Source organism: Halobacillus yeomjeoni, assembly GCF_020171525.1.
Classification (GTDB): Bacteria; Bacillota; Bacilli; order Bacillales; family Halobacillaceae; genus Halobacillus; species Halobacillus yeomjeoni.
The window spans coordinates 634,386-1,552,743 of sequence record NZ_JAIVAI010000001.1 but is presented as its reverse complement, the minus strand read 5'-3'; the positions used below and the strand labels follow the sequence as shown (position 1 = coordinate 1,552,743).

The following is a 918,358-nucleotide window of genomic DNA, read 5'->3' as shown; positions in this document are numbered from 1 at the left end:
AGATCCCTCAGAGACGATGAGGTTGATAGGTCCGAGGTGGAAGCGTGGTGACACGTGGAGCTGACGGATACTAATAGATCGACGACTTATCTATCTGATTTAATCGTTCGTGAAAAGCGCATTTGATTCAATCGTTGAAATGTTTCCCTTATCCAGTTTTGAGGGTTTACTAAAAAAATAGTAAATTACCCCTTGATTTTTTTCAGGATAGACAATATAATATATCTTGTCCCTGAAAGAGACATACAGAGATCTGGTGGTGAAGGCGAAGAGGTCACACCTGTTCCCATGCCGAACACAGAAGTTAAGCTCTTCAGCGCCGATGGTAGTCGGGTCGATCCCCGTGAGAGTAGGACGCTGCCAGATTTCGATATTATTCCAACGTAGCTCAGTGGTAGAGCAATCGGCTGTTAACCGATCGGTCGTAGGTTCGAATCCTACCGTTGGAGCCATTATTTGGAGAGCTGTCCGAGTTGGCCGAAGGAGCACGATTGGAATTCGTGTAAACCGTTACCACGGTTTCGAGGGTTCGAATCCCTCGCTCTCCGCCATAATATCTTTATCAAAACGATTGGCCCGTTGGTCAAGTGGTTAAGACACCGCCCTTTCACGGCGGTAACACGGGTTCGAATCCCGTACGGGTCACCACTTACATGGAGGATTAGCTCAGCTGGGAGAGCACTTGCCTTACAAGCAAGGGGTCGCAGGTTCGAACCCTGCATCCTCCACCATTATCGCAACGCAAAACATATCGTGAATATGAACTTCACATTATCGCGGGGTAGAGCAGTCTGGTAGCTCGTCGGGCTCATAACCCGGAGGTCGCAGGTTCAAATCCTGCCCCCGCAACCAAATTGGTCCGGTAGTTCAGTTGGTTAGAATGCCTGCCTGTCACGCAGGAGGTCGCGGGTTCGAGTCCCGTCCGGACCGCCACTTAAATACATATTTTGGCTCGGTAGCTCAGTTGGTAGAGCAACGGATTGAAGCTCCGTGTGTCGGCGGTTCGACTCCGTCCCGAGCCACCATTTTAGCCGGCCTAGCTCAACTGGCAGAGCAACTGATTTGTAATCAGTAGGTTGGGGGTTCAAGTCCTCTGGCCGGCACCACTCTTTACAGCGTGGAGGGATAGCGAAGTTGGCCAAACGCGGCGGACTGTAAATCCGCTCCCATCGGGTTCGTAGGTTCGAGTCCTACTCCCTCCACCATTTAATTTTATAATTCAAATAGGGGTATAGTTTAATGGTAAAACTACGGTCTCCAAAACCGTCAATGTGGGTTCGATTCCTACTACCCCTGCTTTTTGATTGTGGCGGTTGTGGCGAAGTGGTTAACGCACCGGATTGTGGTTCCGGCATTCGTGGGTTCGATTCCCATCAGCCGCCCCATTTATAACAAACGATCTTTTGGGCCATAGCCAAGCGGTAAGGCAACGGTTTTTGGTACCGTCATGCGCTGGTTCGAATCCAGCTGGCCCAGCCACTTTAATGCGGGAGTAGTTCAGTGGTAGAACACCACCTTGCCAAGGTGGGGGTCGCGGGTTCGAATCCCGTCTCCCGCTCCATTTAAAATAAGGCACATATTCAACAACACTTGAATATGATACAATCGTAATTGATCCTATGGCGGCATAGCCAAGCGGTAAGGCAGAGGACTGCAACTCCTTTATCACCGGTTCGATTCCGGTTGCCGCCTCCAGAAATCATATGCCGGTGTGGCGGAATTGGCAGACGCGCACGACTCAAAATCGTGTTCCTCACGGAGTGCCGGTTCGACCCCGGCCACCGGTACTAATAGGTCGCATAAAGAAGGTATCTACCAGCGTAGATACCTTCTTTTTTTGCGTTCAATGAACGTATCAATGGTCGTGTGACCACAGGGGTGAACGTTAAACCCCGCTCTCCTATTCACTTAGGAAAGCGGGGTTTTTATATGCGAAATAAAGTGAAGAGACAATCGTTTGCCTTTATACGAGATTGTCGTTGAGAGGTTGCTGGAAGGCTTAAAACAAGGCAGAATTTTTTATTTATACTTCTTTTCATACTGAGCATTTTTTCAGCAATATAATGAGTAAGGAGGTTGTTCAAGTGGATTACTCGTCCTTTTACAATTGAACTAGTTATAAACGTATTTGTGGCTGAGATATCACTTGTGCTGTATAACCAATATGGAGTTATACGGAAAGTTTATTGCTCCTTGTTATCTATAAAGGTGTCGAATTCAATACTGGGGTTAATCGGGTGAGAAGTTTAAGGGGGAATAAATTCGGCTTAGATAAACAGATTGAACGTAATATGCACATACTTGATGGAAAAAGATAGAGGGGTTAGTAAATAAATGAGTGATATAGTCATGAACATCTTACTTTGGATAGGAACCGCACTGGGTTGGGTTACTCTTAAAGTTTTTGGGGGGTTACTGATAGGTGTCTCTGGTTTTATGGGGGCCATAATAATCTACAGGTACCTTAATTACCATAGAGTATTCAGAAGTGATGTCAAAGATCAAATTACTGCCTTCTTGAAGAGGTGCAATGGTGAGAGGGGTAAAGATTCAGGGTATGATATAAGAACAAACGAACATCCGGAGGGCACAGATTTTGATTGGGAGATATACCCTACAACTAAAGCAATTACTCAATGGGTGAGAATGAGCAAGGAACTCTATGAAAATAATAGGTGGGGCTTTAAGTACGACGAGCAATTTATCAACAATTTATTAGAAGAGATGTTGTTTGAAGGGTGCGTTGGCTTTTTATGTGATGGGAAGACTCATGAGATTGAAGGTTGGAAGTATAATAGTGGATCATTACGTAATGAGAAGGTCACATTCTTAAGTTTAAACCGTATGAAGATAGTTGATGAAGGGAATTCTATTAATTTTATTAAGGGGAAAAGGCGGTTTATATTAAAGAAAAACCGTATTCAGCATCTAGGATGTAATCCTAAAGAGAAATTAATTTTTATACGTGATTTAGATAGATGGGTAAACATTAATTGTACATTTCAATGGGAAGCTAAGTTATTCAATCGCAAAATTGAACAATGTCTACAGGGGACCACTTGCCGGATTGCCCCGGCCAACGGTACTAATTGATACGTCTTCCTACGTTAAGTAGAAAGACGTTTTTTTGTTTCCTCATATTTAACTATGAATTTCTAATACCTGCTAGAATAGGTAGTATGTTTTGATAAAGAAAGGGGGGCTTATTCTGAGGAAAAGGAAAGTTTGGCTGATATCTACAATTATTGCTTCAATCTTTTTGACATCATGTGATTCAATAGAGGGAGCTGCAACTGAAGGTAATGAACAAACGGTGGTTGAGAAAGATAATAAGATAGATACTGAAATACAAAGTTCAAATGGATCTGGAGATGGGTCTGAGCGAAATCTAGAACCAAAGAAGAATGATATATGGGATGGGTATGAAGGATATGCGAAGACACTGACTGAGTTTGAATTACCTGAGCGTGGTCTCCTGGAAGGGGACGAAGCAAAAGAGGTGTTCGAGCAAGCCGGTCATGGTTTATTTGCCGTCTATGAAAACGGTTATGTCATTAAGAAAGAAAGCAAAAGTGTATTTGTTTTGTCCTACATAGATGGTAAACGTCCTTATCCATATGGTACGCAGTCTTTAGCTCTATTCAAGACATTTATTAGCACTATTACAGGGGAACTTGGTCTCTTCGGTGAGAATATGGGGTCTAGAAATAAAGACCTTGGGGAATTAACAAATGAAGAACGTGACATGATTTCGAAAGGGAGCATGAGTTGGAGAAAGCTTCACGGGAATTCTGAACGTGTCGTTAAAAGCCTGCGTCAGTTTGAAACTTACTTTGCAGAACAGGGATATGACGACCTTGCCACATGGACAACCGACACGGTCGACCTGTATGAAGAAATATTGACATTAGACCACACTGAATGGAAGAAAGCTTACACTAACTACCTGGAAGGCGCGGAAAGAATTGAGCGTATGGATATGGTGATCGAATTGATGTCTAAGAAGTCATAGAATTTTATCAGCCAGTATCAGCTTCCTATATAAATCTGAATACATAATTTCTTTATCTATCTCTACTATCGTCTGCAGATGGAATTCAAAGAAAAAGACTTCAATCATCAATTGAAGTCTTTTCTTCTATTAATCTTCATCTGTTACATCCATATCGGAGTCCGCTTCATTGATACGATTTCCATCGTTTCGATCGAGAAAGTCCGGCAGTCCGTCTTTATCTGTGTCTTCCAGGTATCTTTTAGGGTTCGGGTCATTTAGTATTCCCAACAAAACCAGGATACCTGCAACAGCTGTAACGATTTCTGTGTAGTTGGCTGGGAGAATGATACCGAATGAGGTAGCTAGTAGAGGGGCAAGTCCTAACAAGATGGCCATCAGGACCTTTGGATTTTTGAGCCTTGATAAATAGGTTTTTAAATTCTTCATATTTTTATCCCTCCTTTGTTATATATTATGAATTTTGTTTAAACTTGGTGCTAGATAATGGGGAGAGACGGATTGGAGAAGATATCCAAAAACATGTGTGAAATCTAAGCTTGAGGAAAGAAAGGAAGAATACTATATCGTTTCTATCGGTCTGTTTTTGCTGCACAGTATTTTATTGATTTTTATCTATCATCTCTGGGGGAAGGAAGAAGAGCATCTTTTCTTGAAAATGATAGGATTTACGATTTTAGGTGCTTTTACATTGAACTTCGGCACGAATCCCCCCATTCCAATAGGCTTCATCGTTTATTTGCTGTTTTTTTCTATAACTAAGAATAAAGCGGCTAAAAAAGGTGCCGTCTACCTGGGGTTGTTCTTGTTCATTCTTGGATCTGGAATTCCGTTTGCACAAAAATTCATATTCGAATATCCACGTCATCTGGAAGTTGTTCAGGAGTATGATGATTTCGACTTTGCCGATCACTGGCATCGAATGCAGGATAGGTTCGATCTCAGAAAAGCAGAGTTACATCGTTTACGTCTTATTTATGATAAGGAGGGCGAAGTGAGTGAATTCGTTTATTACTTCAAAGTAAGAGAGACAAATGATAGAAGAGTCGATTACCGGGTAGAGCTCTCTCTGGAGGATCATCATTTCACGGTGAACAGAAGGATCCATCATACACAGCAAACTTATAACTTTATCCATCACCTGAATAGGAATGAACATACGGAAATCGGCCGCTTTTTCAACCAATTGGAAGAAGTGGGTTTGAAAGAGATACAGCCTGATAACGAATACCATTTCTATAAGATTGATGTAGGAGGTGAATATTATCGGTTCGCAGGTAACGTAAGGAGAGCGTATTACATTCGAAACAAGGATGTTCACCCTCTGGAGGAAGAAGATTTGACGGTTTATGGAGTCGGTATGTCAGTTACGGGGTTCGATCGTACAGAAGGGGACTACTTAAAGTCGAGAGCTTTATACTTTATGGATGCTGCTTTGAATGTGGATGAAGAAGAGGGGTAACGTGATTATTTCTATAACGGGGGTTTGAGAGTATGGTTCTATACGTACTTGCCGCTGCATTCCTGGGCTTTAGCTGGTATTTATATATTCTGAACGTCAAAAAGAGCGGATCTGGATTTCTGCTTGGGGTAATCATGCTTGGAATGCCGTTTTTCTATCATTTTTTTGGTCTCGGTTATGCGGGTGTCATCGAAAGCGATGAGAAAGCGTATACGTCTTTTTTATTGGCTATTCTCCTGCTGTTGAACTCTATACTCATCATTATTTTGACTGCCAGTAAGGCCTTATTGAGGAAATGGAACCATCAAGAATGATCATAGCAGAAAAGCGCAGGTTCAGATGATGAACCTGCGCTTTTCTTAAGTTCCTTCAGCTCCAACAGAGGTAAATTTGAAGCTTTCTACATCAAAGAGTCCTTTATCTGTAAGTTTCAAAGAAGGAATGACAGGGAGCGTCAGGAATGAGAGAGTTAAAAATGGGTTGAAGTCAGCTTCAAAACCCAGTTTTTTAAGGGCTCTTTTCATGTGTTTCAGCTGTTGGTCGACCTCTTTATAGCTTTTCTCAGACATCAAACCGGCTATCGGGAGCGGAAGGGATGCGATCACTTCCTCCTGTTTTACAACGACGAGCCCGCCTCTCATTTCCTTCAAAGCGTTGATGGCTCTCAATAAGTCACCGTCATTTGTCCCGGTTGCCACGATATTATGAGAATCATGGGCGATTGTCGTTGCGATGGCCCCGTCTTTTAAACCGAACCCTTTTACAATTCCAACACCTATATTTCCGGTCAAGTGATGACGTTCTACGACCACCATCTTCTGGAGATCTTGTTCAATGGAGGGGACGAAAAGATTTTCTTTTGTGCCCACTTGTGTGATGATTTTATTGGTTTTAAGCTGATTAGGGTTAATTTCAATGACGTTTGCATGCTTCGATTCATCCATAACGATTTCCAAGTCTCGTTGTTGTATAGGTTTGAAATGAACGGTATCCATAATGGAAGAATCCTTAAGGTTCTTTTTCTCAGAAGCTGCTATGTATTGTCCATCAGCAGCCACTTGCTTCCCTGCCTTGTACACGTTTTTGATATGGACAGCTTCCAAGTCATCGACAATCAGAAAGTCTGCATCATATCCAGGGGCAAGGGCTCCTTTATTCTTAAGACCATAGCACTCCGCAGCATTCAAAGAAGCCATTTGGTAAGCGGTGAATGCCGGAAGCCCTTTTTTTATACTTAAGCGGACATGATGATCGATACTGCCTTCTTCAATCAAATCATCGATGTGTTTATCATCTGTGCAGAATAAACAGCGGCGAGCATTCGCCGGGGTCACGATGTCGATGAGCTGAAGTAATTCTTTGGCTACAGATCCCTGTCTGATGAGCAAATACATGCCCCGTCTCAAACGCTCCATAGCATCCGGGATCGTCGTACATTCATGGTCGGTATCGATTCCAGCCGTTCTGTAAACATTTATGGCATCGGTATTCAACCCAGCGAGATGTCCATCCATTTTTCCGCCCATATCAGCTGTCATTTCGATTTTATCCAGCATCTCATCCTTTTGTGATAAAAGGGAAGGATAATCCATGACTTCTGCAAGTCCAAGAACTCTTTCATGTTCCATAAATGGTTTCAGATCCTCAGCTTTCAAAACAGCTCCTGCATTTTCAAAAGAGGTGGCAGGCACACAGGAAGGGAGCATGAAAAATACGTCTAAGTCAATATCGGTGGAATTTTTTAACATATAATCGATGCCTGCTTTTCCAGAAACATTGGCGATTTCATGAGGGTCTGTGATGATGGATGTCACTCCATGAGGAAGGACGACTTTTTCAAATTCTGAAGGAGTGACCATAGAAGACTCGATATGTACATGGCCATCGATAAAGGAAGGACAGACGTAATTTCCTTGTGCATCAATGATTTCTGTTCCTTCAAAATCACCGATACCGACGATTTTTCCATCCGCGATAGCTATGTCTGCATCGATCCAATCCTGGTTGAAGACATCCATGACTCGTCCATTTTTTACGACGAGATCGGCGGGTCTTTGTTTACTGGCGATTTGCAGGTGTTTTTTCATCGATTTATGGTTGGTTTTCATCTACAACACTCCTTCATAGGTGAAACTTAAAAGCTGAGTCATCGAAGTACCCTTGATTTTATCATTGTAAAAAAGTATAAATGGATTCTCTTTTCCGCCAATCTGGTTTAGTATGGATGAGAGACTTCATTTTAGTATATACGATAAAAGGAAGGTTTGTATGTCAATCATGGAAGAGAATATAACGAGAATCGAATGGAATGGCAAAGAGCTGATTTTGATCGGTACCGCACACGTTTCGAAACAAAGTGCTGAACAGGTGAAGCAGGTAATCGAGCATGAGCAGCCCGATTCTGTTTGTGTCGAGCTCGATCAACAGCGTTATCAATCCATCAAAGATGGCGATCGATGGAAGAACATGGACATCTTCCAGGTCATCAAAGAAAAGAAAGCATCGTTGTTGTTGATCAATTTAGCCATTTCTTCGTTTCAAAAGCGTATGGCAAAGCAATTCGGTATCGAAGCCGGTCAGGAAATGATCCAAGGCATCGAATCCGCTGAAGAATGTGGAGCAGAATTGGTTTTGGCTGATAGGGACATCCAGACTACGTTCTCTCGTATTTGGAGCAATATCGGATTCATAGGTAAATCGAAACTACTACTTTCTATTATTTATAGCATATTCAGCAAGGAAAGCATAACCGAGGAAGAATTAGAAAAGATGAAATCACAAGATATGCTGGATGGCATGTTGAAAGATTTGACGGATCACTTCCCGAGTTTGAAGAAACCGCTCATTGATGAACGGGATCAATACTTATCTCAGAAAATTAAAGAAGCCCCTGGTGAAAAAGTCGTGGCAGTGCTGGGAGCGGCTCATGTGCCAGGAATCAAAGAACAAATAAGGGAAGAGCATGATCTGGACAAATTGACTGAAAGGCCGCCGAAATCAAAAGTACCTAAAATCATAGGCTGGTCGATTCCTTTCATTATATTGTCCATCATCGCTTATACGTTTTATGCCAATCCGGCAGCAGGTGCCCAGCAAACAATCAGCTGGGTGCTCTGGAACGGGTCATTCTCTGCTATCGGTGCGGCTGCTGCACTAGCCCACCCACTTGCAGTCGTCACTGCTTTTATAGCAGCGCCGATTACATCATTGAATCCGCTGATTGCAGCGGGTTGGTTTGCAGGTTTTGTTCAAGCTTATTTCAAACGCCCGAATGTATCGGATTTTGAGACTTTGTCTGACGACGTGACGAGTGTAAAAGGGTTCTGGAACAATAAAGTGACCAGAATTTTACTGGTGGTCGTCCTGGCCAATGTAGGTAGTTCCTTGGGTACACTCATCGGAGGAGCCGACGTCATCCGACTTTTCATAGAAAATATATAATAAGAGGAGCCTTTGAGCTTCTCTTTTTTTTCTGCAATAATTTACAATATTTTCATTGAATGTTACGATTATGTTACAAATATATGAATCTTAATTCTCTAAGGGAGGATGGAGATGAGTAGTTTTATTAAAGGAACGTCCGTAGTTGGTATTCTTGTGGTAGGAATCGGTTTGTGGCAGATCAATGAATATAGCCGGCAAGGATCAAAAGAACAAGTACTTGCTCAGTCTCCATCTCCTCCTGGAGAACATAAAAGTCGAGGAGAAGATCACTCTTATGATTTCGTGACCATTGAAACAGATAGTTACGCTGTTCCTCTAGAACGACCTGATTATGATGGTCAACAACTGGTGAATGAAGATGTTGTCGAAGCAATTGAGCATCGTGTAGAGGAAAACGAGCGCATCCTATTTTTGATCAAAAAAATCGGAGAAGATTGGATTGAAGACCGCTATGCATCTGGACGATATACATACGAGTGGGACAAGTTAAAAGAAAGCAATGAAATCAAGCACAAAATGATTGAAGAACTGCTTTCGATTTCTACAAGCCCTGAATTGAACACCTATGCGAAACAGGCGGATCGTAACTTTTCCAGGGCTTTGAGGAAGAAAGATTTGAACTACTATTTTGAAGCGACGAAACATTTTATGTATCTGAGTGAAGAGTTGAGCATCAAAGGTGGCGAATAGGACGAATATCCTTTTCCTTTCCTGCGAGTTTTCATTTATCTTGTCGATGACATCATACTTTGTGCGCCTTGAAATTTTTCTTGATGGTAATATATGTTTGATTATTCCAAATAATGTTTTCTGGGATGGATTTCGGGGGACAAGAAGGGTGAAAACATATCAAGGAGGTATTCATGATGTCTGTAATGATTCAGGAAAGGTTGAGCTCTTCTAGTCTTGAAAAATTGCGTACGGCTGCAGAATTGGAGTTTACGAGGGAAGTTTTTGAGTCGGATAACTATTGCTCTTTAGAAGTTTTGACTCCAGATGTTCACCAGCTTTATATTGTGAATCGTAATGACTGTACGTTGACAATCCTGGGAATCACAAAAGACATGGCTGTAACGAAAGAAACAATCTTCACTCAAAACATCGTTTCGTTGAAGGAAAGTTTTGTTGATTATAGCATGAAAGAAAACACTCCTCCTGTAAAACTCGAGTTGGAACTATGGGGCGGACGTCAGCTCATCATTGAGCCAGGTTTATCGACGTCTCAAGATAAGAGCTATAAGCAGCCGGAAGTTCTTAATCAAGTGACTGAAGACTTCGAGCGCCTGATCGCCGCGTTGAAAAATACGATCATTTTAAAATAATTGCTACAAAGAAAAGAGCTGCTTCCGCGGCTCTTTTCTTTGTATGTATAGAAAATCTATCAATCACCTATACTGAGGTAGTTGGATTATCAAACTATTAAGTCATGTAAACGTTATATTAAAAATTCGACAAAAAAACGTAAATTTCGTATTGCATGGTCTAAAGTCGGTTGTTATAATAACAAATGTGCTTCCGAGGGAAGCGGCAGACTTGATACATATGCGGGTGTAGTTTAATGGTAAAACCTCAGCCTTCCAAGCTGATGACGAGGGTTCGATTCCCTTCACCCGCTCTTAACACTTTCTCATATGGAAAGTGAGCTATTATTTTATACTATGTGCCCCAACGCAGTGTTTCGTTAAGAATAACGAAGCATTGCGTTTTTTAATGAAGAAAAAAGGATAAACCATTGATAGAGAATTTTTCATAGGAGGATTCCAAGATATGAAAAAGTTACAGCAACAATTGAAGCAGATTGATGGGAAAAGTTATAAAGGCTATAAACAGATACAAGGGAATTATAAGTTTCCGACATATGAACTATTCATTGATTATGTGCAGGGCGATCCTTTCGCTGCTCCTTCTAAAATAAGAATCCGCATTCCGAATAAAAAAAGGAACATCAAAAAGGAATGGAAGAAAAACAAGCGGAGGAAAACTTATGCAGAAGATCGTTTGGCCAGAGCTGTAGCGAAAGCGATATTTAAAAATCAGACTGCAGTCAAAGGATCAGGAAAGAGTGGTATGGTAGCGGTCGATCAGCCAGGGCAGGAAATATTGGAACGGACCGCAGTTACATTGAATGAAGAAGATGTTACGGTATGCCTGACGGTCGGACTCCCTGCCAACGGTCGCAGGATCAATGGAAAGCAGGCGGAAACGTTGTTTTTCACTGTTCTTCCTGAGGTGATGAAGCAGTCTATTTTCTCTGTCCAGGACAAAGACATCGATGAGGTTTGCGAACTTGCCGATCAGCATGATGCGATTGCTGAAGAAATGAAAAAGAACGGCTGGATTTCATTCATCGCTGATGGATCGATTCTGCCAAGGGAAAGTGGAATCAGCGATCGTCCCATGAAAAAAGCGGTTCCTTTTGAAAGTCCGGAGGAGAATCGCGTTTCATTTTCCATTCCTCACCGGAACGAACCAATCACGGGAATGGCGCTGAAGAAAGGCATTGTTTTGATCGTCGGAGGAGGCTATCATGGTAAAAGTACCCTCTTGAATGCCATGGAGCGTGGGGTGTATCCTCATATTAAAGGAGACGGTCGTGAGTATGTGATGACGAATCCAGACGCTGTCAAAGTAAGAGCAGAGGATGGACGTCAGGTCACGACAGTCGATATATCACCGTTCATCAAAAATCTGCCGCATGGTACGGACACTACACAATTTTCAACGGAGAACGCCAGTGGAAGTACCTCTCAGGCGGCTAATGTGATGGAAGCTCTTGAGGCTGGGGCTCATACACTCTTGATTGATGAAGATACGAGTGCGACCAACTTTATGATTCGTGATGAACGGATGCAGGAACTCGTCGTGAAAGAGAAAGAGCCGATCACCCCGTTCATTGATAAGATCAAGCAGATGCGTGATGATTTGGACGTATCTACGATTCTCGTCATGGGAGGGTCCGGCGATTACTTTAATGTGGCTGATGAAGTCATCATGATGGATCAATATGTTCCACATAATGTGACAGGTCGAGCTAAGGAGATTGCCGATCAATATCCGAGCCAGCGACATTCCTCTATTGAAGAGAAGTTTGGATCTGTGCCGGCACGCGCTTTTCTTCCGGCCACTCTACAAACGAGAAAAGGAAAGAAAGAAAAGGTACAGGCGAAAGGTCGTACAACTATCCTGATGGGAAAAACCGACATTGATTTAGATGGAATCGAACAGCTCGTCGATCCTTCCCAAACGAGATTGATTGCTGATTTGATCATGCATATGGATAAGCGTGGCGTACTGAAAAAAGAAAATACACTCCAAGAACTGCTAGATCAAATCGAAGAGCAAATCGATCGTGAAGGATTGGAAGCATTTGCTCCATTCAAGGGGCAGCACCCTGGGGATCTTGCCCGTCCAAGACGTTTTGAGATAGCGGCAACGTTGAACAGGATTCGAACAGCTAAAGTAAAAAATTTAAAATAGAAAGGAGGATGTCAGGGTGGATTTTCATAAATTTAAAGAAGAGGTCATTGCCTACAGCAAGGAAATCGGCATCGATAAGATCGGCTTTGCCTCAGCGGATGTGTTCGGTGAGCTCAAAGCACGTCTGAAGCGCCAGGAAGAACTGGGTTACAAATCCGGTTTCGAGAAAGGGAGCGTTGAAGAACGTACCGAACCTGGCCGGTTGCTTCCGGGAGCTCAGTCGATCATATCCATCGCCCTGGCTCACCCCTCTAAAATGCACGATGCCCCCCGAAGTAAGAAGGGAGAACGGCGGGGAATCTTTGCCCGCGCTTCCTGGGGGATGGATTACCATGATGTACTGCGTGACCGATTGAATAAACTCGCTGCATATTTGAAAGAACATTTTCCGGAAGTCGAACTGAAATCGATGGTGGACACGGGGGAGCTTGCAGACCGAGCCGTAGCCGAACGTGCCGGCATCGGGTTCAGTGGAAAGAATTGCGCCGTTATCACTCCGGAGTTCGGTTCATATGTATATCTAGGGGAGTTAGTTACAAATATTCCATTTGCTCCTGATGAGCCTGTGGAGGACAGCTGCGGGGACTGTAATATTTGTGTGGATGCATGCCCGACAGGGGCGCTCGTCCAAGGTGGTCAACTGAATGCTCAACGCTGCATCGCGTTTTTGACCCAAACGAAAGATTTTCTACCCGATGAATTCCGGACGAAAATCGGAAACCGTCTGTATGGGTGTGATACGTGTCAGACCGTATGTCCGAAGAACAGAAAGAAGGACTTTCATAATCATGAAGAATTCGAGCCGGATCCGGAAGTCGTCAAACCTAAACTGATTCCGCTGCTTTCGATTTCTAATCGGGAGTTCAAAAATAAATTCGGCCCCATCGCCGGTTCCTGGCGTGGGAAAAAGCCGATTCAACGGAATGCCATTCTGGCACTCGCTCATTACCGGGATGAAACATCGATTGATGAATTAATCCGCCTCATGAACGAAGACCCAAGACCTGTCATCCGCGGTACATCCGCCTGGGGGCTTGGGAAAATCGGAACTGCTGAGTGTTACGAGGCAATCAAAGCAGCGATGGAGAAAGAAGAAGATGAAGATGTTCTTTTCGAAATGGAAAAAGGTCTGCAATTTGAAAAACAGGGAAGTATTTAACTTTTCATATCCTGAAGAGTTTTGTATAATAGGAAAAACTGTAAAAGAGAGGGTTGTTTATGAATCATCGGTCTTTTTTATATTATGATACGTTTGACACACCTTTAGGAGCTATGACAGTTCTTGCAAATGATGAAGGTGTCTGCCGGATTGATTTTGGCCATTATGAAGACCGACTTGCTTCATATCAATCGTGGAAGAAAAAGCACTTTTTAAAAGGTGAACTTGTTTACGATCCAGAGCACAAGTACGTAGTGCAGACGAAACATGAACTGAGTGAATATTTTGCCGGGAATCGTAAAGAGTTTACTGTACCTTTGAATTGTTATGGAACTGACTTTCAGCGGAAAGTGTGGAGGACCCTCCTTCATGATGTTCCGTTTGGAGAGACGAGATCATATAAAGATATCGCCGCAGCGATGTTATCACCGAAAGCGATTCGTGCTGTAGGTGGAGCTGTGAATCAAAATCCTTTCGCAATTGTGGTTCCTTGCCACCGTGTCATCGGCAGCAACGGAAAGCTTGTCGGATATGCCGGCGGGGTAGAGAAGAAACAGAACCTGCTCAATTTTGAAAAAGAATACCACAGTGTCCCTCATCAAACGTAGCCGTTCTTCCACACATGGAAGGCGGCTTTTTTGTATGGATTGATTTTCTCCTTCATAAGATGTGAATAGAGGGGGGAGGGTGTATGTCTCATACACATCAATTGCAGCTGTATTGGGAGAAGGTTGCAAATCATCTTTTAGACCAGGATCAAGAGCCATGGCTTCAAAGGAAAGTGAGAGGAATGGAAGAACGGGGAGATCGAATCATGCGTGTCACATTTCGCATCCATCCTTATCACAGAATGGCTTATGAACGTCACACTTCCTATAGATACTTGTTATCCCTCTCTATTCTGATTCAAAATGGTAGACATTATTATTTGGAAGAGGGAGTGCATGAGGGGGCTGCCACCTTTCTGAAGGATAAAATGCTCGGACACAGGGTTACGACAGAAACCATTTGTCCCGCTGAAGAAACGGGATTTTCGGAGTATGTTTACAGAGAAGATGAAAGAATTCCTTCATTTTCATATGATCGAAGGGAAGCTGTCCGCTATGCGGAGCGGTGGTGGGACGGTGCCAACCCTGCTTACCCTCATTTTGAGAATGATTGTACCAATTTCGTTTCTCAATGCTTAAGAGCCGGCGGCCTCCCGACATGGGGAGTCCCTCATCAGACTCGGGGCTGGTGGTATCAAAATGGGAAGTGGAGTTACAGTTGGTCAGTCGCTCATGCGTTCAAGTGGTATTTAAGTGGATCGACGAAAGGGCAGGTTGCCAGAGAAGTATTTTCTGCAGATCAACTGTCTCCGGGAGATATCATCTGTTATGACTTCCAAGGGAATGATCGCTTCGATCACAATACGATGGTAGTTAAATTGAATAAGGACGGCATGCCGCTCGTCAATGCTCATACGACGAACAGCAGGCACCGGTACTGGGATTATAAAGACTCGACCGCTTATACACCGGATATTGAATATAAGTTTTATACAATCGGTGGTTGAAGGGTATGGTATAATGACACAGTTGATAAAGCTAACATAGAGGTGACAGATTATGCCGAATCATATTGTACTCTTTCAACCTGAAATACCTGCAAACACGGGAAACATTGCACGTACTTGTTTAGCCACGAACAGCGAGCTTCATTTGATTCGCCCATTGGGATTTTCTACGGATGACAAGATGGTTCGTCGTGCGGGCCTCGATTACTGGCATAAAGTAAATATCCATTACTATGATTCCATTGGTGAACTTTATGAATCTTTCCCGGGAGGAGAGTATTACTATATCGAAAACTTCGGTACGAAATCCTATGCAGATTTCGACTTTTCCAACCCGGATGAAGATCTATTTTTCGTGTTCGGTCGAGAAAGTAACGGGATTCCGCTTGAGTTATTGGAAGGGTTGGAAGACCGCTGTCTTCGAATTCCGATGACCGATGAGGTTCGTTCCCTGAACCTTTCCAACACCGTATCGATCATACTGTTCGACGCTTTGAAGCAGCAAGGATATCCAGGTTTGATCAAATAAAAAACCGCATCCCGATCGGGGTGCGGTTTTAGTATGGTTATTTTTTCGGTGTACCTGCTTTTTCATCATATCCTGCACTGAAAATTGCTGTCAGGTAGGCAACACAGACAAGGATGATTAGTGTCAACTTCATGTATGGGTCCTCCTTTTATCGAGACAAGCTTTTGCTAATCGTTATTATACCTTATTTCATCTTCGATGTGAATTGTTTATAGCACTAAATTTAATGTCTGTCCCACGGCGTGTGCCTATACACGTATTCAGGGATAAACATAAGGTGAAGAGTAGGTGAATAACCAAACAATGAAAAATGGAGGAGTTACATTGGAACATCATCCATATCAGTTCAATCATGCATATGAAGATCATTATAGAAATGACGATGAGCGGTTCTTCTTTTGGGGTCCTTTTGCCGGTGGACTGCTGGGAGGTTTCATCGGAGGTGCGCTGTCACCTGGATTTTATGGCGGATACGGTGGCTATGGTTATGGTGGGTACCCTCCGTATTATCGACCTCCTTACTATTACGGGGGATACTACGGACGTCCGCCTTATGGAGGGTATTGGTAAAAGAAAAGAGATTCCTTTAAGGGAGTCTCTTTTTACCTTACTGCAGCTGAAATCATTTAAACGTGGGAATGTCCATCCAACGGCTGCCGATTACAGGGATCCCGCTTCCGTTCATCACCTACGGACGCAGTGCTTTACTAGGCAGCCTTTTGTCTATCGGAGTCGTGCTTTCCATATCCTATCATTATCAAACCTATATGTTCGATTGAAAAAAAGCGGCTGTACAGCCGCTTTTTTTGTAGTCATTATGTGATTGAAACAGGGGCTTAAAAGTTCGTCTTATCCAAGGTTTCCCCTTGAGATTCATATCCCTGCATATATTTGATGCGTCGCTGAGCGGAAGTGCTGTTCACTTGCTCATCCGCGTGGTAGGAGGAACGGACCATCGGACCTGATTCACAGTGTTTGAATCCTTTTTCAATAGCGATTTGTTTCAATTCCTCAAATTCATCCGGGTGATAGTAACGTTCCACATTCAAGTGTTTTTTCGTCGGCTGTAAGTACTGACCGATCGTCATGATATCGACATTGTGCGCAAGCAGGTCATCCATCGCCTGGATAATCTCTTCTTTTGTCTCACCAAGACCGACCATGATACTTGATTTCGTCGGTGTGTTCGGGCGGATTTCTTTTACGCGGCGCAGAAGTTCCAGTGACCGATCGTACATTGCGCGGGCACGTACTTTTTTAGTCAAACGTCGGACCGTTTCAATGTTGTGGTTGAAAATGTCCGGCTCACCACTCATCAATGTGTGAAGGCTCTCGTAATCTCCTTTCATATCAGAAGGAAGGATTTCGACTGTACAGCCCGGCACACGTCGGCGGACGGCTTTTACGGTTTCTGCGAAGACGGCGGCACCGCCATCATTCAAATCATCGCGGGCTACCGCTGTAATGACGACGTGTTTCAGTCCCATGATTTCTACGGACTCGGCCACACGCTCTGGTTCGCCCCAGTCAAGCTCATTCGGAAGACCAGTTTTGACGGCACAGAAGCGGCAGCCTCGCGTACACGTATCTCCAAGTATCATGAATGTCGCTGTTTTTCTTTCGCTCCAGCATTCGTGGATATTCGGACAGCGTGCTTCTTCACAAACCGTATTGAGCTTTTTGTCACGCATCAATTTCTTCAGGCCGGTGTAGGATTTGTTCGTGTTGATTTTGATTTTCAACCAATCTGGCTTTCTTATGTACTCCTGTTTTTTAGCCATTTCACTTCCACTCTCCTTATTATCTTGAGTAATTCCACTCATCTGTCGAATATTTTTCGTTTGCGATCTTTTCAACTTCCTGCCATTGTTCATCAGACAGTTCAAATGGTTCAAGGTGAATGTCCAGGCCGTTTTCAAAGCCTTTCTTGAAGGCTTTTTTCGTGTCATCAAATGTAACAGGTTCATCTTTGATTTGATTGATGGCTACGGCTTTATTCCCAAAAGCTTTGCGTGCCCGTTCTTTGATCCGTTCATTTTTATAAATGAACATATCAAACAGCTTTACATCATCCACATCAATAGGGATGGACCCGTGCTGGAGAATGATGCCTTTTTTACGAGTCTGTGCGCTTCCCGCCGCTTTTTTTCCTTCAACGATCAACTCATACCAGGAAGGTTCTTCAAAGCAGACGGCGGAGCCCGTCACATCAAGACTGCCTTCAGGGACTGCGAATTCAGCTTGTACCCCAAGCTCCCTGAAGCCTTCAAGCAACCCTTTGGAGATGACCAAATAAGCTTCTTTCACCGAGGCGGGCATAGCTTCGTGTTCCTCGGAAACGATTACACTATATGTCAGTTCTTTGTCATGTAGAACAGCTCGTCCACCCGTTTGGCGGCGGACCAATTCGTATCCGTGACGTTCGACTCCATCTAAATCAATTTTTCCTTTTACTTTTTGAAAGTACCCGACAGATAATCCTGCAGGTTCCCATCCGTAAAAGCGAAGCACAGGAGGGATGTCACCTTGTCGGTGCCATTTCATCAGCGCCTCATCCAATGCCATGTTGATGGCAGGTGTACGATGACCGGAATCGACAAAGTACCATTTTTCCATTATGCAATCCTTCTTTCTGTTCTAGAGTACTTTATCTGAGTAAAATGTTCACAACAATTCTACCAACGGTGCAGGAACGTGTCAAAATTTGCAAGCCATGCAATAATTTTACGTAGATGATATTGCATAGGACAAAGTGCTCCGTGGTAATCCCTGTAGAATTTTTAGTTGAGTATGGTATCTTTGAAGAAGGAAGACTTATGAATGAAAAATGACGATCCTGTTCACCATATACTAGTTGAGGGAGGGTTCATCGGTCATGAATCAGACATTGATGTCGAGCATCCTGTTTTTGGTGAGTGCCGCGATTTGGGCCGTGCTTGCGTTCTTTTACGAAGATTTTCGCTGGTTGAATGTGTTTTTGTTCATCGTATTTTTAGTGATGGGACTGGCAAAAAGAAAAAGGTATCAAGAAGGAAGAGAAAAAGGCGAAGACTGATCGGAAATGATCAGTCTTTTTTTATTTCCAATTTGGAACGTGGGAAATACGATTGTCCACGATTTACATATTGATAGAGACGCTGCAATAAGAATTCATTCATAGAAACGTGCATATACATCTACCTAAGCCTCTAAAGAGAGTTGTCCAGCTTTTCTGGGCAATCACACATGTTTTTATTGAACCAAGCATAAGATGTATTAAATTTCGTCTGTTATGACGGGGGAGGTCTCTAACAAGTGGACATTTTAAAAAAGATACAAGACCACCGGGAAAAAGAAGAGGAATTAAAGTGGGAAGGCACATTCGCAGAATACTTAGAGCTTTTGAAAGAGCGTCCTTTTTTGGCTCAATCGGCACATTCCCGCGTTTATAATATGATTAAAAATGCGGGTGTAGATGAAGGTCATGACCATAAGCGATATAAGTTCTTCGATCAGGATATATATGGCTTGGATGAAGCGATGGAAAAACTCGTAGAAGAATATTTCCACCCAGCGGCACGAAGGCTCGACGTGAGGAAGCGTATATTATTACTGATGGGACCGGTCAGTGGAGGGAAATCGACTCTGGTAAACTTGTTGAAGCGAGGGCTTGAAGCTTATTCTCATACTGATGATGGGGCTGTATTCGCCATTAAGGGATGTCCGATGCACGAAGACCCGCTTCACTTGATTCCACATCATTTGCGAGAGGACTTCCAGGAAGAGTATGGCATTCGTATCGAAGGCAGTTTATCCCCTTTGAATACGATGAGAGTGGAAACGGAGTATGGCGGCCGTATTGAAGATGTACTGGTCGAAAGAATCTTCTTCTCAGAGGATAAGCGTACAGGAATCGGAACATTCAGTCCTTCTGATCCAAAGTCACAGGATATTGCCGATTTGACGGGATCGATCGACTTCTCCACGATTGCCCAGTATGGATCTGAATCGGATCCTCGTGCTTATCGTTTTGATGGAGAGTTGAATAAAGCGAACCGTGGGATGATGGAATTCCAGGAAATGCTGAAATGTGATGAGAAGTTTTTGTGGCACCTGCTCAGTCTGACGCAGGAAGGAAACTTCAAAGCGGGCCGATTCGCCTTGATTTCAGCAGATGAATTGATCATAGCCCATACAAACGAAGCGGAATATCGCTCCTTCATCGCCAATAAGAAGAATGAAGCTCTTCATTCCCGTATGATCGTCATGCCAGTACCATATAACTTGAAAGTCAGCCAGGAAGAGCGAATCTATGAAAAAATGATCCGCGATAGTGATATCAGTGATGTCCATATTGCTCCTCATACACTGAGGGTTGCTGCGATGTTTACAATTCTCACTCGCCTGAAAGATTCGAAAAAAGCCCAAGTCGATGTTTTGAAGAAGATGAGATTGTATGATGGAGAGATCTTAGAAGGCTTCAGTGATGTCGATGTAGAGGAATTGAAGAAGGAGCATTCGGATGAAGGGATGAGCGGCATTGACCCTCGTTATGTAATCAACCGAATCTCTTCTACGATCATTAAAAAAGAACTGACATCCATTAACGCTCTGGATGTTCTACGATCCTTGAAGGATGGGCTGGGAAGCCACGCCTCCATCTCGGCTGAAGACAAAGAAAGATATTTGGACTTCATATCTCTTGCGAGAAAAGAATATGATGAAATCGCGAAGAAGGAAGTTCAGAAGGCCTTTGTGTATTCCTATGAAGAATCAGCCGTCACGTTGATGGACAATTATTTGGATAACGTCGAAGCATATTGTAATAAAGCGAAGCTCCGTGACCCTCTTACGGGTGAAGAACTGAATCCGGATGAGCGTTTGATGAGATCCATCGAAGAGCAGATCGGGGTATCGGAAAACGCCAAGAAAGCGTTCCGTGAAGAAATCCTGATCAGAATCTCTGCCTATGCCCGAAAAGGCAAGAAGTTTGATTACCAGTCCCACGAACGTCTGCGTGAAGCGATTCAGAAGAAACTGTTCGCAGATTTGAAGGATGTCGTGAAAATCACCACTTCCACCAAGACACCGGATGAGCAGCAGCTGAAGAAAATCAATGAAGTTGTAGCCACTCTCGTTGATGAACATGGCTATAATTCCAGTTCAGCCAATGAACTGCTCAAATATGTAGGAAGTTTGTTGAATCGATAATAAGGGAAAGGTGAACCACCCTCCGTATAGGAGGGTGGTTTCTTGTGATATAATGACAAAAAATGAAAGGGAGGTGGGACGATGACTAAAAGGTATTATTCAATTATTGATGTCGGATCCAACACGGTGCGTCTTGTCATTTATATGAGTGACAATGGTGGGCGGCTGCGTGAAATTGAAAACGTAAAAGTGGTAGCCCGGTTAAGAAATTACCTGATGGACGACGGGCGGTTATCCGACGAAGGTTTGGATGTACTGTTGAATACACTGAAGAGCTTCAAAGAAGTAGCGGATGTGTATACATTAGAAGAAAAAGTATGTGTAGCAACAGCAACGATCAGGCAGGCGGAAAACCAGGAACAGATCATTCATTCCGTATCTGAACAAACTGGTTTCGATATGCGCATCCTGTCTGAAAGTGAAGAAGCTTATTATGGGTACTTGGCTGTCGTCAACTCCACTCCAATTACCGAAGGTGTGACAGTGGATATCGGGGGCGGAAGTACGGAAATCACCTATTTCAAAGATCGAAAAATAATCGAGTCCCACAGTTTTCCGTTCGGAGCATTGACCCTGAAACGGGACTTTATTGAAAAAGACCTTCCCTCAGACAAGGAAATGTCAGAGTTGAGACATTACCTTACTTCACAATTCAAATCTCTTCCATGGCTCACCAATAAGGATGTCCCTTTGATCGGAATCGGTGGAGGAGCCCGTAACCTTGTGCAGATCGATCAAAACTTGAAGGAGTATCCTTTAGCTGGACTGCACCAATATAAAATGAAGGACAGCGACCTCGCTTTCATCAAAAATTACTTATTTACTCTATCTATGAAAAAACTGCAGAAAGTCGAAGGACTATCCAAAGATCGCGCCGATATCATCTTACCAGCTACAGAAGTTTTCCACACTTTGTACGACGTCATAAGAGCGGATGGTTTCATTCTCAGCCGGAAAGGATTGAGAGATGGAATTTTTTATGAACAATTGACGAAGGATATGGGAACGTCCGTATTTCCGAGCGTTCTTGAGGAAAGTATCCAAGAGTTGATTACCGATTATGATTTGAATATCAAACAAATTCATCACATCCAGCATCTTGCTCATCAGCTGTTCCATCGTTTACAGGAAAAGGGGATCGGTGGTCTCCGGAAAGAAGATTGGATGGAAGTGAAAAGAGCCAGTTACGTTTTCAATCTGGGTGAATATATCGACAGCGAAGCCAGTTATCAGCACACATTTTATTTACTGGCTAACCGGACGATTGACGGCCTGATGCATAAAGAGCGACTGAGGCTTGCATTGATGGCCTCTTTCAAAAATAAGACCGTTTACAAACAGTTCATGAATCCTTATAAAGATTGGTTTTTGAAAGAAGAACGAAAGAAACTGCGGCTTCTGGGGGCGCTTCTGAAGTTCTGCTACAGTCTTGACAGTACGAGAAGAAGAACCATAACCGATTTAGATGTCGATGTACAAAAAGAAGATATACAAGTCACTTGCTATTGTGATCACGAGTGGATGCCGGAGGAGTACCAGGCGGAAAAGCAAAAAAAGCATCTTGAAAAAGCTATAAAAAAAGGAGTCGAGCTTTCTTTTGTGAAGAATGGTCAATGGGGATAGGAATTCCGATGTGCAGTTCCCCTGTGACCGGCGGGAAAGTAACAAAATTGTGAAGGGGGAGTGCTTCCATGTCTTCAGAAAAAAATGAACGGGACTTGGGCAATCCGCTCTACTATAACAACCGTGAAATCAGCTGGCTCGGTTTCAATGAGCGGGTTTTGGATGAGTCAGTGGACAAGAGTAATCCGCTGTTGGAGAGGATGAAGTTTTTAGCCATTTGTTCATCCAACTTAGATGAATTCTTCATGGTACGTGTAGCGGGGTTGAAAGATCAAGTGAAAGCGGGGTTCAATAAGCCTGAAAACAAAGCAGGGATGACTCCGAAAGAGCAGCTCTACATGATTTCTTCCATCAATCATAAGCTGATCACCAAGCAGTATGAAATCTATCAGTCCATGCAGCAGGAGTTGAAGGATGAGAAAATTTCCATATTATCAATGGAAGATTTGACAGAAGAGCAGATCATATATCTTGAACAGTATTTTGATGAGCATATCTTCCCTGTGTTGACGCCGATGGCCATCGATGCCTATCGTCCATTCCCGATGTTATTGAATAAATCCATCAATCTGGCGGTCGTCATCAAGGATGCTTTAGACCTTACTGATCAAGTGAAAAAAACAGCAATCGTGCAAGTTCCCGGGGTGCTGGATCGATTCATCCCTCTCAATCAGGATAACACCTATGAATACGTGCTATTGGAAGATGTGATCAGTCATTTCATCCAAAAGCTTTTCAAAGGATATTCGGTCCATTCCATCACAGAGTTCCGTATTACAAGAAATGCAGACATGACCATCCATGAGGAAGGAGCACGCGACCTTCTTAAGGAAATAGAGAAAGAGTTGAAGAAAAGAAAATGGGGGGCTGCCGTCCGCCTTGAAGTCCGGGAGGAAAAGTACGATCAAAAAGTCGTCCATTTCCTGCTGAGGGTCCTGGAGATTCATAAAGACGACTTATATTTAATCGGTGGTCCACTCGACCTTACTTTTTTATTTGGTTTCCATAAAAAACTTGCCGGTTTTAAAGATTATCTCATATACGAAAAGCTGATCCCGCAGCCGCCGAGAGATTTGGAAGGGAACGAGGATATTTTCGAGACAGCTAAGGAGAAAGACATCTTTCTGCACCATCCATACGAATCTTTTGAACCCGTGGTGGATTTAGTCGCTGATGCAGCAGAAGATCCTTATGTTCTTGCCATCAAACAGACGCTGTATCGTGTCAGTGGAGGGTCGCCCATAATCGAAGCTTTGAAAAAGGCGGCTGAAAATGGAAAGCAGGTTACAGTATTAGTAGAATTGAAAGCTCGTTTTGATGAAGAGAAAAATGTCCAATGGGCTAAAGAACTGGAGAAAGCAGGCTGTCATGTCATCTATGGGATGACTTATTTGAAGACTCATAGCAAAATAACACTGATTGTGAGAAAAGAACATGGGGAAATTGAGCGTTTCGTTCATCTCGGAACAGGGAATTATAATGACCAGACAGCTACGCTGTACACTGATATGGGAATAATCACCTCCAAGAGAGAGATTGGTATTGATGCCACTGATTTTTTCAACTACTTAAGTGGATTCACTGAAAAACCTCATTTTCATCATTTAACTATGGCCCCATTTGAAATACGGGATAAATTCATCCAGTACATCGAACGGGAAATTCATAACCAAAAGCAGTATGGAAATGGCCACATCATTGCAAAAATGAATTCCTTGACGGATAAGAGTTTGATCATGAAGTTCTATGAAGCTTCTCAAGCCGGGGTGAAAATCGACCTGATCGTACGTGGAATCTGCTGCCTCCGTCCTGGAATACCAGGAGTCAGTGACCATATACGAGTCATCAGCATCGTAGGCAGGTTTTTAGAACACAGCAGGATTTACTACTTCCATGATAATGGGAAGGACTCTCTCTTCTTATCATCTGCCGACATGATGACGAGAAATATGGTTAAACGTGTCGAACTTCTTTTTCCTGTTTTTGATTCCGACCATAAAAACAGGCTGAAAGAAATACTTTCCATCATGCTTAAGGACAACGTGAAAGCCCGTGAGCAGCAGGGAGATGGTACTTATCGTTATGTACAACCCACAGAGGGTGACCGGAAAATCAACAGTCAGCTGCTGATTTTTGACAAGGCTTACAGGGTTCTTGAGGACGAAGAATAGATTTTTGTCGCTTTAAAGGAAAAAAGTTATATTGACGTACCAACTGGTGCGTCTTTATTGTTATAATAATGGCAATACTGGAAATATGAAAAAATAAGCGAAAATTGTTGAATACGTAAGCGTTTCAATTCTATAATAGTAGATGGACTTGGAAACGTTTTCGAAGAAATAATAGCCAATTACTGCTTGGGGGTATAACACGTGTCTAATCAAGGCTCCAATGAAAGATTTTGGGAAAACTTCCATGGCCCCAACATGGGGTATATCGAAGAACAATATGAACAATTTGAAAACGATCCTAGTGCTGTCGATCCTTCATTGAAAGAAATGTTTGAAGAGCACGGCGCACCAGATTGGATGAAAGCAGCTGCACCGGAAAAATCAAACGGTGTCGCTTCAACGTCTGAAAAAGATATTACAAAAGTGACCTCAGCATTGAAACTTGTTGAGGCTATTCGTCGTCATGGTCATTTGAGGGCAAGTATTTATGCTGTCGGAAATGATGAGAGGCCGAGCACGAACCTGCTTGACTTGGAAACCTATTCTCTGACAGAAAAAGATCTGGAAAACATTCCTGCCTCCTGGGTGTGGCCTGAAGCACCTAAGAACTTAACAAACGCGCTTCAGGTTGTTGAAACACTGAAGGAAAGATATGCAGGAAACATAGCTTTCGAATTCGATCATGTCCATAATGAAGATGAAAGAAAATGGCTGCAAAACAAGGTTGATATGGGGTCATTCCATGTCTCTTTGAGTAATGATGAGAAGAAGCAGCTATTGCAAAGGTTAGCTGAAGTGGAAGGTTTCGAAAACTTCCTTGCGAAAACTTTTGTCGCTCAAAAACGCTTTTCTATCGAGGGGCTTGATGTGATGGTGCCGATGCTCGATCATATTGTAAGATCTGCTTCCCAAGATAAGATTAAACATATCATGATGGGGATGGCCCACCGCGGACGCCTCAACGTTCTGGCGCACGTATTAGGTAAGCCGTATGACCGGATTTTCTCTGAATTCCACCATTCACCTGATAAGGAACTTGTTCCTTCAGAAGGTTCCACCGGTATCAACTACGGGTGGACAGGAGATGTGAAATATCACTTCGGAGCTCAGAAAGAAATCGAGAATGGAGAACAAACGGCTACCCGCGTGACCTTGAGTCATAACCCATCTCACCTGGAATACGTAAATCCGGTAGTCGAAGGGTTTACTCGTGCGGCTCAAGATGACCGTACTAGTGCAGGGTATGCCGAAATGGATGAAGATAAAGCATTCGGTTTACTCATACACGGGGATGCAGCGTTCATCGGTGAAGGTGTTGTAGCTGAGACATTGAATATGAGTGATCTTCCTGGTTATCGTACAGGAGGTACCGTTCATATCATCGCCAACAACCTCGTCGGTTTCACCACCAACCGTAAACATGGTCGATCCACCCGCTACGCGAGTGATTTGTCCAAAGGGTTTGAAATTCCTGTCATTCACGTTAACGCAGATGATCCGATTTCCTGTATGTCTGCGATGGCTCTTGCTTATGAATATCGCCAGGAATTCCATAAAGATATTTTGATCGACTTGATCGGTTACCGCCGTTATGGTCATAACGAAATGGATGAACCTCGGGCTACACAGCCGAAACTTTATGCGGAAATCGATAATCATCCTACAGTAGCAGCTCTATTCGAAGAGCAACTCCGGGGTGAGTCCGTTGTCGAAGAGGGAGCACTGGATAAGATAAAAGAAGAAAATGAGAAAAAGCTTCGTGAAATCTATAACAATATGAGTGAACATGAAGCGAATTCTCCTGATGTAAAAGATCGCCCAAGCGGAGTCGAACGTCCATTGGATTCAATTGAAACAGCCATCGACATCGACAGGCTGCGCAGCTTGAATGAAGGCATGCTTAAGCGCCCTGAAGGCTTCAATGGATTCAAGAAGCTTGAAAAAATCCTTCAACGTCGAAGCAATATGCTGGATGATGGTCAGAAAGTCGATTGGGCCACAGCAGAAGCCTTAGCCTTCGCTTCTATTTTAGAAGACGGGAAGCCGATTCGTATAACAGGCCAGGATACGGAACGCGGGACATTCGCTCACCGTCACCTTGTTCTTCACGATGTAAAAACAGGAGAGACATATTGCCCGCTTCACGGGTTAGAGCAGGCGAACGCTTCTTTCGATATCCATAACAGTCCGCTTTCTGAAGCGGGAGTCATCGGATTTGAATATGGTTACAGCGTTCAGGCTCCCGAAGGGCTTGTCATTTGGGAAGCACAGTTCGGAGACTTCGCCAACGCTGGTCAGGTCATTTTCGACCAATTCGTATCTGCCGGCCGTGCCAAGTGGGGAGAGAAGTCCAATATGGTCTTTTTACTACCGCACGGTTACGAGGGACAAGGACCAGAGCACTCCAGTGCACGCTTAGAGCGATTCCTACAGTTGGCTGCAGAAAATAACTGGACGGTAGCAAACGTCACTTCTTCGGCTCAATATTTCCACTTATTGAGAAGACAGGCGGCGATCAGTAATGAAGAAGAGGCACGACCACTTGTATTGATGACACCGAAAAGCCTGCTGAGAAACCAAAGAGTCGCGGTTGAGGGAAGTCGATTCAGTGAAGGGAAATTCGAATCCTTAATGAAGCAGCCCGGCTTATCTAAGGATAAAGATAAAGAAAAAGTGAAGTCGTTGTTATTAGGAAGCGGGAAAATCATGGTCGATATCGAAGATACTGTAGAGAAATCGGAGGAGTCCTTCGAAACGATCGATGCAGTGAGGGTCGAACAAATTTATCCGTTCCCTGAAGAGAAGCTTGCAAAAATGTTAGAGGAGTACCCGAACCTGGAAGAATTGGTATGGGTACAGGAAGAACCTCAAAACATGGGCAGCTGGTACTTTGTTGAAGGTATTCTTCACAAATTGCTGAAAGACGGCCAAATTCACAGATATGTAGGTAGACCGCACCGTGCTTCTCCTTCCGTTGGAGAACCTAACATCCATAAAACAGAGCAGAATCGCATCATACACGAAGCGCTACAGATGTCTAAAGGAGGAAATTCACATGAAGGAAATTAAGGTGCCTGAATTAGCTGAATCCATCACAGAGGGTACTATAGCAGAATGGCTGGTAAAAAAAGGGGATCAAGTGAAAAAGGGCGATCCCATTTTAGAATTAGAAACTGATAAAGTAAACGTCGAAGTGAATGCTGATGCAAGCGGCGTAATTTCCGAATTGATGAAAGAAGAAGGAGATGACGTCGAAGTCGGAGATGTCATCGCTACTGTAGATGAGAATGGCGAGGCTGGAGGCTCAGAAGACGATTCTTCTCAGGAAGAGGAAGAAGAAAAGTCAGAGCCGAAACAAGATGAGCCGAAAAAGCAGCAAGAAACAGAGGAGAAAGAAGAAGATAAAGATTCTTCCAAGCAACAGTCTTCTTCTGATGACAAACAAAAAGATGTCGTTGCCACTCCTGCCGCACGTAAGCGCGCACGTGAATTAGGCATTGATTTGAGTGAGATTTCTGCTCGCGACCCACTTGGCCGCATCCGTCCTGAAGATGTAGAAGCAGCATCAAAAGGTGGTTCTCAAAAAGAGGAGAAGAAAGAAGCTCCTAAGAAAGAGAAGAAGAAAGAACAGAACAATGAAAAAACAGAATTCGATAAGCCGGTGGAGCGCATCAAAATGTCCCGCCGTCGTCAGACAATCGCTAAGCGTCTTGTAGATGCACAGCAAAACTCCGCGATGTTGACGACATTCAACGAAGTGGATATGACAAATGTCATGAAGCTTCGCAGCGAAAGAAAAGAGTCTTTCCAGAAGAAGCATGATATCAAGCTTGGATTCATGTCCTTCTTTACGAAAGCAGCTGTCGGTGCATTGAAAGAGTTCCCATTGATCAATGCAGAAATTCAAGGCAACGAAATTGTGAAGAAGAAGTTCTATGATATCGGGATGGCTGTTTCAACAGATGATGGATTGGTTGTTCCGGTCGTACGTGATGCGGACCGTCTGGATTTTGCCGGTATTGAAAAAGGGATTGCAGATTTAGCGACAAAAGCTCGTAACAAAGAGCTTCAGCTTGAAGATCTGCAAGGCGGATCCTTCACTATCACGAACGGAGGAATCTTCGGATCCATGCTTTCAACTCCGATCCTGAATTCCCCGCAAGTAGGTATTCTTGGATTACACAATATTGAAAAACGCGCGAAAGTCATGCCGGATGATACGATTCAAGCTCGTCCGATGATGTACATTGCCCTCTCTTATGACCACCGTATCGTGGATGGGAAAGAGGCTGTTCAATTCCTGCGTAGAATCAAAGAAATGATTGAAGATCCTTATGATCTTTTATTAGAAGGATAATGATCAGTAAGCCTGCCGGATGTACTCTGGCAGGCTTTTTTCATTAAGGTTCTTTAAAAATGGCTCGGTTAAAGTCTGTTGTTGATATTTTAAACATTTATTAAATAGTTCCCGTCTGTGATTAGACGTCCGGTCCGTTATTTACTCAGAGTATGGGATGTCAGGGAAAACAGTCCGCTTTCCGCGGGGAACGCTTTAGTCTCCTTGAACTTCGTTCTCCGGGGTCTCACCTGGTTCCTTTGTCCCGCAGGAGTCTACCTGTTTTCCCTGACATCCCGTTCGTAGTTGGTGTAACGGACTTCGATTATGGTCTTTGCCACCCTTCTACTTTGAAGAGGCGGCCTTTTAGAATGGCGAGACTCCTGTGGGATGAAGGTACATCGTGAGACCCCGGAAGGCGCACCCTGAGGAGGCTCACGGTACCCCACGGAAAGGGAGTCATTCTAAAAAGCCGCCTCCTACAAATTCCAGGACAGAAAGAGCTGTTATAAGCTCAAATGTGAAATAACAACACCAAGCAATAACTGAGCTTTAAAAATAGAATTATTGACCAGCGTAATTACAGAGCAAATAAACTTTCAGATTAAGTTCAATAGGGGGATACCTCCAGGTGATTGGAGTAGGCAGATCACCAAATAAAGTCACCTATCAATGCGATTGTATTCCGTAAACTCATGAAAAGTGATGGGTCGTTTCATCATTTATTGAAATAAAGCACACATATTCTAATATCTTTCATCCATTTACATGGACCTGCATACGATAGAGTAATACTCGATTAGGAGGGAGAAAATATATGGATGAAGAGATGAGTTTTGTTATCGCCGAAGACGACTGGTCCCTCCATCGGAAAGGCTATGACGATCAACGGCGACATCAAGAGAAAGTCAAAGATGCGATGAATAAACAGTTGCCAGATTTGATTACTGAAGAGAATATTGTGATGTCGAATGGAAAGCGAGTCGTCAAAATCCCGATACGTTCGCTGGATGAATATAAAATACGTTATAACTATGAAAAGAACAAACACGCAGGGCAGGGAGACGGAGATAGTCAGGTCGGAGATGTCGTTGCACAAGCACCTAAACAAAAAGGAAAGCCTGGAGATGGAGACGGAGCCGGCGACCAAGCTGGTGAAGACTACTATGAAGCTGAAGTTTCTCTGGCTGAACTGGAGGAAGCTTTATTCAAAGAGTTGACCTTGCCGAACTTGGATGAAAAAGAGAAAGATAATATCATTCATACGGACATTGAATTCAGTGATATCAGAAAGACTGGATTGACTGGAAATATCGATAAGAAACGAACGATGTTAGAAGCCTATAAGCGAAATGCATTAAGTGGAGAATCTTCGTTCGCACCAATTTACCCGGAAGATATCCGTTTCAAAACATGGAATGAGAAAACCAAACCCCACTCAAAAGCTGTCGTCATCGCTATGATGGATACTAGTGGATCGATGGGGCAGTGGGAAAAGTATATGGCCCGCAGTTTCTTCTTCTGGATGAACCGCTTCTTACGTAAAAACTATGAAACGGTCGAAGTAGAATTTGTCGCCCACCATACGCAGGCGAAGGTGGTAAGCGAAGACGACTTCTTCTCCAAAGGGGAGAGTGGAGGAACGATCTGTTCTTCTGCATATAGAAAAGCACTTGAACTGATTCATACTAAATATTCACCAGAAAGATACAACATTTATCCTTTCCACTTCTCTGATGGGGATAACCTGACTTCAGATAACAAACGGTGTCTGGCATTGATAGAAGAATTGATAGAAGTTTCACAAATGTTCGGCTATGGGGAAGTGAACCAATATAACCGCTCCTCAAGCTTGATGCAAGCCTACAAATCTATTGACCATCCTAAATTCCGTCACTATATTTTAAGACGAAAAGCAGATGTCTTCCACGCCATGAAAGAATTTTTCAGTGAAGAAGGTTCAAAGGAAGTTCTGAGTTAGAGGAAAGGGTCAAGTGCCTAGGCATATCTTGGCTCTTTTTTTTTGTGCTTCTATAAGTTGAATTAATACATGCCTTCCTTTCAGCTTGCTATAATAAAAGGAGCAGGTTTACAAAGGGGCTAGAAAAATGATCCAAGAACTTTTAGAATCCAATCAATTCATTATGCTTGTTGCTTTGTTACTGATTGTAAGTATCGTAGTAACGAAATTCTCCACACGCCTTGGTGTTCCTTCTCTCGTTTTGTTTATCGGGGTAGGGATGCTTGTCGGAAGTGACGGGCTGGGGTTCATTTATTTTGATAACCCTGAAATTGCCCAGTTGATCGGTGTATTTGCACTGATTGTCATCCTCTTCGAGGGTGGTATGCAGACGAAATGGAGGGATATCCGTTCGGTCATTGCACCTTCCATTTCAATGGCTACAGTGGGGGTGGTATTGACAACCGGAATTGTCGCCATCGCTTCGAAATACATACTGCAACTCTCATGGGTGGAAGCGATGCTCGTAGGTGCCATTGTCGGTTCGACGGATGCTGCCGCTACGTTTGCCGTACTCAAAGGGAAAAATATCAGAGGGAAGCTTGAAGCGACGTTGGAAGCGGAATCAGGAACCAACGATCCGATGGCTGTTTTTCTGACGATCACTTTCATCCAATTGCTGACCACCTCAGAAGCCAATTTTCTTCTTATGACAGGAAAATTCTTTTGGCAGATGGGGGCAGGATTCCTGATCGGAGCCTTGATCGGGTATCTCGGGAGCTTCGCATTGAATCGAATCAACCTTGATTCGAGTGGGCTGTACCCATTATTTGCGTTAGGTTTCGCTTTTTTAGCGTATAGTACAAGTTCATTATTACAAGCGAGTGGCTTACTATCTGTTTATGTAGCTGCTGTTTTAATCGGGAATGCGGAATTGGCGTACCGGTATTCAATTTTAAGGTTCCATGAAGGGTTCGGGTGGATGGCGCAGATATTGATGTTCATCATCTTGGGGCTGTTCGTCTTTCCGACAGAGGTCTTTACATTACCTGTCATGATCAAAGGGCTGTTGATCGCTCTGGTTCTTATATTGATCGCCCGTCCGATAGCGACCTACTTAAGTCTTCTCGGTTTTTCATTCACGAATAAAGAAAAGCTTTTCCTGTCATGGGCTGGATTAAGAGGGGCTGTACCGATCGTTTTGGCTCTGTTTCCTATGATGGCAGGACTGGAAAACAGTCAGGTCATTTTTAACGTCGTGTTCTTTATTGTATTGACATCCGCACTTGTGCAGGGCTCATCGATCAACTGGGTGGCTGAGAGGTTTAATCTTGTCTCTGATAAATTGACGAATCCGATCCACTCTCTGGAACTCATTTCGATAGGGAAAGCGAATGTTGAAATGATGGAGTTCGATGTCATGGAGAGCAACCAAATTGTCGGGCAGACCTTGGAAAACATTGAACTGCCGGATCGAGCGTTGATCAATGCGATCATTCGTGACGGAGACGTTATCACCCCATATGGTCAGACTGAAATCAAAACGGGGGATACACTTTACATTTTAGTTTCAAGAAAAAGTAAAAAGGAAGTCAAGCGGCTTCTAGAAGCTGTTGTAGATCACGAAACTGAATACGAAAAAAGCCGAGCTTAAACCAGCTCGGCTTTTTTCGTAGCAGCTATGATATTTTGGGTGGTTCAGTATGATATGAAGATTACATTTATTATTATAGGGAATAGGAATATATTTGTAAACCTTTATGGTGCAAAACATGATATATTTACTAGAACCATCTATGAAATCTATACGTTTTTCTATAGAACGGGAACAGTATGGTATCCTAATACAATGAAGAGGTTAAGGAGGGTTTAGTGTTGAATAGAAAAATTGGATTTATCGGTTGTGGGAACATGGGCCAGGCCATGATTCAGGGAATGATCGATGCGGGAGTTGTAAAAGCAGAGGACATTTCTGCTACCGCATTGTCTGATGAAACGATCGATTTTGTCAGTGATGAATATGGCATTGAGGTTTCCACCGACAATAAAGGGGTAGCGAGAGAAAGTGACCTATTATTCTTAGCGGTCAAGCCGTATATATATAGAGGGGTCATTCAGGAGATCAAATCAGAGGTTTCCGATGATACGGTTGTGATTACAATAGCGGCCGGCATTACGCTGGATGCGATCAAAGAATCGTTCGGTAAAAGTGTCAAAGTCATCCGCTCTATGCCGAATACTCCATCCCTTGTCGGGGCTGGTATGAGTGCATTGTGTCCGAATGATTTTGTGACGGAAGAAGAATTATCAGACGTATTGGAACTGTTCAAAAGCTTCGGTGAAGCAGAAGTCATTGAAGAAAGATTGATGGATGCGGTACCTGCCGTTAGTGGGTCTTCACCAGCATTCGTATATATGTTTATAGAAGCGATGGCGGATACGGCTGTACAGCAGGGCTTTCCTAGAGACAAAGCCTACAAAATGGTTTCACAAACCGTTATGGGAGCTGCCAAAATGGTGTTGGAAACAGGAAGACACCCTGCTGAACTTAAAGATGCCGTATGTACGCCTGGAGGCACGACGATTGAAGGTGTCACAACCCTGGAGCAGTCCGGGATGCGCAGTTCCGTCATCCAGGCGATGAATGCGTGTACAAACTTATCGAAAAAATTATCCAAAGGTGAATAATGATTAACACTAAGAGCCGGACATGAACTCCATGTCTGGTTTTACTGGTCTACAAGTCTTCATTTACAAGTGGACTTTTTTTCAATTGGCTCTGTTATTGTTTGGTGTTGTTATTTCACATGTGAGCTCATATCAGCTCTTTCTGTCCTGGAATTTGTATGAGGCGGCCTTTTAGAATGACTCCCTTTCCGTGGGGTACCGTGAGCCTCCTCAGGCTGCGCCTTCCGGGGTCTCACGATGTACCTATATCCCACAGGAGTCTCGCCATTCTAAAAGGCCGCCTCTTCAAAGTAGAAGAGTTAGAAAGATCACAACCGAAATCCGTTACACCAACAACGAACAGGATGGCAGGGAAAAAAGGTAGACTCCTGCGGGAAAAAGGAACAAGGTGAGACCCCGGAGAACGAAGTTCGAGGAGACTCAAGCGTTCCCCGCGGAAAGCGGACTGTTTTCCCTGCCATCCCATGCTCTGAGTAAATAACGGACCGAACACCTAATCCCAGACAGGGACTATTATATCAACAATAGGCTTTAACAGAGCCTTTCAAATTAAGGAGGTTGAATGGTTTGGAACCTTCAAAAAGGATTTCACAGCGTGCATTGACGCTTTGGAGGATTTACGGGGTGATTTACACAAGTGTTACGCTGCTACTCACCATCGGGGGGATCATTCTTGTGATCCTCTTTGACTGGCCTTGGTGGTTGATCGCTATAGCTGCAGCTATTTTGGTTTTGGAAACGGTATTTCTCATCTGGCTGATTCCGAGTATCCGTTGGAAACGATGGCGCTATGAAGTGACTGAGCAGGATATTGAACTGCAGCATGGACTTTTCATCATCACACGCACGCTCGTTCCAATGGTTCGTGTACAGCATGTGGATACAGAACAGGGACCTTTGCTCCGGAAATTCAAACTTTCCACGATCAGCATTTCTACAGCTGCCACCGTACATGAAATTCCAGCACTCGATGAAGAGGAAGCAGAACATTTGAGGCAGTCGATCTCATCCTTTGCAAGGGTGGCAGAAGAAGATGTATAAACCGAGGAAGTTACATCCCATTTCTGCAATCATCAATTTTATGAAAAGCTTAAAAGATGCGATTTTTCCTTTGATCATCGTTTTCTTATTCAACGGGAATATGTTCAGGGGAGATGTGGAATGGATCCCGTTGTTGATCTGGGCCGGTGCGCTCCTCTTGATTTTATCTTTCGGAGTGATCCGGTGGCTTAGATTCAGGTATTGGTTGGAAGACGGGGAACTGCGAATAGAGTATGGATTGATTTTTCGAAAAAAGCGTTATATTCCAATAGACCGCATCCAGAGTTTGAATTTTTCAGAAGGAATTTTTCACCGCCCATTCCAATTGGTGAAAGTGACTGTCGAGACCGCTGGTTCTACGGGTAATCAACAAGCGGAAGCTGAACTTACAGCAATTTCCCGCATGGAAGCCGATCAGCTGGAAGGGCTGATATTTGATGTTAAAAACCATGGGAAAGGAACAGAAGCAGGGGAGGATGAAGCCCCTCAGCAGCCAGAGAGAACGAAAGTGTTTGAAATGAGGAACAAGGATTTAGTACTCATGGCGGTTACATCAGGTGGCGCCGGTGTCGTTTTATCAGGAGTCGGGTTTTTCTTTTCGCAGATTCTGGATATCCTTCCTGTCGGAGTCATATATGAAGAAGTATTGAATTGGATCAAAATCGGCGTGCTGGTGGTTGCTGCTGCAATCTTTGTGATCGTCCTGGTCGCTTATGGAATATCCATACTACTTACGATGCTCCGGTATGCACGCTTTACCGTGTTATTGGATGGAGAAGATCTGGTCATCACGAGAGGATGGCTTGAAAAGAAACAGATGACGATCCCGCTGAACCGGATTCAAGGTATTCGGATTGATGAAAATTGGATCAGGCAGCCGCTTGGGTATGCATCGGTAACGTTGATCAGTGCAGGTGGGTCCATCCAGAAGGAAGCAGAGCAGCAGCTGCGTCTTCTCCCAATGATAAAAAAAACGGAAATCCCACACGTCCTGAAAAATGTATTGAAAGATTACAAAATCGATGTGGAATACAATAGACTACCTGCCAGGGCAAAAATAAGGTATATGATCCGTTCTTCATGGTTTGCCTGGGCCGCCTGCATTCCCGTGTCGTATTTCTTCTATCCTTATGGACTTCTTTCCATTTTTGCAGCTTTAGGCTTTACCGGGATAGGCTGGCTTTCGTACCGTGATGCAGGCTGGAATTTATCTGGCCAACAACTCTCGTTGAAGAGCCGGTCCTTCATCAAGCAAACGTTCATCATGAAAAAATACAGGATTCAATCCACATATTTAAACCAAAGCGTGTTGCAGCGAAGAGCGCATCTTAAAAGCCTGCTTGTGGCATTGAAGTCAGGGGCAGGAACTGTTGTTGCTCCCTGTCTTTATATGGATCAGAAAGATGCCGAACATATTCTGAATTGGTACCGTCCTTATTCATGATTAATGGAAAAGAGGTCTGACATCTCCCGTCAGCCTCTTTTTTTTGAGTGTAAAACACTAAAATACGAACATTTAATTAAAAAGTATTGATTTTTGTTCGTGAAACACCTATCATGAGTATCGGTGTTATTAACGTATGAAAGACAGGTGAGAAACTTGAACCATCTATTTCAATTAGAAAAAAACAATACTACATTAAAAACTGAAATACTTGCCGGGATTACGACATTTTTGACTATGGTATACATAGTCGTAGTCAATCCGGCGATACTCTCAAATGCCGGGGTTCCTTTCGATCAAGTGTTCATGGCTACAATCATCGCAGCCGTTGTGGGTACATTGATTATGGCTTTTGCCGCTAATTATCCGATTGCGATCGCTCCGGGGATGGGGATGAATGCTTATTTTGTGACTGAAGTGGTACAGCAGGATGTCAGTTATTCTGTCATTTTGGGAACTGTTTTCCTCGCTGGGATCTTATTCGTAATTTTGAGTTTAACGAGTTTAAGGGAAACGTTGATTACTGCCATTCCTGCTTCTTTGAAGTATGGGATTACGTCAGGGATCGGACTTTTCATTGCTTTTCTCGGACTCCGTATGTCAGGAATCATCGTTTCAAGTGAGGCGACTTTGGTTACACTGGGAGACCTTTCAACTCCCGGGACACTGCTTACAGTTGCAGGCCTGCTCATAACGTTGAGCTTGATTGCTAGAAAAGTGACGGGTGGATTATTTATCGGAATGTTGATTACGGCAGTGATTGGATTCTTTACAGGACAATTGGAAATAACAAAAGTCGTTTCCGCGCCTCCTGCCCCTGTGTTCTGGGACATGGATTTGGGTGGAGTGTTTGCGAATGGACTTTACACGGTCGTTTTCGCTTTTTTACTTGTCACGATTTTTGATACGACAGGGACGATGATCGGAGTGGCTGAACAGGCGGGATTCATTCGAAAGGATGGAAGCCTTCCACGTGCCCGGGCAGCCCTGATGGCTGATGCGTCAGCCACAACTGTAGGTGCCATGTTCGGGACCAGCCCATCATCGGCATATATCGAGTCATCTTCAGGGGTTGCGGCAGGAGGACGTACAGGATTGACAACAATTGTTGTTGCCGTTTTGTTCATCATCTCTATGTTCTTTGCGCCGATTGTCGGAGCGGTATCCGGTCTACCGGCCATCACAGCGCCCGTTTTGATCATTGTCGGATGCTTTATGATGGAAGGGCTTGCTAAAGTGAACTGGGGAGCTTTCGATGATGCTTTTCCGGCTTTCATCATCATCTTGACGATGCCGCTTACGTCCAGCATAGCTACTGGAATTTCTTTAGGGTTCATTACGTATCCTATTTTGAAGCTGGTTATGGGCAGAGGAAAACAGGTTCACTGGATTCTTTATTTATTCGCAATCATCTTCATCCTGCAAATGATATTCTTCCCTGCACATTAATATAAAAGATAACCACAGCCACCGGCTGTGGTTTTTTCATTTTTATGGAAGGTATAAAGAATAGATTCTCTTATCCGGTGGAAGTCTAATTTTTAGGTGATGCTAATGGGATTTTTCAAACGGTTATTTTTCGGAGATCATAAACGATTACATGATCGTCAATTAAGTGATAATGCTGAGGAAGTGAAATATCCAAGTTCGACGAAATTAGAAGATAACGTCAATTACTTACTTGAAGAGTTTCACAACTCCAGTGATTTGAAGGTAAGAATTATGAAAAAAGGCAACAGTGCGTTGATATATTTTGAGTCTCTTGTTGACAAGGGAAAGCTTTATGATTCCATTTTTACACCCTTGGAGGAAGGTAAAATTGAAGGGGTAAACGATATACCGATTGCAAAAGTCACCTACAACCTGGAGGAGGCCATTGATAGTTTGCTCCGAGGACATGCTGTTCATATGGAAGACGGCAGCCGCCTCATTTCACAATTTGCTGTTACTGCTTCATTCAACCGGGCAGTAGATGAGCCCATCAATGAAAGGATTGTCAGGGGAGCTCATAGCGGATTTGTAGAGAATCTGCTGATCAACATCAACTTAATAAGAAAAAGGATCGAGCATCGGGATTTGACCGTCAAATACTATAAGTTTGGAAAGTACACCGATACGAATGTGGCCCTCATTTATGTAGAGGGGATTGCAGATCCTGAATTGTTAGCGGAAGTGGATAGGCGCCTCATATCTATCAGCTCAGATATGGTTCACAGTCCTGGGTATGTAGGGGAATTTATTGAAGATAATACATTTTCTCCTTTTCCTCAAATGTTGAATACAGAGCGGCCGGATAGGGTTGTCGGTAATTTGATGGAAGGAAGGGTTGCCATCATGTCAGAGGGAAGCCCGACGACATTGATTGCACCTTCTACATTCTTTATGTTTTACCAGGCACCGGATGACTACAACATGAGGTGGTGGGCTGGAACGTTTATAAGATTGATTCGTTTGACCAGTTTCATCATCGCAGTCGGCCTACCGGCTTTTTATATTGCGATTGTCAGTTTCCATTTTGAAGTAATTCCTGATGATCTCGTACTCCAGGTGAAGAGTTCAATCAACAATATTGCTTATCCTCCCATTTTGGAAGCTCTCGTCATGGTTGTCATCATCGAGCTGATAAGAGAAGCGGGGATCAGGCTGCCTCAGCCGATCGGACAAACCATCGGTATTGTGGGTGGTCTCGTCATCGGTGATGCAGTGGTCCGAGCGGGACTTGTTTCAAACTTGATGATTATCGTTGTTGCACTGACTGCAATAGCATCATTCGTGGTACCTTCCAATGAATTCAGTACTATCCTCAGATTATTGACTTTTCCGTTGATAGTATTGGCAGGAACGTTAGGGTTCATCGGGATCATTTTCGGATTTTTGATGATCCTCGTTCATTTGACCAAATTGGAGTCTTTCGGGACTCCATACTTGTCACCTGTCGCTCCATTGACGATTAAGGATTTGAAAGACACCTTCATACGAGTTCCTATTTATATGATGAAAGAACGACCGAAAGATTCTCGGGCAATCAAGAAAGAAGCCCAAGGAGAATCAAGGGAGTGGAAGCATAATGAGCAGTCAACCCAATTCACAAAACCAAAAACAGACGACCTCCCAGGCGCCTCCAGCTCAGGGTCAGACGGGGAAGTCAACTGAAAAGAAAATTTCCAGGCGAGAGTTCTTTTTTTTGATTGTCCAAACACAGGTGGGGGTAGGGGTCCTTGCTCTCCCTTACGACCTTCATGTCATCGCCCGGCAGGATGGGTGGATATCCCTGTTGATTTCAGGTGTGATTCTGCAGATTGTTTTAATCGCTTTATGGCTGGTCGCAAAAATGTTTCCTCAAAAAGACTTCTACCAACTGAATACAGAGTTGTTCACAAAATGGGGGGGGAAAATCGTATCCTTCCTATACGTATTGTACTTTATTGCTGTTGGAATGCTGATTTTACTTCTGTTTGGAAGGATGATCAGTATGTGGGTTCTCCCGAATACACCTTTTTGGGTATTAACTCTTTTATTAATTTCAGTAGGGGTCTATTTAGCTAACTCAGGATTAGTAGTGATCGCACGTTTCTACACGATGGTCTCAGGGTTATTGTTGATTTTGTTCTTATTAATGCTCTATTCCATGAAGGAGATGAATGTGATGTATCTTCTTCCGGTGTGGGAAGCAGGTACAGGAAAGATAATGAAAGGTGTACAGGAAGCAACTTTGTCATTCTTCGGGTTTTTTATCATTTTGATTCTTTATTCGAGGGTTGAAGGAAAAGCAAATGAAAAATTGAGAACGATTCTTTACGCCCATTGGTTTACATTATTTTTTTATCTTTTTGCTGTCATCGTCAGTTATACCTTTTTCAGTACAGAAGAAATGAAGGTCGTACCTGAGCCTTTATTGTATATGTTGAAATCCTTTGAGTTCCCACTTGTCGCTAGGATTGACTTGTTTTTCATTTCAATCTGGATGGTTTCAGTCGCCACATCTTATACAACCTATTTATATATTTCCGGTTTAGGGTTGAAGAGCATATTCAATACAAAGAAAGCAGCAATGTTCAACTGGATCGTAGGAGGGGCTTCTTTCATCATCGCCATCTTTATTGGGTTTGACATGGACATCCTGGAAAAAATGAAGTCGCTGACGGTCAATGCAGGTTATGGTTTTTCAATCTTTTTTCCATTTATTCTACTCGCCTTCAGTTTTATAATAAGAAAGTTTAAAAAGACCGGAGGGGCTGCTGAATGATATTGAAGAAGGCATTACTATGCATCATGATTGCAACACTGTTGACGGGATGCTGGGATGAACGGAACTTTAAGAATACAAAGTTGATTTTATCAATGGGGTTCGATAAAGGCGAAGACGAGGACCTGATAGAAACCGTATCGATTGCCTCTGTAGAGAAAGCGGCGATGGGACCGATTGAAGAGAATATACAAGTCATTTCAACCGGTGCAATGAACGTCACAGATGGCAGGAATAAAATCGATTACACCATCCCTGAATCCTTCGATCCTTCTAAAGTGAAGGTGGTTTTGATTGGTAAAGAATTAGCAAAGGGTGACATTTACCAGGTTCTCGATAAATTTTACAGGGAACCGAAAAGTAATTTGAATGCCACTCTAGCCCTTGCAGATAGCTCTGCTAAGGATGTGCTGAGTTTCAAAACAGAGGAATTTAAAAGAGTCAGTAAATTTATTGGAGGAATTATAGAGGGGGCAATAGCATCGACTCATGCCTCTGGAGAGAATCTACAACTGATTTGTGAAGAATTATTCGAGCCAGGGGTGGATTTTACTTTACCGATCATCAAAGCAGATTATGAAAATGGAGTAATCAAGTTTGATGGATTAGCTCTATTTCATGACGATCATTATACCGAGAAGAATATTCAGCCAGAAGATACGACTCTCTTAATGCTGCTTTTGGATAAAAAAGGGAAGATAGCTAGAATAACGAGGAAGATTTCAGAAGAGGAAGAAGGGAATGGTAATGTCTCTGTCAATGTTATGAAACATAACCGAAACATTAAGTTAAATGAGAAAGGTGGGGAGTTAACGGCTGATCTCGATCTATCTTTAAAAGTTCGTATCATGGAATACCCCAAAAATCACTTGAGCGAGAAAAAAACGATCGAAATGTTGAATAAAGAATTGAGTGAATTGTTGACCAAAGATGCTGAAAGGCTGGTTGAACAGTTGAAAGAAGCCAATAGCGATGTGTTTGCACTGGGGCGTAGAGCCCATGCCTACCACCCTGAATTTTACAAAAAGGTTGACTGGGATGAGTATTACCCGACAATGGAAATCACACCAAAAGTGAAAGTGAAAATTCAGCAGTACGGAGTGGTCAATTAACTATAGAGAATAGGTTGAAGTTTGTTGTGATCGTCCAGTTTTGTTGACGACACTTTCTTATAGAAAAGTAGGAATCCTAGAAAATGAACCAACGTAAAGGAATTTCTACCTGTTCTTTTTTAAATGAGACACATATTCCTGACTCTTTAAGCCAAACTACATCTGACTACAAAACAAAGGAGCGAGTACAGTGAAATTATGGATGTGGTTTGGTGTCATGATGCTTTCGGCGGTGTTGTTCATTCAAGCACCTCAATCGACTCATGCTGCAACAGATACTTACACAGTTAGAAGCGGGGACACGTTATGGAAGATATCTCAGCGGTATCAAATCGGTCTCTCAGAAATCATAAACGCGAACCCTCAAATACAAAACCCTGATTTGATCTATCCTGGTGATCGTGTCACGATTCCTTTGAAGACGAATATCAAATCAATTGAACAGCAAGTCATCAATCTTACAAACCAGGAGCGTGCTAAGAACGGTCTGTCTGCTTTGAAAGCCAATTGGCAGCTTTCCAGGGTAGCCCGCTACAAGTCGGTGGATATGAGAGATAAAAACTACTTCTCACACACGTCCCCGACCTATGGTTCACCGTTCCAAATGATGCAGGATTTCAATGTCAATTACCGCAGAGCCGCAGAAAACATCGCTGCAGGCCAGCGGACACCACAGGAAGTGGTGAATGGCTGGATGAACAGTCCAGGTCACCGCAAAAACATTTTAGATCCGAACTTGAAACAAATCGGTGTCGGTTATGCCAAAGGCGGAAGTTATGGACATTATTGGACTCAGATGTTCATCACTCAATAAATGAGAAAAACTGCTGGTGTTGCTCGCCGGCAGTTTTTTATTAAAGATATCATTCACCTGTTTACATGGGTGTCTATACAGTTTTATCATTGTTTAATGACTAGAGGATGCTTGATATTAAAGGGTTTCTTGCATGCGAAGTGATCAATGAAATTTTGATTTTATTATTGTATGAATATTCAAGCTTTACATTATTCCTTGCATGACGTCTGACAACCTGATAAAATCCAATATGGTAATGCATGATGTAAGCATTTTCATTTTTGTGTTTTAATAGTTTATTTTATATTTAGGGGAGGATTTATCCGTGGATATTCTTTTAGGTATTCTTGCTGTAGGCGTTATTCTTGGAATTGCGTTCCTTATGTCCAATGACCGAAAAAACATAAACTTCAAAGGCATTGGAATCATGATCGGAGCTCAATTGCTAATTACATTCTTCATGTTCAATACTGAGATTGGACAAACTATCATATCAGGAATTTCTTGGGGATTCAACAAATTAATTGAATTCGGTACCCAAGGTGTAAACTTCGTTCTTGGTGGAGTAGAAGTCGGAGAAAATGGTGTGTTCTTCTTCAACGTGTTGTTGATCATCATCTTCTTTGCAACGATTTTGTCTGTATTGACTTACCTTAAAGTACTTCCTTTCATCATCAAGTACTTAGGCTGGGGTCTTTCAAAAATTACAGGGCTTCCTAAAGTTGAATCGTTCAACGCAGTAAACAGTATTTTCTTCGGACAGTCTGAAGCGCTTCTTGCGATCAAGTCACAGTTCCATAATTTGAACGATAACCGTCTTTATATCGTCAGTGCTTCAGCTATGGGATCTGTATCTGCTTCAATCGTCGGTGCATACTTGAATATGCTTCCTGACCAATATATTCTAGTGGCTCTGCCATTGAACATGTTCAGTGCTTTGATTGTTGCTTCAATCATTTCACCAGTTAAAGTTTCAAAAGAAGAAGACCATGTGGATATTCAAGATGTATCCAATGCTAAAAGTTTCTTCGAAGCCATGGGTAATGGTGCCCTTGATGGTGGTAAAATCGCATTGATCGTTGCTTCCATGCTGATTGCCTTCATTGCTTCCCTAGAGCTTGTGAACGCAATCTTCGGAGCGGTATTCAATGGATTCACCCTTCAAGAGCTTCTAGGATATATTATTGCTCCAATCGGTTTGCTGATGGGTATTCCGACAGCTGAAGTACTTGATGCAGGTGCAATCATGGGTACGAAGATCGTTACAAACGAATTCGTCGCTATGCTGGAATTCCAAAGCATGCTGGACGGAGTTTCTGACAAAACAGCAGGAATCGTAACTGTATTCTTGACTAGTTTTGCTAACTTCTCCTCTATCGGAATCATTGCTGGTACGGTCCAGGGAATCGATTCTGAAAAAGGTGGACGAGTTTCCGGTTTCGGTCTTAAGCTTCTAGTTGGTGCGACATTAGGTTCTATGCTTTCTGCAACAATTGCAGGATTGTTCCTATAAGTTATCGAAAAAGTCTGAGTAGAGTTTCCCTCTATTCAGGCTTTTTTTTGTTTAGATTCATTTTCTTTCAAGTTGAACAAAGGAGGTCAGGATTCGTACGTTTATGAAATTTGTTTAAAGGCAATACAATCAATAGATTGTGAAGGAAGGGGAAATATTAAATGGTCAAAAGTTACAAACTTTACATCGGTGGAAACTGGGTTGATACAGATGAACAGATGGATGTTTTGAACAAATATACACAGGAAACTTACGCAAAAGTTGCCAAAGCGTCAGAATCAGAAGTAGACCAGGCAATCGATGCTGCACATAAAGCATATAAATCGAATGCAATGACCCCTTATGATCGATATGAAATTTTATTACGTGTCAGCGAACTGTTGAAACAAAATAAAGAAGACCTTGCTGAAAATATTACGATGGAAGCCGGAAAACCTTTGAAACAAGCCAGGACGGAAATCGATCGCGCTTCTCAAACTTTCGAGCTTGCCGCAGAAGAAGCGAAGCGTATCCATGGAGAAGGGGTGCCGGTAGAAGCAGCCCCCGGTTCAGAAAATCGTATGGCTTTTACAATCAAGGTGCCGGTCGGAGTGGTAGGCGCAATCAGCCCGTTCAACTTTCCAATCAACTTAGTGGCTCATAAGATTGCCCCGGCGATCGCATCAGGGAATGCCGTCGTTCTGAAGCCGGCGAGCAAGACTCCGATCTCAGCATTGAAACTGGCTGAACTTTTTGAGGAGGCTGGTTTACCGAAAGGCTACTTGAATGTTGTTGTAGGCTCTGGTTCGACCGTAGGGAATCAAATGATGGAAGATTCCCGTATCAATCTTTATACTTTCACTGGAAGCGCAGCTGTTGGGTTGAAGTTGAAGCAGAATACAGGATTGAACAAGCTGATTCTTGAGCTTGGTAACAATTCTCCTGTGATTATCGATAAAGAAGCAGACCTTGATATGGCAGCTGAGAACGTGGCTGCTAAAAGCTATGCTTTCGCAGGGCAGGTATGTATATCTGTTCAAAGACTTTATGTTCATGAGGATGTACGGGAGGAGTTCCAGGAAAAATTCATCAAGGCTATCAAAGAACTTAAAGTAGGTGACCCTAACGATCCCGATACGGATGTAGGTCCTATGATAAGTGAAGAAGAGGCTGAACGTGCTGCAGAGTGGATTGAAGAAGCGAAGAATGCAGGTGCAACCGTCCTCCATGGTGGTGACCGTGAAGGGGCCATGTTCCAACCTACAATTCTGACTGATGTCCATAATGACATGAAAGTCGTTTGTGAAGAGATATTTGCACCAGTCGTTAATATTATTCCATTCACTGATATTAAAGATTGTATTGAAGAAGTGAACGAATCTCAATATGGCTTGCAAGGTGGAATCTTCACTCAGAATATCGACACGGCTTTTTATGCGGCTAAGAATGTGGAAGTCGGAGGTCTTATGATCAACGATTCCTCTCAGTATCGTGTAGATTTAATGCCGTATGGCGGTGTGAAATCCAGTGGCTGGGGCAAAGAAGGACCGAAGTATACAATTGAAGATATGACCGAAGAACGGCTGATTGTCATGAATCTAAAATAATGAAAAAGAAAGCTGCCTTGTAGAATAAGGCAGCTTTCTTTGTTTAGCTCTGTTCATGGTTTGTGTTGTTATTTCAATTTGTATCAGCTCTATCCATTTACTGCTTCATACTCTCGACTAACCTAACCGTTTCTTCTGTAAAGACAGCATACGGACCAGCAATGTCAGTGCCCCGGCAGTAAGGCCGATGATTAAACTCATCCAATACCCATAAGGACCTAACGAAGTGAAATTGGCTAATATATACCCGCTTGGAAGCCCGATGACCCAATAAGAAATGAATGCCATCAGTAAGGTGATGTTCACATCTTTGTAACCGCGGAGAACACCTTGGATGGGTGCCCCGAAAGCGTCTGAAAGCTGGAAGAAAATCGCAAAGAAAATGAAGTTCTTCGTCAATTCAATCACTTTCGGGTTTGAACTGTATAAACGGGCAACGGAGTCATCGAAAATATATAAGATCAAACCGGCAATCACTGCCATTCCTACGGCTGATAAAATTCCCATATAACTATAAGTTCTCGCATCTGCATAACGTCTGGCTCCAGCTTCGAACCCTACAACAATTGTTAGTGTGAAAGCGATGCTCAATGGTACCATATACAGAAAAGACGCGAAATTCAAGGCGGCTTGGTGAGCAGCGATGGTGTATGTATCATAAGCGGTCATGAAGAACGTTACAGCTGCAAAAATGCTCGTTTCAAAGAAAATGGCAAATCCAATAGGCACTCCGATTTTCAACTGTTTGATCCATTCATTCCATGAAGGAATAATCCAGTCTTTAAGAATACGGTACCTTTTCAGGGGTGGGTAAAGGTGGATGGTCAAAACCACAAAAATGAATGATACCCAGTATGTGAGGGCAGAGGCGAGCCCGGCACCGATACCTCCGAGTTCAGGAGCCCCCCATTTTCCGAAAATGAATACATAGTTGAAAAGAATGTTAATTGGGAGCGTCACCAGGATAATAAACATCGATATCTTTGTAAGACCTAATGCGTCAATGAAAGAACGGAGTACATTGAAGAGGAACAATGGGACGATCCCGATACTTAACATCACCAAGTAATATTTGGCTACGTGTCTGACTGCAGGTTCAAGCTCAAGCAGACTCAATACCGGATCAAGTAACAAAAGCCCCGTGAGCAGAATGATTAGAGATAACACAATGGCTAAATAACTTCCTTGTTTGACCGCAAAAGGGATCCCCTTCTCATTTTTTGCGCCTTTCAATTGGGCGACGATAGGTGAAATGGCCATGAGGATGCCGTTGAGGCCGGTGAAGATCGGGACCCATACACTCGTTCCGATGGCTACACCGGCCAAGTCTTCAGGACCTGCTTTTCCAGACATCACGGTGTCAAAGAAATTCATCGCATACATACCGAGTTGTGTGATTAATATAGGGAACAGGATATATGTAAAAAGCTTGATTTTTTCACGGAGAGAACGGGTTTCATGCATAGAGACCTTCCTTTTCTGTTACAATTCCATTAGAGTAATACGAGGATTATAGCATACTCATACATTTCATTTTAGATAAAGATAGAAAGAAAGGACGTTGAAATCATGAACGGCAAAAGGATTTTGTTTACAGGTGGAGGTACGGCCGGTCACGTCATCGTGAACCTGGCGTTAATCCCTGAATTCCAGAAGCAAGGGTACAAAGTTGATTACATCGGCTCTTATAACGGTATAGAACGACAATTGATTGAATCTTTGGATGGGGTGACTTACCACGGAATTTCTACAGGAAAATTGCGTCGGTACGTATCCAAAGAAAATATCAAAGATCCTTTTAAGGTGTTAAAAGGGGGACTTCAGGCGCTGCGCATCATCAGTAAAGTGAAGCCGCAGGTCATTTTCTCTAAAGGTGGATTCGTTTCCGTGCCTGTCGTAGCGGCCGCGAAAATGAAAAACGTTCCGACGATCATCCATGAATCGGATTATACACCGGGTCTTGCGAATAAATTATCCTTCCCTTTTGCAAAAAAAGTGCTGGCTACATTTCCAGAAACAATGACTCACCTGCCGAAAGAAAAAGCGGAATACATTGGTGCTGTCGTTCGGGAGGAATTGTTTGAAGGGAGTAAAGAGAAAGGTCTTTCTTATAGTGGCTTTAATGCCAGCAAACCGGTCGTTTTGGTCATGGGAGGAAGTACCGGTTCGAAAAAAATCAATGATGCCATCCGAAATAACCTGGATGAACTATTGAAAGAAGTTCAAATCGTTCATCTTTGCGGAAAAAACAACAAAGATGATTCTATCCAAAGACAGGGTTATGCCCAATTCGAATATGTGAATGAAGAATTGAAAGATTTATTCGCAGCGACCGATTACATTGTATCAAGAGCGGGATCGAACTCCATCTTTGAATTTCTTGCACTTCGTAAACCTATGCTTCTCATTCCTCTTTCCAGAAATGCAAGTCGAGGAGACCAGATTCTCAACGCAGACTCTTTTGTCAACCAAGGGTATGCCTATAAGCTGGAAGAAGAAGAGCTGACCGATGAAACTTTCCAAAAAGAATTGCAGAAGCTGATGAAAAATGGAAATCAGATCAAAGAAAATATGAAAAAATATCAAAGTGAAAAAACAAAGGATCGAGTGGTTTCAATTATACAAAATCACGAAAAAAATAAGTGAATTAAAGTCCTCTTCTATAGAGGGCTTTATTTATTTTCATTGTTGACCCTTCCCTTCTATCTTTTTACTGGCAATAAAATTAAATTAACGATTCTATCAAAAACATTTGTAAAATATATCCTTATCCCTTTTAAATGACTCCAATTTAGGGAATATGGAAGACGAAAGTATATTTTACAACTAAAAACGGTCCTTCTTGAGCGGAGATTGTTCTGAGGGAGCGATTATAAAGAGGTGAGATGGGTTGTTGAAAGCATCTTATGAAATTGACATCTTTCATCCTAAACAATTGAGGGAGATAAGAAGAGAGATATATCCACATTTGGTCAAGGAGTTCGGAAAAGATCAGTTGTTGGTGGATGCTTCAATATCCGAAGCCATCATCAATGCTTGGGAGCATGGGCACAAGAGGGATTTAGAAACACCTATCCATTTGAAAATCCATTTCTTGAATGGGAAACTGATTGCGCGTGTAAGAGATCAGGGTAACGGATTCGATTGGCGGGATTTTCAATTATCCAGTGATATGAAGCATTGGTTTCCAGATGTCACAGATCTGGATGATCATGGACGAGGAATCATTTTAATGTTTCGGGTCATGGATGTTTTGCGGTATAATGATAAAGGAAATGAGTGTTTGCTGATGAAAAAATATCTTCGTCAGGAGTAGATGTAGTGAGAACAAACATGTGTCGTTACTGTTATAAAGAAATACAAGATCGAGATGAATTAGTGACCGCTTCCAGTTGGTTTCGTTTACGGCCCTTTCACTATCGGTGCTTTGAGCTCTTGGAACAGGATACCAAAACGATTGCTGGAAATTGGACGCCTGTCAACGGTATGACCGGACGCGTGACCTTCATTTTAATGGTCATTCTCGCCGTTGTCATGTTTACCACCCCTCTTTTGGGTGGAGTCGGGGATTTGCTTGGACTCTTAGCTCTTTATCCTATCTTTTTAAGAGTACTTTCATTTGCTATTTTCGAAAGCCGTTTACCGAAGTATGTAGAAAATAAACGACGATTGAAATGAGAATTGCTGCAGGTAATAATTGCCTGCAGCAATTTTTTTTTTGTGAAGTTTGATGTTAGAAAGCGCTGACATTTTTTGTTGCTTTTCTATAGGGGCGTATGGTATGTTTATTTTTCGCTTAACGCCCCTGTTGTTTTGATTTAAGTTCTGGCAGAAAGGAGGATACACGTATGCCACATCCAGACGAAAAGTATGAAAAGGACCGTTTATCCTTTACCAAAGCATATATGGATCAATTAATCGCATCCCAGCAATCCGGGCAGGAGGCATTGAAAAAAAGACAGGAAGATGCGCTTGCCAAACTCGATTTTAAAGACAGCAGCCTGCGCTATCAAGAGATGCTCTCCCATGCTAACTTCATGAAAATGTCCAAGGACCAATTAGAAACCCTCATTAAACTACGTAATAAGCCGTATTTTGCCCGCATTGATTTTCATCGCAGAGAGAAACCGGAACGTGAAATGTTTTATATCGGAAAGACGTCTTTGTTCGACCGGGAAACTCAATACCCAATTATCCTGGATTGGCGTTCACCGCTCGCGAACGTTTATTATGAAGGACGATTGGGAGAAGTCAGTTACGAAGCTCATGGAGAAACCTATGAAGGAGACGTTTCTCTGAAACGCCAATATCAAATTGAAGAAGGAGAGTTAATTGATTTTAGAGATATTGATATTACGACCAAAGATGATCTTTTGCAGGAGTCACTATCTCAAAATGCTGAGAATCGACTTACAGAAATCGTAGCAACCATTCAAGAAGAACAAAATCAAGTGATTCGAGCTGATTTAAGAAAACCCATCATTGTACAAGGAGCGGCAGGCAGTGGAAAAACGACGATTGCCCTTCACCGTATTTCATATTTTCTATATACCTTGCGTGAAATTTTCAAGCCGGAAGAGTTGCTGATCCTGGCACCAAACCGATTATTCATTCAATACATTTCAGAGGTTTTGCCGGAACTTGGGGTTCAAAGATCGAAGCAGACCACTTTTGCTGGTTTTGTAAAAGAAGTGACTGGCATTGATTGGCCGGTGGTAAGTCAACATGACGTATTGATGAAAGTCATGGAGGGTGAGAACTCAGATGCACCAATTGAATTATGGACAGCAGGTTATAAAGGCTCGAGGGAGTTCAAAGATTTGTTGAATCGATATATTCAAGAGGTGAAAAAGTCTTACAGAATCCATGAAGATTTCCGCCTGGCTGGTTTTAAGATTAAAAGTGCCAAAGCGGTCAACCGACTGTTTCATAAGGAGTATGATTACTTTCCTTATGAAGTGCGAGTGCAGAAGATTAAAGCAGTTCTTCAAAGTGAGCTGCTCAGAAAGAAGAAGCAGATTCTGGCCAAAGTTGCAGAAAAGTATGATCAAGAGTTGGATAAAGCGTTGTACGGATTGAAAGATCCTGCAAAGCGTAAGATCCGTGTCAGCTTTTTGATTACAAAGAAAGAGGAAAAGTTGAAGGAAATCAAAAAGGAATCACGCTCAGCCGTCTCCCGATATATGAAGCAATTTCCTAAAGTAAAGCTTATGGAAATATACAAGCAGCTTTACACGGAAGATGTCTTCAATTCCTTGATTGATGGAAAGTGTGAAGAGTTAGAACAATTAAGACAGAAAACAGAACAACATTTGAAAAACAAAAAGTTATTTTCTGAAGATCTGGCAGCGCTTCTCTATATCCAAACATTTCTTACCGGCATTGAGAAAGAATATCAAGCGAAAAAAATCGTCATCGATGAAGCACAGGACTATACCTTCCTTGAGATTTACAGTTTAAGGAGAGCTTTTCAAACAGATTTGTTTACGATCGTAGGTGATCTTGCGCAGGGAATTTATCGATATCGAGGTCTTCAAAACTGGCAGGTCTTATCTGATGGGGTCTTCCGAAAAGTAAATTATCATACATTGCAAAAGACATACCGGACGACGGTGGAGATCATGAGTCTTGCCAACGAATTACTGTCATCCATGTCTGAGGATCTGCCTAAAGCAGAACCAGTAGTGCGTCACGGAAATCTTCCCACTTTCATTCCTAAAGATAGATGGAAGAAGACATTCCTGAAGCAGTTGGAAGAGCTGAAGGCAGATGGGATGAAGAGCTTTGCCATTGTGACGAAGACGAAAAAAGAAGCTGCTCTTGTAGAAGAGGAGCTCCAGGGAATACCTACAGAATTCGTTCAGTTGGATGAACAAGAAGAAATGAATGACTATTTAATTCTGCCGGCCTATCTTGCCAAGGGGCTTGAGTTCGATGTCGTTTATTTATTCTGCCATTCCTATCCTTACGTTCAGCAGGAGATTGACATCAAGCTGCTTTACGTAGCCATGACTCGCCCTCTGCATCAGTTGTTTATGGTGGGGAATCAGGCAGAGGATTTTCTGCTTGATCGAATAAATTCTGATCTCTATACAACACTCGAATCGTAAATATAGTTTATGGCATGATATTTTTATTCAGTAATCCCATGACGCAGGAGTTTCACGTCTACATTAATATCAACTTTCATATTAGGAATCTGGTCCCGCCAGCTTTCGTTGGTGAGTCGATCCTTTCTCGTTATCGTGTTGTATTTCAAACCAAAACCAACGGGGTCGACTTGCTTCTCTTTGAATTCTTGAATCAAGGCTGACACTCTTTTTTCGATTTGTTTTTCAATTTGTTTTTCCAACGCATCAATCGTTTTCTTTTCACTTAAGTCAACGCTCTTCGATACTTCCAACAATCGAGTTCTCATCGTTAAATTGACCTTAAAAGAACTGGGGTCATTCTTTTTCGGTTTAATTTTCACTTTGCTATCCACTTTATGGATAGAAACATGGAGGGAACCTTCTGTTTCATTGTCCGCGGCTTCTTTTTTATAATACTTTTCCATAGAACTTTCTGGTAGTTCTATTTGTAATTGGCCGATCTTCAAGTTTTTTTGTAATAGGAGTAAATAAAAAATGTCTTCATCGGTCAACGTCCCTACGTATCGATCATCTTGAAATAAACCCAGCCCTTTTATGAAAACTCTTTGTTCCTCTAATGATAATAAGGGAAGAGTGGGGTCGACTCCTATATCATGATAGTCTCTTAAAAAGGTAACGACTGTGGCATCCGGAGACATTTCATTCGTTATACTTTTTTCAATCAGTCGTTCGATGTATTTTCCGATATTTGGAGCATCTTCTGAAATTTCCGCCCGCAGTAATTGGCTTGTGGGGACATCGCTTACAGAAAGATACGCTAAAGGTAACATTTTTGCATCACGGGTGACCGTGTCTAAATACCTCAGTAATCCTTTTGAAGCTAATTGATCTTGATACACTTTCAATCTGATTTGTCCTGAAACTAGCTTGTGGCTTGTCTTTTGGTTTGCTTCATTACGTATTCCTTTTGATGTATGAGCCTCACTTGTGACGGTTTGGGAGGTTTGGGAAGTAGTAGGATCAAATTGAAACATGACAAGAGTCCCCTTCATTTTGTCACCTTCAAGTTCATCAAACCCCATAGCAGTAATGATCCCTAATTTTTCTATGGGGGATTTAGGAATGCATCCTGCACAAAGGAGAAGCAGAATGATTGTCATAGAAATCCATTTCATGCCCTTTTCCCCTTCCTCCAAAGTTTTTTGATTTGAAGAATGAAATAAATGAATAGAGGATACACAAACACCAGCCAGAAACCTATTTTTGCTGTCCAATCAGTCAATAGATTTATGTATGACCGGTATTCGATGATTAGCGAAGCAAGGAACAGCAGCCCGCTGATCATGAATAAACTTTTCTTCTTTGAGACATAAAACATTCTATTTAAAGAATGGAGAATCATCCATCCGATAATGACCAGGTTAGGAATGATGACCATCATCCATAAGGCCACAGCGATGAAATCAAATCGCTCAATAATGGAGAAGCTGACAATCTTAAATAACGCTAAGGTCGCCCACACCGTTTCCTTCAATTGGTCAGGACTGAAATATCCAATTGAAACGACCATGACCAGCATCGTTAAGAAAATAGTCAGGAAAATGGCACTTTGAATGGGCAGGTGAACAGCCTTCTTGTTTTTTATATAAGGGTAGACGAAAAGAATGACCTCAAATCCAAGTAGGGAATAGGTGGTTTTGTAAGCTCCTTTCAATACCTCAAATGGGGTGGACTGCCCTATTGGTAAGAAGTGGTCCCAATTCATGAGGCTTATCGGTTTATATAGCGTGAAGACAAGCCAAATCGTTAGAAGGAAGAAAATGAAACAGGCTCCAACCACCGTTCTTATTCCTCCTAATAAGCAGTAAATCATTAAAAAAAGAAGGAAAAAACTCATCAACCATATCGGTATCTCAGGGAAGATAAATACTTGGACAACTTCTACATAATTTTTTATGACGGATAAAAGAAGGAAAAACAAATAGACGACGTACAGGCAGCCAATCACTTTCCCTATGAACATCCCGAATAAATCACATTGGATCCCCAGCACATCTGCACTTTCATATTCTCTTAAAACTAAAACCATAATCCAAGCAGTAAAGTGAATATAAATTCCTGCTAAAATAAGAGACATCCACGCATCAGTCCCTGATTCAGAGAAAATAATGCGTGGAACGCCCATTAATCCTGCACCGATTTGAACAGTATGGACCAAAAAGAATAAATAAAACGCATGGACGGCTACATCTTGTTTTACGTAATAATTAATTTTCATGATGGGTTCACATCTTTTTTCTGTTTAGCTTTATTCTCATCGAAGCGGTCAGGGTCTTTTGGCATTGTACTTGTTGGTCGCTTCGGGTTCTTATTAAAAGGAAGCCTTATAATGGAGTCGCTGAAATCTTTTATTGACAAAGGATAGACCGGGGCTAAATACGGACGCCCGAGAGATGACAGCTTCAACAAATGAAGAACCAAAAAGCAGAGAGCGAATGCAATTCCAATCAACCCCCATGCACCTGCTAAAATGATCATAGGGAAACGAATGACTCTTATCGCTGTCCCCATCAAATAACTTGGTGCTGTGAAGGACGCGAGTGCACTTAATGCGATGATGATAATTAAAATATTACTCGTGAACCCTGCTTTTACAGCGGCCTGACCAAGTACGATTCCTCCTACAATACCCATCGTCTGACCGACCTTAGTAGGTAACCTGGCCCCAGCTTCTCTTAAAAGCTCAATGAGAGTCTCGAGCAGCAATGCCTCTAACACAGGAGGAAAGGGAACGGTTGCTCTTGACTGTCCTAAGGATACGAGCAAAGACCCCGGGATCACTTCATAGTGGTAAGTCAGAGCAGCAACATACATCGGAGTGAGAATGATCGACAGCATCATCGCTAAAATTCTCAATAAACGCATGAAAGTTCCCATGTTCCAACGCATATAAAGGTCTTCTGTCGATTCGAAAAAACTGAATAACGAAACAGGACCGATCAACACCGTCGGACTTTTATCAACCATCACACCGACGCGGCCTTTCATTAAAGAGTGACAAAAGCGGTCAGGAAGTTCCGTTGCAATCAATTGAGGGAATACAGTACTAGATGAGTCTTCAATCAATTGACTAAGAACAGAAGTATCCTCAATTTCATCAACGACTAGATCCTCGATTCGTTGAGTGATGGTTTCGACATTTTCCTCATTCGTCAAAGACTTCAAGTACACGATTCTGACTTCCGTAGGAATCCTTTCTCCTACGATCAATTTCTTCATTACAAGATCATCGGTATCCAGACGCCAGCGCACGACATTCAAATTCGTAATCAATGATTCAGTAAATGAAACTTGTGGTCCGAATACCAAGGATTCTGTTTCAGCTCTTTCTAAACTGCGCTGTTCCTGGTCTGCAAGTAGATACGTTATGACTTCTTTTTCGCCTTCAATATAAACAGCCACTGATCCATGGATGATCTGCCCTGCGATTTCTTCCAGGTTCGTTTCAGCTTTTGAGGAGGCAAGAGGAATTCTATTTTGTAAATCATTTACACTCCAAGGTTTGCGGGAAGATGTCAACGGTTCTAAAATTTCGCGGTCCAGCCGTTCTTTTTTTATCTGATAGGAAATGAAATGAATGACAATCGACTGTCCTTTGATATCAAAGACTTTATGGATCAAATCAGGACTTTGATTGAATTTTTGATTAAGAGCATCGATATAGACTTTCGTTGTCATCGGTAACTTGAACTCCACAGCTTTTCCTCCTCACCATCTTGTTTGGAATTAGTATGTGAAAAAAAGGAGACAATATGAAAAATTGATGTCTGATAGATGGAGGTGAAGAAATGAACTTACAGTTGATTGAAGTCTATATTCCTGAGCATCATTTTGAGTCAATAGATGAAAAATTAAAGGAATATGATCATCAATCCTATTGGGTTTCAAGTGAGTCCGAAGACCGGAAACTTGTAAGGATTCTTGTAGAAACATCGAGCGTGGAAGAGATTCTGAATTACTTGGAAGAGGTTTCTAATGTAGTCGAAGGATTTGAAACGATGCTTATCCCAGTTCAAACTTACCTTTCTAAAGAAACCATCAATCAAAAGACAAAAGAAGCTAAGGAAAAAGAAGAAAAGGAAGATGAAAATGAAAAAGCACGACTTCTAAGAGCCAGTCGGCATGAACTGTTGAGTTCAGTGGAAAAAAACAGCCATATTACTTTGAATTATTCATTATTGATTATTTTATCAGCGGTGGTTGCAACCGTCGGGTTCTTGAAAGACAGTGAAGCTGTTGTCATAGGAGCCATGGTTATTGCTCCTATGATCGGTCCTGTAATTGCGATTGCATTCTCCTCCGTGCTCGGTGACTATAAATTATTGGGAAAGTCGGCTTTAACCTCTTTTTATGGATTTGCTATCGTTTTGATAATTTCTATCTTATTCGGTTTTTTTTCTGATATGGGTATGGAAACGGATCAATATATCGATAGGACAAAGGTTACGATTATCGACATTTTTTTAGGGGTAGCTTCAGGTGCAGCCGGTGCTCTGGCGTTCTTAAACCGGTTATCCGGAAACCTCGTAGGGGTCATGGTTGCTGTTGCGTTGCTTCCCCCATCTGTAGCTTTGGGGATGTCGCTTGGAAATGCCTCCTACAGCATGGCTTTCGGTGCATTTCTGTTAGTTACCGTCAACGTCATGTCGATTCTGCTTGCGGCAGTCACTATTTTTTCCATCAGCGGGATCCGTCCTGTGAGATGGGAAGAGGTGAAACGAGCAAATGTATCACGGCCTTTATCGATCGTATTCATCGTTGCCATCATAGTCGTTCTTGCGTTGGTTATCATTGCTGGACGTGATTTTTAGAAATTTTTAGTAAAACTATTGATAAAATTTTCGGAAAATTATATAATTAATAATCATTGAGAAGGAGGTCGCGGCCATGAAAAAGCACCTACAGAATGACACGCTAATTTCATATGGTTCGTGACTGGCGTAATGAAAGGTTAAGTGTCATATAATTTCAAAACGTTCGTTTGGTCACGTCATGAGCGCGTGTCCTTTTTTGTGTGTAAAACATACGTCTTGGACGTATGTTTTTTTGTTGAATTTTAATTAGAAGAAAATGGAGTGATGTAGGCGGAAAGGGGAGTTTGCATGTTTAGTGTGTTATACAAATTACGATGGTTCTTCAAGATTTATTGGAAACGGTATACGTTTGCAATTATAGCTTTGATTATTGGGAGCGCAATTGAATTGATTCCACCCAAACTATTAGGTGCAGCCATCGATGCCATCCAGTTCAATACATTGACTTCAGAGAGGTTAATGGAAATCATACTCCTTTACGGAGGGTTAATCGCAGCCAGTTACTCTATTTCTTATTTGTGGGATTATACTTTGTTCAGTGGTGCGTTAATTATGGAACGAACGATGAGGTCGAAGTTAATGAACCATTTCTTGAAGATGACTCCTACCTTTTTCGGGAAGAACAGAACCGGGGATCTGATGGCAAGGGCGACAAACGATTTGAAAGCTTTAACAATGACAGCAGGATTCGGAATACTTACGTTAGTGGATTCGACGATGTTCATGTTCCTGATCATTGCTGTAATGGGTTTTACAATCAGCTGGAAACTTACGTTTGCAGCGCTTCTCCCACTGCCGATCATGGCTTTTGCGATGAATAAATATGGAAAAGTCATTCATGAGAGGTTTACCGCTGCTCAAACAGCTTTCGGAGAAATGAACAATGACGTCCTGGAGTCGGTAAAAGGAATTCGTGTTTCGCGGGCATTTGTTCAAGAAAACAATGATTTCCGCCGTTTTCAGGAGATGACAGATCGCGTGTATGGAAAAAATGTCAAGGTCGCAAAAGTCGATGCTCTATTTGAACCTACCATCAAAGTGTTAGTGGGATTATCCTATACGATCGGATTAGGGTACGGAGCCGCTTTGGTGTTTCAAAATGTGATTTCATTAGGTGAAATGGTATCTTTCAATGTTTACTTAGGTATGTTGATCTGGCCGATGTTTGCGGTCGGTGAACTGATCAATGTCTTGCAACGGGGGAATGCATCACTTGATCGCGTAAATGACACCTTGAGTTATCAGCCTGATGTATTTACACCTTCGATCCCTAAAAAATTGGAGCGACCAGGGAAGATTGACTTCAGAAATGTATCTTTCCGTTATCCGGATGCCGAAACGGAAGGGTTGAAAGAAATCGATGTCACAATTAAACCTGGTGAAACTATAGGAATCGTAGGGAAAACAGGAGCTGGAAAGACGACATTCTTTAAACAGCTTTTACGGGAGTATCCAGGATTGAAAGGGTCCTTGGTTATCGATGATACTCCTTTGGAAGATATGGACCTTGAAACAACACGGAATTGGATCGGGTACGTCCCTCAAAATCAAGTGTTATTTTCTAAAACGATTCGTGAAAATATTCAATTCGGTAAGGAAGCTGCTACGGATGAAGAAATCTATAAAGTGTTAGAGTTTGCGCATTTTTTAGAAGATATCAAAGCTCTTCCAAATGGTCTGGATACTAAAGTCGGAGAGAGTGGTGTGACATTATCAGGCGGTCAGAAGCAGCGTGTTTCTATAGCGAGAGCCTTTATCAAAGATCCAGAAATATTGATTCTTGATGATGCAATGTCTGCTGTCGATGGCAGGACAGAATCAAACATCATCGATCATTTGAGAAAAGAAAGAAAGGGGAAGACGACACTGATCGCCGCTCATCGTCTTTCAGCTGTCACACATGCAGATTACATCCTCGTTTTGGATGAGGGAAGAATCGTAGAAGAAGGTACACATGATCAATTGATTGGACATAAAGGGTGGTATTGTGAGCAGTACGAACGACAGCAGTTGGAGAGTGGGGGTGATCATTCATGACTGTAAAAACAACAGAGCGACGATTATTCGATTATGCATGGAATTACCGAAAAAACATATCCATCGGGGTATTGTGCCTGATATTAGCTGTCTCCCTTGAGTTGACGGGTCCTTTTATTGCCAAGCGAGTCATTGATGAACACATCGTCGGGATCGAAGACCAATGGTATCAAGTATCGGAGGACAGGGAAGGGTCCGTAACATTTAACGGGGAGGTGTATATGAGGGAAGATCGGCTGCCGGATCTTGAAGAACTCAATGATGTAATGACGATTATCCAAGTAGACCGGTCTTATTATTTTGTAGAAGGAAATGTTCCATTAAAAGGCAGTAGGACGGTGGAAGGGAATCAGATCATCATAGAAGCTCCTGACCGGACTTATGAACGATTTGCAGAAAAGCTTTCCCTCCAACAACTTTACGGGTTTTTCAAACCAGAGATTCCTTCTATATATGCCCTGCTCGCTGTTTATATAGGATTATTGCTGATCGCGTCTGTTTTTCAATTTACTCATACGTACATTCTTCAAAAGTCTTCCAACCGAATCATCAAAAAGATGAGGGACGATTTATTCAACCACATACAGCGTCTGCCTGATCGTTTCTTCGTGAATCAGCCAGCAGGGAAGATCGTTGCACGAGTAACCAATGACACTGAATCGATTAAGGAATTGTATGAGCGTGTGCTGGCCACTTTTGTAACCAGTGTCTTTTACATGGCTGGAATTTTCGCAGCACTCTTTTTGCTGGATGCTAAACTGGCCTTGATGTGCCTGGTGCTCCTGCCTATTTTGTATGGGTGGACGAAATTATATAAACACTTCGGTGGAAAATATAACAAAGTGGTCCGCTCAACTGTGAGTGATATGAATGGAAATATCAATGAAGCTATACAAGGGATGTCCATCATCCAGGCTTTCGGGCAGGAAAAGCAGACATCTGATGAATTCGAAGAATTGAATAAAAGGCATTTCACCTACCAAAGAAAGTTGGTTCGCTTAAGCGCATTGACCTCTTATAACCTCGTAAATACACTGAGGAACCTGACGTTAGTCGGGTTGATTTGGTATTTTGGGTCGTCATCATTAGGAGCGGAAGGAATCGTGACGGTCGGTGTTCTTTATGCATTTGTCGACTACTTGAATCGATTGTTCCAGCCTGTGACAGACCTCGTCAATCAACTGCCACAACTGGAAGTTGCTAGAGTCGCAGCAACGAGAGTCTTTGATCTCTTAGATGAGGAAGAGGAAGAATTGGACTTGGATTCCATTCCAAGATTTGAAGGAAATATTAAATTTGAAGAGGTCCGCTTTGCTTACGACGGAAAGAATGATGTTTTAAAGGATATTTCTTTTCAAGTGAATAAGGGAGAGACAGCCGCTTTTGTAGGGCACACAGGATCAGGGAAAAGTTCCATTATGAATTTGTTGTTCCGGTTTTATGACCCACAAAGAGGCAGTGTTTATATTGATGGGGGTGATACACGGAAGTGGTCACGGCAGCAAGTGAGAAGTCATATGGGAATTGTTCTTCAAGATCCCTTTTTGTACAAAGGAACGATCCTGTCGAATGTAACGATGAATGATGCTCGTATTTCCCGGGAAATGGCAATAAACGCGTTGAAAGCTGTCGGTGCTGATCGATTTATAGAAAAGCTCGGGCATGGATATGATACCCCGCTGAATGAAAGAGGAGAATCCCTTTCGATGGGTGAAAGACAATTGATTTCATTTGCCCGTGCCCTGGCTTTTGATCCAGCGATCTTGATATTGGATGAGGCTACCGCTAATATCGATACGGAAACAGAACAGATGATTCAAAATGCGTTGGAGGTGCTAAAACAAGGCAGAACGACCCTTGTCATTGCCCATAGACTCTCCACAATACAGCAGGCAGACCAAATTTTCGTCCTTAATCATGGTACAATAGTGGAACGAGGAACACATCAGCGCTTGATAGCATTGCAGGGACATTATTATAAAATGTACCAGATGCAGCAAAGGGGAGCGAAAGCCAACGCCATGTAGCTTCTCACTATCGTTTTATGGAGGATCCGCCCATGTTCGATCATGAAAATGACAAAAAAGATATTATCGATGAGGACCTTTATGAAGAAATTGATGACGAGGAGCTTCTTGAAATCATAGAAGATGAGAAAAGAAAAGCTTGGGAAAAAGACAGGATGGACAAAGAAAAACGTTCAACCAAACGTCCATTTCCGAAATGGATTTTTTGGTTGATTGCCATCATGATGGTCACCAATGTCATTGCAGTTCTTCCTAACACCTTTTCCATCCCTGTGGTTGATTTTTTGAAGACCTCTGCTGAACTTTCTACAGATGACGAAATTAAGAGGTATAAGGATGCCGTCGTCGTAGTGGAAGCAGGACAGAGCAGGGGGACCGGTTTTTCTATTTCTGAGGATGGAACAATCTTGACCAACCACCATGTCATAGAAGGAAAGAAAAGGATTGCAGTCGCATTTCCGGATCAAGGCCTATTTGAGGCTGAGGTTGTTCACCAGTTTCCTGAGGTGGACTTAGCTGTCCTTAAAGCGAGTGGTGATTCTTTCCCATATTTAAAGCTGGCAAATAAGACTCATTTTGAAGAGAATGAACACATATCTTTCATTGGTAACCCGTTGCGATTTACCGGTATTGCCAATCAGGGAGAAATCATCGGTTACAAACAACTCAATAGTTGGAATCAACCGGTTCTTATGTTAAAGGCGCCCATATACAGAGGAAACTCTGGAAGTCCTGTGATTAATGAGGAAGGAAGAGTCATAGGAGTAGTGTTTGCGACCTTGAGAGACGAGGTCGAAGGTAAGGTTGGATTAGCTGTTCCTATTGATTACTATTATGAAAAGGTCAGAAACTGAAAGAGTGCCTCGAAGATCAACTCTCCCGAGGCACTCTTTTCGTTTCTTCTATGCGGTTTCCTACCACTGGGATAGGGTGGAATTCAAGCAATTCCGCGAAATAGAGGGAATTGTAGGTCATTCGGGTCACATCGCTTACAACGTGCTCCCAATTCTTATCACCTGATACGCTGCAAACAGCGCTTGCATGTGGGGGGAGGGTGAATCCAAGCATGGACAGGCGGTAATGCATGGACTGAGCTGCTGCACGTGAACCTTCATCTTCACCATCAGCTACAATGATTCCGCCTACTTTATTGTAAAAGATCCCCTGACCTTTTCGGTTTTTCATTTGATGATAGCCTTGAAGCCTTTCCAGAATCAAAGAAGCGAGACTGCTTTTATCTCCCATGGCTATCGGGGTGGCTAAAATGATGACATCCGCTCCGACAATCTTTTCAAAGATGAAAGGCCAGTCGTCATCACTATCCAAGCGGGATGTAATTCCGAATTTTATATCGAAATCTCTTAAGTGAATTCTCTCCACATCTATCTTTTCTTTTTGAAAAATCTTCGCAGATTGATCCAAAAGTTTTTCTGTATCTGTAATTTTTGTTCCTTTTTCTAAACTGCAATTCAAAAGGACAGCCTTCATTTTTGAACCTCCGTTTTGTTCAGGCATCTACACAAGAAATTTAACCTATTCTACTGATGGATAAACCTATACTTGAGTTGGGTTTTAGAATCAAGACCTAAGACCTATTGTAACGTTTTCAGAATTAGATGACCTTACACTACTGGTGTTTAATGAGTAATAAGCCTTATTTTTTGAAATCTATATTTAACAAAATGTAAACCTAGTGTGGTAGACCTATTTTGTTCAATTCAGTAAAATGGTCATGCTCGATACAATACCTGACACCTTTCACTCATGAAAGTGAAAATTCGACTTTAGAGACTTTGGTTGATACAGATTTGTAATACAAATGAAACAAAAAATAAAAATACGCCCAAAAATCGCTTTTTGATTGCGAAATCATGTAAAGGCTGGAGGTGATAAGGTTGATCAGACGCTTAGTAAACAACAAGCAGGACACCTCCCTGGATGATCAAGTGGCATCAGCCAAAGACGGGGATGACGAAACTCGAAACGCAATACTCAAACAGTATCAACCTTTTATCGCCAAAAGTGTTTCTGAAGTTTGTAAACGGTATATCGATCCATTAAAAGATGATGAATTCAGTATAGGGCTCTTAGCTTTTAACGAAGCCATCCAAGCCTATTCCTGTGAAAAAGGAAGTTCATTTCTTTCGTTTGCGCGCCTGGTGATCAAGCGCAAAGTCATTGACCATATAAGGAATGAACAGAAGCATCCTGTTGTCACTTCGCTTGATGAAGAAGTATATGAAGAAGAACAAATGGAAAACCCTTCTGAAGTGGCAGCGGCTAAAGACCGATACCAGTTGGATACAGAATCCTGGTACCGGAAACAAGAAATAGCTGAATTTCATGCTGAATTGAAAAAGTACAAGCTTACCTTTGATGATTTGATTGAAGCGTCCCCGAAGCATAGAGATGCAAGGGAGTCAGCTGTAGAAGTCGCTCGTCTAGTCTTTCAAGATCCACATCTGCGTGAAAAGGTCTTAGAGAAAGGACGCTTACCGATCAAGGACCTGGTTGACAAGGTTGAGGTCAGTAAGAAGACGCTTGAAAGAAATCGCAAATTCATCATCGCACTAGTGCTCATCTTTAATGGCGATTATGTTTACTTAAACGATTACCTGAAAGGGGTGGGTGTGTGAGAAAAGGTATTGTTATGGAGCAGAAAAAACGTTACATGATTATCATGACCAATGATGGTCAGTTCCATCGAGCAAAACGAATAGAAGGAGCTGAAATGGGAATGGAGGTTCAATTCGAATCCATTTCCGAGCCAAAGATGAGGGTGGTATGGACAAAAATGGTCCACAACAGTCCTTATAAAATAGCGGCTGTCGCACTAGCCTTCCTTTTAGCAATCCTTCCAATCTGGTCATGGTATGGAAATAATCAAACCTATGCTTATGTAAATATAGATATCAACCCCAGTGTTGAACTTGAAATCAATGAAAAGATGCAAGTATTAGGTATCGATCCTAAAAATGATGAAGCCAGTGAAATAGTCTCCATGATGACAAAATGGAAGAAAAAAGATGCCTCTGAGGTTGCTTTTGAATTGATACGTTTAAGTCAGGAACAAGGATATGTGAATTCCGAAAAACAAGTATTGATAGGAATCAGCTACAAAGATACCATACAATCCGATCAAGTTTCCCAGCAAATGGAGGCTTACTTAGTCGACCAATCCGCTGACTGGTCAGTCACTACATTCCTTGTCCCTGATCAGATTCGTCAAAAAGCGAATGAAAAGAACCAATCCGTCAATCAGTTCATGGCAGACCGTATAAAAGAAAAAAATGAAACAGAAGCGGAAAGTGAACCGGTTCCTGTAACGATTAAAGAGAAAGACAAAGAAATCATTCAATCGTTTTATAAAGAAGAAGATCCTTCCACTCAGGTGAAAGGAATTCAAATCAACCGGTCTTTACTTGAAAAACAACGGGTTATGACATACAAAGATAAAATCCAAAAATCAGCAGAGCAGAAGCATAGCAGCAAGAAAAAGAGTAATCACACTCAAGAACATAAGCCGTCCAAACAAGAAATTCACTCAAATGAAAAAAATAGTTCGGTTATTGTGGAAGAGGTGCCGACGCCTGCTGAAAATAAACCAGCAACACAGCAGAAACTTGATAAGCAGATAAAAAAAGGAATCACCGATCATAAAAACATAGAGAATAGTAATTAAGATTACACTCCTTACACATAGGAGTGTTTTTTTGTTGTCAAATCGGTGAATATAAAGGTAGGGTATAGAAAAAGGAGGTATTTTCACTTATGACAAAGTCCTTCCATGGGGTGAAAAACGGTGAACTGGCTGCATGCCCGAAATCACCGAATTGTGTCTCGACACAAGAGACGGATGAGGAAAAGCGCCTGGAGCCACTCCCATTCAACGGAGATTTAGAAGAGACCAAAACATATGTAAGACAAATACTTAATCAAATGGATCGAACAACGATAGAGGTGGAAGATGGAAATTACTTTCACGTGATTTCCAAAACTAAGTTGATCGGATTCAAGGATGATGTCGAATTTTATTTCGATCAAGATGCTCAACTTGTTCATTTTCGATCTGCTTCCAGGGTCGGTTATTCAGATCTTGGAGCCAATCGTAAAAGAATGGAGACATTTTCCGAATTATATCTATCACATAAAAAAGGGGAAATGTCTTCATGAATTTTGAGTATCAGTTGGCGGTCATCGGTGGAGGGTCTGGTGGTTTGACGGTAGCCGCTGGAGCTGCCAGTTTTGGAGCTGACGTGGCCTTGATCGAAAGAAAGCCCGAACTCGGCGGTGACTGCCTCCATTACGGTTGCATGCCTTCAAAAGCGTTGATTCAGGCTGCAAAGGAAGTCCACCAGGCTGACCAAGTATCCCAGCTTCCGGAAAATGAAAGGGACCGTTTATTTGAGAACGCCATGAACAGGGTGTCAGAAGCTGTCCAGGATGTACAAAACCATGATTCAAAAGAGCGTTTCATAGAGTTGGGAATCGACATTTATGAGGCTGAAGCAAGCTTCGTTGATGCTCATACTCTTCAAGTTGGTCAGGAGACGATCACAGCAAAACGGTTCGTCATAGCAACTGGCTCTTCCCCTATGATTCCTCCAATCAATGGCGTCGATCAAGTCGACTATTTAACTAATGAAACGATATTCGATATGAGAAAACGGCCGGAATCAATGGTCGTCATTGGAGGAGGCATCATCGGACTCGAGTTGTCTCAAGCGATGGCGCGTCTCGGTGTCGAAGTCACAGTAGTCGAGGGAAGTGACCATGTATTATCCAAGGAAGATGAGGAAGTCTCTCAAATGCTTGAAAAAATCGTTTCAAATGAATTGAATCTTTTAACAGGTTCGAGAGTAGAGCAGGTGGAAGCATCTGGTCGAGGGGTAGCTGTGACCTATTCCAAAGATGGTGAAGTCAATACGATCGAGGCTGAAAAGATTTTGATTGCAACGGGCCGAAAATCCAACATAGGTTCATTAGGATTGGATCGAATCGGTGTGAAAACAAGTAACGGGAAGATTGATGTTGACGCGTCTCTGAGGACAAACCTCCGCCATATTTATGCTGTCGGTGACTGTAACGGGTCGATGCCTTTTACCCATGTTGCAGGAATGGAAGGAAAAGTGACCATTTCGAATGCAGTGTTCGGTCTTTCCAGAAAAGTCTCATATGAGAAAGTCCCCTGGGTGGTCTATACAGCGCCTGAGATCTACCATTTAGGGTTGACGGAAAAAGAAGCGAAACAAAGATATGGGGACCAACTGCTTACTTTCAAAACAAAATTAGCTGATAATGACCGCTTCATGGCTGAACGTAATACCGAGGGAATTGTGAAAATCATGACAACCAATCGGGGAAGGATCGTTGGTGCTCATGCAATTGGGGAAGGTGCAGGAGAATGGATGCAGGAAGTAGGCACAATACAGGCCTTGAATAAAAAGTTTCAAAGCCTCTCCAACATCGTGCACCCTTACCCTGCAAGAAACAATATCGTTTCTCAAACCTCAGATTTATACTGGCGTGAGAAATTGTTTGATAGTTCCCTTAATAAAGCCATTCGTTGGTATGTGAGTAAATTCAGGTGAAGGGTCGAGCGGTGGGAGGAATCTCACAGCTCGATCTTTTTTATTTTCTATCTGCTTTTTTACATGGCTCTGACAGGTAGACTCCTGCAGGAAAAAGGAACTAGGTGAGGAGGCTAAAGCGTCCCCCGCGGAAAGCGGACTGTTTTCCCTGCCATCCCATGCTCTGAGTGAATAACAGACCGGCCCCCTAATTCCAGACGAGGACTATTTAGTAATTGTTTAAAATATCAACAACAGACTTTAACAGAGCCTTTTACATAAGGGAACAAGTATCAATCATAAGGCAGAGGGTTGTTGAGAAGATAGGGAATAACTAGACAGAAGTATGATTCGTTGAGTACGATAGAACCAGGATATGACAACTTGTGAAGGAGTGGGAATGGGATATGTCTAAGATTGATTTGACGCAATTTGAAAAGAAAATGATCGTTCGAAATATGCAGGATCAAGATATTGAACAGATATTCGAGCTCCAAAAATTATGTTTTCCAGGCATGGACCCTTGGAAAAGAGAACATTTAGAAAGCCATTTGAAACTGTTCCCGGAAGGGCAGTTCGTTGTTGAGTATGATGGTGAAATTATCGGAAGCTGCTCAAGCTTGATTGTGAATTTTGACGAATATGATGATAAACATACATGGGACGATATTACAGATGAAGGCTATATCACAAACCATGACCCTGATGGATATAACCTCTATGGGATTGAAATTATGGTGCATCCTGAATTCAGAAGAATGAAAATCGGCCGCCGCCTTTATGAAGCACGTAAAGAATTGGCGGCTGCCTTGAATTTGAAAAGTATCATCATCGGCGGGCGGATCCCTAATTATCATCAATACGAGAATGAAATGACTCCCCGACAATATGTGGAGGAAGTAAGGAATCAAAACATATACGATCCTGTATTGACCTTCCAAATCATGAATGGGTTCACAGTCATGAGAATCAACCCGAATTACTTGCCGGATGATGAGAAATCATCAAAATATGCCACACTAATGGAATGGAACAACATTGATTATCGAGCACGAACTAAACGTCATTTCAAAACGAGTAACCCAGTCCGGATCATGGTCATCCAGTACATGATGAAAAATATCGACTCATTCGAAGAATTTGCGAAACAATGTGAGTATTACGTCGATGTCGCTTCTGATTATGGTAGTGATTTTGCCGTATTCCCTGAAATATTCACTACACAGTTGATGTCTTTCTTAGATGAAAAAGTGCCTTCAAAAGCTGTACGGCGTCTTTCTGAGTTTACCGAGGATTACATTGAAATGTTCACCCATCTGGCTGTCAGGTACAATGTGAACATCATCGGCGGATCGCATTTTGTAGAAGAAGATGAGAAAATATACAACATTTCATACTTGTTCCGGAGAGATGGGACCATTGAGAAGCAGTATAAAATTCACGTCACACCCAACGAGCGGACATGGTGGGGGATTCAGCCAGGGGACGCCGTGAGAGTATTTGATACCGATTGCGGTAAGATCGCTATCCAAATATGTTATGACATTCAATTCCCGGAGCTTGCGAGGTTTGCTGTGGATCAAGGGGCGAATATCATCTTCGTTCCATTCTGTACAGATGATCGACAAGGGTACTTGCGGGTACGGTATTGTGCACAGGCACGAGCGGTTGAGAACCAAGTGTATACAGTAATATCCGGAACAGTCGGTAACCTCACCCAGGTGGAAAACATGGACATCCAATATGCTCAATCCGGTATTTTCACTCCTTCTGATTTTGAGTTTGCCAGAGATGGTATAATCGGTGAATGTAACCCGAATGTCGAGACCGTTGTTGTCGGTGATGTGGATTTGGAAATACTGCGCCGTCAAAGAAAGTCGGGTACGGTCCGTCAGCTCAGAGATCGGCGCAGGGATTTATTTGAATTGAAATATAAACTTGGAACAGAAATCAAACCTGAACGAACGTAAGAGGAGGAAGAAACATGCTTAAGGAACAGGTAGCTATCATTACAGGTGCTTCAAGAGGAATTGGAAAAGAAGTGGCTTTTCAATTGGCAGAAAATGATGTGAAACTTTCTTTGTTAGGAAGTTCGGATGAAGTCCATAAAACGAAACAAGAATTAGAGGAAAAAGGATATTCCAACGTTTTATCCTTCACAGCGGATGTCTGCAAAGAAGATGATGTGAATCATGTGGTGGAAGCAACCAAAAATGCGTATGGAAAAGTGGATATCCTCATAAATAATGCCGGTATCGGAGGATTCAAGGCTGTCGAAGAGGTCACGGTTGAAGAATGGAAAAAAACGTTTGAAGTAAACGTTCAAGGCGTGTTCCTCGCAAGTAAAGCAGTCCTTCCATTAATGAAGAAGCAGAATTTCGGTACGATTGTGACGGTAGCTTCAGACGTATCCCGCTATACCATCCCTGAAGGTGGATCCTTATATACAGCAACGAAATATGCCGTTCAAGGCTTTATGGGGTCTCTCGCCCAGGAAGTGCGTGGAAACGGAATCCGTGTAGGGACAGTGAATCCAGGTATGGTGGACACATACTTCGCTAATGGCACCCAGGGAGATCCGGAAAAAGCGGAATGGCTGAAGGTTCAAGATGTAGCAGAAGCGATTGTCTATATGGTACAGGCTCCAAAGCATATGGTCATCGATGAGTTACAGCTTCACCCATTAATCCAGCAGTATCCAAGAATGTAATTAAAAAAAGCGAACCGTTTTGGTTCGCTTTTTTATTTGCTTATCATGATCGTGATGGTATTTTATCTGAATATATACAGGTTTGAATGTGGCGTGGTTGATTGTGCATGGTCCAGGTAATTCAGTAAATTTTCATGGGATTCAAGCATTTCAATTTCATTGCTGGGGTAATAGCAGGAATGGAGAAACGTTTCAATTTTTTTTGATAAAAAATGATCTCTTGTCCTTACCATCAATACAAGTAAGTCGTCCCACTGCCCCCAGATCATGAAATGCAATGCTTTTTCATAATCCTGATTGTTCATCAGTTACACTTCCTTTTGAAAGGAGTGTTTTTAGTATCACCGAAGAGGGTAATCAACAATCAGGAAGTTCGTCACAGTTAGGGAAATTACGACTCGTTTTGTTGTTTTTTTCCGCACAATTTGAAAAATTTGTTATGATGGTATGGAAATGTTTTGATATAGAGAAGAAAAAGAAAGGGGGATAGCCATGAGTGAAAAGCATTGGGTGTATACCAATTTAGGTGCCGTGATCACTTTTGGCTTGTTCTTGACTTTGAGTTTCGTCACTCTCGAGTCAGGTTCATCTCATGATATCTTGATTTTAATCACTGAAATCATCGGCGGCCTTGTATTAGTCGCATCGATCGTTTCCATCATGTATATCGAGACTGATCAAAAATATGTTCCTGTTTCCATTATCTCATTTTTATCTGCCTGGTTAGTGTTTGCCTTAGGGTTTGAGCTCGGAATTCGATCTTCAACTCCTTACAAATGGATATGGTTTTTGTCCTTATACATAATTTTTATTACCGGGTTTATTTTCATGAGAAAAAGCTATACGAAAATCACAGGTGCTTTCAAAGTGCTTCCTGTTTTTTTGATGTTCATCAATGGAACATTTTTGGCATTCATTCTCTTCATCCACTTATGGTGGTCCCTGCCGTTTGCAGGGAATTAAAGGTCTTTCCACAGGGAAGGCCTTTTTATTTTGCCTATTTTGACGAATATTACTACCCCATCTCCACAGAATATTTGAATTCCTTAGAAGCATACTAGTAATAAGCTGCTAAGGAGGAATGAACAATGAAATGGAAAGCGTTCGCCATCGGTCTTTTAGCTGCTTCTTCTTTGGTTGCGTGTCAGGCAGAGCAGGAAATAGGAACCGGTGAAGGCAATTATGAAGGTGTTCAAAATACCCGCTTTCAGCGCATGGCGGATCGGATGTACGAAGGTACCGATCGTGCCAACAAATATGATAATGACCGTGGGATGGTTCACAATACGAATTACCAAGTGGCAAGAACTGCTGCGCAGAACATTACAAAAAACGTCCCTGGTGTTGATAAAGCGTATGTCTTGAAAACAAGGGATAACGCATATGTAGCAGCTGTGTTGGACAGGAACCGAGGGGCTGCAGACCTTACGGATAAGATCGAAAGAGATATTACCAAAGCAGTGAAAGATACAGATCAGGACATCAATAATGTGTATGTGTCATCAAATCCGGATTTTATCGATTTGACGAATACGTATATCAACGATGAACGAAGCGGAGAACCGATGCAGGGATTTTTCCAAGACTTCGGTCAAATGGTTGATCGGATGTTCCCAGAAGCAAGATAACCATAAACCAGAAGCCTTAGCGGGCCTCTGGTTTTTCTGCTTTCAGAATGATGAAATTCGGGGTGGTCCGGACTTTTTCATAACTTTGAGGTGAAAGGTGTTTGAATTCCTCCGTTGGGAGCGGTTCTATGATGCGGGAGAGATTGAATTGATCCATAGTCAAATTGATGATCTGGTTCAAAGGACGGCGGTAAAACTCCATCGGCACTCTCTCACCGTTTACCGTCCACTGGTCTTTGAGCAATTGAACGTCATAGTAATTTTCTACGTCAAAACGATCATAATCCATGAATGGATGGTGAGTGGAAAATAACAAAGTTCCTCCCGGTTTTAAGAGACGGGCAAATTCTTTAAAAACAGCTTCCCAATCTTTGATGTAGTGAAGGGTGAGGGAACTGACGATTACATCTAAACTTTCAGAAGCTAATGGAAATTGTGTAGAAATGTCATGAACGAATGTTGTGACGTTCAAAGTTTCCGTTCTCCTGCGGGTAGCTTCCACCATTGAATGACTGAAATCGACAGCTGTTACTACTGCGCCTTCTTCAGCCATGTATTGTGCATACCATCCAGCGGCGCATCCGGCATCCAGCACCTGTTTATCTTTTAGTGGAGGCATAGCTTCCACCATTGCCGGTCGTTCTAAGTAAGCGTTGTATGGTTTAGTGTCTACATCCCTGACATAGTGGGAAGTCAACTTTTGATAAGATTTCTTCACATTTTGATTCAAAAAATCACCACCTGAGGTTCAGTATACAGAAAAAGGGAGGATTATGGAGGGATTTGCGTTACAATAAAAAGAAACTTATCAGGGGTGCTTTGTAATGATTGTTCCAATAGAAGTGGAAAATGCTGAAGGTTATGTTGCATTAACAAAAAAACTGGAATCGGAATCAGATTTTTTATTATATGAGGAAGGAGAGCGGCCTGTCGATGGTGAGAAAATGAAATCCATGATAAGAGCCTTTCACCACCAGCCCAATTCGACGATTTTGGTCGCCATACACAATGGGGAACTTGTAGGCCATGTAATGGGTATGGGGGGAAGTGCTAAACGGAATAAGCATGTCGCTCATGTGGTTACAGGAGTTCTCAAGGAATATCACGGGCGTGGTATAGCTACTGAGCTTTTTACACATTTAGAAAATTGGGCAAGGGAGCATGAGATACACCGGTTGGAACTGACGGTCATGGTCCATAATTTCGTTGCTCTTCGTTTATATGAAAAAGTGGGCTTTCAAATAGAAGGTAAGAAAAAAGAGGTTCTCAAGGTCGATGGCCAGTGGGTTGATGAATACATAATGGCCAAACTTCTCTATTAAGGTTCTATATCTATTTTCATGAACCTTCTTCCTTCCTCATATAGTAATGTAAGCGACTATCAAGGAGGGGGACCTTTTGAAACCACAGGACCACAAAAAGCTCGAATACGCAATCCGGGAAATTACAGAAATTGCGAAGGGGTTCGGGCTGGATTTTTATCCGATGCGTTACGAAGTCTGTCCAGACGATATCATTTATACATTTGGTGCCTATGGAATGCCGACGCGCTTTTCCCACTGGAGTTTTGGAAAACAATATTACAAAATGAAGCTTCAATACGATTTAGGATTGAGCAAAATTTATGAATTAGTCATCAATTCAAATCCATGTTATGCATTCTTATTGAATTCCAACAGCTTGATCCAAAATAAATTGATTGTCGCTCATGTTCTGGCTCACTGTGATTTTTTCAAAAATAATGCCCGTTTTCAAAATACAAAGAGAGATATGGTAGAGAGTATGGCGGCCACAGCAGAGCGCATTGCTGCCTATGAAAAAATACATGGAAAAGAAGAAGTGGAGTCGTTTCTTGATGCTGTTTTAGCCATTCAGGAACACATCGATCCTTCTTTAGTAAGACCTAAGCTTGCCTGGGCAATCGGGGATGATGAAGAAAGTGTAGAACCTCTCCGGCACACCCCTTACGACGATTTGTGGAATATTGACGAATCTTCGGTAGAACAACAGCCTTTCAAAAAGAAAAAGAAATTTCCGCCTCGACCTGAGAAGGACTTGCTCTTGTTCATTGAACAATATAGTCGTGAATTGGATGACTGGCAGAGGGATATATTGACGATGATGAGAGAGGAAATGCTCTACTTCTGGCCGCAGCTTGAAACGAAAATCATGAACGAAGGATGGGCTTCCTATTGGCATGCCAGAATTTTAAGAGAGATGGAACTTACCAGTGATGAAGCCATCGAATTCGCAAAATTGAATGCGAGCGTCGTTCAGCCTTCGAAAACACAATTGAATCCTTATTACTTAGGGTTGAAAATTTTTGAAGATATTGAAGAGCGTTATGATCACCCGACAGATGAAATGAAGTCCCATGGAATTGAGCCGGGTTCCGGCCGTGAGAAAATCTTTGAGGTTCGGGAAATCGAGTCGGATCAAAGCTTTATACGCAACTATTTAACGAAAGAACTCGTCCGACGTGAGGATTTATATTTATTTCAAAAACAGGGACAAAAATATAAAATCACCGACAAAGATCACGAGGCTGTCCGTGATCAGCTGGTCACGATGAGAGTCAATGGTGGATTCCCCTACATCACAGTCCAGGATGGGGATTATGTGAAAAGCGGGGAGCTTTATTTGAAGCATCATTTTGAAGATGTTGAACTGGATATCGGTTACTTGGAAAAGGTCCTCCCGTATGTCTATCAATTGTGGGGCCGACCTGTCCATATGGAAACTCAAGTGGAAAACCGCGGTGTCGTATTCAGCTTCGGAGGGAAAAAAGTCCAGAAGAAATACTTATAGCTGCCCATTAAAACTGATTTGATCCGTCACATTAAGACGATCGAATCAGTTTTTTTCTTAGGTCGGTACGGAGACTTAAACCGTTTGACTTTGATCATGTTCCGTATTGTTTCATAGACCATTGAATAAGTGTGGTTTCATTCGTCCCCCTTACATTCGCTAAAAGTAGTCAATTTTATCAGAGGGATATCTGGTATACTTATTTTCAAGATAGCTTCGAATATATGGGGGAATAGAGCGTGAAGGGAATCCGCTTAGCTATTGTCGGTTTTGCTGTCGTCATTGCTTTCGCGTCTTATTTACATTTAGAAAACCGGACGTTCAATCAATTGAAAGATGATCAAATCTATCCTATGATTGATGAACCTAAGAACCATCCTGTCCCACTCACGGCTTCTGCAATGAAGATAAAAGACCCTGACATTCAATTGACCAGGTTTTATACCTCACAAAATCACGACAGTCTTTATTTTGGTATTTGGTACCGTGGAGATGAGCCGGTCAAAGAAATCGATAAGAATTGGAAACGCGAAAAAGGTGCGGTTCAATTTTTAGTTAAGGTCGTAGATTCAAATGGAACAACGTATAATGGAACAACTGTAGGAAATGAAGAAGGAGCTTTTTCAACTTTCCAATATGTGCAGTTGAATGACTACACTCATCATGAGGATGGGAAGGATTTAGAAGTATATTTCTATCCGATCATTCAAAAAGAAAAGCTGTCGGAACCCTATGAACATCCGGTGGCACAGGCTACTGTGAAATTGGAGTCAAAATAAATTGATCAAAGAAAGGGGTGAAGAGCAGATGATATATCTTTCAATGTTCTTCATTCCGTCTGAGAGCATAGACACGCCGTCTATGCTCTTTTTTTAACTGAAGGAGGCCGAATGATGAGATATAAAAGGGTATTATTGAAAATCAGTGGAGGCGCATTAAAAGGAGAAGGCAGTGAGAATTTTGACCATGATTGCTTGAATCATATTTCTAAAGAAATTCTATCTCTCGTCAACCAAGGAGTGGAGGTAGCGATCGTTATCGGCGGCGGGAATATTTTCAGGGGGAGAACAGCTGAAGAATGGGGAATCGATCGAGTCGAAGCGGATAACATCGGAACAATCGGAACGGTCATTAACAGTCTGATGTTACGTGGTGTTTTAAAAAGTAAAACGAAGCAGGAAGTCAGGGTAATGACTTCCATTCCCATTACATCATTGGCTGAGCCCTATATCCGCCTGAAAGCGATGCATCATTTACAAAAAGGGTATATTGTCGTTTTAGCTGGTGGAAATGGTCAGCCTTTTGTGACAACTGATTATCCGGCTGTCCAACGGGCCGTCGAGCTCGATTGTGACGCCATCCTTGTTGCAAAGCAGGGCGTAGATGGCGTATACACCGCAGATCCCAATACTCATCCTGATGTAAAGTTATACAGCACACTGAATTATGATGATATTTTACTTCAAAATATAAAAGTCATGGATCAGTCTGCCTTATTATTAGCCAGGGATCATCGATGCCCGGTGCATATTTTCAATTTCAACCATCCCCATGTTATGTTGAACTTATGCAAAGGGATCAATGTAGGGACGCTCGTCTCCAACCGGCCCACCAATTTTCAATAAGGTTTTTAGGTATATAGTCGGATATTCGACGTAAATTCCCTTTATTCGTCCAACTTCATTGATTTTTTTGATAAACTAACCGTTAATTAAATAAAGAACATCAAGGGGGATGAAGATGACAATATATGATCACGTGTTAACAGAAAGTGAGTTTGTACGTCAGAATGATCTTCGCTATCCATTTGAGGAACGTGGTTTACAATTCGGTGATGGAATTTATGAAGTGATTCGTGTTTACGGAGGATCTTATTACTTGATTAAAGAGCATGTAGAGCGTTTTTACCGTTCTGCAGAAGCTGTTAAAATCGATGTCCCTTACACTAAAAAAGAGCTTTATGAACAACTCGATGAACTGCTCGAATTGAACAAGGTAAAAGGTGATGCTAAAGTCTACCTGCAAATGACGAGAGGTTCCGCCCCCCGTGATCATGCATTCCCTTCTGAAACGAAAGCGAACTTGTATGCCTATGTCAAAGACTTACCGAGGTCGAAAGATGCCATGCTGGATGGTGTGACAGCAATCACTCATCCTGATGTCCGGTGGGATTGGTGTTATATAAAAAGCTTGAATCTTCTCCCTAATGTCATGGCGAAGCAGGCAGCTAAAGAGGAAGGTTGTTATGAAGCTGTCCTTCATAAAGACGGTGAGGTGACAGAATGCAGTTCTTCAAACGTATACCTTGTGCGGGGCGGTAAGGTTTATACTCATCCTGCTAAAAAGAATATCCTTCATGGATGTGTAAGAATGAGGATTGAAGAATTCTGTAAGGATGAAAACATTGATTTTATTGAAGAGGCTTTCCGTATAGAAGACTTCCAAGATGCTGACGAAGTGTTTTTAACCAGCAGTACCTCCGAAGTCATGCCCGTTTTGAAAGTTGATCAGCAAGTCATCGGTAACGGCCGCCCTGGTCAACTCACACGAACGCTGCAAAAATGTTATGAGAGAGATGCAGGAATTACGAAAAAAGAATCGATCTTTGCTGAAGATTTGTCAGCTTGATACTCTCATTTGTCCCGAAGCATACCAGCACAGGCTGGTATGCTTTTTGTTTTGTGACTGGGTCGATCATCTTTGGATGTGCTATAATGCCAAGGAATAAACTAATGCATGGAGGGTGCTTGATGTCTAAAGTGAATATTGAATTGACTGAAGATCAATATAAAAAGCTCGTTGAAAGTATTTTTTTAGGTACGTGGATGGTGAATTCCACTCGCATGGAACTGGATGAAGAGTTCGAAGATATGCGCGAACAAGTCTTATCTCACTACAAAGAAGCAGGTATGGAAAAAGAAATCGTCCATCAGGAGGAAGTAGGAGTGCATGATCTCGACGTCGATTATGAAGCTCAGCTATTGGATACGTATGTTGAAGAGTACGATGAATTCAGCTTCTGGGATAAACTGGTGGAAAAGTTAGCTGAAAAGCGTATGGCAGATCAATATGGAACCATTGAATCTCCTTTGACAGAAGAAATGATGCAAAAGCGTATGGAAATTGAAGAAGAGATCGGAAAGAAATTAGAAGAAACAGGAGTCACTCGTTTAGAGTTCAAAGAATAAAGCAGCACATGATGAGAGTATAAAACAAGCAAGAACTTGAAGTTCTTGCTTGCTTTACTGTATAGATTTAGACCGTTGATGCGGCCTTGACCATATATTCGCTACAGGTCTGAAAAGTTGGAAAGACCATTGGATCAAAGGTCCTAACAAGAGGGCTACAATCAGAGTCCCGAACCCGACTGGAGCTCCCAACAGGAAGCCGATCAGCGCCATCCCGGATTCTGTGAATATTCTTACTGAACTTTTGGATTGATTCGTTTTTTCATTCATAATCATCATGAAGTGGTCCAGTGGAATGCGGGGGAATGGAGTTCGCAGGTAAAGGGCTACACCTAAGGCAGTAGCAAGTAAACCGAGTGAGAAAATTCCCCACTGTGCCCACCATACTTGATAATCTACATTTTCGAGAACACCATATAAAAATATATCGACCGTCCGTCCACGAATGATGATAGGGATCAGTGATTCGAATTGCGGACGCTTTCTTTCCAGCCATGCATTGATTAGAAGCAGGATGACGAACGCAATGATCATGACGGTTCCTACTGTGATTGGAAAATGCATGGATAAGCCGACCGCGACACTATCTCCAGGACCGACTCCTAAACCGGATTGAATAATCAGCGCCAGACCAAGACTGGAAACGACGAGACCGGCGATATAAATGATAAATAAGTAAAGGTACTTCATGTCAGACTCCTTTAATACGGCCAAAATTGTGCTTTATTCATCATATACGCTGGTCTATGAGATGTAAAGGGAAGCCGCATCCGTCCTAAGGAGGCTCTCGCGAGAAGGTTGGGTTTTCAAAGCTTAAAATCATGTAAAGAGTGGAATAGTCTAGGAAAAGGAGGTTTTACATTATGCAATATGCGATAGTTACGGGGGCTTCAAGAGGATTGGGGGAATCCATTGCCCGGCAGTTGATTGAAAAAAACGTGAACATCATCGGTGTTTCACGCAATGAAAATGAAACCTTGAAAACACATGCTGAACAAAGAAACGTTGAATATACTCATATTCCATGTGATTTGAGTAATCCAGATGATTTGGAGAGTGGTCTTGATCAGATGAAAGAGATGGCTTTCCATGATGACACCCATTATGTATATTTGATCAACAATGCGGGTGTGATAGAACCAATTGATACAGTTGGGAACTTAGAGACATCTGCTGTCCAACAACATATACAAGTAAATTTGACGGCACCGATTCTTATGGTCAATCGGTTGATACAAGAAGCGAATGATAGGGATATTCGTATGTCTGTGATCAATATCACATCCGGCGCTGCTGAGAGGGCTGTACATGGATGGAGCACATACTGCAGTACAAAAGCAGCCATCAATCGATTTACGGAAACACTGGCACTTGAACAAAAAGGAAAAGGACACATTATATTAGCCTTCAGTCCAGGTGTGATGGATACAGATATGCAAGGGGAAATCCGCTCATCAAGTGAAGAACAATTTGCTGAAGTGGAGAAGTTCAAAGAGTTGAAACGTTCAGGAGCATTGAGGTCACCTGATCAAGTCGCAGCTGTCTTGTTGGATTTGATCAATCAACCCAAGGACATTGAAAATGGAAAAGTGTACAAATTATATGATTTAGTAGATTGATAAAAAAAGCAGCTTAGGTTGATGAGATTTACCACGGACCTAAGCTGCTTTTCTTATTCTTAAGGTTCTGTTAGAGGCTGTTGTTGACAAACGATTTCTTACAATTCTACTCGTATGGGAGTGCAGGTTCAGTCCGTTCTTAATCCAAAGTGTGGGAGGGAAGGGAAAACAGTCCGCTTTAGCATCCTCAAACTTCGTTTTCCGGGGTCTCACCTAATCACATGTGAATCTTACAGTAACTGAACTTTTTTTAAAACTAATGCTCAATAATTTTAATTTTACATTCATTGTCTCTGCCTGCTTGTATCGATACCTTTCCTCCAATCGGGAAAGTGAATTGAGGAGTGGTATGCCCGAAGCTTGCTTGTGCAATGATCGGTAGACCTTTCAACTCCTGCTTGGATTCAATGATTTCACGCAATAATTCTATAGAAAGACCTGATTTTTCTTGAAACCGTCCAAGGACGATTCCTTTCACTTTATCAAAACCCGGTTGATGGAGAAGGGATTGGAGATCACGGTCAAAGGTTTGGGGAATTGTCATTTCATCATCTTCAAGGAAGAGGATGGTATCCTCCAGAGGAGGCATGTATTCCGTGCCCTGAAGTAAATTCAATGTACATAAATTTCCTCCGATTGAAGTCCCTTCGGATTTACCTTCCTGTAATACTACATAGCCTTCGTTTGTATGGAAAGTGCGGTTTTGCTGATCCATATACCAAGGGTCATCGCTCCAATGGTCAGCCGGATGGATATCCAAATTCTTTTGATCAGTGAATATGTGAACGAAGTGATCCCAAGTATAATCAATTCCTTTTTCCATACCGAATGTAGAATAATGAGGACCACTGTACGTGACTAACCCCGTCTTCTTATAAATAGCATTTGATAATACGGTAATATCGGAGAAGCCACACAATATTTTAGGATTATCCTTGATCATATCGAAATCCAAATATTTCAGGAGTTGATTGCTGTTGAACCCGCCAATTGTCGTCAAAATCATTTTCACATCAGGGTCACGGAATGCTTCATGAAGGTCATGGACTCTTTTTTCTATCGGAATGGATAGTCGGTTGTCATCAGCTTCAGCGTATTGACTGAAGGTCACCGAGACTCCAAGCTTTTCAATCCGCCGTTTAGCAAGCGCTCTTTGATCAGGTGCAATCATAGTTAAGCTTTCCGCAGGAGAAATGACCCTTACTTCGTCACCTTGCTTCAGCTTGTCGGGGTACATAAAAATCCATCCTCCTTATATGCAGTCAATTTACTTTTTCAAAATGAACCCTTGAAAGTGTGTCGGACCTCCGTCTTCATGTTTGATAGGAATTTTGTGAAATGCATCTATTTTAAAGTGTTCACTCAAAATCCGCTCGATTTCTTCATCTTGATAAAATGAAAAGAATCGTTTCGGGGAATGAAAATCCTTCTCCCACACCCCTTCGTGATCGATTCCTCCATAGACACCGAAATAAAACAACCCTTCCGGTTCAAGCACGCGTTTGATGTCGTTCAAAACGGCGGTGATGTTGTCTTTCGGGACATGCAGCAGTGTATTCAATGCCCACACTCCACTGAAGGTATTCTCTTCAAAAGAAAGTTCATCAAAACTCATGACTTCTGCTTTCAGCCCTTTTTCTTTGCATTTCTGTACCATTTCCGGGGATAAGTCGATGGCAAGGACATCCAACCCTGAATCTTGGAAGAACTTACTGTCTTTGCCTGGTCCTGCACCGAGTTCCAGCACGTTCGTCTTTCCATTATGTAACAACCGATTTAAAAAGTCCTGTCGCTCGAATACCTTCCATGTTTGGATGCTGGACTCATTTCTATTATCTGCTTGATTATTATAAGCGTCCGCCAATTGTTTTTTGATGATTTCGTAATTAGCCATAGATTACTGATACCTCCTATAGGTCAAGATCAACATACCGTCATCGAATTTATTGACATCGGTCAAATCGAGTTGTTGTTCCATCTCGTTTTTCTCAAAAAGAGGAATACCCTTACCGATTAACGTCGGTTGAATGGCAATTTGAAACTCATCTATTAAACCGAGGCTGATGAAAAGGTGGATCAACTGAGCACCACCCACTAGCCAGATGGTTTTGTCCTGGTCATTTTTCAAGACTTCAATTAAAGGAGATATCTGTTCAGGCTGTATGTAAGTTGCATATTCATCATAACCTTCTTTCATCCGACTGACGACGTATACATCTTTGTCCTTGTACGGAAACTCTTCCGCTAATTCAAAAATATGTTCATAAGTTTTCCGCCCCATAATGACGGTGTTGACATTCTCGAAAAATGTATCGAATCCGTAATCCTGTTCATCTCTAAGCCAATCAATATCTCCATTTTCTCGTGATATGTATCCATCCAGGCTTTGTGCAATATACAATACTACTTCTCCCAAATTCATCCCCACCCTCAGACATAGTTTGTTTCAGAGTATAAGTATATCATTTCTAGTATGGAGAGTTTCCGGAAAAATAAAAAGCGCCCACAGAAGGACGCTTTTTACTCTTTGTTGTTTTTAAGAAACATATAAAGGGAAGCACCAAATATAGTGATATATCCGAGTATGCTTAACCAGTCCGGTACTTGATCGAACAAAATGATGCTGATCAATGCAGAATAGACGACGGTCGAATAAAAGAAGATGGATATTTCTCTGGCTGGTGCAAATTTATATGCAATCGTCAAACCGAATTGACCCAATGTGGCGAAGCCGCCGGCAGAAAGCAGATAAATCCACTGCTTAGCGGTCATTGGTTCATAAAAAGCGATTGTGAAAGGAAGCAATGTGACAGTAGTGAAGAATGAAAAGTAAAACACCACCGTATAAAACTTTTCTTTATCACCGAGCACTCTTAGGAGGGTGTAGGCACCAGCTGCAAAAACTGCTGAAAAGATTCCTGCCAGGTAAGGTATGAACTCAAGAGAAAAGGCAGGCTTGATGATGAATAAGGTACCTATGAATGCAATGATGATAGAAACGATTTGATAAGGTCTTGCTTTTTCTTTCAGGAAAATCGCCGAAAAGATAATCAATAAAAATGGGCTCAATTTATTCAGCATGTCCGCATCGGATAAGACCAAGTTGTCGATGGCATAGAAAAATAAAACCATGCCGATGGTCCCGAGAGCCGAACGGGAAAGAAGCAGCACTTGGTTTTCTTTTTTTCCGAATAAGCGTTCTTTATTATATATGACAAATCCGAATGCGATGACAGCAGAGACGACATTACGAAACAGGGTCTTCTGCACGGTTGGAACGTCTCCCGACAGCTTGACGAGAGCAGCCATCATCGAAAATCCGAAAGCGGAAATCAATAATAAAAGAATTCCTTTATTCCGATCGCTCATAAGCCAGCCTCCATTAATTCTTAGGTTGTTCAAAAATCACCCTTATCATCCTAATACAAATACACGGTAATTGAAAGACGAAAAGCTGCATATTCGAGTTAATTCTACAAAATATTACACAATGTGACATTTAGCAGGGCTTTAGTTATACTTAGATTAAGTGAAAATCGATTTGAAAGGATGAGGGCGGTGGTCATATCTCAACGAGTATTCTGGAACACGAGAGTCATACAGAATAATCGCCAGCTTTTTAATGAGGAACAAGCTACTATAGACTTACATCCAGAAAAAATTGTGACACCGACTGAGACTTTTCAGAGGAAGCAAGTTTTTGATGCTTCTTATAGGAAATCTGGAGGTACATATGGTTTCTTATATTTACATACCATAAAAGGGGTACGTACTTTCATGGTAAAGGAGTCTCCTGAGCCTTGGATTACAGCATTTCATCACAGCAGAAAATAAACTAGTACTAAGTGCAAACTGGCGATTGAGAGGTATATAATGGAGATTCTTGAAGAGAACAGTAGAATATATATGAGAGAATTGGTTTTAGAGGATTGGGAGGATCTGCATGTCTATGCTTCCAACAAAGAAGCGTGTAAATATCAACCATGGGGTCCGAACACCGAAGCTGATTCTCGTTTTTTTGTCACTCAGGCCATACGGGATCGCAACATAAAGTTCCGGAGCCGTTTCGTATTTGTCATCGTGGATAAACAAATGGAACAGATTGTAGGAAATATCGAATTGAACATCAAAGATTGGGACGGGGTGGGGGAACTAGGGTTCATTATCCACCACGAACATTGGGGGAAAGGATATGGGACAGAAGCCCTCCAATTGATGCTTGATTATTGTTTCTTTCAACAAAACCTACATCGTGTCAGTGCACACTGTTTACCTGAAAATGTTGCATCCTGCAGAGTTTTGGAAAAAGTGGGGATGGTGAAAGAGGGAGTGTTGCGGCAGGAGATTTTGTTGAACGGAACGTGGAGGGACTCTGTCGTTTATAGTGTTTTGAAAGATGAATGGGTAGAGTGAAAAAAGAGTGATTCTCAATAATATGAGAATCACTCTTTTTAATTTAATGATTGGATACCGTAGCATTTGCTGCGAGACGTTTCATGAGTTGTGAGCTGTCTTTATTTAATCCAACCACTTTGACATCTATATCATTCTCTTTGAATTTCAAAACAAGTTTATCTATAGCAGCAACTGCGGAATCATCCCATATGTGAGCATTCGAGAAGTTGATTTCAACTTGTTTCGCTTCAATGTTGAAGTCGAAATGCTTCAGCAGATTATCAGTTGAAGCGAAGAATACTTGTCCACTGACATTGTAAACCATCTTCATCGTTTCTTTTTCAAATGTTTCATCTACATAAACTTTGGATATCTTTGCAACGAAGAAGATTGCACTCAAAATCACGCCTGCTAGAACACCTTTGGATAAATCGTGCGTTTTGACTACCGTCCCGACAGTAACAACCATGACGACGGAATCTGTAATCGGCGCTTTGTTGAACTTCGTCAATGAGCTCCAATCAAAAGTTCCAATCGATACCATAACCATGACTCCCACTAGAACTCCCATCGGAATTTGAACGAGAAGGTCGTTGAACACAATGATCAGGAGCATCATGAAAATTCCTGCGATCAATGTAGAAAGACGGCCTCGTCCTCCGGATGAAACGTTGATGACGGATTGTCCGATCATAGCACAGCCTGCCATACCTCCGAAGAAGCCGGAGACGACGTTTGCTACACCTTGTCCACGCGCTTCTTTGTTTTTGTCACTGACAGTATCGGTCATGTCATCTACAATTTGAGCGGTCAATAAGGACTCAAGCAAACCAACGAAAGCTAGAGCTAGTGAAATCGGGAAGATGATTTCAAGTGTTTGGAAGGTCAATGGAATATCCGGTAATAAGAAGATTGGTAATGTGCTTGAAAGCTCTCCCATATCTCCTACAGTTTTCATATCCGTTCCTGTCGTAATCACTACAATCGTCATAATAATAATGGCGACAAGTGGAGAAGGAACAGCTTTCGTAAATCTTGGGAGTATATAGATAATGGCTAATGAACCTGCGACCATTGCATACATCATCCATCCTGCACCCACAAAGTGAGGAAGTTGTGATGTGAAAATCAAAATAGCTAGCGCGTTCACGAATCCTACCATGACAGAACGTGGAATGAATTTCATGAACTGGCCGATTTTCAACGCGCCTAAGACGAACTGAATAATTCCGGTTAAAATCGTAGCAGCCAGTAAATACTCCAAACCATGATCTTTGACGAGTGTTACCATCAATAAGGCCATGGCACCGGTTGCTGCTGAGATCATCCCAGGACGGCCACCCATAAATGCAATAACGACGGCGATACAGAAGGAAGCGTACAAACCTACCATGGGGTCGACTCCAGCGATGATAGAGAAAGCGATCGCTTCAGGGATGAGTGCCATTGCGACGACCATGCCTGAAAGCGTATCGTTTTTTACGTTCCCGAACCATTGTTGTTTAATTGTTTGTGTGTTCAATTGCGCACCTCTTTCTTTACTTTTTGAAACTGCGCTGTCCAAAACAGCGCTAAAATCCGGCAAGAACGAAGCAAATTATATCACTCAATTCGAATTAGGCATAACGTCATGTAAGCGGATAAATTATCTATATACTTCGATATGCTTGTTTTATCTTCTTTGTAGACATCAAAATCACAAATTCGTCAAAAATACAGACGAATGGTAATTTTTACGTTTAGTTTACATAGGAAACGTGGAACATGGTAAAATGGTCAGAGATAAGAAAGACAGGGGGATCTTATGTATAAAAACATTTTGTTAGCTGCAGATGGCTCTGAACATTCGGTTCGCACAGCAGAACGGGCTGCGGAGCTCGCTTTGCTTCAAGGCGATGGTGAAGTGACGATCATTTATGTAATCGACCGGGAACAAGCGAAGTCCGATGTCTTATCAGAGGGAGATCAAGGAATGGTCGATCAGCTTCGTCATAAGCGCCTTTCACCCATAGAGGAATTACTCGAGGAAAGAAATGTACCTTATCATGTGGAGATTCAACATGGAGAGCCGGGACCTTCCATCGTCCAACATGCTAATGAAAATGAATTCGACATTGTCATCATCGGAAGTCGTGGGTTGAATACTTTACAAGAGATGGTCCTTGGAAGTGTCAGTCATAAAGTGGCCAAACGAGCAAATTGTCCTGTCATGATTGTTAAATAAAATCGGATAGAAACAGAAGTTTTATAAGGAGGGGTTTGGTGAACGGAGAGGGATGTATCAAGTGTGGAAGTACGGATGCCGAACAAAAGGATGTCTCAATGACTGGCTCTGGACTTTCGAAGATGTTTGATGTACAGAATAACAATTTTACTGTTGTCTCTTGTGGTAATTGCGGTTACTCCGAGTTTTACCGGCAGGATGTCTCCAGGTCAGGAGACATTCTCGATCTCTTCTTCGGAGGATAACTTCTTTACATAAAGGATCGTTAGGGGATTACGCCCCAACGATCCTTTTTTTACTGCATAAAATAATAGATCAAATCCTCTTTTTAACAGGGCCTGTTAGAAAGGTTCTCATAGAAAGAGTTCCATATGCTCTTCATCTAAATATCGTCCAGGAAGCTTGATGGCTTTTCTTTCTAAACCGTACGGTCGGAAACCTGCTTGCTCGTATAAGGCTCTAGCCGGTTGGTTTTCTGTAACAACACTGAGGTGGAGCACTTCTAAGTTGATCCCTCTGGCAAAGTTGATCAATGACTGCAGAAGCGTTGCAGCTCCACTTTTTCTTCTGCATTCCGGGGTCACATACATGGCTACGATGGTGGCTTTGTGGGCAAACTTTGGGTGAGTTTCTTTTACTAACGTGACCACGCCGCATAATTTTTCATCTTCAAACAAACCGAATGTGCGGGAAGTGTGTGAGTCTAAACGCTCCGCAGTGGTCTTGATAGGATCGGGTTTTTGTTTTTCCTGTTCGTATGTAGTGATAAAACTGTCCGGATTGTTCAATAAGGCTTCCAACCGCAATTCATAGTAGCTTTCAGCATCTTTACCTGTCAGTTCTCTCGTCTGCATCTCCATCTCTCCTTTACGTTGTTCTAAGACTAGCGAAAAACTATGGTAAAGTAAAGAAAGAAGAAATAAGAATAAAGAAGGTGTAAGTATGACTGAAAAAGAGAAAATGTTATCTGGAGAGCTTTATAATCCAACCGATGAAGAATTGGTTCATGAGCGCTCCCGAGCAAGACAGATCATGTTTTCCCTTAATCAAACCAAGGACGCTGAAGAACACTATAGAAATCAACTTTTGGGAGATCTGCTCGGTACAATCGAGGGCGATTGTAAAATTGAGCCGCCTTTTTATTGTGATTACGGCACGAATATACATTTAGGAGAAGAGTTCTATGCGAATTTCAACTGTGTATTTTTAGATGTATGTCCCATACACTTTGGGAAAAGGGTGCTCATAGGACCGAGTGTTCAGATTTATACCGCTACTCATCCTGTTGAACGTGAAATCAGAAACAATGGACTTGAATACGGCAAACCCGTTAAGATTGGTGATGATGTCTGGATTGGAGGAAGTGCAGTCATCAATCCAGGGGTTACAATCGGAGATCAGGCAATCATTGGTGCAGGTGCTGTGGTAACAAAGGATGTTCCACCCAAAGTGGTTGTAGCAGGTAACCCTGCGCGGGTCATCAGAGAGCTTGATTAAAGATACAGGGTAGTCGTTCGGCTGTTTTTTCGATATCATACAAAGGGACGATATATAGGAGAACATAGATAGTAGGAAAGGAATGAACAATATGATCAAACGTAAAAGTAAGCGTGAAATAGAGTTAATGCATGAAGCCGGTAAGCTGTTGGCTGGTGTTCATAAAGAGCTCCGCTCATTCATTAAACCAGGTGTGACCACTATGGAAATTGAAAATTTCGTGGAGAAATATTTGGCTGAACGCGGCGCGACAGGGGAGCAGAAAGGCTACCAGGGATATGAATTTACTACCTGCGCCTCTATTAATGATGAAATCTGCCACGGATTCCCTCGTAAAGAAAAGCTGGAACAAGGGGATATCGTAACGATTGATATGGTAGTCAACTTGAATGGCGCATTAGCAGATTCTGCCTGGACACATGCTGTGGGAGAAATCAGCGAAGAAGCTCAAAAGCTGATGGATGTAACCAAGACTTCCTTATATAAGGGTATCGAGCAGGCTAAAGTAGGGAATCGTATCGGAGACATCGGTCATGCCATCCAGTCTTATGCCGAAGCAGAAGGGTATTCAGTCGTCAAAGACTTCACTGGTCATGGCATTGGAGAGTCGATTCACGAGGATCCATATATCCCACATTTCGGTGAAGCCGGCAAAGGTGCACGTCTGAAGGAAGGTATGGTCATTACCATTGAGCCAATGCTTAACATCGGTTCTTGGGAAAGCCGGATGGATGAAAACAACTGGACTGCACGAACAGTTGATGGAACACTATCGGCTCAATACGAGCACACCGTTGCGATTACAAAAGACGGTCCGGTCATTTTGACTGAGCAGGAAGAATAGAAGGGAAGCCAGGGTTTCACCCCTGGCTTTTTTTTGGTTGGCTTTAAGTGATGGAAAGTAGAGATGAATATACAAAAAACGCCGGTTTCATAAAATGAAACCGGCGTTTTCTTTATAGCTGATCTATTGTTCTTACTTTTGAACGTTAGCAGCTTGTGGTCCGCGTTGTCCTTCTTCGATTTCGAAAGTTACAACTTGACCTTCTTCTAGGGATTTGAATCCTTCTTCTTGGATAGCAGAGAAGTGTACGAATACGTCGTCTTGACCTTCTACCTCGATAAATCCGAATCCTTTTTCTGCGTTAAACCATTTTACTGTACCTTCAACCATGTACAAAAACCTCCTGCGTGGATCGTAATCCACATTGTATTACTATTCTTGCTCTTTAATTCAATCAAGACGACATGCTTTCAAACACTTAATCTTATCTGAATTGCTTCGAACAACAATAATTAACTAAAGTATAACAGATGGATAAAACAAATGAAAGCCCCGTACCAAAAAAGTTTTACTTACTCTTGAGGTTGAGTCAGGTAGGCATGGTTCAACAGCGAGTATAAAGAGTTTTCAATATATCGGTCCACTTCTGTATTCGGTATAGCTGCTAGTTCACTGAGGTTCTTTCCTTGGGTTAGTAAATATTTGATCAAAATCCAGCCGGTATAATTCGCTTCTTTTTCGTAACCAGAAGCACCAGTGCCTTTTGTAAAAGAGTACAAGGCTTGGTAATCTGTCCGATTCAGGTGAGGGATGATATTCATCATGATCCGGTTCGGCTCTTTGGTACATTTTTCATGGTTCCAAAAAAGTTCTATGCCGGATCCTTTTTTATCCTCCATAATGGCTCTTGCAGTGTGCAAACCTATTCCTTCCTGGAAAATCAATTGACCTAGAGTACGGGTTTGACTGGGTGCCAGTCCGGATTTGCAACAATGGACGACCCTCGTAAGTTCTTGGATCAACTTATAGTCGCTCCACTCTACTTCCACAGGGAAACAAAGTGTATACTGTTCATTTTCTTTCATTATGAAGGGATCCGTCTCGAACGTCCCTACAAAATATAAAACTGTTAAATCAATGGGCTCATGATAATTCAGTGTCTCTTTGATGGACGTTAACAATTCGTAGAGTTTGATTGGCTCGGATTCAAAGTATTTGATCTTTTCATATACAAGAGAATATTTATCCCAAGCGTAGTCCAGCATTTCCTTGGCTAATTGATCACGTTCATAACCCGGGGGAACATACGTAAACCCGTAATGCTGCTTCCAAAGCTCAAATCGGCGCTCCGAACCGGCATTTTCCCGGGAAGCTTTATCATAAAAAGTCAGGAACCTATCCAGCATCTGTCTGCATCTTAAATTATCCATGATGATTCTCCTCGCATAGAGTTATTGAGTCAAAAATTCCAATCGCTTATCCCAAACTTGACGAGCATCTTTACCGATCCAAATCAAGTGACTGTCAGCATCGACTTCGAAAATTTCGCAGTCCGGAACCAAAGACTTCAACAGCAATGCATGGGTGTATTGCACTTTTTTATCTTTTTGCGAGTACATACCCAGGACAGGCGTTTCAAGATGACCAATATCAAAATCCGTTTGTTCCCCTTTTGGGAGAATTCCCTTTCCGCTGCGGGAGGTATCAAGTAAGTCATATATGAAACGTCGGTCATTCGGTGATAACTTTTCAAGGTAATCTTCGGCATCCTCAGTTGTCCACTTATTCAACAAATGCTTCATGGCGACGTCAGGGAACAGTTTGAGCAGCTGCCTTAAACTGCTCAAGAGTATCCGCTCAGTGGGAGTGGATAACAATTTATTGCCTTCTTCATCCATCCTGCTTGTTGTCTCTGCAGCTTCCATGATCAGTTTCGATACACGTTCTGGATAAAATGCAGCTAAGGCAAGCCCCGTGGGGCCGGCGGTAGAGATAGCGATCACGTTCACTCTTTCAATATTCAAATGATCCAACACTTCAATAATCGTATCTGCAAACTCTACAGGAGTCTTTCCAGTGGATCGTTCTGTATAATCATATCCTGGTCTTGAAACCGTAAGGAGAGAGAAGCCTTCATAAATCAGACTGCTGTGAGAAAACTCAGTCTCGCGAGTTGAATGCCCTCCCTTGATCAAAAGGACTGCCGGTCCAACACCTCTATAAGAAAATTCCACGATCCCTTTAGAAGTATCTAGTAATGTGGTCGTCACTAAGCTCATCCCTTTCTCCGTTTTACCTACTTTAAATATAAGCTATAATGAAAGAAAATGAAACATCAGACAATTCAGAAAAAGGAGGTGGGGATATGAGAATCGTGTCGATTTGTCCAAGTAATACTGAAGTTGTCGCTTATCTGGGTAAAACCCACTTGTTGGTTGGTGTCGACAACTATTCTGACTTCCCGGAGGAAGTGAAACAGCTGCCTAAAGTAGGCCCTGACTTATCGATAGATATCGATCATGTTGCTAGTCTGAACCCCGATTTGGTGCTGGCTTCTTTATCGGTTCCGGGTATGGATAAGAACATTGATGGACTGAAGAAGAAAGGCTTGCCCTATATTATATTAAACCCGAACAGTCTCTATGAAATATCTGAGGATATTAAGAGAGTGGGTGAAGCGATTGGTGAAGGAGCACTAGGGGTGGAAAAGGCGGAAGGGTTCTTGAAGCAGATTGAAGATTACCATAATAGAGTACAATCCACTTCTCATAAACCTTCATTGTATTGGGAGTGGTGGCCAAAGCCGATCTTCACGCCTGGAGGTACGAATTGGTTGACTGAAATCAGTGAGCTGGCAGGGGGATGGAACATTTTTCGTGATCGTGAAGAAGCTAGTGTGCAAACGGACTGGGAAGAAGTGAGAAAACGGAACCCAGACCATATCTGTATGGTCTGGGTGGGTGTAAAAGAAGAGAAAATGAATCCTGAATTGATTCGTAAACGTCCTGGTTGGGAGGATGTAGATGCGGTCAAATCTGACCGCATCCATGTTTTGGAAGAATCTTTGTTCTGCAGACCCAGCCCGAGACTGCTGGAAGGCCTCGATAAGATTTCGAGCATCCTGCATTCATGATAGATGAGAGAAGCAGACATCGAAAAATAGAATGAGATAAAAGAAAGCCAAACAAAAAAAGATGCCCTCCTTGGGGCATCTTTTTTATCCGTTTGCTTGTTTCAGTGGCTGGACATGATCTTCTGTACTGGGTGTCATCGTTTTTCCAGTCCACCCGAACAAAATGGTCAACAATGGAGAAAGCAGGCAGAAAAACGCAAATGGTAAATATTCAAGTACAGGGACACCGAGTACACCTGACAAGAACACTCCACACACACTCCACGGAACCAACGGGTTGATTACCGTGCCAGCGTCCTCAAGCGTCCGGGATAAGTTTTTGCGGGCCAGCTTCGCTTTTTGATAAGCGCTTTTGTATGCTTCGCCCGTTAGTAAAATAGAAAGGTACTGCTCGCCTATTGCGATATTGATGCCTATGGCCGTGAGAGCTGTCGTCACAGTGGCTGACCGTACGGAATTGAGGCTTTGTTGAACTTTTTTCAATATGGCTGGAATCACACCGGTTGCGAAAAATAAACCGCCAAGTGTGAGAGCTAACAGGACCAGTGAAACAGTGAACAACATGCTGTTCATTCCTCCGCGGGAAAGAAGCTGATTTACAGCTTCACTGTTCGTTTCAGCAGTATAGCCATTGAACCAAGTCCCCCAAAGCGCTGACCAATCCATCACCCCTCTGAAGCCTGCAATTAAGGTTGCAGTGAGACTGCTGATGGCAAGGGATAGAAAAGCCGGACGTTTATTGATCGTAAGAAGAACAAGAACAATAATAGGAAGCCAGGAAGTCCAGTGGATCAAGCCGGTTTCAACCAAATTATTCTGGAAGGAAGCCAGTTTTTCTGACCCACTCTGTTGGTCCGGTGATAAAAAAGCAAAAAGGATGAACGTAATGACGAAAGCTGGAATCGTCGTCCACGCCATATTTTTAATATGATCGAATAAATCTACCCCAACCACCGTTGAAGCAAGGTTAGTCGTATCAGAAAGTGGGGACATTTTATCGCCGAAGAATGCACCGGATACGACGGCTCCTGCAATCATAGCTAAGGAAACATCCATCGTCTGACCGACGCCCATCAGCGCTACCCCTACAGTGGCAGCTGTTGTGAAGGAACTGCCTAAGGCTATTCCGACTAAGGCTGTGACTGCGAAGGTGATAGCTAAGAACCAAGGGCCGCCTGCCAAGGAAAAGGCAACGTTCATCAATGCCGGGATCGTTCCGCTGGCCATCCAGCTTGAGATTAAGATACCGATCAGGAAAAACAATAAGACTGCTCCGATTCCGGTTTGAGCCCCCTGGACCATTCCGCGTTGTAAATGTTCGAATGACATTTTTTTAATGGCTCCATAGCTGAGCATGATAAATATCCCAAGCAGAATAGGAACGTGCGGAACACTCTGCATTTCAATGATGAAAAAACTTATGAGTGAGACGGTCAATAGGAGGATTAAACTCGCTTCCAGGACCGTTGGCAGTTTTTTTGGTTGTAGGTGTAACATGAAGATTCCCCCTTAATAAATAAAAACAGCTTCATCCCTGAAAAAGGGACGAAGCTGTTGCTCCGCGGTACCACCCTGGTTGGTATTGAAAATACCCACTCATTTATCCGTTGCATCATTGTTCTATGGAATGCTGTAATTCAAAAGCAGGCTGCCCGGGTTTTCACCATCCACCCGGTCTCTACGGCTGCGCACCCGCTTTTTACTTCGGCATTCATGATGCTCTTATTCTTTTTTGCTTAAACGCTTTTAAGTAATGAAGTGTATGTCGTTATAATATGAGATTTTTTTGATACTGTCAACCATTTTTTGTTCCCACGTCTTTTCAAAAACTTCTACATGTGAGTATAATGGTGGAAATTTAATGGGAGGGGGAGCGGTTTGGAAACTCATGCGTATAAAAGAATGGAAGAAATAAATCGACTACATATGGTTAAGAAAGGTATTTTTGCAGGGTTGCCGATCATGGTGGGTTATTTACCAATTGCTCTCACTTATGGAGTCCTGGCCAATAATTCAGGGTTATCCATTTTGGAATTGACGATGATGAGTGTTTTTGTTTTTGCAGGGGCTGCTCAATTTTTAGCTGTCGGTATGGTTGCTGCAGGAACAGGGTTTATTGAAATCATTACCGCTACGTTCGTTTTGAACTTTCGTCACTTCGTAATGAGTCTATCTTTTGTTAACCGATTGAAGAACATCGCTTTAAGGGCAAAAATCCCCTTAACACTTGGGTTGACGGATGAGACATTCACGATGTCTGCACTTTATCGTAAAGAAGCAAAGGAAGACTATGCATCTTGGTTTTATGCTTCTTTAATATTGACTGCTTATGCTTCATGGGTCGGAGGCTCTCTGGTCGGAGGTTTATTGGGCGATGTCATGCCTGAGCGTCTTAGTGAAAGTATGGGTATAGCGCTTTATGCGATGTTTATCGGTTTATTGCTTCCTTCTATAAAAAAAGAACACAAAATTGCCATCATCGCTCTAATTGCTATTGGGATCAACACGTTCCTGCAGTCCTTAGGTATGAGCCAAGGCTGGGCAATCGTACTTGGAACCTTACTTGGAGGTATGAGCGGGATATGGATTATGAATGAAGAGGGGGAAGACGCATGATTTGGATGATTATTGGAATGGCAGTCGTTACAGCCATTCCCCGGTTCCTGCCGGCTGTCATTATTGATTTCATCAAGTTTCCGAAGTGGGTGGATCGCTGGCTGAATGCCATTCCTTATGCTGCCTTAGGTGCGCTGATTTTTCCGGGTATCATGAGTGTCAAACCTGACGCCCCACAGATTGGAGTCATAGCAGGTATGGCAGCCATATTACTTGCATGGCTGAATCTGCACATCATCCTGGTTGTTGGAGGGGCGATCATCTCCGTGTTCGTTCTGACTTTGTAATCAACAAACACCCAACATTTGCATACCTTATAAAGATACTTCCGGGAAAGGATTTGATCGTCATGTACAGACAACAAGGCTTCCCGTTCGGACAGTTTTTCGGAGGAGGCTATGGCCAGGGTCCAGGCGGCTATTTTGGTGGCGGAGGCTATGGCCAGGGTCCAGGCGGTTTTTTTGGTGGCGGAGGCTATGGCCAGGGTCCAGGCGGTTTTTTTGGTGGCGGAGGTTATGGTCAGGGTCCAGGCGGTTATTTTGGCGGCGGAGGCTATGGTAAAGGCCCGGGCGGTTACGGTCAATGGCCGTGGTCCCCTGGTGGCTATGGTCAAGGGCCAGGTGGTCAACTGCCACCTCCACCAGGTAAGGGAAAAGGGAAAGGTAAAGGCAAAGGAAAAGGTTGGGGAGGTCCCGATGTTTATGCGGTCGATCCAGGATCTTTATACGGATGCTTGTACCGTTATACATGGGTGCGGTTAGAGAACGGGCGCAGCTTCTGGTTCTTCCCTGTCTTTATCGGTAGAACATCTGTAGCAGGTTATCGTTGGAGACGACGCCAACAGCGCTGGGTTTACACCGGGTTTGATACGGATAAAATCGACAGCTTTCAGTGTTAATAAAAAAAAATGGTACCTCGAGCGGGGTGCCTTTTTTTCTGTTAAAATGTAAGTAAGCTGGTACAAGGGGGAAGATGAGAATGCCTAAAGTCAGATCTGCTAAATTCGAAGACGCCGAAACGATTGCCAATATCCATTTAAGCAGTTGGAAGTCTACATATAAAGATTTAATTGACGAAAAAGATTTAAGTAACATCACTCTGGAAAATCGTATCGCTCTTTGGGAAACGGTTTTGAAAAAGCCTGTAAATGGTCAAATCGCTTATGTCATAGAAAATGACGAAGAAGAGGTCGTCGGTTTCGTTTCTGGAGGAAAAGAACGGACAAAGAATTACAGTTATGATGGTGAGATCTATGCGATTTATTTATTAGATGACTATCAAGGCCGTGGGTATGGAGCCAAAATGATCCAAACTTTTGCGCAGGGGATGAAAGAAGCTGGATATGAATCGTTACTTGTCTGGGTTCTGACTCAGAATCCTTCCAATACTTTCTATACGAAATTAGGAGCTGTACCAGTTGAAGCTGAAAAAGTGACAATCGGTCAAGGGACTTATGAAGAAACGGCTTATGGCTGGAAAGATATTGATACTTTATTGAATAATTTCTAAATAAAACCCGATCACCTGGGCATCATGACTCCAGTGATCGGGTTTTTTATATAGCATGGCTGGTTTAACTCCAGCGGCAAAGCATGTAATTGTATGGTGAAAGTTTCTTTTTAAGCTATTTGGAAAAAGGTTCAACATGGATATGGGCATACTTTATTCCCCGCTCCTGCTCAAGCATTACTTCTACTTCATCGGTAATCTCATGACCTTGTTGTATGGTAATGCGGGGGTTAACGTGAATGGTTGCCTCAAGGAGTGTTTGGTTCCCCTGAAGCCGGGCTTTCACATCAATGACGGCCAACACATCAGGATGGCTGGCAATCGTTTCTTTGATGGCCTCAATATCTTTTTCGTCGTACCCATCCGTCAAACTGTGAGTGGAGTCTTTAAAAATCTCCCAAGCTGTTTTACAGATGATGACACCTACTAGGAGACCAGCCAGAGGATCCAACCAGAAAGCTCCATATTGAGCACCAAAAATACCGATAGCGGCACCGATACTGACAAGGGCATCCGAGCGGTTATCCTGTGCGGCAGCATAGAGCCCTGCGCTGTCGACTTTTTTGGATAAATTCAAATTATAGCGGTATACAAAATACATGACGACTGCAGCTGCAAGCGCAGTCCAGGCAGTAATTAATGAAGGCTGTTCTGTATGCCCGTTGATGATGTCTTGAATAGTTCCGATAATGACTTCAAACCCAACGGTCATCATAATGAAGGCAGCAATCAAGGAAGCGATCGTCTCAGCGCGAAAATGTCCATAATGGTGATCTGCATCTGGTGGTTTACGGGATATTTTCAAGCCGACCAGTACTGCAATCGAGGCTATAACATCAGTTGTGTTATTCAAACCATCGGCCCTGAGTGCTTCCGAGTTTCCCCAATAGGCTATGGATAGCTTGACGGAAGCTAAAACGATATAGGCGATGATGCTTACCCAGGCGCCTTTCTCTCCCAATTTCAATTTTTCATACTCGCTCATATGAAGAACCCCCGAATCATCTTATTCAACTTGATAAAGCTTACCAAAGCGGGTCCATTTAAGTCTAGAGAAAAATTACTTTCCATATACACATTGATTGGTCGAGGCAAGATTGTTTGCACCCATGCAAACAAAAGCTGTAAGACTATTACTTAATATCTCGAATACAATATTCTTAAGTTTGAAATTGTTCATCCAGGGAATACAAGGAAAGTGAATTGCAATTTAGTTTTATGCAACACTATAAAAAAGGAGAGATTTTTTGATGTCTAATGTAAAGTTGGCAATCGTCTATTACAGTTCCACTGGAACGAATTACAAAATGGCTCAATGGGCTGAAGATGCAGCCCGCGAAGCAGGCGCTGAAGTGAAACTTGCCCGTGTCCCTGAAACAGCACCAATGGAAGCGATGGAGCAGAACCCGGCTTGGAAGGAACATTATCTGGCTACAAAAGATACTGTACCGGAAGCTAAAGTCGATGACTTGGACTGGGCCGATGCCATTATATTCAGTGCCCCTACAAGATTTGGTAACGTGCCGGCACAACTGAAACAATACTTAGACCAGTCAGGTGGGTTATGGTTCCAAGGGAAGCTGATCAACAAAGTTGTGAGTGCTATGACTTCCGCCCAAAACCCTCATGGAGGTCAGGAAGCGACATTATTGAATTTATACACGACGATGTTCCACTGGGGAGCGATCATCGCTGCTCCGGGTTATACGAATGATGCGATTTTTGGTGCTGGAGGAAATCCTTATGGAACGAGTGTAAGTGTAGACGGTGAAGCGAACATCAAAGATGATGAAGAAGCTGCAAAAGCTGCTGTCTATCATCAAGTGAACCGTACGTTGGAGGTAGCTTCAAAATTCACAGGTGAATAACATATCAAAAACCACGCATGTTTCTAAGAAATGTGCGTGGTTTTTCTTTTGTCTCTTAAATAGTATTCAATATCAAAACAAATAGAATATCTTTCAATAGAGTAGAATACATATGAAATATAAGCTGAATGCTTGGTATCAGTGGATTTGAGGTTTAAAAAATAGAAATATGGGAAATATATTACTAAATATTCAGAAAACTTGTTGCTTTAATAGTTTAAATCCGTCATAATGAAAAAAAGCATGAAGGGGGTAATCTCATGAGAAAGCAAAAGATGGTATATGTCATTCGTCGCGACCCCGATTATAAAGGTAAAAAGATTACCGCGAAAAGAGAGTTGTCTTATGGAATCCGCTTAGCCTCGCGTTTGTTTTTGGATGAAATGAGCTTCCAATTCAATAAGAAGCGTTTTGATGAAAAGATCAACTCAGCGATTGATAATAACGATCGTGAAGAGTTTGAACGCTTAAGTAAAGAATTCCAGCTTTATGTAGGATCCAAATAATAAATGACAGCCACTGCCAAGCAGTGGCTTTTTTTGCGTCTACTATCCGAAGACAGTGAAAACCTCTCATATACATCTTCTTCCTTTTAATGTTATATTGTACGTATACTAACATCGGGAGAAAGGTACGATTATGAGAAAAAGACTTTATATCAGCACTGCCATCCTCAGCCTGAGTTTAGCAGGATGTTCGATTGTCCAGCCTGTAGATGAAGAAGAGAAGACGGCCGGACTCTCACCACAAAGTGAAAAAAATATAGAATCGAAAAATCAGCCCGTTTTCAAGTCTTCCACGGAGAATACTAAAGAAGAAGTCAACGACGCTGAAGGAAACCAACCGGAAAACCCTTTGAACGATCCAAAGGAAGAAGAGAACTCTGAGAATCAATTGACGGTTGTCGATAACCCTGAAAGCATTCAAGTAGTCGTTAATAAACAACGAAAACTCCCTGAAGGGTATATGCCTCCGAATCTAGTCATTCCTGATGTCCCTTTTTACTTCAGTGAAGATCTACCGAAGAAGAAAATGCGCTCTGAAGCTGCCCAGGCTCTTGAAAAAATGTTTGCTGCCGCTGAAAAAGATGGAGTGGAACTCGTCGCTGCGTCAGGTTATCGATCGTATGATCGACAGAAAACGATTTATCAAGGTTATGTGAATCAATATGGAGAGGAAAAAGCGAATACATTCTCTGCAAAACCTGGAACGAGTGAGCATCAGACTGGTTTGGCAATGGATATAACATCAGCTCAACTAGCATTCAAACTCGACCAGTCTTTCCGACAGACTGATGAAGGAACGTGGCTTGCTGAGCATGCCCATGAATTCGGATTCATAATCCGTTACCCCAAAGGTAAAGATGAAATTACAGGATATACGTATGAACCATGGCATTTGAGATATGTCGGAGAAGAAATATCGACGGACATACACAAACAAGAATTGACTTTGGAAGAATTCTTCGGTTTGTATCCAGATAATGAATAAATAAAACCCTTCAATCCAGCGATTGAAGGGTTTTATTTATACTTTGCTCTTTTAATGTTGATTTATCCTGAGACCTTAGGTTAGTAAGCGGAGTCTGATATAACTCGGGCATGTAATGTGCCTATTTTGGTGTGGAGTTTCTCTTTAATAGCATATACCCACACGTTGGTGAATAAATCGTTTTTGAATCAGTTCTTGATAAGCAAATTCTGCCGTATCTTCTGTGGTCACTTTCTTTCCACCCTCAGGCAGGTAGTTGATTTCATAACGAACCTCACCTTCTGAATCACCTTCAGGCAGGTAGGTTGGACAGATGATTGTCCACTCAAGTCTACTCTTGTTGAGGGCTTGATATACTTTTAAATGTTCTTCTGCCGCAAACGTCAATTTACGCTTGGATTCATTGGATTGGAAACGGAACTTCCCTTCTTCAAAACGACTGTTCAAGATTCCAGCGGTTCCGATCGTGACGATTCTCTTTATTCCATGTTCATTCATTAGATCGATAACCATAGGGATATAAGTAGAAAGAGTGTCTGTTTTATCTGTGCCCAAACCACTGAAGACACATTCGCACCCTTTCAAGGTATTTTCTATATCTTCGCGGTTTTTGACATCTCCTGTCACTAGTTCTGCTCCAGGAATGATATCTTTCGCTTTGTCTTCATCCCTTACGAGAGCTTTGACTTCATGACCATCTGACATAGCTTTATTGACCACTCTAGCCCCCACGCGCCCGGTAGCTCCAAATACTGCAATTTTCATAACTTCACCTCTGAGAGAATAATTTTTGGCTCTGTAAATGCTTGTGTTGTAAATTCAGCTTTCAAAAGTACTTTCATGCGCTGAATTCGTGTGAGGCAGCCTTTTAGAATGACTCGCTTTCAGTGGGGTACCGTGAGTCTCCTCAGGCTTCCGCCTTCCGGGGTCTCACGATGTACATTCATCCCACAGGAGTCTCCTCATTTCCAAGGCCACCTCATCAAAATAGGTGAACGGAAAAATCATATACCTTTATAAAGCGAAACTATGAATGGGAGAGAAGGGAAAACAGGGAGACTCCTGCGGGAAAAAGGAACAAGGTGAGACCCCGGAGAACGGAGTTCGAGGAGGCTCAGCGTTCCCCGCGGAAAGCGGACTGTTTTCCCTTCTCTCCCACCCTCTGACAAAAAACTCACCGTTAAAAAATATCAACAATACACTTCAACAGATCCTTAGGTTTAAAAAAACAAATATCAATAACATGTACATGCTATACTTATTTAAAATAACATGAATTGGGGGTTTTTTATGAAAAAGAAACCCGTTCTAAGCTGGATGTTTTATGATTTCGGCAATTCTGCTTTTGCGACTACGATGATGGCTGCTGTCCTGCCTGTGTTTTATTACGATGTCGCAGCCAAAGGAGTGAAGGAGTCGCTTGCGATCAGTTACTGGGGTTATTCCCAATCTATTGCCGTCTTAATCGTAGCGATATTGGCACCGTTTCTTGGAGCGATCAGTGATTTTTCAGCAGCAAAGAAGAAGTTCTTGATGTTTTTTGCTTTTATGGGAATGACAGCGAGTATACTGATGGCTTTTGTAGGTGAAGGGGATTACTTATTTGCTTCTGTCCTTTTAATTCTTGGTACGATCGGTTTCTCAGGTGGCAATATTTTTTATGACGCTTTTTTACCGGAAGTGGCAGATGAAGAAGAAATTGATAAAGTTTCTGCGGGAGGATATGCCTTCGGTTATATCGGCGGGGGAGTATTACTCGCGATCAACTTGATGATGATAATGAAACCGGAATGGTTCGGGCTCCCAAATGGTTTGATAGGGACAAAACTATCGTTTGTTTCGGTGGGGGTATGGTGGCTGATTTTCTCCATTCCGTTGATGAAAAATATCAAAGAGGAAAAGAAAGTGAACCAGAAGCGGGACAGTTCCTATATGAAAATTGGATTCAAGAGGGTAAGTTCAACCATTAAGGAACTCCCTAACTTTAAGCAGTTGCTTCTGTTTTTATTTGCTTTCTGGTTATTCAATGACGGCATTTCCACCATTATAAAAATGGCAACGATATATGGAAGAGATCTTGGAATCGGAACAACGGATTTGATTACTGCCTTATTGATTACACAGTTTGTAGGCATTCCTTTTGCCTTTTTCTTTGGATGGCTGGCTGGTAAGATCACGGCTAAACGGGCTCTTATGTTGGCTTTATTCATTTATTTAATCATCGTCATATTAGGATACTTCATGACTTCAGCACTTCATTTTTACATCTTGGCTGTATGTGTAGGGTTTGTCCAAGGAGGAGCGCAGTCCTTGAGTCGTTCTATTTTTGGACGCATGGTTCCAGAAGATCGTCATGCCGAGTTTTTCGGTTTTTACGGCATCTCTTCGAAATTTGCAGCGATGTTCGGTCCTTTTGTTGCTGCATTGGTCGTTCAAATGACAGGCTCAGGGAGATATGGCATCCTCTCCTTGATCGTTTTCTTCCTGGCAGGAATGATTTTACTGAAGTTCGTCGACATTGAAAAAGGAGTCGAAGACGCAAAGAATTTCACTGATCCTGAACAAAAAACAATCATACGTACATAAGAGAAGAGGGCATATAACGCCCTCTTTTTTTATACGATCGGCTCGCTCCATTTGTTCTGCCACCCTTCTGCTAAAGGCATTCCAGTATCATAAGATATATCCGAAACCACAGACTCGATATCCATGAATGTCTTTTGGTCTAGGTCCTTCCAATATCCAAGAATCAAGTGGAAGAGTTGTTCACCTTCTTGGAGTGCAGTTTCATATAGATCGAGGAAGGATTCGAATCGTTCTTCATTTGTGGCTGAATGTTTCCATGCATTCCTCTGAATGTTCAAATAATCAGCAGTCCCTTTTACAGGCTGATGTGAAAAAGAAGAGACCATTTCCCCGAACCACTTGTTTTTCCATCCATATGGATCATAAAGAATACGTTGAGCCATCTCCATATCTTTGTAGGATTGCTCTATGAAGCCAGGAGGGTAGGAGGTCATCATTTCTGGGAAATGTTGATCCAGAACCGTCATCATAAATCCAGAGATTAACTTTCTATTTCCACCCAGTTTGATTTGTTTGTGGACAGGGGACTTCCACGTTTGCTTTTTCATGTATCGAGCAAGCATCAGGGTATCAATCAATACTTCAAGTTTCTGATGTTTGTTCTCTTCATAGCCTGAGTGAAAGTGGATATAAGGATGGGTGTGACGATCAAGGATGTGGTGACTGACGAAACCGAGGATGAAGGCCTGCAGTTTATTTTTTTCAGATGCTCCCCGCTCAATCATATCCAGCAGCACTAATCCGCATTTTTCTGTATGTAATCTCATTCCTACATCTTCTACATTTTTTCCAGCTTTAAAAGGCCAGAAATCGTGATAAAAGAAGGGATCAGGTCCCTGGGCACCCATATGCAGACAAGGGCCTGCCGTTTTTATCAAGTCATATCGATTCAGACGTGTACAAAGCTCGTCAACAAATAAAATATGTGTCCAAATGTTCGGCAATTCCAACACCTCCGGTTTATTTTCATTATATACCAGCCGTGGATTTTTTCTGTGAATTTCTTACTGATTGTTATGTTCTGTTAAAAACAAGGATTCTCCGATAGAACAGAATCTTGCCCTTCAGCGTTCCCAGATGGAAGGAAAAACCAAAAAAGAAGAGAACCTTTTCCTTGAAAGGCCCTCTCCTTTACCACCTTTATTTACCCTTTGAAAGATCAAGCAAAAACGTTGACTTACTGATGCGCCACTCCTTTCATTTATGTAGTCTAGGTTTTTGCCTCCTTCCTTGTTATTGATATTAATATACTACATTATCTGAAAAGTGTAAATAGTTTGACAATAAAAAATGTCAAAATTGAAAGAAAGCTGTTGATGATTGTTCCCATGATTCTTGATACAATGAACATGCATGTATTGATCTAATCAAGGGAGGATTTTTTTAATGGATTACCGCATTGAAAAAGATACGATAGGTGAAATAAAGGTACCGAGCGAAAAGTACTGGGGAGCCCAAACACAAAGAAGTAAACAAAACTTCCCGATCGGTGATGAAAAAATGCCGAAAGAGGTCATTGAAGGGTTTGCAATCCTGAAAAAAAGTGCTGCCCTGGCGAATCATGAACTAGGTTTATTGGAGAAGGAAAAAGCTGAAGCTATTGAGTATGCCGCTGATCAGATCCTTTCTGGTGAATTGGAAGAGCACTTTCCATTAGTCGTATGGCAGACGGGAAGCGGAACGCAATCCAATATGAACGTCAACGAAGTGATTGCCTATGTAGGAAACATGTGGCTAAAAGATAAGGGTAGTGATGTGCGTCTGCACCCAAATGACGATGTGAACAAATCTCAAAGTTCCAATGATACTTACCCGACAGCGATGCATGTGGCATCCGTTCAAAAAGTTGAGGATGTCGTATTACCGGCATTGACTCAGTTGAAAGATACATTAAAAGAAAAAATGGAAGCGTTTAACGAAATCGTAAAAATCGGTCGTACACACTTACAAGATGCTACGCCGCTTACGCTTGGGCAGGAAATCAGCGGCTGGCACCGGATGCTTGAAAAAACCGAAAACATGCTCAAAGAGAGTGTGCATTACGTAAAAGAACTTGCAATTGGAGGGACGGCTGTAGGTACCGGTTTGAATGCCCATGTCGACTTTTCCGAACAAGTCGTTAGTAAAATAAACGAATATACAGGGAAGAATTTCATATCCGCTCCGAATAAGTTCCACGCACTGACGTCTCATGATGAACTTGTTCACACTCATGGAGCATTGAAGGCTCTCGCTGCTGACTTGATGAAGATTGCCAATGATGTGCGCTGGCTGGCCAGCGGTCCACGCTGCGGCATCGGTGAAATCACGATCCCTGCCAATGAGCCTGGAAGTTCAATCATGCCTGGGAAAGTAAACCCGACACAAAGCGAAGCGGTTACGATGGTTGCTGCACAAGTCATGGGAAATGATGCTTCCATCGGCTTTGCTGCAAGTCAGGGGAATTTTGAGTTGAATGTTTTCAAGCCGGTCATCGCTTATAACTTCCTGCAATCTGCTCAAATTCTGGCTGACAGCATGATTTCATTCGATGAGCGTTGTGTAAGTGGTATGGAACCGAACCACGAACAAATTGAAAAATATTTACGTGATTCTCTCATGCTTGTTACAGCATTGAATCCGCACATCGGATATGAAAATGCAGCTAAAATTGCAAAAACCGCGTTTGACAGGGATCAGACGTTGAAAGAGACAGCTGTAGAGCTTGGAATTTTGACAGAAGAACAGTTTGAAGAATATGTCGATCCTGAAGCAATGACCAAACCGAATGCAAAATAATTGAACGTTTTTGTCAGCCGTAGAGTCTGGAAAAAAACCTCCAATAATTACCATTAAATTTTTAGTCATAAAAATAAGTGGACCGACTCATACTACGATTACACAGGAGGTGAGACAACATGGCTAACAACAACAGTTCAAACGAGTTAGTTGTACCTGGTGTTCAACAAGCTCTAGACCAAATGAAATACGAAATCGCACAAGAGTTCGGCGTACAGCTTGGTCCAGATTCTACAGCACGTGCTAACGGTTCTGTAGGTGGAGAAATCACTAAGCGTCTTGTACAAATGGCTGAACAACAGTTCGGTGGACAACAGTACGGACAAAAATAAAATACGTGTGACGAAGGAGGAAGGGTGCGCCCTTTCTCCTTATTTTATTGAAAGAAGTGTAATCGATGCATGAATGTGGAGTATGTAACGGATGGGGAGAGAGTGAAAGGGTTTGTCCGAGGTGTGAAGGAACGATGAGAGACCAGGGAAGAGTCACCGATTATTTAGATGATTACAGTCCTTACTTGGATCAAAAATGGACAGATCTTGTCGATGGTGACTTGGATTCCTCTCTTACTAATGAATGTGTCCATTTATTCGTCTGTGAAGATTGTGGATTGAATGACATATCATCATGAAAGAAGCGCAGCTATTATAGCTGCGCTTCATCTTCTTTTATTCCATTTAGCGGATACGTTCTTCCGTATCGATATCAAAGAAGTGTACCTTGTTCATATCAATCGCCAGATCAATTTCTTCACCGCCCTGGATATCTGTGCGTGAATCTACACGTGCGATGAATTCCTGGTCATTCAACTTGGTGTATAAATACGACTCAGATCCCATCAACTCAGCCACTTCGATATGTGCTGTGATTTTCTTATCCTGGTTGGCATCGATGAAGACCGGCTCATCATGCATGTCTTCAGGACGCACACCGAGAATGACTTCTTTTCCGATGTAATTTTGTTCACGAAGAGGTTTCATCTTGCCTTCAGGTACGGCAATTTTGATGTCACCGATTTCAATATGCCCTTCGCCAAGCGTACCGTTCAGGAAGTTCATCGCTGGAGAACCGATAAATCCGCCTACGAAAACATTTTCTGGTTTATCATATACATCTTTTGGTGCACCTACTTGCTGGATAACCCCGTCCTTCATAACGACTAGACGTGTCGCCATTGTCATCGCTTCTGTTTGGTCGTGGGTTACGTAAATGGTTGTCGTTTGAAGGCGCTGGTGTAGTTTTTGAATCTCTGCACGCATTTGCACCCGCAGCTTCGCATCAAGGTTGGAAAGTGGCTCGTCCATCAAGAACACTTTTGCGTCACGTACAATCGCACGGCCTAGTGCTACACGCTGTCTCTGACCACCGGAAAGAGCTTTCGGCTTACGATCAAGCAAAGCTTCCAAGCCAAGGATGTTCGCAGCATTTTTCACACGACGGTCAATTTCAGATTTATCCATTTTACGAAGCTTCAATCCGAATGCCATGTTGTCGTAAACATTCATGTGAGGATAAAGTGCATAGTTCTGGAAAACCATTGCGATGTCACGATCTTTAGGTGCAACCTCATTCATGCGTTGGTCATCAATCATGAAGTCTCCGCTTGTAATTTCTTCAAGTCCGGCAATCATACGAAGGGTCGTAGATTTACCACACCCGGAAGGTCCGACAAATACGATAAACTCCTTATCGTCGATGTCCAAGTTGAAGTCATCAACTGCTTTTACTTTCTTATCATATACTTTATCAATATTTTTCAATTTAATTTCAGCCATTTGAATATCCCCCTGTGTAAGTGAAATCGTTTTCAACTCTGGATTCAGTGTACCGAAATGAGAGGGGGCAGTAAATGGACAAAGTGCACAAATATCGTTTGTGCACTTTGTCATAAGCTGTCTTATTCAACTATCCAATCTAAGTAAAGCTAAGTAAGTAATGATTGCTTGATCGAATCTCTTGATATCAATCCCCGTCCGTTCGATAAACTTGTCGACTCTGTACTGTAAGCTGTTTCTATGCATATAGAGCTGTTTGGAGGCAAGAGTAGCGTTCGATCCGGATTCCAAAAACACTTTGATGGTGTGCAGAAGATCCTGGTCGCCATCCATCCCCTTGAAGAAAATTCTATGGATATTATTCCAATCATCTTGTGGAAGAGCGTCAAGGTAAAGGTATGGCAGAAGATCATTGTAAGTTATAACCGATGCGAATCTATACTTTTCTGCCACATGATGACATTTCTTTGACCAATCATAAATGGCGGGAGCTTCTTGGATAACAGTTGAAAACTCACTGAGATAGAAGCGTATTTTGGTGTAAAAGTCACTCATCAATACATCGATGATTTCTTCGAAAGAAAGAGTTTCCTGTTCAGAAGTCATAATTTCTTCTATGATCAACCCTGATGTGTCTGTCACCCATACCAAGGGCATTCTCCGGGGAAACAACGATTGAAACGCATCTTGAAACGAGTCCCGGTCAGCAGGAAGCTCTGCGATCGAAAAGAACACGAAACGGTATTTCATTGGTGGGTCTAAGGACAGCTTCGTCTTTTTTCTTTCCAAAAACTCCATCCATGACTTTTCCCTTGCTGTTTCTGTGGCGTTCTCTACGATTAGTGGTTGGAGGAATACATTTAAGATATCTGTATCCCTCTTTTTAATGTCATCTTTTAGGATGGCGATTTTCTCTCCGGAAGGTGTTTGGTACCATAAATAACCAGCAGGGTTATTCATTTCTTCCGGTTTTGCTACGATCATGGATGGGTAAATGGTCTGTAATTGGCTAATGATAGACATGTATAACTTCCTTTTCAATGCAATTTTTACTATTATGATAGTACATAGTCATCTTCAGGCAAAATCTTTCGCTGTAGTTATGACGAAAGGAGCATCAATAATGGATGAAGTGAAAAACAGCAGTTTGTACGGCCAGGAAACTAAAAACCGTTTGAAACGTATAGAAGGACAAGTCCGTGGGGTTCTGAAAATGATGGAAGAAGAAAAAGATTGTAAAGATGTCATTACTCAACTATCAGCAGCACGCACGGCGATGGATCGAGCGATCGGCTATATTGTAGCTAGAAATTTGGAGAGCTGTATCAAAGAAGCTCAAGAAGAAGGCGGATCGGCTGAAGAATTAATTAATGAAGCCGTTCAAATGATCGTTAAAAGTCGTTGATTATATAAGTAAGAATGCTGTCTCTTTTCGAGACAGCATTCTTTTTATCTATCCCGCTCAGGTTGTTCAGGGATTTCGTGTACTTCCCCGATCTGTTCGCGGCCATAAACGGAGCGTACCGTTCCTCCGCCCATACCTTCATTGATCATGCGATCGACATCAAGTTCATATTTATCTTTACCTTCCGGGACTTGCTTTTTGTCATCTCTTTTCATTTTAGCCACCTCCTTTCCTTTATGTTGTCCTGATCTTTAAATTCAATGTCGACATAAAGGAAGGGAAGTGGCAGGCATAAATGAATTCCATTATACTTGTTACAGGCTGACTAGAAAGAGGTATATGTATGAATGTTTTTATCTTATTACTCCTGATGATCTCAATCGGTGCTTTGATTGGCGGTTTGACGAATTCACTGGCGATCAAAATGCTTTTTCGTCCATACCGGGCTCTTTATATAGGACGTTTCCGACTACCTTTTACACCGGGTTTAATTCCTAAACGTCAGAATGAATTAGCAAAGCAGCTGGGGCGCATGGTTGTGAATCATCTTTTGACACCTGAAGGGCTTCGTCGTAAATTGGAACGCCCGCAGTTTCACACCCAAATGACAGCTTGGGCACAAAAGGAGATAGAAGAGTGGCTCGACCACCCGAAAACCATCGAAAGTCTCCTTTCAACAATGAATCCTAAGCTTTCAAGTGAGCAAATAGAGAAATATGTCTCTGAATGGGTGGAGAAACGTTTTCACTCTATGTTGAGTGAACATCGTCATTCGACATTGGAATCTCTTTTGTCGGAAGAATGGAGAGACAAAGTGGAAGAAGGCTCAGATCGGCTGGCCGATTACATTCACGATAGTGTGATGAGATATTTTCAAAGTGCTGAAGGAAAACGCAAAGTGACTGCACTTATTGAAAATTATTTGGACAATCAAGGTTTTTTAGGAAATATGATTTCCTCCTTTTTAGGCCCCGATGGATTAACGGAGAGAATCTATCCTGCCATGATCCGTTACATTTCAGATGATGAAATGAAATACTGGCTCAGGGGAATGTTGAAATCGGAACTTGAGCAGTTATTAAAACAGCCGGTGGGCTTCTATGAAGAAAAGTTGAAGAGCATCACTGTCGGGGAAGCGTTGGGACGGACGGTCGCTAAATCCCTGCCTATAGAAGCTTGGTTATCCAAGTCCGTAAAAGACTGGACGGGTCCTTACAGGAATCACATCATCCAGCAATGGGTCCCACGGTTGGTAAATGAATCCATCGTACTTCTATCATCTAAAATTGAAAGTATGATGGACTCCATGCATTTAGCTGAAATAGTTCAAGAGGAAGTTGAAGCGTTCCATGTCGGACGAGTGGAAGAGATGGTGCTTGGTATTTCACGCCGTGAGTTCAAGATGATCACTTATCTTGGAGCTCTTCTTGGAGGAATCATCGGTCTTCTACAGGGAATAATTGTGCTATTTTTCGGATAAATCCTCTTTCCTATACATGATTCCGTTAGTTTGTTATAGTGGGGATGGAGTCAAAGAACGATATTACTAGGAGGTACTAAATTTTATGGCAAACCTATATGATAACGCATATGACTTAGAAAAAGCGATTCGTAACAGTGAAGAATTCCAAGGCTTGAAAGAAGCTTATGAAGCTGTCATGAACGATGAAATCGCAAAGAAAATGTTTGATGATTTCCGTCAAACTCAAATCACACTTCAGCAGAAACAAATGCAAGGTGAAGAAATTTCTGAAGAAGAAGTAGAGCAAGCTCGTAAAGTTGTAGAAACTGTACAGCAGCACGACCAAATCTCTAAGCTGATGGAAGAAGAGCAGCGCTTGAACACTGTAATCAACGACATCAGCCGCATCATCACAAAGCCACTTGAAGAGCTTTACGGTAACCCGGAAGAGCCTCAACAATAATTGAATGATTCATCGAAACCACCCTGTTAAGGGTGGTTTTTTGTTTTTTTAAGCCGTTTTTTGCAGGAAAAGCGTCTCTTTTTGCAGAAAAAGTACAAAAAGAGAATTTCTGTAAAAGGAGCATAAACGATGAAACACTTCAAGATAGAAGAGCACCCGAGCTTTGTCCATTTGAAAATCGCCAGAGGGGAAAAGTACAACGCACTGGATGCTGCTTTGTTGAGAGAGTTTTCAGAAGCGGTCCAAAAAGTACAAGAAATGGATGCGTCCATCTTGCTTCTTTCGGGAGATGGAGATGGCTTCTGTGCAGGAGGAGATCTCCGCATGATGCAGGAAGTGAAAGATCCGAAAGTTTATGATCAGGTCATGGATGATATCGAACATATTGTCACTACTTTGTACACCATGCCTAAGATTGTCATTTCGGCGCTGCATGGTCCGGTCGTAGGGCTGGGTCTGAGTATTGCACTTGCCGCTGACTATGTAATTGCTGAGAAAGACGCTGTTTTATCCATGAATTTCATCGGCATCGGTTTAGCTCCTGATGGAGGAGGACACTTCTGGCTCCAGGAGCGGCTGGGGACTCATCAAGCCAAGCACTTTGCCTGGGAAGGACAAAAAATGGATGCGGAAACAGCGCATGGTTATAAATTGATCGATATCATTGTAGAGAATCCTGTTCAAAAATCTGCAGAAGCTATGGCTGAAAAGTGGAGTCAAAAACCTCTTCAGTCTATGATCGCTACTAAGAAGATATATCATCAGTATCACTTGGATAAGTTGCTGCAATACCTTTCAAAAGAGCGGCAAACCCAGTGGAAATTGACTCAGTCTGAAGATCACCGCGAAGGTGTTGAAGCATTTCTGGAAAAAAGAAAACCGAACTTCAAAGGCAAATGAAAAAAGTCGCGCTGACAGGCGCGACTTTTTTTAGGTCATTTTCTTTACCTATGAAAAAGAACAAGATGCCCTTCCGGGGCTGCACATCGGTGTGTATGATGACTGAAACCTTTTTCTTCAAGCTTCTCTTGACCGATTTCTTTCGCTTGATCGTCATTCTCTGCTTCAAAGGTTTCATCTAATACATTTGTTCCGTCTTTCTCGAATACAGTTAAGTAGTATTTTTTCATTGATGCCCCTCCCTGAATAGGTGTTCATTTATTTAATTTTGGGATGGAAGATTGAAATTCCTGCCTATATTTAAAATTTATCAAAAAAATGAAACATTTTTTCACGGTCTGCGTATTTAGAGAAGAGAGGAGAGATCTTATGACATTACGTCTAAGGAACGTAACGAAAAAGTTCAATTCATTTACGGCAGTTGATCAATTATCATTGGAAATTCCCGAGAAGCAGATTTTCGGGTTTTTAGGAGCGAATGGAGCAGGAAAAACGACGACCTTTCGTATGATTTTAGGTTTGATCGATCAGACAGAAGGAGAAATTTCATGGAACGGGGGCGAAGTGGGGTATGGTCAAAGTCATTTGATCGGTTATTTACCTGAGGAAAGAGGATTGTATCCAAAGCTGAAAGTCCAGGAGCAGCTTATTTATTTAGCGAAACTCCGTGGGATGTCCAAGTCGGATGCGTTGAAAGAGATGAATGATTGGCTGGAAAAGTTCAAAGTCCCAGAATATAAAAATAAAAAAGTAGAGGAGTTATCAAAAGGAAATCAGCAAAAAATACAATTTATTTCTGCTGTCATCCACAAACCGAAGCTGCTTATTTTAGACGAGCCTTTTTCTGGACTGGACCCTGTCAATGTAGAGATGCTTAAAGAAGCAGTGGTTGAACTTAAGGAAAGGGGAACATCCATAGTCTTCTCTTCCCACCGGATGGAACATGTTGAAGAGTTGTGTGAAAACGTCTGTATTCTTCATCATGGCAGTCCGGTCGTGGGTGGACATCTAAGTGATATCAAACGTTCTTTTGGAAAGAAAAATATAAAGGTCCGCGCTGACTTTGAAACGAACTTTTTGGAAGACCTCCCTGGGGTGAATAAATATAAATCAATGCCTGGCGGGTGTGAACTGCAGGTCATGAATGAAGAAGTGTCCCAAACCGTTTTTAGTGCGCTGGGAGATAAAGGGTTTATCCGTACATTCGACCTCGAGGAACCGACCTTGAATGATATTTTCATCGAGAAAGTGGGGGCTTCCTATGAGTAAATTTTTTGTCATGATGGGGCATACATATAAAAATCGAGTGAAGTCAAAATCATTCCTCATCACTACCCTGATTACAATAGCTCTCATTTTCACTTTATCCAATTTGCAGTCGATCATTGATGCATTCACCGGTGAGGATGATGGAAAAACGGTTGCTGTACTTACTGATCAAGAGCAATGGTTTTCAGCTTTGAAACAGAACTTAGCGACCGAGGATGAGCTGTCATTACAGATGTTTTCCGGCGGTTTGGAAGAGGCAAAGGAAGAGGTTAAGAAGGGTGGTTTTCATTCGGTCGTCCAACTGGAAGAAGGAGAAGAAGGCCTTCCTGAAGGAACGTATTATGCTGAACAGATTGCCAGCACAGAAGAAAGCAGACCTATACAACAAGCTCTTCAGCAAGTGAAGGCGGTCACGGTTACGGAACGTTCAAATATCGACGCATCCGTTATACAGCAGATTTCCTCTCCTGTTTCTTTTCAACTCGTAGCTTTGGAAGAGAACGCGAAATCAGCTGAGGAACTGGATCAAACGCGTGGACTTGTCTATATCATGCTGTTTTTAATGTACTTTTCCGTTATGATGTATGGAAATATGATTTCGACAGAAGTAGCGACTGAAAAATCGAGTCGAGTCATGGAAATTTTAATATCGAGTGTATCTCCAGTTTCACAAATGTTTGCGAAAATCATAGGGATTGCTCTTTTGGGATTGACTCAATTTTCGATTTTTCTTATAGCTGGTTATTTTGGAATCCAGCAGAGCAGAGATTCTAGTGATGGTTCGTTATTGGAGTCATTCGGTTTGCTTGATATACAGGGGAGCACGGTCGTGTATGCTGTCGTCTTCTTTTTACTGGGGTACTTACTGTATGCAACTCTTGCAGCAACGCTCGGTTCGCTGGTCAGCAGACTGGAAGATGCACAGCAAATCGTTGCCCCGATGATGATGATGGTGGTGGCTGCTTTTCTTATAGCTATGTTTGGATTGAATTCTCCTGATGCTAAGTTTATTACTATCAGTTCTTACTTCCCTTTCTTCACGCCATTGATCATGTTTTTACGTGTAGGTATGCTGGATGTCCCTTTGTGGGAGATTGTTCTATCCCTGTTCATGCTATCAGCATCGGTGATCGGATTGGGGTTGCTCGGGGCCAGAATTTATCGTGGAGGCGTACTGATGTATGGAAAGTCCTCCTCGTTGAAAGATATGAAAACCGCTCTGCAGCTATCTAAAAAAGAAGGATGATATGCTTATCTTACAATTATATTTCTCTCCATCTTTTATAGATGGGGGTTTTTTTGTGTGTAAAAGCGAACGTGCATTCGTTATGGAGCTTTGATAAAATGAAGAAAAAGGAAAGAATGGAGCATGTAATCATGGGAGACACCTTGCGTTTCATCCATAGCGCAGATTTACACTTGGACAGCTTATTCAAAAGTAAAAGCCATTTACCGGAACGCCTGCTAAAGCAGATGAGGTCAAGTACCTTTGAAGCTTTCGACCGGTTAATCGATCAGGCTTTGTATTACGATGTGGACTTCGTATTGATTGTCGGGGATCTCTTTAATGAATCCATAAGAAGTTTAAAAGCTCAGGTTCACTTGAGGGATGGTTTTAAAAAGTTATGTAAAAAAGGGATTCCTGTCTATGTGAGTCACGGAAATCATGATTATGTCAAAGGGAACAGGTATCCGATTGATTACCCGGAGAATGTACATGTATTCCAGACCGAAGAGGTTGAGCGGTTTTCATATTGGAAAGGTGGCATACATAAAGCCAATTTATATGGGTTCAGCTTTGAAAATCGGGCAGTGCGTGAGCGAAAAGTACAAGAGTATCGAAAAGAAGAAGATCCAATGTTTCATATCGCTCTTCTTCATGGAAGTTTGGAGACGAACACGGACCATGATGTTTATGCTCCTTTTAAGATGGAGGAATTATATGAGCGGAACATGGATTACTGGGCACTCGGACATATTCACCAACGTCAAACATTGTCCCATCTTCCACCGGTTGTATATCCAGGGAACATTCAGGGCCGTTCGAGAAAAGAGTCGGGGGAAAAAGGGTGTTACCTGGTCGAACATAATGGTGAGGAATGGAACCTCACTTTTCTCCCACTTCAAAGTTTTGTTTATGAAGAAGTCACGGTTTCCTGCGAAGGAGTATCCTCCCCCAAAGATTTGGAATCCATTTTTGAGAATGCAAAGCAGCAAATCAGTCATACGAATTCTTCTGTGGTACTGAGTGTTGAACTCGTTTCATCTTCTGGGATTTTGAACAAATGGGATAGTGAAGGCATTCTTGAAGAATGGGTCGAGATCGTCAATGAAGGTGAAAATTTTGAAGAAGAATGGATTTGGATAGACCGAGTAATGATTTCAGAGCAGCCTGTCTGGGATGAAGAGGAATTGATCCGAAGCCAGCACTTTGCCGGAGAATTAGTCAAAGGAGCCGATGAAGTCACCGAAGAAGAAATAGAAGAATGGATTTCCCCTTTATTTCAACATAGAAAAGCATCTAAATACTTATCTGTCCTTACGAAAGAAGAGATGAAAGAAGTAAAAGAAGATGCGAAACGGGTCGCGATTGAACAGCTATTGATGAGAGAGGATAATCATTCATGAAGATTATTGAGATGAATATCTATGGTTTTGGGAAGTGGAAAGATCATACCATCCACGTTGAAGAAGAAAATATTAATGTCATTACTGGTGAAAATGAAGCTGGAAAGTCTACACTCCGTCAGTTCATCCTCTATATTCTATTTGGATTACCATCAAAAAAGCGGGACCTTTACTTGCCTAAATCCGGTGGGAGTTTAGGGGGGCGTTTGATTGTATCGACTTCTGAGTACGGACGTTTGACTATTGAGAGGATTGATAATCGGAATAACGGAAAAGCGGTTTGTCAGTCGGAGAACGGTGAAGTCATGGATGAGGGTTGGCTTAGTCATTTACTGAAAGGAACAAGCCGGGAAGTGTATCAGTCTATTTTCAGCTTCAGTGCCGAAGATTTGATGGAAATACAGCAGCTCTCTGGTCACCATTTAGGAGAAGCATTGATGAGCATAGGGATGACAGGCTCTGATCGGATCTATGAAACGGAAAATTGGCTGGAGAAACAAATCAATGACCGATTCAAACCTAAAGGAAAAAATCCTAAAATCAATCAGCGATTAAATGAAGTTGAAAAAACGAACAGAGATAAGAATACTGCAGAGAAGAATGAATACAACTATCAGACCCTTTTGGATTCCAAAGAAGGCTGCATAGCAGAAATCACTCAAATGGAAGATAAGTTGAAAGAAAGTCAAAGACTCTGGTTCAGCTATGAGCAATTGTTGAAATCAATATCAGTGATTTCTGAGTACCACCAAGCGAAAGCAAAGCTTGGAGAGGTAGAATCCACTTCTGATTTTCCTCCTGAAGGAAGGGAAAGGTATCAGAATTTGAAAGATCGACTTTTGCCCCTTGAGAGTGAGAAACATCAGTTGACTATGAATAAAAGAGAGATTGAACAAGAGTTATCCAGGTTTGAGAGTCATAAAACTGATGAAGAGCTTTTGAATCAAGCGCAATCTTTATTGGATCGAAAGGATTCCTTTGATAAAGCAAAGCATACCCTTGAACAGTTGAAAGCCCGTGCTCAAGACATCTATCACCAACTGGATCAAGATATTAAAAAGATGAGTATACCGATTGATGAAGAAGAGTTACAAGAATACCCCTTTCCTTTTTACATAGAAGAGACATGGAGAGAGTTGAGGGAGGAGAAAAAAGAAACAGAGCAAGAGGAACAACGATTGATAGAGCAAGAGTCTGAAGCTGATAATGAGATCATGAAATTGGAAGAACGGTTGGACACTGCTCAAAAAGAAATGATTAGTGACTCAGAGCTGCGGACCTACACAAACCAAATCGACCATGCATATGAAATGGCAGCTTCCGGGCGTCCGCAAAATGCTCTGGAACTCAAGCAACAAAGAAATCAATGGCTGGTGTTCACAGTAGTATTGATAGGAGCTGGATGGGGGATGGCCTGGTTTTCATCGAATCCGAGTCTTGGCTATTTAGCGACTCTTATTGGAGTGGGAGCCGCATATTGGGCATTTCAAAAACATCGAAAAATCAAAGGGTTGCCTGATGTGCAAAAACAAAATGTAACCCAAGTTCCTGCAGAAAAGAGTTTAGAGGATGCCAGAAGAATGGTGCAGAAATATGAAAATGAAAAGTCACATCTTAATCATATGAAAGATCAAAGGAAGTATTGGCGGCAGGAGGAGATACGCCTCGAAGAAAAGAGAAGGAATTTATCTCAACGACGTCGCAGGTTGGAAGCAAGGCTAGAGGAGCAGGTAAGCCATTATCCTTTTCTCGCTTCTCTGCCTGTCAGACATTGGACAGAGTTATATCATTTATTGATCCAAGCACAGCAGAGAAATGAAGAATACTTACATTTGAATGCAGAAATCAAGGATTATGAATTCAAAATGCATAAGATGGAGGATGAATTAACTCAGTTCTGTCAGCACTTCGGCAGGGGGAAAACTGAGGAATCAGCCGATGAATGTTGGAAACAACTCATAGAATGGTGGACAGAACAGAATAATAAAGCTGAACAAATGGAGCGTCTTTCTCTGCAATTGAAAAATCATGAAGAAAAGTTGAATGATGTCCTGCTGCAAATCCATCCGTATGAAGAGAAGCGAAAACAACTATTTGCTATGGCAGGGGTGGATTCTGAGGAGGAATTTTACCGGAAACTTCAAAGTTATGAAGAATATCAGCAAACGCTCGAGATGTCGAAACAATTGCAGCAGCAGGTGAAGAGCCTTTTATCCAGAGATGAACAAGAATTCTTTTCGGTCTGGGAGAAGGTCCCGGACGAATCAGCTGTACGGATGGAGTCAGCCTCTTTACAGGGGGAGATCGACCAGACAGAGAAAAGACTTCGTGAATACCAGCAAAGATTATCAGACATAAAGACGGTAATCGATCAATTGGAAAAATCAGAACAGCATTCGGAGCTGATTCATCGATATGAAATGGAAAAGTCCATGCTGAAGGAAGAAGCGAAGGAATGGGCCAAATATCAAGTGGCCAGAGAGATTCTTAAAAAGACGAAGGAACAATACAAACGTCTTTACTTACCGGCAGTCATAGAGAAAGCAGAATACAACTTTAAAAAGTTGACCCTCGATCGATATCAACGAATTCACTTTAGTGGTGAAAACGCGGGGGTGTCGGTCGAGGATGAAAGAGGACGGATTTTTTATACCGAGGAGCTTTCCAGAGGGACAAAGGATCAATTGTATGTATCCTTCCGATTCGCTTTAGGTGAAACGATGGCTGATCAAATGAATCTCCCTTTTATCATCGATGATGCCTTTGTACATTTTGATCGTTATCGTCTGAAAGAAATGTATGAGCTTATTGGAGAGTTATCCCGTCATCACCAAATCATTCTTTTCAGTTTCAGAAACGAGCTGGTCGATGAATTCTCTGATGCACATTCCATTCTTTTGTCTCGTTGAATTCACCTAAATAATAGGCTCTGTTAGAGTCTGTGTTGATATTTTAAACAATTACTGAATATTCCCTGTCTGGGATTAGGTGTGCAGTCCTTTATTTACTCTGAGCATGGGATATCAGGGAAAAACAGTCCGCTTTCCGCGGGGGACGCTTTAGTCTCCTCGAACTTCGTTCTCCGGGGTCTCACCTTATTCCCTTTCCTGCAGGAGTCTACCTGTTTCCCCTAACATTCCGTTCGTAGTTGGTGTAACGGTCCCCCACGGAAAGGGAGTCATTCTAAAAGGCCGCCTCATACAAATTTCAGGACAGAAAGTGTGAATATGAGCTCACATGTGAAATAACAACACCAAGCAATAAAAGAGCCAAATAATAAATACACATCTCTCGGTAGATGCAGGTTTGCAGGGAACAGAGTTTAAGAGAGGATTCGCAAAACAGACATTTTAATGGTAAAATGTTTTAAGATTATTTGATGATAAAGCAATTGGAGGGTTTCCATTGCCTGAAGAGAAGAAAAATGATTGGGAACATTACGAAGAAACGATTGAACAATTTATTCAAGTGATAGCAAAAAATATGAGCTTATATGGGGTCACGCCATCCATCGGCAGATTATACGGGGTGCTTTATTTTTCCGAGGATCCTATGACTTTGGATGACATGCGGGATGCTCTTGAAATGAGTAAAACCAGTATGTCTACCGGTGTGCGTGCGTTATCAGACATGAAGATGGTTGAGCCTTCTTTTAAAAAAGGAGTGCGCAAGGATTTGTACAAGTCTGAAGAAGATTGGTATAAATCCTTTACTTCTTTGTTTGGAAGTCGCTGGAGGCATCATACGGAGACGAATATTGAAGAGGCAGATGAAACCATCCATGAATTGGAGAATTTAAAAGAAGAGACGGATGATGATTCCTTAAAAGAAAAAATCAATAAGGATATTGAGCGTTTGGAATATGCTCAAAATTATTATCGTTGGTTACTGAACTTCATCCATGTGGTCGAGTCTGGAGAAATATTCAACTATGTGCCAAAAATCGATCAGAAAAAACCGCCAAAATAGATGTTTGGCCGAAAAGCTGTTCCTCCCTTCTTATGCGTAGTATCATAGACGTATAGAGGGTGCGGGACAGCTTTTTTAGGTTCCCGTCTAAAAAAATGGTAATTTAAAGAACCCGTCGTTTTTTTACCTTGTAATTCAGGGAATAAATTAATGGGGATACGTTTCTATTATTGGTTCTGTTAAAGTCTGTTGTTGATATTTTAAGGGATTACTGAATAGCCCCCGCCCGGGGATAGGTGTCCGTCCGTTATTTACTCAGAGCATGGGACGGCAGGGAAGACAGTCCGCTTTCCGTGCTCACGGTACCCCGCGGAAAGGAAGTCATTCTAAAAGGCTGCCTCACACAAATTCACGGACAGAAAGAGCTGATATGAGCTCACATGTGTAATAACAACACCAAGCAATAACAGAGCCTGACAAAAAGGAATGAACAGTAAATATAATTGAGAGACGATAAAAAAAGCAAATCTACTATTTTTAATGTCAGAGGTGAGTCTATTGAAAAAAGGCATAGCCAACTACCAGATTGGAGATACATTCGATCACTACTTACTGATAAAGACTGTTTCCAAAAGCGTCGCAAGCAATGGAAAGCCGTTTTTATCTTTCCTATTGAGTGATCAGACAGGCGAAATTGATGCAAAGCTATGGGAAGCGAGTAATGAGGATGAAAAAGTTTTTCAGCAGGGAGAACTTGTCAAAGTTTCAGGAGAGGTCGGTCAATTCAGGAATAAGCCACAATTGAAAATCCACAGTATTCGACCTTCTCAGCCAACTGATGGCGTATTTCCTTCTGACTTCATTGAAAAAGCTCCAGTTGAAAAAGAAGAGCTTATGGAAAAAATCACAGAAGCTATTTTTGAAATGAAAAATCCAAAGATACAACGGATTACACGCCAGCTGGTGAAACAACATCAAGAAGCGCTCTTAAGCTATCCGGCAGCAGTTAGGAATCATCATGAATATGTCTCAGGACTTGCTCATCATATCGTTTCCATGCTGCGCCTGGCGAAGCAGATCATTGAATTATACCCTGAGTTGAATAAGGATCTCCTTTATGCAGGTGTCATTCTTCATGATCTTGGAAAGCTGCGTGAATTGTCGAATGCAACTTCGCCATCTTACACGATGGAAGGAAAGCTGATTGGACATATTCCGCTGATGATGGAAGAAATCCGTATGACTGCTGAACAATTACAGATTGAAGGGGAAGAGGTCACAGCCCTACAGCATATGGTCCTCAGCCATCATGGAAAACTGGAGTGGGGCAGTCCGCGGCCTCCTTTGATTCGTGAAGCAGAAGTCCTTCATCACATCGACATGCTTGATGCGAGAATGAACATGTTGAATCGGGCATTGGATAAGATTGGACCGGGAGAGTTTACGGAAAAGATTTTCCCGATGGAACAAAGAGCTTTTTACAAACCTACATTTGAAGAATAACAGTCATAGGAGATAGAGAAATGAAATGGAGAGAGTGGGATCGGAATTTAAAGATCCGATTATACGGGGAAGGGGCAATCAACATCCTGTTTTGGATGTTTTTCCCCTTTATGACCATCTATTTTGAACGGTCATTCGGTAAAGATTATGCCGGTCTATTGCTGGTGTTATCCCAGGCCTTTTCGGTCGTCGCCAGTTTGATCGGCGGGTATTGCGCAGACCGTTTCGGAAGAAAGAAAATGATGGTTTTTGCTGCCATCGGTGAGAGTGTCACTTTTGTTTTATTCGCAGCGGCGAACTCTCCCTGGATGGATTCACCGGCATTGACGTTCGTATCATTCAGTTTATTAGGGGTATTCGGTGCGTTTTACTGGCCGGCATCCCATGCAATGATTGCAGATGTAGTTTCTGAGAAACATAGAGCTGATGTGTTCGCAGTGTTTTATACTTCAATCAATATCGCTGTCGTGATAGGCCCGGTTATTGGGAGTGTCGTCTTTTATACATATCGTTTCGAGATGCTTATCGCAGGAGCGGTCATTACGGCAATTTTGGCTGGAGTCCTTGCTTATTTCCTTGAAGAGACCATTACGGTCAAGGAACGTGTGAAAGAGAAAGGGAAAGGCGCAATTACTGCGATTTGGGAGGAGTTGAGTGCCTATCGTGTCATCGCCAAGGACCGTACATTCCTGCTTTTCATCGTTGCAGGAATCTTTGTAGCTCAAACCTTCATGCAGCTGGATCTGCTGATTGCTGTTTATACAAGTGAAGTCATTGATAAACAAAAACTGTTTGAGATTGGCAATTGGTCGCTCACATTGACAGGAGAGCAGGCTTTCGGTCTCGTACTGGCAGAAAACGGTTTACTGGTCGCCTTATTCACGGTTATTGTTACGAAGTGGATGAACCAGTTCAAAGAGAAGAGAGTTTTCATCCTTTCATGCGTTTTTTATGCGGTAGGAATCACGCTTTATGGATTGACTCAAAGTATTTGGATTTTCCTCTTAGCTATGGCCATATTTACATTCGCTGAGTTGATGGTAGTAGGAATACAAGAGAGTTTCGTTTCAAAACTGGCTCCGGAGGATATGAGAGGGCAGTATTTTTCAGCAGCCTCCCTTAGATTTACAATCGGACGATTGCTTGCTCCTGTCAGTTTGATCGTTTCTAATTACCTGAATTACACGATGACCTTTCTTCTGCTCGGTTTTTTCGCTATGTGCGGAGCGTTGATTTATGTTTGGATGTTCACTAGATTGGATAAGCGGGAAGGGGGGGCTTGATAAGGCTTGTTCATATATGAAGAGGTTCCTACATAAGATAGAAACAAATGGAACAGGGAGGAACTCTCTATGTTATTTGGCATCCCGATCTGGGTGTTTTTCTGTATTCTTTTCATTTTCTTGAGTGGTTATATGGCGTTACGCGCGATGAAAGCAGAACATCATCTGGAACAGCAATTCATTGAACGAGAAGGTCAAGTCTATATCAACCGGATAGCGGAAGAGAAGGAACGTAGAGAAAAGAAAGAATTGGCAGGAACAAAATGAAAGCCAGGTGATCGAATCACCTGGCTTTCTCTATTTCAATCGATTATTTCTCTTCTGATTTTTCAGCTTCTGGCTGCTTGAAGAGATCTTTATATTCTTCGATCTTCACATCAACCTCGGCTTCTTTCATGATTTGATCCAGTTTTTGCTGAAGCTGCTGCTGATCGACCTTCTGGCTGATCAACGTTCGCTTGATTTCAGATTTTGCTTCTTCGTATGGTTTTACATCTTCGACATCACGCTTGTCCGTTACTTTGATCAAGTGGTAGCCGAATTGTGTTTTTACTGGCTCACTTACTGTACCTACTTCAGTGTTATAAGCGGCCTTTTCAAATTCTGGAGCCATTTTTCCTGGTCCGAAGTAACCAAGCTGTCCGCCTTTTTGAGAAGAACCATCTTGAGAGTACTCTTTAGCCATCTCTTCAAAGGAAGCACCATCTTCAAGTTTTTGCTTAACTTCTTTTGCAGTCTCTTCATCTTTGACAAGAATATGAGAAGCTTCTACTTCTGTTTTCATTCGCTCATAGTAATCTTTCATCGCTTCTTCACTGATATCAATATCTTCGGAAGCTGCTTTTTCCTGCAGCAAGCTGAAGCGGATTGTTTCTTTGAACTGCTCTTCGCTTGAGAATCCGCTTTGCTTAAGTACGGATTCGAATTGATCGCCATATTGTTCTTTCAGTGTATCCAGTTCTTTTTGTACGGCTTCATCAGATACATCATACTTAGCAGAAAGGACTTCTTTCATGACTAGTTGTTGTAGTACTTTTTCGCCGCTCTCTTTTTTAAGTTCTTGGTAGAACTCTTCTTTGGTTACTTCTCCACCATTAGTTTCAACGACCGTTTCTGATTCGTCTGCATTGGATGAACAAGCAGATAGTGTAAATACGCTTGCTGCAAGAGCAGCCGTAATTGCTAGTTTCTTCATAAAAGTTACACTCCTAAACAATAGTATGATTTTCCTGACGTAGAGGTCTTCTTTCAGCCCATGAGTTAATATAACATAATTTGCCTCATGTATTCCACAGAGAAGACGGAAAATATGGAAGAGGACCTATGAGCCTCATCGTGGATATGGTTGAGGAGCGGAAACACGTCATGGATGGGATAACTAAAACAGGCTTGGTTGAGGGTATTCAACCAAGCCTGCTGCTTTATAGTGTATTCAGCACTTCCACATATGAAGATATGAGTAAGATCGTAATTAGGACATTGATTGTCCGGAAAACGCGTGTCTGCTTTTCATTCGACATCTTGGTTTTCAAGCATAAGGAATGAGTGAGTGAATTGAACACGAATAAGATCACTAATGCATACAAGATAAATCCGATTGCCATGATGAAGAAACCTCCTTTATTCCCTATGAAACTACTTTATCAAAATTTTAGGTAGATGAACAGAAGAACGAAACAAAGGAAGAAGAAAAAAACAGCGTTCCTGATCTGGAGCGCTGTTTATGAAGGTGAAATCTATGCTTCTCTTTGTTGTATGAGTATATCGTAGCCTTCTTTTGCATTTTCAATAACACATTTCCTTGGAGCTTTTGCAAAATGATTCAAGTATAGAAAGTCTGAAAAAGACAGTCCGATATTCACTGCAGCAAACAAAATCAAGTATGCGAAGTAATGTGGGAAGACAAGGCTCATGACCAACGCCGGCATAGTAATGAATACGGTCGGAGCAAGCGCCATGATGATGGATGTCTTTTTAGATAATTTAGATTTGCATTGATAAGTGAAAGTCGGTACGAACCGTTTTTTGAACTTGAAGTTTACTTTGAATTTTTTGTAAAACAGCGCTAATGGCAATATATGCATTAAACGGTGCATGGAAGGAAGACAGAATAGAATGACAAGCAATGGTAAGAAACCATGATCATTCATATCGTGCGTTCCATGCAGCATGGCAAATGGTAGATATAACAGTAGAAAGGACAAAAGTCCAGTCAAAAACGACATCAAGTAAACGCGATTGAGACCGAATTCTTTATTGATGTTCACTGATTTCCAGCAATTCATCATGAGAGAATCCCCCTTTACTGCAGAAAGTACTGTGATTTTATAGGAAATATCGCTATGATAGTAATATTCATTATTAATGGTTTTCTATAGAAGTAACGCGCACATGTGAAATCATAGTACCTTTCACAAGAAAAAGCAATAGGTTTTACAGAAAAAATAAACTTGACTTCTAAACCGTCATTTCGGGAATTGACGTGACATGAAACGTGGCTGTTATAATAGATTGTGGAGGGAATATTGTGAAAAAAGAAAATCCTTGTGCAGCCTTCATTTTTCAACTGCAGCTTCTATTGAATATAGAGGAAATGAAGAAGTACCCATTCAAAAAACTAGTCATTGAAAGTGGAATTACTGAGGAAGAATATCATCATACGATGCAGCTCCTTGAAAATTTGGATTCCACTTATCAAAAAGAGATTGAAGACGGACTTCTCCATCATGAAACGTTGTTGATTCATTTTGCCGGCATGCTTCCATATAAGCTGCCCGTTCAACAAACTATTTCTGCTTTGGAGAGGGAAGGGTATTACCCTGATTTGATGAAAAAATTGAAGGAGTTAAGCGAAGAGTAAAACCCCTATTTCAAAAGAACCATTTGAAATAGGGGTTTTACAATGTTTATGATGATTTGGATTGTTTCTTATACGTTTCTATATCGGTAGGTTGCTGGATAGCGTTTTCGTTTTCTATATTATTTAAGGAACGTTCAAGAATCTCTATATACTCATCACCATAAATCTCCTTGATCAGAGCAGACAAATCCAAGAATTCTGGAAGTTTTCCATACATTTCTGTCATGGGTAGTGCGCCTTGAAGGACTGAACTTTCCTCTGGTTCATATTCATGGAGGGTAGCTTCTAATAACTCCACGCCTTCATTTGTCAATTCAACATAGGTGTTCCGCTTATCATTTTCTCTTTTGGAAAATTGAAGAAGTCCTCGTTCTTCCAACTTTTTCGAGAAATTGAAAGCTGTGGAAACATGCATGACCCCGAATTTCGAAATTTCGGAGACGCTTGCTCCCTTCAAGTGGTAAGCGATCCATAAGATATGGTGTTCATTGATGTTCAATTGGAAAGGCTTGATCCACTCCTGCCAATCTTTCTCGATGGCCTTCCAAAGAGCTTTTGATAATTGAGCCATCTTGTGGCTGTAAAATATAGCCTCCTGTTTAGAGACTTTATCCTTCATTCATCTCACCTTCTTTAGGTAGTCTTAAGTTCAAGAAATAGGTTAGTTGCGATTTATGAGGAATAGACAGGTGTATGGTCAATTTGTCCACTTACTATAATGATAATAATATTCGCTGAAAATTCAAGAGATAATGTTCTGAAATAGTATATTAAAAAAGTCCAGATTCTTCTGAAGAACTGGACTTTCTTTTATTACTTATTTTTTTCAGGGTTCATTTCATTGAATGCTCCTGAGATTAGATCATGAAAACCGATCATATCCTCGATACGATGATACAAACTATCAGCAACTTCCATTTGTTTTTCCTTTGAGATTTCCTGACAGCGGTCTTTGAGCTGGACTTCAATCGATCTTAATGATTGTTCTTGTTCGTTAGTAGCCGAATGCCATTTCTTAATATAGGATGACATGAAGTTTTTATATAAGTTTTCATTCGCCTGATACAGGTCTTTACGGACTCCTTTCTTCCAAACACGTTCAACGAGTCCTTGATCAACCAGGCTTCGTACTCCTGTACTCATGGATGTTTTACTCTTTCCAAGAGCATCACTCATCTCATCTAAAGTCATAGGGTCCCGATTGATGTAGAGGGTAACGAAAAGGCGGGCATCTGATGGAGATAGACCGAACATTTCAAGTGTTTTAGAAAATTCGTGTATGACTTTCGTGTGAATATCTTCAATAGTGTGGTGATCTTTTAGAACCATAAGATCCTCCTCTTCAACAAGTCTAAGGCTAGATTACTATATTTTGGATTTTATTAAAAATAGACGATAAAGGAGTATATCGAAGGAAACAGACGTAAGGAAAAGCATTTTCATAACTCAACTTCGTACAGTTTAAACTGTACGTATTTTTTGTTCTTGAATTAAAGAATTTATCGTTTGAACTTTTTATTACAAATAGGTTACAGTAATAAAGGTGCTTGAACGAGTTCGGATAAAACAAGAACGTTACGCAGCATAATAAGAAAAAATAAGAGGTGAGACTTTTGCCGATCATCCAAGTAGAAAACTTATCCAAGATCTTTGGGAAACAGGCTAAAAAAGCGACCAAATATCTGGATGAAGGTTTATCAAAAGAAGAAATACTAGAAAAAACAGGGAATACGGTCGGGGTAAACCGTGCATCCTTTGATGTTGAAGAAGGAGAAATTTTCGTCATTATGGGATTGTCCGGAAGTGGTAAATCTACGCTTGTCCGTTTGGTCAACCGATTGATTGAACCGACTGAGGGCAGCGTTTATATCGATGGACAGGATTTAGCGAAGATGGACAGCCAGAATCTTCGTAAAGTTCGCCGTGAAAAATTGAGCATGGTATTCCAAAAATTCGCCTTGTTTCCACACCGTACGATTTTGGAAAATGCCGAATTCGGTCTTGAGGTGCAAGGTGTAAATAAAGAAGAACGTAAAAAGCGAGCGAAAGAATCATTGGAGATGGTAGGGCTCGGAGGATACATCAACCAATTTCCTCGTCAATTGTCAGGCGGAATGCAGCAAAGGGTAGGACTTGCCCGTGCACTGGCCAATGACCCTGAGGTCCTGTTAATGGACGAAGCGTTCTCAGCACTCGATCCTCTGATTCGTAAAGAAATGCAGGACGAGCTGTTAGAGCTTCAAGAGACGATGAAAAAGACAATTCTATTCATCACCCACGATTTGGATGAAGCTTTGAGAATCGGGGACCGTATCGCATTGATGAAAGACGGTAAAATCGTCCAAATCGGAACGCCGGAAGAAATTTTGGTGAATCCAGCGAACGATTATGTAGAGAAGTTCGTTGAAGATGTCGATCGTTCCAAAGTATTGACAGCTGAACATATCATGAAGCGACCTGAAACGGTAGATATTGAAAAGCATGGTCCTAGGACAGCTCTTGAGCGTATGCGTAAGGAAGGACTATCTACGATTTATGTGACAGATGCTAAAAGGAACCTGCATGGATATGTCACTGCTGAAGATGTGTCTGAAGCAGCTAAAAAAGATGTGAAAGAGTTGAAAGGAATATTACGCACGGATATTCCAAAAGCATCTAAAGATACATCTATGAACGAAATCTTTGAATTGATTCATGATGCTCCTGTGCCGGTTGCTGTTATTGAAGACGGCAAACTGAAAGGGATTATTGTCAAAGGAGCAGTCATTGCTGCACTAGCTGGAAGTGAGGTGAACTTAAATGGGTCTGATTCCTAAGATTCCTATGGCGGAATGGATATCCGCCGCCACAGACTGGGTTACGGATACATTTGAATTTTTATTTGATTTTATAAAAAATGATTTCGGCGATTTCATTGAAATGTTCGCTGAGGAATGGCTGATGAGCATTCCGATTTGGTTATTCATTCTCATAGTCGGAGTTCTTGCTTTCTTCGTCTCAGGAAAAAAGTTTGGTTTGACTGCTTTTTCCGTGATTGGTCTTTGGTTCATTGCCAACCAGGAGCTCTGGGCAGAATTGATGAACACGTTCACTCTTGTCATCTTTGCCAGTTTGATCTCCGTCATTATCGGAGTACCGTTTGGTATCTGGATGGCGAAAAGCAAATTAGCTGAAACAATTCTGACGCCTATTTTGGACTTCATGCAGACGATGCCGGCTTTCGTCTATCTGATTCCGGCAGTTGCATTCTTCAGTATCGGTATGGTTCCGGGGGTTGCAGCGTCCGTAATCTTCGCTACACCACCGACCGTTCGTTTTACAAACTTAGGGATCCGTCAAGTGTCTCATGAATTGATTGAGGCCTCCGATTCATTTGGAACGACCGGGGTTCAGAAGTTATTCAAAGTTCAATTGCCAATGGCGAAGAAAACGATCATGGCTGGAATCAACCAAACCGTCATGCTTGCTCTTTCAATGGTTGTCATCGCTTCAATGATCGGTGCTAAAGGCCTTGGACAAACAGTTATTACAGGTTTACAGCGAGCAGACGTAGGTACAGGCTTTGTTGCCGGCCTTGGTATTGTAATCCTGGCCATCATCATCGATCGATTCACCCAGAACTTGAATACACAACGTGGCGATTAATTTTAATGGGATGAAAGGAAAGGGAGGTCACCCTCTTTTTCCTTTGATATAAATAATAAGGGGAGAGATTTACATGTTTAACTTTGATTGGAAGCGTCTAGGCGTAGCAGCCGGATTATCTTTGACTTTAATTGCTGCAGGATGCGGTTCTTCAGAGGAGGAAGCCGATTCAGGAGCAAAGGAAGAAAAAAGCGCCAGTGAAGAAATGAATTACGAAATCACTGGGATCGAGGCTGGAGCAGGAGTCGTTAAATCAGCACAAAAAGCTGTTGAAGAATACGATAGCTTGGCTGGCTGGGAAGTATCTACTTCTTCTTCAGGTGCAATGGCTACCGCATTAGGTGAAGCTGTTGAAAATGAAGAACCGATCGTTGTAACAGGCTGGACTCCACACTGGAAATTTGCAAAATATGACCTTAAATACCTTGAAGATCCAAACGGTGTCTTTGGTGGAGAAGAGCAGATCAAGACAATGGTAAGAAAAGGTCTTGAAGAAGATAAGCCGAATGCTTATCAAATTCTTGATCAATTCCAATGGACAGCAGATGATATGCAGTCAGTCATGCTTGATATCAACGAAGGTATGAGTGAAGAGGAAGCAGCTAAGAAGTGGATCGAAAATAACCAGGATAAAGTAGATGAATGGACGAAAGGTACGGATAAAGTAGAAGGTACTGAAGTTGAATTGGTCTTCGTCAACTGGGATTCTGAAATTGCTTCAACAAACGTGGTAGCGCAAGTATTGATGCAGCAAGGATTTGACGTGACGATTACACCACTTGACAACGGACCGATGTGGCAGTCTGTCGCTGAAGGTGAAGTTGCAGGAATGGTTGCGGCATGGCTTCCAGGGACGCACGGAGACCTTTATGAGCAGCATAAAGAAAACTTGGTAGACCTTGGTGCGAACTTAGAAGGTGCTAAAATCGGACTGGTCGTACCGAAGTATATGGAAGCAGACTCTATCGAAGATTTGAAACCAGCTGAATAACACGAGAAAGCCCCGGTGGATGATGTCCTCCGGGGCTTTTTAGGTTCAATTATTGGTGGTTGATGACTTCATGGCTCGGTTGAGTGTCATCATCATTATTCTCTTGATCAGCTTTTGCTTTTTCTTCAAGCTCTTTTAAGCTTTCTTCAATTTGTTCCAAGTATTTTTGGATGTTTTTCTGGTGAGGTTCGACAGTTTTCTTCCAGCTTTCGATGGAAGTTTTCACATCTTCGGATAACTCTTTGATCAACTCTGCTCCTTCTTTTGAAGTTTGAGCAATTTGATCTTTCAACTGCATTCCTTCTTCGCGAAGGCTTAGGACTGTGTTTTTGAGGCTTTCACTTTTCATTTTTGCGTTTTCACGGAAGTCACGACCAGAGGATGGTGCACTAAGTAATGTGTATGCTGCTCCTACGACTCCACCAACGATGAAACCTAAGGCTAAAGATTTTGAATTTGGCATATAAAAAAACTCCTTTCATGTCCATCTCATACTATTATTTTCTCATAAAGTAAAAGATTGAAACCTCATTGATAAAAAAATGTTGTCATGATCTTGGAGTATATTCTTAATGGAAGGGTATAAACAGAGACACTACGATCGTGTAGTGTCTCTCATAAGCCATTCATATCTGCAAGCCTGACAAAGAGGGGTCAGGCCGAATATCGTTGAATCGTGCTCGTTTGTACTATTCTGGATCTCTTGATGATCTTAGATGCAACCGGGTAGATGATGAGCATAAGAGCTACGTTCAATCCTGCAGTAGGTAAAACCACTGTAGCGAACAGGACACCGAAGCTTGCATTCATCAGACCGATAACAAAAAGAACGATGCTCAAGAAAACCGTCCCACTCACCAGTGTTCCGATTCCAGTGATGACAGAAACTGCAAATTTACCATTCATTGTATTACGAATCAAAAGAAATAATCCGAAAGCGAACAATGCTGTAATGGGTTTATCAATCAAGTTGGCGATCTGTCCACCAGGAACCGTCGTGGTCAAAGCGGAAATGAAGCCTGTGGCAAGGGATAAGATGAGCACATAAGGAAGTTTAGGGAATAAAACAATCCCTAAAAACATCATGGCTAACATCATATCAGGACGCATTCCCAGGAAAAATGGAGGGAGTATCGCGTGCAGCACAGCCCCGATTCCTACAAACAAAGATAACATGACTAAAATACGAGTATTCATTTAAACAACTCTCCTCAACTAAACTAATCTAAACTATATTTACACCTCATGTGTGTCCTCGTGACCACATGCAGATGCATAGTTGTATTATATCAATACCACTTTGAAAAAACAAAATCTGATGCTTTTATGGAGCGATGTTCTGATTCACTTCTGAAGCGATTTGTTGAAGCTGCTCTGTCGTGTAATCGTCAGAGTGGACCTCCCATTTAGCTCCGAAGCCATCCTGTTTTCCGTATCTCGGAATCAAATGGATATGTAAGTGGAAGACCGACTGTCCTGCAGGTTCTTCATTATTGTTAAGAACGTTCATTCCGATTGGTTCATACGTTTTCTTCAGCGCGTTTGAAATTTTCGGTACTCGAGCGAATACTTTTTCAGCTACCGCTTCATCCGTTTCATAGATGTTTTTCGTATGATGCTTAGGAATGACGAGGGTATGCCCCTTAGTCACCTGACTGATATCCAGAAATGCGAGAACATCCTCATCTTCGTATACTTTTGCTGATGGAATCTCCCCCTCGATGATTTTACAAAAGATGCAATCCTGTGCATGACTCATGATCCTCACTCCTTTTGATTTTGTTATATTGTACCATAAAATCTCTTTTCCGCCCGAGGGGAAGCATTCGTTTGATTTATACAAGTAAAAGGTCAAATGTGATAAAATTTGTGAAGAATGGATGATTATGAAAAGAGGGATGAAGTTGCAACCTTTGTTAAAAGTCGACCAACTCCATGGGGGATATACACATAAAAACGTGCTGCACGGAATTTCCTTTGATGTAAAACCGAAAGAAATCGTAGGGTTGATCGGTTTGAATGGTGCAGGTAAAAGTACGACGATCAAACACATCATCGGAATGATGCAGGCGAAAAAAGGTGAGGTATCCATCAATGGCACCTCATTTGAAAAAGATCCTGAAAAATATCGTCAGCAGATCGGTTACATACCAGAGATGCCGATCCTTTATGATGAGTTAACTTTATATGAACATCTGCACTTGACTGCAATGGCATACAATATTCCGGAAGATGTATTTAAAAAGAGGCTGGATCCTTTATTAAAAGAGTTTCGTCTGGAGAAAAAATTGAAATGGTTTCCGATTCACTTTTCTAAGGGGATGCGTCAGAAAGTGATGATCATGTGCGCTTTCCTTATAGAGCCTGACCTTTATATCGTAGATGAGCCTTTTGTGGGTCTCGATCCCCTCGGCATTCAGTCCTTTTTACAAATGATGGAGGATATGAAAGAGAAGGGGGCAGGCATCCTGATGTCTACCCATATCCTCGCCACGGCTGAAAAATACTGCGATCGATTCATCATTTTACATGACGGAGAAATCAGAGCGAAAGGGACGCTTGATGAATTGAGAACCGCCTTCCATCAACCGGATGCGGCTTTAGATGATATCTATGTCCAATTGACGAAGGAAGAAAATCATGATTAACGCAAAAGAGTTTTGGAATCGGCGTTTTTCTGATCATGTAAAAGAAACCAGTCGGTATTTGAAATACATCTTTAATGGTCATATCGCTGTTGCGATGTTGTTTTTCATTTCAGCGCTCGCCTATTATTATCAACAATGGCTTTTGGATCTGCCACCATCGTTTCCGACTGCAGTCATTACCGGGGTTATATTTGGTCTCGTGGCCAGTTACAGCCCTGTCCGTACTCTGCTGAAGGAAGCGGACTTGATATTCCTGCTTCCGGCGGAATTTCAACTAAGTGACTACTTCAAACGATGTCTTTACTATAGTTTCTTGATTCAGCTGTACGTCGTTTTCCTGTTAGCCGCTGCTCTTGGACCGCTTTATTTTGCATCATATCCTGAGCTCGGAAGCCAGCATTATTTGATAATGATTGTTCTTGTCCTGTTCACCAAAGTATTGAATATGGTGTCCAACTGGTGGATGTTAAAAGAGAGGAATCCCCGTATACGAAGGACGGATCAAACAGCAAAAATTCTCTTGAACATAGCCGTTTTTTACTTCATTGCCAAAAGTGAATGGGTGTTTGCCGGGGTTATTGCGCTGTTATTGGCTGCTGTTTTCCTGTATACGTATATGATTTCCCGTCAAAAAGCAGGCCTTGCATGGGACTTGCTCGTAGAAAAAGACCACCAACGCATGCGTACGTTCTACCGGATTGCGAACATGTTCACCGATGTTCCTCATTTGAAGAATACGGTCAAGAAAAGACATCTCTTGGTCAATGCGGTAGTAAGCAGAATCCCCTACGCTCAAGAGCAGTCATTCAGCTACTTGTATCGAATTACATTCATACGGAGCAGTGATTACTTAGGTATGTACACGCGATTGGTGTTGATAGGCGGTGCTGCAATTTGGTTTGTACCGAACATGTGGGTGAAAGTCGCTTTCGCTCTACTGTTTTTATATTTGAGTGCGTTCCAAATGATGACGTTGTGGAATCACCACCGCACCATTGCCTGGCTCGATATCTATCCCCTTCGGCATGAATGGAAGCAGCAGGCTTTATTGAAGTGGCTCAAACAAATCACTCTGTTCCAGACTTTTCTTTTCGGGTTATTGTTCATTTTCCAATGGAACTTGCTTGGATTGGTGATTGTATGGGCAGGGGGCAGTTTATTCAGTATCGCCTTTATTCAAGGGTACGTGAAACAGAAGCTTGTTTGATTGATACTCAGGAGAGTGCTTGACTGCACTCTCTTTTTTTATGCCCCAATTTTGGGTAACGATATAGAGTGAAACTGATTAATGGGGGAATACGTATACAGAGAGCGGAGTCTTGTAATACGTGGTAGATTTGTTAGAATACCATCCCAATAAAATAAACAGTGAGACAACCTTTTGCAAGGTAACTGGAGGTGGAACGATGAATTACGAAGAAAGAGCATTGAAAGAAGCTTTGAGGTGGAGCCGGTCTATCGAAAAAAGATCATCTATTTTACAACGCTCCACGAAGAAATGGCAGACATCCGTAAATGATAAAATCCCTGAATCTGTTCATAAGGTCGTTACTTCAAGTGTGCAGAAGATGATTGAACTGGCCATGACATCATCGGAATACATCCGACCTGTAGAGGTATCTTCAGAATGGTCTTTTGAAGAGAGGGAGCTGTTGATTAAAAAAAGGTTGAAAGAATACCAAAGGGCAGCATCCATTGAGGGAGCAGCTACAGGACTTGGAGGGCTTTGGTTCGGAGTGGCAGACTTTCCGCTTCTGCTTTCCATCAAGATGAAGTTTCTGTTCGATGCAGCACAAATATATGGATTCAATGTCCATAAATACGAAGAACGTGTCTACCTTCTCTATGTGTTTATGCTCGCCTTTTCAAGTGATCATACAAGGAAGCAGGTGAAAGAGTTGGTGTTGAATTGGAGTGAAGTGGAGAAGAAGCAAAAGCAGATAGACTGGAAGACTCTTCAAATCGAGTACAGAGATTCGATAGACTTTGTGAAAATGCTCCAGCTCGTACCAGGTTTCGGGGCGGTCGTCGGTTATTTTGCTAATAGAAATCTCATGCATCAACTTGGAGAGACGACTCTTAATGCGAGCCGCCTCCGTCTGCTTCAACCTTCCTGATGGTGTTCTTGGTAACTGCGGTAAGCCTGCCATAACGTCTTTGCTGCATGAGGAAGAGCTTTTTCATCAAAATCGAACTTCGGATGGTGATGAGGGTAATAGTGGTCAGGAAGTTGAGCTCCAGTAAAATAAAAAGCTCCTGGTTTTTCAAGTAAGTAGTAAGAAAAGTCCTCTCCAGCCATCACAGGGTCGACCTCCTCCGTTTCTAAAGAAGGATCAGCTTCATGAGAACGATTGAGGATCATCTCAGCTTCTTCTTTGTGATTGAAAACGGGAGGGTACCCCTTTTCATAATTGAAGTCGTATTCTGCACCGTGGCTTAAGCAAGTTCCTTTTATGATTTTTTCCATTTCGCTCATGATGATTTGCTGGACGTCAGCATCGAATGTCCGTACGGTTCCTGTCAGTTTGGCAGAGTCCGCGATGATATTGAAGGCGTGCCCGGATTCAAACGTCCCGATAGACAACACGGCTGTTTTCAAAGGGTCGATCCTTCGACTGACGATTTGCTGCAAAGATTCCACGAGCTGGGAGGCAATCACAATGGCATCTTTTGTCTGGTGGGGCTGGGCTCCGTGTCCGCCTTTTCCTTGAATGGTAATTTCGAAGCGATCGGCACCTGCCATGAAAGCTCCTTTAGAAGTGTGGATGACGCCTGTCGGGGTATTGACCCAGAGATGGGTGCCGAATACAGCATCAACGTCATCAAGTTCCCCTGATTCCAGGATGGGCTTGGCTCCACCTGGTGCATATTCTTCGGCGTGTTGATGAAGGAAAACGACAGTACCCGGAATTTCTTTTTGGTAAGGGACCAATGCTTTCGCCAAACCTAACAAAGCAGCGGTGTGACCGTCGTGCCCGCAGGCATGCATAGCTCCCTCGTTTTTGGATTTGTATTCCACATCATTTTGTTCGTGGATAGGCAGAGCGTCAAAGTCCGCTCTGAGGGCGACAGTTTTGCCTGGGCGGCCGCCTTCAAGCCTGGCGATTACTCCGTTGCCGCCGATTTCGCTTTTATAAGGAATACCGAGCCGTTCATATGTATCGCAAACGAATTGCGCCGTTTTTTCTTCATGAAAAGAAATCTCTGGGTATTGGTGCAGGTACCTTCTTGTTTCTACCATATGTTCATACTGTTCATCGATTGCCTGGAAAGTTTTCTCCCACATGATTTTAAAAGTGCCTCCTCATATTCGTTGTTTCATAGAGTGTAATACAACCGCTTCCAAGAGACAAATGATAGAAATCCGCTGACAAGGATCAGCGGATTTCTTGAATCTGACTATTCTCTTTATAGTCTGGAGTCTTGAAGGAGGCGGCTGATTTCCTCCATATGACCTGTTTCATCGGCGATCATATCGTCCAGTTTCACAGATAATTCAGTAAGTCCGAGTTCTTCAGCCTGCGCTTTTCTTTCTTCGTACCTTTTGATCGTCTGGCGTTCGGCTTCTCTAGCTTCCTCAAGCATCGGCTTGACTTCAGTCAATTGCTTCACTTCTGCTGGTGTAGTCGTAGGTGTACCGCCGAGAGTGCTGATTTTTTCGGCTAAGTATAAGGCGTGTCCCTGCTCGTCCGCGACTTCACTTTCAAAAAAAGGCTTCAATACGGAACGGTATAAACCTGTTACGACTGCAGCGTTATACGTATACATGATGGTTGCTGCATATTCGTGGGCGAGATCCTCATTCAAACCTTCAATCAGAGCTTTCATTTTTTCGTCCATGATTCAATCATCCTTTCTTGAATAATACGGTATTATGAATATTCCCGTGCTTTTTCTGCTTAAACGTAGGTGGTTGATTTTATCCGTATCTCGACAATATTTCCTTGGAAATGATAGATTCCGATGGTTTGTTTTATATCACCTAAGGCGTTAAAAGAAGGGGGATCAGATAAAAATGACGGTTTTGTAAACAATTCTAGGAAACTGTTTTGTTTTCAAAACGATACCTTGTATAATACACATGGAGAGTAAGAAAGGATAATTTTTGATGAAATCATATGTTGAAACTTACGGCTTTATCATGTGGGCAGCAGCACTAGTCGCCACAGCCGGAAGCTTGTTCTTTTCAGAGGTTCTCGGTTATGAACCTTGTGAATTTTGTTGGTACCAACGGATACTCATGTACCCTCTTGTAATCGTGTACGGGGTGTCATTATGGAAGAAGAATCTCGATATTGCCCTGCCAGGATTGTTTTTAAGCGGGGGAGGAATCCTTGTATCCCTCTATCATTATGGGATGCAGAAGGTGCCGGCGTTGTCTGATGGAGGGGCCTGCGGTGTCGTCCCCTGCAGTGGCCAGTACATCAATTATTTTGGGTTTATCACAATTCCTTTCCTTGCAGGCGCTGCATTCATCATTATTTTCACCATTCACATGATCCTGGTCAGGAAGAAAAGGAGTTTGGAATCATGAAGAAAAGTATGATCATATTCGGAACAGGACTTGCTGTCTTGATAGCCGTATTGGCATTTGTAGTAAACTATCAAAACTCACAAAAAACAGAAGGCAATCCTTATGGAAAGGATGACCTTAAACAAGCTACGATCGATCAATTGGATGACGAAAACTATCAAAACCAGATTACGCCGGAAAAATTAGAAGATAAGCTTGAGTCCGGTGAGGATATTACCGTTTATTTCTACAGTCCTACCTGTGTACATTGTCAAAAAGCAACGCCGGTAGTCGCTCCTTTGTCAGAGGAAATGAACGTGGATCTGAAGAAATTGAACTTATTGGAGTTCGAACCTCAATGGCAGGAATACAACATTGAAGCTACCCCGACCATTATACATTTTGAAGACGGTAAAGAAGCCGCCCGTTTGATGGGGAACCAGCCGGAAGCTACGTTTAAAGAGTTCTTCCAGAAAGAAGTGTTGGAGGATACAGAATAAGCGGAGAAACAAAAAAGTGAGCGGCTGAGATCCGCTCACTTTTCGTTTATTCGTTTACATCAATCATTTGATACTTGGTGATATAAGCATCGCCGTCAATGAAAGAAGGTTTTTTCTTATGTTGGGGTCCGGACTTTTTATGCGCATCTTCGAAAGACTGAGAGTTCTTCCAATCTTCGAAGTCTTGAGCGTTTCTCCACTGGGTAAGGACGACGTAAGTATTGCCCTGCATAGGACGTAAAATGCGAATCGCTTGAAAACCTTCTCTATTTTCTACACTGCCAGCACGGTTTTTGAAACGATCTTCAAAAACAGGTCGTCCTTCATCTGCAACCGGGATATTATTCATGACCACATAGCCTTGAGGTTTGACTTCCCCGACTGAATCGACGACTTCATAATTGCGTCCTTCCTCAAAAATGGACAGGTTTTCTCCTTCGTAGTAGGCGACAGTTTTGTCCTGGTCCTGCATGAAACGGAGGTGGGCGTCTGGATGTTGTTGGTCTAATTTTTTTAAGTAATTCAATGTACCACTTGTCATCGAAACCTTCATTATAGAATTCCCCTTTCACTTGTTGATTTCAGTGTAGCAAGAGGTGATGAGCGGTCGCAAGTTTGAAGGATAGTCTAGAAAGGATGCACGAACGTGAATCGATTAAAACAACGATTGCCCAACTGGGCGTACTATTTCAAATGGCCTTTATACACCGCCGTATTATTCGCTGGTTTGTTTCTGATCGGTCTGGTCATCATTGTTTTCGGAGGTCGGTTTGTCGTAGATGAACAAGCGTTGGTCTTAGACGAAATGTCGACCGTTGAAACAAGGGATGGCCAATTGATCGAACGAATCTACACCAAAAACAGGGAAAACATATCAATCGATCACATCCCACAACATGTCCTAGACGCGTTCATTGCCATTGAGGATAACCGGTTTTATGAACATAACGGGGTGGATGTGAAATCCATCATGCGGGCTTTATACCGTGACATCATTGCAATGGAAAAAGTAGAGGGTGGAAGCACAATTACGCAGCAGCTATCTAAAAATTTGTTTCTATCAAATGATAAAACATGGATGAGAAAGACGAAAGAAGTCATGGCTGCATTTTACTTGGAACGTAACTATTCGAAGAATGAAATACTGGAGTTATATTTGAATCGAATCTACTTTGGTGCAGGTACGTATGGAATCGAAGCAGCTTCCCATCATTATTTCGGTACATCGGTCTCGGATTTGACGGTGCCACAAGGAGCGTTGCTTGCCGGTCTTCCCAAAGCGCCTAACTCATATTCGCCCATCGATCATCCTAAGGCTGCCAAACAGCGGAGGAATTTGGTCCTTGCCAGGATGGAAGATCTCGGTATGATTCCTTCAGAAAAGTTGAAACGTATGCAAGGAGCGACGTTGGCTGTAAGTGCGAAGGAAAATGAGGATGACACCTGGTCCAACAGCTATGTAGATCTGGTCATCAATGAAGCGGCGGACAAGTATCATATTTCCCGGGATGAGTTGAAGCGGGGAGGATATCGGATCATTGTTGAGATGGACCCTGTCGTACAGCGTACAGCATCTGAGCAAATGAAAAATGGAGCATTTGTGCCAGGATCCAATGGAGAGGTCCAAGGAGCATTGACGTTGATGGATCATTCAACAGGAGCATTGGTCGCTGCAGTCGGAGGTAGAGATTTCAAGCACGGAGATTTAAACCGGGTCACTACGAAACACCAGCCTGCTTCTGTCATAAAGCCTTTAGCCGTTTATGGTCCAGCCTTGATGACAGGACGGTACGAGCCCTTCACTTTGATATCCGACGAAAAGCAGAAATTCGAAGGTGGATTCGAACCCTCCAACCATGACAATCGTTATGAGGAGAGTGTGTCTATTTATGAAGCGATTATTGAGTCTAAAAACGTGTCTGCCGTATGGCTGCTCAATCAAATCGGAATTCCATACGCCAAAGGATATTTGGAAAAAATGGACTTGAAAACGAAGGATAATGGTCTCGCCATCGCTTTGGGAGGATTATCACAAGGCTATTCCCCACTTCAACTCACAGAGGCCTATAGCAGCTTTGCTAATAACGGAAACAAAGTCGAAGCGTACACCATCGACAAAATCCTGAATCGCGAAGGGGAAGTGATTCATGAACATTCCAAGAACAAAACAAACGTATTCAGTCCACAGGTCGCTTGGTATATGACTGAAATGCTGCAAACAGCAGTGAAAAGCGGCACTGCCAGTTCAGGGGTCTACGACAAAGCACTAGCGGGTAAAACAGGAACGCATGGTCACCCCTCTAACAAGGGAAATGCGCATGTGTGGTTCGCAGGGTATACCCCGGAATATGCAGGAGCTCTATGGATGGGGTATGACCAGGCAGACAAAGGATCCTGGTTGAATGGAAGCAGCGCTTACCCGACGGCGTTGATGAAAAAGATTTTAAACAAAATCGATCAACAAAAAAGTCTCACTTCTTCTTTCCAAAAGCCGGATGGAGTCGAAGCTTTGCCTCAACCGATTCAGTTACCTGTAATCAACGACCTTGAAGGGCAGTTGAATCTAGCAGGCCTGGCACTTCTCAAGGGGACACTTACATGGACCCCGGCGGAGGATGAGCGAGTTGTTTACCGTATTTACAGGGAAGAAGAGGGAGATGATGTAAAGGTAGGAGAAGTGACAGGAGAAGGACGTTACCAAGTCAGTGCCTTCAGTATATTCGATCAAACCACCTACTATATCATTCCTGTCGATCCACTGACAGGTAAGGAAGGGGAACCTTCCAATACGGTTAAATTGAGTTGGGACCTGTGATAATATGAACAATCTCATGACAATTCGGGTGTTTTTCTATACAGAGCCGGAATTTATCGGTATCATGGTAAACGGATATAAGACGTACGTGTAAAAGGAGTAGAAACAATGAATAAAATTAAAAATGATACGATTCTAAGAGCTTTTCGCGGTGAAGAAACTGAACATACACCAGTCTGGTATATGCGCCAGGCAGGAAGATCCCAGCCTGAGTACAGAAAGCTGAAAGAGAAGTATTCTCTATTTGAAATCACTCATGAACCTGAACTAGGTGCTTATGTGACACGCCTTCCTGTTGAGCAGTACGGAGTCGATGCTGCCATCTTGTACAAAGACATCATGTCTCCTCTACCGGCTATCGGAGTTGACGTAGAAATCAAAAAAGGTGTCGGACCTGTCATCCATAACCCATTCAGAAGCAAAGCGGACATCGATAAGCTTGGAACAATCGATCCTGAATCGGACGTCCCATACGTCATGGATACGATCCGTCTCTTGACCAAAGAACAATTGGACGTACCTTTGATCGGCTTCAGTGGTGCCCCATTCACTCTGGCAAGCTATATGATCGAGGGAGGACCTTCCAAAAACTACAATAAGACGAAGTCACTTATGTATAGTGAACCGATGACGTGGTTCTCGTTGATGGAAAAATTGGCGGATATGGTCATTACGTACGCGCGTGCTCAAGTGAAAGCAGGTGCGAGTGCCATTCAAATCTTTGATTCATGGGTAGGTGCTTTGAACGTAGAAGATTACCGCACTTACATCAAGCCAGTCATGGAGCGTATCTTCAAAGAGCTTAAAACCGAAAACGTCCCATTGATTCTGTTTGGAGTCGGCGCCCGTCATTTAGCTATGGAATGGAATGATCTTCCTGCTGATGTAATCGGTCTTGACTGGAGAATGTCTATTACAGAAGCAAGAAAAGCTGGTATTACGAAGCCACTGCAAGGAAATCTCGATCCTTCCATCCTTTTAGCCGATTGGGACGTGATTGAAGAGCGCACAAAGCGTATTATAGATGAGGGGCGTCAACATCCGGCGCACATCTTTAATTTAGGGCATGGGGTCACACCGGACATTCAACCAGAAACATTGAAGCGTCTGACCGACCTGATCCACACGTATTCAAAAAAATAATTTCGAGGTGAATCAACATGGCAAAAAAGCGTATGGGCCTTTTAGTGATGGCTTATGGCACACCTTATAAAGAGGAAGATTTAGAAAGGTATTATACCCACATCCGCAGAGGTCGTAAGCCTTCGGATGAAATGCTGCAGGACTTGAGAGATCGTTATGATGCAATTGGAGGAATTTCTCCGCTTGCGAGAATTACAGAAGATCAAGGGACGGCTCTCCAGGATGAGTTGAATAATATTCAGGATGAGGTTGAATTCAAACTTTATCTTGGATTGAAACACATCGAGCCTTTCGTCGAGGATGCGGTAGAGCAGATGGCCGAGGATGGAATAAAAGAAGCTGTTTCCATCGTGTTAGCCCCTCACTATTCCACCTACAGCGTGAAATCCTACAATGGACGAGCTAAAGAGGAAGCAGATAAACACGGAATTGAAATTCAGTCTGTTGAAAGCTGGTACGACGCACCAGGTTTCATCGATTACTGGAAAGAAAAAATCAACGAAGAGTATGCAAAGATGAGTGAAGAAGAAAAAGAAAAGGCATGCTTGATCGTCTCTGCCCACAGTCTTCCATTGAAGATTTTACAAGGAGGCGACCCTTATCCGGATCAGCTGAAGAAGACGGCTGAATTGATTTCAGATGCGACCGGAATCACTCAATATGAAGTTGGCTGGCAAAGTGAAGGGAATACACCGGATCCATGGATCGGACCGGATGTCCAAGACTTGACCCGTGATTTATACCATGAAAAAGGTTATGAGACTTTCGTTTATGCTCCGGTCGGTTTCGTTTCCGATCATTTAGAGGTCCTCTACGACAACGATTATGAGTGTAAAGTGGTCTGTGATGAAGTGGGCGCAGGTTACTATCGTCCCGAGATGCCGAATACGCATCCTAAATTCATCCACACTTTGGCGAATGTCGTCATGCAAAAAGTAAAAGAGTAGGGATTTTATGTCTGAGAATAAAAAAGTGGTCGTCATCGGCGGTGGAATCACAGGATTGACAGCGGCTTATTACCTGCAGAAAGAGTGCCGCAGTCAATCACTGCCGGTGGACGTCCAGTTAATAGAAGCCGGCCCTTCGTTGGGCGGGAAAATCAAAACAGAAAAAAGAGAGGGCTTCACGATTGAACGTGGGCCCGATTCTTTTCTTGAGCGGAAAAAGAGTGCAACCCGATTGGCTGAAGAAGTAGGATTAAAGGATTCACTTGTCCCTAATGGTACGGGGCAGTCTTATATTCTCGTCAAAGGCAGACTTCATAAGATTCCACAAGGGTCATTCATGGGAATTCCCACGAAAATCCGACCTTTCCTCTTTTCGGGATTGTTTACGCCAGCCGGAAAGATAAGAGCAGCAATGGATTTGTTCATTCCTAAGAAAACGGTCGAAGAAGATCAAGCTTTGGGCTTATTCTTCAAAAGAAGACTTGGAAATCAAGTGGTTGAAAACTTGATTGAACCACTTCTATCAGGGATTTATGCCGGTGATATGGATGAACTCAGTCTGCAGGCGACGTTTCCGATGTTCTATGATTTAGAGCAGCGTTATGGAAGCCTTATTAAAGGTTTAAGGAAAGAATATCCTCGAAGAATCCCGAAAAAAGGGGAGAAGAAACCAAGCATGTTCCGTACGTTGGAAGGGGGCTTGGGATCTCTGGTCGATTCTATTGAAAATCAGTTAGAATCAGGTTCAGTTCTCAAAAACACTAAGGTGGATCATATTGAAAAGAAAGAATCCGGGTACCATTTGTTACTGGATGATGGCAGTGTAAGGGAAGCCGATTCGATCGTAATTGCTGCCCCGCACTTTTCAGCTCAACGGATGCTTTCTCAATATGATTTCATGGCTCCATTCAAAGAAACGAATGCCACTTCTGTTGCCAATGTGGCGATGGCATTTGACGAGTCTGCTATTAAAAAGGATATTGATGGAACAGGGTTCGTCGTATCAAGAAACAGTGAATACAGAATTACAGCATGTACCTGGACCCATAAAAAGTGGCCTCATTCTACACCGGATGGAAAAGTATTATTGAGGTGTTATGTAGGTAAACCGAATGATCAGGAAGTTGTAGATTTGTCCGATGAAGAAATAGTCGAACTGGCATTAAAAGATCTCAATAAAATTATGAACATTTCTGACCGGCCTGATTTTTCTGTAGTTACCCGTTGGTATGACGCGATGCCTCAATATAAGGTAGGTCATAAAGATCGCTTGAAAAAAGTTTATGATCAGATGGCTTCGGAGTTACCAGGAGTGTATTTGGCAGGCGGTTCCTATGAAGGGATCGGACTGCCGGATTGTATCGACCAAGGAGAAGCCGCTGCAAAACAAGTCTTGTCTTACTTGAAAGACTTATAGAAAAACTGTCACATTCGTGTGGCAGTTTTTTCTATTTATTTCATGTAAGGGCTTGCAAGAACACTTTGGGATTAGTATGATTTTAAATGGAAACGTTTTCAATTACATAGAAAATTTGTAGGAGGAATCATATTGGCTACGATTGAAGATGTAGCAAAATTGGCTGGATTATCACGGACGACCGTCTCCCGTGTCATCAACGACCAGCCTTACGTGACAGATGAAAAAAGACAAAGAATCATGCAGGCTATGAATGATTTAGGATATGTTCCTAATTCTTCTGCTCGTCGGCTGCGCAGTCAACGTACCGATACGATTGCCGTAATCCTGCCTCGTATAACGAATCCTTTCTTCGGTCTTTTGATTGAGTCGATGGAAGAGAAGGCTTCAGAATGGGGGTACCAGATCATCGTATGTCAAACCCATGATTCAAAGAAAAAAGAACTGGATTACTTGCAATTATTGCGAACCAAACAAGTAGACGGGGTCATTATGACATCGAAAGTCAATGATTGGGAAACTATTGAACCTTACCTTGAATCAGGACCTATCGTTTTGTGTAACGAGTACATGGAGTCTGCTTCTGTTCCCATGGTACACATGAATCACCGGAAGGCCGCGTATGAAGCTACGCTGCATCTGATTGAGGAAGATTGTTCAAATATTGCGTATGTATGCGGTGGTGCAGAAAGTCATTTGACTCGTGAAAGGTGGAGAGGGTTTAACGATGCTCTTTCGCTGACAGCTTCTTCAACTAATGAACAGGTAATCATCGATTGGGGCATCAACGTAAAAGATGGGCAGGAAATCTTTCATTATTTGAAAGAAAATCACCCGGAAGTCGATGGGGTATTTACAGGATCGGACGAAGTTGCAGCAGGCATCATTTATGAGGCGGGGCAGTCAGAATGGCGTATTCCTGAAGATTTGGCTGTCGTAGGATTTGATAATCAAATGATATCGATGTTGATGGTTCCTCCTGTCACGACCATTGAGCAGCCTGTGAAGGAAATGGCAGCTAAAACGATAGAGATCATGGTCCAGGAACTCCATCATCCCGGGGTGAGATCATTTCAAACCTATATTTTCGATCATCATTTACTCCTGCGTGACTCCACGAAAAGAAAACAGGTGTCGGTACAATAAGAATCCATTGGATATGGGTTCTTTTTTTTTGTAATTAGGAAATGATTAATACTGATATTCTATGAGGGGGAGATGGCTACTAGCAAAGAAAGCCTTTTCGATTGCTTCTACTTATTGATAGGCTCTGTTATTAGCTTGGTGTTGTTATTTCACATGTGAGTCCCATGCTCTCGGTAAATAACGGACCGAACCCCTGATCCTAGACAATACTATATTTAGAAATCGTTTAAAATATCAACAACAGACTTTAACAGAGCTTATTGATAAACGATCTGTATGGAGGTGGTTTAAGGGAAGATATTCATATATGGGACTTGGATATCCCTGATTGCAAAAAAAAAAAGCAGCTACCTCAGCTGCTCCATCAACCATGTTCCATAATTATGTTTTTGTGGAATACTAAAATTATCGAGCCGGGTGATCGCATTCATCGCAAAGGTTACCATAACAGTCGGCTTTTTCCTGAATAACATTGCCACAGTTGGAGCAGAGTTTTTTCGGTAGGTTACGGAAGAATTCAAGAACATTCATCATTGAGCATCGCCTCCAAATTTTTTAAATATTTCGAATGTAAAATCATTGTATTATAACAATATGCAAAAATCAACTATGTGTTATAAAACAATATGTAAATAGTAAAAAAGATACAAGGAGTGAAATGTATGAAGGTGACCATTATTGGGTGCTGGGGAGCTTATCCGGCCCCGGGGAATGCAACGTCCGGGTATTTGTTTGAATGTGATGGCTTTACTTTATTGGTCGATTGTGGGAGTGGTGTACTTTCCAGATTGCAACAGTTTGTGAAGGTGGAAGAGGTTGATGCTGTGCTGCTTTCGCATTATCACCACGACCATATCGCAGATATAGGTCCGTTGCAGTATGCTTGTCTTGTCACCAATACGTTGAATGAAACAAAAAATATCCTTCCGATATATGGACATGATGAAGAACCGGAAAAGTTCCGGTCTTTGACTCACCAATATACGGAAGGGGTTGCTTACGATCCATCCCGCACTCTGCAAACCGGACCATTTACAATCGATTTCCAGAAAACTTCACACCCTGTTCCTTGCTATGGAATGAAGATCACTGATGGGACAAGCACAGTCGTGTATACCGCTGATACAAGCTATACAGATGATTGGATTGCTTTTTCCCACCAAGCTGATCTCCTTATTACGGATACGAATTTTTATAAAGGGATGGACGGAAAAGGTCCTGGGCACATGACGAGCACGGAAGCTGCCCGTATTGCCGCCAAAGGTGAAGTGAATACCCTTTGGTTGAGTCACCTTCCTCATTTCGGTCAGCTTACAAAATTGAAGCAGGAGGCAGAAGACGTATTCAGCGGCACCATTCAGATAGCTCAAGAAGGATTAAGTTGGAAGGGGCCAAAAGAGTAGAACAATTGTCTAATCTTAAGACAACAGGTAGAATGATGTACTAGAGGAAAGTCAGAAAGGGTGAGGAACATGTTGTTTATCGATCATGAGGGAATCAATGATCCGAGAATCAATTTGGCGATAGAAGAGTATGCGCTGAAAAATCTGGATATCAATGAAACCTATCTTCTGTTCTATATTAATGAACCATCGATTATCATCGGTAAAAACCAAAACACGGTGGAAGAAATCAACACGGATTATGTGGAAGAGAATAATATTCACGTCGTGCGCCGTTTATCCGGAGGAGGAGCGGTCTACCACGACTTAGGTAACTTGAACTTCAGCTTTATTACAAAAGATGATGGAAACAGCTTCCATGATTTTGCTAAATTCACGAAACCTGTGACGGAGGCCTTAAAACAACTGGGAGTCAAAGCAGAGCTTTCGGGAAGAAATGATATCGTTGCCGAAGATGGGCGGAAAATATCTGGGAATGCACAGTTTTCCACGAAAGGCCGTATGTTCAGTCATGGGACATTGATGCTGGATTCAGAAATCGAGAATGTAGTTTCTGCGCTGAATGTGAAAACAGAAAAAATCAAGTCCAAGGGAATCAAATCCATCCGAAGCCGGGTTGCGAATGTATCAGAGTTTCTCGATGAGAAAATTTCGATGGAAGACTTTAAAAATATGATCCTCCGATATATTTTTGATGTGGATGATGTCAAAGATGTTCCCCAATACAAGTTGACTGAAGAAGATTGGGAAAATATTTACGAGCTTGCAGAAGAACGGTATAAAAACTGGGACTGGAATTATGGGAAATCACCAAAATTCAACAGTCAGCACACGAAGCGGGTGGAAGGTGCAGGGACGTACGATATCCGCCTGGATGTAGCAAAAGGCTATATTAAAAACGCTAAAATTTACGGAGACTTCTTCGGTGTCGGTGATATCAATGATGTTGAAGAAAAGTTGATTGGAACGAAGTATGAACGTCAGGCGATATCCGAGGCTTTAGGAGATATAGACATATCTTACTACTTAGGTAAAATTACAAAAGAACAATTCCTGGAAATGGTTTACTGAAACCTCTAAAAGATCGATCCGATTTTGGATCGGTCTTTTTCTATGTCTCTTTTTGTAAAATTCTTGAATAGTCATTTCTTGCCAAGGTGTAAATTATACCTTATAATTAGACTGAAAATTCTTGATTTTAAAATGAATGACCATTCATTAAAGGGGGAGCACGTCTTGAATTTAAGTGAACAGTTGTCCCGAACCGCTCAGGAACACCCGTTGAAAGAAGCGTACATATTTCAGGAAAAATCCGTTACCTATAAGGAGTTTGATGTTTTAGTCAGCCGGTTTGCAGCTGAATTGAAAGAGCTCGGGTATGCTAAAGGTGATCATGTAGCTTTAGTCAGCGGAAATAGTCCGTTATTCATGGTCGGACTTTATGGAGCGCTGCGATGCGGTCTAACAGTGATACCAGTCAATCCGACATACACTGTAGATGAGATGAGTTATATTTTAAAAGATGCTGATGTCAAGGCGGTCATTACAATGGATGTCCTGATGGAGAAGTTTGAATATATGGATCATCTCCTCCAGGTCGAGCACTATATTTTTGCGGACACAGGAAGTGGAGTCGATGTCACAGGGTCCGTTTTATCCGAAAAAATGAAACCGTTTCCAAGTATGCTTCAAGATCGAAACCTTTCTTTTGAGTCCCCGGAATTGTCAGGAGACGATGTTGCTGTCATTCTTTATACTTCAGGAACAACCGGACGGCCTAAAGGGGCTATGCTCACACATACAAACTTGTATTCAAATGCCATCGATGTTTCGGATTATTTGAGCATCTCTTCTGATGACCGAGTGATTGCTACACTGCCGATGTTCCATGTATTCTGCCTGACTGTGGCTCTTAATGCTCCTTTGATGAGTGGAGGAACAGTGCTCGTGGTTCCAAAATTCTCACCACAGGAAGTATTTGAAGTGGCTGAGAAGCACAAAGCAACTATGTTTGCCGGTGTGCCGACGATGTATAATTACTTGTTAAAGACAGGAAAAGACTATGTCGATACATTCAAACATATGCGGATTTGTGTTTCTGGAGGTTCGGCGATGCCGGTTGCCTTGTTGAATTCTTTTGAGGAATTATTCAATGTACGCATCTCCGAAGGATACGGATTATCAGAAGCTTCTCCAGTGACTGCATTCAACCCGTTGGATCGTCCCCGTAAGGCAGGATCGATAGGTTGTGATATACGTGATGTTAAAAATAAGGTAGTTGATGAATTAGGTGATGAAGTTCCTACAGGTGAGGTAGGCGAATTGATTGTCAAAGGGAAAAACGTGATGAAAGGCTATTATAAGATGCCTAATGAAACAGCTGTTGCTATTAGAGACGGATGGCTTTATACAGGTGATATGGCTCGTCAGGATGAAGAGGGATACTTTTACATCGTGGACCGGAAAAAAGATATGATCCTTGTGGGAGGCTACAACGTTTATCCGCGTGAAGTCGAAGAGGTGATGTACAGTCATCCGGATATTCATGAAGTGGCAGTAGTCGGAGCACCTCATCCTGAGCTTGGGGAAACGGTCATCTCTTTTGTTGTTACGACTAACCCTCTGCTTAATGAGTCAGAAGTCATCGACTATTGTGCAGAACACTTAGCAAGGTATAAAATTCCTGCACGGGTAGAGTTTATGGAAGAGCTCCCCAAAAATACTACCGGAAAAATTTTACGAAGAAATTTGCGGGAATATGTTTCACAGTCTTAGAAATTAAATGGAACACTATTCACCTTTGGCTTGATAAAAGCTGGAGGTGTTTTTTCTTGTGGAGGTACGCAATGTTTTGTGCGGAAAGTCGCAGTTCAAATGGCAGGTCAGCCACCACTTTTATATTGATTTTAAAAAAAATGCCTTTATTTGAGACACTTAAAAGGTTCTTGATAATCAGAAGCTTCTTCTAAAACCGTGAGATGGGGAATAGAGAGGATGGGTGTTGTAAGATACTAACAATTGCGCAAGCGCTTGCGGTCTTCCGCAATGACTTTTCGGTGAATTCATTATGTGAATATACTAAAATAGTAAATAGATAAGCGGTGATGCTTATTGATCTCATACTATTTATGGTTTGGTTATCATAAATAGGTCAGTAATTTTCATTACTGATGAGTGTTATTGTATGAAAAAGCTTTTCATTGGAAGAGTCTTTTTCAAACGATTAATTCCCTCACTCAAAAGTTAACCAGTCGTCTCTTTTTGGCCAATGCTCCGATGAGCATTGGCTCTTTTTTTATTTTCGTTTCCTCGTTAAGATCCTTTCACTCTTCATTTAGGCTTCCGATAAGTGATCATGTTTTCTTCACGTGTCAGGTAATAGTCTCTTTCCGGGCGTTCATGTAACAAATCCAGCTTTTCAAGCTTATAATAATTTATCCGGCGGTATGGATCGGTTTCTATGACAGGCAGCTCCTCAGCCTGCTTGATGTATTCATCGACTGCTCTTTGAACGGTGTCGATCTCCCGGGCTAATTCATGATCCTTTTCTTCGAATAACTCATAGGTTTCCCGAGACATATAAAACTTTTTCTCAGGTTTTGCGTGGAGAAATGGGGAGAGAAGGTCATAGTCCAGCGTCAAATCTTCGTTGATCAGTACACTCAAAGGGACGTCGTGCTGCTTTTGATCCGCAAAAGCGTGGATGGCTTTACGGACATCATGGATGGAGAGGTCTTTGACTTCCAATGGTTCGTTCGATTGTTTTTTGCTGCGTTTCCACATGCTTCATTCCTCCTTAATAGAATGGGGGTGTTTCTATTGAAAGAAAATCCTGTCATTGAACCCGAACTTGATTTCTTTACACTTCTTAATCCTGATTTTGGTCGTAAGGAAAGAAAAGATGGTGATGAGTGTATTGGAAATGAGAAGGGTCAATCTTAACTGTAGTATATCAGAGTGGAATATTTTGCACATTTATTAAGAATGTTTAGACTTTTCAGAGATGTTTTGGTAAATTTAAAAAGATGGCGGCTAGTTCCTTTGAACTGCCGCAAATTGAATTGAAGGGATGTTGAATGGATGGAAGAAGTTTGTAAAACAGAATACGAAATCAACCCGCAGACGATGGCGCTCATTGCTAAATACGATGAACGTGGACAAGTGGTTACACAAGCCTTTGAAAAGAATGGTTCTTTCGAGGTTGCAAAGTGGCCAAGCCAGATTGTTGATGATTCCTGCCGGTATTTTGCCAGTAGTCTAGAAGGGCGCCTCTTAGGCACAAAGCAGGTGACGAGCTACACTCACAAACCTCCGATTGTTATTTCGGAAGCTATGGGTATTTATTTCTTTCCGATCATTTCCCCCAAACGTAAAGAATGCTCCTGGATCGCTCACAAATACATCCGCTCATTTAAAGGTGAACCCGACCACACGACGTCTTTAAAGTTTTCCAATGGCACTTCAATCAATATTCCTGTATCTGTGGGAATGTTTGCAAATCAAGTACAAAGAACTGCACATTTCCGGGTCATCCTCGAGGATCGTCTGAACTCATCGCCAGTTTCTCATGATGCCCGCCATGAGCTGATTGCTGAGACTTTTTCATAAGCTCAAAAAGAATATTTTCGACTTTTTTCCGAATGGCCGGATTAAAGTAATTTCTTTTTTCTTCGTACCCATGGGCCAAAAACAAAAAAGAAGTGAAAGAGTCGTTTCTGCCTGATTCAACGACTTGTAAGTTTTGCTGGTCCATTTGATGTCGCAGCTGCTTCCTTTCTTCCCTCGCTTCAAGCTCCATTTTCCCCAACAGTTCCATATAAGGCTCTTTAATTTTGAATTTTCCCTGTTCGAAGTGTTTTCGATCTTGTTTAATGACGGCGATAGCCATGGATAAAAATAAATAGCGGGAAGCCAGGTCAAGTTCTTTCTGTTTTAAATACCTCATGCTATTCTCCTCCAAATACGAACATCTGTTCTTATTTTGTATTATACCACGGATCTCTCCTGTTTATGCAAGTGAATTTTCGAAAGGGATGAAATTGGAAATGAAGATGATATTCCTTTGTTCCAGTCTAAAGGTATGCAGGAAGTCGTCTTTCGTATAAAATAAAGGGAAAAGGCTGCACGTATCACTCGTGTAAACAAGGAGAAGCGCCGACTTATGTACTTATTTTCTGTAACAATCGATCGTTGGAGGAGAATGGCTGAAAATGATCAATTGTTTGACTATATCATTCACCAACTAGAACAGCTTGAAAGTTTTGGACCACTTCCGGGTATACTTCTACCCCTGTTGGAAGCATTTCTACCTATCCTTCCATTAGTGGTTTTTGTACTCGCCAACTCAGTGGTCTATGGTTTACTGAAAGGATTTTTTTATTCTTGGCTTGGAGCGGTGATCGGGGCCATCAGCGTCTTCATGATTATTCGTAAATTAGGGGATAAACGCTTTTTCAAGTTCATCACTAAACAAAGACAAGTGAAGCGCGTCATGACATGGGTCGAGGAGCATGGATTCGGACCTTTGTTTTTACTGATGTGCTTCCCGTTTTCTCCTTCGGCGATCATCAACATTGTGGCTGGTCTTTCAAAAGTGAATCGTCAGCAATTCATACTGGCTGTTTTATTAGGAAAGTCTGTCATGATTTTCACTATTGCTTACGTCGGCAGCAGTATCGCATCGTTCGCACAAAATCCCGTTAAAACGATCGTCGTGGGTGTGTGTATTCTGCTGTTTTGGGTGATCGGAAAATACATAGAGAAGCGAATCCAGCGAAAGGCGGAGCAGAAGGCTTATACCGGTGATTAAGTTTAATCCAGAAGGGGTAAAATATGGGTAGAATGACACCTGGAGGATTAAACCATGAAGAAAAAATATAAAAGAGCAATCCGCACCATTGTTCTGGCCCTGCTTCTTGCTTTTGTATTCCGATCTTATTTATTCGCAAGCTATATCGTAGAAGGAGAGTCTATGGAACCCACCCTGTATGATGGGAATCTGCTTATGGTAAATAAGATCATCTATGACTGGCAGAACATCAGCAGACATGATGTCATCGTCTTTCATGCCAATAAAGAAGAAGATTACGTGAAAAGGGTAATCGGAGTACCCGGCGACCGGATAGAAGTGAAGGAAGACCAATTGTTCATCAACGGGGAGTTCGTCCCTGAATATTATCTGGATGCTTTGCGGCCCAACGACGGCCTCCCATTTACGAATGACTTTAGTTTAGAAGCTGTAACAGGGAAAAAGAGAGTTCCGGAGGGACATTTGTTCGTTATGGGGGATAATCGCAGGGATAGCCTGGACAGCCGGTATTTCGGTTTTGTGAAAATGGATACAGTGGTTGGTAAAGTAGATGTGCGTTACTGGCCGTTTTCGCAGATGAACCTGCAATTCTAAGAAGGAATCAACAAAGAATAAGCCGATCCATTGATAAACATACTTACCGTCCTGGTTGGGCGGTTTTTTTAGTTGTGTATGCACTTGGCTGATTGGTGAGAAGTAAAAACATAGGAAAGCCGACGACTTTAACAAAAGGCTCTGTTAAAGTCTGTTGTTGATATTTTAAACGAATACTAAATAGTCCCCCTCTGGAATCAGGGGCACGGAAAGGGAGTCATTCTAAAAGGCTGCCTCATACAAATTTCCAGACAGAAAGAGCGGATACAAGGTTCCAGATGAAATAACAACACCAAGCAATAACAGAGCCTAACAATAAATGATAAAATGGAGACAATGAAGATACACAGGAAGGAGCGGAAGTTATGGGGATGCGATTGATGGCAGGGCGCTCAGGGGCAGGAAAGAGCACCCGCTGCTTAGAAGAACTTGAGACGAAGTTGAAAGCAGATCCAAGAGGGCCCGCACTGTTATATATTGTGCCGGATCAAATGACTTTTCAACAAGAATATGCGCTTTTGAAACGTCAAGGGTTGGAAGGATCGATTCGTGCACAAGTGTTCAGTTTTTCACGTCTGGCATGGAGAGTGCTCCAGGAAACCGGTGGAGGAACGAAGAAATTCATCACTTCTACAGGGGTCCAGATGATGTTGAGAAAGATTGTAGAAGAACGGACATCGGATTGGAGTGTTTTTCAGAAAGCAGTCGAAAAACAAGGGTTCATTGAACAATTGGAAGGGATGATTACAGAGTTCAAGCGTTACCGGATCATGCCGGAAGATCTTCACCAGCAAATGGCTGCCATTGACCAGTATACGCACACGACGAGTCAGGAACAGGGGCTGAGGGATAAGCTTGAAGATTTGTCTTACATTTATGACCGCTTGGTGGATGCGCTCAGGGAGCAATACATAGATAGTGAGGATCAGCTGCAATTGTTGGCGGACAAAATCCCGGAGGCTTCATTTTTAGAAGGTGCTGAAATATATATCGACGGCTTCCACAGCTTTACACCGCAGGAGTATACCGTCATTGAAGCATTGCTGAAAAAAGTGAAGACCGTCCATGTGACATTGACGACAGAGCCTCCGGAAGATGAAACGAACCCGGAGCTTGATTTGTTCCATGAAACGAAAGAAACGTTTCTGTATTTGAAACAGGTGGCTGCCGAAGCAGGGACATCTGTTGAAAGTGTCGAAATTCTTGACCATGAAAATGGACGACTGAAGGAGCGGCCTGCTTTCAAGCATTTGGAACAGTATTTTGACGAACGACCAGCACCGCCATTCGAAGGAGATGCGCCGATTCAAATATCAGAAGCAGTACACCCGAGAGCCGAGGTCGAGGGAGCCGCTCAGGAAATATTGAGATTGGTCCGCGAAGAAGGTTACCGCTTTAAAGACATGGCCATTTTAATGCGTGAGCCGGAGGTTTATCACAGTTTGATAGATACTTTATTCGATGACTATGATATCCCTGTCTTTATTGATGAGAAGCGGACGATGCTGAACCATCCGATGATTGAATTGATCAGGTCGGCGTTGGATGTGATTGAAGGGAACTTCCGTTATGATGCCGTCTTCCGATTACTGAAAACAGGGTTTATTCCTACGACCGACTCTGAATTTCCTTTGACTGAAGACGCGATTGATGAACTGGAAAACTATGTCCTTGAGTATGGGGTCCGTTCAAGAAGTCAATGGTTTTCTGATGAGGACTGGATTTATCAACGATTCAGAGGTTTTGAGCAGGCTTCACAGACGGATGAGGAAAAACAAAAGCAGATACGGATCAATGCATACCGAAGCCAGGTAAGGGCGGCTATGGAGACGTTCGACAGTGAATTACGGGCTGCCGATACAATTGAAGAGCGTTCTCGATCCATCTATCTGTGGCTTGAGCAGCTTCGTGTTCCTCAACAGTTAGAAAAATGGAGAGACCGTTATGACGAGGATGGCGAAATTGAACGAGGGCGTGAGCAGCAGCAGGTTTGGGATGCCGTTTTACAGCTGCTTGATGAGATGGTCGAAATGGCAGGAGAAGAAAAGATGTCTCTCCAAGTCTTTCGCAGCATGATAGAAAGTGGTCTCGAGTCCCTGACTTTTGCCCATGTGCCGCCTAGTATGGACCATGTCATTGTCGGTAGTGTCGACCGTTCCAGAATGACAGGAATCAAAGTTTCATTCCTGTTAGGAGTGACAGATGGGATGTGGCCTATGAAGCCGCCAAGTGACGGGATGATTTCTGAGCAGGAGCGTTCGTTGCTTGCAGAGCATGGGCTCCGGCTGGCCGACGGCAGCAGTCGTCAATTATTGGACGACCGTTTTTATGTCTACTTGGCGTTGACGATGGCAAAAGACCGGCTTTGGATCAGTTATCCGCTCAGCAATGAAGAAGGAAAGTCCAAAATTCCCGCTCAAATCATTCAAAGAGTTGAAGAACTATTCCCGGCGTGTCAGGAGCACCTGCTTTTACAAGATCCTGATGACCTTCATGAAGCTTCAAGGTTCATTACCAACCCTGCTAAAACGAGATCAGCATTGACTTCTCAGCTTGCCAGGTACTTGAAAGGGTATAAGATGGAACCGGTATGGTGGAATGTGTTGAATTGGTATATCACTCATGAAGAACCGTCCGGCCTGACGAACCGCGTCTTACAAAGTCTGTTTTATCAAAATAAACCGACGTCCCTTTCTAAAGAAACAACAGGTCAGTTGTTCAATAAACAGTTGAAATCCAGTGTATCGCGGTTGGAAACATATCACCGTTGTTCCTACCAGTATTTCGCGAGACACAGTTTGAATCTTGAAGAGCGGAAGACATACAAACTGGATGCGCCGGATATCGGTCAATTATTCCACGAAGCTTTGAAACAAATTACCGAATGGGTCCAATCAGAAGGACGCGACTTTTCTCAATTGAATCGCAATGAAACCGATCGCTATGCAGAAAAAGCCACCCATCAGCTGGCACCGGTTTTACAAAATCAGATTTTGCGCAGTTCGAATCGTTATCAATATATCCAGAAGAAGCTTCAACAAGTCATTGCCCGCGCCGCCTTCGTTCTCAGCGAGCAGGCAAGAAAAAGTCAGTTCTCCCCAATAGGGTTGGAATTAGGTTTTGGAATGGAAAAGGATTCGAAGCTTCCTCCTCTCTCATTGGATCTGCCGAACGGCTATGAACTGATGCTTAGAGGAAGAATCGATCGAGTAGACAGAGCTTTGACGGAAAATGACTTGTTTTTGCGGATTATCGATTATAAGTCGAGTGCAAAAGGTCTCAGTTTACTGGAGGTCTATTATGGGCTGTCCTTACAGATGCTTGCCTATTTGGATGTTGTTCTATCCAATGCAGAGCAATGGTTAGGGGCACCGGCTGCTCCGGCGGGGGTACTTTACTTCCATGTCCACAACCCGATGATTTCCGGTAAGCAGATGCTGGATGATGAAAAAATTGAAGAGGAGATCTTCAAGAAATTCAAAATGCAGGGTCTGTTATTGGAAAATGAACGAATCGTCCAAATGATGGATACAGGATTGGATAAAGGACATAGTCAGATCATCCCGGCAGGGTTAAAGGCGAAGGGTGGTTTTTATAAGGGGTCTCATACGGCTGATGCAGGTCGTTTCCAAGAATTGAGCCGCTATATACGTGATTTGATGAGTCAAGCCGGGACAGCCATTACGGAAGGGGAAGTGAAACTTGACCCTTATCAACAAAAGCAGCAGGTCGCCTGTAATCTATGCCCGTATCGTTCTGTCTGTCAATTCGATCCGAGCTTAGAAGAGAATGAATATCGCAAGCTGCAGGAAATGAAAGACGAAGAAATATTAGACAAAATTACAAAAAGAGAGGAGGACTCTCCATGGTAAGTTGGACGGAAGAACAACAACGGGCGATCTACTCCCACGGTTCAAACATTTTAGTAGCAGCAGCGGCAGGGTCAGGGAAGACGGCTGTGTTGGTGGAACGAATCATTCAAAAGCTGCTTCATAAGGAGTCTCCTGTCGATATCGATTCCTTGCTTGTCGTCACTTTTACCAATGCCGCTGCACAGGAAATGAGGAACCGTGTCGGTCAAGCACTTACGGAAGCACTCGATGAAAACCCGGGTTCACACCACTTGAAAAAACAGCTGTCCTTACTGCAGAACGCTTCGATTTCGACTCTGCATTCATTTTGTATGGAAGTTGTGAGGAGATATGCCTATATGCTGGATTTGGATCCGGGATTCCGGATAGCGGATACGATTGAATCCGATTTGATTCAGCAGGAAGTATTGGAGGATTTGTTCGAGGACTGGTATGGAAAAGAAGGCGGAGAGCAGGAACGCTTCTTTGATGTCGTCGACCGTTTTTCCAGCGACCGCAGTGATCTGGACGTGGAGAAGCTCGTCCTCGATCTTTACACATTCGCAACACAAAACCCATGGCCGGAAGCTTGGCTGGACGAAATGGTATCCATGTATGATGTCGAGGAAGTGCAGGGAGAAAAGGACCTGCCATGGCTGAATTTATTGAAACAGGAAGTCCATAGCCAGCTGAAAGCGATGGAAGTAGAAGTCCGGAAGTTTTTAGACCTGACTCGGGAGCCGGATGGTCCTTACACGTACGGGGAGGCGGCTGATGCTGATTTAGAGATGATCCAGCAAGCCAAAGGTGCCTTGGAACATTCTTGGGAAGAGCTTCAACAGTTTATCAGTGGAAGTAAATTTGCCACCCTTTCCAGAAAGAAAATGGACTGTGATGACGAGAAGAAGGAAAGAGCGAAAAAGATAAGGGACAGCTATAAAAAGCGATGGACGGAAGTGCGTGACGAATGGTTCTCACGTTCCCTGACCAGTTATCTGGAAGATATGCAGGAACTCCACCCCGTCATGGAACAGCTGGCTGTCATCGTCAAAGACTTCAAACAACGCTATGAACAACTGAAAAAAGAAAAAGCGATCGTTGATTTTTCAGACTTGGAGCATTACTGCCTTCAAATTCTACTGGATGAAACATCGACTCCGGAGCATCCGGTCCCGTCTAAGGTAGCGGAAGGTTTCCATACTCAATTCTCCGAGGTATTGATAGATGAATACCAGGATACGAACCTGGTCCAGGAAACGCTGCTCCGCTTACTGACAGATAGTGAGGAAGCAGGTCACTTGTTCATGGTAGGGGATGTCAAACAAAGCATTTACCGCTTCCGCCATGCCGAGCCTTCTTTATTCCTGAATAAATATAAAGCGTATGGGAAAGAGGAAAATGAAGGAGAACGGATCGATCTTGCCCGGAATTTCAGAAGCCGGAAACAAGTGTTGGATGCGACGAACTATATCTTCAGACAAGTTTTGGATGAAGAAGTCGGTGAAATGGAATATGAAAAAGAAGCGGAGTTGATTTATAGTAATAAAATTTATGACGAATTGACTTCCGATGAAGCCGAGGGCGAACTTTTCCTGATCGACCGTGAGTCCACAGAGGAAGAAACGCCTGAGCAGGAGGAATACAAAGACCTTGAAAAAGCGCAGCTGGAAGCCCGTGCGTATGGGAAAATGATACGAGAATGGCTGGGTCATGGAGATCAGCCTCCGATGCAGGTCGTTGATAAGGAGACGGGAACAAAACGCAGCCTCCAATTCAGGGACATCGTCATTTTGATGCGGTCGATGACTTGGGCACCGATGATTGTAGAAGAGTTGAAGCATCAAGGAATACCTGTCTATGCTGAGCTCTCTACAGGGTACTTTGAAGCGATTGAAATCAAAGTGATGCTCAGCTTCCTGAAAGTCATTGATAACCCGATGCAGGACATCCCATTAGCATCCGTATTAAAATCGCCGATTGTAGGGTTGAATGAAGATGAGCTTGCAAAGCTTCGTTTATCTAAGAAGCGGGTCAGTTATTATGAAGCGCTGAAATCTTATGCTCACAATGATGAATTAGGTCGGAAAGTCCAGGATTTCTTAGGGCAGCTGCAAAGCTTCCGTGAACGAGCGAGACAAGGTGCGTTGTCAGAATTGATCTGGGATATTTACAGAGAGACGGGGTATTACGATTTTGTCGGCGGAATGCCGGGTGGAAGACAGAGGCAGGCGAATTTGAGAGCATTGTATGATCGTGCCCGTTCTTATGAGGCGACATCGTTCAGAGGTTTGTTCCGTTTCCTTAGGTTCATAGAAAGAATTGAGGAGCGTGGGGATGACCTCGGAGCTGCAAGAGCCCTTGGGGAACAGGAAGACGTCGTCCGCATCATGACCATCCATAAAAGTAAAGGGCTGGAGTTTCCTGTCGTTATCCTTGGAGCGATGGACAAACAATTTAACATGATGGATTTGAGAAACCGCTATTTGCTTCATAAAGACTATGGGTTTGGTTCCCGGTATATCAATCCAGAAAAACGTCTTATGTTTCCGACTCTTGCTTACCATGCATTGAAGCAGGCGAAACGACGAGAATTGCTGGCAGAAGAAATGAGAGTCCTATATGTGGCCTTGACCCGGGCAAAAGAAAAACTGGTCATGGTCGGAAACGTCAATTCATTTGAAAAGAAACAGGAGAAATGGCAATCCTTTGCTGATTCCCCTGACTGGGTCCTTCCTCCTCATGAACGCCTGGAAGCGAAATCGTATTTAGACTGGGTGGGTCCTGCGTTAGTCAGGCACCATCATACAGACAACCTTCGTGGAGAAATCGAAGTGAAGACAGCCGAAGAAATTCACAACGATGAATCAGAATGGAAAGTCCATATCGCACATGGTAGAGAATTCGCTCTTTTGGAGGAGCGGGAAAAACACCGTGATGAAGAGTTGAAAAAAGCGGTTGCGGAGTGGGTAGCGGTAGAAGAGGATGCGCATGATAAAGATCTTGTCGAAAAGCGGTTGAATTACGTTTATCCACACCGTAAAGCAGCTCACAGCCGGGCAAAACAAACCGTCACGGAGATTAAGCGCCAGCGCGAGGTCAAGGATGAGTATTCCAGCGACCAGTTATTGACGCCTTACCGGGCGCCGATCGTCAAGCGTCCTCGGTTCATGCAGCAGGATAAGAAAATGACCGCGGCTGAAAAAGGGAGTGCCATGCATACGGTTATGCAGCATATCCCTATGAACAAAGAAATGGATCCGGAAGAAGTGGAAGAGTTTGTCGAGCATCTCGTGTTGAAAGAAGTCATGCGTCGTGAAGAAGCGGATGTCATTGATTTTGATGCAATAGCGGCCTTTTTCCAAACGTCAGTCGGTCAGCTTGTACTGCGGGCAGAGCGTATTGAACGGGAAGTTCCCTTCAGTATGACGCTTCCAGCTCATGAAGTGTACAAAGAATGGACAGCACCCACGGAAGAGCGTGTGTTCATTCAAGGTGTTATTGATGCAATGATTCCTTATGAAGATGGATGGATGATATTGGATTACAAGTCGGATACATTCCCCGAGCAATACCATTCTGTAGAGGAGCTCATGCGTGAACGATATGGAACACAAATCAATCTCTACAGTTATGCGTTAGAAAAAATATGGAAAGAGCCGGTCCACAGAAAATGTCTTTACTTCTTTGAAGGTTCCTATATCGTGGAGGTGGATGAAGATGGGGGAAACGTGTGAGTTGTGTTCAAGATCCCCGGTAGTAACGACAGAACATCATCTCGTTCCAAGGCAGTTCGGCGGAGTCAATGGTCCGACCATCATGTTATGTGATGCGTGCCACCGCCAAATCCATGCTCTTTTTACTAATGAAGAATTAGCTGCTTTTTATCATTCGGTTGAGAGGCTCAGGGACCACCCGGATATGAAGAAATACTTGAAATGGGTCCAAAAACAAGATCCTGAAAAGAAAATTACGATAAGAAAATCCAATCGTAAAAAGAACAGATAAACGAACCCCGTGCACTCGCTTCTTGGAGTGCACGGGGCTTTTTAACACTATAGTGACAGTTAGGGATGACTCACTTCAGTGGAGTTTATGATGTACATTCAACAGGCGGGATTTTAAGCGTTGGCAGTAATGTTCTGATCGTTCACATCCGGGTCGAATGGGTTAGTCGAACTGAAGCCGTTATTGGTCACGATCCAGTTTCCGGTGTTGAAACCTCCTGAACCGGCGTTGGTCTTTGAGGTGCTTTTAGGAGAAAGGTAGAACGAGTCTCCGAAGTTGACGACACCACCGCCCACGCTGTTGATGTTGATGGGCCCGACAATGGCCGGCATAAACATCGCCTCCTTTTCTGCATATCCGTTCTTTAGGTCTATATAGTAACAACCTATGCGAAAAACAGATTAAGGTTCATTGTTAATAATCCGGATGTGTTTGGTACGGGAGGAAGCATCGAAATGGTCAATGCCGCCGATTTGAAGCACAGCAGCTGTAGAAAGACCTTTTACGGAGACGTGATCGACTATAATCGGGGAGTTATGATAATAGAAGCTGCTAATTTCAATGGGATGTAGTGGAGGGGAAGGGGGGATTGAAAATATCGGATAGTCTTCGTAGTTGAATGTGTCGGTCGTGTATTCCTCCCCCTCTTTCTGGACGGCTAAAACAGTGGAGGTTGGAGATGCACGATAGACATCCCCAACCTCCATGACAGACCCGATCGTCACTGATTTGACTTCAATGTGATTGACATACACCATCCGCTTAATCATTCTTATCCACTTCCACTTCTCCATTGGATTCCAAGGGAGTGAAAGGGCCGATGATCAAAGATTCTGCAGGTGTGTCAAAATACGATTGGAGCCTGATCGTTTTGTTGTCTCCAATCAAAAAGACAGAGGAAGAAGAAACACCCGTCACCTGGATGTTACCTACATGAAGGCCGTAGTTATGAACGATGAAATTCATTCAAAATCATCTCCTTGAAACGTATCAAGATATTGGGCGATCGATGATCGGATCTCAGTTTGGATTTGATGAACCACTGCCATTGCGTCCATTTTTGTATCTTGATTTTTATAGTATTCCACTCTTTGAGAAAGTTGCTTTTGAACATCAGCGACAATTTGCTGCTGGTGCTGTTCACTTACATTCAAATCGTGGTCGCGGATATACTGGGCCATCCAATGAGGGATATCTTCTGTCATGAATGTATGCAGGGTGTGAAGGATCGGGTCCTCAGTATTTGTCTTCTGTGTGTAGAGGTCACCGACATCTGAAAGATCTGAGCCATTTGGAGTGAGTCCGATCTGCAGCGTTCCTTCCAACGTTTCTATTTTCAGTTGATCGAAATGGTATTCAATTTTTTCAATGACCGTTTTTGGTTGAACATTCGCTTGCAGATGTTCGATTTTATTTTGTAATTCCTCGATCAGCCGCTGCTGCTGTTCCACCTGCCGGAACATCTGCTGCATCCATTCATTCCAAGGATTGTATGAGTTCAAATGTGCTCACCCCCTCTGGTTACTTTATGCGGGGAAGAGGCTGTCTATGTTATGGAAAGTGGGACGAGTGGTGCGGCTTCCCCGATGATTTTGACTGAGCCATCCTGCGGTTTTGCAAGCTTTGCAGGCTTAGTGAATCCGCCTGTATTGTATAAGTCCGCTTTGGACTGTATGACACCGGAGCTTCCGATTTGGACGATAGAAGAATTAGAGATGGAGCCGATTCTGAGCACGTGTATACTGATGGACTGGTGGACGGTCAAGTTCATTCCTCCAACCTCCTAGGCATCATTGATAATACTTTGATCGATGTTTTCCTCATCATTGACAAAAGTATTGGAACGATTGATGTCGACATGAATTCTGTTCCCTGTATTAAAAGATCCGCCGCCTGCAAAGGTTTTCGCCCATGCTTGTGGGGACATATGATAGACATCTCCGACATTGAATATGCTTGAAGAAGAGATTGAAAGAATTTTAATCGCTCCCACTTTTGCTGGCATAAAAAAACTCCTTTCCACTATTTTATGAAACTAAATTGTTTAAATTACGTAATCGAAGTAAAATAAAGAGGATAGGGGGAATACATATATGAACACATCAGCTGCACCCATTCGTGAATCAGAAAGGTTAAGTTGGATTGACGCGGCCCGCGGCCTCGCGATACTCGGGATATTCATGGTCAATGTCCCTGCATTCAACGCTCCCTATTTCTTGTATGGCGGAGAAAGTGAATATTGGACTTCTTCTGTGAGCCATACGGTTCAATCCATCATCGATATTTTTTTCCAGGCAAGCTTCTATACGCTGTTTTCTTTTATGTTCGGTTTCGGTATGCAGATGATGAAGGATCGATTGGAAGAGAAGCAGGTCGCTTATCGCCCAGTGATTTTCCGGAGGCTGCTCATCCTGATTGGATTCGGTTTAGTCCATGCCTTTCTGATTTGGCACGGGGATATCCTATTATCCTATGGAACTCTCGGTCTATTGTTATTCGTCTTTTTCAATGCCTCCCCAAGAACACTGCTGCTATGGTCTTATGCAATGCTTGCATTGTTAGTGTTACCTCTGACACTGCTTCTTTTTACAATCAGGGGGCAGTTCGAGGGTATGGTTGACCATGCAGCTATCCAGCAGGCAGTAGGAAATTATAGTGAGGGTCATCTGTTGGCTATATGGCAGCAGAATCTGACCGACTGGCTTTATGCCCACCAGGTCGGGAACCTTCCGTTTCTGGCTCTAAGTCTTCTGCCGATGTTTTTACTGGGCATGTATGTTTGTAAAAAGCACTGGCTTCATGACCCGGATACCCACCGCCGTTCCATCATCAAAGTATGGGTCGTTACAGGTGTCCTCTTTCTTTCTTTTAAAGCGGGACCATATATGTTCGGGAACCCGGAATGGTTGGGGTTAGCTCAAGATAATATCGGGGGAACGGCGTCTGCCATCTTTTATGTCTTATCTATTACTTTATTATTCCGCACAAAAATAGGTTCGAAGATTGCTTACCCGCTCACCTGGATCGGTAGAATGTCGCTGTCCAATTATATTTTCCAATCCATCATCAGCTTTTTCGTTTTTTATTCTGTAGGTCTTGGATTGTACGGGAAGGTCACGCCTCTTTGGAGTGTAATTTTCGTTATTGTCGTCTTTTCCATCCAAATTTTAGCCAGCAAACTCTGGCTGCACCATTTCAAGTATGGTCCATTGGAGTGGTTATGGAGATCATTGACATATAACAAGAAACAGCCATTCAGGCGGAAGACAAAGGACGTTTTTTGAAAAAGGGGGCAGACCAATGAACAGGGCTCAAGTCGTCAAGGAAAGTCAAAAGTGGGTCGAAGAACAAATCATTTCCGAACATCAGCGGGAGCAGTTGATCGAGAGGTATCCAAAAAGGCAGAACAAACCTCTGCTCTTTACTTTTGCAGCAATCTTCATCGGTTTAGGTTTCCTCACATTCATCGCTTCCAATTGGTCCTTTATGCCGGACCTTGTGAAAATGGCTATCATCCTCGTATCTATGCTCGGTTTTTATGCAGCAGGAGAACAGGTGTACAGAAAACAATCACAACGGCTTGGGCTTAGTTTCATTCTTATCGCATTGCTCATTTTCGGTTCCGGGATATTTTTGACCGGCCAAATGTATCACTTCACCTCTTACAGTGCTTTCCCGTTCCTTATCTGGTCGCTTGCGGGGTACGGGATTTACCTCGTTTTCCGCGATCATATTCTTTTCATCACTACTGTCATCCTTTTAACGATCGGCCAGATTTACAGTGGAGTCGTGTTCCAAGAGTATCACTTCTGGCTCGGGCTGCTGTTCATTTTAGGAATCGGATGGGTAGTATATTCCAAAAAAGATCTTTGGCTCACTTTGGTTTTCGGTATCAGTTATTCGATCCAGTCTTTAGTATTCGTTTTGAACGAAAACCTCCAGTATTACTGGTTGATCGTTTTATTCCTCATTCTGTATTTACTGGATGACCTGCTTGCAGACCGAGGTCAAATAAGGGTCTTAAAAACGATGGCTGTTGTTTCAGTATTAATCGTCAATGGTTTCCAGGTCATCTTACTGGGCGTCGACGAACTTTTTTTGGAAGCTGAATCCACCTTCGCATTCTTTATCATTTGGGCAGTATTATTCGTTTTGACAGTCATTCGGTCGGCCTTGAGTTCGACCAATCATTACTGGATCGATTTGATCTTATTCGTACCCGTTTTCAAATTCGGTTTCGGTGACGCTCTGTCCTTGTTGATTTTGTTTGCCTATTCTTTACTTTGGCTGGTATCAGGGTATCAAACAGAGACTGTACGCTGGGTCAATAAAGGGACGGCAGCGTTCATATTGACGACATTTTTAGCTTATTTCCAGCTGGCCTGGGATTTTATGAACAGGTCGTTGTTCTTCTTTATCGGTGGAATTTTGTTATTCATGATGAGCTTTTTCTTAGAACGCAAACGCAGACAGATCCATAAAGGGGGAGGAGAGTCATGAAACGTAAATGGTTTTATGTCATCGTGGGTCTTCAAATCCTTTTCCTTGTTGGAATGTCAGTATCCTATTATGCAATGGACGTTTTCGGCGAATCGATCACTTTAAAAACGGCACCGGTCGATCCGAGAGATCCTTTTTATGGAGATTATGTCACTTTAGGTTTTGAAGTGGAACGTTTTCCGAAAGAAAAATGGTCAGGGTCTGAAGATGTAAAATGGAGAGAGCGGGTTTTTCTTTTATTAGAGGAAGGTGAAAAAGGGATCCACCAGCTCGTCAAAGCTTCTGAATCGTCATTTCAAAGTGGGGAAAATCAAATCGTTCTTCCAGCGAAGTTCGAATGGTATGATGAGCACACGGAAACCTACGTCGTAAATCTAAGTGTCGATCGATATTACATTGAAGAAAATACGGGGGAAGAGTACGAAGGCGAGGGAGATCGTTTGGTAGAGATCATAGTAGCCCCCTGGGGTCAGTTGAAAATCAAATCTCTCAAAACTATTGATTGATAAGAATGAAAGAAGCCGCTCCATTTGTATGGGAGCGGCTTCTTTATTATAGACTCAGCTTAAAACTTCTTTGATTTGTTGGATGGCCCAATCCAAATCTTCTTTACTAATAACTAGTGGAGGAGCGAAACGGATTACATTTTCGTGTGTTTCTTTACATAACAACCCTTTATCTTTCAGTTGTTCACAATACTTACGAGCTGGTTCCGTCATTTCAACTCCGATAAACAACCCTTTGCCTCGGACTTCCTTGATTTTCGGGTTATCGATGCTGCGTAGTTCTTCCATCATGTAGGTTCCAAGTTCAAGGGAACGTTCTGCAAGTTTCTCTTCTTCAATCACTTCAAGTGAAGCGACGGATACTGCACATGCAAGCGGGTTACCGCCAAAGGTGGACCCGTGGGAACCTGGATTGAACACTCCTAACACTTCTTTGTTTGCAACGACACAAGATATCGGGAATACACCTCCGCCCAATGCTTTACCGAGAATCAGCATATCAGGGCTTACATCTTCCCAGTCACAAGCGAACATTTTACCACTTCGGCCTAGTCCCGCTTGAATTTCATCGGCTACAAACAATACGTTTTCTTTTTGACATACTTCATAGGCTTCTTTCAAAAATCCTTCAGGAGGCATGACGATTCCTGCTTCTCCTTGGATAGGCTCAAGTAAGAAAGCGGCGGTATTCTCTGTAATGGCTTCTTTTAGTGCTTCTACATCACCGTAAGGGACCAATTTAATGCCTGGAAGCATCGGTCCGAATCCGCGCTTGTATTCTTCTTCAGAGGATAAAGATACCGCAGACATTGTACGTCCGTGGAAGTTCCCCGTGCAAGCGATGATTTCCGCTTGGTCTTCTTTCACTTTCTTTACATCATACGCCCAGCGGCGTGCAGCTTTTATCGCAGTTTCTACTGCTTCGGCACCTGTGTTCATCGGGAGCGCCATTTCTTTATTCGTGATTTTACAAATTTTTTCATACCAAGGACCTAATTGGTCATTGTGGAATGCACGAGAAGTCAATGTGACACGGCTCGCTTGATCTTGCAATGCTTGAATAATTTTCGGGTGGCGATGGCCTTGGTTGACGGCGGAGTATGCACTTAACATATCCATGTAGCGATTCCCTTCAGGATCCTCAACCCAGACTCCTTCTCCTTTTGCTATCACAATTGGAAGCGGGTGGTAGTTCTTTGCCCCGTATTCTTGCGTTTGATCGATGATACCTTGGCTCATTACTGACATACTATCCCTCCAAATTCATAAAATCTTCCTCCATTATAACAAATTTTGTTGCTATTTTCTTAAAACTTAGAAAACAGGGAAAAACGTCTTAGAATAGGCAGTGATCCGTAACTCGTGGTATCATATCAACAGAATCATTTATAAGGAGGGGAATAAGAAGTATGGCACATCTACATATTACCTCATGGGTAATCGCATTGGTCCTGGTTGGTTTGGCAACCACTTTCACCCGTGGAGGAAGAGAAAAAGCGGCAAAAATCTCACACATGATTTTACGTTTATTTTATTTATTGATTCTATATTCTGGCGGCTCGTTGTTTGCGAGCTATGAAAGTTATGGTGCTCTGATCATCATAAAAGTGCTTGTCGGCTTATGGGCAATAACAGCCATGGAAATGGTTACTATCAAGTATAAAAAGAAAAAGCCAGCTGCCCTTTGGTGGGGTCAATTGGTTGTCGCTGCTATAGCGGCTATCATCCTTGGCTTCGGTTTCTTGGGAGCTGGAGTACTTCCAGCATAATAAAAACGCTGCATGTAAATACATGCAGCGTTTTCGCATATAGGGGTAAAAGGTTTACGTGAAATTACTTATTCATGCTTCCGAATTTGGGGGGAACGGAAGCGAATCTGTTATCACTTATAATGATAATCATTATCAATGAGCGTGTCAATCGTCTTTTTAAAATTTCATATTCCTGCTTGCACCATCATATAGTAAGCTATGATGGTTTTTTTATGTCCTGTAAACGTATTTTTAAGAAGAGGGATGTGAGGCTTGAGTGTGTGGAATTGTTGGATGGATCGACTATAATCATAAATTCATTGATAAAACAATGATATTGGATCGGATGGCCGAAACGTTAAGACACCGTGGACCTGATGATTATCAGAAGTGGATTGAGGGTCCAGCAGCTCTTGGACATCAACGGTTGATTGTTGTAGACCCTCGAGGGGGCAGGCAGCCGATGATCAGGGAAGCCCACAATGAGAAGTATATCCTCTGTTACAACGGAGAATTGTATAACACGGAAGAAATCAGAAACCGATTGATAGAAAAGGGATGGAGTTTTCAATCTCATTCTGATACTGAAGTCGTTTTAATCAGTTACATGCAGTGGGGAGAACGTTGTGTCGACCATATGAATGGAATATTCGCTTTTGCGATTTGGGAAAAAAGAAGAGAGCGGTTGTTTTTAGCGAGAGACCGTTTAGGAGTCAAACCACTTTTTTACAGTGATCACTCGAGTGGTTTCATGTTCGGGTCAGAAATCAAGGCAATCCTGGCTCATCCTGATGTAGAAGAAAGGGTGGATAAAGAAGGGCTGCAGGAAGTATTATCTCTTGGGCCATCCAGAACTCCTGGTCATGGCATATTTAAACATGTGCAAGAAATCCGGCCAGGTCATTTTGCTGTGTGGGAAAAGGGGAATTTGACTGTTCGACGTTATTGGAATGTAGTCAGCCAACCTCATACTCACTCGTTCCAGGAGACCGTGGAGAGGGTTAGAGAGCTCTTCATCGATGCTTCTGAAAGACAGTTGGTCTCAGACGTGAAACTCGGCACTTTCTTGTCAGGAGGCGTTGATTCCAGTGCGATTACAGCAATAGCCGCCGAACACTATAAGAATGAAAAAATGGGGACTCTTCAAACGTTCTCCATCGATTACAAAGATCAGGATAAATTTTTTAAGAAGAATGACTTCCAACCTGACCGTGATGAAGCATACATTCAATTGGTAAGTAAACAGAACGGGACCGATCATACAGTGATGGAAGCGCGGACAGAAGACCTTGTAAATCGTCTTAAACGCGCTGTGGAACTCAGAGACCTGCCAGGCATGGCGGATGTAGATTCTTCACTGCTCTGGTTTTGTGAAAAAATAAAAAAACATGTGACGGTCGCTCTGTCAGGGGAATGCGCAGATGAGATTTTTGGCGGCTACCCATGGTATTACCGTAAAGAAGATCAACAACGAAAAGGGTTTCCGTGGATTCGCTCACTTCATGCGCGTGAGTCGCTCATCCTGGATGACTTGAACGACGATTTGGATATTGAATCCTACATGTTGAGGAGGTATCAAGAGACCATAGATGAAGCTCCCGTCTTACCTGAAGAAGGGAGGGCGTCTCAAAAACATAAACAAATGTTCTATTTGAATATGAATTGGTTTATGCAGACGTTGTTGGAACGAAAAGACCGGATGAGCATGGGGGCCAGTTTGGAGGTCCGTGTACCCTTCAGTGATCATCGATTGGTCGAATATGCCTGGAACATCCCTTGGAATATGAAACATCATAATGATCGAGAGAAAGGGCTCCTTCGTGAAGCTTTAAGGGGCATCCTTCCTGATAAAGTGTTGTTCCGTAAGAAAAACCCTTACCCGAAAACCTTTCATCCTGATTACACGAAAGCGGTGTGTACATGGATGAATGAAATCGCAGCAGACCCGAATGCACCGTTGTTTGATTTGTTCGATAGGAATAGAATCATTACGTTGAATCAATCAGAAGGGAAGTCTATTCAAACGCCGTGGTTCGGACAGCTGATGACCGGTCCGCAGTTGATTGCCCACTTATGTCAAATTAATTATTGGTTAAGTAAATATAAGGTTCGTTTATGAATGGAAGCCATCCTTGCTGAAGGATGGCTTTTTTGTTCATACGCAGGCACTATATGAAGATATTTAGCTTTTTGAATCTCTGTCAGGAGGATTGAAAGTAGAATGTTCACTGATTTGATACAATTTATAGGGTGTATGTACACCTGGCAAATTATCCGATTGACTTGTCTATGTGTAAAACGCTAATCTTAAATTACATTTCTAAATAATAAGGAGATTTTTAAATGAAACGATTATTCATGACTTTGATTCTCTTCCTCGTCTTGCCAACGGCAATGACAGTGCATGCAGAAAATGACACTCCACAGGAGGGGCAGGACCAAAGCATCTATTACATAATGGTGGACAGGTTCATGAATGGGACTACTGAAAATGATTATGAAACAAATTTGGAAAATCCGAAAGCTTATCATGGCGGAGACATTGATGGAGTGATTAAACAATTAGATCATATCAAGGAGCTCGGTTTTACGACTATTGAACTTTCCCCGATCATGAAAAATGAGGCGGGCGGATTTCACGGATTCTGGACTGAAGATTACCGGTCTGTTGAAGAACATTTCGGAACGATGGAAGAAGCCAGGAGCTTAGTGGAAGAAGCCCACGCCCGGGATATGAAAGTCATTTTTGACATGGTGATCGGCTATACGTCGGAAAATCACAGTTGGACTGAAGATGGCGATAAAGACGAATGGTATCAATCCAATGCGAATCAAGATGAACGGATACGCTGGACCAGGGGCTTACCTGCATTGGATCTGGAGAATTCCGAGGTGCAGCAGTATTTTGCAGAAACAGTAAATTTCTGGGTCGAGGAAACTGGAGTGGATGGTTTCCGTTTCCACCATGGATCTAAAAACCCAGAGGACTTCCTGAATCAATTGGATCAACAAGAAGATACTCAAGGTTTATTTTTGATATCTGAAGGGCCTGAAAGCATAGTGGATGCAACTGTGGATCAATTATTTTTCAACGAAGTCCGCAGTACATTTAAAACAGCAGGAGGTTCATTGGAAGAACTTCATAAAAATTCAAATGATAAAAACTTAACTATTTCTGAGAAAAGTACGATAAAAGAGTTAAATAACTTCAAAGATGTAAGGTTTACACACCTAGCTGTAAAAGAAGGACAAAACCCGATTACGAGACTGAAGCTGGCCTTGACTTATCTATATACATCTCCGGGAATACCGGTCGTGTATTACGGCACAGAAGTGCCGCTTGATGATGGGGGAAATTTGGAAGAAAATCCGATGATGAATTTCAAAGCAAACGATGAACAACTGAAGCAGAGAATTGAAAAGTTAAATTCTATGAGAAAAGAATTTCCTGCGATGACCAAAGGTAATTTCGAAGAAGTTTACAATCAGGATGGCATGGCGGTCTTCAAGCGTACGCATGAAGATCAAACGATGCTTGTTGCCATCAACAATGCTGAAGAAACTAAAACGGCTTCACTGAAAGGCTTGGAACAGAACCAGCAGTTGAGAGGTTTGCTGCATGATGGTCTGGTCCGTCAGCACGAAGATGGAAGTTATCGTATAGGAATGGAAAGAGAAACGGCAGACGTTTTCGTTGTAGAAGAAGACCAAGGCTATAACTGGTTGTTTATCGGCTTTGTCGGAGGGGTTCTCGGCCTGTTCATCATTGCAGTCACCATCCTTAGTTTGAAGAGCAGAAAAGCAGCTTCCGAAGAAGGATGATCGTCATTGAAAGACGAGGCAAATTTTTAAACTAAGAAGGTGGAAGTCGTGCGCGATTACAGAGATCAGTCGTTCATACAAATTCAAAAAACGTTGTTTGCAATCCATCAGTATATGGTGAGTGAACAAAAAGAATTCTTTTCAGCATCAACAAAAACTACTTATCTGAAGGCTGTACTCAGTCAGTTGAAAGAATTGAGTGAGGTCTATGATGAAGAGAGTATCAATCGTATTTCTACATTTATTTCCGCTCAATTTGAAAAAGGTGCTCATGCCTATCACGTTCAGCATGGGCGGGAATGGCTGGTCGCTCAAGGAGTCCACACCATTGTTAAACAACTGATTGTTAAAGAACTGGAGAGTGTGGATGCGGAAAGTGGTATCCATGTACCGATGGGTGCAAATGATTTAGCCATTGAAGCCGAAAGCTTTAAATCATTGATGGAGAAAGAAAAAGAGACTTTGGGGTTCGTGGAGGAGCCCCTCTCTTCCCCTTCCACACCAGAAGAAAGTGAAGCTTCAGCATCCAATGAGTCTATGAATCTTCAAATGGATGATGAAAGCAGTGAAGGTGAACTCAGTGAACAACCGCTCACGCAGCGTAGTGTGAAAGCTTCACTTGAAGAAGCTCTGGGTTTAGAAGAAGACGAGTTTTATGAAGAAGAAACTGCTTCTGTGAGTGAGAACGATCGTTTAGAAGACGATCGCTATTTAGAAGAGTTAGAGGCTCTGGATCAGGAGGAAGAAGAACTAGTTTCTGATTCGATAGCTGTAAGGGGGGAGAGTGCAGCCTTCCCAATAGATTTCAGCCCAGATGTAGAGGAAGAAGAAATGGAGGAGGAGTTCAACGACGAACCGGTTCAGAATTCAGAGCAAGGAGTGCAGGGTGATAATGATAAGATCCGCGTCCTCATCGTCGATAGTGACCCGATCACTCCAGCTCTGATCGAAAATTACTTGTCTGGAAACGAGTGGGTGATTAAAGCCTGCTCTCAAGGGAAGAAAGCTCTGGATGCCGCTCTGGAATTCAATCCTCACTACATCTTATCGGAAATCAAGATGGAGGATATGGATGGCCTGCAGTTATGTTATGAGATCAGAAAGCAAGAACGATTGAATCGTACAAAATTCTATTTTTTGACCACTCAGACTTTGCATCACTACATGGTTCGTGCGTTTGAAATGGGAGCGGATGAATATATTACAAAGCCGTTTTCTATGGACGTACTAAAAGCTAGGTTGAAAAGGGATTTAGTTAAATTATGATGGAGTAGATGCGAATGGTAATCACTGTATATTTTATTTTATTTTTTGCGATCTTTTTTTCCTTAGTTATCATAGGTTTGTTCTTTTATTTACTTACTAAAAAAATCATGTTGCGTAACAGAGCTAAAAAGATGCAGGATTTCCATGCGAAGGTCTACCCATTAGTAATCCGTTACATTACTACAGGTTACGACCGTCCGGTTTTTCTGATCTCTTCAAGTGCTAAGTGGCAGCGGCAGGTGATCAAAGAGATCGCCATACAAATTGCGGGTGTAATCAATAGCGAGAAAGAAATCGAACGACTGAACATTGTCATTGAAGATTTCGGTGTCGTTAAAGAAGTGGAAACGATGCTGAAGGATAAAAGGTGGTGGATCGTTTCGGCAGGAGTAAACGAAGCGACCGAGTTACACTTGAAACAGTTCGTTCCTATTATAAAACAGCACCTCTATACAGAAGAATATGATTTGAGAAGGTCAGTGGTCCGTGCTTTGTGTGAAATGGGGGAAAGCATTGAAGTGTTGAACTACATGGTCATTCATGAAAACGAACTCCCTCATAAAGTGATCGTCCACATCGGGGATATGCTGGTAAGTACAGGCTCCGATGATCCTACTTTGATTGATTATATTGTTCAGCATTTTCATCAAGTATCTCCTGAGCTGCAAGGCGTATTTCTTGAAATCATAGGGAAACGAAAAGCGATGAATCAACTGCCTTTACTGACTACTCTATTAAGGCGGGAAGAAAAAGAAATACGATTGAAAGCAATGAGAGCCATCGGAGATATAGGGATGATTTTAGAACCCGAGGCCATTTTCGATTTTTTATTCTCATCCTCTTGGGAAGAACGAGTACTTGCCATATATGTCATCCAAAGCTGTAAATTGGAACAAGCCATTCCGGAACTTGTTAATCATTCAATCCAGGACAAGAACTGGTGGGTGCGTGTCCGTGCTGCGGAAACTTTATATGCTTTTGGCGAAAAAGGTCGAAAAGAGTTGAAAGATGTCGCGGATACTCATGAAGATATCTTTGCTAAAGACATTGCGAATAAAGTATTACAAGAAAAGCATTTGAGAGGATCTTAAATGGACATTTTATTCTTTGATATCTACTACCTATTTAATTTAATCATTCTTTATTACGTGTTGTTTGTCGATTTCTATTACGTATCCCTGTTTTTGCTTTCTTTAAAACAAGTAAAACATTACATGAGAAGGACATCTCACAAGGTTTATAAAGATCTTAACCGGTCGCACCTGACCCCGCCTGTGTCACTGTTGATTCCAGCATATAATGAAGAAAAAACGATTGTCAGTAATTTATTGTCCGCCCTGTTAGTTGAATATCCCGAATATGAAGTCATCGTCATCAATGACGGCAGCACTGATGCTACTTTAGAGGAATTGATAGAATCGTACTCATTGCATGAGGTGAATGTACCGATCCGATATCAAATCCCTACAGAGGAGATTCGTGGAGTTTACCGCTCTCTTCAATATCCTCAATTGATCGTGCTGGATAAAGAGAATGGAGGGAAAGCCGATGCACTCAATGCAGGTGTGAACGCTTCGAACTTCCCTTATATCTGCAGCGTCGATGCTGATTCATTATTGGATCGGGATGCTTTATTAAAAACTACTCAACCCTTCATTGAAGGCGAGGATGATATTGTAGCTTGCGGGGGCATTATCCGTGTCGCCAATGGAACGACAGTAGAGGATGGACGTGTGGTCTCAGTAGGTCTTCCTAAAAATCCATTGGCCATCCACCAAGTCATTGAGTACTTACGATCATTTTTGATGGGGAGGCTCGGCTTCTCTGGCATCAATTCATTGTTGATCATATCCGGGGCATTTGGAATCTTTCGGAAGAGGGAAATCATTGAAATCGGTGGTTATGATACAACCACTGTCGGTGAGGATATGGAGATTATCATAAGGCTGCAAAAATATCTTTATGATAAAAAGAGTAAAGCGAAAGTTATTTTCCTCCCGAACCCGATATGCTGGACAGAAGCACCATCTTCACTGAAAGTGTTGGGAAGACAAAGAATCCGCTGGCATCAAGGGTTATTCCAAGCTTTATGGAAACATAAAAAAACGATGTTCAACCCTAAATATAAGCACATGGGATTAATCGCCATGCCTTACTTTTTCCTGGTCGAATTGATTGGTCCGACGGTTGAATTAGTCGGCACAATCCTTATGTTAGTCGGTTTATACTTTGATATCGTCAACGTTCCGTTTGCCATTTTATTCATTTTGGCTACTTTCGTTTTTGGAATGTTCTTATCGATGAGTGCGGTTCTATTAGAAGAAATGACTTTCCGTAAATATACGAGAGTCCGTGATTTCTTCAAGTTAATGTTATTCAGTATGATTGAGAGCTTTTGGTACCGTCAGCTCAATGCGATCTGGAGAACGATGGCATTTTTCAGAATCCGTCCGAACAGAAAAGCACGAAAAGGTGCTTGGGGAGGAATGGAAAGAAAAGGCCTATCTCAAGAAAATACGTAAGGAGAACGTTCATGATTAAACGAATTTTAGGTGTTATTTTCATTCTGTTATTTTTCATCCTCCTATTCTACCCGTTTCTTTCCTGGCAGTTTGATAGTAAGAAAGCATTATCGGTAGCTGTGATGGATAAAACCGTTCCACAAAATGATTATCGAGAACACAAAGGATTGTATTGGGTGCTGGACCATAAGAAGGTTCGTGACCCGTCTGGTGAATCTTATCAACTGGAATCGGATTATTATGGGTATGACCCTGAAGAATACCAAGGGGATGAAAGCTTTGAAATACCGGATCCAGTGGATTTGATCTATGTAGCTGATACGTATGGCGTGTACGACAAAGATTTGCAGGGCAACCCTTTAGGTGAGCGTTCTGAACTGTTATACGGCGGTCTTACGATTTATGAATGGAATCAAATCATGATGAACAAAACAGATGAGAACACATTAATTGTTGAATTCAACTCTCTGGCTTCACCAACGAACCCAAGTGTCCGAAAGCTTGTGGAAAAAAATCTCGGGATCACATGGACAGGGTGGATCGGGAGATATTTCAAAGAGTTAGATGATGGGGAAGTGCCGGTTTGGCTGAGGGAGAATTGGGAGCGACAGCATGATCAAGAATGGAAGTTCAAAGGGAAGGGACTTGCATTTGTGAATGATCATGATTATGTCATTGTACTTCCATCAGAAGATGTCCACGACAAGGTTCAATTCAAGTGGGAAAAAGAAGCCCGCTCCCTTTATCCGGACGCCGTCGATGGAGAGTACGGATACTGGTTTGACATCATCCAACCTACAGAAGAGGTGGATGTGGAAGCGCGATATGAATTAGCGATCAGTCCTAAAGCTGAAGAGTTGTTGGAAGATAACGGCATCCCTGCTTCATTTCCTGCAATTCTCCATAACAAGGAAAGAAAAACGTATTACTTTGCCGGAGATTATGCAGATGTAGGCGAAGACTATTATGCCCGCTGGTCGATGCCAAGCTGGTACAAGCATGTGAATTCATTTTTCAACGCCGATGATGCTTTCTTTTGGAAGGTATATGCTCCTTTAATGGAATCGATCATCGACGCACAATCATCCGTGGGGGAAAGCGATGTCTAAGTATATTAAAATCCTATTATTGCTCCTATTCTTAGGTGCTTTCGGCTTTAGTGGTGGAGGATACTTCCTGCTCTTCTTCATCGTTCCTTTTGAAGAGTGGTTAGTAGAAATCGGCCGGAAACAAAGCGAAATTGACAGCACACTGAAATATTTCGTATTCGGATGGGGACTGTTCGGTCTTCTTGTCACCTATGTCTTTTATCGCTGGGTCGTAAGAAAAGACAGAAGGGCCCTATCCTATTCAATCACAGCATTCTTCCTGGTCAATGCTGGAATCGTTTTTTACTTGTTCAGCAATACCAATTCTGCTTTGGTCGCTTTGAGTCAAGGGGAAGTCCAAGAGGCTACCGAACAAATCACGTTCGGACCATATCCTCAAAAAGATGACTTATTGAAACTTAAGGAAGAGGGGTATGATGGAGTCATTACTCTCTTGAATCCGACGATTGTTTTCGAAAATCAATTATTGAAAGAGGAAAAGGTAAACGGTGAAGAGGTCGGACTCTCCATCCATTCCTACCCGATGCTTCCATGGGTGGGGGATAATAAAGAATCGTTGGATGGTATTCTGAATTTGGTGAAGGAAAACGATGGGAAAAAGTATTACGTTCACTGTTATTTAGGAAAGCATCGTGTGGACTATGTGAAGAAATTGCTCGTCAGCGCGACAGGAATAAAGGCAGAAAAGCATGCTGAATTGTTAGATGATGATTTTGAGCGGGGAATGGTCTTCACTTATGATGACAGTCGAATTGTCTTAGGCCCTTATCCGACAGATCCGGAATGGTTCAGTCTGCTGAGGCATGAAATTAAGGAAATCGTAACATTACTTGATTCAGATTCCAGCTTATATGAAAAAGAGAAGAAGGTCGCTGAAGAGAATGGAATACAATTCACACCTATTGATGAATTGGAATTTTCAAAGGATGATATAGAACAGTTAGCTGAATATTTACAGAATACTGATCACAAAATCTTCCTCCATGGATTTGATATTGGGGATAGGATGCTGAAGTTGAATGTGATATTAAACAAAGGCTTATCGCCTATCCAAGAAAATCAGTTACCTGCTTCTGTTACCAATGTAGCTTATTGGCTGGCTGTAGGAAATGCGAATCTGGAACCTGCTGCACTCAATAAAGCCGGCATTAGTAATACGGTCAGTTATGGAACGGCTCCTTCTGCCGATATTGTAATGAATGATGATTCGATAGGGGAAGTTTACCGTGTGGCACAGTCGATTCATAGTTTGAAAGAGACGACATATGTGAAGGAAGAAGGTCAACTCAATCAAACATCCTTATTGATAAATATGTTGAATGGCTTTGAATACGGCATAGACGAGTCATTGGATGGAACAAAAGTGGAGAGTGGAGAAATCAACGTCATATCCGGGAATAGGAAAAGGTTCTTAGGACCTGTTCTGAATGAAGTCGAATGGGAAAACCATCTGCTTTCCAACGGAGTAGAACATGTTGTGATGGTGTATGCGGCAAGCGTGCATACCGAAGAGATGAAAAAGCAGACAGAACAACTTGCTGGTCGTTTTAACTTAACTTTTTCTAAGATTGATATGGTCAAAGGTTACGAAGATGAGTTAGTCAAAGAATTAGCAGCGAATGATCGAACGACCTATGTCATTACTGCGGAGGAATTGAAAGATTTAGTAAAGGAAGTATTCAAATAAAAATCCTATCGAATTGATTAAAAGCTCAGAGTCCATAAAGTCTCTGAGCTTTTTTCTTCTATATTTTAAGGCTCTGTTAAAGCTGTAATGGGGTTAGGTGTCCGGTCCGTTATTTACTCAGAGTATGGGATCGCAGGGAAAACAGTACGTTTTCCGCGGGGGACGCTTTAGTCTCCTTGAACTTCGTTCTCCGGGGTCTCACCTTGTTCCTTTTTCACGAAGGAGTCTACCTGTTTTCCCTGCCACCCCGTTCGTAGTTGGTGTAACGGACTTCGATTATGGCCTTTCGAACCTTCTACATTGAGGAGGAGTCATTACCAAGGCCGCCTCATACAAAACCCAGGACGAAAAAGAGCTGATATGAGCTCACATGTGAAATAACAACACCAAGCAATAACAGGACCTTATAAAAAGTAATCCCCTACGACCCTCTGATGAAAAAAGGAGTGAAACTGCATTTCCAGAACAGACGATTTTTAAAGTGGTTAGTAGAACTGAAAGGAATAATGAATTATTTTATTGTCTTTTGTTGTCTGTTCAAATAAATGACAGCTTCTGTATCGATGAAATTCGATTCAGGGATGGGTTTGTTGTTTTTCTTGTACACATAAAGCTTGTTCATCGTATCTGCCAGTTCATCCCTCGTCTGCTCCTCAATATTAAATTTCACCCCATATTGAAAGATTTCAGGTTTCACTTCACCTTTCCAAACGATCTTCCCATCAAGACTGTAATCTTTACCAAAAAGTTTGAAGTAAAAGCGCAGCATAATTTCCGGATTGACCGGCAGTTGCAGCTTAGTAATAAACCTTAAGCCGCCTATGCTGATATTTTCTATCAATACTTTTGATTTTCCTATAACGACGCTCTCGTTATAAAATTCTACGATTGAAAATGAGCCGAGTAATGGGTATGGAAATTCCATCCTGTAAAATTGACGGCGGTTTTTCTCAAAAGATAATTTGATCTGACTTTTCGGCCGTAGGATTCCTCTTTTCAAATAGAATTCATATTCTTGAGCCGGGAGGGGTTTGCTGAAGTAATACCCTTGAATCTGGTCACATTCTTTCTGCTTTAAAAATGAGTATTGATGGATCTCTTCTACTCCTTCAGCTACTACTTCGATACCTAATCCATGAGCTAAATGAATCATAGAAGAAATTATTTGGTTATCTTTATGGGAGTCTGCTCCACAGTTTTTAATGAAGCTTTTATCAATTTTGATAATATCAATATCAAACTCCTTTAATTGTGTAAAAGAGGTATAGCCTGTACCGAAGTCATCGATGGCTATTGATATTTCCATCTCTTTCAATTTACTGAAAATCTCGATTAAATATGGTTCCTTCGTCAATAATGTATCTTCGGTAATTTCCAACTCCAGCCATTCGCCTTTAATATTGTAAGCGTTCATGGTTTGAGTCAGTACTTCAATAAAGTCTTCTTTCATCAGGCTTCTAGGGGATATATTCACAGAAACCGGACGTACAGGGAGGCCATCATTTCTCCAGGAATCGAGCTGCTGACAAGCTTTTTTAATTACATATTCTGATAGCTCTATGATAAATCCACTTTCAACTGCCATGGGAATGAAGAGACCAGGAGAGATGAGTCCCCATTCTGGGTGATTCCAACGAAGTAATGCCTCTGCACCCTCCAGCTTTCCATTGTAACTATCTATACGCGGCTGGTAGTAAAGCTCAAACTGTTCCTCGCAAAGAGCTGTTCTCATGTCTTTCTCTAACTTATATTTTTTGAACGTAGATATATTTTTAGTGGAGGAATAGATTTTGAAATTGTTTTTACCATTTTTTTTGACCATATTCAGCGCGATATTGGCTCGTTGCAGCATTTCAGAAGATGTCTTTCCGTCAGTGGGGTAAAAGCTTATTCCGATACTGACTGTCAAATAAATATCATAGCCTTGGATGTTGAATGGGATTTCAAGAGTCTTAATGATTTCGTTTGCCAGTTGGTTCGATTTTATTGGTGTTGTATCCAATAGGATAATGTATTCATCAGAACCAAACTGAAAAACCAGACCGTCTTCTTTAACTAAACGGTGCAGCTTTTTTCCAACTTCTACGAGAACTTCATCACCAATTTCCAGTCCGAGAGTTTCATTGATGTACTTGAAACGATCAATGTCCACTGACATTAACGTAAAGTTTTCTTTATTTACCCAAATTCCAAAGATCCGTTCGAACTCTCGTCTGTTAGGAAGTCCGGTCAAATCATCATGTTTAGACAAGTAATCAATTTCATGTTCAAGATCCTTTTGGGAAGTAATATCATATAAAGCCCCGAGACACTGGATGATGACTCCTTCTTCATTTTTAATAGGAATAGTCTCTTCATGAAGCCATTTCACCTGATTTTTTTCCAGTTTGATCCTGTATGTGAGTTCGATTTTTTCACCTTTCATTAAATTAGAACGCGCATTTTCTACCTTTGCTATATCTTCAGGATGGATATACTCATTGCTGATATCAGGTTTATCATAAAATTTCTGCAGGGGAAGATCGTAAATAGATTCGAGTCCTTTGGATGCGAATGCCAGTTCATTGCGTTCCATATCGAAACACCACAGCCCTATGCTTAAGTTGTTGTAGATGTTTTTCAGATATTGTTCTTTTACATCAAGTTCTCTTTGGATTTCCACTTCTTTCGTAATATCCTGGATTATCCCTGTCAATAGGTAGGGGCGGTTCTCTTTGTATTGAATGTTGGCGACAGATTTAAACATTTTTTCTCCGTCATTTGAATTGATTTTGTATTTCAATGTAATCAATTCATTTATTTTTTTGTCCGAGGTGAATTGTCCCACCATGGAATTGAAATCTTCAGGGGCCATTAAAGACTGAACATGGGAAGAGATATCCTTAATGTCCTTAATATCCTTAATATGGAGATACTCGTAAGTGATTGGGGAACCGATAAAGGATTCTTCTTCATAGTTGTACTCAAATGTCCCAAGGTTGGCTGAAGTTTCCGCAAGTTTCAATGCCAGGTTTCTGATTTGCAAGTCCGTTTCCACTTTTTCCACCTGACTGATGTTTTTGAACATGATAAATACACCCATCACGATTTCATCCTTGATGTGCGGAATAAAACAAGTTTGGAGAACCACTAGGGACCCATCTTTATACTTTCCGTTTAAAAATCGAATGTGTGTATTGCCATCGCATGCATCTTCTAAATATTTCTTAAACTCAATGGATGACTTTTTTTCAAAGCACTTGTGTAAAGGTCGATTTTTCGAGGAGGAGAACCCGAGTTGTTTGGAAAGGGGGTGATTGTATACCATTTCTTTGCTCGTTTTGTCCATGTAATAAACGGTATCTGAAACAGATTCAAAAAGATTAGTTATTTCCTTGCTTTTATCAGGTAATTGGGGGAGTCTTTTTACAGGTATGTTTTTTTTGAATTTAAAAAATGGTTTGGAAGACCGTAAAACCATTGTTTCGCCTCCTACAAAAATAATATAATCTTGCTTCTTTACCCCTTTTACAAAATATTAAACACTTTTCGACAAGGAAAAACAATATTTTTTTGAAATAATAAAGTAAGGTTTTTTTGCTTATATAAAAAGAAGTGAAAAGAGGCCGTGGAAATGGAGAAACTCCCATTTCCACGGCCTCTTTTCAACGTGCTTGCTTACTTTCATTGTTTGTTCAAATGTAGGAAAGACAGACATGAAAAATGAGTTTAATTACTTTCTTTTTGCCTTGATCTTCTTTTTTTCATAAGCCATAGAATGATTCCAAGTCCAAGCAGGATGACTAAGACTGGAGAATATCCGATTACAAATATCGTCATGAATGAGAAGAATTGAAGGATTCCGTTCAAGGAATCATTGAAGGCTTTTTTTGTTTTCTCCCATGTATTCAATTGTTTTTGATCCACTTTTGGAACAACCACTTTCGTTTCTGTAATGGATAGAGTAATGGTTGAAAAGTCACTTTGGTTTTTTAAGTAGTTCATCTGTCCTTTTAAGGATTCTATATCTGATTGGACACGTTCCAGGTCTTGAGAGATTTTGATCAAGTCTTCCGTTGCGCTGGCCTGGTCTAAAAATGTCAGCAGTCTGGATTCTACCTTTTCTTTCGCCGCAAGTCTTGATTCAAGGTCGACATATTCTTTTGTGACATCTCGTCCAGAGACATTTTTTGATAAAAGATTATCGCTTATTTCACCAAATGCAGTCATCAATGATTGGAAACGTTTTTGTGGTACCCGGAGACGGATAAATCCCTGACGGTTTCCTTGTTCAGTTTTATGGATGTTGGTTTCGACCATATATGCATCGTATTCATTCATTTTTTTATCCAAGTCCTGAGTAAACTTCTCATAATCGTCCGTTTCCAATTGGATATCTGCTTGATAGATCATCATTTTATTATCTGTATTTTCCGATCCATCTTGCTTTTCTTCTGTAGCACTATCTTGTTTTGGTGCTTCTGATATTCCATGGGACTTGGACTCTGATTCTTCAGTGCTTTCACCTTCAGAGTCGGCTGTTTCATAGCTGGATTCTTCTCCACCTTTTCCGCTGCACGCAGATAACAACAGGACAAATATGAGAAAAATAAAGCCGGTTGTTTTACGCATAAAAAGACCCCCTTTTTACGTTAGACGTAAAGAAGGGAGTTTAGTTACAAGTATGTTGGTGATATTTTATTTGTGAGTGTCATTTAAGAAGAATAGGGCGATTGTTCCCGGGCCTGCGTGGGCTCCGATAACAGAACCGATCATATCGATGTGGATGTCTTTGGTTCCAAACTCCGTACGGATCATGTCTGCTAGTTGTTTTGCAGCTTCTTCATCGTCTCCATGACTGATGGCAACCCGCTGATTCTCCAAATCGTTTCCACGCTCTCCCATCAACTCAACCATACGTTTTAGAACTTTTTTCGATCCTCGGATTTTTTCCAGAGGAATCAGTCTGCCTTCTTCCATATGAAGGAGAGGCTTGATTTTAAGAAGTCCACCTACAAAAGCAGCTGTACGACTTACACGGCCCCCGCGCTGTAAGTATTCAAGGTCATCTACCGTAAATAGATGTTCCATATGAGCGGCGTGGTATTGACCGATTTCCAAGATGTCTTCAAAAGTACGGTCTTCATTCGCTAATTCAGCTACTCTCATGATGATTAAACCGTATCCTAAAGATGCGGCTTTCGTATCGATGACTTGGAATTGGGCATCAGGGTGTTCTTCCTTCAATTCTTGTTCAATCATCTTAGCTGTTTGGTATGTACCTGATAATTCAGAGGAAAAAGCAAAGTATATGAATGGCTGCTCCTTTTGGATATAGTGCATGAATCGATCTCTGAAAGCTTGAGGGGAAACTTGACTCGTTTTCGGTTCTTTCCCATTACGCATTTTTTCATAGATTTCCTGGGGTGAAATTCCTTCCCCGTCTTCGTATTCTTCTTGATCGATGGTCACTCTTAGTGGCAATACATCGACAGAATAAGATTCTAATGTCTCTTTAGGTAAGTCACATGCGGAATCACACAAAATTTGTACCGTCATAATCGTCATCCTCTGCTTTTTATTTATTCTATCTTTAGTTTAGGCACAATAGAGGAAGTAGTCAAAATATATTTGAACCTTATTGCGACTTCGACATAAGGTGACAGGAATTGGTATTTATTTACTTGCTTTTACAACTTTCTGGTGATAAAAAGGAATAGAAGCTTTGTTAGGAGGGTTTTTCTTGTTCACTGTTGAAATAAAACGTATATTCATCGTATTAGTGGGCGCAGTACTTAATGCTGTTTCTTTGAATTTATTCTTGATTGAAGCAAACGTTTACGCAAGTGGTTTCACTGGTATTGCGCAATTGATGACCAGCGTATTGACCGATTTTTTAGGCATCCAGGGGCTTAGTACCGGTTTGATTTTATTCATACTTAATATCCCTGTCGCTATTCTAGGTTGGTATAAAGTAGGGAGGGGCTTTACCGTCTATAGTGCAGTGTCAGTAGCCTTTACGACACTTTTTTTGGAAATCATCCCTATAGAGCAATTATCAAATGATATCATTCTAAACGCAGTTTTTGGTGGTGTCCTTGGTGGTATGGGAGTAGGTATAACCTTGAAGTGGGGTGCTTCCACCGGAGGTCTCGATATTATCGCCATGATTTTATCGCGCATGAAGGATCGGCCGATTGGAACGTACTTTCTATTCATTAATGGAGCCATCATCGTTATAGCTGGATTCCTGTACGAACCTGAAAATGCGCTTTATACTCTTTTGACTTTATATGTAACGACACGCGTAATTGATGCAATCCATACTCGCCATGAGAAACTGACAGCTATGATCATTACGAACAAAGCTGCCGATTTGGAAAAATCGATCCACGCTCAAATGGTAAGAGGAATCACAACGCTGCCTGCAAGGGGAGCTTTTACACAACAGGATAAACATATGCTTGTCATGGTTATCACAAGGTATGAGTTGTATGATTTACAACACATCATTTCTGAAGTGGATCCTCAAGCCTTTACAAACATCGTTCAAACAACGGGGATTTTCGGCTTTTTCAGAAAAGATGATAAATAGTTGTAACTTTTCTTCCTTGTATACGACAAATATCACAAATAGCAAATACAGAGGAGTGGCGTGATGAAAAAAAGAACAGCCATCATGATGGGGGTTTTAGCCTTCGGGTTAATCGCATGTGGAGCGGAGGCTGAAAAGGAATCGGCCGAGGCACAAAATAAAAAGGAGGAAACTGTGGAAACTTCTTCTAATAATCCAGAACCTGAAATCGATGTGGAAAAGTTGATTGAACAATTGTCCATGGATGTAGGGATCGAAGCGTCAGAAGACGCAGTGAGCTTTGACTTTTCATTGAAAAACACAGGAGATTCCCCGGTGATCTTAGGATTCACTTCCAGCCAAAAATATGAAATCAAGGTGAACAACTCAGAAGGGGATAGTGTGTACACATTTTCTGCTGATAAAATGTTCACTCAAGAACTTACAACGGAAGAATTGGGTTCAGGAGAATCCCTTACAGCTACAGAGACGTGGACCAATGTCAAAGAACAAGGAGAGTATGAAGCGACGATCACTTTCCTAGTGGATACGATCAATGATCAATCTCTTGAAGCTGTACCTTATCAAGTAACTCAGTCCTTCACGGTCAATGATGAGAACTCTGCTCAGGCTGAAAATGAAAAAGGAAAAACATATGGCAAGGGACAGGCTTTTCGTGAGGTTACTGTATCAGGAGAGAATGGTTCCTATGTAATTCAAGGAGAAGCGCGTGTGTTTGAAGGCTCTTTCCTATATAGCGTCGAAGATGGTCATAACGTCATCATCGAACCGACACCTGTGCAGGTATCGGATGGAGCTCCTGCCTGGTCATCGTTTGAGTTGAACATTGATGTCCCTGAAGATAAACGCCCGGACTTCGGTTTAGTTACACTGACTTTATTTGAAGAGAGCTCAAAAGACGGAAAGCCGACAAACGTAAATAATATACCTCTTGAAAGTTTTCCTTCTGAATAAGGATAAATAAAACCGCCACGATATGAATCGTGGCGGCTTTTTTAGTGTGATTAATATCCGTATTCAGTCAGTACACCTTCGACTTTTGGTGTCAATACATCCCAATCAGCGTCAGGCAGTTTATTGACAGTGATGAAATTTTGGAAACCGAAGACGTTATCGACACCGTCGAGTTCCATTAAGTCATTCATGATTTTATGTTCACTTGTTTGTCCAGGCATGACAGATACACTGCCGTCTCCTTGGAAGATCATAGAATCTGTCGTGAATTTTCTTGCGTTCGGGTTTGGTGTTTCTTGTACTTGTACAGCCATATTCATTAACCTCCTTCTATCAACTGTTTTTATTTTACCAAAAAAAAGCCTTAGTCAAAACTCCTAAACATTATAATGATGGAATTGGTATTTCCTGTGTTACAATGTAATCAATTTAAGGGGGGGTGCCCTATGGAAACGCGGTTGATCGATGTTTTACAACCAATAAAAAATAATGACTATGTTTTGCCTGAAAATCAAAGTCTTCAAGAGCTGACGACGATGATGTTACAAAAAATCGGGTCCGTGCATCCGTTTTTACGTGATGATCTCATTCATTCCATATTCACCAACTTCATTGAGCGAGGTCACTATAGCCATGAACAGTTAAAGAATATTCTTCAATCAATTTTGAACAAAAATTATTTGTTTTACAGAATCAGTTCTTCCAAAAAAGAAGAAGATGCTGTATTCAAACGTAGTTTTTCTGTTTTACTGATTCCGCCCATCATTGAAAAGCATAAAAAAACCCCATTTTTAAAAGAAGCTGAAGTTCTTCGTGTGTGGGATAATTTAAAGAAATATATGCAACAGGAAATGGATCACAGAGGTTATGTGCAAGATAAGGGGTGGGCACACGCGATCGCCCATGCTGCAGATGCCATTCATCATGTTGCGGAATGTGGTGAAATCACCGAAACTGAAGTGAAAGAAATGCTGCCGATCATTAAAAGTCAATTTTTAATCGACCAGCCATACTTATATGACGAAGAGGAGCGGATGGTCACAGCGATCATGATGATGTTCAAAAAAATCCAACCAATAGATCGTGTCGAATGGCTGGAGACCCTGCTCTATTACCGAGAGAGCTGGCAGGATCCAAGAGAAGATATTATTATCAATAATGCGAAGCACCTATTACGGGCATTATATTTCCGTATGCTGGACGGAGAGTACAGGGATCTTAGGCAGGTTTTAGAAAACTTACTTAGGGAACTTAGGAAACAAGAAGCTTATTAATGAAGACGGAGGTCACATATGGTTAGATGGGGGCTTTGGATCGGGACGACTTCAGGAATCGTACTTGGAATGTACATGTGGTTTGTTGAACTCGTGACAGGAAAGAAAGTGTACACACTTTTAATGAATGTGGATTTCATTCCTGTGATTGGTGGTATTGAATGGCCGGTTATCATCGAATGGTTCTTTCATATGATCATTTCCTGGGTGATAGGGGTAATTTATGTGCTGGCATTTACAAGAGGTTTTTTGAAGGAAACGAGCAGAAATCTTTGGCTCTTATCAATAGGTCTGACCGCCTTTGCTGCAACTACTTACGTCCCTTTGACCCTGCTGGCCATTAAGGAGACCCCTGCAGTTACAGATGTTGAGGCGGTCATTTATTGGCTCGTCGGGCATGCTTTGTATGCCATTACATTAAGAAAGACCTACTATCGACCTTGATTTAGTGTTGTTGCATTTGTATTTATTATAAGGCTCTGTTATTGCTTGGTGTTGTTATTTCATCTGGAAGCTTGTATCCGCTCTTTCTGTCTTGGAATTTGTATGAGGCGGCCTTTTAGAATGACTCCCTTTCCGTGGGGTACCGTGATCCTCCTCAGGCTACGCCTTCCGGGGTCTCACGATGTACCTTTATCCCACAGGAGTGTCGCCATTCTAAAAGGCCGCCTCTTCAAAGTAGGAGGGTAGGAATGGCCGTTACCGAAGTCCGCTACACCAATTACGAACGGGATGGCAGGGAAAACAGGTAGACTCCTGCGGGAAAAAGGAACAAGGTGAGACCCCGGAGAACGAAGTTCGAGGAGACTCAAGCGTTCCCCGCGGAAAGCGGACTGTTTTCCCTGCCATCCCATGCTCTGAGTGAATAACAGACCGGACCCCTAATTCTAGACGGGGACTATTTAGTAATCGTTTAAAATATCAACAACAGACTTTAACAGAGCCTATTATAAAAAAGTCGCGCCTGATTGCTTACTGGCAATCAGGCGCATTTCATTTCAGAAAATAATCAGGGTCGTTATTATTGTAACTAAATAAAGTAAGATTTGCGTCCAGCAAACGACCGAATTATTTTCCTGTTTAATACAAAAAGAAAGCCAGACCCTCCTGGGTCTGACTCTCAAATCGTTATCGCAAATTCTGTTGGTGATTTTCAAGCTGCTGTTCAAATTGCTGTAGCTGTTGTTTCTCTTCTTGAGAACATTCGCTATATGCGGATTGAATCGCCTGCTTGGCCGCCTGCATGTCTTGTTGACTTGCTTTTTGGTTACCACCACGGTTTTGGGTGAAGCGGTTCATTGCATTTTTAGCATTTTCAAATAGATTGTTCGCCATTTTAAAACCCTCCTACCGTATGTTGATCAGCTTCCATCTCTTTTCGATTCGCATCTGAGAGCCGTTTTGGCTCCATTCTGCTTTCATCGAATGGACGGACTTCTGTATATCTGTTGTCTTTGCGATCTTTCTTCTGCTGTTCCATGACAAGCCCCTCCTGTCATAAAAAAAGCCTGAACGCTTTCACGTTCAAGCTTAGTATGGGGATTTCCTTACGTTCTAAACAAGGAAAAAGTTGTCTCACATGGCTTTTTTATTTAGATTCAAATAATCGGTCAAAAATGCATCGATCCCGTCTTCTTCATTTGTTCCGGTGACATGTTTTGCTACAGCTTTTAATTCATCAATGGCATTTCCCATAGCGACACCTACTCCAGCATAGTCGAGCATTTCTAAATCATTGTCTTCATCACCGAATGCGATGACGCGACTTTTGGGAATGTGGAAATAACGGGCGATTTTATCAAGACCGACAGCTTTATTCATCCCGGCTCGGACAATTTCTATGACGTGCCAAGGCGCGCCCCACTTGCGGTGTTCGATTAGAGAAGCTTCTTCGTCCAAGCGTTCGCGGAGTTTTTTGATTTTATCTTCTTCGGGGTGAATAAGGAGGGAAGTCGGGTCATCTTTCAAATTAGATTGTAATCTTCCCACAGTGATTGGTGAATCATCTTTTCCTTGGAAAATTTTCATGATTTCATCATCATATTGATCCAAATATACTTGATCTTTTACTTCGGCGAGAATGTTCTTCACTCCAAGTTCATGGCACACATGAATGATTTTGTGGGCAGTCCGAATTCCAATCGGTGAGTGAATGGCATCCCAACGATGATCTTTAGGGTGGTGGATCAAAGCTCCATTGAAGTTGACCATAGGTGTGTCCAACCCTAATTCTTCATAAAAATCGATACTGGCTCTGTGAGGACGTCCTGTTGCGATGACAACGATATGTCCCTGCTGCATGGCTTGTAAGACGGTTTTCTTCGTACGTTCACTGATGACTTTGTCGTCTGTCAACAGTGTGCCGTCTAAGTCTAATGCGATTAAATGTTGTTCATTCATTTCTTTCACCTCATTTGTATGTATAGTTTAGTGGGAAGAAAACCCATTGTAAAGAATTTCCCACTGCGTTACCTAACACTTTCCAATTAAAAAAGGCAGTGTTACGATTATATTGTATCAATATAGAATTAGTAGCAATTAAATGAAAAGTAAAGTTTTTATCAGAAAGGAAACAGAACCATGATCGGCATATATCGTCAAACACTCAAAGACATACCTGTATTAACTGTTGTAGAGTCTGCAAAACAAAATGATGCTTTACCTGTGTTCATTTATTTCCATGGCTTTACTTCTGCAAAAGAACATAATTTACCACAAGCATACTTATTGGCTCAAAAAGGATACCGCGTCATACTGCCTGACAGTGCGTTTCACGGAGAACGAGATGAAGAGTTATCAAAGGATGAACTGAACTTCAAGTTTTGGGATATCGTGTATCAGAATTTAAAAGAGCTGCAAGATATGAAGGACGAATTGGATCGATCTGGTTTAATCCAAGACCGAAGGGTCGGGGTCGGTGGCACTTCAATGGGAGGCGTAACCTCCACAGCAGCCATGACAATGTACCCGTGGATACAAGCTTGTACGTGCATGATGGGGTCTCCGAAGCCGGTAGCATTTGCTAATAAGCTCATTCAGGACGTCGAAAAGACAGGCATCCAGCTGCCGATTCCTCAAGAACAATTGGATGAATTATTCGAGTCGTTGAAGGGGATCGATTTGTCTCTTCAACAAGAAAAGCTCGCAGGCCGCCCTATATTCTTTTGGCATGGGGATGCAGATCCGGTCGTTCCTTTTGAGCACGCCTATGATTTTTACAATGATGCTCTTAAATCATATAAAAATCCTGAAAATATCCGGTTCTTCAGAGAGGTAGGGCGAGACCACAAAGTCAGCCGTTTCGCTGTCCTTGAAATGGTGAACTGGTTAGAATTAGTCTTATAAGGAACCTGGTATTTTATTCTGAAGAGAATTTTGGTTATAATAGGGTTTGAAGATAAGTGAAGGGGGAACAAATGTGAGTACTGCACTTGAAGAAAATGCAATGGGTGCCCTTGAGAATGTCATTGACCCTGAATTGGGAATCGACATTGTCAACTTGGGCCTGGTATATGGCGTCGACATAGATGAAGAGGGAAACACGACTGTAACGATGACATTGACGGCAATGGGATGCCCTTTAGCTGGTCACATCGAGCAGGATGTCAAGCGCTGCCTGGCAGATCTGCCGGAATTGAATGAAGTGAAGGTTAATATCGTATGGAATCCACCTTGGACGAAAGATCGCATGAGTCGTTATGCGAAAATCGCACTGGGAATTCCAGATTGATTTAAACGAAAACCCCTGCCGCTCGAATCGGTAGGGGTTTTTACATAAGGCTCTGTTATATTCTGTTGTTGATATTTTAAACGATTACTAAATAGTCCACTTCTATGATTAGGTGTCCGGTCCGTTATTTACTCAGAGCATGGGATGGCAGGGAAAACAGTCCGCTTTCCGCGGGGAACGCTGAGCCTCCTCGAACTTCGTTCTCCGGGGTCTCACCTTGTTCCTTTTTCCCGCAGGAGTCTACCTGTTTTCCCTGCCATCCCGTCTGTAGTTGGTGTACCGGACTTCGATTATGGCCTTTTCGACCCTTCTACTTGAAGAGGCTGCCTTTTAGAATGGCGAGACTCCTGTGGGATAAAGGTACATCGTGAGACCCCGGAAGGCGCAGCCTGAGGAGGCTCACGGTACCCCACGGAAAGCGAGTCATTCTAAAAGGCCGCCTCATACAAATCCCAGGACAGAAAGAGCTGATATGAGCTCACTTGTGAGATAACAACACCAGCCTTTAACAGAGCCTTACATAATCGAATAAAGGGGAGAGGTCAATGGTAAAGGAAGCACCGGTATTCCAAATTGTAGGCTTCAAAAACAGTGGAAAAACGTCACTGTTGCAAGAGTTGATTGCCTACGGAACGGGCAAAGGGGAGCAAATAGCTGCCATCAAACATCATGGCCACGATGAACCGCTGAAAGTGATGCATCATGACACAGACAGCTATCGTCTGCATGAATCAGGAGCGTTTATGACAGGAGTGGACAGCGCGCGCAGATTTCAACTGGAACTTGATCACAGGGATTCATTGTCTTTAGAACGCCTGGTAGAACTATATCGTTTCTTTAACCCTGACTTGATTGTGATCGAAGGGTTCAAAAATGAACCCTATCCTAAAGCTGTTGTAATCAAGCGTTCAGAAGACCTGGATTTACTGGAACTATCCAATATCAAATTTGTCATCACTTGGGATTTGAAATTGACGGAAGGCCTTGATTTCCCTGTTTATCATTTGGATGATTGGAGAAGACAAGTGCCTGAAGTATATCAAGTTGTTACAGGGGGAGTGTAATGAGCCGCAACTATTGGATTACTGAAAGCGAGCTCGATGTTCAAGAAGTGGTAACAATAGTGACGAGAAGAAGCGCCGGTGCCATCAATACGTTCATCGGTACAGTAAGAGAGTGGACGGGAGATAAGAAAACATTATATTTAGAGTATGAGGCTTATCGTCCAATGGCTGAAAAGAAGCTGGCTGAAATCGGACAGGAAATAGAAAGACGATGGCCTGATGCAGAGACTGCTATCGTTCATAGGATCGGTCATTTAGAAATCTCAGACATAGCGGTTATCATAGCGGTTTCCACCCCTCACCGAGCTGATTCTTTTGAAGCCAGTCGTTACGCAATTGAACGTATAAAGGAAATCGTCCCTATATGGAAGAAAGAACATTGGGAGAATGGAGAACAATGGATCGGTAATCAGAAGGAGACTGTTGAAGGTGCTCCGACAGAGGAGGAATTCAAATGAATGAGTTGTTCTTCTTTGCAGAATTAAGAGAAAAAATGGGAAAAGAGCTTTTAAAAAGAGACGTTTCAGGAATGAATGTCCAAGAAGTGAAGCAAGTACTAATCGATGAATATGAGCTGATTAAAATTAACGAAGCCATGGTTGCGATCAATGAAGAATTCGCCTCCTCAACAACCGTGGTTCGTGAGGGAGACAAAGTAGCCTTCATACCACCTGTAAGTGGAGGGTGAATACGGTAGTACTTATGGTGTGTATGTATCGGTTCCAACATTAATGTGCACAAAAAAACTCCGAGTAAAGGCTCGGAGTTTTTCTATTGAGTGTCTGCTGATATAACGGACCATCATGTTAATACGATCAATAAAACAATACCACCCACAATGAAGCAGTAATAGGCAAAATACTTCAGGTTCCCTTGAGCCATAATATTCATAAACCACTTCAATGCTGCATAGGAAGCTGCCACTGAAGCCAATAGTGCTATGATATAGCCCATCCAAACATCAGGGGATTTCGCACTACCAATCAATTCGTCGATAGAAAGCAGCATCGTTCCCAGGCTGACTGGAATATACAATAAGAAAGAAAATCGTAAGGCTGTTTCCTGCTTCATACCTAAAAACATCGCAGCCACGATCGTAGCTCCAGATCGACTGATCCCCGGTATAAGAGCGATAGCTTGAGCGAACCCGACGATTATGGCATCTTTCCAGTTCAATTGCCCGTCACTTTTTCTCCCGCGCAAGTTTCTGATCAGCCATAAAGCGACACCGGTAATGATCAACGTAATTCCGACAGTTTGTGTAGTAGATAAATCCTCAATGGCATCCCCTAGTAAAATTCCTATAACACCGGCTGGAATCGTACCGATAATCAAATAAAGAATAAAATCAAAGTCGTTTTTTTGGCGGTCATCCTTCGTAAGTATGTAGCCGATTCCGTTTTTGATAAGGCGTATCAAGTCATTACGGTAAATGATCAATACGGCAATCAGAGAACCGAAGTTGACGAGCACTTCAAATCCGAGTCCGTCGAATTCAAAACCGATCAAGTCCTGCACTAAAACTAAGTGGCCGCTTGATGAAATAGGGATAGGTTCAGTGAACCCTTGAAATAACCCTAAAAATAAATACTTGATCAAAATCCAAATCTCTTCCATATCCATTTCCCCCTATGTGTACATGCAAAATAGGTCGTGTTGACACTATATCTTTAATCGATTTTGATGTGCAATCAGTCAAGATGATCATTTGTGTCAAATATAATATGTATCCGTTTTTCATCAAGAAAAAACGTTGCCATCACTTGACAGCAACGTTTCTAAAATAATGTTTATGCTTCTTCTTCTTTAATGATTCCTTCACCCAGAACTGCTGCGACCACAGTGAATAGAATGGTCATGATGATGACTTGTGAAAGATGGAAACTACCACCAGCCATATTACTAATGACATAGGCTGTCATTGAGCTTAATAAGAAAGCCCAAATCAATGTCCAAATGATCCGCATCGTTACTCACCTCATTTTTACACAATCTATGTCTATATTATCAGACTTAAAAGGAAAAAGAAATATGGAATCGCTTCATCATCTTTGAATTTATTGAATAAAATGAAGAGATGATGAAGGGGGAGGACAAATGCTGGTTACTGTAAAGCCTTGCTTTCATTGGATCGGTTATCATATATGCTCTGCACTGCTTCAAGAAGGTGTTCATGTCGTAGGGATTGACAGGATGGAAAACTGCTTAAGTGATGAATTGTATATGTATATAGGTAGAAACAGCAACTTTCAGCATTTCTACCATATAGAGGACAAAGAAAATCATATTCATCATAATGATGGGGAGAAAACGGTAAAGTATGATGGTAAGAATTTGATCATTGAAACTGATCAGGGAGGATGGAGAGAATCGATAGATCTGCCCCAGCTATATGGGGAGTGGATGGATATTCCCCAGACTGAAGTGGAAACTGAGAGGGAATTCCAGCAATGGATTCAGCATTCCGAAGCTGTTTACATCGGTGATTTTTTGGAGTCTTTCATTCCGTATTTATTGGAGCGTGGGAACAATCGGGGTTTTTCATTCGCCCCTGTCTTCGATAATGAAAAAGAAGAAAAAAATATACATGCGACTTGGAAAAACATTCATTGTTCAAAAGCTATGGATTAGAAATGCACATTCACATTTACTTTAGGTCAGGTTACAAGGTAAAATAAGATAGGTAACAAGTAGCGTTGTATTGGGAGTGCTTTTTCGTGAAAATCATCAATCTTTTCTTACTAATGATTATACTCATCATCATATCCGGATGTAACTATATATCTAAAACAGGTGAACAGAAACAGGTGGGAATGCTTGTAGAAACTACGATTCACGATCAAGCGTGGGGCCAGCAGGGCTACATGGGATTACAAAGCATCCAGGATGAATACGGCGTAGATATTTATTTCAAAGAAGGTATCAAAAGCTATGCAGATACGGTTCAAGCTGTAAATCAACTTGCAGAACGAGGCGTACAAGTCATTTTTGGTCATAGCAATATATATGGAAAACATTTTCAAAGTATACACAAACAATATCCGGAGATTCATTTCATTTATTTTAATGGTCAATTCTCTGCTGAAAATGTAACAAGTTTGAACTTCAGTGCCACCGCCATGGGCTTTTTCGGAGGCATGGTAGCTGGTGAAATGACAGAAACCAATGAGATTGGAATTATAGCTGCATATGAATGGCAGCCTGAAGTCGAAGGATTCTATGAAGGAGTCATGTATCAAAACCCTGAATCGGAAGTTCATATCTCATATACAAATGATTGGGAAGGTACAGAAAAAGCATTGATGTTATATGAACAGATGGAGGAAAAGGGTGTGGATGTCTATTTCCCTGCCGGAGACATTTTCAATATTCCGGTCATCCATGAGGTCCAAAAAGATCAGCATTATGCAATCGGCTATGTATCGGACCAATCAGGCGTCGCTGAAAATACAGTATTGACCAGTACTGTACAAAAAGTACCTGTGGTTTATACGTTGGCAATGGAGCGTTATGTCCAGGACGACCTGCCTGGGAAGGCATTACACTTCGATTTTCAGCAGGGGGCCATTGAATTGGGCGAATTCAGCCCTGAAGTTCCTGATCCATTCCGGAAGGAAATAGAGCGGGCGGTAGAAAAATATATTGAGACCGGCAAGCTCCCGAACGAATAAAGGCTCTGAAGCATTCACCAGCTTCAGAGTCTTTTTCATTTTTTGAACTTATCCATGAAGGGTTTTACCATTGGTTCGACTGCTTTCCATGTCTTAGACATTTCTGAGAAGAGATCAGACCAATCCATGGGCTGGGGTGATTGTTCTTCCTGCTGTTCTTCCGTATCTTCTTGTCGAGGAAATGACCAAAAATCATCAAATGGAGAAGACTTTTTTCGGGACATTTCTACACCTCCTCTATGGTATTGTATGTATAAGACCCTCGCTATTGTGGGCTGAGAGAAGAGTTTTGTGTAAAAGTACTCCACTTGCAGAAATGGGATAGATGAATTAAAATTAGTACCAAGTCATAAGAATTGATATAAGAAAAACCTAAGGGGATGAATATATGAACGCAGGAATATTAGGTGTAGGTCACTACGCCCCGGAAAAAGTCCTTACCAATCAAGACTTGGAAAAAATGGTCGATACAAGTGATGAATGGATTCGTACCCGTACAGGGATTGAAGAGCGCAGAATAGCGTCTGATGATATGGATACGAGTGACATGGCCTATGAGGCAGCGAAAAATGCATTGGAAGATGCCGACATGCAGGCTGAAGATCTGGACATGATTTTAGTTGCTACTGTAACACCAGATACACCATTCCCTTCTGTAGCTACGATGCTGCAGCACCGTTTAGGAGCCAATAAAGTGGCTGCAATGGATGTAAGTGCAGCATGTGCGGGATTCATGTACGGTGTCATTACTGCACAACAATTCATTTCAAATAATGCTTACAAGAATATTCTTGTAGTTGGTGTTGAAAAACTTTCTAAAATTACGAACTGGAAAGACCGTAATACATGTGTATTGTTTGGTGATGGCGCTGGTGCTGCTGTCATCGGACCAGTCAGTGAGGATAAAGGGATTCTTTCTTCTGAACTAGGCTCAGACGGCAGCGGGGGAGAGTATCTCTATCAAGATGATACTTTGTTCATGAATGGTCGCGAAGTTTTCAAATTTGCAGTAAGGCAGATGCCTGAGTCTTCCGTGAATGTCGTTAAAAAAATCGGCTTAAGCGAACAGGATGTGGATTACCTTGTCCCACACCAAGCGAATATCCGAATCATGGAAGCTGCAAGGCAGCGCTTAGGCATTTCAGAGGATAAAATGTCTACTCAAATCAAACGCTACGGAAACACTTCATCCGCATCTATACCAATTGCTTTGTCAGAAGACGTAAAGGCAGGTAAAATAAAAGATAACGATTTAGTTGTTCTTGTCGGATTCGGTGGCGGACTCACATGGGGAGCCGTTGCCCTTCGATGGGGTAAGTAACCAAGGAGGAATAGAATTATGGATAAACGTCGTGTTGTCATTACCGGCATGGGAGCCGTGACTCCAGTCGGAAATTCAGTAGAAGAAATGTGGAAAAACATCCGTTCCGGCCAATCCGGCATCGGAGAAATTACAAAAGTGAATAAAGATGATTATCCTGTCAGTGTTGCAGCTGAAGTAAAAGACTTCGATCCATCCAATTATATCGATCGCAAGGATGCTCGTCGTATGGACCCATTCGTACAGTACGCTATGGTCGCTTCACACATGGCTGTTGAAGATGCAGGTCTTGAAATCAACGAAAGTAATGCCGAAAGAACCGGTGTATGGATCGGATCCGGAATTGGTGGAATGGGAACGTATGAGTCACAATTCGAGACGTTCCAGCAAAAAGGCTATCGTCGAGTAAGCCCATTCTTCATTCCGATGATGATTCCAGACATGGCCGCTGGGCAGGTTTCTATTTCACTTGGAGCAAAAGCAATCAACTCCTGTACAGTGACGGCATGTTCATCCGGTGCAAATTCCATCGGTGATGCATTCAAAGTCATCCAAAGAGGGGATGCTGATGTCATGATCGCCGGCGGAACAGAAGCACCAATGACTAAAATGTCCTTTGCAGGATTCGCTTCTGCCCGTGCCATGTCCCTTAACGAAGATCCAAAAACTGCAAGCCGTCCGTTTGATAAAAACAGAGATGGTTTCGTAATGGGTGAGGGAGCTGGAATCCTGATCCTGGAATCATTGGAATCTGCTAAAAAGCGCGGAGCTAAAATTTATGGTGAACTTGCTGGCTATGGTTCTACAGGTGATGCCTATCACATCACATCTCCTGCACCTGAAGGAGACGGTGCTGCAAGAGCTATGAAACAAGCCATTGAAGATGCAGGGATGCAACCATCTGAAATCGATTATATGAACGCGCACGGAACTTCCACAGAATTGAATGACAAATATGAAACACATGCTGTGAAAACTGTGTTCCAAGAACATGCCAATAAACTGGCCATTTCATCTACCAAGTCTATGACTGGACACCTATTAGGAGCTGCTGGTGCAATGGAAGCGGTCATCTCACTGAAAGCGATCAATGATGGCATCCTGCCTCCAACGATCAACTATGAAACTCCAGACCCAGAGTGTGATCTAGACTATGTACCAAATAAGGCACGTGAACAAGAAGTGAATGCCGTTCTTAGTAACTCCTTAGGTTTTGGTGGTCACAATGCCACGCTTGTTTTCAAGAAATATAAGGGTGAATAAAGTAAAACCCGGTGCTCAGCACCGGGTTTTTTTATTGATATTGGAAGAATTGTTGAAGAGTCTCTTTTGTTTTATCTTCATCGTGAGCAAGAACAAGTCCGACGGGATAAGGCTTTCGTTCATTCCTTACATTATCGTTGGTCGGAATTTTAATTGTTTCCATATCCTCTGAAGGATTCAACAAAAAATCTTTTCCGATAGAGATGACTTTCTGTTTCGTTACATTTGTATCAATATATGGCTGGATTGTTCCGATCATTCTCGGGGCCTTCATCAACCCGTTGATGGATGTCATCTCTTCTTTCAAAAGATGAATTACCTTTTGTTGTCGATCGACTCGACCAAAATCACCTTGATTATCGCTTCTGAAGCGGACATATCCAAGTAATTCTTCACCTTTTAAGAGATGGGTGCCTTCTTTTAAGTCAATTTCAACACTGCCTCCGGCAGATTTATAGTACATATCTTTTTCAATAGTAATCTCAAGCCCCTCAGGTACCAATGTATCGACAGCCCTTGTGAATGCCTGGAAGTCGATGATTGAATAATACTCCATATCAAGCCCGAAATTATGTGAAATGGTCTGCCGTAGTAACTCCGGCCCTCCAAAAGCAAAAGCTGCATTAATTTTGTTATACCCATGCCCGGGGATCTCCACATATGTATCTCTCATGATAGAGGCCATTTTTACAGATTTCTTTTTTTCATCATATTGGGCAATCATGATCGTATCTGTCCTTGGGGTTTCCTCGTTTCGTTGGTCCACGCCTAAGAGAAGAGCATATAGAATGTCATCTCCATTGTCTACTCCTTCGAAAGATTCAGCGTATTTACTTTCTGCCAAATATTCATCATTTTGATTCCCGGTGGACGTACTGTATTGTTTTCCAATCGCTTCTCTTTTACCAACGATATATTCATAACCTTGGTACCCAAGAAAAGACAATAGCAGCAAAGATAAGACAGCTAAGAATGCTTTCATTCTCTGCAGCTGCTTCCGGCTGTTTCTTTGAGATCGTGAACTACCCAAACTGATCATCCTTTCAACTATCCTGTCTCTTAATTTACCTGTAAAAGCTTGGTAAGTAAAGAGGGAGAAAAGGGGATTCCGACGCATGAGAGAGAATCACTTTTCATAAGATAACAGTAGGAGGACAGGCCGGAGGGGATGCAGGATGTGGTGCTGGATGTTGTTATTGACTGGTTTTGGCCTTGCAGTTGCAGGCGGCACAGTGACCATCACATATTTGAACTTAGTACCTGCAGGTTTAAGCTGGTGGGAATTCGCTATTTTAATCCGCTCAAGAGTAGAGTGTTACTTTTTTCCATTTGGAATATTGATGATCTTGACCGCCATTTCTCTGATGAAAGATTAGTTTAGTAAAAATTGGTTCTATAGAATAAAAAAGCCAGTATTGGTCATAATGTAACCTAAAGAGATCACTGAAATGAAAGTGAGGGGCCGACATGTTATACATGCATGATCTATGGGTGAACTGGTTTGAAGGTGAAGAGAATGGGTACAACGTATGTCGATTTCATGAGTGGAGAAAAGAAGATGGGATTGAGCTGATTGATCAAATTCCGCTTTTACTGGTGACAGAAGATATGTTCAACTTTATCGAAAATGATTTGCAGGATCTGCCGCCATCTTTTCTGCAGGAAATTCATCGCAAAACGTATATGAAGAAAAATCAAGAACGACACACCGTAGAATATGCAGCAGTAGTAACAGACGGACAAGATGTCATCGTGTTTGACACACTCGGTTATACACTACCGGTCAAAAAGAGCAGATTGATCCCCAGGCAGGAAAGGCTTGTATTTGAAATGGTTCAAGGGAAAAAGCCGAAATCATACTTAATAGAAGAAAGTACAAAAAAAGAACATCATATTCTATCTTTGGAACCAGCTCATATGTCAGGTTTGACTAGAAGAGAGCGTCAATTGAAGCAGCTGTTGATGATGGCTTTGGATCAATTGAAGCATTCTGATCATCCGGAAGAAGTCAGATATTGGCTTACCGAATGGGACCCGGGACAATATCCTTACATCAAACAGTTGTCTATTGATGAAGCTTGGGAACGTTTATATGAAGGAACACGAAATGGATGGACACCATTCCATGAGGACTTATGCGGGAAGATGGTAAAGGGGCAGGCCTTTTTCGAGACGATTTGGCAGGGGGAAAACCTTGATAAATCTCATCATCTAAACAGCCAGAATTGAGGATTATTATCCCAATTCTGGCTGTTTGTTTTGTTTCTTTATTATTTTTTCTTCTTTACTCTTCCTAAACCCATCGCTTTTTTCGCTTTTCTAATCATCTTATTCGCTTCAAAAGAGGCTTGATCTGCCCCGCGGTCCAAGATGTCATCAAGCTCTTCTGAGTGAATCAATTCTTCATAGCGCTCTTGAATAGGTTTCAATGTTTCAATGACCGCATTCGCAACGCCTTCTTTGAACTCTCCATAACCTTTATCGGCATATTTTTGTTCTAAATCTTCAATCGATTCTCCTGAACAGATGGAATGGATGGTGAGAAGGTTAGAAACCCCCGGCTTGTTCTCCTTATCGTATTTCACGATTCCATCTGAGTCCGTGACCGCACTTTTCACCTTTTTCAAGATCTTCTTTTCATCATCGAGCATAGAAATATACGCTTTTTGATTCTCGTCTGATTTACTCATTTTTTTCGTAGGTTCTTGGAGTGACATGATCCTCGCACCTACTTTTGGAATACTCACTTCCGGAACTGTGAATATATCATTGTATTTGTTATTGAACCTTTGAGCTAAATTCCTTGTCAGCTCTAAATGCTGTTTCTGGTCTTCTCCAACAGGGACTACATCCGTCTTGTACAGTAAGATATCCGCAGCCATAAGTGGAGGATAGGTGAGGAGGCCGGATGTTACGCCTTCTTTTCCACCCTGTGATTTATCTTTGAACTGTGTCATTCTCTCTAATTCACCGATGTAACTGACACACTGCAGCATCCACCCCAGCTGAGTATGGGCAGGGACTTCGGATTGAATGAATAATGTCGATTGTTCAGGGTTGATCCCTGATGCTAAGTACAGGGCCGCTAACGATTTAATGTTTTCGCGAAGCTTCAATCGCTCCTGGGGAACAGTAATCGCATGTTCATCTACGATACAGAAGTAGCATTTGTGCTCTTCCTGCATTTCTACAAAATTTTTCATGGCTCCTAAGTAATTTCCTAATGTCAAAGTGCCGCTTGGTTGAATTCCTGAAAAAATCGTCTTCATGTCTATCACCTCATCTATTATTTTGCATTAAAAAAATCATTCATCGCTTCCTGTTGGAAGGGACGAATGATTCCGCGGTGCCACCCTAGTTACTTTACAAATAAGTAAAGTCATCTTGTATATCGTTAACGCCGATCTACGTCAAAAGAAGCTCCGAAGCCCCAATTCCTCCGATTGCCCTCAGCTGTTCGCAGCGACCACAGCCTCTCTGAAAAGGTAACAATAAAGAGTACTTTATCTTCATCTAAGCTTTTACGTATTGAATTAGTAAAGAAATTATATAGGACCGACTGACAAATTGCAAGAAGTTAGAGGTTGTAATAAACGACCAGCAGGGTAAGTACTCCTATTGTAAGAAGTCCACCGTGAAATAAGAAGAACTTGAGCCAGCTTTTTTCTACAGTTTCTGATGGCATCGGTTTCTCTTTCCAATCATCCATATAGTCCTTTTGCTTGGAGACCCGGTTCGTAAACCTTCTGAAACTATAAGTGATGGCATCAAAGAAACCGCCACGAATCACCCATAGTAGAATACCGACAAATAAATAAAAATAAGCGATATAAAAGAGTTGGTTGATGTAGTGGAATAGATCGTATACCGGAGCAAGTACTGCGAACAGCAGAGTTACTATTCCAACATTAAAGGTCAGCATCATCCACTTATTTCTCATTAAGTTCATAGCATTACACATCCCTTAATAAACTCTATGACAGTATATCACGTTTTCTTTATTGAGTGAATGGTGAATCATTAATAAACAGAAAATTCTGCATTAAATAAAAATTGCATGTCGTATGCAAGTGCTTTAACGTATGAATGTGTTGAATCAAATGTAGGGTGCTGGAGTCCTCTTTTTTTTATACATTTGACCTTATATTTAATAATTTTAAAACGAAAATTTTGTAAAATAAACTAGGTAAAAAGTCCCTTTTTATGTTACAGAAACGTAATAATGGCAGGATTCTCTAAAATTTGCATAAAAAAAGGTATCGCCAAATAGTTAGAAAACTTGTATAATTCGATATGTGGCCGCTAAGCCACGACAAATTTCAGAAAATTTTTAGGGGAGGTCATTTTCAAACATGAAAAAGACAAATTGGCTACTGCTAGTACTAGCACTAGTACTAAGCATGTTCCTAGCTGCATGTTCCGGCGGCGGAGACGAAGGCACTAGCTCCGAAGGCGAAGGAAGCAGCGATGGGGGAGAAAAGAAAGAAGAAAAAGCAGATTCACAAGATAGTGAACAAGTACTTAACATTATGGATTCAGCAGAAATCCCGACAATGGATTCATCTCTTGCGACGGATGCTGTTGCATTCCAATTCCTTGGTTCCACAATGGACGGGCTTTATCGTCTAGGTGAGAACGGAGAAGTTGAACCAGGTATTGCTAAAGAACATACTGTAAGTGAAGATGGCCTTACATGGACATTCACTCTACGTGAAGACGCTAAGTGGACAAACGGTGAAACTGTTACAGCTAACGACTTCGTTTATGCTTGGCAGCGCGCTGTAAATCCTGAAACTGGATCTGAGTACGGTCCATACATGATGGGTGGAGTTATCAAAAACGCTCAGTCTATCGCTGATGGTGATACACCAGTCGAAGAGCTAGGTGTTAAAGCTGTTGACGAGTATACATTTGAAGTAGTTCTTGAGAAACCAGTTCCTTACTTCAAGTCCCTTACTACTTTCGGTACATTCCTACCGTTGAACCAAAAGTTTGTTGAAGAGCAAGGCGACAAGTATGCTCTTGAAGCAGACACTCTAGTTTACAACGGACCATTCAAGATGACTGAATGGAAACACGGTGAAGGCTGGACACTGGAAAAGAACGAAGATTACTGGGATGCTGAAGCAGTTAAGCTTGAGCAAATCAATGTTAAAGTTGTAAAAGACGTTGCTACAGGTGTGAACTTGTATGAAACTGGTGAAGTCGATCGTGCAGGTTTATCTGCAGAATTCGTTGACCAGTACCGTTCTTCTGATGATTTCCGTATCTTAGAAGAGCCTGTATTGTTCTACTTGAAGTTCAACCAAGAAGCTAACGAGATTCTTGCTAACGTAAAAGCTCGTAAAGCAATGCAAATGGTTATCGACCGTCAAAGCATGGTTGACGTTATCTTGAACAACGGTTCTATTCCATCTGGTGGAGATGTTCCTAAGAACTTCGTTTCCCACCCAGAAACTGGAGAAGACTTCCGTGATATCAATGGTATGCTAGTTGAGAAAAACGTTGAAGAAGCTAAGAAGCTTTGGAACGAAGCGAAGCAAGAAGTCGGACAAGACACAGTTGAGCTTGGCTACCTAGGTGGCGACAGTGAAACTGCTAAAAACCTTGATGCTTACTTGAAAGATCAGCTTGAGCAACTTGAAGGCTTGACTGTAAAAGTACAAGCTGTACCATTTAAAGAGCGTATCGACCGCGATAAGAAGATGGATTATGAAATCCAATTCGCTGGTTGGGGTCCTGACTACATCGATCCAAACACGTTCTTGAACATGTGGGTAACTGGTGGCGGAAATAACCACACTGGCTATTCCAGCGAAGAATATGACGCTTTGATCGAGAAAGCGAATACTGAATTTGCTAAAGATCCAGTGAAACGTTTCGAAACATTCCTAGAAGCAGAAAAAATGCTTATCGAACAAGATGCTGTTCTTGCACCTCTTTACCAGCGTGCAAAAGCACAACTTTGGAAGCCTTATGTTAAAGGCGTAATCGTGAACCCTATGGGTCCTGATTTCACTTACAAGCACGCTTATATCGAAGGCAAATAATAGTCGTTAGTCATTCTAACCACATATAAGCTAGCTAATAGGGGAGAGAGTATATGTCCGAGTTGGCGTATACTCTCTTTTTCCCTGTAAACAAATTTTTCAAAGTATAGACAAATTTCTGTCAATTCCATTATGATAGAGATGCAGGTTTCAAAATTATAGGAGGTGTTGTTATGACACGTTATATACTTCAACGTTTAGGCTACATGATTATAACGATGTTCTTGATTGCTACCTTTACGTTCTTCTTGATGAAGTTCTTACCAGGAACTCCCCTAAGTGCTGCAGATAAATTGTCAGAAGAACAGCAGGCGGTAGTGTTAGAAAAGTATGGATTGAATGATCCAGTTCCAGTTCAATACTTCAACTATATGGTCAATCTAACTCAAGGTGACTTGGGTATTTCATTCCAATTCGACAACAGAGAAGTTACAACCATCATTTTGGAAAGAATCGGTCCTTCCATGACATTAGGTTTTCAAGCAATGGTAATAGGGACAATTTTGGGAATGTTATTAGGCTTAATTTCAGCCATATATCATAACGGCTTCCTGGATTACGGTTCTACATTCATCGCAGTAGTCGGTAAATCTATTCCGTCCTTCGTATTCGCAGGTATTTTACAATACTTCGTCGGGGTAAAGTTAGGCTGGTTCCCAGTTGCCCTGTGGGAAGGCTGGGAGTATACGGTATTACCAACGGTTGCGTTGGCCATCTTCCCAATTGCAATTGCAGCCCGCTTTATGAGAACAGAAATGTTGGAAGTTTTAGGGTCTGACTATATTACGACGGCACGTGCAAAAGGTGTCAACAAATTCGGAGTCGTTTTCAAACACGGATTGCGTAATGCGTTGATTCCATTGATCACTGTACTCGGTCCATTAGCAATCGGCTTGATGACAGGTACGCTGGTTATTGAAAATATCTTTGCCGTTCCAGGGATAGGTGAACAGTTCGTAAAAGCGATTAACACCAATGATTTTCCAATCATCATGGGAACTACGTTACTAATCGCATTCCTTTTCATCTTCATCATCCTGGTCATTGACCTTCTATACGGAGTCATTGATCCAAGAATTCGACTAGCTGAAGGAGAGTAGTAACAAATGGAAAATCACAAACCGTCAAAAGATTTGTTCGTTCCAGTAGAGCGGACAGACAATGATAGCGAAAAAATAAATCGCCCGAGTCTTTCTTTCTGGCAGGACTCTTTCATCCGTCTGCGTAAAAACGTAGGTGCGATGATAGGCTTGTTCGTATTGATTGCATTAGGGGTTATGGCAATTTTCGGACCTTATATGAATTCATACGGTGAATTTGAACAGGATTTATCCAGAGCCAAAATGCCACCAAAAGTTGAGGGCTTAGGCTGGCTTGGAATGGATGGAACACTTTCTTCTGTCCAAACCGCTGATACATTGGAAAAAGCTGAACAAAAAGCTTACATGCGTTTTAATAATCAAGAAGAGTTCATTACTCTGCAAACATTGAATGATGGTTCTAATGGTCAACCGGCAGAAGTGGAAGCTGAATACGACGTGTATGCAGCTAAAGGTATGGAAGACCAATCGTTCTGGTTTGGTACAGACGGACTGGGGCGTGACCTGTGGACACGTACTTGGATGGGGACTCGTATTTCCCTATACATCGCTTTATTGGCTGCAACTATTGATATGATCATCGGTGTAGCCTATGGTGGAATCTCCGCTTATTACGGTGGAAGAGTCGATAACTACATGCAGCGTATCATTGAAATTTTAGTAGGTATCCCGAACTTGGTCATAGTAATCTTGATGATTTTGATACTAGAGCCCGGAATATTATCAATTACGATAGCGTTGACGATAACCGGCTGGATATCGATGGCGAGGATTGTCAGGGGACAAGTGTTGAAGCTGAAGAACCAAGAATTCGTGCTGGCATCTCGGACATTGGGTTCAAAAGACAATCGCATTTTACGGAAACACTTAGTGCCTAACGTGTTAGGGTTAATTATCATCAATACGATGTTCACTATCCCTGCTGCGATATTCTTTGAAGCATTCTTGAGTTTCATCGGATTAGGTTTGCCGACACCAATCGCGTCATTAGGTACGCTGATTGATGATGGATTCAAGTCATTGCAGATCTATCCACACATTTTATTATTCCCGGCAATTGTAATTTCTCTAATCATGATTGCTTTTAACGTCTTAGCAGATGGTCTTCGTGATGCATTCGATCCGAAGATGCGTGAATAGGAGGTAGGTGTACAAAATGGACAAACTTCTAGATGTTAAAAACTTACACGTTTCATTTGACACCTACGGCGGTGAAGTCAAAGCTGTACGTGGGGTCAATTTCGATTTGAAAAAAGGGGAAACTCTTGCAATTGTAGGAGAGTCAGGTTCCGGTAAATCGGTAACTACGAAAGCTCTCATGCAGTTGATACCGAAGCCGCCTGGTCGAATCAAAGAAGGAGAAATCCTTTTTGAGGGAAGAGACCTGGCAAAAATGAATGAAAAACAAATGCAGAAAATCCGAGGAAAAGAGATTTCAATGATCTTCCAGGATCCTATGACTTCTCTTAACCCTACCATGAAAGTCGGAAACCAAATCATGGAGGGTCTTATTAAGCACCAAAAGATGAATAAATCACAGGCTCGCAAGCGCGTAGTAGAACTGCTTGATCTTGTAGGTATCCCTGATCCAGAAAACCGGATGAAACAATATCCGCACCAATTTTCAGGCGGGATGAGACAACGTGTCGTCGTAGCGATTGCCCTGGCTTGTAATCCAAAGCTGTTGATTGCCGACGAGCCAACGACTGCACTGGATGTAACCATTCAAGCGCAGATTTTGGAGCTTATGAAAGATATCCAGAAAAAGACGGATTCCGCAACAATCTTCATCACGCACGATTTAGGTGTGGTTGCAAATGTTGCAGACCGTGTAGCTGTTATGTATGCAGGTAAAATTGTTGAAATCGGAACAGTCGATGATATTTTTTATAACCCGAAACATCCTTACACATGGGGACTTTTAGGTTCTATGCCGTCTCTTGATAGTGCTGATGAAGAGTTATATGCTATTCCAGGCTCACCACCAGATCTATTGGATCCTCCTAAAGGAGATGCTTTTGCAGCGCGTAACGAATATGCACTTCAAATCGATCTGGAGCAAGAGCCTCCAATGTTCAAGGTTTCAGACACACATTATGCGGCAACTTGGTTGCTTCATGAGCATGCACCTGACATTGAACCGCCTGCATCCATCAAAAAACGTATGGAGGGTATGGCGAATACATCCAGCGAGTCGAAAGGTGAGCGTGTATGAGTCAAGAAAAGCTTTTAGAAATCAAAAATCTTAAACAACATTTTAAAACTGGCCGCCATAGTGTTGTCAAAGCGGTTGACGGTCTGAATTTCGATATCTACAAAGGGGAAACATTCGGTCTCGTTGGAGAATCCGGCTGTGGAAAATCTACGACAGGTCGTACGATCATTCGTTTGTATGATGCGACAGACGGCGAAGTCCTCTTTAATGGAGAAAATGTACACGGCAAAAAGAACCGTGATCAAATGAAAAAATTCAACCGTGAAATGCAAATGATATTCCAAGATCCTTATGCTTCTCTTAACCCTCGTATGAAGGTTGAAGATATCATTGCAGAAGGAATGGATATCCACGGTCTAGCCGGCTCAGATAAAGAGCGTAAGGCCAAAGTACATGAATTGTTAGAAACAGTCGGTTTGAACAAAGAACATGCGAACCGTTACCCACACGAATTTAGTGGAGGGCAGCGTCAGCGTATCGGAATTGCACGTGCTCTTGCTGTTGATCCAAGTTTCGTCATTGCCGACGAACCGATCTCAGCTTTGGACGTATCTATCCAAGCGCAGGTAGTAAACTTACTGAAGAAATTACAGGAAGAGAAAGGATTGACCTATCTCTTCATCGCCCACGATCTTTCAATGGTTAAATATATCAGTGATCGAATCGGCGTTATGTACTTTGGTAAAATGGTGGAATTGGCGGATGCGGATGATTTATACAATCACCCGATTCATCCATATACGCAGTCGTTATTATCTGCAATTCCACTTCCGGACCCTGATTATGAACGTTCGCGTGAGCGTTTCACATATGACCCTAGTCAACATGATACTAGTGAAGAGCCTGAGTTCAGAGAAGTACGACCAGGTCACTGGGTTCTTTGCACGACAAAGGAATTCGAACATTATAAAAGAGAGCATGGCGTGAAAAATTAAGCTCACAATAAAGAGGAAGACCTTGCTTATGAAAAGCAAGGTCTTTTCTTTATGGTACGTGCGGAGAATATCATTTTCATGAAGTTGATGTGTTAAATGTGCGTTTTCAATGCAATCTAATAAATGATTCGTAGAAAAGTGGATATACGGACACACTCTTATGGTATTAAGCCCCGAAACAAATATTCATGGGCAATTGGTAACAATATGCAATGATAAAGGAAAAATTTGTTGATAAACCTATGATAAAAAATCACCGTCTTATATAATAGAGATTAGAAAAAATGAATGGGAGTAGGATGTAGATGGGGAAAAGACAACTATGGATAGCGGTATTCGCAAGTTTCCTTTTGATTGCTGCAGCATTTCCTGATAATGATGTAAGAGCAGAAGGAGAAAAAAGCACAAAGCAAATTCAAATGCTTTCAAAAAAACAAAGCGGTATAAAAAAACTGGAAGTGCCAAATCCTGCGGCTCGTTTTGTTTACGACACAGGCTTGAATTTTGAATACCCGGACGCGGTCAGAGGAATTTATGTTACAGGTCCATCTGCCGGCGGTAAGAAAATGGCTGAACTGACAAAACTTGTGGAAGACACAGATTTGAATGCTATGGTCATTGACGTGAAAGAGGATCATGGGAACCTTACATTCAAACCTGAAGAAGGATCTAAATATGAGGACATTTCCGAGTCGTACATAAAAGACCCAAGGGAAATGCTTGAAACATTAGAGGAAAAAGGAATATATCCTATAGCAAGGGTGGTCGTATTCAAGGACTCCCTATTAGCTGAAAAAAGACCGGACCTGTCGTACACAGAAAACGGCAAAGTTTGGGTCAATGGACGCGGAGAAGCTTTTGTGAATCCTTTCATGAAGGAAGTGTGGGACTATAACCTTGAAATCGCTAAAATGGCTGCAGAACTTGGATTCCAGGAAATTCAGTTCGACTATGTGCGATTCCCTGAAGGCTTCGGCAATAGAGACGAAATTCTGCAATATGGTCAAGGAGATTACGCAGACCTTGAACTCGAAAATGTACAAAAACGAGTGAAGGCAGTGACTGATTTCGTTGCCTATGCCAGAAAAGGGTTAGAGAAGTACGATGTGGATGTATCCGTTGATATCTTCGGTTATTCTGCCACGATTCCGGAAGCTCCGAATATCGGTCAAAACTTCTCTAAAATATCGAGCAATGTGGATGTCATATCATCAATGATTTATCCAAGCCACTGGGGGCCATACTTCGGTATATCGAAGCCCGATGCTGAACCTTACCGTTTAGTGAGTGAATATGCAAAAGTGGAAAATGAGGTACTTGGCAAACTGGAGAACAAACCGACATCAAGACCTTGGCTGCAAGATTTTGAAGCTCCTTGGTTGTATTCCGGTCCGACTAAACAATATGGTAAGGCGGAAGTGGAAACACAGATCAAAGCGCTGCAAGAGAATGGAATCCATGAATACTTACTTTGGAATGCTGGAAACAATTATACGCCGAATGTCGACTATACACCTATGAATTAAGAAACGAACGTGGCGGTTTAGACCGCCACGTTTTGTTTATTTTACAAGAAGTAAGGGAAGATATAACTATAGAAAAATTTCTGACGATTTAACAAAATAACCAATATTAGGTATAATAGAAAGTACTAAAGAAGAGGGAGTAGATCAATGTCAATGAATTGGTATGAGAAGTTGAATGAATACTTTCCTGTAGAGGAAATGAAATCAAAAGAGCATATGGAAGCGCTTCTTAAAGAGAAGAGTCATCTTTACTATAAAGATGAAGGAGAAAACCATGTTCTTATGTATGCAGAATTTCCTACATTCATTTTTATCGACTACGTTTATGTGTCCTCTGCGGCCAGAGGTCAGGGGCTTGGTCATAAATTGATCGAGAAGATGAAGGCGAAGGGCAAACCGATTATTTTGGAAGTCGAGCCGGTAGACTATGAAGAAACGGATACAGAAAAACGCCTTCGCTTTTATCAACGCGAAGGATTTAAGCATGCACAATCAATTGGATATACCAGACGATCGTTAGCAACCAATGAGATTAACCAGATGGAGATTTTATACTGGTCCCCGGAAGACGCTTCAGAAGAACAGATTTATGAACAGATGAAGGAAATGTATAAAGAAATCCATACTTATAAAGATGAAGAGTTTTATGGTGCATCATACCAGCCGGTTGAAGAAGTTTTATCACTTGAAGAAGACCGCGACACAGAAAACATCATAGATGCATTAGACAAGCAAAAAAATTAACCGTTTCATACCCACCTGTAAAATGGTGGGTATTTTCAATGAAAAGTATAAACTGAAAATCAAAAAAATATTGTTTTTAGGTTTAGTCATGAACTTCACGTGGTATTGTATTAGGTATCGAGCACAGCCTTTCAATTTCAAGGTTATGACATACCAAATATAGATATTGCTTGACAAGTGTGTTATAGTGAAATCAAGACTAGATTATAGTCATTTTAAAGTAATAAGAGATAAAAAATCATTACTATAAAAATATTGAGGAGTGAAGTTTCTTTATGGTCACACTTTATACCTCACCAAGTTGTACATCATGCCGCAAAGCTAAAGCATGGCTGGAGGAGCACAACATAGCATACACAGAACGGAATATTTTTTCTGAAGCTTTGACTTTAGATGAAATCAAAGAAATTCTTCGAATGACTGAAGATGGAACGGAAGAAATCATTTCTACACGTTCAAAAGTATTCCAAAAGCTTAAAGTGGATTTCGATCAGCTTCCGATGCAGGAGCTATTCGATCTGATTCAAGAAAATCCAGGTCTCTTGCGTCGTCCGATCATCATTGATGACAAACGTCTGCAGGTGGGGTACAACGAAGATGAAATTCGTCGTTTCTTGCCACGAAGTGTTCGTACGTACCAATTGAAAGAAGCGCAACGCCTAGTTAACTAATGAGAAAGGCTGTGGAATCACATAGGTGAACCACAGCTTTTTTTATGTTTTCAATTTTCTCTTATTGAGGATATAGCCTAAGAGCACGACGAACATAACGGAGAATAAAGGCAGCCAATGGTTGATTTTTGGAAACTCATAAAGGAAATGCAGTACATAGCTGTCTTCAGTAATCATTTCAGCTGCTGTGTAAGCAAGCAGTCCAGCTCCGAAATAAATAAGCAGTGGGAATCGATCCATTAACATGAGGATAAAACGGCTTCCCCAGACAATAATAGGAACAGACACTAATAAACCGATGATCACCAAAACAATGTTATTATGCGATGCTCCCGCAATTGCAAGGACATTATCGAACCCCATTACGATATCAGCGAAGACTATGGTTTTCACTGCAGCGATGAGGCTGTCACCCGGGGTAATATGCTGATCTTCGCCTGTGTCTAACAGCAGTTTCAATGCAATGAAAAACAAAAGTATGCCACCAATGAGTTGAAGAAAAGGAATTTGCAGCATATACAAAGCTACGGTGGTTAATAAAATTCTTGCTACGATCGCTAAACCTGTCCCGAATAATATCGCTTTATTCCTTTGTTCTTCAGGAAGATTGCGACTAGCTAATGCAATGACAACGGCGTTGTCACCACCTAAAATGATATCAATGCTGATGATGATAAGGATCGGCTCAAGCATGTCCCATGTCATATAATATTTCACCTTCTTTCTAGTGACAAACCTTTTTTTTTAAGCTAAAATGGGAACTCAACAAAGGTTTATGTACCTGTTTTTCTGGGGCATTCCTGCTTTAACAGGGTCAAATGCTGAATTAAAGCAATTTGTTTTCCATTTGGCTTAGACTATCATACAATAGAAGTACATCAACCCTTAATACTACGCATCAGGATGGTTGAAGCTTTGGCCTAACGGGTAAGGTTCATATAAGCAGCTAAAAGGGTGAGTGTTCCCTTCCCCCTTAAAACATATTAAGAAGGGAGAGAGATGTATGGAAATCGAACGCATTAATGAAAACACAGTTAAATTTTATGTTTCTTATCAGGATGTAGAACAACGTGGTTTCGACCGCGAAGAGATTTGGTATAACCGTGAACGAAGCGAACAACTATTTTGGGAAATGATGGATGAAGTGAATGATCAAGAAAACTTTCATGCCGATGGACCACTTTGGATCCAAGTCCAGGCTATGGACAAAGGTTTGGAAGTGATCGTTACAAAAGCACAAGTTTCTCAAGACGGTCAAAAGCTTGAACTTCCTGAAGATGGTAAATCACTTGATGTACCTGTAGATGAAAAGCTGGAATCTTTGCTGGATGATAAATTCAACCAGGCTCATTCCAATTCTACGGATGAAGATGACGACTCTGAAAGCGATGATACGTCTGATGAACCGCTGGCATTCACACTGAAATTCAAGGAATTTGAAGATGTGATCCAGTTAAGCCACTACTTGTCTTACGATGAAGGTATGCTACAGCGTTTATTCCATTTTGAAGATAACTACTATTTATATATTCAATTCACTGATGAAAATATGAGTGATGATGAACAAGAAAATATTCTCAGTCAACTAATGGAGTACGGACACGAGTCCCCTGTGACCATTCATCGCTTGGAGGAGTATGGTAAGGCCATATTTGATGAGCGAGCGCTGATGGCAGTCAAAGAATATTTTCCAGTTGATTAATCAATGTCACAAGCACACATCTGTGTGCTTATTTTTTGTTTTAGAAGGAAAAAAGTGGTTTTTGTCGAATGTTGTTTAGGGGAGGTGGTGCCGTGTTATGTGCACTGAATCATCAAGGGAAGCTTATTTCTTTATATTCCTACACATTGGAAGCCCTTGAAAAGAAAAGAGATGAGCCTTATTTTTGTCCAATTTGTAATGAGCGACTTCAAGTCCGTGTAGGGAAAAAAGTCATTCCACACTTCGCCCACTATCCTAAAAGTAATTGTTCTCAGAGTCGAGGTGAAACATGGGAACATGAAAAAGGTAAGCTGCTTCTCTTTCAATGGTTGAAAAGGCAGGGATATAGTGTTCGAATGGAACACTACTTGAAAGAAATCCAGCAGAGACCTGATATTTATTTGGAGATTAACCAAAAACGAATGGCGATTGAGTATCAATGCTCCACTATACCAATACGTCAGGTTGAATCCCGCACTGAGTCATACAAGGCTTCTGGAATCCATCCACTTTGGGTCCTCGGAATGAAACACTTCAATCCTAAAACCTCTACATCAATGCCTATGAATTCTTTCCTCCGCACATTTTTATATTACTTCCAGGACCACTACCTTCTCTATTTTTTCGACACAAATACAAATCGCATGAAAATAGCCTCTAATCTTCATTCCTTAACTCCATCCTATACTACCACTTACCTTCATGACCGTTCCCTGAAGAACCTTCGGCTTCCTGACCTTTTCTCTTTTAAGAAAATTCCCTTTGTGAATTCTAATTGGCGGTATTGGGAAAAGCTAATGTATACACATAGAACTCAGTACCGTGCTCACGTAAATGCAGAAGAACGAGAGTTTCGTCAATTCCTGTATTTAAAAGGCCTCCATTTTTCATTGATTCCATCGATTTGCTTTATCCCTCTACCCGGACAAATAACAAGCGAACAGCCTCTTTACAATTGGCAGACGAAGCTTTTGGTAAATCATTTTCTAGATGCTGATGTTGGTGAGACGGTGCGTTTGAATGCAGTTTACAATCGTCCGACAATCAATGGTTTTAAGCCGGATCTTGTCTCTGATTACTTGAAAATCCTGAGTGAACTTAGGTATGTCCGCAGAAATAGTCATAATGAATGGGTGAAGCTGAAACATGTCGGTTTTTATAATAATTCAGAAGAAGCTATCAAAAATGATAAAATGTTATTAAATATTTTAAAAAAATGAGTGGTTTTTACTTCCAATGCAGGGATTTAATATTAAGTCGAGAATTTTCATAGAGGAAGATTTTTTAAGGAGGATGTTTTATGGCACCTAACAAAGAGCTACCTAAAAGAGAAGAAGTACCAGTAGAAAAAACGTGGGATTTGGAAGCGGTTTTTGCTACTGACGAAGAATGGTATCAAGAGTTCAAGGAAACAGAAAAGCTGTTGCCTGAATTGGAAAAATATCAGGGGACGCTTGGACAATCAGCGGAGCAACTATATGAATTATTAGATTTCCAGGATAAAATCTCGAATAAAATAGGGCTGTTATATACATACGCCCACATGCGGAACGATCAGGACACGACAAACTCTTATTATCAGGAAATGAATGCTAAAGCAGAAAACCTATATACGAAAATTGCTTCTGCGATGAGTTTTATCGTCCCGGAAATATTAAAACTACCTGAGGAAAAGATTCACGAATTCATTGAGTCATACGAGCCTTTGAAGTTGTATAAGCACACTTTGGACCAGATCGATCGTCAAAGAGCCCATGTCCTTAGTGAAAAAGAAGAGAAGCTGCTGGCTGGTTTTTCAGAGATCGGGGCAAATCCTTCACAGACGTTCGGGGCCTTGAATAATGCGGACCTCACATTCCCAACCATCAAAAATGAAGATGGAGAGGAAGTGGATTTGACGCACGGACGTTACGTCGGATTTTTGAAGTCTGATGACAGGGAAGTTCGAAAGTCAGCATTCAATGCGATGTATGATACGTTTGGTTCTTTTAAAAATACTTTCGCTTCTACTCTGAGTGGACACGTAAAGAAAAACAATTTCAACGCATCAGTAAGAAATTATGACCGTGCCCGTCAGGCGAAGTTGGACAGCAACAATATCCCTGAAACGGTATATGATAACTTGGTTGAAGCTGTCAATGAGCGACTTCCACTGCTTCATCGTTATATAGAGCTGAGGAAGGAAGTTCTTGGGTTAGACGAAGTTCATATGTATGATATATACACTCCTCTTGTCAAAGATGCAGAAATGGAAATTTCTTATGACGAAGCGAAAGAACTGGTTTTGGAGTCATTGTCTCCATTGGGTGAAGATTATGTAGATACAGTAAAAGAAGGTTTTGAAAACCGCTGGATCGATGTAGAAGAGAACAAAGGGAAGCGGAGTGGTGCCTATTCTTCCGGCCATTATGGGACTAACCCATACATTCTGATGAACTGGCAGGATAACGTAAATAATTTGTTCACGTTAGCTCATGAACTAGGGCATTCCATGCACAGCTATTATACACACCAAAACCAGCCTTACCGCTATGGGAACTACTCCATCTTCGTGGCTGAAGTAGCTTCTACTTGTAACGAAGCATTATTGAATGATTACATGTTGAAAAAGACTGAAAGTGACAAAGAAAAGCTTTACTTGTTGAACAACTTCCTGGAAGGTTTTAGAGGCACAGTTTTCCGTCAGACGATGTTTGCTGAATTTGAGCATGAAATCCATATTCAGGCTCAGAACGGAGAAGCTTTGACAGCGGATAAGCTTACGGAAATCTATTATGATTTGAACAAGAAATATTTTGGAGAGAACATTGTGATTGATGAAAAGATTGGCTTGGAGTGGGCCAGAATTCCGCACTTCTACATGGGATACTATGTATACCAATATTCTACCGGGTATGCAGCTGCTACTGCACTGGCGGACCAGATCCTGACAGAAGGTGATGCAGCGGTCGATCGGTATAAAAACTTCTTGAAAGCAGGGAGCAGTGACTACCCGATCGAGGTGCTGAAGCGCGCGGGTGTCGATATGACCTCAAAAGATCCAATTAACGCAGCCCTTGATGTATTCGAAGAAAAGCTGAAAGAAATGGAAGATCTGCTGAAATAAAGAAAAAGCCGACGTGATCATTCACGTCGGCTTTTAAAATCCTCGGAATGTTTTCCGATGAGAAAAAATAGCGATTGTCATATAAATGACCGCAAACAGCAGGGGTGAGGTGATATACAAGGGGTATAACCTCATCAAAGCGAAAAGATGAAACAAACCGATAATTAAAATCAGAAGGGCACAAACCAGGAGCATCAATCGCTTCATCGGACATTCCTCCTCTATTTTCATGTTTATGAGAGGAAGAAAGAAAAATTCCTGTGAGTCCAACTAATCAAAATCGCTCAATAACCGCTTCCCCTTGAGCATATATCCCTTAACTAGTTCTGGCTGATTATTAAAGTCATTAAAAAACCTCCCTATGATAAGGGAGGAGGAGTTGTCAGTCTAAATATTCCCAAAAGGCACCGTGTTTAACTGGGATTTCTCTTGCTTTTTGACGCAGTACGAGTTTTTTCATTTCGCTTTTCGCTTTTTGTTCGCTCCAGTCATATACAACTGCAACCTCTTTATTGGCTACGAAGCGATAATGTTTCAAAAAGTCTTCCAGCTCAGGCTTAATTGCAGGCTTGGGATCTTTTTCCAACATCTCTTTCAAGACTTTCACATACACCTCATAAGAATAAAGGCCTGTGATCTTCAAGCCTGCATCCTCTTCTGATTCATTGAATAGTACAATGGTAGGTGTTGTGTCTACTTCCATTTCATGAGTCAGCTTCAAGTCGCAGCGTAAAGCTTTACGTGCGGCTTCAGAATGTAAGTCCCGTTTGAATTCTTCGACATCCAAGCGGCTTTTTTGGGCGCATTCAATGAGGACTTCTTCATCTGAAATGTTCTGTTTTTCTAAGAAGACATATTCTTGTACTTTACGCAGGAAGCGCATGCCTGCTTTTTTCCCTTGCAACTCGGCTGCTTTTACGGCAAGTGACGTAGCAAGCGGAGAAGAAATAGGGTTTTCAAGCCAAACGTCCCCATCGCAGCACATGCCGGTTCTTGAACCTGTTTTATCCCAGGCTTCTTTCAAATTTTCCGGTTTTTTCACTTTATTCTGGTGTAAAGAAGCTAAATTTCCACTGATGATCGGACGAAGAGTGAAAAAGCGTCCATATTCGATTGTGAGCTTTTTTAAGAAAGGTTCAAGCGACCAGCATTCAGGACAAAGTGGATCTATGAAAACATAGATTTCAATGGGGCGCTTCAATAAATTGAAAAACCCGCTGGCTGTACCTTCTGTTTCTTTATTGCTGCTCAGGCTGTTCCAACTCACATCGATTCTCCTTTCTCATCGTCTGGTGTATTCATCATATGGTTCGCTGTCATGGTAAGTCTTTCGAACATATAGGATCGGTACGGCTCTTCAATACCTGTCTCACTTAAAGCTCCTGACATACAAGATAACCATGCGTCCCGGCGTGTAGGAGTAATTTTGAATGGCAGGTGTCGAGCTCGTAACATCGGGTGGCCGTGTTCTTCAATATACAATGCAGGACCACCGAAGAATTGAGTCAAAAATTGTTTTTGTTTCCGGATCGTTTCACTCAAGTCGTCTGGAAATATGGGAATCAAATCCGGGTGTTTGCTTACCCTTTTATAAAAAGCTTCTACAAGTTCATCTATTTTTTCTTTTCCGATTGCATCGAAAATCGTGTTCGGTGGTTGTTGCATAAAATCCCTTCCTATCTGTTCATTCATTTTAGCAATGGGATGGGAGGACGGCAACTAATCTGATTGCAGCTTGGCATCGTAAAAACGTTTGATTTTATTATCTGTCTTCCTCTGTGGAATCTTGCATTCCTTCAATATTTTTTGAAAGACTTCTGTACCTTTTGATTGAGAAGGAGCCTCTACTTCCAGCTCGTAGTCTTCCCGATCATAGTAAAGGCTGTGATCGAGAACTACTGTCGTTCCCTCATATTCGAGTTCTTTTCTGCGTGTTGTCAATGAACCGAGGAATTCGAGATCACCCAGGTCAACTCCCAATTCCTGCAACTGTCTGCTCACGTGAGGTTTGTCCATCGGTTTATTTTGTATCCAAAGATTAGCCTCTTCGTCAGTTAAAGTATCATGAGTTTCCAAAAGGCCATCTTCATGAGGTTGTTTTAATGTCAATGTCCATCGGGTATTCTTTTTTCTGATTCGGAGAGCTGATCCTTGCTCCCTCAATTTCAAGTCTGCTGTTTCAAAATAATAATTGGTCTGCTCAAACAACTCAACTGAGTTGAAAGGAAGAAAACGGTGAATCTGATCATACTCTTCCATCATTAACAAATTTTTGTATTCAATTTCAATTTCTTGAGACATGGAAAATCCTCCTTAATAATCGCACCTTGGTGCATCTGAAATTGAGTGAAGGGTAGTTAGGACGCTGATCTCATTTCAGAAACCTGCTGTTTTTATGATACAATGAATGGTAGTGAAAACGCACATATTTACTATATAAGATTGGATACATAAAGGTGGGCGCAGAATGAATTGGGATATTTTTATAGCACCATATGCGCAGGTTGTTGAAGAACTGAAAGTCAAATTGAAGGGGATGCGTCAACAGTTCGAATATGAAATGGAGCAATCCCCGATTGAATTTGTCACAGGAAGGGTAAAACCTAAGTCAAGTATTATTGAAAAGGCTCGCCGAAAAGCGATCAACCCCGAAAATATTGAAAATGAACTGCAGGATATTGCCGGGGTCCGCGTTGTCACACAATTCGTCGATGATATTTACGCAGTCGTCGATATGCTGAAGAACCGTCACGATTTTACGATCGTCGAAGAGAAAGATTATATTACCGAAAAAAAAGACAGTGGATATAGGTCCTACCATGTCATTATCAACTACCCGGTGGAAACGATCCACGGTGAAAAAATCGTTCTGGCAGAAATTCAAATCCGTACACTTGCGATGAATTTCTGGGCGACAAATGAACATTCGTTAAATTATAAATATGCGGGTAAAATACCTAGTGAAATCAAAGCAAGACTGAAGAGTGCAGCCGAGGCCGCATTCCAGCTGGATGAAGAAATGTCTAAAATCAAAAACGAAATACAGGAAGCACAAAAAGTGTTCATGCGCAAAGAGGATCAAAAGAAAGAGCCGAAAGGTACTTAAAGGAGTTGAAAAGCCTTATGAAATTTTCAATATTATCTAAAGGAGATCAAAAATCCAACGAAATCCGCTCCAAAATAAAGAGTTATTTATCGGAGTTCGACTTGGTCTATGATGAAGATGAGCCGGATCTCGCCATCTCTGTTGGAGGGGATGGAACACTCTTGGAGGCTTTTCACACTTATGTCCACCGGCTTGACCAGACAGCATTCATTGGAGTCCATACGGGCCATCTCGGCTTTTACGCTGATTGGATGCCTGACGAATTGGAAAAGCTGATCATTGAAATTGCAAGAACTCCATACCAAGTAGTGGAATATCCGTTGCTTGAAGTGACGATCCGACCAAAAAACGGTGGCGAAGAAGATCGGTATTTAGCTTTGAATGAATGCACGATTAAAACTTCGGAAGGTTCAGTCGTGCTGGATATCGAAATTAAGGGCGATCATTTTGAAACATTCCGTGGAGACGGATTGTGTGTCTCCACTCCTTCTGGAAGCACAGCCTATAACAAAGCTCTCGGTGGAGCTATCCTTCATCCATCGCTTGAGGCTTTTCAAATCGCTGAAATGGCGTCAATCAATAATCGTGTTTTCCGAACTATCGGCTCACCGCTCATTCTGCCGAGTCATCACACATGCTTATTGAAGCCCTTGAATGATCGTAGTTTCCTCTTCACTATCGACCATATTACACGCACGTACAAAGATGTAAAGTCCATTCAATGTCGTGTTGCACGCGAAAAAGTCCGTTTTGCGAGGTTCCGTCCGTTTCCATTTTGGAAACGAGTCCATGATTCCTTCGTTTCAGACGATTACTCAGATTGAAGCTCATGAAGAAAGTTTGGCACGTATCAAAAGAACGTGAAGGGCGTTCAATCAAGAATTTCTTATTGAAGGAAGCCCAATTCTCAAGACAAATCTTTAAACGAGTGAAAAATGATGGGCAGGTGACGGTCAACGGTGAAGACGTGGAATTGTGGAAACCGTTGAAATCCGGCGACGAAGTGACGGTCTTTTTTCCTCTTGAAGAAAGAGGCTCTTACATTCAACCCGAACCTGGACCATTAACCATCGTTTATGAAGATGAAGATTTATTAGTCATAGAAAAGCCGTCTGATATTGCCGTCATTCCTTCAATTGATAAATCACAGCCTTGTATAGCCAACAGGGTTCTCCATCATTACGATAAACAGGGGATCTCATCCACTGTTCATATCATTACGAGGCTCGACCGTAACACTTCCGGGTTAATGGTGATCGCGAAACATGCTTATGGGCATATGTTGTTAACTAGAAAAGAAAAACTGATCGATCGTCACTATAAAGCTCTAGTGCAAGGGCTCCTTGAAACTGATTGTGGAACGGTAGAGGAACCTATCGCACGGGTGGAGGGGTCGATTATCAGACGTACCGTTTCTGAAATCGGCAAGCCTTCAAAGACTTTGTATGAAGTAGAAGAGCGGTATGCAGATTGCACATTGGTTCGTTTGCAGTTGATGACAGGAAGAACCCATCAAATCCGGGTACATATGGCTCACATCGGCCATCCACTCATAGGGGATACCTTGTACGGGGGAATTGAGGCAGCAGAGTTGTCAGGGCAGGCATTGCATTGTTCTTACTTAAAACTGATACACCCTTGGACGAAGAAAGAAATGACTTTCACTTCTGATCCGCCTGCCATATGGGAGAAATACAAATAAAAACAGACCGCCTCGTTTGGGGCGGTCTGTTTTCTTTAGGATATATGCATAATTCGTGCTGATTTTATTTCTACTCAATAACGGAACTTTTCCTCCACAAAAGGCATGGATGAAGAAACGCTGACAATCTCTTCCTCGGGTAGACGAAACGCTGACAATTTACCTCCGAAGACGCAGCCAGTATCGATGTTGACGGTTTTATTGACAAACCGGGGTTCACGTACTGGTGTATGCCCGTAAACAATCCACCGATTCCCCTCATAGTTTTGCGCCCAATCGCGCCTTACAGGGCGGCCGTCAGGTAATGTTTCTCCAGTTATATCGCCATACAAAACAAAGGTGCGTACTTTCTTAGAAACACTACCTATGTCCTTCTCTTTAATTCCTGCATGGGCAACCACAGCATTTACTTCTTCAAGGATATGATAAAGGGGAGAGTCGTCGATCAACTTCATGAAATGATGCCGTACCTCTTTTTGTTCTTTTGATGAAAGCGCCCGATATTCGGCAGTCGTTGTTTCAAGGCCGTGTTTTTCTTTAACAGGGTTTCCAAGAAAAAAACGGTAAAGTTTATCACAATGATTCCCCGGGACATAAAGAGCGTTCTTTTTTTCTATAACCATCTGATAAACAAGACGGATACATCCGATGGAATCAGGACCGCGGTCTGTAATGTCTCCTACAAAGACAGGCATACGCCCTTCAGGGGGTTCGGGAACTCCGTCGTTCCAATCATACCCCAATTTGTTGAAAAGGTTTTTCAGTTCGTCCAGACAGCCGTGGACATCTCCGATAATATCAACGTTCATATCCATTCTCCTTTATGAAAGGTTCATCTATCTTTATGAAAGGCTCTGTTAAAGTCTGTTGTTGATATCTTATACGATTACTAATTAGTCCCCGTCTGGGATTGGGTGTCCGGTCCGTTATATGCTCAAAGCATGGGATGTCAGGGAAAACAGTCCGCTTTCCGCGGGGGGACGCTTGAGCCTCCTCGAACTTCGTTCTCCGGGGTCTGACGATGTACCTTTATCCCACAGGAGGGTCGCCATTCTAAAAGGCCACCTCACACAAATCCCAGGACAGAAAGAGATGATATGAGCTGACATGTGAAATAACAACACCAAGCAATAACAGAGCCTTATGAGTAAGAATGCTCCGAATCAAAAACTACTAAGAAAAGGTGGGGAAGACTGTTTCAAGCTTCCCCACCTTTTTGACTCTTTATTCAAACATGTACGTTCTTGTACGGGATTTGATATTCAGCACAATGCCGATCGCCAATAGGTAGGCGAGAGTCGAACTTCCTCCATAACTTAAGAAAGGAAGAGGAAGACCTGTGATAGGCAGGAGCTGTATGGACATCCCGATATTCTGAAAGACTTGAAAGACAATCATCGCTACGACTCCGACAATCAAGTAACTGCCGAAGGCATCGTTACTTTCCAAGGCAATTTGTATCATCCGGTAAACTAAGAGGAAAAATAACGTGACGACGATGCTTGAACCGACAAAACCGAATTGTTCAGAGATGGCTGTAAAGATCATATCGGTATGCCTTTCAGGCACCATGACCTCAAAATTTCCAGGGCCTTTTCCGGTCAATTGTCCCGAGCCGATCGCTGTAATGGACTTGATCAACTGCAGCCCTGCACTTTGTTCATATTTTTCCGGCTGAAGCCATCCATAAAAGCGGGAATCTACGTGAGCGAATACGGATTCTTCTAAGAACGTAGTGACTTTGGTGAAATTGAAGATGAACATTAAAGCTACGACACCCACAACGAGCAGAATCGATGATAAAATGGAGAGAAGTATTCTCCATTGGATGCCCGATATGAGAATCATGAATCCAGTAATTGAAGCAAGGACTAAAAATGTTCCCAAGTCCGGCTGCACAGCAATCAAAGCCATTGGTATGATAGCAAGGATGACAATCTTAAGTAGAAGCAGCAAATCTGATTTTATCGTTTTTATGGTATTTTTTTCATTGTGCCTGACAATCACATGGGCAAGAGTGATGACTAGGAAGACTTTCATGAATTCAGATGGTTGGATCGTACCAATACCCGGAAACTTGAACCAGCTCCACGCTCCTCCTGAATAATGGACGATGCCGGGAGGAAATTTGAAAAAAATCATAAGGAGCATGGTGACTCCGAATCCGTATATTGCCCAAACGATTTGGTGAAGCCTGTCATAATCAAGGATCATCATAAAACCGGCACCTACAGCACCGATTACATACCAAACAATTTGTTTCATATAAGAGCCTTGTTCAACAGCACCTAAATAAGGATTGATTGTATATAGGGTGTAACAGCTGATAATACCAAATGCGACGACAACGAATATAATTGTAAAATCTATAGGTGAGGTTTGTTTGTAATCATTCATGTTGGGTCCCTTTCTATCGAGCAAACTGATAAACTCCGGTATAATTGTAAGTGTACATGATTCTCTGCATAATTTTAAGTCATGCATTAATGATTTATAAAAAACATCAACATTCGTTGACAAACCCTATATAGAGAATTAAGATTAAACGGTCAAAGACGATATGGACGGCAAGGAGGGTTGCTTATGGAACACTTGGATGACCAGAAGCGACAAGAGGTATGGAGCACTATTGAGGACGCATTGTTAAATGATCATATCGATCAATTTCGTGCTGAATTTTTAGAACTTCACCCTTATGATCAAGCTAGAATTTTTGAAGATTTAGAAGTTGATGTCCGTTTGCAGATCTACACCTATCTCTCTCCTGAAGAAGTGGCTGATGTCATGGAGCATATCGACTATGAAGATATAGAGCCCTTCTTTACTGAAATGGATCCTCGATTTGCAGCCCAGGTCTTTGCAGAAATGTCGACCGATGATGCCGTCGATATTTTGAACGAATTGGATAAAAATAAAGTAGCCAGCTTTTTGACGATCATGGATGACCAGTCTGCAGAAGAAATCAAGGATTTGCTGCACTACGAAGAAAAAACGGCTGGTTCGATCATGACGACAGAATTCGTTGTCGTGACTACCGGTATGACCATCAAAGATGCTATGCTTCATCTAAGAAAAGAAGCCCCTGATGCAGAGACGATTTATTATACGTATGTCATAGATGAAGATAAACGGCTTGTAGGAGTCATCTCTTTACGAGATCTCATTATATCTGAAGACGAATGGCTGATTTCAGATGTAATGAATGAGCGTGTCGTATCGGTCAGCGTAGGGGAAGACCAGGAGGAAGTAGCCCGGATGGTACGAGATTACGACTTCCTCGCATTACCGGTTGTCGATTTTCAAGACCATTTGCTTGGAATTATTACAGTTGATGATATCATGGATGTCATGCAGGAAGAGGCCAGTGATGATTACTCTAAACTTGCTGCCATCTCGGATGTTGATAGTCCGGATGAAAATGCTTTTGCATCTGCAAAAAAACGATTACCATGGCTGATTATCTTATTGTTTTTAGGGAGCTTGACGGCCAGTCTGATTGGCCGGTTTGAAGATACATTAGATAAAGTAGCTATTTTAGCGGTGTTCATTCCTCTCATTGCCGGAATGGCTGGGAATACAGGAACACAGGCGCTCGCCGTGGCTGTACGCGGCATCGCCACTGGAGAAATTGAAAAACAAGGAAAGTGGAAGATGATGTTCAGGGAAGCAGGCACCGGTGTCATTACTGGTGTTTCGTGCGGTATTTTGATTACATTGATCGTGTATTTCTGGCAGGGGAATTTGTTCTTAGGCCTGCTTGTAGGCTTGTCTATTTTAATGACGTTGATTGTCGCGACATTGGCTGGTTCACTTGTCCCATTGATCATGCACCGATTCAATATCGATCCTGCTGTTGCTTCGGGACCGTTCATCACCACGATCAACGACATCATTTCCATTCTGATTTATTTCGGAATGGCAACCGCTTTTATGAACTTACTGATTTGACGGAAGGAGGGCGAGAGTATGGAACACGGTGCATCCGTTACATCACTAGTTATCGTCATTCTCGCAGCATTTATTACTCCAATAATTTTACATCGATTCAAGTTGAACATGATTCCAGTCGTTGTGGCTGAAATCATTGTTGGACTAATCATCGGCCAAAGTGGATTCGACTTGGTCCATCAAGGAAGCTGGCTCGAGACATTATCTACGCTCGGGTTCATTTTCCTGATGTTCTTAAGTGGGTTGGAAATTGATTTTTCCATCTTTGCGAGCCGTAAAAAGAAAGCGAAGCCGGAAAACAAAGGGACAGGGGCACCGAACCCTGTATGGGTGGCGTTGATTGTCTTCAGCGGAATTTTCGTCATATCCCTTGGTCTATCTTACTTATTTGTTTTAGCCGGATTTATCGAAAATGCATTCTTGATGACGCTGATCATTTCTACTGTCTCCCTCGGCGTCGTCGTTCCTACTTTGAAAGACGCCCAAATGATGAAGACGACAATAGGGCAGACGATTTTATTGATTGCTGTCATCGCAGACTTGGTGACGATGATCCTGCTTGCCGTTTTCGTATCTTTATACGGCGAAACCGAAGGGAATACGTGGCTTCTGCTGCTTCTATTCGGAGTCGGGGTGTTGTTGTATTTCATCGGGAAGCAATTCAGACACCAATCATTTGTCGAAACGATGGCCAAAGGGACAATCCAAATCGATACACGAGCAGTTTTCACATTGATTATTGTCCTTGTAGCTCTATCAGAAACGGTCGGCGCAGAAAATATTCTTGGAGCCTTTTTAGCTGGTACACTCGTTTCCCTGTTATCTCCTAACCAGGAAATGGTGAAGCGGCTGGACAGTTTCGGCTACGGCTTTTTGATTCCGATTTTCTTCGTCATGGTCGGTGTTGAAATTAATATATGGGAATTGTTCACGGATACGAGAGTCGTAATCCTGATCCCACTTCTTTTATTTGCTTTACTGATTTCAAAAATCGTTCCTGCTCTGATTTTGCGAAAATGGTATGACATGCGTACTGTCCTGAGTACAGGATTCATTTTGACATCTACGCTTTCCCTCGTCATCGCTGCGGCAACGATCGCTGAAAGAGAAGGCATGATTGATGCCCAAATGGAAGGAGCATTGATTCTCGTAGCCGTGCTCACCTGTTTGATTGCACCAATCGTCTTCAAGAAGATTTATGGACGATTCGAAGATGATGACCATAAAGTCGTCGTATCCTTCATTGGATCGAACAGGATGACGCTTCCAGTTGTGAGAGAATTGGATATTCACGCATATGAGACTCATCTGTATCACACGAAAGTTGATAAAATTGATGATAAAATCAGTCGATCCTGTTTTGATATCAAAGAACTCGACGGGTATGATGTTGAAACGATGAAAGAAATCGGGGTATTTGATGTAGACTTGGTCGTAGCCTCTACAGGGGACGAAGAGAAAAATGCCGAAGTTGCCAAGTTTGCCAAAGAACAGGGTGTCGAGCGGATCATCGCCCGTGTCGAATCTCCGGACTTGGCTGAAGAGCTCAAAGAGTTGAATATCAGTGTATTCTCTGTTTACCTCTCATCGAAAGCACTGCTGAAAGCGATGATCGAGGCTCCGAACGTCGTTGATATTTTGACAAAACAGGACAGCGCATTGTATCAAATCAATATGAACAACTCTGTCTATAATGGAATCCATTTACGGGAGTTCCCTTTTACAGGTGATGTCATCATGGTCCGTATCTTCAGAGGAAAAGATTCAATCGTGCCTCACGGAGATACAGAACTTCTGATGGGTGACCGCCTTATCGTAACTGGATCCAGTGAATATGTTGAAGAGTTGAAGATGGAGCTTGAATATTGTGAGTGGTGTTAAAAGACGAAGGATCCCCCAAGTTTGGGGGATCCTTTTTTAGGCTAATTGTATTTCTGAGGAGGATATAATAAAATAAGAGCAGGTACTAGGAACAAATCATAATTAGGAGGGCATGGAATGAATTTTTCATTAGAAGGACGCACATATGTCATCATGGGTGTAGCCAATAAGCGGAGTATTGCCTGGGGAATCGCTCGCTCCATGCATGCGGCTGGCGCACGATTGATTTTCACCTATGCATCCGAGCGTTTTGAAAAATCGGTAAGAGACTTGGCGGATACGTTAGAAGGCGGTCATGAGTCTTTATTTTATGAATGTGACGTCACCGAGGACGAAGCAATTATCCAAACGTTTGAAAAGATTCAAGAGGATGTAGGCGTCATACATGGGTTGGCCCACTGTATCGCTTATGCTAACCGTGATGAGTTAAAAGATGAATTTTTGAATACAAGTCGCGAAGGATTCTTGACAGCACATAATATCAGCTCCTACTCTTTGACGGCTGTCGCTCGTGCAGCCAAGCCTTTGATGACGGAGGGCGGAAGCATCGTAACTTTGACTTACCTTGGTGGAGAGCAGGTTGTTCAAAACTACAATGTCATGGGAGTCGCCAAAGCGAGTCTGGATGCAAGCATGAAATACTTAGCCAATGACCTTGGGAAACACAATATCCGTGTCAACGCGATTTCAGCCGGGCCGATCCGTACGCTGTCTGCCAAAGGTGTCGGTGACTTCAACCAGATCCTTTCGGTTATTGAAGAGAGAGCTCCATTACGCCGCCCGGTGACTCAAGAAGAAGTCGGGGATACCGCTTATTATTTAATGAGTGACCTTTCGCGTGGAGTGACAGGTGAAGTCATCCACGTCGACTCAGGTTTCAATATCGTTTCTTATTAATCTCAATAAACCGATCTCTGAAAGATTCAGAGATCGGTTTTTATTTTGGAAGGGCTTGTGTACTCCACCCCTGTTTGAAAGCTTATACCCAACCTTTTGAAAAGACGATTTTGAAAGTTTGATAGGAAGAAAAACAGAATATATATAGGGATAAATCGGAAACCTTGATAGGTTGTTGAGATTTATGTACATGGTTGGAGACTTGGGCATATACATAGAATGATGAACCATTAATAAAGGAGAGATCTGTTATGGCTGATAAAAAACGGATAGCTAGAGAACCGATGCTGTATATCGCTCAACCTAAATTCAAACAGGCAGAAGTTCATATGCAGACGAGTTTCCGTACCCAACGTCCTTCATCTCAGGTTTCCGCATCAGGAGACTCTTCCCTGCATGAAAAAGAACTCCGGATAAGAAACCAAGAGGCCCATTCTACTGAAAACGTAGCAGTTGAAGACAAGGAAATAATTAATGAGGATACTTCCAATACTGATGAAACCAAACCCCAGAACAAATCATCACGAGATCGCAGAAGAAGGTTCCATGAATTGACTTTGGAGGGAAAGGTGAATTATTTCTTTGAGTTATCTCCACATGTACCTAAGATGAAGTGTGAAGTAACCACAAAGGATGAGAGTCAGTTGAGAGGTTATGTAACGAAATATGAAGAAGGAATCGTCCATATGAAGGTATTTCAAAGACCATTTGAACGTGAGGTTCCTTTTGAAACCATTAAAGACATACGCCTCATCGGATTTTAAACATATAAAAAACCGCGCTACTGAGGCGCGGTTTTTTAGGTTTACAATGTTGCCGCCGCAGGTAAGCAAGTCACATGGCAGAAGCAATCCAGGTCGACTGTGATGCATATTCCTGATGCCCTCAGGTTTCTGCAGTTTTGTTGAGCAGGAGATTTAGGGTCAAACCGGTGGTGGTGACACTCGCTGCTCGAAGATGATTCTTCCTCTTCTTCAAGAACATGTGGTCGATTGCTGAATAGCAATTCAAGAATTGCACAGCCATCATCATCCACAGATTTTACTCGGAAGTAGAAGCTGCCTTTTACATTACAATGGTCGCCTCTTTTTGTGCCGTAGCCTTTAAATGGACTTCCATCTTTGTTGTAAAGGATTACTGGGACCGTATCAAACCCTGATCCTCCACCTGTATCTCCGAGAAGGTCGGCAATAGACTGTTCACAACTCGTCAAACAGTCATGGAGTACATCATTCTGAGCATCGACGATATCTTTAAGAATATCGATCACACAGGAGCCCGTATCGAATTTTTTACCACAACTCATTTATATTTTCCCCTTTCCATACGAATTGACGTATTGTCTTTAATAGAATATGTAAGTGACCTATGTCGGTGTGGGCATATGTCTGTTTTCTAATAATCGATAAGTATTTCAACCCGTGTAGGCGGATGACTATACCTGTGCGGAAGTTTGACCATAGATTAACAATGAACTTTAAGAAGGAGATGAATCTTATGTCTGAGAGAAAAAGAGTCATCCGGGTGAATGACCTCTTCATTGAAGCAGATAACGTGTTCATAGAGCCTAGACGCAGGGGGCGAGATGACAGAGATAGTCGTGTAGATCCATTCTTCGGTGGTCTACGTCACCGGAGGGACGATGATGTTGCAGGAGCAGAAGAAAGCAGCTCCAGTAGCTCCAGCAGTTCAAGAGGTCGCCATGGTGACGAATCGTCAGACCGTCGCAGAGGATTTTCTTGGTTTTAAGAAATCATGATTCAGTCAGGCCACTACAAGAAAAAGTAGTGGCTTTTTCTCTAGGGGGAGATCAAGTTGCCTACGATTACCTGGTTAGAATTATTGATTCTTGGCTTAGCCAGTTTTCGTTTTACACGATTAATTGTGAAAGACCTTATTATGGAATGGTTAAGAAAGCCATTTATTAAAACAAAAGTAGAACTCAATGATAAAGGGGAACAAGAGCAGTGGCTCGAACCGACAGGGTGGATTGGGGAAGGTCTCAGTTGTCATTGGTGTGTTGGAGTGTGGTCTGCAGGCATTATGATTTTTCTGTACATTTTTGTCCCTTTTGGGAGTTTACTCGTTCTTCTTTTAGCAGTTGCCGGATTGCAATCCTTGCTCTTTGGTGGAAGCGACCGTTATTTATGAGGCGGAACGACAAAGGCTTACACCAAATCCTGAAGGAGATTTTTGAAGAAACGTCGAAAATGAATGGAATTATACAAAAGCCTGAAAATAAATTCACCGCTTGGGAAAAGGATTTTCAAAAATGGGATCACAGTTTTACTAAGCGAATGGCAGGAATGGAGAAGTTTTTGAATAAGCAAATGACTAAGGTGGAGCGTTTCTTTGAGTGAGGTGTAGAAAGCTTGTGAAGTATATATATCGAAGAAAGCGGGTATAAGTCAATAAAGGAGGAGTGGACGATGGGCTATATTCTGCCGTTTAACCACTATCAATATGATGATTATAAGAACAGGACTATTCAGACAGAGCGCTCTCCTTTTATACTTGATGAAATTCACAAAGTGGAATTGAAAACCAAGCTGGAAGAACGTAAAGCATACCAAAACAAAACTGGAGAGTCAGATGAACCATCAAAACTGAACCTTGGAAAGAAACAAATGCAGAGTCATTCCAGTATGGCAGAAAAAATATACTCCCAAATTACAGGAAAAGGGAAGCATTTCAGCGAAACCATATAAAACGAGGGAGTGTTGGGATGTCTTTCCAAAATATCAAAGAAGATTGTTTTTACTATCATAGTTCAGTGAACATCGGGTATGTAAAAGAGGGGACAACCGGCCTGTTGATTGATGCAGGACTCGATCGCTCTTCCATTAAAAAGGTGCTCAGGGAGCTCGAAATTCGGGAGCTTCCATTGACGCACCTTTTTATTACGCATGCCCATGCCGACCATTATGGGGGAGCGCGGCACATCCAGGAAACCTACTCTGTACATACAATGGCTCCTCCATTTGAAGAAGCCATTTTACGTAACCCGTTGCTTGAACCTCTTTATTTATTTGGAGGAAACGATCCAGTGGAAGAGCTGGATAATAAATTTCTACTTGGAGAAGCCGTACATATCGATGAAGTTGTTGAAGAAGGAAAGGTTTCAATAGGATCTATGGAAGCGGAAGTATTTGTCCTACCAGGCCATAGTTATCAACAAGCTGCCTTATTGATCAATGGAATTTTGTACGCTGGAGATAGTTATTTCAGTAATGAAACGTTAACAAAACATAAAATCCCATACATTACGGATGCCACAAAAACAGTGAATAGTTTAAAAAGGCTGTTGAGTATCGATCATGAGGGTGCGGTACCCGGTCATGGGATTTTTGAGTCTGATCCTACTGAAACCATAAACCAGAACATCACTTATCATACAAGTTTAATGGATTGGCTTGAGGTTTACTTATCCAATTATTCGGAGGGGGTTTCTCATGAACAAGTGGTCTCCGATATGTGTCAAGCATACAATGTCCAAGCTTCTGGACTCGGCCATTGGCTGCTTTATCGTACGGCAGTGACTGCCTATTTGTTGGGATTAAAAAAAGACCAACATGTTTACGACAAGATTGCCGATTTTCGTTGGACTTTTTTTCCATCACCTAAAAATTGAGAATATAAAGCTCGGTGTCTCCATGTTTATATTCTGCGAATAAGACTTCTTTAGGATCTTTTACATTTTGGAGTTGGAGTTGTTGATTCAGCCAATTTTCGCTCAGCCCTGCCTCTTCAAGGTTGTCCCACAAAACTTCTCCATCTGTAATTAGAGTAGTCGGGAGAGGTACAGGTGCCGGGGGCAGGTTCAGGTCTAGTTGCGTAACGGATTGATACGGTGTTTTTTTCAAAACGGATATCGTTCCATCGGTTTCAAGGATAGCATATTCAACTTCCCGCATGGAAAATACATCTTTCGATCGAAGCAAGTGCTGCAATTGATTTATATCAAGGTTGTTTTTCTTCAACTGATTCCTGTCAATTTTACCTTTATGAATGACGAGAGATGGATGACCTTCCAAAAGGTTCCGCGTCCCCTTGAATTTTTCCGTAATGATTTCTGTTACATAAATAAGGACACTCCATACGAAGACAGCAAAGCCGATTTGAAGTATTCCTACTTCATCATCGTATAAGGCGTTTCCGACCAGTTCTCCTAGAACTAGAGCAGCAATAAAGTCGAAGGCCGTAATTTGGGTGATTTGAGTTTTTCCTAAAACTTTGGTCATGACAAATAGAGCTGCGAATCCGAATAGGGATTCTATAGTAATATCAACAAAATTCATGGTTCTCACCCTCAGTCAGACGTCTATATCTAATTCTAGACAACTGAGCGGAAATTTAAACAAAAGGCTCTGTTAAAGTTTAGTTGAGAGACCTGGGGTGGATGAGGCTTATAAAAAAGAATCATTTTCCGTGACCTGACAATAGATTTTCACAGAGGCTAATAAAAAAGCCGCCTTCTTTTGTCAAGAAGACAGCTGGTGAATCATAGTGATTTGGTCATCGTTACATGCGGGATGCCTGCGTCCAAGAATTCTTCAGAAACTGTGACATATCCCAAGGACTCATAAAACTTTTCCGCTTGGATCTGGGCATTCAATTTCGTTTTATTGAACCCTTCGTTCCGGACGATGGACTCCATGAAGAGAATCATTTCTTTTCCGTATGAACGTCCCCGACAGTTTTTTTTGACACATATGCGTTCCAGCTTTCCGTATCCTTCCACAAATCTGAGACGTCCGGCGGCAACAGGTTTATCATTTTCATAGCCGACCAGGTGAATGGAGTGATCATCATATGCGTCTATTTCTATCTCTTCCGGCACATTCTGTTCATCAATAAAGACGACCCTTCGTACATGGAAGGCGTCGTCTTTTTCTTTTTGTGAAGTGACTCTGTGAAGCTCGATCATGTTTACTTTCCACCTAGACGGAAAGTTTCATAAACGCTCCAAGCTCCATTTTCAAGTTGGTAGAGAAGCTGGAATCTGTCCACTTTGTCCTGGATGTCGAATTTGAGCATGCGTAAGCTTCCGTATACATCAGAAAACTCTTCGTCTGACAGCTTTTGTGCAATCGTGATGTGTGGAACAAAGGCAAAGTCTTTTTCACCAGGCATTTTTTCAGAGTGCAGTTTTTCGTTCAAATCGAAGATTTCCTCTGACGGATCGATTTTCAAATAAATCGTGTTGGTCACCGGTGAAAATGAGCTGACTTTATACATTCCATAAGAAAAAGGCTGGGTATTTTCAGCAATTGAATGCAGTTCCGGGATGATTTTGCTTTCAATCTCCTCTTCATCAGCTTCGAAGGCTTCTTTCAAAGTTATGTGTGGCGGTATCAATGCATAGTGCGGGTCATAACGCTTTCGATATGAATTGGCCACGTCCTGTACTTTTTTTGATGGAAACACTGCTATACCGTATCTCATTGGACAAACCCCTCCTGTTTCTTTTTCTAAATGTCTTTACTTTCCAAACATCGTTAAAAGAGCACGCTTGAAATCTTTCTGCCATGAACCCCATGTATGATCCCCATCCAGTTCATGAAAAGTATAGGCAAGCGGCTGGCGATTCAAATAATCCCGTAACTCGCGATTGGGCTGAAGGAAATTCTTCCTTTCGCCTTTCGTCGCTTCGACATCATACTCCTGATTACCAATTGTATGGTAAATCGTCAAAGAGGATAAATCTTTTGCGGACTCTACGACTTCCATGACATGTTGGTCTACATAAGGACTCTGCATGATGACATTGCCGAAAATGTTCGGGAATTTGACAGCTGTCATCAAAGCCAGACTTCCTGCTAAAGAATCCCCGACAAGTGTACGGCCTCTTCCCATACAATATCCTGGAAGCTCCTCATCCAGGAACGGAACGACTTCACGGATCAGGAAGTTCACATAATCCGCTTGTTTCTTTCCATCTGGATGGTACTTATCGAGTCGATCATACTTATCATTATAATGAATGCCGATAAAAATCGTATTTTCAATTTCCTGGTCGGCGTGAAGCTCATCACTTAATGTAGCTGCACGTCCCATTTGGAAATAATCATTTCCATCTTGCATAATACAGAAATGGTACTTATACAATGGAGAGAAATTCTTCGGCGTATACACTCTTAATTTCATGGTTTCATCTAAGTATCGACTGTCTATGTTATATTCCTTCATGGATCCATCTCTACCCATCATCGACCACCTCCTAACACGCAAGGAAGTTCATTAACAAAATTCCCGCTGTTCTAATTCCATAAACATAACATATATAGTTTACCATAGAATTGTGCAAAAAGTGGAACAGATATTCGTTGGAAGAATAATGAACGAGAAAAAAAGAGAATTTTACATGGTTTTTAGAAATTACTTAAAATCTGTTGACACTTTTTTTGATCCGTTGTATATTATTACTTGTCAGCAAGAAATTGCGACAACATCTTACATATGATTCCGTAGCTCAGCTGGGAGAGCGCCACCTTGACAGGGTGGAGGTCGTTGGTTCGAGCCCAATCGGAATCATCCATACAAAGTGCCGAAATGGCGCGGTTTCCTATCCAGAAGGAGGCCGCGTCATTTCTTTTTTTTTTGAACTTTTTTAGTCCTTTTGTCGCTGAAGATATGTAAATTGGAAGTCAGAAAGGACAGCTTCGTATTTTAATCAGATTATAATATCCCAATGTAATTTGGGCCTGTCATTATAAACGTAAAAATAAATGAAACGGGTAGGCCTTCTTCAGCCTTGCCGTTTCATTTTTGGATAAATTTGAAATTGGTTTTATAGAGAGTTTATGGATTGATATCTATATTCTTTATCGAGACTGGTGTTTTTCTGCATATAAAACCTGTGAGGATTCCGCTTTCCAAACCTGATCTTTAGTCGTCAACGAAGTATGGAAAGGACTATGAGAAGTAAAGCCAATATTACTTCAATGATTCCTACGTCAGGTTCCGGTCTGCTGCTTTTTAAATAGGGCTTCTTCATTTAGGCTTAGTTAATTAAGGAGTGTCTGCCTCAAGGATATCTTCCATTTTGAATTGAAGCAGCATCTGTGTTTTCAGTGCTGTTTTCAGTGTCTTATTTACCGAGTTATTGATCTCTAATAATTCTTCAATGTTGGTTACAGGTGGAAGATCAGATTCTGGCAATGTACCGATGACGGCCTGGATCTTTTCTGCTTCCGCGTTGATGACGTGAGCTAAACCGAGTTCTTCGAATGCAATAGAGGCCAAGAGTAAATTGACTACATCGTCTCTGTTGATGTCAATATTAGGTGTTACGTTTGGAATATTAGGGAACGACATTAAAACCACTCCTTGAATTTTTTTGATACAAGAACATCATATTCAAGAAGTTGAGAGGGGTACTTTGTACTACCTTGTATTACTTTAAATCTTGAATGATTTTTTCTAATTTCGATAAATCTTTTCCTTTAAAATTTTCGGCCACTACCTCAGGGGTATCCTCTTCATCTTTCAGGTATATACAAAGGAGTTCCCTTCCCTGTTCATACGTTGGAGCGATTAGTAATGCATTCATAATCGAGATGATGCTGTCTTCTCGTTTTTTCAGCTCTTTCTGGCAGAGGCTGATATAGTACCAGGCTTGAAATGAACCGACACCTTTCAAGACCAAGTAATCCATGTTCTCTTCTCCGAGCTCAAGGCAATGGTGAAAACATTTCATTGCTTCTTCATAATCCTTCAAGTAATACAAAATCACACCTTTATAAAAATGCAGATCGACAAAATCAGGATAGAGATTAATGACTTTATCAATTCCTTGGGAGGCTTCTTGAAGTCTCCCCATTGTTATCAAAGTGGAGTATTTCAATTTATAAACCATGGATGGTGGAAGGAAGTCTTCCAGAAGAAAAGATAAAATGGATAAATTGACCCTCTGTAAGGCCTGGGGGTACTGTTTATGGTTGTAGTGTTCTAACGCGATGTAATAGTGGGCAAAGTGAACGTTTTCTCCGTCCTTGATTTGTTGCTCCAACATAAGCATATTTCTTTTCGATTTTTCTTTATTTTTGACAAATTCATCAAGGTATCCATAATGATGAACTTTGACCGGTAATTCACCGATGCGTTCCTTTAGAATTTGATCGAGTACGAGGCGTTCATGCATTTTATTTATGAATTTAATCCCGTTATTTCTGAAAAGTCTGGTATGAGCGATATTTGTAGAGTGATTTTTATCCGCGTAATTGCCATAATAGTTGATCAGGTGGATGTTGATTGCGTCATAATCCTCGAAGGGTTTTTCCTCAAGCAGTTGATGTTGATCGTCTCTATCCAGTTCTTCATCAGCATCGAGCCATAATATCCAGTCTCCAGATGCTTGTTGAACAGCATGGTTCCTTGCATCTGCAAAACTTCCGTTCCATTCAAATTTAAAAGTTTTGGCTTGAAAGGAACGACAGATTTCTATGGTTTTATCGGTGGAACCCGTATCTACAATAATGATTTCATCAACAACGTTCTTTACACTTTTCAAACATTGGGCAATACAATTTTCTTCGTTCTTTACAATCATACACAAAGACAGTTTAGATGTTCTCATCGTTTTCCTCTCCTTCTTAGTATTTAATTCAACATTAGAAGGAATTCAGTTTGGAGCAGAATTCCAACAAACCTTTAAGAGGAAGTTGAACTCGAAAAGACCTCAGGTGCTTCTGAGGTCTTTCATGTTCAGCTCTTCTCCTTAAAGTAATCTTCACCTCTTCCACTAAACGACATGACTGAAGGTGATGTCTGAAGTTCATAAATATTCCAGGGTACTGCTGATTATTTTATGAGAACAATAGTCATTTAATGCCGAATGGTCAGCTCGGTGAGATTATCCATGAATGGGTGGGATCACTACACATATAAGGATAGTCAAACGACTGATCCAGAGTAATAAATGATTAAAGGTATAAATAAGATAATAATTATGCAGGAGCAGAAAATTATCAAGAAATAAATATTGGATTTGGAGGAGAGTTACACAAAACTTCAATTTTATATTGTGGTTGGGTTGGACGTGGAAATCTAGCTGATAATTATATGTGTCAGGTATTTCAGGCGTTAAGTAATGAGATCGTTGGGGGTGGTCTTAGAGGTGACTGTGTGGAATACTGAAACGATTCGGCATAGGAACATCATCTGCATCATGGAATACAAGAAATATCCCGTCTGAAGATTGGATTCCTTGGTTCTTTGCGTTTGATTTTCCTGGTTGCTTTTATTTGATGTATCTTCCTCCATGGATTCTGATACTTTTTGTCATACCATATGATATCTATGTATCGACCATTCTATATTACGTATTGCTTGTCTAGAATAGAACCTTTGAATAAGGTGTTCATTTTCATGCTTCTATAGATTTATGAAAGGGTATTCTTCTAAAGAAATCTCTATGTTATATCAAAACATTTAGGTTTATTAAAAGCCTTTCAAAGATGGCGGGTGAACTTAGGTGGAATTTATGCCGTCATAGGGGGGAAATCTAGTGCCTGAGAAAAAGTTCAAAGTTTTATTAGATATTTTGGAAGAAATTGAGAAACTGCAGCCTGAATCTATCTTAGATATTGGAACAAGCTTTGGGGATTACGGAAGACTATTGAAAGAAATTATATGTAATAACCAGAATCAACTTTCCAGGGTGGAAGGAGTGGAGATCAACAATAAAGCGATCGATCCATTGCATCAACATGCTTATCATTCAGTATATGAGGGTGAATTACACCACTGTATGGAAGGGAAGGGGAGTTATGATGTCGTTTTGATGCTGAACGTGCTGGAACATGTAAAAAAAGAAGAAGGGATAGGGGTGGTCGAATATCTATTAACCCGAACGAAGAAAGCACTGATTTTATCTACTCCTTTGTATCCGGAAACCAAAAAAGTGGATTTTACGAATGAGCCAAATTTGAGCCGCTGGTATCAATTGGATTTTTGTGAGTTCGATTTTGATTATAAATTAGTCCGGACAGGAAGAAATGGCCATCAGATTTTTGTATTATACCCTTCCGAAAAAAAGGAAGGGAAAGGGGAGGTGAAACATGTATTACCGGACAAAATCGCAGACCGTGAACGTTTAACGATTGGATATTTTCTCCCGCATAAAAACTTGACCGGTGGAATGAAAATGCTTTTGCAGCAAATGATTCACCTGAGGAGAAGAGGACATAAGATCATCGCATTTTATAGAAGTGACAAAGACAAAAGCGCTCTGCCTTCCTGGATGAAGGTTGAGGTGGATGAGAATATCGTAATTCCGGAAAATCAATCTTATCTGCCACAACTATCAAAGTGTGACGTAGGAGTGGTGGGGTGGTTTTCTAATATGGAGGAGTTTTCTAATGCAGGCATCCCGATGGTTTATTGGGAGCAGGGACATGAATTCTTATTCGGTGAAAACCTTAACAAGACTATACGTGGATATTTGAACCATTTTTATAAGCAACCTGTATCATTAGCCAGTGTATCCCCTGTTATAGCTGAAATTCTCCGGGCAAGGTTCGGGAGGGAATCTGACGTAATTACAAATGGTGTCGATACGGAGTTTTACTATCCTGCTTCTCCCCCTGATACAAACACTATTTTGTTAGTAGGGAACCCGAATCTTTTGTTCAAAGGATTCGATGTTGCGATCCAGACGCTTGTACGGGTCTGGCGTTCAGGACATAGGTTCAAAGTGAGGTGGGCGTGTCAATCGATGCCATCCCTTGGTAATGTACCTTTCCCTTTCCCTATTGATTATGTGGTCATGCCTGAACAGGAAGAATTGGCAAAGTGTTATAGGGAAGCAGACATCTTTTTGTTCACGTCCTGGTATGAAGGGTTTGGAATGCCGCCTCTTGAAGCAATGGCTTCTGGAGTTCCTGTCGTAACGACAGCGTGTGGAGGAGTGGAGGTATATGCGGAAAATGAAAAAAATGCTCTACTTGCAGATCCCGGCGATGTAGAGAAACTAAAAGATCATATCATTTTCCTCTTGAAAGATAAAAAAGCGAGAAATTATTATTCCAAAAAAGGAAGAGAAACAGCCTTGGCGTTTTCGTTCACTGAAGCTAGCAAGAATCTAGAAGATTACCTGTTTAAACTTGTTGCAGGAGAGGAACCAAGTTAGCTCTAAATAATATAGCATCATTAATGAAAGAAGAAGGAGGTATCGAGATTAGCGATTCTCCTTCTTCTTTATTTAAGGGGCAAGAATGAATTCTTGGACTTCACCTGGGACCATGTTTGGAATGAACCCGATGAACCCATAAATGTTATCCACGACCGATACGTTTTGCAGCGGGGTTTCTCCATTATTCGTCACGATGAATTTAAATTGAGGAGTGACCCCCGGCGGAAGTAATGGTCCTGGTGAGACATCAGCATTTGAGAATGATTGGCCATTATTGACAGAAACTAATTTTTCAATCTTTATAGAAGGGATGGCACCAGCTTCAACTCCAAAGTAATAGGCTGGGTCTGTATCATCAACCTCCACACCGCTGTTTTCACCAGTACCTGTGGCAGTAGCGACATTGGATTGCTGTCCAAGCATCCATGAACCTACAATTGTGACTTCATGAGATTCGCCGGATAGTAAAGTGAGGCCACTTGCGATAGTGCCGAACACGTTGTCAGTAATTTCAACATCTACCAACGTTTCGTCGCCCGTATTCGTCACGATGAATTTGAATTGAGGATCCTGTGGGAAAATGACGTTAGGACCTGGAGGATTATCAGCATCGAAAAAGGTCATACCACCATCAGGGGAAACCAGTTTCTCCACATCGATCGAGATGGACTCTGCGACTCCGATGTAATTCGCCGGGTCATTGTCCGACACCGGGGTCCCACTAATCGCACCTTCACCGGTTACCGTACCTATATTTTGATTGTTCCCTAAAACTCCAGGGACCACCAGGAATTGTTGGAACGATTCACCTGGGTCCAGTGTCTGGTTCAAAATGATGTTACTGTATATATTATCCGTCACATCAATGTCCACCAACTGTTCATTACCAATATTCGTAACGACATATTTAAAGTGAACATTAGGGTAGGTGGATGTATCCAATATAGGTCCTGGAGGGGTATCTGCATCAAAGAAAGTGGTACCTCCATCAACGGATACAAACTTTTCTATATCAATTGCAGGTTCATTCTCTTCTATGGTGGCTGGGTTAGGCGACACGTACACACCACTCGTTCCAGAAGTCATACTGAATTTTGTAGTGAGGGTATACCAACCTCCCACGAATATGGCATTGCTGAAAGAAGAGGTTTCACCAAAGTAAATCGGATCCATTTCGGTTCCCGGCAGAAGAGAAGTGGGAGCTCCTGTAGTCAGCCAGTACCCCGTAAAAAATCCTCCTCCGCTAAAATCGCTTCCACCGTTGATGAGCGCTCCTTGCCCGTCATCGAATCTTGGTCCTTGAGGGTAAGGGGGGGCAGGCGTACTTCCTCCACCGGAAGCATTGATATCACCGGCGACATGAATGAAGTTCGTCGCAGTCAGTCCGCCGTGAGGAACGATGGCCCCGCCACTTTGGGGTTTTACCTGGCCCTGATATCCGTTGCTTGGGTCTGCATCTGTGTCCCACCTTAATATGAAAACATCCCCGGGATCCCCGGTAATATTGATTTTAGTGGAGTAATTGAATCCTGACGTCACATTGATAACGAACGTTTCATTCATTCCATTGGTCGTATCCAAACCATTGAGGGAAGTGGATGAGACGCTTTCAAAACCCGGTGTAGCGGGGAGGGCGTTGATTTGTTGTATGGAACTGATCAAATCGGCCTCCAACGCGGATATGAGCGCTGCTTGATTCGTCACACCATTCGCCTGACCTGGGTTATCATCAATGATGTCCTGCCAAGCACCTTGAGTATTAGCATTCGTGAAAATTGTACCAGCATAAGGAACGGTTCCCGAGGTTCTCAAGTCGGCTTGTAAGCCGTCAACGGCTACATCTCCCACATATCCTTTCGAAGCCCCCTGCCAGTTCGCATCAATACGTCCATCAGCGAAGAAAAACAGATAATCGGTTAAATTACCTAAATTGATACCACCTATTACAGGCATATGAAATCAATCCTTTAGTATTTTTAAATTTTTCCTAAGCCACATTTATGTGGTAAAAGGCACTATCAGAATCTGATACGGTCTGGCCTTCAAAAGTTCCAGTGGCAGTTGCAGTGTTTTCAAAGACTTGAATTTTTTGATTGATGATATCGATGACATCTTCCAACTTGAATTGAAGAAGCATTTGGGTTTTTAGAATGGTTTTCAGTGTTTTATTGGCGCTTTCGTTAGCTTCCAGAACTTCAGAAAAGGAACGGGCAGCAGGCACACTTGACCCCGGCAACAAACCCAATGCACCTTGGATCTTCTCGGCTTCAGCGTTGATCATGTGAGCTAACCCGAGTTCCTCAAAAGCGATCGAAGCCAATAATAAATTCACGGCATCGTCTCTCGAAAGGTTGAATGAGGGTGTTACATTCGGAATGTTAGGAAAACTCAAAGATTTATACCTCATTTCTACTTTTATTACTAGTTTATGATTTCAACGTGTACTTTGTGTGAGATGAGTCCCCATAAATCTACTGCTTTTAAGAGAGAAATAATTTAGACAGGTTTAGTACAACTCCCCGTATACGGGAGAGTTGTACTAAACCTGTCTCATACACATATATATGAGGATAAGCACAATTAAAAGGAGGAAGGATCATCATGTCATTTCCGAACATTCCCGATGTTAACCCGAAAATAGAGCTATGCCGGGATGATGTCATCAATCTACTGCTCTCTTCCATAGCTTTCGAAGAATTGAGTTTAGCTCATATACTGAATGCAGAAGGAGAAAAACTGCAAAAAGGTATACAGAAATCCTGTGATGTGAATGAGCTCTTAAAAGTGAATAAAAGTGTAGAAAGGATGCTGCGTACAGTGATCAAGAAAGAGATGTTATTACAATTCAAGCTGGAAGATGTGTTGGACATACCTGAAGATGATTGTTGTCCTCCAGACCCTTGTGAATAAATATTATTTTACTTATATTGATTGAATGAAGAAAAACAACATATTGTACTCCTTTTTCTAATCAGATATATGAAATTAGAACAAGGAGAGGGAGGAAGGAAGAGGGGTGAAAAATCACTCCCTTCTTTTTTTTGTAAAAAAGCTAGGTAGGGGCTTGTAGAGGGGGGAGAAAATAAGAATGGTATTGCTAGAATCTGTCTTTGGGTGAAGAAGTCTCTTTGTTATTGGAGGATACATAATTGAAATAAAGATATAATGAGACTATTGGAGATGAGAACCTTAATAAAATAATGACCAGGATATTGGCCGGACCTGCTTGTATATAGTTTTTTAACCTCTTATAAATCTAAGGTATCACAAACTTATTTTATATATAAAATAAACAGAGTCTGGACATTAGTCATTTATCTCTAGAGATGAATGATCAGCCAGACTCTTTTCTGCCTTTGACCCTCTTGGATAACCAAGGGGAAGCGGGGAGACTCTTGTTTATATAAGTATGATGCAACTGTCTATTTACTATATACTCGTAATTGCAAGCTTCTGAAGAAGGTGTGGTAATCTTTATACCACCATAGTGAAGATCGAAATGTTCAAATTCTGAAAAAACAGGTTGCAGTGAATCATACTCTTCTGAATTTCCTAAATTAAGTAACCCATCTAAATCATATAAACTTTTTTTTCTTAGAGATAGTTTCCGGATTTCTTGTAAACTATCGAGGGCTTCGATGAAGTATTTCGTTGTTTTTCTATTCATATGTCTCTGAACCTCACTCATATGGGTTTCTGATTGGAGTGCGTTCAAGACCTGGTGAATGGAAGAACTGCAATGATTAGCTGCAATAAGCAAGTCGGATAGAACAGCGGATAAATTACGTTGTGCCCCCATGATTTACACCCTATTCTTTATTGGCATGATATCCCTCGGTTTCTAAGGACTTCTGTTTTAATTGAATTACGACTTCGACTTTCTTTAATATCAACCATTCTTTTAAAAGGATTTGATCGGCAATCCGTTTCAGGGACTGGCTGAGCATGTACAGATCTGAATCGCCTGATAGGCATGAGGAATGGAGTGATTCTTCCACATAACTTTGAATATGACAAGCATGGGATTCTAATATTTCAGCTAAAGCTTTTTCTTCTGTCATAATGGCTTCCAGCATGTGATCAATAGTCTTTGTCACATCTGCTTTATCTATTTGGATGTCATCAAAGCCCCTCGGTATCATGAAATCACTCCTTGTCCGTCTTTTGTGATCGTCTCTATGAAAGATATGCAAGAGCTCTGTTAAATATTAATCAAAGGAGAGTGAATCTATGACGTACATACAGTATACTTTGGTGGCGGCACTACTTGAGGTGGATGATTTCTAACACAATAATGAGAAGCGGTTATACATCATATGCTATTGAACTTTGTTTGAAAATAATAAAACCTTTTTGCAGTTCAACTGTCAAAAAGGTATAAAAGGGGTATTATTAAAGTTGAGGTTTAATTAAATCGATACTAGATACTTGGCAGAGGGAAACGATAGCTTTTTGACCCATATTTCCGCTTGTATACCGAACGACGCCGTCAAAAACTTCAGTAGGGTTTTTTCCACTACTAAACATCATAGCATTTTGCCCTTGAGTATTCATATTGAAAGATCTCGTAGGATCAGAAGCTATCTCTTCCATGACTTCTGTCAATGCTTCTTCACAGCATTCACAATTTTCTTGTCCAGGGATTGAGGATAAGTCAACATCGTCAACCGGGTCTCCAGTTAAAGCCACGATATCACAGATGTTAACAATACTTTGGTTTTCATTTTGTCCGACAGCAATTTGGAGTGTGAAGCCGCTTCTGATTTGGATAGGAACGGCATCACCTATAAAATTAGCTGGGCCAGGAAGGTCTATGCGGATTGCTTCACCTGGAGATTGATCTATAATGGCTTGGAGTATATCAACTAACGTACGCGTACAACATGGACAAAACCCCTGTTGCTGAGGTTCCTCGTCTGGACAACAAAAACCACAACAACCACATCCGTTACAACTCATTTTTTATCCCCCCCTTATTTTTCATTTCTATATTATAAGAAACTTCTATGTATGAAGTGCCGGCATATAACTACCAATCATGAATATTTATTGGTTTATATAAAAGAAAGGCACGTGAAAACGTGCCTTTCTTTTAATTTATTATCTTACGTTGTAATGAGCAGTAATACAGAATTTTCCTGTGCAAAATTCGTTCGGTTCAACTAAATCATCATCACAAAAAATTACTACTTTAGTGAATGGTTTAGTAATAGTTTGCGCACGTGTATTTCCAGTAGAGCTCTGTGGTGCATCAGGAACTTTGAAAGTAGAAACAACAACATCGGTATCACCAGAGTCATCAATTATTTGTACAGTTACGGTATCTCCACACCCGCGATCAAAATAGACACTAACTGTCCCAATTACAGGTTGGGCCGGACCGATTGGTGCTCCCATTGCATCTGTAGGATTGGAAGTCCATACTACCTCTCCCACTTCATTACCACATGCAATCGTAAAATTACCACATATCTCATCTGTCAGAAAATCTCCCGCGCCGCCTCTATCTGGACAACAACAACAATTTCCCATATTTTTTTCCTCCTTGTAGTTAGGTTAATAATAGTAAATGCAGAAGGAGAAGCATTGACTAAACCAATGACTAGTTATGGTTAAAATTAATAGAAAATGGATAATTGATGAACCAGCCTTGTATCAATACTAAGGTTTTTAGCATCTAATAATACATGTACTATGTATAAGGATGTGAGCGTTATGAGTAGTTGTAGTGCGAATGGTTCCAGTGATATTTGTGGAAACTTCCGTCTTCCTTGTAATTCTGGATTGATTGATATCTTCAATATTGTAGGAAATAAGAAGAAAGCGACGGGCTCCATCACGATCTTTTTTGATACGGGGTGCTCAGACCACTTGCAAATAGTAATAGAAGACAGTAAAAGTTGTCAGCTGGTCTTTACTGTCAACGAAGGAAGCACTCGTACACTCGTAGTGGATGACTTCGTCAAAATCCAGCTTTCCTGTCCGCACTGTTCCAATTTGAAGCCATGTGTCGGGAAATACTGTTTGGATTATAAGTTGAAGGCGATCAAGAAAGAATACTACTACTAAAATGAAACCTGAAGAAATTCCCATATATTGGAGAGTTAAGATAGAAACTGATACAAACAAATTGGTATTAGTTTCTATCTTTTTTTGGGGACTGGTTTAAAACTGCTTCAAGTGTCCTGAAGCGATTTTTTATATTACAGGTTAACATTCGCAACATAAGGGTATGGTTAGTAATAAGTAGAGTGGACAAACTGATCTGATAATGGAGGTGATTCTATGACTATAGAACCTACTTATCTTTCCAGAGGAGTAGAGAATCGAAGGAGTCATCTGATCAATAAACTGAAAGACATGGGTTATACTCAGGATCGGGTCGGAAAAAGGACAAGCGACATGACACTCACAGAGCTTGAGCAGATTTTCATTAATGTAGAGTATCAGTATAAAGAAGAAATTCATCCTTAATTTAGGAATGTATAATGCACTCATAAAGTACATGTTGAATCCAAGAGGATTATTCCTCTTGGATATTTTATTTTATCAATAGGTTATACGAGCCGTTCAGCCTTTGTCCGTCTTTTTTTGAAACTCAGTCCAGCACTTAATGAAAGACATTCATTTAAGTTTCTCTAACGATCAGACATATTTTGAATGTATTTATGATCATAGCAAATGATGTAAAAAAATAAACCAGAGGGGGAAGGACCTCCTCTGGTTTTTTGTGTGAATCACTCAGAACGGGTAGCGGCGATTCACACGGTCTGTTTTTTAGTAGTAGAAAGAAGCGCCTACAATAATCAAAAGGATGAACAAAACGACAATCAATACGAACGAGTTACCGCGGTATCCGCCGTATCCACCATAACAGCCCATGTCTTCACCACCTTCTTTTTCCTATACATTCAAATTATGTGAAGACAAGTTCTTGCGGGAGGGCGTTTGACCAGTCGAAAAAATAAATTTAGGTTTTGTCCTATTTTTCATCCGTGATGAAAACTCATTTTATTTTTAATATGAAAAGAGATCCTGGTTTCTCTCCAACGTTGTGACGAAGGAGTTTTTTTCTAAAAAAAGTAGGAAAAAAAGATAAAAAAGAAAAAAAGAAAGAGGTTAAAACTCTCAAAACTCTTGACAGTCATGGATGTAAGCGCTTCATTTGGATTCTCAATAATCGGAGTGTTCAGAAAATTTGTTTAAAACCTGTTGACCTTCTCTGAAAATCGGTTTAAAGTAGTCCTCAATCAACTAAACGCAAACGGAAATAGATCGCCGGCGGTGGTTGGTTTCATGTGGAAGGACCTTGTGACCCTGAAAATGTAAGATTGCACACTTACTTTCCAGGGTCCCCTAATTCCCAATGTTCTTTAACCATTTTAAACATTAAACCATAAAAGAAAGGAGTGCTGAGAATGAGCAGCCAATGGATTTATTTAGGCGGCGAATACGTGAACAAAAATGAGGCCGTTGTTTCAGTTTATGATCATGGTTTCCTTTATGGAGATGGGGTGTTCGAAGGCATTCGTGTCTATGAAGGCAACATCTTCAAACTGGATGAGCACTTGAATCGCTTATACGATTCAGCAAAATCGATCATGCTTCAAATCCCTTATGAAAAGGAGGAGCTGGAACAAATCATCGCGGAAACGGTCCGCAAGAATCAACTCGAAACCGCGTATATTCGAGTCGTCGTATCTAGGGGTGCTGGTAATTTAGGTTTGGATCCAGCCAGCTGTTCAAACCCTAGAGTGGTTGTCATTGCTGAAGCACTCGCTTTGTTTCCAAAAGAATTATATGAGCGCGGCGTTAGACTTGCATCGGTTTCAAGCCGCAGAAACCGACCGGATGTGCTTCCACCGCAGGTGAAATCATTGAATTACTTGAATAACATTTTAGTGAAGATGGAGGCCAATCAGGCGGGGGTTGATGAAGCCCTCATGTTGAATGATCAGGGGTATGTGACTGAAGGGTCAGCAGATAACATCTTCATTGTGAAAAATGGCACAGTCTTCACACCGCCAACCTACCTTGGTGCGCTTGAAGGAATTACAAGAAATGCCATCATCGATCTGGCGAAAGAAAAAGGATATGAAGTGAAGGAACAACCTTTTACCCGACATGATGTGTATGTGGCAGATGAAGTATTCCTGACAGGTACAGCAGCTGAAGTCATTGCCGTTGTCGAAGTCGACCAAAGAAAAGTCGGAGATGGTTCTCCAGGTGTTGTCACCAATCATTTGTTAAGCGAGTTCAGAAAGATCACCACCACAGATGGATACAAAGTGTATGCTGAAAACAAAGCTAATGTGAGTTGAACAAGTAAAAAAATTGAATCCATTCAAAACGATGAAAGGAATAAAGGAATAAGTTCTTGTATTCCCAGAGAGCCGGGGTTGCTGGAAGCCCGGAAATACATCTTATTCTGACATCATCCTTGAGTGTCCTTGCTGAACCTTTACGAAGTAGGCAGGACCGGGTGTTTCGCCGCACCTGTTATCAAAAGGAATTCAATTGAATTCCATGAGGTGGAGCTGCAGGCTCCATGAATGAGGGTGGTACCGTGAAGATCTAGACCTTTTCACCCCTCTCTTTTCTTATACCGAAGTGTGTGAGGAAGTAGAGGGAGGAAGAGGTCTTTTTTTATTCAACAATGGACTTACAAGTTCAATACCATTACGTGCAGGAGGGATTAAAAAATGAAGGCACAGGCAAGTTTGAAAGAACAAGCGGCCACAAAAACGGGAGCGGATCTGTTGGTGGAAGCATTAATTAACCAAGGTGTAGACACGTTATTCGGTTACCCGGGTGGAGCTGTTCTTCCAATTTACGATGCCATCTATCGAGCGAAGGGAAGTTTTGACCACGTCCTTCCACGACATGAGCAAGGCGCTATTCACGCAGCCGAAGGGTATGCAAGAGTTTCTGGAAAAGCGGGAGTTGTTATCGGAACCTCAGGACCTGGAGCCACGAACTTAGTTACTGGAATTGCTGACGCTATGATGGATTCGATTCCAATTGTCGTATTTACGGGGCAGGTAGCTAAAGGAGTCATTGGCACAGACGCTTTCCAAGAATCGGACGTCATGGGAATCACGACGCCGATTACCAAACATAACTATCAAGTCCAGGAAATCGAGGAACTTCCGAGAATCGTGAAAGAAGCGTTTCATATTGCCACAACCGGGCGTCCTGGACCTGTCGTAGTCGATATACCAAAAGATATTTCATCATCTGTCTATCAAAAGGATATCGATGATTCGTTCGATCTGCCTGGCTATCAGCCGACGTTAAAGCCGAACCCTCTGCAGATCGGTAAGCTTCATGAGGCTTTGAAAGAAGCTGAAAAGCCTGTGGTTCTGGCAGGGTCTGGTGTCATTCATGCAGGCGCATCGGAAGACTTGAAGACATTCGTTCATCAATACAAACTACCTGTTACTACAACTCTTCTTGGTTTGGGTGCCTACCCGGGAGACGATCCACTTTCCTTAGGGATGGCAGGGATGCATGGAACATATTCCGCAAACATGGCGTTGTATGAATGTGATTTATTAATCAATATCGGGTCCCGATTCGATGATCGGCTGACGGGAAATCTCAAACATTTTGCGCCATCTGCGAAAGTGGCTCACATTGATGTAGACCCTGCAGAAATCGGGAAAAACGTCCCGACAGCTATTCCTATTGTTTCCGATGCAAAGGCCGCTCTTCAAAAACTGAATGAACAAAATGTGGAAGCGGGGGACTATCACGAGTGGATGGAGCGTCTTCAAAACAACAAGAAAGAATATCCGCTCTGGCATGAGCAGCCGGAAAAAGACATCGTACCTCAGTGGCTGATGCAGAAAGTCTATGAATATACAAAAGGGGAAGCGATCGTCACGACCGATGTAGGGCAGCATCAAATGTGGGCGGCCCAATACTACCATTTCAACCGCCCGAACCGATGGGTAACCTCAGGAGGCCTCGGCACGATGGGCTATGGATTTCCTGCCGCCATCGGAGCCCAGCTTGCTGATATGAATTCTACTTGTGTAGCAATAGTCGGGGATGGAGGCTTCCAAATGACCCTCCAGGAACTTTCTGTACTTCAGGAACGGAGACTGCCCGTTAAAATACTGATCGTCAACAATCAGGCACTTGGAATGGTTCGCCAGTGGCAGGAGAAATTCTACAGCGAACGCTATTCAGAATCCATCATTGATACACAGCCCGATTTTGTGAAATTGGCAGAAAGTTATCAGGTTCCAGGATATTTCATAGATTCTCAGGAAACTTTGGAGCGCGTACTACCAGAAGTTCTGGCTGATGACCAGCCGGCTGTCATCGACTGCCGTGTACTTCAGAAAGAAAATGTATATCCAATGATCGCCCCAGGAAAAGGGCTTCACGAAATGATCGGGGTGAAACCATGAAACGAATTGTAACAGCGATTGTCCATAACCGAAGTGGTGTATTGAACCGGGTGACAGGACTCTTAGCAAAGAGGCAGTTCAACATTGAAAGCATATCTGTCGGCAGAACTGAAACTGAAGGGGTTTCCAAAATGACCTTCGTCGTTGAAGTGGAAGACGACAGGAAGCTTGAGCAGCTCACCAAACAGTTGAATAAACAAATCGATGTCCTGAAGGTATCCGATATTACCGATAAAGCAATTGTGGCAAGGGAACTCGCGATGGTGAAGGTGATCAGCAACCCGCAAATACGAAATGAAATTCAAGGGATCATCGAACCGTTCCGGGCATCGATCATCGATGTAAGCAAAGACAGCATCACCGTACAAGTTACAGGTAAATCTGACAAGGTCGATGCGCTCATCGAACTTCTCAGGCCTTATGGAATCAAGGAACTGGCACGGACCGGCTTGACGGCCTTCACTCGTGGTCATCAGCCGCAGGTGGCAGAAATGAAATCATATTCTCTACTTAAATAACGTTAGAAAGGATGTTTAATAATGGCGAAAGTTTACTATCACAATGATATTCAAGATGAGGTATTGAAAAGTAAAAAAGTAGCAGTCGTAGGGTACGGTTCTCAAGGCCATGCACACGCGCAGAACTTGAAAGAAAGTGGGTTTGACGTCGTAGTCGGTCTTAGAAAAGGGAAGTCCTGGGACCAGGCTGTAGAGGACGGACAGGAAGTAAAGGTCGTACCAGAAGCTGTAGCTGAAGCGGATGTCGTCATGGTTCTTCTTCCTGATGAACATCAACCGAAAGTGTATGAAGAGCAAATCAAACCGAACTTGAAATCAGGAGCAGCTCTGGCATTCGCTCATGGATTCAATGTTCACTTCAATCAGGTCGTTCCTCCATCTGATGTTGATGTATTTCTAGTCGCTCCAAAAGGGCCGGGTCACCTCGTTCGACGTACATTCACAGAAGGTGCAGGCGTTCCAGCGCTGATCGGGGTTGAACAGAACGTGACCGGTGAAGCGAAAAACCTTGCTCTTGCATATGCGAAAGGCATCGGCGGCGGACGTGCAGGTGTCCTTGAAACTTCCTTCCAGGAAGAGACAGAAACGGACCTATTCGGTGAACAAGCTGTTCTTTGCGGAGGACTTACGAGTCTGGTCAAAGCAGGATTTGAAACGCTGACAGAAGCTGGCTACCAACCTGAAGTCGCTTACTTCGAGTGTCTGCATGAATTGAAACTGATCGTCGATCTCATGTATGAAGGCGGTCTTGAAGGAATGCGCTATTCCATTTCCGACACTGCTCAATGGGGGGATTTCGTCTCAGGACCACGGGTTGTCGATGAAGCGACGAAAGAACGCATGAAGGATGTATTGGAAGACATTCAATCCGGTAAATTCGCTAAAGGATGGATTCTCGAAAACCAGGCGAACCGACCTGAATTCAATGCGACGAATAGACGTGAGAACGATCATTTAATTGAAAAGGTGGGTAGAGAGCTCCGTGAATTGATGCCATTCGTCAAGAAATCCCAATCCAAACAAAAGGATGTGGTTACACATGGCTCACGTTAATGTCTTCGATACGACACTGAGAGACGGAGAACAGTCCGCAGGGGTCAACCTGAACCGTTTGGAAAAAATCGAAATCGCAAAACAATTGGAACGTCTTGGTGTGGACATTATGGAAGCAGGTTTCCCTGCTTCCTCCCAAGGGGATTTCGAGGCCGTAAAAGAAATCGCAGATACTATCAGGGGTTGTTCTGTAACAGGTCTTGCAAGAGCACACAAACGGGATATCGATATTGCCTGGGAAGCTTTGAAAGGAGGAGCAGAACCCCGCCTTCACATTTTCCTGGCCACTTCACCCATTCACATGACTCATAAGCTCAAGAAGACACCGGATGAAGTTGTACAGACCGCGGTGGAAGCTGTCGCTTATGCAAAAGAAAAGTTCCCATATGTTCAATGGTCAGCAGAAGATGCATGCAGGTCAGACTATGACTTCTTGGTCCATATCATCGAAAAAGTGATTGATGCAGGAGCATCTGTCATCAACCTTCCTGATACGGTCGGTTATACGACGCCGGATGAATATGGACGAATGTTCGAATATATCAAAGCTAACGTGCCGAACATTGATCGTGTCGTATTGTCCGCTCATTGTCATGATGATCTTGGAATGGCGGTCAGCAATTCCTTGTCAGCCATCGAACATGGAGCACGGCAAATCGAAGGTACGATCAACGGCATCGGTGAGAGGGCAGGAAATGCGGCTCTGGAAGAAATCGCAGTCGCCCTGCAAATTCGTCAGGACCGCTTCGATTTCCAAACGAACATGGTGTTGAAGGAAATCAAACGTACGAGCGACCTGGTAAGCCGCTTGACCGGAATGATGGTCCCAGGAAATAAAGCTGTTGTCGGACGTAACGCTTTTGCCCATGAATCAGGCATTCATCAGGATGGGGTCTTGAAGGAAGCCTCTACTTACGAAATTATCACCCCAGCGATGGTCGGAATCGATTCCAATCGTATGGTGTTAGGGAAGCACTCGGGCCGTCACGCATTCAAGCAGAAAGCGGTCGAGTTAGGTTTTGAATTGAATGAATCCAAATTGAAGGAAGCGTTTGAATCATTCAAGAACTTGACTGGTAAGAAAAAAGAGGTCACGGATGACGATTTGTTCGCAATCCTTACCGATACACAAACAGAATACGATGATCAGCCGAAATATGAGATGAAAGCATTCCAAGTACAATATGGCAGTATCAACCGTCCGACAGCGACTGTCCTTTTGACTCGCCCGGATGGGGAAGAGGTTGAGAAAGCCAATACTGGCGAAGGAAGTGTAGAAGCCATTTACAATACGCTTGATGATTTGATTGATGCGGATGTTCATCTGAAAGATTACCAATTGAGTTCAGTAGGAAAAGGCCGCGATGCGCTGGCTGAAGTCCACGTTCAATTGACGGTTGATGGAGTACCTGCTTCCGGACGGGGGTCTGCCCAGGATGTGTTGGAAGCTTCTGCTCACGCATTTTTGAATGCAGTCAACCGGACGCTGTACCGCAAGCATCAACCAGTGCAGGAAGCTCAAGTATAAAAAAGGGGGAGATCCAATGAAAAAGCATATCGTTCTTTTGCCGGGGGATGGAATTGGACCTGAAGTGACACAAGCTGCCAAGAAAATGTTAGAGGCTGTAGCAGAACGTTATCAGCATACGTTTACTTTTGAAAGCCAGGAAATCGGAGGAAGTGCCATCGATTCTCAAGGCACTCCTCTTCCAGAAGATACTATTGAAGCTTGTAAAAAGGCGGATGCGATTTTCCTCGGAGCCGTAGGCGGCCCGAAATGGGATCATCTCCCGGGTCATATGAGGCCTGAAAAAGGATTGCTTGGAATTCGGAAGCAGATGGAATTGTTTGCAAACCTGCGTCCGGTCAAAGCATTCCAACAGCTTCTGCACGCTTCTCCATTAAAGCCGGAAGTCGTGGCAGGGAGCGATCTTCTTATCGTCCGCGAATTGACAGGTGGTCTCTACTTCGGGGAACCGAGCGAAAGGAAGAACAATGGCACACAAGTGGTGGACACCCTTGCTTATCAAAAACATGAAATCGAAAGAATCGTAGAAAAAGCGTTTGAAAGTGCAAGAGTCAGACGAAAGCATCTAACTTCTGTCGATAAAGCCAATGTCCTTGAATCAAGCCGTATGTGGCGTGAAATCGTTGAAGAGAAAAAACATGATTATCCTGAAGTTACTGTGGAACACATGCTCGTCGATGCAGCGGCCATGAAGCTGGTTACGAATCCGACAGCTTTTGATGTCATTGTAACGGAGAACATGTTCGGTGATATTTTGAGTGACGAAGCATCTGTCCTTACAGGTTCGCTCGGGATGCTGCCATCTGCCAGTATCCGCACGGACGGCGTAGGACTCTATGAACCGGTCCATGGTTCTGCACCTGATATTGCAGGGCAGGACAAAGCGAATCCTCTTGCCGCCATCCTTTCAGTAGCCATGATGCTGAAACATTCCTTCCAAATGGAAGAGGAAGCAGAACAAGTGGAAAAAGCTGTGGCCGATGTTTTGGCTGAAAGGTTCCATACATCAGATCTATCTATAAGTAATGGAGTAAAGGTGAGCGGAAGCGTCCTTGCGAAAAAAGTAGTCGAACAGTTGAGTACAAGTGACACGACTGAAAACATCATGCGTTGCTATGTGTAAGGTATGAAAGAAGGGGGAGGAGCCATTGAGTCAGCCACAAACGATTGTAGATAAAATTTGGAATAAACATGTGATTCATAAAGAAGAGGAAAAGCCTGATTTGTTATATATAGATCTTCATCTGGTGCATGAAGTGACTTCTCCTCAGGCGTTCGAAGGTTTGCGGATGAAACAGCGTAACGTCCGCAGACCAGACCGGACGTTTGCGACGATGGACCACAACGTCCCGACAAAGGATCGCCACGTCATCAAAGACTTGGTTTCCAAAAAGCAGATGGAAACATTGAAAAGAAACTGTGAAGAATTCGGAGTCCGTTTAGCGGATATCGATCATCCGGATCAGGGTATTGTCCACGTCATCGGTCCTGATCTTGGCCTTACCCAGCCAGGGAAAACCATTGTTTGTGGAGACAGCCATACGTCCACGCACGGAGCGTTCGGTGCTCTTGCTTTCGGTATTGGAACGAGTGAAGTCGAACATGTCCTTGCTACACAATCTCTTTGGCAGGCACGTCCTAAAACACTTCAAGTTCACATTGACGGGAAACTGGGTGCCGGCGTGACAGCGAAGGACTTGATTCTTGCCGTCATCGGCCGGTATGGGGTCAGGTTCGGCACCGGTCACGTTATTGAATATACCGGGGAAGCGGTTCGTAACCTCTCAATGGAAGAAAGAATGACAGTTTGTAATATGTCGATCGAAGCTGGAGCTCGTGCGGGGCTGATCAGTCCTGACGAAACGACGGTCGAATATTTGAGAGGAAAACGCTATGTACCGGAAGGAGAGGACTTTGAGACGCTCGCTCAAGAGTGGTTGGATCTTGCCTCAGATGAAGGAGCAGTTTACGATCAGACGCTTCACATGCATGCGGATGAAATTGAACCCCAAGTAACTTGGGGAACTAATCCATCGCAATGTGTACCTGTAGGTGCGAAAGTTCCTGATCCTGAAGCTATGGGTGCAGATGAGGATGTTGATGGTGTCGAACGTGCCATTGAATATATGGGACTTCAGGCTAATCAATCAATTGAGTCCATCGAGATTGAACATGTCTTCATCGGCTCTTGTACGAATTCACGACTAAGTGATTTGCGAAAAGCGGCTGAAATCGTTCAAGGAGGACGGGTTCATGAGAATGTGACAGCCATTGTCGTCCCTGGATCGAAGTCGGTTAAGGAAGCAGCTGAAGCGGAAGGGTTGGACACCATCTTTCTGACCGCGGGTTTTGAATGGAGAGACGCCGGCTGCAGCATGTGCCTTGCGATGAATGATGATATCGTTCCACCGGGTGAAAGGTGCGCGTCCACTTCGAACAGAAATTTTGAAGGTCGTCAGGGAAACGGTGCCAGAACCCATTTGGTGAGTCCTGAAATGGCGGCCGCCGCAGCTTTAGAAGGAAAGTTCGTAGATGTCAGGAAATATGCTAGTGCTGTAGGAGGTGGATGAGATGGAACCATTGAAATATCACAAGGGTCTTGTCTATCCACTGAACCGTACGAATGTGGATACAGACCAGATCATTCCGAAGCAATTCCTGAAACGAATCGAGCGTAAAGGATTCGGACAATTTCTTTTTTATCATTGGCGCTTTCATGATGATGGAAGCATAAGAGAGGACTTCTCTCTGAATGACCCTAAATACCAGTCGGCTTCCATTTTGGTCGGCGGTGAAAATTTCGGCTGTGGATCTTCCCGGGAGCATGCTCCGTGGGCAATTGAAGATTATGGATTCCGTGTAGTCATCGCCCCTAGTTTTGCTGATATCTTTTACAATAACTGTTTTAAAAATGGCATTCTACCGATCGAACTCCCGAATGAAGTGGTCAACAGAATGATGGAAAAATCGAGCAGTCTTCCTTATCACCTCGAGGTCGATTTGGAAAAACAAATCGTGTCTGATGGTGAGTCGGAAGTTTCTTTCGATATCCAGTCCTATCATAAAGAAATGCTGTTGAACGGATGGGATGAGATTGCAGTGACATTGACTTATGAAGAAGAAATCGATCAATTTGAAAAAAACTATGAAAAAGGAGTGAAGACGTTGGGGATTTCTTAACGCTAGCTAAAGTGATGGACGCACATAATCAGTTGGAAGAGGTGGTGCACCGTACATCTCTGGAAACATCGACGACTTTCAACCAGTTGAGTGGCCAGGAAGTCTTTATGAAAATGGAGAACGAGCAGAAGACAGGTGCATTCAAAGTAAGGGGAGCCTCCTATAAAGTAGCAAGTTTAACGGAGGAAGAAGGGCAGCGTGGTGTCATTGCCGCTTCCGCCGGAAATCATGCCCAGGGTGTCGCCCTAGCTGCAACGAAAAAAGGGATCCAGGCGAAAATTTTCATGCCGGAGGCTACTCCTAAAGCGAAAGTTGAAGCGACAGAAGGCTATGGTGCGAGAGTCGTACTGACAGGAGAATCATTCCAGGAAGCTTACCAGTCCGCTCTTAGAGAGCAGAGACTGACAGGCGCAACCTTCCTTCACCCGTTTGACGATTACACCGTTATGGCAGGTCAGGCGACGGTCGCAGTGGAAATGCTGGAACAGCAGCCAGACCTTGATACCTTGTTTGTTCCGATTGGAGGTGGCGGGCTGATCAGCGGTGTTGCTTTTGCTGCTAAGCAATTGAAGCCCGGCATCAAAATCATCGGTGTACAGTCTGCGAAAGCCGCATCGACGTACAATGCATTGTATAAAAAAGGTCCTGAGAAATTGAAGTCTGTTTCGACGATTGCCGATGGGATTGCCGTCAAAGAAAAAGGGAATTTAACGTTCCCTTACATTCAGAAATATGTGGATCAGGTCATCACTGTCGATGAATTCGAAATTGCTACAGCCATGCTGCTTTTATTGGAACGGGAGAAGACACTTGTGGAAGGAGCCGGTGCTACCGCCCTTGCCGGGCTGTTAAGTGTAAGTCCCAATATGAATAAACAAAAATGCGGAGTCGTGTTGAGCGGAGGGAATATGGATATATCCCGCTTGGCTGCCATCCGCAAGCTGGCTCATCCGAAAAACGTAGGAATTGCTTGAATATGAAGAAGGTTGCTGCCTTGTGCAGCAGCCTTTTTTTGCTGTAATAAACCTTGAATTTCGAACACTAAAAAAAGAATATCATTAAAATCATGAAAGCTGTAAAAATATATAGTCACTCTTTACATAGGATGAGGTATGATGAATAAAAAGCTCCTGTTTCAACGGACTAAGTGATTGAGGAGGAGATCTATGAGAGGCATTATATGTGAGAAGTATGGTGCGCCGGAAGTTCTTGAATTAGTAGAAATGGATAAGCCTGAGATCAAAGAGGATGAACTATTGATTAAAGTTCAGGCCATTACCGTTTCATCAGGTGATTCAAGGATAAGGAGAGGGACGAAACAGTCTTTACCTCTCTGGCCTGTATCTAAAATGGTAATCGGATTGAGAAAGCCTAGAAAAAAGATATTAGGGATGGATTTTTCAGGTGTTATCGAGGCGGTTGGAAAAGAAGTGACGAAATTCAAGGCAGGCGATGAGGTGTATGGATTTTGCGGTAAAGGTACGTACAGGGAATACATCACTGTCAAAGAATCTAGATCAGTGGCACATAGGCCGAAGAGTATAAACTTTGAAGAAGCAGCTGCCGTTCCATTTGGAGCGATGTCGGCTCTTGATTTCTTGAGAAAAGGTGCAATTAGTGAAGGAAAGAAGATTCTTGTCTATGGTGCATCAGGAAGTGTAGGGACTTATGCAATCCAATTGGCCAAGTACTACGGAGCTGAAGTGACCGGCGTCTGCAGCAATGTGAATGTGGAGTTGGTAAAATCACTCGGTGCAGATGAGGTCATCGATTATAAGGAAGAAGATTTTACGAATAACGGAAAAACCTATGACATTATCTTTGATACTTTAGGAAAAACATCTTTCAAACAGTGCAGGTGTTCGTTGAAGGAACATGGGAAGTATGTGGTAGCGGTCTTCGATTTCCCTGAGGTTTTACAGATGATTTGGACTTCTAAAGTCGGAGACAAGAAAGTCATTGGTGGAATAGCCGGCGAAAAGAAGGTAGATTTAGAGTTTTTGAGAGGCTTGATTGAAGAGGGAAAAATAAAAGTGGTCATCGATCGTAAATATCCATTAGACCAAATCAGGGAAGCTCATCTTTACGTTGATCAGGGACACAAAAAGGGGAATGTTGTAATTACAATGGATTGAACATTCAATAAGAGAGTGGATGTTTGCAGGGGTTTCAGCCTCACAAAAATTACAAGATGAACTGAATTAATATGAAAAAGCCGGTCCTATATCGAATAGGACCGGCTTTTTGTCTTATTTATCGTCTTGTCTAGGATTGAGACTGACTTTTATGACGATCGACTTTGATTTTTATATTCTTAGGATTCAGTCCATTCCCTAATGAACCATAGAGCGAACCTTTCTTAGGGTCGACAAGTTCCGTCTGTTCACTAGAGTAAACACGCGGAGTCTGCCACAAGGCTTTTAAGGCACGCCCCATCGGCATTTCATGGTACCGCTCAGGCCACATTTCCTTAATTTTTTCTTTTACTAAAGGATAGTGTTTAGGGCTCATGCCAGGGAACAGGTGGTGTTCGGTATGGTATGAGAAATTGAAATGGATGACATCGACCCACTTCGGAACCGTAACCGTCAGACTGTTAGCCAGAGGATCATTGACAGGAACCAATGGGTTCAAACGGTGGTTGGTAGAAATGTATCCCATAACAATCATGTTGGCAATAATCAGTGGAATCAAGAACATGAATACCCACTTTCCAAAACCGACAATGAAAAGAAGACCAATCCAGCTTGCCCACGGCATAATGGTTTGCATCCAAACTTCGGGTTGTTTTTTCTTTTTGAAGTCTGTTACGAACAAAAAGAACATGTGCAGTGAATGTGCAGTGAATTGGAATGACAACGATGCAAAGCCAAAGAATGCACGAACAAAAAACGGAAGCTTGTAAATCCATTGGAAAATTTTCATCTTCTTGATTTTTTCAATGGTCGGCCATGAATCTGGATCTTTCTCATCATGCTGTGTGTGGATGTGGTGGTTCAAGTTGTGCCACTTTCTCCATAATTTCGGTCCAGTACTCAATGGCCAGAAAGCAATGGCACCTAAAATATCACGGAGTAAGGGCTGTTTGATGACCGTTCCGTGAAGGATTTCATGTCCTAAGAATCCCATGCCGGCGAAACTAGCTCCTAATACAATAGAAATCGGTATATAAAGCAGTGGATTCCAATCTGAGAATCCAATCGTCAAAAATCCGGCGATGACGATTAGAAGGTAAGCGAGCCCTCCCCATAGTCTCGCTGGGACAGGTTTGAAAACACCTTCTGGCATATATTTTGCGACACGTTTAGCATACCAGCCAAATGAATGTAAATCTTCCATATCTTTCTCCTTTCACGAAACCGGTCGATGGTGAATCAAACGGTTCCTATAACATCTATCTTGTCTTATCGTAGAGTGTTTATATACATGTGTCAATGCAAATTAATACCAGGTATTAAGAATAACTAATGATTTTTCGAAACGAGGGGGCCAGGAAGACGACTGTCATGCTTGATTTCAGGACTTATGGAAAGTTTTCACAACTTGAATATTATGAAAATGTGAACTTTTTTAAACAATCATACAACCCTCAAAATTCGCTTATTTCTATGCTATGATAAATGGAAACAGCTACCGAGGAGGAGAGGTCATGGAAATACCTTTCATTAAATGTCACGGATCAGGGAACGACTTCATTTTGATCGATGAAATCAAAAACCCTCTTTCATTAAGTGAGAAACAAAGAAAAGACATTTCTAGGCTTTTGTGCGACAGAGAACACGGTATCGGTTCGGATGGAGTTTTATTCGTCCTGCCTAGTGAAAAAGCTGAAGCCCAAATGCGTATGTTCAATTCAGATGGGACGGAAGCGGAGATGTGTGGCAACGGCTTAAGATGTGTTGCTAGACATATGATTGATGCCCTGGGTGAAAAAGAGATTGCCATTGAAACAAAAGAGGCCGTATTAGATGTCAGCCAAGTCAAAGAAATCTTCCCGGGGGTGGACACGTTTGCGGTGGCAATTGAACCTGTTTCGTTTGCTCCCTCAAGTCTTCCTATGAATGTGAAGGATAAAGAAGCCATCGATGTATCTATACCGGAGCTTTCTACGAACCGGACCTTTACTGCTTTAAGCGTTCCAAACCCACATGTGGTTTCCATCGTCGATCATATCGACCAAAGAGAGTTGAAGATTGCAGGGCAGAAAGCGAATGCAATCCCTGAATTATTTCCACGCGGAGTGAACGTAAGTTTCGTAAAAGTCATGGATTCCAATAAAATATTTGTTCAAACCTATGAGCGCGGTGTGGGGCTGACTAATGCCTGCGGTACGGCTATGTCCGCTTCTTCACTGGTATCCACGATTTTAGGCCCGAATGAAGTGGGTGTCCCTATCGTGGTCATGAATAAAGGTGGACTTGTCAACTGTGTAGTGGAGAAGAAAGATGAAGGCTTCCGTATCCAACTTCGAGGGAATGGAACGAATGTCTACGAATCAAAGGTGACTGTTAATAGTGAATGTACCGAATTTGAACTACACGAAAAACATTTCTTCACCGATGAAAATGAGAAGTATGAAAAACTGAAAGAATACGCATCTTCACAGGTAAGGAGTGAATCAATTTGATTACAACCTTTACTATTAAAACAGAACGACACGATCAAATGATTGATGTGACCTCGCAAGTACAGCAATGGATTACTGAGCTGGGGGTACAAGAAGGAGCGGTCGTCGTCTCTTCCATGCATACGACGGCGGGTTTTACAGTGAACGAAAACGCAGATCCTGATGTGAAAACAGATATGCTGCGCAGGTTTTCAGAGGTTTACCCTTGGGATCATTCAGAGGATCGTCATGCTGAAGGGAACACAGCCGCTCATATGAAAACAAGTACAGTCGGTCATTCCCAGACGTTAATGATCGAAGATGGACGTCTCGTTCTCGGCACGTGGCAGGGGTTATACTTTTGTGAGTTCGATGGTCCTAGAAACCGTAAGTTCAAAGCGATGATTTTACAATAGAAGAAAAAGACCTGAGTCTATCTGTGGCTCAGGTCTTTTTTAAAATTTGGTTATTACAAGTAGAAACATAGTGGAGTTCCAGCTGAGTAAGCCCTGTTATCCAATTGGAAATAGTAAAATGAACAGAAAGGTATAACTGTTTTCAATGCAATCTTTATAATGAAGAAAGAGAAACCGGTTTACTTAAAAAAAGAGTCCAATGTGTTGAAAATTAAAAAAAGTAGTTGAAAACGGATTCAAAAATGCTATAATCTACTTAAGAACTCAAACTTAGTTCTATATTTTTTAAACTTTTACGAAACCGGTTTCGTGAATCAATTCTTTTGATATTGGGTTATGTTTGGGGCAATTTATTAGAGGGGGAAACTTTGAAAATGAAAAAAAGTTTGCTTTTAGTCTTAATGTTAAGTTTAAGTGCATTCCTTTTTGCTTGTAACAGCGAAAGTGGTGGAGACGACAAGGAAAAGGAATCAGCTTCTGGTGAAAATACTGTAAAATTAGATTTCTGGGTATTTGGAGCAACGAACTATGAGTCGTTAGCGAAAGAATATGAAGAGAATAATCCAAATGTTGAAATCAACGTTAAACGTTCAGAGCTGGGAGATCACCACAACAGCTTGTTCACTTCCATTTCAGCTGGAACAGGTGCTCCTGATTTGGCGATGATCGAGGTCGACCAATTGGATCGTTACCGTGAAGCGCAGGAACGTTTTGTTAACTTGTATGACCTTGGCGCGGAAGAAGTCCAGGATCAATACTTAGACTGGAAGTGGAACATGGCTGAAGGTAAGGATGGGGAGTTCCTATTCGGTCTTCCTACTGACATCGGTCCTAAAGCGATGTACTTCCATACAGATGTTTTTGAAAATGCAGGTCTTCCAACAGACCCTGATAAAGTAAGTGAAATGATTTCCAATCCTGATGAGTTTGCAGATGCTGCTCAACAAGTATTGGATGAAACAGGTAAGCCTATGGTAGACAGCATGGAAATCGCATTCAGAGCAAATATGGATGCTTTAAAAGAGAGCTACTTCAACCGTGAAGGCGAACTTCTTATCGGTAATGAAGGTAACGAAGTTAAAGATGCTTATGATTATGCAGTCAAGCTACATGAAAAAGGATATGTCGGAAAATTTGATATGTGGACTCCAGAGTGGGCGAATGCTTTGAACAAAGGTGAGTTCGCTGTAGAAATGGCTCCAGCTTGGTTGAAAGGTTATATGACGGAAAACGCTCCTGATGGTTCTGGTAAATGGCGTGTGACGACGCTGCCTAGTGAGTTTGCTGGTAACTGGGGTGGATCTTACGTTGCGATTCCTGCTGAAACTGAATACGAAGAAGAAGCTTACAAGTTCTCTAAATGGCTTCTATCTCCTGAAAATCAGCTGAAGTCCTTCACTGAAAGCGGTCTATTCCCTTCTGCACCTTCTGTGTATGAAATGGAAGAGTTCGTGAACAACTCTGATGAGTATTTCGGTGGTCAGAACACTGCTAAATACTTTGCAGAAGCTGCAAAAGAAATCCCTGAAGTATACAAAGGACCTAAATATGTAACTGTAAACAATGAAATTTTGACAGCACTGAAAAACGTTCAAGAGGGAGCAGATCCTGAAAAAGAATGGAAAGACGCTGTTAAACGTATTGAAGGCTTAGTGAATCGTTAATTCTATCATTGTAAAAGGGCCGGATAGAGGAAACTCGTCTGGCCCTCATTATGTAAGGAGGTTGAAAAGTTGGAGAATGTACACAAGAGGCAGCAAGCTAAAACAGCTCCAAAAGCCAGTAAACTGTCTGATAAAACGAAAGACATGATTTCTGGTTATTTATACGTTGCGCCTTTCTTTATCATATTTGGTCTCATCGGCCTATATCCGGCGGTTTTCAGCATCGTTCTGGCTTTTCAGGAGTGGAACGGGCTCGGGGAAATGGACTTTGTGGGACTCAGAAACTTTGGAGTCGTACTGCAAGATCCGCTTTTTTGGAAGTCACTTTATAATACCGTCATTATCGGTTTAATGGGGACAGCCCCACAATTGATTGTCGGAATCATACTGGCATACTTTTTAAACCTGGCTGTCATTCGTTTTACGAATTTCTTCAGAGTTACCATCTTTATGCCATACATCACTTCTATGGTAGCCGTAGCTCTTGTTTTCGGAGTGTTTTTCAGTAGTAACGAAACCGCTCTTGCAAACTACGTCATCGGTTTATTCGGACTGGATCCGGTAAGCTGGAAGACATCTGAATGGGGAGCGAAAATTGCAATCTCATTGATGGTCTTTTGGAGATGGGTAGGCTATAACACGATCATCTACTTGGCTGGACTTCAAAGTATTCCTAAAGACTTGTATGAAGCTGCAACGATCGACGGTGCAAACAAAGTACAGCAATTCATGCATATTACTGTACCATTATTGAAGCCTTTCATCATTCTGACTGTGTTCATGTCCACTGTCGGTGCACTTCAATTGTTTGCAGAACCAACAGTATTCTTAGGCTCATCCGCATTCAGCCGAGATGAAGCGATGACTGTGGTTATGTACTTATACCGTGATGCATTCAACCTAGGATCATTCGGAACAGCATCTGCAACGGCTGTATTGTTATTGATCATTATCATTGGGGCAGCTGCCATCAACACTTGGTTGACATCAGGCGTTGGCCGTAAGAAGAAAAGAGGGGTGTAAGAGATGAATCAAAAATTTAAGAAACGATCTAAATCTGGGACGTTACCGATCTATATAGTTTTGACGGTGGCTTCTATTCTATCCCTTTTTCCTTTTTACTGGATGTTCGTCATGGCGACCCGTCCAAGCGCGGCTTACAACTCCATTCCTCCGACGCTTCTGCCGGGAACTAAGTTAGTTGAAAACTTCCAAAAGGTATTGGATACGATTCCTTTTTTCCAGGCAATGTGGAACACGATTCTCTTATGTTCTGTAGTTACAGCTCTAGTCTTGCTCATCAGTTCACTCGCAGGATATGCATTTGCGAAATTCCAGTTCCCTGGAAAAAACTTTTTGTTCATTTGTATATTGTTGACGATGGTCATCCCACCTCAACTAGGATTGATTCCGCAATATTATTTAGTCTCCCAATTGGGTTGGCTGGATACATTACTGGGAGCGGGGGTTCTGTTCCTATTGAACCCTTTAGGAATCTTCCTTATGAGGCAGTATATCAGTGAATCCGTTCCTGATGAACTTATGGAAGCAGCAAAATTAGATGGATGTTCGAATTTCAGAATCTTTTACAGCATTGTACTTCCGATTATCAAGCCTGCTTTTGCTACACTCGGCATTATTGTATTTACACTCGTATGGGGAGAATTCCTATGGCAGTTCACCGTCTTACGTGATCCTTCTTCCTACACATTGCAAGTAGCGCTTGCTTCATTGAATAATGCTTTCCGTGTAGACTTCGGTATGTTGTTATCCGGTGTATTCTGGGCGACCGTACCTTTGATTGTCATCTTCTTGATTTTCAACAGATGGTTCATTTCCAGTATTACTGAGGGATCAATCAAGTAACGGAGAGTTTCATCCTCCAATTGTTTTGTTAGAATAAGATTGGTGAAGAAAGCGGTTCAAATTAAGGAGATGGATTGTAAGATGGACTTAACAATTAAAGATATCGCTAAGATGGCCGGGGTTTCTCCGGCTACCGTATCCAAGATAATGAACAATTACGGAGGAATCAGTGAGGCTACCCGTGAAAAAGTTTATAAGATCATTGAAGATACAAAATATCAGCCGAAGTTTTCTGCAAAATCACTGGCAACTAAAAAATCGAATTTAATCGGTTTGATTTATGCAGGAAAAATAAACGTTGACTTTAAACACCCTTTTTTCAACGAAGTGGTGAATACGTTTAAAAAATCGGTCGGTGCTTTAGGATATGATCTTCTTCTTTTTTCAAATGAGAAGTTTTATAAAGGTCAGAGCAAATACTTGGAGAGGTGCAAGCATTTCAATATCGATGGGTGTTTGATCGTTGCCGGAGATGAAATTGAAGAAGCTGTCCGTGAAATTGCCGAAAGTGATATCCCGTGTATGGGGATTGATTTGAAGTTAGACGGACCACGATCGAGTTTTATCATGACAGATAATGAAAAGATCGGTCTTAAAGTGGTAGAGAATCTCTACTTAAATAAGGTAAGAAAAGTGGCATATATCGGTGGTAAGCAAAATTCACTCATTTCAAGCATCCGTAATGAAGGCTTCTTGAAGGCTATGGAGCAGTTTGGACTACCATTGAATGAGAAGTGGATCCATTATGGGGATTTCTTTGAGGAAAGCGGTTATCAAGCTATGAAAGAAATTCTAAAAGAAAAAGAGTGGCCAGAAGCTGTATTCGCAGCTTCCGATATGATGGCTCTTGGTGCCATGAAAGCTATGAAAGAAGAGGGGGTTTCTATCCCTGGGGACATCCAGCTGATTGGCTGTGATGACATAGAATCCTGCAGGTATAGTGACCCACCATTGACCACTGTGAAACAAGATAAACAGAAGCTTGGAAAACTCGCAGCCTATATGCTTGATGACTTGATCCAGGGAAATGATGACCTTCATCCTGTGAAGGTGGATCCTGAACTAGTCATCAGAAAGTCCAGCATTGAGAAGTGAGAGTTCTCAAGCTATCAAGAACTGGGGGTTACCGAAATGACAACAATAGAATTTCCTAAAGATTTGAAGTGGGGAGCAGCAACTGCATCCTACCAAATTGAAGGGGCAGCCAATGAAGACGGAAGATCACCTTCAATATGGGATACGTTTTCTCATGCTCCTGGAAACGTAAAAAATGGAGATCATGGAGATGAAGCTTGTAACAGCTATCATCTATATAAAGAAGATGTGCAGCATCTGAAAAAATTAGGTGTAGATCTATATCGTTTTTCTATTGCATGGCCTCGCGTCATTCCTGAAGGAACAGGGGAATTGAATCCGAAAGGCGTAGCATATTATCATAACTTGATTGATGAATTGATTGAAAATGGAATTGAACCGATGATTACGCTATATCATTGGGATCTGCCTCAGGTTCTACAGGATAAAGGCGGATGGGAAAGCAGAGAAACGACAGATGCTTTCCAACAGTATGCAGAAGCGATGTTCAAGGAATTCGGTGAAAAGGTTAATAAATGGATCACGATCAACGAACCATGGTGTGCTTCTTTCTTATCCAACTATCTAGGTATTCACGCCCCGGGTAAAACAGATTTGCAGGCGGGTGTTGATGTCGCTCATAACCTTTTACTTGCACATGGTAAAGCTGTGAAATCTTTCAGGGAGCTTGTACCTGAAGGAGAAATCGGTTATGCACCAAACGCGACTTGGCTGGAGCCTTTCAGTCCTGCTGAAGAAGATGTCAATGCAGCTCGTAGAGGGATGATGTGGCAGAAGGAATGGTTCATGGATCCTGTATTCAAAGGTTCTTATCCAGAAGAGTTAACTTCAATCTTTGAAAACGACAACGCTTCCCCGAAAGTGGAAGATGGAGACTTTGAACTGATTTCTCAACCGATTGACTTCATGGGTATCAATTATTACACAGGCAGCCTGGCAAGGCACAAAGAAGGCGAAGGACTATTTGAAGTGGAAGAGGTTCCGCTTGATTATCGTAAGACGGATATCGGCTGGCCGATTTATGCAGATGGCTTCTATAAACTGCTTACTGATCTAAATGATACTTACGGCGATGTGCCGATCTACATCACTGAAAATGGTGCTTGTTATAACCACGAAGTCGAAGATGGACGTGTCAGGGACCAAGAGCGTATCGATTATTTGAAACAGCATTTGACTTCCATTCATCGTACGATCAAAGCAGGGGTCCCGATCAAAGGCTATATCGTATGGTCGCTCTTGGATAACTTCGAGTGGGCGGAAGGATATGAGAAAAGGTTTGGAATCATTCACGTCAATTACCGTACCTTTGAAAGAACACCGAAGGATAGTTATTACTGGTATCGACAAACGATTCAGAACGGTTGGTTCGAACTATAAAGGAACTTATTTTTTTGTCGGACAACGAAACCGATTTCTATCTGAAAGAATTAGATAAACAAAATATAGAAGTGGAAAAAGGTTGGCTCAAATAGCCAACCTTTTTTTAACAGATCGAATCTTTAGGTGAAGGATTTTTCAATCCGAATAAAGGGCGGATAAAAAGGGCTGTGTAAGTTCCTGCCAAAGCCATGATCATCCAAACCCAACCGTGAAGGCTGAAGGAAGCGATGCCACCGAAATATGCTCCGATATTACAGCCAAAAGCAAGTCGGGCACCATATCCCATCAAGACACCGCCGACAATCGATGCAGCTGCGATTCCTGGTTTTATTTTTCCAGGTTTAAAGTTCCCCTGAAATGCTGCAGCAATGAAGGCTCCTAATATGATTCCGAAATTCATGACGCTCGTTGAATCAGCGAGGACGGTTTGCTGCAACGCCTCTGTATTGCCTTGCCAATAAGTCCAATTGGATACATCGATACCCAATAACTGTAAGAACTTGGAACCCCAAAGCGCGAAAGCTGAGGTGATTCCCCATGGATTTCCTCGAATTGATAGGGTAAGAGCATTAAGTCCTCCGAGGATGATGGCTGCCAAAAGCAATGGCCAAGCTCCACGCCATAACTTCTTGAAACCTGTGGTTGTAGCTAATGGTTTCATTTTCGGTGGATTTTTCTTTCTTGCAATTTTAAGAGTAATTCCATAAATACCTGCGAAAATAAGCATTTGTACGATCCATCCACCAAAATAACCAAAGCCCGTAGATTCTGCCAGAGAGATAGCAGGTAAAGACGGAAGACCTCTCCAAAAAGCTATATGATAGGCTCCGAGTACGGACCCACCTATGAAACCCAGCAGAGTTAATATCATTGAAGATTTGCCTCCGCCCACGGTATAAAGCGTGCCGGATGCGCATCCAGAACCCATCTGCATACCTATTCCGAACAAGAATGAACCTGCGACTACACTAAGTCCTACTGGAAAGACGTACCCTTGAGGGCCTGATCCGGTAAAACTGAATCCAGTCGACAAAATAATTCCAAAAAGCGTGGTGGCTACAGCTAACATGAGCAAATGAGATTGCAGCCCTTGGATGTTACCTACAGAAAGTAAACGTCGAAAAGCTGAAGTAAAACCAAATCGGGCATGTAAAAGAGTCAAACCGAAAGCGATCCCAATGATAAACAGTACGCCTTGGGTGATAGAGGTGACAGAAACAATCAATGAAAAAAGCAAAATAGAGAAGAAAATCCCTATCACCACTAAAGGTAGCTGTACGGGATTCAATTGATCGACGACCGTGGATTTATTGTTCCATTTAATTGAATGTTGATGGATGGAAGTCTGCATTATATTCCTCCTAAATCATATAAGTTTACTTGGTTTTAAAAGAATATATCCAAGTGTAAAATATAACTCGTCTATTTGTAAACAAGTATGCATAGAATGGTTGTACAAAGAAATAACATGCGTTTACGAACCCTTAACACGTGGCTTTCAGACAAGTGGTAACATGGAACCGTGGACAGGCTGAAAATCATTAATTTTATGGAGGGATGTCTTATACCTGTCATCTGCCGCAATGTCACCCGTTGGTTTTTCCTTGTTTGTCTGAAATCAAGTCGAAGAACTTCGTGGCGTACATCTGGCGCACCTCCTCCGACCATTTTATAAATTTGAACAAGCTACGGTGAATTTGCGTAGCTTTTTTATTTTTTTATGTATTTTATTCAATTGAAAGATTAAACTAAGACAGCAAAGGGTATTGAATAATATTTAAGATACATAAAAAGGAGTGATTCCATATGGTTAAACAAAAAGAGTGGCATGTAATCTTCTTATTAGACAGCAAGCGCGTGGTCACCCACGATTTGGAATTGAGTGAAGAGATGGATGAAAGAGAAGCAATGGAATTCATTGTCAAACAGCTTGATCGTGGTACTTGGTGGTATCTGGAAGACGGAGTTGCCCTTCACACCAGTGGTGTTGAATGCTTCTATCTTGATCGTTGTGCCAAGAAGACTCGATTCTCCAGAGACTAAACGAAAGACCAGCCTCTGCTCATGCAGATGGCTGGTCTTTTATTTAACTTATTATTTCAACTTGAATTTGACGTCGGCCAAAGTCTAATGCTTGTCCTTGCTGGGGAATGAATACGTCAATTCTATTCCCTTGAATGTCGCCTCCGATATCTCCTGCAACAGCTACCCCATATCCAGGAACTCTTACTTTTGATCCTAAAGGAATAACATCAGGATCTACAGCGATAACTTTTCTATCAGGATTGCTGCGCAAGTCAATTCCTGTATACGTGATGCCGCTGCACCCATCACAAAAAGCGGTATAAGCCGTCGCCTCTACATTTACAGTTCGTTTCACTTCAGATTGTGAAGGCTTTTTATTTTTATCTTTCTCAAAACGGGTATGATCCGTTGATTTATCATCGATCTCTATTTTTTTTGTTACCATCTCTTGGGCGTTTTTTATAGACTCTTGTGTTTTTTCTTCAGCAAAAATCGTATGGGACTGGGTTTGAAAATTCACCATTAGGCCTGTATACAAAGTCACCGCAAATAGTAAAAATGATAATTTCTTCATGACTTTTGTCCCCTTTCAAAATCTCATGAGATGAGTATAACAGGTTAGGGGAACGGCAAACAAATACAAAACCGCGTCAATTCTGTTACATTTTGATTGCAGTCAAAGTCCCTAAAAGTTACGAGCCGCTCGTTCTCCTGGCGGCTCGTGATCACTTCATTATTTTGAATTTCCTTTTCTCTTTTTTCCACAACAAGTAGGGCGAGATGGTCTTTGTCTAGGTTGATTGGATTGTTTATTGGATTCATTTTTAGCCATAGCCATATTCCTCCTCCATTTTATAACGTATCTTATGTACGATGGCTGAAAACAGGTAGTGCGCCTATCATGATTTTAGAAAAAAAGGCGTTTTGTCTGAAAAGAAACACATTCTGAATTTCTGTTCGAAATAAAACTTTCTCATGCTATAATGAGGACTGATGTGGACTACCATACGTCCAACAGTCCATAGGAAAAGGAGGACGGGGTTATGAATGTATGCCCCCACTGTAAAAAAGAAGTGTCAGAGGGCTCCCGTTATTGCTCCCAATGTGGTCAACCAATCAAAGGAACTGAAGAGCATCACATACATAAGGAGAAAAGTGGGAAGAAAAGTAAACGATGGTGGCCGGTGATTGTCCCTGTCATCACTTTGATCATTATGACAATAACGTTATTTGTGGTTTACACGCATCAGAAAAACGTCAATGAAGAAGTAATAAATATGAAGAAAAAAGCAGAGGAATCTGCTTTGTCTGGCAACTACGAAAAAGCAGAAAAAATTCTTGTTCAGGCTGTGGACCGCCGCCCTGAATTTCAAGTTTTGCAATCAGAATTGAATGCTGTCCAAACAGCACTTTTTTTATCTGAAGAATTGGATGATGTAGAGAAGCAGATCAAAGAGAATCAGCTGAAAACAGCGGAGAGTGAATTGAAGAAAATTCAGAACCAGATTCAGGAAAAAAAGAGTCGGTTGTTGGTGACGCTGACTCCTGAGGCGAATCATTTGGAGTCAAGGATCACAGTCATGAAAGTCAATGATGAGATCAGCCGGTTGTCTACCGTGGATGAACTTGCGGGTAAATTGAATACACTCTCCGGCTTGAACCTTGAAGAAGCTTCCAAAGTGAGAAAGAAAATTAATGAAAAAATCATCACTTTATCTACTAAAAAAGCGGAAGATGCACTTGCTGAAAAACAGTACAGCGAAGCGATCGCAATCGTGGATCAAGCGCTGCAATATGTATCTAATGATGAAAAACTGATGCAGTTGAAAGAGCGTATCAAGCAAGAGCAGACAGCATTCGAACAAGAACAAAGGAAACGACTGGAAAAAGCGATGGAACAAGCCGCTGAAGATGAGCTCAAAAACAAAACGGACGCTTTGGAAGTCGTAGAAGCAAAACTTACGAAAGATGAATATGGAGATATAAAAGTGACTGGGAAAGTTAAAAGTGTCGCTACTCAAATCATCAGTACCATAACTGCCAAGTATGACATCTTGAATGAAAAAGGTAAGGTCGTAAAATCGGAAGAGGCGAAAGTCTATCCGATTTACCTGAACCCCGGGGATGTCGGAACGTTTGAGAAAGTATATTATGAGCTTGATGATGGAGAGTATTCAGTGAAGATCACTGAAATGGAATGGTTAGTAGAATAGGAGGATGACGAGTGAGGCGTGAATGGATCATCAGCCTTTCCATATCTTTATTGCTCTTAGCGGGAGGCGGTTGGGCTGTCTTTTATGTGACAGATTATATTTCAAGTCAACTGAAAGCAGATACCGTATTGAATCAAGCCCCTGAAAAAACAGAAGATAATGGAGAAAAAGTACCGAAAAAAACGAAAGATATTATCTATGAATCTCAAAAACTTGTCGTACAAATCGAGCTGGAAGACGGTTCTATCGGATCAGGATTTTTGTATAATAACCAGGGTGATATCATTACGAACGCCCATGTGGTCGCCAACCATGAGAAAGTCAGTGTAATGACTGCAGATTCAAAGAAAATGGAAGGTGAAGTCATTGGGGTGAGCAGGGATACCGATGTTGCGGTAGTAAGAGTCTCTGGTTTGAAAGATAAGGAGCCGCTGCCTGTTCGGGAAGAGGAAACCGCTGAACTGCTGGATGAAGTTTTAGCCCTGGGAAGCCCGCTTGGACTTCAGAACACGGTGACTCGAGGAGAAATCAGCGGATTGAATCGTAACTTGAGCATAGAACCTTTTGAGTATGAGGATGTCTACCAAATTTCTGCGCCGATTTCACCCGGAAACAGTGGAGGCCCCTTGCTTGATGGGAAGACAGGTGAGGTCATCGGAATCAACTCTGCAAAAATCGGGAAAGAATCTATCGGTTTCAGTATACCGATCGCAGATGTCTTACCGATGGTACGAAAATGGAGTGAAACCCCGATGAAATCACTGCCTGAGTTTCCGGAATTAAAGGAACAGGAATTGCAATCTCCTGTAGCTGGGACAAAAGCTGAGCAGGCCACATATTTAGTCCAGTATTTTTACAACAGCATCAATCAGGGAGACTTTGTCACCGCATACTCCCTGCTTTCGAGTGAATGGCAGGAACAGACCTCTTTTGAGGAATTCCGTTCCGGCTATTACAATACGCTCGCTGTCTCAGTCGATAATATCGTAGCCGATCCAAATGAAGATGGGGTCGAAGTTACTGTTTTCCTCACAGCAGAAGAAACGAAAGACGGAGAAGTGGTCGTTAAAAAATATAAAGTAACTTATCCTGTGCAATATGAAAACAAGTCTTTGAAAATCATGAATGGTCAGGGGAAAGAGTTAACATCCCAGGTGGATGAGTAGAGGGAATGGGTCTAAGAAGAAAACTTCTTAGACCTTTTTTATGTCCATAAATGTAAAAAAATAGTACGAACACTAGCATACGCACACGCAAATCTCTCAGACAAGCATTTAATAGTAATGAAGGTTCTTTGGTACCTTTTGGGTAAAGGTTTCAATGAATTAATAAATATAGAAAAGGAGACGAATAGATGGCTAAGAAGTTAATTGCGTTGGACGATGGACATGGTATGGCCACTGCGGGAAAGAGAACGCCTTATATTCCGGAATTAGGTCGTGCAATCAAGGAAAACGAGTTCAACCGTGCTGTCGTGAAATTCCTGAAGAAAGAATTAGAGCGTTGCGGATTTGATACACTTCTTGTGGCTCCTACTGATAAAGATGTTCCGTTGAAGGAAAGAACTGATTTGGCGAACCGGAAGAAGGCCGATGCATATATCGCTGTTCACTATAATGCTTTCGACGGTTCATTCCAAGGTGCAGACCCTTCCGGAATAGAAGTTTATGTGTATCCTGGATACAAAAATAAACCGGCTGGTAAATTAGCAGCAGCAATCGCGAAACATTTGAAGCAGGGAACGCAGCAGAATTTCCGCGGAATCAAGGAAGCGAACTTCCACGTTCTCCGCGAAACAGATATGATTGCTGTATTGACTGAAAACGGGTATATGGATAACAAACGAGAAGCTTTGTTGATGATCGACCCACTCTTCCAAAAAGAAGTAGCAATCGAGCACGCCAAAGGTATATGTGAATATTTCAATGTCAAATATGTTCCAGAGGAAAAAGAAATTCCAAGCACGGGATTTTTAGATGTTCCACTGAATTCTTATTATGCGAAAGACATTATGAGAGCAAAAGCACTCGGTGTGTTAAATGGGTACCCCGATCGAACATTCCGTCCAGAACAACCGATGAAACGTGGAGATTTAGCTATTGCTTTGATGAACCTGTACGATAAGTTGAATAAGAAGTAAAAAGAGAGCCATTCATGAATGAATGGCTTTTTGTATGAATATTCTTCATGTGTTGGTATAAAAAAAGACCGCCTTTCATGAAATAGAAGAGGGGTGGTTTCTTTGTATTATCCAATGATGAACAATAATCATAGAAACAATGAGGGGCGTCTGATGACGGTGAACGGCAGTGGGAAAGTTTTGGTACAGCCTGACACGGCTGTGGTCCAGATCGGAGTGGTTACAAAAGACGAAGAACTAACGAAAGCTCAGCAGGATAATGCCGATCAAATCCAACAGATAACTGATGCTCTCAACCAAGCTGGAATCGCTGATGAACAAATACAAACGCAGGATTATTACATTTATCCAGAATATGATTACGTTGATGGAAAACAAGAATTCAGAGGCTATCAAGTGACTCATATGCTTTCTGTGACGATTGATGATATCGAACAAACCGGAACCATCATCGATTTAGCCGTAGCGAATGGAGCGAACAGAGTTTCCAATATTCAGTTCACCTTGAAAAATGCGCAAATGTATTACCAGGAAGCTTTAAGCATCGCATTGGGTAATGCTTTGGCTAATGCTCAGACCATTGCCAATACACTACAGTTGAACTTGGACCAAACCCCGGTAAAAATCGTTGAAAGCAGCATCGTTCAGCCTTCCCCAGTCCAACCATATATGAAAGCGGAAACTGCAAGTTACAGCGCAACACCTATTGAACCTGGAGAACAGGAAGTGGTAGCAAAAGTGGAAGCTCAATTTCAATATTTTTCATAAAAGAAGACCGCAGAATATTCTGCGGTTTTTTCATTCGCATGGAAGTGGAAGTAGTGAGGGGAGTTTCACCACTTCCACCTTTTTTTGTACTCTTTCAAAATCAAAGAGTCGGTCAACAAGTTTCCCTGTTTTCCAACTGCTTTATGATATTTTTAATTTCTGGTTTGGAACGTTGAATCATGCGCCAATTAAGGTGAAACTGTTCTTCACCTACGCCTCCAAGCCGATGAAGGTCTTCTTCAACTGCGATGGAAGCGGAATGGAGTTCGTTGAATTTGACTCCCGCTTTTTCCTTTAACCATTGATTCATCAAACGTTTCATATGATCGATTGCTGCCTCTTTTTCCATTTCTTCAGGGTAGGTGAAGTGAAAGCTTCCCTTATGAAAAGCGAAATCTGGTTGATCTTTGTCTGTTGTGCTGATATGTAATTTGTATGAGCGCCCCAAATAAGGGATTCTTTGCTCCTCTTTCATTTCTAATTCGTCGATGACGTAAAGGTCATCATGCAGGGAGCACCACCTTTCATGAATCCATTCCTTTTTCTTATGTAAAAATTTCTCGATTTTTGGTAAAGCTCTAGAAGGTGAAGCGGTCACTTGGATTCCGTTCAGTTCATCTATGTATATTTTTACGAAATGGATATCAGGCATTTTATGGACGTCATAGTGAATGGTTTTGGTTTGATCGGTTACCATTGGCATGTAAAATTCCCCTTTCTTTATGCGTTTATTTTTATCATAACTCAAACAGCCGTCTGAATGTATTGCTAATCCCTGATTGTATGGGTTTTCTCATTAAAGAAGAAGACTTTCCTAAGGAAAGTCTTCAAAATCAGAGCGTTAGTTTTGTTTTTCGTTTTTGAAAATCGACTTCTTTATAATAAGTGTTTTTTACAAGCACATTCGGTCCGAGACACTCGACTGCCGGACAATGGCAATTCAAACTTTTTGCTGTATCGGTAGACAGCCATTGCTGGTAGGCATCGACGAGTTTCGTGTTCTGGATATTCCCAAGGCCGGGCTCGTCCCCAAAATCCGTCACGATGATATCGCCGCTGAAGATATTGACATTCAAGCGGGAGCGGCCATCAGGGTCATTTCGGACGGTTACATTTTTCTCGCTATAAAGTCGTTTCAGCATCTGCAGATCTTCTTCCGAACTACTGCATGGATAATATGGTAAAGTGCCGAATAACATCCACGTGGAAGAATCCCGGCAGTCAAGCAGACGATTGATTCCTTCCCGCATTTCTTCAAGGCTCAACGTCTCTAAACTGCTGGCAAAGTCGACGGGATACATCGGATGAATTTCGTGTCTGGCACACTTCATTTCACGAACATGTTCATGTATGTCTTCAAGGTACGGGAACGTTCTTTTATTCAACATGGTTTCTGCTGAAACCATGACCCCTTCTTCTGAGAGTCGTTGTGAGTTTTCTACCATCCTGTCAAAGAATTTCTTTCGATTCTCTTCTGAAGGTTTTCTCTCCATACGTGCGAATCCTGTATGAATGAATTCTTCGATGGTTCCCCAGTTATGAGAAATATGTAATACATCAAGGTAAGGAATAATCGGAATGTATCGTTCATATGGAAGGGTAAGGTTTGAATTGATTTGAGTACGGACGCCTCGCTCGTGGGCATATTTCAATAACGGGACCACATACTGATCCACTGATTTTTTAGACATCATCGGCTCCCCGCCTGTGATGCTCAACGTTCGCAGGTGTGGTATTTCATCCAAGCGTTTCAAAATCAATTCCATCGGCAGTGCATCGGGATCCTTCGATTGTAAAGTATAGCCCACTGCACAATGCTCACACCGCATATTACATAGAGTGGTTGTCGTGAATTCTATATTGGATAACGTCATTTCCCCGTGTTCTTTCACGTCCATATAAGCTTCCCATGGGTCGTTTTTCGGGGACATGTCTTGAAGCTTCATGCTTGAACTCATTATGAAACTTCCTTTCTATTGAAAATTTTCGTCTGAAGACAGACGCATTCTATTTTAACACTATTCTCTTCACAAGTGCAGGATTCCTTTTGACAGGAGGGAAAAGTCCTGCAAATATAGAAGGGTTAATTAGAATGAAAAAAGGAGGAAAGGTTGATGAAAACGGTCGTGATAACCGGAGCATCGAGCGGATTCGGATACTTGACGGCTCTGAAATGTGCTGAAAAAGGTTTTCGTGTCATTGCAACAATGAGAAATATGGAAAAAGCATCTGTATTTCAATCGGATCGTATTACGAGAGAGGTGAGAGAGAGAATAGAAGTATGGCAATTGGATGTGACAAAGTCATTTTCCATTCAGGAGTTTAATGCCAGAATCCAACAGTTGGAGCGGCTGGATGTTCTCGTTAATAACGCTGGTTTTGCTCTTGGGGGTTTCGTTGAGCAAGTCCCGATCGATGATTATCGTCGTCAGTTTGAAACGAATTTCTTTGGGCTGGTTCAAGTAACCCAAGCTGTTTTACCGGTGATGAGGAGACAGAAGTCAGGGAAAATCATTAATGTGAGTAGTGTCAGTGGCTTGATTGGGTTTCCAGGGTTATCAGCCTATGTTTCTTCTAAACATGCATTAGAAGGCTTTTCAGAAAGCTTACGTTTTGAAGTGAAGCCTTTCGGAATCGGTGTCGCTTTAGTAGAGCCGGGCTCCTATCAAACGAATATATGGTCTACAGGGATGGAAGTACCAGATCAGATTCATGATCCAGATTCTCCTTATTCTGAATATACAAAAGGATTGTGGAAAGCATTGAATCGAGAATCCCATGGGGATCCTTCACATGTTGCCTCCCTTATGACTAAATTAGCTTCCAAAGACAGGGTGAATAAGCTTCGATACCCTATAGGAGCCGGTGTCCGTGTAAATCTCCTTTTGAAGAGGGTTCTGCCTTGGTCCTGGCTTGAGAAAAGTGTACTCAAAAAGCTGCTTGAATCCTATTAATCGTGTAAAAGGCTCCCGATCAGGGTAGTACCCTGTTAGAGGAGGAATGCTTCATGGAAGATCAAATCAATATTCTCTCAGGCGCTGAACCGATTTTTTATGAGGGGAATGAAATAGGGATTCTAGTCATTCACGGATTTACAGGGACAACTCAGAGTATTCGTCCACTGGCAATGGCTTATGCTAAAGCTGGGTATACCGTCAGTGCCCCTCGGTTGAAAGGACATGGGACTACTGTTGAGGATATGGAATCCACTCAATATCAAGACTGGATGGCTTCAGTAGATACAGCCTATCACGCTTTAAAGAAAAGATGTGATGCTGTTTTTGTCGTAGGGCTTTCAATGGGTGGTACGCTGGCTTTACATGCAGCCGTACAATTTCCTGATGTACTCGGGGTGGTCCCTATCAATGCTGCGATAGATATCCCAACCATGGATACCATGGCTCAGAGTGGAGACCGTTTCTTAGATGCAGTCGCATCCGACATTAAAAAAGAAGGCATCAAAGAACTGGCCTATGAACGAACACCCGCCCGGTCCATTCGAGAGCTGCAGGAATTGATGAATATAGTAAAAATGAAGCTTTCCAGTGTCCATGTTCCGATACTCGTTTTCGTTTCTGATGAGGATCATGTCGTGCCGCCTCATAATTCAGAAGTGATTTTTGAAACGGTATTTTCTGAACACAAGGAAATTGTCCACTTAGAACAAAGTTATCACGTAGCCACTCTTGATCATGATCAGGATATGATCGTGGAACGGACTCTGGAATTTTTCCAAATGTATACGAATACTAAAACTGGATAAGACCGTCTTTTTGACTATTGCCCGGGCAATGTAATTTTCTTTTGTAATTGTTCGAAAAATAACTTATACTAGAGACAAATCAAGAAAAGCAAACGGAATAAAGCCTTCAAGGGGAGCCTTCCGGCTGAGAGTGAACAATGTGTTCAGACCCTTCGAACCTGTCAGTTAACACTGGTGTAGGAATGGTGGCTTTTTTGATGGTGCAATGCGTGTTTAGCGAGGCTCCTCCATCAGGAAGCTTCCCTGCAGGCATTGCTTTTTTTGTGTCTTTAAATAAGGGGGATTTAGGAATGAGAAATAAACGTGTGCTTTTTCTAGTGGAAATTGCAATTTTTTCTGCACTTGCAATTCTGCTGGACATCATTCCATTTTTGTCATTCAAGCTTTGGGCACAAGGAGGATCGGTTTCTTTTGCCATGGTACCGGTCTTCATCATCGCATTCAGGTGGGGAGTTAAAGGAGGCGTAGCGACTGGTCTGTTATTCGGAATCTATCAAATTCTTACGGGAGCCTATATCATGACTCCACTGCAGACCTTCCTTGATTATGGAGTAGCATTTGCTGTCATAGGTTTTGCAGGAGTTGTAGCCAAGCCTATTTGGGAGGCCATTAGAGAGAATAAGCAAAAATCATTGATTTTCTGGGTCGTAATCGGCTGCTTCATAGGAAGCGCCCTTCGCTTTGCAGGTCATTTCATTGCAGGGATTGTCTTTTATGGTAAGTTTGCTCCTGAAGGTCAGCCGGTTTGGCTTTACTCGCTCGTTTATAACGGAGGGTATATGTTACCCGCGTTTATATTAAGTGCATTGATCGTTAGTCTGCTGTTTGTCCAACGTCCTAAACTTGTCTTACGTTAAATGAATCCGGCTCTAAGGAGCCGGATTTTTCTTGTTTAAAAAGGCGTGAAACGGTGAATAGTATAATGCCTAAATAAAAAGCCCTGTTATTGTCTGGTGTTGTTATTTCACATATGCACTCGTATCAGCTCTTTCGTCCCATACTCTGGGTAAAGAACGGATTAAAACTACACACACGGACGGATGGACCATATAGAAAATCAATAAAAATATCAACAAAAGACTTTAACAGAGCCAAGTAGAAACGGTGGTGTTGGACAATGGGAAAACTGAAGCGTCTACATAAAAGTAAGATATTCTGGGTGATTGCCACCTTCATTTGCGTTATTGCACTCTTGATTGCCTACCATACATCCTGGAAACCTTTACCTGAAGGGATCTCTTATGAAGGAGATATCCATCAAATGGATGATATCGAATTTTTTTATGATTTGTCGTACGAAAATAAAGATGGGGAAAGGGTTCATGAACGACAAATTTTTCAGGAATTGTACCGGACTATAAATGATGCGGAAGAGTTTATCGTTGCGGATATGTTCCTTTTCAATGGATACACGAATGGCGAAAATGAATTTCCTCCTATATCCGAAAACTTAGTGGAGGCAATCGTCAAACAAAAAGAAAAGCACGAGGATTTGAAGGTCATTTTCATTACAGATAAAATCAATACGATTTACGGATCTTATGAGTCAGAGACCATACGAAGATTGGAAGAGGCGGATGTGGAAGTGGTCCTCACAAATTTGAATGAACTGAGGGATTCGAACCCTGTATACTCCAGCCTTTGGCGTTTATTCTTTTCATGGATGGGGACAAGTGAAAAGGGGTGGATCGATAATCCTCTTGCAAAACAAGCCCCGGATGTGTCCCTTACTTCCTACTTGAAGCTGCTTAATATAAAAGCGAACCACAGAAAGGTATTGGTCACTGAAGACGCAGCCGTAGTGTCGACTGCTAACCCGCACGACGCGAGTGGTTATCATGAAAACGTCGCTTTTAAAATGAAAGGACCAATCATTAAGGATATTTTAGAAGCAGAAAAAGCCGTTGTTGATTATTCATTATCCAATGTTGATTTTCCCGATTTCGAAAATCGTTCGTGGGAAAAACAAGAAGGAGATTTAAGAACGCAATTTGTGACCGAAGGGAAAATATATCAATCGATACTCGAAGAATTGAAGAGGACAGGGGACGGAGACACCATCTGGCTTGGCATGTATTATTTAGCGGATCGAAAAGTGATTGACCATTTGGATCGGGCTGCTGAGCGGGGGGCAGTTGTAAATATCGTGATGGATCCAAATAAAAAAGCGTTTGGTCATGAAAAGCCTGGTCTGCCGAATCTGCCGGTGGCAGCAGAAATGCAGCGCTTGGGAAATGACAACATTCACTTGCGTTGGTATGACGTCAACATTGAACAATTCCATACCAAAATGCTTTATTTGGACAAGCAGGAAGAAAATGTGATCATTGCCGGGTCGGCGAACTACACCCGTCGGAACTTGGCTGATTTGAATTTAGAGGCCGACGTTGTCATAAAAGGTGACCCTTCTGAAGAAGTATTCCAAGAGGTCTCCACGTATTTTAATAGAATATGGAAGAATGAAGATGGCCACTACACCGCGGATTATGAGAAGTATAAAGGCAACATGACGCTGGTTCGTTATATCACCTATTACTTGCAGAAATGGACATGGTTTACGACTTATTAAAGGTCATGCATGGAAAAGGAAGGGACCCCATAGGGTTTCTTCCTTTTTTGCATTGTTTACCTTAAATACGGTTGAGTATAGTCTTGGCAACTCTAACCATTAATGAATAATCAAGGTTAACAATTATTTTTATAAAAGGCTCTGTTAAAGTTTAGTGTTGATATCTCCATCAAAAAAAGAATTCATTACGAAATGTTTGTATGCGTGTAGGCTCAGGGATTAGGTTCGCTTTCCATGGGGCGGTCGCTGAGTCTCCTCAAGGAATAGCGCCTTCCGGGGTCTAACCTGTCCCACACGTCCCATAGGAGTCTCACCGTTTCCCCCTCTAGGTGTGCGGCACCTTCCCCAATGACCCTCCACTTCATAGGAGGTTGGAATTCATTTCCGACCAAACAGTTTTATAAAACAGAGAATATCAACACCAGCCTTTAACAGAGCCTTTATAAAAATAAGCTATTGACCATTACGCAACGTCAGGGGCTAAGATAAGAAGTAATAAAGGAGGGCAGGTATGGAATATACAGTCAGCCAGTTGGCTCAATTATCAGGGGTAAGTGGACGCACTCTCCGCTACTATGATCAAATCGGACTCCTCAAACCGGCAAGAATCAATGCATCAGGATATCGGATTTACGGAAGGAAAGAGGTGGATCTGCTTCAGCAAATCTTATTTTATCGTGAATTGGACGTCAGCTTGGAGGGAATCAGAGAGATTATCAGTCAGCCGTCATTCGTTCAAATGACCGCTTTGAAAAACCATTACAAACAACTGCAAAAAAAGCGTGCAAACCTCGACGCAGTCATCGCGACACTTGAGAAGACGATCGCTGATAAGGAAGGAAGAGTTATTATGGAGGATAAAGAAAAATTCGAAGGTTTCAAAAAGCACATGGTGGAGGAAAACGAGAGAAATTACGGTGAAGAGGTGCGGAGAAAATATGGGGATGACTTAGTCGATGCAAGCTATCAAAAAATGAAAGGGATGTCTAAAGAAGACTATCAATCAATGAATGAACTAAGTGAAGAAATCTTCTCCTTACTTGAAAAAGCATATGCGACAGGGGATCCAGCATCTGATGAGGCAGATGAATTAGCCGGAAAACATAAAAAATGGTTGATGTACAATTGGTCCAGCTATTCAAAAGAAGCTCATGCAGGACTCGCAGAAATGTATGTGTCAGATGAACGTTTCCGGTCCTTTTATGAAAGCCGTGTCAAAGGCGGAGCCGAATTTTTAAGAGACTCCATTTTGGTGTATTTAGGATATAAGTAAGAAGGAAATAACCGTCCAGGAATTGATTCCTGGACGGTTATTTTTTGCTCGCGCAAGTTTTACAAAAGCGTGGCCGCTTTATCTGCGTCTGTAACAATCAGAAGGACTTTTCCTTCATCCATATCTTCTTCGTACTCTTCCGCTTCTTGTTCAGAAAGGCCCATTTCTTGAAGTTTGGTCCTCAATTCATCCCCTTGTTTACTGAAGATGTTGCCCAATACTTTTTTCAAGTCTTGTTCAGATAAGCCGATTGTATTTGCATTGACATTACTGGAGATGCGTTCGGTCCGATCGTCATCATGAGCCAGAATATAGATGTTTTCATTATCGATACCTTTTTGTTTGAGCGACTTCACGTCTTCCATCAATTTCTCATCATTAGAATATTCTCGAACTAATGGTTTCACTATATCCACTCCTTTTTAATGTGATTTCATTAGTCTTGTTTCCGTTTTTAGAAAAGGGAAAACATGTCAATAGGCTCATTTTCAATGCTGTCTATTATACAAGGGTGTTTGGAGGATTTACCTGAAGTTTGGCGAAATATATTAATAGACAGAATCTTGTGTAAAAATTTCCGGAGTGTATGAAGGAGCTATTGGAGGCATGCCGGTTGGAGAGAGCCTAAGAAGCGGGGGATTTTATGAAAAGAGGTACACGTCCCTGGAAGATGGTCCGTGTAGAAGATAAGCACTTCTATGAAGAAGAGGACGAGGTAGCGGAAGAATATCCGCTCACGATTGTGATCAACGGTGAGGAGTTCGCTACGATGGTTTGTACGCCTATGGATTTGAAGGAGCTTGTTGTCGGTTTTATAGCTTCTGAAGGTGTGATTCGCAAAGTACATGACTTGAAAGGCCTCACCATCGATGAAGACCGGGGTTTTGCATACGTAGAAACGAAGAAGGACTTGAAACTGAAAGAGGTCAACACTAAACGTTGGATCGGTTCTTGTTGTGGAAAAAGCAGGTCGTTTTATTTTCAGAATGATGCTTCTACAGCACGCACGGTTATGGACATTTATAAGATCTCTCCAGATGAGTGCATGAAGGTGATGGCTGAGTTCCAAAACCAGTCTCAAATGTTCAAGCAGACTGGAGGTGTACATCAGGCTGCCTTGGCTGATGAGGGGGAAATCTTTGTTCAATTCGCTGATATCGGTCGTCATAATGCTCTTGATAAGTTATTTGGCTATCTTTTATTAAATAATGTAGAAAACAAGAAAAGAATAGTCATTTTCAGCGGTAGAATTTCTTCGGAGGTTTTATTGAAAGTATCTAAAATGAGAGTGGGATGTCTCCTGTCAAAATCAGCACCTACGAATCTCGCATTAGAGCTTGCCCGCGATTTGAACATTACGGCTGTGGGTTTTGTCCGGGGGAATAGAATGAATATTTATACTCATCCTGAACGAATTGACCTGACAGAAAAAGGAGGAGCTGACCGTGAGCGAAAGGGATCATAACGTTGTATGGATCAATAATCGGGAATACTTGGCGGATCCGGAGCAGAACTTGCTGGATTTGATCAATTCTACTGGAGAACATGTACCTCAGATATGTTATAACGAATCACTCGGACCGATTCAGACTTGTGATACTTGCATTGTGCAGGTAGATGGTGAGTTGAAGCGGGCATGCGGGACCAGAGTGAAACCTGGGATGAAGGTTGTAACAGGCTTGGAGAGAGTACATAAAGCTCAGAAAGAAGCGTTGGATCGAATATTAGAGAATCATGAACTGTATTGTACTGTGTGTGATTATAACAATGGTTCCTGTGAGATTCATAACACGATGGCGGCGTTCGGGTTGGAGCATCAGTCCAGACCTTTTCAGCCGACGTCTTACGAGGTGGATCGATCTGGTTCATTTTATCGGTATGACCCGGATCAATGCATCTTGTGCGGCCGCTGTGTAGAAGTCTGTCAGGATGTACAAGTGAATGAAACGTTGACGATTGATTGGGACCGGCAGCAGCCTAGAGTCATTTGGGACAATGATGTCCCTATGGATCAATCTTCGTGTGTGAACTGCGGCCAGTGTTCTACGGTTTGTCCGTGTAATGCAATGATGGAAAAAGGGATGGAAAAAGAAGCAGGCTTTTTGACCAATCAGGAACCTGGCATATTGAAGTCCATGATTGAACTCACTAAAAAAGTTGAAACCGGGTATGGCCCTTTATTTGCGGTTTCTGATACGGAAGCAGCGATGCGTGAAGAGGTGATTGATAAAAAGAAAACCGTATGTACGTATTGTGGAGTAGGATGTTCCTTTGATGTATGGACAAAAGGGCGTAAGATTTTGAAAGTCGAGCCTCATCCGCATTCCCCTGCCAATGGAATCTCTACTTGTGTCAAAGGAAAGTTCGGGTGGGATTATGTCAATAGCGAAGAACGGTTGACCAAACCGTTGATCAGACGTGAAGACCATTTTGAAGAAGTGGATTGGGATGAAGCCATCTCATATGTCGCTCAAAGGTTTAGCGAAATCAAAAAGGAAAAAGGTTCAGATCACCTTGCCTTCATTTCGTCATCAAAAGCGACGAACGAAGAATCGTATTTGATGCAGAAGCTTTCAAGACAAGTGATTGGGACGAACAACGTTGATAATTGTTCTCGTTATTGCCAGGCTCCAGCGACAATGGGGTTATTCCGAACAGTAGGCTATGGTGGAGATTCCGGGTCGATTTCAGACATCGCAGAGGCGAAGCTTGTTCTTACGGTCGGGTCGAACACGGCTGAGTCCCATCCTGTTTTAGCCTCGAAAATAAAGCGTTCACAAAAACTCTTCGGTCATAAACTATATGTATTTGATTTGCGGAAACACGAAATGGCGAAGCGGGCGGATCGTTTCTTCCAGCCGAAGCCGGGGACTGACCTTGTCTGGCTTTCAGCGATCACAAAATATATTTTAGATCAGGGGTGGCACGATCAGACGTTTTTACAAGAGTGGGTAAATGGATTGGAAGATTACCGAAGCAGTTTAGAGCCATTCACTTTAGAGTACGCCTCTGACATGACCGGGATATCAGCAGAAGAGTTGAAGGAACTGGCTGAAGAAGTGGCGCATGCAGAAAGCGTTGCGATTTGCTGGGCTATGGGAGTGACGCAGCACGTGCGGGGGAGTGATACGAGTACCGCGATTTCCAATTTATTATTGATTACAGGAAATTACGGTAAACCTGGCACAGGCGCTTATCCTCTCCGAGGGCATAACAACGTCCAGGGCTGCAGTGACTTCGGCAGTATGCCAAACTTTTTCCCTGGATATGAAAAAGTGACCGAAAATGATGTGCGGAAGCGCTATGAAGCAGCTTGGAAGGTTGTTCTACCAGAGGAAATCGGTATGGATAACCATGAAATGATCGAGGCGATTCATAAGGGTGAACTTTCTTCCATGTATGTCATGGGAGAAGACACCGGTGTAGTGGATGCGAATATCAACTATGTGACGGCTGCTTTTGAAAAATTGGACTTTTTCGTCGTGCAGGATTTATTTCTTACGAAAACAGCTGAATATGCGGATGTTGTGCTGCCTGCATCGCCTAGTCTCGAAAAAGAAGGGACATTCACTAATACCGAAAGAAGAATACAGCGCCTGTATCAATCCTTCCCTCCACTAGAAGGGACGAATCCCGACTGGAAAATCATCCAGCTCATAGCCAAAGAAATGGGGCATGATTGGGGTTATACCCATCCTTCAGAAATCATGGAAGAAGCTGCCTCACTCGCTCCATTATTTGCAGGTGTGAGCTACGAACGCTTGGAAGGATATCAATCCCTGCAGTGGCCGGTGGCTGCTGACGGTACCGATCAACCGTTGCTATTCACCGAAGGGTTCCCATTTGAGGATGGAAAGGCACGCTTATATCCTGTAGATTTCGAGCTTACACATGACACTGATGAAGAATATGATTTGCATGTGAATAACGGCCGTTTGTTGGAACACTTCCATGAAGGGAACATGACTTATAAGTCTGAAGGAATAACGAGGAAAACGCCTCGTGCTTTCATTGAAATTTCAGAAGATCTCGCCGAAGAACGTGGTTTGGAAGAAGGGGCGAAAGTGAAGTTGATTTCTCGTACAGGGGAAGCGGTCGGGCATGTTACAGTCACAGACCGTGTGAAAGGTAAGGAGATTTTCATACCGCTGAATGATAACGATGAGCTATCGATCAATTTGCTGACAGACAATAGAGTCGATAAAGACAGCAATACACCTGCCTATAAAGAAATCGCTGTGAAAATGAAGGTATTGAAGAAGAAAGGCAAGTCTCCGATACCAGCCAATAATCACCGAAGAGGGAATCCCGTTCCTCAAATCAGTGTCAATGTAGAGAAAAAATGGGGAAGGGCAGATTATGAATTCCCGGGAAGCAAGGTGGATCGATAATGGCGAAACCAATATCCAACATCAAAAAATATGAAAAGACACATGAGGAAGAAATTGACCAGAATGTTGCAGAAGTTAAAGCGGCAGTTTCTGACAATAAGGATGCGATCCTGAAAGGAATACAATTATTAAAAGCCTTAGAAGAAGGTGGGACGCTCGACACAGCCTATGCATTTACCAAAAAGAAAAAAGAGGCGTTAGGTTATGTGGTGGAGGAGATAAGCAAAGAGCAATATACTCCTCTGCTTAAAAACCTTCCTGAATTGATTTTCCTCCTCGGTGAAATCGATGTTAAAGCGTTGAGGGAATTTAGTTCGAAATTGAATCAAGGACTTGAGCAGATGGATACAGGTGCTTCTGAAGAAAAAACAGGTTTCCTTGATCTGGCCAAAGCACTCAAAGATCCGGAAATCAATCGTAGTATTACGATGCTGCTTCAATTTTTGAGAGGGATGGGACGATAACAGTAAAGAGAGCCTCCAGGCTCTCTTTAAATATCTACAAAGAACCAAATGATCATGATCACTTGGATAACAATCTTTGCGAAAGTTCCACTTAAAAAGCCAAACAATGATCCAATCGCAGCTTTCATGGCATCATTGCCCGATCTTTTTTGTATAAGCTCCGTGATGATTACGAGAACAAAAGGAACGATTAAAATCCCTAAGGGCGGAATAATGAACGATCCGGCAATCACTCCTACTGCAGCCATTCTTTCTCCCCATTTACTGCCTCCATATTTTTTAACGAAATAACTGTTGGCAATGATATCAGAAACAATGAGCAAAATGGTCAAACCGATCATTGCAATCCAAAAAAACAGAGACAGGGCTTCGTTATCAATGAAGAAAAAATATGATAAGAATCCGATCCACAAAACTAATGGCGCAGGGATGATTGGAAAAATGACGCTTGCAAAACTGGCGATGAAACAAATGATGATGACAATCCAAATCGCGATTTCCATACTTATACCTCCTTCTACCAAATACTTTTAAATACGTTTCCTGTAAAAAAAGTTTCATTTTATTTAAATGGCTCTGCTATTGCTTAGTGTTGTTATTTCACATGTGAGCTCATATCAGCTCTTTCTGTCCTGGAATTTGTATGAGGCGGCCTTTTAGAATGACTCCCTTTCCGTGGGGTACCGTGAGCCTCCTCAGGCTGCGCCTTCCGGGGTCTCACGATGTACCTTCATCCCACAGGAGTGTCGCCATTCTAAAAGGCCGCCTCTTCAAAGTAGGAGGGTAGGAATAGGCGGGAAAAAGGAACAAGGTGAGACCCCGGAGAACAAAGTTCGATGAGGCTCAAGCGTCCCCCGCGGAAAGCGAACTGTTTTCCCTGCCATCCCATGCTCTGAGTAAATAACGGGCCGGACACCTATACCCAGACGAGGACTATTTAGTAATCGTTTAGATATCAACAACAGACTTTAACAGAGCCATTTGAAAAAGCCGGACAAAGTAAGTCCGGCTTTTTCATTTTATCATTTATAACCAAGTTCCTGCCTGTCAGGTGGAGCCATAAATTCCGGTCCTACAGGATCCTGCACATGTTTCACAAGAATTTCATCGATGTCTTTCATCGTGTCCTCATCAATGGAGAAATCCTGAATGCCTTGAATTGGGTCCAGTTGTCCTGGTTTGCGTCCTCCCATTAATGCTACTCCTGAACCTGGCTGGTCCAGCACCCAGCGTAATGCAAGGTGTAAGACCGTTTTTCCGTAGCGGCTTTGGGCTAATTGATCGAGTTCATGAACTGCGTTCAAGTATTTTTTGAACCTCGGTTGTTGGAATTTGGGATCGTTGTTGCGTAAATCATCTCCTTCAAACTCGCGGTCCATAGACATTTTACCAGACAACAATCCACGGCATAGAGATCCATAAGATATTGTCGTCATACCATGGTCTTCAACGTAAGGAAGTGTCTTTCCTTCAATTTCTCTTTCAAATAAGTTGTAAGGAGGTTGAAGAGTATGCAATGGTGCCGCTTCACGGAATATGTCCATTTGTTCTGGTGAAAAGTTGCTTACGCCGATCGCTTTGATTTTTCCTTGCTTTTGTAGATAATGAAGCGCTTCTGCCGTTTCATGGATGGGTGTCATCGGATCCGGCCAATGCACTTGGTAAATATCAATATAATCGGTTTGCAAACGACGGAGAGAATCATCAACCTCCTTATGAATTCGCTCTTTGCTGGCATTTCGGAAGACTTGATCATCTTGCCAGTCCAAACCTACTTTCGTGGCAAGCACTAAATTTTCACGATTACCATATTGCTGAATGGCTTTACCGACGATTTCCTCTGAACGTCCGAAACCATAGACAGGAGCAGTATCAATTAAATTAATGCCTTGGTCAATGGCATGGTGAATGGTTTGAATGGACTTCTTCTCATCCGTTCCACCCCACATCCAACCGCCGATCGCCCAGGTACCCAGTCCGATCCGACTTGTTTCGATATTCGTATTGCTAATACGGGTCTTTTCCATTTTCATTCCTCCATTTCCCTCTTTTCTCGTTGTAAGTACCCTTATCGCCCCGTTCCTAATCTAGTTGATGGTCGAAATCATTCTATAGTCATTAGAGACGTTGTTCAATGAAGTGGGTTTTGTTAAGATTGATCGGTTATTAGAGAGGAGAATGAGACATTGAAACAATTGGTTCGGTTTGGAGTGGTCCAAGCAAAATCCTGTTTATTTCCTTTAATTATTTTTTCAACTTTAGCTCTAACGACTATGGTTGAAGTCGAGGGCCTGAATCGTTATGATCTTATCTTTTTCATTTGTCTAGCCGCCCAGTTTCTTTTAATTCTATCTGGTTATGAAACGTTTGATGAATTGAAAGTCATTTCGGTTTTTCATTTGATAGGACTTGCCCTGGAACTTTACAAAGTTCATATGGGATCGTGGAGTTATCCTGAAGAAGGATGGACGAAGGTTTACGGTGTCCCATTATACAGTGGCTTCATGTATGCCAGCGTAGCAAGCTATATGTGTCAGGCTTGGAGAAGGCTGCAACTACAGTTGATTCACTGGCCCTCCACATGGATGGTCATCCTGCTCAGCTGTGCGATCTATTTCAACTTTTTCACTCATCACTTCATTTATGACTTTCGTTGGGAACTTAAGCTGCTAACTATCATCCTTTTCGTGAAGACGTTTATCTTCTTTACAGTAAATGGGAGAGTATATAAAATGCCGTTATCTCTGTCGTTCGTTTTGATTGGGTTCTTCATCTGGATTGCAGAGAATATAGCAACCTTTTTTGGAGCATGGCGATATCCCAATCAACAAAATCATTGGGAGTTGGTCCACATAGGTAAAATCAGTTCCTGGCTATTATTGGTCATTGTCAGCTTTTTGATAGTGGCTGTATTGAAGCATGTGAAAAGAGACAGGGAGGAGGAGGATTTCTATAGTGAGAAAAGGCTTGGATAGTATAGAAAGGAAAAATGTGGCACAATAAAGATATTCAATAATCGAGGGGGGCCACCATGCACGAATTTCATGATGCTTTCATTCAAATTCTTCTGTTATTAGCCATTTCTGTAACAGTCATCGGTATTGCAAAACTCCTGAAAGAGCCTTATTCCATCGCTTTGGTCATCGTTGGACTCATACTTGGTTTGACAGAACTTCCGATCATTGAAGATGCGGAGTTTTACATAACTCAATCTAAAGTGTTCCAGGCTACAGTCATCTCACTGTTTTTACCTATTCTGTTAGGCGATGCTACTTTGAAACTGCCTTTTCATCACTTGTATGAGCAGAAGAAACCTGTGCTGGGACTGGCGTTTGTCGGGACATTTCTATCTTTTCTATGCATCGGTGGAGGTGCGTACTACCTATTAGACCTGCCTCTGGTCGTAGCCTTTACATTTGCAGCGCTCATGAGTGCAACGGATCCAATCAGCGTGCTTTCGATCTTCAAGTCTCTCGGGGTACCTGAAAAGTTATCAACCGTTATGGAAGGGGAGTCACTTTTCAATGACGGCATAGCGGTGGTCCTCTTCAAAATCTCAAGTATCTATTTACTGACATACATTGAGATGGGATGGCAGGGGCTGGGCAGTGGTGTTTTGTTGTTCCTGAAATTTGCCATCGGGGGAGCTTTGATTGGAGTGATTTTAGGCTTCATCTTCTCTCAAATCATCAGAATTTTTGATGATTACCCACTGGAAATCGCGTTTAGTGCACTCTTGTTTTTTGGAAGTTACTTTATAGCGGAACATTTCCATACCTCGGGTGTAATTGCGGTCGTCGTAGCAGGATTCATGTTTGGAGACTACGGTGCGAAAATCGGAATGTCTAAAGAAACGCGAACGAATATCAACACGTTTTGGGATGTCATCACCTTGATTGCCAATTCATTGATATTCTTGATGGTCGGTTTGGAAATAAGGAATATATCATTTGCCGGCAGTTGGGGATATATTGTCCTGGCCATTGTCATAGTATTGGTTGGGCGGACGATCGCGCTATACGTAAGTACAGGGTGGGTGAAAGAGTTGACAGCAAGAGAAAGAATCTTATTGAACTGGGGAGGACTGCGCGGCAGTTTATCCATCGCACTGGCCCTCAGTTTACCGATGGAATTCGATGGGCGGGAACAAGTCCTGCTATTCACGTTCTCAGTCGTTCTTTTTTCACTCATCGTCCAAGGGTTAACCATTAAACCACTGATTCAAAAGCTTGGAATCATGAAGACATAAAAAAAGAGGCTCCCTTTAAAGGGGGCCTCATTTATTATCCGGCGTTCGATAATCGTTTTAGAGCTTGCTGTACTGTAGCCATCGTCTTTAAAGAGGTTATGTCTGAACGAGCTTCTATAGCTTTATGCGCCAACTCTGGTCTTAATCCGGTATAAATCAAAGATATGCCCAAAAGTTCTACGATTGCATTGATGTTGAAAAGAAACTCTGCTACCACATGGTCGATATTATAGATACCGGACACATCAACGATCAAGTAGCGAAGGGGATATTGCTGGGTTTTTGCAGGGATAAGCTCGAGGAGTTGTTCTGCTCTCGTTTCATCGATAACTCCTACCAGGGGAAGGACTGCGATCTCATCTGCTACTGGGACGAGTGGGGTGGAAACTTCACCAATCACCTTCTTCAATCTTCTTTCCGTTTCTTTTCTAGGGGTAATATCGCGGATGATCGATTGAATCGCTTTTGTTTTACCGAATAGAACAGGGTGGCAGTACAGTTCGACTTCACAAATGGTTCCATCAAAGCGGAATACCTTGGTCTCAATCAGCTCTCCGACTTTGTTTTCAAACGTACCTTTACGAATTCTCTCGACAATGAAATCTTTATACTCATCTGGAAACACATCGACGATATTAGCTCCGATGATCGCTTCTTTCGAAGATCTTAAAAACTCAGAACCGGCCTCATTGATATACAATACTTGTTGATTGGAATGAATGATGGTCGTTTCAAAGGAATATTCAACGATTTTACGATACATCTCCTCTTGTTCCGGAATCGATAATGTACTCTCTTTCGGTAATTTACCCACTTGTTCACTCCCCCTAAAAATACAGTTACTCTTAAAATTCTGCTTACTGCCTTAAGATTCCTCCTTGTTTTTGTAAAAGAAGACCTTATTCCAATCAATTGAAGAAGTAGTCTTTATACATAAGAAAGGTACCTATGAGAGTTGAGAATGCGTACAAAAGTGCTGTATAAAAACTGGCGCCAGGACTGAATTTCTTCTCAGCACTTTCCTGTTTCACCCCGGTTTGGGATTGGACACTAAGGTCCAGGCTCCTACTGGAAAACACTCCTGATGAATTGAAGAATTTTATAAGAAAAGCAGCTCCTAAACCGATAACAAATGCAAAATCCAAGAAGTAGGTTGCAGTTGCCAGGCTTACAAAAACATTCACTATAATCAGTATAAAAATAGTAATCAATCCCGTCATCAACTTTTTCATGACTGCACTCCTTTTTCATATTGTGGTTTATATACTCAATATGGAAAAAAAGGTTTCATAATTATTCAAGATGTTCAAATATCCGCTTTACATCAGGAAAAACAGCAAGCTGTCTACGCCGGCTGCATGAGACTGTTTTAACCAATAAAAAAACTCCTGAAGTTTGATTCAGGAGTCACAGGTATTTCGTCAGTTGATCGACAGCAAGAGATAGATCTTCGTGAATGACGTAATCAAAAAGCCGGTCTTTGTCTGTCGGTTCATTGTTCAGTATGGCAGTGGTCACGTCTTCTTCCAGGGCTGTGTAAGGAAGGAGGTTGAAGGGGGTTACGAGTAGGGATGTCCCCATGACCAACATCAAGTCAGCTTCCCGGATAGCTTTTTCAGCATCTTCGTGAGCGGTTATCAAATCCCCGAAGAGTAAAACGTCCGGCTTCAATACGACTCTGCACTGATCACATCTTGGTACGTCCATCCCCATCACGTAATTCAAGGAAAATGATCCGTGGCATCGCGGACAGCTGGATGTATTCAGGGTGCCGTGATACTCAATGATGCGGCTGCTTTTTGCAGCTTCATGAAGGCCATCCACATTTTGAGTGATGACAGTAACAGATCGGCTGCCTGCCTCTAAATCTTTAATGAAGCGGTGGACGAGGTTCGGTTTATAATCTTTTAACAGCTTCAGTCGAAAAATCGCTTTGTACTTTTTCCAAAAATCTTCAGGTTCTTGCTCGAAATAGCTTGTAGACATGAAATATTCCCTGGATTCGTCTTCAGTCCAGAGACCCTCACTCGATCGGAAATCAGGGATGCCGCTTGCTGTAGAGACACCAGCTCCGGTCAAGACGACAATCGATTCCGCGCTCCGGATGTGTAACGCCAACGTTTTGATATTGTCCATTTCGTCTACCTCTTGTTGAAGCCTTTCTTCTGGACAAATTCAGTTACGTCCATTCTCATTGGTGTCTGGAAACGTCTCAACATTTGATCTGTCCAAGAGTCCTGGCGGTTATTATTGGAGCGTGAACGATAGTATGCGGCTATCGTTTCATTAAAAGTGTCCAGTTTTTCTTCATAGTGAGAGTATTCATTTTCAAAGTAAACAGCATCTTTTGGTAGACGTGGTTTTTGCTCAGGCTTTTGAGCAGGCTCACCAACGACCATACCGAATAAGGGGATGACATGTTTCGGGAGAGATAATAATTCATCGACCCGGGCTATTTGATTTCGGATGCTGCCAATATAACAAATGCCAAGACCCATAGATTCTGCTGCAATGGCTGCATTTTGAGCAGCTAATGCAGCATCGATTGCAGATACGAGGAAGTGCTCGCTGTTCTCCAGATTGGCAAGCATTTCTTCATATTGTTTTTTATCGGCTTTTATGGTTGTACGGTACAAATCTGCACAAAAAATGAAAAGATGACCATTCTCTTTAACGTAGTTTTGACCGGTGATGTCAGCGAGTTCAGCTTTCTTGTCTTCATCTGTTACACCGATGATGCTGTAGGCCATCATATAACTGGAAGTCGAGGCTTGTTGAGCTGCTGCTACGAGCGTATCAATCTGCTCCTGATTCAAACGTGTATCTTTGAAGGATCGAATGGAACGGTGGTTAAGCAGAGTTTCTATTGTGGCATTCATTTTTTTCCTCCTAAGGCGCATCGTATTGCCAAGTAGTTGTAACATTCCTAGATGATTTTTTTATTATATCTTCGGTTTTAATTTGGATTTGATTTCCATCAATGAATTTGACGGATTTTATTTCATATTGATATTGATTAGGTAAAGGAATGAGAGGTTCATCTTCGACCAACTCCAATGAAGCAGGTTCTAATGTATATAAGTCCATGATTGCCAAATGATGTTTTTTTACACCGTCATTGTTCGATCTTTCAAATAAAAAGGAAATATAACGCTTATCGGTCGACCAGTCGACTGATTTCAAGGCACTGAGATCGTTAAGCAGAAAAGAGGTTTCTAAATGAAAATCCAATACAATATGTGAACATGTAGTGTTCTTGCATGCAAATTCAATCAGGTACTGATCCTCTAATAAGGGAGAGTAGTTCAAAGCATTCAACTGCTTCTCAGGATTCTCGAAACCGCTGACATATCGGTATAGAATCGGATAGTTCTTTTGGGTTATGGTGTAAGTTTTCTCATTTATATGAAGATTAAGTTCAGACATAAGGTCGGATTCTGTTAGATTTTCTTTTTCATGTATTGGTTCAGTAGAAGGTTCTTGTTTCGTCGTGGTCGCCTCTGCGATTGGCTGGTGGTTTTGACATCCAGTAAGAACCAGAATCATGATTATACAAATAAAAAATGGTAGTCTACTCATAAGAATCTCCTTATTGGAAAAAAGTCGCTTCATGTAAATGATATCACAATTTTCGTTTTATTCACCCAGATTTCACGATGTTTTACCTATCTTTACAAGCTTAATATGAGGAACGACAGGAGGAATTTGTCGAGAAAGAGAGAATTATATAATGTATCCGGAATTTAGAGGAGGGGGTTGTTGTGGGGGATCTTTATGATTACGACTATCATAAGACGAAGAAGCTGCTCCAGGAACGATTCCGTCATAAAGGATTGGTTTATGAAGTATACAGATCAGCTGTAGAATTCATACATCACAACCTTGAAGAGAAATATGATGATCCTCTCGATCATTTGACCACTCATGTACAACTTCGGGAATTATTTAAGGGGGATGAACAAAAACTTGCTGCTACGCTTAACGACTTGGTTCAATACTGGAAGATTGAGAGAAGTGAGGAAAGGATTCAGGTGGGTTTCGAAGTATTGGAGACGATCGGAGACCTATGTGAATATATCGAAAAAAGGGTGAAATGCTGATAAGACATTAGTCATGTCTCACAGCTTTCACCCTTTTTGCATTAACGATACCCATATAAAATTGCGTCAGACCCAGCGCGAGGAGGATCGGTCCAATCGTGAAGGCGAACAGTGGACTTAAAATGGTTTGAAGCATACCGGAAAGCACCAACATACTGTACCTCTTACTTCTAAAGCTATGGTAAGACCAAAAAATAGAAATAACTACGATCAGCCACAATAAAGGAGTTATCCAGGGATACATCTCTAACACATTCATATCGACACCTCCTTATTGATTATTGTCTGAATTTTAATTTTTACCATCCTATCACTTTCGAATTTCTTTCACAACCGTGAAAAACGTCTAGTTTTGCGAATGATTAATTTTTTTCAGACAAAGCCGAGTTTTCCCGCATTACTATAAGGTTAAACATCTGATTAAATGGAGATTCCTGTATGTATAAAGATAGATGGTTAAAGGTGACAGTTCTCTTAATGTGAAGTATCTTTATTTTAGACTCTGCTTTGTGTTGGATTGATTTTTACAAAATGGGACTCACCATATGGAAAGTGATTCGTTGCCTTAAACCCCCATCTGAATATACACGAATCTTTGACGAAGCCTTATTTAAGAGCTGAAAAAACCAGGGAGGACGCGGAGTAGGAATTAATATCTTAATCCTTAGAACCGAGACTCCTACATAGAATTTGGAATTCGGATAAATACGTTCTGGGAGGAATTGCTGTGAACGGGAGTATTGAAGTAAAGAATTTATCAAAAACATTTAAGAAAGGGAACGTCAAAGCTGTCAGGGATGTTTCATTCTCTGTGAAAGAAGGGGAATTTTTTGCTTTTCTCGGTCCAAACGGTGCAGGGAAATCGACGACCGTACAAATCCTTACCACCTTGATCAATGCTACAGGTGGAGAAGCGGCAGTAGCGGGACATGATGTCATCAGAGAACCGGAAAAAGTAAGGAGATACATAGGAGTTGCGCTGCAGGAAACAGGAGTGGACCCTGATTTAACCGGTCGTGAATTGATAGAACTACAAGCGAATATCTTTGGTTTTTCTAAAGATCGAGCGAAAGAAAGAGCAGTTGAACTATTGGAGATCGTACAACTGACTGAATCAGCCGAGCGTAGAATCGGGAATTATTCTGGAGGAATGAGACGGAGGCTTGACTTAGCTCTCACTCTCGTCAACGAACCGAAGATTCTTTTCCTGGATGAACCGACGACTGGATTGGATCCATCGAACCGGATGGCGATCTGGAAGGAACTGCAGCGATTGAACGAAGAGAAAGGGACGACTATTTTTCTTACGACTCAATACTTGGAAGAAGCGGATTCTCTTGCACATCGGATCAGCATCATCAATCATGGTGAAATCGTAGCGACGGGTACACCGAAAGAATTGAAGGCACAAATCGGAAGCGATCTCGTTACTTTGACGTTTATATCCGATATAGATAGTGGAACAGCCGAAGATATTCTGAAGCGGCAGATGGGAGCGTCGGAAGTCATTCGCCAAAGCGAAAAATTGACGGTCTATGTGAAAGATGGCGCTAAGCAGCTGCTTGAGATTGTAAGGATTTTAGATGGGGAGGGGATTGAAATTGAAACCGTCAATCTATCCTCTCCGACATTGGATGATATTTTCTTGAAAATAACGAATGACCAGGAGGTGGAGACGCATGGGGAATAGTATTTGGAAAGATACGTGGCTGATCACAGCGCGGAGTATTAAAACAACCTTGAGAAATCCATTCTCGTTCATTCCTAACTTGATGATATCTGCTTTCTTTTTATTGGTGTATGAGGGAGGGCTGAGTGGTATATCTCAGCTTCCCACATTTGAAGGTGCGAATTATCTCGCATTCATTCTGCCTGTATCCATTGTTTCTGCAGCCATAGGCGGGGCTGGAGGAGCAGGTCAGGGAATTGTAAAAGACATTGAGAACGGATTCTTCTCCAGGTTATTATTGACTCCTGCATCAAGGCTTGCTATCGTGCTGGGTCCGATCATCGCCGGCATGCTCCAACTGTTCATTCAAACATTATTGATTATCGGAATCGGTTATTTGCTTGGGTTGGAAGTTGCGACAGGCTTCGGTGGAATCTTATTCGTATTAATGATTGCCATCGGATGGGGGCTGGCATTTGCAGGTTATTCCGCTGGTGTAGCCTTACGTACGAAAAATGCACAGGCTGCACAGGCGGGAACTTTCATCTTTTTTCCGCTGATTTTTTTGAGTACCACTTTTGTACCCTACGAACTGATTGACGCTCAATGGTTAAAGATTGCAGCCACCATCAATCCTACCACCTATATATTTGAAAGTATGAGGACGGTTTTGATTGATGGGTGGATTTTCTGGGATCTGATGCAGGGGGTCATCGCCATTGTCATTGCCTGTACGATTACCATCACCTTTGCTGCCTTGTCAGCTAAAAAAGCAGTAGCGAGGGGGTAACGCCCTTTGACAGATTTGCCGCTTTATATGCTGTTCTATCCATTGCGTTTGGATTGATTCGCCAAATCCAGGGATTTCATAAAATAAGCCGAAGGAAGAAGAATTCCTAAAAATGATTCAATGATAGCAAAGAAACGAGCCGATCTTACAGGGATCATATCACCATAACCCACCGAAACTAATGTCTCTCCGCTGAAATAAAGCAGGTTAAGAAAGGTGGGATCGATCGGTTTTCTTTTTGAAAGACTTTCGACCAAAATGACGTCATTCAATGATAAGAGATAGTAGATGATCGCAAATCCGAATAAAACTGCACTCATAACAATTACCAGTTTCAACAGCAGGGCAGAACTGAAGTAGCTCTTTTCATAGGTTTTATTTTTGAAAAAGTAAACGAGATTGATGGCAACGAATACGATTGTTGCTCCTATTAAAAAGTTTGTCATTAGATCACCTCTACCTACCTATTATCTTTGTCGACAATTTTCAAACTTAAATTACAAAAATTGAGACCAAAAAACGCTCCTTTTAAGTGAAAAGGAGCGTTTTTATTATTAGGCTCTGTTATTGCTTGGTGTTGTTATTTCATATGTGAGCTCATATCAGCTCTTTCTGGAATTTGTATGAGGCTGCCTTTGGAATGACTCCCTTTCCGTGGGGTACCGTGAGCCTCCTCAGGCTGCGCCTTCCGGGGTCTCACGATGTACCTTTATCCCACAGGAGTCTCGCCATTCTAAAAGGCAGCCTCTTCAAAGTAGGAGGATCGGAAAAGCCATAACCGAAGTCCCTTACACCAACTACGAAAGGGATGGCAGGGAAAACAGGTAGACTCCTGCGGGAAAAAGGAACCAGGTGAGACCCCGGAGAACGAAGTTCGAGGAGGCACAGCGTTCCCCGCGGAAAGCGGACTGTTTTCCCTGCCATCCCATGCTCTGAGTAAATAACGGACCAGACACCTAATCCCAGACAGGGACTATTATATCAACAACAGGCTTTAACAGAGCCTATTATTAACTGATCTGTTGTGAGGAATAGGTTTCTTTTTTTGGAGATGTTTTTGAGAATACCACTTGATTTCTTCCAGCTTTTTTCGCTTCATAAAGTGCACCGTCTGCCATTTGATATAGTGTCATGACGTTCTTTTGACTATTTTTGTACGTTGCCACCCCGATGGAGATGGTACAATGAATCTTTTCCTGTTCTTTCGTGTGAAAAAGATGAGCTTCGACTTCTCTGCGAAGCTTTTCAGCCATTTTAGAGACTGAGTCATGGGTCAGGTTTGCAACCACTACGGTAAACTCTTCTCCTCCGTTCCTTGAAATGATGGCATTTGGATGGCAGTTTTTGAGGAGAAGCTTACTAAGTTGGATTAACAATTCATCTCCGGTTTGATGGCCATATGTATCATTCACTTTCTTAAAATGATCGATATCAATCATCAAGAGAGAGAAGAAAGGTTTTCGGCCGAGTCCATTTTTTTCTACACATTCTACTTCATGTTGAAAACCTCGAACATTGTTCAAACCTGTCAGCGGATCTTTGAATGCCTGTGTTTGAAAAACAGCGAAAGCTTTTTCTTTCTTTTTTATAGATTCAAAAATCGAAACAGCCACGAAGCCTCCGATGAAGGTGACCATCCAATAATAAGTATTGAGTTCCAGGTGAATCGACTGAGATGAGATGATTTTATTCGTACTAAGTGTAAAGATGATATTTGTCGTCAACAACATGGCAGTGGTTTTTTTGTAAACATTCCACTTTCTAGTGGAAATACTCAAGTAAACCATTGAAAAAGCGATGACACCTAAGAAATTCATCATAGAAGGCGTATCCATACCATAAGAAAATCGTGCTGCTATACTGAAGGTGCCCGTAATGAGAGTAGATACCCATCCACCATAGATAGTGCTGATCATGAGAGGGATGTGTCTTAAATCAAACATTCCATCTTCACCTACATAAATGGAAAAGTGTATGAGGATGACGGATAGAATACCGCTCACCGCCCCTAAATAAACTTTACGGTAGATAGGTGGTTTATTTTTCAACATGGAACTATGGAAGGTTTGAATAATGATAAACATGAAAGATACCATGATGGTTAAGTTGAAGAACATTTCTTGAACCATTTTAAGCTCACACCCTTCTTGATATATCGCCTGCCTTAATATTTTCTTATTTTTGTTATCGGCCAATTTGTAAACGTTTTAACAAAACTTCGTTGTATTTTGTAAATTTTTGATAATATGTGTGTTTTTTTTAGGTGGATTGGTTATATGTCCATCGGGGGATTTGCATTATCTATCATCGTTTAACAATAAGAATTTGTATCAAACTCTCTAGTAAACCAAAAGGTCCGCTGAAGTTATACAGCGGACCTTCATCATTTAAGCATCGGGATCCCATGCTGGTAGCATTTTGTTTAGTGGTTTATCTTTTCGATATCCAAGGACATATTCAGCTTGCATGATTGTATGAATTTCCCGGGTCCCTTCATAGATGACAGGAGCTTTGGAATTCCTCAAATACCTTTCAACCGGATATTCATTCGAGTAACCGTAAGCCCCATGTATTTGCACCGCATCATCAGCGGCTTGATTGGCAAAATCACAGGCCTGCCATTTAGCTAATGACGTTTCTCTTGTGTTTCTCACGCCGCTGTTTTTAAGTTCTCCAGCACGATAAACAAGGAGGCGGCTCATTTGCAGTCCTGCTTCCATTTTTGCAATCATCTGCTGTACTAATTGGTGTTTCCCGATTTCTTTTCCGAACGTCTTTCTCTCGTGACAATAATTCACACTTGCTTCCAAACAAGCCATGATTTGTCCACATGCACCAGCGGCAACCGTGAAACGTCCGCTATCTAAAGCAGACATGGCGATTTTGAACCCATCTCCTTCCTTCCCAAGGAGATTCTCTGCAGGAACCTTCAATTGATCGAAGAAAAGTTCTCCCGTATTACCTGCGCGTATCCCTAATTTTCCTTTGGTCGCTTTTGAGGAAAAGCCATCCATTGTCCTTTCAACGATGAAGGCAGAGATGCCGTGGTGTTTCATTTTTTTATCCGTATACGCAAATACCAGGAAATGATCGGCGATATCACATAATGAAATCCATGTTTTTTGACCGTTTAAAATATAAAAGTCTCCATCTCGTCTGGCTGTTGTCTGCAATGCAGCGACATCTGAACCAGCTCCGGGCTCCGTCAAACCGAAAGCGCCGATTTTTTCACCTCTGGCCTGGGGACCCAAGTATTTTCTTTTTTGCTCTTCGGTTCCCCACTGAAGGAGGGTCATGCTGTTTAATCCTGTATGGACGGAAACCGCTGTCCGAAAAGCGGTATCTCCTCTCTCCAACTCTTCACAGACGATGGCCAGGGCGTTGTAATCCATCCCGCTGCCACCGTACTTGGTAGGTATACATACTCCCATCAAACCGAGATTCGCCAGTTGATTCATGACGGAGGGGTTCCATTTGCCTTTTGCATCCCATTCTCCGATGTGAGGCATAATTTCACGGTCGACAAAGTCCCTGACCGTCTTTCTGAGCATCCGTTGTTCATCTGACCATTCGAAATTCATAGTAACACTCCTTAAATGATGTTCTTCTTTTTCATCTGATTGATGGACTCGCGGCTATATCCTAATGCACCTAATATTTCCACTGTATGCTCCCCCGGTTCAGGAGGGTGGTGGGTCACTTCTACCGGAGTCCGCGAGAGTTTCAATGGACTTCCTATCATCGATATTTGTCCAGCTTTCGGATGATGGCTGGAGATGAACATGTTTCTCTCCTTAAGCTGCGGGTCTGAAGGAAGGTCTGAGACAGACTGGATCGGGCCGAATGGAATGGAGGATTGGTGACACTTTTCCTGCCAGTAATGGGTCGAGCGTTTAGCGAAAGCCTGTTGTAATAGGTTTGAGAGTTCGAAACGATTGGAGACACGTGAACGATTATCTTGAAATCTCGAATCCACAGCCAACTCTGGTAAACCGACGATTTCACATAAAGCTTTGAACTGTTGGTCATTTCCTACGGCAATCACCATTTCTCCATCATTGGATGCGAACGTTTGATAGGGGACTATATTTGCATGATGGTTGCCTAATCTAATTGGGGGTTGTCCAGACATCAAATAATTGCTGCCTATATTTACGAGTGAGCTGATGGCTGCATCGTACAATGATAAGTCTATTTTCTGGCCTGATCCGGAGTGATTTCTTTCCAACAGAGCAGCTTGAATTCCTATGCATGCATACAACCCGGTCAAAATATCTGTGATGGCTACTCCCATTTTTTGAGGGCCGGATGTTTCATTTCCAGTAATGCTCATCAGCCCACTCATCGCCTGGATGATGAAGTCATAGCCTGGTAAATGTTTATAAGGACCTGTCTCCCCGAAGCCTGTTATCGAACAATAAACGAGTTTTGGGTTCCATTCTTTTACAGAATCGTAATCAAGACCGAACCGTTCCATTGTTCCTGTTTTGAAATTGTGAAGAAGGACGTCACTTTTTTGAATCAGCTGCCTTATGATTTCTTTTCCTTGTCCAGTCTTCAAGTTGACTGTAATGTTCTGTTTGTTGCGGTTGGCGCATATATAGTAGGCGCTGACTCCTCCTTGGAAAGGAGGACCCCATTCTCGTGTTTCATCACTGCCTCCAGGAGCTTCTACTTTTATGACTTCTGCACCTAAATCTCCTAAAATCATCGAACAATATGGACCTGCAAGTACCCGAGATAGGTCAAGGACCCGGATACCTTCTAATGGAGCTCTCATCATTTCACCTCTTTCATAGGAAAAAGCCAGAAGAACCCATACGACGTATGAATCCTACTGGCTTGGGAACAACAAATGAATTGGGTGTAAAAGTATTTGTGGGTTGCTTTACTCCATCTTATTCTCTGATTTCTTCTATTATGAATTTAAAAAATATGAAGTTTGTTTATTTTTTCGATAATTAATTTCTATCTTCGTAAGACCAGTGTAAATGTGAGAGATTTCTACTTACCCTTCGTAGAGTCTCGCCATTCTCAAGGACACATCTTCAAAGAAGGTGGATATAAAGGTCATATACCATGATATAGCAGTGTCCGTTACACCAACTACGAATGGGAGGGAAGGGAAAACCGGTAAACTCCTGCTGGAAAAAGGAACAATGCGAGACCCGGAGAACGATAAAATCTAGGAGGCTCAGCGTCCCCTAGGAAAACGAACTTTTTTCTCATCCCTCCCATAGTCTGATTAAAGGAAGGATAAGTAATCGTTGAAAATATCAAAAAAGACTTTAAAAGAGTCTTTCTAAAAAATAGAAAAGAAAAATCTCCTAACATGAAATGTAGATGCATTTAATAGGATAGAGCAATGGGACAAACCAAGGTGGTGGGTTTCAATTATTTTAATGTCAATTTCGTTTGGAGGTCATGAGTATGGAATTTGGATCTTCACAAGTGAATAGCTTGCCTCCTTATCTGTTCTCAATCTTTCAACAAAAAAAGAGAAAGCTGCAAGAAAAAGGGGTGGATGTCATAGATCTTGGGATAGGCGCCCCCGATCTGCCGACACCAGCATTCATTATCGACCGTTTAATCAGAGAAGTGCAGAAACCTCAGAATCATCGCTATTCTCCTTATGGAGGATGTCGTGAATTCAAAGAAGCTGTGGCTTCTTTTTATCAAAAACATTATGGTGTCTCGCTGGACCCAGATACGGAAGTCATGGCTTTAGTGGGGTCAAAGGAAGGCATTGCGCATATGATTCATGCGGTGATCGACCCTGATGATGGAGTTCTCATCCCGGACCCCGGGTATCCGGTCTATCGGTCTGCCGTACATTTAGCGAAAGGAAAAGTGATCTCTCTCCCATTGAATGAAGAAAGGGCGTTCCAACCTGATTTTGATTCTATAAATGAAGAGGATTTACAGTGTGCCAAGGTATTATTGGTCAATTACCCCAGTAATCCGACCGGAGCGACGGTCTCTTTTGAAACTTTCAAAGAAGTTGTTGATTTTGCTGCACAACACCAGTTGTGCATCATGCAGGATTCCGCCTATGATCTGGTCACTTTTGAAGACTATAAGGCTCCAAGCCTGTTGCAGGTTCCTGGTGCGAAACAACGGTCGGTTGAGTTCGGATCTCTTTCGAAAAGCTTTAACATGACCGGATGGAGAATCGGATATGTAGTAGGAAATGAAGCATTGATCCGTGCTTTGGCTGTTGTGAAGAGCAACACGGATACGAGCCAATTTTTAGCTGTACAAAAAGCTGCAGCGGAAGCGCTGATGAGTGATTTTCGTTCCGTTCATGAAAATAATCAAATTTACAAAGAGCGGATGGAATGGATGCACACGGCTTTAAAGGAAATCGGAATGGCTGCAGAAAAGCCGAGAGGAACTTTTTTTATTTGGGCTAAAGTGCCAGAAGGGTTTTCATCGCAGACATTTGCAGAAAAAATGCTTGATGAAGCAGGCGTCATCCTTACCCCGGGTACGGCATTCGGTCCGAACGGGGAAGGTTTTGTAAGGATTTCTCTTTCAGTACCAATTGAACGATTAGTGGAAGCGGTCGAACGAATGAAACGAATCCAGACGGGGGGAGACCGGGGATGATGGATAGAAAAGCTCACATTTTATCCGGAGCTCAAGCGATTGTTGAATGCTTGAAGAGGGAGTCGGTCACAAAAGTATTTTGCGTGCCGGGAGAGAGTTACCTTCCTGTGATGGACGCGATTCTTGATGAGCCCTCTATGGATTTGGTTTCAGCGAGGCATGAGGGTGGAGCTTCATTCATGGCTGAGGGTTTTGCCAAAGCAAGCGGGAATCCAGGGGTCGTGATGGCCACCCGCGGTGTCGGGGCTTCAAATTTGTCGATCGGCGTCCATACGGCTGCCCAGGATTCAACCCCTATGGTGGTTTTTCTAGGACAAGTCCATAGTCAGTTCAGAGGGAGAGAAGGGTTTCAAGAAGTCGATCTCGATCAATATTTTAAACCGATCGCAAAATGGACAGTTGAGATTCTAGAACCGGCAAGGATTCCAGAGCTTGTTCAACGGGCATTCCGGGTGGCGCGTACCGGAAGACCCGGTCCGGTGGTAGTTTCCCTCCCTGAAGACGTGCTTGTAAAAAAAGCGCAGATGGAATTCGGTGAACCAGTCATTCGTCCATCACCACGTCCTTCATCAAAAGAAGTCGATCTTTTAGAACAAATTTTACTCAAGGCTGAAAGACCTTTGATACTGGCAGGTGGTGGTGTGAAACTTGCTGGTGCAGAAGATGCGCTGGTAGGGTTCGCTGAAAAGTATGATCTCCCTGTCATGGCTGCATTTAGAAGGCATGATGTATTTCCTAATCATCACCACCTTTATATCGGACATCTTGGGCTTGGGGCACATAAAAATATCATTGAAAGTGTAAAAGAATCTGATGTGATATTAGCCGTAGGAACACGATTATCGGAAGTGACGACCCAGGATTATTCGCTTCTTTCCAAAGAGCAGACGCTCGTTCACATAGATATCGACTTTGACACAATCGGAAAAGTATATTCGCCTGATTTAGGTATTGTGGCAGATGCAGAGCAGGCGCTCGAATCATTTATGCATCTAGGCGTGACGCCTGTGTGGAGTGCATGGGCTGAAGGCCGGAGGCGCAAGTATGAAATGACGCTTCACGATGATGAAAATAAGTCGAGTGATCTTTACCGCATCATTTCCATTCTGGAGCAAAGGCTTCCAACGGGCACTATCCTTACCAATGATGCCGGGAACTTTGCAGGATGGCTTCATAAGTTTTATCGGTTCAAAGAAAAAAACACCTATATCGGTCCTACCTCTGGAGCGATGGGGTATGGGATGCCGGCAGCACTGGGAGCGAAACTCGCCCATCCTGATAAAACCGTCGTTTCACTATCGGGAGATGGCGGCTTCATGATGACGATGCAGGAGATGGAAACCGCCGTACGTTACCACATTCCCGTCATCAGCATTATATTCAATAATCGAATGTACGGCACGATACGGATGCACCAGGAAATCCATTATCCATATAAGACAATCGGAACCGACCTTGGTGATGTTCCTTTTTCGACATTTGCTGAAGATCTAGGTGCTGCGGGTTTTTATGTGCGTGGATTCGAAGAGTTCGAACGCGCTCTGTTGGAAGCGTTGAATTATGATAAGCCGGTGGTAATCGAAGTGGAAACGGATCCTGAACAAATATCTGTATCGTCTACGATTCAACAGTTGAGAAAACGGCATAAGCAGTAACTTTTGAGGGGGATTTTATAAATGGCTAAAAAATGGATGAAGGAAGAAAAGTTACTTAATTATATCGGCGGACTTTGGCAAGCTCCATCTTCAGGGAAATACACGGCGGTAACCAACCCGGCGACGTCTGAAAAACTGGTTCAAGTCCCGTTATCAGCTGAGCAGGATGTGGAGGGGGCCGTAGAAGCTGCGAAAAAAGCCCAGCGAGAATGGGCTCTCGTTCCTGCGCCGCAGCGAGCTGAAGTCCTTTATAGAGTTGGGCTGATGATGAAAGAACGAAAAGAGAAACTGGCTCAATTATTGACCATGGAAAATGGAAAAGTCATTGAAGAGGCGCGTGGGGAAGTGCAGGAAGGAATTGATATGGCGTTTTATATGGCGGGCGAAGGGCGGAGGTTATTCGGCCAGACCACCCCATCTGAATTAAAAGACAAATTCGCTATGAGTGTCCGAGCTCCGGTCGGCGTTGTAGGAATCATCACCCCATGGAATTTTCCGATTGCCATCGCGACGTGGAAGTCGTTTCCTGCGATTGTTGCTGGAAATGCCGTCATTTGGAAGCCTGCTACCGAAACACCGATCATGGCCTATGAATTAGCCAGGATTTTTGAAGAATCAGGTTTACCGAAAGGCGTTCTCAATGTCGTTTTCGGTTCTGGATCAAAGGTCGGACAAGCGATGGTAGAACAAGAAGCGATCCGGGTCATCTCGTTTACGGGTTCCAATGAAGTCGGCCGTAAAATTGCTGCTGAATGTGGGAGTCGGTTGAAGAAGGTGTCTCTTGAGATGGGTGGGAAAAATGCGGTCATCGTCATGGATGATGCCGACCTTTCTTTAGCTGTAGAAGGTATTTTATGGAGTGCGTTTGGAACAAGCGGTCAACGTTGTACCGCCTGCAGCCGTGTCATGGTCCATGAGAGCCTGAAAGAAAAACTCGAAGAACGGTTGATGATTGAGATTTCCAAACTCACCATCGGAAACGGGTTGGATGAATCGATCAAAGTCGGTCCGATCATCAATCAAGCGGGTCTTGAGAAAATTAAAAACTACATTAAAGTCGGAAAAGAAGAAGGGGCGAAACTGCTGACCGGAGGCTATATCATGGAAAGTGGAGCACACGGGCGTGGCAACTATTTCGCTCCTACTTTATTTACGGATGTAGACCCGGGCATGCGCATTGCGCAGGAGGAAATTTTCGGACCGGTCGTCTCATTGATTCCTATCAACAGCTTAGAGGAAGCGATTGAAATCAACAATAGTGTCGAGTATGGACTGTCCAGTTCAATTTTCACTCAAAATGTAAATCATGTTTTCCAGGCTCAACGAGATTTAGATACAGGCATCGTTTATGTGAACGCAGGTACGACAGGTGCTGAAATTCATCTGCCTTTCGGTGGAACGAAGGGGACGGGGAACGGTCACCGTGATTCAGGTGTTGCAGCGCTGGATGTATTCACAGAATGGAAGGCTGTCTATGTAGATTTCAGTGGAAAACTTCAACGTGCACAAATTGACGTGGAATAAAGGGTATTGGATACAACGAATTAAAAAGGGGTGCGGACGATGAAAGTAGCTGTATTAGGATCGGGATTGATGGGGAAAGAAGCAGCACGGGACTTGGTCCAAAGCGCTGGTGTTGAAAAAGTGGGTTTGGCGGATATCGATTTCAATCGAGCAAAATTCGTATGTGAGAAGATCGATTCGGAAAAAATCCACCCCTATAAAGTAGATGCCGGGAATGTCGAAGAACTCGCAGCCTTCATCAAAAATTATGATGTCGTGATCAATGCTTTGTTTTATTCATTCAATGAAATCGTTGCGCGTACAGCTGTAGAGGTAGGAGTCAGTTCAGTGGACCTGGGTGGACACATCGGGGAGGTGACTGACCATGTGCTTGAGCTTCATGAAGATGCGAAAGCTGCCGGTGTAACCATCATTCCGGATTTAGGTGTCGCACCGGGGATGATCAATATTCTTTCCGGCCATGGAGTCGGTCAATTGGATGAGTTGGAGTCCATTCGCTTGTATGTAGGAGGGATACCTGTCCATCCAGATCCTCCGATAGAATATAATCATGTTTTTTCAATGGAAGGATTGCTGGATCATTACACCGATGCTTCTACAATCATTCGAAATGGTAAGAAACAAATCGTTGATTCTTTGACAGAACTTGAAGAGCTTCACTTCGATCGTTTCGGTCCATTGGAAGCTTTCCATACATCAGGCGGTACATCGACGTTAATAAAATCGTACCCGTCTATTGAAACGCTCGAATACAAAACCATCCGTTATCCAGGACACGCAGCCAAAATGAAACTGCTCGTCGACTTGAAGCTGACAGGCAACGAGCATGTTGTGGAAGTCAACGGGGTGGCTGTGAAACCGAGAGACGTGTTGTTAAAAACGATAGATCCGATTCTGGACTTGAAAGACAAAGATGACGTCGTCCTTCTTCGTGTTCAAGTAGGAGGAAGGAAAAACAACGATAAAGCCACCTATCAATATGAAATGGTCACCTATAAAGATCGGGAAAATCAGGTGACTGCCATGGCAAGGGCGACAGCGAACACGATTTCCGTAGTTGCACAAATGATCGGTAGAAAAGACATTATTAAAAAGGGTGTTTATCCACCTGAACAGATCGTACCGGGTGCTTTATATATGAAAGAAATGGCCAAAAGAAATGTAAACATTTCTGAAAGACTGACTCTTGAATAAATAATGTGCTGAAAAGGCCCCTCCTTTGCGGGCCTTTTTTTAATGTGGGCATCATTCGGGGCGAATGTAGTTTTCTAATCCTTAAACAATGTGCATAAACGCATGGGTATATTTGGTTATGTCAATCACATTACAAATATGTTACAGTAGTCAAAGTTTGACCAAAAGTTTAGGAGGAAGTTTTTTGAAGAAAGTTATTACTATTTTTACTTTGACAGCCATTCTTTTTGCTCTTTCCGCTTGTGGGAAAACAGCAAAAGAAACGTATTTAGAAGCCCATTCAAATTTAATGGAAGCTGATTCTTATCAAACGACATCCACGATCAACCTGAACGTGGAAACAGCTGAAATAGAAGGCATGCCGGAAGCACAGATGGTCGTGGGATTGCTGAATAACGCTGAGATTACAGCTGAGACTACAGTAGATGAAAAAAAGCAAATCACAGAAACTGTCATTCATCTTAAAACGATGCAGGGGCCGATGTCCTTCGAACTTGATATCCCCGTTCATATGAACATGGAAAATCAAAACATGTATATTAAAACAGAAACCATAAAACAGGCGATGACCATGTTCCCAATCGTACCGATGAGTCAGGAGATGGAGTTTGAGAGAGAGTACGTCATCCTTGATTCAGAAGAATTTAATATGGAAGAAGAAACTCAACAGCAAAAGCAAATTGAAGAAATGATGAAATCCATTTCTGAAGAAAACTTTAACGAAGAAGATGGACAAATCACCATGAAGATGGAAGGCGGGCAGGTGAAGGATTTCGTCCGCACTTTCCTAAGTTCAGCACTTAGTGAAAATGGTCAATTGCCGAAAGGGATGACAGAAGGAGATATTGAAGAAGGGTTGAAAGCGATCCAATTCAAAGAGCTTTCTGTAAAATCAGAACTCGATGGCAGTCAACTTAAGAAAGAAGAAGTTTCTGTAGGTTTCTCTGTGAAAGAATCAGGTCAAGAAGGTGCATTCCAACTTGATGTGAAAAATGAGTACGAGAATATCGGAGAAGATGTATCTTTCCAAATGAACCCTACAGAAGAAAATACCATGACTCAAAAGCAGTTGGAGGAGAAGTTCAATCAGATGATGATGGATTCCATGATGGCTCCTCCTGAAAATATGCAGTAAATTGTAAGTGAAGCAGTCGTATCCGTTCCGGATATGGCTGCTTTTTTTTATTTGGCTCTGTTATTACTTGGTGTTGTTATTTCACATATGAGCTCATATCAGCTCTTTCCATCCTGGGTTTTGTATGAGGCGGACTTGGGAATGACTCTCTTTCCGCAGGGACGCTTTAGCCTCCTCGAACTTCGTTATCCGGGGTCTCACCTTGTTCCTTTTTCCCGTAGGAGTCTACCTGTTTTCCCTGCCATCCCATGCTCTGACTAAATAATGGACCGGACTTCTAATCCTAGACGGGGACTATTTAGTAATCATTAAAAATATCAACAACAGACTTTAACAGAGCCTTTTATTTAAATCCCCGGTCTTCTTATCAATAATTCTTTTCTGAAAGGGTACAATGGATGTAAGCGATAGAATTAAAAGGAGGGATTCAGGTGAAAGTGAGTATTGAGTTTACATATAAAGCGCCTAAAGGACCGAAAGCTTTGTTCAAGTCAGATGAAATGCCTGCTGCACAAGCCATCATGATTGCCGAAGATCTGGAAGCTTCCGGAAGAGGGAAGGAAATCATATTTTATGATCGTCATGAGCAGAGCTTTAGGTTGAAGGATTTAAAAAAATATTTGAAAGGCATTGAAACTGAGCCTCATAATGTGACCCTTTATTTTGACGGGGGTTATGATAAAGCAACCCAGAAGGCAGGTTTAGGCTGTGCCATTTATTACGACCAAAACGGAAAATCTTACAGACTGCGGAGAAATACGGCAGTCGATGAGTTGAAAAGTAATAATGAGGCGGAATATGCAGCTCTCCATTTAGCTGTTCAGGAATTGGATTTGTTAGGAGTCCACCATTTACCGGTAAAAATCATCGGGGACTCTAACGTAGTCATCAACCAACTGAAAGATGAGTGGCCGGTTATGAAAGAGGAGTTATCTGACTGGGCGGACCGGATAGAAGCAAAGCTGCAAGAACTGGGATTAGAACCTGAATTTGTATTGGTTTCAAGAAAACATAACCAGGAGACGGACAGGCTGGCGACTCAGGCTTTGAATGGTGTCGATATTACGAGCACCATTGAATTGAATGCATAATATTTACAAAAAAGCCCCATTCGCAGGAATTTATTGCTATACTGAATATACAATCAACGGGATAGGAGTGATGTTTTATGGCAAACGTCAACGTAAAGTTTAAAAATATGCAAAAACAGAAGAAACTACAAAATGGGGGGCCCATCACTTCTTAGTGTCCTCCACAATTCAGGAGGAATTTGATTGAACAAGAACGGTAGATTAGATTTTCACACGTATTTCCAAGCACAAGTAGAAAAAGATGAATCGGTAGGTAGAGTGACGACCTTCACTCATGGAATCTACACGATTTCCACAGAAAGCAACACTTTGACCGGAGAATTATCTGGAAAATTCCATTATCACTGCCACCAAGTCAGCGATTATCCAGCGGTGGGGGACTGGGTCGTCTTTCAACCTTATGAGAATGATACAAAAGCGTTGATTCATCGTGTTTTAAATCGACAGACGCTTTTGTCCAGAAAAAAAGCTGGAACCAGCAACGACGAACAAGTGATTGCTGCTAACATCGACAAGGTATTCATTGTAACTGCATTGACGAAGGAATTCAACGAACGAAGACTTGAGCGCTATGTACAGCAAGTCTATGAAAGTGGCGCCATGCCGGTAATTGTGTGTACCAAGCGTGACTTATGTGAAAATGTAGAGGATAAACTTGCCTCCGTCCAGCGTGCAGCACCCGGAGTCCCGTTCCATGCGATAGACAACATGTCTGGTGGAGGAGTGGAAGAGCTGTCAAAAGAGCTGATCAGCGGAGAAACGATTTCATTGATCGGTTCTTCCGGGGTAGGCAAATCCACCTTAATTAATCGATTGATGAACAAGTCCGTACAGTCTACCCAAGAGGTGCGTTCAAGTGATGATCGAGGAAGACATACGACCACCCATCGTGAGCTTTTCCAACTTCCTAACGGTACGTATATCATAGACACGCCGGGGATGAGGGAATTGCAGCTTTGGGGAGATGAGATGATGGTCGACACGACTTTTTCTGACATCGATGAACTGGCGACGAATTGTAAATTCAGAAATTGTAAGCACGAAAAAGAACCCGGATGTGCTGTCCGTAAAGCGATTGAAAGCGGTGAGTTAGAAGAGGGACGCTTGAAAAGTTACAACAAACTCAAACGGGAACTCTTCCGACTGGATCTGAAAGATCGTTATGGAACACATAAAACCAACCGAATGCTTCATGGTTCCAACAAAAATGAGTTTCTGCACAAACTCGACTAAGTGGAATTGTAGCAACCTCAAAAAGACCAGGATTCCGTAAAGGATCCTGGTCTTTTTGAGGTTTTTATTTATTCATATACTTGTCAACTTCCCATGTGCTTACGCGTAGGGAATACTCTGTCCATTCTGCTTCTTTATCCTCGATATAAGCATTAGAAGTGTGATCGCCAAGAGCTTCTAATAAAAGCTCGTCTTTCTTCAGTGCTTCTACAGCTTCTTTGAGGTTTGTAGGAAGGGTCGGCACGCTGTCGTCCTTCACTTCGTAAAGGTTACGGCTTTCCGCTTTACCTGCATCCATTTCTTTTTCAATTCCTTCAAGACCAGCTTGAATAAGAACAGCAAGCGTCAAGTAAGGGTTGGCTGTCGGGTCCGGGTTACGAACTTCAAAGCGTGTACCATTTCCGCGTGTCGTCGGTACACGGACCATGCAGCTACGGTTGGAGTGGGACCAAGCTACACTTACAGGAGCTTCGTATCCAGGCACCAAACGTTTATAAGAGTTTACGTTAGGGTTTGTAATCGCTGCAATACCATTCGCGTGCTTCAAAATACCTGCGATGAATTGCTTCATTGTCTTGGAAACGCCATCATCAGCATCTTCGTCGTAGAATGCACTTGATCCATCCTGGAATAAAGAAAGGTGGCAGTGCATGCCGGAGCCGTTTTCGCCGGAGAATGGTTTTGGCATGAATGTCGCATGATAGTCGTGATTTGTAGCGATATCTTTGACCACGTTTTTGAATGTTTGGATGTTGTCCGCAGTTTTCAGCATGTTGTCAAAACGGAAATTGATTTCGTGCTGTCCCATCGCCACTTCGTGGTGGGAAGCTTCCATCTCGAATCCGTATTTTTTCAGGGTACGTACGATGTCGCGGCGGACTTTATCTCCTTTATCTTTAGGAGAAGCATCGAAATATCCTCCACGGTCATTCATCTTACGGATCGGGTACCCTTCTTCATTCAATTTGAATAAGAAGAATTCCGGTTCTGGTCCAACATTGACAGTATAGCCCATATCTTCTGCTTTTTTCATTGCACGCTTAAGGATGTAGCGGGGATCCCCTTCAAACGGTGTACCGTCCGGTTTATAAATATCACAGATGAATCGAACACTCTGGTCTTCGTCCACCAGAGATGGAAGCACTAAAAACGTGTCCAAGTCTGGAACAAGATACATGTCACTTTCTTGAATTTCAGAGAATCCTGAGATGGAAGAACTATCGAACATGGCTTCATTATTCAAGACCATATCCAATTCTTCTACAGGAAGCTCTACATTTTTCGTTTCCCCATTCATGTCTGTAAATTCAAGAATGATGAATTCTACCTTGTGATCCTCTACTTTTTGCTTGATCGATTCTTTTGTGTAAGTCATTTTGTACCCTCTCTTTTTTTGAATTTTGTGTTATCCAATGATGTGGATATGTAAGTTGTTTGCTATGTAAGGAATTCTAACATAACATGTAGCTTAATCTCAAATCCTTTTTTTATATTCCCTTTTACTGATGTGCTAAACGTAGTTGTAATACGAAATATAAAAATAATTAAAATGGCGCAGCTCGCATATATGAATAAGGGAGGGATGAGATGAAATCATCCATGAAGTTCCATATCGTAAAAAGTTCGTTTATCTTCGTTTATTTGTTTGGGTATTTCATAGTAGACGAAAAACTGAAGACATTTGCCGAACATTATTTTCAAATATACCCTTATCTCATTTTTAATCATCTGGCCTTCATACCCGTGGGTTTGATCCTTGGCTTTAATCGATTCTATGAAGCTTGGAATGGTTCTGGAAAGTGGAAAGTTAATGGACCATCAATTGTTTTTATAGCTTTACCTTCTCTCTATTTATTATTAGTCCCTTATGTACTATCACTTCCCCTTTTGCTGCCCTTTGGAATTCTCACAAGTCCTTCTATCGGAGTGGCTGCACAAATCATTTTCGGTTATACGATGATCACAAGTGTATATAAGGAGAGTGAAGGAAGAAAATCATAATAGGGGGAGATGGACTCGTCTTTGATTATGCATTATAATCGGGTCTGTGAAGATTTTATTAGAATACGTACATAGGAAGGGGTAGTGAGATGAGTAAAGTTCTCATTTTCGGTCATAAGAATCCAGATACCGATACAATTTGTTCAGCTCTCGTTTATTCTGACTTGAAAAATTCACTAGGTAAGGATACAGAGCCTGTCCGTTTGGGAGAAGTGAATGCTGAAACGCAATTTGCATTGGATCACTTCAACGTTGAGGCTCCTCGTCAGGTCGAGCGTGTATCAGATGAAGTGGAACAAGTGATTTTAGTGGATCACAACGAACGCCAGCAAAGTGTAGAGGATATTGAAGATGTGCAGGTGATCGAGGTGATCGATCACCACCGTATCGCTAATTTCGAAACAAAAGGTCCTTTATACTACCGTGCTGAGCCTGTTGGATGTACAGCTACGATTTTGAATAAGATGTATAAAGAAAATGGAAAAGAAGTTTCTAAACCGATGGCTGGTTTGATGCTTTCTGCTATCATTTCCGATTCCTTATTGTTCAAGTCTCCTACTTGCACGGATGAAGATCGCAAAGCAGCTGAGGAGCTGGCTGAAATTGCTGGTGTAGATGCTGAAGAATATGGCCTTGAAATGTTGAAAGCAGGAGCGGACATCAGCGATAAATCAGCAGAGCAGTTGATTTCTCTAGATGCGAAGGAATTTGACATGGGAAGCCGTAAAGTGGAAATCGCTCAAGTCAATACGGTGGATACGGACGATGTCCTATCACGTAAATCAGAGTTGGAGAAAGCGATGGATCACACCGTGTCTGAAAAAGGCCTGGATCTATTCCTGCTTGTAGTCACAGACATCCTGACGAACAACTCAACGGTTGTAGCAGTAGGGGAGCAGGCAGAAGCAGTTTCTCACGCTTTTGACGTAGATATGGATGGTAACCAAGCTGTTCTTGAGGGCGTAGTTTCACGTAAGAAACAAATTGTCCCTCCGTTGAATCAACATTTTGCTTAAATATAAAAATAAAAGCGATCTCCTATTTTGAGGAGATCGCTTTTTGTTTGCGCTGATTCCACTCTTCTCTCAAGATGCCGAGGCGGATGGAATCATAATACTCACCTTCATAAATCCGGCACTTTCTCATCCGGCCCTCTAATTTCATTCCAAGCTTTTCTCCGACTTTCATCATACGTTCATTCTTTGACCAGGTCGTCAGTCCGACTCGTGCAATAGGGAGGGAGTTGAAAAGATGGTCAATCCATAAAGTCAATGCCTCCGTTCCATACCCGCCATTCCAATAAGCTGGATTATATATACCAATACCGACTTCAAGCCATAACGAAGGTTTATGCTCCCAGTAGTATGTGATCGTTCCGATGATTTCACCTTCTACTTCAAGGAGCAGCCGTGAATCTGGTTCACCTTCCTTTAATCGTTCTTTCCTGGCATTTTCGTGACTGCGGTAACTTTCAACGGTATGCGGCTCCAAAGGGTAGTAAGGAGCATCCCATTTTTTCCACTCCGGTGGTCCTTCTTTCTCTCCATAGATCAACCTCCATAAAGGCTTGATATCTTTCTCTTCAATAGAACGAAGCGTCAGGTTTTCTCCTTTTATAAGGGTGGAGTTTTCTGTTCTCGCCATGATTATTCTCCTTCATCACGCTGTTGGTTTTATGTTATCATACCGAGGTGTCAGATTGAGAGTTTCTTTCTGAGTGTTATTGGGTATAACGATAAAAGATGTCTGGAAGATGAAGGGTGGTTTCATGCTGCATGTGACAGCGTACTCTGAAGATCAAGGCTTAGAAGAAAAGCTTGATTTAGAGCAATTGTCAAAAGGAAGTTACGACTGGTATTGGGTGGATTTTGAATCTCCAACGGAAGAAGAAGTGAAGCTGCTGGAAACACATTTTCATTTTCACCCTCTGGCTGTAGAGGATTGTCTGCATGAGTTACAGAGACCGAAAGTCGACTATTATGATGATCATACATTTTTTGTAACACATGCAATCAACCCGAAAACCTTGAAAAGGGAAGAAATCGACCTTTTCGTTAGTGAATGTGCGATTGTGACCTTTCATAAAAAACCGGCTCCTGCGTTGGAGGCGGCGAAAAGTACATTGAAAAAAACGAAAGACATGAGCGCAGTCGATGAGTTCTTCATTTTTTATCAGGTGTTGGACAATATCGTCGACAACTATTTCCCGATTGTATATAGAATAGAAGACCATATCAATGAAATCGAAGACAACACGAAGGATCTGTCTATGGAAAAGTTATTGGAAGAATTGTTTGATCGGAGAGGTGAACTGCTTACTCTGCGCCAAACCGTTCATCCGATGAGGGATCTTCTATATCGGGTGATGAACACGCATCATCTGGACGGGGTAAGAGAACGTAAAGAGTATTTTGCTGATATCCACGATCACTTGATCAAAGTGGCAGATATGATTGCATCAAACCGCGAGATGACACAGGATATCCGGGATAGTTACTTATCCTTGAACTCCCATCAAACGAACCGTACGATGCAGATTTTGACTGTCATATCCGTTATTTTCATGCCTTTGACTTTCATTGTAGGAATTTATGGGATGAATTTCCAATACATTCCTGAACTACAATACAGGTACGGCTACTTTGTGGTTTGGATTGTGATGATCGCCATTGCTTATGCCATGTACAGATGGTTCAAAAATAAAGGATGGTTCGAATGATGAAAGGGGAATTTTTTGGTTCGTCTTTTTGTTTCCACTGGGGGATAAAGCCTTTATGGTTTTATCCTCTTTCTTATTCTTTTGGGCAGACTATTTGCAATCTGAGAATGATAACAGCCGTGATTGTATAGGATAGAGTATCAACTTCGAAAGAGAGGCATCGGCACATGTGGAACGAGTTTGAGGTCTCTATAGAGGTGGAAATAAGGCGGCCGAAATAACAAAGAAGTGACCCTGCACAACACAGGGTCACTTCTTTGTTATTTCATAATATCATGGTCTACGTATCTTGAACCGTTAAGCTCACTGACGACATTCACGGCGACTTTTGCACCATCTCCGGCGGTTATGATGGTATGGACACTGACACCAGCAGCAGTTCCTGCAGCCCACACTTTCGGAAGCTTTGTATGTCCGTGCTCATTGACTTTAATGATTTTTGCGACTCGAGGCTCGATTCCTTCTGTGACTTCCAGTCCGAAGTTTTCAGCAAGTTTCACTGACATCCCTGTGGCAAAGATGATGTGCTCAGCCTCATAGCTGTCAGTATTTGTTTTTATTCTATACATTGCGCCGTTTTCTTCAATTTCAATGACTTCATCCTGGACAAGGTCAGTACCGAACTTTTTCGCTTGCTCCTGGCCTTTTCTTAAGAGTTCGGGTCCTTCAATGGCGTCTACGCCATAATGGTTTTCTACCCAGGCTTTTGCGGTAATGCTTTTTCCACTATCGAACATAAGTGTCTTCTTTCCAGCTTTGGCGGTGAATAAAGCTGCACTGGCACCTGCCGGCCCGGATCCTATGATGGCTACTTCATACATTTCATACCCACTCCTTTTAATTGAATATTCTAACAATTATTATATCGGAATTTTTAAATTCAGGGAAGAAACAAAAAGCTCCCATTCTTTAGTGAGAACGGGAGGCTTTTGTATTCATTAAAAGTTCAGCAGGTCAAACGATGATCGAGGAGCTTTCTTGAATCATGGATTCGTCATATTTTCTCCTGCATGTAATGGTATGAATATTATCTTTACATAATTTTTGGACATCATTATAAGTACAATCTACATTCTCACCATCAATAATCATTAAAATGGGCTCATCTAAATCAACAAAAAGAAAGAAAGATAAGAGCTTTGTGAGATGTCCTCCGTCAGCGATCAAGGAGTTCTGATAGAGGTAAACATCACAATTGTTTTGAGCCATCATTTTGTACATTTTCATGATTTGGTTAGTCTTTAAAGGCTGATGCAAATGGATTTCATATGAATTCAACTCTGTCACCATCATCACCTCCGATGTGTTTTCTTAGAATAACATTACCCGGGTGGTGAGGTGACTAAACCAATTGGCAAATTACGGATTCAATGTTCGTAAATCATCTTTCTCGTCATCCCGCCGTCCACCGTGATATTTTCACCGTTTACGAAGTCGTTTTCTTTGTCAGTTAAATAAAAACAAGCCTTTACAACGTCCTCGACTTTTCCCACTCTGTTAGAGAAGTGCTGGTTGTGATCGATGTCTCTGAGACTCTCGTAATTCTTGGTTTGAATCCATCCCGGACTTATCGAGTTGACTTTGATCTTATAGTCTGAAAGGGAGGAAGCCATAGCGTGGGTCAATGAAATGATGCCCCCTTTACTTGCTGCATACCCCTCGGAGTCTTGTTCTGACATAAATGCTCTGGTTGAAGCAATATTAACGATCCTTCCTGCGATTCCAGCTTCTTTCCACCGGGCTGCAGCATGTTTAGAGAAAAGGAATACCGACCTTAAATTGGTATTGATGATTTCATCCCAGTCTTCAATTTCCATTTCAAACATCGATTTGAACTCACTGATTCCTGCGTTATTAATTAAAACAGTAATATCTCCCACTTTGTCCTGGATTTGAATGAATAAGTTTTCCACTTCTTCAGGACGACTTACGTCGCATGAGAAGAAGTAGCCCCTGCCTCCACTTTCTCTAATCTGGCCAATCAACTGCCGACCGTATTCCTCATCTTTGTCACAAGTGACGACTTTCGCACCTTGTTTAGCGTAAGCCATCGCCAGTCCACGCCCGATTCCGTGACTTGCTCCAGTAATTAATACGATATCTTCATTTGTATTCATTGCAGTCCCTCCTAAACTATTGTTACCTTATAGTTTAACAGGGTAAACCTACACGGCACTATTTGTTTGAAGAGCCTTGTGAAGCCTTACAGAACATGATACTATCTTCTAAACTAATTCGGAGGTGATCGTATGCAGAGAGTCACACTAGTAGACGTATTCAAGCATCGGATTACACAAAAATACTTGCAACGCTCGGGTATTCATCACGCGGTCACCGTAGCAGGGCATGCTTTTGATTTGGCTCTAAAAGCAGAAGTGGACCCTGACCTGGCCACAAAAGCTGCACTATTGCATGATATGGGTCATTACGAGTGGTACCGGGATGGAAAGTGGGATTATGAAGAATACCGTAAACATGATATTCATGCGATTAAAGGAGCGGAAAGAGCACATAAGCTGCTGATCCGGCTTGGCGAGGATCGCTTGGTTGCGAAAGAGGTTTCCCTGGCTGTTCTACTCCATACAGATAGTTATCTTCCTTTTGAGTTAGAAGGGAAGAGAACAAAGCTGCAAGAGGTGGTCAGGAAGGCGGATGAAATTGATGAACAGCCTTTAGGGATGCACCATTATAAAAAAATGGATAAAAGCGTTGCGATTCAATTATTGAATGAGTTGGATCAGAAAGTGGAAGTGATTCTGGATGATCAGGTTTGATAGACCGGTATTCGGCTGCCTTATTAAAATCAGAGAGAACGGTGACAAAGATCAATGTATTTATCTTCACAACTTTTTGTATACTTTCACCAATTGAGCTTTTGTACAGCTTCTAGTAAATAATGAGTACCTTTAATATTTCGATTAGACGGTGGATGTACAATTAGAGAAACTTTATTAACTTTCTTTGGATAAGAAGGATCGTAATTCTCTACGTTTATAAAATGAGGCACGATGTGCACGACCTTGTAATGATCGTAAACATAACGGTAGAGTTCACGGTCAGCTGCGATGGCATAATCCATCACACTGGAAAATCTATTTAAAATCGCGTTTATAGTCGATTTCATTTCTCTAATATTTTTTTACTTGAACGTATGGGTTGTTCATTTTCCTTGCAACAGACAGTTTGCGAACTTCTGAGCGTCGATGTTGAATAACGATCTTTTTTCCTTTCTTTTTCATCACTCTAACTGCTTTTGAAGGCATGATATCAATCCTTGAAAAATGAAAATGAAAAATGTCATAAGGTTGAATAAAATGATTGTAAGAATCATCTCTTTTCTTTGATGATTCTTCTTTTGTCAGATCATCCCAGTGCATATTGATATCTGCTCTAAATCCGAATTTATAGGAAAGAAGACTGCAGGAAGTTGCATCAGTCCCGAATTTTCTCAAACCTTCGCACATGATTGGCATCTGGGTAGTAGAGTAAGGCAGACGAAGTACTTTAATGGATGAACCTTCCTCGCCGGAAATTGATTAGTAAGCTAGGAACAAATAGAATTCCTAAACAACCTCTCAATTACTAGACTCTAAATGAAACCTGGTATAAGAGTTTTAAACAGTCCCCCTTCTTTCAGCCTTCAGTACCTGCAAACACCTCAAAATTCAGGGCTCAACAAATAATCTACTTAATGTAGATTTTTGTTTACCAAATTGGTATATGTACTTAATCCAAGCATTTCTATTGGGAGGAATTTTAAGGTTTAAATGTCGTGATTCAGTGCGAGGATTGCGGCAAAGGATCTGATTAAAATTTCAAAAGACGGCATAGGGGAAGGGGAAAGTTACATATGAGTTAATTAAGAATATTACCTTTTTTCAAAAAACACCTTTACTTTACATATATGCTTCTATATAATTTCCACTATAAGAAAAATTTTGAAGAAAGCGAGGTCGATGAAAATGATGAACAAAACATATTGGATCCAACAATCAAATGACAAGAATCGGCCTGCGCTGAAGCGATGACATTTAATTTTACAATCATGAGCATATAAGCTGCAGGTGGTGCATAATGTATTCCTGTGGCTTTTTTTATGGTTCAGCGAAGCCACAGGAGGCCCCTGTGGCTTTTTATTATGATATTGAAGGGTATTTTTACTCTTTTAATATAAAAAAACACTTTAAAGGTGGTGAGGAAATGACCCTGAACTTTTTGATTTTCACAGTACGAGTGAAGAAACACAGACGTCCAAAACACGCGACAGAAATCGGTTATCATCCTTCCGTAAAAGAGAAGCACCTGGACCGCAAGACGAAATCTATTCATTTCATGTAAGAAAGGAGTGGCAGCAATGACTGGAAAAAGAAGAGTAGTATTTATGGATTGGTTGAATGTCGAGAAGGATACCGATTAGCGAATGAACGAACGGAGGTAAATCTTATGACGATTAATTTTTTAATTTTTGTCGTTTCCATACGAGTAAGAAATAGTCACGAGCATGATGATTCAGTGAATCGTTCACGTATCATCCGTGAAAAAATCAATCATAATAAATCAAAATTTATAGATTGCTAAAATAAATCCCCGCCTTTTGGCGGGGGTTTTGTTTTTTTAATGGCTTTGTCAAGGCCTATTGTTGTTAACAGAGCCTTTGAATTAAGGGAGGCACATACTAAAAGCTTCCTGTCATTTAAAGGTCGTGGGAAGTATTTTGTGAAAACCTTTGAAATATCCTGTTGAATTCGGTAATGTCAAGAAAAGGTCAAAAAATTCAGAAAGGCTTTGAAGTATATGAACTTACATCGAACACCTATCCCGGTAAATGAAGCTGTAGAAAAAATCATGGAACATTCGCGTACTGGAGAAACAGAAAACATCGGTATAAATGAAGCTGATGGAAGGGTGATTGCTGAAGATTTAGTGGCTACCCATCCAATACCCCCTTTTCATAAATCCCCTTACGACGGATTTGCTTTACGATCGAAAGATACTACCCATTTATCAAAAGACAATCCCGGCCGGTTTGTGGTTACGGAGACAGTTGGAGCTGGTTCAAGAGCAAGTCGGTTTATGAAAGAAGGAGAAACGGTCCGGATCATGACGGGAGCTGAAATTCCACCTGGTGCAGATTGCGTGGCTATGTTTGAGATTTGTCAAACAGAAGAAAAAGGGGATCAATCCTGGATGACATTGAAACGTCCAATGGATCCAAATCAAAATATAATTTTACAAGGATCAGAAACAACCATTAATGAAAAATTAGTTTCAAAGGGTTCAAGGGTAAATCCAGGCGTGAAAGCACTGCTTGCAACCTTTGGTTATGCAAAAGTCAAAGTATATAAGAAACCGGTTGTCGGTGTTTTTGCTACAGGGACTGAACTGCTTGAAGTGGAAGATGAGTTGATTCCAGGAAAGATACGTAACTCAAATGCGTATATGATCGTTTCGCAAATTGAGCGAGCTGGAGCGGAGGCGCGGTACTTAGGTAAGTTGGTGGATGATTTACCTACATGTTTTCAAGCGGTCGCTGCCGCGATTCAAGACGTAGACTTCTTGATTACGACTGGCGGGGTTTCGGTAGGTGATTTCGACCTGATGCCGGAAATTTATGAGAAGTTAGGGGCGGAGGTCTTATTCAATAAGGTTGCTATGCGGCCCGGAAGTGTGACGACAGCAGCTTCTGTTCAGGGGAAATTGTTGTTCGGTTTATCCGGAAATCCTTCTGCCTGCTACGTAGGGTTTGAACTTTTCACATTTCCCATTCTTCAGCGTTATTTGGGAAGAACTCACCCGTACCATCGGACCGTACAAGCGACGCTTGGTAGGGATTTTAAGAAGGCGAACCCATTCACTCGCTTTGTAAGAGGGTTCATCGAGTATGAAGAAGGGAAAGTAGTGGTATATCCCGCTGGGTTGGATAAATCGGCTGTCGTCAGTTCCCTGGCTTATACAGATGCTCTGATCATGCTCCCGGGCGGTACAAGAGGATTCAAACAGGGGGACAGGGTTGAGGCTGTTTTACTTGAAGATCTCAAAGGCAGACAAAAACTTTAAACGATCTGGAAGGAGCAGAGGCAATGACCACATACATATTAGACCAAAAGGATCGCCCGATGAGGGACTTGAGAATATCTGTCATCGATCGGTGCAACTTCCGATGTTCGTATTGCATGCCGGCAGAAGTGTTCGGAGACGACTATGCATTCATGCCGGAAGACCAATTGTTGAGTTTTGATGAAATTGTAAGACTTGTTGAGATCTTCGCTCGTTTCGGAGTGGAAAAAATACGATTGACCGGTGGAGAACCATTAATGAGAAAGAACCTGCATGATTTGATCGCACGTATTAAAGAGGTGGATGGGATAACGGATATTGCTCTAACCACGAATGCGGTGTTTTTAGTGAGGCAGGCTGCAAACCTTAAAGCTGCGGGCCTGGATCGTGTCAACATCAGCCTGGATGCGATTGAGGATGAGGTTTTTCAACAAACCAATGGTCGTGGAATTAAAACGAAGCCGGTATTGAAAGGCATTGAAGCCGCCCGCGATGCAGGCTTGGAAATCAAAGTGAATATGGTCGTGAAGAGAGGCATGAATGAAAGTCAAATCGTTCCTATGGCTCGTTATTTCAAAGAAACAGGGGATACCCTTCGGTTCATCGAATTCATGGATGTCGGTAATCATAATGGATGGAACATGGATGAGGTGGTATCAAAAAAAGAAATCATAGAACTCATTGACGCGGAGATGTCTTTGGTGCCGCTTGCGCCTAATTACTTCGGAGAAGTGGCTGATCGATTCCGTTATAAGGATTCTAACGCTGAAATAGGGGTCATCTCCTCTGTAACGGAAGCCTTCTGCAGCAGCTGTACCAGGGTTCGCTTATCCGCGGATGGGAAGCTTTTTACCTGCCTGTTTGCAACCCATGGGTACGATCTCAAAGAAATGTTAAGCGAAAATCAATCAGATCAGGATATAACCGCATACTTATATGAAATTTGGACAGGACGCAAAGACCAATATTCTGTTGATCGAGCTAAGTATAACAAGAAGCGTGGGGATAAAATAGAAATGTCTTACATTGGAGGCTAGCCGGGGGGGATCCATCAAGTTCAAATCCCCAGGAGAACCCTTTCGGAAGTCTCTTTGCTCAATCGTGTTACGTCATCTATAATAATAATGATCCTATATAGTTCGTGGAGGTGATGTTTGTATGAAAACTTTTAAACTTATATCTTTAGACATTGTAGAAGAGAAAAATGATGATATCACACAGAGACGTATAAAATTACAAGATGGTCTGATCATCAATCGTGAAGATGATCGAGGCCGGTGGGTGATCGAAGCCTACGTCGATGAGAGTTATGAGGAATTTTTTGAGGTTATGTGCCGGAATAACGAAGAAATCATGGTGCAGGTCAAGATTACGAAACCGTCCAATACCCCTGCGACATTCCTCGTCAAACCTGTGGAAACGAACAAAATCGGCAATCATATCAATATCATTTTCATTGGGACGATCATTGACCGTCAAAGAGAATATATTGAGAAAACCTTAAAGCAACTTTTAGATAAAGGGTATCAAGGGGATGAGCTCTTAGAAGAATTCAAGCGTCTGGGAGAAGAGAGTTCTTCTAATTAATAAACGAATCACACTTCCAACTTCAGGATATATGAGTTAAACTTTGGAAGGAAAATGACGATGATAGTAATATACGCAGTAATTGTCATCTTCATCCAAGAAATATTTAGCGACATCAAAGGAGATTTACTATGTGGGTGAGAAGAAAAAGCCTGCGTTGGCTCAATCAATTATCGCCATTTCAATTGATAGCGGTCTATTACCTTTTAGCAGTAACCATTTCCTCCATATTGATTGGACTTCCGGTGGCACATCAACCCGGCGTTGAGCTGGATTTCATTGATGTCTTGTTCACGGCGGTCAGTGCTGTCAGCGTTACAGGGCTTACGACTGTACCTACAGCTGAAACATTCAGTACAACAGGCGTCTTTATTTTAGCGATGGTTCTCCAGTTCGGGGGAATCGGGGTTATGACGTTGGGGACAATGGTTTGGCTTGTACTTGGTAAAAAGATCGGAATGAAAGAACGAAGGTTAATCATGACCGATCAGAACCAAACCTCTTTCCAAGGTATGGTACGGATGGTCAAGGAAATTGTACTTGTCGTCTTGTTGATTGAAATGATCGGATTTTTGACACTGGGTACGTATTACCTTCAATATTTTGAGCCGGGCGAAGCATATTTACAAGGCTTTTTTGGCGCAATTAGTGCAATGACGAATGGTGGTTTTGATATTACCGGGCAATCCCTGGTTCCTTTCAAAGATGATTATTTCGTGCAATTTATCAATATCATATTGATCATATCAGGAGCAATCGGGTTTCCAGTACTTATTGAGCTTAAGGAATACTTGTTCCATAACAATCGATTGAAGACCATTCAATTTTCTTTATTTGCAAAGCTGACAACCATTACTTTCTTCGTATTAGTTGTGTACGGCATGGTGGTCATCGTTTTACTGGAATTCAACCATTTCTTTGCGAATAAAGCGTGGCATGAAATCTTTTTTTATGCCTTGTTTCAATCCGTAACTACGAGAAGCGGCGGGTTATCCACGATGGATATCAACCAATTCACCGAACAAACCCAATTGTTCATGTCTTCATTGATGTTCATCGGTGCATCTCCGAGTAGTGTAGGGGGAGGAATCCGGACAACGACATTCGCTTTGGTACTTATTTTCGTCCTCACCTTCGCACGCGGAGGGAACCATATCCGTATTTTCCGTAGAGAAGTTCATAACGAAGATTTGAACAAAGCTGTTGTTGTAACTTTGATGGCACTCTTCTTATGCTTTGTTTCTGTTATGCTGCTGTCGATTACTGAGCCTTACTCAATGAATGAAATCATTTTTGAAGTGACTTCTGCTTTCGGAACAGTAGGTTTATCTTTAGGCATCACACCTGGCCTTACTTCATTCGGAAAGGTTTTGTTGATGCTGTTGATGTTCCTCGGAAGAATAGGAATTCTGACATTCTTGTTCTCTTTCCATAAACAGAAGCCAAAAGGAAAGTATCACTATCCAAAAGAGAGAATCATCATCGGTTAGAGTGACTGGTGTAGAGGGGGCATTACAATGCCATACAAAGAGAGAGACCTGGCTATCCCCATGAATGAGTGGCTTTTTGAAAATATCGAAGATCCACTCTTATTCGTGGATGCTTATGGAAATGTAGTCCGCCATAATCAAGGTGTTCTACAATTCATAAAAAATATCCAAAAAGGTCCGATTCATACTTGGTTTGATTTCAATCGCTTCAAAGAACAAGAGGAAGCCAGTGTATTGCTGCGAATCAAGGACGGATCGGACCGTCTTTTTCATGTCAGAAGTAAAAAAATGAAAATTGACGGAGATCAAAAGTATTACGCCGTCTTTTTAAGGCTGGTTTCCCTCACGGATCAAGTTCAAGAGTTGAAAGACCAAATGAACCAGCTCACACATGAAAGGTCGGAAGGGATGATTCTTCACAAGCAGGGAGAGTTTGTGGACTGTGATTTAACGTTTGAACGAATGTTCGGATACTCAAAAGAGGAATTACACGCCATGGAGATTTCTTCTTTTATTGATGAAGCTAGCCAGGCAGACTTAGAGGAAATGTTGAATTCCTTACCTGACAGGCCCTTTCTATTGAAAGCGGTTAAAAAAGATAGCACGCGATTTTATATTGAAGTACTGGCTCATCCATTTGTCCATGGGGATGAGGTGCTTAGGATTGCAATCATCCGTGACGTCACCCAGCGAATTGAGACTGAACAAAAAATGGAGTTTATGGCCTATTATGATGAGTTGACGAACCTGCCGAATCATCACTATTTCAAGTCGATCTTAAGTCATACACTTGAACAAGAGCAAAATTTAGCTGTTCACTTCATCAATTTGGACTACTTTAAACAAGTCAATGATACGCTGGGGTATCAATTCGGAGATCGTTTGCTCCAATCCTGTGCAGAGCGGTTGAAAAAGCTGCTGGATACGAATGTTTTCATCGCACATATGGGTGGAGATGAATTCTTGATTCTTCAAAGAGGCGTTTCCTCAAAAAAAGAGGCTGAAGAGATGGCTGCATCTCTAGTCGAAGCTTTCCGTGTTCCTATAACGATAGAAGAACATGAAATTTATACTTCAATCAGTATTGGTATAAGCATGTATCCACAGAATGGAAAAACAGCAGAGGAATTGATCAAGCAAGCGGATAGTGCGATGTATCATGTGAAAGGAAATAATCGCGATCATTACAAGTGCTATGAGCCTTCCATATCCAAGCGGCTCGAGACGCAGTTATCCGTGGAAACGGCTCTTAGGAAAGCCGTGAAGGAGAAACAGCTGGAAATTCATTATCAGCCACAAAAATGTATTGTCAGTGAAGAAGTGGTCGGGCTCGAGGCGCTGGTCAGGTGGAACCATCCAGAACAAGGGATGATTTCACCCGGTTTATTTATCCCTGTAGCTGAAAAAACTGGATTGATTTGTGAAATCGGTGAGTGGGTGATGAGGGAAGCCTGCATGCAGAATAAAAAGTGGCAGGAACTCGGCTTTAAACCTGTGGTAGTCGGAGTAAACTTATCTGCGACACAATTTCACCAAAAGGATTTAGTTTCAAAGGTGAAAAAGATTTTGGATGAATCGGGATTAGAGCCTAAGTATTTAGAGCTCGAAATTACAGAGAGTATGGCAGTCTCGAATGAGGAATACATTATTCGAACGTTGAAGGAGCTTCGTGAGGAGGGAGTGTTAGTATCGATTGATGATTTTGGTACAGGCTACTCATCCTTAAAATATTTAAGTCGGTTCCCGGTCAGTAAGTTGAAAATCGATCGGATTTTCATCGACGAAAACCGAAAGCAGAATAAAGCCATAGTAAAATCGATCATCCACATGTCGCACTCCCTTGATATGAGAGTCATTGCTGAAGGTGTGGAAACCAACGAACAGCTTGACTTTCTACGTCAAGAAAGGTGCGATGAAATTCAAGGTTTCCTATACAGCAAACCTTTACCACCTGTGGAACTGGAAGAAATATTTCAACAAAACACATATCACTAAAAAGGAACTTCTCTTATGGGAAGTTCCTTTTTTAAAATATATATTTTTGAAAAAAACAATAATTGAAAGCGTTGTCAAACGTGCGATTACAATACTGAGAAAGATGCACTCTGTCATTCTTACCCAAGCCATTTAACAGTAGAAAGCTGCACCTACGATAATCAATAAAATGAACAAAACGACTATCAAAGCAAAAGTGTTCGGATAACCCCCATATCCTTTGCAGCATCTTCCGCCGTAATAAGGGTAGTTGTGCATAAGCTCACCTCCTGATCAGTACATCTACAACGTATGCAGGAGGTGAGGGTGGAGTATAGGTGAACACCTATACGAATCAATCCATGAAAGTTGTCGGGGCTAACTTGATGATTTTACTTTTCTGGTTGAACCCATTCTTTTCTTTCTCATTATGTTGATGTTCACATCGGTCGATTTCTTCACACCAATGATTGAGCTGTTCGTTGATCAGCTGTGCATTGTCAGGAGATGAAGCCGAATGAGAAGGGAAGAAAGGTCCTGAGATTCTTTGATTGGAATACATGATCAGACCTCCTTGTGTATAGTTTGGACGATTCATCATTTTTTATGAGGGTGAGTTGAACAAGCTGTACACCCACCTGGTTATAAAAAGATAAAAAAGGGTAAAGGATGAGAACAATGATTTTATTGAAAAAATTGTAAAGAACATATACAAAGAGTATTACTACTCGTTTTTTACATACCATTTATGTATAATATTTGTACAATGAATGGATACATGGGGGAAGGTGAATGAGTTGAGAAAGATTGCTGTCGTTGGAGCAGGTCCAGGGGGACTGGCTTCTGCAATGATTCTTGCTTCGGCAGGATATGATGTACACGTGTTTGAAAAACAGAGTTATGTAGGGGGCCGTAATGGTCACTTTTCACTAGGGGAATACACGTTTGATATCGGACCGACATTTTTAAGTATGCCTCATATCGTTGAAGAAATATTTCAAATGGCAGGTCGGGATGTCCATGACTATATGGATCTTGTCGAATTATCACCGATGTATGAATTGCAATTCGATGGCAAGAGGGTTCCGATGTACCACAATCGTGAAAAAATGCTTCAAGTGATTGAAGAGCATTTTCCCGGCAACGAAAAAGGGTATGACAGGTTCATGAGCGATACCAGAAAGAAAATGAACGCACTGCTTCCATTGCTTCAAACCCGGCACCATCGCTTGAAGGATTATGTGAGCCTTAGAGCCTTGAAGGCACTTCCACAATTATCGCTCGGTAAATCTGTCTATGATGTTTTATCCGACTATTTCACAGATGAGCGCCTGAAAATAGCGTTCACTTTCCAGGCGAAATATTTAGGAATGTCGCCGTGGGAATGTCCAGGTGCCTTTTCCATTCTTTCATACATGGAACATGAGTACGGCGTCTTTCATCCAATTGGAGGAGTCAATCAGCTCTCTAAGTCGATGGCTGCGGTGACAGAAGAGTTTGGAGGGAAAATTCATCTAGGCAATGGAGTCAGCAAATTTAAACTGGATGGAAAGAAGATGACCGGTCTTGTTCTGGATTCAGGCGAAGAATTCCATGCAGATGAAGTGATCATCAATGCTGATTTTGCTCAGGCAATGAGTCATATGCTGGATGATGGCGTGTTGAAGAAGTACTCCAAGCCGAAGTTGGATAAGAAGAAATATTCCTGCTCAACATTCATGATATACGTAGGACTGGATAAGCTGTATGATATGCCGCACCATACCATCCTTTTTGCTGAGGATTATCAAAAGAATGTCAACGAAATGACGAAGGACTTGGTGTTATCTGATGAGCCATCGATTTATATTCATAATGCCAGTGTGACGGATCCGACTCTTGCTCCTGAGGGACATTCAGCGGTTTACATTCTCGCTCCTGTCCCGAACAACTACTCAGAAATTGACTGGGATGATAAGCAGGAAACCTTCAAACAGTTGATATATGACGAACTTGAAAAGAAAACCGGCTTTGAAGAAATCCGTAATCACATTGTGACGGAGAAAATATTAACTCCATTGCAATGGCAGACGGAGCATTTTGTCCATAAAGGGGCGACATTCAGTTTAGGTCACCAACTGTCGCAGATGATGTATTTCAGACCCCATAATCGCTTTCAGGAACTGGAGCACTGCTGGCTGGTCGGTGGAGGCACCCACCCAGGAAGCGGACTTCCAACGATTTTGGAATCTGCCAGGATCACCACCGGCTGGATCAAGGAGAAGGAGGCGCAGCCCTCATGATAAAAAAAGAAACGGCCATCGTAGGCGGAGGGATTGGCGGGTTAGTGACCGCCTTACTCCTATCAAAGGAAAAAGAACGGCATATCTCGATTTACGAAAAGAATGATCAGTTTGGAGGACGGCTGACCTATGAACGGCATGGGGATTATAAAGTGGATCAAGGCCCGACGATCGTGCTTCTCCCTGAAATGCTTCTAAGCATCCTTGAAGAGGGAGGGATAAGCCGTGAAAGTATTCCACTGGTTAAATGTGATCCCCTTTACGATGTTCACTTTAAAAATGGAAAAACATTTACGAAATATACGGACACAGACCGCCAAATCGAGGAATTAAATGCTGTATTCCCAGGGAATGAACGAGGGTACCACCGTTTTATTTCTGATATGAGAATACGGTTTTTACAAGGAAAGGCACAGTTCCTTGAGAAATCCTTTGTAAATAAGCGAACATTTTTTTCGGGTAAAAACCTTCACACATTAATGAAGTTGAAAGCCTATCAAAACGTGAAGAAGATGATGAGCAATTATTTCAACGATCCTCAACTCATTGAAGCTTATACACTGCAGACCCTTTATATCGGGGGCCACCCTCAGCAATCTCCTGCAATGTATTCGTTGGTATCCTACAGTGAGCATGAGCATGGAATATGGTATTTGAAAGGCGGGTATGCTCATTTGGTGGAGATCATCTTGCAGACTTTGGAGAGAAGGGGCGTATCCCTCCATACAAATGCAGAGGTCGATCATATATCACTGCACTCCAATAGAGTGGATGCCATTCGAGTGAACCAAAAGTATCAAAAAGTTGATGAACTCATTTTGAATGGGGATTTTCCAATCATGGACGATCTTTTACCAAAAGAAAAAAGATTGAGACGGGCGTACACTCCTTCATCAGGTTGTTTGCTCCTGTACATGGGGTTGGAAAAAAATTATCCGAACAGGTCCATGCACCAGTTTTTCATGTCAGAGAATTTTGATAAGCATATGAAGCAGGTGTTCGATGATAAACAATTACCGGATGACCCATCCTTCTATACCTTCCATCCCTCATTAATCGATGATTCTCTAGCTCCAAAAGGAAAGGGCGTCCTTTATACGTTGATTCCCGTTCCGGCGGGGGAGGATGTAGATTGGAGTCAGAAGCAGCATCTGATTGATTATGTCATCGATCAGATGGAAGAACGCGGTTTTCCTCATTTAAGGAAAAATATCAACTGGATGACAATAAGGACACCAGAACAGGCTCAAAAAGAAGGATTATATGCAGGTGGGAGCTTTGGAATAGCTCCGACTCTCTTTCAATCCGGTGTGTTCCGACCTCAAATGCAGCCCTATTCGATTGATGACTTATATGCGGTAGGGGCATCTGTTCACCCGGGTGGTGGCGTGCCGATTGTTATGCAGGGGGCAAAAATATTGGCGAATCACTTGCAATACCGCTCAACGGAAAGGCATAATTACAAGCGAGGTGTTTAATGATGACGGACTTGAACCAAGCGTATAAACAATGCCGCAAAATCATTGAAAAGCACTCGAAGACGTTTTCGAAAGCGTTTGCGATGCTGCCCACTCAGCAGAAGAAAGCAGTTTGGGCGATTTATGCATTTTGCCGAAGAGCGGATGATATTGTGGATGAAGGAGAAGACCCGAAAAAGGAATTAGAAGCCTTTGCAAAAGAGTTCGATCTCTTTATGGAGGGGAAATTGGAAAGTGACCATCCTTCCTGGGTCGCTCTTGAAGATGTTTTCAAAAACTTTCCGATGGACCCGGCTCCTTTTTACGATATGATTGCAGGTCAGCGAATGGATCTGTACCCAAAGCCGATCGTTACGAAGGATGACTTGTTGCTCTATTGTTATCATGTGGCGAGCACAGTCGGTTTGATGCTGCTTCCAGTCATTGCTCCTGGAAAAGAAAAGAAGCTTAGGAATGGAGCGATTGAACTTGGATACGCTATGCAGATCACCAATATATTGCGGGATATCGGCGAGGATATGGAACGTGGGCGAGTATACTTACCTTCTGAACTGATGGAACAGTATGGTTATACGGAAGATGATTTAAACAAGAGCCGCGTCAATCATGCTTTCAGAGATTTGTGGGAAGATTTGGCGGGAGATGCTGAAGCGTACTATTCCAATGCGCTCGAAACGATTCCTGAATATCCGGTCTATTCAAGAGCTCCTGTCGGTGGAGCGGCTAAAATGTACCGTGCAATCATACATTCTGTGAGAGATAATCGCTATCAAGTTTTTGGAAGACGTAATTTTGTAACTGATCAAAAAAAGAAGCAGATTATTGCTGAGATGCAATAAATTCTGCTTCTTTTTATTTTAGCTCTGTTATTGCTTGGTGCTGTTATTTCACAATTGAGCTCGTCTCAGCTCTTTCCGTCCTGGAATTTGTTTGAGGCGGCCTTTTAGAATGACTCGCTTTCCGTGAGCCTCCTCACCCACCTTATTCAATATGGACCAGTTTTCCAAGGATTTGGTTCGCTACATTTTGGCCGCTGAGCACGACCATTGGCGAGCCGCCTCCAGGATGAGTGCTTCCTCCACAAAAGTATAAGTTCTCGATATCCTGTGACTTGTTGAAAGGACGCATAAACGCCTGATGTCTACGATTTGAGGAAGGACCATAAAGCGACCCACGATAAGCTCCAAATTTAGTTTCGATATCTTCCGGGCTGACCACTCGTTCAACTTTGATATGATTCTGGATTGGAAGGCCGGCTTCATTAAGACGTTTGTAGATGTGCTGTTTGTATGCTTCAAGATCTTTTTTGTTGGAAATTCCACCAGCAGGTGCATTGATTAAAAGGAAGCAGTTGTCACCATAAGGAGAAACAGAAGGGTCGGTCTTGGACGAAGTACAAATGTAAATGGTTGGATCGTCCGCATATTCGCCTCTTTTTAATTGTTCAAATTCTCTCTCGTAATTTCGTGAAAAAAGAACATGGTGATGCTTGAGCTGGTCCAATCGTGTGTCCAACCCTGCCATAATTACAAAAGCAGAAATGGACGGGTCAAAAGAATTTATTTTTTTGTCGGATAACTTTTTCCTTCTATCGTTTTCGATCAGGTCAGGTACGGCTTGAAGCAAGTCTCCATTGACGATCACATAGTCGGCTTCCTCTACTTCACCGCTCTCTAATAACACACCTTTTGCCCGCTGTCCCTCTGTCAAGATTTTTACAACTCGTTGATTATTATAGAGTTCGGCACCTGATGTTTCTGCTGCTTCCACAAAACGTTCAGCAATTTTCGTATTTCCCCCTTGGACGTAGTACACTCCTTCACCAAGCTCCAGGTGAGCGATCATCGCAAATGTCGCAGGTGTGCAATAAGGACTGGACCCTACATAGGTAGAGTAACGGTTTAACGCCTGGATGACTCCAGGGTGATCAAAATACTTTCTGAAAAAATGATCCATCGATTCAAGAGGTCTAACTTTAGACATGCTTGAAGCAAGGGAAAGTGAGAAGTAATCTTTCCATCCAGAGAAGGTCCGATGTAAAAAATGTTTTCTTGAGAGCTGATAAAGACGCCGGATTTCTTCAAGGAACCGATTGTAATTTTCAAATCCTTTTGGATCGACTGCTTTCAGCTGTTCTTTCATATACGCGGCATCTGTTGAAAAATCAAAATATGTCCCATCCGAGAATTGGTTTCTTGTATGATGGGTGAGCTTTACCATAGGCAGTGATTTGTGTGGGTTCATTCCACTTTGACTGAGGACGTCATAAAACACTTCGGGCATCGTAATCGTATTGGGACCAAAATCGAAATGATAGCCTTTTTCGTCCACAGCCATCATTTTACCGCCAAAGTGCTCATTTTTTTCGAATACTTTCACTTCTGCACCATGTTTCGCTAAAGATACAGCGGCTGATAAACCTCCCAAACCTCCGCCTACAATCACAATCTTCATTCGTAAGACCTTCCTTTCCACTGATACCGCTCACCTTTGATATGTACGGACATCGAGGATATCATCATCATGATTAATAGTAAGACAGACACCGGAATCATGAGTGAGAGCCACAATGGATGTCCTGTTCTTGCATCCACCCACATCTTGAAGGTGACAGTCAATAAATAGGGAAGTACTAAAAGCCAATTTGCTTCAATCAATCCAGCTACTAATAAACCGACTGGGAGCAGGAAGACCACTGCATAAAAGATGGATAGAAAGATGACTAATACCATCGAACGGCCAAGCCCTGTGTAGGTATTCTTTTTAAACCCCTCCCAGGTCTCTTCAGGACGGTCATACATGTAAGAGAGAACAGAGGAAGTGATGTTAACCAGTATCATTTTATAGCCGTTCTCTTTGAATAACCTCGCTAAATGGACGTCTTCGACAAGGGAGTTTTTAACAGACTCGTGTCCTCCGATGTCTTCATAAGCGTTCTTCTCCACTATGATGAAAATTCCACAAGCGGCTGTAAACATAGGCTTTTTCGTGAAATTAGCCACCATCAAAGGCAGGTGGAGCTGGACGACCATGTGCTGCAAGGGCACCAGCATATGGCTGAGGAAATGGTTGTTCGGATAATGGGGAAATCCACTGAGCATGGCTGCATCGTGCTGTACCATCGTCGCTAAAGACCTTTCAATGACACTCGGGGCGACACGGGCATCCGCATCTAAAAATAAATAAAAGTCTCCCTCTGCAAGCTTGGAGAGTTGATGACAGGCATGGACCTTTCCGTTCCAACCTTCAGGAAGGTCCTTTCCCTTATACACCGAAAACCTTTCATCCCCTTGAATCCGATCAAGAAGCATAGAATATGTATCATCTTCTGAATGATCATCGAGTAGAAGAATTTCCAAGTTCGGATAGGTGATTTTTTTTAAAGAAGCAATCAACCCCTCCACTTGGGATTCCTCATTGCGCAGCGGAACAAGGAGGGAGACTTTATGATTACCTTTCCACTTTTTAGATGGTTGTAAAGGAATCAGGAAAATACTATTTATGATCGTCCAGAGGTTGAGAACCAATGTGATTATGAGTGCAAAGTAGAAAATCGTCATAAGTGCCACCCTTTCTTGCTTGATCTGTTGAGAGATTATGTAAAGGAGGAGGGGGCGGTGGGCTCTCCGAATAAAAGAGCCCTTCTTTAAGGTTAAAAGCCTCCACCAGGGATTCTCTACGTCAAATGTCTTTGAAATGAGCATGGTTTTCTTGAATTATTAATTCTTTCAGTCGATCCAGTTGAAGGGTTGCTTTTTCTTCGATATAACGGGTCATCTCTTTGCGGTTTTTATCGATATATTCATCCTTCTTAAGGGGGTCCCCCACCTGCATATATACATTCGGCTTTTTTGTATGCTCAAACGAATAATACAAGCTTATGGGAACGACTTTGGTATCAGGACAATTCTGGATGATATAAGAGACTCCTGAGAAAAATTGAAGCGGACGCTTCTCAAGGGGCGTCTCTTTCCCTTGTGGAAATACCCATACAGATTTGTTTTCTTTAAGAAGAGTGATGCTGTAATGCAAGGATTCCATCAAATGTTTTCGGTGATCGGTATTTATAGAGTAGGCACCGATTTTTTTGAAAAACGGGTATCGGTTCACGCCATCTTCATGCATCATGCCATATCCATCTGATTGAATATAAGTATCATTCAAATAGAAAATCATCAACGGGTCCCACCAAGTGGAGTGGTTGATGATATATAAAGTTTTCTCCGGGACGGGGTTTGAATTTGGAGGTAAGAGACGGATATTCTCAAAGTTCCTGTGGATCAACCAGCGGTTGAACCTCGTAAACCCCCATTGAATGAATGGACTCTTATCGGCTTTCTGCATAGTGTTTTTTCCTCCAGAAATAAAGGGTATACCAGATTGTAGTCAAGAATAAAACAAGGATGACAGCTCCGATCAGTCCTCCGGACAATGCCAGAATAGAGAACATGATGATGATCAATCCGAATACGAGGGCCATGCGGTTCATCCAAATTTGGGTCCGTTCCGATTTCTTCGGGGACCATAGGATGAATAATAAATGAAAAAGGGCAGCGAGAACGAACCATCCTACGAAATTGGAAAAGGGGATACCGTAATAAACCCCTGTGTCCTGCCATATCCAATAAGCTTTCACTTTATATGAGACGGGGTCCAGAATCAAATCCATAGTCACTGCTAAAAGTGAGCCTGAGAAAGTAAAAGTGAAAGCGCGATATTTTTTCATTCCTTGTGTGATGCCTCGTGCAATTTCATGAGAGCACCCGATGATCAACAGCCAGGCGAATCCTATGGTGATCGGCGTATCAAAGATTTTCAAGCCGAAGTTTTCATTGTAGTCGTAAGAGCCGAATAAAAAGTCATAGGCCACCCCGAGATGTTCGACATATATGCTGACTACCATGATAAGCAGGCTGTATCCCAGACCGAATTTGAGTCCGTAAATCTGATAAAAGTAAATGGCGGCTATCAGTCCAGCTGTAATAAGAAATACACTGTTCGCCCATTCCAGCCATGGCGGAAGCAGATCAAATGATAGCAGGATAACACCGCATATGTACCAAAAAATAAAAAAACGATAGATAATTGTAGTCATGGGAATTCCCCCTTATGACCATTGTAGCGGAAGTTGAAAGCAATGTAGAGATAGAATGCTTTTTCCTACATGATACCTCAAGATGGAGCTCTTTAAACCAGTTCAAAAGGGGTATGAATGGTTTTGGTGTAGCGGATGAAGGGGAAATGTAGTAAAATGCACATTGAGTATACGCTTATTTAAAATATTTGCCGCATAACCATGAATTTTTTGCTAAAATATAAGTGTTGAGGGGGTGAAAGTATGGCTGAAATCGTCATGTTTGTAGTCAGCTTGATTGTCATGCTTGGTTTGATCGGGTTGTGTATCTTCGATCACGGGTAAACAATACTTACTATGAAATCATCAATCATTATCGATTCATAATAGAGAAGGTTCGAGAAGAATGCTGGATCAAAGCATTTTCCTCGAGCCTTCTTTTTTTGGCTCTGTTATTGTTTGGTGTTGTTTTTTCACATGTGAGCTCATATCAGCTCTTTCTGTCCTGGGATTTGTGTGAGGCGGCCTTTTTTTTGACCCTTTCTTCATTTGTATCTCGATTATAGAGGTGAAAGGAGGTGAGAAACATGGCGACTCAATCTGAAAAAGTGAACTCTCAACTGCAGATGATTTTAGACGATGGTGTGGACGAACAAGGCAATCCGCTTTTTCGTACCAAATCTTTCAACAATGTGAAAACGACTGCAACGGACGATCAGCTGCACAATGTAGCAGTTGCGCTTGAAGGCTTGCAGCAGCGAATCATGCAGAAAGTGGAACGAAATGACAGCTTTGAAATTACCAATATCTAATGAAGAAGGGAAGGTACTTTTATGAAAAAACTGGAACTTAAATTCCTCAATCAAGAAGGGCGCGTCGTGACTCTTGCCTTGGATGAACCGGTTGAACCTGCCGATGCAGCCAAGATAAGCGCAGCTATGGATACGGTTTTAGCAGCCAACTGTTTTTCATCCAGTGGTGGAGATTTAGTGGCTAAAAAAGAAGCGCGGATCGTTGAACGCAACGTTTATGATATCACTATTTAATGAGTGAAATGAGCCGCTGTCCGATGGATGGCGGCTTTTTCTACTTTGAAGTGAGGTGAATACGATGGAGCACTGGGTGCCGGTTTTGACAGAGGTCGGTTTTCCAATTGCGGTGACTTTCTACTTGCTTCACCGCATTGAGACGAAGCTGAATCTGTTGATCGAAACGCTGCATCAACTTCCAGATAAATTGACGATATTAAAATGAGTTTCTATGAAGGGGATTCGTTGAAATCGGACTTGGTGCAGAACCTATTGCAGCTGGGAAGGTCCCTATCATATAAAAAGCCGCTTCCCCGAGAGAGGAAGCGGCTTTAATCATTCATTTAGTCAGACCTAATTCATTCAGTGGATAGATAATCAGCTCTGTGCGGCCGATGATTTCCTTTTCTTCTACAAAGCCGAGACCGTTCCGGCTGTCTTTACTGATCGAGCGGTTGTCGCCCATCACGAAGTATTTATTCTCTGGAACCTCCACCGGACCGAAATCGCGGGTCGCTTCAATGGCAGCTTGATTCAAATAATTTTGTGTCTGCTTATTCCCATTAATATACAAAGCGTGATTTCGGATTTCAATTTTATCGCCAGGCTGGCCGATGATACGTTTAACATAACTTTTGACAGGTCGTTCAATAATGACGATATCCCCACGTTCCGGTTCATCTATATAATAAATGATTTTATTGAACATGACTCGTTCACCGTTTTCAAGTGTCGGGTCCATACTTGCACCTTCGACGATGGACGTCGCAAAGAAAAAGGTACGTAGAATAAATGCTAAGGCTATGGCTACGACGATTGCTTTGATCCACTCGAGCCATTCATTTTTAGCTTGTTCAGACACTTTGGATCTTCCTTTCTTTATGGACATATCTCAAATTCATGTCCATATCGTATTCATTTTACCACATAGGATCGTGTTGAGAAGAGACAAAACGGGAAATGTAATCAATCTTTAACATTTGCAAACTGTTGTCGAATCATTAGAACTTTTATCTATCTTATTTACAATTAGATGGAAAATTGAGATAATTCTTTTCGTGCCAGGTACATAGGCGAACAAACATTCTGAAAATGAGAGACGGCTTAACAAGAGGAAGAGGTCAAGGAGGGACACAACATTGCAAATGACCAAAATAGATCCTCTTATGATTGAGGTGGAACGACTTCGAAAGCGGATGTCAGAAATTGCAGTTGAAAAAGGTTTTTCCAGTGAAGAGTCGGTCAGGATCAGTCAACGTTTAGATCAATTATTAAATCAAATACAGAGAGATTATCGTTAATTGCTCATGGATAATTCCATGAGTTATTTTTTTGGAATCGATTTCGATCGTAGTCATCATGGAGAGGGGGCGTTCCCTGCGGCTAGCGACTATTTTCCCTTCCCACCAACACACTTAATAAAATACGGACCGAAAAAAGCAATGACAAACGGTTGGAGATGTAAGCAATCGTTGTATATCAACAAAAGACTTTTAACTAAGAAACCATGGTATAATTTACAAATGCAGTCATACGATTGAAAGATAGAACTGCGTCAATGGAGGAGAATGAATGCATCACATAAAAGAATCAATTCAAACATTTATGATTGAGAATCTGAGCTTTTTGGCACCGGAAGCGGTAGTCGTTTTGATTTCTGCACTGCCTATTCTTGAATTGAGACTGGGATTGCCCTCGGGAGCGATTTTAGGGATACCCTTCCTTTCTTCATACATATTCAGTTTGATTGGTAATTTACTACCGATTGCTCCGATTTTATTGTTATTCAGGCCCGTCAGTTCCTGGTTGCTGAGGTTCAAGGTATACGACAGTTTTTATCAATGGTTGTATAATCGCACCATCAATAAAAGCAATCAGGTTGAAAAATATGGGGCTGTGGGTCTCATTTTATTCACAGCGCTGCCTCTGCCGACTACTGGTGCTTATTCTGCATGTTTAGCAGCGGTTTTGTTTTTCATCCCTTTTAAATTGGCCTTTTTATCGATTAGTGCGGGCGTGATTATTGCTTCGGTTCTCGTAAGCCTGGTAGCTTATCCTTTGTTTTAGGCTCTGTTATTGCTTGGTGTTGTTATTTCGGGGAGTTTGTATCCGCTCTTTCTGTCCTGGAATTTGTATGAGGCGGCCTTTTAGAATGACTCCCTTTCCGTGGGGTACCGTGAGCCTCCTCAGGCTTCGCCTTCCGGGGTCTCACGATGTACCTTTAACCCACAGGAGTCTCGCCATTCTAAAAGGCCGCCTCTTCAAAGTAGAAGGAGCGGAAAGGCCATTACCGAAGTCCAGTACTCCAACTACGAACGGGATGGCAGGGAAAACAGGTAGACTCCTGCGGGAATAAGGAACAAGGTGAGACCCGGAGAACGAAGTTCGAGGAGGCTCAGCGTTCCCCGGGGAAAGCGGACTGTTTTCCCTGCCATCCCATGCTCTCAGTAAATAACAGACCGGCCCCCTAATTCCAGACGAGGACTATTTAGTCATCGTTTAAAATATCAACAACGGACTTTAACAGAGCCTTGTTTTAAGGATTATTTGGACTTTTAACAGTTCATTACTGTCTTGCACTTCAATTAAAAAAGCTCTCATAAACAAACACAGCGTTTGTTTATGAGAGCTTTTTTCTGTGGAACCGAATGTTATTCGGACGAATAATTTAAGATTTATCCATGATATACATACTTCGAATTGAAATTACAAATTCATCATTATTTCGGGGCGTGATCTAAATGAGGTCAATTCGAACTCTCACCTTGATCCTCGGGCATGATGAACATGGCGATCACGTACGCAATCACTCCGCCCAACCCGAAAGAAACAATCGTCAATATGACGAAAATAAGTCGGATCAGTGTCGGGTCGACATTTAAATATTCCGATAACCCTCCTAAAACACCATCCCACTTTTTATCTGTGGACGACTTTGTCAGTTTTTTCATCTGTCTGCCTCCTAAAGGATCAAAGTTTCCTTACTTGTTTATACCCTCTTTGGTTAAGAATTCTTCCAAGCGGTCCAAACCTATCTTAAGAGTTTCCTCACTATAAGCGTAAGAGAGACGCATATGTCCTTTTCCGAATTGAGAAAAGGCATCTCCAGGAACTAGGGCGACTCCAGCTTTTTCTACGAGTTGGACCGCCCGATCGAACGTCGATTTTCCGGCGAGAGGGAATTTGAGGAAGATGTAAAAGGCTCCTTCTGGAAGAACAGGGTCCAGTCCCATATTTTTTAGTCTTTGGAAGACATAGTCTCGTCGTGAAAGGTAAGATAATTTCATATGTTGCGGGTCTGCTGCACCGTTTTTCAATGCTTCCAATGCAGCATATTGACTGATGGAGCTTGGGCAGGAGACGTTATACTGATGAACTTTCAAGATCTCTTTGGCCAACCATTCAGGTGCTAATAAATATCCGATTCGCCAGCCTGTCATTGAATGGGACTTGGAAACACCGTTGATGACGATCACTTGATCACGCAGTTCCTTGAATTGAGCGATGGAAGTGTGTGGCTGATCATATACCAATTCACTGTAGATTTCATCGGCGATCAAAAACACGTCATGTTTCTTCAACACGTCTGCAATTTCTTTAAGCTCTGCTTCATTGAGTGAAACACCGGTAGGATTAGATGGGTAAGGGAGAATGACCGCTTTGGTCTTCGGAGTAATCGCCTTCTCAAGCTTAGCACCTGTCAGTTTGAATTGATCTGCACGGGTATCGACGTGGACGGGTGTCCCACCTGCAAGCTTGATCAATGGTTCGTACCCTGGATATACAGGACCTGGAAGAACGACTTCATCACCCGGGCTTAAGATTGTTCGTAATGTAACGTCAATGGCTTGGGATGCCCCTACGGTGACGATAATTTCATTCTTTTTATCATAAGTAAGATGATAGTTTGTTCTGACGTGGTCCTCAATTGCTTCGCGTAAATCAAGGATGCCAGCGTTAGGGGTGTAACTCGTATAGTTGTAATGAATGGCTTGTATTGCTGCTTGTTTGATATGTTCAGGCGTATGGAAATCCGGCTGGCCGATGGTCAAAGACACGACGTCTTTGTAATTACTGACCATATTGAAAAATTGCCGTATGCCTGAAATTTGAAGCTGTGTGACTTGAGAGTTGATCAAATGTTTCATAAAGTGAAGCTCCTTTGACTATTGACTTTCAACAAAAATTCGGAATTTTACTTCATTTGATGATAGCATAGGGGGAAAAGATTCGTATAGTCCAAACATTACTTTCAATTTTTTCCTATTTGATTTGTTATACTAACCTTACATGTTTTAGAAAGGTGGGATGATGGTGCAGGATGTCGGTCTGGTGCTTGAAGGCGGTGGAATGCGGGGGACATATACAGCAGGTGTGCTGGAATTGTTCATGGATGAAGGGTTGGAAATCCCCTATGTTGTCGGCTCATCAGCTGGAGCTTGTAATGGGAGCTCTTATGTGGCCAAGCAGAAGAAAAGGAATTATGAAGTCTTGATCGAATATGGCGATCATCCAGAATACATATCGTATAAACGTATGTTCAAAAATGGTCAGTTATTCGGCATGGATTTTATTTTCGATACCTTGCCCAACCGTCTCGTCCCCTTTGATTATGAGACGTTCAGTGAAGAAAAGACCAAATTTGTCGTGTGTACAACAGATATGATGACCGGTCTGCCTGTATGCTATGATCGATTTCCCGATAAACAAAGCTTGCTGAAAGTAGTAAGAGCTTCGAGCTCATTACCTCTGATCGCTCCGAGTATCCATTATGAAGGCAGACAGTTGATGGATGGAGGAATCGCAGACCCCATTCCTTTCCAAGCTTCGATTGCTGATGGAAATCGTAAGCACATTGTCATTTTGACACAAACGGAAGGCTACATGAAAAGGAAGATGAAGCTTGGGTGGTATTTCGCCCGCAAATATCGAAAGTATCCTCATTTTGTAAAAGCTTTGCTGAATCGGCACCTTCGTTATAACCTTCAGTTGAAAAAAATAAAAGAAATGGAGGAGCGTGGAGAGGCATTCATCATCAGACCCAAGACTCCTCTTCAAGTCGGTAGGGTTGAACGTAATCGCGACCGGCTGCATCAGCTTTATATGCAGGGATATGATGAGTCCAAGCTGCTTATAGAAGATCTGGATCGTTTTTTACAATCCTGACAGGGGGAATTTATCATAGAAAAATCGAGGGAAATTACAGAGAAAATCGTGGAAGCCCTTCACTCGAACAGGAATGAAATCAACCGGGAACCTATGGAAGCTTATATGAAGAATCATTTTTCATTTCTGGGCATCAAATCACCAGAACGAAAAAAAATACTTAGTCCGATTTTGAAGGAATGCCGTCAAATATCTGAAGTTGAACGCTTGGAAATCGCTTCTTCTCTTTATGACCGCCATGAACGGGAGTATCATTACGCTGCTTTGGCATTATTGGAAAAGGGTACGAAGAAAGCCTCTGTTTCGAGTATAGGTTTTTATAAAGAACTAGTGATGACTGCATCGTGGTGGGATTCTGTCGATATGATCGCTTCCAATTTATGTGGCGACTATTTCAAAAAATATCCGCAATACTTAGCTCCGATCACTGAAAAATGGAGGGTTTCCAGTCATTTGTGGGTGCGAAGGACCAGCTTGCTGATTCAATTGAAATATAAAAAAGACACAAATGAAGAGCTTTTATTCGATACGATTGATGTTTTAAAACATGAGCGTGAATTTTTCATTGAGAAAGCGATCGGATGGGCGTTGAGAGAATACAGCAAAACGAACCCTGAAGCTGTATTGAACTACATCGAAAAGACAGGACTCCGTCCTTTGAGTCAGAGGGAAGGATTGAAATGGTTGAAAAACCAGGCCAAAATCACCACTTGATCAGGTTTATCAAATTCTCTTTCTGTTCATAATGGTTGTAAAATAACAGAAGGAGAGGGTAAGGTATGTCTGATTGGTTCGACTTTACAATTTTAGATCAGACTCTCCACTTGATGAATGGAGATCTGCTTGATGTGTTCAACCTTCATCCGAACCATGTGCAATTCTCACTCGTTTTCCTTTTAGTTACAGCGTTGATGTGGGTGATGCTTCCACTTGTAGAATGGGCGATGATCCAAAATTGGTCTAGATTGTTCAGTTATATAATGACAGCTTTAGTTGCTCTCGCCTTTTTACAAGCGGTCGATCGCTATGCGATGGTTCAGAGTCAATCGCTGCTGCCGGATTACTATTGGCCGGTATGTCTGCTCGCAATCAGCAGTTACGGAGTCTTGTACGTAAGTTTGAAGGGGCTCAAGCATTTATGGGTTCAGATTTCAAAGAGGTCGAAAAAAAAGGCAGCGTAAAAACCACCCTCTACAAGGAGGGTGGTTTTGTATGTCCGGGGTCATCGTTTACTGATATTCAAACGTTCGAATAGTTCATCGTGCCAAGCATAAGCATTTTTTGAAAGTTCTTCTGGACCGTTCATGTGTGGAGCTGATTCCAAAATCACTTTCTTTTCATGTTCAGATAGATGCTCATAAGAGGCGCGCATTTCTGTTGTGTACTCCATGTATTTTTTTAAGTGGTATAAAAAATCTTCCATTGGACTCGGCGCCATTTTATCATCCTCCTCTAGATGTACATTTCCTGATTTGGTAAGAATTGAAACATCTAAAGGAGTATTGGTCGAATTTATTTTCTTCTTCTTTGGTTCCAGGGAGATACGCTTCTTTCTCCAAGAAACGATGGTTGAAGAGTAGGTTGGAAGGAGCGGGAGTTCTTTGCTTTCGGCTGTTCCCAATTCAAGTAATTATACAAGTTCCGTTTTGCTTTAGATAAAGACAACTTCGGTTTTGGGTTCCTGTAGGAGTGATCCACCTTGCCTAGATGATTAAGTTGATCGAAGTCTTGTTTATTTGCAGGGATATGGAAGTAGTATCCGCCAACTTCAATAAGCAGAGTAGAGTGCTGCTGACTGAGTTTCGGGTGGTCAGAGAAGTGTAGACCAATCTTTTTGGCTCTTTTTTCTTTGATCAGTTTCTCAATGGTGTGTTTCTTAATGTCATATAAGTGTTTTGGCTCAGGTGCAGTTTTTGCATGACGATTCACAATGAACAAAGACTCTGCTAATTCTCTGCTGGATAGTTTCGGGTCGTTCATTTAAATCTCCTTTCCTTCAAATTTTTTATTGTACGTCTATTGTATACATATTTCAAGAAAATTCCATATAGGTCGAAGTGCCACATTTTTCATGGTACTCGAAATGTGTTTTCCCTAATTCGTAAAAACATAGGTCTATTCTTAGTTCCATTGTAGCACTTTATTCGCCCGGTTTCCTCTCATTTACTCTTGTATACTGGAACTTTTGGGAATGGCTTGTAATTGAAAAACCGATATTTCAGGCAGACATAAAAAACGGTAGGGCATTCTGGTCATGCCAATCCCCCTGCTGATGTACAAATCCAGCCCAGGCCTCACACTATGGTGGCCCTCAATGTATTTTTGTGCATAGGGAGGAGTGACAACTGGTCCATGGAATGGAAGCTGTATCTGCCCACCATGACTGTGGCCGGATAACTGTACGTCTACAGAAGTATTTCGGACTTGGTCAGCCACATCTGGTTCATGGACTAAGAGCATTGTATAGGCTTGGTCATCTACTCCTTCCAGGGTTTTTGATAAATCTGGTTTTCCAAGCATGATGTCGTCCAGACCAGCGAGAATGAAAGAATCGTTTTTATTATTAATAGAGGTATGTTGGTTTTTTAAAAGCTGGAACCCGCCGTCTTCCATGACAGATTGAATCTTCTCCGTACCGTAACCCCCATGATCATGGTTCCCATATATCCAAAACTTTCCTGAAGGAGCTTTCAGTTGGCTGAGTAAAAAGGGAAGCTCATTTGTAAAAGTGTATTGGTGAGGAGCATCGACAAGATCTCCGGTAAACAAAATAAGGTCAGGCGATTCATTGTTGATCGTATTTATTAATTTATTCAATTGTTTAAGGTCATAATGGAATCCTATATGTGTATCTGAGAATTGTATGATTTTAAATTGGTCGAAAGATAAGGGGATACGCTCACTTTCAAGCTTGTACCGTTGGACGGTAAGCAGGTCAGGTTCTATGAATCTCGCATAATAATAACCGGCTCCAGTCAGGCCAAGGATTCCGACGATGCTTTTTAAGGTTCTTTTGATGAAGGTGCGGCGGCTGATTTTCATAGATTCGCCCTTTCTGAATTTCATTAGGTTAATCTAACACGCATTCTATGAAATTCTTTCTCCGTTATTCCACTATTTCATTTTTTTAAAACCAGTGTTTTTCCACCTCTAATTTCTAACAGCAATTAAATTGAAAATTTCCCTCAAATCGCCAAATATTTTATAATTTTTAAAAAATGAACAGGAATTCATTTTTTTGTGTGGAATGTAAACAAGTAGATGAGGAGGATGTATATAATGAAAAACAAAGTTGTGATTGTTACTGGTGGATCAAGTGGGATGGGCCTTTATATGGCGAAGCGCTTTTTAGCAGAAGGAGCTAATGTGGCGATTACCGGGCGTAGTAAAGAACGTCTGGATGCTGCAGCAGAGCAAATTGCTGATGGAGCAGAGAGCCGCCTGCTCACGATAGAAATGGATGTGCGTGAGGTGGAGGATGCAAAACGAATGGTGGATGAAACCGTCTCAGCTTTCGGAAGGATCGATCATCTCGTAAATAATGCCGCAGGAAATTTCATCGCACCAGCAGAAAAACTTTCACCTAATGGATGGAATTCCGTAATCAATATCGTCTTGAACGGCACTTTTTACTGTAGTCAGGAAGTCGGGAAATATTGGATCGAGAATAAAATCCAAGGGTCTATTTTGAACATGGTGGCTACATACGCATGGAATGCAGGAGCAGGAGTCATCCATTCCGCTTCGGCTAAAGCGGGAGTCCTTGCAATGACCAGGACCTTAGCTGTGGAATGGGGCAAAAAATACGGAATCAGAGCCAATGCGATCGCCCCGGGACCAATTGAACGGACGGGCGGAGCGGAAAAGCTCTTTGAGTCAGAAGCAGCTGCCCAGCGTACGTTGAATTCTGTACCATTAGGCAGATTGGGAACACCAGAGGAAATCGCAGGTTTGGCTAATTTCATTCTATCTGAAGAGGCTTCCTATATGAACGGGGAAGTGGTCACTCTTGATGGAGGTCAGTGGTTGAATCAGTTCCCATTCTAAAATCAAATTTCATGAAAGGTTGAGGAGGGAGACGGATATGGATCGTTGGTTTCGCTTTATGCCTCTGAATATGTTCGTTTTAACTCTAACCTTGATTCTCACAACATCAGTATTGGTTTCGTGTGAGGAAAGTGAAGCAGGTATTGAACAAACAAGTAACGAAAATGATGGCAAAATCCTTGATCAAGATCAGGATGGATGGGATTTATCTCGATTTTTTCAACATAAGGTCGTATATGAAAATGGAGAGGAAGTATCGTACACTATAATCGGCAACAAACACACCCTCGGCTTTACGGGTCCTTTTCCGATTATCGCTGCAGATAGCGATAAGTATATGTGGTTTTATTTTGGAAGTGAAAATATTTACGATAAACCCGTCGAAATCAAGGCTGAAAAGAAAGGTTCTGAAGAAACGATCCAGATTACTTCTGGAAAATTTTATAGAGAAGCCGAAGTAGCCCCTCTAGAGGTAAATATGCCATCGAATTTAAGATTCCCATCTTCAGGGACATGGAGAGTCATTGTGTATATAGATGGAGAAATCTATGAAAAGATTGTTGTAGAAGTGAAAAGTCAAAATGGATGAATGAACCAAAAAAACCGCTCAGCTTAACTGCTGAGCGGTTTTGTATTATGTCTTTGAACCTTGGTATAGGACCAGGGAAATCTTCTCCTTATAGAACATAGAAGAAGATCATAAAGAAGTGTAGAATTGACCCGCCTAATACGAACAAATGCCAGACCATGTGGTGATAGGTGAAACTTCTCCAAACATAAAAGATCGACCCGATTGAATACATGACCCCTCCAACGACGAGATAGGTGATGCCTCCTGCAGGGACTTGGGCCGTCAAAGGTCCCCATGCAAGAATCATGAGCCATCCCATCAGAATATAGAATAGAGTCGATAAGATGACGAACCTTTTCACGAAAAAGACTTTGAAAAGAATTCCTAATACCGCCATACCCCATACGATTCCGAACAAAGTCCATCCTAATGTACCTCTCAATGGGACAAGCAATATAGGGGTATACGTTCCCGCGATGAACAAATAAATGGCCGAATGGTCGAAAATCTCAAACAGATCTTTCGCTTTACCAGGTGGAAAGCTGTGAACGAGAGTCGAAGATACATACAACAAAAACATCGTCGCACCATAAATCGTTACAGATACGACATGCCAGGCATTTCCTTCAAGACTGGCGAACACGATCAGCAGTACGAGCATCGCTATGCTTAAAATCGCCCCGATGCCATGAGTGATGGCATTCGCAATTTCTTCCCGTTTTGAGAAAGTATGTGTGGTCAAATTTTTCATCTCCAAACCTTTGGAATATTCTTCATTATACTCTCTATAGAATTTTTTATAAAGCAGAACCGATTTACAGGTTTATCCATATGTTCGATCTGGGTAAAGAATAAGGCTTGAGAAGCTTGATTTGAAAGAATTGTCGGAATTTGAAGTTCGAGATTATATGCGATGTATGTTAAACTATCTATGGTTCACAGAGCGAAACTAACTGCTCCTTCACATGTAAGATATAAAGGAGTGAATACGATTAATGGTAAGTTTGGAAAAAGAAAAGCTGGAAATTCCCAAAGTATCTGAATTGATGATTGAATCAGAAAAAGTGGCTCACGTACAAATCGGGAATCCTTTAGAACATGCACTGCTCGTATTAGTGCGGTCAGGGTATTCGGCCGTACCGGTGCTGGATCCCACGTATAAATTTCAAGGTGTAATCAGTAAGCACAGCATTTTAGAGGAAACGTTAGGTTTAGAAGACTTTGAATTGAACCGTCTATCGGATATTACTGTCAGTGAAATAATGGATACTGATGTGCCATGTGTACATCTGCAGGACAACATGATGGATGCGTTGTATAAACTGATCGATTATCCATTTGTATGCGTTACGAACGATGAAGGTGAATTTGACGGGATCGTTACACGTCGTACGATATTGAAGCAGTTCAGCAAACATTATCATGAAATTTTTAAACATTTAGAATAAAAAAGACCGACAGATTCAAGCTATGATAAAATAGATGACATCGACCTGATGTCGTCTATTTTTTTATTTTCAAAGGTGGATCTTATGGAACACTCACGTAGATATAAAAGAGGCTATGATGCTGGCCATGTTTCTATCAGCTATTGAAGCGACGATCGTTTCGACAGCTATGCCAAGCATCGTCGCTGATTTAGGTGGATTCCGTTTATATAGCTGGGTGTTTTCGGCTTACTTGCTGACGAATGCAGCGACTGTACTTCTATTCGGCCGGCTCTCCGACATGTTTGGCCGCAAGCCGATTTTTCTGCTCGGCATCAGCTTGTTTTTAATGGGAGCTACGCTATCCGCTTTAGCTGAATCGATGGAGTTTTTGGTATTTGCGAGGTTAATCCAAGGGCTTGGCGCCGGAGCTTTGATGCCGATTGCGACAACGATCGTCGGGGATATGTATACGAAGGAAGAACGAGCGAAGATACAAGGATACTTAGCAAGTGTCTGGGGCATTTCAGCAGTTACAGGGCCATTGCTCGGGGGTTTTTTCGTTGATGTTTTGAGCTGGCCTTATGTATTTTGGATGAACATTCCGCTTGGACTTTTAGCTATGACAGGGATTTTAATATTCTTCAAGGAACAAGTAACCAAAAAAGAACGGGTCATCGATATTTCAGGCCCGTTCTGGGTCGTCTTTACGATCAGCTCGTTGATGATCATTCTGGTCGAAGGTGGTGTGAGAATCGACTGGATCTCCTGGCCGATGCTCGGACTGATACTCATGTCTGTCAGTGGATTTTTGTTTTTCCTTTATCATGAAAAAAAATCCCGGGAGCCGATGATTCCTTTTCATATATGGTCGATCCGCTCGATTTTATATGCCAACCTTACTTCCTTGGTCGCAGGGATGATTTTAATCGGGGTTTCAAGCTATTTACCCGCTTTTGTTCAAGGGGTGATGGAAAGGTCAGCGACGGTCGCCGGCTTTACGTTGACGACGATGTCCATCGGCTGGCCGATCGCATCTACTGTTGCCGGTAGATTGGTATTGAAAATAGGCTTCCGCACAACTTCCATTCTCGGAGGGGTGTCATTGATCGTAGGAGGTACCATCTTTTCGTTATTGAGTCCGGAGAAAGGTCCTTTATTCGCAGCCATGGGCTCCTTATTCATAGGGGTTGGCATGGGATTATCGACGACTTCATTCATCGTTTCCATTCAGAACAGTGTCAGTTGGGAAACGAGAGGAATCGCTACCGCATCCAATATGTTCATGCGCACGATAGGGAGTGCGATTGGTGCAGCGCTTCTTGGCGGGGTATTGAACAGTCGGATACAATCCGCTCTCGAAAAATCAGGGATGGATGATATGTTCAACGTCGATTCGACCAATAGACTTCTGACAGAAGAGGGAAGGAAGCAATTGGGGGGAGAGGCGTTAGTCGTTTTGCAGGAGGCTTTAAGTGCAGGTTTGCATCGAGTTTATATCGGCTTGCTCTGCCTGGCTGTCGTAAGTTTTTTCTTAATTTTAAGAATTCCCAAAAAAGAGGATTGATTCTGTTCTGGTTGCTTTGATAAAGTAAAGGATGAAAGATTGATACATAGAAGGAGGAATAGAACATGAAACAAATGAATGCACATGAAATCATTTCGTTCATTTCGAATAGTAAAAAGTCTACACCTGTAAAAGTTCACGTAAAGGGTACGAACCTTTCTGATATTGATTTTGGTGAAGAAGTACAGGATTTCATCAGTGGAAATGCCGGTGTATTGTTCGGAGAATGGAAAGCAGTTCAACCGCTGCTTGAGCAGCATCAAGATCTGATCGAAGATTATGTAGTAGAAAATGATCGCAGGAATTCTGCTATTCCACTTCTCGATTTGAAAAAAGTCAACGCTCGTATCGAGCCGGGTGCGGTCATCCGAGATCAGGTTGAAATCGGAGATGGAGCTGTCATCATGCTTGGTGCGATGATCAATATCGGATCCGTCGTCGGCGAAGGAACGATGATTGATATGAACGTCGTACTCGGTGGCCGTGCTACAGTAGGTAAAAACTGCCACATCGGGGCAGGGGCAGTACTTGCCGGTGTCATCGAGCCTCCATCTGCTAAGCCGGTAGTGGTTGAGGATGGTGTCGTCATCGGGGCGAATGCCGTTGTGCTGGAAGGTGTAACTGTAGGCGAGGGAGCCGTCGTTGCAGCAGGTGCAATTGTTACAGAAGACGTTCCACCGAATACATTGGTGGCAGGCACTCCTGCAAAAGTCATTAAACATATCGATGATCAGACCAAATCAAAAACAGAAATCATGCAGGAATTACGGAAATTGGATAATTGATCGATGAAAGCCTTGCTGGATCAGCAAGGCTTTTCTTCTAAGGAGGAAAAGAATGAGCGGAGAAAAATGGATAAACATACGCAGGGATCTCCACCAGATTCCTGAACTAGGATTCAAAGAAGTGAAAACACAAAAATACTTACTTGAATATATCAGTAATTTGCCGCAGGAAAATTTGACAGTAGAAACATGGAAGACGGGAATTTTCGTACGTGTCAGAGGAAAAGGTGGGAAGGAAACCATCGGGTATCGGGCGGACATCGATGGTCTGCCGCTGACGGAAGAAACCGGGTACTCCTTCGCATCCAAGCATCACGGTCACATGCACGCATGTGGTCACGATTTTCATATGACCATCGCTTTAGGAGCTCTTTCTAAGCTATCTGTGTCTCCGGCTGAAAATGATGTTGTATTTCTATTTCAACCCGCTGAAGAAGGACCGGGCGGAGCGGAACCGATGTTACAATCAAAAGTGATGGAACGGTTCCGGCCGGACAAAATCTTTGCTTTACACATAGCCCCAGAGCTGCCGGTGGGAACGGTAGCAACGAAACCAGGGCTTTTGTTTGCCAACACGAGTGAACTATTCATAGATTTTACCGGCAAGGGCGGCCATGCCGCTTTCCCTCATCAGACTCACGATATGGTGGTAGCAGCCAGTTATTTCATAACTCAAATCCAACAAATCGTTTCGCGCCGCGTCGACCCATTAGACAGCGCAGTGATCTCTATAGGAAAAATCACAGGTGGAACGGTACAAAACATCATTGCTCAGGACGCAAGAGCGGAGGGAACCATACGAACTCTATCTCCGGAATCCATGCAGCGTGTAAAGTCGGAAATTGAAAAAATCGCAAAAGGAACGGAGATTTCTCAGGAGTGTGAAGTGAAGATCGATTATGGTTCGAATTATTATCAAGTATATAATCATGCTGAACTTGTGCAGAACTTTAGAAAACTCGTTTCCGAAACCGACCTCCAATTCCAGGAGGCTTCCATGGCAATGACAGGAGAAGACTTTGGTTATATGCTGAAAGACATACCAGGGTTCATGTTCTGGCTTGGAGTCGATTCGGAAGCCGGTCTTCATCAATCCACCTTAAAACCAGACGAAAGAGCGATAGAAAAAGGCATTTCCATTGTTGAGAAGACACTCCGGCACTTGTAATCCCATGCATACCTCTAAGACAAAAGTACACAATAATGATGTACTTTTCTCCAAGTAGGAGGTGGATGGGATGAAGAGAATAGCGATTGAACAGAACTTGAGCGATATACGTTCCGCTCTTCAAGAAAAAGGGTATGAACTAGTAGAGATGCAAAAACAGGAGGACGCGGCAGGGTGTGATTGTTGTGTCATCTCCGGCCAGGATCAAAATGTAATGGGTATGATGGATACTGCCACAGAAGGATCCGTCATCAATGCCCATGGTCGGACGGCAGAGGAAGTATGCCAGGAAATTGATGCACGCTTCTCCTGTTAATTGAAGTGGAGGCCCAGGCCTCCGATACATAGAGTAGGGGGAGAGGTTTGATTATGGAGATTACCATTAAGCTTTTGGCTGTAGCCATTCTGATCGTTTTGACTGCGTTCTTTGTCGCTAGTGAATTCGCTATTGTAAAAGTCCGTAAGACGAGGATGGAAGCGCGGGCGGCTGAAGGTGACAAAAAAGCGAAGAAGGCATTGAAACTGATTAATAATCTTGACTATTACCTTTCTGCTTGTCAGCTTGGTATTACCATTACTGCGTTAGGGCTCGGTTGGCTGGGAGAGCCGACATTGGATGTGCTTCTGCATCCTTTGATTGATCAGTTTAATTTACCTAGTGGACTGACACATACCATATCTTTCGCGATTGCATTTTTCATTATCACATTTCTACATGTCGTCTTAGGGGAACTGGCTCCAAAGACACTCGCTATCCAAAAGTCAGAAGTCATTACTTTACTGTTGGCACGGCCCTTGATTTGGTACAGCAAAATGATGTATCCTCTCATCTTTTTACTGAATGGATCGGCCAACGTCCTGGTCCGCTTGTTCGGCTTACAGACAGCTAAAGAGTCTGATGAAGTCCACTCCGAAGATGAGCTGCGTCATATCCTTACGCAAAGCTACCAAAAAGGGGAAATCAATCGTTCCGAGTATACGTATGTCGATCGTATATTCGAATTCGATAATCGAACCGCTAAAGAAATCATGATTCCAAGGACTGAGATGGAAGTGCTTGATATCAATGATTCAATCAAGACGATCATCCGTGAAATGCGCACGAACCGTTATACGAGGTATCCCGTAGTTGATGATGATAAGGATCATGTGCTTGGAATCATCCATATGAAGGAGTTCTTTTATGAAGATGTTGAAAAACAGGGAAGTCTTGAGCCCTTCATCCGTCCTGCACTGAAAGTATTTGAGAATGTACCGATCCACGACCTATTAGTGAAAATGAAAAAAGCCCGTACTCACATGGCCGTTCTTATGGATGAGTATGGAGGGACGGCTGGAATCGTAACTGTTGAAGATATTCTTGAGGAAATAGTGGGAGAAATCCGTGATGAGTTCGATCATGAAGAAGAGAGAGAAATCAAGCGCTTGAAAAACGGTCACTTCTTATTAGAAGGAAAAACCTCGATTCAAGACATCAATGAATTTTTTGATGTGAATCTGGACCATAATGACATTGATACGATATCAGGATGGATTTATACGAGAGATTACGATGCGAGAGAAGGAACCGTAATTACATCTGATCAACTTCAATTTAAAGTTGTCGATATGGAAGATGGACAAATCAAAAAAGTCGAAGTGTGGGAAGCGACATAAGCAGCACTTTTATATAGGTGATTGGTGGAGTAACACTTTCTTTCCCATAGGCTCTGTTATTGTTTAGTGTTGTTATTTCACAAGTGAGCTCATATCAGCTCTTTCTGTCCTGGAATTTGTTTGAGGCGGCCTTTTAGAATGACTCCCTTTCCGTGGGGTACCGTGAGCCTCCCATAAAAAAAGCCCGGCGCTATGCCGGGCTTTTTGCTTTAGTGGAATTACTCATTGTCGCCTTCGTTTTTGTAAATATTGACCTGGTGTGGGAATGGAATTTCGATACCAGCTTCATCAAGCGCTTCTTTCATAGCTTTACGCATATCACGCTCGACAGCCCACTGCTGCATGTTTTCCGTTTTTCCTAGAACACGGATGACTACATCAGATGAGCCAAGGCTTTGGACGCCTAACACACTTGGGCCTTCTTTAAAGCGCTCGTCTTGTTCAAAACGCTCTGCAACTTTTTGAAGGACTTCCATTGCCTTGTCGATATTCTCATCATAACCGATTCCGATATCAACAAGTGCACGCATATTCCCACGGGAGTGGTTGGCAACTCCTGAGATGTTACGGTTTGGTACGAAGTTCAAAGTACCATCAAAGCTGCGAATTTTTGTTGTGCGGATTCCTACTTCTTCAACGATTCCATCGTAACCGGCAGCTGTTACGTAATCATCGACTTCAACTTGGCGTTCCAACAGAATGAAGAACCCTGTAACGATGTCGGAGACAAGACCTTGAGCTCCGAAACCGATTGCCAAACCTACGATTCCTGCTCCGGCAAGCAATGGACCGATGTTAATTCCGATCGTGCTTAGAAGCATAATAACAAGGATGAAAAATACAACATATGAGAAAATGTTTACGCTGAGCTTTTGTAGAGTCAACGAACGACTTTCAGATAAATTTCTTTGTTTGCTCAGTCTGTGGATGGCAGCTTCAATCGCTTTACGCCCAATCGGTTTAATGATTGCAAACGCGATTAAGAGAATTAGGATTTTAACTCCACCTGTAATCAGCCACTCAACAAGGACTGACGGGTTGAATTCAAAACCCTCTTCGAATAAGTTCATGGTTAGTGCTCCTTTCAATATTACGTTGCCTGTAGTTTATGTCCCTCACTAAGGATATCGGAAACCGACATCCGTTTTCAAATTATAAGGTAGGAAAAGTAGGAAAATGTCGAAATAAATAGAGGTTCCGTTTTTTTACTCATCGTTTAGTATGAGTCTATATATGTCCACCTATGCCAAAAAAACTGCTATTACACCCGTTGAATCGGACTGAAAAAAAGAAAGTTGGTTATACTGATAATTGTGAGAAAAACTTGTCAGATTTAACTACTGGAGGGATACAAATGGCAGAACGTATGGTAGGTAAGCAGGCACCACGCTTTGAAATGGATGCTGTGCTGTCAAACAAAGAATTCGGAAAAGTTTCTTTAGAAGAGAACATGAAAAATGATAAGTGGACAGTCCTTTTCTTCTATCCAATGGACTTCACATTTGTTTGCCCGACTGAAATCACTTCTTTATCCGATCGTTACGATGAATTTGAAGATCTTGATGCAGAAATTATCGGCGTGTCTACAGACACGATTCATACTCATTTAGCTTGGATCAATACTTCCCGTGAAGATAACGGTCTCGGTGACTTGCATTATTCACTGGCTGCAGATACGAACCACCGAGTTTCCAAAGACTATGGTGTACTGATTGAAGATGAAGGGGTTGCCCTGCGTGGCCTATTCATCATCAGTCCAGAAGGGGAGCTCCGCTACCAAGTTGTGAACCATAACGACATCGGTCGTGATGTAGATGAGACATTGCGAGTACTGCAGGCTCTTCAAACGGGCGGACTTTGCCCGGCCAACTGGAAACCTGGTCAGGAGACGCTGTAAGCTTCCATTTGAACAAAAACCATGATTGTTCAGAGGCTGACATGAATGGTTAGACTGTACGGTATATCTAACTAAATAGAAGGAGGCTGCACACATGCGTCTAAGAGAACCGATGCCGGAAATTCCAGAACCGACGGAGTGGATGAACACCGGCCCGATTACAAGAGAAGATTTGATCGGTGGGAAACCTACGTTGATTCATTTTTGGTCTGTAAGCTGTGGACTTTGTAAAGAGGCCATGCCTAACGTCAATGAATTCCGTGATGAGTACAAAGATGACTTGAATGTGATTGCTGTTCATATGCCACGTTCAGAGAAAGACCTGGATTTACAAAAAATCAAGGAAGTGGCAGAAGAGCACGAGATCACTCAACCGATTTATGTAGATAACCAGCATGCGCTGACCGATGCGTTTGAAAATCAATATGTCCCCGCCTACTATGTGTTTGATGAAGAAGGCAGTCTGCGTCACTTCCAGGCAGGCGGTGGCGGAATGAAGATGCTTCGTAAACGAGTAAATCGTGTGCTTGGCGTCAATCAATAGTAGGTCTGAAAAAACAATTCCTTTTAGAAGGAATTGTTTTTTTTGTTTTAGGGATGTCTATGGAGTTCGGTGTTGAATTTTTTATTATACAAAATGTCCAGATGGAGGTGTATTTATAATCCACTTGCTCCCGGAAAGCGATTCTTTTTTTACAAGTAGTCATGAAATGAATGAATCAACACTACATTTCAAAAGACCCAAAAAAACAAGAAATCATTAAAATTTCAATTACTATAAATTTTGGAAAAATTAAGTCGAATAGGTGGAATTTTATTTCGTAACCCGATATATTAGTAAATACGGCAAAAAGATTAAAAAGGAGGGAAGCTCTTGGATACGTTTAAAAAGTTGAAGCAATTTTACTGGCCTTATAAGAAATTTTTTATATGGTCGCTGTTTTCGCTTCTTTTTGTAACCGCCATTACAGTGGTCTATCCAATTGTATTACAGGTGACGATCGATGAAGTCGTCAGGAAAGAACGATATAATCTCATTCCCTATATCGGGGCTGCATTCATTATTCTCATGATCATCAAAGGGATCGCTACATATTTCCAACAGTACTTAGGTGACTACTTCGGCATTCGATCGGTGTACAACATGCGGGATGAACTATATAAGAAGCTGCAGCGTTTATCGTTCAAGTATTATGATAATGCGAAAACCGGCGATTTAATGTCACGTCTGACAGCTGATGTCGAGGGATTCCGCTTTTTCCTCTCCTTCGGTTTCTCAGAATTGATTCGGATCACTCTGTTGATCTTCATCAGTTTAAGTGTCATGTTCTATTATTCCATCTCATTGGCACTGGTGACTATGGCAGCCATGCCATTCCTCGCGCTGGTCGTCTACCAATTCGACCGTCGTGTGCACCCGGCTTTCCGAAGAATCCGTAAGTCATTCGGAAAATTGAATACACGTGTGCAGGAAAATATCAGCGGTATGAATACAGTCAAATCACTGTCCAGGGAAGATTTTGAAATCGGACGCTTCTCCAATAGAAGCAATGATTATCGTACCAACTTTATCAATACTGCAAATATATGGGCGAAATATTTCCCGTTGATGGAGTTCATAGGCAATGTCAGTGTAGTGGCTTTGCTGGCTTATGGCGGATCATTAGTGATTAATGGAACGATGCAATTAGGAGAACTAGTCGCTTTCTTCAGTCTGGTCTGGTACATTGTCGGACCTTTGATGAATATCGGTTTCGTCATCAACCTGTTCAGTCAGGCAAAAGCTTCAGGCGAACGATTGCTTGAGATTTTAGAAGCCCATGAGGACATTCAAGAAACAGAAGGCGCCATTGTTCAGGACCGCTTAAAGGGTCATGTTACCTTTAATGATGTTACGTTAACTTACACAGAAGATGACGATTCAGCTTTAAAACATATTTCTTTTGATGCACCCCCTGGAAAAACAATCGGGTTGATCGGTGCAACAGGATCGGGAAAAACAAGCATTACTCAATTGATTACGAGATTTTATGAACCGGAAGAAGGTGAAGTGCTCGTTGATGGCAAACCTGTCGATAAGTATCAATTGAAAACACTCCGCAAAAATATCGGATTTGTATTACAAGAATCCTTTTTATTTTCAACATCTATCAGAGAAAACATCGCTTACGGAAATCCAGATGCGGATCTTGAAGATGTGATTGACGCTGCCAAACGGGCACAGGCGCATGACTTCATCATGGACTTAGAAGATGGCTATGACACGTTACTAGGTGAGAGAGGAATGGGGCTGTCCGGTGGGCAGAAGCAGCGGATCGCCATTGCTCGTGCCATTTTGATCGACCCGGCGATTCTCGTGTTGGATGATGCGACTTCAGCCGTAGACATGGAAACGGAATTCCAAATTCAAAAAGCATTGCAGGAAGTGATGAGAGGGCGCACTACGTTCATCATTGCCCATAGGATTTCTTCGCTGAAGCATGCGGATGAAATTTTAGTGCTTGAAGATGGCGTCGTTAAAGAACGAGGAAACCACGAGCATCTCCTTACCAATGGAGGACCGTATCAACGGATCTATGACATCCAGTACCAGGATAAAGAAAAAATTTTGAAAGCCACACACAGCTAATAAAGGGGGGAGATCATTGGCTCGTAAACCGAAACACGAACCGTCTACGAACAAACACTTGAATCGATTCAAATATTCACAGGATCAAGCAGTAGAAAAATCGTTTAACTGGTCCCAGATGTGGCGGTTGTTGACCTACATCAAGCCTTACACCAAGTCACTTCTGCCCATTTCAATTATCGCCATGCTGGTTTCGACGATCATCCGGCTGGTAGTTCCTGTCCTGATTGGTAAAGTGGCGATTGATTCAGCGATTGCCAATAAAGATACGCCAATGCTTGTGAAGCTCGTCGTAGTGATCGGTGTTTTATATTTGATCAGCTATATCGGTAATTCGCTGCGTATCAAATATGTCAACACTTTAGGGCAGAATGTCATTTACGATCTGCGTCAGCACTTATTTTCACATGTACAGCGTTTGTCTCACAGGTTTTTCGACTCAAGATCTGCGGGTTCCATCTTAGTTCGGATCATGAATGACATCAATTCGTTACAGGAACTCTTTACAAACGGAATCATCAATCTATTGATGGATATCGTCATGCTGACAGGGATCATTGCAATTCTTTTCGTCCTTAGTCCGAAACTTGCTCTTGCAATTCTGGTCATCATGCCGATCATGTTCTATATTTCTACAAAATTAAGAAAGAATATAAGACGTTCCTGGCAGGATGTAAGGATTCAGCAGTCCCGCTTGAATTCTCACTTGAATGAGAGTATTCAAGGTGTACGCATCACCCAGTCGTTTTCACAGGAAAAAGAAAATACCGAATACTTCGATGGTGTGAATACCGATAACTTCGAATCCTGGAAAACAGCAACAAGAAAAAGTGCGATGTTCCGTCCATTCGTAGAAATGAGCAATGCGGTCGGAACCGTCATTTTAATATCTTACGGTGCTTTCCTTATTTTGCAGGGAGAGATCCAAATCGGTACGTTCGTTTCTTTCGCTTTCTTCCTTGGAATGTTCTGGGAGCCGATTTCAAGGCTTGGGATGATGTATAATCAGTTGTTGATGGCTATGGCGGCTTCTGAACGTATTTTTGAATTCCTCGATGAGAAACCGAATGTCGAAGAAAAAGAAGACGCGAAGAATTTCAAGGATATGAAAGGTCATATCGAATTCGATCACGTTCAATTTGCTTACGATGAAAAACGGATCGCCCTGCATGATATCAACTTGGAAATGAAACAAGGTCAGACTGTAGCTTTAGTCGGTCACACCGGTTCAGGTAAGTCTACCATTGCCAACTTGATCAGCCGATTCTATGACCCTACCAAAGGAGCTGTCAAAATTGATGGAGTCGATTTGCGAGACGCCACTATTGACAGCGTTAGGCAGCAGATCAGTGTCGTTCTCCAAGATACGTTCATTTTTTCCGGAACGATCTTAGAAAACATCCGCTTCGGGCGTCCAGGAGCGAGTGATGAAGAAGTGATTGAAGCGGCTAAAGTGGTAGGTGCCGATGACTTCATTCAGCGGTTGAAGAACGGGTATGAAACGGAGGTAGAAGAAAGAGGAAATATTCTATCTGCTGGTGAGAGACAGCTGCTTTCGTTCGCCAGGGCCCTTCTTGCAGACCCTCGTATTCTCATACTTGATGAAGCGACAGCAAGTATCGATACGGAAACAGAAGTGAAGATCCAAACGGCGCTGCGAAAATTGTTGAAAGGCCGGACAGCGATTATCATCGCTCACCGCCTTTCTACGATTCGAGAAGCAGACAATATATTTGTTTTAGAAAATGGGCGTATCCTCGAAAATGGTTCTCATGAAGAATTGATGGACCAAAAAGGCGAGTATTTTGAATTAGTGAAAGCACAATTTCAAATGCTGGATGCGATGTAAATGTACAAAAAGTGACACCTGGATGCAGGTGTCACTTTTTTGTTGCATTTTCCGTGTTAAAAGAGTGTCATAAAAGGGAATGGGCTTGTAGTGAGACAGGCAGAATCGTAGACATCATCAGAGGTTTGGGTTACTATAAGTTTAAATTTGATAGTTTGTGAAGTTTGTCACAAAATCGTCAACAACCGACGATTCGTGAAACGTTTTCAACGTTTATACTGAATGTAGATAGTTTTTATTGACAAGATTGAAAGTTTTGAGGGGGATATACTATGTTCGAATATGATAGCGTCGTAATGAGTCGAATGCTCACTTCATTGACATTGGCGTTTCATATCATTTTTGCCACGATAGGGGTCGGTGTCCCTGTCATGATCTCCATTGCGGAGTTTATCGGGATCAAGAAGAAAGATCCTCACTATACGTTATTAGCACGCCGTTGGACCCGTGGTTTCACAATCACGGTAGCCGTAGGGGTCGTAACAGGTACGGCCATCGGTCTGCAGCTTTCATTGTTGTGGCCGAGCTTCATGCAAATCGCAGGAAATGTGATCAGTCTTCCGTTATTCCTGGAGACATTCGCATTTTTCTTTGAAGCGATTTTCCTTGGCGTTTATTTATACACGTGGGATCGGTTTAAAAATCCGATTTTCCACTGGCTGCTATCCCTGCCGGTCATCATTGGATCGACGATGTCAGCTTTTTTCATCACAACCGTCAACGCATTCATGAATACGCCGCAAGGGTTTGACTTGGAAGGTCGTGTCATAACATCCATCGAGCCTTTGGCAGCGATGTTCAACCCGGCGACACCAACAAAAGTGTTCCACGTCATTTCATCATCTTATATGACATCAGCGGCTATTCTGGCAACGATCACAGCGTTTATCATACTGATGAAAAAAGGTTCGAAGTATCATAAAAAAGCCCTTAAATTGACGGTCGTCGCCACGTTCATATTTTCCATCATGACTGCTCTTGCTGGTGACCTGTCAGCGAAATTCCTTGCTGAACATCAGCCGGAAAAACTGGCAGCAGGGGAGTGGCACTTTGAAACAGAAGAAGGTGCCGATTTGATTCTGTTCGGCACCATCAACGAAAACAATGAAGTTCAGAATGCCATCAGGATACCGAAGGCATTGAGCTTCCTGGCTCATGGAGACTTCAATGCTGAAGTGACTGGTCTTGAAGAGACTCCTGAAGAGGAACGTCCGCCATTATGGATTCACTACATGTTCGACTTGATGGTCGGGATCGGATTCTTCACATTGGGAATCACATTCCTTTATTTAGTTTTCTGGAAAGTAAAAAAGTGGAACGAATACAACCCTCTGTTGTTATGGGGGATTGCATCGATCGGACCGCTTTCCATGTTAGCCATCGAATTCGGCTGGATCTTTGCTGAGGTTGGACGTCAGCCGTGGATCTTGAGAGGCTACATGAAAGTCTCTGAGGGTGCCACCACGTCACCGCACGTGGACTGGATGTTCGTCCTGTTCATCGCTCTGTACACGGTCCTTGCCATCGGTTGTATAACGGTCTTGAGAAAAATGTTCAAAAACAACCCGGCAGAGCTTGAGCTCGAAAGCCGTTATCCTCAAGTAGCAGCGACGAAGGAGGATGACTGATCATGAATTATGAGTTAATTGGAATTACAGTTTTATGGATTTTCCTATATGGATACTTGATTGTTGCCTCGATTGACTTCGGGGCAGGCTTTTTCGCCTATTATGCGAAACTGACCAAAAAAGATCATATCATCAACCAGTTGATTTCAAGGTATCTATCACCTGTGTGGGAAGTGACGAACGTCTTTTTCGTCTTCTTCTTCGTAGGACTCGTCGGATTCTTTCCGGACATGGCTTATTACTTTGGACAGTCCTTGCTTGTGCCTGGAAGTATCGCCATCGTACTGTTAGCGATTCGGGGATCGTTTTATGCTTTTGAAAACTACGGATCTAAAGACAATCATTTGTATATGTTCTTATACGGGGCGACCGGACTCCTTATCCCAGCGTCCCTTTCAACCGCGTTGACCATTTCTGAAGGTGGGTTCATTGAAGAGACCGCCAACGGCGTCCAGCTTTTATACGGAAAACTATTAACGAGTCCGTATTCATGGAGTGTGGTCTTTCTAGCCGTCGTATCTGTATTATATATCAGTTCCATGTTTTTAACTTACTATGCGAACCGTGCAGGGGACAAACCTGCCCTCGAGCTTGTGAGAAAATATGCGCTGTTCTGGAGTTCACCGACGATCATCGCCAGCTTGACGACATTCATCGCGTTGAGTCAGCAGAATCTTGAACACTATCAGCGTGCGATCGAACTTTGGTGGGTATTCGGAATATCCGTCGGCTTTTTCCTCATTGCCGTATTCTTGATCTATATCGGAAAATATTATGGCTGGGCTTTTATCGCAGTCATGTTCCAATTCTTGTTCGCTTTCTTCGGTTATGGGGCTTCACACCTGCCGTATCTGCTTCGTCCATTTGTGACGTTGAGCAGTGGAGTGACAAACGAAACCATGGCGATCTCGTTGATCATCGCATTTATCGCAGGACTGTTCCTGCTTATTCCGTCTCTCATTCTTTTAATGAGAATGTTCTTATTCGACGCCGATTATGTAAAAGGTAAAAAGTAGAGCAGGCTAGGCAGTGCACCCCGGATGTTAGAGTCAAAATATAACTTCCGGGGTGTTTAGTTGTATATAGAGAAGATGAGGTGGTCTATTCTACTCCATGAAAAAAGGTTGGTTAGGAATTAATCCACGATGCATTTTCGTTTATGCTTTAAAAGCCATTCTATGGTAGAATAACGGTAGATTTTGTTAGAGAAGATGGGGGACATGTCATGAAAAAAGAATTCGCAGTCATAGGCCTTGGGCGCTTCGGCGGCAGTATCTGCCGTGAATTGAGCCGTGAAGGCATGGAAGTCCTGGCTCTTGACCTTGATGAAGATAAAGTGAATGAATATCGGGATATCGCTGGACATGCCGTCATTGCCGACTCGACAGATGAAAATGTTTTGAAAGAGTTAGGCTTTACAAACATTGACCACGTTATCGTTGCAATCGGTGATAACATTCAGGCGAGCATGCTGACTACTTTGATGTTAAAAGAAATGGGCATCAAAACCATTACGGTCAAAGCCCAAAATGACTACCATGAGAAGATATTGAATAAGATCGGAGCGGATCACGTCGTACACCCTGAACGAGATATGGGGAAACGAATCGCTCACAATATCATATCGAACAACATTCTCGATTACATTGAGCTATCTGATGACCATAGTGTTGTAGAGGTGAAAGCCGGAAGCAAGATGAGCGGCCGTACGCTGGTCGACCTCGACATACGTGCAGAGTATGGGTGTAATGTCGTAGCCATCAAGCGAGGAAAAGAAGTCATCGTTTCACCGATGGCGACAGAAGAGATTCGCGAGAGCGACATTCTGATTGTAATTGGTGCTGATAATGATATTAGTCGTTTTGAGAAAAATTTAGTAGTGGAAGATTAAAGAGTGGGCGTCCGCCCACTCTTTTTTTTGGATATCAGCGAAAAAGCTTTTACAGACCAAACCCCTCAGGCAGTGGAGCTTCGCATTTGATTCGTTCGCCCGTAATGGGGTGGGGGAATTCTACTTTGAATGCGTGCAGAGCCACGCGATTTCCTTTCTTACTTCCCCCATATAAAACATCACCATATAAGGGATGTCCGATGTGACTCATATGGACGCGGATTTGGTGTGTCCGGCCTGTCTCGAGTTGAAGCTCCACCATGGTTAAATCTCTTGCCGGGTCATAATGAATCACTTCGTAGTTCGTGACAGCTTTTTGTCCGCGTGGAGAGACTCTGCGCCGTGTTCCATGGTGCCTGTCTTTCCCGATCGGCTCATCAATTTTCCCTTTTTTCTTTTTCATTTTTCCATGAACGAGTGCGGTGTAGGTTCTCTTGATCCGCCGCTGTTCCAACAGACGGTCCAAAGTTGCGACAGCAAGAGGATTCTTTGCAAAGATGACAGCGCCTGTAGTGTCTTTATCCAATCGGTGGATGTGACGGACCTTCGCTTCCAGTCCCTGGCTTTGAAAATGGAAAGCTACGCCGTTAGCAAGTGTATCCTTTTGACCAGGGTCGTTGGGGTGGACGTTCATACCCGTCGGTTTGTCCACGACCAGCACGTGATCGTCTTCGAATAACACGTTCAAGTCCATAAAGGACGGCGGAGTCCCCAGCTCTTCAGGAATGAAAAGTTGAATCTGAAGAACATCTGCTTTTCTCAGTTCATAAGACCAGGAGGACTCCTCATTATTGATTTTGACTCCTTTATTCATTCGTAGGTGATGAAGTAATTTTTTCGGAATAAGCAAATCTGTTTTTAATGTATGTTCGATCGTTTGTCCGGCCCAATTGGAGGGGACCGTCAACTCCATCCATTCTCCTTTTTTATTCAAATGCATCCATAACACCTGCTTTCTTGATCCTTGAATCCTGCGTCGTTCCATTGCAGGGTTTATTTTACATGCACATCGGATATAAAGAAAGTTATAGACGATTTTACTTATGGTTTTTGGAAAGGGTGAGAGTATGTTTAACAAACGAACAGGAGAAGTATTGGCTCAGCAATTGATTGATCAGGGGGTAGGTCAAATTTACGGCATGCCCGGGGATTCAATCAATGAGTTCATTGATGATATAAGAAAAAGGAAAGATGAGTTGGAATTCATCCAAGTGCGCCACGAAGAAACCGGAGCACTTGCGGCAGCGGCTCACGCCAAATTGACGGGGCAGATCGGAGTCTGCTTGTCCATCGCAGGTCCGGGAGCGATTCATTTGATGAACGGTCTGTATGACGCGAAAGCAGATAAGGCTCCGGTACTTGCCCTTGTAGGTCAAGTGCATAGTGAAGAAGTCGGCACAGGAGCTTTTCAGGAAATTAATTTGGAGCGGATGTTTGATGATGTAGCGGTCTTCAACCAGCGTGCTGAGACAGAAGCTCAGCTCCCTGATTTGATGGACCAGGCCATTCGCGAGGCATATACTCATCGTGGGGTTTCAGTGTTGATCGTACCTGACGACCTTTTTGCTGAAAAACAAAAAGGAGATGTAAGGCGGACAAGCAGCGGTTATTATGTACCAGAGATGACCCCGAAAGGTGATCGACTCAAAGAAGCAAGACAGTTGATCGAACAGGCGGAGAAACCGTTGATCCTTGCCGGGAAAGGTGCAAAGCACGCCAAGGAAGAACTGCTGCAATTCGCTGAAACGATCAAGGCACCGATTATACTCAGCCTGCTGGCTAAAGGAATCATTCCTGATCATCATCCTTACTGTTTAGGTCAGCATGGCCAGATCGGAACCAAACCCGCTTATCATGCCATGAAAGAAACAGACCTGCTCATCATGGTCGGAACTCAGTTCCCTTACCGTGATTTTTTACCAGACGAAGTTAATGCCATTCAAATTGATAATAAACCGGAAAACTTAGGGAAACATTATCCGATTACCACAGGTCTTGCGGGAGATGCAAAAGAAACGCTGGAATTACTTAATGAAGCAGTGATTCCCGTTGATTCAAGGTCTTATTTGACAAATTATCAGGAAAAAATGAAGGACTGGCATATCGCTATTCAGGAAGAAAAACGCCTGGAAAGTAATCCTCTTCATGCTCCTCAAGTGATGTACGCATTGGAAAAGCATATGAAACCTGGGGCAGTCGTGTCAGCTGATGTAGGAAACGTTACGGTATGGACATCCCGGTTCCTATCTTTAGTGGATCAATCCTATTTGATTTCCGGCTGGCTCGCAACGATGGGGAGTGGACTTCCAGGCGCCTTGGCTGCGCAGAAAGCATATCCGGATAAACAAGTGATCGGTGTTGCAGGTGACGGGGGATTTTCCATGGTCATGCATGATTTCGTCACAGCCGTCAAATATGATCTTCCGATAAAAATGGTCGTGTTGAACAACAGTAAAATCGGTATGATCAAATATGAACAAGAACAAATGGGACATCTCAATTATGCAACGGATTTGGGAGAGGTCGATTTCGCTAAATTCGCAGAGGCATGTGGAGGAGAAGGTTATCGCATTGAAAGTTTCGAAGAATTAGGGCCGAAGATGGAGCAGGCTTTCGTATCCAATAAACCGGTACTGATCGACGTAGTGATTGAAGACCAGGCACCATTGCCGGGTCATATCGACTATCAATCTGCCGTCAATTATTCGAAGTATATCGTTAAGAACTTCTTTGAAACCGGTGGTCTGGACTTGCCGGATATGAAAAAAGCATTGAAACGATTGACATGAAGCCATAAAAAAACCCCGCTCAGAGGAGCGGGGTTTTTTGGTTTGATTATACCTCCATGATGATCGGCAGGATCATCGGACGACGTTTCGTCTTCTCGAATAAGAATGGAGCAATCGTGTCAGTGATTTCGTTCTTGATCTCTGACCATTGAGTCGTTCGGCGTTCCATCACTTTTTCTACGTGGGAACTGACTAATTTTTGTGCTTCTTTGATCAAGTCTTCAGATTCTCTCATGTAAACGAATCCGCGGGAAATGATATCTGGACCAGAAGCGATCTTGAATTCCTTCATGTTGATGCTCACTACTACAATGACAAGCCCTTCTTCAGACAGGATACGGCGGTCGCGCAATACGATATTACCGATATCACCGATTCCGCTTCCATCTACATAGACAGATCCTGAAGGGATTTTCCCTGCCACCATCGCTTCATCTTTACCTAATGCAAGAACATCTCCGTTATCCATGACGAAGCAATCCTCAGGGGCCAGGCCACAATCGTGACTCAAGTTGGCATGCTCTTTCAGCATACGATATTCCCCGTGAATCGGCATGAAGAATCTAGGCTGCATCAAGCGAAGCATCAGTTTCATTTCTTCTTGACTTCCGTGACCTGAAGTATGGATATCGTTCAATGGGCCGTGAATGACATCGGCTCCGGCACGGTACAATTTATTGATGGTACGGCTGACGCTGATCGTGTTTCCAGGGATTGGGGAAGAAGAGAACACGACAGTATCGCCGGGCTGGATTTGAATTTGACGGTGAGTTCCGTTAGCAATTCTGGAAAGAGCAGCCATTGGCTCACCTTGTGATCCTGTACAAAGAATCGTGACTTCATTCGCAGGAAGACGGTTGATCTGCTGTGCATCGATAAACGTATCTTTCGGTGCACGGATATAGCCAAGTTCTTGACCGATACTGATGGAAGCTTCCATGCTTCGGCCGAAGACGGCGACTTTTCTTCCGTATTTCACTGCTGCTTCCACCACTTGTTGTAAACGGTGGATGTTTGATGCAAATGTCGCAAAGATCAATCGACCATCGACACGCGAGAAAATGTCATGAATGCTTTGTCCAACCACGCGCTCTGACTTGGTAAAGCCAGGGACTTCACTGTTTGTACTATCTGATAACAGGGCGAGAACACCTTCTTTTCCGATCTCAGCCATTTTGGCAAGGTCGGCGGGTTCTCCAACAGGTGTGAAATCAAACTTGAAGTCTCCGGTATGAACGATGTTACCTGGTGGTGTCTTTACAACGACACCAAAGGAATCAGGTATACTGTGAGTCGTTCTGAAGAAGGAGACAGACGTTTTACGGAACTTGATTACATCGTCTTCTTGGATCGTATGCAATTTCGTATTCCGTAACAAACCGTGCTCGTCCAGTTTATTCCGGAGCAGGCCTGCAGCCAGCTTCCCGGCATAAACCGGGATGTTGATTTCACGTAACAGGTAAGGGATACCACCGATATGGTCTTCGTGACCGTGGGTGATGAACAACCCTTTGATTTTATCTTGGTTTTGAACCAGGTAGGTATAGTCCGGGATGACGTAGTCAATTCCTAATAACTCGTCTTCTGGGAACTTGATACCCGCATCAATGAGGATGATTTCGTCCTGGAATTGCACGCCGTATGTGTTTTTTCCAATTTCGCCAAGTCCGCCAAGGGCGAAAACGGCTGTTTGGTCGTTTTTAACGAATTTCATCGGTTATACATTCTCCACTTTGAAATCTTCGGATTGCTGCTCATATGCCAAGTGATCCTCATCAAGCACCTGGATATATTCGATATTAAATCCTTTATTAGCCAATTTTTCACGTACTTTTCTCTCTGTTTCCGCTTCCACGTACATGGCTTGGGTACGTTCACGGACAGGAACTTCTTTCGCTAGTTCCTGATATAAAACTTTAAAAACCATTACTCTATCGCTCCTAACTAGATATAATTTCCACATTCTTGTCCTGTTACTAATGATAGCACGTTTGTTGCTGCTATGGTAATGATAATGGTGGTTGAACAAGTCAAAGATTCATGATCTACGCGTATTTCTTTCGTTCCATAAATTTTTTCCAACGTTTTCTAAGCTTTCTTCGAAGACGCTTCATCATATGGACCCATCTCCTTTCATCGATGAAGAAAAGCGCCAAAAACGTTAAACCGCCCAATCCCTGTTACCTCTAGTATAATACGGTTTCTTTAATAATGAAACATTTTACATCGCAGAATTTATATTTATCGTGTGTTTTTCTTCTCAAACCTATGCTCTCGTGCTACAGTATAGCCAAATACCGCTATAAATTATGATTCTGTTTTGGAATCAATCCAAAAAGAAAGTGAGAGGAAAGAAGATGACTAAGAAAATCGCATTCTTTGATATAGATGGAACGTTGTTAAACCACCAAAAGAAACTGCCTGAACAAACGAAGCAGGCAATCCAGGATTTAAAAGAAGCCGGAGTCTATTGTGCCATTGCTACAGGAAGAGCCCCGTTCATGTATAAAGAACTCCGGGAAGAGCTTGGAATCGATTCCTTCGTAAGTTTCAACGGCCAGTATGTCGTTTTTGAAGGGGAGGAGATATATACCAACCCTTTATCTTCCCCGCAACTTGAAGAGCTTCATAAAAATGCAAAGGAAAATAACCACCCGATGGTATTCATGAACCACGAGAAGATGATGGCTTCTGAATCGGACCACCCGTTTATAAAGGATAGCTTAGGTTCACTTTATATAGACCATCCTCCGGTAGATGAGTCTTTCTATAAAGAAAGAGAAATATATCAATCCCTGATCTTTTGTGAAGGTGGAGAAATTGATGATTACAGACATCGCCACACGGACTTTGACTATATTCGCTGGCATCAATACTCCTGCGATGTCCTTCCCCGTGGCGGGTCAAAAGCGGAAGGGATCAAAAAACTGATTGAAGCAGCAGGTCTTCATATTGATGATTCTTACGCTTTTGGAGATGGATTGAATGATGTCGAGATGATCAGAGAAGCGGGCACTGGTGTCGCAATGGGGAACGCGGTTCCTCAAACCAAAGATGTGAGTGACCATGTGACAGAAGATGTGAATCAGGATGGTCTTGTTAAGGCGATCTATGACGTTGGTCTGTTAAAAAACTGAACTTTTAAGCTTAATGGGTATTATTAGCGATTTGAAAATCGACCAAAAAAAGAAGCCAGCGGTCTGCCGGCTTCTTTTTTTATCGGTCTGCCGGTGTTGCGTTTTCCGGCTCTTTGAATGGTTCTTCTTCATCGATATGGTCGTAGAACATGACACCATGTAAATGATCGATTTCGTGCTGGAATACGATCGCAGCAAAATCGCGGAGACGCAGCTTGACCTCATTTCCTTCAAGGTCCGTTCCCTTTACGGTAATTCGACGGTAACGCGGAACATATCCTGGGACTTCACGATCCACGGATAGACAGCCTTCACCGGTGGATAGATACGTGCGCTCCACAGAATGGCTGACAATTCTCGGGTTGAATAGGCCGTAGCTGTATAGTTTATCCTTCATATCTACGAAGTGAACAGCAAGCATTCTCTTATTCACGTTGATTTGGGGCGCGGCCAGACCCACACCAGGTCGCAATCCATACTTTTCTGCGATTTGTTCATCCTGGCTGTTTTTTAAATATTGAAGCATTTCCTCCAATGTATTTTTATCTTCTTCAGAAGGAGGGAGAGCGACTTCGTCAGTTTCTTTTCTTAAGGCGGGGTGCCCTTCGCGTACGATATCATCCATTGTAATCATTGAAAAACATCCTTTCTGTGTTGAACATTATCACAGCATGTATTTAGAGGAAAGGGGCTTATACATTCGCTTCAAAGGATTTCAACTCTTGGAAACATTTGAGAAATCCCCACTTCCAATTTAATTTCATTTATTATACTATTGTACATATGACCAGATTACAATATGGATTTGTAGCAACGACAAGGGGGAAATCTTAGTGCATCAACGTATGCTTATGGGTGTGCTGACTGCAGTAGTCCTTTTTCTGACTGCATGTACAGGCTCGTCAGCTCAAGAAGAAATTTATGACCATTTAGAGAAAGCTGTTACGCTGGAAGAGACTTTTCGTGAGCAACAGAAGCCTTTAGTACAGTTGGAAAATAAGGAACAAGAACTTTATAACCAAATTATTGACTTAAGTATGAATGAATTCGACAAAATCAAGGAACTCTCTAAAGAAGCCGCTGGAATTGTTGAGCAAAGGCAGGAAAAGCTGAAGCTTGAAAAAGAGAGTATCGAATCAGCTAAAGAAGAATTCGATCAAATCAAGCCGTTGATTGATGACATAAAAGAAGAAAATCAAGAGGCGAAAGAAAAAGCGGAACAATTATATGAAACGATGCAGAAAAGGTACGATGCATACCAAAAACTTTATGCTTCTTATGAAGAAGCGTTAAAGCTTGACTCTGAGTTGTATCAAATGCTTCAAAAAGAAGATCTGACAGAAGAAGAACTTCAGAAGCAAATCGAAGCAATTAATGAAAGCTATAATCAGGTGCTTGAAGCGAATGAAGAGTTCAACCAATATACCGAAGAGTATAATCAGTTGAAAAAAGAATTCTACCAGGCATTAGATATTGAAGTCACCTACGAGGAACCAGCTGAAAAACAGGAAACAGAATCAAAAGATGAAAAGTCAGAAGATCAATCAAATAAAGATGATGAAAAATCTTCTGATTCCAATGAATAAAAGAATTTAAAAAACCGCCCTGTGGCGGTTTTTTTATTTGCATCCAAAAGAAAAAAAACTTATGATTGATACAGGTCTTAAATTTTATTGGTACAGTAGTTGTTTCCTGAATGACAAATACCACCTGTTTTTTACAATTCTTTATGTGGTTCGCTTATAGGTAAACATTATATTAGTTCAACTAATTGACGAATGATGGCGAATTGAGCTAAACTACATATTGAATCTGTATTGTACCATTAAAACTTGTTTAATGATTGTAACAGTTTCACCAAGGATACACACATGATTATTCAAGTCGTGTACAGGGTAAAACGTAAAGAGCAAAAAGGTACAGTTTTTTTTCATATTTGGGAAAGCTACTCACAGCATCCAATTTTAAAATAGGAAAGGAAGAGGTGACTCATTTTGAAACGAACTCTTGAGAACATTGAAAATCAGTTCGAAACGTTTCAAATCATGAACGAAGAAGGCGAAATCGTCAATGAAGACGCAATGCCTGATTTGTCAGATGAAGATTTAAAAGAAATTATGCGACGCATGGTCTTTACGCGTATTTTGGACCAACGTTCAATCGCGCTGAACCGCCAAGGACGTCTAGGATTCTATGCTCCTACAGCGGGACAGGAAGCTTCTCAGCTGGGAAGCCAATTTGCACTTGAGAAAGCAGACTTTATCCTTCCGGGATACCGTGATGTACCTCAGTTGATCTGGCACGGTCTTCCACTTTACCAGGCATTCTTATTCTCCCGTGGACACTTCAAAGGGAACCAAATGCCAGAAGGCGTGAATGCAGTAAGTCCTCAAATCATCATTGGTGCACAGATCACTCAAACTGCCGGTGTTGGTCTTGGTTATAAGAAACGCGGCGAGAATGCAGTAGCAATCACTTACACTGGTGATGGCGGTGCTTCTCAAGGTGACTTCTACGAAGGTATCAACTTTGCAGGTGCATTCGGTGCGCAGGCGATTTTTGTTGTGCAGAACAACCGTTTCGCAATCTCCGTACCAGTTGAAAAGCAGTCTGCAGCTCAAACAATCGCTCAAAAAGCGGTTGCTGCTGGTATCGAAGGCATCCAGGTAGATGGAATGGACGTACTAGCTGTTTATGCAGCGACGAAAGAAGCACGTGAGCGTGCAGTCAGCGGTGAAGGTCCTACATTGATCGAGACTCTGACATACCGTTACGGTCCACACACAATGGCTGGTGACGACCCGACACGTTACCGTACAGAAGAAGAAGACAACGAATGGGAGAAGAAAGACCCAATCGTTCGTTTCCGTAAATTCCTAGAAGCTAAAGGGCTTTGGTCTGAAGAGGAAGAGAACGAATTGATCGAAAAAGCGAAAGAAGACATCAAAGCTGCGATCAAAGAAGCAGACAATGTACCGAAGCAGTCAGTCACTGACCTTATCGGTATCATGCATGATGAACTTCCATCTAACCTCCAAGAGCAGTTGGAAGAATACAAAGAAAAGGAGTCGAAGTAAATCATGGCACAAATGACAATGATTCAAGCCATCACAGACGCGATGCGCACAGAACTAAAAAATGACGAAAACGTGCTGATTTTCGGTGAAGACGTTGGTCAAAACGGCGGTGTATTCCGTGCTACCGAAGGTCTTCAAAAAGAATTCGGCGAAGATCGCGTTTTCGATACACCACTAGCTGAATCCGGAATCGGTGGTATGTCTATCGGTCTTGCCCTAACAGGCTTCCGTCCTGTACCTGAGATCCAGTTCTTCGGTTTCGTTTACGAAACTATGGACGCAATCAGCGGTCAAATGGCTCGTTACCGTTACCGTTCTGGTGGCACTCGTCAAATGCCGATTACTATTCGTTCTCCTTTTGGCGGCGGGGTGCATACACCTGAACTTCACGCGGACAGCTTGGAAGGCCTAATGGCTCAACAGCCTGGTCTGCGCGTAGTTATTCCATCCAACCCTTACGATGCGAAAGGTCTTTTGATCTCTTCCATCCGTAATAACGATCCTGTCATCTTCCTTGAGCACATGAAACTTTACCGTTCATTCCGTGAAGAAGTGCCGGAAGAAGAATATACAGTAGATCTAGATAAAGCAGCAGTTAAGCGTGAAGGTACGGATGTTACGTTGATCGCTTACGGTGCTATGGTTCACTCTGCATTGAAAGCTGCAGAAGAGCTTGAAGAAAATGGTGTAAGTGCAGAGGTTATCGACCTTCGTACAGTAAGCCCTGTAGATTACGAAACAATCATTGAATCCGTTAAGAAAACAAATCGTGCGGTTATGATTCAGGAAGCTCAGAAGCAAGCTGGAATCGCTGCAAACGTTGTTTCTGAAATTCAAGAGCGCGCTATCCTGCACCTGGAAGCTCCAGTACTACGCGTAGCAGCTCCTGACACAGTATACGCATTCACTCAAGCTGAATCTGTATGGCTGCCAAACCATAACACGATCGTTGAAAAAGTTAACGAAGTAATGAACTTTTAATCATCTCTAAATATAGGAGGTTATACCCGTGGCGTTTGAATTTAAACTGCCTGATATCGGTGAAGGTATCCACGAAGGTGAAATCGCAAAATGGTTCGTCAAAAAAGGCGATGAAGTAAAAGAAGATGACGTGCTTTGTGAAGTACAAAACGACAAAGCTGTTGTAGAGATTCCTTCCCAAGTAGACGGAACGGTTCAAGAAATCCATGTCGACGAAGGTGAAGTTACAACTGTAGGTACAGTCATCATCACGATTGATGACGGTTCTGAAGACACTGGCGGATCTGAAGCTGAAGAAGCGAAGGAAGAGCCTAAGGAAGAACCTAAAGAAGAGAAAAAAGAAGAAAAGTCTGAACAGCCTGCTGCTAAAGCAGATGACAGTGACGTAGATGAAGATGCACGCGTTATCGCTATGCCTTCTGTACGTAAGTTCGCTCGTGATAACGATGTGGACATCCGTAAAGTTCAAGGCTCAGGTAAAAATGGCCGTGTTCTTAAAGAAGACGTTGAAAGCTTCATGAATGGTGGTCAACCAGAAGCGGCTGCAGATTCTTCTGTTGATGAAGCGAAAGAAGAAGCGACTGAAACGAAGCAGCAAGCAGCTCCAGCAGCTGGAGAAGCGTATCCAGAAACTCGTGAGAAGATGAGCGGAATCCGTAAAGCGATCTCTAAAGCTATGGTTAACTCCAAGCATACGGCTCCTCACGTAACATTGATGGATGAAGTTGACGTATCTGAACTTGTTGCACACCGTAAGAAGTTCAAAGCGGTTGCTGCTGAACAAGATATCAAGCTGACTTACCTTCCATACGTTGTAAAAGCTCTTGTCTCTACTCTGAAGAAATATCCGGTATTGAATACATCTGTTGATGACAATACGGATGAAATTATTCAGAAACACTACTATAATATTGGTATCGCTGCAGATACAGATAAAGGTCTATTGGTTCCAGTCGTTAAAGATGCTGACCGTAAGTCCGTATTCTCTATCTCAAGCGAAATCAATGAACTAGCTGTGAAAGCTCGTGACGGTAAACTTGCAACAGAAGAAATGCAAGGTGGTTCTACTACAATTACAAACATCGGCTCTGCTGGTGGTCAGTGGTTCACTCCGGTAATCAACCATCCGGAAGTTGCGATCCTGGGTATCGGCCGTATCGCAGAGAAGCCTGTCGTACGTGACGGCGAAGTAGTAGTAGCTCCAGTACTTGCTATTTCCTTGAGCTTCGACCACCGTATCATCGACGGTGCAACTGCTCAGCATGCAATGAATAACATCAAGCGTTTACTGAACGATCCACAACTAATTATGATGGAGGCGTAAAGTATGGTAGTAGGAGATTTCCCAATTGAACTTGATACGTTAGTCGTAGGTGCGGGTCCTGGCGGTTATGTTGCCGCCATCCGTGCTGCCCAAATGGGCAAGAAGGTAACCATCGTTGATAAAGGCAACCTCGGTGGAGTCTGCTTGAACGTTGGATGTGTACCTTCTAAAGCGTTGATCCAAGCTGGTCACCGCTATGAACATGCTAAAGGTGCAGACGACATGGGCATCAAGTCTGAAAATACGACCGTTGACTTTTCCAAAGTACAAGAGTGGAAGAGCGGTGTTGTCAATAAACTTACCGGCGGTGTAGAAGGTCTTCTTAAAGGAAACAAAGTCGACATCGTTAAAGGTGAAGTTTATTTCGTAGACAAAAACACAGTCCGTATCATGGATGAGAAAAACTCTCAAACATATACGTTCAACGATTGCATCATTGCTACAGGTTCTCGTCCGATTGAACTTCCAAACTTCAAATACTCCAAGCGTGTCATCGACTCTACAGGTGCGCTTGCTCTTGAAGAAGTTCCGAAGAAACTCGTTGTCATCGGCGGCGGTTATATCGGTACTGAGCTTGGTAGCGCTTATGCAAACTTTGATACGGAAGTAACGATTCTTGAAGGTACAAAAGAAATTCTTGGTGGCTTCGAGAAGCAAATGTCTTCTATCGTCAAGAAGCGTCTGAAGAAAAATGGCGTGGATGTCGTTACAAACGCTATGGCTCAAGGCGTTGAAGAAACAGAAGACGGCGTTACTGTTAAATACGAAGTCAAAGGCGAAGAGAAATCTGTAGAAGCGGACTACGTTCTTGTAACCGTTGGCCGCCGCCCTAACACAGATGAAATCGGCCTTGAAGACCTTGGTCTGAACATGACTGACAAAGGTTTGATTGAAATCGACAAGCAGTGCCGTACAAGCATTAGTAACATCTATGCAATCGGTGATATCGTCGAAGGACCACCACTTGCTCACAAAGCTTCTTATGAAGGTAAAATCGCAGCAGAAGCGATTGCTGGTGAAAAATCTGAGATTGACTATCTAGGAATTCCTGCGGTAGTATTCTCTGATCCAGAACTAGCTTCTGTCGGTTACACTGAAGATGAAGCGAAGGAAGCGGGATACGATGTGAAAGCATCTAAATTCCCATTCGGAGCAAACGGACGTGCTCTATCTCTTAACGATACTGATGGTTTCTTGAAACTTATCACTCGTAAAGAGGATGGATTAGTGATCGGTGCTCAAATCGCTGGACCAAATGCTAGTGACATGATTGCTGAGCTTGGCTTGGCTATCGAAGCTGGTATGACAGCTGAAGACTTGGCATTGACGATCCACGCTCACCCGACTCTAGGTGAGATCACGATGGAAGCTGCTGAAGTAGCTCTAGGCATGCCGATTCACATTAAATAATGATAAAAGTAAGAGCAACAGGTTTGTCCTGTTGCTCTTTTTTTTATAGGCTCTATTAAAGTCTGTTGTTGAAATTATGTAGGTCGGTAATAAAGAGGATGAAACACAGAAGACGAGCTTAGCAGACTAAGCTCGTCTCTTTATTTGGAAGCCATTGTGATGGAGCGGTCAATCGTTGAGAAGATATCACGGCTCGGTTGCTCTCCTGTTATCTGCGATATCATTTTACCTTCTTTTTTAATAATCAAAGCAGGAAGCTGTTCTTCTTTCAAATGTATGTTGTCCAAACTGACTTTGGTTTGCTGGAAGTCCATTTGAAGTTGGTCTTTAGTAGCTGTTTTCCAATCTAATAAAGCGGATATATAATTCTGAGCTTTCTTGGATGGTTCTGACTTTGTGTACAAATAAACTTCATAGGAATCTTTTTTTGCGCTCAAAATTTCAATGTTTTTTTCAGAAGGTAAACAACCGACGACCAATAAGATAGTAATGGATAAAAATATGCCGTATTTCATCATTCCAACCACTCCCTCGTCCTAAGTCCGATTTCATTTTATCAAGGACGAGACGGTAGGAAAGGAATGTTATCGAATTGTCATCCAAATGAAAGGTATCTGTCGTGTGGGTTACACCTTTGTTAATTTCCGCTGTTTTATAGGGGATATAAGAGCATGGAGGCTCAGACTGATGGATATCTAAAGTAAATCTCCTGTAATCATCATCTTCTCACAAATGAAGCATTGATGAATATTGTAAAACAAGGAAAAGGACCTTGTTAGAGGAGAGGGGAAGACGAGTGGGGCTGATCATCAAAGAAACCAATCGATATGGAAGAGGCGTATTCACGACCAGAAAAATAAAAAAAGGGGATTTGATTGAGCAGTCTCCAGTTATAGTGGTACCTTCCCGGGAGAGAAGATTCATCACTAAAACGGTTCTCTCCAATTACTTTTTTAATTGGGGTAGAAGTTTCAATGATGTGGCTGTTGCCTTAGGGTACGGCTCGTTATTCAATCATTCTTACTCTCCTAATGCTTATTTTAAAAACAACTTGAGGGCTTCTACGGTGGATTTCTATGCCTATAAGGATATTCAGGCCGGTGAAGAAATCACTGTCAATTATAATGGGGATCCGCGTGATTCCACACCAGTTTGGTTTGATGTTAAGTAATGATAATAAACAAAAGACTGCCTTACTTCAGAGAGTAGGCAGTCTTTGATCGTTAAAAAACTTTTGTCGTCCAATCTTCACAATTCCAAACGTCGGTGACGATATCTTTATAAAAGTCTGGTTCGTGTGAAATGAGTAAGACACTTCCTTTATATTCATTCAATGCGCGCTTCAGTTCCGCTTTAGCGTCGCGGTCCAGGTGGTTGGTCGGCTCATCGAGAACGAGAAGGTTCGTCTCTTTGTTGATTAATTTACATAAGCGTACCTTCGCTTTTTCTCCACCGCTCAATACCTGCACTTTGCTTTCAATGTGTTTCTTCGTCAATCCACACTTAGCTAGTGAGGCGCGGACTTCACGCTGGCTGAAATGACGGAATTCCTCCCAAATTTCATCAATGCAGGTGTTGGAACTTTCTTCTTTCAATTCCTGCTCGAAATATCCGATATGAAGGTGCTCTCCTAATTCAACAGAACCGGATACCGGTTGGATTTCTCCAAGAATACTTTTCAGTAAAGTCGTCTTTCCGATGCCGTTAGCACCGGATAGGGCGATTTTCTGACCGCGTTCCATTGATAAATCCAATGGGCGGGAGAGGGGTTCATCATAACCGATCACCAAGTCCTTCGTTTCAAATAGATACTTCCCAGGAGTACGTGCCTGCTGGAAGTCAAACTCAGGTTTCGGTTTTTCTGCATCCAATTCGATGACATCCATCTTATCGAGCTTTTTTTGACGGGACATCGCCATTTTACTTGTTGCCGCGTTCGCTTTGTTCCGGGCAACGAAGTCTTTGAGGTTGGCAATTTCTTTCTGCTGCTTTTTATAAGCTGCTTCCATCTGCTTTTTCTTCATATCATAAACACGTAAGAATTCATCATAATCCCCAGGGTAGCGGGTCAGCTTCTGGTTTTCCATATGATAAATCAGATTGACGACACTGTTCAAGAACGGTATATCATGGGAAACAAGAATGAAGGCATGATCATACTCCAATAGGTAGTTTTTCAGCCATTCGATATGTTCCACATCCAAGTAGTTGGTCGGTTCGTCAAGCAGGAGAATATCCGGCTTTTCTAATAATAATTTGGCAAGCAGCACTTTTGTTCTTTGACCACCACTTAAATCATGGACATCCTTGTTCAAACCCAATTCATCAAGGCCAAGCCCATTTGCGACTTCTTCAACTTTGGCATCAATCGTATAAAAATCATTATTTGTCAGTGTATCTTGAATGCGGCCTGTTTCTTCAAGTAAATGCTCCAGTTCGTCCGGTTCCACTTCACCCATTTTTGCGAAAAGTCCATTCATTTCACTTTCCATATCAAATAAATATTGATAGGCCGTACGGAGGACATCTCGAATCGACATACCTTGTGAAAGGCTTGTATGCTGATCCAAATATCCGACACGGGCATGTTTGGACCACGTGATACTGCCGGCATCCGGCTCAAGCGTACCTGTAATGATATTCATGAAAGTGGATTTCCCTTCGCCGTTCGCGCCGATCAATCCTATATGTTCCCCTTGTAATAAACGAAAAGAAACATCATCAAAAATCGCCCGGTCTCCGAAACCGTGGCTCAAGTGATTGACTGTCAATAAACTCATATATTAAACACCTTTTCTTTATTGAAATTCATCCTTACCCATTATAAAGGTCATAGCTGAAAAGAGATAGGGGGGATTTGATATACCTCGTTGATTTTCTATTTTGGAGGGAAGTAAATGAATACTTTTTCTTCCAAAAGGGTAAGGAAATACCAAGATATGTTCTTGCCTTTACTTACTTACGGTAAATGTATCGGGGACGTAGGAAATGGCTCTTTCTTTCCGAGGAAAGCATTGTAACCTCACAAATGCCTTGTAACTATGTATTTTGAATGAACAGAAAAAAAGCCGTCATTCGTGATGAATGACGGCCTGGTACTTCTTTTATTTTTTCTTACTTAAATCGACTTTTTTCGCCTCATCTTTAAACGTCTTGTATAGACTGAAGCAGATCAGGATCATGATGAATGTGAACGGGAAGGCAGCAATGATGGCTGCTGTCTGAAGTGCACCAAGACCACCTTGCCATAGCAGCACTGCTGCAGCACCTGCTTGAATGATTCCCCAAGTGAATTTGACTTGGTTTCTTGGGTTCAAGCTTCCGTTTGTCGTCTGCATTCCGAGTACGAACGTAGCGGAGTCAGCAGAAGTAACGAAGAATGTGCTGATCAACAGCAACCCGATGATAGACATCAGTGTACCAAGTGGTACGTGACCAAGCATAGAGAACAAGGCTACTTCTGTACCCAGCTCACTTACATCAGAATAGATGTCAACTCCGTCGAAGTATTCCAGGGAAATTGCTGTACCACCGAATACAGAGAACCATAGCGCTCCAAAAATGGTTGGTACGAGAAGGACACCTAGAATGAATTCACGGATTGTACGTCCTCTGGAAACACGGGCAATGAATGTACCAACGAATGGTGCCCAGGAGATCCACCATGCCCAGTAGAAGACGGTCCATCCTTTAACGAATGAGTTATCTTCAGCGAATGGTGTCATCCGGAAACTCATATAAGGCAGGTCACGCAGGTAAGACCCGAATGTTGTCGTGAAATAGTCCATGATGAAATTCGTAGGTCCTGCGAAAAGCAGGAATACCATAAGGGAAATGGCCAATACGATATTCGTGTTACTTAAATATTTAATCCCTTTGTTCAGGCCGGTCATAGCAGAAATCATGAATAGGACCGTTACGACAGCAATGATCGTTAGCTGCAGACCAAACGTATCTTCAAGCCCATCAATCGTATAAGCTAAACCACTTGAGATCTGAAGTGCTCCTAATCCGAGGGATGTAGCAACACCGAAGATCGTTGCGAATACTGCGATAAAATCAACCAGTGTGCCAATTGGTCCTTTGACACGTTTTTCACCTAACACTGGTGTAAGCGCAGCACTGATGACACCTGGAGCATCTTTTCTGAACTTGAAGTAAGCCAGTGCCAACGCAAGTACAGCATAAATGGCCCATGGGTGGAATCCCCAGTGGAAGAAGCTGTATTTCATTGCAGATTGAGCTGCGCCTTCACTTGTCGGTTCCTGTCCGACTAGTGGTGGAGAGTGGAAGTGTGAAAGGGGCTCAGCTGCTCCCCAGAATACAAGTCCGATACCCATACCGGCACTGAACAGCATTGCGAACCAAGTGATATATGGATATTCTGGTTCATCGTCAGGTTTACCTAACTTCAGTTTTCCGTATTTAGAGAATATCAAAAAGATAGCAAATACTAAGAATCCAGTGGCTGATAGTAAGTAGAACCACCCGAATTTATCTGTCAAGAATCCTTGGACAATGGTAGTGATGTTCGATAAGTTCCATGTTGGCAGCGTTTCTTTAGGGATGACTCCCCATAAAATGAACAAGAAAGCTGCAACTACAGAAATGTAAAACACTTTTGTTACTTGTTTCATTACCTCATACCTCCTCAAAAAATTAATTCCCATACCTCGCTCCACTTGATCATGCTTTCAAATAACATTTTTGGACCATGTCGTTCTGTTTGTATGACATGCTTTGTAGTTCTTCCAAAACGTCATGAAAACACAGCAATTCATAAATCAAAATCGTCTGTGGTGGCAAGTGATGCCGATAACCAGTCTGTTGCTGTACATGTTCTTCTTTCCATTTCCAGAATACATCGTCCAGCTGTTGCACCCGTTGAAATTGTTCTTCTTTGATCGAATGAGTCGGGTCCTGGAGAACTTGCACATAATCGTCAGTTAAAGCGAGCAATAGTTGTTTTTCTTTATCTGAGAAATCCGATGACTTCGTTTGGACATACTGAAGGTTTCCAAGATGATAGGCAATCTGTTGGAAAGCCCCTAGCTTTTTCTGTGCAAACTGGAAAGCCATCCTTTCTTCGTTGGTGTGGCGGTGATACTTCCACTCTTCTCGCTGGTACTGGGAAAGTTGATACGTTCTTTCCAATTGGGCAGTCAACTGCCGATAGGACTTTTGAATTCCCCGATTTTTCTCTTTATCGTCTGCTATATCGTCTGAAATTATACGTTTAAGTAACCGGCCGGCATGATTATACAAGGCATTGATGTTTTTGTAAATCATCGGGGAATAATTGGGTGGCAACAGGAAAAAATTCACAATAGTAGAGACGATGATACCAATAGATGTAGTACCCAACCTGATGAAAAACGAAACAATATGATGCTCTTGAAATTCTGGGATCATAGCCGTAGCTGTGATTGTGGCAACTATAATTCCATCATCCAGCTTCAGCTTATGACAAATGCCGATTGTCAACATGGCGACTAAAGCAAATGTCAATGCGCCCTTGCCGAAAATCCCGTAAAAGGATGTGGCAAGCAATGCGCCGATGGCTGATGCCGGAAAGCGTATCAACGCTTTTTTTATAGAATCTGCTGCTGTATGTTCAATGGTGACGATTGCCGTAATGACAGCAAAAATGATCGGCAAATTAAAAAAACCGCAGATTAATGCAGTTAAGAACACAGCTATCCCTGTTTTCAGCGTACGTCCGCCCAGGATTTTAAACTTCGCGAGTGAGTGTATCATCTGCATCACCTTTGCATAAAAGGAATGTCGTACAACCACGATTAGGTATTATATAATAAATTACCCCAAAACGATAGCGTAAACCCTTGAATTTCTTATATAATCATAGATGGAAATACATAACAGTGGAGGGTCATCTATGAAAAAAGCGATTGTCTTCCTTTGTCTGGCTTTGTTTTTAGCTGCATGCAGCGGAGCTACCGGAGAGGGAAAAGATGAACAGAAGAATAATCAAACGCAGGAAGAACAAAATTCGGATGAAATGAAAAATGCTTCAGATGAAGAGCAGGGAAAAGAAGAATCAACGGATCATCAAGAAACCATAAACCAAAATGAAGATGATACCGAAGAAGAAACGAACGAAAGCACGCAGCCCGAGGTTCAAGAGCCACAGTATGAATTGACGGGAAACTGGTCACTCAAACCTATCAGTGACGCAAACCCGGAAGTCGTCTTGTTGACGATTGATGATGCTCCAGACAATCACGGGGTGGAAATGGCCGAGACCTTGCAAGAATTGAATGCCCCGGCGATTTTTTTCGTGAACGGTCACTTCATTGATACACCAGAAGGGGAAGAGGAACTAAAACAAATATACGATATGGGATTCGCTATCGGAAACCATACTGAAACGCATGCTTCACTGCCGGACTTGACTAAAGAAGGGCAGCGGGAAGAAATCGTCGGGTTGAGTGATAAGATTGAAAAAATCATAGGTGAACGCCCGAAGTTTTTCCGAGCGCCATTCGGTCAAAACACGGATTTTTCAAAAGAACTGGTGCAAAAAGAGAACATGCTGCTGATGAATTGGACATACGGGTATGATTGGAACAAAGAGTACATGAAAGCAGATTCCTTGGCAGATATCATGGTGAATACAGAGCTGTTGTCCAATGGGGCGAACCTATTGATGCATGATCGGGAATGGACGGCGGAAGCACTACCGGATATCGTAAAAGGGTTAAAAGATAAAGGGTATGATTTATTGGATCCTGCGTTGATTCAAACACCATAATAAACAAGAGCGGATGGCTGCAGAACAGCCTCCGCTTTTTTATTGTCTCCGAGAGAAGAATATATGGTTTCTGTTTTTTCTATTTCATGACCCCAACTTCTATATCCCCGTTTTATCAAATAAATGCGTTCTTTTTGTTCTATAAAATTGCCGCCTACATATAAATGATAAGAGGTGAACTCATTAGTATGTCATATTGTTTAAAATGTTATACTTTTGGGGTTGATTTTTTGATTGTGTCATAATAAAATAAAACTACGTTGAAAGCGATTACAAATAATAAGGAGTGGATTTATTGTGGGTACAATCGTATGTCAAGGCTGTCAAAAAGTAATCGAGCATTATGAGAACGAGAAGGTTTCTACTCTTTATAGCACATGCCCTACATGTAATACGACAAAGAAAAAGTAAATCTGATCCATAGAAGAAAGCCCCGCTGCAAATAGCAGCGGGGCTTTCGTGTGTTCATTTACAGATCTACAAGCGTAGAGAATGACCCACTTCATATAAAGGGTTGTCCAAATGCAAAACAACAAGGTCACATCTACCAATCAATTCAAGTGATATTATTTGAAAGCCCGTTGCTCTGTAATGACATGGATCGTTTCTAAGGTATCATCTTCAGGGCCTTGGACAGGGAGACCTGCTTCAATGTTTTCATGAATATAAGAAATGTTTTCTTCAGTAATGATCTCCCCAGGAATGAAAATAGGAATTCCTGGTGGGTAAACCATGACGAATTCTGCGCTGATTCTTCCTACAGCTTTTCTTAACGGCACGATTTCAGTTGAAGCATAAAAGGCATCGCGAGGTGTAAGAGAAAGCACAGGGATCTCTGGAACTTTGACGGCCACTTCTTTGTGTTCGTAAGTAGAGGAACAGGTTTGAGACAACTCCATCAAAGCTTCGGTCAATAATTGAATATCTTCTTCCCGGTCTCCAGGGGCGATGATGCACAAGATGTTATATAAATCGGATAATTCCACTTCTATGGCACGATGCTCACGCAGCCACACTTCGACGTCGTAGCCTGTCATTCCAAGATTTTTGACCGAAATGATAACTTTTGTTGGATCGTAATCATACGTCGCTTCGCTTTCCAGGATTTCGATGCCTGGGCAGTACAAAGAAGGGATTTTGTTGATTTCATTTCTCGCCATTTCGGCTAAATGCAATGCTTTTTCAACCATCTGACGCCCGTTGATCGCGAGATGCCTGCGAGCGGTATCAAGGGAAGCGAGTAATATATAAGAGGTCGAAGTCGTCGTCAACATCGACATGACGGTTTGAACTCGCTCGTGTGAGACCAATCCTTCCCTTAAATTCAATACAGAACTTTGAGTCAGTGATCCTCCTAATTTATGAACACTTGTCGCAGCCAAATCGGCTCCTGCCTGCATGGCTGAAAGAGGAAGACGCTCATGAAAGTGGATATGGACGCCATGAGCTTCATCAACCAGAACCGGGATGTCGAAGGAATGAGCAATGTCGACGATTTTTTTCAAGTCGGCTGTGATTCCGAAATAGGTAGGGTTGATGACGAGAACACCTTTTGCATACGGGTGGGCCTCGCACGCACGTTGTACAGCTTCTGGTGTGATCCCGTGAGAGATGCCGAATCGGTCGTCCAGCTCAGGGTGGATGAATACCGGCTTGGCACCTGATAGAATGATTGCAGTCGTTATCGATTTGTGTACATTACGGGGAACAATGATTTTATCCCCGGGCTGGCAGACACTCATGATCATCGTCATGATCGCTCCGGAAGTTCCTTGGACGGAAAAGAAGGTGTAGTCAGCACCGAAAGCTTCAGCAGCTAATTCCTGGGCTTCGCGGATCATCCCTTGAGGATGATGAAGGTCATCCAGCGGCTGAATGTTGATGAGGTCGATAGATAGAGCATTTTCACCGATGAACTGTCGAAACTCTTCATCCATCCCTTTTCCTGCTTTATGACCGGGTATATGAAATTGCGTCGGCTTTTTTCCGACGTGTTTTTTTAATCCTGTAAATAACGGGGTTTCATTTTGATTCATTTCATTCATGCACCTCTTTACTAATTGAAAGCAACTGAATTATAGCAGAGTCCAAGATGGCTTGCTAGTTATTTTTTCATCCTTTCACAGGCGTGGTAAAATATCAACCAAGGAGGGGTGGGAATGGAGTGGAAGACGAGAGTCACAGAACTGTTGAATATTGATTATCCAATTGTCCAAGGCGGACTTGCCCATTTAGCCTATGCAGAGCTTGCCGCCGCAGTTTCAGAAGCTGGTGGGTTAGGCCAGATTACAGCAATGAGTATGGAAGGTCCGGATCAATTAAGGGATGAAATCGACCGACTGCGGACGATGACTTCAAAACCTTTCGGGGTCAACTTCGCCATAGGTCAACATGGGCGGTCTTATGAACATATGGTCCAGGTCGCAGTTGAAAAAAATGTCCCGGCTATATCTGTTACCGGAGGCAATCCGAAAGGTGTTTTGGATCTTGTCAAAGGAACAGGGATTAAAACGCTTGTCCTTGTAGCAGCAAGAAGGCAGGCAGAAAAAGCAGAAGAGTTGGGGGCCGATGCCGTGATGGTTGTCGGACATGAAGGAGGCGGACACCTGGGGCGTGATGATATCGGAACGTTCGTCCTTACACCTCAAGTTGTAGATTCTGTAAACATACCTGTTCTTGCATCAGGTGGAATCGGTGATGGAAGAGGGTTGATGGCTGCGCTGGCCCTTGGAGCGGAAGGTATTGAAATGGGGACGAGGTTCATAGCGACAAAAGAATGCGTTCATGCCCATGAGGCTTATAAAAAAGCTTTGATCGAAGCGGACGAAACCTCGACAACCATCATCAAACGGAGCCTGAAAGCACCGGCGAGAGCTTTGAAGAACAAATGGACCGATCAAATTCTTGAATTGGAACAGAATGATGCCGGCTATGAAGGGTTGAAACATTTGATCAGCGGAGAAGCTAATAAAAAGTTCATTTATGACGGAGAACAGGACTGTGGGTTTGGATGGGCGGGGCAGGTCGCCTCAAGAATCCATGATGTCCCAAGTGTAAAAGAACTCTTTGAACGTATGATCACTGAAGCGGAAGAATTCCGGAGAAAGTGGTCTTAAGCATACATAAGGAGGGATTAGATGAGTTACCATTATCCAATTGACGAAACGTATTGGTCAAAAGAAGAAATTATAGATGTAGTGAATTTTTATTCTATGGTAGAAAAAGCGTATGAAGAAAGTGTGAATCGTGACGATCTGCTAATGGCTTACACCCGGTTCAAACAAATCGTTCCGTCCAAAAGTGAGGAAAAAAAGTTGTGCGGGGAATTTGAGAAGGAATCCGGTTATTCTTGTTACCGGACTGTGAAAAAAGCGAAAGAATTGAGCACGGGTGATAAAATCAAAATGAACTGAACACAAAAAGAGCCGCATACAACTGTATGCGGCTTTCTCTATTTATACTTTCAATTGTTTCGTGTATTGATATAAAGGCTCCAATGTCTGGAATGTGTCTTTGCAAAGTTCCAGGAACTTCTCTGGGTTCTTCAGGCGGTCATCTCCTCTTTCCAGGTGAAGGCCGCATAGGATCTCTGCTTTCTTGACGGACTGCAGACGATCGGTCATCGATAAGAATTTTTCTTCATCCACCTCACCGTGAGGAATCGCCTCTGGTTTCGTATGATCGATCGACCAAACGAAATGATCAGGGATATGAGAAAGCACTTCTTCTTTGTTCGCTTGAAGGGTTTTTGCAAAGTCCTCCTTGATCGGGCTTTCATAAATCACTGCAAACCATACGAACACATGAGTCTCCCATAAGCCGATTTGAAAATGAGGAAGTTTCTTATAGCCTCGTTTATTGGAAGCAAGGGCTGCCCACGTATCATTCGGGGGATTCGTTTTTCTTCGGGCATGTCGTGCAACATGGACGAACATCTCGTCACCCGTCATTGCCGTGACATCAGGGGCAAGCTCCGTAGCGATCGCTTCAAGCTTAGGAGAAATTTGCTCTCTTAAAGCTTCCATGCGGTTTTCCAGACCTGGAATAGAGAAAACATCAAAGTCTTTTTGTGTAAATCCATTGAAAGTCGTCATTCTATCAACTCCTAAAAAATCTGTTACTCATTTTACCATAAACACATCACAATAGGTAAATGGTCTGTTTTTATGGTTTCAACGTTGTAAAAATGGGTTATTTATAAGTAATCTAATTGAAACTTCTGTCAAGTTGCTCACATATATATAAAGTAAGGATTTGAAAGGGAGGGGTTAGCAATGAAACATGTGATGGAAGCGTTGCGAAAAAGAGAAGCTGAAGAGAAGCTCCCGGTAATCCGTATGGAAATTGATTACGAGCTGGTTACATTGCACGATGCGATGCTGGCCGGGGATCAGGAGCAGATAAAGAGAAGTAAGAAAAAGCTCTCTGAACTTCGTAAGCAATTGATTGAATGGTCTTTATAATTACGAGCAACAATAGGGTTGCTCGTATTTTTTTGAATACAGAAAACATGCAAGAGGATCTCCATTTTGATACGATAGAAACTGAACTTGTTTAAAGGGGCGCGAGAGAATGGATAAAACGTTTAGGAATGAAGTTTTTGGACAAGCGTGTTCGTGGATCAAAGAAGCGGGAGATACCATCCGCGCTAAGATAGACGCACCTAGATCCATTGAAACGAAGTCCAACCCGAATGATTTAGTGACCGAGATGGATCAGGAGACTGAACAATTCTTTGCTGAAAAGATCAAAAAAGCATATCCGGAGCATTTCCTGCTTGGAGAAGAAGGGTTCGGAGATGAAATAGAAGAATTGCAAGGAACTGTTTGGGTCGTCGATCCGATTGATGGCACGATGAATTTCGTCCATCAGAAAAGGAACTTTGCCATTTCTATCGGTATCTACCATGATGGTGTAGGTGAAATCGGCTTGATTTACGATGTTATGGATGACGCCCTTTATACAGCAAAACGTGGTGAAGGAGCTTACAAGAATGACCATAAGCTTCCTCAATTGAGTAAAGAGCGTCCATTGGAACAATCGATATTGGCATTGAACACATCCTGGATGGTACCTGAAAATCCTCATGTCGACCACGAAGGAATGCAAAGACTGGTGAAGAAACTGCGCAGTACGCGTTCCTATGGATCCGCAGCTCTTGAATTTGCCTATGTGGCTGAAGGAATCTTAGATGGGTATCTTACGATGACTTTGATGCCGTGGGATTATGCAGCAGGCGCGATTCTTGTTGAAGAAGTAGGAGGAACGGTCAGCCGTGCAGACAAAGGTGATTTGGATCTGCTCAACCAAACGACCGTGCTGGCGAGCCGCGCCAACATTTATGATGAAATATCTGATGAATACGTTCAGTTAAAAAAATAGTAAAAGCGACCGTTGAGTGAACGGTCGCTTTTTTCATGCCTGCGTTTGTCGTTTCAATTTCAAACCATAACCCATCAAGGCAAAGCCGAGAAGGAAAAAGAATCCAGCAAGCCAAAAAAACTCCTGCCCTATAGCGAACCCTACCAGTATGAAGGATAAGATAACTAGAAAGGCCAATACGCTCATCGTCCATGTTGCATTTTTCATCCAAGCTCACCTCTATTCCATTTCATTATATAAGATTCCTTACCATAATGAAAATGTGTTTGAGGGTGGTTTATTTTAATGACATCTAGTATCATGAAAAAGAGAATAGGGGAGACACGAGGAGGAACATCATGCAAGATATGTCTACATTGCCCGTGCCTACAGATTTGTGGCCGGTTGCCGATTTCTTTTTTAAAGGTCTCGGTAATGAAGTGAACTTGAATGACGAGAGCGAAGTAGGAATGCTTTTCCGCTCGTTCATGTTACTATATTTGACCGTCGTCATTTTGACGATCATCACATTCAAATTAGGTTTTGCCAAGAAACTGCCACTCGGAAAAAACATCGTCGTTTATTCCGTGTTGATCATAGGAACATTCATTTTGACTTTGATACTCGGCTTGAATCTACCTTTACCTGAGAGTTTACTCGTAGCAGCGGTTATCCTTGGTGTATACCGTCTGCGGCTGCACAGGGAAAGAGGCGCAAAAGAAAATAATGGATGATAATAGACTGGATCTCTCGGGAGGTCCAGTTTTTTTGTTATGGCTCTGTTATAGCCTGTTGTTGATATTTTAAACGATTGCTAAATAGTCCCCGTCTCGGATTGGGTGTCCGGTCCGTTATATACTCAGAGCATGGGATGGCAGGGAAAACAGTCCGTAGTTGGTGTACCAATCTTCGGTAATGGCCTTTCCGACCCTCCTACTTTGAAGAGGTGGCCTTTTAGAATGGCGAGACTCCTGTGGGATGAAGGTGCATCGTGAGACCCCGGAAGGCGCAGCCTGAGGAGGCTCACGGTACCCCACGGAAAGGGAGTCATTCTAAAAGGCCGCCTCATACAAAACCCAGGACGGAAAGAGCTAAATAACTCATTAAAAAACGCCCTGCTGAAATGGGCAGGGCGTCATCATTATGATTAACTCAAATGCTGTTCTTTTTTGCGCTCTCGTTGAAAACGGAAATTTCCGGTAGCGAGGCGTTTTTTTGTGTTTTCCTCAATTCGATCATGACAGGATTGACACATATACGTGTGAATCCGGCGGTTACGTAATCGTTTCGCCTGAAGGCAGTAACTGTCTATTTTTTCGATTTCATCGCAAATGACGCATTGTACACGCATTGTTTTCACCTCTAACCATTCGGTTACTTTCTTTTATCATAACATAGATTGGAAACTTCCGTAATAAGTCAATTTTTTACGTTTGAGATGATTGATGGAAGGGAAGGGTAAATACAGAAGTTTAGAAAGGGTGATGATATGAGAAAGCGTTGGATTTTCACAACCATTGGTGCCATTGCAGGCGGTGCTGCCGCGTACTTACTGAAAGATGAGGATAAGCGGAACAAGGTAACGGATAAGGCGAAGTCCATCCAAAGCCGTTTTTCCAAGAAAGACGACCTGCCGATTGAAGAAGCAGGGAAGCCTGAAGAAGAATCACACCTAGAGAATTCTGAAATGGTTTCCGAAGGTTCTCAATTCGGAGTCCAGTATTATAATGAGCTTACAGAGAAAGAGCGTGAAATTCTAGAAAAAAGTAACAGCTAAATCCTTATAGGATTTAGCTGTTTTTCTGTCACTCTTGTTTGGATTGTTCTTTTTCAACCTTCTCAATTTCCTTTTTATCTTTATCAGGAATTGATTGTTTGTTGTTTTCCGTTTGAGGACGTTCGTTAATCGGTCCTTCCGGCATGTACCGCGCAACGATTTGACTGAGTTCGTCTGTAATCCCTTCGACAGGATGCCCTTGGGAGATCTTTCTGCCCAGCCCGCGGAGACGTTCTACGGCATCAGCATCAGCGATAACGACTGCTTGTTTTCCATACGGGTCGTTCTTGATGGCCTCAGCCACTGAATATTTGATGACACCTACACGGGAACGATCCAAGTCTTTGTCGACATCGATACCTACTGCCACGTAATTCCCGAGGACAAGCGCAGTAGCATCGTGCACATCAGGCACTTGTACGGCAAGCTTTGCAAGATGACGAGCCGCTTGCTGGCTGGTCATTTTCTGACGTTTTACCGGGTCGGAATCTGTTACGTATTTAAGTTCTGAGTTTCCTTGCTTTTCACGGAGTAAAGACTCCTCATCGGTCTGTTGACAGGCGGCCAACATGAGGACTGCCATGATCCATATTAATTTTTTCATTTTCACACCACTTTTTTTTATTTATAGGGTGTGAAGTTCTGCAGATAATATACAAAAAAAGGACAGCGCAAGACGCCGTCCTTTCAATCACTTCAATACGATTTTTTTTATTCCTTTGACGGGTGTTTCGCGGTTGGACCCGTCTTTCAAATATAAATGAACCGGTCCCTCTTCTTTAAGAGGCTTTCCTTCTTCTGCAAACAGAAGCAGGGATTCAGCTAGGTCATCGGCTTGGATGATGTGTTCACCCTCATCAGTGACAAGAGAGGCTTCTGTTACATCTGAGCCTGGTTCACTAGTATGTAAGAACGGTTTTAAAGGCATAAGGAAAGTGCCTTTCATGATTCTTTGTTTTTCGTATCGATTGATGCTTTTATTTACAGGAGGATTGATTTTTTGTTGATATACTTCACGGTCGAAGCGAAGGGATTTCCTTTTAAGTTCATCCTCTTCTTCTTCATCCACTTTCGCTTCCTCCGGGTTGAATACTTCTGTGAATGTAAGTTTACGGTCATCAAAGATCCAAACGGTGGGATCCAGGGTAATCGGGTACTTAACGTTGCCGGCAATTTGAACAATCATGTCAAAAGCCACCTTTCCATATAAGATCATCCATACAAATGATAGCAAAAAATGAATTCGATTTCATTAAAGGAGGTCGCAATAATGAAAAAAGATATTACTGCATCCATTTTAGAGGATTGGCTGGAGAATGTAAGACCTTATGCATACGATGGTCAAGTAGCCAACTATATTCCCGCGTTAGCGAGGCAGAATCCTGAGGAACTGGGTGTAGCTATCCATTATATAGACGGAAACCGGGTACATGCTGGAGAAGTCGATGCGACGTTCACCCTGCAGAGTATATCAAAAGTCATATCACTGGCTTTGGCATTAATGGATAACGGTGAAGAGTATGTATTCGACCGCGTAGGTATGGAACCCACAGGAGATCCTTTCCATTCGATTTATCGCTTGGAGCAAATTCCGTCCAAACCCTTGAATCCGATGATCAATGCAGGGGCTCTGGCTGTCACGAACATGATTCATGGGGATACGCCGGATGAAAAAGTCGGACGTTTATTATCGTTTGTCCATGAATTGACGGACGACCATTCCATTGGATATGACAAAGAAGTCGCCTTTTCAGAATTTGAGACAGCATTTTTGAACCGTTCACTTCTCTACTACATGAAGCAGCACCAAATCGTTACGGGGAGTGTGGAGGAGACGCTTGATGCATATACGAAACAGTGTGCAATTGAGCTGAACGTCTGTCAACTGGCCAGAATCGGCGCCTTGTTTGCCAACGAAGGAAAAGATCTGGATTCCGGCCGCCGTATCATCCCTAAACACCTGGCGAGAATCTGCAAGACGTTCATGGTCACATGCGGCATGTATGATGCTTCAGGTTCTTTCGCGATCAAAGTGGGAATTCCTGCCAAAAGTGGTGTATCCGGCTCAGTCATGGCTTCATTGAACGGCTTTGGAGGCATCGCCGTCTACGGTCCGAGTCTGGACGAGAAAGGGAACAGTGTCGTAGGTTTAAAGTTACTTGAATTGTTATCAAATCGATATGATCTTTCTATTTTTTAGCAGATCCATCATTCCTCTGTTGCAATTTGAAGCTCTAAACGATAATATTAGTAGAAGATAGACTGTAAACGGAGGGGATTTTGATGTTGTCTGATGTGGCTGTGGATCATCGAGAAAAAGCCTACGCCCTTCTAAAAGCTGACGCTGATAAAATTCTGAAATTAATAAAAGTGCAGATGGACAACTTGACGATGCCTCAGTGTCCTCTTTATGAAGAAGTTTTAGATACTCAAATGTTCGGACTTTCACGCGAAATCCATTTCGCTGTCCGTTTGGATCTGATTACAGAAGAAGAGGGTAAGCAGATTCTAGATAATTTAGAGAAACAACTGAACGTCTTACATGAGGCTGCACAAAAATCATGAAAACGAGCTCAAATTGCGACGACATCTGTTGTAATTTGAGTTTTTTTATATCTGTTCACAAAAGAAAAGAACTTCATAGTCTGAAAGTTCCTTGTCTTCCATGAAGATGCTACATACCATTGAGAGGGAGAGATTCCTTCTGCCATTTAATCTTACATGAAATATCTGTAATTGTCAGATAAGAAGGAATTTTGTGAATGGATATCGAACAATTATACAAAGTAGGGATGAATAAAAATGATTCGACAATTGAAAACGTATGACTTTAGCTTGTTATTTGCCCCTATTGCCTTAGTGGCATTCGGTACCGTGATGATTTACAGTGCCAGCATGGTGTATGGCCCTGTAAGGTTCGGTGTCAGCAGTGACCACTTTTTGATGAAACAACTCCAGTGGTTTGTCGTGGGGCTGTTTTTCATGTTAGGGACGTCCTTGATTCCGTATAGGCACTGGCAGCGGCTTTCTAAACTGAGCGTCTTGATGATGTTGATCATGCTCGCTGGGTTGTTCTTTTTTGGAACAGAAAGGAACAATGCGGTATCCTGGTATGATTTAAAAGTGATGATGTTTCAGCCGGCGGAATTCGTAAAAATCGGCCTGATCACTTATCTCGCTTCTGTCTATGCAAAAAAACAGAGTTATATCAGTGACTTTTCTAAAGCAGTCGTCCCCCCGCTCGTATTGACTACGCTTATATTGGTTATGATTGTTCTTCAACCTGATATAGGGTCTGCAGCGGTAATCGGATTGATTGCAAGTGTGGTCATCATAACTTCAGGTATCAAATGGAAGCATATAGCCATCCTAATTACGGTCGCAGCACTTTTGATTGCCATCGGTGCACCTCAGATGGTCACTGATGAACGGTTGGAGCGGTTCTCAGGAGCGTATCAGCCGTTTGATTCCCCTGACGACCAGGGATATCACCTGATTCAATCGTATGTCGCAATTGGTACGGGTGGTGTTTTGGGAGAGGGCATCGGACAAGGGGTGCAGAAGCTTGGGTATCTGCCGGAACCGCACACAGATTTCATTATGGCGGTCATTGCTGAGGAGCTAGGGTTCATAGGTGTATCTATAACGATCGGTCTGCTTGGTCTCATCGTATTGAGAGGTCTATACATATCTTCCAGATGCCGTGATGCCTTCGGAGCACTCATGGCCATAGGCATTTCATCGATGATCGCCATTCAGGCAGCGATCAACTTAGGAGCAATGAGCGGGTTACTACCGATTACAGGTGTAACACTGCCTTTTGTAAGTTACGGAGGTTCATCCCTTCTATTTTTGATGATAGCCGTTGGAATATTGAATAATATAGCCCGGACGGTAAAACAGAAAGAACAGGAAGATGGTGAAGAAATACCCATCGAAGAAATGGAGTCATCTAAAAATCAAAGAATAAATCGAGGAGTGAGATCGTGGCAGAACTAAAGAAAATCAACAAAGTTTTAGTTGCAAACCGAGGAGAAATCGCAATACGTGTGTTCCGTGCTTGTACGGAATTGAATATACGTACCGTTGCTGTATATTCTCAAGAAGATACAGGATCTTACCATCGTTATAAAGCAGATGAAGCATACTTAGTCGGAAAAGGAAAAAAGCCGATTGACGCTTATTTGGATATTGAAGGCATAATTGAGATTGCTAAGAGTGTAGATGTAGACGCCATCCACCCTGGCTACGGATTCTTATCGGAAAACATCGAGTTTGCCCGCCGTTGTGAAGAAGAAGGCATTACTTTCATAGGGCCGACGAGTGAACATTTGAATATGTTCGGTGATAAGGTCAAAGCGAGAGGCCAAGCAATCGATGCTGATATTCCTGTCATTCCTGGTAGTGATGGACCGGTCAGTGGTCTTGATGAAATTCGGAAATTCGGTGAACAACACGGCTATCCATTGATGATCAAAGCCGCTATGGGCGGTGGCGGTCGCGGTATGCGTGTCGTGCGCAGTGCGGATACATTGGAGGAGTCTTACGATCGTGCCCGCTCAGAAGCGCGTGCAGCATTTGGCAGCGATGATGTTTATGTAGAAAAGCTGATAGAAGAACCGAAACACATTGAAGTGCAGATCATCGGAGATCATGAAGGGAACATCGTCCACCTTTATGAGCGGGACTGTTCGGTCCAGCGAAGACACCAAAAGGTCGTAGAGGTAGCCCCGAGTGTTTCTTTAAGGGAACAGCTGCGTGAAGACATTTGTGATGCAGCGGTCAAACTGATGAAAAATGTCGATTACCTGAATGCAGGGACCGTTGAATTTCTAGTCACAGGGGACGAGTTTTTCTTCATTGAAGTCAATCCGCGTGTCCAGGTTGAGCATACGATTACAGAAATGATCACAGGTGTCGACATCGTTCAAACGCAGATCATGATTGCCGAAGGCCATTCTTTACATGCACCACCGATCAATATTCCTCATCAAGAAGACATCCGCACACACGGGTATGCGATTCAGTCCCGTGTCACGACGGAAGATCCGTTGAACAATTTCATGCCGGATACCGGTAAAATCATGGCTTATCGTACAGGTGGAGGATTCGGCGTACGTCTGGATGCAGGGAATGGATTCCAGGGAGCGGTCATTTCCCCTTATTATGATTCCTTGCTCGTGAAATTGTCGACGTGGGCTCTGAGCTTTGACCAGGCCGCTCATAAAATGGTTCGTAACTTGAAAGAATTCCGTATCCGTGGAATCAAAACGAACATTCCGTTCCTTGAAAATGTCATTCAACATAAGCAATTCCTCAATGGCGAATACAATACGACATTCATCGATCGTTCTCCGGAACTATTCGTTTTCCCGAAAAGAAAAGACCGCGGGACGAAAATGCTTTCCTACATTGCCGACCGGACGATCAACGGATTTGAAGGGTATGGCAGCCGTAAGAAACCGGCTTATTCCAAACCTCGTATGCCGGATGTAAAATATTCCGAACCGATGCCTGAAGGTACAAAACATATACTGGATGCAAGAGGTCCGGAAGGCTTAGCACAATGGCTGAAAGAGAGGGAAGAGGTACTGCTGACGGATACGACATTCCGTGATGCCCACCAGTCCCTGCTTGCGACCAGAGTGAGAACGAAGGACCTTGAAAATATCGCTGAACCGACGGCACGGCTGCTCCCTGAGTTGTTCTCGATGGAAATGTGGGGTGGAGCTACCTTCGATGTTTCCTACCGTTTCCTGAACGAAGATCCTTGGCAGCGTTTATTGAAGCTGAGAGAAAAAGCGCCGAACGTATTGTTCCAGATGCTGTTGAGAGCTTCAAATGCAGTCGGGTATAAAAACTATCCAGACAACTTGATCAAAGAGTTTGTTGAGAAAAGTGCCAACGCAGGAATTGATGTATTCCGGATTTTCGACAGCTTAAACTGGGTGGAAGGGATGAAGCTTGCGATCAACGAAGTACGTGAGAACGGAAAAGTTGCAGAGGCGACGATGTGTTATACAGGAGACATCCTCGATCCAACTCGTCCAAAGTATGATTTGAATTATTACACAAAACTGGCTAAAGAGCTCCAAGATGCAGGTGCTCATATATTGGGAATCAAGGACATGGCTGGTCTGTTGAAGCCTGAGTCTGCTTTTCAGTTGATATCTAATCTCAAAGAGTCCATCGATATTCCGATCCACCTGCATACCCATGATACGAGTGGGAATGGCATCTTCACGTATGCAAGAGCGATAGAAGCTGGTGTGGATGTTGTTGATGTGGCCACAGGTTCTATGGCTGGTTTGACATCTCAACCGAGTGCGAACAGCCTCTATTATGCTCTGGAAGGAAACAAACGTAAGCCGAACATCAATATCAAGGCCTATGAAGAGCTGGGCCACTATTGGGAAGATACCCGCAAGTACTATCAAGATTTCGAAAGTGGCATGATTGCTCCACATACAGAGGTTTATGAACACGAAATGCCGGGAGGGCAGTACAGTAACCTCCAGCAGCAGGCCAAAGCCGTAGGACTTGGAGACCGCTGGGATGAAGTGAAAAGGATGTACCGCCGTGTCAATGATATGTTCGGAGACATCGTAAAGGTTACACCGTCTTCCAAAATCGTCGGTGATATGGCGTTGTTCATGGTACAAAATGACTTGAACGAAGATGATGTGTATGAAAATGGAGAATCGCTGGACTTCCCGGACAGTGTCGTGGAATTTTTCCAAGGTTATCTGGGTCAGCCATATGGCGGATTCCCGTCAGAACTTCAACGCATCATTTTGAAGGGGCGCGAACCTATAAGCGTCCGTCCAGGAGAGTTATTGGAGCCGGTTGATTTCAATAATTTGAAAGAAACGTTATTCCATTCCTTGGACCGTCAAGTCACCAGCTTCGATATGATCAGTTACGCGCTTTATCCGAAAGTGTTCATGGATCACCAGAAATTCCGTGAGCAGTTTGGAGATATGTCCGCTCTGGATACACCGACTTTCTTCTACGGAATGAGGTTGGGGGAAGAAATCGAAGTAGACATCGAGCAAGGAAAAACGTTGATCGTCAAATTAGTGTCTGTCGGTGAAGCTCAAGTAGACGGAACAAGGACGCTGTACTTCGAACTGAATGGTCAACCTCGTGAGGTCGTTGTCCGAGATGAAAACGTCAAAGCCACTGTTCAGCAGCGCCCTAAAGCGGACAAAGGCAACACGAAGCACATTGGTGCGAGTATGCCGGGTACCGTTATTAAAGTGATCGCTGACAAAGGCGAGAAAGTGAAAAAAGGAGATCACCTCATGATTACGGAAGCCATGAAGATGGAAACGACGGTGCAGGCACCGTTCGATGGTGTAATCAAAGATATCTATGTCGAAAACAATGAAGCCATCCATGTCGGAGACCTTTTGATCGAATTCGAATAAAATAAAAAGCCCTGCAGTCATAGAGACTGTCAGGGCTTTTTTGTTAGTTTTTCATTTTTACTGCTTCTAGAGGATAATAAAAGAAAGTAAGATAACAAGCCTACATACAAAGAGATGACGAGTGCATGTAATAGAGCAAGGCCTAAATGGACATAGCTAACAATTAATAAGGCACCCAGAATCACTTGAAGAATGAGTAAACCAGAACCGATTCCCCAGCCGTTGGTCATGACGGAACTGTGTCTGTATTCTTTCCATGCTTTTTTAAAAATCAGGAGTGTCCATATAACTACAATGCTTGCAGCAAATCGATGCCCCATTTGAATCCATTGCCCGAGTCCATAAGAGGCAAAGTCCAATGGGGAAGCATTGGAACAGAAAGGCCAGTTCAGACAGGCCATACTGGAGTACGTATGTCTGACTAGGGCTCCGGAGTATACGACGCCTAATGTATATAACGTCAACATGTATATTTGTATCCTGAAGTCTTTTTTTATCCATAGAGACTGAGCGTCGAACTTTCGATCGATTTCAAAAATGATGATCGTCAATAACAAGACAGCTGAAAAAGAAACAAGTGAAATTCCGAAATGCATGGCAAGTACAAAATCTGACTGCCCCCATTTAACAGCTGCAGCTCCAATCAATCCCTGCATCAATAGAAAGAAGAATGCAAGAAAGGATAGAAACTTAACTTCTCGCACATGTCCGACCATTTTCCAGGCAAGTATGGATAGTAACAACACCATTAATCCGACACCGCCGGAAATGACGCGGTGGCTCAGTTCTATGATAAGAGCCGTATCAATTTCTGATGGAATCAACTGTCCATGGCATAGTGGCCAGCTTTTTCCACATCCCATGCCTGATTCTGTCTTCGTGACGAGAGCTCCGCCTAACAGCACCAATAACATGCCGAGACAAGCAGCAACTGCCGTCGTTTTCAACCACTTCATAACTGTCCACCTCAATTTCGTACCAATAATAACTAGAAGTAAAATAGCCGAAGGATATCATACCACGTTGAAAAAAAGAAATCATTTTACATTGAAAAAAACTTGCAATAAAGGACAGGGTTTGCTAGAAATATAAAGGTGCTCATTTCTTGAGATTGTTGTCGACTTTCTCTGGAAATATTGATATCAAGCCTTTAATTAGGGTTATACCAGTGTGTGAAAAATGTGAAACAGCTTTCACAAAGTTGTCACATTTCCACAAAAATCTCCTAATTAAATAGATAGAACAAGGATTCCATGATACAATAATTTTGATGTTTCTTGTCAATTGTCTGGAAGAAAGACAAGAACAGGCCCGACCTTACGTCGAACTGTATGATTTTCACAATGAGCGTGAGGAAGGTAGAAGGAGGAAGATATTACGATGGACAATCCAAGAACAGTCGAATCTGCTTCTACAGAAATGATTGGCCGGTCGACTGTCCGTGAGTCTTCATTGTTAGCTGATATTAAAAGTTTGATCAAAGTAGGTATCATTAATTCGAATTTAATTACGACCTTTGCAGGATTCTGGTTAGCACTCTATTACACAGGATCTTCATTCATAGATCATTGGGTTACATTTTTGCTGACAATGTTCGGAACCGCTTTCGTCATAGCCGGTGGCTGCATCATTAACAACTGGTATGATCGAGATATCGATCCGATTATGTCACGGACTGTCAACCGTCCGACTGTAACAGGGACGATGTCATTATCCTTGATCAAAGCACTCGGTATAGGGGCTTCGGTTATAGGTTTTGTCATATTGATGTTTACGACCGTTCAGGCTGCCTTGTTTGGAGCTTTTGGATGGTTCGTCTATGTTGTCCTTTATACGATGTGGTCGAAGAGAAGGTATACGATCAACACCGTTATCGGTAGTTTTTCAGGGGCTGTACCACCGTTGATCGGCTGGGCAGCGATCGATCCAGGGCTTCAGTTAGAAGCTGTTATTTTATTTTTGATCATGTTCATCTGGCAGACGCCGCACTTCCTGGCTTTAGCTATGAAGAAAAAAGATGAATATGAGGCTGCGGGAATTCCTATGCTCCCTGTAGTCCACGGGTTTGAGATGACTAAGCGTCAAATGGTCATTTATGTGGCATGTTTGCTGCCTTTACCTATTTATCTTGCATCTCTCGGCAGTATATTTCTAATTACTGCTTTTGTTTTGTCTTTCGGCTGGCTTGTCCTTGGGATTGCCGGTTTCTTCATGAAAGATGACTACAAATGGGCGACTTGGATGTTCCTCTATTCGTTGAACTACCTGACAATCATATTCTTTATGATGGTCATCGTCACATTGCCATTCCCTTTTTAAAGTACTGGCTCATAAATTTTGAGCCGGTTCCAAAATAAATATCATGAAATCAAAAAGAGAAAGAGAGGTATCATTCATGAGAGGTTGGATGGGAAAATTCCGTTCTCTGTTGCTGTTCAGTGCTCTTACGTTGTTTTTGGCCGGATGTGGTCAGGAAAACCTGAGTGCCCTGAAGCCTGAAGGTTATGGAGCGGAATTATTATTAGATCTTATGTTGATCAGTATTGCGATAATGGTATTCGTATTTGTTATCGTAATGGCAATTTATTTCTTCGTGCTGGTCCGTTACCGTGAAAAGAAAGGCCAGGAAGATTTCGTACCAAAACAGACAGAAGGTAATCACACCTTGGAGGTCATTTGGACAGTCATTCCAATTATTCTTCTTCTTGTATTGGCTGTACCTACTGTTCAAGCTACATTCGACCTTGCTGACCAATCTTCCCAGGATGAAGAAGGTGTACTTACGGTTGAAGTTACTGGTAACCAGTACTGGTGGCACTTCAATTACGAAGGTCAGGAAATTGCGACAAGTCAGGAATTATACATTCCGGTTGGCGAGCGCGTGTACTTAGATATGAAAGCAAGTGACGTCATCCACTCCTTCTGGGTACCTGCCATCGCAGGTAAGATGGACACGAACCCAGGAGAAAACATCAACACGATGTATTTGGAAGCCTATGAAGAGGGCGTATATTGGGGACACTGTGCTGAACTTTGCGGACCTTCCCACTCTTTGATGGACTTCCGTGTTGTTGCAGTAAGTCCTGACAAGTTTGAACAATGGAAAGAAGATATGCAGAATGTAGATCCTGAAGCTGAGCCTGAAACGGCTTCTGCAAAAGAAGGACAAGAGTTGTTTAACAACAATTGCATGAGCTGTCACGCAATTGGAGGAGCATCTGCGGGTGTAGGACCGAACTTGACAAACTTCGGTAACCGCAACAAGATCGCAGGTATTCTTGAACCATCTAAAGAAAATCTTGTTGACTGGATCGTTCATCCAGATGAAATCAAGCCAGGTAACAAAATGCCTGCAAACATTGTCAATAAAGAAGAAGCAAGTAAAATCGCTGATTATTTGATGGGCTTGAAACATACAGACGTGGGTACTGAACTGGATTCTGTAAACAAGCCTAAAAACGATCAATAAGTTGCAATGAGATTGATAAGGGAGGTTAAAGCGTGAGTACTGCAGTAGCGCAAAAACGTGGGCTCGGCGCTGCGATTTGGGATTACTTGACAACAGTAGACCACAAAAAGATTGCGCATCTTTATTTGTATGCTGGTGGTTTGTTTTTCCTAATTGGCGGGCTTGAAGCCATGATAATTCGTATTCAGCTGATGAAACCGGACAACAACTTCATCTCAGCTGGTCTTTACAATGAAATGATTACGATGCACGGAACTACAATGATTTTCCTGGCGGCCATGCCGCTCATATTCGCATTAATGAACGCCGTAGTTCCATTACAGATAGGAGCCAGGGACGTTGCATTCCCATTCTTGAACTCTCTAGGGTTCTGGTTGTTCCTATTCGGCGGATTGATGTTGAACGTATCCTGGTTCACCGGTGGAGCTCCGGATGCAGGATGGACAAACTATGCACCGTTATCTACAACATCACCTGGACACGGAGTCGACTATTATGTCATGGGTCTCCAAATTTCCGGTGCTGGTACGTTGATCGGTGGTATCAACTTCCTGGTAACGATCGTTAACATGCGTGCACCTGGAATGACTTATATGCGTATGCCACTATTCACGTGGTCTGTATTCGTAACATCTACTTTGATTTTATTCGCATTCCCTGCTTTGACAGTAGGACTATTCCTGATGATGTTCGACCGTATGTTCGGTTCTGCATTCTTTGATGTAGGTCTTGGCGGTAACGCTATCATCTGGGAGCACTTATTCTGGATTTTCGGACACCCTGAAGTTTATATCCTGATCCTTCCATTATTCGGAGCGTTCAGTGATATCTTCTCTACTTTCTCTAAGAAACGTCTATTCGGATATTCTGCGATGGTGTTCGCAACCGTTCTTATCGGTTTCTTAGGATTCATGGTATGGGCTCACCACATGTTCACAGTAGGTATGGGTCCAATTGCTAACTCTATTTTCGCCGTCGCGACAATGGCTATCGCCGTTCCGACTGGTATCAAGATTTTCAACTGGCTCTTCACGATGTGGGGCGGTCAGATCAAGATGACAGCTGCTATGCTATGGTCTGTAGCTTTCATTCCATCCTTTACAATCGGTGGTATGACAGGTGTTATGCTTGCAGCAGCAGCAGCCGACTATCAGTACCATGATACGTACTTCGTTGTCGGTCACTTCCACTACGTTATCGTCGGTGGTGTAGTATTCGGTATCTTCGCAGCCCTTCACTACTGGTGGCCGAAGATGTTCGGTATCAAGTTGAATGAAAAACTAGGGAAGCTTGCTTTCTGGCCATTCTTCGTCGGTTTCCACTTGACGTTCTTCATCCAGCACTTCCTTGGACTGATGGGTATGCCTCGTCGTTACTGGGTATTCCTTGAAGGTCAAGGCCTGGAAACTGGAAACATGATCAGTACGGTCGGTGCATTCTTCATGGCGATCGGTACACTGATTTTCGTTTACAACGTCATTTATTCAGCGAAGAAAGAGAAAAAAGCAGACGGCGACGCATGGGGAACTGGTCGTACGCTCGAATGGGCGATTCCATCTCCACCGCCACACTATAACTTTGTACAAACACCACTTGTCCGTGGTTTAGACCCTCTATGGGTAGAGAAAATGGATGGCAAGGAAGGTATGACTCCAGCAGAACCGCTTGGAGACATCCACATGCCGAACGCATCATTCCTACCATTCATGATGTCATTAGGCACGTTCATCGCAGGTTTCGGATTCATCTATCAAGTCGATAACAAAGCTTGGTTGATTGCAGTATTTGCAGGTATGGGTATCCTTCTGGGCTCCATGCTGGTCCGTTCTGTGAAAGACGACTTAGGTCATCACATTCATAAAGAAGAGATTGAAGAAGATATTAAGAAAGGGGTGGCGAAATAATGAGTCATGAAGATGTGTTGAATCCGACAAAATTACCACATGATCCTGAAAAAGCCACCCTTGAAGGAAAAAATAAGTTTTTAGCTTTCTGGTTTTTCCTTGGTGGCGAAACCGTATTGTTCGCTTCTCTATTCGGAACTTATCTAGCACTGAATGGTTCCACCCAGGGTGAGAATACACCAGAGCACTTGTTCGGACTCGAGCTCGTCTTCATTATGACGATGCTCCTTCTGACAAGTTCATTGACCAGTGTCTATGCCATGTACCACATGAAAAATCATGACTTTGGTAAAATGCAGAAATGGTTGGGCATTACAGTAGCGCTTGGTTTCGCTTTCCTTGGTTTTGAGATTTATGAGTTCTATCACTATATCCATGAGTATGGATTCACCTTCAGGTCATCAGCCTTTGGCTCAGCCTTCTACACGTTAGTAGGATTCCACGGAGGACACGTATTGTTCGGTCTTTCCTGGATCGTAACGCTGATGATTCGTAACCAGAAGCGTGGCTTGAATCTTTATAATGCTCCGAAGTTCTATATTGCCAGCCTTTACTGGCACTTCATCGACGTTGTATGGGTATTCATCTTCACAGTTGTATACCTAATGGGAAAGGTGGGTTAATCAATGGCGTACAACTCCAAACCAGCTCATCACGAAGAATATCAACGTAAGCAGCATAGAGAAGAGATGAAACACCAAGTGCTTACATTTGCGCTTATGATACTTTTCACGTTCATCGCCTTCGGAATGGTAATAATGGAAGTGGATACCTATTTCATTATCCCGACCCTGATCATTCTGGCGATTGTGCAAGTTGCTTTCCAACTGTATTACTTCATGCACATGAAAAACAAAGGGCATGACATGCCTGCCTTGATGATGTATGGGGGAGCAGCTGTAGCGCTTCTGACCATCATCACTTTTACAACGCTTATCTGGTGGTAAGAAAGAATATTGAAAAAGACCGGTGCTGCCGGTCTTTTTCTTTTGTGTGACAAACATATGGCTAAATTATGAACAATTGTAATTTAGACGAATACACACTCGTTTTTTTGGCAAGAATTCGTTAAAATAGAGTCGTGTACCATAAACAAACCGAGGTGAGACACCAATGTGGTTAGAACTTCAAATATTCGGGTTCCGTGCGTTATGGAGTCCCGTTTATCTATTATTCGTTGTCATGCTAGCAGCGCTTTATTATTATTTAACCGGTCCACGTAGAAAAGCCGGAGAATCATACCCGACGATACTTCAGCAGTTGTCGTTCTATTCAGGCCTTGTGCTGCTGTATATCATCAAAGGATCGCCTGTCGATCTTTTAGGTCATATCATGTTTACAGCTCATATGACGCAGATGGCTTTATATTATCTGCTATTTCCGATTTTGATTATCAAAGGAATTCCAGAGTGGATGTGGAGAAACCTATACGACACGAAAGTCGTCAAATCAGCTCTACGCTTCTTCACTAAACCTTTATTGTCACTATTATTATTCAATGGACTCTTTTCTCTTTATCACATGCCTGCCATTTTTGATTTCGCAAAATCGAGTGAATGGGCTCATGCAATCATTACAACAATTATTTTAATTACGGCATTCGGTATGTGGTTGTCTGTATTCCCACCGTTGAAAGAGATGGATCGTCTCAGTCCGATTCTGAAAATCGGTTTCATTTTTGCAAATGGAGTCTTGATCACTCCTGCCTGCGGGTTGATCATTTTCGCAGGATCTCCTTTATACGATACGTACTCGCAGTCAGGCGCGTGGATTCAGGCGTTGAGCTTGTGTGTTCCTGAAAGTGTCCTTAGTGATTTAGCAAACAATTTAAGTGGCCCGAATTATTTCATGCCTATACCGATGATCGAAGACCAGCAGCTGGGTGGAATCATTATGAAAATTACCCAGGAAATCATATTCGGATCTGTAATCGCCTATATTTTCTTCAGCTGGTTCAACCGTGAGAGAGAAACGATTGATCCTTTGCCAGACCAGGTTCCAAGTGAAACGTAATGGAGAGGGAGGTCTATCTATCACTGATCGGCTTCCCCTTTTTCATGTATAAGATTCAAGAATGAAGAGGTGGATGTATGTCTTTACCATTATTACCAACACTGAGCACCACGTTCATCGTGCTTAGTGCAGTATTAGTAGCCATCGGCTGGGTGCTTATTGTAAAAAATAAACGTAAAGCCCACAAAGGTGTCATGATTGCTGCGGCTGTAAGTGCCCTGACATTTTTCATCATTTACTTAAGTCGTACTGTGTTTGTAGGGAATACCAGCTTCGGCGGGCCTGATGACATCAAAATCTATTATACGATCTTTTTGATATTCCATATCATCCTAGCAACCGTCGGTGCTGTATTCGGAATCGTTACACTGACTTATGCGTTCAAACGTAAGATCGTCAAACATAGAAAAATCGGACCTGTGACGAGTATCATCTGGTTCTGCACAGCCATCACAGGAGTCATGGTTTATTTGTTACTTTACATCATCTATGATGGTGGAACGACGACAAGTATGATCAAAGCGATCCTAGGAACTTAACAGATCAAGCAACGACTAAAGAGTCGTTGCTTTTTTTATACTTTCGAAAGGAAGGTATAAAACATTTGGCTCTGTTAACGTCTGTTTGATATCTTAATTAATTTTTTCTAGTCCACCCGTCGGGGATTGTGGTTTAGGTCCTTTCTTTGCCCTTCCCTTTCGTAGTCGGTGTAACGGCCTTCTCTTTATATGAGTATTTGATTTTAACGTCCACTTATTTTGAAGAGGTGGCATTGGGAATAGGAAGACTCCTGTGGGGTTCATGTTACCCCACGGAAAACGAGCATTCCAAAAACCGCCTCATACAAATTCCAGGACGGAGAGAGTTGAGACAAGCTAACGAATGAAATAGCAACACCAAGCAATAACAGTGTCTATTCGAGCTCTTTCGACTTCTTTAAAGAAGGTGGAAATGAAGAAAAGATGTAAGGAATGGAGAGACTTTATCGAATATTGTTTAATTTTGGCTCTTAAAAGGTATATAGTTTTGTAAGTCGAAATTATATACATAAAGAAAGGGATGCATATTCATGAATTTACGAACACCCCGATTACATCTGATCCCTATAAACCTTGAATTAGCACAAACCCTGATGAAGAATTCTCTCGCTTTTTATTACATGTACCAAATACCATGGAATAAAAACTGGCCTCATCCAGGATTGAAAGCGCTGCTTCCTATTTATTCCGAGAAACTTGAGCGGGATGAGACAGAGGTAGGATTCGGACCTTGGGTGATAATGGACATCAATGGGGATCATGTCATAGGAGATATTGGATTTAAGGGGAAGCCGGATGATAATGGTATTGTTGAAATCGGCTACCATATCGTTGCATCAGAGCGGAACATGGGCTTTGCTTCAGAAGCTGTCGATCATTTATGTCAATGGGCTTTCAAGGATCCTGAAGTGAAAGGCGTAGAAGCGCAGTGTGATAAGAATAATATCGCTTCACAAAAAGTGTTGATTAACAATGGCTTTTATCACACGAAGCGGGACAGAAACGTATTGGTTTTTAAAAAAGTTAAGAACGTCAAGTACACTGAAAGTAAAAAGAAAAAAGAATTATAAAAAGGCTGGAGCGATGCGCTCCAGCCTTTTCTATTGATCAGAGTTTTAAATTCCATTTGATGATTCCGGCTTCTTTAGCTGAATTGAAGGCGATGACAACAAGTGGACCGAGTATGAATCCAAGCAGCCCGATCAACTGCAGTCCAAGGTACATCGCTATCAGGGTAGCCAGAGGGGAGAGGCCGATATGTCTGCCCATCACTTTCGGTTCAACGGTACGGCGGATCGCTAATAATACGATAGCCAGCACCGCAAGTTTTGTACCTGTTGAAATATCTCCGATAAGCAGCATATAAATCGACCATGGTGCTAATATCACGATAGATCCAATGATTGGGATGAAGTCGATCAGCCATATGATCAGTGACATGATCAAAGCAACTTCAGGTGCAATCCATAACAATCCAGCGAGCGTTACGATGAAAATAAAAATACTCACTAAGAATTGTGCTTTCAGAAAGCCGAAAACGACATAAGCCAGGCGTGCATTCATGAACTTAACTTTCTCGGATGTCGCTTCTGTAAATTGGTCATGCATTTTCTCTTTCAGACGAGGAAGCTCCAGCATGAATAAGAATAATGCAATCAAATAAACAAGTAAGCTCACCAAGTATTCAGGAATCATCGTTGCAGCAGCCGCTATGTTTCCGAGTTGGAGTTTCTCGGAAATGGTTTCAGTGGTGCGATCGACTGCATTAGTCAATTCCTGGGACAGTTTATCAACAAATTCCTTAGGCATGTTTTGAGTAAAACTGTCCATGTTGCTTTGCCAGTTCAAGAGCACATTATTGATTTGGTTGATATATTCCGGTGCATTATCCGCCAGTTGGACAATTTGAGCGACAGCTCTTGTGACTGCAAACGTTCCCAGTATTCCCAAAGCGATTACGAATAAGAGAAAGACGAGTGTCACAGCCATTTTCCGGTTGATTCTAAAGCGGAACTGAATCCATCTGACCGTCGGATTCAGGAATAGTGCTGTAACAAAGGCCAAAATTAAGGGAATAGAAACAGGGAGAATGAAGTAACTGGCTACCAAAAGTACGAGTAAGAGAGTAATGATTATCCATTGTTTTTTCGTTAAGAGTCGAAACAATTTATGTAAGAGTCTCCTTTCCCTTAAATGATGCAGTAGAAGGGGACTTTTAAAAAAAAGCCGCTCACCATTATAGAATGATGTGCGACTCCTTTGTAAGATCCCTGTGAACCATGATCAAGTCGTCTGAGTTATTTGTGGTTGTCCGGGTTATTAGACAATTCCTTTACTTTCTCAAGTACTTCCTGGTTCTGGTTCTCTTCCGCCCATTTCTTCAGCTTCTCAAGAACGATATGTTCCGGAACCTGGCTGTGGTATTTTTCAGCTGGTCCCTGTACTTTTTGAATCAATGTTTTCGCTTTTTCAATAATCGCTTCAGAAAATCCTTCTTGTTCCCCATATTCTATACCATGAGGATAATAGTGGCGGCCAAGTAAAGGTGTCATCAGACGGATGACAGCATTCCCTTTGTCGACATCTCCTTCAATGGCATATCCTTGAATGCGGATATAATACGTAATGTTCTTTTCAGGTGCGTTCAATTTATAATCATAAGTTACGCGTTCGTAATCCCATGATCCACCCAAAATGAATCCGTTTCTCTCCATCAGTTCAGTCAATGGACCGAAATCAACCATTAGACCATCTATACCAGTACCTTCTAATTTCATCTCTTCCACCTCACAAATAAGTATGTATCTTCACTAATTTTAGTATGAAACCATGCAACTTGCAATTGGTCTGATTTTCAGAGCCGATTTCCTTCTTAATATCGACTTCAGCTCTTTTATTATACTATAAACGGACATCGGTTGCATGTAATAAATTTTACAAAACGGGCACACTAATCACGATGTTGAATTATTCAAAGGAGGATCTATCATGAAAAGCGTAAAAGACATTATGACTAGTGATGTATCCGTTTGTCGTACGGATGACTGTCTTTCAGATGCAGCTTCATTGATGAAGCAGAAAAATATTGGTGCTGTGCCCGTCTGTGACACGCAGGGCAACTTGATGGGGATGGTGACCGACCGTGACTTGGTCATCCGTGGTTATGCAGATAAAAGGCCGGATAGTGCTCCGCTGCAACAGGTCATGAGTGATCATTTATTCCACTGTACACCTGAATGTTCTTTGGAGGAAGCGAGCAGGATCATGGCTGAACACCAAGTTCGTCGTCTGCCTGTCGTAGAGAATGGACAATTGATGGGGATCATTTCATTAGGTGACTTGTCTATCGAGGAGATGTCTGATGAAGCAGCGGGAGAAGCTCTTCAGGATATTTCTGAACGTCCAGAACTCCACTAATTCATATCATCAAAGGCCTGCAAGGTGCAGGTCTTTTTATTTTTCGTATGTTTACATCATTCATTTGAACAGCTGATGTCCTTTTACTCTTATAATATAATCATAGCAACGTTTACTGGCGATTATACTTTAACTAATAGACGGATAAGGAGGGGCTGGGTATGAATAAAGCAGGGGTGTTCATTCTTCTCATCGGAGCATCTTTTCTATTCTTCCTGCTATTCAATAATGAAGGCCAAGTGGATACGGGTGCAGGCAAAGCAGAAGACATGCCGGCAGCAGAACAAGAGACGATGGCAGTCCCTGATGAAGATTCTAAGCAGAATTTTTCTCCTTCATACATGGGAGCTACGGAGTCAGAAATCTTAGCCATATTGGGAGATCCTGACCGGGTGGATCCAAGTGAATTCGGGTATGAATGGTGGATTTATGAAAAAGATCCATTTTTACAACTAGGCTTTGAAGAAGGACAAGTAGTGACCGGCATTTATTTTGATGGGAAGACGGATGAAGGGACTTTTGAAATTGGGCAGGACTATCAACAAATAAAAGAAGAGTTCACGTTTGATGAAAAGTATTCACTTGATAGCGAGGGAGCCTACACCCTGGAACTGACGGAGAGGGATATCCAAGAACGACCACTTGTCAGGGTGGGGGAAGAGTGGACCGCTCAATTGTACTTCGATAATGTGACCGATCAGCTGTTTGCTGTGAGGGTCATCAGAAATGATATATTATTGAAGCTTCAGCCCTACCGTGTAGTTTATCGGGGCGAATTGCCAATTCCGGAAAATCTGAATCGTCAAGATTGGAAAGCCATTGAGAGTGGAGTGGAACGACAGATCAAGGCGATGACGAATTACATCCGTTCCAGTCATGGACTAAGGGCCGTTTCCGGTCATAAACGGGCGTCTGCTGTCGCTTTCAAACATAGCAGAGACATGAATGTGAACAACTATTTTTCCCACTACTCATTGAATGGTGACAGTTTAAAAGATCGTCTTGAAGAAATTAATTATATAAAAGCAGGAGAGAATATTGCAGCTCAGTATGTTGATGCGACAGCAGCCGTCCATGGATGGCTGAACAGCCCCGGTCACAGGAAAGCGATGCTTGAGCCTGCCTATACACACCTTGGGGTGGGGGTGTATCAAAGGTATTACACACAAAATTTCTTGACGTTACCATGAACGTCCCCAAAAGGCCCGCATAGGCTATACTGTAGTTTTAACAGTGAGGTGTGGTGCTTATGAGTAAACAATCCTTACATCCAAGTGTCCAGCAATTCAAGAAATTCGTAAATGATCATCCGAAGGTAAAAGAGAAATTGAGGAAGGATCATAAGTTGATTCAGAGTTTTTATGAAAAGTGGGTCATATTGGGGGAGGATGATCCTTTCTGGAGCTCTCTGCCTTCTGTGAAAAAAGAAGAGCCCGGGAACAAGATGGATTGGATCAAACAGCTGGGGACATTGATGGAAGAAATCGACTGGCAGGAGGTCAGCCGACATATCGAGGATTTGAATGGGGCAATTGGACAATTTCAACAATTGATTTCCAATGTGAAAAAGGAGTCAAAAGCCAAGCGTGAAGAAATGCAGTACCCTTATTATTAATTTTTGGGGCAGTAGGTAGGAATCATTCATTTCAATCTGCTGTCCCATTTGATAAGATGGTTATGGAGGTGGACATGTTACATGCTAGCTACAATGGAAATTGTCGATCTACTTGACCGTTCAGAAGAGATTGGCCAAATGGTCATGAATTCAGATACAATGCATAATTACCAGCAAGCCAAGCGCGAGCTGGAACAAGATAAAGAGGCCCAGAGGCTCATCAAGCAGTTCGCTGATATGAAGGAGCATTATGAAGATGTCCAGCGTTTCGGGAGATATCATCCGGACTATAATTCAATCATGAAAAAAGTCCGTACCGTTAAACGGGAAATGGACATGCATGAAAAAGTCGCTTTGTTCAAAAAAGCGGAGCGCGAACTTCAAAAGCTTCTTGATGAAATCAGTGAAATGGTAGCCTTCAGTGTCAGTGAACAGATCAAAGTGCCGAAAAACGGCATGGCTTTGACAGATACAGGCTGCAGTGGCGGCTGCGGAAGTGGAGGAAGCTGCGGTTGTGCCTCTTAATGGGTGAACCGGATGCAGTCATCACATAGGTTTCCACAACAGAACATTTTTCGTTGAGGAACCAAAAATCGAACACGGTACACATAGGACGCCTGATTTTTGCGAACGAAACTCATCGCAAGAGTCAGGCGTTTTCCTCTCATTGCCTTCGCCGCACATACTTTTAGTATATCCTCGACCTCTGTACGCGTAACTTCCGGCTTTGGTTCAATATATACAAACGGAAGACCGGTGAAAGTCTTAAAGACGACAGAAGCCAGGTCGGAATGACGGGTCAGTTGAGTTTCAAAAATTTCAAAGGCGCGTTCATGATCAGTCATCAATGGATTCTACTCCTTCCTGTCAGGAATGATTGCTGAAACTTGATACATTTGGTAAACTGACGTTAAATACTTGATAAAGTAGGGAGTCGCCATGATAAAAACGAAACGTCAAGGCATCATCGTATATTTTCAACATATGAAAAATGTCAGGCAGATCAAGAAACATGGGCATCTTATCCATGCTTCCAAAAAGCATAAATATGCGTTATTGTATGTCAACCAGGAGGATCTAGAATATAAGATGGAAAAATTGGATCGTCTACCATACGTTTCCCGTGTGATTCCTTCTTATAAACCTGAGGTCCGGACAGACTTCGAGAACGCGAAACCTGACAAAGCGAAACAGTATGATTATAAAATGGGAATTTAACAAAGAAGGGCATCCGTCAAGAAACGGATGCCCTTTTTATTGGACTAAAGAGAACCTTGAGTGAGTTTAGACGGTAAAAACTAAACGGCTCTACGTACACAAGGTTAAGTGTTTTTGTAGTAAGGCATTCATTACACGGGAGGGCGCGAGATGAAAGGAACAGCTTCGGTTTTAATGTTTTTTTATGCAGTTGTCGGAATGCTCTGGGTGGCGAATTCTTCCTATTTATTTTCCTGATGGGGTTTAACAAGCTGGCTGATTTCAATTACGCTCGGGTTGATTGTTTTTAAACAGATGAAAAAACAGGGAGACTCCTGCGGGAAAAAAGAACAAGGTGAGACCCCGGAGAACAGAGTTCGAGGAGGCTCAGCGTTCCCCGCGGAAAGCGGACTGTTTTCCCTTCCCTCACAGCCGCTGATTAAAGAACGGCCGAAACTACAGACGTATAAGAAATCAAATCGTTAAAAATATCGATAACGGACTTCAGAAAAATTTTAAAAAAACGAACTTCCGGGTAAATGGAAGTTCGTTCGATGAAGGGTCTAAGATAAAGGTGGAAGGAACTTGTTCATCCGTAAAATACCGATCAAATGTTGGTAAAACAAATCGGTTTCCGGGAAGACGTTCGATGGTTTGATGGTGAACTCTGCCACTTCTTTACCTGCTTTATGTGTCATTTCCTGAAAAAGATCGAAACGTTGATTCGATTTTTCATGAGGATTTGGAATCCCCTCACGGCAAATGTAAATCGGCTGAAACTTTTGATTTGCTGTCGGCTTCATGATCAGGGCGAGCGATGCTTGCGGTTCGCCGTTTTTCTCACAATAAAAGGCTACTGCATGCTCAATTCGTTCAGGCATCCGTGAACCGATTTCAATCAATTCATAGATGTCTGCATATCCTTCTCCGAGCTCGATGAATTTTTGTATCATGATGTAACTCTTCCTTTCCAATTCGCATCTAATCCTAAGATTAGCACGAAAAGAAAGGGTTGTGAACTCTCTCTATCTTCTATCAGTTCTGCTACAATAGTAGTAGATTAATGAGAAGGGAGGAGAAATTATGAAAAAGGTTTGGATAACATTCGTGACGCTGATATCTATTTCATTTTTGCTCCTCCTCTATCAATGGACGTTTGTACAAAATCATGATTCGAATGAAAAGAAGGATACCGCAGAAGTAACGGTCACGATCAAAGAAGAGGGAGTGGGAGTCCTTTCCTTATACAAATCGATTGAACCAGGGACTTATAAGCTTATATTTCCGGAAGGGTCATCACAGTTGAATTGCACCCTGGAATCCGGCGCAGACTGCCGGATCATGGATGGAAACAATACGCCAACCGTTCATTTAGAAAACGAAGAGACACTTACGATTTCCTATCAAAGAGAACCGTTACAACGCGACCGTCTCATGGATTGGATGATGGACCTGGAGAAGAACGATCAGACTGTGGATTTTTCCTACACCATAGCGATTCAGGACTACATCCATTTGGACAGGACCTGGGCAGGTCTGTCTGAAAAGACTTCAGACATTCGACAAGAGTATGTACGATTCCATCAATTCTCTGCAGTCAATCAGGCTTCATTTCCACTTTTATTGGTAGAGAAAAACCGTGATTTCTGGATGGGAACTAAAGGAGTGGTCACGTTCCCTGAAGAAAAGCCGCTGTCTGATGCTTTTAAAAAGAATTACAATCAACTGGCTGTGGATTATCCTCCGAAAATAGTAGAAGTGGATAAAAAAGAAGCTGTATCGAATAAATATTATTTGGCCTTTAAAGACCGAAGTGTTCCGAATATGGACCGGGTGATGTTCGAGCAGTTCATAAGTCTGTATACGGACAAGAATGAAAAATGGCTCGTTGATGCGTTATCCACTATCATATTCACCTCTGACGACCAAGGGGAAGTAAGTGGACCTATGGAGCGATTACCATTCCAATTCAATGATGAGCAGCGTGAAGAGTTGAAGCAGGAGTTATTGAAAGTCAAGGACACAGATTCCATAGTGACTGCTGCCGATCAAGCACTCTCTGAAATTGAAGGGATGGATGTGGAGTTTTTCAAGCAGGTTCAGGAGAACGAAGGAAAAACACCTCTCTACTTCACCTATCCAAAAACACTCTTGGTAGATGGGGAAGAAGTAGATTGGAAAGCTGTCAATTGGAAGAAGAACGTCTACTATCCTTTCAAAGCACTGACAAATTCTTTAGAATACCCGGTGACGGAATTCAACAAAGGAAACTCCTACCGGGTCAGACTTCCGAATAACGAGTACCGTTTTTACAAAGACCAGTCGATCTTCATAAAAAATGAGCAGGAGTTCGGAGTCGCCTCTGACTTACTGGTGAAGATTGATAATCAAATTTTCATGAAAGAGCAGTATGTGAAAGATCTTTTAGGTGTAGACATAGTAGAAAAACAGAATATGATTCTTATGCAAAAAAAATAGGGCCGTCCGAATGGACAGCCCTTCTTTTTTACACTCTATCCGAGGGTGTAAAAAAGTAAAGGGAGAGGAGAAACCGGAGGAAGTACTTATGGGGATGTAAGCCTTCTCCGTTTTCAGAAGCAGTTTGTTCCGCTTCATCAGCTAGTATGGACAACGGATTGTTAAAATATTCATGTATCAATATATTTTGCTTACATTCAGTGAAGTTTCCTGAAAGGTTCTTTTTATGGTAGGATTATGTAGAATGATGACTAAAGAGGTGTTTGAATCATGCGCGTGGTTTCTGGTGAATTCAAAGGAAGACAATTGAAATCAGTACCGACTCATCAAACTCGTCCTACGACTGATAAAGTGAAGGAAGCTGTCTTTCATGTCATCGGTCCTTATTTTGAAGGTGGACGGGCCTTTGATTTATTTGCAGGAAGCGGTGGCTTAGGGATCGAAGCCTTGAGTCGCGGAGCGGATTCCTGTGTTTTTGTCGATCAACAACCGAAAGCGATCCGTACCATACACGAAAACGTCCGTTTATTGAACATCAAAGATCGAGTAGAGGTTTTCAGAACGGACGCATATCGAGCAATCAAAGCGGCTGGTAAAAGAGGTTTGACTTTTGACTATATTTTCTTGGATCCTCCTTATAAAAAGTTTTCTTATCAAGAACTTATGGAAGCTTTGTTAGAACACCAATTAGTAGCTGAGGGTGGCGTCGTCGTCTGTGAACATGACGCATCTGAAGAAATTCCTGAATCGGTGGGGAGATTGAACCTCATAAAAACAGATCATTATGGAACAAATATAGGTGTATCGATTTTTCAGTAAGGAGGAAAGCATATGACACGTCTGGCTATTTGTCCGGGGAGCTTCGACCCGATTACATATGGACACTTGGATATCATCCAAAGAGGAGCTAAAGTTTTTGATCATTTGATCGTCGCGGTCTTTAATAACCAAAGCAAATCACCGTTGTTTGACGTAGAGGAACGTCTTGCATTGATCAAAGAGGTCACGAAGGATATGGATAACGTATCCGTGGATTCCTGTGAAGGATTGTTGATGGAATATGCTGAAGAGAAGAATGCCCAGGCCATCATCAGAGGGTTGAGAGCAGTCAGTGACTTTGAATATGAAATGCAGATCACATCGATGAACCGGAAGTTGAACGAAGAAATTGAAACGTTCTTCATGATGACCAATAATCAATATTCGTTCTTGAGTTCGAGTATCGTCAAGGAAGTGGCGAGACATAAAGCGGACACTTCAGATCTTGTACCACCTGCTGTTGAGAAGGCTTTAGAGGAAAAGTTCAATAGTTAAAACACATAAAAACAACCACTGCGCAATCTGCCGCAGTGGTTGTTTTTATTTGACCATGCCATCTTTCATCACCCTGATGAGAACCATTGTTGAAATCATCACTAGAGTGAAGGGAGGCCCAAACGTCTCAAATGCTTCCATAATCGGCTCTGTGAACGTTTCCCTCGGATTCCAAATGGGTAGACTTTGATTAAACCATTCCGTGTTTTGATACAACCAATAACCGAGTATGACGAGGAAGGCTGATAAGAAAGCCTGCCCGATTCTTGCCAGTGCATAAGGTTTGAAACGGATATCTGTATCCGCAAGCAGACTGGCTATTTGTGCCTGGATGGAAAATCCGTGAAATCCCAAGATGAAACTCACTAGAATCAATTGGGAAAGAAGCGGTTCATGGGTCGCAGTGATTGCACCGATTCCCGTTGTCAATTCAAGCATTCCAGCCATCAAAGGCGCATGGAAGGTCTCAGGCAGAGGCGTCCAGGATAATAAATGTGAAATGAGATGGATCAGTCCGGTCTGCTTCAACAGCTCAGTCAAAACGGAAAATAACATAATGAAACCGCCGACCATAAGCAGTGTATCCACAGACCTGGTCACGGCATCTCCCATCAGACGTCCCAGGGAACGGCCATCTTGTAAACGGGAATGATGCATGCGATGGATAGCTTCTCTCCACGAAGGCGAAGTCTTATCTCTCACCCAGGCGTATCGATCTTCTCTCCGCTTATAATATCTCATCCCTATTCCTACAAGGAAATTTCCTCCGTAGTGGGCGAAAGCGATCAATGCACCCAAGGAAGGGTCGTGAAAAAAACCGACTGCCACAGCCCCGAAAATGAACAAGGGACTTGAAGCGTTTGTGAAGGATACGAGGCGTTCGGCCTCCACTTGGGAGATCTGGCCTTTCCGTCTCAAATCGGCCGTCCACTTCGCCCCTGATGGGTAACCGCTTGCCATACCCATGACCCAGACGAAGCCTCCAGAGCCTGGAACATTGAAGAGAGGGCGCATCCATCGTTCACTAAGGGCCCCCAGGCCATGAACGACTCCGAAACCAATCAGCAGTTCAGCTGTTACGAAAAAAGGGAGAAGGGATGGGAAGACGATTTCCCACCATAAACTCAATCCTCTGATGCTTGCAGCGAGCACTTCTTTAGGAAAAAGGATCAATGATATCGCCAGGGAGAGGCTCACTGAAGTCAGCCACAATGTTTTCAGCATTGAAATGGTCGAAACCCCCTTATGACTAGCGGTTTTCTGTACTTCTAGAATCATCCATAGTAGAATGGGTATAGATTTGTCAGAAAAAAAGACTTGTCTACTCTATACAAATTGTACGCTCATATGTGAATCGTTTATTCCATAAAATATAGTGAAGGGCGAAGGAGGAATGTCAAGTGAAGCGTCCAAAGGTCGGTTTGGCTTTAGGTTCCGGAGGAGCACGCGGATTTTCACATTTAGGCGTGTTGAAAGTGCTGAAGGACAATGACATTCCCGTAGATATGGTAGCAGGAAGCAGCATGGGAGCTCTTGTCGGCTCTTTTTTTGCTGCAGGCCAGCAAGTCGAAGATATGTATAAACTGGCGTTTACGTTCAAACGGAAATATTACCTTGACTTCACTGTTCCGAAAATGGGTTTTATTCAAGGACGAAGGCTCAAGGAATATATCCGTTTATTTACATTTGGGAAAAACATCGAAGACTTCAAAATACCGATGGCCGTCATCGCGACGGATCTCTACGCCGGAGAAAAGAAGATATTCACTGATGGACCAGCAAGTGATGCCGTCCGGGCAAGTATCGGTATTCCTGGTATATTCGTACCTGAAAGGATCGATGACCGCCTTTATATCGACGGCGGCGTCATGGACCGGGTACCGGTGTCTGTCGTCAAATCAATGGGAGCGGATATTGTCATTGCTGTCGATTGTGCTCATTTTGACTCCGACCCGAATATCAATTCGATTTATGATGTCATCATTCAAAGTATCGATATCATGCAGGATGAACTGGTCACGGCTATGGGTGTGTCATCGGATGCCGATGTCATGATCCGTCCCGATGTCTCCAGTTACAGTTCCAGAGCATTCACCCAAATTGAAAAAATCGTCGAGGCAGGAGAGCAGGCAGCTCAAGCTCAGCTGGATGAAATAAAACGAACACTTGCTGGATGGAAGGAGTCATAAAGATGAAGGCAAACAAGCGCATTCTGATTACAGCCATTATTACCATATTAATTGCAGCTTTTCTGGGAGCATACAGGCTTCCTTTTTATATTTATAAACCGGGTACCGCAGATGCATTAGATCCCATTGTCGAGGTTGTAGACGGGTATAAGAGTGAAGGGGATATGCATTTAGTGACTGTCAGAGGAGGGCAGGCGACTCCCCTTCAATGGGTATGGGCGAAGCTGAGACCTTATCACCAGGTGTATTCCATAGATCAAATCTATCCTGAAGGAATTTCAGAGGAAGAGTACCACCATGCCCAGCTTAAAATGATGGAGTCCTCGCAGGAAGCGGCTAAAGTAGTGGCATACAAAGCCGCAGACCGTGACATCACTATCAATTATGAAGGTGTATACGTCATGAGTGTAATAGAAGGAATGCCTGCAGAAGGGAAACTGAAATCGGGCGATGAAATTACGGCTGTGGATGGGAAGGAAATCCAGGAATCCAAAGACTTGATCGATTATGTGAGTGATATGGGTGAAGGTTCAAAAGTAACCTTGACGGTGAACCGTGATGGCGAAACGCTGAAAAAAGATATCGAACTCGCTCCTTTCCCGGATACCCCCGACAAGGTCGGAGTCGGTATATCTCTCGTAACCGACCGGTCTATCAAAGTAAATCCTGAAGTGAAGGTGAAAAGTGGTGAAATCGGCGGCCCAAGTGCCGGATTGATGTTCTCGCTCGAAATTTATGACCAATTGACAGAAGGCGATTTGACAGGAGGAAAGCTGATCGCAGGTACAGGTGAAGTCAATTATGATGGCGATGTAGGGCGCATCGGAGGCATCGATAAGAAGGTCGTCGCTGCAGCTGACAAAGGAATCGACGTCTTTTTTGCACCGAACGAAGAAGGCAGGGAAGACTCCAACTATCAAATGGCTAAAGAAACGGCAGAAGATATCGGAACAGATATGAAGATCGTTCCGGTCGACACGTTCCAGGAAGCATTGGAATACTTGCAGAAGTAACAGTTTGAAAGAGTAAACCATTTTGGGTTTACTCTTTTTTAATTTTCAGTCAAAAAATAACGGTTGTATGATAGGATGATAAGTATAATTTTAACAGAAAGATCGCCCTCGGTCTTAAGCCTAGGAGCGGATGATCACCAACACCATAAGTCTAAACAGCCCCAAATGAAAATCATAAGGGAGGTTTTATTTTGAAAAGATGGTTGATTTCACTACTTTTTATAGTGTTCTTAATGGGTTGTACAGGTAATGATTCCAGTGTGGTCGTTACAGAAAGCGTTCTGCCTGATGAATTTCACGAGGTAGCGTATGAACAGGAAAGGAATACGCGGCAGTATCTCGTCATGAAGGCGTCCGATTCTTCTACGCTCGATCAACTATGGAATTATTACAATTTCCAAGGGAAACCGAAGGAGATGGAATTCAAGGATAAAGGAGTGATTTTCATAGGTACATATGAGTCTTCATGTAAATCTGTGGTAAGTAGTATAAAGAAAAAAGAAACCGAAATTCATGTTGATCTCGATCAGGAAATGAGTTCGGGTGGATGCGCGGATATCGCTGAACCAAGGTCTTTTGTCATCGAGTGGGATAAAGATGAGGTGAAAGAGCTAAGCTTTGTGGTATTCAAGGAGGGGCATGACGACATTCGCGTTCCCGTTAAATCTTTAGTTGAGATGGAGGAGTAAGGAAGGATGGGGTGACCTTTTTTAGTAAGCTCACCATGCGCGGATTTCAGTTTTTTTAATATCCAGCTGCTTCTACAAGATGATTAATGTTTTCCTTTTTCTATACATAGGATGAATGGGAAGCATCCCTTACCGGCTGAAGGGGGAGGTCATATGATATCTGTAGTGGCTTGTACGATGAGAGCTGATTTTATTGAGCACCTGATTAATAATTATTCGAAACAGTCGTTACAGGATAAGGAACTGATCATCATTTTGAATCATTCCAGCTTAGATAAGAGTAAAGTAAGAGAGCAGTTGGATGAAAAGAATGTTTCCGCCCGGCTTTTCGAGTTTCCAGAAAAGGTGACGTTAGGAGAATGCCTGAATTTCGGGGCCGCTCAAGCGAAATATGAATACGTGGCTAAATTCGATGATGATGATTTTTACGGAGAAGGGTACCTTGAAGAAGCGGCTGAGGTTTTGTCAGAAAAAAAGTGTAAAGTGGTAGGGAAGAGCACTTTTTACATCTACTTCAAACAAGATGGGATGCTGCGGCTCTTTCACCCGAATTGTGAAAACAAATGGATCATCAGGAAGAATAATCGATCTTATAGTGCCAATGACTTCATCAGTGGAGCGAGTCTGGTGTTTGCAAAGGACATTATGGAGAAGGTCAAGTTCCCTGCAGTGAAGTACGCAACCGATGTGGGTTTTCAAAAAGAGTGCTTTAAAAAAGGGATTCCTATGTACTCCACAACAAAGCTCCATTATGCTTACATCCGGTATCCCGGAGCAGCCCACCACACTTCAAGAGCCAGAGACCATGATTTAAGGGGAGGCACAACAGAAGTGAAAGAGATTCCCGATGGTTTAGATTTTTTATGATATCTCTTAAGACTTTTACAAAGAAAAGGAGCCAATCCATAAAAAGATTCGGCTCCTTTTCTTGCTCAAGAATTATTCTTTCTTTCGTACTCATCTTCATACTCATTTCTTAGCTGGAAATGGTGAACCAATCGGATTGTAGGGCGGATCAGCATTTGTACACTTCCCAATACAAATAAAGTGACCCCCCACATTTTCAGAGTTTCAAAATAAAAACATATACTACCTATCAAAAACCAAAGACCTAATAAAACATCATTGATCGTGTAAAGAGTATCATAACCTTTTTTTACAAACAGCCCTTGCTTTCCCATTTTAATCTCTACATATTGTTCTTTGCTTTGGGTTTGGGCATTAGCCGATTTTTGTTGCTGTTCACTCATGAAAGCGCCCTCCTTGAGACTTGGTCATTTACAATAGAGTTACCCTCTTGAGCCCAGTTTAAAAAGTCAAACCTGAATCGGTGGTCCGAATTCCCTTTTCATACGCTCCACTTTCATTTTTGGATCTGTGACTGCGTAATAAGCCGCAGCCGCTCTTTCTTCCAAATCAAGCATAGGATGGTCCAGCTGCTGAGGCTGTGTGATCAAAGGAATATCCATAGCTTTTTTTTGATGGCGCAAATATCGTTTGCCATGGTCGGTCATCCCGAGAATGCGGGCGTATGGCGGTGCGGGCTGTCTCAACATCCGACCTGCATCCTCTTTGCTCGTCCCTATCAGGATATGGACGAGAGTCCTCTGCAGGCGGGTCCATGTGTAGCGTTTCGTTTTTAATTCGGACATGAATTCCTGGAAGCTGGTCGCTTCTTTTATCGTCCTTTTCAATCGGTGCTCCAAGCCTTCATCAACTCCATGAATTTGACGAAGATCTTCCTCAATCATCGTTAAAACTTTAAATTGCAGGAAAGGGAAGTAAAGCTCCCAGTCATGCCATATTCCTATTTTCTCTCTGTATGTGTTCAACATCTCCTGTGTGATGCTTGGTATGGCTTCTTTTACATCAGTCTTAATTTCATTATCAGTCATCAGCTGTTTTCGAATACTTGTCGCACTGGCTACTTTACCTGTAATCGTTTCATCATGATAATGGTTGTTTTGACGCTTGATAGTCATCGGTTCAACATCATTTGTATACGCGCGGATTTGTTTGACATAGCTGTAACCGAGAATATTGTTCGGCTGAGTCAAATCGATGCTGTCAGAGGGCAGTTTTATAGCTTCATAGCCTAAACGGGAAGCTTCAGGGAAAGAAAGACCTTCATTCAGGTGCTTGCGTAAAACTTCATCGTAAATACCAGAATGCTCCTGTAAATGTTCATAAGCTGAGTTGAACCCTTCGATCGATCCGCTCTCACTTCCAAAACAGATGGCATCTACACCCACTTCTGCCAAAGTCTGCACCGAACCTTGACTGAAAAAATCGCTGTGTTCGACAGCGAAGATGTAGGGGAGTTCCAATACGAGATCTGCCCCTGAATGCAAAGCAGCTTCCGCCCGGTGCCATTTATCGATGATGGCGGGCTCTCCGCGCTGAAGGAACGGTCCGCTCATGATCGCTATCATGCATTCAGCTCCGGATTGTTTTTTTGATTGTTCGATATGGTAGGCGTGCCCATTATGGAATGGGTTATATTCGACGATCACTCCGCATGCTTTCATGGATATCTCTCCTTGGTTTCGTTTTCAAGCCCATCTATTGATTGAATGTACCGTTTATTTTATCATGGAGGAGAGAAAAATTCGCATGAGACAGGAAAAATGTGTTATCTTAATAAAAATCGATGCCTGTTTGTTTTCAGGGTGTAAAGAAAAAATATTGACAAATAAGCAAAATCCTTTTACAATAACTTTTGTTGCCATGAGGTGAGAACTATGAAATTTCCTCTACAGAAACTGAAGCAGACAGGCGATGAGCCGTTTGTTTTTGAAGATGATGTAGATATTCGCGAATTAGAGGATTTGAACAATGACATTCGCAGGATTTCCCCTGTTCATGTCAAAGGTCAAGCCATAACACGAGGGAACGATATAACCATAACTTTTACTATTGAAGGTGAAATGGTATTGCCTTGTGCACGGACGTTAGTCGATGTGACTTATCCTTTCCAAATAGATGCACTGGAAGTTTTCAACCTTTCTCCGTATCATACCGAAGAAGGAGAAGATGAAGTTCATCCTGTGCATGGAGAAGTGCTTGACTTAACGCCTTATATCAAGGAAAATGTACAATTGGAGATTCCAACTCGCGTGTTTTCTGATGATGATGAGGCTCATGAAGAAGCCCTCCAAGAAGGAAAGGGCTGGCAGGTGGTTACAGAGGAACCAGAGGAAAAGAAAGTGGATCCTCGAATGGCTAAACTGCAATCATTATTAAACGAAGAAAATGACGAATAAGAAAATCTTCAAGGTTTTCGAATCGTAAATAAAGTAAGGAGGTGTACAACATGGCAGTACCTAAGCGTAGAACGTCTAAAAAGGTTAAAAACCAACGTCGTACTCACAAAAAGCTTCATGTCCCTGGCATGATCGAATGCTCAAACTGTGGGGAGTACACAAAACCACACCATGTTTGCAAATCTTGTGGACAGTATGATGGAAAACAAGTGATTAACGACTAATCACTTTCTAAGGAAGAGTCTGACTGATGTCAGGCTCTTTTTTTATTGGCTTTGTTAAAGTCTGTTGTTGATATTTTAAATGATTACTAAATAGTCCTCGTCTGAGATTTGGTGTCCGGTCCTTTATTGACTCAGAGCATGGGATGGCAGGGAAAACAGTCCGCTTTCCGCGGGGGACGCTTGAGTCTCCTCGAACTTCGTTCTCCGGGGTCTCACCTTGTTCCTTTTTCCCGCAGGAGTCTACCTGTTTTCCCTGCCATCCCGTTCGTAGTTGGAGTACCGAACTTCGTTAATGGCCTTTCCGCCCTTTCTACTTTGAAGAGGCGGCCTTTTAGAATGGCGAGACTCCTGTAGGATAAAGGTACATCGTGAGACCCCGGAAGGCGCAGCCTGAGGAGGCTCACGGTACCCCACGGAAAGGGAGTCATTCTAAAAGGCCGCCTCATACAAATTCCAGGACGGAAAGACACAAAGACACCAAGACACCAAGCAATAACAAAGCCGTTTCTTTTATGAAATTAACACTTCCAATAGCTTTCATAAACTTAGTAAACCCGTGTTCCTATGAATGGAAGTGTCAAAAGAGATACGTGCAAAAGGGTCATAAAGAAACATTGACTTTGAGAAAAAGTGAAAAATACGATTCTATCAACCCTCTTTTTTGCATAACTATAAGCAAACGATAGAGGAGGGATGGTATGGACGCCCCGAGACAAGATGCCTGGAAGGACGAGGAAGATCTTCTTCTGGCCAATACAGTTCTGAAATATATACAGGAGGGGAAAACTCAGCTGGAAGCATTTCAGGACGTTGCCGCGCAATTACGGAGGACGCCGGCAGCATGTGGGTTCAGGTGGAATGCCACAGTAAGAAAAGAGTATGAGGATGAAATCCAGCAAGCGAAACAAAATCGGAAAGGAAAGCGAGCAGTCTTCACTGCGACTCCTTCTCCTGATGGTGATTCTCCGATGTCGATCGATGCTGCGATCTCCTTCTTAAAAGAAATGAAAGTGAAACAAACTGAAGATACAGGGAAACAAAGGTTGGAATATGAACTGAAACAATTGAATGAAGACAATAAAAAGCTGCGGAATCAGCTGAAACAGTGGGAAGCAGCATGGAATGAAGTGGATAAACTCGTCCACTGGGTAAAGGAACGGCATAAAAGCCCGATTTAAGACGTCTTTTTGTTGTGTATGAAGAACATGGTGAATGTGAGAATGATGAAATCCTTTAAAGAGTTGCGTAATTTGAACAGTGGATGGAATGATTTACTGTCATAATTGCGCAATTTCATTTTTAGGGATTCAGAAGACACGATCGATATAGCAACGCATTATGTTTTATCCCCTCCTCCACAAAAATAAAAAGCCGCTACAGGGAAGCTGTAGCGGCTTTTCTTTATTTTTCATTATTCCGAAGCCGTGACATCTCTTTCTTCTACACCGCTCGGCATCCAAATCAACGGGTTTTCTCCTAAATCACGCTCGACATCATAATGAGCTTTTTGGAACCCCATCTTCTCCCAAAAGCCGTGAGATTTAATACGTGGGTTCGTCTTGATAGGGAGGTTGAATTCTTTAGCGAACTCTACGAGTGCTTTTCCATATCCTTGGCCCTGGTAGTCAGGAAGGACTTCTAATTTCCAAAGCTCCAGGTAATCCTGAGGGGGTTCGAAATAGTGGTCATACTTAGCACTTACGCGATAGAGGCTCATACGGGCGACTAAAGCGCTTCCATAATAAATACCGTAAAATGGTGATTCGCTGTCATTTTCTACAATATTGCTTTCAAGGTCTTCGAACATCGCCAGTTCCTGGTTGCCGTATTCCTTGAAGCGTTTAAACTCCTCAAGAGTTTTATAGTTCACTAATAGTGGTTCCACTTTTGTCTTGGTCATCATGACACAATCCCCTTTCATAGATCTGTATCTTCTTATATTATAATATAAAAATATTCAGAATGAAATGAACATTTGAGTTTTCGACATATTTTGACTGCCAACCCTATCGTCTGTCTGCTACAATAGGAAAATAGAAACCGAACGAAATGAGGGTCAAAAATGAATATTGGAGTGATCGGCGCTGGTTCGATCGGTCTGTTGGTGTCTTATTACCTGGGTCGTGAGCATCAAGTGCACGTTTATGTGAATAGAGAAGAGCAGAAGGACGGGCTCTCACGTAATGGAATTACGTGTTTACCAAAAGAAGATCAGACCCCGGTCCAAGCTCATTTGAAGAATGAAGGTTACCGCAACCACGATGTACTCATCGTCACCGTCAAGCAATCTCATTTAGATGAGGTATTAGCAACGAACTTGCTGGACGGGACGCCGGTTCTATTTTTACAAAATGGGATGGGGCATGTCGAAAAAGTCCAAACAGCCTGTGATGTTCCATGGGTCGGAGTGGTGGAACACGGTGCACTGAAAATCGGAGATACCGAAGTACATCATACGGGGAAGGGTAAAATAGCTATTGCCTCTATTGCACCGGATGGAAAGATTGCCGAAACCGCTGCTTCATTGAATACCAATGATTTCCCCATCGAATTTCACGAAGATTATTACGATATGTTGTCTTCGAAATTGGTGGTCAATACCGTCATCAATCCACTGACCGCATTGTTCGGGTTGAAAAACGGATGTATTCTTACCAACCCTTACATAAATGAACTCGCAGAGAAGCTTTGTGAAGAGGCCTGTTCTGTCCTGGAGCGCTCGTTTTCATATGAATGGAATCGACTACAGAAAATTGCAGACAATACGAAAGCAAACCAGTCGTCCATGTTGAAAGATATCATTGAAGGGAGACGGACAGAGATCGATGCCATCTCAGGTTATATCATAGAGAAGGGCGGTCATCCGGTTCCTTATCACCGGTTCATCGTCAAAGCCATTCATGCTTTAGAAGCGGAAAACAGGAGGGATTTATAATGAGTCAATTCATGATTTCGATGGTCGCTCTCATTCTGACGCTCCCTATTCCTTTCCTCGTCGTATTTTATTTTTTCGCTAGAAAGTGGTCGAGATATAAAACGAAAGCCGTCCATCGTACAGCTCATGTCTGTGCCCCGGTGTTCATCCTGGCTGTTCATGTGCTGGCGTACGTCATTTTTGAACAAAGTTTTTTAGCTTACATACTGATTTTCCTTTGCATAATTCTGGGGGTTTCCCTCATCGTGCAATATAAGCTCCATGAGGAAATACAACTGAGGCGTGCCTTCAAAGGTTTCTTCCGTGCGAGCTTTCTGATATTCACGCTATTTTATATGGGACTGACGTTGTACGGGTTGGCGGCTCGTTTGTTATCCTGACAAACAGATTAGATGAACTCTCTACATCTTTTATGTACAATACAATAGGATACATAGTAGGAATCACATTCAAGCGTATAAAGGAGTAGTTCATATATGCGTATCAACCCGATCCAGCTACAGTCGAAACAAGCACTTTTCAATGATTATAAAAATGATTTTTCAAATATAGCAGATAAATTCGAATACGATCCGAAAGATACTTCCATATGGGAGAGGCGGATGGAACATCTCCGCACAAGGTCCTATCAAAGAGATGCGCTGACAGACGTTCTGATTGACATGAACAAGCGCTGGAATGCACCGGAGTCGACGATCTCCACGATTGAGAAATTGAGAGACGAAGAGAGTTCAGTCGTCATTGCAGGACAGCAGGCCGGGCTTTTGACAGGTCCACTCTACACGGTAAACAAAATCATATCCGTCCTTCAACTGGCAAAACAAAGGCAGAAAGAATCCGGTCGACCGGTGCTTCCTGTCTTTTGGATTGCCGGAGAAGATCATGACTTCGATGAAATCAATCATCTTATGATGAAGAGTGAAGGGAAAATGAAAAAGATTTCCATCGGTCAGACACCGGAATCAAAAGCATCTGTCTCGGAAGTTGAAATCAATAAATCCAGTGCTGAGCAATGGGTGAAGGATATATTCGGAGCAGCTAAGGAAGCGGAATATACGAGTGAGTTCTATGAGCAGGTCCAAATGCTCCTTGAAGAATCCGAGACGTACAGCGACTTCTTCGCCAAACTTGTTTATCGGCTTTTCCCGGATGAAGGGCTCATCATCGTCGATGCTCATGACCCTCAAATTCGTAAATTGGAGTCACCTTACTTCTCTGCCATGATTGAAAACAATGAATCGATTGCAGGCGGTGTTTTTGCAGCTCTGCAGGTCAATCGTAAACAAGGGTATGAAATGAATCTCGACAGTGATTTGGATGACGCCCATATCTTTTATCATGATAATGGAGACCGCATCCTTTTAATGAAACAGGAAAACGGAAGTTACAGAGGGAAGAATAATGAGCTGACATTGAGTGAGCAGGAATTGAAGGAAACCGCGGAACTATCACCTGAGCGTCTCAGCAATAACGTGGTGACCAGACCATTGATGCAGGAATTTTTGTTTCCTGTCCTTGCCTTCATCGGTGGACCGGGAGAAATCAATTATTGGTCAGCGCTGAAACCGGCGTTCCGAGCCGTGGACTTAGAAATGCCGCCTGTATTTCCGCGCCTTTCATTCACCTTCATCGATCGTAAATCGGAACAGCACCTCGAACGACTGCAGATTGATGCTTCAGAAGCCATCCGACATGGAGTGGGTGAAGAAAAAATGAATTGGCTCGCTTCCCGGAGTGCTCCGCCGATTCACCGATTGAGTGAGCAGGTGAAGGAAGAAATCGATCGAATTCACCGCCCGTTACGGGAGAAGTCCTCTGAATTCGGTCCTGATCTGGAGCAAATGGCGGAGAAAAATCTGGATTACATCTTCAAACAAATCGATTTCCTTGAAAAACGGATGAACCAGTCCCTGGAGCAGCAGTATGAACACGAAGTTGCTCATTTCAATGATTTGGATCTGCTTTTACACCCATTTGGTGGATTGCAGGAGCGGGTGTGGGGCATCGTCCCATGGGTCACCCTATACGGTACAGACCTGTTCTGTCGCATCAATGAACACACGATCCCTTTCCATGAGGACCATTTTATCGTTTACGTATGAACCGGTCCTCCACTTCCCACCACATGCCGAATCTGTCAAAATAACCTTAAAATTCCTGCCTTTCGCGGCAGGAATTTTTTTCTGTAAAGAGAATTGAAAAAAGTATGTGGAGAAAAGTGGGGCGATGTGGTAAGCTGAACACAGAAGGTGGGGGAACTGTATGTTCATGGGAGAATTTCAACATAACATTGATACCAAAGGGCGGATGATCGTTCCCTCCAAGTTCCGTCAAGATCTTGGTGAGAGCTTTGTCCTAACCAGAGGTTTAGATCAGTGTTTGTTTGCTTATCCTATGGACGAATGGAAGCTGCTTGAAGAAAAGCTGAAAAAGCTTCCCCTGACAAAAAAAGATGCCCGAGCCTTCACTAGATTTTTCTTTTCAGGCGCAGTCGAGTGTGAGTTGGACAAGCAGGGGAGAGTCAATATCCCGCCACCGCTCAGGAAGTATGCCTCGCTGGAAAAAGAATGCGTTGTCATTGGAGTTTCCAACCGTATCGAGTTTTGGAGTAACGATCAGTGGGAAAGCTATTTCGAGGAGTCTGAAGAGTCGTTTTCGGAAATTGCAGAGAACATGTTGGATTTTGATATTTGATAGAGATAGAAACGAGTGAGACGATGTTTGAACATTATAGCGTATTAAAAAAAGAAACCACCGAGCAATTACATATTAAGCCTAAGGGGGCATACGTGGATTGCACTCTCGGTGGAGGCGGTCATTCGGAGGTCATCGCGTCCCAGCTGGATGCTGAAGGTCATCTTTATGCTTTCGACCAGGACGAAATGGCATTGGAAGCTGCCAAAGAACGGCTGAAGCCTTATGCGGACCGGATTACATTCGTGCAGGCGAATTTCCGGCAGTTAGAAGAGAAGCTGAACGAGCTTGGTGTGGAACATATTGACGGGATTGTTTATGATCTCGGAGTTTCCAGTCCACAGCTTGATATCGGTGACCGTGGTTTCAGTTATCAAAACGATGCGCCTCTGGATATGAGGATGGATCGTACAGCGGCGTTGACTGCGAAAGAAGTTGTCAATGAATGGCCTTATGAGGATCTTGTCCGGATTTTCTTCAAATACGGAGAAGAGAAATTTTCTAAGCAGATCGCAAGGAAGATTGAAAAAGCCCGCATGGACCATTCAATCGAAACGACGGGTGAGTTGGTCGAGTTGATCAAAGAAGGCATACCGGCACCGGCGAGACGAAAAGGTGGACACCCGGCCAAACGTGTTTTCCAGGCGATCCGGATTGCGGTCAATGATGAATTGGGAGCATTTCAGGATAGCTTGCATCAAGCGGCAAGAGTCGTTTCTGTTGGTGGAAGAATTGCCGTCATCACTTTCCATTCGCTGGAAGATCGATTGTGTAAGCAGGCGTTCAAAAAGTGGAGTTCCAATCCTCCAATGCCGAAAAATATTCCGATGATTCCTGAAGATAAACAGCCACCATTTGAACTTGTCACACGAAAACCTATTATAGCTGAAGAAGATGAACTTGAGGAAAACCGTCGCTCCCGCTCAGCGAAGTTGAGAGTCGTAGAGAAAGTAAAGCCTTGGAGTAAAGAATTCGAATATGAGGAAGGGTGGAAGAAAACATGAGTATGGAGCATGCAAGGCAGCACCAGCCTTTACGTCAACCGGATAGACAAAGACAGGTTAAAGTAAAGGTCCGTAAGACGGGATGGATCAGTACAGGTGAAAAAGTGTTGTATTCAGTCGCCACCGCTGGTCTTCTTGCTGCATCGATTTTTCTGGTCCAATTTTCGGCAGATACTGATGCATTGAACCGGGACATCCGCAGTCTTGAAACAGACCTTGCTCAACAGGAGTCTCAAAACGAGAATTTAGCTTATCAGGTCAAAGAACTGAGCAATCCTGACCGGATTCTGCGAATTGCGAAGGAAAATGGATTGAACATCCAAAACGCGAAGGTCAAGCAAGCCGCATCGGTCAGTAACTAAAAATAAATTGGTGATGCCCTTATGAAAAGTGCAAACACGCATAGAGGAGCCGCCATCCTCATCCTTGTTTTCTCCGTCGTATTCCTGATCATCGCAGGAAGGTTCTTATATATTGAAACGACTGCGAAGGTCGAAGGAGTCGACTTGAAAGAATGGGCGGAGGATGTGCGGACGAGTTCATATGAAATTGATGCCAAAAGAGGGAAGATCTATGATAAAAATGGGATGGTTCTCGCGTACGATCGTCCGACGTACCGGATGTATGCCATTGTCGATCCGAACTATTCGAAAAATTTGAAGGAGCCTAAACATGTGACGGATCCAGAAGAAACGTCAGCTGTTTTGGCTCCTTTGTTAGATATGAATGCGAGCGAAATGGCTGATCGTATGGAAGAAGGCCAGGAAAACGGCCGTTTCCAAGTGGAGTTCGGTCCCGCCGGCCGGGAGATTTCACAAGAGAAGATGGAGGAAATCAAAAAGCTCGACTTGAACGGCATTCAATTCCAGGAGGAAGCCAAGCGTTATTATCCGAATGGGATGTTCGCATCTCACGTCATCGGTTTTGCCCGTGCCCAGGATGGAAAAATCTCGGGCGTCACGGGAATCGAAAAGCAGATGGAAGAATACTTACAAGAAGAAAAAGGGAAAATCAAGTACGAACGGGATAAATACGGCACTAAACTACTCGACCCGAACGAAGTCATGACCGATCCTGATGATGGGGAAGATGTATACTTGACCATCGATCAGAAGATCCAGACGTTTTTGGAAGATGCCATGTCGCAGGTGGATGAGCAGTATGAGCCGAAAAAAATCATGGCTGCCGTCATCGATCCGGACACAGGCGAAGTTTTGGCGATGAGTAATCGTCCGAGTTACAACCCGAACGATATCGGAAATGTCCAAAACTGGTATAATGATTTGATTTCGTATCCATTCGAGCCGGGTTCGACTATTAAGATGTTCACATGGGCAGCCGCCATCGATGCCGGCGTTTACAACGGGACGGATATGTATAAGTCCGGTACGTACAAAGTTACGGAACGGTCACAAACAATCGGGGATCACAACTATCGTAAAGGATGGGGGTCCATCACTTATAACGAAGGTTTTCAGCGTTCCTCGAACGTTGCCGCATCCAAGCTCGTTTGGGAAAAACTCGGTCCTGAAAAGTTCAGAAAATACCTTTCTGATTTTCACCTCGACCAAAAATCAGGCATCGACCTTCCGGGTGAGCTGACAGGCCGCATGGTCTATAAACGACCGATCGAACAGATCACTACATCATTCGGACAGGGGTCTACGTTCACTCCGATTCAGTTGTTGACAGCAGCGACATCGATCGCCAATGACGGTAAAATGGTAAAACCTTATATGCTCTCCAAAATCACGTCAAGTGAAGGTGGGGAAGTATTGAAAGAAAGTGAACCTGAAGTGATTGGTGAACCGATATCAAAGTCGACAGCAGAAAAGATGAGAGACTTACTGGGTACAGTCGTCACTTCCGAAAACGGGACAGGGCAGTCGTTCAAGTTGAACGATTATTCTCTCGGAGGGAAAACGGCTACGGCACAAATCAGTAAACCTGGTGGCGGTTACCTGACAGGACGAAACAATTACGTCTTTTCCTTCATGGGAATGGCTCCCATTGAAGATCCTGAATTATTGATTTACGTAGGCGTGCAGCAGCCCGACCTTGAAGTGACGGAAGTCGGCTCTGAGCCTGTTTCCTATATTGTCCGCACCGTCATGGAAAACAGCCTCCACTATTTGAATATCCAGCCGGATAAGAACAAGGAAAACAAAGTGGTGCAGCAAGTGCTTCCGGATGTGACAGGTCAAAATCCGAAGCAGGCAGCGTCTCTTCTCAGAGAATCTTTTGAACGCGTTGAAGTTATGGGGGCCGGTAAAGAAGTGACAGCCACGCTCCCTGAAGCGGGTTCGAAAGTGTTGAAGAATCAAAGAGTCATGGTCATTACCGATCAGCCGAAAATGCCTGATCTGACAGGATACTCCTTAAGGGATGTCCATCGTCTTGCAGAACATTTCGGTCTCAAAATCGAAACGATGGGCAATGGCTATGTAACGAAACAAAGCATCAAAAAAGGATCCAAGATCAAAGAAGGTGGGTATCTCGTGGTGGAACTATCTCCGCCCGAGACACCATAGCCTTGACTTTCAGCAGTGTTCTAATCGTTTCCCGATTGCATATAGTGATACAAGCTGACACTCTATCGACTTTAAAGGAGTTATGGAGATGAGACGAGTATCACAAGTAGTCGTAAGGAAACGATTGATCACTGTTTTTTTTGTTGGAATGATCATATTCACCATCATCATCGGCAGGCTCGGGTATGTGCAGTTCGTACTGAGTGATTTTCTCATTTCCAAAGCAGAGGAATCGTGGAGCAGGGATATCACCTTCGAACCGGAGCGGGGGAGGATTCTTGATACGAACGGGGAAGTGCTGGTGGGAAACCAGTCGGCCCCGACGGTCATGGTCGTACCCAGGCAGGTGAAAGATCCAGAAATGACAGCGAAGAATCTATCGCAGATTTTACAAATGAGTGTGGAAAAGGCCTATACCCACGTCACGAAGCAGATCTCCATTGAAAAAATCCATCCGGAGGGAAGGAAGATTTCTGAAGCCCAGGCTGAAGCCATTCAATCCCTTGGGATGCCGGGCGTGTATATAGCGGAAGATTCTGAACGCTATTACCCTCATGGTTCGTTCCTTTCACATGTGCTCGGCTTCAGCGGCATCGATAATCAGGGGCTGCTCGGCCTTGAGGCTTACTACGATGGTCAATTGAAAGGCGAAAAAGGAGCCCTTTCCTTCTTCTCAGATGCCAAGGGTAAAAGGATGCCGGACATGGCGGATATTTATAAGCCACCGGTGGACGGAAAAGACTTGCAGCTCACGATTGAATATGAAGTCCAGTCGATCATCGAACGGGAACTGAATATCGCACAAGCGAAATATAACCCTGATGGAGCTGTCGCTCTTGCTGTCGATCCTGATACCGGACGAGTAGTCGGAATGGCTTCGCGCCCGAATTATCACCCTGCCCACTACCAAAAAGTCGATCCGAAAGTGTATAATCGGAATCTGCCGGTTTGGAGTACATATGAACCGGGTTCCACATTCAAGATCATCACATTGGCGGCGGCACTTGAAGAAAAGCTGGTCGATCTTGAGGAAGAACATTTCCACGATTCAGGATCGGTCAAAGTGGACGGGGCGACGCTCCATTGTTGGAAACGAGGAGGTCACGGCGATCAGACCTTTATGGAGGTCGTGCAGAACTCCTGTAACCCGGGCTTCGTCCAACTGGGACAGCGTCTTGGGACGGAGCGGCTGTTTAATTACATCGACAAATTCGGTTTTGGTGAAAAAACGGGTATCGACCTTGAGGGTGAAGGAAAAGGGATTCTGTTCAATCCTAAAAACGTCGGACCTGTCGAGCAGGCAACGACCGCCTTCGGGCAAGGGGTATCCGTAACCCCCATCCAGCAAGTGATGGCCGTGGCTGCTGCAGTCAACGGCGGTTATTATTACGAACCGTATATTCAAGAGGCATGGCTCGATCCTATTGACGGCAAAGTGATTGAAAAGAATGAGCCACTGCTGAAACGCCGGGTCATTTCCGCGGCCACGTCCAAGCAGATTCGTGAATCACTCGAACACGTCGTCGCTAAAGGGACCGGACGCGGAGCTTATGTAGAAGGGTACCGTGTCGGTGGAAAAACGGGTACAGCGCAGAAGGTTGGACCCGATGGCCGGTACATGGAAAACAACCACATCGTATCATTCATCGGCTTCGCACCTGCCGATGACCCGGAGCTGGTCGTATACCTTGCTATTGATAACCCGAAAAACACCGTTCAGTTCGGTGGGGTGGTAGCTGCACCGATTGTAGGGAATATCATGGGTGATAGTTTACGAGCATTGGATGTTGAGCCTAGAAAAAATGGCCTCGAAAAAGAATACACGTGGCCTGAGGAACCTTTGGTGGCTGTTCCGGATATGACAGGGTTTGAAGAAGAAGACTTCATCGAAATGCTTTCCTATCTGAAAATCGAAGTAAGCGGAACAGGAAATAAAGTCATCACACAGGCACCCGAAGCAGGCGTTAAAGTACCACCAGGATCCAAAGTGAGAGTTTATATGGGAGATTAACATCATAGATTACAAAAGCGGGGGGACCAGTGGAGGTCTTAATAAAACTACTTCCACTACCCTCTCCATCTTTTTTAGCAGGCTTTATTCATGTTTAGTGGTGACTCATGGAGTTCTAGGCATTGGTAGATTATGGGGGAGCATCAAGCTTTCACTGGTCTTATATATGCGCAGGAGTCTCCAGGTTTATAGGACTCTTAGGTTTGGTAGTTTTTCACATGGGCAAAACATCTATGAAAATTTGTTTGATTTACAGTTTAGAACTATTCAAATATGGTAAGGGTCGTCGGGGAAGGGTGAGACTCCCGCGGGAGAAGGAAGCTTGCCGGTTCCCCCGCAGGAAAGCGAATCCTTCCCCGACGACCCTGCACAAGGCCCCATGCAGAATTTGAACCTAACCATTATTGAGTTTCTGTAGAAGAATCAACAACAGATTTTTAAAAAAGCATTTTAAGAAAGTTGTTTTCACGATAGGCACAAGTCAGAGAGCATTTGATATAATGAATCCTATATGCGATAAGGGTGACGGAATGATGAAAATGAAAAAGTTGTTAGAGACTCTGCCCTATTATCAAGCGAGTTCTTCGATTGCCAAACTTTCTGTCACAGGGATCTCGATGGACTCAAGGGCAACCCAGCTGGGTGACCTATTCGTTTGTATCCGTGGAATTGAAGCGGATGGTCATCGGTTCGTTCCCCAAGCCGTTCAAATGGGAGCGAAAGCGGTGGTTGCGGAGGAACCTGTGAAGTGCGATGTTCCTGTGATCCTCGTCAACGATACGACGAGAGCTCTGGCGATGCTGTCTTCCACTTTTTACGGGTTTCCGACAGAAGACCTTCATCTCATCGGCGTGACCGGCACGAATGGAAAAACGACCATCACCTACCTGCTCGATGAAATTTTTCAAAACCACCGGCAGACGACAGGGGTCATCGGTACGATTCAGGTGAAAATCGGCGAAGAAACGTTCCCAGTCAAAAATACGACCCCGGATGCCTTGTCGCTGCAGCGATACTTTTATAAAATGAGGAAAGCGAAAGTGGACACTGCCGTCATGGAAGTGTCCTCACATGCGTTGGACCAGGGCCGGGTGTACGGGTGTGATTTTGATATCGCCATCTTCACGAACCTGACTCAGGATCATCTCGATTACCATTCGAATTTTGATGATTACCTTCGTGCAAAGTCCCTATTGTTCGCTCAATTAGGAAATGGGTATAATAGAGGGCGCGACAAATTTGCGATTATCAACATCGATTCTCCTTCTGCCCCGCGTTTCATTCGCTCGACGTCTCAGAGACTGTTGACGTATGGAGTGGAAAAGCGAGCGGATATTATGGCGGAGGATTACCGTCTTACAGAAAAGGGTACGGTATTTACGTTGTGCACCCCCGTCGGGGAAGTTGATATTGAAAGTCCTTTGATGGGTCTGTTCAACATCTATAATATGCTGGCGGCCGCGGGTGCTGCCATCACCTCGGGAGTTCCGCTGGAAACGATCCGTTCATCTTTCGAACAATCGACAGGTGTCCGTGGACGGTTTGAGTCAGTGAGGGAAGGACAGCCCTTTGGAGTAGTGGTCGATTATGCCCACACCCCGGATTCGCTGGAAAATGTATTGAAGACGATCCGTGAGTTTTGTGAAGGGAAGGTCCGTGTCGTTGTCGGATGCGGAGGAGACCGGGACCGCAGCAAACGTCCATTGATGGCACAGGTGGCGATGAATGAGGCGGATGAAGTCATTTTTACGACAGATAACCCGCGGACAGAAGAGCCACGGCAGATTTTCAAAGATATGACGAACCATTTAAAAGGTTCTTACGAAGTGATAGAAGATCGGAAGAAAGCGATTGGTGAAGCCATTCATCAAGCCCGGCCTGGAGATATCGTGTTGATTGCCGGAAAAGGACATGAAACGTACCAGGAAATTGACGGAATCCGCCATCACTTTGATGATTGTGAAGTGGCAAGGGAAATATTAACAAGTATGAAGGAGCGTCCATCATGATTTTTGAAGTGCGAGAATTAACGAATCTATTCCCTGACTACAGAGGGGCAGGAGACGGGAGCATCCCGGTCCAGGCGATCATGACCGATACGAGGAAAGATGTCCCTGAGAGCATGTTCATCCCGATTATCGGCGAATCATTTGATGCCCATAAGTTCATCAACGTAGCCATTGAGCAGGGAGCGGTGGCTGCTCTATGGCAGAAGGACCACGAGGTGCCCGATTCTGTACCTGCCGATTTTCCTTTATTCTTCGTAGAGGATACGACAAAAGGATTGCAGGATCTGGCTTCTTTTTACTTGAAAAAGGTCGACCCACTGGTTGTCGGAGTCACAGGATCGAATGGAAAAACGACGACGAAAGACATGACAGCATCAGTTCTTGCAACAGCGTACAGAACCCACAAGACTAAAGGGAATTATAACAACCATATCGGTCTGCCTCTGACGATTCTCGATATGAAACCTGATACAGAAGCGGTCGTTCTGGAAATGGGGATGGACCGTGCTGGGGAAATCTCTGTCTTATCCCGTTTGGCCCGCCCGGACTATGCCCTTATTACAAATATCGGAGAGTCTCACATTGAAAACTTCGGATCCCGTGAAGGTATTGCGGCTGCGAAGATGGAAATTGCAGAAGGACTGAAGACGGACGGTCATTTAATCATCGATGGGGACGAACCGTTATTGGAAGATGCCAAAAAAGAGTTTCAGTCGATCTCCTGTGGTTTCGATGGAAAACCTGATTATCTGATATCCATCGAAAAACTGACAGAAGAATTGAGTCGTTTTTCTGTCAAAGGGGAATCTTATGAGCTACCGATGGCTGGTAAACACAACGTGAAAAACGCGGCGTATGTCATAGCCTTGGCTCATAAGCTGGGCTTGTCTGAAAAGCAGATACAGCAGGGTTTCCGCCAGCTTGAAATGTCAGGCATGCGTTTTGAGAAGCATGAAGGGGTAAACGGAGCGTTGGTCATCAACGATGCCTATAATGCGTCACCGACTTCGATGAGAGCTGTCATCCGTGTCATCAGTGACCTGTCTTCCAAACAGGAAAAAATATTGATTCTCGGGGATATGTTTGAACTCGGAGAGCAGTCTGAATCGCTGCATGCCAGCGTAGCAGAAGCGATCGATGAAAAAATCGATGCCGTCTATACCATCGGAAAGGACTCAGAAAAGATTTCAGAAGCGGTGGCTTCAAAATCACCCCAAACGAAAACACACCATTTCAATGAAAAGAAAGCATTAGGTCATCATGTACGTTCGTTATTGACATCAGATACTGTAGTTTTGATCAAAGCATCTCGGGGGATGAAACTCGAAGAACTACTCGAGGATCTTGTGAAATAAACGAAAGGCGATGACGGAGAAACAAAAGGAGGAACAAATATGAACGAATACATATTACTAATCACTATGGCACTATCTTTCGTCATTACGGTCGTGATATCACCGGTCATCATCCCTTTTTTAAGACGATTGAAATTTGGACAGGCCATCCGTGACGAAGGGCCCGAGTCCCACCAGAAAAAATCCGGAACCCCGACGATGGGCGGTGTGATGATCATCATAGCGGTGGTCGCTGCAACGCTCATCGCTTCACTTTGGTTCAATGCCGATGCCCTGGACAGTCAGCTGTTCCTTGTCCTTTTCGTACTGCTCGGCTATGGACTTCTCGGCTTTTTGGATGACTATATAAAAGTGGCGAAAAAACGGAATCTCGGTTTGACATCCAAGCAGAAGATGCTGGGCCAAATCGTGATTGCCATCGTCGTTTACTGGATTTTAAGACAGAACGACTTCCCGACAGACATTGCCATCCCTGGAACCTCATTCGAAATCGAACTGGGCTGGGGTTATGCTCTGCTTATCTTATTCATGCTGGTCGGTGGGTCCAACGCAGTCAATTTGACCGATGGACTGGACGGGCTGCTTGCAGGTACGGCTGCAATCGCTTTTGGTGCGTTCGGAATACTTGCTTGGAGCGGTACACCGAATGTGGAAGTGACGATTTTCGCGCTTTCAGTCGTAGGTGCACTGCTTGGATTCCTCGTATTCAACGCCCACCCGGCAAGAGTATTCATGGGCGATACAGGTTCTTTGGCTCTAGGTGGAGCGATTGCGATCATTGCCATTTTGACAAAGCTTGAACTCCTTCTTGTCATCATTGGCGGCGTGTTCGTTCTCGAAACTTTATCCGTCATCATTCAAGTGATTTCCTTTAAAACGACCGGAAAACGTGTTTTCAAAATGAGCCCGCTTCATCACCATTATGAGTTGAAGGGCTGGAGCGAGTGGCGTGTCGTCACGACGTTTTGGACTGTCGGCTTGATCTTTGCCGTCATCGGCATTTATATTGAGGTGATGTTCGGATGAAAAACTTACAATCATTCCCTTATACCCACGTCCTTGTTCTGGGGCTTGCCAAAAGCGGGACCGCCGCCGCCCACCTACTGCTCGACAGTGGGGTGACGGTGCGTGTCAATGACATGAAAGCGGATGAAGCGAGCGAGCCTGTTCAAGAGCTCAAAAGCAAAGGAGCCGATATCGTGGTCGGCTCCCATCCCCTTTCGGTTTTGGATGACATTGATTTAGTAGTGAAAAACCCGGGAATTCCTTATGAAAACCCGATTGTAGATGAAGCTGTCAAACGTGAGATTCCGGTCGTCACGGAAGTGGAGCTCGGAGGAATGCTGCACGATGGACCGCTGATCGGAATTACCGGCTCTAATGGAAAAACGACGACTACGACTTTGATTCATGAAATGATCAAAGCCGATCATAAGCCCGTTTCAGTGGCTGGGAATATAGGTGAGGTTTCCTGTGAAGTGGCGAGGACGACGACCGAGGAAGAAACGATGGTTGCAGAATTGTCTTCATTCCAGCTGCTCGGGACAGAAAACTTCCGCCCTGATATTGCTGTTCTTCTGAATTTGTATGAAGCTCACCTCGATTATCACCATACGCTGCAGAACTATCATAATGCCAAGGCGAAGATTTTTGAGAATCAAACCGAAGAAGATACGTTCGTCTATAATGCAGACGATCAGAAGATCTGCAGCTATCTGCCATCTGTCAAAGCCAAACAGGTCGCTTTTTCTATTCAAGAAAAAGTAGATGGTGCCTGGGCCGATGATAAACGGATTTACTTCTATGATGAACCGATCATGAAAATCGTCGACATCCTGCTGGTCGGTGAGCAGAATCTGCAGAACATTTTAGCAGCTGTAGCGGCTGTCAAAGGAATCGGTGTCTCAAACGAAGCCATCCGCGACGTATTGACGAGCTTCAAAGGTGTTGCCCACCGTCTTGAGTTCGTCACCGAAAAGAATGGAAGGTTCTTCTATAACGATTCTAAAGCGACGAATATTTTAGCGACATCCTATGCGCTGAGGTCATTCAAACAGCCGATCATCCTGCTTGCAGGCGGGCTTGATCGAGGGACAAGCTTCGATAGCCTGACACCGTATATGTCATCCGTCAAAGGGATGGTCGTGTTCGGTGAAACGGCGGATATGCTTGCGGATGCAGGGAAGCAGGCCGGAGTGGAAGAAATCGTCAAGGTAGGGAACATGGACGATGCCGTCCAGGAAGCTTATCAAATGTCTGTGGAGGACGATGTGATTCTTTTATCGCCTGCCTGCGCAAGCTGGGATCAATATCGTACATTTGAAGAAAGAGGTCACATGTTTACAGAAGCTGTGCATAAGCTGAATTAAGGGCTTAATGCGGACAGCTTAATGCCCTGGTTTCCATTGAGATGGGAGGTAGGGCTTTTTTTATGGGGGACAACCTTAAGAAGCCGGATTTATGGTTGACGGCAGCAATACTTGGAATTCTCATCATCGGAGTCGTGATGGTCTATAGTTCTTCTAGTATTTGGTCTCAATACAAGTTTGATGACCCATGGTTCTATGCCAAACGGCAGATGTTGTTTGCGACGGCAGGGCTGATTGCGATGGTGATCTTGTCAAGAATTCCTTATTACTTTTGGTTTCAGCACGCGAAGTGGATCTTGATTCTCTGCCTGATCTTTCTGGTCGCCGTTCTCATACCAGGCGTAGGGATGGTACGTGGGGGAGCAAGAAGCTGGATCGGCGTAGGGATGTTCAGTATTCAACCCTCAGAATTCATGAAGCTTGGGCTGATCTTATTCCTTGCCCGCTTCTTATCGGAACGGCAGAAGTTGATGAACTCTTTCCAGCAGGGTTTCCTGCCGGGACTCGCATTGATTCTCGTGCCGTTCGGTTTGATCATGCTGCAGCCGGACCTTGGTACCGGGGTGGTCATGGTCGGGACATGCCTCATCATGATGTTCACGGCAGGGGCAAGGATCAGCCACTTCATGTGGATTGCGGCTGCAGGAATGGCGGGTATGGTCGGTTTGATTGCATCAGCTCCTTATCGGATTAAGAGGATTACAGCTTTTTTACATCCTTGGGAAGACCCCCTCGGAGCTGGTTTCCAAATCATCCAGTCCCTTTATGCGATCGGTCCGGGTGGGCTGCTTGGGCTCGGGCTTGGGAACAGCATGCAGAAATTCTTCTATCTTCCTGAGCCTCAAACGGATTTCATCTTTGCTGTACTGGCTGAGGAGCTGGGGTTTTTAGGTGGGTTTTTCATACTCGGTTTATTTTTCATCTTACTTTGGAGGGGAATCCGAGCCAGTTTATATGCCCCCGATCTATTCGGCATGCTGCTTGCGTTAGGAGTAGTCGGAATGGTTTCCATCCAGGTCATGATCAACGTCAGTGTAGTGACGGGCTTGATTCCAGTGACAGGGATTACCCTGCCGCTCGTCAGCTATGGCGGTTCATCTTTAACATTGACGCTCGCTTCCCTGGGGCTCTTATTAAGTGTAAGTCGATATTCTCAACGGTAAAAAAGTACAGATCATGGATCTGTACTTTTTTGTTGTTTTTAGTCGAATACTAGGTTTATATTAGATTATATAAGGGAAAAGAGTTATTTGCGGTACATATGGAAAACAACGTGAGGAAAGGGTGGGAAATTCCTGAAAAAGGATTGGAAACAAGTTGAACTCTAACCATCGATTTACCTGAATTTGTGATATAATGGGATTTAAACGGTTAGGTGTCAAAAGGGTTGATTTTATCACCAGAAACTCTGTCCGACTACCAGCTGAAAAGAACATCAACTGGGTGAGAATTCAGTTAGGAGAATGCCCATTATGGAAGAAAGAAAAATTGTTTCCATAGAAGATCGCATACCGAAATTAAAGCAATCCAGACGTAAAAAAGCCAATCGTCGATTGATTTTATATTTGACGATTTTATTTTTGTTGATTGCAACAGTCGTCTACTTGCAGTCCCCTCTGAGCAATGTACGAACGGTTTCAGTAGAAGGGGACCGATATGTAAGTGAAGATGAGATCAAAGAACTTTCCGGAGTGACCGATCAAACGAACATTTGGAAAGTGGACCGAAAACAAGTCGAAGAAAAAATTGAAACGCACAAAGAAATCGCTCAAGCAGAAGTATCGAGAAATTTACCTAGTACCGTGCAAATTAAGGTTGAAGAATCAGAAAGAATCGGGTATATCCAGCAGAATGGGGAGTTCCGGGCCATTTTAGAAGATGGGACCGAATTGGACGAGACATCAGCTCATCCGGGCGCAGACGCCCCGATTTTAGTAGGATTCGATAAAAAGACGTATTTGGAAGAAATGTCTAAAGAATTGAAAGCCCTGCCGCCGAGTGTTTCCAGTCTCATTTCAGAGATCCATTGGAGGCCTCAGGAAGACAATCCTTATCAAATCCGCTTGTATATGAATGACGGGTTTCAAGTCCAGGCATCGATTCGGAACTTTTCCAGCAAAATGCCTGCTTACCCGTCCATCGTAGCTCAATTGGATGAAGGAGCAGAAGGTCTCATTCATATTGATGTAGGTGCTTACTTCGAGGAATTCAAAGATCCAGAAGAGGAGAATGAAGATGAGACTCAAGGGTAAACCTATGATTCTATCACTCGTTCTGCTCGTATCCGGCTTTTTGATTTCTTTCAGTTACCAGCAAACGAATGAACGGCCGAAAATCGTCCAGTTGAATGATTCACAATGGAAGCAGGAGTATTATTATAAAAAACAGCTCTTGGAAATTGAAGAAAAGAATAAACAGTTAAGGGAAGAGCTTAAGAAGAAGCGGGAAGCTGTCCAAGACTATGAATCGAATTTAGCAGCCAATGAACAAGCGGTATCCGATTTCGTCTCCCGAAAGAAGAATCTCCAAATGCTCGCAGGTGAACTTCCTGTCCAGGGAGAAGGGGTCGAAGTGGTATTGAGAGATGCCGAATACATACCAGACGATGATCAAGTCAATCAATACATTGTCCACGAGCGGCATATGCATATGGTCATCAATGAGTTGTTGAGTGCAGGTGCGAAAGCGGTCGCGGTCAATGGGCAGAGGATTTTCAAAGACAGCTATATTGCTTGTACAGGACCCGTCATCACAGTAGATGGCATCCAGCATCCCGCCCCGTTTGTCGTAACGGCGATCGGGGATACCGACGTGCTTCATGCGAGCATGGAACTGACAAGAGGAGTTGTCGATCAACTGGTCAGTGAAAATGTAGACGTTGAACTGTCCAAGGAAGATAAGATTGAAATGAAGGCCAGGCTATCCGCTGGAAGGTGATTTAGATGAAGAAACAATCAAAGTGGATGGTTGGACTCGTCTGTTTGTTTGCGGGTTTTATGGTGGCTGTACAATTCCAAACGACAGCTGGAGAGCCGGAAATCAGAGATACACGTGACGAGTGGGAAGTGAGAGAAGCTCTCGTTAAACAGCAGGATGTGCAGCAAGAGCTTCTACAAAAAATATCTGAAGCGGACCAAACCATCGAAAATTATGAGGAGAAATCTTCTGCAGAACAAGTAGCTGCATTAAAAAAATCCATAGAAAAGTTAGAGAAGAAAGTGGGTTTGACTGAGGTCGAAGGGGAAGGAGTAAGCATTGAAATCTCAGCGATATTCATTGAAAATATCGAAGGGGTCCAAGCGTACCCTGCTGTCACTCCTCAGCTTTTGAGCCGGTTATTGAATGAATTGAATACGTTCGGAGCGGATGAAATCTCCATCGGGAACGAACGGATCACCAGCTTGTCCCCGGTGCGGGATGTCAACGGTTCGACATATGTAAATAACCGTCCATTTCCTCCGTTACCGGTCCAGATCAAAGTATTGACCGATCAGCCTGAGAAACTGCGGGATTATATCCATGCCAGTCAATCAAAGGAAATCTTCAATATCGAGAACCTGGATTTGCAGGCGGAAGTGAAAGAAGAGCTGACTCTGCCCAAATACGATGACCCGCTCCATTTGAAAATCTTCAAAGAAATTGGTGAATGAAATGTGGTTACCGCTTTTATTTTTGATCATTGGTCTCGCCTTAGGCTTTCTGTCAGATATTCAGATTCCTGATGCTTATTCCAACTATTTGTCTATTGCCGTTTTAGCTGCTTTTGACACATTGTTCGGAGGAATCCGGGCTCAGTTGGAGAAAAACTTCGATGACATTGTTTTTATCACAGGGTTCTTTTTCAACGTTTCCCTGGCTGCGGTACTTGCATTCATCGGAGTTCAATTAGGCGTTGATCTCTACTTAGCGGCTGTGTTCGCCTTTGGAATAAGGTTGTTCCAAAATTTAGCAATCATCCGCCGGTTGATCATTGACCAAAAATTACTAATAAAAATCAGAAAAAAATAAGTATAATTAAGAGGATATTTACGAAACTCTGTGGAAAACAACTAATATACGAGTTTTCCTTACTTTATCAATGAATACGTTCGGTGAATTATATCAATTCATTTACGTTTATATTTCAACGATTGTATTTTTAACGTGAGTTCGATATGCTTTGTACTACTTATGGCTTGTAACAGGAGGTGCGTCACTGGTGAAACAAAACGAAATATTAGTGAGTTTAGATATAGGCACAAGTCGAATCAAAGTGATCATTGGAGAAATCATGAACGATACGCTCAATATCATCGGAGTAGGTACTGCCAAATCCAATGGTATGAAAAAAGGGGCGATCGTTGATATAGATCAAACTGTCCAGTCCATACGATCTGCAGTTGAGCAGGCGGAACGGATGGTTGATATGAAAATTGACCGCGTTGTCGTCGGTGTCAATGGCAACCATATTCAACTGCAGCCATGCCACGGCGTGGTAGCGGTGTCGAGTGAAAGCAGGGAAATCGGAGATGAAGACATTACGAGAGTCATTGACGGCGCTCAAGTCGTATCCATCCCTCCAGAAAGGGAAATCATCGATGTCATCCCAAGACAGTTCATCGTGGATGGCCAGGATGAAATTACGGATCCACGCGGAATGATCGGTGTGCGTCTGGAGATGGAAGGAATGATCATCACCTGCGCGAAGACGGTTCTACATAATACATTGAAATGTGTGGAGAGAGCAGGCCTTGAAGTGCTTGATGTTTGCTTACAACCTCTCGCTTCAGGGACCGTCTCTCTATCCGAAGACGAAACGAACCTCGGAGTCGCTCTCGTAGACGTTGGAGGAGGCTCCACGACCGTCTCTGTTTTTGAAGATGGAAACTTGAAAGGGACAAGCTTGATTCCTCTGGGTGGAGACAATCTTACGAAAGACCTCTCTATCGGATTACGTACATCCACAGAAGAAGCAGAGCAGGTGAAAATAGAACATGGACATGGATTTTTTGATGATGCCAACGAAGAGGAAACATTTTCTGTCACAATTATAGGAAGTAATCGGGAACAGGCATTCAATCAATTGCAAATCTCTGATATGATTGAAGCTAGACTGGAAGAGATTTTCGTCTTGGTTGCACAGGAAATTCAACGCATGGGTGTCCGGGAACTGCCGGGAGGTTTCGTTCTTACAGGTGGAACGATGAATATGCCTGGCGTCCTTGAATTGGCACAGGATGTTTTCCATTCGAACGTTCGCTTAGCCATCCCTGATTATATCGGTGTTAGAGAACCACAGTTCACAAGTGGGGTAGGCATCTTGCAATTCGCCTATCGTAATGCGAAAATACAAGGAAAAGAGATATTCCCATCGGTATCCGCTGATTTCGAACAAAAAGCACCTAAAAAACAAAAACGCGTATCCAAGCAACCGAAAGAAGACAAACCGAAGCAAGAGAAGAAGAAAGATTCAAGCCTCTCAAATCTATTAAAATATTTCTTTGATTGAACTCGGGTTTGAAATCGGTAAACAGGACAGATCATACAATAAAACTTGTAATCTCGCGTATTAGGAGGAACGGAAGATGTTAGATTTTGATACAAGCATGGACCAATTGGCAACCATTAAAGTAATCGGAGTTGGCGGTGGCGGCAGTAATGCTGTCAACCGCATGATTGAACACGGAGTACAGGGTGTCGAATTTATTGCAGTGAACACAGACGCCCAGGCATTGAACCTTTCCAAAGCGGAAGTAAAAATGCAAATCGGAGGCAAACTGACACGTGGTCTTGGAGCAGGTGCGAATCCGGAAGTAGGTCGCAAAGCTGCTGAAGAAAGTAAAGAGCAGTTGGAAGAAGCTCTACAAGGCGCGGACATGGTCTTCGTAACCGCTGGTATGGGCGGCGGAACTGGTACAGGTGCTGCTCCTGTCATTGCACAAGTGGCGAAAGAGCTTGGCGCATTGACAGTCGGTGTCGTTACCCGTCCATTCACATTCGAAGGACGTAAGCGTTCCACTCAAGCGACTGGTGGTATCGAAGGGCTGAAAGGCGCTGTCGATACACTGATCGTGATCCCTAACGACCGTCTATTAGAAATCGTAGACAAAAACACGCCGATGCTTGAAGCGTTCCGCGAAGCGGATAACGTGCTTCGTCAAGGTGTACAAGGTATTTCCGACTTGATCGCTGTTCCAGGACTGATCAACGTCGACTTCGCCGACGTGAAGACAATCATGGTCGACAAAGGATCGGCATTGATGGGTATCGGAATCGCGACAGGAGAAAGCCGTGCAGCTGAAGCTGCGAAGAAAGCTATTTCCTCACCGCTTCTTGAAACGTCCATCGACGGCGCCCATGGCGTGTTGATGAACATCAGTGGCGGCGCGAACTTGAGCTTGTATGAAGTTCAAGAAGCTGCAGACATCGTTACTTCTGCGGCTGACCAGGAAGTGAACGTCATCTTCGGTTCCGTCATCAACGAGAACTTGAAAGATGAAATCGTTGTAACCGTCATCGCGACAGGTTTTGACGAGTCACAACTGGCACAGGGTCAAAAACAGAAGCGCCCGAATATGAACCAGGTGAAACAGAACCAGCCGGAACAACGTGGTATGCGCGAAGAGCAGGCACCTCGTCGTGAATCTCCTCAACCTCAGCAGAAAATGCCGAATCAAGAGGAAGACACGCTGGATATTCCGACGTTCTTAAGAAATCGTAACCGCCGTCGTTAATCGGTGAATGATAGTGGGAAAGCCCCGCTGCTTGATGCAGCGGGGCTTTTTTGTGTTGTGTGGTGATCAGCGGGATATTTGGTTTATCAGTGAAATCCCCTGTTTATCAACGGAAATTTCCATTTATCAGCGGAAAACGGATTTTATCGACCAAACCAACCCTCCCACCCAAATTCTACAAAAGTTGCCGGAAACCCATTCAGATTGTGACAGACTTTTCATGGAGACAGGCTTATACTCATGTATAACAAGAAAAGGAAGGAGAGGGGAATATTTATCTCGATGCTGTTTGGCTGCTGAATCTGTTGATGGATGCGATGATTCTTTATCTGACGCAGGGGGTCACACGAGCGAAGTCCACAAAAATAAAAATGGCAGCGGCTGCTTTCATCGCATCAACGATCGTTCCGATTTCCATTTATATGCCGGGCTTTTGGTTGACCAGCAGCATCGGAAAGGTGATTTTTTCATTGTTCATCATCTGGGTCGCCTTTTCGTATTCCTCACTTCGGGCTTTTTTTCTTCAATGGGTCAGCTTTTATTTCATCACCTTCGCCATCGGAGGAAGCATGCTGGGTGTCCACTATTTTCTTGCCACAGAAATCACCGTTCAAGGAGGATCGATCGTCACATTCACAGGTGGATACGGAGATCCAGTGAGTTGGTTGTTCGTCGTGATAGGGTTTCCTTGCTCTTATTTGTTTACTAAATGGCGGTTGGAACAAGTACAGGTCCATCATATGAAGCTTGAGAATATTTATGATGTCACATTGGAATGGCGTGGACAGACAGCCCAGTGTAAAGGACTTGTGGATAGCGGAAATCAGCTGGTCGATCCAGTCAGTCGTAAGATGGTGTTTTTGGCGGATGAAAATGTATTGGGACATTTTTTAAATAAGAACGAACTGGAGAAGCTTCAAGTCGAACAAGTGGTGACATCTTTGGATGAGTTGCCGGAACACGTGCAGAAAGCCGTCCGACTCGTACCCTACCAGGCAGCGGGCATGGCGGGACAGTTGTTGGTCACGCTGCTTGTCGACCGCATCACAATCGACACACCAGAAGGAAAGCTTGAAATGAAACAGCCATTAGTGGGGGTCCAGCATCATGATCTTACACACGATCAGCTCTATCAAATGCTCATCCACCCTCACATTATGGTAAAAGGAAAATCAGCGTAACCATGAGGGGGAGATGGAGTATATGTTCAAGTGGTTCTTCAAGCTGAGGCTGAATTTTTACAGATTGATGATCAAACTCGGGATCAAACAGGATGAAATTTATTACATCGGAGGTAGTGAAGCTCTGCCGCCGCCTCTCTCGAGAGAGGAAGAAAAAGAGCTCCTGGAACGTCTTCCGAAAGGGGACAAGGCCGCCCGTGCCATGCTCATTGAACGCAACCTGCGTCTCGTTGTCTATATCGCCAGGAAATTTGAGAATACCGGGTTGAATATCGAGGATTTGATCAGTATCGGAACGATCGGATTGATCAAAGCCGTCAACACTTTCGATCCTGAGAAAAAGATCAAACTCGCGACTTACGCATCCCGCTGTATTGAAAATGAAATTTTGATGCACTTGAGAAAAAGCAACAAGCTTAAAACTGAAGTCTCTTTTGATGAACCGTTGAATGTCGATTGGGACGGGAATGAGCTGCTGCTGTCGGATATTCTTGGTACGGAAGAAGATTTGATCACCAAAGGCATCGAGAAGAAAATCGACAAAAAATTATTGAAAACAGCTCTCGAACAGTTGAACGACAGGGAAAAACAAATCATGGAACTGCGTTTCGGACTGATCGGTAAGAAAGAGAAAACTCAGAAGGATGTCGCGGATATGATGGGGATTTCGCAGTCCTACATCAGTCGTTTGGAGAAGAAAATCATCCGCAGACTGCAGCGTGAGTTCGATAAGATGGTCTAATTTTATAAATTTATAACGATGCATAATTTTTCCTCCCAGGGAGATACTGAAAACGATTATAGCTTCTTGGGAGGGTCTTACATTGACACGACATAAAGTAGAGATATGCGGTGTAGATACATCAAAACTTCCTGTGCTGAAAAATACAGAGATGAGGGCCCTGTTCGAACGATTGCAGAGCGGTGAAACGGAAGCGCGCGAGGTGCTGGTCAACGGCAACCTGCGATTAGTCCTGTCCGTCATCCAGCGCTTCAACAATCGTGGAGAGTATGGAGATGATCTATTCCAGGTAGGGTGTATCGGTTTGATGAAATCAATCGATAATTTCGATCTAAGCCACAATGTTAAATTTTCTACTTACGCAGTACCGATGATCATAGGTGAGATTCGCAGGTATTTGAGAGATAATAACCCGATTCGTGTTTCCAGGTCCTTGAGAGATACTGCTTACAAAGCTCTGCAGATGAGAGAAAAAATCATTGCAGAGACCAGTAAAGATCCCGCGCCACATGAAATCGCCGAACGCATGGGAGTCCCCCATGAAGATGTCGTTTTCGCAATGGATGCCATACAGGATCCCGTTTCCTTGTTTGAACCGATCTACAACGATGGAGGCGATCCGATTTTTGTCGTCGACCAGTTGAAGGATGACCGGGAAAAAGATTCGATCTGGCTGGATGAGCTGTCACTCAGAGAAGGTATGAAAAAGTTGAACGACCGTGAAAAGATGATTTTGACGAAGCGGTTCTTCCAGGGTAAAACGCAGATGGAGGTCGCTGAGGAGATCGGTATTTCACAAGCGCAAGTGTCCCGTCTTGAAAAAGCGGCGATCAAAGAGATGAATTCTTCGATGTTTCAATAAAATGGTGCGCTTCTGCATAACGCAGGGGCGCTTTTTTTGTGGTTTGATGTAAATCGGCAGTGGGGTGGTGAAATTCTGCAATGTGGTGTTGAAAACCCGCAATGTAGGGTTGGAATCCTGCAATAAAGCGGTGAACACCCGCAATGTAGAGTTGAAACTCCGCAATCCAGTGGAAAATACGCAATAATGGGCTGAACATACGCAATACCAGCCGGAAAACACGCAATGATGGACTGAATATACGCAATCCAGCCAGCTAAATACGCAATGCCGCTCTCAACACACGAACCCCCACCAGCAACACACCCAACCCCACACAAAACCACCTCCAACGCACCGTCCCCCTCATCCAATTCCATACAATTCTTAGGCGGCTGCTGCATATAGTGTAAAAAGGAGTGAAAACGAAGATGAAAATTACTGAACTACAGATGAAAGACGTCATAGCTATGGAAACGGGCGAACGCCTCGGATATATTTCCGATTTGGATATCGACACACAAAGAGGCAGGCTGCAAGGGCTGGTACTCCAATTGAAAGGGAAAGCGATGGGACTTTTCGGCAAGGAAGAAGAGCTGATCATCCCATGGGATCAAATCGTCAATATCGGTACAGATGTGATACTCGTAAAGAAATCCGGCTATAATAAAATTTCTAATCAACAAAAGACAAAAACAGAAGAATAAAGCAAGAAAAAAGATGAAGATTGTGTTAAAATGAAGGGAAATTGGGGTGATAAAATGGTAGAACCCTTCAAACACGAGTCTTTACGACAAATACGTTGTTTCCAGGATCATAAATCGCTCGTGGCCGGTGTCACGACTCGACAAGGGGGCCACAGCAGTAAGCCCTTCGATTCTTTGAATATGGGTTTGCATGTCCCGGATCAAGGGGAACATGTAATCAACAACCGTCAGGAACTTGCCGATGAACTGAGGATTCCTCTGGAAGACTGGGTGATAGGTGAACAAGTCCACGGGACCGAAGTCCACGTCGTCACTCGCGCTGATAAAGGAAAAGGTGTGCGCTCCCATGATACGGCTGTTGCAGACGTAGATGGTCTGATTACGAATGAAAAAGATGTCCTTCTGGGCGCGTTTTATGCAGACTGTGTTCCTTTATTGTTTGTCGACCCTCATGCGGGATGGGTAGGTATTGCCCATGCTGGCTGGAAAGGGACCGTCGGCGACATGGCGGGGGAAATGATCCGTCAACTCGTCCATCAAGGGTGTAAGCGGACAGATATTGAAATGGTGATTGGACCTTGTATCAGTCAGAATCATTACAAAGTCGATCAAAAGGTCATCGATCAAATTCCTGAATCACAGCGTTCCCTTACAGTCACTGATTTAGGTGCAGGTCAATTTTTATTGGACCTGAAAAAGTTGAATGAACGATTCGCTGTACAAGCTGGATTGGCTGAATCACAAATTAAACAAACAAGATTTTGTACATACGAGAAAGAAGAATTATTTTTCTCCCATCGACGGGACCAAGGAAAAACCGGGCGGATGCTTGGGTTCATTGGTTGGAAAAGTTGATGATCGGGAAGGAGAAGTTGCATGACAGTTCGAGAACAATTGGCCAAAATTAATGAGACGATAGAAGCGGCCTGCGACAATTGCGGCCGTTCTCCAGAAGAAATCACGGTTATTGCGGTCACCAAGTATGTTTCCATCGAACGGGCTCAGGAAGCGTTGGAAGCAGGTATCAAAGACTTGGGAGAAAACCGGAAAGAAGGTCTCCTGGAAAAATATGAAGCAATCGGCGCAGATGCTCGCTGGCACTTCATCGGATCTCTGCAGTCGAGAAAAGTGAAAGACGTGATTGGACAAGTCTCGATGATCCATTCCCTGGATCGGAAGTCATTGGCGAAAGAAATCAACAAACGGGCGGATGAACCGGTGGATTGTTTCGTGCAAGTCAATGTCAGTCAGGAAGACTCCAAGCATGGATTGAAAAATGAAGACGTCGAAGATTTTGTGGACATGCTTCAGAATTATGAAAACGTACGTGTCGTAGGTCTTATGACCATGGCCCCGTACACAGATGACGAAGAAAAACTTCGAGGCATATTCAGACAGCTCCGGGCTACAAGAGACCGTATAAGGGATAAGAACCTTCCGCACGCTCCATGTGAATATCTATCCATGGGGATGAGCAATGATTATGCGATTGCGATCGAAGAAGGGGCGACCCACGTAAGAATCGGTTCCAGCCTTGTCGGAGACCAAAACTAAATTGAGGTGATCAAGGTGAGCATGAAAAATAAATTCCGTTCTTTTTTCACACTGGATGATGAATATGAGTACATCGAGGAAGATATGGATGATGCCGTAGAAGAAGATGAATATGAGCCGAAGCAGCGAAGCAAACGTAAACAGGATTCCCATAACGTGGTGAGTCTGAAAAGTGCTAAATCATCTTCGAAAATGGTCCTGAGTGAACCGAGCAGCTACAATGAAGCTCAGGAAATCGCCGATCAGCTTGTAAACCGGCGGGCGGTTGTCATCAATCTTCAGCGTGTCGATCATCATCAAGCAAAAAGGATTGTAGATTTTTTAAGTGGAACCGTATATGCTATAGGTGGAGATATTCAAAAATTAGGGACTCAAACCTTCTTATGCACGCCGGATAACGTTGAGATTTCCGGATCGATTTCTGAAATGATGGCACAAGAAGAGGAAGAACAACCCTACAGAAGGTGGTAACTCATGCTTTTTTTGTTTGAAATTCTTTTGACAGCTATGCAGATTTATAGCTGGATCCTGATCATTTATATTTTGATGTCCTGGTTCCCGGGAGCAAGGGAATCCAGATTCGGTGAAGTGATGGCCAAATTGGCTGAACCGTTCCTGGAGCCTTTCCGTAAATTCATCCCGCCACTAGGCATGATTGACATTTCACCGATCGTAGCGATTCTTGTTTTACGTTTCGCTGCCAACGGCCTTAGAGAATTAGCGCAAATGCTTTTATAAAGGAAGAAAAGGGAACAGGTCAGAGAGCATGCGGATCTCACAATCTCATGCTTTCTTCTGTTCCTTTTATGATATTTGGAGGTTACTTAAGTGGAAATCTATCAGCACTTCAGAAAAGAAGAGAGGCCTTTCATCGACCAGGTGTTATCATGGCGTGAGGACGTCGAGATGAAGTATCAGCGGAAGCTCACTGATTTTCTTAATCCGAGGGAACAGATGATATTGAAAGCTGTACTTGGAAACGACGCGGATCTCATCCATGGGCTGTACGGTGGAACTGACCAGGTGGAACGGATGAGGGCGATTATCGCACCGGAGTATGAGGTGATCGAGGAGGAAGACTATCAATTGACACTTCTCGAAGCTTCATATCCTGATAAGTTCGTAACGCTTGAACACCGTGACGTGCTGGGAGCTTTCATGTCCCTTGGTATTCGTAGAGAGAAGCTGGGGGATTTGATCGTCCGTGATGGAACGATTCAAATCGTATGTGCCTCTGAAATCAGCGATTATATCCGGATGAATTTGACCGGGGTCAAGAAAGCAACGGTTGAATTCAAAGAAAAGCCGCTTGAGAGAATGCTCGAAAACGACGAAACATGGACAATCAGAGACACGACCGTATCGTCTCTTCGTCTTGATGTGCTGGTGAAGGAAATTTACGGCATGTCGAGGAAAAAAGCGGGGATGCACATTGATGCCGGACACGTGAAAGTCAATTTCCGGGTCGTAGAGGATCCTTCCTTCACATTGGAGTCAGGAGATATGATATCCTTGCGGGGCAAGGGGAGAAGTCGTCTTGATGAAATTCACGGACAGACGAAAAAAGAAAAATTCAAAGTGTCGACAGCGAAATTAAATTAATTCAAGAATATAGCAGGATTACGTAGGGATGTGTCGAAATCTATACGTAATGGAACATGATGAGGAGGTGGCTGGTGTGCCTTTAACACCGTTGGATATTCATAACAAAGAGTTCACACGAGGCTTTAGAGGGTACGATGAAGATGAGGTGAACGAATTTCTTGATCAAGTCATCAAAGATTATGAAATCGTCATCCGCCAGAAAAAAGAGTTGGAGCGTGAAGTCGATCAGTTGAATGAACGATTGAGTCATTTCAACAACATCGAAACGACGTTGAACAAATCGATTCTAGTCGCACAGGAAACAGCTGAAGACGTGAAGAGCAATGCGAATAAAGAGTCGAAGCTGATCATCAAAGAGGCGGAGAAGAATGCCGACCGCATCATCAATGAAGCGTTGGAGAAATCCCGTCGGATCGCGATCGAAGTCGAAGATATGAAGAAGCAGGCGAAAGTGTTCAAAATGAGGCTGCGTATGCTTGTAGAGGCTCAGATCGATATGATCGAAAACGACGATTGGGATCATTTGTTTGATACAGAACTGCCGAACGAAGAAGATGTTAAAGAAGAGATGGAGAAAGAACTGACTTCTCAAAATTCATAAGGTCACGTGAGTACATATCGTGCACTTATTGCATACATTTCAAAAGGTGTCGTTCCGTAAAAATAGGACGACACCTTTGTCGTTTGTACTTTTTCTTCCCTTTTTTATGGTACAATAGCGAAGGAATATGTTTCATGGAGGCCGCTTATGTTTTGGTATTATTTATTAGCAATCGGAGTCATTATCCTAGACCAGCTTACGAAGTGGCTGGTCGTCATGAATATGAACTTAGGGGAGAGCATCCCTGTCGTGGAAGATTTCCTTTATTTGACCTCGCACCGTAACCAGGGTGCCGCATGGGGGATTCTTCAGGGACAGATGATGTTCTTCTATATCATTACGGTCATCGTCATCGGTGTCGTCGTTTACTATATCCAGCAGTACGGAAAAGAAAGTCGATTGTCAGGTGTAGCCTTATCCCTGATTCTTGCGGGAGCGATCGGGAATTTCATCGATCGTCTGTTCCGTAAAGAAGTCGTAGATTTCGTGGATACGTACATCTTCAGCTACAATTTTCCGATATTCAATGTGGCCGATTCAGCTCTTGTCATCGGAGTCATCCTGGTGATGATCGCGACATTTTTAGATGAGCGTAAGAAGAAAGGAAGTTTGGAAGCGTGAGTGAACAATATCATGTGCAAGAAACCGATCAGTCAAAACGAATCGATAAACTTTTGACAGAGGTCGTCGAAGATGCATCAAGGTCCCAAATCCAAAGCTGGTTAAAAGCAGACCTTGTTTTGGTGAACGGAGAAGCCGTCAAAAGCAATTATAAAGTGCAGGAGGAAGACGTCATTACGTGGAGCGTTCCGGAACCGGAACCGCTTGAAATCACTCCTGAAAACATCGATCTGGACATCGTGTACGAAGATGCGGATGTCATCGTCGTGAACAAGCCTTCCGGAATGGTCATCCATCCTTCCGCCGGACACGCGTCGGGAACGCTTGTCAATGCGCTTCTATACCATTGTGATGATTTATCTGGCATCAATGGAGTGGAGCGTCCGGGAATCGTGCACCGTATCGATAAAGATACGAGCGGCCTTCTGATGGTTGCGAAGAACGACCTGGCCCATAAGTCGCTCGCCCAGCAGCTGTCTGAAAAGTCGGTGGAACGTAAATACGAAGCGATCGCCCATGGGATGATTGCCCACGAATACGGGACGATCGATGCACCGATCGGGCGCGATCCGAAAGACCGTCAGCGTATGGCTGTAGTCGAAGGGGGGAGAGATGCGGTCACTCATTTCCGTGTCCTTCGATCTTTCCAGGACTTCACCCTTGTGGAATGCAAATTGGAAACGGGCCGTACCCACCAGATCCGTGTCCATATGCGCTACATCAACCACCCGCTTGTCGGCGATCCGAAATACGGTCCGCGTAAGACATGGGGGCTGGATGGACAGGCGCTGCACGCGAAATCGCTTGGCTTTGAACACCCCCGTACCGGCGAATGGATGAGTTTCGAAGTGGAACCTCCTGAAGAGTTCGCGTCTTTCCTGGACTTTTTGGAAAAACGGGAAGGGTAAAGGAAAAGTTTCTGTCGGATGGTTGACAAAACCACCCGCCTTTGCGATACTTGTCAATAGAATTTAATTGTCCTTTAAAAGCAGTCCCGTGAGGCTGGAAAGGTTACGGTATGTACACGCAGGTGACGTGTACACAAAAGCCCCTTTTCTGCCCTTATGCGGAAAAGGGGCTTTTTGTATGACCAGGGCATGACAAAATGGAGGGAAGAAAAGATGAATCCAAAAGCGACCGTACTTGATGAGGCTGCGATTCGTCGAGCGTTGACTCGAATCTCTCACGAAATCATCGAAAAAAACAAAGGCATTGACGATGTCGTGCTCGTCGGGATCAAAACGAGAGGCGTCCCGATCGCGCAGCGACTAAAGAATAAAATTCAGGAAATCGAAGGCAAGGATCTCCCGGATGGGGAGCTCGACATCACGCTCTATCGTGATGACTTGACTCCACAGCATGAGAAAGCCGAACCTGAACTGAAAGCTACGAACATTTCTACTGATATCGATGGGAAAAAAGTCATCCTCGTCGATGACGTACTCTATACCGGTCGAACGGTGCGTGCCGCAATGGACGCTCTGATCGACCATGGACGTCCGGACCAAATCCAGCTTGCTGTCCTCGTTGACCGCGGTCACCGGGAATTACCGATCCGAGCGGATTTCGTCGGGAAAAACGTCCCTACTTCACAAAACGAAGTCGTCACCGTCCATCTCGATGAGATTGATGAATACGACGAAGTGAAAATTTACGAAAAATAACTGCAACCTTTAATTTAGTCCTGTGAGACTGGAAAGGTTCGTAATGGATGAAGCGTGTCTATGGGCACGTCTACCTCTTTGCGTACCTTCCGCAAAGAGGTTTTTTTATGGAAAACAAGCTAATTGGAGGAGGAAAACAAGATGAAACAACATAACGCTGCTTTAGAAGTCAACGAAGTTCCTAAAATGCACAAATGGCTGACACTGAGCCTGCAACACTTATTCGCCATGTTCGGAGCGACAATTCTCGTACCGTTCCTGACTGGTCTTGAACCAGCAGTCGCACTCGTATCAAGCGGGTTCGGAACACTCGCTTACATTCTGATCACACGAGGTAAAGTTCCTGCTTATCTTGGTTCCAGCTTCGCATTCATTTATCCAATCGTAGAAGTATCAAAATCAAGCGGGATCCCCGGTGCCATGATGGGAAGTTTCATGGCCGGTCTGGTGTACGGATTGGTGGCTCTGTTGATCACGATGTTCGGAACCAAATGGCTGATGAATATCCTGCCGCCGATCGTCGTCGGACCAGTCATCATCGTCATCGGTCTCGGGCTTGCATCCACAGCCATCGATATGGCGATGTATGAACCGGGCTCCGACCAAGTGTACAGCGGTACACACTTCATGGTCGCGTTAGTCACGCTTGCAATCACGGTCATCGCATCCGTGTTCTTCCGAGGGTTTTTCTCCCTCGTCCCGATTCTGTTCGGAATCGTAGGCGGATACTTGTTCGCCATGACCCAGGGGATCGTAGACACAAGTGGAATTCAGGAAGAATGGACGAACATCACATCGGCTGAATCTTTCGGAGGCGTACTGAATGCGATCTTCCACATGCCGAACTTCACCGTTCCATTCGTTGATTTTTCTCCACTTGAAGTCATCAGCTGGGAGATCGCCTTCCTGATGGTTCCATTTGCACTCGTAACCATCACGGAGCACACAGGTGACCAAATGGTGCTATCCAAGGTCGTCGGGAAAAACTTCTTGAGAGAGCCAGGCTTGAACCGTTCCATCCTCGGAGACGGAGTCGCGACAGTGATCGCTTCCTTCCTCGGTGGACCACCGAATACGACTTACGGCGAAAACATCGGTGTCCTGGCCATTACGAGAGTATTCAGTGTGTTCGTCATCGGAGGGGCAGCCGTCATTGCCATCATCTTCGGATTCGTCGGCATGATCACAGCTGTCATCAGCTCTATACCGACGGCAGTCATGGGAGGCGTATCGATCCTTCTATTCGGAATCATCGCTTCAAGCGGGCTGCGCATGTTGATTGACAACCAAATCGACTTTGGTGAAAAACGGAACTTGATCATCTCCTCTGTCATCCTGGTCATCGGAGTCGGCGGGGCTTATATCCAAGTCAACGCAGACATCCAAATCGCCGGAATGGCGCTTGCAGCAATCATCGGAGTCTTATTGAACCTGATCCTTCCTGGTAAAGAAAAAGGGAAGGGCAACGGGAACATGTTCGAAGCTCCTGAACAATTGGATGAAAATGAAAATAGAAAAGATGGCGTCGCTTAGCCGAAACCTAGTTTCTGACACGTTTTAACCGAGTCCCGTGAGGCTCAGAAAGGTGTAGAAGGGTTTGGCTCGTTTAGCATGCGAGTCGAGCACCCCCACACCTTGGGGGTGCTTTTTTTATAGAAAAAATCTTAAGTGCTAATCTTTTTGAGTGTGCGTTTGAAGTCCGTTTTATTAACTAGAGGCTGGGAGGGAAGGGCAAACAGTCCGCTTTCCGCGGGGGACGCTTGAGCCTCTTCGAACTCCGTTCTCCGGGGTCTCACCTTGTTCCTTTTTCCCGCAGGAGTCTACCTGTTTGCCTTACCTTCCCAATCGTAGTTGGTGTAAAGGACTTTGCTTAATTTCAAAATCAAACCTTTCCGTCCCACCTTTTATTGAAGAGGCGGCCTTGGGAATGATGAGACTCCTATGGGATAAAGGTACATCGTGAGACCCCGGAAGGCGCAAGCCTGAGGAGGCTCACGGTACCCCACGGAAAGCGAGTTATTCCCAAGGACGCCTCACACGAATTCTGCGACGGGAAGAGCTGAAACACGCTCGCATAAGAAGAAAATACAAATTTTTACATTACTTACAAAGGAACTTTCCCCCTTGCATCTCGAAGGGAGTAGGAAAGACTCCTGAAAAAAGAGGAGGATGAATCTATGAAACACTTACTCTCCATGAAACAACTGACCAATGACCAGATTCTCCATATTTTCAATGTGGCACGGGCGATGGAGCATGGACAGCGTTCCGCCATGCATACCGATAAGTTTGCAGCCAATCTATTCCTTGAACCAAGCACACGAACGAAAAGCAGTTTCCATATCGCAGAAAGGAAACTCGGTCTGGATGTGCTGCATCTCGGTGAGAACGACTCAAGTATGACCAAAGGGGAAAGCTTGTCCGATACGTTGAAAACCTTAGAAGCGATCGGCGTTGATGTAGCCGTCGTCCGACAATCCGAAGTCGGCGTTCTGAATGATTGCACCGAAGATCTCAATCTATCCCTCATCAACGCAGGAGATGGGTGCGGCGAACATCCGACTCAATCACTGCTTGATTTATATACGATTCAGGAACACTTCCATACGTTCGAAAATGTTCACGTCGCCATCGCGGGAGATTTGAAGCACAGCCGGGTCGCGAGGTCGAACGCTCATGCGTTGACCCAGCTCGGAGCGCGCGTTTCTTTCATAACCAAGCCTGAATGGCAGGACGATTCCATCACGAATCACTACATAACTATGGACGAAGCCGTTGAGCAATGCGACGTGCTCATGCTGCTCAGGATTCAACATGAACGGCACAATGATCGATCCTCTCAAACAACTTATCTGGAAGAATACGGACTGACGAAACAGAGAGAGGCGAAAATGAAAGATCACGCCATCATCATGCACCCAGCACCTGTGAACCGGGGAGTAGAAATGGATGGAAGTCTGGTAGAGTCACCAAAGTCAAGAATCTTCAGGCAAATGACGAATGGAGTGACGATCCGAATGGCAGTTCTGCAAACACTTTTGAAAGGGGAGCTTTAAATGAAGCGCAAAATCATCAACGCGAAGCGGTTACTAAATGGAAAACTGGAGTCCTGTGAGGTTTTGATCGAAGACAGCACCATCCAGGCAGTCGAAAAGAGGATCTCATCACAAGCCGATGAGACGATCGACGCACAAGGCCATCTGATCTCAGCAGGGTTCGTCGATGTGCACGTCCATTTGAGGGAGCCCGGCGGAGAAGCGAAGGAAACCATTGAGACTGGAACAATGGCTGCTGCGAAAGGCGGGTTCACGACGGTCTGTGCCATGCCGAATACACGTCCGGTCCCGGATTCTGAAGAACATTTGAACAGTCTGCTGGAAAAAATAGAAACGACGGCCAACGTCCGTGTGCTGCCTTATGCATCGATCACGACACGCCAGCTCGGCGAAGAGCTTGTCGATATGGAAACGCTCAGCAGCCATGGGGCTTTCGCTTTCACGGATGACGGCGTCGGTGTCCAGAGCGCCGGAACGATGTACGAAGCGATGCAGGAAGCAGCTCGGCTCGGAAAAGCGATCGTCGCCCATTGTGAAGACAATTCGCTCGTATATGGCGGCGTGTCTCACGAAGGGGAGGTCAGCAGGCGATTGAACCTGCCGGGGATCATGAATGCAGCGGAATCCGTGCAGATCGCCCGGGATGTGCTTCTTGCAGAAGCGGCCGGCTGTCATTACCATGTCTGTCACGTCTCTACGAAGGAGTCCGTCCGGGTCATCCGGGATGCGAAACGCGCGGGCATCAACGTGACAGCGGAAGTGACGCCTCACCACCTGTTATTGAATGAAAGATCTGTACAGGAAGATGATGCATTGTTCAAGATGAATCCGCCGCTTCGCTCGAAAGAAGACCAGCAGGCGCTGATCGATGGTCTCTTGGACGGAACGATCGACTGTATTGCGACCGATCACGCTCCACACACAGAAGAAGAAAAGCAGCAAGGGTTCCTTGGATCACCGTTCGGAATCACAGGATTAGAAACAGCCTTTCCACTGCTTTACACTTATTTTGTTGAAAAAGGAACGGCCACCCTGCAGCAGCTGATTGCATGGCTGACGGTGCATCCGTCACGGATTTTCCAACTGCCTTTCGGTCACTTGGAAGCAGGGGCTCCTGCTGATATGACACTGATTGATCTCGAAACGAAAAAGCCGATTGACCGCCGGAAACTGATCTCGAAAGGGAAGAACAGTCCTTTTGATGGCTGGGCAGTGAAAGGATGGCCGGTCATGACGATGGTCGAAGGCGAAATCATTTGGGAGGAGGCTAAATATGAAACAGCTCGTGCTTGAAGATGGAACGGTTTTTGTAGGTCAGGGATTCGGAAGTGAAGAGGAAAAAATCGGTGAGATCGTATTTAACACCGGAATGACAGGATACCAGGAGGTGATCTCCGACCCTTCGTACTGCGGTCAGATCATCACGTTCACGTACCCGTTGATCGGAAATTACGGCATCAACAGGGATGATTTTGAAACTGTAGACCCTGCCGTTTTCGGAGTAGTCGTGAAAGAGCATTGTGAAAATCCATCGAACTTCAGGAATGAAGAGACGCTGGACGAATTTTTGAAAGCGAAACGGATTCCCGGCATCAGCGGGATAGATACGCGGAAGCTGACGAAAATCATACGTACACACGGAACGATGAAAGCGATGATCGCATCGATGGACCGTACCCCGGAAGAAGTGGTGGACCTGCTTCAAAATACGCCGCTCATGACCGACCAGGTCGAGCGTGTATCGACCGTCAAGCCTTATGTGGTACCGGGAAGAGGAGACCGCATCGTGTTGATGGACTTCGGCATGAAACACGGCATATTGCGGGAGTTCACGAAACGCAACTGCCATGTCACTGTCGTCCCTTATGATACGACAGCGGAGGAAATCATGCGCTTGAAACCCGACGGCGTCATGCTCTCCAATGGCCCGGGAGATCCAAAAGATGTACCGGAAGCGATTGAAACAATCCGGCATTTGAAAGGCAGGGTTCCGATCTTCGGTATCTGCCTCGGCCATCAGTTGATCGCTCTTGCCTGCGGCGCCGATACCGCCAAGATGAAATTCGGACACCGGGGTGTGAATCAGCCGGTCAAAGACCTGGAGAGTGGACGCACGTATATTACTTCCCAAAACCATGGCTATGCCGTAGAGCAGCGGACGCTTGCAAGGACGGAGTTGAACCTTACCCAGATTTCCTTGAACGATGATTCGGTCGAAGGGTTGGAACACAGTGTCCACCCGATGTTCTCGGTACAGTACCACCCGGAGAGTTCACCTGGACCTGAAGATACATCCCATTTGTTCGATGAATTTTTACGACGCATCAAGGAGCATGAAACGACGATGAAGGAGGAATTCGCATGCCAAAACGTACAGATATAAATAAAATTTTAGTGATCGGATCCGGACCGATTGTTATCGGGCAGGCCGCAGAGTTCGATTATTCAGGAACTCAAGCCTGTCAGTCATTGAAAGAAGAAGGGTATGAAGTGATCCTCGCCAACTCCAACCCTGCGACGATCATGACCGACCACACGTTTGCGGATGAAGTGTACATGGAACCATTGACGGTGGAATTCCTCCAAAAAATCATCCGTAAAGAAAAACCGGATGCCATCCTTCCAACGTTAGGCGGTCAGACCGGCTTGAACATGGCGGTCGGTTTGAGCGAATCGGGCATCTTGGAAGAGTTCGCAGTCGAACTGCTCGGCTCTCCGCTGGAAGCGATCCAGCGAGCGGAAGACCGTGAGAAATTCCGTTCCCTCATGCACGAACTCGGACAGCCGGTTCCGGAAAGTGAAATCATCAGCTCGGTCGATGCAGCGGTCGACTTTGCCGAGACGATCGGCTATCCGGTCATCGTTCGTCCTGCTTATACGATGGGCGGCGCCGGCGGAGGCATGTGTGACAATGAAGCGGAATTAAGAGAAACTGCCCGCAGCGGACTGTCGATGTCCCCGGTCAACCAATGCCTGATTGAGAAAAACATCGCCGGATTCAAAGAAGTCGAATACGAGGTGATGCGCGATAAAAGCAACCATGCCATCGTCGTCTGTAATATGGAAAACTTCGATCCTGTCGGCATTCACACAGGGGATTCGATCGTCGTCGCTCCATCGCAGACACTAAGCGATCGTGAGTACCAGATGCTCAGGAACGCATCGCTTGAAATCATCCGCGCCCTCGACATCGAAGGTGGGTGTAACGTCCAGCTCGCACTCGACCCGGACAGCTTCCAATATTATGTGATCGAAGTGAACCCGAGAGTGAGCCGTTCGTCTGCACTGGCATCCAAAGCGACCGGCTACCCGATTGCCAAAATGGCTGCCAAAATCGCCATCGGCATGACGCTGGATGAAATAAGAAACCCGATTACCGGAACGACGTATGCCTGTTTCGAACCGGCACTCGATTATGTCGTCACAAAAATTCCACGCTGGCCTTTTGACAAATTCGCCAAGGGAAACCGCCATCTGGGTACACAGATGAAAGCGACCGGTGAAGTGATGTCGATTGGACGGACCATGGAAGAATCATTGCTGAAAGGGGTACGTTCCCTGGAAGGGGAGACGGAGGAACTGTACCTTTCCTCGATCACCCATTTGCGGACGGATGAATTGTTCCAGCGGATGAAGTCCGCCGATGATGAGAGGATTTTCATTCTGGCTGAAGCTCTGCGCCGCGCGCATACGATCGATGAAATTCATGAGGTCACCGGCATCGATTACTTTTTCCTGAACAAAATGAAAAGAATCATCGATTTGGAACGGTCGCTCCTTCATGAAGGTCTCCATCCAGAACTAATAAGAACTGCGAAAGAGGCTGGATTCTCAGACTTGCAGATTGCAAGGGTGATAGGAAGCGACCTGGATACCGTACTGAATTACAGGAGGGAACACAGCATTCAACCGGTTTATAAAATGGTCGACACGTGTGCCGGCGAGTTCGTCTCAGAAACACCGTACTTCTACAGTAGTTATGAGGAAGAGAATGAATCACTGCCGTCCTCCAGCAAAAAAGTGCTCGTCATCGGTTCCGGGCCAATCCGGATCGGGCAGGGCGTCGAGTTCGATTACGCCACCGTCCACTCGGTGCTTGCCTTGAAAGAGATGGGGTATGAAGCGATCATCATGAACAACAACCCGGAAACGGTCTCCACGGACTTCAGCGTATCGGATAAACTGTATTTCGAACCGTTGACGCTTGAGGATGTCTTGAACGTGATCGATTTGGAACAGCCGGAAGGCGTCATCGTCCAATTCGGCGGACAGACGGCCATCAACCTAGTGGATGGTTTGAATCGTCACGGCGTGAATATTTTAGGAACGACGATGGAAGCCATCAACGAGACGGAAGACCGCGACCTCTTCGAGCAATTGATGAATAAACTCGACATCCCTAAGCCTGGTGGTGAAAGTGTCACGAGTGAACAGGAAGCCCTGCAGGCAGCGGAACACATCGGCTACCCGCTCGTAGTAAGACCATCTTACGTCCTCGGTGGACGCGCTATGGCGATCGTCTATTCCAAAGAGGAGCTCATCGCCTACTTAGAGAACAATGTCACTGTGCATAACGGACACCCGATCCTGATCGATAAATATATGACCGGGATGGAAATCGAAGTCGATGCAATCACGGATGGTAAAGATGTGTTCATTCCGGGAATCATGGAACATATCGAACGCGCCGGCGTCCACTCAGGAGACTCGATGGCGGTCTACCCGACCCAGCGTTTGAAACCGGAAGTCGAACTGCAGTGCATCGATGCGACGAAGAAAATAGCAACGGAACTGAACATGAAAGGCCTGATCAATATCCAGTTCGTCATCCATAAAGACACGGCTTATGTGCTGGAAGTGAATCCACGTGCGAGCCGGACGGTTCCGTTCTTGAGTAAAATCACCGGCGTCCAAATGGCACAGCTCGCAACAAGAGCCATTCTAGGGGAAAAACTTGCCGTTCTCGGGTATCCATCAGGGGTGGCTGAAAAGCCGGAAGGGGTGTATGTCAAAGTTCCAGTCTTCTCATTTGAAAAACTGAGAAGCGTCGATACGACACTCGGACCGGAAATGAAATCGACGGGTGAAGTTATCGGCTATGATCAGACGTTGGAAAAAGCCCTCTATAAAGGCATGACCTCAGCAGGTCTCAAAATTCCGACCCAGGGAGCGGTGCTATTGACTGTCGCAGATAAAGACAAAACGGAAATGCTGACCATCGCCAACACATTCTTTGAACTCGGATTCCAGCTTTTCGCGACGGAAGGGACAGCCCGGGTCATCGAGGAAGCCGGCATCCCGGTCGAAGCCGTCGGCAAAGTCGGATCGGATCAAAGAGATGTCCTCGACTTGATTCAAAACGACCATGTCCAGTTCGTCATCAATACGCTCAACAAAGGGATGCAGGCAAGATCGGACGGATTCAGAATCCGCCGGACTGCGGTCGAACACGGCATCGCGTGCTTGACGAGTCTCGATACAGCGAAGACCATCGTCGATGTCATCAATGCGATGTCCTTCACCGCTCGTTCCATCCCGCAGAAGGGAGCGGTCCAATTCCAATGAGGCGCGAATGGATGAAGGTGATTGAACATAAGAGCATTGCCAGAGATACGTACCAGCTCATCCTGAAAGGAGACCTGATCGAGGAGGTGGACGAACCGGGGAAGTTCGTCCATATCCAGATCAATCCGGAATTCTTCCTTCGGCGACCGGTGTCCATCGCTGACGTCGATTTCCATGAGCAGACGTTGACGTTGTTGTATAAAGTGATGGGAAAAGGGACGGATGCTTTGACGGAAAAACGTGTCGGAGATCAGCTGGATGTGCTAGGTCCAGGAGGCCGGGGCTTCCCGGTCGCCTCGCTTGAAAGCAAGCACGCGTTGATTATCGGAGGTGGCATCGGGGTTCCGCCTCTTTATTACCTGGCAAAAAATCTGGTGGAGCGCGGCATCAAGGTGACCAGTGTGCTCGGGTTCCGCTCGGAAGCTGATGTTTTTTATGAAGATGAGTTCCGTGAATTAGGAGAAGTGACCGTGGTGACGAATGACGGCTCCTATGGAGAAAAAGGCTTGGTGACAGATGTCCTCCCGAACCTTGAGCCAACCATCGATACGTACTTTTCCTGCGGACCGGGAGTCATGTTGAAAGCAGTCACGGAACATCTCCCTCATCTACCCGGTTACATCTCTATGGAAGAGCGGATGGGATGCGGCATCGGAGCCTGTTTTGCATGCGTCGTGCCCACCCCTGATATGGATGAAAAAGGATACCGGAGAATTTGCTGTGACGGTCCTGTATTCAAAGCAGAGGAGGTGGTGCTGTAATGGATATTCGAATCGACCTGCCTGGACTACATTTGAAAAATCCGATCATGCCCGCCTCTGGTTGTTTCGGATTCGGGAAAGAATTCGCTCAGTTCTATGATCTATCAGATTTGGGAGCTGTCATCATCAAAGCAGCCACGGGAGAAAAACGGTTCGGAAACCCGACGCCGCGAGTTGCTGAAACGTCCAGCGGGATGTTGAACGCCATAGGTTTGCAGAACCCGGGTGTCGACAGCATCATCGAAATAGAAATTCCTTTTATGAAAGGGTATGACGTTCCGATTATTGCAAACGTAGCGGGAAGCACGGTGGAAGAATATGTGCAAGTGGCAGAAAAAATCTCCGACCACGTCGACGCCATTGAATTGAACATCTCCTGTCCCAATGTGAAAGAAGGCGGTGTCCAGTTCGGGACGGATTCATCTCTTGCCGAAGAAGTGACCCGGCTCGTGAAAGAAGTCAGCAGCGTGCAGGTGTATGTGAAACTCTCGCCTAATGTCACGGATATCGTAGCGATGGCAAAAGCAGTGGAAGCAGGAGGAGCGGACGGACTCTCCATGGTCAATACGTTGACAGGCATGCGCATCGATCCGGCGACCCGTAAGCCGATCATTGCCAACGGGACAGGCGGCTTATCCGGACCCGCGATCAAGCCGGTTGCCATCCGGATGATCCATCAAGTGTATCAAGCTGTCGACCTCCCGATCATCGGTATGGGCGGCATCGAAACGACGGATGATATCATCGAATATTTACTTGCAGGAGCCAGTGCCGTCGCGGTCGGAAGTGCGAATTTCAAAAACCCGTTGATTTGTAAAGAGTTGATCGATGAACTTCCGGATGCTCTTGAGAAGTATGGATTTTCATCCTTAGAAGAAGCGATCGGAGGTGCCCACGATGAAAAAACTCCATCCAGTCTATTTCGCACTTGATTTTCCGAATGGAAAAGAAGCACTAACGTTTTTACAGGAGAATGAGTTGGAAGGGATTCCTGTGAAAGTCGGCATGGAGCTTTTTTACAAAGAAGGAGCCTCCATCATCCGGCAGTTGAAAGAAAACAAGCACCCGATCTTCCTCGATTTGAAACTGCACGATATACCGGTAACCGTCCAGCGTGCGATGGCGAACCTGGCCCGGCTGGATGTCGATGTTGTCAACGTCCACGCTCAAGGAGGAGGGAAAATGATCGAGGCTGCGCGTCTCGGACTTGAACAGGGAAGTGATGAGGAGCGGCCGTTGCTTCTTGCGGTCACGATTCTGACCTCGACCGATGAAACGATGGTTGGAGAAGAACTGATGCTGAAGAAGTCGCTCGATGAAATGGTCACCCATTACAGCCGCCTGGCATCTGAAAATGGTGCCGATGGAGTCGTCTGCTCGGTCCGGGAATCTGCGGGCATCAAACAAGCCCTGGATGGGCCTTTCATGACCTTGACCCCGGGAATACGTCTACCCGGCAATGATTCCCACGACCAAAAGCGGATTGCAACCCCCGTAGACGCCAAACGAGCCGAGAGCGATTCGATTGTCGTCGGCCGGGAGATAAGGGATTCTGCAAACCCTCGGCACACGTACGAACTAATGAAGGAGGAATTCACTCATGGCTCATCCACTTATTCATGATCTGCTTCAAATCGGAGCGGTGAAAGTAGAAACCGAAGACCTTTTCACATGGACGTCCGGACTGCGGTCTCCAATCTATTGTGACAACCGTCTGACGATGTCTTATCCGGACATTCGCAGCAATATCGCTTATGCTTTTACTGATAAAATCAAAAGGCTCTCTTCCGATGTCGACCTGATTGCGGGCTGTGCAACGGCTGGGATCCCTCATGCCGCATGGGTGGCAGACATTCTCGACAAACCGATGGTGTATGTACGCTCCTCAGCGAAGAAACATGGCAAAGGCAATCAAATCGAAGGCCATTTCCATCAAGGGCAGAAAGCCGTCGTCATCGAAGATTTAGTTTCGACGGGGAAATCATCAATCCAGGCTGCAGAAGCGTTAAGAGAATCAGGGGTGGAAGTCGTCCAAGTCCTCTCCATCTTCACTTATAATTTAAAAGAATCCGTAGAAGCGTTCCGAAAGCATGACCTCCCTTACCAGGCGCTCGCAAGCTATGATCAGCTGTTGGAGGTGATGGTTGAAGAGGGGCAGTTGAGCGAAGAACAAGAGAAGTCGCTGTCCCAGTGGAAAGAGGACCCGACGGTTTTTACAATGAATTAACAAGGTGAAGTTGCTATTCATAGACAATCCTAGTAGGATGGAATCATCAGAAAGTTTTGGTGATTTGGATGAAGTCAAAGAAACATTCGTTTTTTATCATTATGAACGCATCCCTGGGATTATTGACCTGCTTTGTATATTTGTATACATGGCTCTCTTTCGCATTCCAGGAACCCATGCTGTCGATTGAACCGGTCTTGAGCCTCCTGGTATCGATTTCCGCATTTATCCTCTATAACTTTTATATGTTGAAAAATGAAAAGAAAAAATACTGGGCTCAGGCGATATTTTCATACATCGGTTCCATCGCCATTTTCGTGTATTTTCTTACTTAGATCACAGGACAATAGTAAAAGATGTTTACATTAAGGAAAGTTCAATTTTGGATTGGGCTTTCTTTTTTTTGTGCTTTTGGGTAGGGGGGAATTCTGGGTATTCAAGAATAGGGCAGGTTAGTTGAAGACTTGAATTCGAGATATAAGACCCGAACATTGCTTTTTTAACAATATTTTGAAATAATTTGAATTATGTGAAGTTTTACCAGTGGAACGGAGGATTAACAAAATAAATAATAAAATTTTAGGAGGATACTTATGTTTGAGAGAATTGATACAATGTGTTTAACAGTGAGTAACGTTGAAAAGGCTAGTAATTGGTATCAAAATGTATTGGGTCTTACAGTTTCATTTAGTGGGGAGGGCTACCGGGTTTTAAGTGTTGGTAATAGTAGTGTCCCGTTGACAATCGAAGAGGGCAATACTGATAGTGACAGTAATAATAGTTATCCTATATTCTTTACCAAGGATATAAAAGAAGCACATGAAAATTTAAATAGTCAGGGAGTACAAATTGATCAACTACATAACGATGGAGTAAATAACTTCTTTGACTTTTACGACTTGGATGGTAACAAAATGCAGGTGTGTTTTTTTGAATAATTATATAGTTACCGCGAATTCGACTCCTAAAGAAACGGGGGCTTTAGTTGAATAAGAAAATTGAAAAGTCAGTCATCTAATGCTGGCTTTTTTGCTTGAAAAAGGAGGATGTAATTTATGTTTTGTAAGGTTATCCCTTTAATGTAGGAGCTTACCAGAACAAGTGCTCTTGATGGTGTGCTTTAACAATGGTCATCGTTCTCATAATTAAGGACTTATGATATGTTAAGTTTATCAATATTGATATCTTATTAATAAAAGAGAGAATTAAGGGATGAGATTCGAGAGTATAAAAAATTAATTTAAAATTAATTTAAAATTGGGAGGGCTTTCGATGTTTGCATCAACTCCACAAGAAGCATTGAAGTTGTTAGAAGAAGCAACAAACACTCATAATTTCAAAAATGTGTCTGAGTTAATAAGTGAAGAAGCTGTATATTACTTTTCTGATGAAATTGTCTATGGACATGAAAATCTTAAAAGTTACTTTGAAAAAACGTGGGAGCATATCCGTGATGAAGAATATCAAATATATGATGTAAATTGGATAAGTACAAGTGATACAGTTGCCGTATGCATTTACAAATTTCACTGGGCAGGAAAAATAGACGGTATACTAAAGGAAGGTCAAGGAAGAGGGACAAATGTATTTAAAAAGGATGGTCAGGGATGGAAAGTAGTTCATGAGCATTTGAGTACTCTACATTAGGATACAGAAATTAAACCTATTATCTTCACTTCAAGTTTTCAACTATTGAATGTATTATTGGCAAATCTACCGGAAGATATCTCGGATTCAAGTCTTCCGCAATAGGGGGCAATTCAGAAATAGAAGAATTGTCCCCTTCATACGTTTAAGGCAGGATTCTTGAATAATCGGAAGATAATAAACAGTTTGAAACTAAATTGTAGGGGATTTCGTATGTTTATAAGGAAAGGAGGATAGCTTGTGAAAAAAGCAATTATTTCTAATTTGACAAGTGTTATATTTTTAATTTTCCTGTTTACTTTTGCTATTTCCTTTTATTATCCAGACTCTTTTTTTATAGCAACATCAAATAATGTAGTTTTGCTTCTAATACTTTTTGCGTTATTTATCTTAAATGTTGTCCTAAAGAAAGATACTGAATTTAAAGGTATCTCATATATAGTATCGTTAGCTGTTTTTTTAGGTATTTCCACAATACTAAATGTCCTAGAACCCAATGTAAATTCTCCAGTATCCTTTGATAGTATTGTCTATTGGGTATTGCTTGGAGCACTTGTCATCAAAACAATTCTACAACTTAAATTAATTAAGAAAAACAGGGGTGTAGTTTAAAAATTTCTAATTAATAATAGGTCTCTTGAAATACAGTCTTCGTGTATTGGGGGCAATTCTGAAATAGAGGAATTGTCCCCTTCATACGTTTAGGGCAGGTTTATTTGAAGACTCAGTTTTGAGATATTGCTGTAAAATGTTGTGTTAAAATTCACATTAATACATGTATGGAGGGGGGGCTAGTATTGGTTAATTGGGAAAGGAAATTAATACATACGGATCGCGGTGTATTTGAGATATTTATAAAGGGGGAGGGGGATCCAATTTGTGTAACCCACCATTATTCTGAATTTAATCAAACAGGAGATTACTTTGCAAAGTCCTTTACAAGCACGAACAAGGTATTCTTAGTTAATTTAAGAGAAGCAGGGCATTCAGATGAAGCGAAGGAACCGTACCAATTAAGCATGTTGGAATCCATATTCGATTTAGAAGCTATCAGAGAAGAATTAGGCTTTAGTAAATGGGGATTTGCTGGACATTCGACTGGAGGGATGCTGGGAGTAATTTACGGTATATACTTTTCAGAACGTCTAGATTTTAATGTAATTGTAGGAGCAGCAGCAAGAGAATATATGACATTTTCGAAAGAGTGTATTTACAATTCAGAACATCCTGATTTTCATATAATGCAAAAACTAATTGAAGCTTTAAAACGTTCGGATCTACCACCAGAAAACAGAACTGAATTAAAGGTTAAAAGAACTAAACTATCTTTATATATGCCTGAAAAATATGAGCAGCTATTTTCTCTTAACATTCATAAAGGAATATCAACTATTCGAATGAATTTCTTCAACCGTGAATTACAGGTCTATGATGTAACTAGAAAGTTAGAGTTTATATCAACACCTACTTTAATTATATGTGGTAGGCATGATGTTCAGTGCCCACTGAGTTACTCAATTGAAATGAATGAAGGTATTCCTAATTCGAAATTAGTTATCTTTGAGAAAAGTAACCATTACCCATTTTTAGAGGAAGCAAAGGGTTTTAATGAAGTGGTTGACTTATTCTTAAAGGAAAATCAATCCTTTATTAATTAAAGGGCGATACTCTAAATGCCTCGAGTTTGAGTGTTCATGTATCGGGAGGGGATTGCTCAATATAAATGTTTGCTTTTTCACTTAGAGACAGTAAAATTAAATAGGTTTTTTTGAGCTTAAAAAGGGAGATGTGAAGTTGAGGTATCTTTCAGTTTTATTATTTATGTTTCTCTTAATATTAGCTGGTTGCAGTAATAATGAATATAATAGTTCTGACATAGAAAAAACCTTCGCTACAAAAGAAGAAGCTCTGCACCAGTTTCTTGAAAAAAATCCTAGAAGCTACGTGGAACAAATTAATACTACTGATAATGATGAAATATTTATAGTTCGTTCAGGCAACCACCAGTACAGTGCATATGGAATGAAGCGAGTAAACCAAGGCTACATAGTTGTTAAACTTACGGGTACGTTGGCTCTTCATAATACAATCGCAGGTTCTAGTGAATTCACAACAACTGAAGGGAATGATTACACGTTCCTAGTAGTAAAGAAAGGTAAGATAGACGAGCTTGATTATTCAAGCAGAAAGTATTCGTTTTCACCGTTATATATGGGTGATGCAGAGATAGCTTTAAACAAAGGACATATCAAAAATAATGATGGTGCTACACTTCCTGAGAGTGTTATTCAATCAACAGAGGTGATTGCAGAGCCAAATACTTCTTCTTAAAGTGTTATTGAACAGGAGGATACGAAATAAGTTTTAATCCCATATGTCTTTAAATCGTTTTTTCCAAAATCGGGGGCGATATTGCACAGCTCCTACCTCTTATTGTGCTAACGTGGATAAGGATTTTTTATTTTATGGTGAAGTATTCTAGTGGAAAAAATGAGGGAATTATTTTGAGAGTAAACCTAAAAAAATCAACAGTAATTTCAACTATAATCATGTTTTTATTTTTAATCGGGTGTGAACCATTAGCGAAGGATACGATGGATTTTTATAAAAGGACAGAGAGTGTTGACCTCTCTGGTGAAAATATCAATTCTATCTCATTAAATTCAACCGAGAACGATGTAATAAACACTTTTGGAAAACCAACTGAAATCGAAGAAATAGAAGATCCAAAGTCAAAATATTTAAGTTACGATGGTGTGGAGTTTGGTTTTGTAGAGGACAAGGTTATTCGATTATTCATTCGAAGAACACACGAAAACTCCAAAATATTTGAAACTGCAAAAGAAATTAAAACCGGGGATAAAAAAGAACAAGTAATTAAAGAATACGGTGAGAACTATTATGAAAGGGTTGAAAGTGGCTTAGATACCCTTGGATATTTTGATAAGGAAAATATGATAAATATAGAGTTTGGGTTTAATGAAAGTAAAGTTATAGCTGTTATTATTAAGAAAATTGGTTGGAAGGAAGATAATTGAGCTTACAGGGGCATTAGTGAAAGATCTGTTCAATTTCTCTCGATTACAAGTCTTTAAGAAACGGGGGATGAACCTTTTATAAAAATCTTATTATATTCCTCATTGTATATTTTTCTATTTTCTGTCCTTCTTCTAGTGGACCTAATCCAGTCAGGTAATGTTACTTTGCAAGAGTATTCCTTACAAACTCTGTTTTGGGAACGGGGTTAATCATACTGGAACGCACCTTTAACAAAAAAACAAAGTGAAAAGGTTCGAGTCGATAAGTTACTCAGAATTTCTTTCTTTATTTAAATCGGTTGGAGAGGGTAGCGCGGTGAATAATAGCTTAACAAGACATCTCTATTTCAAATCCTCAACTAAAAGGGAATCTAAAGGAGGGGAAATTGTGTTTTTAATCACTTGGAAGTTAAGCCGATCCTTTGCATTAGCTCTAGTGGTTGTAGGATTGGTCACTTTTATCACTGAGGGAGAGTTTCCGTATAGTGGCATTTTTATTATAGTGGGTGTTATTGCGGTAATTGTATCTCATTACTTCCTTAAGCGAAATAAGAAAGGTTTCGATTAAATTGTGGCATTTGAATGCGGAATTATGATGGATTGAAACACCCGTTAGGTAAACAAGTGTGAGAAATTAAGGTGTCTCTAAATCGAGTCTTCCGGTAACTGGGGCATTTGCAAAATAAGCCCCTAGCTTATTTACATTCTGAGGATTTAGTCAGGAGTACAGGATTACCATATAGTTAAGAGGGGGGAAGTTCAATGATAATAAGAAAACCTAATGATAATGAGCTTGAAAAAGTTATATCTCTATCTCCCAAAGCAATGTTCGAGGGAACATTAGGTGAAGTAAGACCTACTACTGAAAAAGTCACTCAACTTGTGGAGTCCCTTTTAGAAAGAGGAAGTTATTATTTAATTGCGACAGATGGTCATGAATTGATGGGCTGGATACTTTTAGGCAGTAGAAAAAACCAATTTACAGATAAAACAAACGGATTTATTTATGAGTTATTTGTTTTAGAAGCATTCAGAGGAAAGGGAATTTCTAAGAAGCTAATGAGAGCTGGCATTGGTCATCTTAAGGATGAAGGGTACTTTGAAGTCCGACTAAGCGTATTTTCTGGAAATAAAGCTATTGAATTATACGAGGGAATGGGTTTTAACAAAAAAACTGTAACAATGAGTTTAGAAATTTAAGTACTCTACTGTTAGAACATCTTGAAATAGAGTCTTATAGAAACGGGGGATTTTCAAGAGTAGGGTTCGTACTCTTTTCATAATAAGGACCATTTAATTTATGGGATAACGTGAAATACGTTTACCAAAAGGAGGAATTTTGGTGAGTAATATAATGTTACGAAATGTAATTGAAGATGATCTTCCTGTTTTCTTCAAACACCAACAGGATCGGGAAGCAAATCATATGGCGGCGTTTACAAGTAAGGATCCGGAGGATTGGCACAGCTTCTTAAACCATTGGAATAAAATCTTGGCGGATAAAGACATCATTAAGCAAACGATCACTGTTAAAAATGATGTTGCTGGAAATATTCTATGTTTCGAGCAGTTCGGCGTACCAGGGGTTAGCTATTGGATAGGAAAAGAATACTGGGGCAGAGGAATAGCCACTAATGCTTTAAGGGAATTTGTAAAACACGTTACCATTCGTCCACTTTATGCCCGTGCTGCCAAGGACAATGTTAGGTCGCTAAAGGTTCTGGATAAATGTGGTTTTACAATCTCTGGTGAAGACAGTGGGTATTCTAACGCACGTGGTGGATATGTAGAGGAGTTTGTTCTTTTGCTTGAGTAAAGATTATTAGCATTACACGCAATTCCAGTATAGCGGGAGTTAGTAGCATCCCCTCATTTACCTTTTTACTTAGCACCCCCTCTTAAAAAACGTTACTGATTGGAGGTTGTTGAGTGAAGATTATTTATGTAGAAAGAATGAGAGAGCTTTATGCTTATTTAGAATTAAATCAAATCCAAGTGAATGATATTGGACAGTACAATGATGTTCTAATCGTTAATGATACGCTGGTTTTCAGGTTCCCTAAATACATAAAAGGTATAAAAAAATTAGAAAAAGAAGTTATGGTCAACCTTTTGTTGAAAGGTGTCTAAGTCAATATCCAGAAGGCACGAACGTTCTCGAAAACTTTTATAAAAGTACATATGTTTTGCAAGAAACTCTTCATGGAATCGAAAATAATGATTTAGAGGCAATTGAAAATGGAATTAAGGAAAATATGATAACTCCATTAACAGTATAATTTCACTAATTATCTCAGTTTCGAGTCTTTAACTAACGGGGGCTTTACTTTAACAAGCTTTTCTGACAAATGTAAGTGTTTTAATGGAATGATGAATTTTATATTTTGTTAGGATTTTCTATAATCGAAGTGTTAATTGACAAAAAGGTATGCATAATGGGTGTTCAGTGTGTGTAATCCCTATCGTGTTTAGGATTTTTCAGTTGGGGTGAGGTTAACCTTATTGGATTACATCAAATTGGTGTAATGAAATTCTTTCTTTTTTTATTGCATTTAGAGCTTGGTTATCGAGATTTAAAATACATACATTAAAGTCAGAAATACTTAGAATTGGTTGGCTATCGTCCCATAATTCGAAATGCCATAAAGACGAACCTTCATTTGTAAAGGAAGGGGTAATATACTTATAAAATGTATTTAATGATTCATTACATAATTCACCTGAAATTTTTACGGAATTATCCATTCCATACCAAGATGATATACTTATGTTTTCTAGGTTTAAAAAATCATTTTTTCCAGTTAACAAGGGGTTTTCATCGTCAGGATCCCCTTCAGGAAAAACGATGCTGAACCTTGTGGAGTTTTTGACTGCATACTCAAAAATGTTCTTCCAATTTGCTAAGTCATTAATATTAGGGCAAACCATTTTCATGCCTTTTCCCCCATTAATACTCTTTTACTGTTGGATCTGTAGGAACAGGAACTTAAGGTGGATCTTCATTTGTAGGGATTGTATCATTTTCAATAGAGGTTTCGGATTAGTAAATTGATAGAAGACTTTTATTCTAGAGCAAGTTTATTTTTGTCCTTTATGATAAAATCGTGCATAGTTGGTTTGTAAAATAAATACAAACTTATAGTTAGAAACAGACTTACCGTTAGGAATGTTTTTACTACCCCATAGATTTAGAGTAATAGCAGTATTTTTTAGATTTGCTTTGAACATAACAAACGAATTATAAAAAAGTTAAAACAGGAGGTTCAACCTTAATGTAAATACACCCTTTTTTTCATCGAATATGTAAAGGAAACGATAAAAAAGGGGTAGTATAAAATGAAGTCTTCATCCTTTCGGTTTTTATGGATCGGGCAAGCATCGGCCAATCTTGGTGATGTGTTTTATATCGTCGGCCTAATCTCTATAATGTACACAGATTCACAGTCAGCATTTTACTTAGCTTTGCTACCATTCATTAATACATTTGGTCGGTTTATCAGTGGGTATTTATCACCATTATTGTTTAATAAATACCCACTAAAAACACTTTTATCTGGGTCACAAAGTAGTAAAACCGTTCTCTTGTTTGTTTTAGCGTCTTTGATCACTCTACAATCTAAAGGTTCCATAATGATAATCCTTATGTTTATTTTCTTAATAGCCTTCCTGGATGGTTTGGCAGCACCTGCGAGCCGTGCGATGCTTCCCAGATTAGTTCATAAAGATGAAATTGTAAAAGCGAATAGTTTCTTCTCAGTTATATCACAAATCATTCAGCTTGGTGGATGGGCATTAGGAGGTATACTGGTAGCCTTGATCGGGGGTCAGGCCGTCATATGGCTGACGTTTATTTTATTTGTCATATCCTCTTGTTTGATGATGCTGATTCAAGATTCAACAGAGTTTCATCTTCCGCAGGAAAAGAATTCTATCGGGACAGTTTTAAAAGAAGGTTGGAAAATCATTTGGCACACACCTGTACTTAGAAAAATACATGTGGTGATCTTTATTGAATCCATAGCGAATGTGGTATGGATTGCCGCCATCATTTATGTTTTTGTTTCTGAAGTTCTTCAGAAAAGTGAAGCATGGTGGGGCTATATCAACACAACTTTCTTTATAGGCCTTCTCATTGGTGGATTGTTTTGTACGAAGTATTCCTCGTTCATTGAGAAAAACTTGAGAAAGATACTGATGATCACTTCTTTCAGTGTAAGTGCTGCTACTTTACTTTTTGGTTATAATAGTATCGCCTGGATCGCTTTAGTTTTATCTGTGTTATTTGGCATAGTTGAGCAAATAAAGTCCATAACCATGGAAACTATTATTCAAAATAAAGCTTCTTCCGGTAACTTGCCAAAAATTTATGGAGCTCAAGGAGCATTAACTTCTTTAACGTTTGGCGTCGCTTCTTTATTACTAGGAGGAATGGCGGACGTTATTGGTGTACAATATGTTTTTTTATTTGCGGGAACTTTATTAGCGGCGGCTGCTGTTTACATTTTGGCTTCTAAACAAATATTCCCAACAAATTATTACAATGATTGTAAAACTGAGCAAAAAGAAAAGACTGCACCGTAAAATTGTGCAGTCTTTTTGTTTATCAATGTTAGAACATCTGAGAAATGTGCTTCGTTATGATAAATGCTCTTCAAATCAAGTCTCACAGAAGCATTGGCGATAGCTCCACTCTTGTTATAACTTGTGGTACTATCGATGCCGGTTAGTAAAAGTAGATCAGGTTTCTGCAATAAAATTATACAATAACATCACAGGAGGGATAAAATGCTTAAAGGAATATATGATTTGGTAAGTGAAGCACAGTTGAAAAAGTATGCAGAACTTGCTGTACGAGCTGGCGTCAATCTGCAAAAAAATCAATTATTGATTATTCATAGTGATATACAAAATGCTGCGTTTGCACGTCTAGTCCAATCGGTAGCCTACGAAGCAGGGGCTTCAAATGTATTTATAGATTGGAAAGATGAACAGTCTACCAAAGAATTTTACTTACATGCAGCAGATAAAGTCATCGATCATTTTCCTGATTGGCAGGCTGCACGTTTTGAGGAGTGGGACGATCAAGGTGCTGCTTACATACATATTATTTCTGAAAACATAGATGTCTTTAAGGAGGTTTCCCCAGAAAGAATAAATCGTTTCGAAAAAGCCTCTCGTACCAAATTGAAGGATTATCATGCAAAAATTAGATCCCACGAGGTGCGTTGGTGTCTTCTAACTGTCCCGAGCGTTGAATGGGCAACGAAAGTATTTCACGGCCTAAGTAAAGAAGAGGCTTTACAATCACTATGGGAATTAATTTTAAAAGGGACTCGGGCAGATGGGAAAAACCCTATTAAAGATTGGGAGAATCACAATAAATCCTTTGAGTCTCGAAAGAAAATCTTAAACGAGAGCCAATTTGATGCTCTGCGTTTTACAAATAGCTGTGGAACTGATTTATTAGTTGGTCTCCCTAAAAATCATCTCTATATTGGTGGGGGAGTTATAGACAAAGAGGGAATACCATTCTTTCCGAACATTCCTACGGAAGAAATATTTACTGCTCCTCATAAAAATAAGGTCAATGGTACATTGATAGGTACGAAACCTCTTATCTATGGAGGAAGTGTCATCGATGAATTTTATCTGATCTTTAAAGATGGACGGATAACCGACTATTATGCAGCAAAGGGACAGGAAGTATTACGAAATCTCATCGAAACAGACGAAGGATCACATTTTCTAGGTGAAATTGCCTTGGTATCTCATAAATCTCCTCTTGCTCAGACAGATACTCTTTTTTACAATACATTGTTTGATGAAAATACATCCTGTCAAATTGGAATTGGAAATGCATCTCCTTCCAATATTCAAAATGGCAATGACCATTCTGAGGAAGAGATGAAGGCAGCGGGGCTGAACACTTCACTTTTGTCAGTCAATGTAACCTTTGGTACAGAAGATATGAAAGTAGAGGGTATTAAAGAAGATGGAACTGAAGTCCTGCTAATGAAGGATGGAGATTTCCAATTCTAAATCAATTACAATTTAAAGTTGGATTATTTAGTGCTAGTTAAATTGAAAACAAAGTGCACAGCATTATTTTAGCGAATGAAGATTAGGGGTTAGCCGCTAGCGATTCCATATACCTATGATCTCACGTTTTTGAACAATGTGCAGTTTAAGAATAAAAACTATTACCTTTACCAAAAAACAACCCTCTATAGAGGGTTGTTTTTATATCATGCTGGATGATTTAAGCATCTACTAATGTCAAAACCGTAGAAGACGAGGTTTTTCCTGGGTTTTATTGGGAAATCAATAGGTGGTCGCTGTATTTACATTGGAGGTGGCACACTATACGTTCTAAAGTATTTGAAAATGTAAATGGATTAAAGTAATACCCGGTTGGGGGCTTTTGGACAGAGGTTGCTGAAGAGCTGACGCCTTCGAAGATTACGAAGGGGTATAATGGAATACCTGGTACTCCAAAAATAGATACAGGTGACGGAAATCATTCGTATCGTAGTTTCAGAAGCAGAGCTTGACTTTTAATTTTTTTACTCATTTAACCATAGTCACTGGACATGACGCTACATGCAGGACATTAAAACTAACACTTCCGAGAATCTTACTCTTTAAAGCACCTAACCCCCGGGAGCCCATTACAATACTATATACATTCGATTCTTTTGCTTCTTTAGCAATTTCATAGTCTGGTGAACCAATTCTGATTTTTGTGTGGACAGTTACATCTTGATTCTCTATGACTTTTAGTGCATCATCAATTACTTCTTTCGCATTTTCTTGCTGGTATCTACGCACTTGTTCTTTGCTTATAAAGCGATTGATATTAAGCGTGTTGTAATTATATTGAACATTTAAAAGAAGAATCTCAGCATCCATTGCTTTTGCTAATTCCATTGCATGATTTAAAGCTCTTAGCGAAAAATCTGAACCATCAATCGGCACTAAAATTTTTTGTGACATTAATTTTCGCCCCTTTAGAGAAGTATTATTAATAATACAGCTTAAAAAAACAGAGAAAACGTTTATTCTCATAAAAACGTCTTACACCAATACTGCGTTTTATTTAACATTTCACTATCTCATTGCTCTAAGGGTTCTATAAGTTTATTTTATCAAAATTATTCTGTCACATATATATATAAATTTTGGATTATAATCATGAATGACACCCATAATAAAGCTTTTTTGTGTACTTTCAGGTTAATTGAAGACTTGTATTAGAGTTTAAAAGGTTTTGGATCTAAAACACCTCTGGCTCTTTTTGCGAGAGGGAACAGAAAACCTCTACCCTGTGACCGCCATCAATGGTAGGGGGTATGTCTGCAAATGTGTAGGTTGCTTTTTATTCGAAAGGATGGTAAAGTAAATTTTCACTCGACAAAGTGTAATGATTACGATTTACGAATTGAGGGGTGGTCAGGGTGAGTGAATATCTTATTGAACATATCACAAGATGCATTGTCCAGTCTTTACCTGAACAACAGCGTGCGTTGTATAAGTATGTCGTTGACAGAGAGGACCTTCTGGCGGATAAGGTCACAACTCCGGGTGAATTTATGTCGCTTCTGGAAACGGATCAAACTTACCAGAAGGCGGCTGACCATTTCGGAATGACATGGTTGGAACTATTGCAATCCTTGAAAAAAATAGAAGAGCACATTGCGGATGGCTTAGAACGCATGGTGAATGAGGTCAGCTGGACCGACTGTACCCATCTGATCAATAAAGAGGGACAGCAATTGTTTTACGTGGATTTTCCACGCATAAATCATCCGACAAGTTAGGAGTCAATAAGGGCTCAAAAATTTTTTGAATAAATTAAATCGTAATCAATACGAATTAGATAAGGGGAATTCAAAATGGCTAAGAAGTCAAAAGTAGTAAAAGAGAAAAAAAGGCAGGAAATGGTGGCAAAGTATGCTGATCTTAGAAGGGAACTGAAGGCGAAAGGGGACTATGAAGCTTTGAGAAAGCTCCCTCGAGATTCCTCACCCACCCGTCTGACGGGAAGATGTGAAGTGACAGGACGACCGCGGGGGTATATGAGAAAGTTCAAGATGTCCCGTATCGCTCTTCGTGAGTATGCTCATAAAGGGCAGGTTCCCGGCGTGAAGAAAGCCAGCTGGTAGGAGAGGAGGTCAATCCGTGTATGCTTGGGTGGTGATTGGAGGTGGCGTGCAAGGTTGCTGTACAGCCACCCGTCTGCTCGAGAAAAAGGTAAGTAGAGAAGAACTGCTCATCATCGACCCTCACCCACAACCGATGCATATCTGGCGGACATTGACGGACAAAACTGGAATGTCATACCTGAGGTCTCCGTCTGTACATCACTTGGCAGAGGACCCATACAGTTTAAAGAAGTATTCCCGCTCGCAAGATTATACAACGCCTTTTAAAGGGAAGTACTCGCGGCCACGTCTGGATATGTTCAATCAGCATACCTTTGATGAAATGAAAAAGGCAGGAGTTCATGGCTGTTGGAAGCAGGGATGGGTGAATGGATTAACCAAAACAGACAAAGGCTGGAGAGTTGAAGTTTCAGGGGAAACCATTGAGGCGGAGCGTGTTGTCCTGGCTATGGGTGTGAATCATGTTCCTCACGATCCGTTATGGTCAAAAGAGCTGTCAGGCCATCCTTCCGTCTCGCATCTGTTCGATTTCAACCGACCCCTTCCGGCACAAGGTGAGGTCATCATCGTCGGGGGAGGGATGACAGCGGCTCATACCGCTAACACCCTGGCTGCTTCAGAAATGATCGAGCAGGTGACAGTAGTGAAACGTCACCCCTTCAGAGTTCACGATTTTGACAGTGATCCCGGGTGGCTTGGCCCTAAATTCCTGAACGGTTATCGGAAAGTGAACTGCTACATAGAGCGGCGTCGCATCATACAAGAAGCAAGGCATAAAGGCTCTATCACAAGAGAACTGCGAGTTAAACTCCTAAGGCAAGTCAAGGCGGGGAAGTTAAAGATCTGCACAGGAGACATCCTGCGTGGTAGGACTGATGATGACCGAATCCAGCTCAGTATTAGAAACCATACAACCGTAACAGGCGACTCCCTCGTCTTGGCAACAGGTGCTCAATCCGGACTGCCCGGGAAAGAATGGCTCAAGCCGGCAATCGATACACTCGATCTTCCATGTGCGCCGTGTGGTTTTCCAATCGTCCAACCAAACTTGGAGTGGTCACAAGGGCTTTTCGTTGCAGGAGCTCTTGCGGAATTGGAGATTGGGCCCGTATCCCGGAATATAGCAGGTGCTAGAAAAGCAGCAGAACGAATCACAGCATCTGCCTGACTCATGATGCTCCTCTATGAAGGGGGGTGAATGTGGTGCAGACAAAGCACTTTCAGGTAGAATAAAAGGCAAAACCGCTCTGGATGTAGAGCGGTTTTGCTTTTTTGTTAAATGAGCTTCTTAATAAACTTTAATAGTATATAACTCGTTTTCGAGTCTTTAAATAAAGGGGGCTTATCCTTAATAATGGGATAAGCCTTTTTTATATATATTGATGTTCTTGCAAGAAAAAATTGAAATATTTGGAATAAAAAGGGTTGAAGTAAATTAACTGAAAGAAAGGAAGGTATGAAATGGATACCCATTAACAAATCAGCGTAAAAGATTCTGTTCAAACTAAAGTAGATATAGAGCTGCACTGAGCCTTGTTTTATTTATTATTTTCCATTTGATCCTCCCCGTATATTTCATCTAAGTGCTCTATATGTGACACTCCCCATTGATGCATGGACTCCAATAGTGGAGTTAAGCTTTTTCCGTATTCAGTTATAGAATATTCAACCTTTGGTGGGACTTGGGCATAGACTTTACGATTGATAATATCATGATATTCTAATTCTCTTAATTGAGTGGTAAGCATTTTTTTTGTTATATCAGGTACCAAACGATGTAATTCACCAAAACGTAACGTTTCTTTTTGAAAGATATGAAAAAGAATGACAGGTTTCCATTTTCCAACGAGTATATCTAATGCTGTTTCTACTTTACATTCATGAGCCATTTAGTGGTCTCCCCCTAGGTATCTTTTTTTATACTATGTCACATTTTAGTGCCTACTTCTCAAAGATAAACTTTGGTTATATTATAACTATATGGTTAAAGCAAAACAACAACACTAGGGGGAAACAAAGAATGACGAACGGAAGTTTCAACATAGGTATTATTTTAGGAAGTACACGGGTGGGGCGAGTTAGTCCTCAAATTGGAAAATGGGTAAAAGAAATTGCGGAAAAACGTGGAGATGCTAATTACGAAGTTGTAGATATTGCTGATTATAATCTTCCCTTTTTAGGAACAACTGATGGATCTGAACCTGGAATCGCTGCATGGAATGAGAAAATTGACAGCTTGGACGGATTCGTTTTCATTGTTCAAGAATACAACCACAGTATTACAGGTGCTCTGAAAAACGCCCTTGATTTAGCTCGAGAACCTTGGAATAACAAAGCAGCAGGTATTGTAAGTTATGGTTCAACAGGAGGCGCACGTGCAGCTGAACACCTTCGAGGGATATTAGGTGAATTACTTATTGCTGATGTTCGAGTACACCCTACATTGTCCTTATTTACTGATTTTGAAAATTACACTACATTTAAACCCGCTGAATTACACTTTAATAACGTAAACGCAATGCTTGACCAAGTTATATCTTGGAGTGGGGCATTAAAAACCCTGAGATAAAAAATAAAGGAGAAGTGTATGTAGTCATGAATATATCATTATGGATTGTACAGATAATTCTATCATTTTTATTTTTAATAGTGGGAAGCCAAAAAATCATTTCGGCAAATAAAGAGATTGATAAAACCGGGGATGGCTCCCAAAAACATTTGTTTGTTTTTATTGGAATTGTTGAAATCTTAGGAGCAGTTGGGTTAATCTTACCTTGGTTACTTAACATTGTTCCTATCTTAACACCGCTTGCTGGAATCGGTATTTCGATTATCATGATATTAGCAGCTTTTCATCATGCCAAAAGTAAAGAAATGCAGTCTGTGGTAACGAATATCATCATATTAGCACTAGCATTGTTTTTAGTAATTGGACGATTAATTTAATCTCTCTCCCTCTCATATCTTTAGAAATGAGAGGGTTTTTATGTTTGCAAAAACATTATGTATCTTCTGCTACGCCCCACCATTGTATGCCACTTTATAAGTTTAGGTGGTTATAATTCTTGCTTTTCAATTTCGGTAATACATCCAGTTTTGAAACTAAATTTTTAAAGTGCCGCAGGAGTGTTGATTAACCACAAATGGTAGACAGAGTGTTATAAAAGTGCTAAGAAATGATAAAAAAGCCACGCGCCTTATGATGTATACCTCGGTTCAAGAAGAACTTGATGGTTATTGAGTTTATAGAATAATGGTTGATAAAAAATTATGGGTATAGGCCGAGCAGCAACTAATTTAATGGTTTTCGAAATGGAGAAATTACCGAATGCAAAAAAATGTTGTAGGTTATTATCCTATGAATACAGGTGCCCATCAGCTTTATTCTAGCTTAGGGTTCTTGGATAATAGAGGTAGGTTTGGTAATGAAATGGATGTTATTAAATATATAAACAATTAATTAATCAAAAGGACCTAATAATGGTCCTTTTTTTGTAATGGAATACTTTGGATCTTACGCAAAAACTGCCATTGAAAGACAGATTCCACTAAAGAGAAATTATCTTGAATTCAATTCTTAAACTAAAGGGGGCAATTATTCAATAAGAATAATCGTCCTCTTTTTTTTGAGAATAGAAGATAGGGAGAGTTTATTGGAATGTATTGAAAATTATGTAAAATAACGATATGATGTCATAATAAATTTGGTGGAGGATTACAATGGAACTTGAAAGAGAGGCGGTTACCATTGTGGGAGATTATCAGAGGGAATGAGTATTTCTATATTATTACTTACTCTCTAATTGTATTGATCATCAACCTTGATTACTTAAGGGACTTCAAAAAAATAAAAAAAGGACTAAGTGATATCTCGTCTGATGAAGAGTTGGAAGTTGACCCGAAATCAATGTCCTTGCTTATTATTGTATTGATATTTAACTTCTTTCGAAGGTGGTTCATTTATTTACTTGCTGTGTTAATTACAGAGAACATACTCGTTATTGTTATTTCATTCATTTTATTTGTAGTAAGTTTATACGACAGCATCTTTAATTATAGTCTTACAAAAGTGAAAAAATCGAATATTGCCTTGTACCTGGCAGTTATTGATGCGATATACATATCCATTTTTGTAATTTATCTATTAATCATCTAAACAAATATCAGAGTCTGTTAGCAGGTATAAAAAATTGGAGGAATAAATGAATATTACAGTTGAGAAATTAAGATTTGAAGATGCGAGAGCAGTGATCGACTTTGAAAAAGAAAATAGAGCCTATTTTGAAAGAATGGTACCAAGTCGGGGTGATGATTACTATTACTTTGATAATTTCATCTTGCGCCACGAACAATTATTAAATGAACAGAGTAAAGGGTTATCTTACTTTTACTTGATAAGGGAAACGAATGGCGAGGTTTTAGGGAGGGTTAACTTAATAGACATAGACAGATCCCAAAAATCAGGTCACATAGGTTATAGAGTAGGTGAAAAGCATACGGGTCAGGGGGTAGCCTGCAAAGCTCTTCATATATTAATTGATAATTTAAGTAAAGATGGTTTCACCAAAATTTTTGCCAAGACAACAAATAATAACCTTGCTTCACAAAAAGTCCTGGAGAAAAATGACTTTCAAAAGTTAGGGCAAAGTGATGATGATTTTATAATGAATGGTGAAAAGTTGTCGTTTGTACATTATTTATGGACTAAGTGAGGAGAGTATAGAAGAAAGTATCTCAAGACAGAGTCTTCAAGTAAGGGGCGTTACTAAATTTAGGAGAAAATCTATGAACTTATATAAGAGGTGATTTTATGGTTTCCTTCCAACATGTCCATGAAAAAGATGCGCCAAAACTTCATAATATAATGCAATTTTATATTTATGAATTTAGTAAATACATACCGGAGATTAAATTAGAAGACAATGGATCGTACAAGCCTTTTGATTTAGAGAAGTATTGGACTAATAATAACTTCCATGCTTATTTCATTGAAAATAAAGGTGAATTGATTGGATTTGCCCTTGTGGAAAGTGCAGCTTTTCCAAGTCCCAACACAATCCAGGAGTACTTTATTTTAGCAAAATATCAGGGTTGTGGTTTCGGAAAAGAAGGTGCGAAACAACTTTTTTCAATGTTCCCTGGAGCATGGGAGATCACCCAGATAGAAAAGAATAAACCTGCGCAAGCTTTTTGGAGAAGGTTGATTAACGAAGTAAGTGGTGGACACTTTAGTGAAGAGTATACGGATGGGGTGTATATTCAAAAATTTAATACTTAAAATGAAAGGAACATGCAGGAGTTTTAACTAGACTTCCTGGATTGGTTTCATAGTGGCTGATAGTTCAGCGATGTAAGTTGGGAGAGTTCTTATGCCAAAATCTATTTTAGGAAAGTTTTGTTTGGTGATGTTAGGTATATTTTTCGTTCAGTTTGTTTCTTTTCTTAGAATGGCGTCTATTAACTTTTTAGGGGCTATAGTTCAATGGTTTAGTTTCACTCCCTTTACAAGCATAGCTGGCATTATATTGTCGGTGATGAGCTTGAAAAAAGAAAAGGAAAAGAGGATAGTCATAATAACTACACTTACCGTCAGCATAGTTTATTTTTTAACATTGCTGCTATTCTTTTTCGGCTTTTCCTTCGGTGGATAAATCTTAGTTATTGGGGAATAAATTGTCAAATTACATAGTGCTATCTTGAACTGAAGGAGAGACAATATTTACTTATATGACGAGTGTTGATAGTTAGTTGGACTTCTGAAATGTCTTCATAATAAGTAATTTAAAAAGTCGTCAGGGGGGATAAAAATGATTCATGAACTGGATAAAGCTGCATTTCATAAATGCGAACCGTTGATCAATGATGAGGGGCACTTGGAAGTCAAAGCTGTAATTGAAGGGAATAATCCAGGCCGGGTTTTTGTAGATTGCATCGATTCTCCGAGAACAGGACTGATTTGGCTGGGGAATCATGATGGTTTTTTCTTTATTGGAGATGAAGAAAATGAGGTGTTCAATAACCAGATAAATGAGTTCCTTAACGGAGTTATATTTCCTGAAGCAAAGAAACTTGGCTTAAGTAACTTTATAGCGATTGGTAATCATTCTAAGTGGGAGGGGACTATAGAAAAGGTTTTTGTTAACCGTGAAATGCAGGTGTCAAATCAAAAGGTTTATACATTGAGTACCAATTATAAAAATAACAATGTCCCTTTCATTCAAGAAGATTATAAGGTGTTGAAGATAGATAAAGAATTTTATATTAATGAGAGCGATGTTATTGATAACATTGGGTTTCTGCACTCGAAAATATCCGAGTTCTGGTCTTCTCCAGAGGATTTCTTTGTAATGGGGCTGGGGTACTGTATTGTCCACCAAAATAAGATTGTAAGTTTATGTTTTTCAAGTTTTGTCGCTGAAAATGTCCACGCTTTGGATATAGAGACAATAGAGGATCACCGGGGGAATAAATTAGGTCAGAAGGCAGCCCATTGTGTTGTGAATGAGATGGTGAGGGAGGGCATAATTCCATACTGGGATTGTGATGAAGCGAATAAACCTTCTAATGCCGTTGCTCAAAATATGGGCTTGCAGAATCATTTGAATTATTTAGTGTACATATTTCCGATGGATTGATGTATTTGGTCTGAAAATAAATTAAGTATTAAGGAAGTCGATCTAATGCATACTGAAAAATCGTGGAGAGAAGATTTAGTAAAGGTAGCAGATGCAAAACGGTGGTTGGTTTCAAATATTCCAGATGCCAAAAAAGTAGAAGGTCCCGTGGAGGTATTCAGGTCCAATGACTGGGGGATGACAGCTTCTTTTGAAGTTGATCTAGCTGGTGAATACAAGGAAGTAGTTTTAAAGATTGGATTCTTACCTCTATTCAAAACATCCCCATCCATATACCGGACTTTGAATAAGTTAAATTCTGAGCATGTCGTATCTCTTATAACGGGTGAGGTTAAACAATCTCAAACGTGGCTTCTATTTGAAAAGTTTGAAGGGATACAATTGAGAGAATTCAATCGCGTTGAATACATACACGAAATGGCAGTCACAATGGCTCGTTTACAAATGGATTTCATGAATTTGAGTGAACCAGAAATGAAAGGTATTCCTGTGTATGATTTTCAGGGGTTGAAAGACACTCTAGAAAATTATATTTCCCGAGCAATTGTAGAATATGTTCCAGCATGGAAGTCTGAGGCTCAAAAATTAAATGAGGAATTTGATTTATCTTACGAAAACTTGGAAGCCATTTCGAACCCGGAGAATTTAAAGAACATGATAGAAGTTACTCATGAGATCTGCGATGAGCTGTCCCGGATGAATGCCCCTCTGTCGATCTATCATATCGATTTTCATACAAATAATGCATCAGTCACAGAGCAGCAGGACATTTTACTTTATGATTTTGAGGAGGCAGTGATTTCTCATCCTTTCTTTGTTTTGGATAAGTTGTTAGACGAAGTTTCAGAGTGTGTGGAGGAAACCGATCATGAAACCTTACATATTCCATGGACACAAGCCCAAAGAGAACTCAGGGATGCATATCTTAAAGAGTTCACTTGTATTGATGAATCGTTGAAATTAAAAAAGTTCGATTTGGCGATGATGATTTCGCCATTGTTATACGGCTATCTAAGTACGTTCTTCCTTGAACAAGTAGGGTGGGAGAAGTCCACGCCGGGGTATATGGCAGAGAGTTTTGTTACTGCGTTTTCTCGTATGGAACAATACAAAAGTAGGTAGCACCGTGTCGTTTATTTTTCGGGCAAATGATATTACAGTGGATGAGTTTTTTTACAATTACCGCTAAAAAAAGAAACGAATTCCCTTCCGGAAACGTCATGATATTGAGAGATCATTTGGCTGTTACTATGTTGAGGACATATTTAAAGTGCCATATTGTCGGGCTTGCTAAAAATATATCTTATATTTTCATGGTTGTATGTGCGGGTGTTTATCTTATCATACAGAGGAGAAGACATACCTCACCAATTACAGGAGGTGATAGCTGAACAGAAGATTTGTAGTAAGACTATAAAAGAAAGCCATTAAATTTAATTACACTACAAAATATAAAAAAGATCGCAAAACAATGGAGGTTTAATTTTATGGAACGAAAATCAATAATTCTTGCTTTTGGTGTTGTAGGTATTCTTTCAGTTTCGATTGGTTTTTCAAACGTGCTTGCAAAAGGAGAAACTAATGATCAATTGGGAGATACAAACAGAGTTGTAACCGCAGAGGAACAAAATAAGGTAGAAAACAAAACTGTTGAAGATAAAAGCGTTACTACAGTTATAACAGCAGAAGAACAAAATAGAGTAGAAAATTCATCAGCTCCATCTGGATTTGTTAAACAGGAAGATGGAACAGGCTTTTATTTTATGAAATAGAATTCATTGAAGAAGTCATATGGTTTGTAAACTAAGGTAAGTGGAGAGGAGGCACGTCAATGATTGAAAAATTTCCTGTAATTGAAACTGAGCGATTAAAATTGAGGGAAGTTACAAAGGAGGACGCCAGTGATCTATTACGTTATCTGACTGATGAAGAAATCGTCAAACATATGGGGCTGCCTCCTTTCCAATCAGTGGATGATGCTTACGATGAGATAAACTGGTATTCTTCTATCTATCAAGAAGGTACGGGCATCCGCTGGGGCATTACACTTAAAGAAAACGACCAGGTGATAGGGAGCTGTGGCTTCCTGAATAGGCAGCCCAAGCATTTCAGAGCGGAAGTCGGTTTTGAGTTAAGTAGAACGCATTGGGGACAAGGAATTGCATCTGAAGCATTAGAGGCAGTCGTTCAATACGGGTTTTCACAACTCCAGTTGGAAAGAATTGAAGCGCTGATTGTTCCTGAAAATCTTCCTTCGCAGAGAATGGTAGAGAAACTGGGTTTTCAAAAAGAAGGATTACTGAGGCACTATGAATATACAAATGGTAAATTTGATGATTTATTCATGTATTCAATTTTGAAGGATGACTTATAAGTTTTATGAGAGCATATAAGTCTCTTTGTGGGGCATTTTAGAATTGGAGGAGAAAATGGAAAACCATAAGTTTGATGAGTTTTTAGAGATTGCAAGCAAGTTAAATGACAATGATATTATTCCATTGTTAATGGGGTCAGTTGGTTTAGAAGTCGTGACAAGGAAGAAATGGAATGCACAGGATCTGGATATTCATGTTCCGGGTGATGAAATGGGCTGGGAGGTACCGGCTGAATTAAATATACATAACTGGAATGAGATCGTAAATATCATGGCTTCAATGGAATATGAGTTGATCGATTTACATGAACATAATTTTTCAAAAGAAGGGTTATCCGTCGAGTTTGGTATCATAGATACTTTGCCAAGTTTCGCAGGGGTTCAGTTGAATGATTTAGAGCTGCATATGTGGAAAGGGATAAAGTATTATCTGCTGAATGAGTACCAATATTTGAGTGTTTACGAAGCTTCCTCCAAGGATAGTTATCGCGCAGAAAACAACAATAATAAGGATTTTGAGAAGATCGAATTCCTGAAAAAGTTAACTGATCCTACGAATACATAAGAGAGTCTCTTTACCACAATTGAATAATACTTCTTGAGGAGGTTGAAAGTGCAATTTGAAACCGAGAGAATAAACCTTCGTAAGTACAACGATGACGATTTTGATTTCTTATATTCTTTATTATCAAATGGAGAGATGGTTAGACATATAGGAGAGGGGAAGACGAAAGATAGAAAAGAGGCTCAAAACTTTCTGGAGTGGATTTATCGTACCTATCAAGCTGGAGCTGATCGGGGGTTAATGGTGTTAGAAAGGAAAGACGACCATACCCCGATCGGACATGCTGGACTGGTACCACAGTTCATTGACGGAGTTGAAGAACTTGAAATAGGATATTGGGTTTCACGGAGCCATTGGGGAAAAGGTTATGCTACGGAAGCAGCAAAAGCGTTAAAAGTCCATGGACTTGATCATTTGGGGGAAGACCGACTGATTTCTTTAATCCAGCCGAATAACATTGCCTCGAAAAGGGTGGCAGGTAAAATAGGGATGGATTTTGAGAAGGAGGTTGTATCAGGTGGCCGAAGAGTAGAAGTTTACTCTATTTGTAAGCCGTTGGAGGTGGAAATTTGGAACTCATATCAATAAATGAAACGACCCAATCTAATGTGGCTGAGTTCTTTATTGAACATTGGGGAAGTACAAAAATGGTCATTTCTTCAGGTGTCTATGATTGTAGTAAGTTAAGTGGATTTGTGAAAATAAATCATAATGGAGAAATCACTGGCTTAATTACATACATCATTTCCGGTGATGAATGCGAAATTATCTCCTTGGATAGTAAAGAAGAAAATAAAGGGATAGGGTCTTCTCTTGTAAAAGCAGTGGAGGAGATGGCGTGTAAGGAAAAATGTAAATACATCAGCTTAATCACCACGAATGATAATTTATCAGCACTGAAGTTTTATCAAAAACGTGGATATTTCTTAGCCAGTCTACATAGAAATGCAGTTGAAAAAGCGCGTGAGATGAAACCTGAAATTCCTTTTGTAGGGAACGATGGTATTCCAATCAGAGACGAAATTGAACTTGCAAAAAGGTTAAGCTAGAAGGTTATTCTGTAGATTTCTTCTGTTTTTCAACTTGTTCAATGGTATCTCCCTCATGAATCTTATACATTCTGCTTTTAGGTTGATATATTTCCTGAGCAGGCCATAATCCGTGATGACCCGAAAAGATGAAGCTTACGAGGCAAGCAACGAAAAAGAACTCTGCACCTTTGCCGTCAAACAACTCCATGGCCAAAAGGAAAGCGGCGATTGGTGTATTCGTGCCCGCACTGAATGCAGCGATCATTCCGAGGGCAGCGAGAAATGAGAGCGGCAAATTCATGAAGTCATGCAGAGCATTGCCGAGTGTCGCCCCCATAAAAAATAAAGGGATGGCTTCTCCACCAACAAAGCCGGTCCCGAGTGTGATGGCTGTGAATATCAGTTTTGCAAGAAAAGCGAAGCGAGGTACTTCTTCTTCGAAGGATTGTTCAAGCATCTCTAAACCTCGACCGTTATAGTCTTGTGAACCTGCGATCAGTGTCAACACGACTATGATCAACCCTCCGACGAAAGCTCTTTTCATATGATTTTTCTTGAAAACTTTTTCAGATATCGTTTGGATTTTGTGCCTTAACTGACAGTACGAAACACTTAATAAGCTGAACAAAACAGCTGCTGCAATGACTTTAGCAAATGTAACCATAGACGCTTCCGGTAGAGCTTGGATGATGAAGGATTCATGTTGGAATCCAAAGAAAGATGTTGTTACATAATGCCCGGTAAAACTAGCGACGAGGCAGGGGACCAGCGCCTCAAATTTCATTTTTCCTAAAGCAGCCATTTCCATACCGAAAACCGCACCTGTGATAGGCGCGCCGAAGGCCGAACCGAACCCTGCGCTGATCCCACTCATCACAAATATTTTTGTATCCGTTTTATTTTTTTTGAAAAACTTGTTCACGGCTTGAGCTACGCTGCCACCCATCTGGATCGCTGCCCCTTCTCTTCCCGTTGACCCGCCGAAAATGACCGTGATAAAGGTTCCTAAATAGACGATGGGCCCCATTCTCGACAGGACTTTTTTCTTTCCCTGCGCTCCTTCGATGATCAAGTTATTCAATTCTGCTGCGTCATGCAGCGTGTGATTCATAATAACCTTTCCAAAATTCATATAGATGTAACCGATAACGATTCCGCCTAAAGGAAGCAGGAAGATGAGCCATCCAGTACCTTCTCTGACTTCGCCTAAGAAATCGTTCGTTGTTAAAAGGAAAGTAGTGAATGCCCCCACAACCACACCAATCAGGCTGCCAAACAACACCCATTGAGCGATAAGCGAGAAAAAGTGTATGTACTTTTGTTTTTTATCCATTTCCGATTCCTCACTTCACTCTTTCCATGTTTTTCGAATTCATGTTTTACCTTCGAATCCTAAGTTGTGTGCCATTTATTATAAGTTGTTATGTAAGGTCCTCATATTATGACTTCCTTATCTAGCTTGGTTAGGAAATAATTTTCTATACAGAGGAGAGGATTTGGTTTTACATAGAAGAGGATTTATCATTAAAAACTAAACACTTTTTTGTGAAAATTGATTGTGTCCATACGTAAGGTTTGAAATAATTGGTATTTGTATTGAATAGCAATTCATCAAAGTGAGAGGAGGAGACAAATGAGAATGAATACTTATCTGTTGATTTTAGCAGCAAGCATTTTGACAGGATCCTGGATGGTTACAAGTGCATTAAACAATACAGAAGCACAAACAGCTGTAAAAGAAGTTACAGTGAATCCAGCGAAGGACCAGCAATTGATGAGCCCTGGAGAGCTGCAACAATATTTAGGAATACGCGATGATCAATTGGCCAAGATTTTACCGAAGAAAGATGGGGATGTAGTTAAAAGTAAGCTTCCTTATGTAAAAATCGGTTATGAATACTACTTTCCAGTTAAAGCCATTGATAAGTGGCTGACAGAAACGGAAGCGGAAGTCTTCAAGTAATTGATTTTCCTTTGCAAACATAAATGTCCTTATATAAACGTCTATTAAGGGCAACTGAAAAAGAACCCTCATACTTCAATAAGGGTTCTTACTCAAAAAGAATTATTGTTTATAGTCTTCATAACCTTTATAGTCACATCTTTGACAACACGAGATACAACTAGTAATAAACATTTGGATGTTTATGTTGCAGAAACTATCTCGATTATCTGCGCATTTTACTCCTATTTCCTCTACACAATCAAAAGTGAAGGTAAAACGCCTTCTTGGTGGTATTTCTATTTGATGTAATTGATTATTTGTACTAACTAATAAGGTATACGGGCAATTAGGTGTGCTATCCCCGCCTGAAACAACTAAAGTTATGGTAGGCAGGCATTTCGTAAACGCTTTATATACTTGAAGTGTTTGTCCTAAACACTTTTGACTTGATTGAGAAAAATTAATTGGCATGGAGGGTTGATGGATTCCGCAAGTGGGTCTATATAGAGTCAAATCTATCACCTCCTTTTTAACAGTATATGAATTAATAGAGATGGTGCTTGTATGAAATATATAAAATAAAATGGACTTTTATTGGAACTGAGGAACATGTTGATACAGTAGATGTATTCAAGATTCAAAGAAAGTATAGAAAAGAGGTTTCATGTGAAGTACGCATCCTATGCTGGCTTTTTTAGGTGATATTCGTTTTTTTATCTAAGCAGAAAGTGAAACGAATCACCGTAAGTATACGTACTATCAGTCAAAGAAAGGGGAATGATAATGAATTTGATAATCGCTATATTGATGATCGCAGCCCCTGCACTTTTTCTGATCAGCTGGGGCAGGTCGGGGTATGACTGGGGAACCTTTGAGGAAGATCGGAAAAAGGGTGATGATGAAGAGTAAATAGTTGTGAAGCAGGAGGTCGGGTATGGTTATTTTCCTTTACGTGGTAATCAGCATGGGCATTGCTATTTTCTCGGAATTATGCCTGACGGATTTGGAAATACATTCTTGTTGGGAGCAGTCGTAGGCGTGTTAATTGGTATTTTCCATCAGCTTACTAAGATTCATGCACATTTGAAGAATGGTCATAAAAATGAGAAGCATTACAGCAAATCTAGTAAAATACCAGTAAGAAGATAAGAAGTTTATTTTAGGGTGAAGTATACTTCATGAAACCAATCGTTGGAGAAAAGTGTGTCTTAACTTCATAAAAAGGAATGAGATGATGAAAAAATCATTTATTAACCAAGTTCATTATATTAGAATCCCTGTTAAAGACTTAGGCGCTTCTGCCCAATGGTATACAGAGGTGTTAGGTCTTGAATTGGTAACCATGACCGAGGATCCGTATGCAATCATCAAGGTGGGGGAAGGGTCTTTTTTACTGATTTTAGTTCCTACGGAAGATGACACATTTGCCCATTTTACAAAGGATGGCGAGCCAGCTTTCAGTATTGGTTTTACCAGTCCTGATTTAGTCGATTTCCATCAACATCTTAGAGAAAATGGAGTTGAAGTGGACGATATTAAACAGGATGAAGGTCACTCCTATTTCCACTTTTTCGACCCCAGCGGTAATAAGCTTCAAGTACATTGGTGAAAAACATTTGAAAAAATAACCATTAAAATAGAAGATTATACATATGAAACACGGAGGATGTTATGTCTGATTTAAAGCTGACGATCGAGCTCGGAAAGCCTGCATATGCTCAAAATAAAACTGTTAGAAATTCAATCCCTCGTTCTCTATGGAAAGCTTTGAGAAATCATGTGCTGGAGAAAAGTGATTACAAATGCCAGATATGCGGGTTTACCGGTGGAGAAAAGCTCCAGGCTCATGAAGTGTGGGAGTATGACGAGGAAAAGTTTCTGTTGATTCTTAAGGATGTACAGGCGTTGTGTAAACCATGCCACGACTTGAAGCACATCCGGCATGTCGAACACAGAATCAAAGATCGCCAAAAAAGAAATTTTGTCATGAAGAATCTGATGAAGCATTTCATGAGGGTAAATGGATGTACGGAGAATGAATTCAGAATGCATTATCGAAATCAGTCAGCGAAGAATAAAGCCAGCCAAGTCAACAGATCTCTGGACGACCTGATCGAACAAAGGGAGGACCTGGAAAGAGAAGCATTCCTTTTGGAACAGGATTGGCGGTTCGTAATTGCTGAGAATCTCCCATACGAACAAGAAATCAAATCGCATCTTAGTAAGAAAGGTTTGCTTTATGAAAGATAAATTATCAGGGGGAAAAGGGGAGACTTACTAATGACATTACCTAAACACTCACTATCGGCAGGAGCTGTCGTTCTGAATGATCAGGGTGAGATCCTGCTTATTAAAGGCCCACGAAGAGGGTGGGAATTTCCTGGTGGGATTGTAGAGTTAGGAGAGACCATCCACGACGGGATCATAAGAGAAGTGAAAGAGGAAACAGGAATTGACATTGAGGTCGTAAAGTTCTGTGGAATCTATCAAAACACTGAAGCTGGTGTATGTGCCACTTGCTGGCTGGCAAAAGCGGTAGGTGGGGATATGCAGACAAGCAGCGAAAGTTTAGAGGTTGGATTTTTCCCTTTAGAAGAAGCATTAAAGAAGGTCACCTGGTCCAATTTCAGAGAAAGAATCATTAAGATTCTAAATGAAAAAGAACATCCATTTTATGTTGCTTTTTAAAACTTAAAGTTAATCAATACGAATCCAGGAGTTGAACGTTTTGAGTCATGTAAGCATTTGCGAATTTTCCGAAGCATATGAAAAACAGGTGTCAGAACTGATCCTGCACATCCAGCAAGAAGAGTATAATATCGAAATTACTAAAGATGATCAGCCCGATTTGATGAATATTCCTGCGTTTTATCAAGTCAGGAAAGGAAACTTTTGGGTAGCTGAAATTGGGGGCAGGGTAGTTGGAACGATAAGCTTATTGGATATTGGAAATAACGAAGTTGCTTTAAGGAAAATGTTTGTAGCCGAAGAATATCGGGGTTCGTCATTCAAAATTGCTCTCCGGTTATTAAACAGAGCGATCAGCTGGGCAGCTGATCACTCGATAAAGACGATTTTCCTTGGGACGACTCCACAATTTCTTGCAGCACACAGGTTCTATCAAAAGAATGGGTTTATCAAAATAGATCAAAAGGAGTTACCCAGTACTTTTCCGATTGTAAAAGTGGATAAGTTCTTTTATAAATTTCAAGTAGAGAACGCTGCTGAGTAAGTCGCTTTTTCATCTGTTGATTAAAAAACCATCGGCCACATCACTTTCGGGTTCAACTCGTAGACATTGTCTTGTCTGAACATGAATTGATGCATAATCCATTCCCTGCGGATGGTTGCAAAGTCTTCATGATATTTTTTTATATACTCGTTGATTTCTTTCTCTGTATAGTTCTTTCCGGTACTTAAATTCCGTACCAAGTAGGCCAATATGACAATCTTTTTCTTTCTTTTACTCGGGATGTTTGTCAATCTTCCATCACCATCGAAAAAGTTTTTGATTATTGATAGTTTTTCTTTCTCTGTAATCTCCATCATCGTCTCCTCTCCAAGATTCAAGATTCCTTTAGCACTGAACTCAAGCATCTTTTTATGTAGATGAAAATAGATGGTATTTCCTTCTCGCCGTTGGTATACCAAGCCGATATCCCTCAGTTTGCTTATGTGGTGGGTGATCGTCGGTGGCTTCAAGCCAAGTTTATGAGAGATTGCCTGACCATGAAGGGGACCTTCTTTCAAGAGTATGATGATCTTGATGCGTGTAGGGTCACCCACTGCTTTATGAAAGTTCACCAGTTTGTCCAGTTGCATGTTTATCCCTCCTTATAATTTGATGTTCATCTAATTAGATATTAGTCGAATTAGATGGTGGTGTCAATTAAAAATGTTAGATGCGCTTGTTTATCAGCAAATGGCATTCCCGCCAAACAAAAGGAGCATTTATTATGAAACGATATTTTATCAATGATGGACAGTTGGATGTGCATATAACAGAGTGGGGAAGGGAGCAAGCCCCCGTGATGTTCTGCCTGCATGGCTTAGGAAGCACGAGCCTGAGCTTTATCGAAATAGCTGAAGAGTTGAAAAATGAATTTAGAATCATAAGCGTCGATGCTCCAGGGCATGGGAAAACGGGTACATATGAAAGCCAGGAGATGTATGATACCCCTGCCTTATCGAGTTGGTTGAACACAATCCTCGATAAATTGGGGATTGAAGAGTTTTATTTTTTGGCGCACTCCTGGGGAGGTTTTGTAGCTTTATATTATCTGCTTCATAACTCGGAAAAGGTAAAGGGAACGATCTTAATAGATGGGGGCTATCAGACAAAGCGGAGAATGGATAAGACTGTGGATGAAGAGGCTGCCCATTATGAAAAAGACTTTGAAGGTTGTGTAGAGACTTGGGATGAATTTTTAGACACCGCCGTGTATGGAAATTCAAGAAGGACACATTTATTAGATGTCGCTGCAAAAGACTTGTCTCTTGAGAAAAACGGAAAATACTACTGGCATGCAAGAGGAGCAACGGCCGCGAAAATAATCAGAGGAATGCACAAGTATGAAACGGAAGATATTTATGAACAACTTCCAAGTGATATGGACCTCTTATTGCTGAGACCTCAATCGGATATTGCTTACAGGAATTTGACTGCAGGCATTTTTCAAGAAAAAACGGGAGCAGTGGTAAAGCGTATTCCACATACTTCACACATGTTGCATTGGGACAATCCAGCAGTTGTGATTGAAGAAATCAGAGAAAGGTGGAAGTGATTTTTCTACGACACTCGTTAAGGAAGTGATGGTTTCATCTGAATATATGTCAGGAGGGATCTTATCGTATTTGCAGTTATTTTTTTCATTTTACTCATCGTAGGTATAGTTTCTGAAAAATTTAAAAGGCTGGAAGAAAAAATTGAAGACTTGGAAGAGCAATTGAAGAGGGTGAGGTCAAAATGATCAAAAGTTGGTGGTTTTTCAATGATAACTGTTCTTAAAAAAATTTTGGCAGCAATCGTTCTCATCATTTCTACGATAGGGTTCATGACAGATAACCATAATTTATTGGAATATATGCTGCTTTTCTCAAGCTTTTTGATGTTGACTATTGGAGTAGAAGGGTTTCAAAAAGGAATAAAAGCGTATGGCTATATGGGACTGGTGATATTCGCGTTTCTTTTATGTGTATCTTTGCAGGGGCTCTTTTTTCATTGATCCAAGTTCTTTTGTTATATACAGATAATTAAGAATGATTTTCAGAGACGTACATATCCTAAACCAAAACCTATTTTCATTAAGGAGATGTACAATGTGGCCTTCACCTACAGCAAAACAGAGCTGATTCAGGACCTGCAGGCGGTACTTGCTAAACACAATGTCCAATCGATCGAAGTGAAGGAGTCCGGAATTTTATTTCAAGTCGAAGCGGATGGTTCGTTGAAGGTCGGTGCTCGAGCTACTATCAAAGCCTTTCCGACTGAGCCGGGAAAGAAATCGGGACAAAGGTTCAAAGTCCTCAAAGGTGGAAAATGAATAAAGAAACCCCGTGTCCCTACCAGTAGACACGGGGTTTTTGGTTGTTTACTTAGCTTTCTTCCAATATGCCGCTTCTTTGCTGGAGCGAAGAGGTGGGAAGGTTTCGCCACTTTCAAGCTTCACTTGCTTTTCATCTTCTGTTGGGTTAGCGTTCTTACGATTATCAGCTAAACCATCAAATTCGTACGTGCCGCTTTCAGGTACATTTTCGCCAGTCTTGTAACGTTCCATCTTGAAAAATCCTCTCCTTTTAATAGTATTTCTTGCTACATAGGTTATATAGACATTTTCTTCCAATGCTAAACCATTACATTTGAACCATTTTATTCCAGATAGCAGCCGGAGTATTTAATAGAATTAATGTGCGCATGAAAAAACCCCCGTCGAGGACGGGGGTTTGCGTTTTATCAGCGAAAACCACGATTTATCAGCGAACGCGCAGCCGCTTCACGAACGAGTCGTCCGGCGTCACGAACAATGTCTGCTGATGATCATAAATCACATATCCGGGTTTTGCGCCGGATGGTTTTTTTACATGACGGATTTGCGTGTAGTCTACGGGTACCGTTGATGATTTGCTGGACTTACTGAAATTGGCGGCCAGCTGGGCGGCTTCGAACAACGTATCCTCGGACGGGTCATCATCCCGGATGACGACGTGGGAACCAGGAATATCCTTCGCGTGCAGCCATATATCAGATTTCTGGGCCATACGGTTGGTCAGGTATTCGTTCTGCTTATTGTTCCGGCCGACATAAATCAGGGTGCCGTCGGTGGATTCAAACTTCTCCGGTGCAGGTTTTGAAGGTTTGTTCTTCTTTTTCCCTTTGGAAGGGGCTTTCTTCTTCATATAACCTTCTTCCCGTAATTCTTCACGGATTTCTTCGATATCTTCCTCACGTGCACTTTCCACCTGTTGAATCAAGCGCTCAAAGTACAGGATTTCATCCTCCGCTTTTTTGATTTCTTCCTGAACCACCTGCTTCGACTTTTTCAGCTTCTGGTATTGCTGGAAGTAGCTTTGCGCATTTTCGCTCGGTGTTTTGTTCGGGTTCAGCTCGATCGTGATTTCCGATTGATTCGGATCGTAATAGTCGATCACTTTCGCTTCAGAGTCGCCTTGTTTGACCGTGTGCATGTGGGCGGTCAAAAGCTCACCGAGGCGCTGGTACTCTTCGGCGGATTCTGATTTTTTCAATGTATGGTGGTGTTTCTTGATTTTTCTAACGTTCTTATCGCGTTCATTTTTCAAGAACCGGTACAAATCACCGGCTTGCTGTTTGACGCGGTCCCGTTCTGCTTTTCCGGAATAATACGCATCGAGCATTTCACTCACGGTCGAGTAATGGTCTACGTTTCCGTCGAAAGCATTCAGCGGCATGACATAAAATTGATCGCGTTCACCGGTATGGACTTGTGGGTCATACTCGTGGTCGATCAGTCGTTTTCGTACATCGGCATAGGCCTGCTGGTATTCTTTCGGTCCGCCGAGCCTCGCCTGATGGGCGATTTCCTTCGTAACCATCGGTGAGAATCCCATGACGATGCCGAGGATCTGCTTATCCATTTTTCCGGAGTTGAAATCGAGTTTCTTTACCAAGGCTTCCGGTTCCAATTCCAGCGGATTGATTTTCCCCTGCTCCGGTGGGAGTTTGTACGGCTGTCCCGGCATGATCGTCCTATGACGGTTTTGTGATGGGGGTAGATGTTTGATGCTGTCCAAAATGTGGCCTTGTTCTTCATCGACCAAAAGGATATTCGAGTGTTTGCCCATCACTTCGATGATCAACGTCTTCAACGTTTCATCACCGATCTCGTTTCGGGTACGCACCTGGAACTTGACGATTCGTTCCATACTCACTTGTTCGATGTTCTCGATAAAACCGCCGACCAGGTGCTTACGCAGAAGCATGCACAGCATCGGAGGTTCTTTCGGGTTGTGATATTGGTCGTCCGTCAAATGAAAACGGGCATAGCTCGGGTGAGCAGATAATAACAGCGTATGGTTTTTCCGCTGGGCTCTTACTGTGAATACTAGTTCTGTATCGGTAGGTTGATAGATTTTCATGATTCGTCCGGACTGGATCGTCTCATTCAATTCATGAGTGATCGCCCGGGTTACAATTCCGTCAAAAGACATCGTCTTCACCTCTCTAATGTTGACAGTATAGCATTTTTCTCATTAATCTCTAAATATATGTACAAGGAAATCAATGATTCGCAATTTTTCAAGAGTTTTTGGTAAAATCTAAAAAGCATAAACTTCTCAAAGACATGGATGTGATGTTCAATGGTAAATAGTATGACGGGATATGGCAAGGGAAGTGCAGCCGTCGATGATACAGAGCTGCATGTAGAACTGAGGTCCGTCAATCACCGTTTTCTGGATATTTCCTCGAAAATGCCACGCTCTTTATTATTCCTCGAGGATCAGGTGAAAAGCAAGCTCCGGGAATCCTTGTCGAGAGGAAGAGTCGACGTATATGTGACCATCGAAGGTCATGGATTGTTTGATAAAAAGGTGGATGTCGACTGGACAGTCGCCGATCAATATTTTGAGCGTTTGAAAGAGATGAAGGCCCGTTACAATTTGACTGGAGACCTCTCAATTGATATGGTTTCTAGGTTAGAGAACGTTTTTTCCATACAGGAAATAGAAGAGGATACGAATGAACTTCAACAGGCTTTCCAGTCCGCTTTTGCTGCGTCATTGGACCAGCTGGTTCAAATGCGTGCCCAGGAAGGGAAACGTCTCCTGGAGGACCTTCAAAATCGGATAAAAACGATTGAAACCATTCTGGCAAAATTGGAAGAGCGGCGTCCAGAAGTCGTACAGGAGTATAAGGACCGGATCCGTGCAAGGATCGAGGAGTATACGCAGGGGGTCATCCAGCCGGATGATGCGAGAATCCTTCAGGAAGTCGGGGTCCTCGCTGAAAAAGGGGATGTGACAGAAGAGATCACCCGCCTCCATTCCCATACGTCCCAGTTCTCCAAAACGCTTTCCAAACAAGAGCCTGTCGGCCGGCGTCTGGATTTCATCGTTCAGGAAATGCACCGTGAAGTGAATACCATCGGGTCGAAATCCAACGATTCGGAAGTGACGAAATGGGTTGTCGATTTGAAGAGCGAAATCGAAAAAATCAAAGAACAAGTACAAAATGTCGAATAACAATTGTGTTTGACCCCTGTTTTTTCATATAATAGAGGTAGCGAATATAGTGGTTTGGAAGTAGAAGGAGGAGACAGCCTTGAGTTTGAAGTTAATCAATATCGGATTCGGAAACGTAGTATCCGCCAATCGCATCATTTCCATCGTTTCACCTGAGTCTGCGCCGATCAAACGTATCATTACGGTCGCTCGTGACAATAATAAATTGGTAGATGCTACATACGGACGTCGTACACGTGCGGTTATCGTGACGGATAGTGACCATGTGGTCCTTTCTGCAGTACAGCCGGAAACTGTCGGTCAGCGTGTGATCAACAACGACGATATATCAGAAGAAAACTAGGAGGACCATTGTTGTGATAGAGGAGAAAGGTATTTTATTCATTCTTTCCGGACCCTCAGGTGTCGGAAAAGGTACGGTGCGTAAAGCACTTTTTGAACAATCAACGAATTTGCGTTACTCGATTTCGATGACGACCCGTGAACCGCGGGAAGGAGAAGTCGATGGGGTGGACTATTTTTTCAAGTCTCGTGATGAGTTCGAGAAATTGATCTCTGAAGGTCAACTGATTGAGCATGCCGAGTATGTCGGGAACTATTATGGAACCCCTAGACAATATGTAGAACAAACCTTGGAAGAAGGAAAGGACGTGTTCCTTGAAATTGAAGTTCAGGGAGCCTTGAAAGTCCGTGAAAACTTCCCTCAAGGTGTCTTTATCTTCTTGATTCCACCGTCCCTTGAAGAGTTGAAGGACCGCATTGTCACACGTGGTACAGAAACGGAAGACAAAGTGAAGAACCGCCTGCATGCGGCGAAGGAAGAAATTGAAATGATGGATGCGTACGATTACGTCGTCGTCAATGACGAAATTGACAATGCTGTCAAGAAAGTACAGTCCATCGTGGCAAGCGAACACTGTAAACGGGAACGTGTAGCCAACCAATACAAAAAAGCATTGGAGGAAAAATCGCTATGATGTTAGAACCGTCCATCGATTCACTACAAAAACAAATCAAATCCAAGTATACATTGGTGACTCTCTCTGCACGTCGTGCACGTGAACTGAAGCAGGGAAGCGCTCCGATGGTAGACAACCCGACATCTCATCAACAAGTCGGAATCGCTTTGGAAGAAATCCGTGATGGGAAGCTGAAGTATATTCAAGCAGACGAGATCCAGCACCGCACAGAAACAACATAAAGCTTTTTTAGCTTATATCGGTAGCAAAAGCCGCGCTATTACAACCTAATAAGCGCGGCTTTTGCTATCGCTTGGCGTATATATCCAACTTTTTCACTCGAAAGAGAGGTTTTTAGGGATGGTAAAAGGGAAAAAAATCGTCCTTGGTGTATCAGGAGGTATTGCAGCTTATAAAGCGGCTGCACTGACAAGCAAACTGGTACAGGCGGGGGCAAGCGTGAAAGTCATCATGACTGAGAGTGCCAAGCGTTTCGTTGCGCCTACGACGTTTCAGGCGCTGTCGAGACAGCCGGTCTACACAGACACTTTCGACGAACAAGATCCCTCCCAAATCCAGCACATCGATGTAGCGGATTGGGCGGATTTATTTTTATTGGCTCCGGCAACAGCCAACATCATAGGGAAATTGGCCGGCGGCCTCGCCGATGACATGCTTTCAACGACACTCCTCGCAACGGAAGCCCCTGTTTATATTGCCCCGGCAATGAACGTACATATGTACAGCCACCCAGCGGTGATGAACAATATGAAACAACTCGACGCATGGGGATTCAAATTCATCGAGCCCGGTGAAGGGTATTTGGCTTGCGGGTATGTCGGCAAAGGACGCCTGGAAGAGCCGGAGACGATTGTCAGAGTGTTGGAACAAGAAGAGCAGAAAGAACAGCTTTTAAAAGGGAAAAAGGTGTTGATCACAGCTGGACCGACGCGGGAAAAAATCGATCCGGTCCGCTTCTTTACCAATCCGTCTACAGGCAAAATGGGTTTTGCTTTGGCGAGACAGGCGGCGAAGCTTGGTGCTGATGTAACACTGATCTCCGGTCCTGTGAATTTAGATACACCAAGCGGAGTGGAGAGAGTCGATGTGACTTCGGCGGAAGATATGTACCAGGCAGTGATGGAACGGTACCATGACAGTGATCTGGTCATCAAGTCCGCTGCGGTGGCCGATTACAGACCGCGCACGACGTATGAACACAAAATGAAAAAAGCTCCGGGGGATTATGCCGTTGAGATGGAACGGACGAAAGATATCTTGCTGGAGCTTGGAGAACGGAAAGAGCACCAATACTTGATTGGTTTTGCAGCGGAAACTCAGGAAATCGAATCATACGGGCGGAAGAAACTCGAGAAGAAAAACCTCGACGCGATCGTCATCAATAACGTCTCTGATGAGGGGGCTGGATTCGGTCATGATACGAACGTATCGATCTGGCTGACGAAGCAAGGGGATAAACAGACGTTCCCGTTGATGTCCAAAGATGAACTAGCAGCGAACATCCTCCAAAAAGCTGTTGAAGAGATGAAAGGTGAATCGTTGTGAACATAGCGAATGTCATCGTTGATGTACCCTCACAGAACACGAACCGCCCGTTCGACTATAAGATTCCTGAGAAATTCGAAGGGATCGTCCAGCCCGGCGTCCGTGTCATCGTCCCGTTCGGACCGAGAAAAATCATGGGGTACGTCGTTTCGCTTTCGGCAGAAAGTTCCTTCGATAAAGTGAAGAACATCACTGATGTCCTGGATGTGACGCCGACTCTCACACCAGAGCTCCTGCACCTGGGTAAATGGCTCTCCCAGCAGACGCTCAGCTATTATATTTCATGTCTGCAGGTCATGCTCCCCCAAGTCATGAAAGCGAAATATAGAAAAGAGTTATGGAAGTTGACGGAAGCGCCATTGGATTCCGAACTGGATGCATTGTTCGATGGCCGGGCTGTCATGGATTACGAAGAATTTGAGAAGTCAGGCGTCAGTTATCAAGTCCTTCGCAAGCATATCCACGAAGGAGAAGTGGATGTCCATTATGAAGTGAAGAGCCGCGAGACGAAAAAGGTCACCCCTATGGTCGAACCTCAGGTGGATGAGATGAAACTGGAAGAAACACTGATCGATCTATCCAATCAAGCCAAAAAACAACGCGCTATCGTAGAGTTTTTTATAGAAAATAAAGAGCCGATTCCGAAAAAACAGCTGCTTGAAACATTATCCACGACTGCAGCCTCCCTCAAACCTCTCGTGAAAGACGGGGTGATCCGCGAATATAAACAGGAAGTGTTCCGGGACCCTTATGAAAATCATGAGTTCGAGCGGACGACGCCGTTTCAGCTGACCGAGGAGCAGGCAGCGGCCATTCAGCCGATTTTGAAAACAATCGATCAGCGTCAGCATGATGTTTTTTTACTTCACGGAGTGACGGGGAGTGGAAAGACAGAAGTATACTTGCAATCGATCCAAAAGGTCATCGATGAAGGAAATGAAGCGATCATGCTCGTCCCTGAAATTGCCCTGACTCCGCAAATGGTGGAGAGATTCAAAGGACGGTTCGGGTCGAAAGTGGCCGTACTGCACAGTGCGCTTTCTGCCGGAGAAAAGTACGATGAATGGAGAAAAATCCAGCGGAAGGAAGTCCAGGTCGTCGTAGGAGCACGGTCCGCGATTTTCGCCCCGTTTACAAAAATCGGATTGATCATCATAGATGAAGAGCATGAGACGAGCTACAAGCAGGAGGACCGGACGCGTTATCACGCCCGTGACGTTGCGGTTGAACGCGGTAAGACGCACGGGTGTCCGGTCGTCCTCGGAAGTGCGACCCCGGCGTTGGAAAGTTATGCACGCGCTGTGAAAGGGAACTATCAGCTGCTGACGCTTTCGAAACGGATGAATGAGGCTGTCATGCCGGAAGTCGAACTCGTCGATATGAGAGAAGAACTGCATGAAGGGAACCGCTCGATGTTCTCCCGGACGTTGAAAGAAAAAATCGAAGACCGTCTCGCTAAGAAAGAACAGGTCGTATTGTTTTTGAACCGAAGAGGCTACTCAACGTTCGTCATGTGCAGGGACTGCGGGCATGTCAGCGAATGTCCGCATTGTGACATCGCGCTCACATACCATAAAAATCAGCATCGTCTGAAATGCCATTACTGCTCGCATGAAGAGCCGATGCCGACCGAATGTCCGGAATGTGAAAGTAAAACGATCCGATATTTCGGGACAGGGACTCAAAAAGTCGAAGAGACCTTACAACAGCTGATCCCGGAAGCGCGAGTCATCCGGATGGACGTCGATACGACGAGGCGTAAAGGAGCACATGAACGATTGTTGACCCAGTTCGGAGAACATAAAGCTGATATACTCCTCGGGACGCAGATGATTGCGAAAGGACTAGATTTCGGAAACGTGACGCTTGTCGGTGTCATGGCGGCCGATGCCTTGTTGAACCTGCCGGATTTCCGTGCTTCAGAGAAGACGTTTCAACTTATGACTCAGGTGAGCGGCCGTGCGGGTCGGCATGAAAAGCCCGGTGAAGTCATCGTTCAGACTTATACGCCGGAGCATTACAGCATCGATCTTGCCAGCCAATACGATTATGAACAATTTTTCAACGAGGAAATGAAATTAAGAAAAGCGTTCAACTATCCTCCGTACTATTTCCTGACGTTATTCACCGTTTCGCATCCGAATCAGCTGAAGGTTCAGGAAGTGACGCAGAAAATCGTCCAGTTCATGAGACAGAAGCTTTCGGACCAAGCGCATGTCCTCGGACCGACACCATCTGCGCTGACTCGTATCAACAATAGATATCGCTACCAATGCATGGTAAAATACAAGAAGGAACCAGAGCAGCGGAAGTTAGTCGAACGCATTTTACACTACTACGAAGATGAAATGAAGCAAGAGAACGGACTACAGATTACGGTGGATTTCCAGCCGTATCAGTTGATGTAAGAAAGGATGAACCGTTTTATGACACGCATAGCATTCATGGGGACGCCGGATTTTGCGGTCCCTGTTTTAAACCGCCTCGTCGAGGATCAATACGACGTGGTGCTCGTCATCACTCAGCCCGACCGACCGAAAGGAAGAAAAAAGGTGATGACACCGCCGCCGGTCAAAGTGGCAGCAGAACAACACGGAATCCCTGTATTCCAGCCTGAAAAAATCAAAGATGAATATGAAGAAGTACTGAAATATAAGCCGGACTTGATCGTCACAGCGGCCTTCGGTCAAATTTTACCTGAAGGTTTACTGGAAGCCCCTGAGTATGGCTGCATCAACGTGCACGCTTCTTTACTGCCGGAGTTCCGTGGCGGGGCCCCGATTCACTACGCCATCATAGAAGGCAAGAAGGAGACGGGGGTCACAATCATGTATATGGTCAAGCAGCTGGATGCCGGCGATATGCTTTCGAAAGTGACGGTACCGATCGATGATGAAGATCACGTCGGGACGCTTCATGATAAGCTCTCTGTGGCAGGTGCTGATCTTCTTGCTACGACTCTCCCTGACTTGTTGGAAGGAAAGATCGAAGCGGAAGAACAGGACCACTCCCAAGCGACATTCGCCGGGAATATCAAACGTGAACAAGAATTGATCGATTGGAATAAGGATCAGCAGACGGTTTATAATCACGTCCGCGGCATGCATCCTTGGCCGGTCGCTTATACATTCTGGAACGGAAAACCGATGAAGATCTGGTGGTCCGAAAAAGTGAATGGTACGTTCGACAAAGAGCCTGGAACGGTCGTTGCGATCGAAGACAATGGCTTTTTGGTCCAGACCGGTGATGGGAAAGCGTTGAAAGTTACGGAGTTACAACCTTCCGGCAAAAAACGGATGGATGGACAGGCGTTCATCAACGGCGCCGGTCAATCCTTAACCGTAGGTGATCGTCTGGGGGAAAAGCATGACTAAGTATGTTTTGAGAGAAACGGCCCTAAATTTGTTGACCCGGATCGGTGAGCAGGGAGGGTACAGTCACGTCCTCCTTGACCGTGAAATCAACAAGCTGAACCTTTCCGCTCAAGATGGAGGACTTTTGACTGAGATTGTTTATGGAACCCTCCAGCGCCGTGATTTGATCGACTTTTATCTCGAGCCATTTACCGCCAAGCAAAAGAAAATCAAACCTTGGGTACGGTGGCTGCTGTACATGTCCGTCTATCAAATGGTTTTCTTGGAGAGGGTACCGGACCATGCGATCATTCACGAAGCCGTCGAGATTTCCAAGAAAAAAGGTCACAAAGGGATTTCTTCTTTCACCAACGGAGTGTTGAGGAACATCCAGCGTAAAGGAATCAGAGATCTTGATGAGATCAAAGATCCCATCCAGCGGTTGGCAGTTGAAACGAGTCACCCGAAATGGCTTGTGGAACGCTGGGTGAGCCAGTACGGAAAAGACGTGACGGAAGACATGTGCCGGGCCAATATGCATCATTTGCCGATGAGTGTCCGTGTCCAGCCTTTACGTTTGACGAGAGACGAAGCGATGGAACAGCTGCGTGAAGATGGTTACAAAGTGGAAGAGAGCATCTTTTCAAAACAAGGATTCATCGTATCACAAGGCAACATTTTGAATCATCCTTTGTTCCAAGAAGGAAAGCTGACCGTTCAGGACCAGAGTTCGATGCTGGTTGCAGAAATGATGGATCTTGAAAAAGGCATGACCGTTCTGGATGCATGCAGTGCCCCGGGCGGGAAAACGACACACATCGCTGAAAAGCTTGAAGATGAAGGTACTGTCATAGCCTATGACCTGCATGAGAAAAAGGCGAAGCTCGTTAATGAAAAAGCGGAACAGCTTCAACTGACAACGATCAAAGCGAGTCAAGCCGATTCAAGGAAACTGGATGAACGACATGAGTCGGATACTTTTGATCGGATCCTTCTCGATGCTCCTTGTTCAGGACTCGGAGTATTGCGTGGAAAACCTGATATCAAATATCATAAGAAGAAAGAAGACATTTTCTCTCTGCGGAAGATTCAAGATGATCTGCTTGAGAAAGTGTCACCTTTGTTAAAAGAAGGCGGAAAGCTCGTATATAGTACATGTACCGTCGACAGGCACGAAAACGAGGAAGCGGTGCAGCACTTCTTAAAAGCGCATCCGGAGTTTCAACTGGACCCGACCTTCACCGATGATCTACCTGAAGAGTTGAAGTCATCGACGGGACTGAGTGAATACGGATTACAGCTTTTCCCTCAAGATTGGGATACGGATGGTTTTTTCCTGACCCGATTCGTGAGGAAGAGTGAATAATGAGTAGTCAAATGATGAAAGTAGGTGAGTCCATGAATGGCTATTTTCTTACCGATCAAGGAAAAGTAAGAAATCATAATGAGGATGCAGGCGGGATCTTTTATAATCAGTCCGGTCAAGTCCTCGCTGTCGTCGCTGACGGAATGGGTGGACACCGAGCGGGAGATGTCGCCAGTGAAATGGCGACTTCCCACTTACATAAGAAATGGCAGGAAGTTGACGCTTTGAACAGTCCGGAGCACTCAGAGGAATGGCTTAGAGGGGCCATCGAAGTGGTCAACGATGAAATCAAGGAATATGCCGAGCAGCATGAAGAGTGTCATGGTATGGGAACCACCGTTGTCGCAGCCGTCTGTACTGATAACTTCGTTACAATCGGCCATATCGGTGACAGCCGGATTTATATGGCGAACGAATACGGGTTTAAACGCTTGACGGAAGATCATTCCCTTGTGAATGAACTTGTGAAATCGGGGCAGATCAGCTATGAAGAAGCGGAACATCACCCGAGAAAAAATGTGTTATTGAAGGCGCTCGGAACAGAGGCGAAAGTTTCTGCAGATATATCAACATTGGAATTCGAGCCTGACAATCGATTGTTGTTATGTTCTGATGGACTGACCAATAAAGTTCATGAAGAAGAGCTGTCTGAACTGACAAATTTTGAAGGCGATTGGAAAGAATATGGCCGGCAGTTGATCGACCTGGCTAATGAACGTGGTGGAGAAGACAACATCACCCTCGCAGTCGTACATTATGACGAACGCGACGTGAAAGAGGGTGCGGATGAATGCTGATCAACCGTCTCCTTAGTGAACGTTACAAAGTCAAGGAGATGATAGGCGGCGGAGGGATGGCCAATGTCTATTTGGCACACGATATCATATTGGACCGGAACGTCGCGATCAAAGTTTTGCGTCTAGAGCATGGAAACGATGAAGAGTTCATTGCCCGGTTCCATAGAGAAGCCCAGTCGGCGACCAGCTTATCACATCCGAATATCGTCAATATTTATGATGTCGGTGAAGAAGAAGAGATTTATTACATGGTCATGGAGTTTGTCGATGGTATGACATTGAAGCAGTACATCCAGAAGAACAGCCCGATCGAGATTTCTGAAGCCGTCGATATCATGAAACAGATCACGACGGCGATTGGTCATGCCCATGATAACGATATTGTGCACCGTGACATTAAACCGCAGAACATTTTGATCGACCATTATGGACATGTAAAGGTGACGGACTTCGGAATCGCAATGGCATTGAGTGCCACTGCACTGACGCAGACGAATTCTGTGCTTGGTTCTGTCCATTACCTTTCTCCTGAACAGGCCCGCGGGGGAATGGCCACTAAGAAGTCCGACGTTTATTCTTTAGGGATCGTCTTTTTCGAATTACTTACAGGACGTCTTCCATTTTCCGGGGAGTCTCCAGTGTCGATTGCTTTGAAGCATCTACAGCATGAGACGCCATCTTTGAAAAGGTGGATTGAAGATTTTCCTCAAAGTGTCGAAAATATCGTGTTGAAAGCCACATCCAAAGATCCGTTTCACCGTTACTCTTCAGTCTTTGAAATGGAAGATGATTTAGAGTCTGCGCTCGATCCGGAGAGATATGACGAACCTTTGTTCAAAGTACCGGAAGAAGATGGTGACGATGAAAAAACGAAAGCGATACCTGTGATTACCAATGATTCATATCAAGAGGACACAGGAGAAAACACCATTATCCATCACCAGACGAATTCCAACACGATCGTAAGTGGTGCCGGGAAACCGAATGGTGAAACAGGCTCTATGAAGAAAGCTGGACAGAAAAAGAAGAAAAAGAAATGGCCTTGGGTCGTTTCGTTGCTTGCCCTTTTAGTCATTGCAGCGGGTGTGGCTATCTTTACGATACCTGGGATCGTTCAACCTGCAGATGTTGAAATGATCGATGTCACCGGTAAAGAATACGAAGAAGCGTACAGTGAACTGAGTGACCTCAACCTTGATGTGGATCGTAGAACGATGTTCTCCGATGATGTGGAAGAAGGGTACGTCATAAAGACCGACCCTGAGCCCGGGATGATGATAAAAGAGGAATCCACTGTCATCGTTTATTCCAGCCGGGGCAGAGAGAAAGTCGAGCTGGGAGATTATACAGGACAGGATATCGAGAGGGTCACGAGTGAACTGGAAAGTAAGGGATATAAAAGTGTCGTCCCTGTTTATGTGAATAGTGATGAGCCCGATGGTCAAGTCATCGAGCATATGTCTCCTCAGCCGGACGAAAAAGTTATCCCTGATGAGACGAACGTGATCCTGCGCGTCAGTAAAGGACCACCGATGGTAAACTTACGCCCGTTGACGGGGATGACGGAAGAAGAAGCGAAACAATATTTGGAAGATAACAACTTGAAGGCGAACGTAACTGAGAATTATTCCAATCAAGTGCCACAGGGTAATGTGATTTCCCAAAGCCCTGAAGCTTTTTCATCTGTAGAAGAAGGCTCGACAGTATCCATCACCATTTCTCTCGGCACGAAAGAACAGCCTCCGCGTACGGAAACCGTCAAGGTGACTGTTCCTTATAAGCAGCCTGAGTCTACGGATGAAGGTGAGAGCGGGGAAGGCGAGGAGCAGCCGAAAGAACAAAAGGTGCTCATTTACGTTGGAGATATGAACAATAAGATCACGGATGTGTATAAAGAACAAATGATCACGGAAGATACTACGTTTGAAATCCCTCTTACGATCAAACCGGGAACGGAAGCATCGTATAAAGTTCAGAGAGGGGACGAAGTCGTTGAAGAAGGTAGTGTTCCGTATTAAGAAGGTGAAAACATGGCAGTAGGAAAGATAATCAAAGCGCTGAGCGGCTTTTATTATGTATTGCACGAAGGGACCGTTTATCAGTGCAGGGGCCGGGGGAATTTCAGAAAGAAGAAAGTCAGTCCACTGGTCGGAGACATCGTCGAATTCAAAGCAGACAAGCAGGATGAAGGTTATATTTTATCCATCGAAAAAAGGAAAAATGAATTTGTCCGGCCTCCGATTGCCAATGTCGATCAAGCTCTGATCGTAACATCAGCCACTCATCCGGACTTCAATGCTCTGCTATTGGATCGTTTCCTTGTTCTTGTGGAAGCGAAGCGGATCGAACCATTCATCGTCATTTCCAAGATGGATCAATTGGATGAAGAGCAGACGAAAGAGATGGAAGAATACAAAGAGATGTATGAACAAATCGGTTATTCTGTCATCTTATCCGCTGTTCAGGATGCCGAATCGATGGATTTGATCCAGGACCATCTTGCAGGACGGACCACAGTCATTGCAGGTCAGTCAGGCGTAGGAAAATCTTCGCTGTTGAATTCGATCGACCCGCGCCTTTCCATTGATACGGATGAAATTTCACAGAGCCTTGGCCGTGGGAAACATACGACCCGTCACGTGGAACTTTATGAAATTTCTAATGGCCTTGTCGCAGACACACCTGGATTCAGCTCTCTGGAATTCGGTGATCTTCAGCTTGACCAGCTTCCGGAATGCTTTCCAGAATTCGTAGCTGTCCAGGATGGCTGCAAATTCCGAGGATGTCTTCACAACAAAGAGCCGAAATGTGCAGTCAAAGCAGGCGTTGAAGAGGGAACAATCTCAAAACAACGCTACGAACATTATTTGCAGTTTTTAGATGAAATCCAAAACAGAAAGCCGAGGTATTGAATATGACGAAAATAGCACCTTCCATCCTTGCCTCTGACTTCTCCAAACTTGGCGAGGAGATTCAGGATGTAGAAAAGGCTGGAGCAGATTATATCCATGTCGACGTGATGGACGGCCATTTTGTACCGAACATCACCATAGGCCCTTTGATCGTCGATGCCATCCGACCGATGACTTCGCTCCCGTTGGATGTCCATTTGATGATTGAAAACCCTGATCAATATATCGAAGCTTTTGCGAAGGCGGGATCGGATATCATCACCGTCCATCAGGAAGCTTGTCCGCATCTTCACAGGACTCTGCAATTGATCAAGAGTCACGGAGTGAAAGCAGGTGTAGTGATCAATCCTGCGACGCCTGCGGAAATGATCAAACCAATTTTGGACGAAGTCGATCTTGTGTTGCTGATGACCGTCAACCCAGGGTTCGGAGGCCAATCCTTCATCTCTTCTGTGGTTCCTAAAATCCGTCAGGTGGCACAATGGAGAGAGGAAATGGGGCTTTCCTTTGAAATCGAAGTGGACGGCGGCGTCAAAGCCGAAACCGCAGCCCGCTGCGTAGACGCTGGTGCAGATGTCCTCGTGGCCGGCAGTGCGATCTTCAAACAAGAGGACCGCAAAGAAGCGATGGATCTGATCCGTCGCTCCTTGTAAAAGAAGGTTCGGATTCCTATGGCTAGCTGTTTCAGAAGAAAAATGGTTTGAGCTTTCTCGTTTAAGTGTCATTTTTCTAAATATCAGCCTTAGACGATTCTGCGTTTCGTAGGTCCGTTCAATAAGCTCTAGATAGTTGGAGTGGGGAAACGGCGAGACTCCCGCGGGAGAAGGAGCCAGGTGAGATCCCGCAGGGTGCAGCCCGAGGAAGCTTGCCGGTTCCCCCGCAGGAAAGCGAGTCGTTCCCCGCCCCAACTCACCTTTTTATGTGATCGGACCCGACATCTTAAATTCAGTCCTTATACCTCAGGAAACTTGAAGATTTGGTAAGGGCTTTTCATTGAGAAGTGATGAAATCAACACGTAACGTGAAACGAGCTTAAAATAAAGATGTAACCCAGAGGAGTGTTCCTTCATTCCTTTGGGTTTTTGCATACATAAAGGAGGGATAGGGCATATGGGCAAGACGGTTGCTGTCGTGGGCGGCGCCCCTTTTCGATATATACCTGATTTGAAAAGCTTTGATAATGAAAATGTCCTGTGGATCGGAGCGGATCAGGGAGCAGAAGTATTATTGAATCAAGGCATCCGCCCTGACTTTGCAGTGGGAGATTTTGATTCCGTAACGGAAGAGACGTGGAAAGAGATCCAAAGACAAGCGCGCGACTATGAAGTCCATCCTGATGAAAAAGATGAAACCGATCTGGAACTTGCGATCAACAAGGCACTAGAATGGGAACCTGAGCATATTCTATTATTCGGGGTGACCGGAGGAAGGATCGATCATGCCCTGGCGAACATTCAACTGCTTTATCCTCTCAGACAAAAAGGAATAGCAAGTACCATCATCGATGTACAAAACCAATTGGAATTAGTAGAAGCGGGCAAGCATACAATTGAAGCGAACGATGAATACCCGTACGTTTCCTTCCTTCCCATGACGCTGGAAGTGACAGGGCTCACGCTCGAAGGCTTTTATTACCCGTTGAAAGAAGCGCATGTTCCGTATGGCTCTACGCTTTGCATCTCGAATCGATTGATACAAGAAGCAGGTACTTTTTCCTTCCGTTCAGGCATACTCTTAGTAATAAGAAGTAAAGACTTGGCCACCAGGGGATAACACAAGGGCGTTTCGCATCAGCTTTATATATGAGGAGGGGGCTCTTTGAAATTTTATACGATCAAACTCCCGAGGTTTTTCGGGGGGCTAGTCCGCGCAGTCATAAGTACTTTTAAAAAAGATTAACAAAAAAAGCACCCGCTCGGGGTGCTTTTTTTGTGCTTATGTGAGCCTCAGATGATCTGAGGCAAAAAGACGATTATACGCGTTGAACTTTACCAGATTTCAATTCACGTGCAGTGACATAAGCTTTTTGTGGCTTGCCATCGACAAGGATGCGTACTTTTTGTACATTAGCTTTGAATTTACGTTTATTAGCGTTCATTGCGTGTGAACGGTGGTTTCCGGAACGTGTACCTTTACCAGAAATAACACTTCTGCGTGCCATATGAAAATCCCTCCTGTTACATACATAAATAAATCATCAGATACTTAGTAACTGTATCATATCAGGTCACCCTTTGCAATATATCAATGACAAGAATATCAAGAATTTTCTCTTGACAGACACGTGTCAATATTAGAAAGTAGAGTAGGAGAATTCCGTCATAATTTACATGAATCAAGTGCAATCGCGCCTGTTTTCATATGTTATAATGAAGGGTAAGTAGATGAGTGGGTAAAGGAGGACAAACGATGTCTGTTGATTTAACGAACCAATATGGTCAAATTACGATTAGCAATGAAGTCATTTCCACGATTGCAGGTGGAGCTGCTGTGGAATGCTATGGAATTGTAGGAATGGCATCAAAAAACCAAATCCGTGATGGATTGACGGAAATGCTCCGTAAAGAAAACTTTTCCAAAGGGGTCGTCGTCCGTCAAGATGAAGACCGCCTACACATCGATATGTATATCGTAGTGAGCTATGGAACGAAAATTTCCGAAGTAGCGCATAACGTGCAGTCACAAGTAAAATATACATTAAACAAGACAGTAGGCTTGTCGGTAGATTCCGTGAATGTTTTCATTCAAGGAGTCCGCGTGACAAGTGACTAGGTAAGTGGTGCAGTCAAAGGAGGAAGTTAGCGTGACGTTACAAAATCTAGACGGCAGAACATTAGCCGAAATGATCTTACAAGGAGCCCATCATTTGAACAAAAACTCTCAAATGATTGATGCTCTTAATGTATTTCCGGTGCCTGATGGCGATACCGGAACAAATATGAACTTATCGATGACATCGGGAGCAGAAGAAGTGAAAACGGTCAATGAAGACCATGCCGGTGTCGTAGCCAAAGCATTAGCGAAAGGTCTTCTGATGGGAGCTCGAGGAAATTCTGGAGTCATCCTTTCCCAGCTGTTCAGAGGGTTTTCAAGAGCTGTTGAGGAAAAAGAGACATTGACGACACAGGATCTTGCTGATGCATTTCAGGGTGGGGTGGCGACAGCGTACAAAGCGGTCATGAAACCTGTAGAAGGAACGATTCTGACAGTTGCAAGAGAATCGGCAGAAGCATCTGAGAAACTGGCAAAGGATGAAACAGATATCATTTCCTTCATGGAAGGTGTCGTACAGGCGGCTAAAGAATCCCTTAAGCGTACGCCTGAGCTTTTACCTGTCTTGAAAGAGGTAGGCGTCGTCGATAGTGGTGGTCAGGGCTTATTGACCATTTACGAAGGCTTCCTTGCCAATCTTAAAGGGGAAGAGCTGCCTGATATCGAAGAGACCGTATCCATGAATGACATGGTCAATGCTGAACACCATAAACTGGCTCAAGATTTCATGAATACCGAAGACATCGAATTCGGCTATTGTACAGAATTCATGGTCAAATTCGAAGAAGAGAAACTGAAAGAAAATCCATACGATGAAGAAAAGTTCAGAGAGCAGTTGAGTGAACTCGGTGATTCTCTTCTCGTCGTTTCGGATGAGGACTTGATCAAAGTCCACGTTCACGCTGAATATCCTGGTGAAGCTATGACGTTGGGACAGCAGTTCGGAAGTTTGGTCAATATGAAAATCGAAAACATGCGTGAGCAGCATACTTCCATCGTCGGTGACAAAAAGGAAGTCAAAAGCAAGCCGCAGGAAAAAGCGGAATATGGCATCGTCACGGTAAGCATGGGAGATGGCATCAAGAAATTATTTGAAAGCTTAGGTGCAAATGTCGTCATCCAAGGTGGACAGACGATGAACCCGAGTACTCAGGATATTTCAGAAGCCATCAAAGAAGCTCATGCAAAGCGGATACTGATTCTCCCTAACAATAAAAACATCATCATGGCAGCAGAACAGGCGGCTGAAATCGCTGAAGAAGAAGTTGCTGTCGTTCCTACGAAGACGATTCCTCAAGGAATGAGTGCTCTATTAGGATTCAACCCGGAATCTGATTTGGAGACAAACAAGGAAGAAATGATCTCTCTGATGTCTGAAGTGAAAACCGGCCAAATCACTTATGCAGTCCGTGATACGAAGATTGAAGGCCTTTCTATTGATAAAGGCAACTTCATGGGTATCGCTGATGGAAAGATCACCGCAACGGACAAAGACCCGATGGAGACCGTCAAAGCACTTCTCGATCATATGATTGATGAAGATGAAGACGAAATCTTGACGGTAATCACAGGTGAAGATGTAGATGAAGATGCTATATCTGAATTGGAAGCTTACATTGAAGATAAATATGAGGATCTGGAACTTGAAATCCACGCAGGTGGACAACCGATTTATTCATATATCTTCTCAGTTGAATAATTCAGACTTAAAAACGCAGCTGATCAGCTGCGTTTTTTGTTGTGTTTTTTTGTGAAGTGAAGTTTGTTACAAATGAAAGGAAGGGTTTATAGCTTATGAGTGGATGGTTAAGGGTATTCCTTACTATATCTTTAATTGTTTATTTAGGGATTTTATTTAAGATGATTGTTCTCAAATATGTACATATTTATGATGTTATGAGTTTGATCAACGAGAGGAATAGCGGCTTTCAAAGGAATAACTTCGTTCCATTCCGGACCATATTGGATTATTTATTCCACAATGAGGTTGGAGCATATATCAAGTTCAGAAACCTGTTTGGAAATATTCTCGGTTTCATTCCATTCGGTTTCCTCGTACCGTTGGTTTCCAGGAGACAGCATTCCCTATACACAGTAGGAATTTATTCGTTTTTGGTAAGTCTATCTTTTGAGAGTTTACAACTTTTCTTACGTGTAGGGAGTTTTGATGTAGATGATTTGATCTTGAATACGCTTGGTGGACTGTGTGGGTACATGATGGTTCGGCTTCTTTCCGTAATCATGGCTTCACAGAATAGGCAATTCAAGTGGTTGCTCAGCTCTCTTTTCATGATTCTTTTCAGCAGTATGACTTTTTTATCAAGCTTTTTTTGGTGAAAAGATCGGTAAGGAGCAGGAAGTATTAAAACTTGGATATAGAAGCTTAAACATAGAAAAACGTCCAGAACTGACTCTGGACGTTTTTCTATGTTTACTTCCAATCCTTGTCGAATTTCAAGTCGTACAATTTCCATTGACCCTCTGTTTTATGGAGTAGATACTCGCCGTTTTCTGTTCTTTTATACGTTTCCTTTTTATTGGTAGGATAAATAATCGTCAGGTCGTAGAAAGCGTTGGTAAGCTTCACTTCTGCAAATCGGTTAGAACGCTTGATCACTTCGAAATGCGGTTCAGATGTTACTTTGTACTCGAGGTTCAATGAGTAGTCTTCAATCCATTGAATATAGACTTCAGTGGCTTCTTGATGCAGCTTTTTATAATAGCCTAATGTTCTTCTATCCATCTGTTTAAATTTAGAAATGTCTTCAGCATCAACCGCTGCTCTCGAATCGTGGTTATAATCTGCAACGAATTTAGTAAGCACCTCTTTGTCTGGAAGCTGGGAAATTTCTTTGTCCAGAGATCTCTTGATCATTACGATCGCTTCAGCACGAGAAGCGTCCCGGTTGGGTTTGAACATCGTTTCTGAAACTCCGTTTATGATCCCCACTTTACTGGCTTGTTGAATGGTTTGGTAAGCCCAGAAGTCTGAAGAAACATCCTTGAAGTTCTTTACGGTACCCTCATTCATATTAATCTCGTCTTTGAAGGCTCTCATGACCACAGAAGCGATTTCAGCTCTCGTGATGGGCCGCTCTGGTTCAAATTTATTGTTGCCTACTCCATTGACGAGTTCATTGGAAGCCGCAATATACACTTGCTCTTCATACCATTTTCCAGCAACATCCTCAAAGTCAGGACCGCTCGGTTGCTTTTTCAGTTCTAGGACTCGATTTAGAATTGTAACGAATTCTGCACGGCTAATGGATTGATCAGGACGGATTTCGTGATCGCCATTGGGAGTTTCATAACCTTCTAACAGGGATGAGTTTACGAACTGCCTTATTTCGGACTCTGCCCAATGGTCACTAATATCTGTAGGGTCATATACCTCCGCATAAACGCCCTTCAACGGTGAGAGAAGGATCACAAAAAAGGAAAAAATAAGTATTTTTGTAAAGTTCATGGGGTGTCCACCTTTCTGTAGATGTCTGGGACTACCTTACCATATTAAAAAGGTAAGTAAAGTGGTAAAAAAAACAAGCTCAACTGAGCTTGTTAAGATGTGTTCAAATTGATTTCTTGTTTTGCAAAGAATTTTGCTGAAATTTGTTCATGGGATAGAGGTGGACTATACAAGTATCCCTGGTATACTGTCGATTTCTTTTCTTTTAGGTAGCTTAACTGTTCAACCGTCTCAACACCTTCAGCGACCACTTTCAAGTCCAGCAGTGAAGCCATATTGATGATCGTTTCTACGATGGCTTTATCTTTGTCGCTGAAAGGGACTGATTGGATAAAGGACTTATCGATTTTCATGATATCGAGTGGCAATTCTTTCAAGTATTGAAGAGATGAATAACCCGTCCCGAAATCATCAAGAGATAACTTGAATCCCATTTCTTTCAACTCTTTCATGATTGGAAGACAGAGAGAAGTATCCTGTACGACGCTTTCGGTGATTTCCAACACGATTTTGTCAGGAGATAATCCTGTTTTTTTCAATATGCTCCAGAGAGTAGTAGGGAAGCCTCGTTGTAAAAATTGGACCGCAGAAATGTTGAGAGAGAGTTGTTCTACTTCATACCCTTTAGATAACCAATGAGCATATTGACGGCATGCCGTCTCAATGGTCCATTCCCCGATCGGACCGATGAGTTTCGTTTCTTCAGCCAATGGGATGAATTCAACAGGTGAAATCATGCCGAGTTTCGGATGTTTCCACCGCAGGAGAGCTTCAAATCCTACGATACGATTGTCTTTAGTCAGGACCTGCGGCTGGTAGAAAATATCCATTTCATTGCGTTCGATGGCGGTTCTCAGTCCGGATTCCAAGAGGACTTTCCTGGAAATGACCTGGTTGATTTCATCCGTATAGAAACAGACTTGGGTACCTCCTTGTTCTTTTGCTGTATACATGGCCGTATCTGCATGCTGAATCAATTCGCTGGTATCTTTTGCATCTTCCGGGAACATGCTGATTCCTATTGAACAAGAGATATAAATCTCTGAATCTGAAATTTGGAAAGGTGCTGTAACTTTTTGAATGATATTTTCAGCCTTTTGATTAGCCTCGGAAGGAGTAGAGGAAGGCAGGACAATTAAAAATTCATCCCCGGCGAGCCTTGCAATCATATCTCCATCATCCAGACACGATTCAGACCTTTTCGCCATATCCGTCAAAAGCTGGTCTCCCGCCTGGTGACCATACACATCATTGATGTGTTTGAAGCGGTCGAGGTCCATGAACATGACTGCGATCCCATCATTATTATCAACGGAATGTTTAATGAGCGAAGTGATATGGTCCTGTACCATCCGCCTGTTCGGGAGGTTGGTGAGTGTATCCTTGAAAACGAGGTGCTCGATTCTCTTTTTGTCTTTGAGACGTTCCGTAATATCACGGATGATGGCTGTGAAGTATATTTCGCTGTCGTTATTTACAGAAGAAAGAGAGAGTTCTACAGGGATAGTGTCTCCGTTTTTATGGATGCCTTCCAATTCCATAGTCGGCGTTTTCCATGTTCCATCCAATTGATCAGCTGTTTCCATATCCGTCAGGTGGTTTTCAAGTATAGGAGATGAAAATATTAAAGATAGAGGTTGTTTGAGAATCTCTGCTTCCCGAAATCCAAAAGTGGCTTCAGCAGCCTTATTCCAGGATAGGATCCTCCCGTTTCTGTCCGCTGTAATGACTGCATCGTTAGCTGTTTCAACAATCGAACGGTAAATTTTGTTCTCCAATGCAGACGTAGATTGTGTGGTCTTCATTTTTTTCTCAAAGTTAGCGACAGCGACCATAAGGCTGATGAATGTGAAAATTCCAAGGCCGATCATTACGAATAAAGCGTTCTGACTCATTTCAAGCTTTCCATTCAAAGGTAATAAATTACCGGTGGATAAAAAGTTCATAGCGCTCATTCTGGAAAAGTTCACTCCGGCAATCACACCACCAAGGAGGAGAGCGCTCAACCAGACTTGTTGTTTTTTACTTTCACCATGCGCGTAGCGACGGAAGAATTGAACGGATAGGAAAGTCGCCGTCATGAAAAGAAATAAGGAGCCGCCGGCAAAGAAAGGAGCATGCAGAAACAGTGGATTCATCTCCATCGATTGTTCGCAGATGAAGCTCACCGAATAGATACTCATTGTCAAAAATAACGAAGATAGCAAAGGTTTCCGAATCAGTCCTTTGATGGAACTCATCAAATAAAACCCGAGGAAAGATAAGGTGGATGATAAAAATATGCTGAACAAAAGGGCAGTCAAACTCTCTGAAATAATCATTCTCATGCCATAAGCAAGCATAGTCAAGAAATGGACCACCCAGATAGCACCGCCAAAGGCCACACTTCTTGCGACCAGCCACAATACTTTATGTTTGGTGTCCATATGAATGGATCTTTTTACAAAAAATAATGAAATAGAAGATGATAAAACGGCGATCACTAAGGAGAGGGTTAGTAAAATTAAATTATGTCCGAGTGTTAAATCCATAGGAAATATAGCTCCTTCCAGTAGCTCTTAAACTTTTAAGAAATCATAAAAAACATACACCAACCTCTCTGCACTTATGTCGAATAAAGGATGTCTATCTCAAATATATACATAAGTCCTAGGAAATTAGAAGTGATAAAGTACCTATACCCACCACAATAATGAACAAAACTACACAAAGGTGTTAATTACATACATGGTTAATATGTAAAAAAAAGGGAATGTTAATCTATAACACTACTACATTCTAAAAGAGAGGGGTCAGGATGGAAAGGAAACGTACATTCAAAGACCGTGTGAAAAAAGTTGGCCCGGGTGCGATAGTTGCTGCCGCGATTATAGGGCCGGGGACAGTCGCGACCGCAAGTCACGTAGGTGCGAAATTCGGTTACGCACTGATTTGGGCTTTGATTTTTTCTATCGTCGCTACGATGTTCCTTCAAGAAATGGTCACAAGGTTAGGGGTGATCTCGAGGAAAGACTTAAGTACCATTTTGCGTGAGGAGTTTTCCAACCCCGTCTTGAAATGGGGAACCATCGTGTTGATCATTTCTGCCATCGTAATTGGGAGTGCGGCCTATGAAGCGGGGAATATCGTGGGCGGAGCACTCGGGATGGTTGCCATAACTGGTCTCCCGTCCAATGTCATGGCGATAACGATCGGACTGATTTCAGGGATACTACTGTGGATTGGAAAATACAAAATCATCGAACGGGTTTTCATCGGATTGATTTTTTTGATGACTATCAGTTTCGTTTTGTCTGCTATTGTCATCCAACCGGACATCATGGCGATTTTGAAGAAAGGGTTGGTTCCTACTGTCTCGGATGGCAACGTTTTATTTATCATATCGTTGATCGGTACGACGCTCGTCCCTTATACGTTGTTCCTGCAGTCTTCTACGGTGCAGGAACGATTCAAAGGGGAAAAAGATTTGAAAGACAGCCGTTTTGATGTCATTTTGACGATGACCATTTGTGGGATCATTTCAATTTCCATCGTAATTACTGCAGCAGCAGCTTTTCCGATAGGCACAGGAATTGAAAATCCTTCAGAGATGGCCGATCAGTTGAAACCACTGCTCGGTTCGTGGGCGAAATATGTATTTGCTATTGGAATCTTTTCGGCTGGCATTTCCTCTTCCATGACAGCCCCTTTAGCAGCCGCTTATGCAACAGCAGGTGCATTGGGCTGGAAAAAGGATTTACGTTCAGCAAAATTCCGTATGGTTTGGATGGGTATCCTTCTCATCGGTGTCATCTTTGCAACGCTCGGTTACGACCCTATCCAGTTGATCGTGTTTTCTCAATATGCGAACGGTTTGATTCTGCCGATCATTGTCTTATTCCTTCTTTTTGCGATGAACAACCGAAATCATTTACGTAAACATGTGAATCCATTTTGGATGAATCTCATTACGAGCATCATTTTTCTGATGACTATTACCCTTGCTTTTCTGTCCTTTGATATTTTATAAGAATCTCTTAGATTCCATTGAAGTAAAAAGCTGAACCGGACTTCCAATCCAGGAAGTCCGGTTCAGCTTTTATCGTATCTTATTGGCGTGGTGCGAACAGCATAACCGATACTCCGATCAAGCATATCCCTGCACCAACCCAGTCGTATAGATCGGGGGTTTTTTTATCTATCCCCCATCCCCATAAAATAGATAAGATGATAAACACCCCACCATAGGCAGCATAAACTCTACCGAATGAAGGAAAGGACTGGAAGGCGGCAATCACACCGTATAAGGCCAGGGCTGATCCTCCGCCGATTCCCCAATACAGAGGCCTTCCTTCTCTCAGCCATAACCAGATCAAATAACCGCCACCTATTTCAGCGATTCCTGCGAGTATAAATAAAATCATTGCTTGAATAATTTTAATCACTTCCTAGAATATAGGTTTTATTCAATAAGGACCTGTTTCATAGTTTTGTCCCTTTTTGGTAATCAGCGATCGCTTTGTATTCCTCTGAAAATTTCTCCGATATTCTCTGATAGAGCGGGAACAATTGCTGGTATTGTATTGCGTTCTCCTGAATCGGTGTATGGGCATATGTACTTCCGACGTAATCAGAGATGACTCCAAAATGATCGATGGAACCTATTGCTTTCATCCCGAGAACGACAGCACCTAAACACGAACTTTCATGACTCTCAGGCACAGTGACCTCCTGATTGAAAATGTCTGCCATGATCTGCCGCCACAATTCTGACTTTGCAAATCCTCCGGTCGCCTTGATTTGTCTCGGGGTGCCAATCATCTCTTCCAGGGCTTTGGAGACACTGTACAGGTTGAAGATGACTCCTTCTAATACTGAGCGGATCAAATGGGCCTTCTGATGATGAAGTCCTAATCCGAAAAAACTCCCCCGGGCATTCGAGTTCCAGAGTGGCGCCCTCTCCCCGGTCAGGTACGGATGGAACAGCAGTCCTTCAGATCCAGGAGGGACGGTTTCAGCCAACTGGGTGAGGTGGTCATAACTGTATTCTTCCTGAAGTTCATCACCTCCAGAGAATTGCTCGCGTATCCAGCGCAGGGCGATCGCCCCATTATTGACAGCTCCGCCGACCACCCACATGTTTTCCGTGAGTGCATAACAAAACGTCCGTTCTTCCGGATCGGTCACAGGGCGGTCGGTTACGGTGCGGATGGCTCCGCTGGTCCCTATGGTGATGGCAGCAATTCCAGGGTCTACGGCATCAACCCCTAAATTCGATAAAACCCCATCACTTGCTCCGATGACAAAGGTCGTGTCCTTATCCAGACCAAGTTTTCTTTCGTAAGTGTCATTCAAACCCGACATCATTGAGGTCGTCGGAACTGGGGAGGAGAGTTTTTCTGTATCGATACCTGCAAGCTGCAACGCTCCTTCATCCCAATCCAATTTTTCCAGATTGAATAAACCGCTAGCTGAAGCGATGGAGTGATCGATCACGTGAGTATGGAAAAATTGGTGGAACACATATTCCTTGATTGATATGAATTTGGCGGCATCTTGAAAAATTTCAGGATGCTCATTTCTCAACCAAACCAATTTGCACAGAGGGGACATTGGATGGATGGGAGTGCCGGTGCGGCGATAAATCTCGTGTCCGTTGTGTTCTTCTGCTATTTTTTCTGACCATGAAACACTTCTTTGATCCGCCCATGTGATGCATGAAGTGAGGGGCATCCCTTGAGCATCGACCGCGATCAAACTATGCATAGCCGAACTGAACGACACGAAAGAGATATCTTTTGGCAAAAGTGAATGCTCATCAACGACCGAACGAATCGTATGCACAACGGCAGCTAAAATTTCATCGGGATCTTGTTCCGCTGTGGAAGGGGTGGGCGTATGTAAAGGGTATTCTATTAAATGCTTCGTAACCGGTATGCCTTCGCTGTTGAACAAAACAGCCTTAGTGCTTGTCGTACCGATATCGACTCCAATCATAAATCGTTTTGACATGTCATGTTCCCCCCAGGAATCGGTGGTGTATGTATGGTGCAAACTTTTCTTCATCTTATCTTATAAGAGGTCTCAATACAAAAACTATCAAATTAGATGACACCTGAACTTCACTTGGTTCGATTATAAGGTAAAAGACTTATGAGGAGTCGGTGAACATGAAGCCTTCCGAAATGAAAAAACATCAAACCTTTGAAACAGTCGAACAACTGGATTTGCATGTCCGTTCCTTTTTACGGAATTACAAGTGGGAACTCTCTGCAGGGAATATCGAAATCCTCAAGTTCATCTGGTGCCACTCGGTGAAGTATCCGGGGGTTTCCTTCGCTAAAGTCAGCACAATCATGAATGCGACGGGGAGAAGTAGAAGTACCATCATACGAACGATTAACCGCTTGGAAAACCTTGAGCTGATCAAACGTATTTCCACCCGTAAACCGAATGGAAAACAAGGAGTCAATGTCCTCGTCATCCAGCCACAAAAGCGACTTTCCATTCCTTCTGATGACACCCCAGTTGACACCGCTGATGAAACTCCACCAACGCTGGAAGACCCCACCTGTACCAGTGTTTCCAGGTCGTTATTGCATCAGGAAACAATGAAAAAGCAAAGAAGAAAAATGCAAATTCATAGTATGAATGTACAACAAGCGTCTTCGGTGGATTCTTCTTTTTTACCAAGTTACATACCCGATAATTTTCATACCGTAGCTCATCCGTTCATGAAGTTGGAAGAAATCGTCAAAGCCTGGAAATGCGTGACACAAGCCTACAAAAAAGTCAACTTGTATTCGGAGCTTGAAAGCTATATGGATGTTGTACTCGATACATTCAAACAAACGGTCTTTGCGTATAAATCAGGATACATAAAAAAGACATTCCACGGGTATTTTTATGGAGGGTTAATCGAGGTTTTCACCCGTCAAGTAAGAAGGGAAGTCATGGCTGATTCCAGCAATCTTTATTACGATTGGCTGAATGAGCCTAAAGAGTTGCATGAATGATGGACTGGTTGAGTGAGATCTCTCTGATTGGATTTAAAAAACTCCCTGGAGCTGTGAGCCCCAAGGAGCAGGTCGGGTCATCCTAGAGCGACATCCAGAGTCATCATGACGGCAAAACCGAGCATCAAACTGATGGAAGCCAGGTTGACATTGCCTTTCTCATGCGAACCGGGGATGATTTCCTTCGCTACAACAAAAATCATCGCTCCAGCAGCGAAGCTTAATGCATAAGGTAGAATGGGCTGGATGAAAATCACAGCAACGGCTCCGATCACCGCAGCCATCGGTTCGACCATGCCGGAAAACTGGCCGAATATGAAACTCTTTTTCTTGGACATCCCGTCACGATGAAGCGGCATGGATACGGCGGTACCTTCAGGGAAGTTCTGAATACCGATACCAATAGCCAAAGCGACGGCACCAGCCAAAGTGGATTCTGTCACGTTTGAAGCCAGCGCACCAAAGGCGACACCTACCGCCAAACCTTCAGGGATGTTGTGCAAGGTCATGGAAAAGATCAATAGAGCGGTCCGGTTTTTGGCACGGTTATCTTTGATATCATGCAGGTATCGATCGGTATCGATGACCGGAAGCAATTTGTCGATCATTAACAAAAGGGCACCGCCGAGTAGGAAACCGACCACAGCCGGAATCCAGGAAGGGAGCGGCCCTTTTTCTGCCATTTCAATGCCGGGTGCAAGCAGTGACCAGAAGCTGGCTGCAATCATCACGCCGCCTGCAAATGCAAGCATACTATCAAGGAACTTCTGGTTCGTTCCTTTGACAAAGAAGACGAGGGAGGCACCAAGAGCTGTCATTCCCCATGTAAATAGTGTTCCGAGAAGAGCTTGTACGACAGGGCTGAGTTCTTTGAATGCTTCTATCATTGTATTTCACCTCTTACATGTATGGGTTATCCCATTTATTCACATTTGCGCCCATTCTAAAGAAGAGGCTCTCTATGAGTCAAACTTTTTGACTATGCCGTGTTAATTTAAGGCAAAAAAAGAAAAGGTGAGTTCAAGCTGATCACTTGTGCTCACCTTTTCTTTTTGACACTCCAAAGTCTCTAACCATTGACATACTGGTCCACAATCCGCTTATTTCTATCTTTGAACATTGAATTGTGCGAAGAAACCATTGCATTAGATTCAGCTTCTGGCTCTATGTATGTTTTCGCCTTGTTGACAGCATTCGCAGCATCCTGAAAAGCACCCGCAATCAAGTTCAGTTTTCCATCGTGCGAGAGTATATCACCAGCAGCATAGATGCCTTCAACACTCGATTCGCTCATCGAATTTCCACTAACGAAAAAACCATCCTTCCTCTCTACCTGTATAGAGCTGTTATCTAAAAGTGAGGCGTCTTGTTCAAACCCGTGATTAACCAATACAAGATCGACATCCAATTGATGGGTTTGTTGTTTGGCATGATCATAAAGCTCGACTTCTTCAATTTCTCTATGATCTGAACTGGCGATCAGGTTACGGATTTCAGTGTTCATCATGCATTGGATATTGCTTTGATTCAATTGTGTGATTTGTGCTTCATGCCCTTTGAGTTGGTCCTTTCGATAAGTCAGATAAACCTGCTCGGCGATCGGGGCTAGTTCATTTGCCCAATCCACGGCAGAATTGCCTCCACCAGAGATGAGAACTCTTTTATTTTTGAATGCTTTCAATGATTGGATGGTGTAATGAAGGTTCGTCAATTCGAAACGGTCAGCCCCTTGGACCTTCAGCTTTTGGGGGCGTAAAATTCCACTACCCACAGCGATGATGACTGTTCTTGAGTAATGGATATTCCCGTTTTCGGCTTCTAAGCGATAATTGCCATTATCTGCATTTGATATGGATGTGATTTTTTCATTCAGGACTACTTCAGGATGAAAAGACATGCCCTGCTCCACAATTTGATCGATCAGTCTTTCAGCTGGAACAGGCGGAACTCCACCCACATCCCACACAATTTTCTCAGGGTAAACATTCAGTTTGCCGCCGAGTTTCGGTTGAAATTCAATGATTTTTGTTTTCATTTCCCGCAATCCGCTATAAAAAGCAGAATATAGACCCGCAGGCCCTCCACCGATGATCGTGACATCATATAACTCATTTTCCATCGTAATCAAAACTCCTTTAATCGTTTCGTTCATTGAAACTTTTCCTATGTAAAGAAACGGAGTGTCGTATTAATCATTCGTTTTTTATTACCAATAAATCTCACTAATTAACTAGATTCATTGTACATGCAATTGATAATCATTTTCAACTGTTGTTTCGGGAGCGGAGGAGGAGACAGCATGACCAGGCAATTCAAAGAACAAACTCAATGGGGGTTATATGGAACAAGTCTTCTGTGAAGAAATCGAAAAATGAAATTATAAGTTCGGCAACCTTTAGACCAACAAGGTAAATCTGATATTTCAAAAAAAAGGGAATATTACTACTTATTGAGACTGACTTCAAATACATTCCAAAAGCTTATATACTTGAGAACGACCATAAATAGATAATAAAACGACAAAATTCACAATATTCATTTGTCGTTTTTTGGCAACTAGAGAGGAGAAGGTTCTTATGGTGAACAAACGAAAGGGAATCCTTCAGAAAGTATTGGATATCATTGAACGAGGAGGAAATAGACTTCCTCACCCGATCACACTATTTGCTGTGCTGGCCTTAGTAGTGGTTGTACTATCTGCTGTTGTTTCCAGTTTAGGTTTAAAAGTGGAACACCCTGGGGAAGAAGGGAAAATTGTTGAAGTAAACAATTTACTCAGCTCAGATGGTATCGTGTATATTTTTTCCAGTATGACAGAAAACTTTATCGGGTTTGCTCCTTTAGGAGTGGTTCTTGTTACAATGATCGGAATCGGATTAGCTGAAAGAACTGGTCTGATCAGCGCTTGTCTGCGAGGATTTGTTTTATCAGTACCAAGACAATTGATCACATACGGTCTCGTCTTCGCGGGAGTTATGTCCAGTGTCGCTTCTGATGCTGGGTATGTAGTACTTCCTCCATTAGGTGCAGTGATTTTTGCAGCACTCGGACGTCACCCATTAGCTGGACTTGCTGCAGCTTTTGCAGGAGTTTCTGCTGGTTTCAGCGCTAATTTGTTTTTGTCTGCTACGGATCCATTATTGGGAGAGTTGACAATAAATGCTGCTGCCATCATTGATCCCGCCTATGCAGACGGTATGAATATAGCGATGAATTACTATTTCATCTTTGTTTCTGTATTTCTATTGACGATTGTAGGGGGATTAGTCACTGAGAAAATCGTAGAACCGCGTCTTGGAGAATACAAAGGTCAATACCGTGAAGATCTAAAAGGATTGAACGATGTGGAGAAGAAGGGACTGAAATGGGCTGGAGTTTCTATTGCGATAGCCACTGTTCTTACAGCTCTATTAGTGCTTCCACCTGGAGCTCCTTTAAGAGGAGAAGATGGAGGGATTATACAATCTCCATTCATGAGTTCTCTTGTGCCAATCATTACAATCCTATTCTTTATTCCAGGATTGTTTTATGGTATCGCTACGAAAGAAATCAAAAATGATAAAGATGTCGCTAATCAACTTTCTGACACGATGGCATCTATGGGAATGTTCATTGTACTTGCATTTACTGCTGGACAATTTGTCGCTTACTTTTCTGAAACGAATATGGGACTTGTCATCGGAGTATATGGCGCAGAATTGCTGGAATCCGCTAATCTATCCGGCATACCATTGATCATAGGTTTTATTTTGGTTGCTGCGGTCATCAACTTATTTATCGGAAGTGCCTCTGCCAAATGGGCAATGATGGCTCCTATATTCGTTCCAATTATGATGCAGCTGGGCTATTCCCCTGAATTAACACAAATGGCCTATCGTGTAGCAGACTCTACAACGAATATCATTACGCCATTGATGACTTACTTTGCGATCATTATTGCTTTCGCTCAAAAATACGATAAAAAGATGGGAATAGGGACTTTGATTTCTGTCATGTTCCCATACTCTATCTTTTTCCTGATTTCCTGGACGATAATGTTAATCATCTGGATGTTGACTGGTGCTGATCTAGGGCCAGGATCTCCTATACACTATTGATATATAAATAAGGTGTATCTCTTAGCGTACTTCTTTTAAAAGCAGACACTTACTTTACTATTACGTGCTCGTCCTCAGAGGCGATTATCCAATAAGGATAGTCGTCTCTTCTTTTTATCTATCATGACGGTATAAAGCAGTTCATAAAACAAAAATGCAAACTTGGAATGTCCTACAAGATGCTAAGTGGAAAGACTACTTTACATGTTTGGTTTTAAACAGTATTTACAGCCTATACCCAGTGGTTTTTAAAGCTTAGTAATTCGGACAGGGCGGGATTGTGGGAAACTCAGTTTCAAAGTTATAAAGGGAATTTTACTCTTTTGTAGAATATGATATGAAAAGGAGGGCATTAGTATCTTATACTTTCCAGAGCTGATGGGATTGGTAAAAATAAGGTTTTAATAGGAGGAAGTCTAACAAATTTAAATGAATTCCAGTTAGGTTGGACATTCAGTTCTTTTCAAAAGTGGGCTTTTTTATAATAAGAGGAGTTGTAGAAAATGAATTTCATACCTTATTTACAATTGAACGGCAATGCAAGAGAAGCAATTGGATTTTACGAAAAGGTATTTCATGCAGAAAATTTAGGAGTTATCACATTTGGTGAAATGCCTACTACCTCAGACTCTCCTTTTCCAGAAAATGCAAAAGACCTTGTTGCACACGGTGCAATAAGTGTTGGAGGGTCAGTAATTATGTTTTCAGATACATTTCCAGGTCAACCAGCCCAAGAAGGGAACCTGGTGACCATATGTGTCACGTTTGACGATGTAGAGAAAGCTCGCCAAATTTTTGAAAACTTACAGGATGGAGGACAAGTCGAAATGCCGCTTTCAGAAATGGGTTTTAGTCCTGCTTACGGGGTAATAAAAGATAAGTTCGGTGTAACCTTTCAAATATATACAGAAGGGCAACAAGGTTAGTACATAAAATAATACAGCCTGGTATTAGGGATAATTGGGCTAACTGAAGTTAAATTAAAATTCAATTTAAGATTTTTCACTCTAAATCTTAAACTATTGGGGACTTATCTGTAGTAAGGTAAGTCTCTTTCTAATGAAGAAAGATAGAGCTCCTAATAATGTTTATTGTTAGTTCAAATCAGACGGTAAAATACACCACAAGGGACTCTTCACATTCGAAAACGTCCTAGAACTACCACCGAATACAGAAAGAGTGGATACAGCGTTTTACCGGCGTGACAACCAAGTATTTAAACAATAATTTCACTTGGTTTAAAGTACTAGAGAGCATCCGTCATCAGAGTAATAAATTTACGATTAATTAAATAATGGTAAAATTCTAAGTGCCAAAACCTATGATGCCCTAAGTTATTTACTTTCACGATGTAACCACTGAATTTTGCTCCCTGTAGTGGGTATGTGTTTAAAGAGAAGCTATTTAAGGAGGGCTTAGATGAAAAAAGAATACGAAACTCCTGAAGTAAAAAGAGAAAAACTAAGGCAAAAAGAATTAAGTAACTCTTCAGGTAGTGTCCACGGAAGCAACCTCTCAGATTTAGTTGGTGGTTTAGGCTGGAAGGGTACTGGTGTGTTTATTCTCTTAATAATAGCCGGTTCTATAATTTATTCATTGTTTTTTCGATAAGGGTTTCTATTGTAAACCAGTAAGGTATTTCTATAATGCGAGTCTTTCTTAATCGGGGCGTTTAGTTTAATTAGCGCAACAAAAAAGAACTTCCATAAAAATGGAAGTTCTTTTTTGTTAGTAATATCAACACTAAACTTTAACCAAGCATTAAATTTAAAAAGTCAAGAAATACTACATGAAATTATGATCAAGATATTGGAGAGAGAAAATGAGAGTTAACCCATTCAGTTAACAAAAAACACAATTGACTTTCTTTCAGAAGAGAAGAAAGAGAAGTGTCATCATTTTTAATCGATTTGTTGAATAACGATTAAAATTTGAAAGGGATTTTTGGGATGGACAACCTTCTTGAAATAAGTTAGATAAATACCGCGTCTTTTCGCAGTTATTTCTAACAGTGAAGTTTCGTTTAACATGGTTTTAGATAAATTCCCTGAATATATATTGGTCAGTAAAAAATGATAAAAACTAATTAACATTTCGTTATTAAGTTTTTCATAGGAAGAAGAAGCCTTCAAATTTAGCCTCCTGGCCAAAGGGGACCACGTTAAAAAATCCAGATGACACTCAACCAAGTCCTCGACACTACCTAACCATAACACTGGATATACTATATTGATATAAGAATAGAAAATTATTATTTTGAGGGATACGGATTTTTTCTTCTAAATGATTAATCGTTGTTTCAGCCATTTCGATTATTGACCTCATAAGCAGCTCGAATTGCTGATTCAATCTCGCCTTCTACCCAACCATGAAAAGGGGATGTGTGTTTCCCTGAAAAATAAATTCTACCTTCAGGAGAATAAAGAGAATCTGAAAAATCAGATGCTTGGTTTGGTGCGAACAGAGTAAAACATCCCGCACCGCAGTGAAATAGTTTTGTCTCCAACTACAGGAAGTACCATTAGAACCCAGTATAAAAGAAAAGCGTATGAAACCATGATTCAAGAATCTGGTTTCATACGCTTTTTTACTTTTAGTTAGAAATGTGGAACAGTACTTTTATACTTGTACCAAACTTTCTTAGATATTATTGAACAGCAGCCTGCACGTCGATAACTCCGTTTCCATAATAGAAGGAATCACCTAGAGGAACAGCTGTGTCAATTAATGTTTGACGGATCTGATCATTCGTCAATGTTGGATTATCTGCTAATACTAGAGCAGCTGCCCCTGCGACATGCGGGGTTGCCATGGAAGTACCATTGAAGCGATCATAAGCATTACCTGGTACAGAACTTAAAATATCTACACCTGGAGCCATCACTTCAAGTTCAGACCCTACACTGGAGAAGGATGCTCTATTATTAGCACCGTCTACAGCACCAACAGCCATGGCTGCTGCATATTTGGCAGGATAACCGATTGTGTTTTTCTTACCTTTGGATCCTTCATTACCAGCAGCAGCTACGACTAATAAGCCTTGATTATCAGCATTGTTTACCGCTTGTTCCAGAGTGGCCGAACCACGGCTTCCTCCAAGACTCATGTTGATGATGTCCATGTTATTGCTGATGGCCCACTCAATTCCTTGAGCAATTCCACTGTAAGAACCGCTGCCATCACTATTTAATACTTTAACAGCATAGAGCTCAGTAGCTGGTGCTACACCCAGCACACCTAGTGTATTATCTACACCTGCAACTGTTCCAGCTACGTGGGTGCCATGACCATTTCCATCAACTAAGGCGTTAGGTTCACCACTGACAAAACTCTCTCCGCCAGCTACGTTTAAGTCTTCATGTGCTCCATCGATACCAGTGTCCAGGATTGCTACCTTTACGCCATTCCCAGTCGTTCCTTGAGCTTGGACATCATCTGCATTAATATGGGAGATTCCATAGGGCGTCGTTTGACTGGTTGCCTGAGCAGTATGATCTTGCTCTACATACGCGACATTAGGGTTGTTGGCTAATGCTTTTACTGCTTGTTCCGGAAGCTTGGCATGTACGACATTCATATATTTATATTCATGAAGTACTTTTCCTCCCAAACCTTTAACGACATTTTGGTTCACTTTTGACTTAAATCCAATTAAGTATTCTCCTACCTCTGCCTTTTGCTCAGCTGCTTTTTGAACTGAAGCTTGGGCTATGTTATTGAATGAAAAGACTAAAGCGAACACCAACATAATCCCGGCTACTTTCCAGATGTGTTTCCGCATCAAATTCCTCCTTTTAATTTTGCATTCAGAATTGTTGTTAAATTCTGAATAGCGTTAATATTAAGTTAACACATCTGGAAGGGCTCATGTTTGGGAAAGGTGCATGTAAAAACATCCCCTTAAAGGGGGGATAAAGTATCAACTTGGGCAATTCAGTTAGTGAGGTTGATAATGATTCGCTTGTTGTACTATAGAATTCATTTTTAATAAGTCACCTTCAATAGTTTTACAGAAGAGGGTGGAGGAGATATTGAATAGTGAACAAAACCGAATAAAGACTTGAAACCCGCCTGTCCTTAGTTGAGGACAGGCGGGTTTCCCTTATGCTTTCGTCTTATAAGACGTAATATGATCCTGCAGCGAGTCGTCACTACCGAACAGGAAGTGTTTTTCCATATCCGGAGAATACGTAGAGTTTACAGTTTTACGTCCGACAGTTTCTGCTACCTCGCGAAGCATAGCCGGTGAAGCTCCACAGCAGAGTCCGAGATAGTTCACACCGATACTGTGGGCTTCTTTCGCCCACTCAGCAAGTTCATACCGGTTCGTATAGAGTGGGTCCAGAGAGGTCGGAAACGTTGTTTCCGTAGGAAGTGTACACGCACAGCCTCCGTCCGGCAGGTTGAAGAAGGTAGGATGTTCTACAGTCGTGCGGTAAGGAATAGGAAGTGCACCTACATAACCGTCCACCGCACTGCGGATTTTTTCTACATATGGCTGCATTGTCGCTGGTCCTCGGAAGCAGTTCATACCTACTACAAGAGCACCTTTTTCTTTTAATAAGCGGCAGGCTTCTTCTACTTCGTAGCCGTCCCGCAGGATATTTTCGCCCATCAGACCGAAGGTGATCACGGCAGGAAGATCTTGTTTTTGAATTTCTTCAAGAGCAATCAATGCTTCTTCATAATAATAAAAGGTTTCGCCGTTCACAAAATCTACGCCTTCTTCTTTACACCAGCCGATCATCTCTGCAAACATGCTTCTTGTTTTCGAAACAGCCTCCGGATCATCCGGGTTGAACAAGTTCGTGTTGGAAATGTTCCCGGCTACGAGTGCTTCTTCCTCGGGGTGCTCCTCGGCAACCTCTTTGGCTAGACGAATGGCTTGACGGTTAAGCGGCTCCAGTAGGTCCTCTTTGCCGATGATTCTCATTTTTTCACGGTGGCCGTTATAGGTAAAGGCTAAGACGACATCTGATCCTGCGAGCATATAATCACGATACGTCTGTTTTAGTGCCTGAGGGTTATCGAGCGCTACTTCAGGTACAAAGGACCCGGCCTGTAAATATCCGCGTCGCTCCAACTCAAATAAGTATCCTTCACCACAAATAACGGGCCCATCCTGCAATCTTTGTTCTAATGAACGTTTCATTCCATTCCACAACCTTTCCATTTTGTAAGAGTGATTTATTATAAGAAAGCGAACGCCCTTTCTACAAGAGCACGCTGACTTTCTCTCTCCAATCGTTCCAATCCATTTCGTGTCAGGATCATCATTTCCTACGAAAAAAAAAAGGACCTCCTTGTATAAGGGGGTCCTTTATGTATAAAAAGTCTCCTTATCTTCAAGGTATCACTACTACCTTCTGGATTTAGCACCGTGCCAATGGCTGGTTGCTGAGGTATCAAAGGGCCAGTCCCTCCACCTCTCTGGATAAGTTTTTTATTATTTAGTTTGGAAAAACAGTAGAACACTTTCCAATTCATTATTTCAGCTTGCGTTATACGATACAGGAAAAAGAATCAAGAATCAATAGAATTTTCAGAAAAATAACTTAAATCTTATTAAGATGAGAGTGGATGATGCAATTAAGATAAACTACTATATAGAGGTATCAATTTCCACTAAATTACAAAAATATGATAATCTTTGGGGGGGAGTCAGGAAGAATAGCCATTCTTTTTGATTTGGAGGGAACTTTCACAGAACAGATGAATTTATTTTAGGTGGAGGTACGTTTTTTATGAAAAGAACCGTAATCGGAGGACTCCTGATGGTAAGTGGATTATTAACCACACTGACCATTATTTTAGCAGGATCTATATATGCTGCTCAAATCACAGCATGGTCTGGTAAATCAAAGTTATGGTATGCAATTTTTGGAGAGCGACAATACGGGGATGAGGTTATAGATTCATTATTCTTAGGTTTCCCGTTTGTAGTAGGAGTAATAATTACTGTCTTTGGACTGATTATCTTGCTTATTGAATTTTTTAAGACTTTCAATAAGCAAGGTTAGCATCATATTAGTTATATATGTTCCTCTTTAAAATTCATTTTGTATAGACTTATAGTTCAATAGGGGAGTAGTAAAGACAGGTTCTCATGTAAATCTAGAAATATCAAAGGAACGAGAAATACCCACGTAGGCGAAAAACTTTTCTAGGAGGATGTTGGGAGTGTTTCATTGATAAAGTTCAAAAATCATAATGCCAGTAATTTGTATGGTGTCTGACCCCCACTTCACTAAAGTATTAGTATAGTGAGAATCAGGCACCGTATCGAATTTCTATGAAAATTACGGCTTTGAAACAACTGGCTTAGGAGAAAAATATCCTGGAGTTGAACGTTTTCTATGTACTCTCAAATTGGATAAACAAGATACCCTATAAATAAGAGCCATTGTACTTAATAATTTGCTTAGTGAAGTCTTTATTAAGTGGGTTACATCAATGATCAGAATAAGATGTAGTGTTTAAAGAGCTTTTACATGAAAGTGGTGAAAAGAGTGAATTTCAAAGCTGAAAAAGGTGATTTTCATGATATTAAGATACTTGTTAGCTCAATAAATTCAATTCCGAGAAAACAATCAACCTTGTTAATTGGAATAGATGGTTGTGGCGGTTCAGGAAAAAGTACATTTGCAAATAAATTAAAAGAAAAATGTCCAAACGTAACTGTTGTACATATGGATGATTTTTATTTACCTTCCTCACAACATTTGAAAACAGATCGTAAGCAAAATCCTATAGGTGCAGAATTCGATTGGGAACGTATTTTAAACCAAGTTCTTGAACCAATCAGTCAAGACAAAGAGGGTTATTATCAAAGGTATGATTGGGAAGCTGATGATTTATCAGAATGGCACACTGTTCCTGTTGGAGGAATTGTATTAATTGAAGGTGTGTATTCCCTGCGGAATGAATTAGCAAATAGATATGACTTGAAAATATGGGTGGAATGTCCCAGGGAGACAAGGCTTTTTCGAGGCATTGAGAGGGATGGGGAAGAGGCCCGTGAAATGTGGGAAAACAATTGGATGGTATCAGAAGACATGTATGTTGAAGAACAAAAACCAAATGAAAAAGCCGACTTTATTGTTAATGGAACAGAATGTATAATCTAAAGATTATAAGGTGGGTATCAAGGAATATTAACCAACCTCCTGTAATCGGTGACATTCATCCGGGGGTTGTTGGACTTTTTACTGAAATACATAATTAAATGAACAGCACTTATATACGTATAGTGAAGCAAAAAAAAAATAAAGACAGCATGCATTACTAAGGTGTGGTGATGAAAATCTTCAATGGCTTTGTGGCATTTACATTGCCTTTAATGTTAATAGTGATTGCAATTATTACTTCTCTATATTTCACTGACAAAAGCGACTTCAGGGAGCAACTTAAAGAAGTGAAAAGGCTAAAATGGAAGATAGTCTTTACAATCATTCTAAGTGTTCTTTTTCCTTTAGCTATTATGTTATTAATTTATATAGCAATGACTATTGCAGAAACTTATTACTGATATATAAACAAGAGCGATAGCTGCACAATGGCTATCGCTTATTGTATGCAGAAAGATGGAATGGAAGACAAAGGGACTGAATTCATAAAACTAGATATAGAGTGGATTTTTAGGCGATTGACTATTAATTTTTTCATATAAATGAATATCTCACGAAACGATAACCTCTTCTGACTCGTAAAGAATGGTGAAGAGGTGTTTGAATTGTACTTTCCATCCAAAAAAGATGCTTGGTTTATAGCAATGTTCTGGGGCTTTATTCTATTTATCGTTTTTATTTATGTTTTTGGTACCGACCCTGTTGGTCTGCAATTCATAGCCTATAAAAGTATATGGGGTTATATCCTGAGTGGATCTATCATAGCCCTACTGTTATGGATATGGTTTAAAACAGGTTACCTGCTCGAAAGTGGGGTATTAAAAATACAATCAGGTCCATTTAAGAGGAAAATAAATATAGATGATATTTATAGAGTTAATAAATTGAAGAGTCTATTCACAGCACCTGCCTTATCAGTGGATCGAATAGTTATTCTTTATGGCAATAACCATGAAATAATCATATCTCCTAAAAATGAAAAAGAATTTCTTGAATTGTTACTAAAAGTAAACCCCAATATAGAATTAATGAACAGATGATCAAAGAGCACAAAGGTCGTTTCGAGGAGGGAGTGAAATTGAAGTTTTGTCCCAATTGCCAATCGGAAATTTCAAGGTGGTATTTATTTGAAAGTACACTTATAAAAAAGAAATACCCAATTCAGTGTCCTCAATGTACTCAGCATCTTTACTTCACTGCGAAATCTTTGAAAATAGCATTTTCACTCATCCCGATACTACCCATTGTGTTGATAGTTTTTATTGTGTTTCATGTACCTGAGAAAATATCTGGATTAACTATACTTGTGCTGCTTTTTATACTGTTAACGGCATACCCATCTATATTGCAGGTGACAGATAAAGAGGAAAAGCTGTTTTAATGTTTTAGTGGGTGAAACCAAGAAAAACGTTACCACGATCCTCTGGTGTTTTAGCAACAGGAATTGTAATGTTTATTGCTTGGGTATAGGTTATGACAAAGTTCCATAATGAACCGACCTGGAGGTTTTATAATGATTACACAAGCAAAGTCACAGGACACGGCAGAAGTTGCGCAGTTGGCTTTACAACTTTGGCCGGGTAACTCATTAGAGGATTTTATTCATGAAATATCGGACCTTATAAAACAGCCGGATGCAGCAGTGTTTTTAGCTTTTCATGGGAGTGAGTCAATTGGATTTGCCCAATGTCAGCTCCGATATGATTATGTTGAAGGTACAGGTTCAAGTCCTGTCGGGTATTTAGAAGGGCTTTATGTAAAAAATGACTTTCGTAATCAAGGGGTGGCTGAGGATTTAGTCAATGCATGTGAGAATTGGGCAAAGAGGAAAGGCTGCCGGGAATTCGCAAGTGACTGCGAACTAGACAACGAGGTCAGCATAGCTGTACATCATAAATTGGGGTTCAAAGAAGTGAATCGTGTTGTTTGTTTTAAAAAAGATTTATAGAGAATGAACGATCCTGATTCGGATTGAATCTGGAAGACTATAAAAGAAGAAGCACTGACTTCAGGGTCCTATTCGAAATATGGATGTGCTGATTAGAAGCAGATTTCTTTCTTTTCCTCCTTTCATTTGTGATAATGTCACACACCGCTTTAGAAGGAGGCAGAAGAATGACAAACCAAACAACAACGAAACCTTTATTCGAAACTTTTACTAGTGATAAATTGAATCTACCGAACCGCACGGTAATGGCTCCGATGACACGTGGCTTCTCGCCCGGGAACGTTCCTAATGAGGAAGTGGCGGCCTATTATCGTAGACGTGCTGAGAATGAAGTAGGGTTGATCATTACCGAAGGAACAGGGATCGATCATCCAGCTTCAGTATCAGGTGCGAATATTCCGGTTTTCCATGGAGAGAAGGCGTTGGAAGGCTGGGCTGATGTCGTGAAAGAAGTGCATGAGGCCGGCGGTAAAATCGCTCCTCAATTGTGGCACGTGGGTATGACCCGCAGCCAGGGAGATCTCCCAAATGAAGAAGCTGGTCCTGTAGGTCCATCAGGTCTGAACTTGGATGGGGAGAAAGTGAATGAACCATTGTCTACAGAAGAAGTAGAGGCGTTGGTGGAATCCTATGCGAAAGCAGCAGCCGACGCGAAACGCATCGGCTTCGACGCTATCGAAATCCATGGCGCACATGGTTATTTGATCGACCAATTCTTCTGGGGAAATACAAACCAACGAACCGACCGTTATGGTGGAGATTTTATAGAGCGTACTCAGTTTGCGGTCGAAATCGTGGAAGCATGCCGTCGTGAAGTAGGGGAAGATTTCCCAATCATTTTCCGTTTCTCCCAATGGAAAATGAACGATTTCCAAGCCAAGTTGGTCCATACTCCTGATGAGTTGGAACGCTTCTTACAACCGCTTGTTGAAGCTGGTGTCGATATTTTCCACTGCTCCACTCGTAGATACTGGGAACCAGAGTTTGAAGGTTCCAGTTTGAATCTTGCAGGCTGGACGAAAAAACTTTCAGGTAAGCCGGTCATTTCTGTCGGTTCTGTCGGCCTTGACGGTGTCTTTACCGACTTTTCAGGTGCTGGTACAACAAGCCTTGACGGATTAGTTGACAAGCTTGATCAAAATGAGTTCGACCTTGTAGCCATCGGTCGCTCCTTATTGATGGATCCTGAATGGGTCAGGAAAGTCCATGAAGGTAGAGCGGATGATCTGTTAGCCTTCGATAAAGAAGCCCTGCAAAAATTGTATTGATGATAAAGCTGGAATACAAAGACGTCCTCGAATGAGGGCGTTTTTTAAAAAGGCTGAAATAGCACAATCCTACTTATTTAGATAGGATAGAAGTATATGAAAATCTTATGAAATTGAGCGTAAAAGTGTTTATTTTTAAGCCTTTTTAGGGTTATACTTATTATTTAGTATTGATTATGGGGCACAACTCCCCTTTAAGTAGAGAGGAACGAACTTCATGCTAGATTATAAGTTTTATGAAAGCAATGTGAGTACGAACGATACTATAGTCCTGCTGCACGGTCTGGGAGGTAACTACGGGATCTTCAGTAAACAGATCCCCGCATATAAAAAGCAGTTCCATGTACTGGCAGTCAATCTTCCCGGTCATGGAAAGTCACCTGCTACTGATAGTTACGATAAACCTTTTACTAAAGATTTAGTCGCAAATGAACTCTTATCACTTTTCGATGAATTGAAAATTAAGAAAGTGCATCTAGTGGGGATTTCCCTAGGGTCTGTCGCGGTACACCATATGTTACAGCGTGCACCAGAACGAGTGAGAAGCGCAGTGCTGGGAGGGGCAATCACACGATTTACACCGTTTGCTTCCTTCTTACTCACGGCTGGAAGTGCTGTGAAATCCTTTGTTCCTTACATGTGGCTGTATAAATTATTCGCATACATTATGATGCCAAAATCAAATCACGCAAGCTCAAGAAAGATTTTCATAAGAGAAGCTGTGAAAATGAGACGGAAAGATTTTCTTGCATGGTACGCTATGGCTCATGATGTTAAATCTACGTACGAGAATGTTCAGAAAAAGAGTGATACTATCCCGAAGCTCTATATCTCAGGGGAAGAAGATCATCTCTTTGTTGAGCCGCTCTTAGAAGATACAAAAAGCGATAAGAAAGCACGGCATGTTCTAATCAAGCAGTGTGGTCATGTATGTAATGTCGATAAGCCAAGGGAATTCAATGCTGAATCGCTGGATTTCTTCAATGAGAATCGATTGCCGAAAGCTGAAATTTCTTCTGCATTGTAAGAATCGTTTTAATAGAGTGAACGGGTAGGTACGGTTCAGTTGATTTCACGGAAGAAAAACTCGCAGGGCGCACATAGTATTACGACAAAACACATCCAATTCGGGGATGTGTTTTTATTTTATATATTGGTGGATGAGGAAGTTGTTCAGTGAAAGGACGGGATTGTGGAAGACTCAGCTTCGAGATAACAGCCATTATGAAACTAAAATCGTTTTATCTCGTACATAAGTTATATCGGATATATAAATACCTTTGAAAGGGGCGGTATCATTAGATTTTTTTTACTCTTTATTCTAGCGTCATTAATATTTTATGGCTGTTCTAGTGAGGAAAGAGACGAGACTCAAATTATACGAGGTGAATCCTCATCTTGGGATGCGAATCTGGAAGTAGTTTTTTCTAATACAGAAGACCAAGATACATACCATATTGGAGGAAACCTAAAATTCAAAAAAGACTATACTCCAAAAGAGCTCGAATATAATATATTCTATCCATCTGGAGAAATTCAGGGTACTTCAGAAGGGAAAAGTATTTCGATACCTAATAGTGGTGGTACTCGTCTTAGTTCAATAGGTGATATTGAGGAATTCGCTAATGCCATTACATTAAATGTAAGGTGGGAAAATACTGATGGAGAGATATTGAAGGAAAACATACAATTAGATTAAATCATAAGTAAGGTGATGATTGGGTTTATTAGAATATCTTGGAGTCAAGTCTTACACAATAGGGGGCTTTCTTTTAAGAAGCGAACACCATTTCTTTTAAAATTGTGTGAGACTTATCAATATAGGAGGGGTATGATATGGACAAAAAATTGTTGGTTACATTACTATCTTTATTGTTACTACTTGCTTCTTGTAGCACACAGACATTTGATTATTCCGGGGAAAGCGAAAATTGGTCAGCAAATTTAAAAGTTGAGCAAACCAGTAATGATTATGAAACGCAGGACTTTGTATTGGAGTATAAGGGAAGTGATATTAGTTCAGTTGGAGAGATTACTTACTATGTAGATACTGTTGGAGGATTTGGTGAAAGTGGTGCCACATTAGAAGACAACGGAACTCTCCAAGCTAGTGATGAAGCTAATCCAACTAATGCCAAAGTTTCCGAACACACTGAGGTAGAAGTAACAGTAGAGTGGAATGATAATAATGAAACATTTAAACTAACCAAAAAATAAATGCTTGTAGACTAATGGATGTGTTAGTGGCGATATATCTCAAATTCAAGTCTTCAAGAAACGGGGGCGATTATTCAATAAGAATAGTCGCCTTTTTTGTACTTAAGTTGAATTTAATATAATGGAAGCGAGGGGACAGTTCTAGCGCCCCCTATAAAGTCATAAAAACCATCTTTATTCAGTCGCAATAAGCGATTCTTAAATCATTGGGGACGGTTCTCATGATTCTATATTTAAATAGAATCATGAGAACCGTCCCTATAATTCTGATAATTTTTTTAATTATTCTTAAATTGTTTCAGAATATTGTTGCACATAAATTGATCCATCTGTATAATCAAAAACTACAGTTATTAATCCTACTATTTTGATAGGAATTATATACATAAGGGTGAGGTTCTTGTTTTTAGAAGTCAATAACGTATCAAAATCGTTTGCAGATAAAGACCGCGGGACTTTCGAAGTTTTTTCGAATATCGATTTAGCCATTAAAGAAAATCAGTTCGTATCCTTGTTGGGGCCATCCGGATGCGGAAAGTCGACACTATTATCAATGGTTGCCGGTCTTGAGAGTGTGACAGAGGGAACCATTCAATTAGACGGACAGAACATTATAAAAGCCGGTCCAGACCGAGGTATGGTTTTCCAACAGCCGTCACTATTTCCATGGCTTAATGTGAAAGAGAATGTGATGTTCCCCTTAAAACAAATCATTTCTAGGCAAGAGGCAAGTGAGAGAGCCGATCACTTTTTGAAGATGGTTCATTTGAGCCGTTTCAAGAATCATTACACGCATGAGCTATCAGGGGGGATGCAACAAAGGGTTGCGATTGCGAGGGCGCTCGCGATGGACCCGAAAGTTTTGCTCATGGATGAACCGTTCGGTGCCCTTGATGAACAAACAAGGCACATTCTTCACAAAGAATTAATGAAAATTTTTCAAGAAACTCAAAAGACCATCTTGTTTGTCACACATAGTATTCAAGAGGCCATTAAACTTTCTGATCGGGTGGTGGTGATGGGCACAAGACCAGGTCGCATCATGGCAGATTTCCAGGTCGACTTAACGCGTCCAAGAATGCGTGACGATGAGCAGGTCATTGCTTTAGAAAGAAAGGTGATGGACCTATTAGAGAGTGAAATTGATAAAGTATTGAAGGATGAACTTAGTCATGAAAATATTCATTAAGCGTTTAGTATTCTTATTCGTTGTGATAGGAATTTGGCAACTTGTGTACGTATCAGGAGTCTTTCCGGATATTGCCTTTCCCTCTTTAATTCTTGTATTTGAATCGTTATTTAACGGGTTTACCAGTGGGGATTTAATAAGTGCTTTGCTGGCAAGCTTCAGACATCTTCTCCTCGGTTTATCATTAGCTATTCTAATCGGTACAGCTCTGGGTGTACTGCTTGGGAAATCCCAGCAAGCAGATGAAACAGCAGGCATGTACTTAGTCGCCTTACAGAGTATTCCGAGTATCGTATGGGTGCCGCTTTCCATTTTGGTGTTTGGGTTTACAGAATTTGCGGTCATCTTTGTTGTCGTTCTCGGTGGAACCTTTGTCATGGCGCTCAACGTGAGGTCGGCAATTCATAGTGTACCTCCACAACTGGTTAGAGCTGCTAGAACTATGGGGACTAGTGGCTTTTCCCTTTTTTATCGCGTAGAAATCCCATCTAGTGTCCCGTATTTTATGTCGGGAATCCGTTTGGCATGGGCCTTTAGTTGGCGTGCCTTAATGGCTGGTGAGTTGTTGAGTAATGGTCCAGGACTTGGCTACTCATTGCGTTTTGCGCAAGACTATGCTCGGATGGATCAAGTAATTGGGATCATTATTATTATTGGAGTGATTGGTGCCGTCATGGACCAACTGGTGTTCTCAAAATTAGAGAAAAATGTAATGAAACGCTGGGGCCTACATAAATCGTAGCTCTATCATCATTTCTATTTTACTTTATTCTCGAGGAGGGTTCGTTACTCTATATGGACTAGGTGTTGGTGATGAAAAAACTCGCTTTCCTGCGATGGGTCGCCTGAGTCCTTCTCCCCCGGGAGTCACGTCGTTTCAAAATCACCACTAACTAAATGGTCAGGAAAGCCCCCATTACAGGGGGGGAAGAAGTGGTACGTAGTGTAGTGAAAGTCGTTGTAATATACGTGTAAGGGACTTGGAAGTGAATGAACAAGTACAAAAGATAAATATAGTCTTAATTTATAAAAGAAGAGAGGGAATTTGTATGAATAAAGTATGGGTATTATTCGTATTTCTTGTGTCAGTAGGGTTTTTAGCAGCTTGTGGTAGCGACACTGATGCAACTGGGGAAGGGGAAGCTCAGGAAATTACAATCGGGTACTTCCCGAATATTAATCACGTTGCAGGAATGGTAGCAGAAGAAAAAGACTTATATTCAGAAACATTGCCTGATGGAACGACTGTCAACTATCAATACTTCCCGGATGGATCATCCTTCATGACGGCCATTGAAACAGGAGATATTCAAGGTGGTCTTGTCGGACCAGGACCTGCAATGAACCACTTTACGAGTGGTGCGAAAATTAATGTCGTTGCTGCCGGATCTACGGGAGGAACGGTCATTATGGCTCGTAATGGGGCTGATATTGAATCTCCTGAAGATATGGTAGGAAAAACGTTCATTTCTCCGCGTGTTGGTTGTACACACGATGTGCAATTCGAAACATTGATGAAGGAGGAATACGGAATCACATCAAGCCGTATCGACGGTGAAATGAAGCATGTCACAGGAAAGCCAGCAACTTATGCAAGTATGTTTGAGGCAGGAAAAGTAGATGTAGCGACTGTACCTGAACCGTGGGCATCCTCTATTGAAGCGGAAGGAAATGGAACGGTCTTGATTGATACACCAGATGTAGCATATGGTAAAACCCTACCTGCAGCAGTGTTTGTTACATCTCAAGAATTGGTGAACAACAATCCTGAAATGGTAGAGAGTATCGTTGAAGCACATAAGAATGCAACGACTTTCATTCAAGAAAATCCAGAAGAATCCAAATCCATCGCTATCAAAAAAATCAAAGACATTACAGATCAAGAACTATCACAAGAAGTCATCGACAATGCGTGGGAGAGAATTAATTTCACATATGATGTGGAAGAGAAGCACTTGCAGAATTTCGCTAACTCTTCCTACGATTTAGGATTTTTGGAAGAAAAGCCAGACTTGACAGGATTGGTTGATTTATCCTTTGTTGAATAAATAAAAAAATAGGGTGGGAGAACCGTGCCTATTATTCTATGATATTCAACAATCGGGCGCTTTAGTTGAATAAGCGAAATATTAAAAAGAGGGACTTCCATAAAAATGGGAGGTCCTCTTTTTTGTAGAAATAGCAACACTAAACTTTACCAGAGCCTTTTTTAAAACAAATTCCTGGAGATTACCATGTAAACAACTTCAAAAAAATACCTGAGGGAATGCCCCCCAGGCTCAGAGATTCTCCATCAATTTCTTGGCGATACGTTCATAGTCATCCCGGTCTACACCAGGCGCAAACTCTTCAGGGAGATCATCCAGGTCAGGGATAGGGGCTCCTTCCGGTGTTCCTCGTTTCACGATCAGCTTCTTCCCGTTCTCCGGGTTGATTCCCTTCCAAATCCGGTCGATGTCTTCATAATCCCCGTCACTACTCCATGTGTAGAGGATATTATCGAGTCCTTGTTCCATGAACGGACGGGCGTAATCGAACTTCGAGTTATCCAAGTCAGGGACAGGGATCATCTTTTGTACTTCGACGCCTGTCGCCATTTCGAGTGCTTTTGCATAAGCGAGGGCGTGGGTGCCTCCTCTGACAAGCAGGTAGCCGATCATTTCACGGGCGGTAGGGTGGTCGGTCATTTCATACACCCTCATTTTATGGGTCCTTGCCCCGACTTCAAGGAAAAAGTTATGCAATAAGTCGAGGACGAGGTTGCCGCTGTTGAACACGTTGTCTCCCGTCCAGGCGCGGCCCATCGAATCCCCGGGCAGGGCGGTCTGAGCCGTGGCGATGTATTGGTACGTATTTCGGCTCAGGAGTCCATTCTGCAAAGGGGTAATGTCCGGGTCTCCAGTGAATGTGGTTCCCTTTGTCAGCAGGTTGATCGTATTATTGACAAGCTCGACATGACCGAACTCTTCCGCTGTAATACTAGCGACTAAGTCATAAAAGGGTTTGAATTTCTTTTTGTTCCGAAAGCCGAACGATTGGAACATATAATTGTTCAGAGTGGAAAGCTCGCCGAATTTTCCACCTAAAAGCTCCTGGACGACAGCAGCAGCCTGCGGATCGCCGTGATCCGGGATTGTCAGGGCAATCTGCATCCGGTTCAGTCGTTTGAACATACCATCACGGCTCCTTTCATTCTTGAGCAGGGGAGACCCAGACGATCTCCTGTATTCTTATGAAAAATGGAGTCCCGCTCACCTCAAGGACGATGTGATCGGGCATGACCGTTTTTAAAGCTCCTCTCAAGGATCCTTGAGTCGTCTGCACAACGATGTTCGTACCTACAATCGTCGACAACGTCTGATAAACATAAGGATCGAAGAACGCATACATAGGGACATTTCCTGAATTCATCGATTCATCTCCTCACCTGTGTGTCTTGTAAATGTATATGTCCAACGAAGAAAAATAAAAGTTGTCCCTTTATGAAGGTGTATAATAGAGGAAGGGAGGGGAGCAGATGAGTACAATTTTCAATACCGACATAACCATCCAGGATGATTTGGAAAAGGTATGGAATTATTTTATCGATCTAGAAAACCATGGACATAAGTGGATGAATGGAATTCCCTCGTTGGAAAAAGTCACCGAGGATGAGGTGCAGGAAGGAACCGTTTACGCCTTCCAATCGAGAGGGAAACAACATAAGAGCACAATCAGTGAATACGTTCCGAAAACGAAAGTGACGCTGACTTCCGTTCAAGGAAAATTCAGAGCTGATTACACATACACGTTCGTAAAGCATGGCGACCACACAAAAGTGCAGCTGGAAGCAGACTGTGAAGCGGAAGGGATGATGAAAATCTTATCTCCTCTGATTAAAAAAGCCATTAAAAAATCAGATCTAAACCAGTTGGAACGGTTGAAAGCTTCCTATAAAAACGATCAATAAGAAAAGGCCCTATACAAGCGTATAGGGCCTTTTATCATCATTTCGATTCTTTTCCTATTTCAGGAAGTTCTGTTTGAGCGATTTTCTCATCCAGAGACTCATAATCGTGCAGTCGGATTTTTTCATATAGTTCTTTCCGTGTCTGCATGTCTTCAAGCATATCTTTCTGAGTATCCTTCTCAAAAATCTCCGTAAATACCCGCTCGTAAGCTTTGGCGGCTACCCGGAGGGAAGTGACCGGATAAATGACCAGCCCGAACCCGAAAGATTGGAATTCTTCTGCTGTGAAATATGGAGTCTTCCCAAATTCCGTCATATTGGCAAGCAGCGGCACAGAAATGCGCTGGGAGGCTTGATGGAAGTCTTCTTCTGACGTCAAAGCTTCAGGGAAAATCGCATCGGCTCCAGCTTCCACATAAAGGTTCGCGCGGTCAATGGCACGATCCATACCTTCCACTGACTTCGCATCCGTACGGGCGACGACGACCAGCGTCGGGGCCACCTCTTTGATTGCTTTGATTTTAGCGGCCATTTCTTCCGGGCTGATCAACTTCTTGCCGTTGAGGTGACCACACTTCTTAGGCAGGTGCTGATCCTCGATTTGAACGGCAGCCACCCCAGCTTCAACCATTTCTCTGGCGGTCCTGGCTACGTTCAATACCCCGCCATATCCCGTATCGATATCGACAAGGACAGGGAGATCCGTTGCCCGGATCAATTCCTGTGCTTTTTCAGCCATTTCATTGGAATAGATCATTCCAAGGTCCGGCAAGGCTTTGCTGGCCGTGTAAGCGGCACCCGATAAATACAGGGCCTGAAAACCTACATCTTTGGCAATTTTAGCAGACATTCCGTCATGAGCACCGGGCATTCTCAAAATTTCCGGGTTTTCGATCAGGCGCTTGAAGGTTTCAGCACGCTCGACCTGTGTTGATTTCGGTTCTACAATCCAAGTCATCCTAAATCCTCCTAAGCAGCATTAAATTTTGAATAAGTTCATGAATTCATTTACTGGAGTAGCAGCGAGGTCATTGTGGTTATCACAAAGCTCATAAATGTCACTCACCTGACGAGCAGGGAAGCGTGTCTTCAAATTCTCATGGAATTTTGTCAAAAGCAAAGGAATTCCTTCGTCACGGCGGCGGCGGTGTCCGATCGGATATTCGACGTCCACTTTGTCCGTTTTCGTTCCGTCAGTGAAGAATACTTGGACAGCGTTCGCAATGGAGCGTTTGTCCGGATCCAGGTAATCTTTGCTGTACTGTTCATTTTCAATCGTCACCATCACGTCACGCAGCTTATCGATTTCCGGATTACGCGCGGTTTCGTCTTCGTAATGATCCGCATCGAGAGCTCCGTAAATCAGGCCGATGGCTGTGATGTACTGCAGGCAGTGGTCACGGTCAGCCGGGTTATGAAGGGGGCCTTTTTTATCGATGATCCGGATCGCGGACTCGTGCGTCGTGATTTCAACTTTTTCAATTTCATCCAGACGTCCAGCTACTTGATCATGAAGTTGGATCGCCGCTTCAGCAGCTGTCTGGGCATGGAACTCGGCAGGGTAAGAAATCTTGAACAGGATGTTTTCCATCACATAGGAATCGAACGGACGGGCAATCGTCAATTCTTTTCCGCCGAACAATACGTCCTGGAAGCCCCAGCCGTCAGCAGAAAGGGCTGTCTTATAACCCATTTCGCCTTTCATCGTCATAAGGGCAAGACGTACGCCGCGACTTGTTGCATCTCCGGCAGCCCATGATTTTCTTGAGCCAGTGTTCGGAGCATGACGGTACGTACGAAGGCTGGAGTTGTCGACCCATGCCTGGGATACAGCATTCGCGACATCTTCTTTTGTTCCACCAAGCATAGCTGTGACGACTGCCGTGGTCGCTACTTTAACGAACAGAACGTGGTCGAGACCATTGCGGTTCAAGCTGTTTTCGAGTGCCAATACACCTTGGATTTCATGAGCTTTGACGGTATATTCCAATACTTCATCCATCGTCATCGGTGCTTTGCCTTCGGATACCTGCTTCCGGCTCAAGTAATCAGCCACAGCTAAGATGCCGCCCAGGTTATCGGAAGGGTGTCCCCACTCGGCAGCGAGCCACGTATCGTTGTAATCCAGCCAGCGAATGATACATCCGATATTGAACGCAGCATGGACTGGGTCAAGTTCGAACTGTGTTCCAGGCACAACGACACCATTCGGTACGACTGTACCAGGGACAATCGGTCCAAGGTGCTTCGTACATTCAGGATATCGCAACGCAAGGAGGCCGCAGCCCAGTGTATCCATCAGCACATAACGTGCGGTTTCCATCGCCTCGTCGCTTTTTATCGTTCCATTCACAGCATAATCTGCAATTTGTTCCAGTACTTGATCGGTTGATTGAGCGGTATTGATTTTCACTTCTGCCATTTCATTTCCACCTCTTCTTTAGTTTATGTACCCGGATCCTCGAGCCGGTGGTTCGACCGGCTCATTGGAAGGGCGTAGTATATATTTTTTTATTTTTTAAGGGTGCAGCCCGCGAGGTCCTGTGTAGTTGACGCGAGGTCTGAACAGTTTGTTGTTCGCATGCTGTTCGAAAATGTGTGCACAAAGACCGAGTGTACGGGATGCATAGAAAATAGGGGTGTACAGCTCAATTGGAATATCCAATAGATAGTAAACCGGAGCCGCATAGTAATCCAAGTTCGGATAAAGGCCTTTTTCTTCACGCATCAGAGTTTCACCGGCTTCGCACATCTCATACAAATCCATGCGTCCTTTTTCCTCAGCCAGCTCACGCAGTGCTTCTTTCATAAGTGCTGCGCGTGGGTCCATTTTCTTCATATAGACACGGTGACCGAAGCCCATCACTTTTTCTTTCTTTTTCAATTTGTCATAAAGGAGGTAACGGAATCCTTCGACCGTTTCACCCTCTAGAAGCATGTACATGACAGCTTCATTGGCTCCGCCGTGCAAATTCCCTTTCAAGGAAGCGACAGCTCCTGTCAAAGCCCCGTAAATGTCGGAATTGGTAGAAGCGATCACGCGTGCTGCAAACGTGGAGTTCGGCATTTCATGTTCGCTGTAGACCATCAAAGACTGGTCGAAGAAGGCCGCTTCTTGTTCGTTCGGTTTCTTACCGGTGATCATATACAAGAAGTTGGCACTGTATGGGAGGCTCTCATCCGGTTTCACAGGATCTTTGCCTTGAAGGATATGGTAGCTGTTCGCCACGATGTTAGGAATCTTCGCTAAAAGACGGATCGCTTTTTTACGGTTCTCAGCTGCATTACGATCATTCAAGTCTTGATCATACCCTGCCAAAGCGGAAATCCCCGTACGCAGTGCATCCATCGGGTGGGTGTGTTTCGGAAGCAGTTCAAATAATTTGAAAAAGCCGGAAGGGAGACTGTATTCCTGTTTCAGTTCTTTCTCCAAAGCATCACGATCTCCATCCTCAGGTAACGATCCATCCAACAACAGGTGGACTAAATCCAAATACTGCTTGTTTTCCGCCAGTTCAATCAATTCGTATCCGCGAATGACGATTTCCTCAGCATCAACATCCAAATATGAAATGTCCGTTTCAGCTGCAATAACTCCGTCTAAACCAGGTTTGTAAACCGTTTGTTCTGCCATTATAGACCCTCCTGAATAGTTCATTGTAAAGAAACCGCTTACAAATAAACAGAAAAAAATTTACACCCTTTACCGGACTTTAACGAAAGGCCCGGCGACTTCCTGAAGTACTCTTCGGTAAGCGAGGTTGAGGTTTTGTAGGAAAACCTCTTTTGATTTCTTGTCTATTTCCAAGCCGTCCACTTCTTCTTTTAAACGTATCAAAGTTTCTTGCATGGAGTGGGATTCGGATGAAACGAAGTTATTCATGATGGTAGATTTGAATTGATCTATGAAGTATTCAACTGACCCCATCCTCAACGCCTCCTCAAGCATGTTCATATAGAAAAAACGCCACAAAAAAACAACTCATCTGAAGTTGTCACGTAGCGAAATCATTGTGTTGCAACATGCCGGTTCAACAAAAGTCACACTTCTCGCAGGTCACACCCCCAGGTAAGGTTCCAAAAACGGGGAACTGTCGATTGTCTTTTTTATGGTTAGACAATTCTCTACACCCGTTCCTAGAAATATACAGTTGTCTCTATAAATATATCAATTATTTAGAAAATTAACAATAGTGCTCGATTACTACTTGAAATTCAAATAGATTCACCTGTTTGTCGTCCTAGTCCAATTATGAGAAGCTATGTAAGACTGGTTCGGGAGTTGCTGAGACTTCCTTTTAGAACCCCCCTTTGTAACAGTGTTTTACATAGAGAGGGGAGAGTTTAAGATTTTCAAGGAGCGATTCTATGTTAAATCCCTATGAGCAACGCATGAAATACAGAGATAACACAGAAAGTGGAACGACATCAGGAGTATGCGATGGTTATCTGCAGACGAACATGATTACACTTCCGTCCGAATATGCCTTCGAATTTCTATTATTCTGCCAGCGTAACCCTAAAGCCTGTCCACTTGTTGAAGTACTTGAAGCCGGGCAGGTAACGCCGCGTGTAGCAGATGCAGATATTCGCAGGGATCTGCCTAAATACAGTGTTTATAAGGGTGGGAAGCTGGTGGACGAGCCGCTGGATCTCATGCAATACTGGCAGGATGATTTTGTGACATTTTTGTTAGGTTGCAGTTTCACTTTTGAGAGAGCTTTAAATGAAGCGGGCATCGGTTTGCTGCATCAGCAGATGAATAAGGTCGTACCTATGTATCAAACGTCGATTCCATGTGAAAGTGCCGGACGGTTCCAGGGAAACATGGTGGTCAGTATGAGGGCACTTAAAAAGCATGAGATTGCAGAGGCGGAAAAAATCACTGCTGAATATCCATTAGCGCACGGGGCCCCCGTCCATATCGGTAATCCAGTAGAAATCGGGATAGAGGATTTACATAACCCTGATTATGGTGAATATACACCTTTTGATGAAGATGAACGTGTGCCTGTGTTTTGGCCATGCGGTGTGACCCCGCAGTACGTTGGATTGAATGTGAAACCTCGTATCATGATCACCCATGCACCTGGTCATATGCTGATTACGGATCGACCGGAGTAATGGCAGAGAGGAATGAAATTATGAGGTTCAAAGAATTCGGCATGATCTTGTTTGTCGAGAATTATAAGAAATGTATAGACTTTTATTCCAATAGACTTCAGCTGCCTATAAGAAACGAGAAAGAAACACTCGTTTGTTTTGATTTGCCCCACAGGTATTTGATGGTGGAGCAGGGAGGGGTTTGTTCAGCTCATGAAAAAACCCGAAAACAAAACCCGACGGTAATCCGCCTGGATGTCGATGACTTGGAAGCAGCAGTGAATGAGCTCGAGTTGAGAGGGGTTACTTTTGTAGAAAAGTCGCTCGAATTCCAATGGGGGACGATTGCTGTTCTTCTTGACCCCGACGGGAACCGTATCGAGATAGGAGAAATCAATCCTTCGAGCGGATCTTTTAAATGACAACGTGATTTCATTCAATAGATGAGGAGAAAGATAGATGAAATACTTACAAATATTTTCTAATTTATTTTTAGGGATGAGTATTCTCTTCGGAAGCTGGCTGATTGCCGATTCTATGAAAGAAAAAGAGGGTGCTCCGAACATAAGACCTGTAAACGTCCAAATGGAAAAAGACCCAGGATACAGGTATGACTTTATAGCTGAGAATAATCAAATGTTTATCTTCGATCGCATGACCGGGGAATATTGGCAGAAATTCTTAGTTCAAGGTGAAGGACCTTCTAGTTGGGAGTTACAGGAATCCCCTTCGACTGAAATAACGAAACGGAAATATTGATGATTCATGCTCTAAGCGCTGGTTTTGACCAGCGCTTTTCTTTTTCAAAACGGGTATTCAAAAAATCTATTGAAACCATTTTCTGTTAATTCCGTATGGATAGTGTAATATGGGTAACTATCACGTCGTGTGAAAACCAGCTGGAGCATTTGGTTGGTCGGACATAGAGATGAACTCACGTTATTAAGTCATTTTACGCTGGAGGGATGAGATGAGAACGCGGACGAAAATGGCACTGGCGATTTCATTAATTGTATGGATCGGTTTTCCGGTTTTATTTTTCTTTATTTCCCTGAACACAAACGAATGGAATTATTTAATATTATCAATCCCAGGGTCTTTCACAGCTGGATTCACAGGTTTGATGTTGACCATACATCACCATGAAAAAGACCATCAATTGTAGAAAAGTTGAGTGATGAAACCATATATTCCCTAATATGAAAATGAATGTATGATACGATGGTACTGCATTTCGATTAGGAGGGAGAATATGGATCGATATTTGAACAAGTGTCTGTTTTTATGGATCACTTTGATTTTAACTAGTCCCGGGTTCGTGATGGCGGGTTTTGGACCAGAGACGTGGACAGAATACCGCTTCAACGATAAAAATAATCCCGTACATAACGAAGCGGGCGTATCACCGCTGAAAGAAAAGATTTTTCAAACCAATGATGAAATACGAGCAACCCCGGTAGTGGCAGGAAATCGGTTATTTGTAGGAAATCATAATTCAGGGGATTTATTTGCCTTCGATTTACGCTCAGGAGAACAACTATGGACAAACCAAGCCCCTAATTGGGTCCATTCAGAAATGATTTATGCGGATGGAAAAGTATTTGTCGGGTTCGGGAACCGATTTTATAAAAATAATGGAGTGAGAGGAACCGGTGATAGTGGCGTGATGGCGCTCGATGCTGAGACGGGCCGGGAGGTTTGGACTTTCCCGACAGATGGAGAAGTCATGCCGACGCCGGTGTATATCGAAGGTCAAGTTTATGCGGTTACCGGTGATGACCATTTGTATAAAATTGATGCTCATACAGGTGAAGGTGGAAAGACTGTCGATTTAGGTTCTGAAGTAAGCATGTCTTCACCGAATTATTCAGATGGGAACATATTTGTCGGAGGAGGAGGGCCCAAGCCCTATACATTTTATTCCGTAGATTTGAATAATGAAGAAATAGAGTGGAAGAAGCCGATGGAAAATGTCATTGCTGGATTGGATGATGTGCCACCCGTCTTGAGCGACGACCTGGTCGTAACTACAGCGCTTGAACAGGAAAAGCCTTTATCATTCAAAGAGGTTTTCGATCGTTATGGAGCTATTCAAGTTTATAAGGAAATGGTTAAGTCCATAGTCGGGGAAGCTATCGGTAAACCACGCAAAACCTACCCGGAACATAAAATTTATGCAATGGAACAAGAAACAGGCAAGATCGTATGGCAGGACAGCCTTGGAGTAGGAGATATGGTGAAAAACAACAAGTCCGGAGCTCCGATGATTTATGATGGCAAGGTCTTTGTGGGAAGTCCGATAACGAAGACGTTTTACGCCTACGATTTGAAGACCGGAAAGAGGGTTTGGGACTATGAAAATACTATTATGAAAGCCCCGCCTGTAGCATCCGAAGGTGTCGTATACTTTTCTAATGCAAAAGGTTACGTTCACGCATTGGATGCTGAGAACGGAGAGGAAATCGGGATAAAACAACTTGGAGGTACGCTTGCTCCTTCAGGCCCGGTCATTGTCAATGAAACGTTATTCGTCGGGAGCCAAAATCACAATGTGTACGCAATACCGACCGAGAACATTCAAGAAGCTTCGGACCCTTACGAGGAGGAGTTGAATCAAGGGAAGGGGTACTGGAATTATCTGTTCCAGGTTTTCCTTTTACCGGCAGGGATTGTTGCAGGATTCATTTTCCTAGGTTTATTCCTTTTTGTGAAAAAGCGGAAAACTGCCCATTGATTCATTCGTAACGTAAGAATCAAGTACATTTATATATAAATTCACTTAAGTACTAAACTGGTTGAAAATAACCAAAAAAGCGAACGGAAAGTTTATTTCGTTCGCTTTTTAATTTCCATTACATATCTCACAAATCGTTGTAGTAACTAGGTTGCTTGGTTCAATTCTTCTGTCACTCAATTCAATATGGGCTTGATTTCTAACGAGGGCATCACAAGTTCGCACCAATACTTGAAAAGTGATGACAAGCGTTTCTCCAGGAGGAATTTCCGGTAATGAAACGCCATAGTGTGGATTGACCCCTGGGTAGGGAACACCCCCGATAATCAGGCTGTCTTCGACGAATGTCGTACCTTTCGGGATGTAGTCGGTGAAAATCAATTCCCCGGAAGGTTCGGTCCCATTATTCGTGATCTCAACTGTATAGGTCAGGATATCGCCTTTTTCTGCAAACTTAAGGTCGGTGGATTTTACTACCTCAAATGGAGGCGGCACAGGTGGCACATCGACAGAGTCAATTTGTATGCCTAGCGCATTCGGCATATAGGCATCACCTGTTGTGGTGTATCTGAAAACCGCTGATCCCTGGTTGTTAGGTAAAAGACCGGAACCACTTACATTAGTGATATCCCAGCCTTGGCGCCCGGCTACAATATTCGTTCCGGAGAAAGCATCATGATTCCGCGTTCCGAAAGTTCCTGTGGTGTCTATATTTCCTGTGTCATCATTGATTTGAGAAGCAAAGAAGTTCGAGCTCGGGTTGTTTGGGCCGGACAGGTTTGTGAGAGACATATCATCTGGACCGAATAAAGCCTGATCACGAGTTATATCCGCATCCCCCTCCTGACTGGAGACCATCAAACGGGCATCGATGGGTCCCATCGGAGGGGTGAGGAATCCGGATATCATGACATCAATCACTTGAGGTCCGCCACTGGATACGATTCCTTCTGCGCCGACAAATAAGTTCATGGATCGCTTTGGTAAAGCAGGGTTCTCGTAAATGACCGCCAGCGTCCATCCTGCATGGTTCAGGGAAGAAGGCTGTTCAAGCAGACCGGGAACGGCTCCCGTCGTATAGCTCCCTCCACCTGCAGCTTGGACAATCGCGGTAACATTGCTCGACCGCATATAAAATACATTCGAACCGAAAGGAAATTCGTTACTGGTATTTGAATCCGGAACGACATTATGAGTAATGCTTGATGGATCTGTAAAGGAAACAGGGAGGTTCAGGTCAGGACTACCAGGGGTGTAATACCCTCCCCATATCAATTCTGCATAAAGAACTGTGCTTCCGGCTGGTAGAACCAGGTCATTGCTGGAACTGTTTAATAAGTAATCTTGCGTCGTACCTGGTGGATAGGTAGGCACTTGCATCGACGTATCGGTGGTTGTGAAAGCCCCGATACTACCGAGCGTTCCGGCATTTAATGAATCCCTTTCTTTACTTAAACCCAAAGTGTTACCTGTAAAAGTCATAGCCCCTCGTTCTATGATTGAAAATCGGTTAATAAAATCCATGCACAGATAATCCTTTCCTGAAAATAATTTATTTTAAAAAAAATTAATTGGATGGGAGAGTGTATGTAATTTTAGAATTTTTTTAACTTTTGACCCTTTACCTCCCTATTCATTAAGATATGTCGAAAATAGGGTTCTGTATAGACGAATGTCTTCCTATAAATAACAGCATAAATTAAGTTTTAAAAACGAATGGTTGAACCAATAAAAAAAGCATGATGGGAAATCCCATCATGCTTATCCAGCAAGTGTTTAAACTTGTTGCTTTTTCTTCTTGCGTGCTTTTTCTTTCTCGATCTGTTTACTTCTCAACTGACCACATGCAGCGTCGATATCCGTACCGTGTTCTGTACGGACACCACATTTGATGCCGCGATCCATCAATGTTTGATAGAACGTCAGAATTGCTTCCTTTTCACTCCGTTCATACGGATGGTCTGCGACCGGATTATAAGGAATCAGATTGACATACGATAAGTGACGCTTATCTTTCAGAAGATCAGCAAGCTGCTCAGCTTCTTCCTTATGGTCGTTGACGTCTTTCAACAGGATATATTCAAATGTGATTCTTCGATTCGTTTTTTCCAAGTAGTAATCAATGGCCGGCATCAATTCTTCAAGTGGGTAGGCACGGTTGATTTTCATGATTCTTGAACGAAGCTCGTTGTTCGGTGCGTGAATAGATAAGGCCAAGTTGATTTGAATTCCTTCATCAGCGAATTCATACATCTTCGGTGCAATACCACTTGTTGAAACAGTGATATGACGGGCACCGATAGAAAGACCTTTTTGGTCATTCACGACATTCAAGAAGTCAATCAAGTTGTCATAGTTATCAAATGGTTCACCGATTCCCATGACGACGATGTGGCTGACACGTTCATCTTTTTCCTGCTTATCGAGATGCTGCTGCACCTGCATGATCTGTTCAACGATCTCACCACTTGTCAAATCACGGCTTTTACGGAGAATTCCACTTGCACAGAATGAACAACCGATATTACAGCCGACCTGAGTCGTGACACAAACGGAAAGGCCGTAGTTGAAACGCATGAGAACGGTCTCAATGACATTTCCGTCTGCAAGTTTAAAGAGGAACTTGATGGTTCCGTCTTTAGACTCCTGTTTAATTTCTTCTGATAACGTTTCAATCGTAAAGTGCTCTTGAAGCACATCTATACAGGATTGATTCAAGTTTTTCATTTGAGAAAAATCTGTGACTCTTTTTTGATAAAGCCAGTCCCATACCTGCTTTGAACGGAACTTTTTCTCGCCATGCTCAACCAGCCAATCTGTCAGTTGATCAAACGTTAATCCGTATATGGATGGTTTCATAAATACGCTCCTCTTAAAAAAATCGCTATTCCTATGATAATGGATTAGCGATAAGGATACAAGCGTTATAGTGTTGTCATAATTATCTGCCTATTACAGAAGAGTGAGAACGCGTTTTGATCAATTTGATGGTTCTATTTGTTTCCTTTGATGTACATACCATATAGGGTTCTTTTTCGTAAGGGAAATATTGCACTGCTAAGGGGCGGATGCTCATCGTTTCAAAAAGCTGTTCATTGGACTCCAGCTCGTCAAGACCAATGTTCTTCACTTTGGAACCGCTGTTGAACATTATTCCACAAAACCCTTCATCAACTAAAAATTGAAGTAAATCCACCTGCATTCTCCTTATATTATCTCTCGTTTATACCATAACACAAAACCATTTATTATTTTAATATAATATGGTGTCAAACATGAACTTGGTTGGAATGACCCTGGTTAAATATTATCTGATGCGACCTTTGGCCTGAATTAGGAGAGGGAAGCGCAGATTTTCCTCTTACAATTCAAATGGTTGACTGCATACCCGTGTAGGTATAGAATAGTCGGTGAGTCATTTGATAAGGGGTGAGATCATGAATATCCTTATTGTTGGAATTTTGCTTTTTATAACTATAATAGTAATGAATCGATATATACCCGTCCAGGGTGTTGAGCGCATGACCTTGGATGAAGTAACGGAGAACGAAGTCCTTTTAGATGCGCGGGATTATCAGACGTCCCATCGTGACCAGATCGATCAGGCACACTGTATTCCTTTCTCTTATCTGAACCGTCACCATACCGACCTGCCGGATAAAAAGGTCGTGTTAGTCGTGGAAGATCGAGTGGAGAAGAATCTATGTACTCGATTATTAAGAAAAAAAGGATATGAAGTTGACGGTTATGTGATGCCGGAAGAAGAGGCACAACTTTCCATAGCCTGTGTTTGTCATAAATAAGGAGGAATAATTAATGGAAGACTTGATTCAATGGGTCATTATCATCGGGGTGGCTTTCTTCGTAGCGAGCCGCTTTATGCCAGCCAAAGGTGTACAATCGATTTCTACCGAAGATGCAGAAAATCGATTAAAGGATAAAAACGTACAATTCGTAGATGTTCGTACCCCGGGGGAATACAAGACCGCATCCAAAAAACCTTTTAAAAACATTCCTTTATCCGAACTTCCCCGACGTTCGAAGGAGCTGGATAAGGATCAAGAAGTGATGTTGCTGTGCCAGAGTGGTATGAGAAGTATGAAGGCTGCAAAGGTATTGAAAAAACAAGGGTTCAGTAAGGTGACTAATGTTCGAGGCGGAATTGGATCCTGGGGTTAATATAATAATGAAAAAACGCTGATCTATACTTAGATCAGCGTTTTTTAGGTTGTTTTTATTTAAGAACAATGACTGAAGGGGGGAGATACCCACTTTTGTTATAAGTGAATCACATTTCTTCCTTAATACCTTTCCGAACCAAAATCCAGTTCGCAGGATAGCTCGTTATGAATCCTAAAATCATGGCAATCTGCATCATGAACCAATAGGTAGCCTCATTAGGTTTTGGAGGTTCCGAAAACAAGAAATAGTGTACGATGGCCATCCACCCGAACATACCGACTTCAAACGCAATCAATGATAGAGAGTCTGCTTTAATCGCAGCTTTGAAGACTCCTGCCACTCCCAGGTCTTTGTCCATCGGGTAGATAGCAAAAAACTGGAAGATGATTCCGAATAAATAGGCCAAAGTGAATTCTACTACATAGTGTGCAAATAAAGTGGATCCGGCGATGGCAAGTCCTGTCATGGCTACAATCGGAACTCCGACTGCGTCACCAAGTGTACAACCTGCTGAACAGTGGCTTGTAGAGACGAACACTTTGGAGGGCATACCTCTGTTATCCTCTATGTCTAAATCTTTTGCTTTCACTCGTCCCCATTTAAAATAAGCCCACACAGCAAATGGGCCGAAAAACCAGCCATTGATCGGCCAGACGAAATTCATGATTTTCATCATCTGCGGGTGTCTAATAATATCCACCATAATGATGATGGACGATATGAGTCCAATTGTTAATGCGATCCAAGATATTACGGTTAACATGAAATCACCTCTTAATTAATTCTTTTTACCTATACCCCTGTCATTCTTAATGTTAAACAATGAACTTAATTTCTTTGTATTGTACATGAATTGACTTCATATACCTATAAGGGGTATATTGGGAAAAAGGAGATGAAAATAATGGATGAACATATACTTCCTGAAAATAGTGGAAAAAAACCAGTAAAGCCTAGAACAGATGAAGAAAAACAAGCCGTTCTAAATCGATTGAAAAGAATAGAAGGTCAAGTGAGAGGAATCCAGAAAATGGTCGAGGAAGATCGTTATTGTGTGGACGTTCTCATTCAAATATCAGCCATCAATAAAGCATTGACGAAGGTCGGTCATAACTTGATGGAACGCCATACCCACCACTGCGTTTCTGACGCCATCAAAAAGGGAAATGGCGACGAAGCGATTGATGAATTGATGAAGGTCGTGCAGCAATTCTCCAAATAAGGAGGGGTCGTTGATGAGCGGACAGAAAGAAATGAACATTGGTGTCACGGGGATGACATGTTCGGCGTGTTCAGCCCGTATCGAGAAAGTGTTGAACAAGATGGATGGTGTGGAAGCCAATGTCAATTTGACGATGGAAAAGGCCACCATCAAATACAATGAGGAACAAGTCGAGCCTGATCAAATAACTGAGAAGATTGAAAAGCTTGGGTATGGTGTACAGACAGAAAAGCTGGAACTGGATATACACGGAATGACGTGTTCGGCGTGTTCGACCCGTATCCAAAAAGTGTTGAGCAAAATGAAAGGGGTTCAGGAAGCCTCGATCAACCTCACCACTGAAACAGGAACGCTCCAGTATGAGCCTGGTATCGTTTCAGTAGAAGAAATTATTGAAAAAATCAAGAAGCTTGGATATGATGCAGAAATCAAAAAGGATCGGGAAGAGCAGAAAAATCAAAAAGAAGAAGAGATTAAGAGAAAGAAAACAAAACTTTGGATTTCTATCCTATTATCTCTTCCTCTTCTATATACCATGATCGGACATATGCCGTGGGATATAGGACTTCCTGTTCCTTCGATTTTCATGAACCCATGGTTTCAATTCGCTTTGGCCACTCCCGTCCAGTTTTACATCGGTGCTCCATTTTATTCAGGTGCCTTCCGTGCTCTGAGTAATAAGAGTGCCAATATGGATGTATTAGTGGCACTCGGAACATCGGCTGCTTATTTTTACAGCTTGGTAGAAGCGGTTCGCTGGCAGATCAACCTCGGTCATACGCCTGAACTATATTTCGAGACCAGTGCGGTATTGATCACCTTGATCCTGGTAGGAAAGCTTTTCGAAACGCTGGCCAAAGGCCGGACGACAAAAGCATTGACGAAGTTATTGAACCTTCAAGCCAAAGAAGCTACCATTCTTAAAAATGGGAAAGAAGAACAAATTCCCGTCGACGAGGTTCAAGTCGGAGATGTACTTATCGTCAAACCCGGAGAAAAGATTCCGGTAGACGGCAAAATTATCAAAGGGCGGACATCGATTGATGAATCGATGATCACCGGTGAATCAATCCCGGTAGAGAAACATTTCCATGACCCTGTAATCGGATCGACCATCAATAAAAATGGAACGATCCACATGGAAGCTGAAAGAGTCGGAAAAGATACGGCCCTTGCAGGAATCGTCAAAATTGTTGAAGAAGCGCAAGGATCCAAAGCTCCGATTCAAAGGACGGCGGATGTAATTTCAGGAATATTCGTACCGATTGTTGTAGGTATCGCTCTCTTAACATTTATCGTGTGGTTCTTTTTCGTAGCCCCCGGCGAGCTTCCTCAAGCATTGGAAGCAGCCATTGCAGTTCTCGTCATCGCCTGTCCTTGTGCGCTTGGCCTGGCTACGCCTACTTCAATCATGGTAGGGACAGGAAAAGGTGCTGAGCAGGGAATTCTCTTTAAAGGCGGAGAATATTTGGAAGGTACTCAGCAAATCGATACGATTTTACTGGATAAAACAGGTACGGTGACGAAAGGTAAACCGAGCGTTACTGACTTCAAGGCGTTCCATACAGACGATGAGAGCTTATTGATGTATGTAGCATCTTCTGAACGATCGTCTGAACACCCGTTGGCTGAAGCCATCGTTCAGTATGGAGAAAGAAATGAAGTATTGATGAAGGTAACGTCCCATTTTGAGGCGATTCCAGGGTATGGAATCAAAGCGATTGTTGATGAAAAATCTGTCCTCGTCGGAACAAGAAAGTTGATGGAGCAGGAAGGAATCGCCTATCAAGAATATGAAGAGGTCATCAGTGACTTGGAATACGAAGGAAAGACAGCGATGTTCATTGCTGTAGATTCTCAGCTTGAAGGGTATATCGCAGTCGCTGATACAGTGAAAGAAACATCCAAACAAGTGATTCGTGAATGGAAAGAGTATGGAATAGAAGTTTATATGGTTACAGGAGATAATAAACGGACGGCCGAAGCCATTGCATCCCAAGTCGGTATTGAAGGAGTCTTCGCTGAAGTTCTGCCGGAAGAAAAAGCGGAAAAGGTGAAAGAGCTTCAGAAAAGTGGCAGAAAAGTCGCCATGGTAGGGGACGGAATCAATGATGCACCATCACTGGCTACAGCAGATATCGGTGTAGCAATCGGTACCGGTTCGGATGTTGCCATTGAAACGGCAGATATCACGCTTATCGGCGGTGACCTTGAGAACTTGACCAAAGCGATACAGCTCAGCCGCAAAACGATGAAAAACATCAAACAGAATTTATTCTGGGCACTTGCTTACAACTCAGCAGGTATCCCTGTAGCCGCTGTCGGATTGTTAGCTCCATGGGTCGCCGGTGCTGCCATGGCGTTCAGTTCCGTAAGTGTAGTCAGTAATTCCCTTCGATTGAAGAGAGTGAAATTGTAAAAAGATAAGCAGGGAGTGTTTGAAATGGAAAAGACATTTAAAGTAGAAGGAATGAGCTGCGGACATTGTGTGAACGCAGTAGAGACGGCTTTGAAAAATTTAGAGGGTGTAGAAGACGTTAGTGTTCACCTTGCTGAGAATGAAGTCATAGTTTCCTATTCAGAAAATGTGTCAGAAAAAGAAATGGTTGAGGCTATTGAAGAACAAGGCTATGACGTCGTGTAAACAACAATGATGGCAATACCCTAAGATCGTTTTCTTAGGGTATATTTTTTATGGGAGGGACGCCCTTCCTATCTACACTAAGTTAATCAAAGAGGAGTGAAAGGTATGAAAAACACTGTGTGGGTGCTCCTGATAATTACAATGATTCTATTCATCACGGGATGCACCGGTTCTGAAGAATCCGGTGAAACGGATACGAAGGAAAACGAAAAAGTTGAGAATGCTCATTTATCTGCATTTGATGGTAAAGTGAAACATGTTCATGGGATAGGGTTTTTGGAAAAAGATATTCTTGCTTTTGCTGCCCATGAAGGGATTAAAATTTATAAAAATGAAGGCTGGTTGGAATCAGATTTCCACAAAAATGATTATATGGGATTTGCAGCTGTGAAGGATGGGTTTTACACGTCCGGTCATCCAGGAAAAGCGAGCGATCTCCCGAATCCCATAGGAATTCAACAAGGGAACATAAACGAAAAAGAGTTGACGTCCTATGGATTTGAAGGAGAAAGCGATTTTCATGCGATGGGCGTCGGTTATAATAATGAAGCTATTTATGTGCTGAACCAGGTGCCTAATTCTGAAATGGATCAAGGTCTATACCGAAGTTTCAACAAAGGAGAAACATGGGAAAAGTTAAAAGCCGAAAACTTAGGAAAAAACATTTTTCAAATTGCTGTCCATCCCGATGATAAAAAAACTTTAGCCATCTCTACTGAAACAGGAGTGTTCTTCAGCAAAGACGCTGGTGGGACGTTTGAATTGATCTCTGAACCTGGACAAGCTGGCGGCCTTCATTTTTCAAATGACCGATTACTCTATGGTCATTACGATGGGATGCCTTCATTAAAGGAGTATGATTGGCGAAGTGAAAAAACCGGAGATATCCAGTTGCCTGAGTTGAAAGAAGATGCGGTAATGTACGTCGCTCAAAATCCAGAGGTGATCGAGAACTTAGTGATCTTCACTGTACAGGGAGATAGTTTCATTACAAATGACTCCGGAGAAACCTGGGACAAAATCATTGATAAAGGAAGGGTCAAATAGAGCACTTGATTTTTCTCTAATAAAAATATTGAATCTAGTAGCGTTTCCGTACTCCTCGCCCAGGACACCTATGTTAAGTGAATTTTGTTATTTATGTTTATTCATACCATTCACAGGAAATTGTAAATATGTAGCAAAAATTCAAAGGAGGAATTTTTTCATGTCACATGAAAACTATCAAAAAGTAATTGATGCTTTACATGAATGTATGGAAGCGTGTAACCATTGTTATGATGCATGTCTTCAAGAAGATGATATCAATCCGATGGCTCAATGTATTCGTCTTGATAGGGAATGTGCCGATATTTGTTCTTACTTAGAGCAAGCATTAGTGAGGGGAACTCCTTTCGCAGCCCAACTCGCGAACGTCTGTGCAGAAATTTGTGAGGCGTGCGGAAATGAATGTAAGAAACATAATCACGATCACTGCCAAAAATGTGCGGAAGCTTGCTTCAAGTGTGCGGATGCATGCAAAAGCATTGCATAAATGTAAGAATAGAAAAGAAACCACAGCTCGGTAGCTGCGGTTTCTTTTTTTGTGCTTCATATACCCTCAGGCCATTGGCCCGCCAGACCAAAACATTTATTAGTGCTTATGATGGTGGGACTGGACAGGTGTTTCATTAATTGTTGATTGGCTGAAATAGTTGCCGGTGAGCATATATCCAATAATAAGGATGCTTATGAAAAGTGGTTTAATGAACCATTTCCTATTCACATTTGATTTGTCTGACTGCTTGTTTAAAAAAATGCCAAACAACATCAAAGAACATAAAGCGAAAACCATGAATAGTTGAACTAATAAATACGAGTCTTCAAGTGGAAGCATAGCCCCAAGCATAACTCCCATCATCCCACCCATAAAGCCTGACATAGCTCCTTCGAAGGCAGGGATGAAGCCAAGGGTGATTCCATTCAACCCACCAAGGAAAAGCCCTGAACTGATGCCTATCAATGTAGCTAACAATAGATAATCAGTATAAAATACGGCTAGACTTATCCCTAAAAGCATGGTCGTACTTGTCCCGGAAACCATGGCAATAACCTTCCTCTCATGCTCTTTAAGATGTTTGAGAAATTTCTTTCCTAAAATCATAGAAGCTACTGAAATGGAAGTCGCTGTAAAGATAGAATAGATCAAAAAATAGCCCATAGTACTGCCTCCTTATATATCTAAATTTATGGCAGGCAGTACTGAAAAAGAATAGGATGGGTGCTGAGCATCTTCGGAGTGCTTGATTGGATTGAATAGCTGAGTAAATTCATTTCGAAACTATAATAAATTGATGGGTTTATTCTCCTTGTGATACGGTTAGTTTAGACCTATTACCAGGGAGGGGAACATGATGAATTATAAACATTTATTAATCATATTCATAGGAATTATATCCTCGTTCGCGCTTGTAGGCTGCAGTAGTTCCGAACAAGTATCAGAAAAAGATACGGAAGAACAAGTGGCGGACGAAACGACTGAAAATGAATCCGGTTCAGAAAATGAAACCGAAAAAGGTGAATCTGAAGATAAAAGTAAGGACTCTTCAAAACAATCGGATGAAGAAAAACATATGTACGATGAAAATAACAACGTGATTGAAGTGTCAGCTTATGAGATGGGTTTCGATCCGAGCGAAATCACTTTGAAAAAAGGTGTCGAATATGAGTTGGTTTTGATCAATGATGGGGATATGTTCCATGATCTGACTACTACTGAATTAAAAGCGGAAATCACCTATAAAGGGGAAATGCCGGATCACCCTGAATCAATGTCCATGCTGGATGAACTGTTCGGTGTAACTAAAGTTCATGCCGCAGGGGATCACGATGGGCACCATAAAAACAGTTTCCACATGAATGCGAAATCGGGTCAAACGGTGAAACTTAAATTCATCCCTTCTGAAACAGGTGAATATGAGTTTGTATGCACAGTTCCCGGCCACGAAGAAGCGGGCATGACAGGGACATTTACAGTAGTGGAATAAAAGAAAAAAGTCTGTTCCTTGTAAGCAAGGAACAGACTTTTTATTTATTCGATATAATCAGGATAATCCGTAATGATTCCGTCTACACCTGCATCAAGAAGCGCATTTGCAGAATCGCGATCTCTTACGGTCCAAGGGTGGATCTCCATATCATGATCATGAATGCGGTCGACGAGGTCCTCATCGACCATTTTTTTGCTTGGGTTCACATACTCGGCATAGCTTGAAAACTCATTCATCTCTTCGCTTGAAATTCCTGCTTCATCATAACCGATTAAAACGCCAACAGGTACTGAAGGAAGAATGGAATGGAACGTCTGAACGGAATCATGGTTGAAAGACTGAACAATGATTTTTTCATTGTTCGGTTTATGTAATTTACGTTCCTTCAGTTCTTCAGCAATTTTCTTTTCAATACCCGGATACAGAGAAGGGGATTTGATTTCAATCAAGATACCTGATTTTCCGCGATACTCATCCAGTACTTCGCTCAAAGTCGGAATTTTTTCCCCTGTAAACTCCTCTCCGAACCAGCTTCCTGCATCAAGAGACCTCAACTCTTCCAATGTCAGATCTTTTACTTTTCCACTGCCGTTCGTCGTTCGGTCGACGGTGGTGTCGTGGATGACCACAATTTCTCCATCTTTACTCATCTGCACGTCGATTTCGAATAAATCTGCTTTCATATCTACAGATTTCTCAAAAGCTGCCATCGTATTCTCTGGTGCATACCCAGATGCGCCGCGGTGGGCAATCGTCAATACTTTGTTTTCATTTTTTTCTGCCTGCACGGTTTCCACAGGCTGAAAGAACAGGCCTGCCATCATCGCTGCAGTCAGCACAGCTGATACGATTTTTTTCATTACAATCACTCCTTCATATGTATGTCATGTTCAGGTTAACAGCGCTCTATAAAGGGAAGATTAACAGGTTGTAAGGGAAGTTTAGATTTCTATGACAAAAACTGAGAATATCAGACTAAATGTTGTTACATTCTTACTGAAGGGGAATAAGAAATCATTGTAGAAGTAGAAGACTATGGAAGTGCTGGGGAAGGAGTATAAAACTATGGAAAACGAACATGTCCTCGTAATCGGGGGGACCGGAATGTTGTCCGGTGTATGCCGCTGGCTGGCCGAAGAAGGAGCGACTGTATCGGTCATCGGAAGAAGTAGAGAGAAGCATAAGCAGTTGACGGATCTCTTGGAAAAATCTGAATCTATCAATCCGCTGATTGTTGACTATCAGGACTATTTGAAAGTGGAAGAAGAAGTGAAGCGGGCCCTTGACCGTATCGGTCCTGTTTCCAAAGTGGTCAGTTGGACGCCTTATAACCAAGTGCTCGAATTCATATTGAAATTAGTGAGTGAAGATCAGGGTTCGTACGACCTCTATCAAGTTTTGGGGAGTCGTAGATATTTTGAAAAAAACACATTAGTCTTGCCATCAAATTGTAACCACCACTCGATCTACTTAGGGTTTATCATTGAAGAAGAAAAATCGAGGTGGCTGACACATGAGGAAATATCAAATGGTGTCATTGAAGGTATCAAGACACGTGCACAAGAATACATCGTAGGGACCTTAGAACCCTATGAAAAAAGGCCGCAGTAACAAGGGAGATTGCCATGAACTTAAAAGAACTTGCAGAAGAAACGGCAGCTATCTATACTCAAAATCCTAATATTGATGCAGTTCTACTGGCTGGATCTGTAGGTAGAGGATGGGACGATGATTTTTCAGATATCGAATTACATATCTTCTGGTCCGTTTCTCCAAGTGATGAGGAGCGGAAGGCACCGATCTATCAATTGAAAGGAGAGTTATTGTCCTATTACCCCTATGAAGATGAAGAGTGGTCGGAGTCTTATAGGATTGAACCGGGTATTAAGCTTGAAATCAGCAACTTCCTGACGACGACGATCGATAAAGTCGTGCATAGTGTAGTGGAAGATTTCAATATCGATTATGATTATCAGTGTATTGTTTCCTCTATCGTGGATGGGGAAGGCCTCTATGGTCATGAAATCATTGATGAATTCAAAAAGAAATCAAGCATCTATCCGAACGAACTCGCTTACCAAATGGTACAAACCCATATGGACTTAGGAAACCGTTGGAACAATCGGTATGCACTGCTTCACAGGAAAGACTGGTTGATGCTCTATGATGTAATCAATCAAGTACAAAAGAATTTATTCGGAGTTTTATTCGGGTTGAATCATCTTTATGTCCAACACCCTTCCTTCAAGTGGATGAACGAGACGATTCAAAAGATGAACATAAAACCTCTTCATTTCGAAAAGAGGTTGGAAGGTCTATACCAGGGGAATCCAGAACGTGCCATAGTTGAGTTGGAAACTCTTTATGAAGATGTAGCCGCACTCACTGCCGTTCAATTTCCGAAAAAAGAAGATTTAGAATCAAAAGACGCCTTGTCATAGGCGTCTCTTTTTTGTATTACGCCATAAGTAGTATTGCAATCTACTACTTTCCGCGCCATTAAATACACATTTCACAGGATAGGATTGTGGAAGTGGTGGTGGGATAATGGAAAAGTATAGTTATCAGAAATTTCAGTATAAAAGGAGTGGGTGATGGTGAAAACGAAGAATAACCCCTTATTGATTCTAGTGTTAGCTGTTTTATTATTCAGCTTTATCTATCCTGCAGGCCTGATCGGTGCTGCATCAGGAACAGAGAGGGCAGAAGTAGACCAGCATTTGAAAACGAAAATGGAAACGACAGATGGTCTGATCAATGTCATCGTTACTTTCCATGGAGATCAAGCACCGACGAAACAACAGGTAGATGTGTTGAAAACTCTAGGTATTGATACAGGAGTGACGATGCAGTCGCTGCCGATTGCAGGAGTGCTTGCGGATGCTGATCAAATCAAAGAGCTGAGCAGCCATCCGGAAGTTCGTTCTCTTTATCTCAATCGGGAAGTCGAGTTTTACAATGGAGATGCGACTCATCTTACAGGAGTGGACAAAGTCCGGACGGATGACTGGATGAGAAAAGCCAACGGAGGTCTCCCTGTGACAGGTAATGGAATCGGGGTTGTGGTAAACGACAGTGGTGTCGACGGTACACACCCTGACCTGGAGTTAGGGGAAAACCTGGTTCAGAACGTCTTAGGAACGACGAATATGCCGATGTCGACTGGTCTGGCTCCTGTCGTCTACCAGGAAGATGTTGCGAATACCGATACCAATTCCGGTCACGGAACCCATGTGGCTGGAACCGTTGGTGGTACAGGAGAGGCTTCATCCGGTTTATATGAAGGAGTGGCGCCGGGTGCGGATTTGATCGGATACGGGTCCGGCGGTGGTGTGTTGATTCTTGATTTAGTCGGGGGATTCGATTATGCCATCACCCAGCAAAGCCGTTACAATATCCGCGTCATTACCAACTCCTGGGGATCGAATGATGACTTTTTCAAGGACGATCCGGTGAACGTGGCAACTAAAAAATGCTTCGACCGGGGAATCACGGTTTTATTCGCAGCAGGGAATGCGGGCCCGGACGAAGATACGCATAACCCATATGCGAAAGCGCCATGGGTCATTTCAGTTGCTGCAGGTAAAAAGGACGGAACGCTAGCGGACTTTTCTTCACGAGGAACAAGAGGAGTCAGTGAAACATTTGAAGTAGACGGTGAGACATGGACGTGGACGGACGAGCCGACCGTTACAGCTCCTGGTGTGGATATTATTTCTGCGCGGACATTATCGCCGGTCGGAGTTTTGAATACGAATAAGGATAAAGATCATATTGAAGCAGAACATCTTCCTTATTACACGATGCTGAATGGAACTTCGATGGCAACCCCGCACGTGGCTGGTGTGGTCGCTTTAATGCTCGAGGCGAACCCGCTTTTATCTCCAAATGAGGTGAAAGAAATCATAGGGAAGACAGCTACGAATATGCCGGGCAGAGAAGGTTATGAAGTAGGCAGTGGTTATGTGAACGCCTATAATGCAGTCGATCTGGCAATGAATGAAGAAAAAGATTATGGTACGACGATCAATAAAGATCGATCTTTCCATGCTTCTACATCCATGGATGTGATCAGAGAAAATTATGAAATCGACTACAGCCCGACATCTGAAAATGAAATTTCTTTCTCTGTGCAGGAAGATCAAGCTCAGCTTGTAGCTAAAATGTACGCCGATGGAGATACGTACACAGAAGAGGGAGGAAATCCGCTCGTATTTTCCATTACAGCCCCTAATGGCGAAGTCTATGAATCTGGATTCAATCCAACGTACAGTATCGATCTGGTCAATACGATCACAGTCGATCAGCCGGAGGCAGGAGAATGGAAGCTTGAGGTGAGTGCCTACCCAGGTGCCGCTTTACCTGAAAAAGTCGTCGGTACGTTGACACAAAAAACGGCACAAACGATCTCGGGGCTTGGGGATATTGACGGCCATCCTGCAGCAGAAGCCATCCGTGTTGGAATTGAAGAGCGATTATTTGATGCCCATCAGGGTGGTGAATTCAACCCTGACCACATGCTTACCCGAGAAGAAATGGCTTCCTACTTGGTCATGGGTTCCGGGATACGTCAGGTGGAAAAGAGAAATGACGATGCTTTTGTGAATTCCGTGTTATCGAACGGAGCAGCGTTGAAAGGGGACTACTCCTTTGACGGCGTCATGAAACTTCGTGAAGACGGCTCTTTCGGTGGTTCTGATAAAGTCTCGCGTGCAGACCTTGCGTATTCCCTTGTTCAAAGCTTAGGACTGCAGCAACAGGCTCAGGATTTTTCAGGGGAATTAACTGTCGCCTATAAAGGGGAGAGACTACAAGTTAAGGATGGGGATGAAGTTCCTGCCCACTTGAAAGGCTATGTACAATTAGCGGTGGATCTTAATATTATGAATGTCTATTTCAGTTCTACTCAAGGCCCTTATGACGAAGAACCGACGATCCATGCGTCATTCAAGCCATCCAATGAAGTAACACGTGGAGATTTCGCGGTCGCAATGACTCGCTTTTACAACAATTATTAAGTATTGGATTAGTGCAGGTCTCTCCAGCTTAGAGGCCTGCTTATTTATAGTTGAACTTCAAGCGGTGGGAGATTTTCAAGAAAAGTAGTGTTTATGAACCTTGGTATGATAATCTTTTAGTGTAGAAAAAAATGATGTGAGGTGTTCAAAAATGGAAAAGAGTATTCTGAAACAGTACGACATAACACGATCATTTTTATTGATGGGTGCAGAAAAAATCACGGAAGAGAATGCGGATATCATTCCGAATGGGTATCCGAATTCACTGCGCTGGCAGCTTGGCCACGTCTATGTATCTCTAGAGTTTTTCGCTTTCCGTTTAGCCAGAGAAGATGTGCATATCCCGGAAGGATACAATGAAATGTTCGCCCGCGGGACAAGCCCTGAAGATTGGACGACTGAACCTCCGAAAGTGGAAGAGTTGAAGAAGCTTCTCTCTGAGCAGAAAGATCGTCTATCAAATACATTCGAAGGTCGGCTTGATGAAGAGCTTTCTGAACCATTCCAGGCGGGTCCATTCCAATTGGATACCATCGGAGAAGTGATTCTGTTCGCTCTTCATCACGAGAGTGAACATATTGGAGTAATTAAAGGATTAAAGTGTGGAATCAAAGGACAATAAGTGAATTAAAAGAGGCTGACTATGATGTCAGTCTCTTTTTTATTTTTTGAGTTGGTTTGGCAGATGAAGAAACATGAAGAATCCCTTGTCACAAAAGAGAATATACAAGCTTTACTACATGAAAAAAAGTGATAAAGAGTAACGACTAGCTAATTTTGTCTATTAATCTCCTTGACAGCGTTTTCAGAGTGTTGTAAATTGTAAACTATAAGTTAACAATGTGATGGAGAATTGGAGACTCACACTGCAAAGAGTACATTACAAGATGTAAAGTACTCTCGTTAAGTGTGTGTCTTTTTTCTGTCATAAAAAATTAAATAGGAGTGAAATCAATGTCTATTTTTGCTTCAGAATTAATTGGAACAATGATTCTTATAATCTTTGGTGGAGGCGTCGTAGGCGGCGTTGTATTAAAAGATTCAAAGGCTGAAGGAGCTGGATGGGTAGTCATTACCATCGCCTGGGGCTTGGCTGTTACTATGGCTGTTTATGCTGTAGGTAACTTCTCTGGAGCACACATTAACCCGGCTGTTACTTTAGGACTGGCTGCAGCGGGTGAGTTTCCATGGGCTAAGGTTCCTTTATACGTGACAGCTCAAATGATCGGTGCCTTCATTGGAGGAGTGGTTGTGTTCTTCAACTACCTGCCGCATTGGAAGAAGACCGAAGACCAAGGAGCCAAACTTGCCGTGTTCTCGACTGATCCCGCTATTAGAAGTCCTTTTTCCAACTTGGTGAGTGAGATGGTCGGTACATTCGTGTTACTGATGGGCTTGATGTTCATTGGAGCGAATGAGTTTACAGAAGGCTTGAATCCATTGATTGTGGGAGCGTTGATCGTTGCCATCGGGATGTCTTTAGGTGGAGCGACAGGGTATGCAATCAACCCTGCCCGTGATTTGGGACCTCGTATTGCACACGCGCTTCTTCCGATTCCAGGTAAAGGTGGATCGGATTGGGGTTATTCCTGGATTCCAGTCGTAGGCCCCATTCTAGGTGGTGTGTATGGCGCATTATTCTATCAAGCTATTTTTCTTGGAAAATTCTCGATTTCTTTTTGGGGATTGAGTGCAGTTATGGCAGTCATCCTCGTTGGAGCTGCTAAATCTGAACTGCAAAAAGGAACCACGACCGCAGATAAAGCAGAACGAAAAGTTAGTTAAAATAATATAATGGAGGCGATGAACAATGAAGGAAAAGTATATTTTATCATTAGACCAAGGAACAACAAGTTCCAGAGCGATTTTATTCAATAAAGCGGGTGAAATCGTAGAAACTGCTCAGAAAGAATTTCAACAATTTTTCCCTGAGCCAGGCTGGGTCGAGCATGATGCAAATGAAATCTGGACTTCTGTACTTGCTTGTATCGCTGATGTATTAAGGATTGCAGACGTAGAGGCCGATCAAATTGAAGGAATCGGCATTACCAACCAGAGAGAAACGGCAGTAGTATGGGATAAGAATACAGGAAAACCAATTTATAAAGCGGTCGTCTGGCAGTCCCGTCAGACGGAAGACATCTGCAAAGAATTGCGAGCGGAAGGACACAATGATTTATTCAGAGAAAAAACAGGCCTTTTACTAGACCCGTATTTCTCCGGAACAAAAGTGAAGTGGATTCTTGATAACGTCGATGGAGCAAGAGAAAAAGCGGAAAACGGGGACCTTCTTTTTGGAACAATCGACACGTGGCTTGTCTATAAACTCTCAGGTGGAAAAGCCCATGTTACAGATTATTCAAACGCATCCCGTACACTGATGTTCAATATTTACGACTTAGAGTGGGACCAGGAATTATTGGATATTCTATCCGTTCCGAAAAGTATGCTTCCTGAAGTTAAACAATCATCTGAAGTGTACGCACATACGACAGATTACCACTTTTTCGGGCAGGAAGTGCCGATTGCCGGTATCGCCGGTGACCAGCAAGCTGCACTATTCGGTCAGGCGTGCTTCGAAAAAGGGATGGCTAAAAATACCTATGGTACAGGATGCTTCATGTTGATGAATACAGGGGAAGAAGGAGTCTCTTCCGACCATGGACTTCTGACAACACTCGCCTGGGGCGTTGATGGAAAAGTCGAATATGCTTTGGAAGGAAGTATTTTCGTTGCTGGCTCTGCAATTCAGTGGCTTAGAGATGGATTGAAAATTATTGAAAATGCTGCTGAAACAGAAGAACTTGCCACTTCAGTAGAGTCTACGGATGGTGTCTATCTGGTTCCTGCTTTCGTAGGGTTAGGTACGCCTTATTGGGACAGCGATGCACGCGGGGCAATGTTCGGACTGACACGTGGTACTTCTAAAGAGCACATGGTACGTGCCACTTTAGAGTCACTCGCTTATCAGACAAAAGATGTGCTGGATGCAATGATTGCAGATTCAGGAATCGACTTGAAAACACTTCGCGTTGATGGTGGAGCCGTAAAAAATAACTTCCTGATGCAGTTCCAGAGCGACATTTTGAATGTTCCTGTCGAGCGTCCGGTACTGCAGGAGACAACCGCATTAGGAGCTGCCTACCTGGCAGGACTTGCCGTCGGCTATTGGAAGGATAAAAATGAAATCGCAGAACAGTGGAAAATCGATCGTACTTTCAAGGAAGAGATGAAAGAAGAAGATCGTGATCGTCTTTACAAAGGATGGAAAAAAGCTGTAGCTGCAACAAGAGAATACAAATGATGATGAGGGGAGCCGATCGCTCCCCTTTTTTGTTTAAATTCCAGGTTCAGTTGTATAATGTAAAGTTTTTTTCTTTATACAAGTTTTAAAAAATAAAATATTCTTGTTCTTATAAAATTATGGAAAACTATTAAAAAAAGGTCTTTAGACCTACAAACAGAAAATTGTAAATATGTTAAGATTTTTGTATTTTTAGTACATTTAGCCTATTCCTTTTTTCTCGTGTTCGCAATAATATGTATTCAAGAGATCAGACGGACAAGTGTAAAGACATCTGAATCTCGAAAAGGCAGAGCAAGTGAAAGCTTGTGACGCAAAGCTACAGGGGCTAAGGTGAGTCATCTCACTAAGCCAGCCAGTTACCGAAAGATTCAGGGTCTTTGGAAGATCAACGAATGAATAAGTTGTAAACTCCCCTCTCAACCTATTCATTTGTTTTTTCCTACCAACCCCACCTTTCGGTAAAGGTGGGGTTATTTTAGTTTTAGGGAGGTGAGAGGTTGAAACTTGTAAACCTGGATAATGAAGAAGTAATCGTCGAAAGCTTGAGAGGAGCTTACCACTTTTTCACCCGTCTCCGTGGTTTGATGTTCACCGATAAGCTCGACTCCGGCTCTGGTTTACACATCAGACCCTGCCGATCCATCCATACGTATTTCATGAATTACCCGATCGATGTTTTGTATTTGAATAAAGACAATGTCATCGTGGCTGTAGAAGAAAAGCTTGAACCAGGCAGAACGGGTAAAAGGTATGCCGATGCTTACTCAGTGGTAGAGCTTCCAGCCGGAACCCTGATGAAGACTGGAACGGACATCGGTCATCGATTGATTTTTCAACCCAGTCATTCAAACGTTGGAGTACCTGAGGGTTCGATATTGGAAAAAACGAAAATATAAGGAGGAAAAAATATGGTAGATAAGTTAAAAGGTTTAGTAGTGGAAGAGCAGGGACAGGGTATGACAGAGTACGGGTTAGTTTTGGGAATCATCGCTGTTGCTGTCGTTGGTGTTTTGGCAACACTTCGAGAAGAAATTTTGAGCATGTTTGAGAGTGTAAAGACTTCAGTAACGAATCGCGAAAAGTAGAAAAATATAATAACTGAATTTCGTAATCATTCATTTTTAACTTTTTCAAATTAGAGCTTTCCTAAGGCATCTTTTAAATATGGGAGGCAAAGTCTTTTTCAATAAGACGATAATAGTCCACAAAGCCTTACGTAGACATACGTAGGGCTTTTTTAAAACAAATTGGTGAGGGATCCATTTTGACTACACTAGACATTTTATTGATTCTCGTATTACTTATTTGTGCAGGCACAGACTTGAAGTCTAGGAAAATATATAATTTCGTCACCTTTCCAACTCTAGGGGTCACTTTCCTGCTGCACGTAATAACGAATGGCTTTCCCGGTCTATTAGGTTCTCTAAGTGGCTTTTTTATTGGGTTAGGCCTGTTAATCATTCCTTATTTGATGGGAGGAATGGGAGCCGGAGATGTCAAACTTTTGTCAGTTATAGGGGCGATCAAAGGTGTGTCCTTTGTATTGATCACTGCTTTTTACATGGCGTTACTCGGTGGAATATTAGCTATACTTATTTTGCTTTTCAGAAAAGGTGCGGTGGTCAGGCTGAAAAGCATTTTTTACTCTTTCATCAGTTTGATACACGGAGTGAAGGTTCCGCTTAGTATTGATCGTAGTGATTTAACAGCTACTTATCCTTACGGAGTCGCCATTGTAGGTGGAGCATTTGTGACATTGTTCACGAAAGGAGCTGCCTTCCCATGGTAAAAGATGAGTCTGGGCAATCGCTTGTTGAAATGGCCCTTGTTTTACCTGTCCTCCTTTTACTTCTTGTCGGAATTGTGGATGTCGGACGTTTGATTTATTTCTATTCCCATATGCACTTAGCTGCACAGGAAACCGTTCGGCTGGGGGGACTTGGGGAAGGCGATGCTGAAATGAGGCAGTTTGCCAGAAATTATGTTTCATTTCAGGATTCTTCTTCTTTAGCTGTTGATATTTCTCCAGAGGAAGCAGGTAGGGAATCCGGAGAATATGTAAGCGTCCAGTTGTCCTACCCATTCAAACCCGTGACCCCTTTTGCTGATCAAATATTCACAAGTCCGTTACAGATTCAAACGGATTCTACGATAAGGGTAGAATGAGGTGAAGAAAGTGAAAGGTAGAAAGTTTCTACATGAAGAAAAAGGAAATGCTCTTGTTCTGGCAACTCTTTCTTTGATGGTATTACTGACTATCGCAGGGGCTGCTATAGATGGCGGGATGTTATTCATGACTAAGAGTCATTTGCAAAAATCGGTGAATGCAGCAGTTCTATCTGGAGCCCAGGAATTAACTTATGATCAAGAGAAAATAAGTCAAGTCGTAGACGAAGTCTTGTTACTCCATGATTCCAACATACAAAAAGAGATTTTATCAGTTATTCCTGAAAAAGAATTGAGGGTAGGTGTCAATAAACCAGTGAAGTTGGCTTTTTCATCTTTATTAGGAATTGAAACTGTAAATGTCTATGCTGAAGCGGCTGCGGAATTAGGGACGTTAGGGAAAGCTGTCGGAATTGTTCCTTTAGGAATAGATGAGAACGTAAATCTGGTATATGGGAAAAAATATAGCTTGAAAGTGGATTCGAAAGGTGTGGAGTATGGTAATTTTGGCATTTTAGCCTTGGGTGGCCCTGGAGCTGACAGATATGAAGAAAACTTCAGATATGGCTATCAAGAAGAAGTGAAGATAGGGGATATCTTCGAAACACAAACGGGTAACATTGCTGGAAAAACAAAGAAAGTCGTTCAAGAAAGGGTCAACGGTTGTGCTGAAAACATGAATAAAGTAACGGCAAAAAATTGCTCCAGAGTCGTGCTTATCCCTGTATATAGTGAACATAACCGTCGGTCCAATCAATTGAAAGAGGTTATGGTTAAAGGCTTTGCCTATTTTTACATAACCGACCCTTTCAATTCTAAGGATACATCGGTTTCTGGTAAGTTTATTAAGCTGGCAGGACCTGGATCTGCTGATGAAAGTGCAGTAGATAAAGGTGCGTACAACATAAGACTGACGAAGTAGGTGGAATGATGAGATCCAAGATCATTTTGTTCTTAGCCTTGATCATGGGCATAGTCACTACGTTTCTATTCTTTAATTATATGAAACAGTTTGATACAGCAAAAGCTATCAACGAAAACACTACTGAAGTTGTCGTAGCGAGTTCAACGATTCTGGAAAATGAACGTATCTCTTCCGACAAGCTGAAGGTGGTTCAACTACCTACAAAGGGACTTCATTCTCAAGTTGTGAAGTCTTTGGAGGAAGTGGATGGGAAATATGCGACAGCTGCGATTGAAACAGATGAACCTTTATTGCTTCATCGTATCAAGGATTCAAAAGAAGAGCAGTTATTTGTATCAAGAAAAGTCAAAGAAGGCTATCGAGGGGTATCCATAGGCGTTGATCTGGTCAGGTCTGTTTCGAACTTGATTGAACCTGAAGATGTCGTCGATGTCATAGCTTCAGAAAAGGAACTTGTTGAAAGTAAAGAAAAAGTTAATTCCAAGCAAATCTTATCTGACGTCACAGTCCTTGCGATCGGAAGGCGGATGAGTGAGGTGAAGAGTGATCAGGAAGAGTATGTAGAATATACATCCGTCACATTGGAACTCAAACCTGCTGATGCGGTCAAATTGGTCGAAGCATCTGAGAAAGGAAATATACATCTGACTGTCCACTCGAGAATCAACAAAGGTGAAAATGAGGACAAGGGGTCTGACAGCAAAGAGTAAGGGGGATTAAGATGACAGGCGAAACGATGCACCACCAACCTTCAAAAAGAAAAAGAGGTGAAATGATAGCCGTATGTAGTGCGAAGGGTGGGGTTGGAAGGACTACATTAACGGTGAATCTAGCCATCTCTCTCTTTAAGAAAAATATCAAAGTGGGCATCCTGGATGGAGATTTTCAATTTGGAGATATCGGTCTCGCCCTGGATCTTCAATCGACCTTCAGTATGAAAGATGTCATGGAAGAGATTGAAAACATCGATGAGTTTTCTCTTGGGAATTATTTATGTTCCCATGAATCAGGTGTGAAAGTATTACCTGCTCCCGAACGTCCGGAATACGCCGATTTGGTTACCAAAGAACGTGTCAATCGAGTCATTGATCTTCTCCTTCAGCAATTGGACTATCTTGTAGTCGATACGGGAGTGGGGTTACAGGAACACACGATTGATTTGATAGAAAAAGCAGACCAGATCCTGATTGTCACCAATTTAGAAATGGCCACCTTGAAAAACACGAAGTTACTGATCGAAACACTGGAGGTATTAGGTTTGAGTCATAAAGTACAGCTGGTCATCAACCGGGCTGATATGGAAAGTGTGATCGGAGCAAATGATGTGAAAGATATATTGAATATTGAGGACCCTTTCTATATTCCGAATAATTTTCAGGTCGCCTCGCAGTCTTTGAATATAGGGATCCCTTTTGTAATCAACCAAGGTAAGACGGATATAGCCAAATCCTTTTTCCGGATGGCTGAACAATTGACCTCAAGAAGAGAAATCTCATTCATAAAAGAAAAGAATCCTAATGTGCTCTCCAAATTACTCGGGTTCAAGTTAGGGAAGGGAGGGTCTTATGAATGAGTCTTTTAAAACGAATCAAAGAAGCGTCACCTGAAGAGAGAGTGGAAGAGGTTTTGGAGGGTCAATCGTTGATCGAACATCCAGAACCACCGAAGAAGGATTTGATTGCAGCTTTCCGTGAAGGACGACCTAAAGAAACTGTAAAACCAGAGGAACGGAAAGTGGATAAACACCAGGAACTGAAGTCCATCCTTCATAAAAAAATATTGAAAGAAATGAAGGAAAATCAAGACGTTGAAGAAATCATTCCGAAAATTGATGGAATGGCTATGGAGATCATCAAGGAAGACGAAGCCTTCCGCGGTCGTATAGACAGAAAGAGGATCGTAGACGAGTTGATCAACGACTTGACTGGCTTCGGACCTATCAACCCGTTACTTCTCGATGAAAATGTATCTGAGGTGATGGTCAATGGACCGGATCACGTCTATTGTGAGCAGAACGGGAAGCTGAAATTGACTCGTATCACGTTTCGGGATGATGAACACGTAATGAGTATCATTGAAAAGATTGTGTCTCCCTTAGGGAGGCGTATCGACGAAAGCAGCCCTATGGTAGATGCCCGCTTACCGGACGGGTCGCGCGTAAATGCCATTATCCCGCCATTAGCTCTGAATGGCCCCACTCTTACAATAAGGAAATTTTCTAAAGATCCTTTTACAGTTGAAAACCTGGTGGAGTTCGGTACGCTGAGTGAAGAGATGGCCGTGTTTATTGAAGCGTGTGTAAAAGCCCGATTGAATATTTTCGTCAGTGGGGGGACAGGCTCTGGAAAAACGACGACACTCAATGTTTTATCGAATTTCATCCCGGATGACGAGCGGATCGTCACGATTGAGGATGCAGCCGAATTACAATTGGGGCAGGACCATGTCGTATCTTTAGAGTCCCGTCCGCCGAATATTGAAGGAAAAGGTTCCATCACCATCCGGGACTTGGTACGTAACTCCTTGAGGATGAGGCCTGACAGGATCGTCATCGGTGAGGTGCGTGGTGCCGAAGCATTGGATATGCTGCAGGCGATGAATACCGGACACGACGGATCTCTCGCCACCGGGCACTCCAACAGTCCGCGCGATATGCTTTCCCGGTTGGAAACAATGGTCCTCTTAGCGGGAGTGGATCTGCCTGTGAAAGCGATCCGAGAACAAATTTCCGGAGCGATCGACCTCATTATCCAACAGTCCCGTTTGAAAGACGGTTCGAGAAAAATTGTCAGCATCACGGAAGTCCAGGGGCTTGAAGGGGATGTCATCGTTCTACAGGACATTTTCACCTTCCAGCAAACCGGGATTTCCGAAGAAGGAAAGATTTTCGGTAAACTCATTCCGACCGGGGTCCGGCCAAAATTTTATGACAAGCTTGAGACTTCAGGAATACACATTCCGGCAAGTGTCTTTGTCGAGGAGGAATGGTAAATGAAGTGGTTTCTGCTCGCAATGATTCTATTTTCCACCTTTTTATTTTTTTCGGCTCTTTTTCAAATGATCTTTTTTTCAGATAAACGGATGAAAAAAAGATTGGAGAGGTACTTGGATCAAGACGAAAAGAAAGGGTTTGATCGGAAGAAGTTCACGTTGGCCCTGCAGATCCAGTTGGCTCAAAAAAACATTAAAGACAGAATGCTGACCAAAGAAAAAAACTCAAAGCTTGAAAAGTCTCTAAGTCGTGCCGGTATGGCTTTGAAGCCTGAAGAATACGTCCTCCTGCAATGGCTTTCGATCTGTATGGGTGGAGGATTGTTTTATCTGGTTACCGGTCAGTTATTGTTCGTTTTCGTCGGAGCGATCTTAGGGCTTCTATTTCCGAAATGGTATCTTTTGAATAAACAGAAGGTTCGTTATCAAAAATTCAATGAAGGCCTTCCGGATATGCTTTCTACCATTGTCGGGGCTTTGAGAGCAGGATTCAGTTTTCCGCAGGCTTTGAAAACGGTCGTAGATGAATCGCATAATCCCATCAAAGATGAAATGGAGACGGTACTGAGGGAAATGAAATACGGAAGCAGTATGGAAGAGTCCTTACACCGCCTATATGATCGAATGCCCAGTGAAGATTTGGACCTTATGATCCAGGCAATTTTAATACAGAGGCAGGTCGGCGGGAATTTAGCGACTGTGCTCGAGAAAATCATGGATACGATTCGCGAACGGACGAAAATCCAAAGGCAGATAAAAACATTAACGGCTCAAGGTAGATTATCCGGCATTGTCATCGGATTACTTCCGATTATACTCGCTCTGGTTCTTTTTGCTATAGAGCCTGAGTATATCGGAACGTTGTTCACGCATCCTGTCGGGATTGCGCTGCTTATCGCAGGTGCTATCTCCGGCAGTATCGGTTTCTTCTTGATTCGAAAGCTCACAACGATTGAGGTGTAAGCAGTGATTTATATGACATTTTTTTTCTTCATCACTTTACTTGTTTATGGTTTAGTCGTTTATCAGGCTGAAAAGCGTTCCCGAATAAACAAGCGTTTATCAACTGTGTTTATGGGTGAGGGTGAAATGGCCTCCACCTTGGAGTCAGCTCTTAACGAATCAAAGGGAGCTCATCCTCTCGGTGGAATTTTTTCAGCCTTGTTCAAGCAGCTGAAAAGAGTTTTTCAAAGAAAGTTATCAACGGAAAAAGCGGAAAAATTAGATGTTAAATTATTGAAAGCAGGCAATCCATTTGGGATGACGGCGGTGGACTTTAGAATCATCCAGGTGGGCTTATTTTTACTCATTCCGGTCGCTACCACTGTCTATGGTGTATTACTTGGCTTGCAGTCTTTATTATTAGCACTATTAATAGTAGCTGGAGTTGCTCTTGCACATTATCTACCTCACTATTATTTGAAAAAGAAAGCACAAATCCGGAGTAAGAACGCCTTGAAAGAACTGCCTGACTTTTTAGATTTATTGACAGTCAGTTTAGAAGCAGGGTTGGGATTTGATGGGGCCATCAGCAAAGTGGTTATGAAAAAACACGGTGTATTATCGTATGAATTCAGAAGGTGTCTGGAAGAAATCAGGCTTGGGAAAACAAGACGGGAAGCGCTGTCTGGTATTCGAGAGAGGATTTTATCCGATGAAATCAAGTCTTTTATCAGCAGTATCATCCAGGCGGAGAAGCTAGGGGTAGGGATTGTGCAAGTGTTGCGTGTCCAGTCTGCAGAAGTAAGGGATCAGCGAAAACAAAGAGCGGAAGAAGCGGCTATGAAAGCTCCGATCAAAATGCTTTTTCCTCTTGTTCTCTTCATCTTTCCGAGTTTATTCATCGTTTTATTAGGCCCGGCTCTTATTCAATTCATATCTACTTTTTCTGGCCGATAGATTCCTGTGGAATAAGTAAAATCAACATTTATTACTAACTTGATTTTTAACTGAAAGACTCTGTTAAGTTTAGTGTTGATTTATTCGTTTTGAGACTCTCTAGGTGCGCGGCCCCTTCCCCGACGACTCTGCACTGAATTCAATTCTTTTTTAAAACAGAAAATATCAACACCAGCCTTTAACAGAGCCAATTTAAAAAGCTGGATCCTTAAATCAGGATCCAGCTTTTTTTGCAGTCATTTATTTGAATACGCCGAACGCTTTTCCGACCGGCAGAGTGACCTTTCCGAAATGCGTGTTCAAGACGCTTGCAGCTGAACCATAGAAACTGAAGATCGCAATCAAGAATTCAGAGATCGCCGCAAATTGGTGCATCGCTTCTTCTGCAATTCCCAATGTAGAGAATGTCAGTCCAATAAATAGGAAATCGATAAGTACAAAAATGATGAACAATACTTTGTGGGTTTCCATAGCGCCGATGGTCATGAAAATACTGAATATCAAGTATCCGATGAAGGCGATGCCCAGCTGTTTTGGATCAGCAGCGGCAGCAGCAGCTTCTCCGAAGACCCCGTACTGGATCAACCAAGAAGTTCCTACGCCTAACCAGAATAATCCGAAAGCTCCGAATGCAGTCGTTCCGAACGTATTGTTATGTTTTGCATCTAATACACTAGCGATTAATTGAGCAAATCCTCCGAGAAAAATCGCCCATGGGAGAACGAAGGATACGCCATCAGTCCATCCGAGCTTTGCTGATGATGCTACAAGTGTGACCATTGCCAATCCGAACAACCCGAAAGCGGAAGGGTCAGCAGATGTCATTTGAATTTTTTGAGTCGTTTGCGTTTGATTCATGATGATACCTCCTAAAAAACATACTTGTCTAACTTACCTCATGGAAAGGTGGTCATGCAATAGAAAATTGTATGTAAGCGAAACTTTCACAATTTCATATGGAAGACTGAAAAGCATAGGTGTATGAAGGGATAGTGATGTGGACATATTAATTAAAAATGGATATTTCGTTAGATTATAGTAGATTGTTGAGCGAAAAACCCAAGCTCTTTTTCTTACTGTTAATATCCTGATTAATATAGAGAGTCATTTGTATCTCAGAAAAAGAAGGGGATTTCTATGATTGAAAGGTATATCATTTATCATCAAGAAAAGAGTGGTGTGGTCAGGCATGTGACCATTTATTCCTCCCACCGTCAAAAAGCGAAACAGATGTTCCTGAAGAAACACCCGAACTCCAAAATTATCAACATCCATCTTGTGTAAAAACAGTTTAAGGCCCCATCCGATGATGGGGCCTTAATTGTTTGACTGAGTTATTGGTGTTTGAACACATTTTTTTTCAAATATGATTGGAAGGTAGAAAACAGTCCTTGTGCAGGTTCAAAACTTGCGAAGGGAAAGGACTCAGATAATTCATAAGCGACTGTCGTACCAGTTACTTCGTGAGAAACGAGTAATAGAGGTTTGCCGGTAGGGCTTTGATCTCCAGCAATGAATTTCAACCCTTCAGGTCCGCTGTCCCCTTTTACTGACCCATCTTCAGCGGAAAAGTCCCGGGTCGTGAAGTAAGTGACGAACTTCGGCTGTTCAGGCTCGTCTACATTGTAAACCATGATTCCGCACTGACGCTCCAAGCCGATAAACGCGTATGTTTTACCATTGATGACGCCCGTGGTCGCTGTTTCTGGTTCAGGGCCTTTATCATCACTTCTGTCTTTCTTTTCGTTGGTATCATTACTCGCATTGAAGTGTTCAGGAAGCATTTCTGAAGTTACGTTTTCAAATTCATTTCCGCTGTCATAGATTCGGCTGAAATCATCTGTTTCATACACGGAGAAAGATCGGCTCCCATAGCTGTATAAGGCCTGGTAGCTTCCGTCTTTCGACTGTCCCATTGTTGATGTAACTTTCAACCTTCCCAACTGGTCATCGTTCCATAATCCATCTTCCACCATCTGGTCCAGCTCTTTTTGTGAGTATCCTTCGTAGTAACTGGCATCTAAATGAATATCCCGATCAGGGTCAGCGATCAAATCTTTGATGCGCACCTCTTCTGAGAATCCGTCATAGTCTCGCGCGTCTCCTTCATTGGGAGTCAATACATAATTTTCACCCTCCATCGAGAATAACGCGATCCCATCCGGCTGGTGCATCCCTAAAACCGGAGCAGGTTGGATGTTGATAGAGCTTGATGTATTGGAAGCGTCAATCCCATTACCTTCCAGGGAATGATCTTTGAATCCTAAGCCATGGATGTGGGTCACCTCTTTATCTACCAAATCCAGTTCCGCTACTGCATTATTTTCTTGTAGTGAAACGTAAGCCTTTTTCCCATCGGGTGTCACTTGTATGTATTCAGGTTCGAAGTCTTCCGCATGGGAAGCACCTGGACTGTAGATACGGACATCTTCATCGATTTGTTCCTCGGTCAACGACGTGAAATCAATGGTATCGACCATTCTGTTTTTCAATCCCTTACTGACATCCATGAGAGTTATGCTGCCTTCGGGGTCGGTAGAGTAAGTGTCATCAGGTTCCCCTTCATTCGCGACCAAAAGCTGGTTTCCATCAGGTGTGAATGTGACCATGTCAGGCAGTGCGCCCGCTTTTTCATAATCGATGAAGTCTCCATCTGTAGTGAAGAACGCAATGACCCCATTATCGGTTTTTTGTTTGTTAGGAATGGCCACGGCTACATAGGGCTCGGTCGGGTGGACTGATACACTGGTCAAATCTCCTGGTTGGAATGTACCTAAATCTATGTTCGAAAGCATGATTTTTTTATGTAACTTCAAGCCCTTGCCTTCGCCTTTTCCGATAGTTAATATATCCAGGGACTGATCAGCACCGTTTACAACGAAAACTCGTTGAGTATTGGAATCGTAATCCAGAATTTCAGCACCGCCTTCATCCAGACCAGCGCCGCTGTCATAACGACCGTGGACAGAGATGGTGAGATTATCTCCATTTGAGTACTCAGGGTATTTGTTGACATCCTCCGCTGCCAAAGATGTGGTTGGCGCAGCGATCATAGCCAAAAGTGCCGGGACTAAAACTTTCTTTTTGTTCATTATGTATACCTCCTTCATCATTTCCAATTCTATGATGAAGGAAGTCTGTTAGGATGCTTTTGTTTTTTTGTTAAATCTTAGTAAAAAATCAAGAAGAGGTAAGTTTGAACATAGTGATTTCCGGCATATTAAGAACCCGGAGAGGTAGTACACTTAATCCTAAACCTCGATTCACATAAAGTTGATTTCCTCTCTCTCCATACTCATCATCAATCCATCCATCCACATGGGACTCATCCTTTGCCAGTAAATCTTTATAAGACCATTGGGGAGTGAATGGTACACTGATTTGGCCGCCGTGTGTATGACCCGCCACCGCAAGAGGCGCACTTCCTGCAGGCAGTTTGGCGAATACTTCAGGGTTGTGCATAAGCACAATTCTCGGCGCATGTTGAGGTGGGATATCTATTGCTTTTGAAACATTCGTTTTTTCCGGCCAGAATGCGCCGACACCCGTCAAGTATAACTTGTCTTCGGCGCTGCTTTCGGTATCGTTGCCTTTTTCTAAAGGCGTGGTTTCGTTATGCAGAATTTCTACTCCGATTGATTGCAGTTGAGAAGCTACCTGTTGAGCTTTCTTTTCATTCGGGTCACTCGTTTTTTTACTCATGGCATAGTCATGGTTGCCAAGCACAGCATATACAGGAATATTTGCTTCTGTGAGAGGGCGCAATCCATCGATTACCGTCTCCATTTCTTCACTGTTTCCTTTAGTTGGATGATAAATATAATCTCCTGTGATCAGTACGGATGCCGGGTCTTTTTCTATGATCTTTTCGACGACTCTAGGGAGGATTGATTCGTTGTCCATCCACATCCCTACTTGAAAATCACCGATGACCGCTATTTTTTCCCCTTCCCACTGGGGTGGAAGGTTTTGAATTTCAGCTTCCTCTTCTTGCACATTGATCAAATAAGGTTCGATCAGACCCCAGATCAACACTATGGATAGAAGCAGTGCTGTGAAAATACCGATTTTCTTTATTATCTTCTTCATTAAATAACTCTCCTTTTAAGTTTAACTGTTCAAGGAGTGTACCCGGTAAGTACATAGTTTTAACGTAATATCAATGAAAGAAATTAAACTGCATTCTGGATAAGTGAGTATTTATGGAATTGAGCGGATCAGTCTGCAGACACGTGCGTTTATAACTTTGTTTGTAAAGGAATGAAGGTAAGAGAATGATGAAAAAGGAGGCTTGGAATGAAACGATATGATTTGATTGTCATAGGTTCGGGGTCCGCTGGGTCTGTAGCCGCTGCGAAGTGTGAAAAGGCAGGGTGGAGCGTCGCCATGATCGATCATCGTCCGTTTGGCGGCACTTGTGCCTTGAGAGGGTGTGACCCGAAGAAAGTATTGGTAGGGGCAGCCGAACTGATTGACTGGAACAATCGTATGGAAGGGAAAGGAATCAATTCAAAATCCTCTATCCAATGGAAAGATCTCATGCAATTCAAGCGTACATTCACAGAAGGTATACCGGAGGAAAAAGAGTCATCCTTAAACGAGCAGGGGATTGATACTTATCACGGAAAAGCTTTCTTTACTGGTGAAAACAGCATAAATGTCGAAGGTGAGGACCTTGTGGGTAGTAAAATTTTAATTGCTACGGGAGCGAAGCCAGCTCCATTGCCTATCGAAGGCAGTGAACATTTGACTTATAGTGATGATTTCTTAGAATTAGAAGAATTACCAAATCGGATTGTTTTTGTTGGTGGCGGATATATTTCCTTTGAATTTGCTCATATTGCTGCAAGAGCAGGGTCTGAAGTTCACATTATTCAGAGAGGTTCACAACCTTTGAAAAACTTCGACCCGGATCTGGTCGAGATGCTGGTGGAAAAATCTAAAGAGATCGGGATCCACATCCACCTCAATCACGAATTGAAGTCATTGGACAATGAAAATAGCGTATTCCACTTGCACGCTGAGCATAAAGGTGAAATGGTTTCTTTTGAAACAGATCTTGTCGTGCATGGAGCAGGAAGAGTCCCGGCTTTGGATATGGATTTAGAAAAAGCCGGTATTGAAGCAAATGAAAAGGGGATTGTAGTCAATGATTATTTACAGAGTATCAGCAATCCTCACATTTATGCGGCAGGCGATGCAGCAGCAACAGAGGGGCCGCCACTCACTCCAGTTGCAAGTACTGAATCTCATATCGTCGCCTCCAACATGTTGAAAGGGAATAAAAAGCGGTTGGAGTTCCAGGAAACACCTTCAGTCGTGTTCACCGTCCCTAAACTGGCATCAGTAGGTATGAATGAAAATGAAATAGACCAATCCGGCCGGAAGGTTAGTGTGGATTTTACAGAAACGAGGGATTGGTTTACGTATAGAAGGACCAATGAACAAACGGCAGCTTATAAAATTTTGATCGATGAGGAATTGGATCAAATTGTCGGCGCGCACTTGATCAGTAATGAAGCAGATGAGCTCATCAATCATTTTGCAACTGCCATACGCTTCAATATTCCTATAAAAGAATTGAAGAAAACGTTGTTCGCATATCCGACGGCTGCGTCGGATATAGGGCACATGTTGTAAGAAAGTATTTGATTAAAATAAAAACCAAGTTCTAATAAGAACTTGGTTTTTAGTAGATTTAATTCGTTTGATCAGCAAGTTTTACAAGCGCATGAGCGATGTGTTCACGCTCTTCTTTGTTAGATACATTCCAAATTTCATTAAGAACTTTTTCTTCGCGGTTTCTCGGCTCTTCGTGCTTTGCTAAATAATCAGCTACACGCTTCGCTCCTTTTGTAAGGCCTTCTTCACCTAAACCGAGTTTTTCACCTTTATGGACCTGGTCACCTAAATAGTCCTTGAATGTCTGGAAGCTTTGCATAATTTCCTCTTTTTTATCTTCCTGCATGTTCGCAGCTGCTTGTTTCGGGTCTTTATTTTCCATTATATCCACTCCTTTAATTGGTCTTAAAAGGCATTTACCACTTAATGGGAATCAGCAAACATAAAAATGAAAGATAATATGGAAGTTGCTTGGCAGGTCTTTCATTTTCATTTTTGAAATATTTGTGGTAGATTTTATATGTGGTGAGAAGAAAAAAAGCTTTTCACTATTGATTAACGCTTCTTGAACGATTTAAAATTTCATACAAATTTGGTAGCAATGAGCTGAACAATAGAGTTAGACATAAGCCAAAAAAGATCCTCCCTGGGTCTTTTTTGGCTTTTTTTATTGTAAAAAATAGGAGGATTCATATGACACATCATCACTCACAATCAAACAACCACCCTTCTCATCTCCTAAACAGCGTGTATCTATTAAGGAAAAGCCATGCAGCCTATCAACATGCAAAAATTACAGTAGAAGAAGGTTCACCAATATCAGATGAAATTTGTAAGTTGGCAGTAAAGATATGTACAGATTGTGTTCAGACGTTGAAAGACATGGATGTAAATGAAAAAGATGCCCGGTTCATCCTTTGTCATTTGAATTTGAAGCTTTGTAAAGATCTTTATCTCGTCAGCAGTAGTTAAAAGGTCGGGATAAAGAGAGGTATTCACATACAAGGTATTCTTTTTGTATAAACAATCGAGGGTTACACAGTCATCCAGATTTCAACTCCTCTTTGCCCTCCAATTATTGAAAAAGATAGAAGCGTTAATCATCCCATATGAAGCAGGGGGATACGAATGGAGCATGGATTAGAGAAAAAAGTAGAAAGACTCAGAAAGGATCTCTATGAGCTATATAAGGAGGACCCGACTAACCCTGAAGTTGTAAAACTCTCTCAGGAGTTGGACGAATTGCTTAACCTTCTTCACAAAATGGATATGCATTTATCTTAATAAAAGGTACATAATGAATTACTTAAAAGCCCGGGGTGTATTTACATCCCGGGCTAACATTTGGAGGATCGGTTTCTTAGCTTTGCTAATGGATTATGTATTCTTAAAGCCGCTTTATAATCGATTTGCTAAATGGGCATCAAGAACTGCAAATGGATGATGGAAATACCCCCGAGATTTTTCTTGGGGGTTTTTTATTGTTCCATTTATCTACAGAGAGAGGTTAACGAATTCTACTATCTAACTTAATATGGAAAATGATAGAATAAATGGATATTGTAGAAGGGAGGGGACTTTCATAAAAAGACAGCTTAATGATCGAGAAAAGGCGATTGAATTGATCTTAAAGGAATCCATTCGTGAAAAGTCCATGGTTTTGGGAATTGATGGGCTCAGCCGTTCAGGCAAATCGACATTTTCACAAATGCTGGCCGAAGTTTATAAAGAAAATTCCATGCCGTATGAGATTATACATATGGATGACCATATTGTTCCTAAGGAAAGAAGGTATCAGACAGGTTATGAGGAATGGTATGAATATTATTCATTGCAGTGGGATGTGTCCTATTTAAAAAAGAACCTGTTCAACCGCTTAAAAGATGCGGATCGAATTGAGCTCGACTCTGTGAATCAATCGGTCACATACAAAATCCCAAGGCCGGGAATTGTGGTCATAGAAGGGGTTTTTCTACAAAGACCTGAATGGAAGGGGAGCTTTGATAAACTCATTTATCTGGATTGTCCAAAAGAAAAAAGGTTTGCAAGAGAAAGCGAGGAAGCCCGAAAGAATATAAGTAAATTTCAAATGCGGTATTGGAAGGCTGAGGACTATTATCTTAACCATATAAGCCCATTGGAAAAGGCTGATTGGATTATTCGTCAATACTGAAGTTAAATGAACAAAAGGGTCCATTCTTAATTAAAGAATGGACCCTTTTGTTCATTTCACATTTAAAACGATAATAGCTCAGGTATGCTCTCTATCTCTTGAAGATTCACTTGAACACTCTTTACGGCTGTCCAAATATTGTTGAAATTCTTCTTTCGTGCGATCTGAATCCATCGCAGTTTTTACAACTTCTACCCAGTCAGGCGTTAAATTCTCGACACTCATAAAGATTCCCCCGTCTCATTAGGATTGGAACAACAAGCGACTATCTCTCTTTTTGTGACAAAAAATTCTGAAATATACTCTTATTCTACACGAGATGTTACTGGGAAGTAAACGAAATCTGAAAGAAATAAAGGAGACCAATAGATAAGATGAAGCGAAAGTAGTACCGTATACTACTTTCGGAGGGGGTACATATAGTTCTTTTCCGTCTCTTATTTAAAACCTTTAGTGAATAGCTAAACGAGCGTTGTAAAGAGATAATGAATAGTAAGAAAATTCAGAGGAGGAACCGAGGATGAGAATATTTTATGCTTTCGTCATAGCCATTCTTTTGATGGCAGGGTTTGGAGGGCTCGCCCCGTCTCATGCACAATATCAAGCTGCGATTGGCCCGGATCTATTGGAGAAGATGAAAACAAGTTCCGATCATTATGAGGTAATCGTTACGTTTAAAGGAGATGGAGCACCTACAACAGAACAAACAGAAGTTCTTGAAACCGTTGGTGTAGATACAGGTCTTACCCTGGAGAGCTTGCCGATGGCAGGCGTACTAGCTTCCAAAGAACAAATTGAAGCTTTATCTTCAAATGAAGAAGTCCGTTCTATTTATTTGAACGAAAAACTGGAATATTTCAATTCTGACGCGACCGCACTTACAGGTGTCGATAAGCTGCGCACGGATGACTCTATGAGAAAACAAAACGGAGGACTTCCGGTTTCCGGAAAAGATATTGGGGTCGTCGTTAACGATAGTGGAGTAGACGGTACACACAAAGATCATGAATTCGAAAAGAATTTGGTGCAGAACGTACTCGGTTCGACCAACTTGAATAGTTTGTCCCCTGGGTTACTACCAGTTACTTACCAGGAAGATGTGGCGAATACAGATACCAACTCCGGTCACGGTACACACGTGGCGGGTACGGTCGGCGGTACGGGTGTCATGTCCAGTGGGAAGTATGAAGGCGCTGCTCCAGGAGCAGATTTGATCGGTTACGGATCCGGCGGAGCACTATTCGTCTTGGATGGAATAGGCGGGTTCGATTATGCGATTACACACCAGTCTCAATACAACATCCGTGTCATTACAAATTCCTGGGGCTCCTCAGGTGACTTCGATCCGAATCACCCGATTAATGTAGCAAGTAAGAAAGCTTACGACCGTGGAATCACTGTCTTATTTGCGGCAGGTAACGAAGGTCCCGGCGAAAACACGCACAATCCATATGCTAAAGCCCCATGGGTCATCTCTGTAGCTGCTGGAGAAAAAGATGGAACACTTGCGGACTTTTCTTCCCGTGGAACAAAAGGTGTTGGTGGAACGTTTGAAATGGATGGAGAAACGTGGACATGGGCAGACGAACCTACGATTACAGCTCCTGGTGTAGATATCATTTCCACACGAGTGGTGGCACCAGTCAGTTCATTGGCAGCAGCTGATGATGTAGAAGAATTGGACCCGGCTCATGTACCTTTCTACACAATGATGAGCGGTACATCAATGGCGACACCTCACGTTGCAGGTGTAGTAGCCCTCATGTTAGATGCAGAACCGACATTATCCCCTGATAACGTAAAAACGATTATTCAAACATCAGCAACGAATATGCCTGGATATGAAACTTGGGAAGCAGGAGCTGGATATTTGAATGCTTATGCTGCAGTGGACATGGCTTTTGGCAATGATACGTACGGGAACACTTTGAATATGGATCGTGAATTCAACAGCAATGTCGAAGCAGAAACAGAACGCAAAAGTTTTGCAGTGGATTATAATCCATCCACTCTCATTTCAGACAATCAATATGAATTCAATGTAGAACCTGGTCTTACGAGTTTAGTAGCTAAAGTTGACGCTCAAGGAGTGATGGGGGAGACGGGTAATCCGGTCAACCTTATCCTGATCGCACCTGATGGGACAGAATACAGCTCTGGAATCAGCCTGCTGTTCACCCTTTACACGGATCGTACCGTTTCTGTGAATGCTCCTATGCCAGGGGATTGGAAAGCAGAAATCAGAGGTCTTAGAGGGGATGAGCAGAACCCTACTTCCGGTGTCTCCTTCTCTGAAGATATCAACGGTAGCTTAGCATTTACAAAGGTCAGTGGTTTTGATGGATTGAATGATGTTGAAGGCCACCCGGCAGCTTCTGCTATTAAAATCGGTGTCAAAGAGCGCTTGTTTGATGGTAATAGCAAAGGGAACTTCAAACCTGACCAACTGCTGCAAAGAAAAGATTTAGCTGAATATCTTGTCATGGGAGCAGAGATTCAACAATCTCCACTTATGGATATTGCTGATGCACCGTCTCATTTGCTGCCTTTTGCTTCTGCTGTAACAGCTGAGGGAGCAGCTTTCCGTGATGAAACACAAACACAAAACGGAGTCATGGTATTGAAAGATGGGAAGTTCAAAGGGCAGGACAATGTGAACCGTGCAGAACTTGCCTATTCATTAGTACAGAGTCTCGGTTTGCAAGATCAAGCAGATTCGTTTGATGGAGAGGTTACTGTCCAATACAAAGATGAGCGTATTGCCATCAACGATGCTTCTGAAATTCCTGACCACTTGAAAGGGTATGTGCAATTGGCTCTTGACTTGAACATCATCAATGCTCATTTTGATGTAGCTCAAGGTCCATACGATACAGAACCAACCATTCAGGCAGAATTCCAGCCACAGGAAAACACGACACGTGGTGATTTCGCAGTAGCGATGAGCCGTTACTTTGAAGCATTTCTGAAATAATGGAAAGACCCAGCATAGATTGCTGGGTCTTTTATGGTTTTTAACAAGAAAACAAGCAATGTTTAGATAAAATGTAAGCCAGATTACAATTTTTGAATTCCCGCTTGAATTATAATAGAATTGTTACATCAAGTGGGGAGTGGAATTATCAGTATCGAAAATTTACAAGAAAAGATAGAAAAAACGAGACGATGTATGTACCGACTTTATTCAGAAAACCCATCAAACCCTAGAGTCATAGAGGTCTCCCAATCCTTGGATGAATTATTGAACGAACTTGGGAGAAAATTAGAGACCGAAGACATCTTAAAACAAAAAGCACATAAATGAAGCCGGGTCATGGGACCCGGCTTCATTTATTGGGAACGGACAACCAAAAAAACTCCTTCCGTAATGGAAGGAGTTTATAAGTTGATCAGTTGCCGTACCATGCTTTATGCGCTTGAATTTCATCATCGTGCTCTTGATCCCAGTAGTCTACTTCATAAGAGTAGTCATAATTCATGATACATTCGATGCCGCTCCCTTGAGCGTCATGCCCCAGGCCGTAGTTGTGAGAAAATTCGTGTTGAGCTGCACGCCACGTATTTTCAGCACCCTGGTCAAGGTTGACACTGACAGCACTTCCGTATGGAGAACTTTGGTATACATAAGCAATTCCGCCAGCGTTGAAGTTGGAATCTTTTGTGAACCCGACAACGAAGTCATACCCTTGGCCATTCCAATCCTGATCAAGGTCTTGAAGAATCTCAGAAGCATTGTTTCCTTCTGAAGACCATTGAGCGAAGGCTTGTACTTCTAAATCGATGCCATGATCTCGGACGAAGGCGTTATCCGCATTTTCAACGATGTTTTGTGTGAATGTCTGCCAGTCACTGCGGGCTGCACGGTATTCTTCATCGGCAGCGATCAAAACGGTTGCAGTACGGTCACCGGAAGTATCATCGCCTCCGCCGGAACCGGAACCATCATCTCCGCCACCGCTGCAGCCGAACAAGCATAAGCCAGCTTCACGATTTTTCTGAGTTTCTTTGGAATCATTTTGACCTAATAGTTGATCCAATAGATTCCCCTTCGTTTTCTCAATGACTTTCTCACCGATTTTCACACCATTTTCATTCAAAATATCAGCATTGGATGCTTCTTCCACAAGCGCAGGAACATCGAATGTCTGTTTTCTTTCGATTTCAGCTTTAGGGAGTACATCGCTGATTTCAACCTCATTCCCTTGAGAATCGACAGCTTCCTGATGAGAGTGAGTGTGAGTGTGTGAGTCTGCTCCAGCGATTGAAGGGAACAGCGTCACAGATAACGCTAAAGATAATGAAATAAGACCTTTTGCTTTCATGCTTTCTTCCTCCTCAAAAATATGTATGAAATGAACCTATTCAAAACTATCACACTATAATATATTTTTGCGGGGGAAAATAGGATGAATTTTATTATATTCATAGGTTTAGTAAGGACCTTGTCATTGTTTTAATCCCATTTAATTCCATGCAACGTTCATTTGGGTGAAACGACTAAGCTCGGGGTCATTTGGGGCAGACCTTGAGAAGGTTTATTATTTATAGAATTTTTCTTACAATGGTGTGTATATCTATTCACATAGAAAGAGAGGGGATTTTTTGTCGAAGAAACATATGCCTGTTTTCGTAGCACTATTACCCTTATTGATCATGATTGTCGGTATGGGATTCACCATCATCCAGTTTGAAGGTGCGCCACACATTCCATTGCTTCTGGGAGCTTTTACAGCATCCATCATCGCATTGGTCTTCGGTTACTCATGGAATGAGATAGAGAAAAGCTTTTACACTGGAATACATAAATCACTTCCTGCTATCGTCATCCTTCTCCTTGTCGGCTTGATCATAGGTTCTTGGATAGGGGGCGGCATTGTCGGAAGTTTGATCTACTATGGTCTGGAAATCATTTCACCTGCTTATTTCCTTGTATCGATCATGGTTCTCTGCACCGTAGTGGCTCTTTCAATCGGAAGTTCCTGGTCCACGATGGCGACCATCGGTGTCGCTGGCATGGGGATCGGAATCAGTATGGGAATTCCTGAACCTATGGTTGCAGGAGCCATCATATCAGGAGCGTACATGGGAGATAAGATGTCTCCACTCTCCGATACGACAAACCTGGCTTCAGGAATTGCTGATGTACCGTTATTCCAACATATCAAGCATATGCTGTACACGACGATCCCGGCTTACGTTCTCGCTTTGGTGATCTTCTTCCAGATGGGTCGTGGGTTTTCTTCTTCAAGCCTTAATGGAGGAAGTATAGAAAAAATAATGGAAGGGCTTCAGCAACATTTCGTCATTTCTCCTTGGCTCCTCCTTGTTCCTCTGGCTGTCATAGGTCTTGTCTTATTGAAGATACCAGCGCTGCCCGCGCTGAGCTTCGGAGTCATTCTCGGGTTCCTCTGTCAAATCTTCATCCAGGGCGATCTTGTAGGAACATCAGTTATCACCTTGTATGATGGATACAGCATACAATCAGACAATGAAATGATCAGCAGTCTACTGAACCGGGGCGGTTTGAGCAGTATGATGTATACCATCTCCTTGACGATCGTCGCCATGATTTTTGGCGGTGTACTTGAAGGGGCCGGGATGCTCGAGCGGATGATGGACGGTATGGCATCGCTGGTCAAATCAGCAAAAGCGTTGATTCCGACCACGATCCTTACTTCCTTCAGTACCAATATCCTTATGGCGGAACAATATATTTCCATCATCATCCCTGCCAGGATGTATGCGTCGACGTATACGAAGTATCAATTGGATAGAAGAAACCTCTCACGTGCTGTGGAGGATGGCGGAACGGTCACTAGTGTCCTCGTCCCCTGGAACACCGGAGGGATCTTTGTAGCGGGAACGTTAGGGGTTCCAACCCTTGCTTATGCTCCATACGCTTTTTTCAACCTGGCGACTCCTTTGATTTCAATATTTTTCGCTTTGATCGGATTCAGCATCATTAAAGCGAAGCTGGATGAGAAAAAAGGTGTTTCCGAGAACTATAAACAAACGAAATCAGGGTAAAGCATGAAGCAAGACGCCTGAAATTCTTATCATTTAAGTGCTCCTATACTTGGGAGCACTTTTTCTTTCTGAAAAAATGATGATGTGATGTATGTTACATTTATAATAATTCGATATTATCTACAAGATTTAACATCATTTAGAGGGGGGGTAGAAATGAAATGGAAAGGGGTATGGGTCATCACTATTTTCGTCAGTTTCTTTTTCGTTTTCTGCATCACCGAGAGAATACAAGAAAACAACGTCAGTTTAAGTATGGAGAAAAGTGAAGTAACGGGTAACCATAATAGAAGTCACGCTGAACTACCCCAGGGGATGAATGCATTTTTCACTAGTGACATACAATTACATAGTCACAAACTGGAATTATTGAAAAATAAGAGAATGAGTGTCATTGAGGATTATGATAAACACATACCTGCACAAAACGTTGAATCGGAAGACTTGGAATATCTTAAAGATAAGATCCTCCCTGCTTATAAGGAAATCATAGATGAAGTCATCATCATCGTGGATTATTATAATGTAATTGAAGTAAGAAATTTGGATATGAACTTTAATCTAACTTTAATCCCAGGGTGAAATCCTTATATATGAAATATTACGAGGGGGCGTCTCAAGAGTACCAGGCGATGGTCAACGTATTACAGGGATATGAGAGAGGCAATAAAAACCAAATAGAAAAGAGCGAAGAGCAATTTGACCTCGCTGACACAACTTTTCAAGAATTTGGAGAAATGATGAGAAAATAAACGTATATGGTATTTAACGGAATATAACACTTGAATGATCATCATACAAATAAATATTCTCAATATTGTGAAATGAAGTTGAAAATAAGAGGAAGGTCTTATATCATTAGTTTTATAACAAGCTTCAAATCTTTGTTTTCCCTAGAGGAGTGAGCCTATGTTAAAGGAATCAGATTTTGAGACGGAAGAACTCAAACAACAATGGATCAAAGTAAGAAATAAGAAATTGGAAGAGATGGCCCAATATGTACAGAGGTACTTCCATTTGACTAAAGTGAGAGAAAATAAGAGCAGTTATGAAGTCCAAGGGTATTTTTATCAGCCGAGCTTCGGTGAAGTGAGAATGGCCTTTGAATTCAGTTATGAAAATGTAGCTAAATTCACTGATCTTTTCGATGATCCAGTGGAACAACAATGATGATGAAAAGCCCATCGACTCTTTTACCAGTCGAAGGGCTTTTTTTATAGGCCCTGTTATTGCTTAGTGTTGTTATTTTACATGTGAGCTCATATCATCTCTTTCTGTCCTGGAATTTGTAGGAGACGGCCTTAGGAATGACTCCCTTTCCGTGGGGTACCGTGAGCCTCCTCAGGCTGCGCCTTCCGGGGTCTCACGATGTACCTTTATCCCACAGGAGTCTCGCCATTCTAAAAGGCCGCCTCTTCAAAGTAGAAGAGTCAGAAAGGCCATAACCGAAATCCGTTGCGTTACACCAACTACGAACGGGATGGCAGGGAAAACAGGTAGACTCCTGCGGGAAAAAGGAACAAGGTGAGACCCCGGAGAACGAAGTTTGAGGAGGCTCAGCGTTCCCCGCGGAAAGCGGACTGTTTTCCCTGCCATCCCATGCTCTGAATAAATAACGGACCGAACACCTATTCCAGACGGGGACTATTTAGTAATCGTTTAAAATATCAACTACAGACTTTAACAGAGCCTTTTTATAAAGGAGAAGTGCACATGCTTGAATTTCATACGATCGATTTGAAGAGAGATCGGAATAGAATTCTTCAATTCAGGAGGAACTCATTTATAGAAAGCTTCGGGGATTGCTCTTCATTTGATAAAAATGAATACCTTACTTGGATAGCAGGTAAAGTCAGAGAGTTTCCAGATGGCTTTGTCGGAGTATGGGACCAAAACCGATTGATAGGTCAAGTCGAGTGTTCTATCAGGATGCATGAAGGTGAAAGAATTGGTTATGTGCATCTATTTTATTTGATTTCTGAAAAACGGTCGATGGGACTTGGGGTAAGGCTTCACGAGTATGCTTTGCACTTTTTTCAAAAACATCACGTGAAAGAATTCCATCTAAGAGTTTCCCCGAACAATTCAAGAGCGTTGGAGTTTTATAAAAAAATGCAAATGAAATACTGTGGATCAGAACTAGACGGTAAAGTAATCCGGATGAAGGGGAAGGTGTAATATACTTAGATCAAGCGATGACAGGTCGGGCACATTTGCGCATGCGGTTGACGTTTCACGGAGTCTAATATTTCGTGCATGTCTTCGTTGCTTTTCTTCATATACTTCAGAAAGTCCTGAAAAAGGTGGAGAGCTTATGGAGACAGAGCTGACCGGACGTATTGTAACTCCTGGAGACCCTGGTTATGAAGAAGCAAGAACAAACTTGAATTTATTCCATGCGAAATACCCGGATATCATCGTCTTTTGTCAAAATGAACAGGATGTCATCAATGCCTTGACCTATGCACGTGAACGGGAAACCCCTTTCAGAATCCGGGGAGGCAGGCATAGTTATTTGAACTTGTCTTCCATTGATCAAGGAATGGTTATAGATTTAAGTGATATCAACCATGTGAATGTCGAAGGAGACATGGCTGAAGTCGGTCCCGGTGCAGACTTGGAACGTGTGTATAAAAAGCTTTGGAAGCACCGGCTGGCTCTGCCGGCAGGTACAGAATTCAGTGTAGGAGTGACCGGTCTCACTACCGGAGGGGGGATCGGTTACTTATCAAGGGCGTTCGGACTTACTTGCGATTTGCTGAAGGAGGTCCGGATTGTACTTGCTGATGGTAAAACAGGGGCTAAAGCAGTGGCAGCCGATCGTAAAAACCACCCTGGACTCTTTTGGGCAATACGTGGTGGTGGAGCAGCGAATTTCGGCATCATCACCAGCTTGAAATTCAAGGTAAAACCGATTGGGGAAGTGTCGATATTCACGGTGGATTGGGATTTCGATCATTTTGAGGATGTGTATCAAACATGGCAGACTTGGGCACCATTCACCGACGAGAAACTGACGTCTTCTATTGAACTGAAGACGAAGAAACAAGATACATTGACTGCAGAGGGGCAGTATATCGGCCCGAAGGAAGAATTGATCAAATTGATTCAGCCACTAATTAAACAAACGGATCCTCGATCTGTCAAAGTTGCAGAAGTGCCATTTAATCGAGCATTCAAATACTTCAATTACCCTGCTGGAAATGAACCTGCTTACTTCAAAAGATCAGGATCTTTCGTCCATCAGTTGATTCCTCCCAGAGGCATTGCCATCATGAAGAAGTTTTTAGAGAACTCACCGAATGAAGACAATGTGATTTGGCAGCAGGCACTTGCCGGTGCCGTGCAGGAGAAGCGTCCTTCAGAAACCGCCTTTTTCCATCGTAACGCCCTCATTGCACAAGAATACAATTCCACCTGGAAACATGAACATTTAGCGAGGAGAAACGTCATCTGGGTGGAAGCATTGAGAAAACAAATGGCACCCTACACCCAAGGGGACTATGTCAATTGGCCGGATTTGTCCATACACGACTGGCCTACATCGTACTACGGGGACAATTTTGAGAGGCTTCGGGAAGTGAAGACAGAAGTGGATCTTTATAACGTCTTCCATTTCCCTCAGAGTATCCCGCCATTGTAATCGTTTGGGACAGCTTTTATAAGCTGTCTCTTTTTTTTGGTAAAAGGAAGGCTGTGATGTTAAAAACACTTTTTATTGGAATTTTCCGAATTTAGTGTGATTTCTATGATACGATGAAGTAAGTCCATTCAAAAATGAATAAGCAGGAATCAGTCATATACCCGCTTTTTATAATGATTTAGCAGCAAGTTATTCAAAAATGAATAAAGGAGCGAATTCCATTGAATGATGAAGAGTACAAAGTACTATTACATTCGCTTAAAGAAGATATTCTTGTAACAGATACGAATGGGATCATAGTGAATGTGAGTCACGGGACAGGTTCTGTTTACAACGTGAATGCAGAGAACTGGGTGGGGAGGTCGGTCTATCAGTTAGAGAAAGAAGGGCACTTCACACCTTTGGCAACTCCACAAGTGCTGGAGAAGAAAGAGAGAGTCACTTTTGTTCAAACGACTTCTGAAGGGAACAAGCTACTCGTCACAGGACTCCCGGTTTTTGATGAGAATAAGGATATTGCCCGGGTCGTCAGCTACTCTCATGATGTGACGGAATTGATGGAAATCAAGGCCGGGATGGAGGAATTGACTTCGGAAATTGAAAGAGTCCGGAAAGAATTGGACTTTTTGAAAGACCAAAGTGAAGGGTGGTTCGTTGCCAAAAGTGCAGCCATGAAGAAAGTGATGGCTTCTGCGAATCAAGTTGCTGGATTTGATGTCAATATCCTTCTATTAGGGGAATCAGGAGTAGGTAAATCCGAGCTGGCCAGAATGATCCATTCTAAGAGTGGGCGATCCGAAGGTCCTTTTATTGAAGTCAATTGTGGTGCAATTCCAGATAGCTTATTCGAAGCGGAATTATTCGGATATGAAGGCGGAGCTTTTACAGGTGCATCGAAGCATGGAAAGAAAGGTTTTGCAGAATCAGCACACAATGGAACTCTTTTCTTAGATGAGATCGGAGAGCTTTCAATGGCCAACCAAGTGAAAGTCCTTAAACTGACTCAAGATAAAACGTTTTATCCCGTAGGGGGGAGAAAGGAAATTCATTCTGACTTCAGGCTCGTGACCGCAACGAATAAAAAGTTGAAAGAAGCAGTCCTACATAATGAGTTCAGAGAAGACTTGTACTTCCGTTTGAACGTTGTTCCATTGACGATACCTCCGTTAAGGGAAAGAAAAGAGGATATCCTTCCTTTGATTTATACGTTTCTGAATATATTCATGAAACGTTATAAACTGGAGAAAGTCTTCAGCAGTGAAGCCCTACATCAATTACTTGCCATGGAGTGGAAAGGGAATGTCCGTGAGTTGATCAACTTGATTGAGCGACTAGTCGTTACGACGTTGGATAAGGTTATCCAATCAGAACATCTCTCTTACCTTTTGGATGGTGAAGACCAGAGTGATTCATATTTGAATAATAAGAAAGAAACCTTGAAGGAAACGCTGGAAAAAGTAGAAAGAGAACGATTGATGGAAGCAAAATTGACGTATGGGACAACGACCAAAATGGCTGCCGCCTTAGGGATCAGCAAGCCCATCGTAGTCAGAAAATTGAAAAAGTACAACGTAGATTAATAAAAAGTGGCACGGTTCTTGCATGTATGAATAAGTAAGGGACCTAATTGTTTATAAAGAGCAATGTAGGAGAACCCGTATCCTTCCACCCATCGACTGTGACAGGGAGGATACTGTCCTTGAGGTTGTAAACGAACATGGAAAAACAAATAAAGCAGGGGGGAGCAAAAAGCGTCTGTAATAAATTCAATTAAAATAAAGGGGAGAAGCGAATGGAAGCTGAAAAAAGAAATGTGTATGATTCAAGAAGTACATTGGAAAAAGGTAGTCCAGGATCGAAGACCCGGGCGTTTTTATGGTTTTTCATCCCATCTCTTCTGGGAGTCCTGCTGTTTTTGTTACCGATTCCTTATGGTGGAAAAATAACGATTGGTGTAGGGGTAATGGCGGAAACGGTGCAAGCATACCTTGAACCTTTCCTCCCTGCGTTCATGACGATTGTACTTATCATCTCAGCGATCGTACCCGTTTGGGTGAAAGCTTTTAAACCTAAGAATTTAGCAGGCAATCCCTTTTTAAGCCAGTTATTTTCCATTCATCCTTTTTGGATTGTGACAAGGATCGTCGGGGCTGTTTTCGCAGTCATGACGCTCTATAGTTTTGGGCCGGCAATCATCACATCCGATGTCACAGGAGGGACGATGTTATATGCATTGGTTCCTGTATTGGCTGCCTGGTTCCTTTTTGCGGGGCTGTTTATGCCTTTGCTGATGGAGTTCGGCTTGATGGACCTGATCGGAACACTTCTTAGAAATGTCATGAGACCGGTATTCAAACTTCCCGGCCGTTCATCGATAGACGCCCTGGCCTCTTGGATGGGGGCTGGCACAGTCGGGGTATTGATTACAACGAAACAATATGAAGAAGGTTATTACACGAAACGGGAAGCTTCGATCATTGCGACGAACTTTTCTATCAACTCCATTGCATTCAGCTTGGTAGTCATCAGCTTTATCGGTCTGGAAAAGTATTTTGTTCCCTTCTATTTGACGGTTGCTATTTCAGGTCTTGCAGCAGCGCTGATCTGCCCGAGAATTCCTCCACTTTCAAAGAAAGCAGATACATACTATGAGGGAACCGGGAAGAGAATTTCTGAAGATACCCCTGAAGGAACTTCCAACTTCCAATGGGGGATGCAGAAAGCTTTGAAAAAAGCTTCTGCAACCGGTGGTGTCAAACAGGTGTTGGTGCAGGGAGTCAAAACCGTCATGGATATCTATTTCTCTTTGATTCCACTAGTCATGGCGCTTGGGACGATCGCTTTGATCATCGCAGAATTCACACCATTTTTCTCTTATCTATCGATGCCTATTGTACCGGTATTGCAATGGATGCAGATACCAGAAGCGGCTGAAGCAGCACCGGCGATGCTTGTCGGATTTGCTGATATGTTCTTACCAGCAGTCATCGGAGCGGGAATTGAAAGTGAGTTGACCCGATTCGTGATCGCCGCCATTTCATTGACACAGCTTATTTATATGTCTGAAATCGGAATCCTTTTGATCAAATCGAAGATTCCTATATCCGTGCTGGAACTGGCCATCATTTTCCTGCAAAGGACAATCATTACTCTGCCGATCATAGTTGTGGTCGCACACTTCATTTTTTAGGAGGAAGCACATATGAATTCTACATTTCAAGATCGTTATGAACGTATGTCCGAATTACTGGCTCCGAGTATGGCGAAAGATCACCCGAATCTACCGGTAGTCAAAGAAGAAGGCTGTTATTACTACGGGGAAGACGGGACCAAGTACCTTGATTTCACTTCTGGAATTGCTGTGGCGAACACCGGTCACCGTCATCCGAAAGTGGTAGAAGCGATTAAAAATAGTGTCGATGAATTGATGCATGGACCTTCGGGTGTCATCATGTATGATTCCATCCTCCACCTTGCGGAACGCTTACAACAAAAGCTTCCGACAGGATTGGATTGTTTCTTTTTTGCCAATAGCGGCACGGAAGCTGTGGAGGGCGGATTGAAACTGGCTAAACACGTCACGCAACGACCTTATGTCATTTCCTTTACCGGGTGTTTTCATGGTCGTTCGCTTGGAGCACTTGGAGTAAGTACATCGAAAAGTAAGTACCGCAAATTTTTGCAGCCCAATGGATTGACGTACCAGCTGCCTTTTGCTGATGTAGAAGGATGCCCGTCGGGTGAGGATATTGGAACGTATTGCGCACAACAATTGGAAAAAGAAGCGGAACGTTTATTCGATCACCAGGTGACGCCGGAAGAGGTGGCATGCATGATTGTAGAGCCTGTCCTTGGTGAAGGCGGCTACATCATCCCTCCGGCAGCATGGCTGGAAAAGGTCCGGGAAATCTGTGACCGGCACGGTATCCTTTTGATTTTTGATGAAGTCCAAACGGGATTCGGTCGTACCGGTGAATGGTTTGCGTCTCAAAAATTCGGTGTAACACCGGACATCATGGCTATTGCTAAAGGAATCGCATCGGGGATGCCGTTAAGTGCAACGGTAGCTTCGAAAGAGTTGATGAGTCAATGGCCAATGGGCAGTCACGGAACGACCTTTGGAGGAAATCCGATCGCTTGTTCCGCAGCGCTTGCAACACTTGATGTCATGGAAGAAGAGAACTTGATTTCGAATGCAAATCAAATGGGTGAATACGCTTTGGAAAGACTTGAAGAAATCAAATCCAGACACCGCGTGATAGGAGAAGTGCGTGGGGTAGGTCTGATGATCGGGATTGAAATCATCGATGCAGGAACCGGAGACCCTGATGGAGACGGGATGATGGAAATCTTGAATGGGTCGTTACAAAGAGGTGTGTTGTTCTATCTTTGCGGCAAACATCAGGAAGTCATCCGTATGATCCCTCCTTTGGTTGTATCGAAAGAACAAATAGACGAAGGATTGAGAGTTTTTGAAGAAGCTGTCACTGCTTTTGAAGAAATGAAATACTCCAGTCTGGTGTAGGTCGGTATTTGTAAATGAAAAAGAGCGCTGTGGTCATTGCCACTGCGCTCTATTATTTTCCAATACCCTTCCAAAAATAATTGAACATATCCTCAATCATTTTTTCAGGATCCGTATTTTCATCAAATATGTGACCTAGCGTGATACATTGGACAAGTCCAAAAAAGATATTGACCAAGTAGGGAACGTTGTGTTCCGATGGGATCTCTCCACTCTTTATTCCTTTTGTGAATACATGAGTCAAAAAGTCTTTCATATTCTGGACTGGTAAAGAAATTTTATCCATGACTTCTGCTTGGATTTTCGCGGGCGGACTGATCATGCTCTTATGCCAGAAGATGGTCAGGGCACGGTTCTGTTGAGCGTTCTTATAGACATTAAACAAGGTCTCACGCAGAGCACTTTCTGTATGTAGGGTTTCCAGGCGTTTTTTTTCATCTTTCCATAATTGAGCGCTGTAATGAATGAATTGGTCTAAAACTGCCAAATATATATCCTCTTTACTTGAAAAGTGACTGTAAATGGTAGACTTCGTTATCCCGGATTTTTCTGCAATCTTAGCCATGGAAGCCCCGCCATATCCTTCAAAGGCAAAGTCGTGAAGGGAATGCTTCAAAATATTTTCTCTAGTAGTCATATGTACCTCCGATGTCATTCTATCAAAATTATTCTTACTAACTTATTATTATATCGAAAATAAGGATGAAAATATAAGAAAAAATAGAAACAAAAGAATAAAAAAGTATCATTGTTAATTAATGAACAATTAAGTGAGTTAATAGCCCAATTTTATTTAATGTCATTATGCTGTTAAATTTGAGTTTACGAGCGTAGACAGGTCTATTCACCTGAAAATAGTAAAAATAAGGATTAAAAAGGGGAGGAACGATTAGTTATCCCGGGGTTTATATAAAAGTTCATTTCTGCTATTGGACTAGTCATTTCGTGCAGGGTGAAATGGGGGAGGACCAGGATAAATAGTCTGAATATAGTCAATATTCATTATTTTAGTATAATGTTGAAGGACTTTGCCGTTTATTGTTGAAACCTCTACATGACCCGGGAAGTAACCAACTGACTGGGAAAATTTTAGAGGAGTGATGGAAAAATGAAAAAACGTTTTGCAGCTATTGCTGCATCAGCAACCCTGCTTATGTCGTCTGCTTTACCTGCATCAGCTGAGAGTCTGAATGGAAAGGAATTATCCGAAAAACAAGCCTTTGCGCCTCAGGAAATGATCGTCCATTTTGAAGACTCTGTAAAACCTACATACGCAAAAGAAATCATTTCGAATCTTGGAGGCAGCGTCCTGGAAGTGACCGATGATTTTATAGTGGTGAAGGTACCTGGACAAGTCACGGAAGCAATCGATACATTTGAAAAAAATCCTGCCGTCGATTATGCCGAAGCCAACTCCATGTTTTACGTCAATTACACACCGAACGATCCTTTCTATGAATCGGAACAATATGCCCCTCAAAAAGTAGAGGCAGACCTGGCATGGGATGTAACGCAGAGTGATCCGTCCGTGCAAGTGGCTGTGATTGATACCGGCGTTGATTATAATCACCCGGACCTTGCAGGAAAAGTTATCAAAGGCTATGACTTCGCTGCCAATGACAATGACCCAATGGATGAGCACGACCACGGAACGCATGTATCAGGAATCGCAGCCGCACAGACGAACAACGGAGAGGGAATTGCAGGGCTGGCACCTGAAGCATCGATTTTGGCGGTCCGTGTACTGGATGCAAGCGGAAGTGGCTCTCTGGATGATGTTGCTCAGGGAATCCGTTACGCAGCGGATCAAGGTGCAGAGGTCATCAACTTGAGCCTGGGTGGATTGATCGGTTCTCAAACGCTTAAGGATGCAGTGAACTACGCGTGGAACAAAGGGTCAGTCGTTGTAGCCGCAGCTGGGAACGAAAGTTCAGCAAAACCTAGCTACCCTGCTTATTACTCAAACTCTCTTGCAGTTGCAGCTACAGATCAAAATGATACGATCGCCTACTTCTCTAACTATGGAACATGGGTCGATATCGCTGCACCAGGCGTAAGCATTTACTCTACAGTCCTTGGTGGAGGATATGAGAATATGTCCGGTACATCTATGGCTGCTCCAGTCGTAGCCGGTGTTGCAGGTCTGCTCGCATCACAAGGAAGAAGTGCTTCTGAGATCCGCACGGCCCTTGAAGAGACGGCTGATTACGTGACAGGTACAGGTACACTGTTCCAGAATGGACGTGTCAATGCAGCGGATGCTGTACAGTATTAATTTGAAGTAATGAAAGGATGGCCTCTAAGGTCATCCTTTTTTTAGAGTTATCAGCTTGAAACGAAAGGCAAGGTGGATTTGATGTGAGGGGGGATGGTAAAACTCATCTTGAAGTTAACGTATTGTAATTTCTTCATAGTTTTGAAATGATTGCTCTGAACCTTTTTTCATATATTAAATGGGGTTATGGATGAAGAATTACAAGATGATAATCTATTTATGAATTTTGTACATACTTATTGAATTTAATGGAGGGTATATGCGTGATTTTATAGATTTTTTAGAAGAACACTTGGGCAACGTTTTATATGGGTGGAGCACAGGTTGCACAGGAAAGAAGATCCCCTTTCAGATAGCCAAATATAGTGACGGTCCTTTTCAGGGAACATCCACTTACACCACGATAGGATTGAGTGACCATTTATTGAAATCCACCAATCGTAAAGAAATCAGGCAAGAGTTGGTTATAGTCAGCTATACAAATTTCGGAGATGAAAATATCCCTGGTATTTTACAACAAGTTGGGATGTTTCTACTTAAAGATCATCAAGCCCTTTTAAGAGGGGATGTGATTGGTCCGTATGGCTCTTTATTCAAAGATTCAAAACTGGAAGCTTTATATGCAAGCATACCTGTGTATTTCCCTGAAAGCTTTGAAATTTATGATGGTGGAGATGTACCAATAGTCATGATATGGCTTATACCTATAATGGCAAGTGAAGCTCGATTTGTTAGAACCGATGGATGGGAAGCCTTTGAGAATATGCTTGAGGAAGTGGATCCTGACTTGGTTGATTATCAAAGGAGTAGTGTATTATTAGAAGATTAAGTACAAAAAAGTAGTGGGAGTGTCACAATGGTTATACCTGAACTTAATACATTTTCAGTCGTCAGTGTAGATTTCGGAGAAGAAATCGATGATTTTACAGCTGATATATATATGGATATTGGAGAAGCCCATTCTGAAGGTGGAGAAACATTTCATCTTGAAGTAACTAGCCCTAAAAGACTCGAAAGAATATTAAAGGAACATCCCGATGAAGTTGAGATCGGTAGAGGCTTATTCATTGCTGTGGATTATAATATTCATGTAATCGAAAGACAAGTAGAGCGACTGATTAAAGCTTGTAAAAGATCCACATGGACAGAGGTTTCGCAAGCACTAAGCTGTTATTTTTATGATGAGAAAGCAATATAACTACTTTCTACAAACCTTATGGAAGAGGTGTTTTTTATCTCAAATTACATAGCAGATATCAGGAAGTTAATTGGCAGCAGGCCATTAATCGTGGCAGGATCTACTGTACTTGTCTTCAACGAAACTAATGAACTTCTCCTACAGCAACGTTCAGACACTGAAGAATGGGGATTACCCGGAGGGGCTATGGAGCCTGGAGAAAAGTTGGAACAAACGGCTGCAAGGGAACTTTATGAAGAAACAGGGTTAAGTGCTGATGATTTTGCTTTCATAGATTTATTGTCTGGAGAGGACCTTTATTTTCAATATCCGAATGGAGATGAGGTGTTTAATGTCATAAGCATTTTTAAAGCTCTGGCTCCATATGGAGAACTGAAAATGGTGGATGGGGAAAGTGTACAATTGGAATTTTTCATGCTGGACAAATTACCAACCAATCTTGATGCAAGAGCGAAGATTATCATAGATACATACTTATCTTAATGTTGATCGGCATATTCGGTTCGCCACTTTTATGTACTACGATTATTTTTTTGAAGAAGAGAGATGGTATGATGAATGAATTTACTCTGGAAGGGAAACAAGGGTTCATTCACTTAAAACTACAAGAAGTGCCTGATTTTCCCGATAGTACAAGCCATTTTGGAGGTTATGACGCCAGGGGAGTGGTTGAAATTAAAAGTGGGAATTATTATGTGCGGAGTGAAGTGTGGTTTACTACCGGGGAGGTATTTGAGTTTTACCAGGAATTAAAGCAGTGTTTTCAAAAATTAAGAGGGGATGTAGTTTTTTCGAATTATGATTCAAACCTGAGAATAGAAATTTCCTTTACAAGTTTCGGTCATTTTATAATGAAGGGATTCTTTCAAGAGAGACCGGATCAGGACAACCAATTACAATTTGAGATTGAAAGTGATCAAAGCTATTTATCCTCTACTTTGAACCAGCTGGAGAAATTTGTTGATTACTATGGTGATTTAAAAGGTGAGAATTAACTGTTATCTAAAATATAAAAATGTTAAATATCATTTCTTTTTTTGATAGGCTTAAAAGATTGGAGGTTTGAAACATAGTAACATTGTACAAAATATTGTCCTCATTATTTTTGGGCTGGGCAGTTATTTTATTTTTCAGTCCAATATTTTTATATTGGTTCATACATGGGGACACAGAGAGATATATTTGGATAATAAATGGCCCCTACCCCTTCAGCCATTTCGGGGGAGGACCGTTCCAGGCGGGGCTGGGGTTGATACTTTCAGGACTGATTTGTTTAGTTATATCTTTCGTATTCTCTCAACTGAGCCGAAAGAATAGCTGATTTCCCGATAACATATTTTGCAGGATTGACTCATGTCAGTTCCTCACAAAAAAGGAAGAATGCCGATATGGAGATAGTCGAACAATGGAAACAGGAAGATCGTGACTTCATCAGAAAAAACCTCATCGATTTTAATATGAAAAAGCTTCCTGACAAGCTCAAGACCCCAAATGAAGATGTTGGCTTTGTCCTTAAAGATAAGCTTGGGAATATCAAAGGTGGAATAACTGCCAACATGTTTTGGCGGCATATGCACATTGATTTTTTGTGGGTGGATGAGAAGCTGAGGGGTAAAGGCTATGGTCGTGCCCTTTTAGAGAAAATGGAGCATCTGGCAGTAAAGAAAGGGTGCAGATTCATTTATTTAGATACATTCAGTTTCCAGGCACCAGACTTTTACCAAGAGAATGGATACGAAGTTTTTGGTACGATAGAAGATCACCCCGAGGGGTTCAACCAATATTTCCTGCTGAAAAGGTTCGATAAGCAATCTGGATAATGAACGACTTTTCCTGAAAGAGACCTACTTACTAAGGCCTTCCTTTTCATGCAATGGGCAACGCGGGCCTACATATGCCGTTGTGCGACAGTGTAATATTGAAACCAGAATCGAAATTCGTCAAAAAACACATCAGGTGATAATTCGAAGTGATCAAAGAAGTCCTCCAACTGATCTTCCTCCACTTCATCAAATAGTCCGGTCACATATAACGGCGTTTGAAAACGGGTATACATTTTACTAAGTCCGTATGATTCAAATACTTCTTTGATTTGCTGTTCAGTCATTGCAGGCACACTCCTTTATATTAGGGTGGCACGTTTTCTCAAATCCTAACCCTTCTTTTTCAGGGGGCGAGTATTCATTTCATTAAAAGAAATGGCTCTGTTAAAGTTTTGTTGATATTTTAAACGATTAGTAAATAGTCCCCGTCAAGGATAGGGGAGCTGGTCTTTTATTTATCCAGAGCATGGGATGGCAGGGAAAACAGTCCGCTTTCCGCAGGGGACGCTTCAGCCTCCTTGCACTTCGTTCTACGGGGTCACACCTTGTTCCTTTTTCCCGCAGGAGTCTACCTGTTTCCCCTCCCATCCCGTTCGTAGTTGGTGTAGCGGACTTCGGTAATTTCCGACCCTCCTATTTTGAAGAGGTGGCCTTTTAGAATGGCGAGACTCCTGTGGGATAAAGGTACATCGTGAGACCCCGGAAGGCGCAGCCTGAGGAGGCTCACGGTACCCCACGGAAAGGGAGTCATTCTAAAAGGCCGCCTCATACAAAACCCAGGACGGAGAGAACTGATATGAGCTCACATGTGAAATAACAATACCAAGCAATAACAGAGCCAAAGAAATAAAAATATATGAAAGGAAAGATCGTTTATGACAAAACACAAGATCTATACGATGAGTTTCGCAAGCGTCTATCCCCACTACGTTAAAAAAGCGGAAAAAAAGGAGCGTACGAAATCAGAAGTCGACGAAATCATCCGTTGGTTGACAGGATACAACCAGGAAGAGTTGGAAACACAACTGGAAGAAAAAAAAGACTTTGAAACCTTCTTTGAGGAAGCTCCTGATATGAATCCATCACGTAGAAAAATCAAAGGCGTCGTCTGCGGCGTACGAGTGGAAGACATCGAAGAGCCTATGATGCAGGAAATCCGCTATTTGGACAAGCTGATCGACGAGTTAGCGAAAGGAAAAGCGATGGAGAAGATATTGCGTTCATAAAAAACTTGAACCTCATACTCATAAAGTGTTATAATTTTTAGACAATTGAAACAGAAAGGGATGATGGGTGGACAATGAAGAACTAATCTTATTTTTTTACTATTTGAAATCATATATTTCAGATTGAAAAAACATAGGATTAGTCTGCCCATTTTTCTATATGATGCTTAGTCATGCCGTTGATGAGGTATGGACTATAGTATAAATGCGATTCGACTAATCCTTCCAAAACCATTTGGGAGGATTATTTATTTTTATATTATATCCTCCCTAACGTAGAAGGGATAGGTCGTTATGTTAGAACTCATGAAGCTGCAGAATGTGAAACTGGAAATTGAAAATGAAACCTTAATTCATAAAATAAACACGCATGTACAAGAAGGGGATGTTATTGGAATCATCGGCAAAAACGGAGCGGGTAAATCCACGTTATTGCAATTGATCAATGATGATGTCCAACCATCGGAAGGACAAAAGAAACACCTGCAGGATCAATTGCGGATAACGATGGTTGCTCAAGAAACCGAATCTTATGATTTCGGCGATGTTACATCTGCAGAAGAAACGCTCTTAAGAAAGTGGAAGGTGCCTGATCGGATATTTTCGGAGTTGAGCGGTGGAGAGAAGTTGAAGGCTCGTCTAGCAAGGGGCCTGGCAGAGGATGCGGATATATTATTGCTGGATGAACCTACCAATCATCTGGATGAGAACAGCTTGCGGTTCCTCATCGAACAAATCAAGAGCTTTGAAGGAACCGTTATTCTTGTGTCCCATGATCGTTACTTTTTGGATGAAGCAGCTTCGAAAATCTGGTCGATTGAAGACAGAGAACTCATAAGTCATTCCGGCAACTACACAAGCTACATGGAGGCTCGTGAAGCTGAGAGGCTCACCCAGAAGCGTGAATATGAAAAACAGCAGAAGATGAAAGAACGAATTGAAAATCAAATGAATCAGCTGACTTCGTGGTCAAAATCAGCGCATGCACAATCCACCAAGCAGGAAGGTAAAAAGGAATACTACCGGAAAAAAGCGAAACGCATGGATGCCCAGGTAAAGTCAAAACAAAAAAGACTTGAAAAAGAGCTGGAAAAAATAAATGTGGACAGTCCTTCACCAGAGTACGAAGTTCAGTTTTCCTTTAAATCGAACAATAAAAAAGGGAAGCGGTTTTTAGAAGTGAAGGATCTAGAAAAGTCGTTTGGTGAATTGAATCTATTCAAGAATTCCAATTTCACCATCCAGCATGGGGAGAAGGTTGCGATTACAGGGGGTAATGGCAGCGGAAAAACGACTTTCCTTAATATGATCATAGGAAAAGAGACTGTTTCCAAAGGGGAGATCTGGATTTCTCCATCTGCGGATATCGGGTATTTAACTCAGGAAGTATTTGATCTGCCTCTTGAAAAAACCCCCGAACAGTTATTTGATAAAGATACGTTTCAAAAAAGAGGGCATGTCAGAAATTTGATGAAGCATTTAGGTTTCTCTTCATCTCAGTGGACAGAACCCTTCGGTGATATGAGTATGGGGGAGCGTGTAAAATGCAAGCTTATGAAGTATATTCTGGAAGAGAAGGATGTTCTTCTATTAGATGAGCCTACCAACCACTTGGATCTGCCATCCAGGGAACAACTTGAAGAAACACTATGTCAATATGAAGGTACTTTGCTTGTCGTATCCCATGACCGGTACCTCCTTGATAAGATTACGGATACGAAGCTCTTGTTTTCCAATCAAACCGTCGTTAAACAGCTGAGTGCGCAAGGTGAGCCAGGCACAAGTCAATTGCATGAAGAATCCCGATTAACACTTGAAACTGAAAGGCAGGAAGTACTCGGGAAGCTGAGTGTGGCAGTGCCGAACAGTGAAGAATATGAGGATCTGGACAAGAGGTTCATTGAGCTAACCCGAATGATTAGTGAAATGAACGGAAAGTAGTCTTCTGTGTGATTCTGAGAGACCATACACCATTTAAAAACCGTTTTATATTAATGGATTAAAATACATCACTTTGCCGGCGTTGAAATTAAGAGGTGAAAATCAACAATTGATAAAGGCTGAACACTTCTTGTAAGTGGTCAGCTTTATTTAATACTATTGTCGTGTCTGTAAAATTTTTCTGCGAATTTAGCATTTATCTGTGCTCAGCCAAAAGAACTGATCCACTCTATCCATAGAATCGTCCTGACAATATTGCACATTATACTGTTTGATTATCTTCTTTCAGGGAAAACTATACCAAGCGTAACGACTAGTAAATATACGACTAGGAGGTAACATAGATGAGTAAATCTGCGATTATTACTGGTGGCGGAAGCGGGTTAGGGAAAGCCACTGCACTTCGTTTAGCAGAGGAAGGAATTAACATTGCAGTCGTAGACATTGATGAAGAAGGCGGGCACGAAACCGTTGACCTGGTAAAGGAGCAAGGAGCGGATGCGGTCTTTATTAAAGCAGATGTTTCAAACGCTGAAGAAGTGAAAAATTATGTGGACAAAACGGTAGAAGCGTTTGGTTCGATTGACTACTTCTTTAATAATGCAGGCATTTCGGGCAGTGGAGAATTTTATCTCGACACAGAAGTCAGTGAAATCGAGAAGGTCGTTGGCATAAACTTGATGGGCGCCCTTTATGGAGTTCGTTATGTGGCGGAAGTGATGATGAAGAACGGAGGAGGATCCATTGTTAACACTGCATCAAGTGCTGGTGTGATCGGCCAGGATTCCGTTGTCACTTATTCAGCTACGAAACATGGAATTATCGGTCTGACGAAAAGTATGGTGGCGGAGTATGCCAAAGACGGTCTGCGCGTCAACGCAATTGCGCCGGGACCTACAGAAACCAAGATGGTAAAAGAATTCTACGACAACAATCCGGAAATGAAAGAGAATGCAGAAGCGGGGATCCCACAAAGACGTTTGGGGACACCTGAAGAAGTTGCTGAACTCGTAGCATTTCTCCTCACATCAAAAGCAAAATACATCAACGGTGAAGTGGTGCGCATTGATGGAGGATTCACGAATACGAAGTGAGGCATGTAATTCAGCCGAAAAGTTACAAGATCTTTCACTGTGTATCACGCAGTACAGTTCATTCCACTTAATTGGTAGAAAGATATCCATGCAAAAAACGCTCTGAATAAAATCAGAGCGTTTTTCATTGCTTTTAAGAGATTCATTTAATCGATAAGTTTGTATTAACCAATCGCTTTTTCTTGTTCAGGTTCTTCCTCATCTTCCCAAGCTTCAGCCTCAGTGATACCTAGTTTGCTTGGTTCGAATGTAGGGTTCTTTCCAGCTTTTCGCTGCATTTCATAGTCTTTCAATACCTTGAAAGCTACTCTACCTAAGAGTCCAATCGCTACCAAGTTGATCAAGGTCATAAGAGCCATGAACAAGTCGGCCATTTTCCAAACCAGGCTCAGACTTGAAATGGAACCGATGAAAACGAAGGCCATAGTGGCAAGACGGAAAATAAGCTTTGCAGCTGGACTTTCTTTAATGAATTCGATGTTCGTTTCACCATAATAATAAGAACCGATGATGGAACTGAAAGCGAATAACAGAATGGCAAGAGCAATGAATACACCAGCCCAGCCACCGATGTGAGAGTTCAGTGAGTTTTGCAGCAATTCGATACCTGAAACATCTCCAGATTGGAAAGCAGGAGCAAGCAGGATGATGAATGCTGTCGCAGAACATACAAGAATCGTATCAACAAAAACACCTAGTGATTGAATCAGACCTTGCTTGGCAGGGTGAGATGTAGTGGAAGTCGCTGCTGCGTTCGGCGCACTACCCATACCTGCTTCGTTAGAGAACAATCCACGTTTAACACCATTCATGATGGCTGCACCAATGGCACCACCGAAGGCTTGTTCCATTCCGAAAGCGGAACCTACGATAATTCCAATGACATTCGGCAGTTCAGCAAAATTGATGAACAATACGACTAAAGCGATTGCAATATACAATAAAGCCATGACCGGAACGATGACACTGGATAAGTTCGCAATACGGTGAACTCCACCGAAAATGACAAGGCCGGTGACGGCAGTAATGATCAGCCCCATCACTAATCGATCCATGCCAAAGGCATTTTCAAATGCTAGAGCAATCGTGTTACTTTGCACAGAGTTGAAGATCAATCCGAAAGTGAATGCGATTAATAGGGCAAAGATGATTCCCAACCATCGCGCTTTCAACCCTTTTTCGATATAATAGGCCGGTCCACCGCGGAATGCAGTAGAATCCTTGATTTTATATACTTGAGCGAGCGTACTCTCGATGAATGCAGTAGCTCCTCCAAGAAGTGCCACAATCCACATCCAGAACACCGCTCCTGGACCACCTAGTGTGATGGCAACAGCGACACCGGCCAGGTTCCCTGTACCGATTCGAGTAGCGGCACCAATACAGAATGATTTAAAAGGTGAAATATTTTTCTTTCCTTCTTCGAAATCAGGTTTCTCAGCAAGGACACGAATCATTTCACCAATGAATCGAAATTGTACGAATCTCGACGCAATCGTGAAATAAACTCCTATCCCAAGTAATGCTGCAATGAGTACATATCCCCATAGTACCCCGTTTAATGAATCAATAATTCCAGACAAAATACCTTCCATGTTTACAGTCGCCTCTCTCTTTTGTTTTTTTTATTTATTCTGAAAATTATAACACGCTTATTATTATACAATTGTCAGATAATAATTCAAGGGTTTTCGACAAATTACAACATATATACAAATCATGTAAATATTATCAAATTGCTGATGAATATTATTTTTAACCCTACAAAATTAAAAAATCCGCTGCCCAAGAGGGGACAGCGGATTGCATGGTTATGCATATTCATTTGTTTTGGAGAGGAATAGATCGATTGCTTCTTCAAGAGGAGATAAGGATTCGTTCCAAAAATCCGGATTGGATAAATCGTATTGTAAAATTTCCTCTCCTAATTGATCGATGCTCAGTAAGCCTGTTTTTCTGAGCACTTCACGGTATAAGTCAGGGAAAGCTTCTTTATGCTTAGATAATGAGTACAAGCTGTTGCTGAATAAATAACCGATCGTATAAGGGATATTGTAAAAAGGTTCTTGTGTATCAAAAAGATGTGGGACGGTCATCCACTTGTAGTGATCATAACCCTCTAGAGATTCGTTCGTCCATTTCTGTTCGGAAGATTTGCATAAGTTGCAAAGCTCTTCAGGACTCATTTTTGCATCCTTACGTAATTCATAAAATTTTTGTTCGAAATCAAACATAGAGGGAATCAAGGTTGTATATTTAACAGCATTCGTAATTTTCATTTCTAGAAGAGAGAGCTTTTCTTCTTCGGTCCCGGCTCGTTCGATAGCTGCATCCAATACAAGGTTTTCTGTGAAGGTCGATGCCGTTTCAGCCAGACTCGTCCCTTGTTCTTGGGAGAAAGCCGGCTCTTTTTGAAGAATCGAGTTGTGATAGGCATGTCCCAGTTCATGAGCAAGGGTGACGACATCCTGATAATTTCCTTCGAAGGACATAAGGATCCGACTTTCATCCTCCACAGGCATCGCTGCACAAAACGCTCCGAAACGTTTGTTCTTTCTTGGCTCAGCATCAATCCATCCATCCTCAAATGCTTTCTCTGCAAATTCACCCATATCTTGGCTGAACGTATGGAACTGCTCAACGATAATCTTTTTTGCTTCATCAAAAGTGACCTTGGTTTGTTGGTGGAATACAGGCGTGTGCATATCATAATAACTCAGCTGCTCTATTCCTAATAAACGGGCTTTACGCTCTAAAAAACGTTGGGTGTAAGGTTTATGATTTTGAAGGGCGTTCATCATCGCGTTTAAAGAAGGTTCAGTGATTTTGTTCTTATCACATAATTCTTTCCGTAAACTCCACCCCCTCATTGAATAAAGCTCTAATCTGTACCCGGCCAAATGGTTGATCATGGATGCGACGTTCGATTCATGCTTTCGGCATGTTTCTTCTATAGCTTCGGATGTTGTTTTTCTCACGGAACGGTCATTTGAGAGCATCGCCTGGATCATAGCTTCATTGGCGTTTAAACGCTGCGGCCCTTCTTCAAGGTTCACTTCAACTTCCACTTGGGAAATCCATTGTTCATAGTGATCCTCCCAACCAGAAAAACCATTCAATGATAGGCGGTTGATGGCAGATTCAACTTCTTTCGGCAACCGATCTTCTGCTTTTTCCTTAAGTCTCATCAAATAATGTCTGACAGGCACCATGGTTTCCAGTGAAAGCAGCCGCTTCCACGAAGGATCTGAAAGAGCATTCAACTGGTCTTCCAATTCCAATTTCAACTGTTTGATTTGAGATTGAAGATGATTGCTGCGATCCATCAGTTTCATCGCTTTTGTATCCTTGATATCATCAGATGATAAACAAATACAGTATTCATCAATTTGTAAGGCGTAGGAAGAGGCCTTCTGGATTTGTTGGATAATATCCGCCAGTTCATTTACCTCATGTTCGCTTTCAAGTTCTTTATGTAATTGAGATATTTTTTTACTTAAATCAGCGAGTTGATCCTCCAATTTTTTTGATTGTACCCCGCCAGGGTAAATAGATTCTAAATCCCAATTTATGCTTTGAGCGGTTTTCATCGTTTACATCCTCCTTTTTTTCTGTACTATTTTACAATAATGGAAACAAACGGAAATTGCATGTATGATGACTTTAATCCGTATTGTCTGGACTCTTTTATTTTTTATAAAGGAGACAGGCGGGGATTCATTGAATGTAATACAGAAGATTATTAGAAAACTATATTAAGTTAATGAAAAGGAGTTATAAATCAACAATAACTTCTAATGTTAGTTAAGAGGGGGGAGCTTTGTGCAGTGGTTGATCATACTTCTCGTATTCATCGGGGGGATAGGTGTTGCGATCCAGTCCACCGTTAACGGAGGACTCGGACAGAAAATAGGAGTTTTTGAAGGAGCGTTCGTTTCCTTTCTAGTTGGAACAGTAACTTTGTTTCTCGTCATGTTGTTCTTTGGGAGAGGAAACTTGATTCATGTCTTCCAAGTTCCCAAATGGCAGCTCATCGGAGGAATGTTGGGAGCGTTTTTCGTTTCCACGATGGTTTTATCCGTTCCGAGAATCGGGGTAGGGGCGGCTATCTTTACTTTAATTACTGCTCAGATCATCACAAGTTCTATGATCGATCACTTCGGGTGGCTTGGGATGAAACAGATTCCGCTGGATTGGCAGAGAATTACGGGAATGATCTTAATGGTGATTGCTATTTTACTTTATACGAAGAAATGACGGACCGTACTCTACATAGACTTTATATAAAGGCTGCCGGATAATTGGATCTGGCAGCCTTTCTTGGAGGTAAACAACTTACCAATAGAGCATATTGAATTTTGATGTTTTAGTAAAAAAGTTGTATATAATAAGTGGGGGTGATTGTGTGGATGAGAGAGAACTAGAGGCCCAGATCGATCAAATGCGGCAGACGATGCAAAAGCTGTATTTAGAAGATCCGCACAACCCCCAAGTGTTAGAGGTTTCACAATCCTTGGATGACTTATTGAACGAACTTACCAGACGCTCTATCACGAATAAGAAAAAATAGTTTCAGGGGTATTACTGAAAGGATTGTGAGAGCTGAGCCCTTCATCTCAATTGAAGAGATGAGTCCAGGGCTCTCCTCAATGATTATCAAATCAAGTAAAAAGCCCAAGCCAAAAGGCTTGGGCTATTAAACATTTTATAAATTATTCTGGTCGTTATTATCGGTGCGATTGACATTCACTTCGTTGAGACGGTTATCCATTTTCTCTAAATATTTAGAGGCTTTGTCTCTTCCTCCTAATCCGAAAGCAAGACCGAAGGCTAAAGCCAGTCCACCCAGGATGAGCATGAACGCTGTGTTAATGATGGATTCAGCAATACCCAGTTGATCGAGAGCCATGAATACGGCAAATACGATGATGGCATATTTGGCGATCAGACTTAGGATATGAGGAGCACCAGTTGAACTTTGTAGGATATTCCCCAGTAAGTTCGCAGTCAGATTTGCCAGCCACAAACCGAAGCCGATGATCAAGATGGCTGCTAGTACGGATGGCAGGTAGGCGGCTACACCTGTTGCTAATTCTACCATGAAGGCCAGGTTAAGAATCTGCATCGCTTCGACTACGAATAGGAACACGACTAAAATTTGGACGATGTATCCGACAATTTCTGAAAGACTTGTTTTATTTTCACCTTCGTCTATGGCTCCGAGACCCATTTTATGAAGCAGGCTGTTGAAGCCTAGACGGTCAAGTATAGAAGAAACGATTCCCTTGAGAATTTTACCAAGGGCAATACCAACTAGAATGAACAGAATAGCTGTAGCGATCTCAGGGAGCATCGTCAAAATGTCGTTCAACATGCTGATGGCTGGTTCAGAGATTCCACGGATATTCAACGTCTCCAAAGCAGAGATGGTTACAGGAATCATGATCAGGATGAACGCGATCATGCCGATGACATCTGACACAGTTGTGCCTTTGAACACTTGGTTCATGTTGAATCTTTCAGCAAGCTTCTCAGTTCCGATACTCTTCAGGAAACTGCTTAAAATACTTCGGACAAGACGAGCGACTACATAACCGATCAGGAAGATCAGTGCAGCGGCAAACAATTTAGGTATGAATGACAGGATGCTGTTCAACATTCCTGCGAACGGAGCGCTGATGCCTTCGAGTTGAAGCGCACCCAATACGGCAGGTAAGAAAATCAATAAGACTAGATAAAAGACGATTTGTGCTGCAGCATCAATCGCTTTTTGTCCGGATTCTTCATCTTCTACAGCTTTCGTTTTGATTAAGAACTTGTCAGCCTTCGCTTTACGTCCCCCGCTTTGGATCAATTTCTTCAATATTAAAGCAATGACGTATGCAAAAATGAGAATGAGAGCAGCTTTGATGATGTTCGGAATGGCTCCAGTAATCGAAGAAAGCATGGAAACCAAAGGTTGAGCGATGAAGCTTAAACTCAAGATATTGAAAAACCATACAAATGCGAAAATCATGACGAGCCAAAAGGCTACTTTAGCTATGATATTTTCACTGGAATACTTCGAGTTTCTTTTCTCATCACTTTGCTGGAACAGTTTCTCATCCCAACTGGTCTTGCGGAGTCCTTTCCTTACTGCACCTTCTACTGCTTTAGCAATGATATAACCAAGAAGAAGGACAATCAGGGCTAAAATGAGTTCAGGTAATTTGCCGGCTAAGTTGAAGAATTCTTGCTGCATGGAATTGAAATTCATTAGAGTTCCCCCTTTACTTTTGTAGTACATTAAGCTATTCCCAGTCAGGTTCTTTTGAAACCTTATTCGAGTGAAATTCGACAAAATTTTCAAAAAAATATCAAAAAGCTTAATCGGGTGGGAAAATCCTCTTGATTAATGGTGATTTTAGAAGGGGAATTCGATGAAAGTGTGGGGTTAAAAGGAAAAGATGATAATCCTTCATTTATGGAAATATCTCTTAAACACTTTCCATATATATTATGGAAAGGAGGAAGTTACATGTGCCACCTTTGTTATGGTTATTCCACGGCTCCAGGCTTTGCTCCGTTCAGGCCATGGTATTTCCGCCCTGAATCATACTTTTATTACAACCGTCAATATCCACCGGTGGATCCCGAGATATTCGTGGATTCAGTCACAATGATGCAGCGGCTGACTCAAGATGCCAATCAATTCCTTCAAAAAGTCAAAGATTCTCAAGATTTTGCAGAACAAGTGATGAAAGCAGCACAAAAAAACGATCAGGGGACAGTGGATGATTTGTTGACGGGGGCGGGGATACAATCAGATGCAGATATTCATTACAACCCGGATGGATTACGTGTGAAAATGACAGGGACATACGAAGGTGTGGACTGTTGTTATTTGACCATATCCCTCAGGTGGTAAAGAAAAAGCTATTTCCTTGGCGGAAATAGCTTTTTCTTCATTATAATCAATGTCCGAGCGTTCGCATAATAAATTCAATGAGAAAGACCATGGCGATAAGAACGACTGGCGTTGACAGTTCTCGTTGTCTGCCCATGGCGAACTTCACGATCGGGTAAGCGATGAATCCGAATGCCATTCCATCTGCGATGGAATAAGTGAATGGAATCATGACGATGATCAAGAATGCCGGCATCGTTTCGGATAATTGATCCATCGGTATTTCTTTTATGTTCTGCACCATCAATGCACCGACGATAATCAGAATCGGACTGATAGCGGTCGATGGCACCATGGAAATCCAAGGGATGAATAAAAGTGTCCCGATGAATAAAACAGCCATCGTGATCGCTGCTCTTCCTGATTTCCCTCCTGAAGCGATGACAGCCGCACTTTCTGCAGATGATACGGTCGGGGATGTCCCGAAAAAGCCGCTGGTCAAAGCAGAAAAAGCTGTAGCTTGATAGGAGCGCTTGAATTTATCTTCCTGTTGAAGCATGTTCAACTGTCCATGGATCAATCCCATATTTTCGAAGATGAGGACAATCGCAAGCGGAAAGACCGCCATCCAAAAGCCGAATTGGCTGATGACGCTGAAATCAGGCATGAATACCCAAGATTGTTCGCTCAAGGAAATCATTCGACCAGGTTGTCCGAGAATCCCTGTGAAATGTGCGATGATCGTCCCGATGATCATCGTAACCAGGAAGTTCCCTGGTACATTTCGTGTGAACAGAAAAATTCCGATGAACAAGGTCAACAAACTTGTAATCACCATTGCTGAAGAAGGATTCCCGAGTGTAATCAAGGAATGCTCTCCACGGACGACGAGACCGCCTTTTTCCAAACCGATCAATGTAAGGAATAAACCTAACCCGACGGTTATAGCATGTTTCAACGATTGGGGGATGGCGTGTTTCAACCAATCTCCAAGTCTTGTAAATGCCGTAACCAAAAATATCAAGGAAGCAATTAAGACGACGGCTAGTCCTTGCTGGAAAGTCAAGCCTGAACCTTCTACGATCGAGTAGGCGAAAAGTGCGTTGACACCCATACCTGGAATGAGAACCATAGGCGCGTTTGCGTATATGGCCATGATCAAACAGCCGACTGCACTGGCAAGAATTGTGGCGACCATCCCGCTTTCAAGCGGTAGTCCTGCACTCTCAAGGATCTGACTGTTGACGGCTACGATGTAAACCGTCGTGAAATATCCGATGAGTCCAGCCATGAATTCTTTCTTCCAGCTCAGCTTGTTCTGTTGCTGATTGAGCATTTCAATCTCCTCTATGAAATTAGCCCTCTCCCGCCCGGTTACCGAGTAACCCACAAGAATCCATTCTACTCTCTTCCAAACATTTTTTCAACGCTTTAACAGTGGTTTCTGCTTCGTAACGTTCTGTATTGATCGAAAATCTATTCTAAGGATAGAGGTAAATAATGAGGCATCCAAGTTACAGCTGTAAAAGTTTAAAGGAATGTTGGAAATAGAGCGTGTAATTTTTACAGTAAATAAAAGGCTCTGTTAAAGTTTAGTGTTGATTTATTCGTTTTGAGACTTTTGTGAGTGAATAGTTGCTTCAACCATGCTTTACTTTCATTTAAAAAGTTTAATTTACAAATGAAAACCATTTAAATAGAATGTCGTACCTTTTGGTTTTCAATCTTTTTACGAAGGTTCTGTAATTGCTTGGTATTGTTATTTTACATGTGAGCTCATATCAGCTCTTTCTGTCCGAGAATTTGTGTAGGCGGCCTTGGGAATGAATCCCTTTCCGTGGAGTGCCGTGAGCCTCCTCAAAGTAGTAGGTCGGAAAGACCATAACCGAAGTCCGTTACACCAACTACGAAAGGGATGGCAGGGAAAACAGGTAGACTCCTGCGGGAAAAAGGAACAAGGTGAGACCCCGGAGAACGAAGTTCGATGAGGCTCAAGCGTCCCCCGCGGAAAGCGGACTGTTTTCTCTGCCATCCCATACTCTGCGTAAATAACGGACCGGACACCTAATCCCATACTGGGGATATTTGATAATTATTTAAAATATCAACACCACCCTTTAACAGAGCCAAATTAAAAAAGTAAAGGAAACCAATATTTGGTGAAAGGCGGTTTTCCAAAAATGAAAAGCGTAATTTCAAGGATTGTGATAAAATGAGTATGGATCACCTTGTGCTAGAAAGCGTTTTCTCGATAGAATATAGATACATAGAATAAGGGACGGTGAAGTGAAATGAAGTACAGATCTGTATTTGATATCATCGGTCCGGTCATGATCGGACCGTCCAGTTCACATACGGCAGGGGCTGCCAGAATAGGACGAGCAGCACGCCACCTTTTCGGCCGTGAACCGAAATATGCGCATGTCCATTTATATGGATCTTTTGCCAAAACCTACAAAGGTCACGGGACTGATGTAGCGATCATCGGTGGATTACTGGATTATGAAACCTATGACCAGAGAATTGCACAAGCTCTTGAAACAGCACGCAGTAATGGGATGAAGGTGCGTTTCCATGAGGAAGATGCTCACACGGATCATCCGAATACAGCCCGTTTGAAGATCGGCGATGACGACGGAGAGTTGGAGTTGGTCGGTATTTCGATCGGTGGAGGAAAAGCTGAAATCACAGAATTGAACGGCTTTGAACTTCACCTGTCCGGAAGCCATCCTGCCATTCTTCTTATCCATAATGACCGGTACGGGGCCATCGCTTCTGCAACAGCCATTTTGGCGAAGCACCAAATCAACATCGGAAGAATGGAAGTATCCCGTAAGGCTCAAGGGGAACAAGCTTTGATGGTCATCGAGATGGATCAGAATATCGATGATTCTATATTGAATGAATTAGAACGCGCCGACCATATCACACAGGTCGCTAAAATATCAGAATAACTTTTTCGAAAAGGAGACTGTTTATGTTTCGAAATGTAGCGGAGTTAGTAGAACTTGCCGAAAGTCAGGACATTCAAATCTCTGAAGTGATGATTCGTCAGGAGATGGAAGTGAAACAAATGACTCGAGAGCAGGTCTATGGCCAGATGGAGAAGAATCTGGATGTCATGGAAAAAGCGATTGAAGATGGATTGAAAGGGGTCAAATCCCACAGCGGATTGACAGGTGGAGATGCGGTCCTTATCCAAAATTACATGAAGAACCACACGCCATTGTCCGGCAACCTTGTGATGGATGCGGTCAGTAAAGCAGTGGCAACGAATGAAGTGAATGCAGCGATGGGAACCATCTGCGCAACACCGACAGCCGGAAGTGCGGGATGTGTACCAGGTACGCTCTTTGCTGTTAAAAATCAATTGAACCCGACACGTGATCAAATGGTCCGTTACTTGTTCACCTCAGGAGCTTTCGGCTTTGTAGTCGCGAACAATGCATCGATCTCCGGTGCTGCAGGTGGATGCCAGGCTGAGGTCGGTTCTGCAGCGGGGATGGCGGCGGCAGCTATCGTTGAAATGGCTGGAGGGACGCCTTCCCAGTCGGCAGAAGCGATGGCGATCACTTTGAAAAACATGCTTGGTTTGATTTGTGATCCAGTCGCAGGACTCGTCGAAGTCCCTTGCGTCAAGAGGAATGCCATGGGGGCATCGAATGCCGTCACAGCCGCTGATATGGCACTTGCCGGTGTCACAAGCCGTATCCCTTGTGATGAAGTCATCGATGCGATGTATAAAGTCGGACAGCGCATGCCGTCTGCCTTCCGTGAAACGGCTCAAGGCGGCCTGGCTGCTACACCGACAGGTCGAGAACTGGAAGCAAAAGTGTACGGAATTTCGTTGAAGAAAGAGTGAATGTTGTGTTAAGCCGACCGATCAGTGACATAAATGGAGTAGGAGAAAAATTCGAGACCCACTTGAACGAGTTGGGTCTCTTTACCATTGAAGATCTGCTTTTTTATTTCCCGTTCCGCTACGACACTTATGAAACGAAACCGTTGACTGAACTCACGCACAATGAAAAGGCGACAATCGAAGGGCAGATCGTTTCAGAGCCGGCGCTCAGCTATTTCGGGAAAAGAAAGTCCAGACTGACGTTCACCCTTCAAGTCGAGCAGTTTGCCGTCAAAGCGGTCATGTTCAACCGCGCGTTTGCTAAAAAACAGTTGAACCCTGGTGATACCGTAACGGTAACAGGGAAGTGGGATCAGCAGCGTCTTCAAATCACCGTCAGTCAGTTCAAAAAAGGTGAGTCGAAAAGCCAGGAACCGATTCAGCCGGTGTACACACTGAAAGAAGGTGTCTCACTTCAGCGGCTTCGGAAAATAATCAAATCGGCAATTGATGAGTACGGAGAGGCGATTCCTGAGATTTTACCAGAAGATCTTCAAAAGACGTATAAACTCCCGGAAAGACCGCAGGCATTGAAGCAGATGCATTATCCTGAGAGCCGGATCATGCTCAAGCACGCCAAACGGAGGTTCATCTATGAGGAATTTCTCCTATTTCAATTAAAGATGCAGTTATTGAGAAAGCACCACCGTGAGTCAACGACCGGGAATGCACAAAGTTATGATAACGATCGTTTGACGAATTTCGTCCAGTCCCTGCCGTTCGAATTGACTCAGGCGCAGAAGCGTTCCTTGGCAGAGATATTGAAAGATATGAAGAGTCCATACCGGATGAACCGGCTCCTGCAGGGGGATGTAGGCTCCGGGAAAACCGCCGTAGCTGCCATTGCTCTCTATGCAAGCATTACCGCTGGAAAACAGGGTTCACTCATGGTACCGACAGAAATCCTCGCCGAACAACATTATCAATCTTTGAAAGGGATGTTTGAAGGCCTTGCGAATGTGGCTTTATTGACAGGTTCCATCAAAGGGAAAAAACGCCGTGAAATTCTTGAAGCGGTTGAAAATAACGAAATTGATATTCTGATCGGGACCCACGCCCTCATCCAGGATGAGGTGGTCTTTCACAATCTGGGCTTCGTCATCGTCGATGAGCAGCACCGTTTCGGCGTCCAGCAAAGGCGCAGACTTCGTGATAAGGGATTATATCCGGATGTGTTATTCATGACGGCCACCCCGATTCCGCGGACCTTGGCGATCACAGCTTTCGGTGATATGGATGTATCGGTCATCGATGAAATGCCGGCGGGTAGAAAGCCGGTCGATACGTACTGGGTGAAAGGGCAGATGACCGACCGGGTTTTATCCTTCATTAAAAAAGAAATCGATCAAGGGCATCAAGCCTACGTCATCTGTCCCTTGATCGAAGAATCCGATAAGCTTGATATCCAAAATGCAGTGGACCTCTACCACCAGCTGGCCGCTGTGTACGAACCGGATATACCGGTCGGATTGATGCATGGACGTCTTCACAATGATGAAAAAGAAGAAGTCATGCAGCAATTTGCGGAAAATGAACTGAAGGTACTTGTATCAACGACGGTCGTTGAAGTCGGGGTGAACGTCCCGAATGCCACCGTCATGGTCATTTATGATGCGGAGCGTTTCGGGCTGTCCCAACTACACCAGCTTCGGGGTCGTGTCGGACGTGGTTCGGATCAAAGTTATTGTATTTTACTGGCGGATCCGAAAGGGGATGTCGGTAAAGAACGGATGCGCATCATGACCGAAACTACAGATGGATTTGAACTTTCCGAGCAGGATTTGAAGCTTCGCGGACCTGGAGATTTCTTCGGGAAAAAGCAAAGCGGGATGCCGGAGTTCAAAGTCGGGGATATGGTGCATGATTATCGTGCACTTGAAACAGCCCGTAAAGATGCCGCTGAAATTCTGAACAATGAGTGGCTGGACACAGATAAACGGTACCGTGCGCTTCGTGATTTTGTCTATCAAGATGAGCAGGTCCTTGGAGACGTTTTAGATTGATGCATAAATGCGCGTTCAAACACATAGGTAACTAGAAAAGGGGTGCTGTCGAAGCACCCTTTTTTTAAGGTGGTGGAAGGGTTGATCAAACCGGAACGTCTTCATGAAGGGGATTGTGTCGGCATCATCGCTCCAGCCGGACCCGCGGATGAGAAGGAATTGTTCATAGGGCTGGAAAAATTGAAGCAGATGAAACTGATTCCTGTACTTGGCAGAAACCTGTTCCAAAAAAAGAGGTACCTGGCTGGAAAAGATGAAGCAAGGCTGGAAGATTTGCATGCGATGTTTCTTGATCCTGCCATCAAGGCCATCATCTGCGCTAGAGGAGGCTATGGAACTGCGCGTCTTGCTCCTTATCTCGATTATTCTATGATCAGGTGCAATCCGAAAGTCTTCTGGGGATACAGTGATATCACCTATTTGCACACGGCTATTCAAATGTACAGCGGGCTGGTCACATTCCATGCACCGATGGTCGCATCTGATTTGGGGAAGAATGACTGTAAGCTTGAAACGTTTTATACATTCAATCAACTTTTTTATCCTCATGCGAATTTGTTCAACCGTTCCAACTCTTCTATAGAAGTCATTAAAAGCGGCTGTGGATCAGGGAGAATCACAGGAGGGAATTTGACGCTGCTGACGGATTCGCTCGGTACGGATTTTGAGATCAGCACCAGCGGCAGGATTTTATTTTTTGAAGAAGTGAATGAACCTGCTTATCGGATCGATGCCATGCTTACCCATATGAAGTGGGCAGGAAAATTTGAAAACGTATGCGGAGTTGTCATCGGAGACATAAAAGCTGGAAAGGGAGAAAGTGAAAAGATAAGAGAGCTTCTGTATGAGTTTTTCTGTAATGCTCCATTTCCGGTTGTCCGAGGCCTTGAAATCGGACATTGTCAGCCGAATTATGGAATTCCGCTGGGGGTGCAGGCCCACTTGGATACCGATCTCATTTCACTTATGATTGAACCTGGAGTCGAGTGATTTCAAGCTCTGGCTCCTTGTTTTATCCTTGCGTAATTGGTTTTGGTATTATATATTACTGTTAGTACCTAGTCATAAAGCATCGGCTTTTTTGACTGAACGGACGGTGGACCTATGCGAAGGAACAAACAAAAAAGACAAGAAGAATTGAAGCGCACGATTGAAGGGTCTCCGTTTATTACAGACGAAGACCTGGCGAAGAAGTTTGGAGTCAGCATCCAAACCATCCGTCTCGATCGGATGGAACTTTCTATCCCTGAATTGAGAGAAAGAATCAAGTCCGTAGCGACACATGAATGGAACGAGACTGTTAAAGCATTGCCAATTGAAGAAGTGATTGGTGAGATCGTCGATTTGGAATTGGACGGGCGTGCGATTTCAATTTTGGATATTCGGCCTGAGCATGTGTTTTCCAGGAATAACATCGCCAGAGGACACCACCTCTTCGCCCAGGCGAATTCACTGGCGGTCGCTGTCATCGATGATGAACTGGCTCTTACAGCGAGATCCGATATCCGGTTCACCAGACAGGTCAAGCTTGGTGAACGGGTCGTGGCTAAAGCGGCTGTTCAAGGAGAAGATGAAAAAGGACGGACGATCGTGCAGGTGAACAGCTTTGTAGGCACGGAAGAAGTTTTCTCAGGCACGTTTGAAATGTACCGTTCGAATGACTAAAGGAGATGGACGAGAATGAAGTTAGCCATTGATGCGATGGGCGGGGATCATGCACCTGAAGCGATCGTCAAAGGTGCAGTCCACGCCGCGCAATCCATTGATAATTTACACATCACGCTTGTGGGTGATGAAGAACAAATCAAGCCCTACTTGAATGGACAGGAAAACATTACGATTTTACATACGACAGAAAAAATCACGTCAGAAGATGAACCGGTGCGTGCGGTAAGGAAGAAAAAGCAGGCGTCCATGGTCCTTACAGCGAAAGAAGTGAAAGAAGGACGTGCGGATGGCTGTATTTCTGCGGGGAACACTGGTGCTTTGATGAGTGCTGGATTGTTCGTTGTAGGCCGTATGCCTGGTGTCGACCGTCCTGCATTGAGCCCGACCCTGCCGACACAGGACGGGAAAGGCTTCTTGATGCTGGATGTCGGAGCGAATGTCGACGCAAAACCTGATCATCTCTTGCAGTATGCGGTCATCGGTTCGATTTATGCAGAAAATGTCCGCAACATTTCCAACCCTCGAGTAGGATTATTGAATGTCGGTACCGAAGATGGAAAAGGTAGTGAACTCACGAAAAAAGCATTCCAATTGATGAAGGAAGCTCCAATCAATTTCATCGGGAATGTAGAGTCCCGTGATCTGCTGGATGGCGTAGCTGACGTCGTCGTCACTGACGGATTCACTGGAAATGTCGCTTTGAAGACCATCGAAGGAACAGCTTTGACGATGTTCAGTATGATCAAACAGGCGTTCATGAGCAATTTCAAAACGAAAATTGCTGCTGGATTGGCAAAAAACGATTTGAGGAAGCTTAAGTCCCAGCTGGATTACTCCGAATACGGGGGAGCGGGACTGTTCGGTTTGGCCGCGCCTGTCATCAAAGCTCACGGATCTTCCAATGAGCGGGCGGTTTATAATGCCATCCGTCAAGCCTGCCAGATGATCGAGCTCGATGTAACGACAACGATTGCAACAACATTGAAAGAAATGAAAGCGAAGGAGGATGAACAATGAAACATGTAGCTTTTGTATTCCCTGGACAAGGGTCACAGGAAGTCGGGATGGGTAAAGCGATGTATGATGCTTATCCTTCTGTAAAAAAATTATTTGATGAAGCTGATGAAGCCCTGGGCTTCTCTTTGACAAAATTAATGTTCGAAGGCCCGTCTGAAGAATTGACAAAAACAGAAAATGCACAGCCGGCCCTATTGTTGAACAGTGTAGCGATCAATCAGGTTCTTCAAGAGCATGGAGTAAAGCCGATCGTGACAGCTGGGCACAGTCTGGGTGAGTATAGTGCACTCGTAGCGTCTGGTGCGCTGGAACCGATAGAAGCTGTGAAGCTGGTCAACTTGAGAGGGAAGTTGATGGAAGAAGCTTATCCAACAGGCAAAGGGACGATGGCGGCCGTGCTCGGTCTTTCCCAAGAGGAAATCGAGCAGACCATCTCTGAATTCGATGGTGAAGAAACCGTCGACCTTGCCAACATCAATTGTCCTGGACAGATCGTCATCTCTGGAACGAAAGAAGGCGTAGAGAAGGTTTCTGAAAAGTTATCAGAAGCTGGAGCGAAGCGTGTCCTGCCGTTGAACGTCAGTGGGCCGTTCCACTCTCGTTTGATGAAACCTGCAAGTGACGATTTCGCTAAACATTTATCAGAAACGGACGTGCGTGACGCGGATATTCCTGTATATGCAAATGTGACGGCAGATGAAGTGACTGATGCAGCGACGATTGAGAAACTACTCGTCGAGCAGTTGTATTCTCCGGTACGTTTCCAGGAAATTTTAGAAGCGTTCGTTGAAAAAGATGTGGATGCAATCGTAGAAGTGGGTCATGGTAAAGTATTGAGTGGTCTTGTGCGTAAAGTGAAGCGTCGGATGAAGACGTTCAATGTCCAGGATCCAGCATCCATCGAACCACTACTCGAATGGTATAAGGAGGAATCGTGATGTTACAAGATCAAGTGGCATTAGTCACAGGTGCTTCCCGTGGGATCGGCCGCGCCATCGCTTTGGAGCTTGCCGCTCAAGGTGCTAAAGTAGCCGTCAACTACGCTGGAAGCGAAGATAAAGCCGAAGCTGTCGTTCAGGAAATCCGTGAACTAGGCGGAGTGGCAATCAAAACCCAGGCGAATGTAGCCAGTGAAGAAGATGTCAAACGGATGGTCAAAACTGTTGTAGATGAATTCGGTCGTTTAGACATTCTGGTTAACAATGCAGGAATTACAAAAGATAACCTATTGATGAGAATGAAAGAAGAAGAGTTCGACTCCGTCATCGATACGAACTTGAAAGGTGTCTTCCTTTGTACGAAAGGCGTCACTCGTCAGATGATGAAACAAAAGTATGGTCGGATTATCAATGTCGCTTCCATCGTAGGGGTATCCGGAAACCCTGGCCAGGCGAACTACGTGGCTGCCAAGGCAGGCGTCATCGGCTTGACCAAGTCCAACGCGAAAGAATTGGCTGCACGCAACATCCAGGTCAATGCCGTAGCCCCTGGGTATATCACTACGGATATGACCGATGCACTGACACCAGAACAACGTGAAAAAATGCTTGAAATGATTCCTCTGAACCGTTTAGGGGAAGGGCAGGATGTTGCTAGAGTGGTAAGATTCCTCGCTTCTGAAGATTCTGCTTATATGACCGGCCAGACGCTTCACGTCGACGGCGGCATGGTCATGTAAAAAGTCTATGGTTTTTCGAGCCGTTTTTTACTATAATTACTGAAGGGAGGTGAAGTTCCAATGGCAGATACATTTGATCGCGTTAAACAAATCATCGTCGACCGTCTGGATGTCGATGAATCTAAAGTGACTATGGAAGCTTCCTTCAAAGAAGATTTAGAAGCAGACTCTCTTGACGTAGTTGAGCTTGTAATGGAGCTCGAAGACGAGTTTGATACAGAAATCTCTGATGAAGAAGCTGAAAAAATCAATACTGTAGGCGACGCTGTGAATTACATAAACAGCGTTTCGTAATACAGACAGCTGCCTGCAATTGTGCAGGCAGCCTTTCCTATTGATGTAAATTCAGAGTAAAGGACAAGGTGACTTATGGAGGATTTTTCGAGTTTCCAGAACAGGGTTCAAATCCAGTTCAATGATGTTTCGTTACTGGAACAAGCGTTCACCCATTCATCTTATGTGAATGAGCATCGGAAAACGGACCGCGAAGATAATGAACGATTGGAATTCTTGGGAGATGCCGTCCTGGAGTTAGGCGTATCACAATATTTGTACCGCCAATACCCGGAAATGGCAGAAGGTGAATTGACAAAGTTCCGAGCATCCATCGTATGCGAAGCTTCTTTGGTACGATTTGCGGAAGAACTGAACTTTCACAATCTCATCCTTCTCGGTAAAGGAGAAGAAATGACAGGTGGCAGAAACCGACCAGCGTTACTCGCTGACGTATTTGAAGCGTTCATCGGTGCCTTATACCTTGACCAAGGGTTTGAAACGGTCGTTCAATTTTTGAGGACCTATGTATATCCGAAAGTGAAAAAAGGTGCTTTTTCTCATGCGATGGATTTCAAGAGTCAACTCCAAGAATTCATACAACGAGATAAAAACAGTAAGATTGAATATGAAATCGTAGAAGAGAGAGGCCCCGCCCACAGTCGGGAATTCATCGCCCATGTCCGCATCCAGGGTGACCTTGGCGGTATTGGCGTAGGAAGAACGAAAAAAGAAGCCGAACAGAAAGCTGCTCAGCAGGCATTGGAAAACCACGGAGCACTTTCCTAAAGAAGATCGCCCAGAACGGCGTTGGTTCTGGACGGTCTTTTTTGTTGAAAACAACTAAGAACTACCTCTGCAGCCGCAGCTGACCAGCGAGTTTTTTAATGAGATCGAATAAAAAACCCCTGAGGTGTATATCCTCAGGGGTGGTTCATCCTTTATTGTGGTTTTCGGTATTGACCAAGCTCCTGGACGAATGCTTGGATTTCAGAAACACTCAACTGGCCTTTCATTTGGATGATATCATGCAAGTCTTTGATTTCTTCATATTTATCAAGGTCGTAATCTTCCGGATCCATGATCGAGCGGTTGACGACTTGAAGTTTTTCCGCCATGTCGTTGATGATTACTTCCAGGTTTTCTTGAGTAGGTTGATCTAAGCTCACAATAAGTCCTCCTTCAAAGCTCCAGAATCGGGCTAATACATATGATAAAATACTTTTCCCCTTTTTGAAAGGGTGAAGAAGTGGATTGTTTTCATTCCGGTTCTGTTCATACAGGTGTGCATTCATTAAATATGGACTTTTTATATGTACCTTACAAATACGGCACAAGATCAGCGTGAAGGAAACAGGTGTTTATACCCTGAAAGAATGAGAACGAAGGTTCCTACCGTACCGCGGACGTTTATGATAAAATAAACAAGTTAGTACAACGAAAGATAGTGAATATACAGGAGGATGAATATGTTCCTCAAACAATTGGATACTGTTGGATTTAAATCATTTGCCGAAAGGGTCACCGTGGACTTTGTCCCCGGAGTTACGTCCGTCGTAGGACCGAACGGCAGTGGTAAAAGTAATATAACGGATGCCATCCGCTGGGTTCTGGGCGAACAATCCGCCAGATCCCTGCGAGGTTCAAAAATGGAAGATATCATTTTTGCCGGAAGTGACTCCCGGAAAGCTCTCAACATGGCAGAGGTCACGCTGACGCTTGATAACAAAGATCAGACACTGCCGCTGGATTACCAGGAAGTGAGTGTCACACGGAGAGTGTACCGTTCTGGTGAAAGTGAATTTTATATCAATAATCAAACCTGCCGACTGAAAGATATCGTCGACTTGTTCATGGATTCCGGACTCGGCCGGGAAGCGTTTTCCATCATCAGTCAAGGAAAAGTCGAAGAAATACTCAGTTCAAAAGCTGAAGAACGTCGTTCGATTTTTGAAGAAGCTGCAGGTGTATTGAAATATAAACAACGTAAGAAAAAAGCTGAATACAAGTTAGCGGAAACGCAGGAGAATTTAAACCGGGTCGAGGACATCATCCACGAGATTGATGGACAGCTCGAGCCTTTAAAAGAGCAGGCCGCTGTCGCAAAAGATTACTTAGAAAAGAAAGAAGATTTGAAGCAGGTTGAAATCTCGCTTCTCATCACTCAAATCGAACAACTTCACACAGAATGGCAGCAGCTGCTCAAAGATTTGAAATCAATCAAATCCAAGGAAGAAGAATTGAGTAGTGTCATAGAATCGAAAGAAGCAGAAGTGACCTCTCAACGTGAAAAGATGCAGGCACTCGATGAATCGATCGATGATTTGCAGGAAACCCTGCTCGTCTTGACACGGGAGCTGGAAAACCTCGAAGGTAAAAAAGAGCTTATGAAAGAACGTCATAAGCACTATGAAGAGAATAAATCAAAAATCGAGAATGAGTATGTAGAGCTCCAGGAAAAATTCGAACAGCTGAAGCAGGTGGCTAAAAAAGAGACCGCTAAGCTTAAAGAAACGAAGAGTAAGCGGAAAGAGACGAAGCAGGAGCTCAATCAGACCAATCAGGCATTGAGTGAAGACGTCCACGCGATCGAAGAACAAATTGAAGATTTGAAGAGTGAATACATCGATTTACTGAACGAGCAGGCGGCCAAAAGAAATGAAAAGCAGCTGCTCGATAAGCAGCTTTCACAAATCAGTCATAAAAAAGGAAACCAGCAGGATAAGTTCAAAGACCTTCGTGAAGAACGTAAACAGCTTGAATCGACGCTGAATGAAATGAAGGAGAGTCTGGAACAGCTTTCTGCTGAAAGGAGCGGGAAGGAGCAGGAATTGACTGCCCTTCAACAAAAATGGGAAGCGGACAAGCAATCCTATCAAGAGTGGCAGGAAAAGCTCTACAAAGGATACCAATACCTGGAAAAGATGCGTTCAAAAAAAGAAATGCTCGAGGATATGAAAGAAGATTTCTCAGGCTATTTCCAAGGTGTCCGCGAAGTGTTGAAAGCCCGTCAGAAAGGTCAGCTCAATGGGGTAGAAGGAGCTGTGCTAGAACTGATTGATATTCCAGGTCATTTGTTGACAGCCATTGAGACAGCCCTTGGTGCACAAGCTCAACATATTGTCGTCAAGGACGACCAAACCGGGCGTCAAGCGATTCATTGGTTGAAGCAGAACAATAAAGGTCGGGCGACGTTCCTGCCATTGACGTCTATTCAACCTCGGTCGATTTTCGGCCAGGCTGCCTCACAACTTCCAAGCCAAAACGGATTTGTAGGAGTGGCCGTCGATCTTGTCGAATTTGACCCTGCATACCAAAAAGCGATCCAGCATCTGCTTGGCCATATCGTCATTGCAGAAACGCTTGAGCATGCCAACGCCATTGCCAGGTTCCTCAATAGGAAATACCGCATCGTTACCCTTGATGGGGATGTCGTCAATCCAGGAGGTTCCATGTCCGGCGGCGCGCAGAAGAAATCCAACCAATCCTTGTTCACAAGAGAAAAGGAACTGCAGGAGCTGAAGGAGAAGATTGCTGAGTTCGATACGAAGACGAAAGAAGTTGAACAAAAAGTTCAAAAGTTGAAGCAAGCAATCAGTTCTCAACAGCAGGCCAAAGAGGAACTTGAAGCCGTAGTTTCCGACCTGAAGAATGAGGAATATGAACAACAATCAGATATGCGTGAACTTCAAGTGAAAATGAAGCATTACAATGACCAACTGCAGTTATTCGACCAGGATCAGCAGCAGTTCGATCAAGACCGTGAGCAGGCGGATCGTCAACTTACTGCACTGGATAAAGATTTATCGGATCTGAACAGGAAGCTGGAATCGATTCAGAAAGAGATTGATGACTTATCTGAAACGAAAGAGCGTCAACGTGTCGATGCAGCGAATCTGCAGGAGCGTCGTCACGAACTTCAACTCCGGTTGGCTGAACAAGACTCAGCTGTAAACAACCAGCAGGAAAAAGTGAATCGCTATAATGAAGAGCTGGCTTCTGTCGAACAAAAGCTTGAGGAAAACCGTCATGCCCATCAGCAGTTGATGGATGTCGTCGACTCGAACCAAACAGAAGAAGAAGTAGCTCAGGCGATCGAAGAAAAGAAAAAGCGGAAAGAAACGACTTCCAGCTTGATTCAAGATCGAAGAGACGAGCGTAATGAATACGGTCTTCAAATTCAAAAAGATGAGCAGACGCTGAAAGAAGAGAAGCGTCATCACCAGAATTTCGTTCAGGACATTCAACAAAAAGAAGTGAAGGCCAACCGCCTTGATGTCGAGCTTGAAAATATGTTGAACTATCTTCAGGAAGAGTATGTGATGACTTTCGAGCGTGCGAAAAACGAATACCCGCCGGTTGAAGACATTGAACGAGCGTCAACAGAAGTGAAGTTGATCAAGCGTGCCATCGAAGAACTGGGTACAGTGAACCTCGGAGCGATTGACGAATACGACCGAATCGTAGAACGTTATGATTTTCTGAAAGGCCAGCAGGATGACCTGCTTGAGGCGAAAGAGACGCTCCACACAGTAATCAACGAAATGGACGGGGAAATGGATCGCCGCTTTACGGATACCTTCACTAAAATCCGGGCTGAATTCGGTCAAGTTTTCCGTGATTTATTTGGTGGAGGACGTGCCGATCTTCAATTGACAGAGCCGGGGAACATGCTTGAAACCGGTGTAGATATCGTCGCTCAGCCGCCCGGGAAGAAACTGCAGAACTTGAGTCTCTTGTCCGGCGGTGAACGAGCTTTGACGGCAATAGCGTTACTGTTCTCGATCTTACGTGTCCGTCCGGTGCCGTTTTGTGTTCTGGATGAGGTGGAAGCGGCGCTCGATGAAGCCAACGTGGATCGTTTTGCCCGTTTCTTGAAAGAATTCAGTGCGGATACACAATTTATCGTCATCACACACAGAAAAGGAACGATGGAAGAATCGGATGTCCTTTATGGAGTGACGATGCAGGAGTCAGGCGTATCCAAACTTGTATCTGTAAGATTGGAAGAAACTAAAGAATTACTGGAAGCGTAGAAAGGAAGAGTCGATGAGCTTTTTTAAAAAACTGAAAGAGAAATTCGTTAAAGAGTTTGAAGTGAAGGAAGAACCTTTAGAAGAAGAAAAAGAAGAGAAAGGCTCAGAGGAAGATCCTGATACGGGCGATGTAGTTGAATCTGACGATCTTCAAGGAGAAACGGAAGTGACAGAAGAGCAAGAAGTTGAAGAAGTCGCTGAAGTTTCAGAAGAAGAACCCGAAGAACCTGAAGAAGATGAAGAAGTGGATGAGCCTGTCGAGGTAGAAGAGCCGCTTCAAGAAGAAGAAACTGTGGAGGAAGAAGACCCGGTCCAAGAAGAAGAGGAAGACTCGATCGCTTCTAAGTTCAAGCGAGGTCTTGCCAAGACGCGTAATTCATTCTCCAGTAAAATCAATGACCTTGTCGCCCGTTATCGTACCGTCGATGAAGACTTCTTCGAAGAACTGGAAGAAGTGTTGATTTCAGCTGACGTGGGTGTGAACACGGTCATGGAAATGATCGATGAGCTGGAGATGGAAGTGAAACGCCGCAATATCAAAGATACGCAGAAAGTGAAAGAAGTCATATCTGAGAAGCTTGTAGAAATCTACTATGGCGACGAAGATGCAGGTGAAGTGGAAGGATTGAAGGAAAATCCGGATGGTTTGACCATTTACTTGTTCGTCGGTGTCAACGGTGTCGGGAAGACGACGACCATCGGTAAGCTCGCTCACCGCTTGAAAGCTGAAGGCAAGAATGTGACGTTGGCTGCAGGAGATACCTTCCGTGCCGGGGCTATCGATCAATTGGAGGCCTGGGGCGAACGTGTAGGCGTCAATACAGTCAAGCACAGTGAGGGCAGTGATCCTGCAGCAGTCATTTATGATGGAATCAAGTCTGCCAAGTCCCGTAATTCTGATGTGCTGATCTGTGATACAGCGGGACGCCTTCAGAACAAAGTCAATCTTATGAACGAATTGAGCAAAGTGAAGCGTGTCATTGAACGAGAAGTTCCCGGCGCTCCTCATGAAGTGCTTTTAGTATTGGATGCAACGACAGGACAAAACGCCATGAGTCAGGCGAAGACATTCTCAGAGGCGACCGACGTTTCCGGTATTGTTCTATCTAAATTGGATGGAACGGCCAAAGGTGGAATCGTTCTTGCCATCAGAAATGAGCTTGAGATTCCAGTCAAGCTCGTCGGTCTCGGTGAGAAGGTGACCGACCTCGAAACCTTCGACGCGCATGCCTTCGTTTACGGTCTTTTTGCCGATATGATTGATGATTATGAAGAAGAAGAAAATGAGTCCTAGACCTTGACACAAAGGGAGGAACTCCGTTAGTATTCTTTTGTAAAGGTATTTCACTTAACAAGGAGTGCTTCAACCGTGCTTGAACGAACGACACGCATCAATTACTTGTTTGATTTCTATCAATCGTTGTTGACTCCTAAACAAAGAAACTATATGGAGTTATACTATCTGGAAGATTACTCGCTTGGTGAAATATCAGAAACGTTTGATGTCTCTCGTCAAGCGGTCTATGATAACATTCGCCGAACAGAGACGATGCTTGAAGAATATGAAAACAAGCTTCATTTATATGAAAAATTCAAAAAACGTCAAGAAGTGATCCGGGAAATGGAAGAAGAAGTCGAGAAAGGCCAGCTTCCACCCCGTATCCAAGATTGGCTACAACAACTACACGAATTAGAATAGGGGGGATTCAGCGATGGCATTTGAAGGTTTATCCGACCGTTTGCAGGATACGATCAAAAAGATCAAAGGCAAAGGGAAGGTAACCGAACAAGATGTAAAAGAAATGACACGAGAAGTCCGTCTTGCCCTCCTTGAGGCCGATGTTAACTTCAAAGTCGTAAAAGACTTTGTCAAACGTATACGTGAACGTGCGGTCGGTCAGGAGGTCATGGACAGCCTGACGCCAGGACAACAAGTCATCAAAGTCGTGAAAGAGGAATTGACCGAATTGATGGGAGGCGACGAAAGCAGAATCGCTGTCGCAAAGCGTCCTCCGACCGTAATCATGATGGTCGGTCTCCAGGGTGCAGGTAAAACGACCACGACCGGTAAGCTTGCCAACTTGCTGCGCAAGAACTATAATCGTCAGCCGTTGTTGGCGGCAGCCGACGTGTACCGTCCCGCTGCCATCCAGCAGTTGGAGACATTAGGGAAGCAGCTGGGTATGCCTGTCCATTCCGAAGGGACAGAAGCGGACCCGGTGGATATCGCGAAAAATGCGATCGCCAAAGCGAAAGAAGAACACAATGATTACGTCATCATTGATACCGCTGGACGTCTTCACGTCGATGAAGGGTTGATGGGTGAACTTGAACGCATCAAAGATGAAGTCCAGCCGGATGAAATCTTCCTTGTTGTCGACGCGATGACAGGACAAGATGCCGTCAATGTGGCTCAAAGCTTTGACGACCAGCTCGACATCACAGGCGTTCTATTGACGAAGCTCGATGGCGACACACGAGGTGGAGCTGCATTATCCATCCGTGCCGTAACCGGAAAGCCGATCAAGTTCGCCGGTATGGGAGAAAAACTCGACCAGCTGGAAGCATTCCACCCTGAACGGATGGCTTCCCGTATCCTCGGTATGGGAGATATGCTGACTCTGATCGAGAAAGCCCAGACGCAGGTGGATGAAAAGCAGGCCAAAGAGCTTGAATCCAAAATGAGAAATGCTTCATTTACGTTCGAGGATTTCCTTGAGCAGATGGAGCAGGTGAAGAATATGGGACCTTTGGATGAAATCATCAATATGATTCCTGGTGCCAATAAGATGAAGGGTCTGAAGAACGTATCCTTCGACGATAAACAAATCGTTCACGTCGAAGCGATCATTCAGTCGATGACCAAAGAGGAACGGGTCGATCCTTCCGTTATGAATGCAAGCCGTAAAAAACGTATTGCCAAAGGCTCAGGAACATCTGTATCAGAAGTGAACCGTTTATTGAAACAGTTCGAAGAGATGAAGAAAATGATGAAACAGATGAGCAATACCAAGGGCAAAAAAGGCAAAGGAATGAAATTTCCGTTCATGTAATGGAAAAACACTTTACACATAAATGAAGTTCTGCTAAAATCTAAATTTGTGTGAAACATTTAAGAAATATGGAGGTTGTTAAATATGGCAGTAAAAATTCGCCTTAAACGTATGGGATCTAAACGTAACCCATTTTACCGTGTAGTAGTAGCAGATTCTCGTTCACCACGTGATGGACGTATCATCGAGCAGATCGGAACTTATAACCCGGTTTCCAACCCAGTAGAGGTTAAGCTTGATGCAGAAAAAGCAATGGACTGGATGTCCAACGGCGCACAGCCAAGCGACACAGTTCGTAACCTGTTCTCTAAAGAAGGCATCATGAAGCAGTTCCACGAAAAGAAAAACCAATAATAAAGTAGTGGTGATATCATGCAAGCCTTGATTGAAACAATCGTCACTCCGCTCGTCGATCACCCTGCGGACATCAAGATTGATGTGAAAGAGGAAGATCACAAAGTGGTCTATCATCTGACCGTCCATCCCGATGATGTCGGTAAGGTGATCGGAAAAAACGGACGGATTGCAAAGGCGATTCGAACTGTCGTTTACGCGGCAGGATCTGATTCTGAAAAACGAATCTATTTGGATATCATGTAAGAAGGGAGAGGGCTAACCTTTCCCTTTTTTACAATCCAAAATGATACGTGGAGAGGCGGGCGATGAATGCAGATCATTAGGAAAATTCCTGTGAAGCAAATACTTACACAATCCAGCCGTGCTGAATTGAAGGACCGCTTCGATGAACGCATCGCTCGATTAGACCGAGAGTGTCGTCAACTATCATTCGAACAAAAGAAGTTGGAAAGAAAACCAGGCGTCTCAAGACAGGAAGTCGAACGCCGTTTTTCCAAAGAAATCAGCCGTCGTAGAGATCAAATGCGCTGGATTGAATACCAATTGAATCAACTGGAGATCCTTCCCGACGGCAGTGAGCTGGAAACGGATGAGGTCGACGCGTTGATTGAGGTCAATGAAGGCGATTCGTGGAATGAAATGATCCGAGATCAGCAAATGATCATAAAGGACGGAATAGTCATACGAGCGAGGTAAGGTAGACATGAAGAAAGAAATGTTCAATGTCGGAAAAATAATCAATACACATGGCATCAAAGGAGAAGTGAAGGTTCAACGGATCACCGATTTCGAAGAACGCTTTGAACCTGGCCAGCAATTGTATTGGGTGAATGATCGAAAAGATCCGAAGCCGTTAGTCGTACGTTCCCACCGCATCCATAAAGGGTTCGATCTGCTGACGTTTGAAGACCACCCTTCCATTAACGATGTGGAGGGCTATAAAAATGGCATGCTGATGGTCACGGAAGAAGACCAGGAGGATTTGGACGAGCATGAATTTTATTTCCATGAAATCATCGGATGTAAGGTTTATCTGCAATCAGGAGAAGAAGTCGGTACTGTAAAGGAAATATTGACCCCCGGCGCAAATGACGTATGGGTGGTGCAGCGTCACCGTCAGTCTGATGTTCTGATCCCTTATATTGAACCGGTCGTCAAAGAAGTGGACCCGGAGCAGAAAAAAATCATCATTGATCCAATAGAGGGGCTGTTAGACTAATGCATATCGATATTTTGACTTTGTTTCCTGATATGTTTGATGGTGTATTGAATACATCGATCATGAAACGAGCTCAAGAACGAGACGCCTTCAGTTATCAGTACGTCAACTTCAGAGACTATACAACAAGTAAACATAATAAAGTCGATGATTATCCTTACGGGGGTGGAGCAGGTCTCGTCCTCACTCCACAGCCGATATTCGATGCCATCGATGAATTGAAGCAGAAAAGCGAAAAGCCGCCACGAGTGGTATTGATGTGCCCTCAAGGCGAACCGCATTCACAGCAGAAAGCGGAAGAACTGGCTCAGGAGGATCACTTGATCTTCATCTGTGGGCATTATGAAGGCTATGACGAACGGATTCGTCAAGAGCTCGTTACAGACGAGATTTCTCTTGGAGACTATGTGTTGACAGGGGGAGAACTCGGAGCCATGGTGGTTATGGATTCCGTCATCCGATTGATTCCTGGTGTGTTAGGGAATAAGGAATCCGCCCCGCAGGATTCTTTTTCCAATGGATTGCTCGAACACCCCCATTACACGAGGCCTGCTGAATTCAGAGGTCACAAAGTCCCCGACGTCCTGTTATCCGGCAACCATGCGAAAATCGATGAATGGAGACATTACCAATCATTGAAGCGGACGTTTGAAAGACGTCCGGATTTATTGGAAGACAGGGAACTCACCCCTCAGGAAAAAGCATGGATCGAAGAGTGGAAAAATAGCTGAGATCCCTTGCGGTGAACAGCTGTTTATGGTATATTAAACTTTGTGCTTAAACGTTCGGTTTAAGTGGAAAACGATGTTCCGCTGCCTCTTAGAAGACAAGAGCATTAGTTAAAAAGGAGTGAAACACAATGCAGCAACTTATTCATGACATTACGAAGGAACAGCTTCGTACGGACCACCCAGACTTCCGTCCTGGTGATACTGTAAAAGTACACGTTAAGGTTGTCGAGGGTAACCGTGAGCGTATCCAGGTATTCGAAGGTGTTGTCATCAAGCGCCAAAACGGTGGAATCAGCGAAACATTCACTGTCCGTAAGATTACTTACGGTGTAGGTGTTGAGCGTACATTCCCAGTACATTCACCAAGAATCGCTAAAATTGAGCGTCCTCGTCGCGGTAAAGTCCGTCGTGCGAAACTTTACTACTTGCGTAACCTACGCGGTAAAGCAGCTCGAATCAAAGAAATCATCTAATTTAGTAGAAAGGAGCTTGCATTCGTCAAGCTCCTTTTTTCTAATCATTAGCAGGGAATGGGGAATAATAATGAAAAAACAGTGGCTCGATTGGATCAAAGCTTTTATCATCGCAGCCGTGCTTGCCATCATTGTTCGAGTATTCTTGTTTGCACCAGTCGTAGTCGAAGGTCCGTCTATGCTCCCGACATTACATAGCGGGGATCACCTGATTGTGAGCAAGATCAATTATACAGTAGGCTCCCCAGAACGTTTCGATGTCGTCGTGTTCCATGCGACAGAAAAGAAAGATTACATAAAAAGAGTCATAGGGCTCCCCGGTGATCATGTGTCCTATGAAAATAATCAATTATATGTGAATGGTGAGAAAATGTCAGAGCCATTCTTTGATGAAGCCGGGGCAGAATCGGAAAACGGTCAGTTCGACACTAGAAATTTTACGATTGAACAACTCCCAGGCGCGAATGAAGAAGTCCCTGAAGGCCATATTCTTGTGCTTGGAGATAACCGGAATAATTCGACCGACAGTCGGATGCTTGGAATGATTCCGATGGAGCAGGTCGTCGGTGAAGCCATTATAGCCTATTGGCCGATGGACCGTATTCAATTTATCAACTAGGAGGGTGTGCACATGGCGATCCAATGGTTCCCGGGACATATGGCAAAAGCGAAACGTGAAGTAGCAGAAAAGTTGAAACTCGTGGACTTTGTCATTGAACTCGTAGATGCAAGAGCCCCGTTATCTTCCCAGAATCCTATGCTTCATGAGATTCTGCAAGAGAAGCCGAAGATGATGGTCATGATGAAGAAAGACCTTGCTGATCCGAATGTGACGAAGCAATGGTTGGAGAAGACTAAAAAGCAGGGTATTCCATCCATAGCGATAGAAGCGAACAAAAAACAGGATGTCCAGCAAGTCATCCATATGGCGAAAGAACTGGGGAAAGAAAAGATGGAAAAACTGAAAGCAAAAGGGGTAAGGCCCCGTGCTTCCAGAGCCATGATCATCGGTATTCCGAATGTCGGAAAATCGACGTTGATCAACCGTCTTGCGAACAAGAAAATCGCTCAAACGGGTGATAAGCCTGGTGTTACGAAACAACAGCAATGGATCAAGGTTAAAAAAGAATTCGAGCTCCTGGATACTCCGGGGATTTTGTGGCCGAAATTCGAAGAGGAAGAAGTCGGATACCGTTTAGCAGCTATCGGGACGATCAAGGATCAAATCCTTCCGAAAGAAGATGTCGCTGCATATGTATTGGACTACATGAAGAATCACTATTCCACTATGCTGGAAGAGAGATACGGATTTTCCGGGTATGATGACATCATGGACGCTTTTGAGACGATCGGTAAGAAAAGGGGATGCCTGGAAAGTGGAGGGCATATCAATTTCGATAAAGTGTCTGATATCGTTCTACAGGACTTGCGTGGCGGAAAATTAGGCCACGTCAGCTTTGAACTTCCTGAATAATCATTGAAACGCAAAGTGACGCTGTCGCCTTGCGTTTTTTCATATTTTTTAATAAAGTTTTTAGGTTTGTCGTTAAAGCATTTTACTAATATTTTTTACGGTACCGGGAGGGAAGGGAAAACAGTCCGCTTTCCGCGGGCAGCTGCCGAGCCTCCTCGTTGCACTGCGGGGTCTCGCCTAACCTGCACTTCCCGCAGGAGTATAACTGTTTTCCCTTCCCTCCCTCAAAGTGTACTCAAATAAAGCATCTATCAAGAATGATTCAGCATGTTTATTGAAGATACGTTAACTGTGCAGGAAGTAATGATATAAATTATGATTGCGTTGACTGGATAGTGGTCTGCTTCCTGGGCCATCAATCCATGGCTATAGAACAGCCGAATCCGCTTTTTATAGAGAAGGGTTTATACTTACTCTGAAGGGACGGGCGGGAAGCAGCGAGACTCCCGCGGGAGAAGGGGCTAGGCAAGATCCCACAGGCGTAGCCGAGGAAGCTTGCCGCCTCCCCGCAGGAAAGCGAGTTGTTCCCGACCATCCCCGGCATAGATGAAGGGAAAACCCGTTCATCATTATTTGACTTTGCCCTTTAAAGTAGAGTGCTAAAGTACAGATTTGAGTGAAGGCAGCGTAAGAGTATGATAAATTGAAGGTGAATCGAAAATGAGGATGAAGACCACCTACATATACGTGTTTTCCAACCGATAATAGAACTAACGGAGGTTACGTGAAGAATGGCATCGATGACAATATCAGAAGTGAAACAAAAAATGAAGGATGAGGAATTTACGCAGACAGAGATAGAAGCGCTGCGTCAAGATGGACGGAAGGGCGTTCAGAAGCTTATCCAACAATATGATGCAGCTCAGGAAAAACAAAGACTGCAGAAAGTAAAATATGAAGAAATGAAAGAATTCGAAAAGCATGCGTGGCAGCGAGGGTGTCAGCTGGTTGCAGGCATCGATGAAGCAGGCAGAGGTCCGTTGGCCGGCCCTGTGGTGGCAGGTGCCGTAATCCTGCCTGATGGCTATTACCTGGAAGGGTTGAACGACTCAAAACTGCTTTCGCTTGCAAAGCGTGAAGAATTTTTTAAACGTATCAAACAAGATGCAGACTATGGTGTAGGTATCGTCACCAACGAAGAAATAGATGAAATAAACATTTACAATGCAACAAAGCTTGCCATGCAAAGAGCAGTAGCTTCATTGAACCAAAATCCGGACCATTTACTGATTGACGCAGTGGACCTCGAGGAAGTCGATCTTCCCCAAACCAATTTGGTCAAAGGTGATCAACGTAGTGTGTCCATTGCAGCGGCCAGTGTGATTGCCAAAGTCACCCGTGATCATTTGATGGCAGAGTATGATATTCAATATCCGATGTATCGTTTCAGTTCCAACCAAGGATATGGAACGAAGGAACATGTGGATGCACTGAAAGCACATGGACCATCGCCATTTCATCGGAAAAGCTTCGCCCCCGTCAAAGAGTACACCTACGTGTAAGGAGTGGAACCTGTGAAAAATATTATCTCTAGTCTGGGTAAACTGTTGGAATCCAATGTCGTTTCCAATCAACCGAAACGAGGCCATGTATTATCAGGAAAAGTGCAACAGCTGTATCCTGATAATCGAGCTACGGTTCAAATTGGAAAGCAGCAAGTGAACGCCCAGCTGGAGACACCCCTGACCAAAGGGCGGACATACCTGTTCAAGGTCGTTTCCAATGAAGAGATGCTGCATTTAAAGGTGCTTTCTTCTCAGCAAAGTAAGGCACCGGTATCAGCAGGCCTTTCAGATCTGCTTAGACAATCAGGGGGAAAAGTCTCAAAAACGAATCTCCAATTTTTGAGGCAGCTCATCGATCAACAAGCTTCTTTTAAAGTAGCAGATCTTAAGGAAGCGTTATCGATATTGCAGGGGGCTTGGAATAAAACTGCAGCAAAAGAAGTTCTGTTACAGATGTTCCAAAAGCAGCTGCCGGTAAAAGCAGCCGTATTTGATGCTTTACATAGTCGATTGAATTCCACTTGGTCAAGCTCGATGGAAACTGCCTCAACACAACAGTTGGACATGAAGACCAGTACATTATTGGCTCAGCTGAAAGGGGAGAGACCCTCTCATTCTTTAATGGATACATCTGTGACTAAGATTATGAGCGAAGTGAGAACCGGGAACCCATCTACCTACCAATTGTTCAAACAGGCAGGGCTGATTGAATCCTCCCATTCATTCAAAGAATTCCAAAACAGTTGGAAAGAATGGTCAGTTCAATCAAAAGAAACCCATCCCCCTTTGCCAGGTGCGTTTAAAGGTATAGCAGGGTCCATGCAGAAATTATTCCATGATCAACTCCCTTTCACGAATACAGAACGGCAGACGTGGAATCAATGGGTAAATCAATTGGAACGTATAATTTCCACTCCTGCAGGACAAAGGAAAGCCCTGCCGGATACGTTCCAACAGGGGTTATTGAAGAATTTTGAAAAACTCCAAAATACTGCGGTACTGCAAAAGTTGCTTCCATTTCTGACAGAGGCTGATGCTTCCACGTTGAAATCCATCACCAACAATCCTGAGGTGCTCTTTCAAGATAGAAGCTCTTCTTTGCAGCAGCTTGTTCAAAGCCTTAAACATTTGGCGTCCAGACAAATCGACGTGAATCTTCAGCCTTCACTCGTGGAGTGGGTGAGCCGTCTGTCCGGCGAATATCCTGATCTTACACAAAAGAATGCGATGCTCATGAAAATCAAATCGATGATACATTTGTCGGGGATGCAGGACGAATCTTTATTAAAATCTGCGCTTCAAAGCGACTCACCCATGGCAAAAGAAACATCATTAAAATCGATCCTCCTGCAGTCTTTAGAAGGACAGGGCCCGATGCGTGCTGACACCGCCCGTCCACTGCTTCATTTTTTGAACGGGACTCAACTGAATGCCCTTCAGGAAACACAACAAACTCTTCAGGCCACATTACAATTCCCAGGGAGTTTTGTCGGATCATCTGAGGATGTTCATATGAATATGGAGGGAAGGAAGACGCCGAAAGGGGAAATAGACCCTGACTTTTGTCATATTTTATTTTATTTGAATTTGGAACATTTGAATGAAACCATTGTCGATTTATCGATTTCAGATCGCAGAGTAGGCGTGACGGTCATGAATAAGGACCAGAGCATAGAGGCGGTGGTCCACTCATTTAAAAATAAGCTTGCGGAAGGATTGGAAGCTCTCGGCTATGAGTTGAACTCCCTCAATGTGAGAACCTTGAAACCAGAGCCCGGACCTGTTTCACCTCAAGAGCATAAAGAAAGCTCGAAGGAAGGAGTGGATCTCCGCATATGAATGAAAAGCCGAGTAAAGCTATCGCTTTGAATTATGAGGCCGATCAAGAATCGGCACCGAAAGTGACGGCAAAAGGAAAAGGATATATAGCGGATAACATTTTGAAAAAAGCGGAAGAGAATAATATTCCGATTCAAAAAGATGCATCCATGGTCGAACTTTTGTCCCAATTGAACATCAATGAACAGATTCCTGAAGAATTGTACCATGTAGTAGCGGAAGTTTTTGCTTTTATTTATCAAACGGACCAGCAAGCGAAAAATAGTAATTCGATGAAAAAATAAGCTGACGAATGTTCCTGGAGGAGCGTGGATCCTCGACATGACAGTCGTCAGCTTTTTTTTGCAATAAACCGACAATTATGTTTACATAATATAGTGTAAGTGAATCTGTTGTAATTTTTCGACAGAAATCTAGTCTGGTATGGACAATTGATAGCGTTTTTTTATACAATGTACATGCAGTGAAAATTGATGGGAGGATGAAACATGAACATTCACGAGTATCAAGGCAAACAAATCATGCGTGATTTTGGCGTTTCCGTGCCGAATGGCCACGTAGCATATACCGTAGATGAAGCTGTAGAAGCAGCGAAGAAATTAGGTAGCGATGTTACAGTCGTCAAAGCACAAATCCATGCAGGCGGACGTGGGAAAGCCGGTGGAGTAAAAATCGCTAAAAATCTTGACGAAGTGCGTACATACGCAGACGAAATACTAGGGAAAACTCTTGTCACCCATCAAACGGGTCCTGAAGGCAAAGAAGTTAAGCGCTTACTTATCGAAGAAGGGTGCGACATCCAAAGTGAGTATTATGTCGGACTTGTTCTTGACCGTGCAACAAGCCGTGTCACGATGATGGCATCTGAAGAAGGCGGAACTGAAATCGAAGAAGTGGCCGCTGAAACTCCTGAAAAGATTTTCAAAGAAGTCATCGATCCAGTAACCGGACTGACTCCTTTCCAGGCTCGTCGTCTGGCATTCAATATCAACATCCCTAAAGAAGCGGTAGGGAAAGCAGTCAAGTTCATGCTTGGTCTTTACGACGTGTTCGTGAAGAAAGATTGTTCAGTAGCTGAAATCAACCCGCTTGTCACGACAGGTGATGGAGATGTATTGGCTCTAGACTCCAAGTTGAACTTTGACGATAATGCACTTTACCGTCAAAAAGACATCATGGAGCTTCGTGATCTTGAGGAAGAAGATCCAAAAGAAGTGGAAGCTTCCAAATTTGATTTAAGCTACATCGCACTTGATGGAAACATCGGCTGCATGGTTAACGGTGCAGGTCTTGCGATGGCAACGATGGATACAATCAAACACTATAACGGTGACCCAGCTAACTTCCTTGACGTTGGTGGCGGTGCAACAGCTGAAAAAGTTACAGAAGCATTCAAAATCATCCTATCCGATGACAATGTCAAAGGAATTTTCGTTAACATCTTCGGCGGCATCATGAAGTGTGACGTCATTGCTGAAGGTGTCGTAGAAGCGACGAAACAAATCGGCCTTACACTGCCTCTAGTCGTTCGTCTAGAAGGTACGAACGTTGATGCAGGTAAGAAGATTCTTGAAGAGTCCGGACTAAATATCACTTCTGCTGACTCCATGGCAGAAGGTGCTCAAAAAATCGTTGAACTAGTCAAGTAAGAAAGGCGGGGAAATCAGATGAGTGTCTATATTAATAAAGATACAAAAGTAATTGTACAAGGTATTACAGGCTCTACAGCTTTGTTCCACACGAAGCAGATGGTGGAATACGGTACACAAATCGTCGGCGGAGTAACCCCTGGTAAAGGTGGTACAGAAGTCGAAGGAATTCCAGTTTTCAACACGGTTGCTGAAGCCGTTGAAAAAACAGGTGCGAATGCTTCTGTCATTTACGTTCCGGCTCCTTTTGCAGCAGATGCGATCATGGAAGCGACGGATGCAGAAATGGACATGGCGATTTGTATCACTGAACATATCCCTGTTCTGGATATGGTAAAAGTGAAGCGTTATATGGAAGGCAAAAAGACTCGCCTGGTAGGACCAAACTGTCCAGGAGTCATCACACCAGAAGAGTGCAAAATCGGAATCATGCCTGGCTATATCCATAAGAAAGGCCATGTAGGCGTTGTATCCCGTTCTGGTACATTGACGTATGAAGCTGTACACCAGCTTTCAGAAGCAGGTATCGGCCAGTCTACAGCTGTAGGTATCGGTGGAGACCCTGTCAATGGGACCGATTTCATCGACGTCCTGAAAGCGTTTAATGAAGATGATGATACGGAAGCGGTCATCATGATCGGAGAAATCGGCGGTACGGCAGAAGAAGAAGCGGCTGAATGGGTGAAAGCAAACATGAACAAACCTGTTGTCGGCTTCATCGGAGGACGTACAGCACCTCCAGGAAAACGTATGGGGCACGCTGGTGCCATCATTTCCGGTGGTAAAGGGACAGCTGACGAAAAAATCCGTGTCATGAACGAATGCGGAATTGAAGTCGCTGAAACGCCATCAGTCATGGGTGAAACATTGATTCAAGTATTGAAGGATCAAGGAATCTATGACAAGTGTAAAACTCACTAAACTAAGGTGAACAAAATATTTTAGAGAAAGCCGTGCTCGGTATGGGCACGGTTTTCCCTCTATGGAAAGAGGTATGTGATGCATTCAAAAAGAGAACGATTAATCTTATTGCACCGTGCTCCAGAAATGACCAGACCACTGATGCGACGCTTGCTGGAGTGCGACCCTCAACTAGAATCCCCCTTCGATTTATCTCCTGAAAAATTTTCTCATCAGTTCCATATCCCCTTGAAAAGAAGTGCAGCAATCGTCCGGTTCATCCAAGACCCTTATATAATGAAGAAACTCGACAAAAAATCCATGGATTTTCACTGTTTAACCTTATGGGACCAGGGTTATCCGCCACTTTTAAAAATGATTCCGGATCCTCCTTATGTCCTTTATGCAATAGGGGATTTATCGCTCTTTCAAAACCCCTTATCCCTTTCTGTTGTAGGTACACGGTCGCCTTCGAAATTTGCCTACCCTCCGCTGAAAAAGATTCTTTCCCCGCTCATACATGCGGGTTTTACCATCGTCAGCGGAATGGCTGAAGGCATCGATCAATGCGCGCATCGTCTAGCTATTGATGGAAATGGAAAGACTATTGCTGTATTGGGGTCCGGATTTCATCATATTTACCCCAGAAATGACATAGCATTGTATCAGCATATGGCCCGTCATCAGCTGGTGATCAGTGAATACCCTCCAGAACGTCCACCAAGAAAATTCCAATTTCCTGAACGTAACCGGATCATATCAGGTTTGACACCTGCCACATTTGTCGTAGAAGCAAGGTTGAAAAGCGGTTCGCTCATTACTGTCGATCAGGCATTGGAGCAGGGAAAAGACGTATTTGCCATGCCCGGTCTCGCTGGTCTTGAAACGAGCGAAGGGTGCCATAAGATGATCAATGATGGAGCCACACTCGTACATACCCACGAGGATATTTTAGAAGGATGGGTAGGAAAAATTTGAATATTTTGTTTCAAAAGTGTTACAGTCAGGGGGTAGAATCGACTTGTAACCGATAAAAATAAACCGCTTCCGTTTGACAAACGGTTTTATTGTATTCAATAATAGGGAAGATTTATTTTATGTACTAAACAGAGAAAACACCTCTATGGGAGGAACCTATATGGCAGATTATCTTGTAATCGTTGAATCACCAGCAAAAGCTAAAACGATTGAACGATACCTTGGAAAGAAATATAAAGTAAAAGCATCACTCGGACACGTCCGCGATTTACCGAAAAGTCAAATGGGCGTTGACGTTGAAAATGAATTTGAACCGAAATACATTACGATCCGCGGGAAAGGTCCCGTTTTGAAAGAATTGAAAACAGCCGCTAAAAAAGCGAAACGCGTCTATCTTGCAGCCGACCCCGACAGGGAAGGGGAAGCGATTGCATGGCATTTGGCGCATAGTTTGGATATTGATGACAAGTCAGAATGCAGAGTCGTGTTCAACGAGATTACGAAAGAAGCCATCAAAGACTCTTTCAAGCAACCAAGAACGATCAATTCGGATCTCGTAGACGCACAGCAGGCACGCCGTATTCTGGATAGACTTGTGGGTTATAACATCAGCCCGATCCTTTGGAAAAAGGTTAAAAAAGGCTTGAGTGCGGGCCGTGTCCAGTCTGTCGCAGTGAAAATCATCATCGACCGTGAAAATGAAATCAAAAAATTCGTTCCGGAAGAATACTGGACGATTGAAGGAGACTTCCTGAAAGATAAAGAGAAATTCGAAGGTTCCTTCTACGGAGTTGATGGGAAAAAACAAGAATTGAAGACAGAAGATGATGTCAAAGCGATCCAACAGCGCATGAAAGGGAAGGACTTTTCCGTAGAGAAAGTCAACAAGCGGGAACGCAAACGTAACCCGTCCCTTCCATTTACAACGTCTTCCCTGCAACAGGAAGCAGCACGTAAGCTGAATTTCAGAGCAAAGAAAACCATGATGATCGCTCAACAATTGTATGAAGGAATCGACCTCGGCGGAAAGCAAGGGACGACAGGTTTGATCACATACATGCGTACGGACTCTACTCGTCTATCAAATTCCGCTAAAGAAGATGCCAAGCAGTACGTCGAAGAAAATTTCGGGGAAGAATATCTTGGTAATCGTAAAAGTGGGAAAAAGCAAGAAGGGGCACAGGATGCTCACGAAGCAATCCGTCCGACAGGTGCTGTTCGAGACCCTAAGTCGATGAAGAGTAAGCTTTCAAGAGATCAATACCGTCTCTACAAATTGATATGGGACCGTTTCATCGCAAGTCAAATGGCACCGGCCGTACTGGATACGATGACGGTACACATGTATAACGAGGGTGTCGAATTCCGTGCAACAGGCTCTGAAGTGAAATTCAAGGGTTTCATGAAAGTGTATGTCGAAGGACGGGACGACAATAAAAAAGAAAAAGATAAACTTCTTCCTCATATCGAAGAGGGCATGACCGTAAAGGCGGAAGAAATCAAACCGAACCAGCACTTCACACAGCCGCCTCCACGCTATACGGAAGCGCGTTTAGTCAAAACACTGGAAGAACTGGGAATCGGACGTCCGTCTACGTATGCTCCGACGTTGGATACGATTCAACGGAGAGGTTATGTAGCGCTGGATAATAAACGCTTTATCCCTACCGAGCTAGGTGAAATTGTGTTAGACCAGCTCAGAGAATATTTCCCTGAAATCATCGATGTCGACTTCACGAAAGAAATGGAAGATGACCTTGATGCGATCGAAGATGGAACAGAAAACTGGGTTTCAATCATTAAAGATTTCTACAAAGACTTTGAACCTCGTCTCACGAAGGCTGAAAAAGAAATGGAAGAAATAGAGATCAAAGATGAACCAGCAGGCATCGATTGTGAGAAATGCGGACACGAAATGGTCTATAAAATGGGTCGTTACGGCAAGTTCCTCGCATGTTCCAACTTCCCTGACTGCCGGAACACGAAGCCGATCCTCAAAAAAGTGGGCGTCACCTGTCCGAAATGTAAGGAAGGGGAAGTCGTCGAGCGGAAGAGTAAAAAGAACCGGAAATTCTTTGGATGTGACCAATATCCTGAATGTGATTTCATTTCCTGGGATAAACCGATCAGCCGTCCATGTCCGAAATGTGACTCACTGCTCGTTGAGAAAAAGTCGAAAAAAGGAAATCAAATTCAGTGTACGGAATGCGATTATAAAGAAGAACCGCAGTAGTAATTATAGGTGGAGCCTACGACTAAATTAAGTTGTAGGCTCCTTTACTTGTTCCTGTATTGTGTTGATTGATTTCGAGACTAATAATGAGAGGATGTGGTGAGCTTCCTTAAGCCTCATTCCTTGCTGAATTTTCACAGAGGATAATTTTATAAAAATTATGAATTGACACGGTTCGACAAGACCGCTATAATTACGGTTTGGTAAGGGTCTGTACTTGACAGGTTCTGGAAACCTTAAGGTCGCGCCAGCATGCATAGAGGCGGAAATCTTTAATTTTGAATAATATCACTTGGAAACAATTCAGAATTTTGTTACATTTTAATTAAATCAATTGTCATGCAGTTTTTAAATGTGATAAAATTTAAACGCCTTTGAGAGGTGAAAGATGAAACCTTTTGAAACTTATAAACAACTGTTCATCGAGTACTTACAAATTGAAAAAAATGCATCTCCGTTGACGGTGAGCCAATACAGTAAAGATATTGATTTATTTGGGGACTTCTTAAAAGCAGAAGGTATTTCTCTGCTTGAATGTGAATATGCGAACGTAAGATTGTTTCTGTCCAAACTCCACACAGAACAGCTTTCGAGGAGATCCGTTTCCAAGAAAATCTCCAGTCTGCGCAGCTTCTACCGGTTTTTAGACCGGGAAGAGTTCATCAAGCAGAACCCTTTCGTAAATGTGTCTATGCCGAAGTCCGATCATAAAATTCCTGAATTCTTTTATGAAGAGGAATTAAAACAATTATTTACAGTGAGTGACTTACACGACCCATTGGGACAAAGAAATCAAGCGATTATCGAACTCCTGTATGGAACCGGGATACGGGTAAGTGAGTGTACCGGCATTGAACTGCCTGATCTTGACCTCTCCCTGGAAACCCTTCTCGTCCACGGTAAAGGCAATAAAGAGAGGTATGTTCCGTTTGGTCAATTCGCGGCACGTGCGCTCAGGAGGTATATCGAGGATGGTCGTACTCAATTGGCAGCGAAAGGGAAAACGCCCACCAACCGTTTGTTTTTGAATGCACGGGGCGGCCCTTTGACAGCCAGGGGTCTGCGATTGATTCTTAATAAAATGGTGGAGCAGGCAGCCCTGACGGTGGATATACATCCACACAAATTGAGGCACACGTTCGCCACCCATCTGCTGAATGAGGGGGCTGATCTGCGGTCTGTCCAAGAGTTGCTTGGGCATGAGCAGTTATCTTCCACACAGGTGTATACGCACGTAACAAAAGACCGATTGCAGCAAGTTTATATGAATAGCCATCCAAGAGCTAATAAATGAGGTGAAGTTATGAACCAACAATTTCATGCCACGACGATATTCGCCGTCCAGCATAATGGGCAGAGCGCCATGAGTGGGGACGGGCAGGTGACCCTTGGTAACCAAGTAGTCATGAAGCATAAAGCTCAAAAAGTCAGACGTCTGTTTAATGATCAGGTATTAGCCGGTTTTGCAGGTTCAGTCGCAGATGCATTCACATTATTTGAAAAGTTTGAAGGAAAACTTGAGTCTTATGATGGAAACCTGGCGCGAGCTGCGGTAGAGCTTGCTAAAGAATGGAGAAGCGATCAAGTTTTAAGAAAGCTTGAAGCCATGCTGATCGTAATGAATAAGGAGAAGATGTTTCTTGTTTCGGGTACAGGGGAAGTAATAGAACCGGACGATGGCATTTTAGCCATCGGTTCAGGTGGAAACTTCGCTCTAAGTGCCGGCCGTGCTTTAAAAAGATATTCTCCTGAAAAATCTGCTGAGGAAATTGCACAGGCAGCCTTGGAGATTGCAGGGGAGATTTGTGTGTTTACTAACGATCAAATCATACTTGAGGTTCTCGATTAAGGAGGCAGGACATGTCACTGAATTTGACACCTAAACAAATAGTAGAAAAGCTGGATCAATATATTATTGGACAGAACAGTGCCAAAAAGTCTGTCGCAATTGCTCTCAGAAACAGATATCGTCGTATGCAGCTTGAGGGCGATATCCGTGATGAAATCGTACCGAAAAACATTTTGATGATGGGTCCTACCGGCGTAGGTAAAACGGAAATTGCACGCCGACTTGCAAAATTGGTAGGGGCACCGTTTGTTAAAGTAGAAGCGACGAAATTCACTGAGGTCGGCTATGTCGGACGAGATGTGGAGTCCATGGTCCGTGACCTCGTCGAAATGGCGGTCCGGATGGTCAAAGAAGAGAAAATGGAATCAGTCAAAGACCGTGCTGAGGAACAGGCGAATAAACGTCTCGTTAAATTGCTCGTACCTTCCAAGAAAAAACAAAACAACAATTTCAAAAATCCATTTGAAATGCTGTTCAATCAAGGTACCCAGCAGGAGCAGGACACGAGTTCAGATCAAGAAGAAGCTGAAATCGAGACAAAACGCAGCCGCATCCGCCATCAATTGGATCTCGGGGAGCTTGAAGACCGCATGGTAACCATCGAGGTGGAAGAATCGCAATCTTCTATGTTTGACATGCTCCAAGGATCAGGTATGGAACAAATGGGGATGAATATGCAGGATGCCTTCAGTCAGTTCATGCCTAAGAAAAAGAAGAAGCGGAAACTGTCTGTTTCTGAGGCGAGAAAAGTGCTAACTCAGGAAGAAGCAGGCAAGCTTGTCGATATGGATGAAGTGGGTCAGGAAGCTGTGGAGAAAGTGGAGCAGTCCGGTATGATCTTTATCGATGAAATCGATAAAGTAGCTGCGAAGGGTGATAACCAAGCCAACGTATCAAGGGAAGGTGTACAGCGTGATATTCTTCCTATCGTGGAAGGATCCACAGTGGTGACGAAATACGGTCCCGTGTCAACGGATCATATTTTGTTCATTGCGGCAGGTGCTTTCCACATGGCGAAGCCCTCTGATTTGATCCCTGAACTCCAGGGCCGTTTCCCGATCCGTGTTGAGCTCAATAAATTGACCGTGGAAGATTTCAAGAACATTTTAGTCGAACCTTCCAACGCGTTGTTGAAGCAATATAAAGCATTACTTGAAATTGAAGGTATAAAGGTTGAATTTTCTGACGATGCTATTACTAGACTCGCAGAAATAGCACAGGAAGTGAATGCTGAGACAGATAACATCGGTGCACGTCGTCTGCACACGATCCTTGAGAAGCTGTTGGAGGATCTTTCATTCGAAGCACCGGACGTGACGATGGAAAAAATCGAAATCACACCACAATATGTAGACAGCAAACTATCTTCTATTGTTAAGAATAAGGATTTAAGTAGATTCATTTTATAGTATTTACTACAAGGAGGAAACAAAAATGAAATTATTAGACCGTGCAAGAAGAATCAACGCGATGTTACAGAAAACAACTGGAAAGTCGGTGGACTTCAATGACATGTCAGCGACCCTGCGTGATGTCATCGAGGCGAACACGTTCGTCCTCAGCCGCCGTGGTAAGCTGTTAGGTTTCGCTATCAACCAGGAGATTGAAAATGAGCGTATGAAAGAAATGCTTTCCGAGCGTCGTTTCCCACAGGAGTACACTCAAAACTTGTTCAACATCAAAGAAACGACTCCAGACATTGATATCAACAGTGAGTACACGGCTTTCCCTGTAGAAAACCGTGACCTGTTTGAAAATGGTCTTACCACAATCGTTCCGATCATTGGAGGGGGACAACGTCTGGGTACATTGATTCTGAGCCGCCTGGATACGAACTTCAATGAAGATGATTTACTACTTGCTGAATATGGTGCAACCGTAGTCGGCATGGAAATCCTACATGAAAAGACGGAGGAAATTGAGCAGGAAGCACGTAACAAAGCTGTCGTACAGATGGCTATCAGTTCTCTATCCTACAGTGAGTTGGAAGCTATCGAGCATATCTTTGAAGAACTTGAAGGCAACGAAGGTTTACTAGTAGCTTCTAAAGTAGCTGACCGCGTAGGAATCACTCGTTCTGTCATTGTAAACGCATTGCGTAAACTTGAGAGTGCAGGTGTCATCGAATCCCGCTCTCTTGGAATGAAGGGAACTTATATCAAAGTATTGAACAACAACTTCCTACTGGAACTGCAGAAACTCCGTTCCAACTAATAGTTGAAAAAAGGCCGCTCATTCAGGAGCGGCTTTTTGTTTGCTCTGATAAATTCAACAAAAGGAAGTGTTAATAAGCTGCACCACTTTACAAAAGCTTCATTTTAAATACATGGCTCTGTTAATGTTGATTGTTGATATTTAGTCTTCAAAATAAGCACATAATAGTTGAAGAGTTTATATCGATATGTGCGGAGGGGCGGGGGGGGGAAATCACTCGCTTTCCGCGGGAGCGCGGTGAGCCTCCTCGGACTTTTCGTCCTGTGGGGTCTCACCAAGCACTTTCTTCCCGCAGGAGTCTCCCGATTCCCCTCCGCCCTTTGCATGATAAAATCCGTGACATCTACGTAAAAAAAGACCTATTATCAAGGTTGTTCGGTCCTTATGCCACTCCTAAGAGAATGACACACAGCATTTAGGTTTTAAGATTTTATACTTCCTCCCATCAAGATGAAGTATTTCTTTTAAAAGATCTTGTTTCGAGGCACTCTGATGAAGCAAAGGGCGGAGGGAAACGGTGAGACTCCTATGGGACGTGTGGGACAGGTGAGGCCCCGGAAGGCGAAGCCTGAGGAGACTCAGCGCCCGCCCCATGGAAAGCGAACCTTTTCCCGGAGCCCTACACGCAAAAAACATTTCGTAATGGTTTCTTTTTTTGATGGGTATATCAACACTAAACTTTAACAGAGCCAAATACATAAATTATCCCATCCTTATCATTAAATTGATTTTTTCATAAAATAGTCTGAAAACTGATTTATTTCGACATGAAAGTGTGTAATAATGTTCACTATAGTAGTATTTTCGACGCTTGGAACAGGGTGGAAAAACGCAAGGTAAATCGAACTAGTTCGAAAGAATTGTTTGTTATACTCTTGTTAAAATTTTTATCAATTCGTAGACAATAATGAACAAATTTTTTTAAACTTAAGAGAAGTAGTAAAGGATAATTTCGGAAATGGGGGAGTTCCTTTGAAGTTATTTAATGACACATTCACAGCTTTGGAGCGATCTTTAGATTATTCTTCAGCTAAGAACCGTGCCATATCGGACAATATAGCTAACGTCGATACGCCGGGGTATAAGGCGAAAAATGTGGTCTTTAAAGATGTTCTCAATCGTGAACTTTCGACACTGCCTGCAAAGCGGACAGACCCGAGGCACATAGACTTTCAAAGAGGGCATGAATCCTCATACCGTACGATGACAAGACCGGGCACTACCTACAACCACAATGGAAACAATGTCGACATTGATAAAGAGATGAATGATTTGGCCCAGAACCAAATTTATTATCAGGCACTTGCGGACCGGATGAATGGAAAGTTCAGAAGTCTGCAATCTGTCATTAAAGGTGGGAATTAATCATGGGGATTTTTGATTCTATGAATACAAGCGCGAGCGGACTTACGGCCCAACGCTTGCGAATGGACGTCGCCTCGTCGAATATAGCCAATGCCAATTCCACCAGAGCTCAACTGAACGAAGACGGAACCTGGGATCCATATCGTAGGAAAATGGTTGTGTTTCAACAAGAAGGTGCAAGCTTCAAATCATTCCTGCACAAAGCTTCTCAAGCTCAAGGAGGGTATGGAGGCGGTGTGAAGGCAACAGAAATCGTCGAAGATGAGAATCCATTCAAATCCGTCTACAATCCCAATCACCCCGATGCAGATGAAAGTGGATATGTACAACTACCGAATGTCGACCCTCTTCAGGAGATGGTGGATATGATGAGTGCCACAAGATCTTATGAAGCGAACGTCACTTCATTGAATGCATCAAAGAGTATGTTGATGAAAGCTTTGGAAATCGGAAAATGATGATAGAAGGGAGAAATAGCGATGAAAGGAATCTACTCGCCGGCTGATCAACCGGCCATTTTCAAAAATTCTCTATCCCCTCAAGGAAACCGTTCACTTTCCCCGAGTGAAGTACACGCGAACTTTGCTGGTCAATTGAAACAAGCGATTGACGGGGTCAACAAAGCTCAAGTTGAATCGGACTCAAAAACACAAGCATTAGCTCGAGGAGAGATCGATGACCTGCATGATGTAATGATTGCATCACAAAAAGCAAGCATCACGATGCAGACGACTGTCGAAGTCCAAAGTAAAGTGATCGAAGCTTATAAAGAAATTATGCGGATGCAAGTATAAATTCATGGCTGGACGACTTTTATTAAATACTTCTAAGAGACCGAGCTTTTTTTGGGGGCAATTATGAAAGAAAAACTTTTGACATACAAAAATCAATTTTCAACGTTTTGGGGGGAGAGGAGTAAAGGACAAAAAGGGTTGATCCTGGGATCAGTTGCTGCACTTCTTGTCATTCTTATTGTGGCAAGCGTAGTAGCGTCAAGTTCAAAAATGGTTCCCCTTTACCGTGACCTCACATTACAGGAGATCGGACAGATCAAGACCGAGCTTGATACACGGGGTGTTCCTTATGAGCTGGATCAAGGCGGGACGACGATCATGGTCCCTGAAACGCAAGCAGAAACACTGCTTGTCGATTTAGCAGCTTCAGGGCTTCCTGACAGCGGATCCATCGATTACGGATTTTTCAGTGCCAATACATCTTGGGGAATGACAGACAATGAATTCGATGTTATCAAATTAGATGCTATGCAGACGGAGCTTGCTAATTTGATGAAAGGTATCGGTGGCATTCAGGATGCCAAGGTGATGATCAATATGCCTGAGGAGCAGATTTTTGCTTCTGCTTCGCCTCAAGAAGCGTCTGCATCGATCGTGTTGAATGTCCAACCAGGATATAAACTGGAAAACAATCAAATTGAGGCTCTTTATAATTTAGCTTCAAAATCTGTTCCAAACCTGACTAATGATAATATCGTCATCATGGATCAGAACTTTAATTATTTTGACATAAAAGATTCCAATTATTCTGGGGAACAAGATGCTTATACATATCAACAAAACGTCAAACAGGACATTGAACGCGATATCAAACAGCGTGTGCAGCGCATGCTCGGCATGATGATCGGTCAGCAGAAAGTAGTCGCCACTGTTACGGCGGATATCGATTTCACGAAAGAAAATCGAGTAGAAGAACTCATTGAACCTGTGGACCCTGAAAAGATGGAAGGACTACCAGTAAGTGTAGAACGGATTGAAGAAACCTATGAAGGTGGAATTCCTGAGGGTGGCGTTCCTGGAGCAGGTGAAGACGACGTCGCCAATTACCCGGCTGGAGTTGATGGGGCCGGTGGGGATTACAGCATGACCAAGGAAACGATCAACAATGAGTTCAACAGGATTCGGAAGAACATTGAAGAGAGCCCTTACAAGGTCAGAGACTTAGGAATACAAGTCGCCATTGACAATACGAAAGGTGTCGATGAAGAAGGCACCGTTCAATACCTAAGTGCTGAAGAACAACAAACAGTCGAACAAAGTGTCCAATCGATTTTGAATTCGATGATTACGACTTCAGTCAACGAGAGTTACGGAGAAATCAACCCGGATGAAAAAGTGTCGATTGTTTTCCAGGAATTCAACGGGCAGCCTGAATTCCCAGACTCTGGTGGAGGTGTACCGATCTGGATGTACGCAGGAGGAGCAGTACTCGCTGCGTTGTTGATCGTCCTTATCGTCATGGCATTCAGAAAACGTAAGGACACAGAAGAAGTCTATGAAGAATCCTATCAAGAGTACCAGGCTGAAGTTCCTGACATAGATTCGTACAAGGAACCAGCGACCGAAGCGAACCAAAAGAAAAGACAGCTTGAAAAAATGGCGAAAGACCGCCCGGAAGATTTCGCGAAATTATTACGGTCATGGATCGCTGATGATTAAGGAGGGAATTAGAGATGGCGACTAAAAATACAGAATTGTCAGGAAAGCAAAAGGCCGCTGTCCTTCTCATTTCTCTTGGTCCTGATGTAGCTGCCCAGGTCTATAAACATTTGAGTGAAGAAGAAATAGAACAGTTGACACTGGAGATTTCTTCGGTTCAAAAAGTCAATTCAACAGAAAAAGAAGAGATCCTTGAACAGTTCCATCAAATTGCATTAGCGCAGGATTACATCACCCAGGGTGGGATCGGGTATGCCAAGGAAATCCTGGAGAAAGCACTTGGAGAGAATGAAGCATCCAACATCATCGGGCGGTTGACTTCTTCATTGCAGGTGAAGCCTTTCGACTTTGCAAGGAGAGCAGACCCGAGCCAAGTGTTGAACTTCATTCAGAATGAACACCCCCAAACGATTGCGCTCGTTTTATCCTACCTGGATTCAGATCAATCGGGGCAGATTCTTTCTCAGCTTCCCCAGGAATTGCAGGCGGACGTAGCGCGAAGAATCGCAACTATGGAATCCACGACGCCTGAGGTGATAAATCAAGTAGAGCAGATCCTCGAGAAGAAGCTTTCGACAACGGTTTTCCAGGATTACACCGAGACGGGTGGAATCCAAGCCGTTGTTGAAGTGCTTAACGGTGTAGATCGCAGTACAGAAAAAACGATCTTGGATTCACTTGAAATTCAGGATCCTGATTTGGCAGAAGAAATCAAGAAACGGATGTTCGTCTTCGAAGATATCGTCACTCTTGATAATAGAGCTATCCAGAGAATCATACGGGAAGTAGACAGTGAAGACCTACGTCTATCATTGAAAGTATCCAGTGAAGAAGTTAAAGAACTTGTATTCAACAACATGTCCAATCGTATGGCTGAGACCTTCAGAGATGAAATGGAAGTCATGGGGCCGGTCAGACTGCGGGAAGTAGAAGAAGCACAAACACGGGTGGTTGCATCGATCCGTCGCCTGGAAGAAGTGGGCGAGATTGTTGTTGCTCGTGGTGGAGGAGATGACATCATTGTCTAATCAACATTCTTCTTCAAGAGTTATTAAGATCAAACCGATACATTTGAATAATGATCAAGAAGACCAGACATCACTGAAAGATGAAATAGTTCAACAAAAGCAGGAAGCACAGGAAATAATGGATCAGGCTGATGGAGAGCTTGAACAAGCACGTGAAGCAGCAGAAAAGATGCTCGCAGAAGCAGAGGACCAAATAAAAAACGCAAGGCAGAATTGGGAAGAAGAACGACAGAACCTTGTAAAAGAGGCTAAGGAAGAAGGTTACGTGGCAGGATTACAGCAAGGGAAAGATCAAGGCTATGAAGAATATCTCGAAAAACTGAGTCAAGCCAATGATATCATCGGCCAGGCGAAGGAAGAACACCGTTCGATCGTGAATGCTTCTCAAGAATCGATTGCAGAAATTGCTTTGAGATGTGCTGAGAAAATATTAGCTATGCAGATACAGGAAGACCCCCAATCTTTCTTTTCCTTAGTCAAAAAAGCGACAAAAGAAGTTCAAGATCAGCCGGACGTCACTATTTATGTTCACCCTGATCAATTCGAGACGGTGAACATACAAAGGGAAGAATTGAAAATGGTGACGGATACGAAAACGGATGTATCGATTCTCGTCAAGGAGGATCTTCGTCCTATGTCTTGTATCATTGAATCTCCATTCGGGAGAGTGGACGCAGGAATTGATAGTCAACTGAATGAACTCAGACAGAAAATCTTTGAAATGATCGATGAGGCGGTGGGTCATGGATAAACAAGCTTTTCTTGATGTGATTGATCGTACAGATCCATACAAACGGTACGGGAAAATTCATAGAATCGTAGGGCTGATGGTGGAATCCAAAGGTCCGGAAGCCTCTATCGGAGATCTCTGTTACATACACCCGTCCACTCATAAAGAACCGATCAAAGCGGAAGTTGTCGGTTTCAATAATGAAAATATCCTATTGATGCCGTATAAGGAAATCCGCGATATCGGCCCTGGGAGTCTGGTGGAAGGGACAGGTGAACCTCTGAAAATCAAAGCGGGTGTCGGATTGATCGGTCACGTATTGGATGCGACCGGACAGCGGTTGGATGGGAAGCCTCTTCCTAAGGGTTTGAAGGCATATCCCACAGAACAAGACCCACCGAACCCTTTATCAAGGCCGACGATCAGGGAACCTATCCAAGTCGGAGTACGCGCCATCGATACACTTTTGACAGTAGGCAAAGGACAGAGGGTGGGGATTTTTGCAGGGAGCGGTGTTGGAAAGAGTACACTGATGGGAATGATTTCGAGAAATAGTTCCGCTGACTTGAACGTCATCGCATTGATCGGAGAGCGTGGACGAGAAGTCAGGGAGTTCATTGAAAACGACCTCGGAGAAGAAGGGTTGAAGCATTCCATCGTCATCGTGGCCACCTCAGATCAACCGGCTTTAATGCGGATGAAAGGCGCTTATACCGCGACTGCCATCAGCGAATACTTCCGTGAACTTGGTTATCATGTAAATCTGATGATGGATTCTGTCACTCGCTTTGCTATGGCGCAGCGCGAAATCGGCCTTGCTACCGGAGAGCCCCCGACCACTAAAGGCTATACCCCTTCCGTCTTTGCTCATCTTCCAAAGTTGCTGGAACGGACAGGTACGAGCAGCCATGGAACGATTACAGCTTTTTATACGGTGCTGGTGGACGGGGATGATTTGAATGAACCGATTTCAGATACCGTACGAGGGATTTTAGATGGGCATTTTGTGCTGGACCGGAAGCTGGCTGAACAGAGTCATTTCCCTGCTGTCAACATATTGAAATCGATCAGTCGTGTCATGAACCAAATCACTACAGAAGAACATAAGCAATCAGCAGGACGCTTACGATCCCTCCTTGCTACATATGAAGATAATAGTGAGTTGATACAAATAGGCGCATATAAAAAAGGCAGCGATCCAAAGATCGATCAGGCCATTCAATACCACCCCTCGATCATCAAGTTTTTAAAGCAGGGAGTGCACGAACCCTCGAGGTTTGAACAATCAACACAACTTCTTGAAGAATTATTCAATTAGGAGGGAATGTAAATGGCCGGCTTGCAAACCTTCTATAAAATAAAAGATTTACATGAAAGAGAGAAAAAGGAAAAGCAGAAAGACTACCAGCATCATGTGGAAGTCTTTGAAGATCGAGCGACTCGTCTTTGTGAGGCGTTGAAACAGAAAGAAAGTGCTGAAGAGCAGTTTCAATCACAGCTCAGCACAAAATCCATCCAGGCGATGACGTTTATTCAGCATCAACATTACATAGACAGACTCGAACAAAAAATAAACGAACTTCAACCGGAAGTCCAAAAAGCCAGGACGGAGATGCAGGTATCCCAGCAAAAGCTGACGGATGCCCATATCCAGGTGAAGAAGTATGAGAAGTTGATTGAAAACAAGCTTGAAAATGAAAAATTCGAGCGGAAACAGGAAGAAAACAAGCAGATGGATGAGCTATCCATGAATCAATACTTAAATTCAAAGAATAGGTGATCGTATGGCAAAAAAAGACCGGGCGGACCAAGACAATGGAAGTAAACTTCAATGGTTTTTCTTCGTTGTCATCATTCCTATTGTTTTTGCCATCACTCTCGCTTTGATCGTCTTTACTCTGATGGGTGTGAACGTTTTTGAACAGGCAGAAAAATATGCAAATAAAGTGCCTGGTTTATCACAAGTCGTGAACACCGAGGCGGAGGAAGAACAGACAAGAGAAAAAGACCGTCTGCAAGCAAAGATTGCAAACAATGAGGCGCAGATTGAAGAGCTTGAAGGGACAGTCGCATCCAAAGAAGCGAAAATTGATGAGTTGAAACAACAAATTGTGAAACTGGAAGCCGATTTAAGAACTGCAACCGAAGCCGGTGAAGAAGATAAAGAAAAAGACCAGAGAGTCACTGAATTAGCAGTTTCATTTGAGGAAATGAAGCCTGAAGAAGCGGCCACTATTATTGAGAGCATGAACCAAAGCCTCGCTGTTCAAGTTCTTGAAAAAGTAACAAGTGAAGAACGAGGAGAAATTCTCGGGAAAATGAATCCTGAAACTGCTGCTGGAATTGCAAGTTTAATTCTTGATTCTTCCTCTGAATGAACCGATATAAAGGGAAAGGAGGTGAACATACTTGCAGACCGTCACATCAAATATTTTTAAAGCACTGCAGATGGGGGGACCTGGGAAAGGCACGCCCAAAGCGAAGGGAGCAGCTGAAACTTTTCAACAGATGTTAGGGCATTTGCAGAAAGGGGACGCTGATGTTCCAAAAAATGATTCTGAGATGGCGGCATCAATCACAGCACTTTTCCAAGATGCAGTGACTCATAAGGTGTCAGATTCCAAAAACGTTAATGTAGAAGGATTGCTCGAAGCAGCTCTCGGATCAATGAATGTGCAAGCTGGTGAGAATCTGGCTCAAATGGAAAAGCAGTTGAAAGACCTTTGGCAGGAGTTCCAAAGATTGATTCAGCCTCTGACATCAATGGAGTCTATAACCCCAACTCAAATCGACAGTAAAACATCTCTTGCAATAAAGAATGTTTTAGAACAATTCACGAAACTGATGGACCAATTTCCGTTAGAGAATAAAAAGCAATTGGAAGCATTGGTGGCAAAAGTGACAAAAGAGGGAGCTGAAAAGGAGCAGAAAGTATTTCAGAATCTCTTGAACTCCTTTCGAAACAGGCAGAAAGCCCCTGCATCTTATCATCTACAACATCCGGTAAGTGGAAAGGACATAGCGAAGTGGGTTTCAAAGTCAATGGTTCAAAACAGTCTAGGGGAAACCACCACTTCAGTCCATACATTTCCACAATCGATGCCGATGACGAAGGTGGAACAATACGTCATTCACATCAATCAGAATCAGAGTCCTGACTCTGCCCAAAAACAATTGATTCAGGAGTTTGAACGAATCCTTCAATCCAGCCGCTTCCAAGTTAATCAAGCTGGAAATCGGGAGTTATTGTTAAGGCTGAGACCTGCCAACCTTGGTGATATGACTGTGAAATTCGCTGTAGTCAACGGAGAAATGGCTGTGAAGATTTTAGTCAGTACTCAAGCTGCCAAAGAGATGATGGAAGGAAATATGACTCAACTGAGACATATGTTTTCACCTCAACAAGTAATCATCGAAAAAAATGAAGGCGTCCTGACTCAGCAATCGTTCCACCAAGAGTCCGAATTTGATGAAGAATCTGATCAAAGCAGCCAGGAAGATTCAGGGCGAGAGCGTCAACAGAAAGATGACGAAAACGAACCGGAACAATCGTTTCACGAAATCTTAATGAATGAGAAAGTGTAGGTGTATCCTATATGAAAATCGATCCTACTCTATATTTGCAAAACCAGCAAAAACGAGGTTCAACCAACAGCTCCCTCGGAAAAGATGATTTTCTGAAGATCCTAATGGCCCAAATCCAAAATCAAAACCCATTGGACCCTATGAAGGATAAAGAATTCGTATCCCAAATGACACAGTTTTCAAGCCTGGAACAAATGACGAATATGTCTCAATCTTTTCAAGCCTATACTAAATCTCAAAGTCTACCACCTATCATTCAGTACAGCAGTTTAATAGGGAAGGAAATCACATATCCTGTTGAAGGTGAGGGTGATGGAACAGAGGAAGGCTTTAAATCAGGCATAGTCCAATCCGTGAAGCAAAAAGAAGGGAAAACCGCTGTGGAACTTCCATCAGGGGAGACGATTCCCGTAGAACAAATCACGAAAGTGAGCCAAAAAATTTAAAGAAAGTGGGCATGTAATATGAACCCGAGGATTCATCAATTACATCAGCCGCTTCCGACGCCACCATCCAAAAAGGCTTCAATCAAACCTGCGAAAGCATTCCATGAAGTACTGAAAGAAGCAGAGAAATTGACTGTAAGCAAACATGCCAGAGAGCGTCTTCAAGACCGGAACATTCACATCAGTGAAAGGAAATGGGAACAAATATCGAACAAAATGTCGGAAGCAAAAAACAAAGGTGTTACGGATTCCCTCATCATTACTGACCAAGCGACATTAGTGGTAAGTACGAAAAACCATACCGTGGTCACAGCTTTGGATCGTGAAGAAGCTTCGTCGAAGATTTTTACGAATATCAATGGAACGATTGTTATGGAAGATTAGGCTGGACCCGGAAAGGGAGGCCTTTTACAGCCCGCTGACTGACCGAAGCGGCTGAACTTTAAAAACCGAAAGGGATGTTGATCAAATGCTACGTTCAATGTATGCAGGAATCTCAGGAATGAAAGGTTTTCAAACCAAATTAGATACGATCGGAAATAATATTGCTAACGTCAACACTTATGGATACAAAAAGGGCAGAGTGACGTTTCAGGATATGCTGAGTCAAACGGTATCAGGCGCAGAAGGCCCCAACCAAAATGCCGGTGTCGGACCGGGAAATGTACGGGGAGGCATCAATCCATCCCAGGTAGGCCTTGGTTCACAAATGGGCTCGATTGATACAATCCACACACAAGGTAGTCGGCAGACGACAAACCGTCCACTTGATTTATCTCTCGAAGGTGATGGAATGTTCGTCTTAGGAGAAGGTGGAAACAACGGAAGCATTGACCCTACTGCAGCAATTGCTGACCTTTCTCAAGTCAATACCACATTCACAAGGTCCGGGAACTTCTATTTGGATAATAACGGTGCAATTGTGAACAACGAAGGAAAGTATGTGCTGGGTGAGCAAGCGGCTAATGGTGCATTGAATGGATCGCTCGGCCCGATTACCATCCCGAACAATGCCCAAAGCTTCAGCGTACAAAGTGATGGGCAGGTGAAATATATCGATACGAACGGGGAAACCCAGGTGGCTGGACAAATCCGCCTGGCTAATTTCTCTAATGTAAGCGGGTTGAAAAAAGTGGGTGGAAATGCCTTTCAAAACACGGATAACGCTGGAATTTATACAGCCAACAATGACGGGAATTTCAACGGTTTGAACGATTTGATCGTAGCTGGTCAAGACGGCACAGGTTCAATGCTTGCGGGGTCTTTGGAGATGTCCAACGTCGACCTGGCTGAATCATTCACAGAAATGATTACTGCACAAAGAGGCTTCCAAGCCAATACGAGAATCATCACTACTTCAGATGAAATTCTACAAGAACTTGTAAACTTGAAACGATAATTAAAGGGGGCAGGGGAGACCCTTTGATAGGTCTCCCTCAAAATCTATGATTTCTCTGACTAGATTAAACGGTGAAGCGTTCACCTTCAACGCGCTTTACATAGAACAAATCCAATCGAATCCTGATACGACGATTACTACCACACAAGGTAGGAAGTTTGTCGTAAGGGAAGAAGAAGAACTTGTCATCAAACGGATCAGACAATTTTACCGGGAGGTCGGTTTATTGAGAGTGATCGACAGAGCAGGTGAGGACAATTAAAAACAAGATGTTCAAAACGATGATAATCATATTAAGCGCACTGACCGTCATGGGGGTGGTCGCCCTCATATTAGTGTTGAATTTCAAGGGGTCAGATGAAGCGAGTACAGAAAGATCCATCGACGATATCGTAGAAGCTTCTTATGAAACGGAGGAAATCACCACGGACTTGAAGTCCGGCGACTATGTGAGAATCAAATTCCGTATTGTGACCGATGAGAAGAAAGCGGTGGAAGAATTACAAAAAAGGGATTTCCAAGTTAAAAACATTTTAATCAAAGAGATGGCCAAGATGGAGACACAAACTTTCCAAACCGGTTTATCCACTTTGGAAGAAACATTGAAGTTGAAGCTGAACGAATTCATGACTGAAGGGAAAGTCACAGATGTATACACCATTGATAAAGTTCTTCAATGACCGCTTGGTACGTAAGAGGAGGTGAGGCCGATGGGAGAAGAGGTCCTCTCACAAAACGAAATCGACTCTTTGTTATCCGCGCTCTCCACTGGAGAAATGAATGCAGAAGAGTTGAAGAAAGAAGAACCAGAAAGCAGAATCCGCGTCTATGACTTCAAACGAGCTTTGCGGTTTTCTAAAGATCAAATCCGGAGTTTATCAAGAATACATGAAAACTTCTCCAGATTATTGACCACTTACTTTTCGGCCCACTTAAGAACATATGTCGATATCGAAGTCGCTTCTGTGGACCAGCTGCCATATGAAGAGTTCATCCGTTCCATTCCTCAAATGACGATTCTGAACATCTTCAGTGTCGAACCTTTGAATGGACGTATCCTGATGGAAGCGAACCCGAATATCGCATATGCGATGCTTGACCGTGTTTTAGGCGGAAAGGGGAACGGCACAAGTAAGATTGATAATTTGACAGAAATAGAAACGACGATCATGACCCACTTATTCGAACGATCACTGGAAAACTATCAGGAAGCCTGGGGATCCATCGTCAAGGTCGACCCGATTTTAGAAGAGTTCGAGATCAATCCTCAATTCCTGCAGATGGTATCTCCGAATGAAACCGTGGTCGTCATTGCGTTGAACACGACGATCGGAGAGACGAGCGGCATGATCAACATATGCATTCCGCATGTAGTTCTCGAACCGATCATTCCGAAACTTTCCGTCCATTACTGGATGCAGAAAGAACAACCGAAACAAAGGAATGATGAAGAAGTAGAGGCTATTTCGAAAACGATCCGCGGAGCAGCCGTCGATGTCAGTGCAATTCTTGGCGAAGCTGACATTTCCATTGAACAATTGCTCGGTTTAAAGAAAGATGATGTCATTCAGCTGAATCAACCGATCGATCAACCACTGACTATGAAAATAGATCAAGAAAAGAAATTTTATATTCAACCTGGAAAAACGAAGAACAATGTAGCGGTCCAGGTGTTGGAAGAGTACCGAGGGGAGGATGAAAGATGAGTGACGATATGTTATCTCAGGATGAAATAGACGCATTGTTGAATGCAACCGATGACGAACAGGACTCGTCGGAGAATGACACCAAAGAATTGACCAGCCTGGAAAAAGATGCGCTGGGCGAAATCGGAAACATATCCTTTGGTAACTCGACTACCGCATTATCTTCTTTATTGAACCAGAAGGTGGAAATCACAACGCCCGAACTTTCGGTCGTCAGCCGGTCACAATTACCGAATGAATTTCCTAAACCTCATGTGGCCGTCGGTGTTACCTATACGGAAGGGTTCACAGGGGAAAATGTATTGGTGATCAAGTCTGAAGATGCTTCAATCATTGCCGATTTGATGTTAGGAGGAGATGGTTCATCTCCGGATGATCATTTGAATGAGATTGCCCTGAGTGCCGTCCAAGAGGCGATGAATCAAATGATGGGGTCTGCGGCGACAAGCATGTCTACAATCTTCAATAAAAAGGTGGATATCACTCCTCCCACTATTGATGTTTTGAATTACGATGAAAATGAAGGAACAGAGCAGATTCCGAATGAAGATATTCTCGTCAAAGTGGCCTTCCAAATCAAAGTTGGAGATTTGATCAATTCGAAAATCATGCAGCTGATTCCGATCGATTTTGCTAAAGAGCTGGTGGAGGAGTTGATGAATCCGCCTGAAGAAGAAGAGAAAAAAGTTTCAGAACCTTCTATAGAACAAGATCTGCCGGTGTCAAAACCACAAAAGGAAGAGCCGAGGGACACCATGCAGCCGACTCAAACGGCTACAGAAACGCAGCAGCCTAAGCGGTCAGCTCAGGATGATCAGGAAAAAAGTGCAGGGCGTCCGCAGTATGTAGGGGGCCGGCGTGGTCAAACCGTAGACGATGCTGATATACAATCGGCCGAATTCCAAAACTTCGATTCCTTTCAGCTGAACAACGTGGAACAAAGGAACTTGGATATGCTGATGGACATTCCTTTGAAAGTCACGGTGGAACTCGGACGAACGAAACGGACAATCAAGGAAATTCTTGAGATTTCAGAAGGTTCGGTCGTGGAACTGGATAAATTGGCAGGGGAACCAGTGGATATCCTTGTCAACGACAAACTGATGGCTAAAGGGGAAGTGGTCGTCATCGATGAAAACTTCGGTGTACGAGTGACGGATATTTTGAGCCAGAGAGAGCGATTGAGCCAATTACGATAGGGGAGGAAGAAAGATGAAAGAGCGTATTTTGATTGTAGATGATGCCGCATTCATGCGAATGATGGTAAAAGATATTTTGACGAAAAATGGGTATGAAATTGCGGGCGAAGCTGAAAACGGACATGATGCCGTTAAATTGTACGAGGAGCAGCAGCCGGATCTCGTAACGATGGATATCACGATGCCTGAGAAAGACGGAATTACTGCTTTGAAAGAAATAAGAGAGAACTATCCGGAAGCCAAAGTCATCATGTGTTCAGCAATGGGCCAGCAGGCGATGGTCGTTGACGCCATTCAAGCAGGGGCGAAAGATTTCATCGTCAAACCATTCCAGGCGGACAGAGTCATTGAAGCGATTGAAAAAGCGCTCAACTAAAATGATGGTTCTTATGCATCGTACAACAAGAGTGACAACGATTTTCCTGGGTTTTTTTCTTCTGACTCTTTTATTTTCGCCTGAAATCACTTTCGGATCGCCGTCTGCTGAAGAGTGTATTAAAGATCCTGAATTGGAAGGCTGTGAGCCGGTTGATTCAACGGGAGAAACAGACGAAGTTCCTGTAGAAGGGCTGGAGAATTCAGAGTCGTCCCCTTCTCTCGTATGGACAATTTTGAGACTGATCTTGGTTTTGTTGTTCATCCTGGCATTGATCTATGGCCTATTGAAATTTTTCAATAAGAAGAATAAGTTATTCAACCGCAACCGGACAATGGAAAACTTAGGTGGGATGACATTAGCTCCCAATCGTTCGGTACAAGCCGTGAGAATCGGTGAAAAAGTGTACATATTAGGTGTTGGTGAATCGGTTCAAATGATTACTGAAATTGAAGATGAATCCACTAAAAAGGCGTTGTTGGAACAGAATGACCACTCGAATATCCAATCGCCTTTCGGGTTGGATCAGCTCGTCGGAAACCGGGCACGTAAAGGCGGACGCAGACAAAAGAAGAAAACACAACAGGATATTTCGAACTCGACACCATCATCGGTTCAATTTCAGCAGTTATTCGAAAATCAGCTCAATGATATGAAAGAAAAAAGAAAGAATTTGAATCAAAAGGGACGGGAGGATCGATACGATGAATGAATTTGTCGATATCTTCTCCGGTTCAGATCCTGAGAGTATTGCTACATCGGTGAAACTATTACTTTTACTGACCATTTTATCTTTAGCTCCGGGGCTATTGATATTGATGACGAGCTTTACAAGGATACTGATCGTCTTGTCTTTTGTAAGGACGTCACTGGCCACTCAGCAGATGCCTCCAAACCAAGTGCTGGTCGGGATCGCTCTCTTTTTGACCTTTTTCATCATGGCTCCCACCTTCCAGGAAGTGAACGATCAAGCTCTTACGCCATTATTCAATGAAGAAATCACACTGGATGAAGCCTATGAAGAAGCAAGTGTCCCATTGAAAGAATTTATGGGGAAACATACGAGACAAAAGGATCTGGCACTCTTCCTCAATTATTCGGGTGCGGAGAAACCGGAAACGATTCAGGATGTTCCCCTGACGACACTGATCCCGGCCTTTGCCATCAGTGAATTGAAGACAGCCTTTCAAATGGGGTTCATGATTTTCGTTCCTTTTCTCGTCATTGATATGGCAGTAGCGAGTGTGCTCATGTCCATGGGGATGATGATGCTGCCGCCGGTCATGATTTCACTACCTTTCAAAATATTATTATTCGTACTCGTCGATGGTTGGTTCTTGATTTCAAAGTCCCTGTTAGAAGGATTTTAGATAGGAGGGGATTGGGTTGAACAGTAACATGGTCATTTCGTTTGCTAAAGAGGGCATTTATACAGTCTTACTCGTATCTGGACCTTTACTTGTCCTTGCACTTGCCGTCGGACTGTTGGTCAGTATTTTTCAGGCTACGACTCAAATACAGGAACAAACCCTTGCATTCATCCCGAAGATCGTGGCTGTCATGATCGGTCTGATTTTCTTCGGTCCTTGGATGTTGACGCATATGGTGGAGTTTGCCGCCAGCGTCTTCAGTAATTTGAATGTTTTGGTAGGATAAACGATGCTGGAAACGATCAATTTCGCAAACATACCAGCCTTTCTACTGATTATGACCCGGATTCTGGCATTTTTCGCGACTCTACCCATTTTTTCTTACCGGAATGTCCCTACCAAGCATAAGGTAGGATTCAGCTTCTTTCTGGCCTTATTAATGTATTACACTGTACCGATTCCGGATGTATTTATAGATGGAGAGTATTTCCTGCTTTTATTCAAAGAAGCTGCCGTTGGAATCGCTGTCGGCCTTCTGGCTTATATCGTTCTTGCAGCGATTCAGATCGCTGGAGGGTTTATCGACTTTCAGATGGGGTTTGCCATCGCGAATGTCATCGATCCTCAGACAGGAGCACAAAGCCCGTTGATCGGCCAGTTCCTTTATATCATCACGCTTTTGTTCATTTTGGCTGTTAATGGCCACCATCTGATTATCGACGGTGTTTTTTACAGCTATGAATTCATTGCATTGGATAAATTCCTGCCCTGGCAGGATGAATCTTGGATTCTATATATCATCCAATCATTCAATCAAATGTTCATCATCGCCTTTTTAATGGCAGTCCCGATTGTCGGGTGTTTGTTCCTGGTCGATATCGCATTAGGAATCGTAGCGAGAACAGTCCCTCAATTGAACGTTTTCGTAGTCGGCCTTCCCTTGAAAATTTTTGTCGCCCTCGCAGTGTTGGTGATTGCTATGACTTTCTATATCATGTTGATCAAAAATTTGTTTGAAACGATGCTCACCACTATGCGTGGGTTGATGCAGCTATTCGGAGGTTGAGCCTATGCTTTATTTGAAGTTGGATCTTCAATATTTTGCAGCAGATGAAAAAACGGAAAAAGCGACCCCGAAAAAAAGGCAGGATACGAGAAAGAAAGGTCAAGTACCGAAAAGTCAGGACGTCAACACCGGCTTTCTTCTGCTGCTCGTGTTCGGTGCCCTTTTCTTACTCGGTGCTCCGATGAAAGCTACAATGACGGGGATGTATGAACATGCCTTTCAAGAGTATATCCATTGGGATTTGACTGAAAATCACGTTCATACGATCTTCACGGAAATGACTTGGGAAATCAGCAAAGTCGTCGCCCCGATCATGGGGGTGGCCATCATTGCAGGAGTCACCTCGAACTTGATCCAGGTCGGCGTCATGTTCACAGGAGAACCGCTGAAGATGGACTTGAAGAAGCTCGACCCAATCAAAGGGGCCAAGAAGATTTTTTCAGCCCGTGCGATCGTCGAGCTCGTCAAATCCCTGCTGAAGATCACGATGGTCGGTTCGATTACATTTGCAATCATATGGGTGAACAAAGACCAGATGATGATGATGTCTCAAAAGTCCATCGAAGGTGCTCTCAGCTTTTTCGGAACGATAACTATCATTATGGGGCTGGCTTCAGCGTTAGCTCTATTAGTATTATCGGTTCTGGATTATACATATCAACGGTACGACCATGAAAAAAATATCCGGATGTCCAAAAAAGATATTAAAGATGAATATAAAAACATCGAAGGAGATCCACAAATCAAAGCCAAGATCAAGGAAAAACAGCGGCAGATGTCTGCATCCAGGATGATGAGTGAAGTTCCTGAGGCTGATGTGGTCATCACCAACCCGACGCACTTCGCGATTGCGATCAAATATGATGAATCGAAGTCCGAAGCCCCGATTGTGGTGGCGAAAGGTGTTGACTTCATCGCTCAGAAAATCAAGGAAATCGCCAAAGCGAACGACGTCATTACCGTAGAAAATCGTCCATTGGCAAGAGCCTTATATAAAAACTCTGAACTGGATCATCCGATTGAAGAGCAGTACTTCCAGGCTGTCGCTGAAATATTGGCTTATGTTTATCAATTGGAGAAAAAAATGTAAACGAAAGGAGGAGCCCTCATGTCAGCAAGAGATTTATCCGTCATAGTCGGTGTGATTTTGATTATCATCATGCTTGTCATACCACTACCAGGGTGGCTCCTTAGCTTTTTCATCCTGATCAATATCTCACTCGCTTTGATCGTCATTTTAGTTTCCATGAACATGGATGAAGCTTTGAAGTTTGCCGTATTCCCCACTTTGCTGCTATTACTGACCTTATTCCGTCTCGGGTTGAACGTTTCTACCACTCGTTCAATTCTATCTGAGGCCGAAGCCGGTGGGGTCATCGCTACGTTCGGCACCTTTGTCATCGGCGGAAATCCGCTTGTCGGATTCGTCGTGTTCGTCATTTTAGTCATTATACAATTTTTAGTCATTACAAAAGGTGCCGAGCGAGTATCTGAAGTGGCAGCGCGATTCACATTGGATGCGATGCCCGGTAAGCAGATGAGCATCGATGCAGATTTGAATGCAGGGATGATCAATGAACAACAGGCGAAACAGCGCAGGGAAAAAATTGAACAGGAAGCAGATTTTTATGGAGCGATGGATGGTGCAAGTAAGTTCGTAAAAGGAGATGCCATCGCTGGAATCATCATTGTGTTGATCAACATCATTTTTGGTTTGATTATCGGAATGGTTCAAATGGGAATGTCGTTCAATGAAGCGATCGATGTATATATGCGTTTGACTGTCGGGGATGGTCTGGTCAGTCAAATTCCGGCTTTACTGATATCCACGGCTACAGGAATCGTCGTCACCCGTGTGGCCTCTCAAGGAAACCTGGGCACAGACGTGACGAGCCAGCTGCTCCGTTATCCGAAGCTATTGTACATTGCAGCTGCGACCATTTTCTTATTGGGGCTTACCCCGATCCCGTTCTTCCTGACAACTTTGATTGCATCCGTTCTTGCCTTCGGTGGCTATTGGTTATCACGTGAAGAGCCTGAAACCGAATGGGAAGAGCCTGAAGAAACAGATGAAACAGAAAGCGATCAAATGAAATCACCCGAAAATGTCGTCAACCTCATCAGCATGGACCCTGTCGAGTTCGAATTCGGGTATGCTTTGATTCCGATTGCAGACACGAGTCAGGGTGGGGACCTGCTGGACCGGATCGTCATGATCCGAAGGCAGTTGGCCATTGAACTGGGAATCGTCATTCCAGTCGTCCGCATACGGGACAATATCCAACTCGGGCCCAATGAATATCGGTTGAAAATCAAAGGAAATCAAGTCGCACAAGGAGAATTGCTGCTCGATCACTACTTGGCGATGAGTCCAGGAGATGATAGTGATCTGATTGAAGGGATTGAGACGAAAGAACCTGCTTTTGGTCTTCCGGCTAAATGGATTTCCGACGACCAGAAAGATGAAGCAGAACTTTCCGGTTATACAGTCGTCGATCCACCTTCTGTCGTCAGTACTCATATTACAGAGGTAATCAAACAACACGCACATGCATTACTTGGACGTCAGGAAACACAGGCATTGATCGATCATTTGAAAGAATCCTATCCGATTCTCGTTGATGAAGTCACCCCCGACCCTCTCTCGATCGGGGATGTCCAAAAGGTATTGGCTAAGCTGTTAAGGGAAAACGTTTCAGTCAAGAATCTTCCCGTCATTTTCGAAACGTTAGCAGACTTTGGAAAAATGACGAACGACACGGAATTATTAGCTGAATATGCTCGTCAATCGTTAGCTGCTCAAATCACTCAGCAGTATATGAAAGAAGATCGAACCGTCAAGGTGATCACCCTTTCAGGCAAAGTAGAAAAAATGGTCGCTGAGCATATTCAACAGACGGAACATGGGAGCTACCTTGCCCTCGATCCGGAAAGTCAACAGACGATCATACAATCGGTCGCGGAGCAAGTCGAGCAAATGACCTTACAGGAAGACACAGCAATTCTTCTTTGCTCACCAGCCGTTCGGATGTATGTAAAGCAATTGCTCGATCGCTTCTTACCGCAGGTCGTGGTGCTTTCTTACAACGAACTGGATCCAATGGTTGAAGTACAAAGTGTAGGAGTGGTGAATGTCGCATGAAACTAAAAAAATTCCAAGCAGCCACAATGCCGGAAGTCATGAAAAAAGTACGCACAGAACTCGGCCCTGATGCAGTCATTCTCAATTCAAAGGTCATCAAGACCGGTGGATTCATGGGGATGTTCAAAAAGAATCAGACAGAAGTGATTGCAGCGATCGATCCTTCAGCAGCTGCCAAACGACAAGAAAGACCCAGAGAAGCTCCCATTCCACCGGCTCCTCCTAAGAGAGAGGAGTCACAAAATAAATCTTACGTGGAAAGTGAAGTCATCATGAAAGAGCTGAAGCAGCTGAAGGCGATGTTGAAAAAAGAGGAAGTCCAAACGATGCCCCCCGTCCTGAGTGCAACCTACCAGCACTTGATCGACCAGGAATTGGAGCCGGCAACAGCAGAAAAACTGATAAAAAATATACAAGATAAATATGTCGATTCTGCCTACCCGATCCGACTTGAAGAAGTGAAGCGTTGGGTCACCCATGAGCTTTATGAACAAATGGAACCATTAGAGTTCGGACATAAGAAATTCCAAAAGCCTTTCATCCACCTCGTCGGTCCTACAGGCGTAGGGAAAACGACGACCGTAGCAAAAATAGCAGCGGACGCCGTGTTGAATCATCACCTGAGAGTCGGGTTGATTACGACAGATACATTCCGGATCGCCGCGATCGAACAATTGAAAACCTATGCCAAAATCCTAGGAATCCCGGTGGAGGTTGCTTATAACCTCGAAGATTATGCAGCTGCAAGGGAAAAGTTCGCAGGGTACGATCTCGTCCTCGTCGACACGGCGGGAAGGAATTTCAGAGATCCTAAATACGTGAATGAACTTAAGAAAGTCGTCAACTTCAACAAATTTACAGATACGTATCTTGTCCTGTCTCTGACAAGTAAATATAAGGACATGGATGAAATCTTCGATCAATTCGAAAGTATTCCGATTCACCAATTAATTTTTACAAAAGCAGATGAAACACCGAGGTTAGGCAGTGCAATCACAATGTCGATAGAAAAGAAAGTGGGAATCGCGTTCATGACGAACGGACAAAACGTTCCCGATGACATCTTCGAAGCTTCAGCTTTGAATCTATCGAGAAATTTGATGGAGGGATTCACTCATGCAGATGAACGATCAAGCTGAACGCTTAAGAAATCGAATCAAACAACTTCACTCCCAACGTGAAGTCAAAATCATGGCGATTGCAAGTGGAAAGGGCGGAGTTGGAAAATCAAACTTTACCATCAACTTCGCCTTGAAGCTGAAAGAGCAGGGGAAAAGGGTTTTGATTTTTGATTTGGATATAGGGATGGGGAACATTGATATTTTGATGGGTGTTTCTCCAAAGCATTCATTCATTCATATGTTTGAGGAAGAATTGACCCTGAAGGAGATCATCGAAACCGGGCCGAATGGTCTTTCTTATATTGCAGGTGGTACGGGACTTTCTGATATTTTCCAGCTGGATCTTGAGAAATTCAATCTATTCCAGACCCAGTTTGAAGAAATGGCAGTAGACTATGATTATATTTTATTCGATATGGGTGCCGGCATATCCGTGGATACGCTGCACTTCATCACGTCAGCGCACGAAGCGGTCATCGTCACGACGCCGGAACCGACTTCAATCACGGATGCCTACTCTTTGATCAAACATTTAAGTTACCGGGACAAGGAGATTCCGATTTCTGTTCTTGTCAATCGACCGATTGATGAACATTCGGGTAAACAAGCTTTCGACCGGCTGCAAAAAGTAGTGGGCAGTTTCCTGGAAATACAAATCGGCCTGCTCGGCATCATTCCTGATGACAAAGCGGTTGTACAATCTGTTCACAAACAAGTTCCTTTTGTGCTTGAACACCCGAATTCAAAAGCATCACGTGCTCTCCAAACCATCACAAGCACATACATATCAGATAAAGGTGAGGCACCAGAATCGTTCACGCACGAATCCTTCTTCGCCAAACTAAGAAGATTGGTATTTCCAAGATAAATGATGAAGAAACTCAAGGTTCTTGTGGTTGATGATTCGGCCTTCATGAGGAGAGTTTTGAAGGATATCCTGCAAAGAGATGTAAGAATTGAAGTGGTTGCCACAGCGAGAAATGGTGTAGAGGGGTTGGAGAAGGCGGAAGAGTTTCAGCCCGATGTCATAACCTTGGATATCGAGATGCCGGTGATGGACGGTTTAGAGATGCTCGCTGTCATCATGTCCGACTTCCGCATTCCTGTTGTCGTCGTCTCCACTTTCACCCAGGAACATGTGGCAAGGACCATTCACGCTATGACCAGCGGGACGGTCGACTTCATTGAGAAGCCTTCCGGGCCGATTTCCCTGGATATGAAAAAAGTCGGCCGACAAGTGATTGATAAAGTAATAGCAGCAAGTCATGCGAGACCAGAGGTTCATTTCAAGAGAGGCTGGGTGGAAAATCCAAAAGGTGAACGAACTGGTGTGGTCACAAACACGTCTGAAGTGAAACAGATCTTGACGGTCGGGACTTCAACAGGAGGACCGAGAGCCCTGCAAACGGTGTTATCCAGACTGCCGGAGGATTTGAATTCACCGGTAGTAATCGTCCAGCACATGCCAGAGAAGTTTACGAAGTCTTTGGCAGACCGCCTGAACGAATGTTCCGCTCTTCATGTCAAACAGGCAGAACAATATGAACCTCTTTTAAATGGTACCGCTTATATTGCCCCTGGAGGCAGGCACATGAGTGTCATCGAAAGGGAAGGCACACTTTTGATTGAACTGGATGACTCCGAATCGATCGGAGGTCACCGCCCTTCCGTGAACCGCTTATTGAACTCTTTGGCTTCCTTCCCATCCATCCCGGTCCTGTCCATCATTTTGACGGGGATGGGAGCGGATGGTACGGATGGGATGATCGAACTCAAAAAAAAGCATCCTTCCGTCTATTGTATAGCTGAAGACAAAAAAACCTGTGTTGTTTACGGGATGCCTAAAGCGGTTGTTCGGTCAGGACTTGCTGATGAAGTACTGCCAATCACTTCAATGCCTGAACGGATCATAAATCATCTAAAGGAGCAGAGGAGGGAGCTTGGCGGAAAATGAATCAATATTTAGATCTTTTTATAGAAGAAAGCAAAGAAAATTTACAAGCCATCAACGACCAGCTTCTGGCCTTAGAAAAAAATCCTCAGGACATGACGATAGTTAATGAAATCTTCCGGTCCGCACACACACTTAAAGGGATGGCTGCCACCATGGAGTACCATGACCTGGCTGATTTGACTCATCAAATGGAAAACGTTTTGGACGCAGTTAGAAATGAGAAGCTCACTATAGATGAAGAGATGATCGACATCGTTTTTAATGCGGTCGATGATCTGGAAGCTATGATTATGGATATTGAAAGTGGTGGGTCCGGCCAACGCAATGTGGAGAGTGTGGTTTCTGTGCTTCAGGCCGTGGAAAAAGGCGAATCTGTTCAAAGTGAAGAACCATCACAAAAGGCGTCCACCGCTTCAAAGTCTTTATCGCTGACCATCGATGAATACACTGAAGCGGTGTTGAATCAGTCTGGAGAACAAGGCCTTTTGAATTTAAAGGTTGAAGTAGAGCTGAGAAGCGATTGTCTTCTGAAAGCTGCCCGCGTTTTCATGGTGTTTGAAGCTTTACAGCAGCTGGGGGAAGTCGTTCAATCCGCTCCGCAGGTTGAGCGTCTGGAAAATGAGGAATTCGAAAATCATTTTATCGTTTTATTGATCTCAGATGCAGATAAAGAAACCGTTCAGAAGGAAGTCGGAAAGATATCCGAAATTGAGCGTGTAAACGTAACAGAGTTTAGTGTAGAGGGGATTAAACAAGTGAAGGATGAGCCTTCCCAAGAAGAGATACCCACCCCCTCTACCAAAACCAGCGAAGAAGCGACGAAGAAGGGTGAAACAACAAGTAAAACGATCCGCGTTCCAATCGATCGGTTAGATCGATTGATGAATCTCTTTGAAGAGTTTGTGATCGATCGAGGAAAACTGGAAGACCTCTCTTCTACATTGAACGATGACGCTTTGAAAGAAACGGTGGAACATATCGGGAGAATATCCAGTGACCTGCAGGATGTCGTTTTAAAAATGCGAATGGTTCCGGTTGAACAGGTATTCAACCGTTTCCCTCGAATGATCCGTCAACTGGCCAAAGATTTGGAAAAAGAAGTCCAGCTGACCATTACAGGAGCAGAGACAGAACTGGACAGGACCGTCATCGATGAAATCGGAGATCCTCTTGTCCATTTGATCCGGAATGCACTCGATCACGGAATTGAAAAACCGGATAGGCGAAAAGCGAAAGGGAAGCCCTCTGCCGGTCAGATCGAAATGAAAGCTTATCACAGCGGAAATCATGTTTTTATAGAAATATCAGATGACGGAGCAGGAATAAGCCGGGAGAAAGTGATTGAAAAAGCCGTTGAAAAAAATGTCATTTCTGAAAATGAAGCTCAGACCATGACGGATGAGCAAGTGTACGGATTGATAATGGAAAGTGGATTTTCCACTGCAGATGAGCTATCTGATGTATCCGGCCGTGGGGTAGGTATGGATGTAGTCAAAAGTAAAATTCAATCCCTTGGTGGGCATATCAAAGTAGAATCACAACTAGACCAAGGCAGTGTTTTCACGATCCAACTGCCGCTGACATTGTCGATCCTGTCTGTCATGCTGGTCCGAGTCCGGAGTGAGCGCTATGGGATCCCTATCTCTGCAATTGTCGAGACGACCAGGATCAATGAAGATGAAGTCATCTATACGCATAACACCCCGGTCATCGATTACAGAGGGGTAATCATTCCGCTGATTTTTTTGGGAGAGGTTTTTAAAATACCAGGTAATGCCACTGAAAAAATGACATATTCGCTGCTGATTATTAAAGCGGGAGACAGGAAGGCTGCACTTGTGGTCGATGCATTCGAAGGACAGCAGGAAGTGGTTCTGAAATCGATGGGAACTTATCTGTCTGAGCCCTTTGCGATATCAGGAGCAACCATCCTCGGTGATGGACAGGTAGCTTTGATCATAGATACCCATGCTTTGATTGGTGAATGAGAGGAGGAAGAAATTTGATAGAAGAGGGCAAGAATTATTCCAAATTTGTCGTTTTTTTATTGAAGGATGAAGAATATATGGTTTCGGTCCATCAAGTGAATTCTATTGAGCGGATGATGCCTTTTACAAGAGTTCCCGGGGTAGACTCTTTCATCAAAGGGGTTGTCAATTTAAGAGGCAAAGTAACCCCTGTCGTCGACTTGAGAGAACGCTTTAATATGAAAGCGGAGGACTACAGGAATGAAACACGTATTCTGATGATCACCATCGGCGATGTCGATGTAGGTCTCATCGTAGATGCTGCCTATGATGTCATTGATATCAGTGACGAAGATATGCAGCCTCCTCCGAAAGTGATCGGGGACTTACCGACAGAGTTTATAGAAAGTGTCGCTAAATTAGAAGAAAGACTCTTGATCCAGCTGAATCTGAAAAAAGTCTTATCCGTCGAAGAAGTTCAGGAATTAGAACGGATCGAGCAGAAGAACATATGAATCTTCTTTCAAACGAAAAGAACTTTGTCCATGTGAGGATGGGGGAGTCCCTCGTCGTTGACAATTCAATACAGGTACAGATCACAGGCTTAGGGTCCTGCATCGGCCTTGTAATCTATGATGAGCAAAAACCGATCACCGGCGTAGCTCACATTATGCTGCCGTTCTCTCCAGGTATGCACGTGCATAAGGAGAAGCGGAGCAAATATGCAGATACAGCCTTACTTGATTTAGTCCATGATATGAAAAGAAAAGGGGCCTCTGTTCATCGTTTGAAAGCCAAAATCGCCGGAGGAGCCCAGATGTACCCTCTTAGAACCGCATCCGAAGACATGCGGATCGGTCACCGGAATATCAGGGCTGTAAAGGAAGCGTTGAAAAGGTATTCCATTCCCCTGATCAGTGAAGATGTAGGGGGAGCATCAGGAAGAACCATACGATTCGATCCTACAACAAAGTTTCTACATATTAAAAAAGTCCATGAAGGAGCATTTTTTATATGATGGCAGGAACTCTTTATTGGAATCTATACATGGCGGTTACAGGTTTTTTAGTCACCTTCCTGGTATCTTTATCCTCGAACCTTTGGCAGACATCGGTCATCCGGGGAGCTGTGAGTTTTTTCTTATTCTTTCTGATCGGGTTTATCCTCAGGTGGATTTGGTGGTATATACTCATAAAACAAGAGGATTCCAAAGAAGCGGAAGAATCCCCGGAAGTAGAGCCTGGGAAACAGAAAATGGCTGAAGATACCGCAAAAGAAACTTCAAAGGTGATCAAATCTCTATTAGGTGAAGATAACAATCAATGATTCTATGAAACTTATAAGGACGGAGGAGGATATTGATGGCAAACTGTTTATCTCCTCACGAACAAAAATTATGGGATGAATGGACGAATAAGCGTGATGGAGAGTCTGCGAATGAATTGGTGCATATGTATGAGTATTTAGTGAATTATCATGTGCAGAGGATTTCTGCACATTTACCTAGAAGTGTTAGTAAAGACGATGTAAGAAGTCTTGGGATGTATGGATTGTATGATGCCTTGAAAAAGTTTGACACGGAACGCGACCTTAAATTCGATACATATGCCTCATTCCGAATCAGAGGTTCCATTATTGATGGGTTGAGGAAAGAGGACTGGCTTCCACGGTCAGTGAGGGATAAAACGAAAAAAATCGAACAAGTGGCAGAGGCATTAGAACAGAAATATCTTCGACCTGCGACTTCCAAGGAAATCGCCAAAGAATTGGACTTGACACCGGAAGAAGTGGAAGAAACCGTCAAAGATTCCCTGTATGCGAATGTCCTTTCCATGGAAGAGAAACCGAAAGATTCAGGCGATGAACATAAAGAGGGAATCGGTTATTCCATTCCCGATCATCAGACGATGTCACCTTCTGATTCCGTCATAAAAACGGAAAACTTGAATGAATTGGCTGATCAGATCCAGGCACTGAATGAAAAAGAACAGATGGTCATCACTCTTTTTTACCATGAGGAACTGACGCTCACAGAAATAGGCCAGGTCATGGAGCTGACGACATCAAGAATTTCTCAAATTCATGCAAAAGCGATTTTCAAACTGAAAGATGCCCTGAAAGACATCGTTTACTCTCAATGATAAGGGGGATACACCATGGAAAATCCCAAAAAATTCCTCGTGTCCATATCTCATGATAAAATGGAAGGAAAAATCAATAAAACTTCGCATTTCGATAACAATGTGACCACAGAAGAAGTAATGGATGCATTAAAAGAAAAGGGGATCGTTTTTGGTATCTTGAATGAAAAGGTAGAGCAATTGGTGAACTCCCCGGATACATTCACGTTCCCTTCTGTCATCGCTTCAGGTGAAAAAGCAGTAAGCGGTGTAGACGGGAGTGTGGAATTCGAAAAAGAATATCATCCGAAGATTGATAACCATGATAAAGTAAATTTTCGGGACGTACTTTCAATTCCGTCCGTCGTAGAAAATGAAAAAATTGCAAGACTGCACCCGCCGACGGATGGAAAGCCCGGAAAGAATGTATTAGGGCAGGTGATCGAGCCTTTAAAAGGAAAGATGCCTAAAGTCCGGGCAGGTAAAAATACTATCTATAATGAAACAGACCGTTGTTTTTACGCTCAAGTAGATGGCAGACTGCATACAGATGAACGTTTCATTCGTGTTCAGCCTGTTTTCCAGGTTCATGGGGACTTGGATATGAAAGTCGGCAACGTCGATTTCATCGGTTCGGTAGTCATCAATGGAGATGTTCCCACGGGCTATCGCGTAAAAGCGAAAGGGGATATTACGGTTAATGGAACTGTTGAAGGAGCCCATTTAGATGCAAATGGCTCCATTTTTATAACCGAGGGAATATCAGGCCTTGGAAGAGCGAATGTCAATGCTGCTCTGGATGTTAGGACGGGATATATCAATCAGGCGCATGTCACGGCCGGACAAGACCTATTTGTGGAAAACTCGATTACTCACAGCCACTGCCACGCTGAGGAGCGTGTATTCTGCCAGAGAGGGAATATCATCGGGGGGAGTATTCGGGCAGGATTCAATATAGAGGCGAAAGAGATCGGTAATTCTATGAATGTCGCTACGAGTATTCATATTGAAAATGTCTTCATTGCAGAAGAGAAAAAATCAGCTCTCATTAAAGACCTTGAAACAAAGAATAATGAAATGAAGAAGCTTGTGACGATTCGTGATAAAATAAAAGAAATCAAGAAAGTGCAAGGGAAGCTGCAGGGAGATCAACAGCTGACCTTCGTAAGAATTGTAAGTTCAATAGAAAAGTTGAACAAAGATATCACTTCCATCCAAGAAGAATTGAAATCTGTGAATGCCACCAAAGGCGATAATCAAAATTGCTTTATTAAAGCCAACCATCGCTTGTTTGGAAATGTCCAATTATCCTTCGGTAAAGAAAGTCGAAGGATTCACCGTGAATACAAGTATGCTCTTGCTGTTTTAGAAGAAGGTAGAATCGTCATCAAACCGAATCATACATAAGAGAGGGCGTGTAGGAATGAGTTGGAAATCTGTTGAACTGCAAGTCGCCTTGCCACGAGTACTGGACGCAGCCAAACTTCAGGAACAGATCGCCCAACGAAACCCTACAATGCAGCAGATGATCAGCCAGGAACAGAGAAAAACAGATGAGAAGAAGCGGCAAACCGTAAATGAACAGGACAATGTGGAGGATAGAAGATTAGGAGAAGAGTCCAGTAACCTCCCTTATGTACGAAACAATGGAAAGAAAAAGGAAGAACAAAGCTTGGAACATCCTTTTTTAGGGAAAAAGATTGATTACAGTGGGTGATTGAATTTAAATGACGATTTTTTTATTGGTACTTAGTTTTATCATTGATGGGGTACTGATCATCGGACTTTTTACGTTGATGACCAAAATCAAAAAGACAGAAGAATTAGAGTTGAGACAAAATGAAGTAGCGCGTGAAATTGAGGATTTATTCACTTCCTATTTGACCGAAATCAAAGAGGAAAATCAGAAGATGAGTGAAATGCTCAAGGCTGATTCACAGCCTGAACACCGTTCCTATTCTTTTACAGCGCATTCCAGGAGCTCAGGTCTTGAAGCGGAGGGGTATACACCCCCGTCTATCCCAAGGAGAACAAGAGATGTTCAGGAAGAGTATGTTCCGCCGGTTTCGAATAGATCCAGGGATGTTCAGGAAGAATATGTCCCGCCGACTTCAAATAGGCCCAGGGACGTTCAGGAAGAATACACTCCGCCGACTCCAAAGAGACCCAGGAATATTCAAGGGGAATCCCCTGCGTCGGAATACTCCCCACCGGAACCAGAACAAATGGGTGGATACCAACCTTCGATCCAGTCGCAGATCATGGATATGAAAAACAGGGGATATTCTATAGATGAAATCGCAAAAAAATTGGACCGGGGTAAAACAGAGGTGGAACTTCTATTAAAATTCCACCAAAAAAATCTCTGAACACCTTGATAGAAGGATGGGGTTGTGGTATATTTACTGTCGGTGTCAATACACACGCCTTCGGATTTTTCTACAGGTTGCTCTTGGACAAGAGTTTGTAGAAAGAGATGAACGAGGCGGAGGATACTAAAAAAACCAAACAGGAGGAACTATCATGTCAGTTATTTCTATGAAACAGCTACTAGAAGCTGGTGTTCATTTCGGACACCAAACCCGTCGCTGGAACCCGAAGATGAAAAAATACATCTTCACGGAGCGTAACGGAATTTACATCATCGACCTGCAAAAAACAGTTAAAAAGGTGGATGAAGCGTTCAACTACGTAAGAGAGGTAGCCGAAAACGGCGGAAACATCCTTTTCGTAGGAACGAAGAAACAAGCACAAGATACAGTACGTGACGAAGCAACTCGTTGCGGCATGTACTACATCAACCAGCGTTGGTTGGGTGGAACATTGACTAACTTTGACACAATCCGTAAGCGTATCAACCGTCTTAAAGACATTGAGCGCATGGAAGAAGACGGTACGTTCGATGTACTTCCTAAAAAAGAAGTCATGGACCTGCTTAAGCAGAAAGATCGTCTTGAGAAATTCCTAGGCGGTATTAAAGAAATGAAGGGTCTACCAGATGCAATGTTCGTCATCGACCCTCGTAAAGAGCGTATCGCTATTGCTGAAGCTCATAAACTAAACATCCCTGTCGTAGGAATCGTCGACACAAACTGTGATCCAGATGAAATCGACTATGTGATCCCAGCGAACGACGACGCAATCCGCGCGGTTAAATTGCTTACTTCCAAGATGGCAGACGCTGTTCTTGAAGCGAAGCAAGGGGAAGAAACTGAAACAACTGAAGAAGCAGAAGTAGAAACAGCTGCTGAGTAAGAGTGTTCAAAGGTGATAAGGGGGTATACCTTTTATCACCTTTTTTAAAAGAAAAAGGACATGATCGTCCAGAATCATTCGTTTATTTATTAAGGAGGCTTTCAAATGGCTGTAACTGCTAAAATGGTAAAAGAACTTCGTGAAAAAACTGGTGCTGGAATGATGGATTGTAAAAAAGCACTAACTGAAACTGACGGCGACATGGAAAAGGCTGTCGATTGGCTTCGTGAAAAAGGAATCTCCAAAGCTGCTAAAAAAGCAGACCGTATTGCTGCTGAAGGTTCTGCAGCAATCAAAGTTTCCGGAAACACAGCTGTGCTTTTCGAAGTGAACTGTGAAACAGACTTCGTAACGAAGAACGATCAGTTCAAACAACTGCTTGAAGACCTAGGTCAGCACCTGCTTTCTCAAAAGCCTGCAACTGTCGAAGAAGCTCTTCAACAGAAGCTGCACGGTGAGGGAGAAGTTCTTAACGACTACATCACTGAGAGAGTCGCTAAGATCGGTGAAAAGATTTCTCTACGTCGTTTCGTAATCAAAGAGAAAACTGATAACGACGCATTCGGTGCTTACCTTCACATGGGTGGTAACATCGGTGTCCTTACAGTTCTTGAAGGATCTACAGACGAGCAGGCGGCTAAAGACGTTGCTATGCACGTAGCAGCTGTCAACCCTCGTTACCTATCTCAAGATCAAATCTCTGAAGAAGAAGTGAACAGCGAGCGTGAAATGCTTAAAACACAAGCATTGAACGAAGGAAAGCCTGAAAATATCGTTGAAAAAATGGTAGAAGGCCGTCTGAACAAGTTCTTCCAAGAGATCTGCCTGCTTGAACAGGACTTCGTTAAAGATCCTGACCAAAAAGTGAAGAAATTCGTTGAATCTACTGGTGGTAAGATCACTGGTTTCGACCGTTTCGAAGTTGGCGAAGGCATGGAAAAACGCGAAGAAAACTTTGCTGATGAAGTCATGAGCCAAGTTAAAAAATAATGATGTTTTGGAATAGGGGACACCTTCAGCGTGTTCCCTATTTTCAAAAATGATGCTACATACAGCACAAATTCACCAAGAAGAAATGAAAAACACGGGAGGTTACTATGACTACTGCTCGCTATCGTCGTATTGTACTAAAACTAAGTGGAGAGGCTTTGAGTGGGGAAGCTGGTTACGGCCTTGAACCAAGCATCATCCAATCCGTCTCACGTCAGGTAAAAGAAGTGGCCGAACTCGGTGTGGAAGTCGCCGTAGTCGTCGGAGGCGGCAATATTTGGCGCGGAAAAGTCGGAGCTGAAATGGGAATGGACCGGGCGAATGCCGATTACATGGGTATGCTGGCTACAGTGATGAACTCACTTGCTCTCCAAGATAGTTTAGAAAACTTGGGTATTCCAACCCGTGTGCAGACTTCTATTGAAATGAGGCAGGTCGCAGAGCCTTATATCCGCAGAAAAGCGATCCGTCATCTTGAGAAAAAACGCGTCGTGATCTTTGCTGCAGGAACTGGGAATCCATACTTCTCCACAGATACAACGGCTGCACTACGTGCTGCTGAAGTGGAGGCTGATGTCATCTTGATGGCGAAGAACAATGTAGATGGTGTTTATACGGATGATCCGAAAATCAATCAAGACGCCAAGAAATACGATCAGCTCTCTTACATGGACGTATTGAACGAAGGACTTGGAGTCATGGATTCCACTGCTTCTTCCTTATGTATGGACAACGACATCGATTTACTGGTATTCTCTATAACTGAAGAAGGTAATATCAAAAAAGCCGTAATGGGCGAAAATATAGGAACAATTGTAAGGGGGAAATAATCATGTCAGATGCCGTGATTAATGAAACGAAACAACAAATGGAGCAAGCAGTCCAAGCTTTCTCTCGTCAGCTTGCTACAGTAAGAGCAGGCCGTGCTAAACCGAACATTTTGGATAATGTCTATGTGGATTACTATGGTGCTGCTACGCCATTGAACCAACTGGCTCAGGTTTCTGCACCAGAACCTCGTCTGCTTGTCATCACACCGTATGACAAGTCTGCGATCGCTGAAATTGAAAAAGCCATTCAAAAAGCGGATCTTGGCTTATCACCTTCCAGTGATGGAAATATTGTGCGTATCAACATTCCTGCCTTGACAGAAGAGCGTCGTAAAGACTTGTCTAAAGTCGTCGGCCGCTATGCTGAAGAAGCGAAAGTGCAGGTTCGTAACATCCGTCGTGAATCCAACGACCGTCTGAAGAAGCTTGAGAAAGACGGAGAATTGACTGAAGACGAACTACGCTCTTATCAGGACGACGTCCAAAAAGCGACAGATCAGCATGTCGACAAAATCGACAAGCTTGCGAAAACCAAGGAAGAAGAAATCATGGAAGTATAATTCGATATGCCATAAGGTGTATAAAGCCGCGCTGTAGATGTTTGGCAGCGCGGTTTTTATTTTGCAGCTGACCTTCCTTCCGAACAACATTTCCTCGCTATACCTTTCACGAAAGGGGAGGCATGGTGTAGGATAATAGTATATAATAGAAAGATGGAACAAACGCACTGGAGGATTAAACATGCCAATCAAGTTTCCATTTACTAAAAATAAAAAACAACCCGTTCCTCAAACGGTGGGTCTTGATTATAATCAGCTTCCGGAACACGTAGCGATCATCATGGATGGGAATGGAAGGTGGGCCAAAAACCGAGGAATGCCACGGATTGCCGGCCATAAAGAAGGAATGAATGTGGTGAAGAAAATCGTCAGCCACGCCTCTGGTATCGGCGTCAAAGTGCTGACTCTCTATGCCTTCTCCACTGAAAACTGGAAGCGTCCAAAGAATGAAGTCGAGTTCTTAATGAAGCTCCCTGTGGACTTTTTAAATACATATTTGCCTGAACTCATTGAAAAAAATGTTCAAGTCAGAACCATTGGGGATTTCGATGTCCTTCCTCCCCACACACAGAAAGCTGTCGATGAAGCGATTGAGCGAACGAAGCACAACGACGGCCTGATCTTGAACTTTGCACTGAATTACGGAAGTCGGTTCGAAATGGTCAATGCAGTGAAGCAAATAGCAGCGAAAGTTGAGGATGGGGAGCTTACTTCGTGTGATATTACAGAGGATCTCTTCTCCTCCCAATTGTACACATCAGACTTGATCGAACCAGACTTGTTGATTCGGACGAGCGGGGAGCAGCGGTTGAGCAATTTCCTGCTCTGGCAGCTCGCTTACGCAGAGTTTTGGTTTACTGAAGTATATTGGCCGGACTTCGATGAAAGTCATTTTGAAAAAGCATTATATGATTATCAAAACCGTAAACGCCGATATGGCGGGGTATAAGGGTGGAAAGTTATGAAGCAAAGAACGATCACAGCCGTAGTAGCGGCACTGATATTCTTACCGATCGTCATTTTCGGAGGCTGGGTATTTCAGCTCTTCGTCTATGTGATTGCAAGTATCGCACTGCTTGAGCTGATCCGTATGAAAAAAATCTCCCGATACTCGGTCGCTTCCGGGTTAGGGTTATTATTGATGTGGGCACTCATGTTCCCTTACAAACATTTGATGAAGTTTGATATCGATATTACAGAACTGATAACAAAATCCGAAATTACACTGCTTGCGGTCCTGGTCCTGTTGAGTTATACCGTACTCGTAAAAAACCGTTTCACATTCGATGATGCCGGTTTTTTACTCATATCCGTCATCTACATCGGAATGGGATTCAATTATTTGATCGAAACGAGAGATGGGGGCCTGGAATATTTATTCTTTGCCTTATTCGTCGTCTGGGCGACGGATACAGGAGCCTATCTATTCGGACGTGCCTTTGGTAAAAACAAACTATGGCCGCAAATCAGTCCTAAAAAAACGATTGAAGGATCTGTCGGCGGGATCGTGCTCGCGTGTATCACCGCTGTGATCTTCCAACTGGTCGCCCCTCTTGATCATTCAATGCTGATTGTTCTTGTGGTAACGGTTCTTATTTCAATCGCAGGCCAGATTGGAGACCTTGTTGAATCAGCGTTCAAAAGGCATTACGCCGTCAAAGACTCGGGAAAGATTCTCCCGGGTCACGGGGGAGTTTTAGATCGATTTGACAGTTTGATCTTCATTTTACCGATCCTTCATCTAATCAACTTTATTTAATACTATGCTCTGATGACCATCTCCCAGAGATACAATGAGGGAGGGTCATAGCCATCCTGAAAGGAGAAGGGATCATGAAACAAATTGCATTACTCGGGGCGACAGGATCGATCGGCGTTCAAACACTGGATGTGATTCGTCTGCACCCTGATGAATTTTCCGTATATGCCCTTGCTTTCGGGCGGAATATTGAAAAGGCTTTACCTTTGATCCAAGAGTTTCAACCGAAGATGATCGTCGTTCAAGACGAAGAAACGAAAGAAAAACTATCGAAACAAATCGATCACGATCTCATTCTGAGCGGACGTGGAGGACTGGTAGAAGCAAGTGTCGCTGATCCGGTCGATGTCGTGGTCAACGCTGTCATGGGTAGTATCGGCCTTCCTGCTACATTGAAAGCGATCCAGGCGAAGAAAATCATCGCTATCGCCAATAAAGAAACGTTAGTCACGGCAGGCCATCTCGTCATGTCAGAAGCGAAGAAATATGGTGTGGAACTGCTTCCGGTCGATAGTGAGCACTCTGCGATTTATCAGTCACTGAACGGGGAAAAGAAAAGTGACATCCACAAATTGATCATCACCGCTTCGGGAGGAAGTTTCCGTGACAAAACGAGAGAAGAACTTGTCGGTGTGACGGTTAAAGATGCACTGAATCACCCAAACTGGAGTATGGGTGCAAAGATCACCATCGACTCTGCTTCCATGATGAATAAAGGGTTGGAAGTCATCGAAGCTCACTGGCTTTTTGATGTACCCTATGACCGGATTCATGTTATTCTTCATAGAGAAAGTGTCATCCATTCGATGGTTGAATACGTCGATCGGAGTGTCATGGCACAGCTTGGAACTCCGGATATGAAAGTACCTATCCAATATGCATTGACCTACCCGGACCGGCTGGATCTGCCGATGACCAAACAGCTTGATCTTGAAGAAATCGCCACAATACATTTTGAAAAAATGGATATGGAGCGTTTCCCGTGTCTGCGTATGGCCTATGAAGCTGGACGGGCCGGTGGTTCCATGACCACTGTATTGAACGCAGCAAATGAAGAAGCAGTTCAGTTGTTCCTGGAAGGGAAAATATCTTTCCTGGATATTGAAAAAAGGATTGAACAAGCTTTGGAAAATCACGATCGGATTCATAACCCGGACTTGTCTACCATACTTTCTATTGATGAGGAAACAAGAAATCGTGTCCGTTTCCATTTAAATTAAAGACAATGTTCCATGACGTCAGAAGGAGGCGGTGGAAATGGAGAGGCTCCTGCGGTAAAAGCGGGAGAGCTCCCGCAGTAAAACGTGGAGGCTTACCTGTGATATCAGCAAGTGCACCATCTTCTCCGGCTCCTTGATTTTTTACCTTTATGAAAGCAACAGTTGAGATTAACAGAGCTAAACTAAAAGGAAGGTGCTTCAATTGACTACAGTGATTGCATTTATACTCATGTTCGGTTTACTCGTCTTTGTGCATGAGTGGGGGCATCTCATTTTTGCAAAACGGGCCGGTATGCTTGCTCGTGAGTTCGCCATCGGTTTCGGACCGAAGATCTTTGCATTTACAAAAAATGAAACGTTGTACACGATTCGTCTGCTGCCGATCGGCGGTTATGTGAGAGTCGCAGGAGAAGACCCTGAACTGGTTGAGTTGAAAGCCGGTCATCACGTCGGTTTGGAATTCAACGCAGACGGTAAAGTGAGCAAAATCATCGTCAACAATAAATCGAAGCATCCTCATGCCCGGGTCATTGAAGTTGAGAGAGCAGATCTGGATCACCGTCTTGTCATCGAAGGTTATGAAATTGATGAAGATGAAAAATTGTTTTTTGAAGTCGATCCAAAAGCGATGTTCGTCATGGACGAAAAAGAAACTCAAATCGCTCCTTATGACCGTCAGTTTTCATCGAAGACGGTACCACAGCGTGCGATGCAGTTATTTGCAGGCCCATTGATGAACTTCGTATTGGCGATCGTCCTTTTCATGATTTTAGGATTCATTCAAGGTGTTCCTTCGGATGAAGCGGAATTAGGAAAAATCCAAGCCGATTCTCCAGCCGAGAAAGCCGGTTTGATGGCAGGCGACCGGATCGTAGCCATCGATGGAGAACCCGTCTCCACATGGGAAGAGTTTACGTTCATCGTCCGGGAACACCCGGATAAGGAAATTTCCCTGACTGTAGAAAGGGAAGGACAGAACGAAAACATCCAGGTGACCCCGGCAGCCATCGAAAGCCAGGATCAAACGATCGGCCAGGTTGGTGTAGCCCGCGCATTTGAAGATTCCTTCGTCAAAAAACTGACCTTTGGATTCACACAGACGTATGAATGGTCTGCACTGATACTGACCAACTTAGGAAAGCTTGTCACAGGACAATTTTCTCTTGATATGCTTTCAGGTCCTGTAGGCATTTACGACGCTACGGATCAGGTTGTCCGGACCGGATTCACCAACTTCATGATGTGGACGGCCATTTTAAGTATCAACTTAGGTATCGTCAACTTGCTTCCATTGCCAGCCCTTGATGGGGGACGTCTTTTATTTGTAGGACTTGAAGGCGTGCGAGGCAAACCGATCGATCCACAAAAAGAAGGGATCGTCCACTTCATCGGTTTCGCATTACTGATGCTGTTGATGCTCGTCGTCACTTGGAATGACATCCAACGACTATTTTTGTAAAATGAAGAGCTGGAAGCCATTTGAGACGACAGCTCTCCTTAGGCTTCCAGCTTGTTTAAAATGATCAATCAGCTTCAGCGCCCGGACAATGATTCATAAGCAAAACCATCGTGTGGCTGAAAAGCCGCATCGTGGTTTTGCTTATGCTGTTCCTGTCTCACAAGGGCGCTTATGCTTTTCAATTCAAAGAATAGAGGTGCGAGTACATGAGACAAAGTACAATGCTAATTCCAACACTGAAAGAAAACCCAGCCGATGCTGAGATTAAAAGTCATCAGCTTCTCGTACGTGCGGGATACATACGCCAAATCGCTTCAGGAATCTACAGCTTCCTGCCGATCGGCCGCCGGGTATTGAAGAAGGTCGAAGATATCGTCCGTGAAGAAATGGAGAAGATCGGAGCGCATGAAATGATCATGCCTGCTTTGGAGCCATCTGAACTATGGAAAGAGACAGGCCGTTGGACGACGTTCGGTTCTGAATTGATGCGGATCAACGATCGTCATCAGCGCGAGTTTGCACTTGGAGCGACTCATGAAGAAGTGATTACCAGCTTAGTCAGGAATGAAGTGAAAAGTTACAAACAGCTTCCATTGACGGTTTTCCAAATTCAAAATAAATTCCGGGATGAAGCGCGTCCTCGCTTCGGGCTTTTGAGAGGCCGTGAATTCTTGATGAAGGATGCTTATTCTTTCAATGATTCTTATGGGAGCCTCGATGAAACCTATGACAAAATGTTCGAGGCCTACTCCAACGTATTCAGACGCTGCGGCTTGAATTTCCGTGCCGTCATCGCGGACTCTGGAGCGATGGGTGGTAAAGACACCCATGAATTCATGGTGCTTTCTGAAGTCGGAGAAGACGTCATCGCTTATTCAGATACGTCCCGCTATGCAGCTAACATTGAAATGGCTCCGGTTGTAAAGACGTACGAAAAGTCCACGGAACAACCTAAAGAAAAAGAAAAAGTGGCGACACCGGGGCAAAAAACAATGAAGGATGTCGCTGATTATCTTGGACATGATCTGGCCAAAGGTCTTAAATCACTGCTATTCCAGGTGGATGAACGTTTCGTCATGGTTGTGACGCGTGGAGATCATGAAGTGAATGATGTGAAAGTAAAGAACGTTTATGACGCAGACATGGTTGAACTGGCAAGTGAAGAAGATACAAAACGCTTACTTGGTACCGGCTTCGGTTCTCTTGGACCGATCGACGTACCAGAAGAAGTCGATGTCATCGCTGACTTTGCTGTCGAATCCTTAGTCAACGTTTCCTGTGGAGCGAATGAGGAAGGGTATCACTTTACCAATGTCACACCAGGTAACGATTTTGAAGTGACGCAGTATGCAGACCTCCGCTTTATCGAAGAAGGCGATCCGAGTCCGGACGGGGAAGGTGTCATCAAATTTGCTCGTGGAATCGAAGTCGGACACGTCTTCAAACTTGGAGAGTTTTACTCAGAGCGTATGAATGCGACCTTCCTGAACGATCAAGGGAAAGCGAAGACGATGATCATGGGTTCTTATGGAATCGGCGTATCCCGAACGCTTGCGGCAATCGTAGAGCAGTATCACGATGACCGTGGAATCACCTGGCCGAAAAATATCGCCCCTTATCAAGTACACTTACTTTCTATGAATCCTAAAAAAGAAGATCAAAAGCAATTGGCGGATGAGATTTATGAGACATTACTGGACGCTGGAATTGAAGTTCTATATGACGACCGTAAAGAACGTGCCGGTGTCAAATTCGCTGACAGCGACTTGTTCGGTGTCCCTGTCCGCATCACGGTAGGCAAGAAAGCTTCTGAAGGGATTGTAGAAGTCAAAGAACGGTCGACAGGTGAACAAGATGAGTTGAATCAATCAGAAATCGTCGATTATATAAAAAATTGGTATACATCCTGAAATAAGTCCCGAATGGATACCCTTGCTGGTTAACTAGGAGCAAGGGTATACTCATGAGCGGAATTGAAACAGGGGAAACGGGAGGAGGAATCACATTGGGTGTCAGCAATCAGGAAAAAATGCATTATTTATTGGAGCAAATCCAATTCCCACATGATCTGATTGAACCTCATTTCAAAGAAAGTACAATGAAAAAATTGGTGGTCTATCGTGAAAAGAAGGAGTGGCACTTCCATTTTTGGATGCCGAAGCCTCTGCCACCCTCCGTCTATGAGTTATTTTCTGCAAAGCTCAAAAGCACGTTCCGTTCCATTGCAGAAGTGCACTGGACGATAGAAACGGAGAACAAAGAAGTCGATGCTCAGGATATCATCGAATACTGGCAGGGCTTCATCAAAACGATGACCAATTTGACTCCGAGCTACAAAGATCTATTGATGGAGCAGAAACCTGAAGTTACCGGAAATAAGATTATGTTAACTTGTAGAAACTTAGCTGAGAGTCATGCGGTCAAGAAAAAGCTGGAACAGCCACTGCAGAACTTTTGTCTAAGCTGCGGACTTCCTCCATTGATGCTTTCGACAGAAGTGAAGGAAGAGCAGGAACAAATCAAGAAGTTCCAGGAAGAACGTCAGAAAGAAGATAAAATTCTCGTCCAGCAAGCTGTGAAAGAGCAGGAAGAACGTGCCAAAGATAAAGGCGATGACAAGCCGAAAGGTCCGGTGGAAATCGGTTATAAGATCCAAGAGGATGCAGAACCGATGGAAAACATCCAGGAAGAAGAACGCCGGAAAATCGTCCAAGGTTACGTTTTTGATGTCGAAGTGAAAGAACTGCGCTCTGGCAGGCACTTGCTGCTGCTTAAAGCGACCGATTACACGGATTCCTTCTCCATCAAGATGTTTTCCCGCGGAGACGATCATGCAGAGATGTTCAAACAAATTCAAAAAGGGATGTGGATCAAAGCACGTGGAACGATCCAGACCGATAACTTCACTCATGAACTGACGATGATGGCGAATGATATCAATGAATTCAAACCGAATCTCAGAAAAGATGATGCTCCTGAAGGGGAGAAGCGGATCGAGCTGCATGCCCATACCACAATGAGTCAAATGGATGCACCCGTTGCCCCTTCACGTCTGATAAGTAAAGCCGCGGAGTGGGGACATGAGGCCATCGCCATTACGGACCACGCTGTCGTGCAGGCGTATCCTGAAGCACATTCAGCCGGTGAAAAAAACGGAATCCAAATCATATACGGCATGGAAGCCAACCTTGTCGATGATGGCGTACCCATCGCTTATGAAGAACAGGATCGTGACCTCGAATCCGACACGTACGTCGTGTTTGACGTTGAGACAACCGGACTTTCAGCAGTTTATGACAAGATCATTGAGCTTGCAGCCGTCAAGGTTCAGGGCGGCGAAATCATCGACCGCTTCGAATCGTTTGCCAATCCTCACCAGCCACTTTCCCAGACGACTGTGGACTTGACCGGAATTACGGATGACATGGTGAGGGATGCACCGGAAATCGAAGATGTGTTGAAAGACTTCCATAAATGGATGGAAAACGATATTCTCGTTGCCCACAACGCCAGTTTCGATATGGGTTTCTTGAACGCCGGGTTTCAGGCCATCGATTATGAAAAGTCGAAAAACCCAGTCATCGATACACTGGAACTCGCACGTCTGCTTGTACCCGAATTGAAAAACCACCGTTTGAACACCCTTTGTAAGAAGTTCGATATCGAACTTACCCAGCACCACCGGGCGATTTATGACGCTGAAGCGACCGGTTATCTTCTTTGGAAATTGTTGAAGAAGGCGATTGAACGCGGAATCACCAATCACAAGAATTTGAATGATTACATGGGAGAAGGGAAAGCGTATCAACGTTCACGACCTTCCCACTGTACATTGCTTGCGACGAACAGTACGGGGTTGAAAAACATGTACCGTCTTGTGTCGGAATCGCATGTGAATTACTTTTACCGGGTTCCCCGGATCCCACGCTCCCGCCTTTCCAAGCTTCGAGAAGGCATTCTGGTCGGAAGCGGCTGTGACAAGGGCGAAGTGTTCGAGACGATGATGCAGAAATCAGAAGAAGAAGCTGAAAAAACGGCGGACTTTTACGATTATATTGAAATACAGCCCCCGGGCAACTATAAGCACTTGATTGAAAAAGACCTGGTCCAGAATGAAGCACAGATTTATGATATTCTGAAACGACTTGTGGCGATGGGAGAGCGTTTAGGAAAGACGGTGGTGGCTACAGGGAACGCCCACTACGTGGATCCCCATGAACGTCAATACCGCCAGATTTTGATTTCCTCTCAAAACGGAAATCCTTTGAATCGCCAGACGCTGCCTGACGTCCATTTCAAGACGACGAATGAAATGATCGAAGAATTGAGTTTCCTGGGGAAAGAAAAGGCGAAAGAGTTGGTCGTGACGAACACCCATGAGATCAAATCCCGCATCGGCGAAGTCACACCTGTCAAAGAAGATCTTTTCACTCCGAATATCGAAGGAGCCGACCAGGAGATTCGTGAGATGAGTTACAGGAAAGCAGAAAGCATCTATGGTGCTCCGCTTCCTGAACTTGTAGAAAAACGTTTGGAGAAAGAGCTGGCCAGTATCATCGGACACGGTTTCGCCGTCATTTATCTGATTTCACAAAAACTCGTGACCAAGTCACTGGAAGACGGCTATCTTGTAGGTTCCCGTGGTTCTGTCGGTTCATCTTTCGTTGCGACGATGACGGACATTACAGAGGTGAACCCGCTGCCGCCACATTACGTGTGTCCTTCCTGTCAGTACCACGAGTTTTTCAATGACGGCTCCGTCGGTAGTGGTTTTGATCTTCCGGAAAAAGCCTGTCCGAAATGCGAGACGCCGATGAAAAAAGATGGTCAGGACATTCCTTTCGAAACCTTCCTTGGTTTCAAAGGGGATAAGGTTCCCGATATCGATTTGAACTTCTCAGGGGAATACCAGCCTCGTGCCCACAATTACACGAAAGAACTGTTCGGTGAAGATAACGTCTTCCGTGCGGGTACGATCGGTACGATTGCTGAGAAGACCGCTTATGGATATGTAAAAGGATATGCTGGTGACCACCAGATCCAATATAAAAACGCAGAAGTCGACCGTCTCGTACAAGGTTGTACGGGCGTCAAGCGGACGACTGGTCAGCACCCGGGTGGTATCATCGTAGTGCCGGATGATATGGAGATCTTCGACTTTTCTCCTATTCAATTCCCGGCAGATGATACGAAGTCAGAGTGGCGGACGACTCACTTTGATTTCCATTCCATCCATGATAACTTACTGAAGCTCGATATCCTCGGACACGATGATCCGACGATGATCCGTATGCTTCAGGATTTGAGCGGAATCGACCAAAAAGAAATACCGGTCGATGACCCGGAAGTCATGAAGATTTTCAGTGGTCCTGAAGCTTTAGGAGTGACAGCAGACCAAATTTTGTGTAAAACCGGAACACTCGGGGTCCCTGAGTTCGGTACACGATTCGTAAGGCAGATGCTTGAGGATACCAAACCGAGTACATTCGCTGAACTTGTCATCATTTCCGGCCTGTCCCACGGGACTGACGTATGGCTCGGAAACGCGGATCAGCTGATCAATGACGGCATATGTACACTCCCCGAAGTAATCGGGTGTCGTGATGACATCATGGTCTATCTGCTTCATAAAGGTCTTGAACCTTCCCTTGCCTTCAAAATCATGGAATTCGTCCGTAAAGGGCGTGGCCTGCAGGATGAATGGATCGAGGAAATGAAGAAGCACGGCGTCCCGGACTGGTACATTGATTCTTGTAAAAAAATCAAGTACATGTTCCCGAAAGCACACGCGGCAGCCTATGTACTGATGGCTGTTAGAATCGCTTACTTCAAAGTACATTATCCGATCTATTTCTATGCCGCATACTTTACGGTACGTGCAAGCGACTTTGAACTGGATACGATGGTCAAAGGCGCAGATGCCATCCGAAAGCGTATTGAGGAAATACAGGCCAAGGGACTCGACGCCACACCAAAAGAGAAGAACTTGATGACTGTGCTTGAGCTCTCTCTGGAAATGTGTCAACGAGGCTATGGATTCAAAAACGTGGACCTTTACCGGTCGAGCGCTACGAACTTCATCGTAGATGGAAACGAACTGATTCCTCCATTCAACGCGGTCGACGGCCTCGGAACGAATGCCGCCATCAACATCGTGAATGCAAGGGAAGAAGGGGAATTCCTCTCGAAGCAGGACTTACGTGAACGAAGCCGGATCTCGAAGACAGTGCTTGAATATCTGGATGACTTCGGCTGTCTCGAAGGCATGCCGGATGAAAACCAACTTTCCCTTTTCTGATCATAGATACAACCTGACAAGCTAAAAAAGAGGGGGCTGATGCTGGAGTGATTCAGCGCCTCCCTTTGTCAGTTGCATAAAATAAGCAACTATGGTATATTTTTTATGGTGACAAGAGCGATAGGAACGGACCGAAAGAGTGGGGCAACCCACTCTTTCGTCTATATTCAGCGCTGATGTTAGTCAGGAAAGATTTGATTGATAAGGGCCGGAGTGGCCGCGCGACCGAACCGCTATGATTCTTGTCATAGCGGTTTTCCGTGGACATCTATCGGGCCCATCTTTTTCCTTTGATCCATACTTAACGACAAGATGAACAAGTGGATATCGTATTAAAATCGCGATTAATTGGAGAAAATCGTAAAAAAGGAGGGAAAGAGCATGAGCAATCATGTCACATCCGTCACAGAAAAGCTGGTTCAACCTATTTTAGATGAAATGAATTTAGAACTCGTTGATATCGAATATAAAAAAGAGGGCCAGGACTGGTTTCTGCGTGTATTCATCGATAAACCAGGCGGTGTGGATATCGAAGAGTGCGGGATCGTCAACGAAAAATTGAGCGAGAAGCTCGATGAGGAAGATCCCATTGATATGGCCTATTTCTTGGATGTCTCCTCACCGGGAGCCGAGCGTCCATTGAAGACACAAAAAGACTTTGAGAAATATGTCGGCGAACATGTTTATATGAAACTATATGAGCCGATTGATGGGGAAAAAGAATTCGAAGGTACGCTCGTTTCTTTTGAAAATGAAACAGCCGTCGTTGAAATTCGAATCAAAACACGTAAAAAACAGCTTGAAGTTCCGTTCGAAAAAATCGCGAAGGCGAACTTGGCTGTTACGTTCAATTAAGGGGGAGAAACTGTTGAGTAGTGAACTATTTGATGCCATGAATTATTTGGAAAAGGAAAAAGGCATCGACAAGAACCTATTGCTGGAGGCGCTTGAAGCAGCGTTGATCAGTGCTTATAAGAAAAACTTCAATTCTGCGACGAATGTACGCGTGGATATCAATGAAGAAGAAGGAACAATGAAAGTCTTCGCAAGGAAAGACATTGTTGAAGAGGTCATGGACCCGCAGCAGGAAATTTCCCTTGAAAATGCGAAGGAAATCGATCCTAACTATGAAGTCGAGGATGTAATCGAAGTTGAGGTTACACCGATGGATTTTGGCCGCATTGCAGCTCAAGCCGCAAAACAGGTCGTTACTCAACGTGTACGTGAAGCAGAGCGCGGCATCATTTATGGGGAGTATGTGGATCGTGAAGAAGACGTCATGACTGGGATCATCCAACGAAAAGACCCACGCTTCGTTTATGTGAATCTAGGTAAAATTGAAGCAAGACTTCCTGAGGGCGAACAAATGCCGACGGAAACCTATGAAGTCCATGACCGTTTGAAAGTTTTTGTCACAAAAGTGGAAAACAGCAACAAAGGACCTCATATTTACGTGTCACGTACACATCCAGGACTGCTTAAGCGTCTATTCGAAATGGAAGTACCAGAGATTTACGATGGAACAGTAGAAGTGATGTCCGTTGCCCGTGAAGCTGGTGACCGTTCGAAGATTTCCGTTTATGCAGAAGATCAGGAAATCGATCCGGTCGGTTCTTGTGTAGGACAGCGTGGACAAAGGGTACAAGCGATCGTCAACGAATTGAAAGGTGAAAAGATCGATATCGTTCAATTCTCTGAAGATCCGGTCGAATATGTATCCAATGCTCTGAGCCCGTCCAAAGTCGTTGAAGTACTGGTGGACGAAGAAGAGAAAGCGACGACAGTCATTGTACCGGATTATCAACTGTCGCTGGCCATTGGTAAACGGGGACAAAATGCTCGTCTTGCTGCGAAACTGACAGGCTGGAAGATTGATATCAAGAGTGAAAGTGAAGCTCGAGAGCAAGGTTTGTTAAGTGAAGACGCAGCAGTAGAAGACGATTTTGAAACTGAAGAAGAATGGTCTGAAGAGTAAGGAGGGGTCCAATTGTCCCGTTCTAAAAAACAACCACTGCGCAAATGCGTAGTGACACAGGAAATGCTGCCTAAGAAACAATTGATACGAATCGTCCGTAACAAAGAGGGAGAAGTCTTTGTAGATGACTCCGGAAAGAAGAACGGCCGAGGCGCTTATCTTTCCAAAGACTTGGACGTCATCGAACAAGCGGAGAAGCAAAACATTTTGAACCGTCATTTGAATGCACAAGTGGAACCTGAGATTTATGAACAATTAAAAAAGAAAGTCCAGGACGAGCCACAATGAGCCAACGCTACTTGAATCTGCTCGGACTTGCGATGCGGGCGGGAAAATGCACGCTCGGAGAAGAGGCAATCGTCCGGGATATCCAAAAAAACAGAGCAAAGCTCGTGCTCATAGCAGAAGATACGGGGAAACAAACGAAAAAGAAGCTCACAGATAAGTGCAGCTTCTATCATATACCTTGCTATGTGGTGGATGATCGAGAAACATTATCACACGCCATTGGAAAAGCAGGGAGAGTCGCGATCGCAGTTCTTGACCAAGGATTTGCGAAAAAGTTGCAATCGCTACTCGATGAATCTATTCGGGGGTGAACATATGAGTAAAATGCGCGTATATGAATATGCCAAAAAGAACGAAGTAACAAGCAAACAAGTTATCAATCAACTCAAAGAAATGAATGTAGAGGTTTCAAACCATATGTCTACATTGGATGATGATGTAGCGAAGAAGCTGGACCAGACATTCGGTAAAGAGAAGGCTCCTGAAAAGAAACAGGATAACAAACCTAAAAATGAGAAGAAGTCTTCTAACAAGAACAATCAAAAGCCTGCGAATCAAAAGAACAACAGAAATAAACAAAGAAACAACCAAAACCAACAGCAACAGCAGCCGCCGAAAAAGAACAAAAAACAGACACCGGAAAAAGTTACTTATTCCGGCAGCTTGACGGTCGGCGAACTTGCTGAAAAGCTGAATAAAGATTCCTCTGAAATCATCAAGAAATTGATGTTCCTTGGTGTCATGGCTACGAAAAACCAAGACCTGGACCCAGATTCCATTGAACTGATCTGTGAAGAGTTCGGCGTTGAAGTAGAAGAAGAAGTCATCGTTGATGAAACGGATATTGAAAACATGACCTTCGAAGATGATCCAGCAGACTTGCAGGAGCGCCCGGCAGTCGTTACCATCATGGGTCACGTCGACCACGGTAAAACGACATTGCTCGATCGTATCCGTGATACGAAAGTTACAGAGGGTGAAGCTGGTGGAATCACCCAGCACATCGGTGCTTACCAGATTGAAGAAAATGATAAGAAGATTACATTCCTGGATACACCAGGTCACGCGGCATTCACAAGCATGCGTTCCCGCGGTGCTCAGGTCACAGACATCGCTATTCTAGTCGTAGCAGCGGATGATGGCGTCATGCCACAGACGAAAGAAGCGATCAGTCACGCGAAAGCAGCAGGTGTTCCGATCATCGTTGCTGTCAACAAGATGGACAAAGAAGGGGCGAACCCTGACCGTGTCATGCAGGAACTGATGGAGTATGAATTGATTTCTGAAGATTACGGTGGAGAGACGATTTTCGTCAAAATGTCTGCTGTCCAAGGCGAAGGAATCGATGAACTTCTAGAGATGATCGTCCTTGTATCTGAAATGGAAGAATTGAAAGCGAATCCGAACCGTCCGGCATACGGTACGGTCATTGAGGCTGAGCTTGATAAAGGCCGCGGCCCTGTTGCGACGCTTCTTGTACAGAACGGTACTCTGAATGTCAGTGACTCCCTGGTCGTAGGAAATACATTCGGTCGTGTACGTGCGATGGTCAATGATATCGGACGCCGTGTCAAAGTGGCAGGTCCGTCTACGCCGGTTGAAATCACGGGACTGAACAACGTACCGCAGGCGGGCGATCGTTTCCTTGTCTTTGAAGATGAGAAGAAAGCTCGTTCTGTCGGTGAAGCTCGTGCACAGAAACAGCTGGAAGAGAACCGTAGTGCCAACGCAAAAGTAAGCCTGGATGATCTTTTCGAACAGATCAAACAAGGCGACATCAAAGACATCAACCTGATCATCAAAGGTGACGTACAAGGGTCTGTCGAAGCATTGGCAGGATCTCTTGAAAAGATCGACGTGGAAGGCGTGAAAGTGAAAATCATCCACACGGGTGTCGGTGCGATCACAGAATCCGACGTCACACTTGCATCCGCTTCTAATGGAATCATCATCGGTTTCAACGTACGTCCAGACGGGAATGCTAGAAAAGCAGCTGAATCTGAAGACGTTGAAATTCGTCTGCACAACATCATCTATAAAGTGATGGAAGAAATCGAAGCGGCTATGAAAGGGATGCTTGATCCTGTATTTGAAGAGAAAATCATCGGACAAGTCGAAGTTCGTGATATCTTCAAAGTTTCTAAAGTCGGTACCATCGCTGGTTCTTATGTAACAGAAGGAAAAGTCACACGTAATTCCGGTATCCGTGTCATCCGTGATGGCGTCGTCATTTATGAAGGTGAAATCGATGCACTGAAACGTTATAAAGATGATGCGAAAGAAGTAATGCAAGGATATGAGTGTGGAATTACAATCAAGAACTTCAACGACATCAAAGTCGGAGACATCATCGAACCTTATGAAATGCAAGAAGTCGAACGCACATGATCTTAAGCGCTGAGGTGGAATGCATCATCTATGACGCGCAGTCTTTAAAGGAAAAACGCTCCGTTTTAAAACGAGTGATCACTAGAATCCAAAACGATTTCAACGTTTCAGTCAGTGAGTTGGACTATCAAAACCTCTGGCAGCGTACTTGTATTGGAATAGTGACGGTAGCCAGTGATAAAGTCATAGCTGAACAAACGATACAAAGAACGCTTTCTTTTATCGATTCATTTCCAGAACTGGAGCGTGCTGATACAGTTCTGGAATGGCTGTGACGTTTTGTTTAGAAGAGGTGAAGAAACATGAATGATTTACGTGCTAACCGTGTCGGAGAGCAAATGAAAAAAGAGATGAGTGACATCATCAGTAAAAAAATCAAAGATCCACGTGTCGGCTTCGTTACGGTAACAGAAGTCAAAGTGACCGGAGATCTTCAGCAGGCCAAAGTGTACATTTCCGTCTTAGGAGATGACAAACAGAAGCATGATACCCTGGTAGGTCTCGCCAAAGCGAAAGGGTTCATCCGTTCAGAAATCGGTCAGCGGATTCGTCTTCGCAAAACACCTGAAATCATGTTTGAGGTGGACGAAGCCGTCGAACGAGGGAACCGCATTGAAACGATCCTTCGTGACCTTAACGATACAGACAGCTAAGAGACTTGGAATCCGTGCTCATTGGAGCACGGATTCTATCTGTATCCAATCTTACTTGAAGTTTGAGGTGGAATTTATGGATGGTATACTTCCATTATGGAAGCCGAAAGGATTTACATCCCACGATTGTGTCAGTAAAGCACGTGGAATGTTAAGGACGAAAAAAATCGGTCACACCGGTACGCTGGACCCTGATGTCGAAGGGGTGCTTCCACTTTGTGTCGGGAAAGCGACGAAAATCGTTCCATTTCTGACGGATACGGATAAAGTGTATGAAGCGAAGGTGAAACTCGGGTTTTCCACAGAAACAGAAGATGCGACTGGAGAAGTCCTTGCCACAGAACAAGTAAATCCTTCCTTACAGCTGGAGGAAATCGAACAAATACTTGAAGGATTCCGAGGGGAAATCACTCAAGTACCTCCGATGTACTCAGCAGTCAAAGTGAAAGGAAAAAAACTTTATGAGTATGCAAGAGAAGGATTGGAAGTGGATCGACCGGAACGTCAAGTGACGATCAAAGAATTGACTCTACTGAGTGATGAGGTTCACCATGAAGAGGGCACAGCAACTTTTTCTATCCGGGTCGTGTGCTCTAAAGGTACATATATACGCACCCTCTGTGTAGATATAGGACAGGCGTTAGGCTACCCTGCACATATGGATACACTGGTCCGAACACGGACCGCTGATATCGAGAGAGCGGATTGTTATACATTCGACGAGGTACAGCAAAAAGTCGATGAAGGGCACGGTGAACAACTGCTTCTTCCTATATCGAAAGGCTTATCCCACTTGGCGACATGGACGGTGAATGAAGATCTTAAACCATTGATCAAGCATGGACGGGTACTGGATGAGCCGGAACATGTGAAGGCGGATGTCTTCACAGTCCAATGTAATGGAGAAGTATTGGCCATTTACCAACCACATCCGAGTAAAGCTGGCAAGGTGAAACCCGTACGTGTGTTTTGATACTAAGCAGCAAAGCAGGTGAGTGAATTGAAAACGTTTCGTCTTACTGAGTCTTCGAGGACCAAAGACCTTAAACTGGACCCGAGCGTTGCAGCCGTCGGTTTTTTTGACGGGGTCCACCGCGGGCACCAGCAAGTGATTGAGACCGCTAAAAGCGAAGCGCAGGAGCAAGGTTTGAAAAGTGCTGTCATGACGTTCGATCCTCATCCTTCTGTCGTTTTGAAAAAAGAAAAACAGCACGCCCACTATATTACTCCACTGCCTCTCAAACAGGAGATCCTGGAAGATATGGGAATCGATTATCTATTTGTCATCACTTTCGACCAGTCCCTTGCTTCCTTATCCCCGCAAAAGTTCGTGGATGAGTTTTTCGTCGGTCTCCACGTGGAACATGTCGTAGCCGGCTTTGATTTCAGCTATGGTCATAAAGGGCAGGGATCTATGGATAACCTGCCGGAATTCGCCAAAGGCAGGTTGGAGCAGACCGTGATTAAAAAAGTGGAAAAAGATGAAGAGAAAATCAGTTCCACCCGGATCCGCTCGTTATTGGACCGAGGTGAGGTTGAAGAAGTGAATCAGCTTCTCGGCCGTACGTTCACGGTCACAGGAAATGTCATCCAAGGGGACCGGCGCGGGCGAACGATCGGTTTTCCGACTGCCAATGTGGATGTGAGCCCGGACTACTATATTCCGAAGGTCGGAGTTTATGCCGTATCTGTCGATCATAAAGATTTCACTTATTATGGAATGGCGAATTTAGGCGTAAAACCGACCTTCCATGAAACCGCCGATCAGCCGAATCTGGAAGTACATCTGTTTGATGTCGATGAAGATCTCTATGACCAGACTTTGAAGGTTCATTTTCATAGAATGATCCGCGATGAGCAGAAATTCAATGGTGTGGAAGAATTGATCAAACAACTGAAACAGGACGAAGCGACAATCCGCGATTTTTTCCGCAAAAATTGAAGGTTTTCCTTGCATTTCAGCCCAAAAAAATGTACGCTTTAGTATGGAACCTTCGCTTGGCGGAGCGAGACTCCGACGTCCGCTCGGCGATAGGGAATTTAATATTTTTCAGGAGGTGTAGCTAAACATGGCTATCACACAAGAACGTAAACAGGAACTAATCAATGAGTACAAAACTCATGAAAATGACACTGGCTCTCCAGAAGTACAAATCGCTGTACTGACTGAGCAAATCACGAGCTTGAACGAGCACCTGCGTATGCACAAGCAAGACCACCACTCTCGTCGTGGACTGCTTAAAATGGTAGGTCGCCGTCGTCATCTATTGAACTACCTACGTAATAAAGACATTACACGTTACCGTGAGTTGATCAAGAGTCTTGGCTTGCGTCGTTAATGTAGTTTCGGAAAAGCGGGAGTATTCCCGCTTTTTCTGTATGTTTACATACATAAGGGTGTAAACTGACAATAGACCCTTGATATGATATGAATTATAGAGTTATTCGAGAGGAGTTAAGTTCTTTATGGCAGAAGAAAAACAAGTGTTCTCAATTGATGTAGCCGGACGCACTTTTTCTGTTGAAATCGGCGAATTAGCTAAACAGGCAAACGGTGCTGCCCTCATCCATTACGGAGATACAACCGTTCTTTCAACCGCAACAGGTTCAAAAGAACCAAAAGATTTACCGTTCTTCCCATTGACAGTAAACTACGAAGAGCGCTTATATGCGGTCGGTAAAATCCCTGGAGGTTTCATCAAACGTGAAGGGCGTCCAAGTGATAAAGCTGTGCTTGCGTCCCGTTTGATCGACCGCCCGATCCGTCCACTTTTCCCGGAAGGTTACCGTAATGATGTACAAGTCATCAGCTCAGTCATGAGTGTGGATCAGGATTGTTCATCTGAAATGGCAGCGATGCTCGGCTCATCCATTTCCCTTGGGGTTTCAGACATCCCGTTTGAGGGACCGATTGCAGGCGTCATCGTTGGACGCGTAGATGGTGAATTCGTCATCAACCCGACTGTTGAACAACAGGAGAAAAGTGACATCGACTTGACGGTCGCAGGAACCAAGGATGCTATCAACATGGTAGAAGCAGGTGCGCAGGAAGTATCTGAAGAAGACATGTTGGAAGCGATCATGTTCGGCCACGAAGAGATCAAACGCCTGGTGGTTTTCCAGGAAGAGATCATTGAAGCGGTCGGCCGTGAGAAAATGGAAGTCCAGTTGTTCGACCTTGATCAGGAGCTGAAGGATCAAGTCGAAGCGGAAGCGAAAGAAGCGATCACATCCGCAATCAAGACCGAAGAGAAAAAAGCTCGTGAAGATGCGATCGATCAAGCGAAAGCGGACGTCATGGCTTCTTATGAAGAAAAAGAAGCAGACGAAGAAACGCTTAAGCAAGTCGGATCTATTCTTGATGACATCGTCAAAACAGAAGTCCGCCGCCTGATTACAAAAGATAAAATTCGTCCTGATGGCCGTGGAGTGGATGAAATCCGCCCGCTGACATCACGTGTAGGATTGCTTCCACGTACACACGGTTCCGGTTTGTTCACTCGTGGACAAACGCAGGCCTTGAGCGTTTGTACGCTGGGTGCGCTTGGAGATGTTCAGATCCTTGATGGTTTGGATCTAGAAGAATCCAAACGTTTCATGCACCACTATAATTTCCCGAAATTCTCTGTAGGGGAAACCGGCCCGATCCGTGGACCTGGCCGTCGTGAAATCGGACATGGTGCTCTCGGTGAACGTGCACTTGAACAAGTGATTCCTTCTGAAAATGAGTTCCCGTACACGATTCGTCTTGTGTCCGAAGTACTTGAATCCAATGGTTCCACTTCCCAGGCGAGTATTTGTGCAAGTACGCTTGCGATGATGGATGCAGGTGTACCGATCAAAGCACCGGTAGCTGGTATTGCCATGGGTCTGGTCAAATCTGGAGAAGATTATACGATCCTGACAGACATTCAAGGAATGGAAGATGCCCTTGGAGACATGGACTTCAAAGTAGCAGGAACTGAAAAAGGCGTGACAGCCCTTCAAATGGACATCAAGATTGAAGGACTTTCCCGCGAGATTCTGGAAGAAGCTCTTGCTCAAGCGAAAAAAGGACGTTTGGATATTCTTGGACACATGGTGGATACCATCGAATCGCCTCGTAGCGAATTGTCCCAGTATGCTCCGAAGATCATGACGATGAAGATCAACCCTGATAAGATTCGTGATGTCATCGGACCAAGCGGAAAACAAATCAACCAGATCATTGATGATACTGGCGTTAAAATCGATATCGAACAGGATGGTACAGTGTTCATTTCCTCTACGGATGCTCAAATGAATGCCACTGCCCAAAAGATCATCGAAGATATCGTCCGTGAAGTAGAAGTCGGAGAAGTCTACGACGGTAAAGTGAAACGTATCGAAAAATTCGGTGCTTTCGTTGAATTGTTCAAAGGCAAGGAAGGCCTTGTCCACATCTCTGAAATGGCTGAAGAGCGTATAGGTAAAGTCGAAGATGTCGTTTCAATCGGTGATTCTCTTAAAGTGAAAGTCAAAGAGATCGACAACCAGGGACGTATCAACCTTTCCCGTAAAGCTGTCATCATTGATGAGAAAAAAGAAGAAGAAGTAAAACAAGAAAAATAAACGCCTCCAAAAGCTCCATTTAATATGGAGCGGAGGAGCAAAGAAAAGAATCTGGCCCGCCAGTTTCTTTTTTTTTGGTTTAATTTAAAGCTCTGTTAAAGGCTGGTGTTGATATTCTTTGTTTTATAAATCTGTTTGGACAGAAATGAATTCAAACCTCCTATGAAGTGCAGGGGCGTCGGGGAAGAGTCCGCGCACCTAGAGGGGGAACCTGCAAGCTTCCTCAGGCTAAAGCCCTGTGGGAACAGAGCCTGTTTCCTTCTCCCGCGGGAGTCTCCCCCTTCCCCTCCGCCCTTTGCATTATAAAATCTGTGACATCTATGTAAAAAAGGCCTATTATCAAGATCGTTCGGTCCTTATGCCACTCCTAAGAGAATGAAACACAGCATCTTGGTTTTAAGATTTTATACTTCCTCCCATCAAGGTGAAGTATTTCTTTTAAAAGATCTTGTTTCGAGGCACTCTGATGAAGCAAAGGGCGGAGGGAAACGGTGAGACTCCTATGGGACGTGTGGGACAGGTGAGGCCCCGGAAGGCGCTATTCCTTGAGGAGACTCAGCGCCCGCCCCATGGAAAGCGAACCTTTTCCCGGAGCCCTACACGCATACAAACATTTCGTAATGAATTCTTTTTTTGATGGATATATCAACACTAAACTTTAACAGAGCCTAATTTAAAAATAAAAAAAGTGATGAGGAAAGCTTAGTTTCAAACGTAAGCGGCATGGAAGGGTTCGCTCCCCCTGGAGGCGGCAAGGTGCCTAGAGCTTGAGCCCTGTGGACCAGAACTTGTTAACTTCTCCTGAAAATTACCTCCCTTCTTGGGCTCCTTTTTCTTTATCATATTCTCGTAATCACCGTTGTCTGGTATTCATAGCAAGAGGGCGTGGCTGTCATTGGAATGTTTCGAGTGTATCATTAACGTAATGGGGTTTTAGAAAACGGGGAGACTCCTGTGGGATGTACATGATCGGTGAGATCCCGCAAAGGCTCTGCCTTGAGGAAGCTCACCACATGCCCACGGAAAGCGAGCCGTTTTCTAAAGCCCCATCCTTCTCATCAAGGATCTCGAAACATGCTCCAAAGGAATAAGAAAGTGAGTATAAACGAAAAGAGAAAAGCACATTGTAATTTATATTATTCAAATTAAACATACATGTACAAGGTCTACTTCTCCCTCCTCAACCATAGACTTTTACTGGGGGAGGATGCTTATGAGATTACGGGTGGTGGCCCTTTGGAGTGTCTTAATCTTTATCTGTCTCGGATTTGGACTGGCTTTCATGGAAACACAGCAGCAGCTGAGTCCTGTAAGTAAAACTACGGACTTATATGAAGTGATTGAATCAAGGAAAGCACAATATGAGTGGAAACCAGAGAATGCCCGAATCGATTCAGTTTGGAAAAAGACCCCGGGCATTGAAGGAAGAGAAGTGGATGTCGATGCTTCTTACAAAAAAATGAAGAAAAAAGGGAAATTCGATCCGAAGCTTTTGGTGTACAAATCCATCAAACCGGAAAGGTCCATGGAGGATCTTGATCCTTCACCGATTTACCGTGGAAATCCCAAGAAAGAAATGGTCGCTTTTTTAGTCAATGTTTCCTGGGGGGAAGAATATCTGCCGGGAATGTTGAAGACATTAGCGGATAAGCAAGTGAAAGCCAATTTCTTTATTGATGGAGCATTTGCAGAGAAATTCACCGATCATGTGCAAATGATCGAAGAGCAGGGACATCTGATCGGCAGTCATGGATATAAGCATAAAGACATGGGGAGGATGAGCAAGGAACAGGCAAAATTAAACCTGGAACAAGCGGACGACTTGTTGTTCGCTCTTACGAAAACAAAAATCGAATATTTCGCACCACCCGCGGGCAGTTATAATCAAGGGACAGTAGAAGCTGCGCATGACATGGGTATGGAAACCATCCTATGGACAGTGGATACTGTAGATTGGAAAAAGCCGACCACTGATGTCCTCATCGAAAGGGTGATGGGTAAGCTTCATAACGGGGCTACCATTTTGATGCACCCGACACAAGTGACGGAAAAAAGCCTGCCTGCATTGATCGATGCCATAAGACAGGAAGGTTACCGTATCGGAACGCTTCCGACGTTGTTAAGTGAAGAGCGTTAAAGAGGAGGAACGACATGAGGTTGAAGAACCTTGCGAACAAGGAAGTCATAGATGTGGAAACAGGACAGAAATTAGGAGTTTTAGGAAAGGCAGACCTTATCATTGAGCCTGAAACAGGGAATATCCGTTCCTTAGTGATCATGAACCAAGGCCTCATGAGTATGGGATCCTCAAAAAAAGCATTGATCATTGATTGGGAACAGATTGCGACGATAGGCGAAGACACCATTTTATTGAAAAAATCATAACCTACACCACAGTGAAAACTGGGGTGTTTTTTTATTTTCAGTGAAATCACTAACTTTCTGCTTCGGCATAGGATACAAAGAGATTACATCATAAAAGAAGGAGACATCCGCCATGTTAACTGGATATCATGTAGCGGTAATAGGGGGCGATGCCCGGCAAATCGAAATCATCCGGCGGTTGAATAAATGGAATGCAACGGTATATATAGCCGGTTTCGATCAACTCAATGAGAGCTTCACAGAAGCGATCGATCTTGATTTTGACAGCAAACAGGTGGAGAAACTGGATGCCATCATCCTACCTATTGCCGGCACGGATGACGAAGGGAAAATTGAGGGGATTTTTTCAAATCAATTGATCCAATTATCCGAAGATTGGTTGAAAAAAACACCAAAACATTGTCTGATCCTTACTGGAATTACGAAACCTTTTCTCGTGAATATAGCAGCTAAAGTGGATCGTACGCTTATTCCTTTGATGGATCGTGATGATGTTGCCATATACAACTCTATTCCTACTGTAGAAGGCACAATATTATTAGTGATTCAACACACAGATATAACGATTCATGGTTCGAAAGTGATTGTGCTCGGCCTCGGGCGGGTCGGAATGGGGCTTGCCCGGACGTTCAGCAATTTAGGGGCAGATGTCTCGGTAGGGGTCAGATCCTCTCAGAATATCGCCCGTGTTTATGAAATGGGATTGACACCTATCGATATGAATGAGATGCAGAAAGCGAATATGGAATGCGACATTTTACTGAACACCGTTCCTCACTTGGTGGTAGATGCGTCTGTGATCAAACAACTTCCCGCTCATGCACTTATTATAGATTTAGCTTCTAAACCTGGCGGCACAGACTTTCAATTTGCTGACAAAAGAGGCATCAAAGCGATGCTTGCCCCTGGACTGCCCGGAATCGTCGCTCCGAAGACGGCAGGAAGGATCATTGCTGATGTCGTTTACCGCCTATTATTGGAACAGCAAGGAAAGGAGACTGAAGATGAGTAGTTTAAAAGGAAAGGTCATCGGATTTGGTCTGACAGGATCTCATTGTACGTACCACGAAGTTTTTCCAGTCATGAAAGAATTAGTCGAAATGGGAGCGACAGTGATTCCGATTTTATCCTATACCGTCCAAAAAACGGATACAAGATTCGGGGATGCTGCCGATCATTTGAAAACGATCAAAGAGATTACGAATGAAGAACCGATTCTGACGATACCGGATGCAGAACCTCTTGGTCCGAAAAGACCGCTGGACTGCATGCTGATTGCACCTATGACGGGGAACTCGACGAGTAAATTCGCCAATGCCCTCACCGACTCTCCGGTATTGATGGCAGCTAAAGCGACCTTAAGGAATGAAAGCCCGGTAGTCGTAGCGATATCGACGAATGATGCTTTAGGGTTGAACGGAGTCAATGTGATGCGCTTGATGGCGACCAAAAATATCTATTTTGTTCCACTCGGGCAGGACCACCCATTCAAAAAACCGAATTCACTCGTTGCTGATATGACATTAATTCCAAAAACGATTGAGAGCGCTTTAGATGGCAAGCAGATCCAGCCTGTTCTGATAGAAAGATACCCGACTTCTTAAAAATTTTCCTGTATCTCGATGAAGTATGATAGAATTACAAAAATAGTGACATGACTTACTATTCAAAAAACTATTCATAGAGAAAGGGGATCCTCTCATGAGTCATACTAAAACTTACAACGTAGCTATCGTCGGAGCAACAGGAGCCGTCGGACAGAAAATGCTTGAAACACTTGAAGATCGCAATTTTCCAATCAACGAACTGAAACTATTATCCTCCAGCCGTTCAGCCGGTTTGAAAATGAGCTTTAAAGGCGAGGAAAAAACAGTGGAAGAAGCAACACCAGAAAGCTTTGAAGGCATCGATATCGCCCTATTTTCCGCAGGGGGTTCCGTATCAAAAAAATTCGCTCATGAAGCTGTCAAACGCGGGGCTGTAGTCATAGACAATACCAGTGCGTTCCGTATGGCGGAGGATGTACCTCTTGTGGTACCCGAAGTGAATGAAGAAGATATAAAACTTCATAAAGGAATCATTGCCAACCCGAACTGCTCCACGATTCAAATGGTCGCAGCTCTGGAGCCGATAAGAAAGGCTTTAGGTATGAAGCGCATCATCGTTTCCACTTATCAGGCCGTTTCCGGCGCAGGTACAGAGGCAGCGGAAGAATTGAGGGAGCAGTCCCAGGCATTTCTCAATGGGGAAGAACTGGAAGCGAACATCCTGCCGGTCAAAGGCGACAATAAACACTCACCGATCGCTTTCAATGCACTTCCTCAAATTGATGTGTTCCAAGAAAATGGTTATACCTACGAAGAGATGAAAATGATCAACGAAACGAAAAAAATCATGCATATGCCAGACCTCTCTGTTGCAGCCACATGTGTGCGGTTACCTTTCTTCACTTCACATGCAGAGAGTGTATACGTAGAAATCGAAAAAGACGGAGTCACGGTCGAAGATATACAAAACTTGCTGGCTCATGCACCTGGAATCGTTCTCGAGGATGATCCTTCCACACAAACCTATCCTACTCCACTTAGTGCAGCCGAGAAGAGGGAAGTCTTTGTAGGAAGAGTCCGTAAAGATTTGGACCATGAGCGCGGGTTCCATATGTGGGTCGTATCTGACAACCTGCTGAAAGGAGCCGCATGGAACTCGGTTCAAATCGCTGAACGAATCGTATCGAATGAATGGCTGTAAAACTTTTTTATGAGTTGAGGTGGCCGAATGAAGCTACTTGTTCAAAAGTTTGGGGGCACATCCGTCCGGGACGCTGAAGGCAGATCCCGGGCGATTGCTCATGTCAAAAAGGCAAGGCAGGAAGGGTATAAGGTGGTCGTCACGGTGTCGGCGATGGGGAGGCTTGGAGATCCTTATTCAACAGATACGCTCCTCAGCTTGATCGACTATCCGAATGGTACCATTTCCTCTAAAGAACAAGACCTTCTCATGTCATGCGGGGAGACGATTTCTTCCATCGTTTTCTCGCATGAACTTTCAAAAGAAGGAATCCCTTCCGTGTCTTTGACAGGTGCTCAAGCAGGTTTTGTAACCAATAAAGACTTCACAAAAGCAAAAATTCTCCGTGTCAATCCAAGCCGTATTTTCAAAGAACTGAAAACTAAAGATGTCGTCGTCGTAGCAGGCTTCCAAGGACAAACGGAAGATGGTGAAACCACAACCATCGGACGTGGGGGAAGTGATACCTCAGCAGCCGCACTTGGAGCTGCCCTGTCTGCTGAGTTCATCGATATTTTCACCGATGTCGATGGAATCATGACCGCCGATCCACGGCTTGTTCAATCTGCCCGCCCGATTAACACCATCACTTACAATGAGATTTGTAATCTGGCTTATCAGGGTGCCAAAGTCATTCACCCTCGAGCGGTTGAAATTGCCATGTATGCGAAAGTACCATTGCGTGTACGATCCACTTATTCAGACCTCCCAGGGACGCTTGTAACCGGGCTTAGACAAGTGAAAGAAGGGCAGGATATATCTGACCGTACTGTCACAGGAATCGCTCATATGCTCGGCATCACACAAATCAAAGTCCAATCGAAAGATGATCCTTCCATTCTTCAATCCGATGTATTCAAATCGATGGCCTCTGCCAACATTTCTGTAGACTTCATCAATATTTCTCCCAGTGGTGTCGTGTATACGATCGATAAATTGTACACACAAAAAGCAGAACGGATTTTGAGAGATCTCGGTTATGAACCGGAAATCAGAGAAGGCTGTGCAAAAGTGTCAACCGTCGGTGCAGGTATTGCCGGGTATCCTGGTGTAACAGCTAAAATTGTGCAGGCGTTGACCGACTCCGGAATTCAAATCCTTCAATCGGCGGATTCCCATACGACGATTTGGGTATTGATCAAAGAAGAAGATCTGGTACCTGCTGTAAACGCACTCCATGACGCATTCGAGCTCAACAAAGATGCCCTGAAAGGGGAGACGATGACATGAACTTCGGGAAAGTGTTGACCGCAATGGTGACCCCTTTTGATAAAAAAGGAAACATCGATTTTGATACGACGACCACACTGATCGACTATCTGCTCGATAACGGAAGTGATGGGCTGGTTGTCGCTGGAACGACGGGAGAGTCGCCTACACTGAGTACAGATGAGAAAATCTCCCTTTGGAAGCACGTGGTGAAGGTAGTCGGAGGGCGCGTTCCGGTTATTGCCGGGTCTGGAAGCAATGATACGAGAGCCAGTGTCGAATTATCAAAACAGGCAGAGCAAATAGGCGTCGATGCCGTCATGGTCGTAGCCCCTTACTATAATAAACCCTGTCAAAATGGTCTTTATGAACATTTTAAAGCCGTAGCTGGAGCTGTAGGAATCCCGGTTATGATCTATAACGTCCCCGGTCGTGCAGTCGTGAAAATTGAACCAGAAACCATAATTGCTCTATCCAATATTCCGAACATTGTTTCAGTCAAAGAAGCGACAGGGGACTTGGACAGTATGGCAGCCATCATTTCCAAAACCGAGGACGGTTTCAGCCTTTACAGCGGAGATGATAATTTGACTCTGCCTTCCTATACAATAGGAGCAAGTGGGATCATTTCTGTATCTTCCCATGTAGTCGGGAAAGAAATGCAGAAAATGCTCGCCTTACATGAACAAGGAAAGAGGAAGGAAGCGGCGGAACTGCACCAAAAACTACTCCCCGTTTTCAACGGAATGTTCAGTGCACCATCGCCCACTCCGGTCAAGGAAGCGTTGCGGCTGAGAGGGATTGACACAGGTTCTGTAAGATTACCCCTTGTTCCCTTGAATCCTGACCAGCAGAATGACGTTAGAAATCTGTTTCAATCATAATGAAGAAGTGATGAAACCCGGCTGGGGATGTAGGTCCCTCCGGGTTTTTAGTTGTTAAGCCATATATCCAACTTTTGTACAAAGATGTCCCCGTTGAGCTTGAGCGAGCAACCATGAACATACGATCCATCTCCTATCGCTTTTTTAGGTATGATACTTGTTTTCTGAGTCATACTACGAGAAAAGAGCGAAAGGAGTTTTTACAGATGAAAGAATCTCCTCAAGAACAAGAAAAAGACCAAGGAAAACCCTCGATCGTAGACAAAATCCAGCAGCTAGGACAGTCCAGTGTCCCACAGCCGGCGGATTCCAATATTCACGTACTTCCGATCATCGGACAAGTGGAGGGGCATGTACAGCTTCCGTCTCAAAATAAAACGACAAAATATGAACATTTGATTCCACAATTGATCGCTATCGAGCAGAACTCGAAAATCGAAGGGCTGGTCGTATTGTTGAATACGGTAGGTGGAGACGTTGAAGCGGGGCTTGCCATTTCAGAGATGATTGCCTCTCTGTCGAAACCGACCGTATCCATCGTCCTCGGTGGAGGTCACTCGATCGGAGTGCCGATTGCCGTGTCAGCAAACTACTCTTTCATTGCGGAAACAGCGACGATGACCATTCACCCGATTCGTATGACCGGTCTTGTCATCGGTGTCCCTCAAACATTCGAATATATGGATAAGATGCAGGATAGAGTCGTCAACTTTGTCACCCGCCATTCCAATATTTCAGAAGATAAGTTCAAAGAATTGATGTTCGAAAAAGGAAACCTGACCCGTGATATCGGAACGAATGTGGTCGGGCAGGACGCTGTCGATCATGGGCTGATCGATGCTGTGGGCGGAGTAAAAGAAGCGATGGCCAAATTGAATGAGTTGATTGGAAAAGATAAAGACTCCGACAGCCAGGTGGTCCAATGATTCATTACACCCCCTTAAGTGAACTTGATATTTTTCCAAACGAAGAGAAAAAAGAGTCTGTGATGTTTCATCAATCGAAAAACTGTCATGTGAAGTGCAGGGATACAGAAGATGGAAGGAAACAAATCGTTCAAGTCCTCTCCACGGACCCTGCCCATTACATGGACCCTTCTCTCCAACCGGGACAATGGTTGGACTCGTAAAATCTCGGAAAGATATGGTATAATAAATACAACTGTCAGTCAGGATGTCGAACTTGTGTTCTTCTCATGGAAGAGGCAATCGACATCCTTCTCTTTTTGAAAATTCCAGTTCAAATGGGTTCGCCTGAAAGATAAAAGCTTGACTACATACTCAATGGTAATGAAATATGCAACGCACTGGGAGGTGTTCATTATATGGCTCGAAAGAGAAAAACGAAATCCAAGAAAAAAGCTGCATCGAAAGGTTTAAAAGAGCAGGTCAAATTTGAGATTATCGGTCTCTTTTTTGTTTTGATCGCTGTATTCGGGAGCGGAGCTTCTGCGATCAGTGATGGAGCGATTCCAGGGGGACTTGAACGGTTGTGGCAGTTTTTGTTTGGAGTCTGGTATTTTATCGCCTCCATATTCTTTCTCGTGGTAGGTATATATTTAATGGTGAAAAGAAAATGGCCGACATTTTTACATAAACGTTTACTTGGCATTTATATCATCATTACAGCTCTTCTTCTGTTCACCCATTTAGAAACGTTATCGGAAGAGCTGGCTCAGGGGAGTCCGTCGATCATGGCGCTGACCTGGGACCGCGTCACTGAAATGATGCGTGGAGATGCAAGCTATTACAGCATCGGCGGTGGGTTGGCAGGTGCTCTGCTATTGTCCGTCACTTATTATTTATTTTCCGGAGCCGGAGCGGCTATTCTTTCCTTTTTCCTGCTCGTGATCGGAGTTATTTTCATCAGCGAAAGGTCGATCGGAGATTTGGTTTCTAAAGCAGGAATGAAACTGAAAGCGCTCGGACAGGATCAAATGAAAAGAATCAAGGAAGGTAAGCCGGAAAAGAAAACTTCTGAAGCGGATGAGTCTGATAAAGAAGTCGTCTATGAAATCAGTGATATGAATGATTCAAGTGAGACTGACGATGAATCTTCCTATCAAGAACCACTGATTCAGGACTTTACAGAAAACCAGTACAAACCGGAGCCGCCAGAAACTCCATCGACACCTTCTCCTCAGACATCAGGTGAAGAGGAAGAGGTCAGCCTGGAAAGGTCGATGCCGACAGCAGAGTTGGAAAACTTCGATTACCAGCTTCCCGGCCTCGACTTGTTGGACGAGCCGTCGTCCAGTCCACAGAGTCAAGGGCGTTCACACATCCAGGCGACAGTGAAAAAGCTTGAAAAGACTTTCCAAAGCTTCGGTGTCAAAGCGAAAGTGACGAAAGTCCACGTCGGCCCGGCGGTTACCAAGTATGAAGTATATCCGGACGTCGGTGTCAAAGTAAGTAAAATCGTCAACTTGAATGATGATCTGGCGCTTGCGTTGGCAGCGAAAGATATAAGGATTGAAGCTCCGATTCCAGGAAAGTCGGCGGTCGGAATTGAAGTGCCGAACCAAGAGGTTTCCATGGTTTCCTTGCGGGAAGTTCTTGAAACAGGAAAATCGAGCCCTGAAGCTAAACTAAGCTTTGCTTTGGGACGCGATATTTCAGGTGAAGCCGTCATGTCTGAATTGAACAAAATGCCTCACCTGCTTGTTGCAGGTGCGACCGGAAGCGGGAAGAGTGTGTGTATCAACGGAATCATCACCAGCATTTTGATGAGGGCGAAGCCTCACGAAGTGAAAATGATGATGATCGACCCGAAAAAGGTGGAGCTGAATGTCTATAATGGCATTCCTCATTTATTGGCTCCCGTCGTCACTGATCCGAAAAAGGCTTCCCGCGCTTTGAAGAAAGTCGTATCGGAAATGGAGAGAAGGTATGATCTTTTCTCTGATACTGGAACGAGAAACATCGAAAGCTATAATGAGTACATCAAAAAGCACAATAATGAAAATGAAGACACGCAGCCGCAGCTACCTTACATCGTCGTGCTCGTCGATGAGCTGGCCGACTTGATGATGGTGGCATCCAATGAGGTGGAAGATGCGATCACGAGACTTGCTCAAATGGCACGTGCTGCAGGTATCCATCTGATCATTGCTACCCAGCGTCCTTCTGTGGATGTCATTACAGGAGTCATCAAAGCGAACATCCCTTCAAGGATTGCCTTCAGCGTATCTTCGCAGACCGATTCGAGAACGATTCTTGATTCCGGTGGAGCGGAAAAATTGCTCGGCAGGGGAGACATGCTTTTCACCCCTGTGGGGGCCAATAAGCCTACTCGTGTACAGGGGGCTTTCTTATCAGATGATGAAGTCGAACGAATCGTCAACTTCTGTGTGGAACAACAGCGTGCGCAATACCAGGAAGAGATGATTCCTGAGGAAGAGAGCGAAGTGAAACAAGAGGTGGATGACGACCTTTATCCGGAGGCGGTCCAAATGGTGATTGAAATGCAAAGTGCCAGTGTTTCCATGCTTCAACGCAGGTTTCGGGTCGGTTACACACGTGCCGCCCGCTTGATCGATGCGATGGAAGATAACGGCATTGTCGGACCATATGAAGGAAGTAAACCGCGTTCAGTTCTCGTCTCTCAATCTGAGGAACAATCTTCCTGATTTACAAGAAGCTACTGCAAAAGCAGTAGCTTTTTTGTCGCTTTTGAAATGTTTTTGTAACAAAACTCAGAAAAATGACCTAATTCTATTTATTTATCCATGGAATAGTGTTATATTTATTTCAAAATGTGATGTGTCTAACGTCAGATGTCAGATCTCTAATCGTAGTTTAATAGACTTGGAGTGAAATCGAATGTCCATAAGGCAGGATACACGACACCTGTATTTACAGGTGATTGAACAAATCAAAAGGGATATTGAAAGCGGTATCTATTTAGAAAAAGAAAAACTACCTTCAGAATTCCAACTTTCTAAATCATTGGGCGTTTCTCGGGCAACACTAAGAGAAGCTCTACGACTTATGGAGGAAGAAGGGGTAGTGACCCGGCGTCATGGGGTAGGAACTTTCGTCAATCCGAAACCGATTTTCACCTCAGGCATAGAAGAGTTAAGCAGTGTTACATCCATGATCATGCAATCAGGGATGAAACCCGGTACACAATACTTATCTGCTGATCTTGTAGAACCAAGTGAAGACGATCGCAGGCGTTTTACAAATCCTGATTTACATAGGATCGCCAAAGTTGAACGAGTAAGAACAGCTGATGATCAGCCGGTCGTTTATTGTGAGGACAAGATTCCAGAAAGCTTGATTCCCATAGAACAGATCAGGGAAGCGAAATCAATGTTCCATATTTTAGAGCAGTATACCGGAAAAAGAGTAGCGTATGCCGTCACAGACATCGAACCGATTGGCTACCACGAACGGATTTCACCGGTTTTGAACTGTGAGCCTGACCAGGCGTTATTACTATTGAAACAGATGCATTATACCCAGGAAGACGAACCTTTACTGTTATCATCCAATTATTTCAGGGCAGATAAGTTCAGCTTTCATGTCTTACGAAAAAGAGTGTAAGGGCTTACAAAACAGAATGTTCTATACATTTAAGGAGGTGAGGCAAGTACTCTGAAGGAAAGAACCACAGTTTCTGAGAAATGAATACTTAACTAACATAGGAGGTATTGGTTTTGTTCAAAAGTCGTTTTCTTTTAATGTTTTCTTTACTATTGGCGATCGGGTTGATTTTAGGCGCATGCGGTTCTTCTGAAGATGGAGGAGAAGCAGGCGGAGATACGAACGAAAAAGAGGAAAAAGAGCAAACATCTGGAGAAGGTAACGGAGACTTTTCTGTTGCGATGGTTACGGATGTGGGTGGAGTCGACGATAAGTCCTTCAACCAGTCTGCTTGGGAAGGCCTGCAGGCTTTCGGTGAAGAGCATGGCTTGAGTAAGGGAGAAGGATTTGACTACGCACAATCCGAGAGTGACGCAGATTATACGACGAACATCAACCGTCTTGTGCGTCAAGATTATAACTTGATCTTCGGTATCGGTTACCTGTTGCAGCCGGCTATTGAAGAGGTTGCTGCACAGTATCCAGATACAAAGTTCAGTGTTGTAGACTCAGTTGCTAAAGGTGACAACGTAGCAAGCGTAACTTTCAAAGAACACCAAGGTTCTTTCCTGGCAGGAGTAGCTGCTGCCAAGAAGACAAAGACGAATAAAATTGGATTTGTAGGTGGAGTCGATGGAGACTTGATCAACAAATTCGAAGCAGGGTATGTCGCTGGTGCTAAATCCGTCAACCCTGATATCGACGTGGATGTCCAGTATGCTGAAAGCTTTGCTGCGGCAGACAAAGGGAAATTGATTGCTTCTAACATGTATTCAAAAGGAATCGACGTCATTTATCACGCTTCAGGTGCAACAGGTAACGGCGTATTCGCTCAAGCGAAAGACTTGAAGAAAAACAACCCTGATGAAGATTACTGGGTCATCGGTGTTGACCGTGACCAATATGAAGAAGGTGCGATCGAAGATACGAACGTTACCCTTACTTCCATGGTCAAACGTGTAGATATCGCTGTTCAAGATGTTGCCAACCAAGCTAAACAGGGTGAATTCCCAGGTGGTAAGGTCCTTGAATATGGTCTTGATGATGATGCAATCAGCATTGCGCGTACGAACGAAGAGGCTCTGAACGAGGAAATCATCGCTGCTGTTGAAGATTGGAAAGAGAAAATCGTCAATGGTGATGTTGAAGTTCCAAGTAACAGAGACGATCTGAAAACTTACGTGGATTCTCTATAAGGTGATGTGAAAAAGGCTGGTACAAGCCAGCCTTTTTCTACTCAAAGAGAAAATCATCAAATGAAGAGCTTAAGCCGGCCCTCTTCGTTTGATGATTTTCTTGAGAGTACGACGCTTTTGGTAAATCTATACATCCAGGGAGTGTGGGAATTGATGGATTATGTGATAGAAATGCTCAATATCCGAAAAGAATTTCCGGGTATTGTCGCCAATGATAATATCAACTTGCAAGTGAAAAAAGGGGAAATCCATGCCCTGCTAGGTGAAAACGGAGCCGGCAAATCGACACTGATGAACGTGCTTTTCGGTCTGTATCAGCCTGAAAAAGGGGAAATAAAAGTCCGTGGAGATAAAGCGAACATCACGGACCCGAATGTTGCCAATGCCCTCGGCATCGGGATGGTGCACCAGCACTTCATGCTCGTAGATACGTTTACGGTCACAGAAAACATCGTCCTAGGCAGTGAGCCGAGAAAAGTCGGGACCGTCGACATTCGTAAAGCAGAGAAAGAAGTCAAAGAACTCTCCGAACGTTATGGATTGAATGTCGATCCTAAAGCGAAAATCCGGGATATTTCTGTCGGCATGCAGCAACGTGTGGAAATTTTGAAAACGCTGTATCGTGGAGCTGAGATCCTTATTTTTGATGAGCCGACAGCTGTCCTGACACCTCAAGAAATAAAAGAATTGATTGAAATCATGCAAAGCTTGGTCAAAGAAGGCAAATCAATCATTTTGATTACTCACAAATTGAAAGAGATCATGGAAGTATGTGACAGGTGTACAGTTATCCGTAAAGGTCAGGGAATCGGCACGGTCGATGTGTCAGAAACCAATCCGACAGAACTAGCCTCCCTGATGGTCGGACGTGAAGTCAGCTTTTCCACGGAAAAAAAACCTGCAGAGCCTAAAGAAACCTTCTTATCCATCAAAGACCTTAGAGTGAAGGATGCCCGTGGCGTTGAAATGGTCAAAGGCTTGAACCTGGAAGTCAAAGCAGGAGAAATTGTCGGAATCGCCGGCGTCGACGGGAATGGTCAGTCTGAATTGATCGAGGCGATTACGGGGCTCAGGAAAAGTGAGTCTGGAACAATTCAGCTTCATGAAAAAGTGATTACGAACCTGACGCCACGAAAGGTCACGCAATCCGGTGTTTCCCATATTCCTCAGGACCGTCATAAGTTCGGTCTTGTGCTCGACTTTCCGATTGGAGAGAATATGGTCCTGCAAAGTTACTACCAGGAGCCTTTTTCAAAAAATGGCGTCATGAACTTCAAGAACATCTATAAAAAAGCGCAGGAATTGATTGATGAATATGATGTCCGGACGCCTGATGCTTACACGAAGGCTCGTGCCTTATCAGGAGGAAACCAGCAGAAAGCGATCATCGGTCGTGAGGTCGATCGTTCTCCTGACTTGATCATCGCCGCTCAGCCGACAAGAGGGTTGGATGTCGGTGCGATCGAGTTCATCCATAAAAAATTGATCGAAGAAAGAGATAAAGGCCGCGCCGTACTGCTTCTTTCATTCGAACTTGAAGAAATCATGAACTTGAGCGATCGGATTGCGGTCATGTTCGATGGTCAAATCGTTTCACAAGTGAAGCCGGAAGAAACGAACGAGCAGCACCTCGGTTTACTGATGGCTGGTAATAAAGAAGAAAAGGCAGGTGGCCAGTGATATGTTTTCAAACAAAACAGTAAATATCCTGATCCCGATCATTTCGGTCGTATTGGGTTTACTTTCCGGTGCCATCATTATGGTGGCTTTCGGATATAATCCGGTTGCCGGCTATGCTGCATTGTGGAATGGAGCATTCGGAGATGCTTATTTCCTAGGGGAAACTTTACGACAAGTGACTCCTTATATCCTATCAGGGCTTGCCGTGGCATTCGCATTGCGGACAGGACTTTTGAATATCGGGGTAGAGGGTCAAGTATTCGTCGGTTGGATCGCGTCGGTGTGGGTCGGTATATCCTTTGAACTGCCGATGATCATCCACCTGCCGCTCGCCGTACTTGCGGCCGCTCTTGCTGGAGCATTCTGGGGATTCATCCCTGGTATTTTAAAGGCCAAACTCGGCGTTCACGAAGTAATCGTAACCATTATGATGAACTATATTGCCTTATATATTTCTAACTCTCTTGTACGAAACGTTTTGACAGATGGAAGCGACCAAACGGACAAAGTCGCAAAATCCGCCTCTTTAGCCTCTGACTGGCTTGCCGGTATGACGTACTTCTCGAGGCTTCACTGGGGATTGCTCATCGCCCTTGCGATGGCTTTCGTCATGTGGTTCGTCTTGAATAAAACGACACGTGGCTTCGAACTCCGTGCAGTAGGATTCAACCAGAACGCATCCAATTATGCTGGGATGAGCGTTGGGAAGAACGTCGTACTCGCAATGGTCATTTCAGGTGCATTCGCAGGTCTTGCGGGTGCGATGGAAGGTTTGGGGACCTTCGAGTACATGTCCGTGAAATCAGGATTCACAAATATCGGTTTTGACGGAATCGCCGTCGCCCTGCTTGGTGCGAATACAGCATTCGGTGTCGTTTTAGCTGCATTCCTATTCGGTACACTGAAAATTGGTGCATTGAATATGCCTACAGAAGCGGGAGTCCCGACAGAGCTCGTAGAAATCGTCATTGCGTTGATCATTTTCTTCGTAGCATCCAGTTACATGATTCGTTGGATTATTTTACGTTTCAAAAGGGAGGGGAAATAAATGGGATTCATTGATGTATTAGCTTCGATTATTCCAGCAGCGTTATTCTTTGCAGCCCCTCTTATTTTCACTGCGATCGGTGGAGTATTCAGTGAGCGGTCCGGGATCATCAACATCGGACTTGAAGGGTTGATGGTCATGGGGGCTTTTGTGGGGATTGTCTTCAATTTGACTTTCCATGAAACATTCGGTGATGCCACTCCTTGGATTTCCATTATCGTAGCCATGATCGTATCTGCATTGTTTGCCTTGGTTCATGCGGTGGCATCCATCACATTCCGTGCCGACCAGGTGGTAAGTGGAGTCGCGATCAACTTTTTAGCATTGGGAATCGGTCTGTTTTTGACGAAACAATGGTATGAAAAAGGACAGACGGATATGGTCGAACGACCTTTCTATACAACGGATATTCCTGTCTTAAGCAAAATTCCGGTTATCGGAGATCTCTTTTTCTCCGGTATGTATTTGACATCTTACCTTGCGATCATCCTTGCCTTCGTAGCTTGGTTCATCATATTCAAAACGCCATTCGGACTGCGCCTGCGTTCAGTCGGTGAGCACCCGATGGCTGCGGATACGAACGGAATCAATGTTTATGGAATGCGTTATGTCGCTGTTATGTTATCGGGGGCGATGGGTGGACTTGGTGGATCAGTCTTTGCTTTGACGATCGCGTTGAACTTCTCCCATGCAACCATTGTAGGGCAGGGGTTCATGTCCCTCGCAGCCGTCATCTTCGGTAAATGGCACCCATTAGGTGCACTCGGAGCAGCCATCTTCTTCGGATTTGCTCAAAGTTTAAGTATCGTAGGCTCAAGTGTGCCGGTCCTGGAAGATGTACCACAAATCTTCCTATTGATCGCTCCTTACGTGTTGACGATTCTCGCTCTGGCCGGATTCATCGGTCGTGCGGAAGCACCAAAATCTCTCGGTGAGCCTTATGTCAAAGGCAATCGGTGAATCTTCAGCCCAGTACAAACTGTACTGGGCTTTTTCATTGGACAGCACTGGGTGCAGATACATAATGAAAAGCGGGGAAGATCATCATAATTGAAAGCGGAGACTGTAGATTTTGTGATATAATGCTCTTTTGAGATTGAGTGGCCCCTTCTAAAGTGGGGCAGGTTAAAAAATGGAGGTTTACAAATGGATAATAACGATATAGTAATCAGGCTGAGATATGCACTCGATATAAAGGATCAGGATATGGTGGAAATATTTAAACTGGGCGGTCATGATTTTACGAAAGAACAAGTCCAGAAAATCCTTACTAAGGCAGACGATGATGCCGATGCTGAGTCCGATGAAGAATTCGAAGACGAACATCACATCAAATGTACCAACAGCATGCTGGAATCATTCTTGAATGGCTTGATTACGTTTAAAAGAGGTCCTCAGGAAACGAAACCAGGGCAGCCTGAGAAGCCGAACAGGATGATTAAAAACTACTCAAGTGTGAATAATGTCATGCTGAAAAAAGTGAAAATCGCTCTCAAATTAACAAGTGAAGATATTATAGACATATTAGAAGAAGCAGGCGTTAAGATAACAAAAGGAGAAGTAAGTGCATTATTAAGGAAAGAAGGACACAAAAACTACAAAGTGTTCGGCGATCAATACGCGAGAAATTTCTTAAAGGGATTGACGCTTAAATATCGAGGGTGATGACTACAAGCAGGAGAAGAACTGCTTCTGGATCCGACCATTTTAACGCTTGAACTTTCAAAGGGTTCAAGCGTTTTATGGTGCGGATGAATTATTGATTATCGTCTTCAATCAATCTTTTTACTTTTTGCTGCATTTACCGTAGCATAAGACATAGCTTATATGGATGAATCCACCAATATGGGTTTATAATAGAAAAAGATACGTAGAGGAGGATGAAACATGAAGATTACGGAAGAAAAGTTGTTGAATAAACAAGGATATCGTTTACATATTCTACCGACGAAAAAGTATAAGACCATCACGATTGTCGCTAAATTCAAAGCACCTTTAAAAAGGGAAGGGATTACAGAGCGAGCACTGCTCCCCCACGTTCTGCAAAAGGCGACTAATGAGCATCCGAATGTCCGCTCGCTGCAATCCGCTTTAGAAAACCTCTATGGCACTGCATTATCCAGTGACGGCTCTAAGAAAGGTGAAAACCACGTGATCAGCTTCCGGATGGAAGTCGTCAACGAAGCGTACTTGAATGACCAGGAACCGATCTTGGAAGAAGCTTTGAAATTATTCAATGAAGTGTTGTTCGATCCTAAAAAAGTCGGAGAAGGCTTCGACCCTGAGATCGTCAACCGGGAAAAACAGACGCTAGAACAGAAAATCACCTCCATCAAGGATGACAAAATGAGCTATGCGAACATGCGGCTGATGGATCACATGTGTGAAGAAGAACCATATGCGCTTCATGTCCACGGTTATCTCGAGGATATGCCTGAAATCACACCTGAGAAACTGTATGAGTATTACCAGTCAATGATTGCCGGCGACATGCTGGATGTGTATGTCATCGGAGATTTGGACGAATCTTTCATTGAAAAAGTGGCTGACGATTACTTCACGAGAGATCAGAATGAAGACAATGATCAAGTTTCTACTATTAAAAAGGTGAAACAGGTGAACGAAGTCGTCGAGCGTGAGGAAGTCAACCAAGGTAAACTGCATATGGGCTACCGCACGTATACAAAATTCGGCGATGATGACTATTATGCGCTCCAGATTTTCAACGGCATTTTCGGAGGGTTCCCAAGTTCCAAGTTATTCATGAACGTACGTGAAAAGCACAGCCTCGCTTACTACGCCGCTTCAAGATTTGAAAGCCATAAGGGGCTTCTACTGGTGTTCAGCGGAATCGATCCGAAAGATTATGATCAGGCGAAGTCCATTATTTTAGAACAAATGGAAGCTATGAAGAATGGGGATTTCTCTGAAGAACAAGTGGAAGAAACGAAACAGCAGGTGATCAACCAACTGCAGGAGACGATGGATAATGCGAACGGTTTGATCGAAGTGCTTTACCACCAAATGATTTCAGGTGCAGAAATGCCTGCCAATGAATTGATCGACCATATCAAAAAAGTATCCAAACAAGATGTCATCGAAATGGCGAACAAAATCGAGTTGGATACGGTTTACTTCCTGACAAGCAAAGAAGGAGGGGAATAAAGTGGAAGAATTAGTCTATCAGCAGATGAAAGAAAAAGTATATAAAGAAACGATGGATAATGGCCTGCAGGTATTCCTATTATCCAAGCCTGAAATGGCGAAAACATTCGGGATCTTTACAACGAATTACGGTTCTATCGACCAAACGTTCACGCCGATCGGTAAAGATGAAAAAGTGACAGTACCTGAAGGGATCGCTCACTTTTTAGAACATAAACTATTTGAAAAAGAAGACCGGGATGTGTTCCAGGATTTCACGAAGCTTGGCGCATCAGCGAATGCTTTCACATCGTTTACGAAAACAGCGTACTTGTTCTCGGCGACAAGCCAGATTGAAAAAAACGTAGAAATTTTATTGAACTTCGTGCAGGATCCATATTTCTCTGAAGAATCCGTGGAGAAAGAAAAAGGGATCATTGCTCAAGAAATCCGCATGTATGATGATCAGCCGGACTGGCGTTCATTCTTCGGCACGATTCAAAGTCTGTATCACGAGCATCCTGTCAAAGTGGATATTGCAGGGACGGTCGATTCGATCCAAAAAATTACGAAAGACGATTTGTATACGTGTTACGAAACGTTCTATCACCCTTCCAACATGGTGTTGTTCGTAGCAGGAAACTTCGAGCCCGAAGCGATGATGAATTTGATCCGCGAGAACCAAAACAGCAAGGAGTTTCCTCCTGCTCCAGAAATCAACCGCTCTTATCCGGAGGAACCGACCTCTGTATACAAAGCTGAGAACTCCATTGAGATGCCGGTGACAACCGCTAAAGCTATGGTAGGAGTTAAAGAAAACGTCTCTGAGCTTTCTGGAAAAGAGCTGCTTCGAGCGGAACTTTTATCGAGCATGATCCTTGATTATTACTTCTCCAAGAGCGGAAAGTTCTATGAAGAGCTTTATAAAGAAGACCTGATTGACGACAGCTTCCAATATGAAACGGAGCTGGACCGCCAGTTCGGATTCACGATTTTAGGCGGCGACTCCCGGAAACCTGATGCTATGGCAAAACGCGTGAAGGAAATGCTGCACGAACTGAAAGTCGAGAGCATTTCTGAAGAAGATTTCACCCGGATGAAACGTAAAAAAATCGGTCAATTCATGCGTGCCTTGAACTCCATGGAATTCATCGCCAACCAGTTCACGCATTACCACACACTCGGTGTCGACTTGTTTGATGTGCTGCCGGTCATTGAATCATTGACTACGAAGGATGCCGATGAATATTTGAAACACTGGATCAAAGACGAAGCGATTTCCGTCTTCCAGGTGAAGCCTCAAACCACATGAGCAAAACCTGCCTGATTATCGGCGCCAGTGGTGAAATTGGATCCTCGACGGTGTTATCCCTCGTCAAAAAGGGATACTCCGTCGGTCTCCAGTATCACTCGAATGCGAAATCGATCGATAAACTGAATAAAAACATTCCACCTGCACAGCGTTTAGGCTCTTTTCAAGCGGATCTTTCCACTGACGAGGGCATCCGTTCATTCATTAATATGATCGACTCTGATTGGGATAGTGTCGTCTTTGCCGGCGGCCACCTATGGAAAGGCCTTTTTCAAGATATGGAAGAAGCGGACATGGATGCCTTATACAGGGTGCATGTCAAAGCACCGTGGCTGATCACCCGGCATCTCCTTCCTTCTATGATCCGGAATCGGGAAGGGAATATCGTCGTTGTCTCTTCTTTGTTTGGTGAAGAGGGTGCAAGCATGGAAGTCGCCTATAGCGCTGTGAAAGGTGCACAGATCAGTTTTGTGAAAGGCCTGGCTAAAGAAGTGGGGCCAAGCGGCCTCCGTGTGAACGCTGTGACTCCAGGACTGATTGCGACTAAAATGAATGAGGAGCTATCAGAAGAAGAATTCGGAGCGGTGGAAGAAGAAATTCCACTTTCCCGTGCTGGCAGGACGGAAGAAGTGGGCGATGCCATCGAGTTTCTTTTGTCAGATCGATCGAGCTATATTACCGGTCACATCTTGAAAGTCAACGGTGGCTGGTCCTGAAAATTCTCTGCATAAAAAAGCTGTGACCTCTCATACTAAGCATGAATACCACTTCAGAGGAGGAAACAGTGATGTCTGTTTTAGACAATTTTGATACTTGGAAAGACTTTTTAGGCGACCGTTTACATCAAGCGCAAGGTCAAGGCATGGACCAAAGGGCGGTTTCTGATTTGGCTTATGAAATCGGAAATTACTTGGCTACATCCGTTGATGCTAAAAACGATCAGGAAGCGGTTCTTCGTGATCTTTGGAACGTAGCGGATGAAAAAGAACAGCATGCCATCGCCAATATGATGGTTAAACTGGTCAGAAACGAAGGCACACAGCAGCAGCAGTAGCACGACATCACCGCACAGGACATTCTGTGCGGTTTTTATATTCAAACAGCAGTCTGCTTGCCGAATTTTTTTGTATTCTGTGCTTCACCCTTTCTTATTGAATTGAAATCCTTTATGATAGATAAAGAATAGGAATTGCAATTATCGAATGACCTAGACAAAATCTGACATTTTCCAGAGGAGTTGTGTTATGGAGAAACAGGAATGGTATTTAGAATATGAAATACAATACAACCGCCCTGGACTTCTTGGAGATATTTCTTCGTTGTTAGGTATGATGGCGATCAATATTGTAACGATCAATGGGGTGGAAAACTCTCACCGCGGCATGCTTCTTTTGTGCCAGGATGAAGAGCAGATCACGAGGTTGAAGTCGATCCTGAATACGATGGATACAATCAAAGTGACCAAACTGAGAAAACCTAAACTGAGAGACCGATTGGCTGTCCGGCACGGAAGATATATACATAGTGATGTTGACGATCGAAAGACTTTCCGTTTCAACCGTGAAGACCTGGGTCTCCTCGTAGACTTCATGGCAGAATTGTTCATGAAAGAAGGGCATAAGCTCGTCGGAATCCGGGGAATGCCTCGAGTAGGGAAAACAGAATCTGTCGTAGCCGCGAGTGTTTGTGCGAACAAGAGATGGTTGTTCGTATCCAGCACGCTTTTGAAACAGACCGTGAGAAATCAATTGATTGAGGATGAATACAGTGAGGACAACCTTTATATCATTGATGGTGTCGTCTCTGCCAGGCGTGCTACAGAACAACATTGGCAGCTGGTGAGGGAAATTATGCGACTGCCTGCTACAAAAGTGATTGAACATCCAGATATTTTTGTTCAGGAAACCGAATATTCCATGGATGATTTTGATTACATTATTGAACTCCGCAATAACGATGATGAAGAAATAACCTATGAGACCGTGGAAAAACCAAGCATGTCCATGAATGATGGGTTTTCCATGTTTGATTTTTAAGTAATGGATGGTGTTGACATGGATATGGAGATCGGACAACGACTGAAGGAAGCCCGTGAATCCAAAGGGTTGTCCTTAGAAGAAGTACAAGAGACGACAAAAATTCAAAAACGTTACCTACAAGCGATTGAAAAAAATGAATTCAGTGTTCTCCCTGGCAAGTTTTACACAAGGGCATTTATCCGTGAATATGCTTCAGCTGTGGGGTTGGATCCCGAGCAGGTCATGGAGGAGCATGAAAGTGAACTGCCGACATTCGAAGATGAAGGGTTCGTGCAGTATAGTCGTGTCAATAAAGCCAAAACGAACAATGCAGCCCAGAGCTCGAAAGCCTTCAAATTGTTTCCAAGCATTATGACGGTCCTCCTTGTGGTCGGTATTCTGTTTATGGTGTGGGCTTTCTTATTGAATGGGAACGATTCTAATGGAGGCGGCACCGAAGGGCAGGCGGAAACCGGCGGTGATGATATCAGCGTTCCTGAACAGACCGAAGAGCCTGCGGATGAAGAAGAACCGAAAGAGGAAGGTAACAGTGATCAGTCCTCTGATAAAGAGGGGGAATCCTCAGATTCAGGCAGCTCTGATGAAGAAGAAAAAGAGGAGGAGCCTGCTGAAGAATTACAAGCAGAGCTTGTCCAGGAAGGTTCAGGATCTTTCCCTGAGCACGTGTACACAATATCAGGTGTTGAAGATCCCAAAGTGACGATAGAAATTACAGGCCGTACGTATTTAGAAGTGAAAGCTCCTAAAGGTGGCGAAAGCTTGATCAGCCCGATCGAGTACACGGCAGAAGATTCACCGATTGAACTTGATATGACAGGAAAAGAACAACTGCATGTGAAGACAGGAAACGCTCCTGCCGTAGTCGTCAACGTGAACGGGCAGCCTGTTGAATTTCCAAAACCGAACATTTCTACTCAAAAACTCTTGCTGAATTTCCAGTAAGAAGTTTAAGATAAGGCTGTCCAGAGCATGGATATAGAGGGGCTGTTGTCCTTATGTCTAGTGTTGGACAGCCTTTATGTATTTGATTTTAGGAGAGTGAACCCATGAATTTGCCAAACAAAATAACCATTTCCCGTATTTTATTAATCCCTGTTTTCATCGTTTTAATGAGTGTCCCTTTTGATTGGGGAGCGTTTCAAATGGGGGAACGTGAACTGCCTGTTTCCCACTTTTTAGGTGCGCTTTTATTCATCATTGCATCGACAACCGATTGGATTGATGGTTATATTGCAAGGAAGTACAATCTTGTTACCAATCTAGGGAAGTTCTTAGACCCGCTGGCTGATAAACTTCTTGTCAGTGCCGCATTGATTTTACTTGTGGAAATCGGGCTTGCTCCCGCTTGGATCGTGATTGCCATCATCAGCCGTGAGTTTGCGGTCACAGGCCTGCGTCTCGTGGCTGCAGGAGAAGGCAGTGTGCTTGCTGCAAGTCAAATGGGCAAGTTGAAAACATGGATCCAAATCGTCGCGATTTCCCTCTTGCTGCTTCACAATTGGCCGCTCGCATTCATCGGTTTCCCGTTAGGCACCATTGCTTTATACCTGGCCTTAATTATAACGGTGTATTCCGGTTACGATTACTTTAAGAAAAACTGGCATGTCATGAGGGATTCCAAATGAACGCAGAAATCATAGCTGTCGGTACAGAACTTCTTCTCGGTCAGATTGCGAATACGAACGCCCAATGGATCTCCCAGCAGCTGGCTAAAATCGGGATGCCTGTTTATCATCACCATGTAGTAGGAGACAACATGGACAGAGTCCAGGACGCTTTTCAAACAGCTGAGCGACGTTCAGAAGTCATCATCATCACTGGTGGACTTGGTCCTACAGAAGATGACATGACGAGGGATGCTGCTGGAATGATTCTGCAGCAGAAGCTGATTGAAGATCCAAAATCGATGGACAGGATTTCTTCGTATTATGAGAAAAATCGCTTGCCCATGACAGAAAATAACCGAAAACAAGCACTTGTGTTCGAACATGCCCAGGTACTGCAGAATGATGAAGGTATGGCTCCAGGTCAAATCGTTACACATGAGGGGACGATGTGGGTCTTCCTTCCGGGAGTGCCATCCGAGATGAAACAGTTGATGACCGAATATGTCCTCCCGCACCTCCGTAAAACATATGACCTAAAATCCGAAATCGTTTCAGAAATGATGCGTTTTATCGGGATTGGGGAGTCTTCTTTGGAAGATGAGCTCAGTGATTTGATTTCTAATCAAACCAACCCTACTTTGGCCCCGTTGGCCGGTGAAGGAGAAGTGGGTTTACGGATTACAGCGACAGGGGAAAGTCATGAAGAAGCCATCAACAATGTTTCAGAAATGAAAAAGGTCGTTTTAGACCGCGTCGGCCGGTTCTACTATGGCAGTGATGAGGTGACCATTGAAGAGACGGTTCGTGACCTGCTCAAACGACAGAAGCTTACTGTAGGCTCAGCAGAGAGTCTGACAGGAGGAAAGTTCATAGAAGCAATCATCTCTTTACCTGGAGCTTCAAACGTTTGTAAAGGCGCTCTTGTGACCTATACACCCGAGGCGAAACAACACGTATTGGGAGTGCCGGCGTCCTTGATTGATTCCTATGGCACCATCAGTGCGGAATGTGCAGAGACAATGGCAGAAAATGCAGGATATCGTTTGAATGCAGATGTCACGCTCAGCTTTACGGGCGTGGCAGGTCCTGACGCAAGCGAAGGTCATGAGCCGGGGACCGTTTACATTGCCTTGCAGGCTGGTTCAGAGTATTCGTTCGTAGAAAGCTATCATTTCGATGGTGGGCGTGATAAAGTGAGGAAGCGGGCCGTGAAAAAAGGTTATGAGCTTCTATTCTATTATTTAAAGATGAAAAACAACTAAGAGAACCAATGGGAATTTTCAAATTTACATCTGATAAACTTGAAAATTCCCTTTTTTATTCACCTAGAAAAATAGGGAACAAATATTCGCTTTTTAGTTGGCAAACGGTAAAAAACAAGTTATGATAGGAGTAGAAATTTTGAAAGGCGGTATAGTATGAGTGATCGTAAACAAGCGTTAGATATGGCGTTACGCCAAATTGAAAAACAGTTCGGTAAAGGCTCCATCATGAAAATGGGCGATGGAGCGGAACAGAAAGTCAACACCGTTCCAAGTGGCTCACTAGCCTTGGACGTCGCGCTGGGAGTCGGCGGTTATCCACGAGGTAGAATCGTAGAAATTTATGGTCCTGAATCTTCCGGTAAGACGACCGTATCCCTGCACGCGATAGCTGAAGCTCAGCGTAAAGGTGGCACGGCCGCATTCATCGATGCAGAGCACGCCCTGGATCCTGTTTATGCACGGAAACTTGGTGTCGATATCGAAGAACTATTACTCTCTCAACCGGATACAGGGGAACAAGCGTTAGAAATCGCGGAAGCCCTCGTTCGTAGTGGAGCAGTAGACATGGTTGTTATTGATTCCGTAGCAGCCCTTGTACCTAAGGCAGAAATCGAAGGTGAAATGGGAGACTCCCACGTCGGTTTGCAGGCACGTTTGATGTCTCAAGCCCTTCGTAAGCTTTCTGGTGCCATCAGCAAATCGAAAACGACGGCCATTTTCATCAACCAAATTCGCGAAAAGGTCGGAGTCATGTTCGGAAATCAACAATTAGTTGCTTAATCTACTGAATGACGTATCTCGCTGGCTAAATTGCTTACATGGAGTTGTGGTAAATGCCTGTGAAAATTGCGAACCGAACATTTAGGAATATAGAACAATGGCAAGTTGACTATATCAAAGAGAACTATCAACTAAAGCTAACCGAAATTGCTTCTGCCATAGGTGTTGATTACAGGAGAGTTGGAGAAATAATCAATTTATTAGGGTTGAAAAGAACAAGGCATTGGAAGTTATACCTTCCAAAAAGTAGTGAAGTCCTGGAGGAATTAAAAAACCCTTACCTCTCTCATGTTGAAATTGCTGCCAAGTATGGAGTTACTGATGCTTGTGTAGCTAGGCGGAGAAAACAACTCGGGATTCAAGTTAGAAGGAAGAATTATGACACCCTTATAGAGCAAAAAGTTGAAAAGTTTCTAATTGAAATGGACCTTGCTTATCTTAAGCAAAAAAGAATTAATAAATGGTCGATTGACTTTTATTTAGGCAGAAAGCATTGCTTAGATGTACATGGAAGTTGGTCCCATTCTATTCCTAAAGTTAAAGATCGCGATAAAAGAAAGCAGGCATATTTAAAATCACACGGGTATTATTACTTAGTAATCCATGAGGAACAATTAGCACAAAAAGATATAGTATTGCAGAAGATTAAAGAGTTTACTAAGGGTTTCCCTTGCTAGCGATAGCAAGCAAAAAACCTTGTGAACCTTATTGCCTAAGGGTGTAGCTTTAAAAGCTGCTAACGGTGGAGCCCCCCATTACTTAAGGGTAATACCGTGCCAAGCCTATTTTTAGGAAGGTGTAGAGACTACCGAAAAGGATTCTTTAATGAGTCAACTGAGTAGGGTACAGTAGAAGATAGGCTGCTGCTGGAAGTGCAAGGCTCTCGATTTAGGATCGAGATGAAGATATAGTCCACACTATAGAAATGGAAAATCTATAGAGTTTGCCTGAAACAACTCCTGGCGGTCGTGCACTGAAGTTCTATTCTTCCGTGCGTCTTGAAGTCCGCCGTGCAGAAACATTGAAACAAGGGAACGAAATGGTCGGGAACAAGACGCGTCTAAAAGTCGTGAAGAACAAAGTAGCCCCGCCATTCAAACAAGCAGAAGTAGACATCATGTACGGAGAAGGTATTTCCCGTGAAGGGGAACTGCTGGATATCGGTACCGACCTGGATATCATCCAGAAGAGCGGTTCCTGGTACTCTTATAATGATGAAAGACTTGGTCAAGGTCGTGAGAATGCGAAACAATTCTTGAAAGAGAATGTGGAAGTGTATGAAGAAGTGAAACGTCTCATCCGCGATCACTATAAGATGGAGTCAGACCCTGAAGAAGCAGCAGATTCTAAGTCTGAAAATCAAGAGACTTTGGATGTTTAACTCTTTTAAATGATTAAAAAAAGCAGCGCCCATCAAAGGTGCTGCCTTTTTTTACATATTTATTTTAAAAAATGTCAGCGGATGTCGAAGGTTGTAAAAGTCGATAGGCACAAGGATTTAGCCTGATAGAAAAGACAGATAGTTTCAAATATTTAAAAATAGTGATGGCCGGAATATGACGATTCCTTGACATTATGCATGGTCAAGCATAAAATGAATGTGTATCATTTTCATCTTTATACCCTTAATTTAATGAAATGAAACTGAAAATGAAACGTTTGTAATTACCGACAAACGGACCAAGTTCATAGCAAGAGGAGGTGAAAATATGGATTTGATATCCTCGCTCATCTTCATTTTGCTTGCCCTTATCATCGGTTCTGTTGTTGGTTATCTTATTCGGAAATCGATCGCGGAGGCGAAAATTTCAAGTGCTGAAGAACTTGCAAAGCAAATCGTAGAAGAAGGTCGACGAAATGCTGAATCAGCCAAAAAAGAAGCTCTTCTTGAAGCGAAAGAAGAGAATCAGAAGTTTCGCCAGGAAGCGGAGAACGAAATCCGCGAACGCCGCGTAGAACTGCAGAAAACTGAAAATCGTTTAACACAGAAAGAGGAGAATCTTGATCGTAAGAGTGCAACGCTTGACCAGCGTGATCTATCACTCGAGAAGAAAGAGGAAACTCTTGCCGAGAGACAACAACAAATTGAAGAAATGGAAAGCAAAGTGAAAGCTATGCTTCAAGAACAGCAAACTGAGCTTGAACGCATTTCAAGCTTGACATCAGACCAGGCGAAACAAATCATTTTAGAACGAGTGGAGCAAGAAGTATCGCATGAATCAGCTATCATGATCAAAGAAGCCGAAAACCGTGCGAAAGAGGAAGCAGACAAGAAAGCGAAAAGCATTCTTTCACTAGCCTTGCAACGTTGTGCTGCTGACCATGTCGCAGAGACGACCGTTTCTGTTGTCAACCTGCCTAACGATGAAATGAAAGGTCGGATCATCGGTCGTGAAGGCCGTAACATCCGTACACTGGAAACGTTGACAGGAATTGATCTGATTATTGATGATACGCCAGAAGCTGTCATTCTTTCCGGCTTCGATCCGATCCGAAGAGAAACAGCACGAATGGCACTCGAGAAACTTGTACAAGACGGACGTATTCACCCGGCTCGAATCGAAGAGATGGTCGATAAATCTCGTCGTGAAGTGGATGATTACATCCGCGAAGTGGGTGAAGAAACTACGTTTGAGGTTGGTGTCCACGGTCTTCATCCAGACTTGGTCAAAATCCTTGGCCGCTTGAAATATCGTACGAGCTATGGTCAAAACGTCCTGAAACACTCGACAGAAGTTGCCTACTTATCCGGCTTACTTGCTGCCGAGCTTGGCGAAGACGAAGTGCTCGCACGTCGTGCAGGTTTGCTGCATGATATCGGTAAAGCGATCGACCACGAAGTTGAAGGAAGCCACGTAGAAATCGGTAAAGAACTTGCGATCAAGTACAAAGAAAATGAGACAGTCATTAACGCAATCGCTTCTCACCATGGTGATGAAGAACCGACTTCCATCATTTCTGTACTCGTCGCTGCAGCCGATGCCCTATCAGCGGCACGCCCTGGAGCTAGAAGTGAAACACTCGAGAACTATATCAAACGTCTCGAAAAGCTTGAAGAGATCTCTGAATCTTACGATGGAGTAGAGAAATCCTTCGCCATCCAAGCTGGTCGTGAAGTAAGAATTATGGTTCGCCCTGATGAAATTGATGATCTTGAAGCAAACAAACTGGCTCGAGATATTCGAAACCGTATCGAAGGTGAACTCGATTATCCAGGCCATATTAAAGTGACAGTGATTCGTGAAACACGATCCGTGGAGTACGCGAAATAATACGATGAAGCGGCCAGTTCCGGTCGCTTCATTTATTTTTGACTGAAACTCTCAGATCAGGAAAAAATGTATAAGGCAGAGTACATTCTTTCCGATATAACCAGAGTACTTAGTAAGGATTATTTTGATTACGAAAAATAGAAAGGGTCCGATTATGAGAATATTATTTATAGGAGACGTCGTAGGTTCTCCAGGTAGAGATATGGTAGATGAATATGTACCTAAGTTGAAGCAGAAATACCAGCCGGAAGTGACCATCATTAACGGAGAAAACGCAGCATCCGGCAAAGGGATCACTGAAAAGATTTACCGTCGTTTTCTTGAAAAAGGTGCACAGGCGGTCACGCTTGGAAACCATGCATGGGATAAAAAAGAGATCTTTGATTTTATAGATGATGCTAAATATCTCGTCCGCCCTGCTAACTTTCCTGAAGGCACGCCGGGTAAGGGCATTACTTATGTCAAAACTCCAAAAGCTGAAGTGGCCGTCATCAACCTCCAGGGAAGAACATTCCTGAGCCCGAATGACGATCCATTCCGGAAAATCGACGAACTGATTGAAGAAGCCAAAAAGCGTACGAAGTTCATTTTCCTTGATTTCCATGCTGAAGCCACAAGTGAGAAGCAGGCGATGGGATGGTATGTGGATGGCCGCGTAAGTGTGAATGTGGGCACGCATACCCATATCCAAACGGCAGACGACAGGATTCTTCCACAGGGGACCGCATACATTTCCGATGTAGGTATGACAGGACCTTATGATGGGATATTAGGTATGGAAAGAGAAGCTGTCCTAAAAAGATTCCTCACAAATCTTCCAGTACGTTTTGAAGTTCCAAAAAAGGGTAGGACACAACTAAGCGGATTTTTGGTAGATGTAGACAATGAGACCGGAAAAGCGAAGAAAGTCCAGCGTATACTTATCAATGACGACCATCCTTTCTTCGAGTGAAAGTTTGAATTTTGCGACAAATTCCTTCATAATGAAAAGGTAATATTCTACATCTCCAAGAATATAGTAGTTATGGAACAACTATAGTGATTGAAGGAGGAACTAGTAATGGAAGTCTTAAAAGTATCAGCAAAATCCGTACCTAATTCAGTAGCAGGAGCCTTAGCAAATGTGGTGAGAGAGCGCGGTACCGCCGAAATTCAAGCGATCGGAGCTGGAGCTTTGAATCAGGCAGTTAAAGCCGTTGCCATAGCCAGGGGATTTGTAGCCCCTAGTGGATTGGATTTGATTTGTATTCCAGCCTTTACCGACATTATGATTGAGGAGGAGGAACGTACGGCAATCAAGCTGATTGTCGAGCCTCGCTAACAGTCAATAGTTCCATAACCTTCAAACAACAAAGGCCGTACTCTTCAACGAGTGCGGCCTTTTTAGTTCTGCAGGGAATGAACGCGGCAATAATCAAATGACTCTGATACAATGGACAGGGAATTTTACATAAATTCTATTAATAGTTGAATGTTCTTGGAGGAATTACATGTTGTTAAGAATTATATCAGGAATCGTTTTAGGAGCTGTATTTGGTTATATGACCTTTATGATGTTCGCTGGTGCAGGGTATGCTTCAGAAAGTCTGTTAGTCCTTTCTACTTTATTTGGGGTCATCTCTGGCCTGTTAATCTGTGTCATCGTGGAAATCAATAACCTGACTGCTGAATTAAGAAAACAACAATGAATGTTATTTCTTGGGTGTACTCATTACTGGGTACACTTTTTTTATTGGTGTACTAGGAGAAACTCATCGATTCTGATAACCTTAAGGCATGGGAATTTTATGTAAAAAAATAGATGAATAGGAGCTGGTGAATTGGATCTTGAAACAGCATTTCATTTAGAAGTGAATACAGAAAGGTTGGTCATTCGACCTCTATTAAAAACGGACTATAAAAATTGGCTGACGGAATTTAAAAACCGTTATCCATCTATGCATCGCCATGACAAAGGAAAACTGGATATGACGGAATGCACAGTGGATTGGTTCAACAGTTTAGTAGAGAAACACCAGCAGTTCGCCTTAAACGATTCCGCTCATATATTTGGTGTGTTCAGAAAGGAAGATGACGTCCATCTAGGAATGGTGGATTTTTCAACTTTAGGTCGGGACAACTTCCAGTGGGGAAGGATCGGATATTCTATACATAATCAGCATTGGGGGAACGGATACGGAAAAGAAGCTGTTGAAGCGGCGTTGAACATTGCTTTTACACAGCTTGGCTTTCACCGGATAGAAGCCCACATCAATCTAGATAATCCTGCTTCGGTTAAGCTTGCAGAGCGTGTGGGCTTGGAGTATGAGTGCACGAGAAAAGGATTCATTTATGAGTTTGGAGAGTGGACGGATAACCTGATCTACTGTAAAAACTCGCCTGGTTGAGAGACGTCTTGCAAGGCTTTATAGGATCAAGACTTCTAAGGTAAGCTTGAAAGTTACACTTATTCCCTCATGTCAAATAAATTGTTGAAAATTTTAAGAAAAATCGGTAAAATGACGTAATGTTTATCTTTACCAATAAGGGGGAGGAAATCATGCGTCAAGAAATAGCCGTGGATAAAATTGTAGAAAGCCTTAAAGAAGATCCTGCGGTGCGAAGTATATTCCTGAAGGGGTCCATGGGAAGGAATGAACACGACTCCCATTCCGACGTCGATTTATATTGTCTCATTCATGAACAAGATAAAGAGAACTTTCTCTCAAGAAGATCCACCCACTTGAAAGCTTACAGGGAAATCATTTTTTATGATGACATTTTCATTATCGCTCCTCAGGTCATCGCTGTATATGACGATTATCTGCACGTCGACCTTTTTACAGTGACCGAAGAAACCTTTCAAAACAAAGATTATTTCACTGTTCTATATGACCCGGAGAATATGATGGAACAATACATTACGGATGGTAAACTTACACTCTCTGATACAGAATTCAAAGATTATGTCATGGATATAGCATGGTTTCTATTTCAATATAAAAAGGCCTCTGAGCGAGGGAATCACCTTTGGGCCGCAGAAATGCTGCGTTATACCATGAGCAGTTTTTCCAATGTCATGCTTTATGGATATGAAAAAGATCGTTCACGCCTCGGGTTGAAAGCCGTAACCAATCATCTTCCGTTGGATAAAGTAGAGTCTATTAAAGATATTTATGAGTCTGTGAACCCTTCATCACATGAAAAAGCTGTGATGAAGATAGCAGCACTTTTAAATGGGGAAATGGAATGGATCATATCTCATAACGCCGTCGATCATCAAACTCAATCCTTTCTGAAAAGGATGGTCGGTCATTTCGAAAACATATGTAGAGGGGAGCTTACGAATGGATAGTATCATTTTTGATTTGGATGGAACGATCTGGGACCCGATCGATACCGTCCTGGAAGCATGGAATAGCAGAATAAGAGAATCGGATCAGATTCAAAAAGAATTGACACGAACAGATTTAGAGGGAATCATGGGCCTTCAAATGGACGAGGTCGGAAGAATTCTCTTCCCCGAAGCAGATGAGGATCATCAAAGGCGATTGATTCAGGAGTGTGGGGATATGGAGAAAGATTTCTTAAGGGACAAAGGTGGACTTCTCTTCCATAATGCAGAGAGGGTGGTGAATCAACTCTCAAAAAAGTACAAGCTTTTTATCGTAAGCAACTGCCAGGATGGATACATAGAATCTTTTTATGCCTATCACAAGCTTGGAAACTATTTCTCAGACTTTGAAAATCCAGGACGGACAGGACTTTCTAAAGGGGAGAACATTCAATTGATCATCGACAGAAATAACCTTTCCCATCCTGTATATGTCGGAGATACAGAAGGCGATTACAAGGCGTCCAGATATGCGGGCGTTCCGTTTGTCTACGCAGCGTATGGTTTTGGACAGGTACCACAGTACGATGAAGTGATAGATAGATTTGATGATCTCTTAACATTGTATGGAAAATAAATGGAGGTTGTAGTAATGTAAGACGACATGAAACTCATTGAAAGGAGGCGGTTTGAATGGTCTGGATGATCATTCTGGTAATTGCTTATGTTCCCATTTTTTATAGAATACAGCGGCGTTTAGGGTATCTCGAAAAAGAAGTGAAAAGGTTAAAAGGCGAAGATGACCTGATTTAATCATTTTTTAATTAGTAAGGGGAATGCGATATGACTCAAGCAATCATATTTGATATGGACGGTACGCTGTTCCAGACGGCGAAAATTTTAGAATTGTCTCTGGATGACACGTTCGATGACTTAAGGAAGAGAGGTTTATGGAGTGCGGAAACTCCTCTTCAGCAATACCGTGAAATTATGGGAGTACCTTTACCTGAAGTGTGGGAAACGTTATTACCTGAATTTACCCTTGAACATAGGTCGCAAGTGGATTCGTATTTTCTTGATAGTTTAGTAACAAATATCAAAGAGGGAAAAGGGGAATTGTATCCGTATGTTACGGAGGTATTCACCCATTTGAAAGCGAATCAGTTCGATATTTACATAGCCAGTAACGGATTGAAAAAATATTTGAATGCCATTGTCGAGTATTATCAATTGGATCGATGGGTCTCTGAAACGTACAGTATAGAACAGATCGACAGCTTGAATAAAACGGACTTGGTAAAAGAAATTGCTGAAACTCACAATATTAGAGATGGAGCGGTCGTCGGAGATCGTCTTTCAGATATCCATGCTGCCAAAGGTAATGGCTTCAAAGCAATCGGATGCCATTTTGATTTCGCAAAAGCAGAAGAGCTTTCTCAAGCTGATGTGGTCATCCATGATTTGAATGAATTAACGTTTTTATTCAACGGATCAAAACACTCAATGGTTTAACTATTTAAGGGGGTAACGTATGCAGACAAATGCTCTATTTTATAAAATCCATAAGGAGACCGTTTTAGTTGAAGACTATATTCATTGGTCACACAGTTTATTAGAGAAAAGCGTGTATTCACCATCATTATACATAATTGCTTCTTTTACTATTAAAGATAATATCTTTGAAGTAGAAGAATATTTTAAAAAAGCCCTGAATGAGCTGGAAGTTCAACAGCCTGTCTTTGAAGTTTGTGCGAGAGCTCATATAGGACATCTAGCAAATGAAATAATTAAATCTGATAATTACTCTGATCTCGTTTATTTAACTGAAAAAATCTTCCATGTTGTGGCGACAGAACTATACTATCCTGATGATTTGATAGAGTGGTATGAAATTAGTGAAATGATTGACCGGCTTAAAGGTGACAAAGTGGCATTAGAATTTTATGAGGAAGATGTGATATCTAAGGTTAAACATGAGGCAGAAGCTTTAAAAGTTAATTGAATTACATAAAAGAATAGAAGGTACATCAGCTAAGAGTCTCCTTCGATACATCGAAGTCTTATATAAACAACCAAAAGAGAATGGAATTTTTAAAATCATACATAAGTCACGAATAGTAACGAGTGTGAATAAGAATGGGAGAAACTCTTGGATGTTCTTACTTTTTTTGTAACTCCCAACCGGGGAGTTCGTCTAAATCAATGTATTGATTACATTTTCTAGAACGGAGGGGGGATGTCTTTGCAGAAAAGGATAGCTGTATTTGTTTGCTTGATTGTCATTACAATTGGGTGCTCTTCCGGAAATACAAAAATGGCATCTCAAGTGATTCCAAGTAAAATTGGGTCTCCGAATAATGAGTTGAGCTTTTCAGATCACCGCCCTTGGACGTCGGATGATATCTATGCAAAAACGGGATATGAGCCGTTTACAGGAAAGTATTTTAAAGGGTTGTTCATCAATAACCCTTTCTTCATGGCAGAACCGAAGGAAGATGTGGGTTCCTTTGAAGTCTTTCCTGAACAAAAAGTTAGAGTCCAGTTAGTGGAAAGAAATAGAGAATTGGAGAAGCTGCGGATCGTAAGAGAGGAAATTTTTACAGAAGGAGAGAAACTTACGGTTCAGTTACCTGAGGAAAATGGTGTGTTGTATTCCTACAGCCAGGAGATATTAGGTGATGAAGGAGAAGTTCTGGATACAGATGTTGTAATGTACTACGTGCCCCCTCGTGAATTAAACGCCCAAGTTTCCATTGAAGAACAAACCGCTAAACGCCTAACGTTAAAAGTAGAAAATTGGGGACCTACCTGGCTATTCTTCGGGAAGGATTATTTTATTCAGGAGAATAAGGATGGGAACTGGAAGACGATTAATCTTACTCGTTCTGTTGAGGACATAGGTTATGAATTGTCGCCAGGAGAAGTTCTTATACAGCAAATTCATCTGGAAGACTGGGGTTTAGACAAAGGGAAGTATCGAGTAGTTCAACCATTGAAAGCAAAGGATACTGATATCAAGAAACAGCTTGCTGCTGAATTTACTGTGGATTAAGCTCAAGAGTAGAGATTCCATATCCTAAATAATAATCGTCATAATAGCTGGAATCCATACTACTTATCTCCATTTATATGACCTAACCTTCCCCTTTCACTTAAGTACACAAATTATAAATGCACAAATAATGAAAAACCAGCAATGATTTTTCAAAGAATGAAGGTAATTGCTGGGTAGATTATCTTTCTTAAGGGATAGTTTATTTTTATAAATGGAGATGGAAAACAATTTGAGATGTCTATGTAAAATTCAAGAAATCAAAGAATTGAAAGTTAAGGGAGATGTGGGGGCAGACCCTGTTTGGTGCCATCGCTGTAATTGTAATTTTGACATTGAAGAGATTCCAATTAGACGCGATTTGAAGTTTGAGTTAATGGAATGGATCGGAAAGTATGGTGAATGGATTGATTGGGAAAGAGACGGAATAGTCCCTAATGGCATTGAACTTGAAGAAGATCATAACAAAGAAGGATTGAAACTAACAGAGAAATTACAGAAAGAACTTGAGGGAAAATATAAAGTTTCATTTACACCTTCGACATTTTCAAAGGCATATAAATAGAACTGCAACCCCAATATAAGTGTGCGTTTTAAAAATGAAAGGTTTTAAAGAACTCTCTGGCTAGAGAGTTCTTTTATATTATGAGGATTATAAACCCATGAAAACTTGCAATTAAAAAAGGTCAACCCTTTGGTTGGGTTGACCTTATTAAAGAATTTTAGAATTTAATTTCAAATTCTTAAGCTCGAATCAGTTTTTAAAAGATGACAGCATTCCTGACCTCAATGATCTGTCACTTACATTTCCAATTAACGAAATTCGGTTGTTCTCATTCAAATGAATGTTTCCTGTAACCATGGCTGTGTCGGTTTTTCCCTCTTTACTGTATTCCACTCTGACTTGGAAAGTGTAAGTGTAAGCATCTTTCATTCCAGATTCATCTTTTACAATTCGGATGTCTGCTGGTTTCAGTTCGTACCCCGTTCGCTGTGCCATTCCCAGCCACTCAAGAACATGACCGACGTTTACAAATTCGGGGTAATCATTTTCAGCCACAAGAGGTTTATAATGGTCATCAATATAAGTCTTTAATATGGAACGGTCACGGTCGGATCCATCTGCATAAAATTTCTCGTAAGCTTGGCTGAGCTCTTTGGTCGGCCCGGTGAACTCATATTCCAAGTAAGTGCGGATGGTTTCTTTGTCTTTAGAAACAGAACCACTATCCTTTTCGGTAGAAACGGTAGAAGATTCTTCACCGCTGTTTTGATTGGTTTCAGATGAGGAATCTGAACAACCAGCAGCTAAAAGCATAAATGAAGCTAAGACTACAAATGGTAAGAACGTTTTATTCAAAGCTATTATTCCTCCCTGACATGATATGTTCTTTTTTTAGAACTAAATTTCAATTCAAATGATAAATCCTATACCATTCATGTTCAAACTCAAGTATTTTACTCAAGAATCTTTGTCTTCCCTAAATTAATCTACAAGAATGAACAAATAAAAAAGAAGGAAATAACATACTTTTCCAGAAAGTGATATTTAAAGCCTTATATAGAGGAGTGGGTTGAGATTAAGGAAATGAGTGGTATAAGAAAAATGGGTGATAAGAAGTTAGTAGGCTTTCGTGTCATTTGTGCATCTATGGAAGGTTACGGTCAAGCGATTCCAGAGGCATCCATGGCCCTACAGCGAAGGAAAGATGAAATCAACCAATTAGTAGAGCCGGTCAAACTGATCGGGGCATTCAAAGCGGCAGAAACTTCAGAACAGGGTGATGGATATTGGGTGTGTTACGAGGTCCATGAAGTTGAAGAGGTTCCTGAAGGCATGGTGAGTCTTGTTATCCCTGCCAATACATATGCTGTTTTAAACTATAAAGGGCGTTCATCAAACATCCATCAAGTCTATTCCGATTTGCACAAATGGATAGAGGAGCATAGATATGAAAGGGTACCCAATGAGTGGACTCTGGAAATCTATACAAAATGGACAGAACAAGAAGATCACGTAGACCTGTGTGATCCGGTCCTTTGCTGAAATATTTAAATTCCTGACAGCTGTGCATCCTGAATTTGTATTTTATCAGCCTTTCTCTCTTTAGCCAATTGGTGGGGTGATCAGTATGAAAGTTAAAAAGGAGTTGTAATATGAACCATTATTTAAAGCGTGTGGGTGCAGCTTATATACCGGTTTCTAATGTTGTATCTTCATCAAATTGGTATCAAGAGAAGTTAGGTGCTATTGAGAATTATCAGGACGAGGAGAAAGCAATTCTTGAATTCGCAAATCAGAGCTTTTTCCTCGTGAAATCTCAAGGTGGAGAAAATAATCAATTTACTGACCAACATGGAAATGAGCATTTTTCACTGACTTTTGAAGTGGATGGATTAGATAGCTTAATAGAACTTCACAACTATCTTAAGCAGAATGAAGTCGATTTAAAAGATATTGAGGATCGTGGGCATCCTGGCAGAAATTTTGTGTTTTATGATTTAGATTCCAATGCTTTTGATGTTTGGAGTGAACTAAGTCCGGATTTTAAGAAACGTTATTCTTCGTTATCAAAATAAGTGATTATTTGTCTTGATTTAAGAGCCATGAAGGAGATTAGAAAGATGCCACACTACGACAATGAAGAAAGGCTGGCAGGTGGGAATGTCTCGGATGTTTATCGCGTGGGAGCCACCGTTAGACGGGAGTTGAAACCGGAAAGTCGAAAGGTGCATAAACTATTAAAGCATTTAGAATACAAAGGTTTTACATATGCTCCGAGGTATATAGGTATTGATGAGAAGGGAAGAGAGATTTTAACTTTCATTGAAGGAAAAGCCGGCAATGATCCAAATAAGGAATACATGTGGTCTGAAGGTAACTTGATTGAAATAGCAAGAATGCTGCGTCGTTATCATGATAGTGTTAGTGATTTCCACATTGAAGAAGATTGGGCACCCATTGATCACACACCTCAACCATTTGAAGTGCTATGCCACAATGATTTTGCGATATACAATATCATTTTTAAGGATGAGAAGCCTGTAGGAATCATCGATTTCGACGTTGCTGGTCCAGGGCCGAGATTGTGGGATATTGCCTATACTTTATATACTTGTGTTCCTTTAAGTAGAGTGTTTTATTCTGAATCAGGTGAGGCCTACCCCTATAAACCCTCGCTGCATGCTCGACATATCAAACATAGAGTTCAATTGTTTTTTAAATCCTACGGTGTGGCTATGAAAAAGGACTACATAGATATGGTCTTGTTGAGATTGGAAGGGCTGACCCAAACAATACAAAGAAAAGCTGAAGAAGGAGATAGAGCTTTTCAAGAAATGGTTGATGAGGGACATGTGGAGCATTACCGCAAGGATATTGAGTTCATACGTACCCATGGTAATGAATGGATTTAAAATACGATTATCCGAAGTTAAGTAAAATGGTTTGGTACTAAAATATTTCTAAGACGTTGGATGGAGAGGGAACAGAATGAATGTAAACTATGAAAATATGGTTTCATGGGTAGAGGACATCAAAGAAAGAAATAAAAGTTCTGCCGCTGCCCTTACAGTTATGCAAAACAATAGGGTTGTCTTTGAACATTACAATGGGACACACTCGAACACCTACGATGCAACACCTGTAAACAAATCCTCCAGGTTCAATGTAGCCTCTGTAAGGAAAAGTTATCTGGGCCTGACGATTGCATTTGCACTACATGAAGGGAAAATAGGAAGCCTTGATGATCTGGCATGTAACTATTTCAAAAATATAGATCCTGACATTTTTGGTCATACGACGATTCGACATTTGGTAACTCATACACACGGTCTGGATGAAACGCTATCTGGAGAAATCATAAGAGAATTTCCCGCTGGTGAGCACTGGGCATATAGAGGGATCAACATTCGACTGATGACTCAACTCATACGAGAAGTATACGGGATATCTTTTCCTGAACTTTTGCATAAAAGAGTGTTCCTGCCTATGGGGTTGAAGCGGACGAAATGGGAGACTGAAGAGCATGATGAATTAGTGAAAGTAATCATCGACCCGAATCAGTCTGGGCAAGATACATTTGGTACGAGAGGAGACGGAACGCAGTCCAATCTGTTCGTTTCAACCCGGGAGCTTGCCTTATGGGGAAACCTCTTTTTAAATAAGGGTAGATTCAAGGGCGAGCAAATTGTTCCGCAGCCGGTGATTGAATCAGCGGTCAGCATTCAAAGCCCTATGCATTTATCTAAGGAATATCCACGTAATGGTATGTTCTGGTTTGTGCAAGATGTTCCAAGAGATAAAAGCGAATTAGGTGAAAAGGTTCCTGCTGGTTCCTATCAAATCTTAGGGGTGACAGGCCCTACTTTGTTAGTTATACCAAAATACAATGTTGTCGTAGCAAAAATGTACAACAAAAGATACAACTACGGGGATGGTAATTATCTTTATTACCTCAGAGAGTTCAGCAATATAGTCGCTGAGACTTTCAAGTCAAGTGCATAATGAAGGAAGCATTTTTACATATTTATTGATTCTTCAAGCAAACGGCAAAGTATTCTCGAAAAAAATGATCAAAGAATGGGGGTCCATCAAGTGAATGCAATCAAACAAGTTCTGAACAATTATTTTTCAACGTGGAATGAAGGCTTTGAAACGAAAAGCGGAGACAAAATTAGAGAATATATGTCTGAAGATTTCGTAGGCTACTGGTCCCACTCAGGTATTCAGGAACCTGAACCCTATTATTACGATTACGACCTGGATACTGTATTAAAACAAATGGACAATGCTGAAAAAACCTTTGAACCTGTATCCGTAAACGAAAGAAAAGATGGAGATGAGTATGTCATTTTAGGTAAAGAGACAAACACCATCAACGGTAAGCCGTTTACTGCCCAGTGTATGTTCGTATGGAGAAATGAAGTGGGTGGGTGGAAATTGTTAAAAGAGTACATCGAGCTTGAAAAATGAGTTTTATAAACACTAATTCATTTTCACCGAAAGAGAACCTCCTGTCACAGGTGGTTCTTTTATTTTATCTATGGAACAAAAAACCTTATTCCTTTTAACTCGCTGAAAAAATCTCGTTTATATGCAAATGTGTTTATGGAGTGGACAAACAAGGTTGCGATAATTTTTATACATGATAAAATTGTCTATAATAAGCCTTTATTAAGATTAGGAGTGTTCGTAGTGAATGGAACAATGAAAGCAATTGTTAAGCATCATCGTGGTGAGGGAGCGGAATTGAGAGATGTAGAGATCCCTTCCATCCGTGAAGATGAAGTGTTGATTAAAGTGAAAGCGACGTCCATCTGCGGGACAGATGTACATATTTATAACTGGGATGAATGGTCCGCGAGCCGGGTCAATCCTCCTTACGTTTTCGGGCATGAATTTGCCGGTGAAATCGTGGAAGTAGGAAGTAAAGTCTCCAACTTCAAGGAAGGGGACTATGTAAGTGCTGAAACGCATTTGATCTGCGGTCACTGTCCTCAATGTCTGACGGGTAAATTCCATATTTGTGAAAACACTAAAATCATTGGTGTCGATACGCAAGGATGTTTTGCGGAATATGTAGCACTTCCGGAAAGCAACCTTTGGAAAAACCCTGAGGATCTTCCGACTGATATCGCATCCATCCAGGAGCCGATGGGGAATGCGGTCCATACCGTATTGAACGGCGATGTCGCCGGAAAATCCGTTGCGATTATCGGGTGCGGCCCGATCGGACTGATGGCTGTAGGTGTTGCGAAAGCGGCAGGTGCCTCCCAGGTGCTTGCGTTCGACTTGAACCCTTACCGCCTGGAATTGGCAGAGCAAATGGGCGCGACTGTGACCGTTCACTCAGGGGAAGAGGATCCTGTTGAAAAAGCGCGTGCACTGACGGATGGCCACGGCGTCGATGTCGTATGTGAAATGAGTGGACATCCGACGGCTATGGATCAAGGATTCAAAATGATTACCAATGGAGGCCGTGTATCGATCCTGAGTCTCCCGACCAAACGAGTCAGCCTTGATGTGACCAATGATATCGTATTCAAAGGTGTCGAGGTCCAAGGGATTACTGGTCGTAAAATGTATGAAACATGGCAGCAGGTTTCCAGACTGCTGAATTCAGGACAAGTAGACGTCAAACCGATGATCACTCACCATTTGAAATTGGAGGAGTTTGAAAAAGGGTTTGAGTTGATGAATCAAGGAAAATGTGGAAAAGTGGTATTACACCCATAACATTTTGAGGAGGGATTTCATGAAAGGTTTTGAATACTTACAAGAACAATTAGATGAAATGAAAGATCAGGGGACATTCCGCCAGCTGATTCCACTTGAATCTGCACAAGGGTCGAAAGTGACGATCAAAGGGAGAGAGGTCATCCAGTTATCATCCAATAACTATCTTGGTCTCACTTCCCATCCGAAAATGAAAGAAGCGGCAGAACGTGCGAACGAAGAATACGGTGTCGGAACTGGTTCGGTCCGTACGATTGCAGGTACATTGAAAATGCATGAAGATTTCGAAGAGAAGCTTGCAAAATTCAAGCATACAGAAGCGGCACTTGTCTTCCAGTCCGGATTTACCACCAACCAAGGGGTTCTTTCTTCCATCCTTGGAAAAGAGGATGTCGTCATTTCTGATGAATTGAACCATGCTTCCATCATCGACGGAATCCGTTTGACGAAAGCGGACCGTAAAATTTATAAGCACGTAGATATGCAGTCTCTTGAAGACGCCTTGAAAGAAAGTGCCGACTACCGCACACGCCTTGTCGTTACGGATGGCGTTTTCTCCATGGACGGAAACATTGCACCACTTCCTGAAATTGTCGAACTCGCTGAAAAATATGACGCTTTGATCATGGTCGACGATGCTCATGCGAGCGGTGTACTCGGGGATAACGGACGTGGAACAGTCAACCACTTCAATTTGGATGGCCGCGTGCACATTCAAGTCGGAACGTTGAGTAAAGCGATCGGTGTCCTTGGCGGCTACGTCGCAAGTACGAAAACATTGAGAGAATACTTGATTCACAAAGGACGTCCGTTCTTGTTCAGTACCTCTCACCCACCAAGTGTGACAGCGGCTAACGATGCGGCCATCGATGTGCTGTTGAATGAGCCTGAACTGATTGAAAAGCTTTGGGACAATACGAAATTCTTTAAAGACGGTTTGAACGAACTCGGATTTGATACCGGCATCAGTGAAACTCCGGTTACGCCTGTCATGATCGGGGACGATGCGATGACCCATAAATTCTCTGATGAGTTATTCGAACAAGGCGTATTCGCTCAAGGCATCGTATTCCCTACGGTTCAGCGTGGAAAAGGAAGAGTCCGTACAATTGTAACAGCGGAACATTCCAAAGAAGAATTGCAGGAAGCTCTTGACGCTTTTGAAACTGTCGGTAAAAAGCTTGGCATCATCTAACGGAGTCCGACCACTGTGACGATCTGTCATAGTGGTCTTTTTTATGAAATTTTGGTACCCTTTGATGAGGATGATGGATATCAAGGAATGCATTTAATTTTTTCATGAAAATTGATATAATAAGCAAGTTAGCAGGATCGATTCGAAAGGAGATCGAAATGAACGAACAACAACCAAAAGAGATGTCACAGATTCGTCAAACAGAACAGGAACAGACATCCTCTGATCAAGATAATTTGAATCGAATCAAACAAAAGTCCAGCGAAGACTTTATGAAATATTTTGAAACGACATATCAGCCTCCCAACATGAGGGATGCTCAACGTCGGAAAAGAAAAGAAACCGATGTGCTCTATGATTTTGAAATTCCAGAAGATATGGATCAATCCGGCAGAGGGAAGAAGTATATGATCCGTACATATGGGTGCCAAATGAACGAGCACGATACAGAAGTGATGGCGGGAATCCTGGAAGAGATGGGATATGAGTCCACTTCGAATACGAAAGAAGCCGACATCATCTTGTTGAATACGTGCGCCATCCGCGAGAATGCGGAAAACAAAGTGTTCGGCGAAATCGGCCACTTGAAGCCGTTGAAGATGGAAAATCCGAACTTGATCCTTGGTGTATGCGGATGTATGTCCCAGGAAGAATCCGTCGTCAACCGGATCCTTGAAAAGCATCCGTTCATCGACTTGATCTTCGGTACGCACAACATCCACAGACTGCCACAACTCGTGAAAGAAGCGATGTTCGGAAAAGAGATGGTGATCGATGTATGGTCCAAAGAAGGAGATATCATCGAAAACCTTCCGCGTTCCCGTAAAGGGAAAATCAAGGCGTGGGTCAACATCATGTATGGGTGCGATAAATTCTGTACCTACTGTATTGTCCCTTACACGCGGGGGAAAGAGCGGAGCCGCCTGCCGAAAGATATCATCCAGGAAGTGCGCCACTTGGCAGCTCAAGGGTATAAAGAAATAACCCTGCTCGGTCAAAACGTCAATGCCTACGGTAAAGACTTGGATATGGAATACGGATTAGGGGATTTGATGGATGAACTCCGTTACATCGACATCCCTCGTGTGCGATTCACGACTTCCCACCCGAGAGACTTTGATGATCGTCTGATTGAAGTGCTGGCTAAAGGCGGCAACATGCTGGATCACATCCACCTGCCTGTACAGTCAGGAAATTCAGATATTCTGAAAATCATGGGCCGTAAGTATTCCAGAGAAGAATATTTAGAGCTTGTCCGGAAAATCCGGGAAGCGATGCCGGGGGCAACATTGACGACGGATATCATCGTTGGCTTTCCGAATGAAACGGAAGAGCAGTTCCAAGATACACTTTCTCTTGTCGAAGAAGTCGGCTTTGAGCATGCGTATACCTTCATCTATTCGCCGAGAGAAAATACTCCGGCTGCGAAAATGAAAGATAATGTATCGATGGAAGAGAAAAAAGATCGACTTCATCGCTTGAACGCAATCGTCAATGCTCAGGCGAAGGAAGCCATGCAGCAGTATGAAGGGGAAATCGTAGATGTCCTCGTCGAAGGCGAAAGTAAAAAGTTTCCTGATGTGCTCGCGGGTTACACCAAACGGAACAAACTCGTCAACTTCCGAGCACCGAAATCAACGATCGGTAAAATCTTACCAGTCAAAATAACAAAAGCGAAAACCTGGTCCCTGGATGGGGAATTGGTTGAATCCAACGTAGAGGTGAAATGAAATGGCACAATATACACGTAAAGAAGTAGTAGAAGAAGCTCGTAAGCTTGCAAAAATGATGGCAGACATCGAAGAGATCGACCGTTTCAAGCAATTGGAAGCGAAATTGAATGAAAACATCAAAGTACAGGCACATATCAAGAAAATCAAGGCGCTTCAAAAACAAGCCGTCAACTTCCAGGCGTACGGAAAAACAGAAGCTCTACAAAAAGTAGAGGGTGAAATCGACCGCCTTCAGAATGAATTGGATGAAATTCCGGTCGTTTCTGAATTCAAGGAAACACAAACCGTCATCAACGACATTCTGCAGATGGTTTCCAGTACGATTTCTCGTGAAGTGACGAATGAAATCATCCGTTCTACCGAAGGTGATGTCTTAAAAGGCGAAACTGGTTCAAAATCCCAACAAAGTGGAAGCTGCCACTAAAAAGCACGTCTGCTAGAGAAAAATATAATAAAATTTCACGTTTAAACACCCGTCCGATAGAGGTTTTTCCCTCTGTCGGATTTTTTTTCGTACAATTTTCTAGGCTCTTGCATAGAATGAATTAAACACGTCCTTAGGCCAATATCATGTAGTCACTTTCGCCCAACCCCAACATAGGATGGGTGGTAGAATAAGGAGGAATGAAACCCTATGTCATTTTTTGAGCAAGATTACAGAGAGATCATTACAAAAGCTGTAATCGGGAAAGGGAAGAAGTTCACGGAATCGACACACACGATCAGCCCTTCGCACCGTCCCACCAGTATCTTGGGTTGTTGGGTCATCAACCACATCTACAACGCCAAGAAGAAAGGTGACGATGTAGAAGTCTACGGCAGTTACGACATCAACGTCTGGTATTCGTATAATGATAATACGAAAACAGAAGTCGTGACAGAACGAGTCAGTTATTGTGACCATGTGAGGCTGCACATCAAAGATGAGCACTGTCTCCATGACGACTTCGAAGTCATTGCCAAAGTTGTTCAGCAGCCGAATTGCCTGGAAGCGAACATTTCTTCCAATGGTCAGAAGATTACAGTGGAAGTAGAGAGAGAATTCACCGTCGATGTCATAGGTGAAACGAAGCTTTGTGTAAAAGTGGATCCGAAAAGATGTGACAAGTATGATGACTATGAATATGATTTGTCATCTGATGATTTTTCAGCGATTGATACGGACTTCTTACCTTCCTCATCCAGCAGCAGTAGTAGTGACGACGACCACGATTAATAACAAGTCCTTGCGCTCAGCGAGGATTTCTTTTTGCCCTCACGACCAGCGTGAGGGCTTCGTCGTTTCAGCATGAGATTATAGATATAAAAAGGTGGATGGGGGAAAAATTCTCTTAAGGCAGAGGACTGGGCAGCGAGGATTACTTCCAGGCAATCCCGCTTTTTAACCTTGATTTGTGTGCTATAATGGGGACAGCATAATTCAGACCGTTTTGGAGGATTTACCTTATGGCACAATATACACCAATGATGCAGCAATATTTGAAGATCAAAGCCGAACAGAAAGATGCCTTTCTGTTTTTCCGTTTAGGCGACTTTTATGAAATGTTTTTTGAAGATGCGACAAAAGCATCACAGGAACTTGAAATCACATTGACGAGCCGGGATGGTGGCTCGAACGACCGCATTCCGATGTGCGGAGTTCCCTATCACTCTGCTGAAAATTACATAAAGCAGCTCGTGGAAAAAGGTTATAAAGTGGCCATATGCGAGCAGGTGGAAGACCCGAAAGCAGCGAAAGGCGTCGTAAAACGTGAAGTCGTTCAGTTGATTACACCAGGGACCGTCATGGAAGGAAGCATGCTGGATGAAAAGGAGAACAATTTTCTCGCTTCTCTCAGTGCTTTCGAAGATGGGACGTTTGCTGTCAGTTACAATGATTTGAGTACAGGTGAAAACAGCGTGGCCTTGATCACCGGTGGCTTTGACGCTGCGCTCGGTGAGTTGTACAGCCGTCCTGTCAAAGAAGTGGTCGTATCAAGTGAATTCAATGAAGAACATCAGGATATGCTCAAAGAACGATTGGGTTACACAGTTTCCTTCGAGGATGAAACGGAAGTTGATGAAGCGTTCAAGTCTCTTGTCGAGGACGTCCATCAAGAAAAGCTCCTTGTCGGTTTCGGACGCCTGCTTCAATATATTCAGAGAACACAAAAGCGGACACTTGACCATCTACAACCGGTCAAAGTGGTCGAGCTGAAACAATACATGACGCTCGATATGTATTCCAAACGGAACCTTGAACTTGTCGAGACTCTTCGCAAAGGAGGGAAGTCGGGCAGTCTGCTTTCTGTCATCGACAAAACGATCACATCCATGGGCGCAAGAATGCTGAAAAAATGGATGGAGCGTCCTCTCCTTACGCCAAGTGCCATCAAGACCCGCCACGAGCAGGTCGAAGGATTTCTTAATCAATTTATGGAAAGGGAAACCCTTCGGGGTCAATTGACTTCCGTGTACGATTTGGAGCGCCTCGCCGGTCGGGTCGCTTATGGAAATGTTAACGCGCGTGACTTGATACAGCTGAGAAACTCATTGCGAAAAATCCCTGAAATTTTAACGACATTAAAACAGTTTAAACACCCTTCCATACATGAACTGTATGAAAAAATCGATCCTCTTGAAGAGGTGAAGGAACTGTTGGAAACGAGTATCGCTGACGATCCACCGATGACAATCAAAGAAGGTGGATTGATTCAAGATGGATTCAACGAGCAGCTCGACGAGTACCGCGACGCTTCACGTAACGGGAAGCAGTGGATAGCTGGACTTGAACAGAAAGAACGTCAGGCGACAGGAATCAAATCGTTGAAAATCGGATATAACCGCGTCTTCGGTTATTATATCGAAGTGACGAAAGCCAACTTGCGCTATCTGCCTGAAGGTACCTATGAGCGTAAGCAGACATTGACCAATGCGGAACGATTCATCACCCCTGAGTTGAAAGAAAAAGAGTCGATCATCTTAGAAGCGCAGGAGAAAAGTGTCGACCTTGAGTATCAGCTTTTCCTTGAAGTTCGGGATCAAGTGAAAGCATATGTTCAACAACTGCAGCACCTTGCGGATCAAATCAGCCGGATCGACGTCCTGCAAGGCTTTGCGCAGGTCGCAGAGTCGAACAGTTATGTCCGCCCGACCTACGACACGGACCGGATCATTGATATCAAGCAGGGGCGTCACCCTGTCGTCGAGCAAGTGCTCAAAGGCGAAACATTCGTTCCGAACGATATCTATATGAATGAAGAAACGGATGTTCTATTGATTACAGGACCGAACATGTCTGGTAAGAGTACGTATATGAGGCAGCTGGCATTGACAGCGATCATGGGCCAAATGGGCTGTTTCGTCCCTTGTGAAGAAGCGTCACTTCCGATTTTCGATCAGATTTTTACACGGATAGGTGCAGCGGATGACCTCGTTTCAGGTCAAAGTACATTCATGGTTGAAATGCTGGAAGCCAATCACGCTCTCAGTCATGCGACGGAAAACAGCATGATCTTGCTGGATGAAATCGGACGTGGGACGAGTACGTATGACGGCATGGCTTTGGCGCAGGCGATTGTCGAACATATACACGAGCATATCAGGGCCAAAACGCTGTTCTCCACACACTATCACGAACTGACGTCACTGGAGGAAGATCTTAAGCGTCTGAAAAACGTTCACGTCCGTGCTGAGGAGTACGAAGGAAATGTCGTTTTCCTGCACCAAATCAAAGATGGGCCGGCTGATGAAAGTTACGGTATCCATGTAGCAAAGCTCGCCGACCTTCCAGAAACGTTGATCGATCGAGCGACCTCTCTTCTTGAGCATTTGGAAAACAACAATGCCAAAACAGAGGTGGCTGCTTCATCAACAGATGAAGAACAATTGAGCCTCTTCGTCGAAGAACCGAAGACCGAGAAGAAAGAAGCACCATCAGGAGAAAACGAGCTTGAAAAACATCTGGAAAGCTTGAACCTGTTGGAAATGACTCCGATGGATGCGATGAACGAACTGTATCAACTGCAAAAACGAATCAAGTCATAAAAAGGAGGGACAGAGATGGCGCAAATCCAACTCATGCCCGATCACTTATCAAACAAAATAGCGGCCGGTGAAGTCGTGGAGCGTCCAGCCTCTGTCGTCAAAGAGTTGGTGGAAAACAGCATTGACGCAGGTGCCACGTGGGTAAGCGTCGAACTCGCAGAAGCAGGACTCGAACGGATCCGGATTACGGATAATGGAAAAGGGATGGAAGAAGAAGATTGTGAACGGGCCTTTTACCGCCATGCCACCAGTAAAATCCGAAATGAAAACGACCTGTTCCACGTACGTACGCTTGGATTCAGAGGGGAAGCTCTGGCGAGTATCGCAGCCGTCAGCCGCCTGAGCATCCAAACGTCGACCGGAGAAGGAGCAGGTACGAAGCTCGATCTGGAAGGGGGAAAGGTGATCCACAGTGGGAAAAGCGATGCCCGGCAAGGGACGGATATCACTGTGGAAGAGCTTTTCTTCAACACTCCTGCACGACTGAAATATATGAAGACCATTCACACGGAACTGGGTCATATTACCGATGTTTTGAACAGGATGGCATTAGCGCATCCGGAAGTGAAATTCACCTGCGTCCATAACGAAAAACAGATTTTCAAAACCAACGGGCGCGGGGATCTGCTGCAAGTCATCGCCAATATTTATGGTGTGAATGTCGCAAGAAAAATGATTCCGATTGAAACGGAAACGCTCGATTTCAAAGTGAAAGGGTATATTGCAAAACCTGAAGTATACCGGGCATCCAGAAACTATATGTCCACGATTGTAAATGGGCGTTTTATCCGCCATATCCCCTTGAATAAGGCGGTCATGAACGGTTATAATACCCTGCTGCCAATCGGGAAAAGTCCGATCGTCGTTTTGAATATCGAGATGGATCCGATTTTAGTGGATGTCAACGTGCATCCTTCGAAACTCGAGGTCCGTTTCAGTAAGGAAAAAGAACTGTTTGAAGCACTTGAGGATTCGATCCGAAAGGCATTCCGCAAAGAAACTCTGATTCCGAATGTGTCACAAGCACCTCCGAAACCGAAAAAAGAAAAGACGACGCAGGAGTCGTTCGACTTCAACAATGACCATAAAGAAGAAGCGCATCGGAAAAGGGAAGAAACGTTCCAACAATTAGTAAATGAAGGTGAAAAAGCGTCCGAACCTGAACGGGAATCCATTTATTCCGATCAACAGGATGAAGTCATCCGTGAAATGAGAGAGGAAATGGAAGATGTGAATGAACCTGTTCAACAAGAGCCGGAATTGGATCAGGTGGTCAAAGAACCAGAAAGCACTTCCAGAGTACCTACGATGTATCCGATCGGGCAGCTTCATGGGACGTATATCCTTGCTCAAAATGAAGAAGGGATGTATATCGTGGATCAGCACGCGGCTCAGGAACGGATAAAATATGAATATTTCCGTGACAAGCTTGCCGAAGTCGACCATGAAGTCCAGGAACTCCTTGTTCCGATGACCTTTGATTTCTCAAGACAAGAAGCACTTAGAATTGAAGAATACAAGGAAGAGCTGGAAAAAGTCGGCTTGTTCTTTGAACCGTTCGGAGACAATAGTTTCATCGTCAGAAGCCACCCGCAATGGTTCCCGAAAGGTTTCGAGGAAGAAGTCATTCATGAAATGGTCGAGCAGCTCATGAATGAAGAGCGGATCGATGTATTGAAACTGCGTGAGGAAGCAGCTATTCTCATGTCCTGCAAACGCTCGATCAAAGCCAACCATTACTTGAATCAATCTGACATGTTCCAGCTGCTTGAAGATTTAAGAAAATCGACGGATCCATTCACCTGCCCGCATGGCCGTCCGATCATCGTCTTTTTCTCTGAATATGAAATGGAGAAAATGTTTAAGCGGGTGATGTAACAAAATAAGCTCCCTACCTGATTCCTGGTAGGGAGCTTATTTTTGTTCATTCAAGAGCGTGTCCATTTTTTGAGTCCTTTCCATTGTTTCTCTATTTTGCTGAGCGCTTCTGAGTTTTCCAAGTAAATGTCGGAATCACAATTGGGGCACGTCACAGTTTCTTTATCTTCGAAAATGACCTGTGCGGCAATTTCCATTGTGTAGTTACAATAAGGGCAGTCGAACTCCACTTTCTGTCCAGATAGTCTTTCTTTGGCATCCATACAAGTATTCCCTCCATTTCATTTCTAGACTAAAAGACTTCCTTTAAATGGAATACCACTTCGAGAACATAAATAAACCATCCATGTTGACATAATATGTTTATGTTCAAGTGAGGATGGTTTGGCCTGAGTCCTTCTCTCCGGGAGTAGGGGAGGGGCTCAAGATATATTTTTTTGCTGCAATAGGAATCTGAAATAATTATCAATCTGTTTGATTTCATCAGGCTGGATTCCGAACCAGGCTTTTTTATCGAAGAATACTGGTTTGTCGTATCCTTTCGTTTCCAGGAGTTGTTTGATTTCGCGCATTTCATCTTCCATCTCATCACTGAGGCCAAGAAGATAATCTGCAGTGGTATGAAGGGCATGAGCGATCTTCGTTAAATCAGTCAAATCCGGGGAGGTGTAATTCCTTTCCCAATTTGAAACGACCTGGGCAGACACTCCGACTTTTTCAGCTAACATCGTTTGTGTGAAACCTCTATCTTTTCTAAGAGAACGAATTCTTTCATGAACCACTGTTTGACGCCTCCTTTTTTATACTATAACACATACTAACGAAACTCGATAGCAAAACTAACGAATATTTTGAATTTTTGTAACGGGTTCCGTTAGTAAGGGTAACGATTTCCGTTAGTAAGCCGCTGGATGTATGATTATAGCGGGATTCATGTATAATAGGGTACAGTGGAAAAGGAGGGCAACGAATGAAACCGAGAGTTATTTCTGTCGTTGGACCGACAGCGGTCGGAAAATCGAAATTAGGTGTAGAAATCGCCAAAAGGTTCGATGGAGAAGTCATCAGTGGAGACTCGATGCAGATCTATAAAACCATGGATATCGGCACGGCAAAGGTGACGGATGAAGAGAAACAGGGCATCCCGCATCATATGATCGATATCAAAGAGCCCGATGAATCGTTCTCTGTAGCTGAATTCCAGTACGAAGTTCAGCGTTTGATTCATGAAATTGACGCAAGAGGGAAGCTTCCGGTCATTGTCGGAGGAACCGGGTTATACATACAGGCGACTTTATATAATTTCAATTTTTCTAAGGAAAAGAAAGATCCATCGATCATTAAGCGTTTAGAACAAGAAAAGGAAGGTATAGGATTAGAGGGTCTCTATGAACGGCTGCGATCCATCGATCCACCCCAGGCGGAAAAAATACATCCGAATAATGAACGGCGTATTCTAAGGGCACTTGAAGTCTATGAAACAACAGGAAAAGTGATGAGTGATTACCAGGAGCAGCAAACAGGGGAATCACCCTTCCGCCCGATCGTCATCGGCTTGGAAATGGATCGGAGCGAGTTGTATGAACGCATCAACAAGCGTGTCGATCAAATGGTGGAAGAAGGACTGGTAGAAGAGGTGGGCCGCCTTTATGAGGAAGGTCTTGAAGATCATCAATCCATGAAAGCGATCGGCTACAAGGAGTTGATTCCATACTTCAAAGGGGAATACAATTTAGAGCGCGGCATCGAACTGCTAAAAAGGAACTCCAGAAGGTATGCGAAAAGACAGTACACATACTTTAAAAATAAGATGGATGTCAGCTGGTACGAAGTGTCTGAAGAGAATTATCATGATAAATTTGCAACAATTTTAGCCGATTTAGCAGGAATGATGGAGTAAAACATAGAATGGTAGTAAATACAGATAGAAAAGAGGAGGAACATCCATGGCTCAATCCGTAAATATTCAAGACACTTATTTGAATCAATTAAGAAAAGAACGTATGCAGGTGACTGTATTCTTGCTGAATGGCTTCCAATTAAGGGGTGTCATTAAAGCTTTTGATAATTTCACGGTCTTGCTTGAAACTGACGGGAAACAACAATTGATCTTCAAGCATGCCATTTCGACTTTCGCACCAGCGAAAAATGTTTCCTTGGATAAGGAATAAAAGTCGTTAAGTGACTTTACATAGGAGGCGGGCGCATTATGCGTCCGCTTTTTATTTATGCTCTGTTATTGCTTGGTGTTGTTATTTCACATGGGAGTTTGTATCCGCTCTTCTAGTCCTGGGATTTGTATGAGGCGGCCTTTTAGAATGACTCCCTTTCCGTGGGGTACCGTGAGCCTCCTCAGGCTGCGCCTTACGGGGTCTCACGATGTACCTTTATCCCACAGGAGTCTCGCCATTCTAAAAGGCCGCCTCTTCAAAGTAGAAGGGTAGGAATGGCCGTTACCGAAGTCCGGTACACCAACCACGAACGGGGTGGCAGGGAAAACAGGTAAACTCCTGCGGGAAAAAGGAACAAGTTGAGACCCCGGAGAACGAAGTTCGAGGAGGCTCAGCGTTCCCCGCGGAAAGCGGACTGTTTTCCCTGCCATCCCATACTCCTGGTAAAGAACAGACCGGACCCCTAATCCCAAACGGCGACTGTTTAGTAATCGTTTGAAATATCAATAACGAGAGCCAATATTTATATTTCTGATCTTTCAAAAGGAGGTGGATCGAATGTGTATCCGGTTTTTGTTCTTGCTGGTTTGTACAGCGTTCATTACGGGGTGTGAAAGCCAAGATGCTCAGACTCTTCCATTGGTGAGTATGGTGGAAGAAAAGAAGCCAATCGGTTCATTGGAAATCACGCAGGATAAATTCCAGCACAATGCTTCGGAAAAAGCGGAAACAACTAGACAAGCGTTCATAGATAGGTTTGAGTCTATTGTTAAAGATGTGCATTTATCAAAGGTGGAATACAAAAAAATAAAAAAGTGGCATAGGCAATATGAAAGAAACGATACATACCTGACCATCACTGTGGCAAATTCGGAGAACAGTAAGAATGTATTTTTCATGGACGTAACCGATTCTGGAGAAGGCCTGTTAGTCAGCTTTGAAAACGGTGAGTCTACTGACATCGTTTACCAGTTGAAGAACGGTGATGGTGATCTTTATGAAAAGATTCATGCATTATATACGTCGATTCACGAAGAAAAGTCCGAAAGTTAAAAGGTTTATTCCCCCGTTTGGAACGTATACGATTTTGTACACGCTCCGAACGGGGTTTTTGTATACTTTTTTCATATATACAACGTACTTAATACATATTTCATATATGTCTTCAAGGGTGTTAGGTTATTATCAGATACTTCTGAAAATAAAAAGGGGAGATTATATGCCGAATGCCAGAGCGAACTTTGGAGGAACCCGACAAAATTCAGTCATCCAGCTGGATGCTGGAGAAGTTCTTTCTGAAGAAAGTCAGATAGAAGAAGATATCTGTAATCCTCCGGTGACAGGAATGGTCTACGGAACACTCCTGAACTATAAAGGGGTTTTAGAACAGATGAGGGATGAACTTCACGAACCTCCATATAAAGCCCCGCCTAAAGCCCCGATTCTTTATATCAAGCCGGAAAACACTTATTTAGGACATAAAGGAATCATCCCTCTGCCTAATGATGCAGATGAAGTTGTGATCGGAGCAAGTATAGGGATCGTCATCGGTAAAAAAGCTGCCCGAATCAAAAAAGAAGAGGCGTTCGATTATGTGGAAGGATATACGGTTGTGAATGATGTCGGCCTTCCTCACAAAAGTGTTTTCAGGCCGGCTGTCAAAGAAAAGGCGCGTAACGGTTTTTGTCCGATAGGTCCCTGGGTCATTGAAAGAACGGCTGTTCCTGATATCAATGATGTTGAAACTAGAGTGTATATCAATGGTCAACTGGAGCAGCACAATTCAACCAGGAATTTGGTGAGATCCGTACAGGAACTGCTTCAGGATGTCACCGAATTCATGACCTTGAATGAAGGGGATGTTCTTATGGTGGGGGTGCCGGAAAATCCTCCTGCCGCTGAAAATAATGACAACATAAGAATTGAAGTCGAAAACATCGGTGTCTTAGAAAACAGGATTCAAAAAAAGGTGTAGTGAGGAGGGGTCTGTCAATGAAAACAGCGCGTGTAGCCTACCAAGGGCACGTTCATTACGCGAAAATCACTGATAAAGGATTGGAATTGGAAAATGGGAAGTCCGTGCAGGAGGATGAAGTGGTCTGGCTTCCCCCTGTTGAACCACATACCTGCTTTGCACTCGGGTTGAATTACAAGGATCATGCCAGTGAACTTTCTTTTGAGGCACCGGAAGAACCGCTCATTTTTTTAAAGGGATCGAACACATTCACCGGACATCGCGGTTTTACAAAACGACCTGCAGACGTCACCAACATGCATTATGAATGTGAATTAGCAGTAATCATCGGCAAAAAAGCAGAAAATGTTTCAAAGGAAGATGCCTGGGATTATGTGGCGGGGTATACCATCGCCAATGATTATGCCTTCCGTGACTATTTGGAGAATTACTACAGGCCGAATCTCCGTGTGAAGAACAGGGATGACAGTACCCCGTTGGGTCCCTGGTTCGTAAGCAGAGACGATATTGATAATCCGATGAATTTGACGCTGCGCACCTATATCAATGGTGAAATCGTTCAAGAAGGTTCGACCAAGGATATGATTTTTGATATTCCCACATTAATAGAATATTTGAGTGATTTCATGACCTTACAACCGAATGATGTGATCTTGACGGGAACACCGAAGGGGACAGTCGATACGAAAGTCGGGGATGAAGTCGTGACCGAAATCGAAGGGCTTGGTAGGCTTAAAAATACGGTTATTGCATAGGGGGAGAGAGCTTATGCCGCATGTCATTTTAGAATATACAAATAACCTGTCATCCCGAACAGACATCCAGCAATTGGTTGAAAAAGTGAATCAAATACTGGTGGAGAAGAACGATACTTTCCCGACAGGAGGTATAAGGGTCAGAGCTTATGAAACCAGTCATTACTGTATTGCTGATGGTAAAGAAGACGATGCGTTTGTACATGCGATCGTTAAAATAGGAAAAGGACGAAGCGAAGAAGTTATCGAAAATACGTGTGAGAATATTCTCAGCACGATGAAAGAGCATTTTCAAGATTACGTAACGGATCATTATCTGGCATTATCACTTGAAATGATTGAGTTCCAACGTCCGACATACAAGTGGAATAATATCCACCAGCGTTTCAAGTAGCCTTTTCCTTCATATCACAAACAATAAAATGAAAACGCTTACTATGAAGTGGGTGTCTTTTGGTTAGGCTGAACACCGTACCTGCATGAGTGTGCGCCGAGCTTATTCTTTGTTTCTTTACCAACTGTTCGTCGGTTATAAGTGTTGTATAAAAATCTGGAGGGGTATCATGCTGGGTATTGAAGATTACTGGGTCGCTTTTGCATGGTTGGGTACGATAACAGCACCAATCGGCTGTATCATTTACGGATGTTATATATGGGGGAAAGGAGGAGAAGATTCATGAATCTGTCTATCCTCATTCCTCTTCTGATCGTTTATATCAGCGTCATGTCCCTGCTCGCATACTATGGTTATAAAAAGACGGTTACCCAGGAAGATTATTTGATTGGCGGAAGGAACACAAATCCGCTGATCATGGCATTATCTTATGGAGCTACCTTCATCAGTACGTCTGCAATGGTCGGTTTTGGAGGGGTGGCTTCCGTTTATGGCATGGGGCTGCTTTGGCTGGCCTTCCTGAATATTGTATTAGGCATTTTTGTCGCGTTTGCCGTTTTTGGAAAAAGGATTCGAAGAATGTCCTTGCATATGAACGCCAGCACGTTTTCAACCTTCCTTGGAAAATACTATGAGTCGAAGTTCATTACCATTTTCTCAGGCCTCATGATTTTCATCTTTATGCCTGCTTACACGAGTATCGTACTGATTGGTGGAGGCAGGTTCATCCAGGAAAGCCTCTCATTGAATTACAACATTGCTTTGTTACTGATCGCTTTCATTGTTGGTGTTTATGTCATCACCGGTGGAATAAAAGCAGTCATGTATACAGATGCCTTCGGGGCGTTGATCATGCTTGCTGGTATGGCGGTCTTCCTTGTTCTTACATATTATGCTGTGGGCGGTGTATTGGATGGCCATCATGCTTTAAGAGCATTGACAAATCAGGTTCCGGAGGCTTTGGCTGAAAATGGACATAATGGATGGATGAGTATGCCGGATACGGGTTCACCGATGTGGTGGACATTGATCAGTACGCTTATTCTTGGAGTCGGGATCGGTGTATTAGCTCAACCTCAATTGGTGTTGCGTTCCATGACCGTCAACAGTGATCAATCCTTATACAGATCGGTGCTCGTAGGCGGAGTTTTCATTTTTTTCATGGCTGGTTCCGCTTATATGATCGGACCTTTGAGTAATGTCTATTTCATGGAAACATCAGGTCAGCTGGCGATGGAAGCAGCGGGTGGGAATATCGACCTTGTCATTCCGAAGTTGATCAATTCCTTGATGCCGGAATGGTTTGTTTATTTATTCACTTTGAGCTTGATTTCTGCCACCATTTCCACCGTCAGTTCACTGATCCACGTCCAGTCCGCTGCTTTCAGTGAGGATATTCTGCGGACGTTAGGGTTCAAAAGAAGAGTTGCTAAAATGAATACAGCAAAGCTTGGTGTAATGATCGGCATCGTGGCAGCTATAATGCTCGCATATATTCTTCCGGGAGGAGTTATTGCCCAGGCGACAGCATTCTGGTTCGGAATCTGTGCCGCTGGATTTTTGCCTTCGCTCGTAGGTGCTATGTTCTGGAAAGGTTCGTCCAAGAGAGGGGCAGAAGCCAGTATTATCGCAGGATTCAGTGCAAGCATGTTTGGATTCTTATTTCTGAAAAGCAGTCAGTCGACAGCGTTCGGCCTGTCAAAAGCCCTTTTCGGAAAAGACTATTTGCTGCCTTTTCCGTGGACCCACATCGATCCACTTGTCTATTCGCTTACATTATCCACCGTTGTTTTTATTATTGTGAGTTTGAAAACAAAGACCAAGACAGAACACGTTCGAACAGAATGGCCCCATCAAAAAATTGCTGAGCGTTAAAAATCCGCAAGTCTCATTCATATGAGGCTTGCGGTTCTTTTATGCTGGAGGTGGATTTCCCATCATATCGGTCTTTGAAAGTTTGAATGAACTTTTGAGACGCTTTTGATGTGTAATGGTCTTTGTGCCAGATCAACACGGACTCTGCTTTGATGTTGATATCCATAAAGAGATAACTTTTCAGATTGCTGAATTCGAAAGCCTTGAGAGTCGATGATGGAACGATCGTAGCCCCCATGCCCGAAGAGACCAAAGATAGGAGCATAGTCGGTTCTGGACATTCACATACGACATGAGGCTCAACCCCATGCGCTCGGATTTCATCTAAGATGAGCTCGAACTGACCGGAACCTTTGACTCTATGAAGTAGCATCAAAGGCATGTCCTTTAACACTTCAAATCCTACTTGCCCGTCTGTCTGCTTGATTTCCCAGGAGTCTGGAACTACAAGGACGTAAGGTTCAGAAGGTAGAGGGAAGGTGTGAAAGTCTTCCGATTGAAACGGGAGTCTGACTACAGCCAATTCTATGTCCCTGTTTCGGATCGATTCTTCCATAAGGAACGTATCCCCTTCACGCAATTGGTATGTAATAGAAGGGTAATTGAAGGTGAATTGGTTCAAAACAGAACGGAGGTAGGAAAAGCAGGATTTGTTGGCACCTATGCAAATCTTTCCCCGTATCCCTTCGCTCGTTTCCTTCACCTCAATGATTGCCTCATCAAATGAAGAGATCAAGTCAGCAGCTTTTTTATATAGAGCTTCCCCTGCTTTGGTCAATTCAAGTCTACGACCCTGCCGATCAAACAACTTCATGTTCAATTCTTCTTCCATCAGTTTGATTTGCTGACTCAATGGAGGTTGTGCCATATGTAATTTTTTTGCAGCTCTCGTCACTTGTTTCTCATCAGCAACCGCTTGAAAATAACGCAATTGTTTTAAATCCATCCCTTATTCGAGACCTCCTTGAGTATATGAAAAAAATATAAAAATCCAATATTATAGATATTTTTAATATATTTTTGGCTGTGATAATTTGAATATACAGAGTTTATTGAATTTTCGCAAACATAAATGTAGGGGCTTACAAAATGCGAGGAGGAGGAAGATGATGAGCCGTGTAAATGTCGAACATGACTTGCGTCAAACACTTCAGACGAGTACGAAGGATATCAAACTATATATCGATGGAAAGTTCGTCGACGCAGAATCCAAGGAGCAGTTCGAAAACTTGGAGCCTTTCACGAATGAAAAAATCAATGCCGTCGCTTCTGGTCAAAAAGAAGATGTGAACAAAGCTGTTCTAGCCGCAAGAAAAGCATTCAAAGGGGAATGGGGCAGTTTGAAATTACAAAAACGGCTGGATTATGTCTATCGTATTGCTGATGCGATCGATCGGCATGTCGATGAACTGGCTTCATTGGAATCGTATGATACCGGTCTGCCGATTTTTCTCACGAAGAAAATGGTCAGTCGTGCTTCCAGAAACTTCAGGTTTTACGCCGAAATGGTTTCCGCGCGTATGGTCGGGGATGCTTACCGGGTAGATGATGATTTTCTGAATTATACCATCCATAAACCAGTAGGAGTTGCAGGTCTGATCACGCCTTGGAATGCGCCATTCATGCTGGAAACATGGAAGATCGCTCCTGCGCTGGCAACAGGCAATACAGTAGTTTTAAAACCGGCAGAATGGTCGCCGCTGACCGCTGACAAGCTTGCTCAAATCATCGACGAAGAAGTCGGTCTTCCGGAGGGAGTTTTCAATGTCGTCCACGGCTTTGGGGAAACAGCCGGCGCTTCTTTAGTTGCCCACGAAGATGTGGAGTTGATTTCTTTTACAGGAGAAACGAGTACGGGTTCGGAAATTATGAAAAATGGAGCGGATTCACTGAAACGGTTTTCGATGGAACTTGGCGGGAAATCACCGATCATCATTTTTGATGATGCGGATTTGGAGAGAGCCTTGGATGCTTGTACGTGGGGGATATTCTCCTTCAATGGAGAGCGGTGTACGGCCAATTCGAGGTTGTATGTCCATGAAAATATAGCAGAAGAGTTCATCGACTCTTTAAAAGAAAGAGTAAGCAAGATCAAGGTCGGCGATCCATTGGATGAAGAGACTCAAGTTGGTCCTTTGATTCACAACGATCATTACGAGAAGGTCAACAGTTACATCGAGCTTGCTGAGAAAGAAGGGTGCAGGGTCTTCCAAGGGAAAGTACCAGAAGAATACAGCCGAGGTCATTTTATTCCGCCTACGATTCTTTTGAATGCTGACAATTCTATGAAGGTGGTTCAGGAAGAGATATTCGGACCTGTTCTTACTGTCATGACTTTCAGAGATGAAGAGGAAGTCATTGAAAAGGCGAATGATGTCCGTTACGGATTGGCCGGGTATGTATGGACGAAAGACCTACAGCGGGGCCACCGGGTCGCACAAGCTGTGGATGCAGGCATGTTGTGGATCAATTCTCAGAATGTCCGTGATCTGCGTACTCCGTTCGGTGGTGCGAAACATAGCGGGATCGGCCGCGAAGGTGGGTACTATGCGTTCGAATTCTTTACAGAAACACAGGTCATCCACGTCGCCTTAGGAGAACACCCGATCCCTCAGTTTGGAAAATAAAAGCATTTATAAGGAGGAGATGACATGCCAGCGAAAACAGGTGCTGAATATATCGAACGTTTAAAAAAAGCCAAAAACAACATCTACATCCATGGGGAACGAGTCGATGATCCAACAACTCACCCAGCTTTTAAAAATGTGATCCAATCGATGGCGAAGTTATATGACAAGCAGTATGAAAAACCGGAGAAGATGCTTTACACGTCGCCTCAAACGGGAGACAAAGTAGGGATGACCTTTTACCGTCCAGAGTCCATTGAGGATTTGATCAAAAGGAGAGAAGCCATTCAGGAGTGGGCCAGGCTATCAGGCGGGATGATGGGGCGGTCCCCGGATTATTTGAACGCAGAAGTGATGGCGATGGGTGTAGCCAACGATTTATTTGCAGAAGCGGATCCGATGTTTGCTGAAAATGCGAAAAATTATTATGACTATGCGCGCGAAAATGATATCAGCTTGACCCATACGTTGATTCATCCCCAAGTCAACCGCGAAAAAGCCCAGCATGAGCAGAAAGACGCTAATGTTGCGCTGCATTTGGTAGAGGAACGTTCGGATGGGATCATCGTGGATGGCGCTAGGCTGCTGGCCACCCAGGGCGGCATTACAGATGAGATTCTCGTATTCCCTTCAACGGTAAAAAAAGCTGGAGAGCTGGATGATCCATATTCATTAGCCTTCGTAGTGCCAAACAACACTGACGGTCTTAAATTCATAAGTCGTGAGTCGTTTGATTATGGAAGAAATGAATGGGATCACCCATTGAGCAGCCGGTTTGAAGAAGGGGATGCCATCGTTTATTTCGATCATGTTTTTGTGCCATGGGAGAAAGTGTTTGTTTGTGGGAACTCGTCCATATGTAATCGCACGTTCCAGGAAACGAATGCTGTGGTCCATATGTCTCACCAGGTCGTCGCTAAAAACATCGTCAAAACCGAATTCGTCCTAGGCGTCATCTTGAGTGTCATGGAGGCGATCGGAATCGATAAGTTCCAACACGTCATGGACAAAGGAACTGAAGTGATGCTCATCCTCGAAAATATGAAATCTCATTTATTCAAAGCGGAGCATAATGCGAAGCTGGATCGATGGGGTACGATGACTCCGGATTTTGAAGCCTTGAATGCAGCGAGGAACTGGTACCCGAGAGTTTATCCAAGAATGACAGAGATACTTCGTATCCTCGGGGCATCCGGTATGATGGGTATTCCTACAGAAGCAGACTTCCATCATGAAGAAATCGGTCCTCTGATCGACCGAGCTCTTCAATCGAAAAACCTTAACGGGTATGACCGTGTCAAGTTGTTCCGTCTAGCCTGGGATGTCACGATGAGTGCATTCGGGAACAGGCAGACCCATTATGAATATTACTTCTTTGGTGACCCAGTCAAAATGGGAATGACCTATTTTGACCAGTTTGACAAAGAACCTATGAAAAATTATGTAGAGGATTTCTTGAAAAATATAAAACCTTCAAAAACAAATCTTTCGAGAGTGTGAGGAGGGAATTCGATGAGTTTCGATATTATTCGTTCAGGCAGAGCCGTACTCCATGTAACCAATTTGGAAGAGTCTAGAAAATTTTATGATGCCCTCGGTTTTATTGAGACAGAAAGTACCGATTCGGAAATTTATTTAAGAGGGTTGGAAGAACACAACCACCACAGCCTGCTCCTTAAGAAAAAAGATACGCCATCCGTTGAAGTCATCAGTTACAAAGTGAAATCAGACGAGGATTTGGAATTCCTGGCCTCCAAACTCGAGCAGGAGGGGAACCAAATCAGGTGGATGGATAAAGGGGAACAAAAAGCGGTAGGGAAAGCATTTCGCTATCAGGACGTCTCCGGATTACCAGTTGAATTCTATGCACAAATGGACAGTGTTGAAAGGAAGCTTCAACAGTATCATTTGTATAAAGGGGCGAAAGTGCAGAGGATCGATCACTTCAACTGCATGGTATCAGATGTGGAGCAGGCCCATGACTATTATATTGGAAAACTGGGGTATGCCTGCTCAGAATACACGGCCAGTGAAGAAGATAACATCTGGGCTACTTGGCTTCATCGGAAACCAAGCGTCCATGACGTCGCCTTCATGAATGGTCCCGGACCAAGACTTCACCATATAGGATTTTGGCTGAATGATCCTATGAGTTTGATTCATGGCTGCGATGTTTTAGCTTCTTTAGGATATGGTCCCAATATCGAAAGGGGGCCAGGGCGGCACGGACTTTCCAACGCCTTCTTCCTTTATGTGCGTGATCCGGACGGGCATCGGATTGAACTCTATAATGGAGATTATTTCACCGGTGATCCGGACTTCAAGCCTGTACGATGGGACTTGAACGATCCAATGAGGCAGACGTTCTGGGGACATGAGGCTCCGGATAGCTGGTTTGATGAAGCGATGGAGGTATTGAATGTCCACACTGCTGAAAAAGTAGAAACAAAGAAAGCGAAGTTGAAGAAGAGGAAACCGACATTTGTTATATGACCTCAGGAAGAAAAAATGAAGCAAGAGGTGATCAATATGGATGACCGCATGTTCAGAACGGCCATGGGGAAATTCGCTACAGGAGTGACTGTCATCGCTTCGGAACTGGATGGAGAAGTGCACGGTATGACAGCGAATGCCTTTATGTCTGTTTCTTTAGACCCGAAGCTGGTCTTGATATCGGTTGGGACTGACGCGAAAATGAACAAAATCATACAAGAATCTCAAAAGTTTACGGTTAATATCTTGTCAGGCTCTCAAAAGGAAATGTCTATGATCTTTTCCGGACAAATAAAAGAAGAGCGGAAAGTCGATTTCGATATTTTTGAAGGATTGCCGGTAATTGAGAATTCGTTAGTGAGTATGGCTTGCAGCGTCTATGAAACTTTTGAAGCTGGTGACCATACCCTTTACGTCGGAGAAGTCATGAACCTTAGTCTCAAGGATGGCGAACCCCTGACTTTTTTTGAAGGAAAATATAAGCAGATGATTTGAAGACCAAATGGAGTGCTGAGGAGGAATAGAATGAAAGATTATACTGAAATCAAATCAAGACTAAAAGGTTCGATCACCCCTGTCATTACACCATTCAAATCAAACCATGATATCGATTATGATCGTTTTGCGGAATTGATACAATTTCAATTGGAAAATGGTACGCATGGAATATCCGTAACTGGAACTTCCGGAGAACCTAGTTCCCTCACCTTGGAAGAAAGAGAACAGGTGATGGAAACAGCGATGAAAACCATCAATGGCAGAGTCCCGTTTGTGCCTGGAACAGGATCGACCAATCATCAGGAAACGATGCGGTTGACTAAAAAAGCGGAGGAATTGGGTGCTGATGCAGCGATGGTCATAGTCCCGTATTATAATAAACCCAACCAGCAAGCGCTCTATAAACATTTCAAAACGGTGGCTGACTCCGTCGAAATCCCCATTATCATTTACAACATCCCGGGGCGGACGGCAACCAACCTTCATGTGGATACATTGGCAAAACTCAACCGGGATTGTCCGAACATCATCGGCGTGAAAGAGTCGAATAAGGATTTTGAACATGTCAATCGCGTACTCGAGAGGTGTGGGAGGGACTTCCTTCTATTCTCGGGGATCGAACTTCTCTGTTATCCGATGCTTGCCATTGGCGGAGTCGGCTCCGTAAGCGCCACCGCGAATGTATTACCTGGAAAAGTGGCTCAAATGCATGATGCCTGGTTCGAAGGAGATGTCCAAACAGCACAAAAGCTCCACTATGAACTCATGGAACTGAACGACGTTTTATTTAAGGATACCAACCCGGCCCCTGTGAAAGCGGCGCTGGGGATGATGGGCAAAATCGAACCTGTCTTAAGACTTCCGATGGATCTGCCGTCAAAAGAATTACAGCAGGAAATACAGGAAACGTTAGAGAAATATGGAGTTTCCCTGCAATATGCTTAAACCAGAAAGAGGAACCCGTTGTGGGTTCCTTTTTCACTAGAGACTCAATCTGATGAACCTCCATTTAAACGAGGGATGCAGGAATTTTCTCAATAATTTCCCCTGGGCAATTGTCACAGGTATTTCTCCACGTGCGTATGATGAATGGAAACGAGGAGGGATAGAAGTGCAATCGCAGGCAAAATCAGCTAGATCCGGCAAGATCAACATCGTGTTGAATGAATCACGAGCGGCAGCCGCTGAGCTCCCGCAAGCACAACCTAAACCCAAAACGGCCACTCCCTTTCGTAGAATCGATGAATTCTTTTCTACTATTATAGGTATGGAAGATTTGAAAGTTCGAATAAAAGAAATTTATGCGCAGGTCCTGATTGCAAAGAAAAGAGAAGAAATCGGCCTGAAGTCCAACCGTCAAGTACTGCACATGGTCTTCAAGGGCAACCCGGGCACTGGAAAGACGACGGTGGCACGTATGGTGGCTCAAATCTTCAGTGAGATGAACGTTCTCGAAAAAGGGCATTTCATTGAAGCGGACCGTAGCGATCTTGTAGGTGAATATATAGGCCACACAGCTCAAAAGACGAAAGATTTGATACAAAAAGCGCTCGGTGGTGTTTTATTTATCGATGAAGCCTACTCTTTGGCGAGAGGTGGAGAAAAGGATTTCGGAAAGGAAGCAATCGATACGATCGTCAAATGCATGGAAGATCACCACAATGAATTGATCATCATATTGGCCGGGTACCCTGAAGAAATGGAAGACTTTTTAAAAATCAATCCCGGTTTAGCCTCCCGATTCCCCATCCAGCTTTCCTTTTCCAATTATAATGCCAGTGAACTGGGGGCCATCGCACAAGAAATGCTGAAGGAAAGGGAATACTGCCTTACCAAAGATGCAGAACGTAAGCTTCACCAGCATCTGTCTTTTGTGTGCCATCATTCTTCAAGAAATTTTTCGAATGCAAGGTATGTGAGGAATGTGATTGAGGAAGCCATCCGCAAGCATGCGTGGCGCGTGATCTGCAGTCTGGATCAAAAAAAATCGGCACTCATGACGCTCCATGTCGAGGATTTCTCTGATCTAAACCATACCAATACAAACCATTAATGGTTCGTGATGTCTATTGGACCTGATTTTTGGTATGATGGAAAGGAATGCAGGTGCAGAAAAGAAGGTGTTAGCATGAAGGAAAAAGAACAAGTCATACTTGTAGCAAGGAAAGATCCCCAGGAAAAAGAAGAGCGTTTTCAGTCTTCTTTGGAGGAGCTTCAATCGTTGACGGAGACGGCCAACGGAGAAGTGCGTAAAATCATGACTCAGAAACGCGACCGGGTCCACCCGGCTACATATTTAGGCCAAGGAAAATTGGAAGAGATCAAAGAAGCTGCTGAAGAAGTCGAAGCTGACGTGATCATCTTCAATGACGAGCTTTCTCCAGGTCAGTTGAGAAACGTCTCCAATTACGTGGAGCGTAGGGTTATCGACAGGAGTCAATTGATCCTGGATATTTTCGCAGGCCGCGCACGCACCAAAGAAGGTAAGCTTCAAGTGGAACTTGCTCAATTACAGTATTTACTCCCCCGCCTTGCTGGACAGGGAACGGAGCTTTCTCGTCTTGGAGGAGGTATCGGAACGAGAGGTCCTGGTGAAACGAAGCTTGAGACGGACCGCAGACATATCCGGAGAAGAATTGACGACATCAAAAAACGTCTCGATTCCGTCGTAAAACAACGGGATCAATATCGTTCCCGCCGCAAAGAGAACCGCGCGTTCCAAATCGCTATCGTAGGTTATACCAATGCAGGGAAGTCGACGTTCTTCAACCGGGTCACAGAAAGTGATTCCTTCGAAGAGGACTTGCTGTTCGCGACCTTGGATCCTTTGACACGGCAGATGAAACTCCCGTCAGGATTCCAGGCGCTTGTATCTGACACCGTCGGATTCATCCAGGATCTGCCGACGACGTTGATCGCAGCGTTCCGTTCAACATTAGAAGAGGTGACGGAAGCGGACTTCATCCTTCATATGGTCGATGCTTCACACCCTGATCATCTTCAGCAGGAAAAGACGGTGCTGAAACTATTGGATGATTTAGGTGCCACTCACCTCCCGATGCTGACGGTTTATAATAAGAAGGACTTGATTCAGGGTGATTTCATTCCGGATGCCCATCCATCCCTCACCGTCAGTGTCCATGATCCCATTGATTTGAAGCGGATCTTGAATCATATCGAATTGGTTTTGAAGGATGAATGGGATGAGTATGATCTTTTCATACCAGCTTCAGAAGGGAAGCGGCTTCAAACATTCAAGAAGGATACGCTCATCACTTCGATGAACTTTTTAGAAGACAAAGAAGGATATGCTCTACATGGATTCATCCATCCAGAGCATCCACTCAAACATCAGATTTTATAAAGGTAGGAACAACAGCATGGATATACAAACATTGAAACAACAAACGGAAGAACACATTGCACCTAAGCATATAGAAGTGAACCGCATCGTGGAAACGAATCAGGAAAAGGTTCTCCGTGCCTTTCAGCAGCTTCGTGTGAGTGATTCCCATTTTAATCCGACGACCGGTTATGGGTATGACGATTTTGGTAGGGACACGCTGGAGCGTTTATATGCTGAAATTTTTTCAGCTGAAGATGCGCTGGTCAGGCCACAGCTCATTTCTGGTACACACGCGATTACGACCGCTTTGTTCGGTGTGTTACGTCCAGGGGATGAACTACTGTATATCACAGGGGAGCCTTATGACACGTTACATGATGTCATCGGAAAAGAAGGAAAAAAAGATACGGGCTCATTGAAGGATTTCGGAGTGAGTTACCGAGCTGTCCCTTTGACGACTGAAGGAGATTTTGATGTCCAAGCCATTGAACAATCGATAAACGAGAAGACAAAAGTCGTCGCGATTCAGAGGTCGAAAGGGTATGAAGACCGCCCATCCTTCACAATCGATGAAATTGAGAAGATGATTCAAAAGGTTCGTGACGTGAAGAAGGATGTCATCGTATTTGTCGATAACTGCTACGGAGAATTCGTGGAAACAAGTGAACCGCTTGAAGTGGGGGCAGATTTGATCGCAGGCTCCTTGATTAAAAATCCCGGCGGAGGAATTGCCCGTATGGGAGGATATATTGCAGGGCGGGAAGATTTGATTGAGCTTTGCGGTTACCGTTTGACTGCTCCTGGCCTCGGTAAGGAAACAGGAGCGAGCTTGAACAGTCTGCAGGAGATGTACCAGGGGATTTTCCTGGCCCCTCACGTTGTCGGAGAAGCGATGAAAGGTGCCATTTTCACAGCGAAGTTCCTTGATTCTCTTGGCTTCAACACCAATCCGGCTTATGACGCGAAGCGGACGGATCTGATCCAATCCGTCAATTTTGAAACGGCTGATCAAATGGTTCGTTTTTGTCAATCGATCCAACAAGCCTCGCCTGTCAATTCCCACGTCCTGCCGCAGCCGAGCCCTATGCCTGGTTATGACGATGATGTCATCATGGCAGCAGGCACATTCATTCAAGGTGCGAGCCTTGAGTTGACAGCGGATGGACCGATCCGTCCACCCTATACGGCTTTTGTTCAGGGTGGGCTTACTTACGCGCATGTCAAGATTGCTGTCACTCAAGCGGTAGAGCGCCTCGTAAAGGAAGAAGTCGTTAAGTTGAAAACCGTAAAGGGGTAATCCTGTTGAGGGATTTTCCCCCGATTATAGCCACACTGTAGGCATTCGCCTTTTATGTAAACTTTCCTTACATTCGTTGACATATTTCCTGCTTGACGTATAATATAAAGTATCATTTCTTATGGGGAGGAGGCACATCGATGAGTGATGAGATTCGTCGTTCTATGCCATTATTCCCGATGGGGATTGTTCAATCATTAACCGATCTTACAGCTCGGCAGATCCGTTATTATGAGCAGCATGAACTTGTTAATCCTGCTCGTTCTGAAGGGAACCGCCGTTTATTTTCCTTCAATGACGTCGATAAGCTTTTGGAAATCAAAGATCTTATCGAACAAGGCGTCAATATGGCGGGGATTAAACAAGTCCTCAAGATGAAGGATCAGCCGGAGAATGAAACGTTTGACGAAGGTCGTGTCAAGGAGGTTCACAAAGAACTATCTGAGAAAGAACTTCGTCGGATGCTGCAACAAGAACTTTTCACCGCGGGAAATCACAAGAAATTAGGAATCAGACAGGGAGAATTATCTCGATTTTTCCATTAAATCATGTTGAGAGGAGAAAGTGGAATGGGTTTAACGAAAAAAGAGATTTATAAAAAGATTGAAGAGGAAAACGTAAAATTTATCCGTTTGCAATTCACAGATATGTTGGGGACGATTAAAAATGTAGAAATTCCTTTAAGCCAGCTGGACAAAGCGCTTGAAGGGATGATGATGTTCGATGGTTCATCCATCGAAGGATTTGTACGTATTGAGGAATCTGACATGTATTTGGTTCCGGATATCGATACGTTTGTAGTATTCCCATGGACTTCTGAAAAAGGGAAGGTGGCTCGCTTCATCTGTGATATTTACAACCCAGACAAGACTCCATTTGAAGGCTGCCCTCGTTATAATCTGAAACGAAACCTGAAGAAAATGGAGAAACTTGGTTTTTCTGCTTTCAACATTGGTACAGAACCGGAATTCTTCCTGTTCAAATTGGATGAAAAAGGCGAACCTACTATGGAATTGAATGATAAAGGCGGATATTTCGACCTTGCACCAACCGATCTTGGTGAAAACTGCCGCCGCGATATCGTGCTTGAACTTGAAGAAATGGGCTTTGAAATTGAAGCTTCCCACCATGAAGTGGCGCCAGGTCAACATGAAATCGACTTCAAATATTCTGATGCGGTGAAGCATTGTGATGACATTCAAACATTTAAGCTTGTTGTTAAAACGATTGCTCGAAAGCATGGTCTTCATGCAACATTCATGCCGAAGCCTCTTTTTGGTGTGAACGGTTCTGGAATGCACGCGAACATGTCTTTATTTAATGAAAATGGAAACGCTTTTTATGATGAAAAAGGAGACAAGGAACTATCTGAGGTTGCATATCAATTTACGGCAGGAATCATTAAGCATGCTACAAATTTCACTGCCATTACCAACCCTACAGTAAACTCCTATAAGCGTTTGGTACCGGGGTACGAAGCTCCTTGTTACGTTGCTTGGTCCGGACGTAACCGCAGCCCACTCGTTCGTGTACCGACGTCACGTGGTTTAAGTACACGTATTGAAGTCCGGAGCGTCGATCCTTCTGCCAACCCTTATCTAGCAATGGCTGTACTTCTGGCAGCAGGCCTTGATGGTGTTGAAAATAAATTGCAGGCACCTACTCCAGTGGACCGCAACATCTATGTCATGGACAAAAAAGAACGTGAAGCTCACGGGGTCAAAGACCTTCCGGCGACTCTTTACGATGCATTGGTAGAGCTTCAGCAAGATCCGATCATGGTCGAAGCTCTAGGTGAGCACCTGTTTGAACACTTCATTGAAGCGAAGGAAATCGAATGGGATATGTTCCGTACTCAAGTGCACCCTTGGGAGCGCGAACAGTATTTACAAATGTATTGATTTCACTAAACCTCCGCAGCGGATGCTGACGGAGGTTTTTTTCGTGTGAAATATAATAGAATTCATTCCTACATATTGTCAGTATACAAACGACCTCTTCTTTCATATAATAAAAATAAGAACAAATGTTCGTGATAAGAGGTGAGTGGAAATGGAAACACTATATAAACGGTCCATGGAAGAAAAGATAAAACTAGAAATGATCTATGTGACGAAACAGGGGGAACTTTCACAAAGGACGGTGCGCATCATAGAAGTACGGAATAGTCACATCCTCGCTTATTGTTTTTCAAAACGCCAAGTCAGAAGTTTCTTAAAGGAAAACGTTCTGTCTGTTTTACCTGTTCAAAAACGTGGACGGAATATAGGAGCATGATCATAAGTCAGATTAAGCCCAAGAACCCTCATTTCATTTCGGAAGAGGGTTCTTTTTTACTAAAAAGAGCGGTTTGATTGTGAAACCGTAAAAACTTTGAAATACTTATACTAGAATAAAATGGTAAAGGAGGGGTACAGTGGCACGTTTAGTCTGTTTCGGTGACAGTATTACCGCGAGGAGAGAAGGGTTTTCAACATCCATGCTCACGACGAAACTTGCTGAACAGCTAGAAACGTTCGAAGTTTTCAATGAAGGGAAGTCAGGCGGAGATACATGTGATGCACTTCAGCGCATAGAAGATGTCCAACAGCATGACCCGGATGTCGTCACCGTTCTATTCGGCAGCAACGATGCAGCCTTTCATAAAATGGTAGACCTCGATACATATAAAGCCAACCTCATAGAAATCGTCCGGAGACTCCAACCGGCAAAATCAATATTGATCACTCCTCCTCCTGTTGACGAAGATATGCAAGTGGCAAGGACGAATGATGAATTGGAAATCTACGGGAGAGCAGTGAAGGAAGTGTCAAAAGAAACAGGGAGCGACTGTATCGATCTTTTTTCGGAAATGATTTCTATGAATGACTACAAAGAGATTCTTCACGGCTCACTCAATGATGGGCTTCATTTCGGTGAAAAGGGCTATAACGTACTGGTTCCAATGATTGTTGATAAACTCCAAAGCATCGATCTTGATTCTGATATTCAACTCTAATGCAAGATTTGAAAACTTATTTGCGGGAGGAAGGGTGGGAGATGGAAGCAGCCTTATCGAATCGTTTCATTGAATTTGCGCGACTGGAATGTGATGGTTCCAGTCCGTTATATAAAGCTCTATCGATGGAAGTTGGTTCAGATCCTGATCTGCTGGAATTATGCTCCAACGCCAAAGAAGGTCAGCCTGTTCCGAATTTGCTCTTCGGCGCGGTCCATTATTTATTACATAATTCGCACCATCCATTGAGGAGGTATTATAAAAGCCTCGTTGAAAGTCCTTTACAGGAAGAAGACGCTTTTCCCCATTTCAAAGATTTTTGCCGGCAATATGAAAATGAGATTCAGAACCTGCTGAAGACAAAACGTGTACAGACCAATGAAGTCAGAAGGTGCGCTTACCTTTATCCAGTGTTTTGTCACATTCATGAGCAGACGGGAGCTCCATTATCTATGATTGAAATCGGATCGAGCGCCGGACTTCAAATGCTATGGGATCACTATTGCTATTCATATGGGGACGGGCAATCCTATGGGAACCCACATTCACCCGTCCATCTGGCCTCGGAGGTCCGGCGCGGTTCCAGGCCTCACTTCAGGAAAGGAAGTCCACCAGTGGCTTCTCGAGTCGGGATCGACTTACACATCAGTGATTTGATGGATCCCGAACAATGCCTATGGTTAAAAGCTTTAATCTGGCCTGAACACGAGGAGCGGAGAGTTCTGTTTGAGCAAGCTGTGGACCAATTCAAGAAACATTCGCCGAGACTGTTGGAAGGCGATGGTCTGGCATTGCTAAAAGAAGAAGCGAGTCATGCGCCGGAAGGAAGTGTACTGTGCATTTACCATACCCATGTGGCAAATCAAATGCCTGAATTCGTCAAAGAAAAGCTGTTAAAAACGATTCAGGAGATTGGCAGGAGAAGAGATATTTTTCATGTGTATAACAATATTCATGACCGGAAACTGCACGTGGATTCAATAATAGAAGGGCATGAACATTCACAAGTGATGGGGGAAACAGATGGTCATGGTCGCTGGTTTGATTGGCATCTATCCTCCTGAAAAGAGGGGATTTTTTGATTAAAAAAATGAAGACGGCTTACTGCTGATGCGTTAGGATCGTCTCGAAGATACAAATTGGAGAAGGGTGTCGCGCGCAATCAAACTAAGAGCTAATTAGTTTGGCACCCATTGAATAAATAACGAAAAGGAGGGGGTCATTATGCATATCGATCGTGTCCATCTATACACAAATCGCATGGATGAACTGAAAGATTTCTACATAAGGAAGCTTGAATTTGAATTGGTATCTGAAAATGATCATAGTTTTGAGATGAAAATAGGCTCCAGCAGAATGGTGTTCCATTCTACACTAAAGAATCGCCAGCCTTTCTATCACTTTGCTTTCAACCTCCCTTCCAATAAATTCGAAGATGCTAAGCAATGGGCGAAGGCGAAAGTATCCTTGTCCAAAGAGGAGGGGGAGGATGACGTTTACTTTGATTTTTTAAAGTCCAAGGCTTTCTATTTTACGGATCCTGGAGGGAACATTGTGGAACTGATCGCCAGGCAGTCCCTCTCGCCTGTTGACAAAAAAGAGGGTTTTCATCCAACCCGCCTGTTAAATATCAGTGAAATGAGTTTGACGACAGACGATGTATTGACAGTCGGAAGGCATCTTCAAGGTATGGGCTTACCTGTGAGAGAAGGAGAGCCGTTAGAAATGGACACTTTGAACTTTTTAGGTGAAACCAAAAGTGGTGCTTTCCTGTTGCTTGGACCTCAAGGAAGAAGGTGGATTTTTTCTGAGCAGCATGCTGAAACTCACCCTCTGAAGATTAAGGTGAACGGAGGGAACTTCATTGAACTCAATGAAGAAGGGGAAGCATCCATCACTCATTCTTTTTAAACAGCGTTTGATCTCGTTTCCACCTTTAAATATTTGCAGCGGGAGGTGTTGCAGCTGATAAGAGAAGCGGAAGCACGCGACATCGAACCGATGTCAGTATTGATGGGCCACCTCGGGTACCCGACAACCGTAGAAGAAATGGAGCATAGATTTAAAAACATATCGATGACATCCACTTATCACACTCAAGTGGCGGAAGTGAGTGGTCTTGTAGTCGGAATGGTCGGTATGGTTCTTGGTCTCCCATACAATCGCAACAATCCTTACGTACGAAATGTGGCTTTTGTAGTAGATGAAGATTTTCGGAATCAGGGGCCGGATCAGGTTTACTGCAAGCAGCTGAAGAGTGGGCCAGGAGTCGAGATGCTGATATGCTCGTGTTGAACAGTGGAAACCGGACGGAAAGAAAAGATGCCCATCTTTATTACTCAAATAGGGGCTTTGAAGGTAAGGCGACAGGTTTTTATAAGAAGCTTACATGAATGGCATTAGAGGAGTTTATATAGAAAAATACAAGGAGGGTTCAACATATGATCAAAGGAGTCCATCATGTTCAAATTACAATTCCTAAGGGTGCTGAAGAAGAAGGGAAGAAATTTTACTGTGATCTTTTAGGTTTGGAAGAAGTGGAAAAGCCTGACGTGCTGAAAGGCCGAGGTGGCTTCTGGTTGAATGTAGGGGATCGCGACGTTCATGTGGGGACAGAAGATGATTTCGATCGTTTGAAAACGAAAGCTCATGTCGCTTATCAGGTCAATGATATTACATATTGGAGAGAAGTACTTGAGGAAAATGACATTGAAATCTACGAATCTGTACCTATTTCAGGCTTCGAGCGCTTTGAATTCAGAGATCCATTCGGTAATCGTGTTGAGATGATCGAAGAGAATTCATAGAAATGGGAATGCAAAACAAGATCTGTGAACTTGGCTTTAAATCAGTGTAGAGTCCCGAGATTACCTGCGTGGGAGAGAGCGGATGGAATGTATGGTGAAAAATAAAAAGTGAGATGCGATAGAAAGCACCTCACTTTTTAATTCCTATTATCTTCGATGGGAGCTTGTTTCTTCCTGGACAGCCTCCCGAGGATACATATTTTCATTTTCGGTTTTGTTCGATAAGAATGTACGGTACACTTTATCTTCATGTTTTTGATCCGTTTCTACAATTACGATGGTTTTCCCGTCTTTCAAATATTTTTCATACTGTTTAGCGTCTTCCTCAGACATCCCTGCACCTACAAGGGCACCGACTATTCCTCCGCCACCAGCTCCGACTCCAGCACCAGTTAGGGTCGCTGCAAGAGGGCCGGCAGCTGCCAGTTGACCGATTCCAGGGATCGTCAGTAATCCAAGGCCTGTAACTAATCCTGTAAGGCCGCCCAGGACTCCGCCTGACGCCGCTCCAAGACCTGCCCCTTTACCGGAATTTTTTCCTCTCCCACCTTTATTGGATGTAACTTGGGTACCTGTTTCATCTTCAATCACATTCACCTTGTTTTTATCTTTCGCAAAAACTGAGATGTCTTTCGCTTCAAAGCCTTGTTCTTTCAATTGCTGAATAGCTCTTTCTGTGTCTCCTACATGAGAAAAAACTCCGCCAATAATTTTCTTTTCCATAGATAAAAATCCTCCTTTGAATAAGTCTCTCACTTATTCAATACCCGCCATAAACTAAAATAATCTATATATGTCATATAAAGGTAATTTAAAACCATACAACAATAGAAGGGTTGGTATGGGAAAGATCAATAAACACAATAGATTTTAGAGAGATATAACAAAAATTGCTGAGCTTGAAAAAAATTCTTTGTAGGGTTGACTTTGCCAAATAAAGGATGTAGAGTTGTAATTAATTATTCTTGTTCGTTTAGGAATGAAAGAAGAAGGAACGAGTAAGTGACTTTTGTCTTGAATGAATATGCAGAGCAAAAATAGTAATATCATGTGGAATGAGTTCCACGCAGGAGGTAACAACATGTTACAAGGTAATGTTAAATGGTTCAACGCTGAAAAAGGTTTCGGATTTATTGAAGTAGAAGGTCAAGACGATGTATTCGTACATTTCTCTGCAATCCAAGGCGAAGGTTTCAAAACTCTTGAAGAAAACGAAACTGTATCTTTCGAAATCGTCGAAGGTAACCGTGGACCACAAGCAGCAAACGTTCAAAGATAAATACGAACCAAAAGGCTTCCTTAACGGGAAGTCTTTTTTTATGTTCAATTTTCTATAGTCACGGATAGACAAAAAAAGAGCACCCGGGAAGGGTGCTCTTTTACTGTTTATTCTTCATCTTCGTCGAACCATAACGGGGAATCATTTTCAACTTCGCCGTTATAATTGATTAAAATTTCTTCTCCGGCTGGAATGTCTTTATATGCATAAAACTCGAACATATCATTTTGAAAATTGATTTTATAGTTGGCGTTCGGAGTATATGAATGATTAAACATCATGCCATACCCTAAGACGAAAGCGGTATGGTGTTCGCCATATTGAAAGGCATAATCCGCTAATAATGTCTCTTCAATCTTATCGTGCTGCTCATTCGGATATGGAATGACAGGAGCTTCGTGGATCAACTCGCTTTTGGAAATATCTCTTTTCGCAAATACGCCTCGACTGAAGTCATCTTCATTTGTAAGGGCCGTTGTTTTGATTTCGATCATGTTAGTCACCTGCGCTTTCCTGCAACGAATCCTATTCCACCTTAGTTTGACAGCTATGAAGCAATAAAGCAACCTTAGTCTCATTTCAATACATAAAACTACCCCATCGAAGAGTGGTGTTTTTGAATACTCACAGCTTATCAGCGGTTCATTCGTTTGAACTGAGTAGGGGAGACATTGTGAATTTTTTTGAACACACGATTGAATGTACTTAAGGATTGATAACCGACTTCATACGCTGCTGTAGACATGTCATAGGAATGATTTTTAATGAGAGCACCGGCTTTCTGGATCCGGATCAAGTGCAAATATTCCAGAGGAGTCATTCGTTCAGATGCTTTGAATAAGCGGTGCAAATGGTATTTACTGATGTTCATTTTTAATGCCAAACGATCGAGAGACAGTTCTTCATCATAATGACTCTGTATATATTCCTTCAGTCTGGCCGCGACCTCATTGTTTGATGGGACCGATGTACGTTGGTTGGCTTCCCAGAGGCTTGAGTGAGAACCTTTGGTATGTTCCAACAATAAAAAAGCGAGCTTTTCCTCTAAGGAGAAAGCCGAATCCACACCTTCCATTGAAGCGGATTGAAACATTCCGTAAGCGGCCTTCAATAAAGGAGGAGGCGTGTCCTGGATGGGATGGAAGTCTACCACGCTAAGTGCGTCACCTGTGTGGTGTTCATACACTTTAGACAAAATATGTTGATTGAAACTGATTAACATAATTCGATTATGGTCCCCTTTAGCTTCGTGCTGGTGGCGATCACCAGGAGGGACGAGGAGGGACTGATTTTCAGCCAGTGTCTGTTTTTTATAGTTGTGAAAAGCAGATAGTTCGTTGGAAATCGGTACACTCATTTGAAAGTGGTCGTGTGTATGAGCTTCATCTGCTTCTCCATTATGTAGATCGAACAATAAGACGCCTGTGTGGTTTAAGTCTAGACGCAATTCCAATGTGTTGACCACCTCCGCAAGATTTGCCTGTCATCAGGCAAGAAGTGAATAGAGTGAACGTCTTTTTTTCCATACACTTTAGGTTACTGATATGGAAAAAGGAGAGGGTTCGTTTGATATCATACTTTAAAGATGTTTCAAGAATCATTTGGCTTCATTCAATAGGTCATGGGCTGCTGTCTTTCAATTCCATTGTGCTCTTACCCTTCCTTACTTTATATATGTACGAGCACTTTGATGAAAACTTGCTGCTTACAACGTTGGTGATCGGTGTGCAGCCCCTGACGGAGATTGTCCTCACTATAGCTCTCAGTGGTGTCATCGATCGCTGGAGGAGGAGGACGGTGTTATTGAATTCACTGCTTTTCCAGTTTGTCGCCATTTCAGGTTATGTTTTCGCCGAAGATTTATGGATGTTTGTGGTATTGGCGGTTCTTAATGGGATCGGCCGGTTTGTGTATATTCCAGCTTCAAGAGCACACATCTCACAATCTGTGCCTTTACATAAACAAACAATAACTTTCGCCTTATTAAGTACCGCATCCAGTATAGGTGCTTTGACAGCACCGGCAATCAGTGCAGGGTTTGTGGAATTCAACCACCAGTTATTGTTTGTGGTCTCATCTTTGCTCCTAGCTGGCTATTGGCTGCTATGTTTCCGTTTCCTTCCCAGGGAAGAAGGTGAGAATTCGAAAAAGGTTTCCAACAATCAGGAAAAAAGCCAATCCCCCTCTAAAATATTATGGTGGCTGGGGATGGCGATGTTACCCATAAGTCTTTACCATGCCCAGTTGGAAACGAACTGGCCGATATTCTTAAAGGAGAACCTTTTGAATTACCTGGTTGTTTTTTCTCTACTTGAGACGTTGAGCACTTTTATATTCATCGGGTTTGAAGTGTTATTAGTGAGATTAGTGAAACCGATGCCAAGGATTCGAGTGATTCAAATGGGATACTTGTTTTACGGTATTTCGTCACTTGGATTTGGGTTGTCCTATCACATAGTGGGTTTTATTTTATCACAGCTTATGTTCTGTTTGGGAGCAATCTTCACTTTGAATGCGATGCAAACACAAGTCAGCATTCTGGCACCTGATCAATTGAAAGGAAAATATTTCGCTCTTTTCGGGCTGCACTGGGATATATCCAGATCCACAGGGCCTTTTTTAGGAGGGTTACTGATGACAGCAATTGATGGTAGTGGATTATTTATCACTGTTGCTATCCTTCTCATATCAGGGGGAATCCTGCAGACGTCTGTCATAAAAAAAGTGTCAGACTACCAGCAGATGGGGGTGGATTCCAATTCGGTTTCACTATAGTATCCTTTATAAAAACCTGCTTTTTATGCTTTGAGCTATGTCTTAGCTCCGAGAGTAAATGCTCCATCAAAATCATGAGCAGACGTTTTTTAAAAATCACTATACACCAGTGTCATGACAGAATATGTGCTGCATAAATGCTTATTAAAAAGTGGATGTTACGTAATCAGATCTCAAAAATAAAACAAACTAGAGAAGAAGGAGGGATATTTATGGGTAAAAAAGCGAAGAACAAAAGTAAACAGGACCTGAAGGCTCTAAAGCGTGAAAAAGGTGCTAAGCAAGAGACCAGCCGGGATAATGAAGCATAAAACCCAGGCTTGATGCAAAAAATAAAAGAGAGGAAGCATTGCTTCCTCTCTTTTATTAATGGACTGTTCGGTAGAGGCCGACGACTTTTCCTAGTATAGAAACATCATTTAAGATAATCGGCTCCATGGTGGCGTTCTCAGGCTGTAAACGAATATGGTTCTTTTCTTTGAAGAAACGTTTGACTGTCGCTTCTTCATCTTCAGTCATAGCAACGACGATATCTCCGTTCTGAGCAGTCTGCTGCTGCCTCACAACGACCATATCACCGTCAAGAATACCTGCCTCGATCATACTCTCTCCCTGTACGATCAATACGAACGTATTTTCTTCTGACCCAGCCAAAGTATCTGGAAGCGGCACATATTCTTCTATGTTTTCAACTGCAGTAATAGGCGAACCGGCGGTAACTTTACCGATTACCGGTGCGTAGGCTGCTTCACTTCTAGGGATACTGTGGTCTTCCTCCAGTTCAATGACTTCGATCGCTCTCGGTTTTGTCGGGTCTCTTCTGATGTACCCTTTTTTCTCAAGTCTTGATAGATGACCGTGAACTGTAGAACTGGATGCGAGACCGACGGATTGACCGATTTCCCGTACTGAAGGTGGGTACCCCTTCAATAATACCTGCTCTTTTATAAAATCTAGTATTTCTTGCTGCCGCTTCGAAAGTTTGCTCATAGAATGCCACCTCGTACATAGAATTATAGTAACCACATTGTACCATGTATATTTTATAAATACAAACAAGCGTTCGAGAAAAACGGTTGACAAGAACCTATGTTCGTATATAATTGGAGTTAACAAAAGGCGAACAGAAGTTCTCAGGAACGTTCGTTCTAAAAAATGGAGGGTCTATCAAATGTTCAACAAACTATCAAAACTTGATGTCACTTATCTAGTATTGTTCGTAGCGAGTTTAGCATTACTATACTTTTCTATGGTCACAACCGGATAACTTGTATTATCCTTTTAGTCGTACTATGAAAAGAGGAGACCAGTCATCATGAAAGTAATCCTGTATTGCCGAGTCAGCACGGAAAAAGAAACGCAAGTATCTTCATTGAATAGACAAAAGCTTGAACTGACAAGAATGGCCGAACAACATGGGATGGAGATCATCGATTGTATTGAAGAACAAGCAAGCGGGTATGATATCGAACGCGAAGGGATCTACCGCGTACTTGAATATTTCTCCAACCAGGAAGCGGATACCCTGTTTATTCAGGATGAAACGAGGCTTGGACGGGGGAACACGAAAATCGCCTTATTCCATCAATTGAATAAACTTGGAATTTCTATATATTCCTTATCCCACGAAGGGGAGTTGGAGATGTCGGAGTCAGATTCAATGGTTTTGCAAATAGTAGGGGTCGTTGAAGAATATCAAAGGAAGATACATAATATGAAAATTCGCCGGGGCATGAGGAAGGCTGTTCAGGAAGGGTATAATCCCGCTGCCAACTTGTCTAATCAACACCATGCCCCGGGCAGGGAAAGAAAAGAGTTTCCTATAGAAGAAGTCGTCCGCCTTCGAAATAGTAAGCTTAGCTTCCATGATATTGCAGCTACATTGAGGGGGCTTGGGTATGATGTATCTAAAGCCACTGTCCATCGAAGGTATCAAGAGTACGTTTCACTTGAAAATAATGAATAAGAAAGTTAGGATAGAGAAGACAAGGGTCACAGGCCACTTGTCTTTTTCTTGTAAATTAACCCATCCTAATGAAAAGGGGTATGTTCCATGCTATCTCAAGACAAAATTAACCGTATAAATGAATTGGCCAATAAATCCAAGAAAGAAGATTTGACTAAATCAGAAAAAGAAGAGCAGCAAAAACTTCGCCAGGAGTATTTGAAGAGCGCTCGCAAGTCATTCAAGAACCAATTGAAAGGTGTGACTGTCGTCGATCCTGAAGGAAACGATGTGACACCTAAAAAGCTTAGAGAAATGCAGAAAAACGAAAAGAAAAATTAAAATGATACCCGTACTCCGAGAAGTACGGGTTTTGTTGTTTAAAAATTCAATATAAGGGAAAATTAGGTTAGATTCCGTTTGAATCTTTACATCACTTGTGTCTTGAGCGTTTTCATTATAGGATAATACATGGTACATATTCAGGAAATGAAAGGGGAAAAAATGTATATGGCAAACAGCCTTGAACAAACATCAATCAACACTATTCGTACTTTATCTATTGACGCAGTAGAAAAAGCCAACTCCGGACACCCAGGTATGCCGATGGGCGCAGCTCCAATGGCTTATACGCTTTGGACTAAATTCATGAACCATAACCCGAAAAACTCCAGCTGGTTCGATCGTGATCGTTTCGTGCTATCGGCAGGCCACGGATCCATGCTTTTATACAGCCTGCTCCACCTTTCAGGGTACAACGTGACAATGGATGATTTGAAATCCTTCCGTCAATGGGACTCTAAAACACCAGGGCACCCTGAATTCGGGCATACAGATGGTGTCGAAGCAACGACAGGTCCATTAGGTCAAGGAATTTCCATGGCCACTGGTATGGCAATGGCGGAAGCTCATCTTGCAGCTAAATATAATCGTGATGACTATAAAATGGTCGACCACTATACGTACGCGATCTGCGGTGATGGAGACTTGATGGAAGGGGTATCCCAGGAATCTGCCTCCCTTGCTGCTCACCTTGGTCTAGGAAAATTGATCGTCCTTTATGATTCCAACGACATCTCTCTTGATGGTGACTTGGATCGTTCCTTCAGTGAGAGCGTAGAAGACCGTTATAAAGCTTATGGCTGGCAGGTCATCCGTGTCGAAGATGGTACGGATACAGAAGAAATCGCTGCGGCAATTGAAAAAGCGAAGCAAAACACGAAACAGCCGACAATGATCGAAGTGAAAACAGTAATTGGTTACGGGGCTCCTACCAAGTCTGGTAAGTCCGCTTCACACGGTGCACCACTTGGTGAAGACGAAGCAACTAAAACGAAAGAATTCTACAAATGGGACCATGAGCCTTTCCATGTGCCGGATGAAGTATATCAAGACTTCAAGGAAAAGGTACAACAAAACGGAGAAGAAAGAGAAGAAGCATGGAACTCCCTGCTTGAACAATACAAGGAAGCTTACCCTGAACTTGGTGCTGAATTCGAAGCAGCTATCAATGGTGAACTCCCAGAAGGATGGACTGGCGAACTTCCGACGTACAAAACCGGGGAAGACAGTCCTGCGACCCGTGCAGCTTCTGGTGATGTAATCAACAGTCTTTCTAAAGCTGTACCGAATTTCTTCGGTGGAAGTGCAGACCTTGCAGGTTCAAACAAGACGATGGTGAAAGAAGAAGAAGACTTTACAAGAGAAAATTATGCCGGCCGTAACATCTGGTTCGGTGTACGTGAATTTGCCATGGCTGCTGCTTTGAATGGTATGGCACTTCACGGTGGTCTGAAAGTATATGGCGGAACATTCTTCGTCTTCAGTGACTACCTGCGCCCAGCGCTTCGTCTATCCGCATTGATGAATCTTCCGGTTAACTATGTGTTCACCCACGATTCTGTAGCGGTTGGTGAAGATGGCCCTACCCACGAGCCGATCGAACAGCTGCCTTCTCTACGTGCGATGCCGAATCTTTCTGTCATCCGCCCAGCGGACGGAAATGAAACAAGTGCTGCTTGGAGAGTCGCGCTGGAATCCAACACGACTCCAAACGCACTTGTATTGACTCGACAAGGCCTGCCTACACTAGAAGGTACAGAAGAGCACGCATACGAAGGTGTGAAACGTGGCGCTTATATCTTGAGCGATTCAGATAAAGAACAACCGGATGCAATCCTTCTTGCTTCTGGTTCAGAAGTGCAATTGATCGTTGAAGCTCAAAAGCAGTTGAAGAAGAATGGCTATGACGTCCGCGTCGTAAGTGTTCCATCCTTCGACCGATTTGAAGCACAGGATGCGGAGTATAAAGAAAAAGTACTTCCATCAAGCGTACGTCAACGTCTGGCCGTCGAAATGGCTGCTTCCTTCGGTTGGGAGCGTTATGTCGGACTGGACGGTACCGTGATCGGAATCGATAAGTTCGGTGCATCTGCACCAGGAAACACTGTAATTGAAAATTACGGTTTCACTGTTGATAATGTTGTTAAACACGCGGAAAACTTAATGAAGTAATATGATGATAAGCTGCCGGTATACCGGCAGCTTATTTTTTATTAGTAGCTTAAAAAAGACGGCTCTGGTTCTTTCGACAAAAAACGAATCCTTGAACAAGCATAAAGTGACAGAAAACCTGTAACGACTCTCGTTATAATACGGAAAAGGGGAGGGAAGACCGATGCAGTTCATTATTTTTTCTATCAAAAAAGAGATTGCCAGCCAATATTACTATAAAGTAGATTTGATGAAGCGTTTTTTTGAAGAGATTTTAAATAATCCACAATCATTCATCTATATACGGCAGTTATCTTATATTACGGATTTATTTCCCTTCCAAGAGTGGTTAGAAGAGCATTCCCCTGTGAAAAAACAGTTAAAAAACAAGATGTCTTATCGTTCATCTCTTTTCGAGAAGGCTCTTCCCTATGGTATAATGGAGCCAAAGAACTACTGTTGTCTTTTTCAGTGTGATAACCTTCTGCAGGCAGAACAAATGGTGTTTGATCCCTTGCGGAAATCTTCCCATGCATTTTACATCATGGAAGCTACCGGTGAGTATTACGGATGGATCTCTCCAAAAGTCGGTCAGAGGTTATTATCGTAAAACCCCTATTGTATTTCAGTGAACGTTTTACTATACTGTTATGGGAGACAACACGAAGGAGGAAGACGAAGACATGACTTTGGGGATCGTTTGGGTTATCATCATTGCCCTTTTAGCCCTTGTCGGTGGAGCCGCGCTAGGCTTTTTCATCGCAAGAAAGTATATGATGAACTATCTTAAGAAAAACCCGCCAATCAACGAACAAATGCTGCGCACATTGATGATGCAGATGGGGCAGAAGCCTTCACAGAAGAAAATCAATCAAATGATGCGTTCCATGAACAATCAAATGAAATAATAGTACAGTTTTCCTAAGGAAGACTGGATCTGAAACCCGACCACCTTTTCTCATCCATCTTGAGAAAAGGTGGTTTTTTTATTTTGTAAGCCAGCATACGTTAACAAAACTCTCTGGAGGAAATCCTCAATATTTGTCGAATTTAATAATGTAAAAGAAGGGGGGATTTGTATGGAATATCATTTAGGTCTGCCCGGTACCAAGCCCGTCAAACCAATTCAGCAAGTATTGGCTGAAAATCAGTATGCAAGCAGGTTTTATGAGCAGATCGTCCGTATGATTTGTGATTTTGAAAAAGAATTGGACCCTGATCATGAAGTGGGGGCGAGGCTGGTTTCGTTTGGTCAAGCAGTACAATTCCACATCCAAGGTCTCAGTTACCAAAACCCCAGCTTGATTACGTTTTATGGATATTTAGAAAGTGGAGCAAAAGTTGAATTGATTCAACATGTCAGTCAAATCAGCTTCCTGTTAATGTCCCTTCCGAAACAGGAGCAAAATGAACCTGCCAGGCGGATCGGGTTTCAATTGAAAGAAAAAAATTCATAAAAAAGGGTGTCTTCACGTAAAATCATACTCCTAAATTGTACTAAGAGGTGGTTAAGGTCTCTTTTCGATGTTGTTAGAGGGGCTCTTACACACCTCTTTTTATGGAGGAAGTCTCACAAGCTCTGTCAGGTTTTCAATCTTTCTTCCGCATAAACATGGCCCATAACGAGTACACAAACTTTGTATGGAGCTATCGTCCTAATCATCCATCCTCCAGTTAGGGGAAACGTGAATTCACAACAAATATGAAAGTATAAGCGAAACGCGATATATCACATAAGTTCACAGTACGTTCATCGTTTTTCAAGAAGATGTCTGGTACAATGGATTTCTAGATTAGCATTGGAGGATTGACCTATGTCAGATATCAACATATTTTTAGCGTTCGGAGCAGGGTTTCTATCCTTTATATCTCCATGCGTCCTGCCTTTGTACCCAGCGTTCCTTTCCTACATCACAGGAATGAGCGTCAATGAATTGACAGAAGATAATGGCATGTTGAAGCGTCGGAGCCTGATTCATACCATTCTGTTTTTGTTAGGTTTCACGACCATCTTTTTAATCATCGGATTTTCAGGATCCTTTCTATCTCAATTTCTCATTCAAAACGAAACGATCATTCGCCGCTTAGGTGCAATTCTGATTATCTTTTTCGGGTTTGTCATCATCGGCGTATTCAATTTCCAATTCTTGATGAAAGATCGCAAAATCACATTCAAAAACCGACCGGCCGGTTATCTGGGTTCTTTTCTGATCGGTCTCACTTTTTCACTAGGCTGGACCCCATGTACAGGGCCGATATTATCCGCCGTGCTCGTCCTTGCCGCAGACAGCCCTGATCTGTTTTTGGTCATGATGCTTTCCTATTCAATGGGCTTTTCGCTTCCATTCTTGATTATGTCTTTCTTCATAGGAAAGATGAATTGGATCAAAAGACACAGCTCGAAAATCGTCAAAATTGGCGGTTATATTATGATTTTTATGGGAATCGCGTTATACTTTGATTGGATGACCAAACTCACTTCTTATCTCATCGGTTTGTTTGGTGGATTCCAAGGGTTCTGAATCATGGATTTCTGAACGATTTTATATTATGATAGAACTATTGATAAAGAAAAAAGGAGTATAGGTATGACCCGTACAAACGACATCATTCTTAGAGCTACGACAACACTAATCGCCTTTATACTACTAGGGTTTTCCATTTACTTATTCTTTGCAGGACACAATGCACCTGGTGGTGGTTTCATCGGGGGCTTGATGACTTCTGCTGCATTCGTGCTGATGTATATGGCCTATGGGTTTAAAGCGATGGAAAAAATTCTACGAATCAATTTCCGCTTTGTCATCCCTGTCGGATTGATCATTGCACTGGCCACAGGTATTGGATCCTTTGTATTCGGCCAACCGTTCCTGAGTCAAACGTTTGCTTATTTCCAATTGCCGGTCCTAGGTAAGACGGAGTTGGCAACTGCTTTATTATTCGACTTAGGTGTATACTTAACTGTTATCGGTGTGACGATGACGATTATCTTGACCATTGCCAACGATCATGAGTAACGAAAAGGCATATCATTATGGTATGCCTTTAAATTTGGGATTTGGACAGAATAGAAAGAGTGAAATGATATGTTTTGGTTGATTATAAGTACGATCGGAGCGGCTTGTATGGCTACAGGAATGATTTTTTTGAGGCTGAGGGCTGCTAAACGTCCTGCAAGTGTCAGAAAGATCATCCTGCCTCCTATGTTCATGAGTACGGGAGCATTGATGTTCGTCATTCCAATGTTCCGGGTAGAATGGATCCAAGTGCTTGAAGCGTTTTCTGTAGGCGTTCTGTTTTCATTTTTATTGATTCGGACCTCCAAGTTTGAAGTGCGTGGGGATCATATTTACTTGAAGCCTTCGAGAGCATTTATCTTTATTCTGTTCGGCTTACTGATCTTGAGGATTGTCCTGAAACTGGTCATCGGACAAACCGTCTCATTCGGTGAAACGAGCGGAATGTTTTTCTTGTTGGCGTTCGGTATGATTTTGACTTGGAGGATTGCGATGCTGAAGCAATTCTTACAACTTGAAAAAAAGCTGCAAAGGAAAAAGGACCTAGCTTAACGGCTAGGTCCTTTTTAACGTTCTAATAAAGATTCATAAGGCTCGAAATCGATCTCTTTTTCCTCGAGTTTTTTTATCAAAAACTTGTGGTCGCGTTTCGGAGTCGCTTTTATATATCCTTCAATCAGAATATCTTGTGTAATTTTCTTTTTCTTCTTTTCCAATGCAATTTGACCGATCCGGCCCGCAATTTTTTGTCTGGCAACGTCCCGGAATATTTCCGGTACCGGGGAAACCAGTTCTTCCAATAAGTCTTTTTGCTCCTGGGACCACATGTTTCGCGTCTGATCGACGTAATATTCTTCCCAGTCGATAATTGATTTTCCATCCTCTTTCGGCAGGCGTTTGAGAAACTTACGGAACATGAAATATCCGCCAATACTCATCAGCCCGACCATGATGACGATCCACCCGACGATAAAGAGGGCAAACCCACCTGACATATGATCACCTGTTTCATTTTCTAAGTAAAGATTTTAATCTAAATCAATTATAAAAGGTACATCTCGGAAATACAAGCATAGCTGCACGAAAGGGGGGAGAGGGGAAAGCGTAGTCCGGATTTTCAGAAAAATTCTACACATTCATTTTACTTATAAATCGTTTTCATTTACAATAAAAGTTGGGATTTGTGACTTTGTTGCTGAATAAAGCGCAAATTGTAGAATTTGGGGAATGGGGAACCGTTCAAACGTGTTCACCCATTGAATATTGATGAGGGGGTAAAAAAGGAATATGGCTAGCAATGCATATAATGCTCGCAAACAATTTGACCTAAACGGCCAAACGTACAACTATTACGACTTGAAAGCCTTAGAAGATGCGGGACACGGTAAGATTTCCCGTCTGCCTTTCTCCATCCGTATCCTTCTGGAATCTCTTTTACGTCAACACGACGGACGTGTCATCAAGGATGAGCACGTAGAGAGTCTAGCAAACTGGGGGACTGAAAACTCTAAAGGGGAAGACGTACCATTCAAACCTTCTCGTGTAATTTTGCAGGACTTCACTGGTGTTCCAGCTGTCGTCGACCTTGCATCCTTGCGAAAAGCGATGGTTGATATGGGTGGCAGCCCGGATAAAATCAACCCGGAAGTTCCAGTCGATCTTGTCATTGACCACTCTGTACAAGTAGACAAATACGGGACTCCTGATGCTTTGAACATCAACATGGAGTTAGAATTCGAACGTAACCAAGAACGCTATGAATTCCTTCACTGGGCTCAGAAAGCCTTTGATAACTACCGTGCGGTTCCACCTGCAACTGGAATCGTTCACCAAGTAAACCTTGAATACATCGCCAATGTCGTTCATGCTGCAGAAAATGGCGACGGCACACATGATACTTATCCAGATACACTCGTCGGTACCGACTCACATACTACAATGATCAATGGTCTTGGTGTCCTTGGCTGGGGTGTTGGTGGTATTGAAGCAGAAGCAGGAATGCTTGGACAGCCTTCATACTTCCCGGCTCCGGAAGTCATCGGTGTTAAACTGAATGGAAGCTTCCCACAAGGCACGACAGCGACGGACTTGGCATTGAAAGTAACGCAGAAACTGCGTGAACAAAATGTTGTAGGCAAGTTTGTCGAATTCTTTGGACCTGGTCTTCAGGAAATGCCGTTGGCGGATCGTGCGACGATCTCAAACATGGCGCCTGAATACGGTGCGACTTGTGGTTTCTTCCCGATTGATGGAGAAACACTTGAATACCTACGCCTGACTGGGCGCAGCGAAGAACAGATTCAACTTGTAGAAGAATACTGCAAGAAGAACAGTCTTTGGTATGATCCTTCTTATCAGGATCCAGAATTCACTTCACTTGTTGAAATCAATCTTGAGGAACTGGAACCGAACTTGTCCGGTCCAAAACGTCCACAAGACTTGATTCCTCTATCTCAGATGAAAGAGTCCTTTGAAAAAGCGATCACCGGCCCGGCTGGTAACCACGGATTTGGACTGGATAAATCTGAGTTTGACAAAGAAGTAGAAGTACAGTTTGAAAATGGCGATAAAACGGTCATGAAAACAGGTGCACTTGCAATTGCTGCGATTACTTCCTGTACAAACACTTCCAACCCTCACGTTATGCTGGGCGCGGGTCTTGTCGCGAAAAAAGCGGTTGATAAAGGCCTAGACGTTCCTGAATACGTGAAGACATCCTTGGCGCCAGGATCGAAAGTAGTTACACGCTACCTTGAAGATTCCGGTCTGATGGATTACTTGAACACACTTGGATTCAACCTTGTAGGTTATGGTTGTACGACATGTATCGGTAACTCCGGTCCACTACTGCCTGAAATTGAAAAAGCGATTGCAGACAGTGATCTGACTGTTTCATCAGTCCTTTCCGGTAACCGTAACTTCGAAGGACGTATTCACCCGCTCGTAAAAGCGAACTATTTGGCATCACCGCCACTTGTTGTCGCTTATGCGCTTGCAGGTACAGTGGATATCGACCTTAAAAACGATCCGCTTGGAAAAGATAAAGATGGAAACAACGTTTACTTCGACGATATCTGGCCATCTCAGGAGGAGATTAAAGAGGAAATTTCACGTGTCGTTACACCGGAAATCTTCCGTAAAGAATACGAAAGCGTGTTCAACTCCAATGAGAAATGGAATGAAATCGATACGACAGATGAGCCGTTGTACGATTGGGATGAAAGCTCTACGTATATTCAGAATCCACCATTCTTCGAAGGTTTATCCAGCGATCCTGAAACGGTCAAACCGCTTAATGGAATGCGCGTAATTGGGAAGTTCGGTGATTCTGTAACGACTGACCACATTTCTCCAGCAGGTGCGATTCCTAAGGATATGCCTGCCGGCGAATACTTGCAGGAAAATAACGTAAGTCCACGTAACTTCAACTCTTACGGTTCCCGCCGTGGTAACCACGAAGTTATGATGCGTGGTACGTTCGCCAACATCCGTATCCGTAACGAGCTGGCTCCTGGTACAGAAGGTGGCTTCACCACTTACTGGCCGACAGAAGAAGTCATGCCGATTTATACTGCTGCCATGAAGTATCAACAAGATGATACACCATTGATGGTTATTGCAGGTAACGATTACGGTATGGGAAGCTCCCGTGACTGGGCGGCGAAAGGTACCGATCTACTCGGTATCAAGACTGTCATCGCTGAAAGCTTTGAGCGTATCCACCGTTCAAACCTTGTTATGATGGGAGTTCTACCTCTTCAATTCAAAGATGAGGATTCCGTTGAATCCCTTGGATTGACAGGACGTGAAACGTTTGGTGTTGAAATTGGTGAAGACGTTAAACCTCATGACCTTGTCAAAGTCACTGCGACAAGCGAAGATGGAGATAAGAAAGAATTTGAAGTCGTCGCTCGTTTCGATAGTGAAGTTGAAGTAGACTACTACCGTCATGGTGGTATCCTTCAAATGGTTCTACGTAACAAATTGAACTAAGAAATGCTGATAAAGCTGCCCTTAAAGGGCAGCTTTTATTTTTTGAACATTTTATTGCTTTTGAAACGAATACCTTTACAAAATCATTGATGCTTCTATATTCTTAAAGTATAGAATAAAATGGATGTGGACGTAGGGAAATAAATTTAGAAGGACAAGAGGGTGACAAATCCTTAGTGTTTTGTCCGTCCCTCAATTCTTTGGACAAGCAATAATTATAAAGGATAATTTATTCAGATGTATCGTTTATTTAGACTTCTCTCATGCGGGAGGAGTCATAGGAGGAAAGAATATGGTCAAAAGAATCCTCGCTGGAGTTTTGCTGCTTAGTCTTTTGGCAGTAGCTGTATATAGTTTGCTGGATGAGAAGAAATCTGAAAGTACAGAAGCAGATAATGAAGCGGAAATTCAGCAAGAAGAAGACGGATCTTCATCTAAAGGGGCAGGTATGGTTTCCCCGAATGCGCCCGAAGGATTGAAAGTCGGGGAAAAAGCTCCGGACTTTACACTAGAAACGCTGAATGGGGAAACCGTGAACCTTTCGGAGTTGAAAGGGAAAAAAGTATTCATTAATTTCTGGGCGACCTGGTGTCCGCCATGTCGTGAGGAAATGCCCGAAATGGAAAAATTCCATCAAGAGTACGGGGATGAAGTTGAAGTGTTGGCTATCAATTCAACAGGGGCTGAAAAGAACATTGAAAAGGTAGAATCTTATGTGCAGGAAGGTGGATACACATTCCCGATTCTGCTTGACCCTGATCTTGAAATGAATCAAATTTATCAAGCGATTTCCATACCGACAACGTATTTTATAGGTACAGATGGTGTCATTCAGCAGCCAAGAAAAGTTGGTCCGATGACATATGATTTTATGGTTGAAATGAAGGAAAAGTTAAATTAGGAATAATTTTCATTTTATTGGGAATCCTTATCATAAAAAGGAGAGATTCCCATGAGAAAAATTCAATCCATATCTTTCGAAGAACGTGTGAAAGAAAACATCCGTTCCATCAAAGAAGATCAGAAATTGATGGATGCCATCGATGAGCGAATTGAAAAACGTCATTATGATAAAATCAAGCAAATCCCATCATAACCTGGTGGGATTTGCTTTTTTGTATCTGCTTAACTTACGAGCCATTTTATTCTTTATTCGGTTTGAAGGTTTATGAACAAAAAAAACATTTCACATATAAACAACCACAAACTTTCAATCGTTCATAAAACACCAACCGCACCCATAAACGTTAAGAACCGGTCATCTTTTTCCAGAATCACTCACGGTCATTTCCGGTCATCCATCATGTGTAACCACTTGACTCACAACAATTCCTGGCATCCGTTTTTCAAAGAATAAAACCATCGTTCAAGGGAAAAGTAACCGATGACTCGCTTAATTTGTTGAGTCGATTTCAATTCCAGGAGGCTGACGACATGTCCCATAAACAACAACACATGGCGAACCAAAAACCGAATCCGGATAACCGGGCAGATAACGTAGATAAATTACAGGAAAAGGTGACGAACACAATTGAGAATATTGAAGCGTCACATGATTCCATGCAGTTTGCTACTGAAGAAGAAAAACAGAACATCGAAGCTAAAAACAAACGTAGAAACCAATCGATTGAAGCCATGCGCCAAGAAATCAAGGATGAAGCGCGAAATCAACAATATTAAACAAGTCATTAGTAACCGCTCCTTTAATGGGGCGGTTTTTACATAACCCTTTTCTGCAATCAAGTCCGTCTACATCATCAGCTGAATATGGTAAAATGAGTAACGGTGATAGGAAAGGAAGTGATTGTGATGAACGAAGCACTGAAGCAATGGACAAGTTTAAACCAGCAACCACCGATTTCTGAGGTGGAAGCACTCAGATATTTGAATGACCATGAAGTTGAAGACTCAGAATTGAAGGCACTATTATACGTAACGCTTGCCTATCATCGAATCAAACGTCATCCCGAACAAGATTCCTTAGCGGATCAGTTCATAGATGAAGCAAGAACGATTGATAAACATAACTCTATAGTCAATGACTTATATGAATCGAAACAAATGATGCAAGCCTATACCTTATTGAAACGCACGCCGTTGGAGCAATGGGTTCTCCACGAAACCGATCATGATTCGGCGAAAGCGAAGAAAGCCAAAGCCATCTACTCGGATGTGAAGGACTTGAGAGAACAGTGGAATCAGGATCTGGCAGAAAAAACGATCGTCGATGCCACCAGCCGGCTGAATTTATATAAGGATGTTTTTGAGCAATTGACGGAATTGGAAGAAATGCTGGATGAGGCGATTTCATCGATTGAAAACCGTCGTATCCGGATTCCTGTCCGCGCCATAAATGAACGTACGCGCAAGCTTTCCGATGATCGGGATGAATTGTATAAAAAGCTTCCATCGTTTTTAACTGATCGATCCAATCAAAATCCGTTGGAATCCTTCGATCAAATGGTCGGTTTGCACGATGTAAAAGCTTATATCAAAAGGTATTACCACTTTTTGAAATACCAGCAGCAACGAAAAAGCTTCGGTTTTTCCATGGTGGATGAACCGGGGCTGCACATGATCATTACCGGAAATCCGGGAACTGGTAAAACGACAATTGCTCGTCTCTTGGCGAACATTTATCACGAACTTGGAATTTTAGATACGAAAGAAGTTGTGGAAGTGAATCGCTCTCACTTGGTCGGTTCCTACGTCGGTCAAAGTGAGGAGAACACGATGAATTATGTGAAGCAGGCTATCGGTGGTGTTCTATTCATCGATGAAGCCTACAGCTTGAAACGCGAAGGGCAGACGGGGAATGATTATGGCCAGGCGGTCATCGATACGCTGGTATCAGCGATGACAGGGAAGGAATATGGAGGCAAATTCGCTGTCATTTTAGCTGGTTATCCTGAGGAGATGCGTCAATTCCTTTGGTCGAACCCTGGACTGAGAAGCCGTTTCCCTGAGCAGAACCACATTCAATTGCCGGATTACAAAATGGATGAATTGATCACCATTGCAGAACAAGCGGCTATCGATAATGATTTCTTTTTCACTGAGGAAGCACTGACGGAATTCAATTCCCTGATTGATCGTGAAAGGGTGGATGACTCGTTCGGCAATGCGAGGACTGTGAAAAACCTTGTCATGAAAACAGTGTTCCAAAAAGGGGCTCAAGAAGCGCAGAGGGACAAACATCACTGGCTGGATCACATGCGTATTGATGTGGATGACCTTGAGTGGGATCGACATTCAGATGAAAACGAGAGGTCACCGATGGAACGCTTGGATGAATTGATCGGCTTGAAAAATGTGAAACAGGAAGTTCGTAAATTATCCTCTTTCGTCCAGGCGCAGCAAAAGAGGAAGGAACGCGGATATCCCGTCGTACCGATCCAACTGCACTCAGTATTTTCAGGAAATCCTGGAACAGGTAAAACTACGGTGGCAGAGATTTATGCGGACGTATTGAAAGAGTGCGGCCTCTTGAAGCGTGGGCATATGGTTGTCGTTTCAAGGAGTGATCTTGTCGCGGGCTATGTCGGTCAAACGGCTATGAAAACGAAGAAGAAAATCAGGGAAGCGCTGGGAGGCGTCCTGTTTATCGATGAAGCATATTCCTTGTACAACGGTGGAAGGGATGACTTCGGAAAAGAGGCGATAGAGACGATCGTCGACGAAATGACCAGGCATAATGAAAATCTTGTCGTCATTTTAGCTGGATACCAACGAGAAATGGAACAATTGGTAGAAAGTAATCCGGGGCTGTCATCCCGCTTCAAAAAATACTTCCACTTCCCTGACTACGAAGAGAAGGAACTGCTTGAAATGACGCATTACCAAGCGGAACAGTATGGCTATCATTTCAATGAGTGGGCTGAATCCTTCCTTCTTGAAAAATACACGGATCACAACGTCCGTGGCAATGGACGGTTTATCAATAACCTCGTCAATGAAGCGATTCAATACCAGGCGATCCGCGTCATGGAAGATGAAGTGGATGATATGAATGAATTAGAGCTCGTCGATTTGGAAAAAGCGTGGAATGCAGTACGGAGGGAGTCCTGATATGAAAGTCGTAGAAATTCCGATTCAAGTTAGGTACCAGGAAACAGATATGATGGGGGTCGTCTATCATGCCAACTATTTAGTGTGGTTTGAAATCGGTCGTACATCATTCATAGAATCCCTTGGGTTCAAATATGCGGAAATCGAAAATCAAGGGGTCGTTTCGCCGGTCATTGATGCGAATGTCAGTTTTAAAAACCCGGTTCGATATGGCGACCCTGTCCATGTGAAAACCTGGGTGGAGAGCTATGATGGACTTAGAGTCACATATGGTTATGAAGTCGTGCACGAGAATGGTCAAACGGCGGTTTCTGGTGAAACGAAACACGTGATTGTTAAGAAAGACAACTTCCGGCCGGTGTCAATACGGAGAAGTTTTCCTGAATGGCATGAAGCTTACGTGAGCGCGATGGAGTCTGATTCCTGATGGCTTTCGGTGTGAAGAGGGAAGAATTGATGGACTGGAAAAAACGTGTGCAATCTGGAGAAATTGCGATTTTGACCCATTTTTGGATCGATGATCGATTCCCTGGATGTGACACTGTCACGAAAGTAGGCTGCTCCGACATCGAAAAGTTGCGAAAATGGGGAGCCCAGTATGGATTGCACCCGGGATGGATTCATTACGACCCGCGTTTTCCTCACTTTGACTTATTCGGCGAAAGACAGTATGAAATCTTGAAAAAAGAAGAAAAATGGGACCAGATCGAACGGTTTTCATTGGATAATTAATAAAAGCCCGATTCCAAATAGAGGAATCGGGCTTTTTTTTATTAACCGGCCATCACTTTTTCCATGGCACCGGGCATTTCCACTTCACGCTGCTCGAACACTTTCTTCGTAACCTTGAGAGCGTTCAAAACACTAGGGAAACCTGTGTATGGAATCAAGTGCAGGATAGATTCCACGATTTCAGTAGGTGTAAGACCTGAGGTCAATGCTGTGTTCACGTGTAATTCAATTTGAGGTTCTCTGCCCTGAGTGATCAATGATGATAAAGTGACGAGTGCTCTTTGTTTGTTATCAAGTCCTGGTCTGGAGTAAATATCTCCATAAGCGAACTCGATGATATATTTTCCGATGTCAGGGGCAATCTCACCAAGTTCTTCTGAAATTTTATGGTGAGTAGAAACCCCATCATCTGATGATAATGTGAATTCGTTCAGTTTATCTAATCCTTTTTGGTAACGATCGGTTGTCAACGTTAGCCTCCTGTTCTTGGGTGTCTTATTTTTTCTGTTTAGGTGGGTACGTCTGTTTCAATAAGTGATCCAGAACGTCTTTTCTCAAATCTTCGTCCAGCGGGGCCAGACCGAAAATTTCGGAAAACCATAAGCCGTCGGCTGCCAGTCGTAAAATGGTCGCCTGAACGGGGTCGATTCCGTCATTTGCTATATTTTCCTGCCAGTTATTGTACGTTTGCTGCAAAGGTTTGAGTAAGTCGGAGTTTACTCCATGGGCCGCCAGCATCCCTGCGCTCGTTTCCGTATTTTTTAAACTTTGATCATACGTAGCTTTTATAAAAGCGCGTGTCCATTTCCCTTTGGAGTTGATGTCATCAGTGACGGCATTTTCAACATTGGTCCGATAAATGTTATTCATATGCAGGACGAGCCCTTCAATTAACGCTTCCTTACTTTTGAAGTGATAAAGAAGTCCTCCCTTGCTGACCTCTGCTTCCTCGGCGACAGCATCGAGTGTGAGGGCATCAATGCCCCGGTTGTGAACGATGAGTGCTGCCGCTTCTAGAATCTTATTCCTTTTCGATTGTCTTGGCATTGATGATCCCTCGCTTTATTTGTAATTAATCTCACCATATATTACCACTAGCACATAGGGCTTTCAATTTAAAAGTAAACGAATGAGTAAAGTAATATGGAAAGTTAATGTTTTTCGCAGGAACTAGGTAACCCAATTTGATACTATACAATCCAGACGGTTTAAAATCAAGCGATAGTCCAGGTTTAGTTATAGACGTCTCTGTGTGAAATGTCCTCCCTGGACGACTGTGGTGTATTGCGCTCGCATGGAGCGGAATATTCTATATTGTATTAAAGGTGCAGCAAAGAAAACTTGTGAGATCAGGTGGAGATATAAGCGGGCTTTATACTAATGATTTTCTACTAAAAAAAGATTTGTATAAGCTGTTGAAAATAAACAGTCCGGATGGTATAGTTTCAACTGGTATTGATCAAACGCATTCGAAAATAGTTATACAAAAAACTTCAAGGAGGAATTACGCATGAAAAACAAAGTATTGTTAACCGCAGCAGTCACAGGTGCCGGGGATACCGTGAAAAAGAACCCGAATGTCCCTGTGACACCGAAAGAAATTGCTGAATCCGCAATTGCTTCTGCAAAAGCTGGAGCTTCTGTCGCTCACGTCCATGCGCGTGACCCGGAGACTGGAGGAATCAGTCATAATGTCGAACACTATCGTGAAATTGTCGACCGAATCCGTGAGTCTGAAACGGATGTCATCATAAATATCACTTCTGGCGGAGGTGGAGATTTCATCCCGAGCCTTCAAACTCCAGCAGCTGGGGGGGACGGCACGGACATTCAGACACCGGAACAACGTCATGAGCCTGTAGGTGAACTTCTTCCTGAAATGTGCACATTGGATTGTGGAAGTACCAATTTCGGCAACATGATTTATATGAGCCCGACCGACTGGCTTCGCGAACAGGCGAAACTTGTACAGGAAAGTGGTGTGAAACCTGAACTGGAATGCTTCGACACCGGTCATATCCGTTTTGCGAAGCAGCTGATCCATGAAGGTCTCGTTGATGGTGATCCAATGTTCCAATTCTGCCTTGGAATTCCTTGGGGAGCTGAAGCTGATGCTGAAACGATGATGTATATGAAGAATCGTCTACCTGAGGATGCCCATTGGTCTGCGTTCGGAATCGGTCGCATGCAGTTCCCGATGGCAGCGCAGGCGGCACAGCTTGGTGGAAATATCCGTGTCGGTCTTGAAGACAACATTTATTTATCCAAAGGGGTACTAGCAAGCAATGAACAGCTTGTCGATAAAGCCGTCCAGCAACTATCCGCTCATGACATGGAACCGATGAGCCCACAGGAAGCAAGGGACTATTTCAAACTACGCAACCCACATGGAGGGAAGTAAAATGACAGCAGAGATCAAAAAAGTAGCCGTAGTCGGAACAGGAGTCATTGGTAATGGGTGGATCACCCGTTTTCTAGCTAAAGGATATGACGTCATCGCCACCGATCCCGCTGAAGGTGCCGAGGAAAGAATGCACAAAGCTGTAGAGCAGTCATGGCCGTATGTCGAAGAACTTGGCCTTGCAGAAGGTGCTTCCAAAGAAAGGCTCACTTTTACAGACAATCTTGAAGAAGCCGTAAAAGAGGCGGATTTCATTCAAGAAAACGTACCGGAAGTGGAAGATCTGAAACAGAAAGTCCTTCAAGACATCGACCGTCATTCCAAACCGGATGCGTTGATCGGCTCAAGTACTTCAGGAATCATGCCTTCTGAACTGCAGGCTCATTTTGAAAACCCTGAACGATTCGTCGTGGCACACCCTTTCCATCCTGTTTATATCCTTCCACTCGTCGAAGTGGTTCCTGGAAAATCTACGACGAAAGAAAATACGGATCGTGCAAAAACGTTCTTTGAAGGCTTGAATATGAAAGCATTGATAGTCCGTAATGAAATCGAAGGTCATATCGCGGACCGTTTGATCGAAGCGCTTTGGCGTGAATCCCTTCATATCGTCAATGAAGGAATTGCGACAACAGAAGAAGTCGACCAGGCCTTCATTTATGGTGCAGGTATGCGTTATGCCCAGTACGGACCATTCCTTACGTTCCACCTGGCTGGTGGAGAAGGCGGCATGCGCCATATGTTGAAACAATTCGGCCCTGCATTGAAAAAGCCTTGGACGAAACTTGTTGCTCCTGAATTGTCGGACGAACTGTATGATAAAGTCGTTTCCGGCTGTGAACATCAATCCGGCGACATGTCCATGTCAGACTTGGACAAAAACCGAAATGAGTTCCTCGTTCGTTTGATGGACCTTGTCCAGGAATACTGGCCTGAAGATCAAAGCAAGAAGAAAGAAACTACGGAGGTGTAAAGGATGACGACTCCTTTTCATTATCCATTCACCGTCAAAAAGGATTGGGTCGATTACAATGGTCACATGAATGACGCAGAATATGTCCGTGCGTTCAGTCTTGCAACAGATGCTTTCATGGATTTCATCGGTTTGGATGAGAATGGACGAAGAGAGCATTCTTACACCATTTTCACCCTGGAAACCCATACCTGCTATTTGAAAGAAGCGCATGAAGGAGAGCCGCTGGCCATTAATAGTCAGTTGCTTGATGTCGATGAGAAGCGGATTCATCAAATCTCTTTCATGGAAAATGAAAACGGTGATGTAATCGCCACATATGAACAGATGTTGATGGGCATCGATCAGAACTCCGGCCGTCCAGCCCCGTTCCCAGAACCGGTAGAACGGACGATTCATGCCATCTATTCCGAGGATGAAAATAAAGCAAAACCAAAACAGGCAGGAAGAACGATCGGAATCCGCCGTAAAAAGTGATAAAAAGCCTGGCTTTCAAAAGGAAGCCAGGCTTTTTTTTATGTTTAATTTTATTATTGTTTAAGATTAGCAGAAATTACATAGCAATGAAAGATCTTAATATGGAAGAACTTATTACCTGGATATTTAATCAGTAACATCAATGAAAAACACTGGAACAGCAGGAAACAATATTGCATTTAATCTTTATGACATCTTTATTACAATTAAATTACATAATGAGAAGAGAGATATAATAGATCTCTCTTTTTTTTGGTGGAGGTATTGTGGGAGGATATGCCTCTTATGAAATAGATAAACTTAAACAAAAGGCATTTAGACATTTTGGTTTTTAGGATGGTAAAAATATTGAACTATGCTAGGCATGTATTGTTTCTAATAGTAATTGGAGCTAGCACTTTATTAATGGTATCTATAGAGAATAGGGATAGTTTATTATCCTCTACAATTAGCTCTTTTACTGCTTCTTTGATTTATTTGTTCTATATTTTCTCACATATTACTATTGTATGGAGAATTATGGGCTCTATAGTAATGTTTCTACTCTTTTTCATCACAATACATTTTGAATTTGGAGTGCATTATTTTATACAACTAATATTAATTGTGATAATAATGTTTTGTTTTTACTCTTTACCACCAAAGAAAAGAGAACAAATATAATTGATGTAAAAGACCTGGAGCAATATACAAATAAAGGGCTGTCTAGGAGGGGATAAGTTCTTCACTTTTGGATATTCCTTTTTATTTTGGCTTTGTTAAACGTTGGTGTTGATATTTATAGAAATAACATAATTTCCAATTATTTAGAAGTCATGTGCTGAATTATTGTCAGTTTTGGAATAGGAACTCTATGGGGTGTTTTACATGTTGATAGTTGGCGAGATGCAGCACCAAATAATTTATTCTTAGGAGCAGCATCTGGGTTTTTAGCAGCTGGGCTGATGGCTAACCCAAATGGTTTAGGAGAAGTTGGAGCTGGAGTTGCCGTAGGATTACTTACAGGAGCCGTAAACGGATGGCATAAATCCACTACTTGAAAAAAATACTGCGATGGTATATATGGGTTGTTAGAGTAAGAGAGGAGTATAAATATGAATAGTATTCCATTATATGTATGGGGGGTATTAGGTATCTTTGGGTTTAATGGAGTACTTGGTTATTATCTGTGGAAGAAACCTGAATCAAAACCGTATTACATTTATTCAATAATCGTTTTGAATATTTCTTCTGTATCTGCCATTATTTCACCTTTAGTTAAACAGCCTTTCCTAAAATACTTGCAGATAGGAAATATAATTCTTTTGCTTCTTTATATTATAAGCATTTTCGTAATAGTGGTTGTTTATAATGTAAAACATGAGAATGACGATTGGTTTTCTTAAAAATGGTGCATAGCAACTCATGTTAAAAAATAAAGGGAAGAAACACCAAATGGTGTTTCTTCCCTTTAAATAATGGTGTTAATACACCAAAAACTTGTTCAATAAAAGCTATAGAAGTGAATGATGAGTATGTCTTTGTTCCAGATCAAACTTACGAAGCAAATCCTAAATCAAATACAGAAAGTTCCGCACCTTCCAAAGAATCAACAATGACACGTTCAATTATTGGAGGTGCTATAGAAGGTACAGTTGGTAGTGGTAAACGTGCAATGGAAAAGAAAGTATCAGTATACAGGCATAAAGAACCTGATCCTGATAATGCAAATCGGTCTATTCGCCAGTTTCGAACTTCCACTACCAAGCCACTTATGAAATATGCTAAACCTGTAGGTATTGCCGGTTCAGCGGTAACAATTGCAACGGAATTTGTGAACCCCAACTATTATGAGGGATTGATTGGGTGGCAGACTGTTGGTAAAATTGCGATTTCTGGTATAGCTATAGGGGCCAGTGCTGCCATTCCCTCTGTTGCAGTAGCAACTCTCCCCCCTTAGGTGGAGCTGTTATTGGTGGGGCCGCTTCCACTGGTATAAGTGAGCTGAAAAATTTAGCCTTTAGAAAACTAGGATGGTAGGATGGTGGAAACTGTTGAAATATATAAAGCATCTCTTATATTTAATAATTATTGGAAGTAACTTGTTTTTAATGGTATTTTTTCTGCAGAATGATTAATTATTCTCAACATTTGGAGCGCTATGTTTTTCCTTACTCTCTTCGTTATATTTTTATTCTCATCTTATTCTCCCATGGAGAATAACTGGTGGCGTAGTATTGTTTATATTTCTATTTATTATTAGTTATTTTAAAATACCCGAAATACCCATTTATAACCATATAGTAGCAATTGGATTTGTTGTAATAAGTTTATGTATTTACTTTTTGCCACCTAAGAAGAGTGAAAATTTTTAAACAATAAAAGCCAAATAAAAGATTATTTCATTAGAAAAAAGTGCCTGACCCACATTACGTTAACGCTTTATCGAAGCGGGGGTCAGGCACTGATATTCTGATATTAGGAAAGATGGTGCAGCAGCTGTTGGTGGTGGTGCTTCCGAAAAAGTTGTTGAAGAGGATTTGGACAAACGAAAAGGATAACTATATAAGTTCATGGCGAATCCTTTAAAACATTTAAAATTTTTGGGAACATGGGGAAGTTCTGTGCTGGGTTTGGCCGACATAGATAAATCTTTGCGCAACGATAATTTATCAACCGGACAAAAAATTGGTAAATCTGGAATTATTGTTGGAGGTGCTGTAGCCAGTGGAGTGTCGGGGTCTTTAATTACATCAGGGGCAACTATTGGAGGAACAGCATTGTTCCCTGGAATAGGTTCTGTCGTAGGATTCGTAGGTGGTCTAGAAGACTCAGACTATGTAGGTTATCAAATATCTAGATATCAAACAAGCCTGTATAAAAAGTGGGACTTTTTAGTGAAATAGGAGAAATTAGAATGAACTTAAAATTTTACACTTCAAAAATCCTTGCTCTTAAATTTCTAGTCATCATAATCATTGTGACATCAAGTTTTTTGGCAGCATATTTTGACCATAAAAACTTCGTGGATTTGATAGTAATGGTAATACTAGGGTCTCTCGTTATTTTATTCACCCTAGCATTTTTTGCGATAATCCTTAACAAATTCCAAAAAGTGGAAATTACAACTGATTATTTTGTTTTTTATCCATTACCTTTCAAAAAGCCGATTATATGGGAATGGGATGAAGTTAGATATTTAACAAGAAGTAAAAGTAAATTATTTTCTAACTATTTGTTGAAAAATAATAAAAATGAAATTATATGGTTGCATGATTTTCGAGATTCAACTTTGATAAATGAAATTAAAGAGCGTTCAAAGAATATTAAAGTACATGAGTCAGTTAAGTAATTATCAATTTTGAACTTTAATATTAAACGATTTATTATTTTTGTCTCTCAATATATAGGTGCTGCAAATGGATCACAAAAAGGAGCTCTTGGAAAAGAGATACAGTGATTGTATATATGGTTTGTTAGAATAAGAGAGGAGAAAAAAATATGAACAGTATTCCGTTATACATCTGGGGGATATTAGGATTCTTTATTTTTAATGGTTCCTTTTCTTATATGATATGGAAAAAGCCAGAATCAAAACGATACTACATTTATTTTTTAATAGTATTGAATATTGCTTCAATATCGAATATCATCTCTCCTTTTCTAGAAGACCCTCTGCAAAATTACTTGCAGATAGGGAGTTTTATTCTTATGCTTCTGTTTATTATAAGCATTTTCGTAATAGTGGTTGTTTATAATATAAAACATGAGAATGACGATTGGTTTTCTTGATAAATGGTGCATAGCACCTCATGTTAAAAATTAAAGGGAAGCATCACTAAATGGCCCCCCGTTACGTTAACGCTTTATCGAAGCAGGGGTCAAGCACTGATTTTATGGGGGGTTTTAAAAATGAAACAAAATAACGTTTTAGGTTTAAGGATATTAGCCTATATTATTGATTTTGTCGGTTTAATGTTGGTTATGTTATTGTCTATTGCATTTATAGGGTTAGATAGATTAAATAACAACTTATATCTAGGGATAGTTTTTACACTAGCAATAGTAATTTTGTATTTGTGTAAAGATATACTTAAAGGAAGAAGTCTGGGAAAGCGCATTATGGGACTAAAAGTGTATTCCAAAACAAAAAAGCTTAATACAATTAAATATTTCTTTAGAAACCTTTTTCTAGCAATATGGTTTATTGAAATTATAGTAATGTTAATAAGTTCTGATAGGAAAAGGTTAGGTGACCTTGCCAGTGGAACTTATGTAGATAAGTTTCCGATTAATAACTAGTTTGAATGCAGACACTTTATTCGAAAAAAAAAGATTAGATTTTTACTTTGTAATGAATCTGGGTTTTCACTCAAAACAAGCTTAATTGGTAGGCGGAAGGTTGACGCTTCGAAATTTTTGAACAGATACTGATGGGCATAGATCAAAACTCCGGCCGCACAGCCCCGTTCCCGGACCCTATACAATGCACAATTGGTTCCATCTATCGGAATTCTCCGTAAATAGGGGTGATAAAACTGGCTTTCAAAAGAAAGTCAGCTTTTTTAATGTCCGAACAGGGCGGATGCATATACGCTTTTCTTTTCTCTCCATAAGCTATTTATAGTTTCATAACAAGGGAGAGAAAACGATGTTTTCCAAAATGTTCGGTAATCTGGAAAAAAAGACAGGTGTAAAAATGGAAGAAGTGATGAAACTTGCTCAATCTTTGAATGGTGCCAACTTCAAAGATGAAAAAACAGTAAGGAACGTCATAAAAAAAGTGTCCAAACTCGCCAATAAGCCTGTCTCTAAAGAAAAAGAAGAAATGCTCGTCAAAGCTATCATAACCGGAAAAGTACCTAAAGATCTCGCAGATCTCGAGAAAATGACCAAAAAGAAAAAATAAATGAAGAATAGGCCACCTTAATCAGGGGGCCTATTTTAATGAAGGGGTTATGACAGATACTTAAAGAAAATATCAATAGGTCAACTATTAATAAAGGAGAATAATTATTCCATTCTGTCATACATCAGAGAAATTTTATTTTCAATAAGAACTGCAAATATGGAAAAACCTCTCCTTAATAAAGGGGAGGTTTCTTTTTTTTAGTTGACGATAGCCGCTCCAACGATAATCAGAAGAATGAATAGAACGACGATCAACACAAATTGGTTACCACGGTAACCATAACCACCGAATCCTCCATATCCGTATCCCATGAGATTTCCCCCTCTCTACGAAGTAAGGAGGTTGAAAGACACAACCTCTCTATACCTATCTTATGTATCCGATACACTCATGTTTGTGTAGTTGTCCAATAGGGAGAGAGTCATAGTGAAAAATGGTAAGATAGAGAAAGGAGAGTCGGAAATGTAATAGAAGAATGGAGAGACATCAGTTATGCACATCTCACAGCAAGTCGCACAATCAATCGTTCAGGAAACGCAGGCGATTACAAAGCAGAATATCAATTTTATGGATCATAATGCGAAAATCATAGCGAGTATGGATTTTGAGAGAATCGGTGATTTTCATGAAGGTGCTCGAGAAGTACTCCGGACTGAAAATAAAGTCATCATATCAACCGGGGAGGAGTATGAAGGAGCCAAACCAGGAATCAACCTTCCCGTCCGGTTGAATCATCAAGTTGTCGGCGTGATCGGTATTACCGGCAAACCTTCAGAGGTGAATCAGCTCGGAGAACTGCTCAAGAAAATGACAGAGATTTTGATAAAGGAAGCTTACTTGGATGACCAGGTGGAATTGGAGAAGCAGGCGCGGGAAACGTTCATCACTGAGTGGGTTCACCAAAAGTATGAGGATGAAAAACTTCTGGCTACGAGAGGCTGGATGTTTGGGATCAATATTCATAAACCACGCGCGGCCGTCGTTTTGGAACTCGCTGGATTTCAGGAGTATTGGTATGAAAGAATGGAAAATGCTGAGGTTGATATGAAGGAAGAAGTCCATTTACAGCGATATCGGAGAGACATTGAACACTTGATCACTCAGCATTTCCCAGAACGACACGAACACCTTCTCATTCCAGATGGCAGCTCCAGGTATATCCTGCTCCTTTCAATCAATCCTGAAGATGAAAAAGAGAAGCAGAAAAACAAAATTCTATTCAGGTTAAGTAGAATTAAGGAAGCTCTTGATTTTACATACCGGCAGAAAATCGTCATGGGAATTGGCGGACTCTGTACGAACCCTGAAGATATGTGGAAATCACTGGAGGAAGCTGAACGTTCACTCCAGTATGCTTCCGACCATGATCAAAACCTATCCTTTTTTGATGATTTAGGGGTTGAATCGTTTATGTATGACCTGCCTGCTTCTGTCAGACAAGATTTCGTTGAACGTATCTTGAAGCCTGATCAGTTGATGAAAATTCCCGATAGTCTTGAAACGATGAAGGTATTTTTCCAATGTCGAGGGTCTGTCACTGAAGCTGCACAAATGATGCACATTCATAAAAATACCTTACAATACCGATTAAAGAAAATTGCAGAACTGACAGGCTATGACCCTCGTGATATCAAGGATTCCACACTTTTGCAGGTGGCTGTCAGTTTTAATAGAATCAACAAAAAGACATCGTGATCGATGTCTTTTTGTTATGGAGAACAAAATATAATGATGATAAACCCTATCTATTTAGTTTCTGTACTATAGTAATTTGTAAAATAATTTCCTATGATAGCGTTAACACCCAAAAAGGAGAATTTAATATGAACTTCAATAAAGAAAAAATGAACAAAATTATAAACAACCTTGAGTTTGTTTACGGTGAAGAAAAAGGAAGGCGGATTTTCGAGTCCGTTCAACACTTGATTGAATCGTATAAGGGAAAAACGAAACCAAAATCCAAACAGTGGGTTGATGAGAAAGATGTTATGTTAATCACTTATGGGGATACGATCAAGAGCGAGGAAAAGAATCCTCTACAGACGTTGAATTCCTTTCTTAAAGAGCGCGTAGGGGACACGATCAATTCTGTTCACATTCTGCCTTTCTATCCATTCACATCCGATGACGGATTTTCCGTGCAGGACTACTTGAAAGTCAATCCGGAAGTCGGAAACTGGGAGGATGTCCACGAGTTGTCCGAACAATTCGATTTAATGTTTGATGCGGTCATCAACCATATTTCCAGTAAAAGTGACTGGTTCTTAAACTATTTGGAAGGGGATCCAGACTACCAGGACTACTTCGTCGAAGCAGATCCAGATGAAGATTACAGTTCGATCGTCCGCCCGCGTGCCCTGCCTCTTCTGACAAAAGTCGAGCATGCACAAGGTACAAAATATGTATGGACGACGTTCAGTGAAGACCAGATCGACTTGAATTATGAGAGTGAGAAACTCTTTATGGAAGTCCTGGATATCTTAGTCCAGTACGTCAAGCACGGAGCAAGATATTTGCGCCTCGATGCCATCGGCTTTTTATGGAAGCGTTTGAATACATCCAGCATCCATTTGGAAGAAACCCATCGAATCGTCCAGGTGATGAGAGATGTCCTTGAAGAGATTTCTCCTGGAACGATCATCATTACAGAAACGAATGTGCCGCATAAAGACAACATCAGCTATTTCGGAGATGGAACGAACGAAGCGCATATGGTTTATCAGTTCCCTCTTCCTCCATTGACGCTGAATGCATTTATGTCCGGAAATGCCAAGCACTTATCTGAGTGGGCCGATTCATTAGAACCTACAAGCGACCATACGACGTTTTTCAACTTCCTTGCTTCCCATGACGGCATAGGTCTTCGGCCGGTAGAAGGAATTTTGACAGAAGAAGAAGTGCAGAAAATGGTCGATCAAGTCAAAGACAATCACGGGTATGTGTCCTATAAAGATAACGGCGATGGAACCCAGAGTCCTTATGAATTGAATGTCAATTACTTGAGTGCATTATCAAAACCAGAAGATGAGACAGACCAGAATGTAGCTCGCTTCCTCGCTGCGCAAATGATCCTTCTTTCTGTTAAAGGTGTTCCGGGGATTTATATCCATAGTCTGCTTGGGTCATTGAATGATCAGGAAGGAGTGGATGAGACAGGGCGATATCGTTCCATCAACCGGGAAAAATTGAACCGTGACCGACTTGAAAGTGAGTTGGATGAAGATGGAAGCCTGCGTTCAATGATTTTTGATACGTATTTAAACCGTATCGAGAAACGTACACAAGAGTCAGCCTTCCATCCGAACGCAGAGCAGGAAGTGCTTTTCCTTGATGATCGTGTATTTTCTGTGATTCGAAGCAACGAAAAATCTGGTGAGACGATCACTGTACTCGTCAACGTGTCGGACCAGCAAGTCGATGTAGATACGGAGGCTGTCCAAAAAGCGGTTGGTGTTGAAAATGTCCATGACCTGATAACAGAATCCACCATCTCCTTGCAAAGTTCAAACATAGAGCTTGCTCCATATCAAGTGATGTGGCTGAAGGAGGCATAAAAATGAAAGTGATAGTCGCTCCTGATTCGTTCAAAGGTTCCATGTCAAGCACAGAAGCCGCAGCATCAATCAAAAAAGGTCTGCAGTTTTATGATCCAGATATGACTGTCAAAACGATTCCGATGGCTGATGGCGGAGAAGGTACGGTGGATGCGCTTTTATCGATTTTGGGTGGAACACGGATTGAAAAAGAAGTGTTTGATCCTTTAGGCCGTGAGATAACGGCTTCCTATGGATGGATCAACCATACAAAAACAGCTGTAGTAGAAACAGCTGCGGCTTCCGGATTACCTTTACTAGATACCCAGGAGCTGAATCCTATGGAAACCAGCACCTACGGAACGGGACAGTTGATTGCGGATGCTTTGGAGCGAGGAGCAGAAAAAATCATCTTAGGTCTCGGTGGAAGTGCGACAGTCGATGCAGGAACAGGATGCTTCCAAGCGTTAGGGGTCCATTTCCTGAATGAAGAAAGGGAGAAGCTTGACATGTGTGGGGATTCATTATCCTCAGTGTCAAAAATTGAAACTGATTCTATGCATCCGAGAATGAATGAAGTGGAGTGGACCATTGCATCTGACGTGACTAATCCATTATTAGGAGAAAAGGGTGCCGTGGCGGTTTTCGGGCCGCAAAAAGGCGTTACACAAGAACAGCTGCCTGTCTTTGAACAGAAGATGACTCAATATGCTTCTGTAGTAGAAGATCACACTACAAAAAAATGTCGTCATATAAACGGAAGTGGTGCGGCAGGAGGATTCGGGTTTACCCTCTTCAGCTTGTTGGATCAACCTGAAGTAGAGAGTGGGTTCCGGCTGATCGCTGAATGGAGTGATCTCAAAGGTCACCTTGCCGATGCCGATCTGGTCATCACAGGTGAAGGGAAGATGGACAGTCAATCGCTTTATGGGAAAGTTCCCGTTGGTATAGCTCAAATGGCGAAAGAGGCCGGGGTACCCTGTATAGCCTTGACTGGGAAAGTTGAAGGGGACTTGCATGCAGCGAAGTCTGAAGGCTTGAATGTCATCCTGCCGATCGTAGATGAGCCGATGAGTCTGGAAGAAGCTATGAGTAGAGGGAAGGAATTGTGTAAAAAAGCTAGTCATCGCTTTATGGAAGTTTATCACATGTAACCTGGAGAGGAGTGGAGTAGATGAGTAGCTTTACAGTGATCGACTACATCATCTTTATCGTTTATGTACTGGGTACTGCTGCGATCGGTGCCATGTTCGGGAAAAAGCAAAAATCGACGAAAGATTATTTCTTAGGTGGAAGAAGCATTCCTTGGTGGGCGATCGGACTTTCTGTCATGGCGACCCAGGCCAGTGCCATCACCTTCATCGGTGCCCCGGGATGGGGATATGAAGGCGGCTTGACGAGGATGGTCACCTTTGTCAATGTACCGCTGGCCATGGCATTTTTGATCGCTACCATTGTTCCATTCTTTTATAAAACCGAAGTCTACACCGCTTATGAGTATTTAGAGCGGAGATTTGACGTGAAGACGAGGACTTTGACTGCAGCATTATTTTTAATTGCTCGTGGTTTGGCTACGGGAGTCGTTTTATACGCTCCGGCGCTTGTTCTATCGGTCGTTACGGGAATGGATGTCAGCATAACGATCATTCTCATGGCGGTCATCGCGGTTTCCTACACTGTTCTCGGTGGAATCAGTGCAGTCATCTGGACCGACGTCATTCAAATGTTCGTCCTATGGATCGGAGCAGGCTTGAGTGTGTTTATCATTTTCCAAGATGTCCCTGGAGGATGGACGGAAGTGTTGAATACGGCTTCACAAACCGGGATGTTGAACTCCATCGACTTTTCTATTGATTTGTCCGTGGAATATAGTATTTGGGCTGGTGTCATCGGAGGATTCTTCCTTCATGCCGCGTACTTTGGAACGGATCAAAGTCAAATCCAGCGTGTCCTGACGAGTAAATCGATCCGCGAAAGTAAGTTATCTTTAGTTTTGAGTGGGGTATTGATGATCCCTCAAATGCTTTTATTCTTGCTGATCGGTGTTCTTTTGTACATTTACTATCAATATGCGGGAGATCCGAATATCAACAACTTAAACGAATTATTCCCTAGATTTGTCGTCAATGAACTGCCAATCGGGATATCAGGATTGATTATCGCTGGAGTTTTCGCAGCAGCGATGTCCAGTCTGGATTCTGCACTCAACTCTCTTTCAGCCGTGACGATCCGGGATTTTTACAGTAAGTTTTACAGAAAAAATGCCTCTGAGGAACATTACCTGAAGGCATCACGATATGCGACGGTATTCTGGGGAATTTACGCAACGATTTTCGCTTTCTTCGCCGGCAATTTAGGTCCGGTGATCGAGGCGGTCAATAAGGTCGGATCCTATTTTTACGGCGCTCTCTTAGGTGTCTTCATCCTTGCCATTTTCACTCGACGGGTGAATGGAACAGGAGCCTTCATAGGCGTTATTGCTGGCATGGCTTCTGTTTGGGCGGTAACAGCGTTCGCTGAAGTATCGTGGTTGTATAACAATTTAGTGGGAGCAGTGGTTGCCATTGGCTTTGGTATTCTAGTCAGCAGATTTACGGAGGCTCCAGCTTCTGAAAAGGTGGAAGGATTGACTATACATAGAAATGACGCAGAACTTCAAGAAAGCTTATCGGCAAGAGCAGAAGCTGCTGTTTCTGTGGAAGATGAATCACTGATTGAGAAAAAGACCAAAAAATGGCCCCTTTATCTCGTTCTTTACTTCTTCGGTGTCATCGCTTTCTTGCTTTGGCTACAAAATATGTAGGTAGGTGGAACAATGAGCAGTCACTATTTACAGGCTGAGTTGAACCGAAAAGAGGCCATTTCAAAAATGAACACCCATGTTCAGTCAAAATGGTTGAGAAGACTTAAAAGGAATAAAACCCTTGTGTCTGTCGAAAAAATGTATATCCCCTTCTGGTGCTTCGATTACTATGCTGAAGCCCATTCTGTCACGGAAGGGATGGAAGGTAGAATTGCAATTGATCCGGTCAATCATATCAAAGCGATTTTGCCGATGGAGTACCCGGTACAGCAGGCAGGAGAAACCACGTTCCCTAGCGCTTCTAAAATATTGAGTGAAAAGCACGCCGAAAGTGCAATCTACTGGGAACTTTTTTCAAAGGAAAAGAAACGACATAAAATTAAAGTCGTGATCCAAGACCAGTGGCTGGTGCATGTACCTTATTGGATCGGTTACACGAAGGATCGGAAGCAGCAATACGACATCATAGCTGTTGACGCTCTGAATGGCAAAGTGGATTTTCCCATCAAAGACACGATTTTCACCTACTTGAAAGAGGCCGGTGCATAAAGAAGATGTAAGAAAAAAGGAAACGTACGAAAGTGCGTTTCCTTCTTTTATTTCATTCGATTTCTTAGAGTATATTACAAGGGAAAAGGGTGGAATTCCATTTTTCTTTTGATGGGCACTAGAGAGAGGATGAGTTTTACATTGAAGGTGAGCTTTTTATTATTGGATTTAAGCAGGTGAGGTTAAAAGAAAAGAACTTCCTGTCAGGAAGTTCTTCAAGATTCTATTCATTGTAATTGAATGCGGGTTCTTTCCACTTTTCATCAAATTCAACCTTCAACGAATGGTTATCGAAATACCATTCATCATCTTCTTCCACGAAGAAGGTGATTTTACCGACCGTTGTCTGCGCAACTGGTTCTGCTGGTTCTTCAAGTTTGATCGCTAATGAAAATCCAGGCTGCAATCCTCCGACGCCCCCGTATCGGACATAAAAGCGTAAATGTGTTTCTTTATTGATTTCCAATTCTTCTTCGTACCATTGTGCTGCTTGTTCGGTTACTGTCAAATCCATTTTATCAGCTCCTATTCATACGGTTGCTGTCTATTCTTTTGATTCCTCATGTTCAGGAGATGTAAACATAATAGAAAGAAATCCCCGACGTCATTCGTCTGGGATTTCTTTATGAGTTTTTCCGTTTTTCAGGGACAGGATCGAAACCGCCCTTATGAAAAGGCTGGCATTTTAATATCCGCTTAATGGTCAGATACAGCCCCTTGAAAAATCCGAACCGCCTGAAGGCTTCCAATCCATACTCAGAACAAGTCGGTTGAAACCTGCAGGAGGGCGGGAAGAAAGGGCTGATCCCTTTTCTGTAAAACTGGATGATCCAGATCATGATGTGTTTCATGATGACACTTATTTACTTTCTTCTTTTTTATCGTAACTCAACGTGGCTACAGCATCATGCAGGTGGATGGACTCTTCATTCCTGCAGCTGACTTTGAATGACTCGACAAAGTCATATTCATATAAATCTGCAGCTACAAGGCGTACAATGTCTTCGACGAAACGCGGGTTTTCGTACGCTTGTTCTGTGACCATTTTTTCATCTGGACGTTTCAGCACTGGATGGATGCGGGCACTGGCGTTACTCTCCGCAGCTTCAAGAAGAGCAGCTTTCCAGTCGATTTCCTGTTCATTGAAATCATCCGTCAATTTAACTTCCATCGTTACATTACCCCGTTGATTATGAGCACTGTATTCACTGATTTCTTTTGAACATGGGCAAAGGGTGGTAATGGTCCCTGTAAGGGTAACGGTAACATCGTGGCCGGTTTCTTCCTCATATTCGACACGAATCGTAGCATCCGCGTGGTTCATGCCGGCAAGATCAGAATATGGTCCTTTCCGCTCGAAGAACCAAGGGAAAGATACTTCTACTTCTGAATTTTTTTGTTTCAAACGCCCGGCTAGTTCTTCAGTGAAACCTTTCATGGTTTCGATATCAACCGCAAAACCTTCATTGTGATACTTGTCCAACTGCTCGGTGAAACGGCTCATATTCGTGCCTTTACTACCTTTGGCAATAGAAGAACCGAAGGAGAACGTACCGATGGTCGTCTGGATCTCAGGTGTCATACTGCTCGGGATACGAATCGGGTGTTTCACATTGGAAATCCCGACCATATCTATATCAAAAAGAAAGTCTTTTTTTGAATTCTGTAAATCAGCCATGTCTGCTTTATCAACCGGTTTCGTCCGGGGACCTGGTTTGACAGAGCCGAATAATTTGTGTCGCTCTTCTTTTGAAGGCAGCTGTTTATTTTGTGTGAGTTCAGTTTTGTTCATATCAAGGACTCCTTTCAGGCCTTTTTCTACGTCAAAGTATACATTATGTATCGACAATTATACAGCTTTATGCACATTCGAATGTGTCGATATTTAGTGAAGGTAGTCTTAGATTGTCTTTTGTGCTTTTTATTATCCATAGACTGGATTATTCTTTAGTTTTGGTTTAAACCAGACACATTAATGGAAAGAAGTTTGTTTTTAATAAAAAAGCTCTTTTCATATTTAATTGGGTGGGGGATTTTGTTCTGGCTTGTTAGCAATTTCATTCAAAAAAGAAGCCTATGTGAACGAACACAGGCTTCTCCCTTACATCCAGGTGATCTTTGGTTCCGTTTTGTTCATGATCCGTTTGATGTTCGAACGGTGGCGGTATATGACAAACAAAGTAAAGAGTGAAATTAATACCGTCAACCCGTAATCTTTAAAAATCACTGTTGCAATGATTCCGACAATCCCCGTCAACATCGAAGAAAGGGAGACATATTTGCTCAGATATAAAATGATGAAAAAGGATAAAATCAGAATAAGAAAAACAAGTGGATTGACCCCGAGAATGACTCCACCTGAAGTGGCCACAGCTTTACCACCTTTGAACCTTGCAAATACAGGATACATATGGCCGACGACAGCAAAGATACCGACAATCAACGCAATGACATCTGCACCTAAGAAGTAAGGAAGTGCGGCAGCTAACGTACCTTTCAGGATATCAGCGATGGTCACGATGAACCCGGCTTTTTTACCTAAAACACGGAACGTATTCGTTCCACCGAGGTTTCCGCTTCCATGCTCTCTTATATCGATGCCATATCCTAGTTTTCCAACGATCAGCCCTGAAGGAATCGACCCTAACAGGTAAGCGAGGATAATATATAAGGCATACTCCACGTTATTCAACTCCTTACGTCTTTCTTCTATTTTATCATGAGTAGTTAAATGATAGAACTCATCGTATCTGATAGGATGTACAGTCTATGAAAATTTCGTTAAAATCTATGATTCAATTTGACAATACACAACAACTATTTATTATACCAATTTATGACCTGGTGACAAGAGTAAATACTAATTTGCTCTTCCTTCCTGTGTAAGCCTATTTAATTACAGATAAGATTTGTCGGTGTTGAGGCGGAAAGAGAACCATATCTTTTGCAAAATGTTTCGAATTGTGGAAATCTGGTAATGTATTAAAGAATTTGGTTTGTAAGATTAAAGGGGGAAAATCATGATTACGTTCAACGACGTAACCAAAACGTATCCAGATGGGACTACAGCCTTGAAAAACATCAACCTGGAAGTGCAGGAAGGCGAGTTGCTCACTCTCATCGGTCCGAGTGGTTGCGGAAAAACGACGACGATGAAAATGATCAATCGTCTTATCAAGCCGTCCGAAGGGACGATCAAAATACATAATAAAGACATCCGCGATTATAATATCCACGAGTTACGATGGAATATCGGTTATGTATTACAGGAAATTGCTTTATTTCCCCATATGACAATTGAAGAAAATATTTCAGTCGTACCTGAAATGAAGAAATGGAAGAAAAAAGATCTATCCAATCGAATCGATGAATTGATGGATATGGTCGGCCTCGATGCTCAAAAGCACCGAAAAAGAAAACCGAGCGAACTCTCGGGAGGACAGCAGCAAAGGGTAGGAGTCATCAGAGCATTGGCTGCTGACCCTGATATCATTTTAATGGACGAGCCATTCAGTGCTTTGGATCCGATCAGTCGTGAGCAGTTACAGAAAGATATTCGACAATTACAGCAGGAAATCCAAAAAACCATCGTCTTTGTAACGCATGATATGGATGAAGCCATGGCTCTTGGAGATCGTGTCTGTCTAATGAAAGAAGGAGAAATCGTTCAGCTCGATACCCCTCAAAACCTCATCTTACAACCTGCGAACGACTTTGTAAGAGACTTTATCGGAAGCCGTAAAACTCCATGGCAGACAGCGGTGGATGTCATCATGGATCAAACGAGCAGCAAATTATTTACTCAAGAACAGCTGGAATCCGGACATGTGCCGTCACAAGGCACACATGTCGTCAAAGATGATAAAGGAAAATATCTTACTGGCTTTAGTAATGGAGACAAAGTCGATCTGCCTGCTCTGGATAATGGCATGACGTTAAGAGAAGCAACTGAGGTTTTCGAACAAAACGATTATCAACTTCTTCCTGTAAAAAAGGGTGACCAATTGATAGGAACCCTTTCTCATAAGGATATCGTGCTCTACCTCAAAGAACATTCTAAAGAAAACGGGGTGGTGCAGCCATGAACACATTTATAGAGGTTTTTGCTAAAAGACAAGATGTTCTAGTAGAGAAGATTTGGGAGCACCTACAAATCTCCATTATCGCTCTTGTCATTGCGACGCTGATCTCTGTCCCTCTCGGACTTTTATTGACCCGATATCAAAGAGTTGCGGAGCCCATCATAGGAGTGACGGCTATTCTGCAGACGATTCCAAGCTTGGCTGTACTGGCTTTTTTGATTCCGTTTTTCGGTATCGGCCAGACGCCTGCCATTATTGCATTGACCGCTTACGGACTTTTACCGATTCTGCGGAATGCCTACACCGGAATCAAAGAAGTGGATCCAGCACTGAAAGAAGCCGCGACCGGGATGGGAATGAGTTCCTTCCGCCGTCTTTCAAAAATTGAACTGCCACTGGCGATGCCTGTCATCATGGCGGGAATACGTACTTCAATGGTCTTGATTGTGGGAACGACCACAATTGCAGCTTTAATCGGAGCGGGTGGTCTGGGAGATTTGATTCTTCTTGGTTTGGACCGTGGCGGGGACATTAACCTGATTTTATTAGGTGCAATTCCCGCAGCATTGTTAGCTATCATTTTGGACTTCATCCTCCGCCTTTTTGAACGGACTTCAGCGAAGTCAGGGTTCCGATCACTCGTGAGCCTTTTAGTTGTGGCAGCTTTAATAGCTGTAGGACCACTGGCTTTTGCAGGTGAAGACAGAAAAGATATCGTGATTGGTGCAAAGTTAGGTTCTGAACCTGCCATACTAATTAATATGTACAAACTTTTGATTGAAGAGGAAACGGATATCAATGTAGGGTTGAAGCCTAATCTTGGGAAAACGGATCTTGTTTTCAGCGCTCTTGAGGAAGGCAGTATCGACATCTACCCTGAATTTACAGGGACGGCAATTGTTACATTGATGAATGAACAAGCCGTGAGCAACAACCCTGATGAAGTTTATCAGCAAGCCAAAAAAGGAATGGCCCAACAATACGACATGGCCTTTTTAGAGCCGATGAAATTCAATAATACCTATGCGGTAGCCACGACTCAGGAGCTTGCTGAACGTTATGGCTTGGAGACGATCGGAGACCTTAAAAAAGTCGAAGACCAAATCACAGCCGGATTCACATTGGAGTTCAACGACCGTAAAGATGGGTACCAAGGTATGAAAGAGTTGTATAACTTGAATCTTGGTGATGTGGAGACGATGGATCCTGGTTTGAGACAGGGAGCTATTGAATCGGGTGATGTTGACATCATTGATGCTTACGCAACAGCCGGATACATGGTTGACTTGAATTTGAAAGTGCTCGAAGATCCGAAGAACCTTTTCCCTCCTTATCAAGGAGCACCTCTGATGAGACAGGAAACATTGGATCGTTATCCTGAATTGGACGTACTGAATAAGCTTGGTGGTAAAATCACCGGGGATCAGATGCGTGAAATGAATTATAAAGTAAGCTTTGAAGATGCAGATCCTGAAGATGTGGCTCATGATTATTTGATTAGTGAAGGTTTGATAGAAGAATAGGAGGTTGTAACGATGAATTTCCAAAATCCATCTAAAGATAAGATCAAAGAGCTGCTTGATGAATCAAAAACGATTGCTGTCGTGGGGTTGTCGGATAAACCCCACAGAACATCCTATCAGGTTAGTGAAGCGATGCAGAGAGCCGGGTACCGGATCATCCCGGTCAATCCGACGATTCAGGAATCACTCGGTGAACAAGCCTATGCCAGTCTGGAAGATATTGATGAACCGATTGACATCATCAATGTTTTTCGAAGATCAGAGCATCTTCCTGAAGTCGCTCATGAAGCGTCTGGTTTGGATGCAAAAGCTTTCTGGGCCCAGCAGGGTGTTTTCCATAATGAGGTTCCGGATATCCTCCAAGGGACCGATCAACTAGTGATAATGGATATGTGCATTAAAGTAGCTCAAGCCATCTATCGTTAAGCACCCGTACCGAAACTGCCGACATTTCCTGTCGGCAGTTTTTTGATGGGTAGTTACTCTCTAAAAGGTAATCCGAGACGGTTTTTCACCCAGCTTTATACTGGTAACCTTGTGTTTGGAAACTAATGGTTCCGCCTTGTTTTGAAATGGAATGGTGTTCTATTTTAAGAGGTTTTTCCTTACGATATTCCAAGCAGATAAGTAAGCTTGTATGAAATTATGGTAAAATAGAGATAGATATAGGTAATCAGAGCCTGAAATCCCTATCTAAGTTAGGGGTTTTTCTTATGACTTGGAAGAATTATGTTTGCGAAAACGTGTAAAATCGCTACAATATAACAAGCGATTCTTTTATTTTGCACGTTTACATACGCGAACGTTTGTTCTAATATTGAGTTATATGTTGTTGACGAGAAAGGAGCCGATGGTAAATTGTCGAATCATAATCAAACTTATTCAGATGATTCTATACAAGTACTTGAAGGATTGGAGGCCGTGCGGAAGCGACCGGGGATGTATATCGGATCCACCGATCACCGCGGCCTGCACCATCTAGTCCATGAAATCGTCGATAATGCAGTAGACGAAGCGTTAGCCGGATTCGGCCAGCAAATGACTGTCACTCTCCATAAAGATGGAAGCGTATCCGTAGAGGATGAGGCACGTGGAATGCCTACCGGAATGCATAAAACCGGTAAACCGACACCGGAAGTCATTTTGACGGTCCTCCACGCCGGAGGAAAGTTTGGACAAGGGGGATACAAATCCAGTGGCGGTCTTCACGGTGTAGGGGCGTCTGTCGTGAACGCCTTATCCGAATGGCTGGAAGTGAAGATCTGCCGTGATGGAGAACGGTATTACCAACGTTTTGAAAACGGTGGTGTTCCTGTAACATCCCTCGAACATAAGGGAGCGACCAGGAAGTCGGGGACGACGATTCGTTTCAAGCCTGATCCAACCATCTTTTCGGTAACCAAATTCAATTTCGAAACCCTTTCTGAACGCCTGCGAGAAGCTGCTTTCCTCCTCAAAGGGTTCCGGATCAATTTAGTTGATGAACGAAAGGAAAGAGTTGAAGAAGTCTACCAATACGATGATGGCATCGAATCTTTTGTCGCCTATTTGAACGAAGAAAAAGATACGCTTCATCCAGTCGTCTCTTTTGAAGGGAGTCACTCTGAGATTGAAGCGGATATCGCTTTCCAGTTCAATGACGGCTTTGCGGAAAGCATCTTATCGTTCGTCAACAATGTGCGTACCAAAGACGGGGGGACACACGAGTCCGGCGCCAAAACCGCAATCACACGTGTGTTCAACGATTATGCCAGACGCGCCCAAATGTTGAAAGAAAAAGATAAGAACTTGGAAGGGAACGATATCAGAGAAGGATTTACAGCTATCATCTCCGTCCGGATTCCAGAAGAGCTGCTGCAGTTCGAAGGACAGACGAAAAGTAAACTCGGTACCTCAGAAGCTAGATCTGCTGTAGATGCCGTTGTGGCTGAACAGCTTTCCTACTTCCTTGAAGAAAATCCGGATGTCGCTTCCATGCTGATCAAGAAAGCGATCAAGGCGAAGGAAGCAAGGGAGGCGGCAAGAAAAGCACGTGAGGACGCCCGCTCAGGCAAGAAAAAGAAACGCAAAGATACGTTGCTGAGCGGAAAATTGACCCCGGCTCAATCAAGGAATCCACAAAAGAATGAACTTTATCTGGTTGAGGGTGACTCTGCTGGAGGCTCAGCCAAACAGGGCCGGGACCGGAAGTTCCAAGCGGTGCTTCCTTTACGAGGAAAAGTTATCAATACAGAAAAAGCGAAAATTGCAGACATCTTCAAAAATGAAGAAATCTCCACCATCATCCATACGATCGGAGCTGGAGTCGGAGGAGATTTCACCTTGGAAGATTGCAATTACGATAAAATTGTCATCATGACAGATGCCGATACGGATGGCGCGCACATCCAGGTACTGTTACTGACGTTCTTTTACCGTTATATGCGACCGTTGGTAGAGGCAGGGAAAATATTCATCGCCCTTCCGCCTTTATACAAAGTTTCCAAAGGCAAAGGGAAGAAAGAAAAGACCGAATATGCCTGGGATGAAGAGGGCATGCAGAAATTATTGAAAGAATTCAAGAATGGGTATACGATTCAGCGTTACAAAGGTTTAGGTGAAATGAACGCCGATCAGCTTTGGGAAACGACAATGAATCCTGAAACAAGAACGTTGATCCGGGTCACGATTGATGATCTTGCACGTGCTGAACGCCGTGTGACCACTTTGATGGGCGATAAAGTAGAACCTCGCCGTAAATGGATTGAATCCCACGTCGCTTTCGGATTAGAAGACGAGGCAAACATACTAGAAAACGACAAAATTCAAGCGTAAAAGGGGGACCTTCTGTTGGCAGAGGCAGAGAAGTATTTAGATTTACCACTTGAAGAAGTACTGGGAGACCGTTTTGGAAGGTACAGTAAATACATCATCCAAGAACGTGCGCTTCCTGATGCGAGGGACGGGCTGAAGCCTGTCCAGCGCCGTATTTTATATGCGATGCACCAGGAACGGAATACACATGATAAAGCTTATAGGAAATCAGCGAAAACAGTGGGTACCGTTATCGGGAACTACCACCCGCACGGAGATACCTCCGTTTATGATGCGATGGTACGTTTAAGTCAAATGTGGAAAGTGCGAAAACCGCTTATTGAAATGCACGGAAACAACGGAAGTGTCGACGGAGACCCGCCAGCCGCGATGCGTTATACCGAAGCGCGTCTTTCTGCAATTTCTTCTGAACTATTAAGAGATATTGAAAAAGAGACCGTCGAACATATTCCCAACTTCGACGACACCATTGAAGAGCCGACGGTTTTACCAGCTAAATTCCCGAATTTATTGGTCAATGGATCTACAGGTATATCGGCAGGTTACGCGACAGAAATACCTCCTCATAACATTGGTGAAGTCATTGATGCCGTCATTATGAAAATCGACAAGCCTGATTCGACGGTTCCAGAATTGATGGATAAACTGAAAGGGCCAGACTTCCCGACTGGAGGTACCATTCAGGGTGTAGACGGGATCCAGAAAGCGTATGAAACCGGTAAAGGGAAGATCGTTCTCCGTGGCCGGGCCGAAATTCAAGAGCTCCGCGGCGGACGTGAGCAGATTGTCATTGATGAAATTCCTTATGAAGTCAATAAGGCAAGTATGGTCAAACGTATGGATGAACTGCGTATCGACCGAAAAGTGGAGGGCATTGCAGAAGTCCGTGATGAAACGGATCGAACCGGCCTGCGTGTCGTCATCGAATTGAAGAAGGACGCGAACAGTGAAGGTGTGCTCAATTACATGTATAAACACACCGACCTGCAGATTTCCTACAACTTTAACATGGTTGCCATCCACGATCGTACGCCGACTTTGATGAACCTTCCGATGATGCTGGATTCCTACATCAAGCACCAGAAAGAAGTAGTGACGCGCCAATCCATTTTTGATTTGAATAAAGCGAAAAAACGCGCACACATCGTAGAAGGGTTGATCAAAGCCATCAGCATCCTCGATGAAGTAATTGCGACGATCCGCAGTTCAAAAGATAAACAAGATGCGAAAAACCAATTGATGGCACAGTACGAATTCACTGAAGAACAAGCGGAAGCGATCGTTACGTTGCAGCTTTATCGTTTGACTAACACGGATATTACAGCACTTCAGTCAGAAGCCGAAGAGCTGCAGAAACAAATTGCATACTTAGAAAAAATTCTTGCAAGCGATCATGAATTGATGAAAGTGATCAAAGCGGACCTTCGTTCTATGAAGAAAAAATACGATGATGCTCGTATGACGAATATCGAAGAAGAGGTAGAAGAACTCAAAGTGGACCTCGAAGTCACTGTCGCCAGTGAGGACGTCCTTGTCACCGTAACGAAGGATGGGTACATCAAACGGACCAGCTTGAGGTCTTATGCTGCCTCTAATGGAGAAGATTTCGCTTTGAAAGACGGGGACCATCTGCTGAGGATGTATGAAGTCAACACGACCGACACCATTCTCATATTCACTAATCTAGGGAAATACCTGTTTATTCCGGTGCATAAGCTGCCGGACATCCGCTGGAAGGACCTTGGTCAGTATATTTCCAACATCGTTCAGGTGGAAAAAGGAGAATACATCGTCGAAGCCATTCCTGTGCGTAACTTCGATCAAGATCAATATCTTCTCTTCTTCACGAAAAATGGAATGGTCAAGAAGAGTGAGTTGAAGATGTATCAGGCCCAGCGTCATTCCAAAGCCCTGGTAGCCATCAATTTGAAGGGTGATGATGAAGTCGTCGATATCTATTTGACAGATGGCCACTCAGATATCTTTATTGCATCGAACAAAGCTTATGGATTGTGGTACAAGGAAGAAGAAGTCAATCCTGTCGGTCAGCGGGCGGCAGGTGTCAAAGCGATTCACTTGAAAGACGGAGAACATGTCGTTTCCGGTCAGATTTTCGACCCTGAAAAAGATCCTTCGATTCTGATTTCTACGCACCGCGCGGCAGTGAAGAGGATGAAACTGAAAGAATTTGAAAGGACTTCAAGAGCGAAACGTGGTGTTCTAATGCTGAGAGAATTGAAAAAAGATCCTCACCGATTGATAGACGTTCATCTCGTCGACCGGGACGATCAAATCATTCTCAAAACGAACAAAGATGAAGCGTTGACCGTCAACACAATGGACTTCAAGGCCAATGATCGATACAGTAATGGCTCTTATGTCATGGATATCGATCAAAAAGGGAAAGTAGAAGAAGCCTGGAAGAAACCAGTTTACGAAAAGCCCTTTGACGCAGATGATCAACAAGAATCCTGATTGATCAATAATAGATAGAGCTCAATGTGGATTTTAATATCCAGCATTGAGCTCTTTTTTTGTTGATTCATTTGTATCGAAACCTTATGTGAATGGATGGGGAATTTTAAAGGCCAGTCGATTTCTTTGACTCTTTTAGGGGGTTGGATAAATAACAGAATATTCAAATTTATCACAAAATAACACAAGTAGTAAAGCAGGAGCTATCTAAATTGACTTGGGAATAGAGAGCGTGAATATCCGCCTTTAAGGGAGTTATTCCTACTACCTTTCACAACCCCGAATCAGGAGGTATTTATCCTTTTTATCAGAATACGTAGAGTATATCTTTTAAGGAGGAATGTATTTTGAAATTCAAGAAACTCGCTACACTGTCCATCGCTGCCACTCTAGCCGTTCTGCCAACCACAGGGTCTACCCTGGCTGCCCCTCAGGAAGATGCATTGAAAAATGACACCAGCATCAACATGACTGAGGAAGTTGGTAAATATGCTAAAGGGGAAGTAGTGGTCAAGTTCAAGGATGGGAAAAATCTATCAGACAAACAGTTGGAAAAGTTAGGTGCCGAACTGTTTGAGGATAACCAGGCTGTAGTAACATCTGAGTTCAATTTACTTAAAGTCGGAAATGTAGAAGCGGTTGTGAATGCATTGAATAACAACCCGAATGTGGAGTACGCTGAACCAAACTATATATTCGATGCGACGTTCACTCCAAATGATACTTATTATAGTGGTTACCAGTATGGTCCTCAAAATACAGATACACCAGCTGCCTGGGACATTACACTTGGCAGCAGCAGCCAGGAAATCGCTATTGTCGATTCCGGAGTCGATTACTACCACCCGGATTTGGATGATAAGACTATCCTGGGTTATGACTTTGTAGACAATGATTACGATCCAATGGACTTGAACAGTCATGGTACACACGTAGCTGGTACAGCGGCTGCTGAGACAGATAATGCAAGAGGTGTAGCTGGTATGGCTCCAAACACACAAATTCTTGCGGTCCGTGCATTGGATGCTCAAGGCAGTGGATCTTTGAATGATATTGCAGATGCTATCCGTTACTCCGCTGATGCCGGAGCTGAAGTGATTAACCTATCACTTGGTTGTAATTGCGATACTCAAACGCTTGAAGATGCCGTAGACTATGCATGGAACAGTGGTTCTGTCGTGATTGCTGCAGCAGGAAATGACGGTACTTCGACCACTTTCGAGCCGGCTTCCTATGCTAACGCCATCGCTGTTGGTGCTGTTGACAGCAATAACAATGTAGCCTCCTTCTCAAACTATGGGACATGGGTGGACGTAACGGCTCCAGGGGTATCCATCGCTTCTACAACACCTAATAATGGATACGCTTATAAGTCCGGAACTTCCATGGCTTCGCCTCATGTAGCTGGACTTGCTGCCTTACTTGCTTCTCAAGGACGTTCGAATTCCAACATTCGTGCAGCGATCGAGCAGACAGCTGATCCTATTAGTGGAACAGGATACTACTTCGAGCATGGCTTGATCAACTCACTAGACGCTGTTCAATATTAATTGGTTGAATATTATTAAAACCCCGCTTCTACGGAAACGGGGTTTTTCTTCATTTAAAAGGGGAGAATCCCACCTATAATTTTGGAAGGCAGGAGAACGTTAGGAAAAGTTCACCTTTGCACGCTGTTTCAGAATGCGCTCGCAAGTTTTCCTTTTTCACACTCCACTCGGTAAACGGGAGATAGTAGTGGTTCAAAAGGGGACTAACTTTCAACAGTTGAATGGTGGTTAGAGCTTCACCCTCATATGTGAAAAAGGTCATCTCTCCCGTTTTAGTCACTTCATAATTGATGGGTTCCTCTTTGAGGTGAGTGAAATGAACGGTTTCAGGCACACGATATTGGTTGTTGTATCTTACAAAAGTCGTACCTTCGGCAAAGGACGTGGTTTCATAGTTTTCAAAACCGTAATCAAGCAGATCTTTCGTATCTTCATAAACCTGCTGCTTTCTGTCACTTTTCATCGTAATGACGATCAACGTCGTATTTTCTCTTGAAGATGTCGTAGCTAAAGTGAAGCCTGATTCCCGGACATATCCTGTTTTTCCACCGGTTACCCCTTCGTAAGGGTCTTCTCTCATCAATTTGTGGTGTGTATAAAGAGTCGCATCCCATGATTCACTTTTCCATTCCATCTTCTTTGTACTGTAAATCTCATTAAATGTAGAATTTTTCATGGCGTATTGCGTGATTTCTGCCAAATCTTTAGCCGTGGTGGTGTGACCAGGATCAAAGAGTCCATGGGGATTTTTGAAGGTTGTATTCTTCACTCCGATGACCTCTTTGAGATATTCGTTTATGTCTTCAGAAAACTCATCCACACTTCCACTCAAATGCTCAGCTATAGCTACCCCAGCGTCATTCCCCGAGTTGATCATCAAACCTTCTACCAATTGTCGAAGTTTAACTTCGTCTCCTTCTTTCAGATAAACACTCGATCCTTTTGTTTCGTATGCATTTTTACTAACGGTCACGGAATCTTCCAAATCACCGGTTTCAATAGCATAAATGGCGGTAGCGATTTTCGTTAAACTTGCTGGATACAATTCAGAGTCTGCATACTTTTCATAAATGACTTTCCCTGTATTGGCCTCTAATACAATGGCAGACTCGCTGTTAATGATTGGTGTGGAGGGCTTTTCCTCAGCTTCTGTTGGATAAGCACTTGAAATAGTGATGATTAGATAAGTCGTGATGAATAGAACAATCTTTTTCAATTTCTAATTACTCCTTGTTGACTTTGATTTCCATTAATTTTAATGAGCGATGTTGTGGTGAAAGCACCTGACTGTATGTATTATAAAACGTTTTTAATTTATTTTGACAAAATTCGAGGCGATGTAATAAGAATTTAAAAAAGTTACCTTTTTCTTCAATCTTTCAGCAACTAATCTCCCTGATTGGTGAAATATGTTATTCTTTCTTAAAGATTTACAATGAAAAAAGAGGAAATTAGCAACCATAAACACCTGTATTCCTTCCTTATATTAAAAGCACAATACGATATTAGAATCATCTGAAGTGGTGATAAAGTTCCTTTTTTAAATAAGAGAGAAGCTTTCTCACAACGGTTGGGTAGTCGTGCAAGACAAATATCCTACCTCTCAATCAAAAAAGCTCAAAAAGCATCTAAAGGTGTTCTGAACACAGAAGTAACTATATATGCAAGGGGGAACGACTATGGGGATATTACTTACGATTGCTTTTTTTATGATTTTAATAATGGGAGCCAGAAGTCAAAAACAACTGGATCGTCATAAACAAAGCGAGGAGAGAATCAAAAAACTGGAAGAACGATTGGATCAATTAGAACAACAGCAAAGCAAAGATAGTCAAGCTTAGATATGTAGAAAGCGCTGGAGAGGAGGAGACGAAGTGAAATTAAATATTCAAAAGCTTGAGAAACCGACACAGGAGCTCGTAAAAAAACTGGAGCACTGGGAAAATGACCCGGACCTAATTCCGTATACTAGGGTACATAGAAATAAGGAGGAACTTGAAGCCTATCATACAGTTACTCTGGAAGGTCTATCCGACCGCTTTTATAATCACGATATTTACTTAATTTATCTTGAGGATAAACTGATCGGGGAAATGAATTTTATGATCGATCCGCCGCATTTACATAAAAAAGTTCCCGGCACCGCCTGGATTGGTATCACCATCGGAGAACCGGAAGGCCGTGGGAAAGGTGTGGGGGTTGAAGCAATCCGATATTTAGAAGAACAAATCAAATCAGCAGGGTTGAATCGGATTGAATTAGGTGTATTCGAGTTTAATGAACGAGCGAGGAAGCTATATTCTAAGATGGGTTATAAGGAAATTGCCCGGCTTGCGGATTTCACGTTTTGGAAAGATCAGATGTGGGCAGATATCCGCATGGAAAAAATATTGTAAATAGTTTTCTTCATTCCTCCTTACTTTCCTTCGCAGGTATGATAGAATAGGAAAAATTTACTTTGAAGGAGACTTGAAAAATGGATGAACGATTGCAACTGATCAAACCTACCATCGATCTGAAAGAAGAATACATATCCTTCTACAATGAATGGAAAGAAACGGGAGAATCCATGGTCCCCTGGGTCATTGAAAAAGACCCCGGTAATTTCGAAGCTATGGTTCAGTTTTTAGAAGACAACGCAAATGGTGTAAATCTTCCCGAAGGATGGATTCCTGATTCGACGTATTGGTTGATCGACCAAAACAATAAAGTATTAGGTGTCGTCAATCTCCGTCATGAGTTGACGGATTTTATCAGAAACAACGGTGGTCATATCGGTTATGGCATCCGTCCTTCTGAACGGAAGAAAGGCTATGCCACTCAATTATTAGCGTTAAGTTTAGAAAAAGCGAAAGCTCTGGACATCAAAAAGGTTTTGGTCGTTTGTGATGAGTGGAATACAGCCTCTTACAAAACCATCGTCAAGAATGGCGGTGTAGCGGATACAGACTTTGGGGAGGAAGACGGTAATGTCGTGAAGAGGTTTTGGATTGCTATTTGATCAAACACTTCTATAACTCAAATCTCACATAACATTTTGAGTCGAGATCCTGATCCTTTAACCCTTATCATTTGAATTGCAATTCAATATTTGATTATGATAATAATGAATTAGACATAGTCAACTAAGGAGTGGTAAGTGTGAAAGCAGTCCACGTAACAGGATATGGAGATGTCGACAAGTTAGAAGTCGTGGAAAAATCAATACCAGAACCAAAAAGCAATGAAGTACTTATAAAAGTCAAAGCTTGTGGAATCAACAATACAGAAATCTGGATGAGAGAAGGAGCTTATGGTACAGGTTCCAAGTCTGGATGGAGACCAGAAGGAGTCCAGTTTCCAAGAGTCCCAGGCTCAGATATCACAGGGGAAGTAGTAAAATTGGGAGAAGAAGTGGAAGAAGGAATGCTTGGAAAAGATATCGTAGTCTTTCCTTTCACTTCAAGTGGACCTGAAGGACAGGAGCATATAGCTGAGGATATGAGCTTTATCGGTTCCGAATATGACGGCGGCTACGCCGAGTATGTCGTGTGGCCGGCCGACCTTTGCTTTGATATGCCGCTTTCCGACTATACTGAAAGTGCAGCCTTTTCTGTAAGTGGAATGACAGCGTGGCATATGGTCGAACAAATTCAGGCCAAGCCTGGTGAAACGGTCATGGTCACCGGGGCCAATGGTGGTGTCGGTTCATTGAACGTGCAAATAGCGTCCAAAGTATTCGGAGCGGATGTTATTGCCATTGTGGGAGACCTTGCTTTGGAAGGAAAAATGAAAGAACTTGGTGCCACTCATGTCCTATCTTATAAGTCGGATAACCTGAGTGAAGAGATTCTGGAGGCAAACGGAGGTCCGATCGACTCCGTTTTAGATGTCGTAGGTGATGCCCTGTTCTCAACCTCCCTACAAGTTTTGAAAAAAGGCGGAAAGTTTTGTACATCAGGCTCTGCCGGTGGTCAGAAAACAGAACTTGATTTCAGAACTCTTTACTTGAAACACATTACTTTATACGGCTCTGTATTAGGTACAAGAGATGAATTCAAGCGAATGCTTGAGGCAATATCAGAAGGGAAAATCCAGCCCGTCATCGAACGGACGTATCCCCTTGAACAAGCACGTGAAGCACAGACCTACTTCAAACAAGCAGGAAAAATGGGTAAAATCATTCTGCTGCCTGAAGGGTAAAAAAATCAATAAAACTATACACCATTTCAAGCCTGCATCCCTATTCCGGGAGTGCGGGCTTTAATTTAAAAGGTTCTGTTATTGCTTGGTGTTGTTATTTAACAAGTGAGCTCGTCTCAACTCTTTCCGTCCTGGAATTTGTTTGAGGCGGTCTTTTAGAATGACTCGCTTTCCGTGGGGTACCGTGAGCCTCCTCAGGCTGACGCCTTCCGGGGTCTCCCGAAGTACCTTAATCCCACAGGAGTCTCCCCATTCTAAAAGACCGCCTCTTCAAGATAGGTAAAACGGATAGTCCATGAATTTTTATTATAAAATCGTTACACCAACTTTGATGGGAGGGAAGGGAAAACAGGTAGACTCCTGCGGGAACAAGGAACAAGGTGAGACCCCGGAGAACGAAGTTCGAGGAGGCTCAGCGTTCCCCGCGGAAAGCGGACTGTTTTCCCTTCCCTCCTGTACTCTGGGCAAACAACTGACTGAACCAAAATCGGGTGAGTAGTAAAAAATCAACACTAGACTATAACAGAGCCATTTAAAAAGGGGGAATTCAGTGACTCACATAAAGAATATCGGATATTTTTGTAAAGTGGATGAAGAAGGAAACATAAGAAATGAATCCAATTGGAAATGTATGAACCGCAATTTTCAAAAAGCGGTTGAAAGATTGGTCGAACTGCTGCTTAAAAATGTAAGAAAAGATATACATAGTATATACATCAGAGGTTCCCTTCCCAAAGGGCTTGGGGTTGAGCACGTGTCAGATATTGATGCCATCGTATTAATAGATTCAGACCAAGAGGCTAACTATAGAGAAATCATATCTCCTATAAACCAAGAAATCTTGAATCTATTCCCATATGTAAATGGTGTAGAGATTGGAATTTATACTCTTCAGAACATGGTTTTGAACACAGATCGATTCTCTATCATTCCATTCATGATCAAGACACACAGTCTTTGTGTATATGGGGAGAATATTCAATCAAAGCTGCCTTCTTATCCTATAAATGAAGCTTTAGCGAACGACCATATCATACAAGCTCTCAGATTAATCAAGCAAAATCCGATCTCGTGGGAAATGAGGATGTAGAAGACATCAAAGATTGTTGTACATGGATTATGAAGAACATTATCCGCTGTGGTCTCGCATTTACCATTGTTGAAGAAAGACAATATACAAGAGATCTTACCCCCGCTTTTTCCTTATTCCGTAAGCATTATCCCTCAAAAGAAAAAGAGATGGAAGCCGCGCTATCCTACGCCGTACAACCGGTCACTGATCCTGATGAAGTCCTGGAGTTTTTAGAAAGCTTTGGTGTGTGGATCATCCAACAAGCGGAGGAATGGCTGGACACTTATAATTTCAATAGGGAGTATAACCTTAAAGTTTAATTATGGTGAAGTTCGTTGTTGGTATTATGAAACGAAACTGAAAGTTCTTACGTATGTATTGAAGAATGTGGCAAACTCACGAGCATAGGTAAATGGTTATCAAAATCAAATAATCCCATTCTTTAAGGAGGAGAAGAGCAATTAAAAAATTTGGCGCACACTTCGTCTATACATTATTTGTGACCGGTGTTTTTGTTCTATGTCTGAAACAATTAGAGTCTTTAAGAGAACAAGCAGAGCAGAATTTTCACCTCCTGCCTGCAATCATATTCGGTTTGTTCTACCCATTGATTTTAGGAATCTTATTTGCTCTTCCAAGTTTGTGGGAGCGGATCAAGCTTAAGCAGGCAAAAGGATTCAAAGTCAACAAGTTTTTAGGAGTAGGACTTCCAGCTATGTATATATTGAGCTCACCATATTTGTATTATGGTATGCGCTTGAACCTTCCATTCACAAGGTTATTCTCAAATTACTCCACTGAAGCTGGAATGCTGTTCAGCTTCTTATTAGGTTATCTGGCTATCGACTGTATCAGCAGCAAAGGAAAAGACTGAACCTTAAAATAGGGGGTGTTAAAGACGTCGTTGATCATTGTTTTATAAAAAAACGTTCTAAAAGCAACAAAGACATAGTAAATGAAAAGAGGTGCTTTTTAAAAATTGCAGAATTAAACATTAACAGAGCTTACATTTTAAAGAGCCTTTACGCCATAAGGTTCTTTTTTATGTTTTCATGAAGATAACCGACCGTGGTTGCTGGTTCCATTTATTTCTATGATTGTATTTTCTGAAAACTGTGATAAAATGAACGTATATTCAGCAGATAGGGGATGATTTATGAACGATTTAAAGGAGCGGATCATACAAACATCACTTGAATTATTCGATCAGCATGGCTTCCATGGAGTGACGGTGAGCCAGATCGTCAAAGCATCGGAGACCTCTAAGGGCGGCTTTTACCACCACTTTAAATCCAAAGACGAACTACTATTCGTCATTCACGATACCTTCATTACATATGTATTGCAAGAAGCGCAGGCGGCCAACATCACCCACACTTCACCGACGAAAAAAATCCAATCCATCGTACGATCATTCGTAGGAGTATTCGATCTCTACAAACCACATATATCGGTTTTTTATCAGGAGAGTAACTATTTGAAGCCGATGTATGAAGAACAGATCAAGCTCAAACGGGATGAATTCAAAAAGATGGTATTCCAAGTCATCTTAGAAGGTCAGGCTACAGGAGAGTTCCGCAGGGAGCTTCCTCTTGAAATTACCGGCATGGCCATTTTAGGCATGGTGAATTGGATCTACAAATGGTACAAGAGAGATGGCACGTACTCGATTGAAGAAATCGCGGATGTCTTTACGGATTTGGTTTTACATTTTCTCTTACCGGTCCAGCGGAAACAAGTGTTTGTCGATCAAATGCTTCATGTCCCTTTTTTTTATGAATTTAAGTAAACGCTTACAATTTATTTTTTTGGGTTGAGACAGACCAACCAGTCGGTCTTCATCCCACCCTATAAGGAGGAGAACCATGAATTTTGAACTGACGAAAGAACAAGAGATGACGAGAAAAATGGTCCGTGATTTCGCGGAGAACGTCATCCAGCCTCGTGCTGTTGACATTGATAAAACTGGAGAATTCCCTGAAGATATTTTTGAAGAGATGGGAAAACTTGGACTGCTCGGCATCCCATTCCCTGAAGAGTACGGAGGATCAGATGGAGACACCGTCACCTATGCTCTCGCTGTAGAAGAAATCGGCCGGGTTTGCGGATCCACCGGTCTCAGTTACGCAGCAGCAGTTTCTCTCGGTGCGAGCCCGATTTATTATTTCGGTACGGAAGAACAAAAACAGGAGTTCCTGACTCCGCTTGCGAAAGGGGAAGGCCTTGCATCGTTCGGATTGACTGAACCGAACGCCGGCTCTGATGCAGGTGGAACGAAGACGCGTGCAGAATTGAAAGGCGACCATTATGTGATCAATGGAGAGAAGTGTTGGATTACGAATGCTGAATATGCGAGGTCCATCACGGTCACAGCGGTTTCTGGGAAACGGGACGATGGGAAGAACATCATATCCGCCTTCATCATTCCGAAAGACACACCGGGAATGAAGATCACCAGCCCTTATGACAAGATGGGCGTCCGTGGCTCCAATACATCAGAAATCATATTGGAAGACGTGAAAGTTCCGAAAGAAAACATCTTAGGCGACCCTCAAAAAGGATTTAAACAGTTCCTTTATACATTGGATGGCGGGCGCATTTCCATCGCTGCATTAGCTGTAGGAATTGCTCAGGCTTCACTGGATCGTGCATTAGCTTACGCTAAAGAAAGAAAGCAGTTCGGTCAGCCGATCTCCAACTTCCAGGCCATCCAGTTCAAATTAGCGGATATGGCGATGGAAGTTGAACTTGCCCGGAACATGGTACTGAAATCTGCATGGTTGAAAGACAAAGGCAGAAACTTCACGAAGGAATCGGCTTACGCTAAGCTGTTTGCATCTGAAACGGCCTTCCGCTCCTCCAACCAGGCGATCCAAATCCACGGTGGTTATGGGTATATGAGAGAGTATGAAGTTGAGAGATTCCTACGTGATGCGAAGCTCCTTGAAATCGGTGAAGGAACTTCTGAAATTCAACGAATGGTCATTGCCCGTCAGCTCGGTTGTTAATAAATAAGAGGAGGAATCATAGATGTCTCTACTAGAATTGACCGTAGGTGAATTGTTGGAAAAGCAGGCAGAAGCGCATCCGGATCATGAAGCTTTCGTCTATCCGGAGGAGAATTTGAGAAAATCCTATAAGGAATTTAATGAAATGGCCGATCAAGCAGCCAAAGGGCTGATGGCTTTCGGTATTGAAAAAGGTGAAAATGTCGCCATTTGGTCAGACAATAAACCGGAATGGCTGACGACTCAATTTGCCACTGGAAAAATGGGAGGCGTACTCGTTACCGTCAATACGAATTACCGTGCCCAGGAGCTTGAGTATTTATTGAAACAATCCGATGCCTCCACATTGATTTTGGCTGAGGATTTCAAAGGTACGTCGTATATCGATATTTTGAAAGAAATCTGCCCTGAACTCTCCACTTCAGAAAAAGGAGATCTACAAAGCGACCGCCTTCCGTTTTTGAAAAACGTTATCGTCCTGAGTGAAAAATCTTACGATGGCTGCTACACATGGCAGGATTTGCTCGATATGAGTGAAACGGTCAGTGACAAGGAACTTGAAGAACGTAAAGCCACGCTCCACCACAAAGACGTCATCAACATGCAGTATACGTCTGGAACGACTGGGTTCCCGAAAGGTGTCATGCTGAGTCACTACAATATCGTCAATAACGGAAACCAGGTCGCTGACTGTATGAAGTTGACCGAAGAAGACCGCTTATGTATCCCGGTGCCGTTCTTCCACTGCTTCGGTTGTGTGCTGGGGACCCTTGCAGCGGTTTCGAAAGCCTCTACGATGGTCATCCTGGAACAGTTCGATCCGAAAAAGGTGCTTCAAGCGGTCAAAGAAGAACGGTGCACCGCATTACACGGCGTACCGACGATGTTCATTGCAGAACTGAATCACCCGGACTATGAATCATTGAAACCGACGACGTTACGCACAGGGATCATGGCTGGGTCGACATGTCCGATGGAAGTGATGAAGAGTGTCATCCATGACATGGGGGCTGAAGAGATTACGATCGCTTATGGCCAGACGGAATCTTCCCCTGTCATCACTCAGACGAAAGCAAATGACCCGATCGATTTACGTGTCTCAAGCGTCGGGCAGGCCCATCCGAATGTCGAAGTGAAAATCATCGACCCTGCTACAGGTGAAGAAGCAGAGAGGAACATACCTGGAGAACTGTGCACCCGAGGCTACCTTGTCATGGAAGGCTACTACAAAAATGAAGAAGCGACGAGTATCGCGATCGATCCTGATGGATGGCTGCATACAGGGGATATCGCTGTGATGGATGAAAACGGCTATGTCGAAATTACAGGACGAATCAAAGATATGATCATTCGTGGTGGTGAAAACGTCTATCCTCGAGAAATCGAAGAGTTTTTATACCAACACCCGGATGTCCTTGATGTTCAAGTCGTCGGTGTTCCCGACGAAAAATACGGAGAGGAAATCATGGCCTTCATCATTCCGAAAGAAGGAAAGACCCTTAAGGATGAAGACATCCGCTCCTTTAGTGAAGGCAAGATTTCCAAGCATAAGATTCCACGCTACATTTCATTCGTGGACGAATACCCGATGACGGCAAGCGGAAAGATTCAAAAATTCCGCTTACGTGAAGAAGCCATGGAACAGATGAAGATTAAATCTTAAAGGAAGGGGACTAACAATATGTTTAATAAAATATTAATTGCCAACCGCGGTGAAATTGCTGCTCGTGTCATCCGAACCTGCCAGCGACTGAATGTCAAAACGGTAGCGGTTTATTCTGAAGCCGATCAACATGCCCCTTACGTCGAGATGGCTGATGAAAGCTATTTGATCGGAAAACCGAGAGTCAACGAATCCTATTTGAACATAGAAAAAATATTGAAAGTGGCTGAAGAATCCGGTGCAGAAGCGATTCACCCAGGCTATGGCCTTCTAAGTGAAAATGCGGAGTTTGCTCGCAAAGTTGAAGAAGCAGGGCTCGTCTTCATCGGCCCCGACGCAGGAGTCATTGCTCAAATGGGCGATAAAATCGCGGCAAGAAATGAAATGAAGCGGGCCGGTGTTCCGATCATTCCAGGGACTGAAGAAGCCATCGCCTCTGTAGAAGAGGCCCAATCCGTCGCCCAGTCGTTCGGATACCCGGTCATGTTGAAGGCGACTGCAGGTGGTGGCGGCATCGGCATGCAGGCGGTTTATAACGATGAGGAGCTGGAAAAAGCGTTTGAAGGAAATTCCAAACGTGCGAAAGCCTTTTTCGGGAATGGAGAAATGTTCATCGAGAAGCTGATTGAAAATCCCCGTCATATCGAAATCCAAGTACTTGCTGATCACCATGGCAATGCGGTCTACCTTTTTGAACGGGAATGCTCCATCCAGCGCCGACACCAAAAAGTCGTCGAAGAAGCTCCTTCTCCAGTCCTGTCGGAAAAAACACGGCAGGAAATGGGAGAAAGTGCAATGAAGGCCGTTCAAACCCTCGGCTATAAAAATGCTGGAACCATTGAGTTCCTTGTGGATGACGAAGAAAACTACTACTTCCTGGAGATGAATACACGCCTTCAGGTCGAGCATCCGGTGACTGAAGAGATTACAGGGACCGATCTCGTTGAACAACAACTGAAGGTTGCCTTTGGTGAAAAATTGACGTTGAAACAAAATGATCTGACGATTCAAGGTCATGCCATCGAGGTCCGTATTTACGCAGAAGACCCGAATACCTTTTACCCATCACCGGGTCAACTGACGAAACTGGTACTACCAGAAGGCGAAGGCATCCGTCATGAAGTTGCCGTCAAAGGTGATTCACAAGTGACGCCGTTTTACGATCCGATGATTGCGAAACTGATCGCTTACGGCGAAACGAGAGAAGAAGCGATTGAACGGTTGACCAAAGCGATTCATGAATACGAAATCGAAGGTATCAAATCGAATTTGACGATGCTGAAGCGCATCATCACCCATGACAAGTTCAAAGAAGGCGAAACGAAAACAACATTTATTCAAGACTACTATCTACCAACACTTACGAATCAATAAGGAGGAACTAATCATGAACGAAGTGAAAGCATCTATGGCAGGAAGCGTATGGAAAATTGTCGCACAGCAAGGTGAAGAAATCAGTGAAGGGCAGGACATCGCCATCCTTGAATCGATGAAAATGGAGATTCCGATCCCAGCTGAATCAGGTGGAACAATCAAGGAACTAAAAGTCAGTGAAGGCGACTTCGTCAATGAGGGCGACGTCATTGCCATTATTGAATAAATAGGAGCGGATTTCATGCTTGATTTACCTGAAAACGTCACGATTAAAGAAGTCGGACCGAGAGACGGGCTGCAGAACGAGCCCGTCGAAGTTCCGACGGAAGATAAAATCGCATGGATCGATCGATTATCTGAAGCAGGATATTCTTATATTGAATTCAGTTCATTCGTCCATCCGAAATGGATTCCTCAACTGAAAGATGCACGTGAGGTCGCGGCATCAATCAAAAGAAAACCCGGCATCACCTACGCCGCTCTCGTCCCGAATATGAAGGGACTCGAAGGTGCGCTCGATACAGGTGTCGATGAAGTGTCAGTTTTCATGTCTGCGAGTGATACTCATAACAGAAAGAATATCAACAAATCGATTGAAGAAACGTACCCCGTACTCGGAGAAGTCGTTTCTGAAGCGAAGAAAGCAGGCAAGACGGTCCGGGGCTATGTTTCGACCGTTTTCGGCTGTCCATATGAAGGGGATATTCCCGTTCATCAAGTCGTGGATGTGAGTAAGCGTCTTCTTGACCTCGGCATTGATGAATTATCGCTTGGAGACACGATCGGTGTCGCCGATCCTAAACAGGTCGATACGGTCCTTACAGAATTGAAACAGCAATTATCTTTCAACGATTTGGCTATGCATTTTCATAATACACGGGGAATGGCTCTCGCAAACGTCCTCGTTTCCCTGCAGCATGGCATCACGACCTTTGACAGCTCACTTGGCGGCCTCGGAGGATGTCCATATGCTAAAGGAGCTTCAGGGAATTTAGCGACGGATGATCTCGTTCATATGCTTCACCAGATGGGTGTCCAGACGGGACTCGATTTGGAAAAGCTGGAAGAAGCGGCATTATTCATCCAATCGAAATTGAACAAGACACTCCCGAGCCATCAAATGCAGGTATTGAATAAAGAAAGGGTGTGACCGATGTCTGAACTTGTAACATTAGAAGAAATCGAAGATCATGTGATGCTTTTGACATTGAACCGTCCGGACGCTGCGAATGCGTTATCTCATGATTTACTTGATGCGATCACTGATAAAGTCGATGAAATACAACGCTCTCAGGATATCCGTGTCGTTTTGATTACCGGAAGCGGAAATAAAGCGTTTTGTGCGGGAGCGGACTTAAAAGAACGTGCTGGCATGTCTGATGAGGAAGTTGTAAGTACCGTCAAAAAAATCGGAGATACGATCCGCAAAATCGAAGAACTTCCCATGCCGACAATCGCGGTCATGAATGGTGTCGCCTTCGGTGGAGGTCTGGAGCTTGCTTTGGCCTGTGACCTCAGAATGATGAGCACTTCGACTAAAGTGGGTCTGACAGAAACTTCGCTTGCGATCATTCCAGGAGCTGGAGGCACTCAAAGGCTGTCACGCTTGATCGGCTTAGGAAAAGCGAAAGCGATGATTTATTCCGCTCGTCCAGTAGAGGCTGAACACGCTTATAACATCGGCCTCGTCGAATACATTTACGAGCCTCAATTCATTCATCAGGAAGCGCGTGACTTCGCATGTTCCATCGCTCGTAACGGCCCGGTCGCATTAAGACAAGCGAAAAAAGCGATCAGTCAAGGGTATGAAACCGACCTCGTGAAGGGGCTTGAAATCGAACATGAATGCTACAAAGAAACCATTCCTACGAAAGATCGTATGGAAGGATTGACGGCATTCAAAGAAAAACGAAAACCAGTGTATAAAGGAGAATAGAGGTGGAAAAGACAATGACGATCAATCAAACATTAGAAGAAAAAGCTAAAAAAATCGCCTCAGGCGGCGCTGAAAAGTACCACCAGAAAAACGCAGAAAAAGGAAAAATGTTCGTCCGCAAACGTCTTGAGCTTCTGTTCGATGATGATATCGACATTGAAGATGCGTTTTTTGCCAATTGTCAGGATGAAAAGCTTCCTGCAGATGGTGTCGTGACCGGCATAGGAAAAATCAATGGCGAAAAGGTATGCGTCATGGCCAACGACTCTACTGTGAAAGCAGGCTCGTGGGGGGCACGTACGGTTGAAAAAATCATCCGTATCCAGGAAACAGCATTAAAGTTGAACCTACCGATGCTGTATCTCGTCGATTCGGCAGGAGCGCGTATCACCGATCAGGTGGAAATGTTCCCGAACCGCAGAGGTGCAGGCCGTATTTTCCATAACCAGATCAAACTATCTGGAAGAGTCCCGCAGGTATGTTTATTGTTCGGACCAAGTGCTGCAGGAGGGGCGTATATTCCGGCTTTCTGTGACATCGTCGTGATGGTCGATGGCAATGCGTCCATGTATCTAGGATCTCCGCGTATGGCTGAAAAAGTCATCGGCGAAAAAGTGACACTCGAGGAAATGGGCGGAGCGAACATGCACTGCTCGGTTTCAGGCTGCGGGGATGTATTGGCGAAAGACGAGCAGGAAGCCATTTCTTTTGCCAGAAAATATTTAAGCTACTTCCCGTCTAATTATAGAAACCTTCCGAAGCGACATGATTCACTTGAACCTGCCGATTTTGATAAAACGGTGGAAGAGCTGATTCCGAAAAACCAAAATGCCCCGTTTGATATGTACCAGTTGATCGACCGTTTGATCGATGAAGATTCCTTCTGTGAAATCAAGAAAAAATTTGCACCGGAATTGATTACCGGTCTGTCCAGAATCGACGGCCGTTCAGTCGGTATCATCGCCAACCAGCCACGTGCAAAAGGCGGAGTGCTGTTCCCGGATTCTGCGGATAAAGCAGCAAAGTTCATCCAGCTTTGTGACGCATTCAATATTCCACTCTTATTCCTAGCCGATATTCCTGGATTCATGATCGGTACACGAGTCGAACGTGCCGGTATCATCCGACACGGAGCAAAAATGCTTTCTGCCATGAGTGAAGCGACGGTACCGAAGATCTCTGTTGTAGTGAGAAAAGCGTATGGTGCAGGCTTATACGCCATGGCAGGGCCCGCTTTTGAACCGGATGCTTGTCTCGCTCTTCCGACAGCTCAAATTGCCGTCATGGGACCGGAGGCGGCCGTCAATGCCGTCTATGCAAATAAAATTGCAGAACTTCCTGAAGAAGAGCGTCCAGCGTTCATTAAAGAAAAACATGAAGAATATAAAGAGAATATCGACATTTATCGTTTGGCATCAGAGATGGTGGTGGATGATATCGTCCAGCCGGACCGTCTGAGAGATGAATTGTCTACCCGGTTCGAGGCTTATTCCCATAAAGATGTTACGTTCACTGAACGGAAACACGGCGTCTATCCTGTATAAAAGGAAATGAAAAATCCTAGATCATTGTGATCTAGGATTTTTTTATCAGCTTTGCGCTGATGAAGCAGTGCCCAGTTTCTGAATTTGCTGCACAGCTTCCGGGTTCTCCAAAGCGCTCAAGTCACCGGAATCTTTATTCAAATAAGCGGATTTGATCGCCCGCCGCATCACTTTCGCATTTCTTGTCTTCGGTAAATCATCGACGACGAACACTTTTTTCGGAGCCAAAGCTTTGCCGAGTTTTTGATTTAGATGATGCTTGATTTCCTCCATCAGCTCTTCCGATTCGCTGAAGCCTGGTTTTAATACGATGAAACCGACAGCTTCTTCCCCTTTGACGTCATGAGGAACGCCGATGACTCCAGATTCAATGACAGCTGCATGCTCGACAAGGACCGATTCGACTTCAGCAGGACCGAGACGTTTTCCTGCTACATTCAAGACATCATCGGACCGGCCTGTAATCGTATAGTAACCATCTTCATCACGGATGACCCAGTCTCCATGCACCCAAGTATCTTTGAAGCGGCTCCAGTACGTCTCTTCGTAACGTTCATTTTCCTCATAGAACCCTTTGGTCATTCCTACCCAGGGCTTTTTCAAAACAAGCTCTCCTACTTCATTCGTCAAAGGCTGTCCCTCTTCATCCAATACTCCGACATCCATCCCGGGGAGCGCAGCATTGAAGGTGATGGGTTGGATCGGTTTGATGAGGACATTTCCGAGCATTCCTCCTGAGATTTCAGTTCCTCCGGAATAATTGAAAATCGGCACACGTCCCTGCCCTGCATGTTTGAACAGCCAGTGCCAAGGTTCCGGGTTCCAAGGTTCACCGGTAGATCCGATCAGCTTCAAAGAACTGAGGTCATGACGCTGGATCCAATCTTCGCCATGCTTTTTCATTGAACGGACAAGGGTTGGGGAAATACCTAAATGAGTGACCTGATATCGTTCGACCAATTCCCACAAACGATCTGGATTCGGATGATCCGGTGTACCTTCGAACATCACGATGGAAGACCCGTTGATCAATCCACCATAAACAAGGAAAGGACCCATCATCCATCCCATATCGGTGTACCAGAACAACGTATCCTCTTTTGTTAGATCCATACAGACACCTGCATCAAACGCGGACTTGATCGGGAAGCCGGAATGGGTATGAACGGCACCCTTCGGTCTTCCAGTCGTACCTGATGTATAAATGAGCATGAACGGGTCATCTGACTTTTTGATCTTCGTTTTGTAAACGGTTTCATTTTTCTGCAGATGCGTCCATGGAATATCACGATGTTCATTCCATTCCACTTCACAACTTGCCCGTTCGACGACGATGACATGTTCCAAAGAAGGGCACTGATCGGAAGCCATATCCGCTTCATCTTTCATCGCTACCGTCTTACCGCGGCGGAAAAAGCCATCAGCGGTGATCAAAGCTTTTGCTTTGGAAGCTTGAATTCTAGTAGCTACAGCATTCGCTTTGTATCCTGAGAAAGCAGGGGAGAAGATCGCACCGACTTTAGAAACAGCAAGCATACTGATCAATGTCTCAGGAATCATAGGCATATACAATGTCACCACGTCACCATCACTGATGCCGAGTTTCTCTAGACCATTCGCGACTTTGTTCACTTCCTGCTGCAGTTCATGATACGTATACTGTACCCGGTCGCCGTGATCTCCTTCCCAGTAGAGAGCTACGGCATTTCGTTTATCCTTGTCCTCGGCCCACTTATCCAGTGCATTATGTGCAACATTGATTTCTCCTCCGACAAACCAATCCGGATACGCAATTCCTTTTGAAAGATCCACCGTTTGGTTATAAGGGGTATACCACTCGATGCCAAGTTCGCTTACGGCTTCATCCCAAAACCAGTCGATTCGCTCGATGGTCGCTTCATGGAACGTATCATAATCTTCGTAACCCAGTTGTTTCATCCACTGATATAACCTTGTTTTTTGTATCTGCTGATCTGTAGGTGTCCACGCATTTTCATATGTACTCATGTGAAAGTCCTCCTTTAGCCAATATTCTGAAATATCCCAATTCTATTATACATGAAACAGCTCAGCCAATGAACGATTGTACGAATTTCACAAGAAACAGAGAAGAATTTTAGATTTTGTGAAACGTTTGGAGGGGTCTTTTCGGTACGTATAAGGAAACCTGCTATTTATTTACATAGTTACCTTTTTTATAAGGGGGTTGAATCTATTAAGAAAGAGAGGATTTATTTATGTTTGAAGGAGCGTTATTTTTACTGATTTTAGGGATTATCGGGGTCATTGCACTCGTAGGTGGCGCCGTGACATTCGTCATTTTCAGAATGAGGTACAAAACGGCAAGTTCCAATGAGGCATTGATTGTGACAGGACCGAAACTCGGTGACCCTGAACAAGAAAAGAATGTATTCGAAGATGATAACGGACGATCCGTCAAAATCATCCGTGGTGGAGGTTACCGTCTGCGTATGTTCCAGACAGCGACACCGATCGATTTGACGTCGTTCCAACTCGGGGTGAATTCAGAAAAGGCGTATACGAAAGAAGGTATTCCAGTACGAGTCGCAAGTACAGCGGTCATCAGTATCGGAAGTGAACTTGAAATCATGGCCAATTTTGCAGAGAAATTCCTAGGTAAGAAACAGAAAGAGCGGGAAGCGGAATTGAAAGACGTGTTGAACGGACATTTACGTTCCATCATCGCTTCTCTTCCTATTGAAAAAATCTATAATGATTTCAAAGAAGTGAACACGCAGGTGAAGAAAATCGCAGAATCCGATTTGAAAGGCATGGGCTTTGAAATCACCTCTTTTGCATTGAACGATGTGGAAGATGTGGATGTTGAAAACGGATATATCGACGCTTTGGGCCGACCGCATATTGCAGAAGTACAGAAGAAGGCCAACATGGCTGAATCGGATGCCACTAAAGAAACAAGAATTTATCAGGCGAAAAACGACCAGGAAGCTCAGGACGAAGAAAACCGTCGTCTGACAGCTGTGGCGGAGTCTACAAAAGAAAAAGATATCAAAGAAGCAGAATTCCAGAAAGACACCAACCGGGCAAAAGCGAATGCCGAGCAGGCAGGCGAACTGGAACGTCAAAAACTGGCCCAGCAAATCAAGGAAGAAGAATTGAAGGTCCAGTATATCGAGAAACAGCGTGCCGTTGAACTTGAGCAGGAAGAAAACAAACGCCGCCGTTCAATTGCAGATGCTGAAGCCTATGAAGTGACGAAACGTGCAGAAGCGGAAGCGGATAATGAGCGGATCAAAGGTGAATCCGAAGCGGAAGTTATCCGTCAGCGTGGTATTGCTGAAGCAGAATCCAAAGAGCGGATGGCGAAAGCGATGGAACAATACGGTGAAGCAGCAATCATGGAAATGCTGATCAATGTACTCCCTGAGTATGCAGAAAAAGTGTCTGCTCCGATTTCGCAAATCAAAGATATGAAAGTGATTGATATGGGAGGCTCCAACTCACAGGGCGGCTCTTCTAAAGTGGCCAACAGTGTGACCTCTACGATGCTCGGCATCCAGGAATCTTTGAAGGAAACGACAGGTATGGATTTGAAAGCGATGCTTGAGAGTTATGTCTCAAGAGGTGCCGTGAACAATTTCGAAGGTGTTCAAAAGGAAAAGGAGCATCAAACGGAGGTTGCAGCCTCTAAAGAAGATAATACAACTCCTTCCATAAAGAACGAATCTGTAGAAGATAATCAAAGTCAAAAGACTGAATAACTAAAAAACCTCTCCTCATCCAGGAGGGGTTTTTTAGTTTTGCAGAAAACAGGCACAACACGTATAGTCTAAAAGGGTATAGGAAATAAAAGAAGTATCCATGTTTAGGGGTGTTGATATGAAAGAACAGTTTATGAAAAAAGCGATAGAATTAGCTTTGCAGGCGAGAAAAGAGGGAAATGAACCCTTTGGCGCAATATTGGTAAAGGATAACGACATCGTTAAGATCGGTGAAAATAAAGTGAACACGAAACATGATCCTTCCTATCATGCAGAACTCGGGTTGATCAGGGATTACTGTTCAGAAAATCAGATCACAGATTTAAAAGAATACACACTTTATACGAGCTGTGAGCCTTGTGTGATGTGTTCAGGAGCTATGGTGTGGTCAAATCTAGGAAAAGTCGTCTATAGTGTGACTCATGACCAGCTGGCTGAAATCGCCGGGGACAATATTATGATTTCCTGTAGGGATGTATTCAAGAACAGCCCATTACAACCTGAAGTGGAAGGGCCAGTATTGAATGAGGAAGGTTTAAAGGTATTTGAAGGGTATACTTTTAGTTAAATAGTTTTGAAAAACGCACGAACACAAGAGAGGTCTTAAACATTTAAGACCTCTTATTTTAATACCTGAAGCGGCTCATTTAAGATGAAAGACCCTTTTTATAAAGGATTTGCGTGAATTAATATTGAATTAATTGTTTGAAACTCGATTTAATGGTAAAGTCAAAAACGAAAGAGTTTCCCGAATATTGTAGAATAAGCTGAAAATTGAGTCGTACATAATATATCATTACCACCAATTTTCAATGAATGTTATTCTATAGAAGGGAATATGAGATTGCTAGATGTAACTAGGAGGTAAATTATGAGAATTATCGTAGCAGGAGGAGACGGTTTTTGCGGTTGGCCAACGGCATTATACCTATCCAAGCAAGGACATGATGTAACCATCGTAGACAATTTAGCACGTAGAAAAATTGATGAGGAGCTTCACTCCAATTCCGTTACACCGATCGCTTCACTGGAAGATCGTGTAGCTAAATGGAAAGAAGTGAGCGGTAAAGAAATAAAAACGTTTATCGGTGACTTGAACCACTATGACTTCTTACGTGAAGTATTTCGTCAAGTAGAACCAGAAGCGTTCGTTCACTTTGCTGAACAGCGTTCTGCACCTTATTCCATGATTGATCGTGAGCATGCGGCTTACACTCAATCCAACAATGTCATCGGTAACCTGAACGTATTATATGCGATCAAAGAATTCGCACCTGAATGTCACCTGATCAAATTGGGTACAATGGGCGAATATGGTACACCGAATATTGATATCGAAGAAGGGTATATTGAAATAGAACATAAAGGTCGTAAGGATCTGCTTCCATATCCTAAGCAGCCAGGTTCCTTCTACCACTTATCGAAAGTGCATGACAGCCACAATATCATGTTCGCATGTAAAATCTGGGGCATCCGTGCCACTGACTTGAACCAGGGAATCGTGTATGGCCTACATACCGAAGAAACGAGAATGGACCCTATGCTTGTAAACCGCGTCGATTATGACGGTGTGTTCGGAACAGCATTGAATCGCTTCATCAATCAGGCTGCTATCGGGCACGATATTACAGTTTACGGTACAGGTGGACAAACTCGTGCATTCTTGAACATTGAAGATACAGTACGCTGCGTCGAGATTGCTGCTGAAAATCCGGCTGAAAAAGGTGAATTCCGCGTATTCAACCAATTCACAGAATGGTTCTCTGTCCAGGACCTTGCTGATCGCGTCCAAAAAGTCGCGAAAGAAGAAGGATTGGAAACACAAATCAAGAATATCGAAAACCCACGTATAGAAAACGAAGATCACTATTACAATGCTGTCAATACGAAACTTCGTGACCTGGGTCTTGAACCACACTTACTGACAGACGATGTCATTCGGGATATTCTGAAGACTGCCATTGAAAACAAAGATCGTATTATTGAAGAAAACGTATTGCCATCAATCACTTGGAAGTAAGGAGTTTTCCGCTTTGAAAATCGCCATCATAACAGAAACATTCCTCCCATCAACCGATGGAGTCGTGACTAGGTTGAAGGAAGCAATCAAATATCTACGCAGCCAAGAACATGAAGTGGTCGTCATTGCTCCCGACCTCGGTGTTAAGGAATATGAAGGGGCGATTGTCGAGGGCGCGAAAACAACTAAATTGCCTTATTACCGTTCGAAACGATTTTCTCTGCCGCAGCGCAGGATCAAGGAACTTATTCAAAAACATGATCCAGATTTAGTTCATGTCGTGAACCCGGCATTAGTTGGGGTTTCAGGTGTTTACTATGCAAGCAAGCTGAATTACCCACTGATTGCTTCTTATCATACACATGTTCCGAAATACCTGGATTTTTATAAGCTTTATCCTTTAAAACCTGCAATATGGTGGTATTTCCGCAAGCTCCATAATTATGCTGACGTTAATTTATGTACATCGAATGCCATCAAGAAAGAGCTTGATGATAAGAGGTTCCATAACGTCAGCGTATGGGACAGAGGTGTAGCGATCGATCATTATCACCCTCGTCACAAAAACCAGGAAATGAGAGAGCGTCTTTCCGGCGGGAAAACGGAGAATAAGTTGCTCGTTTTTGTAGGACGATTGGCAGAGGAGAAAGAAATTCACAAAATCAAACCTCTGCTTGAAGAACGGGACGATATATCATTGGCTATCGTCGGAGATGGACCAATACGTTCTAAGCTCGAGTCCATCTTCAAAGGTACCAATACTGTATTCACCGGCTTGCTGCATGGAGAGGAATTAGCACAGGCATTCGCTTCTGCTGATGCAAAGATCTTCCCATCTGTGACTGAAACACTGGGTCTTGTCATACTGGAATCAATGGCTTCGGGTTTGCCGGTCATTGCAGCGAAAAGTGGCCCGACGATGGAGCAAGTCGTCGACGGGAAAACAGGATTATTGTTTGAAAATGAGAATACCGACAGTATGATTCAGGCGATTAAACGTCTGGAAGATGAAGATTTATACCGAGACTTGTGCCGAAATGCGAGGGAGGAGGCTGAAAAGTTCAGCTGGCAGAAACCTTCTGAGCAGATCCTCGATTATTACCATGAAACGCTTAAAGTGTTCCAAAAGAATCAGGTGAAAGGCACAAAAAAGTCAAAGGTTAAAGTCACAGAGTAAAAAGCTCTGTGACTTTTCCTATGTATAGAGCAGTCATTTTATATGAGGATCCAGTTACGAAAAAGCCAGTGAAGCAGTATCAGATGCATCAACGATTCGCTATTAAAACTTAGTAGTAACTCCGAATATAAAATAACAAACATACAATAAGCGAACAAATGTTCCGACCCCGTAAATTCCGCACTTAACCCCAAGTAAACGTTTTCACTTCGAACTTAGTAGCAACTCCAAACCATATCAAAAAATAAAACAATAATAATAAAATAAGGGTGAAAAAGAAGCAAACCATCAATACAAAGACGAATGAAAATACGCTTAATTAAGTACTGGAGCAATACAACATGATATAAAAGGTATAAATAATGAACGGAATGACATTTGAGCATCTTTATGCTGGAGTAATTCATGAGGCTAAGCCAGCGGCAAACTGAGATTCTTATGATGTATTGAGCGAACGATTAACCATAGAAGTATTGATGCAAATCGATTTTGAGAATTCATATAAGAAATGATCAATATAAACGCAGCCGAAAGTTATGTAATCGATGTGTAGATCAAGCAAGTTCAATTTTATATGTGGTAGAAATTATTGTTTACAGATATGAAGGGAATTTAAATCGATAAATACCTTTGAATTTTTATTTCGTCTCAGTATCATAAGTATACTTAGTTATTGAGACGTGAGATATTTTAATTTAACAGCTACCTATAATAGATATTATGTGAACCTAAAAGAGAAAGAAAATAAGAGGAGGCTTCAAGTATTACACCTCCCCTTGTTCTTCAGTTATTTAACTTATTTATAGTACCTCTAAAATCCGAATTTGTATCAATCCACTTTTTAAAGGTTTTTATTTGTATACCAATATTTTTGCAGCTTAATTCAATGGATTTTGTTCTTTTATAATCTTCAATGAATTGCTGTTTTCTTTTTATTACATCATTTCTTGTTGTTGAGTGCTCTCGATCTTTTAACTGGTGAACTTTAAGTGGTTCCTTATTAAATTCCTTGAATTTTCTATCTATATAAAGGTCTTTGTCATTATATATCCATTCAGAAAAGACTTTTATAGACTTTCGTCCATTAATGAATAACCGAGATTGCTTCTCTTTTTGTGAAAAAATTGTCTTAACATTTAGCATTTTTATTATTTCGTGCATTGTACTTAAAAAGCCTAAAGAACCACTGACTATACAAACTTGCTTTTTGTTGTAATTGATATATCCATCACCATCAAAGTATCCTCTAATAAAGTGATGTAGGAAAGGATCAGGTATATGTGGGAATTTTAAAGTAAGAGATTTTTGAGGATAAATGCCATGCAAACGGATGATATCTTGTTTCACAATCTTACTGTTAATATTGAGCGTATAAACTCCAGTTTTCTTATTTTTCACAATAGGATGGTTTGATCCCAACTCGTTCCGAATTCTATCGAGGATTAATTTTTCTTTTTGTGAAAAGCTAATGACTTGTGACGTTTCATGCACATGACCATCAGCAGCAAAAAAACCTAAAATATAAGCCATATTATTCGACCAAGTCTTGAAATAATCCTCATTGACCTCATATTTTCTTCTCCAGCTACCCCTGGGTCTGAAATCCACTTTTTCCTTCGTCAATATTTCTCTGATGTATCGAGGTGTTACGTTCGCTTTCTCAGCAATAACCGTAGTACTTTCGCCTTTTTCGTACAAAGAAACCACTTGCTCATTTGTTAACTTCCGTTTCTTTAGTGATCGCTGTTTATTGATATTCATGCCAAGCTCCCTCCTTCTCTACATTATACCGAACATACGTTCTAGTAGAGAGAAAAGAGCATTTTTTTCTTATTTTTATTTATTCGTTGAATGAGTTCTCAACCGATGTATTTGCTTATCAGATGCAAATACGATAAGTAAATCATCAGCCTTGAGATCGGTAGAGTCCTCTGGGTTACTTATGACTTCTTCATCCCGTTTGATTGCAAAAATGGTGACCCGATATTTATCTCTAACTTCTTTTACAGTGCGGTCGATTAAAGAGCTGCCTTCTTCAATTAGGACCTCCTCAATATGATCCTCAGTGTCTAACCCATAAAGAATCGTTTCCATGTAATCCACACTCATAGGCTTTGTCATAGCTGTCGCCATCTGCCTCCCTCCAATATTGGAGGTGTTGGTAACATAATCGGCCCCTGCCCGGTACATTTTCTGGGCAGATTGGTCTCTTTCAGCACGGGCAATGGCATAAAGATCTGAATTCATCCCTTTGGCCGTTAATGTAATAAATACATTATCCGCATCACTAGGAAGAGTAATAATGATCCCTTTTGCCCGTTCGATGCCGGCTTTTTTCAGAATTTCGTCTACCGTTGCATTACCTAATACATGAAGCACGTTCTCCGGAAGATGTTCGATGGTAGCTTCATCGTAGTCTATGATTACAATAGACTTGTCCTCTTTATTCAATTGCTGGTACACTTGCTGACCTACACGCCCATAACCGCAAATAATGACATGGTCATGCAGATGTTCAATATCGCGCGTCATTTTTCTCCTCCTCATTTCATTTGATAGTTTCCCACTGATGATAGCCCCGGCGAATTGGGCCAGCATATAGGTCGCCAACCCGATGGCTAAAGGGATGATGATTAATGTCAGCCATTTCCCTCCTGTTGTCTGAGGGACGAGGTCACCATAACCAATGGTAAGAACAGAAACAATCGTCAGCCAAAGGGCCTCGAAGATGGAGAGGTCTTCCATCACCATATACCCACTGGTACCGATAAAAAGGATCGTATGTAATAAGATCAATGACAGGAATATTTTTTTATATCCCAAACGGACACCCCCTCTTTAAGGCATATATCCATTTTACCATTCCCTTGAAACTCTCAAAAAAATAAAGAGGCAATCATGCCTCTTTATTTCTGCCTTATCAACCTCATGCTGTTCAAAATTACGATAAGTGCTGCGCCGGTATCAGCAAGGACGGCCATCCACAGCGTCAACAGACCGGGAAAGATAAGAACCAATGCAGCGACCTTGGTCAGTATGGAAAACCAAATATTTTGTTTGATAATCGCAAGTGCCTTCCTGCTTAACCGGACGGTATAGGGAAGTTTCTCTAAATTATCTGCCATGAGAACGATATCGGCAGTTTCCATGGCGGTATCAGTTCCTGCTCCGCCCATAGCAATTCCAAGATCGGAAGTCGCAAGGGCTGGTGCATCATTGATTCCATCTCCAACCATCGCCACCTGTTTTCCTTCCTTCTGCAAAGTTTTCACTGAAGTGACTTTATCTTCGGGCAGTAACCCTGCAAAGTAACGGTCAATCCCAGCTTCTCCAGCAATTTTCTCAGCGGTTCCTTCATGGTCCCCCGTTAACATGACGGATTCATTGATTCCGATCCCTTTAAGGGTTTGTATGGCGTTGACAGTGATGGCACGGATGGAATCTGCCACTGAGATGATTCCCATGAGGCGGTTTCGTGTGCCTACCAATATTAATGTCTCCCCTTGTTTTTCCAGAGACTCTATATGTTCGGCCACGTGGCTTAAATTGACTTTGTGGTCTCTGAATAAGCCAGGTTTCCCTGCAAAATATCCTTCGCCTTCTATAGTAGCTTGAACGCCTTTACCAGCAATCGTTGCAAAATCATCAGCTTCAACGGATGAAATGTTTCTTTCATTCGTATACTCTATGATGGCACGTGCAATAGGATGGTTGGAATGGTCTTCTAATGTCCGGACAATACGTAAAAGCTCCGTCGGATCGGTCTCCACCGGAATGACGTGCGAGACTTTCGGTTTTCCTTCGGTCAGTGTCCCCGTTTTATCAAAAGCGATGGCTGTAATCGTGCCTGCCTTTTCTAAAAAGGTCCCCCCCTTGATCAAAACACCGTTCCTGGCAGCATTGCCGATGGCCGAAACGATGGCTACCGGAGTGGAAATGACCAAAGCACACGGGCATGCCACTACAAGAAGGGCAAGGCCTTTATAAAACCAATCTCCCCAGGATCCAAAGCCCAGCAAAGGTGGGAGAATCATAATGGATAAAGCCAACCCGAAAACGATCGGTGTATAAACATTTGCAAAACGATCGATGAATGCCTGTGTCGGAGCTTTCTTTTCTTGTGCTTCTTCTACTAAGTGGATGATTTTTGCAATGGTCGTATCTTCTGCCTTTTTTGTAACGGTGACTTCTAAAGATCCACTCTCGTTAATCGTTCCGGCATAAACAGGATCATCAGTATGTTTATCTACAGGAATCGATTCACCTGTAATAGGTGCCTGGTTGACACTGGAGAATCCTTTCATCACCGTTCCATCAACGGGGATCTTATCGCCAGCCTTGATGAGGACAGTAGATTCGATTGATATGTTCTCCACCGGCATTTGAACCCACTGATCCCCTCTTTTGACTGTCGCTTCTGAGGGAGTGAGGTTTACCAGGCTTCTGATCGATTCTCTCGTTCGTTCCAACGAGCGGTCCTGTAATGTGTTTCCTAGAGCAAAAAGCCAGACGACCATAGCTCCCTCGAACCATTCACCGATAAGAGCGGCACCGATAGCTGCGGAAGCCATCAATACATTCATGTCCAACGACTTACTTTTTATCGCGTAAAAAGCACTCCGGGCAGGTTTGAATCCACCGGTGAGTATGGCACCAGCGTAGGCGGCGATACTGATCCATTCAGGTACAGGAGTGAAGCTTAATGCAAACCCAATGGCTAATAACAAACCCGAAAAAATGGTATTGACTTCTTTTTTAAATTTAGAAGTGTTGGCATCCTCCTGTAATTTCTCATCTAAATGAGCGGTAAATCCTGACCGTTTCACTTCTTTTTTGATTTTTTCCACCGTCGTCCGATGATCGATCTTCATTTTTCCTGTTGAAAAGTTGACGCGGACTTCCTGGACATCAGGGTTTTTGTTTAAATGATTTTCCAGCGTCTGTGCACACGAACTGCAGTCCATCCCCTCGATTTTGTATGTCTGCATGGTATTTGAGAGTACTGGAAAAGCGGAAAAACCCAATTTTTTCACTTCTTCAGTGATTTTATTTGTATGGACAGAAGAGTCTTTCTTCAAAGAAAGTTTCGCGCTTGCATAACTTACTTGTATATCTCCGACTCCTTGAATCTTGCTTAATCCTTTTTCAAGTGTCTCCGCACACGAAGGGCAATCCATTCCTTGAATGGTAAACTTCTGAAAATGAGAGGGCTGATCTGCAGTTTCTTTCGGTACACTACAACATGACCCCTCTTTATTTTGAGTAGATTCATTTTCTTGTTCGTTTTTATTACAGCATGAATTCACATTAGTCTCATCCATGTTTCCCCTCCTTTACTCTTCTTCATAAGCATGGGCCATCGCAATAGAAACAAGCTGATGGACATGCTCGTCGGCTAAAGAGTAAAAGACCATCTTTCCTTCTTTTCTATATTTGGCAAGTTTCATATTCCTTAACAATCTTAAATGATGTGATGCTGTAGCAGTAGTGGACTGGATGATATTCGCTACGTCACATACACACAGTTCTTTCTCCAGAGTAAGTGCATAAGCGATTTTTAATCTGGTCGCGTCTGATAACGCCTTGAAAATCAATTCTACCCCAAGGACTTCATCCATTTTAGGTTGGACTCGCTGTACGACTTCTTCATCGTAACAAAATGTATCACATGTATCTGTGGATTTCGCCTTCATATTCTGGTTCGTCATATATACAACCCTCATTCTTATGTTTGTTTGAATGTTTATTTATAGTGTATGCTCTGTTCACCAAAGGGTCAACCAATTCATTCAAAAATTCATTTGAATATACAATTTTTGAATGAATGAGGGATCTTCATATAAAATAATGATGTGTAAGGTAAATTGAAATGGTGGGAAGGAATTTATGAAAAGAATTGCTGCTGGAGTTTTGTTTTTACTATTTTGTTTGATCGGTATTCAATCTAAAATCACCCCGACAAGGATGCGTTCAAATGTCCAACTCCCAAATGGTTCTTTTTACCCTGGGACAGACATTGAAATAGAACCGGGGGATTTGTTGTTTACTCCCATTGGAAAAAGTGAATCGAAGTATGTCGGACATGTCGGCATCGTCAATGGAAATTTAAAAGTTGTGCATTCCATACCAGCCGGCCTGGCATTAGACGAAGTACCCGCATACTTTCAAAAATTCAGATCGATAACGATTTTTTCACCTGTTGAATCCGATGTCGGTAGAAACACAGCAAGTTTTTTAGATGCATTATATGATGCCTATCCCCGAGCAGTTTATCGAGTCATGACGCCTTTAGGGTTCGACTGGCATGAACAATACTGTACGAAAATTGTCTGGCAGGCTTATTATTATGGCTCAGGGATAAATCTAGGTTCTTATTCACCACATGCAAGAGCGATCCACCCAGAACTCTTAAAAGACCGTCGATATTTAAAGATCAAGGCAAAAGGACTATAAAAAAAGATCATCTGAATGCAGATGATCTTTTTTATAACTTATTCATGAATTGGTCTTCGGATACGATTTCGATTGAATGACCCTGACTCAGTAACATCTCCGCACGTTCTAATTTGCTTGTTTTTTTGCCATTCATATAATTCTCATAAACACCAGGCCCGACGACGACAAAATTGGTCGTTGATTCAACGTTTGTCTGCCAACGCCCGCCGGCATCTATGACATGTTGAATCGCTTCTTCACGCTTTAAGCTTTTTAACTTTCCAGTAAAAACAACGGATGCACCGTAATAGGGATGCGATTGGTCAAATTCAGTGGTGGCTGCAGTAAAGGTCTTGGCCACAGGTTTTCTTGCACGTTTCCCTTTATTAAGGCGAGCAGGTTCATATCCCTTATCGTACATCATTCCGTTGATGGTACCTGTTTTATCCACCAATTCTTTTGCATCTGACGCTTCCAAGTGATTGGCGGCATGCAGAAAAATGTGAGCGGCTGCTCTTGCATCATCCAAAGCATGGTGATGATCGAACTGAATACCAAGATGATCCGAGACTGCTTTTAAGTTGTATCGGTGTAGCGTCCACGTTTTTTTAGAGATATTCAACGTGCAGTTATAAGCGAGCATCGGATAAGGCAGATCATATAGATCCAATACAGAACGCAGGACACCCATATCGAATTGAGCATTGTGAGCAATCAAAAACTTACCCTCAAGACGATCTTGAATTTCCTGCTCCCACAAAACGTCGAATTCATGGGCATCAGCGACATCCTGCTTCGTGATCCCATGTATACTTACATTGACCGCAGCGAAGAAATTCTTTTTCGGTTTGACCAAGCGGTAGTACTCGTCTTTTAATCTTCCATTTTCATATTCTACAAGGCCGATTGAGCAAACACTTCCTCTGGAAGAGTTGGCGGTCTCAAAATCCAGTGCCACAAAATTCATATCAAGTCTCCTTTACGAACATATGTATCTCTATAGTAAAACGACCTGCGAAGGATTGTCTATCGTTTTGTCCCTATGGACTACCTTTTTAACCATAGTTCACGTGCAGTGTGATCACTTATATGCAGCTCTTCGATAAAAAAGTCGTGAAGCGGCTGCGACTGATCCCAAGATTGATAGAGTTGAATCAAGGGTGTGAGACTTCCATCAAAATAATCCTCGACCAGGCGTTCCACCACCCAGGCACTTCTCCAATAATCATAGAAAGCAGCTGTGAAAGACTCATTATTGCCCATCCGATATCCAGCCTGTCCGAAGTTTACTAATGGGTATTCACCAAACTCAGACTTGTAAAATTGAATAAGTTCATATTCTACGCGGCTCAAACGTACTCGTTCCTGCTCATCCAGCATGAACGTTCTCGGAATGTACTCACACATTCCTTCCTCAAACCACATGTTCTCTTCATCACCTTCAAAATCATCGTGGAAGAACTCTGCATGGTGGGTCCATTCATGAGCTGCGATCATAGCAACTTCTCTTACATTTGTTTCACTATAATAATCATAAACCTCGCCCATTTTTTCTGGGACTACTGTTGAAAAGAAAATCTCTTTCCAAACGGAAGGCTCTGGGTTCAAATGAATCAAATCTCTTGATGTATAAGCTGGAATAGGAATTTCAGAATAGAGTTCTGTTGCAGAGGAAAAATCGTGGAATACCATCCCCCTTGGTTGTTCAACCTTAGTCAACTGCTCAAGTTTTGGAATATATTCATTCAAAGCGTTTAATACTTGTTTTCCTTTGTCTTCAATTTCATTAACTTTTTTTGTATCTGTGACAGAAATCGCATACTTCATAAACCAGTCTCCTACTTTATATTTTATTCCATAAAGATTGATATAAACAAAGAACGCGTCCACTGGAAGGAAGCGTTCTTTGTTTATGTTTACTGGACTATCTACTCTCAGTGGACCCTGCTTTCAAAAAACCACCCATTAGACAAACCATACTTACAGCCCATAAAAGTCCGGCCTGCCCCAAGTGAATGGATGCTTGCTCGGAAGACATCACTTCACCGGAGGGTACAGCCATAGCCTTTAGTAGAAAATAACCGGCTGCTGAAAAGAATAATAAATGGGTGAGGAACCAGTTGTACGCCCTTCGTTTTCTTTTGATCCTTAAATAAATGACTACAATCATTGCGATACTCATGAACGCAACAAAGCCTCCCACCAGCATGGGGTAGACTTCCTGCTCCATAGGCATACTTTAATTACCTCCTTATCAACCAGGGTACTTTTCTTTTAGATGTTCGATGGAATGCTGAATCATATTTTTCATGACCTCTACATCAATGTCATCGACTTTATTGATATAAACACATGATTTCCCAGTCTTATGTTTTCCAAGCTTCTCTAGAAAAGTTTCTCTTTTAGGATCATCTGCGGGAAAATACAGACTGATATTCGCTTTTCTTGGTGAAAAACCTATGAGTGGAGCATCCCCTTCATGACCTGATTCATAAACGTAATGGTAAGAGCCAAAGCCGATGATACTTGGTCCCCACATTTTCGCCTCATAGCCTGAAGTCTCTGTGAATATATCCAATAGTCTGTAAGCATCTTCTTTTTTCTTCTCATGATTTACATTTTCGATGAATTCCTCGACACTATGATCAGTAGGCTTTGTTTTTGGTTCATATCCCATAGAAACACCCTCCTTGATTTTCCATCTAACTTTACTATTCTTCAAATATTTCAAGATTCCTTTGATGGAGAACTAATCATCAAGGTTCATGGCAGTGAGTGTTTCACCCGTTTCAATTAAACTCTTCATGTTACTTAAAATAGCGGGCCAGCCATTATTCAATCCATAAAAGGTGTCAGGGTCGTCACAAAAATCACCAGGATTCAATCCCTCATGAACCAAAGTCAATCGAACAGCATTTTCAATAGGTTTTAAATAGAAGTGTACGACAGTTTCTTTTTTACGATCTTTTTCCGATGCATGCAGCCAAGAATAAGACAAGTGCTGCTCAGGCTTAACAATTTTAAGTGTACCCTCAACATCCAGCGATCCGGATGGTGTAAAAAATGTGACCTTCGATCCTTCTTCCCAATCAGAATGCACACGTCGTCCAAAGAAATACTGTTCAGTCATATCGCCTTCAGTCAGAGCTTTCCATACTTCATCGACAGTAGAAATTATGTAAGTTTTATAAACAAATTCCATGATTTTCATCCCCTCCCACTTTATAATCATAGCATGAAATTACATGGACTGTTTTTTCAGCGTCTGGTGTCTTCTTTTCCTCTTGTTCATGAGATATTCAACAGCCCCTGTACCAAGTAAAACTCCCGAAACAATGAATAAGAGGCCTAAGATATGCTCCATATATATCGATTCCTTTAGAAATAGACTTGCACCCAAAATAGCGAAGAATGTGTTGAAATTGATGAAGATCGCTGTTTCAGCTGGGCCGACATGTTTTGTTGCGAAATTATAGACCATATGTCCAAAAGCGGTGCAAATCAAGGCACTGAATAAGAATACACCCATCATTTTCATATTGAATAACTGAATGATTTGAGCTGGTTCAGTTTCTACAACCATACTGATTACAAAAATGAAAACAGAACCGATGACCAGCATATAACCTGTCAGCAAACGTGGGTCTAACGAAGGATTCAGTTTTCCGATCAGAATAAAGCTATATGCTTGAGCTGCGATGGAAAAGAAAACGAACAGATCTCCTATTGAAATTCCACTCACCCCACCAGGACCAGCTAATGTCGTTATGATGACACCTGTGAATCCTAGGAGGAATCCAGCGCCTTTTATATACGTCACTTTTTTACTTAGGAGAAATGTAGATAAAACCATCGTCAAAAGCGGACCTAACCCGACAATTAAACCACCATTGACGCCCGTGGTATATAAAAGTCCCACCCCCATCAAAGCATGATGGGCGACCACATTGAATAAGAATATGTAACAAATCGTTGATAATTCTTTCTTCGTCGGCAGTCTTAATATTTTCATAAAAGAGAGAGCAATCAATACACCGACTCCAGCTGTGAAGATTCTGATGGATGTTAATAGAATAGGATCAATTTCTGCTACGAGAATCTTTATAGCCGAGACATTGAATCCCCATACCATCATGACGGACAACAACAACAAATAGATAGATTTCATGCATTCACCTGTTCCTGAGCTAGAATTACATTCATTGTATGGGCTGGAATCCAGACTGTCTACAAGTATAAAAAAATAGAGCACAGCCGTAATGGCTGGTGCTCATAGAATTTATTTCTTGTAAATCGTTAATTTCTCTTCAATAGGCGTACGTTCTTTGCTTTTCGGTTTTTCATCGAAAAAGCCAAGGTGCAGGAATCCGGCAATTTTTTCACCAGGTTGAATATCTAACAGTTCACGGACTTGAGGTTCATAAATGTGAGGGTTTGTTTTCCAAACGACTCCTAACTGTTTCTCCCAAGCCAGAAGTTGGAAGTTTTGAATGAAGCAGCTGATGGCACCGAAGTTTTCATCCCATTGCTTTTGACGTGGATCTTCCTTCATGACAGCAATCAAGAATGCTGCCGGCTTACTGAAGTAATTGCGACGATTCTCCTGACGATCAGGAGGGAAAGTTGCCACTAAATCCTCAACAAATTGCTCTTTCTCTTCAGAAGGAACAAAAATAAACCTCCATGGCTCTCTCATACCATGAGTTGGTGCCCACTTTGCATCTTCCATCAATTCAACTACTAATTCTTGTGGAACCTCTTTATCCAAATAATTATTCTTTACGGAGCGGCGCTCACGGATAATTTTTGCTAATTCTGATTTTGTCTGTACCATACCATTCACCTACATTTACGAATTTTTTCAATCTAACTAAATGATAATCTTTCTCAATGGAGATGTCAACGTTCTCAAAGATTGTTTTAAAGATCTTTCGACATCATGATGTCTGTCGTCCTGAACTTCATTTTCTCATAAAGGTGAACGGCTCTATGGTTATGAGCAAAGACATGCAGGGAGAGCTTAGCTGCACCTTGCTGACGTACGTATTCTTCAAGTTCTTGCAAAGCGACACTGCCTTTCCCCTTATCTCTCGCATTTTCAATTATGTAAAAGTTGTAAATAAAAGCCTCTTTTTGAGGATTTTCTGTATTGAAATGATACCAAATGTACCCTTCACTTTCTTTCGTATCAACTGATTGAATCGACATGAAGTAATGCTGTTTCGTCTCTTGCCCTTCAGGTAATAAGTCATCAAACACATCTTTAGAATTATTGATTGCTTCTTCTGCGTGCCAGGTTCCTGCTTTCACTTTTTCATCTGCGTATCTTTGTATTTCATCTTTTATGTAGAGATCATAGTTTTCCTTTTCAAGTGGTACGAGTTTAATCAAAATATTTAACTCCTTCTCTGCATAGACTTATAAGTTAATCATACAGAATCTGCCAATGAACGACAACTTCAATCAAATAAGAAAACCGGAACAGATCTAAATGACCTGCCCGGTTTACTATTTACTCAAAGAGGTTCATATATTCTCCATAACCTTCATTTTCTAACTCGTTTTTTGGAATAAACTTAAGAGCAGCTGAGTTCATGCAGTATCTTAATCCAGTGGGCTCAGGTCCATCAGTAAACACATGCCCAAGGTGAGAGTCTCCATGTTTACTTCTCACTTCAGTTCTCATACCGAAAATACCTGGATCTTCTTTTGTTACGATATTATTATCATTTATCGGTTTGGTAAAACTTGGCCACCCAGTTCCTGATTTATATTTATCAGTTGAACTGAACAAGGGTTCACCTGATATGAGATCTACATAAATGCCCTCTTCCTTATGATCCCAATACTCGTTATCAAATGGTTTTTCTGTCCCATCTTCTTGCGTTACCTCATATTGAATTGGAGTGAGCATCTCTTTCAACTCATCTTCAGAATACGAAACTTCTGTTCCGTCATATTTTAGAACGACCAGACTGTTGGTTATTTCATCCTCACTCTTTTTCTCTTCACCCGACAACCTTTGTACAGCAAAAGTGAGTACTCCTACAACTATAAGTGTCATAACTACATACATCATCCTGCTTTTCATCTGCCTTCCCTCCTCGTTTGAGAATCAAGGGTTCTTATTCTTATTGTACCACCATAAATTTCAATGAAGAATTACTATGCTCGCACAACTGTCTTTAATCACTTATGAAATCGATAAAACTTGGAAATCCTATAGAAAATCACATCAATGGAGGGATTTTTTTGATAGATACACGTATGATAGGAATCTTCATTTGCCTCGTATTCCTATTAGCAGCCTGTGGAACTGATCAACGTCCACTACAATATGAAGAAGTCAGGTACAATCCCACAGCTATCAATACGGCATACGATGAAGAAGTTAAGAATGAGCAGTTATTCAATTTCAGGTCATTTAATTTAGCCGTCGATTATGAAAAAGATCTAACTTATGAAGTATTTTACTCTCACGATCTAAATGATATAGTCGCTACAATTAATGATTTTGATCAACAAAAAGTCATAGGTGAAGAAGCGTTCAATCAACTGACTCCACACTTCCAGGAAATGAGCTTTGATGAAGACACTACAAAACCGGAAATCATCGAGGAAGTCATTGAAATCCTGGGGCTTGATCCTTCCTATAGTAAATTTGCACTTGAAGTCACCTACCATGATGGTTCGAAAAAAGTTTATAATAATTAATTAAACCACCTCCGGTTTCAAAAGCCGGAGGTGGTTTTGTTATTATTTATTGATATTATTTTTTTAACATTTCGGAGTTGCTACTAAGTTTTAATCAAGAATCGTGTTTGATTACTGTTTTGCCGTCTTTCTGTTCGATCTTACGCTCTTTCAGCAGCTGGCCGATCGCACGTTTGAAAGCTGCTTTACTAATTTGAAAAGTCTCTCGGATCTCCTGGGGATCACTTTTATCGTGCAGATGCATAACGCCATCGTTTTCCTGCAGATATTCATAGATAACTTCAGCATCTTCCTTCATGCTTTCCTGCTTTACGGGCCTCAAGGAAAGATTAATGGTACCATCTTCTTTTACGTCAATAACTCGAGCTGTGAGAGTCTGCCCCAACCTCGGTTCTTCTTTCCTTTCGTGAGGGTGGATGAATCCTCTATAGCCTTCCCCGGTGAGTACTGCTGTTCCTGCTTTTGTTGCCTTATACACACGAGCGGTCACTTCGTCATGAAGGATCGATGATGGAGCTTTTTCAATGTCATCCATCACTTCCTGCTCAGATATCGGCTCAGCAAGCAGACGTCCTTTTTTATCGATTTCAAGGCTTACAAAAAGGTGATCCCCTTCTTTCGGCCATACTGACTTCAATAAAGGAAGATCATCATTCGATACAAGAACTTCCCTCTCTTCAAGTCCGATGTCTACAAATACTCCCATATTTGGTACGACTTCATCCACTTCTGCCCATCCATAAGAATCTCTTGTTGCTTCCGGGAGGAACATCGTAGCCAATGCATGTCCTTTTTTATCGTTATAGATAAAAACTTTTACATTTTGATTGGGTTCCAATTCCCCATCTACGTAATCTTCAGGGAGTTTAATTTCTGTTCCATTAACAGAAACTATAAAGCCTTCTGTAATCTTTTTTAGTACTTCAGCTTCCTGGATAGTTCCCAAGTATTGGTTGTTCATTAACATTCTCCTACCTTTTTAAACCGTAATGTCACTTATTATATCTTACATGAAGCCTCTAGGGAAAGGGAACATTACTTTGTATAGAGATTCAATGAAATGAAAAAGGTGCGGCAATCAGCCGCACCTCGTTATTTTAATACCACCAAGAAGCTCCTACGATAATTAGGAGAATAAACAATACAACAATCAGCGCAAAGCCGCCACCATAACCTTTACTCATTCCAATTCCCCCCTTTACTTCTATATATGTAAAGGAAGATGGGTTGGTATGGGTGAAAGTAGGATATGTGTCATGGAATGGGTGAAATGCCTATATATTCATTGTTCAAATTCTTCGGCTAGCAGGCGGTACGATTCCTTCTTCTTATGAAAATCAAATATGTTCGTAATGATGAGGAACTCATTGATGCCATAACGTTCAGAAAGCTCCATCAATTCATTTTTCACTTTTGAAGGGCTTCCGATTATACATCTTCTGCGATTTTGTTTTACCTTTTCCAACTCAATCGTTGTGAAAGTTTTATCTTTCACTTCACGAACTGAAGGAACACGGGTGTCCAGCCCTTTTTCTACCTGCAGGAGCCATTGATCCTGGCTTAGTGCCAGTTCTTCTGCCTCTTCATCCGTTTCTGCACACACGACGAATACACATACATTCGTTTTCGGTTTTTGTAATCCATAAGAAGGTTTGAATTTGCTTCGGTAAGCTTCTAATGCTTCCTTACCGTGATCTGGATTGATGAAATGACCATAAGTGAATCCGGTCCCATTTACGGCCGCATGTCTTGCACCTCTTTCCGTCAACCCGAGAATCCACGTCTCTGGTTGAAGAACTGTATGAGGACGAGCGGATACACCGAAATAGGAATCCCCTTTTGGTACATCATCATATAGAAAACGAAGAAGTTCTCTGACTTGTCTGGAAAAAGAGCTCAAGGGTTTTTCAATGCCGTCTGTCAGTGCAAGTCGGGTTTTTTTACCACCACCAGGGGAACGCCCCAAACCTAAATCAATTCTTCCAGGATAAAAAGCCTCTAATGTCTTGAAGTTTTCAGCAACCTTCAATGGGCTGTACTGAGGTAAAAGAACGCCTCCTGAACCCACCCTGATAGTTTTTGTAGCCGCTGCGATCTGACCGATGAGGATTTCAGGTGAAGAACTTGCCAATCCGTTCGTGTTATGATGTTCAGCTACCCAGTACCTCTCATACCCTAGATCTTCTGTAAATTGAGCCAACTCGATGGTCTGTTGCAGAGCATCTACTGCCGTTTGTCCCTTCGATATAGGACTTTGGTCTAAAACGCCGAGCTTCATCTTGCTGCCGCCTTTCTTTCCAGCTACTTGTATACATCTCTCATAATTTGGTTTAATATTTTCAATTGTTCTTCAAACAGGATTTTATATTTTTTCTTCAGTACATCGAATTCTTCTTTGCCTTGATCGGTCAAGTAATACCAGTATACCTTCTGCCTTTTTTTCTCATGGGATTTATAGTCTTCCCGCCGTTCCAACAACCCTTCCTCTGTCATTTCGTGAAGCGTGTCCAACAACGTAGATGGAGCTGGAATCCAATTGGTCGTCAATTTTTTGAATTCACCTTTGAAGTGTTCGCTGATCATCGGTTGATGAATCTGTAACAAATGCATAATATAAAATTTTGTAAACTGTGCTGCACTCATATTCAAAGCGAAGCGCTTAGGATTATTCTTATGTGACAAAATCATCCACCTCCTATGTAAATGGCCTTACCTACATTTTACAATAAAAGATGGATGATTTGTCCAATCATACGCACATTCGTTCGCTTATTGAGTTTTTTATTTTATCATTTCTGAGTTGCTACTAAGTTTTAAGTGATAATGGAAAAACGTTATTTTTCCATGGTAAAACCGATTTTTCCGAAGTTTTTAGTATCGCGTAAGTATTCAAAGGCTTCCTTATATTCTTCCACAGAAAACAGTCGATCCAGTTGAGGCTTGATATTATGCTCGGAGACGAAGCGCAGCATTTCTTGAAATTCTTCCGCACTTCCCATCGTCGTCCCTAAAAGATTGTATTGCCCATAGAAAAATTCTCTGATATTAATGGATACTTGATCATTGGTCGTTGCTCCGAAAGTGACGACTGTACCACCTTTTCTCACAATTCCAAGCGATTTATTGAACGTGGCTTCCCCTATACTCTCAATAACCATATCTACCTTTTCAGCGGCAAGCTGTTCTTTCCAATCACTTTCTGTAGCAATGGCTGCATCGGCCCCTAGACGTAAAGCTTCCTCCCGTTTATCTTGGGATCTCGAAGTGACGATGACTCTAGAACCAACCGCTTTAGCAAATTTCAACGCAAAAGTAAGGACACCGCTGCCGATCCCGGGAAGTAAAATCGTCTGTTCCGGCTTAAGGTTCCCGCGGGTAAACAAGGCTCTGTAGGCCGTCAAGGCTGCCAAAGGCAGGACACCCGCTTCCTCAAAGCTCAAATGTTCCGGTTTCAGTTCGACATGATCTTCAGTGCATGTATAAAATTCAGAGAAAGTACCATCGAAAGGAAGGCCGACGATTTCAAACCCTTCAGGTGGAGCATCACTTTTTTCTTTCCAGTTCAAACCTGGATTAATGACGACTTCGTCACCGACATTGAATTTTGTAACTTCCTCACCTATCTCTTCTATAACCCCGGAGGCATCTGAGCCCGGAATCAACGCTGGATCATCCGCTTTATGTCTTTTTGTAACGACGGCAATATCTCGTCGGTTCAAACCAGCTGTATGTACCTTCACTTTAACTTCATCCGCTTTTATTGTCTTAGTCTCTACCTCTTGAACACTCAAACCTTCAAACCCTTCTTTTCCTTCGTGTACTATGGCGCGCATACAAATCCATCCTTTCATTCGCTTATTTGCTATTAGTCTATCAATAAAAGGGACCATGTCAAAATAAAAAACCTACGCTTAATGAAAAGCGCAGGTTGAAAAGATGATAGATTCATTTACTTAGTTACTTAAGACTTGTACTTTAACAGACTTTCTACCGAATGCTAATGCATCGCTCCGTTCAGGAATGAATACATCTATACGGTTGCCTTTGATCGCTCCACCAGTATCAGCTGCAATCGCTGTACCATAGCCTTCTACATAAACTTTAGAACCAAGTGGGATTACGTTAGGGTCGACAGCAATCACTTTTTGATTAGGGTTGGCTCTCAAGTCGACTCCTGTCGCTGTCACGCCGCTGCATCCTGTGCAGTACGCAGTATAAGCAGTAGCTTCTGCTGTGAATTCTTTGACTACATTGTTCTCTGATGCCTGTGATTTTGTGCTTGTATGAGTAGCTGTAGAATTACTGTTTTGTGTGTTCGCAGCAGGTTGAGATGCCGGGACCGCTTTACCATTCACTTTAAATTGATCACCGGGATGGATGAGTGAAGATGATAAATTGTTCCATGCCATCAATTGATCTACGGAAATTCCATGCTTTTGAGCAATTCCCCATAGAGTGTCTCCGGATTTCACTGTATACGTTGAACTATGATTGGAAGTTGATTGCTGTTTAGTCGTAGACTGACTGGATTCACTGGATACCGTCAATCGTTGGTTTGGATAAATTAAATTAGAATTCAGGTCGTTCCATGATTTAAGTTGATCTACAGATACATTGTATTTTTGGGAGATGCTCCAAAGCGTATCTCCTTTATTGATTTTATATTCTTCTGCACTTACAGATGTGGCGAATGCTCCAGTTAAAGCTACAGTAGCGGCAATTGAAAAAACGGTTTTTTTCATAGTTTCTGCCTCCTCTTGATAGTTGCCTTGCTTGTGATTGGTCTTGGTTGTTTATCACAATTACAAGAATAACAGAATCTATGGTTTATTTAAGAACAGGACGCTAACAGTTTGATTTCAAACTTAACACGTACATTGCATAGATATTACAATGCATGAAAATAGACCCAATTTACTTCAAAATCCTCCCTGGTCTATCATCGTTCGACAAAATTCCAGTTTTCTTAAATGGGTTTACAATTTACAAATTAAAAAAGCCTACCACTCAGGGCAGGCTTTTTTTTCATTATTCAGCTAAAGCGGCAGATTTTTTCTGCACTTCAGGATCTTCAAGGAACTCATCGTAAGTCATTTCTTTATCAATGATTCCGTTAGGAGTGATTTCTATGATCCGATTGGCAATCGTTTGAATGAACTCATGGTCATGAGAAGCAAATATGACGGATCCTTTGAAGTTGATCAACCCTTTGTTCAAGGAAGTGATTGATTCCAAGTCCAGGTGGTTGGTCGGCTCATCTAATAACAATACATTGGCACCAGATAACATCATCTTGGATAGCATACAACGGACTTTTTCTCCACCTGAAAGGACGCTTGCCTTTTTAAGTGCTTCTTCTCCGGAGAACAACATACGTCCAAGGAAGCTGCGTAGGAATGTTTCCGTTTCATCTTCAGGAGAATATTGACGAAGCCATTCAACAAGACTCAAGTCAGAACCTTCGAAGAACTCGGAATTATCTTTAGGGAAGTAACTTTGAGAAGTCGTCACACCCCATTTATAAGTCCCTTCATCCGGCTCAACTTCTCCCATAAGGATTTGGAACAATGTCGTTTTCGCAGTTTCATTCGTACCGACTAATGCGACTTTGTCATCCTTATTCAATGTGAAGCTTACATTATCAAGAACTTTTACTCCGTCTACTGTTTTTGAAAGGTTTTCCACCGTCAATAGGTCGTTACCGATTTCGCGATCCGCTTTGAATGCGATGTACGGATATTTACGGGAAGAAGGCTGGATGTCATCCAATGTAATTTTATCCAAGAGTTTTTTCCTCGACGTCGCCTGTTTGGACTTGGACGCGTTGGCGCTGAACCTGGCGATAAACTCTTTCAAGTCTTTGATTTTTTCTTCTTTCTTCTTATTCTGTTCCTGGGCCATCTTCATAGCCAACTGACTGGATTCATACCAGAAGTCATAGTTTCCGACATAAACTTGGATTTTACCAAAGTCTAAATCTGCGATATGCGTACACACATTGTTCAGGAAGTGACGGTCGTGAGATACGACGATAACTGTGTTCTCAAAATCGATAAGGAAATCCTCAAGCCACTGAATCGCTTTGATATCAAGGTGGTTGGTCGGCTCATCAAGCAGCAGAACATCAGGATTTCCGAATAGTGCTTGAGCTAAAAGGACTTTCACTTTGTCAGATCCTTCAAGGTCCGCCATCTTTTTATCATGAAGGTTTTCTTTGATTCCCAATCCGGTCAGAAGACGGGCAGCGTCTGAATCAGCTTCCCAGCCATTCATTTCAGCGAATTCGCCTTCAAGTTCAGCAGCACGCATGCCATCTTCTTCAGAAAATTCACCTTTCATATAAATGGCATCTTTCTCTTTCATCACTTCGTACAGCTTGGTATGACCCATGATGACCGTCTCAAGTACTTGATACTCATCGTATTCAAAGTGGTTCTGCTTCAAAACAGCCATGCGCTGATCTTTTTTAAGGGAAACTTCTCCCGTCTGAGGTTCCATTTCTCCACTTAATATTTTAAGGAATGTAGATTTACCTGCACCATTGGCACCGATCAACCCATAGCAGTTTCCTGGTGTGAATTTTATATTGACGTCTTCGAATAATTTTTGATCACCAAAACGAAGACTCACGTTGTTGACATTTAGCATAATCATAATCCTCCAGTATTCGAGTAATAAACATTAGAATTATATCATTATCGCACATGAGAAAACAGGTCTCAAATCGGATTTGACTAACCTGCACTTGAAAAAGAGCCTTTTACTTTTGTTATCCATCATTGTTTCCAAAGCGTTCATTCTCAAACATTGAGCTCAGTGGGGAACTTACATAATTCTATTCATCATAAAAAAACGGCCGCTATAAACGGCCGTCTGCTTACTTCTCTTCTTGCTTATAGTAAAGACTGTTGTTTTCCACAACTTGCAGGACTTTGTTTTCCTGTTCCATCGGACTTCCGCACATCGGACATTTGTTTTCCTGATTCGTCCGGAAGTTATCCCTCATCCAGCAGTTGCAATCGTCAGAAGTACATACCCAGATCTTTGTTTCTTCTTCCTTTATTTCAGCTTGATTCTTTTTACCGAAAGCCATTTCTGAAGCCTCCTTAAGACATTGAAGTTATGTAAAAGAGACTGACCTCACAAGCCAGTCTCTTTTTTATTTGGTTATTATAGTTTAGTAACGTTTGCAGCTTGTGGCCCGCGGTTACCTTCCGTGATTTCAAACTCTACAGCTTGACCTTCCTCTAGAGACTTGAAACCTTCTTCGTTGATTGCGCTGAAATGAACAAACACATCATCTTCGCCTTCAATCTCAATAAACCCGAAACCTTTTTCCGCGTTAAACCACTTCACTGTACCTGTTTTCATAGAAATGGATCCTCCAATATGTCTTAATTTAATATGCGTTTTGCAATAATGAAAAAATCACATATTATAAAAAGTACCAATAAGACTTGATCACTCTTTATAATAGGTGATTGGAGAGTCTTTCTTATTTATTGGCAATACTTTACTATTATCATAATCATACTATGCTTCACCGGTGAAGTCAAGCAAATGTTCTTAACATGCCCACATTGTAGTATATACAGCGCAACACCCTTTTATTCCATAAAGTTACGTTTTTTCAATTATTCCACAGGCCATCCTTTTTCCGGATTTGCCACTCGGCTGGGATTGAAAGTCATCAGGTCCTTGATGAAGAATAACGGATTTACCGATTATATCATCAACCTTGAACCGATCGGTAAAAAAGATCATCCTCGCCCGCCCTTGATTGGAAAATAATACAGGAAAATCACCGGCATGATTTCCATGGGGCTGGTTGTCAGGATTCCAGTGTCCTCCTGCGGTAGCAAAAGGGTTTTTACCGTCTCCGATTTCGCACACCCCTTTTTCGTGGATATGAAATCCATGGGGACCGACAGGGGCTGTTTTTTTACGCGTAAAAGTAGGCAGCCCTTCTACATTTACATAGATTTCAACACCATAAGGCATCTGATAAAAATGGACGGATCCTTTCAAATCTGGTGCTATGGGACTGCTGCTGAATATCGCTTTTGCTGTTTGAGTAGCATAGATTTGTCTATACGGGCCCTGAGGTGGATGGAGCACCATACACTTCCCCCTCCTTTTGTATCATGTTTACGCACGGGGACCACTCAATAGACCACCACTTATCAGGTAAGGTTTTACAATGAATTAGTGATGTGCTACACTCCCTGTAAATCTCACATCAAAGGAGAATGAACACATGAAAAAGTTTTTAATGACACTATCTATTTCCACCGTAGCTGCCTTCGGATTGACCGCATGCAGTTCAGGTGATGAAAATGCGGAATCAGATAAAAAAGAAGAGAAGACAGAACAAACAGAGAAACAAGCTTCTGAAAGTAAAGCTGAAGGCCCTGTAGCTGTTGTAAATGGTGAAGAGATTCCACGAGAAGACTTCAATACACGTATGGAACGTATGAAAGAACAATATTCTCAAATGGGCATGGACATGGAAGGCAAAGAAGATCAACTGAAAAAGAGCATCGTTGACCAGATGATCGGTTCAGAATTATTGATCCAATCTGCTGAAGATGCCGGGATCGAAGTGACAGATGAAGAACTACAGAAAAAATACGAAGAATTCACCAAACGCTTCGAAAACGAGGAACAATTACAAAAAGCTCTAAAAGACAATGGAACGACAGAAGAAGAAGTGAAAGAACAGTTGAAAATGCAAATTAAAGTTGACGAATATATTGCAGACAACACAGAAATCGATGTTTCCGAAAAAGAATTGAAACAACAATATGAAGCGATGAAAAAGCAGAAAGAAGACGTCAAAAGCTTTGAAGAAATGAAGCCTATCCTGAAACAACAGCTTCAAAGTCAAAAAGAACAACAAGCAGTCGGAAAACTGGTCAAAGAACTACGTGAAGAAGCAGAAGTTGAAGTGAAGATATAATCATGAAAGAGCCTGCCAATCGGCAGGTTCTTTTTTATCATCAAAAAATCCCCGCGTCTAAGGAGGAGGAAGAAACCCTTAGACGCGGGGTGATTTGTTTCATTTTATGCAGCTCATGATTCAACTAGAACGCTTCTCTAATTCTTTATAAGCTTTCTCCATTTCTGACGTATCTTTTGTTTCCTGCAAATTGGTGATCCAGCGTTCGAATGTCTGTTTCGTTTGTTGCTTCCATTCATCTCGGTAAGCATTGAAAATTTGATTCATCGCTTTACCATAATAGGTGTTCAATTGAGTTTCAGCCTGATTGAAACGGCTTTGCAGCTCTGGTCGTAGGATGGAAGCCATTTCGTCTTTCATGATTTCCTTCTCGTTCTTTTCAAAAAATGCTTTTGTACTTTTGAAAGTTTTCAAAACTCGTGACAAGTCGGAACTCTTCAGTTCCACATTCATTGAAAATTCCGGTACATCAAAACCCTCCCACTCCTTGGAATAAAGGTGGAGGCCTGATTGAATCTTCCTCAATTCAGATTCCAGCTTCGTTTCCAGTTGTTTCATGGTCTGTTGTATGAGTCGTTCGAGTCGCAAACTGATCGCCCGAAGTTCCTGTTTCATTTCATGATCAACTTCATCCAGCAAGTTCTTTTGGGCCTGGCGCAGCCGGTCTTTCACTTCTTCTCCCTGCCCCTTGATCGTGGCAGGGTTGAAGTGTTGTTTAAATAAACCATTGAAATTCAACATCATCCGCTCATGGGCATAGTGAAGTTGTTTTTCAGCCTTATTTTCAATCACCTTGGAATCGACAGTGAGGTTTTGCTGCTCAAAAACCTTCAGAGCTTTTGTCTGCTCTGACTTCAAGGATTCGAGTTTATGCTTCCGCTCCTCCTCACCGAGTCTGCTATTTTCAATCAAAGTGGAGAGTGTCAATCGAATGTGATCCATATCCTGATTCAACGATTGAATCAAAACCTGTGCGAGTTCCTCTTTTAAGAAGTTTTCAAAATCACTTTCGAAGGTCTGGATGCCTGAAGGAGGCACGTTTAGGCCATGTTTTTCTTTTAAAGCATTAAGGCTTGACGCTCCATACAACCTAGGGTGACGAATACCGAATTGCAAAAGCTGATCTTGGACGTACCCTTTAACGAATTCAAGTTCTTCCTCAGATTCCGCCAGGTCGGAAGCGTTGATGATGAAGAACATTTTATCCATGGAAAAACTGTCTTTCACACGCCCTAACTGCGTCAAGAACGATTGATCTGCCTTAGAGAAAGGGTGATTATAATAGGTGACAAATAATACAGCGTCTGAATCCTTTATATACTCAAACGAAACATTCGTATGTCTCGCATTGACAGAATCCGCTCCCGGAGTATCCACGAGAGTGATTCCTGCCCGGGTGAAAGGGCAATCGTAAAACAGTTCCATAGTTTCTACGAAACAAGACTTCTTTTCTTCAGCCACATAGCTTCTGAATTGTTCCCATTCAATGAAAATGTTTTGTCCCAACTCATCTTTCATGTCCATAAAACCATCAAGAAAGGCCTCTAAAAATGAATATTGCTTCTGGTCAAGCTTCTTCCATACATCCTTCGATAGTTCTTTCGCTGTTTGGTATCCTTCTTCAACCGTTTGAACATCAACATCCAGGCGCGCAAAGATCCCTTTCATATCTTCCAGCATATGAGCAGACGTTTTAAGTTTCACCTCTATCGTGCGGTGAGGATGATCGGACGTCGGTGGAGAAATTTTGTTGATTGTTGCTGTTGTCGGATTTGGTGAGACGGGCAGCACCTTTTCCCCCAGTAGAGCATTAGCGAATGAAGATTTCCCAGCACTGAATGCTCCAAACAAGGCTACGGTGAAGTGCCTTTGTTCCAATCTTTCTTTTTTCATTTTCAGATGATCATAAAGGTCCGCAATCGTATCTACATCATGGATGATGGAAAGCGTTTCATCTGCATCCTCTAATGTTTTATCCAGCGAGGAGGATTCTTTTTCAACCGGAGTGGCATCTTCATTTTCGCGACTGCTTGAGTAAACTTTCTCTTCTGACTCTGTGAGAACTTCCTTCTTTTCAATCATTCGTTCGGTACGATGCTCCAGATCTTTATGGACAAGATCTTTTTCGGTAGTTTCAGGCTCTTTTTGAAGCAGAGCCTCCATCTGGTCTCTGAATTCATTTATTTGCTCTTCCATACGTCGGAGCTTTTGATCAGCTTCTTCCCACTCGGTCCGCGCATGTAAAGCAGACTGATTTTCTTGATTGAATGCTTCTCTCTGCACTCTCAGGGAGTCTTCTGCATCCTGTAGAAGACTATTCGCAAACGCACGCATCTCTTTTTGAATATCTTTTGAAACCTGGTCTGTATAACGCAGGATATATTCTCCCGTTATTGAAGCCCCAGGTTCAATAAGATCAAAAAGCCGATCTTGATCGTACGAGAAATGGAATGCCTGGACTTTTTGAATCAATTCAGAATCTTTGACGCCATATTTCTCAAATAACTTCAAAAAACGGTCTCTTAAAGGCCACATCAAGTTTTTCTCCAGAGATTCCATTAAATGAGAATAAAATGTCCGGGCTCTTTCCTGTCTGGCCTCCTCCGTTTTCTTCCTGGCAAAAACCAACCCCACTTTGAAGCCCGGCTGTTGAGCCTCTAAGAATTGAGCCGCATCTTCTCTCAGTACGCTTGGCATTAAATAGGCATTTGATATGAACGATCTGATTCGATCCTCATAATCATCCTTAAAACCTTTCACCCACTCATCCGTGGTGAGAAGATCTTCATTGTTGACTTCTTTTTGATCGAGGACCTTTTCTAATTGGGCGAGTTTCCCTTCCAGTTGTTGAACCTCTTCTTCCTGGTTTTCCTCAAGAATTTCAACCGACTCTTTATTGATGGCATCAACATCCCTTAAAGCCTGGTCTTCGATCGTTTCATAAGATCGTTTCCATAAGCTTTGAAAATCTTCCTTAAGGCGGTTGAATTCATTGATGGGAAGATGAAGTTGTTTCATAGAGGTATAATAGATGTTCTCTGGAGTGATCCCCCATCGTTTTAACGACTCTACAACACTGGCTTGGAACTCTTCATAAGCGATCTCTTCTTCATTATGCTTATCCACCTGATTGATGACGATGGAAAAAGGTGTCCCCCGCTCCTGCATATCCAGTAAAAACTGCAAATTGACCTCTGACTGTACATGGTTGTAATCCATGACGTAATAAAGGTAATCCATCAAATGTAAAGAGGATTCAGTGATCAGCCGGTCAGCGTCGTCCGTGGAATCCACACCAGGGGTATCCAATACCGAACCGTGGGAAGGAAGGCCGCTGTCAGGTCTGCTGATCTCAACTCTAGTAATCTCATCTCCGTCTTTGCACATTTTCTTAATTTGTTCAAAATCTATTTCACCTTTATATAAGACAGGGTCGTTCCCTCGCATGTGTGTGACGGTATATGGATCACCCTTCTTTAGTTGAACGATATTCGCACTTGTAGGAATTGGACTTGAAGGCAGCATATCCCGCCCGAGCAGATGGTTGATCAACGTTGATTTTCCTGCAGAGAAGTGACCTGCAAAGCCGACCATCATCTTTTTACCATTCAATTTTTCTATGATATCTAATATTTTTTCACTCTGTTTTTCACTGATATTTTCTTTCGTATAGCGGTACAAGGGAGAAAGTGTATCCGCTTTCGTTGTTGTAATGACAGACATGGAACGAACTCCTTTTTGACTAGACGTTTCCCTTTTATTTTACTCTTAACATTGCCTTTAACTCAAGTGGAAGTAAGGATAAGCTTAAGCATGAAGGCATCAGGAGTGTACGATTATCCATTATTTTTGACTTCAGCAGCCAACCTTTCGTGCAATCGCGGATGATGCAGAATATGGTTATGGTCCGTACCACGAATGATATTCAAATGAAGTGAAAATGTATTCTCATACCATGACTCCAGTTCAAACGGTTGAATCACTTCATCGTCTGTACCGACAAAAGTATGAACCTTTTCTTCGATTCCATGAAAAATATCATTTGGAATTTCCTCAAGGAACCTTGAAGCCATTAACCGGAAACTTAAATCCAACCTTCCGCTCTCGTCAAACTCATCAGGAATTTCTGCGACCTTTTCATGAGATAAATATGGGACTTTCAATTTATATAAGGTCATCAGAATCATGGCTCTTTTCTCATATACTTTATAATCCACATTCGTTTCATCCTTGAATTGATCCGTTGCATCATCGTAATATACGAGTAAATTAGGATGAAAAAAAGGAGAGAGGAAAAAGTAATGATCTGCGATGTCAGGGTTCTTCTTCATTAATCTCAATATATTGGCAGCCCCCATTGAATGACCCGTCAAAAGCAGCTTTTTATACCCTTTCTTTTTGATGAAATGAACAAAATCAAAAAGGTCATCGTCATACTGCCCTATATATTCAAGGTCACCCCTTTCGTTCAATTGATCATATCCTCTTAAAATAGGCAGGTAGACATCCGCTTCCATTTGAAGAGCATCTGCAAATTTTTCTTGATGAGGAAGCTCAGCAGTAATACCGTGGATAAGGATGACAGCTGTATCCACTTCATTCATTGAATTTTGGTGTAATGCGAATTGTAACGTCGTAAAATCTCTAGCCGTATAGGTGTTCCACGATGTACGAGCCATAAAACGAGTCTCCTTTACTTATAATGAGATAGATATTCCGAAAAATTTTCGACGGATAGTTCATGTTCAAACCGGTGTTCCAATTGTTTGATGTACTTTTTTGATAAGTAGGAATATCCGCCTCTGTGGATCTCCCGAGCATAATGCAGAGGAGGAGTCAGGTCTTCTTTTTTCACGGTTGCTGTAAAAGAAATCGATGGGACCAACCTACCATCTTTTAATATCACCTGTACGACAGTCGGTCGGTAGGCATTAGAGTATACTCCCTCTCTTTTATACAGGTAATTCAAAGCTTTTTGTCCTACTTGATATACCACACCTTCAACCGTTTCACCTTTTTGTTCGATGATGTCCGCCCTGCCGCCGTCTTTGACATGGTGTGTAAACCCTAATTTATACCCTTTCAACACGGCTCCTCCTAATATGCTTTGAAAATGCGGCTTGACTCCCGCCAATTCCATCCGTTCTTGATCCATACAGGAGCCATAAGCAAAATAATATACAGAATCCTTCTTCAGTAGTTGATGTACCCTCCAGTCTCCATGCGGGACGGGGCTGCCTTTAGGTTCATGAGGATAAAAATAGGTGTAGGCTTCTTCTGATCCTTGGTGTGTATCGATCTTCACACGTTCACGGACAAATAACGAGTGCTCATCGCCTTGTTCATAGCCTTCTAACAGATCTATATGGCTAAGCATATCCCCCGTTATTTCATATACTTCACCAAACGTATGTTTTGATGGATTCTTTACCAAAAGAGGATAGTAGGAATACCCAGCGAAAAGTTCCCCTTCAGTCCAGGCTTGTTCTGCAGTGAGCGTCGCATTCTTTAAGTAATGATGGTTTTTCATATTTCTGCATAAAGAACCGTAAACGAAAACTTTCACCGGAATCACTCCTTTCCTTCCATGTCTTTATAGGCTTTGATACCGAATAATGAATCCGCCGATTTGACAGCATCCAAAACTGCCTGTTCCACCACATTCGCAGCGATGGAGGCAAGCCCGTTCAAATCCACTTTCACTCGATCGGAAGACATTACAAAAAGCGTGTCACCATCGACAAAAGCATGAGAGGGCCTCATCGTCCGTGCCAATCCGTCATGGGCACAAGAGGCAATTTTATTCGCCTCTGCTTTAGTCATCGAAGCATTTGTTATGATGCATCCAATCGTCGTATTTCCATTGAAACGGTTCGTCTGTGCATCGTGAGTCTGGTGAAGAAGCTGCTTTTCGGTAAATAAAAGTTTTCCATCCGCTTGAACGCCTGCAATCACTGTCCCTGTAGAAGGATCTATCACATCTCCGAAACAATTGACGGCTACTACTGCGCCAACTTTTAAATCCCCAATTTGAATGGCATACGATCCTATTCCGCCTTTCATAACGTGATCAGACCCCAGCACTTTACCGATCGTTGCCCCTGTCCCCGCTCCGACACTTCCTGAGTTGAACACAGAAGAGCCTAACGCATGAATACAAGCATCATAACCATATTGAGCGTCCGGCCGCGTTTTCGGTTCCCCGACCATCAAATCAAAAAGGATGGCTCCCGGTACAATGGGAACCTTGGCGACAGAAACATCAAAACCGATGTTTTTTTCCTCCAGAAACTTCAGGACGCCGCCTCCGACATCCAGCCCGAACGCACTACCCCCGGATAAAAAAATGCCATGCACTTGATTCACTAGATTTTCCGATTTTAACAAATCGGTTTCTTTCGTCCCCGGGGAACCTCCCCGGACATCAACACCAGCAACCGCTCCTTCTTCACTCAATAATACCGTACAACCCGTTCCTGCCTGAACATTCGTCGTGTGGCCGATTTTGAATTCAGACAAATCGTTGATGGAAATTGTTTTCACGTATTCCACTCCTTTTTTGTTTTTGAACCCCGTTATCAGGGGAAGTATGTCTATATCATTATGTAGGAGGTGCTTATATGGCTAGGAAACATATGATTGTACACGGAAGGGTTCAGGGTGTAGGCTTTCGCGCTACAGCGAAACAAATCGCTGACCAATTGAATATTCAAGGATGGGTGAAAAATAAATCGGATGGCACCGTAGAAATTGATGCTGAGGGGGAACCGGATCATCTTTCCCATTTCATCGATCAGCTTAATCAAGGTCCATCACCATTTGCAAAAGTAAGTGCGATCGATATTACAGAATCTGAAACCGAAAAAGGATATAAGAAATTCAAGATCGTTGAATGAACAGGAGCCGCAGGAAAAATTCCCTGCGGCCTTCTCTTATTCCGAGTCTTGTTTATGCATCGGTCTGACAATCAATTCATTGACATTGACTGATTCAGGTTGGGTCACCGCATAGGCGACGGCACGGGCGATGTCATCCGCTACAAGTGGTTCCATACTTCGATTTTTGAACATGTCTATCACATCACCATCTGTAATATGATCCGTCAGTTCAGTATCAACAGCTCCAGGGGAAACGTTCGTGACTCTCACACCTGAACGGGACAGCTCTTTTTCCAATCCCATAGAGAGGGCACGGACAGCGTGCTTCGTAGCGCTGTATACGGTACTGGAAGGGAAGACTTCGTGGCCGGCGACCGAGGAGACATTGATGATGTGGCCTGCTCCCTGCTCAATCATCGTAGGGAGAGACGCGTGTATGCCATAGAGTACTCCTTTGATATTGACATCAACCATCTGATCCCATTCATCTACATGGTCATTCTTCATAAACGACAACAGCATGACTCCCGCATTGTTTACGAAAATATCCACCCGTCCGAATTCGTCCTTGGTGACTTGGACAAGCCTTTCCATGTCTTCTTTATTCGTCACATCCGTTTCAACCACTTTAGCTTTCACTTCATATGTTTGTTGTATTTCTTCAGCAAGTTCTTTCAATCGTTCAGAACGGCGGGCTGCCAATACGACATCCGCTCCCTGTTCAGCTAAGTGATGGGCGATCGCTTTACCGATTCCGCTGCTGGCACCTGTAATGATCGCTGCTTTTTTTGTTAATTCGTTCATTTCTCCATTCCTCCTTTGCCCGTACTACACTAAGTATGTACCCTTTTTTTAAGGGTTCTATGCATCAGAGGAAGGTATAGAAAAACCGCCTCCTGCAGACAGGAGACGGTTCTCGTTATGTTTGTTATTGTTCCTCAAAGAACTTTTTGTTGATTTCGATGTATTCTTTTTCTTCCTCTGGTACTTCATCTTCGATATATATGGCCTCTACCGGACATACGGCTTCACATGCACCACAGTCGATACAAATGGCCGGATCGATATAGAACATATCTTTTCCTTCTTCAATACAGTCTACAGGGCATACATCCATGCACTCTGCCGCTTTTTCATCTTTACATGGGGATGTTATTACAAATGCCATTGATATCTCCTCCTTTTTTGAAATTAAATGTGCTTAATATTCTATTTTCACCTTAAATGGCTTAAATAAACACAACCTTTATCATAACGACTTTTGACAAAAATCGCAATTCTTCTAACAAATTCGATGGCGATTCAATTCACCTTGAGTATGGGGTGCCTTATCGGTCCCATATCCGTTCGACTGTATATTCTCCACCCTGCTTCTGCACTAAGAACACATCGGGTCTTGTGAGCCTTTTCCAATCCTGAAAGCCAATTTCTCTATTGTACGTTTGTAAAAGAAGAGCAAGAAGATTTCCATGTGTGACTAGAAGGACATTGCCCTCTTCATGATCCTCAAGTTCCTTCACCAATGATTGAATTCGGTCTTTCGCTTCCTGGGAAGATTCTCCACCTGTCAACTTCAACTCAGGATCCTGAAACGTATCATGAAGCACTTCTTCCCAATCGTCCAGAGGCTCATGGCTGAGGATACGCTCTTCTAGCCGCTCGTCTTTTTCGATGGACAACCCTTTCTTCATAGCGAAGGGCTTGATTGTTTCGATCGCGCGCAGAAAGGGACTGGATATGATTCGATCGAAGTCATATCCGGTCTGCTCCAAAAAAGTAGCCAGGGCTTGGGCCTGTCTGACCCCTGTTTTCGTCAATGGAGAGTCTTCATGTTGTCCCTCAGTTTCACTGTGGCGAACTAAAATTAGTTTGTCCATTCAGCCATCCTCCTCTTTTCTGCATGTTACCTTCATTATCTCCCATAGAGAAGGGAAAGACAAGGAAAGTAACAGAATATTGTCACTTTTTGTACACTCGCTTTCCGCGGAACCATGTCTCAGTGACTTCGATCTTATCCAAGTCGCCGGGTTCCACTTCCTTCGGGTGTTGTGCAAGTAGTACAAAATCCGCTTGATGACCGACTTCTAGTCTGCCCTTTTCACCTTCTCTATATTCAAGTTCTGCAGGGCTTTCGGTGAATCCATGAAAAGCCTGGTCCACAGTGATTTTTTCCTGAGGCATCCAGCCGCCTTCTGGATTTCCTTCTAAATCGGTACGGTTGACTGCTGTAAATATACTAACGAATGGATTCAAGGCTCCGATGGGTAGATCTGAACTCAGAGTAATCGGAATATGAGCCCCCACCAGACTGTTAAAAGCATCACAATAAGGAACGAGTTCTTTCGGTGTCCAGTTTTCCTTCTTATCCCATTCACCCAGTAAAAAAGAGGGCTGAGTTTCAATATAAGGTTTGATTTTCTGCATACGGTCGATCAAATCAGGACCTAAGGTTTGAGCGTGGATGATCCGGTGCCTCATTGATTTGGTCTGCGCCTGCTCCTGCTCAAGCGCCTCAACGGCTTGTTCTACAGCCCGGTCCCCGATAGCGTGCATAGCAACCTGCATGCCATTTTCAGAAGCGACCCGGACCATTTCATTCACTTGTTCCTGTGTATAAATCAACGTACCATGAGTCGAGGGTTCGACTGGATACGGGTTTCTCATAGCGGAAGTGAACAGTCGCTGAGTCCCATCAAGGAAAATCTTTACGGCACCTACTTTTACTTGGTCGGTCCCGTCCCCCGTACGCTTTTTGTTATTCTCAAGGTACTCTTCCAAGTCATTGATATTAAAAATATAATGGTGAAGGTGTACATCAAGAGGAAGCTTTCCTTCCTGTTCGAGCTCTGTGTACGCCTGCCACAACTTTTCATAGGTGCCGATGAAATTGATATCATCGGTGTGAACGGAAGTAATTCCATACTGACTCAAATGAGGGATGCCTGTTTCAAGTGCAAGCTTGGCATCGTCCACGGAACGGCCCCAAAAGTGATGTTTGATGTAATGAACTGCCGTGTCTTTGAATCGCCCGTTCCAATTCCCATGTTCATCTTTTTCCTTGAACTCATCCGGTTCTTTTTTAAAGTCTTCTTCTTTCTCAAGTAACTCCAAAGCTTTTCTACTTATGACACACTCGTGACCATCTTCATGCATGAAATAAATATAAGCGTCCACTTGAATTTCGCTTAAATCATCAGCCGTCAGGAGATGATCGATATCTTCAAATTTGGAGTCATCAAACCCTTTACCGAAGATCCAATCTCCTTCCTGCATAGAATCATAATGCTTCTCCACTTCTTCCTTCATTTCTTTCCAGCTCGTCACCTGGGTCAAATCGAGCTCTTTTTTCAAGAGGCCGTAACGGAGCAGGTGCATATGACTGTCATTGAACGACGGGGTGATAACCTGGCCCTCACCATCCATGACTTCCTCATCATTTCCATCATATGGGCTTTCATGAATGGCGGCAATCTTTTCTCCATCCAGTTCCACGGCGTATTTTTTATCTTCATTATAGATTCCATATGGGGTGTATAGTTTCACATTATCGATAATCATATCCTCGGCTCCTTCTACTTTTCTTCTATATCATTTCTACCCTAATGCCTCCGAACTATAAACATGGGTAATAATGATCAGTAAAAAATAGAAGGTATTTTATAGTTGGAACACGATATAAAAATTTCATTTAATGAGGCTGGTGCGTTCCCAGTAGAAAGATCTTTCACAAATCTTCACAGAAAACGAAAAAACCGGGAGTGAATCGTCACCCCCGGTTTTTCCTTATAGTTCTTTGAAGTATTCTTTGTAAAATCCGCCCATGCGGCCAGAGTTGTCGATGACAAAGTAAAATTCTTCACTCTCATTTTTCACTTCGTATACTTTACCCGGTGTCAAAACGTTGTTTACAACGAATTTTTTGGCATCATTATGGACGCACTCGATTTTTTTAATTGTCGGATTGTCTTCCCAAGTTTTGTGAATCATAGTTTGCCTCCTTGTTCCTTCGTGTTCCTATCATACAATGAACACGGCCAGGACTCAATCCTACAGAGTAAACCTATGAAAATCGTTCCTGGTACCACCCTGCACCTTTCATAACTTCAGATTCAGTCAAACGGTGCCCCATACGTTCCCAATGGGTCGTGACTTCCGCACCAGCACCTTCAAGTATTTCCTTCAATTCGACTGTTTCTTCCGGTGCACAAATAGGATCGTTTTCTCCTGCACCAATAAATACCGGCACATCTGTCTGTGACGGAATCTCTATCCCTCTCCGTGGGACCATTGGGTGAAACAATAAGGCGCCTTTGAGGCTGCTCTTATAATGGAAAAGCAGACTGCCTGCAATATTGGCCCCATTGGAATATCCGACCGCAATGACTCGATCACGATTGAATTGATATTCTTCAGAAGCTTCTTTCAAGAAGTTGTTCAACTCTTCTGTACGTTGAATCAAATCTTCCTCGTCAAAAACACCTTCGCGCAGCCGTTTAAAAAAGCGCGGCATGCCGTTTTCAGAAACATTTCCCCTCACAGAGAGTATAGAAGCTTCCTGATCGATCATTTCGGCAACGGGAAGTAAATCTTGTTCTGTTCCGCCTGTGCCATGAAGAAGAAGCAATACTTTATCATTCGTTCCTTTTTTAAACACATGTTTCATATCCATTGACCCTTCCTCCTTCAAATAAGTAGACATAATATTGTTATAGTATCCTACACTTTTTACATGTTGTAATTTTATCTTTAATTCGAGATATTGTCAAAAGATCGGCTTTGAGCCCGGGTGTAATTATTCATTGATCCTTTTAAACAAACCGGGCAGGACCAATACGATAAGGAACAAGCGGACCATTTGCAAGGAACTGACTAAAGGCGCATCAGCTCCAGCTTCTTTAGCTGTAAGCCCCATCTCAATCAGGCCTCCAGGAGCTAAACTGAGAATAGCCGTCGCCACATCCATTCCTGTCCACATATGCAGCAATCCTCCAAATAAGAAAGAAATCATGATCATCATGACCGATAAACCTGAATAGATCCATGCGTATTTTCCCGCTTTTTTTATATCAGAAATATTGATGGAATTCCCTAAATGAACTCCGATGATCAACTGAGCAAGTATAAATAGTACCCCAGGTAGTTCAAAAAGAGGGAAAGATACCGTTCTCAGGCAACCGACAGCAATCATCGGTAATAAAACCATAGCAGCTGGTATCCTTCTATGTAACATTAACGCGATCATGTACAAAATCACATAAATGAACAGAGGCCACCACGGCCCCTCCCCGCTTTCAGAAACAGATCTGAGAGGAAAATTTTCCGTTTTATTAAAGAAATGAATGACCGTATAAGGGATGATTGATAAAACCGCCAGAAGCCTGATGGCATGGAAAATCGTCACCAGTACCGTATTGCCATTCAATGATTCGCTCGTAGCAATCATGACGGACAACCCTCCAGGTGCACTTCCGATCAAACTGGTCGGCTTATCGAGCGCCGTTTTCTCAGCAATGATATAAGCAGCATATAGACTGATGAGGATAAGGATCATTGTAAGTACCGTGTAAGGAAGGATATAGGGAACCACATGTTCAAAAGTCTTGGATGTAAACATAAACCCGATTCCTATTCCTAATAAACTGAAACCTATATTTTTCAATGGAGCAAAAGACGTTGTTTTTATACGAAAGAGCATTTTCATCATCAGCAGCCCGAACACAGGCCCCAAAATCCATGGCAAAGGGAGGTTCATACTTTTAAATACCAGTCCGAAAACAAATGCTATACTATATGTATAAATTATTCTAGTAAAATAGATGACTCATTCCTCCTCCCTTGTTAAAATTAAATCATCCGTATCTTGAAAGGAGCTCGTTGCCGGTGGATAAGTGGACCTATGGTTATGATCGAAAAAATGACCTGTTCAACTATTTACATATTAGAAATTATGAAGAAAAAGATTTCGAACGACTGATCGAAATTCAAAAGAAAGCTTTTCCTCCCCCTTTCCCTTCAGAACTATGGTGGACGAAAGAGCAGTTGGAAAATCATATCCGTACATTCCCGGAAGGCTGTCTCTGTATAGAGGTGGATGGGGTGGTAGCAGGGTCCATGACGACGATGATGACAAGCTTTGATGAAAAGAATCTATCTCATACGTGGGAAGAAAAGACGGCCGATGGGACAATGAAGACCCACGATCCTAACGGGAATATCATGTATGTGATTGATTTGTGCGTCGACCCTGACTATCGTTCAATCGGGTTGGGAAGGCAATTGACGCAAGCCATGTATGAAACAGTCGTCCAATTGGGCTTGAAAAAGTTAATCGGAGGAGCACGCATGCCCCGTTACCACAAGTACGTCCAAGAGTTGACTCCAGAAGAGTATGTAAACCTGGTCATAAATTCCGAAATTCATGATCCAGTCATATCTTTCCTGCTTAAATCAGGACGGTCTCCGATCGAACCGATCAAAAATTACATAGAAGATGAAGAATCTTGTAATTATGGATTGTTGACGGAGTGGAGAAATCCGTTTATTGAATAATTGAAATTGGTGATCATCCATAAATGTTCAGGTGTGGAAAATAACCCCTGAATTTATAATAAAGGCGCTGTCATTATGTTCTAAGCTCCAGCCGCATCCTCCTGCCGACTTTATTCATGATTGAATCAAGTAAGCCGATCAACAAATCATATAAACTTGAAGCCAGGTGTCTATATCCACCTGGCTTTCTTGTTTAACTGAACAAATAGGTTAAATAGCCGTATCCCCGTTCTTCCATTTTATCTTTCGGGATGAATTCCAATGCTGCTGAATTGATGCAGTAACGCAATCCTCCCTGGGATTTCGGTCCATCTTCGAACACATGTCCAAGATGAGAGTCAGCTTCCTCACTCCGAACCTCTGTACGGAACATCCCATGGCTCCTATCCATTTCTTCTTTTACATGTTGTTTTTCTATCGGCTTTGTAAACGAAGGCCACCCACAGCCCGCATCGTATTTATCTTTAGAACTGAACAACGGTTCTTTGGAAACAATATCCACGTAAATACCTTCTTCTTCGTGGTCATAAAATTCATTTTCAAAAGGCTTTTCCGTTCCGTTTTCCTGGGTGACCTTATATTGCAAGTCCGTCAAGCGTTGTTTCAGCTCTTCTCGGTTTTTCTTCATTCCCCATTGATTTTTGAGGAAATTCGCTCTTCCGGAACCCTTTTTATACAATTTATAGTGGAAAGAGTTCTTTTTATAGTAATCTTGATGTTTATCTTCTGCGGGATAGAACGTTTCTGCCGGGAGAATTGGAGTCACAATAGGATTTTTGAATATCCCTGATTCTTCTAATTGTTTCTTACTCTCTTCTGCTATTTGTTTTTGTTCTTCATTGTGATAGTAAATGGCTGTAGTATAAGATTCTCCCCGGTCCGCAAACTGACCATCAGGGTCTGTCGGATCGATCTGCCGCCAAAAAATTTCCACCAGACGCTCATATGGAAAAATAGAAGGATCATAAGTGATTTGGACAGCTTCTTTATGTCCTGTATTTTCGGTGATGACCTCCATATACGTCGGATTCTCCGTTACTCCACCCGTATATCCGGAAATAACAGACTCTATTCCGGGCCTTTCATCGAAGGGTTCGACCATACACCAGAAGCACCCACCCGCAAACGTAGCAATTTGATATTGATTATCCATGAAACATCCCCCTATTTTGGTCATTTATAATGGAGTATGCTCCTATTCTTCCTAATTCACAAAAAAAAATCAAGCCACATGCACAGTCTAAAAGAATAGTTTAGGCTGTGATGTACCTTGAAAGTGTGCTGATTCAGATGAAGACGAAGAGCTTTCAAACTCTTTGAACGATGACTCCAATGTCGATGATGAGGATTCTTCTGTTTCTGTCGACTCATCATCAGATTCACCCATCAGTTTCATCATATTGATCATGGCTGGGATATTTTTAATCATGGGACCATATTGCTGGACCATGGGAGCTGCCGTTTGTACAGCTTTCATAGCCGTCTGCATATGGCCGAGCCACCCCGGGCCAGTCGATTGTGCAGCATTGGCAATATTAGCCATAGGACCGAAGCTTTGGGGCCCGTATCCAAAACCTCCAAAGGTAGATGGACCAAACCCCGGAGCATTTCCCATACCTCCGAATGGACTGAAACCTTGCATACCGCCTGGCGGAAATGAATTACCTGCTGCACCTTTATTTAAAAAAGGAGCAAGGAGTTTCATCATTCCTCTTTGTGCCTGGGGCTGTTGAATCCCTTGGAACATTCCTCTTTGTGCTTGAGGCTGCTGCATTCCAGGGAACATCCCTGGTGGTGGAAAAGGTGGTTGACCTGTAGGGAACATAATTATCCCTCCGAAACATAAGATTACTCTAGCATATGCCCCGTTTCCATTCCTGTTTGGGCTTTACAAATCACTTTTTTCAGGGAGCTCCCAGTTGACAGGTTCTTCTCCTATACTTTCCAGAAATTCATTTGCCTTTGAAAACGGACGGCTTCCAAAGAAACCACGGTGAGCCGACAGGGGGCTCGGGTGTGGGGAGGTGATCACTTTGTGTCTGGAACGATCGATGGCTGACCCTTTCTTTTGAGCATGCCGCCCCCACAAAATAAATACCACAGGCACCTTTCTTTGATTTAATAATTCAATGACTTTATCTGTGAACTTCTCCCATCCCAGCCCCTGGTGGGAATGTGCTTCGTGTGCTCTTACGGTCAAGACATTATTCAGTAATAATACTCCTTGTTCTGCCCAGGAAACTAAATGTCCATGATCCGGTGGACGCACCCCAAGATCCTCTTCCATCTCTTTGTAAATATTTCTTAATGATGGGGGAATTTTAACATCAGGTTTCACGGAAAAGCTGAACCCATGTGCCTGTCCCGGTCCGTGATAAGGGTCCTGCCCTAAAATGACAACCTTCGTATTTTGATAGGATGTATGGTCCAAAGCCGCAAATATGTTGTTCATATCAGGATATATACTATACGTCTGGTATTCTTCTTTTAAATTCTCTCTTAATTTCTGATAGTATGATTTTTCAAATTCGGCATGAAGCAAATGGGCCCAATCATTGTTGAAAGATTTCATAATACACTCCTCCCCTCCGAATATTTTCTAAATTTTCTGAAATAATTTCCCGGGTAAGCGCAAAAACTGACATTTACTCATTTTCATTTTGTCGAATGAATTACGCAGGTGTCATCTCTTGCAATATAACAGGGGGGAATTGGATAGGTTGACCACTTGAATTTTTTTATTGAAAAACAAATTGAACGGATGACCCTTGTGGTCCTGCTTGGATCTGCAGCTTTGCCGGAATTTCTTCTTTCAATTGTGATACATGGGAAATGATGCCCAGCATACGGTTTCCGTCTTGTAAACCTCTTAAACAGTCAATCGCTTGTTCCAATGATATTTCATCAAGGGTTCCGAAACCTTCATCGATGAACAGTGTATCCAACTGCACACCCCCTGCGTGAGCTTGAACGACATCTGCCATGCCAAGTGCAAGACTCAAAGATGCTTTGAATCCTTCACCTCCGGATAACGTCCTTACTGATCGCTGCTGACCTGTGTGGTGATCCAGTACTTCCAAATCAAGACCGCTTTGTGCACCGCGCTTGGCAACCTCATCACTACGTATCAGTTGATAACGGTGATCGGACATCTGATCGAAACGAAGATTCGCCTGAACTAAAATTTCATCTAAGAATGCAGCTAATACATACCTTTCCAGAGACAACCGTAAATGATTGTCCCCACGTGCAAGATTTGCGAGTTCAGCGATGTCATAGTATTGTTTCGCCAAGTCTCCCTGCTCTTTCAATAACTCCTGCATCGTAATGCGGACTTCTTCGTTTTGTTTAACCGCCACATTCATGTCATTCACGATTTGCTGCTGTGTATGAAGATTCCCCTTGGTTTCTTCCCACTTTTCCAAAATGGCTTCCAAATCAGGCTTGGGCTGGTCTTTCAACTTAGATTCAAGAAGTTGTAAGCGTTCGTTGACCACCGCAACTTTCTGTTTATATTGATCGATCATCGTTTGTTTTTCATTCATGCTTTCCGGAGACAATAATGCTTCTTTATATGTTTCCATTGAAGAAAATCCGTATTGATCAAACGTTTGTTTAAATTCCTTCTCCCGTTGTTTGAGGGCTGCTTCCGTTTGCTTTAGATACGATTGACTCTCTTCTTCTGAAACTTTGGCTTGCTGAAGATCATCCCTTGCCTGCATGAATGTCTTCTGGATGGTTTCCCATTTTTTCATTGCCTCTTTATAATTTCTTTCCGCTACATTTACTTCTTTATTCAATTGCCCTTCATCTATCGTTTCGAACGAATGGTTTTCTTTGAAGGTGTTCAACTTGGTTTTCAACTCGATTAGTTTTTGTTGTTTTTCATAAACCGATTTTTGAGATGTTTCGATTTTCTGATTGTACTCGTTTATTTCCTTTTCTATCTCATCTAACTTCTTATAAGCCGTATCGATATGCTGAGCTTTGTTTCTCAACTCTATCATTTTCTTTTCTACGGCTGATGATTGTTCCCGGAGCGTATCAATGGCTTGTTGAATCGACTTTTCATCAAGTTCTTCAACTAGAGAAGCTAGTTCTTTATACAGACTATCCGTTACACGCCGCTGGGTTTCCCCTTTGGTTTTCACATCGACCGCTTCGTTCCTTGCTTTTTGATAGTCCGTGTCCGCCTTTTCGAATGCTTGTTTCAATTGTTCCAATTCCTTCTGGCCAGCTACAACGCCTGGTTTCCCTGCAGGCTCAGGATGATGAGAAGATCCACAAACCGGACAAGGACTCCCTTCTTCCAATTGGACAGATAACGTGTAGGCATGATGGGACCGGATTTCTTCGAGTGCCGACTCATACTTCTTCTTACTTTCTTGATAATGGTTTTCTATCGTTCTGAACTTCTTCATAAATCGCTGATAAGTATTTCTCATATCCTGGAGGGTCAGCCATTCATGTGACAATGTTTTTACCTTATCGAGTGTTTGATTCAATTGATCGAGATGGGTTTTATGTTCCATTAGATCATTTGTTACTTGACGCTCATCTTTGATTTCATGCTTCCATTTTTCTTTTTCGTTAGTGAGCTCCTGGTAGTGGTTTTTCAAGTGAGCTAAATTACGTTCTTTTTCCTCAAGATCACCATTCAGCTTCTCAAACTGTTGTTGCAAAGTTGTAAATTCCTGAAGCTTTTGTTGTTCTTCAAGTTTTTTCGTCCATTGTTCTTCCAGCTTCTTTCTCTCTGAATCTCTTTTCTCCTCTTGCAGATACTGTTCTTGAACGTTATGAAACTCGGACTCCTTCACTTTCCGCCGCTCTTCTTTTTTCTGTTGTGAAACCTTTAATCGTTCAAATTCCTGCCTTCGTTCCTGCCACTGTTTTTCGTAAGGACGGATATCCGCAGCTTTTTTGGCCCATTTCATTTCTTCTTCTATATCTGAAATATCCTTCTCTTTCTCCTGAAGACGTACCGCTTCCTTTTTCAACTCATCTCTTTCCCGGAATTGCTCATGCATATTTTTGGCTGCGTGGTATTCTTCCTGAATTTTTTCGTTTTTTTCATTCAGTTCACGAAGATGCTCATTTTCCTCATTTAATAGATTCTTCTGCTCCAGGATTCGTTTTTTCAAACGTTCGACCACTTGATCCGGTTCTTCGTCTACGCTTTCAACTTCCATGCCCCAATTGATTTTTCCAACAGCTTGATCGATCTTCCATTGAAACTCATTAATTTCCTTTTCCAACGTCTTTGATTGCTGCTTCAAATGTTCGGTAAGTTCTGAATAGAAGTGAGTTTTGAAGATTCTCTGCAATATTTCTTCCCGTTCTTTACTATTTTCAGAGATGAGCTTTCTGAACTCTCCTTGTGGGATCATGATCATTTTTCTGAACTGTTCATAATCAAGAGACATAATCTCTTCAATATAATCATTGACTTCTTTGATTTTAGAAGCGATGAGTTTTTCCTCGTCCCCTTGTGTAAGGTAAAGTTCTGCACGAGCCGGATCTTCTTTCCACCCTTCACCGCGCTCCTTCTTTCTTACCTGTTTCGGCATACGTACAATACGGTACTGCTTCCCTCTTAATTCAAATTTAAAATCCACGTAAGTCGTTTCTCCAGGATCTGCAAAATGACTGCGCATGGTGTCTTGGTCCCGGTCACTTCCACTGGCACGTCCATAAAGGGCAAAACACATCGCATCAAAAATTGTCGTTTTTCCGGCACCGGTCGGACCTGTAATTAAAAAGATCGATTCTTCCCCTAGTATGGTAAAGTCAATCGTTTGTTTTAAGCGGTAAGGACCGAACGCATTCATCGTCAAAGCTAATGCTCTCATGTTATTGCCCCCTTTCTTTCTCTCTTAAGTATTCAACAGCACTTGTAATCAGTGCTTTTCGATGTTCAGGGATAGAATCCCCTTTGATATCTTCATAAAAAGATGCGAATAAATCCTGATGTGATAATTGCTGGCGCTCTTTCGCTTTATTCAGCTCATCCAGCTGCTGTTTGTTTGAGGACCTCTTTCTTTCCAGGTGGAGGATATTAGGATAAATCTTCCTCAATTTACCCATGGGATCAATTAATTGTCCGTCATCCAATAATCGAATATGCAGGTAGTTGTTCGTATCTTTTGCAGCATTTCCATCCATCAAGTCTTCAAAAAACCCTTCCACGATCTCAAAATCTCTGACTGGGTGAAGAGGAATTTTTTCAAAACTGGTTTGTCCCTGTTCATCCATCTCTACAATCGTTACAGACTTTTGGTGATTCACTTCAGAAAATGAATACTTCAATATGGAACCGCTGTAACGGATGTGATCCGCTGTCACACGCTGAGGCTGATGCAGGTGCCCTAAGGCGACGTAAGCAAAATCTTTAAATAAATGAGCGTCAATATAAGGGCTTCCTCCGATCATGGAAAGACGCTCTTCAGATTCCGATTCCATACCTCCTGCTAAAAAGGCATGTCCGATCCACACATGGCGTTCCTTCATGTCGAATCGATCATTTATATCTTCCAGTAGCTTTTCAGCAGCCTGCTGATGAGTTTTTATGGAAGAATCGTCGAATATGTGTGCCACTTCCGCTGGTTCAACATAAGGAATAAGGTGGAAATGGACAGGTCCGTGTTGATCATGCAGGGTGACCGGCTGTCTTTGCTCTTTTAATTTAGTATCCAGGAAAAGACCTTGTCTTCTGAAGATCTGGCTGCCGAATTCCAACCGATCCGGACTATCATGGTTCCCGGAGATAGCTAAGACAGGGATTTCCAATTCATGGATGATAGTCGTCAGAGTTCGGCTCAACAATTCAACGGCCTGCTTAGGGGGTATCGAACGATCATACAAATCACCGGCTATAATAATCACATCTGGTTCTTCTTCTTTGACTATGTCGATGAAACGATCCAATATATATTGTTGATCTTCTGTCATATGCACGAAGTTGACAATCTTACCTAAATGCCAATCCGCGGTATGCAATAGTTTCACTTTGACCTCTCCCTTACGAACTGTACTATTCGTCTTCCTCTATTAAATAAGCATCATACAATCGATCAAATACGGATAACGCACTGGGAAAAGGGATGTTCCACTCCAAATAGGAGCTGATTTCATCATACGATTTCGCTTGTTTTGGAAAACTATGATCTTCGAACATCCAATCTGCCAATTGTTTCTCTTCATCTTGTTTTTGATTCCCGCGGTAACGCATCATGTAGTGGTAAAACGACCTCATATGAATGTCTCCTTCTCAATCTGTTCTCTTACTGTTTTATCATGGAATGTCTTTTACAGCAAAAATGAAAACGATAAAAAAGAATCCTCTGATCGAGGATTCTTTCATCATGATTCATCTTCCATGAATTCTTGTTGTTGTTTAAGTTTTTTCCGGTACACAATTCGTGAAAGTACGATGCTGATTTCATATAAAATGATCAGCGGAATCGCGACAACGAGCTGTAACACGAAATCCGGGGGTGATATCACTGTCCCGATAATGATCAGGATGAAATAGGCATACTTACGGACTTTCACGAGAAAAACAGGGTTGACGATTCCGAGGCTCGTCAAAAACATCGTGATGACGGGTATTTCAAACAAGACCGCAAATGGAATGGTTACACGGAATAAAAACTTAAAATAACGTTCGACTGTATATATTTCATTGAACATTCCGTCATTCAGTGACATCAGGAATGGCAGAATCATCTCGATGAACACGAGATAACCGAACGTCAATCCACCCAAAAACAACAGGAAGATCGCTGGAATATAGGATAAAGACACTTTCCTTTCTTTAGGAGTCAGCGCCGGTTTGACAAAAAGCCAAATTTGAAGGCTGAATACGGGCAGCGCCCCTACGATCGCCACGATGCTGGCCATCGTAAAATAAATCCAGATGATTTCACCGGGGCTCGTCATATTCAACTCGAATGGCAGATCTTTCACAAAGAAATCCTGAATCAATCCTACATTCAAGAACCCTGCCACAAAAAAAGCGATGAAAAATACGAGCGTCCAAATGATCCTTTTCCTAAGTTCACCTAAGTGATCGGTGTAATTCATTTCTATATCTTGACTCATTTGTTCATTTGACAACCAATCCACCTCCAGGCTTTTATCAGCCTGACAAAAAGAAGATGCAAGGGGGTGTGACCCTTACACCTTCTTTATTCGTCTTTACTCTTTTTCTTATCGTTTTCATCTGACATGATATCGCCCGTCGCTTTCTTGAATTCTTTTAATGAGCTTCCGAAAGCTTTACCGATTTCAGGCAGCTTGGAAGGTCCAAAGATGACTAATGCGATGATCAAAATCAGGATAAGACCAGGCACACCGATGTTGGATAACATGGTACTTCACCTCACCTTACTGGTTCATAGAATGTTTATTTATTTTCTGACTTTGCCGGCTGCTCTTTGGTATCATCAGAAAGGTCGCGAGCAGAGTTTTTGAACTCTTTCAACGTCTCTCCTGCAGCTTTACCGATTTCAGGTAGCTTTTTCGGTCCGAAAATAACAAGTGCAATTGTTAAAATCAGAATTAAACCGGGGATTCCGATACTGGATAGCATCTCCTTCACCGCCCTTTTCCCTTTTATCTTTCGTTGTATGTGTTCTTGTGTCTATTGTACCTAAGCTAAGTACGAAAAAAAACAAAGACACAAAATCGTCATAAATTAAGTATTCCTCATCTATCATACCAAAAATCAAATGGAATGTCTCGAGTGAACCATGATCCGTTTTGCTTTTACATAATCTTCGGGTGTGTTCATATTGAAAAAGTGGAGGGTAAGATGTTCATTTGATAAATCAGTGAATTCATGGATATAGACGGCCTCTACACACTCAAACAAATCCGAGAACCGTCTTTTCCCTTTTTCCAGCAGTTTTTCAAGATTTTCTAAAATATCTCTGTGATAGATCCCAGATAGCGGCTGCTTCCTTCCTTCCCAAACGGGTATGATCGCTTCAGCATCTTGGAAGTTCAACCGCTGGTGCAGTAAATAGCGATAGACTTCCGCTCGAATGAACGGCGTATCACAGGCCGTAATCGCAAACCACGTTTCATTCCGCTCTTTCAAAACGGCATGCATCCCTCCGAGTGGTCCTGCATCATTCACCTCATCTTTAATAATAGGTAGAGCACTATCCCGGGGCTGATTTTGATTGAGTACAACAGCAGGAACAACTTTTCTCATTTCTTTTGCGATTCGTTCAATTGTAGTTGAATCACCTAAGGGGAGTCCGGCTTTATCCTGCCCCATCCTGGTCGACCCACCACCTGCAATGATCACCCCGCAAGCGGTGTTTTTCATCGTTCAATTCGATCGTATATTCTGAAGTAATAGTCATAAGGGTTTTTTTCATCTTTTTTCCCTTTGGTTTCAGAACGAAGTTTCCATTCGCTTTCATCATAATCGGGGAAGTACGTATCCCCTTCAAAAGTGGCATCGATATAAGTCAAATACATCCGGTCCGCGTGAGGAAGCATTTTTTCAAACAAGACGCTGCCACCGATAACGAACCATTCCTGGTCCGGACGCTCTTCTTCAAGCTTTAGAATCTCATCAATGGAATGGATGACCGTGCAGCCTTCCCTGTCGTAGTTCTCATTGCTCGTTATGACGATGTGTTCACGATTCGGTAAAGGTTTACCGAACGATTCGAAGGTTTTCCTTCCCATGATGATCGTCTCTCCCCATGTCGTATCCTTGAAAAATTTAAAATCATTAGGGATATGCCACGGGAGATCATTGTCTTTCCCTATCAGTCGGTTGCGATCCATTGCGAAAATAAATGAAATCATCTTCTTCCTCCTATTATTTAAGCTTTTGTCATCGTGATATGCTCTCGGCATAACAGCAATCTTTCATTTAAACGGCCACCGGAGCTTTTATCCCTGGGTGAGGGTCATACCCTTCAATTTGAATATCTTCCATATCAAAATCAAATACACTCTGCTTCTCTTTGTTTAAAGTCAGTTTTGGAAGATCTCGAGGTGTTCTCGACAATTGCTTGTCAATTTGATTCAAATGGTTGGTGTAAATGTGAGCATCACCTAAGGTATGAACAAATTCTCCAACTTCCAATCCACACTCATGGGCGATTAAGTGGGTTAAAAGGGCATAGCTTGCGATATTAAAAGGCACTCCGAGGAATATGTCTGCACTCCTTTGATAAAGCTGGCAGGAAAGTCTGCCATCAGCTACATAAAACTGGAACATCGTGTGACACGGAGGCAGAGCCATGTTGGAAGGGACATCTTCAGGATTCCAGGCCGTTACGATGTGTCTCCTGGAATCAGGGTTTTTCTTGATCGCATCTATCACATTTTTCAATTGATCGATCGTCTCTCCCTGAGAAGTTTTCCACTCTCTCCATTGTTTCCCGTAAACCGAACCCAAATCTCCATATTTTTCTGCAAAAGCATCATCATTCAATATCCGCTCTTTAAATCTTTCCATTTGTTCTACATACTGCTTTTTGAACGCTTCATCCTGTTGACTTCTTCTTCCGAAGTCTGTCATATCAGGCCCTTCATATTCATCACTTTCCACCCATGTTTGGAAAGCCCATTCGTTCCAAATGTTGTTATTATGCTGAAGCAGGTAACGGATGTTTGTATCCCCTTTGATAAACCAGAGCAATTCACTGGCTATCAATCGAAATGGTATGCGTTTTGTCGTGAGTAAAGGAAACCCGGCTGACAGGTCGAAGCGCATTTGATGTCCGAAAATCGAGTAGGTGCCTGTTCCTGTGCGGTCTCCCTTTTCCGTCCCTTCGTTTAATACATGTTGACATAAATCCAGATAGGCTTGTTCGTTAATAGTCATCCTCTTCCTCCTGCACTTTGTTACAATTTTGTTCTCTCTTAAATTCCTCTAAATAATAAAGTAAAAATTGATGCCTATGTTCGGCTTCTTTCTTTCCCGCTTCTGTATTCATCATCGATGAGAGTTTCACTATTTTATCGTAAAAGTGTTGATAAGAACTTGGAATGCTTGGATCTTCTTTGTACATACTTTGTCCATTCGCTCCACCATAAGCGAAAGTGCGGGCAATCCCGACTGCACCGATGGCATCCAGGCGGTCGGCATCCTGTACAACTTTTCCTGTAAGAGAATCCGGCTGTATCCCTTTCGAAAAGGCGACCGTATCAATAGCGACCATGATTTCATTACAACCCTCTTTACTCAAACCGAGATCTTCGAGTATCTCTTTCAATTCGCCTACTGCCTCTTCAGGTGCTTCAAATAATTTCGAATCTCCAATGTCGTGCAGCCACCCAGCCAACTCACATAAATCAGGGTCTGCCCCTTCTAATTTTGCAAGTTTACGGGACCATCCGGCTACTCTTTCCATGTGTTCGAAATCATGCCCGGTCGCGTCTTTATTGAAGATCTGTTCAACATATCTTTTCACTCTCTCAAGTTGTTCTCTACGGTTCATGACGCCTCCTAAAAATTGAATAAGTCCATCTGCCTCGGGTTTAACCCTTCGTACTCTAGGTCTAAAATCGACTGCAGCTGCTTGGCATTATCTGCTGCGTCCCCTCCGGAGTTATTATTGAACAAGACGGTGATCTCCGGGGTTTTCTCTTCCAATTCCCTTATTCTTTCCGCCCATTCCTTTAATTCATCTTCGTTGTACCGGTACAAAAAGCGGACTTCACGCCAATCCTTGCGACCGTTTTTATTCCAACCATGCACATTGCGACCGTGAAAACGGATCAGCGTCTTTTCTGGATGAGTGGTCTCTAAAACACGGGGGACAGATCCGGTACCCGCCTGAGGTTCATCACATATACCATGGATCCATTCGTGATCCCTCATAAAATCAAGGGTTTGTTCTATATAATCCTGTTGATACCAGGTTCTGTTACGGAATTCCAAAGCCAAAGGATACTCGTGGAGCCATTCACGAATCAGCCTCAGCTTTTGTATATGCTGCTTCCTCACATCGAACCAAGGAGGAAACTGAAAAAGCAAAGCATCAAGTTTCCCTTCTTCAATGACAGGTTGAATGGACTCTTCGTAACGTTTGACCAATTCCTTGGCTTCCTGGACCGATCTCGACTCCCTGTCATGCCCTGTCAATTGACTGAACGCTTTAATAACAAACCGGAAAGATGAAGGCGTTTGCTGAATCCATTTTTCATAGTGGCTTTGAGGCTGAATCGCATAAAAAGCTGTATCCACTTCTACTACTGGGAAATGGGAGGCATATTCAGACAGCTTGTTTCCCGGCTTCGTTTGGTCAGTGTACAAAGAAGCGTGGTCTCCCCATCCTGTCAGTCCGATGTTGATGCTCATGCGTTTTCCTCCCTTCTATTATGTATTACAGTCATTTTAGCAAAAAAGTATACCCTCTGCCCAGATTCGCGCAGAGGGATGATGATTTAAAACAGTCCTTTGATAACGCCGTCTTCTGTTACATCCATATCCAACGCCGCAGGTTTCTTAGGCAGACCAGGCATAGTCATGACGTCTCCTGTCAATGCTACGAGGAATCCTGCCCCGGCGGAGGCGTGTATCTCCTGTACTGTAATTGTAAAACCTTCCGGCCGTCCCAATAAAGACGGATCATCGGATAAAGAGTACTGGGTCTTAGCCATACACACCGGTAATTCATTAAACCCAAGCTCTTTCATTTGTTCGATTTGTTTTCGAGCTTTGGTTGAATATTCAACCCCGTCGGCACCATACACTTTTTTAGCGATTTTTAGAATTTTTTCTTCAATGGCGTCCGATAATTCATACGTATAATTCAAAGAACCGGATTGCTCGTCACAAATCTTCACCACTTTTTCAGCGAGATCGAGCCCACCTTCTCCACCCTTGGTGAAAACATCTACGAGGGAAACGGGAGCGTTTTGCTTTTCACACCAATCCAGTAAAAAATTGATTTCCGCATCAGTATCAGCGGGGAATTGATTGATAGCGACTATATAAGGAAGATTAAAGTTTTCAATCGTTTCCATATGTTTCTTCAGGTTCTCTACGCCCCTTTGAAGCGCTTCTACGTCTTCGTTCTCTAATTGTTTTTTATCCAAACCACCGTGCATCTTCAATGCTCTTATTGTAGCCACGATAACGACGGCATCAGGTTCAAAATCTCCGGCTCTCGTCTTTATATCAAGGAATTTTTCTGCGCCGAGATCTGCGCCAAACCCAGATTCGGTTACTACGTAATCGCCCAGTTTTGCCGCTATGCTGGTAGCCATCACACTGTTGCAGCCATGGGCGATGTTCGCAAAAGGACCCCCGTGGATGATGGCTGGTGTATTTTCAAGTGTCTGGACGAGGTTCGGTTTGATTGCATCCTTCAAAAGCAATGTCAATGCCCCTTCAAAGCCTAATTGAGAGACAGTTATCGGTTGTTTTTCATACGTGTAGCCTATGACGATATTACTGATACGAGTTTTTAAATCTTGAAGATCCGATGCAAGACAAAGAATTGCCATGATTTCCGATGCTACGGAAATTTTGAAACCATCTTCACGGGGCACACCTCTGACTGGTCCTCCTAACCCGACCACCACTTGCCTTAAAGCCCGGTCATTAATATCTAATACACGTTTCCATTCGACCCTGCGAGGGTCGATGTTCAGTTCATTTCCTTGATGAATGTGGTTATCGATAAATGCAGATAAAGCATTATTCGCAGTGGTGATGGCATGGATATCACCTGTAAAATGAAGATTGATCTCTTCCATAGGTACCACCTGGGAATATCCGCCTCCGGCAGCACCGCCTTTGATCCCCATTGTCGGCCCCAACGAAGGCTCCCTCAGAGCTACGACCGCTTTTTTGTTCATCCGATTCAGCGCCTGCCCCAACCCTACGGTCACGGTAGATTTACCTTCGCCTGCCGGAGTGGGATTGATGGAAGTCGTCAAAATGATCTTCCCATCAGGTTGATTCGAGAGCTTGTCCAATAAATGGTCCGAAAGCTTCGCTTTATAATGGCCGTAAGGCTCCCAATCTTCTTCATTCAGGTTAAGCTGTTCCGCAATTTCCTTAATCGGTTTCATTTTGGCATCCAATGCAATTTCTATATCGGATTTCATGCGATATTCCTCCTCAAAATGATTCAGTTTCTTATATTGTAACCTACTGTCGAGAAAGTGAAGAGTGAAATGTAAAAAAGCCATCGAATCTTTAAAATCACTTAAGGGAAAAACGTCGTTTTTTGTCTATCAAAAATCGTTTCAAACCTGTTGACGCTGTTTTTCATATACGATATATTGAAGTTAAGCAAATAAGGCGATCGGAATCATAAATGACAGGTAGTTCCCATAGAAGTGCTTCGGAATTTATTATTCCGTGCTGCTATGGGAATTTTCCATTTCTTTCGTCTATTTGTAATTTTCACGGCTTACGTGTAAGTTTTTTAGGAGGAATCGTATCATGCAAAACGGTACAGTAAAATGGTTTAACGCTGAAAAAGGTTATGGCTTCATTCAAGTTGAGGGTGGAGACGATGTTTTCGTACACTTCTCAGCGATCCAAGAAGAAGGATTCAAATCTCTAGAAGAAGGTCAAGAAGTTTCTTTCGAAATCGTTGAAGGCGACCGCGGCCCACAAGCTGCTAACGTTGTTAAACAATAAATTGCAACTAGAAAAGCAACCTCCGTCGGGGGTTGCTTTTTTTTGATCCCTTATGAAAGTGGGAGCGGTGTTCTCATCATTAAGTTATCAATCGATACTGTTCCCTTATCTTATTCCCCATTTTTTCACCCAGGATCCAACCAGCAATCACCACTTTCTTGAAAGCTTGTACTGAAACTCTTATAATGAACCGTTGGTAGAAAAATATTGATAGAAGAACATTATAAAAATGCGATAAGAAAGGAGGTAAATCATGAGCAATGAATGGTTATGGATTCTTTTTGCACTCATTAATTTCTCTTTACTTTTAACGATGTACCGTATTTTTGGAAGATCAGGGTTGTTTGTATGGATCGGAATGTCGACAGTTCTTGCAAATATCCAGGTCGTCAAAACCATTGAACTGTTCGGCTTGAACGCCACTCTAGGGAACATCACGTACGGCACAGCGTTTTTAGCCACTGACATATTAAATGAAAAGTATGGAAAAAAAGATGCTAAAAAAGCCGTCTGGATGGGTTTTTCCACCCTGATCCTTTTAACGATCATCATGCAGCTTTCCCTTCAATTTTCACCAGGAGCAAATGATATCGCGCAGCCTGCACTGGAAACTTTATTCGGAATCGTTCCCCGTATTGCTATCGGAAGTTTGATCGCTTATATCGTAAGCCAGTACTTTGATGTGTGGCTGTACGCTCGGTTGAAAAATATATTTACTAGTGACAAGATGCTTTGGATTCGTAACAATGGAAGTACAATGATCAGCCAATTGCTTGATACAGCGATTTTTTGCGGGATCGCCTTTTACGGTCTTTATCCAACCAATGTATTCGTAGAGATTTTCATCACCACTTATATCATCAAATTTGTCGTGGCTGCCATTGATACCCCATTCCTCTATGCGGCAAAGCGGATGAAATTTTCTGGATCTCAAAGGAGCTGAAGAAATGATAGAAGTATATACCGATGCGGCAGCAAGCGGCGACCCAGGCCGAAGTGGTGCTGGAATCGTAATTAAACGTGGAAAACAAATGGAGGAATACAGCTTTTTCCTGGGGGTTTACTCCAACCATGAAGCTGAGTTTCTATCTGTCATAAAAGCACTTGAATTGTGCAGAGAGCGATACCCGGGCGAAATCCTATCCATTCGGACGGATGCAAAAATCGTGGTGGACACGATAGATAAGAATTTTACGAAGAACGAAAAATTCATCCCTCTATTTGAGAAAATCATAGAATTGCAAAAAGATTTCTCTTACGTATTTTTCAAATGGATTCCTGATAAGCAGAATAAAAATGCAGACAGGCTTGCCCGGCAGGCACTGCAGAAATGAAAAAACCAGGTTTGAACACCTGGTTTTTTTCATGCAGAAGGCTGCCTGTTATATAACCCTCGTTGTTCAAGTGCGTGATACGCTCCACGCTTGGACTCGATCTCAGGGTTGGAAATATGTTCAAGTACACTCATAAAAAAGCTTGGATCGAAGGTATGTTGAAATTTCAATGTCACCCGTACAGCGATAATCGTCTTCCAAGCCGGAGCGTTGGTGGAATTATTGCCAAAATAAATGAATCGTACATCTTCATCACTCAATTTAAAGCCCTTCGTCCATAAATCTTCTAAAAAGTAAGCTAAAGTATGATCGTTATTCATAGTTCGCTCCTTACTGGTAAACACTTATGTATGAAATCCTATCTAAGCTTATCATGAACCCTTTCTCATTTGAAAGGTTCTTCTACCCCCATAATACTATAATTCGACTTTTTTCGCTACGTTCCTCTATCGGTAGCTCTAGAGCTCCATGAATAATAGAAAAAGCAACCAGGACTTCACTCCTGGTTGCTTTTCAAATTCGTTCTTCCAGCGCTTTCTCTTCTACAGGGATTCTTACCTTTAATACAAGCAGATGGAGAATCGGGAATATGAAAGCTGTCAAATAAGCCTGGAATAGGATTGGTATGATAAGCAATTCATAAAAAACAATCACATAATTCGGATGACGAATGTAACGATACAACCCTTTCTGAATCGGCTGCTCATCAGGTAAAATCAATACCCTCGTATTCCACCTTCTCCCTAAGGAAGTGATACACCAGATTCTTAATCCTTGAAGAATGAGGAACAACGGAAAAGCGATGTAAAAGATCCAATTTGCTTCATATGGACGTATAGAGGCTTCAATCAATATACTCACAAAAAACAAAGCATGCAGGACAATAAACAAAAAGTAATGGTCTTCTCCCTTTTCAATCGCTCCCCTCTCCAACATCCATTTTCGATTGGATTGAGCAATCACCAGTTCAGCGAGCCTTTGAACAATGAGAAACACGAATAAGCCAATTAGAAATGTTGTCATATCACACCCACTCCAATGTACAGATTTCTGAACTGAATCCTGGTCCCAAAGAAGTCATAAAAGATTTAGTACCTTTTTCTGGATGTCCTTTCATTGCTTGATTCAATACATAATGGACTGTCGGTGATGACATATTTCCATGTTTACGAAGAATATCTGTGGAGTATGCGAGTGTTTCTTCTCGTAAGTCAAAGATTTCCTGGTAGGTTTCTAAAACCTTACGCCCTCCCGGATGTGCGACGATGAATGGAATATCTTTGATTTCCAGAGAATTCTTTTCTAATACTTCCCTTACATGCTGACTCCAAAAATCCCTCACCAACCGTGGGATGCTTTTCTTGAAGATGACCTCAAATCCAGAATCCACCACCTGCCATCCCATAACATCTGTACTATCATATTTTGTTTTAGAACTCGCATGGGTGACTCTGGCCAGCGGCTTCTCACTTAAGGATTTAAGCTCAGATTCTTCCCCTGCCAGGAGGACAGCAGAAGCTCCGTCTGCGAAGAGGGCAGTTCCTACAAAATTACTGACCCTCGTGTCATTGTGCTGGAACGTAAGGCTGCACAATTCCACACATACCACTAGGACATTTTCTTTTGGGTGACCTTTTAAGTATTCATAACCTTTCGCTACACCACTCGTACCACCAGCACATCCCAATCCGAACAGCGGAGTCCGCTTCACCCCTTCTTCGAATTTCAATTCATTCAGGATATACGTATCAATGGTAGGTGTTGCAATGCCTGTAGAAGAAACAAAAATAATGTGATCGATTTGGTTGACACGAACCTCTTTTTTCAAAAAAACGGATTCCTCAAGACAGGATCTAACTGCTGCGATTGTATATTCGATGGCTTTTTTCTGATAGATATCATTTTTTACCTCTAACCCGTGCTCATGGGCAAACCATTCAAGAGGCATGGCAAGCTGTCTTCGTTCTATATTCGTATTTTCAAATATCGGAAGCAGCCTCTTTTTTTCATTGGCCTTTAAAGGAAAAACATCTTCGACAAATGTCTTGATTTGGCTCTGAGGATAATCATGCTCAGCCAGGTGGATGCCTGAGGATAAAATAAATGCCATAATCCCCCTCCTTTTTTGTTATTTTGTTCCAAAGAGAGGGATTTCATGTAGCATTCAACTTAAATTCAACATACAAACTTTATGTATTAAAAACCATAAATCGTCATCCCGCCATCTACAAACAAGGTTTGTCCTGTCATATAATTTCCGGCATCAGAGGCTAAAAATACTGCGGCTCCGGTGAGTTCCTCAAGCTTTCCGATCCTCTTCAAGGGTGTACGCTCTAATATCGCCTGTACATAGTCTTCATCCTGAAGGAGCTTTTCAGTCAGTGATGTCGGGAAATACCAGGGGCCGATTGCGTTGACATTAATTTGGTACTTCCCCCATTCCAAAGCCAAGTTCTTCGTCATTTGAATAAGTGCACTCTTCGTCATTGCGTAAACGACGCCGGTTCGAAGAGCGGTATGTCCTCCCACCGAAGAAATGTTGATGATTTTCCCCTGCTTTTTTTCTTTCATTGTCCTTCCTGCATACTGGGACAGGAAAAAAGCACTCTTCATATTGGTAGATACAATCCGGTCCCACTCTTCTTCCGTCACTTCTTCCGCTGAACTCCGAATGTTCATTCCGGCATTATTCACCCAGATATCTACCGCTTTCCCGTCTCGGATTTCTTCCACTTCTTCGATGATTTCATCATATTGATTGATGTCTTTACAGACGGTATAGGCATTCCGTCCCAACTCTCCTATTTGTTGCTTTGTCTCATTCAAGTCCTTTTCATTTCTTGCAATGATCACAACATCAGCTCCAGATTCTGCGAAGGCTAATGAAATGGCCTTGCCGATCCCTTTTGTCCCTCCTGTTACAACCGCAAGTTTATTTTCTAATGTAAATGAAGGTAAGTACACGTTGATTCCCCCTGTAAGATTTTAAATTTTCATTGTATTATAACATTTCTTCAAATTCTTTACATTTCAAATCTTTTCCATTACACTAGTACACGCGAGAAAACGGAAAGGGGTAATGGAGATGAAAAAATGGTTATTTGCGTTAGGATGTACGAGCGCACTTGTTTTAGCAGGATGTAATAGCGAAACAAATGAAGAAGCGGCTGACACGAACAACGAAAGCCAGACAGAAGAAACACAACAAAAAGAAGAAAACACTAATGACGAGCAGGCAATGAAAAAAGAATTGATGAACGCTCAAATGAACATGAAAGACACATTCAAGGAATACCAGGCGAAAATTGCTGCATTCCAAGCAGAAGTGGCAGCTGAAGAGCCGGATGAAGAAGCGATCCAATCCGCTCTTGAGGAAGCAAAAGCCGCGGCTGAAGAAGCAGCTGCTAAAGCTTCCAATTACAGTGTTGAAGCGGACTTGTCAGAAGAAATGAAAACGGAATACAATGAAGCTGTTTCAAGTCTGCAAGCTTATTATGAGCAGGTAGCGAGTGAGTTGGAAGAGAACGCTGAAGAAGCGGACTTGTCTAAAGCAGAAGAGAAATTCTCTGAATTCAGTGATCAGCTAAGTTCCTTGTATGAGGAAGTAGGACTGTTTGCTCCTGATATGATGAAAGAACTATCCTAATGAAAAAGCCAACCGCGAAGCTGCGGCTGGCTTTTTTTATTGAATTCGCTTTAGAAACTGCCTTGTACGTGATTCATCCGTTTGATTGAATATATAATCAGGTGACCCTTGGTTGACGATCTTACCTTCATCCATGAAAAGAACTTGATCTGCCACTTCTTGAGCAAATCCCATTTCGTGAGTGACGACAACCATCGTCATCCCTTCCTTGGCAAGTTCTTTCATGACATCCAACACATCAGCGACAAGTTCAGGGTCGAGTGCAGATGTCGGCTCATCGAATAGGATCACTTCTACTCCTGTGGCTAAAGCTCTTGCAATACCCACCCGCTGTTGTTGACCTCCGGAAAGCTGATGGGGATAAACATCCAATTTTTGACCAAGGCCGACTTTCGTTAATAAATCAGATGCTTTTTTCCTTGCTTCATCTTTAGACACCTTCTGGACAGTTACAGGCCCTTCCATCACATTTTCAATGGCAGTTAAATGAGGGAATAAGTTATGGTTTTGAAAAACCATCCCCGTTTGCTGCCTGAACTTCAGCTTTTCCTTTTTTGAAACAGGCTGGCTGAAATCAATGCTTTGCTCACCGATGTTGATGATACCTGAATCAGGCTGTTCCAAGATGTTCAGAGTACGGAGGAGTGTCGTTTTCCCTGAACCCGAAGGGCCTATGACGACAATCACTTCACCTTTTTTCACTTCCAAATCAATATCTTTCAACACATGCAGATCACCGAAATGCTTATTCATCCGACTGACTTTGATCATTATATCTCTCCTACTACGAAACATAGCGTTCTAATCGATTTTCCACCCTGTCTTGGACGAACGTCAATGCTACACAAATTATCCAGTAAATGAGGGCCGCCTCTGAATAGACAAGGAGGAACTCATAGTTTTGTGATGCAATCTCCTGCGCTTTCCTAAACATCTCTGAATAAGTAATGAGCGACGCTAGAGATGTGTCCTTGACCAACCCGATGAAAGAATTGGATAAAGGAGGAATAGAAACCCTCGTCGCTTGAGGAAAAATAATTCTCCTTAACATTTGGGTATGGGACATGCCGATAGACTCCGCAGCTTCCCACTGCCCCTTCGGAATAGAGAGGATGGCAGCTCTTATAACCTCCGAGTTATATGCCCCCATGTTTAAGGAAAACCCGATAACTGCTGATATTAATGGGTTAATCGTTACACCTACAGACGGCAGACCGAAGAAAATAATAAACAATTGCACAAGTAAAGGAGTTCCTCTTATCAAGGAAACGTAGACTCTCGCCATCCCACGGAGAATTTTTGACCCCGAAAGCCTCATCAATGCGGTAATGACAGCAAGAACGAGTCCAATTCCAAAAGCAATAAATGTTAAAGGAAGAGTATTATATAAAGCTCCTTTCACCAAAGGGAGAAAAGAGCTTGTAAAAATATCAATATATTTTTCCTGCATTTCACTGTTTGTGAAAATATTACTTAGATACATCTTCACCAAACCACTTCTCAGAAATCTCCAGGTATGTGCCGTCTTCTTTCATTTCTGCTAAGGCTTCATTCACTTTCTCTACTAATTCTTCATTGCCTTGTCTGAACAAAAGACCACTTTGAGAAGCTTCATCTTTGCGGACAGCGATTTTAACCGGGACATCCGGACGTTTTTGCTTGTAATCCAATACAGAAAGTCGATCATTCACCGTTGCATCCACACGCTTGGAAGCGAGCAGCTGCATCGATTCATTAAAACCTTCGACACTTGTGATCTCTGCACCATTGTCTCTCGCAATATCCGCATAGTTACTTGTCAAAGATTGAGCAGTTTTCTTTCCATCTAAGTCAGAAAAATCAGCAATCTCTGTGTTATCTTTGTGAGTCACGATAACTGCTGACGATTGAATGTAAGGATCGGAGAATGAATATTTTTCCTGACGATCAGGTCTAATTCCGACTTGGTTTGCGACCATATCGAATCGTTCAGCATTCAACCCTGCAAACATCGCATCCCATTTCGTTTCTTTGAATACAGGCTCTACACCTAGACGTTCAGTAACTTCTCGTGCAATTTCAACGTCAAAACCAGTCAGTTCCCCTTCTTCGTTGTGGAAGGTGTAGGGAGGATACGTGCCCTCAGTACCGATCAGCAATTCTCCGCTTTCTTGAATCTCAGCTAAAAGAGTCTGCTCTTTCGTTCCTTCAGCTGACTCGCCTTCAGAACCTGTTTGACCTTCCTCGGTGTTATTTGAACCGCATGCTGCTAACACCATAGTAATCAATAAAATGAATCCGAATAGTATTTTTTTCAATTCCTTTACCCCCTAAAACCAAGTAATTTTATATGTTTTATCGATTATGATGGTAATGCAAGATGGTCTATTTGTCAATTCTTAAGTTCTAATAAAAAACCGATGCCTCTTAGGCACCGGTTTTAATACTGTTAGTATTGATATATGTTCTTGTACTTATTCGTTAAATAATTGATGAGATAATCGGCATTCAACCCTTCACCAGTGACCTCATTCAATATCTCCAACGGCTTTTTCATCTTCCCATATTGATGGATATGATTGGTGAGCCACTTCTTGATTTGTTCAAAATCACCTTGGCGGATGATGGATTCGATATCAAGGTCCTCCCGCATCTTATTTTCAAACTGTGCAGCATACATATATCCAAGAGCATAAGATGGGAAATACCCGAAATCACCGCCGGACCAATGGATGTCCTGCAGCACACCTTCTGAGTCATTGGACGGTTTGACGCCTAAATAGTCTTCCATTTTACTATTCCAAAGTTCTGGCAGATCCTTCACTTCAATCTCTCCGCCAATTAATGCTTTTTCCAGCTCATAACGGACCATGATATGAAGACAATACGTCAATTCGTCCGCTTCAATTCTTATCAATGAAGGTTTTACTTCATTGATGGCACGGTAGAATTCATCTAAAGAAATGTCATTGAATTTGTCAGGAGCATAAGATTGGAACAACTGGTAATGGTTTTCCCAGAAAGCTTCACTACGGGATATGAAATTTTCCCAAAATAAAGATTGAGATTCATGGATGCCCATTGATGTACCAGTGGCAAGTGGTGTGAAAGACAATTTTGGATCGATGTTTTGTTCATAGAGCGCATGGCCACCTTCGTGAATCGTGCCAAAAACAGCGGTGCGGAAATCCCGTTCATCATACTTGGTCGTTACCCTCACGTCATTATGGTTCAAGCCGATAGCAAATGGATGGACGGTTTCATCCAATCGTCCCGCTTCGAAATCGTATCCCATTCTCTCAAGAATCTCATAGCTGAATTTTTCCTGCTGCTCTTTTGGGAAGTGACCTTCAAGAACGGACGGATCCGGCTGATTAGGAGCATTTTTGATCGCTTCCAATAAATTGGTCAATGCTTTTCGGACCTTAGGAAAAACCTGATCGAGAATTTCTACGGTCATTCCAGGTTCATAATTGTTCAGCAGTGCATCGTAACGGTGGTTCTCATAACCCCAGTAATCTGCGAACTTCCGGTTATATTCTACAAGCTTTTCTAAATAAGGACGAAAACTTTCAAAATCGTTATTTTCTTTCGCTTCTCCCCACATCGATTCAGCCTTGGATTGAAGGGTTACATAAGCCCGATACTCACTGGTCGGAATTTTAGCGGTTTTGTTATATGTCTCTTCCGCTTCCTGCAGTGATTTCTGGATGACTGGATCCTGCATATTTCCTTTCAATTCATCTATGTAAGACTTCATTTCATCTGACGTTTGAATTTCATGGACTTTCTGTGCAAGAACCCCCAGCACCTCCGAGCGATTATCCATTCCCTTTTTTGGCGCTTTCGTACGCATATCCCATGCCATCAAACCAATAGCCTCGCCATAAGAAGCTTCCTCTTTCAGCAATGCCATGAATTTTTCTTCTGTCGCTTTAGTCAATGGAACCTCTCCCTTTAATCAATCTCTTAATATAAAATTCTTCACCTGGGTTTCAAAACCTTCTGTATAAAGGTAAAAAAAAGCGCAAGGAAGTTCCTTACGCCCGTGGTTTTTTCGTCCGCTTACCGAAGTACTGGTAATAGTCTGTTTTTATGAAACCATTGAAAAGCTTCCTCTTCTTCGTTGCAGGTTTGCCGTAAAGTTTTTCGAAGCCTTCATGGGAAGTCAAAATATACACGCTCCAAGATGGATGGTCACGCATGATGGTGCCTAAATCACGGTACATTTCTTCGACGGATTCCCTTTCACCCATCCGTTCGCCGTAAGGAGGGTTTGAGATTAAATATCCGTTTTCCTGCCTTGGCATGAAGTCACTGACCTGCATCTGTTTCCACGTGATCAGTTCGCCGAGTCCAGCTTCCATAGCATTTTCTTTAGCTATTTTGATCATAGACGGATCAAGGTCTGAACCGGTGATGTTCAGTGGCTGATCGTAATTCGCGCTGTCTTCTGCCTCTTGAAAGGCATCATCCCACACTTTTTGAGGGATAAAGTCCCATTCTTCAGAAGCGAACTCACGGTTAAAACCTGGAGCGATGTTCTGTCCGATGAGGGCAGCTTCGATAGCGATAGTTCCTGAACCACAAAACGGGTCGACAAAGGGCTGGTCGGGATGCCAGTTGGTCACTTGGACCAATGCAGCGGCGAGTGTCTCTTTTAATGGTGCTTCACCTTGTCCGACGCGGTATCCCCGCTTGTGAAGACCACTGCCTGACGTATCAATGGTCAGTAAAGCTTCATCTTTGTGCAGAGCAATTTCCACTCTATAAAAGGCGCCGGTTTCCTTTAACCAGGAAGCGACCCCATACTTCTGCTTCAGGCGCTCCACGATTGCTTTTTTTACAATCGCCTGACAATCGGGCACACTGTATAATTTCGATTTGACTGACTTCCCTACAACAGGAAACTCACCATCTTCAGTGATAAACTTCTCCCATGGGAGTGCTTTTGTCTGCTCGAACAAGTCGTCAAACGTGGTAGCCTTGAATTTACCGACGAGAAGTTTGACCCGATCAGCGGTCCTGAGCCAAAGGTTTGCTCTTGGTATAGCTGAAACGTCTGCTGTGAAGACAACACGGCCGTTTTCGACTTGGATATCCTCATACCCTAAAGCTTTGACCTCTTTGCCGACGATTGCTTCCAGTCCCATTGCAGCTGTAGCAATCAGGGTTACTTTTTGAGACATTTCTTTTCCTCCAAATCTATAGTATGTACTCAATAAAAAAACCCTCCAAAAAGCAATCGACTTTTCAGGAGGGTGTTCTTTGAAGTAATCAATGACCTTTGAATACTCTGTAAGCCATGTTCTGTTCCTTCGTACTACGAACGGCGGTCAACCTCGTACTCCGGTGGTAATCATCTATCTGCCGTATCAACGACCTCTTTTCAGGTTGAGTTCCCTTCCAAGAGTGCCCCTACCTAAATTTGGGTTGCTCGCTCACGGGGTTTACCTCGTTCCACCCAAAATATTTTTATTTTGGCTCCGTCACTGTGGCACTTTCAAGGTATTCATTCCATATCCGAAGACGTAGGAATTTTCCCTGCCGTTAGTTAAAAACTACCCTGACTTATGATTTCGTCAGGCGTGAACACTACAAACATCTCAGTTTGTGCGAGCATGGACTTTCCTCTGCATAATCGAGTCATGCAGCGATTACCTGAGTATTCAAATGAGATTCATTACAATAATCATACGCACCAAATCAGGCGCACTTACCAATTATAGCAGAAGTCCGCCTGAATGTATATGGGATTTTCAGGAATTCAATCCGCATATTTCTTTCCAAACACCGCTTTTTCTAAATTGGACACTCGTTTTAATATATCGTAGTTGATTTGATGATTGCTTGTGTTGGACGTCTTGGATCTAACTGCTGTATCGCCACGTGAAGATTCACGTGAAGATTCACGTGAAGACATGCGTTTCAAGCGTTCATTTTCCTGTTGCAATCGTTCAATTTCCTGGTGGAATTTATCATAATCCTGGATGATCAAATCTAAGTATTCGTCGACTTCTTCCTGATTATAGCCTCGCATAGACGTTTTGAAATCTTTTTCAAGTATTTCTTTACTCGTTAAATGACTTTGCTGCAAGTTCATTTTTCATCACCTCTGTTCTCCACATTATAGTTATTTTTTCAAATAGAGGCTGAAATGTCAATTTAGTTATGAAAAAATTTCACTGAGACCAATAGTCAGGATCCTGCATTCTAAGTTCTTCCACAGTTTCTTCCAAATCCAATGGAGTGATGTATACAATGGAATAACCAGCTTTTTCAGCATGCTTTTTAGCCACTCTCAAGAAAAACTCAGGACTTCCTTTGGTGTCCTCATCGAATAAAACAAGACATCCGTCAGAATGCTCAACCAAAAATAAATCTTTTGCTTTAAACTGATAAGCTCCTTCATATCCTTTCTTGTATACAGGTTGAAAAAAGTCTGCCATCATTGTCATTTCTTCATATAGTAGCTGAAGGTCTTCAGGCCATCGTTCCTGCTGATTTTCAAAAGGTGGAAGGATTCCAAGATTTATGGAGTACTCTTCCTTTAAATCCATGACCACTTCAGCTGTCCATAGTTCAACACCCATCTGTCCAGAAACCAGCACCCATTCTAAACCTTCTTCAATGAATCCAAGAATTCTTCTTCTGATCGTTTCTTTAATAAACTGTATTTTGGGATCATCCTGCTTGAAAATTCCCATTTCTATCGGTTTATAGCCGGTCACGACGATTGTTTTCATTCTTATCACGCTCCACCTTCATTGTAAGATAACCAGCTCTTTCAATCCATACCTTGAAATAACCAGCTTCATCACACAAAAAAATAAGCCACATTGAAGTGGCTTATTCATATAATGTCTATAATCATTCTGGGCAAGGGCACATTTGTCCGCCATAATCGCCCATTTGACCTTTACCTTTCCCTTTTCCTGTCTGGCCGTAAGGTGCTGGACCTTTACCATAAGGCATCATCGGCATTTGACCGCCGCCCATCTGACCTTGGGGCATCATCGGCATTTGTCCGCCGCCCATCTGACCCTGTGGCATCATCGGCATTTGACCGCCGCCCATTTGACCTTGTGGCATCATAGGCATTTGCCCGCCGCCCATCTGACCCTGTGGCATCATAGGCATTTGCCCGCCGCCCATCTGACCCTGTGGCATCATAGGAGATTGGACACCTGCGACCTGTTCACCCGGTCCTGAAGGCTGACCGGCTCCAAACTGCCCCATTTCCTGTGGTGACATGAACTCCATCCAGTTATAATCAGGGGAAGACCCTTGTGGATAAGCATAATCTTGAGTTTGGAAATCATTCGCTTCAGAGGCCATATTAGGGAAATAGTGATAGTTGTTCATTATATGATGGTTACGAATAAGTGTATGTGTAGGATGAATATAATCTTGGTTTTCAACAAAATAATTATCTATGGCACAATTTTGAACAGGACAAACAATCGGTCTTCGGTTTTGTGCCGGACCGCATTGACCATGCATTGATTTGTGATGCATGAAACCTCACTCCTTTTGTTTACTTCCTTATCAGCGTATGTCGGAGGTGAGGTAACGTACTGGGCATATGTAGGATTTGTCTGATGTTTTTCTCCTTTTTATCAAAGAAAATCAGAAACTTAAAATTGAAAACTAAAGGATTTACAGTATTTTTATTCAGAATTATATGCAAGAATCGTTGAAAATAGGTTGCAATGATCCATTTCCAACAGCTTATTTCCCTTTTTCAAACCACAAGTACCCTGGAATAAAAGCCAAAAATAAAAAGAGGTGTCGGGCACCTCTTTTTTTCCTGATTCTTCATTCTTCAGGTAAATCTGATGCTGCAAATGAGAACGGAAGAAGTTCATCCATCGTCAATGTTTTCGTTTGACCCTGCAGATTTGTCGAATGAATCTTGACATCAGCACTGAAGAACTCACTCATAACCTGCCTGCATGATCCACATGGCGGCACAGGACGTTTTGTGTCTGCCACGACTGCAATTTGGTTGAATTGGGTATGCCCTTCTGAAATCGCTTTGAATATTGCCACTCGTTCTGCACAGCATGTGACAGGATAAGCAGCGTTTTCAATATTGCATCCAGTGTATACCGTACCGTCTTCTGTAAGGAGGGCAGCTCCTACAGGAAACTTAGAGTATGGGGTATAGGCACGTTCTCTTATTTCTTTCGCTTGTTGAATCAATTGTTCTTCTGTCATTCCTTAACCCTCCCTTTAGTTGGGAAATAAATTATAAATGAAAAAAAGGTTGGTGTAAAGCGATTTCATTTCTTCCCAAGCATATTGAAAAAGTGGTATTTCATGACAATATAGGTGCAAAAGGATTATACTGATGTCACACATTATTTATACATAACCATTTTTGAAGGAGGATTTTAGTTGAAGAAGATTTTGGAGTTCAAAAAAATCGTTTGGATTTTTATATTATTATTGATCTTCACTGGTATTTTTACTTATTTACAAATCCCAAAAAGGGATTTACCTGAAATCAATGTGAATGTAGCATCCATAACCACCGTATATCCTGGAGCCTCTCCTGGGGAGGTTGAACGGACCATTACTACACCGATGGAAAATCGTTTATTGGACGTAAAAGGCGTCGATGAAGTTACCTCTACGTCAACGAACGGCTTCGGATCTATCGCGGTGACGTTAAGTGGTGAAGCTGACACCAACACGGCTTACTCAAAAATTCGACAGGTCGTCTCAGACGTCTCCCGCGGCTTCCCTGATGAAGTCCAGGATCCGGATGTAAATACTGACATCACCACATCCCCGGTCGCAACTTATCATATAACCGGAGACGACTACGAAGCTTTATATACATTACGTGATGCAATGGAAAATTGGGAAGATGAGTTAACTTCTATTTCAGGTGTGGAATCCTTACTGATCAAAGGTTTGCCTGACCAAAAGTTGTCCCTGTCCTTGGATCAACAGGAGCTCCAAGATAATCAACTTTCTGCTTTTCAAATAGTCGATACAGTCAGGAAAGAAATGGCTCCTGCTGCGATAGGGACGAAAGTAGAAGGTGAGACAAGATACCCACTGATTTTGGAGAAAGCTTCACAATTAGATGAGTTAAAAAGTCTACCCTTGAAAGGTTCAAATGATGGAATTGTTACCCTGAGTGATGTCGCCACGCTTTCGATCGTTGATGAGAGGGTTGAAGATCTCGTCAGCTATCAAGGTGCTCCTGCCCTTTCTGTCACTGTTCTGGCAAAAGAGGGAGTCAATATCTCCGCCTTGCAGGATGAAATTACAACAACCGTTTCACAACTGAAAAATGAACTGCCTGAGTCTGTTACGGTGGACCGTTTTTATACGCAAAGTACGATTATTGAAGAAGTATTCGATAACCTGATCAGTTCATTTGCCATTTCTTTCTTTGCTGTCATTTTGATTATGGTACTGGGATTGCCGTTATCGTCTGCATTGCTTGTCGGTATCGCTATCCCTATTTCGATTTTAATTGGATTTATCCCACTGCCATACATCGGCGTAGACTTGAACCAGATTTCAGTCATAGGCATGATCATTGCAATCGGTATATTGGTCGATGACGCCATTGTTGTAAATGACAACATCCAAAGGAGATACCAGCTCGGAGACGGGCCTTTCGAAGGAGCGCTTACAGGCGTTAGAGAGGTTGGAAAATCAATTGTCACCTCTACGTTGATGATTGTATTCAGCTTTTTCCCTCTTACTTTCCTGTCTGGAAGTAACGGTGATTTCATTCTCGCCCTGCCGGCGGTTTTAATATTCACAGTACTCGCTTCTACAATCGTAGCTCTCACATTTATTCCGACCGTCCAATACGCAAGAAAGTTGAGGCAGAAGAGAAAAGTAAAATCAGGTGTTCTCGGAGGATTTTTCAACTGGCTGGAATCGTTCTATGCGGATACCGTTTTACCAAAAACGACCAAGAAGCCATGGTTGACCGCTGCATGCGGCTTACTCCTCTGCGTGGCGCTTTCTTTATTGGCCATGAAAATACCGTTTGAGTTTTTCCCTTCAGCGGACCGGCCTGAAGTGACCATCACCGTTGTATATCCTGAAGGGACATCTATTGAAGAATCTCTGGATCGAACCGAAAACATGAGAGAATTCCTTTTAGAAAAAGATCCTAATATAACTGATTCTTCTATATACACAGGCAGCGGGCTGCCTAATATCTTCAGCATGACGCAAATGTCACCCGGAGAAAACAAAGCCCAGCTGCTGGTACGGATCGACCGTGAAACGACAAGTGCCACTACGTTCATCAATGAGTGGGAAAGACCGCTTAGAGAACAATTCCCGGAAGCAAACGTGTTCATGGATACGATCGTCTCAGGTCCACCTCCTTCCCCTCCTGTTCAAGTAAAGGTTCAAGGGCCGGAGTTGGATCAGTTGTTAGAAGCTGCTGAAAAAGTGAAAAGCAATCTATTGGACATTGAAGGTGCAGAAATCGCTGTACTTGATGCCGGCAGCGAACAAACATACATTCAATATACCCCTGACCGCGAATTGCTGGCTGAAAACAATATTCCGATTTCACAAGTCACGGGTCAGCTGCAAATCGCAAATACCGGGGTTCCTCTTGGAACGTTCGATACAGGAACGAATATTCTTCCATTTGAAGTCATTTTGGATGATGGGAATCCTGAAGGTCCCAATTTGGACGCTTTGGAAGTAACGGCTTCCAATCCTTCAAGAACAGCAGCTCCACCTGAAGTCCTTACCTTAGAGGAAGTCGTGGAAAGTGAAAAGGTTACACAAACAGGAACCATTCCTCATTTGAATGGCGAACGAACGGTCACCATAGAGGCTTATCCCGAGGAGGGTTCGGAACAGTCCTTTAATAAAAAAGCCGATCAAGTGATTGCCGACTTTGAAGAAGAACTACCGGAAGGTTACACATTAGTGGAAAGCGGTCAGACCGATGCACAAACTGAATTCTTCATTGAAGTCTCTAAACTATTTGTCATCGTATTGTTCCTGATCTATTTAACCATAGCTATACAATTCAATTCCTTGTTGATGCCGCTGTTGATTACTGGAACAGTATTCTTGGCCGTTACAGGAGCCATTATTGGTTTGTTTGTATCCGGGGAGCCATTAAGCTTCTTAGCAACTCTCGGAATTGTTTCATTATCAGGGATCGTAGTCAGGAATTCGGTTATCTTAGTAGAGTTCATGGAACAGAACCGAAACAAGTATTCAACGATGCTTGAATCAGTCATCGAAGCGGGACGCGCGCGAGTTCGACCGATCATTCTCACATCAATGACGTCAATTGCTGCCCTCACGCCGATCATTTTCACAGGGGATGTTCTATTCAAACCACTTGCGATTTCCATCGTATCGGGGCTCCTGTTCTCGACGATACTAACTTTGCTGCTCGTACCTGCATTCTATCTCATCATTAAAAAAGTAAGTCGTGCTCAATAAAAGAAAGCTCCCGTAATGGGAGCTTTCTTTTATTCTGTAAGTATTTTAAACAATGTTATCTATAGACCCTGAATATTTAATGATAAACGAACTTAGGCAGATCTCTCTTTATAAATGGAAAAAGACATCATTCAGATAGGTCATTTAACATCATATCAAGAACATAATGGACAGATTGATACAGTTCCTTAAACCGTTTCCGGTCCACATCCAAGTAATAACTGTGCAAAATGATCATCTCTATATTTTCATGAGTGGATTTGACTTGATTCGGGTGGACAGACGCCTTCCTCTCTTTGACGAAAACCTCTGCCTCATCTCTCCAAGCTTCATTGATTTCAAACATCGGGCCAGTCTCTTGTTTCACTTTATTGAAAAAAGCGTGATCCTTTTTATCGACCGGACCTTCAGATTCAATAAATTGGAGATGAAGTCGATCGATGAGTTGTTTCAATTCTTTTGTATGTTGCTTCAATGACAAAATGATTCACACCTTTTTTATACAACCTTACCACGTATCAGCTTCCATCATCAATATTCAGACGACTGAACGTTTTTTAGCCTGATAAGCAATGCGCTCCAAATACTGATCCTGCTGTTCCTTCTTAACCGTCTTCAATTGTTCCCTTAGATGAAAAACCTCGTCTTTCAGCTCATCG

At 42.8% G+C, this 918,358-nt stretch carries 950 protein-coding genes, 17 tRNA genes, 2 rRNA genes, 1 other RNA gene, 4 pseudogenes, 3 riboswitches and 1 other annotated feature (1 of these 978 running past the window's edge); of the genes and pseudogenes, 700 read left to right on the top strand and 274 right to left on the bottom strand.

Going from position 1 to position 918,358, the window contains the following annotated elements; genetic code table 11:
• From LCL89_RS08095 to LCL89_RS08005, 19 genes are all read left to right on the top strand, one after another.
• Nucleotides 1-94: ribosomal RNA gene (locus tag LCL89_RS08095) — 23S ribosomal RNA — on the top strand; the annotation flags it as partial.
• Between the two features lie 158 nt (nucleotides 95-252).
• Nucleotides 253-366 (top strand): 5S ribosomal RNA (rrf, locus tag LCL89_RS08090).
• Between the two features lie 11 nt (nucleotides 367-377).
• A tRNA-Asn gene (locus tag LCL89_RS08085) sits at nucleotides 378-452 on the top strand.
• 6 nt (nucleotides 453-458) lie between these two features.
• A tRNA-Ser gene (locus LCL89_RS08080) sits at nucleotides 459-551 on the top strand.
• A gap of 22 nt (nucleotides 552-573) precedes the next feature.
• Nucleotides 574-648, top strand: a tRNA-Glu gene (locus LCL89_RS08075).
• Nucleotides 649-655: 7 nt separating this feature from the next.
• Nucleotides 656-731, top strand: a tRNA-Val gene (locus LCL89_RS08070).
• Between the two features lie 44 nt (nucleotides 732-775).
• Nucleotides 776-852 (top strand) — tRNA-Met (locus LCL89_RS08065).
• 4 nt (nucleotides 853-856) lie between these two features.
• Nucleotides 857-933 (top strand) — tRNA-Asp (locus tag LCL89_RS08060).
• 16 nt (nucleotides 934-949) lie between these two features.
• Nucleotides 950-1,025 (top strand) — tRNA-Phe (locus LCL89_RS08055).
• Nucleotides 1,026-1,030: 5 nt separating this feature from the next.
• Nucleotides 1,031-1,106: transfer RNA gene (locus LCL89_RS08050), tRNA-Thr, on the top strand.
• Nucleotides 1,107-1,119: 13 nt separating this feature from the next.
• Nucleotides 1,120-1,205 (top strand) — tRNA-Tyr (locus LCL89_RS08045).
• Nucleotides 1,206-1,225: 20 nt separating this feature from the next.
• A tRNA-Trp gene (locus LCL89_RS08040) sits at nucleotides 1,226-1,296 on the top strand.
• Between the two features lie 13 nt (nucleotides 1,297-1,309).
• Nucleotides 1,310-1,385 (top strand) — tRNA-His (locus tag LCL89_RS08035).
• A gap of 19 nt (nucleotides 1,386-1,404) precedes the next feature.
• Nucleotides 1,405-1,479, top strand: a tRNA-Gln gene (locus LCL89_RS08030).
• Nucleotides 1,480-1,486: 7 nt separating this feature from the next.
• Nucleotides 1,487-1,561: transfer RNA gene (locus tag LCL89_RS08025), tRNA-Gly, on the top strand.
• Nucleotides 1,562-1,621: 60 nt separating this feature from the next.
• Nucleotides 1,622-1,695, top strand: a tRNA-Cys gene (locus LCL89_RS08020).
• A gap of 10 nt (nucleotides 1,696-1,705) precedes the next feature.
• A tRNA-Leu gene (locus LCL89_RS08015) sits at nucleotides 1,706-1,787 on the top strand.
• A gap of 547 nt (nucleotides 1,788-2,334) precedes the next feature.
• Nucleotides 2,335-3,093 (top strand): hypothetical protein, encoded by a 759-nt coding sequence (locus LCL89_RS08010; RefSeq protein ID WP_224809487.1) that lies wholly within the window; start codon nucleotides 2,335-2,337, stop codon nucleotides 3,091-3,093.
• Between the two features lie 166 nt (nucleotides 3,094-3,259).
• Nucleotides 3,260-4,012 (top strand): hypothetical protein, encoded by a 753-nt coding sequence (locus LCL89_RS08005; protein WP_224809485.1) that lies wholly within the window; start codon nucleotides 3,260-3,262, stop codon nucleotides 4,010-4,012.
• A gap of 129 nt (nucleotides 4,013-4,141) precedes the next feature.
• Here LCL89_RS08005 and LCL89_RS08000 read toward each other — a convergent pair whose 3' ends face one another.
• Complete coding sequence (locus LCL89_RS08000; RefSeq protein WP_224809483.1) at nucleotides 4,142-4,441, bottom strand: phage holin family protein; 300 nt, start codon at nucleotides 4,439-4,441, stop codon at nucleotides 4,142-4,144.
• A gap of 97 nt (nucleotides 4,442-4,538) precedes the next feature.
• On the opposite strand from LCL89_RS08000, the gene LCL89_RS07995 reads away from it, so the two are divergent.
• Nucleotides 4,539-5,474, top strand: coding sequence for a hypothetical protein (locus LCL89_RS07995; protein ID WP_224809481.1), 936 nt, complete (start codon nucleotides 4,539-4,541; stop codon nucleotides 5,472-5,474).
• 32 nt (nucleotides 5,475-5,506) lie between these two features.
• A complete protein-coding gene (locus LCL89_RS07990; protein WP_224809479.1) occupies nucleotides 5,507-5,788 on the top strand; it encodes a hypothetical protein in 282 nt (93 codons plus the stop codon).
• Between the two features lie 45 nt (nucleotides 5,789-5,833).
• Here LCL89_RS07990 and ade read toward each other — a convergent pair whose 3' ends face one another.
• Complete coding sequence (ade, locus tag LCL89_RS07985) at nucleotides 5,834-7,582, bottom strand: adenine deaminase (protein ID WP_224809477.1); 1,749 nt, start codon at nucleotides 7,580-7,582, stop codon at nucleotides 5,834-5,836.
• 160 nt (nucleotides 7,583-7,742) lie between these two features.
• Here ade and LCL89_RS07980 point away from each other — a divergent pair, with 160 nt between their 5' ends.
• The 11 genes and pseudogenes from LCL89_RS07980 to LCL89_RS07930 form a co-directional block, all read left to right on the top strand.
• The gene (locus tag LCL89_RS07980; protein ID WP_224809475.1) at nucleotides 7,743-8,915 is read left to right on the top strand and encodes a TraB/GumN family protein; all 1,173 of its coding nucleotides are present in this window, start codon (nucleotides 7,743-7,745) and stop codon (nucleotides 8,913-8,915) included.
• A gap of 114 nt (nucleotides 8,916-9,029) precedes the next feature.
• Entirely contained in the window at nucleotides 9,030-9,608 is a 579-nt protein-coding gene (locus LCL89_RS07975; RefSeq protein ID WP_224809473.1) for a hypothetical protein, read from the top strand.
• Between the two features lie 176 nt (nucleotides 9,609-9,784).
• Complete coding sequence (locus tag LCL89_RS07970; RefSeq protein ID WP_224809471.1) at nucleotides 9,785-10,240, top strand: hypothetical protein; 456 nt, start codon at nucleotides 9,785-9,787, stop codon at nucleotides 10,238-10,240.
• A 222-nt stretch (nucleotides 10,241-10,462) separates the two neighbouring features.
• Nucleotides 10,463-10,533: transfer RNA gene (locus LCL89_RS07965), tRNA-Gly, on the top strand.
• Between the two features lie 152 nt (nucleotides 10,534-10,685).
• Nucleotides 10,686-12,395 (top strand): ABC-ATPase domain-containing protein, encoded by a 1,710-nt coding sequence (locus LCL89_RS07960; protein ID WP_224809469.1) that lies wholly within the window; start codon nucleotides 10,686-10,688, stop codon nucleotides 12,393-12,395.
• A 16-nt stretch (nucleotides 12,396-12,411) separates the two neighbouring features.
• Nucleotides 12,412-13,554, top strand: coding sequence for a tRNA epoxyqueuosine(34) reductase QueG (gene queG / locus LCL89_RS07955; RefSeq protein WP_224809467.1), 1,143 nt, complete (start codon nucleotides 12,412-12,414; stop codon nucleotides 13,552-13,554).
• Nucleotides 13,555-13,613: 59 nt separating this feature from the next.
• Nucleotides 13,614-14,162, top strand: a complete 549-nt coding sequence (locus LCL89_RS07950) for a methylated-DNA--[protein]-cysteine S-methyltransferase (RefSeq protein WP_197315262.1) — start codon at nucleotides 13,614-13,616, stop codon at nucleotides 14,160-14,162.
• 83 nt (nucleotides 14,163-14,245) lie between these two features.
• Nucleotides 14,246-15,109: an amidase domain-containing protein gene (locus LCL89_RS07945; protein WP_224809465.1), complete on the top strand. Its 864-nt coding sequence runs from the start codon at nucleotides 14,246-14,248 to the stop codon at nucleotides 15,107-15,109.
• 52 nt (nucleotides 15,110-15,161) lie between these two features.
• Nucleotides 15,162-15,638 carry a tRNA (uridine(34)/cytosine(34)/5-carboxymethylaminomethyluridine(34)-2'-O)-methyltransferase TrmL gene (gene trmL / locus LCL89_RS07940; protein WP_197315264.1) on the top strand — a complete coding sequence of 159 codons (477 nt, stop codon included), beginning with the start codon at nucleotides 15,162-15,164 and terminating at the stop codon, nucleotides 15,636-15,638.
• Between the two features lie 288 nt (nucleotides 15,639-15,926).
• Nucleotides 15,927-16,208 (top strand): hypothetical protein, encoded by a 282-nt coding sequence (locus tag LCL89_RS07935; RefSeq protein ID WP_224809463.1) that lies wholly within the window; start codon nucleotides 15,927-15,929, stop codon nucleotides 16,206-16,208.
• A gap of 59 nt (nucleotides 16,209-16,267) precedes the next feature.
• Nucleotides 16,268-16,417: pseudogene (locus LCL89_RS07930) on the top strand (FtsW/RodA/SpoVE family cell cycle protein); the annotation flags it as partial.
• A 57-nt stretch (nucleotides 16,418-16,474) separates the two neighbouring features.
• Here the strand turns inward: LCL89_RS07930 and lipA are convergent.
• Together lipA and LCL89_RS07920 are read right to left on the bottom strand one after the other, a co-directional pair.
• Complete coding sequence (gene lipA, locus LCL89_RS07925) at nucleotides 16,475-17,461, bottom strand: lipoyl synthase (protein ID WP_404813409.1); 987 nt, start codon at nucleotides 17,459-17,461, stop codon at nucleotides 16,475-16,477.
• Nucleotides 17,439-18,254 (bottom strand): lipoate--protein ligase family protein, encoded by an 816-nt coding sequence (locus LCL89_RS07920; RefSeq protein WP_224809459.1) that lies wholly within the window; start codon nucleotides 18,252-18,254, stop codon nucleotides 17,439-17,441. The genes lipA and LCL89_RS07920 overlap by 23 nt, the downstream gene beginning before the upstream one ends.
• Before the next feature lie 259 nt (nucleotides 18,255-18,513).
• Between LCL89_RS07920 and LCL89_RS07915 the strand changes: the two genes are divergently transcribed.
• From LCL89_RS07915 to LCL89_RS07830, 18 genes are all read left to right on the top strand, one after another.
• On the top strand, nucleotides 18,514-18,693 hold the full coding sequence (locus tag LCL89_RS07915; protein WP_197315266.1) for a hypothetical protein: 180 nt from the start codon (nucleotides 18,514-18,516) through the stop codon (nucleotides 18,691-18,693).
• Between the two features lie 239 nt (nucleotides 18,694-18,932).
• Nucleotides 18,933-20,828 carry a PrkA family serine protein kinase gene (locus tag LCL89_RS07910; protein WP_224809449.1) on the top strand — a complete coding sequence of 632 codons (1,896 nt, stop codon included), beginning with the start codon at nucleotides 18,933-18,935 and terminating at the stop codon, nucleotides 20,826-20,828.
• 81 nt (nucleotides 20,829-20,909) lie between these two features.
• Nucleotides 20,910-22,451 (top strand): Ppx/GppA family phosphatase, encoded by a 1,542-nt coding sequence (locus LCL89_RS07905; RefSeq protein WP_224809446.1) that lies wholly within the window; start codon nucleotides 20,910-20,912, stop codon nucleotides 22,449-22,451.
• Between the two features lie 68 nt (nucleotides 22,452-22,519).
• Nucleotides 22,520-24,622, top strand: a complete 2,103-nt coding sequence (locus LCL89_RS07900; RefSeq protein WP_224809444.1) for an RNA degradosome polyphosphate kinase — start codon at nucleotides 22,520-22,522, stop codon at nucleotides 24,620-24,622.
• Between the two features lie 201 nt (nucleotides 24,623-24,823).
• Nucleotides 24,824-27,691 (top strand): 2-oxoglutarate dehydrogenase E1 component, encoded by a 2,868-nt coding sequence (locus LCL89_RS07895; protein ID WP_224809442.1) that lies wholly within the window; start codon nucleotides 24,824-24,826, stop codon nucleotides 27,689-27,691.
• The gene (gene odhB, locus LCL89_RS07890; protein WP_224809440.1) at nucleotides 27,678-28,979 is read left to right on the top strand and encodes a 2-oxoglutarate dehydrogenase complex dihydrolipoyllysine-residue succinyltransferase; all 1,302 of its coding nucleotides are present in this window, start codon (nucleotides 27,678-27,680) and stop codon (nucleotides 28,977-28,979) included. The genes LCL89_RS07895 and odhB overlap by 14 nt, the downstream gene beginning before the upstream one ends.
• Before the next feature lie 796 nt (nucleotides 28,980-29,775).
• The gene (yhbH, locus tag LCL89_RS07885) at nucleotides 29,776-30,939 is read left to right on the top strand and encodes a sporulation protein YhbH (RefSeq protein WP_224809438.1); all 1,164 of its coding nucleotides are present in this window, start codon (nucleotides 29,776-29,778) and stop codon (nucleotides 30,937-30,939) included.
• A 127-nt stretch (nucleotides 30,940-31,066) separates the two neighbouring features.
• Nucleotides 31,067-32,572 (top strand): potassium/proton antiporter, encoded by a 1,506-nt coding sequence (locus LCL89_RS07880; RefSeq protein WP_224809436.1) that lies wholly within the window; start codon nucleotides 31,067-31,069, stop codon nucleotides 32,570-32,572.
• Nucleotides 32,573-32,793: 221 nt separating this feature from the next.
• Complete coding sequence (proC, locus tag LCL89_RS07875) at nucleotides 32,794-33,606, top strand: pyrroline-5-carboxylate reductase (RefSeq protein ID WP_224809433.1); 813 nt, start codon at nucleotides 32,794-32,796, stop codon at nucleotides 33,604-33,606.
• Between the two features lie 558 nt (nucleotides 33,607-34,164).
• Nucleotides 34,165-34,647: a PH domain-containing protein gene (locus tag LCL89_RS07870; protein ID WP_224809431.1), complete on the top strand. Its 483-nt coding sequence runs from the start codon at nucleotides 34,165-34,167 to the stop codon at nucleotides 34,645-34,647.
• Nucleotides 34,648-34,687: 40 nt separating this feature from the next.
• Nucleotides 34,688-36,091, top strand: a complete 1,404-nt coding sequence (locus LCL89_RS07865; protein ID WP_224809430.1) for a PH domain-containing protein — start codon at nucleotides 34,688-34,690, stop codon at nucleotides 36,089-36,091.
• 156 nt (nucleotides 36,092-36,247) lie between these two features.
• Complete coding sequence (locus tag LCL89_RS07860; RefSeq protein ID WP_224809417.1) at nucleotides 36,248-37,540, top strand: NCS2 family permease; 1,293 nt, start codon at nucleotides 36,248-36,250, stop codon at nucleotides 37,538-37,540.
• A 105-nt stretch (nucleotides 37,541-37,645) separates the two neighbouring features.
• Nucleotides 37,646-39,244 (top strand): spore germination protein, encoded by a 1,599-nt coding sequence (locus LCL89_RS07855; RefSeq protein WP_224809415.1) that lies wholly within the window; start codon nucleotides 37,646-37,648, stop codon nucleotides 39,242-39,244.
• The gene (locus LCL89_RS07850) at nucleotides 39,159-40,337 is read left to right on the top strand and encodes a GerAB/ArcD/ProY family transporter (protein ID WP_224809413.1); all 1,179 of its coding nucleotides are present in this window, start codon (nucleotides 39,159-39,161) and stop codon (nucleotides 40,335-40,337) included. The genes LCL89_RS07855 and LCL89_RS07850 overlap by 86 nt, the downstream gene beginning before the upstream one ends.
• Nucleotides 40,334-41,449 (top strand): Ger(x)C family spore germination protein, encoded by a 1,116-nt coding sequence (locus LCL89_RS07845; protein WP_224809412.1) that lies wholly within the window; start codon nucleotides 40,334-40,336, stop codon nucleotides 41,447-41,449. Before LCL89_RS07850 ends, LCL89_RS07845 begins: the two co-directional genes overlap by 4 nt.
• Before the next feature lie 217 nt (nucleotides 41,450-41,666).
• Nucleotides 41,667-42,263: a SafA/ExsA family spore coat assembly protein gene (gene safA, locus LCL89_RS07840; RefSeq protein ID WP_404813417.1), complete on the top strand. Its 597-nt coding sequence runs from the start codon at nucleotides 41,667-41,669 to the stop codon at nucleotides 42,261-42,263.
• A 307-nt stretch (nucleotides 42,264-42,570) separates the two neighbouring features.
• A complete protein-coding gene (locus tag LCL89_RS07835; protein WP_197315281.1) occupies nucleotides 42,571-43,758 on the top strand; it encodes a NupC/NupG family nucleoside CNT transporter in 1,188 nt (395 codons plus the stop codon).
• A 161-nt stretch (nucleotides 43,759-43,919) separates the two neighbouring features.
• Entirely contained in the window at nucleotides 43,920-45,344 is a 1,425-nt protein-coding gene (locus LCL89_RS07830) for an aldehyde dehydrogenase family protein (RefSeq protein WP_224809410.1), read from the top strand.
• A 117-nt stretch (nucleotides 45,345-45,461) separates the two neighbouring features.
• Here LCL89_RS07830 and LCL89_RS07825 read toward each other — a convergent pair whose 3' ends face one another.
• Entirely contained in the window at nucleotides 45,462-46,808 is a 1,347-nt protein-coding gene (locus LCL89_RS07825; RefSeq protein ID WP_224809409.1) for an MATE family efflux transporter, read from the bottom strand.
• A 105-nt stretch (nucleotides 46,809-46,913) separates the two neighbouring features.
• Between LCL89_RS07825 and LCL89_RS07820 the strand changes: the two genes are divergently transcribed.
• From LCL89_RS07820 to helD, 4 genes are all read left to right on the top strand, one after another.
• Complete coding sequence (locus LCL89_RS07820) at nucleotides 46,914-47,990, top strand: undecaprenyldiphospho-muramoylpentapeptide beta-N-acetylglucosaminyltransferase (protein WP_224809407.1); 1,077 nt, start codon at nucleotides 46,914-46,916, stop codon at nucleotides 47,988-47,990.
• 244 nt (nucleotides 47,991-48,234) lie between these two features.
• Nucleotides 48,235-48,660, top strand: coding sequence for an ATP-binding protein (locus LCL89_RS07815; protein WP_224809405.1), 426 nt, complete (start codon nucleotides 48,235-48,237; stop codon nucleotides 48,658-48,660).
• A 5-nt stretch (nucleotides 48,661-48,665) separates the two neighbouring features.
• Nucleotides 48,666-49,022, top strand: coding sequence for a hypothetical protein (locus LCL89_RS07810; RefSeq protein ID WP_224809403.1), 357 nt, complete (start codon nucleotides 48,666-48,668; stop codon nucleotides 49,020-49,022).
• Nucleotides 49,023-49,192: 170 nt separating this feature from the next.
• Nucleotides 49,193-51,454, top strand: coding sequence for an RNA polymerase recycling motor HelD (gene helD / locus LCL89_RS07805; RefSeq protein ID WP_224809401.1), 2,262 nt, complete (start codon nucleotides 49,193-49,195; stop codon nucleotides 51,452-51,454).
• Between the two features lie 23 nt (nucleotides 51,455-51,477).
• Here the strand turns inward: helD and LCL89_RS07800 are convergent, their stop codons facing one another.
• The 3 genes from LCL89_RS07800 to LCL89_RS07790 are packed head-to-tail and all read right to left on the bottom strand — an operon-like array spanning nucleotide 51,478 to nucleotide 55,192.
• Entirely contained in the window at nucleotides 51,478-52,611 is a 1,134-nt protein-coding gene (locus tag LCL89_RS07800; RefSeq protein ID WP_224809399.1) for a Ger(x)C family spore germination protein, read from the bottom strand.
• Nucleotides 52,608-53,714 (bottom strand): GerAB/ArcD/ProY family transporter, encoded by a 1,107-nt coding sequence (locus LCL89_RS07795; RefSeq protein ID WP_224809397.1) that lies wholly within the window; start codon nucleotides 53,712-53,714, stop codon nucleotides 52,608-52,610. The genes LCL89_RS07800 and LCL89_RS07795 overlap by 4 nt, the downstream gene beginning before the upstream one ends.
• Complete coding sequence (locus LCL89_RS07790; RefSeq protein ID WP_224809395.1) at nucleotides 53,711-55,192, bottom strand: spore germination protein; 1,482 nt, start codon at nucleotides 55,190-55,192, stop codon at nucleotides 53,711-53,713. The genes LCL89_RS07795 and LCL89_RS07790 overlap by 4 nt, the downstream gene beginning before the upstream one ends.
• 92 nt (nucleotides 55,193-55,284) lie before the next feature.
• Here LCL89_RS07790 and LCL89_RS07785 point away from each other — a divergent pair, with 92 nt between their 5' ends.
• The 4 genes from LCL89_RS07785 to LCL89_RS07770 all read left to right on the top strand — a co-directional run bounded on the left by LCL89_RS07785 (nucleotide 55,285) and on the right by LCL89_RS07770 (nucleotide 61,228).
• Complete coding sequence (locus LCL89_RS07785) at nucleotides 55,285-56,307, top strand: TIGR00341 family protein (protein ID WP_224809393.1); 1,023 nt, start codon at nucleotides 55,285-55,287, stop codon at nucleotides 56,305-56,307.
• Nucleotides 56,308-56,598: 291 nt separating this feature from the next.
• Entirely contained in the window at nucleotides 56,599-58,347 is a 1,749-nt protein-coding gene (locus tag LCL89_RS07780) for an ABC transporter ATP-binding protein (protein WP_224809391.1), read from the top strand.
• Complete coding sequence (locus LCL89_RS07775; RefSeq protein WP_224809389.1) at nucleotides 58,344-60,374, top strand: ABC transporter ATP-binding protein; 2,031 nt, start codon at nucleotides 58,344-58,346, stop codon at nucleotides 60,372-60,374. Before LCL89_RS07780 ends, LCL89_RS07775 begins: the two co-directional genes overlap by 4 nt.
• A 32-nt stretch (nucleotides 60,375-60,406) precedes the next feature.
• Complete coding sequence (locus LCL89_RS07770; RefSeq protein WP_224809387.1) at nucleotides 60,407-61,228, top strand: S1C family serine protease; 822 nt, start codon at nucleotides 60,407-60,409, stop codon at nucleotides 61,226-61,228.
• 16 nt (nucleotides 61,229-61,244) lie between these two features.
• Here the strand turns inward: LCL89_RS07770 and LCL89_RS07765 are convergent, their stop codons facing one another.
• The gene (locus LCL89_RS07765; protein ID WP_197315294.1) at nucleotides 61,245-61,862 is read right to left on the bottom strand and encodes a flavodoxin family protein; all 618 of its coding nucleotides are present in this window, start codon (nucleotides 61,860-61,862) and stop codon (nucleotides 61,245-61,247) included.
• Between the two features lie 407 nt (nucleotides 61,863-62,269).
• Here LCL89_RS07765 and sigI point away from each other — a divergent pair, with 407 nt between their 5' ends.
• The 6 genes from sigI (at nucleotide 62,270) to LCL89_RS07735 (ending at nucleotide 68,654) form a co-directional block, all read left to right on the top strand.
• On the top strand, nucleotides 62,270-63,010 hold the full coding sequence (gene sigI / locus LCL89_RS07760; RefSeq protein ID WP_224809384.1) for an RNA polymerase sigma-I factor: 741 nt from the start codon (nucleotides 62,270-62,272) through the stop codon (nucleotides 63,008-63,010).
• Nucleotides 63,007-64,056: an anti-sigma factor domain-containing protein gene (locus LCL89_RS07755; RefSeq protein ID WP_449768875.1), complete on the top strand. Its 1,050-nt coding sequence runs from the start codon at nucleotides 63,007-63,009 to the stop codon at nucleotides 64,054-64,056. The genes sigI and LCL89_RS07755 overlap by 4 nt, the downstream gene beginning before the upstream one ends.
• A gap of 89 nt (nucleotides 64,057-64,145) precedes the next feature.
• The gene (locus tag LCL89_RS07750; RefSeq protein ID WP_224809370.1) at nucleotides 64,146-64,547 is read left to right on the top strand and encodes a DUF1499 domain-containing protein; all 402 of its coding nucleotides are present in this window, start codon (nucleotides 64,146-64,148) and stop codon (nucleotides 64,545-64,547) included.
• Nucleotides 64,544-65,965, top strand: coding sequence for a dihydrolipoyl dehydrogenase family protein (locus LCL89_RS07745; RefSeq protein WP_224809368.1), 1,422 nt, complete (start codon nucleotides 64,544-64,546; stop codon nucleotides 65,963-65,965). The genes LCL89_RS07750 and LCL89_RS07745 overlap by 4 nt, the downstream gene beginning before the upstream one ends.
• A gap of 386 nt (nucleotides 65,966-66,351) precedes the next feature.
• Nucleotides 66,352-67,914 carry a GNAT family N-acetyltransferase gene (locus tag LCL89_RS07740; RefSeq protein WP_224809366.1) on the top strand — a complete coding sequence of 521 codons (1,563 nt, stop codon included), beginning with the start codon at nucleotides 66,352-66,354 and terminating at the stop codon, nucleotides 67,912-67,914.
• 14 nt (nucleotides 67,915-67,928) lie between these two features.
• Entirely contained in the window at nucleotides 67,929-68,654 is a 726-nt protein-coding gene (locus LCL89_RS07735; RefSeq protein WP_224809364.1) for an SDR family oxidoreductase, read from the top strand.
• Between the two features lie 62 nt (nucleotides 68,655-68,716).
• Here the strand turns inward: LCL89_RS07735 and LCL89_RS07730 are convergent, their stop codons facing one another.
• Entirely contained in the window at nucleotides 68,717-68,959 is a 243-nt protein-coding gene (locus LCL89_RS07730) for a YhdB family protein (protein WP_197315301.1), read from the bottom strand.
• A gap of 187 nt (nucleotides 68,960-69,146) precedes the next feature.
• Here LCL89_RS07730 and LCL89_RS07725 point away from each other — a divergent pair, with 187 nt between their 5' ends.
• Nucleotides 69,147-69,617, top strand: a complete 471-nt coding sequence (locus tag LCL89_RS07725) for a hypothetical protein (RefSeq protein WP_224809362.1) — start codon at nucleotides 69,147-69,149, stop codon at nucleotides 69,615-69,617.
• 125 nt (nucleotides 69,618-69,742) lie between these two features.
• On the top strand, nucleotides 69,743-70,282 hold the full coding sequence (locus LCL89_RS07720) for a YhcN/YlaJ family sporulation lipoprotein (RefSeq protein ID WP_224809360.1): 540 nt from the start codon (nucleotides 69,743-69,745) through the stop codon (nucleotides 70,280-70,282).
• 16 nt (nucleotides 70,283-70,298) lie between these two features.
• On the opposite strand, the gene LCL89_RS07715 is transcribed toward LCL89_RS07720, so the two are convergent.
• Nucleotides 70,299-71,012, bottom strand: a complete 714-nt coding sequence (locus LCL89_RS07715) for a class I SAM-dependent methyltransferase (protein ID WP_224809352.1) — start codon at nucleotides 71,010-71,012, stop codon at nucleotides 70,299-70,301.
• Nucleotides 71,013-71,106: 94 nt separating this feature from the next.
• On the opposite strand from LCL89_RS07715, the gene LCL89_RS07710 reads away from it, so the two are divergent.
• The 6 genes from LCL89_RS07710 to LCL89_RS07685 all read left to right on the top strand — a co-directional run bounded on the left by LCL89_RS07710 (nucleotide 71,107) and on the right by LCL89_RS07685 (nucleotide 76,278).
• Nucleotides 71,107-71,604: a GNAT family N-acetyltransferase gene (locus LCL89_RS07710; protein WP_224809350.1), complete on the top strand. Its 498-nt coding sequence runs from the start codon at nucleotides 71,107-71,109 to the stop codon at nucleotides 71,602-71,604.
• Nucleotides 71,605-71,680: 76 nt separating this feature from the next.
• A complete protein-coding gene (locus LCL89_RS07705; protein ID WP_224809348.1) occupies nucleotides 71,681-73,090 on the top strand; it encodes a SpoVR family protein in 1,410 nt (469 codons plus the stop codon).
• Between the two features lie 239 nt (nucleotides 73,091-73,329).
• Nucleotides 73,330-73,869, top strand: coding sequence for a hypothetical protein (locus LCL89_RS07700; RefSeq protein WP_224809346.1), 540 nt, complete (start codon nucleotides 73,330-73,332; stop codon nucleotides 73,867-73,869).
• 111 nt (nucleotides 73,870-73,980) lie between these two features.
• Complete coding sequence (gene pyrH / locus LCL89_RS07695) at nucleotides 73,981-74,715, top strand: UMP kinase (protein ID WP_224809343.1); 735 nt, start codon at nucleotides 73,981-73,983, stop codon at nucleotides 74,713-74,715.
• A 115-nt stretch (nucleotides 74,716-74,830) separates the two neighbouring features.
• Nucleotides 74,831-75,718 carry a D-amino-acid transaminase gene (gene dat, locus LCL89_RS07690; protein ID WP_224809334.1) on the top strand — a complete coding sequence of 296 codons (888 nt, stop codon included), beginning with the start codon at nucleotides 74,831-74,833 and terminating at the stop codon, nucleotides 75,716-75,718.
• Between the two features lie 122 nt (nucleotides 75,719-75,840).
• On the top strand, nucleotides 75,841-76,278 hold the full coding sequence (locus tag LCL89_RS07685; protein WP_224809332.1) for a hypothetical protein: 438 nt from the start codon (nucleotides 75,841-75,843) through the stop codon (nucleotides 76,276-76,278).
• Nucleotides 76,279-76,332: 54 nt separating this feature from the next.
• On the opposite strand, the gene LCL89_RS07680 is transcribed toward LCL89_RS07685, so the two are convergent.
• Nucleotides 76,333-76,968: a YczE/YyaS/YitT family protein gene (locus LCL89_RS07680; RefSeq protein ID WP_224809331.1), complete on the bottom strand. Its 636-nt coding sequence runs from the start codon at nucleotides 76,966-76,968 to the stop codon at nucleotides 76,333-76,335.
• A 173-nt stretch (nucleotides 76,969-77,141) separates the two neighbouring features.
• Between LCL89_RS07680 and LCL89_RS07675 the strand changes: the two genes are divergently transcribed.
• Nucleotides 77,142-77,897 carry a (S)-benzoin forming benzil reductase gene (locus LCL89_RS07675; protein WP_224809329.1) on the top strand — a complete coding sequence of 252 codons (756 nt, stop codon included), beginning with the start codon at nucleotides 77,142-77,144 and terminating at the stop codon, nucleotides 77,895-77,897.
• A gap of 256 nt (nucleotides 77,898-78,153) precedes the next feature.
• Here LCL89_RS07675 and LCL89_RS07670 read toward each other — a convergent pair whose 3' ends face one another.
• From LCL89_RS07670 to LCL89_RS07655, 4 genes are all read right to left on the bottom strand, one after another.
• Nucleotides 78,154-79,134 carry a S66 family peptidase gene (locus tag LCL89_RS07670; RefSeq protein WP_224809327.1) on the bottom strand — a complete coding sequence of 327 codons (981 nt, stop codon included), beginning with the start codon at nucleotides 79,132-79,134 and terminating at the stop codon, nucleotides 78,154-78,156.
• A gap of 30 nt (nucleotides 79,135-79,164) precedes the next feature.
• A complete protein-coding gene (locus tag LCL89_RS07665; RefSeq protein WP_224809325.1) occupies nucleotides 79,165-79,791 on the bottom strand; it encodes a class I SAM-dependent methyltransferase in 627 nt (208 codons plus the stop codon).
• 3 nt (nucleotides 79,792-79,794) lie between these two features.
• A complete protein-coding gene (locus LCL89_RS07660) occupies nucleotides 79,795-80,313 on the bottom strand; it encodes a dihydrofolate reductase family protein (RefSeq protein WP_404813407.1) in 519 nt (172 codons plus the stop codon).
• Nucleotides 80,314-80,417: 104 nt separating this feature from the next.
• Nucleotides 80,418-81,266: a DMT family transporter gene (locus tag LCL89_RS07655; RefSeq protein WP_197315316.1), complete on the bottom strand. Its 849-nt coding sequence runs from the start codon at nucleotides 81,264-81,266 to the stop codon at nucleotides 80,418-80,420.
• Between the two features lie 537 nt (nucleotides 81,267-81,803).
• Here LCL89_RS07655 and LCL89_RS07650 point away from each other — a divergent pair.
• The gene (locus tag LCL89_RS07650; protein WP_263620641.1) at nucleotides 81,804-82,310 is read left to right on the top strand and encodes a GNAT family N-acetyltransferase; all 507 of its coding nucleotides are present in this window, start codon (nucleotides 81,804-81,806) and stop codon (nucleotides 82,308-82,310) included.
• A 43-nt stretch (nucleotides 82,311-82,353) separates the two neighbouring features.
• Here LCL89_RS07650 and LCL89_RS07645 read toward each other — a convergent pair whose 3' ends face one another.
• On the bottom strand, nucleotides 82,354-83,814 hold the full coding sequence (locus LCL89_RS07645) for a SulP family inorganic anion transporter (protein ID WP_197315318.1): 1,461 nt from the start codon (nucleotides 83,812-83,814) through the stop codon (nucleotides 82,354-82,356).
• A gap of 282 nt (nucleotides 83,815-84,096) precedes the next feature.
• On the opposite strand from LCL89_RS07645, the gene LCL89_RS07640 reads away from it, so the two are divergent.
• Both LCL89_RS07640 and LCL89_RS07635 read left to right on the top strand, forming a co-directional pair.
• Complete coding sequence (locus LCL89_RS07640) at nucleotides 84,097-84,516, top strand: universal stress protein (RefSeq protein ID WP_197315319.1); 420 nt, start codon at nucleotides 84,097-84,099, stop codon at nucleotides 84,514-84,516.
• A 38-nt stretch (nucleotides 84,517-84,554) separates the two neighbouring features.
• Entirely contained in the window at nucleotides 84,555-84,761 is a 207-nt protein-coding gene (locus tag LCL89_RS07635) for a zinc ribbon domain-containing protein (protein ID WP_197315320.1), read from the top strand.
• Nucleotides 84,762-84,869: 108 nt separating this feature from the next.
• Here LCL89_RS07635 and LCL89_RS07630 read toward each other — a convergent pair whose 3' ends face one another.
• Complete coding sequence (locus LCL89_RS07630) at nucleotides 84,870-85,370, bottom strand: GNAT family N-acetyltransferase (RefSeq protein ID WP_224809318.1); 501 nt, start codon at nucleotides 85,368-85,370, stop codon at nucleotides 84,870-84,872.
• 88 nt (nucleotides 85,371-85,458) lie between these two features.
• Here LCL89_RS07630 and LCL89_RS07625 point away from each other — a divergent pair, with 88 nt between their 5' ends.
• The gene (locus tag LCL89_RS07625; protein WP_224809316.1) at nucleotides 85,459-86,013 is read left to right on the top strand and encodes a sugar O-acetyltransferase; all 555 of its coding nucleotides are present in this window, start codon (nucleotides 85,459-85,461) and stop codon (nucleotides 86,011-86,013) included.
• Between the two features lie 91 nt (nucleotides 86,014-86,104).
• Entirely contained in the window at nucleotides 86,105-86,857 is a 753-nt protein-coding gene (map, locus tag LCL89_RS07620; RefSeq protein WP_224809314.1) for a type I methionyl aminopeptidase, read from the top strand.
• Between the two features lie 132 nt (nucleotides 86,858-86,989).
• Here the strand turns inward: map and LCL89_RS07615 are convergent, their stop codons facing one another.
• The 3 genes from LCL89_RS07615 to LCL89_RS07605 all read right to left on the bottom strand — a co-directional run bounded on the left by LCL89_RS07615 (nucleotide 86,990) and on the right by LCL89_RS07605 (nucleotide 89,076).
• On the bottom strand, nucleotides 86,990-87,187 hold the full coding sequence (locus LCL89_RS07615) for a cold-shock protein (protein WP_035510016.1): 198 nt from the start codon (nucleotides 87,185-87,187) through the stop codon (nucleotides 86,990-86,992).
• Nucleotides 87,188-87,369: 182 nt separating this feature from the next.
• Nucleotides 87,370-88,227: a hypothetical protein gene (locus LCL89_RS07610; protein WP_224809312.1), complete on the bottom strand. Its 858-nt coding sequence runs from the start codon at nucleotides 88,225-88,227 to the stop codon at nucleotides 87,370-87,372.
• A 21-nt stretch (nucleotides 88,228-88,248) separates the two neighbouring features.
• Nucleotides 88,249-89,076, bottom strand: coding sequence for an alpha/beta fold hydrolase (locus LCL89_RS07605; RefSeq protein ID WP_224809310.1), 828 nt, complete (start codon nucleotides 89,074-89,076; stop codon nucleotides 88,249-88,251).
• 86 nt (nucleotides 89,077-89,162) lie between these two features.
• Between LCL89_RS07605 and LCL89_RS07600 the strand changes: the two genes are divergently transcribed.
• Nucleotides 89,163-89,930, top strand: coding sequence for a cobalamin-binding protein (locus LCL89_RS07600; protein ID WP_224809308.1), 768 nt, complete (start codon nucleotides 89,163-89,165; stop codon nucleotides 89,928-89,930).
• A gap of 84 nt (nucleotides 89,931-90,014) precedes the next feature.
• Here LCL89_RS07600 and nhaC (LCL89_RS07595) read toward each other — a convergent pair whose 3' ends face one another.
• On the bottom strand, nucleotides 90,015-91,427 hold the full coding sequence (gene nhaC / locus LCL89_RS07595; protein WP_224809306.1) for a Na+/H+ antiporter NhaC: 1,413 nt from the start codon (nucleotides 91,425-91,427) through the stop codon (nucleotides 90,015-90,017).
• Between the two features lie 381 nt (nucleotides 91,428-91,808).
• Between nhaC (LCL89_RS07595) and LCL89_RS07590 the strand changes: the two genes are divergently transcribed.
• From LCL89_RS07590 to LCL89_RS07575, 4 genes are all read left to right on the top strand, one after another.
• Nucleotides 91,809-92,546 carry an AzlC family ABC transporter permease gene (locus LCL89_RS07590; protein ID WP_404813406.1) on the top strand — a complete coding sequence of 246 codons (738 nt, stop codon included), beginning with the start codon at nucleotides 91,809-91,811 and terminating at the stop codon, nucleotides 92,544-92,546.
• On the top strand, nucleotides 92,543-92,833 hold the full coding sequence (locus LCL89_RS07585) for an AzlD domain-containing protein (RefSeq protein WP_224809305.1): 291 nt from the start codon (nucleotides 92,543-92,545) through the stop codon (nucleotides 92,831-92,833). Before LCL89_RS07590 ends, LCL89_RS07585 begins: the two co-directional genes overlap by 4 nt.
• A 62-nt stretch (nucleotides 92,834-92,895) precedes the next feature.
• On the top strand, nucleotides 92,896-93,444 hold the full coding sequence (locus LCL89_RS07580; protein ID WP_224809303.1) for a hypothetical protein: 549 nt from the start codon (nucleotides 92,896-92,898) through the stop codon (nucleotides 93,442-93,444).
• A gap of 80 nt (nucleotides 93,445-93,524) precedes the next feature.
• A complete protein-coding gene (locus LCL89_RS07575; RefSeq protein WP_224809301.1) occupies nucleotides 93,525-94,055 on the top strand; it encodes a GNAT family N-acetyltransferase in 531 nt (176 codons plus the stop codon).
• Between the two features lie 115 nt (nucleotides 94,056-94,170).
• Here LCL89_RS07575 and LCL89_RS07570 read toward each other — a convergent pair whose 3' ends face one another.
• Nucleotides 94,171-95,040, bottom strand: coding sequence for a cation diffusion facilitator family transporter (locus tag LCL89_RS07570; protein WP_197315330.1), 870 nt, complete (start codon nucleotides 95,038-95,040; stop codon nucleotides 94,171-94,173).
• A 265-nt stretch (nucleotides 95,041-95,305) separates the two neighbouring features.
• Between LCL89_RS07570 and wrbA the strand changes: the two genes are divergently transcribed.
• The 3 genes from wrbA to LCL89_RS07555 all read left to right on the top strand — a co-directional run bounded on the left by wrbA (nucleotide 95,306) and on the right by LCL89_RS07555 (nucleotide 97,414).
• The gene (gene wrbA, locus LCL89_RS07565; RefSeq protein WP_197315331.1) at nucleotides 95,306-95,923 is read left to right on the top strand and encodes an NAD(P)H:quinone oxidoreductase; all 618 of its coding nucleotides are present in this window, start codon (nucleotides 95,306-95,308) and stop codon (nucleotides 95,921-95,923) included.
• 260 nt (nucleotides 95,924-96,183) lie between these two features.
• Nucleotides 96,184-96,429: an IDEAL domain-containing protein gene (locus tag LCL89_RS07560; protein ID WP_197315332.1), complete on the top strand. Its 246-nt coding sequence runs from the start codon at nucleotides 96,184-96,186 to the stop codon at nucleotides 96,427-96,429.
• Nucleotides 96,430-96,562: 133 nt separating this feature from the next.
• A complete protein-coding gene (locus tag LCL89_RS07555) occupies nucleotides 96,563-97,414 on the top strand; it encodes a M15 family metallopeptidase (RefSeq protein ID WP_224809299.1) in 852 nt (283 codons plus the stop codon).
• Nucleotides 97,415-97,558: 144 nt separating this feature from the next.
• On the opposite strand, the gene LCL89_RS07550 is transcribed toward LCL89_RS07555, so the two are convergent.
• The gene (locus LCL89_RS07550) at nucleotides 97,559-98,179 is read right to left on the bottom strand and encodes an NAD(P)-dependent oxidoreductase (protein ID WP_224809288.1); all 621 of its coding nucleotides are present in this window, start codon (nucleotides 98,177-98,179) and stop codon (nucleotides 97,559-97,561) included.
• Nucleotides 98,180-98,704: 525 nt separating this feature from the next.
• On the opposite strand from LCL89_RS07550, the gene LCL89_RS07545 reads away from it, so the two are divergent.
• The gene (locus tag LCL89_RS07545; RefSeq protein WP_224809286.1) at nucleotides 98,705-100,000 is read left to right on the top strand and encodes an MFS transporter; all 1,296 of its coding nucleotides are present in this window, start codon (nucleotides 98,705-98,707) and stop codon (nucleotides 99,998-100,000) included.
• Nucleotides 100,001-100,029: 29 nt separating this feature from the next.
• Here LCL89_RS07545 and LCL89_RS07540 read toward each other — a convergent pair whose 3' ends face one another.
• Entirely contained in the window at nucleotides 100,030-100,944 is a 915-nt protein-coding gene (locus LCL89_RS07540; protein WP_224809284.1) for a zinc dependent phospholipase C family protein, read from the bottom strand.
• A gap of 442 nt (nucleotides 100,945-101,386) precedes the next feature.
• Here LCL89_RS07540 and fumC point away from each other — a divergent pair, with 442 nt between their 5' ends.
• The 3 genes from fumC (at nucleotide 101,387) to LCL89_RS07525 (ending at nucleotide 103,409) form a co-directional block, all read left to right on the top strand.
• Nucleotides 101,387-102,778, top strand: a complete 1,392-nt coding sequence (fumC, locus tag LCL89_RS07535) for a class II fumarate hydratase (protein WP_224809282.1) — start codon at nucleotides 101,387-101,389, stop codon at nucleotides 102,776-102,778.
• Between the two features lie 119 nt (nucleotides 102,779-102,897).
• Nucleotides 102,898-103,110 carry an alpha/beta-type small acid-soluble spore protein gene (locus LCL89_RS07530; protein WP_197315338.1) on the top strand — a complete coding sequence of 71 codons (213 nt, stop codon included), beginning with the start codon at nucleotides 102,898-102,900 and terminating at the stop codon, nucleotides 103,108-103,110.
• Nucleotides 103,111-103,175: 65 nt separating this feature from the next.
• Nucleotides 103,176-103,409: a hypothetical protein gene (locus LCL89_RS07525; RefSeq protein ID WP_224809280.1), complete on the top strand. Its 234-nt coding sequence runs from the start codon at nucleotides 103,176-103,178 to the stop codon at nucleotides 103,407-103,409.
• A gap of 46 nt (nucleotides 103,410-103,455) precedes the next feature.
• On the opposite strand, the gene LCL89_RS07520 is transcribed toward LCL89_RS07525, so the two are convergent.
• The gene (locus tag LCL89_RS07520; RefSeq protein WP_224809278.1) at nucleotides 103,456-104,553 is read right to left on the bottom strand and encodes an ABC transporter ATP-binding protein; all 1,098 of its coding nucleotides are present in this window, start codon (nucleotides 104,551-104,553) and stop codon (nucleotides 103,456-103,458) included.
• A gap of 126 nt (nucleotides 104,554-104,679) precedes the next feature.
• Nucleotides 104,680-105,576 (bottom strand): PucR family transcriptional regulator, encoded by an 897-nt coding sequence (locus LCL89_RS07515; RefSeq protein WP_224809276.1) that lies wholly within the window; start codon nucleotides 105,574-105,576, stop codon nucleotides 104,680-104,682.
• A 100-nt stretch (nucleotides 105,577-105,676) separates the two neighbouring features.
• Here LCL89_RS07515 and LCL89_RS07510 point away from each other — a divergent pair, with 100 nt between their 5' ends.
• Nucleotides 105,677-105,958 carry a metal-sensitive transcriptional regulator gene (locus LCL89_RS07510; RefSeq protein ID WP_197315342.1) on the top strand — a complete coding sequence of 94 codons (282 nt, stop codon included), beginning with the start codon at nucleotides 105,677-105,679 and terminating at the stop codon, nucleotides 105,956-105,958.
• Nucleotides 105,959-106,002: 44 nt separating this feature from the next.
• Here LCL89_RS07510 and LCL89_RS07505 read toward each other — a convergent pair whose 3' ends face one another.
• Nucleotides 106,003-106,173: a hypothetical protein gene (locus LCL89_RS07505; RefSeq protein ID WP_197315343.1), complete on the bottom strand. Its 171-nt coding sequence runs from the start codon at nucleotides 106,171-106,173 to the stop codon at nucleotides 106,003-106,005.
• Nucleotides 106,174-106,301: 128 nt separating this feature from the next.
• Here LCL89_RS07505 and LCL89_RS07500 point away from each other — a divergent pair, with 128 nt between their 5' ends.
• From LCL89_RS07500 to LCL89_RS07490, 3 genes are all read left to right on the top strand, one after another.
• Nucleotides 106,302-107,438: a DUF445 domain-containing protein gene (locus LCL89_RS07500; RefSeq protein WP_224809274.1), complete on the top strand. Its 1,137-nt coding sequence runs from the start codon at nucleotides 106,302-106,304 to the stop codon at nucleotides 107,436-107,438.
• An 85-nt stretch (nucleotides 107,439-107,523) separates the two neighbouring features.
• A complete protein-coding gene (locus LCL89_RS07495; RefSeq protein WP_197315345.1) occupies nucleotides 107,524-107,883 on the top strand; it encodes a YlbF family regulator in 360 nt (119 codons plus the stop codon).
• A gap of 129 nt (nucleotides 107,884-108,012) precedes the next feature.
• Complete coding sequence (locus LCL89_RS07490) at nucleotides 108,013-108,783, top strand: enoyl-CoA hydratase (RefSeq protein WP_224809272.1); 771 nt, start codon at nucleotides 108,013-108,015, stop codon at nucleotides 108,781-108,783.
• 44 nt (nucleotides 108,784-108,827) lie between these two features.
• On the opposite strand, the gene LCL89_RS07485 is transcribed toward LCL89_RS07490, so the two are convergent.
• Complete coding sequence (locus LCL89_RS07485; RefSeq protein WP_197315347.1) at nucleotides 108,828-109,013, bottom strand: YhzD family protein; 186 nt, start codon at nucleotides 109,011-109,013, stop codon at nucleotides 108,828-108,830.
• Between the two features lie 139 nt (nucleotides 109,014-109,152).
• Between LCL89_RS07485 and LCL89_RS07480 the strand changes: the two genes are divergently transcribed.
• The 8 genes from LCL89_RS07480 to LCL89_RS07445 all read left to right on the top strand — a co-directional run bounded on the left by LCL89_RS07480 (nucleotide 109,153) and on the right by LCL89_RS07445 (nucleotide 119,642).
• The gene (locus tag LCL89_RS07480) at nucleotides 109,153-110,052 is read left to right on the top strand and encodes an ABC transporter ATP-binding protein (protein ID WP_224809270.1); all 900 of its coding nucleotides are present in this window, start codon (nucleotides 109,153-109,155) and stop codon (nucleotides 110,050-110,052) included.
• Nucleotides 110,045-111,298 (top strand): ABC transporter permease, encoded by a 1,254-nt coding sequence (locus LCL89_RS07475; RefSeq protein WP_224809268.1) that lies wholly within the window; start codon nucleotides 110,045-110,047, stop codon nucleotides 111,296-111,298. Before LCL89_RS07480 ends, LCL89_RS07475 begins: the two co-directional genes overlap by 8 nt.
• A gap of 116 nt (nucleotides 111,299-111,414) precedes the next feature.
• Nucleotides 111,415-112,680: a metallophosphoesterase family protein gene (locus tag LCL89_RS07470; protein ID WP_224809266.1), complete on the top strand. Its 1,266-nt coding sequence runs from the start codon at nucleotides 111,415-111,417 to the stop codon at nucleotides 112,678-112,680.
• Complete coding sequence (locus LCL89_RS07465) at nucleotides 112,677-115,589, top strand: ATP-binding protein (protein WP_224809264.1); 2,913 nt, start codon at nucleotides 112,677-112,679, stop codon at nucleotides 115,587-115,589. Before LCL89_RS07470 ends, LCL89_RS07465 begins: the two co-directional genes overlap by 4 nt.
• A gap of 496 nt (nucleotides 115,590-116,085) precedes the next feature.
• Nucleotides 116,086-116,649 (top strand): GbsR/MarR family transcriptional regulator, encoded by a 564-nt coding sequence (locus tag LCL89_RS07460; RefSeq protein WP_197315352.1) that lies wholly within the window; start codon nucleotides 116,086-116,088, stop codon nucleotides 116,647-116,649.
• 498 nt (nucleotides 116,650-117,147) lie between these two features.
• The gene (gene yhaM / locus LCL89_RS07455) at nucleotides 117,148-118,092 is read left to right on the top strand and encodes a 3'-5' exoribonuclease YhaM (RefSeq protein WP_224809613.1); all 945 of its coding nucleotides are present in this window, start codon (nucleotides 117,148-117,150) and stop codon (nucleotides 118,090-118,092) included.
• Nucleotides 118,093-118,112: 20 nt separating this feature from the next.
• A complete protein-coding gene (locus LCL89_RS07450; RefSeq protein ID WP_224809262.1) occupies nucleotides 118,113-119,375 on the top strand; it encodes an MDR family MFS transporter in 1,263 nt (420 codons plus the stop codon).
• A gap of 69 nt (nucleotides 119,376-119,444) precedes the next feature.
• Nucleotides 119,445-119,642 carry a sporulation YhaL family protein gene (locus tag LCL89_RS07445; RefSeq protein ID WP_224809260.1) on the top strand — a complete coding sequence of 66 codons (198 nt, stop codon included), beginning with the start codon at nucleotides 119,445-119,447 and terminating at the stop codon, nucleotides 119,640-119,642.
• 43 nt (nucleotides 119,643-119,685) lie between these two features.
• On the opposite strand, the gene LCL89_RS07440 is transcribed toward LCL89_RS07445, so the two are convergent.
• The 3 genes from LCL89_RS07440 to LCL89_RS07430 form a co-directional block, all read right to left on the bottom strand.
• On the bottom strand, nucleotides 119,686-120,570 hold the full coding sequence (locus LCL89_RS07440) for a peptidylprolyl isomerase (RefSeq protein ID WP_224809258.1): 885 nt from the start codon (nucleotides 120,568-120,570) through the stop codon (nucleotides 119,686-119,688).
• Nucleotides 120,571-120,796: 226 nt separating this feature from the next.
• Nucleotides 120,797-120,979: a hypothetical protein gene (locus tag LCL89_RS07435; RefSeq protein WP_197315357.1), complete on the bottom strand. Its 183-nt coding sequence runs from the start codon at nucleotides 120,977-120,979 to the stop codon at nucleotides 120,797-120,799.
• A gap of 132 nt (nucleotides 120,980-121,111) precedes the next feature.
• Nucleotides 121,112-121,663 (bottom strand): DUF3267 domain-containing protein, encoded by a 552-nt coding sequence (locus LCL89_RS07430; protein ID WP_224809256.1) that lies wholly within the window; start codon nucleotides 121,661-121,663, stop codon nucleotides 121,112-121,114.
• 239 nt (nucleotides 121,664-121,902) lie between these two features.
• Here LCL89_RS07430 and LCL89_RS07425 point away from each other — a divergent pair, with 239 nt between their 5' ends.
• A complete protein-coding gene (locus tag LCL89_RS07425) occupies nucleotides 121,903-122,235 on the top strand; it encodes a DUF1878 family protein (protein ID WP_224809254.1) in 333 nt (110 codons plus the stop codon).
• 46 nt (nucleotides 122,236-122,281) lie between these two features.
• Here the strand turns inward: LCL89_RS07425 and LCL89_RS07420 are convergent, their stop codons facing one another.
• Together LCL89_RS07420 and LCL89_RS07415 are read right to left on the bottom strand one after the other, a co-directional pair.
• Complete coding sequence (locus LCL89_RS07420) at nucleotides 122,282-122,854, bottom strand: HTH-type transcriptional regulator Hpr (protein WP_197315359.1); 573 nt, start codon at nucleotides 122,852-122,854, stop codon at nucleotides 122,282-122,284.
• 194 nt (nucleotides 122,855-123,048) lie between these two features.
• Nucleotides 123,049-123,564, bottom strand: a complete 516-nt coding sequence (locus LCL89_RS07415) for a GbsR/MarR family transcriptional regulator (RefSeq protein ID WP_224809252.1) — start codon at nucleotides 123,562-123,564, stop codon at nucleotides 123,049-123,051.
• Nucleotides 123,565-123,848: 284 nt separating this feature from the next.
• Between LCL89_RS07415 and LCL89_RS07410 the strand changes: the two genes are divergently transcribed.
• The 3 genes from LCL89_RS07410 to LCL89_RS07400 all read left to right on the top strand — a co-directional run bounded on the left by LCL89_RS07410 (nucleotide 123,849) and on the right by LCL89_RS07400 (nucleotide 126,871).
• The gene (locus LCL89_RS07410) at nucleotides 123,849-125,051 is read left to right on the top strand and encodes a quaternary amine ABC transporter ATP-binding protein (protein ID WP_197315361.1); all 1,203 of its coding nucleotides are present in this window, start codon (nucleotides 123,849-123,851) and stop codon (nucleotides 125,049-125,051) included.
• Nucleotides 125,035-125,880, top strand: a complete 846-nt coding sequence (locus LCL89_RS07405) for an ABC transporter permease (RefSeq protein WP_197315362.1) — start codon at nucleotides 125,035-125,037, stop codon at nucleotides 125,878-125,880. Before LCL89_RS07410 ends, LCL89_RS07405 begins: the two co-directional genes overlap by 17 nt.
• Nucleotides 125,881-125,953: 73 nt before the next feature.
• On the top strand, nucleotides 125,954-126,871 hold the full coding sequence (locus LCL89_RS07400) for a glycine betaine ABC transporter substrate-binding protein (protein ID WP_224809250.1): 918 nt from the start codon (nucleotides 125,954-125,956) through the stop codon (nucleotides 126,869-126,871).
• A 49-nt stretch (nucleotides 126,872-126,920) separates the two neighbouring features.
• On the opposite strand, the gene LCL89_RS07395 is transcribed toward LCL89_RS07400, so the two are convergent.
• The 3 genes from LCL89_RS07395 to LCL89_RS07385 all read right to left on the bottom strand — a co-directional run bounded on the left by LCL89_RS07395 (nucleotide 126,921) and on the right by LCL89_RS07385 (nucleotide 128,630).
• On the bottom strand, nucleotides 126,921-127,334 hold the full coding sequence (locus tag LCL89_RS07395; protein ID WP_197315364.1) for a YtxH domain-containing protein: 414 nt from the start codon (nucleotides 127,332-127,334) through the stop codon (nucleotides 126,921-126,923).
• 191 nt (nucleotides 127,335-127,525) lie between these two features.
• Nucleotides 127,526-128,068: a tryptophan transporter gene (locus LCL89_RS07390; protein ID WP_224809248.1), complete on the bottom strand. Its 543-nt coding sequence runs from the start codon at nucleotides 128,066-128,068 to the stop codon at nucleotides 127,526-127,528.
• Nucleotides 128,069-128,195: 127 nt separating this feature from the next.
• Nucleotides 128,196-128,630, bottom strand: coding sequence for an HIT family protein (locus tag LCL89_RS07385; RefSeq protein WP_224809246.1), 435 nt, complete (start codon nucleotides 128,628-128,630; stop codon nucleotides 128,196-128,198).
• A gap of 145 nt (nucleotides 128,631-128,775) precedes the next feature.
• Here LCL89_RS07385 and LCL89_RS07380 point away from each other — a divergent pair, with 145 nt between their 5' ends.
• The 3 genes from LCL89_RS07380 to LCL89_RS07370 all read left to right on the top strand — a co-directional run bounded on the left by LCL89_RS07380 (nucleotide 128,776) and on the right by LCL89_RS07370 (nucleotide 131,636).
• Nucleotides 128,776-129,519 carry an ABC transporter ATP-binding protein gene (locus LCL89_RS07380; protein ID WP_224809611.1) on the top strand — a complete coding sequence of 248 codons (744 nt, stop codon included), beginning with the start codon at nucleotides 128,776-128,778 and terminating at the stop codon, nucleotides 129,517-129,519.
• Nucleotides 129,512-130,726: an ABC transporter permease gene (locus LCL89_RS07375; RefSeq protein ID WP_224809244.1), complete on the top strand. Its 1,215-nt coding sequence runs from the start codon at nucleotides 129,512-129,514 to the stop codon at nucleotides 130,724-130,726. Before LCL89_RS07380 ends, LCL89_RS07375 begins: the two co-directional genes overlap by 8 nt.
• A 199-nt stretch (nucleotides 130,727-130,925) precedes the next feature.
• The gene (locus LCL89_RS07370; RefSeq protein ID WP_224809242.1) at nucleotides 130,926-131,636 is read left to right on the top strand and encodes an EcsC family protein; all 711 of its coding nucleotides are present in this window, start codon (nucleotides 130,926-130,928) and stop codon (nucleotides 131,634-131,636) included.
• Here LCL89_RS07370 and LCL89_RS07365 read toward each other — a convergent pair.
• Together LCL89_RS07365 and LCL89_RS07360 are read right to left on the bottom strand one after the other, a co-directional pair.
• On the bottom strand, nucleotides 131,624-132,805 hold the full coding sequence (locus LCL89_RS07365; RefSeq protein WP_224809240.1) for an amidohydrolase: 1,182 nt from the start codon (nucleotides 132,803-132,805) through the stop codon (nucleotides 131,624-131,626). The two genes, LCL89_RS07370 and LCL89_RS07365, sit on opposite strands and share 13 nt — an antisense overlap.
• 122 nt (nucleotides 132,806-132,927) lie before the next feature.
• Nucleotides 132,928-133,359 carry a ferritin-like domain-containing protein gene (locus tag LCL89_RS07360; protein WP_197315371.1) on the bottom strand — a complete coding sequence of 144 codons (432 nt, stop codon included), beginning with the start codon at nucleotides 133,357-133,359 and terminating at the stop codon, nucleotides 132,928-132,930.
• A gap of 268 nt (nucleotides 133,360-133,627) precedes the next feature.
• On the opposite strand from LCL89_RS07360, the gene LCL89_RS07355 reads away from it, so the two are divergent.
• Nucleotides 133,628-134,053, top strand: coding sequence for a disulfide oxidoreductase (locus tag LCL89_RS07355; protein WP_224809238.1), 426 nt, complete (start codon nucleotides 133,628-133,630; stop codon nucleotides 134,051-134,053).
• Nucleotides 134,050-134,532, top strand: a complete 483-nt coding sequence (locus LCL89_RS07350; RefSeq protein ID WP_224809236.1) for a thioredoxin family protein — start codon at nucleotides 134,050-134,052, stop codon at nucleotides 134,530-134,532. The genes LCL89_RS07355 and LCL89_RS07350 overlap by 4 nt, the downstream gene beginning before the upstream one ends.
• Before the next feature lie 46 nt (nucleotides 134,533-134,578).
• Here the strand turns inward: LCL89_RS07350 and LCL89_RS07345 are convergent, their stop codons facing one another.
• The gene (locus tag LCL89_RS07345; protein ID WP_197315374.1) at nucleotides 134,579-135,085 is read right to left on the bottom strand and encodes an antibiotic biosynthesis monooxygenase family protein; all 507 of its coding nucleotides are present in this window, start codon (nucleotides 135,083-135,085) and stop codon (nucleotides 134,579-134,581) included.
• A gap of 93 nt (nucleotides 135,086-135,178) precedes the next feature.
• Between LCL89_RS07345 and LCL89_RS07340 the strand changes: the two genes are divergently transcribed.
• From LCL89_RS07340 to LCL89_RS07320, 5 genes are all read left to right on the top strand, one after another.
• Nucleotides 135,179-137,347: a transglycosylase domain-containing protein gene (locus tag LCL89_RS07340; RefSeq protein WP_224809234.1), complete on the top strand. Its 2,169-nt coding sequence runs from the start codon at nucleotides 135,179-135,181 to the stop codon at nucleotides 137,345-137,347.
• Nucleotides 137,348-137,455: 108 nt separating this feature from the next.
• Nucleotides 137,456-138,490, top strand: a complete 1,035-nt coding sequence (hemE, locus tag LCL89_RS07335; RefSeq protein ID WP_197315375.1) for a uroporphyrinogen decarboxylase — start codon at nucleotides 137,456-137,458, stop codon at nucleotides 138,488-138,490.
• 17 nt (nucleotides 138,491-138,507) lie between these two features.
• Entirely contained in the window at nucleotides 138,508-139,437 is a 930-nt protein-coding gene (gene hemH, locus LCL89_RS07330; RefSeq protein ID WP_224809232.1) for a ferrochelatase, read from the top strand.
• A 7-nt stretch (nucleotides 139,438-139,444) separates the two neighbouring features.
• A complete protein-coding gene (gene hemY, locus LCL89_RS07325) occupies nucleotides 139,445-140,854 on the top strand; it encodes a protoporphyrinogen oxidase (protein ID WP_224809221.1) in 1,410 nt (469 codons plus the stop codon).
• Nucleotides 140,855-140,986: 132 nt separating this feature from the next.
• Complete coding sequence (locus tag LCL89_RS07320) at nucleotides 140,987-142,000, top strand: LacI family DNA-binding transcriptional regulator (protein ID WP_224809219.1); 1,014 nt, start codon at nucleotides 140,987-140,989, stop codon at nucleotides 141,998-142,000.
• Between the two features lie 405 nt (nucleotides 142,001-142,405).
• Here the strand turns inward: LCL89_RS07320 and yhfH are convergent, their stop codons facing one another.
• A complete protein-coding gene (gene yhfH, locus LCL89_RS07315) occupies nucleotides 142,406-142,534 on the bottom strand; it encodes a protein YhfH (protein ID WP_197315379.1) in 129 nt (42 codons plus the stop codon).
• 128 nt (nucleotides 142,535-142,662) lie between these two features.
• Here yhfH and LCL89_RS07310 point away from each other — a divergent pair, with 128 nt between their 5' ends.
• From LCL89_RS07310 to LCL89_RS07300, 3 genes are all read left to right on the top strand, one after another.
• Nucleotides 142,663-143,403, top strand: a complete 741-nt coding sequence (locus tag LCL89_RS07310) for an MBL fold metallo-hydrolase (RefSeq protein ID WP_224809217.1) — start codon at nucleotides 142,663-142,665, stop codon at nucleotides 143,401-143,403.
• Between the two features lie 69 nt (nucleotides 143,404-143,472).
• Nucleotides 143,473-144,474 carry a lipoate--protein ligase gene (locus tag LCL89_RS07305; protein ID WP_224809215.1) on the top strand — a complete coding sequence of 334 codons (1,002 nt, stop codon included), beginning with the start codon at nucleotides 143,473-143,475 and terminating at the stop codon, nucleotides 144,472-144,474.
• 165 nt (nucleotides 144,475-144,639) lie between these two features.
• Entirely contained in the window at nucleotides 144,640-146,178 is a 1,539-nt protein-coding gene (locus LCL89_RS07300; RefSeq protein WP_224809206.1) for a fatty acid--CoA ligase family protein, read from the top strand.
• A gap of 555 nt (nucleotides 146,179-146,733) precedes the next feature.
• Here the strand turns inward: LCL89_RS07300 and LCL89_RS07295 are convergent.
• The gene (locus LCL89_RS07295) at nucleotides 146,734-147,186 is read right to left on the bottom strand and encodes a DUF3939 domain-containing protein (protein ID WP_224809204.1); all 453 of its coding nucleotides are present in this window, start codon (nucleotides 147,184-147,186) and stop codon (nucleotides 146,734-146,736) included.
• Between the two features lie 36 nt (nucleotides 147,187-147,222).
• Here LCL89_RS07295 and LCL89_RS16770 point away from each other — a divergent pair, with 36 nt between their 5' ends.
• Nucleotides 147,223-147,345, top strand: a complete 123-nt coding sequence (locus LCL89_RS16770) for a hypothetical protein (RefSeq protein ID WP_263620640.1) — start codon at nucleotides 147,223-147,225, stop codon at nucleotides 147,343-147,345.
• Between the two features lie 138 nt (nucleotides 147,346-147,483).
• Nucleotides 147,484-148,011 carry a competence protein ComK gene (locus LCL89_RS07290; RefSeq protein ID WP_224809202.1) on the top strand — a complete coding sequence of 176 codons (528 nt, stop codon included), beginning with the start codon at nucleotides 147,484-147,486 and terminating at the stop codon, nucleotides 148,009-148,011.
• On the opposite strand, the gene LCL89_RS07285 is transcribed toward LCL89_RS07290, so the two are convergent.
• Entirely contained in the window at nucleotides 147,932-148,348 is a 417-nt protein-coding gene (locus LCL89_RS07285; protein WP_224809200.1) for a hypothetical protein, read from the bottom strand. The genes LCL89_RS07290 and LCL89_RS07285 overlap by 80 nt on opposite strands.
• A 216-nt stretch (nucleotides 148,349-148,564) precedes the next feature.
• Here LCL89_RS07285 and LCL89_RS07280 point away from each other — a divergent pair, with 216 nt between their 5' ends.
• The 5 genes from LCL89_RS07280 to LCL89_RS07260 all read left to right on the top strand — a co-directional run bounded on the left by LCL89_RS07280 (nucleotide 148,565) and on the right by LCL89_RS07260 (nucleotide 157,662).
• Nucleotides 148,565-149,212, top strand: coding sequence for a TVP38/TMEM64 family protein (locus LCL89_RS07280; protein ID WP_224809197.1), 648 nt, complete (start codon nucleotides 148,565-148,567; stop codon nucleotides 149,210-149,212).
• Between the two features lie 54 nt (nucleotides 149,213-149,266).
• Nucleotides 149,267-149,806, top strand: coding sequence for a signal peptidase I (gene lepB / locus LCL89_RS07275; RefSeq protein WP_224809195.1), 540 nt, complete (start codon nucleotides 149,267-149,269; stop codon nucleotides 149,804-149,806).
• 365 nt (nucleotides 149,807-150,171) lie between these two features.
• Nucleotides 150,172-153,678 (top strand): helicase-exonuclease AddAB subunit AddB, encoded by a 3,507-nt coding sequence (addB, locus tag LCL89_RS07270; protein WP_224809193.1) that lies wholly within the window; start codon nucleotides 150,172-150,174, stop codon nucleotides 153,676-153,678.
• The gene (addA, locus tag LCL89_RS07265) at nucleotides 153,672-157,391 is read left to right on the top strand and encodes a helicase-exonuclease AddAB subunit AddA (protein ID WP_224809191.1); all 3,720 of its coding nucleotides are present in this window, start codon (nucleotides 153,672-153,674) and stop codon (nucleotides 157,389-157,391) included. The genes addB and addA overlap by 7 nt, the downstream gene beginning before the upstream one ends.
• Complete coding sequence (locus tag LCL89_RS07260) at nucleotides 157,375-157,662, top strand: HNH endonuclease (RefSeq protein ID WP_197315390.1); 288 nt, start codon at nucleotides 157,375-157,377, stop codon at nucleotides 157,660-157,662. The genes addA and LCL89_RS07260 overlap by 17 nt, the downstream gene beginning before the upstream one ends.
• A 113-nt stretch (nucleotides 157,663-157,775) precedes the next feature.
• Here the strand turns inward: LCL89_RS07260 and LCL89_RS07255 are convergent, their stop codons facing one another.
• The 6 genes from LCL89_RS07255 to LCL89_RS07230 form a co-directional block, all read right to left on the bottom strand.
• Entirely contained in the window at nucleotides 157,776-157,994 is a 219-nt protein-coding gene (locus LCL89_RS07255) for a spore germination protein (protein ID WP_197315391.1), read from the bottom strand.
• 69 nt (nucleotides 157,995-158,063) lie between these two features.
• The gene (locus LCL89_RS07250) at nucleotides 158,064-158,432 is read right to left on the bottom strand and encodes a spore germination protein GerPE (protein WP_224809189.1); all 369 of its coding nucleotides are present in this window, start codon (nucleotides 158,430-158,432) and stop codon (nucleotides 158,064-158,066) included.
• Nucleotides 158,425-158,628 carry a spore gernimation protein GerPD gene (locus tag LCL89_RS07245; protein WP_197315393.1) on the bottom strand — a complete coding sequence of 68 codons (204 nt, stop codon included), beginning with the start codon at nucleotides 158,626-158,628 and terminating at the stop codon, nucleotides 158,425-158,427. The genes LCL89_RS07250 and LCL89_RS07245 overlap by 8 nt, the downstream gene beginning before the upstream one ends.
• On the bottom strand, nucleotides 158,625-159,164 hold the full coding sequence (gene gerPC, locus LCL89_RS07240) for a spore germination protein GerPC (RefSeq protein WP_224809187.1): 540 nt from the start codon (nucleotides 159,162-159,164) through the stop codon (nucleotides 158,625-158,627). The genes LCL89_RS07245 and gerPC overlap by 4 nt, the downstream gene beginning before the upstream one ends.
• 44 nt (nucleotides 159,165-159,208) lie before the next feature.
• A complete protein-coding gene (locus LCL89_RS07235; RefSeq protein WP_197315394.1) occupies nucleotides 159,209-159,433 on the bottom strand; it encodes a spore germination protein GerPB in 225 nt (74 codons plus the stop codon).
• A gap of 12 nt (nucleotides 159,434-159,445) precedes the next feature.
• Nucleotides 159,446-159,667: a spore germination protein gene (locus tag LCL89_RS07230; protein WP_197315395.1), complete on the bottom strand. Its 222-nt coding sequence runs from the start codon at nucleotides 159,665-159,667 to the stop codon at nucleotides 159,446-159,448.
• A gap of 88 nt (nucleotides 159,668-159,755) precedes the next feature.
• On the opposite strand from LCL89_RS07230, the gene LCL89_RS07225 reads away from it, so the two are divergent.
• Genes LCL89_RS07225 through LCL89_RS07215 form a run of 3 tightly spaced genes read left to right on the top strand, consistent with a single transcriptional unit; the run spans nucleotide 159,756 to nucleotide 162,668 of the window.
• Entirely contained in the window at nucleotides 159,756-160,946 is a 1,191-nt protein-coding gene (locus LCL89_RS07225) for a DUF418 domain-containing protein (RefSeq protein ID WP_224809186.1), read from the top strand.
• A gap of 16 nt (nucleotides 160,947-160,962) precedes the next feature.
• Nucleotides 160,963-162,162, top strand: coding sequence for a DUF2157 domain-containing protein (locus LCL89_RS07220; RefSeq protein ID WP_224809184.1), 1,200 nt, complete (start codon nucleotides 160,963-160,965; stop codon nucleotides 162,160-162,162).
• Nucleotides 162,159-162,668: a GDYXXLXY domain-containing protein gene (locus LCL89_RS07215; protein ID WP_224809181.1), complete on the top strand. Its 510-nt coding sequence runs from the start codon at nucleotides 162,159-162,161 to the stop codon at nucleotides 162,666-162,668. Before LCL89_RS07220 ends, LCL89_RS07215 begins: the two co-directional genes overlap by 4 nt.
• A 54-nt stretch (nucleotides 162,669-162,722) precedes the next feature.
• Here the strand turns inward: LCL89_RS07215 and LCL89_RS07210 are convergent, their stop codons facing one another.
• On the bottom strand, nucleotides 162,723-163,916 hold the full coding sequence (locus tag LCL89_RS07210) for an ornithine--oxo-acid transaminase (RefSeq protein ID WP_197315399.1): 1,194 nt from the start codon (nucleotides 163,914-163,916) through the stop codon (nucleotides 162,723-162,725).
• Nucleotides 163,917-164,077: 161 nt separating this feature from the next.
• On the opposite strand from LCL89_RS07210, the gene LCL89_RS07205 reads away from it, so the two are divergent.
• The 8 genes from LCL89_RS07205 (at nucleotide 164,078) to LCL89_RS07170 (ending at nucleotide 174,825) form a co-directional block, all read left to right on the top strand.
• Complete coding sequence (locus tag LCL89_RS07205) at nucleotides 164,078-164,437, top strand: YisL family protein (protein ID WP_197315400.1); 360 nt, start codon at nucleotides 164,078-164,080, stop codon at nucleotides 164,435-164,437.
• A 259-nt stretch (nucleotides 164,438-164,696) separates the two neighbouring features.
• Nucleotides 164,697-166,538, top strand: a complete 1,842-nt coding sequence (asnB, locus tag LCL89_RS07200; protein ID WP_224809179.1) for an asparagine synthase (glutamine-hydrolyzing) — start codon at nucleotides 164,697-164,699, stop codon at nucleotides 166,536-166,538.
• Between the two features lie 224 nt (nucleotides 166,539-166,762).
• The gene (locus LCL89_RS07195; RefSeq protein WP_224809178.1) at nucleotides 166,763-168,241 is read left to right on the top strand and encodes an alpha-amylase family glycosyl hydrolase; all 1,479 of its coding nucleotides are present in this window, start codon (nucleotides 166,763-166,765) and stop codon (nucleotides 168,239-168,241) included.
• A 48-nt stretch (nucleotides 168,242-168,289) separates the two neighbouring features.
• The gene (locus LCL89_RS16835; RefSeq protein WP_224809176.1) at nucleotides 168,290-169,507 is read left to right on the top strand and encodes a response regulator; all 1,218 of its coding nucleotides are present in this window, start codon (nucleotides 168,290-168,292) and stop codon (nucleotides 169,505-169,507) included.
• A gap of 107 nt (nucleotides 169,508-169,614) precedes the next feature.
• Nucleotides 169,615-170,598 carry a HEAT repeat domain-containing protein gene (locus tag LCL89_RS07185; protein ID WP_224809174.1) on the top strand — a complete coding sequence of 328 codons (984 nt, stop codon included), beginning with the start codon at nucleotides 169,615-169,617 and terminating at the stop codon, nucleotides 170,596-170,598.
• Nucleotides 170,599-172,029: a glycosyltransferase family 2 protein gene (locus tag LCL89_RS07180; RefSeq protein ID WP_224809172.1), complete on the top strand. Its 1,431-nt coding sequence runs from the start codon at nucleotides 170,599-170,601 to the stop codon at nucleotides 172,027-172,029.
• An 11-nt stretch (nucleotides 172,030-172,040) separates the two neighbouring features.
• Nucleotides 172,041-173,138, top strand: coding sequence for a hypothetical protein (locus tag LCL89_RS07175; protein WP_224809170.1), 1,098 nt, complete (start codon nucleotides 172,041-172,043; stop codon nucleotides 173,136-173,138).
• The gene (locus tag LCL89_RS07170) at nucleotides 173,131-174,825 is read left to right on the top strand and encodes a protein-tyrosine phosphatase family protein (protein ID WP_224809168.1); all 1,695 of its coding nucleotides are present in this window, start codon (nucleotides 173,131-173,133) and stop codon (nucleotides 174,823-174,825) included. The genes LCL89_RS07175 and LCL89_RS07170 overlap by 8 nt, the downstream gene beginning before the upstream one ends.
• Before the next feature lie 511 nt (nucleotides 174,826-175,336).
• On the opposite strand, the gene LCL89_RS07165 is transcribed toward LCL89_RS07170, so the two are convergent.
• From LCL89_RS07165 to LCL89_RS07155, 3 genes are all read right to left on the bottom strand, one after another.
• On the bottom strand, nucleotides 175,337-177,907 hold the full coding sequence (locus LCL89_RS07165) for an EAL domain-containing protein (protein ID WP_224809166.1): 2,571 nt from the start codon (nucleotides 177,905-177,907) through the stop codon (nucleotides 175,337-175,339).
• Between the two features lie 626 nt (nucleotides 177,908-178,533).
• Nucleotides 178,534-179,436, bottom strand: coding sequence for a DUF4349 domain-containing protein (locus LCL89_RS07160; protein ID WP_224809164.1), 903 nt, complete (start codon nucleotides 179,434-179,436; stop codon nucleotides 178,534-178,536).
• A gap of 66 nt (nucleotides 179,437-179,502) precedes the next feature.
• On the bottom strand, nucleotides 179,503-180,363 hold the full coding sequence (locus LCL89_RS07155) for a DegV family protein (protein ID WP_224809162.1): 861 nt from the start codon (nucleotides 180,361-180,363) through the stop codon (nucleotides 179,503-179,505).
• A 184-nt stretch (nucleotides 180,364-180,547) separates the two neighbouring features.
• On the opposite strand from LCL89_RS07155, the gene LCL89_RS07150 reads away from it, so the two are divergent.
• Together LCL89_RS07150 and LCL89_RS07145 are read left to right on the top strand one after the other, a co-directional pair.
• On the top strand, nucleotides 180,548-181,399 hold the full coding sequence (locus tag LCL89_RS07150) for a YitT family protein (RefSeq protein WP_224809160.1): 852 nt from the start codon (nucleotides 180,548-180,550) through the stop codon (nucleotides 181,397-181,399).
• Nucleotides 181,400-181,462: 63 nt separating this feature from the next.
• On the top strand, nucleotides 181,463-182,353 hold the full coding sequence (locus LCL89_RS07145; RefSeq protein WP_224809158.1) for a BsuPI-related putative proteinase inhibitor: 891 nt from the start codon (nucleotides 181,463-181,465) through the stop codon (nucleotides 182,351-182,353).
• 50 nt (nucleotides 182,354-182,403) lie between these two features.
• On the opposite strand, the gene LCL89_RS07140 is transcribed toward LCL89_RS07145, so the two are convergent.
• A complete protein-coding gene (locus LCL89_RS07140) occupies nucleotides 182,404-182,667 on the bottom strand; it encodes a NifU N-terminal domain-containing protein (RefSeq protein WP_224809156.1) in 264 nt (87 codons plus the stop codon).
• Nucleotides 182,668-182,799: 132 nt separating this feature from the next.
• Here LCL89_RS07140 and LCL89_RS07135 point away from each other — a divergent pair, with 132 nt between their 5' ends.
• Both LCL89_RS07135 and LCL89_RS07130 read left to right on the top strand, forming a co-directional pair.
• On the top strand, nucleotides 182,800-183,627 hold the full coding sequence (locus tag LCL89_RS07135) for a DUF2785 domain-containing protein (protein WP_224809147.1): 828 nt from the start codon (nucleotides 182,800-182,802) through the stop codon (nucleotides 183,625-183,627).
• Nucleotides 183,628-183,645: 18 nt separating this feature from the next.
• Nucleotides 183,646-184,071 carry a hypothetical protein gene (locus LCL89_RS07130; protein WP_224809145.1) on the top strand — a complete coding sequence of 142 codons (426 nt, stop codon included), beginning with the start codon at nucleotides 183,646-183,648 and terminating at the stop codon, nucleotides 184,069-184,071.
• 684 nt (nucleotides 184,072-184,755) lie between these two features.
• On the opposite strand, the gene LCL89_RS07125 is transcribed toward LCL89_RS07130, so the two are convergent.
• The 3 genes from LCL89_RS07125 to LCL89_RS07115 all read right to left on the bottom strand — a co-directional run bounded on the left by LCL89_RS07125 (nucleotide 184,756) and on the right by LCL89_RS07115 (nucleotide 186,027).
• Nucleotides 184,756-184,962, bottom strand: coding sequence for a DUF3813 domain-containing protein (locus LCL89_RS07125; protein ID WP_197315416.1), 207 nt, complete (start codon nucleotides 184,960-184,962; stop codon nucleotides 184,756-184,758).
• 1 nt (nucleotide 184,963) lies between these two features.
• Nucleotides 184,964-185,107: a hypothetical protein gene (locus tag LCL89_RS07120; protein ID WP_197315417.1), complete on the bottom strand. Its 144-nt coding sequence runs from the start codon at nucleotides 185,105-185,107 to the stop codon at nucleotides 184,964-184,966.
• 95 nt (nucleotides 185,108-185,202) lie between these two features.
• Nucleotides 185,203-186,027 (bottom strand): Cof-type HAD-IIB family hydrolase, encoded by an 825-nt coding sequence (locus LCL89_RS07115; protein ID WP_224809143.1) that lies wholly within the window; start codon nucleotides 186,025-186,027, stop codon nucleotides 185,203-185,205.
• Nucleotides 186,028-186,207: 180 nt separating this feature from the next.
• Here LCL89_RS07115 and LCL89_RS07110 point away from each other — a divergent pair, with 180 nt between their 5' ends.
• From LCL89_RS07110 to moaD, 5 genes are all read left to right on the top strand, one after another.
• Complete coding sequence (locus LCL89_RS07110; RefSeq protein WP_224809141.1) at nucleotides 186,208-186,972, top strand: alpha/beta fold hydrolase; 765 nt, start codon at nucleotides 186,208-186,210, stop codon at nucleotides 186,970-186,972.
• A 73-nt stretch (nucleotides 186,973-187,045) separates the two neighbouring features.
• Nucleotides 187,046-187,357, top strand: a complete 312-nt coding sequence (locus tag LCL89_RS07105) for a metal-sulfur cluster assembly factor (protein WP_197315420.1) — start codon at nucleotides 187,046-187,048, stop codon at nucleotides 187,355-187,357.
• 545 nt (nucleotides 187,358-187,902) lie between these two features.
• A complete protein-coding gene (mobB, locus tag LCL89_RS07100; RefSeq protein WP_224809139.1) occupies nucleotides 187,903-188,421 on the top strand; it encodes a molybdopterin-guanine dinucleotide biosynthesis protein B in 519 nt (172 codons plus the stop codon).
• The gene (locus LCL89_RS07095; RefSeq protein WP_224809137.1) at nucleotides 188,421-188,879 is read left to right on the top strand and encodes a molybdenum cofactor biosynthesis protein MoaE; all 459 of its coding nucleotides are present in this window, start codon (nucleotides 188,421-188,423) and stop codon (nucleotides 188,877-188,879) included. The genes mobB and LCL89_RS07095 overlap by 1 nt, the downstream gene beginning before the upstream one ends.
• Complete coding sequence (gene moaD / locus LCL89_RS07090) at nucleotides 188,876-189,109, top strand: molybdopterin converting factor subunit 1 (RefSeq protein WP_224809135.1); 234 nt, start codon at nucleotides 188,876-188,878, stop codon at nucleotides 189,107-189,109. The genes LCL89_RS07095 and moaD overlap by 4 nt, the downstream gene beginning before the upstream one ends.
• A 113-nt stretch (nucleotides 189,110-189,222) precedes the next feature.
• Here the strand turns inward: moaD and LCL89_RS07085 are convergent, their stop codons facing one another.
• Nucleotides 189,223-190,038, bottom strand: coding sequence for an undecaprenyl-diphosphate phosphatase (locus LCL89_RS07085; protein ID WP_224809133.1), 816 nt, complete (start codon nucleotides 190,036-190,038; stop codon nucleotides 189,223-189,225).
• A 173-nt stretch (nucleotides 190,039-190,211) separates the two neighbouring features.
• On the bottom strand, nucleotides 190,212-190,388 hold the full coding sequence (locus LCL89_RS07080) for a YjzD family protein (RefSeq protein ID WP_197315425.1): 177 nt from the start codon (nucleotides 190,386-190,388) through the stop codon (nucleotides 190,212-190,214).
• Between the two features lie 130 nt (nucleotides 190,389-190,518).
• On the opposite strand from LCL89_RS07080, the gene LCL89_RS07075 reads away from it, so the two are divergent.
• Together LCL89_RS07075 and LCL89_RS07070 are read left to right on the top strand one after the other, a co-directional pair.
• Entirely contained in the window at nucleotides 190,519-191,052 is a 534-nt protein-coding gene (locus LCL89_RS07075; protein WP_224809131.1) for a Rossmann-fold NAD(P)-binding domain-containing protein, read from the top strand.
• 86 nt (nucleotides 191,053-191,138) lie between these two features.
• Complete coding sequence (locus tag LCL89_RS07070) at nucleotides 191,139-192,092, top strand: BMP family ABC transporter substrate-binding protein (RefSeq protein WP_224809129.1); 954 nt, start codon at nucleotides 191,139-191,141, stop codon at nucleotides 192,090-192,092.
• Between the two features lie 35 nt (nucleotides 192,093-192,127).
• On the opposite strand, the gene LCL89_RS07065 is transcribed toward LCL89_RS07070, so the two are convergent.
• Nucleotides 192,128-192,316, bottom strand: coding sequence for a hypothetical protein (locus tag LCL89_RS07065; RefSeq protein WP_197315427.1), 189 nt, complete (start codon nucleotides 192,314-192,316; stop codon nucleotides 192,128-192,130).
• Nucleotides 192,317-192,480: 164 nt separating this feature from the next.
• Here LCL89_RS07065 and LCL89_RS07060 point away from each other — a divergent pair, with 164 nt between their 5' ends.
• Together LCL89_RS07060 and fabF are read left to right on the top strand one after the other, a co-directional pair.
• Nucleotides 192,481-193,413, top strand: coding sequence for a beta-ketoacyl-ACP synthase III (locus tag LCL89_RS07060; protein WP_197315428.1), 933 nt, complete (start codon nucleotides 192,481-192,483; stop codon nucleotides 193,411-193,413).
• Between the two features lie 18 nt (nucleotides 193,414-193,431).
• The gene (gene fabF / locus LCL89_RS07055; protein WP_224809120.1) at nucleotides 193,432-194,676 is read left to right on the top strand and encodes a beta-ketoacyl-ACP synthase II; all 1,245 of its coding nucleotides are present in this window, start codon (nucleotides 193,432-193,434) and stop codon (nucleotides 194,674-194,676) included.
• A gap of 31 nt (nucleotides 194,677-194,707) precedes the next feature.
• Here fabF and LCL89_RS07050 read toward each other — a convergent pair whose 3' ends face one another.
• The gene (locus LCL89_RS07050) at nucleotides 194,708-195,715 is read right to left on the bottom strand and encodes an LCP family protein (RefSeq protein ID WP_404813404.1); all 1,008 of its coding nucleotides are present in this window, start codon (nucleotides 195,713-195,715) and stop codon (nucleotides 194,708-194,710) included.
• 136 nt (nucleotides 195,716-195,851) lie between these two features.
• Between LCL89_RS07050 and LCL89_RS07045 the strand changes: the two genes are divergently transcribed.
• Together LCL89_RS07045 and LCL89_RS07040 are read left to right on the top strand one after the other, a co-directional pair.
• Nucleotides 195,852-196,052: a hypothetical protein gene (locus LCL89_RS07045; protein WP_197315431.1), complete on the top strand. Its 201-nt coding sequence runs from the start codon at nucleotides 195,852-195,854 to the stop codon at nucleotides 196,050-196,052.
• Nucleotides 196,053-196,143: 91 nt separating this feature from the next.
• A complete protein-coding gene (locus LCL89_RS07040; protein WP_197315432.1) occupies nucleotides 196,144-196,905 on the top strand; it encodes a YjbA family protein in 762 nt (253 codons plus the stop codon).
• 41 nt (nucleotides 196,906-196,946) lie between these two features.
• On the opposite strand, the gene trpS is transcribed toward LCL89_RS07040, so the two are convergent.
• Nucleotides 196,947-197,945 (bottom strand): tryptophan--tRNA ligase, encoded by a 999-nt coding sequence (gene trpS, locus LCL89_RS07035; RefSeq protein ID WP_197315433.1) that lies wholly within the window; start codon nucleotides 197,943-197,945, stop codon nucleotides 196,947-196,949.
• A 55-nt stretch (nucleotides 197,946-198,000) separates the two neighbouring features.
• Nucleotides 198,001-198,201 (bottom strand) — a binding site (T-box leader).
• Nucleotides 198,202-198,253: 52 nt separating this feature from the next.
• Nucleotides 198,254-198,625, bottom strand: coding sequence for a DUF3899 domain-containing protein (locus tag LCL89_RS07030; protein ID WP_224809107.1), 372 nt, complete (start codon nucleotides 198,623-198,625; stop codon nucleotides 198,254-198,256).
• Nucleotides 198,626-199,028: 403 nt separating this feature from the next.
• Here LCL89_RS07030 and LCL89_RS07025 point away from each other — a divergent pair, with 403 nt between their 5' ends.
• The 8 genes from LCL89_RS07025 (at nucleotide 199,029) to spxA (ending at nucleotide 207,917) form a co-directional block, all read left to right on the top strand.
• Nucleotides 199,029-200,726, top strand: coding sequence for a peptide ABC transporter substrate-binding protein (locus LCL89_RS07025; protein ID WP_224809105.1), 1,698 nt, complete (start codon nucleotides 199,029-199,031; stop codon nucleotides 200,724-200,726).
• A gap of 173 nt (nucleotides 200,727-200,899) precedes the next feature.
• Nucleotides 200,900-201,826: an oligopeptide ABC transporter permease gene (gene opp3b, locus LCL89_RS07020; protein ID WP_224809103.1), complete on the top strand. Its 927-nt coding sequence runs from the start codon at nucleotides 200,900-200,902 to the stop codon at nucleotides 201,824-201,826.
• 6 nt (nucleotides 201,827-201,832) lie between these two features.
• Nucleotides 201,833-202,966 (top strand): oligopeptide ABC transporter permease, encoded by a 1,134-nt coding sequence (gene opp3C / locus LCL89_RS07015; protein WP_224809101.1) that lies wholly within the window; start codon nucleotides 201,833-201,835, stop codon nucleotides 202,964-202,966.
• Between the two features lie 16 nt (nucleotides 202,967-202,982).
• A complete protein-coding gene (locus LCL89_RS07010; RefSeq protein ID WP_197315438.1) occupies nucleotides 202,983-204,041 on the top strand; it encodes an ABC transporter ATP-binding protein in 1,059 nt (352 codons plus the stop codon).
• Nucleotides 204,038-204,976 carry an ABC transporter ATP-binding protein gene (locus LCL89_RS07005; protein ID WP_197315439.1) on the top strand — a complete coding sequence of 313 codons (939 nt, stop codon included), beginning with the start codon at nucleotides 204,038-204,040 and terminating at the stop codon, nucleotides 204,974-204,976. The genes LCL89_RS07010 and LCL89_RS07005 overlap by 4 nt, the downstream gene beginning before the upstream one ends.
• A gap of 305 nt (nucleotides 204,977-205,281) precedes the next feature.
• Entirely contained in the window at nucleotides 205,282-206,502 is a 1,221-nt protein-coding gene (locus tag LCL89_RS07000) for a putative glycoside hydrolase (protein WP_224809098.1), read from the top strand.
• Nucleotides 206,503-206,655: 153 nt separating this feature from the next.
• Nucleotides 206,656-207,246: a GNAT family N-acetyltransferase gene (locus tag LCL89_RS06995; protein ID WP_197316775.1), complete on the top strand. Its 591-nt coding sequence runs from the start codon at nucleotides 206,656-206,658 to the stop codon at nucleotides 207,244-207,246.
• A gap of 275 nt (nucleotides 207,247-207,521) precedes the next feature.
• Nucleotides 207,522-207,917: a transcriptional regulator SpxA gene (gene spxA, locus LCL89_RS06990; protein ID WP_197315441.1), complete on the top strand. Its 396-nt coding sequence runs from the start codon at nucleotides 207,522-207,524 to the stop codon at nucleotides 207,915-207,917.
• A gap of 42 nt (nucleotides 207,918-207,959) precedes the next feature.
• Here spxA and LCL89_RS06985 read toward each other — a convergent pair whose 3' ends face one another.
• A complete protein-coding gene (locus tag LCL89_RS06985; protein ID WP_224809096.1) occupies nucleotides 207,960-208,622 on the bottom strand; it encodes a TerC family protein in 663 nt (220 codons plus the stop codon).
• 298 nt (nucleotides 208,623-208,920) lie between these two features.
• Here LCL89_RS06985 and mecA point away from each other — a divergent pair, with 298 nt between their 5' ends.
• The 3 genes from mecA (at nucleotide 208,921) to pepF (ending at nucleotide 212,725) form a co-directional block, all read left to right on the top strand.
• The gene (mecA, locus tag LCL89_RS06980) at nucleotides 208,921-209,619 is read left to right on the top strand and encodes an adaptor protein MecA (RefSeq protein ID WP_197315443.1); all 699 of its coding nucleotides are present in this window, start codon (nucleotides 208,921-208,923) and stop codon (nucleotides 209,617-209,619) included.
• A gap of 92 nt (nucleotides 209,620-209,711) precedes the next feature.
• Nucleotides 209,712-210,839, top strand: a complete 1,128-nt coding sequence (locus tag LCL89_RS06975; RefSeq protein WP_224809094.1) for a competence protein CoiA — start codon at nucleotides 209,712-209,714, stop codon at nucleotides 210,837-210,839.
• 80 nt (nucleotides 210,840-210,919) lie between these two features.
• Nucleotides 210,920-212,725, top strand: coding sequence for an oligoendopeptidase F (gene pepF, locus LCL89_RS06970; RefSeq protein ID WP_224809093.1), 1,806 nt, complete (start codon nucleotides 210,920-210,922; stop codon nucleotides 212,723-212,725).
• A 33-nt stretch (nucleotides 212,726-212,758) separates the two neighbouring features.
• Here the strand turns inward: pepF and LCL89_RS06965 are convergent, their stop codons facing one another.
• From LCL89_RS06965 to LCL89_RS06950, 4 genes are all read right to left on the bottom strand, one after another.
• The gene (locus tag LCL89_RS06965) at nucleotides 212,759-212,932 is read right to left on the bottom strand and encodes a hypothetical protein (protein ID WP_224809082.1); all 174 of its coding nucleotides are present in this window, start codon (nucleotides 212,930-212,932) and stop codon (nucleotides 212,759-212,761) included.
• A gap of 175 nt (nucleotides 212,933-213,107) precedes the next feature.
• Nucleotides 213,108-213,992 carry a ClpXP adapter SpxH family protein gene (locus LCL89_RS06960; protein WP_318245605.1) on the bottom strand — a complete coding sequence of 295 codons (885 nt, stop codon included), beginning with the start codon at nucleotides 213,990-213,992 and terminating at the stop codon, nucleotides 213,108-213,110.
• Nucleotides 213,989-214,390 carry a globin domain-containing protein gene (locus LCL89_RS06955; protein ID WP_197315447.1) on the bottom strand — a complete coding sequence of 134 codons (402 nt, stop codon included), beginning with the start codon at nucleotides 214,388-214,390 and terminating at the stop codon, nucleotides 213,989-213,991. The genes LCL89_RS06960 and LCL89_RS06955 overlap by 4 nt, the downstream gene beginning before the upstream one ends.
• Nucleotides 214,391-214,444: 54 nt before the next feature.
• Nucleotides 214,445-215,026 (bottom strand): CYTH domain-containing protein, encoded by a 582-nt coding sequence (locus tag LCL89_RS06950; protein ID WP_224809080.1) that lies wholly within the window; start codon nucleotides 215,024-215,026, stop codon nucleotides 214,445-214,447.
• A 166-nt stretch (nucleotides 215,027-215,192) separates the two neighbouring features.
• Between LCL89_RS06950 and LCL89_RS06945 the strand changes: the two genes are divergently transcribed.
• The 3 genes from LCL89_RS06945 to LCL89_RS06935 are packed head-to-tail and all read left to right on the top strand — an operon-like array spanning nucleotide 215,193 to nucleotide 217,533.
• The gene (locus LCL89_RS06945; protein ID WP_197315449.1) at nucleotides 215,193-215,831 is read left to right on the top strand and encodes a GTP pyrophosphokinase; all 639 of its coding nucleotides are present in this window, start codon (nucleotides 215,193-215,195) and stop codon (nucleotides 215,829-215,831) included.
• A 17-nt stretch (nucleotides 215,832-215,848) separates the two neighbouring features.
• On the top strand, nucleotides 215,849-216,655 hold the full coding sequence (locus LCL89_RS06940) for an NAD kinase (protein ID WP_197315450.1): 807 nt from the start codon (nucleotides 215,849-215,851) through the stop codon (nucleotides 216,653-216,655).
• A 5-nt stretch (nucleotides 216,656-216,660) separates the two neighbouring features.
• Nucleotides 216,661-217,533, top strand: a complete 873-nt coding sequence (locus LCL89_RS06935) for an RluA family pseudouridine synthase (RefSeq protein WP_224809073.1) — start codon at nucleotides 216,661-216,663, stop codon at nucleotides 217,531-217,533.
• A gap of 74 nt (nucleotides 217,534-217,607) precedes the next feature.
• Here LCL89_RS06935 and prpE read toward each other — a convergent pair whose 3' ends face one another.
• Nucleotides 217,608-218,342, bottom strand: coding sequence for a bis(5'-nucleosyl)-tetraphosphatase PrpE (gene prpE, locus LCL89_RS06930; protein WP_224809071.1), 735 nt, complete (start codon nucleotides 218,340-218,342; stop codon nucleotides 217,608-217,610).
• A 415-nt stretch (nucleotides 218,343-218,757) separates the two neighbouring features.
• Nucleotides 218,758-219,930, bottom strand: a complete 1,173-nt coding sequence (locus LCL89_RS06925; RefSeq protein WP_224809069.1) for an FtsW/RodA/SpoVE family cell cycle protein — start codon at nucleotides 219,928-219,930, stop codon at nucleotides 218,758-218,760.
• A gap of 186 nt (nucleotides 219,931-220,116) precedes the next feature.
• Between LCL89_RS06925 and mgtE the strand changes: the two genes are divergently transcribed.
• The 4 genes from mgtE to LCL89_RS06905 all read left to right on the top strand — a co-directional run bounded on the left by mgtE (nucleotide 220,117) and on the right by LCL89_RS06905 (nucleotide 225,023).
• Nucleotides 220,117-221,481, top strand: coding sequence for a magnesium transporter (mgtE, locus tag LCL89_RS06920; protein ID WP_224809067.1), 1,365 nt, complete (start codon nucleotides 220,117-220,119; stop codon nucleotides 221,479-221,481).
• A gap of 18 nt (nucleotides 221,482-221,499) precedes the next feature.
• Nucleotides 221,500-223,362: a monovalent cation:proton antiporter family protein gene (locus LCL89_RS06915; RefSeq protein ID WP_197315455.1), complete on the top strand. Its 1,863-nt coding sequence runs from the start codon at nucleotides 221,500-221,502 to the stop codon at nucleotides 223,360-223,362.
• Between the two features lie 117 nt (nucleotides 223,363-223,479).
• Nucleotides 223,480-224,259 (top strand): enoyl-ACP reductase FabI, encoded by a 780-nt coding sequence (gene fabI / locus LCL89_RS06910; protein ID WP_197315456.1) that lies wholly within the window; start codon nucleotides 223,480-223,482, stop codon nucleotides 224,257-224,259.
• Nucleotides 224,260-224,510: 251 nt separating this feature from the next.
• Nucleotides 224,511-225,023 (top strand): CotO family spore coat protein, encoded by a 513-nt coding sequence (locus LCL89_RS06905; RefSeq protein WP_224809065.1) that lies wholly within the window; start codon nucleotides 224,511-224,513, stop codon nucleotides 225,021-225,023.
• Between the two features lie 41 nt (nucleotides 225,024-225,064).
• Here the strand turns inward: LCL89_RS06905 and LCL89_RS06900 are convergent, their stop codons facing one another.
• Nucleotides 225,065-225,565, bottom strand: coding sequence for a CotY/CotZ family spore coat protein (locus tag LCL89_RS06900; RefSeq protein ID WP_224809063.1), 501 nt, complete (start codon nucleotides 225,563-225,565; stop codon nucleotides 225,065-225,067).
• 191 nt (nucleotides 225,566-225,756) lie between these two features.
• Here LCL89_RS06900 and LCL89_RS06895 point away from each other — a divergent pair, with 191 nt between their 5' ends.
• The 5 genes from LCL89_RS06895 (at nucleotide 225,757) to LCL89_RS06875 (ending at nucleotide 227,890) form a co-directional block, all read left to right on the top strand.
• On the top strand, nucleotides 225,757-226,008 hold the full coding sequence (locus LCL89_RS06895) for a hypothetical protein (RefSeq protein ID WP_224809061.1): 252 nt from the start codon (nucleotides 225,757-225,759) through the stop codon (nucleotides 226,006-226,008).
• Between the two features lie 66 nt (nucleotides 226,009-226,074).
• Complete coding sequence (locus LCL89_RS06890; protein WP_224809060.1) at nucleotides 226,075-226,410, top strand: DUF1360 domain-containing protein; 336 nt, start codon at nucleotides 226,075-226,077, stop codon at nucleotides 226,408-226,410.
• 59 nt (nucleotides 226,411-226,469) lie between these two features.
• Nucleotides 226,470-226,619: a hypothetical protein gene (locus tag LCL89_RS06885; RefSeq protein ID WP_224809058.1), complete on the top strand. Its 150-nt coding sequence runs from the start codon at nucleotides 226,470-226,472 to the stop codon at nucleotides 226,617-226,619.
• A 69-nt stretch (nucleotides 226,620-226,688) separates the two neighbouring features.
• Complete coding sequence (locus LCL89_RS06880; protein WP_224809056.1) at nucleotides 226,689-226,967, top strand: hypothetical protein; 279 nt, start codon at nucleotides 226,689-226,691, stop codon at nucleotides 226,965-226,967.
• 17 nt (nucleotides 226,968-226,984) lie between these two features.
• A complete protein-coding gene (locus LCL89_RS06875; RefSeq protein ID WP_224809054.1) occupies nucleotides 226,985-227,890 on the top strand; it encodes an MBL fold metallo-hydrolase in 906 nt (301 codons plus the stop codon).
• On the opposite strand, the gene LCL89_RS06870 is transcribed toward LCL89_RS06875, so the two are convergent.
• From LCL89_RS06870 to LCL89_RS06855, 4 genes are all read right to left on the bottom strand, one after another.
• The gene (locus LCL89_RS06870; RefSeq protein ID WP_224809052.1) at nucleotides 227,880-228,557 is read right to left on the bottom strand and encodes a YetF domain-containing protein; all 678 of its coding nucleotides are present in this window, start codon (nucleotides 228,555-228,557) and stop codon (nucleotides 227,880-227,882) included. The two genes, LCL89_RS06875 and LCL89_RS06870, sit on opposite strands and share 11 nt — an antisense overlap.
• Nucleotides 228,558-228,760: 203 nt before the next feature.
• The gene (locus LCL89_RS06865; RefSeq protein WP_224809050.1) at nucleotides 228,761-229,186 is read right to left on the bottom strand and encodes a GNAT family N-acetyltransferase; all 426 of its coding nucleotides are present in this window, start codon (nucleotides 229,184-229,186) and stop codon (nucleotides 228,761-228,763) included.
• A gap of 2 nt (nucleotides 229,187-229,188) precedes the next feature.
• Entirely contained in the window at nucleotides 229,189-229,704 is a 516-nt protein-coding gene (locus tag LCL89_RS06860; RefSeq protein WP_197315466.1) for a YjcG family protein, read from the bottom strand.
• Nucleotides 229,705-229,740: 36 nt separating this feature from the next.
• The gene (locus LCL89_RS06855; RefSeq protein WP_224809608.1) at nucleotides 229,741-230,466 is read right to left on the bottom strand and encodes an alpha/beta hydrolase; all 726 of its coding nucleotides are present in this window, start codon (nucleotides 230,464-230,466) and stop codon (nucleotides 229,741-229,743) included.
• A 254-nt stretch (nucleotides 230,467-230,720) separates the two neighbouring features.
• Between LCL89_RS06855 and LCL89_RS06850 the strand changes: the two genes are divergently transcribed.
• A tRNA-Val gene (locus LCL89_RS06850) sits at nucleotides 230,721-230,793 on the top strand.
• Between the two features lie 477 nt (nucleotides 230,794-231,270).
• Here the strand turns inward: LCL89_RS06850 and LCL89_RS06845 are convergent.
• The 3 genes from LCL89_RS06845 to LCL89_RS16900 all read right to left on the bottom strand — a co-directional run bounded on the left by LCL89_RS06845 (nucleotide 231,271) and on the right by LCL89_RS16900 (nucleotide 233,523).
• Complete coding sequence (locus tag LCL89_RS06845) at nucleotides 231,271-231,576, bottom strand: hypothetical protein (protein WP_224809048.1); 306 nt, start codon at nucleotides 231,574-231,576, stop codon at nucleotides 231,271-231,273.
• Between the two features lie 79 nt (nucleotides 231,577-231,655).
• Nucleotides 231,656-232,837 (bottom strand): glycosyltransferase family 2 protein, encoded by a 1,182-nt coding sequence (locus LCL89_RS06840; protein ID WP_224809046.1) that lies wholly within the window; start codon nucleotides 232,835-232,837, stop codon nucleotides 231,656-231,658.
• A gap of 506 nt (nucleotides 232,838-233,343) precedes the next feature.
• Nucleotides 233,344-233,523: a hypothetical protein gene (locus tag LCL89_RS16900; RefSeq protein WP_263620638.1), complete on the bottom strand. Its 180-nt coding sequence runs from the start codon at nucleotides 233,521-233,523 to the stop codon at nucleotides 233,344-233,346.
• A 244-nt stretch (nucleotides 233,524-233,767) separates the two neighbouring features.
• Here LCL89_RS16900 and LCL89_RS16830 point away from each other — a divergent pair, with 244 nt between their 5' ends.
• Nucleotides 233,768-235,390, top strand: a complete 1,623-nt coding sequence (locus LCL89_RS16830) for a glycosyltransferase (protein WP_224809044.1) — start codon at nucleotides 233,768-233,770, stop codon at nucleotides 235,388-235,390.
• 72 nt (nucleotides 235,391-235,462) lie between these two features.
• On the opposite strand, the gene LCL89_RS06825 is transcribed toward LCL89_RS16830, so the two are convergent.
• Together LCL89_RS06825 and LCL89_RS06820 are read right to left on the bottom strand one after the other, a co-directional pair.
• Nucleotides 235,463-237,346: a hypothetical protein gene (locus tag LCL89_RS06825; RefSeq protein ID WP_224809042.1), complete on the bottom strand. Its 1,884-nt coding sequence runs from the start codon at nucleotides 237,344-237,346 to the stop codon at nucleotides 235,463-235,465.
• A gap of 34 nt (nucleotides 237,347-237,380) precedes the next feature.
• A complete protein-coding gene (locus tag LCL89_RS06820; protein ID WP_224809040.1) occupies nucleotides 237,381-237,785 on the bottom strand; it encodes a hypothetical protein in 405 nt (134 codons plus the stop codon).
• 209 nt (nucleotides 237,786-237,994) lie between these two features.
• Here LCL89_RS06820 and LCL89_RS06815 point away from each other — a divergent pair, with 209 nt between their 5' ends.
• Nucleotides 237,995-238,303 carry a hypothetical protein gene (locus LCL89_RS06815; RefSeq protein ID WP_224809037.1) on the top strand — a complete coding sequence of 103 codons (309 nt, stop codon included), beginning with the start codon at nucleotides 237,995-237,997 and terminating at the stop codon, nucleotides 238,301-238,303.
• 424 nt (nucleotides 238,304-238,727) lie between these two features.
• Here LCL89_RS06815 and LCL89_RS06810 read toward each other — a convergent pair whose 3' ends face one another.
• From LCL89_RS06810 to LCL89_RS06795, 4 genes are all read right to left on the bottom strand, one after another.
• A complete protein-coding gene (locus LCL89_RS06810; RefSeq protein ID WP_224809035.1) occupies nucleotides 238,728-239,192 on the bottom strand; it encodes a hypothetical protein in 465 nt (154 codons plus the stop codon).
• A 10-nt stretch (nucleotides 239,193-239,202) separates the two neighbouring features.
• On the bottom strand, nucleotides 239,203-239,535 hold the full coding sequence (locus tag LCL89_RS06805; RefSeq protein WP_224809033.1) for a hypothetical protein: 333 nt from the start codon (nucleotides 239,533-239,535) through the stop codon (nucleotides 239,203-239,205).
• A 250-nt stretch (nucleotides 239,536-239,785) separates the two neighbouring features.
• Nucleotides 239,786-240,352 carry a hypothetical protein gene (locus LCL89_RS06800; protein ID WP_224809031.1) on the bottom strand — a complete coding sequence of 189 codons (567 nt, stop codon included), beginning with the start codon at nucleotides 240,350-240,352 and terminating at the stop codon, nucleotides 239,786-239,788.
• A gap of 141 nt (nucleotides 240,353-240,493) precedes the next feature.
• Nucleotides 240,494-240,925 (bottom strand): S-Ena type endospore appendage, encoded by a 432-nt coding sequence (locus tag LCL89_RS06795; protein ID WP_224809028.1) that lies wholly within the window; start codon nucleotides 240,923-240,925, stop codon nucleotides 240,494-240,496.
• 183 nt (nucleotides 240,926-241,108) lie between these two features.
• Between LCL89_RS06795 and LCL89_RS06790 the strand changes: the two genes are divergently transcribed.
• Nucleotides 241,109-241,462: an S-Ena type endospore appendage gene (locus tag LCL89_RS06790; RefSeq protein ID WP_224809026.1), complete on the top strand. Its 354-nt coding sequence runs from the start codon at nucleotides 241,109-241,111 to the stop codon at nucleotides 241,460-241,462.
• A gap of 216 nt (nucleotides 241,463-241,678) precedes the next feature.
• Nucleotides 241,679-241,867 carry a hypothetical protein gene (locus tag LCL89_RS06785; protein ID WP_224809024.1) on the top strand — a complete coding sequence of 63 codons (189 nt, stop codon included), beginning with the start codon at nucleotides 241,679-241,681 and terminating at the stop codon, nucleotides 241,865-241,867.
• Nucleotides 241,868-242,170: 303 nt separating this feature from the next.
• On the opposite strand, the gene LCL89_RS06780 is transcribed toward LCL89_RS06785, so the two are convergent.
• Complete coding sequence (locus LCL89_RS06780; RefSeq protein ID WP_197315502.1) at nucleotides 242,171-242,275, bottom strand: YjcZ family sporulation protein; 105 nt, start codon at nucleotides 242,273-242,275, stop codon at nucleotides 242,171-242,173.
• 536 nt (nucleotides 242,276-242,811) lie between these two features.
• Between LCL89_RS06780 and ilvE the strand changes: the two genes are divergently transcribed.
• From ilvE to LCL89_RS06730, 10 genes are all read left to right on the top strand, one after another.
• Nucleotides 242,812-243,714 carry a branched-chain-amino-acid transaminase gene (gene ilvE, locus LCL89_RS06775; protein WP_224809022.1) on the top strand — a complete coding sequence of 301 codons (903 nt, stop codon included), beginning with the start codon at nucleotides 242,812-242,814 and terminating at the stop codon, nucleotides 243,712-243,714.
• A 381-nt stretch (nucleotides 243,715-244,095) separates the two neighbouring features.
• Nucleotides 244,096-245,811 carry a biosynthetic-type acetolactate synthase large subunit gene (ilvB, locus tag LCL89_RS06770; RefSeq protein WP_224809020.1) on the top strand — a complete coding sequence of 572 codons (1,716 nt, stop codon included), beginning with the start codon at nucleotides 244,096-244,098 and terminating at the stop codon, nucleotides 245,809-245,811.
• Nucleotides 245,808-246,329, top strand: coding sequence for an acetolactate synthase small subunit (gene ilvN / locus LCL89_RS06765; protein WP_197315505.1), 522 nt, complete (start codon nucleotides 245,808-245,810; stop codon nucleotides 246,327-246,329). Before ilvB ends, ilvN begins: the two co-directional genes overlap by 4 nt.
• Before the next feature lie 21 nt (nucleotides 246,330-246,350).
• On the top strand, nucleotides 246,351-247,382 hold the full coding sequence (ilvC, locus tag LCL89_RS06760; RefSeq protein ID WP_197315506.1) for a ketol-acid reductoisomerase: 1,032 nt from the start codon (nucleotides 246,351-246,353) through the stop codon (nucleotides 247,380-247,382).
• Nucleotides 247,369-248,910, top strand: a complete 1,542-nt coding sequence (locus LCL89_RS06755; RefSeq protein ID WP_224809018.1) for a 2-isopropylmalate synthase — start codon at nucleotides 247,369-247,371, stop codon at nucleotides 248,908-248,910. Before ilvC ends, LCL89_RS06755 begins: the two co-directional genes overlap by 14 nt.
• Before the next feature lie 16 nt (nucleotides 248,911-248,926).
• A complete protein-coding gene (gene leuB, locus LCL89_RS06750) occupies nucleotides 248,927-250,033 on the top strand; it encodes a 3-isopropylmalate dehydrogenase (RefSeq protein WP_197315508.1) in 1,107 nt (368 codons plus the stop codon).
• A gap of 25 nt (nucleotides 250,034-250,058) precedes the next feature.
• Nucleotides 250,059-251,480 (top strand): 3-isopropylmalate dehydratase large subunit, encoded by a 1,422-nt coding sequence (gene leuC / locus LCL89_RS06745; protein WP_224809016.1) that lies wholly within the window; start codon nucleotides 250,059-250,061, stop codon nucleotides 251,478-251,480.
• A gap of 1 nt (nucleotide 251,481) precedes the next feature.
• Nucleotides 251,482-252,090, top strand: a complete 609-nt coding sequence (leuD, locus tag LCL89_RS06740) for a 3-isopropylmalate dehydratase small subunit (protein ID WP_224809014.1) — start codon at nucleotides 251,482-251,484, stop codon at nucleotides 252,088-252,090.
• 14 nt (nucleotides 252,091-252,104) lie between these two features.
• Complete coding sequence (gene ilvA, locus LCL89_RS06735) at nucleotides 252,105-253,064, top strand: threonine ammonia-lyase (RefSeq protein ID WP_224809012.1); 960 nt, start codon at nucleotides 252,105-252,107, stop codon at nucleotides 253,062-253,064.
• 192 nt (nucleotides 253,065-253,256) lie between these two features.
• A complete protein-coding gene (locus tag LCL89_RS06730; RefSeq protein WP_224809010.1) occupies nucleotides 253,257-254,225 on the top strand; it encodes an NAD(P)-dependent alcohol dehydrogenase in 969 nt (322 codons plus the stop codon).
• Between the two features lie 130 nt (nucleotides 254,226-254,355).
• Here the strand turns inward: LCL89_RS06730 and LCL89_RS06725 are convergent, their stop codons facing one another.
• Complete coding sequence (locus tag LCL89_RS06725) at nucleotides 254,356-255,429, bottom strand: fatty acid desaturase family protein (protein WP_224809008.1); 1,074 nt, start codon at nucleotides 255,427-255,429, stop codon at nucleotides 254,356-254,358.
• Between the two features lie 310 nt (nucleotides 255,430-255,739).
• Here LCL89_RS06725 and dapF point away from each other — a divergent pair, with 310 nt between their 5' ends.
• From dapF to LCL89_RS06690, 7 genes are all read left to right on the top strand, one after another.
• The gene (gene dapF, locus LCL89_RS06720; protein ID WP_224809006.1) at nucleotides 255,740-256,717 is read left to right on the top strand and encodes a diaminopimelate epimerase; all 978 of its coding nucleotides are present in this window, start codon (nucleotides 255,740-255,742) and stop codon (nucleotides 256,715-256,717) included.
• Entirely contained in the window at nucleotides 256,714-257,112 is a 399-nt protein-coding gene (locus tag LCL89_RS06715; RefSeq protein WP_224808995.1) for a secondary thiamine-phosphate synthase enzyme YjbQ, read from the top strand. Before dapF ends, LCL89_RS06715 begins: the two co-directional genes overlap by 4 nt.
• A 374-nt stretch (nucleotides 257,113-257,486) precedes the next feature.
• Nucleotides 257,487-258,776, top strand: a complete 1,290-nt coding sequence (locus LCL89_RS06710; RefSeq protein ID WP_224808984.1) for an ABC transporter substrate-binding protein — start codon at nucleotides 257,487-257,489, stop codon at nucleotides 258,774-258,776.
• 69 nt (nucleotides 258,777-258,845) lie between these two features.
• Nucleotides 258,846-259,799 carry a carbohydrate ABC transporter permease gene (locus LCL89_RS06705; protein ID WP_224808982.1) on the top strand — a complete coding sequence of 318 codons (954 nt, stop codon included), beginning with the start codon at nucleotides 258,846-258,848 and terminating at the stop codon, nucleotides 259,797-259,799.
• 3 nt (nucleotides 259,800-259,802) lie between these two features.
• Nucleotides 259,803-260,642 carry a carbohydrate ABC transporter permease gene (locus LCL89_RS06700; RefSeq protein ID WP_197315517.1) on the top strand — a complete coding sequence of 280 codons (840 nt, stop codon included), beginning with the start codon at nucleotides 259,803-259,805 and terminating at the stop codon, nucleotides 260,640-260,642.
• Between the two features lie 81 nt (nucleotides 260,643-260,723).
• Nucleotides 260,724-261,737: a LacI family DNA-binding transcriptional regulator gene (locus LCL89_RS06695; protein WP_224808980.1), complete on the top strand. Its 1,014-nt coding sequence runs from the start codon at nucleotides 260,724-260,726 to the stop codon at nucleotides 261,735-261,737.
• A gap of 36 nt (nucleotides 261,738-261,773) precedes the next feature.
• Nucleotides 261,774-263,117, top strand: coding sequence for a GH1 family beta-glucosidase (locus LCL89_RS06690; protein WP_224808978.1), 1,344 nt, complete (start codon nucleotides 261,774-261,776; stop codon nucleotides 263,115-263,117).
• Nucleotides 263,118-263,223: 106 nt separating this feature from the next.
• Here LCL89_RS06690 and LCL89_RS06685 read toward each other — a convergent pair whose 3' ends face one another.
• Complete coding sequence (locus tag LCL89_RS06685) at nucleotides 263,224-264,471, bottom strand: YeeE/YedE family protein (RefSeq protein WP_224808976.1); 1,248 nt, start codon at nucleotides 264,469-264,471, stop codon at nucleotides 263,224-263,226.
• A 455-nt stretch (nucleotides 264,472-264,926) separates the two neighbouring features.
• Here LCL89_RS06685 and LCL89_RS06680 point away from each other — a divergent pair, with 455 nt between their 5' ends.
• Nucleotides 264,927-265,163 (top strand): hypothetical protein, encoded by a 237-nt coding sequence (locus tag LCL89_RS06680; RefSeq protein ID WP_197315521.1) that lies wholly within the window; start codon nucleotides 264,927-264,929, stop codon nucleotides 265,161-265,163.
• Between the two features lie 43 nt (nucleotides 265,164-265,206).
• On the opposite strand, the gene LCL89_RS16825 is transcribed toward LCL89_RS06680, so the two are convergent.
• The gene (locus LCL89_RS16825) at nucleotides 265,207-265,719 is read right to left on the bottom strand and encodes a 3D domain-containing protein (protein ID WP_318245604.1); all 513 of its coding nucleotides are present in this window, start codon (nucleotides 265,717-265,719) and stop codon (nucleotides 265,207-265,209) included.
• 469 nt (nucleotides 265,720-266,188) lie between these two features.
• Between LCL89_RS16825 and LCL89_RS06670 the strand changes: the two genes are divergently transcribed.
• The 4 genes from LCL89_RS06670 (at nucleotide 266,189) to LCL89_RS06655 (ending at nucleotide 270,266) form a co-directional block, all read left to right on the top strand.
• Nucleotides 266,189-267,358, top strand: coding sequence for a zinc ribbon domain-containing protein (locus LCL89_RS06670; protein WP_224808974.1), 1,170 nt, complete (start codon nucleotides 266,189-266,191; stop codon nucleotides 267,356-267,358).
• A gap of 11 nt (nucleotides 267,359-267,369) precedes the next feature.
• Nucleotides 267,370-268,524, top strand: a complete 1,155-nt coding sequence (locus tag LCL89_RS06665; RefSeq protein WP_224808972.1) for a S1C family serine protease — start codon at nucleotides 267,370-267,372, stop codon at nucleotides 268,522-268,524.
• A gap of 188 nt (nucleotides 268,525-268,712) precedes the next feature.
• On the top strand, nucleotides 268,713-269,498 hold the full coding sequence (locus LCL89_RS06660) for an N-acetylmuramoyl-L-alanine amidase (RefSeq protein WP_224808970.1): 786 nt from the start codon (nucleotides 268,713-268,715) through the stop codon (nucleotides 269,496-269,498).
• Between the two features lie 114 nt (nucleotides 269,499-269,612).
• On the top strand, nucleotides 269,613-270,266 hold the full coding sequence (locus LCL89_RS06655; protein WP_224808968.1) for an SIMPL domain-containing protein: 654 nt from the start codon (nucleotides 269,613-269,615) through the stop codon (nucleotides 270,264-270,266).
• A gap of 112 nt (nucleotides 270,267-270,378) precedes the next feature.
• Here LCL89_RS06655 and LCL89_RS06650 read toward each other — a convergent pair whose 3' ends face one another.
• Both LCL89_RS06650 and yfkAB read right to left on the bottom strand, forming a co-directional pair.
• Nucleotides 270,379-270,969 carry a YgjP-like metallopeptidase domain-containing protein gene (locus tag LCL89_RS06650; protein ID WP_224808962.1) on the bottom strand — a complete coding sequence of 197 codons (591 nt, stop codon included), beginning with the start codon at nucleotides 270,967-270,969 and terminating at the stop codon, nucleotides 270,379-270,381.
• 130 nt (nucleotides 270,970-271,099) lie between these two features.
• The gene (yfkAB, locus tag LCL89_RS06645) at nucleotides 271,100-272,224 is read right to left on the bottom strand and encodes a radical SAM/CxCxxxxC motif protein YfkAB (RefSeq protein WP_224808961.1); all 1,125 of its coding nucleotides are present in this window, start codon (nucleotides 272,222-272,224) and stop codon (nucleotides 271,100-271,102) included.
• A gap of 156 nt (nucleotides 272,225-272,380) precedes the next feature.
• Between yfkAB and LCL89_RS06640 the strand changes: the two genes are divergently transcribed.
• The 5 genes from LCL89_RS06640 (at nucleotide 272,381) to LCL89_RS06620 (ending at nucleotide 277,871) form a co-directional block, all read left to right on the top strand.
• Nucleotides 272,381-273,220 carry an SDR family oxidoreductase gene (locus LCL89_RS06640; protein ID WP_224808960.1) on the top strand — a complete coding sequence of 280 codons (840 nt, stop codon included), beginning with the start codon at nucleotides 272,381-272,383 and terminating at the stop codon, nucleotides 273,218-273,220.
• Nucleotides 273,221-273,273: 53 nt separating this feature from the next.
• Nucleotides 273,274-274,029, top strand: coding sequence for an alpha/beta hydrolase (locus tag LCL89_RS06635; protein ID WP_224808959.1), 756 nt, complete (start codon nucleotides 273,274-273,276; stop codon nucleotides 274,027-274,029).
• Between the two features lie 99 nt (nucleotides 274,030-274,128).
• A riboswitch (TPP riboswitch) is annotated at nucleotides 274,129-274,229 on the top strand.
• Between the two features lie 90 nt (nucleotides 274,230-274,319).
• Nucleotides 274,320-274,886, top strand: a complete 567-nt coding sequence (gene thiT / locus LCL89_RS06630; RefSeq protein ID WP_197315531.1) for an energy-coupled thiamine transporter ThiT — start codon at nucleotides 274,320-274,322, stop codon at nucleotides 274,884-274,886.
• A gap of 260 nt (nucleotides 274,887-275,146) precedes the next feature.
• Nucleotides 275,147-276,598, top strand: a complete 1,452-nt coding sequence (locus LCL89_RS06625; RefSeq protein WP_224808957.1) for a phospholipase D family protein — start codon at nucleotides 275,147-275,149, stop codon at nucleotides 276,596-276,598.
• A 511-nt stretch (nucleotides 276,599-277,109) separates the two neighbouring features.
• Nucleotides 277,110-277,871 carry a MerR family transcriptional regulator gene (locus tag LCL89_RS06620; protein WP_224808955.1) on the top strand — a complete coding sequence of 254 codons (762 nt, stop codon included), beginning with the start codon at nucleotides 277,110-277,112 and terminating at the stop codon, nucleotides 277,869-277,871.
• 59 nt (nucleotides 277,872-277,930) lie between these two features.
• Here LCL89_RS06620 and LCL89_RS06615 read toward each other — a convergent pair whose 3' ends face one another.
• Entirely contained in the window at nucleotides 277,931-278,278 is a 348-nt protein-coding gene (locus LCL89_RS06615; protein WP_197315534.1) for a general stress protein, read from the bottom strand.
• Nucleotides 278,279-278,514: 236 nt separating this feature from the next.
• Between LCL89_RS06615 and fdhD the strand changes: the two genes are divergently transcribed.
• Genes fdhD through LCL89_RS06600 form a run of 3 tightly spaced genes read left to right on the top strand, consistent with a single transcriptional unit; the run spans nucleotide 278,515 to nucleotide 282,726 of the window.
• On the top strand, nucleotides 278,515-279,336 hold the full coding sequence (fdhD, locus tag LCL89_RS06610) for a formate dehydrogenase accessory sulfurtransferase FdhD (RefSeq protein WP_224808953.1): 822 nt from the start codon (nucleotides 278,515-278,517) through the stop codon (nucleotides 279,334-279,336).
• Nucleotides 279,317-282,262: a formate dehydrogenase subunit alpha gene (fdhF, locus tag LCL89_RS06605; RefSeq protein ID WP_224808944.1), complete on the top strand. Its 2,946-nt coding sequence runs from the start codon at nucleotides 279,317-279,319 to the stop codon at nucleotides 282,260-282,262. Before fdhD ends, fdhF begins: the two co-directional genes overlap by 20 nt.
• Complete coding sequence (locus LCL89_RS06600; RefSeq protein ID WP_197315537.1) at nucleotides 282,262-282,726, top strand: DUF1641 domain-containing protein; 465 nt, start codon at nucleotides 282,262-282,264, stop codon at nucleotides 282,724-282,726. Before fdhF ends, LCL89_RS06600 begins: the two co-directional genes overlap by 1 nt.
• 26 nt (nucleotides 282,727-282,752) lie before the next feature.
• On the opposite strand, the gene LCL89_RS06595 is transcribed toward LCL89_RS06600, so the two are convergent.
• Nucleotides 282,753-283,229 (bottom strand): DUF456 domain-containing protein, encoded by a 477-nt coding sequence (locus LCL89_RS06595; RefSeq protein ID WP_197315538.1) that lies wholly within the window; start codon nucleotides 283,227-283,229, stop codon nucleotides 282,753-282,755.
• Between the two features lie 519 nt (nucleotides 283,230-283,748).
• A complete protein-coding gene (locus tag LCL89_RS06590; RefSeq protein WP_224808942.1) occupies nucleotides 283,749-284,753 on the bottom strand; it encodes an aldo/keto reductase in 1,005 nt (334 codons plus the stop codon).
• 159 nt (nucleotides 284,754-284,912) lie between these two features.
• Between LCL89_RS06590 and LCL89_RS06585 the strand changes: the two genes are divergently transcribed.
• Together LCL89_RS06585 and LCL89_RS06580 are read left to right on the top strand one after the other, a co-directional pair.
• Nucleotides 284,913-285,701, top strand: a complete 789-nt coding sequence (locus tag LCL89_RS06585; protein ID WP_224808940.1) for a DUF817 domain-containing protein — start codon at nucleotides 284,913-284,915, stop codon at nucleotides 285,699-285,701.
• A 56-nt stretch (nucleotides 285,702-285,757) separates the two neighbouring features.
• Nucleotides 285,758-286,975, top strand: coding sequence for a cation:proton antiporter (locus LCL89_RS06580; RefSeq protein WP_224808938.1), 1,218 nt, complete (start codon nucleotides 285,758-285,760; stop codon nucleotides 286,973-286,975).
• A 34-nt stretch (nucleotides 286,976-287,009) separates the two neighbouring features.
• Here the strand turns inward: LCL89_RS06580 and LCL89_RS06575 are convergent, their stop codons facing one another.
• The 5 genes from LCL89_RS06575 to LCL89_RS06555 form a co-directional block, all read right to left on the bottom strand.
• Nucleotides 287,010-287,789, bottom strand: a complete 780-nt coding sequence (locus tag LCL89_RS06575; RefSeq protein WP_224808935.1) for a PAS domain S-box protein — start codon at nucleotides 287,787-287,789, stop codon at nucleotides 287,010-287,012.
• Between the two features lie 94 nt (nucleotides 287,790-287,883).
• Nucleotides 287,884-288,207, bottom strand: coding sequence for a hypothetical protein (locus tag LCL89_RS06570; protein ID WP_224808933.1), 324 nt, complete (start codon nucleotides 288,205-288,207; stop codon nucleotides 287,884-287,886).
• 175 nt (nucleotides 288,208-288,382) lie between these two features.
• Nucleotides 288,383-289,111: an NAD-dependent protein deacylase gene (locus LCL89_RS06565; protein WP_224808931.1), complete on the bottom strand. Its 729-nt coding sequence runs from the start codon at nucleotides 289,109-289,111 to the stop codon at nucleotides 288,383-288,385.
• A 5-nt stretch (nucleotides 289,112-289,116) separates the two neighbouring features.
• Entirely contained in the window at nucleotides 289,117-289,854 is a 738-nt protein-coding gene (gene nfsA / locus LCL89_RS06560) for an oxygen-insensitive NADPH nitroreductase (RefSeq protein ID WP_224808929.1), read from the bottom strand.
• Nucleotides 289,855-289,864: 10 nt separating this feature from the next.
• Nucleotides 289,865-290,554 (bottom strand): hypothetical protein, encoded by a 690-nt coding sequence (locus LCL89_RS06555; RefSeq protein ID WP_224808927.1) that lies wholly within the window; start codon nucleotides 290,552-290,554, stop codon nucleotides 289,865-289,867.
• A gap of 182 nt (nucleotides 290,555-290,736) precedes the next feature.
• Here LCL89_RS06555 and LCL89_RS06550 point away from each other — a divergent pair, with 182 nt between their 5' ends.
• A complete protein-coding gene (locus LCL89_RS06550; protein ID WP_224808925.1) occupies nucleotides 290,737-291,075 on the top strand; it encodes a hypothetical protein in 339 nt (112 codons plus the stop codon).
• Between the two features lie 7 nt (nucleotides 291,076-291,082).
• On the opposite strand, the gene LCL89_RS06545 is transcribed toward LCL89_RS06550, so the two are convergent.
• Nucleotides 291,083-291,334, bottom strand: coding sequence for a hypothetical protein (locus LCL89_RS06545; protein WP_224808924.1), 252 nt, complete (start codon nucleotides 291,332-291,334; stop codon nucleotides 291,083-291,085).
• 468 nt (nucleotides 291,335-291,802) lie between these two features.
• On the opposite strand from LCL89_RS06545, the gene LCL89_RS06540 reads away from it, so the two are divergent.
• Both LCL89_RS06540 and LCL89_RS06535 read left to right on the top strand, forming a co-directional pair.
• On the top strand, nucleotides 291,803-292,765 hold the full coding sequence (locus LCL89_RS06540) for an ATP-binding cassette domain-containing protein (RefSeq protein WP_224808922.1): 963 nt from the start codon (nucleotides 291,803-291,805) through the stop codon (nucleotides 292,763-292,765).
• Nucleotides 292,755-293,534, top strand: coding sequence for an ABC transporter permease (locus LCL89_RS06535; RefSeq protein WP_224808911.1), 780 nt, complete (start codon nucleotides 292,755-292,757; stop codon nucleotides 293,532-293,534). The genes LCL89_RS06540 and LCL89_RS06535 overlap by 11 nt, the downstream gene beginning before the upstream one ends.
• Before the next feature lie 35 nt (nucleotides 293,535-293,569).
• On the opposite strand, the gene LCL89_RS06530 is transcribed toward LCL89_RS06535, so the two are convergent.
• From LCL89_RS06530 to LCL89_RS06515, 4 genes are all read right to left on the bottom strand, one after another.
• Nucleotides 293,570-293,980: a potassium channel family protein gene (locus tag LCL89_RS06530; protein ID WP_224808909.1), complete on the bottom strand. Its 411-nt coding sequence runs from the start codon at nucleotides 293,978-293,980 to the stop codon at nucleotides 293,570-293,572.
• A gap of 564 nt (nucleotides 293,981-294,544) precedes the next feature.
• Entirely contained in the window at nucleotides 294,545-295,729 is a 1,185-nt protein-coding gene (locus tag LCL89_RS06525) for a diguanylate cyclase (protein WP_224808907.1), read from the bottom strand.
• A 192-nt stretch (nucleotides 295,730-295,921) separates the two neighbouring features.
• A complete protein-coding gene (locus tag LCL89_RS06520; protein ID WP_224808895.1) occupies nucleotides 295,922-297,115 on the bottom strand; it encodes an acyl-CoA dehydrogenase family protein in 1,194 nt (397 codons plus the stop codon).
• Nucleotides 297,116-297,126: 11 nt separating this feature from the next.
• Nucleotides 297,127-298,314, bottom strand: coding sequence for a CaiB/BaiF CoA transferase family protein (locus tag LCL89_RS06515; RefSeq protein WP_224808894.1), 1,188 nt, complete (start codon nucleotides 298,312-298,314; stop codon nucleotides 297,127-297,129).
• A gap of 650 nt (nucleotides 298,315-298,964) precedes the next feature.
• Here LCL89_RS06515 and LCL89_RS06510 point away from each other — a divergent pair.
• The 7 genes from LCL89_RS06510 (at nucleotide 298,965) to rsgA (LCL89_RS06480) (ending at nucleotide 307,975) form a co-directional block, all read left to right on the top strand.
• Nucleotides 298,965-300,143, top strand: a complete 1,179-nt coding sequence (locus LCL89_RS06510; protein WP_224808892.1) for an LL-diaminopimelate aminotransferase — start codon at nucleotides 298,965-298,967, stop codon at nucleotides 300,141-300,143.
• Nucleotides 300,143-301,798 (top strand): thiamine pyrophosphate-dependent enzyme, encoded by a 1,656-nt coding sequence (locus LCL89_RS06505; RefSeq protein WP_404813415.1) that lies wholly within the window; start codon nucleotides 300,143-300,145, stop codon nucleotides 301,796-301,798. Before LCL89_RS06510 ends, LCL89_RS06505 begins: the two co-directional genes overlap by 1 nt.
• A 21-nt stretch (nucleotides 301,799-301,819) precedes the next feature.
• The gene (locus tag LCL89_RS06500) at nucleotides 301,820-303,322 is read left to right on the top strand and encodes an aldehyde dehydrogenase family protein (RefSeq protein WP_224808888.1); all 1,503 of its coding nucleotides are present in this window, start codon (nucleotides 301,820-301,822) and stop codon (nucleotides 303,320-303,322) included.
• Between the two features lie 39 nt (nucleotides 303,323-303,361).
• Nucleotides 303,362-304,516: a saccharopine dehydrogenase family protein gene (locus LCL89_RS06495; protein ID WP_224808886.1), complete on the top strand. Its 1,155-nt coding sequence runs from the start codon at nucleotides 303,362-303,364 to the stop codon at nucleotides 304,514-304,516.
• Between the two features lie 184 nt (nucleotides 304,517-304,700).
• Nucleotides 304,701-305,651, top strand: coding sequence for a hypothetical protein (locus tag LCL89_RS06490; RefSeq protein WP_224808874.1), 951 nt, complete (start codon nucleotides 304,701-304,703; stop codon nucleotides 305,649-305,651).
• Nucleotides 305,652-306,082: 431 nt separating this feature from the next.
• Complete coding sequence (locus tag LCL89_RS06485) at nucleotides 306,083-306,742, top strand: reverse transcriptase-like protein (RefSeq protein WP_197315558.1); 660 nt, start codon at nucleotides 306,083-306,085, stop codon at nucleotides 306,740-306,742.
• A 183-nt stretch (nucleotides 306,743-306,925) separates the two neighbouring features.
• Nucleotides 306,926-307,975, top strand: coding sequence for a ribosome small subunit-dependent GTPase A (rsgA, locus tag LCL89_RS06480; RefSeq protein ID WP_224808872.1), 1,050 nt, complete (start codon nucleotides 306,926-306,928; stop codon nucleotides 307,973-307,975).
• 64 nt (nucleotides 307,976-308,039) lie between these two features.
• Here rsgA (LCL89_RS06480) and glnA (LCL89_RS06475) read toward each other — a convergent pair whose 3' ends face one another.
• Nucleotides 308,040-309,350, bottom strand: a complete 1,311-nt coding sequence (gene glnA, locus LCL89_RS06475; RefSeq protein WP_197315560.1) for a type I glutamate--ammonia ligase — start codon at nucleotides 309,348-309,350, stop codon at nucleotides 308,040-308,042.
• Nucleotides 309,351-309,562: 212 nt separating this feature from the next.
• Here glnA (LCL89_RS06475) and LCL89_RS06470 point away from each other — a divergent pair, with 212 nt between their 5' ends.
• Together LCL89_RS06470 and LCL89_RS06465 are read left to right on the top strand one after the other, a co-directional pair.
• Complete coding sequence (locus tag LCL89_RS06470; RefSeq protein WP_224808863.1) at nucleotides 309,563-309,976, top strand: hypothetical protein; 414 nt, start codon at nucleotides 309,563-309,565, stop codon at nucleotides 309,974-309,976.
• Nucleotides 309,977-310,065: 89 nt separating this feature from the next.
• On the top strand, nucleotides 310,066-310,992 hold the full coding sequence (locus LCL89_RS06465) for a manganese-dependent inorganic pyrophosphatase (RefSeq protein WP_224808861.1): 927 nt from the start codon (nucleotides 310,066-310,068) through the stop codon (nucleotides 310,990-310,992).
• A 22-nt stretch (nucleotides 310,993-311,014) separates the two neighbouring features.
• Here the strand turns inward: LCL89_RS06465 and LCL89_RS06460 are convergent, their stop codons facing one another.
• Nucleotides 311,015-311,620, bottom strand: a complete 606-nt coding sequence (locus LCL89_RS06460; RefSeq protein WP_224808859.1) for a GNAT family N-acetyltransferase — start codon at nucleotides 311,618-311,620, stop codon at nucleotides 311,015-311,017.
• A gap of 124 nt (nucleotides 311,621-311,744) precedes the next feature.
• Between LCL89_RS06460 and corA the strand changes: the two genes are divergently transcribed.
• The gene (gene corA / locus LCL89_RS06455; protein ID WP_224809604.1) at nucleotides 311,745-312,695 is read left to right on the top strand and encodes a magnesium/cobalt transporter CorA; all 951 of its coding nucleotides are present in this window, start codon (nucleotides 311,745-311,747) and stop codon (nucleotides 312,693-312,695) included.
• Between the two features lie 260 nt (nucleotides 312,696-312,955).
• Here corA and LCL89_RS06450 read toward each other — a convergent pair whose 3' ends face one another.
• The 3 genes from LCL89_RS06450 to LCL89_RS06440 all read right to left on the bottom strand — a co-directional run bounded on the left by LCL89_RS06450 (nucleotide 312,956) and on the right by LCL89_RS06440 (nucleotide 314,812).
• Entirely contained in the window at nucleotides 312,956-313,516 is a 561-nt protein-coding gene (locus LCL89_RS06450) for an NAD(P)/FAD-dependent oxidoreductase (protein WP_224808857.1), read from the bottom strand.
• Nucleotides 313,517-313,649: 133 nt separating this feature from the next.
• A complete protein-coding gene (locus LCL89_RS06445) occupies nucleotides 313,650-313,985 on the bottom strand; it encodes a hypothetical protein (protein WP_404813402.1) in 336 nt (111 codons plus the stop codon).
• Nucleotides 313,986-314,062: 77 nt separating this feature from the next.
• A complete protein-coding gene (locus LCL89_RS06440) occupies nucleotides 314,063-314,812 on the bottom strand; it encodes an SDR family NAD(P)-dependent oxidoreductase (RefSeq protein WP_224808852.1) in 750 nt (249 codons plus the stop codon).
• Nucleotides 314,813-314,944: 132 nt separating this feature from the next.
• Between LCL89_RS06440 and LCL89_RS06435 the strand changes: the two genes are divergently transcribed.
• A complete protein-coding gene (locus tag LCL89_RS06435; RefSeq protein WP_224808850.1) occupies nucleotides 314,945-315,469 on the top strand; it encodes an HD domain-containing protein in 525 nt (174 codons plus the stop codon).
• 354 nt (nucleotides 315,470-315,823) lie between these two features.
• On the opposite strand, the gene LCL89_RS06430 is transcribed toward LCL89_RS06435, so the two are convergent.
• Entirely contained in the window at nucleotides 315,824-316,168 is a 345-nt protein-coding gene (locus LCL89_RS06430) for a hypothetical protein (protein WP_224808848.1), read from the bottom strand.
• 727 nt (nucleotides 316,169-316,895) lie between these two features.
• On the opposite strand from LCL89_RS06430, the gene LCL89_RS06425 reads away from it, so the two are divergent.
• From LCL89_RS06425 to LCL89_RS06400, 6 genes are all read left to right on the top strand, one after another.
• Complete coding sequence (locus LCL89_RS06425) at nucleotides 316,896-317,033, top strand: hypothetical protein (RefSeq protein ID WP_224808846.1); 138 nt, start codon at nucleotides 316,896-316,898, stop codon at nucleotides 317,031-317,033.
• Between the two features lie 456 nt (nucleotides 317,034-317,489).
• A complete protein-coding gene (locus LCL89_RS06420; RefSeq protein WP_224808844.1) occupies nucleotides 317,490-318,752 on the top strand; it encodes a molybdopterin molybdotransferase MoeA in 1,263 nt (420 codons plus the stop codon).
• 23 nt (nucleotides 318,753-318,775) lie between these two features.
• A complete protein-coding gene (moaA, locus tag LCL89_RS06415; protein ID WP_224808842.1) occupies nucleotides 318,776-319,789 on the top strand; it encodes a GTP 3',8-cyclase MoaA in 1,014 nt (337 codons plus the stop codon).
• 121 nt (nucleotides 319,790-319,910) lie between these two features.
• The gene (locus LCL89_RS06410; protein WP_224808840.1) at nucleotides 319,911-320,339 is read left to right on the top strand and encodes a YwpF-like family protein; all 429 of its coding nucleotides are present in this window, start codon (nucleotides 319,911-319,913) and stop codon (nucleotides 320,337-320,339) included.
• 131 nt (nucleotides 320,340-320,470) lie between these two features.
• Nucleotides 320,471-321,829 (top strand): TrkH family potassium uptake protein, encoded by a 1,359-nt coding sequence (locus LCL89_RS06405; RefSeq protein WP_197315574.1) that lies wholly within the window; start codon nucleotides 320,471-320,473, stop codon nucleotides 321,827-321,829.
• A 27-nt stretch (nucleotides 321,830-321,856) separates the two neighbouring features.
• Nucleotides 321,857-323,824, top strand: coding sequence for a sensor domain-containing protein (locus LCL89_RS06400; protein ID WP_224808838.1), 1,968 nt, complete (start codon nucleotides 321,857-321,859; stop codon nucleotides 323,822-323,824).
• 132 nt (nucleotides 323,825-323,956) lie between these two features.
• Here the strand turns inward: LCL89_RS06400 and LCL89_RS06395 are convergent, their stop codons facing one another.
• Both LCL89_RS06395 and LCL89_RS06390 read right to left on the bottom strand, forming a co-directional pair.
• The gene (locus LCL89_RS06395) at nucleotides 323,957-324,082 is read right to left on the bottom strand and encodes a YjcZ family sporulation protein (RefSeq protein ID WP_197315576.1); all 126 of its coding nucleotides are present in this window, start codon (nucleotides 324,080-324,082) and stop codon (nucleotides 323,957-323,959) included.
• Between the two features lie 76 nt (nucleotides 324,083-324,158).
• Nucleotides 324,159-324,365 (bottom strand): hypothetical protein, encoded by a 207-nt coding sequence (locus tag LCL89_RS06390; RefSeq protein WP_197315577.1) that lies wholly within the window; start codon nucleotides 324,363-324,365, stop codon nucleotides 324,159-324,161.
• 208 nt (nucleotides 324,366-324,573) lie between these two features.
• Between LCL89_RS06390 and LCL89_RS06385 the strand changes: the two genes are divergently transcribed.
• Genes LCL89_RS06385 through LCL89_RS06375 form a run of 3 tightly spaced genes read left to right on the top strand, consistent with a single transcriptional unit; the run spans nucleotide 324,574 to nucleotide 328,402 of the window.
• Nucleotides 324,574-326,085 carry a phytoene desaturase family protein gene (locus LCL89_RS06385; RefSeq protein WP_224808836.1) on the top strand — a complete coding sequence of 504 codons (1,512 nt, stop codon included), beginning with the start codon at nucleotides 324,574-324,576 and terminating at the stop codon, nucleotides 326,083-326,085.
• Complete coding sequence (locus LCL89_RS06380) at nucleotides 326,082-327,563, top strand: phytoene desaturase family protein (RefSeq protein WP_224808834.1); 1,482 nt, start codon at nucleotides 326,082-326,084, stop codon at nucleotides 327,561-327,563. The genes LCL89_RS06385 and LCL89_RS06380 overlap by 4 nt, the downstream gene beginning before the upstream one ends.
• 2 nt (nucleotides 327,564-327,565) lie before the next feature.
• Nucleotides 327,566-328,402: a phytoene/squalene synthase family protein gene (locus LCL89_RS06375; protein WP_224808832.1), complete on the top strand. Its 837-nt coding sequence runs from the start codon at nucleotides 327,566-327,568 to the stop codon at nucleotides 328,400-328,402.
• 142 nt (nucleotides 328,403-328,544) lie between these two features.
• Here the strand turns inward: LCL89_RS06375 and LCL89_RS06370 are convergent, their stop codons facing one another.
• The 4 genes from LCL89_RS06370 to LCL89_RS06355 form a co-directional block, all read right to left on the bottom strand.
• On the bottom strand, nucleotides 328,545-330,017 hold the full coding sequence (locus LCL89_RS06370; RefSeq protein ID WP_224808830.1) for a phytoene desaturase family protein: 1,473 nt from the start codon (nucleotides 330,015-330,017) through the stop codon (nucleotides 328,545-328,547).
• Entirely contained in the window at nucleotides 330,014-331,123 is a 1,110-nt protein-coding gene (locus LCL89_RS06365) for a glycosyltransferase (protein WP_224808829.1), read from the bottom strand. Before LCL89_RS06365 ends, LCL89_RS06370 begins: the two co-directional genes overlap by 4 nt.
• Before the next feature lie 121 nt (nucleotides 331,124-331,244).
• A complete protein-coding gene (locus LCL89_RS06360; protein ID WP_197315583.1) occupies nucleotides 331,245-331,907 on the bottom strand; it encodes a lysophospholipid acyltransferase family protein in 663 nt (220 codons plus the stop codon).
• Nucleotides 331,891-332,658, bottom strand: coding sequence for a carotenoid biosynthesis protein (locus tag LCL89_RS06355; RefSeq protein WP_224808826.1), 768 nt, complete (start codon nucleotides 332,656-332,658; stop codon nucleotides 331,891-331,893). Before LCL89_RS06355 ends, LCL89_RS06360 begins: the two co-directional genes overlap by 17 nt.
• A gap of 566 nt (nucleotides 332,659-333,224) precedes the next feature.
• On the opposite strand from LCL89_RS06355, the gene LCL89_RS06350 reads away from it, so the two are divergent.
• From LCL89_RS06350 to LCL89_RS06340, 3 genes are all read left to right on the top strand, one after another.
• A complete protein-coding gene (locus tag LCL89_RS06350; RefSeq protein ID WP_197315585.1) occupies nucleotides 333,225-333,449 on the top strand; it encodes a DUF1659 domain-containing protein in 225 nt (74 codons plus the stop codon).
• A 21-nt stretch (nucleotides 333,450-333,470) separates the two neighbouring features.
• Nucleotides 333,471-333,683 (top strand): DUF2922 domain-containing protein, encoded by a 213-nt coding sequence (locus LCL89_RS06345; protein ID WP_197315586.1) that lies wholly within the window; start codon nucleotides 333,471-333,473, stop codon nucleotides 333,681-333,683.
• Between the two features lie 64 nt (nucleotides 333,684-333,747).
• Nucleotides 333,748-333,891, top strand: a complete 144-nt coding sequence (locus LCL89_RS06340) for a YvrJ family protein (protein WP_197315587.1) — start codon at nucleotides 333,748-333,750, stop codon at nucleotides 333,889-333,891.
• A gap of 114 nt (nucleotides 333,892-334,005) precedes the next feature.
• On the opposite strand, the gene lepB (LCL89_RS06335) is transcribed toward LCL89_RS06340, so the two are convergent.
• Nucleotides 334,006-334,527 carry a signal peptidase I gene (lepB, locus tag LCL89_RS06335; protein ID WP_224808824.1) on the bottom strand — a complete coding sequence of 174 codons (522 nt, stop codon included), beginning with the start codon at nucleotides 334,525-334,527 and terminating at the stop codon, nucleotides 334,006-334,008.
• A 283-nt stretch (nucleotides 334,528-334,810) separates the two neighbouring features.
• Here lepB (LCL89_RS06335) and LCL89_RS06330 point away from each other — a divergent pair, with 283 nt between their 5' ends.
• Together LCL89_RS06330 and LCL89_RS06325 are read left to right on the top strand one after the other, a co-directional pair.
• A complete protein-coding gene (locus tag LCL89_RS06330) occupies nucleotides 334,811-334,966 on the top strand; it encodes an aspartyl-phosphate phosphatase Spo0E family protein (protein ID WP_197316782.1) in 156 nt (51 codons plus the stop codon).
• A gap of 271 nt (nucleotides 334,967-335,237) precedes the next feature.
• Complete coding sequence (locus tag LCL89_RS06325; protein WP_224808822.1) at nucleotides 335,238-335,732, top strand: COG2426 family protein; 495 nt, start codon at nucleotides 335,238-335,240, stop codon at nucleotides 335,730-335,732.
• A gap of 680 nt (nucleotides 335,733-336,412) precedes the next feature.
• Here LCL89_RS06325 and LCL89_RS06320 read toward each other — a convergent pair.
• Both LCL89_RS06320 and LCL89_RS06315 read right to left on the bottom strand, forming a co-directional pair.
• The gene (locus LCL89_RS06320) at nucleotides 336,413-336,616 is read right to left on the bottom strand and encodes a PspC domain-containing protein (RefSeq protein WP_197315590.1); all 204 of its coding nucleotides are present in this window, start codon (nucleotides 336,614-336,616) and stop codon (nucleotides 336,413-336,415) included.
• Nucleotides 336,617-336,646: 30 nt separating this feature from the next.
• Nucleotides 336,647-337,813, bottom strand: a complete 1,167-nt coding sequence (locus LCL89_RS06315) for an aminotransferase A (protein WP_224808820.1) — start codon at nucleotides 337,811-337,813, stop codon at nucleotides 336,647-336,649.
• A 163-nt stretch (nucleotides 337,814-337,976) separates the two neighbouring features.
• Between LCL89_RS06315 and LCL89_RS06310 the strand changes: the two genes are divergently transcribed.
• The 3 genes from LCL89_RS06310 (at nucleotide 337,977) to LCL89_RS06300 (ending at nucleotide 340,012) form a co-directional block, all read left to right on the top strand.
• Nucleotides 337,977-338,831 (top strand): patatin-like phospholipase family protein, encoded by an 855-nt coding sequence (locus tag LCL89_RS06310; RefSeq protein ID WP_206760624.1) that lies wholly within the window; start codon nucleotides 337,977-337,979, stop codon nucleotides 338,829-338,831.
• Nucleotides 338,832-338,879: 48 nt separating this feature from the next.
• Entirely contained in the window at nucleotides 338,880-339,545 is a 666-nt protein-coding gene (locus LCL89_RS06305) for a DNA alkylation repair protein (RefSeq protein ID WP_224808818.1), read from the top strand.
• A 65-nt stretch (nucleotides 339,546-339,610) separates the two neighbouring features.
• Nucleotides 339,611-340,012 (top strand): hypothetical protein, encoded by a 402-nt coding sequence (locus LCL89_RS06300; RefSeq protein WP_224808816.1) that lies wholly within the window; start codon nucleotides 339,611-339,613, stop codon nucleotides 340,010-340,012.
• A gap of 41 nt (nucleotides 340,013-340,053) precedes the next feature.
• Here LCL89_RS06300 and LCL89_RS06295 read toward each other — a convergent pair whose 3' ends face one another.
• The 3 genes from LCL89_RS06295 to LCL89_RS06285 form a co-directional block, all read right to left on the bottom strand.
• Nucleotides 340,054-340,269 carry a hypothetical protein gene (locus LCL89_RS06295; RefSeq protein WP_197315594.1) on the bottom strand — a complete coding sequence of 72 codons (216 nt, stop codon included), beginning with the start codon at nucleotides 340,267-340,269 and terminating at the stop codon, nucleotides 340,054-340,056.
• Nucleotides 340,270-340,343: 74 nt separating this feature from the next.
• Complete coding sequence (locus LCL89_RS06290; RefSeq protein WP_197315595.1) at nucleotides 340,344-340,811, bottom strand: YkyB family protein; 468 nt, start codon at nucleotides 340,809-340,811, stop codon at nucleotides 340,344-340,346.
• Nucleotides 340,812-340,994: 183 nt separating this feature from the next.
• Entirely contained in the window at nucleotides 340,995-341,897 is a 903-nt protein-coding gene (locus LCL89_RS06285; protein WP_224808814.1) for a metallophosphoesterase, read from the bottom strand.
• Nucleotides 341,898-342,110: 213 nt separating this feature from the next.
• Here LCL89_RS06285 and fadH point away from each other — a divergent pair, with 213 nt between their 5' ends.
• Together fadH and LCL89_RS06275 are read left to right on the top strand one after the other, a co-directional pair.
• On the top strand, nucleotides 342,111-342,878 hold the full coding sequence (fadH, locus tag LCL89_RS06280) for a 2,4-dienoyl-CoA reductase (protein ID WP_197315596.1): 768 nt from the start codon (nucleotides 342,111-342,113) through the stop codon (nucleotides 342,876-342,878).
• A 37-nt stretch (nucleotides 342,879-342,915) separates the two neighbouring features.
• On the top strand, nucleotides 342,916-343,467 hold the full coding sequence (locus tag LCL89_RS06275) for a DUF4871 domain-containing protein (protein ID WP_224808812.1): 552 nt from the start codon (nucleotides 342,916-342,918) through the stop codon (nucleotides 343,465-343,467).
• An 88-nt stretch (nucleotides 343,468-343,555) separates the two neighbouring features.
• On the opposite strand, the gene trhA is transcribed toward LCL89_RS06275, so the two are convergent.
• A complete protein-coding gene (gene trhA, locus LCL89_RS06270) occupies nucleotides 343,556-344,200 on the bottom strand; it encodes a PAQR family membrane homeostasis protein TrhA (RefSeq protein WP_197315597.1) in 645 nt (214 codons plus the stop codon).
• Nucleotides 344,201-344,444: 244 nt separating this feature from the next.
• Here trhA and cbpB point away from each other — a divergent pair, with 244 nt between their 5' ends.
• From cbpB to LCL89_RS06240, 6 genes are all read left to right on the top strand, one after another.
• A complete protein-coding gene (gene cbpB, locus LCL89_RS06265; RefSeq protein ID WP_197315598.1) occupies nucleotides 344,445-344,897 on the top strand; it encodes a cyclic-di-AMP-binding protein CbpB in 453 nt (150 codons plus the stop codon).
• A 118-nt stretch (nucleotides 344,898-345,015) separates the two neighbouring features.
• The gene (locus LCL89_RS06260) at nucleotides 345,016-346,443 is read left to right on the top strand and encodes an MDR family MFS transporter (protein WP_318245603.1); all 1,428 of its coding nucleotides are present in this window, start codon (nucleotides 345,016-345,018) and stop codon (nucleotides 346,441-346,443) included.
• Between the two features lie 65 nt (nucleotides 346,444-346,508).
• Nucleotides 346,509-347,228 carry a 2,3,4,5-tetrahydropyridine-2,6-dicarboxylate N-acetyltransferase gene (gene dapD / locus LCL89_RS06255; RefSeq protein WP_224808808.1) on the top strand — a complete coding sequence of 240 codons (720 nt, stop codon included), beginning with the start codon at nucleotides 346,509-346,511 and terminating at the stop codon, nucleotides 347,226-347,228.
• A 52-nt stretch (nucleotides 347,229-347,280) separates the two neighbouring features.
• Nucleotides 347,281-348,396, top strand: a complete 1,116-nt coding sequence (locus LCL89_RS06250; protein WP_224808806.1) for an N-acetyldiaminopimelate deacetylase — start codon at nucleotides 347,281-347,283, stop codon at nucleotides 348,394-348,396.
• Nucleotides 348,397-348,466: 70 nt separating this feature from the next.
• Nucleotides 348,467-348,712, top strand: coding sequence for a YkuS family protein (locus LCL89_RS06245; protein WP_224808804.1), 246 nt, complete (start codon nucleotides 348,467-348,469; stop codon nucleotides 348,710-348,712).
• A 53-nt stretch (nucleotides 348,713-348,765) separates the two neighbouring features.
• Nucleotides 348,766-350,052 (top strand): hemolysin family protein, encoded by a 1,287-nt coding sequence (locus LCL89_RS06240; protein WP_224808802.1) that lies wholly within the window; start codon nucleotides 348,766-348,768, stop codon nucleotides 350,050-350,052.
• Nucleotides 350,053-350,270: 218 nt separating this feature from the next.
• Here the strand turns inward: LCL89_RS06240 and LCL89_RS06235 are convergent, their stop codons facing one another.
• Nucleotides 350,271-351,122, bottom strand: a complete 852-nt coding sequence (locus LCL89_RS06235) for a mechanosensitive ion channel family protein (RefSeq protein ID WP_197315604.1) — start codon at nucleotides 351,120-351,122, stop codon at nucleotides 350,271-350,273.
• A 284-nt stretch (nucleotides 351,123-351,406) separates the two neighbouring features.
• Between LCL89_RS06235 and LCL89_RS06230 the strand changes: the two genes are divergently transcribed.
• The 7 genes from LCL89_RS06230 to LCL89_RS06200 all read left to right on the top strand — a co-directional run bounded on the left by LCL89_RS06230 (nucleotide 351,407) and on the right by LCL89_RS06200 (nucleotide 359,946).
• Complete coding sequence (locus tag LCL89_RS06230; RefSeq protein WP_197315605.1) at nucleotides 351,407-351,949, top strand: peroxiredoxin; 543 nt, start codon at nucleotides 351,407-351,409, stop codon at nucleotides 351,947-351,949.
• A gap of 94 nt (nucleotides 351,950-352,043) precedes the next feature.
• Nucleotides 352,044-352,493 carry a TlpA family protein disulfide reductase gene (locus LCL89_RS06225; RefSeq protein WP_224808800.1) on the top strand — a complete coding sequence of 150 codons (450 nt, stop codon included), beginning with the start codon at nucleotides 352,044-352,046 and terminating at the stop codon, nucleotides 352,491-352,493.
• Nucleotides 352,494-352,823: 330 nt separating this feature from the next.
• The gene (locus LCL89_RS06220) at nucleotides 352,824-354,578 is read left to right on the top strand and encodes an ABC transporter ATP-binding protein (RefSeq protein ID WP_224808798.1); all 1,755 of its coding nucleotides are present in this window, start codon (nucleotides 352,824-352,826) and stop codon (nucleotides 354,576-354,578) included.
• Nucleotides 354,579-354,594: 16 nt separating this feature from the next.
• The gene (locus tag LCL89_RS06215) at nucleotides 354,595-356,427 is read left to right on the top strand and encodes an ABC transporter ATP-binding protein (RefSeq protein ID WP_224808796.1); all 1,833 of its coding nucleotides are present in this window, start codon (nucleotides 354,595-354,597) and stop codon (nucleotides 356,425-356,427) included.
• A gap of 272 nt (nucleotides 356,428-356,699) precedes the next feature.
• Nucleotides 356,700-358,055: a cytochrome ubiquinol oxidase subunit I gene (locus tag LCL89_RS06210; RefSeq protein ID WP_224808794.1), complete on the top strand. Its 1,356-nt coding sequence runs from the start codon at nucleotides 356,700-356,702 to the stop codon at nucleotides 358,053-358,055.
• A gap of 2 nt (nucleotides 358,056-358,057) precedes the next feature.
• The gene (locus tag LCL89_RS06205) at nucleotides 358,058-359,071 is read left to right on the top strand and encodes a cytochrome d ubiquinol oxidase subunit II (RefSeq protein ID WP_224808792.1); all 1,014 of its coding nucleotides are present in this window, start codon (nucleotides 358,058-358,060) and stop codon (nucleotides 359,069-359,071) included.
• 209 nt (nucleotides 359,072-359,280) lie between these two features.
• Complete coding sequence (locus tag LCL89_RS06200) at nucleotides 359,281-359,946, top strand: potassium channel family protein (protein ID WP_197315611.1); 666 nt, start codon at nucleotides 359,281-359,283, stop codon at nucleotides 359,944-359,946.
• Between the two features lie 49 nt (nucleotides 359,947-359,995).
• On the opposite strand, the gene LCL89_RS06195 is transcribed toward LCL89_RS06200, so the two are convergent.
• A complete protein-coding gene (locus LCL89_RS06195; RefSeq protein WP_224808782.1) occupies nucleotides 359,996-360,886 on the bottom strand; it encodes an RluA family pseudouridine synthase in 891 nt (296 codons plus the stop codon).
• A gap of 127 nt (nucleotides 360,887-361,013) precedes the next feature.
• Here LCL89_RS06195 and LCL89_RS06190 point away from each other — a divergent pair, with 127 nt between their 5' ends.
• Nucleotides 361,014-362,735: a pyruvate oxidase gene (locus tag LCL89_RS06190; protein WP_224808779.1), complete on the top strand. Its 1,722-nt coding sequence runs from the start codon at nucleotides 361,014-361,016 to the stop codon at nucleotides 362,733-362,735.
• A gap of 46 nt (nucleotides 362,736-362,781) precedes the next feature.
• Here LCL89_RS06190 and rnjA read toward each other — a convergent pair whose 3' ends face one another.
• Both rnjA and LCL89_RS06180 read right to left on the bottom strand, forming a co-directional pair.
• Nucleotides 362,782-364,449 carry a ribonuclease J1 gene (gene rnjA, locus LCL89_RS06185; RefSeq protein ID WP_197315614.1) on the bottom strand — a complete coding sequence of 556 codons (1,668 nt, stop codon included), beginning with the start codon at nucleotides 364,447-364,449 and terminating at the stop codon, nucleotides 362,782-362,784.
• Between the two features lie 3 nt (nucleotides 364,450-364,452).
• Entirely contained in the window at nucleotides 364,453-364,662 is a 210-nt protein-coding gene (locus tag LCL89_RS06180) for a DNA-dependent RNA polymerase subunit epsilon (protein WP_197315615.1), read from the bottom strand.
• Between the two features lie 430 nt (nucleotides 364,663-365,092).
• Between LCL89_RS06180 and LCL89_RS06175 the strand changes: the two genes are divergently transcribed.
• Nucleotides 365,093-365,872 carry a Cof-type HAD-IIB family hydrolase gene (locus LCL89_RS06175; RefSeq protein ID WP_224808777.1) on the top strand — a complete coding sequence of 260 codons (780 nt, stop codon included), beginning with the start codon at nucleotides 365,093-365,095 and terminating at the stop codon, nucleotides 365,870-365,872.
• A gap of 79 nt (nucleotides 365,873-365,951) precedes the next feature.
• On the opposite strand, the gene def is transcribed toward LCL89_RS06175, so the two are convergent.
• Nucleotides 365,952-366,506: a peptide deformylase gene (gene def / locus LCL89_RS06170; protein ID WP_224808774.1), complete on the bottom strand. Its 555-nt coding sequence runs from the start codon at nucleotides 366,504-366,506 to the stop codon at nucleotides 365,952-365,954.
• Nucleotides 366,507-366,705: 199 nt separating this feature from the next.
• On the opposite strand from def, the gene LCL89_RS06165 reads away from it, so the two are divergent.
• From LCL89_RS06165 to lpdA, 5 genes are all read left to right on the top strand, one after another.
• Nucleotides 366,706-367,458 (top strand): YkyA family protein, encoded by a 753-nt coding sequence (locus LCL89_RS06165; protein WP_224808772.1) that lies wholly within the window; start codon nucleotides 366,706-366,708, stop codon nucleotides 367,456-367,458.
• A 408-nt stretch (nucleotides 367,459-367,866) separates the two neighbouring features.
• Nucleotides 367,867-368,949, top strand: coding sequence for a pyruvate dehydrogenase (acetyl-transferring) E1 component subunit alpha (pdhA, locus tag LCL89_RS06160; RefSeq protein ID WP_277923840.1), 1,083 nt, complete (start codon nucleotides 367,867-367,869; stop codon nucleotides 368,947-368,949).
• A 3-nt stretch (nucleotides 368,950-368,952) separates the two neighbouring features.
• The gene (locus LCL89_RS06155) at nucleotides 368,953-369,930 is read left to right on the top strand and encodes an alpha-ketoacid dehydrogenase subunit beta (protein ID WP_224808770.1); all 978 of its coding nucleotides are present in this window, start codon (nucleotides 368,953-368,955) and stop codon (nucleotides 369,928-369,930) included.
• Nucleotides 369,931-369,958: 28 nt separating this feature from the next.
• A complete protein-coding gene (locus LCL89_RS06150) occupies nucleotides 369,959-371,254 on the top strand; it encodes a dihydrolipoamide acetyltransferase family protein (RefSeq protein WP_224808768.1) in 1,296 nt (431 codons plus the stop codon).
• 3 nt (nucleotides 371,255-371,257) lie between these two features.
• A complete protein-coding gene (gene lpdA, locus LCL89_RS06145; RefSeq protein WP_224808766.1) occupies nucleotides 371,258-372,664 on the top strand; it encodes a dihydrolipoyl dehydrogenase in 1,407 nt (468 codons plus the stop codon).
• A 140-nt stretch (nucleotides 372,665-372,804) separates the two neighbouring features.
• On the opposite strand, the gene LCL89_RS06140 is transcribed toward lpdA, so the two are convergent.
• Nucleotides 372,805-373,182 (bottom strand): hypothetical protein, encoded by a 378-nt coding sequence (locus LCL89_RS06140; protein WP_224808764.1) that lies wholly within the window; start codon nucleotides 373,180-373,182, stop codon nucleotides 372,805-372,807.
• 278 nt (nucleotides 373,183-373,460) lie between these two features.
• Here LCL89_RS06140 and LCL89_RS06135 point away from each other — a divergent pair, with 278 nt between their 5' ends.
• Complete coding sequence (locus tag LCL89_RS06135; protein WP_224808762.1) at nucleotides 373,461-373,835, top strand: SET domain-containing protein; 375 nt, start codon at nucleotides 373,461-373,463, stop codon at nucleotides 373,833-373,835.
• A 52-nt stretch (nucleotides 373,836-373,887) separates the two neighbouring features.
• Here LCL89_RS06135 and LCL89_RS06130 read toward each other — a convergent pair whose 3' ends face one another.
• The 3 genes from LCL89_RS06130 to LCL89_RS06120 form a co-directional block, all read right to left on the bottom strand.
• Nucleotides 373,888-375,444 carry an ABC-F family ATP-binding cassette domain-containing protein gene (locus tag LCL89_RS06130; protein ID WP_197315622.1) on the bottom strand — a complete coding sequence of 519 codons (1,557 nt, stop codon included), beginning with the start codon at nucleotides 375,442-375,444 and terminating at the stop codon, nucleotides 373,888-373,890.
• A 324-nt stretch (nucleotides 375,445-375,768) separates the two neighbouring features.
• Complete coding sequence (locus LCL89_RS06125) at nucleotides 375,769-377,301, bottom strand: glycine betaine uptake BCCT transporter (protein ID WP_224808760.1); 1,533 nt, start codon at nucleotides 377,299-377,301, stop codon at nucleotides 375,769-375,771.
• Between the two features lie 49 nt (nucleotides 377,302-377,350).
• A complete protein-coding gene (locus tag LCL89_RS06120) occupies nucleotides 377,351-378,427 on the bottom strand; it encodes an FUSC family protein (RefSeq protein ID WP_224808757.1) in 1,077 nt (358 codons plus the stop codon).
• Between the two features lie 133 nt (nucleotides 378,428-378,560).
• Between LCL89_RS06120 and LCL89_RS06115 the strand changes: the two genes are divergently transcribed.
• Both LCL89_RS06115 and LCL89_RS06110 read left to right on the top strand, forming a co-directional pair.
• Nucleotides 378,561-379,436 (top strand): polysaccharide deacetylase family protein, encoded by an 876-nt coding sequence (locus LCL89_RS06115; RefSeq protein ID WP_224808755.1) that lies wholly within the window; start codon nucleotides 378,561-378,563, stop codon nucleotides 379,434-379,436.
• A 297-nt stretch (nucleotides 379,437-379,733) separates the two neighbouring features.
• Nucleotides 379,734-379,847, top strand: a complete 114-nt coding sequence (locus LCL89_RS06110; protein ID WP_197315626.1) for a GapA-binding peptide SR1P — start codon at nucleotides 379,734-379,736, stop codon at nucleotides 379,845-379,847.
• Nucleotides 379,848-380,002: 155 nt separating this feature from the next.
• Here LCL89_RS06110 and LCL89_RS06105 read toward each other — a convergent pair whose 3' ends face one another.
• Nucleotides 380,003-381,472, bottom strand: coding sequence for an aminotransferase class I/II-fold pyridoxal phosphate-dependent enzyme (locus LCL89_RS06105; RefSeq protein WP_224808745.1), 1,470 nt, complete (start codon nucleotides 381,470-381,472; stop codon nucleotides 380,003-380,005).
• Between the two features lie 123 nt (nucleotides 381,473-381,595).
• On the opposite strand from LCL89_RS06105, the gene LCL89_RS06100 reads away from it, so the two are divergent.
• Together LCL89_RS06100 and LCL89_RS06095 are read left to right on the top strand one after the other, a co-directional pair.
• Complete coding sequence (locus tag LCL89_RS06100) at nucleotides 381,596-382,552, top strand: NAD(P)H-dependent flavin oxidoreductase (protein WP_224808743.1); 957 nt, start codon at nucleotides 381,596-381,598, stop codon at nucleotides 382,550-382,552.
• A gap of 21 nt (nucleotides 382,553-382,573) precedes the next feature.
• Complete coding sequence (locus LCL89_RS06095) at nucleotides 382,574-382,849, top strand: UPF0223 family protein (protein WP_224808741.1); 276 nt, start codon at nucleotides 382,574-382,576, stop codon at nucleotides 382,847-382,849.
• A gap of 42 nt (nucleotides 382,850-382,891) precedes the next feature.
• On the opposite strand, the gene LCL89_RS06090 is transcribed toward LCL89_RS06095, so the two are convergent.
• Entirely contained in the window at nucleotides 382,892-383,530 is a 639-nt protein-coding gene (locus tag LCL89_RS06090) for a YktB family protein (RefSeq protein WP_224808739.1), read from the bottom strand.
• A gap of 180 nt (nucleotides 383,531-383,710) precedes the next feature.
• Here LCL89_RS06090 and LCL89_RS06085 point away from each other — a divergent pair, with 180 nt between their 5' ends.
• Both LCL89_RS06085 and LCL89_RS06080 read left to right on the top strand, forming a co-directional pair.
• On the top strand, nucleotides 383,711-383,899 hold the full coding sequence (locus LCL89_RS06085; protein ID WP_197315631.1) for a hypothetical protein: 189 nt from the start codon (nucleotides 383,711-383,713) through the stop codon (nucleotides 383,897-383,899).
• 109 nt (nucleotides 383,900-384,008) lie between these two features.
• On the top strand, nucleotides 384,009-384,818 hold the full coding sequence (locus LCL89_RS06080; RefSeq protein ID WP_224808737.1) for an inositol monophosphatase family protein: 810 nt from the start codon (nucleotides 384,009-384,011) through the stop codon (nucleotides 384,816-384,818).
• Nucleotides 384,819-384,851: 33 nt separating this feature from the next.
• Here LCL89_RS06080 and LCL89_RS06075 read toward each other — a convergent pair whose 3' ends face one another.
• A complete protein-coding gene (locus LCL89_RS06075; RefSeq protein WP_197315633.1) occupies nucleotides 384,852-385,025 on the bottom strand; it encodes a DUF5325 family protein in 174 nt (57 codons plus the stop codon).
• A gap of 131 nt (nucleotides 385,026-385,156) precedes the next feature.
• Between LCL89_RS06075 and LCL89_RS06070 the strand changes: the two genes are divergently transcribed.
• Nucleotides 385,157-385,531 (top strand): YlaH-like family protein, encoded by a 375-nt coding sequence (locus LCL89_RS06070; protein WP_224808735.1) that lies wholly within the window; start codon nucleotides 385,157-385,159, stop codon nucleotides 385,529-385,531.
• A 413-nt stretch (nucleotides 385,532-385,944) separates the two neighbouring features.
• On the opposite strand, the gene LCL89_RS06065 is transcribed toward LCL89_RS06070, so the two are convergent.
• Nucleotides 385,945-386,148 carry a YlaI family protein gene (locus LCL89_RS06065; RefSeq protein ID WP_197315636.1) on the bottom strand — a complete coding sequence of 68 codons (204 nt, stop codon included), beginning with the start codon at nucleotides 386,146-386,148 and terminating at the stop codon, nucleotides 385,945-385,947.
• Nucleotides 386,149-386,286: 138 nt separating this feature from the next.
• Between LCL89_RS06065 and LCL89_RS06060 the strand changes: the two genes are divergently transcribed.
• Entirely contained in the window at nucleotides 386,287-386,574 is a 288-nt protein-coding gene (locus LCL89_RS06060) for a hypothetical protein (protein ID WP_197315637.1), read from the top strand.
• A 28-nt stretch (nucleotides 386,575-386,602) separates the two neighbouring features.
• Here LCL89_RS06060 and LCL89_RS06055 read toward each other — a convergent pair whose 3' ends face one another.
• The gene (locus tag LCL89_RS06055; RefSeq protein ID WP_224808733.1) at nucleotides 386,603-387,178 is read right to left on the bottom strand and encodes a YhcN/YlaJ family sporulation lipoprotein; all 576 of its coding nucleotides are present in this window, start codon (nucleotides 387,176-387,178) and stop codon (nucleotides 386,603-386,605) included.
• A gap of 87 nt (nucleotides 387,179-387,265) precedes the next feature.
• Nucleotides 387,266-387,760: a hypothetical protein gene (locus LCL89_RS06050; protein ID WP_197315639.1), complete on the bottom strand. Its 495-nt coding sequence runs from the start codon at nucleotides 387,758-387,760 to the stop codon at nucleotides 387,266-387,268.
• A gap of 84 nt (nucleotides 387,761-387,844) precedes the next feature.
• Here LCL89_RS06050 and glsA point away from each other — a divergent pair, with 84 nt between their 5' ends.
• From glsA to pyc, 4 genes are all read left to right on the top strand, one after another.
• Complete coding sequence (glsA, locus tag LCL89_RS06045) at nucleotides 387,845-388,774, top strand: glutaminase A (RefSeq protein WP_224808723.1); 930 nt, start codon at nucleotides 387,845-387,847, stop codon at nucleotides 388,772-388,774.
• Between the two features lie 83 nt (nucleotides 388,775-388,857).
• On the top strand, nucleotides 388,858-389,139 hold the full coding sequence (locus LCL89_RS06040) for a YlaN family protein (protein ID WP_197315641.1): 282 nt from the start codon (nucleotides 388,858-388,860) through the stop codon (nucleotides 389,137-389,139).
• A 237-nt stretch (nucleotides 389,140-389,376) separates the two neighbouring features.
• Complete coding sequence (gene ftsW, locus LCL89_RS06035; RefSeq protein ID WP_224808711.1) at nucleotides 389,377-390,573, top strand: putative lipid II flippase FtsW; 1,197 nt, start codon at nucleotides 389,377-389,379, stop codon at nucleotides 390,571-390,573.
• The gene (pyc, locus tag LCL89_RS06030; protein WP_224808709.1) at nucleotides 390,561-394,004 is read left to right on the top strand and encodes a pyruvate carboxylase; all 3,444 of its coding nucleotides are present in this window, start codon (nucleotides 390,561-390,563) and stop codon (nucleotides 394,002-394,004) included. The genes ftsW and pyc overlap by 13 nt, the downstream gene beginning before the upstream one ends.
• 29 nt (nucleotides 394,005-394,033) lie before the next feature.
• Here the strand turns inward: pyc and LCL89_RS06025 are convergent, their stop codons facing one another.
• Nucleotides 394,034-394,960, bottom strand: coding sequence for a COX15/CtaA family protein (locus LCL89_RS06025; protein ID WP_224808707.1), 927 nt, complete (start codon nucleotides 394,958-394,960; stop codon nucleotides 394,034-394,036).
• Nucleotides 394,961-395,384: 424 nt separating this feature from the next.
• On the opposite strand from LCL89_RS06025, the gene cyoE reads away from it, so the two are divergent.
• The 8 genes from cyoE (at nucleotide 395,385) to LCL89_RS05985 (ending at nucleotide 402,999) form a co-directional block, all read left to right on the top strand.
• The gene (cyoE, locus tag LCL89_RS06020) at nucleotides 395,385-396,323 is read left to right on the top strand and encodes a heme o synthase (RefSeq protein ID WP_318245602.1); all 939 of its coding nucleotides are present in this window, start codon (nucleotides 395,385-395,387) and stop codon (nucleotides 396,321-396,323) included.
• A 76-nt stretch (nucleotides 396,324-396,399) separates the two neighbouring features.
• The gene (gene coxB, locus LCL89_RS06015; protein WP_197315646.1) at nucleotides 396,400-397,473 is read left to right on the top strand and encodes a cytochrome c oxidase subunit II; all 1,074 of its coding nucleotides are present in this window, start codon (nucleotides 396,400-396,402) and stop codon (nucleotides 397,471-397,473) included.
• 32 nt (nucleotides 397,474-397,505) lie between these two features.
• Complete coding sequence (ctaD, locus tag LCL89_RS06010; protein WP_224808705.1) at nucleotides 397,506-399,377, top strand: cytochrome c oxidase subunit I; 1,872 nt, start codon at nucleotides 397,506-397,508, stop codon at nucleotides 399,375-399,377.
• Nucleotides 399,377-400,000 (top strand): cytochrome (ubi)quinol oxidase subunit III, encoded by a 624-nt coding sequence (locus tag LCL89_RS06005; protein ID WP_197315648.1) that lies wholly within the window; start codon nucleotides 399,377-399,379, stop codon nucleotides 399,998-400,000. The genes ctaD and LCL89_RS06005 overlap by 1 nt, the downstream gene beginning before the upstream one ends.
• 3 nt (nucleotides 400,001-400,003) lie before the next feature.
• Nucleotides 400,004-400,324, top strand: a complete 321-nt coding sequence (ctaF, locus tag LCL89_RS06000) for a cytochrome c oxidase subunit IVB (RefSeq protein WP_224808702.1) — start codon at nucleotides 400,004-400,006, stop codon at nucleotides 400,322-400,324.
• 166 nt (nucleotides 400,325-400,490) lie between these two features.
• Nucleotides 400,491-401,390, top strand: coding sequence for a cytochrome c oxidase assembly factor CtaG (gene ctaG / locus LCL89_RS05995; RefSeq protein ID WP_224808699.1), 900 nt, complete (start codon nucleotides 400,491-400,493; stop codon nucleotides 401,388-401,390).
• A 77-nt stretch (nucleotides 401,391-401,467) separates the two neighbouring features.
• Entirely contained in the window at nucleotides 401,468-401,929 is a 462-nt protein-coding gene (locus tag LCL89_RS05990; protein WP_197315651.1) for a DUF420 domain-containing protein, read from the top strand.
• A gap of 530 nt (nucleotides 401,930-402,459) precedes the next feature.
• Entirely contained in the window at nucleotides 402,460-402,999 is a 540-nt protein-coding gene (locus LCL89_RS05985; protein WP_224808697.1) for a GNAT family N-acetyltransferase, read from the top strand.
• A gap of 37 nt (nucleotides 403,000-403,036) precedes the next feature.
• Here the strand turns inward: LCL89_RS05985 and ytvI are convergent, their stop codons facing one another.
• Both ytvI and LCL89_RS05975 read right to left on the bottom strand, forming a co-directional pair.
• On the bottom strand, nucleotides 403,037-404,095 hold the full coding sequence (ytvI, locus tag LCL89_RS05980) for a sporulation integral membrane protein YtvI (RefSeq protein WP_197315653.1): 1,059 nt from the start codon (nucleotides 404,093-404,095) through the stop codon (nucleotides 403,037-403,039).
• A gap of 131 nt (nucleotides 404,096-404,226) precedes the next feature.
• The gene (locus LCL89_RS05975; RefSeq protein ID WP_318245601.1) at nucleotides 404,227-404,706 is read right to left on the bottom strand and encodes a YugN family protein; all 480 of its coding nucleotides are present in this window, start codon (nucleotides 404,704-404,706) and stop codon (nucleotides 404,227-404,229) included.
• Nucleotides 404,707-404,917: 211 nt separating this feature from the next.
• Here LCL89_RS05975 and LCL89_RS05970 point away from each other — a divergent pair, with 211 nt between their 5' ends.
• The 4 genes from LCL89_RS05970 to LCL89_RS05955 all read left to right on the top strand — a co-directional run bounded on the left by LCL89_RS05970 (nucleotide 404,918) and on the right by LCL89_RS05955 (nucleotide 407,486).
• Nucleotides 404,918-405,346 (top strand): CBS domain-containing protein, encoded by a 429-nt coding sequence (locus LCL89_RS05970; RefSeq protein WP_224808695.1) that lies wholly within the window; start codon nucleotides 404,918-404,920, stop codon nucleotides 405,344-405,346.
• Nucleotides 405,347-405,507: 161 nt separating this feature from the next.
• Nucleotides 405,508-406,536, top strand: coding sequence for a CAP domain-containing protein (locus tag LCL89_RS05965; RefSeq protein ID WP_224808693.1), 1,029 nt, complete (start codon nucleotides 405,508-405,510; stop codon nucleotides 406,534-406,536).
• Nucleotides 406,537-406,595: 59 nt separating this feature from the next.
• Nucleotides 406,596-406,961 carry a spore coat protein YlbD gene (gene ylbD / locus LCL89_RS05960; protein ID WP_197315657.1) on the top strand — a complete coding sequence of 122 codons (366 nt, stop codon included), beginning with the start codon at nucleotides 406,596-406,598 and terminating at the stop codon, nucleotides 406,959-406,961.
• A gap of 81 nt (nucleotides 406,962-407,042) precedes the next feature.
• Entirely contained in the window at nucleotides 407,043-407,486 is a 444-nt protein-coding gene (locus LCL89_RS05955; protein ID WP_224808690.1) for a YlbF family regulator, read from the top strand.
• Here LCL89_RS05955 and LCL89_RS05950 read toward each other — a convergent pair.
• Nucleotides 407,483-407,806, bottom strand: a complete 324-nt coding sequence (locus tag LCL89_RS05950; RefSeq protein WP_224808679.1) for a hypothetical protein — start codon at nucleotides 407,804-407,806, stop codon at nucleotides 407,483-407,485. The genes LCL89_RS05955 and LCL89_RS05950 overlap by 4 nt on opposite strands.
• Before the next feature lie 94 nt (nucleotides 407,807-407,900).
• Here LCL89_RS05950 and LCL89_RS05945 point away from each other — a divergent pair, with 94 nt between their 5' ends.
• A complete protein-coding gene (locus LCL89_RS05945) occupies nucleotides 407,901-408,179 on the top strand; it encodes a YlbG family protein (RefSeq protein ID WP_197315660.1) in 279 nt (92 codons plus the stop codon).
• Between the two features lie 542 nt (nucleotides 408,180-408,721).
• On the opposite strand, the gene LCL89_RS05940 is transcribed toward LCL89_RS05945, so the two are convergent.
• Nucleotides 408,722-409,111 carry a DUF7147 family protein gene (locus tag LCL89_RS05940; protein ID WP_224808677.1) on the bottom strand — a complete coding sequence of 130 codons (390 nt, stop codon included), beginning with the start codon at nucleotides 409,109-409,111 and terminating at the stop codon, nucleotides 408,722-408,724.
• A 130-nt stretch (nucleotides 409,112-409,241) separates the two neighbouring features.
• On the opposite strand from LCL89_RS05940, the gene LCL89_RS05935 reads away from it, so the two are divergent.
• From LCL89_RS05935 to coaD, 3 genes are all read left to right on the top strand, one after another.
• Nucleotides 409,242-410,636, top strand: coding sequence for a hypothetical protein (locus LCL89_RS05935; RefSeq protein ID WP_224808675.1), 1,395 nt, complete (start codon nucleotides 409,242-409,244; stop codon nucleotides 410,634-410,636).
• Nucleotides 410,637-410,906: 270 nt separating this feature from the next.
• Entirely contained in the window at nucleotides 410,907-411,455 is a 549-nt protein-coding gene (rsmD, locus tag LCL89_RS05930; RefSeq protein ID WP_224808672.1) for a 16S rRNA (guanine(966)-N(2))-methyltransferase RsmD, read from the top strand.
• Nucleotides 411,456-411,467: 12 nt separating this feature from the next.
• On the top strand, nucleotides 411,468-411,950 hold the full coding sequence (gene coaD / locus LCL89_RS05925; RefSeq protein ID WP_197315664.1) for a pantetheine-phosphate adenylyltransferase: 483 nt from the start codon (nucleotides 411,468-411,470) through the stop codon (nucleotides 411,948-411,950).
• Between the two features lie 45 nt (nucleotides 411,951-411,995).
• Here the strand turns inward: coaD and ylbJ are convergent, their stop codons facing one another.
• On the bottom strand, nucleotides 411,996-413,174 hold the full coding sequence (gene ylbJ, locus LCL89_RS05920) for a sporulation integral membrane protein YlbJ (RefSeq protein ID WP_224808661.1): 1,179 nt from the start codon (nucleotides 413,172-413,174) through the stop codon (nucleotides 411,996-411,998).
• 176 nt (nucleotides 413,175-413,350) lie between these two features.
• On the opposite strand from ylbJ, the gene LCL89_RS05915 reads away from it, so the two are divergent.
• The 4 genes from LCL89_RS05915 to LCL89_RS05900 all read left to right on the top strand — a co-directional run bounded on the left by LCL89_RS05915 (nucleotide 413,351) and on the right by LCL89_RS05900 (nucleotide 416,708).
• On the top strand, nucleotides 413,351-414,139 hold the full coding sequence (locus LCL89_RS05915; protein ID WP_224808659.1) for a patatin-like phospholipase family protein: 789 nt from the start codon (nucleotides 413,351-413,353) through the stop codon (nucleotides 414,137-414,139).
• A gap of 2 nt (nucleotides 414,140-414,141) precedes the next feature.
• Nucleotides 414,142-415,152 carry a SepM family pheromone-processing serine protease gene (locus tag LCL89_RS05910; RefSeq protein ID WP_224808657.1) on the top strand — a complete coding sequence of 337 codons (1,011 nt, stop codon included), beginning with the start codon at nucleotides 414,142-414,144 and terminating at the stop codon, nucleotides 415,150-415,152.
• Nucleotides 415,153-415,343: 191 nt separating this feature from the next.
• Nucleotides 415,344-415,841, top strand: coding sequence for a putative periplasmic lipoprotein (locus LCL89_RS05905; RefSeq protein WP_224808655.1), 498 nt, complete (start codon nucleotides 415,344-415,346; stop codon nucleotides 415,839-415,841).
• Between the two features lie 153 nt (nucleotides 415,842-415,994).
• Nucleotides 415,995-416,708 carry a glycosyltransferase family 2 protein gene (locus LCL89_RS05900; RefSeq protein ID WP_224808653.1) on the top strand — a complete coding sequence of 238 codons (714 nt, stop codon included), beginning with the start codon at nucleotides 415,995-415,997 and terminating at the stop codon, nucleotides 416,706-416,708.
• Nucleotides 416,709-416,773: 65 nt separating this feature from the next.
• On the opposite strand, the gene LCL89_RS05895 is transcribed toward LCL89_RS05900, so the two are convergent.
• Entirely contained in the window at nucleotides 416,774-417,091 is a 318-nt protein-coding gene (locus tag LCL89_RS05895) for a YrhK family protein (protein WP_224808651.1), read from the bottom strand.
• A 66-nt stretch (nucleotides 417,092-417,157) separates the two neighbouring features.
• Nucleotides 417,158-418,369 (bottom strand): nucleotidyltransferase, encoded by a 1,212-nt coding sequence (locus LCL89_RS05890; protein WP_224808649.1) that lies wholly within the window; start codon nucleotides 418,367-418,369, stop codon nucleotides 417,158-417,160.
• 213 nt (nucleotides 418,370-418,582) lie between these two features.
• On the opposite strand from LCL89_RS05890, the gene LCL89_RS05885 reads away from it, so the two are divergent.
• From LCL89_RS05885 to LCL89_RS05875, 3 genes are all read left to right on the top strand, one after another.
• Nucleotides 418,583-419,104, top strand: a complete 522-nt coding sequence (locus tag LCL89_RS05885; protein ID WP_224808647.1) for a YceD family protein — start codon at nucleotides 418,583-418,585, stop codon at nucleotides 419,102-419,104.
• 50 nt (nucleotides 419,105-419,154) lie between these two features.
• Nucleotides 419,155-419,328, top strand: a complete 174-nt coding sequence (gene rpmF / locus LCL89_RS05880) for a 50S ribosomal protein L32 (RefSeq protein WP_197315672.1) — start codon at nucleotides 419,155-419,157, stop codon at nucleotides 419,326-419,328.
• A 698-nt stretch (nucleotides 419,329-420,026) separates the two neighbouring features.
• The gene (locus tag LCL89_RS05875; RefSeq protein WP_197315673.1) at nucleotides 420,027-420,506 is read left to right on the top strand and encodes an RsfA family transcriptional regulator; all 480 of its coding nucleotides are present in this window, start codon (nucleotides 420,027-420,029) and stop codon (nucleotides 420,504-420,506) included.
• 233 nt (nucleotides 420,507-420,739) lie between these two features.
• Here the strand turns inward: LCL89_RS05875 and LCL89_RS05870 are convergent, their stop codons facing one another.
• Nucleotides 420,740-421,228 carry an N-acetyltransferase gene (locus LCL89_RS05870; RefSeq protein WP_197316789.1) on the bottom strand — a complete coding sequence of 163 codons (489 nt, stop codon included), beginning with the start codon at nucleotides 421,226-421,228 and terminating at the stop codon, nucleotides 420,740-420,742.
• A 162-nt stretch (nucleotides 421,229-421,390) separates the two neighbouring features.
• Here LCL89_RS05870 and LCL89_RS05865 point away from each other — a divergent pair, with 162 nt between their 5' ends.
• From LCL89_RS05865 to LCL89_RS05615, 51 genes are all read left to right on the top strand, one after another.
• Nucleotides 421,391-422,263 carry a 2-dehydropantoate 2-reductase gene (locus LCL89_RS05865; RefSeq protein ID WP_224808643.1) on the top strand — a complete coding sequence of 291 codons (873 nt, stop codon included), beginning with the start codon at nucleotides 421,391-421,393 and terminating at the stop codon, nucleotides 422,261-422,263.
• The gene (locus LCL89_RS05860) at nucleotides 422,263-422,643 is read left to right on the top strand and encodes a DUF3397 domain-containing protein (RefSeq protein WP_224808641.1); all 381 of its coding nucleotides are present in this window, start codon (nucleotides 422,263-422,265) and stop codon (nucleotides 422,641-422,643) included. The genes LCL89_RS05865 and LCL89_RS05860 overlap by 1 nt, the downstream gene beginning before the upstream one ends.
• A 96-nt stretch (nucleotides 422,644-422,739) precedes the next feature.
• On the top strand, nucleotides 422,740-424,365 hold the full coding sequence (gene bshC, locus LCL89_RS05855; protein ID WP_224808639.1) for a bacillithiol biosynthesis cysteine-adding enzyme BshC: 1,626 nt from the start codon (nucleotides 422,740-422,742) through the stop codon (nucleotides 424,363-424,365).
• A gap of 160 nt (nucleotides 424,366-424,525) precedes the next feature.
• A complete protein-coding gene (gene mraZ / locus LCL89_RS05850) occupies nucleotides 424,526-424,957 on the top strand; it encodes a division/cell wall cluster transcriptional repressor MraZ (protein WP_197315677.1) in 432 nt (143 codons plus the stop codon).
• A 23-nt stretch (nucleotides 424,958-424,980) separates the two neighbouring features.
• Nucleotides 424,981-425,961, top strand: a complete 981-nt coding sequence (gene rsmH, locus LCL89_RS05845; RefSeq protein ID WP_224808637.1) for a 16S rRNA (cytosine(1402)-N(4))-methyltransferase RsmH — start codon at nucleotides 424,981-424,983, stop codon at nucleotides 425,959-425,961.
• The gene (gene ftsL, locus LCL89_RS05840; RefSeq protein WP_197315678.1) at nucleotides 425,958-426,323 is read left to right on the top strand and encodes a cell division protein FtsL; all 366 of its coding nucleotides are present in this window, start codon (nucleotides 425,958-425,960) and stop codon (nucleotides 426,321-426,323) included. Before rsmH ends, ftsL begins: the two co-directional genes overlap by 4 nt.
• A gap of 21 nt (nucleotides 426,324-426,344) precedes the next feature.
• Nucleotides 426,345-428,492, top strand: a complete 2,148-nt coding sequence (locus LCL89_RS05835; RefSeq protein ID WP_224808627.1) for a PASTA domain-containing penicillin-binding protein — start codon at nucleotides 426,345-426,347, stop codon at nucleotides 428,490-428,492.
• Between the two features lie 88 nt (nucleotides 428,493-428,580).
• Nucleotides 428,581-430,503 (top strand): stage V sporulation protein D, encoded by a 1,923-nt coding sequence (locus tag LCL89_RS05830; RefSeq protein ID WP_224808625.1) that lies wholly within the window; start codon nucleotides 428,581-428,583, stop codon nucleotides 430,501-430,503.
• 533 nt (nucleotides 430,504-431,036) lie between these two features.
• On the top strand, nucleotides 431,037-432,512 hold the full coding sequence (locus LCL89_RS05825; RefSeq protein WP_224808623.1) for a UDP-N-acetylmuramoyl-L-alanyl-D-glutamate--2,6-diaminopimelate ligase: 1,476 nt from the start codon (nucleotides 431,037-431,039) through the stop codon (nucleotides 432,510-432,512).
• Nucleotides 432,509-433,867: a UDP-N-acetylmuramoyl-tripeptide--D-alanyl-D-alanine ligase gene (locus LCL89_RS05820; protein WP_224808621.1), complete on the top strand. Its 1,359-nt coding sequence runs from the start codon at nucleotides 432,509-432,511 to the stop codon at nucleotides 433,865-433,867. Before LCL89_RS05825 ends, LCL89_RS05820 begins: the two co-directional genes overlap by 4 nt.
• Before the next feature lie 39 nt (nucleotides 433,868-433,906).
• Nucleotides 433,907-434,893 (top strand): phospho-N-acetylmuramoyl-pentapeptide-transferase, encoded by a 987-nt coding sequence (gene mraY, locus LCL89_RS05815; protein WP_197315683.1) that lies wholly within the window; start codon nucleotides 433,907-433,909, stop codon nucleotides 434,891-434,893.
• On the top strand, nucleotides 434,890-436,236 hold the full coding sequence (gene murD, locus LCL89_RS05810; protein ID WP_224808618.1) for a UDP-N-acetylmuramoyl-L-alanine--D-glutamate ligase: 1,347 nt from the start codon (nucleotides 434,890-434,892) through the stop codon (nucleotides 436,234-436,236). Before mraY ends, murD begins: the two co-directional genes overlap by 4 nt.
• A gap of 62 nt (nucleotides 436,237-436,298) precedes the next feature.
• Entirely contained in the window at nucleotides 436,299-437,399 is a 1,101-nt protein-coding gene (gene spoVE, locus LCL89_RS05805; protein ID WP_197315685.1) for a stage V sporulation protein E, read from the top strand.
• Between the two features lie 309 nt (nucleotides 437,400-437,708).
• Nucleotides 437,709-438,488, top strand: coding sequence for a cell division protein FtsQ/DivIB (locus tag LCL89_RS05800; protein ID WP_224808607.1), 780 nt, complete (start codon nucleotides 437,709-437,711; stop codon nucleotides 438,486-438,488).
• A complete protein-coding gene (locus LCL89_RS05795) occupies nucleotides 438,472-439,173 on the top strand; it encodes a DUF881 domain-containing protein (protein WP_197315687.1) in 702 nt (233 codons plus the stop codon). Before LCL89_RS05800 ends, LCL89_RS05795 begins: the two co-directional genes overlap by 17 nt.
• Before the next feature lie 5 nt (nucleotides 439,174-439,178).
• Complete coding sequence (locus LCL89_RS05790; protein WP_224808605.1) at nucleotides 439,179-439,886, top strand: DUF881 domain-containing protein; 708 nt, start codon at nucleotides 439,179-439,181, stop codon at nucleotides 439,884-439,886.
• A gap of 1 nt (nucleotide 439,887) precedes the next feature.
• Nucleotides 439,888-440,244 carry a small basic family protein gene (locus tag LCL89_RS05785; protein ID WP_224808603.1) on the top strand — a complete coding sequence of 119 codons (357 nt, stop codon included), beginning with the start codon at nucleotides 439,888-439,890 and terminating at the stop codon, nucleotides 440,242-440,244.
• Between the two features lie 190 nt (nucleotides 440,245-440,434).
• Nucleotides 440,435-441,724: a cell division protein FtsA gene (ftsA, locus tag LCL89_RS05780; RefSeq protein WP_197315690.1), complete on the top strand. Its 1,290-nt coding sequence runs from the start codon at nucleotides 440,435-440,437 to the stop codon at nucleotides 441,722-441,724.
• A gap of 76 nt (nucleotides 441,725-441,800) precedes the next feature.
• On the top strand, nucleotides 441,801-442,949 hold the full coding sequence (gene ftsZ / locus LCL89_RS05775) for a cell division protein FtsZ (protein ID WP_197315691.1): 1,149 nt from the start codon (nucleotides 441,801-441,803) through the stop codon (nucleotides 442,947-442,949).
• A 272-nt stretch (nucleotides 442,950-443,221) separates the two neighbouring features.
• On the top strand, nucleotides 443,222-444,130 hold the full coding sequence (spoIIGA, locus tag LCL89_RS05770; RefSeq protein WP_224809591.1) for a sigma-E processing peptidase SpoIIGA: 909 nt from the start codon (nucleotides 443,222-443,224) through the stop codon (nucleotides 444,128-444,130).
• A 22-nt stretch (nucleotides 444,131-444,152) separates the two neighbouring features.
• On the top strand, nucleotides 444,153-444,872 hold the full coding sequence (gene sigE, locus LCL89_RS05765; RefSeq protein ID WP_197315693.1) for an RNA polymerase sporulation sigma factor SigE: 720 nt from the start codon (nucleotides 444,153-444,155) through the stop codon (nucleotides 444,870-444,872).
• 22 nt (nucleotides 444,873-444,894) lie between these two features.
• Entirely contained in the window at nucleotides 444,895-445,734 is an 840-nt protein-coding gene (sigG, locus tag LCL89_RS05760; RefSeq protein WP_404813414.1) for an RNA polymerase sporulation sigma factor SigG, read from the top strand.
• A 410-nt stretch (nucleotides 445,735-446,144) separates the two neighbouring features.
• Nucleotides 446,145-446,420: a YlmC/YmxH family sporulation protein gene (locus LCL89_RS05755; RefSeq protein WP_224808601.1), complete on the top strand. Its 276-nt coding sequence runs from the start codon at nucleotides 446,145-446,147 to the stop codon at nucleotides 446,418-446,420.
• A 30-nt stretch (nucleotides 446,421-446,450) separates the two neighbouring features.
• Complete coding sequence (gene pgeF / locus LCL89_RS05750) at nucleotides 446,451-447,275, top strand: peptidoglycan editing factor PgeF (protein ID WP_224808599.1); 825 nt, start codon at nucleotides 446,451-446,453, stop codon at nucleotides 447,273-447,275.
• A gap of 21 nt (nucleotides 447,276-447,296) precedes the next feature.
• Complete coding sequence (locus LCL89_RS05745; RefSeq protein WP_197315698.1) at nucleotides 447,297-447,974, top strand: YggS family pyridoxal phosphate-dependent enzyme; 678 nt, start codon at nucleotides 447,297-447,299, stop codon at nucleotides 447,972-447,974.
• Between the two features lie 15 nt (nucleotides 447,975-447,989).
• Entirely contained in the window at nucleotides 447,990-448,445 is a 456-nt protein-coding gene (locus LCL89_RS05740) for a cell division protein SepF (protein ID WP_197315699.1), read from the top strand.
• Nucleotides 448,446-448,448: 3 nt separating this feature from the next.
• A complete protein-coding gene (locus tag LCL89_RS05735) occupies nucleotides 448,449-448,712 on the top strand; it encodes a YggT family protein (RefSeq protein WP_197315700.1) in 264 nt (87 codons plus the stop codon).
• Between the two features lie 90 nt (nucleotides 448,713-448,802).
• Nucleotides 448,803-449,576: a YlmH family RNA-binding protein gene (locus LCL89_RS05730; RefSeq protein WP_224808590.1), complete on the top strand. Its 774-nt coding sequence runs from the start codon at nucleotides 448,803-448,805 to the stop codon at nucleotides 449,574-449,576.
• 76 nt (nucleotides 449,577-449,652) lie between these two features.
• Nucleotides 449,653-450,180, top strand: coding sequence for a DivIVA domain-containing protein (locus LCL89_RS05725; protein WP_197315702.1), 528 nt, complete (start codon nucleotides 449,653-449,655; stop codon nucleotides 450,178-450,180).
• Between the two features lie 147 nt (nucleotides 450,181-450,327).
• Nucleotides 450,328-450,801 carry a signal peptidase II gene (lspA, locus tag LCL89_RS05720; protein WP_224808588.1) on the top strand — a complete coding sequence of 158 codons (474 nt, stop codon included), beginning with the start codon at nucleotides 450,328-450,330 and terminating at the stop codon, nucleotides 450,799-450,801.
• Complete coding sequence (locus LCL89_RS05715; protein ID WP_224808575.1) at nucleotides 450,798-451,709, top strand: RluA family pseudouridine synthase; 912 nt, start codon at nucleotides 450,798-450,800, stop codon at nucleotides 451,707-451,709. The genes lspA and LCL89_RS05715 overlap by 4 nt, the downstream gene beginning before the upstream one ends.
• Nucleotides 451,710-451,922: 213 nt before the next feature.
• Entirely contained in the window at nucleotides 451,923-452,465 is a 543-nt protein-coding gene (gene pyrR / locus LCL89_RS05710) for a bifunctional pyr operon transcriptional regulator/uracil phosphoribosyltransferase PyrR (RefSeq protein ID WP_224809589.1), read from the top strand.
• Between the two features lie 141 nt (nucleotides 452,466-452,606).
• The gene (locus tag LCL89_RS05705) at nucleotides 452,607-453,998 is read left to right on the top strand and encodes a solute carrier family 23 protein (protein WP_224808573.1); all 1,392 of its coding nucleotides are present in this window, start codon (nucleotides 452,607-452,609) and stop codon (nucleotides 453,996-453,998) included.
• A 644-nt stretch (nucleotides 453,999-454,642) separates the two neighbouring features.
• Nucleotides 454,643-455,521, top strand: coding sequence for an aspartate carbamoyltransferase catalytic subunit (locus LCL89_RS05700; RefSeq protein WP_224808571.1), 879 nt, complete (start codon nucleotides 454,643-454,645; stop codon nucleotides 455,519-455,521).
• Entirely contained in the window at nucleotides 455,522-456,814 is a 1,293-nt protein-coding gene (locus LCL89_RS05695) for a dihydroorotase (RefSeq protein WP_224808569.1), read from the top strand.
• Nucleotides 456,795-457,904 (top strand): carbamoyl phosphate synthase small subunit, encoded by a 1,110-nt coding sequence (locus LCL89_RS05690; protein WP_224808567.1) that lies wholly within the window; start codon nucleotides 456,795-456,797, stop codon nucleotides 457,902-457,904. The genes LCL89_RS05695 and LCL89_RS05690 overlap by 20 nt, the downstream gene beginning before the upstream one ends.
• A complete protein-coding gene (carB, locus tag LCL89_RS05685; protein ID WP_224808564.1) occupies nucleotides 457,883-461,086 on the top strand; it encodes a carbamoyl-phosphate synthase large subunit in 3,204 nt (1,067 codons plus the stop codon). The genes LCL89_RS05690 and carB overlap by 22 nt, the downstream gene beginning before the upstream one ends.
• Nucleotides 461,083-461,847: a dihydroorotate dehydrogenase electron transfer subunit gene (locus tag LCL89_RS05680; RefSeq protein ID WP_224808554.1), complete on the top strand. Its 765-nt coding sequence runs from the start codon at nucleotides 461,083-461,085 to the stop codon at nucleotides 461,845-461,847. Before carB ends, LCL89_RS05680 begins: the two co-directional genes overlap by 4 nt.
• Entirely contained in the window at nucleotides 461,847-462,779 is a 933-nt protein-coding gene (locus LCL89_RS05675) for a dihydroorotate dehydrogenase (protein ID WP_224808551.1), read from the top strand. The genes LCL89_RS05680 and LCL89_RS05675 overlap by 1 nt, the downstream gene beginning before the upstream one ends.
• Nucleotides 462,745-463,470, top strand: a complete 726-nt coding sequence (gene pyrF, locus LCL89_RS05670) for an orotidine-5'-phosphate decarboxylase (protein ID WP_224808542.1) — start codon at nucleotides 462,745-462,747, stop codon at nucleotides 463,468-463,470. The genes LCL89_RS05675 and pyrF overlap by 35 nt, the downstream gene beginning before the upstream one ends.
• Complete coding sequence (pyrE, locus tag LCL89_RS05665; protein ID WP_224808540.1) at nucleotides 463,448-464,074, top strand: orotate phosphoribosyltransferase; 627 nt, start codon at nucleotides 463,448-463,450, stop codon at nucleotides 464,072-464,074. The genes pyrF and pyrE overlap by 23 nt, the downstream gene beginning before the upstream one ends.
• A gap of 37 nt (nucleotides 464,075-464,111) precedes the next feature.
• On the top strand, nucleotides 464,112-464,264 hold the full coding sequence (locus LCL89_RS05660; RefSeq protein WP_224808538.1) for a hypothetical protein: 153 nt from the start codon (nucleotides 464,112-464,114) through the stop codon (nucleotides 464,262-464,264).
• 403 nt (nucleotides 464,265-464,667) lie between these two features.
• Nucleotides 464,668-465,012 carry a VOC family protein gene (locus tag LCL89_RS05655; protein WP_224808536.1) on the top strand — a complete coding sequence of 115 codons (345 nt, stop codon included), beginning with the start codon at nucleotides 464,668-464,670 and terminating at the stop codon, nucleotides 465,010-465,012.
• A 334-nt stretch (nucleotides 465,013-465,346) separates the two neighbouring features.
• Nucleotides 465,347-465,721 (top strand): YybH family protein, encoded by a 375-nt coding sequence (locus tag LCL89_RS05650; RefSeq protein WP_224808534.1) that lies wholly within the window; start codon nucleotides 465,347-465,349, stop codon nucleotides 465,719-465,721.
• Nucleotides 465,722-465,961: 240 nt separating this feature from the next.
• Entirely contained in the window at nucleotides 465,962-466,333 is a 372-nt protein-coding gene (locus tag LCL89_RS05645; protein ID WP_224808532.1) for a hypothetical protein, read from the top strand.
• Nucleotides 466,334-466,500: 167 nt separating this feature from the next.
• Entirely contained in the window at nucleotides 466,501-467,379 is an 879-nt protein-coding gene (locus tag LCL89_RS05640) for an alpha/beta fold hydrolase (RefSeq protein WP_404813401.1), read from the top strand.
• A gap of 163 nt (nucleotides 467,380-467,542) precedes the next feature.
• Nucleotides 467,543-468,052 carry a hypothetical protein gene (locus LCL89_RS05635; protein WP_224808528.1) on the top strand — a complete coding sequence of 170 codons (510 nt, stop codon included), beginning with the start codon at nucleotides 467,543-467,545 and terminating at the stop codon, nucleotides 468,050-468,052.
• 134 nt (nucleotides 468,053-468,186) lie between these two features.
• Nucleotides 468,187-468,759 (top strand): hypothetical protein, encoded by a 573-nt coding sequence (locus LCL89_RS05630; RefSeq protein ID WP_224808526.1) that lies wholly within the window; start codon nucleotides 468,187-468,189, stop codon nucleotides 468,757-468,759.
• A 762-nt stretch (nucleotides 468,760-469,521) separates the two neighbouring features.
• Entirely contained in the window at nucleotides 469,522-469,959 is a 438-nt protein-coding gene (locus tag LCL89_RS05625; protein WP_224808524.1) for a GNAT family N-acetyltransferase, read from the top strand.
• Nucleotides 469,960-470,113: 154 nt separating this feature from the next.
• Complete coding sequence (locus LCL89_RS05620; RefSeq protein WP_224809587.1) at nucleotides 470,114-470,575, top strand: GNAT family N-acetyltransferase; 462 nt, start codon at nucleotides 470,114-470,116, stop codon at nucleotides 470,573-470,575.
• A gap of 113 nt (nucleotides 470,576-470,688) precedes the next feature.
• Nucleotides 470,689-470,889: a hypothetical protein gene (locus LCL89_RS05615; protein ID WP_224808523.1), complete on the top strand. Its 201-nt coding sequence runs from the start codon at nucleotides 470,689-470,691 to the stop codon at nucleotides 470,887-470,889.
• Nucleotides 470,890-471,258: 369 nt separating this feature from the next.
• Here the strand turns inward: LCL89_RS05615 and LCL89_RS05610 are convergent, their stop codons facing one another.
• Nucleotides 471,259-471,693 (bottom strand): hypothetical protein, encoded by a 435-nt coding sequence (locus tag LCL89_RS05610; protein ID WP_224808521.1) that lies wholly within the window; start codon nucleotides 471,691-471,693, stop codon nucleotides 471,259-471,261.
• A gap of 402 nt (nucleotides 471,694-472,095) precedes the next feature.
• On the opposite strand from LCL89_RS05610, the gene LCL89_RS05605 reads away from it, so the two are divergent.
• The gene (locus LCL89_RS05605; RefSeq protein ID WP_224808519.1) at nucleotides 472,096-473,340 is read left to right on the top strand and encodes an MFS transporter; all 1,245 of its coding nucleotides are present in this window, start codon (nucleotides 472,096-472,098) and stop codon (nucleotides 473,338-473,340) included.
• A gap of 204 nt (nucleotides 473,341-473,544) precedes the next feature.
• Entirely contained in the window at nucleotides 473,545-474,798 is a 1,254-nt protein-coding gene (locus LCL89_RS05600) for an aminopeptidase (protein WP_224808517.1), read from the top strand.
• A gap of 528 nt (nucleotides 474,799-475,326) precedes the next feature.
• On the opposite strand, the gene LCL89_RS05595 is transcribed toward LCL89_RS05600, so the two are convergent.
• On the bottom strand, nucleotides 475,327-475,752 hold the full coding sequence (locus LCL89_RS05595; protein ID WP_224808515.1) for a universal stress protein: 426 nt from the start codon (nucleotides 475,750-475,752) through the stop codon (nucleotides 475,327-475,329).
• Between the two features lie 461 nt (nucleotides 475,753-476,213).
• On the opposite strand from LCL89_RS05595, the gene LCL89_RS05590 reads away from it, so the two are divergent.
• The 3 genes from LCL89_RS05590 to LCL89_RS05580 all read left to right on the top strand — a co-directional run bounded on the left by LCL89_RS05590 (nucleotide 476,214) and on the right by LCL89_RS05580 (nucleotide 478,089).
• Complete coding sequence (locus tag LCL89_RS05590) at nucleotides 476,214-476,576, top strand: hypothetical protein (protein ID WP_224808513.1); 363 nt, start codon at nucleotides 476,214-476,216, stop codon at nucleotides 476,574-476,576.
• A gap of 75 nt (nucleotides 476,577-476,651) precedes the next feature.
• Nucleotides 476,652-476,921 carry a 30S ribosomal protein S14 gene (gene rpsN / locus LCL89_RS05585; RefSeq protein ID WP_224808511.1) on the top strand — a complete coding sequence of 90 codons (270 nt, stop codon included), beginning with the start codon at nucleotides 476,652-476,654 and terminating at the stop codon, nucleotides 476,919-476,921.
• 16 nt (nucleotides 476,922-476,937) lie between these two features.
• Nucleotides 476,938-478,089, top strand: coding sequence for an FAD/NAD(P)-binding protein (locus tag LCL89_RS05580; protein WP_224808501.1), 1,152 nt, complete (start codon nucleotides 476,938-476,940; stop codon nucleotides 478,087-478,089).
• 370 nt (nucleotides 478,090-478,459) lie between these two features.
• Here the strand turns inward: LCL89_RS05580 and LCL89_RS05575 are convergent, their stop codons facing one another.
• Complete coding sequence (locus LCL89_RS05575) at nucleotides 478,460-478,810, bottom strand: winged helix-turn-helix transcriptional regulator (protein ID WP_224808499.1); 351 nt, start codon at nucleotides 478,808-478,810, stop codon at nucleotides 478,460-478,462.
• Nucleotides 478,811-478,941: 131 nt separating this feature from the next.
• On the opposite strand from LCL89_RS05575, the gene LCL89_RS05570 reads away from it, so the two are divergent.
• The 13 genes from LCL89_RS05570 (at nucleotide 478,942) to LCL89_RS05510 (ending at nucleotide 487,544) form a co-directional block, all read left to right on the top strand.
• Nucleotides 478,942-479,490 (top strand): NADPH-dependent FMN reductase, encoded by a 549-nt coding sequence (locus LCL89_RS05570; protein WP_224808490.1) that lies wholly within the window; start codon nucleotides 478,942-478,944, stop codon nucleotides 479,488-479,490.
• Nucleotides 479,491-479,516: 26 nt separating this feature from the next.
• The gene (locus LCL89_RS05565; RefSeq protein ID WP_224808488.1) at nucleotides 479,517-479,867 is read left to right on the top strand and encodes a DoxX family protein; all 351 of its coding nucleotides are present in this window, start codon (nucleotides 479,517-479,519) and stop codon (nucleotides 479,865-479,867) included.
• 802 nt (nucleotides 479,868-480,669) lie between these two features.
• Nucleotides 480,670-481,077 (top strand): hypothetical protein, encoded by a 408-nt coding sequence (locus LCL89_RS05560; protein WP_224808486.1) that lies wholly within the window; start codon nucleotides 480,670-480,672, stop codon nucleotides 481,075-481,077.
• A gap of 46 nt (nucleotides 481,078-481,123) precedes the next feature.
• A complete protein-coding gene (locus LCL89_RS05555) occupies nucleotides 481,124-481,633 on the top strand; it encodes a GNAT family N-acetyltransferase (protein ID WP_224808484.1) in 510 nt (169 codons plus the stop codon).
• 98 nt (nucleotides 481,634-481,731) lie between these two features.
• A complete protein-coding gene (locus tag LCL89_RS05550; RefSeq protein ID WP_224808482.1) occupies nucleotides 481,732-482,199 on the top strand; it encodes a GNAT family N-acetyltransferase in 468 nt (155 codons plus the stop codon).
• Between the two features lie 91 nt (nucleotides 482,200-482,290).
• Nucleotides 482,291-482,572: a hypothetical protein gene (locus LCL89_RS05545; RefSeq protein ID WP_224808480.1), complete on the top strand. Its 282-nt coding sequence runs from the start codon at nucleotides 482,291-482,293 to the stop codon at nucleotides 482,570-482,572.
• A 156-nt stretch (nucleotides 482,573-482,728) separates the two neighbouring features.
• Nucleotides 482,729-483,556, top strand: a complete 828-nt coding sequence (locus LCL89_RS05540; protein WP_224808478.1) for a GNAT family N-acetyltransferase — start codon at nucleotides 482,729-482,731, stop codon at nucleotides 483,554-483,556.
• Nucleotides 483,557-483,601: 45 nt separating this feature from the next.
• On the top strand, nucleotides 483,602-484,678 hold the full coding sequence (locus LCL89_RS05535; RefSeq protein WP_224808477.1) for a phosphotransferase: 1,077 nt from the start codon (nucleotides 483,602-483,604) through the stop codon (nucleotides 484,676-484,678).
• Between the two features lie 365 nt (nucleotides 484,679-485,043).
• Complete coding sequence (locus tag LCL89_RS05530) at nucleotides 485,044-485,328, top strand: hypothetical protein (RefSeq protein ID WP_224808476.1); 285 nt, start codon at nucleotides 485,044-485,046, stop codon at nucleotides 485,326-485,328.
• 59 nt (nucleotides 485,329-485,387) lie between these two features.
• Entirely contained in the window at nucleotides 485,388-485,930 is a 543-nt protein-coding gene (locus LCL89_RS05525) for a GNAT family N-acetyltransferase (protein WP_224808474.1), read from the top strand.
• Nucleotides 485,931-485,985: 55 nt separating this feature from the next.
• Nucleotides 485,986-486,495 (top strand): phosphoribosylanthranilate isomerase, encoded by a 510-nt coding sequence (locus LCL89_RS05520; RefSeq protein ID WP_224808472.1) that lies wholly within the window; start codon nucleotides 485,986-485,988, stop codon nucleotides 486,493-486,495.
• Nucleotides 486,496-486,543: 48 nt separating this feature from the next.
• Complete coding sequence (locus LCL89_RS05515; protein WP_224808471.1) at nucleotides 486,544-487,083, top strand: GNAT family N-acetyltransferase; 540 nt, start codon at nucleotides 486,544-486,546, stop codon at nucleotides 487,081-487,083.
• The gene (locus tag LCL89_RS05510; protein ID WP_224808469.1) at nucleotides 487,065-487,544 is read left to right on the top strand and encodes a GNAT family N-acetyltransferase; all 480 of its coding nucleotides are present in this window, start codon (nucleotides 487,065-487,067) and stop codon (nucleotides 487,542-487,544) included. The genes LCL89_RS05515 and LCL89_RS05510 overlap by 19 nt, the downstream gene beginning before the upstream one ends.
• Before the next feature lie 4 nt (nucleotides 487,545-487,548).
• Here LCL89_RS05510 and LCL89_RS05505 read toward each other — a convergent pair whose 3' ends face one another.
• Nucleotides 487,549-488,859 (bottom strand): chloride channel protein, encoded by a 1,311-nt coding sequence (locus LCL89_RS05505; RefSeq protein WP_224808467.1) that lies wholly within the window; start codon nucleotides 488,857-488,859, stop codon nucleotides 487,549-487,551.
• Nucleotides 488,860-489,159: 300 nt separating this feature from the next.
• Between LCL89_RS05505 and LCL89_RS05500 the strand changes: the two genes are divergently transcribed.
• Complete coding sequence (locus LCL89_RS05500; RefSeq protein WP_224808458.1) at nucleotides 489,160-489,489, top strand: helix-turn-helix domain-containing protein; 330 nt, start codon at nucleotides 489,160-489,162, stop codon at nucleotides 489,487-489,489.
• Nucleotides 489,490-489,591: 102 nt separating this feature from the next.
• Here LCL89_RS05500 and LCL89_RS16875 read toward each other — a convergent pair whose 3' ends face one another.
• Entirely contained in the window at nucleotides 489,592-489,942 is a 351-nt protein-coding gene (locus LCL89_RS16875; RefSeq protein ID WP_404813413.1) for an S-Ena type endospore appendage, read from the bottom strand.
• Nucleotides 489,943-490,254: 312 nt separating this feature from the next.
• Between LCL89_RS16875 and LCL89_RS16750 the strand changes: the two genes are divergently transcribed.
• From LCL89_RS16750 to LCL89_RS05475, 6 genes are all read left to right on the top strand, one after another.
• Entirely contained in the window at nucleotides 490,255-490,380 is a 126-nt protein-coding gene (locus LCL89_RS16750) for a hypothetical protein (RefSeq protein WP_263620635.1), read from the top strand.
• Nucleotides 490,381-490,386: 6 nt separating this feature from the next.
• Complete coding sequence (locus LCL89_RS05495) at nucleotides 490,387-490,620, top strand: hypothetical protein (protein ID WP_224808456.1); 234 nt, start codon at nucleotides 490,387-490,389, stop codon at nucleotides 490,618-490,620.
• Nucleotides 490,621-490,705: 85 nt separating this feature from the next.
• Entirely contained in the window at nucleotides 490,706-491,080 is a 375-nt protein-coding gene (locus tag LCL89_RS05490) for a VOC family protein (protein ID WP_224809585.1), read from the top strand.
• Nucleotides 491,081-491,142: 62 nt separating this feature from the next.
• Nucleotides 491,143-491,721, top strand: coding sequence for an HNH endonuclease (locus tag LCL89_RS05485; RefSeq protein WP_224808454.1), 579 nt, complete (start codon nucleotides 491,143-491,145; stop codon nucleotides 491,719-491,721).
• A 30-nt stretch (nucleotides 491,722-491,751) separates the two neighbouring features.
• Nucleotides 491,752-492,159: an NUDIX hydrolase gene (locus LCL89_RS05480; protein ID WP_224808452.1), complete on the top strand. Its 408-nt coding sequence runs from the start codon at nucleotides 491,752-491,754 to the stop codon at nucleotides 492,157-492,159.
• 40 nt (nucleotides 492,160-492,199) lie between these two features.
• Nucleotides 492,200-492,703: a GNAT family N-acetyltransferase gene (locus LCL89_RS05475; RefSeq protein ID WP_224808450.1), complete on the top strand. Its 504-nt coding sequence runs from the start codon at nucleotides 492,200-492,202 to the stop codon at nucleotides 492,701-492,703.
• A gap of 20 nt (nucleotides 492,704-492,723) precedes the next feature.
• On the opposite strand, the gene LCL89_RS05470 is transcribed toward LCL89_RS05475, so the two are convergent.
• Complete coding sequence (locus tag LCL89_RS05470; RefSeq protein ID WP_224808448.1) at nucleotides 492,724-493,293, bottom strand: DUF2087 domain-containing protein; 570 nt, start codon at nucleotides 493,291-493,293, stop codon at nucleotides 492,724-492,726.
• 134 nt (nucleotides 493,294-493,427) lie between these two features.
• Here LCL89_RS05470 and LCL89_RS05465 point away from each other — a divergent pair, with 134 nt between their 5' ends.
• The 3 genes from LCL89_RS05465 to LCL89_RS05455 all read left to right on the top strand — a co-directional run bounded on the left by LCL89_RS05465 (nucleotide 493,428) and on the right by LCL89_RS05455 (nucleotide 495,014).
• Nucleotides 493,428-494,255: an alpha/beta fold hydrolase gene (locus LCL89_RS05465; protein WP_224808446.1), complete on the top strand. Its 828-nt coding sequence runs from the start codon at nucleotides 493,428-493,430 to the stop codon at nucleotides 494,253-494,255.
• Nucleotides 494,256-494,462: 207 nt separating this feature from the next.
• Complete coding sequence (locus tag LCL89_RS05460; protein WP_224808444.1) at nucleotides 494,463-494,696, top strand: DUF3953 domain-containing protein; 234 nt, start codon at nucleotides 494,463-494,465, stop codon at nucleotides 494,694-494,696.
• A 96-nt stretch (nucleotides 494,697-494,792) separates the two neighbouring features.
• Nucleotides 494,793-495,014: a hypothetical protein gene (locus LCL89_RS05455; protein ID WP_404813400.1), complete on the top strand. Its 222-nt coding sequence runs from the start codon at nucleotides 494,793-494,795 to the stop codon at nucleotides 495,012-495,014.
• A gap of 48 nt (nucleotides 495,015-495,062) precedes the next feature.
• Here LCL89_RS05455 and LCL89_RS05450 read toward each other — a convergent pair whose 3' ends face one another.
• Nucleotides 495,063-495,248, bottom strand: a complete 186-nt coding sequence (locus LCL89_RS05450; RefSeq protein ID WP_197315746.1) for a YjzC family protein — start codon at nucleotides 495,246-495,248, stop codon at nucleotides 495,063-495,065.
• 196 nt (nucleotides 495,249-495,444) lie between these two features.
• Nucleotides 495,445-497,157, bottom strand: coding sequence for an Rqc2 family fibronectin-binding protein (locus LCL89_RS05445; RefSeq protein ID WP_224808440.1), 1,713 nt, complete (start codon nucleotides 497,155-497,157; stop codon nucleotides 495,445-495,447).
• A gap of 162 nt (nucleotides 497,158-497,319) precedes the next feature.
• Between LCL89_RS05445 and LCL89_RS05440 the strand changes: the two genes are divergently transcribed.
• The 14 genes from LCL89_RS05440 to spoVM all read left to right on the top strand — a co-directional run bounded on the left by LCL89_RS05440 (nucleotide 497,320) and on the right by spoVM (nucleotide 511,041).
• Nucleotides 497,320-498,189, top strand: coding sequence for a YicC/YloC family endoribonuclease (locus LCL89_RS05440; protein ID WP_263620634.1), 870 nt, complete (start codon nucleotides 497,320-497,322; stop codon nucleotides 498,187-498,189).
• A gap of 79 nt (nucleotides 498,190-498,268) precedes the next feature.
• Nucleotides 498,269-498,532 (top strand): extracellular matrix/biofilm regulator RemA, encoded by a 264-nt coding sequence (remA, locus tag LCL89_RS05435; protein WP_197315749.1) that lies wholly within the window; start codon nucleotides 498,269-498,271, stop codon nucleotides 498,530-498,532.
• Nucleotides 498,533-498,545: 13 nt separating this feature from the next.
• Complete coding sequence (gene gmk / locus LCL89_RS05430; protein ID WP_197315750.1) at nucleotides 498,546-499,166, top strand: guanylate kinase; 621 nt, start codon at nucleotides 498,546-498,548, stop codon at nucleotides 499,164-499,166.
• Nucleotides 499,163-499,390, top strand: a complete 228-nt coding sequence (gene rpoZ, locus LCL89_RS05425) for a DNA-directed RNA polymerase subunit omega (RefSeq protein WP_197315751.1) — start codon at nucleotides 499,163-499,165, stop codon at nucleotides 499,388-499,390. Before gmk ends, rpoZ begins: the two co-directional genes overlap by 4 nt.
• Nucleotides 499,391-499,508: 118 nt before the next feature.
• Nucleotides 499,509-500,714 (top strand): bifunctional phosphopantothenoylcysteine decarboxylase/phosphopantothenate--cysteine ligase CoaBC, encoded by a 1,206-nt coding sequence (gene coaBC, locus LCL89_RS05420; protein WP_224808436.1) that lies wholly within the window; start codon nucleotides 499,509-499,511, stop codon nucleotides 500,712-500,714.
• Nucleotides 500,711-503,122 (top strand): primosomal protein N', encoded by a 2,412-nt coding sequence (gene priA, locus LCL89_RS05415; RefSeq protein WP_224808434.1) that lies wholly within the window; start codon nucleotides 500,711-500,713, stop codon nucleotides 503,120-503,122. The genes coaBC and priA overlap by 4 nt, the downstream gene beginning before the upstream one ends.
• A gap of 18 nt (nucleotides 503,123-503,140) precedes the next feature.
• Nucleotides 503,141-504,088 carry a methionyl-tRNA formyltransferase gene (gene fmt, locus LCL89_RS05410; protein ID WP_224808432.1) on the top strand — a complete coding sequence of 316 codons (948 nt, stop codon included), beginning with the start codon at nucleotides 503,141-503,143 and terminating at the stop codon, nucleotides 504,086-504,088.
• Nucleotides 504,081-505,433: a 16S rRNA (cytosine(967)-C(5))-methyltransferase RsmB gene (rsmB, locus tag LCL89_RS05405; protein WP_224808430.1), complete on the top strand. Its 1,353-nt coding sequence runs from the start codon at nucleotides 504,081-504,083 to the stop codon at nucleotides 505,431-505,433. Before fmt ends, rsmB begins: the two co-directional genes overlap by 8 nt.
• Before the next feature lie 32 nt (nucleotides 505,434-505,465).
• Entirely contained in the window at nucleotides 505,466-506,230 is a 765-nt protein-coding gene (locus LCL89_RS05400) for a Stp1/IreP family PP2C-type Ser/Thr phosphatase (RefSeq protein WP_224809583.1), read from the top strand.
• The gene (gene pknB / locus LCL89_RS05395) at nucleotides 506,224-508,248 is read left to right on the top strand and encodes a Stk1 family PASTA domain-containing Ser/Thr kinase (RefSeq protein ID WP_224808428.1); all 2,025 of its coding nucleotides are present in this window, start codon (nucleotides 506,224-506,226) and stop codon (nucleotides 508,246-508,248) included. The genes LCL89_RS05400 and pknB overlap by 7 nt, the downstream gene beginning before the upstream one ends.
• Before the next feature lie 12 nt (nucleotides 508,249-508,260).
• A complete protein-coding gene (gene rsgA / locus LCL89_RS05390; protein WP_197315757.1) occupies nucleotides 508,261-509,142 on the top strand; it encodes a ribosome small subunit-dependent GTPase A in 882 nt (293 codons plus the stop codon).
• A gap of 2 nt (nucleotides 509,143-509,144) precedes the next feature.
• Complete coding sequence (gene rpe, locus LCL89_RS05385; protein WP_197315758.1) at nucleotides 509,145-509,795, top strand: ribulose-phosphate 3-epimerase; 651 nt, start codon at nucleotides 509,145-509,147, stop codon at nucleotides 509,793-509,795.
• A 457-nt stretch (nucleotides 509,796-510,252) separates the two neighbouring features.
• The gene (locus LCL89_RS05380; protein ID WP_197315759.1) at nucleotides 510,253-510,915 is read left to right on the top strand and encodes a thiamine diphosphokinase; all 663 of its coding nucleotides are present in this window, start codon (nucleotides 510,253-510,255) and stop codon (nucleotides 510,913-510,915) included.
• Nucleotides 510,916-510,960: 45 nt separating this feature from the next.
• A complete protein-coding gene (gene spoVM, locus LCL89_RS05375; RefSeq protein ID WP_197316792.1) occupies nucleotides 510,961-511,041 on the top strand; it encodes a stage V sporulation protein SpoVM in 81 nt (26 codons plus the stop codon).
• Nucleotides 511,042-511,114: 73 nt separating this feature from the next.
• Here the strand turns inward: spoVM and rpmB are convergent, their stop codons facing one another.
• The gene (gene rpmB / locus LCL89_RS05370; protein ID WP_035547582.1) at nucleotides 511,115-511,303 is read right to left on the bottom strand and encodes a 50S ribosomal protein L28; all 189 of its coding nucleotides are present in this window, start codon (nucleotides 511,301-511,303) and stop codon (nucleotides 511,115-511,117) included.
• Nucleotides 511,304-511,551: 248 nt separating this feature from the next.
• Here rpmB and LCL89_RS05365 point away from each other — a divergent pair, with 248 nt between their 5' ends.
• The 3 genes from LCL89_RS05365 to LCL89_RS05355 all read left to right on the top strand — a co-directional run bounded on the left by LCL89_RS05365 (nucleotide 511,552) and on the right by LCL89_RS05355 (nucleotide 514,251).
• The gene (locus tag LCL89_RS05365) at nucleotides 511,552-511,914 is read left to right on the top strand and encodes an Asp23/Gls24 family envelope stress response protein (RefSeq protein WP_197315760.1); all 363 of its coding nucleotides are present in this window, start codon (nucleotides 511,552-511,554) and stop codon (nucleotides 511,912-511,914) included.
• 31 nt (nucleotides 511,915-511,945) lie between these two features.
• Complete coding sequence (locus LCL89_RS05360; RefSeq protein WP_224808427.1) at nucleotides 511,946-513,613, top strand: DAK2 domain-containing protein; 1,668 nt, start codon at nucleotides 511,946-511,948, stop codon at nucleotides 513,611-513,613.
• Between the two features lie 95 nt (nucleotides 513,614-513,708).
• On the top strand, nucleotides 513,709-514,251 hold the full coding sequence (locus LCL89_RS05355; RefSeq protein ID WP_224808425.1) for a VanZ family protein: 543 nt from the start codon (nucleotides 513,709-513,711) through the stop codon (nucleotides 514,249-514,251).
• 94 nt (nucleotides 514,252-514,345) lie between these two features.
• Here LCL89_RS05355 and LCL89_RS05350 read toward each other — a convergent pair whose 3' ends face one another.
• Complete coding sequence (locus tag LCL89_RS05350) at nucleotides 514,346-515,380, bottom strand: S-layer homology domain-containing protein (protein WP_224808423.1); 1,035 nt, start codon at nucleotides 515,378-515,380, stop codon at nucleotides 514,346-514,348.
• Nucleotides 515,381-515,472: 92 nt separating this feature from the next.
• The gene (locus tag LCL89_RS05345) at nucleotides 515,473-517,806 is read right to left on the bottom strand and encodes a bifunctional diguanylate cyclase/phosphodiesterase (protein WP_224808421.1); all 2,334 of its coding nucleotides are present in this window, start codon (nucleotides 517,804-517,806) and stop codon (nucleotides 515,473-515,475) included.
• 371 nt (nucleotides 517,807-518,177) lie between these two features.
• On the opposite strand from LCL89_RS05345, the gene LCL89_RS05340 reads away from it, so the two are divergent.
• A complete protein-coding gene (locus LCL89_RS05340; protein ID WP_224808419.1) occupies nucleotides 518,178-519,389 on the top strand; it encodes an Nramp family divalent metal transporter in 1,212 nt (403 codons plus the stop codon).
• 79 nt (nucleotides 519,390-519,468) lie between these two features.
• Here the strand turns inward: LCL89_RS05340 and LCL89_RS05335 are convergent, their stop codons facing one another.
• Both LCL89_RS05335 and gntK read right to left on the bottom strand, forming a co-directional pair.
• The gene (locus LCL89_RS05335; protein WP_318245609.1) at nucleotides 519,469-519,795 is read right to left on the bottom strand and encodes a YnfA family protein; all 327 of its coding nucleotides are present in this window, start codon (nucleotides 519,793-519,795) and stop codon (nucleotides 519,469-519,471) included.
• Between the two features lie 46 nt (nucleotides 519,796-519,841).
• Nucleotides 519,842-521,371 carry a gluconokinase gene (gene gntK, locus LCL89_RS05330; RefSeq protein ID WP_224808417.1) on the bottom strand — a complete coding sequence of 510 codons (1,530 nt, stop codon included), beginning with the start codon at nucleotides 521,369-521,371 and terminating at the stop codon, nucleotides 519,842-519,844.
• A gap of 158 nt (nucleotides 521,372-521,529) precedes the next feature.
• Here gntK and LCL89_RS05325 point away from each other — a divergent pair, with 158 nt between their 5' ends.
• The gene (locus LCL89_RS05325) at nucleotides 521,530-522,375 is read left to right on the top strand and encodes a helix-turn-helix domain-containing protein (RefSeq protein ID WP_224808415.1); all 846 of its coding nucleotides are present in this window, start codon (nucleotides 521,530-521,532) and stop codon (nucleotides 522,373-522,375) included.
• 77 nt (nucleotides 522,376-522,452) lie between these two features.
• Here LCL89_RS05325 and LCL89_RS05320 read toward each other — a convergent pair whose 3' ends face one another.
• On the bottom strand, nucleotides 522,453-523,262 hold the full coding sequence (locus LCL89_RS05320; RefSeq protein WP_224808413.1) for a ZIP family metal transporter: 810 nt from the start codon (nucleotides 523,260-523,262) through the stop codon (nucleotides 522,453-522,455).
• 182 nt (nucleotides 523,263-523,444) lie between these two features.
• Nucleotides 523,445-524,527, bottom strand: coding sequence for an NAD(P)/FAD-dependent oxidoreductase (locus LCL89_RS05315; RefSeq protein WP_224808412.1), 1,083 nt, complete (start codon nucleotides 524,525-524,527; stop codon nucleotides 523,445-523,447).
• Between the two features lie 424 nt (nucleotides 524,528-524,951).
• Here LCL89_RS05315 and LCL89_RS05310 point away from each other — a divergent pair, with 424 nt between their 5' ends.
• The 4 genes and pseudogenes from LCL89_RS05310 (at nucleotide 524,952) to LCL89_RS05295 (ending at nucleotide 528,083) form a co-directional block, all read left to right on the top strand.
• Complete coding sequence (locus LCL89_RS05310) at nucleotides 524,952-526,472, top strand: AbgT family transporter (RefSeq protein WP_224808410.1); 1,521 nt, start codon at nucleotides 524,952-524,954, stop codon at nucleotides 526,470-526,472.
• A gap of 503 nt (nucleotides 526,473-526,975) precedes the next feature.
• Nucleotides 526,976-527,398, top strand: coding sequence for a VOC family protein (locus tag LCL89_RS05305; RefSeq protein WP_224808408.1), 423 nt, complete (start codon nucleotides 526,976-526,978; stop codon nucleotides 527,396-527,398).
• Nucleotides 527,399-527,570: 172 nt separating this feature from the next.
• Nucleotides 527,571-527,760: pseudogene (locus tag LCL89_RS05300) on the top strand (IS1595 family transposase); the annotation flags it as partial.
• Between the two features lie 131 nt (nucleotides 527,761-527,891).
• Nucleotides 527,892-528,083, top strand: coding sequence for a DUF6366 family protein (locus tag LCL89_RS05295; RefSeq protein WP_224808407.1), 192 nt, complete (start codon nucleotides 527,892-527,894; stop codon nucleotides 528,081-528,083).
• Nucleotides 528,084-528,373: 290 nt separating this feature from the next.
• Here LCL89_RS05295 and LCL89_RS05290 read toward each other — a convergent pair whose 3' ends face one another.
• The 4 genes from LCL89_RS05290 to LCL89_RS05275 form a co-directional block, all read right to left on the bottom strand.
• Nucleotides 528,374-528,604, bottom strand: coding sequence for a hypothetical protein (locus LCL89_RS05290; RefSeq protein WP_224808405.1), 231 nt, complete (start codon nucleotides 528,602-528,604; stop codon nucleotides 528,374-528,376).
• A gap of 167 nt (nucleotides 528,605-528,771) precedes the next feature.
• A complete protein-coding gene (locus tag LCL89_RS05285) occupies nucleotides 528,772-528,978 on the bottom strand; it encodes an FAD-dependent oxidoreductase (protein WP_224808403.1) in 207 nt (68 codons plus the stop codon).
• 141 nt (nucleotides 528,979-529,119) lie between these two features.
• Nucleotides 529,120-530,256, bottom strand: coding sequence for a S8 family peptidase (locus LCL89_RS05280; protein WP_404813399.1), 1,137 nt, complete (start codon nucleotides 530,254-530,256; stop codon nucleotides 529,120-529,122).
• A 318-nt stretch (nucleotides 530,257-530,574) separates the two neighbouring features.
• A complete protein-coding gene (locus tag LCL89_RS05275) occupies nucleotides 530,575-531,624 on the bottom strand; it encodes a homocysteine S-methyltransferase family protein (protein WP_224808399.1) in 1,050 nt (349 codons plus the stop codon).
• Nucleotides 531,625-531,808: 184 nt separating this feature from the next.
• Nucleotides 531,809-531,913, bottom strand: a riboswitch (SAM riboswitch).
• 303 nt (nucleotides 531,914-532,216) lie between these two features.
• On the opposite strand from LCL89_RS05275, the gene LCL89_RS05270 reads away from it, so the two are divergent.
• From LCL89_RS05270 to LCL89_RS05220, 11 genes are all read left to right on the top strand, one after another.
• A complete protein-coding gene (locus LCL89_RS05270) occupies nucleotides 532,217-532,492 on the top strand; it encodes a hypothetical protein (protein ID WP_224808397.1) in 276 nt (91 codons plus the stop codon).
• Between the two features lie 471 nt (nucleotides 532,493-532,963).
• Nucleotides 532,964-533,599 carry a uridine kinase family protein gene (locus tag LCL89_RS05265; RefSeq protein WP_224808396.1) on the top strand — a complete coding sequence of 212 codons (636 nt, stop codon included), beginning with the start codon at nucleotides 532,964-532,966 and terminating at the stop codon, nucleotides 533,597-533,599.
• 596 nt (nucleotides 533,600-534,195) lie between these two features.
• Nucleotides 534,196-534,639: a PH domain-containing protein gene (locus LCL89_RS05260; RefSeq protein ID WP_224808393.1), complete on the top strand. Its 444-nt coding sequence runs from the start codon at nucleotides 534,196-534,198 to the stop codon at nucleotides 534,637-534,639.
• Nucleotides 534,636-534,980 (top strand): TIGR04104 family putative zinc finger protein, encoded by a 345-nt coding sequence (locus LCL89_RS16870; protein ID WP_224808385.1) that lies wholly within the window; start codon nucleotides 534,636-534,638, stop codon nucleotides 534,978-534,980. The genes LCL89_RS05260 and LCL89_RS16870 overlap by 4 nt, the downstream gene beginning before the upstream one ends.
• Nucleotides 534,981-535,112: 132 nt before the next feature.
• On the top strand, nucleotides 535,113-535,547 hold the full coding sequence (gene aac(6'), locus LCL89_RS05250; protein ID WP_224808383.1) for an aminoglycoside 6'-N-acetyltransferase: 435 nt from the start codon (nucleotides 535,113-535,115) through the stop codon (nucleotides 535,545-535,547).
• A 167-nt stretch (nucleotides 535,548-535,714) separates the two neighbouring features.
• A complete protein-coding gene (locus LCL89_RS05245) occupies nucleotides 535,715-536,815 on the top strand; it encodes an NADH:flavin oxidoreductase (RefSeq protein ID WP_224808381.1) in 1,101 nt (366 codons plus the stop codon).
• A 217-nt stretch (nucleotides 536,816-537,032) separates the two neighbouring features.
• Nucleotides 537,033-537,842 carry an alpha/beta fold hydrolase gene (locus LCL89_RS05240; protein ID WP_224808379.1) on the top strand — a complete coding sequence of 270 codons (810 nt, stop codon included), beginning with the start codon at nucleotides 537,033-537,035 and terminating at the stop codon, nucleotides 537,840-537,842.
• A gap of 809 nt (nucleotides 537,843-538,651) precedes the next feature.
• Complete coding sequence (locus LCL89_RS05235) at nucleotides 538,652-539,032, top strand: hypothetical protein (RefSeq protein WP_224808377.1); 381 nt, start codon at nucleotides 538,652-538,654, stop codon at nucleotides 539,030-539,032.
• A gap of 400 nt (nucleotides 539,033-539,432) precedes the next feature.
• The gene (locus LCL89_RS05230) at nucleotides 539,433-540,221 is read left to right on the top strand and encodes an ABC transporter ATP-binding protein (protein ID WP_224808375.1); all 789 of its coding nucleotides are present in this window, start codon (nucleotides 539,433-539,435) and stop codon (nucleotides 540,219-540,221) included.
• The gene (locus LCL89_RS05225) at nucleotides 540,205-540,963 is read left to right on the top strand and encodes an ABC transporter permease (protein ID WP_224808373.1); all 759 of its coding nucleotides are present in this window, start codon (nucleotides 540,205-540,207) and stop codon (nucleotides 540,961-540,963) included. Before LCL89_RS05230 ends, LCL89_RS05225 begins: the two co-directional genes overlap by 17 nt.
• Before the next feature lie 307 nt (nucleotides 540,964-541,270).
• Nucleotides 541,271-542,269 carry an aliphatic sulfonate ABC transporter substrate-binding protein gene (locus tag LCL89_RS05220; protein WP_224808370.1) on the top strand — a complete coding sequence of 333 codons (999 nt, stop codon included), beginning with the start codon at nucleotides 541,271-541,273 and terminating at the stop codon, nucleotides 542,267-542,269.
• Nucleotides 542,270-542,500: 231 nt separating this feature from the next.
• Here the strand turns inward: LCL89_RS05220 and LCL89_RS05215 are convergent, their stop codons facing one another.
• Both LCL89_RS05215 and LCL89_RS05210 read right to left on the bottom strand, forming a co-directional pair.
• The gene (locus LCL89_RS05215; RefSeq protein ID WP_224808369.1) at nucleotides 542,501-543,394 is read right to left on the bottom strand and encodes a manganese catalase family protein; all 894 of its coding nucleotides are present in this window, start codon (nucleotides 543,392-543,394) and stop codon (nucleotides 542,501-542,503) included.
• 16 nt (nucleotides 543,395-543,410) lie between these two features.
• Nucleotides 543,411-543,632 carry a YuzF family protein gene (locus LCL89_RS05210; RefSeq protein WP_224808367.1) on the bottom strand — a complete coding sequence of 74 codons (222 nt, stop codon included), beginning with the start codon at nucleotides 543,630-543,632 and terminating at the stop codon, nucleotides 543,411-543,413.
• 106 nt (nucleotides 543,633-543,738) lie between these two features.
• Here LCL89_RS05210 and LCL89_RS05205 point away from each other — a divergent pair, with 106 nt between their 5' ends.
• Nucleotides 543,739-544,170 (top strand): SRPBCC family protein, encoded by a 432-nt coding sequence (locus LCL89_RS05205; RefSeq protein ID WP_224808365.1) that lies wholly within the window; start codon nucleotides 543,739-543,741, stop codon nucleotides 544,168-544,170.
• 37 nt (nucleotides 544,171-544,207) lie between these two features.
• On the opposite strand, the gene prpB is transcribed toward LCL89_RS05205, so the two are convergent.
• The 4 genes from prpB to LCL89_RS05185 all read right to left on the bottom strand — a co-directional run bounded on the left by prpB (nucleotide 544,208) and on the right by LCL89_RS05185 (nucleotide 548,098).
• Nucleotides 544,208-545,128 (bottom strand): methylisocitrate lyase, encoded by a 921-nt coding sequence (gene prpB / locus LCL89_RS05200; protein ID WP_224808363.1) that lies wholly within the window; start codon nucleotides 545,126-545,128, stop codon nucleotides 544,208-544,210.
• A gap of 21 nt (nucleotides 545,129-545,149) precedes the next feature.
• Nucleotides 545,150-546,592, bottom strand: a complete 1,443-nt coding sequence (locus LCL89_RS05195; RefSeq protein ID WP_224808361.1) for a bifunctional 2-methylcitrate dehydratase/aconitate hydratase — start codon at nucleotides 546,590-546,592, stop codon at nucleotides 545,150-545,152.
• A 96-nt stretch (nucleotides 546,593-546,688) separates the two neighbouring features.
• On the bottom strand, nucleotides 546,689-547,804 hold the full coding sequence (mmgD, locus tag LCL89_RS05190; protein WP_224808350.1) for a citrate synthase: 1,116 nt from the start codon (nucleotides 547,802-547,804) through the stop codon (nucleotides 546,689-546,691).
• Between the two features lie 69 nt (nucleotides 547,805-547,873).
• Entirely contained in the window at nucleotides 547,874-548,098 is a 225-nt protein-coding gene (locus LCL89_RS05185) for a hypothetical protein (protein ID WP_224808348.1), read from the bottom strand.
• Between the two features lie 440 nt (nucleotides 548,099-548,538).
• On the opposite strand from LCL89_RS05185, the gene LCL89_RS05180 reads away from it, so the two are divergent.
• The 5 genes from LCL89_RS05180 (at nucleotide 548,539) to LCL89_RS05160 (ending at nucleotide 552,007) form a co-directional block, all read left to right on the top strand.
• Nucleotides 548,539-549,294, top strand: a complete 756-nt coding sequence (locus LCL89_RS05180; RefSeq protein ID WP_224808346.1) for a putative hydro-lyase — start codon at nucleotides 548,539-548,541, stop codon at nucleotides 549,292-549,294.
• 20 nt (nucleotides 549,295-549,314) lie between these two features.
• On the top strand, nucleotides 549,315-549,695 hold the full coding sequence (locus LCL89_RS05175; protein WP_224808345.1) for a VOC family protein: 381 nt from the start codon (nucleotides 549,315-549,317) through the stop codon (nucleotides 549,693-549,695).
• 37 nt (nucleotides 549,696-549,732) lie between these two features.
• Nucleotides 549,733-550,032, top strand: a complete 300-nt coding sequence (locus tag LCL89_RS05170) for a hypothetical protein (protein ID WP_224808344.1) — start codon at nucleotides 549,733-549,735, stop codon at nucleotides 550,030-550,032.
• Nucleotides 550,033-550,243: 211 nt separating this feature from the next.
• Entirely contained in the window at nucleotides 550,244-550,438 is a 195-nt protein-coding gene (locus LCL89_RS05165) for a hypothetical protein (protein ID WP_224808342.1), read from the top strand.
• An 87-nt stretch (nucleotides 550,439-550,525) separates the two neighbouring features.
• Nucleotides 550,526-552,007 (top strand): outer membrane protein assembly factor BamB family protein, encoded by a 1,482-nt coding sequence (locus LCL89_RS05160; protein WP_224808340.1) that lies wholly within the window; start codon nucleotides 550,526-550,528, stop codon nucleotides 552,005-552,007.
• A gap of 108 nt (nucleotides 552,008-552,115) precedes the next feature.
• On the opposite strand, the gene LCL89_RS05155 is transcribed toward LCL89_RS05160, so the two are convergent.
• From LCL89_RS05155 to LCL89_RS05145, 3 genes are all read right to left on the bottom strand, one after another.
• Complete coding sequence (locus tag LCL89_RS05155) at nucleotides 552,116-553,531, bottom strand: DUF11 domain-containing protein (protein WP_224808338.1); 1,416 nt, start codon at nucleotides 553,529-553,531, stop codon at nucleotides 552,116-552,118.
• A gap of 252 nt (nucleotides 553,532-553,783) precedes the next feature.
• A complete protein-coding gene (rlmN, locus tag LCL89_RS05150; protein ID WP_224808336.1) occupies nucleotides 553,784-554,866 on the bottom strand; it encodes a 23S rRNA (adenine(2503)-C(2))-methyltransferase RlmN in 1,083 nt (360 codons plus the stop codon).
• 82 nt (nucleotides 554,867-554,948) lie between these two features.
• On the bottom strand, nucleotides 554,949-555,203 hold the full coding sequence (locus LCL89_RS05145; protein WP_224808325.1) for a hypothetical protein: 255 nt from the start codon (nucleotides 555,201-555,203) through the stop codon (nucleotides 554,949-554,951).
• 289 nt (nucleotides 555,204-555,492) lie between these two features.
• Between LCL89_RS05145 and LCL89_RS05140 the strand changes: the two genes are divergently transcribed.
• The gene (locus LCL89_RS05140) at nucleotides 555,493-555,810 is read left to right on the top strand and encodes a rhodanese-like domain-containing protein (RefSeq protein ID WP_224808323.1); all 318 of its coding nucleotides are present in this window, start codon (nucleotides 555,493-555,495) and stop codon (nucleotides 555,808-555,810) included.
• Between the two features lie 13 nt (nucleotides 555,811-555,823).
• A complete protein-coding gene (locus LCL89_RS05135; protein ID WP_224808321.1) occupies nucleotides 555,824-556,186 on the top strand; it encodes a rhodanese-like domain-containing protein in 363 nt (120 codons plus the stop codon).
• A 109-nt stretch (nucleotides 556,187-556,295) separates the two neighbouring features.
• Here LCL89_RS05135 and LCL89_RS05130 read toward each other — a convergent pair whose 3' ends face one another.
• Nucleotides 556,296-556,952 carry a DUF4396 domain-containing protein gene (locus tag LCL89_RS05130; protein WP_224808319.1) on the bottom strand — a complete coding sequence of 219 codons (657 nt, stop codon included), beginning with the start codon at nucleotides 556,950-556,952 and terminating at the stop codon, nucleotides 556,296-556,298.
• A 141-nt stretch (nucleotides 556,953-557,093) separates the two neighbouring features.
• Here LCL89_RS05130 and LCL89_RS05125 point away from each other — a divergent pair, with 141 nt between their 5' ends.
• The 5 genes from LCL89_RS05125 (at nucleotide 557,094) to LCL89_RS05105 (ending at nucleotide 561,589) form a co-directional block, all read left to right on the top strand.
• Entirely contained in the window at nucleotides 557,094-557,411 is a 318-nt protein-coding gene (locus tag LCL89_RS05125; protein WP_224808317.1) for a metal-sensing transcriptional repressor, read from the top strand.
• Nucleotides 557,412-557,424: 13 nt separating this feature from the next.
• Nucleotides 557,425-559,830, top strand: coding sequence for a heavy metal translocating P-type ATPase (locus LCL89_RS05120; protein ID WP_224808308.1), 2,406 nt, complete (start codon nucleotides 557,425-557,427; stop codon nucleotides 559,828-559,830).
• A 24-nt stretch (nucleotides 559,831-559,854) separates the two neighbouring features.
• Nucleotides 559,855-560,055, top strand: a complete 201-nt coding sequence (gene copZ / locus LCL89_RS05115) for a copper chaperone CopZ (RefSeq protein ID WP_224808307.1) — start codon at nucleotides 559,855-559,857, stop codon at nucleotides 560,053-560,055.
• A 105-nt stretch (nucleotides 560,056-560,160) separates the two neighbouring features.
• Nucleotides 560,161-561,102, top strand: a complete 942-nt coding sequence (locus LCL89_RS05110) for a F510_1955 family glycosylhydrolase (RefSeq protein WP_224808305.1) — start codon at nucleotides 560,161-560,163, stop codon at nucleotides 561,100-561,102.
• 160 nt (nucleotides 561,103-561,262) lie between these two features.
• Nucleotides 561,263-561,589 (top strand): four-helix bundle copper-binding protein, encoded by a 327-nt coding sequence (locus LCL89_RS05105; protein ID WP_197315799.1) that lies wholly within the window; start codon nucleotides 561,263-561,265, stop codon nucleotides 561,587-561,589.
• A 99-nt stretch (nucleotides 561,590-561,688) separates the two neighbouring features.
• On the opposite strand, the gene LCL89_RS05100 is transcribed toward LCL89_RS05105, so the two are convergent.
• Nucleotides 561,689-562,255, bottom strand: a complete 567-nt coding sequence (locus tag LCL89_RS05100; RefSeq protein ID WP_224808303.1) for a hypothetical protein — start codon at nucleotides 562,253-562,255, stop codon at nucleotides 561,689-561,691.
• 193 nt (nucleotides 562,256-562,448) lie between these two features.
• Between LCL89_RS05100 and LCL89_RS05095 the strand changes: the two genes are divergently transcribed.
• Nucleotides 562,449-563,081: a plastocyanin/azurin family copper-binding protein gene (locus LCL89_RS05095; RefSeq protein ID WP_224808301.1), complete on the top strand. Its 633-nt coding sequence runs from the start codon at nucleotides 562,449-562,451 to the stop codon at nucleotides 563,079-563,081.
• A 44-nt stretch (nucleotides 563,082-563,125) separates the two neighbouring features.
• Here LCL89_RS05095 and LCL89_RS05090 read toward each other — a convergent pair whose 3' ends face one another.
• Nucleotides 563,126-563,944 carry a glycerophosphodiester phosphodiesterase gene (locus LCL89_RS05090; protein ID WP_224808291.1) on the bottom strand — a complete coding sequence of 273 codons (819 nt, stop codon included), beginning with the start codon at nucleotides 563,942-563,944 and terminating at the stop codon, nucleotides 563,126-563,128.
• Between the two features lie 205 nt (nucleotides 563,945-564,149).
• Between LCL89_RS05090 and LCL89_RS05085 the strand changes: the two genes are divergently transcribed.
• The 16 genes from LCL89_RS05085 (at nucleotide 564,150) to LCL89_RS05010 (ending at nucleotide 579,390) form a co-directional block, all read left to right on the top strand.
• Nucleotides 564,150-564,695, top strand: coding sequence for an SDR family NAD(P)-dependent oxidoreductase (locus LCL89_RS05085; RefSeq protein WP_224808289.1), 546 nt, complete (start codon nucleotides 564,150-564,152; stop codon nucleotides 564,693-564,695).
• A gap of 14 nt (nucleotides 564,696-564,709) precedes the next feature.
• Nucleotides 564,710-565,525 (top strand): DUF4037 domain-containing protein, encoded by an 816-nt coding sequence (locus tag LCL89_RS05080; RefSeq protein ID WP_224808279.1) that lies wholly within the window; start codon nucleotides 564,710-564,712, stop codon nucleotides 565,523-565,525.
• Nucleotides 565,526-565,681: 156 nt separating this feature from the next.
• The gene (locus LCL89_RS05075; protein WP_224808277.1) at nucleotides 565,682-568,102 is read left to right on the top strand and encodes a S8 family serine peptidase; all 2,421 of its coding nucleotides are present in this window, start codon (nucleotides 565,682-565,684) and stop codon (nucleotides 568,100-568,102) included.
• A 151-nt stretch (nucleotides 568,103-568,253) separates the two neighbouring features.
• Entirely contained in the window at nucleotides 568,254-568,724 is a 471-nt protein-coding gene (locus LCL89_RS05070; protein WP_224808275.1) for a DinB family protein, read from the top strand.
• 332 nt (nucleotides 568,725-569,056) lie between these two features.
• Nucleotides 569,057-569,887: an MIP/aquaporin family protein gene (locus LCL89_RS05065; RefSeq protein WP_224808273.1), complete on the top strand. Its 831-nt coding sequence runs from the start codon at nucleotides 569,057-569,059 to the stop codon at nucleotides 569,885-569,887.
• A 25-nt stretch (nucleotides 569,888-569,912) separates the two neighbouring features.
• Entirely contained in the window at nucleotides 569,913-571,406 is a 1,494-nt protein-coding gene (glpK, locus tag LCL89_RS05060) for a glycerol kinase GlpK (RefSeq protein ID WP_224808271.1), read from the top strand.
• A gap of 278 nt (nucleotides 571,407-571,684) precedes the next feature.
• A riboswitch (cyclic di-GMP riboswitch) is annotated at nucleotides 571,685-571,773 on the top strand.
• Nucleotides 571,774-571,906: 133 nt separating this feature from the next.
• Nucleotides 571,907-572,305, top strand: coding sequence for a DUF192 domain-containing protein (locus LCL89_RS05055; protein ID WP_197315810.1), 399 nt, complete (start codon nucleotides 571,907-571,909; stop codon nucleotides 572,303-572,305).
• 12 nt (nucleotides 572,306-572,317) lie between these two features.
• Complete coding sequence (locus LCL89_RS05050; RefSeq protein ID WP_224808262.1) at nucleotides 572,318-572,494, top strand: Flp family type IVb pilin; 177 nt, start codon at nucleotides 572,318-572,320, stop codon at nucleotides 572,492-572,494.
• A 179-nt stretch (nucleotides 572,495-572,673) separates the two neighbouring features.
• Nucleotides 572,674-573,198 carry an A24 family peptidase gene (locus tag LCL89_RS05045; RefSeq protein ID WP_224808253.1) on the top strand — a complete coding sequence of 175 codons (525 nt, stop codon included), beginning with the start codon at nucleotides 572,674-572,676 and terminating at the stop codon, nucleotides 573,196-573,198.
• Nucleotides 573,192-573,575 carry a TadE/TadG family type IV pilus assembly protein gene (locus tag LCL89_RS05040; protein WP_224808251.1) on the top strand — a complete coding sequence of 128 codons (384 nt, stop codon included), beginning with the start codon at nucleotides 573,192-573,194 and terminating at the stop codon, nucleotides 573,573-573,575. Before LCL89_RS05045 ends, LCL89_RS05040 begins: the two co-directional genes overlap by 7 nt.
• 1 nt (nucleotide 573,576) lies before the next feature.
• Nucleotides 573,577-574,497, top strand: coding sequence for a TadE/TadG family type IV pilus assembly protein (locus tag LCL89_RS05035; RefSeq protein WP_224808249.1), 921 nt, complete (start codon nucleotides 573,577-573,579; stop codon nucleotides 574,495-574,497).
• Between the two features lie 5 nt (nucleotides 574,498-574,502).
• Nucleotides 574,503-575,210, top strand: a complete 708-nt coding sequence (cpaB, locus tag LCL89_RS05030) for a Flp pilus assembly protein CpaB (RefSeq protein ID WP_224808247.1) — start codon at nucleotides 574,503-574,505, stop codon at nucleotides 575,208-575,210.
• 11 nt (nucleotides 575,211-575,221) lie between these two features.
• Nucleotides 575,222-576,073 carry an AAA family ATPase gene (locus LCL89_RS05025; protein WP_224808246.1) on the top strand — a complete coding sequence of 284 codons (852 nt, stop codon included), beginning with the start codon at nucleotides 575,222-575,224 and terminating at the stop codon, nucleotides 576,071-576,073.
• Nucleotides 576,070-577,491: a CpaF family protein gene (locus tag LCL89_RS05020; protein ID WP_224808235.1), complete on the top strand. Its 1,422-nt coding sequence runs from the start codon at nucleotides 576,070-576,072 to the stop codon at nucleotides 577,489-577,491. The genes LCL89_RS05025 and LCL89_RS05020 overlap by 4 nt, the downstream gene beginning before the upstream one ends.
• Nucleotides 577,492-578,454: a type II secretion system F family protein gene (locus tag LCL89_RS05015; RefSeq protein WP_224808234.1), complete on the top strand. Its 963-nt coding sequence runs from the start codon at nucleotides 577,492-577,494 to the stop codon at nucleotides 578,452-578,454.
• A 12-nt stretch (nucleotides 578,455-578,466) separates the two neighbouring features.
• On the top strand, nucleotides 578,467-579,390 hold the full coding sequence (locus LCL89_RS05010; protein ID WP_224808232.1) for a type II secretion system F family protein: 924 nt from the start codon (nucleotides 578,467-578,469) through the stop codon (nucleotides 579,388-579,390).
• A 240-nt stretch (nucleotides 579,391-579,630) separates the two neighbouring features.
• On the opposite strand, the gene LCL89_RS05005 is transcribed toward LCL89_RS05010, so the two are convergent.
• On the bottom strand, nucleotides 579,631-580,248 hold the full coding sequence (locus LCL89_RS05005) for an acetate uptake transporter (RefSeq protein ID WP_206760628.1): 618 nt from the start codon (nucleotides 580,246-580,248) through the stop codon (nucleotides 579,631-579,633).
• A gap of 279 nt (nucleotides 580,249-580,527) precedes the next feature.
• Here LCL89_RS05005 and LCL89_RS05000 point away from each other — a divergent pair, with 279 nt between their 5' ends.
• The gene (locus LCL89_RS05000) at nucleotides 580,528-580,674 is read left to right on the top strand and encodes a hypothetical protein (RefSeq protein ID WP_197315818.1); all 147 of its coding nucleotides are present in this window, start codon (nucleotides 580,528-580,530) and stop codon (nucleotides 580,672-580,674) included.
• A 50-nt stretch (nucleotides 580,675-580,724) separates the two neighbouring features.
• On the opposite strand, the gene LCL89_RS04995 is transcribed toward LCL89_RS05000, so the two are convergent.
• The gene (locus tag LCL89_RS04995; RefSeq protein WP_224808230.1) at nucleotides 580,725-582,482 is read right to left on the bottom strand and encodes a choice-of-anchor I family protein; all 1,758 of its coding nucleotides are present in this window, start codon (nucleotides 582,480-582,482) and stop codon (nucleotides 580,725-580,727) included.
• Between the two features lie 88 nt (nucleotides 582,483-582,570).
• Nucleotides 582,571-583,479 (bottom strand): metallophosphoesterase, encoded by a 909-nt coding sequence (locus tag LCL89_RS04990; RefSeq protein ID WP_224808228.1) that lies wholly within the window; start codon nucleotides 583,477-583,479, stop codon nucleotides 582,571-582,573.
• A gap of 207 nt (nucleotides 583,480-583,686) precedes the next feature.
• On the opposite strand from LCL89_RS04990, the gene LCL89_RS04985 reads away from it, so the two are divergent.
• The gene (locus tag LCL89_RS04985; protein ID WP_224808226.1) at nucleotides 583,687-585,030 is read left to right on the top strand and encodes a dihydrolipoyl dehydrogenase family protein; all 1,344 of its coding nucleotides are present in this window, start codon (nucleotides 583,687-583,689) and stop codon (nucleotides 585,028-585,030) included.
• Nucleotides 585,031-585,088: 58 nt separating this feature from the next.
• Here LCL89_RS04985 and LCL89_RS04980 read toward each other — a convergent pair whose 3' ends face one another.
• Entirely contained in the window at nucleotides 585,089-585,394 is a 306-nt protein-coding gene (locus LCL89_RS04980) for a DUF3243 domain-containing protein (protein ID WP_197315821.1), read from the bottom strand.
• A gap of 311 nt (nucleotides 585,395-585,705) precedes the next feature.
• Here LCL89_RS04980 and LCL89_RS04975 point away from each other — a divergent pair, with 311 nt between their 5' ends.
• From LCL89_RS04975 to LCL89_RS04965, 3 genes are all read left to right on the top strand, one after another.
• A complete protein-coding gene (locus LCL89_RS04975; RefSeq protein ID WP_197315822.1) occupies nucleotides 585,706-585,984 on the top strand; it encodes a hypothetical protein in 279 nt (92 codons plus the stop codon).
• Between the two features lie 156 nt (nucleotides 585,985-586,140).
• Nucleotides 586,141-586,296: an aspartyl-phosphate phosphatase Spo0E family protein gene (locus LCL89_RS04970; protein WP_224808224.1), complete on the top strand. Its 156-nt coding sequence runs from the start codon at nucleotides 586,141-586,143 to the stop codon at nucleotides 586,294-586,296.
• Between the two features lie 250 nt (nucleotides 586,297-586,546).
• Nucleotides 586,547-587,185: a kinase gene (locus LCL89_RS04965; protein WP_224808222.1), complete on the top strand. Its 639-nt coding sequence runs from the start codon at nucleotides 586,547-586,549 to the stop codon at nucleotides 587,183-587,185.
• 78 nt (nucleotides 587,186-587,263) lie between these two features.
• Here LCL89_RS04965 and LCL89_RS04960 read toward each other — a convergent pair whose 3' ends face one another.
• On the bottom strand, nucleotides 587,264-587,410 hold the full coding sequence (locus LCL89_RS04960) for an anti-repressor SinI family protein (RefSeq protein WP_224808220.1): 147 nt from the start codon (nucleotides 587,408-587,410) through the stop codon (nucleotides 587,264-587,266).
• Nucleotides 587,411-587,705: 295 nt separating this feature from the next.
• On the opposite strand from LCL89_RS04960, the gene LCL89_RS04955 reads away from it, so the two are divergent.
• On the top strand, nucleotides 587,706-590,159 hold the full coding sequence (locus LCL89_RS04955; protein ID WP_224808218.1) for a S8 family serine peptidase: 2,454 nt from the start codon (nucleotides 587,706-587,708) through the stop codon (nucleotides 590,157-590,159).
• A 132-nt stretch (nucleotides 590,160-590,291) separates the two neighbouring features.
• On the top strand, nucleotides 590,292-590,489 hold the full coding sequence (locus tag LCL89_RS04950; RefSeq protein WP_224808216.1) for a Spo0E family sporulation regulatory protein-aspartic acid phosphatase: 198 nt from the start codon (nucleotides 590,292-590,294) through the stop codon (nucleotides 590,487-590,489).
• 85 nt (nucleotides 590,490-590,574) lie between these two features.
• On the opposite strand, the gene LCL89_RS04945 is transcribed toward LCL89_RS04950, so the two are convergent.
• The gene (locus tag LCL89_RS04945) at nucleotides 590,575-591,507 is read right to left on the bottom strand and encodes a zinc-dependent metalloprotease (RefSeq protein ID WP_224808214.1); all 933 of its coding nucleotides are present in this window, start codon (nucleotides 591,505-591,507) and stop codon (nucleotides 590,575-590,577) included.
• A 280-nt stretch (nucleotides 591,508-591,787) separates the two neighbouring features.
• On the opposite strand from LCL89_RS04945, the gene nhaC (LCL89_RS04940) reads away from it, so the two are divergent.
• The 9 genes from nhaC (LCL89_RS04940) (at nucleotide 591,788) to LCL89_RS04900 (ending at nucleotide 601,380) form a co-directional block, all read left to right on the top strand.
• Complete coding sequence (nhaC, locus tag LCL89_RS04940; RefSeq protein ID WP_318245600.1) at nucleotides 591,788-593,212, top strand: Na+/H+ antiporter NhaC; 1,425 nt, start codon at nucleotides 591,788-591,790, stop codon at nucleotides 593,210-593,212.
• Nucleotides 593,213-593,368: 156 nt separating this feature from the next.
• On the top strand, nucleotides 593,369-593,794 hold the full coding sequence (locus tag LCL89_RS04935) for a hypothetical protein (RefSeq protein ID WP_224808213.1): 426 nt from the start codon (nucleotides 593,369-593,371) through the stop codon (nucleotides 593,792-593,794).
• 11 nt (nucleotides 593,795-593,805) lie between these two features.
• The gene (locus LCL89_RS04930; RefSeq protein ID WP_224808211.1) at nucleotides 593,806-593,964 is read left to right on the top strand and encodes a hypothetical protein; all 159 of its coding nucleotides are present in this window, start codon (nucleotides 593,806-593,808) and stop codon (nucleotides 593,962-593,964) included.
• Nucleotides 593,965-594,121: 157 nt separating this feature from the next.
• Nucleotides 594,122-594,382 carry a hypothetical protein gene (locus LCL89_RS04925; protein WP_197315834.1) on the top strand — a complete coding sequence of 87 codons (261 nt, stop codon included), beginning with the start codon at nucleotides 594,122-594,124 and terminating at the stop codon, nucleotides 594,380-594,382.
• A gap of 543 nt (nucleotides 594,383-594,925) precedes the next feature.
• Nucleotides 594,926-595,390, top strand: a complete 465-nt coding sequence (locus tag LCL89_RS04920; RefSeq protein WP_224808209.1) for a GNAT family N-acetyltransferase — start codon at nucleotides 594,926-594,928, stop codon at nucleotides 595,388-595,390.
• 136 nt (nucleotides 595,391-595,526) lie between these two features.
• Nucleotides 595,527-596,855 (top strand): FAD-dependent oxidoreductase, encoded by a 1,329-nt coding sequence (locus LCL89_RS04915; protein ID WP_224808207.1) that lies wholly within the window; start codon nucleotides 595,527-595,529, stop codon nucleotides 596,853-596,855.
• Nucleotides 596,856-597,076: 221 nt separating this feature from the next.
• A complete protein-coding gene (locus LCL89_RS04910; protein WP_224808205.1) occupies nucleotides 597,077-598,435 on the top strand; it encodes a sigma-54 interaction domain-containing protein in 1,359 nt (452 codons plus the stop codon).
• A 212-nt stretch (nucleotides 598,436-598,647) separates the two neighbouring features.
• Complete coding sequence (locus LCL89_RS04905) at nucleotides 598,648-600,045, top strand: YjiH family protein (RefSeq protein ID WP_224808201.1); 1,398 nt, start codon at nucleotides 598,648-598,650, stop codon at nucleotides 600,043-600,045.
• A 12-nt stretch (nucleotides 600,046-600,057) separates the two neighbouring features.
• Nucleotides 600,058-601,380 (top strand): aspartate aminotransferase family protein, encoded by a 1,323-nt coding sequence (locus LCL89_RS04900; protein WP_224808200.1) that lies wholly within the window; start codon nucleotides 600,058-600,060, stop codon nucleotides 601,378-601,380.
• 52 nt (nucleotides 601,381-601,432) lie between these two features.
• Here LCL89_RS04900 and LCL89_RS04895 read toward each other — a convergent pair whose 3' ends face one another.
• Nucleotides 601,433-602,017 carry a TetR/AcrR family transcriptional regulator gene (locus tag LCL89_RS04895; protein WP_224808199.1) on the bottom strand — a complete coding sequence of 195 codons (585 nt, stop codon included), beginning with the start codon at nucleotides 602,015-602,017 and terminating at the stop codon, nucleotides 601,433-601,435.
• A 471-nt stretch (nucleotides 602,018-602,488) separates the two neighbouring features.
• Between LCL89_RS04895 and LCL89_RS04890 the strand changes: the two genes are divergently transcribed.
• The 6 genes from LCL89_RS04890 (at nucleotide 602,489) to LCL89_RS04865 (ending at nucleotide 606,673) form a co-directional block, all read left to right on the top strand.
• The gene (locus tag LCL89_RS04890) at nucleotides 602,489-603,655 is read left to right on the top strand and encodes a S8 family peptidase (protein ID WP_224808197.1); all 1,167 of its coding nucleotides are present in this window, start codon (nucleotides 602,489-602,491) and stop codon (nucleotides 603,653-603,655) included.
• 259 nt (nucleotides 603,656-603,914) lie between these two features.
• The gene (locus LCL89_RS04885) at nucleotides 603,915-604,484 is read left to right on the top strand and encodes a suppressor of fused domain protein (protein ID WP_224808191.1); all 570 of its coding nucleotides are present in this window, start codon (nucleotides 603,915-603,917) and stop codon (nucleotides 604,482-604,484) included.
• A 27-nt stretch (nucleotides 604,485-604,511) separates the two neighbouring features.
• Complete coding sequence (locus LCL89_RS04880; RefSeq protein ID WP_224808189.1) at nucleotides 604,512-604,853, top strand: Imm8 family immunity protein; 342 nt, start codon at nucleotides 604,512-604,514, stop codon at nucleotides 604,851-604,853.
• Between the two features lie 18 nt (nucleotides 604,854-604,871).
• On the top strand, nucleotides 604,872-605,336 hold the full coding sequence (locus LCL89_RS04875) for an NUDIX hydrolase (protein ID WP_224808187.1): 465 nt from the start codon (nucleotides 604,872-604,874) through the stop codon (nucleotides 605,334-605,336).
• 71 nt (nucleotides 605,337-605,407) lie between these two features.
• The gene (locus tag LCL89_RS04870) at nucleotides 605,408-605,848 is read left to right on the top strand and encodes a WapI family immunity protein (RefSeq protein WP_224808185.1); all 441 of its coding nucleotides are present in this window, start codon (nucleotides 605,408-605,410) and stop codon (nucleotides 605,846-605,848) included.
• Between the two features lie 393 nt (nucleotides 605,849-606,241).
• The gene (locus tag LCL89_RS04865) at nucleotides 606,242-606,673 is read left to right on the top strand and encodes a GNAT family N-acetyltransferase (protein ID WP_224808183.1); all 432 of its coding nucleotides are present in this window, start codon (nucleotides 606,242-606,244) and stop codon (nucleotides 606,671-606,673) included.
• Between the two features lie 68 nt (nucleotides 606,674-606,741).
• Here the strand turns inward: LCL89_RS04865 and LCL89_RS04860 are convergent, their stop codons facing one another.
• Entirely contained in the window at nucleotides 606,742-606,960 is a 219-nt protein-coding gene (locus LCL89_RS04860; RefSeq protein WP_197315845.1) for a hypothetical protein, read from the bottom strand.
• Nucleotides 606,961-607,551: 591 nt separating this feature from the next.
• Between LCL89_RS04860 and LCL89_RS04855 the strand changes: the two genes are divergently transcribed.
• The 3 genes from LCL89_RS04855 to LCL89_RS04845 all read left to right on the top strand — a co-directional run bounded on the left by LCL89_RS04855 (nucleotide 607,552) and on the right by LCL89_RS04845 (nucleotide 610,937).
• Entirely contained in the window at nucleotides 607,552-607,902 is a 351-nt protein-coding gene (locus tag LCL89_RS04855) for a DUF2200 domain-containing protein (protein WP_224808180.1), read from the top strand.
• 294 nt (nucleotides 607,903-608,196) lie between these two features.
• Nucleotides 608,197-609,843, top strand: coding sequence for a ribosomal protection-like ABC-F family protein (gene abc-f / locus LCL89_RS04850; RefSeq protein ID WP_224808178.1), 1,647 nt, complete (start codon nucleotides 608,197-608,199; stop codon nucleotides 609,841-609,843).
• A 344-nt stretch (nucleotides 609,844-610,187) separates the two neighbouring features.
• Nucleotides 610,188-610,937 (top strand): SDR family NAD(P)-dependent oxidoreductase, encoded by a 750-nt coding sequence (locus tag LCL89_RS04845; protein ID WP_224808176.1) that lies wholly within the window; start codon nucleotides 610,188-610,190, stop codon nucleotides 610,935-610,937.
• Nucleotides 610,938-611,101: 164 nt separating this feature from the next.
• On the opposite strand, the gene LCL89_RS04840 is transcribed toward LCL89_RS04845, so the two are convergent.
• Together LCL89_RS04840 and LCL89_RS04835 are read right to left on the bottom strand one after the other, a co-directional pair.
• Complete coding sequence (locus LCL89_RS04840) at nucleotides 611,102-612,532, bottom strand: alanine/glycine:cation symporter family protein (protein WP_224808174.1); 1,431 nt, start codon at nucleotides 612,530-612,532, stop codon at nucleotides 611,102-611,104.
• 216 nt (nucleotides 612,533-612,748) lie between these two features.
• Complete coding sequence (locus LCL89_RS04835; protein WP_224808172.1) at nucleotides 612,749-614,527, bottom strand: M3 family oligoendopeptidase; 1,779 nt, start codon at nucleotides 614,525-614,527, stop codon at nucleotides 612,749-612,751.
• A gap of 232 nt (nucleotides 614,528-614,759) precedes the next feature.
• On the opposite strand from LCL89_RS04835, the gene LCL89_RS04830 reads away from it, so the two are divergent.
• Together LCL89_RS04830 and LCL89_RS04825 are read left to right on the top strand one after the other, a co-directional pair.
• Nucleotides 614,760-615,194, top strand: a complete 435-nt coding sequence (locus tag LCL89_RS04830) for a DMT family transporter (RefSeq protein ID WP_197315851.1) — start codon at nucleotides 614,760-614,762, stop codon at nucleotides 615,192-615,194.
• A gap of 148 nt (nucleotides 615,195-615,342) precedes the next feature.
• The gene (locus LCL89_RS04825) at nucleotides 615,343-615,507 is read left to right on the top strand and encodes a Spo0E family sporulation regulatory protein-aspartic acid phosphatase (protein WP_224808170.1); all 165 of its coding nucleotides are present in this window, start codon (nucleotides 615,343-615,345) and stop codon (nucleotides 615,505-615,507) included.
• A 135-nt stretch (nucleotides 615,508-615,642) separates the two neighbouring features.
• On the opposite strand, the gene LCL89_RS04820 is transcribed toward LCL89_RS04825, so the two are convergent.
• Nucleotides 615,643-617,193: a mechanosensitive ion channel gene (locus LCL89_RS04820; protein WP_224808168.1), complete on the bottom strand. Its 1,551-nt coding sequence runs from the start codon at nucleotides 617,191-617,193 to the stop codon at nucleotides 615,643-615,645.
• A gap of 261 nt (nucleotides 617,194-617,454) precedes the next feature.
• Here LCL89_RS04820 and LCL89_RS04815 point away from each other — a divergent pair, with 261 nt between their 5' ends.
• Nucleotides 617,455-617,844, top strand: a complete 390-nt coding sequence (locus LCL89_RS04815; protein ID WP_224808152.1) for a hypothetical protein — start codon at nucleotides 617,455-617,457, stop codon at nucleotides 617,842-617,844.
• A 46-nt stretch (nucleotides 617,845-617,890) separates the two neighbouring features.
• Here the strand turns inward: LCL89_RS04815 and LCL89_RS04810 are convergent, their stop codons facing one another.
• Nucleotides 617,891-619,159, bottom strand: a complete 1,269-nt coding sequence (locus LCL89_RS04810; RefSeq protein WP_197315854.1) for an NCS2 family permease — start codon at nucleotides 619,157-619,159, stop codon at nucleotides 617,891-617,893.
• Nucleotides 619,160-620,114: 955 nt separating this feature from the next.
• Here LCL89_RS04810 and sdaAB point away from each other — a divergent pair.
• The 10 genes from sdaAB (at nucleotide 620,115) to rnc (ending at nucleotide 629,152) form a co-directional block, all read left to right on the top strand.
• Nucleotides 620,115-620,777: an L-serine ammonia-lyase, iron-sulfur-dependent subunit beta gene (sdaAB, locus tag LCL89_RS04805; RefSeq protein WP_224808150.1), complete on the top strand. Its 663-nt coding sequence runs from the start codon at nucleotides 620,115-620,117 to the stop codon at nucleotides 620,775-620,777.
• A 23-nt stretch (nucleotides 620,778-620,800) separates the two neighbouring features.
• Complete coding sequence (sdaAA, locus tag LCL89_RS04800; RefSeq protein ID WP_197315856.1) at nucleotides 620,801-621,685, top strand: L-serine ammonia-lyase, iron-sulfur-dependent, subunit alpha; 885 nt, start codon at nucleotides 620,801-620,803, stop codon at nucleotides 621,683-621,685.
• Between the two features lie 5 nt (nucleotides 621,686-621,690).
• The gene (recG, locus tag LCL89_RS04795) at nucleotides 621,691-623,727 is read left to right on the top strand and encodes an ATP-dependent DNA helicase RecG (RefSeq protein ID WP_224809580.1); all 2,037 of its coding nucleotides are present in this window, start codon (nucleotides 621,691-621,693) and stop codon (nucleotides 623,725-623,727) included.
• A gap of 69 nt (nucleotides 623,728-623,796) precedes the next feature.
• Entirely contained in the window at nucleotides 623,797-624,717 is a 921-nt protein-coding gene (locus LCL89_RS04790; RefSeq protein ID WP_224808148.1) for a S66 peptidase family protein, read from the top strand.
• A gap of 114 nt (nucleotides 624,718-624,831) precedes the next feature.
• Nucleotides 624,832-625,392, top strand: a complete 561-nt coding sequence (gene fapR / locus LCL89_RS04785; RefSeq protein ID WP_197315858.1) for a transcription factor FapR — start codon at nucleotides 624,832-624,834, stop codon at nucleotides 625,390-625,392.
• 15 nt (nucleotides 625,393-625,407) lie between these two features.
• The gene (gene plsX, locus LCL89_RS04780) at nucleotides 625,408-626,412 is read left to right on the top strand and encodes a phosphate acyltransferase PlsX (protein WP_224808146.1); all 1,005 of its coding nucleotides are present in this window, start codon (nucleotides 625,408-625,410) and stop codon (nucleotides 626,410-626,412) included.
• Nucleotides 626,409-627,350, top strand: coding sequence for an ACP S-malonyltransferase (gene fabD / locus LCL89_RS04775; RefSeq protein ID WP_224808136.1), 942 nt, complete (start codon nucleotides 626,409-626,411; stop codon nucleotides 627,348-627,350). Before plsX ends, fabD begins: the two co-directional genes overlap by 4 nt.
• Nucleotides 627,350-628,090, top strand: coding sequence for a 3-oxoacyl-[acyl-carrier-protein] reductase (fabG, locus tag LCL89_RS04770; protein ID WP_224808134.1), 741 nt, complete (start codon nucleotides 627,350-627,352; stop codon nucleotides 628,088-628,090). The genes fabD and fabG overlap by 1 nt, the downstream gene beginning before the upstream one ends.
• Before the next feature lie 60 nt (nucleotides 628,091-628,150).
• Entirely contained in the window at nucleotides 628,151-628,384 is a 234-nt protein-coding gene (gene acpP, locus LCL89_RS04765; RefSeq protein WP_197315862.1) for an acyl carrier protein, read from the top strand.
• Between the two features lie 75 nt (nucleotides 628,385-628,459).
• Nucleotides 628,460-629,152, top strand: a complete 693-nt coding sequence (gene rnc, locus LCL89_RS04760) for a ribonuclease III (protein WP_197315863.1) — start codon at nucleotides 628,460-628,462, stop codon at nucleotides 629,150-629,152.
• A gap of 152 nt (nucleotides 629,153-629,304) precedes the next feature.
• Here the strand turns inward: rnc and LCL89_RS04755 are convergent, their stop codons facing one another.
• The gene (locus LCL89_RS04755) at nucleotides 629,305-629,532 is read right to left on the bottom strand and encodes a DUF1128 domain-containing protein (RefSeq protein WP_197315864.1); all 228 of its coding nucleotides are present in this window, start codon (nucleotides 629,530-629,532) and stop codon (nucleotides 629,305-629,307) included.
• A gap of 300 nt (nucleotides 629,533-629,832) precedes the next feature.
• Here LCL89_RS04755 and smc point away from each other — a divergent pair, with 300 nt between their 5' ends.
• The 117 genes and pseudogenes from smc to LCL89_RS04170 all read left to right on the top strand — a co-directional run bounded on the left by smc (nucleotide 629,833) and on the right by LCL89_RS04170 (nucleotide 743,289).
• Nucleotides 629,833-633,399, top strand: coding sequence for a chromosome segregation protein SMC (gene smc / locus LCL89_RS04750; protein ID WP_224808132.1), 3,567 nt, complete (start codon nucleotides 629,833-629,835; stop codon nucleotides 633,397-633,399).
• A 13-nt stretch (nucleotides 633,400-633,412) separates the two neighbouring features.
• Nucleotides 633,413-634,693: a signal recognition particle-docking protein FtsY gene (gene ftsY / locus LCL89_RS04745; protein WP_224808122.1), complete on the top strand. Its 1,281-nt coding sequence runs from the start codon at nucleotides 633,413-633,415 to the stop codon at nucleotides 634,691-634,693.
• A gap of 75 nt (nucleotides 634,694-634,768) precedes the next feature.
• Nucleotides 634,769-635,098, top strand: a complete 330-nt coding sequence (locus LCL89_RS04740) for a putative DNA-binding protein (protein WP_224808112.1) — start codon at nucleotides 634,769-634,771, stop codon at nucleotides 635,096-635,098.
• Nucleotides 635,099-635,111: 13 nt separating this feature from the next.
• Nucleotides 635,112-636,452, top strand: coding sequence for a signal recognition particle protein (gene ffh / locus LCL89_RS04735; RefSeq protein ID WP_197315868.1), 1,341 nt, complete (start codon nucleotides 635,112-635,114; stop codon nucleotides 636,450-636,452).
• An 84-nt stretch (nucleotides 636,453-636,536) separates the two neighbouring features.
• Nucleotides 636,537-636,806, top strand: a complete 270-nt coding sequence (gene rpsP, locus LCL89_RS04730; RefSeq protein ID WP_197315869.1) for a 30S ribosomal protein S16 — start codon at nucleotides 636,537-636,539, stop codon at nucleotides 636,804-636,806.
• An 18-nt stretch (nucleotides 636,807-636,824) separates the two neighbouring features.
• Complete coding sequence (locus LCL89_RS04725; protein ID WP_224808110.1) at nucleotides 636,825-637,052, top strand: KH domain-containing protein; 228 nt, start codon at nucleotides 636,825-636,827, stop codon at nucleotides 637,050-637,052.
• 66 nt (nucleotides 637,053-637,118) lie between these two features.
• A complete protein-coding gene (locus tag LCL89_RS04720; protein WP_197315871.1) occupies nucleotides 637,119-637,505 on the top strand; it encodes a YlqD family protein in 387 nt (128 codons plus the stop codon).
• A gap of 7 nt (nucleotides 637,506-637,512) precedes the next feature.
• Nucleotides 637,513-638,028 carry a ribosome maturation factor RimM gene (gene rimM, locus LCL89_RS04715; protein ID WP_197315872.1) on the top strand — a complete coding sequence of 172 codons (516 nt, stop codon included), beginning with the start codon at nucleotides 637,513-637,515 and terminating at the stop codon, nucleotides 638,026-638,028.
• Nucleotides 638,028-638,759, top strand: a complete 732-nt coding sequence (trmD, locus tag LCL89_RS04710) for a tRNA (guanosine(37)-N1)-methyltransferase TrmD (protein WP_197315873.1) — start codon at nucleotides 638,028-638,030, stop codon at nucleotides 638,757-638,759. Before rimM ends, trmD begins: the two co-directional genes overlap by 1 nt.
• Before the next feature lie 128 nt (nucleotides 638,760-638,887).
• Entirely contained in the window at nucleotides 638,888-639,232 is a 345-nt protein-coding gene (gene rplS, locus LCL89_RS04705; RefSeq protein WP_197315874.1) for a 50S ribosomal protein L19, read from the top strand.
• A 70-nt stretch (nucleotides 639,233-639,302) separates the two neighbouring features.
• Entirely contained in the window at nucleotides 639,303-639,851 is a 549-nt protein-coding gene (gene lepB, locus LCL89_RS04700; RefSeq protein ID WP_224808108.1) for a signal peptidase I, read from the top strand.
• 12 nt (nucleotides 639,852-639,863) lie between these two features.
• The gene (gene ylqF, locus LCL89_RS04695; protein ID WP_224808106.1) at nucleotides 639,864-640,706 is read left to right on the top strand and encodes a ribosome biogenesis GTPase YlqF; all 843 of its coding nucleotides are present in this window, start codon (nucleotides 639,864-639,866) and stop codon (nucleotides 640,704-640,706) included.
• Nucleotides 640,707-641,446: 740 nt separating this feature from the next.
• On the top strand, nucleotides 641,447-642,208 hold the full coding sequence (locus tag LCL89_RS04690; RefSeq protein ID WP_318245608.1) for a ribonuclease HII: 762 nt from the start codon (nucleotides 641,447-641,449) through the stop codon (nucleotides 642,206-642,208).
• Between the two features lie 12 nt (nucleotides 642,209-642,220).
• Nucleotides 642,221-644,050: a hypothetical protein gene (locus tag LCL89_RS04685; protein WP_224808102.1), complete on the top strand. Its 1,830-nt coding sequence runs from the start codon at nucleotides 642,221-642,223 to the stop codon at nucleotides 644,048-644,050.
• Complete coding sequence (locus tag LCL89_RS04680) at nucleotides 644,047-644,334, top strand: EscU/YscU/HrcU family type III secretion system export apparatus switch protein (RefSeq protein WP_197315879.1); 288 nt, start codon at nucleotides 644,047-644,049, stop codon at nucleotides 644,332-644,334. Before LCL89_RS04685 ends, LCL89_RS04680 begins: the two co-directional genes overlap by 4 nt.
• Before the next feature lie 204 nt (nucleotides 644,335-644,538).
• Nucleotides 644,539-645,699, top strand: a complete 1,161-nt coding sequence (gene sucC / locus LCL89_RS04675; RefSeq protein ID WP_224808100.1) for an ADP-forming succinate--CoA ligase subunit beta — start codon at nucleotides 644,539-644,541, stop codon at nucleotides 645,697-645,699.
• 18 nt (nucleotides 645,700-645,717) lie between these two features.
• Nucleotides 645,718-646,620, top strand: a complete 903-nt coding sequence (sucD, locus tag LCL89_RS04670) for a succinate--CoA ligase subunit alpha (RefSeq protein ID WP_197315881.1) — start codon at nucleotides 645,718-645,720, stop codon at nucleotides 646,618-646,620.
• A gap of 78 nt (nucleotides 646,621-646,698) precedes the next feature.
• On the top strand, nucleotides 646,699-647,577 hold the full coding sequence (gene dprA / locus LCL89_RS04665) for a DNA-processing protein DprA (RefSeq protein WP_224808098.1): 879 nt from the start codon (nucleotides 646,699-646,701) through the stop codon (nucleotides 647,575-647,577).
• A gap of 160 nt (nucleotides 647,578-647,737) precedes the next feature.
• Complete coding sequence (topA, locus tag LCL89_RS04660; protein ID WP_224808086.1) at nucleotides 647,738-649,810, top strand: type I DNA topoisomerase; 2,073 nt, start codon at nucleotides 647,738-647,740, stop codon at nucleotides 649,808-649,810.
• 388 nt (nucleotides 649,811-650,198) lie between these two features.
• Nucleotides 650,199-651,104 (top strand): tyrosine recombinase XerC, encoded by a 906-nt coding sequence (gene xerC, locus LCL89_RS04655; protein WP_197315884.1) that lies wholly within the window; start codon nucleotides 650,199-650,201, stop codon nucleotides 651,102-651,104.
• A gap of 9 nt (nucleotides 651,105-651,113) precedes the next feature.
• Complete coding sequence (hslV, locus tag LCL89_RS04650) at nucleotides 651,114-651,659, top strand: ATP-dependent protease subunit HslV (RefSeq protein WP_224808084.1); 546 nt, start codon at nucleotides 651,114-651,116, stop codon at nucleotides 651,657-651,659.
• Between the two features lie 11 nt (nucleotides 651,660-651,670).
• The gene (gene hslU / locus LCL89_RS04645) at nucleotides 651,671-653,068 is read left to right on the top strand and encodes an HslU--HslV peptidase ATPase subunit (RefSeq protein ID WP_224808082.1); all 1,398 of its coding nucleotides are present in this window, start codon (nucleotides 651,671-651,673) and stop codon (nucleotides 653,066-653,068) included.
• Between the two features lie 25 nt (nucleotides 653,069-653,093).
• The gene (gene codY, locus LCL89_RS04640) at nucleotides 653,094-653,873 is read left to right on the top strand and encodes a GTP-sensing pleiotropic transcriptional regulator CodY (RefSeq protein ID WP_197315887.1); all 780 of its coding nucleotides are present in this window, start codon (nucleotides 653,094-653,096) and stop codon (nucleotides 653,871-653,873) included.
• Between the two features lie 972 nt (nucleotides 653,874-654,845).
• Nucleotides 654,846-655,238, top strand: a complete 393-nt coding sequence (gene flgB, locus LCL89_RS04635) for a flagellar basal body rod protein FlgB (protein WP_197315888.1) — start codon at nucleotides 654,846-654,848, stop codon at nucleotides 655,236-655,238.
• A gap of 2 nt (nucleotides 655,239-655,240) precedes the next feature.
• Nucleotides 655,241-655,696, top strand: a complete 456-nt coding sequence (gene flgC, locus LCL89_RS04630) for a flagellar basal body rod protein FlgC (protein ID WP_197315889.1) — start codon at nucleotides 655,241-655,243, stop codon at nucleotides 655,694-655,696.
• A gap of 21 nt (nucleotides 655,697-655,717) precedes the next feature.
• A complete protein-coding gene (fliE, locus tag LCL89_RS04625) occupies nucleotides 655,718-656,032 on the top strand; it encodes a flagellar hook-basal body complex protein FliE (protein ID WP_197315890.1) in 315 nt (104 codons plus the stop codon).
• A gap of 63 nt (nucleotides 656,033-656,095) precedes the next feature.
• A complete protein-coding gene (gene fliF, locus LCL89_RS04620; RefSeq protein WP_224808080.1) occupies nucleotides 656,096-657,691 on the top strand; it encodes a flagellar basal-body MS-ring/collar protein FliF in 1,596 nt (531 codons plus the stop codon).
• A 14-nt stretch (nucleotides 657,692-657,705) separates the two neighbouring features.
• Nucleotides 657,706-658,719, top strand: coding sequence for a flagellar motor switch protein FliG (fliG, locus tag LCL89_RS04615; protein ID WP_197315892.1), 1,014 nt, complete (start codon nucleotides 657,706-657,708; stop codon nucleotides 658,717-658,719).
• Entirely contained in the window at nucleotides 658,712-659,470 is a 759-nt protein-coding gene (gene fliH / locus LCL89_RS04610; protein ID WP_224808077.1) for a flagellar assembly protein FliH, read from the top strand. The genes fliG and fliH overlap by 8 nt, the downstream gene beginning before the upstream one ends.
• Nucleotides 659,463-660,767 carry a flagellar protein export ATPase FliI gene (fliI, locus tag LCL89_RS04605; protein ID WP_224808075.1) on the top strand — a complete coding sequence of 435 codons (1,305 nt, stop codon included), beginning with the start codon at nucleotides 659,463-659,465 and terminating at the stop codon, nucleotides 660,765-660,767. Before fliH ends, fliI begins: the two co-directional genes overlap by 8 nt.
• A 12-nt stretch (nucleotides 660,768-660,779) precedes the next feature.
• Nucleotides 660,780-661,229, top strand: coding sequence for a flagellar export protein FliJ (gene fliJ / locus LCL89_RS04600; RefSeq protein ID WP_224808073.1), 450 nt, complete (start codon nucleotides 660,780-660,782; stop codon nucleotides 661,227-661,229).
• A 4-nt stretch (nucleotides 661,230-661,233) separates the two neighbouring features.
• Nucleotides 661,234-661,827: a MotE family protein gene (locus tag LCL89_RS04595; protein ID WP_224808071.1), complete on the top strand. Its 594-nt coding sequence runs from the start codon at nucleotides 661,234-661,236 to the stop codon at nucleotides 661,825-661,827.
• A gap of 31 nt (nucleotides 661,828-661,858) precedes the next feature.
• Nucleotides 661,859-663,034 carry a flagellar hook-length control protein FliK gene (locus LCL89_RS04590; RefSeq protein ID WP_224808069.1) on the top strand — a complete coding sequence of 392 codons (1,176 nt, stop codon included), beginning with the start codon at nucleotides 661,859-661,861 and terminating at the stop codon, nucleotides 663,032-663,034.
• Nucleotides 663,035-663,045: 11 nt separating this feature from the next.
• Nucleotides 663,046-663,480, top strand: a complete 435-nt coding sequence (flgD, locus tag LCL89_RS04585) for a flagellar hook assembly protein FlgD (protein ID WP_197315898.1) — start codon at nucleotides 663,046-663,048, stop codon at nucleotides 663,478-663,480.
• 18 nt (nucleotides 663,481-663,498) lie between these two features.
• A complete protein-coding gene (locus tag LCL89_RS04580; RefSeq protein WP_224808067.1) occupies nucleotides 663,499-663,864 on the top strand; it encodes a TIGR02530 family flagellar biosynthesis protein in 366 nt (121 codons plus the stop codon).
• Between the two features lie 85 nt (nucleotides 663,865-663,949).
• On the top strand, nucleotides 663,950-664,879 hold the full coding sequence (flgG, locus tag LCL89_RS04575) for a flagellar basal body rod protein FlgG (RefSeq protein ID WP_224808065.1): 930 nt from the start codon (nucleotides 663,950-663,952) through the stop codon (nucleotides 664,877-664,879).
• Between the two features lie 46 nt (nucleotides 664,880-664,925).
• Nucleotides 664,926-665,141: a flagellar FlbD family protein gene (locus LCL89_RS04570; RefSeq protein WP_197315901.1), complete on the top strand. Its 216-nt coding sequence runs from the start codon at nucleotides 664,926-664,928 to the stop codon at nucleotides 665,139-665,141.
• A 7-nt stretch (nucleotides 665,142-665,148) separates the two neighbouring features.
• A complete protein-coding gene (fliL, locus tag LCL89_RS04565; protein WP_197315902.1) occupies nucleotides 665,149-665,559 on the top strand; it encodes a flagellar basal body-associated protein FliL in 411 nt (136 codons plus the stop codon).
• A gap of 30 nt (nucleotides 665,560-665,589) precedes the next feature.
• The gene (fliM, locus tag LCL89_RS04560) at nucleotides 665,590-666,585 is read left to right on the top strand and encodes a flagellar motor switch protein FliM (RefSeq protein ID WP_224808063.1); all 996 of its coding nucleotides are present in this window, start codon (nucleotides 665,590-665,592) and stop codon (nucleotides 666,583-666,585) included.
• Nucleotides 666,582-667,784 (top strand): flagellar motor switch phosphatase FliY, encoded by a 1,203-nt coding sequence (fliY, locus tag LCL89_RS04555; RefSeq protein ID WP_224808060.1) that lies wholly within the window; start codon nucleotides 666,582-666,584, stop codon nucleotides 667,782-667,784. The genes fliM and fliY overlap by 4 nt, the downstream gene beginning before the upstream one ends.
• A 13-nt stretch (nucleotides 667,785-667,797) precedes the next feature.
• Complete coding sequence (locus LCL89_RS04550) at nucleotides 667,798-668,160, top strand: response regulator (RefSeq protein ID WP_224808058.1); 363 nt, start codon at nucleotides 667,798-667,800, stop codon at nucleotides 668,158-668,160.
• A gap of 13 nt (nucleotides 668,161-668,173) precedes the next feature.
• The gene (locus tag LCL89_RS04545; protein WP_224808056.1) at nucleotides 668,174-668,872 is read left to right on the top strand and encodes a flagellar biosynthetic protein FliO; all 699 of its coding nucleotides are present in this window, start codon (nucleotides 668,174-668,176) and stop codon (nucleotides 668,870-668,872) included.
• The gene (gene fliP / locus LCL89_RS04540) at nucleotides 668,865-669,530 is read left to right on the top strand and encodes a flagellar type III secretion system pore protein FliP (RefSeq protein WP_197315907.1); all 666 of its coding nucleotides are present in this window, start codon (nucleotides 668,865-668,867) and stop codon (nucleotides 669,528-669,530) included. Before LCL89_RS04545 ends, fliP begins: the two co-directional genes overlap by 8 nt.
• Nucleotides 669,531-669,546: 16 nt before the next feature.
• Nucleotides 669,547-669,816, top strand: a complete 270-nt coding sequence (fliQ, locus tag LCL89_RS04535) for a flagellar biosynthesis protein FliQ (protein WP_197315908.1) — start codon at nucleotides 669,547-669,549, stop codon at nucleotides 669,814-669,816.
• A gap of 3 nt (nucleotides 669,817-669,819) precedes the next feature.
• A complete protein-coding gene (fliR, locus tag LCL89_RS04530) occupies nucleotides 669,820-670,596 on the top strand; it encodes a flagellar biosynthetic protein FliR (protein ID WP_197315909.1) in 777 nt (258 codons plus the stop codon).
• Nucleotides 670,597-670,600: 4 nt separating this feature from the next.
• Nucleotides 670,601-671,686 (top strand): flagellar biosynthesis protein FlhB, encoded by a 1,086-nt coding sequence (gene flhB, locus LCL89_RS04525; protein WP_197315910.1) that lies wholly within the window; start codon nucleotides 670,601-670,603, stop codon nucleotides 671,684-671,686.
• Between the two features lie 18 nt (nucleotides 671,687-671,704).
• A complete protein-coding gene (flhA, locus tag LCL89_RS04520) occupies nucleotides 671,705-673,738 on the top strand; it encodes a flagellar biosynthesis protein FlhA (RefSeq protein ID WP_224808045.1) in 2,034 nt (677 codons plus the stop codon).
• Nucleotides 673,735-674,877 (top strand): flagellar biosynthesis protein FlhF, encoded by a 1,143-nt coding sequence (gene flhF / locus LCL89_RS04515; protein WP_224808043.1) that lies wholly within the window; start codon nucleotides 673,735-673,737, stop codon nucleotides 674,875-674,877. Before flhA ends, flhF begins: the two co-directional genes overlap by 4 nt.
• Complete coding sequence (locus tag LCL89_RS04510; protein ID WP_197315913.1) at nucleotides 674,855-675,727, top strand: MinD/ParA family protein; 873 nt, start codon at nucleotides 674,855-674,857, stop codon at nucleotides 675,725-675,727. The genes flhF and LCL89_RS04510 overlap by 23 nt, the downstream gene beginning before the upstream one ends.
• A gap of 3 nt (nucleotides 675,728-675,730) precedes the next feature.
• Nucleotides 675,731-676,813 (top strand): protein-glutamate methylesterase/protein-glutamine glutaminase, encoded by a 1,083-nt coding sequence (locus tag LCL89_RS04505; RefSeq protein WP_224808041.1) that lies wholly within the window; start codon nucleotides 675,731-675,733, stop codon nucleotides 676,811-676,813.
• Nucleotides 676,810-678,801, top strand: a complete 1,992-nt coding sequence (locus LCL89_RS04500) for a chemotaxis protein CheA (protein WP_224808039.1) — start codon at nucleotides 676,810-676,812, stop codon at nucleotides 678,799-678,801. Before LCL89_RS04505 ends, LCL89_RS04500 begins: the two co-directional genes overlap by 4 nt.
• Before the next feature lie 14 nt (nucleotides 678,802-678,815).
• Nucleotides 678,816-679,295, top strand: coding sequence for a chemotaxis protein CheW (locus tag LCL89_RS04495; protein ID WP_404813398.1), 480 nt, complete (start codon nucleotides 678,816-678,818; stop codon nucleotides 679,293-679,295).
• Entirely contained in the window at nucleotides 679,292-679,798 is a 507-nt protein-coding gene (locus LCL89_RS04490; RefSeq protein WP_224808035.1) for a chemotaxis protein CheD, read from the top strand. Before LCL89_RS04495 ends, LCL89_RS04490 begins: the two co-directional genes overlap by 4 nt.
• Nucleotides 679,795-680,106, top strand: a complete 312-nt coding sequence (locus tag LCL89_RS04485; protein WP_224808033.1) for a hypothetical protein — start codon at nucleotides 679,795-679,797, stop codon at nucleotides 680,104-680,106. Before LCL89_RS04490 ends, LCL89_RS04485 begins: the two co-directional genes overlap by 4 nt.
• Before the next feature lie 35 nt (nucleotides 680,107-680,141).
• Entirely contained in the window at nucleotides 680,142-680,921 is a 780-nt protein-coding gene (locus LCL89_RS04480; protein WP_224808031.1) for a FliA/WhiG family RNA polymerase sigma factor, read from the top strand.
• A gap of 15 nt (nucleotides 680,922-680,936) precedes the next feature.
• Nucleotides 680,937-682,307, top strand: a complete 1,371-nt coding sequence (locus tag LCL89_RS04475; RefSeq protein WP_224808029.1) for a DUF342 domain-containing protein — start codon at nucleotides 680,937-680,939, stop codon at nucleotides 682,305-682,307.
• Nucleotides 682,308-682,323: 16 nt separating this feature from the next.
• Complete coding sequence (locus LCL89_RS04470; RefSeq protein ID WP_224808027.1) at nucleotides 682,324-682,617, top strand: hypothetical protein; 294 nt, start codon at nucleotides 682,324-682,326, stop codon at nucleotides 682,615-682,617.
• 10 nt (nucleotides 682,618-682,627) lie between these two features.
• On the top strand, nucleotides 682,628-683,269 hold the full coding sequence (locus LCL89_RS04465; protein ID WP_224808025.1) for a hypothetical protein: 642 nt from the start codon (nucleotides 682,628-682,630) through the stop codon (nucleotides 683,267-683,269).
• A 154-nt stretch (nucleotides 683,270-683,423) separates the two neighbouring features.
• Entirely contained in the window at nucleotides 683,424-684,155 is a 732-nt protein-coding gene (rpsB, locus tag LCL89_RS04460; RefSeq protein ID WP_197315922.1) for a 30S ribosomal protein S2, read from the top strand.
• Nucleotides 684,156-684,260: 105 nt separating this feature from the next.
• Nucleotides 684,261-685,145, top strand: a complete 885-nt coding sequence (gene tsf / locus LCL89_RS04455) for a translation elongation factor Ts (RefSeq protein WP_224808023.1) — start codon at nucleotides 684,261-684,263, stop codon at nucleotides 685,143-685,145.
• A 107-nt stretch (nucleotides 685,146-685,252) separates the two neighbouring features.
• Nucleotides 685,253-685,975 carry a UMP kinase gene (gene pyrH / locus LCL89_RS04450; protein ID WP_197315924.1) on the top strand — a complete coding sequence of 241 codons (723 nt, stop codon included), beginning with the start codon at nucleotides 685,253-685,255 and terminating at the stop codon, nucleotides 685,973-685,975.
• A 2-nt stretch (nucleotides 685,976-685,977) separates the two neighbouring features.
• On the top strand, nucleotides 685,978-686,535 hold the full coding sequence (gene frr, locus LCL89_RS04445; protein WP_197315925.1) for a ribosome recycling factor: 558 nt from the start codon (nucleotides 685,978-685,980) through the stop codon (nucleotides 686,533-686,535).
• Nucleotides 686,536-686,716: 181 nt separating this feature from the next.
• Nucleotides 686,717-687,484, top strand: coding sequence for an isoprenyl transferase (locus LCL89_RS04440; RefSeq protein ID WP_224808021.1), 768 nt, complete (start codon nucleotides 686,717-686,719; stop codon nucleotides 687,482-687,484).
• Between the two features lie 12 nt (nucleotides 687,485-687,496).
• Nucleotides 687,497-688,294 carry a phosphatidate cytidylyltransferase gene (locus LCL89_RS04435; protein WP_197315927.1) on the top strand — a complete coding sequence of 266 codons (798 nt, stop codon included), beginning with the start codon at nucleotides 687,497-687,499 and terminating at the stop codon, nucleotides 688,292-688,294.
• A gap of 74 nt (nucleotides 688,295-688,368) precedes the next feature.
• On the top strand, nucleotides 688,369-689,514 hold the full coding sequence (gene dxr / locus LCL89_RS04430; protein WP_224808018.1) for a 1-deoxy-D-xylulose-5-phosphate reductoisomerase: 1,146 nt from the start codon (nucleotides 688,369-688,371) through the stop codon (nucleotides 689,512-689,514).
• 202 nt (nucleotides 689,515-689,716) lie between these two features.
• Nucleotides 689,717-690,973 (top strand): RIP metalloprotease RseP, encoded by a 1,257-nt coding sequence (gene rseP, locus LCL89_RS04425; protein WP_224808016.1) that lies wholly within the window; start codon nucleotides 689,717-689,719, stop codon nucleotides 690,971-690,973.
• 206 nt (nucleotides 690,974-691,179) lie between these two features.
• The gene (locus tag LCL89_RS04420; RefSeq protein ID WP_224808008.1) at nucleotides 691,180-692,883 is read left to right on the top strand and encodes a proline--tRNA ligase; all 1,704 of its coding nucleotides are present in this window, start codon (nucleotides 691,180-691,182) and stop codon (nucleotides 692,881-692,883) included.
• Between the two features lie 95 nt (nucleotides 692,884-692,978).
• Nucleotides 692,979-697,271: a PolC-type DNA polymerase III gene (locus LCL89_RS04415; RefSeq protein ID WP_224809578.1), complete on the top strand. Its 4,293-nt coding sequence runs from the start codon at nucleotides 692,979-692,981 to the stop codon at nucleotides 697,269-697,271.
• A 381-nt stretch (nucleotides 697,272-697,652) separates the two neighbouring features.
• Nucleotides 697,653-698,126, top strand: coding sequence for a ribosome maturation factor RimP (gene rimP, locus LCL89_RS04410; RefSeq protein WP_197315931.1), 474 nt, complete (start codon nucleotides 697,653-697,655; stop codon nucleotides 698,124-698,126).
• Between the two features lie 13 nt (nucleotides 698,127-698,139).
• On the top strand, nucleotides 698,140-699,246 hold the full coding sequence (gene nusA / locus LCL89_RS04405; RefSeq protein WP_224808006.1) for a transcription termination factor NusA: 1,107 nt from the start codon (nucleotides 698,140-698,142) through the stop codon (nucleotides 699,244-699,246).
• A gap of 12 nt (nucleotides 699,247-699,258) precedes the next feature.
• On the top strand, nucleotides 699,259-699,534 hold the full coding sequence (rnpM, locus tag LCL89_RS04400) for an RNase P modulator RnpM (protein ID WP_197315933.1): 276 nt from the start codon (nucleotides 699,259-699,261) through the stop codon (nucleotides 699,532-699,534).
• Nucleotides 699,531-699,845, top strand: a complete 315-nt coding sequence (locus LCL89_RS04395; RefSeq protein WP_224808004.1) for a YlxQ family RNA-binding protein — start codon at nucleotides 699,531-699,533, stop codon at nucleotides 699,843-699,845. The genes rnpM and LCL89_RS04395 overlap by 4 nt, the downstream gene beginning before the upstream one ends.
• A gap of 4 nt (nucleotides 699,846-699,849) precedes the next feature.
• Nucleotides 699,850-701,922, top strand: a complete 2,073-nt coding sequence (gene infB, locus LCL89_RS04390; RefSeq protein ID WP_224808002.1) for a translation initiation factor IF-2 — start codon at nucleotides 699,850-699,852, stop codon at nucleotides 701,920-701,922.
• Entirely contained in the window at nucleotides 701,919-702,197 is a 279-nt protein-coding gene (locus LCL89_RS04385; RefSeq protein ID WP_197315936.1) for a DUF503 domain-containing protein, read from the top strand. The genes infB and LCL89_RS04385 overlap by 4 nt, the downstream gene beginning before the upstream one ends.
• 27 nt (nucleotides 702,198-702,224) lie before the next feature.
• Nucleotides 702,225-702,575, top strand: a complete 351-nt coding sequence (gene rbfA, locus LCL89_RS04380) for a 30S ribosome-binding factor RbfA (protein ID WP_197315937.1) — start codon at nucleotides 702,225-702,227, stop codon at nucleotides 702,573-702,575.
• A gap of 76 nt (nucleotides 702,576-702,651) precedes the next feature.
• A complete protein-coding gene (truB, locus tag LCL89_RS04375) occupies nucleotides 702,652-703,548 on the top strand; it encodes a tRNA pseudouridine(55) synthase TruB (RefSeq protein ID WP_224808000.1) in 897 nt (298 codons plus the stop codon).
• Between the two features lie 27 nt (nucleotides 703,549-703,575).
• Complete coding sequence (locus LCL89_RS04370; RefSeq protein WP_224807998.1) at nucleotides 703,576-704,517, top strand: bifunctional riboflavin kinase/FAD synthetase; 942 nt, start codon at nucleotides 703,576-703,578, stop codon at nucleotides 704,515-704,517.
• Between the two features lie 127 nt (nucleotides 704,518-704,644).
• Entirely contained in the window at nucleotides 704,645-704,914 is a 270-nt protein-coding gene (rpsO, locus tag LCL89_RS04365) for a 30S ribosomal protein S15 (protein WP_197315940.1), read from the top strand.
• A 127-nt stretch (nucleotides 704,915-705,041) separates the two neighbouring features.
• Nucleotides 705,042-707,165 (top strand): polyribonucleotide nucleotidyltransferase, encoded by a 2,124-nt coding sequence (gene pnp, locus LCL89_RS04360; protein WP_224807996.1) that lies wholly within the window; start codon nucleotides 705,042-705,044, stop codon nucleotides 707,163-707,165.
• Nucleotides 707,166-708,378: 1,213 nt separating this feature from the next.
• Nucleotides 708,379-709,302, top strand: a complete 924-nt coding sequence (locus LCL89_RS04355; protein ID WP_224807994.1) for a polysaccharide deacetylase family protein — start codon at nucleotides 708,379-708,381, stop codon at nucleotides 709,300-709,302.
• A gap of 14 nt (nucleotides 709,303-709,316) precedes the next feature.
• On the top strand, nucleotides 709,317-709,550 hold the full coding sequence (locus LCL89_RS04350; protein WP_197315943.1) for a YlmC/YmxH family sporulation protein: 234 nt from the start codon (nucleotides 709,317-709,319) through the stop codon (nucleotides 709,548-709,550).
• Nucleotides 709,551-709,662: 112 nt separating this feature from the next.
• A complete protein-coding gene (gene dpaA, locus LCL89_RS04345) occupies nucleotides 709,663-710,562 on the top strand; it encodes a dipicolinic acid synthetase subunit A (protein ID WP_224807984.1) in 900 nt (299 codons plus the stop codon).
• Entirely contained in the window at nucleotides 710,555-711,154 is a 600-nt protein-coding gene (locus LCL89_RS04340; RefSeq protein WP_197315945.1) for a dipicolinate synthase subunit B, read from the top strand. The genes dpaA and LCL89_RS04340 overlap by 8 nt, the downstream gene beginning before the upstream one ends.
• A 97-nt stretch (nucleotides 711,155-711,251) precedes the next feature.
• Nucleotides 711,252-712,298: an aspartate-semialdehyde dehydrogenase gene (asd, locus tag LCL89_RS04335; RefSeq protein ID WP_224807982.1), complete on the top strand. Its 1,047-nt coding sequence runs from the start codon at nucleotides 711,252-711,254 to the stop codon at nucleotides 712,296-712,298.
• A gap of 27 nt (nucleotides 712,299-712,325) precedes the next feature.
• On the top strand, nucleotides 712,326-713,567 hold the full coding sequence (gene dapG / locus LCL89_RS04330) for an aspartate kinase (protein WP_224807980.1): 1,242 nt from the start codon (nucleotides 712,326-712,328) through the stop codon (nucleotides 713,565-713,567).
• Nucleotides 713,564-714,430 (top strand): 4-hydroxy-tetrahydrodipicolinate synthase, encoded by an 867-nt coding sequence (gene dapA, locus LCL89_RS04325; RefSeq protein WP_224807978.1) that lies wholly within the window; start codon nucleotides 713,564-713,566, stop codon nucleotides 714,428-714,430. The genes dapG and dapA overlap by 4 nt, the downstream gene beginning before the upstream one ends.
• A 206-nt stretch (nucleotides 714,431-714,636) precedes the next feature.
• Nucleotides 714,637-715,356 carry a ClpP family protease gene (locus LCL89_RS04320; protein WP_224807976.1) on the top strand — a complete coding sequence of 240 codons (720 nt, stop codon included), beginning with the start codon at nucleotides 714,637-714,639 and terminating at the stop codon, nucleotides 715,354-715,356.
• Nucleotides 715,353-715,559 (top strand): YlzJ-like family protein, encoded by a 207-nt coding sequence (locus tag LCL89_RS04315; protein ID WP_224807974.1) that lies wholly within the window; start codon nucleotides 715,353-715,355, stop codon nucleotides 715,557-715,559. The genes LCL89_RS04320 and LCL89_RS04315 overlap by 4 nt, the downstream gene beginning before the upstream one ends.
• A gap of 195 nt (nucleotides 715,560-715,754) precedes the next feature.
• Nucleotides 715,755-718,058, top strand: coding sequence for a DNA translocase FtsK (locus LCL89_RS04310; RefSeq protein ID WP_224807972.1), 2,304 nt, complete (start codon nucleotides 715,755-715,757; stop codon nucleotides 718,056-718,058).
• Nucleotides 718,059-718,251: 193 nt separating this feature from the next.
• Nucleotides 718,252-718,977: a GntR family transcriptional regulator gene (locus LCL89_RS04305; RefSeq protein ID WP_197315952.1), complete on the top strand. Its 726-nt coding sequence runs from the start codon at nucleotides 718,252-718,254 to the stop codon at nucleotides 718,975-718,977.
• 113 nt (nucleotides 718,978-719,090) lie between these two features.
• Entirely contained in the window at nucleotides 719,091-720,212 is a 1,122-nt protein-coding gene (locus LCL89_RS04300) for a BMP family lipoprotein (RefSeq protein WP_318245599.1), read from the top strand.
• 153 nt (nucleotides 720,213-720,365) lie between these two features.
• Nucleotides 720,366-721,892: an ABC transporter ATP-binding protein gene (locus tag LCL89_RS04295; RefSeq protein ID WP_224809574.1), complete on the top strand. Its 1,527-nt coding sequence runs from the start codon at nucleotides 720,366-720,368 to the stop codon at nucleotides 721,890-721,892.
• Between the two features lies 1 nt (nucleotide 721,893).
• Nucleotides 721,894-722,940, top strand: a complete 1,047-nt coding sequence (locus LCL89_RS04290) for an ABC transporter permease (protein WP_197315953.1) — start codon at nucleotides 721,894-721,896, stop codon at nucleotides 722,938-722,940.
• Entirely contained in the window at nucleotides 722,941-723,900 is a 960-nt protein-coding gene (locus LCL89_RS04285; protein ID WP_224807970.1) for an ABC transporter permease, read from the top strand.
• 186 nt (nucleotides 723,901-724,086) lie between these two features.
• Complete coding sequence (locus LCL89_RS04280; protein ID WP_224807968.1) at nucleotides 724,087-724,605, top strand: YehS family protein; 519 nt, start codon at nucleotides 724,087-724,089, stop codon at nucleotides 724,603-724,605.
• Between the two features lie 222 nt (nucleotides 724,606-724,827).
• Nucleotides 724,828-726,105 (top strand): EF-P 5-aminopentanol modification-associated protein YfmF, encoded by a 1,278-nt coding sequence (gene yfmF, locus LCL89_RS04275; protein ID WP_224807966.1) that lies wholly within the window; start codon nucleotides 724,828-724,830, stop codon nucleotides 726,103-726,105.
• Nucleotide 726,106: 1 nt separating this feature from the next.
• A complete protein-coding gene (gene yfmH, locus LCL89_RS04270) occupies nucleotides 726,107-727,396 on the top strand; it encodes an EF-P 5-aminopentanol modification-associated protein YfmH (protein ID WP_197315957.1) in 1,290 nt (429 codons plus the stop codon).
• Nucleotides 727,393-728,112 (top strand): elongation factor P 5-aminopentanone reductase, encoded by a 720-nt coding sequence (gene ymfI / locus LCL89_RS04265; protein ID WP_224807964.1) that lies wholly within the window; start codon nucleotides 727,393-727,395, stop codon nucleotides 728,110-728,112. Before yfmH ends, ymfI begins: the two co-directional genes overlap by 4 nt.
• A 71-nt stretch (nucleotides 728,113-728,183) precedes the next feature.
• The gene (locus LCL89_RS04260) at nucleotides 728,184-728,450 is read left to right on the top strand and encodes a DUF3243 domain-containing protein (protein ID WP_197315959.1); all 267 of its coding nucleotides are present in this window, start codon (nucleotides 728,184-728,186) and stop codon (nucleotides 728,448-728,450) included.
• 190 nt (nucleotides 728,451-728,640) lie between these two features.
• Nucleotides 728,641-729,432, top strand: coding sequence for a DUF3388 domain-containing protein (locus LCL89_RS04255; protein ID WP_197315960.1), 792 nt, complete (start codon nucleotides 728,641-728,643; stop codon nucleotides 729,430-729,432).
• Nucleotides 729,433-729,435: 3 nt separating this feature from the next.
• Complete coding sequence (locus LCL89_RS04250) at nucleotides 729,436-730,377, top strand: helix-turn-helix domain-containing protein (protein ID WP_224807961.1); 942 nt, start codon at nucleotides 729,436-729,438, stop codon at nucleotides 730,375-730,377.
• Between the two features lie 104 nt (nucleotides 730,378-730,481).
• On the top strand, nucleotides 730,482-731,060 hold the full coding sequence (pgsA, locus tag LCL89_RS04245; protein ID WP_197315962.1) for a CDP-diacylglycerol--glycerol-3-phosphate 3-phosphatidyltransferase: 579 nt from the start codon (nucleotides 730,482-730,484) through the stop codon (nucleotides 731,058-731,060).
• Nucleotides 731,057-732,304 carry a competence/damage-inducible protein A gene (locus LCL89_RS04240; protein WP_224807960.1) on the top strand — a complete coding sequence of 416 codons (1,248 nt, stop codon included), beginning with the start codon at nucleotides 731,057-731,059 and terminating at the stop codon, nucleotides 732,302-732,304. The genes pgsA and LCL89_RS04240 overlap by 4 nt, the downstream gene beginning before the upstream one ends.
• A 156-nt stretch (nucleotides 732,305-732,460) precedes the next feature.
• Nucleotides 732,461-733,075 (top strand): annotated as a pseudogene (gene recA / locus LCL89_RS04235) (recombinase RecA); the annotation flags it as partial.
• A 65-nt stretch (nucleotides 733,076-733,140) separates the two neighbouring features.
• Nucleotides 733,141-733,764 (top strand): endonuclease domain-containing protein, encoded by a 624-nt coding sequence (locus tag LCL89_RS04230; RefSeq protein WP_224807958.1) that lies wholly within the window; start codon nucleotides 733,141-733,143, stop codon nucleotides 733,762-733,764.
• Nucleotides 733,765-734,033: 269 nt separating this feature from the next.
• Nucleotides 734,034-734,468, top strand: a pseudogene (locus tag LCL89_RS04225) (recombinase RecA); the annotation flags it as partial.
• A gap of 328 nt (nucleotides 734,469-734,796) precedes the next feature.
• Nucleotides 734,797-736,359 (top strand): ribonuclease Y, encoded by a 1,563-nt coding sequence (gene rny, locus LCL89_RS04220; protein ID WP_224807956.1) that lies wholly within the window; start codon nucleotides 734,797-734,799, stop codon nucleotides 736,357-736,359.
• Between the two features lie 154 nt (nucleotides 736,360-736,513).
• On the top strand, nucleotides 736,514-737,311 hold the full coding sequence (locus tag LCL89_RS04215; RefSeq protein WP_224807948.1) for a TIGR00282 family metallophosphoesterase: 798 nt from the start codon (nucleotides 736,514-736,516) through the stop codon (nucleotides 737,309-737,311).
• A gap of 108 nt (nucleotides 737,312-737,419) precedes the next feature.
• Nucleotides 737,420-737,680: a stage V sporulation protein S gene (locus LCL89_RS04210; RefSeq protein WP_197315966.1), complete on the top strand. Its 261-nt coding sequence runs from the start codon at nucleotides 737,420-737,422 to the stop codon at nucleotides 737,678-737,680.
• Between the two features lie 169 nt (nucleotides 737,681-737,849).
• Nucleotides 737,850-738,047 (top strand): hypothetical protein, encoded by a 198-nt coding sequence (locus LCL89_RS04205; RefSeq protein WP_224807946.1) that lies wholly within the window; start codon nucleotides 737,850-737,852, stop codon nucleotides 738,045-738,047.
• Nucleotides 738,048-738,179: 132 nt separating this feature from the next.
• Nucleotides 738,180-738,746 (top strand): GNAT family N-acetyltransferase, encoded by a 567-nt coding sequence (locus LCL89_RS04200; RefSeq protein WP_224807944.1) that lies wholly within the window; start codon nucleotides 738,180-738,182, stop codon nucleotides 738,744-738,746.
• A 152-nt stretch (nucleotides 738,747-738,898) separates the two neighbouring features.
• A complete protein-coding gene (locus LCL89_RS04195; protein WP_224807942.1) occupies nucleotides 738,899-739,693 on the top strand; it encodes a nucleotidyltransferase domain-containing protein in 795 nt (264 codons plus the stop codon).
• Nucleotides 739,686-740,309, top strand: a complete 624-nt coding sequence (locus tag LCL89_RS04190; RefSeq protein ID WP_224807940.1) for an HAD family hydrolase — start codon at nucleotides 739,686-739,688, stop codon at nucleotides 740,307-740,309. The genes LCL89_RS04195 and LCL89_RS04190 overlap by 8 nt, the downstream gene beginning before the upstream one ends.
• 206 nt (nucleotides 740,310-740,515) lie before the next feature.
• Nucleotides 740,516-741,184: an HAD hydrolase-like protein gene (locus LCL89_RS04185; RefSeq protein ID WP_224807938.1), complete on the top strand. Its 669-nt coding sequence runs from the start codon at nucleotides 740,516-740,518 to the stop codon at nucleotides 741,182-741,184.
• Nucleotides 741,185-741,203: 19 nt separating this feature from the next.
• Complete coding sequence (locus LCL89_RS04180; RefSeq protein ID WP_224807936.1) at nucleotides 741,204-741,674, top strand: hypothetical protein; 471 nt, start codon at nucleotides 741,204-741,206, stop codon at nucleotides 741,672-741,674.
• A 240-nt stretch (nucleotides 741,675-741,914) separates the two neighbouring features.
• Nucleotides 741,915-742,724: an immunoglobulin-like domain-containing protein gene (locus LCL89_RS04175; RefSeq protein WP_224807934.1), complete on the top strand. Its 810-nt coding sequence runs from the start codon at nucleotides 741,915-741,917 to the stop codon at nucleotides 742,722-742,724.
• Nucleotides 742,725-742,944: 220 nt separating this feature from the next.
• A complete protein-coding gene (locus LCL89_RS04170) occupies nucleotides 742,945-743,289 on the top strand; it encodes a hypothetical protein (RefSeq protein ID WP_224807932.1) in 345 nt (114 codons plus the stop codon).
• A gap of 189 nt (nucleotides 743,290-743,478) precedes the next feature.
• On the opposite strand, the gene LCL89_RS04165 is transcribed toward LCL89_RS04170, so the two are convergent.
• Nucleotides 743,479-744,084, bottom strand: a complete 606-nt coding sequence (locus tag LCL89_RS04165; protein ID WP_224807930.1) for a hypothetical protein — start codon at nucleotides 744,082-744,084, stop codon at nucleotides 743,479-743,481.
• A gap of 228 nt (nucleotides 744,085-744,312) precedes the next feature.
• Here LCL89_RS04165 and LCL89_RS04160 point away from each other — a divergent pair, with 228 nt between their 5' ends.
• From LCL89_RS04160 to mutL, 12 genes are all read left to right on the top strand, one after another.
• On the top strand, nucleotides 744,313-744,771 hold the full coding sequence (locus LCL89_RS04160; RefSeq protein WP_224807928.1) for a GyrI-like domain-containing protein: 459 nt from the start codon (nucleotides 744,313-744,315) through the stop codon (nucleotides 744,769-744,771).
• Between the two features lie 110 nt (nucleotides 744,772-744,881).
• Nucleotides 744,882-745,304 (top strand): VOC family protein, encoded by a 423-nt coding sequence (locus LCL89_RS04155; protein WP_224807927.1) that lies wholly within the window; start codon nucleotides 744,882-744,884, stop codon nucleotides 745,302-745,304.
• 45 nt (nucleotides 745,305-745,349) lie between these two features.
• Nucleotides 745,350-746,141, top strand: a complete 792-nt coding sequence (locus tag LCL89_RS04150) for a phosphotransferase (protein WP_224807925.1) — start codon at nucleotides 745,350-745,352, stop codon at nucleotides 746,139-746,141.
• A gap of 76 nt (nucleotides 746,142-746,217) precedes the next feature.
• Nucleotides 746,218-747,231, top strand: coding sequence for a serine hydrolase domain-containing protein (locus LCL89_RS04145; RefSeq protein WP_224807914.1), 1,014 nt, complete (start codon nucleotides 746,218-746,220; stop codon nucleotides 747,229-747,231).
• A gap of 90 nt (nucleotides 747,232-747,321) precedes the next feature.
• Nucleotides 747,322-747,699, top strand: coding sequence for a DUF4440 domain-containing protein (locus LCL89_RS04140; RefSeq protein ID WP_224807905.1), 378 nt, complete (start codon nucleotides 747,322-747,324; stop codon nucleotides 747,697-747,699).
• A 222-nt stretch (nucleotides 747,700-747,921) separates the two neighbouring features.
• Nucleotides 747,922-748,962, top strand: coding sequence for an L-threonine 3-dehydrogenase (gene tdh, locus LCL89_RS04135; protein WP_224807903.1), 1,041 nt, complete (start codon nucleotides 747,922-747,924; stop codon nucleotides 748,960-748,962).
• Nucleotides 748,963-748,981: 19 nt separating this feature from the next.
• Nucleotides 748,982-750,157, top strand: coding sequence for a glycine C-acetyltransferase (locus LCL89_RS04130; RefSeq protein WP_224807901.1), 1,176 nt, complete (start codon nucleotides 748,982-748,984; stop codon nucleotides 750,155-750,157).
• 158 nt (nucleotides 750,158-750,315) lie between these two features.
• Entirely contained in the window at nucleotides 750,316-751,887 is a 1,572-nt protein-coding gene (gene miaB / locus LCL89_RS04125) for a tRNA (N6-isopentenyl adenosine(37)-C2)-methylthiotransferase MiaB (protein ID WP_224809572.1), read from the top strand.
• 1 nt (nucleotide 751,888) lies between these two features.
• Nucleotides 751,889-752,314 carry a RicAFT regulatory complex protein RicA family protein gene (locus LCL89_RS04120; RefSeq protein WP_224807900.1) on the top strand — a complete coding sequence of 142 codons (426 nt, stop codon included), beginning with the start codon at nucleotides 751,889-751,891 and terminating at the stop codon, nucleotides 752,312-752,314.
• Nucleotides 752,315-752,524: 210 nt separating this feature from the next.
• Nucleotides 752,525-753,106 (top strand): outer spore coat protein CotE, encoded by a 582-nt coding sequence (locus LCL89_RS04115; protein WP_197315979.1) that lies wholly within the window; start codon nucleotides 752,525-752,527, stop codon nucleotides 753,104-753,106.
• Nucleotides 753,107-753,336: 230 nt separating this feature from the next.
• Nucleotides 753,337-755,916 (top strand): DNA mismatch repair protein MutS, encoded by a 2,580-nt coding sequence (gene mutS / locus LCL89_RS04110; RefSeq protein WP_224807890.1) that lies wholly within the window; start codon nucleotides 753,337-753,339, stop codon nucleotides 755,914-755,916.
• 15 nt (nucleotides 755,917-755,931) lie between these two features.
• Complete coding sequence (gene mutL, locus LCL89_RS04105) at nucleotides 755,932-757,794, top strand: DNA mismatch repair endonuclease MutL (protein WP_224807882.1); 1,863 nt, start codon at nucleotides 755,932-755,934, stop codon at nucleotides 757,792-757,794.
• Between the two features lie 50 nt (nucleotides 757,795-757,844).
• Here mutL and LCL89_RS04100 read toward each other — a convergent pair whose 3' ends face one another.
• Together LCL89_RS04100 and LCL89_RS04095 are read right to left on the bottom strand one after the other, a co-directional pair.
• Nucleotides 757,845-758,057: a hypothetical protein gene (locus LCL89_RS04100; protein ID WP_197315982.1), complete on the bottom strand. Its 213-nt coding sequence runs from the start codon at nucleotides 758,055-758,057 to the stop codon at nucleotides 757,845-757,847.
• A 159-nt stretch (nucleotides 758,058-758,216) separates the two neighbouring features.
• Nucleotides 758,217-758,576, bottom strand: a complete 360-nt coding sequence (locus tag LCL89_RS04095; RefSeq protein ID WP_197315983.1) for a helix-turn-helix domain-containing protein — start codon at nucleotides 758,574-758,576, stop codon at nucleotides 758,217-758,219.
• Nucleotides 758,577-758,764: 188 nt separating this feature from the next.
• On the opposite strand from LCL89_RS04095, the gene miaA reads away from it, so the two are divergent.
• Together miaA and hfq are read left to right on the top strand one after the other, a co-directional pair.
• Nucleotides 758,765-759,694 (top strand): tRNA (adenosine(37)-N6)-dimethylallyltransferase MiaA, encoded by a 930-nt coding sequence (miaA, locus tag LCL89_RS04090; protein WP_224807880.1) that lies wholly within the window; start codon nucleotides 758,765-758,767, stop codon nucleotides 759,692-759,694.
• Between the two features lie 46 nt (nucleotides 759,695-759,740).
• Nucleotides 759,741-759,965, top strand: a complete 225-nt coding sequence (gene hfq / locus LCL89_RS04085; protein ID WP_197315985.1) for an RNA chaperone Hfq — start codon at nucleotides 759,741-759,743, stop codon at nucleotides 759,963-759,965.
• Nucleotides 759,966-760,168: 203 nt separating this feature from the next.
• Here hfq and LCL89_RS04080 read toward each other — a convergent pair whose 3' ends face one another.
• Nucleotides 760,169-760,396, bottom strand: coding sequence for a hypothetical protein (locus tag LCL89_RS04080; RefSeq protein ID WP_224807878.1), 228 nt, complete (start codon nucleotides 760,394-760,396; stop codon nucleotides 760,169-760,171).
• Between the two features lie 127 nt (nucleotides 760,397-760,523).
• Here LCL89_RS04080 and LCL89_RS04075 point away from each other — a divergent pair, with 127 nt between their 5' ends.
• The 5 genes from LCL89_RS04075 to LCL89_RS04055 all read left to right on the top strand — a co-directional run bounded on the left by LCL89_RS04075 (nucleotide 760,524) and on the right by LCL89_RS04055 (nucleotide 764,964).
• Nucleotides 760,524-761,018: a hypothetical protein gene (locus LCL89_RS04075; RefSeq protein ID WP_224807876.1), complete on the top strand. Its 495-nt coding sequence runs from the start codon at nucleotides 760,524-760,526 to the stop codon at nucleotides 761,016-761,018.
• A 166-nt stretch (nucleotides 761,019-761,184) separates the two neighbouring features.
• Nucleotides 761,185-761,940, top strand: a complete 756-nt coding sequence (locus LCL89_RS04070) for a fumarylacetoacetate hydrolase family protein (RefSeq protein WP_224807874.1) — start codon at nucleotides 761,185-761,187, stop codon at nucleotides 761,938-761,940.
• A gap of 17 nt (nucleotides 761,941-761,957) precedes the next feature.
• Nucleotides 761,958-762,695, top strand: a complete 738-nt coding sequence (locus LCL89_RS04065; RefSeq protein WP_224807872.1) for a fumarylacetoacetate hydrolase family protein — start codon at nucleotides 761,958-761,960, stop codon at nucleotides 762,693-762,695.
• Nucleotides 762,696-762,708: 13 nt separating this feature from the next.
• Nucleotides 762,709-763,089 (top strand): 5-carboxymethyl-2-hydroxymuconate Delta-isomerase, encoded by a 381-nt coding sequence (locus tag LCL89_RS04060; protein ID WP_224807870.1) that lies wholly within the window; start codon nucleotides 762,709-762,711, stop codon nucleotides 763,087-763,089.
• A gap of 282 nt (nucleotides 763,090-763,371) precedes the next feature.
• The gene (locus LCL89_RS04055) at nucleotides 763,372-764,964 is read left to right on the top strand and encodes a sodium:solute symporter family protein (RefSeq protein WP_224807869.1); all 1,593 of its coding nucleotides are present in this window, start codon (nucleotides 763,372-763,374) and stop codon (nucleotides 764,962-764,964) included.
• A 13-nt stretch (nucleotides 764,965-764,977) separates the two neighbouring features.
• Here the strand turns inward: LCL89_RS04055 and LCL89_RS04050 are convergent, their stop codons facing one another.
• Entirely contained in the window at nucleotides 764,978-765,910 is a 933-nt protein-coding gene (locus LCL89_RS04050) for a LysR family transcriptional regulator (protein ID WP_224807868.1), read from the bottom strand.
• 163 nt (nucleotides 765,911-766,073) lie between these two features.
• On the opposite strand from LCL89_RS04050, the gene hpaE reads away from it, so the two are divergent.
• From hpaE to LCL89_RS03970, 16 genes are all read left to right on the top strand, one after another.
• Nucleotides 766,074-767,591, top strand: coding sequence for a 5-carboxymethyl-2-hydroxymuconate semialdehyde dehydrogenase (gene hpaE / locus LCL89_RS04045; protein WP_224807867.1), 1,518 nt, complete (start codon nucleotides 766,074-766,076; stop codon nucleotides 767,589-767,591).
• 24 nt (nucleotides 767,592-767,615) lie between these two features.
• On the top strand, nucleotides 767,616-769,091 hold the full coding sequence (gene hpaB, locus LCL89_RS04040; RefSeq protein WP_224807866.1) for a 4-hydroxyphenylacetate 3-monooxygenase, oxygenase component: 1,476 nt from the start codon (nucleotides 767,616-767,618) through the stop codon (nucleotides 769,089-769,091).
• Between the two features lie 12 nt (nucleotides 769,092-769,103).
• A complete protein-coding gene (gene hpaD / locus LCL89_RS04035) occupies nucleotides 769,104-770,084 on the top strand; it encodes a 3,4-dihydroxyphenylacetate 2,3-dioxygenase (protein ID WP_224807865.1) in 981 nt (326 codons plus the stop codon).
• Nucleotides 770,085-770,120: 36 nt separating this feature from the next.
• Nucleotides 770,121-770,579: a flavin reductase family protein gene (locus tag LCL89_RS04030; RefSeq protein ID WP_224809561.1), complete on the top strand. Its 459-nt coding sequence runs from the start codon at nucleotides 770,121-770,123 to the stop codon at nucleotides 770,577-770,579.
• 30 nt (nucleotides 770,580-770,609) lie between these two features.
• Nucleotides 770,610-771,527: a 2,4-dihydroxyhept-2-ene-1,7-dioic acid aldolase gene (hpaI, locus tag LCL89_RS04025; RefSeq protein WP_224807864.1), complete on the top strand. Its 918-nt coding sequence runs from the start codon at nucleotides 770,610-770,612 to the stop codon at nucleotides 771,525-771,527.
• A gap of 166 nt (nucleotides 771,528-771,693) precedes the next feature.
• Nucleotides 771,694-772,635: an AAA family ATPase gene (locus tag LCL89_RS04020; RefSeq protein ID WP_224807862.1), complete on the top strand. Its 942-nt coding sequence runs from the start codon at nucleotides 771,694-771,696 to the stop codon at nucleotides 772,633-772,635.
• A gap of 75 nt (nucleotides 772,636-772,710) precedes the next feature.
• Nucleotides 772,711-773,946, top strand: coding sequence for a GTPase HflX (hflX, locus tag LCL89_RS04015; RefSeq protein WP_197315997.1), 1,236 nt, complete (start codon nucleotides 772,711-772,713; stop codon nucleotides 773,944-773,946).
• Between the two features lie 16 nt (nucleotides 773,947-773,962).
• Nucleotides 773,963-775,225 carry a methionine gamma-lyase family protein gene (locus LCL89_RS04010; protein ID WP_224807860.1) on the top strand — a complete coding sequence of 421 codons (1,263 nt, stop codon included), beginning with the start codon at nucleotides 773,963-773,965 and terminating at the stop codon, nucleotides 775,223-775,225.
• Nucleotides 775,226-775,365: 140 nt separating this feature from the next.
• Complete coding sequence (locus tag LCL89_RS04005; RefSeq protein WP_197315999.1) at nucleotides 775,366-775,770, top strand: MerR family transcriptional regulator; 405 nt, start codon at nucleotides 775,366-775,368, stop codon at nucleotides 775,768-775,770.
• 24 nt (nucleotides 775,771-775,794) lie between these two features.
• Nucleotides 775,795-777,126 carry a type I glutamate--ammonia ligase gene (gene glnA / locus LCL89_RS04000; protein WP_197316000.1) on the top strand — a complete coding sequence of 444 codons (1,332 nt, stop codon included), beginning with the start codon at nucleotides 775,795-775,797 and terminating at the stop codon, nucleotides 777,124-777,126.
• 151 nt (nucleotides 777,127-777,277) lie between these two features.
• Nucleotides 777,278-777,502: a hypothetical protein gene (locus tag LCL89_RS03995; protein WP_224807858.1), complete on the top strand. Its 225-nt coding sequence runs from the start codon at nucleotides 777,278-777,280 to the stop codon at nucleotides 777,500-777,502.
• 139 nt (nucleotides 777,503-777,641) lie between these two features.
• Nucleotides 777,642-778,223 carry a GDSL-type esterase/lipase family protein gene (locus tag LCL89_RS03990; RefSeq protein WP_197316002.1) on the top strand — a complete coding sequence of 194 codons (582 nt, stop codon included), beginning with the start codon at nucleotides 777,642-777,644 and terminating at the stop codon, nucleotides 778,221-778,223.
• A gap of 41 nt (nucleotides 778,224-778,264) precedes the next feature.
• A complete protein-coding gene (locus tag LCL89_RS03985; RefSeq protein ID WP_224807857.1) occupies nucleotides 778,265-779,287 on the top strand; it encodes a DUF2332 domain-containing protein in 1,023 nt (340 codons plus the stop codon).
• A gap of 160 nt (nucleotides 779,288-779,447) precedes the next feature.
• The gene (locus tag LCL89_RS03980; RefSeq protein ID WP_224807855.1) at nucleotides 779,448-780,134 is read left to right on the top strand and encodes a VOC family protein; all 687 of its coding nucleotides are present in this window, start codon (nucleotides 779,448-779,450) and stop codon (nucleotides 780,132-780,134) included.
• Between the two features lie 48 nt (nucleotides 780,135-780,182).
• Entirely contained in the window at nucleotides 780,183-780,518 is a 336-nt protein-coding gene (locus LCL89_RS03975) for a GNAT family N-acetyltransferase (protein WP_224807852.1), read from the top strand.
• Between the two features lie 146 nt (nucleotides 780,519-780,664).
• The gene (locus LCL89_RS03970; RefSeq protein WP_224807851.1) at nucleotides 780,665-781,030 is read left to right on the top strand and encodes a VOC family protein; all 366 of its coding nucleotides are present in this window, start codon (nucleotides 780,665-780,667) and stop codon (nucleotides 781,028-781,030) included.
• Nucleotides 781,031-781,177: 147 nt separating this feature from the next.
• Here LCL89_RS03970 and LCL89_RS03965 read toward each other — a convergent pair whose 3' ends face one another.
• Entirely contained in the window at nucleotides 781,178-781,753 is a 576-nt protein-coding gene (locus LCL89_RS03965) for a general stress protein (RefSeq protein WP_197316006.1), read from the bottom strand.
• A 358-nt stretch (nucleotides 781,754-782,111) separates the two neighbouring features.
• On the opposite strand from LCL89_RS03965, the gene LCL89_RS03960 reads away from it, so the two are divergent.
• Nucleotides 782,112-782,309, top strand: coding sequence for a cold-shock protein (locus LCL89_RS03960; protein ID WP_014641831.1), 198 nt, complete (start codon nucleotides 782,112-782,114; stop codon nucleotides 782,307-782,309).
• Nucleotides 782,310-782,416: 107 nt separating this feature from the next.
• On the opposite strand, the gene LCL89_RS03955 is transcribed toward LCL89_RS03960, so the two are convergent.
• Together LCL89_RS03955 and LCL89_RS03950 are read right to left on the bottom strand one after the other, a co-directional pair.
• Entirely contained in the window at nucleotides 782,417-782,803 is a 387-nt protein-coding gene (locus LCL89_RS03955) for an SET domain-containing protein (RefSeq protein ID WP_197316008.1), read from the bottom strand.
• 140 nt (nucleotides 782,804-782,943) lie between these two features.
• A complete protein-coding gene (locus tag LCL89_RS03950; RefSeq protein ID WP_197316009.1) occupies nucleotides 782,944-783,762 on the bottom strand; it encodes a helix-turn-helix domain-containing protein in 819 nt (272 codons plus the stop codon).
• Between the two features lie 113 nt (nucleotides 783,763-783,875).
• On the opposite strand from LCL89_RS03950, the gene LCL89_RS03945 reads away from it, so the two are divergent.
• The gene (locus LCL89_RS03945; RefSeq protein ID WP_224807849.1) at nucleotides 783,876-785,084 is read left to right on the top strand and encodes an MFS transporter; all 1,209 of its coding nucleotides are present in this window, start codon (nucleotides 783,876-783,878) and stop codon (nucleotides 785,082-785,084) included.
• 366 nt (nucleotides 785,085-785,450) lie between these two features.
• Here the strand turns inward: LCL89_RS03945 and lexA are convergent, their stop codons facing one another.
• The gene (gene lexA / locus LCL89_RS03940; protein ID WP_197316011.1) at nucleotides 785,451-786,074 is read right to left on the bottom strand and encodes a transcriptional repressor LexA; all 624 of its coding nucleotides are present in this window, start codon (nucleotides 786,072-786,074) and stop codon (nucleotides 785,451-785,453) included.
• A 325-nt stretch (nucleotides 786,075-786,399) separates the two neighbouring features.
• Here lexA and LCL89_RS03935 point away from each other — a divergent pair, with 325 nt between their 5' ends.
• From LCL89_RS03935 to LCL89_RS03895, 9 genes are all read left to right on the top strand, one after another.
• On the top strand, nucleotides 786,400-787,050 hold the full coding sequence (locus tag LCL89_RS03935; protein ID WP_197316012.1) for a YneB family resolvase-like protein: 651 nt from the start codon (nucleotides 786,400-786,402) through the stop codon (nucleotides 787,048-787,050).
• Between the two features lie 87 nt (nucleotides 787,051-787,137).
• The gene (locus LCL89_RS03930) at nucleotides 787,138-787,371 is read left to right on the top strand and encodes a DUF896 domain-containing protein (protein WP_224807847.1); all 234 of its coding nucleotides are present in this window, start codon (nucleotides 787,138-787,140) and stop codon (nucleotides 787,369-787,371) included.
• Nucleotides 787,372-787,539: 168 nt separating this feature from the next.
• Nucleotides 787,540-789,543 (top strand): transketolase, encoded by a 2,004-nt coding sequence (gene tkt / locus LCL89_RS03925; protein WP_197316014.1) that lies wholly within the window; start codon nucleotides 787,540-787,542, stop codon nucleotides 789,541-789,543.
• Nucleotides 789,544-789,706: 163 nt separating this feature from the next.
• Nucleotides 789,707-790,132 (top strand): sporulation inhibitor of replication protein SirA, encoded by a 426-nt coding sequence (sirA, locus tag LCL89_RS03920; protein WP_224807845.1) that lies wholly within the window; start codon nucleotides 789,707-789,709, stop codon nucleotides 790,130-790,132.
• Nucleotides 790,133-790,205: 73 nt separating this feature from the next.
• Nucleotides 790,206-790,430, top strand: a complete 225-nt coding sequence (locus LCL89_RS03915) for a YneF family protein (RefSeq protein ID WP_128522670.1) — start codon at nucleotides 790,206-790,208, stop codon at nucleotides 790,428-790,430.
• A gap of 171 nt (nucleotides 790,431-790,601) precedes the next feature.
• Nucleotides 790,602-790,979, top strand: coding sequence for a DUF6173 family protein (locus LCL89_RS03910; RefSeq protein ID WP_224807843.1), 378 nt, complete (start codon nucleotides 790,602-790,604; stop codon nucleotides 790,977-790,979).
• A gap of 357 nt (nucleotides 790,980-791,336) precedes the next feature.
• Nucleotides 791,337-792,044: a cytochrome c biogenesis CcdA family protein gene (locus tag LCL89_RS03905; protein ID WP_224807841.1), complete on the top strand. Its 708-nt coding sequence runs from the start codon at nucleotides 791,337-791,339 to the stop codon at nucleotides 792,042-792,044.
• Nucleotides 792,045-792,110: 66 nt separating this feature from the next.
• Entirely contained in the window at nucleotides 792,111-792,539 is a 429-nt protein-coding gene (locus LCL89_RS03900) for a Na(+)/H(+) antiporter subunit B (RefSeq protein WP_197316018.1), read from the top strand.
• A gap of 69 nt (nucleotides 792,540-792,608) precedes the next feature.
• Nucleotides 792,609-793,091 (top strand): CcdC family protein, encoded by a 483-nt coding sequence (locus tag LCL89_RS03895; RefSeq protein WP_197316019.1) that lies wholly within the window; start codon nucleotides 792,609-792,611, stop codon nucleotides 793,089-793,091.
• Nucleotides 793,092-793,105: 14 nt separating this feature from the next.
• Here LCL89_RS03895 and LCL89_RS03890 read toward each other — a convergent pair whose 3' ends face one another.
• Nucleotides 793,106-793,534 carry a DUF2621 domain-containing protein gene (locus tag LCL89_RS03890; RefSeq protein WP_197316020.1) on the bottom strand — a complete coding sequence of 143 codons (429 nt, stop codon included), beginning with the start codon at nucleotides 793,532-793,534 and terminating at the stop codon, nucleotides 793,106-793,108.
• A gap of 292 nt (nucleotides 793,535-793,826) precedes the next feature.
• Here LCL89_RS03890 and acnA point away from each other — a divergent pair, with 292 nt between their 5' ends.
• From acnA to LCL89_RS03855, 7 genes are all read left to right on the top strand, one after another.
• Nucleotides 793,827-796,532, top strand: coding sequence for an aconitate hydratase AcnA (gene acnA, locus LCL89_RS03885; protein WP_224807839.1), 2,706 nt, complete (start codon nucleotides 793,827-793,829; stop codon nucleotides 796,530-796,532).
• Between the two features lie 292 nt (nucleotides 796,533-796,824).
• The gene (locus tag LCL89_RS03880; RefSeq protein ID WP_224807837.1) at nucleotides 796,825-797,433 is read left to right on the top strand and encodes a TlpA family protein disulfide reductase; all 609 of its coding nucleotides are present in this window, start codon (nucleotides 796,825-796,827) and stop codon (nucleotides 797,431-797,433) included.
• A 51-nt stretch (nucleotides 797,434-797,484) separates the two neighbouring features.
• Nucleotides 797,485-797,628 (top strand): FbpB family small basic protein, encoded by a 144-nt coding sequence (locus tag LCL89_RS03875; protein ID WP_197316023.1) that lies wholly within the window; start codon nucleotides 797,485-797,487, stop codon nucleotides 797,626-797,628.
• A 338-nt stretch (nucleotides 797,629-797,966) separates the two neighbouring features.
• Nucleotides 797,967-798,212 (top strand): small acid-soluble spore protein Tlp, encoded by a 246-nt coding sequence (gene tlp / locus LCL89_RS03870; RefSeq protein WP_404813394.1) that lies wholly within the window; start codon nucleotides 797,967-797,969, stop codon nucleotides 798,210-798,212.
• 129 nt (nucleotides 798,213-798,341) lie between these two features.
• Nucleotides 798,342-800,600 (top strand): AAA family ATPase, encoded by a 2,259-nt coding sequence (locus LCL89_RS03865; protein ID WP_224807835.1) that lies wholly within the window; start codon nucleotides 798,342-798,344, stop codon nucleotides 800,598-800,600.
• Between the two features lies 1 nt (nucleotide 800,601).
• Entirely contained in the window at nucleotides 800,602-801,027 is a 426-nt protein-coding gene (locus LCL89_RS03860; protein WP_224807833.1) for an acyl-CoA thioesterase, read from the top strand.
• Nucleotides 801,027-801,332 (top strand): hypothetical protein, encoded by a 306-nt coding sequence (locus tag LCL89_RS03855; protein WP_197316026.1) that lies wholly within the window; start codon nucleotides 801,027-801,029, stop codon nucleotides 801,330-801,332. Before LCL89_RS03860 ends, LCL89_RS03855 begins: the two co-directional genes overlap by 1 nt.
• Before the next feature lie 41 nt (nucleotides 801,333-801,373).
• Here LCL89_RS03855 and LCL89_RS03850 read toward each other — a convergent pair whose 3' ends face one another.
• Together LCL89_RS03850 and LCL89_RS03845 are read right to left on the bottom strand one after the other, a co-directional pair.
• On the bottom strand, nucleotides 801,374-801,802 hold the full coding sequence (locus tag LCL89_RS03850; RefSeq protein WP_197316027.1) for a carboxymuconolactone decarboxylase family protein: 429 nt from the start codon (nucleotides 801,800-801,802) through the stop codon (nucleotides 801,374-801,376).
• Nucleotides 801,803-801,827: 25 nt separating this feature from the next.
• A complete protein-coding gene (locus tag LCL89_RS03845; RefSeq protein ID WP_224807831.1) occupies nucleotides 801,828-802,379 on the bottom strand; it encodes a TetR/AcrR family transcriptional regulator in 552 nt (183 codons plus the stop codon).
• A gap of 463 nt (nucleotides 802,380-802,842) precedes the next feature.
• Here LCL89_RS03845 and LCL89_RS03840 point away from each other — a divergent pair, with 463 nt between their 5' ends.
• From LCL89_RS03840 to LCL89_RS03805, 8 genes are all read left to right on the top strand, one after another.
• Nucleotides 802,843-803,733: a BKACE family enzyme gene (locus LCL89_RS03840; RefSeq protein WP_224807829.1), complete on the top strand. Its 891-nt coding sequence runs from the start codon at nucleotides 802,843-802,845 to the stop codon at nucleotides 803,731-803,733.
• Nucleotide 803,734: 1 nt separating this feature from the next.
• Entirely contained in the window at nucleotides 803,735-804,706 is a 972-nt protein-coding gene (locus LCL89_RS03835) for a 3-hydroxyacyl-CoA dehydrogenase NAD-binding domain-containing protein (RefSeq protein WP_224807827.1), read from the top strand.
• Between the two features lie 3 nt (nucleotides 804,707-804,709).
• Nucleotides 804,710-805,183: a thioesterase family protein gene (locus tag LCL89_RS03830; RefSeq protein ID WP_224807825.1), complete on the top strand. Its 474-nt coding sequence runs from the start codon at nucleotides 804,710-804,712 to the stop codon at nucleotides 805,181-805,183.
• A 1,501-nt stretch (nucleotides 805,184-806,684) separates the two neighbouring features.
• On the top strand, nucleotides 806,685-807,122 hold the full coding sequence (locus LCL89_RS03825) for a hypothetical protein (protein WP_224807818.1): 438 nt from the start codon (nucleotides 806,685-806,687) through the stop codon (nucleotides 807,120-807,122).
• A gap of 613 nt (nucleotides 807,123-807,735) precedes the next feature.
• Nucleotides 807,736-808,068, top strand: a complete 333-nt coding sequence (locus tag LCL89_RS03820; RefSeq protein ID WP_224807817.1) for a hypothetical protein — start codon at nucleotides 807,736-807,738, stop codon at nucleotides 808,066-808,068.
• Between the two features lie 11 nt (nucleotides 808,069-808,079).
• On the top strand, nucleotides 808,080-808,514 hold the full coding sequence (locus LCL89_RS03815; RefSeq protein WP_224807816.1) for a hypothetical protein: 435 nt from the start codon (nucleotides 808,080-808,082) through the stop codon (nucleotides 808,512-808,514).
• A gap of 560 nt (nucleotides 808,515-809,074) precedes the next feature.
• A complete protein-coding gene (locus tag LCL89_RS03810) occupies nucleotides 809,075-809,464 on the top strand; it encodes an RDD family protein (protein ID WP_224807815.1) in 390 nt (129 codons plus the stop codon).
• A 349-nt stretch (nucleotides 809,465-809,813) separates the two neighbouring features.
• Nucleotides 809,814-810,071: a stage VI sporulation protein F gene (locus LCL89_RS03805; protein WP_224807814.1), complete on the top strand. Its 258-nt coding sequence runs from the start codon at nucleotides 809,814-809,816 to the stop codon at nucleotides 810,069-810,071.
• 200 nt (nucleotides 810,072-810,271) lie between these two features.
• Here the strand turns inward: LCL89_RS03805 and LCL89_RS03800 are convergent, their stop codons facing one another.
• Entirely contained in the window at nucleotides 810,272-810,385 is a 114-nt protein-coding gene (locus LCL89_RS03800) for a YjcZ family sporulation protein (RefSeq protein ID WP_197316034.1), read from the bottom strand.
• Between the two features lie 181 nt (nucleotides 810,386-810,566).
• On the opposite strand from LCL89_RS03800, the gene LCL89_RS03795 reads away from it, so the two are divergent.
• From LCL89_RS03795 to LCL89_RS03775, 5 genes are all read left to right on the top strand, one after another.
• Entirely contained in the window at nucleotides 810,567-811,769 is a 1,203-nt protein-coding gene (locus tag LCL89_RS03795; RefSeq protein WP_224807813.1) for a CdaR family transcriptional regulator, read from the top strand.
• 128 nt (nucleotides 811,770-811,897) lie between these two features.
• Nucleotides 811,898-813,628: an alpha-amylase family glycosyl hydrolase gene (locus tag LCL89_RS03790; RefSeq protein ID WP_224807812.1), complete on the top strand. Its 1,731-nt coding sequence runs from the start codon at nucleotides 811,898-811,900 to the stop codon at nucleotides 813,626-813,628.
• A 2-nt stretch (nucleotides 813,629-813,630) separates the two neighbouring features.
• Nucleotides 813,631-814,761 (top strand): glycerate kinase, encoded by a 1,131-nt coding sequence (locus LCL89_RS03785; protein ID WP_224807810.1) that lies wholly within the window; start codon nucleotides 813,631-813,633, stop codon nucleotides 814,759-814,761.
• Between the two features lie 20 nt (nucleotides 814,762-814,781).
• Nucleotides 814,782-816,410, top strand: a complete 1,629-nt coding sequence (locus LCL89_RS03780; RefSeq protein ID WP_224807808.1) for a sodium:solute symporter — start codon at nucleotides 814,782-814,784, stop codon at nucleotides 816,408-816,410.
• A gap of 12 nt (nucleotides 816,411-816,422) precedes the next feature.
• Nucleotides 816,423-816,959, top strand: coding sequence for a hypothetical protein (locus LCL89_RS03775; protein WP_224807806.1), 537 nt, complete (start codon nucleotides 816,423-816,425; stop codon nucleotides 816,957-816,959).
• A 223-nt stretch (nucleotides 816,960-817,182) separates the two neighbouring features.
• Here the strand turns inward: LCL89_RS03775 and LCL89_RS03770 are convergent, their stop codons facing one another.
• The 4 genes from LCL89_RS03770 to plsY all read right to left on the bottom strand — a co-directional run bounded on the left by LCL89_RS03770 (nucleotide 817,183) and on the right by plsY (nucleotide 819,642).
• Nucleotides 817,183-817,473: a HesB/YadR/YfhF family protein gene (locus tag LCL89_RS03770; RefSeq protein WP_197316039.1), complete on the bottom strand. Its 291-nt coding sequence runs from the start codon at nucleotides 817,471-817,473 to the stop codon at nucleotides 817,183-817,185.
• A gap of 109 nt (nucleotides 817,474-817,582) precedes the next feature.
• On the bottom strand, nucleotides 817,583-817,810 hold the full coding sequence (gene yidD, locus LCL89_RS03765) for a membrane protein insertion efficiency factor YidD (protein ID WP_224807804.1): 228 nt from the start codon (nucleotides 817,808-817,810) through the stop codon (nucleotides 817,583-817,585).
• A gap of 8 nt (nucleotides 817,811-817,818) precedes the next feature.
• A complete protein-coding gene (folE2, locus tag LCL89_RS03760; RefSeq protein WP_224807802.1) occupies nucleotides 817,819-818,751 on the bottom strand; it encodes a GTP cyclohydrolase FolE2 in 933 nt (310 codons plus the stop codon).
• A 309-nt stretch (nucleotides 818,752-819,060) separates the two neighbouring features.
• Nucleotides 819,061-819,642, bottom strand: coding sequence for a glycerol-3-phosphate 1-O-acyltransferase PlsY (gene plsY, locus LCL89_RS03755; protein WP_224807800.1), 582 nt, complete (start codon nucleotides 819,640-819,642; stop codon nucleotides 819,061-819,063).
• A 337-nt stretch (nucleotides 819,643-819,979) separates the two neighbouring features.
• On the opposite strand from plsY, the gene LCL89_RS03750 reads away from it, so the two are divergent.
• From LCL89_RS03750 to LCL89_RS03725, 6 genes are all read left to right on the top strand, one after another.
• On the top strand, nucleotides 819,980-821,044 hold the full coding sequence (locus LCL89_RS03750; RefSeq protein WP_224807798.1) for an ABC transporter ATP-binding protein: 1,065 nt from the start codon (nucleotides 819,980-819,982) through the stop codon (nucleotides 821,042-821,044).
• Entirely contained in the window at nucleotides 821,041-822,564 is a 1,524-nt protein-coding gene (locus tag LCL89_RS03745; RefSeq protein ID WP_224807796.1) for an ABC transporter permease/substrate-binding protein, read from the top strand. Before LCL89_RS03750 ends, LCL89_RS03745 begins: the two co-directional genes overlap by 4 nt.
• A gap of 12 nt (nucleotides 822,565-822,576) precedes the next feature.
• The gene (locus tag LCL89_RS03740) at nucleotides 822,577-822,990 is read left to right on the top strand and encodes a CoA-binding protein (RefSeq protein ID WP_224807794.1); all 414 of its coding nucleotides are present in this window, start codon (nucleotides 822,577-822,579) and stop codon (nucleotides 822,988-822,990) included.
• A gap of 432 nt (nucleotides 822,991-823,422) precedes the next feature.
• Nucleotides 823,423-825,378, top strand: a complete 1,956-nt coding sequence (gene parE / locus LCL89_RS03735) for a DNA topoisomerase IV subunit B (RefSeq protein ID WP_197316046.1) — start codon at nucleotides 823,423-823,425, stop codon at nucleotides 825,376-825,378.
• Between the two features lie 15 nt (nucleotides 825,379-825,393).
• A complete protein-coding gene (gene parC / locus LCL89_RS03730) occupies nucleotides 825,394-827,853 on the top strand; it encodes a DNA topoisomerase IV subunit A (RefSeq protein ID WP_224807793.1) in 2,460 nt (819 codons plus the stop codon).
• A gap of 347 nt (nucleotides 827,854-828,200) precedes the next feature.
• Nucleotides 828,201-829,403: a S8 family peptidase gene (locus tag LCL89_RS03725; protein ID WP_197316048.1), complete on the top strand. Its 1,203-nt coding sequence runs from the start codon at nucleotides 828,201-828,203 to the stop codon at nucleotides 829,401-829,403.
• 73 nt (nucleotides 829,404-829,476) lie between these two features.
• On the opposite strand, the gene LCL89_RS03720 is transcribed toward LCL89_RS03725, so the two are convergent.
• The gene (locus LCL89_RS03720; protein ID WP_224807792.1) at nucleotides 829,477-830,619 is read right to left on the bottom strand and encodes a D-alanyl-D-alanine carboxypeptidase family protein; all 1,143 of its coding nucleotides are present in this window, start codon (nucleotides 830,617-830,619) and stop codon (nucleotides 829,477-829,479) included.
• Between the two features lie 463 nt (nucleotides 830,620-831,082).
• Here LCL89_RS03720 and LCL89_RS03715 point away from each other — a divergent pair, with 463 nt between their 5' ends.
• The 15 genes from LCL89_RS03715 (at nucleotide 831,083) to LCL89_RS03645 (ending at nucleotide 844,182) form a co-directional block, all read left to right on the top strand.
• Nucleotides 831,083-831,244, top strand: a complete 162-nt coding sequence (locus tag LCL89_RS03715; protein WP_197316049.1) for a hypothetical protein — start codon at nucleotides 831,083-831,085, stop codon at nucleotides 831,242-831,244.
• A gap of 33 nt (nucleotides 831,245-831,277) precedes the next feature.
• Nucleotides 831,278-831,799: a GNAT family N-acetyltransferase gene (locus LCL89_RS03710; RefSeq protein WP_224807790.1), complete on the top strand. Its 522-nt coding sequence runs from the start codon at nucleotides 831,278-831,280 to the stop codon at nucleotides 831,797-831,799.
• A gap of 80 nt (nucleotides 831,800-831,879) precedes the next feature.
• Entirely contained in the window at nucleotides 831,880-832,404 is a 525-nt protein-coding gene (locus tag LCL89_RS03705) for a GNAT family N-acetyltransferase (RefSeq protein ID WP_224807789.1), read from the top strand.
• Nucleotides 832,405-832,544: 140 nt separating this feature from the next.
• A complete protein-coding gene (locus tag LCL89_RS03700; protein WP_224807788.1) occupies nucleotides 832,545-833,585 on the top strand; it encodes a zinc-binding dehydrogenase in 1,041 nt (346 codons plus the stop codon).
• 550 nt (nucleotides 833,586-834,135) lie between these two features.
• Nucleotides 834,136-834,675 carry a nucleotidyltransferase family protein gene (locus tag LCL89_RS03695; RefSeq protein ID WP_224807787.1) on the top strand — a complete coding sequence of 180 codons (540 nt, stop codon included), beginning with the start codon at nucleotides 834,136-834,138 and terminating at the stop codon, nucleotides 834,673-834,675.
• A 29-nt stretch (nucleotides 834,676-834,704) separates the two neighbouring features.
• Nucleotides 834,705-834,977, top strand: coding sequence for a hypothetical protein (locus tag LCL89_RS03690; RefSeq protein ID WP_224807786.1), 273 nt, complete (start codon nucleotides 834,705-834,707; stop codon nucleotides 834,975-834,977).
• A gap of 179 nt (nucleotides 834,978-835,156) precedes the next feature.
• Entirely contained in the window at nucleotides 835,157-835,531 is a 375-nt protein-coding gene (locus LCL89_RS03685) for a hypothetical protein (RefSeq protein ID WP_224807785.1), read from the top strand.
• Nucleotides 835,532-835,813: 282 nt separating this feature from the next.
• Nucleotides 835,814-836,446 (top strand): TetR/AcrR family transcriptional regulator, encoded by a 633-nt coding sequence (locus LCL89_RS03680; protein WP_224807784.1) that lies wholly within the window; start codon nucleotides 835,814-835,816, stop codon nucleotides 836,444-836,446.
• Nucleotides 836,447-836,522: 76 nt separating this feature from the next.
• Nucleotides 836,523-837,665 (top strand): acyl-CoA dehydrogenase, encoded by a 1,143-nt coding sequence (locus LCL89_RS03675; RefSeq protein WP_197316056.1) that lies wholly within the window; start codon nucleotides 836,523-836,525, stop codon nucleotides 837,663-837,665.
• A gap of 22 nt (nucleotides 837,666-837,687) precedes the next feature.
• A complete protein-coding gene (locus LCL89_RS03670) occupies nucleotides 837,688-839,328 on the top strand; it encodes an AMP-binding protein (RefSeq protein ID WP_224807783.1) in 1,641 nt (546 codons plus the stop codon).
• A gap of 18 nt (nucleotides 839,329-839,346) precedes the next feature.
• Entirely contained in the window at nucleotides 839,347-840,702 is a 1,356-nt protein-coding gene (locus tag LCL89_RS03665) for an acetyl-CoA carboxylase biotin carboxylase subunit (protein ID WP_224807782.1), read from the top strand.
• Nucleotides 840,703-840,715: 13 nt separating this feature from the next.
• A complete protein-coding gene (locus LCL89_RS03660) occupies nucleotides 840,716-840,928 on the top strand; it encodes an acetyl-CoA carboxylase biotin carboxyl carrier protein subunit (protein ID WP_197316059.1) in 213 nt (70 codons plus the stop codon).
• Nucleotides 840,929-840,943: 15 nt separating this feature from the next.
• Nucleotides 840,944-841,852, top strand: coding sequence for a hydroxymethylglutaryl-CoA lyase (locus LCL89_RS03655; protein ID WP_224807780.1), 909 nt, complete (start codon nucleotides 840,944-840,946; stop codon nucleotides 841,850-841,852).
• Nucleotides 841,853-841,855: 3 nt separating this feature from the next.
• Nucleotides 841,856-842,638, top strand: coding sequence for an enoyl-CoA hydratase (locus LCL89_RS03650; protein WP_224807778.1), 783 nt, complete (start codon nucleotides 841,856-841,858; stop codon nucleotides 842,636-842,638).
• Nucleotides 842,639-842,652: 14 nt separating this feature from the next.
• Complete coding sequence (locus tag LCL89_RS03645; protein WP_224807777.1) at nucleotides 842,653-844,182, top strand: acyl-CoA carboxylase subunit beta; 1,530 nt, start codon at nucleotides 842,653-842,655, stop codon at nucleotides 844,180-844,182.
• A 45-nt stretch (nucleotides 844,183-844,227) separates the two neighbouring features.
• Here LCL89_RS03645 and LCL89_RS03640 read toward each other — a convergent pair whose 3' ends face one another.
• Nucleotides 844,228-846,189 (bottom strand): AMP-binding protein, encoded by a 1,962-nt coding sequence (locus LCL89_RS03640; RefSeq protein ID WP_224807776.1) that lies wholly within the window; start codon nucleotides 846,187-846,189, stop codon nucleotides 844,228-844,230.
• A 230-nt stretch (nucleotides 846,190-846,419) separates the two neighbouring features.
• Here LCL89_RS03640 and LCL89_RS03635 point away from each other — a divergent pair, with 230 nt between their 5' ends.
• The 4 genes from LCL89_RS03635 (at nucleotide 846,420) to LCL89_RS03620 (ending at nucleotide 851,122) form a co-directional block, all read left to right on the top strand.
• Nucleotides 846,420-847,925: a flotillin family protein gene (locus LCL89_RS03635; protein WP_224807775.1), complete on the top strand. Its 1,506-nt coding sequence runs from the start codon at nucleotides 846,420-846,422 to the stop codon at nucleotides 847,923-847,925.
• A gap of 118 nt (nucleotides 847,926-848,043) precedes the next feature.
• Complete coding sequence (locus tag LCL89_RS03630; protein WP_224807774.1) at nucleotides 848,044-848,493, top strand: nucleoside deaminase; 450 nt, start codon at nucleotides 848,044-848,046, stop codon at nucleotides 848,491-848,493.
• A gap of 303 nt (nucleotides 848,494-848,796) precedes the next feature.
• Nucleotides 848,797-849,945: an NAD-dependent epimerase/dehydratase family protein gene (locus LCL89_RS03625; RefSeq protein WP_197316065.1), complete on the top strand. Its 1,149-nt coding sequence runs from the start codon at nucleotides 848,797-848,799 to the stop codon at nucleotides 849,943-849,945.
• A 13-nt stretch (nucleotides 849,946-849,958) separates the two neighbouring features.
• Nucleotides 849,959-851,122: a glycosyltransferase family 4 protein gene (locus tag LCL89_RS03620; RefSeq protein ID WP_224809559.1), complete on the top strand. Its 1,164-nt coding sequence runs from the start codon at nucleotides 849,959-849,961 to the stop codon at nucleotides 851,120-851,122.
• 783 nt (nucleotides 851,123-851,905) lie between these two features.
• Here the strand turns inward: LCL89_RS03620 and LCL89_RS03615 are convergent.
• From LCL89_RS03615 to LCL89_RS03600, 4 genes are all read right to left on the bottom strand, one after another.
• Complete coding sequence (locus LCL89_RS03615) at nucleotides 851,906-852,883, bottom strand: LAGLIDADG family homing endonuclease (RefSeq protein WP_224807773.1); 978 nt, start codon at nucleotides 852,881-852,883, stop codon at nucleotides 851,906-851,908.
• A gap of 75 nt (nucleotides 852,884-852,958) precedes the next feature.
• Nucleotides 852,959-853,945, bottom strand: coding sequence for a potassium channel family protein (locus LCL89_RS03610; RefSeq protein ID WP_224807772.1), 987 nt, complete (start codon nucleotides 853,943-853,945; stop codon nucleotides 852,959-852,961).
• Between the two features lie 83 nt (nucleotides 853,946-854,028).
• Nucleotides 854,029-856,443, bottom strand: coding sequence for a heavy metal translocating P-type ATPase (locus tag LCL89_RS03605; RefSeq protein WP_224807766.1), 2,415 nt, complete (start codon nucleotides 856,441-856,443; stop codon nucleotides 854,029-854,031).
• Between the two features lie 12 nt (nucleotides 856,444-856,455).
• On the bottom strand, nucleotides 856,456-856,830 hold the full coding sequence (locus LCL89_RS03600) for an ArsR/SmtB family transcription factor (RefSeq protein ID WP_224807765.1): 375 nt from the start codon (nucleotides 856,828-856,830) through the stop codon (nucleotides 856,456-856,458).
• 178 nt (nucleotides 856,831-857,008) lie between these two features.
• On the opposite strand from LCL89_RS03600, the gene LCL89_RS03595 reads away from it, so the two are divergent.
• Nucleotides 857,009-857,575: a C40 family peptidase gene (locus LCL89_RS03595; RefSeq protein ID WP_224807761.1), complete on the top strand. Its 567-nt coding sequence runs from the start codon at nucleotides 857,009-857,011 to the stop codon at nucleotides 857,573-857,575.
• A gap of 31 nt (nucleotides 857,576-857,606) precedes the next feature.
• On the opposite strand, the gene LCL89_RS03590 is transcribed toward LCL89_RS03595, so the two are convergent.
• From LCL89_RS03590 to msrB (LCL89_RS03550), 9 genes are all read right to left on the bottom strand, one after another.
• Nucleotides 857,607-858,524, bottom strand: a complete 918-nt coding sequence (locus LCL89_RS03590; protein ID WP_224807759.1) for an exonuclease domain-containing protein — start codon at nucleotides 858,522-858,524, stop codon at nucleotides 857,607-857,609.
• A gap of 80 nt (nucleotides 858,525-858,604) precedes the next feature.
• Nucleotides 858,605-859,384: a hypothetical protein gene (locus LCL89_RS03585; RefSeq protein WP_224807755.1), complete on the bottom strand. Its 780-nt coding sequence runs from the start codon at nucleotides 859,382-859,384 to the stop codon at nucleotides 858,605-858,607.
• Between the two features lie 97 nt (nucleotides 859,385-859,481).
• Nucleotides 859,482-859,793, bottom strand: coding sequence for a hypothetical protein (locus LCL89_RS03580; protein ID WP_224807754.1), 312 nt, complete (start codon nucleotides 859,791-859,793; stop codon nucleotides 859,482-859,484).
• Nucleotides 859,794-859,811: 18 nt separating this feature from the next.
• On the bottom strand, nucleotides 859,812-860,234 hold the full coding sequence (locus LCL89_RS03575; RefSeq protein WP_224807753.1) for a DUF1801 domain-containing protein: 423 nt from the start codon (nucleotides 860,232-860,234) through the stop codon (nucleotides 859,812-859,814).
• A gap of 72 nt (nucleotides 860,235-860,306) precedes the next feature.
• On the bottom strand, nucleotides 860,307-860,759 hold the full coding sequence (locus tag LCL89_RS03570) for an SRPBCC domain-containing protein (protein WP_224807752.1): 453 nt from the start codon (nucleotides 860,757-860,759) through the stop codon (nucleotides 860,307-860,309).
• Between the two features lie 39 nt (nucleotides 860,760-860,798).
• On the bottom strand, nucleotides 860,799-861,725 hold the full coding sequence (locus tag LCL89_RS03565; RefSeq protein ID WP_224807747.1) for a DMT family transporter: 927 nt from the start codon (nucleotides 861,723-861,725) through the stop codon (nucleotides 860,799-860,801).
• Between the two features lie 111 nt (nucleotides 861,726-861,836).
• Complete coding sequence (locus tag LCL89_RS03560) at nucleotides 861,837-862,391, bottom strand: nitroreductase family protein (protein WP_224807746.1); 555 nt, start codon at nucleotides 862,389-862,391, stop codon at nucleotides 861,837-861,839.
• Between the two features lie 86 nt (nucleotides 862,392-862,477).
• Entirely contained in the window at nucleotides 862,478-862,948 is a 471-nt protein-coding gene (locus tag LCL89_RS03555; RefSeq protein ID WP_224807745.1) for a GNAT family N-acetyltransferase, read from the bottom strand.
• A gap of 121 nt (nucleotides 862,949-863,069) precedes the next feature.
• Nucleotides 863,070-863,648 carry a peptide-methionine (R)-S-oxide reductase MsrB gene (msrB, locus tag LCL89_RS03550; RefSeq protein WP_224807744.1) on the bottom strand — a complete coding sequence of 193 codons (579 nt, stop codon included), beginning with the start codon at nucleotides 863,646-863,648 and terminating at the stop codon, nucleotides 863,070-863,072.
• Nucleotides 863,649-863,809: 161 nt separating this feature from the next.
• On the opposite strand from msrB (LCL89_RS03550), the gene LCL89_RS03545 reads away from it, so the two are divergent.
• A complete protein-coding gene (locus LCL89_RS03545) occupies nucleotides 863,810-864,271 on the top strand; it encodes a YusW family protein (RefSeq protein WP_224807740.1) in 462 nt (153 codons plus the stop codon).
• A 94-nt stretch (nucleotides 864,272-864,365) separates the two neighbouring features.
• On the opposite strand, the gene LCL89_RS03540 is transcribed toward LCL89_RS03545, so the two are convergent.
• The 10 genes from LCL89_RS03540 to LCL89_RS03495 all read right to left on the bottom strand — a co-directional run bounded on the left by LCL89_RS03540 (nucleotide 864,366) and on the right by LCL89_RS03495 (nucleotide 872,389).
• Nucleotides 864,366-865,232, bottom strand: coding sequence for a CvfB family protein (locus tag LCL89_RS03540; RefSeq protein WP_224807739.1), 867 nt, complete (start codon nucleotides 865,230-865,232; stop codon nucleotides 864,366-864,368).
• A 136-nt stretch (nucleotides 865,233-865,368) separates the two neighbouring features.
• Nucleotides 865,369-865,455, bottom strand: coding sequence for a YjcZ family sporulation protein (locus tag LCL89_RS03535; protein WP_008640034.1), 87 nt, complete (start codon nucleotides 865,453-865,455; stop codon nucleotides 865,369-865,371).
• 98 nt (nucleotides 865,456-865,553) lie between these two features.
• Nucleotides 865,554-866,549: an LLM class flavin-dependent oxidoreductase gene (locus tag LCL89_RS03530; protein ID WP_224807738.1), complete on the bottom strand. Its 996-nt coding sequence runs from the start codon at nucleotides 866,547-866,549 to the stop codon at nucleotides 865,554-865,556.
• 23 nt (nucleotides 866,550-866,572) lie between these two features.
• Entirely contained in the window at nucleotides 866,573-866,959 is a 387-nt protein-coding gene (locus LCL89_RS03525; RefSeq protein ID WP_224807737.1) for a PadR family transcriptional regulator, read from the bottom strand.
• 146 nt (nucleotides 866,960-867,105) lie between these two features.
• Nucleotides 867,106-868,104, bottom strand: a complete 999-nt coding sequence (locus LCL89_RS03520; RefSeq protein ID WP_224807736.1) for a zinc-binding dehydrogenase — start codon at nucleotides 868,102-868,104, stop codon at nucleotides 867,106-867,108.
• A gap of 120 nt (nucleotides 868,105-868,224) precedes the next feature.
• A complete protein-coding gene (locus tag LCL89_RS03515) occupies nucleotides 868,225-869,013 on the bottom strand; it encodes a LysM peptidoglycan-binding and 3D domain-containing protein (RefSeq protein ID WP_224807735.1) in 789 nt (262 codons plus the stop codon).
• A gap of 286 nt (nucleotides 869,014-869,299) precedes the next feature.
• Entirely contained in the window at nucleotides 869,300-870,919 is a 1,620-nt protein-coding gene (locus tag LCL89_RS03510) for an ABC-F family ATP-binding cassette domain-containing protein (protein WP_197316093.1), read from the bottom strand.
• A gap of 229 nt (nucleotides 870,920-871,148) precedes the next feature.
• Nucleotides 871,149-871,364: a cold-shock protein gene (locus tag LCL89_RS03505; RefSeq protein ID WP_197316094.1), complete on the bottom strand. Its 216-nt coding sequence runs from the start codon at nucleotides 871,362-871,364 to the stop codon at nucleotides 871,149-871,151.
• A 77-nt stretch (nucleotides 871,365-871,441) separates the two neighbouring features.
• Nucleotides 871,442-871,642, bottom strand: a complete 201-nt coding sequence (locus LCL89_RS03500; RefSeq protein WP_197316095.1) for a cold-shock protein — start codon at nucleotides 871,640-871,642, stop codon at nucleotides 871,442-871,444.
• A 249-nt stretch (nucleotides 871,643-871,891) separates the two neighbouring features.
• On the bottom strand, nucleotides 871,892-872,389 hold the full coding sequence (locus LCL89_RS03495; RefSeq protein ID WP_224807733.1) for a superoxide dismutase family protein: 498 nt from the start codon (nucleotides 872,387-872,389) through the stop codon (nucleotides 871,892-871,894).
• 139 nt (nucleotides 872,390-872,528) lie between these two features.
• Here LCL89_RS03495 and LCL89_RS03490 point away from each other — a divergent pair, with 139 nt between their 5' ends.
• Nucleotides 872,529-873,230 (top strand): SurA N-terminal domain-containing protein, encoded by a 702-nt coding sequence (locus LCL89_RS03490; RefSeq protein ID WP_224807732.1) that lies wholly within the window; start codon nucleotides 872,529-872,531, stop codon nucleotides 873,228-873,230.
• Nucleotides 873,231-873,350: 120 nt separating this feature from the next.
• On the opposite strand, the gene LCL89_RS03485 is transcribed toward LCL89_RS03490, so the two are convergent.
• From LCL89_RS03485 to LCL89_RS03470, 4 genes are all read right to left on the bottom strand, one after another.
• Nucleotides 873,351-876,953 carry a dynamin family protein gene (locus LCL89_RS03485; protein ID WP_224807729.1) on the bottom strand — a complete coding sequence of 1,201 codons (3,603 nt, stop codon included), beginning with the start codon at nucleotides 876,951-876,953 and terminating at the stop codon, nucleotides 873,351-873,353.
• Nucleotides 876,954-877,066: 113 nt separating this feature from the next.
• On the bottom strand, nucleotides 877,067-877,909 hold the full coding sequence (locus LCL89_RS03480; RefSeq protein ID WP_224807721.1) for an alpha/beta fold hydrolase: 843 nt from the start codon (nucleotides 877,907-877,909) through the stop codon (nucleotides 877,067-877,069).
• 14 nt (nucleotides 877,910-877,923) lie between these two features.
• Nucleotides 877,924-878,796: a gamma-glutamylcyclotransferase gene (locus LCL89_RS16820; protein ID WP_224807718.1), complete on the bottom strand. Its 873-nt coding sequence runs from the start codon at nucleotides 878,794-878,796 to the stop codon at nucleotides 877,924-877,926.
• A 5-nt stretch (nucleotides 878,797-878,801) separates the two neighbouring features.
• Nucleotides 878,802-879,773, bottom strand: a complete 972-nt coding sequence (locus LCL89_RS03470; protein WP_224807715.1) for a P1 family peptidase — start codon at nucleotides 879,771-879,773, stop codon at nucleotides 878,802-878,804.
• Nucleotides 879,774-879,850: 77 nt separating this feature from the next.
• Here LCL89_RS03470 and LCL89_RS03465 point away from each other — a divergent pair, with 77 nt between their 5' ends.
• Nucleotides 879,851-880,126 carry an acylphosphatase gene (locus LCL89_RS03465; RefSeq protein WP_224807714.1) on the top strand — a complete coding sequence of 92 codons (276 nt, stop codon included), beginning with the start codon at nucleotides 879,851-879,853 and terminating at the stop codon, nucleotides 880,124-880,126.
• A gap of 36 nt (nucleotides 880,127-880,162) precedes the next feature.
• On the opposite strand, the gene LCL89_RS03460 is transcribed toward LCL89_RS03465, so the two are convergent.
• The 7 genes from LCL89_RS03460 to LCL89_RS03430 form a co-directional block, all read right to left on the bottom strand.
• On the bottom strand, nucleotides 880,163-880,912 hold the full coding sequence (locus LCL89_RS03460; protein ID WP_224807713.1) for an SDR family oxidoreductase: 750 nt from the start codon (nucleotides 880,910-880,912) through the stop codon (nucleotides 880,163-880,165).
• A gap of 124 nt (nucleotides 880,913-881,036) precedes the next feature.
• Nucleotides 881,037-881,276, bottom strand: a complete 240-nt coding sequence (locus tag LCL89_RS03455) for an indolepyruvate ferredoxin oxidoreductase subunit alpha (RefSeq protein ID WP_197316104.1) — start codon at nucleotides 881,274-881,276, stop codon at nucleotides 881,037-881,039.
• 160 nt (nucleotides 881,277-881,436) lie between these two features.
• Entirely contained in the window at nucleotides 881,437-881,985 is a 549-nt protein-coding gene (locus LCL89_RS03450; protein ID WP_224807711.1) for a histidine phosphatase family protein, read from the bottom strand.
• An 82-nt stretch (nucleotides 881,986-882,067) separates the two neighbouring features.
• Nucleotides 882,068-883,666, bottom strand: a complete 1,599-nt coding sequence (locus LCL89_RS03445) for an amidohydrolase (RefSeq protein WP_224807709.1) — start codon at nucleotides 883,664-883,666, stop codon at nucleotides 882,068-882,070.
• A gap of 225 nt (nucleotides 883,667-883,891) precedes the next feature.
• Nucleotides 883,892-884,095, bottom strand: a complete 204-nt coding sequence (locus tag LCL89_RS03440; protein WP_197316107.1) for a DUF6501 family protein — start codon at nucleotides 884,093-884,095, stop codon at nucleotides 883,892-883,894.
• 73 nt (nucleotides 884,096-884,168) lie between these two features.
• On the bottom strand, nucleotides 884,169-884,771 hold the full coding sequence (locus tag LCL89_RS03435) for an alpha/beta hydrolase (protein WP_224809557.1): 603 nt from the start codon (nucleotides 884,769-884,771) through the stop codon (nucleotides 884,169-884,171).
• Between the two features lie 129 nt (nucleotides 884,772-884,900).
• Nucleotides 884,901-885,893, bottom strand: a complete 993-nt coding sequence (locus LCL89_RS03430; protein ID WP_224809554.1) for an AbrB family transcriptional regulator — start codon at nucleotides 885,891-885,893, stop codon at nucleotides 884,901-884,903.
• A gap of 95 nt (nucleotides 885,894-885,988) precedes the next feature.
• On the opposite strand from LCL89_RS03430, the gene LCL89_RS03425 reads away from it, so the two are divergent.
• Entirely contained in the window at nucleotides 885,989-886,657 is a 669-nt protein-coding gene (locus LCL89_RS03425; protein WP_197316109.1) for a GNAT family N-acetyltransferase, read from the top strand.
• Between the two features lie 193 nt (nucleotides 886,658-886,850).
• Here the strand turns inward: LCL89_RS03425 and msrB (LCL89_RS03420) are convergent, their stop codons facing one another.
• The 15 genes from msrB (LCL89_RS03420) to LCL89_RS03350 form a co-directional block, all read right to left on the bottom strand.
• Entirely contained in the window at nucleotides 886,851-887,810 is a 960-nt protein-coding gene (gene msrB / locus LCL89_RS03420; RefSeq protein ID WP_224807707.1) for a peptide-methionine (R)-S-oxide reductase MsrB, read from the bottom strand.
• A gap of 87 nt (nucleotides 887,811-887,897) precedes the next feature.
• Complete coding sequence (locus LCL89_RS03415; RefSeq protein ID WP_224807703.1) at nucleotides 887,898-888,482, bottom strand: YqfQ family protein; 585 nt, start codon at nucleotides 888,480-888,482, stop codon at nucleotides 887,898-887,900.
• 63 nt (nucleotides 888,483-888,545) lie between these two features.
• A complete protein-coding gene (locus tag LCL89_RS03410; protein WP_224807702.1) occupies nucleotides 888,546-889,229 on the bottom strand; it encodes a uracil-DNA glycosylase in 684 nt (227 codons plus the stop codon).
• 166 nt (nucleotides 889,230-889,395) lie between these two features.
• Nucleotides 889,396-892,506, bottom strand: coding sequence for an AAA family ATPase (locus tag LCL89_RS03405; RefSeq protein WP_224807700.1), 3,111 nt, complete (start codon nucleotides 892,504-892,506; stop codon nucleotides 889,396-889,398).
• A 1-nt stretch (nucleotide 892,507) separates the two neighbouring features.
• Nucleotides 892,508-893,662, bottom strand: a complete 1,155-nt coding sequence (locus LCL89_RS03400; protein WP_224807698.1) for an exonuclease SbcCD subunit D — start codon at nucleotides 893,660-893,662, stop codon at nucleotides 892,508-892,510.
• A gap of 25 nt (nucleotides 893,663-893,687) precedes the next feature.
• Entirely contained in the window at nucleotides 893,688-893,909 is a 222-nt protein-coding gene (locus tag LCL89_RS03395) for a YozE family protein (protein WP_197316114.1), read from the bottom strand.
• Nucleotides 893,910-894,016: 107 nt separating this feature from the next.
• Nucleotides 894,017-894,757 (bottom strand): twin-arginine translocase subunit TatC, encoded by a 741-nt coding sequence (tatC, locus tag LCL89_RS03390; RefSeq protein WP_197316815.1) that lies wholly within the window; start codon nucleotides 894,755-894,757, stop codon nucleotides 894,017-894,019.
• Between the two features lie 86 nt (nucleotides 894,758-894,843).
• The gene (gene tatA / locus LCL89_RS03385) at nucleotides 894,844-895,026 is read right to left on the bottom strand and encodes a twin-arginine translocase TatA/TatE family subunit (RefSeq protein ID WP_197316115.1); all 183 of its coding nucleotides are present in this window, start codon (nucleotides 895,024-895,026) and stop codon (nucleotides 894,844-894,846) included.
• Between the two features lie 35 nt (nucleotides 895,027-895,061).
• Entirely contained in the window at nucleotides 895,062-895,247 is a 186-nt protein-coding gene (locus LCL89_RS03380) for a twin-arginine translocase TatA/TatE family subunit (RefSeq protein WP_197316116.1), read from the bottom strand.
• Between the two features lie 135 nt (nucleotides 895,248-895,382).
• Complete coding sequence (gene mobA / locus LCL89_RS03375; protein WP_224807696.1) at nucleotides 895,383-895,991, bottom strand: molybdenum cofactor guanylyltransferase; 609 nt, start codon at nucleotides 895,989-895,991, stop codon at nucleotides 895,383-895,385.
• Nucleotides 895,988-896,482, bottom strand: coding sequence for a dihydrofolate reductase (locus tag LCL89_RS03370; RefSeq protein ID WP_197316118.1), 495 nt, complete (start codon nucleotides 896,480-896,482; stop codon nucleotides 895,988-895,990). Before LCL89_RS03370 ends, mobA begins: the two co-directional genes overlap by 4 nt.
• 67 nt (nucleotides 896,483-896,549) lie before the next feature.
• Nucleotides 896,550-897,509: a thymidylate synthase gene (locus LCL89_RS03365; protein WP_224807694.1), complete on the bottom strand. Its 960-nt coding sequence runs from the start codon at nucleotides 897,507-897,509 to the stop codon at nucleotides 896,550-896,552.
• A complete protein-coding gene (locus LCL89_RS03360; protein WP_224807693.1) occupies nucleotides 897,499-898,125 on the bottom strand; it encodes an HD domain-containing protein in 627 nt (208 codons plus the stop codon). The genes LCL89_RS03365 and LCL89_RS03360 overlap by 11 nt, the downstream gene beginning before the upstream one ends.
• A gap of 8 nt (nucleotides 898,126-898,133) precedes the next feature.
• Nucleotides 898,134-898,988 (bottom strand): DUF72 domain-containing protein, encoded by an 855-nt coding sequence (locus LCL89_RS03355; protein WP_197316121.1) that lies wholly within the window; start codon nucleotides 898,986-898,988, stop codon nucleotides 898,134-898,136.
• A gap of 86 nt (nucleotides 898,989-899,074) precedes the next feature.
• Nucleotides 899,075-900,745 carry a formate--tetrahydrofolate ligase gene (locus LCL89_RS03350; RefSeq protein WP_197316122.1) on the bottom strand — a complete coding sequence of 557 codons (1,671 nt, stop codon included), beginning with the start codon at nucleotides 900,743-900,745 and terminating at the stop codon, nucleotides 899,075-899,077.
• 340 nt (nucleotides 900,746-901,085) lie between these two features.
• Between LCL89_RS03350 and cspD the strand changes: the two genes are divergently transcribed.
• The 3 genes from cspD (at nucleotide 901,086) to LCL89_RS03335 (ending at nucleotide 902,620) form a co-directional block, all read left to right on the top strand.
• Nucleotides 901,086-901,286 carry a cold-shock protein CspD gene (gene cspD, locus LCL89_RS03345; RefSeq protein WP_197316123.1) on the top strand — a complete coding sequence of 67 codons (201 nt, stop codon included), beginning with the start codon at nucleotides 901,086-901,088 and terminating at the stop codon, nucleotides 901,284-901,286.
• A 253-nt stretch (nucleotides 901,287-901,539) separates the two neighbouring features.
• Nucleotides 901,540-902,229, top strand: coding sequence for a queuosine precursor transporter (locus LCL89_RS03340; protein WP_197316124.1), 690 nt, complete (start codon nucleotides 901,540-901,542; stop codon nucleotides 902,227-902,229).
• Nucleotides 902,230-902,233: 4 nt separating this feature from the next.
• A complete protein-coding gene (locus tag LCL89_RS03335) occupies nucleotides 902,234-902,620 on the top strand; it encodes a ribonuclease HI family protein (protein WP_197316125.1) in 387 nt (128 codons plus the stop codon).
• Nucleotides 902,621-902,649: 29 nt separating this feature from the next.
• Here the strand turns inward: LCL89_RS03335 and LCL89_RS03330 are convergent, their stop codons facing one another.
• The 4 genes from LCL89_RS03330 to LCL89_RS03315 form a co-directional block, all read right to left on the bottom strand.
• A complete protein-coding gene (locus LCL89_RS03330) occupies nucleotides 902,650-902,940 on the bottom strand; it encodes a DUF6123 family protein (protein ID WP_224807692.1) in 291 nt (96 codons plus the stop codon).
• 193 nt (nucleotides 902,941-903,133) lie between these two features.
• Nucleotides 903,134-903,643, bottom strand: a complete 510-nt coding sequence (locus LCL89_RS03325) for an isoprenylcysteine carboxyl methyltransferase family protein (protein ID WP_224807691.1) — start codon at nucleotides 903,641-903,643, stop codon at nucleotides 903,134-903,136.
• Between the two features lies 1 nt (nucleotide 903,644).
• Nucleotides 903,645-904,730 (bottom strand): type III polyketide synthase, encoded by a 1,086-nt coding sequence (locus tag LCL89_RS03320; RefSeq protein ID WP_197316128.1) that lies wholly within the window; start codon nucleotides 904,728-904,730, stop codon nucleotides 903,645-903,647.
• Nucleotides 904,731-904,816: 86 nt separating this feature from the next.
• Nucleotides 904,817-905,584: an SDR family NAD(P)-dependent oxidoreductase gene (locus LCL89_RS03315; RefSeq protein WP_224807690.1), complete on the bottom strand. Its 768-nt coding sequence runs from the start codon at nucleotides 905,582-905,584 to the stop codon at nucleotides 904,817-904,819.
• 121 nt (nucleotides 905,585-905,705) lie between these two features.
• On the opposite strand from LCL89_RS03315, the gene LCL89_RS03310 reads away from it, so the two are divergent.
• Complete coding sequence (locus LCL89_RS03310; RefSeq protein WP_224807689.1) at nucleotides 905,706-906,266, top strand: hypothetical protein; 561 nt, start codon at nucleotides 905,706-905,708, stop codon at nucleotides 906,264-906,266.
• Nucleotides 906,267-906,302: 36 nt separating this feature from the next.
• On the opposite strand, the gene LCL89_RS03305 is transcribed toward LCL89_RS03310, so the two are convergent.
• The 10 genes from LCL89_RS03305 to LCL89_RS03260 all read right to left on the bottom strand — a co-directional run bounded on the left by LCL89_RS03305 (nucleotide 906,303) and on the right by LCL89_RS03260 (nucleotide 914,465).
• Complete coding sequence (locus tag LCL89_RS03305) at nucleotides 906,303-907,037, bottom strand: amino acid ABC transporter ATP-binding protein (RefSeq protein ID WP_197316131.1); 735 nt, start codon at nucleotides 907,035-907,037, stop codon at nucleotides 906,303-906,305.
• Between the two features lie 13 nt (nucleotides 907,038-907,050).
• Complete coding sequence (locus LCL89_RS03300) at nucleotides 907,051-907,749, bottom strand: amino acid ABC transporter permease (protein ID WP_197316132.1); 699 nt, start codon at nucleotides 907,747-907,749, stop codon at nucleotides 907,051-907,053.
• A complete protein-coding gene (locus tag LCL89_RS03295; protein ID WP_318245598.1) occupies nucleotides 907,736-908,563 on the bottom strand; it encodes an amino acid ABC transporter substrate-binding protein in 828 nt (275 codons plus the stop codon). Before LCL89_RS03295 ends, LCL89_RS03300 begins: the two co-directional genes overlap by 14 nt.
• Nucleotides 908,564-908,694: 131 nt before the next feature.
• Entirely contained in the window at nucleotides 908,695-910,161 is a 1,467-nt protein-coding gene (locus LCL89_RS03290; RefSeq protein ID WP_318245607.1) for a carboxypeptidase M32, read from the bottom strand.
• A gap of 124 nt (nucleotides 910,162-910,285) precedes the next feature.
• The gene (locus LCL89_RS03285) at nucleotides 910,286-911,434 is read right to left on the bottom strand and encodes a THUMP domain-containing class I SAM-dependent RNA methyltransferase (protein ID WP_224807686.1); all 1,149 of its coding nucleotides are present in this window, start codon (nucleotides 911,432-911,434) and stop codon (nucleotides 910,286-910,288) included.
• A 105-nt stretch (nucleotides 911,435-911,539) separates the two neighbouring features.
• Nucleotides 911,540-911,914, bottom strand: an RNA gene (gene rnpB, locus LCL89_RS03280) — RNase P RNA component class B.
• 98 nt (nucleotides 911,915-912,012) lie between these two features.
• Nucleotides 912,013-912,348, bottom strand: a complete 336-nt coding sequence (gene gpsB / locus LCL89_RS03275) for a cell division regulator GpsB (protein ID WP_224807684.1) — start codon at nucleotides 912,346-912,348, stop codon at nucleotides 912,013-912,015.
• Nucleotides 912,349-912,427: 79 nt separating this feature from the next.
• A complete protein-coding gene (locus LCL89_RS03270) occupies nucleotides 912,428-912,991 on the bottom strand; it encodes an SLOG family protein (protein ID WP_224807683.1) in 564 nt (187 codons plus the stop codon).
• Between the two features lie 124 nt (nucleotides 912,992-913,115).
• Nucleotides 913,116-913,763 carry a CotD family spore coat protein gene (locus LCL89_RS03265; RefSeq protein WP_224807682.1) on the bottom strand — a complete coding sequence of 216 codons (648 nt, stop codon included), beginning with the start codon at nucleotides 913,761-913,763 and terminating at the stop codon, nucleotides 913,116-913,118.
• 300 nt (nucleotides 913,764-914,063) lie between these two features.
• Nucleotides 914,064-914,465, bottom strand: coding sequence for a cytidine deaminase (locus LCL89_RS03260; protein WP_224807680.1), 402 nt, complete (start codon nucleotides 914,463-914,465; stop codon nucleotides 914,064-914,066).
• Between the two features lie 180 nt (nucleotides 914,466-914,645).
• On the opposite strand from LCL89_RS03260, the gene LCL89_RS03255 reads away from it, so the two are divergent.
• Nucleotides 914,646-917,699 (top strand): efflux RND transporter permease subunit, encoded by a 3,054-nt coding sequence (locus LCL89_RS03255; RefSeq protein WP_224807677.1) that lies wholly within the window; start codon nucleotides 914,646-914,648, stop codon nucleotides 917,697-917,699.
• Between the two features lie 127 nt (nucleotides 917,700-917,826).
• Here LCL89_RS03255 and LCL89_RS03250 read toward each other — a convergent pair whose 3' ends face one another.
• Together LCL89_RS03250 and LCL89_RS03245 are read right to left on the bottom strand one after the other, a co-directional pair.
• The gene (locus LCL89_RS03250; RefSeq protein WP_224807675.1) at nucleotides 917,827-918,174 is read right to left on the bottom strand and encodes a YppE family protein; all 348 of its coding nucleotides are present in this window, start codon (nucleotides 918,172-918,174) and stop codon (nucleotides 917,827-917,829) included.
• A gap of 63 nt (nucleotides 918,175-918,237) precedes the next feature.
• Nucleotides 918,238-918,358: the final stretch of a hypothetical protein gene (locus LCL89_RS03245; RefSeq protein WP_197316151.1), read on the bottom strand. 146 nt of this gene lie beyond the right edge of the window; the window shows 121 of its 267 coding nt (coding positions 147-267); the start codon falls outside the window, past its right edge; the stop codon is at nucleotides 918,238-918,240.

Excerpts from the sequence above, each read along its gene's own strand:
- LCL89_RS08010 (WP_224809487.1), top strand. The coding sequence starts at position 2,335 with ATGAGTGATATAGTCATGAACATCTTACTTTGGATAGGAACCGCACTG.
- LCL89_RS08000 (WP_224809483.1), bottom strand. The coding sequence starts at position 4,441 with ATGAAGAATTTAAAAACCTATTTATCAAGGCTCAAAAATCCAAAGGTC.
- LCL89_RS07990 (WP_224809479.1), top strand. The coding sequence starts at position 5,507 with ATGGTTCTATACGTACTTGCCGCTGCATTCCTGGGCTTTAGCTGGTAT.
- ade (WP_224809477.1), bottom strand. The coding sequence starts at position 7,582 with ATGAAAACCAACCATAAATCGATGAAAAAACACCTGCAAATCGCCAGT.
- LCL89_RS07980 (WP_224809475.1), top strand. The coding sequence starts at position 7,743 with ATGTCAATCATGGAAGAGAATATAACGAGAATCGAATGGAATGGCAAA.
- LCL89_RS07975 (WP_224809473.1), top strand. The coding sequence starts at position 9,030 with ATGAGTAGTTTTATTAAAGGAACGTCCGTAGTTGGTATTCTTGTGGTA.
- LCL89_RS07970 (WP_224809471.1), top strand. The coding sequence starts at position 9,785 with ATGTCTGTAATGATTCAGGAAAGGTTGAGCTCTTCTAGTCTTGAAAAA.
- LCL89_RS07960 (WP_224809469.1), top strand. The coding sequence starts at position 10,686 with ATGAAAAAGTTACAGCAACAATTGAAGCAGATTGATGGGAAAAGTTAT.
- LCL89_RS07950 (WP_197315262.1), top strand. The coding sequence starts at position 13,614 with ATGAATCATCGGTCTTTTTTATATTATGATACGTTTGACACACCTTTA.
- LCL89_RS07945 (WP_224809465.1), top strand. The coding sequence starts at position 14,246 with ATGTCTCATACACATCAATTGCAGCTGTATTGGGAGAAGGTTGCAAAT.
- trmL (WP_197315264.1), top strand. The coding sequence starts at position 15,162 with ATGCCGAATCATATTGTACTCTTTCAACCTGAAATACCTGCAAACACG.
- lipA (WP_404813409.1), bottom strand. The coding sequence starts at position 17,461 with ATGAGTGGAATTACTCAAGATAATAAGGAGAGTGGAAGTGAAATGGCT.
- LCL89_RS07920 (WP_224809459.1), bottom strand. The coding sequence starts at position 18,254 with ATGGAAAAATGGTACTTTGTCGATTCCGGTCATCGTACACCTGCCATC.
- LCL89_RS07915 (WP_197315266.1), top strand. The coding sequence starts at position 18,514 with ATGAATCAGACATTGATGTCGAGCATCCTGTTTTTGGTGAGTGCCGCG.
- LCL89_RS07905 (WP_224809446.1), top strand. The coding sequence starts at position 20,910 with ATGACTAAAAGGTATTATTCAATTATTGATGTCGGATCCAACACGGTG.
- LCL89_RS07900 (WP_224809444.1), top strand. The coding sequence starts at position 22,520 with ATGTCTTCAGAAAAAAATGAACGGGACTTGGGCAATCCGCTCTACTAT.
- odhB (WP_224809440.1), top strand. The coding sequence starts at position 27,678 with ATGAAGGAAATTAAGGTGCCTGAATTAGCTGAATCCATCACAGAGGGT.
- yhbH (WP_224809438.1), top strand. The coding sequence starts at position 29,776 with ATGGATGAAGAGATGAGTTTTGTTATCGCCGAAGACGACTGGTCCCTC.
- LCL89_RS07880 (WP_224809436.1), top strand. The coding sequence starts at position 31,067 with ATGATCCAAGAACTTTTAGAATCCAATCAATTCATTATGCTTGTTGCT.
- LCL89_RS07865 (WP_224809430.1), top strand. The coding sequence starts at position 34,688 with ATGAAAAGCTTAAAAGATGCGATTTTTCCTTTGATCATCGTTTTCTTA.
- LCL89_RS07855 (WP_224809415.1), top strand. The coding sequence starts at position 37,646 with ATGGGATTTTTCAAACGGTTATTTTTCGGAGATCATAAACGATTACAT.
- LCL89_RS07850 (WP_224809413.1), top strand. The coding sequence starts at position 39,159 with ATGAGCAGTCAACCCAATTCACAAAACCAAAAACAGACGACCTCCCAG.
- LCL89_RS07845 (WP_224809412.1), top strand. The coding sequence starts at position 40,334 with ATGATATTGAAGAAGGCATTACTATGCATCATGATTGCAACACTGTTG.
- safA (WP_404813417.1), top strand. The coding sequence starts at position 41,667 with ATGATGCTTTCGGCGGTGTTGTTCATTCAAGCACCTCAATCGACTCAT.
- LCL89_RS07830 (WP_224809410.1), top strand. The coding sequence starts at position 43,920 with ATGGTCAAAAGTTACAAACTTTACATCGGTGGAAACTGGGTTGATACA.
- LCL89_RS07825 (WP_224809409.1), bottom strand. The coding sequence starts at position 46,808 with ATGCATGAAACCCGTTCTCTCCGTGAAAAAATCAAGCTTTTTACATAT.
- LCL89_RS07820 (WP_224809407.1), top strand. The coding sequence starts at position 46,914 with ATGAACGGCAAAAGGATTTTGTTTACAGGTGGAGGTACGGCCGGTCAC.
- helD (WP_224809401.1), top strand. The coding sequence starts at position 49,193 with ATGCCACATCCAGACGAAAAGTATGAAAAGGACCGTTTATCCTTTACC.
- LCL89_RS07800 (WP_224809399.1), bottom strand. The coding sequence starts at position 52,611 with ATGAAATGGATTTCTATGACAATCATTCTGCTTCTCCTTTGTGCAGGA.
- LCL89_RS07795 (WP_224809397.1), bottom strand. The coding sequence starts at position 53,714 with ATGAAAATTAATTATTACGTAAAACAAGATGTAGCCGTCCATGCGTTT.
- LCL89_RS07785 (WP_224809393.1), top strand. The coding sequence starts at position 55,285 with ATGAACTTACAGTTGATTGAAGTCTATATTCCTGAGCATCATTTTGAG.
- LCL89_RS07780 (WP_224809391.1), top strand. The coding sequence starts at position 56,599 with ATGTTTAGTGTGTTATACAAATTACGATGGTTCTTCAAGATTTATTGG.
- LCL89_RS07775 (WP_224809389.1), top strand. The coding sequence starts at position 58,344 with ATGACTGTAAAAACAACAGAGCGACGATTATTCGATTATGCATGGAAT.
- LCL89_RS07770 (WP_224809387.1), top strand. The coding sequence starts at position 60,407 with ATGTTCGATCATGAAAATGACAAAAAAGATATTATCGATGAGGACCTT.
- LCL89_RS07765 (WP_197315294.1), bottom strand. The coding sequence starts at position 61,862 with ATGAAGGCTGTCCTTTTGAATTGCAGTTTAGAAAAAGGAACAAAAATT.
- LCL89_RS07750 (WP_224809370.1), top strand. The coding sequence starts at position 64,146 with ATGACAAAGTCCTTCCATGGGGTGAAAAACGGTGAACTGGCTGCATGC.
- LCL89_RS07745 (WP_224809368.1), top strand. The coding sequence starts at position 64,544 with ATGAATTTTGAGTATCAGTTGGCGGTCATCGGTGGAGGGTCTGGTGGT.
- LCL89_RS07740 (WP_224809366.1), top strand. The coding sequence starts at position 66,352 with ATGTCTAAGATTGATTTGACGCAATTTGAAAAGAAAATGATCGTTCGA.
- LCL89_RS07735 (WP_224809364.1), top strand. The coding sequence starts at position 67,929 with ATGCTTAAGGAACAGGTAGCTATCATTACAGGTGCTTCAAGAGGAATT.
- LCL89_RS07730 (WP_197315301.1), bottom strand. The coding sequence starts at position 68,959 with ATGAACAATCAGGATTATGAAAAAGCATTGCATTTCATGATCTGGGGG.
- LCL89_RS07725 (WP_224809362.1), top strand. The coding sequence starts at position 69,147 with ATGAGTGAAAAGCATTGGGTGTATACCAATTTAGGTGCCGTGATCACT.
- LCL89_RS07720 (WP_224809360.1), top strand. The coding sequence starts at position 69,743 with ATGAAATGGAAAGCGTTCGCCATCGGTCTTTTAGCTGCTTCTTCTTTG.
- LCL89_RS07710 (WP_224809350.1), top strand. The coding sequence starts at position 71,107 with ATGATTGTTCCAATAGAAGTGGAAAATGCTGAAGGTTATGTTGCATTA.
- pyrH (WP_224809343.1), top strand. The coding sequence starts at position 73,981 with ATGATGAGATATAAAAGGGTATTATTGAAAATCAGTGGAGGCGCATTA.
- dat (WP_224809334.1), top strand. The coding sequence starts at position 74,831 with ATGACAATATATGATCACGTGTTAACAGAAAGTGAGTTTGTACGTCAG.
- LCL89_RS07685 (WP_224809332.1), top strand. The coding sequence starts at position 75,841 with ATGTCTAAAGTGAATATTGAATTGACTGAAGATCAATATAAAAAGCTC.
- LCL89_RS07680 (WP_224809331.1), bottom strand. The coding sequence starts at position 76,968 with ATGAAGTACCTTTACTTATTTATCATTTATATCGCCGGTCTCGTCGTT.
- LCL89_RS07675 (WP_224809329.1), top strand. The coding sequence starts at position 77,142 with ATGCAATATGCGATAGTTACGGGGGCTTCAAGAGGATTGGGGGAATCC.
- LCL89_RS07670 (WP_224809327.1), bottom strand. The coding sequence starts at position 79,134 with ATGTACCCCGACAAGCTGAAGCAAGGTGACGAAGTAAGGGTCATTTCT.
- LCL89_RS07665 (WP_224809325.1), bottom strand. The coding sequence starts at position 79,791 with ATGGCTAATTACGAAATCATCAAAAAACAATTGGCGGACGCTTATAAT.
- LCL89_RS07655 (WP_197315316.1), bottom strand. The coding sequence starts at position 81,266 with ATGAGCGATCGGAATAAAGGAATTCTTTTATTATTGATTTCCGCTTTC.
- LCL89_RS07650 (WP_263620641.1), top strand. The coding sequence starts at position 81,804 with ATGAGAGAATTGGTTTTAGAGGATTGGGAGGATCTGCATGTCTATGCT.
- LCL89_RS07640 (WP_197315319.1), top strand. The coding sequence starts at position 84,097 with ATGTATAAAAACATTTTGTTAGCTGCAGATGGCTCTGAACATTCGGTT.
- LCL89_RS07630 (WP_224809318.1), bottom strand. The coding sequence starts at position 85,370 with ATGCAGACGAGAGAACTGACAGGTAAAGATGCTGAAAGCTACTATGAA.
- LCL89_RS07625 (WP_224809316.1), top strand. The coding sequence starts at position 85,459 with ATGACTGAAAAAGAGAAAATGTTATCTGGAGAGCTTTATAATCCAACC.
- map (WP_224809314.1), top strand. The coding sequence starts at position 86,105 with ATGATCAAACGTAAAAGTAAGCGTGAAATAGAGTTAATGCATGAAGCC.
- LCL89_RS07615 (WP_035510016.1), bottom strand. The coding sequence starts at position 87,187 with ATGGTTGAAGGTACAGTAAAATGGTTTAACGCAGAAAAAGGATTCGGA.
- LCL89_RS07610 (WP_224809312.1), bottom strand. The coding sequence starts at position 88,227 with ATGGATAATTTAAGATGCAGACAGATGCTGGATAGGTTCCTGACTTTT.
- LCL89_RS07605 (WP_224809310.1), bottom strand. The coding sequence starts at position 89,076 with ATGAGCTTAGTGACGACCACATTACTAGATACTTCTAAAGGGATCGTG.
- LCL89_RS07600 (WP_224809308.1), top strand. The coding sequence starts at position 89,163 with ATGAGAATCGTGTCGATTTGTCCAAGTAATACTGAAGTTGTCGCTTAT.
- nhaC (WP_224809306.1), bottom strand. The coding sequence starts at position 91,427 with ATGTTACACCTACAACCAAAAAAACTGCCAACGGTCCTGGAAGCGAGT.
- LCL89_RS07585 (WP_224809305.1), top strand. The coding sequence starts at position 92,543 with ATGATTTGGATGATTATTGGAATGGCAGTCGTTACAGCCATTCCCCGG.
- LCL89_RS07580 (WP_224809303.1), top strand. The coding sequence starts at position 92,896 with ATGTACAGACAACAAGGCTTCCCGTTCGGACAGTTTTTCGGAGGAGGC.
- LCL89_RS07575 (WP_224809301.1), top strand. The coding sequence starts at position 93,525 with ATGCCTAAAGTCAGATCTGCTAAATTCGAAGACGCCGAAACGATTGCC.
- LCL89_RS07570 (WP_197315330.1), bottom strand. The coding sequence starts at position 95,040 with ATGAGCGAGTATGAAAAATTGAAATTGGGAGAGAAAGGCGCCTGGGTA.
- wrbA (WP_197315331.1), top strand. The coding sequence starts at position 95,306 with ATGTCTAATGTAAAGTTGGCAATCGTCTATTACAGTTCCACTGGAACG.
- LCL89_RS07560 (WP_197315332.1), top strand. The coding sequence starts at position 96,184 with ATGAGAAAGCAAAAGATGGTATATGTCATTCGTCGCGACCCCGATTAT.
- LCL89_RS07555 (WP_224809299.1), top strand. The coding sequence starts at position 96,563 with ATGAGAAAAAGACTTTATATCAGCACTGCCATCCTCAGCCTGAGTTTA.
- LCL89_RS07550 (WP_224809288.1), bottom strand. The coding sequence starts at position 98,179 with ATGAAAATTGCAGTATTTGGAGCTACCGGGCGCGTGGGGGCTAGAGTG.
- LCL89_RS07545 (WP_224809286.1), top strand. The coding sequence starts at position 98,705 with ATGAAAAAGAAACCCGTTCTAAGCTGGATGTTTTATGATTTCGGCAAT.
- fumC (WP_224809282.1), top strand. The coding sequence starts at position 101,387 with ATGGATTACCGCATTGAAAAAGATACGATAGGTGAAATAAAGGTACCG.
- LCL89_RS07530 (WP_197315338.1), top strand. The coding sequence starts at position 102,898 with ATGGCTAACAACAACAGTTCAAACGAGTTAGTTGTACCTGGTGTTCAA.
- LCL89_RS07525 (WP_224809280.1), top strand. The coding sequence starts at position 103,176 with ATGCATGAATGTGGAGTATGTAACGGATGGGGAGAGAGTGAAAGGGTT.
- LCL89_RS07520 (WP_224809278.1), bottom strand. The coding sequence starts at position 104,553 with ATGGCTGAAATTAAATTGAAAAATATTGATAAAGTATATGATAAGAAA.
- LCL89_RS07515 (WP_224809276.1), bottom strand. The coding sequence starts at position 105,576 with ATGTCTATCATTAGCCAATTACAGACCATTTACCCATCCATGATCGTA.
- LCL89_RS07510 (WP_197315342.1), top strand. The coding sequence starts at position 105,677 with ATGGATGAAGTGAAAAACAGCAGTTTGTACGGCCAGGAAACTAAAAAC.
- LCL89_RS07505 (WP_197315343.1), bottom strand. The coding sequence starts at position 106,173 with ATGAAAAGAGATGACAAAAAGCAAGTCCCGGAAGGTAAAGATAAATAT.
- LCL89_RS07500 (WP_224809274.1), top strand. The coding sequence starts at position 106,302 with ATGAATGTTTTTATCTTATTACTCCTGATGATCTCAATCGGTGCTTTG.
- LCL89_RS07495 (WP_197315345.1), top strand. The coding sequence starts at position 107,524 with ATGGCAAACCTATATGATAACGCATATGACTTAGAAAAAGCGATTCGT.
- LCL89_RS07490 (WP_224809272.1), top strand. The coding sequence starts at position 108,013 with ATGAAACACTTCAAGATAGAAGAGCACCCGAGCTTTGTCCATTTGAAA.
- LCL89_RS07485 (WP_197315347.1), bottom strand. The coding sequence starts at position 109,013 with ATGAAAAAATACTACTTAACTGTATTCGAGAAAGACGGAACAAATGTA.
- LCL89_RS07480 (WP_224809270.1), top strand. The coding sequence starts at position 109,153 with ATGACATTACGTCTAAGGAACGTAACGAAAAAGTTCAATTCATTTACG.
- LCL89_RS07475 (WP_224809268.1), top strand. The coding sequence starts at position 110,045 with ATGAGTAAATTTTTTGTCATGATGGGGCATACATATAAAAATCGAGTG.
- LCL89_RS07470 (WP_224809266.1), top strand. The coding sequence starts at position 111,415 with ATGGAGCATGTAATCATGGGAGACACCTTGCGTTTCATCCATAGCGCA.
- LCL89_RS07465 (WP_224809264.1), top strand. The coding sequence starts at position 112,677 with ATGAAGATTATTGAGATGAATATCTATGGTTTTGGGAAGTGGAAAGAT.
- LCL89_RS07450 (WP_224809262.1), top strand. The coding sequence starts at position 118,113 with ATGAAATGGAGAGAGTGGGATCGGAATTTAAAGATCCGATTATACGGG.
- LCL89_RS07445 (WP_224809260.1), top strand. The coding sequence starts at position 119,445 with ATGTTATTTGGCATCCCGATCTGGGTGTTTTTCTGTATTCTTTTCATT.
- LCL89_RS07440 (WP_224809258.1), bottom strand. The coding sequence starts at position 120,570 with ATGAAGAAACTAGCAATTACGGCTGCTCTTGCAGCAAGCGTATTTACA.
- LCL89_RS07435 (WP_197315357.1), bottom strand. The coding sequence starts at position 120,979 with ATGGCAATCGGATTTATCTTGTATGCATTAGTGATCTTATTCGTGTTC.
- LCL89_RS07430 (WP_224809256.1), bottom strand. The coding sequence starts at position 121,663 with ATGATGAATTGCTGGAAATCAGTGAACATCAATAAAGAATTCGGTCTC.
- LCL89_RS07420 (WP_197315359.1), bottom strand. The coding sequence starts at position 122,854 with ATGAAGGATAAAGTCTCTAAACAGGAGGCTATATTTTACAGCCACAAG.
- LCL89_RS07415 (WP_224809252.1), bottom strand. The coding sequence starts at position 123,564 with ATGGTTCTAAAAGATCACCACACTATTGAAGATATTCACACGAAAGTC.
- LCL89_RS07405 (WP_197315362.1), top strand. The coding sequence starts at position 125,035 with ATGGGTCTGATTCCTAAGATTCCTATGGCGGAATGGATATCCGCCGCC.
- LCL89_RS07400 (WP_224809250.1), top strand. The coding sequence starts at position 125,954 with ATGTTTAACTTTGATTGGAAGCGTCTAGGCGTAGCAGCCGGATTATCT.
- LCL89_RS07395 (WP_197315364.1), bottom strand. The coding sequence starts at position 127,334 with ATGCCAAATTCAAAATCTTTAGCCTTAGGTTTCATCGTTGGTGGAGTC.
- LCL89_RS07390 (WP_224809248.1), bottom strand. The coding sequence starts at position 128,068 with ATGAATACTCGTATTTTAGTCATGTTATCTTTGTTTGTAGGAATCGGG.
- LCL89_RS07385 (WP_224809246.1), bottom strand. The coding sequence starts at position 128,630 with ATGAGTCATGCACAGGATTGCATCTTTTGTAAAATCATCGAGGGGGAG.
- LCL89_RS07375 (WP_224809244.1), top strand. The coding sequence starts at position 129,512 with ATGATTAACGCAAAAGAGTTTTGGAATCGGCGTTTTTCTGATCATGTA.
- LCL89_RS07370 (WP_224809242.1), top strand. The coding sequence starts at position 130,926 with ATGAATTACGAAGAAAGAGCATTGAAAGAAGCTTTGAGGTGGAGCCGG.
- LCL89_RS07365 (WP_224809240.1), bottom strand. The coding sequence starts at position 132,805 with ATGTGGGAGAAAACTTTCCAGGCAATCGATGAACAGTATGAACATATG.
- LCL89_RS07360 (WP_197315371.1), bottom strand. The coding sequence starts at position 133,359 with ATGGACGAAAAAATGAAAGCTCTGATTGAAGGTTTGAATGAGGATCTC.
- LCL89_RS07355 (WP_224809238.1), top strand. The coding sequence starts at position 133,628 with ATGAAATCATATGTTGAAACTTACGGCTTTATCATGTGGGCAGCAGCA.
- LCL89_RS07350 (WP_224809236.1), top strand. The coding sequence starts at position 134,050 with ATGAAGAAAAGTATGATCATATTCGGAACAGGACTTGCTGTCTTGATA.
- LCL89_RS07345 (WP_197315374.1), bottom strand. The coding sequence starts at position 135,085 with ATGAAGGTTTCGATGACAAGTGGTACATTGAATTACTTAAAAAAATTA.
- hemE (WP_197315375.1), top strand. The coding sequence starts at position 137,456 with ATGAATAAAATTAAAAATGATACGATTCTAAGAGCTTTTCGCGGTGAA.
- hemH (WP_224809232.1), top strand. The coding sequence starts at position 138,508 with ATGGCAAAAAAGCGTATGGGCCTTTTAGTGATGGCTTATGGCACACCT.
- hemY (WP_224809221.1), top strand. The coding sequence starts at position 139,445 with ATGTCTGAGAATAAAAAAGTGGTCGTCATCGGCGGTGGAATCACAGGA.
- yhfH (WP_197315379.1), bottom strand. The coding sequence starts at position 142,534 with ATGATGAATGTTCTTGAATTCTTCCGTAACCTACCGAAAAAACTCTGC.
- LCL89_RS07310 (WP_224809217.1), top strand. The coding sequence starts at position 142,663 with ATGAAGGTGACCATTATTGGGTGCTGGGGAGCTTATCCGGCCCCGGGG.
- LCL89_RS07305 (WP_224809215.1), top strand. The coding sequence starts at position 143,473 with ATGTTGTTTATCGATCATGAGGGAATCAATGATCCGAGAATCAATTTG.
- LCL89_RS07295 (WP_224809204.1), bottom strand. The coding sequence starts at position 147,186 with ATGTGGAAACGCAGCAAAAAACAATCGAACGAACCATTGGAAGTCAAA.
- LCL89_RS07290 (WP_224809202.1), top strand. The coding sequence starts at position 147,484 with ATGGAAGAAGTTTGTAAAACAGAATACGAAATCAACCCGCAGACGATG.
- LCL89_RS07285 (WP_224809200.1), bottom strand. The coding sequence starts at position 148,348 with ATGAGGTATTTAAAACAGAAAGAACTTGACCTGGCTTCCCGCTATTTA.
- LCL89_RS07280 (WP_224809197.1), top strand. The coding sequence starts at position 148,565 with ATGTACTTATTTTCTGTAACAATCGATCGTTGGAGGAGAATGGCTGAA.
- lepB (WP_224809195.1), top strand. The coding sequence starts at position 149,267 with ATGAAGAAAAAATATAAAAGAGCAATCCGCACCATTGTTCTGGCCCTG.
- addB (WP_224809193.1), top strand. The coding sequence starts at position 150,172 with ATGGGGATGCGATTGATGGCAGGGCGCTCAGGGGCAGGAAAGAGCACC.
- addA (WP_224809191.1), top strand. The coding sequence starts at position 153,672 with ATGGTAAGTTGGACGGAAGAACAACAACGGGCGATCTACTCCCACGGT.
- LCL89_RS07260 (WP_197315390.1), top strand. The coding sequence starts at position 157,375 with ATGGGGGAAACGTGTGAGTTGTGTTCAAGATCCCCGGTAGTAACGACA.
- LCL89_RS07255 (WP_197315391.1), bottom strand. The coding sequence starts at position 157,994 with ATGCCGGCCATTGTCGGGCCCATCAACATCAACAGCGTGGGCGGTGGT.
- LCL89_RS07250 (WP_224809189.1), bottom strand. The coding sequence starts at position 158,432 with ATGATTAAGCGGATGGTGTATGTCAATCACATTGAAGTCAAATCAGTG.
- LCL89_RS07245 (WP_197315393.1), bottom strand. The coding sequence starts at position 158,628 with ATGAATTTCATCGTTCATAACTACGGCCTTCATGTAGGTAACATCCAG.
- LCL89_RS07235 (WP_197315394.1), bottom strand. The coding sequence starts at position 159,433 with ATGAACTTGACCGTCCACCAGTCCATCAGTATACACGTGCTCAGAATC.
- LCL89_RS07230 (WP_197315395.1), bottom strand. The coding sequence starts at position 159,667 with ATGCCAGCAAAAGTGGGAGCGATTAAAATTCTTTCAATCTCTTCTTCA.
- LCL89_RS07225 (WP_224809186.1), top strand. The coding sequence starts at position 159,756 with ATGAACACATCAGCTGCACCCATTCGTGAATCAGAAAGGTTAAGTTGG.
- LCL89_RS07220 (WP_224809184.1), top strand. The coding sequence starts at position 160,963 with ATGAACAGGGCTCAAGTCGTCAAGGAAAGTCAAAAGTGGGTCGAAGAA.
- LCL89_RS07215 (WP_224809181.1), top strand. The coding sequence starts at position 162,159 with ATGAAACGTAAATGGTTTTATGTCATCGTGGGTCTTCAAATCCTTTTC.
- LCL89_RS07210 (WP_197315399.1), bottom strand. The coding sequence starts at position 163,916 with ATGTCAGTAATGAGCCAAGGTATCATCGATCAAACGCAAGAATACGGG.
- LCL89_RS07205 (WP_197315400.1), top strand. The coding sequence starts at position 164,078 with ATGGCACATCTACATATTACCTCATGGGTAATCGCATTGGTCCTGGTT.
- LCL89_RS07195 (WP_224809178.1), top strand. The coding sequence starts at position 166,763 with ATGAAACGATTATTCATGACTTTGATTCTCTTCCTCGTCTTGCCAACG.
- LCL89_RS07185 (WP_224809174.1), top strand. The coding sequence starts at position 169,615 with ATGTTGCGTAACAGAGCTAAAAAGATGCAGGATTTCCATGCGAAGGTC.
- LCL89_RS07180 (WP_224809172.1), top strand. The coding sequence starts at position 170,599 with ATGGACATTTTATTCTTTGATATCTACTACCTATTTAATTTAATCATT.
- LCL89_RS07175 (WP_224809170.1), top strand. The coding sequence starts at position 172,041 with ATGATTAAACGAATTTTAGGTGTTATTTTCATTCTGTTATTTTTCATC.
- LCL89_RS07170 (WP_224809168.1), top strand. The coding sequence starts at position 173,131 with ATGTCTAAGTATATTAAAATCCTATTATTGCTCCTATTCTTAGGTGCT.
- LCL89_RS07165 (WP_224809166.1), bottom strand. The coding sequence starts at position 177,907 with ATGGGTGTATTTATCATGTTCAAAAACATCAGTCAGGTGGAAAAAGTG.
- LCL89_RS07160 (WP_224809164.1), bottom strand. The coding sequence starts at position 179,436 with ATGCGTAAAACAACCGGCTTTATTTTTCTCATATTTGTCCTGTTGTTA.
- LCL89_RS07155 (WP_224809162.1), bottom strand. The coding sequence starts at position 180,363 with ATGACGGTACAAATTTTGTGTGATTCCGCATGTGACTTACCTAAAGAG.
- LCL89_RS07145 (WP_224809158.1), top strand. The coding sequence starts at position 181,463 with ATGAAAAAAAGAACAGCCATCATGATGGGGGTTTTAGCCTTCGGGTTA.
- LCL89_RS07140 (WP_224809156.1), bottom strand. The coding sequence starts at position 182,667 with ATGGCTGTACAAGTACAAGAAACACCAAACCCGAACGCAAGAAAATTC.
- LCL89_RS07135 (WP_224809147.1), top strand. The coding sequence starts at position 182,800 with ATGGAAACGCGGTTGATCGATGTTTTACAACCAATAAAAAATAATGAC.
- LCL89_RS07130 (WP_224809145.1), top strand. The coding sequence starts at position 183,646 with ATGGTTAGATGGGGGCTTTGGATCGGGACGACTTCAGGAATCGTACTT.
- LCL89_RS07125 (WP_197315416.1), bottom strand. The coding sequence starts at position 184,962 with ATGGCGAACAATCTATTTGAAAATGCTAAAAATGCAATGAACCGCTTC.
- LCL89_RS07120 (WP_197315417.1), bottom strand. The coding sequence starts at position 185,107 with ATGGAACAGCAGAAGAAAGATCGCAAAGACAACAGATATACAGAAGTC.
- LCL89_RS07115 (WP_224809143.1), bottom strand. The coding sequence starts at position 186,027 with ATGAATGAACAACATTTAATCGCATTAGACTTAGACGGCACACTGTTG.
- LCL89_RS07110 (WP_224809141.1), top strand. The coding sequence starts at position 186,208 with ATGATCGGCATATATCGTCAAACACTCAAAGACATACCTGTATTAACT.
- mobB (WP_224809139.1), top strand. The coding sequence starts at position 187,903 with ATGGTAAAGGAAGCACCGGTATTCCAAATTGTAGGCTTCAAAAACAGT.
- LCL89_RS07095 (WP_224809137.1), top strand. The coding sequence starts at position 188,421 with ATGAGCCGCAACTATTGGATTACTGAAAGCGAGCTCGATGTTCAAGAA.
- moaD (WP_224809135.1), top strand. The coding sequence starts at position 188,876 with ATGAATGAGTTGTTCTTCTTTGCAGAATTAAGAGAAAAAATGGGAAAA.
- LCL89_RS07085 (WP_224809133.1), bottom strand. The coding sequence starts at position 190,038 with ATGGAAGAGATTTGGATTTTGATCAAGTATTTATTTTTAGGGTTATTT.
- LCL89_RS07080 (WP_197315425.1), bottom strand. The coding sequence starts at position 190,388 with ATGCGGATCATTTGGACATTGATTTGGGCTTTCTTATTAAGCTCAATG.
- LCL89_RS07075 (WP_224809131.1), top strand. The coding sequence starts at position 190,519 with ATGCTGGTTACTGTAAAGCCTTGCTTTCATTGGATCGGTTATCATATA.
- LCL89_RS07065 (WP_197315427.1), bottom strand. The coding sequence starts at position 192,316 with ATGTCCCGAAAAAAGTCTTCTCCATTTGATGATTTTTGGTCATTTCCT.
- LCL89_RS07060 (WP_197315428.1), top strand. The coding sequence starts at position 192,481 with ATGAACGCAGGAATATTAGGTGTAGGTCACTACGCCCCGGAAAAAGTC.
- fabF (WP_224809120.1), top strand. The coding sequence starts at position 193,432 with ATGGATAAACGTCGTGTTGTCATTACCGGCATGGGAGCCGTGACTCCA.
- LCL89_RS07050 (WP_404813404.1), bottom strand. The coding sequence starts at position 195,715 with ATGATCAGTTTGGGTAGTTCACGATCTCAAAGAAACAGCCGGAAGCAG.
- LCL89_RS07045 (WP_197315431.1), top strand. The coding sequence starts at position 195,852 with ATGTGGTGCTGGATGTTGTTATTGACTGGTTTTGGCCTTGCAGTTGCA.
- LCL89_RS07040 (WP_197315432.1), top strand. The coding sequence starts at position 196,144 with ATGTTATACATGCATGATCTATGGGTGAACTGGTTTGAAGGTGAAGAG.
- trpS (WP_197315433.1), bottom strand. The coding sequence starts at position 197,945 with ATGAAGACGATTTTTTCAGGAATTCAACCAAGCGGCACTTTGACATTA.
- LCL89_RS07030 (WP_224809107.1), bottom strand. The coding sequence starts at position 198,625 with ATGAACTTAATGAGAAATAAGTGGATGATGCTGACCTTTAATGTTGGA.
- LCL89_RS07025 (WP_224809105.1), top strand. The coding sequence starts at position 199,029 with ATGAAAAAGACAAATTGGCTACTGCTAGTACTAGCACTAGTACTAAGC.
- opp3b (WP_224809103.1), top strand. The coding sequence starts at position 200,900 with ATGACACGTTATATACTTCAACGTTTAGGCTACATGATTATAACGATG.
- opp3C (WP_224809101.1), top strand. The coding sequence starts at position 201,833 with ATGGAAAATCACAAACCGTCAAAAGATTTGTTCGTTCCAGTAGAGCGG.
- LCL89_RS07010 (WP_197315438.1), top strand. The coding sequence starts at position 202,983 with ATGGACAAACTTCTAGATGTTAAAAACTTACACGTTTCATTTGACACC.
- LCL89_RS07005 (WP_197315439.1), top strand. The coding sequence starts at position 204,038 with ATGAGTCAAGAAAAGCTTTTAGAAATCAAAAATCTTAAACAACATTTT.
- LCL89_RS07000 (WP_224809098.1), top strand. The coding sequence starts at position 205,282 with ATGGGGAAAAGACAACTATGGATAGCGGTATTCGCAAGTTTCCTTTTG.
- LCL89_RS06995 (WP_197316775.1), top strand. The coding sequence starts at position 206,656 with ATGAATTGGTATGAGAAGTTGAATGAATACTTTCCTGTAGAGGAAATG.
- spxA (WP_197315441.1), top strand. The coding sequence starts at position 207,522 with ATGGTCACACTTTATACCTCACCAAGTTGTACATCATGCCGCAAAGCT.
- LCL89_RS06985 (WP_224809096.1), bottom strand. The coding sequence starts at position 208,622 with ATGACATGGGACATGCTTGAGCCGATCCTTATCATCATCAGCATTGAT.
- mecA (WP_197315443.1), top strand. The coding sequence starts at position 208,921 with ATGGAAATCGAACGCATTAATGAAAACACAGTTAAATTTTATGTTTCT.
- pepF (WP_224809093.1), top strand. The coding sequence starts at position 210,920 with ATGGCACCTAACAAAGAGCTACCTAAAAGAGAAGAAGTACCAGTAGAA.
- LCL89_RS06965 (WP_224809082.1), bottom strand. The coding sequence starts at position 212,932 with ATGAAGCGATTGATGCTCCTGGTTTGTGCCCTTCTGATTTTAATTATC.
- LCL89_RS06955 (WP_197315447.1), bottom strand. The coding sequence starts at position 214,390 with ATGCAACAACCACCGAACACGATTTTCGATGCAATCGGAAAAGAAAAA.
- LCL89_RS06950 (WP_224809080.1), bottom strand. The coding sequence starts at position 215,026 with ATGTCTCAAGAAATTGAAATTGAATACAAAAATTTGTTAATGATGGAA.
- LCL89_RS06945 (WP_197315449.1), top strand. The coding sequence starts at position 215,193 with ATGAATTGGGATATTTTTATAGCACCATATGCGCAGGTTGTTGAAGAA.
- LCL89_RS06940 (WP_197315450.1), top strand. The coding sequence starts at position 215,849 with ATGAAATTTTCAATATTATCTAAAGGAGATCAAAAATCCAACGAAATC.
- LCL89_RS06935 (WP_224809073.1), top strand. The coding sequence starts at position 216,661 with ATGAAGAAAGTTTGGCACGTATCAAAAGAACGTGAAGGGCGTTCAATC.
- prpE (WP_224809071.1), bottom strand. The coding sequence starts at position 218,342 with ATGAACGTTGATATTATCGGAGATGTCCACGGCTGTCTGGACGAACTG.
- LCL89_RS06925 (WP_224809069.1), bottom strand. The coding sequence starts at position 219,930 with ATGAATGATTACAAACAAACCTCACCTATAGATTTTACAATTATATTC.
- mgtE (WP_224809067.1), top strand. The coding sequence starts at position 220,117 with ATGGAACACTTGGATGACCAGAAGCGACAAGAGGTATGGAGCACTATT.
- LCL89_RS06915 (WP_197315455.1), top strand. The coding sequence starts at position 221,500 with ATGGAACACGGTGCATCCGTTACATCACTAGTTATCGTCATTCTCGCA.
- fabI (WP_197315456.1), top strand. The coding sequence starts at position 223,480 with ATGAATTTTTCATTAGAAGGACGCACATATGTCATCATGGGTGTAGCC.
- LCL89_RS06905 (WP_224809065.1), top strand. The coding sequence starts at position 224,511 with ATGGCTGATAAAAAACGGATAGCTAGAGAACCGATGCTGTATATCGCT.
- LCL89_RS06900 (WP_224809063.1), bottom strand. The coding sequence starts at position 225,565 with ATGAGTTGTGGTAAAAAATTCGATACGGGCTCCTGTGTGATCGATATT.
- LCL89_RS06895 (WP_224809061.1), top strand. The coding sequence starts at position 225,757 with ATGTCTGAGAGAAAAAGAGTCATCCGGGTGAATGACCTCTTCATTGAA.
- LCL89_RS06885 (WP_224809058.1), top strand. The coding sequence starts at position 226,470 with ATGAATGGAATTATACAAAAGCCTGAAAATAAATTCACCGCTTGGGAA.
- LCL89_RS06880 (WP_224809056.1), top strand. The coding sequence starts at position 226,689 with ATGGGCTATATTCTGCCGTTTAACCACTATCAATATGATGATTATAAG.
- LCL89_RS06875 (WP_224809054.1), top strand. The coding sequence starts at position 226,985 with ATGTCTTTCCAAAATATCAAAGAAGATTGTTTTTACTATCATAGTTCA.
- LCL89_RS06870 (WP_224809052.1), bottom strand. The coding sequence starts at position 228,557 with ATGAATTTTGTTGATATTACTATAGAATCCCTATTCGGATTCGCAGCT.
- LCL89_RS06865 (WP_224809050.1), bottom strand. The coding sequence starts at position 229,186 with ATGATCGAGCTTCACAGAGTCACTTCACAAAAAGAAAAAGACGACGCC.
- LCL89_RS06860 (WP_197315466.1), bottom strand. The coding sequence starts at position 229,704 with ATGAGATACGGTATAGCAGTGTTTCCATCAAAAAAAGTACAGGACGTG.
- LCL89_RS06855 (WP_224809608.1), bottom strand. The coding sequence starts at position 230,466 with ATGGGTAGAGATGGATCCATGAAGGAATATAACATAGACAGTCGATAC.
- LCL89_RS06845 (WP_224809048.1), bottom strand. The coding sequence starts at position 231,576 with ATGTCGTTCCCTAATATTCCAAACGTAACACCTAATATTGACATCAAC.
- LCL89_RS06840 (WP_224809046.1), bottom strand. The coding sequence starts at position 232,837 with ATGAGAACATCTAAACTGTCTTTGTGTATGATTGTAAAGAACGAAGAA.
- LCL89_RS16900 (WP_263620638.1), bottom strand. The coding sequence starts at position 233,523 with ATGGAGGAAGATACATCAAATAAAAGCAACCAGGAAAATCAAACGCAA.
- LCL89_RS06825 (WP_224809042.1), bottom strand. The coding sequence starts at position 237,346 with ATGCCTGTAATAGGTGGTATCAATTTAGGTAATTTAACCGATTATCTG.
- LCL89_RS06815 (WP_224809037.1), top strand. The coding sequence starts at position 237,995 with ATGTCATTTCCGAACATTCCCGATGTTAACCCGAAAATAGAGCTATGC.
- LCL89_RS06810 (WP_224809035.1), bottom strand. The coding sequence starts at position 239,192 with ATGGGGGCACAACGTAATTTATCCGCTGTTCTATCCGACTTGCTTATT.
- LCL89_RS06805 (WP_224809033.1), bottom strand. The coding sequence starts at position 239,535 with ATGATACCGAGGGGCTTTGATGACATCCAAATAGATAAAGCAGATGTG.
- LCL89_RS06800 (WP_224809031.1), bottom strand. The coding sequence starts at position 240,352 with ATGAGTTGTAACGGATGTGGTTGTTGTGGTTTTTGTTGTCCAGACGAG.
- LCL89_RS06795 (WP_224809028.1), bottom strand. The coding sequence starts at position 240,925 with ATGGGAAATTGTTGTTGTTGTCCAGATAGAGGCGGCGCGGGAGATTTT.
- LCL89_RS06790 (WP_224809026.1), top strand. The coding sequence starts at position 241,109 with ATGAGTAGTTGTAGTGCGAATGGTTCCAGTGATATTTGTGGAAACTTC.
- LCL89_RS06785 (WP_224809024.1), top strand. The coding sequence starts at position 241,679 with ATGACTATAGAACCTACTTATCTTTCCAGAGGAGTAGAGAATCGAAGG.
- LCL89_RS06780 (WP_197315502.1), bottom strand. The coding sequence starts at position 242,275 with ATGGGCTGTTATGGTGGATACGGCGGATACCGCGGTAACTCGTTCGTA.
- ilvE (WP_224809022.1), top strand. The coding sequence starts at position 242,812 with ATGAGCAGCCAATGGATTTATTTAGGCGGCGAATACGTGAACAAAAAT.
- ilvB (WP_224809020.1), top strand. The coding sequence starts at position 244,096 with ATGAAGGCACAGGCAAGTTTGAAAGAACAAGCGGCCACAAAAACGGGA.
- ilvN (WP_197315505.1), top strand. The coding sequence starts at position 245,808 with ATGAAACGAATTGTAACAGCGATTGTCCATAACCGAAGTGGTGTATTG.
- ilvC (WP_197315506.1), top strand. The coding sequence starts at position 246,351 with ATGGCGAAAGTTTACTATCACAATGATATTCAAGATGAGGTATTGAAA.
- LCL89_RS06755 (WP_224809018.1), top strand. The coding sequence starts at position 247,369 with ATGGCTCACGTTAATGTCTTCGATACGACACTGAGAGACGGAGAACAG.
- leuB (WP_197315508.1), top strand. The coding sequence starts at position 248,927 with ATGAAAAAGCATATCGTTCTTTTGCCGGGGGATGGAATTGGACCTGAA.
- leuD (WP_224809014.1), top strand. The coding sequence starts at position 251,482 with ATGGAACCATTGAAATATCACAAGGGTCTTGTCTATCCACTGAACCGT.
- ilvA (WP_224809012.1), top strand. The coding sequence starts at position 252,105 with ATGGACGCACATAATCAGTTGGAAGAGGTGGTGCACCGTACATCTCTG.
- LCL89_RS06730 (WP_224809010.1), top strand. The coding sequence starts at position 253,257 with ATGAGAGGCATTATATGTGAGAAGTATGGTGCGCCGGAAGTTCTTGAA.
- LCL89_RS06725 (WP_224809008.1), bottom strand. The coding sequence starts at position 255,429 with ATGGAAGATTTACATTCATTTGGCTGGTATGCTAAACGTGTCGCAAAA.
- dapF (WP_224809006.1), top strand. The coding sequence starts at position 255,740 with ATGGAAATACCTTTCATTAAATGTCACGGATCAGGGAACGACTTCATT.
- LCL89_RS06710 (WP_224808984.1), top strand. The coding sequence starts at position 257,487 with ATGAAAAAAAGTTTGCTTTTAGTCTTAATGTTAAGTTTAAGTGCATTC.
- LCL89_RS06700 (WP_197315517.1), top strand. The coding sequence starts at position 259,803 with ATGAATCAAAAATTTAAGAAACGATCTAAATCTGGGACGTTACCGATC.
- LCL89_RS06695 (WP_224808980.1), top strand. The coding sequence starts at position 260,724 with ATGGACTTAACAATTAAAGATATCGCTAAGATGGCCGGGGTTTCTCCG.
- LCL89_RS06690 (WP_224808978.1), top strand. The coding sequence starts at position 261,774 with ATGACAACAATAGAATTTCCTAAAGATTTGAAGTGGGGAGCAGCAACT.
- LCL89_RS06685 (WP_224808976.1), bottom strand. The coding sequence starts at position 264,471 with ATGCAGACTTCCATCCATCAACATTCAATTAAATGGAACAATAAATCC.
- LCL89_RS06680 (WP_197315521.1), top strand. The coding sequence starts at position 264,927 with ATGGTTAAACAAAAAGAGTGGCATGTAATCTTCTTATTAGACAGCAAG.
- LCL89_RS16825 (WP_318245604.1), bottom strand. The coding sequence starts at position 265,719 with ATGAAGAAATTATCATTTTTACTATTTGCGGTGACTTTGTATACAGGC.
- LCL89_RS06670 (WP_224808974.1), top strand. The coding sequence starts at position 266,189 with ATGAATGTATGCCCCCACTGTAAAAAAGAAGTGTCAGAGGGCTCCCGT.
- LCL89_RS06660 (WP_224808970.1), top strand. The coding sequence starts at position 268,713 with ATGGCTAAGAAGTTAATTGCGTTGGACGATGGACATGGTATGGCCACT.
- LCL89_RS06655 (WP_224808968.1), top strand. The coding sequence starts at position 269,613 with ATGATGAACAATAATCATAGAAACAATGAGGGGCGTCTGATGACGGTG.
- LCL89_RS06650 (WP_224808962.1), bottom strand. The coding sequence starts at position 270,969 with ATGCCAATGGTAACCGATCAAACCAAAACCATTCACTATGACGTCCAT.
- yfkAB (WP_224808961.1), bottom strand. The coding sequence starts at position 272,224 with ATGAGTTCAAGCATGAAGCTTCAAGACATGTCCCCGAAAAACGACCCA.
- LCL89_RS06640 (WP_224808960.1), top strand. The coding sequence starts at position 272,381 with ATGAAAACGGTCGTGATAACCGGAGCATCGAGCGGATTCGGATACTTG.
- LCL89_RS06635 (WP_224808959.1), top strand. The coding sequence starts at position 273,274 with ATGGAAGATCAAATCAATATTCTCTCAGGCGCTGAACCGATTTTTTAT.
- thiT (WP_197315531.1), top strand. The coding sequence starts at position 274,320 with ATGAGAAATAAACGTGTGCTTTTTCTAGTGGAAATTGCAATTTTTTCT.
- LCL89_RS06625 (WP_224808957.1), top strand. The coding sequence starts at position 275,147 with ATGGGAAAACTGAAGCGTCTACATAAAAGTAAGATATTCTGGGTGATT.
- LCL89_RS06620 (WP_224808955.1), top strand. The coding sequence starts at position 277,110 with ATGGAATATACAGTCAGCCAGTTGGCTCAATTATCAGGGGTAAGTGGA.
- fdhD (WP_224808953.1), top strand. The coding sequence starts at position 278,515 with ATGAAAAGAGGTACACGTCCCTGGAAGATGGTCCGTGTAGAAGATAAG.
- LCL89_RS06600 (WP_197315537.1), top strand. The coding sequence starts at position 282,262 with ATGGCGAAACCAATATCCAACATCAAAAAATATGAAAAGACACATGAG.
- LCL89_RS06595 (WP_197315538.1), bottom strand. The coding sequence starts at position 283,229 with ATGGAAATCGCGATTTGGATTGTCATCATCATTTGTTTCATCGCCAGT.
- LCL89_RS06590 (WP_224808942.1), bottom strand. The coding sequence starts at position 284,753 with ATGGAAAAGACCCGTATTAGCAATACGAATATCGAAACAAGTCGGATC.
- LCL89_RS06580 (WP_224808938.1), top strand. The coding sequence starts at position 285,758 with ATGCACGAATTTCATGATGCTTTCATTCAAATTCTTCTGTTATTAGCC.
- LCL89_RS06570 (WP_224808933.1), bottom strand. The coding sequence starts at position 288,207 with ATGAAAAAGTTGATGACGGGATTGATTACTATTTTTATACTGATTATA.
- LCL89_RS06565 (WP_224808931.1), bottom strand. The coding sequence starts at position 289,111 with ATGGACAATATCAAAACGTTGGCGTTACACATCCGGAGCGCGGAATCG.
- nfsA (WP_224808929.1), bottom strand. The coding sequence starts at position 289,854 with ATGAATGCCACAATAGAAACTCTGCTTAACCACCGTTCCATTCGATCC.
- LCL89_RS06555 (WP_224808927.1), bottom strand. The coding sequence starts at position 290,554 with ATGAGTAGACTACCATTTTTTATTTGTATAATCATGATTCTGGTTCTT.
- LCL89_RS06545 (WP_224808924.1), bottom strand. The coding sequence starts at position 291,334 with ATGAATGTGTTAGAGATGTATCCCTGGATAACTCCTTTATTGTGGCTG.
- LCL89_RS06535 (WP_224808911.1), top strand. The coding sequence starts at position 292,755 with ATGGGGAATAGTATTTGGAAAGATACGTGGCTGATCACAGCGCGGAGT.
- LCL89_RS06530 (WP_224808909.1), bottom strand. The coding sequence starts at position 293,980 with ATGACAAACTTTTTAATAGGAGCAACAATCGTATTCGTTGCCATCAAT.
- LCL89_RS06520 (WP_224808895.1), bottom strand. The coding sequence starts at position 297,115 with ATGAATTTCGAATGGTCAGATGAACAACGGATGCTCAGAAAGACGGTC.
- LCL89_RS06515 (WP_224808894.1), bottom strand. The coding sequence starts at position 298,314 with ATGAGAGCTCCATTAGAAGGTATCCGGGTCCTTGACCTATCTCGGGTA.
- LCL89_RS06510 (WP_224808892.1), top strand. The coding sequence starts at position 298,965 with ATGGAATTTGGATCTTCACAAGTGAATAGCTTGCCTCCTTATCTGTTC.
- LCL89_RS06505 (WP_404813415.1), top strand. The coding sequence starts at position 300,143 with ATGGATAGAAAAGCTCACATTTTATCCGGAGCTCAAGCGATTGTTGAA.
- LCL89_RS06500 (WP_224808888.1), top strand. The coding sequence starts at position 301,820 with ATGGCTAAAAAATGGATGAAGGAAGAAAAGTTACTTAATTATATCGGC.
- LCL89_RS06495 (WP_224808886.1), top strand. The coding sequence starts at position 303,362 with ATGAAAGTAGCTGTATTAGGATCGGGATTGATGGGGAAAGAAGCAGCA.
- glnA (WP_197315560.1), bottom strand. The coding sequence starts at position 309,350 with ATGACTTACACAAAAGAATCGATCAAGCAAAAAGTAGAGGATCACAAG.
- LCL89_RS06470 (WP_224808863.1), top strand. The coding sequence starts at position 309,563 with ATGAAATCATCCATGAAGTTCCATATCGTAAAAAGTTCGTTTATCTTC.
- LCL89_RS06465 (WP_224808861.1), top strand. The coding sequence starts at position 310,066 with ATGAGTAAAGTTCTCATTTTCGGTCATAAGAATCCAGATACCGATACA.
- LCL89_RS06460 (WP_224808859.1), bottom strand. The coding sequence starts at position 311,620 with ATGGCGAGAACAGAAAACTCCACCCTTATAAAAGGAGAAAACCTGACG.
- corA (WP_224809604.1), top strand. The coding sequence starts at position 311,745 with ATGCTGCATGTGACAGCGTACTCTGAAGATCAAGGCTTAGAAGAAAAG.
- LCL89_RS06450 (WP_224808857.1), bottom strand. The coding sequence starts at position 313,516 with ATGTATGAAGTAGCCATCATAGGATCCGGGCCGGCAGGTGCCAGTGCA.
- LCL89_RS06445 (WP_404813402.1), bottom strand. The coding sequence starts at position 313,985 with ATGGTGACAGAGTTGAATTCATATGAAATCCATTTGCATCAGCCTTTA.
- LCL89_RS06440 (WP_224808852.1), bottom strand. The coding sequence starts at position 314,812 with ATGAATACAAATGAAGATATCGTATTAATTACTGGAGCAAGTCACGGA.
- LCL89_RS06435 (WP_224808850.1), top strand. The coding sequence starts at position 314,945 with ATGCAGAGAGTCACACTAGTAGACGTATTCAAGCATCGGATTACACAA.
- LCL89_RS06430 (WP_224808848.1), bottom strand. The coding sequence starts at position 316,168 with ATGCCAATCATGTGCGAAGGTTTGAGAAAATTCGGGACTGATGCAACT.
- LCL89_RS06425 (WP_224808846.1), top strand. The coding sequence starts at position 316,896 with ATGACCCTGAACTTTTTGATTTTCACAGTACGAGTGAAGAAACACAGA.
- LCL89_RS06420 (WP_224808844.1), top strand. The coding sequence starts at position 317,490 with ATGAACTTACATCGAACACCTATCCCGGTAAATGAAGCTGTAGAAAAA.
- moaA (WP_224808842.1), top strand. The coding sequence starts at position 318,776 with ATGACCACATACATATTAGACCAAAAGGATCGCCCGATGAGGGACTTG.
- LCL89_RS06410 (WP_224808840.1), top strand. The coding sequence starts at position 319,911 with ATGAAAACTTTTAAACTTATATCTTTAGACATTGTAGAAGAGAAAAAT.
- LCL89_RS06405 (WP_197315574.1), top strand. The coding sequence starts at position 320,471 with ATGTGGGTGAGAAGAAAAAGCCTGCGTTGGCTCAATCAATTATCGCCA.
- LCL89_RS06400 (WP_224808838.1), top strand. The coding sequence starts at position 321,857 with ATGCCATACAAAGAGAGAGACCTGGCTATCCCCATGAATGAGTGGCTT.
- LCL89_RS06395 (WP_197315576.1), bottom strand. The coding sequence starts at position 324,082 with ATGCACAACTACCCTTATTACGGCGGAAGATGCTGCAAAGGATATGGG.
- LCL89_RS06390 (WP_197315577.1), bottom strand. The coding sequence starts at position 324,365 with ATGTATTCCAATCAAAGAATCTCAGGACCTTTCTTCCCTTCTCATTCG.
- LCL89_RS06385 (WP_224808836.1), top strand. The coding sequence starts at position 324,574 with ATGGATACATGGGGGAAGGTGAATGAGTTGAGAAAGATTGCTGTCGTT.
- LCL89_RS06380 (WP_224808834.1), top strand. The coding sequence starts at position 326,082 with ATGATAAAAAAAGAAACGGCCATCGTAGGCGGAGGGATTGGCGGGTTA.
- LCL89_RS06375 (WP_224808832.1), top strand. The coding sequence starts at position 327,566 with ATGACGGACTTGAACCAAGCGTATAAACAATGCCGCAAAATCATTGAA.
- LCL89_RS06370 (WP_224808830.1), bottom strand. The coding sequence starts at position 330,017 with ATGAAGATTGTGATTGTAGGCGGAGGTTTGGGAGGTTTATCAGCCGCT.
- LCL89_RS06365 (WP_224808829.1), bottom strand. The coding sequence starts at position 331,123 with ATGACGATTTTCTACTTTGCACTCATAATCACATTGGTTCTCAACCTC.
- LCL89_RS06360 (WP_197315583.1), bottom strand. The coding sequence starts at position 331,907 with ATGCAGAAAGCCGATAAGAGTCCATTCATTCAATGGGGGTTTACGAGG.
- LCL89_RS06355 (WP_224808826.1), bottom strand. The coding sequence starts at position 332,658 with ATGACTACAATTATCTATCGTTTTTTTATTTTTTGGTACATATGCGGT.
- LCL89_RS06350 (WP_197315585.1), top strand. The coding sequence starts at position 333,225 with ATGGCGACTCAATCTGAAAAAGTGAACTCTCAACTGCAGATGATTTTA.
- LCL89_RS06345 (WP_197315586.1), top strand. The coding sequence starts at position 333,471 with ATGAAAAAACTGGAACTTAAATTCCTCAATCAAGAAGGGCGCGTCGTG.
- LCL89_RS06340 (WP_197315587.1), top strand. The coding sequence starts at position 333,748 with ATGGAGCACTGGGTGCCGGTTTTGACAGAGGTCGGTTTTCCAATTGCG.
- LCL89_RS06330 (WP_197316782.1), top strand. The coding sequence starts at position 334,811 with ATGACCAAAATAGATCCTCTTATGATTGAGGTGGAACGACTTCGAAAG.
- LCL89_RS06325 (WP_224808822.1), top strand. The coding sequence starts at position 335,238 with ATGCATCACATAAAAGAATCAATTCAAACATTTATGATTGAGAATCTG.
- LCL89_RS06320 (WP_197315590.1), bottom strand. The coding sequence starts at position 336,616 with ATGAAAAAACTGACAAAGTCGTCCACAGATAAAAAGTGGGATGGTGTT.
- LCL89_RS06315 (WP_224808820.1), bottom strand. The coding sequence starts at position 337,813 with ATGAAACATTTGATCAACTCTCAAGTCACACAGCTTCAAATTTCAGGC.
- LCL89_RS06310 (WP_206760624.1), top strand. The coding sequence starts at position 337,977 with ATGGTGCAGGATGTCGGTCTGGTGCTTGAAGGCGGTGGAATGCGGGGG.
- LCL89_RS06300 (WP_224808816.1), top strand. The coding sequence starts at position 339,611 with ATGTCTGATTGGTTCGACTTTACAATTTTAGATCAGACTCTCCACTTG.
- LCL89_RS06295 (WP_197315594.1), bottom strand. The coding sequence starts at position 340,269 with ATGGCGCCGAGTCCAATGGAAGATTTTTTATACCACTTAAAAAAATAC.
- LCL89_RS06290 (WP_197315595.1), bottom strand. The coding sequence starts at position 340,811 with ATGAACGACCCGAAACTATCCAGCAGAGAATTAGCAGAGTCTTTGTTC.
- LCL89_RS06285 (WP_224808814.1), bottom strand. The coding sequence starts at position 341,897 with ATGAAATTCAGAAAGGGCGAATCTATGAAAATCAGCCGCCGCACCTTC.
- fadH (WP_197315596.1), top strand. The coding sequence starts at position 342,111 with ATGAAAAACAAAGTTGTGATTGTTACTGGTGGATCAAGTGGGATGGGC.
- LCL89_RS06275 (WP_224808812.1), top strand. The coding sequence starts at position 342,916 with ATGGATCGTTGGTTTCGCTTTATGCCTCTGAATATGTTCGTTTTAACT.
- trhA (WP_197315597.1), bottom strand. The coding sequence starts at position 344,200 with ATGAAAAATTTGACCACACATACTTTCTCAAAACGGGAAGAAATTGCG.
- cbpB (WP_197315598.1), top strand. The coding sequence starts at position 344,445 with ATGGTAAGTTTGGAAAAAGAAAAGCTGGAAATTCCCAAAGTATCTGAA.
- LCL89_RS06260 (WP_318245603.1), top strand. The coding sequence starts at position 345,016 with ATGCTGGCCATGTTTCTATCAGCTATTGAAGCGACGATCGTTTCGACA.
- dapD (WP_224808808.1), top strand. The coding sequence starts at position 346,509 with ATGAAACAAATGAATGCACATGAAATCATTTCGTTCATTTCGAATAGT.
- LCL89_RS06250 (WP_224808806.1), top strand. The coding sequence starts at position 347,281 with ATGAGCGGAGAAAAATGGATAAACATACGCAGGGATCTCCACCAGATT.
- LCL89_RS06245 (WP_224808804.1), top strand. The coding sequence starts at position 348,467 with ATGAAGAGAATAGCGATTGAACAGAACTTGAGCGATATACGTTCCGCT.
- LCL89_RS06240 (WP_224808802.1), top strand. The coding sequence starts at position 348,766 with ATGGAGATTACCATTAAGCTTTTGGCTGTAGCCATTCTGATCGTTTTG.
- LCL89_RS06235 (WP_197315604.1), bottom strand. The coding sequence starts at position 351,122 with ATGAACTTATTCGAAGAGGGTTTTGAATTCAACCCGTCAGTCCTTGTT.
- LCL89_RS06230 (WP_197315605.1), top strand. The coding sequence starts at position 351,407 with ATGGCAGAACGTATGGTAGGTAAGCAGGCACCACGCTTTGAAATGGAT.
- LCL89_RS06225 (WP_224808800.1), top strand. The coding sequence starts at position 352,044 with ATGCGTCTAAGAGAACCGATGCCGGAAATTCCAGAACCGACGGAGTGG.
- LCL89_RS06210 (WP_224808794.1), top strand. The coding sequence starts at position 356,700 with ATGTTCGAATATGATAGCGTCGTAATGAGTCGAATGCTCACTTCATTG.
- LCL89_RS06205 (WP_224808792.1), top strand. The coding sequence starts at position 358,058 with ATGAATTATGAGTTAATTGGAATTACAGTTTTATGGATTTTCCTATAT.
- LCL89_RS06200 (WP_197315611.1), top strand. The coding sequence starts at position 359,281 with ATGAAAAAAGAATTCGCAGTCATAGGCCTTGGGCGCTTCGGCGGCAGT.
- LCL89_RS06195 (WP_224808782.1), bottom strand. The coding sequence starts at position 360,886 with ATGCATTTGAATAAAAAAGGAGAATGGATGGAGTTGACGGTCCCCTCC.
- LCL89_RS06190 (WP_224808779.1), top strand. The coding sequence starts at position 361,014 with ATGTTTAACAAACGAACAGGAGAAGTATTGGCTCAGCAATTGATTGAT.
- rnjA (WP_197315614.1), bottom strand. The coding sequence starts at position 364,449 with ATGAAATTCGTTAAAAACGACCAAACAGCCGTTTTCGCCCTTGGCGGA.
- LCL89_RS06180 (WP_197315615.1), bottom strand. The coding sequence starts at position 364,662 with ATGGTTTTTAAAGTTTTATATCAGGAACTAGCGAAAGAAGTTCCTGTC.
- LCL89_RS06175 (WP_224808777.1), top strand. The coding sequence starts at position 365,093 with ATGACTAAGAAAATCGCATTCTTTGATATAGATGGAACGTTGTTAAAC.
- def (WP_224808774.1), bottom strand. The coding sequence starts at position 366,506 with ATGATTACAATGGATGATATCGTACGCGAAGGGCACCCCGCCTTAAGA.
- LCL89_RS06155 (WP_224808770.1), top strand. The coding sequence starts at position 368,953 with ATGGCACAAATGACAATGATTCAAGCCATCACAGACGCGATGCGCACA.
- lpdA (WP_224808766.1), top strand. The coding sequence starts at position 371,258 with ATGGTAGTAGGAGATTTCCCAATTGAACTTGATACGTTAGTCGTAGGT.
- LCL89_RS06140 (WP_224808764.1), bottom strand. The coding sequence starts at position 373,182 with ATGATGAAATACGGCATATTTTTATCCATTACTATCTTATTGGTCGTC.
- LCL89_RS06130 (WP_197315622.1), bottom strand. The coding sequence starts at position 375,444 with ATGAGTTTATTGACAGTCAATCACTTGAGCCACGGTTTCGGAGACCGG.
- LCL89_RS06125 (WP_224808760.1), bottom strand. The coding sequence starts at position 377,301 with ATGAAACAAGTAACAAAAGTGTTTTACATTTCTGTAGTTGCAGCTTTC.
- LCL89_RS06120 (WP_224808757.1), bottom strand. The coding sequence starts at position 378,427 with ATGCAGATGATACACTCACTCGCGAAGTTTAAAATCCTGGGCGGACGT.
- LCL89_RS06115 (WP_224808755.1), top strand. The coding sequence starts at position 378,561 with ATGAAAAAAGCGATTGTCTTCCTTTGTCTGGCTTTGTTTTTAGCTGCA.
- LCL89_RS06105 (WP_224808745.1), bottom strand. The coding sequence starts at position 381,472 with ATGAATCAAAATGAAACCCCGTTATTTACAGGATTAAAAAAACACGTC.
- LCL89_RS06100 (WP_224808743.1), top strand. The coding sequence starts at position 381,596 with ATGGAGTGGAAGACGAGAGTCACAGAACTGTTGAATATTGATTATCCA.
- LCL89_RS06095 (WP_224808741.1), top strand. The coding sequence starts at position 382,574 with ATGAGTTACCATTATCCAATTGACGAAACGTATTGGTCAAAAGAAGAA.
- LCL89_RS06090 (WP_224808739.1), bottom strand. The coding sequence starts at position 383,530 with ATGACGACTTTCAATGGATTTACACAAAAAGACTTTGATGTTTTCTCT.
- LCL89_RS06085 (WP_197315631.1), top strand. The coding sequence starts at position 383,711 with ATGAAACATGTGATGGAAGCGTTGCGAAAAAGAGAAGCTGAAGAGAAG.
- LCL89_RS06080 (WP_224808737.1), top strand. The coding sequence starts at position 384,009 with ATGGATAAAACGTTTAGGAATGAAGTTTTTGGACAAGCGTGTTCGTGG.
- LCL89_RS06075 (WP_197315633.1), bottom strand. The coding sequence starts at position 385,025 with ATGAAAAATGCAACATGGACGATGAGCGTATTGGCCTTTCTAGTTATC.
- LCL89_RS06070 (WP_224808735.1), top strand. The coding sequence starts at position 385,157 with ATGCAAGATATGTCTACATTGCCCGTGCCTACAGATTTGTGGCCGGTT.
- LCL89_RS06065 (WP_197315636.1), bottom strand. The coding sequence starts at position 386,148 with ATGCGTGTACAATGCGTCATTTGCGATGAAATCGAAAAAATAGACAGT.
- LCL89_RS06060 (WP_197315637.1), top strand. The coding sequence starts at position 386,287 with ATGAGAAAGCGTTGGATTTTCACAACCATTGGTGCCATTGCAGGCGGT.
- LCL89_RS06055 (WP_224808733.1), bottom strand. The coding sequence starts at position 387,178 with ATGAAAAAATTAATATGGATCATGGCAGTCCTCATGTTGGCCGCCTGT.
- LCL89_RS06050 (WP_197315639.1), bottom strand. The coding sequence starts at position 387,760 with ATGATTGTTCAAATTGCCGGCAACGTTAAGTACCCGATTACCCTGGAT.
- glsA (WP_224808723.1), top strand. The coding sequence starts at position 387,845 with ATGAAAAAAGATATTACTGCATCCATTTTAGAGGATTGGCTGGAGAAT.
- LCL89_RS06040 (WP_197315641.1), top strand. The coding sequence starts at position 388,858 with ATGTTGTCTGATGTGGCTGTGGATCATCGAGAAAAAGCCTACGCCCTT.
- ftsW (WP_224808711.1), top strand. The coding sequence starts at position 389,377 with ATGATTCGACAATTGAAAACGTATGACTTTAGCTTGTTATTTGCCCCT.
- LCL89_RS06025 (WP_224808707.1), bottom strand. The coding sequence starts at position 394,960 with ATGAAGTGGTTGAAAACGACGGCAGTTGCTGCTTGTCTCGGCATGTTA.
- cyoE (WP_318245602.1), top strand. The coding sequence starts at position 395,385 with ATGGACAATCCAAGAACAGTCGAATCTGCTTCTACAGAAATGATTGGC.
- coxB (WP_197315646.1), top strand. The coding sequence starts at position 396,400 with ATGAGAGGTTGGATGGGAAAATTCCGTTCTCTGTTGCTGTTCAGTGCT.
- LCL89_RS06005 (WP_197315648.1), top strand. The coding sequence starts at position 399,377 with ATGAGTCATGAAGATGTGTTGAATCCGACAAAATTACCACATGATCCT.
- ctaF (WP_224808702.1), top strand. The coding sequence starts at position 400,004 with ATGGCGTACAACTCCAAACCAGCTCATCACGAAGAATATCAACGTAAG.
- ctaG (WP_224808699.1), top strand. The coding sequence starts at position 400,491 with ATGTGGTTAGAACTTCAAATATTCGGGTTCCGTGCGTTATGGAGTCCC.
- LCL89_RS05990 (WP_197315651.1), top strand. The coding sequence starts at position 401,468 with ATGTCTTTACCATTATTACCAACACTGAGCACCACGTTCATCGTGCTT.
- LCL89_RS05985 (WP_224808697.1), top strand. The coding sequence starts at position 402,460 with ATGAATTTACGAACACCCCGATTACATCTGATCCCTATAAACCTTGAA.
- LCL89_RS05975 (WP_318245601.1), bottom strand. The coding sequence starts at position 404,706 with ATGAAATTAGAAGGTACTGGTATAGATGGTCTAATGGTTGATTTCGGT.
- LCL89_RS05970 (WP_224808695.1), top strand. The coding sequence starts at position 404,918 with ATGAAAAGCGTAAAAGACATTATGACTAGTGATGTATCCGTTTGTCGT.
- LCL89_RS05965 (WP_224808693.1), top strand. The coding sequence starts at position 405,508 with ATGAATAAAGCAGGGGTGTTCATTCTTCTCATCGGAGCATCTTTTCTA.
- ylbD (WP_197315657.1), top strand. The coding sequence starts at position 406,596 with ATGAGTAAACAATCCTTACATCCAAGTGTCCAGCAATTCAAGAAATTC.
- LCL89_RS05955 (WP_224808690.1), top strand. The coding sequence starts at position 407,043 with ATGCTAGCTACAATGGAAATTGTCGATCTACTTGACCGTTCAGAAGAG.
- LCL89_RS05950 (WP_224808679.1), bottom strand. The coding sequence starts at position 407,806 with ATGACTGATCATGAACGCGCCTTTGAAATTTTTGAAACTCAACTGACC.
- LCL89_RS05945 (WP_197315660.1), top strand. The coding sequence starts at position 407,901 with ATGATAAAAACGAAACGTCAAGGCATCATCGTATATTTTCAACATATG.
- LCL89_RS05940 (WP_224808677.1), bottom strand. The coding sequence starts at position 409,111 with ATGATACAAAAATTCATCGAGCTCGGAGAAGGATATGCAGACATCTAT.
- LCL89_RS05935 (WP_224808675.1), top strand. The coding sequence starts at position 409,242 with ATGAAAAAGGTTTGGATAACATTCGTGACGCTGATATCTATTTCATTT.
- rsmD (WP_224808672.1), top strand. The coding sequence starts at position 410,907 with ATGCGCGTGGTTTCTGGTGAATTCAAAGGAAGACAATTGAAATCAGTA.
- coaD (WP_197315664.1), top strand. The coding sequence starts at position 411,468 with ATGACACGTCTGGCTATTTGTCCGGGGAGCTTCGACCCGATTACATAT.
- ylbJ (WP_224808661.1), bottom strand. The coding sequence starts at position 413,174 with ATGCTGAAAACATTGTGGCTGACTTCAGTGAGCCTCTCCCTGGCGATA.
- LCL89_RS05910 (WP_224808657.1), top strand. The coding sequence starts at position 414,142 with ATGAAGGCAAACAAGCGCATTCTGATTACAGCCATTATTACCATATTA.
- LCL89_RS05900 (WP_224808653.1), top strand. The coding sequence starts at position 415,995 with ATGATATCTGTAGTGGCTTGTACGATGAGAGCTGATTTTATTGAGCAC.
- LCL89_RS05895 (WP_224808651.1), bottom strand. The coding sequence starts at position 417,091 with ATGAGTGAACAGCAACAAAAATCGGCTAATGCCCAAACCCAAAGCAAA.
- LCL89_RS05890 (WP_224808649.1), bottom strand. The coding sequence starts at position 418,369 with ATGAAAGCATGCGGAGTGATCGTCGAATATAACCCATTCCATAATGGG.
- LCL89_RS05885 (WP_224808647.1), top strand. The coding sequence starts at position 418,583 with ATGAAATTTCCTCTACAGAAACTGAAGCAGACAGGCGATGAGCCGTTT.
- rpmF (WP_197315672.1), top strand. The coding sequence starts at position 419,155 with ATGGCAGTACCTAAGCGTAGAACGTCTAAAAAGGTTAAAAACCAACGT.
- LCL89_RS05875 (WP_197315673.1), top strand. The coding sequence starts at position 420,027 with ATGGACGCCCCGAGACAAGATGCCTGGAAGGACGAGGAAGATCTTCTT.
- LCL89_RS05870 (WP_197316789.1), bottom strand. The coding sequence starts at position 421,228 with ATGACCAAGACAAAAGTGGAACCACTATTAGTGAACTATAAAACTCTT.
- LCL89_RS05865 (WP_224808643.1), top strand. The coding sequence starts at position 421,391 with ATGAATATTGGAGTGATCGGCGCTGGTTCGATCGGTCTGTTGGTGTCT.
- LCL89_RS05860 (WP_224808641.1), top strand. The coding sequence starts at position 422,263 with ATGAGTCAATTCATGATTTCGATGGTCGCTCTCATTCTGACGCTCCCT.
- bshC (WP_224808639.1), top strand. The coding sequence starts at position 422,740 with ATGCGTATCAACCCGATCCAGCTACAGTCGAAACAAGCACTTTTCAAT.
- mraZ (WP_197315677.1), top strand. The coding sequence starts at position 424,526 with ATGTTCATGGGAGAATTTCAACATAACATTGATACCAAAGGGCGGATG.
- rsmH (WP_224808637.1), top strand. The coding sequence starts at position 424,981 with ATGTTTGAACATTATAGCGTATTAAAAAAAGAAACCACCGAGCAATTA.
- ftsL (WP_197315678.1), top strand. The coding sequence starts at position 425,958 with ATGAGTATGGAGCATGCAAGGCAGCACCAGCCTTTACGTCAACCGGAT.
- LCL89_RS05835 (WP_224808627.1), top strand. The coding sequence starts at position 426,345 with ATGAAAAGTGCAAACACGCATAGAGGAGCCGCCATCCTCATCCTTGTT.
- LCL89_RS05830 (WP_224808625.1), top strand. The coding sequence starts at position 428,581 with ATGAGACGAGTATCACAAGTAGTCGTAAGGAAACGATTGATCACTGTT.
- LCL89_RS05825 (WP_224808623.1), top strand. The coding sequence starts at position 431,037 with ATGAAAATGAAAAAGTTGTTAGAGACTCTGCCCTATTATCAAGCGAGT.
- LCL89_RS05820 (WP_224808621.1), top strand. The coding sequence starts at position 432,509 with ATGATTTTTGAAGTGCGAGAATTAACGAATCTATTCCCTGACTACAGA.
- mraY (WP_197315683.1), top strand. The coding sequence starts at position 433,907 with ATGAACGAATACATATTACTAATCACTATGGCACTATCTTTCGTCATT.
- murD (WP_224808618.1), top strand. The coding sequence starts at position 434,890 with ATGAAAAACTTACAATCATTCCCTTATACCCACGTCCTTGTTCTGGGG.
- spoVE (WP_197315685.1), top strand. The coding sequence starts at position 436,299 with ATGGGGGACAACCTTAAGAAGCCGGATTTATGGTTGACGGCAGCAATA.
- LCL89_RS05800 (WP_224808607.1), top strand. The coding sequence starts at position 437,709 with ATGGAAGAAAGAAAAATTGTTTCCATAGAAGATCGCATACCGAAATTA.
- LCL89_RS05795 (WP_197315687.1), top strand. The coding sequence starts at position 438,472 with ATGAGACTCAAGGGTAAACCTATGATTCTATCACTCGTTCTGCTCGTA.
- LCL89_RS05790 (WP_224808605.1), top strand. The coding sequence starts at position 439,179 with ATGAAGAAACAATCAAAGTGGATGGTTGGACTCGTCTGTTTGTTTGCG.
- LCL89_RS05785 (WP_224808603.1), top strand. The coding sequence starts at position 439,888 with ATGTGGTTACCGCTTTTATTTTTGATCATTGGTCTCGCCTTAGGCTTT.
- ftsZ (WP_197315691.1), top strand. The coding sequence starts at position 441,801 with ATGTTAGATTTTGATACAAGCATGGACCAATTGGCAACCATTAAAGTA.
- sigE (WP_197315693.1), top strand. The coding sequence starts at position 444,153 with ATGTTCAAGTGGTTCTTCAAGCTGAGGCTGAATTTTTACAGATTGATG.
- LCL89_RS05755 (WP_224808601.1), top strand. The coding sequence starts at position 446,145 with ATGAAAATTACTGAACTACAGATGAAAGACGTCATAGCTATGGAAACG.
- pgeF (WP_224808599.1), top strand. The coding sequence starts at position 446,451 with ATGAAGGGAAATTGGGGTGATAAAATGGTAGAACCCTTCAAACACGAG.
- LCL89_RS05745 (WP_197315698.1), top strand. The coding sequence starts at position 447,297 with ATGACAGTTCGAGAACAATTGGCCAAAATTAATGAGACGATAGAAGCG.
- LCL89_RS05735 (WP_197315700.1), top strand. The coding sequence starts at position 448,449 with ATGCTTTTTTTGTTTGAAATTCTTTTGACAGCTATGCAGATTTATAGC.
- lspA (WP_224808588.1), top strand. The coding sequence starts at position 450,328 with ATGTTTTGGTATTATTTATTAGCAATCGGAGTCATTATCCTAGACCAG.
- pyrR (WP_224809589.1), top strand. The coding sequence starts at position 451,923 with ATGAATCCAAAAGCGACCGTACTTGATGAGGCTGCGATTCGTCGAGCG.
- LCL89_RS05705 (WP_224808573.1), top strand. The coding sequence starts at position 452,607 with ATGAAACAACATAACGCTGCTTTAGAAGTCAACGAAGTTCCTAAAATG.
- LCL89_RS05700 (WP_224808571.1), top strand. The coding sequence starts at position 454,643 with ATGAAACACTTACTCTCCATGAAACAACTGACCAATGACCAGATTCTC.
- LCL89_RS05695 (WP_224808569.1), top strand. The coding sequence starts at position 455,522 with ATGAAGCGCAAAATCATCAACGCGAAGCGGTTACTAAATGGAAAACTG.
- LCL89_RS05690 (WP_224808567.1), top strand. The coding sequence starts at position 456,795 with ATGAAACAGCTCGTGCTTGAAGATGGAACGGTTTTTGTAGGTCAGGGA.
- carB (WP_224808564.1), top strand. The coding sequence starts at position 457,883 with ATGCCAAAACGTACAGATATAAATAAAATTTTAGTGATCGGATCCGGA.
- LCL89_RS05680 (WP_224808554.1), top strand. The coding sequence starts at position 461,083 with ATGAGGCGCGAATGGATGAAGGTGATTGAACATAAGAGCATTGCCAGA.
- LCL89_RS05675 (WP_224808551.1), top strand. The coding sequence starts at position 461,847 with ATGGATATTCGAATCGACCTGCCTGGACTACATTTGAAAAATCCGATC.
- pyrF (WP_224808542.1), top strand. The coding sequence starts at position 462,745 with ATGAAAAAACTCCATCCAGTCTATTTCGCACTTGATTTTCCGAATGGA.
- pyrE (WP_224808540.1), top strand. The coding sequence starts at position 463,448 with ATGGCTCATCCACTTATTCATGATCTGCTTCAAATCGGAGCGGTGAAA.
- LCL89_RS05660 (WP_224808538.1), top strand. The coding sequence starts at position 464,112 with ATGGAATCATCAGAAAGTTTTGGTGATTTGGATGAAGTCAAAGAAACA.
- LCL89_RS05655 (WP_224808536.1), top strand. The coding sequence starts at position 464,668 with ATGTTTGAGAGAATTGATACAATGTGTTTAACAGTGAGTAACGTTGAA.
- LCL89_RS05650 (WP_224808534.1), top strand. The coding sequence starts at position 465,347 with ATGTTTGCATCAACTCCACAAGAAGCATTGAAGTTGTTAGAAGAAGCA.
- LCL89_RS05640 (WP_404813401.1), top strand. The coding sequence starts at position 466,501 with ATGGAGGGGGGGCTAGTATTGGTTAATTGGGAAAGGAAATTAATACAT.
- LCL89_RS05635 (WP_224808528.1), top strand. The coding sequence starts at position 467,543 with ATGTTTCTCTTAATATTAGCTGGTTGCAGTAATAATGAATATAATAGT.
- LCL89_RS05630 (WP_224808526.1), top strand. The coding sequence starts at position 468,187 with ATGGTGAAGTATTCTAGTGGAAAAAATGAGGGAATTATTTTGAGAGTA.
- LCL89_RS05625 (WP_224808524.1), top strand. The coding sequence starts at position 469,522 with ATGATAATAAGAAAACCTAATGATAATGAGCTTGAAAAAGTTATATCT.
- LCL89_RS05620 (WP_224809587.1), top strand. The coding sequence starts at position 470,114 with ATGTTACGAAATGTAATTGAAGATGATCTTCCTGTTTTCTTCAAACAC.
- LCL89_RS05610 (WP_224808521.1), bottom strand. The coding sequence starts at position 471,693 with ATGAAAATGGTTTGCCCTAATATTAATGACTTAGCAAATTGGAAGAAC.
- LCL89_RS05605 (WP_224808519.1), top strand. The coding sequence starts at position 472,096 with ATGAAGTCTTCATCCTTTCGGTTTTTATGGATCGGGCAAGCATCGGCC.
- LCL89_RS05600 (WP_224808517.1), top strand. The coding sequence starts at position 473,545 with ATGCTTAAAGGAATATATGATTTGGTAAGTGAAGCACAGTTGAAAAAG.
- LCL89_RS05595 (WP_224808515.1), bottom strand. The coding sequence starts at position 475,752 with ATGTCACAAAAAATTTTAGTGCCGATTGATGGTTCAGATTTTTCGCTA.
- rpsN (WP_224808511.1), top strand. The coding sequence starts at position 476,652 with ATGGCTAAGAAGTCAAAAGTAGTAAAAGAGAAAAAAAGGCAGGAAATG.
- LCL89_RS05575 (WP_224808499.1), bottom strand. The coding sequence starts at position 478,810 with ATGGCTCATGAATGTAAAGTAGAAACAGCATTAGATATACTCGTTGGA.
- LCL89_RS05570 (WP_224808490.1), top strand. The coding sequence starts at position 478,942 with ATGACGAACGGAAGTTTCAACATAGGTATTATTTTAGGAAGTACACGG.
- LCL89_RS05565 (WP_224808488.1), top strand. The coding sequence starts at position 479,517 with ATGAATATATCATTATGGATTGTACAGATAATTCTATCATTTTTATTT.
- LCL89_RS05555 (WP_224808484.1), top strand. The coding sequence starts at position 481,124 with ATGAATATTACAGTTGAGAAATTAAGATTTGAAGATGCGAGAGCAGTG.
- LCL89_RS05550 (WP_224808482.1), top strand. The coding sequence starts at position 481,732 with ATGGTTTCCTTCCAACATGTCCATGAAAAAGATGCGCCAAAACTTCAT.
- LCL89_RS05545 (WP_224808480.1), top strand. The coding sequence starts at position 482,291 with ATGCCAAAATCTATTTTAGGAAAGTTTTGTTTGGTGATGTTAGGTATA.
- LCL89_RS05540 (WP_224808478.1), top strand. The coding sequence starts at position 482,729 with ATGATTCATGAACTGGATAAAGCTGCATTTCATAAATGCGAACCGTTG.
- LCL89_RS05535 (WP_224808477.1), top strand. The coding sequence starts at position 483,602 with ATGCATACTGAAAAATCGTGGAGAGAAGATTTAGTAAAGGTAGCAGAT.
- LCL89_RS05530 (WP_224808476.1), top strand. The coding sequence starts at position 485,044 with ATGGAACGAAAATCAATAATTCTTGCTTTTGGTGTTGTAGGTATTCTT.
- LCL89_RS05525 (WP_224808474.1), top strand. The coding sequence starts at position 485,388 with ATGATTGAAAAATTTCCTGTAATTGAAACTGAGCGATTAAAATTGAGG.
- LCL89_RS05520 (WP_224808472.1), top strand. The coding sequence starts at position 485,986 with ATGGAAAACCATAAGTTTGATGAGTTTTTAGAGATTGCAAGCAAGTTA.
- LCL89_RS05505 (WP_224808467.1), bottom strand. The coding sequence starts at position 488,859 with ATGGATAAAAAACAAAAGTACATACACTTTTTCTCGCTTATCGCTCAA.
- LCL89_RS05500 (WP_224808458.1), top strand. The coding sequence starts at position 489,160 with ATGAGAATGAATACTTATCTGTTGATTTTAGCAGCAAGCATTTTGACA.
- LCL89_RS16875 (WP_404813413.1), bottom strand. The coding sequence starts at position 489,942 with ATGCCAATTAATTTTTCTCAATCAAGTCAAAAGTGTTTAGGACAAACA.
- LCL89_RS16750 (WP_263620635.1), top strand. The coding sequence starts at position 490,255 with ATGAATTTGATAATCGCTATATTGATGATCGCAGCCCCTGCACTTTTT.
- LCL89_RS05490 (WP_224809585.1), top strand. The coding sequence starts at position 490,706 with ATGAAAAAATCATTTATTAACCAAGTTCATTATATTAGAATCCCTGTT.
- LCL89_RS05485 (WP_224808454.1), top strand. The coding sequence starts at position 491,143 with ATGTCTGATTTAAAGCTGACGATCGAGCTCGGAAAGCCTGCATATGCT.
- LCL89_RS05480 (WP_224808452.1), top strand. The coding sequence starts at position 491,752 with ATGACATTACCTAAACACTCACTATCGGCAGGAGCTGTCGTTCTGAAT.
- LCL89_RS05470 (WP_224808448.1), bottom strand. The coding sequence starts at position 493,293 with ATGCAACTGGACAAACTGGTGAACTTTCATAAAGCAGTGGGTGACCCT.
- LCL89_RS05465 (WP_224808446.1), top strand. The coding sequence starts at position 493,428 with ATGAAACGATATTTTATCAATGATGGACAGTTGGATGTGCATATAACA.
- LCL89_RS05460 (WP_224808444.1), top strand. The coding sequence starts at position 494,463 with ATGATAACTGTTCTTAAAAAAATTTTGGCAGCAATCGTTCTCATCATT.
- LCL89_RS05450 (WP_197315746.1), bottom strand. The coding sequence starts at position 495,248 with ATGGAACGTTACAAGACTGGCGAAAATGTACCTGAAAGCGGCACGTAC.
- LCL89_RS05445 (WP_224808440.1), bottom strand. The coding sequence starts at position 497,157 with ATGTCTTTTGACGGAATTGTAACCCGGGCGATCACTCATGAATTGAAT.
- LCL89_RS05440 (WP_263620634.1), top strand. The coding sequence starts at position 497,320 with ATGACGGGATATGGCAAGGGAAGTGCAGCCGTCGATGATACAGAGCTG.
- rpoZ (WP_197315751.1), top strand. The coding sequence starts at position 499,163 with ATGATGTTAGAACCGTCCATCGATTCACTACAAAAACAAATCAAATCC.
- coaBC (WP_224808436.1), top strand. The coding sequence starts at position 499,509 with ATGGTAAAAGGGAAAAAAATCGTCCTTGGTGTATCAGGAGGTATTGCA.
- fmt (WP_224808432.1), top strand. The coding sequence starts at position 503,141 with ATGACACGCATAGCATTCATGGGGACGCCGGATTTTGCGGTCCCTGTT.
- rsmB (WP_224808430.1), top strand. The coding sequence starts at position 504,081 with ATGACTAAGTATGTTTTGAGAGAAACGGCCCTAAATTTGTTGACCCGG.
- LCL89_RS05400 (WP_224809583.1), top strand. The coding sequence starts at position 505,466 with ATGAATGGCTATTTTCTTACCGATCAAGGAAAAGTAAGAAATCATAAT.
- pknB (WP_224808428.1), top strand. The coding sequence starts at position 506,224 with ATGCTGATCAACCGTCTCCTTAGTGAACGTTACAAAGTCAAGGAGATG.
- rsgA (WP_197315757.1), top strand. The coding sequence starts at position 508,261 with ATGGCAGTAGGAAAGATAATCAAAGCGCTGAGCGGCTTTTATTATGTA.
- rpe (WP_197315758.1), top strand. The coding sequence starts at position 509,145 with ATGACGAAAATAGCACCTTCCATCCTTGCCTCTGACTTCTCCAAACTT.
- LCL89_RS05380 (WP_197315759.1), top strand. The coding sequence starts at position 510,253 with ATGGGCAAGACGGTTGCTGTCGTGGGCGGCGCCCCTTTTCGATATATA.
- rpmB (WP_035547582.1), bottom strand. The coding sequence starts at position 511,303 with ATGGCACGCAGAAGTGTTATTTCTGGTAAAGGTACACGTTCCGGAAAC.
- LCL89_RS05365 (WP_197315760.1), top strand. The coding sequence starts at position 511,552 with ATGTCTGTTGATTTAACGAACCAATATGGTCAAATTACGATTAGCAAT.
- LCL89_RS05355 (WP_224808425.1), top strand. The coding sequence starts at position 513,709 with ATGAGTGGATGGTTAAGGGTATTCCTTACTATATCTTTAATTGTTTAT.
- LCL89_RS05350 (WP_224808423.1), bottom strand. The coding sequence starts at position 515,380 with ATGAACTTTACAAAAATACTTATTTTTTCCTTTTTTGTGATCCTTCTC.
- LCL89_RS05345 (WP_224808421.1), bottom strand. The coding sequence starts at position 517,806 with ATGGACACCAAACATAAAGTATTGTGGCTGGTCGCAAGAAGTGTGGCC.
- LCL89_RS05340 (WP_224808419.1), top strand. The coding sequence starts at position 518,178 with ATGGAAAGGAAACGTACATTCAAAGACCGTGTGAAAAAAGTTGGCCCG.
- gntK (WP_224808417.1), bottom strand. The coding sequence starts at position 521,371 with ATGTCAAAACGATTTATGATTGGAGTCGATATCGGTACGACAAGCACT.
- LCL89_RS05325 (WP_224808415.1), top strand. The coding sequence starts at position 521,530 with ATGAAGCCTTCCGAAATGAAAAAACATCAAACCTTTGAAACAGTCGAA.
- LCL89_RS05320 (WP_224808413.1), bottom strand. The coding sequence starts at position 523,262 with ATGATAGAAGCATTCAAAGAACTCAGCCCTGTCGTACAAGCTCTTCTC.
- LCL89_RS05315 (WP_224808412.1), bottom strand. The coding sequence starts at position 524,527 with ATGAACGAAACGATTAAAGGAGTTTTGATTACGATGGAAAATGAGTTA.
- LCL89_RS05310 (WP_224808410.1), top strand. The coding sequence starts at position 524,952 with ATGGTGAACAAACGAAAGGGAATCCTTCAGAAAGTATTGGATATCATT.
- LCL89_RS05305 (WP_224808408.1), top strand. The coding sequence starts at position 526,976 with ATGAATTTCATACCTTATTTACAATTGAACGGCAATGCAAGAGAAGCA.
- LCL89_RS05295 (WP_224808407.1), top strand. The coding sequence starts at position 527,892 with ATGAAAAAAGAATACGAAACTCCTGAAGTAAAAAGAGAAAAACTAAGG.
- LCL89_RS05275 (WP_224808399.1), bottom strand. The coding sequence starts at position 531,624 with ATGAAACGTTCATTAGAACAAAGATTGCAGGATGGGCCCGTTATTTGT.
- LCL89_RS05270 (WP_224808397.1), top strand. The coding sequence starts at position 532,217 with ATGAAAAGAACCGTAATCGGAGGACTCCTGATGGTAAGTGGATTATTA.
- LCL89_RS05265 (WP_224808396.1), top strand. The coding sequence starts at position 532,964 with ATGAAAGTGGTGAAAAGAGTGAATTTCAAAGCTGAAAAAGGTGATTTT.
- LCL89_RS16870 (WP_224808385.1), top strand. The coding sequence starts at position 534,636 with ATGATCAAAGAGCACAAAGGTCGTTTCGAGGAGGGAGTGAAATTGAAG.
- LCL89_RS05245 (WP_224808381.1), top strand. The coding sequence starts at position 535,715 with ATGACAAACCAAACAACAACGAAACCTTTATTCGAAACTTTTACTAGT.
- LCL89_RS05240 (WP_224808379.1), top strand. The coding sequence starts at position 537,033 with ATGCTAGATTATAAGTTTTATGAAAGCAATGTGAGTACGAACGATACT.
- LCL89_RS05235 (WP_224808377.1), top strand. The coding sequence starts at position 538,652 with ATGGACAAAAAATTGTTGGTTACATTACTATCTTTATTGTTACTACTT.
- LCL89_RS05225 (WP_224808373.1), top strand. The coding sequence starts at position 540,205 with ATGAAAATATTCATTAAGCGTTTAGTATTCTTATTCGTTGTGATAGGA.
- LCL89_RS05220 (WP_224808370.1), top strand. The coding sequence starts at position 541,271 with ATGAATAAAGTATGGGTATTATTCGTATTTCTTGTGTCAGTAGGGTTT.
- LCL89_RS05215 (WP_224808369.1), bottom strand. The coding sequence starts at position 543,394 with ATGTTCAAACGACTGAACCGGATGCAGATTGCCCTGACAATCCCGGAT.
- LCL89_RS05210 (WP_224808367.1), bottom strand. The coding sequence starts at position 543,632 with ATGAATTCAGGAAATGTCCCTATGTATGCGTTCTTCGATCCTTATGTT.
- LCL89_RS05205 (WP_224808365.1), top strand. The coding sequence starts at position 543,739 with ATGAGTACAATTTTCAATACCGACATAACCATCCAGGATGATTTGGAA.
- prpB (WP_224808363.1), bottom strand. The coding sequence starts at position 545,128 with ATGACTTGGATTGTAGAACCGAAATCAACACAGGTCGAGCGTGCTGAA.
- LCL89_RS05195 (WP_224808361.1), bottom strand. The coding sequence starts at position 546,592 with ATGGCAGAAGTGAAAATCAATACCGCTCAATCAACCGATCAAGTACTG.
- mmgD (WP_224808350.1), bottom strand. The coding sequence starts at position 547,804 with ATGGCAGAACAAACGGTTTACAAACCTGGTTTAGACGGAGTTATTGCA.
- LCL89_RS05185 (WP_224808348.1), bottom strand. The coding sequence starts at position 548,098 with ATGGGGTCAGTTGAATACTTCATAGATCAATTCAAATCTACCATCATG.
- LCL89_RS05180 (WP_224808346.1), top strand. The coding sequence starts at position 548,539 with ATGTTAAATCCCTATGAGCAACGCATGAAATACAGAGATAACACAGAA.
- LCL89_RS05175 (WP_224808345.1), top strand. The coding sequence starts at position 549,315 with ATGAGGTTCAAAGAATTCGGCATGATCTTGTTTGTCGAGAATTATAAG.
- LCL89_RS05170 (WP_224808344.1), top strand. The coding sequence starts at position 549,733 with ATGAAATACTTACAAATATTTTCTAATTTATTTTTAGGGATGAGTATT.
- LCL89_RS05165 (WP_224808342.1), top strand. The coding sequence starts at position 550,244 with ATGAGAACGCGGACGAAAATGGCACTGGCGATTTCATTAATTGTATGG.
- LCL89_RS05160 (WP_224808340.1), top strand. The coding sequence starts at position 550,526 with ATGGATCGATATTTGAACAAGTGTCTGTTTTTATGGATCACTTTGATT.
- LCL89_RS05155 (WP_224808338.1), bottom strand. The coding sequence starts at position 553,531 with ATGGATTTTATTAACCGATTTTCAATCATAGAACGAGGGGCTATGACT.
- rlmN (WP_224808336.1), bottom strand. The coding sequence starts at position 554,866 with ATGAAACCATCCATATACGGATTAACGTTTGATCAACTGACAGATTGG.
- LCL89_RS05140 (WP_224808323.1), top strand. The coding sequence starts at position 555,493 with ATGAATCGATATATACCCGTCCAGGGTGTTGAGCGCATGACCTTGGAT.
- LCL89_RS05135 (WP_224808321.1), top strand. The coding sequence starts at position 555,824 with ATGGAAGACTTGATTCAATGGGTCATTATCATCGGGGTGGCTTTCTTC.
- LCL89_RS05130 (WP_224808319.1), bottom strand. The coding sequence starts at position 556,952 with ATGTTAACCGTAATATCTTGGATCGCATTAACAATTGGACTCATATCG.
- LCL89_RS05125 (WP_224808317.1), top strand. The coding sequence starts at position 557,094 with ATGGATGAACATATACTTCCTGAAAATAGTGGAAAAAAACCAGTAAAG.
- LCL89_RS05120 (WP_224808308.1), top strand. The coding sequence starts at position 557,425 with ATGAGCGGACAGAAAGAAATGAACATTGGTGTCACGGGGATGACATGT.
- copZ (WP_224808307.1), top strand. The coding sequence starts at position 559,855 with ATGGAAAAGACATTTAAAGTAGAAGGAATGAGCTGCGGACATTGTGTG.
- LCL89_RS05110 (WP_224808305.1), top strand. The coding sequence starts at position 560,161 with ATGAAAAACACTGTGTGGGTGCTCCTGATAATTACAATGATTCTATTC.
- LCL89_RS05105 (WP_197315799.1), top strand. The coding sequence starts at position 561,263 with ATGTCACATGAAAACTATCAAAAAGTAATTGATGCTTTACATGAATGT.
- LCL89_RS05100 (WP_224808303.1), bottom strand. The coding sequence starts at position 562,255 with ATGGGCTATTTTTTGATCTATTCTATCTTTACAGCGACTTCCATTTCA.
- LCL89_RS05095 (WP_224808301.1), top strand. The coding sequence starts at position 562,449 with ATGAATTATAAACATTTATTAATCATATTCATAGGAATTATATCCTCG.
- LCL89_RS05090 (WP_224808291.1), bottom strand. The coding sequence starts at position 563,944 with ATGAAAAAAATCGTATCAGCTGTGCTGACTGCAGCGATGATGGCAGGC.
- LCL89_RS05085 (WP_224808289.1), top strand. The coding sequence starts at position 564,150 with ATGGAAAACGAACATGTCCTCGTAATCGGGGGGACCGGAATGTTGTCC.
- LCL89_RS05080 (WP_224808279.1), top strand. The coding sequence starts at position 564,710 with ATGAACTTAAAAGAACTTGCAGAAGAAACGGCAGCTATCTATACTCAA.
- LCL89_RS05070 (WP_224808275.1), top strand. The coding sequence starts at position 568,254 with ATGGAAAAGAGTATTCTGAAACAGTACGACATAACACGATCATTTTTA.
- LCL89_RS05065 (WP_224808273.1), top strand. The coding sequence starts at position 569,057 with ATGTCTATTTTTGCTTCAGAATTAATTGGAACAATGATTCTTATAATC.
- glpK (WP_224808271.1), top strand. The coding sequence starts at position 569,913 with ATGAAGGAAAAGTATATTTTATCATTAGACCAAGGAACAACAAGTTCC.
- LCL89_RS05050 (WP_224808262.1), top strand. The coding sequence starts at position 572,318 with ATGGTAGATAAGTTAAAAGGTTTAGTAGTGGAAGAGCAGGGACAGGGT.
- LCL89_RS05040 (WP_224808251.1), top strand. The coding sequence starts at position 573,192 with ATGGTAAAAGATGAGTCTGGGCAATCGCTTGTTGAAATGGCCCTTGTT.
- cpaB (WP_224808247.1), top strand. The coding sequence starts at position 574,503 with ATGATGAGATCCAAGATCATTTTGTTCTTAGCCTTGATCATGGGCATA.
- LCL89_RS05025 (WP_224808246.1), top strand. The coding sequence starts at position 575,222 with ATGACAGGCGAAACGATGCACCACCAACCTTCAAAAAGAAAAAGAGGT.
- LCL89_RS05020 (WP_224808235.1), top strand. The coding sequence starts at position 576,070 with ATGAGTCTTTTAAAACGAATCAAAGAAGCGTCACCTGAAGAGAGAGTG.
- LCL89_RS05015 (WP_224808234.1), top strand. The coding sequence starts at position 577,492 with ATGAAGTGGTTTCTGCTCGCAATGATTCTATTTTCCACCTTTTTATTT.
- LCL89_RS05010 (WP_224808232.1), top strand. The coding sequence starts at position 578,467 with ATGACATTTTTTTTCTTCATCACTTTACTTGTTTATGGTTTAGTCGTT.
- LCL89_RS05005 (WP_206760628.1), bottom strand. The coding sequence starts at position 580,248 with ATGAATCAAACGCAAACGACTCAAAAAATTCAAATGACATCTGCTGAC.
- LCL89_RS05000 (WP_197315818.1), top strand. The coding sequence starts at position 580,528 with ATGATTGAAAGGTATATCATTTATCATCAAGAAAAGAGTGGTGTGGTC.
- LCL89_RS04995 (WP_224808230.1), bottom strand. The coding sequence starts at position 582,482 with ATGAACAAAAAGAAAGTTTTAGTCCCGGCACTTTTGGCTATGATCGCT.
- LCL89_RS04990 (WP_224808228.1), bottom strand. The coding sequence starts at position 583,479 with ATGAAGAAGATAATAAAGAAAATCGGTATTTTCACAGCACTGCTTCTA.
- LCL89_RS04985 (WP_224808226.1), top strand. The coding sequence starts at position 583,687 with ATGAAACGATATGATTTGATTGTCATAGGTTCGGGGTCCGCTGGGTCT.
- LCL89_RS04980 (WP_197315821.1), bottom strand. The coding sequence starts at position 585,394 with ATGGAAAATAAAGACCCGAAACAAGCAGCTGCGAACATGCAGGAAGAT.
- LCL89_RS04975 (WP_197315822.1), top strand. The coding sequence starts at position 585,706 with ATGACACATCATCACTCACAATCAAACAACCACCCTTCTCATCTCCTA.
- LCL89_RS04970 (WP_224808224.1), top strand. The coding sequence starts at position 586,141 with ATGGAGCATGGATTAGAGAAAAAAGTAGAAAGACTCAGAAAGGATCTC.
- LCL89_RS04965 (WP_224808222.1), top strand. The coding sequence starts at position 586,547 with ATGGAAAATGATAGAATAAATGGATATTGTAGAAGGGAGGGGACTTTC.
- LCL89_RS04960 (WP_224808220.1), bottom strand. The coding sequence starts at position 587,410 with ATGAGTGTCGAGAATTTAACGCCTGACTGGGTAGAAGTTGTAAAAACT.
- LCL89_RS04955 (WP_224808218.1), top strand. The coding sequence starts at position 587,706 with ATGAGAATATTTTATGCTTTCGTCATAGCCATTCTTTTGATGGCAGGG.
- LCL89_RS04945 (WP_224808214.1), bottom strand. The coding sequence starts at position 591,507 with ATGAAAGCAAAAGGTCTTATTTCATTATCTTTAGCGTTATCTGTGACG.
- LCL89_RS04935 (WP_224808213.1), top strand. The coding sequence starts at position 593,369 with ATGAAATGGAAAGGGGTATGGGTCATCACTATTTTCGTCAGTTTCTTT.
- LCL89_RS04930 (WP_224808211.1), top strand. The coding sequence starts at position 593,806 with ATGAAATATTACGAGGGGGCGTCTCAAGAGTACCAGGCGATGGTCAAC.
- LCL89_RS04925 (WP_197315834.1), top strand. The coding sequence starts at position 594,122 with ATGTTAAAGGAATCAGATTTTGAGACGGAAGAACTCAAACAACAATGG.
- LCL89_RS04920 (WP_224808209.1), top strand. The coding sequence starts at position 594,926 with ATGCTTGAATTTCATACGATCGATTTGAAGAGAGATCGGAATAGAATT.
- LCL89_RS04915 (WP_224808207.1), top strand. The coding sequence starts at position 595,527 with ATGGAGACAGAGCTGACCGGACGTATTGTAACTCCTGGAGACCCTGGT.
- LCL89_RS04905 (WP_224808201.1), top strand. The coding sequence starts at position 598,648 with ATGGAAGCTGAAAAAAGAAATGTGTATGATTCAAGAAGTACATTGGAA.
- LCL89_RS04900 (WP_224808200.1), top strand. The coding sequence starts at position 600,058 with ATGAATTCTACATTTCAAGATCGTTATGAACGTATGTCCGAATTACTG.
- LCL89_RS04895 (WP_224808199.1), bottom strand. The coding sequence starts at position 602,017 with ATGACTACTAGAGAAAATATTTTGAAGCATTCCCTTCACGACTTTGCC.
- LCL89_RS04890 (WP_224808197.1), top strand. The coding sequence starts at position 602,489 with ATGAAAAAACGTTTTGCAGCTATTGCTGCATCAGCAACCCTGCTTATG.
- LCL89_RS04885 (WP_224808191.1), top strand. The coding sequence starts at position 603,915 with ATGCGTGATTTTATAGATTTTTTAGAAGAACACTTGGGCAACGTTTTA.
- LCL89_RS04880 (WP_224808189.1), top strand. The coding sequence starts at position 604,512 with ATGGTTATACCTGAACTTAATACATTTTCAGTCGTCAGTGTAGATTTC.
- LCL89_RS04875 (WP_224808187.1), top strand. The coding sequence starts at position 604,872 with ATGGAAGAGGTGTTTTTTATCTCAAATTACATAGCAGATATCAGGAAG.
- LCL89_RS04870 (WP_224808185.1), top strand. The coding sequence starts at position 605,408 with ATGAATGAATTTACTCTGGAAGGGAAACAAGGGTTCATTCACTTAAAA.
- LCL89_RS04865 (WP_224808183.1), top strand. The coding sequence starts at position 606,242 with ATGGAGATAGTCGAACAATGGAAACAGGAAGATCGTGACTTCATCAGA.
- LCL89_RS04860 (WP_197315845.1), bottom strand. The coding sequence starts at position 606,960 with ATGACTGAACAGCAAATCAAAGAAGTATTTGAATCATACGGACTTAGT.
- LCL89_RS04855 (WP_224808180.1), top strand. The coding sequence starts at position 607,552 with ATGACAAAACACAAGATCTATACGATGAGTTTCGCAAGCGTCTATCCC.
- abc-f (WP_224808178.1), top strand. The coding sequence starts at position 608,197 with ATGTTAGAACTCATGAAGCTGCAGAATGTGAAACTGGAAATTGAAAAT.
- LCL89_RS04845 (WP_224808176.1), top strand. The coding sequence starts at position 610,188 with ATGAGTAAATCTGCGATTATTACTGGTGGCGGAAGCGGGTTAGGGAAA.
- LCL89_RS04840 (WP_224808174.1), bottom strand. The coding sequence starts at position 612,532 with ATGGAAGGTATTTTGTCTGGAATTATTGATTCATTAAACGGGGTACTA.
- LCL89_RS04835 (WP_224808172.1), bottom strand. The coding sequence starts at position 614,527 with ATGAAAACCGCTCAAAGCATAAATTGGGATTTAGAATCTATTTACCCT.
- LCL89_RS04820 (WP_224808168.1), bottom strand. The coding sequence starts at position 617,193 with ATGAATTTCAATTCCATGCAGCAAGAATTCTTCAACTTAGCCGGCAAA.
- LCL89_RS04815 (WP_224808152.1), top strand. The coding sequence starts at position 617,455 with ATGTGCCACCTTTGTTATGGTTATTCCACGGCTCCAGGCTTTGCTCCG.
- LCL89_RS04810 (WP_197315854.1), bottom strand. The coding sequence starts at position 619,159 with ATGCTCAATCAGCAACAGAACAAGCTGAGCTGGAAGAAAGAATTCATG.
- sdaAB (WP_224808150.1), top strand. The coding sequence starts at position 620,115 with ATGAAGTACAGATCTGTATTTGATATCATCGGTCCGGTCATGATCGGA.
- sdaAA (WP_197315856.1), top strand. The coding sequence starts at position 620,801 with ATGTTTCGAAATGTAGCGGAGTTAGTAGAACTTGCCGAAAGTCAGGAC.
- fapR (WP_197315858.1), top strand. The coding sequence starts at position 624,832 with ATGCGAAGGAACAAACAAAAAAGACAAGAAGAATTGAAGCGCACGATT.
- plsX (WP_224808146.1), top strand. The coding sequence starts at position 625,408 with ATGAAGTTAGCCATTGATGCGATGGGCGGGGATCATGCACCTGAAGCG.
- fabD (WP_224808136.1), top strand. The coding sequence starts at position 626,409 with ATGAAACATGTAGCTTTTGTATTCCCTGGACAAGGGTCACAGGAAGTC.
- fabG (WP_224808134.1), top strand. The coding sequence starts at position 627,350 with ATGTTACAAGATCAAGTGGCATTAGTCACAGGTGCTTCCCGTGGGATC.
- acpP (WP_197315862.1), top strand. The coding sequence starts at position 628,151 with ATGGCAGATACATTTGATCGCGTTAAACAAATCATCGTCGACCGTCTG.
- rnc (WP_197315863.1), top strand. The coding sequence starts at position 628,460 with ATGGAGGATTTTTCGAGTTTCCAGAACAGGGTTCAAATCCAGTTCAAT.
- smc (WP_224808132.1), top strand. The coding sequence starts at position 629,833 with ATGTTCCTCAAACAATTGGATACTGTTGGATTTAAATCATTTGCCGAA.
- ftsY (WP_224808122.1), top strand. The coding sequence starts at position 633,413 with ATGAGCTTTTTTAAAAAACTGAAAGAGAAATTCGTTAAAGAGTTTGAA.
- ffh (WP_197315868.1), top strand. The coding sequence starts at position 635,112 with ATGGCATTTGAAGGTTTATCCGACCGTTTGCAGGATACGATCAAAAAG.
- rpsP (WP_197315869.1), top strand. The coding sequence starts at position 636,537 with ATGGCAGTAAAAATTCGCCTTAAACGTATGGGATCTAAACGTAACCCA.
- LCL89_RS04725 (WP_224808110.1), top strand. The coding sequence starts at position 636,825 with ATGCAAGCCTTGATTGAAACAATCGTCACTCCGCTCGTCGATCACCCT.
- LCL89_RS04720 (WP_197315871.1), top strand. The coding sequence starts at position 637,119 with ATGCAGATCATTAGGAAAATTCCTGTGAAGCAAATACTTACACAATCC.
- rimM (WP_197315872.1), top strand. The coding sequence starts at position 637,513 with ATGAAGAAAGAAATGTTCAATGTCGGAAAAATAATCAATACACATGGC.
- trmD (WP_197315873.1), top strand. The coding sequence starts at position 638,028 with ATGCATATCGATATTTTGACTTTGTTTCCTGATATGTTTGATGGTGTA.
- rplS (WP_197315874.1), top strand. The coding sequence starts at position 638,888 with ATGCAGCAACTTATTCATGACATTACGAAGGAACAGCTTCGTACGGAC.
- lepB (WP_224808108.1), top strand. The coding sequence starts at position 639,303 with ATGAAAAAACAGTGGCTCGATTGGATCAAAGCTTTTATCATCGCAGCC.
- ylqF (WP_224808106.1), top strand. The coding sequence starts at position 639,864 with ATGGCGATCCAATGGTTCCCGGGACATATGGCAAAAGCGAAACGTGAA.
- LCL89_RS04690 (WP_318245608.1), top strand. The coding sequence starts at position 641,447 with ATGACAATATCAGAAGTGAAACAAAAAATGAAGGATGAGGAATTTACG.
- LCL89_RS04680 (WP_197315879.1), top strand. The coding sequence starts at position 644,047 with ATGAATGAAAAGCCGAGTAAAGCTATCGCTTTGAATTATGAGGCCGAT.
- sucC (WP_224808100.1), top strand. The coding sequence starts at position 644,539 with ATGAACATTCACGAGTATCAAGGCAAACAAATCATGCGTGATTTTGGC.
- sucD (WP_197315881.1), top strand. The coding sequence starts at position 645,718 with ATGAGTGTCTATATTAATAAAGATACAAAAGTAATTGTACAAGGTATT.
- dprA (WP_224808098.1), top strand. The coding sequence starts at position 646,699 with ATGCATTCAAAAAGAGAACGATTAATCTTATTGCACCGTGCTCCAGAA.
- topA (WP_224808086.1), top strand. The coding sequence starts at position 647,738 with ATGGCAGATTATCTTGTAATCGTTGAATCACCAGCAAAAGCTAAAACG.
- xerC (WP_197315884.1), top strand. The coding sequence starts at position 650,199 with ATGAAACCTTTTGAAACTTATAAACAACTGTTCATCGAGTACTTACAA.
- hslV (WP_224808084.1), top strand. The coding sequence starts at position 651,114 with ATGAACCAACAATTTCATGCCACGACGATATTCGCCGTCCAGCATAAT.
- hslU (WP_224808082.1), top strand. The coding sequence starts at position 651,671 with ATGTCACTGAATTTGACACCTAAACAAATAGTAGAAAAGCTGGATCAA.
- codY (WP_197315887.1), top strand. The coding sequence starts at position 653,094 with ATGAAATTATTAGACCGTGCAAGAAGAATCAACGCGATGTTACAGAAA.
- flgC (WP_197315889.1), top strand. The coding sequence starts at position 655,241 with ATGGGGATTTTTGATTCTATGAATACAAGCGCGAGCGGACTTACGGCC.
- fliE (WP_197315890.1), top strand. The coding sequence starts at position 655,718 with ATGAAAGGAATCTACTCGCCGGCTGATCAACCGGCCATTTTCAAAAAT.
- fliF (WP_224808080.1), top strand. The coding sequence starts at position 656,096 with ATGAAAGAAAAACTTTTGACATACAAAAATCAATTTTCAACGTTTTGG.
- fliG (WP_197315892.1), top strand. The coding sequence starts at position 657,706 with ATGGCGACTAAAAATACAGAATTGTCAGGAAAGCAAAAGGCCGCTGTC.
- fliI (WP_224808075.1), top strand. The coding sequence starts at position 659,463 with ATGGATAAACAAGCTTTTCTTGATGTGATTGATCGTACAGATCCATAC.
- fliJ (WP_224808073.1), top strand. The coding sequence starts at position 660,780 with ATGGCCGGCTTGCAAACCTTCTATAAAATAAAAGATTTACATGAAAGA.
- LCL89_RS04595 (WP_224808071.1), top strand. The coding sequence starts at position 661,234 with ATGGCAAAAAAAGACCGGGCGGACCAAGACAATGGAAGTAAACTTCAA.
- flgD (WP_197315898.1), top strand. The coding sequence starts at position 663,046 with ATGAAAATCGATCCTACTCTATATTTGCAAAACCAGCAAAAACGAGGT.
- LCL89_RS04580 (WP_224808067.1), top strand. The coding sequence starts at position 663,499 with ATGAACCCGAGGATTCATCAATTACATCAGCCGCTTCCGACGCCACCA.
- flgG (WP_224808065.1), top strand. The coding sequence starts at position 663,950 with ATGCTACGTTCAATGTATGCAGGAATCTCAGGAATGAAAGGTTTTCAA.
- LCL89_RS04570 (WP_197315901.1), top strand. The coding sequence starts at position 664,926 with ATGATTTCTCTGACTAGATTAAACGGTGAAGCGTTCACCTTCAACGCG.
- fliL (WP_197315902.1), top strand. The coding sequence starts at position 665,149 with ATGTTCAAAACGATGATAATCATATTAAGCGCACTGACCGTCATGGGG.
- fliM (WP_224808063.1), top strand. The coding sequence starts at position 665,590 with ATGGGAGAAGAGGTCCTCTCACAAAACGAAATCGACTCTTTGTTATCC.
- fliY (WP_224808060.1), top strand. The coding sequence starts at position 666,582 with ATGAGTGACGATATGTTATCTCAGGATGAAATAGACGCATTGTTGAAT.
- LCL89_RS04550 (WP_224808058.1), top strand. The coding sequence starts at position 667,798 with ATGAAAGAGCGTATTTTGATTGTAGATGATGCCGCATTCATGCGAATG.
- LCL89_RS04545 (WP_224808056.1), top strand. The coding sequence starts at position 668,174 with ATGCATCGTACAACAAGAGTGACAACGATTTTCCTGGGTTTTTTTCTT.
- fliP (WP_197315907.1), top strand. The coding sequence starts at position 668,865 with ATGAATGAATTTGTCGATATCTTCTCCGGTTCAGATCCTGAGAGTATT.
- fliR (WP_197315909.1), top strand. The coding sequence starts at position 669,820 with ATGCTGGAAACGATCAATTTCGCAAACATACCAGCCTTTCTACTGATT.
- flhB (WP_197315910.1), top strand. The coding sequence starts at position 670,601 with ATGCTTTATTTGAAGTTGGATCTTCAATATTTTGCAGCAGATGAAAAA.
- flhA (WP_224808045.1), top strand. The coding sequence starts at position 671,705 with ATGTCAGCAAGAGATTTATCCGTCATAGTCGGTGTGATTTTGATTATC.
- flhF (WP_224808043.1), top strand. The coding sequence starts at position 673,735 with ATGAAACTAAAAAAATTCCAAGCAGCCACAATGCCGGAAGTCATGAAA.
- LCL89_RS04510 (WP_197315913.1), top strand. The coding sequence starts at position 674,855 with ATGCAGATGAACGATCAAGCTGAACGCTTAAGAAATCGAATCAAACAA.
- LCL89_RS04505 (WP_224808041.1), top strand. The coding sequence starts at position 675,731 with ATGAAGAAACTCAAGGTTCTTGTGGTTGATGATTCGGCCTTCATGAGG.
- LCL89_RS04500 (WP_224808039.1), top strand. The coding sequence starts at position 676,810 with ATGAATCAATATTTAGATCTTTTTATAGAAGAAAGCAAAGAAAATTTA.
- LCL89_RS04490 (WP_224808035.1), top strand. The coding sequence starts at position 679,292 with ATGAATCTTCTTTCAAACGAAAAGAACTTTGTCCATGTGAGGATGGGG.
- LCL89_RS04485 (WP_224808033.1), top strand. The coding sequence starts at position 679,795 with ATGATGGCAGGAACTCTTTATTGGAATCTATACATGGCGGTTACAGGT.
- LCL89_RS04480 (WP_224808031.1), top strand. The coding sequence starts at position 680,142 with ATGGCAAACTGTTTATCTCCTCACGAACAAAAATTATGGGATGAATGG.
- LCL89_RS04475 (WP_224808029.1), top strand. The coding sequence starts at position 680,937 with ATGGAAAATCCCAAAAAATTCCTCGTGTCCATATCTCATGATAAAATG.
- LCL89_RS04470 (WP_224808027.1), top strand. The coding sequence starts at position 682,324 with ATGAGTTGGAAATCTGTTGAACTGCAAGTCGCCTTGCCACGAGTACTG.
- LCL89_RS04465 (WP_224808025.1), top strand. The coding sequence starts at position 682,628 with ATGACGATTTTTTTATTGGTACTTAGTTTTATCATTGATGGGGTACTG.
- rpsB (WP_197315922.1), top strand. The coding sequence starts at position 683,424 with ATGTCAGTTATTTCTATGAAACAGCTACTAGAAGCTGGTGTTCATTTC.
- tsf (WP_224808023.1), top strand. The coding sequence starts at position 684,261 with ATGGCTGTAACTGCTAAAATGGTAAAAGAACTTCGTGAAAAAACTGGT.
- pyrH (WP_197315924.1), top strand. The coding sequence starts at position 685,253 with ATGACTACTGCTCGCTATCGTCGTATTGTACTAAAACTAAGTGGAGAG.
- frr (WP_197315925.1), top strand. The coding sequence starts at position 685,978 with ATGTCAGATGCCGTGATTAATGAAACGAAACAACAAATGGAGCAAGCA.
- LCL89_RS04440 (WP_224808021.1), top strand. The coding sequence starts at position 686,717 with ATGCCAATCAAGTTTCCATTTACTAAAAATAAAAAACAACCCGTTCCT.
- LCL89_RS04435 (WP_197315927.1), top strand. The coding sequence starts at position 687,497 with ATGAAGCAAAGAACGATCACAGCCGTAGTAGCGGCACTGATATTCTTA.
- dxr (WP_224808018.1), top strand. The coding sequence starts at position 688,369 with ATGAAACAAATTGCATTACTCGGGGCGACAGGATCGATCGGCGTTCAA.
- LCL89_RS04420 (WP_224808008.1), top strand. The coding sequence starts at position 691,180 with ATGAGACAAAGTACAATGCTAATTCCAACACTGAAAGAAAACCCAGCC.
- rimP (WP_197315931.1), top strand. The coding sequence starts at position 697,653 with ATGAGCAATCATGTCACATCCGTCACAGAAAAGCTGGTTCAACCTATT.
- LCL89_RS04395 (WP_224808004.1), top strand. The coding sequence starts at position 699,531 with ATGAGCCAACGCTACTTGAATCTGCTCGGACTTGCGATGCGGGCGGGA.
- infB (WP_224808002.1), top strand. The coding sequence starts at position 699,850 with ATGAGTAAAATGCGCGTATATGAATATGCCAAAAAGAACGAAGTAACA.
- LCL89_RS04385 (WP_197315936.1), top strand. The coding sequence starts at position 701,919 with ATGATCTTAAGCGCTGAGGTGGAATGCATCATCTATGACGCGCAGTCT.
- rbfA (WP_197315937.1), top strand. The coding sequence starts at position 702,225 with ATGAATGATTTACGTGCTAACCGTGTCGGAGAGCAAATGAAAAAAGAG.
- truB (WP_224808000.1), top strand. The coding sequence starts at position 702,652 with ATGGATGGTATACTTCCATTATGGAAGCCGAAAGGATTTACATCCCAC.
- rpsO (WP_197315940.1), top strand. The coding sequence starts at position 704,645 with ATGGCTATCACACAAGAACGTAAACAGGAACTAATCAATGAGTACAAA.
- pnp (WP_224807996.1), top strand. The coding sequence starts at position 705,042 with ATGGCAGAAGAAAAACAAGTGTTCTCAATTGATGTAGCCGGACGCACT.
- LCL89_RS04355 (WP_224807994.1), top strand. The coding sequence starts at position 708,379 with ATGAGATTACGGGTGGTGGCCCTTTGGAGTGTCTTAATCTTTATCTGT.
- LCL89_RS04350 (WP_197315943.1), top strand. The coding sequence starts at position 709,317 with ATGAGGTTGAAGAACCTTGCGAACAAGGAAGTCATAGATGTGGAAACA.
- dpaA (WP_224807984.1), top strand. The coding sequence starts at position 709,663 with ATGTTAACTGGATATCATGTAGCGGTAATAGGGGGCGATGCCCGGCAA.
- LCL89_RS04340 (WP_197315945.1), top strand. The coding sequence starts at position 710,555 with ATGAGTAGTTTAAAAGGAAAGGTCATCGGATTTGGTCTGACAGGATCT.
- asd (WP_224807982.1), top strand. The coding sequence starts at position 711,252 with ATGAGTCATACTAAAACTTACAACGTAGCTATCGTCGGAGCAACAGGA.
- dapG (WP_224807980.1), top strand. The coding sequence starts at position 712,326 with ATGAAGCTACTTGTTCAAAAGTTTGGGGGCACATCCGTCCGGGACGCT.
- dapA (WP_224807978.1), top strand. The coding sequence starts at position 713,564 with ATGAACTTCGGGAAAGTGTTGACCGCAATGGTGACCCCTTTTGATAAA.
- LCL89_RS04320 (WP_224807976.1), top strand. The coding sequence starts at position 714,637 with ATGAAAGAATCTCCTCAAGAACAAGAAAAAGACCAAGGAAAACCCTCG.
- LCL89_RS04315 (WP_224807974.1), top strand. The coding sequence starts at position 715,353 with ATGATTCATTACACCCCCTTAAGTGAACTTGATATTTTTCCAAACGAA.
- LCL89_RS04310 (WP_224807972.1), top strand. The coding sequence starts at position 715,755 with ATGGCTCGAAAGAGAAAAACGAAATCCAAGAAAAAAGCTGCATCGAAA.
- LCL89_RS04305 (WP_197315952.1), top strand. The coding sequence starts at position 718,252 with ATGTCCATAAGGCAGGATACACGACACCTGTATTTACAGGTGATTGAA.
- LCL89_RS04295 (WP_224809574.1), top strand. The coding sequence starts at position 720,366 with ATGGATTATGTGATAGAAATGCTCAATATCCGAAAAGAATTTCCGGGT.
- LCL89_RS04290 (WP_197315953.1), top strand. The coding sequence starts at position 721,894 with ATGTTTTCAAACAAAACAGTAAATATCCTGATCCCGATCATTTCGGTC.
- LCL89_RS04285 (WP_224807970.1), top strand. The coding sequence starts at position 722,941 with ATGGGATTCATTGATGTATTAGCTTCGATTATTCCAGCAGCGTTATTC.
- LCL89_RS04280 (WP_224807968.1), top strand. The coding sequence starts at position 724,087 with ATGGATAATAACGATATAGTAATCAGGCTGAGATATGCACTCGATATA.
- yfmF (WP_224807966.1), top strand. The coding sequence starts at position 724,828 with ATGAAGATTACGGAAGAAAAGTTGTTGAATAAACAAGGATATCGTTTA.
- ymfI (WP_224807964.1), top strand. The coding sequence starts at position 727,393 with ATGAGCAAAACCTGCCTGATTATCGGCGCCAGTGGTGAAATTGGATCC.
- LCL89_RS04260 (WP_197315959.1), top strand. The coding sequence starts at position 728,184 with ATGTCTGTTTTAGACAATTTTGATACTTGGAAAGACTTTTTAGGCGAC.
- LCL89_RS04255 (WP_197315960.1), top strand. The coding sequence starts at position 728,641 with ATGGAGAAACAGGAATGGTATTTAGAATATGAAATACAATACAACCGC.
- LCL89_RS04250 (WP_224807961.1), top strand. The coding sequence starts at position 729,436 with ATGGATGGTGTTGACATGGATATGGAGATCGGACAACGACTGAAGGAA.
- pgsA (WP_197315962.1), top strand. The coding sequence starts at position 730,482 with ATGAATTTGCCAAACAAAATAACCATTTCCCGTATTTTATTAATCCCT.
- LCL89_RS04240 (WP_224807960.1), top strand. The coding sequence starts at position 731,057 with ATGAACGCAGAAATCATAGCTGTCGGTACAGAACTTCTTCTCGGTCAG.
- LCL89_RS04230 (WP_224807958.1), top strand. The coding sequence starts at position 733,141 with ATGCCTGTGAAAATTGCGAACCGAACATTTAGGAATATAGAACAATGG.
- rny (WP_224807956.1), top strand. The coding sequence starts at position 734,797 with ATGGATTTGATATCCTCGCTCATCTTCATTTTGCTTGCCCTTATCATC.
- LCL89_RS04215 (WP_224807948.1), top strand. The coding sequence starts at position 736,514 with ATGAGAATATTATTTATAGGAGACGTCGTAGGTTCTCCAGGTAGAGAT.
- LCL89_RS04210 (WP_197315966.1), top strand. The coding sequence starts at position 737,420 with ATGGAAGTCTTAAAAGTATCAGCAAAATCCGTACCTAATTCAGTAGCA.
- LCL89_RS04205 (WP_224807946.1), top strand. The coding sequence starts at position 737,850 with ATGTTGTTAAGAATTATATCAGGAATCGTTTTAGGAGCTGTATTTGGT.
- LCL89_RS04195 (WP_224807942.1), top strand. The coding sequence starts at position 738,899 with ATGCGTCAAGAAATAGCCGTGGATAAAATTGTAGAAAGCCTTAAAGAA.
- LCL89_RS04190 (WP_224807940.1), top strand. The coding sequence starts at position 739,686 with ATGGATAGTATCATTTTTGATTTGGATGGAACGATCTGGGACCCGATC.
- LCL89_RS04185 (WP_224807938.1), top strand. The coding sequence starts at position 740,516 with ATGACTCAAGCAATCATATTTGATATGGACGGTACGCTGTTCCAGACG.
- LCL89_RS04180 (WP_224807936.1), top strand. The coding sequence starts at position 741,204 with ATGCAGACAAATGCTCTATTTTATAAAATCCATAAGGAGACCGTTTTA.
- LCL89_RS04170 (WP_224807932.1), top strand. The coding sequence starts at position 742,945 with ATGGAAAACAATTTGAGATGTCTATGTAAAATTCAAGAAATCAAAGAA.
- LCL89_RS04160 (WP_224807928.1), top strand. The coding sequence starts at position 744,313 with ATGAGTGGTATAAGAAAAATGGGTGATAAGAAGTTAGTAGGCTTTCGT.
- LCL89_RS04155 (WP_224807927.1), top strand. The coding sequence starts at position 744,882 with ATGAACCATTATTTAAAGCGTGTGGGTGCAGCTTATATACCGGTTTCT.
- LCL89_RS04150 (WP_224807925.1), top strand. The coding sequence starts at position 745,350 with ATGCCACACTACGACAATGAAGAAAGGCTGGCAGGTGGGAATGTCTCG.
- LCL89_RS04145 (WP_224807914.1), top strand. The coding sequence starts at position 746,218 with ATGAATGTAAACTATGAAAATATGGTTTCATGGGTAGAGGACATCAAA.
- LCL89_RS04130 (WP_224807901.1), top strand. The coding sequence starts at position 748,982 with ATGAAAGGTTTTGAATACTTACAAGAACAATTAGATGAAATGAAAGAT.
- miaB (WP_224809572.1), top strand. The coding sequence starts at position 750,316 with ATGAACGAACAACAACCAAAAGAGATGTCACAGATTCGTCAAACAGAA.
- LCL89_RS04120 (WP_224807900.1), top strand. The coding sequence starts at position 751,889 with ATGGCACAATATACACGTAAAGAAGTAGTAGAAGAAGCTCGTAAGCTT.
- LCL89_RS04115 (WP_197315979.1), top strand. The coding sequence starts at position 752,525 with ATGTCATTTTTTGAGCAAGATTACAGAGAGATCATTACAAAAGCTGTA.
- mutS (WP_224807890.1), top strand. The coding sequence starts at position 753,337 with ATGGCACAATATACACCAATGATGCAGCAATATTTGAAGATCAAAGCC.
- mutL (WP_224807882.1), top strand. The coding sequence starts at position 755,932 with ATGGCGCAAATCCAACTCATGCCCGATCACTTATCAAACAAAATAGCG.
- LCL89_RS04100 (WP_197315982.1), bottom strand. The coding sequence starts at position 758,057 with ATGGATGCCAAAGAAAGACTATCTGGACAGAAAGTGGAGTTCGACTGC.
- miaA (WP_224807880.1), top strand. The coding sequence starts at position 758,765 with ATGAAACCGAGAGTTATTTCTGTCGTTGGACCGACAGCGGTCGGAAAA.
- hfq (WP_197315985.1), top strand. The coding sequence starts at position 759,741 with ATGGCTCAATCCGTAAATATTCAAGACACTTATTTGAATCAATTAAGA.
- LCL89_RS04080 (WP_224807878.1), bottom strand. The coding sequence starts at position 760,396 with ATGGCAGGGAAAACAGTCCGCTTTCCGCGGGGAACGCTGAGCCTCCTC.
- LCL89_RS04075 (WP_224807876.1), top strand. The coding sequence starts at position 760,524 with ATGTGTATCCGGTTTTTGTTCTTGCTGGTTTGTACAGCGTTCATTACG.
- LCL89_RS04070 (WP_224807874.1), top strand. The coding sequence starts at position 761,185 with ATGCCGAATGCCAGAGCGAACTTTGGAGGAACCCGACAAAATTCAGTC.
- LCL89_RS04065 (WP_224807872.1), top strand. The coding sequence starts at position 761,958 with ATGAAAACAGCGCGTGTAGCCTACCAAGGGCACGTTCATTACGCGAAA.
- LCL89_RS04060 (WP_224807870.1), top strand. The coding sequence starts at position 762,709 with ATGCCGCATGTCATTTTAGAATATACAAATAACCTGTCATCCCGAACA.
- LCL89_RS04055 (WP_224807869.1), top strand. The coding sequence starts at position 763,372 with ATGAATCTGTCTATCCTCATTCCTCTTCTGATCGTTTATATCAGCGTC.
- LCL89_RS04050 (WP_224807868.1), bottom strand. The coding sequence starts at position 765,910 with ATGGATTTAAAACAATTGCGTTATTTTCAAGCGGTTGCTGATGAGAAA.
- hpaE (WP_224807867.1), top strand. The coding sequence starts at position 766,074 with ATGAGCCGTGTAAATGTCGAACATGACTTGCGTCAAACACTTCAGACG.
- hpaB (WP_224807866.1), top strand. The coding sequence starts at position 767,616 with ATGCCAGCGAAAACAGGTGCTGAATATATCGAACGTTTAAAAAAAGCC.
- hpaD (WP_224807865.1), top strand. The coding sequence starts at position 769,104 with ATGAGTTTCGATATTATTCGTTCAGGCAGAGCCGTACTCCATGTAACC.
- LCL89_RS04030 (WP_224809561.1), top strand. The coding sequence starts at position 770,121 with ATGGATGACCGCATGTTCAGAACGGCCATGGGGAAATTCGCTACAGGA.
- hpaI (WP_224807864.1), top strand. The coding sequence starts at position 770,610 with ATGAAAGATTATACTGAAATCAAATCAAGACTAAAAGGTTCGATCACC.
- hflX (WP_197315997.1), top strand. The coding sequence starts at position 772,711 with ATGAAGGAAAAAGAACAAGTCATACTTGTAGCAAGGAAAGATCCCCAG.
- LCL89_RS04010 (WP_224807860.1), top strand. The coding sequence starts at position 773,963 with ATGGATATACAAACATTGAAACAACAAACGGAAGAACACATTGCACCT.
- LCL89_RS04005 (WP_197315999.1), top strand. The coding sequence starts at position 775,366 with ATGAGTGATGAGATTCGTCGTTCTATGCCATTATTCCCGATGGGGATT.
- glnA (WP_197316000.1), top strand. The coding sequence starts at position 775,795 with ATGGGTTTAACGAAAAAAGAGATTTATAAAAAGATTGAAGAGGAAAAC.
- LCL89_RS03995 (WP_224807858.1), top strand. The coding sequence starts at position 777,278 with ATGGAAACACTATATAAACGGTCCATGGAAGAAAAGATAAAACTAGAA.
- LCL89_RS03985 (WP_224807857.1), top strand. The coding sequence starts at position 778,265 with ATGGAAGCAGCCTTATCGAATCGTTTCATTGAATTTGCGCGACTGGAA.
- LCL89_RS03980 (WP_224807855.1), top strand. The coding sequence starts at position 779,448 with ATGCATATCGATCGTGTCCATCTATACACAAATCGCATGGATGAACTG.
- LCL89_RS03970 (WP_224807851.1), top strand. The coding sequence starts at position 780,665 with ATGATCAAAGGAGTCCATCATGTTCAAATTACAATTCCTAAGGGTGCT.
- LCL89_RS03965 (WP_197316006.1), bottom strand. The coding sequence starts at position 781,753 with ATGGAAAAGAAAATTATTGGCGGAGTTTTTTCTCATGTAGGAGACACA.
- LCL89_RS03960 (WP_014641831.1), top strand. The coding sequence starts at position 782,112 with ATGTTACAAGGTAATGTTAAATGGTTCAACGCTGAAAAAGGTTTCGGA.
- LCL89_RS03955 (WP_197316008.1), bottom strand. The coding sequence starts at position 782,803 with ATGATCGAAATCAAAACAACGGCCCTTACAAATGAAGATGACTTCAGT.
- lexA (WP_197316011.1), bottom strand. The coding sequence starts at position 786,074 with ATGAGCAAACTTTCGAAGCGGCAGCAAGAAATACTAGATTTTATAAAA.
- LCL89_RS03935 (WP_197316012.1), top strand. The coding sequence starts at position 786,400 with ATGAAAGTAATCCTGTATTGCCGAGTCAGCACGGAAAAAGAAACGCAA.
- LCL89_RS03930 (WP_224807847.1), top strand. The coding sequence starts at position 787,138 with ATGCTATCTCAAGACAAAATTAACCGTATAAATGAATTGGCCAATAAA.
- tkt (WP_197316014.1), top strand. The coding sequence starts at position 787,540 with ATGGCAAACAGCCTTGAACAAACATCAATCAACACTATTCGTACTTTA.
- sirA (WP_224807845.1), top strand. The coding sequence starts at position 789,707 with ATGCAGTTCATTATTTTTTCTATCAAAAAAGAGATTGCCAGCCAATAT.
- LCL89_RS03915 (WP_128522670.1), top strand. The coding sequence starts at position 790,206 with ATGACTTTGGGGATCGTTTGGGTTATCATCATTGCCCTTTTAGCCCTT.
- LCL89_RS03910 (WP_224807843.1), top strand. The coding sequence starts at position 790,602 with ATGGAATATCATTTAGGTCTGCCCGGTACCAAGCCCGTCAAACCAATT.
- LCL89_RS03905 (WP_224807841.1), top strand. The coding sequence starts at position 791,337 with ATGTCAGATATCAACATATTTTTAGCGTTCGGAGCAGGGTTTCTATCC.
- LCL89_RS03900 (WP_197316018.1), top strand. The coding sequence starts at position 792,111 with ATGACCCGTACAAACGACATCATTCTTAGAGCTACGACAACACTAATC.
- LCL89_RS03895 (WP_197316019.1), top strand. The coding sequence starts at position 792,609 with ATGTTTTGGTTGATTATAAGTACGATCGGAGCGGCTTGTATGGCTACA.
- LCL89_RS03890 (WP_197316020.1), bottom strand. The coding sequence starts at position 793,534 with ATGTCAGGTGGGTTTGCCCTCTTTATCGTCGGGTGGATCGTCATCATG.
- acnA (WP_224807839.1), top strand. The coding sequence starts at position 793,827 with ATGGCTAGCAATGCATATAATGCTCGCAAACAATTTGACCTAAACGGC.
- LCL89_RS03880 (WP_224807837.1), top strand. The coding sequence starts at position 796,825 with ATGGTCAAAAGAATCCTCGCTGGAGTTTTGCTGCTTAGTCTTTTGGCA.
- LCL89_RS03875 (WP_197316023.1), top strand. The coding sequence starts at position 797,485 with ATGAGAAAAATTCAATCCATATCTTTCGAAGAACGTGTGAAAGAAAAC.
- tlp (WP_404813394.1), top strand. The coding sequence starts at position 797,967 with ATGTCCCATAAACAACAACACATGGCGAACCAAAAACCGAATCCGGAT.
- LCL89_RS03865 (WP_224807835.1), top strand. The coding sequence starts at position 798,342 with ATGAACGAAGCACTGAAGCAATGGACAAGTTTAAACCAGCAACCACCG.
- LCL89_RS03860 (WP_224807833.1), top strand. The coding sequence starts at position 800,602 with ATGAAAGTCGTAGAAATTCCGATTCAAGTTAGGTACCAGGAAACAGAT.
- LCL89_RS03855 (WP_197316026.1), top strand. The coding sequence starts at position 801,027 with ATGGCTTTCGGTGTGAAGAGGGAAGAATTGATGGACTGGAAAAAACGT.
- LCL89_RS03845 (WP_224807831.1), bottom strand. The coding sequence starts at position 802,379 with ATGCCAAGACAATCGAAAAGGAATAAGATTCTAGAAGCGGCAGCACTC.
- LCL89_RS03840 (WP_224807829.1), top strand. The coding sequence starts at position 802,843 with ATGAAAAACAAAGTATTGTTAACCGCAGCAGTCACAGGTGCCGGGGAT.
- LCL89_RS03835 (WP_224807827.1), top strand. The coding sequence starts at position 803,735 with ATGACAGCAGAGATCAAAAAAGTAGCCGTAGTCGGAACAGGAGTCATT.
- LCL89_RS03830 (WP_224807825.1), top strand. The coding sequence starts at position 804,710 with ATGACGACTCCTTTTCATTATCCATTCACCGTCAAAAAGGATTGGGTC.
- LCL89_RS03820 (WP_224807817.1), top strand. The coding sequence starts at position 807,736 with ATGGCGAATCCTTTAAAACATTTAAAATTTTTGGGAACATGGGGAAGT.
- LCL89_RS03815 (WP_224807816.1), top strand. The coding sequence starts at position 808,080 with ATGAACTTAAAATTTTACACTTCAAAAATCCTTGCTCTTAAATTTCTA.
- LCL89_RS03810 (WP_224807815.1), top strand. The coding sequence starts at position 809,075 with ATGAAACAAAATAACGTTTTAGGTTTAAGGATATTAGCCTATATTATT.
- LCL89_RS03805 (WP_224807814.1), top strand. The coding sequence starts at position 809,814 with ATGTTTTCCAAAATGTTCGGTAATCTGGAAAAAAAGACAGGTGTAAAA.
- LCL89_RS03800 (WP_197316034.1), bottom strand. The coding sequence starts at position 810,385 with ATGGGATACGGATATGGAGGATTCGGTGGTTATGGTTACCGTGGTAAC.
- LCL89_RS03795 (WP_224807813.1), top strand. The coding sequence starts at position 810,567 with ATGCACATCTCACAGCAAGTCGCACAATCAATCGTTCAGGAAACGCAG.
- LCL89_RS03790 (WP_224807812.1), top strand. The coding sequence starts at position 811,898 with ATGAACTTCAATAAAGAAAAAATGAACAAAATTATAAACAACCTTGAG.
- LCL89_RS03785 (WP_224807810.1), top strand. The coding sequence starts at position 813,631 with ATGAAAGTGATAGTCGCTCCTGATTCGTTCAAAGGTTCCATGTCAAGC.
- LCL89_RS03780 (WP_224807808.1), top strand. The coding sequence starts at position 814,782 with ATGAGTAGCTTTACAGTGATCGACTACATCATCTTTATCGTTTATGTA.
- LCL89_RS03775 (WP_224807806.1), top strand. The coding sequence starts at position 816,423 with ATGAGCAGTCACTATTTACAGGCTGAGTTGAACCGAAAAGAGGCCATT.
- LCL89_RS03770 (WP_197316039.1), bottom strand. The coding sequence starts at position 817,473 with ATGGATTTGACAGTAACCGAACAAGCAGCACAATGGTACGAAGAAGAA.
- yidD (WP_224807804.1), bottom strand. The coding sequence starts at position 817,810 with ATGAAACACATCATGATCTGGATCATCCAGTTTTACAGAAAAGGGATC.
- folE2 (WP_224807802.1), bottom strand. The coding sequence starts at position 818,751 with ATGAACAAAACTGAACTCACACAAAATAAACAGCTGCCTTCAAAAGAA.
- LCL89_RS03750 (WP_224807798.1), top strand. The coding sequence starts at position 819,980 with ATGATTACGTTCAACGACGTAACCAAAACGTATCCAGATGGGACTACA.
- LCL89_RS03745 (WP_224807796.1), top strand. The coding sequence starts at position 821,041 with ATGAACACATTTATAGAGGTTTTTGCTAAAAGACAAGATGTTCTAGTA.
- LCL89_RS03740 (WP_224807794.1), top strand. The coding sequence starts at position 822,577 with ATGAATTTCCAAAATCCATCTAAAGATAAGATCAAAGAGCTGCTTGAT.
- LCL89_RS03715 (WP_197316049.1), top strand. The coding sequence starts at position 831,083 with ATGGGGATATTACTTACGATTGCTTTTTTTATGATTTTAATAATGGGA.
- LCL89_RS03705 (WP_224807789.1), top strand. The coding sequence starts at position 831,880 with ATGGATGAACGATTGCAACTGATCAAACCTACCATCGATCTGAAAGAA.
- LCL89_RS03690 (WP_224807786.1), top strand. The coding sequence starts at position 834,705 with ATGAAGAACATTATCCGCTGTGGTCTCGCATTTACCATTGTTGAAGAA.
- LCL89_RS03680 (WP_224807784.1), top strand. The coding sequence starts at position 835,814 with ATGAACGATTTAAAGGAGCGGATCATACAAACATCACTTGAATTATTC.
- LCL89_RS03675 (WP_197316056.1), top strand. The coding sequence starts at position 836,523 with ATGAATTTTGAACTGACGAAAGAACAAGAGATGACGAGAAAAATGGTC.
- LCL89_RS03670 (WP_224807783.1), top strand. The coding sequence starts at position 837,688 with ATGTCTCTACTAGAATTGACCGTAGGTGAATTGTTGGAAAAGCAGGCA.
- LCL89_RS03665 (WP_224807782.1), top strand. The coding sequence starts at position 839,347 with ATGTTTAATAAAATATTAATTGCCAACCGCGGTGAAATTGCTGCTCGT.
- LCL89_RS03660 (WP_197316059.1), top strand. The coding sequence starts at position 840,716 with ATGAACGAAGTGAAAGCATCTATGGCAGGAAGCGTATGGAAAATTGTC.
- LCL89_RS03655 (WP_224807780.1), top strand. The coding sequence starts at position 840,944 with ATGCTTGATTTACCTGAAAACGTCACGATTAAAGAAGTCGGACCGAGA.
- LCL89_RS03650 (WP_224807778.1), top strand. The coding sequence starts at position 841,856 with ATGTCTGAACTTGTAACATTAGAAGAAATCGAAGATCATGTGATGCTT.
- LCL89_RS03645 (WP_224807777.1), top strand. The coding sequence starts at position 842,653 with ATGACGATCAATCAAACATTAGAAGAAAAAGCTAAAAAAATCGCCTCA.
- LCL89_RS03640 (WP_224807776.1), bottom strand. The coding sequence starts at position 846,189 with ATGAGTACATATGAAAATGCGTGGACACCTACAGATCAGCAGATACAA.
- LCL89_RS03635 (WP_224807775.1), top strand. The coding sequence starts at position 846,420 with ATGTTTGAAGGAGCGTTATTTTTACTGATTTTAGGGATTATCGGGGTC.
- LCL89_RS03630 (WP_224807774.1), top strand. The coding sequence starts at position 848,044 with ATGAAAGAACAGTTTATGAAAAAAGCGATAGAATTAGCTTTGCAGGCG.
- LCL89_RS03625 (WP_197316065.1), top strand. The coding sequence starts at position 848,797 with ATGAGAATTATCGTAGCAGGAGGAGACGGTTTTTGCGGTTGGCCAACG.
- LCL89_RS03615 (WP_224807773.1), bottom strand. The coding sequence starts at position 852,883 with ATGAATATCAATAAACAGCGATCACTAAAGAAACGGAAGTTAACAAAT.
- LCL89_RS03605 (WP_224807766.1), bottom strand. The coding sequence starts at position 856,443 with ATGGATGAGACTAATGTGAATTCATGCTGTAATAAAAACGAACAAGAA.
- LCL89_RS03600 (WP_224807765.1), bottom strand. The coding sequence starts at position 856,830 with ATGACGAACCAGAATATGAAGGCGAAATCCACAGATACATGTGATACA.
- LCL89_RS03595 (WP_224807761.1), top strand. The coding sequence starts at position 857,009 with ATGAAAAGAATTGCTGCTGGAGTTTTGTTTTTACTATTTTGTTTGATC.
- LCL89_RS03590 (WP_224807759.1), bottom strand. The coding sequence starts at position 858,524 with ATGAATTTTGTGGCACTGGATTTTGAGACCGCCAACTCTTCCAGAGGA.
- LCL89_RS03585 (WP_224807755.1), bottom strand. The coding sequence starts at position 859,384 with ATGAAGTATGCGATTTCTGTCACAGATACAAAAAAAGTTAATGAAATT.
- LCL89_RS03580 (WP_224807754.1), bottom strand. The coding sequence starts at position 859,793 with ATGCCTATGGAGCAGGAAGTCTACCCCATGCTGGTGGGAGGCTTTGTT.
- LCL89_RS03575 (WP_224807753.1), bottom strand. The coding sequence starts at position 860,234 with ATGGGATATGAACCAAAAACAAAGCCTACTGATCATAGTGTCGAGGAA.
- LCL89_RS03570 (WP_224807752.1), bottom strand. The coding sequence starts at position 860,759 with ATGGAATTTGTTTATAAAACTTACATAATTTCTACTGTCGATGAAGTA.
- LCL89_RS03565 (WP_224807747.1), bottom strand. The coding sequence starts at position 861,725 with ATGAAATCTATCTATTTGTTGTTGTTGTCCGTCATGATGGTATGGGGA.
- LCL89_RS03560 (WP_224807746.1), bottom strand. The coding sequence starts at position 862,391 with ATGGTACAGACAAAATCAGAATTAGCAAAAATTATCCGTGAGCGCCGC.
- msrB (WP_224807744.1), bottom strand. The coding sequence starts at position 863,648 with ATGAAAAGCAGGATGATGTATGTAGTTATGACACTTATAGTTGTAGGA.
- LCL89_RS03540 (WP_224807739.1), bottom strand. The coding sequence starts at position 865,232 with ATGAACAACCAATACTTGGGAACTATCCAGGAAGCTGAAGTACTAAAA.
- LCL89_RS03535 (WP_008640034.1), bottom strand. The coding sequence starts at position 865,455 with ATGAGTAAAGGTTATGGTGGCGGCTTTGCGCTGATTGTTGTATTGTTT.
- LCL89_RS03530 (WP_224807738.1), bottom strand. The coding sequence starts at position 866,549 with ATGAAGCTCGGCGTTTTAGACCAAAGTCCTATATCGAAGGGACAAACG.
- LCL89_RS03525 (WP_224807737.1), bottom strand. The coding sequence starts at position 866,959 with ATGATTTTGTCACATAAGAATAATCCTAAGCGCTTCGCTTTGAATATG.
- LCL89_RS03520 (WP_224807736.1), bottom strand. The coding sequence starts at position 868,104 with ATGCGCGCCATAGTACACGAAGGAAAAGAAGGGTTTGAAGGTTTGAGT.
- LCL89_RS03515 (WP_224807735.1), bottom strand. The coding sequence starts at position 869,013 with ATGAAAAAAACCGTTTTTTCAATTGCCGCTACTGTAGCTTTAACTGGA.
- LCL89_RS03510 (WP_197316093.1), bottom strand. The coding sequence starts at position 870,919 with ATGCTAAATGTCAACAACGTGAGTCTTCGTTTTGGTGATCAAAAATTA.
- LCL89_RS03505 (WP_197316094.1), bottom strand. The coding sequence starts at position 871,364 with ATGGCTTTCGGTAAAAAGAATCAAGCTGAAATAAAGGAAGAAGAAACA.
- LCL89_RS03500 (WP_197316095.1), bottom strand. The coding sequence starts at position 871,642 with ATGAAAACAGGTACAGTGAAGTGGTTTAACGCGGAAAAAGGTTTCGGG.
- LCL89_RS03490 (WP_224807732.1), top strand. The coding sequence starts at position 872,529 with ATGAAAAAGTTTTTAATGACACTATCTATTTCCACCGTAGCTGCCTTC.
- LCL89_RS03485 (WP_224807729.1), bottom strand. The coding sequence starts at position 876,953 with ATGTCTGTCATTACAACAACGAAAGCGGATACACTTTCTCCCTTGTAC.
- LCL89_RS03480 (WP_224807721.1), bottom strand. The coding sequence starts at position 877,909 with ATGGCTCGTACATCGTGGAACACCTATACGGCTAGAGATTTTACGACG.
- LCL89_RS03465 (WP_224807714.1), top strand. The coding sequence starts at position 879,851 with ATGGCTAGGAAACATATGATTGTACACGGAAGGGTTCAGGGTGTAGGC.
- LCL89_RS03460 (WP_224807713.1), bottom strand. The coding sequence starts at position 880,912 with ATGAACGAATTAACAAAAAAAGCAGCGATCATTACAGGTGCCAGCAGC.
- LCL89_RS03455 (WP_197316104.1), bottom strand. The coding sequence starts at position 881,276 with ATGGCATTTGTAATAACATCCCCATGTAAAGATGAAAAAGCGGCAGAG.
- LCL89_RS03450 (WP_224807711.1), bottom strand. The coding sequence starts at position 881,985 with ATGGACAAACTAATTTTAGTTCGCCACAGTGAAACTGAGGGACAACAT.
- LCL89_RS03445 (WP_224807709.1), bottom strand. The coding sequence starts at position 883,666 with ATGATTATCGATAATGTGAAACTATACACCCCATATGGAATCTATAAT.
- LCL89_RS03440 (WP_197316107.1), bottom strand. The coding sequence starts at position 884,095 with ATGATTCACAAAACTTGGGAAGACAATCCGACAATTAAAAAAATCGAG.
- LCL89_RS03435 (WP_224809557.1), bottom strand. The coding sequence starts at position 884,771 with ATGAAACATGTGTTTAAAAAAGGAACGAATGATAAAGTATTGCTTCTT.
- msrB (WP_224807707.1), bottom strand. The coding sequence starts at position 887,810 with ATGGATAATCAATATCAAATTGCTACGTTTGCGGGTGGGTGCTTCTGG.
- LCL89_RS03415 (WP_224807703.1), bottom strand. The coding sequence starts at position 888,482 with ATGTTCCCTACAGGTCAACCACCTTTTCCACCACCAGGGATGTTCCCT.
- LCL89_RS03410 (WP_224807702.1), bottom strand. The coding sequence starts at position 889,229 with ATGAAATCTTTCAACAATGATTGGGCCCATTTGCTTCATGCCGAATTT.
- LCL89_RS03405 (WP_224807700.1), bottom strand. The coding sequence starts at position 892,506 with ATGAGAGCATTAGCTTTGACGATGAATGCGTTCGGTCCTTACCGCTTA.
- LCL89_RS03395 (WP_197316114.1), bottom strand. The coding sequence starts at position 893,909 with ATGAGGTCGTTTTACCACTACATGATGCGTTACCGCGGGAATCAAAAA.
- tatC (WP_197316815.1), bottom strand. The coding sequence starts at position 894,757 with ATGAGTCAAGATATAGAAATGAATTACACCGATCACTTAGGTGAACTT.
- tatA (WP_197316115.1), bottom strand. The coding sequence starts at position 895,026 with ATGTTATCCAACATCGGTGTGCCTGGTCTTATCCTGATTTTGATCATC.
- LCL89_RS03380 (WP_197316116.1), bottom strand. The coding sequence starts at position 895,247 with ATGCTATCCAGTATCGGAATCCCCGGTTTAATTCTGATTTTAACAATT.
- mobA (WP_224807696.1), bottom strand. The coding sequence starts at position 895,991 with ATGAAAAACACCGCTTGCGGGGTGATCATTGCAGGTGGTGGGTCGACC.
- LCL89_RS03370 (WP_197316118.1), bottom strand. The coding sequence starts at position 896,482 with ATGATTTCATTTATTTTCGCAATGGATCGCAACCGACTGATAGGGAAA.
- LCL89_RS03365 (WP_224807694.1), bottom strand. The coding sequence starts at position 897,509 with ATGACTATTAACGAACAAGCCTATCTGGATTTATGTCAACATGTATTA.
- LCL89_RS03360 (WP_224807693.1), bottom strand. The coding sequence starts at position 898,125 with ATGAACCGTAGAGAACAACTTGAGAGAGTGAAAAGATATGTTGAACAG.
- LCL89_RS03355 (WP_197316121.1), bottom strand. The coding sequence starts at position 898,988 with ATGAGCATCAACATCGGACTGACAGGATGGGGAGACCACGCTTCTTTG.
- LCL89_RS03350 (WP_197316122.1), bottom strand. The coding sequence starts at position 900,745 with ATGAAATCCGATATAGAAATTGCATTGGATGCCAAAATGAAACCGATT.
- cspD (WP_197316123.1), top strand. The coding sequence starts at position 901,086 with ATGCAAAACGGTACAGTAAAATGGTTTAACGCTGAAAAAGGTTATGGC.
- LCL89_RS03340 (WP_197316124.1), top strand. The coding sequence starts at position 901,540 with ATGAGCAATGAATGGTTATGGATTCTTTTTGCACTCATTAATTTCTCT.
- LCL89_RS03335 (WP_197316125.1), top strand. The coding sequence starts at position 902,234 with ATGATAGAAGTATATACCGATGCGGCAGCAAGCGGCGACCCAGGCCGA.
- LCL89_RS03330 (WP_224807692.1), bottom strand. The coding sequence starts at position 902,940 with ATGAATAACGATCATACTTTAGCTTACTTTTTAGAAGATTTATGGACG.
- LCL89_RS03325 (WP_224807691.1), bottom strand. The coding sequence starts at position 903,643 with ATGACAACATTTCTAATTGGCTTATTCGTGTTTCTCATTGTTCAAAGG.
- LCL89_RS03320 (WP_197316128.1), bottom strand. The coding sequence starts at position 904,730 with ATGGCATTTATTTTATCCTCAGGCATCCACCTGGCTGAGCATGATTAT.
- LCL89_RS03310 (WP_224807689.1), top strand. The coding sequence starts at position 905,706 with ATGAAAAAATGGTTATTTGCGTTAGGATGTACGAGCGCACTTGTTTTA.
- LCL89_RS03305 (WP_197316131.1), bottom strand. The coding sequence starts at position 907,037 with ATGATCAAAGTCAGTCGGATGAATAAGCATTTCGGTGATCTGCATGTG.
- LCL89_RS03300 (WP_197316132.1), bottom strand. The coding sequence starts at position 907,749 with ATGTATCTAAGTAATATTTTCACAAACAGTGAAATGCAGGAAAAATAT.
- LCL89_RS03290 (WP_318245607.1), bottom strand. The coding sequence starts at position 910,161 with ATGGCATTGCTGAAAGAGGAAGCTTCTTATGGCGAGGCTATTGGTTTG.
- LCL89_RS03285 (WP_224807686.1), bottom strand. The coding sequence starts at position 911,434 with ATGTCTCAAAAAGTAACCCTGATTGCTACAGCTGCAATGGGACTGGAA.
- gpsB (WP_224807684.1), bottom strand. The coding sequence starts at position 912,348 with ATGAACTTGCAGCAAAGTCATTTAACGAGTAAAGAAATACTTGAAAAA.
- LCL89_RS03270 (WP_224807683.1), bottom strand. The coding sequence starts at position 912,991 with ATGAAAACAATCGTCGTGACCGGCTATAAACCGATAGAAATGGGAATT.
- LCL89_RS03265 (WP_224807682.1), bottom strand. The coding sequence starts at position 913,763 with ATGCATCACAAATCAATGCATGGTCAATGCGGTCCGGCACAAAACCGA.
- LCL89_RS03260 (WP_224807680.1), bottom strand. The coding sequence starts at position 914,465 with ATGACAGAAGAACAATTGATTCAACAAGCGAAAGAAATAAGAGAACGT.